The sequence below is a fragment of the Kibdelosporangium banguiense genome, assembly GCF_017876405.1.
Taxonomy (GTDB): domain Bacteria; phylum Actinomycetota; class Actinomycetes; order Mycobacteriales; family Pseudonocardiaceae; genus Kibdelosporangium; species Kibdelosporangium banguiense.
Genome location: NZ_JAGINW010000001.1, coordinates 1,484,695 through 2,399,049, shown reverse-complemented (window position 1 = coordinate 2,399,049; position 914,355 = coordinate 1,484,695). Strand labels below are relative to the sequence as shown.

The window sequence follows — 914,355 nt, the reverse complement described above, 5'->3', positions numbered from 1 at the left end:
CGAGCATCATCTCCCAGGTCATCTCGTCCAGCCCGGCGAGCTGGCGCAACGCGTCGGCGTCGGCCGAGGTGAACCCGCCGGACTCGGCGGACTCGGCCAGCAGCCCGATCACCGGCAGCACATCCGCGACGCGTGGCTTCAACGTCAGCGCCTGCTTCTCCGCGAGCAGCGACGCGGCCTTCCACACGTCGCCATCCGCGCCGCTCACCGACTCCGGCGCGATCGTGTCGGCCTTGTTCAGCACTGCGATCGCGTTGACCGGCCCGGCGTCACGACTCGCAGTAGCGGCTGTGAACGCCGCAAGCGCTTGCTGGTCGTCGGCGCGCACACCTTGCGTCACGACGTAGAGCACGGCCTCCGCGCCGGCGACAGCGTTGCGGGAGGTGTCGTCGAGTTCGTTCGACTCCGTTTCCTCCGGCTTCGCAGCGCCGAGCAGCAACTCGGTCCGCGCGACCGAGGCGGCGTCCAGCGACCCGAGACCAGGGGTGTCGATCACGGTCAGATCCCGCAGCACCGCGTTGGTCAGGTACGCCTCAAGGTGCGAGACCTCGTCGAAGTCCACGTCCAGGGTCGCCGGGATCATGCCGCCCGCGTCGAACGGCAGCACCTGCTTGCGGCCGTCGTTGAAGATCACCTCGACCCGGTCGACGGTGCCGTACTGGAACCTGGTCACCAGCCGGGTGCACTCGCCGATGTCGGTCGGCGCGACCCGGCGGCCGATGAGGGCGTTGACCAGCGTGGACTTGCCGGACTTGATCCGGCCGGCGACCGCGACCTGCAGCGGCGCCGACAGCCTGCGCAGCACTTCCCGGAACCCGGCCGCGGTGCGTGCCGAGACCTGCGACTGCAACCGGACGCAGAGCTGGGCGACAGCCGTCGACAACGGCCCGGCAAGGTGCTGTTGCTGGTCGGTAGCCGTCGTCACTCGTCAAATCGTGCCATGTCCTGCTGAAGCCCGGTTGCAAAACCCGCCGCATTGGGTATCCGTCGGTATGGACACGAACAGCTACATCGCCTTCCTGGTGCTGGGTGCCATCCTCGTGGCCATCGACGGGCAGATCATCTACCGCAGCGGACGGAAGTACCTTGAGCACTCCTATGGCGATTCGGCGGCCGGCGCGTCGATGACGCGGCTGGTCACCGTGCTGTTCCACCTGGTTGTGCTCGGTGTGCTGATGCTGATCTCGACCGTCGATGTGGGCTCCAACCCGACCGAGGGCGTCATCCTCCGGCTGGGCATCATGCTGCTGCTCCTGGCCGCAGCACACGCCCTGACCATCGCGATCCTGGCCCGGATCAAGGATCGCCAGCTGCAGGAACGGCTGGCCGAGGAGATGGCGCACCCGCCTGGTCAGCCACAGACGCAGGTCCAGCCGAACGTCCAGGCGATCCGGCACGAGCAGGCGCCTGAGCCGAGCGTGGATACGACTCCGCCGTACCTGACCCCGTAAATTCTCAGACTGCGGGCCGAGCGGTCTCAGCCTCCGGTGCGACGCGCCGGAGGCCCGAGAATGCTTAGGCTGCTGATGTGCGACGGCTGAGTCTGTGGATGCGCGGGCATCCGACCTTCGGGGACTCTCTGCTGGCGCTGTTCCTGGTGCTGCTGGAGTTGCCGATCCTGATCTCCCACCAGTTCCGTGAGCCGTTTTTCGTCTACGCGGGCATCGACGTGCTGGTGATCGCGCCGATCGTACTGCGCAGGCGCAATTCGCTGCTGTCCTGCTATCTCGTACTCGGCGCGGGCGTCCTGCAGTTGGTCGTCGACGGTGTGCTGGGCACGAACGACTTGCTCAGAGCCGCGGACATCGCGCTGGGCATCTCGCTGTACACGATGGTGGTGTACGTCGGTCGCAGGCAGGCCGCTGTCTATGCGCTGTGGCTCGTGCTCTGCACCGCGATGTGGTCATTCTGGCTGGTCAGGCCAGCGGGGAACTGGGGGATCGCCGGCATCGCGGTGCTCGGGCTGCTCGCGTTCTGCTGGGTGCTCGGCGAATTCGTCGGCGCACGCCGGGCCTACCAGTCAGAGGTCGAGCAACGACTCCGCCTGCTGGAGAACGAACGCGACCAGCAGGCCAAGATCGCGGTCGCGGAAGAGCGCGCCCGGATCGCTCGCGAACTGCACGACGTGGTGGCGCACGCCGTGAGCGTGATGGTCGTGCAGGCCGACGGCGCGACATTTGCCGTGCACACCAATCCCGAGCTGGCGGAACGCGCGGTGAAAACGATCTCCTCGACCGGCCGGGAGGCGTTGACCGAGCTGCGCAGGCTGCTTGGTGTGCTGCGCGCGGACGACAGCGAGTCGGAACGCACGCCCCAACCTGGCACGAGTTCGCTCAACGACCTGGCCGACCGTGTGCGGCTGGTCGGTCTGCCTGTGCGGCTCAAGCTGAAGGGCGAGCTGGACGGTCTGCCCGCCGGAATCGGGCTGGGGATCTACCGGATCGTGCAGGAGGCGTTGACCAATACGTTGAAACACGCGGGCGCGGGCGCGTCCGCCATCGTGCGGGTGTCCCGGATCGGCGACAACATCGAGCTGGACATCACCGACGACGGTTTCGGCACGCCGCACGAGCTGGTGAGCATCTCGGGCGGCAATGGCCTGATCGGCATGCGCGAACGCGCGAACGTCTTCGGGGGCACACTGGAAGCCGGCCCGCGGCCCGGCGGCGGGTGGCACGTACGTGCGGTCCTCCCAATACAAGGAACTTAGCGAGCATGATCAAAGTGGTACTGGTCGACGACCAGGAGCTGATGCGTGTCGGCTTCCGGATGGTCCTCGGCGCCCAGCCGGACATGGAGATCGTCGGCGAGGCCGGCGACGGTGACGCGGCTGTCCGGCTGGCGGACGAGCTGCGGCCGGACGTGGTGCTGATGGATGTGCGGATGCCCGTGCTGGACGGGGTCGAGGCGACCAAGCTGATCACGGAGGCGGGTACCGCGAAGGTGCTCGTGATGACGACCTTCGACCTGGACGAGTACGCGCTGACCGCGCTGAAGAACGGCGCGAGCGGGTTCATGCTCAAGGACACTCCACCGGATCACCTGGTCGCGGCCTTGCGATCGGTCGCGAGCGGGGACGCGGTGGTCTCCCCGAGTGTCACGCGCCGGCTGCTGGACCGCTTTCTCGGTGCGTCCGGCGGGCAGTTGCGGGACGCCTCGATGCTCGACGCTCTCACCGAGCGGGAACGCGAGGTGCTCGTCCTGATGGCACAGGGACTGTCGAACACCGAGATCGCCCGGAAGCTGTTCCTGTCCGAGGCGACGGTGAAGACGCACGTCGGCCGGGTGCTGTCGAAGCTCGAACTGCGCGACCGGGTCCAGGCCGTGGTGCTCGCGTACGAGACCGGCCTGGTCCGGCCGGGCGAGGCCTAGCGGTAGTCCGCCGGATCGACGCTGTCGGTGCTCAGGCCTTTGCCGAAGATGTCGTCGTACCAGCGGCCCCAGTCCGGTTGGGTGCCGTCGAGGTCCTTGAAGTCGTACTCCCTCATCAGCCTCCAGGATGACAACGACTGACCGGCGAACCTGTGCACGTCCGGATCGGTCGCGAGCGCGGCGACGCCGCGGCCGACGTAGTGCGGGGATTCGGCCATAGCGAAGTGCGGGTCCTGGGCGATCGCGTCTCGCCAGGTCTCCTCGGTGACGCCCAGCATGTCCAGCATCGCCTCGGACCGGATGAAGCCCGGGGTGAGGGCCAGCGCGGTCACGCCGTGCGGGCTCAGTTGTTTGGCCATCGCCTGGCCGATCCGACGAATCCCGGACTTCACCAGGTAATACGGCAGGGCCGTGCCGTGGTACGTCTCGTCGTCGCCGTCGGTGATCTCGATGACCAGGCCGGATCCCTGCCGGACCATCAACGGCACCAACGTGTGCAGCGCGACCAGGTGCGTCTCCATGCCGTTGCGGTGCACACGCAACGCGGCGTCCAGATCGGACTCCCAGAACGGCCTTTCGTGATCCACAAAGGGATCGCCGCCCCAGACGTCGTCCACCAGCACGTCCAGCCGGGTCAGCCGGTCGCGCAACGCCGCCACGTCGGACTGGACGGTGAAGTCGCAGCGGACCGGGATCCCCTGGCCACCGGCCTTGGTGACCAGTTCCGCGGTGTCCTCAATGGTCTCCGGCCGGTTCATCGGGCTTGCCGATGACCGGGTGGTCCGGCCGGCGACGTAGACCGTGGCGCCGATCGCACCGAGCTCGACCGCGATACCGCGGCCGCAGCCCCTGGTCGCGCCCGCGACCACGGCAACCAGTTCAGCCATTGTGCTGCCATCCTTTCAGTACTGCGTCGATGTCTTCGGCCAGGCGGTCGAGCAGACTGCCGCGCGGGTCGACCGACCACGCGATCGCGGTGCCGTTGGCGAGCGACGACAGGATCCGGGCCAGCTGGGGCGAACCGTGCACCGCCAGCTCTGCCTCAAGGACCGCGTAGAACTCGCCAAGCAGTGCTCGCAGCTCAGGGTCGGCCAGGTCGCTGGCGAGCTGGCCGAGGTTGTTCGCGGCTGTCGCCGGGTCGTCCAGCGCGCGGTAGGTGTCCAGGATCGCGGTGCGGATGTCCGGCGCTGCCCGGACCTGGTCGCGGACCTGGCGCAAAGCCTGCTGGCTCAAGGCTTTCAGCAATCCGTGCTTGGAACCGAAGCGCTGGGCGACCGTGCCGACCGAGACGCCTGCCTCGGCCGCCACGTCGGCGACGGTGAATCCGGGTCCCTGGGTGTTGATCACAGTCGCCAGCGCGGTCAGCAACCGTTCGTCGGAAATGGATCTCGGCCTGGCCATGCCATTAGTGAACCATGGTTCATTAATTCTGTCGACCCTGCCCTCAGTCCCAGGGCTGATCGCGCGTGCACCCGCGGACCGACGCGGACCGACTGCCGTGGCCAACAGGATTTCCCAGGTCAAGGTCAACAACCGCACCCGGAGAAGAAGATGACACTGCTTGCCGCCGAACGGATCAAACTGTTCTCCACCAGGTCACCCTGGTGGTGCCTGGTCGCCGCGGTCGGGCTGACCGTCGCGTTCGGCGCCGCTGTCACCGCGAACCCGTCCGCCGGTGACGCGGTCACCGTGCCACACACGCAGGCCGGCTACGAGTTCGGGCTCGCGGTGATCCTCGTAATGGCCGCGCTGACGATCACCACCGAATACCGCTTCAACACGATCCGCACGACCTTCCAGGCGGTGCCCGGCCGCGTGTCGGCATTGCTGGCCAAGACCGTCGTGGTGGCCCTGACCTCGGGGATCGTCGGCCTGACTGGGGCCTTCATGTCGCTGGGCGTCGGCAAACTGCTGCAGCCGTCGGCAGATCTGGCACTCGACAGCGCCGGCGACTGGCGGGCCGTCGCAGGCGTCGGGCTGGTGTTCATGATCGCCGCGGTCATCGCCATCGCCGTCGGAACACTCATCCGGCAGACCGCGGGCGCCGTCGCGCTGCTGCTCGCCTACTCGCTGATGGTCGAGGAGCTGATCCGCCTCATCCCCAAGGTGGGCGCCGACATCCAGAAGTGGATGCCGTTCAACCTCGCGAAGCGCTTCCTCAACGGTGCCGACTCAGGGCTCGGTCCGTGGCCGGCATTGGCCGTGTTCGCGGGTTACGCCGTCGTGCTGTTCGCGATCGCCTTGGTGACGGCCCGCAAGCGCGATGCCTGAGCCATCCCTGACATAGGTATCTCAGGGACACGTCAGGGGGATCACGGATCGCGGGACGGCGAATTGTCCGCCACGCTACGACTGCGAGTTGACCCGTACTTGGCACCTGGGGACGACGCGGTGGGACCAGCGATACACACAGGATGGTGTGGTCGTCGGGGAGGGAAATCAACATGAAGGAGCGACCATGATCGAGGCACGGGGCCTCACCAAGCGGTACGGGAAGACCCTCGCGGTCAACGATCTGTCGTTCACCGTCCAACCGGGCCGGGTCACCGGCTTCCTGGGGCCGAACGGGGCGGGCAAGTCCACCACGATGCGGATGATGCTGGGGCTGGACAACCCGACATCGGGTGTGGCGCTGATCGACGGCAAGCACTACCGGGATCTGCACCACCCGCTGCGCAAGATCGGCGCGTTGCTGGACGCGAAATGGGTGCACCCCAACCGTTCCGCCTACGCGCACCTGCGCTGGATGGCCGTGTCGAACAAGATCTCGGTCAAGCGTGTGGACGAGGTGCTTGAGATGGTCGGCCTGACCGCGGTGGCCAAGAAACGCGCTGGAGGTTTCTCGCTGGGTATGTCCCAGCGGTTGGGCATCGCCGGCGCCCTGCTCGGCGACCCGGAGATCCTGCTGTTCGACGAGCCGGTCAACGGCCTGGACCCGGAGGGCATCCTCTGGATCCGCAAGTTCATGCACCGGCTGGCCGACGAGGGCCGCACGGTGCTCGTGTCCAGCCACCTGCTCTCGGAGATGTCGCTGACGGCGCAGGAACTCGTGGTGATCGGGCGCGGCAAGCTGATCGCGCAGAGCTCCACTGAGGACTTCATCCACGCCGCCACGGAGAACACCGTCAAGGTGCGCAGCCCGCAGATCAGCAAGCTGCGGGACGCCCTGATGCGCACCGGTGCCACCATGCGCGACGAGGCGGACGCGCTTGTCGTGTCCGGGATGGACAGTGCGCAGGTCGGCGAACTCGCCGCCGCCAACCAGGTCGTCCTGCATGAGCTGAGCCCGCAGCGCGGTTCGCTCGAAGAGGCGTTCATGCAGCTGACCGGCGACTCGGTCGAGTACAACACCGCAATCTCCGACACCGCTGACCAACTGGTGGATGTGAACCGATGACTCTGCTCGCCGTCGAACGAATCAAGCTGTTCTCCACGCGGTCACCGTGGTGGTCGCTGCTGCTCGCGCTGGTCGTGACCGTCGGCTTCGCCGCGCTGACCACCGGCTCGGAGGACGACCCGGCGTGGATCACGGTGCCGAGCACGCAGTTCGGCTACAGCTTCGGCCTGGCCGTGATCCTGGTGATGGCCGCGCTGACGATCACCACCGAATATCGTTTCAACACGATCAAGACCACGTTTCAGGCAGTGCCCAGCCGCACGTCCGCCCTGCTGGCCAAGACCATCGTGGTCGCGCTGGCGACCGGTGTGCTCGGCCTGATCGCGGCCTTCGGTTCGCTGGGCATCGCCAAGGTGCTGCAGCCCAAGGCCGACCTGGCGCTCAACAGCCAGGCCGACTGGCGGGCCGTGGCCGGCGTCAGCCTGGTGTTCGCGATCGCCGCGGTGGTGGCCATCGCGGTCGGCATCCTGATCCGGCACACCGCCGGTGCCGTGGCCCTGCTGCTGACGTACGCGCTGATGGTCGAGCAGCTGGTCCAGCTCATCCCGAACGTCGGTGACGACATCCACAAGTGGCTGCCGTTCAACGTCGCCTACAAGTTCATCTCCGGCGATCCGGACATGAGCGGGCGGCCCGTGCAGGCCGGGCCGCCGCCATCGGACGCGACGCTCTCACCGTGGTGGGCGCTGGCCTACTTCGCCGCCTTCGCCGTCGTGATGCTCACCATCGCGATCATCACCGCGAAGAAGCGGGACGCCTGAACGAAAGAACCAATCGGTGTGTCCGTCGGGGGGCATGCCGGGCCCCAACCGGGGGAAAGAAGAGCCCGGGTCACCTGTCGGGGGGTGGCCCGGGTTTCTTTGTTGGTCTGGTCACGGACGGTTGCGATCACCGAGCGGGCTTGCAAGGATGTGATGACGCGATCCAGCGCATGCGGCCCGGTAAAGACCATGTTAAGAGGCTGTGAGGAGCCGTACAGGCCGCGAACAACGATGTTCGACTGGCGCTCAGATCGCTATCGACCCCGTCACGAACCATCGGAGGTGGACGTTGACGGTCGCTGACATCAGTGCTCCTAGCCAGCCGCCAGAGCCGGCGGTACCCAACCAAGGCAGGCGCGCGCTGCGCGTCGAGCCCATGATCGAGCTCGAATGGTCGCAGGCCGTTGAGCCACATGCCGCGCTGGCATCCATCTCCGGCGCGGGCAGACCCTCGGAGACACGGCGCGCATGGGTGCACCGCGCTCCGGAAGACCAGGTCCTGACTTTGTACCGCTCGGCCACCGAGGTCGACTCAGAGCTGCCCGCCCCGTGGTGGCTCAAGGCGCTGGCGAACGGCGAACTGAGTTCCCGCGCCGAAGGATTCCTGTTGGAAGATCGTGTCGGCAAGCTGCTCGATGCCCGGCCCGGCTGGGTTTTCGTTCCGTGGAGCAGCGACGGCGACTGCGGCTACTGGGAGTACATGCCCTCCGAACGACGGGTGTCCGGACCGGCGGTGCCGACCACTCTGGTGCTGACCGACCGGCACCTCGGCTGGCTGGACATCTACCCGGTGCACGTCACCGCCGCCGAGTCCCCGGACCCCCTCGCGGTCGGCGGGATGGGCGATCTGCGGTCCAACCTCGCCCGGTGGGAGTCGGTGTCCTAGCGTTCTGAACGTGGAACAACAGCTACACAGGCGCACGATCGTCAGCTACGTCCAGCGTGGCGGGCGGATGACAGTGGGCCAGGAAAGGGCGTGGGAACGGCACTGGCCGCAGCTTGGGCGTGAGGTGCTCGATCTGCCGGCCGGGCCGTTGGACACCGAACAGTGGTTCGGCCGGGCGGCACCGGTGGTGCTGGAGATCGGCTCCGGGATGGGCGAGACCACGGCCAGGCTGGCCGCCGCCGCACCGGAGGTGAACTACCTGGCTGCGGAGGTATACCAAGCCGGGCTCGCGCAGCTGATGATGCGCGCGGAGGAGCACGGCCTGACGAACCTGCGGTTGCTGCGCGGTGACGCCGTCATCCTGCTGACCCAGCACATCGAACCCGCGTCACTGTCCGAAGTGCGCCTCTACTTCCCCGATCCCTGGCCGAAGAAGCGGCACCACAAGCGCCGGATCGTGCAGCCCGGCTTCGTCTCGCTGGTCGCGTCGCGGCTCGTCCCGGGTGGACGGTTCCACATGGCGACCGACTGGGAGCACTACGCCGAGCACATGCTCAAGGTGTGCAGCGCGGAACCGTTGTTGCGCAATGTGTACTCCGAGTGGGCACCGCGTCCGGAGTGGCGGCCGGTGACGAAGTTCGAGTCGCGGGCGCATACCGAGGATCGGAACATCCGCGATCTGATTTTCCAGAAAGTCGACACAGAGTAGTTCGTTCGGTAGCGGCAATACACGACCAGGTAGTTGAGTTCCTTAGAGCAATCGGCCGATAACCAGAGCGTGACTGCCCTGCCTGACGCTTCCTTATCCGTAGTGACGGACTTCTCGGCCGCCGCCGAGGAGTTCCTGCACCGGTATCACGGTGCTCGGCCACGCGCGGGCCAAGTGCAAGCGCGGCTGGCCAAGGTCCGTGCGCAGATCGCGGAAACCGGGACGTACCAGCACACTCGCGGCGAACTCGCCTACGGTGCGCGGCGCGCGCTGCGTGACACCGATGTGTACACACACGGTGTCCCGTGGCGCGGGCTACTTGTCCGTGATCTGCGCGCGGCCGTGACCGCGAGCGAAGTCGCGGGTGGGTGCGTGCAACACCTTCGGCTGGCCTCGGGCAAAGGCCGGGTACGGCCGACGGTGACGATCTTCGCGCCGGACAGTCCACGGCTGATCAATGAGCAGCTGGTGCGGTACGCCGGATACGCGCAGCACGGCCAGGTTGTCGGTGACCGCAGGCATGTCGCGTTCACCGACACAGTCCGCAAGATGGGCTGGCGTCCGCCGACCGCGCGCAGCGCCTTCGACCTGCTGCCCTTGGTCGTGCGGGACGCGGAGCGTGGCGTGCGGCTGTTCGGGCTGCCCAGGGATGTCGTGCGGGAGGTTCCGCTCGAGCACCCGGAGCTCAGCTGGTTCGTCGACCTTGGACTGCGGTGGCACGCGGTCGGTGCCCGCTCGCAGCTGCTGGCCATCGGCGGACTGGAGTATCCCGCTCTGTTCAACGGGATCCACACGTCTTCGGCGATCGGCGCGGAGGCGTTGGGGGATGACCGGGCGTATGGGTTCGGGCGCGTGATCGCCGAACACCTCGGCCTGGACACCACTTCGGAGTCCTCGCTGTGGCGGGAGCGTGCCGCGTTGGAGCTCGACCGGGCGGTGCTGCACTCGTTCGAAGCCGCAGGCGTCAGCATCGCACCTCGCGGCGCGCAGCCGGTGCGCGCCGATCCGGACACGTATGCACCCAGCTTCCTGGGATAACGTCTGGCCTATGCGTCAGCGTTTGCGGGCTCCCATCGTGCTGCCCTGCGATCCGGCCTGTTCAGTCCTGCGTGACGGTGCGGTGGACATCGAGGAGGACGGCCGGATCGGTTACGTCGGGCCGTTCTCGTCGGCTCCGGGCGAGGCCGTGCTCACCGAGCTGACCGGGATTCTGTTGCCGGGCTTGGTGAATACTCATGCACACACGCCGATGACCGTGCTGCGTGGAATGGGTGGCGACCTGCCGTTGCTGCGGTGGCTGCAGGACGTGATCTGGCCCGCGGAGGCCCGGCTGACCGCTTCGGACATGCACGCCGGGATGCTGCTCGGCTCCGTGGAGATGTTGCGGGCCGGCGTGACCACCAGCGTGGAGATGTACTTCAACCTGGAGGAACTGTCCCGCGCGGTGCTGCGGACCGGCGCCCGCGCGGTGCTGACCGGCGGGATCATCGAGGCGCCCGGGTTCACCTGGCGCAAGCTGCTCGACGAAATGAACGCCATGATCGACACCCATGGCCTTCGGTTCGGTCCTGGTGACCGGATCGAGCTCGGGTACGGCCCACATTCGGCCTACACCCTGTCGCCCGAAGTCCTGGTGGAGGTCGCTTCAGCCGCACGCGCTCGCGACGCGTTGATGCACATCCACGTGGCCGAGGCGGCTTTGGAGGACGCAGCCCAGCGCGAGTCCCACGGATCAGTGCCCCGGCTGCTGGAGTCGATCGGCTTCTTCGGCGGCCGGGTGCTCGCTGCGCACAGCATCCACTTGTCCGATGAGGACATCGCGGTGTTCGCCGCCAACGGTGTGGCTGTGGCGCATTGCCCTGGCTCCAACGCGAAACTCGCGTCCGGCATCGCCCGCGTCCGCGACCTGCGCGCGGCCGGCGTTCCGGTCGGGATTGGTACAGACGGACCGGCGAGCAACGACGACCTGGACCTCTGGGAGGACATCCGGCTGGCCGCCATGCTGGCCCGTTTGTCCACTATGGACGCTTCGGTCCTGGTCGCGAGCGATGTCCTGTTGATGGCCACCCGCGGCGGCGCGGACGCCCTCGGCCGTACCGACATCGGCGCGCTGGAAACCGGCCGCTGGGCCGACATCGTGCACATGTCCGTGGACTCGCCGGCCTTCGCAGGCGGCGTCGACGTGCCGGACGTCCAACTGCTGTCGAACCTCGTCTGGGCCGCCGGCGCACGCCAGGTCCAGGACGTCTGGGTGGCCGGCGACCAGGTCGTCAGCCTCGGCGAGACAACCCTCGTGGACCGCGCCGAAGCTCAGGCCGCCGCCGGAGCGGTCACCCGACGCCTCATCGCGGGCGGATGACAACTTCCGTCGGGTGCGCGTCACCAGGCGTGTTGATGGCATTCAGAACGGCGGCGGCGACAGTCTCGGGCTTCAGGTACTTCTCCGGCTCGTAGTCGCCGCCTTCAGCCTGACGCACATCCCGCTGCATCTGCGTGTCGGTCCGGCCCGGAAAAACCGTGGTCACCCGAAGCTCCGGCTCCTCGGCGCGCAACGCGTCCGCAAAGGCCCGCAACGCGAACTTGCTCGCCGCATACGCACCCCAGTTGGCGTGGGCCAGTATCCCCGCACCAGAGTTGATCAGGATGACGTGCCCATTGGCAGCGCGCAGCCTGGGCAGAAGTACCCGGGTCAACTCCGCCACCGCGATCACGTTGAGCTCAAGCGTCTCCCGCCACACATCGACCGAGGTCTGCTCCAACGGCCCGATCCGGCTCACGCCCGCACTGTGCACAAGCACGTCCAGATCGCCGATCTCAGCCGTGGCCCGCTCCAGCGAAGCGAAGTCCCGCAGATCAACTGGCCACGCCCGGCCAGGCAGCCCTTCGGGAATCTTGCGCCCGCCAAGCCAGACATCATGTGTCGCCGCGAGAGCCCTGGCGACCGCCGCGCCAATCCCTCCCGAAGCCCCAGTCACCAGCGCCGTCTTCACCAACCAACCCCCAAAATCGCCCACTTCACAAAAGAACAGCCCCCACCCGAAACCCGGGGGGCGGCCCTGCTCCAGTCTATCGGACGGGGGAGACCGACAGGGGTTTTCGGCGTCGACCGTGGACAGATGCCGGGCTGTGGACAACTCCCTGCTGTGGATCTTGGGGGAGCCGGTTCTGTCGGTGGGTGGCGATAGGCTGGATTCGGGGGCCGGAGGCAGGTTCGGGACCGACAAGCCATCTTGGTGGCGGATCCTTGTCAGAGGCTCCCAGCGGCGCGAGGCGCTGACCTGCAAACCTCAGTGCGAACGGCCCACTCGCAAATCCTGTTGTCCACAACCCTCTCGAACAGGCCGTTCCTCGCCCTATCACCGATAGACTGGACCAGGGACGCCCCCCGGGATGGGCGGGGGCATGTCTATACACAAGGGGTGGGCAAGACGGCTTGAGGTGCGGGCGTGCGGGCTCTTTGGCGAGGGCTGGGTGGGCCTGGGGTTTCGGCGGGTCTGGCAGTTGGGTGGGGGCCGCGTGGGGTCTGGAGGTGTCTGGGGGTGGGTGGCTTCGAGCGCCAGGTGGTGGTGCTGGCGCTCGAAGCCGGGGAAGGCTGGCTCAGTCGCAGATTGGGCCGCGGCGGGGCCAGATTGCCACTACTGAGGGGCGGGGCTGGCTGGTGCCGCCGTCTGGCCAGTGGGAGAGGGGGTTGTCGGCGCTGGCGCCGGTGATTTCGCCTGGGTGCTGCACGGATACCAGGACGAAGTCGTCTTCGATTACCGGGCCGCAGGTTTCGGCGCCCTTGGGCACGGTCAGGAACTGCTTGACGCGGCCCCGGTACTTCCCTTCGGTCGGGACGGCGAAGAGGCCGTCGTTGGACTTCAGGGCGTTGCCGTCGCTGGAGATCCAGAGGTTGCCGCGCTTGTCGAACGCCACGTTGTCCGGGCAGGAGATCGGGCTGACCTGGGTTTTGTCGTAGCCGCCGAAGTAGGTGTCGGGCGAGGCTGGGTCGCCGCAGACCAGGAACAGTTTCCAGGAGAACTTCGTGGCGGTGGGGTCGTTGCCGCGCTCCTCCCACTCGAGGACGTGGCCGTGCTTGTTGCCGATGCGCGGGTTGATCTCGGTGGGGCCTTCCTTGCCGGCCACGACGCCACGGTCGGTGTTGTTGGTCAGCGCGGCGTAGACGCGGCCGGTCTTGGGGTTCGGCTCGATGTCCTCGGGGCGGTCCATCTTGGTGGCGCCCACCTTGTCGGCGGCCTGACGGGTGAAGACGTAGACCTCTTCGGCGGTGAATCCGTCCACAAAGGACTTGTTGCCGCTGACCAGCGGGATCCACTCGCCGGTGCCGTCGAATTCACCGTCGGAGGGCAGCTTGCCGGTGCCGTCGATCTCGCTGGCAGGGCTGTCGCCGGTGAAGCGAGCGACGTAGAGCGTGCCCTCGGAGAGCAGCTTCTTGTTCTCCTCGCGCACGCGCTGGCTGTCGCCGTGCTTGATGCGGTTCTTGGAGACGAACTTGTAGATGTAGTCGAAGCGCTCGTCGTCGCCCATGTAGGCGACCACGCGGCCGTCGCAGGCGACGCGGATGTTGCACGCCTCGTGCTTGAAGCGGCCGAGCGCGGTGTGCTTGACCGGCGTCGAGTTCGGGTCGTTCGGGTCGATCTCGACGATCCAGCCGAAGCGGTTGAACTCGTTGGGCTCCTGGGTGATGTCGAAGCGCTTGTCGAACCGCTCCCACTTGCGGGCGGTCGCCGTGGCGATCTTGCCGTAGCGGGTGACGCGCGGGTCGGTCGGCGTGGTGGGGCTGCAGAAGTAACCGTCGAAGTTCTCCTCGCCGGACAGGATCGTGCCCCACGGGGTCACGCCGCCGGCACAGTTGCCGAAGGTGCCGAAGACCTTGCGGCCGGTCTTGTCGGCCGACGTCTGCAGGTACTTGCTGCCCGCGGCCGGGCCGTCGAACGCGAACTGCGTGGTGACGGTGATCCGGCGGTTGTAGTACCGGTCCAGTTTGGGCACGAGCTTGCCCGACCAGAAGTCCTTCTGCACCACGACGACCGAGAAGCCGTGCGCCGCCCAGCCGATCTTGACCTGCTCCTCGGTCGGGTTGGCGTCGCTGTAGCCCTTGAACATGAAGGTCTCGGACGTGTACTCGTGGTTCGAGCCCATCAGCCAGCGGTTGTGGCCCAGCGGGACCAGGCCGCAGAAGTCGTTGTTGAAGCCGAACTGCTTGGCCTGTGCGGCGGCGGTCTGCTTGTCGAAGTCGAACTTCGGTGCGCCGGGCAGCACCGCGTCGCCCCAGCGGATGACGACCGCCTGGTCGTAGCCCTCTGCGGTGACGATCCGGTCCTCGGTGTTCGGCGCAACCGGGTCGAAGTTCAGCCCGTCCCGCCGGTCTGGCCGGTTGTGGCGCTGCACTTCGGTGTCGGCAGGTGCGGCCGTCGCGGTGCCACTCAACGAGGCGACACCAGCGCCGGCGACGGCGAGCACAGCGCCCGCCTTGAGCATGCCGCGGCGGCGAACGACATCACGGACCACGTCACCGAAGTACTCGTTGTCAGACGTGTTGGGCGCGTCGTGAGAGCAGGCGTTGTTACAGCGGTAGCGGCACGTGACCGCCGACCGCCCGTAGTGGTTGGTCGTGAGCAAAGGCAGCAAGCGGCCAGGCTCGGGGCGTGAGGACACGCGAGGCCTCCCGTAAAAGGTCAGTCCGGAACGGCCGAACCGTAAGCGGGGCAGGGAAGACATAGCCGACATCCAGGTGAACGCCGGGCTAACACCCTCTGCCGTCGCACGGGAGAATCGGCTGGTTACCGCAGGTTATGAACCGATGCGGTCCGGGCCGTGGCGGCCAGGCTTCCATACGGCGACCACAGCCGGTCGCGGTTGGCTTGCGCCGCCGTCCGGCCAATGCGACACAGGGTTGTCCGCGTTGGCACCGTCGACCTCGCCGGGATGCTGCACGCAGACCGTGACCACGCGTTCCTGGACGATCGGTCCGCACGTCTCACCACCGCGCGGGACGGTCAGGAACAACTTGAGGTTGCCGCGTTGCGGACCGTCGACTGGCACGCCGTACAGCCCGTCGTTGATGCCGAGCGCGTTGGCGGAGTCCGTTGCGATCCACAGGTTGCCGTACTGGTCGAACGCCACGTTGTCCGGGCTGGTGATCGGGCTGACCTGGTCCTTCGGGAAACCGGCGAAGTAGGTGTCCGGCGAGTTCGGATCGCCGCACACCATGAACAGCCACCAGTCGAACCGCAGCGACAACGGGTCGTGCTCGGTGAGTTCGAGAACGTGCCCGTGCTTGTTGTTGTTACGCGGGTTGATCTCGGTCGCGCTCTCCTTGCCAGGTGTGACACCGCGCTCGACGTTGTTGGACAACGCCACGTAGACCTTGCCGGTCTTCGGGCTGGCCTGGACGTCCTCTGGCCGGTCCATCTTGGTCGCGCCGACCTTGTCGCCGGCCAGCCGCGTGAAGACGTAGACCTCTTCGGCGGTCATCCCGGGCACGAACGACCGATTGCCGCTGGCGAGCGGAATCCACTCGCCGGAACCGTCGAACCGCTTGTCGGACGGCAGTTTCCCGGTGCCGTCGATCTCACTGGCCGGGCTGTCGCCGGTAAAGCGAGCGACATAGAGCGTGCCCTCGTCGAGCAGCGTCATGTTGTAGCGGCGCGCGGCCTTGCTGTTGCCTGGACGCATCTTGTTCTTGGAGACGAACTTGTAGAGGTACTCGAAACGCTCGTCGTCGCCGGAGTACGCAACCACGCGGCCGTCGCGCGCCACGCGGATGTTCGCGCACTCGTGCTTGAAGCGACCGAGGGCGGTGTGCTTGACCGGCGTCGAGTCGGGGTCGTTCGGGTCGAGTTCGATGACATAGCCGAACCGGTTGACCTCGTTGGGCTCTTGGAGCATGTCGAACCGCTTGTCGAACCGCTCCCACTTGCGGGCGGTGGCCCCGGTCGTGACGCCGTAGCGCACGGCCCGTGACTTCACCGGCTCCGGCGTCTGGCCGGCGTTGGCCCAGTACTGGTTGAAGTTCTCCTCGCCGGACAGGATCGTGCCCCACGGCGTCACGCCGCCCGCGCAGTTGTTCAACGTGCCCAGCGCGACCGTGCCGGTCGGGTCGGCCGAGGTCTTGAGCAGGTCGCTGCCCGCGGCCGGACCGGTGATCCTGAACGGCGTGGTCATCGTGATCCGCCGGTTGTATCGGCCGATCACCGGTCTGAGAGCGCCGGACCGGCGGACGGGCTCGACCTCGACCACGCTCAGGCCGTGCGCGGCCCAGCCGATCTCGGCCTGCTCCCGGGTGGGGTTCGCCGAGCTGTATCCCTTGAACATGAAGTTCTCGCTGGTGTACTCGTGATTGGTCACCAGCAGCTGGTTGTCGCCGGGCAACGGCATCAGCGCGGCGAAGTCGTTGTTGAAACCGAACTGCTTGGCCTGCGCAGCGGCGGTCTGCTTGTCGAAGTCGAACTTCGGCGCGCCAGGCAGCACCGGGTCGCCCCAGCGGATCACGATCGCCTGCTCATAGCCTTTCGGGACGACCACGGCATCCAGAGTGTTCGGCTGGACGCGGTCGAAGTTCAGGCCCGGCGTGTGGCCACCACCACGCTGCTCGTCCGCCGCGGCGCTCCCGCTCAGACTGCCGATCCCGGTGGCGGTGAAGGCCACCGCCGCACCTGCCTGCAGGGCGCGCCGACGGCTGATCACATCGGTGACGATGTCACCCATGTAGTCGTTCCCCGACGGATTCGGCGGCTCGTGCGCACAGGCGTTGCCGCACTTGTACTCGCAGGTCACCTGGGCGCGACCGCCGTCGTGCAGCAGCGGCAACCGGATACGTGGTGGGGTCAAGGCTCCTCCAGTCCGTTCGGGAGGAACTTGACACTAGGTCGGCCGGTGGGAAAACGGAACACCAGCCGTTTACCTGGTGTTCACGGTCCGTTCTGCAGAACCCTGGTGTCGATGTCCCGGACGGTCCACGCCTTCGGCGGCTGCTTCGAGTCCATGTAGCCGACGAACACCGTGAACTCGGCACCGGTGGACTTCTGCTGCGCGACGATCAGCCGCTCGTTGGCATCACGGAGCATGAGAGTGGCGGCCGGCTGCGACATCACGTACAAGTAGGTCGCGCCGGCGTTGCCGCTGCCCGGCGCCTGCCGCACGCCCCAGGAGAAACCGGTCTTCGGCCTGGTGAGCGGCGAGCACTGCGGCTGACCGTACTTCGCCTGCTCGGAACCGTTGATCTCCTGGCCCTCCCTGTTCTGGGCGAAGCACAGCTGGTCAAGCCCTTTGGCCGTGCGGACGGTGTACGCGTACACGGCAACCGGTTCCTTGGCCGGGCTGAGCATGCCGATGACCATCGGGTCGGTCGACAGCTGCTCATCGCCCAGCGAACGGTAGCCGACCTTCTTCCCCTGGTCCGACGACGGACGAGACCGTGGCGACGCATCTGGCGTGTCGGTCACCAGCGGCACGGCGCCCGCATCCACCGGCGCGTTGCGGACGTTGAAGATCACAACCGGGACCGCGACGAGCGCCACCACCGCCGCTGCCACGGCCGCCATAAGCGCTGGTCGAACTCGATTGCGTCGACTTTTCAGGGCAAGCCGACGCTCCTGCTCAGTCCAGGCGTTGTGGCTCGGCGGCACCCCCTCGGCCATCTCGGTGAGTGCCGAGCGCAGCTTGCGCTCCAGCTCGTCCATCACCACTCCTCCAGGTGTTTGCGCAGGTTCGTCATCGCGTGTGACGTCGTTGCCTTGACCGTGCCGACAGCGACACCGAGCGTTTCGGCGATCGCGGCCTGATCCAGGTCCAGCCAGTAGCGCAACACCAGAACTTCCCGTTGCCTGCGGGAGAGCTTGCTCAGCGCCTCCCTGATCCGTTTGTGCTCCTGTCTCGCCATGGCGTGTGTCTCGGCCGACAGCTCATCGAGCATCACATCCGGCGGCGTCTTTCGCACCACCCGCAGATGTCGCAGCCGGGATCGGCTCAGGTTCACGACCATCGCGCGCAGGTACGGCAACGCCTTGCTGTCGTCGTACAACGTGTGCCAGCGGTCATGCAAACGCACAAAGGCTTCCTGCGCGATGTTCTCCGGGTCGTCCGCACCAAGCAGGTACGCGAGCCGCTTCATCGGCTCGAAGGACTCATCGAACAGTGTCGAGAACGCCGCCATCGAGTCCATTCTGGACGGTCTAGCCTCCGGGCGGGTCACCACTGCACTCACACCCCCGTTGACGCACTCCGATGACCCCGGGTTTAGCCGTTCTCCAGGGTTGCCTTCGCCTTGTCCCTGGCAGTGAAGGCGGCGGGCGGTTTGTTCGAGCTCAAATAGACAGTGAACACGGAGAAACCGTCGTCGGCCTGTGAAAGCCGGAGAGACCCCGCATAGGACCCATCAGCCAGTCGCACGAGGACGCTGTCGGTCGGCGGGGATGCCACGTAGAGCATCTGCGCGTTCGACGAGGTGGACGTCACCAGACGGCTGCCCCAGACGTACTTACCGGCCCGCGGCGGACTCAGCTGCGAGCAGTCCGAACCGGCTGTGCCCTTGATCACGGGTGTGTCCTGCCCTCTGACCACCGTGAGGCACAGGAACCTCAGACCGTCCCGTTCCGTGGTGTACGCCAAAGTCCGGACATAGTCGCCGGAAGATCCCTCGCTCGTCAACACGACCGGCGGGGTGAGGACCTTCTCCCCGGCCTGTGGCTCAAAGCTGCCGTCGGGCTGGCGCCCCGACGAGTACGTCGTCGTCTGGGTCGGCGGCGCGGACGGCTCTGGGATGTCGGCGGCCTGGACCGGATCCGACCGCATCTGCAGGATCATCACGGGTACGGCGATCAACGCCACGACCGCGGCCGCGACGGCCGCCATCAGCAAAGGCCTACGGCTCCTGCGAGCCGAGATCCGGCGCTGGTGCTCAGCCCAGGGGTGATGGCTCGGCCGCACCTCATCGGCCATCTCGGTGAGTGCCGAGCGCAGCTTGCGCTCCAGCTCGTCGGTCACCCTTCCTCCAGGTGCTTGCGCAGGTTGTTCATGGCGTGCGACGTGGTGGCCTTGACCGTGCCGACCGCCACGCCGAGGGTCTCGGCGATCGCGGCCTGATCCAGGTCCAGCCAGTAGCGCAACACCAGCACCTCGCGCTGCCGCCGCGACAGCTTGCCCAGCGCCTCCCTGATCCGCTTGTGCTCCTGCCTGGCCATGGCGTGTGTCTCGGCCGACAGCTCATCGAGCATCACATCCGGCGGCGTCTTTCGCACCACCCGCAGATGTCGCAATCGCGAGCGACTCAGGTTCACGACCATCGCGCGCAGGTACGGCAACGCCTTGCTGTCGTCGTACAACGTGTGCCAGCGGTCATGCAAACGCACAAAGGCTTCCTGCGCGATGTTCTCCGGGTCGTCCGCACCAAGCAGGTACGCAAGTCGCTTCATCGGCTCGAAGGACCCGTCGAACAACGCGGAGAACGCCGCCTGCGCGTCCACACCGGACGCCGCCCCGGCTCCCGAACCGGCCACCACCGCTCTCACACTGCGTTGACGCACCTGTCCAGCCAGAGGTTTAGTGCCGTTATGAAGGTGTTCACCACCTGCGACCGGACGTCCACACAGTCCTCAGCCCAGGGCACACAGTAGCCGCTCCAGCGGCTTCCGGACAGCTCACGGCTCCAGGAGAACACCCGGGTCGAAGGAGATCGGGAATGGCAACTCGGTCTCGAACAGCTGCCCAGCGACAGCCTCTGCATGAACCACGTATCCGCCTCGGTCAAGTTCGCACAGCGTCACCTGCACATTGCGCTTGTCGACCTCAACCCGCATGAAGTACGGAATTCCGGCTTCGGCACACATACCCGGCTTGTCGATTCTGTCCCGGCGGCGGCTGGAGGCCGAGACGAACTCGATCGGGATCAGCACCTTCTCGGCGGGTATCCAGGTCAAGCCGTCGACTGGCTGCTTGAGCACGACCAGGTCAGGCTCGATCCAGCTGTTGGAGTGAAACTCCACGTTGAGCGCCAAGTATGCGAGATGACCGGCGGCACGGGCTGGGCCACGCAGGATATGCCCTAGTTCCAAGGCCGCGTAACTGTTCCGGCTGCCTTCCCGAGGACTCATGATCAGGTAACCGTCCTGGCACTCGTACTTGCCGACCATGCGCGCGAACGGAATCGGCAAGTAGTGCTCGGCCAGCTCCGTCGTCCACATGCCGTAGAACTCGACAAGCGGATCAAACTCAGGTGCCACCGTCTCTGCTGCCACGTTCCACCTCCCCGCTCGGCTTGAGTCACCAGGATCTCGCATGAGGGCCAGCGTAACTGGCCCGTCACGCGATCGTAGGCGTGTTGGCGCTTGTTAGCGCTCGACGTCGCCGCGGATGAAGGCTTCGACGGCGTCGTAGGCCTCGGAGTCGGAGTACTGCTCCGGCGGGGACTTCATGAAGTAGGACGAGGCCGAGAGGATCGGGCCGCCGATACCGCGGTCGAGGGCGATCTTGGCGGCGCGGACGGCGTCGATGATGACGCCTGCGGAATTGGGGGAGTCCCAGACCTCGAGCTTGTACTCCAGGTTCAGGGGGGTGTCGCCGAAGGAGCGGCCTTCCAGGCGGACGTAGGCCCACTTGCGGTCGTCCAGCCACGGGACGTGGTCCGACGGGCCGATGTGCACGTCGGCCTTCTCCATCTCGTGCGGGATCTGCGAGGTCACCGACTGGGTCTTGGAGATCTTCTTGGACTGCAGGCGCTTGCGCTCCAGCATGTTCATGAAGTCCATGTTGCCGCCGAAGTTCAGCTGGTAGGTGCGCAGCAGCTCGACGCCGCGGTCCTCGAACAGCTTGGCCATCACGCGGTGGGTGATGGTGGCGCCGACCTGGGACTTGATGTCGTCGCCGACGATCGGGACGCCGGCCGCGCGGAACTTCTCGGCCCATACCGGGTCGGAGGCGATGAACACCGGCAGTGCGTTGACGAAGGCCACGCCCGCGTCGATGGCGCACTGTGCGTAGAACCGGTCCGCGTCCTCGGAGCCGACCGGCAGGTAGGACACGAGCACGTCGGCGCCCGACTCCTTGAGCACCTGCACGACGTCGACCGGGTCCTCGTCGGCCTCGGTGATGATCTCGCGGTAGTAGTCGCCCAGGCCGTCGAGGGTGTGGCCGCGCTGCACGGTCACTCCAAGCGGCGGCACGTCGCAGATCTTGATCGTGTTGTTCTCGCTGGCCACGATGGCTTCGGACAGGTCACGGCCGACCTTCTTGGCGTCCACGTCGAACGCGGCGACGAACTGCACGTCGCGGACGTGGTACTCGCCGAACCGAACGTGCATCAGGCCGGGCACGCGGGTGGCCGGATCGGCGTCGCGATAGTAGTGGACGCCCTGCACCAGCGAAGCCGCGCAGTTGCCGACGCCGACGATGGCCACTTTCACGCTTTGGCCCATGCCGGTTCTCCTTATCCTTTTCCGCTGACGGCGCCTTCAGCAGCCGTCACTTGGTGTTTGGCGAACAGCAGTCAGCGAGCCCCGCCGTCCTGCTCTCGCTGCTCTTCGGCGATCAGCTCGTTGAGCCAGCGGACTTCGCGTTCACTGCTCTCCAGGCCCATCCGGTGCAACTCCCGCGTGTACCGGTCGATCTGCTCGCCCGCGCGGGCCAGTGCGGAGCGCTGCCCTTCCCTGCGCTCCTCCACCCGCCGCCTGCGGCCTTCCAGGATTCGCATCCTGACCTCGGCCGGTGTCCGGGAGAAGAACGCCATATGGACGCCGAACCCCTCGTCGTCCCAAGTCTGTGGACCGGCGTCGGCCAGCAGGTCGGCGAACCGTTCCTTGCCTTCGGCGGTCAGTTTGTAGACACGTTTGGCCCGACGGCCCCACGTGCGGTTCTCGTCGGGCTCCTCCTCGACGATCAGCCCGGCGCGCAGCAGACGGCGCAGCGTCGGGTACAGGGAGCCGTACGAGAAGGTGCGCAGCGTGCCGAGCAGGTCGTAGAGGCGTTTACGCAGCTCGTAGCCATGCATGGAGGCCTCGTGCAGCAGACCGAGGATGGCGAACTCGAGCACCGAGACCTCCTCACGTGTGCACTGACCTATCGACAACTATATCGTGCCGATACATCGCGCGCCGGTTCAAGAAAATGCGCCTGTGGTAATCGACACCCCTGCCTTGATCCGCTGGTAGCCGCCCACTTGGCAACGCACTGCCCTGAACGGCCCAACGACCCTCAGCGGAGGGCACGTACGCTGTGGCTTGTGCGGACCCAACGTCAGGTCGTGGACTACGCGTTACAGCGCAGGGCGCTGCTCGCCGAGGTCTATTCCGGCCGGGTCGGCACCATGGACGTCTGCGACGCCAGCCCATACCTGCTGCGAGCAGCGAAGTTCCATGGTCAGCCCACCGAGGTGACCTGCCCGGTCTGCCGCAAGGAACCACTCACACTGGTGTCCTGGATCTACGGTGACGAGCTCAAGCACGCGTCCGGATCCGCACGTGCTCCGGAGGAACTTGCCAGATTGGCGAACCTCTATGAGGAGTTCACCGTGTATGCGGTAGAAGTTTGCCGCACATGTTCATGGAACCACCTAGTGCAGTCATACGTCTTGGGAACGCGTGGACTGCGTTCCGGCAAGCCACGCAGGAGAACAGTGGCGGAGTGAGGCGGTTGCAAACGCACTTGTCTCGTCACAAGCTGCTCCGCATGCTCGCGGACGTCTGGAAGGCCCATTCGTGAACGACCACAGAGACCCGCAATGGCCGACGGGTGACGACCCGGACGCCGGCAGGCGCGGGCGTCGCCAGGAACAATCGGGGGAAAGCACCGGCTTCTGGAAGCCGTCGTTCGATGACGACGCTCCGGCGCAGCCCCAGTGGCCGACCGAGGCGCCGCCTGAGCGCCCCACCACGCAGCACCCGCGCCCGCCGATGGGCCGCAATGGCGGGCCCCCGCCGGGCGGACCGGCGCGGCCGCCGGGACGCCCACCAGGCCCGGGTGGCCCGGGTGGCCCGGGTGGGCCCCGCCAGATGCCGCCGGGTGCTCGTCCGCCAGGCCCAGGCCAGGCCGGGCAGCAGACTGTGGTGGTCCGTCAGGGCACCGGCAATCCTGCCGAGCAGGCGACGGACATGATCACGCCGTTGCACGGCCGTGGCCGTACATCGCCCGAGCCTGAGCTGCTGACGCACCGTGAGTTCGAGGACGAGGGCTACGGCTACGACGACCCGGACAGCCAGTACGACGAGCCACTGGAGTCAGAGGAGGACGCACGCCGCAGGCGCCGCAAGAAGATCTGGCGACGCGTCCGGCGGACCAGCTACGTCTTCATGGCGCTGATGATGATCGCGCCGCTGGTCGCGTTCTTCGTGGCGTACCAGATCGTCGACGTGCCGGACCCGAAGACGATCGCCGCCCAGCTCGACAAGACGGTCACCGTCAAGTGGGGAGACGGCAGCAACTTCACCACGATCGCGCCTGAGGGCCGGCGGACCCTGGTCACCAAGGAGCAGATCCCCGACACGGTCAAGCACGCGGTTTTCGCTGCCGAGGACAACACCTTCGAGACCAACAACGGCTTCGACGTCAGCGGCATCATGCGCGCCGTCTGGAACAACGTCACCGGTGGTGGCGGCGGTGGTTCGACCATCACCCAGCAGTACGTCAAGAAGGCCACCCGCGACGAGCAGAAGACGCTCACCCGTAAGTTCATGGAACTCGCCACGGCCTACAAGATGTCCAACACGATGAACAAAGACGACATCATCACGGCCTACCTGAACACCATCTACTTCGGCAAACGCGCGTACGGCATCGCCGCGGCCGCGAAGGTGTACTACAACAGGGACAAGCTCGAGGACCTCACGCCGGAAGAAGCGGCCACCCTCGCAGGCGTCATCCAGCAGCCCGGCCGCGCGGGCGGCGACCCGGACTGGGTTCAGGAACGCTGGAACTACGTGATGAACAAGATGGTCGAGCAGAAGTGGTACCCGGCCGACAAGCGGAAAGCGGCGCAGTTCCCGCAGATGGCCAACGTGGCCCAGACCAACAACCAGATGACGCCGGACATGCAGCTGATCTGGGAGCAGGCCAAGCGCGAGCTGGACGCCCAGGGCATCTCCGAGGAGAAGCTCGGCAAGAACGGCTACAACGTCGAGCTCACGATCGATCCGGCCGCGCAGAAGCTGGCCAAGGACGCGATCGACACGGTGATGGCAGGCCAACCGCAGAACCTGCGTCAGGCGCTGGTCGCGGTGGACCCCGCCACCGGCCGCGTGCTCGCGTACTACGGGTACAACGCGGCCAAGAACGGCTTCGACTACGCCCGTGCCTGGCAGAACCCCGGATCGTCGTTCAAGCCGTTCGACCTCGTGGCGTTGCTGCACAAGGGCAAGGGCCTCGGCGAGGTCTACGACGGCACGACACCCCGGATGTTCGGCCCGAACTGTGAGAAGAACCCGAAGAACTGCTCGGTGATCAACAACTCGGAGAACAGCGACAAGTGCGGCAAGCAATGCACTGTTGCCAAGGCCATGGAGCTGTCGATCAACACCGTGTTCGCCGACATCGCCTACAACGAGGTCGGTACCAAGAAGGTGGCTGAGGCCGCGATCGAAGCGGGCATCCCGAAGAACGTGGGTGCCAAGGGCATCCCGATCGAAGGCACCACCGCGCAACCGGACCTCAACATCGCCATCGGCGGTGGTGACTACCAGGCGCGGCCGATCAACATGGCAGGTGCGTACGCGACCTTCGCGGCCAACGGCACCAAGCGGACGCCGCACCTCGTCGCGAAGGTCACCGACCCGAACGACAACAACAAGATCGTGCTCGACTCTGACGGCGCCAACTCCGGTGGCGAGGCCGCGTTCAGCAAGAACGACCCGGAGGAGAACTCCAAGATCGCGCGCAACGTCACCGAGTCGCTGATCCCGGTGGTCGCGAACAACGAGAAACTCAAGTGCGCCGACGGTCGTATCTGCGCCGGTAAGACCGGTACGCACGGCTGCGCCGAAGTCGCCGGCAAGACCAAGAAGTCCGACAACTGCGCGGCCTGGATGGTCGGCTACACGCCGCAGATCTCCGCGGCGGTCTGGGTCGGCACGGACGACAACACGCCGGTGCGCAACAAGCAGGGCAAAGCGGTGTTCGGTAGCGGGCTCTCCGGAGAGATCTGGAAGAAGTTCATGGACACGTACCTGAAGGGCAAGGAGAAGGAGAAGTTCTCCGAGTACGTGGCGATCGGCAAGTCCGCGCAGGACGCCGTGATCACCAACACCAACCCGCAGACCAACAGGCAGACCGACCCGAACACCAACAGGGCCACGACGCAGAACAGCGAGAACAAGCCGCCTGACGACACGGACGACAAGCCCACGACGCCGCCCAAGACAACAAACACCCGGCCCACCTTCACCATCCCTGGTGGAGGCGCCGGTGGTGGTGGTGGAGGAGGAGGAGGTAACGGCGGTACCAACGGAGACGAGTTCTCCTCCGGTGGTGGCTGAGCCCACCCACTAGCATCTGCGCGTGCAGCCCGACGAAATTGGTGACACCGACTCGCTCGACACAACCGAGCGAGTCGCTCCCACCTTGACGGGACCGCTTGCCGCGAGTGCCACCAGCCCGATCGGTGGTCCTCTCGGCAAGCACGCGCAGATCGGCCGCCAGTGGTTCTGGACGCCGCTGCGCATCGCGTTGCTGGTGGCCGTGGCCGCGCTGACGCTGAGCTGGTTCGGCAAGGCGGGCTGCATCCAGCAGTACACCAACGACCAGGGCCAGCAGGAGCTCGACTGGCGCACAGCCCGGCCGTACATCGCGATGTGCTACTCCGACATCGTGCCGCTCTACACCGCGGAGCGGCTCGACCGGCCCGACACGTTCCCGTACCGGACGAGCTGGGTCGACGATCAGGGCAAGCCGAACCAGCAGACCCGCTACATGGAGTATCCGGTGGTCACCGGGATGTTCCAGTGGGTGAACGCGAAGCTCACCGCGGGCTGGCTCGATGCGGGCCTGCTGTCGGCCATCCCGGTCGCCGTGTACTTCAACATCACCGCGTTCTGGCTGGCTTTGGCGTGGCTGGTGACGGTGTGGGCGGTGGCCCGCACCGCACGCCGAAGGCCATGGGACGCGATTCTCGTCGCCGCGTCACCGCTTGTTCTGGTGCATGCGTTCACCAACTTCGATGCGCTGGCGACGGCGGCCGCCGCGGCCGGTGTTCTCGCCTGGGCGCGTAAACGTCCTGTGCTCGCCGGTGTGCTGATCGGGTTCGGCGGCGCGGCGAAATTCTATCCACTGCTCCTGCTCGGCGTGCTGTTCGTGTTGTGCCTGAGAACCGGGAAGCTCCGGGAATGGAAACGGACCACGGTCGCCGCGCTGGCGACGTGGCTCGCGATCAACGTGCCGATCGCGTTCACGTATCCCGACGGCTGGTGGGAGTTCTTCCGGCGCAACACCGCCCGGGCCGCGGACACCGACTCGATCTACAACGTGATCTCGGAGTTCAGCGGCTGGCCCGGGTTCGACGGCACGCTGGGGGCGTGGCAGACGCCGGCCGTGCTCAACACTGTGACAGCCGTGCTGTTCCTGATCGTGTGCGCGGCCGTCGGCTGGGTCGCGTTGACCGCACCGACACGGCCACGTGTCGCGCAACTCGGCTTCCTGCTGGTCGCGGCGTTCCTGCTGATCAACAAGGTGTGGAGCCCGCAGTACTCGCTGTGGCTCGTTCCGCTCGCCGTTCTCGCGGTGCCCAGGTGGAAGATCCTGCTCACGTGGATGGCCGTCGACGCGCTGGTCTGGGTGCCGCGGATGATGTACTACCTCGGCCTGGACCACAAAGGCCTGACGATCGAGTGGTTCCTCGGCATGGTCGTGATCCGCGACGTCGTGGTGATCGCGTTGTGCGCACTCGTGGTCTACGAGATCTACCACCCGGAGCGCGACCTGGTCCGCAAGTTCGGTGACGACGACCCCGCCGGCGGTGTGCTCGACGGGGCCGACGACAAGTTCCTCATCAGAGCAAAGCGAGCGGCACCGCCTCGCCCATAGCGCGCAGACCCGCGTCACCCGGGTGCAGGTGGTCGCCGGTGTCGTACTCGGGCTTGATCCGCTGTGGGTCCTGCGGGTCACGGACGACGGCGTCGAAATCGATCACGCCGTCGAACGCGCCGCCGGTACGGACGAAGGTGTTGACGGCCTGACGGGTGACTTCGAGTTCCTCGGTCCAGGACCGCCAGCCCTTGAACGGGGTGATCGTGGCGCCGAGCACGCGGATGCCACGGGCTCTGGCCTGCGCGGCGATCTGCCGGTACGCCGAGATGATCTGCTGCGGATCGGTCTGGTGCGGGGTCTGCTGGATGTCGTTGACGCCCTCGAACACGATCAGGGTGCGCACCCCGCCGAGGCTGAGCACGTCCTCGTCCAGCCTGGCCAGCGCGTTCCGGCCGAAGTCCGTGCCGTCCAGCAGCAGCCGGTTGCCGCTGATCCCGGCGTTGAGCACGCCCAGCCGGCGCTGGCTGGTCTTGAGCCGGTCGGCGAGCACGTCCGGCCAGCGGCGGTTGGTGCCCGCGGTGGACCCGACGCCGTCGGTGATCGAGTCACCGAGTGTGACCACCGCGCCGGTCGCGGGCGTGCCCTGCACGTCGACACCGCTGACGTAATGCCAGACCGAGGTGCGTTCGTTGAACGAGGCACCGGATTCCTCAGCCGCGAAATCGCCGGCACGCGTGAAGAACGATGTCTGCAACGCCGCCGGATGGTAGGTGACCGGCCCTGAGGGAGTCGGAACATAGGTCGTGACAAGCAAATCGCCGTCCTCGGGCACCCGCAACGGCGACGCGTCGCTGAGTACTTCGGCGCCTGGCGGCACTGTGATCGTTTGCGATCTGCTGAATGTCAGGGTGCGCATGCTGCCCGCGAGAGCACGCGGACTGTTCGGCTCGGCGGCAACAGCAACCGTGACACGCCCGAACTGTAAGGGTTTCGTACCGAACGCATTGGACAGTCGCACCCGGACACTCGCGCCGCCGATGCTGGTGTGCACCACATTGCGGATCGAGTAGTTCGGGTACCCGTTCTCCGTGCCGGCCACGCCGGTCGCGGGCGAGGTCGCCCACGTCCCCACCCAGCCGCCGGGCGTCTGCGCCGAACTGGACGTCGTCACCAGGCCGATCGCGAGCGTGGTCGCCATCCCGAGTGCCAGCAGTCGTTTCATGACATTCAAAACTGCTGTCCTTGGCGATCACCGAACGACCGCCGAACGGCTGACAATCCGGCACGCAACGGACAAAGGAGCTAACTCAGCGTAGCCGGTTTGGGTGCGCCGGGCAGGAACGTGTCCGGCACCGGATCGTCCAGAGTGGACTTCGCGTTCAGGAACGCGAAGAACAGCCCGACCAGCAACGCCGCCCGGCCCCACACCCCGATCATCACCGCCTGCGCGGTGAACCCGTCGTAGATCGTGGTCGCCTTGCCCACGTCGATCGCGTGGTACCAGCGGAAAATGCCGATCCCCATCGCGATGTCGGCGATGTAGTACGCGATCGACCAGCCGATGTGCACCCGCAACAGCACCAGCATCGGCACCAGCCACAGCGTGTACTGCGGCGAGTGGACCTTGTGAAACAGCAGGAACCCGCACAGCATCGCCGCCGAGACAGCGATCCACGGATACGTGCCATCGCGCTTGTAGCGCCGCCAGCCCAGGTAGAGCGCCAGCGCGAACGACGCGAGGACCGTGATCGGCGACCACAGGCTGACCATGTCCTGGAACTCGGCGTTCTTCGGATCCGAGTCCGGCCGGAAACCCCAGAACCAGAACGAGTTCGTGGTGATGTCGGCCTGCCGCAGGCCCTGGAAGGTGAAGGACGCCTTCCAGCCCTCGAACCCGGCCAGCGCGAACGGCAGGTTCACCAGCACGGCGGTCCCCAACGCGACCCCGGCGATCCGGAACATGCCCTTGACGTCGTAGCGCTTGCCCGGTGGCAGTTCCGTGCCCGCCCGACCGCCGGTCAACACATACAGCATCAACGGCAGCACGAAAATCGCCGGATAGAGCTTGAACGTGAACCCGAGCCCGAGCAGTACTGAAGCGAGTGTCGCACGCTCCATTAACGGACGGTTCGCGCCTACCTTGCCCCAGCCTCGATGCATTACGTACACCGCGGCGACCGCGCACAGCACAACCGGCAGATCCCAGTTATGGAACGCGTACAGCACAAGCGGTGGACCGATGGCCCATAGCAGCGCTCGCCAACGCGCGAGCTTGCCGAGCAACCAGGCGGTAAGCAGGCCGAACGGCGCCATCAGGATCGCCGAACCGAGCAGGAACCCGGCGTCGGTGTGCGCGAACAACGCGCCCAGCCAAATCAGGACCCCGGTGAGCACCGGGTATTCGACGGTCCCGCCGGCCAGATCGCCCTTGGCGTTGATGGAACCGTGGATATAAGGGAACACGTGCCGGTCGATGTCCCGGCCGATCCACAGGTACTGGATGTCGGAATAGCAGACTTCGTTGCGCGCGCGCTGCGTGTAGTCAGGCTCGCTGCGGCCCCACTGGTCGAAGTGCGGACCGGTGCACCGATCCTTGTTGGCGAACCCCAGCACGAGCGCCACACCGGTCAGCGCCACCAGGATCACCAGTGCCAGCTGCCCGAAGACGAGTCCCTTGCCCGCGCTCCAGCGCCGGGGCTCCGGCTCGCCGGACTCCTGCGCCACCGACCTCTCCGCCTCCTCGGACACCTGACCCGGCACGGCTGGTCACCCCCCAAGCGCCTGGCGCAGGAACGCGATGTCCTCCGCCTGGCCCTCGGACGGCGTCTCGACCACGACCGGCGCCCCTGCCGCCGCGACCACGGCCGCGAGAACCTCAGGTTCGATGGTGCCAGTCTTGATGTTCGCGTGCCGGTCGCGCGACGAACCGAACTCGTCACGGGAGTTGTTCAGGTGTACCAGGTCGATCCGGCCGGTGATCGATTTCACCCGGTCGACGATCCCCACGAGCTCCTCGCCCGCGGCGAACGCGTGGCATGTGTCCAGGCAGAATCCAGCTCCGAACGCACCGACGGCGTCCCACAACTTGGCGAGCATGTCGAATCGCCGGGCCATGGCGTTGTCGCCGCCCGCGGTGTTCTCGATCAGGATCGGCAGCGGGAACCCGCCGTCGGAGGCCTGCCGCTCGAAGAACTTCCGCCAGTTGTCGATCCCCGCGTCGGGATCCTCGCCCTTGGTGACGTGACCGCCGTGCACGATCAGGCCCTTGGCACCGATCGCGGCCGCGCCTTCGGCGTGCTGTGTGACGGTCTTGCGGGACGGGATCCGGATCCGGTTGTTCATCGACGCGATGTTCACCGGATACGGCGAATGAACGAAAACGTCCAGGTCAGTGGCCCGCAGCTGGTCGGCCTGCGGGTGCTCGGGCGGCTTTTTCCACGACTGCGGGTCAGCCAGGAAGAACTGCACGACCTCGGCACCCCGCTCATGCGCGGCCCCGAGCGGGTCGTCGTCGCGGACATGGGCACCTATGCGCATGACCAGCGAGCGTAGTCGGCGGCGCCCGGCAAACACGCCGGTGGTAGCCCCGAGCCGGGCCGGCTACTCCACATGGCGGAAGAATCAGGCGATTCGGGGTAGTTCGCGTCACCACACGCGCGTACTGTCGTTCAAACTCGTAGAGGCTACCCGCCGGTACGTGCTGGAGGACTGACTATGCGACTCGCCAGAAGGCTGGCCGCTGCGCTCGCAGTGGCTTTCGTCGTCGTGACGAGCAGCCTGATCGGCGGGAGTACAGCCGCCGCGGCGACCCCCATCGTGGTGGGCAGCTGCGCGGCCACAGTCCAGGGCGCCCCAGGCACACCGATCCAGCTGCAGCCCGCCGCCGTACTCGAACCCGTCGTGAACGTGGTCCAGGCGATCGACCTGCTCGGCGTGATCACCCCGGCGGTGCGGTCGGCGTTCGCCAAGATGCCCCCGATCCCGATCGGATCGATCCCCACCGGCACCGGAATGATCACCGCGGGCCAGATCACGAATGCCGTGGTCGGCGAACTGAACAAGATCCCGCTGGTCGGCCCCATCATCGGCAAGGTCACCCAAGGCCTGCAAAGCACCTTCGCGGGCATCTGCGGCGTGACCGTGAAGGCCGCGAACACAGTCGCCGCCCAGGCCCAGGACAACACCGCGGCCCTGGCCGAAAAGGCCAACCAGAGCGCGAGCACCGTCTTCCCCAACGCCGGCGGCCGCGCAGCCACCACTCCCGGCACCCCCGGCAAGCCGGACAGCAAACCCATCACGGGCAACGGCCACGGCACCACCTCGCCGCCACCCATGGCCCAGCTACCGGTGGTCGACGGCTTCGGTTTCCCCACCGCCCCACCCGTGGGCTCCTGGAACTGGAACGCCGCCCGCTCGCCGATGACCGACTACAGCACAATCCCGTTCGCCCAAGCCGGCCTGTACGCGCCCTCACCCGGCGTCCGATACGGCGGCGGCGTCCCCGGCTACAGCCCCCAGTTCGGCATCCTCGGCGTCGACAACCCACCCAACGACGGCGTCCAAGCCGCCGGCCACGCCGAAGCAATCGGCACCCCACCCAGCCGCGACATCGACATCTCAGTACTGATCGCCGTACTGGCCCTGTCCGGCGTCACCGCGGCCCTCGTCCGAACCTGGGTCCTCCGCAAAGCCGTGTAGCAGGGCCTCCCGTACGAACGGCACCACTCGCAAATCCAGTTGTCCACAACCTCCCGCAAACCCCCAGCTCAACCCCCATCCCTTGTAGACTGGAGCAGGGCCGCCCCCCAGTGGCGGGTGGGGGCCGTTCTCTTCGGGATGGCGGGGCCGTTCTTTTGGGGAACGTGGAGCGGCCTGGGTTGTGGCGAAGTCGATCACTCGCGGGCAGGGCCAGGGATTTCCTTGGCGGGGTAGGTAAACGAAGGGTGCGGATCAGCGTCCTGTAGGCTTTTCGGCCGTAGACCCTCCTGCCATGGAGAGACCATGGCCGCGAGTCCACAGGAGGTGAGTGGTCTTCATGCGTCATTACGAAGTAATGATCATCCTCGATCCCAGCACCGACGAGCGCAACGTGCAGCCGTCGCTGGAGAACTACCTCAACGTGATCCGCAACTCCGGCGGTTCGGTTGAGAAGGTCGAGGTCTGGGGCAAGCGCCGGCTCTCGTTCGAGATCAACAAGCACGCCGAGGGCATCTACGCGGTGCTCGACGTGAACGCCGAGCCCGACGCCGTCAAGGAAATGGACCGTCAGCTTGGCCTGTCCGAGTCGATCCTGCGCACCAAGGTGCTGCGGCGCATCGACAAGAAGCGTCCGGCCGCACGGGCCTGATCCCAGCTAGGGAGACGACATGGCAGGCGACACGGTCATCACGGTGGTCGGCAACCTGACCGCTGACCCGGAACTGCGGTTCACCTCGTCCGGCGCGGCTGTTGCCAGCTTCACGGTGGCATCGACCCCGCGCACCTTCGACCGCCAGAGCGGCGAGTGGAAGGACGGCGAGGCGCTGTTCATGCGGTGCAGCATCTGGCGCCAGGCAGCCGAGAACGTGGCCGAATCGCTCACCCGTGGTGCACGGGTGATCGTGTCCGGCCGGCTCAAGCAGCGGTCGTACGACACCCGCGAGGGTGAGAAGCGCACCGTCATCGAGCTTGAGGTCGACGAGGTCGGTCCTTCGCTGCGGTACGCGACCGCCAAGGTCAACCGCGTCAGCCGCGGTGAAGGCGGCGGCGGCGGTTTCGGTGGTGGCGGCGGCAACAGCGGCGGTGGTGGAGGCGGCGGCAACAGCCGTCAGTCCGCTCCGGCCGACGACCCGTGGGGCTCGGCCCCGCCGGCCGGCGGTGGCGGTGGCGGGTTCTCCGACGAACCTCCGTTCTGACATTCCCCAGACTTTTGAAATCCAGGAGTACTTGACGTGGCAAAGCCACCCATTCGCAAGCCGAAGAAGAAGGTCTGCGCGTTCTGCAAGAAGGACGCCGTGGACACGTTGATCGACTACAAGGACACCGCGCTGCTGCGCAAGTTCATCTCCGACCGCGGCAAGATCCGCGCTCGTCGGGTGACCGGCAACTGCAGCCAGCACCAGCGCGACATCGCCATCGCGGTGAAGAACGCTCGCGAGATGGCGCTGCTGCCCTACACGTCGACCGCGCGCTGATCGGAGCAATGAGATGAAGCTGATTCTCACCACCGATGTGAGCGGTCTGGGCGGCCCCGGCGACGTCGTCGAGGTCAAGGACGGCTACGGCCGTAACTACCTGCTCCCGCGTGGCCTGGCGATCCAGTCCACCAAGGGCGCGGAGAAGAACGTCCGCACGATCCGCCGGGCGCAGGACGCTCGCCGGGTGCGCGACCTCGACCACGCCAAGGAGATCAAGGCCACCCTCGACGGGCTGGGCGCGATCCCGCTGAAGGCGAAGGCGGCTGCCGGTTCCGGCAAGCTGTTCGGCTCGGTCACCACGACCGACATCGTCACCGCGATCAAGGCGGCCGGCGGCCCGCAGCTGGACAAGCGGACCGTTGAACTCGCCGGGCACATCAAGACCGTCGGCAAGCACACCGCGAGCGTGCGGCTGCACCCGGACGTGAGCGTCTCGGTGAAGCTCGAAGTCACTGCCGCGGGCTGACACTTCAGATCACCCGAGCCACCCTCTCAGTACCGCTGGGAGGGTGGCTCGTCTATCCACAGGTTGAGTCGCTTGATGGGGTGAAACCGCCCTGCGCGACACGCCGAAGACGCGTTTCGGCCCGACACGCCGGGTGTATTTCCAGTACTTTTTCCACACCTTGTTCACAAGCTCTGACCAGCGGTTTTCCCGTTCGCGGAGGTACTTGTCCCCAAGTTGTCCCCAGGCCCGTGCGGACCTGTGGTCAGCTGTGGTCATCCATCCACAGGTAGTCCACAGATGCCTCCCCAACGCGGTTTGGCGACTGCCCGAGTAGGGCTCTAACGTGCTTCGCGACACTCCCTTCGCGGTTCCTGCCGACACTGGCGAACGGGGTGTAAGTTCGAACATATGAGCGAGGAGGGGCTGCGCGGTGGCGCTCACCGATGACCGGGGAACGGCACCGGGTGACTCCGGAATGCCGGGCGGACCCGCGTTCGACAAGACGCCGCCGCAGGACCTGGCAGCCGAGCAGTCCGTGCTCGGCGGAATGATGTTGTCCAAGGACGCGATCGCCGACGTGGTCGAAGTCCTGAGCCCCGGGGACTTCTATCGCCCCGCGCACCAGAACGTCTACGACTGCGTGCTGGACCTCTACAGCCGGGGCGAGCCGGCCGACCCGATCACAGTGGCGGCCGAGCTCGAGCGGCGTGGCGAGCTCCGCCGTATCGGCGGCGCGCCCTACCTGCACACCCTCATCGCCACCGTGCCCACCGCCGCGAACGCCGGCTACTACGCCGAGATCGTCGCGGAGAAAGCCGTCCTGCGCCGTCTGGTCGAAGCCGGCACCCGGATCGTGCAGCTCGGATATGCCGGCCAGGACGGCAGCGACATCAACGAGATCGTCGACCGCGCCCAGTCCGCGATCTACGACGTGACCGAGCGCCGCACCACCGAGGACTACGTCGCCCTCGAAGAGCTGCTCCAGCCCACCATGGACGAGATCGACGCCATCGCCTCCCGCGGTGGCTCGTCACTCGGTGTCCCCACCGGCTTCGCCGACTTCGACGAGCTCACCAACGGCCTGCACCCCGGCCAGATGATCATCGTCGCCGCCCGCCCCGGAGTTGGCAAGGCGCTCGCCCTGGACACCCCGCTGCCCACACCGACCGGCTGGACCAGCATGGGCGAGGTCGCTGTCGGCGACCAGCTCATCGATGCCGCCGGCCGCCCAACCACAGTCGTCGCCGCAACGGACGTCATGCGTGATCGCCCTTGCTACGAGGTCGAGTTCTCCGACGGAACCGTGATCGTCGCCGACGCGGAACACCAGTGGCTGACCGAAACCCGCGCTTCCCGTCGAGGCTCGAAACGGGCGCCCCAGATCCGCACCACTCAGGAACTCGCCGCGACCGTCCGTTGCTCCAGCGCAGACGAACGCGCCAACCACTCAGTCGCGAACACTCAGCCTCTTGAGTTCCCCGAACGCGAACTGCCATTGCCGCCATACGTTCTCGGCGCCTGGCTGGGCGATGGTCACACGGCTTCCGCGCGGTTCACCACAGCGGACCCAGAGATCATCTGCTACATCGAGAGCGAGGGCATCGAGGCCTTCCCGCGCGGCAACATGCTGTATCAGCTGAGCCTGCCGGACGACCATGAAGTCGCCGAGCGCGAATGTGTCGTCTGCGGCAAACCGTTCTATCCCCAGACCAGCCAGGTCCGCAGCTGTGGCCGGTCATGTGGTTCCCAGGTGCAGCATGTGGCGGAACCTGTACCGGCGCCAACCTGCCCGGACTGCGGCCGGCCTTCAAGCGGGCTTCGCCGTTGCCAGGATTGCCGGAACCACCACGGCACTGTCGCTGCCCTGCTGCGAGCTGCCGGAGTGCTGGGCGACAAGCACATCCCGGTTGAGTACCTGCGTAGTTGCGAGGCGCAACGCCGTGCGCTGCTGGCCGGGCTGCTCGACACGGACGGCACTGTCACCTCCAGCGGCTCAGTGCAGTTCTCCGTGACCAACCGCCGGCTCGCCGAAGACACCCACGAGCTGATCATCAGTCTCGGTTACCGATGCCGGATCAGCACGAAGCGGGTCAAAGGCCGGTCCGCTGAATCGTCGACCGCGTACATCCTGACCTTCACCACTCAGGACCGGGTGTTCTGGCTGGAGCGCAAGCACTTGCTGCAGAAGGAGTTGCTGACCGGGCGGGCTCAGCGGCCACGACAGCGCTACATCGTCGACGTCCGGCCGGCGGCGAGTGTGCCGGTGCGGTGTGTCGAGGTGGACAACGCCGATCACCTGTATCTGGCCAGCCGGTCGATGATTCCGACGCACAACTCGACCCTGGGACTGGACTGGGCGAGGTCGGCCTCGATCAAGCACGGGATGAGCAGCGTCATCTTCTCGCTGGAAATGAGCAAGACCGAGATCGTCATGCGTATGTTGTCGGCCGAGGCGAAGATCCGGCTGGCGGACATGCGTGGTGGCCGGATGAATGACGATGACTGGACGCGGCTGGCGCGCAGGATGAGCGAGATCTCCGAGGCGCCGCTGTTCGTCGACGATTCGCCGAACATGACGATGATGGAGATCCGGGCGAAGGCGCGGCGGCTCAAGCAGCGGCACGACCTGAAGCTGATCGTTCTTGACTACATGCAGCTGATGACCTCGGGCAAGAAGGTCGAGAGCCGGCAGCAGGAAGTCTCGGAGTTCTCCCGGTCGCTCAAGCTGCTGGCCAAGGAACTCGAAGTGCCGGTGGTCGCGATGAGTCAGCTCAACCGTGGTCCCGAACAGCGGACCGACAAGCGCCCGATGCTCGCCGACCTGCGTGAATCCGGCTGCCTCACGATCGGCACGCGCATCCTCCGGGCGGACACCGGATCCGAGACGACATTCGGCGAGTTGCTCGAATCCGGCGAGAATCCCCTTGTCTGGTCGCTCGACGAGCGGATGCGTGTTGTGCCGAGGCCGCTGACCAACGTCTTCAGCAGCGGCACCAAGGAGGTCTTCCGGTTGCGGCTGACTTCTGGCCGGGAGCTGGAGGCCACGGCGAATCACCCGTTCCTGACCGTCGACGGCTGGGTTCCGCTCGGTGAGTTGCGCCCTGGCGACCGGTTGGCGACGCCACGCCGGATTCCCGAACCGGTCGAACCGAAGGCCTTGGCTGAGCCCGAGATCGTGTTGCTCGCTCACCTGATCGGTGACGGTTCGTTCATCCGTCGGCAGCCGATTCGTTATGCGAGCGTCGACGAGTCCAACCTGGTCACAGTGACCAAAGCCGCCGCGCACTTCGGCGTCTCCGCCGCCCGCGATGTCTATCCGGCGGCGCGGTGTACATCGCTTCGGTTGCCCGCGCCGTACCGGTTGACTCATGGCAAACGCAATCCGATCGCGGCCTGGCTTGACGGATTCGGCTTGTTCGGCCTTCATAGCCATGAGAAATTCGTGCCACGCCAGGTGTTCAACACACCGAACGCGCAAGTAGCACTGTTCCTGCACCACCTGTGGGCCACAGACGGGTCCATCCGGTGGGACGAGAAGGCAGGCCAAGGCCGGATCTACTACGCGTCGACCAGCCGGCGGCTCGTTGACGACGTGGCACAGTTGCTACTCCGTGTCGGCGTGCTCAGCCGAGTCAAGTGTGCTCGTAAGAGCGGATACCGCGATTCCTGGCATCTGTACATCTACGGCGCCGAGAACCAGTTGCGGTTCCTCGAACAGGTAGGTGCAAACGGGATGCGTGGGCTGGCTGCGAAGCACGTCGCCGAACAGTTGCGCGAAATCGTCGGGAACACCAACCTGGACACCGTGCCGTCCGCGGTCTGGACGAAGGTTCGTGCCTTGCTGGCCGAAAAGCAGCTGACACATCGGGAGTTCTCGGCGGCGATGGGATCACGCTTCTGCGGATCGACCATGTGGAAGCATTCACCGAGCAGGTCACGGCTGGCCCGGGTGGCCACAGTGCTGGATGACGCCGACCTCGAGATGCTCGCTACCAACGACGTCTTCTGGGACGAGATCGCTGACATCGAGAGCTTGGGCGACCAGCCCGTTTACGACGCGACAGTGCCAGGCACACACAGCTTCCTGGCCAACGGAGTCCACGTACACAACAGCCTGGAACAGGACGCCGACATGGTGGTCCTCATCCACCGCCCGGACGCCTGGGAACGCGACGACCCGCGCGCCGGCGAGGCCGACCTGATCATCGCCAAGCACCGTGCCGGCCCCACCGCCACCGTTACCGTCGCCCACCAGCTGCACTACTCCAAGTTCGCCGACCTCGCCCAGGCTTAGTCAGGCCAGCGGGGCGTCGGCGTGGCTGGCCAGTCGATTGGCCAGGGCTCGCACCAGGTCGCGGAGGGTGCCGGGCTGCTCGATGACGAACGGTCGATCGAGGGCGGCGAGCATGGGTGGTATCCATTCGAGTCGTTGGGCCCGTATCCGGGCTCTTGTCCAAGGAGTGTCGCCGGTGATCGCCTCCAGTGAGGCGATGGCTGGTGGGAAGACCGAGCGGATCTGTTCGGGCGTTGATCGAATCCGCACGGACACCTCGTGCTGGTACGGCGTCTCGGCGATCGCGGAAATGGCGGAGATCCTTGCCGCGCTCGGACCAGCCTTTCTCGTCCAGAACGCCCTGCTCGGCGATCTCGACCCGGACAGGCTCATGACGGGCTTCGAAGGTCTCCTGGCAGCCAACCTGAGAAACGAATGACGACAACAGGGAAGACCGCCAAGTCCGCGTGGCCCTTACATCACTGCGGGTGCGGTCATCGTCCGGAGTCGATCCCGGCGATGAATTCGGTGAGCAGCCGCGCGAAGGTCGTGCGCTCGTTGTCCGACCAGTTCGCCATCGCTCGCGCGAAGACCTCCTGGCGGGATGAGTGTGCGGCGTCGACCTGCGCGCGGCCGGAAGCGGTGAGACTGACCAGGGATCGGCGCCCGTCGTTTTGATCTGCTTGGCGGACAAGGAATCCTTCGTCCACAGCCTTGGCGACGAGGCGGCTCGCCCGGGGCTGGTCCACGGCGAGTGCGTCCGCCAGGTCTGTGACTGAGGACGGGCCGTGTTCCTCGACAGCGTCGAGCACGCCGAAGACAGCCGGGTCGACAGCCATGTGCCGGGACAACATCCGGCGGCTTTGGCTGCGCCGGATCGCGACCATCGCCCGTTCGACTCGCACCACAGCTGGGTCCATGCATGCTATCTTACATTTACATGTCTTATTACATGGAGGTTGGGATGAAGCCTCTCGGCTATTGGCTTGTGCACATTCACCAGTTGATCGAGAACAACTTCGAGCGCCTGCTCACCGGCGACGCCCTGAGCCGCAGGCACTGGCAGGTGCTCAACACGATCGCGGCGAAACCCGGCAGCCTGGCCGAGATCGAGCAGGCGATGGCGCACTTCCATGACGACGTCCGGCCGTTGATCCGGGACTTCACAGACCGCGGCTGGGTGACGCCTGAATATGAACTGACAGCAGCAGGGCGTGAGGCGTACGACCGGATCGCCGCGCAAGTCCATGCCGAGAGAGCCAAGGTGCTCGACGGCGTGTCGCCCGAGGAGTACGCCACTCTGATGAATCTGCTCGAGCGGATCGCGACGAATGCCGCCACTCCGGTGTAGCCCAAGCGTTCGGTGCAGTTCACCTGAAATCGCCAGCCCGGGTGCTTGAGAGTCCAAGGTAGACAGTGGAGGCTCGGGCCCATGCTCGCGCCGGAACTGATCGACCGCCTTGGCCTCGCGCTCACCCGAGCCAGAACACACGGCACGATGGTCAGTCTCGTGCTCGTCCACGGTGACGCCCAGACGGCGACCTTGTTGCGCGAGAACATGAGTGAAGACCACACGGTTGCCAGGTATGAAGCCGACATCGTCGCGGTCGTGGCCGAACATCCTTGCGGTGACGCGAAACCGATCGTCGAGCGGATCCGGCGCGTCGTCCCGGCCAAGGCGGGCTGGTACACCGATGACGGCCGGTCCCGTGTGCACGAAATGATCTTCCGTGCCGAAGCCACCCTGATATAGCGAGCGGGGCCAGGAGCTTCGTTGCTCCTGGCCCCGCTCAGGGAAACGGTGATCAGACCTTCGGCAGCTGGGGCAGCTCCGCCGGCAGGTCAAGGTCACCGGTCACGTCGTGGATGCTCGGGGCCTCCGGGGCGTCGATGCCCGACAGCACCGGCAGCTGCTGCGGCACGCCGACGCTCTGCATGCCCGGAGTGTGCGGGGCGGTGGCGGGCAGCTTCACGGCGTTCGGGGTCGAGGCCACGTTGGGCACCTTGGGCTTGGGCAGGCCCTGCACGTCGACACCGTCGGTGTTCGGGACCAGCTTCTGGGCGATGTCGTTGTGGTCGACCTGGGCCACGACCGGCAGGCGGTCGGTCTCCGGCAGGTCCACCACCGGGGCCTTGGTGATCTCGTTGGTCTCCGACGGCACCTGCGGCAGCGCGGGCAGCTGGTCGGTGTCCAGGCCGACGGGCAGGTCACCCGGGGTGGCGGCCGGCAGACCCAGGTCGCCGGCGGGCAGTTCCGGCGCCACGCTCCCGGTCTCGGGCAGGTCGGCGAACTCGGTCACGCCGGTCACGTCGCCCAGCTCGGGCGCACCCAGACCCTGGGTCGTCTCCGACAGCGACAGCAGCGAGGTCAGGTCGCTGAACTCGGGTGCCAGGTCGCTGCCGGGCAGGTCGGCACGCTGAGGCGCGCCCAGTCCGCCGAGCAGCGACGTCAGCGAGCTGACGAGGCCGGCCGCCGGGATGCCGTCGGTGGGCAGGCTCCGGGAGTCCTCGCCGGGCACGCCGGGCAGCGTCGGCATGGTCGGCGCGACCGCCACGCCCTGGCCGAGGTTGCTCAGCGAGGTCAGCGGCAGCTCCGGCACGCCGGGGAAGGCGGGAACCGTCGCGGCGGACGCCTGGAACAGCCCGAAGCCGAGGGCACAGGCAGCGGTTGCGGTGACGAAGATGCCACGGCGGATGGTCTTACGCACGAAAATCTCCTTGTGGAACAAAGGGAAAACGGTGAGGAAGTGACCGGGGCCAGACGGCCCCGGTCACCGGGAATCAGGCCAGCTTGGGCAGGCCGCCCAGGTCCGGCTGGACCGGCAGGAGCCGGACCGCGTTCATGATCGGCAGCGTCTTTGTCGCGTCCACAGAGGACAGAGCCGAGCCGCTCGTGACGTCCTGGACGTTCGGCAGCGCGACGCCGTTGACGTTGGTGCCACCCAGGTTCGGGACGACGTTGACGTTCGGAGCCGTGGCGCCGTTGGGCAGACCGGCCACGTCCACGTCCTGCATGCCGGGGGTCTCCAGCGGCAGGTCGGCACGGGACTGCCCGACCGGCAGGTTCGGCTGGACCGGCAGCAGCTTGGTCACGTTGGTGACCGGCAGCGTCTGCGTCACGTCCGCACCCTGCAGCGCCTTGCCGCTGGTCAGGTCCTGGACGTTGGGCAGTGCGACGCCGTTGAGGTTGGTGCCGCCGACGTTCGGGACCACGTTCACGCCGGGTGCGGCCAGCCCGTTGGGCAGACCGGCCACGTCGACGTCACTCATGCCGGGCGTGTTGACCGGCAGGTCCGAACGGGACTGGTGGTGCTTGATGCCCCGTCCTGGCAGGCGGGGCAGCTTGTTGGCGGCCAGGCCGCCGCCACCGATCGGCAGATCGATGATCGGTGCGGTGTCGTCCACCTTGACCAGGGTGTTGTTGGTGCCCTGGGCGATGGCGTGCGCCACGATCGGGATCGGGATGTCGAAGACCTGCACGACCGCACCGATCGGGACGACCTTCTCGATGCCCGACAGCGTCTTGAAGTCGCCCTCGGTGTCGTACTCGCCGCCCACGAGTGCGGTGGTGTCGTTCTCCGCGACTCCGATGGCGTGCCCGCCGACGGAAGCGGCATTGCCGAAGACCTGCGCCACAGCCGCGACCGGCACTGCGAACAGGTTTCCGGAGATCGAGCCCCACTCGCCGTTGGTGGTGGCGTCACCACCGGACAGCACTGTGGTGTCGTTCTGTGCCACGCCAACGGCGTTGCCCACGACCGAAGCCGCGTTGCCGAAGACCTGCGCGATACCGGCCGCCGGGACGGTCGCGAGGTTGCCGGACAGGTTGCCGCCCTTGCCGGACGTGGCGTCGTTGCCACCGGTGACCGCAGTGGTCTCGTTCGGGCTCACGCCCACAGCCGTGCCGCCGACGGAAGCGGCGTTGCCGAAGACCTGTGCCAGTGCGGCGACAGGCACGTCGGCCAGGTTGCCCGAGATCGAGCCACGGTCGCCCGAGGTCATGATGTCGCCGCCGTTGGTGACGACGGTGTCGTTGTCGCCGTTGGCGTACACCAGGCCGGCGAGCGCCGCGGCGTTGCCGAAGACCTGCGCGATGGGCAGCGGCTGGACGCTGGCCACGTTGCCGGAGATCGAGCCGTCATCGCCGGACGTCATCACGTCGCCACCCGAGGTCGCGTCCGTGGTGTTGTCGCCGGTCGCCTTGACGATCGACGCGATGCCGGCTGCGTCGCCGAACACCTGCGCCGCACCGGCGAGCGGCGCGGAGGCCACGTTGCCGTTGACCGTGCCGGCCTTGCCGTCGGTCGTGACAGGACCACCCGCGGCGGACGAGGTGTCACCCTCGGCCCACGAGGTCGCCTTGCCGAGCACGCCCGCGGCCAGGCCGAAGACCTGCGTGGGAAGCGCGACCGGGGCAGCGGCGATGTTGCCGGAGCCCGCGCCGCCGGTGCCCTTGGCGGTCACCCAGCCACCGCCCTTGGCGGTGGTCTTCTTGACGACGCTGGCCTTGGAGATGCCCGCGCCGGCAGCGGAGTTGCCGAACACCTGCACCGGGCCGACCACGTCGGCGACCGCTGCGTTCGACGCCAGTACACCGGCGTCGTCGAAGGTGTTGGTCGGGCCGCCCACCGTGGTGACCTTGTCCTCCACGACCTTGCTGGAGGTCAGGCCGCCGAGGTTGGCGTTGTTGCTGAACACCTCGCCGGGCAGGCCGACGGTCGGGGTCACGGCGTTGCCGCCACCCGCGCTGTCGTTGCCCGTGGTGCCGGTGTAGCCACCGGACTTGGTGATGATGTCGTTGCAGACATCGGTGGTGCCCGTGCCGAGCACCGTGGCGGTGTTGCTCAGGACCTGAGCAGGACCGCCGACCGACGGGCGCACCGCGCTACCGCCGAGCACCGACTCGTCAGCGTGCACGACCGAGTCACCACCGGCGGTGGACAGCTTGTGCTCACCGACCAGCGCGGTGGCCTTGCCACCGGCCGCAGCCGCGTTGCCGAACACCTCGACCGGCAGTGCGACCGCGCCGCTGACCACGGAACCAGAGCCGACGCTCTTGTCCGCGTTGGATGCCGCGTGCCCACCGGCCTTGTTGACCACATCGTTCAGCGAGTCGGTCTTGGCGATGCCGAGCACGCTCACCGCGTTGCCGAACTCCTCAACCGGCCCTGAGACGGCGGGGTCGGCGATGGTCCCGGCCAGCACAGCGTCCTTGCCGCTGGTGGTCGAGTTCCCGCCGGCCTTCGAGATGTCCTCGTTGGCGTGGTGCACATTCGACAACCCGCCCCCGGCGACCGAGTCGGCGAACGCCTGCACCGGAGACGCCACCGAAGGCACCAGGATCGTGCCACCACCGGCGGAGTTGTCTCCGTTGGTGGTCGTGGAGCCCCCGGCCAGGGTGAGGGTCTCGGTCTCACCATTGCAGTCGGCGGTACCCAGGAGCGTCGTCGCGTTGCAGGTGACCGTGGCGGTCGTAGCGACGGCGGGCTCGGCGACGGTGCCGGACAGCACCGACTCCTTGCCGCTGGTGGTGATGTAGTCGCCGGCCTTGGCCCGGTCGAGGCCGAGCGCCTGGCCGGCCGTGGCCGCGAGCTCGTTCTTCTCCTCGACCCAGGTCTTGCCACCGGCTGCGACCGAGTTGCCGTGCAGCCCGGCGGGCAGCGCGATCGGGACCCCGGCGCCGGTGCCGGACACGACACCGCGGTCACCGTTGGTCTTGATGGTGCCGGGCGCGTGCGCCTGGTCGTTCATCTCGGTGACGGCCTTGGCGATACCTGCCGCCGCCACACCGTTCCCGGTCACGCCGACCGGGGTCGCGAACTGACCGGACACGACGTTGCCGGACAGCACCGCGTCGGCACCGCTGGTGACGATGTCGCCGCCGGAAACTGTGGTGTTCTCCGACACGAAGTGCGTGGTCGCCTTGCCCAGCACGGCAAGTGCGTTGCCGCTGATGCGGATCGGCAGCGCCCAGTCGAGGTTGACCACGTTGCCGGCCAGCGCGCTGTCCGACCCGTCAGTCCACACCGGACTGAAGTTGGTGTCGTTCTCACTCGAGGTGGCGTTCACGTGGGCATCACCACCCGCGGCGATCGCGTTGCCCGCGAATTCGATCGGGATCACGAGATGCGGGGTGATTTTGTTGCCGTGGAACACGTCCGCGGACTTCGGGGTGATCCGGTCGGTGGCCGGAAGGTGGCCCGCGTGCGGCAGCTTGCCCGCGACGGCCTGCGCTTTGTCAGTCACAGCCTGGGCCTTGCCGGCGACCGGCGCGGCCTTGGCGACTGGGAGGCCCTTGGTGACCGCGTCCGCGCTGATCACGACGTCGCGGTTGACGCTGGGCAGGTCTTTCTGGCCGAACGGCGTGCCGATCGCGTTGTCGTGCACCCGTACGGGGATCTTCACCTTCGGATCCAGCGGCGAGGCCGGCCGGTCCGGGTTGACGTTCTCATTGGCAGAAGCGATGCCAGTACCGAGCATCAGCAAACCACCGGTGATCAACGCGGCCTGAAGACCGCGTCGCGCCCAGGTTTGCATCGGGGTGTTTCTCCTTTTCCTTGTTCAGTGGCAAGGTTTTTGAGGCGGGTGGCCGGACGTCGCAGAAACGTCAGGGCAAGCGACCACCCGGGTCAGAGGGGGTGGTGTGCGCGGCCGCTCTAAGAGCACACGTGGGCTAGGAGAGGGCCGCGCGTGTGCTTGCGTCAGTCAGGGGTGACGCCGGGCTGCTCACCGGCAGCCGGGGCAACGTGCTGCGAGATCAGACGCAGCGCGTGCGAGGTGGCGAACTCGGATGCCAAGCTCGGCCAGGTGTGGGCGACCGGAATGCCGAAGTCGTCGTTGCCACCGCCGTTGCCGCAGGACGAGCAAGCGCCTGCGGGAACAGTGGGCGGGGTCAGCGGCATGGGCAGCGGAAGCCGCGGGAGGGCGGGGAGTTCCTGGTCCTTCTCGCCCTGCACCTGCATGGGCGACTCAGTCACCAGGGCACGGCCTGAGCCGTGTGCCGCCGCGCGCTCGGTCACGGCCGGGGCGACCGGCGTGAGCTGAGGGGACGCGGCGAGCGGCTGGACGATCGGCGCCACATCGTCGTCGCCGATCGAGAGCAGACGGAGCTTGGCGGGCGCGGTGGGCTCGCCAAGCTCCGTCCTGGCAGGCAGGTTCAAGCCTGCCGTGACCTGTTCGACAGCGCCTTTGACCTGCTGGCCGAACTCCTCGAGCGGGGCGGGCGGAGCGGGTGGCTCCGGCAGCACGGTGCCCACGAAGTTCCCGACCTGGCCGGTGTCTCCCAATGCGTCGGCGACCGGCTTGACGAGGTCCGGCTGTGCCGGGGTGAGCTCGTCTGCCGAGGCGGTCGACATCGACAACAACCAGGCGGCCGCGGTTCCGGCGACGGCACCGCCGAGGACCAGGCCGGCACGGGACAGGATGCGCCGCAGTCGGGCGCCCCTCGCTGTCCGTGCCGTGTCCACGCGTCAGTACCTGTCTGTCGGTCTCGGTTGGTAGTCGCACCCGGTCTAGGTTCGATCACGCCACCGGGGTGCGACAGCAAGACTGTCAGAGTGAAACGGAGTGACGCACGCCGGAAGCGGCTTGTCCCCCCGATCGTGTGACTGACAAGGAGTGTTTCCACAGGGCACACTCCGTAGTCCTTTGAGGTCAGCCCCGTTTCAGCAGCCGGGTGGCACCCGCGGCGACCGTGGTGGCCAGAATCCAGCCCGCCGCAATGAGAACGTCCGAGATCCAGTGCGACGCGCCTTCCATCCGCCACATCTTGTCCTGGCCGAGATCGATGATCGGCAGCAGCAAATCCATGGCCAGCAAGGGCGGGCTCCACACCGGGTTCTGATCGTTGTCCAGTTTGGACATGACGTTGAAGGTGAACCACAGCGTGCCGAACAACCAGAACACCGCCAGCCACACGGCCGCGAGCCAGGGCCGGTAGCCGTATCCGACGGTCTTCTCCTGCACCACACCCCAGACACGGCCGGCCAGCCTGAGTTCGGCGTGCCGTCTGCGCTGCTTCTCCATTAGGACCTGCTCGGCCAGTTCCTCCTCGCCCGCGTCCCGGTACACGGTCACGAGATGGTCGTACGGTCCAGGCGCGAAGTCCGGTTGCACCGCGCGCAGCCAACGCAGCCTGTCCTTGACCGTCACACCGTCGTTTGTGTCCACCGACTCGTACACGAAGTCGTCTATGTCCACGCCGCCCTTGGCCGCCCAGACACCCGGGCCGTCGGACAACTGACGGACCCGTGCGTTTCCTAACCGCACACGACCTTGCGGCGGAGCGTCCACGGGGAACCGCATCACAAGGTGGTGCGCGACCAAGCCGTAGCCGTCGAACGCGACACTGTCCGGCTGACCGTCCCCAATGGCCGCCTTGGACAAGTGCACTGTGTGCCGGATCTCGGCGAGCCGCGCGCTCACGCCACCGGTCGCGGTGACGTCCACACTGCACAACAGGTTGTGGCCGATCGAAGCGAACTGCAGGTCCAGTGACGGCTTGCGGCTGCCGTCCGCACGGCGCCTCGGCTCGGTGAACGAGGAACCGGTGACGTTCAGCGAGGCGCCGATCCTGGTGTCCTGCAGCCGGATCGACCCGGTCGCCCGGACACCTTCCATGAAGAACGTCTCACCGACTTGCAGCCGGTCGGCGAAGACCGCATCCCGGCCGGGACAGTGCAGCTGCGCGCCCGACAGGCTCGCGCTGCCGTCGATCTTGGCGCCAGGCAACCGGACCTGGCCGTACGCGACCAACGGACGTTCGTTCGGCGCGCCGGCGAGTGCACCGGACCTGGCATTCAGATCACCACCGAGCTCGATGCCGTCGGCGAACAGCGCAGCGGGCCCACGTTCGGTATCGGCGTCCGCTTCGGACGAGCCGAGGGTCGCGCCGGTCAGCCGTAGGTACCCTCCGACCCGGGCGTCCATCAGCCGCACCTGGGCCGTCGCGGTGAAACCGTTGTCCATCGCGATGTTGCCTTCGACCTTGATGCGGTCGCAGTCCAATGGCGACGTCAGCTCGGCTCCGGTGAACCGCGCGTCGCCACCGATGCGAGCACTGACCAACGACACCCGCCCGGACGAACGGAACCGGCCGCCCTTGGCGTTGGCCAGCAGGTTGCCGTCCACCACCATTCCGGCGCCATCGAGCGCATCACCGTCCGGGTTGTTCAGATTCGCACCGGTGAGCTGCAGCGAACCGCCGATCTTGGCGCCGGTCAGCCGCATCTCGCCGGCGGTCTTCAACACCACCGCTTGCAGCGAACCGAGAATGCGCACACGCGCACCGAGGAGCGGACCGTGTAGAACCGCGCCTGCCATCCGCAGCGAGCCCTCGATGGTCGCGTCGGTCAGATCGAGCGTCCCGTCGCAGGTGAACCGCGGCTCGAGGATCAGGTCACTCTCGACACGCATGTTGCGGCCGAGGAAACCCGGCATCCGGCACGCGTGCATCCGCAGTCCGACGATCCGGGCCATCCGCAGGTCCGGCCGGTGCTCGAAGACACAGTCCCGAAGGTCGAGGACCTGGCGGACGTCCCGGCCCTGCAGACCGAAGTACTCGGTGATCCGGGCGCCGGTCAGCCGCAGCACGCTCGGCGAGCCGGGGCCGTCCAGCAGCTCGGCCAGGACCTGGCCGCGGATGGACCGGCCGCCGAGGTCGATCCGGTCGCCGCGCTGGAAGGCCTCGACGACGTACCGTTCGGCGTCGGTCAGTTCGTATCGGGACACATCAAGATTCTTTCGCGCGGACGCACGGGCAGACGGCCCATTTTGTCGGCTCGTACCGATAACGTGACTCGGGTGACGAGCGAGCCCAAGAAGCGGCCGTTGGCGCCGCTCGAAGTGACGAATGCGGTGCCACGCGGTCTGCGCGTGTCCGCTGCGCTGGCATGGCGGTTCGTAGTCGTGATCGCGGCGCTGTACGTGCTGATCTGGCTGGGCGGCTACTTCTCCACTGTGCTCATCCCGTTGGCCATCGCTTTACTGCTCGCCGCGTTGATGGCGCCGGGCGTGGAGAAGCTCGTCGAGTGGCGTGTGCCACGCGCGTTGTCGGCCGCGATCGTGCTGATCGCCGGGCTCGCCGCGATCGGCGGCCTGCTCACGTTCGTCATCTCGGAGTTCACCACCGGTCTGCCGCAGCTGCAGACGCAGGTCGGCCAGTCGCTGGACACCATCGAGAACTGGCTGCAGCAGGGCCCGTTGCACCTGCGTGACGAGCAGATCAAGGACTTCATCAGCAACATCATCGACACGATCAAGAACAATCAGGCGGCGATCACCTCCGGCGCGCTGACCACCGCGGCCAGCATCGGCGAGCTCCTCGCCGGGTTCGTGCTGACGCTGTTCATCCTGATCTTCTTCCTCTACGACGGCGGCAACATCTGGAAGTTCGTCGTGCGCGGCGTGCCGGAGCACGTGCGTGAGCGGGCCGACGTCGCCGGTCGCCGCAGCTTCTCCTCGCTGGTCAGCTACATCCGGGCGACCGTCGCGGTCGCGGTCGTCGACGCGGTCGGGATCGGCATCGGGCTGGCGATCGTGGGAGTCCCGCTCGTGGTGCCGCTGTCCGCGCTGGTGTTCCTCGGCGCGTTCATCCCGATCATCGGTGCCGTGATCGCCGGTACGGTGGCCATCCTGGTCGCCCTGGTGGCAAACGGTTTCGTGGCGGCGCTGGTCGTGCTGGCGATCGTGATCGGCGTGATGCAGTTGGAGAGCCACATCCTGCAGCCGTGGCTGCTGGGGCGGGCCGTCCGGTTGCACCCGCTGGCGGTCGTCCTCGCCATCACCGCGGGCCTGGTCGCGGCCGGTATCCCAGGCGCGTTGCTCGCGGTTCCGCTGCTGGCAGTGCTGAACGCGGGCATCAAGTCGCTGCTGAGCGACCGTGACCGCGACACCGAGGCCGACGACATCGACGTGCTGGCTGACAAAGGATCGAGACCAGGTGCAACGGAGTGATCCGCACGCTCCGCTGTGGAACAGTGTCGCGATCCTGAGGCTGGTCACCTTCGGGTTCGCCGTCGCCGCAGTGCTGGTGAACCACGGCAGGTACACCAGGCCGACGCTGGCCTGGATCGTGCTCGGGCTGATCGCGCTCTGGACCGCGTTCACCGTCTTCGCCTACCTGCGTAAGTCCTTACGCACTGTCTGGGTCGTGTGGTCGGACGTGGCCGTGACCTGCGCGTTGATGTACACCTCGGTGTGGATCCTGTCGCCACAGCAGATGACCGAGATCGCGCCGCTGATCACGACCGTGTGGGCCAGCGCGCCACCGATCGCGGCGGCAGTGCTCAACGGCCGGACAACAGGTGTGCTGGCCGGGCTCGCCGTCGCGATCGCGACCGGGTTCACCCGCGGCGAGCTGACAACGGACGTGACCAGAGACGGTGTCTTACTGATAGGCAGCGGTTTTGTCGTGGGGTTGGCGTCCGTCACCGCACGGCGTTCGCAGGAGCGGATGGCACGCGCACTACGAGCCGAGGCCGCGACCGCCGAACGAGAGCGTCTCGCGCGCAGCATTCACGACAGCGTGCTGCAAGTGCTCGCACGCGTGCGTAAGCGCGGCAACGAACTCGGCGGTGAGGCCGCTGAGCTGGCTGAACTCGCGGGTGAGCAGGAGGTCGCGTTGCGCGCGCTCGTCGCGGCCGCGCCTCCCGAGTCGACCGACGATGGAACAGCTGACCTACGGTCCAGGTTGCAGGTGATGGCGACCGGAACCGTGCAGGTCTCGGTACCGGGGACCGCAGTGCAACTGCCTGAGACGACGGTCGCCGAACTGACTTCGCTGGTGGGCGAGGCACTGTTGAACGTGGCACGGCACGCGGGCGAAGGCGCCCGGGCATGGGTGCTGCTGGAGGATCTCGGCGACGAGGTCGTCATCAGTGTCCGCGACGACGGCACCGGCATCCCGGCCGGACGGCTTGAACAGGCAGAATCGACCGGGAGGATGGGAGTGGCCCGGTCCATGCGTGGGCGTGTCGCCGCCTTGAATGGCACGATCACCCTTCAGACGGCCCCCGGCCAGGGCACGGAGTGGGAGATCCGCATTCCCCGGGAGCCGGTCGGCCGCAAGGGGCGCCACAAGGTGGGAGGTGGGGGATGACCAGCAAGTCGATCTCGGTCATGGTGGTCGACGACCACCCGTTGTGGCGCGATGGTGTGGCGCGTGACCTGACAGAGCGCGGTTTCGACGTACGGGCCACGGCCGGCGACGCAAACGCCGCTATCCGGATAGCGCGTGCTGTCACCCCGGATGTAGTACTGATGGACTTGCAGCTGGGCACCGAATCCGGAGTGGACGCGACCCGCGCGATCGTGCGCGATCTGCCGAGTACCCGGGTCCTGGTGCTGTCAGCCAGCGGTGCGCACAGCGATGTGCTGGAAGCGGTCAAAGCCGGAGCCTCGGGATACCTCGTGAAATCGGCTTCGGCCGAGGAACTTGTCGACGCGGTGAACCGAACCGCGCACGGGGACGCGGTGTTCACCGCGGGATTGGCAGGGCTCGTGCTGGGCGAGTACCGGCGGATGGCCGCCGCGCCGGCGGAAGCCGAGGCTGCGCCGCAGCTCACCGAACGGGAGACCGAGGTGTTGCGGCTGGTGGCGAAGGGGCTGACCGCCCGGCAGATCGCGGACCGCCTGGTGCTGTCCCACCGGACTGTGGAGAACCACGTCCAGTCGACACTCCGCAAACTCCAGCTGCACAACCGGGTCGAGCTCGCCCGGTATGCCATTGAGCACGGACTTGACGAAGAGTAACCGCTAATGTGCGGGGGCGTGACCGAGCCTCCCGTCGACCCCCGTGATTTCCGAGTCTCCGACGATGAGCGCAACCATGTGGTGAGCCTGTTGCAGAAGGCGATCGGGCAGGGCCTGATCACGCTGGACGAGTTCGCCACCCGCACGGATGCCGCGCTGGCCGCCAAAACCCGGTCCGAGCTGAACGCCGTCCTGGTCGACCTGCCCGGTCTGGTGCGTACGGACGCGCCGGCGACCGAACCCGCAGGGCCGCAGCGGCTGGAGTTACGCAGCAACATGACCAAGCTGACGCGGACCGGCCGTTGGGTCGTACCGCCGGAATTGGTCGTGCACAGCACGATGAGCGGCTGTGTACTCGACTTCACGGTTGCCAAGATCGACCACGACGTGGTGGTCATCGAGTGTGAGGTGCACGCCGCGCACGTGAAACTGGTGCTGCCGCCCGAATCCACCGTGGACACCGATTCGCTGCGCGTGTCCGCGGGCAAGCTGTCCAACAAGGTGCGGCGCGGACGGCAGGGCCGTCCGCACTTCGTTGTGCGTGGGACCGTGCTCGGCGGGGTCGTTCAGGTCAAGCGTCCGTGGGCGATCCGGATCGGGCCGTTCGTAGTCCAGTTCCCGCTGAAGGTCTTGCGGGACAGCGACTAGGTCACGACAACATGGCGTGCACAGTCGCTTTGGCGTCCGCGGTCGTGTGCGAGACGAGCGCGGCGCGGGCGACCTGGCGGTAGTAGTCCTCGGTGTGCTTGGCCAATGCGGCACCGACGCGACGGACCGCGCTCGGGTTCATCGACAGGCTGCTGATTCCCAGGCCTACCAAGACACTCGCGAGATTCGGATCGGCTGCGGCCTCGCCGCACACGCCCGCGGGTTTGTTCGCGGCCTGCGCGGCTTTGCCGATCATGCCGATCAGCCGCAGCAACGCCGGCTGCCACGGGTCGTTGAGGTTCGCGACCGCGCCGAGCTGACGGTCCGCGGCGAGCGTGTACTGCGCGAGGTCGTTCGTACCGATGCTGACGAACTCGACAACACTGAAGATCTCCTCGGCGACCAACGCGGCCGCGGGGACTTCGATCATCACGCCCGCGCGTGCGATTCCGGCGGCGTGCGCCCGGTCGGCGAACCACGCGGCTTCCTCGACCGTCGCGATCATCGGCGCCATCACCGAGACCTGGGCGCCGGTTTCCGCCGCGGCCGAGACGATCGCGGCAAGCTGGCGTTCCAGCACGTCGGCCCGTTCGCGCGAGACACGGATGCCGCGCACACCGAGCGCCGGATTGGGCTCCGGGTCAGGGTTGAGGAACGCCAACGGTTTGTCCGCCCCCGCGTCGAGCGTCCGGACAATGATCGGTTTCCCGTGAAACGGTGCGAGCACCGCGGCGTACGCGGCGTGCTGGTCTTCGACCGACGGCTCGTCGGTGGCCGCGAGGTAGCAGAACTCCGTGCGGAACAGGCCAACACCTTCGGCGCCCGCTTCGGCTGCGGCCTTCGCATCCTTGGCAGAGCCGACGTTCGCGAGAATCTTGATGCGCAGGCCGTCCGAAGTGGTGCCGATGCCGTTCCAGTCCGCACCGGCACTGACTTCCGCGGCGAACGGCGTGACCGGGCTCGACGGAACTTCGACCGCTCCGGTCTCGCCGTCGACGATCAGCTGGGCCGGATTCGCCGCAAGAACACCACGAACCGCGACAACCGCCGGAATTCCCAGCGCACGAGCCAGAATCGCGGTGTGGCTGGTCGGCCCGCCCTCCTCGGTCACGAGTGCGAGCACCAGCTTGGGGTCGAGCCCGGCCGTGTCCGCGGGCGCGAGGTCTTGTGCGACAAGCACACTCGGCTCGGTCAGCTCAGGCACTCCGGGCGGCGCGATGCCCAGCAGTTCGGCGACAACACGGTCCCGCACATCCTCGATGTCACGGACGCGCTCGGCCATGTAGCCGCCCGCTGCCCGCAACGCGTCCGCGAAACTCGCTGCTGCTTCGTAGACCGCACGCGGCGCTGGGAGTTGTTTCGTAGTCACCAGCTGCTCGGCCTGGCTGCGCAACGACGGATCCGCGGCCATCAACGCAGTGGTCTCCAGCAGCTGCTTCGCCTCGCCGGTCGCCGAATCGGCCCGGGACTGAAGACTGGCCGCAACGTGTTCGGCTGCCGACGCGATACGGCTCGCTTCGGCCGCGAGATCGGCCGGCGGTGGACCTGCGGGCGGCTCGCCCGCCGGCTGCGCGACCACGATTACCGGGCCTGCGGCCCGACCAGGACTGACGCCGACGCCACTGAGCATGAATTGGACCCTACAGCGAGAGTTCGGCCGTTGTCGGGTACGAAGGCTGGGCACCGCGCTTGGTGACTGAGATTGCCGCCACCTTGACAGCAAGCATCGCGGCGGTGACGAGATCAGCACCTTGGGCGAGCTGTGCCGCCAGCGCACCTGTGAACGCATCGCCCGCTCCAGTCGTGTCTACCGCTTCTACCTGGGGCGACTCGATTTCATGGACACCATCCGGCTCGATCACCAAGGCACCCCGGGCGCCGAGCGTGACCACAGCCGACTTCGGCCCGAGCTCAAGCAGCGCGCGTGGGTCGGCGTCCTGGCCGAGCAGTTCGGCGGCTTCGTGTTCGTTGACCACCATCGGGTCAAGCGCGGCCAAGGTTTTCGAGGAAAGCTTGGCAGGCGGTGAAATATTGACCACCGGCCGGATTCCATTCTCAGCCGCGACCGCGACGGCGTGTTCCACGGTCGCCAACGGGACTTCCAGCGACGCAACGAGAACCCGCGCACCCGGCAGATCAACGTCTTCGCTGGCCAGGGCACTGTTGGCACCGGGCGAGACCAGGATCGAGTTCTCACCGTCCGGCGTGACGAAGATGTACGCGACGCCGGTGGGCCGCTCACTGCGCCGCACCAACCCGGTATCGACGCCAGCCGCGGACAAGGAGTCCAACAGCAACTGGCCGTACGAGTCGTCACCGATCGCGGCGAGCAATGAGACTTTGGCCCCGAGCTTCGCCGCCGCGACCGCGGTATTGGCGCCTTTGCCGCCCGGCAGCACAACCGTGTCCGATCCGAGCACGGTTTCGCCCGCACCCGGCCGCCTTTCCACTGCCACTACCAGGTCGGCGTTTGCCGAACCCACCACGATAAGATCAAGTCCGAGATCAACTCCCACAAGCTTCACACTGCCATGCGCTCTTATGCATGAGCATGCGCATCTGTTAACGATTGCGGCTCTCTGTGGATAGTTGATGCCACAATGTGAGTGAACGTCGTGTATACCCGTCCAGGACAGGTGTAAAGGCCCACGCTGCGACCATCATCGCGGCGTTGGGGTCCAGTCCCGCCCAGGGGGCGAGGGCTGGGCTTCTGTGCTGTCGGTGTCGGTCGTGTAGCCCCCCGAGCGACCGGCACCGACAGCACAAACAATGCAGTTCGGCGTCGGTCGTGTAGCCCCGCGGTGCCGTTCCGGGGCGAACCGCCACCGACAGCACAAACTTTTTCGGGCGGCTCGGTGTCAGCCATGCAGCCCTGCAATGCCGACAGCACATCATAATCACTCACACTTTTACTAGTTTTCCGCCCTGGTATATCAGGTATCTCACAATTCGCGTCCTCTACCGAACAGCGTGGTGTCCTCGTGTTTCGGTGGTGCATGGGCCTTGCCGTGACTACCGTCTGCGTGAACAGGTGCGCATGGTTAGCGGTGTTCACAACGCGATGGAGTCAAGCATGAGCAGCGAGCCCACACGTCGCGAACGTGCCAGGGCGGAAACGGACCGGGACATCCGCCAGCAGGCGCGTACGTTGCTGGTCAACGAGGGTCCCGAAGCGGTCACACTGCGCGCGATCGCGCGTCAGCTCGGAATCACCGCACCTGCGCTGTACCGCTACTACTCATCGCGTGAGGACCTCGTGCACCACGTCCGGATGGACATCTGTGCCGACCTCGCCGACGATCTGACGGCCGACCTCTCAGCAGTGCCCGAGGACGACACCGTCCAACAGGTGCTGACCATCTGCCGAGGCTTCCGCAGATGGGCGCTGGCCCACCCCCGCGAGTTCTCCATGGTCTTCGCCCAACCAGCCGGCGGCCCGGACGACCTCTGGACAGACCCCTTCGGCCGGATCTTCCTGTCGGTCGCAGGCCGAGTACTGGTCACCAACAGACTCAACGTGCGGCCGGACCACGAGGTCCCCCCAGCCATGCGGTCAGACCTCGAGGCGTTCCGCACCGACCTGCTGACCACAATCGCCCAGTCCGGCGTCACAGTCCCAGCCGAGATCCTCAGCATCGGCACCGCCTACATGATCCTCCAGTTCTGGGTCAGGCTGTACGGCCAGGTCGCCCTGGAGGTCTTCGGCCACTTCCCGCTCCTGGTAACCAACACCGAGAGCTTCTTCGAAATAATGCTCGCCGAACTAGTCGCCGACGCAGGCCTCACCATCGAATAGACAGCCCCAGAACGTCCCTGTTCCAGTCTGACTACAAGGGACGGCGGGTGGGCAGGGGTTTTCAAGGGTGAACCCGGTGCGAATGGGCCGTTCGCACGGGGTTCACCCTGTTGGGGTGGTTCGTGTCTACAGGACGATGTTGACCAGGCGGCCGGGGACGACGATCACCTTGCGGGGTTCGTTGCCGTTGGTCAGGGCTGCGATCTTTTCGTCGGCCAGGGCGGCGGCTTTGACGACGTCCTGGGCTGCGTCGGCGGCGACGGTCACGCGGGAGCGGACCTTGCCGTTGACCTGGACCGGATACTCCACTGTGTCCTCGACCAGGTAGCGCTCGTCCGCTGTCGGGAATGGACCGTGGATCAGGGAGTCCTTGCCCAGGCGGGACCACAGTTCCTCGGATACGTGCGGGGCCAGCGGGGCCAGCATCAGGACCAGCGGCTCCACCAGGGCGCGAGGTGTACCTGCGGTTGAGGCGTACGTCTTGGTCAGGTGGTTGTTCAGCTCGATCAGTTTGGCGCCGGCTGTGTTGAACCGCATCTCCGAGTAGTCCTCGCGGACTCCGGCGATGGCCTTGTTCAGCTGGCGCAGGTCGGTCTCGGTCGGTTCATCGTCGGTGATGCGGATTTCGCCGGTGGCCTCGTCGACGACGTTGCGCCACAGGCGTTGCAGGAATCGCTGGGCGCCGACGACGTCCTTGGTCGCCCAGGGGCGGGAGACCTCCATCGGGCCCATGGACATCTCGTACAGGCGGAATGTGTCCGCGCCGTAGGACTCGCACATCTCGTCCGGGGTGACGACGTTGCGCTCGGTCTTGCCCATCTTGCCATAGGACTGCGTGACCTCTTGGCCTTCGTAGAAGAACTTGCCGTTCTCCTCGACGACCTCCGCGGCCGGGACGAACTGGCCGCGTGCGTCGGTGTACGCGAAGGCCTGGATGTAGCCCTGGTTGAACAGCTTGCGGTACGGCTCGTCCGAGCTGACGTGGCCCAGGTCGAACAGCACCTTCTGCCAGAACCGCGAGTACAGCAGGTGCAGGACCGCGTGCTCGACGCCGCCGATGTACAGGTCGACGCCGCCGGGGTCGTTCGCGCCGAACTTGTCGGTGCGCGGGCCCAGCCAGTAACGCTCGTTCGCCGGGTCGGAGAATCGCTCGCTGTTGGTCGGGTCGACGTACCGCAGCTGGTACCAGCACGAACCTGCCCAGTTGGGCATCGTGTTGGTGTCCCGTCGGTAGGTCTTGCGGCCTTGGCCCAGGTCCAGTTCGACGGTTACCCAGTCGGTCGCGCGCGACAGCGGCGGCGACGGCTCGGTGTCCGCGTCTTCCGGGTCGTACGTGGTCGGGGAGTAGTCGTCGACCTCGGGCAGTTCGATCGGCAGCAGGCTCTCCGGCACCGGGTGCGGCAGGCCGTCCTCGTCGTACACGATCGGGAACGGCTCGCCCCAGTAACGCTGCCGCGAGAACAGCCAGTCGCGCAGTTTGTACTGAATGGTGCCCCGGCCGCGGCCGTGCTCCTCCAGCCAGGCAATGATCGTCTTCTTGGCCTCGTCGATGGCCATGCCGTCCAGGAAACCGGAGTTGATCGCCGGGCCTTCACCGGTGAACGCCTCGCCCTCGAAGCCTTCGCTCGGCGCCACGGTCCGGATGATCGGCAGGCCGAACGCGGCCGCGAAATCCCAGTCGCGCTGGTCCTGGCCGGGCACCGCCATGATCGCGCCGGTGCCGTAGCCCATCAGCACGTAGTCCGCGATGAACACGGGGATCTTGGTGTTGTTCACCGGGTTGGTGGCGTACGCACCGGTGAACACACCGGTCTTGTCCTTGTTCTCCTGGCGGTCCAGTTCGGACTTCAGCGACGCCGCCCGCCGGTACGCGGCAACGGCCTGAGCCGGGGTCTCGGCGCCTCCGGTCCATCGGCGGTCCACATCGGACGGCCACTCGGCCGCGGCGATCCGGTCCACCAGTGGGTGTTCCGGCGCCAGCACCATGTAGGTCGCGCCGAACAGGGTGTCAGGGCGGGTGGTGAATACCTCGATGTCCGCGGATTCAGTGGCGAACTTGGCCACGGCGCCGTGCGAGCGGCCGATCCAGTTGCGCTGCATCGCCTTGATCTTGTCCGGCCAGTCCAGCCGGTCCAGGTCGTCGATCAGCCTGTCGGCGTACGCGGTGATCCGCATCATCCACTGCCGCAGGTTGCGGCGGAACACCGGGAAGTTGCCGCGCTCGCTGCGGCCGTCGGCGGTGACCTCTTCGTTGGAGATGACCGTGCCCAGGCCCGGCACCCAGTTCACCGGGGCGTCGGACAGGTAGACCAGGCGGTAGGAGTTGATGATCTCCTGCCGCTCGGCGACAGTCAGCTCACCCCAGCCACGGCCGTCCGGGACACTGCGGCTGCCCTGCGCGAACTCCGTCTCCAGCTCGGCGATCGGCCGGGCCTTGCCGGCCTGCTCGTCGTACCAGGAGTTGTAGATCTGCAGGAAGATCCACTGCGTCCACTTGTAGTACTCCGGATCGATCGTGGAGATCCGGCGCCGCTCGTCGTGGCCCAGGCCCAGCCTGCGGATCTGCCGCAGGTAGGTGTTGATGTTGTCCTCGGTGGTCTTGCGCGGGTGCTGTCCGGTGCGGATCGCGTACTGCTCCGCGGGCAGGCCGAACGCGTCGAAGCCCATCGTGTGCAGCACGTTGTGGCCCAGCATCCGGTGGTAGCGGGCGAAGACGTCCGTGCCGATGAAGCCCAGGGGGTGCCCGACGTGCAGGCCCGCGCCCGACGGGTATGGGAACATGTCCTGGACGAACATCTTGTCCTCGGGCACAGCTCCCGCGAGCGGGCCGACCGGGTTGGGCGCCTCGTAGGAGCCGTGCTCCTGCCAGTACTGCTGCCACTTCCGCTCGATCTGCCCGGCCAGCGCGGCCGTGTAGCGGTGCGCCGGTACCGCCTCAGCGCTTTCGCTCATCGCCAGTCCTTCCCTGGAATTTCGGCCCCGAACAACGCGAAACCCCTCAGCCCTGTCCGGGCATGAGGGGTCGCCGCGCCAACCTGTCCTTGCGGGTCAGCGCGGCCGGCGAAGAAGTCGGCGGGCCGTGCCCATGTCACTGAGGATAGCGGACCGCCAAAGCGACTATCTGGGTGACCTGGGTGGCCGAGAAATTGTCGTCGCTGACCAACAGCAACGAGCGCTCACCACGGGGCAGTCCCGGGCCCCAGGTGATCCCCTCGATATTGTCCACAGTAGACAACTTGAACCGGGACAGGTCGGCGATCAGCTTCTTGCGCATCGGTTTCGCCTTGGCCAGATCCTTGTCGTACACGTTCGTGGCGCCGCGCGTGGACGCCTCGAAGATCCGGATCTTGTTGCCGACGCCGGTCGCGAAGGACCGTTCCACCACGAGGAACCGAGTCGGGTCCAGCGGGTCGGCCGCGACGATCGCACTGATGCCGTTGTCGGCCGCCGCGGTCGGTGGGACCGGTTGGGTGAAGATCGGCTCAACGGGGTAGGCGTACTGCGCGAGCACCTGCCCGGTCCTGGTCTGCACGGTGATCCGCGACAACGCGCCGCTGGTGGGCGTCGGAACAGGACCGTCCTGCAGCAGCGGTGCCTCCACTGATGTGACCACAAGCGCACCCGCAGCGGCGTACGTCAGGCCTTCGAGCGCGAGGTTCGCACGTGGGCCAGTTGTGGCCGTGACGTGCAGGTTCTTCGGCAATGGCAGCTCGCCCGCGAACTGGCCGGTCTTCGACGCGATGCGAATCGACGGGTCGAGGGGCGCCGGTGCGCGGCCGCCTTCCTGAGTCCAGGTGTAGCGGCCGGTCCATGGGTCCACCCGGATCTCTTCCGGATCCACCGCGTCCTTCGGATAGGTGGTGCCGTCCGGCTGCAGCAACGGGTGGGTGCCGGTGAACCGGACCGCGCCCAGTCCACGAGCGTTGACATCGATCTTCGCCGTGTAGAACCGGGCAGGCTGGAGGCTCGACCGGTCGTCACTGATGAAGACGTAGTCGCCGGTGCGTGGGTCTCGGTCGATGCCCGACAGGCCGCCGACCGTGGTGCCCTCGAAGACCAGGCCACGCGGCACGATCGTCTCGCCGAGCAGCCGAACATCCTGGGTCGCCGCTGCTGGAGCGGCCGTCAGGCCAATGGTGAAGATGGTGGCGGCCGCGGCCGCCGTTAACCGTGCAGACATGGCGTGTAGCACATCCAATGAGGGTGTCCGGTTGGTTGACTCCACATGACACCTAACATCGAAGCCGTGATCCTCGCTTCCGTACTCGCCGTCGCCGGAGCGATCGTGGCGGGTTTAGGTCTGCTCGGGCTGCTCGAGCGGCTGCCGCTGAACCGTTTCGCCGGGGTGCGCACGGCCGCCACCATGCGTGACGCGGACACCTTCCGGATCGGCAACAAGGTCGCCGGGCTGCCCATCCTCGTGGGCGGCGTGGTCGGTGTCCTCGGCGGCGTCCTGGGCATCGCGCTGCCCACCGGCGGCCTGGTGGCCGGTCTGCTCGGCCTGGTGGGCATGCTCGGCATCGTCATCGCGGGCGGCCTGCTCGGGCACAAGGCCGCACTGGCCGTGCCGGAGCCGGAAAAGGAACTCCCGGCCGGATGCGCCGGCTGTGCGTGCGGAAACTGCGGCGTCGCGAAGCTGAAGCGCTCAGTTGAGCCGGACGTCGCCGGGGTGAGTGGCCAGTAGCGAGACCGGCATGCCCTGCCGCCGCAACACCCGGCCCCACAGGTCCTGGTCCACCGGCGCGAGCACGTCGTTCGGCAGCGCCGGCACCACGATCCAGTCACCGCGCTCGATCTCCCCGGCCAACTGGTCCACATCCCAGCCCGCGTAACCCGCGAACACCCGCAGCCCCTTGACCCTGGGCGCCAGCTGATCAGGATCGGCGTCCAGGTCCACAAGCGCGACCGGGCCCCGAACGCTGATCACGCCCTTCAGGCTCGACGCGTCCTCACCCGTGCGCAGCGCCGCGAGGCAGAGCGCGGTCTTCTGCTCAACCGGCCCGCCCACGAACAACGACTGCGGCTCGCTGACGTGGTCACCCCACGCGGGTAACACGTCATGCACAGGCACCTCACTTGGACGGTTGAGTACGACACCGAGCGTGCCCTCACCGCGGTGGTCTATCACGTAGACCACCGTCCGGCGGAAGTTCTCGTCAAGCAGGGTTGGCGCTGCCACAAGCAGCGTTCCTGGCTCAACGTCAGCGTCAGGTCGCACACCGCACATGATCCCATCCGGCCCACCCACCCCAGGAGTCGCCGCACCGTTGCACAACCACCCCCAGAAGATCGCGGGAACAACGCAGGAACCCGGTATGTTGGTAGGTAGGTCGGTGCGCCAACGTGTCCCCCGGGCTCAACCAAAAAAGCCTTCGTGGAATACCGGTAACGCAGGAGCCACGTCGCGCCACTCGCCGAGAGGCGACCGGGCGTACCGACCATCCTCGGCCGACCTGTGGTCGCTGCTTCGCAGCTTCCCCGGGTCGGCTGGGTCATTTTTTGGGGGCCGAGCCCCCCCAGGCCCCCACGGTGCGGTACGTCTCGACCCAGCGCTGGCTGCTTCACGCGCCTCACGGCTCTTAGGGCTTGGCGTGTGGTCAGGGCACGGCTGAGGGGTTGTTGCTTGGCGGCGGTGTTCTTGCGTTGCCTTCAGGTGGGTTGGGCCGTTCGTGTGAAGTCCGGATGAACGGTCCGTTCACACCGGTTCGTGGCTTGAAAAGCCCTGCTCAGAGCCCCTTTCCGATAGACTGGACCAGGGACGCCCCCCGGTGAGGGTGGGGGATGCTTTTCTCTTGTGAGGGGGCGAGGGGCGGTTTTTTGGTGGGTCTGGAGGGTGGGGGCTGGTTGCGGGGAGTTCGGGGCGGTGGGGATGTCTTGTTTATGCGAAGTTGGCTGTCGGTTTCCTGTTGTGCGTAGGCTGGACGCTCGTGACCGCGGTGGTGGATGGCGAGCAGAAGGTGCCGGCCCGGCAGTTGCTGGTGCTCCGGGATTTTCGCCGGTTGTTGTACCTGCGGTTCGTATCGCAGTGGGGGGATGGGCTCTTTCAGGCCGGGTTGGCCGGGGCGGTGATCTTCAACCCGGAGCGGGGGGCGGATCCGCTGACGATCGCGACGGGGTTCACCGCTCTGTTGCTGCCGTACTCGGTTGTGGGGCCGTTTGCGGGGGCGTTGCTTGACCGTTGGGACCGTCGGCGCGTCATTGTTGTGGCGAGTTTGTTGCGGGCGGTATTGGTGCTGTTCGCGGCGCTTGGGTTGCTGGCGGGGGCGCCGAGTCAGGTTCTGTTCCTGATGTCGTTGCTGGTGCTGGGGGTTTCGCGGTTCATCGGGTCGGGGTTCTCGGCTGCTCTTCCGCATCTGGTGCCGGAGCGCAATCTTGTGCAGGCCAACTCGATCGCGGTGACTCTCGGGTCGGTTGTGGCGGTCATTGGTGGTGGGTGCGCGATCGGGCTGCGCAGGATCTTCGGTGAGGATGACTTCGGGTCTGGGCTCACCACGTCGTTCGCGCTCATCGGTTCGCTGGGTGCTGCGATGGTTGCGGTGCGCTTTGCCAAGGGCATGCTTGGTCCTGACGAGGTCAACGAGCCGTCAGGCACGGTGCTTGCCGTTGCACGCGGGTTGGTTGACGGTGGGCGCGCGGCTTGGCAGGCGCCGCGGGTGATCGCTGGGTTTGTCGCGTTGTTCGCGCACAGGGCGTCGACGGGTATCGCGTTGCTGATGGCTGTGCTGCTGATGCGCTACTACTTCACTGATGTGGGCTGGTTGAAGGCTGGGTTGACCGGCTTGGGCGAGATCGCGGCCATGGCTGGGCTCGGCATCTTCCTGGGTGGCGTGTTCACGCCGAAGCTGGTCGACCGGTTCGGCCGGCACCGGGTGATCATCGGCTCGCTGCTGGTCGTGGCCACCGCCATGGCCGGCCTGGGTCTGCCGATGACCCTGCCGACCATGCTCGGCGCCGCGTTCCTGCTGTTCGGGGGCGGTCAGGTGATCAAGCTGTGCGTGGACGCGGTGATCCAGAGCGACATCGGCGACGAGTCACGCGGCCGGGTCTTCTCGCTCTACGACACACTGTTCAACGTCACCCAGGTGGTGGCCATCGCGTTGGCCGCGATCGTGATCCCCGCCAACGGCCATTCGCACGGTCTAGTCGTCGTGACGATCGTCATCTACCTGGTCGGGGCCGTCGGCTACGTGTTCGCCAGCCGCCGGGAGCGGGCTACCGCCTAGTCCCTGCTCGGCCGCCCAGCGCCGCAGCTCGGCCACGGCCTCGTCGTGGTCGAGCGGACCGCGGTCCAGCCGGAGGTCCTTGAGGAACTTCCAGGCCTTGCCGACCATCGGGCCGGGCGGCAGCCCGAGCAGTTTCATGATCTCGTTGCCGTCGAGGTCCGGGCGTACGCGTGCGAGGTCCTCCTCGGCCGCGATACGCGCGATACGCGCCTCCAGGTCGTCGTACGACCGCTGCAGCGCTTGTGCCTTACGACGGTTACGTGTGGTGCAGTCCGCGCGCACGAGCTTGTTCAGCCGCGACAGCAAAGGGCCCGCGTCGGTGACGTACCGGCGCACCGCCGAGTCGGTCCACTCGCCCTTGCCGTAGCCGTGAAACCGCAGGTGCAGGAACACCAGGTTGGCGACGTTCTCGATGATCTCCTTGGAGTACCGCAGTGCACGCAAACGCTTGCGGGCCATCTTGGCGCCGACCACCTCGTGGTGGTGGAACGAGACGCCCCCACCGGGCAGGTGCCGCCGGGTGTCCGGCTTGCCGATGTCGTGCAGCAAAGCTGCCAGGCGCAGGACCAGATCCGGTTCGCTTCCCTCTTCCTCCAGGTCGATGGCCTGCGCCAGGACGACCAGCGAGTGCTCGTAGACGTCCTTGTGCTGGTGGTGCTCGTCGATCTCCAGCCGCATCGCGGGGACCTCTGGCAGCACGTGTGCCGCCAGCCCCGAGTCGACCAGGAGCTCGATGCCCAGGCGCGGGTTGGCGCCGCACAGCAGCTTGGACAGTTCGACCTGGATCCGCTCGGGCGTGATCCGGGTGATCTGCTCGTTCATCTCGTGCAACGCCTCGACCACGCGCGGCGCCGGGGTGAAGCCCAGCTGGCTGGTGAACCGGGCCGCGCGCATCATCCGCAGCGGGTCGTCGCCGAACGACTCCTGCGGGGTCGCCGGAGTGTCCAGGATCCGCGAGGACAGCGCGGTCATGCCGTCGTACGGGTCGACGAACTGCTTCGTCGCCAGGTTCACCGCCATCGCGTTGACCGTGAAGTCCCGGCGCTTGAGGTCGTCCTCGATCGAGTTACCGAACTGCACTTCCGGGTTACGCGACACGCCGTCGTACGAATCCGCCCGGAACGTGGTGATCTCGCAGGTCACGCCGCCCTTGGTGGCGCCGACGGTGCCGAATGCGATACCGATGTCCCAGACCGCGTCGGCCCAGCCCGACACCAGGCGCATCACCTCTTCGGGGCGTGCGTCCGTCGTGTAGTCCAGGTCCGTGCCCAGCCGGCCGAGCAGTGCGTCCCGCACGCTCCCACCGACCAGGAACAGGCTGTGACCTGCCTTGGTGAACAAGGCGGCCAGCTCATCCGACAGCGGGGAGATCCGGAGCAGTTCCACAACCGCATTCTGCTTGGCAAGCATCGTCGACACGGCGAACCAGGCTAGTTGACGTGGCGAGACGATTACGATCGAGTTCATGTCCCCGTCATCCGGCCGGCCGAACGGCGCCCGCACCGGGCGTCGCAGCCGACGCCGGGGCAGGCGGCTGGCGACCGTCGACGAGACCTCCGCGGGCGGGCTCGTGGTCGACGAGGACCAGGCCAACGCGGTGATCATCGGCAGGCTGGACCGCAAGGGCCGGTTGCTGTGGTCGTTGCCCAAAGGCCACATCGAGGCCGGTGAGACGCCCGAGCAGACCGCTGTGCGGGAGGTCAGGGAGGAGACCGGTATCACCGGCGAGGTGGTCCGTTCGCTCGGCTCGATCGACTACTGGTTCGTCGCGGAGAACCGCCGGGTGCACAAGACCGTGCACCACTACCTGCTGACCGCGTTGTCCGGTGAGCTGTCCGACGAGGACACCGAAGTGACCGAGGTGGCCTGGGTCGCTCTGGATGATCTTGACGACCGGCTGGCGTATGCGGACGAGCGCCGGTTGGTGCGCAAGGCGATGCAACTACTCTCCGAGCCGACACCTGTTCCCCGGGAGGGTGACGGGACGTTCTCGGATGGCCTTGACGCGCCGAAGGGTCGAAAACCATGAGTGGGCTGCGCTACGCAACCCGTCACAAGTCTCCGCTCGCCGCCCTGGTGACCGGCTTCCTGCTGGTACTGGGTACGCCGCTGGCCGCGGCCGGTCAGCCGCCGCCGGGTGTCGAGCCCCTGGTGGCCCCCATCGGGATGGCGAGGGCGCAGCCCGCGAACGCGCCGTCCCGGGTCCAACTGGCCATCGATCAACTCAACCCGCGGGTGGTACGCGCCGACTCGGGCAACGTCACGGTGTCCGGCAAGCTGACCAACGTCGGCGACCGCAGGCTTGAGGATGTCGAGATCCGGCTGCAGCGCGGTGACGTGCTGACCGACGAGGCCAAACTGCGCGCCGCCCTGACCCAGCCGCCGGCCGCCGAGAAGGTGCCCTCGCCCTTCGTCGAGGTGGCGAAGTCGCTCGACCAGGGGGCGAGCGCGAACTTCACCGTCACCGTGCCACTGGACGCGCTCAAGCTCGATCAGCCGGGTGTCTACCCGGTCCTGATCAACGTCAACGGCCGGCCGGACTTCGGCGGTCAGGAACGGCTCGCCGGCCTGAACGTCCTACTGCCTGTGCTGTCGACCCCGAGCCGGACGATCCAGCCGCCGGCCTCACCGTCGAAGATCACCGTGCTGTGGCCGCTGGTGGACGACCGGCCCCGGACGGTCAAGAGCACTTCGGACGGACGGTTGGTGCTGGGTGACGACGATCTGGCGACCTCCCTGCAGATCGGCGGCCGGCTCTACGGGATGCTCAACGCCGTCGAGGGCGCCGTCCGGCAGGACAGCGCGTTGGCGTCGTCGATCTGCTTCGCCGTGGACGGTGACCTGCTGACGACCGTGCAGGGCATGGCCAACGGCTACGAGGTGCAGAGCTCCAACGGCCAGAACCTGCCGGGCAAGGGCCAGGGCTTCGCTCAGCGCTGGCTGACCCTGCTCAAGTCGCTCACCGACGACCAGTGTGTGATCGCGCTGCCGTACGCCGACGCGGACCTGTCCGCCCTGTCCCGCGCGACCGAGGTCGACCTCGCCAAAACCGCCGTCAGCCAGAGCTTCACGGCCGTGTCGGACATCCTCAAGCCAGCCAAGCCCTTGCAGAACGTGGTGTGGCCGATCGACGGCGTGCTCGACCCGCGCACCCTGAGTGACATCACCGAGTCTTCGCCCACGACCGTCCTGAGCAATCCCGACCGGCTCGCCGGGGTGACGGGGTCGGCACCGTTCACGGTGGGCCAGTCCAACCGTGCGGTCCCGATCGACCAGCTCACGTCGTCGGCCCTCACCGGGAGCGCTGCCGCGCCAGGCCCTGTCTCAGTACAGAACGGGCTCGCCGCCTTGGTGTTCCGGGCGACTCAGTCAGGCCAGTCCGTGCTCGTCGCGCCGCCGCGCCGGTGGACCGCGCCGGCCAGCGAACTGCTCGAGTACCTGCGGTCTATCGGCCGGATGTTCGCCGAGAACCTGGCTGATCCCCGGCCGCTGCAGGACCTGACGAGCTCGTCGGCCAACGGCACGGCGAGCGGCCTGAACTACACCGAGCAGGACGTCGCCGCCGAGATCCCTGCCGTCATGACGGCGGAGATCGCGCAGACCAACGCGGTGCTGCGGGACCTGCGCGGCGCGATGGAACCGGACCGGACCCGTCCGATCAACCCGGACGACCTGCTCAAGCCCATCCGGATCGGCTTGCTGCGGGCCTCGTCGAGCGCGTGGCGTAGCAATGTCGACGGCGGGATGGGGGCGGCCGCGGTCGCCCGGACCGAACTCGACACCATGCGGATGCAGGTCACCGTGAACCCACCGGGCCCGCCGATCTCGCTCGCGTCGTCCGACAGCCCGATCCCGATCCGGGTCGGTAACAACCTTGCCGTGGCGGTGAAGGTGCGGCTGGTCGTCTCGCAGACCGCGGGCCTGCGGCCGGGCGCCACCATCGAACGGACCATCCCGGCCGGCCAGGCGTTCACCGACTTCGTTCCGGCCGAGCTGCAGCGTGCGGGCCGGTTCACGGTGGATGTCTGGGTGACCACGCCGGGTGGCACCGCGCTGGGGACGGTCTATCGGTTTGAGCTGTCCTCGACCTCGTACGGCACGATCACTGTCGCGGTGACCAGCGTCGCGGGCGGCATGCTCATGCTGCTCGCCGGCCGACGGGTCTACCGCCGGATCAAGCAGAAGAACCAGACTGAGCAGGAGTCGACACCGGCTTGACCAGAGCGAGGACCACCGTGCCCCCCGGCGGAGGCAGACAACCAGGCAAACCGGCGCCCCAGCAAACGGGTCGCGGGTCGATCGTGCGCGCCGCAGGCTCGATGGCGATCGCGACGCTGGTCAGCCGGATCACCGGGTTCCTTTGGAAGGTCATGCTCACCGCGGCGGTCGGGCTGGGGGCGGTGAACGACTCGTTCACCGTCGCCAACACGCTGCCCAACATCGTCTTCGAGCTGCTCATCGGCGGTGTGCTGGCGAGCGTTGTCGTGCCGCTGCTCGTACGCGCCCAGGACGATCCCGACGGCGGTGAGGCCTACACGCAGCGCTTGTTGACCGTCGGGATGACGCTGCTCGCGGTCGGAACGGTCATCGCGGTCGCATTGGCGCCGCTGTTCACCAAGCTCTACGTCGACGGCTCGACCGGCAAGGCCAACCCCGATCTTGTCACCGCGTTCGGCTACCTGCTGCTGCCGGAGATCTTCTTCTACGGCCTGTTCGCCCTGCTCACAGCGATCCTGAACGCCAAGCACATCTTCGGGCCGACGGCGTGGGCACCGGTGGTCAACAACCTCGTGGTGATGCTGACCATCGGCGTCTACGCCATCGTGCCCGGCGAGATCTCGCTCAACCCGGTCAAGATGGGCGACGCCAAACTGCTCGTCCTGGGTATCGGCGTGACGTCCGGCATCGTGGTGCAGTCGCTGATGCTGCTGCCCGCGCTGCGCCGGATCGGGTTCCGGTTCCGCTGGAACTGGGGATTCGACAAGCGGCTGAAGGAGTTCGGCGGCCTGGCGCTGTGGATCCTCGGCTATGTCGCGGTCAGCCAGATCGGTTGGGTCATCAGCACCCGCGTGCTCACTGCGGGCGCGCCCGGTGGCGCGTCGATCTACAGCAACGCGTGGCTGCTGTTCCAGCTGCCGTACGGCGTCATCGGCGTCTCGTTGCTCACCGCGATCATGCCGCGGCTCAGCCGTGCGGCCGCTGACGGTGATGACCGCAAGCTGATCGGCGACCTGTCGTACGCCAGCCGCCTGTCTGCCGTGATCCTCGTGCCTATCTCCGCCGTGCTCACGGTCACCGGTACGTCCATCGGTGTCGTGCTGTTCTCGTGGGGCAACAGCGATGTGAGTCAGGCCACGCGGCTGGGCGACTCGCTCGCCGTATCGGCTTTCGGTCTGCTGCCGTACGCGCTTGTGATGCTGCAGCTGCGTGTCTTCTACGCGATGAAGGACGCCCGTACGCCCACGCTGATCATGATCGTGATGACCGCGGTGAAGGTGCCGCTGCTCTACATGTGCGAGGCGATGCTCGCTCCGGAACACGTCGTGATCGGCGTGATGATGGTCAACTCGCTGAGCTATGTGGTGGGTGCCGTGCTGGGCCAAGTGTGGCTATGGGTACGTCTCGGGCACCTGAAGACCAAACGTGTAGTCGGCGTCACGCTTTTCTCTGTCTTCGCCGGCGGGCTCGGTGTGGCGGCCGGTCTGGGGATCGCCAAGCTGCTCGGCGCGATCCTGCCGGAGGCGGCCGCACCCAGGGCAGTCATGTCTTTGATCATCGAAGGGATCGTCGCCGGCGTGGTCTCGTTCGGCGTGCTGGCCGCGCTCAAGGTGGAGGAGCTCAAACCGGCGACGGCGAAAATCACCCGACTGATTCGTCGCCGCTGATCTGCGTGAGCTTCACGGCTGTCAGGTTTCCCGTAGTCTCGTGCCGAGGTATCCGTCGCGCGGGGATGGGTGGCGCGTCAGACGGGAGAGTGCGGTGACGACCAGACGAACCGACTACACCGGCGACGCGGACCGAAGTGTCCGCGCGACAGGTGGCGACCTGCTTGCGGGCGGGGTCATTGGCGATGGTCGATACCGTCTGCTCGCCCCATTCGGTATGGACGTACGCGGCAACGCGCATCTATGGCGCGCTCGTGACGGCCAGTTGCGTCGTGATGTGGCCCTGACTGTGCTCGTCGGTGATCCGGCTGACCGCAATGCGACGGTCGCGGCTCGCCGGACGTTGGAGCGCGCCGCGCATGCGGCCCGGTTCATGAACCCGACGGTCTCGCGTGTGCTGGACGTTCTCGGCGTCGGCAGCGGCATCGACCCGAGCGAAGGCGTGCTCGGTGTGATCGTCGCCGACTGGGCGCAGGGCACGGACCTGATCGACTTGGTCGCTGAGCACCCGCTGCCCGCGGGCACGGCGGCCCGGCTGCTCGAGCCGTTGGCCATCGCGGTCGAGCAGGCTCACCACACCGGCCTGGTGCTCGGCGTGGATCATCCACAGCGTGTCCGGGTCGGCCCGGACGGCGCGTTGCGTCTGGCGTTTCCCGGTCCGCTGCCGCAGTCGTCGCTCCAGGACGACGTCAGGGGCCTCGGCGCGATCCTGTACCTGCTGCTGACCGGTCGCTGGGCGCTGCCGGGCGGCCCGCAGGGCATCCTCCTGGCGCCGCGGGACCCGTCGGGCGCCCCCGTCTCGCCGAACCAGCTGCGTCAGGACGTGCCTGACGAGCTGGCAGAACTCGCCGTCCGCAGCATCGCGGGCGGGATCCGGACCAGTTCCGCCGTTCTCGGGATGCTCGCGTCCTCCGCCCAGCGCGCTGAGATCGACGAGCAGACCGACCTGCTGAACCCGGTCATGTCCGGCGGCAACCGCCTGGCCGACGAGGACACGATCTGGACCACCCGCCGCCCGGCCCAGGACGACGGTAGGCGCCGCAAGCTGGCCATCGGCGTGACAGCACTGACCGTCGCGACCGTCGGCGTGCTCGCATGGGTTGGCATGCAGTTGATCAGCTTCTTCGGCAGCGACACCGTGCCCGTCGCGCAAACAGTGTCGACGGCACCGCCCCCGCCAAGCAGCGCCAACAACGGCGGCAACCAGCCGCAGGCCAACCCGCCACCCGCACCCAAGCCGGCCGGTCCGATCGAGCCCGGCAAGGCAGCCGTCTACGCGGTCAAGGGCGACAAGGACAACGCGCGCAACATCAGCCGGATCCTGGACGGCAACCCGAAGACGGTCTGGAACACCGCGACCTACAGGAAGCCGTTCCCCGCGGTCAAACCGGGTATCGGCGTGATGGCGACCTTCGACGAGGCCACCAAGATGGCCATGGTCACGATCGACTCGCCGAGTGAGGGCACGGTCGTGGAGATCCGGTCCGCCCCGTCGGCGACAGCCAAACTCGAAGAGACCAAGGTGATCGGCAACGCCACCCTGGGTGACGGCAAGACCGAGATCGCGCTCGCCGCGAGCGAACCGACCCAGTACGTGCTGGTGTGGATGACCAAGCTGGGCGGCACGGAGAACGCGAACACCACCCAGATCCGGGACATCGAGTTCCAGCGCGCCCAGTAGAAAGTACGGCCGTGACAGGCCGATACGCTGTCACGCGTGACCGCCGCAGCAAGCTCGGACGCCGCTCTGATCGCGTCCCATGCCGCCGGGGATCCACACGCGTTCGCAGAACTTGTCCGCCGTCACCGTGACCGCATGTGGGCGGTCGCGTTGCGTACCCTGCGCGATCCGGAGGAAGCAGCGGACGCCCTGCAGGAGGCCTTCATCTCGGCCTTCCGCGCGGCCGGCTCGTTCCGGGCCGAGTCGCAGGTGACCACGTGGCTGCATCGGATCGTGGTGAACGCGTGCCTGGACCGTGTCCGGCGCCGTCAGGCGCGCCCCACTGTCCCGTTGCCGGAGACCGGCCCCGGTGAGCCGGTCACGCCCGGCGACGCGATGTCGGAAAGAGAGACCAGTTTGGTCGTGAAGAACGCGCTCGCCGACCTCTCCGACGAACAGCGCGTGCCGATCCTGCTCGTGGACGTCGAGGGCTATTCGGTGGCCGAGACCGCGCAGATGCTGGGGATCGCCGAGGGCACGGTGAAAAGCCGTTGTGCCAGGGGCCGCGCCAAGCTCGCCAAAGTTCTCGGACACCTGCGGAACCCGATTGCTGATGCGAACGTCCCAGGTGACGCAAGCGAAAAGCGCGATGGGCGTCCACGGCGTCAGTGGGAGGGGACATGACGGGCATTGGACGGGACAGCAGCGGCCCGCCCTGGTCGGTCGACCTGCTCGCCGATCTCCAGGCCGGTGTGCTCGACCCTCAGCAGGCCAGTGATCTGCGGCGTCTGGTCGACGCGGACCCCGAGGCCCAGGAGATCCTGGCCGCCCTGGAGGCGACCGAGGCCGATCTGCGCGAGTTCGCCCACGCACCCGCGCCGCCGATGCCCGCGCATTTCGCCGCCCGGCTCGACGCGGCGATCGCAGCCGAGTCGCAGGCCCGCGCGCAGTCGTTCGTGCCGCAACAGCAGCAACGTGAGCCTCAGTTCGCCGGCGCAGCGCCCGGTAGTCCGCCGGGGCAGCCCGCGCCGGTGACAGACCTTGCCGAAGCCCGGAAACGCCGTAACCGCAAGATGGGCATCGGCGTCGGGATCTTCGCCGCGGCTGCTGCTGCGGCCGGGATCGCCTTCGCCGTGCTGCCTGGCAACGGTGGAAGTGCCGGTGACGTCGCCGCCCAGGGGCCGTTGACCTTCAAGGCCGAGCAGATCGGCAAGGACCAGCTGCAGGCGGCCCGTAACCAGAACGACTACGGACCGTTCGCCGACAAGCAGAAGCTGAGCGCCTGCCTGGCGGCGAACGGACTGTCGCCGACGGCCGAGCCGATCGGCGGCAAGCAGGTGACCGTCGACGGCAAGCAGGGGACACTCCTCGTGCTCTCCTCCGGCGCGGGGGAGTTCCGGCTGCTCGCGGTCGGCCCGGACTGCGGTCCCGGCAACCCGTCGACCCTGGCCAACAGGGGCGGGGTCAGGTAGCGCCTTCGTCGTTCCCCGCAGTGCTCGCGGTCACCCGACCGGTGCGGAACAACCAGCACCTACGATCGGTTGACCAAAGTGTCACTGGCGGGAAAAGACGGAGGGCAGATGACCGCGCAAGACGAGGTCCGCAACCTGATCATCATCGGTTCAGGCCCGGCGGGGTACACCGCCGCGGTGTACGCGGCGCGCGCGCAGCTGTCTCCGCTGATCTTCGAGGGTTCGCAGTTCGGCGGCGCCCTGATGACGACCACCGAGGTCGAGAACTACCCGGGCTTCCGCGACGGGATCATGGGTCCCGACCTGATGGCGCAGATGCGTGAGCAGGCCGAGCGGTTCGGTGCCGAGCTGCGCACCGAGGACGTCGAAGAGGTCGAGCTGACCGGCGAGACCAAGTACGTCACGGCGAACGGCGTCCGGTACGCGGCGAAGGCCGTTGTGCTGGCCATGGGTGCCGCAGCGCGCTATCTGCACGTTCCTGGCGAGCAGGAGCTGCTCGGGCGGGGCGTGTCGGCGTGTGCGACCTGTGACGGCTTCTTCTTCCGTGACCACGACATCCTGGTCGTCGGCGGCGGCGACTCCGCGATGGAGGAGGCCACGTTCCTCACCAAGTTCGCGAAGTCCGTGACGATCGTGCACCGCCGCGAGGAGTTCCGCGCCTCCAAGATCATGCTCGAACGCGCGAGGGCGAACGAGAAGATCAAGTGGCGGCTGAACTCCGAACTGGTCGAGGTGCTCGGCGACGGCAAGGTCTCCGGCGCCCGGCTGCGCGACACCCGGACGGGTGAGACCGAGGACGTGGCCGCCACGGGCGTGTTCATGGCCATCGGTCACGACCCACGCAGTGCCCTGGTCAACGGCCAGGTGGAGACCGACGAGGAAGGGTACGTGCAGGTCAAGGGGCAGAGCACGTACACGAACCTGGACGGTGTCTTCGCCGCGGGCGACCTGGTCGACCGCACCTACCGGCAGGCCATCACCGCGGCCGGCTCCGGGTGCGCGGCGGCCATCGACGCGGAGCGCTGGCTCGCCGAGCACGGCGAGGAGCACGCAGCCAAGGCCCCGGAACTCGTCGGCGGCGGTTACGCCCCGGCCAACACCTGACACATATAGGAGAGAGCGTGAGCGGCAACACCGTCACCGTTACTGACAAGTCTTTCACCGAGGACGTCCTGCAGAGCGACAAGCCCGTGCTGGTCGACTTCTGGGCGACCTGGTGTGGTCCGTGCCGCATGGTCGCTCCGGTGCTCGAGGAGATCGCCTCCGAGCACGCCGAGAAGATCACCGTGGCCAAGCTGGACATCGACGCGAACCCCGGCATCGCCCGGGACTACCAGATCATGTCCGTGCCCACCATGATCGTTTTCCAGGGTGGCCGGCCGGTCAAGCAGATCGTCGGCGCCAAGCCCAAGGCAGCGCTGCTCAACGACCTCGCCGACTACGTCGGCTGAGTTCCCAGGCAACCTCGACCCGGGGTCCGCACGTCTACTCCTGGTGAGTCGACCGGCCCCGGGTCGTGTCATGCATCACACTATTTTCAGGTGTCCGGTGACGAGCCGGACGCGCGAAGTGACCCTGCGCGGGGTACCTCTCCGGGCAGGGCACAATGAGCGGGCAGCACAAGCTGACATCGTCTGTTTTCCAACCTGAGCGAGGGGTGCATGCGGGAACTCCGCCCCGGTGACGCCGGACCGGCCGTAGCCGAAGTGCGGGCCACACTGGCCGGCCTGGGCCTGTTGCCTTCGGCCAACGGATCGGGTGACCCGGCTGTGTACGACCTGCACGTCGAGCAGGCTGTCCGAGCGTTCCAGCAACAGCGCGGCCTGATCACCGACGGTGTCGTCGGGCAGGCGACCTACCAGGCCCTGCGCGACGCGACGTACCGCCTCGGCGGCCGTCCGCTCGCCTACATGGTGTCCGCGCCGGTCAGCGGCGACGACGTCCTCGAACTCCAGGAGCGCCTGCTCCAGCTCGGCTACAACGCCGGGCGCCCCAACGGTGTGTTCGGCCCGCAGACCGAGCACGCGCTACGCGACTTCCAGCGTGACTACGGCCTGACCGTGGACGGTATGTGCGGCACCGAGACGGTCCGTGCGTTCGGTCGGCTGTCCCCGCGCGCCATGGGCGGACGGCCCGTGCTGCTGCGCGAACAGGAGCAGGTACGTAACGCCGGCCCCCGGCTGCGTGGCAAGCGGATCGTGATCGACCCGGGCCACGGCGGCGCCGACACCGGCGTATTCGTCGACGGCATCCGTGAATCCGACTTGATGTGGGATCTGGCCAGACGGTTGGAAGGCCGGATGGTCGCCACCGGGATGGAGGCCATGCTGTCGCGTGGCCCGGACCAGTGCCCCACCGAGGCCGAACGGGCCCACTTCGCCAACGAGGCAGGCAGCGACGTCTTCCTGTCCCTGCACTGCGACAAGAACGCCTCGCCGCACGCCTCCGGGCTGGCGACCTTCCACTTCGGCACGTCCACCCTGGGTGAGGCGCTCGCCGGGTTCATCCAGCGTGAGCTGACCACCCGTACCGGCATGCGCGACTGCCGTACCCACGCCAAGACCTGGGATTCACTGCGGCTGACCAGGTGCCCTGCGGTCCGGATGGAGATCGGCTACCTGAGCAACGCGGGCGACCGCTCCCGGCTTGCCGACCCGTCCTTCCGCGACCTGATCGCCGAGGGCATTCTCGTGTCGGTCAAGCGCCTGTACCTGCTGGGCGAGAACGACCAGCCGACCGGCACGTTCACCTTCGCCGACCTGATGCGCCACGAGCTCGCGAAGAACTAGCGCTGGTAGACCGGGCTGGCGGTGGTCACCGAGACCGTCCCCAGCAGGCGCTCCAGCGCAGCTTCCACGTCTTCCTTCCAGGTGATCGCGCTGCGCAGTTCCAGGCGCAGCCGCGGCCACCGGGCGTGCGGCCGGACAGTCTTGAAGCCGACGCACGCCAGGAACTCCGACGGCACGACACAGCACTGCTCTTCGTCATCCGGCTTGGCGTCGCCGAAGGCCTCGACAGCCTTGACGCCACGCCTGGTGAGGTCTTTCGCGACCGCCTGGACGAGCATCCGGCCCAGCCCGCCGCCACGGAACTCCGGCAGCACGTAGAAGCCGGTCAGCATCACGGCGTCCGGGCTGACCGGGGACGTGGGGAAGGCCAGCGAGCGCGGGACAGCGCTGGGCGGGGCGTAGAGGACGAATCCCACCGGGAGCTTGTCGGAGTAGACCAACCGGCCGCAGGAACCCCATTCCAGCAGCACGCTGGAGACCCAGGCCTCTTTCTCGATCTCGGTCTCACCGAACGCCTCGGCCTGCTCCTTGAGGTGCGGGGCCAGTTCCCAGAACACACAGCCCCGGGAGTGCTTGGGGAGGTGGTCCAGGTTGTCCAGCGTGATGCCGACGACGCGTCGCGACACCCAACCTCCCGCTGCGCCGATGGAAACGTATCCGGGCACGCGAGTAACCACAGGCCCGGTGTTCAGGATAGGGGGATGTGACAAGTGCCGGAAGGTGAACGACCTGATAGAGGCCAGAGTTACACTCGCTTGACTGACGAACGAGGTGGCGTATGCACTCGGAGGAACCAGAGGGCAATCTACTCAAGCCTTCTACCGGCCAGAATCTCGATCCGCACCTGCGGCGTTACGCAGCGCGAGCGGCCGGTATGACGGCATCCGAAGTGCGCGCACTCTTCGCGGTGGCCAGCAGGCCCGAGGTGGTGTCGCTGGCAGGCGGCATGCCGAACCTGGCGGCGCTGCCCCTGGACTCGATCGCCGGCGAGGTCGCCGGCCTGATCACCGGCGAAGGCCTGGTCGCCCTGCAGTACGGCTCGGCGCACGGCGTTCCGGCCCTGCGTGAGCAGATCTGTGACGTGATGGCACTGGAAGGCGTCTCCGGGCACCCGGACGACATCGTGGTCACGGTCGGCTCGCAGATGGCGCTCGACATCGTCACCCGGATCTTCTGCGACCCAGGCGACGTCGTGATCGCCGAGGGCCCGTCCTACGTGGGTGCCTTGGGTACGTTCGCCTCGTACCAGGCGCAGGTCGTCCACGTGGAAATGGACAGTGAAGGACTGGTCCCGGACGCCCTGAGGCAAGCGCTTGCGGCGGCCGCTTCCCAAGGTCAGCGGGTCAAGTTCCTCTACACGATCCCGAACTTCCACAACCCGGCCGGCGTCACGCTGGCGGTGTCCCGTCGGGCAGAAATTCTCGAGATCTGCCGCCAGGCAGGCGTGCTGGTGATCGAGGACAACCCGTACGGGCTGCTGGGCTTCGACGGACAGACCTACCCGGCGCTGCGGTCGATGGACCCCGACAACGTGATCTACCTCGGGTCGTTTTCCAAGACCTTCGCCTCTGGCCTGCGAGTCGGCTGGGCGCTCGCGCCGCACGCGGTCCGCGAAAAGCTCGTCTTGGCGGCGGAGGCAGCGGCCCTGTGCCCGCCCACGCTGAACCAGATGATCGTCTCGCGCTACATGGCCACGCACGACTGGAAAGGCCAGATCAAGTCGTTCCAGCAGATGTACCGGGAACGCCGGGACGCCCTGCTGAGCGGTCTTGAGCAGCACATGCCGGCCGGGTGCACGTGGACAAAGCCCGAAGGCGGCTTCTTCGTCTGGATGACCGTGCCGGAAGGCATTGACACCAAAGCAATGCAGCCCCGCGCAGTCACCGCCCGCGTCGCGTACGTACCGGGCACCGGCTTCTACGCCGATCGTTTCGGCACACGCCAAATGCGGCTGTCGTTCTGCTACCCGACACCCGAGCGGATCAGGGAAGGCGTCCGACGGCTCGCGGTAGTGCTCGAGCAGGAGCTGGAGCTGTACCGGACATTCGGGCCGGCGGCGCGGCGGATCACGTCCGGACCGCAGACCCCAAGCCCGGACACGGCATAATCCCGCCCGTGTCCGATCGAACGGTTGCCGTACTGTCCGGCGGTTTGTCGCATGAGCGTGATGTCTCGCTGCGGTCAGGCCGTCGCCTGTCCACAGCGCTACGGGCAGTCGGCCTGACCGTCGACGAATGGGACACCGACGGAACCCTGCTGACAAAGCTGAGCACCCAGAAACCGGACGCGGTCGTGATAGCACTGCACGGCGGCGAAGGCGAAAACGGCTCAATCCAAACGGTCCTGGAAATGCTCGGCCTCCCCTTTGTAGGGGCCGACTCGCACGCCTGCCGCCGAGCCTGGGACAAACCGACCGCGAAAGCCGAACTGTCCCGCTCCGGCCTGCTCACCCCAGACTGGGTCGTCCTGCCACACAGCACATTCCGCGAACTAGGCGCCCAGGCAGTGCTCGACGCAATGGTGGCCCGCCTCGGCCTGCCCCTGATGCTCAAACCCGACCAAGGCGGCTCAGCCCTAGGCGCCCAAGTAGTCCGCGACGCCGCAGACCTGCCCGCCGCAATGGTCGGCTGCCTCGCCTACGGCGACACAGTGCTGGCAGAGCAATTCATCGAAGGCACCGAAGTAGCCGTCACCGTGATCGACGGAGCCCACGGCCCCGAAGCCCTGCCCGCGGTCGAGATCATCCCCGAGGGCGGCGTCTACGACTACACAAGCCGCTACACAGCCGGCCTGACCAACTTCCACGCCCCGGCCCGCCTCACCCCAGCGGCCGCCCAGGGCGTCGCAGACCTCGCGGTCTCCGCCCACCGCCTCCTCGGCCTCCGCGACGTCTCCCGCACCGACGCGGTGATAACCCCAACCGGCGACATCCACTTCCTCGAGGTCAACGTCTCCCCAGGCCTCACCGAAACCTCCCTGCTCCCCATGGCAACCGAAGCAGCCGGAAAATCCCTCGGCGAGATCTACGCCGAACTGATCGACCGCGCCCTCACCCGCTCCTGACCGCCCTCTCCCTCCCCCATCAGAGTGAATCCCGTACGAACGGCCCACTCGCCCCAGCTTCACCCTTGAAAACCCCTGCTCAACCCCCATCCCTTGTAGACTGGAACAGGGCCGCCCCCCCCAGTGGTGGGTGGGGGCATGTCTTTTTCTTATGGCGGCAGGTTTCGTCGAAGTCGATCATTCTTGGGTCGGCTCTTTGTTGTGCTTGACGGTCTTTCGGGGTGAACGCGGATCGTCGGTCTCGGGCCACGGGCAAGTCTGTGTTGAGCCTTGGTTCGCGGAAGGACATCCCCGGCTGGCGTAGGGCTCACACCCACAGATTGACATCGCTCCGACTTGGGCCGGATCTCACTTCAACCGATCATTTTTGTCGGACCCCATCGGTACCTTGGTTTGACAGGGGAGGCATCGATGTCGGGCTTTGGCGCGACTGGCAACCGACCATCGTCGCCTGAGTCCGAAGTCGAAGGCCCTCGAACCCGACTCTGATGCGCGTCTGCCAGGGCGAGTCGCAATGGCCTTCCGGAGAAGAGCGTCATCACTTTCTGAGTAGTCGGGCCCTGGCTGTGTCGTCGCCGACACCACTGATGCCGGGCGCACGCGCAGGCCTATCGGTCGGCTCGGTCGGCTCGGTCGGCTCGGTCGGCTCGGTCGGCTCGGTCGGCTCGGTCGGCTCGGTCGGCTCGGTCGGCTCGGTCGGCTCGGTCGGCTCGGTCGGCTCGGTCGGCTCGGTCGGCTCGGGACGATGATTCACGTGAAACTGATCAACTTGCAAGCAAGCCCCGGCGGGTGCCGAGGCTTTGACGTGAGTTGGGCGACCGAGCCGGAGCTCGGTCGGCACCCTCTTTTAAAACGGACAAACCGGGTTCGTCACCGTGACGTAATGACCTGGGGTGGTTATACGTCCCCCTGCAACGACCGTTTTGTCCCATTTTGGTTCATCAGCTCGACGATGCGTTCAAGATCGTCCACCGAGCCGAACTCGACGACGATTCGGCCCTTTCGCTGTCCGAGTTCGACCTTCACCCGGGTGTCGAAGCGGTCGGAGAGACGCTCGGCCAGATCCTGAAGACCGGGGGCGTGCATCGGCTTGCGTTGCGGTGCGGCCTTCGGCTTGGCGTCCGGCTCGTTCTTCGCGAGCGTGACCGCTTCCTCCGTCGCACGCACTGACATGCCCTCGGCGACGATCCGAATCGCGAGCTCTTCCTGTGCCTCGGCCCGTTCCAGACCAAGCAGAGCCCGGGCATGTCCGGCCGACAGCACGCCGGCGGCGACTCGGCGCTGGACTGCCAGGGGGAGCTTCAGCAGTCGGATGGTGTTCGTGATGACCGGCCGACTGCGACCGATCCGGCTGGCCAGTTCCTCGTGCGTCACCTCGAACTCATCGAGCAGCTGCTGGTACGCCGCGGCCTCTTCGAGCGGGTTGAGCTGAACGCGGTGGATGTTCTCCAGCAGTGCGTCGCGCAGCATGGCGTCGTCCGCCGTCTGCCGGACGATCGCCGGGATCTTCTCCAGCTCGGCCTGCTGCGAAGCACGCAGCCGACGCTCACCCATCACCAGTTCGTACGAGCCGCCACCGAGGTCCCGGACCACGATCGGCTGCATCAGGCCGAACTCGCGGATCGAGTGCTCCAGCTCGGCGAGTGCCTCTTCGTCGAAGACCTGACGCGGCTGCTTGGGGTTCGGCTTGATCGCGGAGGTGGGGATCTCGCGGTAGACCGCACCCGCGACTTCACCTGCGGGCTCGACCGGTGCGGGCCCGCCGCGCTGGGGGATCGGGCGCTTCGGCGGAGCCGGGGTCGCGTCGTCGGCGGGACCTTGCGGGATCAGGGCGGCCAGGCCGCGGCCGAGGCCGCCCTTGCGAACCGGAGGTGCTGCTTCCGGCTTGCTCATCGTGCGGCACCCCGCTCAGCGATCTCGCGGGACGCGTCGAGGTAGCTCATCGCTCCCCGTGAACCCGGGTCGTACGACAACACGGTCTGGCCGAAGCTGGGCGCTTCGGAGACCTTCACATTGCGGGGGATGACGGTCTGCAGGACCACGTCGCCGAAGTGCGACCGCACCTCGGCACTCACCTGGTCGGCGAGCTTGGTCCGACCGTCGTACATCGTCAGCAGGATCGTGGACAGGTCAAGCTCCGGGTTCAGGTGCTTCTGAACGAGCTCCACGTTCTTCAGCAGCTGGCTCAGACCTTCCAGTGCGTAGTACTCGCACTGGATCGGAATCAGCACTTCCTGCGCGGCGACCATCGCGTTCACCGTGAGCAGGCCGAGCGACGGCGGGCAGTCGATGAAGACGTAGTCCGGACCGATCTCGTCGAGCGCCTGGTCGGTCAGCGCCGCACGGAGCCGGGTCTCCCGGCCGTGCATCTCCACGAGTTCGATCTCGGCACCGGCGAGGTCGATGGTCGCCGGCACGCAGTAGAGGTTCGGAGACTGGTCGCTGACCTGAGCCGCGTCGCGCAGCGAGACCTCGCCGAGCAACACCTCGTAGATCGAGGGGGTGCCGGACCGGTGCTCGATCGCCAGCGCGGTGCTCGCGTTGCCCTGCGGGTCAAGGTCGATCACGAGCACTTTCAGCCCGTGCATCGCCAGACCGGCGGCCAGGTTCACCGCGCTCGTCGTCTTGCCGACGCCACCCTTCTGGTTGGCGATGGTGAACACACGACGATGTGCCGGCTTGGGAAACTTGGTCTCGGGGTGGAGGAGCTTCGCTGCACGCTCAGCTTCCTCAGCGATCGGCGTCCAGCTGACTTCGCCGGCCGGAGTGGGGTGACTCACGGGTGACTGCACCTCCTCGGCGCCCACGGCACCGTCTCAAGTTTCACGTGGAACATGCCTCGGTCCAATCCTTCCTCATCGTCGCTTCCGGTTGCGGCCAGTCGGCTCGGCGCGCCGCACAACGACCACCGTCGTCGGCTCGGCCAGCAACTCGCGACCACACGTCTGCACTTCCGGGTCGACGCCGCCGAAGCGGGCGATCTCGTCCCAGTCTCGTTCGATCTCCTCGGCGGCGCTCGATCCCTTCAGCGCGATCAACCGGCCACCGGTCTTCAGCAGCGGGAGGCACCAGCCAGCGAGCTTGCCGAGCGGCGCCACCGCTCGCGCGGTCACCACGTCCCGGTTCGCCAACTGCTGCCGGATGGGCTTCTCTTCCGCGCGACCACGGACGACCGTGACATTGAGGTCGAGCTTCGCCACGACCTCCTCGAGCCACGCCACCCGGCGCGCCATCGGCTCCAGCAACACGACCTTCAGGTCCGGCCGGGCGATCGCCAACGGGATACCCGGCAGTCCCGCGCCGGAGCCGACGTCGACAATCGACGCTCCCTCGGGCACGCACTCGGCGATCGCCACCGAGTTCAGCAGGTGCCGATCCCAGAGCCGGTCGACCTCGCGAGGACCGATCAGCCCTCGCTCGACGCCATGGACCGCCAGCAGTTCCGCAAACCGGGTCGCTCGGTCCGAACCGGCTCCGAACGCCTTCGACACCACCTCGGTCATGAACTCCATCCGATGTTCCACGTGAAACGTGATGACTGTCAGCCCCGCCGACTCACCGCAACTCAGTGGCAGTTTCACGTGAAACACGCGCCGCGCGGGGACCGAATCAGGATCTCACATGCGCGGCGCAAAAAAAGAACGCGGCCCGTCTTAATCGACGGACCGCGTTCCAAGTCACTCAAAAGTGTCAGGGCTTCGGGAAAATCACCACTCGCCGACGAGGATCGTCGCCTTCGCTCTCGCTGTGCACGCCATCGATCTCGGCCACCGAGTCGTGCACGACCTTCCGCTCGAACGGGGTCATCGGCTGCAGCCGGACCTTCTCGCCGGTGCTGAGGACCTTCTCGGCGCTCGCCTTGCCAAGGTCGCGAAGCTCCTCGCGGCGCTCGGCCCGCCAGCCCGCGATGTCCAGCATCAGCCGGCTGCGCACGCCGGTCTCCTGCTGGACGGCAAGCCGGGTCAGCTCCTGCAGCGCCTCGAGGGCGTTGCCCCGCGGGCCGACCAGTTTCTCCAGATCGTCACCGCCGTCGATGCTGACAATCGCCCGACCGGCTTCGACATCCAGGTCGATGTCGCCGTCGAAGTCCAGCAAGTCGAGCAGGCGCTCCAGGTAGTCGCCGGCGATGTCGCCTTCCTGAACGAGCAACTCCTCGCCGCTGGGGCCCGACCGTCCGCTCTTCTCCTCGGCGTCAGCAACGGCCGGCTGCGCGCTCTCCGCCCCGAGTTCGGTGTCGGCTGCCGTCACGGTCTCTCCTCTCCAGGCCACGGATGACGTCATGGACGCTTCCGGCCTGACTTCTTGCTACGGGATCGGTCTGGACTCAGACCGGGGACTTTGGTGCCGCCGTTGTTGGCGGGCTTGGCAGTCGGCTTCGCACCTGGCTTCGGCGCGGTGGTCTTGCGGGGAACCGGATCCTGCTTGCGCTCAGTGGGCGCCGGGTCCTGCTTCGCGGTGCCGGTCTCAGCGTCGGTCTGGTCGGTGGCCGGCTTCGGCTGCGCCGGGCGCTTCTTCGGCTGGGTCGGCTTCTGGCCGACCTTCGGGCCGAGCGTGTTGCGCTTCTCGACCGCGGCGACCTTCTTCTCTTCTTCCTCACGGTCGATCTTCTTGTAGATCAGGTGCTGCTGGCCGAGCGTCCAGGCGTTGTTGCCCAGCCAGTAGACGAGCAGACCGATCGGGAAGAACGCACCGAACACGAGCACACCGAGCGGGAACACCCAGAGGGTGATCTTGTTCATGATGCCGGTCTGCGCGGTGGCGGTCGCCGGGTTCTGCCGGGCCACGTTGTGCTTGGCGGTGAAGTGCGTCGCGATGCTGGCGATCACCATCAACGGCGCCGAGACGAGGATGACCGACTGCAGGTTGCCGCCGAGGTTTGTCATCTCCTGGCTGGCTTGCGCGATGTAGTTCGACAGCCGGGCGCCGAACAGGTTCGCGTGCAGGTAGGACTGGACCTCGTCCGCACCGAAGTAGTAGTTGCCGGTGGCGCCCTGGTGGAAGCCCCGCAGCACGTTGTTCAGACCGAAGAACACCGGGATCTGCAGCAGCATCGGCAGACAGCCGCCGAGCGGGTTGACGCCGTGCTGCGACTGCAGCTTCTGCATCTCCTGGGCGAGTTTCTGCCGGTCGTTCTTGTACTTCGTCTGCAGCTTCTTGATCTCAGGCGCGAACTCCTGCATCTTGCGCATGGAGCGAACCTGCTTGATGAACGGCTTGATCAGGATCGCGCGTACGGTGAACGTCAGGAAGATGATCCCCAGCACCCAGGCGACGCCACTGGACGGACCGAAGACCGCCCCGAAGACCTTGTGCCAACACCAGAGGATGAAGGACACCGGGTAGTTGATGAAATCGAGCACGGAGCTACTCCTCGGCGGGACTGTGGTGAGCCGGGGTCAACGTCCCGGTCGGCATGCGCCGGGTACGACGGGGTGGCACGGGGTCAATGCCCCCGGGGTGCCAGGGGCCGCAGCGAGCTAGCCGGCGCACGGTGAGCCATAGTCCTTTGACGGCGCCGTGCACTTGCAACGCCTCGACGGCGTACGCGCTGCAGCTTGGATAGAAACGGCAAGTCGGCGGCAAGACAGGCGAGATCCACTTGCGGTAGGCGTGGATCGGCAGGAGCAGAACCCACGCGATCGGACCGGTCCGGCGCCGCGCGCCACCAGTCGGTTCTTCTTCAGAGTCAGTCACACCGCACCGCCGTCGGCCGATACCAGCTTGAGCCGCCGGACGGCCGCGTCGAAATCGATCCCGAGCTCGGCGCTCGACGCGTGGGCGGCCGCCGGGAGCGCCCGGACGACCAACGTGCTGCCGGCCGTCAGAGTTCCGAGCCGCTGCGCCACCACGTGCCGCAGCCTGCGCGAAACCCGGTGCCGGACGACCGAGTTACCCACTGCCTTGCTCACAACGAAGCCAACCCGGACGGGGGATCCCGTCCGGGTCAGCTGGGTCTCAGTTGTCGGCTCCGGCTGCCGCACCGCGTGCACAACGAGCCGGGGTCGCCCGGCGCGCCGACCGTGCCGGGTCACCTGGGCGAAGTCGCCGCTGCGTGTGAGCCGGGCGGTTGCGGGCAGCACGATGCCGTGCCGCCTGTCAGGCCGACAGTTCGGAACGGCCCTTGCGGCGACGAGCCGACAGGATCGCCCGGCCCGCACGGGTACGCATCCGCAGCCGGAACCCGTGGGTCCTGGCACGACGACGGTTGTTCGGCTGGAAGGTGCGCTTGCCCTTGCTCACGGCTGTCGTTCTCCCGGTCTTGATCTAAAGGTCTCGGTGTCCCCAGCTGGAGGTTGGCCCTCGGTGGACCCGGGTCGCGGCGTGGTGCTTGGGCGTTCTGCGAAAGTGACCATAGGATGGGCACGCAGAACACACCCGACGCTAGCGGGAGACCTTTCGAGGGTACGCACCCCGCAGTGCCCGGCCAAATCCGGGTCACCCTTCCGGCCCGTTCACGCGACACGCCGGGTGTTACCTTGCCTTGGCAACGGGCACGTCTTGTGGCTAAGGGCGGCGCTTGTTAGCGTGCGGCTTCCGGTTTGTCACACGGGGAGTGGGAGCCCCGCCGTGTCACGTCCCGCCACTCGGTACGTTGAACCGAGAGGGGCTTCGCTGCGGTTCGCCGTATCTTCGTGCACAGTTGTGGACAACCCTGTGGATGCCCTCGGGTTCGGGTGACCTCGGGCGGCGGCTCGCCTCGACGACCCGCTATTCACAAAACGTACGAGGGGAGGGGAGCCCGCCAGGTGTCCGAGCACCAGATCAACTTTGGTCTCGTCTGGGAGCAGGTTGTCAGAGAGCTCTCGGCCGGGATTCTGTCGCGCCAGCAGCAAGCCTGGATGCGGGTGACTCGGCCGATCGGACTGCTGGACGGCACCGCCTTGCTGGCCGCGCCGAGCGACTTCGCCAAGGAGGCGATCGAGCGCGCGCTGCGCGAGCCGATCACCGACGCGTTGTCCCGCCGCTTGGGCCGCACGATCTCTCTTGCTGTGAAAGTGGACACCGTCGGGTCGCCGACACCGCCGGCCAACGTGATGCCGCCACCCCCACCGGTCGAGCCGGTCGGCGTGAGCGCGCCCCTCGTAACCGCGATCGCCGATATGGAGATCGCGGAATCCGACGGGGACGAGGTCGACGAGGAGGGCGAGGCGCTCGCCGCCGCCCGCGAGGTATGGCCCACGTTCAACGGCAAGCAGCCGTCCACCGTCGGTCAGCCGTTCACCGCACCGGCCCAGCCGCAGACGTCGAAGACGCGACTCAACGAGAAGTACACGTTCGACACGTTCGTGATCGGTGCGTCGAACCGTTTCGCCCACGCGGCCGCGGTCGCCGTGGCCGAGGCGCCGGCGCGCGCGTACAACCCACTGTTTATCTGGGGAGAGTCCGGGCTGGGCAAGACCCACCTGTTGCACGCGGTCGGGCACTACGCCCAGCGACTGTTCCCCGGCATGCGGGTGCGGTACGTGTCCACCGAAGAGTTCACCAACGACTTCATCAACTCGCTGCGTGACGACCGCAAGGTCGCCTTCCAGCGCAGGTACCGGGACATCGACATCCTGCTGGTCGACGACATCCAGTTCCTGGAAGGCAAGGAAGGAACCCAGGAGGAGTTCTTCCATACCTTCAACACGCTGCACAACGCGAACAAACAGATCGTGGTCTCGTCCGACCGGCCGCCAAAAAGGCTGGAGACGCTGGAAGACCGGCTGCGCACCCGGTTCGAGTGGGGCCTGATCACCGACATCCAGCCGCCGGAGCTGGAGACCCGGATCGCGATTCTGCGCAAGAAGGCGGCCCAGGACCGGCTGAACGCGCCGGCCGAGGTGCTGGAGTTCATCGCCGCCCGGATCGAGCACAACATCCGCGAGCTCGAGGGCGCGCTGATCCGCGTGACCGCCTTCGCGTCGCTCAACCGGCAGCCGGTGGATCTGGGCCTGGCCGAGATCGTGCTGCGCGACCTTATTCCGGACTCCCAGGTCCCGGAGATCAGCGCCTCCCAGATCATGGCGGTGACCGCGGAGTTCTTCGGCGTGACGATCGAGGACCTCTGCGGCCCCGGCAAGACCAAGGCACTGGCACAGTCCCGCCAGATCTCGATGTACCTGTGCCGCGAGCTGACAGACCTGTCGCTGCCCAAGATCGGCCAGACCTTCGGCGGCCGCGACCACACCACGGTCATGCACGCCGAGAAAAAGATCCGCAAGGAGATGGCCGAGCGCCGCCGCACCTACGACCAGGTCCAGGAACTCACTTCCCGGATCAAACAGCGCGCTCGCGGCTGACGCACCCAGTCGGTGGGCAGACCCCTACCCAGGTCTGCCCACCGCCCCGTTTTCTAGGGCCCTGTCTGGCCCCAACCACCCCACCAAAAAACTCCGCCACCGACGGGACCGCATGCGCCCGCCGGTCCCCGGCCTGTCATGATCACGCCTGAGAGGCCTCAGCCCCCATCGGCTCCACAACTTTTCTCCGGCGCGTCCTCGGCCCAACCACCCACCCAAAAAACCCGCACCTGGCCGCCCACCTGCGTCCCGAGGGGCCAGCGCCTCACCTAAGGCCCAGCGCGCCAACCTTCAAGTCAACCCGCCCCCAAAAAAAGACAGCCCCCACCCTCCCTAAGGGGGTGGGGGCTCCCCGGCTTCAATTCTAGTCGGGGGAAGGGGGCTGAGCAGGGGTTTTGCCGGGTGAGCCGGTGCGAGTGGGCCGTTCGCACCGGGTTCATGCCGATGGGTGAATGTTCCGGTGTTGACGCGTGTCGGTCGGGGTGGGGTGGCGGGCGACTCGATGATCAGGGGCCGATGCGGGGGCCCGACCGGCGGATTCCGGAAGTTTTCTGGGGCTGTGGAGAGTTGTCCACAGCCCCAGAAACATGTCGGAGGCCCGATTTCAGGGCCGCGCCATCACCCAAGGGGGCGATTCCCGTCACTTCTGGCCATACACAGAGCCTGGGCATGGATCGACCCACATCTGGGGATGAAGCTGTGGACAACTCCCGGTTTGTGTGGACGGATCTGAGGCCGCCGCGAGTTGTACACCGCCGATCGGGTCTATCCACCGATCACGTCCCGTGGTCTTCCACAGTCCGACGCGGCGCTCGACCAGCGCGGACGTGCGCCATCCACACAACCCACAGCCCTTATTACTGTCACTGCTTTGCTCTCTTGAAGAGATCTCCAAAAAAGAAACAGGGGCCGTGGATGGTTGAGGACAACTCGCCGGCGGCAAATCCCGACGCGCCAAGCCCCGGATGACGGGACCGCCCGGCACGCTCTACGGTTGGAGCCTCTGCACCTCGAGGTGAGTCACTCCGGGGATCAACAGGTCGAGTCTGAAAGGACCTCCATGAAGATCCGCGTCGAGCGCGACGGTCTCGCCGACGCCGTCGCCTGGGTCGCGCGCAGCCTCCCGTCCAGGCCTCCTGTCCCAGTCCTCGGCGGCGTGCTGCTGGACGCAGGATCCGGCGAGCCGGGCGACGAAGGCGAAGCACTGACGATCTCCGGCTTCGACTACGAGGTCTCGGCCACGGTCGGAGTGCCCGCGACAATCGCCGACGGCGGCCGCACTCTGGTCTCCGGGCGTTTGCTCGCCGACATCACGAAGGCACTGCCGAACCAGCCGGTCGAGATCTCGGTCGACGGCGCCCGCGTCACGATCACTTGTGGCAGCGCGAGGTTCAGCCTGCCCACGATGCCGGTCGAGGACTATCCGCAGCTGCCGCCGATGCCGCCGCACGCGGGTGAGCTCGCCGGCGAGGTGTTCGGCCAGGCGGTCGCCCAGGTCGCGATCGCGGCCGGCCGCGACGACACGCTGCCGATGCTGACCGGTGTCCGGGTCGAGATCAACGGCGAGACGTTGACGCTCGTGGCGACCGACCGATTCCGGTTGGCGATGCGCGAGTTCGCGTGGAAGCCGTCCGGTGATGTCGAAGACGCCGCTGTCCTTGTTCCGGCGAAGACGCTTGCCGACGCGGCCAAGTCGCTTGGCACCGCAGGCAAGACGGTCGAGCTCGCACTCGCGTCGGGTGACGGTCTGATGGGTCTCGCCGGCACCGGCCGTCGTACGACGACTCGGTTGCTCGATGCGGAGTTCCCGCGCTACCGCCAGCTTCTGCCGACCGAGCAGACTTCGAACGCGATCATCGAAGTCGGTCCGCTCGTCGAGGCCATCAAGCGTGTGTCGCTCGTGGCCGAGCGCGGAACCCAGGTGCGGCTTGAGTTCCACCCCGGCGGCCTCAAGCTGTCGGCCGGTGGCGACGACGAGGGGTCGGCGGAGGAAGAGCTGCCGGTGCAGTTCGACGGCGAGTCGGTGACGATCGCGTTCAACCCGGGCTATCTGCAGGACGGTCTCGGCGCACTGCAAACCGCCCGCGCCGAGTTGTCGTTCACCACGCCGAACCGGCCCGCGTTGATCAAGCCTGTCGATGACAACGGCGAAGTTGTCGCCGGTTACCTGTACCTGCTCATGCCCGTGCGCCTGCCGGGCTAGCGCGTCCACAAGGGGAGAAAACCGTGCAGCTCGGGCTCGTCGGCCTCGGCAAAATGGGTTTCAACATGCGCGAACGTTTGCGCAAGGCCGGTCACGAAGTGGTCGGCTACGACCGCAACCCGGACGTCACCGACTCCGACTCGCTTGCCGACCTGGTCGGCAAGCTGTCGGCGCCGCGTGCGATCTGGGTGATGGTCCCGGCCGGCGACCCGACGCGGGAAACCGTTGAGGCACTGGGCGAGTTGCTGTCCGAAGGTGATGTGGTCATCGACGGCGGCAACTCCAAGTACACCGAGGACCAGCACAACGCCGCCGGTCTGGCCGAGCGAGGGATCCACTACCTCGATGTCGGTGTGTCCGGTGGCGTGTGGGGTCTGGAGAACGGCTACGGCCTGATGGTCGGCGGATCCAAAGAGGACGTCGACCGGCTGATGCCGATCTTCGACGCGCTGCGTCCGGAAGGCCCGCGCGAGGAAGGTTTCGCGCACGCGGGCCCGATCGGCGCCGGTCACTATTCCAAGATGGTGCACAACGGCATCGAGTACGGCTTGATGCAGGCGTACGCCGAAGGCTTCGAACTGCTCGACACCGCCGACATCGTCCAAGACGTGCCCGCGGTGATCAAGGCGTGGCAGCGCGGAACCGTTGTCCGGTCGTGGTTGCTCGACTTGCTCGTGCGTGCGCTCGACTCGGATCCGGAGCTGGACGACCTGCGCGGTTACGTCGAGGACTCCGGCGAAGGCCGGTGGACTGTGGCGGAGGCGATCGACAAAGCCGTTCCCGCGCCTGTCATTTCCGCCGCGTTGTTCGCCAGGTTCGCGTCGCGCCAGGAGGATTCGCCGGCGATGCGGGCAGTCGCCTCGCTGCGCGCGCAGTTCGGCGGGCATGCCGTGCACAAAGCCTGACGGGTGTACGTCAGGCAGTTACAGGTCGTCGACTTCCGGTCGTGGGAGCAGGCCGACCTGACTTTCGAACCTGGGCCGTGCGTGATCGTCGGTGCCAACGGCCAGGGCAAGACCAACTTGGTCGAAGCGATCGGTTACACCGCAACGCTTGGCTCGCACCGGGTCGCGACGGACGCGCCGATGATCCGGCATGGTGCTTCGCGTGCGGTCGTGCGCACCGCGGTCGTCAACGACGGCCGCGAGCTCACAATCGAACTCGAGATCACGTCGGGCAAGGCGAATCGTGCGCGCGTGAACCGGGGGCCGGTGCCGCGTCCGCGTGATGTGCTCGGGATTCTGCGCACAGTCTTGTTCGCGCCGGAGGACTTGGCGTTGGTGCGTGGCGACCCTGGCGAGCGCCGGCGTTTTCTCGACGACCTTCTTGTGTTGCGCACGCCGAGGTACGCCGGGGTGCGCAGTGACTACGAAAGGGTGCTGCGGCAACGGAACGCGTTGCTCAAGTCGTCGGGTGCCGCGCGTCGTGCGGGTTCGAAGGGCGACATCGCGACGCTTGATGTGTGGGACGGGCATTTGGCGACGCACGGTGGGCAGCTTCTTGCCGCGCGGCTCGATCTCGTTGCCGACCTCGCTCCTTATGTGGTAGCCGCGTACGCGGGGGTTGCGGGTAGTGACAAGACGCTGAACGCCTCGGTTGGGTACCGGTCTTCGGTCGGCGACAGCCTCGAACCGGGGTACGGCGTGCCGGACGGTCCGCGGGCTGATCCCGAAGTCGTCCAGGACGCGCTGCTCGCGGCCATGGTGGCGAACCGGTCTCAGGAATTGGAACGAGGAGTCAGCCTGATCGGTCCGCACCGAGACGAGCTTGAGCTCAACCTGGGCGAAGCACCCGCGAAGGGATACGCGAGTCACGGCGAGTCATGGTCGTTTGCGCTCGCGTTGCGCTTGGCCGCGTATGAACTGCTTCGGGCCGAAGGCGCCGAGCCGGTACTCGTGCTGGACGATGTCTTCGCCGAACTGGACCGGCGGCGGCGGGCGCGACTCGCCGAAGTGGCGGCTCAGGCCGAACAGGTCCTGATCACGGCTGCGGTGGAGGAGGATGTGCCCGGCGAGTTGGCCGGGACACGGTTCTCGGTGGCGGACGGGGAGGTACGCCGTGCGGGATGACGAAGAGCGATCAAAGATCACCCCGAGTGGTGTGACACGTCCCACATCTGGGGACAACTCTGTGGATAGTGTGGATAACACGGTGACCGCGCGCGGTTCGAATGGCCCAAACCTGGACATTTCGCCCACGGAGACCGCTCTATCGAGTGATGGCGATCAAGACCGTCCTGCAGTAGGTGACCGTGAGTTGCGAGGCTCGGACCTCGCCCGGGCCGCTCTGCAGGCCGCCAAGGACGCCGCGGGCACCAGGGAGCGTCGCAACAACCCCAAGGGCCGTGCCCCGCACACTGGATCACGCAAGCGCCGCCGCTGGTCCGCAGCCGGCGCCGACAGCCGGGATCCGCAGAAATTCGGCGCGATTCTGGGTAAAATCGCAGCTGACCGTGGGTGGTCCGAACAGCTGGCGCACGGGGAGGTGTTCGGCCGCTGGACCGCGATCGTGGGAGCGGAGATCGCCGAGCATGCGACTCCGTTGCAGCTGCGCGACGGTGAACTCACCGTGCAGGCATCATCAACCGCATGGGCGACCCAGTTGCGGTTGCTGCAGCGCCAGTTGCTGGCCAAGATCGCCAAAGGCGTCGGCAACGGCGTGGTGAAACGGCTCAAGGTGCATGGGCCCGCGGCGCCGAGTTGGCGCTACGGCCCGAGGCATGTATCCGGCCGTGGACCCCGCGACACTTACGGCTAACCTGAGCGTCTGAACCCGTCTTTCGGCCGGTCGCACCCGGCGAAGTTCACGGTATGACGTCTGTGAGCAATCTAGAGGTGTCCTAAGGGCAGTTCTGGCGGGCTCGACCAGTAAGATGTAGAGGGGATCAGCGACAGGCCCGTCCAGGCCTCGGCGAGACGAGGAGAACCCACGCCCGTGACAGCCAATGAGAACGGTAAGAGTTACGGCGCCGAGTCCATTTCCGTGCTCAAGGGACTCGAAGCCGTCCGGCTCCGGCCAGGTATGTACATCGGCTCAACGGGTGAGCGTGGCCTGCACCATCTGATCTGGGAGGTCGTGGACAACTCCGTCGACGAGGCGATGGCCGGCTACGCCACCAAGGTCGAGGTCACGCTGCTCGCCGACGGTGGCGTCCGCGTCGACGACGACGGCCGTGGCATCCCGGTCGCCGAGCAGCCGGAGGAGAAGCGGTCCGCGCTCGAGGTCGTTATGACCGTGCTGCATGCGGGCGGCAAGTTCGACAGCGACAGCTACGCGGTGTCCGGCGGTCTGCACGGCGTCGGTATCTCCGTGGTGAACGCGCTGTCCACGCGCCTCGATGTCGTCGTCCAGCGCGACGGCCATGTATGGCAGCAGAGCTATCGCGACTCCGAACCGGTCGCGCCGGTCGCGCAGGGCGAGGCGACGGAGACCACCAGTACGTCGATCACCTTCTGGGCCGACCCCAAGATCTTCGAGACCACGACGTACAACGCCGAGACTGTCGCCCGCCGCCTTCAGGAAATGGCATTCCTGAACAAGGGCCTCACGATCGTGCTACGTGACGAGCGCGTCTCCGAGGAGGAGGCGCAGGAGGACGCCGAGGGCCAGGCCGCGCGGATCAAGGAGCGGACCTACCACTACCCGGGCGGTCTCGAGGACTTCGTCAAGCACATCAACCACGCGCGCGAGTCGATCCACAAGTCGGTCATCGCGTTCGAGGCGAAGGGCACCGGGCTCGAAGTCGAGATCGCGATGCAGTGGAACACCGGCTACTCCGAGTCGGTCTACACCTTCGCCAACACGATCAACACGCCGGAAGGCGGTACACACGAGGAAGGCTTCCGTGCGGCGCTGACCCGTGTCGTGAACGTGTACGCGCGCGACAAGAAGCTGCTCAAGGAGAAGGACCAGAACCTCACGGGTGAGGACGTCCGTGAAGGTCTCGCCGCGATCGTGTCGATCAAGCTGGCCGAGCCGCAGTTCGAAGGCCAGACCAAGCAGAAGCTGGGCAACACCGAGGCCAAGACCTTCGTGCAGACCACCTGCAACGAGCACTTGCAGCACTGGTTCGAGGCCAACCCGGCCGAGGCGAAGACGATCGTCACCAAGGCGGTCTCCTCCGCGCAGGCCCGGATCGCGGCCCGCAAGGCCAAGGAACTCGTTCGCCGCAAGGGTGCGCTGGACATCGGTGGCCTGCCCGGCAAGCTGAAGGACTGCCGCTCCACCAACCCGGAGGAGTGCGAGCTCTACATCGTGGAGGGTGACTCCGCGGGTGGCTCGGCCAAGGAAGGCCGCGACTCGAAGTTCCAGGCGATCCTGCCGATCCGAGGCAAGATCATCAACGTGGAGAAGGCCCGGATCGACCGGGTGCTCAAGAACACCGAGGTCCAGAGCCTGATCACGGCACTGGGTACCGGGATCTACGACGAGTTCGACCTGGCCAAGCTGCGATACCACAAGATCGTGCTGATGGCCGACGCCGACGTGGACGGCCAGCACATCCGGACGCTGTTGCTGACGCTGCTGTTCCGGTTCATGCGCCCGCTGGTCGAGGCCGGCCACGTGTACCTCGCGCAGCCGCCGCTCTACAAGATCAAGTGGCAGCGTGGTGTCGAGCCCGAGTTCGCCTACTCCGACCGTGAGCGCGACGGGCTGATCGAGCAGGGCCTGGCCAACGGCAAGAAGCTCGGCAAGGACGACAACATCCAGCGGTACAAGGGTCTCGGCGAGATGAACGCCGACGAGCTGTGGGAGACCACAATGGACCCGGCCAACCGGGTGCTCGGCCACGTCACCCTGGACGACGCGGCCACCGCCGACGAACTGTTCAGCGTCCTGATGGGCGAGGACGTCGAAGCGCGCCGCTCGTTCATCACCCGCAACGCCAAGGACGTTCGTTTCCTGGACGTCTGATCCGTCCACAGTAGACTTTTCTGCCGGGTAGCCAGACGAAAGAAGAACCGTGACAGAGACGACTCTGCCGCCGGAAGGCGACCGCACCGAGCCGGTCGACATCCAGCACGAGATGCAGCGCTCCTACATCGACTACGCGATGAGCGTGATCGTGGGCCGGGCACTGCCGGACGTGCGAGACGGCCTCAAGCCGGTGCACGTCCGAGTTCTGTACTCGATGTACGACTCCGGTTTCCGGCCGGACCGCGGGTACGTCAAGTGCTCGCGTGTCGTCGGCGACGTGATGGGCAACTATCACCCGCACGGTGACTCGGCGATCTACGACACCCTGGTCCGCCTGGCCCAGGGCTGGGCGTTGCGCTACCCACTGGTCGACGGCCAGGGCAACTTCGGTTCCCCGGGCAACGATCCAGCAGCCGCGATGCGTTACACCGAAGCCCGGTTGACGCCGTTGGCCATGCACATGCTGGCCGACATCGAAGAAGACACTGTCGACTTCCGCGACAACTACGACGGCCGGACGCAGGAACCCGTTGTCCTGCCGTCGCGTGTGCCGAACCTGCTGATCAACGGCAGCTCCGGTATCGCGGTCGGGATGGCGACCAACATCCCGCCGCACAACCTCCGTGAAGTCGCCGACGGTGTCGTGTGGGCGCTGGAGAACTGGGAGGCCTCCGACGAGGAGACCTTGGCCGCGTTGATGACGCGGATCAAGGGACCGGACTTCCCCACGTACGGTCAGATTCTCGGCACCTCGGGCATCGAGGACGCGTACCGGACCGGCCGCGGCTCGGTGCGGATGCGCTCGGTCGTTGAGGTGGAAGAGGACGCCAAGGGCCGCACGATCCTTGTTGTCACTGAACTTCCGTATCAGGTCAACCCGGACAACCTGATCGAGAACATGGCCGCGCTTGTTCGCGACGGCAAGGTTCTGGGCATCTCGGAGATCGCCGACGAGTCCAACAAGCGCAGCGGTATGCGGATCGTGATCACGCTCAAGCGTGACGCGGTCGCCAAGGTCGTGCTGAACAACCTGTACAAGCACACCCAGTTGCAGCACAACTTCGGCGTCAACATGCTGGCGCTGGTCGACGGCGTGCCGCGCACGCTGCGCCTTGACCAGATCGTCCGGCACTACGTCAAGCACCAGGTCGAGGTCATCGTCCGGCGTACGCGGTTCCGCCTGCGCAAGGCCGAGGAACGCGCCCACATCCTGCGTGGTTACGTCAAGGCGCTGGACATGCTGGACGAGGTGATCGCCCTGATCCGGCGGTCGCAGTCCACAGAGGAGGCCCGCAACGGCCTGATCGCGCTGCTGGACATCGACGAGATCCAGGCGACCGCCATCCTCGACCTGCAGCTGCGCCGGCTGTCGGCGATGGAACGTCAGAAGATCATCGACGAGCTGGCCGAGATCGAGCGCTACATCGCCGACCTGCAGGACATCCTGGAGAAGCCGGAGCGCCAGCGCGCCATCGTGCGCGACGAGCTGATGGAGATCGTCGACAAGTACGGCGACGACCGGCGTACCCGGATCATCCCGTTCGACGGCGACGTCTCGGTCGAGGACCTGATCGCGGTCGAGGACGTCGTCGTCACGATCACCCGAACCGGTTACGCGAAGCGCACCAAGACAGATCTGTACCGCGCGCAGAAGCGTGGCGGCAAGGGTGTGCAGGGCGCAGGCCTGAAGCAGGACGACATCGTGGCGCACTTCTTCGTGTGCTCCACGCACGACTGGATCCTGTTCTTCACCAACAAGGGCCGGGTCTACCGGGCCAAGGCGTACGAGCTGCCCGAGGCGAGCCGCAACGCGCGCGGCCAGCACGTGGCCAACCTCCTGGCGTTCCAGCCGGAGGAGCACATAGCCCAGGTCATCCAGATCAAGGACTACGAAGTCGCGCCGTACCTCGTGCTCGCGACCAAGGACGGCCTGGTCAAGAAGAGCAAGCTGTCGGACTTCGACTCCAACCGCAGCGGTGGCCTGATCGGCATCAACCTGCGTGAAGGGGACGAACTGGTCGGCGCCGTGCTCTGCTCGGCCGACGACGACCTGCTGCTGGTCTCGGCAGGCGGCCAGTCCATCCGGTTCCACGCCAGCGACGAGGCGTTGCGCCCGATGGGCCGGGCCACGTCCGGTGTGCTCGGTATGCGGTTCAATTCCGGTGACGAGCTGCTCACCCTCGGAGTTGTGAGGGAAGGCACATTCGTACTGGTCGCCACCGACGGCGGCTACGCCAAGCGCACGCCGATCGAGGATTACTCGGTGCAGGGCCGCGGCGGCAAGGGTGTGTTGACCATCCAGCACGACAGCAGGCGTGGCAGGCTGGTGGGAGCGCTCATCGTCGAAGCCGACGACGAGCTCTACGCCATCACCTCGGCCGGCGGTGTGATCAGGACCTCGGCGGGGGAGGTCCGCAAGGCGGGCCGGCAGACCAAGGGCGTCCGGTTGATGAACATCGGCGAGGGCACCCTGCTGGTGGCGATCGCGCGCAGCGCCGAGGTCGCCTCCGACGCCGAAGCGGTGATCGAGGGCGAAGTCGTCGCCGAGGCTGAGCAAGGCGCGGCGGAAATCGATGGCGAGACAACCACAGACCCATCCGGCGCGTCAAACGAACAGCCCGCAGACTAGATCGGGAACCGCCGACGAGGAGACGAGGATCAGCTCGTGACACCCCCCGAGACCCAGGACGGTCGAGGAACGGACAAGACGCAGGAAGTGGACGTCGACCGGACTTCCACCATCTCCACAGCGAGCCGTTCCGAGCCGGTCGAGAAGCCGGAGAAGCCGTCCACCAACGGGCAGGGTGAGAAGACCGAGACCGTCATCAAGCCGGTGCTGGCCGAGAAGCCCGCGGTCGCCGAGGAAGACACGACCAACGTGCCGCCGCCCTGGCAGCGCGTCACCACCGACGCCCAGTACGTGGACCAGAAGCCCGAGGAGACTCCGGAGCCGCTGGCGGCGGACCCGGAGCCTGCCCCGGTCGAGGCGAAGACCAGGCCGAGCCTGGTCGACGAGGTCACCGTGAGCGTCCCCCGCCCGGTCGTGACCGGGACGGCGGCGCCACGGGCGCTCGGCGAATACCCGCCAGTCGGGCTGCACCAGACCGGACCGCAGCCCATGGCGGGCGCGCCGGCCCGTACGACGGTGAACCTCGGCAGCACAGCCACCGCCGCGCCAGGCATGGCCGGTGCCGCCCAGCGTCCAGGTGCGGCACCGCCCAGTGCGTTGCGTCGGCCAGGCCGTGGGCCGCGTCGTGCCAACCTGCAGATCAAGCGCTTCGACCCGTGGTCAGTGTTGAAGCTCTCACTCGTGCTCGGCGTCGCCCTGTTCTTCGTCTGGCTGGTCGCAGTCGGCGTGCTCTACGCCGTGCTCGACGGCATGGGCGTGTGGGACAAGGTCAACGGAACGGCCAACGAGCTGTTCCAGAACAACGCCAACGGCACAGCCGAACCGTTGATCAGTGCGGGCCGCGTGTTCGGTGTCGCGGCGATCATCGGCGCGGTGAACATCGTGCTGTTCAGCGCTTTGGCCACGGTCGGATCGTTCGTCTACAACGTCTCCGCGGACCTCGCCGGAGGCCTCGAAGTGACCCTGGCAGAGCGGGAGTAGCCAGAAAGGGATACCGGTTTTGGGGAGCCCGAGCGGGTGTTGTAATCTTCTCGTCGTTCCCCCAAGGGCCCATAGCTCAGGCGGTTAGAGCGCTTCGCTGATAACGAAGAGGTCGGAGGTTCAAGTCCTCCTGGGCCCACGATCGATTGGATGAGGTGTGCTTGCGTTACCGCAAGCCCTCATCGATCGTCATGACATTGGGGGGCCCAGCCCCCCAAACCCCCCAGGAAAAGTATCGCGCTTCGCGCTCTCTGGCCGAGGTGGCTGTAGGGCTTGAGGGTCGCGTAGGGTGGGGGCGACTGGGGATATAGAGCATGTGCCTGAAGGAGGCCTGACGTGAAGAAGCTTCTCGGACTTGCGGCTGTTGCTGGTGCCATCTTCCTGGTGGTGCGGCGGAGCCGTTCCGCGAAGGCCGAGGCCGACCTTTGGCGCGAGGCCACCGCGCCCGCCGCCAACAACGGCGCCGCAGCCAAGTAACACCCCTTGGCGGTGGCCCGCCTCGGACCAGACAGCGGGCCACCTCACCAGGTGTCCCACTCGGGGACGTAGCTCAATTGGCAGAGCACTGCCTTTGCAAGGCAGGGGTTAGGGGTTCGATTCCCCTCGTCTCCACCCTCTCAGGAGACGTGTGCTCGCGGAACGCGCGAGCCAGGTCGAGCGTCATTATTTTGGGGGGCCGAGCCCCCAAGCCCCCCACGGTGCCTTTGGCTTGTGTACCAGCGCTTTGGGGCTTTAGTAGCAGTAACTTTGCAACCCGGGCTGTGGCCCGGGTTTTTGTGTTGGTGGGGTGGGTCTAAGGCTTGTGGGCGACGGCGCCTAGGGCTAGGCGTTGGAGGGGGGCTAGGGGGTTTAGGCGGGGGCCGTCTGGCCACCAGGTTGCCAGGGGAACTAGGCCTGGGTCGAGGATGTCCAGGCCGTTGAGCATTGCGAGGATTTGGTCGCGGGTGCGGAAGTGCTGGCCCAGGTTGTTGTCCGCGGCTATCTGGCGGGTTTGCATCGCTACTTCGTAGAGTTCGTGGCCGGGGCCTGGGTCGACCAGGTGGGCCAGGATCACGTAGGAGCCTGAGGGCAGCGCTTCGATGTACTCCGCCATGATCCCGATCGGGTTCAGCTCGTCGGAGAGGTAGCGCATGGTTCCCGGCTGATAGAGGGCTACCGGCTGGGTGAAGTCGATGTGCTTGACCACTGTCGGGTGCTCGATCACCTGGCGTGGGAAGCGGTAGTGGGCGTCGGCCATGTGAGTCTGGTCGTTGTCGGCCAGCAAAGCGCGGCCGTGCGCAAGCACCGCTGGGTCGCGAGCGACGTAGACGACCGAGGACGATCGGTTGGCGCGTAGTGCTACTTCGTGCAGGTTTTCCTTGGCCGGGAAGTTCAGGCCGCACATCAGGAACTGCGTGACACCGGCTTCCCTGGCCAGGAACCTGGTCGCGCGGAGCAGGAACTCGTGCAGATCGCGGGTGGCCTGGCCCACGTCGGCGTCGACCGTGACCAGCTTGTCCCGCACGTCTCGATCCGCCTGGAAGTTCTCCTTGCCGCCGAGCAGCGCGTCGTAAACCCGGCTGATGCTCGGCTTGGACGGGTCGAACCGGCGTCCCTTCCACCGGTCGGCCGGCGTGCCCTCGCCTTCGGTCATTCCCGTCCCTCGGATATCCCCAACTCGGCAGCGCTCAGTTTACGGCTCTCGCTGTGGTGGGGGACCTTACTTCTGTTATCCCGTTCGGGGCAGCTGTGTTGGCGGATCGCCAGGTAGGGTTGCTGTGTGCGGGAGCGGGGCGGGTTCTGGGTCGGGCTGTTCGCTGCCTTCTTCTACCCGTTCACCTGGCTGGTGGCTCGCCGCCGGGTTCGCGGGATGGAGCATCTGCCCAGGCAGGGCGGGGCTTTGCTCGTCCTGAACCACCCGTCGTACATCGATCCGATCGTCGACGCGATCTACGTGCACCAGCAGGGCCGGGTGCCGCGGTTCTTCACGAAACACACGTTGTGGAACGTTCCGTTGCTCAGCCGGGTGCTGGATGGAGCCGGGCAGATTCCGGTGTTCCGGGGAACGTCGAAAGCCGGGGACAGCTTGCGTGGCGCGCATGCCGCCCTCGCCGACGGCAAGGTCGTGGTGATTTATCCCGAGGGAACGCTGACACAGGACCTCGACGGATGGCCGAACGACACTCGAACCGGTGTCGCGAGGCTGGCGCTGGCCAACGATGTGCCGGTGATTCCCGCCGCGCGGTGGGGAACCCGGGAGATCTTCGACAGCAGGCGCCGCAGGTTCCGGCCGTTTCCGCGTAAGCCGGTGACGATGCTTGTCGGTGAGCCGCTGGACTTGAGCGCCTACAAACAGCGCGAGGTCGACGCCGAGCTGCTGCGGGAAGTCACCGAGGTGATCATGGAGCGGGTCCGTGACCTGCTGAAAGAGATCCGGATGTGAATGTCGTCCGGGTGTCGAAGTTTCTGTCCAGGCACCTGCGGCACCGGCCTGGCGACATCGGGCTGACGCTCGATGCCGGCGGCTGGGTCGATGTCGACGAGGTCCTTGCCGCATGTGGGCGGCATGGGATCGTGCTTACCCGTGACGAGCTGGAACATGTCGTGGCGAGTAGCGACAAACAGCGTTTTGCTTTGGACGGCAACAGGATCCGCGCGAACCAGGGCCACACGGTCCGTGTGGCCCTGGGGCTGACCGTCCAGCGGCCGCCGGAGGTCCTGTATCACGGGACTGTGGCGGCGAACCTGGATGCCATCCGGGCCGACGGGCTCAAGCCGATGGGGCGGCACGACGTCCACTTGTCGTCTGATGTGGACACCGCGCGCCGGGTGGGGTCCCGCCGGGGAAAGCCGGTTGTCCTTACCGTGCAGGCAGAAGCGATGCACCAGGCCGGACACGAGTTCCGGCTCAGTGACAACGGAGTGTGGCTGGTGGCCGAGGTGCCACCGCGGTTCCTTCAATGACGGCCAGTTCCACGTCACGCCAAGTCGGCGTGGCCGTGACCCAGTCCGGTGCCGCGAACTTCTGCGGGCCGAACAGGTAGAGATGATCGACCTCGCCACGCATGTGGCCGAGCACGTCACGCCGGTCGTCCACGAAGTGCGTGATGCCGAGTCGCTTGCAGTGCACGACTTTGTCCGGACGTTTGCGGCAGAACCGGGCATTGGCAGGAGACATTCCGGTCTTGTTCCAGAAGTCGTTGTGCACCAGCCATTGCTGTGTGCGTTCCTCGATCCGTTCGCCGCACTTCGACACTATCCACACGTGACCGCCGAACAGTTTGGTCAGTCGCGCGATGGACTCGAACGCGCCGGGCATCGCCGGTGTCCGCATCGCTGTCTCGAACCCTCCACTGAGGAACGCCGTGTCGTCGCCATCCGGATGGGCCGACGCGTCGTTGATCACTCGGCCGAAGTCGATGCCGAGTCTTGGCTGCAGCGCCGCCAAGAGGTCTTTGCCTTTCTTCATGATCTCCAGGGTGGCGCCGGGACAGCTAAATCTGAACTATAAAGTCGCTCAGCACTATAGTTTATGGTTATGTTTCCTGCTGAGTCGTTGCCGTCGTTCCTGGTGTTCGCCGAACGGCTCAACTTCACGACCGCTGCCGCTGAGCTGCACATCTCCCAGCCGGCGTTGCACGTGAAAGTGCGCAAGCTGGCTGAGGCGGTCGGCCGCCCGTTGTACATGAGGCAAGGGCGCAAGCTCGTACTGACCGCTGATGGTGAGGCAGTCGCCCGATTCGCCAGGGAGCGTGCGGAGCACCTCGAGCAGTTCCTGGCCGAGCTGGAAGGCGAGCATCGCGACCGGCGGGTTGTTCTCACGGCGGGGCAGGGCGCGTACATGTACCTGCTCAACGACGTGATCGCGCGTGAATCCACCCGGTTGAGACTGCTGGCCGGCTCCCGGACGGACACGATCGCGCAGCTCAGAGACGGTCAGGCCCAGCTCGGTGTCACCGTGCTGGAAGACCTGCCGGAAGGGCTGGACACAGTCCCGCTCGTCACCTTCCCGCAGACGCTGGTCGTGCAGAGGGACCATCCGCTGGCCGAGTACGACGAGGTCCGGGCAGCTGACCTGGACGGGATGCAGATGGTGATGCCGTTGCCCGGTCACCCGTCCAGGCTGATGCTGGAGCGGATGCGTGCGGCGGCAGGTATCGAATGGGAGGTCGCGGTCGAGGCCGGCGGCTGGCCGATGATGGTGAACTTCGTCGAGCTGGGTGTCGGCGCCGCGGTGGTCAACGGCTGCGTGCGATGTGACCTGCCGATGATCCCGATCGTCGACCTGCCGCCCGTTTCGTACTACGCGTTGTACCGGCGCGGCGCGTTGGCTGACCAGCGGGTAGCTCGAATGTTGGACGAGATCCGGCGGTCGCTTGGTTCAACGTGAAACAACGAGGATGATCGTGCGCGTGACTCAAGCGGCCGGTGTGGTCTTGGCAGGTGGTTCCGGTTCCCGGGTTGGTCGCGAGATCAACAAGGTCTACCTGCCGATCGCCGGGCGACCGGTGTTGCGCTGGTCGCTGGAGGCGCTCGCCGGCAACCCGGACATCGGTGTGGTCGTGCTCGTGACCCGCCCACAGGATGTCGAGTTCGTGACCGAAGTGGTCGACGGCATCGACGTCGAGGTGGTGTCCGGCGGCGACTCGCGGCAGACATCGGAACTCGCCGCGCTCCGGCAGCTGGCCGGCCGCATCAACTCCGGTGAGATCGACACAGTCCTGATCCACGACGGCGCGCGTCCCTTGGTCAGTCCCGAACTTGTCGCCGCGGTCCTGCACACGGCCAGGGAGCATGGTGGGGCGATTCCCGGGCTGTTGAGCGAAGATCTCGCGCTCTCGGCCGACGGCCACGTCTGGCCGATCTCCGACGATCTGGTCGCAGTCCAGACGCCGCAAGGGTTTCTCGCCGCACCGCTGCTCGCCGCGTACGAACAGGCTGCTGCGGAAGGATTTGCGGGGACGGACACCGCGTCGTGCATCGAGCGGTTCACCGACATCGAAGTGCACTGGGTCCCCGGCGAACAACGTAACCTCAAGATCACGTTCGGCCATGATCTGGTTGTCGCCGAACGGATCCTGGAGTCGAAGTGACGTCGGCCAGGACACTGCACGCGCATCTGCTCGACTCACTTGGTCTTGCGCTCACCTCGGGCCAGTACCCGAGCGGAACGGTCCTCCGGCTCGACGAGTTGACCGCGAAGTACGGCGTGTCGAGAACCGTTGGGCGCGAAGCGGTCCGTGTACTCGAAGCCCTGCGAATGGTGCGCAGCCGGCCGAAGATCGGCATGATCGTGCTGCCGGTCGCCGAATGGAATCTCTTCGACCCGCAGCTGATCCGCTGGCGTCTGGCCGGCGCCGACCGCCGGGAACTGCTCAAACAGTTGTCGCAGTTGCGTGCCGCGGTCGAACCGGCCGCGGCCGGCCTGGCCGCCACGGCCGCGACCACCGAACAGTGCACCGAACTGCTGCGATTAGCCGACTTGATGCGCAAACAAGCTGTCGCCGGCGACTTACCCGGCTTCGTGGACGCCGATGTCGCGTTCCACAGATTGGTGTTCCTCGCGTCAGGCAACGGATTGTTCGTGCAAGTCGGCGAGGTGACAGGCCAGGTGCTGCACGGCCGGGCTGAACTACCGGATCTTCGGGCAACCGCGCTGGACTGGCACGCCCAGGTGGCCGAAGCTGTCGCCGCAGGAAATTCCGGTGAGGCAGAACGGGTTTCCCGGTGCATTGTGCTCGACACGGCTGCCGAGCTGGATCGTATGCTGGAAACCTGAGCCCTGGCGGCGCTGGCAGGACTCAGGGCCTCCGTCAGCCGGCGATGGCTTCCGCTGGTTGCCGTCGCCGTTGCCACAGCCGGGAAACCGTCCACGGTCCCGGCCCGAAGAACGCGATCAGCAGGAACGCCCAGCAGTAGATCGCCGCCAGTTCGCCGCCGTTCTCGATGGGCCACAACGCCTTCGACTGATGGCTGAAGAAGTACGCGTACGCCATCTCCCCGGAACAGAGCACCGCCGCGACACGCGTCCCGACCCCGAGCAGGACGGCACCACCGGCGACAAGCTCGATTACAGCCGCGTACCACGACGGCCACGCCCCGAACGTGACCGTCCTACCACCGAAAGCGCCGAACAACTTCGCCGCACCGTGGCTGACGAACAGAAGCCCGACCACGATCCGGAACAAAGAGAGCAGGTCCTCCCTGCGCCTCAAGATCCCATCCATCTTCTACCCCTCACATATGCAGGATCAGCAAAGGTGACTGCTGGTACGCCGGGCGCGCCGAGATGGTTCAGCCAGGGACACGGAACTCACTCGGATGGACTCTGGTTGACTGGCGGACCTATGAAGCGACTGACTTCAGCCCTGCTCCTGGTGTGCTGCCTGGCCGGATGCTCACCGGCTTCGCCGTCGAACGCGGCCGCCCCCACTCCGGTCAGCCGGCCCAGCGCTCCGCCCACGACCACGCCGCAAGGCCCGCCCCCAGCACCGGAACCCGTGGCCGACGGCCCCTGCCCCTACCTGGAGAGCGCCTTCGTCGCCGAGGCCAACGGCCAGCGCGCCACCAAGGTCCGCATCTCCGCGGACAAACCCCACCCCGCCTGCTTCTTCTACCGCGCCGACGGCAACATCCAGCTCACCGTCCGCGTCTTCGTCGGCGACGCCAAACAAGCCAAAGCCGCCGTCGACCAAGCCGCCCCCATCGACACATCCAACCCAGCCACCTCCCCACCAGGCTGGAAAGGCGGCGCCCTCGGCGCCGAAAAAGGCTCCGTCTACGCGGTCGCCAAAGAAGGCACCGCCGTCATCGTCACCACAAACCAGGCCCAATCAATCAAAGCCCGCCGCGTAGCCGAGAAAACCATCACAACCCTCGCCCTCTGACAGGGCTTCTTGGCCCGCGACCAGATCTCAGCTTTGGGCGCGGTAAGCCGTGGTTGCGTACTTGCCCCCGTGGGCCGAAGCATCCGCAGGAAGTCCTCAGCAAGCGAAACCTGACCTCGTCCCACCCGCTGCTGCTGCTCCCTGGCACCCCTCCGCAAGAGAACGGCCCCCACCCGCCACTGGGGGGCGGCCCTGCTCCAGTCTACAAGGGATGGGCGGTGAGCTGGGGGTTTGAGAGAGGTTGTGGATAACGAGATTTGCGAGTGGAGCCGTTCGTACGGATTTGTGAGGTGGGGAGGGCATGGACGGGCTCAGCGTCACTCGGGTGGGGGAATGTCTGTGCGAAGGCGTGAAAGCCCCGGGCAGCCGGCTCGGGGTGGGCCGGCTGCCGTGGGGGCTTTGATCACTGCTTGGGCCGGGAAGCGGGTTTGGCCGGTTGGGGGCGGCCGTTTTCCTGCGACTTTGTTTCTGGCTGGTCGTCTTCGGAGCGGGGCTCCGGGGTGAAGACCTCGCCGGACTGGGTGGCGCTCTTGGAGCGGATCACCACCGCTGTGCCTGCCGCGGCCGCTGCCAGTGCGATCAGCCAGGGCCAGCGGCGCCTGCGCCTGGGCTCGGCGCCGGCCAGGTGCTGGGCCGCGGTCTTCGCCTTCTTCGCGTTCTTGGCCAGGTCTTTTCTGCCGGCCTTCGCCTTCTTGACCAGTTTGCGGCGGGTGCGGCGGGTCTTGGTCGCCACTTCCGCGGCGCTCTCGACCAGTTTGTGCTCCGCACGGCGGACCGCGTCGACGGCCTTGTCCACCGCCTCTGGGGCCCGAGTCATTGCCCTCACCTCAACCCATGTTTGTCAACAGTTAATAGACAGGTTCCCCATCCTGCCCCTTCCGAACCGTCCGCGCTCTTCGATGGCACGATTGCAGGTGTGGCAGACAGCAACGAATCACTCGTCGGGATCAAGGTGACAGCGACACTGCACACCTCACAGGGTGACATCAAGCTGGACCTCTTCCCCGACTACGCACCGAAGACGGTGAAGAGCTTTGTCGGGCTCGCGGAGGGCACGAAAGAGTACTCGCCGCAGAACGCACAAGGCGGCACCGACGGCCCGTACTACGACGGCACGTTGTTCCACCGTGTCATCGAGGGTTTCATGATCCAGGCGGGTGACCCGACCGGCACCGGGCGGGGCGGCCCGGGTTTCACCGTGCCGGACGAGTTCACCGCGGAACTGCAGTTCAACAAGCCTTATCTGCTGGCCATGGCGAACATCAACCGGCCGAACACCAACGGCTCACAGTTCTTCATCACGCTCAAGCCGACGCCACACCTGAATTTCAAGCACACCATCTTCGGTGAGGTCGCCGACCAGGACTCACGCAACGTGGTCGATGCCATCTCGCACGTCAGGACCGCGGGCCAGGACCGCCCGGTGGAGGATGTTGTGGTCAACCGCGTGGTCATCGAGCGGGGCTGAGTGACTTCTCCTGAGCAACCGGCCTGTGTCCGGCATCCGGACCGGCCGACGGGACTGCGGTGTGTCCGGTGTGAGCGTCCGGCTTGTCCGGAGTGTCTGCGTGAGGCGTCGGTCGGCTACCAGTGCGTCGACTGTGTGAACGAGGGCAGGCGCACGCAGCGTCAGGCGACGACGGTCGCGGGCGCACAGGTGACCACGAACACGAAGCCGGTGGTGGTGCCGATTCTGGTGCTGCTGAACGTCGGCTACTTCGTGTTGAACGCGGTGCAGGCGAGCAGCCTGACCTCGAACAGTGCGTCGATTTCGTTCGAGATGGGTGTGCTGTGGCCGCCGGTGGTCGCGTCCGGTGAGTGGTGGCGGCTGATCACGTCCGGCTTCCTGCACTACGGACCGATCCACCTGCTGATGAACATGTTCGCGTTGTGGATCATCGGCCGGGATCTGGAGCTGCTGCTGGGCCGGGTCCGGTTCGCCGCGCTCTATCTGGTGGCGCTGTTGGGCGGAAGCACCGCGGTGTTCCTGTTCTCCAGCATGAGCTCGGCGACGGCGGGCGCGTCAGGTGCGGTGTTCGGCCTGATGGGCGCGATGGCGGTGGCGGTGTTCCGGCTGAAGCTGCCGGTCGGGCAGGCGCTGGGCATCATCGCGCTGAACATCGTCTTCAGCTTCACCGTCCCCCAGATCTCGTGGCTGGGGCACATCGGTGGACTGGTCACGGGTGCGCTGGTGGCCATCGGCCTGCTGTATCCGCCGGCGAAGATCCGCACTCAGGTGCAGGTCGCGACCGTGGTGGGGCTGTTGGTGGTCCTGGTCGCTCTGGTGTTCGTGCGGGATGGCGACTTCGCCGGCAACATCACCTGTGAGTACAACCCGCGGCTGAACTGCTATCGCCTAGGTGCGTAGCTCACGCAATGCGTCGGCCACATCTTCCGGGGGTGTGCCGAGGTCGAGCCAGCCGAGGACGACCAGATCGTCCTCGGCGTCGAGCTCGAGGGTGCTGACCTGGCGGCCGAGTCGTTTGGTGCGGATCACGCGGACGTTGACCTCGGCCCACGTCCACTGTCGCCGGCTGGTCAGCCGCCGCAGGGTGACGCCGTTGCTGTCGGCAGTCAGGCGGGGCCGCGCGAGGGTGCCGTGGAGTGCCAGCAGGGCCACGACCAGGGCAGCGAGTGCGACGAGGACGCGTCCGGCTAGGTCGTCGCTGAGAACCGCCCACACCGCCGCGCCGACGGTCGCGAACCAGCCGATGGCGACCAAGGCGGGTGGCGTGGACCAGTCGAGGCGTGCCTTTGGTGACGTCACGTGACGATGCGTCCTACTTATCCACAGAAGTTGTCCACACTGGGGATGAGTTACATCCTTGTGGTTCAGTGACGCTGGGCTGAATGGCCGAAGTCCAGCGTCACACCACCGGGTGAACTTCAGGTATCAACGCCACCGCATGGTCATCAGCAGACCACCGATCATCAGGGCGAACCCGATCGCGAAGTTCCAGTTGCCCAGGTCGGACATGAACGGGATCTTTTGCCCGGCGATGTAGTTGACCACCAGCCACGCCAGGCCGATCACCATCACACCGAGCATCACGGCGATATACAGCGGGTGCGACGGACCGCCCCCACGCACTTTCACCGGAGTACGGCGATCGCTGCTGGGCGCCGTGTAGACGCTCTTCTTGCGAACCTTGGACTTGGGCATCGTGTCCTCGCCTGGCCGTTATGCGTGCGAATACGGCGGCAGAGGAGACGTGCGCAACTGCCGCCGCAGGAACACGTTAACGTAGTCGAAAAGGCTGGCGATCCACCAGGGGAGTACGTGTGGGAAGTCATGAGGGTGACCACCGCTCCGGGCGCTTGTACGGCGACCTGGAAGAAGGCCCGCCTCAGCCTGGCGACAAGGCCCGCAACGTGGTGCGCAACATCGGGGAGCTGCTGATCACCGCAGGCCTGATCGTGCTGCTGTTCGTGGTCTACGAGCTCTACATCACCGACCTGTTCTCCGCGGGCAAGCAGCGTGAGGCCGAGGCCGCGCTGGACAACCGGTGGCAGCCGCCCGCGTCCGACACGGTCGAAGGCGGCGAACGGACCAACAAGGTCGAGCTGGAGGACGGCAAGGGGTTCGCCAAGCTCTACATCCCCAAGTTCGGCGCGGACTTCCACTTCACCGTCCTGGAAGGCACCAGCGACAAGACCCTGGAGGCCGGCCCCGGCCACTACAAGGGCACGGCACTGCCCGGTGACCTGGGCAACTTCGCGGTCGCCGGGCACCGGGTGGGCAAGGGCGCCCCGTTCAACGACCTGGATCTGCTCGAATCCTGTGACGCAATCGTTGTGGAGACGCAGGCCAGCTGGTTCGTCTACCGGGTGCTGCCGATGAAGGACGAGGTCAAGAGCTGGCCGGCTCGCAAGAGCGGCAACCAGCGCTGCGCGAACGTCGAGCCGCTACCGGGCCCGTACACCAAGACGCTCGGCCAGGAGATCGTCAAGCCCGAGCAGGGCGGCGTCATCTCACCGATCCCGTACGCCACCGGTCAGAAGCCGGAGCACGCCCTGCTCACGCTGACCACCTGTCACCCTCAGTTCTCCGACGCGCAGCGCCTGATCGTGCACGCCGTGCTGGACCGCCAGTGGGCCAAGGACCCCGCCAAACCGGGCGAGCCAGCACCTGAGCTGCAGGAGAACGACTGATGTACGGGTGGATCTGGCGGCACATCCCGGGTCCGCTCACGGTCCGGGTCACGATCGCGGCCGTGCTGGTGCTCGGCGTGATCGCGCTCCTGCTGTTCGTGATCTTCCCCTGGGTCGAGCCGTGGCTGCCGTTCAACAACATCACCACCGAGGACGGCGGCTAGCAGTCAGAAGTGGTCCAGCAGTTCGGTGAACCGCGACAGGTGCAGAACGCCTGAGTCAGCTGGGTCCAGCTCGTCCTCCTCGAGCACCCAGGTGTGCACGTTCGGGATGAACACGGCGTTCATCCCGGCGCCGCGTGCGGGCAGGATGTCCGACTTCGGCGAGTTGCCGATCATCCAGGTGTTGCCCACGTCGAGCGAGCGCTCGTCGGCGACCGCCTGGTAGGCGGCGAGGTCCTTCTCGGCGACGATGTGGATGCCGCTGAAGTACCTGGCCAGGTCCGATGCGTCGATCTTGCCTTGCTGCTCGTCGACCGCGCCCTTGGTCATCATCAGCAGCTCGTGCCGGCCGCTGAGCTCGGCGAGTGTCTCCGGCACGCCCTCGATCAGGTCCATGCGGTGGTCGATCAGCGTCACCGCCAGTTCCTCGATCTGCTTGCTCTCGGCGTCGGTCACCTGCCGTTGGTAGAGATGCTCGAAGGTCTCCCTCAGGTTGTGCAGCAGGGCCTTGCTGCCGTAGCCGACGGTCACGATGTTGGCGCGTTCGATGTCGTCGAGGATCGGCCGCAGCTCTGCCTTGGCGAGCGTGGGATGGGCCAGCCAGCCGAGGAAGTCGTCGATCACGCGCTCGAACCGGACGTTGTTCTCCCAGAGAGTGTCGTCCGCGTCGAAGATCAGCACTCGTTTCACACGCGGAAGGCTACGATAAAAGTGGTACGGCCGCACCACTTTTATCGGCGAAGCGCCAGCCGGCCCAGCAGACCCGCCGCGAACACGCCAAGCCCGATCAGCACGGAACTCAACGGCAGGAACGCCACGAGCGCGACGCAACCGGCGAATCCGGCGACCGCGACCCAGGATCTGTCCATCCGGAACGCCGAAGCGTTGGCGATCGCGTAGTAGACGAGCACGCCGAACGACGAGAACCCGATCGCGCCCCGCACGTCGAAAGCCAGAACCAGTCCACAAACGACAACCCCGACCGCGATCTCCGCCTTGTGCGGCACGGAAAAGCGCGGATGGACGGCGGCGAACACGGAAGGCAGGTCACGGTTGCGAGCCATCGCGAGCGACGTCCGGCCGACGCCGGCGATGAGAGCGAGCAGCGCGCCCAAACTTGCCGCCGCTGCACCGACCCGCGCGATCACACTCGGATTTCCAGTCTGTGCCAACATATCCGCAAGCGGTGCGGACGACAGGGCCAGTCGTTCCGGCCCGAGCACGCCCAGCACAGTTCCGCCGATGACCAGGTAGATCAGCACCGCGGCGGCGAGCGCGGCGAGAATCGCCCGGGGAATCGTCCGGCGTGGATCCCGGACTTCCTCACCCATGGTGGCGATCCGCGCGTACCCGGCGAAAGCGAAGAACAACAACCCGGCCGCCTGCAGGATCCCGCCCGCGTCCCACGCCACCGGTCGCCAGTGCGCGGACGGCAATCCCAGCACGACGACTGTGGTCAGAACGACGATCACGATCGCCAGCAGCACCCGGGTCAGCGCCGCAGTTCTGGTAATTCCCCGGTAATTCACAGTTGTCAGCACAACGACCGCGCCGACGGCGACCAGCTTCTCGTATCCCGGCGCCACATAGGACGCGAAGACCAGTGCCATCGCCGCACAGCTGGCGATCTTGCCGACCACAAAACCCCAGCCCGCGGCGAATCCCCACCACTCGCCGAGCTGCTCGCGGCCGTAGACGTACGTCCCGCCCGACTCCGGGTACCTCGCCGCCAGCCGCGCGGACGACGACGCGTTGCAATAGGCGACGAATGCCGCGACCACCAAAGCCGCCAGCAGCCCGGACCCCGCGGCTGCAGCGGCAGGTGCGAACGCGACGAACACGCCTGCACCGAGCATCGAACCTAGGCCGATGGTCGTGGCATCCACGAGCCCCAGCTGGCGAACGAGCCGTTCACGCACGACGCGATCAAAACATGTGGACAGGCGCTCGCCGCACCCGCATAGCATGGTCCTATGCGCGTGCTGGTGGTCGACAACTACGACAGCTTCGTCTACAACCTGGTCCAGTACCTGGCCCAGCTAGGTGCCGAGTGCGTCGTACGCCGCAATGACTCACCTGATCTCGAAGGCTCCGAGGCACTCGACGGTTTCGACGGTGTGCTCGTCAGCCCCGGCCCGGGCACGCCTGAGCGCGCCGGGCACAGCATCAGCGTCATCGAGCGGGCAGCAGCGCGGAAGCTGCCGGTACTCGGTGTGTGCCTGGGCCACCAGGCAATCGGAGTCGCGTGGGGAGCGACCGTGGATCGGGCGCCCGAGCTGCTGCATGGCAAGACGAGCCGGGTGCATCACGCTGGCAGCGGCGTGCTCAAGGGCCTGCCTGACCCGTTCACGGCGACCAGGTACCACTCGCTGACCGTGCTGCCGGAGACCATCTCCGACGAGTTCGAGGTCACCGGCAGGACCGAGACCGGCATCGTGATGGGCATGCGCCACCGGGAGCTGCCGGTCGAGGGCGTGCAGTTCCACCCGGAGTCGGTGCTGACCGACGGCGGGCACCGGATGCTGGCGAACTGGCTCGGCACCTGCGGTCACCCTGTTGCGGACAACAAGGTGACCGAACTCGAGCAGGGGATGCGTTCCCTGACCGAGGCCGCAGTGCTGCGCTAGCAGTTTGCCGGCTGGCCGCTCGTCGTGGTGGTCGTCTCGCCGGGGAAGTTCGGGATGTTGGTGTCGGCCACCGTGGTTGTTGTGGTGGTCGTTGTTGTCGTTGCCGTGGTCGTCGTTGTGGTGGTCTGACCGGGCAGTGTCGTCGGCGCGAGCGTGGTGCTCGTCTGCGGGCACTGGGGCTGGACCTTCTGGTCGCGCCACGTGTCGATGGTCGACCGGGCGGCATCCAGGTTCGCGACGGGCAGGCCCTCGTTCACCTTGGTCTTGTCCGCCTCGGGCAACGCGCTGACGTTCAACGGCTGACAGGCCGGCTGCCCGGGCGGACACGAGCCCTCCACCTTGCGGTGCAGCTCCAACCCCAACACGGTGCCACGAACACCCTGGAAGACCGAGATCTCACCGGCGTCACCGACCGCGACGTAGTAGTTGGTGTACGCGAGATACCGCACGCCTGCCCCGGCGAGAGCGATCAGGACGACGGCCGCCGCGGCCAGGATCGCGATCTTGCGGCCGCGTTTCTTCTTGGCCTGAGGTGATCCCGGCGGCTGCTGCATCTGCTGCTGAGGCGGCTGTGGGGGTGGCTGCATCACCGGCGGGCGCGGCGGCGAGGTGTTGGGGTTGGCCACCGGGTGCATGTGGTTGTCGGTGCCCGGGCCGAAGGCCTGCGTGAGCTGAGGCTCCTCGTCCACGACGTCCGCCACGATCACGGTCACGTTGTCCGGCCCGCCGCCCTGCAGGGCGAGCTCGATCATCTTGTCCGCGCACGACTGGCGGTCGGAGATCTGCATCGTCTCGGCCAGCTTCTCGAAGCCGACCACGTCCGACAGCCCGTCGGAGCACAGCAGGTACCGGTCGCCCACCTTGGTCTCGCGGACCTGCAGGGTCGGCTCGATCGTCTCGTGGCCGACCAGGGCCCGAAGCACGAGCGAACGCTGCGGGTGGACCAGCGCCTCCTCCGGCGTGATCCGGCCTTCGTCCAGCAACGACTGCACGAAGCTGTCGTCGCGGGTGATCTGGCTGAACTGGCCCTCGCGCAGCAGATACGTCCGCGAGTCCCCGATGTTGACCAGACCGAGCCGGCCGCCGCCGAACAGGATGGCGGTCAGCGTCGTGCCCATGCCCTCCAGGTCCGGATCCTGGTTCACCAGTTCGGCGATCGTGTCGTTGCCGGCCACGACCGCCTCGTGCAGCTTGCCGAGCAGGTCGTCACCCGGGACGTTCTCGTCCAGGGGCGCCAGCGCGGCGATGACCACCTTGCTGGCCACCTCACCGGCCGCGTGCCCGCCCATCCCGTCCGCGATGGCGAGCAGGTGCGGCCCGGCGTACACCGAGTCCTCGTTGTTGGACCGGTGTAACCCGCGGTCGCTACGTGCTGCGTACTTGATAGCGAGAGTCATGGCCGGCGTGGACTCTCGACAAAGCCAACCATTGTGCTGTCAGCCGCTGTGCGAAGTCGCCCAACCACTGTTGTCCGCCTTTCCGGACGTTCACCGTCCAGGTACCGCCAGGCCGAGATCTCGGGGGCAACAACATACAAAACCATGGATCACACGAGAGGCGTCAGGGTGTGTTGCCGCCGACTTTCTTGGCGACATTGACGTTGATCGAAGCGTCCTTGGCGATCTTGGAGTTAGGCCCGGGGTCTTGTCCAGTGATCTTGTTGAAGTCCTGTGGTTCTTCCACGTTGACCTCGTTGACCTTGAGCTGACCGGTCCAGCCCAGCTCCCTGAGCCGATCCCGGGCCTGCTGCTCGGTCAGGTCGATCAGGGTGGGCATGGTGATCTGCTCGGCCGGGCCCCTGGAGACCTTCAACGTGATCGTCGCACCCGGCCGGGCCCTCTTCGGCGTCTGGTCGGTCACGATGTCCTTGGGCTGATCGGAGTCCACATCGGTCCGGTTGACCTTGAAGCCGTCGGATTCCAGGTTGGTCTTGGCCGAGTTGAAGTCCTGGCCGATCACGTTGGTGACGTCCTGCTGGGCCGGGGTCTTGCCGATCACGAGCACGATCGAGCTGCCCTTGGCCACGTCCACGCCGATCCCCGGCTTGGTGGCGATGACCTTGCCCACCAGCTTGGGGTCGGTGGCGTCGTCGGTGGCCTCCTCAGGGGAGACGGTGAAACCCTGACCCTGCAGCGTGGTCGCGGCGTCCTCTTTGGACTTACCCTTGACGTCCGGGATCTTGACGGTGGACGCGCTGCGGCCGACGTACATCGTCACAGAGGTGCCCTTGGCGGCCTTGCCACTGGGCGGGTCCTGCCGGACGACCATGTTGACCTGTTCGGCCGTGCAGGGCGGAGCCTGTCCCGGGCCGGGCGGCTCGCACTTGAGGCCTTCGACCTTCACGTCGAATCCGGCGTTCTGCAGCGCCGTGCGGGCGGCGACCTCCTGCTGGCCGGACACGTTCGGCAGGTCCACGAACTCCGCGCCGCTGTTCTCGTTGCCGAGCAGCTTGGTCACCAGCCAGATACCCAGCACGATCACCGCGACCACGAGCAATGTGATCAGCGCGGTGAGCCAGGCCTTGCGGCGCTTACGCTTGCGCTCTTCCTCACCGTCGTCGTAATCGTCGTAGTCGTCGACCATCGCGTCGGGACGGTGCCTGCCGCGAGGCGCGTCGTTGACACGGGTCTGCTGGCCCATGCCCATCATCGCCGTGCGGTCGTCGTCGGTCATCACCATCGGCGCGGCCGGTCGCTGGCCGGACAGCACGCGGACGATGTCCATCCGCATCTCCGCGGCCGACTGGTAGCGGTTTGCCGCTCCCTTGGCCATCGCCTTCAGCACGATCGCGTCGAGTTGCGGGCTGACTCGCCCGTTGAGCTGTGACGGCTTGCGCGGGTCCTCCCGCACGTGCTGGTAGGCCACAGCGACCGGGGAATCGCCGGTGAACGGCGGCTCGCCGGTAAGTAGCTCAAACAGCACGCAGCCCGTGGCGTAGACGTCACTGCGGGCGTCAACGGCCTCACCACGCGCCTGCTCAGGCGACAGGTACTGGGCGGTCCCTATTACCGCCGCGGTCTGCGTGACGGCCGCCTGACCGTCGTGCACCGCGCGGGCGATACCGAAGTCCATCACCTTGACCGCGCCGGTCTTGGTGATCATCACGTTGGCCGGTTTGACGTCCCGGTGCACGATGCCGTGCCGGTGGGAGAAGTCCAGTGCCGCGCAGACGTCCGCCATGATCTCCATGGCGCGCTGGCCGGGCAGCGGACCCTCGCCCTTGACGATGTCGCGCAGCGTCCGGCCGTCGACGTACTCCATCACGATGTAGGGCAACGGGCCGTACTCGGTGCGGGTCTCGCCGGTGTCGTACACCGCGACGATGGCGGGGTGGTTGAGCGCGGCGGCGTTCTGAGCCTCCCGCCGGAAGCGTTCCTGGAACTGCGGGTCTCTTGCCAGGTCGGCACGCAGCACCTTCACCGCGACGTCACGACCGAGCCGGACGTCACGGCCCTTGTGAACCTCGGACATGCCGCCATAGCCGAGCGTCTCGCCCAGCTCATAGCGATTGGAGAGCAGTCGCGGTGTCGTCATCGCTGCGTAGTCCCGCTCCTAGTCAACGTCTCGTTCCCATCATGCCCGCTCTTGCTTGATCGCCAGGGCGTTTCAGCCAGGTGCCTGCCCGTTCGGGCTGCATTCCACGGTCACTCTCGACCCTCGCTCCACTTGTCCGTTCGGCCGCACGCCCGTCACCAAGCACGATCGCAGGTCTTGCGACACCTGGGTCAACGGTAGCGACCGCACGTCCGGTCGCAGACCAGACTCCCGCAACTGCTCGGCCACGACTTCGGCGGGGTAGCCCAGCAGCTCGCTGGGCTTTACCAGTACCTGTCCCGGGCGGCCCTGGCCACTCGGCTCGCCGTACGACGGGCCGTCGGTAGGAAACCGCACCCCGGAGTCGCCCTCGATGGAGTTGCCCACCGGATTGGGGGTACCCGGAGCCGGTGTCCTGGCACCGGTCAGCTTGGGAATCGCCCAGATCCCGAGCACGACGAGCGCCGCGAGCAGCAACGCCAGCAACGTCCACAACCAGGCCCGGCTGCTGCGCCGCGGCGGCTTGGGCGGCGCTGGAAACGGGCCTGTTCCGGCGACCATCGGCGGTGGCACGGCACCGATCGGAGGATGACTGCCTGTGTGCGCGGCGGCCATCATCACGCCCGACGGCGTCGGGAGCGGGCGGCCTGCACGAACTGCGGCGACGGCCGCTGCGAACTCCGCACCGTTGCTGTAGCGCTGGCGCGGATCTTTCACGAGTGTCGCCTCGATGACGGCCCGCGCACCCGGCGGGACGTCCGGCGGCAACGGCGGCGGAATGTCACGAATGTGCATCATTGCCACCGTCACGGCGTTTTCCGACAGGAACGGGCGGTGCCCCATCAGGCACTCGTAGCCGACCACCGCGAGCGAGTACACGTCGCTCGCGGGTTCGGCGTCGTGCCCCAACGCCTGTTCCGGCGCGATGTAGTGCGCCGTTCCCATCACCATGCCCGATCTCGTCACCGGTGCCGCGTCCGCGGCCTTGGCGATGCCGAAGTCGGTCAGTTTCACCACGCCGGCCGGGGTGATCATGATGTTGCCCGGCTTGACGTCCCGGTGCACGTAGCCGCCCGAGTGCGCGGCCTGCAACGCCAGCCCGGCCTGTTCGAGGATGTCGAGCGTGCGCTCGGCGTTGATCCGGCCCTCCCTGGCCAGGATCGCGGCCAGCGGATCGCCCTCGACCAGTTCCATCACCAGGTACGCGGTGTCCTGCGGACCGTCGGCAAACGACGAGGTCTCGCCGTAGTCGTGGACCGAGGCGATGCCGGGGTGGTTGAGCGAGGACATGGTCCGGGCCTCGGTCCGGAACCGGTGCAGGAACTCCGCGTCGCCGCACAGCTCGGACTTGAGCACCTTCACGGCGACGGCACGGTCCAGCCGCGTGTCGGCGGCTTCCCATACCTCGCCCATGCCGCCAACGGCGATGCGCCGCACCAACCGATACCGGTCGGCGAGCAGCAGCCCCGACGTCAGCATGCTCACCTACCTCCGATTCCCGGCAGCGCGTTGATGGTGGCCCGGCCGACCGAAGCCGCCACGGAACCACCGGTCGCCGCAAGCCCGCGGTTGCCGCCACTCTCAACAAGGACGGCTACGGCGATCTGAGGGTTGTCTGCCGGAGCGAAAGCGACGTACCAAGCATGCGGCGGCGTTTTCTTCGGGTCGTTGCCGTGCTCGGCCGTACCCGTCTTCGACGCGATGACAAGGCCGTTGACCTTGCCGTTGCCCTTGGTGTTGTCCTCGGACTTCTTCATCATGTCGCGCAGCGTGTTGGCGTTGCTGGTCGACATCGCGCGGCCGAGGTCGTCGGCGGCGAAGTCCGACATCACCGACAGGTCCGGGGCGAGCACCTTCTGCACCAGCTGCGGGCGCATCAGCACACCGTTGTTGGCGATCGTGGCGGCGATCATCGCGTCCTGCATCGGCGTGAGCTGAACGTCGCGCTGGCCGATGCCGGTCTGATAAAGCGAGGCCTTGTCGGGCATCGGGCCCAGCCCGGAGGTCACCACGCCCATCGGGATCTGCAGGTCGGTCTGGCCGATGCCGAACTTCTGGGCCTGCTCCTGCAGCTTCTGCTTGCCCAGCTGGTCGGCCAGGGTGGCGAACGCGGTGTTGCACGACAGCGCGAGCGCGGTCTCCAGTGACGCGGTCTGCTGGTCGGCCGGCCCGCAGTGGCCGCCGTTGAAGTTCTCCAGGTCGGTGCGCGTGCCCGGCAGCTGGACGTTGTTCGCGGCGGTCAGCTGCGTGTCCTTGGTCTGGCCGTCCTCCAGCGCGGCGGCCGCGACGACCAGCTTGAAGGTCGATCCGGGCGGGTAGACCTCCTGGATCGCCCGGTTGATCATCGGCTTGCGCGGGTCGTCCTTCTTGGTCAGCGACAGCCAGGCCGCTTCCTGCTCGTCGGAGTCGTGCGTGGAGAGCTGGTTCGGGTCGTAGGTCGGCGTGGAGACCATCGCGAGGATCTCGCCGGTCTGAGGCCGCAGCGCCACCACGGCACCGGTGTAGTTCGACGCGGTCATCGCGTCGTACGCGGCCTGCTGGACCCGTGAGTCGATGGTGGTCTGGATGTTGCCGCCGCGCGGGTCCCGGCCGGTGATGATGTCCGACAGCCGGCGCACGAACAGCCGGTCGTCCGAGCCGTTGAGGATCTCGTCCTCGGAGCGCTCCAGGGCGCGGGCGCCGTAACGCACCGAGTAGTAGCCGGTGACCGTCGCGAACGCCGCGCCGAGCGGGTACTGGCGCAGGTACTTCAACCGGTCGTTGGTCGGCGTCACAGTCGCGAGCAACTGCTTGCCGTCATTGGAGATGATCTTGCCGCGTTCCCGGGAGTACTCGTCGAGCAGCACTCGCTGGTTACGCGAGTCGGCGCGGTAGTCGTCGGCGTTGACCATCTGGATGTAGGTGATGTTGCCCAGCAGCAACACCAGCATCGCCAGCATGGCGATGCCGACCCGGCGCAGTGGTGTGTTCATGACGGCCGCTCCACCATCACCGTGCTGGCCTCCGCGATAGGTGCCTGCTGAACCGGCCGCGGGCGCGAGCCGGTCTGTGGCCGCCGTGCGGCGTCCGAGATCCGCAGCAACAACGCGATCAAGATGTAGTTCGCCAGCAAGGAGGAACCGCCGTACGACAGGAACGGCGCGGTGATACCGGTCATCGGGATCAGCGCGGTCACCCCGCCGACCACGACGAACAGCTGCATGATGATCGCGAACGACAGGCCGCCGCCGAGCAGCTTGCCGAAGCTGTCGCGCACCGCGACCGCGCTACGCAGGCCTCGCATGGCCAGCAGCATGTACACCAGCAACAGCGCGGCCAGGCCGATGAAGCCGAGCTCCTCGCCGATCGCCGCGGTGATGAAGTCGGTGTTGGCCTCCGGCACGATGTCCGGCCGGCCGGCGCCCAGGCCGGTGCCAGCCATCCCGCCGGTGCCGAGGCCGAACAGGCCCTGCGCGATCTGGTAGCTGCCGCCGAGCCGTTCGTAGACCTCGTTGTTCATCGGGGTCAGCCAGTTCGCCACACGCTGCTGCACGTGCGTGAACAGCGAATACGCGATCAGACAGCCGCCGATGAACAACGTCAGGCCGATGACCACCCAGGCCAGGCGTTCGGTGGCCACATAGAGCATCGCCAGCACGATGCCGAAGATCAGCAGCGAGGTGCCGAGGTCCTTCTCGAAGACCAGGACACCGATCGCGACCGCCCAGGCGAACAGGATCGGCCCGAGGTCACGCGCCCGCGGCAGTTCCAGCCCGAGCACCCGGCGGCCGGCGACCATGAACAGGTCGCGCTTGGAGACCAGGAAGGAGGCGAAGAACACCATCAGCAGGATCTTTGCGAACTCACCCGGCTGGATGGAGAACGGACCGAGCGCCACCCACACCTTGGCGCCGTTGCGCTCGGAGATGCTGCCCGGCAGCAATGCCGGCAGCGCCAGGGCGAACAGGCCGACCAGACCCGTGGTGTAGCCGTACTTGGTCAGCGCCCGGTGGTTCTTGACCAGGATCAGCACAGCCAGGAACAGCACCAGGGCGATCGTGGTCCACAGCACCTGTTTGGGCGCGGCCGCGGAGTAGTTCTTCGCGGTGGCCAGCGCCTTCTCGGCCTTGGCCAGGTCGATCCGGTAGATCATCACCAGGCCGAACCCGTGCAGCAGCGCCACACACGGCAGGATCAGCGGATCGGCGTACGGCGCCCACTTGCGCACCGCCAGGTGCGCGATGGTGAACAACGCCAGAAAAGCCAGGCCGTACCAGAGGATCTGGATGGTCAGCTCTTGCTTCTGGTTGATCGAGACAAGGGTCAGCGCGCCTGTGACGAGTGCCGCGGCGAACGCGAGCATCATCAGTTCGGTTCCGCGCCTGGTCGGGGCGGCCGGGGGCGCCACAGCGGCGTTGCCCTGCCCGGTCGCCGTCGCCGGGCCCGTCCCGACGGGGACCGGTTGCGCCATCAGCCGCCGCCACCCTCTTCGTGCTCGGGCCGGCAGTCCACGCCTGGCCGAGGCGTCGCCTTCGGCGCGACGGTGGTGGTCGCCCCATCCGGGCTGACCCCCTCCGCGCCAGACGGGCTCGGCGGGACTGCTGGCGTGGATGAAGCCGGCTGGTTCTGCTGGGTTACTTCGGGACACGGATCGAGGACGTTCTCGGTTCGCAACCGGTTGATGAACTCTCGTGCCTCACGAAGGCTGCCGTAGGTGTTGCCACCGCCGATCACAGTCGCCCGGCCGGTCTCGTCGAGCTGGTCGACGAAGCGTTTGTTGCACTTCTCCAGCGCCGGATCGCACGATCCCTGCAACTCACGCTGCAACGGGATGCCCAGTACCGTGCCCGGCACGCCCTGGAAGATCGCGATCTCGCCCTTGTACTGCCCGGTGCCCTCGCCGACGTAGTAGTTGCGCAGCACGAAGTACCGGATCGTGAACGCGCCACCGGCCAGCAGTGCGAGCACCACCACCGAGATGGCGATCACGCGCAACCGTTTGCGGCGCTTGGCCTTCGGGTCCTCCGGTTCGGGCTGGTCGATCTTGCGCGGCTCCGGCCGGGGCTGCGCGGTCATCGCCGCGGCCCGTGACGCCGACGAATCCGGGGGCGGCGGGTCCTCCCGGCCGTCCCCGGCGGCGCCGCCCACAATCGGGTCGTCGTCGCCGTAGTCCACGTCCACCACGTCGGCGATGATCACCGTGATGTTGTCCGGGCCGCCGCCGCGCAAGGCCAATTCGATCATCCGGTCCGCGCACTCCTGCGGATCCTTGATCTCGATGGCCTCCGACAGCGTCTCGAAGCTCACCACCGACGACAGCCCGTCCGAGCACAGCAGGTAGCGGTCGCCCGCGCGGGCCTCCCGCACAGTCAGGCTCGGCTCCACCTCGTGCCCGGTCAACGCGCGCAGCAGCAACGACCGCTGCGGATGGCTGGACGCCTCCTCAGCGGTGATCCGGCCCTCGTCGATCAGCGACTGGACGAACGTGTCGTCATGCGTGATCTGGGCGAACTGGCCACCGCGGCGCATGTACGCGCGTGAGTCCCCGACGTGTACGAGGCCGATCCTCGTGCCGGCGAACAGCATCGCCGTCAAGGTCGTGCCCATGCCGTCCAGCTCGGGATCGGTCAGTACCAAATCCGAGATGGCGTTGTTGCCGCTCAGCGTCGCCTCACGCAACGGGCCGAGCAGATCCTCCCCAGGAGTGTCGTCATCCAGCGGCGCCAGCGCGCCCACGACCACCTTGCTCGCCACCTCGCCGGCGGCGTGTCCTCCAAGCCCGTCCGCAAGCGCGAGCAGGCGCGGTCCTGCGTACACGGAGTCCTGGTTGTTCGAACGCACCAGGCCCCGGTCGCTGCGGGCCGCGTAACGGAGGACAAGGGTCATGAGCGCAGCTCGATCACCGTCTTGCCGATGCGGACAGGAACCCCCAGCGGCACCCGCAGCGGCGCCGTCACCTTCGCGCGGTCCAGATAGGTGCCGTTGGTGGACCCCAGGTCCTCCACGTACCAGTCGGTCCCGCGCAGCGAGATCCGCGCATGCCTCGTCGAGGCGTAGTCGTCATCCAGCACGAGGGTGGAATCGTCGGCGCGACCGATCATGATCGGCCGTCCGTCCAGTGAAATCCTGGTCCCCGCCAGCGCACCATGCGTCACCACCAGCTGACGCGGGGCCTTGCCCCCACGGCCCTTGCGTGACTTGTCACGCCGGAACCCGGGGATCCCGACCTTGAGGCCGGACGCCGCGTACAGATCCGAACGCACGATTCGCAGCGCGGCCAGCACGAACAACCAGAGCAGGGCGAGAAACCCTGCTCTGGTCAGCTGCATCACCAGCTCTGGCACCTGTTGTGACCGCTCCCTAAAAATCGCAGCCGACACTGCTCGAATACAGAGACTGTATTCAAGCCATGCGAACGACCGAACGTCAGCCCTGGGTGCGGAACACTAGCGACGAGTGACCGATACGGATTACGTCGCCGTCCGCGAGCTGCCAGGTCTGCACCGGCGTGCCGTTCACAGTGGTGCCGTTCGTCGAACCAAGATCCGCAAGGGTGGCACTCTGGCCATCCCAGGTGATCTCGAGGTGACGACGGGAGACACCCGTGTCAGGCAGGCGGAAGTCCGCGTCCTGGCCGCGGCCGACCACGTTTCCACCCTGCTTGAGGGAGTACGTGCGGTTCGAGCCGTCGTCCAGCTGCAGGCTCGCAGCCAGCTGGCGGGGGCCGGTCTGCACGGCAGGAGGCGCATAACCCTGCTGGCCGTAAGGGTCAGCCTGCTGCTGGCCGTACGGATCCGGCTGGCCGTAGCCACCTTGCTGCGGGTAGCCGCCACCCTGCTGGGGGTAACCACCGGGCTGCTGGCCGTAACCCTGGTCATAGCCACCCTGCTGAGGCTGGCCGTAGCCACCCTGCTGCTGGCCATAGCCCTGGTCGTAGCCGCCCTGCTGGGGCTGGCCGTAACCCTGGTCATAGCCACCCTGCTGAGGCTGGCCGTAGCCACCCTGCTGCTGACCATAGCCCTGGTCGTAACCGCCCGGTTGCTGACCGTAACCCTGGTCGTAGCCTTGCTGGCCATAGCCCTGCTGCTGGCCGTAACCCTGGTCGTAACCGCCCGGCTGCTGCGGGGGCTGCTGGCCGTAGTTCTGATCGTTGCCGTACTGCTGGCCCTGGCCGTATCCGTACTGGCCTTGCTGGCCGTACGGGTCACCCTCAGGCGGTTGGCCGTAGCCGGGAGGCTGGCTCATGGATCGGTCTCCTGCGTTGCGAGGTGATGCCGGCCGTCGGCTTACGTCAGGGTCGACGGACGAGCGGGTTCGGAACTGTCCGGTGTGCAGCGCGTCGGAGCGCTCCAAGGAGACTACGACGTCACCGTAGGTGTCCCACCCGTGCTCGGTGAGATTCTCGGCGATAACGTCGGTGAGCAGCGTGATGATGCGTTCCTCGTCGCCCGCCAGCCGGTCGTGGTCCGCCGGCCCCAACTGCACGACGTAGTGGTTGGGTGCCAGCAGTCTGCCACCTGCCAACTCACGGACGTTGTCCTCACCCTCCCGCTGCAGCGCCTGCGCCACCTCCTGTGGAACGACGTTGCCACCGAAAACACGCGCGAAGGTGTTACCCACGATGCCTTCGAGACGGCGCTCGAAGCGCTGTACGAGGCCCACGGTTCATCCCTTCTCACGTTGTTCCTCCCCCGATCGTATCCGGGTGCGGCCCCGAGGACACCGGGATGTTCCAACCCCGTGCAAGACGCCCTCAAACACCGTGCTACGCTTCCGCGGTCACTTCAGGGCGAGTGGCGGAATGGCAGACGCGCACGGTTCAGGTCCGTGTGTCCGAAAGGACGTGAGGGTTCAACTCCCTCCTCGCCCACGTAACAGGTTTTTCCTGGTCGCGCTTTCGCGCTCCCCACGGTTCCGTGGGGATTATGTTGGGGGGCCGAGCCCCCCAACCCCCCACGGTGCGGGCTCCTTACTTTCCAGCGCTGGGCACGCTTTCCGCTTACCAGCACCAGTTTGCCGAGCTCGGCCTTGTGCCCGCGTCGTCGATGGTGGCCCTTCTTTTTCTGTTTCTTCTCCGCTGTTGCCGATGGGGCGTGTCCTGTCCTGGCCTTCTTGGCAATGCGGTTGCTTCCTTCCTCCTCTTGATAGACGCGCCGGTTTGCCAGGGGTTGCGGTTTGGGGTGGGAGTCGGGCCCTTTTGGGCAGTTGAATTACAGGGGTGTAGTTCATCGGGTTGTGACTTGGGGCACTTTTTACTGGGGGTAGTAGTGGGGTTGTGCCGTCTGGCGGGTTCTCACCCGGACGGCGGCATTGCCCGGCTGAAGTTGCCCGGCGGCTTGTCGACCGGTCACCGACCGCTCAGCGCCGCCCGTCGCTGGAGCCTGCAAGTGCGGGCCGTGGGCCTGGCGTAGCTGGTACCAAATTCCATGTACCAGTTCGGCCCGTGACCCACCCAGGGAACCAACCCAGGGGCACGGTCGAGGTGAAGGAGGCGGGGCTTCGTGACCGGCATTCCAGGACGCATGGCAGTGACCGCAGATGTCACATCGCTGCCAACGCCGTCGGCCGTTGAGCTTCCTGCCCCCGACGACGAGCTCGCCTCGGCGGCCGTCGCACAGCTTGGCTGGCCGGGCGTCGCCCTGCCGCCCATGACGCTGCTGGGCCGCCGGATCTCCCTGGTCGCGGAACTACTGCCCGACGCGCACGCCGAGCGCATCTGCCTCGGCCAGGCGCCTGTCACCGACCGCGCCACGGTCTCCACATGGGTGTGGCCCGAGTTCGCTGGCCAGGTGCCCGCCGCTGCGGTGCGGATCGTCGGTGTGTTGGCCGTTGTGCGGCACTGGCGTACAGGTCTGGCAGCGCTGGCGCCGTTCGCGCGCTACGGCGACACCGCGATGGTCGTACCGTCGTCGGTCGTGCTGACTCACGACTACCTGGCGAACTGCTTGCCGCGGGCGCGTAACTACGGCATCGCCGTGGTGAGCGCGGACCCCGACAACGGTGTGGACCTCGACCTGCCGGGCCGTGACGAGAAGGTCACCGCAGGCATCGACGCGGTGTCCCGCTGGGTCAACGAGGTCGCCTACGAGCGAGTTCTGTCCGCCTGAGCAAACCGCTCTACGCTTGGCCGTATGCGAGTAGTCATAGCCGGTGGACACGGCAAAATCGCCCTGCACCTCGAGCGCTTCCTGGCTACTCGCGGGGATGAACCGGTCGGCCTGATCCGCAATCCCGCGCAGGTGGACGACCTGCGGGAGACTGGCGCCGAACCGGTTGTGATCGATCTGGAGAAGGCCTCCGCCGAAGAGGTCGCCAAGGCCCTCACGGGCGCGGACGCCGCGGTTTTCGCGGCGGGCGCCGGACCTGGCAGCGGCGTTGAGCGAAAAGACACAGTCGACCGCGCGGCCTCCGCGTTGTTCGCGCAAGCCGCCGAGATGGCCGGTGTACGGCGCTTCATCCAGGTCAGCTCGATGGGGCTGGACCGTGCCGGCGACCAGTCGGTCGACGAGGTGTTCCGCGTCTACCTCAAGGCCAAAGCCGCCGCTGAGCAGGACCTGGTCGGCCGGGAGCTGGACTGGACGATCCTGCGGCCCGGCAGACTCCTCGACGATCCCGGAACGGGCCTGGTCAGCCTGGGTCTGTCGGTGCCGCCCGGACAGGTGTCCCGGCAAGACGTCGCCGCCGTGCTGGTCGGTCTGCTCGACGAGGACGACACCATCGGGCTAACCCTGGAGCTGACCAGGGGCCCGACACCGATCGAGATCGCGATCGCTCAGCTCGACCCGAGCACGCGGTCCAAGTAGCCGTTGCGGAACAACCCAGTCGGGTCCACCTCGGCCCGCACCTGCCGGAAGTCCTCGAACCGCGGATAGCGCTCCTGCAGCACGGACGCGTCGAGCGTGTGCATCTTGCCCCAGTGCGGTCGGCCGCCGACCTGGGCGACGATCGACTCGAACACGTCGAAGTACTCCTGGTACGGCATGCCCGGGTACTGGTGGATGGCGAAGTACGCGGAATCCCGCTGATAGGCGGTCGACATCCAGATGTCGTCGGCCGAGGCGACCCGGATCTCCACGGGCAGCATCACCGGATGGGCCAGTTTCGGGACCGCTGCGCGCAGCTCGTTGAGCACGTCGACCAGGGATTCCCGCGGCACGGCGTACTCGGACTCGACGAACCTGACATTCCTCGCGGTCACGAACACGCGGTGCGAGAGGTCGCTGTAGTTGCGTGGCGACAGCGCGGTCGACGAGAGGCGGTTGAGCGGCTGGACGAGCCGGGGGATCGCCCGGCCGGTCCGGCAGACGACGCCGAACACGGCGTTTTCCATCACCGTGTACTCGAAAAACCGCCTGGCGCGGCTGAGCGGTCGAACAGCTGCGTCGAGCGGTAGGCGGTCATTGCGTTTGACCAAAGCCTTGCGCCCATACGGGAACCAGTAGAACTCCATATGGTCGTGGCCGGTGATCAGGTCGTCGAGTTGCTCGATGACCTCCTCCAGCGGCACCGGCCGCTCGTCGGCGACCAGCGAAAACGACCGCTCGCAGCGCAACGTCACAGTGCTGATCACACCGAGCGCACCGAGGCCGACGCGTGCGGCGTTGAACAGCTCCGGACGCTCGTCGGCCGAGCAGGTGACAACAGAACCGTCGGCGAGCACCAGTTCCAGCGAGGTGATCTGGGTGGCGATGCCGCCGAGCTTCGCGCCCGTGCCATGCGTCCCGGTCGAGATCGCGCCCGAGATGGTCTGTGCGTCGATGTCACCGAGGTTGGTCATGGCCAGCCCGAGCCGGTCAAGCCCGGCGTTGAGCTGCTTGATCGTGGTCCCCGATCGGACCGTGACCAGGCCAGTGGCGATGTCAGCCGATTCGATCCCGGTCCATCCGGACAGGTCGATGGCGGTCGCGCCATGAGCGGAGGCGATCGCGGTGAACGAATGTCCGCTGCCGAGAGCCTTGACGGTCCTGCCGTCGGCCGCGGCCTTGACGATCGTGTCCGAGATCTGTGCGACGTTCGTCGGCCGGGACACTGTCGCCGGGACTGCGGTCTCGTTTCGTGCCCAGTTCGTCCACCGGACCTGACCGTCGGCGGTGGTCTTCAGAGCAGTCTGTGCGGGCATTGATTGGGCCTCCGCGGCAGGGCTGTTCGCCACACCGTAAGTGAATCCTATTCACATTTCAAGCGAAATCGACGTAGTGTGGAGGGGTGACCCAGCAGGCGAACTTGGACACTGCCACCAAGGGCCTCGATCCGCCCTTTGCCGTCGTGGATCTGGATGCCTTCGACGCGAACGCGGCCGACCTGGTCCGCCGCGCCGGTGGCCGGCCGATCCGTGTCGCGAGCAAATCCGTCCGCTGCCTGCACCTGATCGAGCGAGTGCTGGGCATGCCGGGCTTCCAGGGCGTGATGGCCTACTCGCTGCGCGAGGCCCTCTGGCTGGCGGGCAAGTGGCGCGACACCCCGCTCGCGCAAACCGACATCCTGGTCGCCTATCCGACAACTGACCATGCCGCGCTCCGTGAACTGGCTGCCGACCCCGCTGCCGCGCAGGTCATCTCCATCATGGCCGACTCGGTCCAGCACCTCGACCTGATCGACGCGGCCCTGGGAATCGATCATCCTGCCATCCGCGTCTGCCTGGAGTTCGACGCGGCCTGGCGCCCCCTGCCCGGCATCTACGTGGGCACAAGACGATCCCCGGTCCGCACCCCCCGGCAAGCCGCCCGCCTCGCCGCAGAGACAACCCGCCGCCCAGGCTTCTCCCTGGTCGGCGTGATGTCCTACGAAGGCCAGATAGCGGGCCTCGGTGACGCCCCGCCCGGCAACCCCCTCAAGGGCGGCCTGATCGCATGGATGCAACGCCGCTCCGGCCCTGAGCTGATCAAGCGCCGCAGCTCCGCGATAGCCGCGATCCGCGCCATCACAGATCTGGAATTCGTCAACGGCGGCGGCACCGGCAGCCTCGAACTGACCTCAGCGGACCCATCGGTGACAGAACTGGCGGCAGGCTCAGGCCTGATCGGCCCCTGGCTGTTCGACAGTTACCGAGGCTTCACCCCACGCCCAGCGGCCCTTTTCGCCCTGCCCGTGGTCCGCCGCCCAGCCCCCAACATCGCCACCCTGTTCGCAGGCGGCTACGTAGCCTCCGGCACAGGCACCCCGAACCGCCTACCCCGGCCCTACCTCCCCGAAGGCCTCAAACTCCTGGGGACAGAAGGCGCAGGCGAAGTCCAAACCCCAGTAGTAGGAAAAGCCGCCGACAGCCTGAAACTCGGCGACCGAGTCTGGCTCCGCCACTCCAAAGCCGGCGAACTAGCCGAACGCTTCCAGGAATACCACCTGATCAGAGGCGACCGAACAGAACGCACAGTCCCCACCTACCGAGGCGAAGGCGTCAACTTCGGCTGACCGAAAAAGAACCAAAGCCCTCAGATCAAGGACCCAAGCGAGCCAGTCAGCGCCCCCGGCCGCAACAAATCCCAGGTCGGCGAGGCGAAGGGACGAGCCTCGTTCGAAGGCTAGTTGCCGACCTTGCTTGAGAGGTACTGCCTGAGCAGGTATTTGCCTTCGTCGATGATGGTCTGGTCGCCGCGGGGGTCGCGGCGGAAGGCGAGTTTGTGGATGCCGTCGGTGGCTTCGACGGCGATGGTGATGGGCAGCATGAGGTCTTCGACGGGCAGGCCGGCTTTTTCCGCCACGATGGCGGCCAGTTGTTCCGAGACTACTTCGTTGTTGTGTTTGCCTTCGCCGTCGTCCAGCAGTTCCAGGTCGACGACGTCGCCGAAGTGGAGCTTGGCGAAGCCGGGGACTGTCCTGTGCATGTCGACGTAGATGTCGATGGCCAGGTCGACGGCGTCCCACCAGTGGTTGACGTAGGTTGTCTCGAAGCGCTCGCCGACCAGGCGGAGGAAGCGTTCGAGGTTGCGGCGGGTGAGCTCTCGAACGACGGCGCGCTTGTCGGGGAAGAACTGGTAGAGCGACCCGACCGCGACGCCTGCTCGTTCGGCGATCAGCGTCGTGGTCACGCCGTCGTAGCCCACCTCCTCGATCAACGCGGCGCAGGACTCGAGCATCTGCTCGACGCGCTTGGCGCTGCGTTGCTGAACCGGCTTGCGCCGTAGTGGGGTCGGACTCGCCACGGGTTGTCTCCTCTGCTCAGCCCCTATCTTGCCGTGAATTCGCTGCTGGCGTGTGAGCGACATCGCATCTAGTATCCGAATGAATTTCACATTCTGCGGGAGGGTGCCGGATGTTCCCGGACGGGTTTGTGTGGGGCGTGTCCACGTCGGCGTACCAGATCGAGGGCGCGACGCGGGAAGGCGGCCGGGGCGTCTCGGTATGGGACACCTTCTGTGCGACGCCGGACAAGATCCGAAACGGTGACAACGCGGACATCGCGTGTGATCACTACAACCGTTTCCCCGAGGACATCGCGTTGATGTCTGAGCTCGGCGTGCACGCGTACCGGTTCTCCGTCGCGTGGCCCCGCATCCAGCCCAACGGCCAGGGCCCGGCGAACCCGGAAGGTCTCGACTTCTACGACCGGCTCGTCGACGCCCTGTGCGAAGCCGGGATCTCCCCGGTCACCACCCTCTACCACTGGGACACGCCTCAGGCGCTTGAGGACGCGGGCGGCTGGCTGGTCAAGGACACCGCGGAGCGGTTCGCGGAGTACGCCGCGATCGTCGGCGAGCGCCTGGCCGACCGCGTGAACATGTGGATTCCGTTGAACGAGCCGATGGTCGAGACACTTTTCGGTTACGCACTCGGCGAATACGCCCCTGGCAAGGCATTGCTGTTCGACGCGATGCCCGCGGCGCACTACCAGAACCTCGCGCACGGCTTCGCGGTGAGCGCGTTGCGTTCGGTCGGAGCGAAAGCCGTTGGCACAGCGAACAATCACAGTCCTGTCTGGCCGGCAACGCGATCAGAGCAGGATCTTCAGGCCGCGGCCGCCCTGTCCGCTGTGATCAACTGGATGTACTCCGATCCGATGGTCAAAGGCAGCTACCCGGACGAGGTAATTCCTTACCTGCCAGCAGGTTTCGCCGATGATCTGGCGAAAATCGCCGCACCGCTGGACTTCTACGGCGTCAACTACTACGAACCGCAAGGTGTCGCGGCGCCCGGTGAAGGCAACCCGATGCCGTTCGAGCTCCGGCCGGTCGACGGATATCCGTTGACCACCAACGATTCCCCAGTCGTGCCGGACGGTCTCCGGGAATTCCTGACCACGTTGAAGGCTCGCTACGGCGAGCAGTTGCCGCCGGTCTACATCACCGAAAGCGGCTGCAGCTTCGACGGGATCCAGGACCAGCAGCGCATCGACTACCACACCGAACACCTTGCGGCACTGGCGAAAGCCATGTCCGAAGGCGTCGACGTGCGGGGCTACTTCGTCTGGTCGCTGTTGGACAACTTCGAGTGGTCGAAGGGGTACCAGCCGCGGTTCGGCCTGGTGCACATCGACTACGAGACGTTGGCGCGCACTCCGAAGGACTCGTTCCACTGGTACCGCAAGCTGATCGGAGGCGTCGCGTGACCACCGCCTTATCCGAGCCCGTCGCCCGCGTCCGCGCGGGTTGGGTGAGCTTGCTCTTCGTCGCGAATCTGGGACTGTGGCTGGCGTTCTACGCACCCATCCAGATTCTGCTGCCGCAGCAGGCCGAACTGCTCGACAGCGCGAACAAGGAACTGGTCTTCGGGATCGTGACCGGGATCGGTGCCGTGGTCGCCGTGGTCGCCAACCCGCTGGCCGGTCTGTTGTCCGACCGGACCACCAGCCGGTTCGGCCGCAGGCATCCGTGGACGATCGGTGGCGCGTTCGTCGGCGCGGCCGGGCTCGCGGTGCTGGCGTCGGCGGGCAATGTCGTCGTGATGGTCATCGGCTGGTGCCTCGTGCAGGCCGGGCTGAACGCCATGCTCGCGACTCTGATCTCCGCGATTCCCGACCGCGTCCCGGTCGTGCAGCGCGCACAGACCGGTGGCTTCATCGGCATCAGCCAGATGCTGGGCACGGTCCTCGGCGCGGTGCTGGTGACCGAACTGGTCACCGGTCTCACAGGCGGTTACCTCGCGTCGGCGGCCGTGGTGCTGCTGGGCGCTGCGGCGTTCGTGTTCACCACGCCGGACGCAGTGTTGCCGAAGGAGCTGAAGCCGCGGACCAAGCTGCAGTTCTGGATCTCGCCCCGCGAGCATCCGGACTTCGCCTGGATGTGGGGCTGCCACTTCATGGTGAACCTCGGCAACGCCTTCGGCACGTTCTACCTGTTGTTCTTCCTCAAGGACGTGGTCAAACGCGAGGACCCGGAAGGATCGCTGCTGATCCTGATGGCGTTCTACGGCATCGCGCTCATCGCGGGCGCGCTGGTGACCGGCTGGCTCTCCGACAAATCCGGCCGCCGCAAGCCGTACGTACTGGTCGCGGTCGCATTGATGGCCGCAGCAGCCCTCGTCCTGGTGTTCTGGCAGACCTGGGCAGGAAGCCTGATCGCCGGCCCGCTGCTCGGAGCAGGCTTCGGCATGTACTGGGCAGTCGCAATCGCCCTGCTGACCCAGGTCCTACCAGCGGCGGCAGACCGCGCCAAGGACCTAGGTGTGGTGAACATCGCAAACTCCCTGCCACAGGTGTTCGCCCCAGTCCTGGCATCCGGAATCCTCGCAGCCATGGGCTACGCAGGCCTCTTCGCCGCATCAGCACTGGCAACCCTGCTCGCAGGAGCATTCCTGACCAGGGTGAAGACAGGCGCCTAGCAAGAAACGTGGAGCCGCGGACTGACGCCAGTCGGGGGAGGGGGAGTGCTTATGGCGTCAGCCCGCGGGGCTTGTGATTGATCAACCGCTAGTTCAAGAGCAACGAACCCAGCGCTGGTTCGGCAGGAGCTCGCACCGTGGGGGGCTTGGGGGGCTCGGCCCCCCAAAATAATCCGCCAGCCACACGGCGAAGGTGCAAAGCACCGAGCACACGTCGCCCATGGATGGCGGTCCGGCTCGCCTCGCTCGGGGGGACGGGCGAGCCGGACCACCGGTCTATCGGGCGCCGGCGACCACACGGCGCGGGGTGGTGGTGGCGCGGCGGACGTGACGTCCGCCTGCCGGGGCGAGTCCGCCCGCCACCAGGTGCTCATAGGCCGCGCGCCAGACCGAGCAGGGCGCTTTCTGCTGGCGCCAGCGGGACGAACAGGTGGGGCAGTTGCCGCGCTCATCCGGCTCGTGTGCCGAGAGCATGGCCCGCCAGCCTTCTGTCAGCCGCGGCAGCTCAGAACGTGCGACCGAGAGCAGAGACGGGGCGTCAGCGCGGGTCGCGAGCTCGGACAGCATGTCCAGCCGTTCCCACACCGCATTGCGCAAAACCTGGCCGAGTATCTCGTCCACGGGAGCGTCACCGTCACCTTTCCGCCTGCTCGGCGGCTTCTCGTAGGGCGTCCCGCAACTGGCCCAGCTGGCCACGTGACAGGACTGCGGTCTCGCCGGGGGGTCCGACAAGCACCACCTTGTTCTGGTCCACCAGCACGGTCAGGCATCGATCGCGGTTGATGACGTCGCCACAGGAGACGTGCCACACCTGACGGCCTTCGAACGACCCCTGCAGGTCCTTGAGACCAGGTGCGGCCGCCTTCTCACCCTGCGGGGCAGGGGAGGTGACGGTCGCCGGGCGAGTGACTGTCGAGCCGATCAGGTCCACGATCTGAAGTTTCCCTCCGTGCTCGAATGCTTACCAGAAACTAGATTGGTCCCTGGCAAACTCGAACGGGGTGGTGAGGCGCTGATCGGGCAGGCTTTCACGATAAGCGGTCGGCGGACTTCGGCCCGACCGATCAGCCTGACCGATCAGTACTTCTCGACCCTGCCGCAATGTGTTTACGCTGCGGTTGACGCCCAACGGACTGCAAGGGGGCGCGAATGAACTCCACCGGGTCACAAGGCGCTGTTGTGACAGCCGATGTCTGGGAGAAGCCGGACATGCGGGCAGCGCTGGCCGCGAGGGAGATCAGCACGGTCTACCGGCTGTTGCGCAAGCACGGCATCTCTCAACGGCAGATCGCGGCGCAGACCGGCCAGTCGCAGTCCGAGGTGTCGGAGATCCTCAAAGGTCGCCAGGTCATGGCCTACGACGTGCTGGCGAGGATCGCCGCCGGCCTGGGCGTCCCAAGGGGATACATGGGCCTCGCATATGACGAGGAGACACGGGTCCGTGTCGTCGCGACTGTCGACGACCAGACCCCCGAGGAGGCAGAGTCGGTGAAACGTCGGAAGTTCCTCGCACACGCCGCGGCCGTCACCATGGGCGCGAACGTGTTCGGCGCGGACTCCGGGCCGTGGGTCTCCAACCCGATCCAGACGCCGGCTCCCGGCCGGATCGGCATGACGGATGTGCGCCAGGTAGAGGCTGCCACCAGGGCATTGCGATCGTTGGACTACCAGTACGGCGGAGGTTCGTGCCGGGACGCTGTCATCGCACAGCTGTCCTGGGGTCAGCAGATGCTGGGGGCATCGGCGACGGACGTGGTCAAGCAGCGGCTGCACATAGCCCTGGCTGACCTGCACAACCTGGCAGGCTGGACGTCGTTCGACATCGGTCTGCTCGACTCCGCCCGCAACCACTTCGGCAAGGGTCTTGAGCTGGCCAAAGAGGGGCGCAGCGAGCCGCTGGTGGCCAACATCCTCTACCGGATGGGCCGGGTCTACTTGCACAACGGCGCGCCCAACGACGCGCTGAAGATCTTCTCGCTCGGCCAGATCGCCGCCCAGAACTCGGGCTCGGAGCTGGCGGTGGCCGTGCTCTGCGCGAACGAGGCCTGGGCCTACGCGATGATGGGCCAGCGTGAGCAGACGATGAAGCTGCTCGGCCGGACCCGCGACGAGTTCGCCCGTGCCGACCTGGACGGCGCCGAGACCTGGGTGAAGTTCTTCACCGAGACCGACGTGCACGCGATGATCGGCACGGTGCACACGGTGCTGGCCCAGGAGGTCGACACCAAACACACCAAGTACGCGATCCCCGCGCTGCAGCGCGCGATCGACTCGTACGGCGACGACATGGCTCGCAGCAAGACCTTCAACCTCAGTGCGCTTGCGACGAATCACCTGATCGAAGGCGATATCGATCATGGCTCGAAGGTCGGCCGCGCAGCGGTGGACCTGGCCGAGAACCTCACGTCCGGCCGGGCCAAGGACCGGATGCGGCCGTTGAAGCAAGAGGCCGACAAGCGCCGTAACAACAGCCAAGCCCGTGACCTCTCCGACGCCCTCAACAAGTACTTCGACACGGAAGCGTGAGGTCGCCGAGCCTCCCGGTCGGATGGGCACCCCGGAGGGACGGTTCAGCCGGGACAGCCTGGCGCGGGCGCTGACTGAGATCTGCGAGCTGACCAGCCTGGACCCGGCTGGTGCGACGCTGCTCAGGTTCACCAACAACGCCGTCTACCGGCTGGCAGGCGACCAGGCCGTGGTCCGGATCGTCGGATCCCGCGGCCTGCGCCACCGGGTGGAGAAGGTCGTCTGGATCGCAGGCTGGCTCACCGGGCACGGCATCCCGTCGGTCCGGCTGTTAGCCGGCTTCGAGCAACCCATCCGGGCGGGTGAGCATCTGGCCACCGTCTGGGACGTCGTCCCGACGGGTACCCGCGCGCCGCGTGGCCGGGACCTGGGTGAGCTGTTACGGCGGATACACAAGCTGCCGCCACCTCCGTTCGAGCTGCCTGCCTGGGATCCGCTGGACGACGTGCGCAGGCGGATCGACGACGCCGAGGCGATCGACGACGATGACCGCTCCTTCCTGCTCGGATGTTGTGAGCGGCTGGCGGAGAACCTGGCCGGTCTGCGGTTCGAACTGCCGACGTCGGTCATCCATGGAGACGCTCATCTGGGCAACCTGATCCCGTCACCGGACGGGCCCGTGCTGTGTGACTTTGATTCCACTTGTGTGGGGCCGCCGGAGTGGGATCTGACACCTGTCGCGGTCGGGGTCGGCCGGTTCGGTGAGCCGTCCCGGACCTACCGTGAGATCGTGCGGTCCTATGGCTGGGACGTCATGCGCTGGCCGGGTTTCCGGGTGTTGCGTGAGGTCAGAGAGCTGAAACTGATCACCAGTGTGCTGCCGAGCATCCGCAGCAATCCCCAGGTCCGGCCGGAGTTGATGCGGCGGCTGGATGACTTCCGGCGCGGAGATACCCACGCCCGGTGGGCTCGATACACCTGAATGGCGGTAACGCCGGAGCCTCGGTGAGCGAATCCTTTGTCGACAGATGGCGGACGTTGCCCCAACCGGGTTATCGGCTACTCTGTGTTCAGATTGTTGTCGTTTTTCTCTCACCAAGAGGTGATGGGTCACGGTGTTGGGGCTGCTGAGCAGGACAGTCGGTGATGGTCGGCGTGCCAAGCGTGCGCTGCGGTCCGCGCAGGTGCTGGACGAGGTAGTGGCCGGGCAACTGGCGCTGGTCTCCCGATTGCCCGAGGACAGCCGCCGCCGGGCCGCGGACTATCTCGCCGAGCTGGTGATGCTCGCGCAGAGCTACCGGCACTTCGCGGCCGGCTGGATCACCCGCAAGGAGCTGGAGCGACGCGGTGTGACGACCATGCAGCGGCTCGCGGAGCTGCGTCGGCCGCACGAACAGGCGCAGTTCACCGAACAGGACTGACCGCTCGACTCTTTGATCTGAAAAGTCGTTCTCCACCAGGAGTGACGGCCGCCACATAATCTTCCACTTGCGACAAGCGGCCTGTCCTCAGGCGACCGGCGCGCGGGTAAGGATGACGGCGAATCCAAAGGCCAGGCCCATGATCGTCAGCTCGATGGCGGCCCAGCCGACAAGTGCCGTGCGTTGGTGACGCAGGATCCCGGGCAGCAGCCGCCAGCGGATGTTGGCGCCGAGGACCGCGAGCAGTCCGACGCAGGTGATCTTCAACAGCACGAGGACGCCGTAACTCGTGCCGAACAGGTCCCGCCAGAGGGCACTGCCCGGGGTGAGCAGCAGCTCGGCGAACGCGTTGAACAATCCGGTGCCCGCCGAGACGACCAGGCAGATCGCGGCCAATTTGGAGAATCGCGGCAACGCGTGGGCGAGCAACGTGCGGTTCGTCGCCAGCAGGACGACCACCGCGCCGAGGCCGCCGGTCCACGTGACGGCAGCCATCACGTGCAGCTCCATCGACACCATGGTGATGTCGTGCCACGTCCAGTTTGTCGCATGTCCGGTGACCGGCAGGGGCAGCAGGGTGAACATCGCGGCCGCGGCCCGCAGTTCCGCCGGGACCGACTCGCCTTTCCGGACTGACCAGGCCGCGAGTCCCGCGCACAGCATCGCGAACAGGAACACCGCGACGAGCGCTTTCCCGGCGCCGACAGTCCGGATGTACTCCCACACCGCGCTCAGAGTGACTGATTCGGACAGTCGCAGTTCGGCAGTCTGCAGGACCAGCGCCACGAGCGCGGTGACGCCCCAGGTCAATGCACTTGCGACAGTCACACGCCGGGTGCCGGCCAGTACGGCCTCGGCGAGCTTGGGCCGGTCGAACCCGATCAGCAAGGGCAGCAGGCAAAGCCCGACCGTGACGACCGCGGCCATGTCCAGCAGGACACGCACGACCGGGATGCCGTACCGGACCATCGCATCCGGCTGGGGCAGCCCCGGCAACGCCCTGGTCGCCGTGATCGCGAGTCCAATGAGGACACCCGCGAGCGCGGCGGTCACCAGGATGGTCACCAGGGTCAGCCGACCGGATGCGACGGCCCGGGCAGGCATCAGGCCTCTTCTTCCTTGCCACCCATCCGTAGCGCGAACACGATGCCGACGCCGAGCACCAGGACCGCGCCGACGATCCACACCCACGTCGGGATGCCGCCTTCTTCGGACTGGCCTGGCGGGGCGGTACTGGCGTTGCTGAACTTGGCCAGTTCCTCAGTCGAGATGGGCGTGCCGTTGCCGGCTTTGCTCAGCGTGAAGGACAACGCGCCCTGTACGGGGTGACCGTCGGCAGACAGCACACGCCAGGTGATCGAGTACACGCCACTGGGTCCGAGCGGCCGTACGGGAGCGGTCACCTCGGAGCCGGATGCCTGTGGTGGCCCGGCTTCCCAGTGGTTGCCCTGCGGGTCCCGCACGGAGATCGTGTTGACGCCGTCGCCGCCCTGGACAGGCTGGTCGAAGGTCAGCGTGATGCTCTGTGGTCCGGCCTCGACAGTGGCTTTGTCCGCCGGGTTCGAGCCGATGAGGGAGTTATGCGCGAGCGCCGGTGTGGCCAACCCGACGAACGTCAGGCCGGCCAGTACGGCGACGGCAGCGAGCCGCCTCATGCCTTCTCGCCAGCGCGCGCCGTCACCCGCTTTGCCCGCAGCGTCGCACCGACACCGAGGCCAAGACCGAGCGCACCGACGAGCAGACCGGCACCGCCCAGCCACCGTGCGGTGTTGTCCATCGACGAGGCGGCAGCGGCGTCGTTGTGCGAGTCAGCTGCCGGCTTCACGTCGGCGGACGTACCCGCACTGCCGTGGTGGTCCTCACCCGCGGCTGCGGCGACCAGCTTGACGACCGGGGCCGGGTGCTCGGGCTCGCTGCCCGCGGCCGGCGGGGCGTCCCACTTGACCTCGCCCTTGGCGCCGTCATAGGTCTGGGTCGCCGGCAGGATCAGCTGGTCGGCGTCCGGCAGCGGCCCGGCCGAGATGTCGAACTCCTGGAACTCGCCCGGGTTGATCCGGGTGCCCGGCTGCGCGGTCCAGCTGATCGTGCCGATCGCTTCCTTGATCTCGGTGTTGTTGCGCTTGATCGGCGGGTTGAGCGGGACCTTGGTGACCTCGGTGGTCCAGCCCGGCAACGGCTTGGGCCGGGCGCTGGTCAGCGGGGTGTCCTTGGGGAAGTTGACGGTCAGTTTGATCGTGCCCTGGGTGGCGTCCTCGTTCGGCACCCGGAAGGTGATCTTCGAGTAGCCGCCCTTCTTGGCGGGCTCGCCTGTCACCGCGGTCACGTGTGCGCTCGCGATTCCGGGGCTGACGAGAGCGAACACACCCGCGGTGATCGCCAGTGCGGCACCGCGCGCAAGAAGTCGATTTGTAGACATGTAGATATTGCTCCTGAGTGTGCAGGGGTCGGGTGTCGGGGATGTGGTTTCAGGAGCAAGCGGGTGGACCGCGCCGGGCGTGCACGCGCCGGAGCAGAACCTGCCGGATGTGATCAGCCGGCAGATGGGATGTGGGCAGCGCATATATCGCTACGGGAACGACTGGGAACCGCGGCGGCCGGATCAGGTCCAGCAGCATCCGCATCGCCGAGGAGACCAGCCCGATGGCCGCGTCGGCCTTCGTGATCAGCAGCCCGGCGATGACGGTGGCCACGGCGTGCGTCAGGAACATGACGCTCGGACTGACCGGCGCGGCCGTGTGCCCAACGTGGGACGGCACCACGTAGTTGAGGATCAGGTGCATCGCACCCTGGGCCGTTCCCAGGGCTGTGAGCACAGCGAACGCGCCTCGAAGCCGGTTGGCGACCGATGTGCCCGCCCACGCGACAAGCATCGTCAGCAGGACAGCCAGAGCCGTGTCAGGCGCGCCACCACCGGCCATACCGTGCGCGGCGACAGCGAGAGCCGCGGAGCACACGGCAAGCGTCCAGCCACGCATCGCGCTGCGTGTCGTGGCGGGCCGCTTGTTCACACGTTGGAGCGTAGCCAACCGCGTCCGGAAGGGATTAGCGTCAAATTCCGAGCTTGTGCAGCAGCCGTTGCTCCAGCTGGTCCAGTTCGGTCGAAACGGCTCGGTGCACGGTCTTGCGGCGGGCCGTCGGCATGCGTTCGGCGGCACGCACCGCTGAGGTCAGTTGGGCCAGAGTGTTGGCGGTCTCCTCGACGAACGCAGCGTCCTTGCCGCGCTCGCCCAGCTCGTCGAGCACCTCGGCCAGACCGGCGATCCGGGCGTGCAACGCACCACCCCGGCCGGTGAACTTCGACAGGTCCCCGACCGGAACGCCCAGCTTATGGGCCCGACGGTTGTCCTTGAGGTTGCGCAGCGTCGCAGCCGCTTTGGCGGCGAATGGCAGCAGGACCGGCGCGATGGCAGGACCGATGACCTTCGCGACCGCGACCGCGTTCTTCGCGTTGCGCGGCGTGATCCGTGGCTTGCCGGTTCGCTTGGTCGTCGCCATGGATCTCAACCTACTGGCGCTGGGCAACAGCAGCATCTCGGCTTGTCGGTGCCAACGCTTAGAGTGCTCACTGTGACGGATTCGGTGCTGCTTGATGCTGGTGTGGTCAACCGATGCCGGCGACGGGTGCACTTGGAGAACGACCCCGCGATGCGGGACGCCCCGAAAGCCGCCCCGGACCCGACCGGCCAGCAGCGCAAAGCGGACGCGACCGCTCACCGCCGCACGGTGGCCGACCGCGTGGCCACGCTGGTCGGATCGGACTGGATGGAGATCCCCGCCGAGCCTGACCTGCGCGGAGCCGACCGGGAGCAGGCCACGCTGGCCATGCTCACCGCCGGTGCCCGCTTCATCTGGGCACCCCAGCTGCCGCGCGATCCCCGTGGTGGCCGTCGCGGCTCGATCGATCTGCTGGTCAAGACCGACAAGGGCTACGTGCCCGTGCTGGTGGTCCGGCACAAGGTGACAGACCCCGGCCAGGGCGCACGGACGTCGCCGTTGGGCGAGCCGATGCCGAACGGCAGCCGCGTCGACCCGCTCCGCAAGATCCGTCCGCAGCCACGTGACCAAATGCGGCTTGCACACGCTTGGCGGATGCTGCAGGCCGCCGGTTACGCTGCGGCGGGCCGTGCGGTGGGCGGCGTGATCGGCCTGGATGCCGACGTGGTGGCGTGGCACGACTTGGAAGCGCCGACCTGGCCAGGCGGCCGGACCGCGCTCTCGGAGTACGACAACCGCTTCTCCGACCGGCTCGCAGTCGCCGCCGCGGCCGCGAACGGCGGTCAGCCGCTGGCCAGGCCGTCCCGGATTCTCGAATGCCGGAGCTGCCCGTGGTGGCCGATCTGCGAGCAGGTTCTGCTCGAGTCGCGGGACGTGAGCCTGGTGGCACGCGGCGAAGACGCGGTGACGTTGCGAGGCGTCGGCGTCCAGACGGTTGACGACCTGGCCGCAGTACCTATGAGTACCGACCTACAGCTCGTCGGTCTGCCATCGGACGACGCGATCGCGCTTGCCAAGGCGTGGCTGCGCAATCTCACGGTCGTGCGTCGCGTACCTCAGGTGGTCGTGCCGCGTGCGGACGTCGAAGTCGATGTGGACATGGAGAGCTTCGGGGATTCCGGCGCCTACATGTGGGGCGTGCTGCTGTCCGGTGCGGACGTGGGTGACCAGCCCGGCTATCGCGCCTTTGTCACGTGGGATCCGTTGCCGACCGATGACGAGGCCCGATCGTTCGCCGAGTTCTGGGAGTGGCTGACCGGAGTCCGGCTGCGCGCCCGCGCACGTGGCCTCACGTTCCGCGCCTACTGCTACAACGAGCTGGCCGAGAACCGCTGGCTGCTCGCGTCCGCCCGCCGGTTCGCCGGCAAGCCGGGCATTCCCACCGAGAAACAGGTCCAGGAGTTCATCGACTCGGACCTGTGGTTCGACCTGTTCCGCAGCGTCCAGGAGCAGTTCCTGTGCGCCCAGGGCAAGGGCCTCAAGGTCATCGCCCCGGCCGCCGGCTTCACCTACCGCGACCCCGAGGCCAGCGGCGAGAACTCCATGCGCTGGTACCGCGACGCCGTCGGCATGGACGGCAGCGAACCCCAGCTCAGCCAGCGTTCCCGCCTCTTCGAGTACAACGAGGACGACGTCCGCGCCACGATGACCCTGCGGCACTGGATGTCCTCCGCGGAGGTCAACGAGATTCCCTATGTGGGTGATCTCTAGTGATACCGAGATCGTTCACCTGGGCGCCGGCTGCTCCCGTCGAGGTCCGCGGCGCGTTCGACATGGCCGACACGCAACGACTAACGTCGACCAGCCAGTCGGCGAGGTACGTGGCGAACGAGCCACGCACCAGCAGCCGGTAGACCGGCTCGTCAGAGGTCTGCCAGAGGATCACCTGTGTACGGGCGATCGTCGTCTGCGCGCAGTGGCCAGCGTGCAATGCGCGGGGGTGCAAGTCCAGGGTGCAGCCGTGTTCGAGCAGTTCACGGCTGCGGACCTCGACAGTCGTCCGGTTCGCCGAAACGTCCACAATGGACGCGCCGGGTTCTGTCAGCAGCTCGGCCAGGCCGGTGTCGCCGTCCGGCCCGACAACGAGCCATTCGTCCGGGCCAAGCCAAAGGATGTCCCGGTCACCGGCGTCGACGACAGCGCCTGGGACGACCGGCAGCGGACCGCCGAGCCTGGCGCTGATGCGGGCGGCAGCCGCGCTGGTCGGCGAGACGCGGACGTTGACCATGGTCAGGAACGGGATTTCGGTGATGCCCAGGTACCCCGCGAGCGGGCTACGGCGTAGGAATTCAACCGTCACGACGCGCGCCTTCCTTGTCGTAGAACACCGGCTCGGTCACGGTCGCGGCGATGACACGGTCGCCCAACGGAGCCAGCAAGGTCTCGCCGATCCGGTTGCGCCCGTTCTTGATCAGCGCGAGCGCGAAGGTCCGCTCCAGCGCGGCACTCCGGTAACTTGAGGTCACGTGCCCTTCCATCGGTACCGGAGGAGTCATCGAAACCCCGTCGGACACCATCTGCGCGCCCTCGGGCAGCAACTCGGTCGGGTCGACCGGTAGCAGTCCGACGAGGTGCTTACGGTCGGGTCGAGCGGTGTCGGGCCGACGCAAGGACCGTTTGCCGACGAAGTCCTTCACCTTCGACACGATCCACGACATGCCCAGATCCTCAGGCGTGACCGTGCCGTCGGTGTCCTGGCCGACGATCGGGAATCCCTTCTCGGCTCGCAGCACGTGCATGGTCTCCGTGCCGTAGGGCGTGATGTCGTAGGGCTTTCCGGCTTCGAAGATCGCTTCCCAGGCCGCGAGCCCGTACCAGCCGGACACGTTCACCTCGTACGCCAGCTCTCCGGAGAACGAGATCCTCGCGATCCTGGCCGGAATCCCGTTCGACAGCACCGTGTCCCGGAAGGTCATGAACCCGAAGGCCTCGTTGGAGACGTCCAGGTCCGGCGCCAGAAGCCCGACCACAGCCCGGGACTGTGGTCCGACCACGGCGATCGTGGACCACTGCTCGGTGACCGACGTGAACTTCACGTCCAGCTCAGGCCACTCGGTCTGGGACCACTCCTCGAACCAGTCGAGCACGTTCGCCGCGCCACCTGTTGTCGTGGTGACGTAGTAACGATCCTCGGCGAGCCGCATGACAACGCCGTCGTCGAAGACCATGCCATCGGTCTTGCACATCAGCCCATATCGCGCCGAGCCGACCGCGAGCTTCTTGAAAGCGTTGGTGTACATGCGGTTCAGGAACTCACCAGCATCGGCACCGACAACTTCGATCTTGCCGAGCGTGCTCGCGTCCTGTATTCCCACGCCTGTCCGGGCGGTCCGGCACTCGCGCAGCACTGCGGTTTCCATGTCCTCGCCGGGCTTCGCGTAGAACCACGGCCGTTTCCAATGACCGACGTTCTCGAACTCCGCGCCAGCGGCCACATGCCACGAATGAATCGGTGTCGTGCGAACCGGATCGTGCAGGTGGCCGCGATCCCGGCCGGCCATCAACGCGAACGACACCGGCACCGCGGGCGCCCGGAAAGTCGTCGTCCCAAGCTCACCCGGAGTCGTGTCGAGGGCTGCCGCGATCACCCCCAAGGTCGGGATATTCGAAGTCCGGCCCTGGTCAGCACCGGTACCGATGGTCGTGTACCGCTTGATGTGCTCAGGCGAACGCATCCCGGCACCGACCGCACGCTGGATATCGGCCACAGTCGCGTCCCGTTGCAGGTCGACGAACTGGTTGCGCGGATCGCCAGGCACCAGCCACACCGGTTGCGCGGGCGTGACTTCCGTCGGTTCGACCTTAGGCAAAGCCGGTGCCGAAGCCGGGTAACCGACCGCGGCCGCGGCTTCGACACCCGCTTCGGACGCCTCAGCCAAGGCTGCTGCCAGGTCGAATGTCCCGTTCGCGGCACCGACGACGCGGTTCGCCTGAGCAGCCGTGTCCGGCACGAACCGTTCACCAGTCCACCGCAACGTGCCGCGCGACTGGCTGAACAGATGCACTGCCGGCTGCCAGCCACCGGACACCGCGAGCAGGTCACACTCGATCTTGCGATCCATTATGGACACCGCAGTGATCCGGCCGTCGCCCTCGGTGTCCCGGATCAGTCCGCTGATGACCTCCACACCTTCCGGCGCAAGGTCAGGCGGGTTCGGGCGACTGTCGACAACCGTCACCTCCGCACCGGCTTTGACCAGCTCCGTGACGGTGGCGTACGCACTGTCGTCGGTGGTGAAGACAACCGCTTTGCGGCCTGGCAGGACGGCATACTTGGTGATGTACTTACGCACCGCACCAGCCAGCATGATCCCCGGCCGGTCGTTGTTCTCGAACACGATCGGCTGCTCATGAGCACCCGTCGCCAGGATTACGCGCCGAGCCCGGATGTGCCACAACGTGTTCCTGTGCGCGACAAGAAGATAATTACTGTCGTAGTATCCGAACGTCACCGCACCAGCCAGGACCGTGACTTTCCCGGCAACTTCCCCCGCGACTGTGCCGGCAACCTCCTCGGCACCCGTCCTGGTGACCCGCCCAGCCTCTTCCCCACCAGCAATTCCCTCGGGGGACCCCCTAAATTCAACGTTACCGCAAGGGTCCGACAGTTCTGATGTTTCCGCTGGTGGGGGTATGGATCCGGACGTGAGGATCACGCGGGCACCCCCGGCGGCCGCAGCGATCGCGGCTGTCCGGCCTGCCGGGCCACCACCGATCACCAGGACGTCGGTGTGCGTGAACCGCTTGTCGTACCGAGGTTCGTCAGGATCAGGCGTCAGCCGGCCGACTCCGCTGAGCGTGCGCGCCACGAGACCGTCCCGCAGCGGGACCATGGTCGCGGCCAGCGAAGGCTCGGAACCGACCTGTACCAGCGCGTTCGGCTCCTCAGCACCCGCGGAGAAGATGCCACGCGGGCGCCCGCGATACAACGAAGGCGCCACCTGCAGCACACCATTGGCGATCATCGCCGACGCGAGAGTGTCGCCCTCGAAACCGGTGTACTCGGCGCCGTCCACAGTGAACGTCAACGGCCTGGTGCGGTCGATCTCACCGCCGTGCTCCAGCCTCATGACTGGAACTCGCTGGTCACGGTGTTGCGCACGGTGCTGAACCAACGGCGGCAACCCGCGGTGTGCGCCCAGCGCTCGGCGAAGTCGCCTTTGGGGTTGTCACGAAAGAACACGTACAGCGCCCATTCCTCATCGGACAGCGACTCCGGATCGGCCGGGTAATTGACAAGCGCTTGGCCGCCGTAATGGAACTCGGTCTCCTCGCGCTCGCCGCACCAGGGACAACTGATCAGCAACATCCAGCCTCTCCTCAGTGTGCGACGGCTGCGGCGCCGTGTTCGTCGATCAGGGCGCCTGTGGTGAAGCGCTCCAGCGTGAACGGTTCGTTGAGCTCATGGGGTGCACCGTGCGCGAGCGTGTGTGCGAACACCCAGCCGACACCCGGCGTCGCCTTGAACCCGCCGGTTCCCCAGCCACAGTTGACGAACAGGTTCTCCACCGGTGTCGTACCGATGATCGGCGACGCGTCCGGGGTGACGTCGACGATCCCGGCCCAGGTGCGGATCAGGTGCGCCCGCGCGAAGATCGGGAACAACTCCAGCGCCGCGGCCATCTGCTGTTCGATCACATGCACAGACCCGCGCTGCCCATAGGAGTTGTACGAGTCGATGCCCGCACCCATCACGAGCTCGCCCTTGTGCGCCTGGCTGACGTAGACGTGCACATGATTGGACATCACGACCGTCGGGTGCACGGGCTCAAGCAGCTCGGACACCAACGCCTGCAACGGATGGCTTTGCAACGGCAGCCGGATGCCGAGGCTCGACGCGAGCACGCTCGTGTGCCCGGCCGCGGCGAGCCCGATCCGGCCCGCGTTGATCGGACCCCGGTTGGTCTGCACGCCGGTGACCTGGTTGCCGTCGGTCAGGAACCCCTGGACCTCGCAGCCCTGGATGAGATCCACCCCGAACTGGTCCGCGCGACGGGCGAAGGCCCAGGCCACGAAGTCATGTTTGGCGATGCCGGCGCGGGGTTGCCACGTCCCGCCGAGCACCGGGTAACGAACATCCTGGGAGACGTTGACGATCGGACAGACCTTGGCGACCTCTTCGGGTGACAGCCATTCGCCGTCGATCCCGTTGAGCCGGTTGGCGTTGACGCGACGCGTGCCTTCGCGGATGTCCTGCAGCGTGTGCGCCAGGTTGAGCACACCACGCTGGCTGAACAGGAAGTCGTAATCCAGTTCGTCCTTGAGGCCTTCCCACAGTTTCAGGGAGTGCTCGTAGATGCCGGCGCTCTCGTCCCAGAGGTAGTTCGAGCGGATGATCGTGGTGTTGCGGGCCATGTTCCCGCCGGCCAGCCAGCCTTTCTCCAGCACCGCCACATTGGTGATGCCATGGTTTTTGGCCAGGTAGTACGCCGTGGCCAAGCCGTGGCCACCGGCGCCGACAATGATCACGTCGTACGACTTCTTCGGCTCCGGAGTGCGCCAGAGCCAGTCCGGGTGCTCCATCCGCTATCCCCTCAACCGCGTCATCTTGGGGTCGAACAACGGCTCCTGCGCGACCGTGGCCGGCAGCCGCCGGTCGAAGTATCCGATGTGGACAGTCTGGCCCGGATTGGCCAGCTCGGCGGGCAGCCAGGCGTAGGCGATACCTTTACCGATCGTGTGGCCGTACGCGGCGCTGGTCACGTAGCCGACGCAGTTTTCACCGTCGTAGACAGGCTCTTTGCCCATCACAGTGTCGTCCAGCGTCAGGCAGGTGAGTTTCCGCTTGGGCTCATCCGGCTTCAGCGCGCTCTTGCCGACGAACTCGTCCTTGGCGAGTTTCACCGCGAAGCCCAGACCGGCCTCGAAGGGATCATGCTCGTAGGTCATGTCGGTGCCGAACGAGCGATAGCCCTTCTCCAGGCGCAGGCTGTTGAACGCGGCCCGGCCGCCGGCGATGACGCCGTGGTCCTGACCGGCCTCCCACAGCGTGTCCCACAACTTCAGGCCCATGTCAGCGGTCGTGTACAGCTCCCAGCCGAGCTCGCCCACATAGGACAGTCGCAGTGCGGTGACCGGGACGTTGCCGATATAACCCTGCGCGCCACGGAAGTACTTCAACGCGGTCAGGTCGATCTTGGTCAACGGCTGAACCAGACCCCGCGCCTTCGGACCCCACACCCCGATGCAGCACGTACTTGCGGTGATGTCGCGAACCATGACGTCCTCAGGCAGGTGCCGGGTGAACCAGTCCACGTCGAGGTTTCCGTTGGCACCCACTTGGAACTGGTCTTTCGCCAGCCGCGCGACAGTCACGTCGCTGCGGATGCCGCCGTCGATGTCGAGCAACAGACAGTACGTGACGGAACCGACGGACTTGTCCACGTCGCCGGTGGTCATACGCTGCAGGAACTCCGCCGCGCCACGACCTTCGACCATCAGTCGCTTCAACGCTGTCATGTCGTAGAGCGCGACGCGCTCACGCGTGATCTGCGCTTCGACAGCAGCGATAGGGGACCAGTATTGCGCTGCCCAGTCGTTGGGCTGGTGGATCTCGCGGTCCTCGATGAGATCGACGTTCAGCTCGTACCACTGTGGCCGTTCCCAGCCGTTGGCCTCGAGGAAGTACGCGCCAAGTTCCTTCTGACGCTGGTAGAACGGACTGGTCCGCAGCGGCCGCGGGTCCTCCATCGGCTGCAACGGGTGCTTGATGTCGTAGACCTCGACGAAGTTCTGGCAGCCACGGGCTTTGACGTAGTCCGGCGCCAAGTGGTGCTGCTCGAACCGGTTCACATCGCATTCGTGCAGGTCATAGGACGAGCAGTAGCCGTCGACAAGCCACTCGGCCATCGCGTGCGCGACGCCTGCCGAATGCGTGACCCAGACAGCCTCAGCGACCCAGAACCCGTGCACAGTCGGCGATTCACCCAGCAACGGCATGTCGTCGACGGTGAACGAGAACAGGCCGTTGATGCCTTCCTCGATCTTCGCGTCCCTGGTCGACGGGAGGAGTCGTTGTGTTTCCTGCCAGGCCTCGGCGAAATCCTCCTCGGTGAAGGCCTGCACCGACGGCATGACCTCGGCCTTGTCGACGCTGAGAATGTCGTTCACATCGACAGGCATCGGGCGGTGGCCGTAATAGCCGATGCCGATCGTGTCGTGCCGATCGCGGTAGTAGAGGTCCGCGTCCTGATGGCGCAGGATCGGCCGGACCGCCTCGGCCCGCTGCCCGGCGATCGCCGGCACCTGACCGGTCCACGCGAGCTGGTGCGCGAGCGGGACCAGCGGCAACGTCATACCGACCAGCCCAGCGACCTTCGGACCCCAGATACCCGCGCAGCAAACCACGATGTCCGCAGGCAGCTCGCCCTGATCGGTGACAACACCGGTGACGCGGTCGCCTTCGGTCTTGACGTCCAGCACCTCATGCCGCTCAAGCAACCGGACACCGCGCGCCTCAGCCCGCTTGAGCTGCACTTCAACGGCCTTCACGGCCTTGGCGAGACCATCAGTCGGCACGTGCAGACCGCCGAGCACAGTGCCCTCACCAAGCAACGGATACAGCTTATGCGCCTGTTGAGCATCGAGCACAGTGCCCTCAACGCCCCAGGACGTCAGCCAGCCGTGCCGCCGGTACAGCTCCTGATGACGCTCCGGCGTCGTCGCCACCTCCAGCCCACCGACCTGCAGAAAACAGTCCAGCGCGACGAGCTTCTCAACCGTGTAGCGGGCCAGCTCAGTCATGGTCTTCGACGAATTGGCCTGAAACACCAGGCCAGGCGCATGCGACGACGAACCGCCCGGCGTCGGCAATGGGCCTTGGTCAACGACGGTGATGTCGTCCCAGCCCCGCGTGGACAGCTCATCCGCAAGGGCGGCGCCGACCACCCCCGCTCCGATGATCACGACCCTCGGTCCGGCCAACTCCGCCTCCCGTATGCACTATCCGCAACACCGTGCAGCTTACGCAACAAGCGTCGCGCGACGCCGCAGCCCTGTCAAGCACAAACTCCGCCTCATCCGTGTCATATTCGACGAGGCAACAGGACGATCATTGGTGCTGCGATTGTTCAAAGATCACGCCTTCATCCCTCTCGGATGAGAGCCCAGAGCGCCGCCGGCGCGGTGCTCTCGCTATGGGTGGGGTTTCGTTCGGGGGTGCGCTCGCCGCTGTTCGCGATGCCCTAAGGACGAGGACACACTCTTGTGGAGCTCAGTAACCGGGCCGAGGCTGCGTTCGCAGGCGCCAACCCGGCCCGCCAGATCCTCAATCTCGCAACCAAGCAGAGCACCAACCGGTCCCGCGTCCCGCTCGGGGGTGCTAACCGGGGGCGACCCCTTCATCCCCGGTAACGGCCTCTCGCCCGGGCCACGCCCTGCCACGTCGAACCTCAACCGAATTAGCCCGAAACCCTTCCCCCACAAAAGAAAATGCCCCCACCCATCCCGGGGGGCATCCCTGCTCCAGTCTACCGGGAGAGCGAGATCGACAAGGGTTTTGGGCGTCGCCTGTGGACAGGTGCGGGGCTGTGGACAACCTGCCATTGTGGATCTTGGGAGAACCGGTTCTGTCGGTAGGGAGCGATAGGCTGGATCTGGGGGCCGGAGGCCAGAGAAAACCTGGAGTGGGCGCTGGTCGCGGAGGGATTCCGCGAACCAGCGCCCTACTTTGATCAGGTGCTGGACGGTAGCCAGGCCTTGACTTTGTCCTGGTTGGCGTCGACCCACTTCTTGGCGGCCGCGTCCGGGCTCATTTTGTCCACGGCTATCCAGCGGGCGACGTTGTTCTGGTCGTCGTTGGTCCACTTGAAGTTCTTGACCAGCTGGTAGGCGGGGCCATTGGCGTCGGCGAACTTCTTGCTGACGATTTTGTCCAGGTCGTAGTCGGGGTAGTCGCAGGCGATCTTCTCCGGCACCGCGTCGCAGCCCGGCGTGTAGGTGGGCAGCTTCACCTTCTCCAGCTTCACCTCGGAGAACAGCCACTGCGGCGAGTAGAAGTAGCCGATCAAGGGCGTCTTGCGCTCTTCGGCCTGCTTGAAGGCCTGGATCAGCGCGGTCTCACTGCCGCCGTACACCACCTTGAAGTTCAGCCCGAGGTTCTTCACCAGCGCTTCGTCGTTGGTCACGAACGACGGGTCGCCGTCGAGCAACTGGCCCTGCCCGCCGGACTCGGACGTCTTGAACAGGTCCGCGTTCTTGTTCAGGTTGTTCCAGTCGAGCAGCTCGGGCTTCTGTTTGGCCAGCCACGGCGGGATGTACCAGCCGATCTGGCCTTTCACCCCGGTCGACCCGGCCGAGACACCGATCTTCTGTTCGTCGATGTACTTCTTGCGCAGGTCGTCGTGGCCCCAGTTCTCGACCACGGCGTCGACTTCGCCGGTGCCGAAGCCCTGCCACGCGACCTCTTCTTTCAGGTCCTTCTTCGTGACGCGGCAACCGAGGTTCTTCTCCGCCACGTATGCCAGCACCGCGGCGTTCGCCTCGTAGCCCACCCACGGGTTGATGGCGAGTTTGAAGTCGCCGCACGCCGCGGTCGAACCGCCGCCGCCACTGGGGCTTTCGCCGACCTTCGCGCCACTGCATCCGGCCAGTGCCAGGGCCGCGACGAGGGCTATTCCTAGCGTCCTCTTCACCGTGAACCTCCTCTTTGCGTCCGGTTGGCCGCCGCCTGTGTCAGACGGTCGAGCATGACCCCGAGCAATACGATCGCGACGCCGGCCGCGAGCCCCTTTCCGTAAAGCTGTCCTTGTGAGAATCCCGCGACGACGTCGTAGCCGAGCGCCCCCGCACCGACCAGGCCGCCGACCACGACCATCGAGAGCACGTAGATCAATCCCTGGTTGGTGGCCAGTGTCAACGCCCGCACCGACATCGGCAGTTGCACCTTGGTGATCGTCTGCCAGTTGCTCGATCCGGATGCCACTGCTGCCTCCACTGTGGTCGCCGATACGCCGCGAACCCCGTCAGCGACGATCTTTGTCGCGACCGGAGCCGCGTACACGACTGCGGCCGCGATAGCGGTGAACCGGCTGGCCGCGAACAGCGCCAGGAACGGCACCAGGTACACGAATGCCGGCATGGTCTGGGCCGCGTCGAGCACTGGGCGGATCACCTGGTCCGCGCGCTGCGACCGGCCCATCCACACGCCGACGACCACACCGATGATCATTGTGAGCACTGTGGCCACGAGCGTGGCAGCCAACGTCGTCATGCCGTCGGACCACAAACCGGTCGCGACAAGCAATCCGAGACACACTGCGGACACGATCGCGGCGCGCACGCTACCGATCACCACGGAGATCGCCACGACCACGGCCGAGACGAGCCACCACGGCGAGTCGACCAGCAACGCCTGCAACGGATCGATGAGTCCCGCGGTGAAGACGTCCTTGATGCCGTTGGTGACCGGCGCGAAGTTCGTCTGCACCCAGTTGGTCACGTCACTGGCCCACAAGGCGATCGTGCTGCCGATGTCCATCTGCGAGTCGAACTCCGCGGCCCACAGATACGTGTAGGACAACCAGATCGCGAAGAGCGTCACCGCGCCAGTGACGAGCAAAACTATCCGATTTGGACGTTCCCGCCGCTCGCGTGCGGCCGCCGATGTGGTCACCCGGTCGAGCACGATCGCCATTACCACGATCGCCAGGCCGGCGTTGAAGGCCGTGCCCACGTCCAGTGTCTGCAACGCTTTGACGACCGTCTTGCCGAGTCCGGGCGCGTCGATCAGGGCCGCGATGGTGACCATCGCCAGCGCCGCCATGATCGTCTGGTTCACGCCGAGCACGATCGTCCGTTTGGCCGCGGGCAGCAGAACCTTTGTCAGCGTCTGGGTTTTTGTCGAACCCAGCGACTCGCTCGCCTCGACCGTGTCGTGTGGCGCCGATCTGATGCCGTGCGCGGTCAGCCGGATCACCGGCGGTGCCGCGTAGATCAACGTCGCGATGGTCGCCGACGCCGGCCCGATCAGGAAGATCAGCGTCAGCGGTGCCAGGTACACGAACGACGGCATGATCTGCATGAAGTCCAGGACCGGCGTGATGATCCGGTTGAACCGGTCGGATACTCCCGCCCAGATGCCCAGCGGGATGCCGATCACCAGCGAGATGATCACCGCGCCCAGCGTCAGCGCGAGCGTGTCCATGCTCTCGCGCCACAGTCCCTGCAGGCCGAGAAAGAAGAATCCCGCCGCGGCGAACAGCGCCACCCGGATGTTGGCGACCGCGTAGGAGATCCATCCCATCAGCGCGACCACGCCGAGCCAGCCGATCAGCGGCAGCGGCCGGCCGAACGAGGGCTGCGCGAACAGTGACTGCAGGAAGATCACGAAGTCGTCGATGAACAGCCGGATGTAGTTGAAGAAGTACAGGAAGACCGGGTTGGAGTTGCGGTTCGCGCCGATCGAGTCGTTGAGATCGTTGAGCCAGTGGTGCAGCGAGGTCAGCTGCGCCGGCCCGAGCGAGAGCGTGCCGGTGCCGCGCAGGAAGACGAACAGCACCAGCCAGCCCGCCAGGATGCCCGCGACGATCCGGCCGCGGTTGCTTACCAGCGGATTCACCTTCGGTCCGCTGATGCGCACGGTTGACCTGGATGTCGCGACCATCAGGAGTCGTCTCCTCCCGCGATGACCGACAGGATCTCCTCGTCGCCGACGATCCCGAGCAGTTCACCGTCCTTGACGACCTTGACCGGTTTCTCGGCTGCCAGCACGCTGCGTGTCGCCTCCCGCACGACCACGTCCGGCCCCAGCTCGGGGCCGTCGAGCTGATCGTCGTCCCGGGGCGGACGCATGATCCACTTCAGCGTCAGCACGTGTGAACGCGGCACATCACGCACGAAATCGCGCACATAGTCGTCGGCAGGCGCGGCGACCAGTTCGTCCCCGGTCCCGACCTGGACCAGGGCGCCATCTCGCATGATCAGGATCCGGTCGCCGAGCTTGAGTGCCTCGGACAGGTCGTGGGTGATGAACACCATCGTCTTGCCGACCTCACGGTGCAGCCGGATCACCTCGCTCTGCATGTCCCGCCGGATCAGCGGGTCGAGCGCGGAGAACGGCTCGTCGAACAGCAGCACGTCCGGGTCGCCGGCCAGCGCACGCGCCAGCCCGACACGCTGCTGCATGCCGCCGGACAGCTGGTCGGGGTACGACATCTCGTACCCGCCGAGGCCGACGAGATCGATGACCTCCCCGGCCCGCTTGTTGCGTTCGGCCTTGCCGACGCCGCGGATCTCCAGGCCGTAGGCGACGTTGTCCACCACACACCGGTGTGGCAGCAGTCCGAAGTGCTGGAACACCATGGAGAACTTGCGCCTGCGGAGGTCCCTGAGCCGTTTCGGGTCGGCCGCCAGGATGTCCTCGCCCTCGAAGACCACCTCGCCCGCGGTGGGTTCGATCAGCCGGGTCAGCAGGCGCACCAGGGTCGACTTGCCCGACCCGGACAGGCCCATCACCACGAAGACCTCGCCGGGGGCGACGTCGAAGCCGATGTTGCGCACGGCGGCTGTGCAGCCGGTGCGGTCGAGCAGTTCGCGCCGGGACAGCGCACCCAGCTCAGTGGAGCCGGGGACCCGCGCGGCCTTGGGTCCGAACACCTTCCAGAGGTTCCGGACGGAGATGACCGGTTGTTGCGTATCGTGCACCTGAGTTCCGTGCATGGAACACAATCTGTCCACCGGCCGCTCTGAGTCAAGATGTGGCCGTGTTTCAAATGGGTTTAACTAGTGGCCATGCCATCCCAGCCGGCGGGACACCTCACTCGCGGCGGCCACCACCTGGGCAGCCACATCGGGCACCCGATCAGGGGTGATGCGGAAGCCGGGACCAGAAGCACTGATCGATCCAACCACGACTCCGTCGGCTCCGCTGATCGGCGCGGCGACGGCCGTGAGCCCGACTTCGAGCTCGTCGACAGCTAGCGCGTAGCCCTTGCGATGGACCTCTTCGACCTGGGCACGCAGCCTGAACTGCTCGGTGATGGTCTTGTCGGTGAAGCGCTTCAGAACACCGGTCGTCAGCTCGTCGAACCGAGCGCCTGACACGCTCGACAGCAGGACCTTGCCGTTGGACGTGGCGTGCAGCGGGATCCGCTGGCCGACCCAGTTGTGCAGCTGCAACGCGGCCGAACCGGCGACCTGGTCGACGTACAGCGCCTCATGGCCGGACAAGATCGTGATGTTCACGGTCTCGCCGACCACCTCGGCCAGCCGCTGCGACACAGGTCTGGCGCGCTGCACCAGATCGAGCTTCGCCGTGGTCGCACCGGCCAGTTGCAACACGCCGACACCGAGCCGGTATTTGCCGCGCTCGGTGTGCTGCTCCACGAGATCATGCAGCTCAAGCGTGGTGACGAACCGGAACGCAGTGGACTTGTGCACCTTCAGCTTCGCGGCGATCTCGGTAACACCGAGCTCTCCGTGCCGGGCGAGCAGTCTCAGTACCGTCAAAGCCCGGTCGACGGACTGGATCGTGCTCTCAGACATGGCGGTAGAAGCCCGTCTCCGCAGGTGGCAGCGGGGTGTTGCCCAGGATGAGATCGGCTGCCTTCTCCGCGACCATCATCACCGGCGCGTAGATGTTGCCGTTCGTCACGTACGGCATCACCGACGCGTCCACGACGCGAAGCCCTTCGACGCCGTGCACTCGCATGGTTGCCGGGTCCACAACCGACATGTCGTCGATGCCCATTTTCGCCGTGCACGACGGGTGGTACGCGGTCTCGGCGTCCTTGGCGACCCACTCGAGGATCTCCTCGTCGGTGGCCACCTCCGGTCCTGGCGAGAGCTCGCCGTCGTTGAACTCGTCGAACGCGGGCTGTTTGAGGATGTCGCGGGCGACCCGGATCGCCTCGACCCATTCGCGGCGGTCCTGGTCGGTCGAGAGGTAGTTGAACCGCAGTGCCGGGTGTTCCCGCGGGTCCTTCGACTTGATCTTCACCGAGCCGCGGGCGTCGGAGTACATCGGCCCGATGTGCACCTGATACCCATGTCCCGCAGTGGGTTGCGAGCCGTCGTAGCGCACCGCGATCGGCAGGAAGTGGAACATCAGGTTCGGGTAGGTGACGTCCTCGTTGCTCCTGGCGAACCCGCCACCCTCGAAGTGGTTGGTCGCGGCCGGGCCCTTGCGGGCCAGCAACCACTTCAGGCCGATCAGCGGACGGTTGCGCCACTTCAGCGCGGGATTGAGCGAGACCGGTTTCTTCGACGCGTGCTGCACGTAGACCTCGAGGTGATCCTGCAGGTTCTCACCGACACCGGGCAGGTCGTTGACCACGTCGATGCCCAGGGCCTGCAGTTCGGACGCGTTGCCGATGCCAGACAGCTGCAGCAGTTGTGGCGTGTTGATCGCGCCGCCGGACAGGATGATCTCCTTGCCGCGTACGGCTCGCGTCTTGCCGAACCGCCGGATCTCCACGCCGACCGCGCGTTTTCCTTCGAACAGGACCTTGTTGACGTGCGTGAAGCACTTGACCGTCAGGTTCGGACGGCCCTTGACCGGGTGCAGATAGGCGCGCGCAGCGGAAAGGCGCCGTCCTTTGTGGATGTTGCGGTCGAACTTGGCGAAGCCCTCCTGCTGGAAACCGTTGACATCCTTGGTAAGCGGGTAACCCGCCTGCTGCACGGCCTCGAAGAACGCGCCGAACAGGGGATTGGTCGCCGGGCCGCGCTCGAGCACCAACGGGCCGTCATCTCCGCGCCAGGCGTCCCCGCCGGCCAGGCAGTTCTCCATCTTTTTGAAGTACGGCAGGCAATGCGCGTAGTCCCAGTCCTTCATGCCCGGGCCGGCGGCCCAGCGCTCCAGGTCGAGCGGATTGCCGCGCTGGAAGATCATTCCGTTGATGCTGCTCGACCCGCCGAGGACCTTGCCGCGGCCGTGCGACACGCGGCGGCCGCCCATGAACGGCTCCGGCTCGGAGTGGTACTTCCAGTCGTAGAACCGGTTGCCGATGACCATGGTCAGCGCGGCGGGCATGTGGATGAAGATGTCCCAGATCCAGTCCGGCCGGCCCGCCTCCAGGAGAAGGACCTGGTTGGAAGGGTCCGCCGACAGCCGGTTGGCCAGCGCGCAGCCGGCCGATCCGCCACCGACGATGATGTAGTCGTAACTCATCGCACCCTCCTAAGTTGCGTATTACTCAACTCTCTTCGTAATGCGAACCATAAGCAGGCTAGTCGGGCTTGACTCGGACGCCAACCGGTTCGACACTGTTGCGAACTACGTCTCATGTCTCGTGTTGCGCAACAGGAGGTCGCTGTGGGCGACGAGTTCGTGCTGACCCTCACCTGCCCCGAACAGCTCGGCATCGTGCACGCGGTCTCCGGGTTCCTCGTGGACCACGGCTGCGACATCGTCGACAACCGTCAGTTCGACTCAGAACGGTTCTACATGCGTGTGCACTTCGCCGCTCGCCGAGAACAGGTCACAGTCGACACGCTCCGCGAGTCGTTCGCACGCACAGCCACGGTCTACGGCATGGAATGGCAGCTCCACGCCGTGGACAACCGTCCCCGCGTACTGATCATGGTCTCCAGATTCGGCCACTGCCTCAACGACCTGCTCTACCGCTGGCAGACTGGCCAACTCAAGATCGACATCCCGCTGATCGTCTCGAACCACCGGGACTTCGAACCGCTGGCCCAGTCCTACCGCATCCCGTTCGAACACATCCCAGTCAGCCGCGAGACAAAATCGGCCGCCGAAGCCCAGCTCCTGGACCTGATCGACCGTCACAACATCGAACTGACCGTCCTGGCCCGCTACATGCAAGTCCTCTCGGATTCCCTCTGCCAGAAACTGGAAGGAAGGGTAATCAACATCCACCACTCGTTCCTGCCCAGCTTCAAAGGCGCCAAGCCATACCATCAAGCCTTCGAACGAGGAGTGAAAGTAGTCGGCGCAACCGCCCACTACGTAACCCCAGACCTCGATGAAGGCCCAATAATCGAACAAGAGGTAATCCGGGTAGACCACACCCACGACGCCGAACAACTAGCCGTAATCGGCCGCGACGCCGAATGCCTGGCCCTGTCCCGAGCACTTCAATGGCACGTCGAACGCCGAGTCCTCCTCAACGGAACCCGAACCGTCGTCTTCAAATAACTGTTCCCAGGCGAAGAAGTCCTGCACGCCGCGACAATTCACCCCTGTCGCCCTCGAAACGGAACAGCCCCCGAATTGCCGATCTTGAAACAGCGCTCGCGCCCAAGAAAGTCGCTGGCCCACCGCAACTGCGCACACCCTCCTGAGAAAGCCCATCCAAAAACCCAATTCCCAGTCCCATCCAAAAATGACAGCCCCCACCCTCCCATAGGGGGTGGGGGCTCCCCGGCTTCAATTCTAGTGCAAGGAAATGGGGTTGAGGTGTGGTTTGCGGTGTGAGTCGGTGCGAGTGGGCCGTTCGGTCGGGGTTCACTCGGTTGGCGTATGGGTCAGTCTGTGCCGAAGTAGCCGACTCTGGAGCTGATCTCGGCGGCGCCGGCACAGAGTTTCTGGGCTGTCTCCGGGAAGGACTCGACGGTGAGGCGGTAGGCGGGGCCGGAGACGCTGACGGCCGCGATGACGTCGCCGCTGCCGCCGCGGATCGGGGCGGCGATGGCGTTGAGACCGATCTCCAGCTCCTCGGATGTGCTTCCCCAGCCGCGTTCTCTGATCGTGTCCAGTTCGGAGAGCAGTCTTGAGCGGCTGGTGATCGTGCTGGGCGTGTAGCGCTCCATTGTGTCCAGCGCGGCGTCCAGTTCGGATTCGCCGGCCCAGGCCAGGAGGACTTTTCCGCTGGAGGTGGCGTGCAGCGGGGTTCGCTGGCCGATCCAGTTGCGGGTGGTCACCGCGGCGGTTCCGTAGAACTGGGTGATGTTGGTGGCCTGCCCGGAGTCGAGGACCGCGACGTTGACTGTCTCGTCGAGTTCGGTCGCGAGTCTTTCGCAGACGGGCATGCTTTCTCTGGGCAGGTCGAGTCTGGCGGTGGTGGCGCCGGCGAGCCGGACGATCCCGAATCCGAGGCGATATTTTCCGCGCTCGGCCACTTGTTCCACCAGCCGGCGCTGTTCCAGTGCGCCGATCAGCCGGAACGCCGTGGACTTGTGCACGTCGAGTTCGGCCGCGATCTCGGTGACCCCGGCCTCCCCTCGTAGAGCCAGGATGTCCAGGATGGCCAGCGCGCGGTCCACGGACTGCACTTGGACTGCGGCGGGTTTTTCGTTCCCCATGCCGCAACTTTACTCATCAGTCACGTACTTCCCCTGGTTGAACCCTTGACGTGCCCCCGGCCAGGCCTCACTCTGTTGCTTATCGCACGACTTGTTGTGTATGGCACAACGGAGGCTGAGGATGATTTCGGTCTGCGCGCTGGCGGACATCCCGCTTGGAGAGGCTGTCCGCATCGACGGCGAGACCCCGATCGCCGTCTTCAACGTGGACGGTGAGCTGTACGCGATCGACGACACGTGCACCCATCAGGATGCCTCGCTGGCCGACGGCTGGCTGGAAGGCTGCATGGTGGAGTGCCCGCTGCACGCGTCGTGTTTCGACCTGCGGACCGGCAAGCCGACCGGCCCGCCTGCGAAAGTCCCAGTGCGCACCCATCGGGTGGTGGTGCGGGACGGTCATGTGTACGTCGACGTCGCTGTGACGGCGAGCGCCTGATGCGGACGATCACCGTGGTCGGCGCCTCGCTCGCCGGCCTCTCAGCCGCGCGTGCGCTGAGAGCGCAGGAGTTCGCGGGCCGCGTCATCGTGGTCGGCTCGGAACTGCACGAGCCGTACGACCGGCCGCCGCTGTCCAAGGAGTTCCTCCAGGGCACGGTCAACGACGTCTCGTTGAGCACGTCCGACGACAAACTGCTCGACATCGATTGGCGGCTCGGCTGCGCGGCCACAGCGCTCGACGCTTCCGGCCGTGCCGTCGTACTGGACAACGGCGAACGGATCGTGACCGACGGCGTCGTGCTGGCGACAGGCGCGCGAGCAAGGAGCCTGGAAGGGCCGGCGCTGGGAGGCGTCTACACGCTGCGGACGCTCGACGACGCCCTGGCCTTGCGTTCCGCGTTGAAGCACGGCGGCTCGCTGGTCGTCATCGGCGCCGGGTTCATCGGTGCTGAAGTCGCCTCGACCGCGCGTCAGCTCGGACTTGAGGTCACCGTGGTGGAGACGCTGCCGACGCCGATGGCAGGTCCGCTCGGCGCCGAGATGGGCCAGGTCTGTGCGTCGCTGCACGCACGCAACGGCGTCGAGCTCATCACTGGTGTCGCGGTCTCCGAGCTGGTCGGCACCGCGCGGGTTCGTGCGGTGAAACTGGCTGACGGCCGGGAAATCCCGGCAGACGTCGTAGTCGCGGGCATTGGCGCGATCCCGAACGTGGAATGGCTCGAAGGTTCCGGTCTCGCGATTGACGGCGGCGTCGTGACGGACGCGCGGTGCATGACCACGATTCCGTCTGTCGTCGCGGTCGGCGACTGCGCGTCGTCGTTCAACGACCATGCGGGCGCGGTGATCCGTCTTGAGCACTGGACGAACGCACTGCAGCAGCCGAAGATCGCCGCAGCGACACTGTTGGGCCGCGCGAGTGTGCACGCAGCCCGGTTCGCGGTCCCGTATTTCTGGTCTGCCCAGTACGGCTCGCGGTTGCAGTTCGCAGGTCACCGTCGTGACGGTGACGACGTCGAGATCGTCGAGGGCTCCGTCGAGTCGTCGTTCGTCGCTGTCTACCGCCGCAATACGCGGCCCGTTGCTGTGCTCGCGATGGATTCGGCCCGCGCCTTTGGGAAGTGGCGCCGCGAGCTTGTCTCCGAAGGGGTGTTGAGTTGACCGTCAGCCTGCCGCCCAGCTTGCTCGCCACGCTGCCTGGCCATTACTACACCGATCCGTCGATCTTCACGCTCGAACAGGAGCGGGTCTTCGAGTCGATGTGGTTCGCCGTCGTGCGCTCGGCCGACCTCGCGACCCCCGGCAAGTTCGAAACGGTCGAGGTCGGGCGCGAAAGCGTGCTCATTGTCAGAGGCAGAGACGGGGCATTGCGAGCGTTCCTGAACGTCTGCCGGCATCGCGGCGCCAAGCTGTGCGTCGAGCCGTCCGGCGAGGCCAAGCGTTCACTGCAATGTCCTTACCACGCTTGGACTTACGGCCTGGACGGCAAGCTCATCGCGGCGCCGAACCTGACCAAGATGCCGGACATCGACCGCGTCGAGTACGGCCTTGTTCCCGTGCATCTCAAGGAATGGCTGGGTTACGCCTGGGTCTGCCTGGCCGACACACCACCCTCCTTTGAGGACACTGTGATCGGCGCGGCCCGGGATCGGCTCGGCGACACGGAGATGATCAACCACTGGGAGGTCGACGAGCTGGATGTCGGCCGGCGGATCGTCTACGACGTCAAGGCGAACTGGAAGCTGATCATCGAGAACTTCATGGAGTGCTACCACTGCGCGACCATCCACCCCGAGCTCACCGAGGTCCTGCCCGAGTTCGCCGACGGCTACGCCGCCCAGTACTACGTCGGCCACGGCGCCAAATTCGCTGACGAGGCACAGGGTTTCACCGTCGACGGCCGCGAAGGCCTGGACCGCATCGGCGGAGTCGGCGAGGACGAGGACCGTAAGTACTACGCCATCACAGTCAACCCGCAGGTTTTCATCAACCTTGTACCCGATCATGTGATTTTCCACCGAATGTTCCCGGCCGCCGCGGACCGGACCATCGTGGTCTGCGACTGGCTTTACACCAAGCAGGTCGTGGCCAGTGGCCGGGACGTCTCGCATTCGGTCGAGCTGTTCCACCGCGTCAACCAGCAGGACTTCGACGCATGCGAACGCTGCCAGCCGGCGATGTCCTCACGCGCCTACGCTCGCGGTGGGGTGCTCGTGCCAAGCGAGCACCACATCGCCGCATTCCACGAATGGCTGACAGGACGGCTGGCCAGATGACTGAGCAGCGTCAGAGTCCGATCCTCCGCAAGATCCGTTTGATGAGAAAACCGAGGTCGCACAGCTTGATCTTCAGATAGAGCCCGAGAAACGAGACCAACTTCCCGTCCTGGATGTTCGCGGCTCGCTGGCCAAGTTCCTGACGGCGAGCGATGTTCTTCGCGTTCTTCAGCATTCCGCGCTGGTCGTACAGGTTTCTGTTCGAGTCTTCAAGTGCGATTTCGAGGTTTTCGGCGCATGTGATGCTCTCTGTCTTGACTGCCCAAGTCAGGGTGACGCGCCGGTCGAGCCTGCTTTCAAACCGTTGTGGAAGGGTGATTTCGCCTGCGGAAATCGTCAGTGCACACGGACCCGCTCGAACAATGTGGTTCCGCGTCGATTGTTACGCCATCGAACCAGGACAAGTTCGACGAGGCTGTTGGCTTCCGACGACTTGTTCTGGATAACACCGGTAATCGTCACGATTATGTACTCGCCGTCTACCCGGGTCTCCTTCGTGATGGCGTGCGATTCCTGCAGGAAAGCGAACCGGTCACGGCCATTGCTTTTGGCTGCAATCAGGAACACGACTGTCACAACGGCCGCTAATGCGGCGAGCACCGGCCCCTGTGGCATGGCGTACTCCTACGTGCGAGTCAAAATTTCCATTGCACGCCGTAGCCAAGGCCCGGCATAAGGTCGGAAAAATGCGCCTGTACTTCTCCGACCAGATCTGGTCGGAGAACGGTGGTGGTCGGTGGGGCGTCATCCGCGTCCCGAGGGAAAGCGTCGGACCGCGACCAGCACTGTTCTGGCAGTGCGTCCTGAGCAAACCGGATACGCACGTCGAAGTCGGCACATGGGCGCTCAGGGAAGTACATGTAGTGCGGACGCATCGGCTGATGCTCAGGAAGCCGCGTGATCAGACCATAGTCATGGGTTTCGCCTGCGGCTAGTGACCGAGGCAGTTGCAGCGTATAAGTGAATCGGCTTGGTGTGGCTTTCACGACCTCGACTAGAATTGCACCGAACATGACCTCGAAATTCGCGCCTCGCGTGTCCGTGTCCGAATTGTCTCTTGGCGGAATGGATATGGAGATCACGAGATTCTGGACGTCATCTTCCAGTGCCAGGATCTTGCGCTCTTCAAGGCACATCGGCGTCGGTGTGTCCAATCGAAGGATGGCGGAGAAATGATCGATCTGCCAACTGGTTGAACGATATGCCGGTCGATTGCCGGATTGTGTTGCTACTTCTGCCAGGCGTGCGAATGCATCGTCAACGCGGCGACGTGCGGTACGGACATCGCGGTCCAATGAAACGGCAAGGGTTGAGATACGGTCGCTGTACAGCTCCTGATCGAATCGATTGGTGAGGCCAAGTGCCGCTTCGGCCGAAAGCTGGTTGTGCGAAGGAAGCCGCTTGATCATCTCATGCAGCTTTTTGATTATCTTCTCTCGAGCAACGCCGTTGCTGTCGTTCTCATCGATTTTTGACAATTCACGAAGATTTGGGCCGATCATTGTGGAGACGTTCGGATGCTGCAGGCCGCGTCCTCTGCGCAGGGTCTTCAGTTCGTTGAGAAGGGCATATTCGTCCACTGCTGTCTCCGATTTTGGCGAACCAAATAGACCCAAGTGTGGATCATGTCCTGCTTGGGTTGCTCCGTGCCTCGGTGATCACATCCAGTGTGGTTCCACGGGGTGAGCATAAACTGGACGTTAGTGGACGCGCAAGACGCCCAGTGGACATCGTAATGTCCACTGGGCGTCCGTAGATGTCCAGTGCTTAGCGAGGGGCCATGCGCAAGGCGCCGTCGAGGCGGATGACCTCGCCGTTCAGGTAGTCCTGGTCGACGATCGACAGGGCCAGTTTGGCGTACTCCGCGGGCAGGCCGAGGCGCTTGGGGAAGGGCACGCCCTCGGCGAGCGCGGCCCGGAACTCGTCGCTGACGCCCGCGAGCATCGGCGTGTCGATGATGCCGGGTGCGATGGTGACCACGCGGATGCCGGAAGTGGCCAGGTCACGGGCGGCCGGCAGGGTCAGTCCGACCACACCGCCCTTGGAGGAGGAGTAGGCGGCCTGCCCGATCTGGCCGTCGAACGCGGCGATCGACGCGGTGTTGATCACGACGCCGCGCTGACCGTTCTCGTCCGCGTCGGTCTTGGCGATCGCGTCGGCGGCGAGGCGCAGCACGTTGAATGTGCCGATCAGGTTGACCTCGATGACCTTGCGGTACAGGTCGAGGTCGTGCACGCCCTTCTTGGAAAGGATCCGGCCCGCGGTGCCGACGCCGGCACAGTTCACGGCTACTCGCAGCGGCGCTGCCGAACCGGCTGCGTCGACCGCGGCTTGCACCTGCTCAGGGTTGGTGACGTCAGCGGGCACGTACGTCACGCCGTCAACGGCGTCGGCCTTCTCGATCGCCCCGGGCAGATCGAGCGCGAACACCTGGGCACCCGCGCCGGCCAATGCCCGCGCCGTGGCGCCGCCAAGTCCCGACGCTCCACCCGTGACAACCGCCGCGATACCGCTGACCTGCATGCCTGCTCTCCTTTGGGCTCATCGACGGAGAGAGGCTATCGGCCATGGTCAGACGAGATCGTGCGGTGTGACGTCCTTAACGTGCCCACGCTTGTCCGCCGCGTGCATCAGCAGCACCAACGGCACCGCCGCCAGGACCGCCAGCGCGGCGAACGCGAGCACGATCACCATTACGTTCATCATGCATCCACCCTGGTCGCCGGACGCCGCCCGCGCGTCCGCCGGGAGTGCGGTATTCGCGTACTTCCGGGGGACGTCCCAGTTCACCGACTGCTACGACCAAAGGTGGACCCGGCCCTGTCAGGGCTAGCGGCGGCCGGGTGGGCAGATCCCATCGATGATCGTCAGGTCCTCGGGGGTCGGCCGCCACTTCACCGCGGTGGCGTTCTCGATGACCTGATCGGGTGTGGTGGCACCGGCGATCACGGACGACACCGGGTTCTGGGCGGTCAGCCAGGAGATCGCGAGCGTGGTCATCGAGATGCCACGGTCGTCGGCGAACGCCTGTAAACGCTCGATCCGGTCCCAGGGGGCGTCCAGGAGCAGCCTTCGCCGCCCGGCCAGCCGGGTTCCGGCGGGTGGGTCGCTGTCACGGCGGTATTTGCCGGTGAGCAGGCCGTTGGCGAGCGGGAAGTACGGCAGCACGCCCAGCCCGAAGCGCCGGGCGGCCGGGTTGACGTCGCGTTCGGCCTCGCGCTCCAGCAGGGAGTAGTGGTTCTGCGCGGCGATCGGCAGCGCCACGTGCTGGGTGCGCGCTGTCCAGGCGGCGTCCGCGATCTGCCAGCCGGCCAGGTTGCAGACCCCGGCGTACCGGATCTTGCCCTCGGTGATCAGCTCCGACAGCACGCCGAGCGTCTCGCCGATCGGCGTCTGCGGGTCGGCCCGGTGCAGCTGGTACAGGTCGATCCAGTCGGTGCCCAGCCTGCGTAACGACGATTCGACCGCACGCCGGACATAACGCCGTGAGCCGCGTGCGCCGAAGTCGGGCCCGTTGCTGCCCTGCATGTCCACGCCGAATTTCGTGGCGATGACGGCGTGCTCACGCCGTCCGGACAGGGCTTGGCCCAGCAGTTCCTCGCTTCGCCCGCGCGGCGCGCCGTACACGTCCGCGACGTCGAAGAACGTCACGCCCGCGTCAAGCGCGGCGCCCACGACGGCCCGTGAACCGGCGAGCGACTCCGCGGGTGTTCCTGGCCTGCCAAGGTTGTTGCAGCCGAGTCCGATGGCGCTGACCACAAGCCCGGACTCACCGAGATGTCGGTGCTCCACGGCGAGACCCTATGCGGGCGGCGCCGGAAGTTCCAGCGGCGTCCGTCGCATGGAGTATTCGAGCTCGCCGTCTGGTGTTCTCACGGAGGTCAACTCGGGCTGCGACCGTCGCTGCAACAGGATGGGGTGATTCGGTTGCAGCGAAAGATCGCAGTGGTCGGCACCGGCTATGTCGGCCTCACGACCGGCGCGTGCCTGGCGAGGCTCGGGCATCACGTCGTGTGCGCGGACATCGACACCGAGAAGGTCGCGCGGTTACGGGCCGGCCAGGTGGACATCCTCGAGCCTGGCCTGGCCGACCTGGTGAAACGCGGCCTGGCTGACGGGAATCTGGAGTTCGTCGTGGGCGCGGCCAACGCTGTCGCCGCCGACACCGAAGTGCTTTTCCTCTGCGTGCCAACGCCTATGGGCGCGGACGGCGCGGCTGACCTGCGCGCGGTCGAATCTGTACTCGCCGAGGTCCGCGGCATTCTGCCGGCCGGCTGTGCGGTGGCGACCAAATCGACCGTCCCAGTTGGTACCGCGGATCGCCTGCAGTACATGGTGGACGTACCCATCGTGTCGAACCCGGAGTTCCTGCGTGAAGGCAGCGCGGTCGGCGACTTCCTGAACCCGGACCGGATCGTGGTGGGTTCGGCCGACCGCGCGGCCGCGCAGAAAGTCGGCGACCTGTACTCCGCTTTGGAGGCGCCGACGCTGGTGCTCGACGCGCCCAGCGCCGAGATGGTCAAGTACGCGGCGAACTGCTTCCTCGCGGTGAAGCTGTCCTATGTCAACGCGATCGCCCAGCTCTGTGATCGCGTCGGCGCTGACGTGCAGGCCGTCACCGAGGGAATGGGCTACGACCCGCGCATCGGCCGGTCGTTCCTGAAGCCCGGCCCTGGCTGGGGCGGTTCGTGCCTGCCGAAGGACACGACCGCGTTGATGCACGTCGCGGACTCCGTCGGACTGGACTTCGGGCTGTTGAGGTCCGCGATCGAGCAGAACGCGCACCAGCAGGCGGACGTGCTGGACCGGATCCGGCAGGCGTGCGACGGAACTGTGCGGGGCGCCCGGATCGGTGTGCTGGGCCTGGCATTCAAGGCGGGCACCAACGACCTGCGCGATTCGCCGGCGATCCGGATCGCCGAGGCGCTGATCGGGGAAGGTGCCGAGGTGACCGCGCACGACCCGGCGATCACCGGTGAAATGCCCGGTATGCGTCTGGTGGATGACCCCTACGAGGCGGTCAAGGGCGCCATCGCTGTTGTCGTACTCACTGAATGGCCCGAGTTCCGGACATTGGATTGGACCAAAGTGGCCGAGCTGATGGACGGATTCACCGTGGTGGACACCAGAAATCTGCTCGACGGCGACGAGCTCGCGCACGCCGGGCTGACCTGGCAGGCCATCGGGCGGCCTGTTGAATCGCCCGGACATCGGCTTAGATAGGTAGTTGTGTTCACTACCCGCCCTGAACTGGCCGGCACGCACGGCATGGTGGCCTCCACCCACTGGCTGGCCTCGACGGCGGGAATGGCGATGCTGGAAGTAGGCGGAAACGCCTTCGACGCGGCGGTCACCGCGGGTTTTGTGCTGCAGGTCGTCGAACCGCACTTGAACGGTCCCGGCGGCGAGGTGCCTGCGGTGTTCCAGGCCGCGGGGGAGTCGCGGCCACGGGTTCTGTGTGGTCAGGGCGTTGCCCCGGCCGCCGCCACGATCGGGCACTACCATTCCCAGGGCCTGGAACTGGTCCCCGGCAGCGGTTTGCTCGCGGCCACTGTGCCCGGTGCGTGGGACGGCTGGCTGATCCTGTTGCGGGATTACGGAACCAAGCATCTGCGGGACGTGCTCAGTCGTGCGCTGTCGTACGCACGCGGCGGGTTCCCCATCATTCCGCGGATTCCGGACACCATCGACGCGGTCACCGATCTGTTCAAGGAACATTGGCCCAGTTCCGCGGAGTTGTGGCTGCCTGGCGGGCGTGCACCGGCCGAAGGTTCACGGTTCAGCAACCCGGTCCTCGCCGACACGTGGGAGCGTCTGCTCGCCGAAGCCGAGAGCGCGGGATCTGATCGCGAAGCCCAGATCGAAGCGGCTCGACGTGCCTGGTCACAGGGTTTCGTGGCAGAGGCGATCGATTCGTTCGCGCGACAGGCTTTCCGCGACGACTCCGGCCGGGACCACGCGGGAGTGCTGACCGGCCAGGACATCGCGTCCTGGCAGGCGACCTATGAGGACGCTCTGACCGTCGATTTCGGCGAATGGAGCCTGGTCAAATGCGGTGCCTGGACCCAGGGGCCGGTCTTGGCCCAGCAACTGCGGCTGCTCGAGGGCTTCGCGGACCGTTTGTCCTACGTGGACGGCGTACCCACTGCCGAGACCGTCCACATCGCCACCGAGTGCGCGAAACTCGCCTTCGCCGACCGCGAAGCCTGGTACGGCGATGATCCGTCTGTGCCCTTGGACATCCTGCTGTCCAGGCAATACGCGGCAAACCGGCGCGCACTGATCACCGAGCAGGCTTCCTTCGAGCTACGCCCTGGTTCACCGAGCGGCGAACCACCACGCCTGCCCGCGTTCGCCGTGCCGTACTTCGTCCCCGCGGAGGAGATCTCCGGCGCCCTGGGCGAGCCGACAATCGGCAACAGCGGAGTCGTCCGCGGCGACACCGTGCACATCGACGTCGTCGACGCGGCCGGGAACATGGTCTCCGCGACCCCGTCCGGTGGCTGGCTGCAGTCCTCGCCGACCATCCCGTCGCTCGGCTTCTGCCTCGGCACCCGCGCCCAGATGTTCACCCTGGAACCACATTTCGCCAGTGCACTGGTACCCGGCCGCCGCCCTCGCATCACCCTCTCGCCGTCCATGGCGCTACGTGACGGCGTCCCCCGGATCGCCTTCGGCACCCCCGGCGGCGACCAGCAGGACCAGTGGCAGCTGTGCTTCTGGCTCGCCCACCTGGTCGCCGGCCTCAACCTGCAGGAAGCCATCGACGCCCCGAACTGGCACTCCGGCGCGTTCCCCAGCTCCTTCTTCCCGCGCTACTGGCAACCAGGCGAACTGGTCGTCGAATCCCGCCTCGGTCCAGCCACCATCGCCGAACTCCGCGACCGTGGCCACCTCATCACCGACGCAGGCCCCTGGATTCTGGGCCGCATGTCCGCCGTCTCCCGCAACCCCAGCGACGGCATGCTCCGCGCCGCCGCCAACCCCCGCGGAATGCAGGGCTACGCCGTCGGCCGCTGACTATTTGAGCAGCTTGGACATCCGGCGGTCGGCCAGCGGCTTGCCGTTGGTCTGGCAGGTTGGGCAGTACTGGAACGACTTGTCCGCGAACGAGACCTCGCGGACCGTGTCGCCGCAGACCGGGCACGGCATGCCGGTCCGGGCGTGAACTCGCAGGCCGGACCGTTTCTCACCTTTGAGGCGGGCAGCGGACTGGCCGACTGAGCGCGCGACTGCGTCCGTGAGGACGGCGTGCACGGCGGCGTGGAGCTTGGTGAGCGCGTCGTCCGACAGCTTGCCTGCGGTCGCGTAGGGCGAGAGCTTGGCGGTGTGCAGGATCTCGTCGGAGTAGGCGTTGCCGATCCCGGAGATCAGACGCTGGTCGGTGATCGCGTTCTTGAGCCGTTCGGTCCGGCCGGAGAGCAGATCGGCCAGCTCAGGCCGGGACAGCGACAGCGCGTCCGGCCCGAGATTGACGATCTGCGGAATCTGCTGGACGTCGGTCACGATCCACACCGCGAGACCCTTCTTGGTCCCCGCCTCCGTGAGGTCGAACCCCGGCCCTTCACCAGGCGGGCCCAGATGCACCCGCAGCGCCAGCGGCCCCTTGCCAGGCTTGGGCGGCGCCGCACTGAGAGTGTCTGCCCAACGCAACCAACCAGCACGCGCCAGGTGCACAACCAGATGCAGCCCGTCGCAGTCCATGTCCAGGTACTTGCCGTAACGACCGGCACCAGTGACCGTGCGGCCATGCAGCTCGGTCCACGGCGGGCTCGCTGTCTTCAACACCTGCAGCGAGGCGACATCAACCCTGGCGACAGTCCGGCCTACCGCGAACTCACGCAGGTGATGCGCGAGCGCCTCGACCTCAGGTAGTTCTGGCACACGCACAGTCTTACCCCGCCAGGCACCGATGTCACTCCAAACTGCCGCTACCACTACTTGCCATAGTGGTAGCGGCACGCTGCGATACGGATCTCATCATCTGCGAGCTTGTAGACCAGCCGGTGCTCATCGGTGACCCGACGCGACCAATAGCCTTGGAACCCGTGCTTCAACGGCTCGGGCTTACCGATTCCCTCATTGCCGTTCCGGCTGATGTCCTTGATCAGGTCGTTGATGCGCTTGAGGACCTTGCGGTCCTCGGTCTGCCACCAGATGTAGTCATTCCAGGCGTGCTCGTCCCAGACCAGTTTCATTCAACGAGTTCGTGCTGTGTCCCGCCGCCGGACTCCAGTCGCTCGATGGCAGTGATCAGGCGTCGCGCGTTCTCCGGGCTGCGCAGCAGGTAAGCGGTCTCCTTGAGCGATTGGTAGTCGTCAAGGGACACGATCACAACCGGCTCATGCCCTGCGCGAGTGATCACGACCTCTTCGCGGTCGTTGACCACGGAGTCGAGGGTCTCGGCATACTTCGCGCGAGACTCGGAGTAGCTCATGGTCTTCACTGGCACCCTCCCTTCGACGTACAAGATACTGTACGTCGAAGTGGAATGAGTGGCAAGAGCCCGCGGGCTGCCGAAGGTTCACTCCACGGGGTGCAGGGGGCCGTCGAAGCTCGGCATTGTGTCCTTCTGGATGTCCCGGGTCACCTTGGCGACTTCGGTCCGGACGTTGAACATGCCGCGGACTGTGCCGACCCAGCGTTCGATCGGGGCCTCGGGGGTGCCGTCGCCGGTCTCGGCCACGAGCTTCCACGGCCTGCGCAGTGCCCAGCGGGCCGGGAAGAACAGGAACAGCATCAGCAGCGCGAGCACGACCCACGCGGGAACGACGACATCCGTCGGCATCCGGAACACCCAGACCAGGCCGAGCACGACGACAAGGACCATCATCACGACGCCCGGGCCATGCCCGCCGCTGACGTCGTGCTCGAAGTCCTCGGCCGTGGCAGGCTTCTTGCCCCACTCAAGCTCGCCGCGCACGGTCCACATTCGGCCGTCCGCACCACGCACCAGGCGCGTCATGCCTGCCTCCTCCACGACACGTCTGTGTAGGCGTCAGACCACGGTCGGTGGTCACGCATGCCGTTAACGGTACCGTGTCAGCGCTAGGCCCAGCGGGTGAAAGTCGATCGTCACTCAGCGCGTCGGCTTGTCAGCTGGTTGCGGCTCACTGGTCTCTGTGGTCTCGGTGGTCTTGGTGGCCGCTGTGCTCTCGGCGGGTGTGTCCGTGGACGCGGAGTCGGACTCCTTGGTCTCCTTGGCGGTCTCGGAGGTGCTGGTCTTGTCCGAGGTGAGGGTCTTCTCGGTCGGCGTTTCGGCGCACGTCGGCGGGCCGACCAGCACGCTCGAGCCCTCGGGATCGGTCGTCGACACGCCCTGGTTGCCGTTCTTCGCGGTCCCGCCGCTGTCTCGCAGCACAAGCCGGGTCTCGTGGTGCTCCACGTTCGGCAACGGCGGCGGGTCGGCAGGAAGCGCGACCGCGACCTCGTCGTCGTGGTCCCGCCGGGAGTCGGGCAGGTTCTCAATCGGCTGCGGCTGTTGCTGTGGTCGGCTGGTCGGTGTGGAGTTCAGCGAGGACGACAACGACCCCGTCGCGGGCGTCATCTCCGGCTGGTGCGAGTCGGTGATCACCAGCTCGGTGCCCTGCCCGGGGAAGTCCAGCGACGCGGGCAAGGCGTTGTCGGCCAGATCCGGCGCCACGGTGAGGCCGACCACGCCCGCGGCGAGCACCGACGAGCCGGCCAGCGTCAGCTTGGCGCCCGCGGAGGAGACCAGGCCCTTCAGCGTGGCCCAGAAACCGGTCTTGTTCGCCAGCAGACCGCCGATCGCCACCGGGGCGACCATGAGACCCGCGTAGGACCGCAGACCCGCGCAGACGTCCTGCAGCTCGTCGTGTGTCGACTGACACGACGAACAGCTGACCAGGTGCGCGCGGACGCGGCGCCGCTCGGCGCCCTTGATCGTCCCGGCGGTGTACGCGCCGAGCTTCTCCAGGATCGACCGGCAGCCGGTCGATCCGTGGTGGGTGGACAGGTGCGCCTGGAGGTAGGCGGCACGCAAGCCGCGGCGCGCTCGGCGGGCCAGCGCGGCGGTCGCGTTCGGGCTGAGGCCGAAGTTCGGCGCGACCACGGCCGGCCGCTCGCCTTCGACCTCGACCTTCCACAGCACGCTGCGCCAGCGCTCGGGCAGGCTGGTGAACGCCCGGGTGATCAGGTTGCGTTCGTGTGCCTGGCCGGAGGTGTCCGGGTTCTGACCGGCCCGGTGCGACAGGATCTCGTCGGACACGGGGACGTCCCGGCGCCGCTCGCTCCACTCCCACGCCACCCGCCGGGTGACGATCAGCAGGTACGAGCGGACGTTGTCGACTGGTCCGGCGCCGCGCCGAATGGCTTGCAGCACCCGGAAGAAAGCCTCCGCGGTGAGGTCCTCGACGTCCGAGCGATCAGCCGCGATACTCCGCGCCAACCGCCGTACGGCGTCCGCGTGCCTGGAGAACAGCTCGCCAAAGGCGGCGTCTTCCCCGGCGCGCAGGGAGGCGAGGAGTTCGCGGTCTTGGAACGATTCCTCGCCAGCGTCGAGGGCAGGGTTGCCCGTTGCGGTCATCCGGCTAGGTACCTCCCTCCGGATACACGCGAACGATGAACAACATGCCACATTCGAGCGTCGCCCAGTGTGGGTAGTGTGAAGACTCTTGGTGACATCCGACCATAGATGTGAGCCAGATAACCGGCGTGATTAGGCCATCCGGCTTCCTGAATCGCTCAGGTGTAGTGCGAACGAACTACACCCGCGCGGGGGAGGTGAACCCTCGCGAAACAGCTGGAACCGATCCGGTAGAGTGTCCACATCGTCGAAAGACGTCAGGCGGATGTAGCGCAGCTGGTAGCGCATCACCTTGCCAAGGTGAGGGTCGCGGGTTCGAGTCCCGTCATCCGCTCCCCGATGAAGGCCCGTGTTAATCCGGCACGGGCCTTCTTTTTGCCCGGAAGACGATCTTCGAACCGGGTCAGGGTTTTGCCAGTATTTTTCAGTCTTGCTTGACCCGATCGGGTTAACCCGATAGAGGTAACGCGTGCTCGACCAACCAGGCGCACCGTTACGCCTCGCAGTCGGGGCCTTCCTTGGAGCCGCAGTAGCCGCCCTGTTCGGCATCGGCGTGGCGGCTTCCGGGAGTGAAGAACGGCCCCCACTGCGGCTGGAACACGTGGCCACGGACGCGACGACCTCATCCGCGGCCCCGACGTCGAGCGCGCCACCCGTCATCGAACAGACCACCTCGAGCTCATCGGCGACGTCGATCTCCTCGTCCTCGTCGTCGTCCGCGCCGAGTTCCAAGACCTCCTCGTCGACCCAGAAAACCGCCACCACGACCGAGCAAGTGACGAACACCACTACGCCGAGTTCGACGACCTCGAAGCCGCCCCCGCCACCCCCGACGACGACCCGCTGCACGACCTTGATCTGCTAGATGTGCTCGGGCTTGAACGGGTCATGATCGGTGATCAGCTTGTCGAGCCGCGCCTGGTCCACCCGCTTGGTCACGGCGCTGTCCTCCTGCTTGTCCCGGATGCACTTGGCCAGCGTGAACGCGGACGTGATGGCGTAGAGGATCGCTAAACCCAGAAACCCGCGGACCCATGGATCGAACGGCAACGCCACGACTCCGACCGTGACAGCGACCATCGCGATGACAAACGAAGCGACCGCCTGAGCGAAGAAGGCTGGTGTGTTCTTAGGCATGCCCAAAGGCTCCCGAACAGCGCGAATCCTGTCTTGAGTGCTTCTACTCAACAACCCCGTCCGAGACAGTCTTGTTGTAGAACAACGACTATGCCGCGGACGTACGCGGGGTCAGCCGTACGACCAGTTCTGCCTCCAACGCGTGCGCCAGCCGCTCCAGCACAGGAATAGTCGGCACAGTCCCGCCCGCTTCGAACCGTGCGACAGCCGATTGCGTCATACCGGCCAGACCGGCCAGTTCAGCCTGGGTCCAGCCACGCTGCTCACGCATCTCCCGCACAGCCTTGCCCAGTTCGTAGGCAATCCGAGCGGCGTCATAGGCTTCTGCGGCACCCGGCTCCGCGAGCCGCCGCTCCCGAAGCTCGGCCCAGTCGTCACGCTCGCCCATCGTGCCCACTCCTGATCACCTCGTCCACCGTGTGCGCCTCGGCGACACACCGCCGTAGAGCGCGCCGTGCCCGTGCGACTTCGCGCTCTTCTCGCATCCGAGTCTTCCGGAACACAGTCAGCAGCACGATCCGGCGCTCCGGGGCGATCCAATAGGTCACCCGCAGCGCGTCGCCATCGAGATGGAATCGCAGTTCGCGAACCTTGCCATCCAACTGCCGCGTATAGGGCTCGCTGAGCAACGGACCTTGCTCTGCGAGCAGGTCGACATAGAACGCCGTTGTGGCGAAATGTCCCGTCGGCAGATCCTCCAGCCAGTTCCGGACTTCTGGTTCCAGCTCCACCGTACCCCAGGGCATAGCGGCAATGCTATATACGCTGGTGGCGATTACCGTAGCGGGGCGCGCTTCACGATCGGGTGATGATCAGCGTTCGGCTGGGGCGAGGCCGCAGGTGAGGAGGGTTTCGTCGAGGGCGCGGTGCAGGGCCCGAGTGGAGAAGTGTTCGGCGGCCAGGTCCAGGAGGTGGTCGGCGACGTCCTGCCAGAGGATGTCGTCGGTCAGGAGTTTGTCGGCTTGTTTGAGGGTGTCGGCGGGGGTTTCGGCGACCAGGTGGGCGGTGAGGTCGCCCAGGTGGAGGCCCTCGGCGCCGGTGGGGTTGGTGAGGAAGGGCAGCCCGGCGGCCATGCTGGTGACCAGGTCTGTGCTGAGGCCCGGAGTTCTCGCTGGGGCGATGGCGAGGCGGGCGCGGCTGAGGTGCCAGGGGAGGTTGGGGACGTGGCCGATGACCTCGACCTCGGGGCGGTCGGTCTGGTTCGCCGAGAACAGGGTTAGGCGGAGTCCGGCGTCCCAGTCGTGCAGGGTCGGCCAGATCTCCGTCAGCACCGAGTCGGCGAACGCGACCACGCCGGACCGGGCCTTCAGCGGGTTGGTGACGATTGGGGACGAGTAGCCGACGACGTGCATGTGGGTCGGTGGGGACACTGTCTCGATGACGCGGTCGACGTCGGTTCGGGTGCTGCACATGGCGACGTCCGCCCAGGTGAAAGCGGTTGCCTCCAGGTCTGAGCCAAGCAGGGGCGAGCCGTCGTAGACGCGTTTGGCCTGTGGCTGGTAGGTATCGATCGCACGCGCGGACCAGTCCCAGTTGTGCGGTTTGGACACGATCACGACGTCGAAGCAGCCCAGCCGCCGGCTCAGCCAGTCCGAGATGTCGGTGACCACGGCCACTTCCACGCCGAGCACGCTCAGCCAGTGGCCGTCCTCTTTGGATTCGTACCGGGCCGTGAAGGTGACCAGGCGGTCCCGGCCGACCAGGCCTTCGACCAGCCGGCGCGTGCGTGGATCGCCGGGGACCGTGTCGTCGATGACCAGGATCCGTTCGAGCACGGTCAGATCCCGGGCGTGCGCCAGGTGATGCGCCGGCGAGTCCGGCTTGATCGCGACATGCGTGGCGAGCCGACGTGCCCACTTGGCGGCGAAAATCCCATGATTGCGTTGCATCAACGACAACGCGCGCTCGGAACCGCTGATGCCATGTCGTTCGTGGACAACGGCACTGCGTGGCTCGACCACTGTGGACCATCCGGCCTCACGCAGGGCGAAAGCCAGGTCGGTGTCCTCGAAGTACGCGATGTGATACTCCGGCGCGAACCCGCCGACCTCGAAGAAAGCCCTACGCCGCACCAGAAGACACGCGCCGGAGGCGTAGTCGACCGGACGCCGGAACAGCGCCGAAGTGTCCGTCCAAGCCTCCGACCACCCGTCGGCACGCACGACTGAGCCGTACTCCTGCACGGTCCCATCGGGGTTGTTCATCAGCGGCGCCACAGCACCGACATGCGGCTGTGTTTCCAGCACCTCAAGCAAAGGCGGCAACCAGTTCGGCGACACCGTCACGTCGGCATTGAGAAAGCACACATAGGGCGCACGTGCATCCAGCACGCCCATGTTGGACATCGCGCCGAAGCCGTGATTCGCCACACTGGTGTGGACCTTCACATCCGGCAGCGCACGCCGAGCCCATTCGCCTGTCCCATCGGGCGATGCGCTGTCGAGCACGATCACCTCAATGGCTTCACGCGTGTTGTCGCGTAGCGCGGAGATGCACCGCGTGAGCAGCTCACCACCGCCGTGAGTGACGATCACAACCGAGACCAGCGGCGTGACCGAACGCGGCGTCACTTCAGCTTCCCGTAGATCCGACGCGCCGGCGAGCTCCACCGGATCAGCTTGGTCTGCTGCAGCCGCGCCAGTTCCGCACTGTCCGCGCGTAGCTTGGCGATCTCCTCCGCAGGAATCGCGGCGAGTCCGGTGCCGTTGGCGGCCAGCTGGATGTGCTCCAGCAGCTGGCGGCGTTCCGCGGCGAGCTGCAACCGGCTCGCCCGGTAGGCCGCGCGCAGCTGGGCGTTCTCGCGGCGGACGTCGGCCCAGCGGTGCTCGCTGTTGCCGCCGTTCTTGATCCACGACCGCTCGGCTTCCTGGGCGATCGTGTCGAAGTGCGTGTCCACTTTGTCCCGCAGGGGCGCGTACCGGTGCGGGTCGGGCTGCTTGGGGAAGGCGATCCGGATGGCCTCGGCCAGCTCCTCGGTGGACGTCGCGCGATGCGTCGGCTCCTCAAGCATTGACGCCAGCTCGGCGTGGTCGTCGGTCGTGTCCAGCAGCGCCCACCGCCTGCCGAGCATCGCCGAGGAGAGAGTCGCGTGGTAGTCCGTGGCCACGGTCCCGATCGAGCCGTGGATGGCGGCGAGCACGTCCTCCGGCGGCAGCCCGAACGGCAGCCGGTACGTGTGGTTGGGGTCGAGGTGCTCGGCCAGCAGGTCGGCGAAGCCGCTCTCGCTGGTCTCGAGGATCACGACGTCCGCGATGAGCACCTCGGCGAGCGTCCACCGCAGGATCCGGGCGATCTCCTTCACGTGCGGCACCGCGGCCTGGTCGCCCTGCACGATCAGCGCGGGCCGGTCGATCGGGTACCAGCCCATCAGCCGGAAGTAGTCCACCCGCGGCCGTAGCGACTCCGCCCGGATCAACCGGTGTACGAGCACGCCGAGATCCGGAACCACGGTGATGTCGTTCGAGACACCGCAGTCCCGTAGCCGTTGTGCGGAAACCTCGTCACGCACGGAAATGTGACGACGTGCAGCCAAAGCGTCACGGATCTGTTCGGAACCGGCCTCGACACCGACCGCGTTCCAGATCACCGGGTGCGCACGTTCCCAAGCCGCACCAAGACCGTCGACGAACCACGGCGACACATCCGCGCGGATTCCAGTGCTGACAAGAGTCACGTCAGCGGCAGCCGCCAGCTGGGCAATTCGCTTTTCAGTGCGTTCACCCAAGGGCTCGGCGACGAAACCGCCGTCGCTGCGGCACGGCCTTTCCCAGCCCAACGGCGCATATGTCCGTACCGTCCAGCCAGGCAGGCGCCGGACGATCTCGTCTTCGGTGATCCGCGGGTAGAGCTGGTCACCGAAACTGTCGAGATCGAACGCCCCCCACACGGCCACCGTGCCGTCAGAACCATCTACAGCAGCTGCCACGAGCCTGGATGATACGGTCGCCGGGCGTCAGGGGGCTGGGGGCACTCTCCTGTACCGTACGACCAGCAATTCCGTGTCCGATCCGGCTGATTGTCACAGGGGAATGACCCAATACGACGCGCACATCGATCTCGATGAGAAGAACACCACGCACGTCAGGCAACTGCGCCTGATCGGCCGTGACAAAACCGTGCTGGAGCTCGGTTGCGGGACCGGTGCGATGACCAGGCACCTGCTCGGGCAGGGCTGCCAGGTCACCGGTGTGGAGATCGACGCGGAGGCGGCGGAGAAGGCCGGCCGGTTCGCCGAGCAGGTGCTCGTCGCGGACCTGGACACGCCTGGCGCACTGGACGAACTCGCGGACAAGCGATTCGACGTCGTGCTGGCCGGCGATGTGCTGCAGCATCTGGAGAACCCCGGGCAGTTGCTGGCCAAGGCCGCCACATTGCTCAGCGACAGTGGTTACGTCGTGGCGTCCGTGCCGAACGTGGCGCACGGTTCGTTGCGTCTGTCGCTGCTGCAGGGCCGGTGGGATTACAGCGACTTCGGCCTGCTGGACCGTCATCACCTGCGGTTCTTCACGCATTCCAGCCTCGAGGACCTGTTCACGGACGCGGGTCTGCGTGTGGAGCGCACCGAGCGGGTCACGGTCAGCCCGTTCGACTTCGACCCGCAGCTGAACTTGAAGGACTTCCCCTCCGCGGTCGTGGAGCTTGTCTCCGAGGACCCGGAGTCGGCGACGCTGCAGTTCGTGCTCGCCGCTGTGCCTGCCACGCGTGAAGGCGCGCTGGAGCTCGCGCCCGAGCCGGACTGGGACAAGACCGAGAAGCCGGAGAAAGCCAAGGTCAAGGCACGTACGGCGGAGCCCGGCGGCCCGCCGAAGGTGGAGGGCGTCCGGGCGGTCGCGTTCTACCTGCCGCAGTTCCACCCGACCGCGGAGAACGACGCCTGGTGGGGCAAGGGCTTCACCGAGTGGACGAACGTGACCAAGGCCGAGCCGATCTGGCCGGAGCACTACCAGCCACGCCGGCCCGCCGACCTGGGCTTCTACGACCTGCGGCTGCCCGAGGTGCGGGAGGCGCAGGCCAAGCTCGCCCGGCTGAACGGCATCTCGGCGTTCTGCTACCACCACTACTGGTTCGGCGGCCGCAGGTTGCTGCAGCGCCCGTTCGAAGAGGTGCTCTCGTCCGGCTCGCCGACGCTGCCGTTCATGCTCTGCTGGGCGAACGAGTCCTGGAGCCGGATCTGGGACGGCGGCGACCGCGCGATCCTGCAGGATCAGCACTACGGCGAGGACGACGAGGTCCGTAGGCACGCGGCCTACCTGGCCAAGGCGTTCAACGACCCGCGCTACCTGAAGGTCGACGACCGGCCGGCGTTCGTGATCTACAACGTCGCCCACCTGCCCGACGCCCGCGGCTACATCGACGAGTTCCGCAAGGCGTGCGTGGCCGAGACAGGCGTCGAGCCGTACCTGATCCAGGCGATCACGCACCAGCTGGACAAGAAGCCCGCCCAGACCGGCTGTGACGCCGAGGTCGAGTTCCCGCCGCATCGCCTGGGCGACAAGGTTTCCGCGCACCCAGACCCGCGCCTCGCGGCCGGCAGCCACCTGCGCTACGAGTACGAGGACGTCAGCGCGGGCTGCCTGGAACGCCTCGACGTGCCGTGGGTGCGTTACCCCTGCGTGGTCCCAAGCTGGGACAACACCGCGCGCCGCAAGGTCCGCGCCACGATCCTGCACGGCGCCAACCCCGAGGCCTACGAGAAGTGGCTGCTCGCAGCGGCCGAACACGAGGCACGCCGCCGCCCGGAGAACGGCCTCGTATTCGTCAACGCCTGGAACGAATGGGCCGAAGGCGCCTACCTCGAGCCCGACCAGCGCTTCGGCCACGGCTACCTCGAAGCGACCCGCCGCGTGTTCGGCGAGATCTCAGTCCCGCCACCCGCCAAGACCACCACCACACAGGTCGGCGCGTTGCCCGCGGACTACCTGGACCTGCGCGACCGCGTCGTCGAGCTGGAGAACGAGGTCCTCACAGCCTACGAGCGCGGCCAGAAAGCCAGCCGCGCCGCCGACCGCAACGACGCCAAGGCCCACTCCCGCGAGATCGCCCGCCTCAAACAGGCGATCAACGACATCACCAACGGCGCCCGGCAGACCGCCGAATGGGCCAAGAGCCTCGACAAGCAGCTCAAAGAGCGCTCAACCGCCCTCGAAGAGGTCGGCCACTGGGCCCGCTCGATGGAAGTCGAAGTCGAGAACAAGAACCGCGCCATCTCCGACGGTGCTCGCTATGTGCGGGAACTGGAGACACAGCTCGGTGCCAAGAACCAGTACATCAGCGAGCTCGAAAGCCGCCACTAACAAGCGAAGTCGCCGGACTTGTGCTCGCGCATCTCGGTGATACCGGTCGCGACCAGCTTCCGGCCGTACTCGTCGTCGGTGTAGTACAGGAAGTTCAGGTACTTGGCGGTGAGCTGGTCGGCGGGCATGCCCGCGCACATGTCCGTCCGGAACCGGACCGACTCCTGAGCCAGCCAGGCCCCGAGCGGCTGGGTTTCGGTGATACCCCATACGTAGACCAGGATCATGAACGCGGTGAACACGCCGGTGGCCCACGCCCGGATCCGGCCGCGAGCCTCGTCCCACACCGCGAAGATCCACACTGTGGCGGGCAGTACCAGCGGCATGTAGTGGTGTTCCAGGCCACGGGACCACGTCATGCCGCCGCGGCCGTAGGCGATCACCAGAATCAGCGTGATCGCGCCGAATCCGAAGAGCGCCAGCACGATCGCGCGTTGCCTGTCCTCGCCTTTACGCAGCAGCCAGACAGCAACGCCCGAGGTCGCGAGGAGAACGGCCACCGCGACGATCCCGCCCCACGGCCACATGTCGCTCATCCGGTCGCCTGCCGCGGACCCGGAGACCCGGCCGATCGCCTCCAGGAACTGGCCGAACGACGTGGCTTTCCGTGGGTTGCTCGAACTGAAGCCGATGAAGTACGCGCCAGTGGCCAGCACTCCCAGCGCCAGCCCGCCGAGCACCAGAGTGCCCTGCAGTTTCCGGGTTCGCCGTAACCGCAAGCCGGCGATGGCGAGCCAGATTCCCAACGGCGGCAGCAATGCCAGCCCCGGGCCGCCCTGCCCGAGAAGGAAAAGCATCAGTCCGATCGCCAGCCAGGCCGGACCCGGTGGCACGTCGAGCCGGTAGCGGACCATCACCAGCAGCACGCAGACGGCCGCGGCGCCCGCAGTGGCGAATTGCATCTGGAAGCCGTAGTACAGCGCGTCGACGCCGAGGCTGAGTAGGACGATCGGGAAGAAGGTGTCGACCAGCCTGGTCCGGCCCCGGATCTTGCGGAACGTGTGGATGGCCGCGGCGGCGGTCAGGCAGAGCACCGCGAGGGTGAACGCGGGCGTGGCCCGGAAGTCGCCACCGGCCAGGCGGGTCAGCGGCACCATGATCAGCTTCAGGGAGATCAGCCGGTGCGCGTCGAACTGCTGGAGCACCCAGTCCAGCGTCATCGGCTCGGCGCCGGTGATGGCGCCGACCAGGTGCCATTCGTCCGCGTACGGAATGGCCCGGCCGTGGGCGATGACCCACCAGGCGGCCACGATCGAGGTAGTAGCCCACGTCACCCAGACCACGAGCGGAACGAGCCAGCCAGGTGCCCACGAGACCCCGGATCTCGGTGTATCAGTCGGACTAGGGCGTTCAGTCATCCGGGTGACGTCCACTGCCGCAGAATAGGGCAAGCAGGCAAGCGCCAATGGGGTGCGCTAACGTGCCTGACCAGGCTGGTCCCCTAGCACTTCACCGGGTTGGTCGACACAAATGTGCCGGTAATTCACCCGATCGACGTTTCGATCGTGGGTTGGCGGTGAGAATGGGCAGCACGAGATCGGCTGGACGAGAGGGCGGTAGATGGGCTGGCAGGACGAGTTGAACAGCCTGGATCAGGATCTGTCGGCCGGGCGCATCCAGGCTGACGAGTACCGCAGGCGGCGAGACGAGTTACTTGCGACCGCGTCGAGCAGCTCTGTCGAGGTCCGCCGGGTGCACCGCAAGCAGGGGCCATCGATCGCGAACGCGTTCACCGGTACGGGCGACGCGAAGTCGGGGGATTCCTCGGCGGACATCACTCAGCGGGTAGGGATTCCCGCGGATCCGGGCAAGGCTTCCGGCTGGCAGGCGATGCAGCCGCCGCCGCAGGCCCGTGTGTCTGCTGAGCCGCCGGATGCATTGTCCCAGATCTTTCCGCCGACGCAGGCCCCGATGCAGGGTTCCGAGGTGTTCAGCCAGGACACCGTGGTCCGCAAGAAGTGGCCGCGGTACGTGATCGCCGTGGTTGTTCTCGCCCTGGTTGCCGGGCTGACGTGGTTCCTGGCGTTCCGGCCGAGCGACAGCGGGTCGTCCGCCGCGCCGCCGCCTTCCTCCGAGCCGGCTCCGGCTCCCGCGCCGGTCACCGACACGCTCAGCATCGAAAAGCTGCCGAACCCGACCGATCTGCCGTTGTCCACCAGCGGAATCCTCAGCGTGGACCAGGCGCAGGTCTACAACATGATCAAGCCGGACGAGGCGAGCTACCTGGTCGAGTCGGGTACCGAGAAGATCCTCTGCCGCGCTGTGACCAGCGGCAACCTCAGCTATGTGCTGTTCGCCTTCCAGGTCAAGGGTGAGAAGGGCGGCGAGGCGCTGGCCGCCAGGATCGTCGACCGGAACAAGAATCTGGGCATGACCGACGCGGGCATCACCGGCCTGCCGTCCGGTGTGACGGCGCTGACCGTGGTGGGTGAAAAATCAACTCTGTCCGAAGCGGTCTACGGCAATGGCCGGGTAACGGTCCGGATTGTGATCCAGCAGACCTCGCCAGGTGACCGTGGGCAGCTGAACAATGCGGTTCGACGCTCGGTCGATCTCACGTCGAAGTCGATCGCGGTCAAATAGTTGCGAACCGCTCGTCCGGCTGTGGATACCCCGGCCGGGTGAGCGGCCGTCGCGGCTGTCGGCACAATGTCGAACGGGACTGGCAACGCGACCCACAATCCGAGAGGCACCTGAGATGTCGTGGCAGGAAGAGCTGCAGAAGCTGGACAGTGCACTGGCCACGGGCCGGATAGCTGCCGACGACTACCGCAAACGGCGTGACGAGCTGCTTGCGCAGGCCTCCCAGGCCACGACCGGTCCGTCGGCCCAGCCCGCCCAGCCTGTGGTGCAGCAGCAGCCCGAGCAGCCGCCCGCCGCCCCGGAGCCGTCGCAGCAGCAGACGCCGTTCCCGCCCGCGTTCAAGTGGCAGCCCGGGCAGCCGAGCCAGGCAGGCGGCAACAGTGCCGACTCGACCACGATCATCCCGCCGGTCGCCCCGCCGCCCACCTACCAGCCAGGCCCGAGTGAGTCGGACCGTACGCAGGTGGTCGGCCAGCAGGGCCCGAGCGACTCCGATCGCACGCAGGTGGTCAGCGGCGTCGACCGCACGCAGGTGGTGCCCAACTACGTCACCAACTCCCCGCCTGGTGGGTTCCCGCAGGTCCAGCAGCAGCCGCCGTGGGGCCAGCAGCCGCAACCGCACCCTCAGCAACAGCAGCCCGCCAGCCCGCCGTGGGCAGGCGACGATCTGCCGCCGGGCTTCGGCCAGGTCGGCACGAGCTGGCCCCGTCAAGGCCCGGAGATCTTCGAGGAGAAGAGCAAGGGCAAAGGCAAGATCATCGGCATCGCGGCCGGTGTGGTCGTGGTGCTCGGCGCGGCCGCGGCGATCTTCTTCATCACGCAGAACTCCGGCACGCCGTCGTCCGACCCAGGCCCGAGCCAGCAGCAGCAACCTCAGCAGACCACCACGCCGCCGCCGACCTCGACCGGCCCGAAGCTGCCGGACGGCCCGTTCGTGCAGATCGTCCCGGGCAACGACGCCCCTGCGATCCGGGACAACGTCCCGATCGCGGACGCCGTTGCCGCGAAGGCCCCCACCGAGGGCGAGGCCAAGCTGCTGCAGCAGGCCGGCACGGCCAGCATCAGCTCGGTGGTGAGCACCGAAGGCGAGCTGACCCGCGGTATCTGGGCCTTCACCCCTGCCCAGGGCACCGACCCGAAAGCCATCCTGTCCGCGGTGAACACGCTCTACCAGCAGGCCGGCCACACCAAGGCGACCAACTCGCCTGCGGGCGTCACGATCTGGAGCCTGCCTGCCGACTCCGGCAACAAGCTGAACAGCAACCGCGCGCACTTCATCGCCGACGGCAAGGTCGTCCGTGTCGAGGCCTACGGCCCGGACAAGACCGCCAGCAAGGACGCCTTCGACGAGCTGCTCCAGCGCGTCATCCAGAAATTCCCGCCGGCTCAGTAGCCGGCTTGTGCCCCCATTGCCGCGGCGTTGGGGGCACATCCATGCTCAGCCGGGGATTCCGCAGTCGGCGATGACGGCCCGCATTTCCCGCGTGAAAGCCGCATGGGAGAAGTATTTCCGGCAGATCTCCAGCAGTTCGCCCTGGATGTCAGTCCACAATGTTCGGTCGGTCAACAGGGCGCTGGTCAGCTCGATGATCTCCGCGCTGGACTCGCCGATCAGATGTTTGGCCAGCGAGCCGAGATACAGTCCTTCGCCACCCACCGGCGTTGTCACAAAAGGCAGTCCGGCGGCCATGGTGTCGATGAACTTGGCCTTCACGCCCGCGCCATAACGCATTGGGACGACGTGCACGAGCGCTGAAGCCAGCAGTGGATGTGGGTCGGGCACTCGGCCGACGACCTTGATGTGCTCGCTTTCCAATGCCAGCACAGCAGGTGATGGGTCCGCGCCCACAACACGAGTCAATGTTCCCGGGTGCTTTTCGCGGAGTTCCGGGAGCACCTCATTGGCCAACGCGAGAACCGCGTATTCGTTGGGCGTGTTGGGGGTCCCGTCGAAACCGCCGAAGAAGACAATCCCGGACCGTTCCTCCCAACCGGAAACCGCCCGGTCAAGCCGCGTCGGATAGCACGCGACATGCACGCTCGTCGTCGGATCGGCGGCCCGTGCCCAGTTGGCCTCGTCCTCGCTGACGCACACACCGATGTCGGCCCACCGGAACGCATGGGTCTCGACTTCCCGCAATGTCTTTGCCTCAGCGGCGAATTCCTCGCGACGAACCGGGTCCTCACAGGTCTCGTAGTGCTGCTCGGGCCGCCGGTGGAACAGTGCCTCGCTGTCGTACACGAGCACGGCTTGCGGCTGGTAGCGCGCGATCGGTTCGCCCGCGCGGTCCAGGTTGTGTGGCCGGAATACCGTGACCACGTCGTAGTAGCCGGGTCGTGTGGCAGCCCATTCCACAGGATCTTCGCCCCAGACAACCTCAATACCGCGCTCACGCAACGCTGGCGCGTAATCCTCAGCTCTGTCCGGCAACGCGGCGAAGTAGGTCACGCGCGCGAGATCGTCAGCTGCGCGCCACTCGTCGACAACAGCTTGAGTACGAGGGTCGCCGCGGCCACGGTCCACCTGCGGCACACGGTCGTCGATCAGCAAGACGCGGAAGGACGTGACACGATCGGCTCGCTCCACATAGTCGACCACCGGCATCGACAGCACTTTGGACTTCGTGCACAGCCACAACTGCCAGCCCAATGCCCGTAAGGCGGCTGAGAAACCCGGATCGTCGTCGCCGAACTCCGCGGTGAAACCACCGGCAGCGTGGAAAGCCGACCGCCTGACCAGCAGGCACGCCGTCGAGACGTGATCAAGAGCGGTGGTGAAGTGCAGCTTGCCGTCGTCCGGGACAGGCGCGGCGGACGCCGCCCGCGGGCGCGCGTCGAGCAGTTCGATCAACGGCTCCAGCCATCCTTCGGTCACTTCGACCGAAGGATCCAGGAAACAGATGAACTCGGTGTCGGCCTGGCGCGCCCCGAGATTGTGCGCCGTACCGGCGTCCTCTGAGCTGTCCACAATGACCGTCCGATATGGAACAGTCGTGTGCTCGGCGAGCAGTTTCAGGCACTGTTGCGGTGATTCCTGGGCCACCAGGACAACGGTCACCCGGCAGTCGGCACTCACCGCACGAAGCTCCTGACCTTGCTGTAGGCGTTGCGGATCGGGTTCGTCCAGCGGATCAGCCTGATGTTCTGCCAGGCCAGCAGCTCCCGGTCGCGCTCGGCGACCTGGGCCATCAGGATCTGGTTCTGCGCCACCATGTTCGCGTGCTGGGCACGGGCTGCCTCAAGCTCCTTGGTGAGCTTGTCGTTCTCGGTGACGACGTCGGCGATCGGGTCGATCATCCGGTTGCGCTCGACCACCATCCGCTCGCGCAGCCTGGCGTTGGCGTGCCGCAGCGCTCGGTTCTCCTCCGCGAGCCGTGCCCACCGCCGCAACGGGCTGCCGTCGTTGGCGAGCACTGCCATCTCGGTGACCTTGGCGACCTTGCCGAAGTGCTCGTCGAGGACTGTGAGCAACTCCGCCTTGCGGGACGGGAACTCCTTCGTGATGACTGAGGGCAGGTCGTCAGCGGACCGCACGATCTGCTGCTCGACGCCGAATTCCAGGACAGGCGGGGTTTCCTCACCCGTGGGGTCGAGCAGGACCCACGGCACATCCAGCCCGGCCGCGGCCGCTGCCATGTGCTCATCGGAGGCGACCACGAACCGCGCGTTGGCGATGATCGCGAGCTTGTCTTCAAGCGCGCCGTCCTCAGGCAGCGGGACGACCTGCTCACCGTCGATCGGCACGGCCGAAACGACGTATGAACCCTCAGGCAGCACCCCGAGCTTCCGCAGGCTCTCAGCCCTCGCCGCCAGACCGTCCAACTTCACGGCGAGCCCAGGGTGCGGCACGATCGCGATGTCCTCACCCGCGGCCTTCAGACGCTCCCGGGAAACCTTGTCCCGCACGGTGAACAGCGCGCGCCGGGCAACAGCGGTGACCAGAGCCTTCGACGGCTTCGCGACCACCCGGACACCGCACGCCACCACGGCGTGACTGGCCTCAACGAGCCCACCGGCGAAGTACGGCTCCGCCCATTGCGCCTGCGGCGAGGAGTAACGCGCTGACAGATCGTCGCCGAGCGGGAACGCCGGACACAGCACACTCGACTGTGCGGACTCGGTGATCCGGGCGGTCGTGGCTCGCTCGGGCCTGGCCAGCGGCGTGGCCGTACTGCCCGGCCGGTCCCACCCCAGCGGAGCGAACGACACGATCTGGACATCCGGCAGCCGGGCCAGCAGTTCGCGTTCGATCACCGCGGCCAGCAACTGGTCACCGAAACCGCCGAGATCCGCACTGCTGAGCACGGCCACGGCGGGGAGAGGAAGAGACTCGTCCTGCACCAGCCAGAGACTAGCGTCAGCGCATCGGACGCGCCGCCATAGTGCTGGCGATCAGGTCGACGATCCTGGGGTCGGAGATCGGGCTGGCCCCGGCGGCCAGGTTGCGCTCGACGATCTCGAAGATCACCACCTGAGCGTCGGCGAGCCGGTCGGCGACGGGCTTGGCGTCCTTGGCGAACTGGCCGACGTGCGTGATGGAGATGTCACTGAAGACCGCGCCGAAGAACGGGCTGGCGAACTGCGTGAACGAGTCGCCGATCATCGCGGTCTTGGTCCCGATCTTGCCGATCCCGGTGTTCGTGCGGAACACCAGCGGCGTCTGGAAGTCGCTGGCCACGTAGTCCGTCCGATCGGAGCCACCGTCCGGCGCGAGCTCGTAGCGATTGGTCTTGCTGGCCGCGGTCCGCCCGATCAGCCTGGGCAGGTCGGCCTGGCTGTTCCACTCGCTGCCCTTCTTGGTCCGCCACGGCAGCGAGACGCCAGGCTGGACGCGTTCGGCGATCTCCTTGGTCATGGTCAGCCCGCCCGCGAACGTCCAGTGCGAGTCCTGCGGGAAGTAGACCGGCTCCCGGATCCGGTCGGCCTGCTGGTTGAGCGGGACACGCAGGTCGACGATGTTGAGCTCGATGATGGCCCGTCGCCAGAAGGTGGTCCTCGGGGCAGCCGAACAGGCCTTACCCGCATAGCTGCCGGGCAGATGCTCGGGCACCATCGTGGTCTTGTCGGGCGCCACAGCCAGCACGAACGTGCGGCCGGACGCCTCGACCGCGGCCTTCAGCCGGGCCACATTGGCCACGATGTCGTTCATCGTCTGGCTCGGCTGACACTTGCCCTTGGTGTCGAACCCGAAGTACATCCAGTTGTCCCGCCCCTGAATGACCGTGGGAAAACCATCAGTACCCAGATCGCTGCCGTTGGGCGTCCTGGAGTCAGGCGGAAGCTCAAGCGTCGGAGGCGGCGGCGCGACCGGCCCTGCCGCAGGCTGCTGCGGACCATCGAAGTTCGGCACCTCACCGAACAGGCCTTCACTGATGTCCCCATGAGCGTGAATCGCGACGTCACGCAGCGGAAGGTTGTCGGTGGCCCAGGGATTGAGCCCGGTAAAGAACCCCCAGCCGTCCCCCGGCGAAGGGAACCCGGCAGGCCGCCGATTCTCAATCGCTTCCGGCCGCACCCCCACGACGAGAAGCAGCAACGGGACACAGAAGAACACGGCAGCGCTGACCAGGGCAGTCGTCTGACGCTTGCCATGGCGAGGGCGATGCAGCGAATGCTCCCGAGGCAACCACGCCTCATGCACCGGCGGCAGTGACCGAGCCGGCTGTTCCCTGACGTCCATGCATCCTCCGTAGCCAAGATAACGGAAGCCACGGCCCCGCCTAACCCGATCGGGCGAACGCCCCCGCGTGTCGGCCGACTGTTACCCACGTCACGCACTCAACCGGCGCAGCCTCAGAAACGTCTAACCCGTGTAGCCCAACCCCACGGAGGAGATATGTGGATTCACGTCACGATCGTGGCGCTCGTGTCCGCGGTCTTCATAGCCCGCTTGGTCAGCGTCCTGGCCAAACGCCCCCGCTCGGCCGCGACCCAGGCGGACGACACATAAGTTATGCATCCCGCGCAACGGCTTGAGGCATTCGCCTCGTCCTAGCCTGCGTGACAGGGAACTGGGGTGTTCGGTCTCGATTGTCCGGTGTCGGATACGCGTTCCTGGCCACCGCGCCGGTCTGGCCGGTGCTGCAGCCGCGGGAACCGATCTTGGACGAAATGCTCGTACCTGCCGAAGTCGCGGTGCTGGTGCCGGTGGTGATGGTCTTCCCGGTCGCCTGGGGGTTGATCGGGCGGACTGAACGCACTGGCCGGTTGTTCGGCCTGGCGCTCACTCTGCTGGTGCTGGTCTGGTCGTCGTGGACAGCCGCGTTCGGCGACTACGCCACACCGCCCAACATCGACGACGGCTTGCGTTGGTACCTGCTGACCGCCGCCTGTGTGGTCGTGGCCGGGGTCGTGCGCGACAGGCGGAAGGTGGACCGGCGCTGGATCCTGGGCGCCGCCACCTGGGTGGTCGGGATGGCCGTCACAGTGGCGGTTCCGGTGGTCGAAGCCGGACCGATGCCGTCGGCCGACGCCCTTCTGCCGTTGCCGCCGGGGATGACAGTCGTGACCGACGAGGCGGAATGCACACCGTCCTGTTCCCGGCGGTTCGTCGTGACCGGTCAGACGCGTGCGCGGGATCTCGCGAGACAGCTCGGCGAACATCTCCAACAGGTCAAGGGCTGGCAGACGCAGTGGTACGAATTCACGCCCGAACCGCATTTGACCTGCCGCGAGGCGAGTTTGCTGGTGAATCCGTACAAACTGTGCGGCGGCGTCCGGGTGCTGGACGAGTGGGATGTCGAAGTCCGGTTCGGCTACGCCAACAACCACAACCCGATCTACTGAACGATCAGCACCTCAAGGGTTCGCGGGCCGTGCACGCCTTCGACCCGGTCCATCTCGATGTCGCTGGTCGCCGACGGGCCGCTGACGAACGTCAACGGCCGCACCGGATCCAGGCGTTCCAAAGCCTCCGCCACGGTGCCGGCGACCTGGGAAGCCTGCACCACACAAAGGTGGTAGTCCGGCAGGAGTGTCAGGGCGCGGCGGCCTTGCGCGACGCCGCCGTCCAGCACGATCGTGCCTGTTTCGGCGATGCCGACCGCGCATCCGGTGAGCACGCCGTCAGACGAGTCCAGATCCGTCACGGACAGCGGCTCGCGCAACCAGGTCACCTCGGGCACCAGCCACTCCGCAGGCACGTCATCCGGCGCCACGATCGACCGCCCGGCCAGCAGCGTCCGGATCTCCGCCACCGGATCGGTCACTACGTGCACGACAGCCCGATAGTCAGCGACACGTTCCGCGAAAAGGTCCAGCACTGAAGGGAAGTCACGCGTCCGCTGATACTCACGCGGGATCTCGACCGCCGGGCGACGAGGCCCAAGTGCGGTACGGATGCGCTGCAGGATCAGCTCTTTCGAAGACTCAGCCACGGGTTCGCCTCCACCATGCACTGAAAGATTCCTTGGCAGGTGCGGGCAGATCACGGCTGGCTGTCCACTTCGAACCCGGGAACGGCAGCTTGCGGATCTTGCCGCGCCGTGACAGCAAGCGCCCTACTGTAGCGAGGCGCTGAGCGAAGTGGAACCGGCGAGGCCCCGACATCACCCACGACATCGCGGCCATACCGATCGCCTCAGGGCTGTACTTCGGTTTTGCGGCAACGGCTTCGGATCGTAGATGCACCAGCACGGATGGGATGTCGATCCGGACTGGGCAGACCTCGAAGCAAGCACCGCAAAGCGAAGACGCGAAAGGCAGCGAAGCCGCGTGCTTGTCGTGCATGTCGCCACCGAGTTGCGGGGCGAGGATCGCGCCGATCGGCCCGGGGTATACCGAGCCGTATGCCTGGCCGCCGGTTCGTTCGTACACCGGGCAGACGTTCAAGCACGCCGAGCACCGGATACACCGCAGCGCCTGCTTGCCGACGGTCGACGCCAAAGTGCTGGTCCGGCCGTTGTCCAGCAGCACCAGATGGAAGTTGCGTGGTCCGTCGCCGGGAGTCACGCCTGTCCACACGGAGGTGTACGGGTTCATCCGTTCCGCCGTGGACGAGCGTGGCAGCAGCTGCAGGAAGACCTCGAGGTCCTGCCATTTGGGCACGAGTTTCTCGATGCCCATCACCGTGATCAGGGTGTCCGGCAGGGTCAGGCACATCCGGCCGTTGCCCTCGGACTCCACCACGACCACCGAGCCGGTCTCCGCGACCGCGAAGTTCGCGCCGGATACGGCAACGCGCGTGGACAGGAACTTGCGCCGCAGGTACTCACGCGCCGCGCCGGCCAGCTCGGACGGTGTGTCGGTCAGGTTCTCGGTCCCCGGCATCCTGGCTTTGAAGATGTCGCGGATCTCGGTGCGGTTCTTGTGGATCGCCGGCACCAGGATGTGCGACGGCCGGTCGTCGCCCAGCTGCACGATCAGCTCGGCCAGGTCTGTCTCGATCGGTTTGACGCCGCCGGCCTCAAGGGCCTCGTTCAGGCCGATCTCCATGGTCGCCATGGACTTGATCTTCACGACCTCGTCCGCGCCCGCCTCCTGGGCGAGCCGCAGCACGATCGCGTTGGCTTCGGCGGCGTCCGCGGCCCAGTGCACGGTCCCGCCGCGCGCGGTCACGGAATCCTCGAGCTGTAGTAGATAGGTGTCGAGGTTGGCGAGTACGTCGTCCTTGATCGCCTCGCCGGACAGCCGCAACTGCTCCCAGTCGGGCAGTTCGGCGACGGCCCCGGCACGTTTGCCGCGGATCAATCCTGTGGCGTGCTTGAGGTTGCGGCGCAGCTGGTCGTCGGCCAGGGCGGCCTTGGCGGCTGTCGGGAAGGCCGGGCTGCCCAGCCAGGTCACCGGGTTGCGACCCATGGCTCCTCCTCGGTGCTCGCCAGGATTTCCGCCAGGTGCAAGGGATGTACGCCGGTCTGCAGCCGCGACAGCCCGCCGCCGATATGCATCAGGCACGAGTTGTCGCCCGCGGTCACGACGTCCGCGCCTGTGTCGAGCACGCAGGTCATCTTGTCGGCCAGCATCGCCGAGGACACCTCGGCGTTCTTGACCGCGAACGTTCCGCCGAAGCCGCAGCATGTTTCCGCGCCGGGCAGTTCGACCAGCTCAAGGCCTTTGACCGCCTTCAGCAGGCGTAGCGGTTTGTCGCCGACGCCGAGCATGCGCAGTGAGTGACAAGTCGGGTGGTACGTCACCCGATGCGGGAAATATGCGCCGACGTCCTCCACGCCGAGCACGTCGATCAGGAACTCCGACAGCTCGTATGTCGGGCCTGGATCGACGTCCAGGTCCGGGTAGACGTGCCGGATCATCCCGGCGCACGATCCGGACGGCACGATCACCGCGTCGTAGCCGGCGAAGGTTTTGGCCACGTTGCGGGCGAGTGGCGCGGCCTTGCGGCGATAGCCGGTGTTGAAATGCATCTGGCCACAGCACGTCTGGGCAGGCGGGAACTCGACCGAACAGCCGAGCCGCTCGAGCAACCGCACGACGGCACGGGCCGTGTCCGGGAAGAACGTGTCGGTCAGACACGTCGCGAACAGCGCGACTCGTCTGGTTGCTGGCTCTGTCCGCACATCGGACACCCTGCCTGACGGAGACATCGGATGTCTACTGGAGCGAGCGGGCCCGCTGCGGCGGGGCGAGGGCAATCCAATAATGTGGCGGCCAAAGCTTGCCTGCGACACCCGGGTACCAGAGCATGAACGAGTGGTCCAGTTTTTGACCGAGCGCGTAGTCCTCGGCGTCATCGCGACGCTTGCCGTGCTCGGCTTGTTCGTCTTCCTGTGCCGGACAAGGCGGGTGAGCACGTCGGTCGACGAGGCGCAACTCGAGGCGATCCAACGGCTGTCCAAGGCCGCGCCCGAACTGCGCAGCGGCTTGACGGAGGCCTCCGCGGACCAGACCGCCAAACACCTGGTCGAGCTACTGAAGTGTGTCGCCGTGGGGTTGAGCGACGCGTCGGGCTCGTTGCTGTCGTGGGACGGCCAGGCCAACTACCACCACCGTGATCTGGAAGATTCCGTGGTGATCGCGGTCTCCAAGGGCCAGCGGGAGCACATCCAGCACGAGAGCCTGCCGTGCAGCAGGCGCGGCAGTTGCCCGATGCGCACGGCCGTCATCGTTCCCCTGATCGTGGAAGGCACGGTCGAAGGCGCGCTCATTGTCGTGGGCGGCGTGAACTCCGGCCGGCTGATGCGGATGGCCGACGAGGTCGCGAAGTTCGTCTGCATCCAGCTCGAGCTGGCCAAACTCGACGAGGCCAAGCAACAGCTGGCGCAGGCCGAGGCGCGGGCGCTGCGTGCGCAGATCTCGCCGCACTTCGTGTACAACGCGCTGAACACGATCTCCAGCCTGATCCGCACCGACCCGGAGCAGGCCCGTGACCTGGTGCAGGACTTCGCGGACTTCACCCGCTACTCGTTCCGGGCATCCGGCTTCTTCACCACACTTTCGGAGGAACTGCGCAACATCGACCGGTACCTCACGATCGAGAGCGCCCGCTACGGCTCCCGGCTGAACGTCCGGCTGAAGATCGCGCCCGAGGTGCTCTCGGTGGTGGTGCCGTTCCTGGTGCTGCAGCCGTTGGTGGAGAACGCGGTCCGGCATGGCGTTGCCCGCAAACCCGGTGGCGGCACGGTCACGGTCGTCGCCCAGGACAACAGCAACGAGGCGCTGATCAGCGTCGAGGACGACGGCGTCGGCATGGACGCCGACCGGCTGTTCGCCGATCTGCGCGACGCCCACAAGACCGGTTCGCACGTCGGCATCGGCAACATCAACCAGCGGATGCGGTCGGTCTTCGGCGACGAGTACGCGCTGATGGTCGAGACGGCCCCGGGCGCGGGCATGAAGGTCATCCTGCGCGTGCCGAAGTCGTTCCCCGGGGTGCGCCCGGCGCTGCCGGACTACTCGCATCCGGAAGACGATGACGACTACGTTCCCGCGCCCGGTTCGCCGGCCGCCAACGGTCACGCGCCGAGTCCGTAGAGTTTTGTGTCATGAGCGTGACCGAGAAACTGGTGTCCCGGTTGCCCGGCCTGGGTGACCGGATCGATCGCAAGCCGACCGTCGCGGTGATCAAGCTGCATGGCGTGATCACGCCGACCCCGTCCCCACTCGGCCGCGGGTCGATCAGCCTCAACTCGGTCGAGTCGGCGCTGACCAGGGCCTTCGACCACGACCGGCTGGTCGCGGTGGCCCTGCAGATCAACTCGCCGGGTGGCGCGCCGACCCAGTCGGCGCTGGTGGCCGAGCGGATCCGCCAGCTGGCGGCCCGCAAGGACGTGCCGGTGATCGCCTTCTGCGAGGACGTGGCGGCCTCCGGCGGGTACTGGCTGGCGTGCGCGGCCGACGAGATCTACGCGCACCGCACTTCGCTGGTCGGTTCGATCGGCGTGATCAGTGCCGGGTTCGGTCTGCCCGGCTTGTTGGAACGGGTGGGTGTCGAGCGTCGCGTGCATACCGCGGGCACCAACAAGATGCGGCTGGATCCGTTCCAAGCCGAGAAGCCCGAGGACGTGGCATGGCTGGTCGGACTGCAGGGGCAGCTGCACGACCAGTTCGTGTCCTGGGTGACCGAGCGCCGCGGTGACCGGTTGAGCAAGGACCACGACGACGTGTTCTCCGGTGAAGTGTGGACCGGTGCCGGAGCGGTCGAACGTGGACTGGCCGACGGGCTGGGCAACCTGCGTACGGTGATCGCGGAGCGTTTCCCGGACGCCGAGATCGCCATCGCCGAACCGCGCCGGCCGTTGCTGGCCCGGCTGGGTGTCGGCGGGGGCGCGGCGACGGGACTGCTCGGCGCCGCGATCGACGCACTCGAACACCGGGCCACCTGGTCGCGGTTCGGACTGTAGACAACTTCATCTTGCGCGCTGGCAACCATTCACTCGGCAGGCCGACATAGGGATGGCAAAATGGACAGCAGGGCGGTGCGATAGGCAAGATGCACCCCACAGTGACTAGTGAAAGCGCTGCCGGGCTTGTCGTGCTGTGCGTGGACGACGAGCGGGCCGGCATAGAGATGATCACTGAACGGCTGGAGAACAACCGGCACGTTCGCAAGATCCTGACGGCCTTCGACGCCGCCGAGGCGCTGCGGGTGCTCAGCGGCAACGACGAGGAGCTGGTGGCCCGGCGCAAGGCCGGGATGCCCGCGGTCGACGCGGTGTTCTGCGATCTGAACATGCCCGGCCTGACCGGCATCGAGATGGGCCGGGTGCTCTCGGAGTTCAACCCGCCGCCCTGCCTGGTGTTCGTCACCGGCGTCGGCGGTGACGAAGCCGTCGACGCGTTCGAACTCGGCGCGGTGGACTACCTGCTCAAGCCGTTGAACGACCAGCAGCGGGTGGACAAGGCCGTCGACCGGGTGATCAACAAGCTCCGGCTGAACAACCTGCCCGCGCCCGGCGCGGCGCCTGGTGGCGGCGTCGCTGTGCAGGAGTCGCGGGAGGACGAGGTGATCCCGGTCGAACTCGCCGGTACCACCAAGCTCGTCTCCCGCCAGTCGGTGCGCTGGGTCGAGGCGCAGGGCGACTACGCCCGGCTCTACACCTCCGAAGGCTCGCACCTGGTCCGGATTCCCTTGGCGCAGCTGGAAGAGCGCTGGGGCAAGGTCGGTTTCGTGCGGATTCACCGGTCGTATCTGGTGCCGTTGAACCTGATCACCGAGCTGCGGATGGGCGCGTCCGGGTACACGGTCGTGATCGGCAGCGAGGAGAAGGAACTCCCGGTCAGCCGCCGTCACACGCGAGAACTCAAGGACAAGCTGGTCAGATCGCCGCGTAGTGGGTACGGATCTTGAGTAGACACTCGGCCGGTTCTGGTCCGGGTCGTGGTGCATCCCGCGACCCGGAGGAGAACGGGGCCGCTGGCCCGCCGCCACGCCGTAAGCGCGTGGTGCTGGCCGATTCCCGCGCGCCGGTGACGGTCCTGCGGACAGTCGTCGAGCTGGAGGAGCAGACGAGCTACGGCGAGGAACTCGTGCGTGGCTTCATCCGGATCCAGCTCAAGACCGCCGTGCGGCTGGCGTTGCTCGCAGCCGTCCTGCTGTGCGGCCTGCCTGTGCTGTTCTTCTTCGTCCCGGCGATCTCCGGCATCACGGTGGCCGGTGTCCGGCTGCCGTGGCTGCTGCTGGGGGTGGCTCCCTTCCCCGTCCTGTTCGGTATCGGATACTGGTACAACGTTCTGGCCGAACGGCACGAACGCGACTTCGTCGACATGGTCGAGAAGTAGCCCGAAGGGTTGTCCGGTGAATGGCACGGCCGTTGAGCTGAACCTGTGGGCCGTGTCCGGCATCCTGCTGGTCGCGGTGACGACCTTCTATGTCGGTTTCCGCAGCTCACGCGCGGCCAGCACGACTCAGGACTTCCTGGTCGCCCGGCGTACGGTCCGCTCCCGCCGCAACGCCGCCGCCGTGTCCGGGGAGTACCTCTCGGCCGCGTCCTTCCTGGGTGTGGCGGGCCTGATCCTCAAGGACGGCGTCGACGCGCTGTGGTTCCCGATCGGGTTCACCGCCGGGTACCTGGCGTTGATGTTGTTCGTGGCCGCGCCGCTGCGCCGGTCCGGCGCCTACACGCTGCCGGATTTCGTCGAGGCCCGCCTCGGCTCGTCGGGCCTGCGCAAGCTGGCCACCTTCTTCGTGATCTTCATCGGGTTCCTGTACCTGTTGCCGCAGTTGCAGGCGGCGGGTCTGGTGCTGTCGCGGGTCATGCCGGTGCCGCCGGAGGCCGGGATGGTCCTGGTGATCGCCATCGTGGTGCTCAACGTGCTCGGCGGCGGGATGCGTGCGATCACCGTGGTGCAGGCCTTCCAGTACTGGCTCAAGCTTTTCGCGATCGCGGTGCCGACTTTCATCCTGTGCGCGGTCTTCATCGGCAACGGCGGAACGCAGCCGGACGGGGTCGGCACCCGGCTGACCGCGGCCACGCCGCCGACGTTCACCGAGGACACCAAGGTCCAGATCGACACCCCGGTTCGCCTGCAGGTCAAGGAACCGGTCTGGCTCTGGGCAGACGGTGTCGTGGACGGTGCGAAAGCCGCTGGTGTCGTCTACTGGCGTCCCGAGGTCGGCGAGGTGACGGTCGAAGCGGGCACTGTCCTGCGGTTCGACGCCGGTACGGCGGTTCCGATCGTCGCCGGGGCGCCTGCGGACAACGCCAGCTGGGCCAAGCCGTCCTCAGGCGGCGCGGGCGACCTGTTCACGACGTATTCGCTGATCTTCGCGACATTCCTCGGCACCATGGGGCTGCCGCACGTCCTCGTGCGCTTCTACACCAACCCCGACGGCAAGGCGGCGCGCCGCACGACGTTGCACATCATGCTGTTGCTCGCGTTGTTCTACATGTTCCCGCTGCTGCTCGGCGCGCTCTCGCGGATCTACGTACCTCAGCTGCTGGTCACGGGCCGTACGGACGCCGCGGTGCTCGCGTTGCCGACCGCGGTCCTGCCGGGGATCGGCGGGCAGATTCTCGGCGCGGTGACCGCGGCGGGCGCGTTCGTGGCTTTCCTGTCCACATCGTCCGGACTGGTCGTGAGCGTCTCCGGCGTGCTGTCCACGGACGTGTTGCGTGGCCGGGTCCGTGATTTCCGGGTGGCCGCGGTGATCGCCGGCATCGTTCCGCTGATCCTGGCGGTCATCCTGCGTCCCAACGACGTCTCGCTGAGCATCGGCGTCACGTTCGCGCTCGCGGCGTCCACGTTCTGCCCGGTGCTGGTGCTCGGCATCTGGTGGCGCAAACTCACGTGGGTCGGCGCGGGTGCCGGGATGATCGTCGGCGGCGGGCTGGTGCTGGCCGCGATCGTGCTGGACGTGGTGAGCCGGTACACCGGTGACTGGGCGCCGTCGTTCGTCAAACAGCCGGCGTTGATCACTGTGCCGATCGCGTTCATCGTCGTGATCGTGGTCAGCAAGGCCACGCATCGCAGGCTGCCTGGCGACACCAGCCGGACCCTGCTGCGGATGCACGCCCCGGATCCGCTCGGTTTCATCCGGGACCGCGACGTGGCCCGGTTCGGCACCGCCGAGGAGCGCTCCCGGCTGGCCGACGGCCGTCACCGTCGGTGATCCGGCGGGTCCGGAAGGCTTCGGAAAACGTCCGTACGGTTAAGAATATTTTCTACTGTCGGTTTAGCCGGACCCGATAGGGGTATCCGTTAATCCTGCTTTTGCGGGATATCGATCTTGATACGACTATGTGTGCACCTAGCCGGACGATAATGACCGTTCACCGCATCGGTGGACAGGTTGAGCGACAATGCCCGAACGGCGTCTTAACAGAGTGGTCATCTCGTACCTAACGTCCGGGTGCCCGGACGACACAGCGGAGCGGGGAGGTCGGATGAGTACCACCGAGCGATCGCAGTCCGAAGAGTTGCCACCTGATGCGCAGCGGTGGATGCAGGTGCAGCAATCCGCGGAGTTCGTGGAATTGCGGCGTCGTCTGCGCCGGTTCGTGTTCCCCATGACCGGACTGTTCCTGGTCTGGTATCTGGTTTATGTCCTGCTGGCCGACTACGCCCACGGATTCATGTCGACGAAACTGTTCGGCAACATCAACGTCGCCCTTGTCCTGGGGATCCTGCAGTTCGTCTCGACATTCGTGATCACCATGCTCTATGTCCGCTACGCCAATCGCCGGCTGGATCCGCAGGCCGAGCAGATCCGTGGGGAGATCGAAGGAGCGGGCAGGTGATTCTCGCCCAGAGCGTCGAAGGCAGTAGCCCGGCGCTGAATATCTCGATCTTCGGCGCGTTCGTGGTGATCACTTTGGTGGTCGTGTTCCGCGCCAGCAAGAACTCACGCACCGCCGCCGACTACTACGCGGCGGGTCGCGCCTTCACCGGTCCGCAGAACGGTGTCGCGATTTCCGGCGATTACCTGTCGGCCGCGTCGTTCTTGGGTATCGCCGGGGCCATAGCGGTGAACGGCTATGACGGTTTTCTGTATTCAATCGGCTTCCTGGTCGCGTGGCTGGTGGCCTTGCTGCTTGTCGCCGAGTTGTTGCGGAACACCGGCAAATACACGATGGGTGACGTGCTGGCATTCCGGATGCGGCAGCGTCCGGTCCGCGCCGCGGCGGCGGTTTCCACGCTCGCAGTGAGCTTCTTCTACCTGCTGGCACAGATGGCCGGCGCCGGCGGCCTGGTCGCGTTGCTGCTCGGCATCACCAACAAGGCCGGCCAGGCCGCGGTGATCGCGGTCGTCGGTGTGATCATGATCGTGTACGTGCTGGTCGGCGGTATGAAGGGCACGACGTGGGTGCAGATCATCAAGGCCGCGCTGCTCATCGTGGGCGCCGCCGCGATCACGGTCTGGGTGCTCGCCCGGTTCGGGTTCAACCTGTCGTCCCTGCTGGGCGGTGCCGCGCAGCAAAGCGGCCCGGCCGTGCTTGATCCCGGCAAGCAGTACGGCAAGACGGGACTGACGCAGCTCGACTTCGTATCCCTGGCGCTCGCGCTTGTCCTTGGTACCGCTGGGCTTCCGCATATCCTGATGCGCTTCTACACCGTGCCCACGGCCAAGGAAGCGCGCCGCTCGGTGGTGTGGGCGATCTGGCTGATCGGCATCTTCTACCTGTTCACCCTGGTCCTCGGCTACGGCGCCGGTGCGCTGGTCGGGCCCACGGCGATCAACGCCGCGCCCGGCAAGGTCAACTCGGCGGCCCCGCTGCTGGCCCAGGCGCTGGGCGGGCCGGTGCTGCTGGGCTTCATCGCGGCGGTGGCGTTCGCCACGATCCTGGCCGTGGTCGCGGGGCTGACGATCACGGCTTCGGCGTCGTTCGCGCACGACGTCTACGCCAACGTGATCAAGAAAGGCGAGGTCGACGACAAGGACCAGGAGGTCCGCGTGGCCCGGATCACCGCGCTGGTGATCGGTGCGGTCGCGATCGCCGGCGGCATCGTGGCCAACGGCCAGAACATCGCGTTCCTGGTCGCCCTGGCCTTCGCGGTCGCGGCGTCGGCGAACCTGCCGACGATCCTGTACTCGCTGTTCTGGAAGAGGTTCAACACATCCGGCGCGCTGTGGAGCATCTATGGCGGGCTCACGGTCTGTGTCGTGCTGATCGTGTTCTCACCCGCGGTGTCCGGCAACGCCTCGGCGATGTTCCCGGGCGCCGACTTCGACCTGTTCCCGCTGTCCAACCCGGGCATCGTGTCCATCCCGGTCTCGTTCCTGCTCGGCTGGCTGGGCACGGTGCTGTCCAAGGAGCGTGACGATGCCAAGTACGCCGAGATGGAGGTCCGCGCACTGACCGGCGTCGGCGCGGAGAAGGCGGTGCAGCATTAGGGACCAGGCATAACAGCATCCCCACGCGGGGCGTGGCAGCATTCGTAGTGTGACTTCGCCGAACGTGCCGTCCGTGACGGTCAGCGACCTGCCGGCCGGCACGTTGCTGCTTGATGTCCGTGAGCAGGACGAGTGGGATGCCGGTCATGCTCCGGACGCCGTGCACATCCCGATGAGCGAACTGGCCGGACGGCTTGAGGAACTGCCCGCTGACCAGGACGTTTACGTGATCTGCCGGAGTGGCGGCCGGTCCGCGCGCGTCACGGCCTACCTCAATGGCAACGGCTGGGACGCCACGAACGTCGACGGCGGCATGCAGTCCTGGGAGTCATCGGGCAAGGCGCTGGTCAGCGAGTCGCAGTCCGAGCCGCAGGTCATCTAGCCGTGCACCCGTACCACCAGCCCCCGCCGCGGCAGATGCCGATGAGAGTGCACTGGGTGGCGACACCGCCACCTGGTGCGTACCAGCGCGGGCCTGGTGGATACCGGCCACGTCCGTACTCCGGGCCGCCCTCGTATCCGACGCCCCCACGCTGGGGCTTCCCGAGCCTGGCCTGGCGTTGGCCTCGGTCGGTGCCAGGTGCACGGCCCGAAGCACCGGCCGCGATCGACCGTGTCCGCATGCTCGCGCGTCAAGCCGTCGCGATGCTCTGGTTGCTCGTCGCGTTGGCTGTGCTCGCGGCGGCAGCCGAGATCTGGCGGTACGTGCTGCTGTTGCAGAGCCGGTTCGGTGCGTTGAGCAGCGGCGTTGTGTCCGCATCGGACACGTTTGTCTACACGGGCGCGAGCCTCGCGCTCGCGGTCGGCACGATCGCCGCGGGCCTGACCATCTGGTGGCTGTATGTGGCGCGCCTGGCCGCCACGGAAGTCTCAGGCTACGAGCCGGGTCGTACGAACAAGCAGTTCTTCTGGGGAATGCTCGTGCCAGGCGTCAATCTCGCCGTCGCCGGGTCGGTGTTCGCCGAGCTGGAGCACACTGCCGAGCGTGGTGACCCCAAGCAGCGGCCAAAGCCCGGCAAGCTGGTCAAATGGTGGTGGGGGCTGTGGATCGCGGACGGTCTGCTGATGGCCGCCACCCTGATCTGGCGGTTCCGTGACGGCGTGCAGGCCCAGGCCGACGGCGTGGTGCTGGCGGCGGTCACGGACTTGGGAGGTGCCGCGCTCGCAGTGCTCACGCTCCTGCTGATCCGTCGGTTCGTGAAGTTGCTCGCCCCGATCGACACGGCAAACGTACGGCTGATGCGTGTGGTCAAGGTGGCTGACGCCCCCACGCCACCACTGCGAGCGACCAGATCTTTCGGATCTGTGCGTTGATGCAACCCGCTGCCGCGGGACTGCGTTCATAGCCCGTGGCAAGATTCGACAAGGAGTTTGCCGAGTTCTTCTCGGCACGCTTCGACAAGGCCCGGCGTATCGCGTACGCGATGTGCGGCGACTGGGTCGAGGCTGAGGAGATCGCACAGAACGGCTTCGTGCGGCTCTATTCGCATTGGCCCAAAGTGGCCAACACCAACCCGGACGCGTACCTGCGGACCGTGCTGACCAGGTTGTTCCTGGACACGCGGCGCCGGGGCCGCAAGCGCGAGCAGCTTGTCGCCGAGCTGCCCGAGGTGTCGATGGCCGCAGATGATTCCAGCGAGGACCGGCAGACCCTGGTCGCCGCGCTGCAGTACCTGCCGCCCAAGCAACGGGCGGTCGTGGTGCTGCGAATAGTCCAGGACCTGTCCGTCGAGCAGGTGGCAGCGGCGATGCGCTGCTCGGAGGGCACCGTCAAGAGCCAGACCGCCCGAGGCCTCCAGGCGCTGCGTGCGGCGTATGAGAAGGTCACCGCCAGTTCGGGGTGTGCATGATAATGGATGACGAGAAGCTGATCCAGGCGCTGCGCAGGGAAGTCGACGGCCCGGCGCCGACCGTACATACACAACTGTCGGACATCGTTCCGAGAGGGTTGCGCCGACGGCGCATCCGGCAAGCCAGCTCGATTGCCGCAGCTGTCGCGGTCGTCGTGGGCATCGGTTTCGCCGCGACCGCGTTCGATGGTCAGCCGTTGTCGAACGAGCCGGCCAAGACACCGGTCGTCGAGATTCCGACGACCGTGCCGCTCACAGCCGACTGGGGCCGGGCGAATCTGCCGGCGATGACTCCGATCTCGACGTGGAAACCGGACGCGGGCAAGACGCCGATCCCTGGTGTCCCCGCGGCCGGCCTTCCCCAGTGTGCGCAGGGCAATATGCCGCCGGGACCAGACCCGAAGCCGGCGTCGATGGCCCCGGGAGTCCAGCAGTTGCTCCTCGAAGCCCTGCGGGAGGTCGCCAAGCCGGCCGAGGTCGGCGGTCTGGTCGAGCGGAGACCCTCCCCGGACGAGCCGGTGTACTGGGCCGACATCAAGGACCGTGCGGGCACGGCCACCATCCGGGTCTGGCCGGAGACCACCCCGGCGTCGCCCCTGGTGACCGCCGACTACCAGGCCTTCTTCGAGAACAACTGCCAGCCACCGAAACGGGTGGTCAAGCCGGACGGGTCGGTGATGCAGATCTACGAGATCAGACCGGCCGGCTCGGTGATGACTCAGACCATGCGGATCTACCTGCCGGACCATCGCATGTACACGGTGATGGCGCACAACTATGTGCCTGGATCCGGCCCAGGCGATTTCCTCGTGACTCGGCCGGGGCCGGTCCTGACCGAGTACCAGCTGGCCAAGCTCGGAGAGGCACTGATGTCGCCCTAGTCCTTACGAGCGAGGTGCGCACATCCCGTCGGCGACATACTGGCGGACGTGCGTACTCGTGACCTGGTCCTGGCGGGTGTGGTCGTTGTCGCGTCCGTAGTGCCAGTCACGCTGACGGCGGGTTGGGGCGCGGTCGTTCTCGCGGTCGTCGCGTCGGTGCCGGTCCTGTGGGTTCGTCGCAAGCCCCTGCTTGTCGGTCTGGTGGTCGGCCTTGCGACCTCGGCGCTGGCGATTTTCTTTGTGGCGCCGTTGGTTCCGGCCGGTCCGCTGGTGGCTGTGTACTTCATCGCCGCGACGAGCCCTCCTCTGTGGCGGCTGGTCACAGTGGTCGCTGCGACTGTCGGAGTGACTGTCTCGTTGGTCATCCCAGGCGATGACGACCTGAACACCTATCGGTACCTGGCCGTCGCGTACATCGCTGCCTACGCGTTGGGCACGAATACACGCGCGCGGCGCGCACAGGCAGCTGCTGCGGCGGCGAGCGAACGCACGCGGATCGCGCGTGAGATGCACGACGTCATCACGCATTCCGTCGGCATGATGGTCGTACAGGCCGAAGCCGGGCCGTTGGTCGTGCGCTCCGACCCGGACCGTGCCATCGCGGCTTTCGAGGCGATCGCCGCGACTGGCCGGGGCGCTGTGGGGCAGCTTCGTGAAGTCGTGCAGGCATTGCGTTCTCCTGGTATCTCGTCACTCGACGAGCTGGTCACAGGCATCGCGTCGTTGGAGGTCAACGGTTCGCCGCGGGCGGTTTCGTCCGAAGTGGACGCAACCGTGTACCGGATCGTCCAGGAGTCACTGACCAATGCCATGCGGCACGCGTCGGCGCGGACAATCCAAGTGCGGTTGCACTGGCACGAGCGGACTTTGGGGGTCGATGTGGTCGATGACGGTCGCGGATCCGCCGGCGGCTCAGGCTTCGGGCTGTTGGGGATGCGGGAACGTGTCGCGGCCTGCGGTGGGACGTTGCGTACAGGCCCTGGTCCGGGCGGAGTTGGCTTCGCCGTGCACGTGAGCCTGCCGATCTGATGCTGCGCGTACTTGTGGTCGACGACCAGGACCTGTTCCGTGGCGGCTTCGCGATGATTCTCGGCGTGCAGCCTGACATGGAGGTGATCGGTGAGGCTGCTGACGGTGCTGCGGCCATTCGGCTCGCCGCCGACGTGAAGCCGGACATCGTGCTGATGGACATCAGGATGCCTGGTGTGGACGGCGTGACCGCGACCCGGGAGATCTGCGCGCAGACTTCAGCCAAGGTCATCGTGCTGACCATGTTCGATGTGGACGAGTACGTCTACGCAGCGCTGGGCGCGGGTGCGAGTGGGTTCCTGCTGAAGGACATTCGTCGTGATGACCTGGTCAACGCGATCCGGCTCGTTGCCGCCGGGGACGCTTTGCTGGCGCCGAGCGTGACCCGCCGGTTGATCGCCGATCTGGCTCGGCGTGGGCATCCTGTCCCCGCACTTGCCGCGCGACTTGGGACGTTGACTGATCGTGAGCGCGACACGCTTCGGCAACTCGCGCGTGGGTTGTCCAACGTGGAGATCGCGGGTGAGCTGTATGTCAGTGAGCACACGGTCAAGACGCACGTCAGCAACCTGTTGAGCAAGCTCGGTTTGCGGGATAGGGCGCAGGCTGTGGTGTTCGCGTACGAGTCCGGTCTGGTCATTGCGGGTGAGAACTGACTCGCCCGTGTCGGCGATCCGCTTCTCCGGAATTTGGCCGAACCTCTTGATATGAAACTCGTCGGCCTGCTGGCCGCTTTGCTGATCGCACCGACGCCGGTTTCCCCGGCCGTTTCCTCGTGCACAACGACAACTCCGCTTGGCGTCATCGCGGGGCGTGCCGCGGAATCCCAGTGTGTCTACCGCGGCATCCGGTACGCCACCGCGCCTCGCTCACAGCCGCCCGTACCTGCTCAGCCGTGGTCCGGCACCTTCCAGGCCACGGATTCCACTGCGGTCTGCCCGCAGTTCCGCGACACGACCTCGGAGGAGTACCCCGACGACAAACCGGTTTACCTGAATGAGGACTGTCTGGACCTGAATGTCTGGGCACCGCGGACTCGCGGGCGGCATCCGGTGATCGTGTTCATTCACGGCGGCGCGGCCCGGTTCGGCACGGCGAACGAGCCCCGCTATTCCGGCGCCAAACTGGCCGGTGACGCGGTCGTGGTGACTCTGAACTACCGCCTGGGCCTGTTGGGAGCAGGCAACAATTTCCTGCGTGATCAGATCACCGCCCTCGAATGGGTGCAGTCCAACATCGGTGCGTTCGGTGGTGATCCTCGCAACGTCACCGCGGTCGGCGAATCCGAGGGCGCGTTCTCGTTGAGCGCCATGCTCGCCACCGACAATCCGCAACGTCTGTTCCGCAGGGTGGTACTGCAAAGTGGCTCCGGCTACATGGTTCATTCCCAGCCTCGGCCGCCGGTGGACCTGACCGGGCTGACCACGTTGGCGGTACTGCACCTCCAGGAGAAGCTGGTCGGCGCGAACCCGCTGCTTGGGGCCGTCTACTTCGGACCGTATGTCGACGGGAAACTGGTCAGGAAACCTGTGATCGACGCTGTACGAGCAGGCAACGCACGCGGTATCGATGTGCTGACCGGCTCGAATCGAGCCGAGATGCGTTATTTCGCCCAGTTCGATCCTGGCATCCTGGACATGACCCTCGACGAGTACCGGGCGTTCTTCCCGGCTCAGCTGAATCTTGACCGGGTCGCCCGCGTCTACCGGAACGATGTGCTGGCCATGCTCACCGACCAGACAATGCGCGTACCCGCGACCCGATTGGCCGAAGCCCAAAGCCGTTGGGCCAGAACTTATATGTACGAGTTCGACTGGGGTCCGGCCGTACACACCGCCGAACTTCCGTTTGTGTTCGGCACGATGACCTTCACCGGTATCCCCGGCGGCGCAGAGGCCTACAAAGCCAATCCGCGTGCGGCTCAGGCGTTGTCGGATCAGATGCGGTGCGCGTGGACTTCGTTTGCCCGAACCGGTAACCCGGGTTGGCCGGATTACCGGTCCGGTCGCATCACCAAGCTCTGGAACACGCCTCCCAGCTTGGTGTTCGCTCCCAGGGAAGCCGAACGCGCCGAGTGGGACGCGTTCGACTTCCGGTATTTCCAGTGACTCAGCTGGCCTTCTTGAACTCGAACGTCTTGGCGGCGTCGGAGGTGAAGTTGTACTTCAACGTCTTCAATCCGAACGGCTTCGACGCGTCGACGGTGAACAGAGTGCTCGACCGCGGCGGGTTACGCGATTCCGTGGCGCCGTAGACATAGTCGCCGGAGAGGCCGTCGAACGACACGGTTCCCAGTTTCTGCATGGCGTCCAGGATGCCTTCGTGGGACAGGTTGCCCAGTTCGATGGCCTTCTCCAGCACCGCGGTCATCGCGCGGCCCTGGTTGTAGCCGAAGGCCAGGTAGTAGTCGGGCTGCTGGCCGGGGCCGAACTGCGTGGTGCGGTCGACCAGGTCCTTCATCCCGGCCACCTTGGTGTCGCCCCACTCGGTGCCCTCCGCCACGATCGTGGTGGTGGCCTGCAGGTACGGCGTGATCGGCGACTTGGACATCGCGGCCGCGTAGGCCGGGGACTGCGCGTACCAACGCGGGTTGAACTTGGCCTGCGCCGCCGTGCCCCAGATCTTGCCCGCGTCGGTGGGGGTCGCGGTCAGGAAGACCATCTGGCAGCCGGCGCCCGCCAGTGCCTGGATCTGGCCGGTGAAGTTCTCCGTGCCGGACTTGTAGCGCTGGGTGTTGGCGATGGTGAAGCCGTACTTCTGGGCGGCGTACTGCAGGCCCTGTAATCCGGCCTCGCCGTAGACGTCGTCCTGGATCATGTTGCAGATCTTGGAGTCCTTGGTGCCGCCGCCCTCGGTCAGATAGTGGTCGAGCGCGTTGATCACCTGGATCTGGTACGGCCCGCCGATCGGCAGCAGGTTCGCCTCACGCACCCACAGCGCGTCCAGCGACGCGGGCGCGGCCAGCATCTTGTCGGACTTCAGCTGCGGCAGCACGGCCAAGGTCGGCGCGGTGCCGAGGATCTGGGTGAACGCGACCACGTTGCCCTTGACCTTGTTGTACTGCTGGACGGTCACGTCCGGCTTGTACTGCGTGTCCTCCTGGACAAGCTCCACTTTGTACTTTCCGGCCACGCCGCCGCGCTGGTTGAGCGCGTCGAACCAGATCTTGTTGCCCGCGGTCAGCGGCAGGCCGATCACCGCGACCGGCCCGGAAAGCGGCGACAGCACACCGAGTTTGATGGTGGTCCCGTCGAAACCGGCGGTCGACTGCGGCGCGCCGGCGGTGCCACCGGAGCCACCGCCACCTTGATCGCCGGCACCTCCACATCCCGCCACGACCAGCATGGCGGCGAGTGCCAGTGTTATGCGTCGATACATGGTGACGGCCTCCTAATACGAGAATGGCCAAGACTTGAAATAAGCCTTGATACGTAACCAGATCCCCGCCAGCCCCCGTGGCTCCAGAACCAGGAACAACACGATCAGAATCCCGAAGATGGCCTGGTTCAAGGCGAACACGCTGATGAATCCCTCACCGCCGACGCTCGTCTGCACACCGGGAATGGCGTCGCCGAACCGGTCGATCAGCGCGGGCAACGCGCCGACGAAGACCGCGCCGAGAATCGACCCGAAAACAGTGCCCAGCCCGCCGACAATGACAATTGCGATGTACTGGATGGACAGCAGCAGATTCCACTCGTCCGGGCTGACGAACTGCTGATAGGACCCGAACAACGCGCCGGCGACCGAGGCGATCGCACTCGAGATGACAAACGCGCCGATCTTGTACCGGCCGGCCCGTACCCCGATCACCTCGGCCGCCTGGTCCCGGTCCCGCACGGCCTGCAAGGCCCGCCCAGGCCTGGTCCGCACCAGGTTCTTCACCAGCAGCGCGACCACCGCGACCAACGCCCAGACCAGCCAGAAGTAACCCTGATTGCGTGAGTAGACCTCACCGGCCAGCGTGACCCGGTTGAAGTCGACAGGTCCGAGCGAAACGCTCGCATTGATCGAAGTGCCGGAGTTCCCGCCGCTCAATCCCTTGAAATTGCGCCACAGATGCTCGCCGATGAAAACCAGTCCGAGCGTCACGATCGCGAGGTAGTGTCCTCGCAGCCGAAGCGCGAACGGCCCGATCACCGCGCCGAGAAGACCACCCGCCAGCGCGGCCATCGGCAGCCAGAGAATGAGTGGAAGTCCCAGTTCACCACCGGCCCAACCCGTGACATAGGCACCGGCTCCGATGAAGAAGGCGTGCCCCAACGAGATCTGCCCGGTGAACCCGGTCAGCAGATTCAGTCCGATCGCACCGACCGCGGTGATGCCGACATAAATGAGGACGGACAACCAGAAATCGTCCTGGATGACCATCGGCAGCATCACCAGAGCGGCGAGCATGGCCACGAGTCCGACTCGTGCTGTCGGCGTGCCGAACAGCCGTAGATCCTGGCGATAGTCCCGGACAAGGTTGCGGTGCGGCTTGGCCATCAGACTCGCCTCACGTCTTTCGTTCCCAGCAGCCCATATGGCCGGATCAGCAGAATCACGATCATCAGCAGATAGGGCACGATGACAGAAACGTTGTCGCCCGCCCACGAGAACAGCTGGTCCTGGTATCCCCGCGTAAGCGCCTCGGCCAGCCCGATGATGAGTCCACCGAGCACGGCCCCCGCAGGCGAATCCATCCCCCCGACAATCATCGCCGGGAAAGCCGCCAAAGCAATGAACCCGATAGAAGGAGAAAGCCCGCCGGGCCCCGCGGCCATCGCAATCCCAGCCAACGCGGCCAACGCGGCAGCAATAGCCCACGACACAGCATAGACCCGCCTCGCACTGATCCCCTGCGCCAACGCAGCCTCCGGATCAAAAGCGGTCACCCGCATCGCCAATCCCAACGGCGAATACCGGAAGAAAGCAAAGAACCCGACAACAACAAGAGCAGTGAGCCCGATGGTCCAAAGATCTCGAACCCCGAAAACAAGATCGCCGACCTGAACGGTATGAATATTCCAGGGATTCCGGACCTGCTTGTTGTCAAACCCCCAAACGGCGGTAATCAACGGCTCCAGCACGAACAGCAGACCAATGGTGATCATGATAACCGCGAACGGAGGCTGCCCCACCATCCGTCGCAGAACAAGCCGCTCAAACCCGGCCCCCACAACAGCAGCGGCCAAACAGGCCATCAAAATGGCAACCCCGAACCCAACCAGCAGATTATTGGAGAACGTATACCCGAGATAGGCCCCTAATGCCAGCAGCCCACCCTGCGCGAAATTGATCACCCCGGTCGACTTGAAGATGACCACAAACCCAAGCGCCACCAACGCATAAGTCGACCCAAGCGCAAGCCCCGCGAAACAGTTCTGCAGGAAGGCGGTCATTTGTACATCGCCTCGATTTCTGTTTCGAAGCGGCGTTCGATGGCTGTGCGCTTCACTTTCTGGGTGGCGGTCAGTTCGCCGTCCTCGTGGTCCAGTTCTTTGCTGATGAGGATGAAACGTTTGACTTGTTCGACTTGGGCGAGTTCGTTGTTGGCGGTCGTCACTACGTTGCGGATGAGGGCGTAGACCTCGGGTTTGTCAGAAAGATCCGCGTAGGTTGTGTAGGGCAGGTCGCGGCGGGTTGCCCAGTTGCCGACTGTGTCGAGCTCGATTCCTATCAATGCCGTCAGGTATTTGCGGCGGTCTCCGATCACGATGGCTTCGCGGACGTAGGGGGAGACCTTGAGCAGGTTTTCGATTTCCGACGGCGAGATGTTCTTGCCGCCTGCCGTGATGATTATGTCCTTCTTGCGGTCGGTGATGCGGAGGAATCCGTCCTTGTCGATCTCGCCGACGTCTCCGGTGTGCAGCCAGCCTTCTGGGTCCACGGCCGATGCGGTTGCTGTGGGGTCGTCGAGGTAGCCCTGGAAGACTCCGGCTGAGCGGGTCAGGATTTCGCCGTCGTCGGCTATCCGGATTTCGACTCCGGGCAGGGCCTGCCCGACGGTGCCGAGCCGGACGTCGCCGGCCGGGGTGATGGTGCAGATCGCCGTGTTCTCTGTCTGGCCGTATCCTTCGCGGACCGGGATTCCGATGGCCCACAGGTATTCCAGGACTTGCGGGGCGATCGGCGCGGCGCCGCTGACCGGCGTGCGCACCCGGGACATGCCGAGTTTCAGCCGCAACGGCCGGAACATCACCAGCTCACACAACCCGAGTATGAGCTTGTCGGCCACAGAGGTCTTACCGGTCATCCGGCGTGGAGCGATTCGCTTTCCCTGGCGCAGACAGACTTTGTACATCGCCCGTTTGAACCGGGACGCGTCGGCCATCCGGATCTCGACGCCGGCCATCATCTTTTCCCACACCCTGGGCACGCCAAGGAAAACCGTCGGTTGAACGTCGCGCAGGTCCTGTGGAAAGGCTTCGCCGCCCTCGCCGAAATTCACGGTCGACCCGGCCCACACCGCGTCGATCACCGAGACCAGACGTTCGGCGATGTGACACAACGGCAGGTAGCTCAGCACTTCATCGTTGGCGCCCGCGCCAAGCGCCGCCGTGAATGTCCGCCCCGAAGCGACCAGGTTCGCATGCGAGATCAAAGCGCCCTTTGGCGGTCCGGTCGTTCCTGAGGTGTAGACGAGAATCGCAGGCGCGGCAGGATCGAGCCCTGCCACCGATGCGGAATAGTCTGCGAGAGAGCCATCCTTGAAGGAGTCGAACAGGATCACGTCATCGGACCGCACGCCGCGCGGATCGATCACGACGATGTGCTTCAAGGCGATGAGCCGGTGCCGGACCGCGAGCACTTTGTCGAGCTGTTCCTCGTCCTCGGTGATGAGCACGGAAACCTGGGCGTGTGCCAGCAGGTACTCGACTTCGGTCTCCGGCGACGTCGGGTAGATCCCGACACTGATTCCGCCGAGCCCCTGCACGGCAAGGTCCGCGATTATCCACTCAGGACGGTTCTCGGCATGGATCGCCACCCGGCTGCCGGCGTCCACGCCCAACGAGCGCAGACCTGCGGCGACGTCAGCGACGCGTTGCGCGTATCCGGCCCAAGTCGTTTCCTGCCAACGTCCCCAGTGCTTGCGGCGTAACGCGATCTCCTTCGGCCGGTCGCGGGCCAGCTCGAGCAGCCGCGCGGGCAGCGTGGCTGTGTCCACTTCGGTCTTCTGCAGGGTCGCGCTCATGCTGCACCGCCCAAGTAAGCCTCGATGACCTGGGGATTTTCCTGTACCTCGGCAGGTTCTCCGGTCGCGATCACCACACCGAAATCGAGCACGAGTACTCGGCTGGCGAGGTCCATGACCAGACCCATGTCGTGCTCCACCAGGATCATGGTCACCGGCAACTGGCGGCGGACCTCGGTGATGTACCGGGCCATGTCCTCGGTCTCCTCGAGGTTCATCCCGGCGACCGGCTCGTCGAGCAGCAGCAGCGTCGGCTCCATCGCCAGCGCCCGGCCCAGTTCGGCGCGTTTGGCCACGCCGTAGGGCAGCAGCCCCGCAGGCATCCGCCGGTACGACTCGAGCTCGAGCAGTTCGATGATCGACTCGACGGCCGAGCGGTGCGCGATCTCCTCGCGTTTGGCCCGGCCCCACCAGAGCATCCCGGACAGCATCCCGGTGCTCATCAGGTGATGACGGCCCAGCATCAGGTTGTCGATCAGGCTGAGATGCTGGAACAGCCCGAGGTTCTGAAACGTGCGTGCCACGCCGAGCGAGGCGATCGCCGCGGGCGACTTGCCGGTCAGCGGCGCCCCGGCGAGCTCGATCGTGCCCTCCTGCGGCCGGTAGACCCCGTTGAGACAGTTGAAGATCGAGGTCTTGCCCGCGCCGTTGGGCCCGATGATCGCGAAGAGTTCGCCGTGGCCGACATCGAAGCTCACGCCGTTCAGCGCGGTCACGCCGCCGAACCGCAACACCAGGTCGCGTACCTTGAGCATCGGCGTCAAGCGCTCCAACGCTTCCTCCTCCGGTAGCTCTTGATGTCGGCGAACGACCGCCGCTCGCCGGAGCCCAGGTAGAACTCGCGGATGTCCTCGTCGGCCAGCAGGTCCGAGGCCGGGCCGTCCTTGACGACCTTCCCGTTCTCCAGCACGTAGCCCGCGCTGGCGATGGCCAGCGCCATCACCGCGTTCTGTTCGACCAGCAGCACGCTCGTGCCCTGCTGGTTGATCTGCACGATGATGTCGCGCACCTGCTCGACCAGACGGGGCGCGAGTCCCAGGGACGGCTCGTCAAGAAGGAGTAATCGAGGTGAGGCCATGAGTGCGCGGCCGATCGCGAGCATCTGCTGCTCGCCGCCGGACAGGTAGCCGGCGATGGATTTGCGCCGTTCGGCCAGGATCGGGAACAGCTCGAGCACCCGGGTGTACGACTGCTTGACCTCGGCACGCGATCTACGGGTATGCGCTCCCGCGCGGAGGTTCTCGTCGACTGTGATCTCGGCGAACACGCGCCGGCCTTCGAGAACCTGGGCGATGCCGTTGCGGACGATCTTGGCCGGGTCCGCGCCGGTGATGTCGGTGCCGTCCAGCCGGACGGAGCCTTTGGTGATCTTTCCGCGGTGCGGGCCGAGCAGGCCCGTCACGGCTCTGAGCAACGTCGTCTTGCCGGCACCGTTGGCACCGAGCACCGCGACGATCGATCCAGCGGGGACGTCCAGGCTCAGCCCACGTAAAACCAGGACGACATCGTCATAAACGACCTCCAGGTTGCTGACCGACAGCATCGTTTCCGAAGCCACAGCAGTGCCCCGTTCCCTCGCGCCGTTGAACAAACCGGGCATTTGTGATCTGGATCACGACATATCGGAAGGTATCTCCGCCTCTTGTTTTGGGGCAAGCCTCGGGCCGAACCGTGACCTGTCGCATCGGTAGGTAGTTAACCGGTCACCGGGAGCTCGCGCAGCCCCCGAATGACGAATTCGGGACGCCGTTCAGGCTCGCCGGCCAGTCGCAGACCGGGCAGCCGAGTGGCCAATGCCCGCAGCGCAGCGGCGATTTCCACGCGGGCAAGGGGAGCGCCGACGCAGTAGTGGATGCCCGCGCCGAAACCCAGATGCGGGTTGGGATTCCGGCTGACGTCAAGCCGGTCCGGCTCGGCGAAAACTTGCCCGTCGCGGGCTGCCGCGCCCAGCAGGGCGGCGATCTTCTCACCTGGCTGGACGGTGAATCCGGCGATGGTGACCTCGGCTGTCGCAGTGCGCTCGAACAGTTGCAGTGGCGCGTCATAACGAATCAGTTCTTCCACAGCCGTTGGCAGCAAAGCAGGATCGCCGATCAGGCGCTGCCATTGATCGCGATGACGCATCAAGGCGACGACTCCGTTGCCGATCACGTTCACGGTCGCCTCGTGCCCGGCCATCAAGAACAACACCGCGGTCGCCACGAGCTCGTCCTGGTTCAGCTTCTCGCCGTCGTGCGCGGCGACGAGGTCGTTGATCAGGCTGTCCGGCGCGGGATCCTGTGCCAGCCCACGCAGATAGGCCACGAACTCACTCGCCGCGTTCTCGGCTTCCTGACGTTTGGCCTCGGGCAGGCCGTACTCGTACATCTTCACGATCGCGTTCGACCACGGCACGAGCTTCGAGCGGTCCTCCGCCGGCACGCCAAGCAGTTCGGCGATCACCTCGACTGGCAGAGGCGTGGCGAGCATCTCCAACAGGTCCGCCGAGCCCTCCGAAGCGATCTTGTCCGCGAGATCCGTCACGAGACGGTCCGCGAGCTCGTCCACCCAGGGCCGTAGCCGCTCGGTGTGCCCGCGCCCGAATGCGGCCGATACAAGCCTGCGCAGACGCGTGTGCGTCGGCGGCTCGTTCTCCAGCAGAGAGTTGCGGTGCAGCAGGTTGAACGAGGTGAACTGCTCGATCGGGGTGGCGTCCGACCAGATCCGCCCCAACGACCGGTTGCGCAGCACCTCGGAGCACGCGGCATGCGACACGGCAACCGCCAGGCCGAGCCCGGAATGGGCGTGGACCTGCGCCTGCGCCCGCAACGCGGCGAAAGTCGGGTACGGATCGGCGACGAAATCAGGGTCCTGAGGGTCGAAAGGCATGTCAGCAACCGTATGTCCGCAGTTCAACGGCACGTGCGACGATCGCGGAGTGTTGCCTGAAGTCGTCGCGCACCGCGGGGCCTCCGCGGACCTGGCCGAACACACGTTGGCCGCGTACGAACTCGCGCTCGCGCAGCAGGCCGACGGACTGGAATGCGACGTCCGGCTGACCAAGGACGGCCAGCTCGTCTGCGTGCACGACCGGACCGTGGACCGGACGTCGTCCGGCACCGGCATCGTCAGCACCATGACCGTCGCCGAGCTGGACAAACTGCGCTGGGGCGGTGCGGACGAACCCGGTGTGCTCACCTTGGAGAAGCTGCTCGAACTGGTCAGACCCGGTGTCCGGCTGTTCATCGAGACCAAGCACCCGGTCCGTTACGGCGGTCTGGTCGAGGCCAAGCTGGTCGCCCTGCTGGCCCGGCACGGCCTGGCCCGGCCGAAATCCAAAGAGGAATCACCCGTTGTGGTGATGTCCTTCTCGTCCCGGGCGATCCGCCGGATTCAACGGCACGCGCCCGAGTTGCCGACAGTCATGCTGGTCGGGTCCCGCGTCACGCCGAGTGCCGGTGACTACGTGGGTCCGTCGATCGAGCGGCTGCGAGAAGATCCAGAATATGTAGCGCGTGCAGGCCGCCCGGCTTACTGCTGGACGGTCGACGACCCCGCCGATGTCCGGCTTTGCCAGAGTCTGGGCGTCCGGTTCATCGCGACCAACAAGCCCGCCGCGACCTTGGAAGTTCTGCGCGGTACGGTCCCGGAGTCCGAACCGTCGAGATAGGGAGTTCCAGTGGGCAAGGGCGCCGGGGCGAAGCAGGCCAGACGAGCACGGCGGTCGGCTGTCGCTGAGGACGGCATCAACCCACGTCAGGCGTGCCCATGCGGCTCCGGCAAGCGCTACAAGGCCTGCCATGGTGCGCCCGGTGGCGTTACCGAGATCGCCGTCGCACGGCCGTTCGAGGGCCTCGCCGGTGAGTGCGAGCTGGTCGCGCTGCGCGAGTTCGTGCCGTCAGCGACCGTGAAACTGCAGCTGGCCAAGGACGCCAAGCGTCCCGTCACGCTGGGCACCGTGCTGCCGCTGGCTTCCGCGGCGCTGGTCCGGCAGGACGAGGACGAGTCCGCGTTCGTCGGGCTGCAGGTGCAGACTCGTTCGCTGGACATCAGCCGGGACGTGGCGCGTTCGATCCTGTGGGCCCAGGAGGCCAAGCCGGGCGACGTGCTGAGCCTGGTCAACCAGGACGACGAGGTGGGCGAGCGGCTGCAGGACGTGCTCGTGGCGGACGCGCCTTTCGAGGTCGAGGTGCACGAGGACTTCGCCTGGTGGCTGGCGCCCGACGCGGAGCCGACAGGTGAGGTGGCGCTGTCGCTGGAGCGTGCGAATGCGGCGATCATGCCGACGCAGCGGATCGGCGACGCCGCCTACTGGACGTTGGCCGGTGACAAGGCGTACCTGCGCTGGGTCCGCCCGGAGCCGGAGGAGCAGTTGCTCAACGCGCTGTCCCGGCTGGGTGCGGCCGGCACCCTCAACCTCGGTGAAGGCTCGAAGTTCGCCGGTTCGTTCCGGGCGCACGGCCTGCTCGTGCCGGTCTGGGACCTGGACGCCGAATCGCACTCCCGCGAGTGGGAGAAGCCGGTAGCCGAGCTCGGCGAGCGACTCGCCGATGCGCTCGAGGACAAGCCGCTGACCAGCGACGAGCGCCGCGTGCGGGACGGGTTGATCGGCCGTCAGGTCACGATCAGGTGATCTTGCACATGTGTGGCCGCGCGGAGTGGCCACCGACCGACGTGTACCGGCCGGAATCGCTGCACGTCGAGGGGTTCGTGCACTGCTCGGACTTCGGCACCGTGCACCTGCCCGCCAACATGCTGTTCACCGGCCGCACCGATCTGGTGCTGCTGGTCATCGACCCGGCGTTGCTGGACGTTCCTGTGAGGTGGGAACGTCCAGCCGTCGGTCCCCCCGAGCAGCCGCTGTTTCCGCACGTCTACGGCCCGATCCCGCGCTCGGCGGTGATCGCGGTGCACGACTTCCCGCCTGGTCCGGACGGTGTTTTCGCACTTCCCGACAGCTTGGCCCGGCTGGGGTGAAACTCGTGGCAACCCCGGCGTCGGCTGAGGCGTGGTCATGGTGTGCCGGTGTCCACGCTCAAGCCCGAACTGGGGGAGAGCTGTCAGGTGGATGATTTCGGTGAGTTCGTCCGGGCAGCCCTGCCCGGACTGCTGCGTTACGGACACGCGCTCGCGGGCAATCCCCATGACGCGGCCGACCTTGTGCAGACCGTGCTGGAGAAGATCGGCTCACGGTGGGCCAAGGTCGTCCGCAACACAGGCGACCCGCTTGCGTACACCCGTCGCGCGATGGCCAACACGCACATCAGCAAATGGCGCCGCTCCCGTCGTGAAAGCCTCGTCGCGGACCTACCGGACATCGCAGCCGCCGCCCAGCACGACCCGTTCGAAAACGAGCCGCTCTGGCAGGCACTGCGTGCGTTGCCGCCACGCCAACGTGCGGTAATAGTCCTGCGCTACTACGAGGGCCTGTCCGAAGGCGAGATCGCCGCGGCCCTGGGAGTCAGCGCGGGCACAGTGAAAAGCCAGGCCAGCAAGGCAATGGCGACGTTGCGGCTGCGCTTGGACGCAGTGGAGGGGAGGTGTTGAGATGGATGAACTCGAGGATTCGCTGAAACGCCTGTTCCGGGACTCACGACTGGATATCCAGGTGGCTCCCGGCGCCGATTCGGCGGTCGTGTCCGGTGCCCGCCGTGTCCGCAGGCGGCGCATCGCCATGATCTCCGCAGCAGGCGTGATGAGCCTCGCGGTACTGGCAGGCGGCACATTCCTGCTGGCCCGCCCGGCCCCGCAGCAGAACCAAGTGGCCAACCAGCCCACAGATCTGCCACTCGTCACCGCCACCTCGCCCACCTCCGCCACGGACACACCCAAGGACGTGCCCGCCGCACCCAGCGTAGCCCCCAGCAGCACCACAACGAGCGTGACAACCCCCCGCTCACGCCCAGTGGAACAAGCACCTGGAACGCCTACAGTGGTGGCCAGCTTCGGCCCCACCACCTACGGCCCGTTCCGCCTGGGCATGACCGATGCACAGCTGACGGCCACCAGCGGGATCGAAACCGAGCCCATGAGCGACTCCGCCTCCTGCTTCCGATACCGAGTCTCAGGAACACCCGAGATAGCCGCCCTGACCGTCTCGAAGCGGTACGGCCTCGTCGCCATCACCGTCAACGCCAGCGCCCAGACCCCCCAGAACATCACCATCGGCTCAACCGAGGCCCAGGTCCGAGCCGCCTACGGCGCCACCATCACCACCACAGTCCCCGGCAACACGTCCGCCAACTTCCAATTCCGCTACACCGACGGCAAAGTCTCCGAAATGACCCTCGCCTCCAAAACCCAGGACTGCGGCTAGCGGATCCCCGGCAGCCCAAAAGGTGTGCTCCGACCTGACAGTTCTGTCAGGTCGGAGCACACCTTTCGCCGATCAGTCAGAGTGATCCGCCCGCTGCGCGGGGGGCGCCTGAGTCGGAGCCTGCGTCGCCGACGGATTCGCGGGCGATGAAGGTCTCCACGTCGAAGAGGTTGCCGTTGCCGCGTTTGACGACGTTGAGCAGGGTGGACATCTGGGCGACCTCCTCGACCTGCTCCTTGAGGAACCACTGCATGAACTGCTCGCCCTTGTAGTCGTCCTCGTCGCGGGCGGTCTTGGCCAGCCGGATGATCTCGTCGGTGACCTCCCGCTCCTGGTTGAGGGCGAGCTCGATCAGCTCGACGGGCTGGGTGAAGTCGTTGCGGACCTCGTCGATGCCCGGAATGGTCACCTTGATGTCGTTGTCGAGCAGGTACTGCACGATCATCATGCCATGGTTACGCTCTTCCAGCGCCTGGTGATAAAAGTGCTTGGCCAGCTGCGGGAGGTCCTGGTCGTCGAACCACACCGCCACCGCGACGTACTGCTGGGAAGCCGTGAACTCGTTGCGTATCTGCTGCTGGAGCAGCTCGTGGAACTTGCTGGTCATATCCTGACGATAACTCCTGAATTGGCCGATGGCCAATTTTCGTGGAGAAAATCCGTCGATTGTGTTTGAATTTAGGCAAGCCTATCAGAAATGCATTCAGGTGAGGCATTCCTAATATTAGGCAAGGCATTCCTCAATGCCTCAGAGTGAATCCCGGCTGAGTGGGCATGACATGCACCGTGGGCCACCGCGCCCGGACCCGAGCTCGGAGCCGCTGATCCGAAGCACCTCGATGCCCGCGTCCTCAAGCCGCGCGTTCGTCTCCACATTGCGTTCGTACGCCACGACAACGCCGGGCGCCAACGCGAGCGTGTTGTTGCCGTCGTCCCATTGCTCGCGCTCGGCCGTGACGGAGTCCAACCCCGTATCGATGACACGCAACCGCTCGATGCCCATGGCCTCAGCGGCCGCGGACAGGAACGGCACCGGTCCGGACGCGGCGACGCCGCCTGAACCGTCGGGCCGCATGGGGTACGCGGTGAGCGTGTCCCGTACAGCGGGGTACATGACGACGGCGTCGCGGTCGACCATGGTGCACACGGTGTCGAGGTGCATGGTCGCGCGGTCCTGCGCGATCGGTACGGCGAGCACGGTGTGAGCGAGGCCGTCGTTGAATACGGACCGCGCGAGCGACTCTGCGCCCGCGGGCGTGGTGCGTTCGCCGACGCCGATGGCCAGAACGCCCGGCGCCAGCAGGAGAACGTCGCCGCCCTCGACTGGCGCGGAGTGCGCGCCGTAAGCGCGTCCGGACAGCCGGAACCGGGGGTGGTACGCGTAAACCAGGTCCAGGACGGAGGTTTCCCGGACCCGCGCGGGCATCGCCAGCGAGGCGATCGCGACACGGTCGCCGATCCACACCGACGAGTCCCGGCTGAACAGCAAGTTGGGCAACGGGTCGATGGCGAAGTCGTGTGGCCCGTGCATCCGTCGAACCAGGGACGCGCCTTCCGCGACAGGCAGTTCCTCGAACGTCATGCCTGCGGTCAGCACGTGCGCCAGTGTCTTGGCGTCCACGCTGGACAGATGCGACCGCAGCGAGTCCGCGAGCTCGTAGCCCAGGCGGCGTTCGTCAACGGCAGTCAGGACACCAGTGCTGCGCGCGCGACCGTCCTCGAGAGCTTTACCAAGGACGTCTGCAAGCAGCATCACCTCGACGCCACGCGATGCGAGCACGGCGGCGAACGCGTCGTGCTCGGCCTGCGCACGGTCCACCCAGGGGATACCGTCGAAAAGGAGCTTGTCGTTGTTGCGTGGCGTAAGCCGTTTGAGCTCGGCGCCCGGACGGTGCAGCAGCACCGAGCGGAGCGTGCCCACCTCGCTGTCGACGCGGGGCTGTGCCTGGACTTGCACGTCTGTCGTCACGAGGTTCAAGCATAGCGGCTGGCAATGCAAATCGTCGTGCGTGAAGGCTATTTCTGATCGAAATCGACGGTCTGAGATGCCGAGAACAGCGAATCATTTTGTCAACTGGCGTAATCATGCATTATTTGTTGCGCGGCAGTTGGCCAGGTACCGTGCCTGTCGGTAGCGAAGTCGGGGAGCTAGCCAATGCGTGGTGCCGTCGTGTGCGCGGCTGTCGGGATGCTGCTGGTCGCGGGCTGCGGTGGTGGCGAGGAGCCGCCGGCCGGGCCGAAGCTGACCGTCGGCATCCGGTTCGACCAGCCCGGTCTGGGCGTCCGCATGTCCGACGGCGCGTTCAGCGGGCTCGATGTCGACGTCGCCGAGTACGTGGCCGGGCGGATGGGCACCGACCACCGGAACATCACGTTCGTCGAGGCGCGCCCGGCTGACCGGGAGACCATGCTGGAACAGAACAAGGTCGACATGGTGATCGCGACGTACTCCATCACCGACGCCCGCAAGCAGCGAGTCGACTTCGCCGGTCCCTACTTCGTCGCAGGTCAGAGCCTGCTCGTCCGGAAAGCGAACGCCGACATCGACGGCCCGGAGTCGTTGGACAACAGCGACTGGCGGCTGTGCTCGGTCACCGGCTCGACGCCCGCCGAGAACGTCCAGCAGAGCTACGCGAAAAGCGTCACGTTGCAACAGCACGGTTCGTACCGTGAATGCGTGGACGCGTTGCTCAAGGGCGACATCGACGCGGTGACCACCGACGACGTGATCCTCGCCGGATACGCGGCTGAGCAGCCCGACAAACTGAAGGTTGTCGGCAAGACATTCTCCACCGAGCGCTACGGCGTCGGTCTGCGCAAGGGAGACGCGCGCCGCCCCCACGTGACCACCGCGTTGCGCGAGATGGTCAACGACGGCAGCTGGGAACGGTTCGTCCACGAGAGCGTCGGCCGGTCCGGCTACCGGATCCCAGCCCGGCCGGAGATCGTGGACAGTCCGTGATCGTCATCTAGGGCAGCCAGGAAACGCCGCGCAGCAGCGAGTAGCCGACGAAGGCGACCACGTCCAGCAGCGTGTGCGCGATGACCATCGGCCACAGCCGGTTGGTCTTCTGCCAGATCCGGCCGAACACGAGTCCCATCACGACATTCCCGACGAATCCGCCGAAGCCCTGGTACAGGTGGTACGAACCACGCAGCACGGACGAGAACACCAGCGACTTGTTCTCGCCGAACCCGAGCTGCCGGAGCCTGGTGATCAGATACCCGATCACCAGCATCTCCTCCGCCCACGCGTTGCCCGCGGCCGAGAACACCAGCGCGATCGGCCGCCACCAGGTGTCGGTCAGCGTGGTGGGCACGACTTCAAGACTTGCGCCGACCGCATACGCGACCAGGTATAGACCCAGCCCCGGAATCCCGATCAGGGCGGCGAGCCCGACACCGCGCAGCACGTCACCACCGATGAACCGGCGGTCCAGACCAACGTCCGCGAGCCTGCTTCCTGCACGCCACAACAGGTACAGGCCGAGCGCGCCCCACGCGATCAGCTGGGTCGCGCCCAGCAACTGCTTGAACAGGTCGATCAGGTCGAGCGTGGCCTGCGGGACGTTCAGCGCGACCTGCTGCTGGGCGAGCGGTTCCGGCCGCAGCAGCGAGTCGATCAGGTTCAGCAACGACCGCAGACCGGACATCCCGAGCGTCACCGTGAACACGATGACCAGCTCGAACACGATCGCCCGGCGTTCGCCCGGGTCGGTGACCACCGGCTGATCTCTCACGGGGAACAGCCAGGCGCGCAGTCGATTCGGCACCTCCGCACGTTACCGTTAGGACATGGCCCGACGGATCGCGACAAGTGACAAAGTGGACCGCGACGCGCTGATCGACTTCCTGCGCCCCAGGCATCACACGATCCTGGTCACGCGGAGAGCCGACGGCAGCCCGCAGATGTCTCCCGTGACCTGCGGGGTCGACGCCGAAGGCCGTGTGGTGATCTCGACGTACCCGCAGCGCGCCAAGGCCGTCAACGTCCGCCGCGACCCGCGGGTGTCGTTGTGCACGCTCTCCGACGACTGGGACGGCCCGTACGTCCAGGTCGACGGGCAGGCAGAGGTGCTCGACCTGCCTGACGCGCTGGAACCTTTGGTGGACTACTTCCGCAGCATCTCGGGCGAACACCCGGACTGGGACGAATACCGCGAAGCCATGCGTATCCAGGGCAAAAGCCTGATCCGAGTCACGATCGACCGCTGGGGCCCGATCGCCACCGGCGGTTTCCCGCCCGAACTGGGCTAGGACTTCCTGGCCAGCACCATCAGGTACCAGGGCGCGGGCGTCCGCCAGGCCACTGGTTCGACATGTTCGTCCAGCAGGTCGACCTCGTCGAACCAGTGCTTGACCCGCTGCGCGACGTCGATTCCCGGCGCGCCCGCGAGCCGCTTGTAGAGCACACGGAACAACCCGCTCGGATTCACATCGGCGACGAACAGCCGGCCGCCGGGTCTCAGCGCCTTGTAGATGTTGTCGAGCGCGACGTCGACGTTCGGCATGGTGCTGAGTGACGTCATTGCCAGCGCCGCGTCGAATTCCCCGTCGCCAAGCGAATCCTTGGTGGCGTCGAGGTGCCGGACCTCCACATTGGACCAGCCGGCGTCGTCGACCCGTTGCTGCGCCCGGTTGACCAGCTTTGTGCTGAAGTCGAGGGCGAAGATCCGGCCGGTGTCGCCGACGGCCTGCCGGACCAGCTTGAACTCACCTCCCGCGCCACAGCCGACATCAAGCACCGACTCACCTTCGCGCAGGCCAAGGGCCTTGACGCTCAGGTACCGATACGGCTCGCCCGCCCGCTCTCCAACCCGGAAGCCCATGCTGGCCCGGTCCCAGAACCGCTGCTGTTTGGTGGTCATCCATCCCCCTTTACAATGCAGTTGCATCGCAACCATATGTGACAATGCAGTCGCATGGCAACAGGGAGTTCGAACATGCCACGGCAGGTGGACCACGAAGAACGGCGCCAGAAGATCGCCGAAGCGCTGTGGCGGATAGTGAGCACCCAAGGTCTCGAAGGCGTCAGCCTGCGCAACGTCGCAACCGAGGCAGGCATCTCGATGGGTCTCGTCCAGCACTACTTCAGCAGCAAGGACGACATGCTGCTCTTCGCCTTCGACATGCTGAGCACCCGTGTCGAAACAAGACTGAGGACAGCCCAACCACAAGGCCCCCCGATCAGGGACATATTCCTGCAGATGCTCCCCCTGGACGACGAACGACTCGCAGAAGCACACGTCGCCGTCGCCTTCATGGCCCGAGCCGCCGTCTCACCAGCCTTCGCCGAGGCAACCCGCGTCCAATCCCCAGAATTCCGCGAGTATCTCGCCGGCCTGCTCCGCGCCGACGGTCTGTCCAATGCAGACGAACACGTCACAATCCTGCTGGCCGCACTCGACGGCATGACCGTCCACATCCTCGCCGGCCAGCTGACCCCCGAAGCCGCAGTCCAAGCACTCGACATCCACCTCGAGCAACTAGGCCACCGCCCCAGCCCAAGCCGGCCACCCCAGCCCAACAAATAGTCCGAGCCGCTGAAGCGCCCCGCAACCGCGTCTTTTCCTTCTGTCAAACCGAAAGCCCGTCGCAAGCACTCACCTTGAACGAAGCTTTCCCGCCCCGTATAAGAAAAAGACATGCCCCCACCCGTCCCGGGGGCGTCCCTGGTCCAGTCTATCGGAGGAGCAAGATCGACAAGGGGGTTTGGGTGGTCTGTGGATAACTGGATTTGTGAGTGGTGCCGTTCGTTTGGGTGGTTAGTGGTGCTTCCGTGTTTCGGCGAGGAATGGGCAGCCGACTAGGCGGCGTAGTTCGTTCGCGAGTTCGGTTGTGGTGGTTACTGGGTGCTCGAAGGCTAGGCGTACGTCGTGGTCGGCGTCGCTGGCCTCGACGCGTAGGCGTAGGCCGAATCGGTCCAGGCCGAGTGGGCGGATGTGGCCGCCGCGTAGTTCGTCGGGCAGGTGCCGGCCGAGCAGTGAGACGACATCTGTGTGTGCGAGTTCCAGGTGTCGCAGCCAGTCTGCTTCGTACGCGCAGAATGGGTCGGGGGCTGCGGACGTGAAGTCCTCTAGCCGCAACGAATGTGTGCCTTCGGCGTCGGCCAGCACCATGGAGGCCGGGATCAGCTGGAGCATTGTCGCGCCGTGGCCGACGTCGAGCAGTCGTGGGTCGGGTCGTTCTTCGGCGACCATTACTGCCGCGCGTCTTGCCTCGTCGTCGGACAGTGCGCGTACCCAACCCGTGAACCACAGCAGTCCGCGTACGGGCTCGCGCAGTGGTACTGGCGCGGTGTCGGCGAGCTCCAGCATTGCTGCGAGCTCGCCTCTCGGCGCTGACCATACGGCCTGTACGAACGGGTTGCTCTGTGCGATGAGCACGCTCGCCACGCCGTCTGCGTGTACGTGGTGTGTCAGGGGTACGACTTTGCCTGCGTCCGCCAGCCCTTCCGCTGACGGCATCAGCGTCGCCTTCCCGCCGCGCGTCGCGATCGTGCGCGCACGCTCAGCCGGTGTGGGTGTCTCAGTCACTGTCGCCTCCAAGTTAGGTGAGCCTAACTTGGAGCGGCGGGTCTTGGGAAGTAGCGACCCGCCGCTGTCACTCGAAGAGGGTCAGGGCAGGCCCCATGGCGCCGAAGGTCCACTTGGCGAGACGGGGCCGACCTCGAAGTCGGGCCGTTCGGACCGGCGATGGACTACGGCTTCCTCGCCCCGGCGCAGACCGATCTCGATGGTGCCTGGCGCTGTCTCGCGCCACGGCAGGTCCCGGCCATGGGGGTCGCGGACCGCCAGATCGCCGGTGATGTCGTGCCTGACGACGCAGGGCGCGCCGGCCTCACTGCGGATCTTCAACCAGCGGGTCTGGTTCTGTTCACGGGACGCGCTGAGCAGGAAAGCGCCCTGTGTCCGGAAGTTCTGCAGCGAGATGTCCGGCCACGCCACCGCCGGGAACACCCGGATGACGCCGCCCCAGCTCTGGCAGAGCATGTCGTGCAACGACTGCGCGGCCGAGAGCGGAGTCTCGATGACCGGGCCTGACTCCTTGTACATGGTGTTGGGCTGCACGAACCTGCGCAGGAGTTCGCCCAGGTAGAACGCGGCCTTGTCGCCACGCAGCATCTGCGCGGAGATCGACGCGGCGCCGGTGAAGCTGTAGCCCTGCAGCGCCCCTTCGAAGCTGATCCAGTGCTCCAGCGACTTCTCGATCAAGGCCCTGTACTGCGGCTGCTCCCACGTGATCTCGTACAACGGGTAGATCTGCAGCAGATGCGAGTAATGCCGGTGCGACTTCGCGAACGGCACACCCGCGCCGATCATGTACCCGTTGGCGTCGACCGGATACGGAACCAGGTTGGCGAGCACGTCACGCCACTTGGCCGCGAGCGGATCGCCAGGTGTTTCGGCGAGCAAAGTCGAGCAACCCCAACGAATCAGCGAGAGGTCGTAGTTGCAGTCGGGTGCGTTCTCGCCGTACTCCGGGGAGAACGTGAACGGCAGGTGGAGCTTCCCGTCCGCGCCGGGCGCCAGGAAGTGCAGGTAGTAGTTGATCGCGCCACGCAGCAACGGCAGCAGCACATTCTTGAGAATCCGCTGGTCCATCGTGTGCCGATAGGACAGCCACACGTTGTGCAGCGCCCAGGTGAGGTTGCCGACCTCGGGTGTCGGCGATGTCTTGCCCGGAATGCCCACCGCGAAGCCGGAAGTCCCTGTTCCGGCGCCGTTCATCAGGGCCATGTCCGTGGTGCGCGGGATGCCGTACGAGTCCGCGCGGTACGGCTCGGCGACCTGGTCCTGGAGGTTCTGCCGGAACTTGTCGAGCGCGTACGTGACCGCGTCCAGCTCCATGTGGTTCGAGCCGTGGATCATCCAGTACTCGAGCTGGACGTTGAGGTTCCACCAGGTCGCGGGCCACGGCGTCGGCTCGAGCCAAGGGCCGCACGTCGCCATGACCGGCGCGTCCTGCCGTGCCGCCGAAGCGATCTTGTACAGCTGGATCCAGTAGAACGACTGCAGCCGAGTGTCCGATATGGACAGGAAACTGCGCTGGTAGTAGGTGTGCCACCAAGCTTGGTGTTCTTGCGCGAGCGTCCAGAGCGGCGCAACGGAACGAACCGCCCGCATAGCCTTTGCACCGGCAGCCCGCTGCGGGTGTGACCACGCGACGGCTGTGTACAGGGTGCGCACCGAACCGCGGGTTGTCTCGCGCCACGCGGTGACATGTTCTCCGCCTGAGTGCAGCGGTTGTACGGAGAGCTGTGTGTCGCCGCTGGTGTGCAACTGGGCGGGCGGGTTCTCGGTGTAACCCGCCGGTGGCGGCTTGTTGAACACCGGGTCGGTTCGTGGGCTGACGGCCTTGGCCGGGTGGAACACCCACTTGAAGTCGCGCTCGCCTTCGGAGGGCGTGACCTCGACGACGAGCAACGAGCGGACACTGTGGACGATCGCGCGCAGCGAAAGGCTGCCCTTGGACGTCGTGAGCGTGCCGCGCAACTCGGCGTTCCACAGGTCGAGGCGCCAGTCGATCGCGGTGATCGTGCCGGCCGGCTCGAGGGTGAAGTACCCGATCGGCAAGCGGGCCAGGCCGAACAGAGATCCGAACTCTGGCCGGTGGTCCTGGACCTGGGTGTGCTGAACGTTGAACCGGATGGCGTTGCGGCCCGGCTCCTGGTAGATCCCCGATCCCAGGAACCCGTTACCGAGGAATGGGCCGTCGTACCAGGTCTGCGGCACACGCCGCCAAATCAAGTCGGATCCGCTGAGGAAACGGGCCCAGTCCAGCCCGCCCGGCGGCGTCGCGCCGGCCACGCCGGAGTTCACCAACGTGCTGCCGGCAATGCCGGCTAAGGCCCCAGAGAGGATGGTTCGCCGGTTGAGGTCGGCCACTCTGCCACCTACCTGTGTCGATACCTCCGATGTTTCCTCGAAACTAGGCGGCTGGAACAGTGGCAGTCAAGACCGGAAACGTTTGTAAATCGGATGAGATCGGACCTATTTCCGGCTAGCCTGGCGCCATGGTCTCCGGGGTTCAGATGCTCGCGTTCGTCGGCGTGGTCCTGTTGGCGGCGATGGCCCCAGGACCGGACTTCATCATCGTCACCAGGCACGCCGCGGTCTCCGGCCGCCGCGCGGGCATCGCCACCGGCCTCGGCATAGCCAGCGGCGTCTTCGTCTGGGCGGTGGTCGCGGCACTTGGTGTCGCAAGCCTGCTCGCCGCTTCCGCGATCGCTTTCACCATCGTGAAACTGGTCGGCGCCGCCTACCTCGCGTACCTCGGCATCAAAGCCCTCATCGGCGCCTGGCGCCGCGGCGAAACCCTGACAGCGACAACCCAGTTGTCCACAGTCCGCCCCTGGGTCGCCTTCCGCCAAGGCCTGATCACGAACCTGCTGAACCCCAAGTGCGCGGTGTTCTTCGTCGCCCTGATGCCCCAGTTCCTCTCCGGCACCTCACCGCGCCTGGATCAAACCCTGCTCCTGTCGGCGCTCGCAGTCATGGTCACGGCCATCTGGTTCACAGTCCTGGCCAATCTCGTCGGCCTCCTGAAGCGCTTCTTCACCTCCGCGAAGGTCCGTCGCGTGATGGACACAGTCACCGGCACAATCCTCGTCGCCTTCGGCATCAAGATCGCGACCGATTGAGCACCTCAAAGTTGGCCCATCTCCCCACACCGATTCTGCCGGACAGGCACTCGACGACCACTCACAGCTGGCGCGGGTCCGAACGAGTGAACCCGGTGCGAACGGCCCATTCGCACCGACTCATCCCTTGAAAACCCCTGCTCAGGCCCCATTCCCGGTAGACTGGACCAGGGACGCCCCCCCGGGATGTGAGTTAGCGGCCTACGGGCATTCCTTGTTGTTCGGCCCAGGTGGGGATGTCTTCGCGGCGGAGGGCTGTGGCGAGGAGGTCTGGGAAGGCATCGGGGGTGCAGGCGAAAGAGGGGGCGCCGAGGGCGGAGAGGCGGGCGGCGAGTTCGTGGTCGTAGGAGGGTTTTCCGCTGTCGGAGAGGGCGAGCAGGACGACGACTGTGACACCGCTGGCGACCATTTCGCGGACTCGGCGTTGGAGTTCGGCGGCGACGCCGCCTTCGTAGAGGTCGCTGATGAGGACGACGACTGTGTCGGCGGGGCGGCGGATGTGTTGCTGGGCGTAGGCGACGGCGCGGTTGATGTCGGTGCCGCCGCCGAGTTGGGTGGAGAACAGCACGTCGACTGGGTCGTCGAGGGTTTCGGTGAGGTCGACGACCTCGGTGTCGAAGACGATGAGCCGGGTGTTCACCGAGCGCAGTGATGCCAGGGTCGCGCCGAAGACAGCCGAGTACACAACGGACTCGGCCATCGAGCCGGACTGGTCGACCAGCAGGATGACATCGCGAAGCGCTGCGCTGCGGGACTGGCGGTGTGAGCCGATCAGGCTCTCGACCACCAGTGTGCGCTGGTCGGGCTGGTAGTGCCTGAGGTTCGCGCGGATGGTGGCCGACCAGTCCACATCGGACATCTTCGGCCGGCGGGTGCGTCGCGACCGGTCGACGGCGCCGGTGACAGCGGCGATGAGCCGGTCGGCGAGTTTGCGTTCGATCTCCTCGACGACCTGGCGTACCACCGCGCGTGCGGTTTCCCTTGTGCGGGCGGGGATCGCGCCGGACAGTGAGATCAACGTGCCGACCAGGTGCACGTCCGGTTCGACCGACGACAGCAGCTCCGGTTCGAGCAAGAGCTTGGTCAGGCCGAGCCGTTCCACGGCGTCACGTTGCATGACCTGCACAACCGAAGTGGGGAAGTACGTCCGCACATCCCCGAGCCAGCGATGCAGCTTGGGTGAACTGGAGCCGAGACCGGCACCGCGCTTGCCGTCACCATCCCCGCCACCGCCGTACAGCGCGGTCAGAGCGTTGTCGCGGCGTGAATCGTCTTCGCCGAGGCCGGTCAGGCCCTCGGCTTCGGGCCCCAGCAGTAGCCGCCACCGGCGCAAACGCTCTTCGGTCATACCCGTGCCCCCTCGTACAAACCGCGCACGAACTCAACGAGCCGTGCGGTGCGTTCGCTGTCGCCGTCGTCCACGACCAGCACCGACGAACCGCCCTGCGCGACGCGCTCGGCGAGCGTGCGGCGTTCGGGCGCGGAGAAACTGGAGATCGCCCGGCGTAGCAACGGCAGAGCGTCCTCGAACGCCTCGTTGGGCAACCCGGTCAGCCACTCGTCGACAAGGCCCAGCAGTCGTGGGTCGGCTGCCAGTCGTATGGCCGAGCCGCGCAAGAACCCGGCGACAAAAGCAGCGCCTGCTCCGGAAGCTGATACGGCTCGTTGCATCCGTACGGCGACGGCCTCGGTGTCGAGACGGTCGTCCTCCCACAACAAGCGAGTTGCCCGACCTGTTGGTAGGCCATGCGCGGGTGGCTCCACGCGGACGAGCCGGTGTAACGCCTCCCACCAAACGACGGTGTGCTCCTCGTCTGCGGCGACGATGACAGCCTCGTGTGCATTGTCCAAAGCAGCCAGTGCCTTCTCGGCTGTCTGGTCGTCAATGCCGTTGCACGCTAACGGAAGGCCGACAGCACCACGGGCAAGCAACCCGTGCATGGCGGCACGCAGCAGCTCAGGGTCGGTCCCACGAACCGATCCATATCGGACAGTGCTGGCCAGGGCGGGTAAAGCCTGCAGGAGTTCGAGAGCGTCCGTGGCCGCCGCGGCACACCGGTCCAAGGCGATCCGGGCGGCCGTGACGGCTCCGGCGAGCTCGCTGGCGACTGCCTCCCGCAGGACCTCGGCGGCTTTGGCGACCGTGTCGGCCTCTTTGGCCTGGTCCAGCAAGACGTGCTCAGCCGCGCCCTCGACCGTCGCGCCATGCCGGGCCGCGGCAGCGACCGCGACGGCGAGTCCCGGGTCCCACTGGACCTTCCAGGCTTCGGCGAACGTGCCGAGAGTCGTGGTTTCGTCTGGCTCGCCCCACCGCACGTCAAGCACGTGCAATCGGCGCAGCAGGCGAGACCGGCCGCGGTCGATGTCCCGCCGCAGGTCCAGCCGGAAGCTCTTCTCGGCGGCGTTCGGTGGCAGCCTTAACTTGCGCTGCAACCGTTCCAGGTCTGTAGCCAGCGGCGACCTGGGCACGCCCTCGCCGACGGCACCAAGCTCCTCGCCGACGACGAGCTTTTCGTGCACGATCCGGAGCCCGACATCGTCGCCGCCGCACAGCACGGCCAAAGCGGCCTCACTGACCTCGGACAACCCAGGCGAAGGCCGTCCGCGCAGTGCCGCCAGCGTGTCCGCCAAACGCACGGCCTCCACAGCACTCGCGGTCGAAGCGGGCAAGCCCTCCTCGCGCAGCACATGGGAGGTCCGCGCCATCCAACGCGGGATGGTGTCGTGCGGGTGCTCCCATAGATGCGCGTACCACCCAGGCGACTCCACACCCGCGCCGTAACCGGAAGTCGCGGCGAGCCGACCATGACTCCACGGCACCCAGCTGCCTGCGATCTTCCGCTTGGTCAGGCCTTTGAGCAGGTCGGTGTCCGCCTTGGCCGCGGGCAACTCCTGGAGCGCAGGCACGTGCCAAGCGCCGCACACCACCACGATCGGACCGTCGACCTCGGTCAACGCCTTTCGCAGCACCTGGCGCATCCACGCCTCACGCTGCAAAGTCCGCATGTCGACGGTGTCGGCGAACTCCTCCCGCACCGCTGTCATGGCCTCGGCGATGGCCGCCGCCATCTGCGTCGGCTCGGCGCTGGAGTGCTCGACGACGTCCTCCCACCAGCGTTCCGCGTCGTCGAACCCGGCTGCCTCGGCGAGCACGCCCAACGGGTCGACGGCTACGCGGTCGGTGTCGGTTCGCTCGTAGAACAGGGAAATCCCGGCTGGCAGGTCGGCGAACCGGACGTCGACGTTGTTGCGGGCGCCCCAGTCGAGCGCCTGCCACTCTGGCGAGAACCGTGCGAATGGCCAGAACGAAGCGTCAGCTGGGTCGGCTGCGTCGTGCAGCAGCAGGGCCACGGGCGGCGTGAGCTCACGGACGTGCGGCACGAGGTTGTCCGCGTCCGGAGGGCCTTCGACCAGCACCAATTGCGGGCGCACGACATCCAGCGCGGCGCGGACCATACGCGCCGAGCCAGGGCCGTGGTGCCGGATGCCGAGCAGCGTCACCCGGTCGGGAAGGGGTTTCATCAGGCCGGGTCCAGCTCCCGGCATGCCCGGTAGAGGTCGCGCCATTCCTTGCGCTCCTTGACCACTGCTTCGAGGTACTCCTGCCAGGCCGCGGTGTCCGACACCCGGTCCTTGATCACCGCGCCGAGCAGGCCCGCCGCCAGCTCGTCGGCACCCAGACTGCCGTCACCGAAGTGGGCCGCTAACGCCATTCCGCTGGTCACGACCGAGATCGCCTCAGCAGTGGACAGGCTGCCGCTGGGCTTTTTGAGCTGGGTGCGGCCGTCGGACGTGGTGCCACCGCGCAGCTCACGGAAGATCCGGACAACCCGGCGGACCTCGTCGAGCGACGGCGGCTCGGCCGGAAGTTCCAGCGCACGGCCGAGTTGCGCGGCACGCTGGCTGACGATCTCGACCTCGGCGTCCTCGGTCGCGGGCGGCGGAAGCACAACGGTGTTGAAGCGCCGGGCCAACGCGGACGACATCTGGTTCACACCACGGTCGCGGTCGTTGGCCGTCGCGATCACGGTGAACCCGGCGATCGCCTGGACCTGCATGTTCAGCTCCGGCACGGGCAACGCCTTCTCGGACAGGATCGTGATCAACGAGTCCTGCACCTCGGCGGGCATTCGCGTCAGCTCTTCGACACGCGCGACGGCGCCGGTCTGCATTGCGCGCATGACCGGGCTCGGCACCAGAGCGGCCTCACTCGGGCCCTCGGAGATCAGCCGCGCGTAGTTCCAGCCGTATCGGACGGCTTCTTCGCTGGTGCCGGCCGTGCCCTGCACGATCAGCGTGGAGTCGCCACTGATCGCGGCGGACAGGTGCTCGGACAGCCACGACTTGGCCGTACCCGGCACACCGACAAGCAACAGCGCGCGGTCGGTCACCAGCGTGCCGACTGCGACCTCGACGAGACGACGCTCGCCGACATACTTGGGGGAGATGACCGTGCCGTCAGGCAACGTTCCGCCGAGGATGTATCGCACGACTGCTTGCGGCGACAGCTTCCACTGCGGCGGCCGCTGCTTGTCGTCGTTCGCGGCGAGGGCGGCCAGCTCTTCCGCGTACTGCGTTTCCGCGCTGGGGCGCAGCACGTTTGTTGCCGTCACGGGGTTTCGCTCCGTTCGATTTCTTCATGGAGTTCGGTTCTCAGCCGCAGGACAAGTTCTTCGGCACCGTGCACCGGCCAGCGCGCGGCTATGCGCGGCCAGTGATCATGCAGGACTCTCAGGTCGCCACGGCGTAACAACGCCTCAGGCGGACGGCCGACGCGCCAGCCTCTATCGGCGAGTTCGGCGAACCGCTCCAGCACGACCCGCGTGACATCCGGATGCCACGGGGACGGCAGCAGCCCGCAGAAGTAGTCGAGTTCATTGGCATCCCACGAGCCCGCAAGCTTGATCAACACCCGGGACAAGGTCGGTGCGGGCAACGCGTCCAGCGCGTCGAGCAGCGCGGTCGAACTGATCGTCGACGCCAGATCGGTCAGCCACGGGACAGGGTCGGTCGCGGCAGCCAGGTTCTCGGCGAGACCCTGCAGAAGCGCTGTGCCCCAAGGACTGAGCCGCATCTTGCGCGGCGCCTTGGGCCCAAGCCAGTCGATCCAGAAGTCCGGCGAAACGCTCGAAGCATCGGCCTTCAGACGCGCCGAACCAGTGCGGCGCACCGGGGAATCACGGAGTTCCTCGCGGTTGGGCTCCTGCTCATACGGGCCCTCCGGATGCAGGTCGATGGTCTCTTCGAGCAAGCCGTCGCGGAGTCTTTGCTCGGCTCGTTTGGACAGTGCGGAGCCCGGCAGCTTGCGCAGCAGGACGACGGCTTCTTCGCGGACGTTGGTGGACCGGTCGTCCAGCGCCTGTTCGAGCAACGGCTCGTCCTCAGACGCGAGGCCTTCAACCAGAGCCGCGATCAGCAGCTTGCGGTCTTCGACTCGCTTGAGCTCGGTCCAGTTCTCGGCGACATAGGCACGGAACCCCGCGATGTCCCGCTTGCGGGCGGTGACAAGACGCGACTTGCGTTGTGCGGGAGGCAGATCGAGAGCTTCCTCGATGTCGATCTTCTCGCCGTCGTCCAGGCCGCCCGCAGCCCAAGCCCAGCCCACGCGCCGCTGTGCCAGCCAACGTCCACGTGCCCCGAGCGCGGGCGTCACCGCATCGCGCACGACGGAACGCGCGGTCGCGGCGGCCAGAATGTCGGGCAGTTGCCGATACGGGACGACCAGCCCGGCACGGTCGAGCGCGAGGCAGCACTCGCGGAGCATCTCGTTGTCCTCGGTCGCCATGACCTGGCTGAAGATCGCACCGACCTTCGCGTTCGCCTCGCGCCGGTTGTCGGCGGGAGCGGGCGGGATCATCGCCGCCTCAGACTCAGGCGCGACCCGGCCACCCCGCCTGGCCAGGCCGAACGCGGCGCAGTCGGCCAGCAACTGCTCGGTGTCCGGCGAACCGATGACGAGCTTCTGAGTGATCTCGGCCCAGCTCAAGAGATCACCTCCAGCGCACCACCGGGAGCGGCAGCGGCGCCGATGCGAACGGACCACCCGTCCCAAAGCCCGACCGCATCGAACGGCTGGCCACCATGGATGGCCAGGGCACGGTCGGCCGCGACATCGTCGACCACAGGCAACGCACGCCCATCGGCGTCGACCGCGACGAGCCCCTCGCCCAACCGGATCTCCCGGCAGGCGAGCGGATGCAGGCGTTGCCAAGGATCCTTGCGCAGCAATGGCTCCAACCCGGCAAGAGCATCGGTCCAGGTCGCCGAGAGCTCGATCGGCTGAGCCTTCACGGAAGGTTCGCGCTCGCCGACCGCCATCCGCCGCGGAGCCCCGGCAGGGTACGGATGGAGATTGCCCATGAACTCCCCATTGGGAAGTGCGGGTCCGGCAATGGCGCCACCTGCGGCATGACGCACCACGGTGACCCATTCGCGGCGTTCCCGGCCCCAGACCCACTGGCGAGTGGTCCGCACCCGGCCGTCGTCTTCGTCTTTACGCAGCAGGACAACCCATCTGTCGGTCCAGGCCGGCTGAGCCAGCGCTTCCTGCTCGGTCGAGGTGTAGCCAAGTCGCATCCGCACGACATCGGCCAGTTCAGGCGGCGGATTCGCGGCAAGCGTGGCGAGCAGGTGAAGCCCGCCGATCCGGTCGGCGGCCCGCTCGGCCCAGTTCACCCCGCCGGAGAAGACGACGGCCGCGAGATCTTCCAAAGCGTTGGCCAGCCCAGGGGCCTGCGCGTCGACCATGCGCCGGATGATCGCCTCCCACCAGGCCCGATCCCGCCCGGCCAGCTCGGCGATGCCCCGGCGAGCGACATCGGCCAGCCACTCCCTGAGCCCGGCGACGCCGCCCTGGACGGCGAGATCCCTTGCCTCAGCGGTCTTCTCGCGCTGAGCGGCCCGCCGCTCGACAGCCTCGGGGGAGTCGTCGAGAGGTTTGGGAGTCTTGCGAACCTCCCGCTTGTGCAACCACTCGCCCACCCATTCGGGTGGTTCTGCCTCGGAAGTGCCGCCCCGGACATGAAGGACCTGGACGGCGACAGCGTGTTTGCAGGGGAACTTGCGTGAAGGGCAGGTGCACTTGGTGCCGCGATCCTCCAGATCGACGCACACCTGATAGGGCTTTTTGCCGCTGCCCTTGCACAGGCCCCACAGAACATGCTGGTCGTGGCCGAGCGCGCTCCAGTTGCCCGGCGCCGCGAGCCGGGCCGCGCTCGTCGCGACCTGCTTGTCCGGCGCCAGAGCCAGGACCGCGTCGACATCCATGCTGCAAGACCCCCAAAAGTCCGATCTACAGGAGACTTTAGGGGCACCCACCGACAGTTCCGGTAAGCCCAGGTCAGCCGTTGATCAAGGCCTGCAGAAACCTGCCCCAAGGGGCAGTGGGGAACGTGAGCATGCCGGTGTCGGGAGCCTTGGAGTCGCGAACGGCGGCAGCGGGCTCGACGCAGGTGGGATCGCTGGTGCGTGGCTGGGTCAGTGGGTTGCGCGCGGGCTGGATGCAGTCAGTGTCCTGGGTGTTCAGCCGAGTCAGCGGATTGCGAGCAGGCTCGACACAGCCGGAGTTCGAGGTGCTATGGCCGCCCGTCAGCAAGGCCGACAGGACATGTGCGACCTCGACGCAGCCGGTGTTCTCACCACCCGCGTTGCCGCTGAAGCTGCTCTTTCGCCATCTCAGTAAGGCGTTGTCCACGGCTGTGCCTCCAGCATTCGCTTGATCAGCGCCACCGAGTCGGCCACGGTGAGTGCGGCCGACTGGACTTGGTCGAACGCTATTTTACCCTTCTCGACCTGGTCCTTCTCCTCGTTGTGAACGGTTCCGTTGAGATTCTCGATGAACAGGTACTCAGGGTCGGTTGGATCGGGGAATGTCAGGATGAAGAATGCCCCGGGCATCGCATAGTGCGCTCCATAGCTCAGTGGCAGCACTCGCAACCTGACAGTGGGCAGGTCGGCGACGGCGACCAGATGCTGGAGTTGCTCGCGCATGACATCGGTGCCACCGATTTGTCGGAGCAGCGCGGCCTCATCGATCACCGCCCAGCAGTGCAGCGGATGATCTTCTGAAGTCAAGCGGCGCTGGCGGGCCAGCCTGATGGCGACCGATTTGGCAACGTGCTCCTCATCGGAGTTGCGCGAGATGAACAATGCGCGCATGTATCGCTCCGTTTGCAGGAGACCGGGTACCAACTGCACGGAGAATTCACTCATTCGAGTGGCTTCGGTCTCCACGGCGAGGTAGGCCCCTGTGCCTTTCACGCCGAAAGCCCGGAACCATGGTGGTTGCAGGGCTCTTCGTACCTCATCGAGCAGATGCGGATCGTATTGGTCGTACAGGTCCATCATGGACTTGACCAAATGCACGTTCGGCCTGGTCTCGCCGGTTTCGACTCTGTGCAGCGCACTGCGTGTTTTGTCGAGCAGGGGCGCCGCCGACTTCAGCGTGTGCCCGGACTGCTCGCGCAACCTGCGCAGTTTCGCGCCGACCTTGCGACACAGGTACGAAGCCCGAGGTGGATTGGCCACAAAACCAGTGTGCACTTAGCCCTTCCAGGACTGGGAATCCCGGTGCTATGCGTCCCATGTGGATAGTACTACCCATGGAAGCTCAGCTGTTCACTCTCGTCAGCGCCGAGGACCCCGACAAGATCTTTGCCTGGGGCATGGAGATCGCCACCGACGACGACGTCGAGGCCATCGTTTACCGCCGCGATCCGCTCACCCACCGCACAATGTTCGGCGTCCACAATTCAGCCGAAGAAGCCCTCGCCCGCTACGGCAACACGCGCGCTCTCGACCTCCAATGGGAGTACCAATGACCCCGGACGCTCAGTCGTAGAAGAAGTCGATGATGTCGTTGACCTTGGCCAGCAGGGCCTCGCGGCGTTCGGGCACGCCATTGCGGGAGCGAATCCGATCGGCGAGATCGCGCAGGGCTTTGAGCATGTCCGGATCCTGGTCCTCGATCCGTTCGATCGCGGGGTCCGCCACCAGGTCGAAGTAGTCCTTCAGCAGAGCCGCGAGGCCAGGATCGGCTGCGCCGGTCTGGGGGAATTCCCGGCCGGAGACCAGGAATCGCTCCGGTTCACGCAAAGTCCAGCCGTGCAACCGGTCCCCGGACACCAGCAGGTCGACGTTCGGTGCCACTCGCACGCGAGTGATCTCCGGCAGCGGATCGGCTGAGTACAGGCAAGTCAGCTCGGTCAAGGTGGCATGCCGTGTCACGCAAGGATTCATCGTGAAAGAAACCAGGTCTTTCAGGCCGATCGTGCCCTGCAGAACCGGAGCGGCACGCCAGGAATCTGTTTGTGCGTTTCGCTCAGGTATGTGCAGCCGAAGACTGCTCAGCAGGCCCGTTGCGCGGTCGAATCGGAACTCGTCGTATTCCGAGGGATGCCAGTTGCCGCTGCCGATTGTCGCCAGCACATGGCGTTCGTGTTCTTCCGGGCTCGTATACGGCCCGACGTCCAGAGTGAGCCCGAGGATTGCCAAGCGCGGTGTCAGTGGCAGCGGGTCACCCTCGACTACTTCGATTGGTGGCATATGTGACATTGGTGTGCGCCCTAAGGAAGAATCTGGACGGCCGGCGGCAGCGTGTCACCAGACGGGGTGGGAACCGTACCATTGACAATCTGCTCATGCGTGACGGGCAATCCGGGATCACTCGGTGAACCGCCGAAGATCGCCGCGCCGCTGTCCCCGCGCGGACCGGACGGGCCGTAGCTGGTCACGAGCTGGCCCGCCTGGCTGCCGGGTCCCTGGGTGATGACGACGTCCTCACCCTGGCGGAAAATAAAACGGCCGCCTGTGCCGGTCGAATGGTAGACAGCGTCGGGATTCGACAGGATTTCCAGTTCGCGCTCTCTGGACAGCCTTCCGTGATAGTCGGGAGTTTCCCGGACCCGGCCGTTGCGGGCGTTCTCGGTGGTCCGGTTCGCAAGCCGTTTGGCTCGCTCGCAGGCTGTCAGGCCGAATGGGTCGTACTGCCGAGTCGGATTGCTGACGTAGGCGTATGAATTCGGCCCGGCGCTCAGTCCGAGTGGATCGCTGCTGAGATACTGGCCGGCGACCGGGTCGTAGTAACGGTGATAGTTGTAATGCTGACCGGTTTCAGGGTCGTGGTACTGGCCGGGAAAGCGCAGCGGGCAGGACGGCCCGCCGCTGAGTTCGGCCAGCGCGGCGCCCCAGAGGTTCGTCTGCGATCGCCAGGCCAGCCCGCCGTCCGGATCGAGCATTTCCGTCGGCGTGCCGATCAAATCCGTCACGATGGCATAGAACTGCCGGTCGATCCATGCCTGCGAATCCTGAGCCCGCTCGAGCTGGCTGACCGCACGCATGCTGCCCGGTTCGAAGTCCCAGGTCACTGCCCGGCCTGACTGGGTCTGCTCGGCCAGCACCGAGCCGTCCCAGGTGAAATCGATCTGTTCGACGACCTCGACCCCCGTCTCGGCGAGCCGCTTCTTCGCGATCCGGCGGCCAGCCGGGTCGTAGGCATACCGCCAACGGGTTCCGTCCGGTGTGGTCACTCCGGTCAGGCGGTCATCCGCATCCCAGGTGTATGTCCACGCTTGCGTTTTGCCTGACAACGAACGCGAATTGCGCAGTATGACGCGTCCCTGGGCATCGTGCTGGTAGTAAACGTTGCCTGCGCGCCGAACCAGCGTGCCTGCGTACTCGCGCGGACCCGGTGTGGCAGTTGTGACGTTGCCTGCCGTGTCATACGCGTACCGCTCGGTCCATCGCGCGCCATGTACGGCAGTGACCCGGCCGGACCTGTCGAGTTCGAATCGGCGCGATCCGCCGAGCTGGTCATCGACGCGAGCGAGATTGCCGTCAGGTCGATAGTGATACGCGCGTTGCTGCACGGGCTGCCCCGCGTGTGTGGCGATTGTCTGACGGAGCAACCGGTGGCCGGCGTCCCACGACTGCGCGAGCGACACGGCGCCGCCCAGGTGACGTGCGACTTCCCGCCCGGCCGCGTCGTAGCTGAACTGCAGCGTGCGGCCGGCGGTGTGCAACGCGACTGGTTGATCGTTCGCGTTGTAGTGCCATGTGCTTCGCACGCCCGTAGGGGTTTGCCGTGTTATGCGACGGCCGGTCAAGTCGTACGTGGAGCGGACCGTGCGTCCGTTTGTCGTCTCAGCAAGGACACGGCCCAGTGCGTCCCGCTCGAACGTCACGTCCGCGTCGGAGTTCGTCGCCCTGACAACCCGGCCTGCCTTGTCGTAGGCAAATGTCGTGAGCGACTCGCCGGACCGCTTCTCAACGATCTGCCCCAACGCGTCGCGGGTGAAGGTAGTGACTTCACCAGCACCGTTGGCACGTTCGACTACTTGCCCCGCGGCGTCATGCCGGTAGGCGATCACCCGGCCGTTGAAGTCGGTCTCCCGCACGAGCCGACCAGCCGCGTCGTATTCGTACCGCCAGATCAGACCTTGCGGGTTGGTGACCGACACCAGGCGAAGTTCCGTGTCATACGCGAATTGCAGCCGGCCGCCATCGGGACCGGTCTTGGACGACGGTTGGTCGAAGCCGACATATGTCGTGCGGGTGACCTGTCCGACGGCGTCGACATGCTCGACAACGTTGCCTTCGCCGTCGTAACGCCACCGTTCGGTCCCACCGTCCGGCAGGGTGCGGGACACCAGCCGGCCTTCGACTGTCCAATTGAGACGTGTTACGCCGCCGACCGGATCGATGATCTGCCCGATCCGGCCGAACGGATCGCGGACATAACGCGTTATGCCGCCCATCGGGTCGGTCAGAGCGACCGGCAACCCGGCCGCGTCGCAGACGATTCGCCCGCGATTGCCCAGTGCGTCGACCACTTCGGCGATGTTGCCCCGGGCGTCGTGAATCCGCTGGGTGACCGCACCTGAAGGATCGGTGACCGAGGTCAGATTGCCCTTCTGGTCGTAGCTCTGCAGCCAGACACCGCCGTCCGGATCGACGATTCTCGTCGGTAGCCGCAACGAGTTGTACGAAATGCTGGTCTGCTCGCTGTCCGGCCGTACGATCGCGATGAGGTCACCGGAACCGTCGTAGTCGTACCGGGTGGTGCGGCCAAGCGGATCCGTCCTGGCCAGGAGGCGGTCGTAACGATCCCATTCGGACAGCGTGACCGCGCCCAGCTGGTCCACCTCACGAACGACCTGACGGTAGTCGTTGAGATGGAAGACGGTGTCGTGGCCGTGCGAATCGGTCCATACAGTCCGGCCCGGCTGGTAGGCGAAGGTTCCGTTGAGGAATCCGTCGCCACCCTGCGTGCGTACGCATCGACCGTGTTCGTCGTAGGTGTAGCGGTACCACATCTCGTTGCGGTCGACCCATTGCACGATCCGATCCGAGCTGTCGTACTCGAACCGCAGTGCGCTGCCTGAAGAGTTGACCACTTCGGACAACCGGAGGGCTTCGTCGTAGCGGTACCGGACCAGCGTGACCTCTGGGGCGGCCGGCCGTACGAGGTGGATCGCGACAACCAGCCGATCGGTCGTCTCGACTCGAAGGTGATAACCGCCGGAGTGCCTGACGTCAGTCAGGACTCCTTCGTCGTCGTAGTGGAACACGATCCGATTGCCGTTGCGGTCGCTGATCGCCTGGATCGGCAACGCACCCGCAGTCGTGGGGCCGAAATGCCGGACCAGGCCGGTCTCCGGGTTGGTGATCGTGTAGCCGCCGTCGGGTACATGGTCGAGTGGCCACCGCGGCCCATACGCGGGAAGTACCGATGTGCCGTTCAACGGAGCCGGGTACTTCAACTGCATGCCGTCCTCGGCGGCGAAGTAGACGCCGTTCGCGTCCGCCTCCAGCCGCTGGTCCAGCGTGGACGCCCAGGACCTGCCAAAAGTCCGCCCGACCCGGTAGGTCGACACATGGGTGCGGCGCAGCACAAGGGGAAGCACACCGGCCAGGTCCACATCTGTCTGCGGGAGGATCATCTCGCCCGAGGCGATGTCGATCGGGTCGTCCTTGCAGACGCGGTTGTTCTCCTCGCGGGCCTTGCCTTGCGGATCGGTCGACGTTTCCTGCCGCATGTTCGGCTCGTCCGACGACTTCGTCCCGGACGGGCTGGTCGTGCCGTCCGGCGAGGTGACGTCGGGCGTGTCCGTGCCGGACGGGGTTGTGCTGGTGCCGGGGGTATCCGGGGAACGGACGCCGTCCGGAGCGCTCGCGGAGGAACTCGGCGTGGTGGACGAGCTTGGGGCGTCGCCCTTGCGGCCCAGTTTGCCGAGCTTGGCGATGATCTCGTCGAGTTTGTCGATGACCTTGCGGATGCGTGGGGTGACGTTGCCGATGGTCTTGACGAGTTTGCGGACCAGGTCGGCGATCTTGTTGACGACCTTGGAGATCGCGGCCGTGGCCTGGGCGACGATCACCGGGGTGCCCAGACCCAGGGTGGCGACGGCCTCCAGGGCCCAGGTGATGAGTTTGCCGACGACCTCGGCGACCAGGTCACGCACGATTTCGCGGACCGCGGCGACGACCTCGCCCATGATCATCACACCGGCGGAGATCCCGTCGGCCAGGGCGCCCGCGCCGGAGATCGCGTCGGCGGTCTCGGCTGCCTTGCCGCGGTAGGTGTCCGCGGACTGGCCTGTCCAGCCGCCGGTGCCGGCCTTGGCTTCGTTGCCGTAGTCCGCGGCGACCTTGCCGACCTCGGCGGCGATGTTGGCCCAGGTCTCGCTGAAGGAACGGATCACCGGTGGGTCCCCGGCGAACCAGTCCAGGGCTTCCTTCAACGGCTGGACGTGCTCGATCAGCCACGACACGCCGTAGGAGGCGATGGTGCCGATCGGGTCGATGACCATCGAGAGCACTTCGAGGCCCACACCGACCGCGCCCAGACCGGCCTCGACCCAGTCACCATTGGAGATTCCGTTGGCGAGATCCACAGAGGACTCGGCGATGCCGATCCCGGTGACCGCTGTCGTATCGCTCTGAGCTGTTGCTACCAGAGGGTTTCCATCAGACATCGGTGCCTCGGAAGCTCGATGCCCTGGCTGCTTCGGAAGTGTCGTACGACTTGGCTGCGTCGCGGACAGTTCCGGCGGTTTCCCGGACTGTCTCCGAGCCCTTCGTCAAGGCGTTGACGCCCATTTCCTCGAAAGGCTGCAGCAGCAACGCGAAGGGCTGGCAGATCACGCCGTAGGCGTCGTTGTTCATGGTGACCTGGCGGGCTGCGTCCACTGCTGTCTGCAGGCGGTCGGCGAAGCCGTCGACCTTGCCCGCGTGGGCGGTCAGTTCCCCGGTCAGGACTTCGTAGCCGGCGTCAGGCATCAGCGCATCACCGAGCCGAAGCCGTCGTCATCACCGTCATCGCCGCGCGTTTGGGGTGGGCGCGGCGGTTCCTCCGCTGACGGGAACGAGGCCTGGGCGGTGGCCAGGATATGTTGCGTCGCGGCCGTGTCGCCGACGGTCTCGCCCATGATGCGGGCGAGTTCCTCCGGGTAACGGCTCTGCGCCTTGGTCATCGCCTGCATGACCGCCGCAGCGATCTCGTCGGGGCGTAGGCGGCTGACTCTGTCTGTCATCTCGACGTTCGTCGGGATGCCGTTGGCGCCCACGGTGACGCGGACCGCGCCGTCCGCGGCGGACTCGGTGATCGAGATCCGTTCGACCTCTTGCTGCATGTTCTGGTAGCGGGCGGCGTTCTCCTCCGCGTTGCGCTCCCATTCGCTGACCATGCGCTCGATGTTGGACAGTGGATCGGACATCGCCACCTCCCCGGTCTTCGTACCCGGAGCGACGCCGCCGTGTCCGGCGCGGTTCCCAAGTTCAGTCGGATGGCCGAGTGGTTACGGCCAATCAGGCCCTCGTTTCGCCCAGCTCCACGCGTACCGCGGGTCCTCGCAGGCCTCCGCGCCTTCGCCCAGTTCAAGCGGCCGGAACGTGTCCACCATGACCGCTGTCTCGTCGAACTGTTCCGCGCCAAGGGAAGCTTCGACCGCACCGGGCTGCGGGCCGTGCGTGACACCCGAGGGGTGCAGCGACAACGAGCCCAGGCCGATCCCGGAACCCTTGCGGGCCTCGTAGTTCCCGCCGACGTAGAACATCAGCTCATCGGAGTCGACGTTCGCGTGGTTGTACGGCACCGGGACCGCGAGCGGGTGGTAGTCGACCTTGCGCGGGCAGAACGAGCACACCACGAAGTTGGGGCCCTCGAAGGTCTGGTGCACGGGCGGCGGCTGATGCACGCGCCCGGTGATCGGCTCGAAGTCGCGGATGTTGAACACCCACGGGTACAGCGCGCCATCCCAGCCGACCACGTCGAACGGGTGGTTGGCGTAGGTGAAGCGCGTGACGCCCGCGCGGTGCCGTACGAACACGTCCACGTCCGTACCGTCGACGAGAAGCGGCTCCGTGGGGCCGCGTAGGTCGCGCTCGCAGTACGGCGAGTGCTCGAGGAACTGGCCCTTCTTGGAGAGGTACCGCTTGGGCGGGCCGATGTGGCCGGTCGCTTCGAGCACAAGCATCCGCAGGTCGTCGCCGGGAACCACTCGATAGGTGCACGAGGTCGGGATGACGATGTAGTCGCCGTCGCCGACAGTCAGCGAGCCGTAGATGGTCTCGACGACCGCGGTCCCGGTCTGCACGTACAGCAGCTCGTCGCCGGCCGCGTTGCGGTACAGCGGCGAAGGCCGGGTGGCCGCGACGAAACAGATCTTGACGTCCGCGTTGCCGAACAGCAGCCGCCTGCCGGTCACCGCGTCGACCTCCGCGGGGGATTCCCACTTCAGGTCCTGCGAACGGAAGTGCCTGGGCTTGAGCGGCAGGTTCGGCGAGGTCTGCCGGGCGTCCTCGATCTGCACCGCGTCGACGATCGCGGTGGGCAGATGCCGGTGGTAGAGCAGCGCCGAGTCGCTGGAGAAACCCTCCACACCCATCAGCTCTTCGGCGTAAAGCGAGCCGTCCGGGGCGCGGAACTGGGTGTGCCTCTTCCGGGGGATCTCGCCCACGCTTCGGTAGTAAGGCATGTCCTCTCCTGTGTCCGGATAGCGGACATTTTTGTTCAGTTGCCGGTACGCTACTAGCGTGTCAGCCGTGTCAAGCGCAGTCGAACTCCCGCCGCCCGGCCCTCGAGGTGTTCCGCCCCTGCTCGCGAGGCTTGTCGACGATGCCGCCCTGTTCCCTCCCGGCAACGCGACGATGCCCGACGCGATCGCCGCGCACCTGGCCACCCGGTCGTCGAACCGGGCCGGGGTGATGGGCCTCTTTCTCTGTCCGGCATCCCGGTTGCCGGAGCTGATCACCGAGCTGATCAAGGCGAAACCGGTCAAACCGGTCGCCCTGTCGCTGGTGATCGATACCGGCCTCGGCGGTGTGCCGAAGGCCCTGTCGATCGTGGAATCGCGCACCGAGCTGCTGGCGTTGCGGATGGTGGAGATGCCGGCCCCGTCCGACGTGGACGACCAGTGGCTGGAGCGGGTCTCCGAGTTCGTTCCGGAAGACGTGATCCGCGTGATCGAGCCGCGCCGGGGCGGCCCGGACTGGCTGGAGAGCATCCGCAAGGTCGCCGAGCACGGCAGCTGGCCGAAGCTGCGCTGCGGCGGGCTGAGCCAGTCGGCGTTCCCGACGGTCGAGGAGATCTCCGACTTCCTCACGGTGGTCAGCAGCGGCGGGGTGTCGTTCAAGGCGACTGCAGGCCTGCATAACGCTGTCAGGCATACGGATGAGGAGACCGGGTTCATCCACCACGGCTTCCTCAACCTGCTTGTCGCCACCGCGCGTTCGCTCGCGGGCGGTGACGTGCGCGAGGCGCTCGAGAGCACGGACTCGGACGCGTTGGCCAAGGAGGCCGGCGAACTGACCGAGGCGGCATCGCATGCCGTGCGTGGCGTATTCGCGTCGTACGGGTCGTGCTCGCTCGCTGAGCCGATCGCTGACCTGGAAGAACTGGGGCTGCTGTGACGTGGGTCGAAGACGAGGCGTTCACGCCTGATCAACCGTTCGGGCCGCAGACGCTGCCGTACGGCGTCATCGACGGCCAGATCGCGGTGCGGCTGGGTGACCAGGCCATGCCGTTGCGGCCGATCGCGTCCTCGTTCGGGGACCTGGCCGAAATCGTCTCGGCGGATTCGTTGAATCCGTTGCTGGCGGCGGGCCGCGAGACCTGGACCGAGCTGCGTGCCCGGTTGATCGAGCTGACCTCGGCTTCGGCCGCTCCCCGTGGTGCTTCCCTGGTGCCGTTGGACGGCGCCGTGCTGCCGTTCGCGGTCGCCGACTACGTGGACTTCTATTCGTCGAAGTACCACGCGGAGAACGCGGGCAAGATCTTCCGGCCCAACGACTCGCCTCTGCTGCCGAACTGGACGCACCTGCCTGTCGGCTACCACGGGCGCGCCGGGACGGTCGTCGTGTCGGGCACACCCATCGTGCGCCCGCACGGTCAGCAGCGTGGGCCTGCGTTCGGACCGTCACAGCGTTTGGACATCGAGGCCGAGGTGGGCTTCGTGTGCGGCGGTCCCGTGGTGGGCCGCGTATCCACATCAGCCGCTGCGGACCACGTGTTCGGCGTTGTGCTGGTCAACGACTGGTCGGCGCGTGACATCCAGGGCTGGGAGTCGCAGCCGCTCGGACCGTTCCTGGGCAAGTCGTTCGCCACGTCCATCTCGGCGTGGGTGACCCCGCTCGACGCGTTCTCCGCAGCGCGCGTGCACACGCCGCCGCGTACCCACCCGGTTCAGGACTACCTTGTCGAAGACCAGCCGTGGGGCCTGGACCTGCTGCTGCAGATCGACTGGAACGGCACGATTGTGTCCCGGCCGCGGTTCGCGGACATGTTCTACTCGTTCGCCCAGCAACTCGCGCACATGACCGTCAACGGCGCGACTGTACGGCCTGGCGACCTGTTCGCCTCCGGCACGGTGTCGGGGCCGACGCGTGAGCAGCTGGGATGTTTCCTGGAGATGAGCTGGGGCGGCCGCGACAAGATCACGTTGTCCGGCGGCGACCAGCGGACCTTCCTGGAGGACCACGACACAGTCCGGATCACCGCCACCGCGCCCGGCCCGAACGGATCGGTCGTGGGTCTCGCGGAGGTGGCCGGCACTGTGTCACCGGCGTCATGACCTCGCCGGGTGTCCATGGCAAAGAGAGCTCGCTGACGCTTGACCGTGGGCTCGCGCTGCTGCAGGCGGTCGCTGACTCGGAGTCCGAGGCGCCGACCATCAGCGACCTCGCCGCGGCGATCGGCGCGAGCCGCGCCGCGGTGTACCGGCTTCTGGTGCCGCTACAGGCCCGTGGGCTCGTTCGGCGGGAGGGTTCGCGGGTCCGCCTAGGTCTGGGGCTGCTGAGGCTGTCAGCGCGCGTTCTGCCGCAACTACGGCATGCCGCGCTGCCCGCGCTACGTGAGTTGGCCGAGTCGATTGGGGCGACCGCGCACCTGACCGTCGCCGACGGCGATGAAGCACAGGCCGTGGCCGTCGTCGAGCCGTCGTGGACCGCGTATCACGTGGCCTACCGTGTCGGGACCCGGCACTCGTTGCGCAAAGGCGCGGCCGGCAAGGCGATCCTGCTGCCGTTCGACGGCGCGGAATGGGTTGCCACCTCTGGGGAATTGCAGGCTGGGGCGTTCGGGATCGCGGCTCCGGTGCGTGGCGTCGCGGGTTTGCGGGCCAGCGTCGGCGTGGTCACTTTTGAGCGTCTGCACGCGGATGTTGTGGGGCCTCAGGTGGTCCGGACTGCTGCTGAGGTCGCGGCCGCGTTGCGATGACCGCCGGGATCGCGGCCAGTGACGTGATCGTGAGCGTCGTCCAGAGCACGGGCAGGCCGAGTGTGAGCAGGCCGGTGAGCATCGCCGGACCGATTGCCGTAGCGACGCCCCAAGACAGCTGGAACAACGCGCTCGCACGGCCTTGCGCCTCTTTCGGTGCCGCGTCGACCGCCGCGGCCGTGGACAACGGACTGAACAACGCCTCCGCGACGGACATGACCGCGCTCGTCACGAGGATCACGGCTGTGACCGGTGCGATGGCCAGCGCCGCGAAGCACACCGCGAACATGGCCGCCGCCACGGCCATGCCCTGACTCCTGGGGTACTTCTCGGCGATCCGCAGCACTGGTTCCTGCACCACGATGTACACGACGGTGCCGATGATCATCGCCGCGCCGACCACCCACTGCGGTCCGTGCAGCACGTTGATGATCACGAGCGGCAGCACGGTGTACTTGCCGACACTGGCCAGGCAGAACAGGATCTGTGTCGCGCAGACGGCCACGTAGCGGCGGTCCTTGAGCACGATCGACCAGCTCGGTTTGACCTCACTGGGCTCAGGAGGCGTCCGGATGCCGATCAGGATCAACGCCGCCACACCCTGCAGCGCCGCGATCACGTACGCCACCACGACGTACACGATCGGATCTGTCGTGTCCGGCATGACCGCGATCAGCCCGGCGCCCAGCCCGAACCCGCCGAACCGGCCGATCGACTGCCAGCCGAGCAGCCGCTCGACGTCCCGCGCGGCCGCACTCACCACCTTCGCGAACGGCGCATTGGCTGTCCAGAACAGCCGGTCACCCAGGCTGAGCACACACGCGACCAGCGCGGCCTGCCAGATCGTGCTCGCCTGCGGGTAGTACGCGAACGCGGCCAGCCGCACGACATTCGACGCGATCACCAGCTTCGCCGGCCCCACCCGATCGAGCAGCATCCCCACGGCAGGCCCGGCCGTGATCCCGAGCAGCGACCCGATCGTCAGCCCCAGCCCGGCGCTCGTCTCACTCAGATGCTGTGCGTTGACGAGAAACAGCAGCATGAACGGTGGCCACATCCCACTGGCCGCCGAATCGATGATCGACGCGATCGCGAACCGCGTACGCACAGCCACACCCCCACAGGACCTTGGTCCCGACGATAGGGGACTGGTGCCGCAAGAGAAAACGGATTGCCGATAGCACGATCGATGGTGTGGAAGTACTGGATCTGGCGAGGTGGCAGTTCGGGATCACGACTGTCTACCACTTCCTGATGGTCCCGTTGACGATCGGACTGGCGGTCCTCGTCGCCGGGATGCAGACGGCGTGGGTACGCACGGGCGATCCGAAATACCTGAAGATGACCAAGTTCTGGGGCAAGTTGATGATGGTCAACTTCGCCATGGGAGTGGTCACCGGGATTGTCCAGGAATTCCAGTTCGGGATGTCCTGGAGTGCGTACTCGAAGTTCGTCGGCGACGCGTTCGGGGCACCGCTGGCGATGGAGGGGCTGCTGGCGTTCTTCGTCGAGTCCACGTTCCTGGGGCTGTGGATATTCGGGTGGGACCGGTTGCCGAAGAAAGTCCACCTTGCCTGTGCGTGGGCCTTCTCACTGGCCACGGTCGCTTCTGCCTACTTCATTCTCGCGGCCAACTCCTGGATGCAGCATCCGGTCGGTGTCGAGCTTGTCGACGGTCGGCCGCGGCTGAACTCGATCTGGGCGTTGCTGACGAACAACACCGCACTGGCCGCGATTCCGCACACGATCGCGGGCTGCTTCGCGGTCGCCGGCGCTTTCCTGGTGGGTGTCGCGGTATGGCACCTGACTCGCCGGAAAGAGGAGCGGCCCGTGTGGCGGGCGTCGCTGAAACTCGGCGGCTGGGTGGGCATGATCTCGTTCGCGGCTCTGGCCATCACGGGTGACGTCCAGGGCAAGCTGATGTTCGAACAGCAGCCGATGAAAATGGCCGCCGCTGAGGCCCTGTGCCACACCGAGCAACCCGCTGGTTTCTCGATTTTCGCGTACGGCGACGTGGCACGGCCGGACTGTGAGAACGTCAAGTCCATCACTGTTCCCGCCCTGCTGTCGTTCCTCGCACACAATGATTTCTCCAGTGAGGTCAAAGGCATCGGCGATCTCGTGCAGGAGTACAAGGCCAAGTACGGCGAGTTCTATCCGGTCGACCCTCAACTGGGTGAGTTGTCCGGTCAGCCGATCGACTACGTGCCCAATCTTCCGGTCACCTACTGGGGTTTCCGCCTCATGATCGGGTTCGGTGCGCTGGCTGCCCTGGCTGCGGCTGCGGCACTGTGGCTGACCAGGAAGGACCGCATGCCGAAATCGCCCTGGTTCCGCCGGGCCGCATTGGCCGGTATCGCGACACCGTTCCTGGCCAACAGTTTCGGCTGGATCTTCACGGAAATGGGCCGGCAGCCGTTTGTCGTGGTGCCGAATCCGACCGGTGTGGACGGTGTCTGGATGTTCACCGCACGAGGGGTTTCGGGGCTGACCGTCGGTGAAGTGCTCACCTCGCTGATCGTGTTAACGCTCGTTTACGCAGCGCTGGCCGTGCTTGAGGTGTTCCTGCTGAGGCGATACGCCCGTGCCGGAATCGCCGGGGTGATGCCCGGCAAACCGGTGGAGAAGTCACAAGACGAACTGGCCTTCGCCTACTAGGAGTCACTGTGGACCTGGCGCTTGTCTGGTTTCTGATCATCGCCTTCTTCTGGCTGGGATATCTCTTCCTGGAAGGCTTCGACTTCGGTGTCGGAATGCTGTTGCCGGTACTCGGCCGGAACGAGACCGAACGCCGGGTCATGGTGAACACCATCGGCCCGGTGTGGGACGGCAACGAGGTCTGGCTCATTGTCGCGGTCGGCGCGACTTTCGCCGCCTTCCCAGGCTGGTACGCGACCTTGCTCAGTGCCGCGTATCTGCCGCTGCTGGCCGTTCTGGTCGGGTTGATCGGCCGTGGTGTGGCGTTCGAATATCGCGGCAAGGTCGATTCCGTGCGGTGGCGGCGCAACTGGGACCGGGTGATCGTCGTCGGTTCCTGGTTGCCCGCGTTGGGTGTCGGCCTGTTGCTGTCGTGGAATGTGCTCGGGTTGCCCATTGACGTGAGCGGGAACCGGGTTGGGTCCGCGTTCGCCGCGTTGCAATGGGAGACCCTGCTCGGCGCGCTCGCGATCGTAGGTTTTTCGCTCGTGCACGGAGCCGTGTTCGTGGCGTTGAAAACCGAAGGGGAAATACGGTCGCGGGCGCGCCTGCTCGCGCTGCGGATCGGTCCGTTCGCATTGCTGCCGTTGCTGGGCCTGCTGTTGACGGTCCAATTGCGAGCTGGCTCCACCTGGACATGGGTGTGCATCGGCGTTGTTGTCGTGGCTGCGCTGTTGTCGCTGATGCGGCTGGGGATCGGCCGCGAAGGGCAAGCGTTTGCGTTGATGGCTCTGGTGATCGTCGGTTCCGTGGTGGCGCTGTTCGGAGCGTTGTATCCGGACGTCGTACCGTCCACTTTGGATCCAGCGTTCTCGTTGACCATCACGGAGACCGCATCCAGCCCGTACACCCTGAAGGTGATGACGTGGGTGGCCGGTCTCGGCGCCCCGGCTGTGCTGGTCTACCAGGGCTGGACGTACTGGGTGTTCCGTAAACGCATTGGTACTGGTCACATTCCCCCGGTGCGTGTCCCGTGATCTCTCCCGGCCGGCGAACTCCCGCCCGAGCCCGGCAGGGGAGAGGCCCGCTCGGCGCGCTGCCAGCATCGGCGCGCCGGGCGCTGGCCTTCTGTTTCGCGCTGGCGTTCCTGAGCGCACTCGCCCTGGTCGCCCAGGCCTGGTCACTCGCCTCGGTCGTGACCGGCCATGGCCTGTTGGCGGTTCTCGTCGGTGCGGTCATCGCGCGGGCCGTCCTGAGCTGGGCTTTGCAGGTGGTCGCCGCACGAGCCGCCGCGAATGCCAAGCAAGAGTTGCGCGCCCAGGTGCTGGACGTGTCGCTGAATCGTGGCCCGGAGTGGATCTCCGAGCAGGGGCCTGCTTCGCTGACTGTGTTGTCCACCAAGGGGTTGGACGCACTCGACGCCTACTTCACGACGTACTTGCCCGCGTTGGTCTCGGCCGCCGTGGTGCCGGTTTCGGTCGGGGCCGCGGTCCTGTTCACCGACTGGCCTTCGGCGGTCGTGATCGCGTTGACCGTGCCTTTGGTGCCGGTGTTCGCGATCTTGATCGGGCGGTACACCGCTGATCGCGTGGCAGCATCGGCCGACGCGACCGCACGGTTGTCGTCGCATTTGCTGGAGTTGATTCGGGCGCTGCCGGTTCTGACGGCCTTCCGGCGTGCCGAGGCACAGGCCGCTGCCGTGCGGCGGGTTTCCGACCAGCACCGGCGTGCGACTTTGTCGACCCTGCGGACCGCGTTCTCGTCGGCTTTGGTCCTGGAGCTGATCGCGACCTTGTCGGTGGCCGTGGTCGCGGTGATCATCGGTGTGCGGCTGGTCTCGGGCGACCTGACGCTCACGATCGGGTTGTTCGTGCTGATCCTCGCGCCCGAGTGTTACTTCCCGCTGCGGGCCGCCGGTGCCGCACACCACGCCAGCGAAGACGGTCTTGAGGCTGTTCGCCGCGTGAAAGATCTTGTGAACGCTTCGCCCAGTGCCAACCGGACTACGTACTCGCCTGGGGTATTGGCACAGGTTGAAGGCCTGCGGGTGCGGCGGCGGGACGGGTTCGCGCCGAACGGGGTGTCGTTCATGTTGCGGCCCGGCGAGATCACGCGGCTCGACCAGCCCAGTGGGGGCGGGAAGTCGACGACAATCGCCGCGCTGCTTGGATTCGTCGCGCCTGACGAGGGCACGATCGTCGTCGACGCAGTCGACTCTGAGTCGTGGCGACGGGTTGTCGCCTGGGTTCCGCAACGTCCCGCTTTCGCCTGCGCCACAGTGGTCGACGAGCTTCGGTTGGCCGTCAGCGATCGCAACGTCCCTCCGACGCTGGACGAAATGCGCGAGGTTGCCGAGAAGGCCGCCGCTGAACACCTGCTGGACCGCAAGATCATTGAACTGTCCACAGGGGAGCATCAGCGGGTCGCGATCGCGCGGGCGCTGTTGCGGGTCAAACGCGGTGCTCGCGTGCTGCTGCTCGACGAGCCGACCGCGCACTTGGATTCGGCGACTGCGGGCCGGGTCATGGCCGCCGTGTATGAGGCAGCGAGTGATGGCGTGTCAGTCCTACTGGCCGCGCATCGGGAAGTAAGGCTTACCGAGGAAGCTTTACACCCCACGATTGTCGCGCCCGGATCGGCAGAGCTGCCCAGTAAGGCTGCCCGGGTAAGGATTACTCGCCGGGAGTTGCTTGGCGCGGTGATCGGGGCGCTGGCGCTGGCCAGCGGGGTCGCGCTGACGGCGGTCTCGGCCTGGCTGATCGCCAAGGCGGCCGAGCAGCCGCCGATCCTCACACTGACCGTCGCGATCGTCGGGGTCCGGGCGTTCGGCCTGGCCAGGGCGGGTCTGCGGTACCTGGAACGGCTCGTCACGCACGACGCCGCGTTCCGCCGGGCAGGCGACCTGCGGGTGAAGCTGTGGGAGCGTCTGGTCTCGTTGGGACCTGCGCGGACTGCGAGCCTGGCACGTGGCGAAGGCCTGCGCAGGCTCGTGGACGACGTCGACACGATCCGCGATCTCACGCCCCGGGTGCTTGTGCCGCCGATCGTCGCGGCCGTCGTTTGTGTTGTGGCCGTTGGTGTTCAGACCGTCATCTCGCCTACGGCGGGGCTTGTTCTGGCTGCGGCTGTGCTCATCGGCGGTGTCGGAGCGCCGTTGCTCGCCAAGATTCTGGAGCGTCGCTCGACGACCGCGCTCGCTGAAGGACGCCGACAAGTGGCAACCGGCGTGCTCACGTTGCTCGAAGCCGCGCCTGAGCTCATTGCGTTTGGCGCGCAACAGCAACGGCGTGCCGAACTCGCGCGTATCGACGCCGATTTGGCCAAGCGTGCGCGTAAGCAGGCATTTGGCGCGGGCGCAGCAACGGGTCTGATTACGCTCGCAACGGGACTGGCAGCTGCATTCGGTGCTACGACAGGGAATCCGGTGCTCGCGCTCGTGCCACTGGCGCTTGCCGAAGCGCTTGCCCTGCTGCCTCCCGCGTTGCAGCACAGGGACGCGTTGCGTGCGGCGTACGCCCGAGTGCAGGCGATCGAGCCCATCGAACCGCACGAACGACCAGCTCCGAGCAGGCACGTCAGCCTGAAAGGCGTGGACGTCCGTTGGCCTGGCGCGACCGAACCCAGCCTGCGCGGGGTCGACCTCGACATCCCGGCCGGTAGCCACGTCGCCGTGCTCGGCCCGTCAGGTGCTGGGAAGTCGACCTTGCTGGCCTTGCTCCTGGGCTTTCTACCAGCGGAAAAGGGCACCGCGTACGTGCCCGACAAGGTCGCGTGGTGCCCGCAGGAACCTCAGCTCGTTTCCACGACCATCCGCGAGAACCTGCGGCTTGGCGACCCCCTCGCATCCGACGAACGCCTCGCCGAAGCCCTGACCGAGGCAGGTCTCGGGCATTGGGCGGGTCGGCTGGACAGCCTGGTCGGGATGGTCTCGGGCGGCGAAGCGGACCGGTTGGCGCTGGCTCGCGCGCTTGTCGCGGCGCCGCACGCGGACCTGGTCGTGCTGGACGAGCCGACCGCGCACCTCGATGTGAAGACGGCCAAGGCCGTGCTCGCTGGGCTGTCGACCTCGTTGGCCGGGCGCACGCTCGTGCATGTCACCCATAGGCCCGAGGAAGCCGCTGCGGCCGACCTCGTCATCCGGGTCGACGCAGGCCGGGTGGCATAACCTTGCTTGTAATCATGGATCCGACACTTGCCGCGCGTGCGCTCACCGCTTCCACCGAGATCGCCACGGCCGCGTTGTCCGGTGACGACCCCGAGGCTGTCCTCGCTCGTGTCGTCGAGGTCGCCGCGGAACTCGCCGAGGCCGACCTCGGTCTGGTCATGGCACGCGGTGAGGACGGCAGGCTCACTGTCGAGGCCGCGCACGGTACGGCCGTTGAGGACCCCGTTGGGCTCGTACTGTCCACGCGGTCGTCGGCCGCACGGGTCGCGCGCAGCGGGATCCCGATGGTGGTCGATGACGTGACCACGGACCCGCGTACGTCCCCGTTCGTCCCGAAAGAGCTATGGGGTTTCGGTCCGTTCGCGGCTGCGCCTTTCGGCACGCGTGAACGCCGCCTCGGCGCGCTCACTGTCTACCGCAAGAAAGGTGCGCAACCGTTTGCGCCGCCGACGGTCGAGGTGCTCACAGCGTTCGCTGCGCAGGCGGGGCTTGTGCTGGTCCTGGCCGAAGGCTCCAATGCCCGGCAACGGGTCGCGGTGTTCGAGGAACGCGAGCGCATCGCCCGGGACCTGCACGACGTGATCATCCAACGTCTTTACGGCGCCGGAATGCAGCTCGACCTGCTGGTCCGTCGCCCGACCAAGCGCCTGGCGAAAGCCGACGCGGCCCGGCTGGCCGAAGCCGTCGACCAGCTCGACGCGACGATCGCCGACGTCCGCGAAACAGTCCGCACGCTGCGCAACCCCGACCCGACCGAGCCGACCGACCTGGCCGAGACCACCCGGGGCGAGGTCGCCACCGCCGGCGAGCTGCTGGGCTTCCAACCGCGACTCGACCTGGTCGGCGATCCCGCCAAAGTGCCCGGCGACATCGCCGACCACACCCGGGCGGCGCTGCGCGAAGCACTGTCCAACGTGGTCCGGCACTCCGGGGCGAGCAGCGTCCGGGTCCGGCTCGCGGTCAACCCCGGCGAGCTTGAGCTGCACGTGGTCGACAACGGCTGCGGCATCCCGCCCGGCGTCACCCGACGCGGCCTGAAACACCTGGAAGAACGCGCTGAACAGGCAGGCGGTCACTGTGACGTGCTGTCGTCCGCGCGAACCGGGACGACCGTCACGTGGAAGGTGCCGCTACCGCGTTGACCTGCGCGCGACCCACGCGGCCGCCTGCGTGCGACGCTCCATACCGAGCTTCGCGAGCACCGACGTCACGTAGTTCTTGACGGTCTTCTCGGCAAGGAACAGCTGCTCGGCGATCTGACGGTTCGTCATACCCTCGCCGATCAACTCCAGGACCTTGCGCTCGCGCTCGGTCAGCGCGTTCAACTCGTCCGAGTCGGCCGCGCGGCGCATACGTTCGAGCACACGTGCGGTCGTGACGGGATCGAGCAACGACCGTCCTGCCGCGACCTCGTGCACCGCCGTCACCAGGTCGTGGCCGCGCACCTGCTTGAGCAGATAACCCGACGCTCCGGCCATGATCGCGCCGACCAACGCTTCCTCGTCGTCGAACGCGGTGAGAACCAGACAGCGTGGACCGTCCGGCAACGCCCGGAGAGTCCGGCAGAGCTGGACGCCGTTCCCGTCCGGCAGACGCACGTCCACGATCGCGACATCCGGTTTGCTGGCTGACGCCTGCACGACGGCCTCGCCGACACTGCCCGCCTCGGCGACGACCTCGATGTCTTCCTCGCCGTTGAGCAGGTCACGCAGGCCACGCCGGACGACCTCGTGGTCGTCGACGAGCAGCAACCGGACAGCCATGGGCTAGAGCTTACGGAGCCGAACCCGGCAAACGTTGTGATCGGCACCTTTCCGCAGGACCAATGTGGCCCGCGGCCGGGTCGGCAGGATGTTCTGCACCAGGTTCGGCTCGTTGATGCCGTTCCACAGCTGCATCGCCTCGCGGCGGGCCTCTTCGTCGGTGAGCTTCGCGTAGTGGTGGAAGTGCGACTCCGGGTTGGCGAACGACGTGTGCCGCAGCGTCAGGAACCGTTCGACGTACCAGCGCGCCACGTCCTCGGTGTGCGCGTCCACGAAGATCGAGAAGTCGAACAGGTCCGCCACGGCCAGCCGCGGACCGGGCTGCAGCACGTTCAGGCCCTCGACGATCAGGATGTCCGGGCGCCGGACGACCTGCTCCTCACCAGGGACGATGTCGTACAACAGGTGCGAGTAGACCGGTGCGCGCGCCTCCGCGGCGCCCGATTTGACCTCCGAGACGAACCGCAACAGCCCACGCCGGTCGTAGCTCTCGGGAAACCCTTTGCGGTGCATGATGCCGCGGCGCAGCAGCTCTGCGCGTGGCCACAGAAACCCGTCCGTGGTGACGAGCTCAACCTTTGGGTGGTCCGGCCAACGCGCTAACAACGCCCGCAGCACACGCGCGGTCGTCGACTTGCCGACCGCGACGCTGCCCGCGACACCGATGATGAACGGGACCTTCTCCGACTCGCCCAGGAACGTGGCCGTCGCGTCGCTGAGCCGTTGCCTGGCCTGGACCTGCAGGTTGATCAGCCGCGACAGCGGCAGGTAGACCTCGGCCACCTCACCCAGGTCCACCGGGTCGTTCAGGCCGCGCAGCCGGGTCAGATCCCCGGCCGACAGGGGCAGCGGGGTCGACTTGCGTAGCTCTCGCCACTGCTCCCGATGCAATTCCACATACGGGGTCAGATCACGCACGCGCGCCATCGCGCCCACTCCTCGCCGAGGCAGGGAAAACTTGCAGTTAACGGTAGGTGCTGGCCGCCAGAGTTGCGCTGTGACGAAGTACACGCCGACCCCCAGTTGGCCGGTCGGGCCACCCGGGCTGTTGGCTAACTCACCTACTTCTGCAGGAAAACCTCGTCCCACGCGGCGATGACCTGACGCGCACAGATCTCCGGCGCGACACCCCCTACGCCGGTTCCTAGCCCGGGTAGCGCAATGGACCGTACGACCTGACGGATTAGTACGCCCTCGTCCAACAGCCCTGATTGCCACAGCCGGAACACGCCCCGCGCGGCCAGATACGGATGGACAGTGTCGTGCGGCAGCAGATCGCCCGGGTCACGCATGGTCGGCGCGCTGATCAACCAAGCGGGCGCGTACGCACCGGTCGGCACTATCAACGCCTCGCCTACAGGTAACTCGCCGCCGTGGAACGCCAGAACCGCACTGCGCACGGTCTGCTCGATGTTCGGGAACGCCTGTGCGTAGACCGCGTCCACACCGCCACGCATCCAGCCGTACGAGTTCGCCGGGCTGACCACCGCCTGCACGGGCACCTCAAGAACAGAGCCGTGGTGCACGCGTATGCCCGGGCGCTGTCGCGCCGCCACCTCCCACGCTCGCGCGAGCGGTTGCTCAACCGCGCACAGCACGACCTCGAGCGGATAGGAACCTGCCAAGCTCCCGGCGCTGGCCTCCGATTCGGCGGTCACATCCCCAGCATGTCAGGCCTGGGACAGCTCGGGAACCGCCATCGAGTGTCCTATGGTTGTCCGGTGTCACGAATCGCCTACTTCGGCCCGCAGGGAACGTTCACCGAACAAGCAGCCCGTACATTTGGCGAGGCCACGCTAGTTCCGGTGGAGACCGTCCCCCTGGTGCTCGCCGCGGTGCGCGCGGGCGAGGTCGACGCCGGCTGCGTACCGGTGGAGAACTCCGTCGAAGGCGCCGTGACCGCGACGATGGACTCGCTCGCCGAGGACTCCCCGTTGGTCGCCGTCGCCGAGGCGCTTCTGCCCGTACGGTTCTCAATCCTCGTACGGGAGGGCGTCAAGCACGAGGACATCAAAACCGTCGCCTCGCACCCGCACGCGCTCGCTCAGGTCCGCGACTGGGTTGCCACCAACCTGCCCAACGCAGTTCCTGTCGCCACAACCTCGACGGCCTCCGCAGCAGTCCATGTCCACGACGGCGAGTTCGACGCAGCCGTATCCGCACCTGTCGCCGTCTTGCACTACCCGCTCGTCGAGCTGGCAACAGACGTCGCGGACGTCGACAACGCCGTGACCCGCTTCCTGCTGCTCCGCCGCCCCGGCAAACCGCCCGAGCCAACCGGCACCGACCGGACATCACTGTTCGTGGTCATCGCCCACGACGAGCCCGGCTCACTCGCCGGAACCCTATCCGAGCTGGCACTGCGCGGCATCAACCTGTCGCGGATCGAGTCCCGCCCGATGCGCGGACGCTTCGGCGAATACCGGTTCTACCTCGACTTCGACGGCCACGTGTCCGAACCCCGAATCGCCGACGCGCTGGCCGCGCTGCACAGAAACAGCCGCGAAGTCCGCTTCCTCGGCTCATACCCGAAGGCCGACCGAACGCTGTCAGCAGCGCCACCCCGATCCACTGCGTCCGACTACACCGCCGCCCTGGACTGGGTCGCGAAGGTCCAGGAAGGTCTCTGATGCGGCTGCTCATGGTGAGACACGGCCAAACCGCGTCCAATTTGGACCGTGCACTGGACACCGCGATCCCCGGCGCCCCCCTGACCGACGAAGGCCACGCCCAGGCAGCAGCCTTCGCGCAGACGGCCAAAAACCTGGAAATAGTCGCGGTCTACGCAAGCACCGCCACCCGAGCCCAGCAAACCGCAACCCCCATCGCGGCCGCCCATAACCTGGAAGTCCAGGTAATAGACGGCGTCCAAGAAGTCTTCGTCGGCGACCTCGAAGGCCGAAACGACCAAAAATCCCTGCACGAGTTCTTCCAGGTGTACTCCAGCTGGACCGAGGAAAACCTGGTCGCCCGAATGCCCGGCGGCGAAAGCGGAGAAGAAATCCAAACCCGCTTCCTCAAAGCAATCGACGCGATAAAATCCTCCCACTCGTCAGGAACAGTGGTACTGGTCAGCCACGGCGGCACAATCCGCCTCGGCGCCGAATGGCTCGCCGAAAACGTGACCGGCCAACTCGCCACCGTAGGCGTCCTGCCCAACACAGGCCACGTCCTGCTGGAACTCAACGGCGACGGCTGGCACTGCCTGGAATGGATCGGCCTCGACCTCCCGCACAGCTAGCCCTGCTGGTTGGGCTCCCGCCCGCGCTTTCGCCCAGCCCTGTCCCCGCGCACGCCGTGTCCTGCTCACCGGAACCATCGTCCTCAAACTGTGTGCCCGCCCTGATCGGCGACCTGCGCCGCCTAACCAGGCGCTCCTACCTCCATTCGGGTGATCCCGGTGCGAACGGCCCATTCGCACGGGGTTCACCCTTGAAAACCCCTGCCCACCCCCATTCCCTTGTAGACTGGACCAGGGAGTGTGCCACGAATACCTTGGCAGTCTCTTCTGTTGTCGGGTAATGCTGTGTTGATGATGGAGGTGGGCCCTCCGGCGCCGTCGGGCAGGAGACGGTGTCAAACCGCCATGAGCTGCTGCGGTGAATGAGTCGTGGTGGTGAGCGTCATGGAAAAGCCGTGGCAATTGATCGCGGCAGGTGTGAGTCGGGAAGACGAACGTGCAGTGAACCATTAATGACGCGTCGTTACCATTATATGTGGCATCAGAACCGGGGCGGTCCCTGTGTCCCGGGATGAGTTGGGCGGGTGTCCTGTTGTCTTGGCCTAGCGGTGTCCGGCGTAGAGGTGGCGTGAGCCCGATTCAGGCATTGATACGGAACGTGGGAACTCCTCGTCTCGAAACAGACGATCCCGGGTTGTTCGAGGTCGGCGAGAGAGAGCGTCTCAAGCAGCGGACCTGTGAGAGATGGAGTATCGGTCGCGGGACAGGAGGGCGGACCGTCTCGTAGTAGTGATGAAGCTTCTGTAATGGGAGTGGAGCGAAGGGGGCGGATTGCTGCGATTCAGTCCAGAAATCAACCAGTCAATCTTGGGCTGGGAGGAGTGGTGAGGGTGGATCACTCGTGTCGGGAAAATCGTTTGAGATTGACAAGTGGCAGGTATGGGATGCGTTCCAGGTGGTGCGCGGGAACCGGGGTGCCGCTGGTGTGGATGGGGTCTCGGTTGAGGAGTTCGAGAAGGATCTGAAGAATAATCTGTACAAGATCTGGAATCGGATGTCCTCGGGGACGTATTTCCCGCCGGCGGTGCGGGCGGTGGAGATTCCGAAGCCGCATGGTGGTGGGACAAGGATGCTGGGTGTTCCGACGGTGGCCGACCGGGTGGCGCAGACGGTCGCGGCGAAGGCGTTGGAGTTGGTGGTGGAACCGGTGTTTCACCAGGATTCCTATGGGTATCGACCGGGTCGCTCGCAGTTGGATGCGGTCGGGTTGTGCCGACGGCGGTGCTGGCGGTACGACTGGGTCATTGATCTGGATATCAAGGAGTTTTTCGGCACTGTGCCGCATCGGGAGATCGTTGTGGCGGTGGAGAAGCATGCTCCGGCGCGGTGGGTGTCGTTGTATGTGCAACGGTGGCTGACCGCGCCCATCCGGCAGTCCGATGGTTCGACGGTCATTCCGGAGAAGGGGACGCCGCAAGGGTCGGCGATCTCGCCGGTGCTGGCGAATCTGTTCCTGCATTATGCGTTCGACACGTGGATTGCTCGGGAATTTCCGGGTGTGGTGTTCGAGCGGTACTGCGATGATGTGGTCGTGCATTGCCGTAGCGAGCAGCGGGCTCGTGAGGTGTTGACGGCGATCGTCACGCGGCTTGCCGGGTTCGGGCTGGAAGTGCATCCGGGCAAGACGAAAATCGTGTATTGCAAGGACGATAACCGTGGTGGGTCATCGATGCATGAGCGGTTCACGTTTCTGGGATATGATTTTCGGGCTCGGAGTGCGAAGAACGAGCATGGGCAGTTGTTCATGAATTTCCTTCCCGCGGTGAGTAAGGATGCGATGGTGGCGATGGGCAAGCAGGTGCGCTCGTGGCATCTAGGCCGTCGTGTCACCTTCATGTGGAAAGACCTCGCGCGGTGGATCAACCCCATTGTCGCGGGGTGGCTCAACTACTATGGGCGTTATCGCGCCTTCATGTTGAACCCGCTCCTGTATCGTATCAATCAGCAGTTGGTGCGATGGCTGACACAGAAATATAAACGGTTCCGGCGTCGTCAACGGAAGGCGTGGAAGGCTCTGGCCGAGATCGCTCAGGCCTATCCCCGGCTCTTCTCTCATTGGCGCCACGTCACGCCCGATGGCAGAGCAATAAGAGCCGTGTAAACCGAGAGGTTTACGCACGGTTCTGTGAGCGGCGGCGGGTGAAACTCCCGCCGTCGACTCGACCGCCCCCCGGGATGGGAGGGGGATTGTCTTTTCCTATGGGGGGAACGAGTGGGGTTTGGGTGTGGTGGGAAAATGGGGCGGTTGGTTAGGATTTGAATGTTCGGTGGAAGCCGGTTGGGCCGTGGACCTCGATTTCGTATTTCTTGCTTGGTAGTGGGATTCGTATGATCTGGAGGCCGAGGACGTCGACATGCTTGGGAGCGGGCAGTTCGCCTGCGTAAGGGTAGATGGTGAAGTGGGCGCTGCGGGTGCCGAAGTTTCGGAGCGTTATGACCAGTGATCTGCCGTCGAGTTTGGCCCAGGCTTCGAGGCGGTAGGGGACTGGGCGGGTGGGGCGGGAGCCTGGTTCCTGGGCTGGGATTGATTGCGCGGCTGGTGGGGCGGGGTTCCAGCGGGGGACCGGCGTGGGGACTGGGCCTGGTTTGTCCAGGGCTGGGCGTCGGCCTGCGTGGTGGAAGTCGAATGTTGAGAGCAGGTCTCCGGCGACTGCTCGGCGCCATGGGCTGATGTTCGGTTCGTGGACGCCGGTCCAGCGTTCGAGGAATTGGATTATCGATGTGTGGTCGAAGGTTTCGCTCGCCACGTATCCGCCGACCGACCAGGGTGAGATGATTGTTGTCGGCACGCGGAATCCGAGGCCGATGGGTTTTCCTTCGTAGTATTCGTCAGTCTGCGACGGTGGTGCGACTGGGGGTGGTACGTGGTCGAAGTAGCCGTCGAATTCGTCGAAGGTGAGGATCAGCACCGTTCGGGACCAGACGCGGGGGTTCGATGCCAGGGCGTCGAGGATGTCGTAAGTCAACCGTGCACTTGCCGCGGGTGAAGAGGCTGATGGGTGCTCGGAATCTGCTGCGGAAGGCACCAGATATGAAACTTTGGGCAGTTTGCCGGAGGCGACGTCGGCGCGGAATGCAGCGGCGAGCTGGCCGGGGCGGACGCGAGCCAAGCCGCGTTCGTACAAAGACCGCTCAGCTGGGGAAAGCGACTGGACGCCGGATGCGAGCTGGCGCAGCATCTCTTCTTGCGCGGCCGGTGACGATTTGAAGAGTTTGGCATAGAAACTGTCCAGGCTTCGCAGGCCGCCGACTGGGACAAGTGCTTTTCGGGCGATTTCCTTGAAGCGGGTGAAGAACTCAACCGCGTTGTCCTGGTAATTATCCCATTCTTGATAGGTTTTCCAGGACACGCCACGGGATTCGAGTCGTTCGGGGTAGCTGGTCCATGTGTAGCCGGGATGTGTGTCCTCGGCGTAGGCGTCGTTGCCGACCACGCGCCGGTTTGTGCCGGGTTCGTAGCCGACGTTGCCGGACCACATGTAGAGCCGGTTCGGGTTTGTGGGGCCGAAAACCGAGCAGTGGTACGCGTCGCAGAGCGTGAATGTCTCCGCGAGTTCGTACTGGAACGGGATGTCCTTGCGGTCGTAGTAGGCCATTGTGGACGGTGTCTTGGCCGGTACCCATCCGTTGTTCCAGCCGCTTGCCCAGGCGGCCTGGCCGCCTTCCCAGCTGTGGTCGAGGGAGCCGAGGTACTGGATGTCGGCGCCGGGGCGCTGCGCGAGTTCGGCTGCCTTGCGCGCGGAGAAGGGCAGCACGCCTGACTGCGAGAAGATCCCGCGCAGCGCGGCCGGGTCGCCGAAGCCGCGAACGCCGCGCAGTGTGCCGAAGTAGTTGTCGAAAGACCGGTTCTCCTGCATCAGGATCACCACGTGCTCGATCGCTTCCAGACCGCCCGGGCGAGCCGGTTCGGCCAGTGCGGTGTGCACCGACGGCGGCAGCAGAGAGGCCGCTGCGGACAGGGTGAGCAGGCGGCGGCGGGAGAGCTCAGTCATGTTTCAGCAGCCTCCGGTGCGTCGGCGAACGTGGCGTGAACGCGTGCTCGCAAGGTGGTGAACACCCTGTTGGTGAAAGTCTGACGCAACCTACCTAGGTTTCGGCACGTCCTCACAGTGGGCATCCAGAAGATGACTTGCTGGAGGCGAACGCCATGAACGTCCCGAAGATCGGCATCCTGGCGGCGAGCAGCCTGTTCCTGCTGGCCGCGTGTACCGGCCAGCCCACGCCCGTCGCCACGCAGATCCCGACGATCGGCTCCACCACGCCGGACGCCGGACAATCGTCCAGCCCGCCGCCGGCGACAACACCGTCGCCCGAGGCGCCCGCGCCACCGCCGCAGCAGCCGTCGGCTCAGGCGGTGGACAAGGGCGAGTGCAAGGCGGCGAGCCTGAAACTCAGCATCGGAAACGGTGACGCGGCCGCCGGAACCGTGTACCGCCAGTTGGTGTTCACGAACATCGGCGCGGCGCCGTGCGTCCTGCAGGGCTTCCCCGGCGTGTCCTATGTGGCCGGTGACGATGGCCACCAGGTCGGCCCCGCAGCGGTCCGGGTCGGCACCAAGGGCGAGGCGATCACCGTCGCACCTGGCGCCAGCGCGGAGGCCCCAGTCGGGTTCACGCAGGTCCGCAACTTCGACGAGGCCGTGTGCAAGCCGACCGCCGTGCGTGGCCTGCGCGTGTACCCGCCGCAGGAGACCGCGTCGATGTTCATTCCTTTGGAGGGCACCGGCTGCGCCGGTAACCCGCCTGGACAGCAGTTGAGCGTGAAGACGATTCAGAGGACCTGATCGGTCGGCCGGATCAGGATCTCGTTGACGGCCACGTAGTCGGGCTGCGTGACGGCGTACACCACGGCGTTCGCGATGTCCGAGGCCTGCAGCTGCCTGGTCTGGCTGGCCCGTTCCGCGATCGCCTTGCGGGCGGCCGGGTCGGTGATGTGGTCACGCAGCTCGGTGTCGACCATGCCGGGCTCGATCAGCACGACCCGGACGCCGTGGGCGGTGACCTCCTGGCGCAGTGACTCGCTGAACGCGCCGACCGCCCACTTCGACGCGTTGTAAACGCCCGAGCCCAGACGTGCCACCCGTCCGGCCACGGATGACACCTGGATGATGGATCCCTTGCTGGCCAGGATGTGCGGCAACGCGGCGTCGGTCATGAACATCAGCCCGAGGACGTTGGTGTTGATCATCCGCGTCCAGTCGGTGGTGTCCGCGCCGACGATGCTGCCCAGCAGCATCACGCCCGCGTTGTTCACCAGGATGTCCAGCGCGCCGAACTGGTCCACCGCCGCCTGGACCGCGGCCTGGCACGACTGCTGGTTCGTCACGTCCAGTTCGACGCTGAGCACCTTCGTGCCACGAGCCGTGAGCCGTTCTTCCAACGCCGCCAGGCGATCCGTGCGCCGCGCGCCGATGACGACCGACGCGCCCTGCGCGGCGAGCTCCTCAGCCGTCGCCTCGCCGATCCCTGACGAAGCCCCCGTGACCAGTGCGATCTTGCCGTTCAGTGTCATGCCTCCATCAGACACCCTGGAGTGCGCTCCAGGTCAAATCGGACAACTGTGACCGGCGCGATAAGGGGTGAACTTTTTGCCGCCGAAAACGTCGTGTTAAGTAGGAAGACATACTGGCCGAGAATGGGCGGGAAGAAATGTCAAGCACAGGCAAAGCGATGGTAACGGGAATAATCCTGACCACCGCTCTCATTGTCGGCGCCTGTAGTTCGGGAGAGTCGCCAGTGGTCGCCGGCGTGCCCGGCTCGTCTGGGGCGCCGGCTGCCGCCGCCGAGGTCAAGGTTGACATCAGCCCTGGTGGGGACAATGTTCTGCCGACCACGCCGATCACCGTGAAGGCCTCCGGTGGCACGCTCGACACGGTGACGGTGACCAATTCGGCCAAGGGGACAAAAGTAAAGGGTTCCTTGTCCGATGACAAAACAACGTGGACTTCCAGTGAGTCGCTCGCCTATGCCGCCAGCTATGACGTGGTCGCCGGCACACTTGCCTCGGACGGCAAGAAAGGCGAGCAGAAGTCGACGGTGAAAACCCTCGCACCCAAGGCGACCGCGTTTCCGTCGTTCATTCCGGCACCCAGCGTCACCGACGTCGGCGTCGGTCAGCCGATCGTGGTCAAGTTCGACAAGGACATCACCGACAAGGCCGCGGCCGAGAAGGCGCTGACCGTCACCTCGACGCCGTCGCAGCCCGGCGGCTGGTACTGGCTGAGCAAGCGCGAGGTCCACTACCGGCCGCAGAACTACTGGCAGGCAGGCACGACGATCAAGGTGCACGCCGGTGTCTACGGGGTCGACCTCGGTGGCGGCGTCTTCGGCCAGACCGACCGGGACCTCACGCTGAAGGTGCACGACGCCTGGGTCGCCAAGGCCGACGGCAACACCGCGCAGATGCAGATCTTCCAGAACGGCAACCTGGTCAAGACGATGCCGATCAGCATGGGCAAGGACGCCACACCCACGCACCTCGGCGCGCATGTGATCTCCGACAAGCAGCGCGACTACACCATGGACTCGTGCACGTACGGCGTCTGTTCGGGTCCGCAGGCCTACAAGTCGCTCGAGCACTTCGCCGAGCGCATCTCCAACGACGGCGAGTTCGTCCACGAGAACCCCAACAGCGTTGGCGCGCAAGGAAACTCGAACGTCTCACACGGCTGCATCAACCTCAACGCGGCCAACGCCGAGTGGTTCTTCAACCACTTCGGGCTCGGTGACGTCGTCGAGGTGACCAATTCCGGTGGACCACAGCTGCCGGTCTGGGACACTTATGGGGACTGGGCCGTGTCGTGGGCCGACTGGCAGGCTGGTTCCGCGGTGAAGTGAGGTGGGGTCGTGCGAAAAGCACTGCTGGCAGGGCTGTTACTGCTTGCTGCCTGCTCTTCGCCACCGCCGCAACAGCCTCAGCCACCCCCGCCGGCTGAGGCTGTCATCGGCCAGACCGTCGTGCCGGGCACGAAGGCCCCGAGCGGGAACCTCGTGCCCAACGTCGTCGGAATGGACCACCAGGACGCCCAGAACGCGTTGCAGGCAGCCGGTTTCTACGTACTCGGCGAAGAGGACGCCACCGGCCGGAACCGCAAGCTGATCATCGACCACAACTGGGTGGTCGTCGAACAGATCCCCAAGGCCGGCACGGTCCTGGATCCCAAGCAGCGCATCACGTTGCGCTCGAAGAAGAAGGACGACTAGTCCGGCCGTCGGAGTAGATCACCAAGGTGTGGTCGGGCTGTTCGGCGAGATGGAACGCGGTGTACGCGAAGTCGATCACCGCGCCATCCGCGCGCCGTAGCCGTTTCCGGCCACCGCCCCTGGCCTGCACCTCGTAGTGCGGCCACCAGGCCCGGACCTCTGGGCTCGCTTCGTGCAGGTCTTCGAGGAGCCGGGTGAACCCGGCGTGACCGGGGTATCTGTCGGCGAGCGTGCGCAGCCGGGCCAGCAGGCCGCGCGCCTCCGGTTCCCAGTCGACCAGCACGTACCGGGCCACCGGTTCGGTGAACACCCAGCGCACGAAGTTCGCCGGCCGTGGGAAGTTCGGGAACAGGTCGTCAGTCGCCTGGTTGTGGCTGAGCACGTCGTAGCTGGCGCTGATGATGTACGCGGGATTCGACTGCAAAAGCATTGGTATGGCAGCAACTTCTGCCGTGAGCTGCTCTTCGGTCTCCGCTGCGGGCATGTGCCCGGCGAGATGGAACAGGTGGTCACGCTCGTGCCGGTCGAGCCGCAACGCGCCGGCGAGCGCTGTCAGCACCTGGTCGGACGCTCGGACGTCCCGGCCCTGCTCCAGGTACGTGTACCAGGTGGCACTGATCCCGGCGAGCAATGCCAGCTCCTCCCGGCGCAGGCCCGGTGTACGGCGCCGGCCGGTCTGCGGGAGGCCTGCCTCAGCCGGTGTGATCCGTTCCCGGCGGCTGCGCAGGAAGGCGCCGAGTTCGTGCCGCTGACTCGACATGACATCTCCAGTTCCAGAATAAACCGGCTCTGGATACCAGGCTAAGCCGTCGTCAAGCTGGAGCCATGTCAGGAATCGAAGGCAAAGTCGTGGCGATCACGGGCGCCAGCAGCGGCATCGGCGAAGCGACCGCGTTGCTGCTCGCCGAACGGGGCGCGCGGCTGGTGCTCGGAGCGCGCCGGGCAGACCGTCTCGCAGGTCTGGCGGCCCGGATGGAACAGGCCGTGTACACCACCACGGACGTGACCCGGCGTGAAGATCTGCACGCCCTGGTCACGCTGGCGCAGGACCGGTTCGGCCGGCTCGACGTGCTGATCAGCAACGCCGGAGCAGGCCCGATCTCACCGCTGGACGACCTGCGTGTCGACGAGTGGGACCAGATGGTCGACGTGAACATCAAAGGGTTGTTGCACGCGATCGCGGCCGCGCTGCCGGTGTTCCGCGCGCAAGGCTCGGGACACTTCGTCACCACAGCGTCGACGGCTGCGTTCCGCATCGCCCCGGCCATGGCGGTCTACGCAGGCACGAAGCAGGCCGTCCGCGCGATCTGTGAGGGCCTGCGCCAGGAAGCCGGTGACTCGTTGCGGGTGACCACGGTTTCGCCCGGCTTCGTCCGGACCGCCTTCGCCGAAGCGTCCGCCAACCCGGCAATCCGGTCGCAGATCACCGAAGCCAGAGACCGGATTGCGATCCCGGCGGACGCGATCGCCCGGGCTGTCGCCTACGCGATCGAGCAGCCCGCGGATGTCGACGTCAACGAACTCGTCGTCCGGCCGACCGCACAGAGCTAGGAGCTCATCAGGCCGGTCTTCCACGCCCACGCGGCGACCTCGACCCGGTTGCGGGCGTCGATCTTCGCTTGCACAGCAGCCAGATGCGTCTTCACGGTCGACAGCGACATGAAGAGCTCGTTGCCGATCTCGGTGTTGGTCAGGCCGCGGGCGACCGCCCGCACCACATCCTGCTCCCGTTCGGTGAGCGCGACATCCGTGGACACAGGGGACTTGCTGGCGGGCATCGCGAAATGCTGCAGCAGCCGCACGGTGATCTGCGGGGAGATCAACGCGTCGCCGCGGACCGCCGCGCGGACGGCTTCGAGCAGCAGTGCGGGGCCGGCGTCCTTGAGCAGGAAACCGCTGGCGCCGTTGGCGAGCGCGGTGTGCACGTATTCGTCGAGGTCGAACGTGGTCACCACGACCACCTTCAGCGGATCGGCCACGCCCGGCCCGGCGAGCATCCTGGTCACTTCCAGCCCGTCGATGCCGGGCATCCGGATGTCGAGCAGGCAGACGTCCGGCCGCAGCTCACGGGCCTTGGCCACGGCCGCGCGGCCGTCCGGCACGTCGGCCACGACCTCGATGTCGTCCTGGGTCTCCAGGATCATCCGGAAGCCGGCCCGGACCATCTCCTGGTCGTCGGCGATGAGCACGCGGATCGTCACGTGACGGTGTCCTCTTCTTGTATCGGCAGCCACGCGTCGACCTGCCAGCCCACCGGTTCGGCCGGGCCGGCGGCGAACCGGCCGCCGAGCAGTTCGACGCGTTCCCGCATTCCGACCAGACCGTAGCCGCCCGATCCGCCGACTGGGTCAGTGCGTCGCCCGGTGCCGTCGTCGGTGACCCGCACGTGCAGTTCCGAGCTGGTCGTCCGCACCTCCACCAGCACCGATCGTGCGCCGAGCGCGTGCTTGCCGACGTTGGTCAGCGACTCCTGCACCACCCGCAGCACCGACCTGCCGACCTCCTGCGGCACGACGTCAGGCACGTTCAGGCTGAGTCTGACCGGTGGCCCGGAGAAGTTCTCCACGACCGCTTTCAGGTCGGCGGTCAGGTCCGTGGTGGCCTGCTCGGTGGCCTGCGACGTGCCGGCTGGTTTCGCGCCCCGCATGCTGGCGACCAGGAATCGCATGGCCTTGAGCGCTTCGACGCCACTGGTCTCGATCTTCGCCAGGGCCTGCACGGCGATCTGCGGATCCCGGTCGGAGACCAGCCGCGCCGCCTGTGCCTGTACGACGATGCCGGTCACATGGTGCGCGACGACGTCGTGCAGCTCACGCGCCAAGGCGAGCCGCTCGCTCTGCTGTGCGCCCGTCACGGCTGAGCGCACCGACTGGGTCCGTTCCCGGTCACGCGACCGGAAGTAAAGGCCGGTCGCGACCGCCACGATCAGCAGGATGACCAGATAGAGCCCGAAACTCGAGAGCCGGTCGCCGCCGGAGTCCGGCGCGCTCAGGGCCCGCAACTGCAAGGCGAGCACGTTGGCCAGCGACAGCGCGCCCGTGCTCAGCCCGGCCGGCCATTTCGGTCCCCACCGGATGACAAACGCGATCAGCGCCATGCTCGCAGCGATCTCAGTGAGGACAACTGGCGCTCCGCTTTGGGAACTGGGGAGAACGCCGCCGGTCACGAACAGCACAAACGGTGACAGCGCCACACCTGTCGTGGCCACGAGCGTCATGCTGACCGGCGCGCGTGGCGCGAAGAACGCACACACCGAGGCGATCAACGCGCCGAACAGGGCGAAAATGTGCGTTCTGCTGGAGTTGGCGCCGATCTGCAGGTCGAGGAACATCATCATGGCCAGCGCCGCAGCCAGCGGCCACTGCCTGCGGACCAGGTTGCCCAGTTCGGTCTCGGTCCGCCTGCCGCTCACCCCGCGCAGATAGACGCCGATCAACACCGAGACGACCAGCATCAGCAGGCCCACCTGCAGCGACCGGAACTCCGACAGCGAACTCCACTTGCCGGTCCGGAAGTGCAACGCGAACAGGGTCGCGCCGACAAGCATCGTCGTACAGAAGGTTGACACCAGCGGCTTGCACCGCCACACCACGAACACCACCAGCGCGACGCCGGCGGCCATCTCGGTCAGCAGCAGATCGTTGATACCGAGCGACCGGGGCACGGTATCGAGCTTCCGGATCAGAAACGTGGACCCGACCAGTGTGAACGCCCCGGCGATCGCGCCTTCGGCAGGTTTCTGCGCGCCGAGCAGGCCGCACACCCCCATCAACGCCGCCCCGGGCAACGCCCCCAGCGCGCCTCGCCCGTTGTCCAACGACGCCAGCGTGTCGATGAGCAGGGACAACGCGAGCAACGTGAGCAGCCAGCGGTTGGTCCGCGGCAGGATAGGGGGCACCGTCACAGGATGAAAGCTTCTCACCCCTAGGGGCGATCCGCCTCGGTCAACCGGCGCTCCCGCCTCAGCCGATCGGCTGGCCGTCGCCGCAGCCCCCGTCCGGATCCTAGGCCCTGAGCTGCGAAATCCCAGGTCATGGCTCTTCGGCCGATTCGGAATGGGGTCCTGGCGAGCCACTCTGGTGTCACGTCCAAACGACCTGAGACCAGAGGAGATCGAGATGCTGACGCTGGTGCTGACCTGGGCCGGGATTGTCCTCGGAACCACGTTGCTGCTGCTGATGGCGCTGGGCCCGGTGATCGTGGAGATGGACAGCCGGGTTGTGCAGCGCCGCCGCAACCGTCGCCGTGCCAAGGCCGCCGCTGCGACCGCGACGAAGGCCGCGCACGTCTGACGTGGTAGATCAGGGACATGAGTCTTGACGAGATCCGGTCGCGGTTGCGGCAGTTCGCCGCGGCCAGGGACTGGGAACAGTTCCACACGCCGAAGAACCTCGCCATGGCGCTGTCCGGTGAAGTGGGCGAACTGACCGCCCTGTTCCAGTGGCTGACTCCCGAGCAGTCCGTCGTCGCCACGCACGACCCGGACCGGGCGGCCAAGATCGAGGACGAACTCGCCGACGTCCTGCTCTACCTCGTCCAGCTCGCCGACGTACTCGGCGTCGACCTGCTCGCCGCGGGCGAAGCCAAGATCGCCCGCAACGAAACGCGGTTCCCGGTCAGTCCTTCGTGACGACCTTGCGCAGCCGGGTCAGCGCCCTGTGCTGCGCCACCCGGATCGCACCCGGCGTGGACCCCATCACGTCCGCGACCTCCTCCGCGGACAAGCCGACCACCAGGCGCAGCACCAGGATCTCGTGCTGCCGCGGCGACAGCACCTTGCGCAGCAACTGCTCCATGCGGCTGGTCAACTCGAACTGCAGCGCGTGCTGCTCCGGCGTCGCCTCCGGGCTGGCCACGTCGGGGATCTCCGGTACGGGCAGGGCAGTCGCGACGCGCGCCGCGTTACGACGCGCGTCGGCGACCTTGTGACCTGCGATGCCGTACACAAATGCCAGGAATGGCCGTCCTTGATTGCGGTAGCCAGGCAAGGCCCGGAACAACGCCAGCAGCACCTCTTGCGCCACATCGTCGACCGAGATCGCGGTTCGGTGCCCCCCGATCCGTGCCTGGCAGTACCGCAAAACCAAGGGCCGTACATAACTCAACAGCCATTCCGTTGCGGCCGTGTCCCCCGACACGGCCGCCTCGACCACGGCGTTCAGCACAATCTCGTCCACGGGCTCCCCAGACCGTGACCTGTTGTCCGGTCGTACGCTTACGCGCTCCGCCAACGCACTTACGGACATTCGTGCCTCCTCGCCGCGGGCCTCCCCATATGCACAGGAGTGCGCGGAGGCACGTCAGATACGAGGTGTTAGGGGGAAATTCTTTCCGTGACCGAGTTGTCACCGAAGGCGAAAATCCGGTAGCGCACGCACATAACCTGGCTGTGTGAACGCAACCGTCATCCGCGGCTCGAACGTGGACATCCGACTCTGGACTCGGCCCGAGGAGGTCGAGCAGCAAGCCATGCGCCAACTGCACAACATTTCGGCGCTGCCATGGGCCTTCAAGCACATCGCAGTGATGCCGGACGTGCACTACGGCAAAGGCGCGACAGTCGGGTCCGTGATCGCCATGCGTGATGCGGTGTCGCCCGCCGCGGTCGGTGTGGACATCGGCTGCGGCATGGCGGCAGTACGCACCTCGCTGACAGCCTCGGACCTGCCCGACGATCTCAGCCGGCTCCGCTCGGAGATCGAGAAGGCAGTGCCGGTCGGCTTCGGAATGCACCGCTCCACGGCGTTCGACGTACGCGACGCCGCGGACTGGGACGCCTTCTGGAAGGGCTTCGACTCGCTCGCGGCCTCCGTGCAGCTCGACCGGGCTGTGCACCAGATGGGCACGCTCGGCGGTGGAAACCACTTCATCGAGGTCTGCCTGGACACCGGCGGCCAGGTCTGGGTGATGCTGCATTCAGGCTCGCGCGGCGTCGGCAACATCCTGGCGCAACACCACATCTCGGTCGCCCGCACGCTCGCGCACAACGCCGAGCTGCCCGATCCAGACCTAGCGGTGTTCCTCGCCAAGACGCCCGAAATGGCGGCGTACCGGCACGACCTGTACTGGGCCCAGGACTACGCGCGGCGCAACCGTGCCGTGATGCTGCGCCTCGTCTGCTCGGTCATCCGTGCGCAGTTCCCGCAGGTCCGCTACGAGGAGCCAATCTCCTGCCACCACAACTACGTGGCGGAGGAAACGCACTTCGGCACCGACGTGATGGTCACCCGCAAGGGAGCCATCCGCGCGGGCGCGGGCGACCTCGGCATCATCCCCGGCTCCATGGGCACCGGCTCGTACATCGTCCGCGGCCTGGGAAACCCCGACTCATTCCAGTCGGCCTCCCACGGAGCCGGCCGCCGCATGTCCCGCAACAAGGCCCGCAAGCAGTTCACCGAGGCAGACCTCGCCGCCCAGACCGCCGGCGTCGAATGCCGCAAGGACTCCGGCGTCGTCGACGAGATCCCCGCCGCCTACAAGGACATCGACCAGGTCATGGCCAACCAGTCAGACCTGGTGGAGATCGTCGCCAAACTGAAGCAGATCATCTGCGTGAAGGGCTGAAAACCGCGACGGAGCCAGACTCCGTCGCGGTTTTGCCGCTGGTACCGCCCTTGTCCGGCGCCTCACCCTCAACCCCAGCCGAGTTCGTGGAGTCTGTGGTCGTCGATGCCGAAGTGGTGGGCTATTTCGTGGATGACGGTCACCGCTACTTCTTCGACGACGTCTTCTTCGGTGTCGCAGATGGCGAGGATGGGCTGGCGGTAGATGCTGATTGTGTCCGGGAGGACGCCGCCGTAGCTGGAGGTTCGTTCGGTCAGGGCGATGCCGTGGTAGAGGCCGAGGATCGAGGGGGCCTCGGGGTTGAACTCCTCCACCAGCACCACAACGTTGTCCATGGCTTTGGCGAAGTTGGCGGGAACCAGGTCGAGTGCGTCGCTGACCAGCTCTTCGAAGCGGGTCCGCGACATCTCCACTGCCACTTCGTCACCCGCCGGGGGTGGTGGGTGTGGGGGGCACGGCTGCTGCTGCCGACTTGATGCTGCCGGTGACGGGGGCGAGGCCGGAGTTGTCGGGCAGGGGCGCGCCGACCTTGCAGACCGCCAGCTTCGAGCCGGCGTCCCAGCTTTCCTGTTTGCGGGTGTCCCAGGTCAGGGTCAGCTTCTTGTCCGCCAGGTTCAGGCCGCCCGAGTAGTCCGCCGCCAGTTTGGGGCACTGGTCGAGCATCGCGGTCTGTTGCTGCTCCTCCAGGGGGAAGCCGCCGTCCTTGAAGGTCTCGCCCAGGTCGATCACGCCCACGATCTCGTAGGCGTGCGCCTTCGTGCACTCGATGGGGTCGCCGACGTTCTTGTCCACCAGGGCCAGGCAGGTGCCTGCGTCGTAGACGTCCGACTGGTTCTGGTTCTTGGCCGAGTTCTTGGTCGGGACGAGTGCCTTGCCTGACGGCGCTGCCCGTTGCAGACCGCAACGGAACTTGCGGTCTCCGTCACGCCATTGCTCGTTGCTGGGCTTGAGGGCGCCCACGCTGTACTTCCCGAAGGGGTCGAGTTTGCCGCCCAAATAGGCCGCGGCGCCGTCGGTGCACCGCTTCTTGGCGATCTCCCGCCATGCCTCGTCGGTCGGGGAGGGGGCGCTCGCGTTGTACTCCGCGGCGATGTCGACGTCGCCGGTCACCTCGAACAAGTGGGGCGTCTCACAGGGGGTCTGACGCATGTCCGAGCCGTCAGGCGCCCAGTTCAGGCAGCTGCCCGGCGGTGCGGCGAAGGCGGCCTTGAGGTTCTCCGCTGCCTGGTCACCCGCGCTCGCGGTGACTTTGACCGGCCACGAGAACACCATGCTGAGGGTCAGAACCAGGAGCGCGCCGACGAACCCACCGGCCATCACCAGGCGGGTGCTCAAGGTTCGGTTGCGAGAACGAAACCACTGGGCGTTCGCTGACATCTATTCCATCATGCCGTACCGGACGGAGTGCCCTGACGTGTGTTGCGATCAGGACACCGAACAGGGCGCCAGGCGACACCTGGCCGGTCGGCGAATGTACTGTCCGCGATAGGGAGGGCCGGGATGACTGACAGCAATGACCACCCAGCCGACGACAACGGCCAGGAGCAGCCGAAGCAGCAGCCGCCCAAGCGCGGTGGCATGCGGTTTCAGGACGCCGACACGAGCGTGCCCCGTGAGCCGACGCTGGCCGAAAAACGAGCCATGCGCAAAGCGCTTGAGGAAGAGAGCGAGCAGGAACGCACCCTCGTCGCGGAGGCCGAGCGCAAGTCGTTGCGCAAACGCCGGGTGATGATCGGCGCCGGCGTGACGGTCGGGGTAGTGGCCACCGTCGCGGTCTGGTACTCCGCCGCGACTCCGGATGAGGTCAGCGCCTACTGCGTCGACGACGGCAACACGTTGACCACCGACGAGAACATCTGCTCTGACGACTACGTCAGGTCACAGGGCGGCTACAGCAGCGGCGGGTTCTTCTTCATCCCGATCGGTGGAGGCCAGACGCGCAGCTATCACTACAACTATGGCGGCACGGTCTCCAACGGCCGGGTGTCCGGCGGTACGACGACGGCGCCCAGCAGCGGCACGACGATCAAGAGCAGTTCGGGCAAGACGATTCAGCGCGGCGGCTTCGGTGTCAGCGGCGGTGGCAAGAGCGGCGGCAGCGGCGGAAGCGGAGGAAGCTGAGTGCACCGGGAGTCCTCGCGGCCACGGCGGGACTGGCAGAACAAGATCGCGGAGCAGGGCCTGGTGTTCGGCACGCCCGCACGGGACGGCCGCGGCAACAGCAGGCCCTACTGGGACGAGTCCGTGCACTACGTCTTCAGCATGGACGAGATCCTGTCGCTGGAAGCCGACGTCGAGCTGCTGCACTCGATGTGCCTGGAAGCGGTCGACACGGTCGTGACCACCGAGCGGTACAAGGATTTCGGCATTCCCGAGTGGGCGTGGCCGCACATCGCCGAGTCGTGGCGGCGGCACGATCCGCACGTCTACGGCCGGTTCGACCTGCGCTACGACGGCTCGGGCCCGGCGCGGCTGCTGGAGTACAACGCCGACACGCCGACGTCGCTGCTGGAAGCCGCGGTCGTGCAGTGGTTCTGGAAGACCGAGGCGTTCCCCGAGGACGACCAGTGGAACTCCATCCACGAGAAGCTGGTCGAACGCTGGGCCGAGATCGGCGATCGGCTGCCGTCCTCGGAGCTGCACTTCACGTGGTCCACGGCCGACCCGAGCGGCGAGGACCACGTCACCACGGCGTATCTGCAGGAGACCGCCGCGGAGGCCGGGCTGGACACGATCGGCCTGGCGATCGAGGAGATCGGCTGGCATCCGCTGCTCAAGCGGTTCGTCGATCTCGAAGAGGGCACGATGAACTGCGTCGTCAAGCTCTACCCGTGGGAATGGGTGGTCGACGAGGAGTTCGGCAAGAAGGCCGTGGAGAGCCTGCCGCAGACGCTCTGGATCGAGCCGCTGTGGAAGATGCTGCTGTCCAACAAGGCCCTGCTGGCCATCCTCTGGGAGATGTACCCGGGGCACCCGAACCTGCTGCCGGCGTTCCTGGACCAGCCGGGACTGCTCACCGAGTACGTCCGCAAGCCCCGGCTGGGCCGGGAGGGCGCCAACATCCAGATCGTGGCGCCTGGCTACGAGACCCAGACCGGCGGTGTGTACGGCCAGGAAGGCTTCGTCTACCAGGCGTTCGACCCCTTGCCGGAGTTCGACGGGTACCGCCCCGCGCTGGGTGCGTGGATCATCGGGGACTCGGCCGCCGGGCTGGGTATCCGGGAGACCGCGGGACTGGTCACCGACGATGGTGCGGCGTTTGTCCCCCATCGCATCCCGGAATCGTGATAATTCACCCACGACGACGTAGTCCACTTAGGCCGGAGGGACCCCGTGCACACTCACATCCTCGCGCTCGACCCTGATTTCGGCGCGCAGCTCGGCAGGGGGATCGGTGCCATCGCGTTGTACGCGATCATCGGCCTCGTGCTGATCCTCGCCGGTTTCTACGCCATCGACTGGACCACGCCGGGCAAGCTGTCCGACCTGGTCCGCACCGGCAAGCCGAACGCCGTGCTGGTCACGTCGGCCGGTCTGGTCAGCATGGCGTTCATCATCGTCGTCGCGATCACCTCGTCGGCCAGTGACCTGACCGCGGGCCTGATCACGTCCCTGGTCTACGGCCTGATCGGGATCATCGTGCAGGTCGCTGCCGTGCGAATCCTGGAATGGGCGACCCGCATCGACATCGGCGAGATGATCCAGAGCGAGAAGTACTCCCCGGCGAGCGCCGTCGTGGCCTCCGCCCACGTTGCACTCGGTCTCGTGGTCGCGGTGGCCATCAGCTAGGCCGCTTGGCCGCGCTGGTCATTTACGCCTCGCAACGCGCCCGATATCGCCCCGGCCCCAGCGGCGAGCAGGTCACAGCGAAGAGATCGGTTGCGTGGGGCAAGTGGAAATGATCGGCTCCGGCGGCCGAGCGCGTCCGAGCGGAGCGAGGACCATCGACACAGTGGCCATCAGCTAATCCGTTTTCACCGACGACTACCCTTTCTGTGTGATTGACCTCAGGACACTTCGCGAAGACCCGGAGGCGGTGCGCGCGTCACAGCGCGCCCGCGGTGAAGACGAGCAGCTCGTTGACCAGCTGCTCTCTGCCGACGAGCGTCGCCGCAGTTCTGTGTCCCGGGCCGACACGTTGCGGGGTGAGCAGAAGGCGTTCGGCCGCCAGGTCGGCAAGGCCAAGGGCGAGGAGCGCGACGCGCTGCTGGTCAAGGGCAAGGAGATGGCTGCCGAGGTGAAGGCGGCCGAAGCGGAGCAGGCCGCGGCCGAGCAGGCCGTGACCGAGCTGCACCGCGCCATCCCCAACCTGGTCCACCCGGACGCCCCGGCCGGCGGCGAGGACGACTACGTCGTGCTCAAGCACGTCGGCGAGCCCAAGCCGTTCGACTTCGAGCCTGCCGACCACCTGGACCTGCTCAGCAAGCTGGGCGGGGTGGACATGGAGCGCGGCGCGAAGGTCTCCGGCTCGCGGTTCTACTTCCTCACCGGCGTGGGCGCGCTGCTCCAGCTCTCGCTGCTGAACCTGGCTGTCCAGCAGGCGGTCGCCAACGGCTTCCAGGTGATGATCACGCCTTCGCTGGTCCGCCCGGAGATCATGGCCGGCACGGGCTTCCTCGGCGCGCACGCGAGCGAGATCTACCGCCTGGCCGAGGACGATCTGTACCTGGTCGGTACGTCGGAGGTGCCGCTCGCGGGCTACCACGCCGACGAGATCCTCGACCTGTCAACGGGTCCGCGCCGGTATGCCGGCTGGTCCTCGTGCTACCGGCGGGAAGCCGGCTCGTACGGAAAGGACACTCGCGGCATCATCCGCGTGCACCAGTTCGACAAGGTCGAGATGTTCTCCTACTGCCGGCCCGAGGACGCCGAGGCCGAGCACGCCCGGCTGCTGGCGTGGGAGGAGCAGATGCTCGCCAAGATCGACGTGCCGTACCGGGTGATCGACACGGCCGCCGGTGACCTGGGCACGAGCGCCTCCCGCAAGTTCGACTGCGAGGCCTGGTTCCCGTCGCAGCAGGCGTACCGCGAGCTGACCTCGACCTCGAACTGCACCACCTTCCAGGCTCGTCGTCTCGGCATCCGCTACCGCGACGAGGACGGCAAACCGCAGGCCGCGGCGACGCTGAACGGCACGCTGGCGACCACTCGCTGGATCGTGGCGATCGTGGAGAACCACCAGCAGGCCGACGGTTCCGTTGTGGTGCCTGAGGCCTTGCGGCCCGGCTTGGGCGGCGTCGAGGTTCTCGAACCCCGCTAGGAGAGCTTGACCTGGTCCGCGACGTAGCGTGCGATCTCCAGCGCGCTCGTCGCGGCCGGGGACGGCGCGTTGAGCACGTGCACCTGGTTCGGTGCGGTCTCGATCAGGAAATCGTCCACAAGCGACCCGTCCGGCAGCAGTGCCTGGGCGCGGACACCGGCGGTGCAGCGAACCAGGTCGGACGCCTGCACGGCGGGGACGAGCCGAGCCAGGCTGGCGGCGAAACGCTTGCGGGACAACGACCTCAGCACTTCGTCCACGCCCGTGCGCCCGTACTTGCGGGCCAGCTTCCAGGTGCCGCGGAACCGGGCGGTCTCCAGAAGGTCCGAAGGCGACACGTCCCGCCACCGATATCCCTCACGCCGCAACGCAAGCACAGCATTCGGTCCGGCATGGACACTGCCGTCGAGCATCCGGGTCAGATGTACGCCGAGGAACGGCAAAGCCGCGTCCGGCACGGGATAAATCAAGCCACGCACCAGGTTGCGGCGATCCGGCCGGAGCTCGTAGTACTCGCCGCGGAACGGCACAATGCGGGCCCGCGGCGTCAAACCGGCCAGCCGCGCGACCCGGTCGCTCTGCAGCCCGGCGCAGTTCACCAGGGCATCAGCACGGATCACGTCCGACCCGGTCGCGACCTCGACGCCGCCGTTGCGGCCAGGGCGGATACCGAGCGCCGGAGTGGACAGTCGCAGATCCGCGCCCGCGGCCGAAAGAAGCCGGACAAGGGCGGTGCAGACCCCGGGGAAATCGATGATTCCGGTGCTGTGCACACGAAGCGCGGCGACACACGACACTTCGGGCTCGTAGGACCGGGCCTCGGCGGGGGAGATCAGCTTGGCGGGGACGCCGTTCTCTTTCGCCCGCGACGCGAGCACGTACAGCGCGGGTAACTCGTCCTCGGACGTCGCCACCACGAGTTTGCCGCACACCTCGACCGGAACCCCGTGGTCACGGGCGAAACCGATGATCGACTTGTTGCCCGCGACCGACATCCGGGCCTTGAACGAGCCCGGCTTGTAGTACAGCCCGGCGTGTACGACGTTGCTGTTGTTGCCTGTCTGGTGCGCGGCCCAGTGGTCTTCCTTCTCCAGGACCGTGACCTGGTTGCCGCGGGTGGTCAGTTCCCGCGCGACCGCCAGCCCGACGATCCCGCCCCCGAGGACAACCGCATGAGCCATCAGGCAGCGCGCGAACGGCGGTGGTGCTTACGGACCTTGAACAGCCCGATGAACATCGTGAAGATGTCGTTGAGGCGGATCCGGCTGCTGTGCGCCATGTGCGCCTCCGACAGCACGACCGGGACCTCGACGGTCCGGATCCCGCTCTTCTCGGCCAGGTAGACCAGCTCGGTGGTCATCAGGAAGCCCGGCTCGTTCAGCCTTGGCGCCACGCCGCGGGCCCACTTGCCGTCCAGCGCGAACGTGCCCTGCGGGTCGCGGGTGCGCATGCCCAGGATCACCCAGCGGACGCTGAGGAAGCCGAACGTCAGGATCGCGCGCACCAGACCACGGCCGGCCTGCGACTCGGGGTGTCCCTTCGAGCCGATCACCACCGGGTGCTCGGCGTGGTCGATCTTCTCGGCCTTGTCCAGGTCGCCGAAGCCGAACGGCAGGTCGTCGGCACCGATGAAGATCCGTGCGCCGCGGCTCATCGAGATGCCGTGCTTGAGCGCGTTGCCCAGGCCCTTGGCGCTCTGCAGCACGCGCAGCCGGACATCGCCATGGTCCCAATTGGTCTCGACCTGGCGCAGCAGCTCGAGGGTGTTGTCCGACGACCCGTTCTCCACGACCACGATCTCGGCCTTCTTGCCGGCCAGGTGGTCGCGCAGCTCCTTGAGGGTGCCCTCGATCATCTGCCCGCTGTTGTGCGCGGGGACGATGTAGGTCAGCTGGACGTCGTCGGTGCCCATCGAAACTCCCTGCGAGCTGTTCGGTGTGAGGCGACACGGCACAGTACCGGGTGCCCGGGAGAGGCCCTCCCGGGCACCCGGGCTGTTACTGACCGTTGTTGGCCGAAGCCGAGGCCTGGTCGATCGCGCGGTGCGCGGGCAGGATGGCGTCCCGCTCGGCCTTGACCTCGTCCGAACCGGCGCCGGCTTCCAGCAGGTTGAGGAAGTGGTCCAGCTGCGGGGCCAGCGGCTCGCCGCCCGGCATCAGGGTCGGGATCTCGATGATCGTCTGCTGCTTGTAGCCCACGCCGTCGCGGGCCGGCTCGTGCTCGACGTGCCGGTAGACGGTGATGTCGCGGCGCAGCAGGTCGATCTCGGTGAGCCGGTCAACCTCCAGCACGTGCAGCTGACGGACCTTGCGCTGGCTGATCCGGCTGGCCGAGATGGTCGCCAGCGCGCCGTTCGGGAACGACATCGTGGCGTCGGCGCTGTCCTCGGAGTGGTTGGTGCGCGACTCCTGGTGGAAGTAGCCGAACGAGCCCTTGACCGCGTTGGGCACCTCGCCGAGGAACCGGATCGCCAGGTCCACGTCGTGGATCAGCAGGTCGGTGGCCACACCGGTCTTGATCCGCGGCACGAACGGCGAGTGCCGCACGGCGTGGATCTGGGCGATGTCGCTGACGAACTGGCGCGCGGTCATCACGGCCGGGTTGAACCGCTCGAGGAAGCCGCAGACCAGCGGCAGCCCGCGCTTGTCGGACTCCTCGACCAGCTCCTCGGACTGCGAGTACGTCGGCGTGATCGGCTTCTCGATCAGCAGCGGCTTGCCGAGCTCCATGACGCGCTTGGCGATGTCGTAGTGCGCCTCGGTGGCCGCGGCGACGACGACGGCGTCGATGTCGTTGAGCTCGTCGAGCTCCGGCACCCACTCGACGTCCCACTTCGCGGCGACCGAGCGGCCGGTCTCCTCGTTCTTCTCGATCAGCCGCGTGAAGTTCGCCCGCGGGGACTGGGCGAGGACACGGGCGTGCAGCGAACCCATCCGGCCGGAGCCGACGAGCGCGATCCGGGGCTGTGCGGTCATGCGCCCAGCACCTCCCGGATGCCGTCGACGATGGTCTCCAGCTCGGTCTCGGTCAGCTTCGGGTGCACCGGCAGCGACAGCACCTGCGAGGCGACCTGGGTGGCCACCGGCACGTCGGAGGCGATCACCTTCGGGTTGTCGCGGTAGCAGTCGTAGTCGAAGACGACCTTCGGGTAGTAGATCCCGTTGCCGATGCCCTTTTCGAGCAGCTTGGCGGAGAACTCCTCGCGGGTGATCGGGGCGTCCTCGGTGACCCGCACGGTGTACTGGTGCCACACGTGGGTACGGCCCGGGAGCACGGCCGGCAGCTCCAGGCCGGGCAGCCCGGCGAGGCCCTTGCCCAGGACCTCCGCGTTGCGCTGACGGGCCTCGGTGATCTGTGCCAGCTTCTCCAGCTGCGGGATGCCCACAGCCGCGTGCAGGTCGGTGAGCCGGTAGTTGTGGCCGGCCATCTCGTACTGGTAGCGCGCACGCATGCCCTGGTTCCGCAGCACGCGCAGACGGTCGGCCAGCGCGGCGTCGGAGGTCGTGATCACGCCGCCCTCGGCGGTGGTGATGTTCTTGGTCGCATACAGCGAGAAGCAGCCCAGGCCGTAACTACCGGCGGCCTTGCCGTCCAGCGTCGCGCCCACAGCCTGCGCGGCGTCCTCCACCACGGCCAGCCCGTGCTGCTCGGCGAGCGGCATGAGCTTGGTCATGTCGGCCATCTGGCCGTACAGGTGCACCGGCATGAGGACCTTGGTACGCGGGCCGACAGCGGCGGCCACGGCGTCCGGGTCGATGTTGAAGTCCTCGGTGCGGATGTCGGCGAACCGCACCGACGCACCGGCCTCCAGGATCGCGTTCAGCGTCGCCACGAAGGTGAACGGCGAGGTGATGACCTCGTCACCCGGCTGCAGGTCCAGAACCTCGATCGAGGCCACCAGTGCGGTCGTGCCACTGTTCACGGCGACCGCGTGCTCAACCCCCGCGACCTCAGCGAACGCGTCTTCGAAACGCTTGACCATCGGGCCTTGCGCGATGACGCCGGAGCGAAGGACTTCCAGTACGTATGGTTCGGCGTCGGCGACGTCGACCACGGTGATAGGGATCATTCTCCATCTTCCGATTGAGGCTGGTCGTCCCCTGTTGGTGGACGTGCCTGAGCGAACTTCGAAGGCAGGCTACCTGCACATGACGGTGGCGTTGCCAGACGGTCCGGCACCCGCCTGTACCCTGAATGCGCCTAGCCGATGCCCGACGGTCGCTGTGCAACCTTTCCGGCCGTACAGGCGTCCTACCTAAGTCCACAAAGGCGCGTTCTCAGACCGTCATGCCGTGGTCGAGCCAGGCGCCCACCGAGCACGGAGACCATATGACGAGCATCGAGGACGATGCCAAACACCAGGACGACGCGGCACCCGCGGCTCCGCCCAAGAAAACCACAAAACAGCAGCTGATCGCGTGGGCGCGCCGGCTGCTGGTGGTCGTGGTCATCGGATTCGCCGCCTGGCAGGTCGCCAAGAGCTGGAACGAGGTCTGGGCGACGGTCAAGACGCTCTCCTGGAGCGCGACGCTGATCAGCGAGCTGTTCGTCCTCGCGGGCATTTTCCTGGGCGCCTACGCCTGGCAGATCATGGTCGACGACCTGGGCAAGCCGGTCGGTTTCATCAAGGGGGCCCAGTTCTACCTGGTCGGCTCGCTCGGCAAGTACGTTCCCGGCTCGGTGTGGGCGTACCTGCTGCAGATGGAGCTCGGCCGTAAGGCGGGTGTGCCGCGGGCCCGGATCTTCGTGGCGACGTTGATCTCGCTCGGTGTGTCCGTGGTCGCGATGGCCCTGCTGGGTCTGCTGTCGCTGCCGAGCGTGCTCGATCACGCGCCGAACGCCGTCTGGCTGTTCGCGCTGCTGCCCGTCGGCCTGGTCGCGCTGCACCCGAAGGTACTGACGTGGGGTACGTCGCTGGTGCTGAAGCTGCTGCGCAAGGCCCCGCTGGACCACGAGCTGCGCTACGGCATCGTCGGCAAACTGCTGGGTTTCCAGGTCGCTTCCTACGCCTGTTATGGCATGCATTTGTGGGTTCTGGCCGATTCGGTCGGTTCGCCCAGTTTCCGTGATCTGCTGCTGTCGATCGGCGCGATCTCGGTCGGCCTGCTGGGCGGCATCTTCGTCTTCATTCTCCCGTCCGGCGCAGGTGTGCGGGACGCGATCCTGGTCGGCGTGCTGTCGACCACCATGCCCGCGTCGCAGGCCCTGGCGTTCGCCCTCGTCTCGCGGCTGATGTTCCTGCTCGGTGAGGTGCTTTCGGCCGGGGTGGGCTGGTTGCTGCCGCGGCTGCGCAAGGTGTCCGCCACCGTCTGACATCGGTGTTTCCTATGGGGGATCGAGAGTTGACCACGCTGCCGAAAAACGAAGAAGCCCAGCTCGACGACGCGCCGGCGGCAGAGGAGCCGGCCGGGCCCAGACGCCGGATCGGCTGGCCCGGGGTCGGCCAGACCGTGCTCAGCGCGGCCCTGCTCGGGCTCATCCTGCACTGGCGCTACGGATACATGGCCGGTGTGGGCGATCATCTGGTGCTGTCGGCGGTGGGCAGGCACTGGGCGGACCCGTCGGCGTTCGCAGGCGACTGGATCATCGCCAACGCGCCGCAGCCGCACTGGTTCTTCGACATCATCACGTGGTTCGGCGCGGTCATCGGCCATATCGGCGCGGTCTACCTGGTCTACTGGATCATCGGCCTGGTCGTGTTCGGTGCGGCGACATCGATCCTCGCCAAGCGATGGGCCCCGGAGCACCCGTGGGTGGCCACGGTCCTCGTCAGCGTCATCGGTGGCATCACGCCGTGGTGGCTGCTCGGCACAGGTTCGCCGATGCTCGCGATCGCGCTGCCCGGTGTGCTCGCCGGATTCATGGTCTATCTCTCGCTCGCCGCCCTGCTGACCGGCCGCTACCGGCTGGCCGGGACAGTCGCCGTGGCCACTGCGATCGTGCACGTCCAGCAGGGCGGTGTGGTCGGGGTACTGCTGCTGACCGTCGGCCTGGTCGAGTTGTTCCGCAGTCGTCCGCGCCGCCCGCAGTGGTGGCTGTTCGGCTCCGCGATCGCCTGTTTCGTGATCATGTTCGTCAGCCTGCGGGCCAGGCCGGTGGCCGGGAACATGAACGACTTCGCCCAGGCCTGCCAGCAGCTGATCCCGTACCACTGTGAGGCCACCAGCTGGCCTTCTTCCCTGATCTGGCAAGGGTTCGCGCTGGTCGGGCTGGCGCTGGCGACCGTGCTGTACATGACCCGCAGGACATGGCCGATCTGGGCAGCGACGCTGGCCCTGACCGCGCTGGGCCTGGCCATCGGTGTGGCCGTGGACCGCTGGGACGTGCCTACGCTGGGCGTCCTCGCGCAGGGCCTGAACATCTATCGGCTCGACGTGCTGCTGATGCCGTTCGCCGCATGGGGCCTGCTGGCTCCGATCTTCGTCAAGCAGCGCGTGTGGGTGCGTTGGGTGTCGCTCGCAGTGGTGCTGTACTTCGCATACGAAGTGCTCAACACGCACGCCTTCGAACCGGCGTATCCGCTTGTGTACCCACGCGGCGGTAACTGGATCGGCGTCGCCGCGGCCGCGTTGGTCCTGGGTGTCCTGTGGGTCAGCCTGGGCCGGAAGTTCCGGTTCGCGATTCCGGCCATGGGTGTCGTGGTGGCCGGGTCGATCTTCATGTCGATGTGGAACTCGACGGCCATCTCGCTCAAGGCGCTCGATCCGACGTTCATCCCGGACACGAACATCCGGGTCTGGGGTGAGGCCGTGCAACGTGTGGTCCCGCCAGGCGAGCAGCTCGTCGCCGCTCCGTTGGGCCCGTACGTGCGCATGGTGACCGAACGAGGCGTGGTCGCGGACTGCAAGAACGGTCCGTACGGCGGCCCGGCCTGGTACGAGTACCAGGCCCGGATCAACGCCTTGGGCGGTTTCGGCCAGTGCCGCAGCCTGGACGCGGCCGGTTTCAACAACCTGACCCCCAGCCAGGTGTCGAACGTGGCGAAGACCTACAACGCCAACTACATCGTCATCGAGACCGGCCAGACCGACGATATGCCCGGCCTGAAGTCGCTGGGCTGGACCGAGGTCCTCGGCCCGGTAGGCCCGGTCGACAACTACATCTTCAAGGCCCCCTGGGCCAAGTAAGAACTCCTCGAACAGCAAGAAGGCCCCCGGCTCGCGCCGGGGGCCTTCTTGCTTGTCTCAGGACTCTCGGGATACCGACACCGTGTCCGGGACCTCCAGTTCTGCTAACTGCGAGGTGTCCAGGTCGGGTTCGCCGTTGTCCTGGGGCCGGCGCCGCCTGCTGTAGGCGGAGAACCCGATCAGACCGATCGTGAGGAGCAGGCCGATGCCGACGCTGACGAACGCGATGCCGGTACCGGGCATGGTGAAGTCGAGCTCGATGGTGCCGGAGGTGACACCCTTGGGCAGATCCACAACGATCAGGCCGACGGCGTTCGTCCGGATCGTCGCGGGCTGCCCGTTCACGGTCGCGGTGTAGCCGGGCCAGTTGAGCCGCGCGAACGTGACCGCGCCATTGGCGTTGCCGTTCGACCTGGTGAACGTGGTCCGCTCACCCACAGTGGACGTCTTGACCGACTCGGCGACCTGAGTACCCACCGACGCCTGGGAAACCGTTCCGTTGAACGGCAACGGGTCGATTCGCTTGTAGACAGTGGTCAGGCCGGTGGCCTCCGCCGACCGGTCACGGCGCCAGCCCGCGGGGGCCGGGTCCTTCCGCGTGTCGACCATGTTGTTCTGCACCACAACGGTCTGTGCGCGCATCAGATCCGCCAGCGGGGCCGTGTAGCCGTCGACCGGCTTCCAGAGCGCGGTCCACGCGTCCGGACAGACCGAGCCCTGGTAGATCATGCAGAGCTTGTTGTCCAGCTTGGTGAAGCCGATGCCGGAGTAGTCCGTCGGGCTGGAAACGCCCGCCACGCTGTACATCGAGCCGAACAACACGTCCTTGTAGGCCACGTTGGGCAGCAACTGTTTGCCGGTCAGGCTGGTCGTGCTGGCGACCTGGACGGTCACGCCCTCGTACTTCTTGAACCTGTCCTTGAGCAGCTGCTGGCTGGTGGGGAACTGGTAGTTCGTCACGCCGGCCATCGCCGGGAAGTACGCCAGCTGAACGCCGAGCACCGCGACCGAACCGGCCATCAGCACCGCGACACCGGACTTGCTGGCCATGCCACGCCACACGAGCAGAGCGACCAGAACGGCCACCACAACACAGCCGGCGATGATCTGGTCGCGGTTGTCCGGCACGTCCGCCCAGGCCACCCAGCCGCCAAGGAAGATGACCGCCAGCGAGATCGCCGCGCGCATCTTCACCTTCGTGCGTTCCAGGCCCGCGTTGGCCAGCACGAACCAGATCAGCAGCACCGGGAACCACAGGTTGGTCACCAGCCGCAGCGGCCAGCGGAACATCCAGATCTGCGACGGGCCGAGCACCAGCAGCAGGTAGACCGCGCCCACCACGAACACCGTGATCATCGACTGCCACCGCTGCCGCAGCATGCGCCAGCGCAGCCACGGCAGCACCGGCAGCACGAACCAGGCCAGGTAGAGCGCCGGGATGAACAGGTGCGAGGTGCCGAAGCTGGACACCCACGGCTGTGCGGTCGGCGTGCTCAGCCCGAGCAGGCTGGACAGGTTCGGCGAGAGGAACTCGTCGTTCCAGGTCTCGGACTCCGCGCGGAACCCGACCGACGAGCTGAGCAGCAGCGGCAGGAACACCGGCACGCTGAGCAGGCCGATCGCGCCACCGGACACGAACAGGCCGAGGATGCGGTCCCGCTTGCGGGTGACCCAGGACTCCACGACGAACCCGAGCACGATCACGCCGACCGCGAGCAGGCCGTACGGGTTGCCCAGCGAGACGCAGAGATACCCGGCGATGATCACCCACAGCCAGCTGCCGCCGCTGTGCACCGCGCGGTGCATCGTCCACCACACCCAGGGGATGAACGCCGTCGCCATCAGCGAGTACATCCAGGACGACGCGTCCCAGTAGAAGGTCTGCGTCGCGAGCGGGACCGCCAGACCCATCCCGGCGGCGAGCCACGGCCGGACGCCGTAGGCACGGGCCAGCAGGTACGAGCCGAGCGCCATCACCAGCAGGAAGAAGATCTTCGCGATGGTGATCGCCAGTGCCATGTTGTCGATCGGGTACGTCGCTACCGCGAGCAGCACCATCACCGGATTGAAGATCCCGGTGGACGCCTCGGCGGCGAACGCGCCGCCCCGCCACATGTCCGGTTCCATGATCGGCAGCCGGCCGTCGAGCACCGCCGCGCCGATCCGGCGCCAGACCGGGACGGTCGCACCCGCGGTGTCGTCCCAGTAGTAGAAGATGGTGTTGCGGATCATCGGCAGCGCCGCGGCCAGCCCGACCAGGGCGAGCATCACCGCGACGGGCAGGAGTCTCTTCAGCCGTGACCTGGCGCCTTCACCATGGCCGTTGAACTCGGCATTTCCGGTCGAACTCATGATCACGTCAAACGCCGTTCCACGCATGCGGGTTGCCCGCGCCTTGTCGCTCCGGTGGCTCAGGAAGCGTCCGGTACAGTGATTTCTCGGGCCCGCCCCTAGCGCGGGTCCACACGTTACCTTCCGGCCGCACGGACGCGTTCTGGGGTTGCGCGGCGGGTGCGTACCAGACGGCCATACTCCCGGGCAGGACTTGAATTCAGTGGCGAACCGAATCCACCAGACGGCGATCATCGGTGAAGGCGTCGAACTCGGCGACGACAATGTCATCGGCCCGTACAGCGTCATCGTCGGCCGCACCACGATCGGCAACGGCAACTGGATCGGCCCGCACGTGACCATCGGCACACCGGCCGAGGACAAGGGCGGCCCGCACCCGGTGGCGTGGGAGGGCGAGTTCGCCGGCGAGGGCGTGCGGATCGGCGATCGCAACAAGATCCGTGAATACGTCACCGTCCACCAGGGCACCAAGGTGGTCACCTCGGTCGGCGACGACTGCTACCTGCTGGTCCGCAGCCACGTCGGGCATGACGTGATCCTCGACGACAACATCGTCCTGGCCTGCTCGGCGCAACTGGGCGGGCACACGCACGTGTGGTCGCACGCGAACATCGGGATGAGCACGGTGGTGCACCAGCACGGCCGGATCGGTCCCGGCGCGATGGTCGGCATGGGCTCCGCGGTCCGCAAGGAGGTGCCCGCGTTCACCATCTCTGTGGGCAACCCGGCCCGCGTGTCGGGCCTCAACGTGGTCGGCCTGCAGCGGCGCGGGTGCGACGAGGCGACCATCGAGGCGTTGCAGCCGTTCCTCACCGGGAAGGGCGAGCTCACCGCCGACTCCCTGCCCGAAGAAATCTCCACGCTGCTCAAGGCGTGGGCCGCCCGCACCCCGCTGGCCTGACTCATCACCATCGACTAGGGAAAGATCGGACACCATGGAGCTGACAGACCGGCTGCGCGCCACCTTCGTCGAGGCACTCGCGCTCGACGGCGACGTCGATGTGGAGAACCTGAAGTACCGCGACATCGACGCGTGGGACTCGGTCGGTCACATGGGCCTGGTCGCGGCCATCGAGGACGAGTTCGATGTGCAGTTCGACACCGACCAGGTCATCGACATGAGCAGCTTCAAGGTCGCCGATGACATGCTCAAGGGCATGGTCGGCAAGTGACTCTTTCAGGCAAGGTCGCCCTGGTCACCGGCGGTACCAAGGGTATCGGCCGGTGCACTGTGCGGGCGCTCGCGGAGGCCGGCGCGACGGTGGTGCTCACCGGGCGTGACGAGGCGACCGCCAAGGAGGTCGCGGGCGAACTCGCCGACGAGTTGAACGCGCAGGTCTCCGGGCTCGCCCTGGACGTGACCGATTCGGCCGCGATCGGTTCCCTGGTGCGTGGCGTGGCCAAGGAGCACGGCAAGCTGGACATCTGCGTGGCCAACGCCGGTGTGCTCGAGGACGCGCTGGTCGGCATGATCAACGACGACATCGTGACCCGGATGCTGTCCACGAACGTCGCGGGCACCATCCACACCGTGCAGGCCGCGGCCCGCGCGATGATGCGCAAGCGCACCGGTGCCATCGTTGTTCTCGCCTCGATCGTCGGCGAGCGTGGCAGCGCTGGTCAGACCGCGTATGCCGCGTCGAAGGCGGCTGTCGGCAACGTGGCTCGGTCGACGGCCAAGGAGCTGGGCCGTTATGGCATCCGGGTCAACGGTGTCGCCCCTGGTGTCATCGAGACCGCGATGACCGCGCACCTGGCGGAAGATGTCATCGCCAAGCGCACCGCGGACACCCCGCTGGCCCGGCTGGGCAAGCCGGAAGAGGTGGCCCGCGTGATCCGGTTCCTGGTCAGCGACGAGGCGTCGTTCGTGACCGGTCAGATCCTCGGCGTCGACGGCGGTCTCGTGCTGTGACCTCGCTGATCCACTCTCGCGCCCGGCTGGTCGACGCGCTCGACGGATCGGTGCTCACGGGCTCCGAGCTCAAGGCGCGCGTGGCGCTCGTCGCCGACGAGCTGTCCGCGTTGCCCGACGGTGTCGTGTTCGCCCGGATGTCCCAGGATCTGCCCAGTGTGCTGCGGTATCTGGGGGCGTTCGAGGCGGGCCGGGCGATCGCGATGATCGACCCGTCGCTCGACGCGGATGTCCTCGCGGGACTGATCGCGCGGTTCCGCCCCGCGGCTGTGCTGGGGGCGGACGGTGCCGCCCCGAAGGGGTACCGGGCCAAGGGCGCGACGTGGGAGCGGACCGACAAGACCGGGGTCGCACCGCATCCGGATCTGGCCGTGTTGCTGCCGACCAGTGGATCGACGGGGAACCCGAAGCTGGTGCGGTTGAGCCGGACCGCGGTTCTGCACAACACCGAAGCCATCGCGCAGGTGCTGGGGATCGACGAGGACGAAGTCGTCGCCACGAATCTCCCGCTGCACTACAGTTACGGGCTTTCCGTCCTCAACAGCCACTTGTTGTGCGGGGCGACTGTTGTGGTGGAAAGCAACGGCGTCATGGGGCGTCCGTTCTGGACGGCCGTCGAGACGTACAAGATCACTTCGCTGGCCGGTGTGCCGTACCACTACGAGATGTTGCGGCGGCTGCGGTTCGACCCGGAGAAGTACCCGAGCCTGCGGACGCTGACCCAGGCCGGCGGCAAGTTGCGCACGGATCTCGTGGCGGAGTTCAACGACAAGATGCGGGCGGCAGGCGGCCGGATGTTCGTGATGTACGGCCAGACCGAGGCCGCACCGCGAATGTCCACTGTGCCGTCCGAGAAGCTCGCCGAGAAGCTCGGCTCCGCTGGGCCCGCGTTGCCCGGCGGCCGGTTCAGCATTCGCGCCGACGACGGCACGGAGATCACTGAGCCCGGTGTGGACGGTGAAGTCGTGTACCGCGGCCCGAACGTAATGATGGGTTACGCGGAGAACGAGGCCGAACTCGCCAACGGCGACGACAACGACGGTGTGCTCGTCACGGGTGACCTCGGCCACCTCGATGAGGACGGCTACCTGTACATCACCGGCCGGCTCAAGCGGATCGGCAAGGTGTTCGGGAATAGGGTCAACCTGGACGACCTTGAACAGGTCGTGAAGGGATACGGTCCGGCCGCCGCGGTGCCCGCCGGGGACAAGGTAGTGGTCTGGTTGCAGGAGGCAGACACCGACGCGTGCAAGGCCGCGGCCAGGACGCTGTCGGAACGCCTGCACCTGCATGTCACCGGCTTCGACGTCCGTCCGGCCGGCGACTTCCCCCTGCTGCCCAGCGGCAAGATCGACTACCGGTCTCTGGAGACGAAGGTATGACCGCGCTGTTCGAGCTCAGCCAGGCGGAGCGCGAGGCCGCGTTGCTGCCGCAGCTCACGGAGCTGACCAACCACCATCGCGAGAACTGCGAGCCGTACGACCGCATCCTCGGTGCGCTGGGGATCGAGCGTGGCCGCCAGTTCGATGCGGTCGCCGACCTGCCGTGGCTGCCGGTGCGGATGTTCAAGAACCACGACCTCAAGAGCGTGCCCGAAGACGAGGTCTTCAAGATCCTGACGTCCTCGGGCACCACGGGTGCGGGTGCGTCCCGGATCTACCTGGACAAGGACGCTGCGGGCGCGCAGACCAGGCAGCTGGGCGCGACGCTGCAGACCGTGCTGGGCGGTAAACGGTTGCCGATGCTGATGGTCGACACCGTCTCGATCATCAAGAACCGCCGGTCCTTCTCCGCGCGTGGCGCCGGTGTGCTGGGGATGGCCACGTTCGGGCGCAACCACGTGTACGCCCTGGACGAGAACGACCAGCCCGACGTCGAAGCGGTCAAGCAGTTCCTGGCCAAGCACGGCGACGAGCCGTTCCTGATCTTCGGTTTCACCTTCATGGTCTGGCTGTACCTCTACGAGGTCGCCAAGGAGCACAATCTGGATCTGTCCAACGGGATCCTGATCCACTCCGGCGGCTGGAAGAAGCTGATCGACCGTGCGGTGGACAACACCGAGTTCCGCAAGCGCTTCGCGCAGGACACCGGGCTGACCCGGATCCACAACTACTACGGCATGATCGAGCAGATCGGCACGGTCTTCCTGGAGGGCCCGTCCGGGAACTCCTTGTACTGCCCCGATTTCGCCGACATCGTGATCCGTGACCCGGAGACGTGGCAAGAGCAGCCGGTGGGCAAGCCGGGCGTGATCGAGGTGATCAGCACCCTGCCGCGGTCCTATCCGGGGCACCTGCTGCTGACCGAGGATCTGGGTGTGCTCAACGGAATCGACGACGGTGACTGGCCGGGCAAGCGGTTCTCGGTGCTCGGCAGGCTGCCGCGGGCCGAGGCCCGGGGCTGCTCGGACACCTTCTCGGGAGGTGCGGCAGCGTGAAGTTGCGGCAACGGTTCCCCACAGGTCCGGACATCGAAGCCGACGACCTGCTCGCTGAGCTGGCAGTCGAGCCCGAGGGCGGCCGGCTGAAGGTCGGCGACGAGCGGATCATCAGCTTCCTGACTTCCTTCGCCCGCAAGCTTCTGGCGCCCGCGGTGGCCCGTCGTTACCCGGAACTGGCCTCGCTCGGGTTCTTCCTGCGCAAGGGCGAGATCGCCAAGGCGCTCGCCCGCCTGGCCGACGGCGACGCGTCCACTTTGCGCTTCCCGCGCGGCATGATCTTCCACGTCCCACCGGCCAATGTGGACACGATCTTCGTGTACTCGTGGGCACTGTCCGCCTTGGCGGGCAACAGGAATGTCGTGCGCATCTCGCCGCGTTCGGCAGGTGCGGCGGAGGCTGTTGTCGACGCCCTGAACGAAGCTCTGGCAGACGCGCACCCGGCCGTCGTTCAGACGCAGCGCATGGTGACGTACGACCGCAACGATGAAGTGACCGCGGCGTTCTCCGCGGCGGCGGATCTGCGCGTGATCTGGGGCGGCGACCGGTCGGTGACCGAGGTCCGCAAGCACGCTCTCGCGCCGCACGCCAGGGACCTGACGTTCCCAGACCGTGCCTCGTTCGCAGTGATCTCGGTTGCCGGTTGGGAAGCCGCGACTCCCGAGGCCCGCAAGGAAGCTGCTATCGGCTTCTACAACGACTCGTACTGGTTCGACCAGGCCGCGTGCTCCTCGCCGCGGGCCGTGTTCTGGGTCGGCGACTCGGAGGCCGCGCTCAAGGGCCGCGACGAGTTCCGTCGTCTGCTCAGCGAGGTGCTCGTCGCGCGAGGCGAAGTGATCGAGCCCGCAATGGCTGTGCAGAAGCGTGTTTCGACGTATGGCGCGGCCGCGGACGGCCTGGCCACGTCGATCCGCTTCGACGGCAACGCGTTGGCGACGCTGGAGCTTGCCGAGCCGACGACCCTGCCGCGCGAATGGCTTGGTACAGGCACGTTCCCGCAAGTGACTGTGTCGCAGCTGGCGGATCTGGTGACGTCGATCGAGCGCAAGGACCAGACGCTGAGCGTGTTCGGCTTCGACCGCGCCGAGCTGATCGACTTGGTCAACGCCCTCGCCGGGCGGGGAATCGACCGGGTCGTGCCGTTCGGTTCGGCGCTGACCTTCTCCGCGATCTGGGACGGATTCGACCTGCTGCACGAATTCACCCGGCTGACGACAGTCTCCGTTTAGAACCAGCGCTCGAGAACCTGCGCGACACCGTCCTGCGAATTGGCGGCGGCGATTTCGTCCGCCACCGCGAGGACGTCAGGGTGGCCGTTGGCCATGGCGACGCCGTGGCCGGCCCACTCCAGCATGGGGATGTCGTTGGGCATGTCGCCGAACGCGACCACGTCCGCGACGTCCACCGAGAACAGTTTCGCGGCCTCGGCCAGACCGGTTGCCTTGGTGACGCCGAGTTTGGAGACCTCGATCAGGCCACGGCTGGTGGAGAAGGTCATGTTCACCGAGCCGCGCAGCACCGGGATCGCCACGGCCGCCATCTCCTCGCTGGTCATCCGGTCGTGCCGGACCAGTAATTTCACTGCCTCGTGGCCGAGGACCTCGGCCCGCGGTTTCGCCAGTTTGTCGGCGTCCCCCCAAGGGCTGATGTAGTCGTGTTCGGCCACAAAGGAATCCAGCGTGCCATTGGGGTTGTACCGCTCAGTGGCAACCGCCATGCCGGGCAGAACCTCCCGCAGCGCGTTCGCGACGTCGTGCAGCGTCACAGGATCCAACGTGTACGCGGACAAGACGCGATCCGCGCCGATGTCGTAAAGCACAGCGCCGTTCGCGCAGACCGCATATCCGGTCAGCCCGGCCTGCTCGGCGACGCTCGGTATCCAGCGCGGCGGACGACCGCTGACGAGGACAAAAGGAGTGCCCGCCGCGGTGACCCTGGTCACAACCGCCGCCGTGCGTGCACTGACCTGCTCGGTCACATCGAGCAAGGTCCCGTCGACGTCCGAGGCGATCAGTCCAGGTTTCTGCACATCATCCATCCTGCCCGACCGAGGCGGGCAGACGGGATCATCGTGACCAGACACCCACGAAACTGCCGCAGGTGATCCTTTCACCGGTGAGCCGGTCCTTGATCAGCCGCACCGCCACACTGGAGGTAGGCGCGATCTCCGCGTCGAGCGGCACGGAAGCGGGTACAGGCACACCCTTGCGTAGCGCGTCGATTTCGAGAGTCTGGAAGATGACCAGGTAGTGGCCGTCCCGGTTCAGGTTGTCGATCGCGGCGTCCGTGCGGGGGATCGCGTCGGCGACGAGTTCCGCGTCCAGCGGCCAGTCCAGCGGGAACGGGTTGTGCAGCTTCATGACCGGATAGACAAACGAGTTGTGCGGCAGCACCGCGACATTGTCAGCGGGGTACTTCGCGACACAGTCCTTGATCTGCCGGACATAGGTGGCTGTGATCGGGCTCGTGCGGATACCGCTCATTTCGGGCAGCACGGAGCCCAGGTCCACCGTCAGCTTGTCGTGCGGCTGATCGGCCGTCACGCTCCGGTCGTGTGCGGTGACCAGCGCGAAACTCGCTGCCGCCAGGGCGACAACCCCGGCCAACGCGGTCACCACGCGGGGCACGATCCGGACTTCCGGCACCGCCGACAGCAGGATCTCCAAGGTCGCGATCACGAGTGTGCCCCCGAGCAGCGCGGGATAGTCGTACCCCCACGACAGGCTCGCCGAGTACGCCAGGACCACAAGCAGCAACGGCCGCCACGGGAAGTACTTGTGCACCACCGCGTCCAGGACGATCGCCGCGGCGAAGATCCAGGCGATCTTGATAGCCCACGTGGGCGGGTACGACAGCTCGGTGTCGGCCAGCGAGTAGACCGTGATCGCCACGCCGCCCGCCGCGGCCAGGATCCGCAGCCACACTCCGGCCACGCCGATCCGGTCTCTCAGCAGCCAGAGGACACCGAGGAGAAGCGACACTCCGAAGACCCCGAGAACAGCCCGCCGCCAGTCGATCTGGGCCTGGTCGAAGATCACGCTGAAGTCGTTCTGCCAGAACCAGATCAGCGATTCGCCGTACGCGCCTTTGGCGCTCGTCAGCTGCAGGATCGCCTCACCGAGACCACCGGCCGCCGCGACGGTCCCGAAGTAGAGGATCGGAACCGAGCCGAGGCACAGCAGGTCGATCAGGACGCGCAGCCAGGATTTCGCCTGCTTGCGGGCATCGGGGTGCAGGAACAGGATCAGGAAACCGATGGGCACGGCCAGCGCGAAACTCTGCTTGGTGATCACCGCGAAACCCAGCAGTGCCAAGCCGATTCGCCGCTGCCACGGGTTCTGCGAGCGCAGTCCGGCGTCCAGCATCCACCAGCCGACGGCGGTCAGCATCAGGCCGTCGATGGTGTGCCAGGCCATCAGCGTGAACAGGTGCAGGTTGACCAGTGACGCGGCGGCGACCAGCAGCGTCCGCAGTGGACCCCACTGCAACGGCGACGTCCTGGTCAGCAGCGCGGCGCACGCGATCGTGAAGACGATCAGCTCGATCATGGCCAGGAACACCGACGAGATGTACAGCGGCGCCGGGATCAGGAAGTCGATCACGTGCAGCACGCTGGAGCCCAGCGGCCGGGCCGAGACGATATCCAGGTGCGGGATCTCGCCGTGCAGCAGCCGCCAGCTGCCGGCCAGGATGAATCCCTGGTCAGCGGCTGTGAAACCGAATCGGGCCACCCGCGCGACCACGGCCACGGCCAGCGCGATCACCCAGGCGACATGTATCGCCAGCCTGATCAGGACCGACTTGCGGCTTACCACGGTCGGCGATGCGGTGACCGCGACACGCTCAGTGACGTCTAACACGAGCGACAAAGCCTCCATGTGGCCGTAGCTTGGGCAGCAGACAGCGGAAAGCGCTACGGTCGATCATCGTGCGAGTTGGCATCGAGATCCTACCCGAGTACCGGTGGTGGGCTGCTGAGCCCAAATGGCGAGCCGCCGAGGAATACGGCTTCGACCACGCGTGGACATACGACCACCTAGGGTGGCGGTCCCTGGTCGACGGCCCATGGTTCGGTGCCATGCCGACCCTGACCGCGGCGGCGATGGTCACGTCGACCATCCGGCTGGGAACATGGGTTGCGACCCCGAACTTCCGGCACCCAGTGCCGTTCGTCCGCGAGCTGACCGCGATCGACGACGTATCCGACGGCCGCTTCATCCTGGGCGTCGGCGCCGGCGGCAGCGGATATGACACCAAGGTGATGGGCGACATCCCACAACCCCGAAGCCGCGCCGACCGCTTCAGCGAATTCGTCGAGCTGCTCGACCTGCTACTCCGCCAGGACCGCACAACATGGCGCGGCAAGTACTACGAAGCCGTCGAAGCCCGCAACGCCCCCGGCTGCGTCCAACGCCCCCGCCTACCCTTCGTCGTCGCTGCCAACGGCCCCAAATCCATGCGCGTAGCCGCCCGCTACGGCACAGGCTGGGTAACCACAGGCACAAACCACGACAGCATGGACGCCTGGTGGGCAGCACTGGCCGACGTCGCCGCCCAATTCACCGACACACTCGAAGCCGTAGGCCGCAACCCAGCAACAATCGACAGGTACGTGAACCTCGACGGCGCCCCCGAATTCGCCCTCACCAGCGTCGAATACTTCCGCGACGTCCTAGGCCGCGCCGAAGCCCTCGGCTTCACCGACGTCACAGTCCCCTGGCCCCGCCACGACGGCATCTACGCCGGCTCAGAACAAATCGTCGAAGCAATCGCCGCCGAAGTCCTCCCCGCCCTCCGCTGACCCAACCAAAGGACACCAAAACCCACGCAGGTAGGCAGCCTCGCCGAAGGTCCAGCGAGCCCCAAGCGAAAGAAAACCCCAGCTAACGGGCCGCATTGCAATAAAACTGGTCCAATTGGGTGACAAGTTGGAACCGGGCAACCGGCTGGGGCGTCTCTTCTGATGTGCCAGCGAGCACGAAGCGGAGGGGGCGGGGGCAACGCCCTCGTGCGGTGGGCGGGGGAGCCCACGCACGGGGGCTGACCCGGACACGCGCGGGGGAAATGCTTGCCAGGGGGTCTCACCTCGGTTAAAGGGGCTGCCCAATGAGCCGCGTCAGCAGGTCGGTACCCTCAGCGCCCGTGAGCTTCGATGGCTATGACCTGGTAATCGTCGGTGCCGGATTCTTCGGGCTGACTGTGGCGGAACGCACGGCGACTCAGCTGAACAAGCGGGTCCTGGTGCTCGAGCGTCGGTCGCACATCGGCGGGAACGCCTATTCGGAGGCGGAGCCGGAGACCGGCATCGAGATCCACAAGTACGGTGCCCACCTGTTCCACACGTCGAACAAGCGGGTGTGGGACTACGTCACGCAGTTCACCGAGTTCACCGATTACAAGCACCGGGTCTACACCAACCATCAGGGCCAGGTGTACCCGATGCCGATGAACCTGGCGATGATCAACCAGTTCTTCGGCCGAGCGTTCACTCCGGACGAGGCGCGTGCGCTGGTTGCCGAGCAGTCGTCGGAGATCGACCCCAAGGATGTGAAGAACCTCGAGGAGAAGGCGATCTCGCTGATCGGCCGCAAGCTCTACGAGGCGTTCATCAAGGGGTACACCGCCAAGCAGTGGCAGACCGACCCCAAGGAGCTTGTGCCGGGGATCATCACCCGCTTGCCGGTTCGCTACAACTACGACAACCGGTACTTCAACGACACCTACGAGGGTCTGCCGCGCAACGGCTACACCGCCTGGCTGGAGAAGATGGCCGAGCACCCGAACATCGAGGTGCGGCTGAACGTGGACTACTTCGAGGTCCGCGACCAGATCCCGGCGGGCACGCCGACGGTGTACACCGGTCCGGTCGACCGGTACTTCGACTACTCCGAGGGCCGGCTGGGCTGGCGCACGGTCGACCTCGAGCAGGAGGTCGTGTCCACCACCGGTGACTTCCAGGGCACCTCGGTGATGAACTACGCCGACGAGGACGTGCCCTTCACCCGGATTCTCGAGTTCCGGCACTTCCACCCCGAGCGGGACTACCCGTCCGACAAGACGGTCATCGTGCGTGAGTACTCCCGGTTCGCCAAGGACGACGACGAGCCGTACTACCCGATCAACACCCCGGACGACCGCGACAAGCTGGAGCGCTACCGTGAGCTGGTCAAGGGTGAGGCCGCGGCCCGCAACGTGATCTTCGGTGGCCGGTTGGGCACGTACAAGTACCTGGACATGCACATGGCCATCGGCTCGGCGCTGAGTGTGTTCGACAACAAGGTCGCGCCGCATCTGACCTCGGGCGCGCCGCTGGACGGGTCGTTCGATGCCTGACCAGAGGGAGATCGCCGTCCTGCGCGGCGTCCAGGAGACGATCGGCAAGCCCGCGGTCGTCAAGGTCGCGCGCGGGATGTCTTTCTTCGGTGAGCACAGCGCGGGCTGGCTCGCTGTCGGTGCTGTCGGCGCGTTGGTCGACAAGGAGCGCCGTAAGGACTGGCTGCTCGCGTGCGGCGGTGTGTTCGCGGCGCACGCGGCGTCCGTGGTGGTCAAGCGTGTGGTCAAGCGCACCCGGCCGGACGATGAGAGTGTGCAGGTGCTCGTCGGTACGCCGTCGCGGTTGAGTTTTCCGTCGGCGCATGCAACCTCGACGACGGCCGCGGCTGTTCTTTTCGGGGGGCTGACTGGGAGGCGGCTATCACCGGTGCTGGTCCCTCCGATGTTGCTGTCGAGGATGGTGCTCGGGGTGCACTACCCGAGCGACGTGGTGGCGGGCTCGGTGCTCGGTGCCGCGATCGGTGGCCTGGTACGTCGGAAGCTGAACGGCCGGAGGGGAAGTCGTGGGCAACAAAGTCGACGCGGCGACTGAAACAGAGCCTGTGGGCAAGAAGCCGCTCGGCCTGGTCGGCGGTCTGATCAAGACCGCCCGGCCGCGCCAGTGGATCAAGAACATCCTGGTGCTGGCGGCGCCGTTCACCGCCAGCAAGCTGACCGACACCGCGGTGCTCGCCGACGCGGGCATCGCGTTCGTCGCGTTCTGCATGGCGGCTTCCGCGGTGTACTTCGTCAACGACGCGATCGACGTCGAGGCGGACCGCGCACACCCGACCAAGCGCAACCGGCCGATCGCGGCCGGGATCGTGCCGGTCAAGGCCGCGATGGCGATCGCGGTCGTGTTGTTCCTCGGCGCTCTCGGGGTGTCGCTGGTCGCCAGCTGGCAGCTGGCGCTGGTGATCGCGGTCTACGAGGTCGTCCAGCTGGGGTACTGCTTCGGCCTCAAGCACCAGACCGTGATCGACCTGTGCATCGTGGCCTCCGGCTTCCTGATGCGCTCGATCGCCGGTGGCGCGGCCGCGGGCATCCCGGTGTCCCAGTGGTTCCTGCTGGTCACCGCTTTCGGCTCGTTGTTCATGGTCTCCGGCAAGCGTTATGCCGAGATAACACTGTTCGAGAAGACCGGCGCCAAGATCCGGGCCTCGCTGGCCAAGTACTCTGCGAGTTACCTGAGGTTCGTCTGGGCGACGTCCGCGGCGGTCGTGATCATGACCTACGGCTTGTGGGCGTTCGAGATCCGTGAGGATCACAACCAGGTCTGGTCGTCAGTGTCGATGATCCCCTTTGTCGTTGCCGTGCTGCGGTACGCGGTCGATGTGGACGGCGGGAACGCGGGGGAGCCTGAGGAGATCGCCCTGCGCGATCGTGTCCTGCAGGTACTCGGACTCGCCTGGGTTGCGACGTTGGCCTTGGCGGTCTACTTGTAACCCATACGGGGGGTCCGTGTATGACCCAAGTCGACACCGCGCTTTACCAGGCAAAACTCACACAGTTGTCCCGAAGAGGTGTCCTGTCGCTCGTCGGCGGGACAGCAGTGGCCGCGCTGCTGCTCTTCATGCTTGTCCGCAACAGCCTGACCGACGACGCGTACATCACTCTCGCGTACGCCAGGAACGTCGCCACAGACCTGCACTGGGGCCTGATCCCGCAGGAAGTGGCCAACTCGGCGACGTCGCCGTTGAACGTCATCCTGCTGGCGATCGCCACGGCCCTCACCGGTGTTTCCGGCGAGGTGCACCCTGTTCTGGGCCTCGGCATCGTCACCGTCGGGTTGTCGATGGCGATGGCGTGGGGCTGGACCCGGATCGTGCGGGCGATGGACCTGCCGGTCGTCTCGGCCGTGCTCGGCCTGGCGCTGGTGCTGCTCAACCCGATACTGCTGTCGGCCATCGGCCTCGAGGTCGTCCTGATCCCCGCTGTACTCGTGCTGCTGGTCGCGATGGCCGCCGAAGGCCGGGTCTTCTGGTTCGGCGTGATCTCTGGGCTGGCCGTGCTGGCCCGGCTCGACCTGATCGTCTTCGTGCTGGTGGTCGCGTTCTTCACGGCCTCGATCCGGCGCAAGCTGCTGCGCGCGATCGCGGGTGCCGTGGTCACGGCCGGTCCTTGGTACGTCTTCAGCTGGTTCGCGCTCGGTTCGGCCATCCCGGACACGCTGGTGATCAAGACCCTGCAGGAGGGGCTGTTCGCGCCGTGGAGCTTCGTCAGCGGCCCGGTGATGTACTTCCTGGGCAGCAGGCTGGTCGTGCCGCTGGCGTTCGGCGCCGCGCTGCTTGGTGTGATCGCGGTGGCGGCCTGGGCCGTCCTGCGCACCGCGACCCGCTGGGAGGAGACCTCACAGGTCCGCCGGATCACCCCGGCCGCGGCGCTAGGCATCGGCGGCATCGTCTACTACGCCGTCTACTCGTTCATGGGCGTCGGGCCGTACCACTGGTACTACGTGACGCCGATTGTCTCCTTGTCGGTCTTTCTCGCCGTGGCCGTCGGTGCGTGGCTGGCCAGCGCCCAACGGGAGCCATCACTACGCCCAGGAGCGCCTACCGTCGTGCTGACGCTCGTCGCCCTGCTCGGATTCGGCAACCTCGCCGCGGACGTCAAGCAGGGCGTGCCCTGGGACGCCCCGCCCATATTCGGCAACTGGGCCAGCGCGACGGACTACGCACGCGTGGCGAAGGAGATCGGCCGGCGCGTCGGCGACAAGACCGTCGCCAGTCCCGGTGAGATCGGTACGTTCGCCTATTTCTGTGACTGCGCCATCGTCGACGAGTTCGCCGACCGCGGCCGGGTGATCGGCAAGGTCCAGTTCAAGATCGACAACTCGAATCCGGTCACCAGCCTGGCCCTACGCGCGAACTACGCCTGGCTGGACTTCACCACCCAGCCGCGGCCGATCGACTACGAGATCCACTACGACCCGGGCCCGGCGACCGGTCCGGACAGCTGGACTGTCGAATCGGCCGCCAAGGGCGTCGGTCACTTCACCCTGCTACCTGCCCGGTAGCAGGTCAGAAGGGCAGCTTGCGGAAGATCGGCCGCGGCACGTGCCGCAGTATGGACATCACGGGACGGAACGCGGCCGGCGCCCACGCCTGCTCACGACGGTTGCGTACCGCGTTGACGACGATCTCGGCGACCTGCTCCGGGGTCTGGGACAACGGCGCGGGCTTGAGGCCTTCGGTCATCTTCGACCGGACGAACCCGGGCCGGATGACGGTCACGGTCACGCCGTGCGGCTTCAGGGCGTACGTCAGGCCTGTGTAGAACGCGTCGAATCCGGCTTTGGTGGAGCCGTACACGAAGTTCGACCGGCGGGCGCGCTCACCGGCGGCGGACGACAGCGCGACAAGCGCGCCGTGGCCCTGCTTGCGCAGACGCTCGGCCAGCGGCACGCCGATGGTCACGGCCGCGACGTAGTTGACCTCGGCCAGCTCACGGGCGACGTCTACGTTCGTCCAGGCTTCTTCCTGGTCGCCGAGCACACCGAACGCCACGATGGTGACGTCGATGTCGCCGTCGGCGAACGCCTTCTCGATCACCTCGGTGTGCGTGTCGGGCTGCTTGGCGTCGAACGGGAGCGTGCTGACCGTCGCGCCCGCGTCCCGCAGGCGGGCGGCGGCCGCGTCGAGCCGTTCCGAGGGCCGTGCGGCCAGCGTGATCCGCAGGGGACGCTGCCGCGCGTAGCGTTCGGCGACCGCCAGGCCGATCTCGGAGGTACCGCCGAGCAACAGCAGCGACTGGGGGCTGCCAACCGCGTCAATCACGTGAGCCTCAACCTTCTGGCCATGTCGGAGACAAAGATTCCGTTCGGGTCGACCGACGCGCGGACCTTGCGCCACTCGTCGATCCGGGGGTACATCCGCTGCAGCGCCTCGGCCGTGGTCCTGGACTCCTTGGCCAGGTACAGCCGCCCGCCCGTGCCGAGCACCAGCTCGTCCAGCTCGGTGCAGAGCTCGGCGAGACCGGGCTTGGCCGGCAGGTCCACCGCCAGCGTCCAGCCGGGCTCGGGGAACGACAGCGGCGCCCGGTTGCCCGCGCCGAAGCGCTTGAGCACGTTCAGCGCCGACACGTGCCCGGACTCCGCGATCAGCCGCACGCTCCGCTTGACGGCGTCTTCCTGGCCGAACGGGATGACGTACTGGTACTGCAGGAACCCGTGCGGGCCGTAGAGCCGGTTCCACTCGCCCATGATGTCCAGCGGGTGCAGGAACATCGTGATGTTCTGGATGGCGCCGTACTTCGTCGGCGACTTGCGGTACCAGAGCTCGTTGAAGGCACGCGCGGTCAGCTTGTTGAGCAGTCCCGGCGGGAAGATGTTCGGGATGGTCAGCAGCTGCGGCGCGTCGAACTTCAGCGGGTTGGCCCGCAGCTTGCGGGGCAGGTCGTCCAGGGTCGCGTGGTTGGCCCTGGTCAGGATGCCGCGGCCGAGGTGCGGGCCGGTCATCGTGGAGTCGAACCAGGAGACCGACTCCAGGTACTTGTCGTCGTCGACCGACTGCTTGGCCATCAGGTCGTCGAGGTTGTCGATCTGGTCGGTGTCGACCTTGAAGTACGCGGTCTCGACGCGGTTGAGCTTCAGCGTCGCGCGCACCACCACACCGGTCAGGCCCATGCCCCCGGCGGTCGCCCAGAACAGCTCCGAGTCCGGGCCGTCCGGGGTCAGCCTGCGGACCTCGCCGTCGGCCGTGACCACGTCCATCGACTGCACGTGGTCGCAGAAGCTGCCCTCCACGTGGTGGGCCTTGCCGTGGATGTCCGCGCCGATCGCACCGCCGACGCTGACCTGCCGGGTGCCGGGCAGTACCGGCATCCACAGCCCGAACGGCAGCAGCCGGCGCATAAGTGTGTCAAGGCTGACCCCCGCGTCCGTGTCGACGGTCGCGGCGTCCGCGTCGATGGCGTGGATCCGGTCCAGCCCGGTCATGTCGATGACCAGGCCACCGGCGTTCTGCGCGGGGTCGCCGTACGCACGGCCGAGTCCGCGGGCGATGACACCGCGCTCGTCGGCCGACTTGAGCGCCTCAATCACATCCAGGACGGTCTTGGGGACCACCACACGCGCGGTACTCGGCGCGGTTCTGCCCCAGCCGGCCAGCGTTCGCATCTCGGCTTCCACCCGCCCGAGGGTACTCAGCGGCGACTTCTAGACTGCTGGGGGCTTCTGCGGCCTGACCTGCCGGCCAGACCTGACAGTGAGGATTCGTGGTGACAGCAGTGGACACTGGGTCGGACACCGGATCACGCCGTGTGGGTTTGCTCACCCAGCTCACCCGTTTTGTCCTGGTCGGCGGTTTGTCGGCGCTGGTGGACTATGGGGTCTACCAGGGCCTCATCGCGCTCGGCACGTGGGTGCACCTGGCAAAAGCGGTAAGCTTCATCCTGGGTACCACGACTGCCTATCTGCTCAACCGGCGTTGGACGTTCAACGCCGCGGGCGGGGCCGCGCCGGTTGCGAAGTTCATGCTGCTTTACACCGTGACGTTTTTCGTCAACATCGGTGTGAACGCGCTGATGTTGCACCTGCTCGGTGACTTCCGATGGGAACTCACAGTGGCGTGGGTGGTGGCTCAGGCCACCGCGACCTTGATCAACTTTGTGATGTTGCGGGCAGTCGTCTTCCGCGACTAATCGCAATGCATGGTCAATGAGTCGTAACGAGTAAGCATGTACCTTGGCAACGAAATGACGTGTTGCCTACGAGGGTCTCCTGGAGGACTGAGGCGCGATGCCCGGTAGAACCGCACCGGCTCGGGGAAAAACCCCCGCGACGAAGACGCAGGCCAATGGGCATTCTGCTGCCTCGGACGCGGCACAGCCATCCGCCGATCCAGCGATGTTGGCAGCGCATGAGCCGTCCGGGCGCCTGGTCACCCAGCGCGGCCTGTTCGGTGGCCCGTCCGAGCTCGTCAGTGACGACCTCTATGCCCAGGTCACCCGGGGCGTGGCGCACCGGGACCGGGACAAGGTCGCGATCGAGCCGTCCGCGACGGTCTCGATGAACACCTACTTCGGCCGGTTCCCCGCCAGCTACTGGCAGCGCTGGACCGTCGTGCGCGAGGTCAGCGTCGAGCTGATCGCCCGCGGCAGCGGCCGGCTGACTGTGGGTGCGTCGGACTTCGAGGGCGTGTCCCGGACAGTCGCCTCCAAGCAGCTGACCGGCGAGGACGGCCCGGTCGTGCTGACCGCCAAGATCGACCGCTTCCTCGACGGTGGCGCGCTCTGGCTGGACATCGAGACCGATGTCGACGAGCGGCTGACCATCGAGCGCGTGCGCTGGACCGTCGAGCCGCCGGAGACGCTGCGCCCGACGTCCGTGGTCATCTGCACGTGCAACCGTGCCGACGACTGCATCAACACCCTGACCGCGCTGGCCGACGACCCGGAAGCGCTCGAGGTTCTCGACGCGATCTACGTCGCCGACCAGGGCAACGACACTGTCGACTCGCGCCCGCTGTTCGCGGATGTGTCCAAGCGGCTGGACAAGAAGCTCAACTACATCCAGCAGCCCAACCTCGGCGGCGCGGCCGGCTTCACCCGCGGCCTGTTCGAGACCGCCAAGCAGTCCGACCACGCCAACGTCCTGTTCATGGACGACGACGTGCTGCTTGAGCCGGACATCGCGATCCGGATGACCGCGTTCGCCAACCGCACCTCGCACCCGGTGATCGTCGGCGGGCAGATGCTCAACCTGCTGCACCCGAACTACCTGCATGTCGGCGCCGAGTACGCCGACCTGGAGAACCTGGCCCCCGGCCAGGTCACCGAGGGCGCGCTGTTCAACGCCGACCTGCTCGGCGTGGACGAGGAGACCGGCCAGCCCAACCGGCAGGAGAAGCGCGTCGACGCCGGCTACAACGGTTGGTGGTCGTGCCTGATCCCGACCGAGATCGTGCAGGAGGTCGGCTACCCGCTGCCGGTGTTCTTCCAGTGGGACGACGCCGAGTACGGCTACCGCGCACGGGCCGCCGGTTTCCCGACGGTCACGCTGCCGGGTGCGGCCGTGTGGCACGCGGACTTCAGCTGGAAGGACTGGGACGACTGGCACCGGTACTTCAACCTGCGTAACTCGCTGATCACCGCCGCGCTGCACAGCCACTTCGACACCAAGCACATCGCTCGCGTGCTGGCCTCGCACATGGCCCGCTACATGCTGACCATGCAGTACGGCCTGACCGCGACGATGCTCAAGGCGATCGAGGACTTCCTGGTCGGCCCGGAGATCCTGCGCGACGGCGGTGCCGCGGCCGTCGGCGAGATCCGCAAGCTGCGTGCGCAGTACCCGGAGACCGTGCGGCACCGGCCGGACGAGGTCCCGGGTATGCGCTCAGGTGAGCTGGAGATCGTGCCCGCGGGCGCGACGCCTCGGCTCAAGCGTGCTGTCCTGCTCAAGCGGGTCGTGCACCAGCTGCTGGGCAAGCACCGGCACGAGAAGGGCGCCATCAGCCTCGATGACGCCGCCTGGTGGCACGTCTCGCTGTTCGACAGTGTCGCGGTCACCGACGCGTCCCAGGAGGGCGTGCGGCTGCGTAAGTACGACCGGGACCTGATGTTCAAGCTGGGCAAGCAGACCGCTGCCCTGCTGCGCCGCTTCATGAACGAAGGCAACATCGCGCAGCAGCGCTACAAGGACGCGATGCCCGAGCTGACCAGCCGCGAGAACTGGGCCCGGCTCTACCGCCTCTGATCTGCCCGTCTCTGATCTGTCACAGCAACGCCCCTGCCGGGTTGTCCGGCAGGGGCGTTGCTCTATGCCCGGAAACCGTGGTTGGCCCTGGCGGCGCTGCCGTAGACCTGGGTCCGTGGCGGCAGCTCGTCGAAATGCGCCGTCACGACGTGGGCGAAGTTGATCGCCACCCGGTTGCCGTCCTCGAGTTCCGGGGTGTCCACCGCGCCTGAGCTCATCAGCGTCTGCAGACGGCCGGCGAGCCCTTTCGCCGAGGCGTCGGCCAGTGCGTACACCAGTGGCTCACCGCCGCTCGCAAGGTGCAGTACGAGGGCATTGCGTTTCGGCTCGCTCATGACCCCACCTCAGCACCGGTGCGGGGACGCGGCAACACGGGTTCACCCTGAGCGGATCTGCTCTGAGCGGAATAGTTCACCGCGAGCGCGACGCCGAGCAGGACAGCTCCGATGATGCCGGCCGTTGCCAGCCGTTCGCCGAAGAAGGCGACCGACAACACGGTAGCTGTCAACGGTTCCAGTACCGCTGCCAGTGCGGCGGCGACAGGATTGGCCTGGCGCAAGGCAATCAGGTACAAGCCATACGCGGTCGCAGTCGGCACAGCGCCCAGAAACAGTGTTGTCGCAACGACTTGCGGTGTCATGGGCAGGCTCATGCCCACTGTCAGCGCCGCGGGCAACAGCAACAGCCCGCCGAACAGCAGGCCGATGCTGATCGTGCCGCCAGTGGACAGTCCTGGCACCGCGTTGCGGTTGACCATCGTGAACGCGGCGAATCCGGCCGCGGCCGTGAGGCACAACAAGATTCCCGCGACGGTATGCCAGAAGTCCCTTGCAGAGGGGGTTCCGGCGAGCAGACCGAGACCGGCGAGTGCGATCGTGATGCACAAACCCGTGCGGGCGCTGGGCATCCGGCGATCCCGGATGGCCGTGACCACCGCGATGATGACGGGTGAACTGCCGATGGTGACCAGTGTGGCAAGGCTTACCGAAGTCATTGCCACGCCGCCGAAGTAGCTGGCCTGGAAGACCGCCAGCAGGGCGCCGGCGGTGAGCAGCCTGCGGCCGACGGCGCGCGTCCGTGGCAGACGCTGCAATTGCGCAGCGAGCGCCACTGTGGCGATTGCGCCACCGATCAGTAGCCGGTAGGCCGCGACCGCAAGGGGATGCAGGCCGGCGAGGTCCTGAAGCAGGGCGCCAGCCAGGCCGCCGGTGCCCCAGAGCACGCCCGCGGCGACCAAGAACAGCATGGATTGCTTGGTTGACAAGGTGAATCGCTCCAACGCAGGAGGAACAGGTGAATGTCCGGCTGCGGGGCGATGGGCATACCCGTAGACACGCGGCGACCTGCCGCGTGTGGTGGCTCAAGCCCCGCTCAGGCGCGGGGCGGCGGGGTGATCGGGTACATGCGATGCACGAAATGAACGTTAACCGGACTGTCAAGCGGCATTTGGCTGAACCTCGCGATGGTGATCACACTCTCGGTAGGTCGGCTACTCAGTGTAGCCATCGATAGTCCGATCCGGACCGTGCAGCAATGCTGCATTCGATGGAGCGAGGCGGCGCGATCGGGTGTTTTTCGCCTATTTCTGGCCGATCGATCACTCATACTGGGCGGTAACAACTGCGCCCGGTGGCCTAGTTGGCAGTGTGAACCCTCGAACGGCGGATCGACCTGTAGTTCGTTTCGTGCGGAAATTATTTCCTACTCGGGCGCGCGCAATGCTGAATTACGACGGGGAGGCGCATACCGGCATGGATCTGCGTTATGAGGCGTTCTGTTTCGCGGATCGTTACTTCTACGACGTCGATGGTTACGGCATCGAGACTTTGGACAGTTGGGTCAGCATGCTTTCCGAATTGCTGCGAGGCTGGCGGCGGTTCGATCGCGGCGACTGGCATGTCTGCCTCCCCGATGCCGTGGACCTGCCGATGCAGGGCTGGAAGGTGCATGTGGCAGCCGCGCCGGGCCAGGCTCGCACGGTTCTCGACGCGGTCCGCGGTTACTGTGTACAATCTGGGTTGCCGTTCAAATTCCTGCGGTCGGCGAAGATTCACGCGAATCGTAACGCGAAGTATGCCGACCGCTCGGCAAGTGGAAAATTGATCACGATTTACCCGGTCGACGAGCCCGCGCTCAAACGCGTTCTCGATGATCTCGCCGAGCAGCTCACGGACGTCGACGCTCCACATATCCCAGGCGACCTGAGGTATGGAAAGAGCCCACTTTATGTCCGCTTCGGCGGATTCGTCGAACGTATGATCATCGATTCACGTGGGGCCGCGATACCGGCACTGGAACGACCGGACGGCCGGCTCGTCCCGGAGTCGGGCACGCAGGGTTTCCAGCTGCCCGACTGGGTCCGGATCCCGGGCTTCCTGAAACCTCATCTGGAGGCCCAGCGCACCGAGGAACCGATCGCGTACCAGGTCAGCAATGTGATGCATCTGACCAACGCGGGCGCCGTGTACCTGGCCGGACGCAAGCACGACGGCCGCCAGGTCGTGCTCAAGGAGGCCAGGCCCTACACCGGCGTCGACCAGGACGGTGCGGACGCTGTGACCCGTCTCGACCGTGAGGCCCGCACGCTCACCCTGCTCGCAGGCGTCCCCGGGATACCGGAGCTGCACGAGCGGATTTCAGTGTGGGGCAACGAGATCCTGGTGCTCAGCGCGATGCCGGGCGTTCAACTCGGCCGTTGGCTGGCCCGCAACTACCCGTTGACCCAGCGCGAGACGAGCACGTCCGACCGCGTCCGGTACACCGAACGCGCGCTGGCGGTACTCGGCCGGATCGAGCGGATCCTGTCCGACGTGCACCGCCGCGGGCTGGTGTACGGGGATCTCAACGACCGCAACATCCTGGTCGACGACGACGATTCAGTGTCGTTTGTGGACTTCGAACTGACTTTCCCCGCTGTCGACCCGCATCGTCCTTCCGGTGCCACACCGGGATTCCGGGCCCCGGTGGACCGCGCGGGCTACGAGGTCGACCGGTACGCCTTCGCGGTCCTGCGGCTGTGGATGTTCCTGCCGATGACGATGGTGCTCGACCTGGAGCCCGACAAACTCGCCGACTTCGTCCGCCAGGTCCGCAAACGATTCGACCTGCCGTTGGGGTATCTGGAAGAAGTGCTGGCCGAGCTGCGCCCGCGGGCGGCCCGATCGGCCCGCCGACGAACCGCGATCGACCAGCCCGAGGTCAACTGGACCTCGGTCCGCCGGTCCATTGCGGACGGTGTGCTGACCAGCGCCACCCCGCAGCGCGAGGACCGGCTCTTTCCCGGCGACATCCAGCAGTTCTCGGCCGGTGGCACCGGATTCGGGCACGGCGCGGCCGGTGTCCTGCACGCGCTGGACGTGTCCGGGTTCGGCCGCTACCCGGCACACGAACAGTGGCTGCTCGACGCGGTGCAACGGCAAACGCCTGTGACAGCGGGTTTCTGGGACGGCGCACACGGCACGATCCATGTCCTGGAGAACTTCGGCCACCACGCCGCGGCCGACGAACTGCTCGAGAAGGTCGAACCGCGGCTGCCGGTGATCACCTGCCACGGCCTGCGCACCGGCCTGGCCGGGATCGGCCTCAACCTGCTGCACCTCGCGGCCAGCAGGCAGGACGCCGGTCACCTCTGGCAGGCGATCGAGATCGGCGACAAGCTGAGCGCGATGCTCGACAACGCCCCGCTGCCCGGCCCAGGCCTGCGCGGCCGGGCCGGCCTGATGCACGGCTGGTCCGGGCCCGCGCTGCTGTTCCTCAGGCTCTTCGAACGCACCCGTGACCGCGGCTGGCTGGACCACGCCGACCTGGCTGTCCGCCGCGACCTGATGGAATGCGCCCGGACACCGGACGGGTCCCTGCAGGTCCGCGACCGGCAGAGCACGTTGCCGTACCTCGAAGTCGGCAGTGCGGGCATCACACTGGTGATGGAAGAGCTGCTGATGACCGCGCCGGACGCCTCGGTCGCGAGCGAACTGCCCAGGCTGCGGCGCGCCCTGCTGTCGGAGTTCGTGATCCAGCCCGGCCTGATGCTCGGCCGGGCCGGACTGATCGGGGCCCTGGCCGCAGGACTACGCCGCGACCCGGACCCGCTCGCCGCCCGAGCCCTCGACCAGCACCTCGAGTGGATGACGCTGCACGCGGTGCCGTATCACGGGCACATCGCGTTCCCCGGCACGCACTTGCTCCGGCTGTCGATGGACGTGGCCACCGGCGGCGCCGGCGTGCTGCTGGCGCTGGCATCCGCATTGGACGGTGCGCAGCTGTTGCCTTTTCTGAGCGAACAACCGTTGGCGCTGACCGGGTTCAGTACCGGAAGAACCGTTCACGCTGGCCCTGGCGGACGAGTTTGAGCCACTGCAGGAACGCCTTGGGGTCCTTGCGCACGGTCAGGAAGTACAGGCCGAAGCGCAGGACCTCCAGGGCGCCGATCTTGCGCATTCCAGGCCGGGACAACAGGTAGCCGCGGTTGCGGTAGGTGTAGTACCGCTTCACCTCGTTGTCCGGGTCCTGGGCGTGGAACCGGCCGCCCAGCATCGGCTTGAACTCGTCCGATCCGTCCGGGTGCAGATAGGTCACCTTCAGCGAGGTGCCGAACGGCAACCCGGACCGGACCAGCCGGCGGTGCACTTCGACCTCGTCGCCCCGCACGAACAACCGGTAGTCCGGCACGCCGACGACGTCCAATGTAGACGCACGGAACAGCGCCCCATTGAACAGCGACGCGATCCCGGGCAGGAAGTCCGTGCCCAGCTCCGAGCGCTGCCGCTTCCACGTCAGCCCGCGGCGCAACGGGAACGCCAGCGTGTCCGGGGTGTTGATGTTCGCCACCACCGGCGAGATCTCCGCCAGCCCGCGCCGCTTCGCCTCGCTCAGCAGCACTTCCAGCACGGTCTCGTCGGCCGGGCGGCCGTCGTCGTCGGCAAGCCAGACCCACTCCGCGCCCATCGCCAGCGCGTGCAGGATGCCGAGCGCGAAACCACCCGCGCCACCGAGATTGCGGTGCGAAGCAAGGTAGGTCGACGGGATCCCGGACTCGGCCACGAGATCCTCGACCGGCTGGTCCGGGCCGTTGTCGACCACCACGAGGTGATCCAGCGGCCGCGTCTGCGCACCCAGGACCTTCAACGAGTCGGTCAGCAGCTCACGCCGGTGCCGGGTCACCACGACCGCGACGACCGAGTCAGGCCCAAGTGCTTTGCTCACCGGGAATCGCCACCCGCGACCTGCTCGACACCCAGCCGGGCCAGCATCTCCGGACTGAGGTTCTCGTACGGGTCTCTGCCCTTGTAGGCGGTGAGCACCTCGCGCAGCGAGCCCTGCATCTTCATCCGGCCGCCGTCCATCCAGATCGCCGAGTTGCACAGCTCCAGCAGCAGATCGTCCTGATGCGAGGCGAAGACCAGCAAGCCGGAGCGTTTCACCAGGTCGATCAGCCGGTTGCGGGCCTTGTCCATGAACGCCGCGTCGACCGCGCCGATGCCCTCGTCGAGGATCAGGATCTCCGGGTCGATCGAGGTCACGATGCCCAGCGCCAGCCGCACGCGCATACCCGTCGAGTACGCCCGCAGCGGCATCTGCAGGAAGTCGCCGAGCTCGGAGAACTCCGCGATGTCGTCGACCCGCTTCTCCATCTGCTTGCGGGTCATGCCCAGAAACAGCCCGCGGATCATGATGTTCTCGATGCCGGAGATCTCCGGGTCCATGCCCACGCCGAGGTCGAACACCGGCGCGATCTTGCCGACGATCTTCGACCCGCCGGTGATCGGCTCGTAGATGCCCGACAGCAGCCGCAGCAGCGTGGACTTGCCGGCGCCGTTGTGGCCCACCAGGGCGACCCGGTCGCCGTCGTGCAACGAGAGGGTGATGTCCTTCAGCGCCTCGATCACGGGGATCTTCGTGTCCGTGCCGATGTGGCCGCCGACCTTGCCGAGCACCGCCTTCTTCAGCGACCTGCTCTTGGCGTCGAAGATCGGGAAGTCGACCGAGGCGTTCCAGACGTCGATGCTGACCATGTGCTGTCCTGCCTCACTCAGACCCAGTAGGGGACACGCGCGCGGTAGTTCCGCAGCGCCACCAGTGCGAACATCCAGCCGACAACAGTGATGCCGCCGACCACAGCCCAATGGTGCCAGCTCTGGGTGTTGCCGATCAGCGGGGCACGGATGATCTCGATGTAGTGGTAGACCGGGTTGAGCTCGGTCACCAGGGTCTTCCACAGCGCGATGTCGCCGCCGCCGATCCTGTTGTGCAGGATGTCGGTCGACCAGACGATCGGTGTCATGAAGAACACCAGCTGGATCAGCGCGTTGATGACCTGCGGGATGTCGCGGTAGCGGGTGGAGATGATGCCGAACAGCAGCGAGACCCACACACCGTTCAGCGCGACCAGCACGAACGCCGGGACGGCCAGGAACACCGACCAGTCCAGGCCCGGCTGGGGCAGCCCGTTCTCGACCATCTGGTAGCCGGGAGTGGTCACGTCGCTGAAGAAGATCGCGATGACGACCAGGTAGACCAGCAGGTTGTGCAGCATCATCAGGGTCAGGCGCCACACCGTGCGCAGCGCGTAGACCGTCAGCGGTGCGGGCAGGTGCTTGATCAGGCCCTCGTTGCGGATGAAGGTCTCAGTGCCTTCGGTGATGCAGCCGAGGATGAAGTTCCAGACGATGAAGCCGACTGTCAGATATGGCAGGAACGTCCCGATCTGGGCCTTGAACAGCGTCGAGTAGACCAGCCCGAGGCCCGCGGCGGTGACCGCCATCGCCAGGGTGATCCACAGCGGGCCGATCACCGACCGGCGATAACGCTGCTTGATGTCCTGCCAGCCGAGGTGACCCCACAGGTCCCTCAGCTGGACGCCACTCTTGATGTCCTCCCAGGCCCGGCGGTAGGTCCGGCTGGGATTGTCGAGAGGAGCTTCTGCCGCCGTCATCGGTCGGTCGATCGTGCTCGTCGCATGCACGGTTGTTGAGAGTACCGGCGGTCTGTCGACCGATCGGTGACCGGTCGGTCACTGAGCTCACCTTCACCTGTGCTGCGCATGAGCAGGGATGGTAAGTCGCTCAGGCGTGCGGGAGTAACGCCGGGCAGCCCTTGGAATAGGCAGGGTCGTACTCGAAGTGCCAAGGCTCGTTTTCATAACGGCGGCACCAGCCGTGAGCTCCGGCACTGCGTTCCACCCAGCCCGCGGCCGACAACGGCTGGATGTCGACGGCGAAACCCTTGACGTGGTTCGACTGGTCGGGCGGCAGGACGTATTTGCGGGCCAGCTCCTCGGTCCCGTATCTCTTGACGTAGTCGTCGTACTGGGCCTGCTGCTGGCGTGTGCTGCGTTTGCCGTCCTGCAGGCAGAGTGTGACGTTCTGCTCAGCCGCCTTGGCCTTCAGCTTCTGGTACGCCTCCAGCACGTCGTCGCGAAGGCCTTTCGGGTCCTCGTTGACGTAGCGCTTGTCCGTCGGGCAGGTCGGCCCGGAATCCGCGCCGACCACCCCGTTGATGTCGTACGTCGGCGTGCCGGCGAACCGGTCGTAGCCGACCACTTTGAAGCTCCACAGCCCGAAGAGAGCGCCTGAGAAAAGCACCACAACCCCTGCGACCAGGAGGACTCGAATCCATCCCCGCACGTAGGTCAAGACGCGTGGCGCCGTATGGAAGTTGCCTCGCTACAGATACTGGCCGCGCTGGGCCTCCGGCTGCGCGTCGCCCACACCGGGTGGCAGCGCGCCCCGGCGCATCTGCTCCAGCTGCACACGCGCGGACATCTGCTGGGCGAACAACGCCGTCTGGATCCCCGCGAAAAGGCCCTCCAGCCAGCCGACGAGCTGGGCCTGGGCGACCCGCAGCTCGGCGTCCGACGGGATGCTGTCGTCGGTGAACGGCAGCGTCAGGCGGTCCAGCTCCTCCCGCAGCTCGGGCGCCAGGCCCTCCTCGAGCTCCTTGATGGACGAGGCGTGGATCTCCTTGAGCCGGGTGCGGCTGGCGTCGTCCAGCGGAGCCGCCCTGACCTCCTCCAGCAGTTGCTTGATCATGGTGCCGATCCGCATCACCTTCGCGGGCTGCTCGACCATGTCGCCGATCTGCTCGGACCCTTCGCCCTTCTCGGAGCCGTCCGGGATGCGAGCGGCGCCGAGTGGCTGCCCGTCCGGGCCTACTACGACCACGTGGTGCGCGTTGTCCTCGCCGTTGTCACCTGGCTGGCTCATCTGTCCCATCCTGCCTGGGTTGGCTAGCTGCTGTGTCCCCCAAACGTCCATACCCGAGGGTAGCGGTCACGGCACTTGGACCGGTCCGTACGGTGTGGCCATGGCGTTCGACGTCGCTCGGATCCGTGGGCTGTTCCCCGCGTTGGGTGACGGCTGGATTCATCTGGACGCATCGGCCGGCATGCAAGTGCCCGAACAGGTGGCCACCGCGGTGTCCACGGCCATGCGCGCACCCGTGTCCGGACCTGGTGGCGCCTTCCCGGCGTCACAACGAGCCGAGGCCATCGTTGACGCCGCCCGGCGCGCCGTAGCCGATCTCGTCGGCGGCGACCCGGCAGGCGTGGTCCTCGGCCCGAACGTGCCCGTACTGCTGCAACGCCTGGCAGAGGCGATGGGCAGCGGCTGGCTGATCGGTGACGAGCTCGCGGTGTCGCGCCTGGACCACCAGGCCAACATCGCCCCCTGGCTGAAGGCGGCGCAGCGACCGGGCGCGGCCATCCGTTGGGGTGAGATCGACATCGAGACCTGCGAGCTGCCCGCGTGGCAGTACGAGAGCCTGATGTCCCGGCGGACAAAGGTGGTCGCGGTCACAGCGGCCTCCGGAGCGGTCGGCACAAGACCGGACGTGCCGAAGATCGCCGACATCGCGCACAGTGCGGGCGCGTTGATGGTGGTCGACGCCTCCGCAGCGGCCCCCTTCATGCCGATCGACATGCAGGCCCTGGGCGCCGACATCATCGCCGTGTCCGCCTCCGCGTGGGGCGGCCCCGCAGTCGGTGCCCTGGTCTTCGCCGACCCGGAACTGCTCGACCGTCTGCCGGCCTGCTCTCTCGACCCAGGCACGCGCGGCCCCGAAAGGCTGGAATTGGGGGCGCACGCGTACCCGATGCTGGCTGGTCTGGTGGCGTCCGTGGATTATCTCGCTGGCCTCGACGACACCGCCTCCGGAACAAGGCGCGAGCGTTTGCAGACCTCATTGTCCTCGGCAAAGTCCTATCAAGCAGGTCTGCTGGCGAAACTCATTTCCGAGCTGCGCGCGATCCGCAACGTGATGGTCATCGGCGACGCCATGCGACGGATTCCGGTACTGGCTTTCACAATCGCCGACATGAAGGCAACGGACGCGATTGTGGCGCTGGCCGACCGCGGAATCTGCGCATTCGCCGACGACGTGCCCAGCGGAGTTTTCGCGGCCCTGGGCGTGAGCGAAGTCGGCGGCGCAGTCCGGGTCGGCCTCGCGCACTACACAACATCCAGCGAGGTGGACCAACTGGTCGACGCGGTGGCCGACCTACGCAACTAGCTCTTCGGAGAGATCCCAGAGCCGCTTGGCGGCTTCGGAATCAAGCGCGTAGCTTTCCGCTTCGGCCTCGTTGCTGTCCTCGAAATAACGACCGCTGATGTTGTCGAGCAGAGGTGATGCGGCAACCAGAGCGGAAGTGGCTGCGCCCTGTTCGGTGCTCTTCCACTCAAAAGTGTCGAAGAGTTCCCGAAGCTCGGGCGTGAACACAACATGCCGTTGCAAGTTGGTGCGAATTCCGCCCGGGTGAAGCGCGTTGACGGTAATGCCGTCCGCGGCCCAGCGCTTGGCGGCTTCCACCGCGAAAAGAATGTTCGCAGTCTTCGACTGGCCATAGGCGAGCCAACCGTCATACTGGCGGTTCTCGAAGTGAATATCCTCAAAGTGCACGGGAGACCGCCGGTGCGCCGAGGAGCTGACGGACACGATCCGCGCGTTGCCCGCTTCCTTGAGCGCGTCGTGCAGCCCCAGCGCGAGCGCGAAGTGGCCAAGGTGGTTGGTGGCGAACTGCAACTCCCAGCCTTCCGCGGTCCGGTGCAACTCCGGCAGAGCCATCACACCCGCGTTGTTGACCAGAATGTCCAGCGGCCCATCCCAGCCCTGCGCGAACTTCGCGATCGAGGACCGGTCGGCAAGGTCAAGATGCGCGGCCGTGATCCCCTTGGGCACTTCGACATCGGAGTTGCGAATCGCAACCGTGACCTCAGCCCCGGCGGCGGCCAGCACCCGCGCGGTCTCAGTCCCGATACCCGAGGCGCCACCCGTCACCACAGCACGCTTGCCGGTCAGGTCGACACCCGCGAGAACATCCTCGGCAGTCGAATCTTTACTGAACGGAGTGACAACGCGACCCATGATCATCCCTGTCGGTCAGGACCTCCATCATGCGGAGGAGGCTCCGGTACCAGTCATAACCGGAGCCTTCTCCAGATAATTCCCGTGATCGCGGTCACATCGAGTCCGTCCTGGGCCGGCTGTTGCCGGGGTGGGCCTGTCCATGTCCATCCGCGCCTGGCCGTGCATCTCTGTGCTTGCCTGTGCTTGCCCCGCGCTCCTCCGCATGAGGAATTCGCCAAGGGGAACCCTTGATTAACACGTTACCGGAGGGGGCTGACAGTTTCGAGGTTTTTGCAGGTCAGGGGTGGCTCAAGGGGTGAGGATGATCTTGCCGAAGACCTCGCCGCCTGCCTCCAGTGCCGAGTGCGCGGCACTCGCGTCCCGCATCGGCACGACGGAGTGGACGATCGGTTTGACCTGTCCCTTGGCGATCAACGGCCACAGTCCTTCCCGGACTCCGGCGACCACCTCGGCCTTGCTGCCCTTGCCGGTCGACGGCCGGCCGCGCAGCCCGAGAGAAGCCAGGGTGCCCCGCTTCGGCAGCAGTTTCGAGAAGTCCAGTTCGGCTTTGCGTCCACCTTGGAACCCGATCACCATCAGCCGCCCGTCGTTGGCCAGCGCGGTGACGTTGCGGTCCAAATAGGATGCACCCATGTTGTCCAGGATCACGTCGGCACCGTGCTTGCCCAGTACTTCGACGAAATCCTGCGTCTTGTAATTGATCACGATGTCGGCGCCGAGTTCGGTGCAGCGCGCCAGCCGCTCGTCCGAACCGGCGGTCACGGCCACGGTCGCGCCCAGAGCCTTGCCGACCTGGATCGCGTGCGTGCCGATGCCGCCCGCGCCGCCGTGCACGAGCAGGATCTCGCCGGAACGCAGCCCCGCGTGCTGGACGACGTTGGACCACACGGTGCACGCCACCTCAGGCAGTGAAGCGGCGGTCACCACGTCAACGCCCTCAGGCAACGGCATGACCTGCACGGCAGGCACCGCGACCTTCGAGGCGTACCCGCCGCCGGCGAGCAACGCGCAAACCTGGTCGCCGACCTGCCATTCGGTAACGCCGTCACCGAGTGCGGCGATCGTGCCGGAGCACTCCAGCCCGATGATGTTCGGCGCACCCGGCGGTGGCGGGTAGAAGCCTTGGCGCTGCAACAAATCCGCCCGGTTCACCGCACTCGCGGCGATGTCGATGAGCACCTCGCCCGGCCCTGGCTGGGGGTCCGGCACCTCGGTCCATTCCAGTACGTCAGGTCCACCCGGCTCGCGGGCCACGATTGCATACACATCTCCACGGTAAACCGGTCGCGCTCCGTACACCGGACGGGGACCATCACCGACATGGATCCCTGGCCGCTGCGACATCTCCTCCTGCGCACACCGCGTCTGGAACTGCGCCCCGACGACGACGCTGGCCTGCTCGATCTGGCTGAGGTGGCCCAGCGGGGGATCCATCCGCCGGACTACATGCCGTTCGTTGTGCCGTGGACCGACAACCAGCCGCACGAGTGGCTGCAGCATTACTGGCTCACCCGGGCCACGCTGTCCCCGGCGGACTGGACCGTCAACTTCCTGGTCCGGCTGAACGGCCGCGTGATCGGCATGCAGGGCCTGTCCGCCAAGGACTTCGCGGTGACCAGGGCGGCGCAAACCGGTTCCTGGCTGGGAATCGGCCATCAGGGACAGGGTTACGGAACGGAAATGCGTGCCGCCGTGGCGATGTTCGCGTTCGACCATCTGCACGCCGAACAGATGTCGTCCGGTGCGTTCGCCGACAACAAAGCGTCACACGCTGTCAGCCGCAAGCTCGGTTACCGTCCCGACGGCACGGAACGGATGGCGGTCAAGGGAAAACTGGCCACCAACGTCCGGCTGCGGCTCACCCCGGAGACGTTCGTCCGTCCGCAATGGCCGGTCGAGGTCGATGGGCTGGACGGCTGCGCCGAATTGCTCGGTTCGGGCGTACCGGACAGGTGAATCCCGGCAAAACCCGCACAGAACCCTTGACCTGCCGAACTCGCCAGCGAGATGGTGACGGACCACCAGGCAGGAAGGGATGTTCATGCCCGTCAAGGGAACAATCCGGTTAGCCGCAGCAGTTTTCGCGGCGACCATGGGGATCACTCTCACCGCGATACCGGCCGCCGCCAAGCCCGAACAGGGCGACGCGCTGGCCCGCAAAATCTCACGCAACGTCACTGTGGACGGCGTGAACCGCCATTTGATCGCGCTCCAACGGCTTGCCGACCGTAACGGGCGTACCCGCGTCGCCGGCAGCGCCGGTCACCAGCAGTCAGCGAACTACATCGCCGACAAGGTGCGCGCGGCCGGATTCGACGTCTCGGTCCACGAGTTCCCGTTCGTCTACTTCGTGGTCTCGGTGGAGACCCTGACCGCGGGTGGCCGGTCGATCCCGACCCACATGTTCACCTACAGCAAGTCCACTCCAGCCGGTGGCGTGACCGCCCCGCTCGTCGCGGTCCCGGTGGACGCCACCACGGGCTGTGAGGCCAGTGACTACGCCGGGCTCGCGCTCACCGGCAAGATCGCGCTCATCAAGCGCGGCGGCTGCACGTTCGCCATCAAGCAGCAGCTCGCCTCGGAGGCGGGCGCGATCGCGGCGATCATCTACAACAACATCGCCGAGCCGCAGCCGCTGGGCGGCACGCTGAGTGACCCGGCGAACGCCCGTATCCCGACCGTCGGCGTGAACCTGGCTGAAGGCGAAGCCCTCGCAGCCAACCCGCCCGCGTCGGTGACTGTCGACGCCCGTGCGACCGAGGAGCCACGCCGGTCGTTCAACGTCCTCGCCCAGACCAAGACCGGTCGCAAGGACAACGTCGTGATGGCAGGCGCGCACCTCGACAGCGTCGCCGCTGGTCCTGGCATCAACGACAACGGCAGCGGCTCGGCGACGCTGCTGGAGACCGCGCTGCAGCTCGGCGGCTCGCCCAAGGTCAACAACGCGATCCGGTTCGGCTGGTGGAGTGCGGAGGAGTTCGGCCTGGTCGGCTCCACGCAGTACGTCCGCTCGCTGAGCTTCGAACAGCAGCTGGACATCGCGCTGTACCTGAACTTCGACATGGTCGGCTCGCCGAACGCGGGTCACTTCATCTACGACGGCGACGACTCCGACGGCGTCGGCGCGGGCCCCGGCCCGTACGGCTCGGCCCAGATCGAATCCGCGATCCAGGCGAGGTTCGCGGCCGCCGGCGTCCCGACCGAAGGCAAGGACTACGACTCTCGTTCGGACTACGCGGAGTTCGTGGCCCAGGGCATCCCGTCCGGCGGCACGTTCACCGGCGCCGAGGTCATCAAGACCGCGGCGCAGGCCGCGAAGTGGGGCGGACGCGCCGGCGTCGCCTTCGACCCGTGCTACCACCAGGCCTGCGACAACCTCGGCAACATCGACCGGGTCGCACTCGGCAAGCAGGCCACGGCGATCGCCTACGTGATCGCGGCCTACGGCTACAGCACCGAGGACGTCAACGGTGTGCCGCCCCGCAGCAAGCGCGCCGAGGTGCGTTCGGCTGCCAAGTCCCGGGCTGCTCTGACGAGCGACTCGATCGAGTTCTGATCTGGCGCAGCGGCTCGCGGCACCCTGTGCCGTGAGCCGCTGCTCAGCCCAGGTTGCTCGCTTTGAAGGTGTCGCAGTTGGCGGGGTTGCCGGACTTGATGCCAGTGGTGAACCACTTCTCACGCTGAGCCGATGTGCCGTGCGTGAACTGGCTTTCGTCGACCCGGCCACCGCCGAGTTCCCGCTGGATGAAGTCGTCGCCGATCCGGCTGGCCGCGTCCAGCGCACGACGGATGTCGTCCTGGCTGATGCTCTTGATCAATGGCTGGCCGCTCGAGGTCGGCGTGGTCGTGGCGTGGTTCGCCCAGACACCCGCGTAACAGTCCGCCTGGAGTTCCAGCCGGACCGCGTCTGACGTGGGGCCACGACGTGTGCGGACACGATCGCTTGTGCCAAGCAGGTTCTGTACGTGATGGCCGTACTCGTGAGCGAGCACGTACGCCTCGACGAAGGTGCCGCCCTCCGCACCGAAGCGGGTCTGCAGCTCCTGGAAGAACGACAGGTCGACGTAGACCTCGGAGTCACCCGGGCAGTAGAACGGCCCCACGTCCGAGGTCGCGCCGCCACAGGCCGTGTTGACGTTGCCGCGGAAGAAGTTCGTCGGCGCCTGCTGGTAGGTCCGCCCGGAGCGGGCGAACTCGTCCTTCCAGTAGCCCTGCACAGAGTTGATCACCGCGACCAGGGCGCAGTCGTGCTTGGTGTTGGCGTCCCGCCCGGTCTTGCACTCCTGCGAGAGCCTGGCGTTGTCGACCCGCCCGCCGTTGGAGACGTCGCTGATCCCGGCCGCCGTGCTGCCCCCGTCGAGCAGACCGCCGCCGAACTGCGACATCACGAAGTAGATGATCAGGCCGACCACCCCGAGCCCGCCACCACCGAGCAGGACACGGCCGCCGACTCCGCCGCCGGATGACCGCAGGTCCTCGACCTGTGAGGTGTCGAGGCCCGCGTCGTCGTTGAATTCCACGTCGCCTCCGGGTAGGGCACGGTGTGTGGAAACCAACGATATACAGCCGGGTGCGGCGTCCCCTGGACGCCGCACCCGGATCGGATGGACTTGTCAGTTGGCCGCGACGCCTGGCCCGGCTGGCGCGGAATCCACAGCGGGGACTCAACGGCGTCAATGTGCGATGCACACGTTCTCAAACGGGCTTTCTGCCGCTCACAGTCGCGACCGGGCCGATGCTTCTCAGCTCAGCCGCGGGGATGCGGCAAGCAGCGCGCGACCACTCGCCTCGAGCGCTTTGCCACGGCATCACCTATCCCTTCCGGCTGCCCCCGCGCGTTGACACGTTCGGAGCAACCTTGCTCTTCGAGCATGCACCTTTGTGGCGGCGGTCACAAGGGACCTGAATTGGTGAAGTTGCGGTAACTGTCCGAATCGGACACGTTCCCAGTGGTGCCAGAATCGACCCGTGGGCGACGCGGTGGACGCAATCCTGAGTCAGTGGCAGCGAGAACGACCGGACCTGGATCCAACGCCCATGGCGGTGACCACCCGGACAGCCCGCCTGGCGGCCCTGCTGGAACGCGGCATCGACGACAACCTGGCAGACCACGGCCTGGCCGGCTGGGAATTCGAAGTCCTGGCCTCCTTACGCCGCGCCGGCCCACCCTTCATCCTGACCGTGGGCCGCCTCCAGGCAACGATGATGATCAGCTCGGGCACCATGACCCACCGCCTGGACCGCCTGGAGAAGAGGCGTCTGGTGGCCCGCTCCAAAGATCTGACGGATCGCCGAGGCATCCACGTAGCCCTGACTCCGGACGGCCGAACCCTCATCGACGAGGTCCTCCAAACCCGCCTCAACCGCGAACGAGAACTCCTCTCGGCGCTGACAGAAACCCAGCAATCCCAACTCGCGGACCTGCTGCGCCAACTATTGATCTCCCTCGAGGATTAGTCGAAAACCCCAGCAATTCTGGCATCTTCCTGCAATGCAACCCGACATCATGCGGACAATCCCGCAAAGCTCGCCCTGACCTCCCGGTCAGGATCGATAGGCTCGCCTCAAGTCCCAATCCGGGCAAGGAAAGCGAGTCAAACCAATGCGCAAATCCATGCAAGCAGCACTACTCACAATCACAACCGCAGCCGCACTCTCCACCACTGCGACACCAACCACTGCGGCAGTCACAGCGGACTCACCGATCGAAGCATGCGGAGGTGGCAGCTACCATCAGGTAGACAGCCACAAGCTAGGAAACGTCGCCACAATCCGCCTGCTCTACAACGGCACAACCAACTGCGTGGTCACCTGGCGCACAAACCCAGGCACTCCCCGAATCGCGATGCTGGCCAGCATCGCGAAACAAGACGCGAACGGAAACTTCGGAGACTACAAACACAACGACGGTAATTTCACCACATATGCCGGCCCAGTAAAAGTCTCCGCCTCGGGAAGATGTATAGACTGGGGCGGAGCCGCAACAATCAACGGCGTCTACACCCTCTGGATGTCGGGCCCATCCCACTGCGACTGACCCTCGCCCAACCAAAAGTGGAACACCGATGGCGCATACAGGTCGCCATCGGTGTTCTGCGATCAGCGGTCCGCTCCGCGAGTAACCCTCACACTTTCACGACCGTAACCAGGTGACCGCAAAGCATCGCGATGTCGTCAGGGTCGGAGGTGAGGACGGTCGTCGGCCCGCGAGCAGCCAGTGCTGTGGCGGCCAGCATCGCGTCGATGGCGTACTTGTGGCCATGACGTCCGGCGCGTTCCAAGAGAACACCGGCTTGTCTGGCAATCTCGGACGTAACCGGCTCGACGGACAACCGGGAGATCACCCAGTCGAACGCGGCCCGGTTGATCCGCGGGTGGATCACTTCAACCAGGGTCGCGGCGCTTGTGATCACCCGCTCGTCCGCAGCACGTGCGGCGGCCAGCCAGGTTGTCAGTTCACGGTCACGAAGCACTGCCTTGGCAAGCCCTTCGCTGTCCAGCACAAGGGTCATGCGGCACCAGCGCCACGCTGTTCATCGCGCAGCTGCGCGAGCTGCTGGCGCTTGGCCTCGATCTCCTCCGCGCTGATCGATCCATGCTCGGCCTCAGCCGCAGCTATGAGCTCATCAAGATTGTCGCGCTCAATCTGCCGCTGGACCGCCGCCTCGATATAGGCGGAGACACCACGAGGCCCAACCCGCCCGCGGACAGCCCCGATCGTCCCGCTGTGCATCGACACCGAGACAACAGTGGTAGCGCCTTCACCGGGGCGCTGCTCATCTGCCATGACACCACTTTAACAAAACTTCTAATAATCCGGATGGGCGAAGTGGCGCCGAGTGTCGGATGACATGCGACTGGACGAACCGCGCCGATACCCAGGCATGTGCCGGTCCACAGTCACATGAATCGGTCTCCCGTCTCCCGCTTTCAAGTTCTATGCATCACTGTTCATCAAGATCCGTAAGCATACGTCTTCCCTGGTAGAGAGGATGTAGCGGTAGCGATGAACTGCTCCGGACCCGGTTGAATGAGACCCGGAATTGAGACCCCTCTGTCCTCTGTGGAGCGTGGATCGGGACGAGGAGAGGGCGGTAGCCGGAGGGGTGTTACTGGCGTTGGTCTGCCAGCTTGCGCATCGGCGCGCGATACGGCTGATCGTCCAGCTCGGCACGGTCCGGAAGGGGCGGTGTCGTCCTGAGAGCCCAGTAGCTAAACGAAGAAACCCCCCGGCCATGCCGCCGGTTCTGGCACACATAATGTGACGGGTTACAGTTGATCTTCAGTCGTCCGCGAATATGCTGATCTTCGAGTCGGGACACCGTCTGCGCCGCGCCCCGTCGTGACCATCACGTTACGAAATATGGGCCAGATCCCATCTGCTCACCCCTGGCGGGTAGCCGCGTGTGACCAATACTGGTCGCCCTTCGTTATTGCGGGCGACCGATGGAGAGCGCATAGTGCCACTGCCTCTTCACGCGCATTTCACAAGAGGCCGACAACACGGGTCACGTCGTTGCCGCAAAGGCTTATACCCGGCCCGGGGATAGTCGCAGCCTGTCTGGCGTCGGCATGTACATCCTCCATAGCGTCATGCCGGTGGTTGGTGACCATCGTCCGGGTGACCTTGATCGATGTGAGACCGCGCTCGGGGTGAGCCTGCCAGCCTGCCGTACGTTCACTCGACACCAGGAGCCCGAGATCAGTGCCAGCGCTCAGCCCGGGCCGGATGCTCGGCAACATCCCGGCCGAAACCACCAGCTTCGTCGGTCGTCGACGGGAGATCTCGCTGGCCAGGAGGCTGCTGCGCCGCGCGCGTCTGCTGACGGTGACCGGTGCGCCGGGGATCGGCAAGACACGGCTGGCGCTGTGGGTGGCCGTACTGGTGGGCAGCGTCTTCCCGGATGGTGTGTGGCTGGTCGAGCTGGCCTCACTGCCGGACGACAGTCTGCTGGACCAGGCGTTCATGGATGTGCTGAACATTCAGGATCAGCCGGGCCAGTCGTCGCACGACACGCTGGCGGATCACCTGGTGGACAAGAAGCTGCTGTTGGTCGTCGACAACTGCCACCATCTGCTGGACGCCTGCGGGGCGCTGATGTGCAGGCTGCTGACGAGGGCGCCATGGCTGCGGATTCTGGCCACCAGCCGGCAGGGTCTCAACGTGACCGGGGAGCAACTACTGGAGGTGCCTCCGCTCTCGGTGCCGGATCCTGATTCGCCGTTGACGACCCGAGCCGTGTCACGGTCCGAGGCGGTGCGCCTGTTGGCCGACCGTGCGAGCCTCGCGCGGCCGGGTTTCGCGGTGGACGCCGGCAACCGGGTGGCGGTCGCCCGGCTGTGCGAGCGGCTGGGGGGACTACCGCTGGCGATCGAACTGGCTGCGCTGCGCCTGCGGGCGCTGTCGGCCGCGCAGGTGGTGGAGCGGCTGGACGACTACATCCAGTTCCTCTCTGGGGGAAGCCGGATCGCCGTACCCCGCCTGGAAACACTGGGCGCCACGATCGCCTCGAGCCACGACCTGTGTCCGAACGAGCTGAAGACGCTGTGGGCGCGCGCAGCGGTATTCCGCGGGGACTTCGACCTCACCGCCGTGGAGGAGGTCTGCGCAGGGGCGAACATCGCTTGCGACGACATCGTGACTCTGGTGGCCGGGCTGCTCGAGAGGTCCATCCTCATCAGGGGTGACCAGGACGATGTCGTGCGGTACCGGATGCTGGAGCCGCTGCGTCAGTACGGGCTGAACAAGTTGCGGCAGGCCGGTGAGGATACGGCGGCGAGCCGCCGACATCGGGACCACTACCTCTGCCTGGCAGAACAAGGCGCGGCGGCGTGGTTCGGCCCGCACCAGTCGGAATGGTTCACCCGTATCCGGCGCGAGCACGCCAACCTGCGCAGTGCACTGAACTTCAGCCTCACCGCACCGGGCGAGCACCAGTGCGGTCTGCGCATGGCCAGCGCCCTGTGGTTCTACTGGACGGCCTGCGGCTTCCTCAAGGAGGGGCGGCACTGGCTGGACAAAGCCCTGGCGCTCAACCCGCAGCCCACCAGGATGCGCGCCAAGGCGTTGTGGCTGGACGGACGGATCACCGTCATGCAAGGCGACATGACCGCCGCCCTGTCCAGATTGGACGAATGCCGGGCCCTGGCGCGACAGCTGGGAGACGAGCACGCACTGGCCTACGCCACTCAGATGACCGGTGTGGCCAGGCTTCTCGGTGGCGACCTGCCGCGAGCGGCGGAACTGCTGGACGAGGCAGTGGCCCGCCACCAGGCGAACCGCGAGCTGAACAGCACGGCGCTGCTGGCCCATCTCCAGCTCGCGCTCACGCGCGCATTGCTGGGAGACCTCGACCACGCGGTCGCCGTCTGCGAGGACTGCCGCGCGATCAGCGATGCGCATGGGGAAAGCTGGGCTCTCTCGTTCGCGCTGCACGTCCTCGCATTTGTCGGATGGCGGAGAGGCCAGTGGACAGCGGCCGCCGCGTACGCGCGGGACTGCCTGCGGCTCAAACGCACGTTCCACGACACCCTGGGCATGGCAGAGTCACTCGAGCTACTGGCATGGATCGCCTCGTCGACCGGCGAACACACCCGGGCGGCCGGACTGTTCGGTGTCGCCCAGCGCTACTGGCGGACGTTCGGCCTGCCGTTGTTCGGATCCACATACTTCCTGACCCACCATGACGCGTGCGAGAGACAGTCCCGCCACGCCCTGGGAGACAAGCAATTCACCAGCGCCTACCGGCACGGCAGCCGGCTCACCCGGGAACAAGGCGTCACCTTCGCGCTGGCTGGAGAGGGATCACGCTGCGACGGATCACGGGGCACGGCCGGATCGTCAACCCGATCACCGCCCGCGCCCAGTTCGTCGGCGGGATGATCTGGGGCATCTCCATGGCCCTGCACGAGGAGGCGACCCTGGACCAGGCCATGGGAGGCATCGTCGGCGCAGACCATCAAGGCATCGGCGAGATCGGGAACCGAGATCGGTAACTTGGGCTCCACCGCTATCGCTAACGCCGTCTGGCACGCGACCGGTGTCCGCCACCGGAACCTGCCGATCCGCCCCGACCGCGTCATGCGGGCGGGAACGGTCAGTTGATGTGGATCTGACTCAGGAGCGTTTCGGCGGTCTTGCTGAGCGCGTCGTGGGTGACTATGCCGTCCGGATTCACCAGCAGGGTCGCGTCCCCGTCACCTTGGACGTGGACACGGGCGACGGCCACCTTGCCGCCAGGCGTCAGTTTGACCTCGCCGGGGTCGGGTGCGTCGTTCAGGAAGTCGTTCAGCTGTGCGAGCTTTATCCCGGTCGCATGCACGATCGACGGCGCCATGAAGCTGATCGACCCGCGAGCGGGTGTGGCGAAGAGCCAGGTGCCGACGGTCTTGCCGTCGACCTCGTAGTCGCAGTTGACCGACATCCCAGCTGCGGCGTCTATCGCGGACATCCCATCCCGTTGCGCTGCAAGGGGATCAGGAGCCGGGGTGGTGGTCTTCGACACCTCTACCTCGACCTCGCCCGGCCGCACCCGCGGCTTGCCGGGCAACGCGGCGGAAACGTCGAAGGGGATCGGACAACTGGCCGGCGATGCCCCGGCGTCGACGGCTGCCTTGCGCACGCCGTCAAGCGTGATGCTGTCCTCCGAAGTGCATCCGGCCATCGCCAGCGTGCCGGCGATCAGGACCCCACCCAGCATCGCGCGTCTGTCGATCACGAGCGGGCATGCTACCCACCCGGTGGCACACGCAGGTGAACGGCGGTAGCGGTCACCGCGTGGGGAGTGCGGCCGGCTCGTCGCGCGGATGAGTTCGAGCACGTGCTTGCGTGCACCACCCGATGGGAGACGTCACCGTCTCCCTGGCCGCGAGGATATTCCCGTCGTGTTTCTGCTGGTCAACGCTGCGGAAGCGGAGGGATTTGAACCCCCGGACGGTCTCCCGTCTCCCGCTTTCAAGGCGGGTGCATTCGGCCGCTCTGCCACGCTTCCTTCGGGGTGCAGCCTAGCCAACCGGGGTCAGGCTTGGTCGAGGTGCGTCAGTACTCGTTCGAAGACGGTCTCCAGGACGGCGCGTTCTTCGGGGCTGATCAGGTCGATCAGGTGGTCGCGGACGCCTTCGACGTGGGTTGGGGCCGCGGTGCGTAGCTGCTGCAGGCCTTTGTCGGTCAGTTCGGCCAGGACGCCGCGGGCGTCGTTGGGGCAGTGGGTGCGCCTGACCAGGCCGGCGGCTTCCAGGCGGGAGATCTGGTGGGAGAGCCGGCTCTTGGATTGGGCGACCTGTTCGGCGAGCAGGGTCATGCGCATGCGTCCGTCTTCTTGTTCGGAGAGACGGACTAGGACTTCGTAGTCGGCGAGCGGCAGGTTGTGCACGTCCTGGAGTTCGCTGTTGAGTCGTTGGCGCAGTCGCTCACTGCCGATCACGTAGGCACGCCAGGAACGTAACTCGGTGGCGGTCAGCCAGCGGGGTTCTGCGGTCACAGTCTCCAGGCTAGCCGCGCCGCTGGCGTTCAATCCGCTCACCAGGCAGACTCCCGCCCCGTTGCGTCTGGACGGAGGAGAGATGACTGTTTCGACCTTGGGGCGTGTCGCTGCCATCGCGGCGGCCGCGGTCAGCATGGTCGGGCTTGCGGCGACACCTGCGTTAGCGAAGCCCGCTGCGACGGTCGATGTGCGCGTGATCGCGTTCAACGACTTCCATGGCAACCTTGAGCCCCCGTCGGGGTCCTCCGGACGGGTGATCCTGCCGGACAACACGACTGTCGACGCTGGTGGCGCGGCCAACATGGCGGCCCACATCAAGCGGCTCCAGACGAAGAACTCGTTCGTGGTGTCCGCCGGCGACAACATCGGCGCGTCGCCGTTGGCGTCCGCGCTGTTCCACGACGAGCCGACGATCGAGTTCCTCAACGCCATCGGCCTGAAGGCGTCGGTGGTCGGCAACCACGAGTTCGACGAGGGATTCAAGGAGCTGCAGCGCATCCAGCGTGGCGGCTGCCACCCGGTGGACGGCTGCAAGTTCCATGACCCGTACAAGGGCGCGAAGTTCCCGTTCCTGGGCGCGAACGTGTACACCGATCGTGGCCTGCCGGCGTTGCTGCCGGTCACGGTGCAGTTCTCCGGCGGTGTCCCGATCGGGATCATCGGCGTGACGCTGAAGAACCTGCCCAGCGTGGTCACGCCCGAAGCGGTCAAGGGCCTGAAGTTCGGTGACGAGGTGCAGGCGATCAACCGCACCGCGAACCTGCTCGACTTGATTGGAATCAAAGCCCAGATCGTCGTGATGCACCAGGGCGACAACACCGAGGGCGGCGGCCCGGACGACTGCCGGACCATCGCGGGCCCGGCGCGTGAGATCGTCACGAACGCCTCGCCGAAGGTCGACGCGTTCTTCACCGGCCACAGCCACACCCAGTACAACTGCCTGTTCAACGACCCGGCCGGCAAGCCGCGGATCGTGACGCAGAGCTTGTCGTTCGGCCGGTTGCTCACCGTGGCCGACCTGAAGATCGACCGCCGCACCCGGGATGTCATCCGGACCGAGAGCAAGGCGCACAACGAGATCGTCACGCGCACGATCACCCCGGACCCTGAGGTCGCCGCCCTGGTGAACGAGGCCAAGACCAAGTCCGCGCCGATCGCCAACCAGCCGGTCGGGTCCGTCACCGCCGACATCGTCCGCGCACAGAACCCGGCCGGTGAGTCGCCGCTGGGCAACGTGATCGCCGACGCTCAGCTGGCCGCGACCCAGGACAGCAACGCCGTCATCGCGCTGATGAATCCCGGCGGCGTCCGTGCTGACCTCACCTTCCCGTCCTCCGGCGCAGGCGAGGGCAATGGCGTTGTCACCTACGGCGAAGCCTTCACCGTCCAGCCGTTCGGCAATGTCATGCAGACCATCACGCTGACCGGCGCCCAGCTCAAGAACGTGCTGGAACAGCAGTGGCTGGCCAACGGGCCGACGCGGATGCTGCAGGTCTCGTCCTCGCTGCACTACACCTGGACCGCCAGTGCCCCGATCGGGTCCCGCGTCTCCGGCATCACGGTCAACGGCACCGCGATCGATCCCGCCGCGGGCTACCGCGTCGCGATCAACAACTTCCTCAGCACCGGCGGTGACCTCTTCAGCGAGTTCACCAAGGGCACGGATCTCATCGGCGGTGTGGTCGACCTGGACGCCTTCACGGCGTACCTGACCGCCCACCCGAACCTGGCCCCGCCGGCCACCGACCGGATCACTCGCCTGCCGTAAGGCCACATGTGCAGGGGGCGTGCCTGGCACGCCCCCTTCGCTGTCAGCTGAGCCAGGTTGATTCGGGCGTTTTGTACCAGTCGGTGAAGGTCATCGGGCGGCCGTCTGTGGTGTTGATGGGGACGACACGGTCGGTGGTCGTGCGGCGGTCGAACCACATGGTGCCGCGATGGGGACCGGTCACCACCAGCAAGGAGTAGGAGCCCGCATCGTGGGAGCCGATGCAGATCGTGCCTGCTGTGGGGTTGTTCTGGCAGGGGAAGGGGGACGCCAGGGCCGAGCGGCAGGTCTCCTGGTCGCCTTCCCAGCCCCAGCCCTGGGTCGTGTGCATCAGTCTGCGTACCTTCTTGCCGCCCGCGCTGGTGGTGAGCAGGAACTCGCGGTACTCCCTGGGGAAGATGATCCGCAGGGCGTGCTCGGCCGAGGCGACTTCGTCGGCGGTGAGGGGCAGAGCCAAGGTCATAGTCACGATTCTGCAGGCGGGAGGGGCCGTGTGGCGAGCAGGATGATCAGAGTCGGTGAAAAGGATCTCAGGCAGGTGGCGTGAGCATGGCTCAGCAGGGGTTGGACGGCAGGGTTTTCCGGGCGGTGGCCGATGTCGAGGGCGGCGAGGTCGACGCGGCCACCGTGTTCACCTATCACGAGCGGGACGGCGAGATTTGGGCCGAGTATTCGGGCGGGCAGGTGAAACGGGGTTATCTGGTCGGCACACGGACCGGCGATCAACTGGATTTCCGTTACAGCCAGCTGAATATCGCCGGAGAGACGAGTACCGGCCATTGTGTATCCACTGTGGAAACGTTGCCGGACGGCCGGTTGCGGCTGTCGGAGACGTGGCAGTGGGAGTCGCGGCCGGGTTCTGGCACTAGCGTTGTCGAGGAAGTAACGCCAAGATCGGAGGCATGACAATACTGGGGGCCGGCGACATCCTAGGCCTGTTGAACAGCACATACGCCACGGATCTGCTCATCGCCGTGGTCAGTGAGCACGACATCTTCACGTCTCTGGCCCAGCGGGAGAGCACCTCCGCCGAGCAGTTGGCCGAGCTGCTGAAGATCGACGAGCGGGCCGCGGACGTCACGCTGACCTACCTGGTCGCGCTCGGTCTGCTGGAGCGCCTGCCCGACGGAGCCGTGCGGCCGGCCGGACCGGCGAACGAGCACCTCATCGCGGGTGTCCCGGCCGATCTGCGGCACTACGTCAGCATGTTCCGGGATCGGCCGGGGTGCCGGGACGCGATCCAGGTGCTGAAGACCGGGCGGCCCGCGCCGTGGGAGAGCCAGGGCGAGGACTGGCTCAACCGCATGTCCACAACCGACTTCGCCGACATGTTCACCGCGGGGATGAACGCACGCGGCACGTACATCAGCCCGGCGCTCGCCGAGGCGATCCGTGATCTGGGCCCGAAGCGCATTCTCGACATCGGCGGCAGCTCCGGGGTCTACGCCTGTGCGTTGGTGGACGCGCTGCCGGAAACGACCGCTGCCGTGCTGGATCTGCCGTCGGTGGTGGATTTCAGCCGGTCTTCCATTGCCGCGCGTGGTAAATCCGATCGGGTGGACGTGATCGCGGGCGACATGTTCGGCGAACTGCCGCCGGGATTCGACCTGCATTTGTATTCGAACGTCCTGCACGACTGGAACGCCGGGAACATCGAGCGGCTGGCCAAGGCGTCGTTCAACGCCCTGCCGCCCGGCGGATTCCTCGTCGACCACGACATGCACCTGGACGACACGAAGTCGGGACCGTTGCGCGAGGCCGAATTCTCCGTCCGGATGATGCTCATCACCGAGGGAAAGTGCTATTCCACGCCGGAACTCGCCGAAATCCTCACCGGTGTCGGTTTTGTGGACGTGCACAACCGGCCGACCATCGCCGGCTACAGCGTTGTCGTGGCGAGGAAGCCGTGAACATCGTCTACGCGGGCCAGGAACCGCCTGCGCGCTGGGATGCCTCGATCTTTCTCGCCGGTCCGACGCCACGCCGTGAAGACGTGCCGTCGTGGCGGCCACAAGCGCTGGCGGAGATCCGCAGCCAGTGGGCAGGCGCCGGTGAACTCGTCGTCTTCGTGCCGGAACCTCCTGACGGCGCAAGGTATCCGTCCTACGACGACCAGATCGTCTGGGAGGAGCGCTGGCTGAACGCCGCGGACGTGATCCTGTTCTGGGTACCGCGTGAGATGTCGACGCTGCCCGGCTTGACAACGAACATCGAGTTCGGTCGTTACGAGTCCTCCGGCCGGGTGGTGCTGGGCGCGCCGGAGAACGCGCAACACGTGAAATACATGCAGCACCACGCCCGGCAACGCGGTGCGCAAGTCACCACGACCATGGCGGACACGATCAAGGCCACGCTGGAAATGATCGGCGAAGGCGCCGAGCGGCACGACGGCGAACGGCATGTGCCGTTGCTCGCCTGGCGCGCCCCGACCTTCCGGCACTGGCTGAAAACCCAGCAGGCGGCCGGAAACGTCCTGCTCGACGGCAAACTGCTGTGGATGCACCGCAAGTTCCTGTGGGCATACCATGCCCGGCTTGCCGTCACGGCCGAGAAGCGCGTGAAGCACAACGAGATCGTGCTCGGCCGGCCGGACGTGGTGTCCATTGTGGCCTATCGACCCGGCGAGACGCCGGCGCTGAACGAAGTCGTCCTCGTGCGGGAGTTCAGGTCACCGTCCTGCTCGGTGGACGGCTACGTGCGCGAACTGCCCGGCGGCGGAATCCTCGGCGGCGAGCCGATCGACCAGGCCGTGCACGAACTGCAGGAGGAGACCGGGTTGCAGGTCGCGCCCGAACGCCTTGTGTCGGGCCAGGTCCGGCAGGTTCTCGCCACGCTGTCCGCGCACCGGCTGCACGTGTTCGTCCTGGAGCTGACCGAGGACGAGATCGCCGGTGTCCGGGCCGACCCGGGACCTTTTGGCGTCCTTGCGGATTCCGAGCGTACGTTCGTGGAAGTACGTACCTACGCCGAAATCCTCGAGGGTGGTTACGTCGATTGGGCGACAGTAGGCATCCTGGCAAAGGTGTTCACCGCACCCGGACCGTGATCCACGCGTCCAGCCCGACGGTCTGACCGGCGCCGTCCACCGACACAACAGTCCATTCCGGACGAACGGTGGCCGAGCCGCCGGTCTCCGACAAGTACATGATGTTGGCAAATCCCAGGCCGCGCAGCTGATCGTCGACCGTTTCGGCTTTCCTGCCGTCGAGGTTTCCCGGGATGGTGGTGACCGGCACGCTGTCGTCGGATGAGAAAGCCAGGAATATCGCGACAACCGCGATCATTCCGAGCAGCCAGGCCGCGGCCCTTGACTCGGTCGCCATTCGCCTCACCTCCGGACACCTGCTTGTATCCGAAGCGGCACAACACGTTACATAAGTAGCCGCGCTATGCGTCTATCGCGTCGATTCACATGCGACACCGTCGTGGTCGCGGTCGAGTTCCCTGCGGTAACCGGGCTCGTCCTCGTCCATCGGCGCCGCGCCGAAGAACCAGGCCGTCTCGCAGTCCGGGAAGAACACCGGGATCTCGGGGATCTCCGGGAGGACGAACGACAAGGTGGTTCTCGGCGGTATCCCGGGAGTGCGGGTGTTCGGCGTGGTCGAGGGCGGCGGAGGGGCGGGCGGGGGAGACGTCTGTTTCACCTGGGGCGCGGGCGCGACGGGCTGTGTGGTTTTGGTCACCGTTGTCGCGTCGACGGTCGGCACGGCGAGGACGGGCCTGCCGACTTCAGGCGTGCGGTCCGTGGTGGCGAACGGGTGGGCACGGATGACGTTGCTGCTCGTCGTGTCGTTGAGCAGCACCGCTGCGAAGACGGCCAACACGGCCACTCCGGCAGCGATCCAGTGCCACTGTCTGCCAGCCATAGCTGTCCTTCACCGATCCGGGTTATCGGTCTAGTCCCCGCAGGGGGTCCTGGCGTTACAAGAGGATCTCCCTCTCACGAGGGAAGGTCCTCCCTCCGGCGGTCGATGTCCACACCGCTCAGCGGGACGACGGTAGGGGAATGGACATGGTTATCACGCAACGGCTTTCCAGTCCGAGAGCGGTTGTCGACGCGGTCGGTCAAGAACTTGCCACGCGCCTGCGCACCCGTCTTGACCAGGTCGAAGACCGGTTGCGCAGCACTCTGCGCGATCCGGGTGACGAGTTTCTGACCAAATCCGCGACGCACCTGATCGACGCGGGCGGCAAGCGGTTCCGGCCGATGATGGTGCTGCTCGGCGCCGAATTCGGCCCGGCGGGAACGGAAAACGTGCTTCACGCGGCGGTTTTGTCCGAACTTGTCCACGTCGCGACGCTTTATCACGACGACGTGATGGACGAAGCGCCGATCAGGCACGGTGTGGTGACCGCGAACACCAGGTGGAACAACACAATCGCGGTCCTGGCAGGCGACTATCTGCTGGCCAGGGCCGCGGAGCTGGGCGCGGATCTCGGCGAAACCGCGCTGCGGCTGCAAGTTCGTACGCTTGGCCGACTGGTGCGCGGCCAGATAGCCGAAACCGTGGGCCCGCTTCCGGGCGTAGACCCGATAGGACATTGCCTGCGGGTGATGTCGGACAAGTCCGCTTCGCTGATCGCGATGGCGGTCCGGCTCGGCGCGATGACGGCCGGGGCGGACCGCGCTGTCGTCCGTGCGCTGGACACGTACGGCGAACTGATCGGCATGGCGTTCCAGATCTCCGACGACATCCTGGACATCACCGCGACCGAGGCCGAACTGGGCAAGCGGCCCGGCACCGACCTGCGCGAAGGGATCGTCACCCTGCCCGTCCACTACGCGATCGAGCATGATCCACGGATCGCCGAGAAGGTCGCGCAGCCGATCGCCGACGACGCGGCCCGCGCCGATGTGCTGGCGCTGCTGCGTTCGTCGCCTGGACTGGACCGGGCCCGCGACGAGGCGAACCTGCATGCCCAGCGGGCCAAGGACATGCTCTGCGACCTGCCCGCGATCCCGGCCCGCACGGCGTTGGCGGCGTTGTGCGACTTTGTCACCACCAGGACGATGTGATCAGCGAATCTCCAGGAAGTTGCTGTCGATGTTGATTCCTACACCGTTGTGGGACTCGTCGTGGCCGCCGAGGAACTGGTGGATACGCTGCCCGGCCCAGCGGTCGGCCGGCAGGAACCGGCCACCGTCGGCGTTCGCCTGGCCGTTCCACCACGCGAACCACACGTGATCGGGCCGGCTGTAGGCGCGGTTGCCGTGGTTGCGGACCAGATCCGTGATCCCGGAGCTCGCGCTGCTGTACACACCGGACCGGTAGCCGCGCTCCCGCAACTGGTCGGCCCACCCGCTGAGAAACGACATCACAGCACCGCTGCACGGTCCGTCAGCGATGTTGTACGCCTCCATGTCGTTGTAGATCACCGTGCCCGCAGCGAGCCCCAACCCGCCGGCCAGCTTGACGGCGTCCGTGGCCGCGTCCCGGCCTTGTTGGCGTGCAACACCTTGGTCGAAGTCGAGTTTGTGCCGGAACGAGGTGCACGGCGCCTGCAGACCGACGTAGGTCGGAATCAGCCGCCATCCCTTGTTGACCTGCGTACTGACCCATCGCGGCGTCAGATTCGGCTGCGCGCACGCCCGGTGGATCCCGCCGATGTACACCCCGACGGCCCGGAACGGTGAACCGAGCCAGGCGTCCATCGCGCCCTGCGAAGGCGCGGCGCACGCGTCGAAACCGAGTCCTGTGTAGACACCAGGCTGCACAGTCTTGGCCAGCGGGGCGTCCGCCGCCTCGTCGACACGCGTGGCCAGGGACGCGAACCTGTCGCCGGTGACGGTCACGCGGGTCCGGTCGCCGATCGGTTCCAGCAGCATGGCGTCGGTGGTCTTGCCCTGTCTGGCCGAGCAGCGCTGCTCGGCTCCGGGCTTGCCGAGGTAGACGGCGTTGCGGTCGAACCGGACGCACTCGGCCGGATTTGCCGAGAGGTCGAACACCGGCCAGTCGGCAGGCACGTTCAGCTCATAGCCGCGATAGCTGACGGTGCGCTCGGCTGCGTTGGCCGGCGTGGTCAGCATCGCGGCGAGTGTGATGGCTCCCACGCCCGCGATCGACGCACGCATCCAGATCACTTCCCGACGGTGACGCTGTGTAAACGTTCCCCGGTATCTTCGGTGATCCTCACGACCTCGGCCACTCGAACGCCGTAGTGACGTGTCACGATCACGCAAATGAGCCCTATCGAGGCGACTCTGGTCGCACTGGCCGGTATGTGCGCCGGCGCGATCAACACCGTTGTCGGGTCGGGCACGCTCATCACGTTCCCGGTGCTGCTCGCCGTCGGGTATCCGCCGGTGGTCGCCAACGCGTCCAACAGCATCGGCCTGGTTCCCGGCGGTGTGGCGGGCGCGATCGGATACCGCAAGGAGCTCGTCGGGCAGCGCCCGCGGCTGATCAGGCTCGGGGTGTGCTCGCTGATCGGTGGCGCAGGCGGGGCGTTGCTGCTGCTTGTGCTGCCGCCGGGCGTGTTCAAGGCCGTTGTGCCGGTGCTGATCGTGATCGCGCTGATCCTGGTGGTCGCGCAGCCCTGGTTGTCACGCAAGCTCACGTCGATGGAACGCCACGAGCACGGCGGTGCAAGCGCGATGGCGGCCACGTTCGGCGCCGGCGTGTACGGCGGCTATTTCGGTGCGGCGCAAGGCGTTCTGCTGGTGGGCATGCTCGGAGTCCTGATGGACGAACGGCTGCAACGGCTCAACGCGCTCAAGAACGTGCTGACCGCGGGCGTGAACCTGGTCGCAGGCGTCATCTTCGTGCTGATCGCCGACGTGGACTGGTGGGTGGTGCTGCTGATCGCGGCCGGGTCCACGGTGGGCGGCATCCTGGGCGCGAAGATCGGCCGCAGGCTGCCGCCCGCCGTGCTGCGCGGGGTGATCGTCGTGGTCGGGCTGGTCGCGGTCGTGATGCTTCTTATCGACTGAACGACCTGGCCGCGGCGAGGAAGACGTCGTTCTCCTCCGGCGTCCCGATCGTCACCCGCGCACCGTCGCCGACGAACGCGCGCACGACAACCTTGTGCTCCAAGCAGTGCTCGTTGAACGCGGCTGTGCGCTCACCCAAGGGCAGCCATACGAAGTTCGCCTGCGTCTCGGGAATGTCATAGCCCGCGGCTATCAACTCGTCCCGTACACGGACCCGTTCGACCATGATCTCGCGGCAACGCGCCATCAGTTCGTCTTCCGCGTCCAGCGACGCGATCGCGGCGACCTGCGCGATGTGGTTGACGCTGAAAGGCACGTAGACCTTCTTCAGCGCGGTCGTGACGTCCTCGGGCGCGACGCAGTACCCAACGCGCAGACCCGCCAAACCGTAAGCCTTCGAGAAGGTACGCAGCACAGCGATGTTCTGGCGCTCGCGGAACAGGTCGATCCCGTTCGGAACGTCTGGATCGTTGACGAACTCGTGATACGCCTCGTCCAGCACTACGAGCACATTGGGCGGCACGGAGTCGAGGAACCGGAGCAGCTCCGCGGTACGCAAAGTCGTGCCCGTCGGGTTGTTCGGTGTGCACACGAACACAAGCCGGGTGCTGGGCGTGATCGCGGCGGCCATCGCGTCCAGGTCCAGCGCGTGATCCTCGGTCAACGGCACTCGTACCTGCTGTGCGCCGACAACATGAGTAACGATTGGATAAGCCTCGAACGACCGCCACGCGAAGACGACCTCGTCGCGTTCGGTACAGAGCGCCTGGATCAGCTGCTGGCACAGGCTCACCGAGCCGCAGCCGATCGCGATCTCACTGGCCGGGACGCCGAGTTTGTCCACCAGCCTGGCGGTGAGTTCGCCCGCGGCGGTGTCCGGATAGCGGTGGACATCCGCGGCCGCGACGGCGATCGCCGCCGACACGCTGGGCAGCGGCCCGGCCGGCACTTCGTTGCTGGCCAGCTTGATCGCGCCCGGAATCGTCCGGCCCGGCACATAGGACGGCAACGTCGCCAAGTCGGCCCGGGTCTGGACGTTGCTCACATCTTCATCACGCACACGCGCACGGTAGCCCGCGCGACGGCGAATCTGGGCCAGTATTTGGACCGGGATCCCGTATTCACGCGACAGCGTGGACGGTCTATCGTGATTGCCTCGTCTGTTTGGTCACGTTGACTGATGTTCACCCCTACGTGATTGGGTGGAGCCATGACCGAAACACGCACCGAGACGTTCACGCTCTCTGACGGAAGAGCGGCAACGCTCACCGTCGCCGAGCCCGAACGTGTCGTCCGCGGGGGCCTGGTGGTCCTGCATGAGGCCCGCGGCGTGACCGACACTGTGCGCCTGCTGGTGAGCTCGTTCGCCGCCGAAGGGTGGCTCACCGTGGCCCCGCACCTCTACCACGGCGAGGGTCCGCGGGAAGAACAGGTCAGACAGCTTTCCGGCGAATCGGTGCTGGCCGACACCGATATCGCCTTCGCCGTGCTCGCCGAGCGCGGCGTCACCGCCGACCTGATGGGCGTGGTCGGCTTCGACCTCGGCGGGAACGCCGCGATGGTGGTCGCCGGGCAGCGATCCATCGGCGCGGCCGTGACCGTGGGCGCGACCGGCATCATCCAGCCGGTGTCCACCGCGTTGCCGCCGCTGGTGGAGATCGCCGGCGAGTTGAGGTGCCCCTGGCTGGGCATCTACGGCGACCAGGACGACGAGATCGACACGTCCGAGGTGGAGAAGCTGCGCGACGCGGCGGCCGGATCCGGGGTGGCCACCAACGTGGTCCGCTTCGCCGACGCCGGGCACCGGTTCGACGAGGACCCGGCGGCGGCCACCGAGGCCTGGCACCGGACCCTGAACTGGTTCGATGCGCACCTGAGGTAGGACGAGTCTGGGTATGGTCCCCGGCATGGCGCAAACACCGAAGCCCATGCCGGGGTTCTCGGCGCCCGCCGCCGGTCTCGCGCCGGTGGCCGGGCAGGTCGAGGCGACCAGACGCAAGGCGGAGATCGACGGGCTGAGCCTGGACCCGGCCGCGGCCACCGCGTTGATCAACACGATCGCCCGGCTGCGCGGCAGAGTGGACGACCTGGTCGGCGAGTGCGCTGAGCTGGACCAGCCGCTGAAATTCGGTGCCAACTTCGTGGGCAGGACCGTCGCGGGCAGGCTGCAGGACACAGCGGCGGGCAGCGTCACGCCGGTGCTCACCACGTTCAGCCAGACGCTGGCGAATCTGCAGGCCATGGTGCAGGCGGCGGCCGGGCGCTACATGGTCACCGACGAGGAATCGGCCCGCAGGATGCAGCGCGCCCTGTCGCCGTTCGGCCTGCAGGCGGACATCTGATGGCGGCGATCAGGCCGATGCCCTGGCCGGAGCCGGAACCACAGCCCAAGCCCGGCGAAGAGGCGCTGTACGACAACGTCGACTGGATGACGTTCACCCACGAGCAGTTGTACGACATGGCTCACCAGGGCGTCGACGTCGCCGGCGCGAACGCGGTCGCTGCCAGGTGGGCCAAGCTCGGACAGGCCCTGCAGGAGATCAGCGACGACCTCGCGCAAGCGCTTGCGGCCTCCGTGGACGCCTGGCAGGGCGACGCCGCCGACCAGGCACGCGGCAGCATCGCCGCGCTGTCGGCCTGGTCCTCGGAGGCCAGTCAGACCGCGACCGACGTCTCCGGCTGCGTCTCCATCGAGGCCAACAACGCCGAGAACGCCAAGCGCACGATGCCCGAGCCGGTCGTCGGCCCACGCGTGGCCATCCCGGCAGCCGGCGACGCTTTCGCCTCTGCCATCGACATCGTGCGTGACCCGCACGGGCCGACGCGGCAACAGCACACCGCGCACCAGGAAGCCGCCCGCGTGATGCAGCAGTTCCAGCAGGCGTCCCAGGAGGTGTACGGGACCGTCCCGTAGTTCTCGCCGCCGCGGACCCGTGGCGAGTTCCGGCTCGAGGAACCCGTGCCTCCGCCGCCTGTGTCCAACCCGGAAACGCCGGTCACTCCACCGTCTTCGTCGAGTCCAATCCCAGGCTCAATGCCGAGTAACCCGGTCGCTCCGCCGCCGGTGAGTCCTGGTGTCGGCAACCCGAGCGCTCCTGCCGAGCCTGCTCCTCTGCGACCCGGTCCGGTTGCGGGGACGACTCCGCCGCCACCTGAGGAAACACGCCCAGTGCAGCGCGGCAGCACTGGCCCAGGCGTCGCCGCGTCGGGTGGCGGGATGGCGTCCATGGGTGGCATGGCTGGTGGTGGTGCCAAGGAGGAAGACCAGGAGCGCAAGGCGCCGAAGTACCTGGACGGCGATCCGGATGTCTTCAGCATCAGAGACAGGCTCGCGCCACCCGTGATCGGAGAGGAAGACGCTGGTGCGTGACCCGCATTCCGGGTGGATCCAGCTCAGCGCGGCCGAATTCGTCCTGGTGTGGCCCGCGCTCCGGCTCGGCCCGATTCCGCTCGCGCTCGGCATCCCCAACATCGGACGGACGACTCGCAGCCGTGCGGAGCTGGTCAACGAGGCGTCGTTGACGTTGTCCGGGCGTGACCTCGGCACTGTCCAGGAGCCTGCGCGCGATCTCGCGCATGTGCTGCGCCAGCTGGCGGCCGCCCAGACGCTTGTGGACCTGACCGTTGACGGGCAGGAGTCTTCGCTCGCCGCGATCGGCTCCATCACGCCGAGAGGCAATGCCGTGGCTGCGCGCGTGAGCGACGAAGTGCGCGTCGGGCCGGTTGAGCGCGTGACAACAGCCCTGCTCGACGCCGTGATTCCGTTACCCGCGGGTCCGGGTAACTCGGTGAACATCCGAGTCGCGGACTACGAGGACGCTTGCTCTGAGGGCGTGTACGACGGCGTATCCGGGTTTGTGAGGGTGCTGGCCCACAAAGGTGTCCGCCAATCGGACGCCACGATGGTGGCGCGGGCGTTGACCGACCGGCTCGGCGGCGGGCGATTCGGTGTCAACCACGGCCGTGATCGGTCCAGTATGTCCTGGGTGGACACTCCCGACGGCCGGTACGTGCTGCGCAACGCGGGCGGCTGGGTTTCTGTGGTGCCGGTCGACCCACATCGGCTCACCGTTATGGCGGACGAGATGGTGGTGTCTTCGGCGGCCATGAGTTAAGAACAGGGGCATGAGTGACGTCCCGGAACTGCTCTGGAAGCCAGACCCCGCACATGTCGCCGACACCCGGCTCGCCGAGTTCCGTACCTGGCTGCGCGCCAACCGCGACCTCGACCTGCCGGACTACGACTCGTTGTGGCGCTGGTCGACCACGGACCTGGCCGGATTCTGGGGCGCGGTAGCCGAGTTCCTGGGTGTGATCTTCCACGCACAGCCGACCGCGGTGCTGGGCTCGCGGTCGATGCCGGGCGCCTCCTGGTTCCCAGGCTCGACGCTGAACTACGCCGAACAGGCGCTGACCGGTCAGCCGGACGACGACCTCGCGGTCGTGTTCCACCGTGAGGACGGCAAATCCTCGCACCTGACGTACGGCAAGCTGCGCTCCCAGGTCGCCGCGTTCCGGGCCGCATTGGTGTCCCTCGGCGTGCGAAAAGGGGACCGGGTGGTCGCGCTCGCCCCGAACTGCCCCGAGACGCTGGTAGCGTTCCTGGCCGCGGCAAGCCTCGGCGCAACCTGGTCGTCCTGCTCGCCGGACTTCGGGCCACGCGCCATCGCCGACCGGTTCACCCAGATCGAGCCGACGGTTTTCATAGCGGTCAACGGATACGTCTACGGTGGACGGTCGTTCGACACCCGCGCGACAATCGACGCACTACGCGCGGACATGCCCAGCCTGCGCGCGACGGTGTTGATCGACTACCTCTCGAACGACGCCACACTGCCCGGAACCCTGTCGTGGGCAACGCTTCTGAAGTCCAATGAGGACTCTGAACTCGCGTTCGACGCGGTGCCGTTCGACCATCCGCTGTGGGTGCTCTACTCGTCGGGAACCACCGGCCTGCCCAAGGGAATCGTGCAGGGCCACGGCGGAATCGTGGTGGAACACCTCAAGATGCTCGCCCTGCACAGTGACCTCGGGCCGGGCGAAAGATTCTTCTGGTTCACCACCACCGGGTGGATGATGTGGAACTTCCTGATCTCCGGCCTGATGGTCGGCTGCACAATCGTGCTCTACGACGGAAACCCGGGATACCCCGACCTGACGGCGTTGTGGCGGCTGGCCGAGCAGCACCGGGTCACCTACTTCGGCACCTCGGCCCCCTTCATCCAGTCCTGCCTGAAAAAAGAGATCGAACCAGCCAGTCAGTTCGACCTCACCGCGATGCGCGCGATCGGCTCGACCGGAGCGCCGCTCTCCCCAGAAGGCTTCCGCTGGCTCGTGGAGAAAATAGGACCGAACGTCCAGATCTGCTCGGTCTCCGGCGGAACAGATCTGTGCACGGCATTTGTCGCCGCCTCCCCGGATATCGGAGTATGGCTCGGAGAATTGTCCTGCCGAGCCCTCGGCGCGGCCGTAAAGGCATTCGACGACGACGGCAAAGAAGTGATCGAAGAAGTCGGCGAACTCGTGATCACCGAACCGATGCCCTCAATGCCGGTCTCCTTCTGGAACGACCCTGACGGCACCAGGCTGCACGACGCCTACTTCGAGCCCTACCCAGGCATCTGGCGGCACGGCGACTGGATCAGGATCACAAATCGTGGCTCAGCTGTGATCTACGGCCGCAGCGACTCAACCCTCAACCGAGGCGGAGTCCGCATGGGAACAAGTGAGTTCTATCGCGTCGTCGAAGGATTCCCCGAGGTCGCGGACTCCCTGGTGATCGACACCACCAGCGTCGGCCAGCCGGAGGGCGAACTGCTCTGCTTCCTCGTCCTGACCCCAGGCGCGGCCCTGGAGGGCATCGAACACCGCCTCAAGACCGAACTGCGCTCCGCCCTGTCCCCCCGCCACGTCCCCAACAGGTTCATCGTCGTGGCCGAGATCCCCCGCACCCTCAACGGCAAGAAGTGCGAAGTCCCCGTCAAGAAGATCCTGGCCGGCATGGCCCCCGACAAGGCCGTGAGCAGGGACGCTCTGGCAAACCCGGACGCCCTGACCCCCTTCGTGACCCTCGCGGAGGCCTGACAGGACACCCCGCTTTGCACCCTCCCGTGGCCCCTGTGTACTCTTCTTTCTCGAAGCGGCCGAGGGCCCCGGGAGGCTTCGCCTAGTCTGGTCTATGGCGCCGCACTGCTAATGCGGTTGGGGATAACACCCCTCCCGGGTTCAAATCCCGGAGCCTCCGCAGGACGCTCGGCCTCGGCTGAGTGACAACTGAACATGCACCCGTAGCTCAACGGATAGAGCATCTGACTACGGATCAGAAGGTTAGGGGTTCGAATCCCTTCGGGTGCGCGTTTCGCCTGTTCAAGGCGCTGTGGGGCCGATCAGTCATGATCGGCCCCACACCTTTTCCACACTTTATGAACCACTTTCCACGATCACCCCAAGCAGCTTCGCCACCTTGGGACTGGCTGCAGCACGGCCAAAGTACGTGTCTTGCGTCACGCTCACCCGTTTGTGTCCGAGCTGATCGGCGATCTCTCTAACCGTCAGACCCTGTGGGGCTCGGTTACTCAATTCTGGCCCTGAGCTGCCGGTCCGCGACGATGGGTTCGGTCATGCGGCGATCTCGTATTCGCTTGTCAACCCGTCAAGGACGGGTCGACGCCGGACACGGTAGCCGGAGAGATCGACCGGCGTCGGGGGCAGATTCTCGGTTTGGGCCGGCGTAAGCTGCTTGAGAGTCCGGTGCGGCCGTACGGTGTTGAAGTGCCGCAGGTATACCGTGAGGACACGGCGCAGGTGCTGCTCGTTGACGAGCAGTAATCTGTCGAGCAACTCACGACGAAGACTTCCGATCATTCGCTCACAAATCGCGTTCGCACGAGGCGCTTGTGACGGGCTGGCGAGAATCCTGATGCCCTCGGCTTCGAACACCGCGTCGAACGCACGAGTGAACCGAGAGTCTCGATCCCGCAGCACGAACGTCAGCGTGTCAACACGCTCACCCAATTCCATCAGCAAATTACGAGCGGCTTGCACAGTCCACGCACCGGTCGGGTTGGCCGTGATCCCTGCCAGATGTGCCCGGCGAGAACGGTGCTCGACGACGATCAGCGCGTAGATCCGTTTCAGGAACACCGTGTCCACATGGACGAAGTCCACTGCCACGATGCCCTTAGCCTGCATAGTAAGGAACTGCTTCCAGGTCTGCCCTGACCGGCGAGGTGCGGGGTCAATGCCTGCGGTGGTGAGGATTTGCCACACTGCCGAGGCAGCGATCCGGTGCCCGAGACGAACGAGTTCTCCTTGGACGCGCCGGTGTCCCCATTGCGGATTGTCGGTCGCCATGCGGATGACGAGTTTCTTGATCGCTGCCGCGGTCGGTGGTCTCCCTGGTCGGCGCCGGTTGCTGTAGCCCCATTTGCGTGCGACCAGCCGCCGATGCCAGGCCAGAATCGTCGCTGGGGTGACGGAAAAGATCTCCCTCCAGCGCCGACGCGGCAACAGTCGGGACAGCGCGGCCAGCCACAACCGGTCCGCCGGGGTGTAGCGAACCCGCGCGATCTGCCGGTGCAGCACCGCGTTCTCATGGCGAAGCACCAACAGCTCCGCGTCCTTGGACAGATCACGACGCAACAGCACTGCCGGGACGCCCAGCAGGCACCGCACGATCAGGTAGAGCAGGGACAGTAGCACCTCGTGATCATTGCAAGCGACCATCTGGCAACCAGGAACATCCAGGTCAGAGCCGCAATCGAGTTTCCGAGCCGCACACGAAGAAACCCGCGATCCGCGACTTGTACCGCTCGAAAAGTCTTGACGTGCAGCGATGACTTTTCCAGCGGCACAGGATCCGCCGCCGGCAACGCAACGGTCGTCTGGTCATCGACCGCGCCAAGGTCAAGGCCGAGCAGCGGTTGGACGGCAAGTACCTGCTGGCCACTTCGGGCCCCGACATCACCGCCGAGGACACCGCCCTGGGCTACAAGAACCTGCTCGAGGCCGAGCGCGGTTGCGCGACTTCAAGTCCGAACTGCTGCTGCGGCCGGTGTTCCACCGGCTCGAGCACCGCATCCGCGCGCATGTCCTGATCTGCTGGCTCGCGCTGCTGCTGACCCGCGTGACCGAGCTGTCCTGCCGGCAAAACTGGCGAAACACCCGCCGCGGCACCGCTCGTCTCAAGCAGGTCACCCTCGCCGGCCAAGCCGGCACGATCACCCAGACCATCCCGCTACGGACCACCAGCAGGCCATCTACCAGGCGCATCCATCAACCCGCCACCCCGAATCTCCGCATTCGACCCAGCTGAACCCGACCAAACACCCCGCAGAAGGCGTAGACGCACGCCCTCTCCCAGCCCTGCACACGTTTCCCCAGCTCAGACCACGAACCGGCGATCACGTGTGACTACCAACTGCGGAAGCTGGGATTTCGTGCGGAAAGCTCATCTTGTTACGATCTTGTGGTCGCCCCTGCGAGGGGAAGGTAGCTCAGCCTCATGGTCATGCCTCGCTCCCCTGACTCTCCCCGCACAGATGACGTACAGCCCCGTTCACGAACGTTGATCGACGTTCTGCGCCAACGTGCTCGGGATTCGGCCGGCCGAGTGGCCTATCGGCACTTGGTCGACGGTACGTCCGCAAGCCAGGTGTCCATAACTTACGGCGCTCTGTGGCAACGTGTTCTCGCCGTCTCCGCCCAAGTACAGGCCGCGGGGCTGTCGGGTGGCCGGGTCGCGCTTGCGGTTCGGCCAGGACTCGATTACGTGGCGGGCCTATTCGGCGTCATGCACGCGGGTGCCACCGTCGTGCCGACGTTTCCACCTTCGGGCAAGCGGGCGGCAGAGCGACTCGCAGCTGTCCTGCGTGGCTGCTCACCGCAGGCCGTGATGGTGGACAGAGGCCGGACACCAGAACGCATGCCGGCGGATCCGCCGGTGTTGGAGATCAGCGGCGCCGCCACCGGTGAAGAGTTCGGTTGCATCCCGGCTGATCCTGGCTTGCTGCAGTACACCTCCGGCTCCACCGCCGATCCCAAAGGGATCATGCTCAATCACGCCAACCTGATGAGCAACTGCGCGGCGCTCACCGCCCATATCGGACACGAATCCGACCGTGTCGGTTTGACCTGGCTGCCGCCCTATCACGACATGGGGCTGATCGGCACTCTCTTGTTCGCGCTACACGGTGGTTGGCCGCTGGTGATGATGGATCCCGAGCATTTCGTGCAAACACCCGCTCGGTGGCTGCGTGCTGTCGGCGAGTTCGGGGTGACGATCACGGTGGCTCCGGCGTTCGCGCTGCAGCTGTGCACCGAGTCCATTTCGGACGAGGAGCTCGCCGAGATCGATCTGTCCGGTCTCCGGCAGTTGTTCTGTGGCTCCGAACCGATTCACCCGGATGTGCTCGGCAGGTTCGTCATGCGGTTCGAGTCCCGGGGCCTGTCTTCGACCGCCTTGATCCCGTGCTACGGCTTGGCTGAAGCGACCCTGTTCGTTGCCGGGAAGCGTGCGGATGAGCAGGTCCGCGTCGACCGCGGTGTCGTCAGCTGTGGCGTGCCCGCGGCCGGGCACGAGGTCTTCATCGTCGATCCCGAGTCCGGAAAGCCGTGTCCGGACGGGCAAGTCGGCGAAATCCAGGTCCGGGGTCCGAACGTGGCCGCCGGGTATTTCCACGACTCCGAGGCCACCGGCGTCACGTTCCGTGCGGGCCCTCACCGAGACGCACTGCGAACCGGCGATCTCGGCTATCTTCGTGACGGCGAACTGTTCGTGACCGGCAGGATCAGCGGTCTGATCGTGATAGCCGGGCGCAACCTGCATCCCCAAGATGTCGAAGCGACGGCGAACACCTGCCACGCGGCCGTGTTCCACTCGGTGGCATTCAGCGTGCCCGGCGCCTCGGGCGAGGAACTCGTGGTCGTCGCGGAACGCCGCGTCACCACGGGGCTCACCGAGGTGCGTGCGGCGATCACTGCCGCCGTCACCGCGGCGCACGGTGTGCGACCCCGCGACGTCGAGTTCGTCGGGATCGGCCGTATCCCGAGAACCACCAGCGGGAAGCTCCGCAGAGCCGAAGCTCGGCGCCGCTATCTTGCGGCGGCGGGATGAGAATTCTTCGGTTGCTCGCCTACGTCACGGTGATCACCTCCACGCTCGGTTTCGCCGGTGCCGTGGCGTTCTCTGTCCATTATGGGCTTACCGGCACCGACTTGGCGCTGTTCGCCGTGATGTACCTACTGACCTCGTTCGGCGTGGAGGGCGGTCTGCACCGCTTCTTCACACACAAGTCCTACTCCGCGGGGCCGGTGATGACCGTACTGCTCGGCATAGCAGGCAGCATGGCAGCCCAAGGGCCGATCCTGTTCTGGGCATCGGTGCACCGCCGCCACCATGCCTTCGCCGACCGTGACGGCGACCCGCACTCGCCCCGCCCTGTCGGTCATGGCGGGTTCGCCCGGCTGAAGGGCATCTGGCACGGTCACATGGGCTGGCTGTTCACTGTGGACCCCGGCTCCTGGAGATGGCATCGGCTTGTGCCGGAACTGCTGCGCGACCGTACGGTGGTCCGGCTGAACCGGCTCTATCCGGTGTGGGTGTTGCTCGGTCTCGCCGTTCCCACGCTGGCAGGCCTGCTGTTCGACGGCGGCGTGCGCGGAGCGCTCGGCGGATTGCTCTGGGGAGGCCTCGCCCGGATGTTCGCGCTCCACCACGTCACCTGGTCGGTCAACTCCTTCGGGCACCTGGTCGGCAACCGACCACATCGGACACGGGACCGCAGCCACAACATCGCTTCGCTGGCAACGATCACCGTCGGCGGTTCCTGGCACAACAATCACCACGCGCAGCCCGCACTGGCACACAACCGGCAGGGTTTCTGGCAGTTCGACCTCACCGGCACGATCATCCGGCTGCTCGATCGCGCGGGCCTCGTCCACGACGTGCGCTACCCCGTGCGCCGCGTCCCGAAGGGAGTGACACGATGACGACACTCGACCGCGGCGTCGTCCGGTTGGACCCGCACAGCCTGCGGGTGAAGCGGTTTTCGGCGCTGACGACGATGGTGCTGCCACTGCTGGGCACGGTTGTGGCGGTGTACCTGCTGGTGACCGGCCGTTTCACCGCCGTGGACATCTGGCTGCTCGCCGGGATGTACTGCGTGCACATCGGCGGGGTCACGATCGGGCTGCACCGCTACGTCACCCACCGGTCCTTCAAGACCACTCGCTGGATGCAGGACTTGCTCATGGTGGCAGGAGGAATGGCCGCGCAGGGGCCGCTGCTGTTCTGGGTGGCCACCCATCGCCGCCACCACCGCTTCGCCGACCACGAAGGCGATCCGCACTCGCCGAATCTGCACGGCGCCGGCTGGCGGCAGCGGCTGCGCGGCCTCTGGTACGCCCACATGCCGTGGATGCTGAGTGAGGAGTCGACCCGGTGGAGCGTGTTCGCCCCCGACGTCCTGCGCGACCGCCGTCTGGTAGCGCATCACCGCCTCTACCCTTACTGGGTGCTGGCCGGCCTGGCACTGCCGGCGCTGATCGGGTTCGCCGCCAGCGGCACGCTGTGGTCGGCGTTCACCGGCGTCGTCTTCGGCGGGCTTGCTCGTATCTTCGCGGCCAACCAAGCCTCGTGGTGCGTCGGTTCCATCTGCCATGCCTTCGGCCGCCGCCCGTTCACCAACGATGACCACAGCACGAACCTCTGGTGGGTAGCGGTGCTCACCTTCGGCGAGGGGCTGCAGAACAACCACCATGCCTTCCCCCGTTCCTATCGGCACGCCGTGCGCTGGTGGGAGCCCGACCTGAGTGGCTGGATCATCGCAGCGCTGGGGAAGGCGGGGCTGGTGTGGGACTTGCACACTCCGAGTCCCGCACTCGTGTCGAAACGGTTGGCCACAGCGGAGAAAACTGGAAAGGACTAGGCATGTTCCGACGCCGAACCAAGCTTCTCGACGGCCCGGTGACCGCCGACCGTCTTCGGGAGTGGCTGGTCGAGCAGCTGTCCGTACACCTGGACATCCCGGTCTCGCAGGTCGACCCGGACAAGGATTTCGAGTCGTACGGCCTGGACTCCCGTGCCGGTATGCAGATCTCGGGCAAGCTGGAAAAGCTGCTCGAACGCAGACTGTCGCCTGCGGTTGTCTACGAACACACTTCGATCAACGCACTCGTCGACCATCTGGTGGCGAGCGGAGATGACGATGACCCGAGCTGACCGGCCGAATCCGGCACTGGCGGAGTTTCTGGAGAAGTCTCGCAGTCTGGAAGGAAAACTGCTTACCGATTCGATCCCGAAGGAGTACTTCGATCCCCGGGTCGGCCGGGGACTGCTGGGCTTCCTGCTCAGTGCCGGCGTCTACGGTGGGTCGGTGGCGGGTGTCCTGCTCGCTCCGCACTGGGCCTTGTGGATTCCCCTGTGGATCACCGCGGGCCTCGGCGGCTGGGGACTGCATTGCATCGCGCACGACTGCGGCCACGGATCCTTCTCCCGCTCGCGTCGGCTCAACGTGCTCGTCGGCAGTGTCGCTCTGATGCCGCTGCTCTATCCGTTCCACTCCTGGCGGCACGTGCACAACATGCACCATGCGCACACCAACAACATCGAACTCGACACCGACTGGCGCCCACTGCCACCGCACATGTACGACCGGCTGTCCGTGCTGGGCAGGTTTGTCTACGCCAGCACCCGGACCTGGGCGTTTTGGGGCGGCACCGTTCGCTATTGGTGGCTCTCCGGCTTCCGCCCTGGGTTCTTCCCGAAAGCTTCGATGCGCCGCGAGGTCCGGTGGTCGATCGCGTTCACCATCATGGCCGGCGCGGCGCACCTGAGCACACTGGCGTTGGTCGCGGGTCCCTGGGCGTTGCTCACCGGGTTCTTCGTGCCGTGGCTGGCCACACATCTGTGGTTCAGCGCCACCACGCTCATGCACCACAGCGCGAGTGACCTGCCCTTCCTCGACTCACATCAGTGGACCCGCAACGCGGGCAAGTTACTGATGACCACCGACTACACGTACCCGAAGCCGCTGCGCCTGCTCACGCACAACATCTCGATCCACACGCCGCACCACGTCGCACCGGCCATCCCGTTCTACAACCTGCCCCAAGCCCAGGGAGCACTGAAGCAGGCATATCCCGGCATGGTCCGCGAGCAGAAGCTCACCCCGACCGCTCTCCTGGGCATCCTGAAGGACCTGCACCTGCACGACGCCGAGCACGGTGGCTTCTATCAGGACTTCGACCGCAAACCGGTACCGCCGAGGCAGACGCCATGACCGCGACCGGCAACGCCATCGGGCCCAGCGAGGCACTGGGGACGCTGTTCACCCCCGCGGGCAAACGAAATCCGTATCCGCTCTACGAAGCGCTCAGGGAACTGGGCCCCGTGGTCAGGCTCGGCCCGAAACTCGTATTCGTGCAGGGACACGACGCATGCGCGGCCGCACTGCGCGAACCGGGACTGCTCGTCACCGACGCATCCGTGCATCGTAAGACCGGGATGATCGAGCATTCCTCGTGGCAGTGCTTCACCAAGATCATGATGTTCAGCAATGGCACCGACCACGACCGTCTCAGGAACTTCTCCCGCTGGGCTTACCATCCGCAGAGCATCACGGGATTGCGGCCGATGATCGAAGACAAGGCAAAGGAGCTGGCCGAGCGCCTGGTGACCTGCGACAGCGCCACCGTCGACCTGGTCGAGGGGTTCAGCTCACGACTCACGTTGGCCGTCACCGGCGAGCTCTACGGCATACCGGTAGCCGACCAGCTGGCCCTGCGTTCGACCATAACGGACACGACCACCGCGTTCGAACCGATCTTCGACCTCGCGGAGCTGGCCGACGGTGACGCGGGAATGGACGTCTTGGTCGGCTACATGACCGATCTGGTGGCCAGCCGTCGCAGAGAACCTCGCGACGACCTCGCGACCAGGATGGTCCACGAGGCGGACGCGGCCGGGACGGTCACCAACGATGAACTGGTGGCGGGCCTGGTCATGTTCCTGATCGCGGGTGTGCAGAGTCCCAGCGACCTCATCGCGGGCGCGATCAGGATGGCGTTGAGGAAACCCGCGCAGTTCCAGGCAACTGACGCGGAAGCCTTCGTGACCGAAGTGCTGCGCTTCGACGCCCCGAGCCAGGTTCTCACCAGGGTCGCCGAACGCGACCTCACCCTCGACGGCGTGCCGGTCAAGGCCGGCGCCCGGGTGATGCTGCTCCTGGCCGCTGCCAATCGCGACCCGTCCCGTTACGACGAACCGGACGTCTTCCGGCCACACCGGACCCCGAACCGGCCGCTGTCGTTCGGTTTGGGCATGCACTACTGTCTCGGCGCCCAGCTCTCTCGTGTTCAAGCTGAGATCGGACTGACCACCCTCACCCGTCACTTCCCACACATGTCGCTCGAAGACGAGCCCCACTACCGCGACCAGCTCGTCCAGCGTGGCCTTGCTCGGCTGACTGTCCGGCTGCGGCCACGCGACACGCGCCACCAGGCGATGCTCTGACGAGACCAGCCAGTAGTGGAGATCGGCCGGCGCGGTCCTCCGCGTTGCCGAAACGATTCATCTCAGTCGAGCTGCAGCTCCGGCGAGTACAGGTCGAACCAGTGGTGGAGGTCCAGCATCCGGTCGATCCCGATGCGCTGAGTAGCCGACATCGTAACCGGGTCCACTTCGGACATCCGGTGTAACCAGCCGCGGTCCATCAGGGAGAACACCGGGGCATTCCGTTCAGTCAGGACCTCCTTCGCCTGTTGCTGCAGGGCAGCCGCGTAGCCGGGGTCCTGGGTGAGGGGATACGGGCTCTTGACCCGCTCTCGGACCGAGGCAGGCAGCACGTGCCCGGTGGCGTGCCGCAGCAGACTCTTTTCTCTGCCATCGAAGGTCTTCAGTGCCCACGGGGTGTTGTAGACGTACTCGACGAGCCGGTGGTCGCAGAATGGGACGCGCACTTCGAGTCCGACGGCCATCGATGCCCGGTCCTTGCGGTCCAGCAGTATTCGCACGAACCGGGTCAGGTGGAGGTGGCAGATCGTGCGCATCTTCCGATCCTGTTCGCTCTCCCCATCGCAGTGGTCAACCTGGGCGATGGCGGTGCGGTACTGGTCGGCGGTGTAGCCGGGCAGGTCCAGCGTCGCGCGCACCTCCTCGCGCAGCAAGGAAGACCAGTCGGTGGTGAGGCTCATCCGGCCAAGCCAGGGAAACGTCCCCGAGTTGACCGCCGCGTCGTTGTGGAACCAACGGTACCCGCCGAACACCTCGTCCGCGGACTCGCCGGACAGTGCCACGGTCGAGTGCTGGCGGATCGCCTTGAACAGCAAGTACAGCGAGGTGTCGAAGTCGCCGAGCCCGGCCGGGATGTCCCTTGCGAGGAGCACCTTACGCCGGACGTCCGGGTCGCTCAGCCCAGCGGGGTCGAGCACGATGTCCTGGTGGTCGGAACCGACCAGTTTCGCGACGTCGCGGATGAACGGTGAGTCCGGGGTGTCCCGCACCTCGTCCGGTCTGAAGTTCTCCTCCTGACCGAAGAAGTCGACCGAGAACGTCCGCAGCCGTTCACTCTGTTCGGCCAGCCGTGCCGCGGCGAGGCCGGTGATCGCGCTTGAGTCGAGCCCGCCTGAGAGCAGAACACAGCGCGGTACGTCGGCGATCAACTGGCGGTTCACGATATCGGTCATCAACTCCCGCACCCTGCCGACCGTGGTCTCCTGGTCGTCGGTGTGCCGGACCGCATCGAGCTTCCAGTACGTCCGGGTGCGGATCCCGGACCGGTCCATGGTCAGGATAGTGCCCGGACCGACCTCGTGCATGCCCTTCCACAGTGACCAGCCTGGTGCTTTCGTATAGGTCATCAGTTCGCGCAGGCCGTCGGAGCCGACCACCTTACGCGCCAGCGGGTTCGCGAAGATCGCTTTCGGCTCAGAACCGAACAGCACGCCGTCCGGAATCGGGTAGTAGTAGATTGGCTTGACGCCCATACGGTCGCGGATCAGGACGAGCTTCTTCTGACGCTCGTCCCAGATCGCGAAGGCGTACATGCCGTTGAGGTGATCGGCGACCGCGTCGCCCCACTCCAGATACCCGCGCAGCACGACCTCGGTGTCGCTGTCGGTCTCGAACCGGTGGCCCCGTTGGGAAAGCTTTTCGCGCAGCTCAGCGAAGTTGTACACCTCACCGCTGTAGACCATGGCGGCGAGCCCGGCGCCGGCCATCGGCTGCCTGCCGCCGGGCAGGTCGATGATGGCCAGACGACGGTGGCCCAGCGCCACGTCGGGCCGGACCCAGGTGCCTGAGTCGTCAGGGCCGCGGCACGCCATGGTCTCGGTCATCGCCTCGATGACCTCCCGGCGCTGCGTGAGGTCCGTGCTGAAAGAGACCCATCCTGCGATTCCGCACATCGCTGCCTCCCTGGCCTGCTCAGCCAGCCGTACCTGGCGTCATCCTGGTCGCGCATCGTCACGGCCCCACAGCCAACGGCGATACGTGTCAATCCACTCCGCGCCTTCCGGTGGTGGTGTCGCAACGGCAGGTCCAGATCGGGACGCGCTGCTTGGCCGTCCGCGTACGCAGATGGCAGTGATCTGGCCGTCCTCGGTGACGTCGACGCCCAGCACCACGGTCTGGAACGGGAAGGCGAGATTGTCCTCGAACATGGTGTGGAAGCCGGTAACGCACTCGCTGTCGTTGTAGCAGTCGGCGGTCGCCTCTGCAATCTTGGCGTCAAGCGCCGCCCGATTCGATCGGCCCACGCCGTCAGCCTGCCATGCCCGCGCGCCCAACTTGCTGCGGGTGCCCACCTACCTTCTCGTTCGCGTCGTCGCCCTCCGCGAGGAGCAGAGGACGGCGACGCGCTGCGGTGAATTCCTTTGTGCAGTTGAGGCTTGCGTTGTTCGGCAGCGGAAGTGCTGGAATCGCGCTTCACCGCCAGTGTCGCGATGGCCTGTCCTGGCTTGTCCTGCTCGCTCGGTCGTCGGCGTCGAAAGACGCCGAGATACTCGCCTTGCGACATGAAGTCGCTGTGCGCCGTGAGGCATCGATGAACCGAGGAAGGCGGGAGACCTTCTCGCTGGGCTGTCGCAGCAGTCTAGTGGAAGCTGAGCGCAGTCTGACCCGGAAGACGCCGGGAAGGGCGGGAAGCAGCGCTGACAAAGGCGGGACGGCTTGATACTGCTCGGGCACCACCGGCCACGCACGCGGCTGGACCGACATCACCTGATCCCTCCCGCGGCCGGCACAGGGACCGGCCACACAAGATCATCATCTGCCCACAACGATCACCATACGAAAGCACCCTGACCAGCATCTTCAGAATTAGGCAACAGAGTCCCACAGGGGTTAAGGGTGGGGGGAGGTTGAGGCGAGGGCGCGGGCGGCTTGGCCTGTGCGGCGGTTTGTTTGCCAACGGAGTTGGGCTCCGTGGAGGGCTGTTATCACTGATTGGATTACTACTAGGTAGGTTAGTTGTCGGTAGATGAACTGCTGGAGGGGGAGGCCCCAGAGGGGTTTCAGGGATTCGCCGTCCAGGTGGAGGGCGTAGCCTGCGCCCGCCGTCTGGACGGCCAGGAACACTGCCCAGATTGCGATTGCTTCTGGGGCGTTGGCCAGGAACATGCCGTAGAGGACGTAGGCGTCCATGGCTGGGCCCAGCAGGGGGAGCAGCAGTTGGAAGGCGAAGAGGTAGAGCAGGCCGTAGCGGCCCATTCGGCCGGATGGGCCTCGGTCTCGCCAGCTGCCTCGATGCTTCCACATCGACTGGAATGTGCCGAAGGACCAGCGGTAGCGCTGCCGGTAGAGGGATCGCAGGGTTGCTGGGACTTCGGTCCAGGCTCGGGCTGCCGGGGTGTAGGTGACGCGCCAGCCTGCGCGGGTTATCGCGATTGTCAGGTCTGTGTCCTCGGCGATTGTGTCCGAGCTTATTCCGCCTACGTCTGCGAGAGCTGCTCGGCGGAAGGCGCCGACTGCCCCCGGGACTGTGGGGATACATTGCAGGGCGTTCAGGATCTGCCGGTCCAAGTTGGACCCCGCGCAGTACTCCAGGTGCTGCCAGCGGCCCAGGAGGCTGCGCCGGTTGGCGACCTTGGTGTTGCCGGAGACTGCCCCCACTGTCGAGTCCGCCAGGGGTTGTACGAGGTGGCCGATGGTGTCCGGTTCGAAGACTGTGTCGCCGTCGACGAGGATCAGCACGTCGTGGGCGGCGTGGGCGATGCCGACGTTCAGGGCGGCCGACTTGCCGGCGTTGGCCTGGCGGATGACTCGGACTGCCGGCAGGTTGAGGGCGCGCACGATATTCGCGGTGCCGTCTGTTGAGCCGTCGTCCACCACAATGACTTCGACGTCCGCGGTGTGGGTGTTCGCCAGCAGGGAACGGACTGTGGCCGCGATGTTCGCGGCCTCGTTGTATGCGGGCACGATGACGGACACCGGTGGGGAGAACCACGGCGGCGGGTTGCGTTCGTGCTCTTTGGCCAGGCGGCGTGCTGTGTTGGCCAGTCCGAGTTGCATCAGGGCACGCAGCACGGCTAGCAGAGCCGCGGTGATGATCAGGGTGTCCAGGATGATCACCAGCAGGCCGCCGTTGTTCTGGGCCCAGGCCGAGACTCGGGCGGTGATCAGGCTCGGCACGCTGGCCTCGTCGTGCGGCGGCGGGATGACCAGGCCTTCGGAGATGCTGGCGAACCGGTGGCCGCGGGGCGTCATCGTCGACAGCAGGCCGTACACCTCGTCCACGGTGACGCTGCCGACGTCGTGCATCCGGATCGCCGTGCCGCGTTCGGCGATCGCGGAGAGTGCGGTCAGATCACCCCACGGCAACGTCTGGGCGTTCTCGGTCGGGTTGACCACGAGATAGCCGTCCTCGCCGAGGGCGGTCAGCGTCGAGTCGGGGATCCTGCTCTGCTGGCCGAACAATCGCGTGTGGACACCCGTGGCGTCGGCGAGGGCTTGCTGTGCCAGGGAGAGTTCCAGGTCACGTTGCCAGCCGGGCAGTTGGGTTATGTCGCCGGGCCGCAGTCCGGTGATGCCCACGTCGTGACCTTCGGCGAGCATCCGCCGGACAAGTTCCGGGTGTTCGTTCACGCGTTTGCCGACAAGCATGAATGTCGCGTGTGCGCCGTACTCTCGTAAGGCGTCCAGGATCCTGGGTGTCCACTTGGGATTGGGCCCGTCGTGGATCACCAGTGCCATGGTCCGGCCGGTGAGCGGCCGGTCCTCCAGGCCGAGGTCACTGGTCCGGACCACTGGGCCCCGGCCTCCGGGCTGCGATTCGGTATCAGCGAGTGGTGCTGTCGTCACGCTGTACGCATGCATCGCGAGTGCGCCCAGCAACAGGAAAACCGTGAGCCCCAGGGTGATCCAGTGCACCCAAGGGACGCCGCCGCGCTTCACTTCGACCGGATCGTGATCACGGGCCACGGCGGCGGCGAGTCATGTCCCGCGCTCAATGTGGTCGCGACAACGACTGTGACGAGCGTGACCATGCTCACGGCGACCAGCCTGCTCGTCAGTTGGACGAGCCGTCGCCTGCGCCCTGAGGCCGAGGCGAACACCGGCTTGCGTCCAGTGTGGCCCCAGGGCAGGACCGGTCTTTCTGCTTCCTTCTGCATTACATCCCCCAGGTTGAGCGTCAGCGTCTCGTGCGTGACCGCAGGACGAGACGGATGGCCGCGATGACGATGCCGGCGCCGATGCCGGCCGCGAGCCATGGAAAGCCTTGAAGATACGGCGGTGCGAGCGCGGCGACGAGCTCTTTTGTGCTGCCCCACATGGGTTGTTGCCGCCATGCTGCCCGGCCGATCGCCACGACCAGCAGAGCCATCGGCGGCGCCGGGACCACGACCCACAGGCCGACCGGGCGGACCAGCGTCGCTGCCGCGACCGCGCCGGCGATCACCCACGCACCGAACATCCAGCTGGAAGCCGTGCCGTCAGTGACCAACCCCATACCGATGAAGACCGTCAGGATGGCCACGGCTGCGGCCGACGGCACCTGCACGGGCACATGCGGGTGTACCGGCGTTTCCCCCACCACTGCCGTCCTGTTTGTCATCATCGGGACCCCATTGCGACTATAGGTCAGAAGTGTTGCCGCGTAACATCGGGCGAATGGACGCCTTGGGGGGAGCGCGCCGTCGCTGGCGGCGGTCTGTGCTTGTAGTGGTCCGGACCATGTGGATTCTGGTCTCGATCGTGATGATGGTCGCGGCCGGTGTGGCGTGGGCGACGTACCAGGATCTGGACACCGGGGTGCGCCGGTCCAAGGCGATCCCGCCGGACGCCGCGCGTTCGGTCGGCGCGATGAACCTTCTGGTGATGGGCCTGACGACCCGGCTCGACCTGAACGGCGATCCGCTGCCGGACGACATCCTGGCGCAGCTGCAGGCGGGTGAGAGTGACCGGGGCGGTTACAACGCGAACACGTTGATGTTGCTGCATATCCCCAATGACGGATCACAGGCGACGGCGTTGTCCGTGCCGCGTGACAATTTCGTCGACTTGCACGGGGTACCGGGCGCGCCGGTGAAGGGGAAGATCAAAGAGGCGTACGGCCGGGCGAAGATCGCCGAGGAGACGCGGTTGCGCGCGGCCGGATTGCAGGACCTGCACGAGCTTGAGTACCGAGGCCGGGAAGCCGGCCGGCGGGCCCAGATCGAGACGGTCAGCACGTTCCTGGACGTGCCGATCGACCATATGGCCGAAGTGAGCCTGGCCGGTTTCTACTATCTGGCGCGTGCGTTGGGCGGCATCGAGGTCTGTGTGAACAACGCGACGCGTGACCCGATGTCCGGTTCGGACCTTGTCGCCGGCCGGCAGACGCTCAACGCGTCGCAGGCGCTTGCGTTCGTCCGTCAGCGGCACGGCCTGAAGAACGGTGACCTCGACCGCACCAGGCGCCAGCAGGCGTTCATCGCGGCGGTGACGTACAAGCTGCGCGGCCAGGGCGCGGCCACCGATCCGAAGATCCTGTCCGGGCTGATGGACGTGGCCAAGCAGAACGTGGTCCTCGACGAGGGCATGGACCTGTTCGACTTCGCCCTGCGGGCATCGAGCCTGACCGGTGGCCGGATGACCTATCTGACGCTGCCGATCGAGGACACCCAGACAGTCGACGGCGAGAGCATCAACATCGTGGACGTCACCAAGGTCCGCAAGCAGGTGGGCGCCATGATCGGCCCCAACCTGGCCAAACCGAGCTCGCCACCGCCGACGACGGCTACGACGACGGCGCCGACGACCACGTCCGCCCCACCGCCGCCGGCCGCGATCCCCTGCGTGGACTGAACCCGAACATCTCGGATTGATAACGACGGCCAACCTTCGGCGCTGTCATGCGCCTTTCTTTGCGGAGGGGTTGAGCGGGGGCAAATCCCGGAAACTGGCTGAATTCTGTCATTCGGGAGAGCTGTACGCATTTGAACGATTGTGGTGCCGCGGTGATTCCGGCGGGGTGATCACCGGGGTGACAGTGCGACCGCAGGCGGGCCAGGCGCGGCGGGTATGACGGGGCAGGGGGAACCACGGGGGTGGTGAAAAGGCGGTCCTGGCTGGCCAGGACCGCCTTTTCGTTGGCCGGATCTTGCTCGCGGGCAACCCGGGTACTATCCGGGCCCAGGGCGGGAGGAGGCTCATGGGCGGCGTCTTCGTCAACTATCGAACCGGCGACGGGGACTGGGCCGCCACCTTTATCTCCCGGGAATTGGCCGCCGAGTTCGGCTCGGCGAACGTTTTCTTCGCCAGCAAGTCGATCCGGGTCGGCGAGGATTTTGTCATCCGGATTCTGGACCGGCTGCGCCAGTGTGAGGTGTTCCTGGCGGTGATCGGGCCGCGCTGGCTGACCGCCACCGACCGCAATGGCCGGCCCAGACTGGACAACCCGGAGGACTGGGTACGCCGGGAGATCCTGGCGGCCTTCCGGGGCGGGCTGCGGGTGATCCCGGTTTTCCTCGACGGGACGCCAGCGCTCAACGAGGCCGATCTGCCCGACGACATCAAGATGCTCGCCCGCTGCCAGTACCTGCGGCTGCACCACCGCAACGACGACCGGGACATCGCCCGCGTCCTCGACGAGCTCACCGAGATCCTGTCCGCGCGCGAAGCGCCGGCCGACGCCGCCACGCTGTTCAAAAAAGCGCTCGCCGATCGTGATCAAGCTGCTGCGGTGCGGGACATCTTCCAGGACACCACAAGCCAGACGCTCGAGGCGCTGCGTGAGGCGCGCTATCCCGTCAGCATGCCTCTCATGGCCGATCGGGAGGTTCCCGCGGCGCTCGCGGAGCGGATTGAGTCCTATCAGGACGATATGGCTCAGCTGCTCAGGTTCGCTGTACTCGGTGTGGCGTCAGGGATCTCCGACTACGACGCGTTGTGGGTACGGGCGGTCGAGCGATTGCTCAACAGGGCCGGCAGGCGTTCCCGTGGCGGGCCGTGGGCGGCGGCCGAGGCATATCCGACGCTGCTGCTCAGTTACGTGATCGGCATTGCCAGCGCGGCAAGCGGTCGTGACGAGGTGGCGTATCGTTCGCTCGTCCAGGCAACGGTGACCGCGTCCGGAACCCCGGCGATCCAGGCGTTGGCGCTTCGCAACGTCATCGATCCCAAGTATGTTGCCGAATTTCCGGAGTGGAACGGCGTCCGCCACTACCACGCGTTGAGCCGGCACGTGCGTGTGACATTGCGTCCCTTCTTCGCAGAGTTGCTGGACGACCATGAGTACGAAGCCGCGTTCGAGGAGTACGAGTATCTGAGAACGCTGCTCGAACTGCACGACATGGCTTTCTCGTCGCTGGGTGAGTTCGCGTTCCAGTTGTCCAAGGGACAGTCCAATGTCCACAAGCGAATGACCGCGCGATTGACTGCGGAATCCGCGGCGCTCAAGGCTGGAGCGTTCGATGGCGCGGTCGCCAACGTGACCACGGCCCGGCATCAGCTCGACGCTTCGATCCAGGGCCGGTACAGCTAGTTGCACGGAACGCCGAAACAGTTGAGCTGGTCGTTGGTGGAGATGTTCCCGCTGCCGACGACGTTGCCGGTCGCGTAGATTCCGTACCCCTTGTTGTCGCGTGTCTGGTTGTTGGAGACGGTGATCTGAGGGTCCTCGTCCCGGCTGTTGATGACGATTCCGCCGCGTTCGACCTGCCATGTCGGCGGTGCGTTGCCGTTGCGCTCGAAGATGTTGCCGGTGATTTCGATCGTTCCGCCGGAATAGCCCGAGAACGAGCTGCCGATCGACAGACCTATGGTGGGATTGTCGAAGAATCTGTTGCCGGAGACGACACCGTGCCCGCCGACGGCGAGACCGGGCGTCATCTCGGAGAACGTGTTCCCCGAGATGACAAACGACCCGTCACTGCCCAGTGAGGCCATCTGGCCGGTGAGCGGGCCTGGGTCGACCGTGTTCCCGGTGAATACCAGCGAACCGGACGGATTGAATCTGACCGGTCCGATCCGGTTGTCGCGGACGGTCGCCGTGCGGCATCCGTAACTGTTGATACCGGCGGGAAGGACGCTGTTGTCGATGGTCAGCGACCCGGTCTCCACTGTTTCGGTGCCCGCCAGGCATGACATGTCGCTCATTCGGAGAGTGCTGTCCACCACCGTGCAAGCGCTGCTCTTTCCGCAGTACGCCCGCGAGATCGGGGTCGCCGGGTGCGAATGATATTCCAATGTGGACTTACTGATCCGCGCGGTGGACTCGTTGTCGAAGACGAACGCCCACGTTCCGGTGAGATTCGTGTTCTCCAGCCGGATGTCGCGGGCATGGCTGCCGCGGATGTCCGCGCCGCGGTCGGGGGTCCCTTGGCCGGTGGATGACGAGGACAAAGTCGTCACGTTGGTGATGGTCACGCCGGTGACATCGGTCAGGCTGATGCCGTTCAGGAACTCCGTCAGCCGCCCGTTGCGGATCGTGACGTTCGTGACCCCAGGACCCTTGATCTCGATCGCAGTGTCCTTGCGGGTGGTGGCAGGGGTTTTGAGGGTGTGCCCGCCGAGGTCCAGCACGACGTTGCTCGCCGCGATGGTCACTCCTACGTCGTCACCGCAGTCCAGATCCGTGGTCAGCCGCGCGTCGGTCGTGAGGACGTCGCCGCAACGCACTACCGCAGGCGCGGGCGCGACAACGAACCGCAGTGTCTGCTGAACGCTGGCGGGCCCCGCCCGGACGGTGAGAGTCGCGGTGTAGGTGCCCGGATCAGTGAACGTGTGCTGGAACTCGGGACGGTTCGAGGTGGCCACGGAACCGCGCTCGCCCGTGACACGCCACTCCCAGGTCTCCGGCCGGGCCCCGCCCAGCTCAGCGCTGAACCAGGCCGGCACACCGGCCTGAGGTGCCTCCGGCCTGATGTTGATCTTGTTGATCAAGGGTGGTGTCCCGGCGGGTTCGATCACCACGGTCGCGGTGCTCACCGGGGCGGGCTGCCCGGTCTCGAAGGTGGCGGCCACGTTCACCGGGAACTCCCCGGGCCGGTCCCACCGGTGGCGCACAGTGGTGCCCGAGGCCTCCGATCCGTCCCCGAAAGTCCAGCGCGCGGCGGAGATTCCGTACCCGCCGGGCGACACGACGGACAGCTCGAGCTCCTCGCCGACCAGGCCCCGGTCGCGCGGCTTGATCACGATCGCCGTCGTCATCGGGCGTACCGGCGGGTCGGGTGTGCCGGGTCCTGGTCCCGCTGCCGGTGGCGCACTTGCTGAGGAACCTGGGGTCGGCACGGTCTGGCCGCCCGTCGCGCGGCTATCCGTGGCGTTGGTGGGGTGCACGTTGCCCGGATCGTCAGGGTTGTACTTGGAGACCGCACGCACACGCCCGTCGAGGTAAAGCACGCCCGCCTGGTCGCCGTCCGGGTTGTTGTAGAAGATCACCCCGTCCCGGGACAGCAGCTCGAACTTGATCGGGCTCGTGAACAGCTGCCGTTCCACGACGACCTGCATGGTCGTGAGATTGACGATCCAGACGCGGCCGGTCGCGTAGTCCGGCACGATCGCGTGGTTGTTCGTCTCGATGGCCGCACCGAAATCGCCGCCGCCCGAACCGAGCGGGATCGGTGCGGCGCACGACTCCGCGCCGAAGGTACAGACCATGAGCAGACCGCGGGACGCGACGGAGACCAGCAGCCTGCGCTGTTGCGGCGAACCGCTGACCGCGACCTTGTCGAGTGGCCGCAGATCCGCCTGCACCGACTCGACGACCTCACCGGTCTCCGGGTCGAGCAGTTCGGCCACCCGCCGGGTGAGGTCGAGCAGCGCGGGCCGGCCGGCGGCCAGGTTGAGCCGTGTCCGTTCCGGTGTCCCCGCGTGGGGACGGGCGTGCCGGACATCGCCGGCGAACCACACCAGGTCGCCGGACCGCTGGTCGAGCACCCAGAGCCGGCCGTCGTCGTCGACCGCCGAGGAATCCGAAGTCACTTGGGCGGCAAGCGATTGCGGCGTGCCACGAGGTGTCAGATCGACCGGGTCGACGGGTACAAGCAGGCCCCGGTTGGAGTCCAGGACGTACAGCGTATGGGCTGTCGGGAACGTGGTGAGCTGATCCCCGCTGGCGGCCAACGGGTTCGTCGGACGGCCGGGTTGCTGTGTCGCGCCGTCCACCCGGACAATGCTTCCGTCCCAACGGTTGAGCGCGTAACCCGTGGACCCGAGCTGTGTGGCGCGGATGGGACTGCCGGGCGCGGCGACCGGAACGCGAGCGGCCACTTCAGCGGAGGAGCCGTCCAGCAGCGTCAGTTGCCCGACTTTGTTGGACGCCAGCCATGCGGCTCCGCCGTGCAGACGTACCAACGGTGTCTGGTGAGCGCGATCCGAGCCCAGTACGACGACTCCCGCCAGGAAGACCAGGACCGCAGCCGTGCCCGCGAAGGTGCGCATTCGCTTGGTCCTGAACGCGTGTGCGATCCGGGTCAGCATGTGATCACCTGGCCCCCAGCCGTCGCAGGCTCTTGCGGCTCAGCCGGGCGTTGCGCCGGCCGGCCAGCAACGGCCTGGGATCGAGCCTCGCTCGCAACCATCGCAGGGAGAGCCTGCGCGGATGCAACCCGCGCCGCAGAGCCGTCTCCAATTGCCAGGCCTGTCGTGCGTCCTCATCGGTCAGTTGGCCTGGTGCGAACACGGCAGTGGTGGCCAATGGCGCCAGCCTGATCACAGGATCGCCTGCGGTGCCGAGGATTTCATGGGCGTGCGCGGCAGCCTCGTCCGCAGTGGCCGAGATCGGGCTGGTGACGCCGCGCTCGATCAGCCGGTCCGTCGCCTCCTGCCATGCGCCCAGCACCCGTGCGGAAGGACTGTCGCCTCTGCGTCGCCGCGAGCGACGGCGAGATTTCCCTGCGACGATGACCAAAGCCAAGACCCCGGACAAGGACACGAGACTGATCGCGGCGAACGCGGTGGTGCGAAGCACTCCGGCCCAGCCGTCACTTCCCTGACCTCGTGCGTCCGGCATCGGGCCGACGACTGGAGGCGCACCAGGCGGCGGATTGAGCTGCTGTGGCCCGGTGACCGGGCTGTCCGACCGGGTCCTCGGCTCGGTCGACGTCTGGGTGGCGTCGGTCGGTTCGAACGTCACCCAGCCGTAGCCGTCGAAGGCCACCTCGGCCCACGCGTGCGCATCGCTTGTGGTGACGGGGTGGATGCCACCGACGTTCGGCGGTAGCCGGTAGCCGACGACAACCCGGGCAGGGAAGCCGATCGCACGAGCCAGAACCGCGAAAGCTGCGGCGTGCTGCTCGGCGTAACCGGTTCGGTCGCGTGGCTCGGCTCCGATGAGGAGCCTGTTCAGCGCGCCCACGGAGTGCCCAGGATCGGAGTTGATGCTGTACGGCAGATTGCGCAGGTACCGCTCGATCGTGACCAGCTTGCCGTACGGAGTCGGTTGGTCAGCCGTTATTTCCCTTGCCAGTTCACGCAATCGGGTTGGCACACTGTTGGGCAGATCTGTGTAGTGCAGGAATTCCGATGTCGCACTGGGCAACGCGAGCGGCAGCCCGTCGTCACGAGCGCTGATCTCGCCTGTGACCGTGTAGCGCAACCCGCGTGGTGACGCAGCGGTGGTCGCCAGCACGCCGGAGCCGAGGCTGAAGCCGATCTCGTTGGTGTCGTCAGTCTTCTCCAGGCGGGACGGCCGCCCGACGACCGGCAGGTAAGGACCGCTGAGGCTGTCGATCTCGATGTGCGCGGACACGGACCTGGTCTTGGCCGTAGTCGAGGTCGCGGCCAGTTGACGGCCCGCGATCACGTACTGGTCGGTGGACGTCCACAACGTGCCGTCATAGTTGTCCAAGGCCGCGACTGTGACCCGGTCGGCCGACGGATCGCTCGGCTCGATGGTGAACAACCGCCTGGGCGGCTGCTCCCGGAGCTGGCTTTTCAAACCCGCCAACGGTGTCAGCGTGTCGGCGATGGACACGGGCAGCGTGTGCAGATCCCGCGGATCGAACCGGTCATCGCCGGAAGCCAGCGGCAGGAGCTGTCCGCCGAGGATGCCGAGGCCCACGATCGCGGCGACCACCGGTACCCCGAAGGCGAGACCGCTTCTCGTAGCGTGGGCCGTTCCAGTCTCAATCCTGTTGGTACGCAGCAAAATCAGCAGCAGCACCCCGCCCAGGAACACCATCGTGGGCGTGACCTGGACACCGAGCCTGTTACCGACGAACAGCAGCGCGATGACGAACGCGACCAGAGGCGGAGCCGCGGGCGCGAGCACCGAGCGAGTTCGTACGGCCAAGGTGGCGCTTGCGAACGCGGCCAGCCAAGCCACCAGTACAGGCGTGATGAGCAGGTCACCGCGGACATCGGCCGGTAGCCCGACCGTGAGCATGCGGGCCCACCCACCGATCACGCCCCATACGATTTCCGTGGCGGTCGCACGCGTCGGAGCGCCGTACGCAACGGTTTCGGTGAAGACGCCATAGGTCGCGAGCAGCAGGAAACCCACGCTCACCACAAGCAATGTGCGGGCGAGCGACCAGCCACGCGCCACCGCACCGACAAGCGCACCACCAACCGAGGCGATGCCCAGCGGCAGCAGGTACCCGTTGGACACGAAGAACTGGCCGTACAGCAGGCAGGCACCCAGAGTCGCCACTGCGGAACCGGCGACTTCGATGAGTACACGCCTGGTCATTGAGGCACCAGTTGGTTCCAGAGAGCAGCGAACCGGTCGCTCGTCGAGGCGTTGACCGCGATCACACCACGCGGCGCAGCTGTGGGTCGCTCGCTGATCTGGACCAGGCTCACGGTGAGAAACCGCTGGCCCAGCGAGGAAAGGATGTCGATGTCCCTGCTGGAGGCCCGGCCGGTGACCACGGCGAGCACAGTCCCGTCACTGCCGGCCAGTACGTCGTTGAGCAGATCGGCCAATGTGGACAGTCCAGGGTCGGCCGGCCCTGGTTCGGCGCCGGCCAGCAGATCCAACGCCCCGAGCTCGCTGTCGCCCGACGGTAGCGCGTCTTCGGCGGTCAGCCGCAGGTCGATGGGGAATGCTGCCTGGCTTGCGGCCGAACACAGGGATGCCGCGACACGTACGGCGTCCTCGAACGACGAGCCGGAGTACGGCTCGGAACTTGTGTCGAGCACGATGAGGTGCTGCGGCTCGTCGGGGATCACGTTGTGCCGCACGACAAGCGACCCCGTCCGGGCGGTGGACTTCCAGTCGATCAGCCGCCAGTCATCGCCGGGCTGGTAGTCGCGCAGGCTGTGGAACGCGATCCCGCCCTGCGGCGACCTGCTTGACGTGGGCCCTTCCATGTCACGCGGACCACCCAACGCAACCGGCACGACATGGTGAATCCGCGGATGCACATACAAGACAGACCCGCCACTGCACGGACTTCCGACATACATCAGCCGCAGCGGATCAGAGTGGCCGACCATAAGCGCGGGAATCGAGTACCGGCCGCGTCGGCCAGTCGGCAACGGATACGTCGTCTCGTGGCTCGCGCCTGCGGCAAGACTTGGCAGGGGCACAGTGACCCGCTGGTCAGCGACGGTTTCGGTGACCACAAGGGGAGGACTACGGCGCGTTCCGGTGTTCTTCACCGTCAACACGGCACGCGCTGGGTTTCCCTCGGTCACGCGATGCGGCCGGATTTCCCGTACCGCACCGATCTGTGGCCGCAGCAGCATCCAGAGCGCCGCGACCACCAGCGCGACCACTCCCGCCAGGCCGATCATGACCAGCTCGGGGTAGCCGGCCAGGATCCCGGCCGCCAGCAGGGCGACCGTCGAGATCCCCACCGCCGCACCGGTTCTGGTGAGCACGCGGCTCACACCCGCCCAGGCGCCCGGGGGACCGGCGCGCTGGCCAGGATCTCCTCGACGATCTCCTCGGCGCTCTGCTTCTGGATCCGAGCCTCCGCGGTCAGCAGGAGCCGGTGGTTCAACACGGGTGTCGCCACGGACTTCACGTCGTCCGCTGTCACGAACGACCGTCCCATCGAGATCGCGTACGCCTGAGCGGCGTTGGCCAGCGCGATGCTTCCGCGTGGACTGACTCCCAGTTTGACGTCCGGGTGGTTGCGGGTGGCGCGGGTGATCGTCGCGACGTAGCGCTGCAGTTCCGGCGAGACGTGCAGTTCCTGCACGGCCTGGATCATCAGGCGCAGATCGTCGAGCTCCATCACGGACCTGAGCTCTTCGGGCGTGCGGCGGGCGATCCCGTCGGCGATGACCGCGACCTCCTCGTCGAGGCCGGCCGGGTAGCCGATGGTGATCCGCATCATGAACCGGTCGAGCTGGGCCTCCGGCAGCGCGAACGTGCCCTGGTGCTCCAACGGGTTCTGGGTGGCGATGCACAGAAAGGGAAACGGCACCGGCCGTGGCTCACCGTCCACGGTGACCTGCCGTTCGGCCATCACCTCCAGCAGCGCCGACTGCGTCTTCGGGGATGCCCGGTTGATCTCGTCGCCGAGCAGGATGTTGGCGAACGCCGGGCCCTGGCGGAACTCGAACCGGCCACCGGCCTGGTCGAAGACGTGCACGCCGGTGACGTCGGAGGGCAGCAGGTCGGGGGTGAACTGGATGCGCTTGACCGTGGTCCCGGCCACCGACTGCGCGATCGCCTTGGCCAGCGACGTCTTCGCCACCCCGGGCACGTCCTCGATCAGCAGGTGGCCCTGGGCGAACAGGCAGACCAGAGCCAGGTGCACCTGGCGGGGTTTGCCCCGGATGAAATCGTCGATATTCCGGCTGACCTGCTGAAATCGCCGTTGGAAAATAGCCTCGTCCGGCACCGGTGACTGCCCCCTGCTTTCCCCGCTGGTGTTCTGCTCAGGCGACCGGCGCGTGTAGTGCCGCGGTCAGTCTGGGCTGCAGTTCACGCACAGTCTTGTGGGACGACCACCGGCTGAGCGTCCGGGCGAGCCTGCGCAGATCGAACCTGATCGTGGCGGAGTCGACGACTTCGGCACTGTCGAGCACCTGGTGGGACAGCTGGCATGCGTGGTCGACCTCGCCGGCGGCGGCATGCGCGAGCGCCTGCCGGGCACCGAACCGCGCATGTGCGCGACGCCCGTTCGCGGGCAGCCCGCCGAGTTCCCGGTCGAGCACTTCGGCGGCTTCGCGGGGACGGCCGAGGTCGTAGAGGCACCAGCCGGTGACGATCGGCCCCATGGACGTTCCTGCCTGGGCGCCCAGCACCATGCCGTCCGCAGTTTCGGCGGCCACAGAGGCAAGCAGCGTCTCGGCACGGTCCAGCGTCAGCCTGCACAGCCTGTCGGAGCCGGCCAGGGCATGTCCTTGGGCTTCGCGCAGTGCGGCCATGCCACGGATTCGGGTGGACGCGTTCGAGTCGGCCTGCGCTTGCTGCGCCAGGTCGACGGTCTCTATGGGGTCTTCGCGGTACAGCGCGATCAACGCGTGCCGGACCAGACTGTGCGCGGCCAGGTCGAGGTCACCCGCGGCGCCGGCCATGTCGACCGCGTTCTTCGTCCACCACATCGCGGCCTGGTCGTTGCCGGCTTCCTGCGTCATCCAGCCGGTGTACTCGGCATACCGGGACGCGAGCCGCAGATACCGTTCGCGGGCGGGGGACTGGGCCACCCGCGCCAGTTCGCGCAGGGTGTGGGTCTGGGCGATCAGCGACGGCAGCACCATCACCGGGCTCATCGTCTGGCCGAGCTTGCGGTGCTGTTCGAAGATCGTCTGGAAGGAGGCGATGGTCGTCTCCTGCTGCACCGCGGCCGAGGCGCGCCGATCGGAGAAGCCGAGGGTCAGCAGTGCCGCGCCGGACGCGAGCGCGTCCCTGCGTCGCACCGGGTTGAACCAGCTGGTTCCGCCCGAGTCCAGATTCATCGTCCACACCTCGCCCGTCCACGCCTCGTCCCGGCTGCCGGGGTCCGGTGTGCCGGGCTGGGTGAGCAGTGCGGCGAGTTTCCCGTCCGCTTCCAGTGCCGCGTCGCAGCGCCTGGCCAGGTCGCCACCGGCGGGCTTGACGCCGGTCTCGACCTTGCTGAGATATCCCTTGCTGTAGTGGACCCGCCTGGCTAGTTCCGACAGCGACAGTCCGGCCGCCAAACGCATACGCCGCAACTGTTCTGCGAACAGTCTGGACCGATCGTCCACATTCGCCCCAGGTGTTTCCCGTTTCCCATCAGCCAGTCGACGGTCAACCCCTCCCATCGCGTCCCCCTCCAACGCATGCTGGTTATGGGCCCACCAACGGGCGACAAAGGTTACCACGCGTGACCGTCTTTCAAGGTCTTCGTGACCGGCGGAACGGTGCCGCGGCAGCCTTGCCGGCCGTAGGCTGCAGCCCGACCCGAAAGGGGGGAACCAGGGGGGAACCTGGGGGGACTGCTGCCTGGCAGTCATGGTGGTCGGTGGTCCCAGCCGCCGGCCACCAACCACCCCCGCCCCGAACAGCATGAACAGTAGATTCCCCGGAAGTACTTTCTTGACCGGTGGACGGCGCGCGCACCTCGCCGCGTTTGCCGTGGCGATCACGCTCGGCCTCACCGGCACGGCAGGTCCGGCCATTGCCAAGCCGTTGACGGCCATGAACGCGCCGACGTTAACCCAATCGGATGTATCGGCTACGCCGGGTAGGTCATCCCAGGACGCCCCGGTGCCGCTGGAGGTCGAGGTCGCCTTCGACAAGTCCGGCTACCGGACCGGCGAACTGATCAAGGCCGTCGTCACCCTCAAGAACGTGGGCAACACAGGCATGATGCTCAACGGGTCGCTGATCCCCGAGGACCCGGGCAGCCTGATCCCACTGGACACCAGCGCCCAGTGGGGAGACCTGCAGGGCGCCGGAGTGCCGCTTGAGCCGGGCGCCACGCACACCGTCAACCTGTCCGGCTATCCCAAGAGCGCCCAGGCGACTCGGGTGCGGGTGCACGCCGTCGTGTTCGTCGAGGCGAATGGGAACGGCAAGCAGTTCGTCGCCGAAGCACCGGTGACCCTGATCCGTGGTGACGCCAGCGGCGTCGTCTACGGCGACATGGACGGCGATGGCGGGTTCGACGCGGGCGAAGAGCTGCCTGGCGTCAAACTCGTATGGGAGTACGCCAGCAACCCCGAGGAGCAGTACACGGCCACGTCCAACGGGGCCGGTGTGTTCACCTTCCCGGACCTCCCCACGACCAGGTACCGGACCGTGGACGCGGAGGTCAACGGCTGGAAGCTGCTGTCCGGCACGGTCGAGATCGGCCCGCAGGGCGCTGTGGGACTCCGGATCCGAGGCGTCCGCAACCTGACCGGCGTGCTGAAACCGGAGCTGAAGTTCACCAAGGACACCTACCAGCCCGGCGAGCTCGCGCAGGTCACGGTGTCGCTGACCAACGCCGGTGAGTACCCGCTGAGCGGGATTGTCGCCAACTGCAACCGGGGCGGGGCCGAAGGCGGGCTGCCCACCGGTCCGGGCTGGGGCGACCTGGACACCCTGGCCAAGGGCGTGACCCTGCCCCCGGGCCGGACAACGACGTTCGACGTCACCAGCACTGTGCCGCAGGGCGCGTACCGGATCGGCGCCGTGTCCGCCTGGTGCGACTTCGCCTATCAGGGCTACATGAGCTCGGACAACCTGCCGACCGCCAACGACACTGCCCTTGTGCCAGGCGGCCGCGGCGGGCTCCAGGTGACGGTCAGGAACAACCCCACCGGTGACGTCGAGACGGAGCACCCGGGCCTTCCCGGGGTGAAGGTGATCGTCGTCGACGACCGTGCCTGCAAGGTCGCTGAGAAGACGACCGACCAGCAGGGCGTCGCGGAGATCACCGGCCTGGCCGCGGGCGCGGCCAAGTACTCGCTGTACTACTACCCGCCGTCCGGTTCGATGATGAAATCGGAGAACCCGCAGACCATGGTGGACGTGTGGGCCGACAGCGTCCTACAGACCGGCGCCCAGGCCGCCCCGGGTGCGGGCGAGGTTCCGGGGCTGCCTGCGCCCTCGCCTGAATGCGGCCAGCCGCGGCCCTCTCCGCCGCGCAACAGCATCGTCGTGCCCTTCGGGCCACCAGACGAGCAGCTTGCCGGTGCGGGCGCCCAGGGCAAGGTGGTCGAGCTGGCGAAGACCGGCGCGGACGACGTGCTGGGGCTGAGCATCACCGGGATGACCTTGCTCCTGCTCGGTACCGGCGCGGTCGTGGCGACTCGTCGTCGCCGCGATCCGACCGGCTCGGATCGGTGATCTGAGCAGGACGGGGAAGAAGAGGGGCGGGCACCTCGGCGTGGAGCCCGCCCCTCTGCCCTGTCCGGAATCGCTTTCCGTCTACAGTGGACGGATCGCGGCCGGGTTCTTATCCACAGCTGTGCACGGGGTGTCCCATCCACACCTCCAATAACATCGGCCTCGGGATCGGACTCGGGTTGTCCACAGTTATCCCCAGTCATCCACAGGGTTGTCCACAGGTGGAAAAGTCTGTTGACCGGCGTGCGAGCCTGGAGTCATGACGAAGCGCAATCGGATGCAGGGTCGTGGTTCCCCGATGTGACAAGCACTGTCACGTGTCAGGGAGCCGCTCATCGCCGCGATGGGCGGCTTTTGTCTTTCCCGCGTGGTGTCAGCGGCAGCACAACCGACTGTTAATCGGTAAGGCCAGGTTCGAATCCTGGGTGTGTCACGAACGTGGAAGGAGCTTGGATGTAGGCAGAGTTCCCGAAGCGATGCCACGTGGAAGATGAAGGTTGTGGCCCTTCGGAGCCGCCCTGCGGGGGGAGGCTTCAAACCGCCTCATGCTGCGTTAGCTGAAGACTGTCGTGGTGAGCGATGAGGAAAAGGCATCAGATAGGTGTCAGGTAGGGATCAGGAAGACGAGCGCAAGCGAATCGCTGCTGACGTGTCGAAATCGAATCAGTTGACATCAAAACCGGGGTGTCCAGGAAATCCCGGGATGAGCCTGGCGGGTGCCCGTCGACTGGCCAGGTGGTGTCCGGCATGGAGGCGACGTGAGCCTGATCTGCTGCTTCCACGGGGAACGTGAGAAGGCTTGCCCCGACACTGCTGTCCCTTGTGGACGGCGAGAGGGAGAATTTCAAGCGGCTAAACCGTAAGAGACTGAGTACCGACGCGGGGTCGGCTGGCGGACCAGCTCGTAGTAGTGCCGAAGCCTCTGTAATGGAGGTGGAGCGAAGGGGCTGGGTCATCTGTGGTTCTGTTCTTTTAGTCAACCAGGCATGTGCCTGGGAGGAGCTACGTGAACAAACTGAAGTCGCAAGGCAGACCGTTTGATATCTCGAAGTGGGAGGTCTGGGAGGCCTTCCAGGAGGTGAGGAAGAACAAGGGAGCGCCAGGGGTGGACGGGCAGTCCATCGAGGAGTTCGAGGCCGATCTGAAGAACAATCTGTACAAGATCTGGAATCGCATGTCCTCGGGATCGTACTTTCCGCCTCCAGTGCTCGCGGTGGAAATTCCGAAGCAGCACGGTGGCGGGGTGCGCCTGTTGGGCGTGCCCACGGTCGCCGACAGGGTGGCACAGACTGTAGTGGCCCGTCATCTGGGAGAACGCGTGGAACCGGCGTTCCACGATGACTCCTGGGGGTACCGGCCGAAGCGGTCCGCCCTGCAAGCGGTGGAACGCTGCCGGAAGCGGTGTTGGAAGCGCGACTGGGTTATCGACCTCGATATCCAGAAGTTCTTCGACAGCGTCCGGTGGGATCTCATCGTCAAGGCTGTGGAAGCACACACCGACGCCAGTTGGGTGCTGCTGTATGTGAAACGGTGGCTTGCTGCCCCGTTGCAGCTCCCGGATGGTTCCTTGCAGGAGAGAGACCGGGGCACGCCGCAAGGATCGGCGGTCTCTCCCGTGCTGGCGAATCTGTTCATGCACTACGCGTTCGACATGTGGCTGACCCGGGAATTCCCGACGGTCGAGTTCGAGCGCTACGCCGATGACGCGGTAGTGCACTGCGTGAGCGAGCAGCAGGCCCGTGCGGTTCTGCGGGCGCTGAGGAACAGGATGGCCGAAGTCGGGCTGACGTTGCATCCCGACAAGACCAAGATCGTGTATTGCCAGGATGGGAAGAGGCGCGGTTCGTACGAACACACCTCTTTCACCTTCCTCGGTTATACGTTCCAGGCACGTGGTGCGCGGGATAAGAAGGGAGCGATGTTCCTGTCGTTCTCGCCTGCGATCAGCAAGGAAGCCTTGAAGAAGATCAGTGGTGAGGTCCGCAAGTGGGGGCTTCACCTGCGCGGCAATCACACCTTCTCGGGACTCGCCAAGGAGATCAATCCGATCGTGGCGGGTTGGATGCAGTATTACGGCCGGTTCTATCAGTCCAAGCTGTATCCGCTCTTGGGGCGCATCAACGCCTACTTGGTGCGCTGGATCCGCGACAAGTACAGACGGTTGGCGGCAGTCAAGAAGGCCCGCCAGTGCATTGAAGGGGTCACGCGTTCGTATCCCCGGCTGTTCGTGCACTGGAAATGGGTCACTTCTGTCTGGTGATCAAGGTGACAAGAGCCGTATGAACCGAGAGGTTCACGTACGGATCTGCGGGAGCCTGGGGCTGAGATGCCCCGGGCTACCCGACCGCGGGAGCACGCGCGCACGGTCCGGCGGCCACCTGGAGCTCATATCTCTGGGATGCCTGGTTCGACACCAGGGTGCGCGACCAACGAACGGCGGGTACCGCCTCACTCATGCGTACCCCTGAATGAAATGCATGCCGCCCACCCCTGCAGCGGCGGCACTATTCAGGAGGACCCATGAAGCTCCTCGCAACCATGCTCCTTATCACCGGTATCACGGTGGCGGGGCAGACCCCGGCACTGGCCGTCAAAGCGGCGCCGGACATCCCGGTGGCCAGTGTCCAGGCCCATCTCGCCGAGTTCCAACGCATCGCGACCGCCAACGGCGGCAACCGGGCGCACGGCCGGCCCGGCTACCAGGCTTCGCTCAACTACGTGAAGTCCAAATTGGACGCCGCGGGCTACCAGACCCGGATCCAGCAGTTCACCTCCAGCGGCGCCACCGGCTACAACCTGATCGCCGACTGGCCCGGCGGCGACGCCAACAACGTGATCATGGCCGGCGGGCACCTCGACAGCGTCAGCCGTGGCCCCGGCATCAACGACAACGGCTCCGGCTCGGCCGGGCTGCTCGAGGTCGCGCTGACGGTGGCCCGCCAGAACGTCAAGCCGCAGAAGCACCTGCGCTTCGGCTGGTGGGGCGCGGAAGAGCTCGGCCTGGTCGGCTCGACCTTCTACGTCAACAGCCTGAGCAGCGCCCAGCGCGGCTTGATCAAGGGGTACGTCAACTTCGACATGACCGGTTCGCCGAACCCGGGTTACTTCGTCTACTCCGCCTCGGGCCAGCCCACCGGCTCCAAGGCGATCGAGGACCTGCTTGAGGCGGGGTTCGCCGGCAAGAGCGTGCAAACCGAGCTGACCAGCGTCGGCGGCCGTTCCGACCACGCGGCGTTCGCGCGGGCGGGTATCCCGGTCGGTGGCACGTTCAGCGGCGCCGAGGTCCGCAAGACCGCGGCCCAGGCCCAGAAGTGGGGCGGCCAGTCCGGCGTCGCCTTCGACCGTTGCTACCACCAGGCCTGTGACACCACGAGCAACATCAACGCCACCTCGCTCGACCGGCACACCGATGTGATCGCTTACGCCCTGTATTCGCTGATAGGGGCCTGATGCGCGGGTGACGGGCACGTGATGAACTGATCGCGTGCTCGTCACCATCACTTACGTCCAGCAGACCGGCCTGGCTGATCTGAAGCCCGCGAAAGTGCCCGACGACGTGCAGGTCGTGCACGCTCAGGAGCCGTCGCCGGAGCTGCACCGGTTCTTCTACACCTCGGTCGGCGGCGACTGGCACTGGACCAGCCGGGTGACCTGGACCTGGCACCAATGGCAGGCCTGGGTGGCCCGGACCGGCGTCGAACTGTGGGCCGCCTATTACCGCGGCACGCCTGCGGGCTACGCGGTGCTGGCGGCCAAGGACGGCGAGGTCGAGATCGAGAACTTCGGCCTGCTGCCCGCGTTCATCGGCCGTGGCATCGGCGGCCACCTGCTGACCGAGGTCGTCCGCCGGGCGTGGGAAATCCCTGGCACGAACCGGGTCTGGCTGCACACGTGCACGCTCGACGGCCCGCACGCGTTGAAGAACTACCAGGCGCGCGGTTTCGTGCCGTACCGCACTGATCAGGAGGAAAGGCCTGACGCCGACAACCCGACGCCAGGTCCGTGGCCGGGAGCTAATCGCGAGGCGCCTCCTTCACCCGCGTGACCAGCTGAGTCGGGTTGACGAACCGCAACGCGACAAGCAGCAGCAACACCGTGGAAAGCATGTACACCACGGCGATCGCGTCCACGGTCTGATCGGCCCGGATTCCCGCACCGCTCTTGGCGGCGTACAGCGCGACCACGAGCGTTTCGCTGTCCGCGCCCGCGGTCAGGAACGTCAGCTCGAACATGCCCACGGTCCGCACGAGAACCATCACCGCACCGGCCAGGATCCCGGGCAGCAGCAACGGTCCGAGCACGCTGAACATGATCCTTGGCGTGCCCGCGCCCAATGTCCGGGCGGCATCCTCGACGCGCCGGTCGATCTGCTCGACGAACGGTGTCATGGTCAGCACCACGAAAGGCAGTGACGGCACCAGGTTCGCCAGCACCACGCCGGTCATGTTGCCGCCGAGTCCCCACTGGTACAGCAGGGTCGCCAGCGGGATGCCGTACGTGATCGGCGGCACGAGCAACGGCAGCAACAGCAACAGGCTGATGGCCTTCTTGCCGGGAAACGTCCGGCGCGCCAGCACATACGCGGCAGGCACGCCGAGCACCACGGAGAACAGCACCACGAGCAGCGCCACTTCCATGGTCACCAGCAGCGTGCTGCCCAGCCCGAACTCCGACCAGGTCTGCTCCCACCACTTGCCGGTGAACCCGGCCGGAAGCCACGTGCCCAGCCACACTGTGCCGAACGAGCTGACGAACACCGCGACGATCAACGCCAGCACGAACACCAGGAAGACCGCGACCCCGCCCCACGTCAGCCAGGCGGTGGGGGACAGGACCAGCCGTTTCCTCTCCTGAACAGCCGTCATCCCTTGCCTCCCGTGGCCGGCCCCCGGTACAGCAACGAACGCGCGCCGAGCACGAGAACGACGAACACCAGCTGGGCAGCGGCAAGCAGCATCGCGACGGCCGAACCCATCGACGGGTCAAGCCTTTCTTGCGCCTCCTGGTACGCGATCAACGCCAGTACCCGCGACGACCCCGATGGATCACCCAGCAGCACCGCTGAAGGGAACACCGAGAACGCCATCACGAAGTTCAGGCACAGCGTGACAGCCGCACCCGGCAACAACAGCGGGAAGATCACATACCTGAACCGTTGCCCGCGGGAGGCACCCAGCGTCGCCGCCGCGGACTCCAGTGACGGGTCGATTCCCGAGGCGTACGCCAGCATCAGCAGGAACGCGAACGGAAACCCGCTGACCACAAGGGAAAGGAACACACCCCACCAGTTGTTGGTCAGCCGGATGGGGTCGTCGATCAGCCCGATCCCGATCAGCGCCTTGTTCAGCCAGCCGGCTGGGCCCAGCACGTTGAGCATGCCGTCGGCGAGGAACACCGTGCCCAGGCTGACCGGCACGACCAGCGCCGCGGCCAGCAACCGGCGGCCCCGGAACGCGTGCCGCATCCGGACCGCGATCGGCACCGCGGCGAACACGTTCACGAACGTGGCCGGGACCGCGATCGCCAGCGTGTTCGACAGGCTGCTGAAGTAGTACGGATCGGAGAAGAACGCGCGGTAGTTGTCGAACGGGTTGTTGAACCGTTGCGGTGTCAGGGAAAGCTGGATTCCGAAGATGAACGGGTAGACGAACAGCACCAGCACCACGACGACCGAGGGCACGAGCAGCAACAGCCGCATGTCGATCCCGCGCTCGGCCAGCCGTAACCGCAGTGACGGTTTGATCGGTGGTTCGACCACCGGTTTGACAGCGGTGGCCGTCACGACGGGAACACCAGCAGCCGGTCGGGAGCGACGCCGACCTGGACCTTGTCGCCTGGTGACAAGGCTTCTGGGGACACCGCGTGCAAGGTGAGCCCGGACGCCGTCACGATCTGCAGCAGGAACTGGCGGCCGTGGTACTCGACGACTTCGACCGTCACGTCGAGCGCGTTTGTCGTCACCCCGGCCCGCAGGTCTTCCGGGCGGCACATCGCGATCGAGTCGCCGGACACCTCGGACGTGCTGGTCCAGGTCGCGTCCGCGAACGTGAACGAGTCCGTGCCCGCGATCTGGTTGCGGAATCCCATGAAGTCGGCGACGAACGGCGAAACCGGCTTCGCGTAGAGCTCCTCGGGCGTGCCGATCTGCTGGACCCGGCCGTCCTTCATCAGCACGAGCCGGTCGGCCAGCGACAACGCCTCCTCCTGGTCGTGCGTGACGTAGATCGTGGTCAGCCCGAGTTCCTGGTGCAGGCGCTTGATCTCGGTGCGCATCTCCAGCCGCAGCTTGGCGTCCAAGTTGGACAGTGGCTCGTCCATCAGGATCAACGGCGGCCGCAGCACGACCGCGCGGGCGATCGCGACTCGCTGCTGCTGGCCGCCCGACAGTTGCCCCGGATGCGAGCGCGCCAGGTGGTCCAGATGGACCAGCTCCAGCGCCTCGGTCACCCGGCTGCGGATCTCGGTCTTCGGCACGCCCCGCATCTTCAGGCCGAACGCGACATTGCGTTCCACCGAGAGATGCGGGAACAACGCGTAGTTCTGGAACACCATGCCGAAGCCACGGCGTTCCGCGGCGAGCGTGTCCACACGCTTGCCGTCGAGGGTGATCTGCCCCGCGGTCAGCGGAAGCAGCCCGGCGAGGCAGTTCAGCGCGGTCGACTTGCCGCAGCCGGACGGGCCGAGCAGGGCGATGAACTCGCCCCCGGTGATGGTGAGGCTCAACCCGTCCAGTGCCGCGACAGTGCCGAAGCTGCGGCTGACGCCCGCCAGTTCCAGCTTGGCGAGCTGCACTACTTCTTCACCTTGCTTCCGCCGATCTCCCGGTCCCAGCGCTCGAAGGCGGCGACCATCGAGGTCGCGTCCAGCGGCGTCTCGATCGGATTGCCCGAGATCAGCGACTCGTACTCCGGCCGGCCGAACTCGTTGATCGCCTTCTGGGACTCGGCCGGTGCCATCGACAGCGGCACGTCCTTGACCGCCGGGCCGGGGTAGAAGTAGCCCTGGTCGTACGTCTGCGCCTGGGCTTCCTTGGTGAGCATGTACTTCATCAGCTCGTAGAGCACATACCGCTTCTCCGGCGAGACGCCCTTGGGCACGACCATGTACTGCGCGTCGGCGACCCAGTGGAAACCTTGCAGTGCAGTGGTTTTCATCTCCTTGGGCACCTGGCCCAGCGCACGCGGGTTGATGTCCCAGCCGGTGGTCGAAGCGACCATGTCCCGGGTGCCCTGGGAGAGTTCCTTCATCACCGCGGACGTGCCCGCCGGGTAGTACTCGATGTACTTGCCGAGTTCGGTCAGGTAGGCCCAGGTCTTGTCCCAGCCCGCCTTGGGGTCCTTGGGGTTGCTGTCGCCCAGCAGGTACGGCAGGCCCATCAGGAAGGTCCGGCCGGGGCCGGAGTTGGCCGGCCGGGCGTACATCAGCTTGTTCGGGTTGGCCTTGGCCCAGGCCAGCAGTTCGTCCGGGGTCTTCGGTGGCGCGGGCACCTTGGCCGGGTTGTACTCCAGCAACGGCCCGGACGGGTAGTAGACGACGATGATCCCTTGGCCCTCAGCGATCTTCTGCATCCGCTGGGCGGGTTCCTGCAGGGTGTCCTCGTAGTTGCCGAGCACCGGCTTGGCGTTGTCGCCGACCTTCTCCCACAGATTCTTGGACGCACCCGCCGCCAGTGCGTCCGTGCCGGTGAGCACGAGGTCGATCTCCACGCGGCCGGCCTTCTGCTGCGCGTCGATCTTGCCAGGCAGCTCCGGGGCGGTGGACCGGGTGAACTCCACGCTGGAGACCAGGTCCTTGTGCTCGTCGCGGAACTTCTCGATCGCCTTCTGGGTCAGCTGCAGGTTGCCTGCCACGTCGGCGACGGTGAGCTTGACCGGCTGATCGGGTTTCTTGACCGGCTCAGCCGTGCCGGTCTGTTGCTGTTGCGCAGGTCCTGGCTGTTTCTCCTCCGGCGCACCGCAGGACACCGCCAACAACGCGGCGCAGCTGATGGCCAGTAACAGCTTCGTCCTCATGGCTCTCCTCACGGCATCGGCGCCGCGTGACGCCCGTCACTTCCGCCCTCGGGGATCATGTCGACAAGCCGGGTGTCACGTCAAGGGATACATCGGATGAATACGTTTACAGCTGTTACAACACTACTGGCCGTCGCCGTCGGGCGCCATCCCCTGACTGGCCTGTTCGCCCGCCGAATAATCGTTGGACCCGCCGCGGGAATTGCGTCATAGTTATTCATGTCAGAGCGGAAGGAGGAAGCAGGAAATGAACGCGAAGCGTTATCTCGATGATGACCGTGACATGTGCTTCCGCGCAGGTCAGGACGGCTCCACGCGTTAGTCTCCACTAACGCGGGAGCCGCCGGTCGGAATTCCGACACGGCGGCTTTCTTTTTGACCGTCCACCGTTTCTGGTCCTCGTAGCTCAGTTGGATAGAGCGCGGCGCTACGACCGCCGAGGTCCGAGGTTCGAGTCCTCGCGGGGACGCCACCTGGCATGGCAGGTGAGGTGGAGTACCGAGTTGGGGCGGGCAACCCCTGTCTCGGGTTGTTTCAACACAGTGGGGTGCTGGTGGGGGTGGGTCCGTGCACCCACCCCCACACAAACCAGCTAGCTCGCGATGTCCCTGCGCCGGAATCCGGCCACTCCCACGGCCATCAACGCGATCGCCACGACCGACAGCCACACCAGCGGTCCTGCCGTCACGTCACCCAGCAGCTTCGGCACGTGGGTGAACGGCGAGACGTCCATCAGCCACTGCGGCGCCTGTAGCAGCGGGCCGAGCTGACCGAGCAGGTAGAACACCGTCAACGCCGCCCAGCTGCCGATCACGAACCGCGGCGCCAGCCCGAACAACACCATCGCGATCCCGGCGACCACCAGTGTTGCCGGCAGTTGCATCAGCGCGGCCTGGAACACAGTGCCCAGCTGCCCGCCGACGTCGCCGACTGAGATGCCGTACGAGATCCCCAGGCCCAGTCCGGCGGCCACCAGCATGACCAGCGCCCCGACCGCGGCGAACACCAGGTGGCTCAGGGCCCATCGGGTCCGGCTGACACCGGTCGCCAGCACCGGTTCGGCGCGGACGCTGGTCTCCTCGGATCGCAGCCGGAGCGTCGCCGACACCGCGTACGCGGACGCGACGAAGGCGATCAGGCCCAGTATCGCGCTCATGAACGCGTCGACGAGTGCCGCCGTGCCGCCCATCTGCGCGACGATCTCGGCAACCTGAGGGTTGTCCTTGACCAGGTCTGTCGCACTGTTGGCGATCGAGCCGAACATGACGCCCAGCAACACGAACGCCACCAGCCAGCCGGTCAGGGCGATCCGGTGCAGCCGCCAGGCGAGCCCGAACGGCCCGCTCAGACCCTGGCTCGCGTCGGCCGGGCCCGGCCTCGGCGGCACCAGGCCGGCGCCGTGGTCCCGCCGTGCGACCAACGCGAACGCCACGCCGACAAGCACAACGGCCAGCGCGAGCATGAGAACCAATATCCACCAACGGTTCTCGGCGTACGCGTGCACCTTTTGCAGCCAGCCCACCGGTGACAGCCAGCTCAACCAGCTTGGCCCGCCGTCGCCGCTCGCGTCGCCGACCATCCGCAGGACGAACGCGACACCGAGCACCGCGACGGAAATCGCTGTCACAGTTCGCGCGTTCTCGGCCAGTTGTGCTGCCGCGGCAGCGACTCCGGCGAAGACGAGCCCGGTGAACCCGAGTGCGAAACCGGCCGCGAACGATCCGTCCGCGGGCAGGCCCTGCCCGGTCAGGCCGAGTGCGATCAGCACTGCCACGACCATGTTCGCGCCCGCGGCGATGATCAGTGCGGCCACCATGGGCGCGTGCCTGCCGACCACGGTGGCCCCGATAAGCTCCAGCCGGCCGGCTTCCTCGTCCTGCCGGGTGTGCCGGTTGACGGTCATGATGCTCATCAGGGCGACCAGCAATGCGCCGGTGATGGCCATTCGCCACATCGTCACGGCACCCAGTGAGGTGTCGTAGACCTGGCCGTAGATCGCCTGCATCGCCGGGTTGGTGCCGATGGTGGTCGCGATCAGCTGCCGGGACGCCTCGGTCGGGTACAGATCCTTCACCGAGGTCGCGGTGACGAGCACCAGACCGGCGCTCACCACGATCCAGACCGGCAGCCGGACCCGGTCCAGCCGCAGGGCCAGCCGGATCAGCGAACCGGTGCCTGCCAGGGCGCTCATCGCAGGTCGTCCTCGTAGTGACGCAGGAAGAGCTCCTCGAGCGTCGGCGGCTGGCTGGTCAGCGACTGGATCCCGAACAACGTCAGGTGTTTCAGCGCGCCGTCGAGCTGCGCGGTGTCCACTTCGAACTTGACGTGGTGGTCACGCACAGTCAAATCGTGGACCCCAGGCATATCCCCGAGGCCGGTCGGCTCGTTGGACAGGTCAGCCTGGATAGAGGTTCTGGTGAGGTGCCGGAGTTCAGAGAGTGTGCCCGTCTCGACTGTGCGGCCGTTGCGGATGATGCTGACGCGGTCACACAGTGCCTCGACCTCGGAGAGGATGTGGCTGGACAGCAGTACTGTCCGGTTGCGCTGCTTCTCCTCCTCGATGCACTCGCGGAACATCGCCTCCATCAACGGGTCGAAACCGGAGGTCGGCTCGTCCAGCACCAGCAGCTCGACATCCGACGACAGCGCCGCGACCAGCGCGACCTTCTGCCGGTTGCCCTTGGAGTACGTGCGCCCCTTCTTGGTGGGGTCGAGTTCGAAGCGCTCCAGCAGCACAGCCTTGCGCTTGGGATCCAGGCCGCCCCGCAGCCTGCCCAGCAGGTCGATGACCTCGCCGCCGGACAGAGTCGGCCAGAGAGTGACGTCGCCGGGCACGTAGGCCAGCCGGCGGTGCAGTTCGGCGGCCTGCCCCCACGGATCGCCGCCGAGCAGCTGGGCGGTGCCCGCGTCGGCACGCAGCAGGCCCAGCAGGACACGAATTGTGGTCGACTTGCCGGCCCCGTTCGGGCCGAGGAAGCCGTGTACCTCCCCCGCGCTGACGGTCAGGTTGAGACCGTCCAGCGCACGCGTCCGGCCGAACGTCTTCACCAGGCCGGACACGGATATCGCATGTGTCATGCATCAGAAGCTACACTTCGTTCACAAAATCATGAAGTTAAGAAAGCGTATAAAGTTACGTGTACTAACCAAATCCCGGGAGAGGATGAGCCGGTGAGCGAGGCGCAAGAGCAAGAGCGGGATCAGGCCGCCGTGTTGAAGTTCATCGAACGCTTCGCGGGTCATCTCGCCGACGCCGGCATGCAACGGATGGCAGCCCGGGTGTTCGTGGCACTGCTGTGTGCCGACAACGGCCGGCTCTCGGCCACCGACATGGCCGAACAGCTGCAGGTCAGCCCGGCGGCGATCTCCGGTGCGGTGCGATATCTCGGCCAGGTCGACATGATCGAGCGGGAACGTGAGCCGGGGTCGCGGCGCGACTACTACGTCGTGCAGGACAACCTCTGGTACGAGATGATCACCCGGCGTGATCAGGTCATGCACCGGTGGCAGGCCACCATCCGCGACGGCGTCGAAGTGCTCGGCGATGAGACACCGGCGGGTCTGCGCTGGAAGGAGACTGTCGAGTTCTTCGAGTACCTGCACGAGGAAATGCCGTTGCTGATGGACCGGTGGCGCCAGCGTCGCGCAGAGTTACATCGAAAGTGGGGGCTCACGGACTAGGCGGTCCAGCGGCTAGTTTCACGGCATGACGATCACTTCGAGCCAACCGGACGCACTGGCTGACGAGCTGATGCGAATGGGCTTCGACCGCGAACCGGTCAGTGCGACGCTGTATGGGATCCCCGGCTACGACGCACTGATCGGTGACCCGTCGGCCGCCGCCGACGAAGCCGCCCGCGCGCAGGCGCTCGACGTGATCGAACGGGCCGGTACGGTCGATCGGTCCGGATTGTCCGAACAAGACGCGATCACCCTGGCCGTGGTCAGCCAGCAGGCCAGGTCCACGGTGGACCGGATCGAGTCGAAGATGGCCGAGTACACGATCACGGATCTGTTCATCGGCGCGGCGTCCGGGCTGCTGACCATGCTGCCGATGACCGCGTTGGCCAACGACGACCGCGCACAGGACTACCTGACGAGGCTGCGTGCCGTGCCCGGATATCTGGCGGCCACGGCCGAGCGGCACCGGGAAGGCGTCGCGGCCGGTCGTGTTCCCGTCGAGCACCTGGTGAACGGCGCGATTGCGCACCTTGACCGCTACCTGGCCGACCCGCAGGCCGATGCGCTGCGCCGCCCGCAGCCGCCACAGGACGCCGAGTCCTTTGTGGCAGAACGGGATCGTTTGCTTGAAGAGGTTGTCCGGCCCGCGTTCGGGGCGTATCGCGACACGCTGGCCAACGAGATCGTCCAGCACGCACGGTCGGCCGGGAAAGTAGGCCTGACCTGGCTGCCTGATGGCGACGAGCTATACCAGCGGCTGTCGCGTGTGCACACCACGACCGACCGGACGGCCGAGGACCTGCACCAGACCGGCCTGGATCTGATCGCCTCGCTGTCGGAGGAGTTCGCCGAGGTCGGCTCGCGCGTGTTCGGCACCTCGAACGTGCAGGAGATCTTCGACCGGCTGCGCAACGATCCCGCGTTGCGCTGGAACTCCGAAGAGGAGTTGTTGTCGGCGGCCAGGGAGGCCATCGAGCGTGCCGAAGCCGAGGCGCCGCGCTGGTTCGGGCACACCCCGTCACACAGCTGCAAGGTCGAGCCCGTGCCCGCCGCGGAGGCCCCGGGCGCGCCGATGGCGTACTACATGCCGCCCGCATTGGACGGTTCCCGGGCGGGCACATACTTCGCCAATACGTATCAGCCGGGGGAACGCCACCGGCATGTCGCCGAGGTGACCGCGTTCCACGAGGCCGTTCCGGGACATCATTTCCAGCTCACCATCGCCGGTGAACAGACTGATCTGCCATTGCTGCGCCGGCTGGCCGACGTCAACGCGTATACCGAGGGCTGGGGCCTGTACTGCGAGCGCCTGGCCGAGGAAATGGGTCTTTACTCCGGGGACATCGCCAGGCTGGGCATGCTCTCGATGGACGCGGTGCGGGCGGGCCGGCTCGTGGTGGACACCGGGATGCACGCCAAGGGCTGGTCACGCGGTCAGGCCGTGGACTACATGGCCGAGCACGTGCCGATGCCGGCGCTGGAGATCAATACCGAAGTCGATCGTTATATCGCCTATCCCGGCCAGGCGTTGTCCTACATGGTCGGCCGGTTGGAGATCCAGCGAATCCGGGCCGCCGCACAGCAAACTCTGGGTGACCGATTTGATATTCGAACGTTCCACGATCTGGTGATCGGTAGTGGCCCGTTGCCGCTGACTGTGCTTGACCAGGTGGTTACCGATTGGGCCAGTCGCTAGCCAGACCCCCGATTTTGCCCCTCTTTCGGGGTGGATAGAGTCACCGCCGCTATCGGTAGATGCACGCCTGGTGGTTGCTCGAACACCCAGAAGTAGGACGGGGCCTGGATGTTCGGCCAGCCACGCCAAATGGTCAGTAGCAACACGGGGTAGCTGGGGCACAACCTAATGAGGGAGCACCAATCGTGAGTCGGGTGAAGAAGCTGCGCGCCGGCGCGGCTCTGGTCGGCGTGACCGCCATGGCTTTGCTGTCGTCGGTGGCGCCTGCGGCGGCGACCGACGGGGTCACCGGGAAGCTGGACGAGTCCAAGAACCAGAACGGCTACGGGATCATCATCAGCGGCTTCGAGAAGCCGATGCCGACCAAGCTGTTCGGGTTCACCGTGGGTGACTCGACGCTGAACACCTACTGCGTCGATGTCCACACGCCGGTCGTCACCAAGGACCACCCCGGCTACGTCGAGACCGGCTGGGACAAGCACCCCCAGGAAGGCTCGTCCTTCAACAAGAACAGCGCGTTCATCAACTGGGTGCTGCACAAGGGCTTCCCCGCGACCGACCTGGAGAAGCTGGAGAAGGCTTCCGGCGCGAAGGACAAGCTGACCAAAGAAGAGGCCATCACCGGCACTCAGGCCGCGCTCTGGACGTACAGCGACGACGTCAAGATCAACCGTGAGAACCCGGTGCCGGACAACAAGGACTCGGCCGCCGACGTCCTGGCCGTCTACGACTACCTGACCGGCAAGGACAACGTCGGCATCGGCGCCGCGCCCAAGCCGGTGCTCACGCTCGATCCCGCCAAGCTGACCGGCAAGCCCGACAGCCTGATCGGCCCATTCGTCGTCACCACCAGCGCGAGCGACGTGTCCATCGCCGCGAAGCTGCCGGATGGCGTCATCCTCAGCGACAAGGACGGCAAAGAGCTCAAGAAGGCCGACGTGGCCACCAAGATCCAGCAGCTGGACAAGTACGAGTTCTACGTCAAGGTGCCCGCGAACATCGCCACCGGCAAGGTCGAGTTCTCCATCGCCGGGCAGAGCGAGTTCTCCCTGGGCCGGCTATTCGTGACCCAAGATGCGAAGAAGAAGACCCAGTCGATGATCCTGGCGACTTCCAAGACCGTGAAGCTGGACGCCAACGGTGTGGCGGAGTGGGCCTCCGCGCCTGCGGCGCCGCAGCCCAAGAAGGCCAACAATGAGCTGGCCAACACCGGCGCCTCGATCCTGACGCCGATCCTGATCGGTGTCGTGCTCGTCGGTGCGGGTGTGGGTGCGCTGGTCTTCCAGCGCCGCCGCCGCGCGTGAATTAGCTAGCACTCCAGGCCCGATGGCACGTCCATCGGGCCTGGTTTTGTTTAGATGGCCTGGTGCCCGCGGCGAGCAAGGACCTCCGAGCTCCACATTGGCTTGTGCAGTTGCTGCGGTCCAAGAAGTCGCCGGTGCCCGTCAAACGGCTGATCCGGGCGGCGATCGCGATCGCCGGGCCGATCGGTCTGGGCTTCGCGCTGGGCCGGCTGGACATCGGCGTGATCGTCTCGATGGGCGCGCTGTGCGCCACCTTCGGCGACGTCGACGGGCCGTATCGGTACCGCGCCAAGCGAATCGGTTGCGCTGTGATCGGTGGCGCGGTCGGCTTCCTCGTCGGCTCACTATCTGGTGGGCACGGATTGTGGTCCGCTGTCGTACTCGTCCTGCTTGCCGGGGCGTCCGCGCTGATCAGCGCCAGCGGTAGCAACGCCTCGTTGGCGGCGTTGCAGATGCTCGTGTTCGCGGCGCTCGGGTCCGGGCAGCCGCGGGACACCCTGTTCGCCACGATGTGGTTCGCGGTCGGCGCTGGGTTCGTGTGGCTGATGTCCATCGCCGCCTGGCCCTTCAAGGCGACCGCGCCCGAGCGGGCCGCTGTCGCCGAGATCTACGACGAACTCGCCGTGATGCTGGCGTCCTCAGGCACGGCCTACGCGCGTACAGCTCGCCAAGCCGTCACGACGGCTCTGAACAACGCCTACGACGCCCTGCTGACAGCGCGTTCCCACCTCGCTGGGCGTGATCGTGCGTACCGCCGTCTGATGACGCTTCTGGCCGACACCACGCCGATCGTCGAGGCGAGCGTCGCCCTGGTCAACGTCGGACGCCAACCACCCGCAGACGTCGTCGTGCACATGACCGCGATCGCCGAGGCGATCCGGCTCGACCGCAGGTTGCCTGCCTCCCCGCACTTCGAGGAGGCCTCACGTGGCCTGGCCGCGCTGCGTGCCGGGCTGGACGGGCTCACCTCGCCGAGCGGCAAACGCGACGCCCGGGACCCTGAGGACCATGTGGCATGGCGGGACCGGCTGGAAACGATCTTTGCCGGGCGGGTCGCGTGGTCACACGCGTTGCGCCTGATGCTGTGCATGGCGCTGGCGCAGTGGATCGGCTGGGTGCTGGAGCTGCAGTATCCGTACTGGGTGGCGTTGACGGTCGCGATCGTGCTGAAGCCGGACTTCGGGTCGGTGTTCGGGCGTGCGGTGCTGCGTGGGCTCGGGACGTTGGCAGGGGTGCTGCTAGGCGCGGCTGTGCTGGCGTTCGATCCGCCTGGCTGGGTGCTCGTGCTGCTGGTGGCCCTGATCGCGGGCGCGTTGCCGTTCGGACGGGACCGCAACTACGGGATGTTCTCCACGTTCGTCACGCCGCTTGTGATCGTGCAATTGGACCTGGCGCACGCCAGCGACTGGGGGCTGGTCGTGGCGCGGCTGCTGGACACCGCGTTGGGCTGCGCGATCGTGCTTGTCTTCGGCTATCTGCTGTGGCCTGGCAGCCTGCGGCCACGCGTCGGCGAGCAGCTGCTGGGCACGCTGGAGACCCTCGGCAAGTACATCGAGCATGGACTGTCCGGTTCGGACAAGCGGGTCAAACTCCGTCGGGACACCTACCGCAAGCTCTCCGACCTGCGAAACGCCTTCCAGCAGGCCGTGGTCGAGCCGTCCGCCGCCGGTCTGCAGGCCGCGGCCTGGTGGCCGGTGATCGTGACCCTGGAACGCGCCACCGACGCCGTCACCGGCCTCGCGGTCGGCATCAAGCGCGGCGCCGAGCCGATCGACCCGGCGGCCATCGCGGTCCTGACCGAGGCCGTCGCGGAGGCCGCGGCGTCGATCAGGGAGGAACGACCACCTGAACGGGTGCCCATGCCCGATGTGGACCGACTGGAGAAACTCGTTACCGAGCTGGTGTCCGTGCTGGCTACGCTGCGTGGACCGGACTGGTACTCCCGATCCGCCGGGCAGATCGTCCGCCGCCTGCTGCGGCCGCCTCCCCGAGTTGGGTAGCCTGCGAGACGGACCGCGCCTAAGGGAGATGAGATGGGAATCGATTTCGGTGGCCTCGCCGACAAGGCCAAGGACCTCGTCAACCAGCACGGTGACAAGATCGAGGACGGGATCGAGAAGGCGGGCGAGTTCGCCAAGCAGAAGTTCGGCCACGAGCAGCAGATCGACTCGGTGGTCGACAAGATCCAGGAGATGATCCCCGACAAGCCCGCCGCGGGCGACGAGCCGAAGCCGGGCGACGCGTGACCACGACGATCACCCGCAAGGGCACGATTCTCACCTGGCAGGGCGTTGGCGCCCCCCGGCTGGAATCCGTCCGCCTGCTGGTCGCCGACAACCGCTTAAAGGCGTCCGGCCGGTTGATCGCGGCCGCCGACGGCGGCGACGAGGCCTTCAGCACGTCGTTCGAAGCGGCCACGGACGCGTCCGGTGCCTTCAGCAGGCTGCTGATCCGCGCGACCACGGCCGAAGACGAGTGCCAGATCTCGGTCAGCCGTACCCGGGACGGCGTCTGGCTGGTCGACCGTGGCCAGGGTGCCGAACGTTCCGCGTTCGACGGCGCCCTGGAGGTCGACGTGGCCGGTGCGGTGCTGTTCAACGCGCTGCCGATCCGCCGCCTCAACCTGCACCGCGAGGCCGGCGAGCACGAACTGAGCGTCGTGTACGTCTCGCTGCCCGACCTGAAGGTCCGGGTCTCCCGGCAGACGTACACCACGGTGTCGATCGGCGAGCAGAGCTCGGTGGTGAACTACCGCGACGAGACCTTCAGCGCCGACATGACCGTTGACAGCTCCGGATTCGTGCTGGAGTACCCAGGCCTGGCCCGCCGCGTCTGAGACCCGCTAAGCGGGGATCTGCCAGGTGATGCTGGTGAACTGGGCGGGGATGGCGCTGTCGGTGCTGATCGCCTTGAGCTCGAGGTTGCGGACGCCGGTGGGAAACGCGCCGGAGTTCAGGGCGATACGCCAGTGGCCGGTGACGGCGGGGCCGTCGCGGTTTGTCGGGATACCGGCGATGCGCTTGTTGTCGACCCAGATTTCGATGCCGGCGAGGCCCGCGTGGACGTCGGCGCCGGTCATCGTCACGTCGAGGACCACGCGGCCGCGCGGGCTCGCGTGGTTGCTGTCGATCTTGTTGCCGGCCGCGTCGAGGAGCGCGGCTTTGATGGGGGCGATCATCAGGCGCGGGCGCTGAGCCTGCTCGGAGGCGGGTTCGGCTTGGGCGGCGGACGGCTTGTGAGCCGGGTCGGGCACGAGCTCCAAGCCGAGGTGCTGGACGACTGGCATCGATTGGGGGACGGAGCTGTGGACGGCGGCCCGGAGTTCGTGGCGATCGCCGGAGAGCAGGAGCGCGTCGGCCGGGAGGTCGACGACGATCGGGTATCGCGTGCCTGGCTGGTATCCCTGGCCTTCGGTCGCGGGCCGGGCCGGGAAAGAGCGTCCGGCGATGTCGACTGTGAACGGCGCCAGGACCACGCCGTAGCTGGCACGGATGGTGATCCGGAGCTGGCCGCCCAGCGAGCCGGCGAAGGCCTCGGTGTCCGGCGATGTGATGGCGTTGCTGGTGATCCGCGGCGCCGGGACGTACGCCGGCGTGTCGCCGCTCGACAGCCCGATCGCGTCGATTCCCGCGTAGTTCAAGCCGTTCGCGGGTCCGGCGAAACCGAACAGCGGCGTCGCCTCGGTCCACGTGGGCACGACGTTCGCGGCCGCCACCTGAACTCCGTTGCGCCACACGGATATTCCGTCGGTGCGCAGCACAAGTTCCCACCGGGAACTGATCGCGGCCAGCCGGGGGATCTTCACCGCTGGGAAACCGGGAATCTCCACGGACTCCGACGTGATCCGGACTCGCACCAGGCCGGGGATCAGCCCGTCGCCGCGCGGACCGGACTCCACCAAGTCCACGGGCCCGGGGACGAGATCCATAGTGAGTTCGCCGTCGGTGGCGGGCGCGTCGGTCTCGATCATCATGCGGCCGAGTTCGCCGCCATTGTCCTTGAGACGCAACGGAGTTCGTGAGCGAATGGCGACGGATTCGGCACCGCACGCGGCGGAGATCACGAGTCGTTTGTTGTCGTCGTCGGCCCCGCGGGACATCCGGGCGCAGGCCGCGTTGTTCGCGAGCTGCCACCGCGCCGGGTCGGGCACGACCGCACCGTCGAAATGGTCGACCAGCGCGTATCGGCTTTCGTCGGGCCGTTTCCCGGACGGGCGATGGGTCTGTGTGACGGGGTCGGATCGTTGCCCGAAGGAATCCACGGCCCGCACTTCAAGGGAGTACTCGGTGTGGTCGTCCAGGCCGTCGAACTGGGTCGCTTCGTCCGCGACCAGCCGGGTGCGCTGGAAATCGCCCGGGCCACGCAGCCGTACGTCGTAACCGGTGATTTCCGGTTTCCTGGCCCAGCTCACCTGTAATCGGTGCGGACCCGGTGTGACGACGAGATCGGCCGGTTTCTCCGGACGGCCCCCGGGCTGCGGCAGCAGGACGCTCTGGTCGGCGTACTGGACTACCTCGGTTTGCGGGGGCGCTGGGAGCGGCGGCTTCTGCTCGGTCGGAGTGTCGGCGTTGCGCAGGGCCACTATCGCACCGGCGACCACGATCAAGCCTCCGGCGACATATCCGGCACGCTGCAACAGGCGACGCTCCACCTTGACAAGCTAGGCGGGAATGCGACCTGGTTCACACTTTCGTTGTCCAGCCGATACCCAATCAGCCGGTCAGTGCGAAATCTCCGTCCAATCCGACAATTCGGCCACCGCGTTGGCCAAGCCCCAGCAGGGTCTCGCGGGCGTCCGGCGAACTGAGGTCGATCCGGTCCTGGGAACGACGGGAATTGCGGTATTCGGTGTGGTCCTGCCAAGCACGATGTCCGGCTTCGACAGTCGCGCCAAGCGAACCTGTCGACGCCAATGCGCCCCGCGCGGCACCGAGCCGGCCCAACGCATCGTCGACCGCGTCCAGCAACGGTCCGCGGTTGCCTTCACACATCGCACGAACGAGCTCCGGCCGCGTACCGGCGACGCGCGTTCCGTCCGTGTAGGAGCCCGCAGCCAACGCCAACGACAGCATCCCGCCGTCTGCGCCGACGGCCGCGAGCACAGCGGCCATCAGATGCGGCAGATGGGAGATCCGTGCGACTGCGTCGTCATGCGCCGCAGCGGTCGCGGGAACGATCTGGGCACCGCAGTCCAGTACTAACTGCGCGACCTCGCGCCACGCGTCGAGGTCCGTCTCATCCTCGACCGTGAGCACCCAGGACGCGTCCTTGAACAACCCCGCTGATCCGGCGATCCAGCCGGAGGCCGACGTCCCGGCCATCGGATGCCCGCCGATGTGCCGGGTGCGCGGCGCGGACTGGCGGACAGCCATCTCGACTGGCGCCTTCACGCTCACCACGTCGGTCAGCAGGCACTCTGGTGCGTTCACCGCGATCGCCGACAGGGTCTGATCCAGTGCCGGTAACGGAACCGCGACAACGACAATCGCGTCCCGTTCGCGCGCCAGCTGTAGCGCGGTATCCACTCCGGACTCGACCCGGTAACCGTCCACTGTGGCAGCGTCGGCATCCACTGTGGACGCTGTGGCGCCCCATGCCTGCCTGCCCGCCGCGCTCGCTGCTCGTAGCACCGAACCGCCGATGAGTCCCAAACCGATCACACACACTGGCCGCACGCCCGACATACTGCCCTACAAGTCTGAATACAGCTGCAGATTGTGCTCCGCGGATCACAGTCTGTCCGCTCTTTGTCCGTCAGTCCCGGTCACCGCAGGGCGTCGAGCGCGAACGCGGCGTACATCGCTACGCCGTTGGCCAGCGCGGACTCGTCGAAATGGACCCGGTTGGAGTGATTGGGGTCCGCCTCGGCCGGCTCGACACCAGGCGGGCACGCGCCGAGGAACGCGAACGCCCCGGGTACACGCTGCAGGACGTAGGAGAAGTCCTCGGCGCCCATCAACGGGTTCGGCATCGGCGCGGCGTACCGGGAGCCCAGCACGGCGCTGGCGAGGTCGACCACATGCGGGCCGAGTTCGTCGTCGTTGACCGTGACCGGGTAGCCGGGCGTCAGGTCGACGTCCGCGCGGCAGCCGTACGCGGCCGCGATGTGCTGGCAGAGTTTCGGCAGCTCATCGCGTACCTTCTTGCGGCTGGCCTCCGACAACGACCGGAATGTGCCTTCCAGCTCCGCGGTCTCCGGGATGATGTTGTTCGTGGTGCCCGCGGTGATCCGGCCGACGGTCACCACGACCGGTTCGAAAACGCTGATCCGCCTGGTCACCATCGTCTGCAGGGCGCCGACCATGGCCGCAGCCGCAGGCACGGGGTCGAGCGCGTCGGACGGCGTGGCGCCGTGCCCGCCGCGGCCGGTGACGCGCACGGTGAACGTGTCCGCGGCCGCCAGCATCGCCCCGGCCTTGCTTCGGACCACGCCAGAGACGTCGGTCGACGTGATGTGCAGGGCGAAGGCACGTTCGATCGGCCGTCCACCGGCCTCCAGCACGCCTTCGTGGATCATGAATCGGGCACCGTGATAACCCTCCTCACCAGGTTGGAACATGAACACCACCCGGCCGGTGAGCGCTTCCTTACGGCTGGCGAGCAGCCGCGCGGCCGACACGAGCATCGCGGTGTGCGTGTCGTGACCGCAGGCGTGCATCAAACCGTCTACTTCGGAGGTGTAGGAAAGGCCGCTGTCCTCCTGCAGTGGCAGCGCGTCCATATCGCCCCGCAACAGGACCGTCGGGCCGGGCCGGCCGCCCGTCAGGACCGCGGTGACCGAGCTGACCTTGTCACCCTTCATCACCTGCATGCCGAGCCCATCGAGTGCCTGGACCACCGCCGCCTGGGTCCGCGGCAGGTCCAGCCCCTGCTCAGGGTATTTGTGGATCTTGCGGCGCAGGGCCACCGTCCGGGGTTGCAGTGCCCGCGCCGCATCGACCAGCCCCGTGAACCTGGGGTCGGTGGCCAGTGCGGAAACGGAGGGTGACTGGGACGGACGTATGGCGTTCATGTCTTCGATAGTGACACTGCTGGCGCGCCGATGGGGGCTGGTTCTTCCGGGTGAACGCCAAGGGGGAATACGGTGTGCACATGTCTCAGGAGGAGCCACTCGCTGGTTTCGCGATAGCCGTCGTCCGTGAGGATGGCAAGTGGCGGTGTGACTCCATGGGCAGCGACGCCCTGCGTGAGCTCGACTCGGCCATCACCGAACTGCGAAAGATCCGCTCCACCGGGGCGGTCTTCGGCATGCTGGCCGTAGACGACGAGTTCTTCCTGCTGCTGCGGCCCAGCCCCGGCGGGATGTCGCTGCTGCTGTCGGACGCGGCGGCGGCGCTGGACTACGACATCGCGGCGGACGCCCTCGACCTGTTGCGGGTGGACCCGCCCGAGGAGGACGACGACGAGCTTTGGCCGGAAGGCTCGCTGGACATCCTCGCCGATCTGGGGCTGCCCGCGCCGGAGCTGCAGGTGATCACCGGCGAGGTGGACCTGTACCCGGACCAGCAGCTGCAGATGATCGCCCAGCGCTGCGGGTTCGCCGACCAGTTCACCGCACTGCTGGACCGTATCCAGCAGTGACCGACGAAGCCTGGATTCGGGCCGCGCTCACCGTGGCGGCGGACGCGCCGAACACAGGCGACGTGCCGATAGGCGCGATCGTGGTGTCGCCGTTGGGCGAGGAGCTCGCGCGGGCTTGCAACGCCCGCGAAGCCCTCGGCGACCCCACGGCGCACGCCGAGATCCTCGCGCTACGCGCTGCGGCGCGCTCGCACGGCGACAGTTGGCGACTGACCGGCTGCACGCTCTACGTCACCGTCGAGCCGTGCACGATGTGCGCGGGCGCGCTCGTGCTCGCCCGCGTCGCCCGCGTTGTCTTCGGTGCGTGGGAGCCTCGTACCGGCGCTGCCGGGTCGCTCTGGGACGTGGTGCGTGACCAGCGGCTCAACCATCGGCCCGAGGTAGTCGGCGGCATCCTGGAGGCCGAGACAGCCGAGCTGCTGGCGGACTTCTTCCGCAGCCGTCGGCAGTGACCTGGATCACATTACGTTCGCTGTCCAGTTCAGCGGGCACTCCAGAGTCATGGGCAAATCCGACAAGATGAAGGACAAGGCAGAGCAAATTATCGGCAAGGGGAAGGAAAAACTCGGCCAGGCCACCGACAACGAAGAACTGGAAGCGGCAGGCAAACGCGACCAGCTCAAGGGCGAGACCAAGGAGACCGCCCACGACGTGCGCGACAAGACGGCCGGCGCCGTGAAGGACGCGAAGGACTCGCTACGCGACGATAAGTGACTCCGGCGCCTCGGCCTGCCACCATTGCGCCCAGGGCGAATTCGTTGGAGGGCAGGGGATTGCCGAGCCAAGAGCTGTCCAGTGTGGAAGATGACGCCACACTGGTCGGCCGCGCCCTCAGCGGCGACCACCAAGCCTTCTCGATGCTGCTGGGCCGCTACTCCGAACGAATCTTCCTGATGGCACTGCGAATCCTCGGCGACCGCGCGGACGCCGAAGACGTAGCCCAGGAAGTATCGGTAACAGCGTGGCGAAGGCTGTCCGAACTGAGCGACCCAGCGGCGGTGCGCACCTGGCTCTTCCGGGTAGCGCACCGCCAATGCCTCGGAGTGCTGCGCACCCGCCGCGACCACGTCCTGACCGACGCCGTCCCAGACCTCGCCGCCAGCCACCCAGCCTCCGACCCCCAACGAATGGCCGAGGCCATAGCCGCAGTCCAAGCCCTACGGCAAGCCCTGGCAGACCTCCCGCCCCCGCAACGAAAAACCTGGCTCCTCGCCGAGATCCACGGCCTGCCCCACCTCGAAATAGCCCGCCTCGACGGCGGCACCGAGCAAGCTGCCCGCGCCCGCCTCGCCCGCGCCAAGGTCCGCCTCGCCGTCGCTATGCGCGCCTGGCGCTGACAGCCACCTGCCCCCCAAGCCCCAGAAACCCGTCCGGTAAGCTTCTCGGCGGTAGCGTGTCCGAGCGGCCGAAGGAGCACGCCTCGAAAGCGTGTGAGGGTTCACGCCCTCCGTGGGTTCAAATCCCACCGCTACCGCTCGGTCGAGGGACCTGTGTCCGCGGAAAGCGTGGACCAGGTCCCTCGCCATAATGTTGGGGGGACGACCCCCAAACCCCCCGATGCCGGGCTTCGCCCGCCTCTTGGTTCGCGGCTCTTCACGTTGGGGGCCGGGGTGTGGAAGCATGGGTTTCTCCCGCCGCCTGGGATTGACCAGGAGGCAGTTGTATGCGCCGAAGGCAGCGCATTTTCACGATCTTGACCGTCTTCGCGACCATGGTGACGCTTGCGCCTGGGGCTGAGGCGGCGGCGCCTGAGTTCGATGTGATGACGGCTGCGAGTGGGGTGGCGTCCAGATCGGATCGCCGGCCGGTTGCGGGTGGGGTCTATGACCGGCGGGCGGACAGTACGTTCATCTCGTGGTCCGGCAAGGATGCCGACACTTATGTGCAGGCGTATGACCATCGGCGTAAGGCTTGGAGTGCGCCGAAGTTCATTGCCGTGGGTGAGTCGGACTCGCACAACTATCCGACCATGGTTCAGGCGGATGACGGGCATGTCCTGGTGGTTCGGGGCATGCACAACACTGCGACGGTGATCAGCCGCTCGGCTCGGCCGCATTCGATCGACGGCGACTGGACCACGGTTGAGGTGCCGCAGGGTAAGGCTGCCAGCTACCCGATGCCGTTCAAGGCCGCTGATGGGTCGCTGTTCGTGTTCTACCGGGAGACCACCCGCGACATCGACAAGGTGACGCCGAGCGACACCCGCCCGATGAAGTATCTCGTCTCCAAGGACAACGGCCTGACGTGGAAGAACTCGGTCGAGTTGACTGGGCAGCCGTTCGCGATCGGGTCCACGGCGCGTGCCGACAACCTGAACGAGATCTACATCGGCCAGTTGCGGCAGGACCCGCTGACCGGGCTGGTGCACATCAGCTACACGCTCGCCGGTGGCGGGCCCACGCAACATGTGCACGATTTCTACCACCGCAACATCTATTACGCGGTGTTCAATCCGGCCAACCTGCACTTCTACTCCGCCGCCTGGCGTGACCTGGGCACCCAGATCGACGACGCCGACCAGGAGACCTACCTGAAGGTGGCCGACACGCCGCTTGAGCGGCCGATGGGCACCTTGAAGTCGCCGGACTACATCCAGCAGGTCGGTGGCGCCTTCGGCCGGCCGTTCGTGTTGTGGTTCAGCTACGACAACACAACCGGCACCACCCTGAACCAGGCCAGTGTCTGGAACGGCCGCGCCTGGGAGACAAAACAGGTCTTCAGCGGCATCCGCACCCGTGAGATCGAACGGGTGAACCTCGCCACCTGGCGTGTCTATGCGACCAGGGACGGCCAGCCGAACATCGAGACGTACCTGCTGACCTTCGGCAAGGACTGGCGTGCCGAAAGCGTGATCACCACCCCCAAGCCGGTCCAGCGCATCGAGGTCATCGGCGATTTCCGCGACCCAGCCCGAATCCTGGCCAGCGGCGCCTCCTCCGCCCGTGAGGTCAGCGTCGCCGACGGCGACATCTACGTCGCCGGCCGCTAGCCACCTGAACCGCAACGCCGGTGCCGGATTCGGCATCGGTGTTTTGCGGTTGACGAGGCCGAACAGTTGCCTATGCGTACTTCCTTCGTTCACTCGGCCGGGGGACGATACCTCGTCTGATTCACGAGGGAGGACAGAGCGTGACCTCATCCTTACGCGGGATCGCCGTGGCGGCGTCCGCTGGGCTGGTAATGGTGGTCGTGGCGCCCGCCGCGAACGCCGTCCCGAGCCCTGACGTCCTGATCGGCGAGGTCTACGGCGGTGGCGGCAACTCCGGTGCCACGTTGACGCAGGACTTCGTCGAGCTGACCAATGTCTCGGCGGCGCCGGTCTCGCTGGCCGGCTGGAGTGTGCAGTACCTGCCGGCCGCGCCGAGTGCGTCCAGCCGCTGGCAGGCGACGCCGCTGACCGGCAGCATCGCGCCGGGTAAGACTTATCTGGTCGGCGAGGCGAAGGGGACCGGTGGGACGCTGGAGCTCCCGGCCGTCGACGCGGCCGGGTCGATCGCGATGGCCGCGGGTGCGGGCACGGTCGCGTTGGTCAACAGCGCCGAACCGTTGACGTGCCTGACTGCTGCGGACTGCAACGCCGACACGCGCATTCGCGATCTCGTCGGCTACGGCAACGCGACTGTGCGGGAGACCTCGCCGGCGCCGGGCACGGCCAACGCCACGTCGTCCGCTCGCGTGAACAACACCGACACGGACAACAACTCCGTCGACTTCGCCACCGGCACACCGACTCCGGTGAACGCCGCTGGTGAGGGGCCTGGTGGCACAACGCCGCCGGTGCAGGCGAAGATCCACGACATTCAGGGCGTCACCCGGGTGTCGCCGCTGGCGGGCAAGAAGGTCGCCGGTGTGACCGGTGTGGTCACCGGTGTCCGCGCTTTCGGTTCGGTGCGCGGCTTCTGGTTCCAGGACACGGCTCCGGACGCGGATCCCCGCACCAGTGAAGGACTTTTCGTCTTCAACGCGGGTGTCACGCCGAACGTGAAGGCAGGCGACGCGGTCGTGGTGGCCGGCACGGTCAAGGAGTTCCTGCCCAACGACGACGCGAACTCCACGTACCAGTCACTGACCCAGCTGATCAATGCACAGTGGACGGTCTCGTCGGCTGGAAACGCCCTGCCGCAGGCACAGTCGATCGACGAGAAGACACTGCCGGCGCAGTATGTGCCCACGGGCGGCAACATCGACTCGCTGGAGCTCAAGCCGGACACGTTCGCCCTGGACTTCTACGAGTCCCACGAAGGCGAACGGATCAGGATCAACGATGTCCGGGTCGTCGGCCCGAGCACGGAGTTCAACGAGTTCTATGTGACCGTGCGGCCGAACGAGAACCCGACCGCCCGCGGCGGCACCCTGTACTCCGGCTACGACCAGTTCAACCCGGGCCGGTTGAAGGTCATGTCGCTGATCCCGTTCTCCCAGCGTCCTTTCCCGCAGTTCAACGTGGGTGACAAGCTGACCGGCGGCACTGAGGGCCCGCTGGACTACGTCAACTTCGGCGGCTACACCTTGCAGGCCACGACGCTCGGTGGTGAGCAGTCCAGCGGCCTGCAGCCGGAGGTCACGCGCAAGCAGCGCAGCGGTGAGCTCGCGGTCGGCACGTACAACGTCGAGAACCTCGACCCAGGTGACGACCAGGCCAAGTTCGACCGGCTCGCCGCGGGCGTCGTCAAGAACCTGGCGTCGCCGGACATCGTTGCCCTGGAAGAGATCCAGGACGACAACGGCGCGACCGACAACGGCGTGGTGTCGGCGGAGCAGACACTGCAGAAGTTCACCGACGCCATCGTCGCCCAGGGCGGCCCGCGCTATCAGTGGCGGCAGATCAACCCGGAGAACAAGACCGACGGCGGTGAGCCGGGCGGCAACATCCGGGTGGCGTTCATCTTCAACCCGGCCCGCGTGTCCTTTGTGGATCGGCCGGGTGGTGACGCGACCACGCCGGTGCAGGTGCTTTCCCAGTACGGCAGGCCGAAGCTGTCGGTCTCGCCTGGCCGGATCGACCCGCTCAACGCCGCGTGGCAGAGCTCGCGCAAGCCGCTGGCCGGGGAGTTCGTGTTCGGCGGCCGCAAGGTGTTCGTGGTGGCCAACCACTTCAACTCCAAGGGTGGCGACCAGTCGGTACACGGCCGGTTCCAGCCACCGAACCGGGTGTCGGAGGAGCAGCGGATCAAGCAGTCGATCGCGCTGCGCGGGTTCGTCGACAGTGTGCTGGCGGTGGACTCGAAGGCCAACATCGTGCTGGCCGGCGACCTCAACGACTTCCAGTTCGCACCGGCGCTGGCCGAACTAACCCGCGGTGGGGCAGTGCGTGACCTTATTGACACGCTGCCGCCCAAGGAGCGCTACACCTACGTGTTCGAAGGAAACTCGCAGGTTCTGGACCACACGCTGACCAGCCGGGCACCGCGCGGCGTGGACTATGACGTGGTTCACATCAACGCGGAGTTCGCCGGTCAGGCCAGTGACCACGACCCCCAGGTGGTCCGCTTCAGGCCCAGTACCGGCGAAGAGTGGCTGGATGTCATCTTCGACCTGCTCGACCTCGTCGAGCGGCTGCGCAACTCCCATGGGTAGTGTCCACAAGACACGACGAGGAGGGCGTGATGACTTCGGACAACCAGGACAAAGGTGAGCGTGCGCCCAGCCACGCACTGCCGGACGACGCTGACGGTCCCCACCCGCTGGTGGACCTGTCCCGCGACCCACGCCCCGGCGTGGCCGACCACGCCAAGCCGGACGACGAAGAGTGAAACGAAAGGCCCGGGCGCACCGCCCGGGCCTTTCGCCCGTCACGACCACCCGTTTTGAGTCACCCGCACATGGTCCGGTAACCTCTGCGACGGAGGATTCGCATAGTGGCCTAGTGCGCACGATTGGAAATCGTGTTGGGTGTGATAGCCCTCAGGGGTTCAAATCCCCTATCCTCCGCCAGCTACCAGCGAGAACGCCGGTCACCCGCGATCATGGGTGACCGGCGTTCTACTGTTGGGTCTCAATTGGGGGTCTCAATGCACTCTGTCACGTCCCCTGAATTGACAGCCGCCAGCCGCCCCTCTCTTCGGCCAACAGGCCAGAAGCGGGGGCCCTTGGGCCTCCCGGCAGTCGAGGCGCGTGAGGGCTTCGGGGCTCTGAGCGAATGAGGGGCACCCGTGACGAATCTGGGCCAGGCCGCGACAGTCTGGTCATGCGACGGGATGTGATTACGCCTGCGGCGGCCGGTACGGTGCTGCTGGCCATCGGCGTGACCGCCGTGGCTGACTGGGTCAACTGGGCAAGGGCCGGGCAATGGCTGCGCTCGCATGCCGGCTGGGTCGTGTTCTTCGGCTTGGCCGTGGGCTTGCTGATCACCGCAGCAATCCGCGGTGCGCGGCGACCAAGGCGAGGCGTGGAGACACCAGCGCCGCCGTTGAGCTGGTGGGTTGTGGTCGCCGCTGCTGGCGTGGTGGCGGCCGTGGCGTGGGGCGCCACGGCCTGGCTGCTCGGCGAAGCCAACCAGGCGAAAGACCCCGCCGCAGCACGTGTCGAAGCCATCAAGACCGGATTGAGCATCGGCGCGGGGACGGGAGGGGTATTCGCCCTTCTGCTCGCCGTGCGCCGCCAATGGCACCAGGAACTCACCGCTGCGGCAACAAACCTTGACGCTGCGGAGAAACGCGTCACGGAGCTCTACACCAAAGCCGCCGACCAACTCGGCTCAGACAAAGCCCCCGTTCGGCTGGCCGGCCTGTACGCACTGGAACGCGTCGCGCAGAACAACCCTGACCAACGGCAAACGATCGTCAACGTTCTGTGCGCTTACCTACGGATGCCGTACACCCCTCGTGGCAACAAGCCAGCCGATGATGCCGACCAAGACGTGATCAAGAACTACATAGAACGGACCCAAGAACGCGAAGTCCGGCTCACCGCTCAGCGCCTGCTCACTGAGCACCTCTCCCCCGGCGATGGCGGAGTTACGGCACCAGTCGCCACGTTCTGGGCCGACATTAGCCTCGACCTCACCTACGCCACCCTCATCACCTTCTCTCTCGCCAACTGTGTCGTAGAAACGGCCGTCTTCCGGTTGGCAACCTTCAACGGCTCTGCCGACTTCTGGTCGGCAACCTTCAACGCCATGGCCGGTTTCCAGTCGGCAACCTTCAACGCCATGGCTGGCTTTCAGTCGGCAACCTTCAACGGCTCGGCCGGTTTCCGGTCGGCAACCTTCAACGCCATGGCCGGCTTCCGGTCGGCAACCTTCAACGCCATGGCCGACTTCCAGTCGGCAACCTTCAAACAGGCCGTACCACGCGAAATCGAACGGTTCACGTCACCGGCGTCACAAGGGGGCGACGTTGACGGCCTGGATGCGTCAGAGAACAGCACCACCGGATCTTGACGACCCAGCGACGTGCGGCTGTTGGACCGTCAGCACGCCCCTGGGTTAGGTCCCGCAGGCAGCCGCCCGCCGGGCCATCTAGGCGTCGTCGGGATGGCGAACCGTGGGACCTAACCCGGCTAACTCGCTAACTTTCCGCAGGCCAGGGACTCAAGGCGGGACCTAACCCGGCGGGTTAGGTTTCTAACTCGCTCGAGCGGTGCTAACCCAAGGTCTAACCCGACACGAGCACGCCCGCCTGGCCATCGTCGTCCTCGTCCGGCAGTAGCTCCGACAGCTGTTGCCGCCATTGCTCCGGAAGCTCAGCGGCAAGCCGCCGGATCGCCTGACGCTGTTCGGCCGTCAACTCCGGCCCAGGGTCCGGCTCTTCGCCGTCGTCCGGCCGTGCCCACATCAGGGCGCCGACTTCAGCCGCGATCGCCGTCACCAGCTCGTGAGGGACGTGCATGTACCGCTTGGCAATCGAAGCATCCGACCAACCCATGATGTCCATAACGGCCGGCAGTGGCACCTTGAGTACGAGCAACATGGTTGCCGCGGTGTGTCGAGCATCGTGCAAACGCGCGTCCCGCACGTTTGCCTTGCCCAGCAAGGATTTCCACGCTCGATGGTCCTCGGTCGGGTGTACTGGGCCACCCACCCGGTTGGTGAACACCCAATCGCCCTCCCGCCACAGGTTGGCGGCCGTCTCGCGTTCTTCGGCCTGCCGCAGCCTGTGCGCTTCCAACGCCTCGATCACAGGTTGCGGCAACCCGACCGTTCGCCTACCTGCTCTGGATTTCACGTCGCTGATCACGACACCGCCACCGTGCCGATATGGGCATTTCGCGGCGGACTTGCCACAGGCCCGCTCAGTTGGGCACCCGTGTTTCCAAACCAATTGCTGGATAGCGCGGCGTACGGTGAGCGTTCCTGAACCGGCCCGATTCGGGCACTGCTCCGGCCTACGTCGCTGGCGGCACACGGAACCGTTGGCACATCCGTGTTTCCACATAGTCGTCACGTCCGACCAGCGCAACCCGAGCGCTTCTCCCCGGCGGAGGCCGAGTGTCAGCGCGACGACGAATCTGGCACCGTTTCGCATATTTGCTGCGACACCGAAAATACGCTGCGCCTCCTCGACGGTGAAAGGCACGATTTCGTCCTCTTCGAGGCGCGGCGGCTTCGCAATCTTGGCCGGATTCTCTGCAATCCGTCCCCGACGTACCGCCTCGTTCAGGGCAACCCGGATAGTCCGGTGCGCCAAGTGCGCGGTTGCTGGTTTGAGGCCCTTTCCCTTGGGTTCCGGCGTGATCAGGCGTTCGTAGAGCTTTTCCAAGTGCTCAGGCTCAAGCTTGTTCAGCTTGTGTGCGCCAACACCTGGGATGAGGTGTTTATAGACGGACGCGCGGTAGCCGACCATGGTTGTTGGTCGAACGCTGGCAGCCGCGATGTTTTCGACCCAATGCGTAAGCCACTTCTCGACTGTCCACACCCGGCCTGGCTTGCGAACCTTGCCGGTGTCACGCTGGCGTTCGAGTTCACGAACGGCATTGATGACTTCGGCTTCCGTCTTTCGTTTGACGTGGCGTCGGTCGGGTTTGCCGTCATCACGGATTCCCATTGTGACGCGACCATGCCAAAGCTTGTCGTACTCGCTGTAATAGATGCTGGAGGCGCCGTTTGGCGCGCGTGTGCCCTCGGGGCGTTTCTTGCGTCCCATTGTGACGGTTCTCCGGTGTGTGGTTATGACGGATGGAGTGATGGGTTATGCAGCCCGGTATTCAGCGGCTTTCCGCGCGGTGTAGGCGTGGAGTGCGGCGAGTGGGATTCGTCGGAGCGCGCCGATTTTCACGGAGTCGATTTCTCCGGCTTTGAGCAGTTCGTAGAGCGTGGTGCGGCTGATGCTCAGTTGTCGGGCGGCGGACGGAACGTCGAACAGGATCGGTTCCGGCATGGTTACGTCCCCTGTGGTCGGCCGGGTGGCGGTGGTACGTCGCATGGGTGTGCCCTTCCGGGTGTGTGCTGGTCGGTTAGGGAGGGGCCCGGCAAGAGGTCCCGGAAGTGCCGGAATCGGGGGTTTCGGCAGTGTCGTGGCGGGTGCCTCCCTGCCTCCCTGAGCGTGGTTTGAGCTGGTCACGTCGGGGAGGCTGGCCAGGGAGGCGGTTAGGGAGAACTCCCTGCCCGCCGGCCGAGTCCCTGGCTGGCTCCCCGGCCCCCTCCGGTTACAGCCGGGCCGGTGTGGCTGTAACCGGAGGGGGTCTAGGACCTAGTGGCCTGGTCGCCGCCGGTTTTGAGGTCTAGAGAGGGCTCTAGGTCTAGAGGGCAGAGGGTCTAGAGCTAGGCCCTCGGCTGTCCGCAGCTGCGGGAGATGAGATGCCCCCCCCGACCCGGCGCGGGGCATCTCGTTGTCCGGCCGTGTTTGAGGGGTGGCTGGCCAGCGGTAGCGGCGTGATGGGTTGCGGTAGCGCGGTTGGTGAGCGCGGATGGCCTCCTGGGGGCTTGTTTGCGCGGTGTGTGGGTGGTGCCGCTACCCGCTACCTGGGGATATCCGGGCTGATCAGGGTTGGTGACCGGGGTAGCGGGACGGGTAGCGCAGCCGCTACCGGTAGCGCGCTGGCCGCTACCGGCGGCCCGGTCCTCCTTTCTCGGTACGCGGTAAACGCGGTAACGCGGTAACTCGCTGACCTGCGGTTTTGCTGGACGTGGGCGGCAATTACCGCGTAGGTACGCGGTAATTCGCGTCCGGCTAGAAGCATTTGCCCAGGTCAGGACATTTGCCGCGTTCCCGCGTTAACCGCGTAGGTCGGGCGGGTTGGCGGCGAACACTTCGGCCGGGCGGCCCCGGCCACTGGGCGACCGGCGTTCGGCCCGGGTGATCTGCCCGGCCGTCACGAGCTTGTCCAGCAGCGCGGCCACGTTGTCGGCGGTGATGTTGCGCTGGAAGCAGCCTGAGCGGATGTCCTCGCGGGTCCGCCCGTCCGGCCCGGCCTGTGCGATGAACGCAGCCAGCTTGCGCAGGACGTCACTGGGCTGCAACACGGCGGCGGCCGACGCGATGGCGTAGCGCACCAACGCAGCTGCGGCAGTCAGGTGATTCGGGCTGATCTGGTCGGTGCGATCGAGCGCGGCGTAGATGGCCGCGATCCGCAGGCATTGCGGTGCGGCCCGGGAGATGAATTCGGCGACGTGGCTGCTGTCCTCCTCGGGGTGGTCGGAGAATTCCAGGTAGATGTGGCTCCACTGCGCGGTTCCGGCCTGGCTCAGCCCGACCGGGCCGAACCGGGCGCCGTGCCGTAGCCGGTCGGCCAACGACGCGCCCAGGTCGACCAACAGTGCCGGGTCGGGAACCGTTGGGATGTACAGGAATTTGGACTGAGCGACCGCGATCGGCAGGAACCGGTTGTAGGTGCCACCGGCCATATCGGACGCGGACACCTTGGCCTTGAACTCCTTCGGTGTGATGTGCGCGAGGATGCCTACATGCGCCCGCCGGGCCACCCGGGCGTCCACGTTCAATGTGGACAGATTCCCGCCCTCCCATGCGGCGCGCAGGGTGGCGGACAGGGTGTTGCCCTCGCGTTTCATCCGGGCCATCACCGCCGCCCATTCCGGCTCGTAGGCGAGTAGGCGACAGTCGCCCTCGGGTAGCAGCCGCGCCCGTCCTTTCCCACTGTCAGGGTCGCTGGCGAACACGGCGGCCAGGCCTTCCCCGCTGGACAGTCCGGACTGGACATTGCTGGCTACAAATTCGGTGTCAGCTTGAGAGAGCAGAGCTTTCGCCGCGTTGTACGCCGTGCCCTTCTTTCCTCGCCCGGTCTCGCCGATCACCAGCGGCCAGACCAACAGCGGGTGTCGTTCGTAGCCGAGCTGCAGGTGTGGCCCGGGGCCGAGATGGACCCCGGCGGCGGCCAGTAGCGAGACCATGACCCCGATCGGGTCCGCTTCGGTGTGTGGGTCCAGCTGCACGGCCAGCCGCCCGAGGTAGCAGTCGAACACCGCCGGATCGGCCGGCGGCAGCCACAGCCGGGCACGGGTCACCTGGTCGGCCGCCCGGGTGGCCAGGGTGTCCCCGTCCGCAGGCTCCGGCACCGGGACCGGGTACAGCCGCCGGACACCGGGCGGGGTGGGGTTGGCGTGAGTCACGATGTGTCTCCCTTGTGACAGGGCAGGAACGGGAACGTCAGTGCGTGAGTGCGGACAGCACGCGCGGCGCGTGACGTTCGGCGTCGGCCAGGTGCCGGGCTTCGGCGCGGCACAGTCCGGCCCGGCGGGCGTCGGCCACCAAGGCGACCAGTTCGGCCACCCGAAACCGGGGATCGGCGGCCACGGTGGTGACGTAGGCGGCCAGTGCCGCTGTGGGCATCTGCCGGTAGTCGACCTCGGTGAACGGGCTGACGTAGAGCACGGCAACGACCGTCGCCAGGTCCAGCGGCTCACCAGGCGGGTTCAGGTTCAGGTCCAAAGTGAGGTTCAGGGAGGGCACAGCAAGGGCCTCTCGTGATGCGAAGGACGGGTTCACGAACCCGTTGCCGAAACGGCATCCCGGCCCGGGGTGAACCCGGGTTCGCGGCGTCGCAGACCAGCGGTATTCCACTGGGGGTACACCGTGATGAGGGAACGGGGGTACACCTGCAGGGAACAGCGGAAACCCGGGTTCGTGAACGGGGGGCGTGAGGGTGGGAGACCGGCCCGGCGGGCGCGTTCAGTACGCCCGGGGGGCGTCGGCGGTTCGGAACCCGCCGGGCCGGTTGCTGGGGTGGTTCAGGAACCCGGTTGCGCCTGCACGATGGGCGTACAGGTCTCACCCGGTTGCGGGTAGGCCTGGCCGGTCGGCCTGATGGTCAGATAGCCGTTGATCCCGGCGGTGCCGGTGTCCATCACAGCGTGGACGTCGACCTGGCGGGTGGTCAGGGCCGGGTACCGCGACGGCACGCTGAGCACGCCGCCCAGGCGGGTGGCGCTGGCTGCGCCGTGTAGCGCCTGTTCCACCGCCATCACGGCCCAGTTCTGCGCGTCCCGCTGGTCACGGGCGTCCCCGGCGGCCACGGTCGTGAACACGGTGACCGCCACCTGGTAGTCGCTGGTCGGGCTCACGGACGTGCCCCCGTTCCGCTCGCGGTTTCTTCGGTCTGGTTGACCGCGTCCACCACGGTCGCGGCGGTGGTGATGCAGGCATCGATCCGGGCCTGATCGATCGTGTCGCCGGTGATCTCGACACTGCGTGTGGTCGCCATCTCGGGGGCGTCCCGGCACACGGTGACCAGCAAGACGGTCAACTCAGCGGCAACACCGGGCAAGTCCGCGGTGCACTGCGTGCGCAGCTGCGCGAGGTCATCCAGCCGGTACGGGCTGACGTACAACGCGGCAGCCAACGGCACAAGTTCGAAGCGACGCAACGCCATCACCGCACCTCCTGGCAGGCCCCGCGAACGTCGGTCAGGCAGGCACGAACCAGGACCAGGCAGTCCTGCCAATGCGCCTGGTTGCCGGTGCCGTCCCGCAGCGACCGGTACGCCTCATAGGCGTACTCCGCGATCTGCATGCAACCGGCGTTGACCACGGTCTCAGTGACGATCCGCCGGACCTCGCCCGGGGTGATCGTCGGGATCTCCGAGTGTTCCAGCACGCCGTAGAGCACGGCGGCCATGTCGGTCTCGGTCAACGGAATCGACGTCTTGACCGTGATCACCGGTGGGTTGTCCGGGTCGAAGTCGTCGCCCTGGCAGCCTGCGTACTCCACCCGCAGGTTCCTGACCGGTAGGCCGGCGAACTCGGCGCAGGGGCCGATCACGTCCGGCATGGCGGCCGGGCGCGGAATCATCGTGGTCATCGGGTCACCACCGCCGTCCGGGTGGCCGGGCCGGTGCTGTAGACGCGGGCGACCTGGGCACGCATTTCCTGCAAGTCGGCGTAGTCCCGGTCGGCCGGGGTGAGATTGGCCAGGCGGCACAGGGTTTCCTCGATCCGCAGGCCGCCTTCGGCCAGGTAGGTCTCCAGCACCATCCGGCGCATGTAGGCCGGGTCGTCGGTGATCTCCTCCAGCGGGCCACAGCAGCCGTCCCACAGAATCCACAGCACGGCGGTCACGTCGTCCAGCGACATCGGGATCGCGGCTGTCATGTCCAGCGCGATCGGGCTGGTGTTGTTCTGCCGATGCTGCGCGATCACCTGGGTCGGCTGACCGGCCACAGTGCCAGGGGTCATGTCGCCGGGCACGAACCGGAGGGACTCAGCCGGAGCCGGGGCCAGATCCCAGAAACGAGTGACGGTGGTGGATTCGTAGCGGCGGGGGTCGTCGTACGGATAAGGGGTGACGGTGCTGGTCATCTCAGGCCACCTCCTCGAACTGGTCGCTGGCCTGGTCGGCGTGCACGGTGCAGGCGAACACCTGGGAACCGGTGTGCGACCTGCCCACCGGCCGGTGGGCGATGGACGTCTCCGCGAAGTGGGCCTCACACACCACGCACGCCAGGCCGTCCGCCTGGGCCGGGGTGAGTGCGCCCTGGTCGCCGTCTTCGGCGGACGCGCCGCCCTGTACGTAAGCCTCATAGGCAGCCTGGCCGCACTCGTCTAGGTAGGCGCTGATCGCCCGGCCCGGGATACGCAGCGTGCCCTTACCGGTCCCGATCTTGTACGCGTCCAGCTGTCCGGACTCAATGGCCCGGTAGATCGTGGACGGCGAGACGTCCAGCATCTCTGCCACTGCTTTGACTCGGTAGACCCGGTTATCCTCGATCTGCATCGTTGACCCGCTCCAAAGGTTTCGATGTGCGCCCCGGCCGGTGTTCCCGCACTGGCCGGGGCTCTTGCATGGTTGGCGCTCCTGCCGCTCTTGCGGCTAGAGCGTCTGTTGCGTTTGTAGCGTCTGTACGAAACAGACGTTAGAGATGGGTCTAGGCGACTGTCAAGGCTTTGCGTAGGATTCGTCTAGACGAATCGTTTGACCAGGGAGGTTGAGGCCTGTGGTGGCGGAACCTAAGTACCGGGAGCTCGCTGACGAGCTTGAGGCGGCGATCAAGTCGGAGGCGACCCTGCTGGGCGTCACGCTGGTAGACGGTGCCAAGCTGCCTACTGAGCCTGAGTTGGCCGAGCACTTCCAAGCGGCCCGGGGCACTGTGCGTCAAGCGCTTGCTGGCCTGGCTGCGGAGGGATTGATTGAGACCAGGGGACGCGCGGGAACCTTTGTGCGTCGCCTACCGATGCTTGAGTACAACGTGGACTCCGAACGTCCTTTTCGTAAGGACGACACAGTCTCGGTGAGCGACACGTGGTCGTCGGTCGTCGAGGCATCGGGTCGTGAACCTAGTCAGGATTTTAAATTCCGCATAGAGCCAGCATCCGCGACCGTCGCGGCGCGTCTGAATATCCAGCCGAATGACCTTGTGGTTGTTCGTGAGATGCTACGTTTTGTCGATGACACACCATGGTCAGATCAAACTACTTACTATCCATATGACGTGGCTAAGGCGTGCGGTCTTGACGTGCCTACGGACATTCCGGAAGGAACCGTACGGCGAATGGCTGCCCGGGGCTATGTAGAGCACCGAGTTCAGCACGAGATAAGCAGTCGTCCGGCAAGCATCGATGAGCGGCGACGCTTCAATCTGGCACCCGGTGTGTCCGTCCTGCTATTTCGACGCCTAGCGGTGACGGAGTCTGGAACCATCACGCGCCTTACGGTTGAGATCCTCCCTGCAGACCGCAACGTCATCACGCATGTTACGCAACATCGTACCGAGGTGGACCAATGAAGTTCCGTCAGGCAACGATGGATGATATTGACCTTTTGGCGGACTGGCGATGGGAAGTTTCCGCCTGGATTCACGAAAAAGGAAGCGACCAGTGGGATATCACAGGACTGTCGCGTGAAGAGTTTGAGCGTCGTATAACACGCTCGATCAAAGCGGGAGAAACCTGGCTTGCTCTCGACGACAATGACAGGCCGGTCGGCACGATTGCTATCGACGTCGTCGGCGACGAGGGCCTATGGGCGGACGAGGAGCTTGGGGAGTCCTACGTAATCCATCGTATGATGGTGCCTAGGGCGTATAGCGGTCGAGGTGTTGGTGTTGCCATGATGAAATTCGCTGAAGATTTGGCGCGCTCGCATGGCCGTCGCAAGCTTGTCCTTGACGCATGGAATACCAACAAAGAGCTGCATAGCTACTATGAGAGCTTCGGCTTTCGGCGTGTTCGTACAGTGTCGAACCATTGGACGCCCAGTGCCACGCTGTTTGAAAAGCTTGTCCCTAACTTTGATCCAACGGCTAAAGGTCCGGATAAAACGCCAATTCAGTTTAGGGATCAAGGCCGTTAAGAGGAGGGGCTACCCCAGGTATTCGCTGAGTTCAAACCAACGACGCCAGCCGAGACGCTTGAAACGCGGCTCAGTCGCCAGTAGACAAGCGGCTTACTGGTCGTCTCGCTGTTCGCCTTGACCGATTATCGTGTTCAACAGATTGACGATATGCTGTTGACCGGCGGCGGTGGCGTCGAGCTTGCCGCGCATTTCCGTGAATCCGTCTTTGACGTGCGTTCGGAGGTCGGCCAGGTCTTCGCGCATCGCGTTGAAACTGGACGTGGTCGCCTGGCGAAAGTCCCGGATCTCTCCGCGAATCTCTGCGACGTCGCGATCCGCTCCGCCGGCCAACACCCGGGCGGCTGCCGCGTCCTGCTCGCTGTGCCTCACGCGGTCGGCCAGATCCCGGACTTGGGTTTCCAGTGCGGCCACACGGGCCTCCAGGTCATCAGGCTGAGCCATGACCAGCAGCGTACCGGCTGCCCGACTGTCGGCGTATTTCCCGCGTACCGACGCGGTAAATGCCGTTAACTCAACAGTAAAGGCGCAGGTCAGCGACTTACCGCGTTTCCGCGTTTACCGCGTACCGGACCTGAGAGGGATGCTCGGGTCCCTGAGGTAATCAGGCCAGGCGTAGGACGGCTGGAACAGTGGGGGCACTACCGCCCTGGTCACGCGCCATGTCGCGGGGATCTACCTGCGTAGAGGAAGAGGGCTACCCCTCCTGCTCAGTGAAGTATTCGCTGAGTTCAAACCAGATGTCTGCCGCGTGTCGTGCCGCAAGCGGATCGGGTGCGCCGATCTCTTGAGTCCGGTCCCGACGTTCGGTGTGCAACAACCAGGGCTTGTCAGCCTTGGGCGTGGCCGTGAGGTACCAGGTCTCGCCGTTGTGTGTGGTGCGGTACTTGTCCCTGCTCAGGGCTACCCATGTAACCATAGGGCGAGCTTACGTCACCTGACGTCAGGTGACGTAAAGCATCATTAGCACTGGTCAGGTGGTGTCTACATTGGGTTGGTGGCATGGGAGGACAGGCGGGACCGCATTGATCGTGATGGGCCTGCCCTGATGTGGCAGCAGGTTGCCGACGACATCGCGGCTGATGTCGAGTCCGGCGTGTTGCCCTCCGGTTCTCGCTTGCCGTCGGAGCAGGTGTTGGCGGATGACGTGTACGGCGTGAGTAGGCCGACTGTTCGCCGTGCTATTGCTGCACTGGTCGAACGGGGCATGCTCACAGTCGTGCACGGTCGGGGTACGTTCGTCACTTCGGGAACAGGCCAGGGGTCTGCCTGAGTCGAGGGAGAGGCTACCGGCGCAGGGGTTTGACAGGCCCCCTACTGGTTCAGCCTTAGTGGTCTGCTAGCCGCTAGCGCGCTGGTCAAGCTATGTGCCAGCCGCTAGCGCAGGGTGCTAGGTCTAGCACTTGCCGACTGCTATGCAGGCTGCGAACGCTAGGCGGGCCGGGAAACGGCCGTTTCAGGCTGACCGAGGTGCGTAGTCGCCCCCGGCGGTCGTCATGCTCGCGCGGGTGATAACCGGCTGGACCAGGGGCAATCCCAGCGATCACGCCCTGAGATGGCCGTAGAGCGTCTATCTCGACTTGCCTGGTGTGGAAAGGGGACGTCCGGCGCACGACGGCTGTCAGCGGTCATCCTGTGTCCAGCCCTGAGAAAGCAGTCGTGTCACTTCCCCTCATCGAGGTGTCTACCCCCCACTACCGCGCTGGTCATGCCCACGTGACACCGTCCCGTCTTAGGTCAGGAAGACACGTATTGGTGGTCTCGGTCTCGGTCGCGACCGTCGCCCACGACCTCATGGTGACCGTCCTCCAAGAGCCGGGAACCCTGTGCTACGGCGTCGGCCGCCTGTTGAGACGGCCAAATCGTCGTGCTTGACCAGCGTGCCCCGGCCAAGGCATCGACCACCGCGTCCGCAAATCGCGCCGGCCCCACGTCGACCAACTTCACGAAGGTCAGACGCGTCCTGGCCAGGTTCGTCCCGGTCAGGTCCGCCCCGGTTAGGTTCGTTTCGATCAGGTTCGCCCCGGTCAGGTCCACCCCGGCCAGATGCGCCCTAGTTAGGTTCGCCCCGGTCAGGTTCGCTGTGGTCAGGTCCACCCCGCGCAGGTCTGCCTCGGTCAGGTTCGCCCCGGTCAGGTTCGTCCCGGTCAGGTCCGCCCCGGTTAGGTTCGTTTCGATCAGGTTCGCCTCGGTCAGGTCCGCCCCGAACAGGTGCGCCCCGGTCAGGTCCGCCCCGGTTAGGTTCGTTTCGATCAGGTCTGCCCCGGTCAGGTTCGCCCTAGCCAAGTTCGCCCCGGCCAGATGCGCCCTAGTTAGGTTCGCCCCGGTCAGGTTCGCTGTGGTCAGGTCCACCCCGCGCAGGTCTGCCTCGGTCAGGTTCGCCCCGGTCAGGTTCGCCCTAGCCAAGTTCGCCCCGCGCAGGTCCGAATGCGGCTTCAGGGCGCTGCTGAGGACAGGCAGCCCGGACGAGTCTTGCCCGATCGGCTGTGTGTTGTCGGTTTGCGCTTTGTCCAGGTCTGTCGCAGGCGCCATCGACTCGGGTTGGAGCTGGCCAGAGGTGTTGGTTTGCTGGTGTGTGGTGTTGGCGTGGTGGGGGCGCAACGCGAGGATGAGGGTGCCGCTGAAGGTGCGCGGCTGTCCGCGCGCGGGTTGGAAGGCTGGGGTACGCCGGGAGAGCACGGCGATGACCTGAGCCAAGAGCGAGGGGTGGCGCCTCATGTTGTTCCCCCGCGTTCGTGCATGGGTTCAGGGGCGGGGGCAGGGCGCGGTTGCGGCTGTGCTGGTGTCGCTGGGGGCGGGACGTTCTCGGGGATGGTCTGGGCAGCAGGGGGAGAAGTGGTGTCTGCTGGGCCGACTTGGTGTGGGGTCGGCGGCAGGGGGAGGTAGGCGGTGAGGTGCCCGGCGATGATCGGCGCGGCGGCGCCGATGGCCAGCGCGGGCAAAGGGCCGGTGACCTGGCCCGCAAGCGCGGCACCGAGGACGCCGCCCACGGCCAGCCGGACCAGTTCAGCGAGGAAGTAGCCCAGGGGCCCGGCGCCGGTTGCCTCGGTTGCCTCGGTGTCGACCTGCCAGGGCCATTTGCGGTGTCGTCGCTGCAGCGCGGCGAACTCCAGGCCCTCGACGACGAAACCGCCCGCAAGGGCCCACAGGGCTGCTTGCCACCACACCATTCCACGACTCTAGAGCCCATCATGCCGCCGAGCGCGCGAACCAGCCGAACGAATCCAAGGTTGGGGCCCAGGTCGTGCCAGGGCTGAAGTTTTAGAACTGTGGGCCGGGCGCGGTCAGTCGGGGCACTTGCCACAGCGTACCGGTTGCCGAAAGGCGTTCACTCCGGCCACTTGGCCACTTAAGGCCAGTCCACGCAGGTCAACCCGAGTGAACAGGAGAGTGACCCGACGAGTGGATATCCACCCGCGCTACGCATGGCCACTTGGGTGCTCACTCGCCCACAGTCCTGTCTTCGGGTCTCAGATAAGGGCTCAGTTCGCCCACGTTCGGAACCGCCCCTACTGTTCCAGCTGTGTCTCTGACCAGCACGAATGGACGCATGCGGACCGGGCCGGACACCCGGGAGCGGAATTGGAAATCGTGTTGGGTGTGATAGCCCTCAGGGGTTCAAATCCCCTATCCTCCGCCAGGCTCAGGCGACCCGGTCCGTGCAAGACGCGGAACAGGTCGCCTGATGTCATTTTTTGGGGGGACGACCCAGCCCGCTGGGGCTTGGATGTGAGAGAGGGCCCCGCCGGATGTCCGGCGGGGCCCTCTCGGTCAAGTAACGGTCGGAACTGCCTTCTGCTTAGCCGAGCAGGCGGGATCCGCCCCAGCCCACGCCGACGATCTTGGCCTTGTAGACGCCTTCGCTCTCGACCCACTGGTACTCGACGAGCTGACGGTTGTTGGCGTCGATGTACAGCCAGTGGTCGGCGTCCAGGCCGGCCATCAGGCGGACCTTGGCGAACGCGCCGGTGCCGTTGGACACGTTTTCGACGAGCTGCTGGCCGTTCCAGGCCCAGGTCGAGAGGTTGCCGTTCTGCTTGACCTCCAGGAACAGCAGGTCGTCCAGACCGGCGATGTGCTTGGCGTTGCCCCAGCCCGTGCCGATGACCTCACGGAACAACTGCGTGCCCTCGAGGAACCAGATCACCAGCTCACCCCGCTGGTTCACCTCGAGGAACTTCGTGGGCGCCACACCGGTCAGCAGCCGGGTACCGCCCCAGCCCGTGCCGATGATCTGCTGGGTGTAGGAGCCGTTCCACGTCCAGAGCGCGAGCTCGTTGCCGGGTTTGACCTCCAGGAAGTGGTTTTCGTCCAGGCTCGTGATCAGCTTGCTGCCGCCCCAGCCCACACCGCGCCGCTGAGCGTTGTAGCCCGCTGACTCGTTCGCGCGGGACCAGTAGATGAGCTCGTTGTTGCCGTTGATCTCCAGGAAGGAGTTGCCGCTGGTGGTCTGGATCCCGGCCGATCGCTGGCTCTGGTTGCCGTCGCGGTTGTACGGCTTGAAGTCACGCTCGGCAGGCGCGGCCGCGCCGGTTCCTGCCGCCCCTAAGAACACCGCGGCCACGAGGCCGAGCGTTGCCACTACCGCGCTCTTGAATCGCACTTACAGCCGTCCCCTCTGTTGCCATTCGGCCAGTACAACGGAACACATCTTTGCCGAGCAGTCCGCTGGAGCACAACACTGTTGCGTTCCAGCGGAAACATGACGGACATGTTCGGCGATGTCACGAGGGGTGGGACAGGTCTGTCGTGCGGGGCAACGCTGGGCCCGGCTCGACCGTTCTCGTACAGGGATGGCTGAGCACTTGGGGGTGGACAGCGTGCTGAGGATTCATTTCACGACTGCCGATCTTGTCCGGACACGGGTCGCGGCCGCCGCGGATCCGTTCTGGGAGATGGTTTTCAGCCGCCGGCGGCTGTTCGAACAGGACGCCCCGTTGGTGCTACGGCCCTGGGCCGAACGGATGCAGGCTGATGCCGCCGTGCTGCGGCCGGGCATTGGTGCGCTTGGCGCACTGAGTCCAGCGGGCCCGTACTTCCCGGATTTCCTGACGCCGAGCGAAGGTGTGGACGGGTTCGACGCGGGCATGGAAGCCTTGCTGAGCACGCCGCGCAAGCGGCTGGACGCCGAGATCGCCCGGATGGCGGTGCACAGCCAGGTGCCGGCGTGGGTGCGCCGGGTCGCCGACGGTGAGCCGGAAATGCTGGCATCACTGGAAAAGGCCTTGCGGTCGTACCACGATACGGCTATCAAGCCGCTGGAGACGCAGGTTCAATCCAGAGTGGACGCTGACCGGGCGCGCCGCGGCCGGGACCTGCTGGACGGTGGCACAGACCAGTTGCTGGCCGGGTTCGGGCCGATGATCCGTTGGCACGCCCCGGTATTGCAGATGCCGTATCCGGTCGACCGCGATCTGTACCTGGAGGGCCGCGGACTACGCCTGGTGCCGTCGTTCTTCTGCCGCTGGCAGCCGGTCGCGCTGGCCGACCCGCGACTGCCGCCGACGCTCGTCTACCCGATCGACCACGAGTCGCACTGGGAGATCACCGGCGACAAGTCCCTGGCCGACCTGCTGGGCAACACCCGCGCCACAGTCCTGCATTCGATCGACGGCGGCGCGACCACGACCGAACTCGCCCGACGGGTGGCGACGTCGCTGGCGTCGGTCAGCCGGCACACCACAGTGCTGCGCGAAGCGGGTCTCATCGAGACGCACAGGCGTGGCGCGGCGGTGCTGCACACGTTGACCCCGTTGGGCGAATCGTTGCTGTCGAACGCCAGACGCGCGAGGCCGAGGCCATCGCTGCTGACCGCGTGAACGCCGGTGACCGGGTAGGTCACCGGCGTCGGCGGTTCTACAGTTCGCTCACCCAGAACGGTTTGATGCCCAAGGTGCCGTTGCCTCCCGCGCAGGAACGCGTCCAGTTGGCGTCCCGGGTCAACGCGTAACAGGCGTCGACGAAGTCGGGGTCGTCGGTCCACCAGCTCGTTGGCATCGCGTCGAGGATCGCGTTGACGAGTGGTACATACGCGCCACCGTCCAAGATGTACGCCAGTGCGGCGACGAGTGCCTTGGCCAGGTTCAGATAGTTGGTGTCGCCGTCGTCCTCCATGAAGACCACGTCGGCGAGGCTGTACTTGTACCGGTTCCAGTGCACAAGCACTTGGTTCGGGTAGTACGTGTGGTCCTCGTCGTCGAGGTACGGCAGCGTCAGGGTGTCGGCGCGGACGTCGCCGTTGAGATCGAAGCCGCCGACGATGGCGAAGATCTCCGCGTCGCCCTTGAACCACGGTTCCTGCACGTCACCGAACCGGATGCTGGTGATCTGCGAGGCCCAGTAACCCGCGGTCACGGTCACCTGCGGTTGCGGCGCCTTGATGTGCCGTTGGATCACGGCCATGCCCAGCTGGGCCGCGGTGGTCACGTCGACTTCGACGAACAGCACCGGCTGGCGGGGGATCGAGGCGGTGGACAGGGTTTGGGCTTTGCCGCCGGGTTCGTACGCGGTGATCCCGGTCGCGTTGTCGTCGTTCGGAGGCGTCGCGACGAGTGGGGCGACACCGGCGCGCAGTGGCCCGACCATGCTCTCGTGCGCGAGCCGGAGCTCGGCCAGCCGGGCCGACCCGGCGGGCAGGCCCTTCGCGGCCAGCAGGTCGGCGTTGGCTTTGGCGATCGTCGCGCCGAGCCGGCCGCGGACGTCGATCTTCTGCGGGTCGATCCCGTCCAGCGGGGCCAGCCCGACCACCCGGTCGCGGACGGCCTGATCGGTCAGTTCGACCGACAGCGCGTGCGCCAGCCGGTCTGAGATCTGCGTAACAGTGTTGGCATTTGCTGCCGCCGCGGGAGTCGCGACCGTTGAACCGGCGAGCACCAGCGCGACCATGGTCGCGCGCAAGTACGCGGTACGCATGGATGAAACGTCCCGTATTCAATACTGCCCGGCAATTGGCCGAACGGGTGCATTTCATTGCGGAGAAAAATTGAATACTGTGAATGGAATCGGGAAACCCGCTATCCTCGCCGGTATGCGGATCGCATTCGCGGCGGACGACGAGAACGCCACAACCGAGGCCGTACTGGGCTACCTCGCCGAAGCCGGGCACGAGGTGACCAGGCCCGCGCAGGGCGAGTCGTGGCCTCGACTCGGGGCCGCTGTGGGCAATGCGGTCGTCGCGGGCGACGTGGACTTCGGCATTGTCATGTGCTGGACGGGCACGGGGACTGCCATCGCGGCCAACAAGGTGCCCGGCGTGCGGGCGGCCTTGGCCTGGGAGGCGTGGATCGCCGAATCAGCCCGGAAATGGAACGACGCGAACGTGCTGGCGATGAGCCTCAAACGGCTGGCGCCGGACGTCGCGGTCGAGGTGACCAGGGCATTCCTGGCTGAGCAGAACGCGCCGGATCCCGATGAGGCGGCCAATATCGCCCAGCTCGGTTAGCCGAGGCGCCGGATCACCTTGGCCAGCACGCTGGAGACGATCAGCCAGAACAGCGCCGCTATGCCGAAGTTGACCAGCACGAGCAGCTTGGGGTCGCTGGGCGTGAACAGGTCCTTGAAACCCAGCGCGACGGGCTCTGCCACGCGGGCGAAGAAGCTGGTGATCCCGTTGGCCGGATTGGCGCTGCCCACGGTCAGCAGGATGTGCACGACCAGGACCAGGGCGAAGACGAGGCCGATCCAGCGAACCACGCTGGCGAAGATCCCGGCGACCTTCGCTCGACTCGACTGCCGTTCGGACTCGGCATGCTGGGCCATGTTCAGGAGTCTGACATGGCCCAGCAGCTTTGGCTACTTTCCAGTAACAAACCGTTACCGGCCAATGATCCGAGCCAGGATCGAGCCCACGACCAGCCAGAACACCGCCGCGAGGCCGTAGTTGAGGATGACGTCGAGGTTGAAGTTGCCGGTCGCGAACAGACCCGGGAAGAACAGCGCGAGGGGTTCGGCGAGCGAACGGATGAAGATGAAAAAGCTGTTCGCCGTATTCGCGCCCAGAATGATCATCAGAATGTAGAGGGCCTCGATCAGCGCGAAGACCGCGGTGACCCCGAACACCACTCGAGCGGCCGTCCCTCGCCCGCTCGAAACATGCCATCTGCGAGTAGTCATGCCCAATGGATTGACCTCGCGGCGGATTTCGAAACCCCGCCATTCGGAGTAACGGCTGTGTCCCCAATGTGGCATTGGTGGCATGCGATGCCACCAATGCCACATTGGGGACACACGGAAGGTGGTGTCCAGGATGTGGGACGGGTGGTTTGGCGCAGGACCGGGGTCGGTGGATAGTCTGGGGCCGTGGCTCGATCCCTCCTGCTTCGCTGCCGCGACGGGGCCTGACTGATCCAGACCGGCTCCCCGCCGCGGAGCTCAGCGTTGCCGCCGGTCGTCCTCCTTCAAGCAGGAAGACCTATCGATGACCACCAATTCCGAGTACCGCCCCGCTGCCGGCCGCATTCGCAAGCCCGCCCGGCCCGCGCCGGAGAGCCAGCCGCAGTGGAACGCGCAGCTCGGTTCCTCGATGCCGGTACACCGCTACCGGCCGTTCGCCGAAGTCGTGGAGGACATCACGCTGGCGGACCGCACCTGGCCGGACCAGAAGATCACCACCGCACCGCTGTGGTGTGCGGTGGACCTGCGTGACGGCAACCAGGCGCTGATCGACCCGATGTCGCCCGCGCGCAAGCGGCGGATGTTCGAGCTGCTGGTCCGGATGGGATACAAGGAGATCGAGGTCGGGTTCCCGGCGGCCAGCCAGACCGACTTCGACTTCGTCCGCGAGATCATCACCGAGAACGCGATCCCGGACGACGTGCGTATCCAGGTCCTGAGCCAGTGCCGGCCGGAGCTGATCGAGCGCACCTTCGAAGCACTGCAGGGCGCGAGCAAGGCGATCGTGCACATCTACAACTCGACGTCGATCCTGCAGCGCCGCGTGGTGTTCCGCGAGGAGCGCGAGGGGATCAAGAAGATCGCCACGTCCGCCGCGGAGATGGTGGTCGAGCTGGCGGACAAGTACACCGACACGGACTTCCGCTTCCAGTACTCGCCGGAGTCCTACACCGGGACCGAGCTCTCCTACGCTGCCGAGGTCTGCAACGCGGTCACCGAGATCTGGCGTCCGACTCCTGAGCGCCCAGTGATCCTGAACCTGCCCGCGACCGTCGAGATGGCCACGCCGAACGTCTACGCCGACTCCATCGAATGGATGCACCGCAACCTGGAGCGCCGCGACTCGGTGATCCTGAGCCTGCACCCGCACAACGACCGCGGCACCGGCGTCGCCGCCGCTGAGCTGGGCTACCAGGCCGGCGCCGACCGCATCGAAGGCTGCCTGTTCGGCAACGGCGAGCGGACCGGCAACGTCTGCCTGGTCACGCTGGGCATGAACCTGTTCAGCCAGGGCATCGACCCGCAGATCGACTTCTCCGACATCGACGAGATCCGGCGCACGGTCGAGTACTGCAACCAGCTGCCCGTCCCCGAGCGTCACCCGTACGGCGGTGACCTGGTGTTCACGGCCTTCTCCGGCAGCCACCAGGACGCCATCAACAAGGGCTTCGACGCGCTTCGCGACGCCGCCGGCAAGGCGGGCACCCCGGTGGACCAGTTCGGCTGGGAGGTTCCGTACCTGCCGATCGACCCGAAGGACGTCGGCCGCACGTACGAGGCCGTGATCAGGGTGAACTCGCAGTCCGGCAAGGGCGGCGTGGCCTACGTGATGAAGACCGAGCACCAGCTCGAGCTGCCGCGCCGGCTGCAGATCGAGTTCTCCGGCGTGGTCCAGAAGATGACCGACAGCGAGGGCGGCGAGGTCAGCCCGCAGATGATGTGGGACGTGTTCGCGTCGGAGTACCTGTCGCTGAACACGCCTCTGACACTGCAGCGGCACAGGCTGTCCGACGACGGCCAGGGCCACGACGAGATCTCGGCCGTGGTGAACGTCGAAGGCGACCCGCACGAGGTCACGGGCAACGGCAACGGCCCGATCGCGGCGTTCGTGGACGCGTTGGCGAGCGTGGGCTATGACGTGCGAGTTCTCGACTACAGCGAGCATGCACTCACTGCCGGCGACGACGCGCGGGCGGCCGCATACGTGGAGTGCGCAGTAGGCGAGCGGGTGCTCTGGGGCGTCGGGGTGGATTCGTCGATCGTGACGGCTTCACTGCGTGCGGTCGTGTCCGCCGTCAACCGAGCCAACCGCTAGGACTGAGGGACGCGCCGGGCTGGTCAGGCATGCTGACCATGCCGGCGATCCCGAGTGAGACCGCGAGCAGGCCGGCGACCACGCCGATGGCGGCCATTCCGCCATCGGTCGCCCGGCCCTTGCGGGCCCGCACAACGCCCACCACACCGAACAGCACAGCCAGCGCGCCGAACACAGTCGCGAGCAGACCGAACAACACGGTCAGCCCGAATCCCACCCCCACAATGCCCAAGGCAAGCGCGGTGGTGGCGAACCCGTTGCGGAATATCGGTGTAGCGGCCTCTGGCGGCCGGATCGCGGCGCTCATGGGCAACTCCCGTACAGAAGGCGTCCAGGTTGGACACTTGCCCATAAATCGCCGTTATCCGCAGTCGCGTTACCTGTTCGTGCCATCGTCAACCTATTGGCGTACAAGGAAAAACGCACTGTGCACAGATCACTGCGGAGCGTTGATCCTGAACCGATCCACGTACCGTGGGCTGGTCGGATGGCTGACAGTATGCAACGCGGTTATCGATCGGGTTCACCCATTCGGTGCCCTCTCCCGGCATATCCCCCATTGTGACGGTTCGCTCACACACGGCGACCCGATCTGTCACGATGGTCCGCGCGCACTCTGACGGGGGGTGCTTGAGGAGGGGAACTCAAGATGGTGGAGCAGGGCGCCAGTCCGGACCCGGACTACGCAGTCGACCCAACGACGATGAGGGAAGCCGTCAGGTGGTACCTGACGCCAGTCATTACTGACCTCGAGACGATGAGCGGTGGATTCACAGCCGCACACGGCGAGGTGAAGGCGGCGCACGACACGGAAGCACCTGGGTGGTTCGGTGGTGTCGGCAGCGGCGACATCCGACTGGCCAGCAGTTCTTTTCTCAATGCCGCGGAATGGCAGCTTCGTCAACTCACGCAAGATCAAACCGAGTTGGTCAAGTAGCGGAATGCTCACAGGGGACGGGGTTGGTTTTCGGGAAGAACGGTCGCGGCGGTGAGACCGTTCTTCGGCAGCCCGCGTTTGCCGCTATTCGGCGTCGTTGAGGCCGTTGTCCCGGATGACCTTGCAGTACCAGTGGGCCGAGCTCTTCAGGGTCCGGATCTGGGTTTCGAAGTCGACGTGCACCAGGCCGAAGCGTTTCGCGTAGCCCTCGGCCCATTCGAAGTTGTCGAGCAGGGACCAGCAGAAGTAGCCGCGGAGGTCTGAGCCCTGCTCGATCGCGGCGTGCGCCGCGCGCAGGTGGGAGTCCAAGAAGGACACTCGGTCCTGGTCGTCGGTTGTCAGGTCCGGGAAGGCCGCGCCGTTCTCGGTGACGTACAGCGGAAGGTCCGGGTATGTGCGGTGCAGCGAGACTAGCAGGTCGGTCAGCCCGTCCGGGTTGATGTCCCAGCCGCTGTCGGTCTGGGGCAGGTCGCGCACGACGAACTCGACGTTCTCGGCGTTGACCCAGGGGGAGGGGAACTCGGGCTTGTCGCCGCCGGCGACCACGTAGTCGCGGTAGTAGTTGACGCCCATGAAGTCGATCGGCGCCGAGATCGCTTCGAGGTCGCCCGGCCGCACCAGGCCTGTCATGTGCGGTTCCAGGTCGGTCACGACGTCCTCGGGGTAACGGCCTTCGAGGACCGGCTCGAGGAAGATGCGGTTCTGCAGGCCGTCGATCCGCCGGGCCGCGTCGGCGTCCCAGGGGTTGTCGGGGTCGTTGGCCTTGACCGGGAACAGGTTCAGTGTGATCCCGGCGTGCACGTTCGGGATTTCGCGGATCGCGGCCATGCTGTAGCCGTGGGCCAGCAGCAGGTGGTGCGCCGCGGCGACCGCCGCTGCCGGATCGGTCCGGCCGGGGGCGTGGATTCCGGCGGCGTAGCTGAGGAACGACGCGCACCACGGCTCGTTCAGGGTGATCCAGTTGGTCACCTTGTCGCCCAGCCGGCCGGTCACCGAGGAGGTGAAGTCGGCGAACCGGGACGCCGTGTCACGGTTGGTCCAGCCGCCGAGTTCCTCCAGTTTCTGCGGCAGGTCCCAGTGGTACAGCGTCAGCCATGGCGTGATCCCGTTGTCCAGCAACGTGTCCACCAGGCGGTTGTAGAAGTCGAGCCCCGCCTGGTTGACCGCCCCGCCATCGGGCCGAACACGGGGCCACGCCACGGAGAACCGGTACGCCTGCAGGCCCATCGACGCCATCAACGCCACGTCGTCGGCCATCAGCCGGTAGTGATCGGCGCCCGGGTCGCCGGTATCACCACCTCGGACCGCGCCGTCGACTCTGCAGAACGCGTCCCACACCGAGTCGGACCGTCCGTCCATTGTGGTCGAACCTTCGATCTGGAACGCGGCGGTCGCCGCGCCCCACACGAAATCAGCTGGAAACTTCATCCTCGTCTACCCCTTCACAGCGCCCTGCATGATCCCGGCGACAATCTGCCGCCCGAGTGCCACGAACACGATCAAAATCGGGATGGTCGCCAGCGTCGTCCCGGCGAGCACCAGCGAATAGTCGATGTAGTAACCGCTTTGCAGCTTCTCCAGCGCCACCTGCACCGTCGGGTTGCCCGCGTCGAGCACCACCAGCGGCCACAGGAAGTCGTTCCACGAGGTCATGAACGTGAACATGCCCAGGAACGCCGCGGCCGGGCGGACCGCGGGCAGGCACACGTGCCAGTAGACGCGGATCATGCTGCAGCCGTCCATCCGGGCCGCCTCCACCAGCTCGAACGGGACAGCCTCCACTGTGTACTGACGCATCCAGAAAACACCCAGTGCCGTCACGAGATTCGGCACCATCACCGCCCACAACCCGCCGACCCAGCCGAAATCGGCCATGGACATGTACAGCGGGATGATGCCCAGCTGGGTCGGTACGGCCAGGGTCGCCACGATGAAGACGAACAGCGGATCACGCCCGCGGAACCGGAGTTTGGCGAACGCGAACCCGGCGAGCGTGGAGAACAGCACCGTGCTGAAGGTGACCGTGCCCGCCACGATCACGCTGTTGACGATCGCCTTCCAGAACTCCACGGAGTCGAAGACCCGGGCGGCGTTGGCCCAGAAGTTGCCGCCCGGGATCAGCGGCGGGATCCGCTCGGTCAGCATCCCGCTGTCCTTGCTGGCCACCAGGTAAGACCAGTAGAACGGGAACGCCGAGCCGAGCACGAATGCCGCCAGCAGTCCGTAGATCCAGAATCCGGCCCGCTTCATTTCGGTCCTCCGGTGGATGCCAGCCGGCGGGTCAGCAGGAAGTTGATCGACGCGACCACCAGGATGACCAGGAACAGCACCCAGGCCAGGGCCGAGGCGTAGCCGAAGTGCTGGCTTTCGAACGCGGTTTGGTACATGTACAACGTGATCGTCTGGAACTGGTTGGTCGAGCCGCCGTTGTTCGACCCGGGCATCGCGTCGAACAGCTTGGGCTCGGTGAAGATCTGCAGCCCGCCGATGGTCGACGTGATCACCACGAAGATCAGCGTGGGCCGCAGCAGCGGCAGCGTGACACTGAAGAACTGGCGGATCGCCGATGCCCCGTCGACGGTCGCGGCTTCGTAGATGTCGCGGGGGATCGCCTTCATCGCCGCCAGGATGATCAGCGCGTTGTACCCGGTCCACCGCCAGTTCACCATGATCGCGATGGCGATGTGGCTGGCGAACCGGTCCGCCTGCCAGTCCACCCGGTCCAGGCCGAGCAACTCGAACACCGAGTTGACCAGGCCGTAGTTCGGGCCGAACAGGTTGGCGAAGATGATGCCGATGGCGACCAGACTGGCCGCGTACGGCAACAAGATGCCAACGCGCCAAGCGGTCGGCATCCGCAGCCGGGTGTTCAGCAATGCCGCCAGCAGGACCGCGATCACCAGCTGCGGTCCGCTGGAGAGCAGGAAGATGCTGAACGTGTTGCCGAGCGTCTTGTAGAACTGATCGTCGGCGAAGAGCTCCGTGTAGTTGCGCAGGCCGATGAACGACGGGTTGTCGTCACCCAGATCCCAGTCGAACAGCGAGACGTACCCGGTGTACAGCAAGGGAAACAGGCCGACGAGCGCGAACAACGCGAAGAACGGCGCGATGTAGAGGTACGGCGATGCCTTGACGTCCAACCGGGTGAGGAAGTTCCGGAAGGCCGACCGGTCCCGCGCCCTGGCGTCGCGCGGGACCGGCCGTCGGCTTGTCGCCGGACGGTCCTTCAGTGTCAACGGACGAGCTTCTTAGCGCCGTCGACCGCTTGCTTCCAGCCGTCCTCCGGGCTGGAACCCTGTTCGACCGCGGCCAGCGCGGGGCTGGTCACGTTCTCCTGGATCTGGCCGTCCTTCGGGCCCTTGTACTGCGCGTGCGAGACCTTCTTGGCCTGGTTGGCGAACAGCTCGCCGACCTTGACCCCGCCGAAGTACTCGTCAGTGCTGGAAAGCAGCTCCGAGGACTCCATCGCCTTGACCTGGCTGGGGAAGTTGCCGGTGGTCTTGAACGCCTTGAGCTGCTGCTCCGGCGCGGTCAGCCACGCCGCGAGCTCAGCGGCCTCCTTCGGGTGCTTGCTCTGCTTGGGCACCGTCAGGTACGAGCCACCCCAGTTGCCGCCGCCCTCGGGGAAGGCCTCGACGACCGCCCACTTGCCGGCGTTCTCCGGGCCTGCCTGCTTCTTGACCACACCGAGCATCCAGGACGGGCAGGTCTTGGTGGCGAACGCGCCCTGCTTGAAGCCGGAGTTCCACTCGTTGGAGAACGCGGTCAGCTTGGCGGTCTGGCCACGCTTGGCCGCGCCGGTCACCTTGTCCCAGGCCTGCTTGATCTTGGCGTTGGACTCGATGGCCAGCGTGTCGTCCTTGTTGATGTAGCCGGTGTCGAGCTGGTTGACCATCGCGTTGAAGATCTGCGAGGAGGAGTCGAACCAGGCCTTGCCGGTCGCCTTGACGAACTGGTCACCCGCGGCGAAGTAGCTGTCCCAGGTGGCGAATGTCGTCTTGAGGGTGGCAGGGTCGCTGGGCAGACCGGCGTCCTTGAGCAGGTCCGTACGGACGCACATGGCCAGCGGGCCGATGTCCGTGCCGTAGCCGATCAGCTTGCCGTCCTTGGCTTTACCGCCGTCGTACTTCCACTTCAGCCAGCGGTCCTCCAGGCCTTTCGGGCCGATCTCGTTGAGATCGTTGAACTTGTCGGCCTTGTCGATGAAGGTGGAGACGTGCCCCTCCTCCAAGGCCTGGATGTCGGCCAGCCCGGAACCCGCGGACAGCTTGGTGAGCATGTCCTGGTGGTACGGGCCACCCTGGCCCACCTTGCGGTGGGTGATCTTGACGTTCGGGTGGGCCTGCTCGTACTCCTTGAGCAGGTCCTCATAGCCGAACTCGGTGAAGGTGGCGATGGTCAGATCGACCGGGCCACTCGAAGCACTCGACGCCGCGGGAGGAGTTTCGCTCCCCCCGCCACACGCGGCGACAAGGGTCAACACGGATGCGCAGGTGAGCAGCGCTCTGAGCATGGTTCTGCCCCTCACTGGATTTCTGGGAGCGCTCCCAGAATGTGTCTCGGAGTTTGTCTCGCTGTTGCAGCTATGTCAAGGTCGGGCAGTAAGGGAGCGCTCCCATATTCGGGTGACATATGCTCCCTGGGTGGGGTCCACTCAAGACCGGCCAACGCTGGAGGACGTCGCCGCGTACGCGGGGGTGTCCCGTTCCACCGCGTCCCGGGCGTTGAACGAAGAAACCTATGTCAGCCCGAAGGCACGGGAGGCGGTGCTCGCCGCGGCCAAGGATCTGGGGTATTCACCCAATCAGGCGGCTCGCTCACTGGTCACGAAGCGGACCGGAGCGGTGGCGCTGGTGCTCTCCGAGCCGGAGACCAAAGTCCTCGACGACCCGTACTACCCGACCGTGATGCGGGCGGCGTTCCGGGAACTGGCCAGTCGTGGCAGTCAGATGCTGGTGATGTTCGTCGACACCCGTGACGACATCCCGCGCACGATGAAGTTCCTGGACGGCGGGCACGTCGACGGTGCGCTCGTCATCGCGCCACACGGGGGAGACCCGCTGCCGACAGCCCTGCGATTGTTGCGTGTGCCGGTGGTCTTCGGTGGCCGGCCGGGCAGCAAAGGCCTGTACACAGTGGACTACGACAACGTTTCCGGTGCGCGGCTTGCGGTCGAGCACCTGATCGGCCTGGGCCGCCGGCGGATCGTGACGGTGTCGGGGTCCGTGGACCACCCCGCTGCGCAGGACCGGATCACCGGCTGGCGGGAAACGCTCGCCGAGCGTGGCCTGAAGACCGCCGGTTTGGCTGTCAGCGGCGATTTCACGCACTACGGCGGGGAAGTCGCGATGACGCGGTTGCTGGAGCTTGAGCCGAAACTGGACGGCGTTTTCGCGGCCAGTGACCCGATGGCGGTCGGCGCGCTGCGGGCGTTGCGCGCCGCGGGCCGGCGAGTTCCGCAAGATGTCGCAGTTGTCGGGTTTGACGACAATCCGTCACTGGCCACGGCCACGGATCCGCCGTTGACCTCCGTGCACCAGGAACCGGGCGAACAGGTTCGCCGGATGATCTCGATGCTGATGGCGATGCTCGCCGGCGAGCCCCCGCAGATCAAACGCGAAGTCCTGCCGGTGTCCCTGACCATCCGGGCGTCCACCCAGACCTGAGCGGAAATCAGGCCCCCGCCGGTGGCGAGGGCCTGATCGCTAGACGACCTTGACCGTCTGGCCGGCGTCCGGGGTGTTCTCCGGGAAGTGGCATGCCGCCCGCCGGCCTGGCGCCAGCTCGACCAACGGCGGCTCGTCGGTCTTGCAGACCTCCTGCGCCTTCCAGCAGCGCGTGTGGAACCGGCAGCCGGACGGCGGGTTGATCGGCGAGGGCACGTCGCCCTTGAGCCGGATGCGCTCCCGCTTGGCCTTGCGCTCCGGGTCCGGCACCGGCACGGCCGACAGCAGCGCCAGCGTGTACGGGTGCATGGGCTTCTCGTACACGCCGGTCCGGTCGCCGATCTCGACGATCTTGCCCAGGTACATCACCGCGACCCGGTCGGACACGTGCCGCACCACCGAGAGGTCGTGCGCGATCATCACGTAGGTCAGGTCGAGCTCGTTCTGCAGATCCTCCAGCAGGTTGACCACCTGCGCCTGGATCGAGACGTCCAAAGCGGACACCGGCTCGTCGGCCACGATCAGCTTGGGCTTCAACGCCAGCGTGCGGGCGATGCCGATGCGCTGGCGCTGGCCGCCGGAGAACTCGTGCGGGTACCGGTTGTAGTGCTCGGGGTTGAGGCCCACGAGCTCAAGCAGGTCCTGCACGGCCCTCTTGATGCCGTTGTCGGTCGCCACCTTCTGCAGCTTGAACGGCGCCCCGACGATCGCGCCCACGGTGTGCCGCGGGTTGAGCGACGAGTACGGGTCCTGGAAGATCATCTGCACGTCGCGGCGCAGCGGACGCATGGCCGCCTGCGACATATGGGTGATGTCCCGGCCCTCGAAGGTGATCTTTCCGGCGGTCGGCTCGAGCAACCGGGTGAGCAGCCGGCCCGTGGTCGTCTTGCCGCAGCCGGACTCGCCGACCAGGGAGAGCGTCTCGCCCTTCTGCACCGAGAAGTCCAGCCCGTCCACGGCCTGCACGTTGCCCTTGACGCGCTGCAGCAGGCCCTTGCGGATGGGGAAGTACTTCTGCAGCCCCGAGGCTTCCAGGAGCGTCTCGGTGGCCTGCTTGGTCTCAGGTGTGGTCAGTTCGCTCATCAGCTCACAACTTCGGCTTGATCTCGGTCTCCCACAGGTTCTGGCGTTGTTCACCAGACAAGTGGCAGGCGATGTGGTGGCCTGGACTCACTTCCCGGAACTCCGGGCGCTCCGTCGTGGACAGATCGCCGTTGAGGCCCGCGAACGCGCACCGCGGGTTGAACGGGCAACCCGCCGGCACGTTGATCAGGCTGGGCGGCGTGCCCTTGATCGGCTGCAGCCGCTCGGTGCGTTCGCGGTCCAGCCGCGGCATGGAGCCCAGCAGACCCCAGGTGTACGGGTGCTGCGGCGCCGAGAAGATCTCGTGCGCGGTGCCGTACTCCACCGAACGGCCCGCGTACATCACCATGATGTCGTCGGCCAATTCGGCGACCACACCGAGGTCATGCGTGATGATGACGACCGCGGAGTTGAAGTCCTTCTGCAGATCGATGATCAGATCCAGGATCTGCGCCTGCACGGTCACGTCGAGCGCGGTGGTCGGCTCGTCGGCGATCAGCAGCTCCGGGTCGCACGACAGCGCCATCGCGATCATCGCGCGCTGGCGCATACCGCCGGAGAACTGGTGCGGGTAATCGTCCACACGGGAGTTCGGCTGCGGAATGCCCACGCGGTCGAGCATCTCGATCGCGTGCTTTTTGGCCACGGCCTTGGACACGTTGTGGTGCACCCGGTAGGCCTCGATGATCTGCGCGCCGACCGAGTAGTACGGGTGCATCGCGGTCAGCGGATCCTGGAAGATCATCGCCATCCGCTTGCCCCGCAACGCCCGGACCTGTTCCGGTGTGGACGTCACCAGGTCCTGGCCGTCCAGCAGGATCTCGCCGGAGATGGTCGCACTGCCGCGCTTGTGCAAGCCCATGATCGACAGGCTGGTCACGCTCTTGCCGGAACCCGACTCGCCCACGATGCCCAGGGTCTTGCCCCGGTCCAGCGCGAAAGTCAGCCCGTCCACCGACTTCACCACGCCGTCGTCGGTGGGGAAGTGCACTTTCAGGTCACGTACCTGGAGGAACGACTCGCCCGGGTTGCGGGACGGGCGGGCGACATCGCCCGCCAGGAAGTCCTCTGTGGATTCTGTCACGAGTAACGCACCCTCGGGTCGACGACGGCGTACAGCAGGTCCACGATCAGGTTCGCGACCACGATGAACAACGCGCCCATCACGGTCACACCGAGCACCCGGGGCAGATCGTTGTTCTTCACGGCCTCGATGGCGTACTGGCCGATGCCGGGAATACCGAACGTGGTCTCGGTCAGCACCGCGCCACCCAGCAGCAAGCCCAGGTCGAGGCCGAAGATCGTGAGCACCGGGGTGAGCACCGACCGGAGGCCGTGTTTGACCACGACCGTACGTTCCGGCAGGCCTTTGGCCCGTGCGGTCCGGATGAAGTCCTCGTTCATCGTCTCCAGCATCGTGGCCCTGGTCAGCCGGGCGTACCCAGCCGCGTACAGGAAGGCCAGCGTCACCCACGGCAACACCAGGGCGTGCGCCCAGTCGAGCACGTTCTCCTCGATCGGCACGTAGGTGTTGCCCGGTGGGAACCAGCCCAGGCCGTAGCTGAAGATCGACAGCGAGAGCAGACCGGTGAAGAAGATCGGCAGCGAGACGCCGGCCAGCGCGACGCCCATCGACAGCCGGTCGACGATGGTGCCGCGCTTGAGAGCCGACAGCACGCCGGTGCCTATGCCGAACACCAGCCAGAGCACTGCCGCGCCCAGTGCCAGCGACACCGTCACCGGGATCCGGTCGAGCAGGTCGGGCAGAACCGGGTTCTGTCTGAGGAAGGAGTAGCCGAAGCACGGCGCGTCGCAGTGCACAGTCGTCGGGCCGGTGTCGTAGTCCGCCCCGGCCACCAGGCCCTTGATGAACCGGCCGTACTGCACCCAGATCGGGTCGGTGAACCCCAGGCGCACCGCCATCTCGTGCACTACCTCGGGCGTGGCCGTGCGGCCGACATACCGCGAGGCGAGGTCCTCCGGCGTGGCCCCGGCGAACCGCGGCAGCAGGAAGAAGATCATGAATACGACTGCCGTGATCACCAGGAGCGTGAGCACCGCACCGATGAGGCGTCGGATGATGTATGCGAGCACCGCTTTCGGCTAGCGGCCGACGCCACCCGCTTGTGAGCGGGAAGCGCCGGCCACTGTTGCCTTCACCTGCCTTTGCGCTGGTTAGGCGACTACTACTTGTTCACGCCCAGCGCGAGGTAGTCGTACTGCTGGAAACCGTTGCTCACCATCACGTTGGTCAGCGTCTTCGGGCGGTAGAGCAGGCCCTTGGCCCAGACACCCGGAAGGATGAACGCGTCCGACATGACCTTCTTGTCGATCTCCGCCCAGATCTTGTTGCGGGCGGCCTCGTCGGTCGTGTCGATCGCCTTGTCCACCAGCTTGTCGACCTCGGGGTCCTTCACCGACAGGTTCGAGTTGCCACCGGTCGCCCGGATGGTTCGGCTGTCGACGATGTTGGCCAGGAAGCCGAAGCCGTCCGGCCAGTCCGCACCCCAGCCGTAGACCATCAGGCCGAGCTTGTTGTCCTTGGCGTAGTCCGGCTTGCCCGCGTAGAGCTTGGTGTAGTCGCTCTCCGGCAACGGCTTGATCGTCAGGTTGATGCCGACCTTGCCCAGCGAGTCCTTCAGCGACTCGGCGGTCGCCTTCTCCTTCGGCCGCTCGGCGCGGTAGGAGATGTTGGTCTCGAAGCCGTTGGGCTGGCCACAGGCAGTCAGTGCTTCCTTTGCCTTGGCCTGGTCGCCCTTGTTGCCCTCGCTCGGGTACAGGTCGAACTTCTCGTAACCGGGGATCACCGGCGGCAGCAGGCCAGTGGCGATCTCGCCACCGGTGTCGGCACCACCGTAGGCACGCTGGTAACCGGTGCGGTCCGCGGCGTACTCGATCGCCTTGCGGCAGTTGACGTTGTCCAGGGGGGCGACGTCACCGTTGATCGAGGTGAACCAGTTGCGGGCCAGGATCGTCGAGTCGGCGTTGGCCTTCTGCGTCGGGTCGTTGAGGATCTTGGCCTGGGCCGCGGCGCGTACACCGTTGCCCTCGATGTCCAGGTCGATCGTGCCGGCCAGGAGCTGGTTGTCCAGGTCCTCCGGGTTGGCGTTCAGCGTGACGTCGATCTGGTCCGGCAGCGCCTTGCGGTTCGGGTCAGTCGAGGCGTCCCACTGGTCGTTGCGGACCAAGGTCATGCTCTTGCCCAGCTCGTACTTGGAGAACTTGTACGGACCGGTCGAGATGACGTGTTCCTTGTACTTCGTACCGGTGTCCTTGGCCTGCGGCACCGGTGCGGTGGCCGGCTGCATGACGAAGTAGTCGAAGTTCGACAGCGGCGACTTCAGCTTGAACACGATCGTCTGGTCGTCGGGCGTCTCGATCGCCTTCAGGGTCGACGGGTCCTGCTTGTACGGCGACTTGAAGTCGCCCAGATCGAGGTAGTCGTTGAAGTAGGTCGGGCCGTTGGGCAGGACCTCCTTGTCCAGCGACCGGGCCACCGCGTACTTGACGTCCTTGGACGTCACCGGGGTGCCGTCCTCGAACTTGACGCCCTTGCGGATCTTGTAGGTCCAGGTCTTCAGGTCCGCGCTCGGCGTGCCCTTGGCCTCGGCCAGGTCGGGCACCAGTTCGGCACCCTGGGCACCAGGGCCCGACTTGAACATCATCAGGGTGCGGGCGTACAGCCGCAGGAAGTTCCAGGAGTAGGCGTAGTAGGTGTCGCCGGTGTCGACGGAGTCGCCCCAGTCACCTGCCTTCGCCATCTTCAGCGTGCCGCCCTTCTTGTCGGACGGGTTGTAGACACGCTCGACGGCGGCGTTGAACGCCGCGGTCGCGCCACTGCCACCACCACCGCTGTTGTTGTTGGAGCTCGTACCGCCGCCGCCACAGGCTGCAAGCAGCATCGAGGCGGTCGCCGTAAGGGCGACCATCGCGAGCATGGGTTTTTTCTTCATCTACACCTGCACCCCTTTGTTGCTGATCAGCCACCGGACGGCGGCCTATCCGATGGGCTAGCGGGCCCGCGGGTCGAGCGCGTCGCGCAGTCCGTCACCGAGCAGGTTGAACGCCAGCACGGTCACGAAAATGGCCAGACCCGGGAAGATCATGAACCACGGGTCGACGGAGTAGAGAGACGTCGCGTCCGACAACATGCCGCCCCACGTCGGGGTGGGCGGGCGGACGCCGACACCGAGGAACGACAGCGCCGCCTCGAACAGGATGTTCGTCGGGATCAACAGCGTCGAGTAGACCAGCAGCGGCGCCATCAGGTTCGGCAGCAGTTCCTTGAACAGGATGTACGGGCTGCGTCCGCCGAGACTACGGGCCGCGTCGACGAACTCGCGTTCGCGGAGCGACAACGTCTGCGCACGCACGATCCGGCCGATGTACGGCCAGTTGAAGAAGCCGATGACGAACACCAGCACCAGGATCCGCGGCCAGTCACCGGTCAGCCCGAACGCGTCGTCCGGGATCACGCCCGCGAGGGCGATGGCGAACAGCAGCAGCGGGAACGCCAGGAACATGTCCATCGCCCGGCTGATCACGGTGTCCACCCAGCCGCGGAAGTACCCGGCGATGACGCCCAGCACCGCACCGATGATCACGGAGATCATCGTCGCGGCGAAGCCGATCAGCAGCGAGATCCACGACCCCGCGAAGATCCGGGTGAGGATGTCGCGGCCGTGGTAGTAGCCCGGCTCGATGCCCATGGGGTGGTCCCAGCTGATCCCGCCCCAGCCGGTGATGGGCATCTGGGTGCTCGCATCGAGCAGGTCCTCGTTGAACGCCAGCGGGTTGATCACACCGAACACGCGGTCGAGCAGGAATGCTGCCAGCGCGGCGAGCACGAAGATCACCACCAGGACACCGCTGGCCATGGCGACCTTGTCGCGCTTGAGCCGCATCCAGGCGATCTGGCCGAGGGAACGGCCCTGGATGGCCTTCTGGCTCAGGCCGGTCAACGCCGCTTCCGGCTGTGCTTCGGCTGACTGGCCGGATACCTCGATCGGAGCGGTCATGCGAGCGGCACCCATGCCGCGGAGGCGGTCGACATCAGTAGCAGCGTTCGCCGCGACGCGTCTGAGGCAGTTGACTGCATCGGACGCGCGGATCGCGGGTAGGCCATCGCGCACTCCCTTGAAAGACCGCCCGGATGTTGTCCGGGTCTCACACTGTGGTCGCCGAATCTAGTCGGTCTTCGCAGCAGTCCGAACCACCGGAGGTCACAATCGGGCCACACAGGTTCCCAAAAGCCACGCGTTTTTATGCGGATAGTTACCCTGTGTGAAATTTCAGGCCCGCGCGTGCCGCGGGATCGTCCACTGCGAACCAGCCGGACTCGAATTGCTGCCACCGCCGAAGATGTGGCCGAGATCTCTCCCCGTCGCGGGCGACGGCCCGCTCAAGACGCGCTGAAGCGCAGGTGAAATCCACCCAAACGAGGCAGGACAGTCGATCGTGGACGGCACGGCGCCCGGCCGAGACACCTTCGATGACGAGGATTTCCGGAATCTCGACGGTGACCCATTCGCCCAGCCGGGGCACGCCGCCTGGCCACTCCATCCGCTGGTACCGGCCCGGCCGGCCGTTCGCCAACGGCGTGAAGACGCCGTTCTCCAGGCGTGGCCACCAGGACACCGGGTCGTCCCAGGTGGCGAAGTCGTCCGTGGACACCAGCACACAGCCGGGATGCTGAGCGACGACCTCCCGGGCGAGGGTCGACTTGCCCGAGCCGGACGGGCCGTCGATGGCGAGCACCCGGACGCCGCCCAGCCGGGGCGGCGCCTCCAAGGTCGCGGTTAGTACCTGATAACTAGACGGCACGGCGCCCGGACAGCGCCCGGGTGAGCGTGAGCTCGTCGGCGAACTCCAGGTCCCCGCCCATCGGCAGGCCGGATGCCAGCCGCGTCACGGTCAGCCCGGGGAAGTCGCGCAGCAGCCGGATCAGGTAGGTGGCGGTGGCCTCGCCCTCGGTGTTCGGGTCGGTCGCCAGGATCACCTCGGTGACGTCCTGCGAGCCGATCCGGCCGAGCAGCTCGCGGATGCGCAGCTGGTCCGGCCCGACCCCGGACAACGGGTCCAGCGCGCCGCCGAGGACGTGGTAGCGGCCCTTGAACTCACGGGTCCGCTCGATCGCCAGGACGTCCTTGGGCTCCTCGACCACGCAGACCTTCTGCGGATCACGCCGGGCGTCCCGGCAGATCCGGCACGTCTGCTGCTCGGAGACGTTGCCGCAGACGTCGCAGAACACCACGCCGTCCTTGACCTTCTGCAGCACGTCCTGCAGCCGCGTGATGTCCGCGGGCTCGGCGGCCAGCAGGTGGAACGCGATCCGCTGGGCGCTCTTGGGGCCCACTCCCGGCAGCCGGCCGAGCTCGTCGATGAGGTCCTGGACCGGGCCTTCGTACATCAGAAACCAGGCAGTCCGAGCGCGCCGCCGAAGCCGCCGGCCAGGCCGCCCATCTTCTCCTCGGCGAGCTTCTGGGCATTGCGGTTGGCATCCCGGATCGCGGCGATGACCAGGTCGGACAGGGTTTCCACGTCCTCGGGGTCGACCACCTTCGGGTCGATGGCCAGCGCGGTCAGCTCGCCGGCGCCGGACACCGTCGCGGTCACCAGACCGCCGCCGGCCGTGCCGGTCACCTCGACGTCCTCGAGCTCCTGCTGGGCGGACGCGAGCTTCTCCTGCATGGCCTGCGCCTGCTGCAGGATGTCCTGGATGTTGGGGGGCATTCCGGGTTGCACCGCGGCTCCTTCGCGTCCTTGTTGCTGTTGTCAAGACTAGTCTCTCGTTGTGACGTCCTCGCCTCGCCGCACCCTGTCCGCCCTTGCTCTGGCCGTGGGCCTCGTGGCCGCGTGCAGCACTCCGGAGGCGGGCATCCCGCAGTCCATGCCACTGCCGACGACCGCGGCGAACGTCGCGGCACCCACCCTCTCTCAAGAACTCCCGGTACCGCCGACTAGTTCCAGTGCCAGCCAGGCGCCGACCAGTTCCTCCGCCACTCCGGTCAAGCCGCCCGCCGCGGGCAAGGTCGTCGTGCTCGACCCTGGCCACAACGGCGGCAACGCCGCGAACCCGGCGAAGATCAACAAACAGGTCCCGGCCGGGCGCGGCCAGATGAAAGCGTGCAACACCACCGGGACCGCGACCAACGCCGGCTACACCGAGCACGAGTTCACCTGGGACGTTTCGGTGCGCGTGCGCAGTGCCTTGACCGCAAAGGGAATCCAGGTCGTCATGACCCGTCCGAACGACACGGGTGTCGGTCCCTGTGTGGACGAACGAGCCGCGATCGGCAACCAGGCGAACGCGACCGCGGTGGTCTCGATCCACGCCGACGGCTCCACTTCGCCTGGCGCACACGGCTTTCACATTGCCTACTCGGCCCCGCCGCTGAACGCCGCGCAAGGCGAACCGGCCACAAAGCTCGCCCAGACACTGCGCGATGTCATGGCATCAGCGGGTTTCGCCACTTCGACCTACATCGGGACGAACGGCCTCTCACCCCGCAACGACCTCGGCGGCCTCAACCTCTCCGAGCGCCCGGCAGTCCTCGTCGAATGCGGGAACATGCGCAATCCCGACGAGGCCGCCGCTTTCGCCTCGCCCGCAGGCCGCCAGCGCTACGCCGACGCCATCACCGCCGGAATCATCAAGTACCTCGGCTGAGCTTTGCCCCCAAAGTGGCGTTGGGAGCGCTGGATGCTCCGAAAGCCACTTTGGGGGCAAAGCCCCGGCCTAGATCTTGCGGGCGCCGAGTTCCTGGGTGAGGAGCTCAATCGCGACCTCTTCCGGGTCGCGGGCGATGATCCGCTCGCCCTCGCCGGGCTTCTGGGAGGCCTCCTTGAGCATCTCCTCTTCTTCTTCCTCCGGGGACTTCGGTGCAGGTGGCGGGAGAGGGTCGTCGGGCTCAGGCGGCTCCGGCGGCGGTGGGATGTCGTCGTGGTCGGTCGCCGGACGGGGGGCTTCCCGCTGCGGAGTCTGGACCGCGGCCTGCTGGCTCGGCCGAGTCGGCTGCGGGCGAGGCGGAGGCGGGGCCTGAGTGGCCTGCGGTGCGCCCGCTGCGCCCGCGTGCACGCACCTGACGCGCCAGTTGCCGCCGATCACGTTGTTCAGCGCCTTGGTGATCAGGTCGACGTTGCGCGACTCACCCAGCCGGCGAGCCAGCGGCGCGGCGGCGTGCGCGATCACGACGGTGTCGCCTTCGATGGCCTGCACGGTCGCGTTGGTCAGCATCGCTTCGGTGCTGCGGCCTCCCGGCTGGCTGCGAACCGCTGTCAGCAGGTCCGGCCAGATCCGGCGGATCGCGGTCGTGTCCATCGCGCCCGGGGCGGCTGACGGTGCCTGAACCGGCTCTGGCTGGGGTGCCGGGGCTTGGGCAACCGGGGCAGGCGCCGGTGCTGGTGCTGGTGCGAGGGCCGGCGGCGGCGCTTGTTGTGCGACAGGGCGTTGAACCGGCGCGGGCGGTGGTGCCGACTGCGGAGCAGGGATCGCGGCCGCGACCTGTGGCGCCACGGAAACTCCGCGCTCAAGCCGCTCAAGTCGTTGCAACACAGCGGAATCGGCGGCCGCGTCAGTCGGAACGGCGGCCGGCAGCAACATCCGCGCACACAGCAGCTCAAGCACAAGCCGCGGCGACGTCGCGCCCCGCATGTCGACCAGTCCGGTGTGGACGATCTCGGCGAACCGGGAAAGCGTTGCCGGACCGAGCAGTTCGGCCTGCGCCGACATCTTGGTCAGCTCGTCGCCGGGCACGTTCACCAAACCGCGTGCGCCCGAATCCGGCACCGCGCTCAGCAACACGAGGTCACGCAACCGGTCCAGCAAGTCCGAGGCGAACCGGCGCGGATCATGGCCGGCGTCCACAAGCCGCTCGACCGTGCCGTACACCGCGGCGGCATCCCCGGCTGAGAGCCCGTCGACCATGTCGTCGATCAGCGCGACATCCGTGACTCCGAGCAGTGCGACCGCACGTTCGTATGTCACCCCATTGGGGCCTGCGCCGGACAACAACTGATCCATCACGGACTGCGTGTCACGAGCCGAACCGCCACCCGCCCGAATCACCAACGGAAAGACGGGCGCTTCGACAGTCACGCCCTCGGCCGCACAGTTGCGCTCCAGCAACTCCCGCATGATGCCCGGCGGGATCAACCGGAACGGGTAGTGGTGCGTGCGCGAGCGGATGGTCGTCAGGACCTTGTCCGGCTCGGTCGTGGCGAAGATGAAGATCAGGTGCTCAGGCGGCTCTTCCACGATCTTCAGCAGGGCGTTGAAGCCCTGCGTGGTGACCATGTGGGCCTCGTCGATGATGAAGATGCGGTAGCGCGAGATGGCCGGCGCGAAGAACGCCCGGTCCCGCAGCTCACGCGTGTCGTCCACACCACCGTGGCTGGCCGCGTCCAGCTCGACCACGTCGACACTGCCGGGCCCGTTGGGCGCCAGCGACACACACGACTCGCACTTGCCGCACGGGTCCGGCGTCGGGCCCTCGGCGCAGTTCAGCGACCGCGCCATGATCCGCGCACTGGAGGTCTTCCCGCAGCCTCTTGGCCCGGAGAACAAGTACGCGTGATTGACCCGGCCGGCTGTCAGGGCGACCCGCAGCGGCTCGGTGACGTGCTCCTGGCCGACCACCTCAGCGAAGGTCGCCGGACGGTACTTCCGATAAAGGGCAAGCGCCACGCCCGCGACCCTACCGGGCGGGTCTGACAATCCCCGTGGGGGCTCGGCCCGGGCCGGACATCGATTCGCTACACTGAACGCGGACCTCGTGCGGTGTCCATCTCGTGAACCTCCCCAGGGCCGGAAGGCAGCAAGGATAAGCGAGCTCTGGCAGGTGCACGGGGTCCGCTTATTTCCAGCGTTGTTCTTCCCAGCGGGGCGCGGACCATGTCCCCGTATCTTCTGGGGGCCGAGCCCCCCAGACCCCCACGGTGCGGTTTCTCTCGATCCAGCGTCGGGCGCGTTGTGTCCTTGGCGTTCTGGCAATGTCATCGGCCGATCAGCGGTTGCACGCTCTGTTGTGGTCCGATTACTCATGGACCACGTCCTTCGGACCTGAGGGGCGTCCTCCGGGAGAAGGAGACGACCATGGCGGCAACCCTGCACCGCCTGGTGCGGGCCACCATCACCACGATCGTGACGCTGCTGGCCGCACTGTCGACTGTGTCAGTGGCCTCGGCCGATGTCTCACCGATGATCGTCGGTGGCACCCGCGCCAACATCAACGACTACAAGTACACCGTCTACCTGGCCAGTACGTCCGGTTCGCAGTTCTGCGGCGGCACGCTGGTCAAGGCCAACAAGGTCGTTACCGCCGCGCACTGCACGGTGGGCCGGACCGCGGCCAGCACCCGCGTGGTGTGGGGCCGTGAGGACAAGCAGAGCTCGGCAGGCACGGTCGCGTCGGTGTCGAGCATCTGGATCCACCCGAGCTACACCACCGCCACGCGCGGCTTCGACGTTTCGGTGCTGACGCTCAGCACGAACCTTCCCGCGCCGTATCTCCCGTTGGCGACGACTGCGGACACGGCGCTGTACGCCGCGGGCACGCAGGCCACGATTCTCGGCTGGGGAACGACCAGTTCAGGCGGCTCGGCGTCGCGCTACCTGCTCAAGGCCACTGTGCCGGTCACGTCGGATGCCACATGCAGCACGGCATACGGCACGTCCTTCGTCGCTTCGGCCATGGTCTGCGCCGGTTACCCGAACGGAGGAACGGACACCTGCCAGGGTGACTCCGGCGGCCCGATGATCGCGGGCGGCAAGCTGATCGGTGACACGTCGTGGGGCCGTGGCTGTGCGTTGGCCGGCTACCCAGGCGTGTACGGCCGCATCGCCACCTACAACGCGGCGATTACGGCTCAGCTGTAAAGGGCTTGCCCCATTCCCCTGTGAAGGCGATCTCCGAGAGCGGGAGCCGCTTGCGCACAGCGAGCTCCCGGTCTCGGACATCGTCCGGGATGGTGGCGCGGTCGCCGAGCTTGCCGACGGCGATCGCGACGATTGGTTTCGCCTCCGCGGGCAGTTGGAACAGCACGCGCACGGCCTCCGCGTTGAAGCCGCCCATCTGGTGTGCGACCAGGCCTTCGGACACGGCCTGCAGGACGAGGTTCTCCGTGGCCAGGCCGACGCCGTACTCCCAGAGCGGCAGATCACCCTTGGCGTTCACGGTCACCGCGACGGCCACCAGCAGCGCCGGGGCACTTTGCGCCCAGTTCTGGTTGCGGCGGCTGAGCGACTCGAAGATCTTCTCGTAGCTCCCGTCACCACGACGGCCCACGATGTAGCGCGCGGGCTGCGTATTGCCGTACGAAGGCGCCCACCGTGCTGCCTCGAGCATCGCTGCCAGCTGCGCGTCGGTCACTTCGACCGACGAGTCGAACCAACGCGGGCTCCAGCGTTGCTCGATCAACGGATGCATCAGATCGCCCAGCTCCACACCGTAAGCGAATACGCGCCGAACCACGACGTGACAACCGCCAACACGCTCAATGTGATCACCGCGGTGGACGTGCGCCGCTTGGCCAGGCCGATCGCGATCGGGATGAGCAGCACGAACGCCGGCAACAGCAACCGGGCCTTGGACGCCATCAGCCCGTTGGAGCCGATGTCCATCACCATCACACCGAGCGCGAACACCAGCAGCGGCCACGGCAGCTTCATCCGGAAGCCGACGATCACCAGCACGATCGCGGCGAGCAGCACCAGGATGGTGACGCCTTCCAGCACCGAGAGCTGCCGGGTCAGCGACTCCATCGCGAAGTTCCACGTGGCCACGCCGCCGTCGAACCGCGAGTCCCAGCCGCGTTCCTGCAGCTTGAAGTACCCCAGCAGCTCGCCAGTCTGAACGGCCACCCAACCGAGGTAACCCACGAACCCGAGCGGCGCGAGCAGCCCGCCGATCCACGGCCGCCAGCCGTCCTCCCGTTTGATCACCGCGACCAGCGCGGCCAGCCCCACGGCGAGCACCAGGGCGGCGGCAGTCGGCCGGACCAGCCCGGCAGCTGCGCACGCGAGCCCGGCCAGGATCCAGTTCCGCTCGAGCACGCCGACCAACGCCCACGCGGCGAGAGCGCAGAACAGCGCCTCGGAGTACGGCATGGTCAGCACGATGCTCAGCGGTGCGGCCGCGAACAGGGCCACCAGGATCAGCCCGACTCGATACGAGCCACCAGGGATTCGCCGTCCGATGCGGGCAAGCGCGTACGCGCAGAACACGCCCGCGACGATGGTGATCGTGAACGCGGCCACCAGGCGGGCGGTCTCGGTGCCGCCGAACACCATGCCCAGGTAGTTGATCAGCTTTGGATAGCCGGGGAAGAACGCCAGGGGTGTCTCGGCGCTGCGCTGGTTGTACGCGTCGACCAGGCGTGCGGGCACGTTGTCGTAACCGCCGCTGGCGATCCCGAGGTACCAGTCGGCGTCCCACGAGGTCAGCGCCTCGCCCATGGGGAAGCGCGTCTGGAAGCTCATCCACGACAGCACGAGCAGGCCGAGTTCACGGATGGCCAGGTAGACCAGTGCCGGTGCGAGCAACAGCGCGACCCGGCGCACTGTCCAAGTTCTTTGTTGCGTCGTCTCCTGTGTGGCCGTGGACACCTCGTCCGGGACTGACTGCCGAGTCACCTCCGTCGTGGACACGGACTCCAGGCTAGAGGGTGTTACACCAAGTGGCCGCCGACACACGAGCAACGAAACCCGCTACCAGCCGCAGGTAGGCTCACCCCGACGTGGTCTGAAGCGATTGAGGAAAGGGTTGAGCGGCGTGGCGCTCGTTGTCCAGAAATACGGCGGTTCCTCGGTGGGAAACGCGGACCGGATCAAACGGGTGGCCGAGCGGATCGTCGCGACCAAGAAGGCCGGCAACGACGTGGTGGTCGCGGTCTCGGCGATGGGTGACACCACCGACGAGCTGCTCGACCTGGCCGGCCAGGTCGCCCCGGTGCCGCCGGCCCGTGAGCTGGACATGCTGCTCACCTCGGGTGAGCGGATCTCGATGTCGCTGCTGGCGATGGCCATCCACGCCCAGGGCCTTGAGGCCCGCTCGTACACCGGCTCGCAGGCAGGTGTGATCACCACCGCGGCGCACGGCAACGCCCGGATCATCGACGTGACGCCCAGCCGCATCCAGGAGGCGCTGGACGACGGCGCGATCGCGATCGTCGCCGGCTTCCAGGGTGTGAGCCAGGGCACCAACGAGATCACCACACTCGGCCGGGGCGGCACGGACACCACCGCGGTGGCGCTGGCCGCCGCGCTGAACGCCGACGTGTGCGAGATCTACACCGACGTGGACGGCGTGTTCTCCGCCGACCCGCGGATCGTGCCCAACGCGCGGCACCTGGACCGCATCACCTACGAGGAGATGCTCGAGATGGCGGCGAGCGGGGCCAAGGTGCTCATGCTGCGCTGCGTCGAATACGCCCGGCGGTACGGCGTGCCGGTCCGGGTCCGGTCGTCGTTCAACCAGAAGCCCGGCACCGTCGTGACCGGGTCGATCGAGGAGCTTTCAGTGGAACAGGCGATGATCACAGGCGTCGCACACGACCGTTCCGAGGCGAAGATCACCGTGGTCGGGGTGCCGGACAAGCTCGGCGTCGCGGCGGCCATCTTCCGCGTGATCGCCGACATCGGTGTCGACATCGACATGGTGCTGCAGAACGTGTCGTCGACCCACACCGGCCGGACCGACATCACGTTCACGCTCTCGAAGTCCAACGGCCCCAACGCGGTCGCCGCGCTGGAGAAGGTCCGCGCCGAGCTGGGCTTCGAGCAGGTGCTCTACGACGACCACATCGGCAAGGTCTCGCTGGTCGGCGCGGGCATGCGCTCGCACCCCGGCGTGACGGCCACGTTCTGCGAGGCGCTGGCCCGCGCGGGCGTGAACATCGAGATCATCAACACGTCGGAGATCCGGATCTCGGTGCTGATCCGGGACACCGAGCTGGACGCGGCCGTCCGCGCGATCCACGAGGCGTTCGAGCTGGGCGGCGAGGAAGAGGCTGTGGTGTACGCGGGGAGTGGTCGCTGATGGCACCGGTACTGGCACTCGTCGGCGCCACCGGCGCGGTCGGCGGCGTGATGATCGACATCATGAACAACCGGCCCGAGTTCCCGTGGGGCGAGGTCCGGCTGATCGCGTCGGCCCGCTCGGCCGGCAAGAAGATGACCGTGCGCGGCCAGGAGCTGACCGTCCAGGCGATCTCGCCGGAGGCGTTCGACGGCGTGGACATCGCGATGTTCGACGTGCCGGACGAGATCTCCGCCGAGTGGGCGCCGATCGCCGCGTCCCGTGGCGCGATCGCGGTGGACAACTCCGGCGCGTTCCGGATGGACCCGGACGTGCCGCTGGTGGTGCCCGAGGTGAACGTGGACAAGATCCACGAGCGGCCCCGCGGGATCATCTCGAACCCGAACTGCACGACCCTGTCGATGATGGCCGCCCTTGGCGCGCTGCACCGCAAGTTCGGCCTGACCGAGCTCGTGGTCGCGTCGTACCAGGCGGCGTCCGGCGCGGGCCAGGGCGGCATCGACCGGCTGTACGCCGAACTGGAAGCCGTGGCCGGCAAGCACGTCGGCGGCCGGGCAGGCGATGTGGCCGAGGCGCTCGAAGCGGCCGGTCTGTCCATTGCGGACTCGCCGTTCCCGGCGCCGCTGGCGCTCAACGTGGTGCCGTGGGCCGGTTCGCTGAAAGAGGACGGCTGGGCCAGCGAGGAGCTGAAGGTCCGCAACGAGGCCCGCAAGATCATGGGCATCCCGGATCTGAAGGTCTCCGCGACCTGTGTCCGCGTTCCCGTCGTGACCACGCATTCCCTTGCGGTGCACGCGACTTTCGCTTCGCCGGTGACGGTCGCGCAGGCCCACGAGGTGTTCGAGGCGCAGCCTTCGGTCGTGCTCGTGGACGACCCGGCGGCGCAGAGGTTCCCGACGCCCGCGGACGTCGTGGGCGGTGACCCGACCTACGTCGGCCGGGTCCGTCAGGCCCTGGACTTCCCGAACACGCTGGACTTCTTCGTCTGCGGCGACAACCTGCGCAAGGGTGCCGCGCTGAACACCTACGAGATCGCCGAAGCGCTGGTGAGCTGAGCGGGGGCCGGTGTCCGGCGGATGAGCAGCGCCGCACCCGCGGCGACGATCAGTCCGCCGGCACCGGCGCCGACGAAGCCCCATCCCGGTGAACTGTGGTCCACGATGAACCCGATCACCGGTGAGCCCAGCGCCGCCCCGAAGGTGAGCGCTGTGCTCTGTAGCCCCGTCGCTTCCCCGCGCACGGCCGCCGGGACGAGGCGGCTGACTTCCTCGCCGGTGGCCGCGATGGTCGGCGCGCACATCGCGCTGGCGGGCACGAGCGCCAGGCCGACGATCCACCAGGTGCTGTCGAAGAACACCGCCGGAATCGTCAGTCCGCCAAGCAAAGCCATCAACACGACCTGCGGCAACGACTTGCGTACGGCGCCGTGCACGAGTCCGCCGACGATCGACGCGGCGCACAGGATCACGATGGTCGCGCCGCTCCAGTCGACTTCGCCGTGCTCACGCAACACCGCGACGATGGTGACCTCGGTGCCGGCGAGTACGAACACCGCGCCCGAACCGATCAGCAGCACGCCGGCAAACCTGCTGTTGAGCCATTCCCGCCGCGGTGGCCGCTCCGTCGACACAGGTTCCTTGTCCCCGCGCATCGGGGGATTCATGATGAACAACGAGATGCCGGTAAGGGCGAACCCGGCGGCGACGGCCTGCATCGCGGTCGATGTGGACACCTGAGTGGCCAGTGCGACACCGACCACCGGGCCCACCATGAAGGACACCTCCACGGAGATCGAGTCCATCGAGTAGGCCGTGCGCCGGTGCTCCTCGGGGACCAGCGCGGCGATCGCCTGCCGCCCGATCGCCATCGCCTGGATCGCGAACAGGCCACCGATGAACGCCATCACCAGAAGCACCGGATAGGACATGAACGGCGCGGTGGCCCAGAACACGGTCTCGCCGAGCGTCGTGATCACCAGGGCGGTACGCAGACCGTACCGGTCGATGATCCGTCCGGTCAGCGTCGCGCCTATGCCGATCCCGACCGTCGCCGTGGCCCCGACCAGCCCGGCGGCGCCGTAACCCCGCCCCAGGCCCAGGGCCACATGCAGGGTGAGCGTCATCGCGGTCGCAGCCGTCGGAATCCTGGCGAACAGCATCAGGATCATCAGGGGGCGTACACCCGGCAAGGCCAGCGTCCGTCGGTAGCGTTCCACAGAGAATCAGGGGATCATCTGATTACCCCACCGGGCAACTGAGTTTCGGCGTAGAGCCGGTCGTACTCGTCCTGCCGCTCGCCCTCCTGCGCCGGACGCTCGCCGAGCGCGTCGACCAGACTGGTGACCTGGTAGACCACCCGGTAGAAGATGATCCCGACGGCCGCGCTCATCCACCCCCGCCAGTTCTGCCGCGGAAGGCCCGGCCCCAAGGCGTTGACCATCCAAATAGGCAGGAACTGGTCAGCGGCCACAACAGACTCCATGTAGCCGTGGACACGTCCCCATAACCGCTCTTCGGCGCGCCGGCCCCGCTCCACAGCAGGCTGCAGTTCCGAACTCCGCTGCGACTGAACCGCCAGCTCAGCCTTGGCCTCCTGGGCATCCGCCGCCGAGCTGTCCAGTTCCTCAGCAAGAGCGATGGCCGCTTTGTGATGCTTGTTCCAGGCCCGCATCGGAGACAGCCAAGCCTCATCGATCGCGTCCGGCTCAAGCGACGCCAGCTCCCGCGCCGCAGCGATCGCCTGACCCCGGCGCGTCCGCAACTCGTCGACATGCTCGTCATGCCGGGCAATCCGCCGCTCAAGCGCCTCGGTGTCGGCAAGGGCGCGCAGCTTACGCGCGGCTTTCCGCCCCGCGGAGATCTCAGCGGCAAGCTCAGCCTGGCCAAGCGCCCAGGTATCGATCTCCGCCTTCGAGCCGGGTGCGTCGATCTGCCGCACCTTCCGCTCAAGCAGTTCCACCTCGCGCTGTGTGTTCCTGACCTGGTCGGCAAGCGTCACCACATCGGTTTCGAGCGCCCGCAGCCGCCTGCCCGCCGACTTGAACTCGTCATCGAACTTGCGGACGGCCTTCTCGAACGCCTCAGCCGAGATCTTGGCGCCATCAGCGAGCCTCTTGATCTGCTCCTGCGCCGCGGCAAGCTCCTTGCCGGCCTGACTACGCGCGTCAGTCAACCGTTCAAGCCGGCTCTCCACCCCACTGAGCTGCGACTTGGTGACCGCAGTCCCGTCAACACTGCGCGCCCAGACCACAAGCTTGTCCACCCTGGACCGCAGCTCGTCGAAGCCCTCATACTCAGCCACGGCCCCTCCCGCCAGTTGGACCATCCAGGTGATCCTCGTGCGAACGGCCCACTCGCACCGGTTCATCCAGCAAAAACCCCTGCTCAACCCCCATCCCCGATAGACTGGACCAGGGCCGCCCCCCGGGACGGGTGGGGGCTGTCTGCGGGCTCATGACGCGATCTGCAGGTAGATGCCGCAGGCCAGCAGCGGCAGCATGATCAGCAGCAGCCACAGGCTGAGGCCGGCCAGCAGCACGACCACCGGCACCACAACGGCGGCGGCGAACAGGATCCGGCTCAGCAGCCTGCGCCGGTCAGCGGCTCTGATCTCGGCGCGTCTGTCCAGCTGTTTCTGCTGAGCGGCAACAAGAACGTCGGCGACGGGCACGATCCGGGCGAACGCCTCGGCCTTCTGCTCGGCGGTCGTGTTGTCGTAGTCGTGCAGCGCCTGCCGCAGACCGGCCTGTAACTCGCGGATCTCGTCGTGGTCCTCAGGTTCCGCCATGCGTACATGCTTGCGGCCAGGCCCGGCGAACTGCAGTCACTTCACACGAATGGCCGCTCTGATGATCCGCGCCAGCTCCTCGGGCGCGCCGGTGTCGGCGTCGTGGCCCAGGTTGTGCAGCGTCACTCGTTTCACGTTCGGCAACACGGCTTCGATCGCGTCAAGCCGTTCGGCGAGATGCGTGGGACTCTGGTCGCCGCCCACCAGCACGGTCGGCACTTCGATCTGTTTGTACACGTCAAGCCGATTGCCGAGCTGGTCGAGCGCTTCGAGATCGTTGAGCTGACGCGGAACCAGCCGTCGATAAGCCGGCACGAGCCCGACCAACGTCCCGGCCAGCCGCGCCTTCGCAGCCGGCATGCCGACCACCTCATGCAGGAAGATCTCCATCGCCTTGCTGGGTTTGGCCGCACGCACCCGCGCCATCAGCTCCGCACCCGCCAACGGCGGCCCGATCACGGCGGCCGGCTCGTAGATCACGGCGCCGGTGAACAACTCCGGCTTCGCCACCAGCGCTTCCAACGCCACGACGCCGCCCGACGAGTGCCCGTAGATCACCGCGGGCTCGCTCACGAGCGCGAGGACATCCTCGACTTCCTCCGCCACTGTGCACGCGATATCGCTCTGGTACTGCCGCCGATGCACCCGCACGACGCGCTGGTCGTGGTCAAGCAGCGCCGCGAGTTTCTTGCACCGCGTTCCGTCATCCAACCCGGGACCCACCAAGACGATCATCCAAACCTCCTTAGCAGTGCTAAGGCCCAGCTTAGCACTGCTAAGGTGACTCGTGTGGTGAAGCTGACCAGGCAGGGCCTGATCGAAGCGGGACTGCGGCTCCTGGACGAGGTAGGCCTCGACGGTCTGACCGTGCGCCGCCTCGCCGCCGAGTTCGACGTCAAATCACCGGCGCTCTACTGGCATTTCCGCACCAAGCAGGAGCTGCTCGACGGGATGGCCGACGCGATCGTCACGGCGCCCGGAATGGGGCCACCCAGGCAAGGGGAGTCCTGGCAGGACTGGCTCTTGCGGCGCGCCCGCGCCTACCGCGACTCACTCCTGGCACACCGGGACGGCGCCCGGATCGTCGTTCAATCCACAACACGAAGCCCGGAAACCCTCAAAGCCCTCGACTCGGAACTGGCCGCGATGGTCAACCTCGGCTTCACCCCGGCCCAAGCCCTGCGCACAATCGGCGCAATCACCGTGTACGTCAACGGCTTCGTGCTGCAGGAGCAAACCGGCGTCAGCGGCGCCCCGCCCGACTTGACCTCAACCCCCACCCTGGCCGAAGCCCTTCAGGCCCGAGGCACGCACACGGACCTGTTCAACTACGGTCTGCGCGCCCTGATCGGCGGCGTCATTCCCGACGTAAACTGAAAACCTCTCACCACGAGGCAGAACGGCCCGGCGAGCCCACTCCCCGGGCCGTTCGCACGCCCAGAGCCCAGCCTCACATGGCCGCGAGCCGAAGCGCTACGAGCCAAGTGAAGCCGCGCCCACATCCCAATTCGGAAACAACCGCACGTCACCTGAAAATGAAACCCGTATGCCACACCAAGAATCCCGCCCCGCATCCCCCGTAAGACAGTCCCCCACCCATCCCGGGGGGCGTCCCTGGTCCAGTCTACCGGGAATGGGGTCTGAGCAGGGGTTTTCAAGGGGCGAACCCGTGTGACCGACCCGTTCGCACGGAGTTCACTCGATGGAATCACTCACTCAGGTGAAGGTTCGCTCTCTCGTGGCTGTTCGGCGTCCGTGTGCCGGGTGTGTCCGGCGCCGGTGTGTAAGCGGCGGCCGGACTCACGTCCCCGGCCCGTGTCGGAAGTAGTTGATCACCGCCGGTAATTCGATCACTCGCTGCAAACCGTCGAATACGACCTTGATGAACAACTCTGGCGCGCCTGCTGTCGGCTGGTGACTATGTTCCGGTACTAGCGGGATCCGCTCATTGTTGGCTACGTCATCATTTGAGCGGGGGGATGGAGTCGAGAATGAGAATGGGATTCGTCAAAAAGGTCGCTGTCGCGGTCGTCGGCAGCATGATGGTGCTCGCCGGCGGCGCTTCGGCGGACGACTGGCACGGCTCCGGGTGGACCGCGACGGCTGACCCCGAAGTGGCTGCCAAGACCGTCCAGCGAATGCACGACCAGCTGAAAGCCAGTTACGAAGCCGGCGACGTGGCCGGTGTCAAGGCCAACGTGCGTGAGCTCGACGGAGTGCTCAACGCGCTGGTCACCCGTACCGACGAGTGGGCCACCAGAGCCGAGACGCGTGACAACTCGGTCAAGGCCAACGACCTGAGCTCCGAATTGGCCGCCAAGCTGGCATCGATGCCGGACGGCACGGCCAAGGGCCTGCCCGGCCTGGATCTGCTCTCCGGCGTGACCGCGTTGCTGACCTCGTTGCTGAGCACCTTGCTCGATCTGGTGACCAGCCTGCTCGGCGGCCTGCCGATTCCGGTGCCGTTGCCGCCACTACCTGTCCCGCCGCTTCCGGTTGTTCCGGTCCCGGCTCCGTAATCACCCGAACGTGAATGTCCGGCGCGTGACCCGCGCCGGGCATTCGCCTATTCTTTGACCGATTCCTTGATGCTGATTCCCAGGCCGGTACGCAATGCGCCGACAGCCTCGAACATGGCTTGCTGGAAACGCGTTCCGACCGCCAGGAAATTGGCGTACCCGTGAATGAGGTCGGCGTGCCGGGACTGGACCACCGGTACGCCGGCCGCACGGAGGCGCTCCGCGTACGCCTCACCTTCGTCGCGCAGCGGGTCGAAGCCGGCGGTCGCGATGTAGGCCGGCGGCAGCCCGGACAAGTCCGGCGCCAGCATCGGCGAGTACCGCACATCGTGTTTGTCCTCTTCACGGGTCGCGTAGTGCGCCGTGAACCAGTCCATGTCCTCCTGCGTCAACAGGAAGCGCTCCGCGAACAGCTCTTGCGACCGCGTCCTGACCGTCGAGTCCGTGACCGGGTAGAACAGCAGCTGGTACACGGGTTTCGGTCCGCCCGCGCGGGTTGTCAGGTACGCGGTCACGGTCGCTAGGTTGCCGCCCGCGCTGTCACCGCCCACCGCGATCGCGTCAGGGTCGGCGCCCAGTTCGTCGGCGTGCGCATGCGCGTACTCGAACGCGGCGACGGCGTCGAGCACGCCTGCCGGGAACGGGTGCTCAGGCGCGAGCCGGTAGTCCACCGACAGCACACGCACTTGCGCGTGTTTGGCGAGGAACCGGCAGGTGTTGTCGTGCGAATCGATGCTGCCGAGCACGAACCCGCCACCGTGGTAGAAGACCAGCAGCGGAGAGCCCTCAGCCAGCCCGGAAGGGGTGTACAACCGCGCGTCGATCGTGTCGAGACGAACATCACGCGCGCTGACCGGCTCGATCGGCGGGCCGGACACCAACAGGGTTCCGCCGTCGAGATGCGCACGCGCCTGCTGCGGAGTGCCCTGTGACATCGGCGGAATCCTGCCGAGTTGCTGCATGCGCAGCAGCAGTTGGGCGTCCAGGGCCAGCTCCTGGCCGTCGATGCGGACCGGGGGACCGGCGATCAACCTGCGTACCCGCTGCGGCAGGCCGAACACGGTTCGCAGGGCGGTGGCCTGCGCGGTGACCTTCAAGGGTGGCATCGCTCGATGTTACTTCGAGTAAGTTAGCGGTCAAGAGTAGACCTCGACCGAACTTGAGGTCGTAGGATCGCTGCGATGGCCATAAATGTGGTGGGGATCGGTGGGTCCCTGCGGACGAGCTCCCAGTCCGAGCGAGCCTTGCGCATCGCACTCGCGGGCGCGGAGGAACTCGGCGCCAAGACCCAGCTGATCACGGGCGACGACCTCGTCCTCCCGTTCTACGACCCAGCCGTGCCCGACCGGTCGCCCGCGGCCAAGCGGCTCGTGGAGTACCTGCGTGAAGCCGACGGCGTCGTGCTCGTGTCGCCGGGTTACCACGGAACAATCTCCGGCTTGGTCAAGAACGCCCTCGACTACGTGGAGGACCTGCGCGAAGACGAGCGTCCATACCTGGACGGCCGTGCGGTCGGCTGCGTCGCGACCGCGACCGGCTGGCAAGCGGCGGTCACGACGCTGACGTCGTTGCGCTCGATCGTGCACGCGTTGCGCGGCTGGCCAACGCCGCTAGGCGCCGCGGTGAACTCCGCTGAAGTCCGTTTCGACAGCGCGGGCGAGTGCTCCAGCGAGACCGTCGCCGGCAACCTGCGGATCATCGGCAAGCAGGTCGCCGAGTTCGCACTGACCAAGTGACGTCGGGCACGACTGCGAAGAAATCGCCTACCGCCTAGCGTTCTGTCTGTCAGAGAGTTCGTCTTTAGACAAGGAGCGCCACGATGGCACAGGTGCTGTACACCGCCGAAGCAACCGCCACTGGAAAAGGCCGCGACGGCGAGGTTGTGTCGTCCGATGGCGTGATCGACGAGAAGCTGGCGATTCCCAAGGAGATGGGTGGCCCTGGCGGCCCGCACACCAACCCCGAGCAGCTGTTCGCCGCCGGATACGCGGCCTGCTTCCACAGCGCGCTCCAGTTGGTCGCCCGGCAGGCCAAGATCGAGCTGAGTGAGTCGTCCATCACATCGAACGTCAGCCTGAACAAGGGCGACGACGGCGGGTTCGTGCTGTCGGCGAAACTCGTCGCCCACCTGCCGGGCGTCGAGCAGGGCCAGGCCGACCAGCTGGTCGCGCAGGCCCACCAGGTCTGCCCGTACTCCAACGCCACCCGCGGCAACATCGAAGTCACGGTCAGTGCGACGGTTTGACCCGGAAAACCATCGGGTAGGCCTTCTGGCAAGGAGGCGATGTGCTGTGAAGTCACCGATCACCAGTCCGCTGCCGGAGACGGACAAGACGACCACCGGCGCGATCCTGCAGGCGAGCCTGGCCGATCTGATCGACCTTTCGCTGATCGCCAAGCAGGCGCACTGGAACGTGGTCGGCAGGAATTTCCGCAGCGCGCACCTGCAGCTCGACGAGCTGGTGGCCACCGCACGGACCTATGTGGACGAAATCGCCGAACGCGCCAACGCGATCGGCGTGTCCCCCAACGGCCAGGCCGGCACAGTTGTGGAGAGCTCGGGCCTGCCGAAGTACCCGGACGGCTGGCTGTCGGACGACAAGACCGTCGCCGCGATCGTCACCACGCTTGAAGCCCTGGTCAAACGACTGCGGGCCCGCATCGACGAGACCGACAAGTCCGACCTGGTGACGCAGGATCTGCTGATCGCCGTCGCCAAGGACATCGAGCAGGCCCACTGGATGTGGCAGGCCCAGCAGGCCTGACTCGACCCTGTTGCCCCGCGCGCGCATCTTGCAGGGAGGTGCGCACGCGGGGCAGCTTCACGCCATGCCCAGCATCCGCAGGACGAAGTGCACCTCGATGGCCACCTGCTTGATCGTCTCGGCGATGACCAGCGAGCCGTGCCCGGCGTCGTAGCGGAACTCCTCGTACTTGGCGCCGCGTTCGGCCAGCCGGTCGAGGTAGTTGTCGATCTGCCGGATCGGGCAGCGCGGATCGTTCTCCCCGGCCCAGATCAGGATCGGCGCCCGCACCTGGTCGACGTACGTCATCGGCGAGCATTCCTTGTACAGCTCGGGAAGCTCCTCAGGCGAGCCGCCGAACAACGCCCGGTCGAACGCCCGCAGAGGCTCCATCTCGTCTTCGTACGCGGCCAGGTAATCGGCCACCGGCACACCCCCGACCGCGGCAGCCCACTTGTCCGGCTGCGTGCCCGCCGCCAGCAGGCTCAGGTAACCGCCCCAGGAAGCCCCGGCGACCACGCACTTCTCCGGATCGGCCAAACCCGTGCTGACAGCCCATTTGTGCACGGCGGCGACGTCCGCGAGTTCGGTGAGCCCGGGACGACCTTCGATCGCGTCCCGCCAGGCGGAGCCGTAACCCGTTGAGCCACGGTAGTTCACGTGCACAACCGCGAACCCGGCGTCGATCCATACCGCACGGTATGCGGAGAATCTGTCCTCGTCAGCCGAATGCGGGCCGCCGTGCAGGCTGAAGACCGTGGGCAGCGGGCCTTCGGGCGCGTTCTGCGGACGCGCGATGAGGGCGTGCACGTCGCCGCCTTCGCTGGGAACAAAGGCATCCGTGAGATTGACCGAACCCGGCGCGCGGTCACCCGGCGGCGTTAGCAGCACGCGGTCCGTGCCGTCGGTGTGCAACGCGCGGACCATCGGCGGCTCAGCCGCGGAGGACCATGAGTACTCGATCGTGCCGTCCGGCCGTACACCCGCGTTCCCGACCGTGCCGGCCGGAATGTCCAAAAGGGTCAGTTCGCCGTTCTCGTTTTCGTACTGGTACAACGTGTTCCGGGCCTGATGGGTGTGCGACACCAGGATCGAACGGCCGTCCGGATACCACGCGGCGCCCAGTTCGCCAGGCAGGTCGAGCTTGATCTCGACCTCGGTGTCCGCGACGACATCCCAGATCAGCAGCTCTTCGCGGCCGTAGCGCTCATGCAGCACGAGCAGCCGCGGGTCGCCCTCGACCGGGCTGAACGCGATGGCGTCGAGGCCCTTGCCTTTGCCGTCCCATTTGTCCGCGACAGTGTCACCAGTCGGCGTGATCACACGCAGGGCCGCGTGCCGGTTGTCGCCATGCTCGGAGTGCGCGAGCACGATGTACTGCTCGTCGCGTGAGTGGCCGGAGATTCCGGCATCGTTCTTGTGGGCGTAGACAACCTCGCCTGGCGCGCCGTCTCGCGACACCACAACGGTTGTGCCGTCGTCATTGGATATCCCGATGGCCAGGACGTGCCGGCCGATCTCGACCCCGGCGGGATACCCGGCCGGGGCCTCCGCGATGGCAGGCGCGGGCTCCTGGTCAAGTGGACGGCCGGCGAACGGCTCGGTCACCCAGCTGCCGAACTCGTCGCCATCGGTGTCCGCGAACCACCAGATGGTCTCGCCGTCGGGACTGATCGTGGAGTTGTACGTGCCGTTCGGCCGGTCGGTGACCTGCCGGTGCTGACCGGTCAGGCGGTCCCAGGCATACGTTTCCCACACCCCGCTGGCGTTGGAGGTGTACACGTTCCGGTCCGGCGCGTCACGGGCCCACTCGGGCAGGCTGACACGTGCGGCCCGGAAGCGCGCCCGCCACCGCGTGTCCGCGTCGGCGTCGGGAAACAGCTGGCCGGGCTCCTCTGCTGCGGGATGCTTCGTCACAACGCAGATCCTGCCTCATTACTCTCGCTATTTTGTTGTCAAGCCACGATACGAGCTCGCCCAGGTCAACATCGGCAGGTCGCCGGCCCCGCTGGACAGTCGACCCACCTGAGGACCCACGGGCCAAGCCCGCACCCTTCACCCTGCGCAGGGCCTACAGCCCGCAGGCGGAACCCCTCGAACAGAACTGCGGTAAGTGATCACCTGACAGTATTCTCGGACGAAAGCTCTTCGGCCATGATCTGGTCGACCTTCCGGCTGGCGGCCCGGACCGCGCGGACAACCTGCCCGATCACCACAAACCCAGCCGCCACAATGAGAACAATCCAAAAAGGAACCAAAAACCCAAGACCCAGAAGAAAAGCAACGAACCCGGCGACAGTGGCAAGTCGCGCGGCATTCGGCCGGAACAAAGGAACGAACGTGGAGAGACTACTCATCTCGGAGTCCTTCTGCCGCCAGGTACCCCGCATTGGGCACTTACCCGCACCTCGCGTTGATCACCCCTCCTGTTACCCAAAGTCAGTTGAACCCTAAACATTCACTCGATCGGGTGTAGTCCTGTTTCTTAAGGTGACTTTCGCCGGGACTTTCGACTCTGTACGTGCGCAACCCCTGTCTGGATGAGACATCCCGCTCGACCTCGGGGTTCATGCTTGGTGTCTGTGGTTGGGCCCTTCCCGGGTTTGCTTCGATGTCTCGGGCTGGGACGGCTCGATTTGATGACACGGGAACCCCTCCGCCCCGTATAAAATCGAGCCCAGTGGGGCCGTTGGCCGCCTTTCCGGCAGGGTCGGGACTTTGGGTGTCTTTCCAGCTGGGGCCTTAGGTCGACGTTTTAGCCGGGATCGCTCTCAAATCCTTCGCGAATGCGTACCCAACGCCCTATTCCCTGCTGCTCAGCTCAGACGAGTTCTGAGGAGACAGAATTCGTTGCCTTCGGGATCGGCCAGGACGCGCCAGGACTCCTCGCCAGTCTGGCCGACGTCGGCGGGTCGTGCCCCAAGCTCCAGGAGGCGTTCTAGTTCAGCGTCCTGATCGCGGTCGGTGGCGTTGACATCGAAGTGCAGCGGCAGCCTGCCGGCCTGGGGCTCGGTGCTGGGGACGAAGCACAGAGTCGGCTGCAGCCCACCGAACCCTCCCGGCGGCCCGATCTCCACCACGCCGTCCTCTGCGGTGCCGAACACAGTAAAACCAAGCACCTCACACCAGAACGCGGCCAACCGCTGTGGATCCCGAGCCTTGATCACCAGTTCAGAAATACGACAAGCCATGATCAGCACCCTACGACCCCAGCCAACCCACCTAACCAACCCTCAACCACGACTCAGCGAAAGAGGGCCTGTCCCGGTAGCTGGTCAAGCGAAAAAGCGCCCAGCGCTGGTTCGATAGGAGCACGCACCGTGGGGGGCTTGGGGGGCTCGGCCCCCAAAAATAACAACGAGGCGACCCGGTCCGCGTTTTCCGCGGACACGAGTCGCCCCGAGCCGAGTCGGGGTGGCGGGATTCGAACCCACGACCTCTTCGTCCCGAAGCAATCGCTTGCTTGGTTCGACCTTACGTCACTGCTGGTCGGCGGCATAGTTGCGTCCGTGGACGTCCAGCTTGATGCTCGGCGATCCGCCTGGATTGTCAGGCAGTACGACAGGCAGCCAGCGCGGCAAAGGACAAGAGGCTGGACCACACGCAAGATCCGAAGGGAATGTACGTCGCTTGCGGTATCAACACCAGGGGAGTCGGTTCAACGCTTCTACGGCGATTCTGGCGGCCGTTCTCCCCGTGGCCTGAGCCCTGGCGTTCTCTCGGTGCTTGTCGCCTAACTGGCCCGTCCGTCACAGGGCAAGGTGGGCGGCCGGCTGCGCTACCGCAGAACCCTTCGGATCTTGCGTGTGGTCCAGCTGTAGTTACATCTGTTACAGGGAAAGAGAGAGGGGAGATGTCCGAGTCGCTCGTGCAACTCCCCCTGTAACTCCTGTTTGCGCAGGTCAGACTCCCTAGAGTTGCAGAGTTACAGGTGTGACAGTTGCGGCACACCGAAGATGTAACTCCACAGCCAGGGTCTACGGGAAGTCGTGCGGGATTCGGTCACCGAGAGCACGACGCAGATGTGACCTTGTAATCCTCACAAGTCTCGACCGCGACGATCACCCCCGACGAAAAGAGTTCCCACGACGGTAGCTCCAGCGGCAAGCGCTGCCGGAAAAACGAGCCGTCCGAGTTCGAGCGCGAATTCCTCGGTGATTCCGCCGAAGCTCACTGCTGCCACCAATAGCAACAGCGTGAGCGCGAAGACCCCACCGATGCCATACAAGACACGTTTCTGCATAGATGCCGTATGGCCTACGGTCCGCAGCAGAGGGCCGCTCCCTACGGCGTCTTCGGCCGTGTCGCGCCACTCCTCTACGCTGTTCTCAGGAGGGGAGTCATCCGCCCGCGCGTCGCCCTGACGCTTGACATCGTCGCCTTCCGGCTCTCCTGCGGTCACTTCGCCACCGCCTTGAACAGGGATGACAACAGGGACGTCCTGCCACCGGGTTGGACCACGCTGTTCAGGTGAATGGTCTCAATCACGGGCGTGGTGGGGACGAGTAGCAGCGGCGTGCGGTCATACCAGGTGCCGTCCTCTAGCACTTCGTGCTGCGGGGAAGGCCCGCACCTCGGGTCCTTCATGAAGTGGTTCCCCTTTCAGGGGACTCGGGGTTTGAACGGAGGGTTCGGGAGGCCCCCCGGATGGCGGGCAGACTACCGTGTCCCCACCGTTATGCCACGAGTTCGCCACGCCCGGCGTGTCGTTGATGTTGAAAGGTGTCACCCGTTTGGGTAGTCTCTGGCTCGTGCGACACGCAAGCGGTGCCCAGGCGCCACATAATCACCACTCCAGAACCACTGCCACGACACCTAGTCCAACTCACCGTCACAGTCTGAACAACATGTGCGCTGGCTTAGTAGTGGTCAGCGCCTTGGAGGTCTTAGTCCCATGAGCAAGATGACGCGCACCGACGCGGGCCGGACGGGATCGGCGGAGGAGACTGAAGCTCCTCGCTCCGAGCCGCAAGCGAAGAGGGTCAACGTTGCCGTGACTCCCGAGACTGTTCGAGCGCTTGAGAGCGTGATCGAGCGGGAGGGAGTCAGTCTGACTGAAGCCGTGCGACGACTGGTTGGCTATGGAGAGTTTGTGTACAGGGCTGTCAAGGAGGAGAACGCGCATGTTCTTGTCAAGACAGCGGATGGCGTGCGTGAAGTTGTCCTAATCTAATGTCGTACAACAGGAGGTGTAGATTTTCCATTCGGTAAAGTTAATCGGGGGCTGGCTCGGCGTGGAGAGCTCCCGGTGAGGCCTGCCGGCACATACCAAAGGGCCTCTCGACCCGTGCCGGTCGAAGCGATCATGGCCATGGTGCCCCCGAGTTGCAGAGTTACAGCTGTGACAACGCTGGGACTCACGGCGTAACCGCAAGACCGGGCCGCCGCTGCCGAAAATCGGACTGAGCAACCAGCCGGCGAGGGTATGGTTCCGATCCATGGCCAGACGCGCGAGCGATATTCGATTCGGGATCGAGGTGGACGGGAAAAGGTCCCGCTGCTGGCGGGTAAGGGCGGGTGCCCGCCTGCCCGAGCTGTATGTCGAGCGGGAAGGCCTCGAAAGGGCTGCTCACATCAGTCTGCATGCGTCGGGTCGCTGGCATCTAAAGGTAGAACGAAACCAGGTGCGTCAATGGGTTAGGCCAACTGAGTTGACCCCGGGGTACACGCGCGCCCTAGTCATCTCGCAGTCCGTGTCTGTTGCGACAATTGAGCTTGCGGCACATCCCACTGCTAAGCTTATTTGCGTGACGCCGGACTCGGAACCAGTGCACTTCAACATCTTTATCGAGCGGCCGGGGGCCAACCTTCATGGATGGCCGGGAAAGAACGCCATGGGCTCAACTTTCGTTGGTCGAATCGAGTTGGCTAACGACGTGGGAACGTGCTGTGTGGTCGCACATCAAGGACCGATTCAACCGGGATCCGCCAATTTCCCTGCGCCTGCACCTGCAGTGCGGGAGCAGATGAAAGAAGCGGCCCGTGACGGGCACCTCTACGGAACGGTAATGTTCAAAGCCGACGACGGGACGGCTGGATTCCTTGATGGAAAGTTTAGTGTCGAACCGTCAGGGCCGTCCGTTCAGCCTTAGCCTATGTGAACTCCCCTAAGCAACAAGCCGGGCGCGCTCACGCCGTCTTTGGCTGGCGACAGCAGCATAAGTCTGCTTGCATCCGACGGGACCGATCATAGCGCTTTATTCCTTGGCCTGTGCCCCCTTGCGGCCGGGGCGGCTACGATGCGCTCGGCGGCCGCGTGTGGCGGCGTGACGCTTGTGTCAATCCGCAAGTGTGCTTGTGGTAGCCGCACCGTGGTATCGAACGCTGTCAGCCTCTCGGCGGTATCTCCAGTATTGCGTTTCTCTATCCGGTCTAGGGCGACATCTCGGGGGCACCACAACTCGACAACGAGCCAACGTGCAGACGGTACTGCCGACGTAACTGCGGTAACGGCGTCCGCTTGCCCTAGGTGCAGTATCGGAATGGTTCCATCACTAATTAGCTCATTCAGATGTGATCGATCAACTATGTACGTTGACCCGTACCGACTGTTTTCCCATATGACCTCGCCTGGCGTTCTTCTAAGCTCATCCAGTTCGGCCTGCGTCGCTAGTCGGTAGCCGGTTGTCCGACCAGGGCCGTGCTTGAGCCGCCGAAAGAGCTGGTATCGAGAATCGATAGCTGTCACTGCCTGGGTGACTGTGTCTTTCCCGGCCGCTGGGGGGCCGTACAGAATAACCGCAGAGTGGATCATCTGCCAACCTGTCGCAGTAGTTCTTCGGCCTGCTGTTGAAGCGGACGTGCTCCGGCTGAGTTTTCTACCACCATGTGGTCGATAGCAGGCTTAAAGTCGAGGTCGATCCCGGCTAGATAGTCTTCCCAATTGGCCAACTTTGCTGAATCCCTCGCAGCACCCCTGTGCCTAATGTAGGCGCGCATAGTGTCGGCATCACAGCGAACCCACACTACATGCAGAGTCGCCCCCATGCTTTCGACGCTCGCTGAGATTCGGTCGCACCAAGCCCGGTCTGAAAGTTCCCTGATGAATGGCGCCGTCACGATTGCGCTGTTGCCGCACGATACGTTCTCGGTCATGGCGGCAATAAGTGCCTCATATTCGGCCGGGCGAATCAGTGTCAGATAGATGTCAGACTCTCTGTCGCTCGGAGGTACGCCCAACTTCTCCAACGCGGCTTCAACAACCGGCCGTGTCGTGGTGTCCTTGTCGAGGATGGGCCAATGGGTTCGCCGAGCCAGTATCCGGCCTAGTTCGGTTTTACCACTTCCAGCGTACCCACCGATAAGAAGCACTTTTGGTGTTGTTGGAAGTGCTGCCGGCGCAAGTTCTGCATCCGGATAGTTGACGATTCGACTAGAGCGATCGCGTGTGACGACTAGCCCTTCTGCCGCAAGCTCGGCCATAGCCTTAGCCACCGGGTCGACACTCACGTCCCACTCTGCGGCGAGCGCTCGTGTGCTCGGGAGCGGCTGCCCGTGTCGCAGCACGCCCGCTTCGATGTCGTTCCGGATGTGTCGAGCGATGACCCGCCACATCGGTTCGTGCTGCTGCTTGTCCTGCCGAGATGGCGGTGTCATCAGCGAAAGCCCTTTCGTAGGCGGTCTGTCATGGCACAAGCTAACAGACCTCCAACTGTTCGGCCCGTTCAAGCAGGTCAGAGCATGTGGGCGGAAAATCTGTGAGCTAACAGTTGACCGGAAACATGACAACTGTTAGCTTCTGGTGTGTCGGCGGCCACACCGCCGAGACACGGAGGGTTTCGCGGGATGACCAGCGAGTTCGAACCGGGCCATTACCCGGATGGGCTGGACGAAAAGACGATCAATGTGTTGCTCGCCGAGGTGCAGGCTGAGTTGCGTACGGCGGCCCGGCCGACGTCGGCGTTGCTGGACGGTTCGGCGGCGGAGCGGCGCCGGCGTCGAATCGAGAACCGGGCGATGTCGGCTGTTGTTCGCACCTTGCCGGTGCGGCGCCCGGCGGCCTCGTCAGACGGGCAGGAGGCTGCCTGATGCGTACGTTCACTCATCACCGCAGCGGTGCGACGCTGTTCGGCTTGTCAGTCGGCGCGGCCGTAGTCGACGTTGTCGGCGAAGAGCGGGAGCACGCCGAAGTCGTACTGGCCCCTGCCGTTGCCGGTGACCACGTCGCCGAGGACCTGATTGCTAGGGCGACCGAGACCAATGCCGGTGAGCGGTTCACCATCGAAGTTCCCAAGGCGTGCGGGATCACCGGGACCACCATCGTGCACAACGGCGGCCTCACGGTTAGTCAAGGCGTTAGCGTGATGTTCGGCTCGGTCAGCGGTGTCACGATCGTGAACGGCCAGATCATTGGCGGTTTGGGCTCGGCAGTGGTGACCGGTGGCGGCGCGTTGCGCGTCACGGTGCGGTTGCCGCTCGGGTCCTCTCTCGCCGTGTCGACCGACTGTGCCGACGTACATGCCCGAGGTCAGCTCAACAGCGTGTACTTCCGCGCGGTGAGCGGTGATCTCACGGTCGAGAGCGCCCGCGTTCTGGATGCAGAGTCGACGTCCGGTGACATCTCGCTTGACTGCGGCACGCACGTAACGGCCAAGACGGTCTCGGGCGACGTGCGAGTGTCGGGACTGGCCGGCCGGGCACAGGTGACCTCGGTATCAGGGGACGTGCGGGTGCACGCCGTGACCAATTCGATCGCGGCTGGTCAAACGGTCTCCGGCGACGTGCGCTTCACCGCCACGCCGGGCGTGATGCTGGACAGCGTTGGCCGGTCGGTCAGCGGTCGTGTCACCGGGGCGACGCGATGACCGCGACAGTGGTTCGGCTGCCATGGAACGGCCAACACTGGCCGGGCCGGATGCAGGACGGGTTGCCTACCTTCGGGTTTCGCAACGCGCCGCCCGGACTGGCAACGCCGAGGCAACTGCGCGCCGAGGGACTATGCCCAGGCGGACACGACCCGGCGGCACAGATCGTATGGCGACGCGGGCGCCGGTGGGCGGCGCTGTACCGGTTGGACATCGCCAAACCAAGCCCGGGTGCCACAACCGCGCAACTGGCTGCACTCTCGCGCGCACACCGCGCTCTACGCACTTGCCGGGGAACGTGCGGCCAGGTGTTTTCATACCGGCTTCCCAGGTCTACGGGACGGCGATGCTGGACCTGTTGGGACGCAATGGAAAGCGAGGCCAGGTGATGCCTCGCGCTACTGACATCGACACCCGGACCGGTGGTCACTCCGCCAAGAACGCCCACCGGGCCGGGGCTCCCGACCCACACCAAACGAGTGGAGAGAACCCGATGGTAAGCAAGGATATCGGCTCGGTCGAGTTGTGGAAGTTCTGTCCGGATCAGCCGTTCGAGGTGTTCGGGTATCCGATCACGTGTCCGGGGTGTGGTTCGTCTGCGGGTATTTTGTTTTGGGCGTATACGGGGGTCCCGGTGGTGCGGGCGCAACACCTCTGTGTGCCTTCCGTCGGGGTTGGTACCCCCTGCCGCGTCCGGATGTGGGACGAGTATCGACTGACGACAGCGTTTGTCCGTGAGCGTGGCTACAACGTGGCCGCTGTAGTCGATCAGGCCGTTGACGAATTCTGCACGTGGATGGCGGACCGCCGCGCCAACCGGGGGTGCTCGCAATGAGCCAGAACATGGTGATCGTGGTGGGCGGACTCGCCGTGCTCGGCGTCGTGTCGGCAGTCCTGTCCGGTCGCCGAGCCACCAAACGTGCTGCCAAGGGCGTGCGGGAGGTCACCCGGATGACCAGCAATGCCGCCCGTGCCGTGGTTACCGGTGTTGTGGTCACGCTAGTGCAGTGGCTGATCGTGACTCACACGTCGGACACCACCACGATTCTGGTGACCCTCGGCATTCCTGCCCTGTTCGCCGGGGTGAGCGTGGCGCGGCTGTTCGCGGTGACCGAGGTCATCCATTCCACCCGGGGGCGGCACCGATGAACACGCCACTGTTAATGCTGGTGATTCTGTTGGCCGCTGTTGCGCTGATTGTGTTGTGGCGCTTGGTGTTGACCGCCGCAGCGATCGCTGTTGTGCAATGGATGGTTGTGGCGCACGCGGACAGCGTGACCGTGCAGTTGCTGACCTTCGCGGTTCCCGCGTTCCTGGCCGCGTTTGTCCTGGTCCGGCTCATTCCTCACCGCACCCCTACCGGCTCGGCGCATGCCGGGCAGGCGGTGGCTGACCTGCAGGGAGTTGCGCGATGACGACGACATTCTATGACCGCCGCGCCGAGCGCATCACCGCACAGGCGCAGGCCGAGCAGCAGCGTGCTGCAGCCGAGCAGACCAGGGCGCAGACCGCGTTGACGCTGGTACAGGTGGAACAGGCCCGGCTGGCGGGTGCCGTGGAGTTGGCCGAGCAGCGTCGGCAGCGTGAGCAGGCCGAGCGTCAGGCCACGCGGGAGCGTCGCGCGGTGACCCGTGCCCGCCTGGCCGGGCGGGTGCCGGTGTGGCTGCTGTCGGTGTTGTGGGCGACGGTGATCGTTGCGCCGATCACGTTGGCGTGGCAGGCACAGCGTGCGTTCGCCGAGTCCACATTGCACATCGGTTCGACATGGTCCTGGTTGTTCCCGCTCGCTGTCGAGGCTGGGGCGTGGGTGTGTGCTTTCGAGGCGCACCGCCGCGCGAAGACCGGCCTGCCGGTGGGTGCGTTGCCGACCTGGATGTGGGTGCTGGCATCGATCGCGGCCGGTATCAACCTGTTGCACGGTGCTGTCGACTACGGCCCGGTTGCCGGGGTGGCGTTGGGTCTGGTGTCCCTGCTCGGTGTGTTGCTGCACCACATCCGGCAGAACGTCGACAAGGCCACCGCCGAAGGACGGGACAACACCGCGCTGCGGCGCGCTCTGTGGCGGCGTCTTCGGTTCCCTCGCCTGGCGTGGGCTGCTGCGTCCATCACGCTCGCGTGCGGCGACACCGTCACGGCGGATGAGGCGTGGCGGCGGGCGTGGGTGGACCGGTTCGGCGTCGGCCCGGACGCGCCACGCCGGGAGCGGCGTCTGGCTCACCGGGTGCTGCGGTACGAGGCCGCGCAGGACCGGCACGCCGCCAAGGAGGGGCGCCTGGTGATCCTCGGCGGGCGGGTACAGCGGGCGTACACCGAACAGATCCGTGCCCTGATCGACGCCGAGCGCGCCGCGGCGACCGAGCGCGCTGAGCAGGTCTTGCGAGAAGCCAACGATGTGTTGGGTGCCGCTGCGATGGTGTTTGGCCCGGATGCCCTGCGAGACGGTACCGCGCCTAGCCAGAACGGGGGGTACACCGGCCGTGAACAGGGCGAACTGTCCGGGCGTCCTGCCGAATTGCTGACCATGGTTCGAGGTGCCATCGCCGCCGGGGAACTGCCGCAGTACCCCTCGGTCAAGGCCATAGCTCGCCGGTTCGAGGGGTTCGGTACCCCCACCATTCAGCGGGTACGAGACGCCCTGCGCATGGGCCACATCCCCATCACCGACACCACCGAGACCATGTCTGAACGGAGGGCTGCCTGATGACCACGACCACCACGGCCCCGGTCGCACCCGAACCGCAGGACCCGTTCACGGGTGGCAAGGTGCTGGACTTCCGGCCACCCATCGGGCCGGTCACCGAACCGGCTCCGGCCGAGCCCGGCGAGACCGTTCACGAACACGAGGAAACCACGGGCGAACCGGTGGACCTGCCAGTCACGGAAGACCGGTCACTGGCAGCCCGGATGAACGCCGCCCGAAACGGCACCCGGCGTCCCGTGTTCGCATCGTGGCTGACCTCCAGTGAGGAGTTCGTGAACACCGCCAAGTGGGCGGCCGACCATGCCGCCCACACGATGGCGTACCACGCTGTGCGGTGCCCGCTCTACGCCGCCAAAATCGCCGCCCGCTCGCCCCGAGGGTTGGTGCGTGCGGTCGCGGTCTCGGCGAACTGGGCGATGGACGCCGAGGGCAGGGCGTTGCGTTCGGACGCGGTCACCAAAGGCGACGCCGAGCTGTATCTCAAGCTGCACAACGCGAAACCCCGCGGTCGCTGGTGGCTGGTGCTGCTCGGCCTGGTGATCCTGACGGCCGGCGCGCTCGTGCTGTTCGGCTACGCACCGATGTGGGCACAGTTCCTCGGCGTGAGCGTGGTGCTCGGGCTGCTCGGCTGGCTCGGCGGCAACCCCGACCGGCCGGTGGTCGGTGGCCGGGCCGTGGTCACCAGCAAGGCCCAGAAGCTCACCAGCGACATCGTGGTTCGTGCCCTGTCCGCGTTGGGCATCGCCGAGGTCAACAAGGCCGTCGGCAAGGGCGGGGGAGGGATCACCTTCCCGTCACCGATCACGCGGGAGGGACCCGGGTGGCGCGCGGACGTTGACCTGCCCTACGGCGTGACCGTGGCGGACATCCTTGCTCGCCGGGCACAACTCGCCTCGGGCTTGCGGCGGCCGTTGGGGTGTGTGTGGCCCGAGCCCGCGCATGACCAGCACGCCGGTCGCCTGGTGTTGTTCGTGTCCGATGTGGATATGGCGCAGGCCAAGCCCAAGGCCTGGGCTCTGGCAAAGGGTGGTGCGGCTGACCTGTTCAAGGCGGTTCCGTTCGGTACCGACCAGCGCGGCCGAGCCGTGGGTATTGACCTGATGTACTCCAACCTGCTCATTGGTGCGATGCCCGGCGCAGGCAAGACGTTCGCGCTGCGGGTGCTGCTGTTGGCGGCTGCGCTGGATCCCACGGCAGAGCTGAGGTTGTTCGAGCTCAAGGGTTCCGGTGATTTGTCCACTCTGGAACCTGTGGCGCATCACTACGCGTCCGGGCCGGATGACGAGACGATCGAGCAGACCGTCACCAGCCTGCGCGAGGTCTACAAAGACCTTGAGCGCCGGGCCAAGACCATCAGCAAGCTTCCCCGGGCGCAATGCCCGGAGAACAAGGTCACCCCGGAGCTGTCCGCGAAGCGCTCTCTCGGCTTGTTTCCGCTGGTCGTGGCAATCGACGAATGCCAGGAACTGTTCAGCCACGCCGAGTACGGCAAGGAAGCCGGGGAACTGTGCACGGCCATCATCAAGCGCGGCCGGGCGCTTGGCGTGATCCTGCTCTTGGCTACCCAGCGGCCGGACAAGAACAGCCTGCCCACGGCCGTCTCGGCGAACGTCGGTGTGCGGTTCTGCCTGCGAGTCATGGGACAGCTCGAAAACGACATGATCCTCGGTACCTCGATGTACCAGAACGGTGTGCGGGCAAGCACGTTCACGCCCAAGGACAAGGGCATTGGCTACCTGGTCGGTGCCTCGGATGACCCGCAGATTGCCCGCTCGGCCTACATCGACAACCCGGCCGCCGAGAAGATCGTGGTCCGCGCCCGTGCCCTGCGTGAGCGGGCCGGAACCCTGACAGGCCACGCGATCGGCGAGACTCAACTCGCCGAGGATGCCGCCCGGGCCAACGTGCTGGACGACGTCGCATCGGTCTACCAGGCCGGGGAAGACCGGTTGTGGTCCGAGGTGATCGTGGCCCGGCTCGCCGAGCAGCGGCCGGACGCCTACCAGGGCTGGACACCCAACGCGCTTGCTGCGGCGCTCAAGCCGCACGGCATCGCACCCAAGCAGATCCCGCTGCGCGATGACACTGGCACCGAGCGCAACAAGCGCGGGTACCTGCTCGCTGCGATCACCGAAGTCATTCTGACAACGCGCCGAGTATCGACAGAGAGTGACGACTCTCCGGTGTAGCGGTTCTCGGGGCGCTAGCGGTCGGCAACCGCTAGACCTAGCACCCACCGCTAGCGCCCCATACCTACGCTGACCAGCCCGCTAGCTCCTAGCGGAACTCCAGGTCAAACCCTCTGAATCAGTCGAAAACCCAGGACAGACACCCCTCGTGGGAGTGCTGACCTCGGTCCCGCATGCCCATCTGTGATTACCAAGTGTGATCGGAGATCTACCGTGGACAGCACGCCGTTGATGACTGCCGCTCTCGCCGCCGCCGAACGCGGCTGGCACGTCTTCCCGCTCCGGCCGGGCGCCAAGCGTCCCGCTTTGCACGGCTACGACCGGTGCCCTAGGACCGGCGCATGCCAGCACGGGCACCAGGGATGGGAGCAACGCGCCACCGTTGACCCGCAACGCATTCGAGCCGCCTGGTCGAACGGACCGTTCAACATCGGGCTGGCGACCGGCCCGTCCGGACTTGTGGTCATCGACCTGGACAGCGCCAAACCCGGCGAACAGCCGCCCGCACCATGGGACACAGAGGACGGAATTCAAGACGGGCAGGACGTGCTCGCTGCGCTCGCCGAACTCTTCGGGCAGGCCTTGCCTGCCGACACACTGACCGTAGCCACGCCATCCGGCGGACTGCACCTGTACTACCAAGCACCGCAAGACATTGCACTGCGCAACACGGCCGGAACACTCGGCTGGAAAATCGACACCCGCGCACACGGCGGCTACGTCGTCGCCCCTTGGTCTGTTGTGGACGGACGCCAGTACGAAATCCTTGCCGACCAGCCGCCCGCTGTCCTACCGACATGGTTGCTGGACAAGCTCCGCCCGGCGCCATTGCCGACAACACCAGAACGGCCGGTGTCTGTCTCTCGCTCCCGCAGAGACCGGTACATCGACGCGGCCGTAGCCGGTGAGGTCTCCCGGGTGCAGAACGCCACCAGCAACCGCAACGCCACGCTTTATGTTGCAGCAGTTGCGCTCGGGCAATTGGTCGCCGGGGGTTCACTCACCGAGAATGACGCGCGCACCGCACTCATGAGCGGCGCCGCTCGGCACATCGGGGTGCAGCGCTTCAGCGAGCGGGAAGCGTTGCGCACTATCGCGTCTGGTCTCGAAAAGGGCGCGAACCGGGCTCGGCAGGTGGCGGCATGAGCGTGCGCCTTGACAACTCCCGACCCGTGTTGCTGGACGCCTTCTGCCGCAAGGGCGGCGCTGGCTACGGCTACCAGGCCGCTGGCTTCAACGTCGTCGGAGTCGACATCGAAGACCACTCCAACGGCTACCCCGGAGAATTCCATCAAGGCGACGCCGTCGAATTCATCCGCCGCCACGGCCATGAGTTCGACGTCATCCACGCATCGCCGCCATGCCAGCGCGAGACGGCACTGACCAAGGGCACCAACAAAGGCAGGGTCTATCCCGACCTCATCCCGCCTACCCGCATCGAGTTGGATCGGACCGGCCGGCCGTGGGTGATGGAGAACGTTCAAGGCTCCCAACTCCGAAAAGACCTCGTCCTCTGTGGCCTGTCGTTCGGGCTGCGCGTATTCCGGCACCGAGTGTTCGAGCTGTCCGATGTGATCATCTCTCAGCCGGTCCATCCGTCGCATCGTGGTCACAGGGTCGCCGGATGGCGCCACGGCCAGTACTACGAGGGCGACATGGTCGCCGTCTACGGCGACGGCGGCGGAAAAGGCAGTCTCGCCGACTGGCAGGACGCCATGGGAATCCCTTGGATGACCAACCGCCTCGATCTCGCCGAGGCCATCCCACCCGCCTACACCGAACACATCGGGAACCACATCCGACACGGCCGCCATGGCGTGCAGGGCGCATTGTGGACCGGTCAGGAGTGGGCGGCATGACGGCACTGCCTGACCGGGCCTTGCACCCGGTGCCCGAGCGTCCACGCACAACATGGAATGCCGCCGAGCTCATGGCGGTGTCGTTTCCAGACCCGACGTGGGCGGTGCCCGGCATCATCGCCGAGGGAGTGACCCTGCTCGCCGGTCCGCCGAAAGTCGGCAAATCGTGGATGTCACTCGGGCTCGGATTGTCCATTGCGGCCGGACTGCCCGCGCTCGGCTCCGTTGCCGTTGAAGCCGGTCCCGTGCTGTACCTGGCACTGGAGGACACTCCGCGCCGGTTGCAATCCCGCATGCGCACGGTGCTCGCCGGTCGCCCGGCGCCGAGCACGCTCACTCTCGATACCTACTGTCCGCCGTTGCCCAATGGGGGAGACCAGTACATCGCCGGATGGCTGGACGAAAACCCCGGCGCCCGCCTGGTCGTCATCGACGTATTCACCAAAGTGCGCGGAACTCCGCCCCCTGGCATGAATTCCGCCTACGAAGCGGACTACGCCGCCGTCGGCCGGGCAAAGCGAGTCGCGGACACCTACGCCGTGCCCGTCGTTCTCGTTCACCACGTCCGCAAAGCCGCCGCCGAGGATTTCCTAGCCACCGTCTCGGGAACCAACGGGCTCGCCGGTGCTGCGGACGCCGTCCTGGTTCTCGAACGCGCCAGGGCTCAAGCAGACGGCATCCTGCACGTCACCGGTCGCGATGTCGACGAAACCGACTACGCCATGTCGTTCGACTCGCAAGCCGGAGCGTGGTCCCTATTGGACGGACCTGCAGAAGAACACCTCATGCAAGACACGCGAGCCCTGATATCGCGATTCATCCGTGAATGTCCAGGCAGCAAACCGGCGCAAATCGCCGAGGCGCTTCAGCTCGCCCCTGGCACGGTCCGCGCGACGTGCACCCGCATGGCTAAGGACGGCCAAGTTCGCGCCGAGCCGGGCGGCAAGTACTTCCCGCCCGAGACGCAGTCACAGCAGCAGCACCCTGCAGCTGTCACACCTGTAACTCTGCAACTCTAGGGGGCCTGACGTGGGAAAACGTGAGTTACAGCGGGAGTTACACCCCGCTCCGCCTGTCACCGTCCCGGCGCAAGTGGAGGATCCCATGTCGTCGCCGAGTCCCATGCCGGCCGCTGTCCCGCTACGGCACCTGTACCGGATAACCGAAGCGATGCGGCTGCTGTCTCTGAGCCGCTCGGTCATATACGAGCAGATCCGCGCTGGTCGCCTGCGGGTCGTGCACCAAGGGCGAACGCCCCTCGTGCCTGCTCTCGCCATTCAGCAATACGTGGACCTGCTCATGCGTGAATCGGGGGTTGAATATGACCAAGCGTCGTAGCCGTGGTGATGGCAGTCTGCACTGGCATGAGAAGCGGCAACGGTGGATCGCGGTTGCCACCGTCGGATGGACCCCGGCCGGGAAGCGAATCGTCAAGTCCGCCAGTGGCAAGACCAAGACTGAAGCGAAGAATAAGCTCAAGGAGATCCTTCGCGACTATGACGACGGCCTAGCGATTGCGCCACACGACTACACCGTAGAGAAAGCCGTGCGCGACTGGCTGACCTACGGATTGAGCGGACGCGACAAGCAGACAGTTACGACGGTGACCATCCTCGCCAACACTCACGTCATTCCCTCGCTGGGTGCTCGCAAGCTCCGAGAACTGTCCGCAGAGGACGTGGACAAGTGGCTAGCCGACAAAGCCAAGACCCTGGCCACTCGCTCACTCCGCGACGTCAGGTCCGTGCTCAAGCGAGCTATTGCACGAGCGCAGGCGCGCGACAAGGTCAAACGAAACGTCGTTCTGCTCTGTGACGTGCCGGTTGGGCAACGTCCGGGCCGTCCGTCCAAGGCGCTGACTTTCGACCAGGCTGAAGCTGTCCTGAAGGAAGCCGAGGCCGACGACTCAACCCTAGGCAGCTACATCGTTGTGTCGCTGCTGACCGGCGCACGAACCGAAGAGGCTCGCCCCCTCTACTGGGAACACGTCGACTTGGTGGGGCAGCCTGACGAAACGCCACCCGTCCTGCCCCATATCGACGTCTGGCGCTCCGTACGGGCCGGGGGAGACACGAAGACTCGAAAGTCGCGCCGCTCGCTTGCTCTGGCCCAACGTGCCGTCAACGCCCTGCAGGCTCAAAAGATCCGGCAGGCGGTTCAGCGCGAGCAAGCGGGCAGCAAGTGGCAGGACAACAACGTCGTGTTCGCGTCCGAAGTCGGCACCGAGCTCGACTCTGCCAACGTCCGGCGAGGTGTCCGACGGATTCTGAAGGCGGCCGGGCTGAAAGCTGACGAGTGGACGCCACGGGAGCTCCGGCACAGCTTCGTGTCCCTGCTCTCTGACAGAGGCGTTCCGATCGAGAAGATTGCTCTGCTGGTCGGCCACAGCAGCACGAGCGTGACCGAGCAGGTCTACCGCCACCAGCTCCGGCCGGTCATCGAGGACGGCGCAGTCGCGATGAACGACATTTTCCCGGGCTCGGAACCATAGACAGGCAATTAGACAGGCAGGGCAAAGAAAGAGCCCGTCCACTCTAAAGTGGACGGGCTCTGACCTGCGTCGGGGTGGCGGGATTCGAACCCACGACCTCTTCGTCCCGAACGAAGCGCGCTACCAAGCTGCGCCACACCCCGTCTTGCTGGTGGTTACTCTAGCGGACGTCTGCGCGGGCTCCGAACCGGGTATTGGGTTTTGCTGGGCCGGTGCCTTCTGTCCTGGGTACGAGGGTCAGCAGGGAGGCTTCGGGCGGGCAGGCGAAACGGACTGGGGCGTAGGGGGATGTGCCTAGGCCTGCGGAGACGTGCAGCCACATGTGGGCGCCCCAGCGGGAGGCGCCGCGGGCGCGGGAGCGATCCAGGTCACAGTTCGTCACGAGGGCGCCGTAGCCGGGGATGCGGAGCTGGCCGCCGTGGGTGTGGCCTGCCAGGACCAAGTCGTAGCCGTCGGCGGCGAAGGCGTCGAGGACCCGAGGTTCGGGGGAGTGGGTGATGCCTAGGCGTAGGGCCGCTGTTGGGTCTGGGCGGCCCGCTATTTCTTTGTATTTGTCGCGTTTGAGGTGGGGGTCGTCTACTCCGGCCACGGCCAGGTTGCGGCCGTCGACGCTGACTATGCGGCGGACGTGGGTCAGGTCGTGCCAGCCTCGTTCGACCATCGCGGCGCGGAGGTCACGCCAGGGGAGGGCGATGCCGTGGATTCGCTTCTTCTTCGCGCTGGGCAGGAGGTAGCGCACGGGGTTCTTGGGTTTCGGCGCGAAGTAGTCGTTGCTGCCGAAGATGAAGATTCCCGGCCTGTTGAGCAGGGGGCCCAGGGCACGCACGACTGCCGGGACCGCTTGCTTGTGGGCGAGGTTGTCGCCGGTGTTGACCACCAGGTCCGGTTCGAGGGCGTCGAGTGCCGCGATCCACTTCTGCTTCGATTTCTGGCCGGGCAGCATGTGGATGTCGGAGATGTGCAGGATGCGCAGTGGGCGCGCGCCTTCGGCCAGCACTGGCAGGGTTGCCTGGCGCAGTGTCCAGCGCCTGCGTTCGATTCCAGCCGCGTAGGCGACTGTCGCCGCGCCTGCTGCTGTGGTGGTCAATGCGATCCGGCCCAACATGCTCACCTTTACGAGAGTACGGCCGAGCGGGCCGGTGGTGGCAGCCACCGCCCGGATGGTCCTCAGCGGTAACGTTCGCTGTCATGGCGGAGCTGAAGGACAAATTGAAGTCCGACCTGGTCGTGGCGCTCAAGGCGAAGGAAACCACCCGGCTGGGGACCTTGCGGATGGTGCTGGCCGCGGTGAGCAACGAGGAAGTGGCCGGCAAGTCCGCCCGGGAACTCACCGACGAGGAAGTCCAGCGCGTGCTCACCAAGGAGGCCAAGAAGCGCAAGGAGGCCGCCGAGGCGTTCGACGCGGCCGGTCGCGCCGAACAGGCCGCTGCGGAGCGCGCGGAGGCCGAGATCATCTCCGGGTACCTGCCCGCCCAGTTGTCCGACGACGAACTCGACGAGCTGGTCTCCCAGGCCGTCGCCGAAGTCGCCGAGCAGGTCGGCGGCGCCCCCACGCAGAAGCAGATGGGGCTCGTGATGAAGGCCGCGAACGCCAAGGTCGCCGGCCGGGCCGAAGGCGGCCGTGTCGCCGCCGCGGTTCGTTCCCGTATCAACTGACACAAAACGGCCCCTCGTGAACGAGTCACGAGGGGCCGTTTGCCGGTCAACCGCCGGGATTGTTCGGGTCACCGCCGTTCGGTGGCGGAGGACCACCGCTTGGCGGCGGGTTCTGCGGTGAGGATGGGATTTCCGCCTGTGGTGCCTGGCCGGTGGATACGTAGATCGTGATTGTGCCGCCGGGCAGCTTGGTGCCACGCGGGGTCTGGTTGACGACGGTGCCCTTACGGGCCGCGTCGTCGCGGGGCACGGCGCTCACCTGGTAGCCGGCGCCCTGCAGGGTGTTGGTCGCGTCCTGCTGGGTCTTGCCGACCACGTTGGGCACCCTGGATTCGGCGCCGCCGTCGAGGTATCTGGGGTCAGGCGGGGGCAGTTGCTCGACCGGTGAGTCGCCGAGTATCCCCTTCATCGCCGCGAACCAGGTCCGGGCCGGCACTTTGCCGCCGAAGATGTTTCCGGTGGGGCCCAGTGAGGGCGGGTCGGTGTCGCGGATCGGCCTGGGCCGGTTGCCGTCGGCGAAGGTGAGCACAGCGGCCGCGTACTGCGGGACGGCCCCAAGGAACCCGGCGGACTTGAACTCCTGGGTCGTGCCGGTCTTGCCCATCATCGGCCGGGTCCAGCCCGCGCGGCCGGCGGCCGCGGCCGACGTACCGCCGGCCTGGTCGTCCTTGCTCAGACCGGTCACGAGCGAGTTGGCCAGCGGCTCGGCCACGGCCTGCTCACAGGGCTGCTCCTTGCCCTTGAGATCGACTGGCTGACCGTTGCGGTCGATGATCTCCACGATCGGCGACGGCGGGCACCAGACGCCGCCGCTCATCAGCGTCGCCCCGACGTTCGCCAGCTCCAGCGGGCTCATCGGGTTCGGGCCGAGGGTGAACGAGGCGTTGCCGGGGTTGCCGGGCGAGCTCTTGAAGTGCTGGGCCTGGGTCGGCTCGCCGGGCTTGGCAGGCTTGCCGTCGTTGTTGGAGGCCATCGTCTCGCGCATGCCCAGCCGGACGGCCATGTCGACCACCGGGTCCGTGCTGCCGAGGGCCTCTTCCAGCTTGACGAACGCGGTGTTCGGCGACTTGGCCAGCGCTTCCTGCAACGTCATCTGCGGGCCGTAGGTGCCCGCGTTCTTCAGGCAGTACCAACGGGTGTTGCCGTCGTTGGGCTTGTCGGTGCGCGCGCAGTTCTTCTCGTTGCCGCCGGTGAACAGGTGCGAGGTGTACTCCGCCGGGACGTCGATCACGTTGTAGACGCCCATGCCCTTCTCCAGGGCGGCGGCCGCGGTGAAGATCTTGGAGATCGAGCCGTTGCCGAACTTGTTCTCGATGCCGTACGGCTGCGGGTACTGCGTCTGGCCCTTGGACGCGTCCTGGCCGTAGTCGCGGTTCGACACCAGGGCGACGACCTGGTGTTTCTCCTTGCCTGGCTTGACGATCGCCATCACGTTGGCGATGCCGTCGGTGGTCTTGGGCACCTCGTCCATCGCGGCCTTCTTGGCCAGCGTGGTCGCGTTCATGTCCAGGCTGGTCTTGATCGTGTAGCCGCCGATGGCCAGCTGTTCCTGGGTGAACCCGAGCTTGCCCAGGTATTCCACGACGTACTGGCAGAAGAAGCCGGCTTCCGGCCCGGCGCCGTTGCAGTTCTTGGCCGGCTTGGTGACCTGCGGCAGCACACCCAGCGGTTCGGCCTTCGCCGTGTCGCCGTCGGCCTGGGTGAGCCGGCCGTTCTGCACCATGGTGTCCAGCACGATGTTGCGGCGCTTGAGGGCCTCGGGCGCGAAGCGCCAGGGGTTGTACAGCGTCGGGTTGTTGACCATGCCGGCCAGCAGCGCGGCCTGTGACACGGTCAGCTTGTCCGGCGTGGTGCCGAAGTAGGTCGCCGAGGCGGCGCCGATGCCGTAGATCGAGTTGGAGAACTCGACCACGTTGAGGTACCCGGAGATGATGTCCTCTTTGGACATCTTCTGCTCCAGCTGCAGCGCGATCCGCGCCTCCCGCAGCTTGCGGGCGATGGTGGGCTCCTGCGCCTTCTGCTGTTCGGTCTTGTTGTTGCGGTAGACCACGTTGATCAGATAGTTCTTCACGTATTGCTGCGTGAGTGTCGAACCACCCTGCTGGTTGCCACCGCTCGTGCTCAAAGCAGCACGGAACGTGCCTTTCCAGTCCACGCCGTGGTGCTCGTAGAACCGCCGGTCCTCCACCGAGATCAACGCCGCTTTCATGATCGGCGAAATCTGGTCCGCGGCGACCGGGATGCGGTACTGGTCGTACAGCGTGGCCATCGGCTTGCCGGCCGCGTCGGTCATCGTGGTGATCAGTGCGGGCGGCACCTCGACCATTTCCGCCTGGGCGCTGTCGATCGTGTCGCTGGCGCGGTTGGACGCCACCCCCAGGGCCCCTACCACCGGGAACAGCATCCCGGCCAGCAGAACGCCGGCGAGCAGGCAGAGGCTGAGCATCTTGAACAGACCGTTCGTGAAGCGCACGACGCCAGGGTACCCATTAACCCTTTCGGGCTCATGGCTACGCTGCGGAATCGAATTGACAGTGAGCGCCCTGTGTGCGAAAAGACGAAGAAGGGGTGGAACCGGGGGCGTTCGAGCGTCGTCAATCTGTCACGACAGGCAGCAGATGCCGGGGGGCATCGGGCAAATGGACACGACGGTAGGAGCTGGGGGAGATGGATTCGAATCTGAAACCGCAGGACTGGCGCGTCAACGCGGCATGCCGCGGCGATGATCCGGACGAACTCTTCGTACGAGGGGCCGAACAGCGCAAGGCGAAACTGGTATGCGTCGCGTGCCCGGTCCGGACCGAGTGCCTCGCCGAGGCGCTGGACAACCGGATCGAGTTCGGGGTCTGGGGCGGGATGACCGAGCGGGAGCGCCGGGCGCTGTTGCGCCGCAGGCCGGACGTCACTTCGTGGCGTGAACTGCTCGACCACGCCAGACGGGAGCACGCACCGGTGGAGGATGCCCGGGTCGGGTGAATTTCAGCCCGCGCCGAGCTGCTCGCCGATCAACCGCAGGCCCGTCAGGTCATGGACATCGGATGGCATGGCGGGCACGCGGGCGACAGCGACGCCCGCATGCGCCTTGGTGAACCTGGCCACGAGGCGCCGTTCCCGGTCGGCCACGGACACGCGGTCGGCGTGCAGCCGCAGGACAGCCGCTGCCAGCGGCGCGTCACCGCGTCGTTCCAACGCCTCGGCCGCGGCCAAGGCTTTGGGTGAGGGCAGGTCGGCCAGGGTCGGGTGCGTGCGGTTGACCACGAGTCCGGCCAGCGGCATGGACTCACCGGCCAGCCGTTCGACGAAGTAGCTCGCCTCCCGCAACGCGTCCGGCTCGGGCGCGGCGACCACCAGGAATGCCGTCCCGCCGGACCTGAGCAGCTCGTACGTCCGCGTGGCGCGCTCCCGGAAACCCCCGAACATGCTGTCGAAGGCCTGCACGAAAGCGCTCGCGTCGGCCAGCAGCTGCCCGCCCACGATCGTCGACACGGCCTTGGCGAACAGCGAGAACCCGGCTCCGACGATCTTTCGCAGCCCCCAGCCGCCCGCCTTGGCCGGCCCGGCCAGCAGCTTGATCATCCGGCCGTCCAGCGCGGTGGACAGCCGCTGCGGTGCGTCCAGGAAGTCCAGCGCGGACCGGCTCGGCGGGGTGTCCACAATGATCAGGTCCCACTGGCCCTCGGCCGCAAGCTGCCCGAGCTTCTCCATCGCCATGTACTCCTGCGTGCCGGAGAAGGAGCTGGAGATGGTCCGGTAGAACGGGTTGGCCAGTACTTCCTTGGCCTTGTCGGCACCGGCGTGCGCGTGCACCATGTCGTCGAACGTGCGGCGCATGTCGAGCATCATCGCCGAGAGTTCGCCGGCCGGTTCGAATCCGTCGACCTCCACCCGGCGAGGCTGGTTGCCCAGCTCGGGAAGGCCCAGCGCCTGCGCCAGCCGGCGCGCCGGGTCGATGGTCAGCACGACGGTCTTGCGGCCGCGTTCAGCCGCGCGTACGGCCAATGCGGCGGCGGTCGTGGTCTTGCCGACTCCGCCGGATCCGCAGCAGACGATCACCTTGGTCGACGGGTCGTCGATCAGCTCGTCGGTCTTCAACGCCGGTGTGCTCACCGGACCCCCTGCTCGACCATGGTCTCGGCCATCTCGTAGAGCGCGGCCAGATCGATCCCGTCGGTCATCTCCGCCAGCTCCAACGCGGGCAGATCGCCTTCGGCCAGCTGCTCACGGGCACGGCTTTCGGCCTGAACGCGGATCGCGTGCTCGACCGTCTCGGCGACCAGCCCGTCGACGATCTCCTTGTCCAGTTCGAGACCGGCCGCGACCAGCCCGGCACGGACCCTGGACGCGTCCACCCGGCCACCGGCCGCCGAGGTCACCGACCGGGCGGGCAGCCGCGGTGGCCGGACCCGGTTGACGATCACCGCGCCTGGACGCAGATCGGCGCCGTCGAGGTCGGCGACGGCCTCGAGCGTCTCCCGGACCGGCATCTCCTCCAGCAGTGTCACGAGGTGCACCGCGGTGTCGTCGGAGTGCAGCAGCCGGACCACGCCGTCGCTCTGGCCCTTGATCGGCCCGACCTTCGCCAGATCGGCCATGGCCCTGGTGACGTCGAGGAACTTCACGATCCGGCCGGTCGGCGGCGCGTCCAGGACGACTGCGTCGTAGACGTGCCTGCCGTTGTCGCCCGTGCGCCCGACCACCTCTTTGATCTTGCCGGTCAGCAGCACGTCCCGCAGGCCCGGGGCGAGCGTGGTGGCGAAGTCGATCGCGCCCATCCGGCGCAGCGTCCGGCCGGCCAGGCCCAGGTTGTAGAACATCGACAGGTAGTCCAGCAGCGCGGCTTCGGCGTCCACGTGCAGGGCACGGACCTCGCCGCCGCCAGGCGCGGCCGCGATGCGCTTCTCCTCGTACGGCAGTGGCTGGGTGTCGAAGAGCTGGGCGATGCCCTGGCGGCCCTCGACCTCGGCGAGCAGCACCCGCCTGCCGCCGGTGGCCAGTGCGATCGCCAGCGCGGCGGCGATCGTCGTCTTGCCCGTTCCGCCCTTGCCGGTCACCACGTGCAGCCGGGCTCTGGCCACGTGATCAGTCCAACCAACGACAGGGGTGGTCACTACTCCAGCGTAAATGTCCGATTGACAGCACGCGCTGGTTAGGCCTCAGCTCGTGAGCAAAAGCACTGTGTTGACAACCCCGATCGCGGCCACGAATCCCCACACGACCGGCCCGGCGAGCACCGTCAGGGCCAACACGCAGAGTAGGGCCACCAGGGTGAACGAGATCACGCCGGCGAGCGCCACCGACGAGTTCGTACTGCCCTTGCGATCGCGGGTCTGGGCCATCGCGAGCAGCACAAGGATCAGGCCGCCGAAGGCGATCAGGGCGCTGGCGATGACCCGCCAAGTCTCCACCCCTCGACGCTACCCGGCCGTCTGGCCGGTCACGAACCGGCACCGGATACGCTCCGGCTCATGACGAAGTGGGAGTACGCGACCGTTCCGCTGCTGACACACGCGACCAAGCAGATCCTCGACCAGTGGGGCGAGGACGGCTGGGAGCTCGTGGCCGTGCAGCCGGGCCCGACCGGTGAGCAACTCGTCGCGTTCCTGAAGCGGCCCAAGTCATGACCTGGTCGGCGAAACTCGCTGAGCTGGGCATCGAGCTGCCGGCAGTCGCGGCGCCGCTGGCCGCGTACGTGCCCGCCGTGCAGTCCGGGGCGCACGTGTACGTCTCCGGGCAGCTCCCCTTCGTCGACGGCACGCTCGCGGCGACCGGCAAGGTCGGCGCTGAGATCAGCCCGGAGGAGGGCAAGGCCCACGCCCGGACCTGTGCGCTGAATGCACTTGCTGCCGTGCACGGCCTGGTGGGAATCGACTCCGTGGTACGCGTGGTCAAGGTCGGTGGTTTCGTCGCGGCCGCTGAGGGATTCACGGCGGTTCCCGCCGTGGTCAACGGCGCTTCGGAGCTGTTCGGCGAGGTGTTCGGGGACGCGGGCAAGCACGCCCGCGCCGCCGTCGGGGTGGCTGAGCTCCCGCTCGGCGCGCCGGTCGAGGTCGAGGTGATCTTCGAGGTGGGCTGAGCCCGCCGTCGCTGTGGGAGGGAACGCTCTTATGGACAGCTACGCCGAGTCGGACTGTCACGAGCTGCTGCTGAGGCTTGCCGGCCGGTTGCCGGACCGTCAGCTGTGGCGTTTTCGTGACTGGCTCGCCGCGGGTGCGGTGACCGCTCTCGCGCGCACTCTGCCGCTCACCCTCCTCAGAGAACGAGTTGGTCTCACCGCCGAAGAATCTCGCCTGCTCACGAACGCTTTGCGGCCGGCGGGCGCGGATCCGGAGCGGTTGAATGCGCTCCCATGGGTAGACGAAATCGCCGAAGTCGACTACACCTTCACGTCGGAGTCGCCCGAATGGGTGAGCATGGGTGACTCTGCGGGCGTAGTCCTCGGGGCGATTGTCCGGGACCGGACCGATATCGGTGAGGTTCGCGGGACGTGGCGGCTGCCACGAACGGGTGGCGGAGACGTCACCCGGGTCGTTCTGGTGACCGCGACCACGCAGTGCGCGCGGCTGGCAGGTGAGCTGCAGCGGGTACTGCGGGCGCTCGGGACACATGAGCCGAGCGTCGAGGTGATCCCGAGGGGCATCCTGCTGCCTCGGTACCACCAGGCGGCACTGGCTGCATCAGTGCCGCTTGCCATGGGGGCGGCAGAAGGGGGCCAGCTGGTCCCCAGCTGACGCTCCCGCCCGACGAGCCGGAATGGAGACAGTCGTGACCCAGGTCGCCGACCGCGTTGCGCTGCCGATCCGTGTCCATGACCTCCTGCTGGGCCTCGCGGGCAGACTGGACGATGACGCGCTGACCGACGCCCGTGAGCTGCTGGCGTCGGCCGAGCTGGACCGCTCGCTCGAGCTGATCGCCGGCTGCCTCGTGGCTGGACGGATCCCGTTGTCGCCGGTGGAACGCCGCGACCTGGACGCCATGTTCGCCGAGGCGAACTGCGACACGACGTTGATCCAGCAGCTGAAAGTCGACGACGGCCGGGCCAGGCCGCCGGTGCACAAGTTCCACCCGGGCCTGGTCGACTCGCCGGTCGGCGGGGCCGAGGCGGGCGTGAACGACGCCGTGCACCGCGTGCTGGAAGTGCTGCCTGACGTGCGTGCCCTGTGGTGCGTCTGGCGCACCACCCCGGCAGGGGCGGTCGCCGGAGCCGTGCCGCACCGGATCGTGCTTGTCGAGATCGGGCCCCGCGGCTTCCCGCCCGCGACGGCGTACCGGATCGAGCACGCCTTACGACGCGCCGGTATCCGCGCGGCCGTGGAGGTCCTTCGTGACAACTCGCCTTTGACGGATTACCACCGTCAGGGCATGCAGCAGGCGCGGCGCGTGTCGTTCGACGGCGCTGCCGAAGCCTCTGCGGAGCCTGCTCCAGAGCCGCACAGGACAGAGCCGCCCAGGACCACGTGGGCACAGCAGCGCGAGTCGTGGAAGGACACCGAGCCCGTCGTCGACGAGCAGCCGGCCACCAGTAGCTGGATCCCGGAGATGGATACGGCCAAGGACGCCACCAGCATCGTCGAGCCGGTGGCCGACGAGGTGACGGTCGAACCGCCTGCCCGTCCCGACCGCCCGAACTTCGACCAGCCCGGCCTGCGTCAGGCCACCACGGCGGACGAACCCGAACCCACGCCGTCCCCGGCGTCCTCGTCCTCGACTACAGCGCCCGCCTCGGCCTCGGTATCCGCCTCGGCGAAGGACACCTTCGAGGACAGCGACCTCAACGACCAGGAGCGCGACCTCCTGCGTCAGCTGCAGGAGGAACTGGCCAAGCGCGAACAGGCCGAGGCCTCGACGAACAAGAAGCTGAGCTGGCAGACCGACAAGTCAGGCCGGCACCACGACGCCGACATCAAGTGGTCCAGCCCGTCGACACCCAGGATCATCAACGGCGTCCCGCCCACGGCGGGCGGCTCCGTGGAACCGCCCCGCTTCCCGCCGGGCGCCTGAGGGTTTCACCGGCCGGTGACCGGGCTTATCCACAGCCCAGTCACCGGCCGACCTGCGTAAACCTCAAAATGTGCATGATCTCGCCAACCCTGTGGACAACTCAGCCGGCCAGTGTGCGGGTCCGCTCGGTGATGGTCGCGATGAGGCGCTGCAGGTGAAGGCCGCGCTGGGCATCGCAGGGGTGAGACGTTGTGTCGCTGTGGACCATGGCGACGAAGTCGTCGAGCAGCGCGGCATAGCACTGGTCGGCGGGCCCGACTCGACCAGGCAGACGGCGGTAGCCGTAGTCGCCGTAGACACTGAAATCGACGACGGTCGGGCGTAGCGGCATCTTCAAGGACATGGTGATCGTGCTCGTGGCGCCGCCCGCGTGGGCGAGCAGGATGTGCCAGAGGTCGAGCGGTCCGCGGGTCGCGGCGACGACATCGGTGACCTGGCCGAGGGCGGCGTCCATCAAGTCGATCACGTGTGGGCCGATGTCCAGCAGCGCACCGCTTTCGTGGCGCCACGCCGAGTTGACGTAGTCGTCGGACAGCAGTGCCCCGGACATCCACTGGGCGTTGCCGCCGACCCATCCGCCGTGGGAACGCAGGTCGTCGAGCCACTCGACGGTCTCGTGCGCGAACCGGCGGATCAGGGCCACCAGGGAGGCCACTCCGGCGTCGGCGATCGCACCTGCCAGGCGTTCGGCCTCGCCCAGGCTGGCGGCGAGGGGTTTCTCGACGATGACGTGCTTGCCGGCTTTGACTGCCTGCAGGGCGAGTTCGGCCTGCACAGCGGGCGGGACGGCGAACGCGACTGCGTCGACCGAGTCGATGAGTGAACTGGGGTCGTCGGCGATCTCGGCGCAGTAGCTGTGGGCCACGGATTCGGCCGCGTCACGGCGGCGTGCCCACACGGACGTGAAGCGCACGCCTGGATGGTTGGCCAGGCCGGGCGCGTGAATGCGTTGTGCCCAGTTGCCTGCCCCGATCAGTCCGACCCGCAGTTGCTCGTCCACCCCGCCATTATCCCAAGCAGGGCCTGGTGATCTGGGTCACGGGGCTGCCGGGCGGGCGCGGTCGTAGGCTCGCAGAGTGCGTGAACTGCCCAAGGAGATGGTTCTGCCGGCGTCGATGGTCCCCGACGAGTTCCCTGATCCGCCGGTGACTCCGAAGGACGCGGCCACCGTGGTTCTGTTGCGCGACACGGACGCTGGGCTGGAGGCGTTCCTGTTGCGCCGGGTGATGGGCATGGCGTTCGCCGGTGGGATGAGCGTGTTCCCTGGTGGCGGCGTGGACCGGCGGGACGCCGACGCGGATATCGCATGGGCCGGGCCGGAAGCGGAGTGGTGGGCGGAGAAGTTCGCGTGCCCGGTGCCGCTGGCGAGGGCTCTGGTGTGCGCCGCCGTGCGGGAGACGTTCGAGGAATCCGGCGTGCTTCTGGCGGGGCCGGACGAGAACAGCGTCGTCTCCGACACCAGGCCGTACGCGTCCGCCCGCAAGTCCCTGGTGGATCGCGAGTTCTCGCTGGCGCAGTTCCTCAACGACAACGGCTTGGTGCTTCGCGCGGATCTGTTGCGGCCTTGGGCGAACTGGGTCACGCCTGCTGAGGAACCCCGGCGCTACGACACGAAGTTCTTCATCGCCGCGTTGCCGGAGGGCCAGCGCGCCGACGGTTCGACTTCGGAGGCGGACCACGCGGAGTGGCGCCGCCCCGCCGACGCGATCGGCATGTGGAAGGCAGGCGAGCGCGGACTGCTCCCGCCGACCTGGATGACCCTGGTCGACCTGGGTGAACAGGCCGGCGTCGCGGACGCCATGGCCGCCGACCGGACGATCAGCAAGATCATCCCGAAGGTGATCCGCGAAGGCCGGATCCTGCGGCCGGTCCTGCCCGGTGACCCGGCCTACGACCGGGCAGCGGGCCACCTCGACGCCCGTCCCGACGACACCATCGGCGAGTGATTTGGAGAGCAACGTGGGTCATCCGGCATATGGGGTGCTGCGGCAGGTCACGCCGGCTGCCTCGGTGATGTTGGAGAACAACCCGGGCACCATGACGCTCGACGGCACGAACACGTGGATCCTGCGTGCGCCGGGCGAGACCGAGTGCGTCGTGGTCGACCCCGGGTACGAGGACATCGAGCACCTGACCCGCGTCGCGGACTGCGGGCCGGTGGCGTTGATCCTCGTGACGCATCACCACCCAGACCATGTCGAAGGCGCGCCATGGCTGGCCGAACGAACCGGGGCGCCGGTCCGCGCGTTCGACCGGACCCTGTGCCGGGACGCGGAGCCGTTGGCCCACTCCGAGACCGTGCGCGCGGCCGGACTGGACCTGCAGGTCCTGCACACGCCTGGGCACACCGACGACTCGATCTGTCTCAAGCTCGACGACGCCGTGCTCACCGGTGACTCGATCCTCGGCCGCGGTACGACCGTGATCTCCTCGCTGGGCCACTACCTCGACACGCTCAGGCTGCTGAGCACAATCCCGGACGCGACCGTGCTTCCGGGCCATGGCGAGGAACTCCCCGACCTGGCCCAGGTCGCCGGCGAGTACCTCGCACACCGCGAGCAGCGCCTCGACCAGGTTCGCAACGCGTTGGTCCAGCTGGGGCCGGACGCGTCGGCTCGTCAGGTCGTCGAGCTGGTCTACGCGGACATCGACCGGTCGCTGTGGGGCCCTGCCGAATGGTCGGTCCAGGCACAGCTGGAGTACCTCAGAGCTGGGTGAGGTCAGGTGGCGGGCGGGCGCATGGGGGCGACCATGTACCGCAGATCCATCACCTCCCCGGGATCCGCCGAGCTGAAGACGGTGGCGCGCATGCCGGGCTGGATGGCGAGGTGGACCCGGCGGCCGGAGAACGGCTTGAGCGCGTCGATCAGGAAGCGCGACTGGAACGACGGCGAGGTACGGCCACCGGACACGTCTGCCTTGACTGACTCCTCGGCCTCACCTGCCTGCTGGTCGGCACTACGCAGCCGGATCTCGTTGTCGCCGACCTCCACCCGCAGTACGCCGCGGGCGTCGGCGTACAGGGCGACGCGACGAACCGCGGCGACGAGCGTGTCGGCGTCCAGCTCGACGTGAGTGTCCACATCGGACAGGGCGATCTTGCTCTCGCTGAGGAACGATCCGTCCAGCAATGCCGTGGTGACAACGGATTGGCCCCATGCCAGGCCGACCCGGTTCTCGTCGACATGCAACGCCACCGAACCACGGGCCTGCTTGGCGACCTCGGCCAGCAGCGCGGCCGGAATCAACGCGTCGAGCGCGTGTGGACCGGGCGTCCATGGCAGGGAAGCGATCGCCATCCGGTACCGGTCGGTCGCGGCCAGCACCAACCGGTCGCCATCGGCGCGGACCCGGACGCCGGTGAACAACGGCAACGCTTCATCACGGGAAGCAGTCGCGGCAACAGTCGTCAGCGCGGAGACGAACAGCTCACCATCAACAGATCCCGCGAGCGGAGGCGCGGACGGAACTCCAGGATGCAGATCGGCGTCCAGCAAAGGCAGTGCGAACCGGGCATTGGGCGTGCGGACCGCGAGCCGCGCACCTTCCACAGCAAGGCGAACCATCGGCACATCCAGCGCACGCAACGTCTCGGCCAGTGGCTTGGCCGGAACGAGTACACGGCCCGCGGTGTGCACAGCGGCCGAGCACGAGAGCCGGACAGCACGCTCCCGGTCGCTGCCTGCGAGCACGACCGCGTCCCCGTCAGCGGTCAGCAGCAGCCCGGCAAGCACAGGGTCGAGCGTCCGCCCAGGCAACAGCCGGACTGCTTCGGCAGCCGCGTTCGCCAGGTCGGATGTGGTGGCGGTCAGGTCCATGCACGCCACACTAGCCACCCCCACCGACAATTTGCGTTTTCGCTGGTCAGGTCAGCATTTTCGGGTGTAGCAACATCGGCTCGCGTAGGTTGCGGACGTGGACGAGACGATCCAGAAGATCACCGGAACACTGGACCCCGGTACACCGGACTGGCACTACCTGCCGGTCGATATCCCGGCCGGGGCACGCGAGATCGAGGTTGTGTACTCCTACGACAGGCCGGAGGTGCCGCCAGGCGTCAAGGCGAACGCCCTCGATATCGGGATTTTCGGGCCGCATGGCGAGTTCCGCGGCTGGTCGGGTGGTGCGCGGGACCGGTTCACGATCAACGCCACCGAGGCCACACCGGGTTACCTCGCCGGTCCGGTCGATCCCGGCACCTGGCGGATAGTCCTTGGCCCGTACACGGTTTCCCCGCAGGGCATGACATTCGAGGTGGACGTCACTGTCCGATTCGGACCGGATGGCTCGCCGTTCGAGGCGAGCCCAGCGCCATCCACAGCGCCAGAAAAGAATCGCGGCGCGGCCTGGTATCGAGGAGACGGCCATCTGCACACGGTTTATTCCGATGGTGGGCGCGAACTTCAGGAGCTGGTTGCCGATGCCCGAGCCGCGGGTCTGGACTTCATTGTCTCGACCGAGCACAACACTTCGAGCGCGCATCTGCAGTGGGGGCGTCACGCGACCGAGGACTTGCTGATCCTCAACGGCGAAGAGGTGACCACCCGGACGGGGCACTGGCCGGCGTGGAATCTTCCCGCGGGAAAATGGATCGATTGGCGTTATCGCGCGGATGACCCGGGCGAGCTTCAGAAGTTCGTCGACGAGGTCCACGAGTCCGGCGGTTTGGTGGTCGCAGCGCACCCGTTCAGCCCATGTGTCGGCTGCACATGGGAATTCGGTTACGAACGCGCGGATCTCGTCGAAGTGTGGAACGGCCCCTGGACGCTGGACGACGAAGCGACCGTGATCGTGTGGGACAGCCTGCTGCGCGCCGGGAAATGGATTCCGGCGGTCGGCAACAGTGATTCGCACACCCACAACGACCGGGTCGGCCTGCCGCACAACGTGGTCCACGCCGAAGGCCTGACCCCCGGCCAGCTGATGACCGGATTCGCCAAGGGCCGCAACTGGATCGCCGAGTCCGCCGAGGTCCAGCTCGAACTCACCGCGTCAGCCGACGGCCGGGCAGCGGGGATCGGCGAGCGGTTGACCGCGGACCCAAGAACGCCGATCACGATTGAGGTCAAGGCAAATGGCGCGCCGGACACGCACGTCCGGATCCTCAATCAGAACGGCCCGCAGTGGGGCGGATACGTTCCCCGGGAAGGCGCCACGATCACCTGGACGACACAAACCCGGTACAGCAAATGGGTCCGTGCCGAGATTCGCCGTCCCATCCCGACGGATACCACGGTGGACACGATGGTGGCTCTGACGAACCCGGTTTTCCTGGGGTAGCGGTCAGAAATGCTCGGTCAGGCGGTCCAGGATGAAGGCCTGCAACGCGTCGAAGTCCGCGTTCATCGCCACGTCCACCACGCGCCGGCCGGGTATGGCGAGCTGGTGACGGCGGTCGGCGATGGTCGCGCCGCTGCCCGGTCCGTCCGAACAGTCGACCTCAAGGTGCATCGGGACCGTGCTCACGATGCCTGGGCTGACCGCCTCGGCGACCGCGATGGCGTCGTGGATCACCAGCATGTCGACGCCGGACATTTCCTTGTAGAAGGCCCGATAGTGCGGGGTCATCGCCACGAGCTCCCGCCCGACGGCGTGGGCCGCGGCGAGTTTGCCCAGCCAGTCGTCGCCGACCGCGCATTTCATGGTCACGTCCAGGGGGACCAGCGTGACCGGGACGTCCTCCTCGACCAGGACCCGGCGGGCCGCCTCCGGGTCCACCCAGACGTTGAACTCCGCGGACGGGGTCACGTTGCCGCCCTCGATCCCGCCACCCATGATCACAAGCCGTTCGATCTTGGACTTGATGCCTGGATGCGCGGCAAGCAGCAACGCCACATTCGTCAACGGCCCGATCGGCACGATGGTGACCGGCTCTTCGGCTGCGGTCAGTACGTCGACCATAAGCGTGACGGCGTCGCGCGGATCAACGGTGGCTTTGGACGACGGGATCGACGACGCGTAACCGCCAAGCCCGTCGTTGCCGTGGGCGTCGTCGCCACGCACCGGCCGTGAGAAAGGCCGATGCGCGCCGACAGCCACGGGAACGTCCTCGCGACCGCAGAGCGACAGCACGTTCAACGCGTTGCGCGTGGTGTGTTCAATGCCGATGTTCCCCGCGACCGTGGTCAACGCGAGCAGCTCCACCTCGGGGCTCGCCGCCGCCAGGGCGATCGCGAAGGCGTCGTCGACGCCCGGGTCCGTATCGATGATCAAACGCCGCATGGGTTCCCTCAGCTTGCTAGTGCATGGTCCTTTTTCTGAGCCGGCACGCCTGCCGCGATCGTGCCACGGAAGACGAACACCAGGCTCGCGATCACCAGCCCGGCAGCGGCCGCGGCGAGGAACGCCGAGGACACACTGACGTGCTCGACCAGGTAGCCGCTCACCGACTGCCCGAACGCGAGACCGAGCGTGACCGCGGTGATGACCCACCCGAACGCCTCGGTGACCGTGCTCGGCGGCGCGACCTGCTCAAGCGCGGTCGAGTGCGCGGTGGACTGCGGCGTGATCATCATCCCGGCGATCAGCAGCGTGATCGTCAGCCCGACCAGGCCGCTCGGAATCGCCGACAGCGAGATCAGCACCGCGAACCCGGTCAGCAACACCGGCAGCCGCAGGTGCATCGGCCGTGGCCATGGGCGCATGCCGTACAGCACGCCGAAGATCACCGAACTGACCGACCAGATGCTCAGCATCACGCCGCCCATCGGCTGGTGCCCGGCCGCTGTGGCCGCCGCCGGAACCGCGACCTCCACGAAGCCGATCACCACACCGAAACCCATCGCGGCGAGCGCGACCGTACGCATCCCCGGACTGGCCAGCGCGCCAAGCAGCTTTGACCCCGTTTGCTCCAACGGCCGCAGCTCACGCACGGTCCTGGTCAGCGCGAACCCGATCGCGCCAAGCGTCTGAGACACCGCACTGATCAGCAGACCCGTCCCCGCCCACGGCAACCCGGCGAGCAGACCGCTCAGACCCGGACCGAGGATGAAGAACACCTCGATGCTGATCGCGTCGTAGTTGTACGCGGCCTGCCGCGCACGACCCGCAGGCAGCAACCGTGCCCACAACGCACGCGACGCCGATCCGACCGTCGGCTGCGTCATCCCCACGCCCAGTGCCAGCACAAGCAGCACAGGTGTACTCGCGTGCGACTCCACGGCCACAACCGCGACCGCGACCAACCCGGCGAACAGAAGCGAGGCGGCCAGCAGCGGACGGCTCGGCCCAAGCCGGTCCATGATCCGGCCCTGCAGCACGGAACCGACGGCGGTACCGATCAACGCGCCTGCCGACACCAACCCGGCAACCGCGAACGAACCGGTCACCCGCTGCACGTAGAACAGCAGGGACAGGCCGACCATCGCGATCGGCAGGCGAGCGAACACAGCCGCGACGACCGGGCCACGCGCCCCTGGGGCGGTCAGCGCGGCCCGGTAGTCAGCCAGCGACACATTGTGGGACATGCGTACCATTATGCGCAGGAGTGGTACCCCCGTACCACTATTTTACGGTGCGTTACATCACCCTCGCCCGTTTGGCGGACAAGGCCCCCGATTGATCACGGTCTCGCAACGGAAAGTGAATTCGACGGAAACTCGCACAACGAATCTGACTCATCCGGGTCCTTGAGGGTGAAAAGACTTGAGTCGCAGGGGTGGGTCCGTGCGATGGTGGGATTTCGCCTCCGGGGAATCGGGTACCCCGAAGGCCAAGCTCCCTCCGGCGTGAGGGTCGGGGCCGGAACGCCAGGAGGGCGGGGAGCGCGAGCCGTCGGGGGATGGCTCGCGCGACGCAAAGGGCCGGTGCGCTGCGTCGGGGGCAGCGCCCGGTCCTTTGTGTGTGCAGCACGAAAATCAGTGGAGCAGCGCCGTTGTGCGCGATTACCGTGCTGCCGGACCAAGTCGTCTAGCCATGGACATGCTGCTCCAGGATCCGGTCGTACAGCACCGCAATCGCATCGCCCTCGACTGGGACAACGCCTGGCGTCTGGACACCGGCGGGACGGATCACCTGGACCGCGAGGTGATCGACGTCTCGGTCCGCTTCGCGGTACGGATCCCTGTCCGGCCGGTGCGACTGATCGCCGAAGGGTGCGCTCTTTCACGGGCCGAGGTGCAGAGGCTGCTCGCGGAGGGCAAGCTCGTCTCGGCCGTCCGGCTGGGCGGCAAGCTCTCCGGCGACTTCACTTTCACACTCAAACGCTGAACGCCCTCAGCCCTCGTCGAGCGGAACTCGACGAGGGCTGAGAAGCACAGCTGCTAGCGGGCCCGGCGAGCGAGTCGTTCCGGGTCCAGGATCAGGACGCTCTTGCCTTCCAGGCGGAGCCAGCCACGGTGGGCGAAGTCCGCGAGCGCCTTGTTGACGGTCTCGCGGGAGGCGCCGACGTACTGGGCGATCTCTTCCTGGGTGAGGTCGTGGGTGACGCGCAGCAGGCCGGCTTCCTGGCTGCCGAAGCGCTGCGCCAGCTGGAGCAGGGCCTTGGCCACGCGGCCGGGCACGTCGGTGAAGATCAGGTCGGCGAGCATGCCGTTGGTCCGGCGCAGCCTGCGGGCCACGACCCGCAGCAGCTGCTCGGCGATCTCCGGGCGGGTGGCGATCCACTGCCGCAGCTCCGGCCGGCCCATGGTGACCGCGCGGACCTCGGTGACGGTGGTCGCCGTGGAGGTGCGGGGGCCCGGGTCGAAGATGGACAGTTCGCCGAACATGTCCGACGGCCCGAAGATGCCCAGGAGGTTCTCGCGCCCGTCTGGCGACTTCCTGCCGAGCTTCACTTTGCCCGAGAGGATTATGTACAGCCTGTCGCCCGGCTCACCCTCGGCGAAGATGACGTGACCGCGGGGGAAGTCCACGGACTCGAGCGTCTGGCTGAGCGCCTCGGCTGCCGCAGGCTCAACCCCCTGGAAGATACCGGCCCTGGCCAGGGTCTCGTCCACGCTCGTCCCTCCTGTCGCGACACGGCGAGGAAACACCGTCGCCGCTTTCTGACTACCTGCAGTGTAGGACGTTCACCCGGATGTCCTTACCGGGCACGCCGCACGCTACAGCCAGGTAGTCACTGGCGCACCCGCTGTGCGCGCATTCGTGCGGCGCGGCCGCCCTTGCGGCGGAGCCGGAAGAGTTCCAGGGCGCGGCCGATGCCGTGCCCGTAGAGCGCCCGCACCTCGTCCGGGCGGACGTCCTCGAGCAGCTGCTCGACCTCGTCCTCCTGGACGGCGACATGCCGCAGGCGGGTCTCGACGCGCTCCATGAACAGCGCGAAAAGCATGATCACCAGGGGTACTACGAACACGAACCAGACAGCCATGATGAGTTCGATCCTCGCTTAAACGACGTCGCTCGGCACATTGACTAAGACGTCTGGGGTCACTGGACGTTGTTCGGCGGCCCGTAGGCTAGTCCCGTGCCTCCTGCGACCAAGCAGCCCCCCGTTGAGACGGCCAAACCGCCGACCGGGCTCGTCCGTCGGGCCCGCAAGATGGTGCGGGCGTTGTCCGAGGCCTACCCGGACGCGAAGGCCGAGCTCGACTTCACCAACCCGCTGGAACTGCTCGTCGCGGTGGTGCTGTCGGCGCAGACCACGGATGTGCGCGTCAACCTGACCACGCCGGCGCTGTTCGCGAAGTACAAGACCGCGGCCGCCTACGCCGCCGCCGACCGTACGGAGCTCGAGGAGCTGATCCGGCCGACGGGGTTCTTCCGGGCCAAGGCCGGGTCCCTGATCGGGCTCGGTGCCGCGCTCGTCGAGCGGTACGGCGGCGAAGTGCCCGGCAAGCTGGAAGACCTGGTCACGCTGCCGGGCGTCGGCCGCAAGACAGCCAACGTGGTGCTCGGCAACGCGTTCGACAAGCCCGGCCTGACCGTCGACACGCACTTCGGCAGGCTGGTGCGGCGCTGGGGCTGGACCGAACAAGAGGACCCGGTCAAGGTCGAGTTCGCGGTGGCCAAGCTGCTGCCCGCCAAGGACTGGACGATGGCGTCGCATTGGATCATCTTCCACGGCAGGCGGGTGTGCCATGCCCGTAAACCGGCCTGTGGCGCATGTCTGCTGGCCAAGGACTGCCCGTCGTTCGGTTCCGGGCCGACCGAGCCGGAGATCGCGGCCAAGCTGGTCAAGGGCGTCGAGGCCGAGCATCTGATCGAGCTCGCGGAGAAGGCCGGCCAGCCCAAACGCAAGGCGGCAGGTTGAGCGTCAAGGTTCGATGGGCCCTCGTGGCGTTGGTCCTGGTGGTGGCCGGGACGATCGCGTTATGGCCGCGTACGGACGAAGCCCCGAAGGCCGCCCCGTCCCCGCCCCCGGTCAAGACGGATCTGCCGACGTGCTCACGCCAAGGCGTGGCGCTGGCGACCGTGCAGGGCGTGACCGCCACGTGCCTGGCTGACGGCCAGAACGCCGACGTGGCGCAAGTGTTTGCCGGACCGGTCCTGGTGAACGTCTGGGCCACCTGGTGCGCGCCCTGCCAGGAAGAACTCCCCGTGCTCGCGCAGTACGCCGCCAAGCCCGGCGCCATCCCCGTCGTCACGGTCGCCGTCGAAAGCGAGCAGGCGACCGCCATCGCGATGCTGACGAACCTCAAGGTGCGTGTCCCCAGCCTGCTCGATCAAGACGGCTCGGTGAAACGGGCGCTCAAGCCGACCAGATTGCCGGCGTCCTACCTGATCGATGCCCAAGGACTAGTGAACTTCATCAACGATCCGCCCGTGTTCCACTCTGTGGCGGACGTTGAGAAGGCGGTGGGGCAGTGACCCACGGCCCTTTGGTCGATCCGGCCGACGTCCCCGCCTGGATGGGCAAGCTCGTGGAGGCCACCCGTGATCTCGATCCGGACCTTTTCCGCAGGCTGAGCCCGCCTGATCATGTGATCGCGCGGGACGCGGCCGTGCTCATCCTGCTCGGTGAGGGACCCGGCGGGCCCGACGTCCTGCTGTTGCGGCGGTCGGACGATTTGGGCTCCCATGCGGGCCAAGTCGCCTTCCCCGGAGGGAAGGCCGACGAAGGCGACGACTTCCCGATCGGGACGGCCATACGGGAAGCCGTCGAGGAGACCGGCGTGCTTCCCGAGGGTGTTCTGCCCGTTGCTGTTATGCCTGCCCTGTATGTACCGGTTTCCAAGTTCCTTGTCACACCAGTGCTTGCGCACTGGCAGCAGCCTTCCCCGGTGTGCGCGGTCGACCCGGCGGAGACCGCCGCGGTGGCCCGGATCCCGATGGATCATCTGGCGGACCCGGCGAACCGTTTCATGGTGCGTCACCCGTTGGGATTCACCGGGCCGGCGTTCAGCGCACCGGGCATGCTGGTGTGGGGTTTCACGGCGGCGCTGCTGACGGTCGTACTGGCCGCCGGCGGCTGGGACCGGCCGTGGGATCAGTCCGATGTGCGGGAACTTGACGTAGCGTGGCGGTCAAGCCGTCCGGAGGTGTGAAAGCTTGAACTGGGTCGACGTGCTGGTGCTGGCGCTCGTCGTGCTAGCCGCGATTTCCGGCGCCCGGCAGGGCGTGGTGATCGCGCTGCCGGCCCTGATCGGGGTGTTCGCGGGGCTCGTGCTCGGCGCGATCATCGCCCCGTTGATCGTCGAGAACTTCACCAACTTCGCCACCAGGGCGGCGTTCTTCATCGCGATCGTGGTGTTCATGGTCGCATTGGGGGAGACAGCCGGCGTCTGGGTGGGCAGGACGCTCCGCCGCAAGATGAAGACGCCCAATCTCACCCCCATCGAGAGCATCCTCGGCGCGCTCGTGCAGGGCGTGGTCGTGTTCGTGGTCTCGTGGATCATCGCGGTCCCGCTGACCACAGTGACCGGTTTGCCCGGCCTGGCGCAGGCAATCCGCGGCTCGGTCGTGCTGGGCGGCGTGGACGACATCATGCCGCCGGGCGCCGACCAGCTGCCCAACGGCGTGAAGAAGCTGCTCGACGACTCCGGTTTCCCGAGCGTGATGGGGCCGTTCTCGCAGACCCCGCTGCTGGACACCGGCCCGCCGGACCCCGCGTTGCAGAACAGCCCGGTCGTCCGCCAGGTCCGCACCAGCGTGCTGAAGATCCACGCACGCGCCCAGTCGTGCTCCCGGGCCCTGGAAGGCACCGGGTTCGTGATCTCCCCGCAGCGCGTGATGACCAACGCCCACGTGGTCGCGGGTACCGATCAGGTCTCCGTCGAGACGGACAACGGCCAGCTGGACGCCCGCGTGGTGCTCTACGACCCCTCGGTCGACGTGGCGATTCTGTCGGTGCCGGAGCTGACTGCCCGGCCGTTGCAGTTCGCGCAGCAGGAAGCCAGCAAGGGCGACTCAAGCATCGTGCTCGGCTATCCGCTCGACGGCCCGTACACGGCGTCGGCCGCACGTGTCCGTGAGCGCATCAACCTGCGCGGCCCCGACATCTACGACGCCAACACCGTCACGCGGGACGTGTTCACGGTACGTGCGAAGGTGCAGAGCGGTAACTCGGGCGGTCCGCTCGTCGACCCGAGCGGCAACGTCATCGGCGTTGTGTTCGGCGCGGCCGTCGACGATGACGAGACCGGGTTCGTGCTCACGGCCAAGCAGGTTGCCGACGAGGTGCAGCAAGCGCCTCGGCTGACCCGCCGGGTCGACACCGGAGCCTGTGCGGCTTAGGACAGCCAGGACTTGAGGGTCTTGTTGACGAAGTCGGGTGCTTCCTCGTGTGGGTAGTGCCCGACTCCGGACAGCACGTGCATAGGCGCGTTGTGGCCCAGCCACCGTTGTGACGCCCGCGCGGTGGCGGTCAGCATGAGCGGGTCGTTCGCGCCGTGGATGCGTAGCGCAGGAACGGGCGTCAGCTTGTCGAGAGCCTCGGTGAACTTGCGGCCCTCACTGCGTACCTGTGAACGCACCGCCCAGCGGTAGTACTCCATCGCGCTGAACGCGACGCCACGGATACGCATCGCCTGCCGGTAGCGCGCCACGGCCTCGGTGAAGTCCGGTCCGGCGGCCCATTTTTGGCCGGCCCATCGGTGCATCAGCTGCTCGACGGCGATCGCGTCGTCCTTGACCAGCTTGCGTTCCGGGTACATCGGGATCTGCCCGCGAAACAGCGTGCCGATCGCCCTGGCTTGGTTGTTCTCCTTGCGGCGCAGGGCTGTGCGGCGGATCTGGCGGCGCAGGGCGAGCGGGTGCGGCGCGGCGATGGCGACCATCGAGTGCACCAGCCGGGGGTGCAGGGCGGCCGCGGTCCAGGCCAGCAGGCCACCCCAGCCGTGTCCGATGACGTGCGCTTTTCGTTCCCCCAGGGCCTTGATCAGCCCGCCGACGTCACCCGCGAGCGTCCACGCGTCGTAGCCGCGCGGCGGTTTGTCGGAGTCGCCGTACCCGCGCAGATCCACGGCCACAGCACGGAATCCGGCGTCGCTCAGTGCGGTCAGCTGATGCCGCCAGCCCCACCAGAACTCGCCGAACCCGTGCAGCATCAGGACAAGCGGGCCCTCACCGGTCTCCGTGACGTGCAGCCGGATGCCGTTGGCGTGGACGTCGCGGTGCGCCCATGGTCCGTCGAACCGGACGCTCGACGGTTCGGGACGCACCTCAGTCGTCGTCGTTACTGCGCTTGAGCGCGGCAACGGTTTCCTTGGTTGTCTTGATCGTGCGCTTCGGGCCCTTGATGCCGCGTACCTTCTTGTAGCCCAGGTAGCCGAACAACCCGGCGAACAGCAGCATGCCGCCGAACGTGATGCCGTACGCGGCCGATCGGTACAGCCCGATGTCCGCGAGCAGCTCCGCGATCGCGAAGAAGAAAAAGAACAGGCTGAACAGCAGCACCGTCAGCGCGACCAGGAAGAACACGCTGCCACGCAGGCCACGCTTGACGTCCCGGCCGATCTCGATGCGGGCCAGCTCGATCTCCGCGCGCACCAGCGTGGACAGATGGGTGGTGGCGTCCTTGACCAGCGCGCCGATCGACTGGTCACCAGGGGGCAGGCCCACCCGGTCCTCGGTCAACGGAATCGACGGGACCTGTGGCAGTCCCGAGCCTGCACGGTCGTTCTGCTGCGCACTCGTCACCTGGTCATCGTGCCACGTGGGTGTTCAGGTGGCCCGCCGTGCCCGGGCGCGTCGCACCAACATCGCCGCGGCCAGCAACGACGCCGTCGCGGAAGCCAGCAGTACCGCGGCTTTCACGCGCTCGGCGGCCTCGCCGGTGAGCGACAGATCGGCGATCAGCAGGCTCACGGTGAACCCGACGCCACCGAGCATGGACACGGCCGCCATGTCCCGCCAGCCGAGGTCCGTGGGTCTGACCGCGAGCTTGAGCCGGACCGCGACGAAGGTCGTGCCGAGGATCCCGACGAGTTTCCCGACCAGAAGCCCTGCGATGACCGCGATGGCGACTCGGTCGTCCAGCATCTGCCCGAGAGCGGTCGGCGTGACCGGCACACCGGCCGCGAACAGCGCGAACACCGGCACCGCCAAGCCCGCCGACCAGGGCTGCAACCTGTGCTCCAGCCGTAGCGCCGGTGATTTCCGCTCGTACGGGTCCTTCTTCACACGCGTGAGCAGGCCGAGAGCGACGCCGGCGATCGTGGCGTGCACGCCCGACTCGTGCATCGCGACCCAGGTCGCCAGCGCGATCGGCACGTACAACCAGGTGGACTGAATCCGCTTGTGCTGCAGGAACGCGTACAGCGCGAGGAGTACGACGGCCGAGCCCACGGCGATCAGGTTGAACTTGGTCGTGAACAGGATCGCGATGATCACGATCGCGCCGAGGTCGTCGACCACGGCCAGGCTCAGCAGGAAGACGCGGGCGCTGCTGGGCAGGCCGGACGCCGTCAGCGCGAGCACGCCCAGCGCGAACGCGATATCGGTGGCCGAGGGGATCGCCCATGCCTTGTCCATCCCGGGCGCACCCCAGCCGACCGCGAGCGCGACGGCGATCGGGACGATCATGCCGCCGAGCGCGGCGACCACCGGCAGGATCGCCGCCTTGAACCTGGACAGCTCGCCGACCACGAGTTCACGCTTGAGCTCAAGGCCCGCGACGAAGAAGAACAGCGCGAGCAGGCCGTCCTTGGCCCATTCGCCGACCGTGAGACTGAGGAATGACGGGCCCAGGTGGAAATCGCGGGCAGCCTGGTAGGCGCCTTTGAGCGGGGAGTTCGCCAGCAGCAGCGCGACCGCGGTCGCACCGAGCAGGATCATCCCGCCGACAGTCTCGGTACGCAGGTAGCGGGCGAATTCGGCGACTGGGCGTCGGGCCACGGTGCTCCTCTGATCAGCTGGCACGAATACTGCTGCCGACCAGGCTTCCCGGCTCACCGAGCTGAATTTTACCCGCTTACGCGATCGGTTCGGGCAGTCTGCGCACGTGGTACTCGGTGGAGATCGTCCGGCCGGTGTGCGGGTCGCCCAGTTCCACGCGCCACGCGTCGGCGAACTGGTCGACGCCCTTGATCATGGGGATCGTGCCGGATAGCAGGACAGTTCCCGGGGCGTAGAGATTGTGCGTGTGTAAGACGTCGATCCAGTACTGCGGCGGCAGCAGCTCGGCCAGCGTGCCGGCCTGGATCTCGGTCCACTCGCCGTTGCGCACCCATGCGGTCAGGGTCAGCTCGTCGATCCGGTCCTCGACGTCGGCCAGCCGCCAGGCCTGGTGGCCCAGCATGTCCGGTGCGGCCTGTTTGCTCCAGGCGACGCCGTGAACCTCCAGGTCACGGTCGGTGTGGTCGCAGGCTACGGTCAGCAGGACGTCGTCGCGCGTGATCACCATGGCCCACTCGGCTTCGCCGGACGTACGGCCGTGCTGGGCGTAGACCTCGCCGGACTGCACAGCGAGGAAGGGCGCGATCGGATACAGGCAGGGCGTCTTGACCGGTGCCGGGATGCCCAGGGCGACCAGCTCCGCGATGTGCTCGGCCACGTCGTCCTGGCTGCGGCCGGCGAATCCCCCGTTGAGCAGCGCACGCACCTCAACGGCCACCCGGTGCCCGTCAGGGAGGCTGAAGTGCAACACCCGCACCTCCGAGTACTTTGCGCACACGACTTGTATACAGTCGATATGCGACAAATTCCAGCAGGTCCGACATGATCTTTGTGACAGTCCTTGCGGCTTGCCTTCATCGTCGCATGTCGTGGCCGGGTGCGTGGAACGGCGAGATCGTCCCGGTGTTTTCCTTGTATACAAGTAAGATCGGAGCGGTGATGCGTATTGCGATGAGTCAGTTCGCCGCGGACACCGATCCGAAGCGCAATCTCGACCACATCCAGGCGACCGTCCGCGAGGCGGCCGACGCTTCGATCGTGGTGTTCCCGGAAGCCACGATGGCCCGGTTCGGAATCCCGCTCGGCCCGGTCGCCGAACCGCTGAACGGCCCGTGGGCCACAGCCGTCCGTCAGATCGCCGACGACGCGAACGTGCTGGTCGTGGCCGGTATGTTCACGCCGAGCCCGGACGGCCGGGTGACCAATACGCTGCTGATCGCCGGCCGCGGCGTGGACACGTACTACGACAAGATCCACTTGTTCGACGCCTTCGGGTTCGCCGAGTCCGCCACGGTCGCGCCGGGGGAGCGGATCGTCCTGTCCGAAGTGGACGACCTCACAGTGGGATTCGCGACCTGTTATGACATTCGCTTCCCCGGGCTGTTCCAGAAGCTGGCCGACGAAGGCGCGATGGTGACGATCGTTCCGGCATCCTGGGGCGCCGGTCCGGGCAAACGCGAGCAATGGGAGCTGCTGGTCCGGGCCCGCGCCCTGGACAGTACGACATGGATAGTCGCATGTGGACAGGCAGACCCCACGACCATCGGCCAGACGCCATCCGGCAAGGCCCCCACCGGAGTCGGCTACAGCCTGGCGGTGTCCCCGCTCGGCGAGATCCGCGGCCAGCTCGGCCCCGAACCCGGCCTGCTGTTCGTGGACATCGACCCGGCCGAGGTGACCGAGGCCCGCAAGATCGTCCCAGTCCTGGCGAACAGGAAGTTCTGATCGCTAGGACCGCGCGGGCTTGAGCGCACGAACGATGGCGGAGTGCATACCGTCGGCGACCTGGTGCGTGGGCGTGATCTCGATGTCGGTGAATCCGGCCGCTTCCAGGCCTTCGCGATACTCGGCGAACGACAACGCTCCGGCGATGCAGCCGACGTAGGAGCCGCGCTGTGCGCGTTGCTCCGCGGTGAGGGCGTCGTCCGCGACGACGTCTGAGACACCGATACGGCCACCCGGAACCAAAACCCGGAACGTCTCGGCGAATACGGCAGGCTTGTCGGCCGACAGATTGATCACACAGTTGGAGATCACGACGTCGATTGTGTTGGCAGGCAAGGGGATTGCCTCGATCGTGCCCTTCAGGAACTCGACGTTGTCCGCACTCGCCTTCTGCTTGTTGGCCAACGCCAGCGCGAGCATCTCGTCCGTCATGTCCAGGCCGTACGCCTTGCCTGTCGGGCCAACTCGTCGTGCCGACAACAGGACGTCGATTCCACCGCCGGAACCAAGGTCCAGCACACGCTCGCCTTCGCGCAGCTCGGCGACAGCGGTGGGATTGCCACAACCCAACGAAGCGGCAACAGCCTCAGCAGGCAGCTCGTCACGTTCGTCGGCGCCGTACAGGGTGGATCCGAAATTGTCGTCGACCTCGACGGCCTGTGGCCCGCAACAGCCGCTGCCGCTCTCGACGACCGTCGTCGCGGCGGCTGCGTAGCGGGCGCGCACGGTCTCTCGTAAGTCCTGTTCAGTCATGCCAGGTCCTCCGGTTGTATCGAAGTACGTCGATGCAAGGTTGCACCCTTCATCGAAAGACGTCAATATAGAAATATGTCGAAACAAGAGCCGGGTTGTTGCGGCAGCCTCTCGGCCGCCCCGCTGACCCAGGAACAGGCCGTCGAACTGGCGACGGTGTTCAAGGCGCTGAGCGACCCGGTCCGGCTGCGCCTGCTCTCACTGATCGCGGCGCGCGCCGACGGCGAAGTCTGCGTGTGCGAGCTGACACCGGCGTTCGAGCTGTCGCAGCCGACGATCTCCCATCACCTGAAGTTGTTGCGCCAGGCCGGACTCATCGACTGCGAGCGGCGAGGCACCTGGGTCTACTACTGGCTGGTGCCAGGGGCCACAGCCCAACTCGCTGCGCTGTTCTCCCGCCCGGTAGCCGAATGGCAGCCCAACCTGGCCGCGGCCTCGTCCTGAACAAGCAAGGTCCAGCGGGCGTCGGTCAGGCCGCGCTCGTTTGATCTTCCTTGGCCTGTTCGTCGGCGAAAAGCGCATCCATTTCGCGGAGCGCTTCGGTGCCGAGCGCGACGAACTTGCGTAGCGCCTCGCTTTGTATGGTCATCCCGATTCCGTCTGCGGCACTGCTGCCGCAGACGAACTCCATCGCACCGCTGCCATTGACCTCGTAGCTGAGCGGGCAGCCGTCGTCGACAGTGATCCAGACATTGGTCGACGGGTTACGCGACATGGTGATGCCTCCAAATGGCGGAGTCGGATGTTTTCCGTCACGCTAGTGATATTGCGCAATCACTGCCCGTACTTGCATGTGCGGAAAGCACTAGGAGACATCGTGTCGGGTAATCGGAAACCGCCCCAGGCAAGGGATCGTGCCCTGGGCGCTCAGCTCAAGACAATGCGGACTCGGCAAACCGAGCTTTCGCTGGAGGCCGCGGCCGAGATGCTGGGCTGGTCAGCGGCGACGATGAGCCGGATAGAGAACGGCAAACGACATATCAGCGCCGAGGACGTGGCCAGCATACTCGCGGTCTACCGCATTCCCGTGGACCAACGCGACGCATTGGTGCGCCGCGCCAAAGCAATCGACGAGCCGGGTTGGTGGTCCCGCCCCTTGCCTGGTGTCCCAGATGAACTGGGAGCACTGGCAAGTTACGAAGCCGACGCCAACGCCCTCACCGACTGGTCGGTCAACATCATCCCGGGCCTGCTCCAGACCTACGAATACGCCAAGGCCTACATGCTTGACATAGGCAATCCCAGTGAAGACATCGAGATGGTCTGGATGGCACGGCTGCGGCGGCAGCAGATCTTGCCGAAGATCGAATACACAGCCTTCATCGGCGAGGCCGCGATCCGGACTCCGTTCGGTGGCGCCGAGGTCCTGACAGCCCAGCTCAAGCATCTTGTCGAAGTGACCAAGCGTGGCATTGGGGTTCGACTCGTTCCACAACACCTTCCCCGAGCTGGCCTCTACCATTCCTGGCTACTGCTGGACTTCCCAGGCTCTCCCTCGATCGCACACATCGAACTGTTGCGGGGCGGGGTGTTCCTACATGATCCAGAAGTCGACGGCTATGTCTCCCAGCGGGCCAAGCTGAACAAGATCGCGCTTTCCACTGCGGAAAGCCGGGATATTCTGAGGAAACTCATTGAACAACGAGAGGGCAAACGATGACTTTCAGCTGGCGCAAGTCATCCTGGTCGACCGACCAGACCAACTGTGTCGAGCTGGCCAACACCGGTGCTGTGCGTGACAGCAAGAATCCGACCGGTCCGATCCTGACCGTCGAACTGGCTCCGTTCCTGGCCGCGATCAAGTCCGGCCGGTTCGACCACTCCTGAACGCAAAGCGGGCCTCTCGTGCAAAACGCACGAGGGGCCCGCTTTGTAACGGCTCTCAGTCCTCCGAGGCGCCCTTGTTCAGGCCTTGGGAGATCATGTCCATCACCGTCGAGTCCGCCAGTGTTGTCACGTCGCCGATCGAACGGTTCTCCGCCACGTCGCGCAGCAAGCGGCGCATGATCTTGCCGGAGCGGGTCTTCGGCAGTTCCGGCACGACCATGACCTGACGCGGCTTGGCGATCGGGCCGATCTCCTTGGCCACGTGGTCGCGCAACGCCTTCACGGCCTCCTCGCCACCGTCGACTGCGCCACCGCGCAGGATGACGAACGCGACGATGCCCTGGCCTGTGGTCGGGTCCGTCGCGCCTACGACGGCCGCTTCCGCGACGGTCGGGTGCGACACGAGCGCCGATTCCACCTCGGTGGTGGAGATACGGTGCCCGGACACGTTCATCACGTCGTCAACTCGACCGAGCAGCCATACGTCGCCGTCGTTGTCGTATTTCGCGCCATCACCGGCGAAGTAGTAGCCCTTGTCGGCGAAACGGGACCAGTAGGTGTCGCGGTAGCGCTCGTTGTCGCCCCAGATGCCACGCAGCATCGACGGCCACGGCTTGTCGAGCACCAGGTATCCGCCGCCACCGTGCGGTACCTCGTTGCCCTGGTCGTCCACGACCATCGACGAAACACCTGGCAGCGCACGTTGCGCCGAGCCGGGCTTGGTCGAGGTCACGCCGGGCAGCGGCGAGATCATGATCGCGCCGGTCTCGGTCTGCCACCACGTGTCCACAATCGGCGCCGAGTTGGCGCCGATGTTCTCCCGGTACCAGATCCAGGCCTCCGGGTTGATCGGCTCGCCGACGCTGCCCAGCACGCGCAGCGACGACAGGTCGAACTTGGCCGGGATGTCCGCGCCCCACTTCATGAAGGTGCGGATCAGGGTCGGCGCCGTGTAGTAGATCGAGACCTTGTAGCGCTGAACGATCTCCCAGTGCCTGCCCTCGTGCGGGGTGTTCGGCGTGCCCTCGTACACAACCTGCGTGACACGGTTCGACAGCGGGCCGTACACGATGTAGCTGTGCCCGGTGACCCAGCCGATGTCGGCGGTGCACCAGTAGACGTCCGTGTCCGGCTTGAGGTCGAACACGTTGAAGTGCGTGTACGACGCCTGCGTGAGGTAGCCGCCGGACGTGTGCAGGATTCCCTTGGGCTTCCCGGTCGTGCCCGAGGTGTACAGGATGTACAGCGGGTGCTCGGAGTCGAACGCTTCCGGCGTGTGCTTGTCGGACTGCTTGTCGACAAGTTCGTGCCACCAGATGTCACGGCTGTCGGTCCACTCGACTTCGGTGTCCGTGCGCTTGACCACGAGCACGTGCTCTATCGTCGGCGTCTGGGCGACGGCCTCGTCGACCGCAGGCTTCAGCGCGGCCGGCTTGCCACGGCGGTACTGGCCGTCCGTGGTGATCACCAGCTTGGCGGACGCGTCCTCGATCCGGGACCTCAGCGCCTCGGCGGAGAACCCGCCGAAGACCACACTGTGGGTCAGGCCGAGACGGGCGCAGGCGAGCATCGAGTAGATCGCCTCGGGCACCATCGGCATGTAGATCGCGACTCGGTCACCGGCCTGCAGTCCCAGCTCGAGCAACGCGTTCGCGGTCTTGCTGACCTCGGCCAGCAGGTCGGCGTACGTGATCGTGCGGGTGTCGCCGGGCTCGCCTTCCCAGTGGATGGCGACCTGGGCACCGTGGCCGGACTCGACGTGCCGGTCGACGCAGTTGTAGGCGACGTTCAGCTTGCCGCCGACGAACCACTTGGCGAAGGGCGCGTCACTCCAGTCGAGGACCTGGTCCCACTTGGTGTCCCAGTGCAGCCGCTCGGCCTGCTTGGCCCAGAAGGCATCCCGCTCGGCCTCGGCAGCCTCGTACAGCTCAGGGCCCGCGTTGGCGGCGGCCGCGAACTCATCGGAGGGCGGGAAAGTCCTGCTCTCGGTGAGCAGGTTGTCCAGCGCGGGACCCTGGGACTGCTCGGTCATCTCGTGTGACCTCCTCGAAACCGGCAACTCGTGTGGTGGTGACCGTAGTGCGCACAGGCCTGCAATAACAGGGTGGGCCTCGAATAGGTCTATACCAATTACACCGGGTGGGTGATGCGTGACCGGCGATGATCGAGTAAGGAGCCCGTGTCGAAGTCCGGGCGCCTCCCCATTAGTGTCAGCGCGTGACCGATCCGCTGGGCCCACTGCTGGAGCTTCCCGGGGTAGCCGAGGCGGTGCAGGCAGCGCGTGACAACGTGCAGTCAGTGCACCGGCACCCAGCCAACCGGCGCGGCTGGCCGACCACGGCCGCCGAGGCGTCGGTGCGCGCCGCGCGCTCGTCGGCGTATCTCGACGGCGGCAATCCGGAGATCCCCGACGACGGCGAAGTCGTGGACCCGATACTCGCCGGTGCCCTGCGGGTCGCCGAGGCCATCGGTCCGCTCCTACCTGTCTGGCAGCGCGCACCGCTGCAGGCATTGGCCCGGCTGCATCTGCTGGCGGCCGCCGATCTGGTCGACGCCGCCGAGCATGACCGGCTGGGGCGGCCGCGGTCGGCGCGTGGCGTGTCCGGTCGGCTGGATCTGCTGGCGAACCTTGTGACGGGCGCGACATCCGCGCCAGGTCCTGTCCTGGCGGCCGTGGTGCACGGTGAATTGCTGACATTGGCGCCGTTCGGTGTCGCGGACGGTGTCGTCGCGCGGGCAGCCGCGCGGCTGACCATGATCGGCACAGGCCTGGACCCGAAAGGATTGACCGTGCCCGAGGTCGCGTTCCTGCGCCGGCCCGAGCGGTATCGGGAGGCGGCGGACGGCTTTGCCAGCGGTCAGCCCGAAGGCGTGCGCGACTGGGTCCTGTTGTGCTGTGACGCGTTCGAGGTCGGTGCGCGTGAAGCCACGTCGATCGCCGACTCCGCGAACGCCTGAACCCGCACGTTCATATCGTTCTGTCACCAACGCTGTGCCAAAGCGATATCTAGGTTCACCCGGTCGTGTGACTTGAGTAACAGCGCGTAGCCCTGTGGGGAATGGACTGACAGCCGGATGGTCGTTTGGGACGAACCGGTTGGCGGATTCGGGGGTCTCCCATGCGGATCATCGGCGCGATTGCCGTACTGACGCTTGTAAGCGCTTGTGCCACACCAACTCCCACATCGGCACCGCCCATCCCCACGATCGCCTCGACGACGACAACGACCGCCACCACCACGACACCTACGGTCGTGCCGGTGGCTCTTCCTGCTGACCTTGCGGGTAAAACTGCCGCCACGGTCGAAGGGCAGCTACGCACGCTGGGTTTCACCACGTTCCGATACTTTTTGCCCGACGGCAACCAAATCGCACATGATCCATCATGGACAGTCGTGTCCGTCGAAGGTGCGGGATCGTCAGTCCGCCCGGACGCGGTGATCGTCATTCGGGTCGACAAGCCCGCGCCGCCACCAGCACCCGAGACGGCGCCGCCGCTGCCTGAGCCCCCTGTCGAGCCCGAGCCGCCTGCCGCCTACTACAAGAACTGTGACGCGGCCCGGGCCGCCGGTGCAGCGCCGCTGCATCGGGGCGACCCGGGCTACCGTCCGGCCTTGGATCGTGACAAGGATGGAGCCGCGTGCGAAAAGTAGTGCTCAGCCCGTCCTGAGGTGCACGACCTTCAGACTCGGTGATGCGAGAATGTCCTTCTCACAGAACCGTTCGGTGATCCATCCCTTCTGGGAGAACAGTTCCGGCTGCTTGTAGGCCAGCACGGCCCGTGCGTCCGGGCATGGCGTGCCGTTGAACGCGGTGACCCGGACGTATCCGGAACTGTTGGTGCCGCTACGGCCCTGGCCGATCCCGTGGTATCCGTTGGCCCAGTCGCTCGCGATCACGTTGAAGGTCCCGGTCTCGGGACGTCCGCCGCCGATCGGGATCCGCTTTCCGTCCTTCTCGACGTACTGGTGGTCGCCCACCGGTGCGTCGAGCGGGATGTTCGCGGCGTTCATCTCGGCGACCGCGTCGGTGAAAGCCTTGACCACCAACGGGTTGTCGGTGTTCAAGGTGTTCGGCGTGCGTACGGGGTCGTTCACCGAGAACGGGACCTTCCAGTCCACCGACCGGCCGATCCGGGTCCAGAACCGGCTGAACAGCAAGTACCCGCGACTATCCACATTGGCCTTGCGGTCCCAGCGGGCCAGTACGTCACAGGCCTGACCCATGTCGAGCCTGCGGCACATCGCGATTGTCTCGTCGAGTGCGAGCTCGGCGGCGTACACCCGGTTGGAGAACATCAAGTCCTGCGTCGACTTCAGGTCGAACCTGCCGAGGCCTTCGGTGATCTCGGTAAGTGTGTCACGCGTCCGCACATTGCGCGCGGTCTCGAAGTCGCCCGCGATCCGTGGCAGCTTGCGCATGGGTTGGCGGGCGTTGGTCAGCCAGTAGCTCTGGTTGGAGTTCGACACGTAGTCGTCGCGCCGCAGTTCCGGCAGGTTGCCTGGGCCGAGGATGCCAGGCGCGACCGCGTCCGGATCGGTGCGCCACCGGCAGGCCGCGCGGGAACCGTCGAGCACGGCCAGGCCCATCGCCTGGAAAGTCTGTTGCCCCAGTGTGGTGTTGCATTCGGCCGCCAGTGAATCCGGCACGTTCGGCACGGTTGTCTGTCCGGTGTAGACAGTACGCCCGGCGGAGTCAGCGGCCAGCAGGTTGAAGATCGGGTCGCCCTGGGTCCGGTGCATGGCTTTGACGAAGTCATCGGTGGACTGCGTCTTGCCGAGCTCCGTCAGCATGTTCAGGAAACGCATGTTGTTCGCGTTCGCGTCGGCCAAGGCGAAGGCTTTGTCAGCGGTCCACGGCACTGCCACGCCACGGAAGTTCGTGATCACCGGCCCGTAGCGGGTCGAGAACTGTGTTCTGGTCACTGGCTTGAGGGTTCCGTCCGGCTGCTTGACCTCAACGGTGACATCGTTGCGGCGCATCTCTTCCGGCTTGCCGTCGACGAGGTACGTCGTCGGCCCGGTCAGCTTGAGCTCGAACAAAGTCCCTGGCACAACGGCGTCCGCGATCGTCCCGCTCCACGAGAGGTTCTCGGTCATCCCGGCCACGACGAACGGCATGCCCACGAATGTCGCGCCGCTGACGTTCAGCCGGCCGGGAATCCGCAGCTGGACCATGTCCCAGCCCATGTCGCCGCCCCAAGGCAGATGCGGGTTGACCACCACGATGCCTCGTTTGGACGTCGTGGCGTCGCGGCCGAGCGCGATGGCATTGCTGCCTGGCCCGGACATGTCAGCTGTCGGCTGGCTGCCCTGTGGTACGGCGCCGGGCGCGGCATTCACGATCGTGTCCACGCTCGAGCCGGAGACCAGCGCCGTGCTCCACGCGTGCGCCCGGCGATACACATCCAGTTCTGTCATCGGCGTCAGCAATGCCGGGCAGTTGCTGGGCGGGCGTTGCGCGAGATAGCTGTTGTAACCCGCCGCGTATCCCTTGACCATTTGCCGGACGTCCGGCGACACCTGATTCAGCAACGGCGCGACACTGAACCCGCGGTAGTAGAGATCGTTCGACAAATTGTCGGACGCCCGGTTCAATCCTGTCGTGGCCGGACCGGGTCCGAAATAGCGCGACCGTTCGCCACGCAACGTGATGATCCCGTCGGCAATGGCGCAAAGATTGGCCCGTGCGGCCGCGTATCCCTGGCCGTATCCGAGACTTCGATAATCCTGGGCGACGATATGCGGGATATCGTATTCCGTGAATCGAATCGTGGCGGTCGCCGGCGCCGCGGGCAGTGCGCCCGCGACGAGTGCCAACGAGACCGCGATGGAAGTCAGCATGGGGCAAACCCTGCCGACAAACGATCATCCGGACATTGGTGACGGCCACCGGATGCGAGGTAGGGCTACCTTCAGCAGGCCGCCGCGCCCAGCATGTCCAGTGCGTTGCGTACGTGCCCGTTCGTCTCGCTCAGGGCCTTCGCGGCCCGTTCGGAGTCCGCCCCGGACAGCAGGTGCACAAGCGCCACCTTCAGGTCGCCGTTCGCCGCTGTGAGCGCGTCGGCGCATTCCTGCATGCTGTAGCCGGTGGCCTCCCGCAGAATCCGCAGCGTGCGGCCACGCAGTTTCGCGTTCGTCGCACGCATGCTCACCATCAGATTCGAGTACGTGCGGCCGAGCTTGACCATCACCGCGGTCGAGAACGCAGTCAGAACGAGTTTCTGCGACGTGCCCGCCTTCATCCGGGTCGACCCGGCGACCGCTTCCGGCCCGGTGTCCACCGCGATGACCACGTCCACGTCGGCGGTCCGGGCGGAAACCGGATTGTTGGACACCAGTCCGGTGCCCGCGCCCAGCCGCCTGGACGCCGACAGCGCGCCCAGGACAAAAGGAGTACGTCCCGAAGCGGTCAGGCCGAGGACGAAATCCCCGGCCTCCGCCTCTCGCGTCAGCAACGCGGCCCCTGCCGCCGCGTCGTCCTCCGCGTTCTCCACGGCCGTGCGTAGTGCCCGGTTGCCGCCCGCGTGATGGGCGACGAACCATTCAGCCGGGGCGTTGAACGTGGGCGCAAGCTCGGCCACGTCCAGGCTTGCCAGCCGCCCGGACGTGCCCGCGCCCACGTAGTGCACCCGATGGCCCTGGCGCAGCGCTTCCGCGGCCAGGTCGACGGCTTTTGCCAGCTGCGGCAACGCCTCCGCCACGGCGGCCGGCACAAGCCGGTCCTCCGCGTTGATGACGCGCAGAACCTCGAGCGTGGGCAGTGTGTCCAGCCCGGTGGTTCGCGGATTGCGGCCCTCTGTCGGAGAGTCGACGTAGACCGCTTGCTGGGGAACCGTCATCGCCGTCCTGGTGCTCTCATTTTCCGGTTTCGCGCGTCTTGCGGCGTCCGTCCGGCCGGGTCTCCAGCCGGTGCGGGCCCACCGCGTCACGCGTGGCTTCCAGCGCACCCATTGCCGTCGGCAGGTGCCGTTGCGCCACGCCGATGAACAGGCAGTCGATCACCGTCAGCTGGGCGATCCTGCTGGCCATCGCACCGGAGCGGAACGTGGTCTCCCGAGCCGCGGTGGTCAGCACGAAATCGGCCACCTCGGTGATCGGGGAGCGCGGGAAGTTGGTCAACGCCACGGTTGTGGCGCCGTGCTGCCGCGCGGTGCGGAGCGCTTCAACGGTGTCGGTGGTCGCCCCGGTGTGCGAGATGCCGACAGCGACATCTCCCGAGCCGAGCACCGCCGCCGACGTGAGCATGATGTGCGTGTCGTTCCACGCGAAGCTCACCCTGCCGATGCGATGCAGCTTCTGCTGCAGGTCGAGTGCCACGAACGCACTCGCTGCCACGCCATAGACATCGACGCGGCCGGCGGCGGCGATCACGTCGACGACCTGCTGCAACGTGGCGACATCGAGCTGGTCCGCGGTCTCCTCGACGGCGCGTGCGTCGGCGAAGGTGACCTTGCGTACGACCTGGGCCAGGTCGTCCTCGGGACCGATCTCACCACCGAGATCACGCTCGGCGCGTGCCTCTGTCCTGGCGGTGTCCGCAGCCAGCGCTATGCGCAGCTCCGGATATCCGCCGACACCAATCGCTTTGCAGAACCGGGTGACCGTGGTCTCACTGGTGCCTGCCGCGTCGGCGACCTCGGTGATGCTCCGGCGCGCTACCGACGCCGGGTTGTCCAGCACCACCTTGGCGACTCGCTGTTCCGCGCGGGCGAGGCCCGGCAGCAGCGACCTGATACGTACGAGCGGACTCGACTCGCTCCGTTCGTCAACCATCTCCGCGGTGCTCACGTGGGAAACTTACTAACAGTTATGGGATCCGACAAGGTCACGGCTAGACCTCCTGACGCAACGACACCCAAACGTGTCCGAAACTTGAACCTGCAACCACAGTGGCTTGCGTGGGAAATCGCAGGTAATGGGGGTGTCGTTAACAAATTTTATCATCGGATTCGACGATCCCAAGACTGTGAGACGAACGCCGTTGGTTGTTTTTCACCGTCCAGAAGTGTGCGGCTACCCTGGGTGATTTTGATGTTGTCCAATAACACCCCGCGACCGGTGTAGAGGCGGTCAGTACTGAACCGCCAGCGCAACGAGATCTTGTCCGACCCGGCGACCTCCGCGCGAACATTCCACCAGGTCCGGTGGCCTGAACCGGAAAGAAAACTGTTTTCGCCTGGCGGTGCGCCGGGCCCGCTGGTGATCATTTTGACGGCCGTCCACTGCACGCCGTCACCACTCGACTCCAGAACGAGGTGGTCGGAAGACTCGCTGTCGACGAATGTGTCGAACGCAACCCGAATGGTCGAACTTTTGGCCCGAAGCTCCCGTGTGGACAGTGTCGCGGTGCTCGAGTTGCCGATCCCCGTGTACCAAGCATCACGGCCGTGTCTCGGTCGGACGGCCAGCGCCTTGGCCAGACCGGTGGCGAGCGTCTCCCTTGCGGGGTTGATGGATCCCCAGTTGCGCGACACATGAACCCTGTTGGACAACAGGATCGCGAACGACCGTGACTGAAGGTCCACAACGAGCGTCGTTCCGGTGTACCCGGTGTGACCCGCGGTGGCCGGCCCGCTCAAGCCTCCCATGTAGAACCTTCGGTCCAGTTCAAAGCCCAAACCGTGTGCGTTGCCTGGGAAAGCCTGCGTGTAGTTGGTCAGCATCGCCCGCACCGTCTCGGATTTCAGGATCCGCCTGTGGGCATAAATACCGCCATTGAGCAGAGTTTGCGCGAGCACAGCCATGTCGCGGGCGGTGGAGAAGACTCCCGCGTGCCCGGCGACGCCGCCGAGTGACCACGCGTTCTCGTCGTGAACCTGCCCTCTGATGATCCCGCGGGCCGGGCTGGCCTGGTACTCCGTCGCCGCGATCCGGTCCAGTTTGGACGCGGGCGGGTTGTACCCGGTGTCGGTCATGTGTAACGGTTCGGTGATGCCGCGGGTGACAACGTTGTCCAAGGTGGACCCGGTCAGGCGCTCGACCAGCACGCCCAGGGTGATCAGGTTGAGATCCGAGTACTCGTACGTCGAGCCCGGCACGTACTTGGGCGCGATGTCCATCACGGCCTTGAGCCGGGACGCCTTGTCCGGGTACAGCGACCACAACGGGATGAACGACACCAGGCCCGAGGTGTGGATCAGCAGCTGTTTGACCGTGATGCCCGCCTTGCCGTTGACGCCGAATTCGGGCAAGTAGCGGGAAACCGGCGCGTCGACGTCGATCTTGCCCTGTTCGGCGAGCTGCATCACGGCGATCGAGGTGAACAGCTTGCTGATCGAGGCCATGTCGAAGATCGTGTCGTCACGCATCGCAACCCGCTGTTGGACAGGGAGTTCCGTCCCGGCGGCATCGGAATACCGCACTGCGTAACCGGATGCTGACCGGTTGACGACAACGCCCTCATGGGCCAACAGGGTGACCACACCGGACATCAGCGGATGATTCACCGGCGGCTGTGTGGGATTGGTTCTGGTCCATTCGTCGATCTGCGCCACCGCGGCGTCGATCGGCGCCCGGTCAAGGCCCACCTGCTCAGGCGTGCCGTCGCGTAACTCGGTCCAGGGCGCGGCGAATCCCTGCTTGGGCCGGTCGAACCGGCCTGTCTCCCCGCCGCGCGCGTCGGCCGACACCGCGCCCGCACCGACCACACCCACCACCGCCAGCAAGATCACCGATCGACGCATCATGCCCTGCCTCACCAGTAGATCAGGTGTTGACGACGTTGCCTGCCGAAGCCGGCGAGCTCTTCGCGCCACGCTCCGACGACATCATCGACGCCGGCGCCCGAATCGATCATCGTCCGCAAGCGGGCCGAACCTGAGAGCTTGTCCACGAAATTGTCTCCCCGCCACGCGAAAATCGTTGGATAGAGCCGTTTCGCGGTGACCAGCATGGCCACGGCCGTCCGGATAGGGTCGAAAGACTCTTCATCGGTGAAGTGCAGCTGTACTCCGCCACACGTCTTGCCGGCGAACTTGTTGAACGTCGGGGCGAAGTAGGTCTCCCGGAACCGTGCGCCGGGCAGACGGAGACGGTTGAGCTCCTCGGCCCACCGCCAGTCCAGGTCCGGCGCGCCGATTGTCTCGAATGGCCTAGTCGTGCCGCGGCCCTCGGAGAACACAGTCCCCTCGAACAAACAGGTTCCCGGGTAGGCCAACGCGGTCTGCGGCAGCGGCATGTTCGGGCTCGGCGGGATCCAGTCCAGTCCGGTCCGGGCGAACAGGGTGTCCCGGCGCCAGCCCCTGACCTCGACAACGTCCAGTTTGGACAACTGTCTACCGCCGGTGTCGGCGGGCAGGAACTCCTTGTTGAAGAACCTCGCCAGCTCGCCCGCGGTCATCCCGTGCTGCTGCACGATCGGCTTGCGACCGACACCGGAGGCGAACGCGGGGTCCAGCATCGGGCCGTAGGCCTTGCCGCCGACCGGGTTCGGCCGGTCCAGCACGACGAACGCGGCGCCGGTCTCGGCCGCGGCCACCATCGCCGTGTACATCGACCATATATAGGTGTAGAACCGCGAGCCCACATCCGCGATGTCGAACACGATCGTGTCGACACCGGCCTTGCGATACATCTCAGCGAGTTTCGTGGCCGTCACGCCGTACGCGTCGTACACCGGGACCTTGGTGCGCGGGTCGACGTAACTGCCTTCGGAACCGCCGGCCTGGGCTGTGCCGCGGAACCCATGCTCCGGTCCGAACACCGCGACCGGCGCCATGCCGGCGGACACCAGGGAATCGACGATGTGCGTCTTGTCCCTGAGGACACCGGTCGGGTTGGTCAGCACACCGACCTTGCGACCCTGGAAGTCGCGCCAGCCACGCTCGGCCAGGCGGTCGGCTCCGGGGGTGACCCGGTCGTAGTGCCGCTGCTGCTGATCCGCGGCTGCGGGGGCCGCGGCAGCAACCAGTGCTGCAGGCGCGGCGGCCAGAACACTCCGCCGGTTCACCATGTCAGGCCCGTCCCGAACGGGAAGAGGATCTGTGCTGGGTCGGCCGTCGGCACGTTCACCGGCAGCTTGCCCGTGGGCGAGACCTTTCCGAGGATCACCTTGGCCAGCGAGGTTATGGAGACGTCTCGCCAGGCGTACGTGGTTATCCAGGTCGGCACGTCCGCGAAGCCAGGGTCGTACGGCACCTGTGCGGCCACAGCGATCACAGGCTTGCCCGTGGCGAGCAGCTTCGTGACCAGGTTGCGCTGCGGGGCCGACGTGCGCAGGCCGTTGGTCAACACGATCACGAGATCCGAGCCGTTGGCCGCGGCGACTGCCTGGTCCACGAGGGCTGCTGTCGGCGACCCGCCTGTGGAGAGCGCTGTCGCGTTTGGACCTATCTCCTTGGCGAGCTTCGCGACCGGCTCAGCTGGCGCGCCTGCGGCAACCGGGTTGTTCCAGCCGGTGACGAGCACCTTGTTCGGGACCGTCTTGAGCGGCAGCAGTTTCGCGTCGTTACGCAACACCGTGACGGTCCGGTCGCTGACCTTCTGAATCTCCGCGAGGTTCTGCTTCGTACCGACCTCACGCGGCAGCGCACGCTCGTCGGCGAACGGCTTGAGGAAGACGCCGCGGTTCCACTTCTGCTTGAGGATACGCAGCACGCTCTGGTCGATGCGCTGCTCGCTGATCCGGCCCGACCGGACAGCCGCGAGGACACCGTCGATCGTGATCTGCAGGTTCGGCGGCATCAGCATCTGGTCGACGCCCGCCTCCAGGGCGAGCACCGGGATCTCGGCGTCGGTGTGCTTCTTGCGCACGCCCTCCATCGCCAGGGAGTCGGTGACCACGACGCCGTCGTACCTGAGCTCGTTACGCAGCAGCCCGGTCATGATCGGCTTGGACAGGGTGGCCGGCTCGCCGGACGGGTCCAGGCTCGGCACCGTGATGTGCGCGGTCATGATCGAGTCGATGCCGGCCGCGATGGCCGCCTTGAACGGCGGCAGATCGATCTTGCGCCACTGTTCCTCGGTGCGGGCGATGTTCGGCAGGCCGGTGTGGCTGTCCTCGGCCGCGTCCCCATGCCCTGGGAAGTGCTTGGCCGCCGCCGACACCGTCTCACCCGGCCAGCCGGACCGCTGGTACCCGGCGATCTGGGCGCTGACCATCTGGCCGGCCAGCGTCGGGTCCGAGGAGAACGACCGGGCCGCGATGATCGGGTTGATCGGGTTGGAGTTGACGTCCGCGACCGGCGCGAAGTTCTGGGTGACACCCATCGCGCGCAGCTCGTGGGCACTGATCGCGGCCAGCCGTTTGGCGTCTTCCGGCCTGCGGGCCGCACCCAGTGCCATCGCGCTCGGGTACTCGCTCGCCGGGGAGACGACCCTGGTGACGTTGCCGCCCTCCTGGTCGATGGAGATCAGCAACGGGATGTGGGCGCCCGAGGTCAGGGCGGCTTTCTGCAGGCCGTTGGAGAACCTGAGCAGCTGGCGGGGGTCGTCGACGTTGTCCGTGGTCGGGTTGTTGAAGTAGATGACCCCGCCGACCTTGTAGCGCTGCACCACCTGGGCAGGCGTGTCCACGCCGTAGCGCTTGAGGTTCTCGGGGTGTGCCTCGTCGGCGGACTTGCCCCAGACGGTCGCCACGAACAGCTGGCCGACCTTCTCCTCGAGGCTGAGATGCCGCAACGCGGCGTGGGCCCAGCTGGTCATGGCATCTGGTTCGGGCGCGGCCGATGCGGGCGTGCTGACGGCAGCTAACGCGGTGACAGCGGCCAGAGCCGGGGGGATCCAACGACGACGAGACACCTCTGCCTCCCTGGAGGCGTAAGATTCTTACCGGTTTGACACTTCAATCGGTAAGTTACCCACGTCACGTCGGCGAAGCAAAGAGCCAAACGGCGGTGTCTCGGCTTGTCACGCTACTGGCACCGGGCACATCTCGCGCGCCGGGCGAACCCCCAACAAGAAGGTGGCGGCGCCCACTGGCCGGAGCCGGTGAACGCCGCCCACCAAAGCGCGAACGTCTCGGGTTACCAAGCGTGCAACTCACGTCGTACTCACTGGGCCTCGGCGCCCGGCGTCCCGGTACGCAGTCCCTTGACGACAAGCCTCCCGCGGCGTGCTGCGCGTGGGTGCCCGGAGTCCGCGCACGGAGTTCTCTCAGGGTGGACCAAGCTTCTCTTCGTTTGGTCCCGGGCTGACTAGAAGTCCGCACTAACTTTGTACCTAGTGAGCGCGGTCACTTCAAGGGCACGGACGGGTGCACCGGTACAGAGTCTTTAAACGGTAGATCAACACGCCTCGTGGTCGAACGGACCAGCACTTACGCGCATGCGGCGTCAACCGCTACCTCCGACCGGGCTATCGAAGTCCCCCACAAGGATGGCTACTTCCGCCTACGCCTGCGGATGCCGTACCACGTTGCGCCGGCCGCCGCGACAGCTCCGATACTCGCCGCCGTGATGGCCACCGTGGTGCCCGACGGCATGTGGAACCTCGACCGGAGCGACACCGGCTTGGAGAACGTGAGCACCGGCCAGCCGCGCTCGCCCGCGAGTTTGCGCAGCGCGCGGTCGGGGTTCACCGTCGCGGGGTGCCCGACCGCCTCGAGCATCGGCACATCGGTGACCGAGTCGCTGTATGCGTGGCACGCCGTCAGGTCGTAATTGCGTTCCACCGCCAGCTGTTTCATGGCCACGGCCTTGTTCTCGCCGTAGCAGTAGAACTCGATCTCCCCGGTGTAGCGCCCTTCCGACGCGACCATCTGCGTGCCGACGCTGTCGGTCGCGCCGATCATGCGGGCGATCGGCCGCACTATCTCCTCACCCGAGGCGGAGACCACGACCACGTCATGGCCCTTCTCCCGGTGCTCGGCGATCAGCTCGGCGGCCTCGGCGTAGATCAACGGATCCACTATGTCGTGCAAGGTCTCCTCGACTATCGAGCGGACCTGCTCGATGTCCCAGCCCTCGCACAGCGCGGTGAGGTGGGCCCGCATCCGGTCGACCTGGTCGGCGTCCGCCCCGGACTGCATGAACACGAACTGGGCGTACGCGCTCTTGAGCACCGCCCGGCGGTTGATCAGCCCGCCCTGGAAGAACGGACGGCTGAAGGCCAGCGTGCTCGACTTGGCGATGACCGTCTTGTCGAGGTCGAAGAACGCGGCGACCCGCTTCGGCGCTTCGGTCATAAGCGGAGCATATGCCCCGTCTGGACGACTGGGTGACGGCTCGCGGAGTCATGTGCGTAAGACACATCAATAAAAAGTCGGTTCTATGACCACGAGTCGGCCGGGAGGGGATACAGTGAGCATGTCCGGTCTTCGACACCGGACCGGTTCAGTCCGACCCCCCGGGACTGAACCTCTTGACGACCCCCGTCCCTCCCCCCTGGCGGGGGTCGTCCCATATCCACTTCTCTTACGCAGCCGCAGATTCCGGTCACCCGGCCTGGTGCGCGCGCTGAATTCTACGCGGTGGTAGCAATCGTCCTCGTGGCGGACGCCCGCACCCAACTTTGATTACAGCCAGGCGGGCGGAAATATTCCTGCCCGCCGACCGTCGCGACGCGAACGCCGGTGGTGGACCTGCTGTGCCGCAACAATTTTCGCGGCTATACCACACGGGAGGAGACAGTGCAGGTCCGAAAGCCCGGTTTTCCGGGCAGTTGTCCACACCCCACTCACTCATCCACAGCCGAGCCCATCCCCGTTGCCCCGCCACCCCGCCCGGCGCGAGCGTGGAGGCAGCGGGCAACCAGGCCCGGCGGCGTGAAAGCGGGGGTGCATCCGATGAGCGAGAACAGTCCACTCGTTCTGGTCAGCGACGAAACAGTCCTCGAAGAACTGCTCCGCATGGCCGCGGCGGCAGGCTGCGAGCTCAAGCGTGTACCGGACGCGACCGCCGCCAGGCCACTCTGGCAACGCGCGCCGCTCATCCTGCTCGACCCCGCGGGCGCTCAGGAGGTCCAAGTCGCCCGGCTGCCCAAACGCGACCGAATAGTCCTGATATCACCTGACACCACCACGATCGACGGCTGGCACGCGGCCGTCGACCTCGGAGCCGAGCATGTCGTGGAGCTGCCGGCCGCCAGTTCCTGGCTCGCCGACGCGTTCGCCGACGCGGCCGAAGGCGTCGGCCCGCCAGGCCGCGTACTCGCAGTCGTCGGCGGCCGAGGCGGGGCAGGCGCCTCCGTATTTGCTGTAGCCGTCGCGAAAGCGGCAGCAGGTGCCGGCCACCGTGCGATGCTCGTCGATTGCGATCCGCTCGCCGCCGGCCTGGATCTCGTCCTGGGCGCGGAAACCGAGCAAGGCCTGCGCTGGCCGGACATGGAGGTCCGCGGCCGGGTCGCCGCGTCGTCGTTGCGTGCCGCCCTGCCGGGCAGCACGGGACTGAAACTTGTTTCCGGCGCCAGAAAAGGCTTCGCGCCGGAACCTGACGCGGTGACCGCCGTCGTCCAAGCGGGAAGACGCGGCGGTGACATCGTCGTCTGCGACCTGCCCCGCGAGCTCTCGCCGGCCGCACAAGCCGCCCTGGACCTCGCCGATCTGACTGTCATCGTCGTCCCAGCCGAACTGCGCGCCTGCGCCTCGGCCCGCATCGTCTCCAGCCGCCTCAAGGAACGCGGCGTCGTTGCCCAGGTTCTCGTCCGCGGTCCGGCCCCAGGCGGCCTGACTCCGGACGAAGTGGCCAAGGCGGTCGAACTACCGCTGCTGTCCTCGATGCGTTACCAGAAGGGCTTGGCCGTGGCTCTTGAACGCGGGCACTTCAGCGACCGCAACGGTCCTTTGATCGATGCGGCCCGTCGAGCGCTGGAGAGCCTTGGCGTGGCAGAGGCGATCGCGTCATGAAGGCCGAATTCGTCGAGCGAGTACGCAGCCGGGTCGCCAGCGTCGGCAACGAGATCACGTTCGCCACGGTCGCCGACGCGATCCGCGATGAGGCCAGTGGTGTTGTCGGGGACAGAGATGTCCTTGCGGCGATCCGCTTGCTGCATCAGGAGTTCGAGGGAGCAGGGCCGCTCGAGCCGTTGCTGCGTGATCCCGGCACGACAGACGTTCTGGTGACCGCACCGGACGAGGTCTGGGTCGAAGGTCCACGAGGACTGCGAAAGTCCGAGGTCCGCTTCCCCGACGAGCACTCAGTGCGCAGGCTCGCCCAAAGGCTCGCGAGCGCGGCGGGCCGTCGTCTCGACGACGCGCAGCCATATGTGGACGCATGGCTGCCAGGTTCAGGCGGCTTGAGCAGAGTCCGGCTGCATGCGGTCCTTCCGCCGATCGCTCCGAACGGAACCTGCCTGTCGCTGCGCGTCCTGCGTCCCGCCGTGCACGACATGGCCGCGCTGTGTCGCTTCGGAACAGTCGACGAAGAAGGCGCGAGCCTCCTCCAGGCCATCATCGACGCCCGCCTCGCGTTCGTCGTGGTCGGCGGCACCGGCTCAGGCAAGACAACCTTGCTGGGCGCGATGCTCGGCTGCGTACCCGGACACGAACGGATCGTCTGCGTCGAGGACGCCGGCGAACTCGCGCCGAACCACCCACAGTTCGTCCGCCTGATCGCCCGCCCACCCAACATCGAGGGCGCAGGCGGCGTGACCGTCCGGGACCTCGTCCGCCAGGCCCTGCGCATGCGCCCCGACAGACTCGTCGTCGGCGAGGTCCGCGGCGCCGAAGTCGTCGAGCTGCTCACATCCCTGAACACAGGCCACGACGGCAGCGCAGGCACCCTGCACGCCAACTCGCCAGCCGAGGTCCCCGCCCGCTTCGAAGCCCTGGCAGCCCTGGGCGGCCTCGCCCGCTCCGCCCTGCACAGCCAACTCTCCGCCGCCATCCAGCTCGTCCTCCACATGCGCCGCCACCACGACTCCCGCCGCCTCACCGAAATCAGCACCCTCCACAGAACCCCCGCCAACTTCGTCACCGTCAAAACCCTCTGGCGCCCCGGCGAACCCCCACCCACCCTCAAAACCCTCCGCGCCCTGCATGGAGCAAACCGATGACTCTCTTGTTCGTCGCCGGGGCTCTGCTTGTCTGGCCGTCGGGGGCTGCGTCGCGGCGGCTGGCCGAACTGGTCGGGGTGCCCAGGCGAGCTTGGCGGGTTCCCAAGCCCACGACCGTTCTTGTCGCGTTGGGTTCCGGGCTGAGTGGTGGGCTGCTGTTTGGTGTGGGTGGTGCGATCGCGGGGGTGCTGGCTGGAGTTGTCGCGTGGAAGCGTTGGCGGGCCAGGCAACGACTTCGGCAGAGTGTTGCTTCGGTCGCGGAACTGGCGGAGACGCTGAGGTCCTTCGTGGCCGAACTTCGGGCTGGGGCGCAGCCGGTTGTCGCGGCCGAATCCGTTGCGGAGGATGCGCCACCTGCTGGCGCAGAGGCGATGCAGACGATTGCATCCGCGGCGCGGGCTGGTGGCGATGCCGAGCAAGCCACGCGGGAACCTCTGGTCGCCGAGGTGGTTCACGCCTGGGTTCTCGCTCAGCGACATGGACTTCCGCTGGCCGATGTTCTTGCGGCAGTGGCCAAGGATCTTGACCAACGGGTTCGGTTCGCCAGGCAGACGCACGCCAAGATGGCCGGGCCCAGAGCAAGCGCCGCGGTCCTGGCTGGGCTCCCGGTCCTGGGAATTGTGCTAGGAGAAGCGGTAGGTGCCAATCCATTGCGCGTTCTCGCCTTCACAGGCATCGGACAGATCGTGCTCGTTCTTGGTGTCGCTCTCGTCTGTGCGGGCGTGATCTGGTGCGCGCGGTTGACGCAGCGGGTGGTGCAGCCGTGATGAGTCTCGTGTTGGCGGCGATCGCGCTCATGGTCGCGCCTGGCGCGCGGATAGCCCGGTTGAGACTCACCGGCCTGACAGCGCGCCCAAAACGACAACGTGAGCCAAGAAAACGAGCCAAGCCGGTTGATCCGCTGTGTCTCGCGGCGGGCTGGGATCTGCTGGCGGCATGTCTGCGAGCCGGGTTGCCGGTGTCGGACGCAGTGCGCGCAGTCGCCGGGCGAATACCTGGCGAAGGGGGACAGGCCCTGCGGATGACAGCCGGGTTGCTTGCGCTCGGGGCCGATGCCACCGCCGCGTGGCAGCCTGTCGCGAATGTGCCGGAGACAGCGGCCTTGGCCAGGGGAGCGCGCAGGACGGCCAGGTCCGGCACCGAACTCGCGACTGTGGCCGCTGCTTTGGCGACCGAGGTACGTGTCGCGGCCGGCGATGAGTGCGAAGTGCGGGCCCAACGGGCCGGTGTGCTGATCGCCGGACCGCTCGGCCTGTGTTTCCTGCCGGCCTTCGTGTGCCTCGGCATCGTGCCGGTGCTTGTGGGGCTGGCCGGTTCGCTGGGACTGACCCGATGACCACATCGATCACGGAAGGGCTGACTGATGCACGACTTCACCGACGAGGGCACCACAACGGTCGAATACGCCGTCGCCACGATCGCCGCCGCGGGGTTCGGCATCGCCCTCATCCTGATTGCCAGGAGCGAAAAGGTGCAGAACTGGATCGTCGGCCTCATCGAAAAGGCGATGACAGTGACCTGACACATGACTCCGGCGCGGTCACGGTCGAAGCCGCCATCGCGCTCGGCGTGCTGGTCATCGTGCTGTGGCTGGTTGTGGCCGGGATAGCCACCGTGACCGCGCACCTGCAGTGCGTCGACGCCGCCCGGGAGGCTGCGCGGCTGGTCGCCCGAGGAGACGACGGCCTGGCCGAAGAGGCCGCCAGACGGATCGCACCGGAGGACGCCAGCCTCCATATATCTGTCGACGGCGAGCGAATCACCGTCATGGTCTCGGCCGACATGCTCCTGACGGTCTCCGGTGAGGCATTCGCCGTCGCCGAACCACAGGAGACAGCGGAGTGAACGACTCAGGAGTGGCGACGGTCTGGGCGGCGTGGGCGACTGCGGCGCTGATGGCGTTCGGCGGTGCGCTCATGGTGATAGGTGCCGTCGCCTCGGCACGGCACAGGGCGAACAGCGCGGCTGACATGGCCGCGCTCGCCGCCGCGGCGTATGGCCCGTGGGGCGAGGAGTACGCCTGCGGCCAGGCGGGCTGGGTGATCGAACAGATGGGCATGCAACTGAAGGAGTGCCGGATGAACGGATGGGTCGCCCAGGTCGAAGTGACCGCCACGATAAGCGGTCTTGGCCGGATTACGGCCCGGACGAAGGCCGGACCGATGCCGGACACGCGGTTGAACGGGAGGAACCGGCCGCCGGCCGCGGGCAGCGGTCGTCCGCGAGCGGTGAGCGGTATCACTGGCAAGTCCAGGCGTGTCGGCGAGCGGTACCGCCGACCGGCTGACGTTCGGCTGGAACGTCCGCCCGGATTCACTCGCCGTTCATTACCGACCAGTTGCCGACAGGCAGTTACAACAAGCGGCATTCGTGCCGTTTAGTCAGATGCAGGGCACGGACGGTGCCCGATGTGCAAGGAGGCAAGAACCCAAGATGTTGGAGACAGACTGGTCGGATAGCTGGCGCGGGGCCTTCCGCATCGAATTGCGTGCGGAGGCGGTCGGTCTCGCGTGGCGCGGGTGGCCGGTGCTGCCCGGCACCTATCCGGCGGGCTCGCAGTGGGCGGGCCGCCAGGGGACAGAGAACGTCGGTCCGGTCCCTGTGCACCGGGACTGGCAGGAGCGCATCGGCACCAAGCCGGAGCAGGTCGCCGCATGGTGGACCGGCCGGCCCTACAGCCTCCTTGTGGCCACCGGTGTCGTGCTGGACGCGATCGAGGTCGACGACTCGCTGGGCCGCAAGGCCGCGGGTGTGCTGCGCACCTTCGGGATGCCGGTGCCGATCGTCGCGACCCCGGCCGGGCGCTGGCTGTTCCTGACCAAGACCGGGCGTTCGCTGCGCCGCGAGCTGGCCGCTGACGAGCAGGTCAAGCTGCACGGCGCCGGAAGCTACGTCCCGCTGCCGCCCAGCCCCTTCGAGCACGGTGTCGTGCACTGGCGCGTCAAGCCCGAGATCTGCGGCTGGCGCCTGCCGGAGTCCGCCGTGGTGCAGGAAGCCCTCGCTGACGCGCTGGCCTCGCCGAGCCGCCTCAGCCACATCTCCGAGCTCGTAGCAGCAGACTGAAAACTCCATAGCGTCAAAGGTTTGCCTCGTCCGACGGTCATCTCGCCGGCCTCCCGCACCGCAGCGACGACCGAGGACCTGGCGGCCTGCCGAGTACCCAGCGACCAGCATGCGGACTCCCGCTTACGCGGCAGCCTCCGGTGAACGCGGCCCCCACCGGCCGTGATCGGCGATCCTGCCCCCGGGAAGAAAACTCCGGCAGTCGACACCTTCGCCTCCCGGTGTCGAAATGCTGACGGCAGTCACGCAAGCGGTAGCAGGCCCATGCTCCTGGGCTCGGCGGCAAAGGCAATACGCAGTGGATGTCGTACGGAACCGGCATCCCCTGCGTATTGCCATATATACGGTTGTGGGACGTCAGCCGATCGCGTCGAGAACGATGGTCAGCACTCGCAATGCACCGGCTTTGTCCAGTGGTTCGTTGCCGTTGCCGCACTTGGGGGACTGCACGCAGGACGGGCAGCCGGATGGGCATTCGCAGGATGCGATCGCGGCCCGGGTTGCGGTGAGCCAGGCGGCAAGCGAGTGGAAGCCACGGTCGGCGAACCCGGCGCCGCCTGGATGTCCGTCGTGTACGAACACTGTGGCTTCGCCTGTGTCCGGATGCATCGCGGTCGAGACTCCGCCGATGTCCCAGCGATCGCATGTGGCCAGCAGGGGCAGCAAGCCGATCGCCGCGTGCTCGGCGGCATGCAGTGCGCCTGCCACCTGCGGGCGGTCGAGTCCGGCGGAGCGCAGCAGGTCCTCGCTGATGGTGTACCAGACCGCGCGGGTCTCCAGAGTGTGTTCCGGCAGGTCCAACGGAACCTGGTCGAGCACCTCACCGGACGGCAGCCGCCGCAGGTAGCCGACCACCTGGGAGGTGACCGCGACATCGCCGAGGCAGACGTTCACCTCGCCGTGGTTCTGCCTGGTCACGGTCTTCAGGACCGAGATGTCCACGACGTCGCGGGGCTGCGTGGTCCACTCCGGATCCTCCGCGTGCACGAGTGCCAGCCCGGACTCCAGGTCGAGGTCGTCAACCACATAGGACGTGCCCTGATGCAGGTAGACGGCCCCCGGATGCACTGTGGCGCAGGCTGATCCGGGATCGACGGTGCCCAGCATCCGGCCGGTGTCGGCCTCCACCACCATGACCTGCTCGCCGCCCGAACCCCGGATGTCCACCGACGAGTGCGGCCGGTCGCGCGAGGTCCAGTACCAGCCCGCCGGTCGTTTGCGCAGCACACCGCCCGCGACCAGGTTGTCGAGAACCTCGCGGGCCACTGTGTCGCCGAACGGCCCGAGATCCTTTTCGGTGAGCGGAATCTCTGCCGCCGCGCAGGCCAGGTGCGGGCCGAGCACATAGGGATTGAGTGGATCCAGGACTGTCGCCTCGATCGGCCGGTGCAGCATCGCCGACGGGTTGTGTACTAGATAGGTGTCAAGTGGGTCGTCGCGAGCGACGAACACGACAAGCGCGCCGTCACCTGCGCGCCCCGCGCGCCCGGCCTGCTGCCAGAACGACGCCAGCGTGCCTGGGTACCCGGCGACGACGACCGCGTCCAGCCCGGCGATGTCCACGCCGAGTTCGAGCGCGTTGGTGCTGGCCACGCCCAGCAACTCGCCGGACGCCAGCGATTTCTCCAGCGCACGCCGTTCCTCCGGCAGGAACCCGGCCCGGTAGGCGGCCACCCGTCCGGCCAGTTCACTGTCCACTTGAGACAGTGCGTGACGTGCGGACAACGCGGTCAGCTCGGCTCCTCGGCGGGACCGGACAAACGCGAGCGTCCGGGCACCCTCCACGACAAGGTCAGTGAGAATCCGTGCGGTCTCGGCACCTGCGGACCGCCGGACCGGAGCGCCGTTCTCGCCGGAAAGGTCCTCCAGCAAGGGCGGTTCCCACAGCGCGACAGTGCGGGCGCCGCGTGGCGAGGCGTCCTCCGTCACGGCCACGCACTCCACACCGGAAAGCCGGGTGGCCGAGTTCGCCGGATCGGACACTGTTGCGGATGCCGCAATGATCACCGGCTCGGCACCGTAATGCCGGGCGACTCGGCGCAGACGCCGGAGTAACAGTGCGACATGCGAACCGAACACGCCTCGGTACGCGTGCGCCTCGTCGACGACTATGTATCGCAGCCGCCGGAAGAACTGAGACCAGCGGGCGTGCGCGGGAAGTATCCCGCGGTGGATCATGTCCGGATTGGTGAAGATCCAGCGTGCGTGCGCGCGGACCCAGTCGCGTTCCTCCATCGGTGTGTCCCCGTCGAAGCTCGCGGCCCGCACATCAGGCAGGTCGAGCTCTCGCACGGCACGCAACTGGTCGGCGCCAAGGGCTTTGGTGGGCGCCAGGTACAACGCCGTGCACCGGCGGTCGGCGGCGAACGAGGACAGCACTGGCAACTGGTAAGCCAGTGACTTTCCCGACGCGGTACCGGTGGAAAGCACGACATGACGGCCATTGCGGACATGTTCGGCCGCTTCGATCTGGTGCTCCCACGGCTTTCCCAGACCTCTGGCCTGGAACGCCGACACCACTTCCGGCGGGGCCCAGGACGGCCACTCCGCGTGCCGTGCCACGCGTTCGGGCAGGTCCTCCGCGTGGGTCAACGGGTTCTCATCAGCCGGAACCCCGGCGAGCACACGGGAAAGCAACTGCCGCCCGCGCTCGATTCGCCCGTCACCCACGCCTTCGAGCTAAGCACACCGCTGCGACACTCCGGCCGGGCCTGGTCTTGATCGATCCCGAGATCGATTCCACAAAGATAACGGAACGTGCACGGCCGGGGACGCCTCACGAACGAGTTGTCCACTACACATAGACTCCGCCGACGTCCCACCATTCGTGGTGGCGAGCACGTCCCGTCGGGTTTGTTCAGCGGACGGGAGAAATCGGCAGATGTCACAGGAGGACATGGATGTCCGGGCAGTACCACCTCGCGGAGGCATCGCTCTCCGGTGGTGACTACGGCGTTGTCGTCGTCGTCGCCGTGGTCGCCCTCGCCGCTCTTGCCGTCGGTTATGTACTGCTCAAGGAGGTGCTGGCCGCGGGCCAGGGCACCGCGAAGATGCAGGACATCGCCAAGGCGGTACAAGAGGGCGCGGCGGCCTATCTCAAACGCCAGCGCAACACCCTGACGATTTTCGGCGTCCTGGTGTTCCTGCTGCTGTTCGCGCTACCCGCGGACACAGTGAACGAACGGATCGGCCGCTCCATCTTCTTCCTGGCGGGCGCGGTGTTCTCGTTCGCCATCGGCTATCTCGGCATGTGGCTGTCCACTCAGGCGAACCTGCGGGTCGCCGCGGCGGCCAACGATGAGGGTGGCCGTGAGAAGGCGACGCGGATCGCTTTCCGTACCGGCGGTGTGGTCGGTATGGCCACGGTCGGTCTGGGCTTGTTCGGCGCTTCCATCGTGGTGCTGGTGTACGCCGGCGAGGCACCGAAGGTGCTGGAGGGCTTCGGTTTCGGCGCCGCGCTGATCGCGATGTTCATGCGTGTCGGCGGCGGTATCTTCACCAAGGCCGCTGACGTGGGTGCCGACCTGGTCGGCAAGGTCGAGCAGGGCATTCCCGAGGACGACCCCCGCAACGCGGCGACGATCGCCGACAACGTGGGCGACAACGTCGGTGACTGCGCGGGTATGGCCGCGGACCTCTTCGAGTCCTACGCCGTGACCCTGGTCGCCGCGCTGATCCTGGGCAGTGCCGCGTTCGGCACGCAGGGCCTGCTGTTCCCGCTGATCGTGCCGGCCATCGGTGTCATCACGGCCGTGATCGGCGTGTTCATCACCAAGGCCCGGCCGGGCGAGAACGGCCTGAGCGCGATCAACCGCTCCTTCTACATCTCCGCGCTGATCTCGTTGGTGCTGTGCACGGTCGCCGCGTTCGCGTTCCTGCCGACCTCGTTCGCGGGTCTGGAAGGTGCCAAGAACATCGCGCTGGCCGGCAACCCCGGCCTGATCGCCGCCATCGCGGTGATCATCGGTATCGCGCTGGCCGGCATCATCCTCTGGCTGACCGGCTACTACACCGGTACCGAGCACAAGCCGGTCAAGCACGTCGGTGAGACCTCGGAAACCGGTGCCGCCACGGTGATCCTGTCCGGTATCTCGGTCGGCTTCGAGTCCGCCGTGTACACCGCGCTGGTCATCGGTGGTGCTGTCTACGGTGCGTTCCTGTTGTCCGGTGACGTCACTGTCGCGTTGTTCGCGATCGCGCTGGCCGGTTGTGGTCTGCTGACCACGGTCGGCGTCATCGTCGCGATGGACACGTTCGGCCCGGTGAGCGACAACGCGCAGGGCATCGCGGAGATGTCCGGCGACGTGACCGGTGACGGCGCGCAGATCCTGACCGAGTTGGACGCGGTCGGCAACACCACCAAGGCGATCACCAAGGGCATCGCGATCGCGACCGCCGTGCTCGCCGCGACTGCGCTGTTCGGTTCCTACAGCGAGGCGATTCGCGATGCGACGGCTGACGCGACGGGCGTGCTGACCAACTTCGGTGCGAACCTGGTCAGCCCGAACACCCTCGTGGGTGTGCTGATCGGTGCGGCCGTCGTGTTCATGTTCTCCGGTCTGGCCGTCAACGCCGTGTCCCGTGCTGCGGGTGCGGTTGTGTACGAGGTGCGTCGCCAGTTCCACGACAACCCCGGAATCATGGACGGTTCGGTCCGTCCGGAGTACGGCCGCGTTGTGGACATCTGCACGCGTGACTCGCTGCGTGAGCTGATGACGCCGGGTCTGCTGGCCGTGTTCGCGCCGATCGCCGTCGGCTTCGGTCTCGGTGTCGAGTCGCTCGCCGGCTACCTCGGTGGCGCCATCGCCACCGGCACGCTGATGGCGGTGTTCCTGGCCAACTCCGGTGGTGCCTGGGACAACGCCAAGAAGCTCGTCGAGGACGGCAACCACGGCGGTAAGGGCTCGTCGGCGCACGAGGCCACCGTCATCGGTGACACCGTCGGTGACCCGTTCAAGGACACCGCCGGCCCGGCCATCAACCCGCTCATCAAGGTGATGAACCTGGTGTCGGTGCTTGTCGCCCCGGCTGTTGTGACCTTCTCGGTCGGTGCCAACGAGTCCGACGTGCTGCGGATCGTGATCGCGCTGGTGGCCGTGGCCATCGTCGCGGCCGCTGTGATCATCTCGAAGCGTCGCGGCAACGCGATCGCCGACAACCCGGTGGAGCAGGTCAACAACGCCTGACCGCCGGCCTGAGAAGTCGAGGGCCACCCTTCCTTTGGAGGGGTGGCCCTCACTTTGCCCAAACCCAGGCGCGGGTAGGTTCGGCGCTGACGTGCCCGCCAGAGGCCAGGAGAGTTCATGAGCCGTCGCCTGACATTCATCGCGGCCGCTGCCCTCGGGGCGACGCTGACGCTCGCCGGCTGCAGTAGCAGTGACAGCGGGCAGCCGCAGAACGCCAACCAGGGCACGCCTTCCGGTGGTTCCAGCCCGGGTTCGCGGGGGTCGGGACCGGCCGGCGGCAGTGGCGGCACGACACCGCCCCCACCACCTCCGGCGCCGAGCAACGGCGATCCGGTGAAGTGGGTGGACAACCTCTGCGCGCCGATCAGCGACTTCACCAAGTCGCTCGCCGGGCGGATGGGCGATCTGGCCACGGCCACCGACCAGGCCCAGATGCAGACCAAGCTCGGCCAGTTCCTCGACGACCTGGCAGGCGGCCTCGGTGGCACGGTCGACCGGCTCAAGCAGTTGGAGCCGTCTCCGGTCAAGGGCGGCGACGACGTCAAAGGCAAGATCATCGAGGCGTACGGCAAGTCGCAGCAGGCGCTGCGCGACGCGGGCGCGAAGATGAAGGCGGGTGACCAGGACGCGGCCGGCCAGGTGATGCAGAGCCTGGGTGACGAGACCGCCAAGATGGTCGACCCGTTCAAGGACAACGACACCGCCGAACTGCGGGACGCGATGACAAAGGCGCCGAGGTGCAAGGACATTCCCAGCGGCTGATCACGAAGGAGAAGCCAGTCGTGAAGCGGGCAGTCGGGGTGCTCGCCCTGGTAGCGGTGCTCGCCGGGTGTGAGGTGCCTGCCGCCGCACCCCGGCGTACCGGGCCGCCGACCACGTCGTCGGCAGCGCCCGCCGCGGTCGAGTGGGTGGACAGGCTGTGCAACGCGATCCTCGAGTACGACAGCGGCATCACCAAGGTCCAGATCGACTCCAGCAGCCAGGACGCGGCGGTCCAGTCGCTGAAGAACGCGCTGCAGTCGATGTCCGTGCGGGTCAACGAGATGCTCGACAAGCTCAAGAACGTCGGCCCGGCGCCGGTCGCCGGCGGTGACGAGGCGACGCAGGGCCTGGTCGTGGAGCTCGAACGGCTGCGTGAGGTCGTGGACCGGTCCCGGACCCTGCTGTCCGGCGTGGACACAGCTGATCGCACGGCCACCAGTACGGCCCTGCAGAACGTCGCCAGGGACCTGGAGAGTGTCCGGGTACCGGTGAACCCGCTGGAGGGCATGGGCGCGCGTTATCCGGAGCTACAGGCGGCCGCACGCAGTGCGGACAACTGCACGGAGATCACCAGGGTGCGTGCCAGCCGGTCGGCGATCCCGCCGACGCCGTCGTTCTCCGACCAGTTCCCGACCGGCTCGTCCACACCAGGCTCGACGACACCGCCGCCGAGCGGGTTCCCGGAGTCCACGGAACCCACCTTCTGACCTATCGCGACACTGGAACATATGTTCTAGTCTGTGACGCGTGGGGCAGATGTCGTTCTTCTCCGCCGAGGCGATGCAGCCAGGGGTGGCCGACCTGGCTGGGCTGCTGTGCGGGCCGGGCCAGGTAGTGCGCTTCGCGCGTGCCGCCGCCCGGCTGTCCGTGGCTGTCGACGAGCCCTGGCGTCGAGCCGCGCTGGCAGCGGCTTTCGCCGAGCGTGGCGTCGACGCTGAGCTGGGTGTGTCCGAGGAGGAACATCCGCAGGTCCGGACAGCGTTCCGGACGGATCTGATCGGCCTGGCCGACGCCTGGACGCCCGGTGCGGTCAAGGCGGTCCCGGTCGGCCTGGCGCTGGACGGAGCCGTCCTGCGGTTATGGGCGCTGGCGACCGGCCGCTGGGTGGAGAACGGCTACCTGCTCGGCCTCGATCCCGGGGCGCCCGAAACGCACGAACCGCTGGTCCAGGCGGTCACGCGGATCGGCCTGCCGGCCTCGTTGCTGGGCGTCCGGGCTGGTGGACCCGGTCTGCGACTGACTGGCCGACGGCGGATAGGCCGCTTGGTCGAACTTGTCGGCCGGGCCCCGACGCCGGCCTCGGAGCCGCATTGGCCGGTCTGAGATTCATCCAAATGGGTGAAATTCTCTCGCGCGCGTAGGGTCGCTACCGGTGATGCACTCCGACGGGTCGTCGTGCTAGTAGTGGATTGCCCGCAGACCCTGCGGGAACCGGTCTCACGTGCGGCGAGAGTGTGCCCAGGTAACGAGCCGGTCGGTCGTGGCGAGTTAGAGAGGGTCACCGGCAGGACCCAACGCCGGTGATGTGCCTCGGGCCACCTCCACTACAGCTCGTGGCATCGGGCAGTGCACACTGACGGGCTGATGCTCGAAGCCGAGCATCCGGGACAGGCGGGACAGAGGGCGGACGAGAGTGGCAGCAACCAGGACGAAGAAGAGCGACAGTTCGGCCAACGGCGCCGAACCGCGCAGGCTGGTGATCGTCGAGTCACCGGCGAAGGCGCGCAAGATCGCTTCCTATCTCGGCCGTAACTTCGTGGTCGAGTCGTCCAAGGGGCACATTCGCGACCTGCCCCGTAAGGCCGCCGAGGTCCCGGCGAAGTACAAGGGCGAGACGTGGGCCAACCTCGGTGTGAACGTGGACGGCGGCTTCGAGCCGATCTACATCGTCACGCCGGACAAGAAGTCGACGGTCACCGAACTCAAGGAAGCCCTCAAGACAGTCGACGAGGTCTACCTCGCGACAGACGGTGACCGCGAGGGCGAAGCGATCGCATGGCACCTGCTGGAGACGCTCAAGCCGAAGGTGCCGGTGCGCCGGATGGTCTTCTACGAGATCACCGAGCCCGCCATCCGGGAGGCCGCCGCCAACCCGCGTGACCTCGACCAGCACCTGGTCGACGCCCAGGAAACGCGCCGGATTCTGGACCGGCTCTACGGCTACGAGGTCAGCCCCGTGCTGTGGAAGAAGGTCATGCCGCGGCTGTCGGCAGGCCGCGTGCAGTCCGTGGCCACCCGCATCGTGGTGCAGCGTGAACGTGAGCGCATGGCGTTCAAGTCCGCGTCGTACTGGGACATCGGCGCCACCATGGACGCCGGCGAAGGCACCGACCCGCGCACGTTCGGCTCGCGGCTGATCGCCATCGACGGCACCAGGCTCGCGGCGGGCCGTGATTTCGGCACGGACGGCAAGCTCAAGAACGGCGCTGACGTGCGCCTGCTCGACGAGACCGAAGCCCGCCGTCTGGCGCAGGCTTTGGACGGCGCCGACATGCGCGTCGCGAGCGTCGAGGAGAAGCCGTACACCCGCAAGCCGTACGCGCCGTTCATGACGTCGACGCTGCAGCAGGAGGCCAGCCGCAAGCTGCGTTTCTCCGCTGACACGACCATGCGCGTGGCCCAGCGGCTGTACGAAAACGGCTACATCACCTACATGCGTACCGACTCCACGACGCTGTCCGAGACAGCGATCGCGGCAGCCCGGTCACAGGCCGCGAGCCTGTACGGCAAGGAGTTCGTCCACCCGACGCCCCGCCAGTACACGCGCAAGGTCAAGAACGCGCAGGAGGCACACGAGGCGATCCGCCCGGCCGGTGAGGTCTTCCGGACCCCCGGCCAGGTCGCCAACGAGCTGCAGTCCGACGAGTTCCGGCTCTACGAGCTGATCTGGCAGCGCACGATCGCCTCGCAGATGGCGGATGTCCGCGGCACCACGATGACCGTGCGGATCGTCGGCACGGCCGCGTCCGGCGAGGAATGCACGTTCTCGTCGTCAGGCCGGACCATCACGTTCGCCGGCTTCCTCAAGGCCTATGTCGAGACGGTCGACTCCGAGCAGGGCGGCGAGGCGGACGACGCCGAGCGCAGGCTGCCGCGCCTGGTCAAGGACCAGCCGGTGACCGCGACCGAGCTGACCGCCGACGGCCACTCCACCAACCCGCCGCCGCGCTACACCGAGGCCAGCCTGATCAAGGCCCTGGAAGAGCTGGGCATCGGCCGGCCGTCGACGTACTCGCCGACGATCAGCACGATCCAGGCCCGCGGCTACGTGTGGAAGAAGGGCGCCGCGCTGGTGCCCTCGTGGATCGCGTTCGCCGTGGTCGGCCTGATGGAGCAGCACTTCGGCCGGCTGGTGGACTACGACTTCACCGCCACGCTGGAGGACGAGCTCGACGGCATCGCCGCGGGCCGCCAGGAGCGCAACGACTGGCTGTCGGGCTTCTACTTCGGCGGCGCGGTCGGCCCGGAGGGTTCTGTGGGCCGGGCCGGTGGTCTGAAGAAACTGGTCGGCACCAGCGTCGACGAGATCGACCCCAGGCTGGTCAACTCGATCCCGATGTTCGACGACGCCGAAGGCCGCAAGGTCGTCGTGCGGGTCGGCCGGTTCGGGCCGTACCTCGAGCGCGAGGTCGACGGTGAATCCCAGCGGGCCAACCTGCCCGAGGACCTGCCGCCGGACGAGCTCACTCTGGAGATCGCCGAGGAGCTGTTCTCGACCCCACAGGAGGGCCGCTCGCTGGGCACCGACCCGGCGTCCGGGCACGAGATCGTGGCCAAGGACGGCCGCTTCGGCCCGTACGTGACCGAGGTCCTGCCGGAGGAGAACGGCAACAAGAAGGTCAAGCCGCGGACCGGCTCGCTGTTCAAGTCGATGTCGCTGTCCGATGTGACCCTCGAGGACGCCCTCAAGCTGCTGTCCCTGCCCCGCGTGGTCGGCAAGGATCCGCAGTCCGGCGACGAGATCACGGCGCAGAACGGCCGTTACGGCCCGTACCTGAAGAAGGGCACGGACTCGCGGTCGCTCACCACCGAGGACCAGATCTTCACGGTGACCCTGGACGAGGCGCTCAAGATCTACTCCGAGCCCAAGAAGCGTGGCCGAGCGGCCGCTGCCGCGACCCCGCCGCTGAAGGAACTGGGCAACGACCCGGTCTCCGGCAAGCCCATGGTGGTCAAGGACGGACGGTTCGGACCGTACGTGACGGACGGCGAGTACAACGCGTCCCTGCGTAAGTCCGACAGCGTCGAAGCTCTGACAGACGAGCGCGCGGCCGAGTTGCTGGCGGAGAAGCGGGCCAAGGGCCCGGCTCCCAAGAAGCCGGCCCGCAAGACGCCGGTCAAGAAGGCTGCGACGGCCAAGGCGCCCGCCAAACCACGTGCGACCTCGTCACGGGCGAAGTCCAAGTCATAAAAATCGTCACCCTGCCGAAGTACCCTCCAACTGGGTACTTCGGCGGCGGAGGGTGACCTGGAGTGGCAAAGGATCCCTGGAGCGAGGCGGACGGCACATACGACCCCGCCCCACCGCCGTTCCTGGCGGACCCGTTGGCCGGACTGGTCACGGGCCTGAGTTTGCCCGGCCGTCGCTGGGACGAGATTCCGCTGGTCTCGGCACCGGCGATGCCGGACACCGACGAGATCAGGGAAGCGGTCGCGGCCGCGCTGGCCGAGGAGAGTCCGCCTGCAACGCCCCCTGCGTCCCAGCCGCCGACCGTCCACCCACAACCGCCTCCGCTACTGCGGCCATGGCCGACCGCCTCAACGATGGCGCGCAAGTTACGTGCGACGAAAGAGCGGCAACCGCCTGAGAAACCCGCCAGCGCGCGGACCGGCATAAGTGTGGTTACCGTGATCGTGCTGGTCACGGTCATTCTGCTGTACTACGTGGTCAGCAGCCTCGCCGATACGTTCGGCAAGCTGTTCTAGCGCATCCGGGTGACACCCCGTCCAAGCGGGATGGCTACGCTGATGGTGAATCGAGGTGGGTCTTATCAGCGTGGGCGGGCAGTACAGTTCCCAGACCGAGGCGATGCCGTCGGTCCGTTCGGACGCGTCTCTGGCCCATCGGATCCGCAGCGTGCTGGCCATTCGCCCGTTCCGCCGGCTGTGGGGCGTCAGCTTCATCTGCAGCGTCGGCGACTGGTTGTCGCTGCTCGCGCTGACCGGCCTGATCACCAAACTCACCAACGACTACGCCTTCCAGAACTACGCGTTCGCGGGCGTCGTGCTGACCCAACTGCTGCCGGGCCTGCTGTTCGCGCCGTTCGGCGGCCTGCTCGCGGACAGATTCGACCGCCGCAAGGTGATGGTCGTCTGCGACATCATGCGCGGTGGCCTGCTGATCTCCATCGCAGTGGTGGGCACGCCGGTGTGGCTGCTGATCGCCAACTTCCTGGTCGGCTGCTGCCAGCTGATGTGGATCCCGTCCAAGGACGCCGCGGTCCCCAACATGCTTCGCCGCCCGGACCAGGTCGAGACGGCCAACCAGCTCAGCCTGGTGATGACCTGGGGCATCTCGGTGATCGGCGGCGCCGGCCTCTACGCGCTGATCACCGGCGTCTCCTCGCAGGTGTTCCACGTCAAGCTGGACAACACCGGCATGGGCATGGCGACCATCATCGTGATGATCAACGGCCTGTTCTACCTGGTGTCGGCGATCATCGTGGCGACAAGGATCCCGGAGCTCTCGATCCGCGTGGCCGCGCCGAAGCAGGCCGACGCCAAGCAGTCCGAGGAGAAGACCGGGCTGTGGGCGATGCTGCGCGACGGTCTGCGGTTCATCCGCAGCACCAGGCTCGTGCGCGGCCTGCTGATCGGCATGATGGGCGCGTTCGCCGCGGCGGGTGCGCTGGTCGGTAGTTCCAAGCCGTACTCGTCCAGCCTGCTCGGCGGTGACTCCGCGTTCGGCTGGCTGTTCGCGGCTCTGTTCATCGGTCTGGGCACGGGCATGGCGTCGGCCACGAAGATGGCCCAGCGCATCCCGCACAACAGGCTGTTCGGCATCTCGATCGTGCTCGCCGGCCTCGGCCTGCTCCCTGTGGCCGCGTCGCCGCACCTGTGGGTGTCGCTGGTGGCGGTCGCGTTTGTCGGGGCGTGCGCCGGGGTCGCGTTCCTGACCGGTGTCACGATCATCGGTACGCAGGTGGAAGACGCCATCCGGGGCCGGATCAACGCGATCTACCAGTCCCTGATGAAGATCATCCTGGCAGCGTCGATGATGGTCGTCCCGATGTTCGTCGGCTTGGTGCGGCCGCGCACGGTGGAGATCTTCGGCAGCCCGGTGCTGGTCGACGGCACCAGGCCGGTGCTGTTCGGCGCGGGCCTGATCGCCGCGTTGGTCGGTGTGATCGCCTACCGGCAGATGGACGACCGTCGCGCGGAGACGATCCTGGCCGATCTGAAGGCCGCCATCCGTGGCAAGCCGCGCAGGTCCACAGGCATGTTGATCGCGGTCGAAGGCGACACCGCGCAGGACACCGCGGCACAGTCCCGGTTGCTGACGGACTGGCTGCGCAAGAGCGGCAACCGCGAGATCCTGCTGGCCACCGACCCGACTCTGAACGACCGTCGGCTGCGGGCTGTGCTCGCCGGTGCGGAGCTGACTGGGGCGCGAGCGCACGCGCTGGTCGCGGCCGCCGTGCGCGCGGACATCGTGGAGCGTGAGATCCGGCCTGCGTTGGACCGCGGCGCCATCGTGGTGATGGAGCGGTTCGTGGACAGCCCGTTCGCGCACCTGTCCGCACTGGCCGGGCTCGACCCGGAGGAGATGGAAGGCCTCACGGACTGGGCGACCGCGAAACTGCGGCCGGACCTGACCGTGCTGCTCGACCGTGACCCCGCGACCCTGCCCGCGACCACGTACCAGTCGAACGACCACCACTGGCGGGTCCAGGACCTGTTGCTGGAAATGGCCTCCTCGGACCCGAACCGGTACGTCGTGGTCGACACGAACGACGACGACGAAGCCACTTCGCTGCGGGTCCAGATGGCCGTGCGGGGCGCGATCGCGGCTCGCAAACTGGGGTTGGACGAAACCGAACGGACGCCAGTGGAGGCCCAGTGACCGTGTGGTCGCAGGTGGTCGGGCAAGCCGATGCCGTTGAAGTGCTGACCACCGCGGCCAACGCGGCTGCCGTGATCGTCCGGGACGGACCCGGTTCCGCGACCGGCATGACCCACGCATGGCTGTTCACCGGCCCACCTGGCTCTGGTCGTTCCACCGCCGCGCGCGCGTTCGCTGCCGCGTTGCAGTGCGAGTACGGCTCCGGGTGCGGCGAGTGTCCTGGTTGCCGCACAACGATGGCAGGCACGCACGCGGACGTCCGGCTGGTCGTCCCGGAGGGCCTGTCGATCTCGGTCGCCGAAATGCGGGCGCTGGTGCAGACCGCGGCCCGCCGCCCGACCAACGGCCGCTGGCAGGTCGTGATCATCGAGGACGCCGACCGCCTCACCGAAGGCGCCGCCAACGCGTTGCTGAAGGCCGTGGAAGAGCCGCCGGAGCGAACGGTCTTCCTGCTGTGTGCTCCTTCCGATCACCCGGACGACGTCTCGGTGACCATCCGATCCCGTTGCCGTGGCGTGTCTTTGCGCATCCCCCCGGCAGCGGCCATCGCGGATGTGTTGATGAACCGGGATTCCATCGCTGCCGACATCGCGACATGGGCCGCTTCCGTGTGTGGCGGCCATGTCGGGCGCGCCCGCCGCCTCGCCACCGACGAGTCCGCCCGCGACCGCCGCGCCGCCGTACTGCGGATCCCGCTCGGCCTACGGCGTGCCGGCGATGTGTTCACGTTGGCCGGCGAACTCGTGAAGACGGCAGAATCCGAGGCCAGCGAACAAAGCGAGTCCCGCGACGAAGCCGAACGCGACGCTTTGAAGACAGCATTGGGCGCCGGTGGAACAGGAAAAGGCACAGCGTCGGCGACTCGCGGCAGTGCCGGTGCGCTGAAAGAGCTGGAGCGCAGGCAAAAGTCCCGCGCCACCCGAACCCAGCGGGACACACTCGACCTTGCTTTGGTCGACCTCGCCGGGTTCTACCGTGACGTCCTGGTGACGGGGAGCGGCTCGGAAGCCGCCCTCAACCACCCCGACCACGCCAACTCCGCCCGCACAGCGGCAGCCTCCTGGTCCCCCGAATCAACCCTCCGCCGCCTCGAAGCAGTCCTGAAATGCCGCGAAGCCCTGGAGCTGAACGTAAAACCACGGATCGCCGTCGAAGCGATGGTGACCACGCTCTACTACGGCTGATCCTCTTCGGACACTCGCTGCGGCCGGCGGATCCGGTGCGCCGGCATGGCGGCCACGAGCACAACCCCGATCAGGAGCATGGCACTGCCGGTCCAGAACATCGGAATGGCCTGGTACGCACTGGTGTAAGCCAGCTTCGGCTCTTTCGGGACCGGCTTGGCCTGAGGCGGACCACCTGCGATGCCGCACACGACGCCGCCTTCCGGCGCCGCGGCCCGTGCCACCTGTTCGCCGAGCGACACCTGCGCGAGCGCGGAAGGCAGTCCCGGCAGACCAAGCGCTTGCGTGGGCAGCACCTGCAGATCCAGCATCCGCGCACTGGCCGCCAACTGGTGGCCCTTGAACGGTTCGGTCATGTCCTGGGCCTTCTGCTGCAAACCCGCGATGGACACCCGCAGCACACCGATGTCCAGCTTCAACTGGCCCAGCTCGTTGGCCTTGGGCAGCAGCGGCGAGTCCTTGGGCAGGGCGTTGGCCAGATCACCGATCAACGGCAGGTTCTTCAACCCGTCCGGCAGTTGGCCCGACAGGCTCGGCAGCGGAATCCCGATCGGCACATCGAAGGTCGGGTGCGCGGCATCAAGCCGGTAGAGGACCTTGTCGCCCTGCTTGATCTCCAGGACAGGCGCGGTGTACTTCACACTCGAGGTCTTGGCGTCCCCAGTGGACGTAACCTGCAGCGTCGGCTGACTCACCACGTTGACCGACATCGCGAACGGCGTGCCGCCCAGCAGATTCAGGCTGGCGACCTGCAACGTCGAAGTGGACTGGACAGCCTTGTTGGCAGACCCGGGAATATCGACAAGCGCCACAGTGGACCGTGTGGACAACGTGTTCGGCAGGCTGATCAGAGCGCCCTTGCCGTCAGCCTTGTCCGGCCCCGACAGCAGACCCCCAAGCTCAGCCAGCGGCCCAGGCAACGTCTTGAGCTGATCGGTCAAGGCCTTCGCCTGATCAGGCGCCAGCTTGGACTCGGTCAGCTTGCCTGACAGATCAGTGATCCCTGGCAAAGTCGGAATGGCATTGAGCAACGACAGGCTCGCCATCGACGTACTCGCATCAGACAACGGCGTCACACAGGGCCCCAGCGTGTCACTCCACCTCGCCTGCGCGCTCCCGTTCAGCAGACCGACCCGCACCAAGGCATCCAACGGAGTCTGCGGCGGATTGATCCCGAAAGTCCGCGGCTGCGGATTGTCCGGCGGAGCAGTCTGGGCCACAGCGCCCGGCGACTGCGGACTGGCCCCCTGAACAGCGATCCCGCCCGGCGAAGCCTGTGCGATCGAATGCTCGACAGCCAGATACGACTCCGAGTTGACCTGAGCGCTGGCCAGCCCGAACCCAACCTCAAGCGCCGACTGCCTGGGCAACTTGTCGGAGTACCCCGGCAAGATCGTGTTGGTGGGAGCCGAAGCAGGCAGGATCCGAATCATCGACAACCCAGTCCCGGCATCCCCAATGGCATGCCCCAACGGCTGAGGCCCATTAGGCGCCGAAGCCGGCGGCGCATTCGGATCCTTCGGCGGCGGAACCGGCGTCGTCATCGGCTGAGCCACCGCAGGAGCAGCACAGAGCGCCAGCACCGCCACCACCACCGGCAACGCCCACCCAACAGCCCTGCACCTGCGCATACAAAACCCCATCCGTGCGACTCCCATCACACTGCCTAACGACCCGCCCACCCCCCAGTGACGCCCAACCCCCTCACCCATGCGGGTGGTCGTAAACCCCTCAACCCCACCCGCTACACTGAACAAGGTCACGCCGCCTTAGCTCAGACGGCTAGAGCGACGCACTCGTAATGCGTAGGTCAAGGGTTCGATTCCCTTAGGCGGCTCCACCTCTACCAGGCGAAACGCCCGGCCACTATGGACAGTGGCCGGGCGTTCGTCTCAGTTCCCGTCTCAGTTAGCTCTGACAGCATCCCTGAGAGACGGCTGTTTCGGCCCCTCTGCGGACGGGGCACACAGGGACCTAACCCGCCTAACCCGCGAACTTTGCCCAGCTCACGGCCCGGATTGGGCGCCTAACCCGCCGAGTTAGGAATCTAACCCGGCCGCGTGCACCTAACCCGCGATCTAACCCGCATCCCTCCGGTCGTCAGGCGGCGACCCAGAGCAGGTTTCCCAGCTGTCCCGCGATGCCCTCTTTGATCTCGTCAGGCACGTGCATGTACCGGCTGGCCATAGATGCCGTTGTCCAGCCCATGAGCTCCATGACGGCCCCGGACAGGCGTCCTGAGGACCAGCAGCATGGTGGCTGTGGTGTGGCGCGCGTCGTGCAACTGTGCCGCCCGGACCTCAGCTGCGCTGAGCAAGTCCCGCCATTCTTGGTAGTCCGCTCGCGGGTCGATCGGCTTGCCGGTGGGCTGAGTGAACACCCAACCGTCGTCGTGTCACGGGTTTGCAGCCTGCCGACGCTCTTCGGCCTGTTCCTCTCGGTGCTGGAACAGCCATTCGGCGAGACGGCCGGGAATGGCCACTGTTCGCCGACCAGCGCGAGACTTCGTGGGAACCTCGACCAGGCGATCGACAATGGTCCCAAACGGAATTCGGTGACGTTCCAACAGGAGGCTACCGCTAATCAGGAAGGGGCCACTCACCGATCAGGAGGGGCCACTCGCTAATCAGAGAGGGGCCACTCGCGAGAAACCTTGGCGAGTCATAGACAATGACGGCAGCTGGTGCAACACTCGTGTAAACATCGTGATGGTTGATTGCGAGGTGTAGCTAAAATGCGCGACGATGTTGACGATGTCAACGATGTTGAGATAAACCCCATTGATGTTCTTGGTGTAGCGCGCGAGCTAGGGGAATTGGAAATCGACGAAGAGCTCAACCGTCTACTTGAACGCGGCAAGACTAGGCCGACCCAGATACTTGAGGGAAGCGAACTTCCAGGGCCTCCCCGCGTGCCGTACGCCCGTACGACGGTCGAGATTGTTTTCGACGACGAGGCCAATCTTCGAGAATGTGTTAAGCTCCTACGCTGGTCCGATGAGCGTCTCCGGGCGCGGCCGGAGCAATTGATGCTGTGGGAATGGCAAAATACAATCCGTGACCGTATGACGATTCGGTTTGGTGTGAGTTGGCATAACAAACGATTCTTCGAGCGTCGCAAAGATGCTTTCAAGGGGCCATCTCATGCAGCCTACCTTCGACGTTTCGGTGTGACAGCAGATGACCTTGACGTGCGTCACGAGATAGTTCGAGATTAGTGGCAGCCTTGTCCGCAGCTTGGCTTGCGTCAGCAAGCACGTAGGGAGGCTGGGACATATTGGGGGTTCTTGGGGGTCCTGGCAACCGCAGCCGTCTACGGCTGCCAGGACTGTCACGTCCCCGTCGGTATGGCGACACTCCGGGCGCTCAACATGCTCAACCAGTGCCTGTTCCTCACCAGCGGGGATCGCAGAGCCTAAGGACGTAGTTCCGACGGCATCCCTGCGAGACTGCCGTTTTGGCCGTCTCTGGAGAGGCGTCCACAGAGGCCTAACCCGCCTAACCCCCTACCTTCGTGCAGCTCACGGCCCGGATCGGGCGCCTAACCCGCCGAGTTAGGAAGCCGAGTTAGGAATCTAACCCGGTTGCTCGGACCTAACCCGTGATCTCACCCCGCTCCCGCTGGTCGCTGGGAGGTGACCAGAGCAGGTTGCCCATCTGCCCGGCGATGCCCTCTTTGATCTCGTCAGGCACGTGCATGTACCGGCTTGCCATGGACGCGGCTGTCCAGCCCATCAACTCCATGACGGCCCGGACGGGCGTCCGGAGGACCAGCAGCATGGTTGCCGTGGTGTGGCGCGCGTCGTGAAGGCGTGCCGCCCGGACGTCCGCCGCGCCGAGCAGGTCTCGCCACTCCTGGTAGTCCGCTCGTGGGTCGATCGGCTTGCCGGTGGGCTGAGCGAACACCCAACCGCCGTCCTGCCACAGGTTCGCGGCCAGCCGCCGGTCTTCGGCCTGCTCCTCCCGATGCTGGAACAGCCATTCGGCGAGACGGCCGGGAATCGCCACGGTCCGCCGTCCGGCCCGGGATTTCGTGGGAACCTCAACCAGGCCACCGCCTACGCGGTCCGGGCAGTGCCGGGCGTGCTCAGCACAGTTCTCCGCACACGGCCGGGGATGCCCTTTCTCGTCCCGAATGCAGTTCTTGCGGTCCCGATGGCGCTTGCACTTCGCTGGGCACGCCGTGCGGTGGAAGCGTTCGCCGCACTCGGTGGGGTTATCGCAGCCATGCCGCCATGTGTGGCGCTGCAATGCCCGGCGGACTGTGATCGTGCCGGTTGCATAACCGGCCGGGCAGTCCATCGGACGGCTGGTGTTGCAGGGTTTTCCTTCTGCACAACCGTGATGCCACACGATGGCGATATCGTCCCACTTCAACCCGATGGCCTCACCTTGGCGAAGTCCCATAGCCAGAGCCAAAGCGAAGCGGACGCCGTTCCGGCGCGCAGCTGCTGACGCGAGAATGCGCTTTGCCTCGTCTACCGTCAGCGGCTCGATTTCCGGCTCTACGAGTTGTGGTGGCTTCGCAATCAGGGCGGGGTTCTCAACGATGTGCCGCCGCTTCACTGCCTCGTTCAGCGAAGTTCGTATCGTCGCGTGCACGTGGTAAATGCTCGACGATGCCAGCGGCGGCTTCCGTGCCCGAAGCTTCGCGTACAACTTTTCGATGTGCTCAGGCTGCAACTTGTCGAGACGGTGAGCGCCTAGGCCTGGAATCAGGTACTCGACAATGTCAGTCCGGTACCGCTGAGCCGTCTTCGGGCGTACCGATGGCCCAATGATGTTGTCCAGCCAATGCGTAAGCCACTTCTCGACAGTCCACGCATTGCCTGCCTTGCGAACCTTCCCGGAGTCACGCTGCTTTTCCAGCTCACGGACGGCCCGGATAACCTCCGCTTCGGTCTTCCGTTCCACATGGCGTCGGTCTGGTTTGCCGTTGTCACGAACGCCCATAGTGACGCGTCCGTGCCATTTCCCATCCTTTCCAAAGTAGATGGATGAGGCGCCGTTTGGCGCACGTGTGCCCTCGGGGCGTTTCTTGCGTCCCATGTGGTGATCTCCGATGTGTGGTTATGGCGGATGGAGCGACAGGCTATGCAGCCCGGTATTCAGCGGCTTTCCGTGCCGTGTAGGCGTGAAGTGCGGCCAGTGAGATTCGCCGGAGCGCACCGATTTTCACGGACTCGATTTCTCCGGCTTTGAGCAGTTCGTAGAGCGTGGTCCGGCTGATGCTCAGTTGCCGGGCGGCGGACGGAACGTCGAAGAGGATCGGTTCCGGCGTGGTCACGTCCCCCGTGGTCGGCCGGGTGATGGCGGTGGTGCGTCGCATGGGTGGTGTGCCCTTCCGCTGGTCGGTTGGGGAGGGACCCGGCAAGGGGTCCAGGAAGTGCCGAAATCCGGGGGGTTCCGGCGGCTTGTGGCGGCTACCTCCCTGGGTCCCTGAGCGTGGTTTGCGCTGGTCATCCCAGGGAGGCTGGCCAGGGAGGGGTTAGGGAGAACTCCCTGCCCGCCGGCCGAGTCCCTGACTGGCTCCCTGCCTCCCCCCTCCGGTTACAGCCGGACTGGTGTGGCTGTAACCGGAGGGGGCTAGGCCCTAGTGACCTGGTCACTGCCGGTTTTGAGGTCTAGAGGGGGCTCTAGGTCTAGAGGCAGAAGGGTCTAGATCTAGACCCTGGCTGTTCCGCAGCTGCGAGAGATGAGATGCCCTCCCCCGGCCCGGCGCGGGGGCATCTCGTTGCCCGGCTGCGTGTCGGGTGACTGGCCAGTGGTAGCGGCTCGTTGGGTGGCGGTAGCGCGGTCGGTGAGTGCGGATGACCTCCTGAGAGGGCTAGTTGCGGGATGGGAGGTGGTGCCGCTACCCGCTACCTGGGGATATACGGCCTGATCAGGGTTGGTGACCGGGGTAGCGGGGCGGGTAGCGCAGCCGCTACCGGTAGCGCGCCAGTCGCTACCGCGTCGCGCGTGGCCGCGTGCCTGGCGGTGGTCGTGTCCTCGTTTCTCGGTACGCGGTAAACGCGGTAACGCGACAACTCGCTGACCTGTGGTTTTGTTGGAGGTGGGGCGGCAATTACCGCGTAGGTACGCGGTAATTCGGGCCCGTCCAGACACGTTTGCCCTGGTCACGGCATTTGCCGCGTTTCCGCGTTAACCGCGTAGGTCGGGCGGGTTGGCGGTGAACACTTCGGCCGGGCGGCCCCGGCCACTGGGCGACCGGCGTTCGCCCCGAGTGATCTGCCCGGCGGTCACGAGCTTGTCCAGCAGCGCGGCCACCTTGTCGGCGGTGATGTTGCGCTGGAAGCAGCCTGAGCGGATTTCCTCGCGGGTCCGCCCGTCCGGCCCGGCTTGCGCGATGAACGCGGCCAGCTTGCGCAGGACGTCACTGGGTTGCAGCACGGCGGCGGCGGACGCGATGGCGTAGCGCACCAACGCAGCTGCGGCGGTCAGGTGATCCGGGCTGATCTGGTCTGTGCGATCGAGCGCGGCGTAGATGGCCGCGATCCGCAGGCATTGCGGTGCTGCCCGGGAGATGAATTCGGCGACTTGGCTGGTGTCCTCCTCGGGGTGGTCGGAGAATTCCAGGTAGATGTGGCTCCACTGCGCGGTTCCGGCCTGGCTTAGCCCGACCGGGCCGAACCGGGCGCCTTGCCGTAGCCGGTCTCCCAGGGACGCGCCCAGGTCGATCAATAGGGCCGGGTCGGGAACCGTTGGGATGTAAAGGAATTTGGACTGGGCAACCGCGATCGGCAGGAACCGGTTGTAGGTGCCACCGGCCATATCGGACGCGGACACCTTGGCCTTGAACTCCTTCGGTGTGATGTGCGCGAGGATGCCCACATGCGCCTGTCGGGCTACCCGGGCGTCCACGTTCAATGTGGACAGATTGCCGCCTTCCCATGCGGCGCGCAGGGTGGCGGACAGGGTGTTGCCCTCGCGTTTCATCCGGGCCATCACCGCTGCCCATTCCGGCTCGTAGGCGAGTAGGCGACAGTCGCCCTCGGGTAGCAGCCGCGCCCGACCCTTCCCAGCACTGTCAGGGTCACTGGCGAACACGGCGGCCAGACCTTCGCCGCTGGACAGTCCGGACTGGACATTGCTGGCCACGAATTCGGTGTCAGCTTGAGAGAGTAGAGCTTTCGCCGCGTTGTACGCCGTGCCCTTCTTTCCCCGCCCGGTCTCGCCGATCACCAGCGGCCAAACCAACAGCGGGTGTCGTTCGTAGCCGAGCTGCAGGTGTGGCCCCGGCCCGAGGTGAACCCCGGCGGCAGCCAGCAGCGAGACCATCACCCCGACCGGGTCCGCTTCGGTGTGCGGGTCCAGCTGCACGGCCAGCCGCCCGAGGTAGCAGTCGAACACCTCCGGATCGGCCGGCGGCAGCCACAGCCGGGCACGGGCCACCTGGTCGGCCGCGCGGGTGGCCAGGGTGTCCCCGTCCGCAGGTTCTGGCACCGGGACCGGGTACAGCCGCCGGACACCGGGCGGGGTGGGGTTGGCGTGAGTCACGATGTGTCTCCCTTGTGACAGGGCAGGAACGGGAACGTCAGTGCGTGAGTGCGGACAGCACGCGCGGCGCGTGACGTTCGGCGTCGGCCAGGTGCCGGGCTTCGGCGCGGCACAGTCCGGCCCGGCGGGTGTCCGCCAGGAAGGTCACCAGTTCGGTCACCCGGCATCGTGGGTCGGCGGTCACGGTGGTGACGTAGGCGGCCAGTGCCGCTGTGGGCATCTGCCGGTAGTCGACGGCGGTGAACGGGCTGACGTAGAGCACGGCAACGACCGTTGCCAGGTCCAGTGGTTCACCGGGCGGGTTCAGGTTCAGAGTGGGGTTCAGGGAGGACACAGCAAGGGCCTCTCGTGATGCGAAGGACGGGGTTCACGAACCCGTTGCCGAAACGGCATCCCGGCCCGGGTGAACCCGGGTTCGCGGCATCGCAGACCAGCGATGTTCCACGGGGGTACACCGTGATGAGGGAACGGGGGTACACCTGCCCGGAACAGCGGAAACCCGGATTCGTGAACAGGGGTCGTGGGGGTGGGAGACCGGCCCGGCGGGCGCGTTCATAAACGCCAAGGGGCGTCGGCGGTTCGGAACCCGCCGGGCCGGTTGCTGGGGTGGTTCAGGAACCCGGTTGCGCCTGCACGATGGGCGTACAGGCCTGCCGGTTCCAGTCAGCCGGGCTCGCCCGGTTGCGGGTAGGCCCGACCGGTCGGCCTGATGGTCAGGTAGCCATTGATCCCGGCGGTGCCGGTGTCCATCACGGCATGGACGTCGACCTGGCGGGTGGTCAGGGCCGGGTACCGCGACGGCACACTGACCACACCGCCCAGGCGGGTGCCGGTGGCCACGCTGTGCAAGGCCTGTTCCACCGCCATCACGGCCCAGTTCTGGGCGTCCCGCTGGTCACGGGCATCCCCGGCGGCCACGGTCGTGAACACGGTGACCGCCACCTGGTAGTCACTGGTCGGGCTCACTGACGTGCCTCCGTTCCGCTCGCGGTTTCCTCGGTCCGGTTGACCGCGTCCACCACGGTCGCGGCGGTGGTGATGCAGGCATCGATCCGGGCCTGATCGATCGTGTCGCCGGTGATCTCGACACTGCGTGTGGTCGCCATCTCCGGGACGTCCCGGCACACGGTGACCAGCAAGACCGTCAGCTCAGCGGCAACGCCGGGCAAGTCCGCGGTGCACTGCTTGCGCAGCTGCGCCAGGTCGTCCAGCCGGTACGGGCTGACGTACAACGCGGCAGCCAACGGCACAAGTTCGAAGCGACGCAACGCCATCACCACACCTCCTGGCAGGCCGCGCGAACGTTGGCCAAGCAGGCACGAACCAGGGCCCGGCAGTCCTGCCACTGCGCCTGGTTGCCGGTGCCGTCCCGCAGCGACCGGTACGCCTCGTAGACGTACTCCGCGATCTGCATGCACCCGGCGTTGACCACGGTTTCGGTGACAATCCGCCGGGTCTCCTCGGGGGTGATCGTCGGGATCTCCGAGCATTCCAGCACGCCGTAGAGCACGGCGGCCATCTCGGTCTCGGTCAACGGAATCGACGTCTTAACCGCGACCACCGGCGGGTTGTCCGGGTCGAAGTCGTCGCCCTGACAACCTGCGTACTCCACCCGCAGATCCCTGACCGGCAGACCGGCGAACTCGGCGCACGGGCCGAACACGTCCGGCATGGCGGCCGGGCGCCGAATCATCGTGGTCATCGGGCCACCTCCGCCATGCAGGTGGCCGGGCCGGTGCCGTAGACACGGGCAACCTCAGCGCGCAGTTTCTGCCAGTCGGCGTAGTCCCGGTCCCCTGGAGTGAGATTGGCCAGGCGGCACAGGGTTTCCTCGATCCGCAGACCACCCTCGGCCAGGTAGGTCTCCAGCACCATGCGACGCATGTAGGCCGGGTCGCCCGTGAACTCCTCCAGCGGACCACAACAGCCGTCCCACAGAATCCACAGCACGGCCGTCACGTCGTCCAGCGACATCGGGATCGTGACCGTCATGTCCAGCACAACCGGGCTCATGTTGTTCTGCCGGTGCTGCGCGATCACCTGGGTCGACTGGCCCGCCACAGTGCCAGGGACCATGTCACCGGGCACGAACCGAGCAGGTTCAGCCGGAGCCGGGGCGAAGTCCCACAAGCGGGTGACGGTGGTGGATTCGTAGCGGCGGGGGTCGTCGTACGGATAAGAGGTAACGGTGCTGGTCATCTCAAGCCACCTCCCCCACGGTGTCGTCCGCCGCCGGGGACTGGCCGCTAACCACATACGCCTGGTACGCAGCCTCACCGCAGTCGTTCAGGTAGACGTTCACCGACCGGCCCGGGACACGCAGCGTGCCCTTGCCCGTGCCGATCTTGTACGCGTCCAGCGCACCGGACTCGATCGCCCGGTAAATCGTGGCCGGGGAAACGTCCAGGGCCTCAGCCACTGCCTTGACCCGGTACACCCGGTTATCCTCGAACTGCATCGTTCACCGCTCCAAAGGTTTCGATGTGCGCCCCGGCCGGTGTTCCAGCACCGCCGGGGCTTCCTACTGTCTGGGGGAGGTCTGCGATCCCTGCGACACGAGCAACGTTAACCGAGACAGGCATGAGAGTCAACAGACTTGTCTGAGTAGGCTCCCTGGCTGACTCTGCCGTAGTCTCCCTGCTGTGGCCAAACTCGATCCGAACAACGCAAGTCCCCCGTACGTTCAGGTAACCGAGGGGTTCCGTGCTGCCATCGCGAACGGCATCTACGCACCTGGTGACAAGCTTCCGAGCTATGACGCGGCAGCAGAGGAGTGGGGCGTGGCTGTTGGCACGGTGAAGCGCGCTTTTGGTGCCCTGCAACAAGAAGGGCTGATCACCACTCGACACGGCACGGGTTCGTTTGTTCACCCGGACCTGGACCCGAGTCACATCGAGATCACCCCAGACCGACCGGTGACCGTTCAGGCTGCGGACATCAGGGAAGTGCTGCGGCTGCTGACTGAGATCAACGATCGGCTTGTGGCGCTTGAAAGGCGGATGCCATCCGGGCCGGGGAGTTGAGGCCGTTGTACGTGCCCGTCCGAACAGGTTTCCCTGTTCGCTGGTGTCGCTCGTGTTCATGGATCAAGCGTCAACCCGATACGTACGACCAACCCGGAAAAACTTTCCGGGGTACCTTCGGGTGAGCGCGGGAGGGTGGGTCACATGCGCGGGATGACAGAGAACCTCACCATCGGCGAACGTGTGGCTTGGTACCGACGCCGTCGCGGGATGTCGCAGGAAGCCTTGTCCGGACTTGTTGGCCGAACCCCTGACTGGCTGGGCAAAGCGGAGAACAACCGCATCGAGCTTGACCGGCTGTCTGTGATCCGACGGCTTGCAGACGCGTTGGATGTGTCGCTCGGAGACTTGATCGGCGAACCCACGCTCTTGGACTGGACGCCGGACAGTGGGACCTCGACCGTCCCAGCGCTGCGAGCTGCATTGATGGACTACAGGCAGTTGACGCCGCTTCTGAGTGTGCCGAGTTCGGATGCCGAGCCGCCGTCGCTGACGGAGCTTGAGCGGGAGTTGCGGGCAGTCTTTGACGCTTACCAGGCATCGCGGTTCGGGTTCGCCGCCGGCCGGGCGCCGTTACTTCTCGCAGACGCGATTCTCGCTGCACGGCAGTACGACGGAGACGACCAGCTGCGCGCCAACGAGCTACTGGCAATGAGCTACCAAGCAGCGGCATCGATTCTCACGAAGCTGGGAGAGTCGGACCTGGCTTGGATGGCTGGTGAACGCGGTCTCGCAGCTGCGCAAGCGACTGGCAACCATGCAATAGTGGGTTCACTCTTTCGATCTGTTGCTTTTGCTCTGCAGGCGACAGGCCGGTTTCAACCCGCAATGCAGCTTGTCGAAGCGGGTGCAGCTTACCTGCAGCCGCATCTGGTGGATGACGATGGCAATTTGCAGTCCGTTTATGGAATGCTATTCCTTGCTGGTTCAATGGCTGCATCTCGGTCTGAGGATCGGGGGACGACGCGCAGCTATTTGCAGGAAGCGCAGGACGCTGCAAACCGGCTTGGGCGAGATGGAAACCATCTGTGGACGGCCTTCGGGCCTACGAACGTCGCTATTCATCGAGTGAACACCTCGATGGAACTTGGTGACGTACAAGTTGCCCTTGATGTCGGGCCAGATCTCGACACGTCGGCCTTGCCGACTGAGCGGCAGGTCAGGCACCTACTCGACTTGGCCAGAGCGTACAACTCGGCCGGCCGAAGCGAAGCGGCTGTTGCAACCGTGCTGGACGCGGAACAGCTTGCCCCTGAGCAGGTCAGACACCACTATCTCAGTAGGCAGCTTGTTCTCGGCTGGGTTCGGAATGTCCACGGTAAGCCCAGTGTCGAGCTAGACCGGCTTGCCCGCCGCATGCACGTCGTAGGGTAGGACCGTGGGTGACCCAACAGAGACCTTCGCAACGCCTCGGATGGCCGCCGGGGCGTTGTTCGTTGACGGTGATCGTGTCCTACTCGTGCGAAAGACATACGGCAATCGTTGGGACCTCCCGGGTGGATACGTCGAGCGCGGCGAATCTCCAGCGACGGCATGTCAACGGGAAGTGCTAGAAGAGATAGGAGTCGATCGCAAGCCTGTGCGTTTACTCGTGAGTGACTGGGCGCCTAACGAAGAGGGTGACAAGGTCCTTTATGTATTCAGCTGCGGCAATATCGGTGCCGACGAACATGCGATTCGACTCGATGGCATTGAGCTAGATTTGTGGGAATGGGTGAGCTTTGAACAACTCGCCGACTACGTCATCCCGCGGCTAGTTCGAAGAATTACGCGCGCATACGAGGCGCATCAGAACGGCATGACCCTCTACCTTGAACATGGTGAGGTGGTCCTCGGCGCCTGATCTAATTCTATCCACAAGAAGTTGACCCCAATGTTGCTGCAGCCCGAGAAGGTGACTTGGATGAGGTCATTGCTTTTGGCAGTCGGGCGTTGAACGGCGACCGTAAGTCATTGCCGTCACTAGCCATGGTTTCGCAAGATCTGGAGAAGGTTCTCCATAGTCAATATGAGAGTGAACCGGAGGCGCGCGAATACCTAAATGATCTGCGCCGGATTCGGCAGGTCCCCTCGGTGGAGTGATGGACGAAAAAGCGGCTAGAACAGAGAGAGTGCGGGGCACGCCCTAAGATGGTCGTAGAGCACCCGCCTGTCTAATCTTGCAGCTTTGCAACGCATCGCATACATTGCCAGGGGTGGACACGCTTATACATTATTTCTAATTGTTCCGGACTGTCTGCTGAGCGTGCTTCAACTTGAAGCGGTCCGGTCATTGCGCCACAGAGAGCAATGTATCTAGGTGGAACAACATCGAAGCGTTGAATGTGCCATTTCGAGTAAGATGCAGGTAGCCATCTATACTGAAACTTGCGAAACATGTATAACTTCACGGCTAACCCTTCTGCATCGGCGCACCGGAACACGTAATGTTACCAGGTTTTGTCGATCTTTATGCAGGGCGCCACGTCCCCCGCGTAAAGACAGTGCGCGCGGGCACGCCCTGAGATGGTCGTAGAGCGCCTATCTGGACTCGCCTGGTGTGGATTTGCTCGCCGACCCTCGTTAGCGGCCGTCCTCGGCAAGATCACGACCCGGCAGGGGGACAAATGAGGGGGCCAGCGATCACGCCCTGAGATGCGCCGCTGAAGGTTCGTCAGCGGCACGTCTGACTCATTGTCGACATTGGCGTGGTCTCGCCATTGGGCTCCCTATCTGGCGGGCAACGTGAAATACGCGCCGTTGACGTCTTGTGGTCAAGTATGGCCCCTCCCAGCAAGTACTTCGCGATTATACGATAGTACATGTTCGAAGTAAGGAACGAACAAAATATCCAGCTACCCAAAGGTGCATTTGAAGGAAACAAGCGATGAATCGAATCCGCTTTATTTTGCTGGCGATCGCTGCTGGAATCGCACTGGTCCTGGGAGTTCAAGTACCAGCCGGAGCGGCGTCCGCGCAGAATGAGGAACCCACTCCAGACGGCATTACCAACTCGACCCCTGGCATCGCCAAGCGCTGCTACGTCAAAACACGGGCGGGCCTGAGCCGGACTGCAATCAAGGACCAACCAAACGCTGACAGCAACACCATTGCTTACCTCAGTTCCGGCGAATCATTGTCGGCTGCCTGCATCGAAACAGTTAGCGGCACCTATTATTGCGTTTGGGGAGAGAAGCCTGGTAATTGGTGGGTTAAGGTGATAACCAACTCCGGACAGACCGGCTACGTCGGGCACAAATGCGTCGACTGGTACGAGGGCAAAAATACGCCTACTGGCGCTGCGAGCGATGGACGCACCGGCGCGGGCGCTCAGCGACCGTCAGCGGGCCATCCTGCGCCCGGGCCGGGAAATGGCTCTGTCGAGCTGGGCCCCTTGACGAGCGTCTACCCACTACCGCGCTGGTCACGACCCATGTCACAGGGGTCTACCTGAGTAGAGGGAGAGGGCTACCCAAGCGGGCAAGGTAGACACGAGGGGCGAGGGTAGGTGCCCGAGGTTCGCCCCCGATGGTCCAGCCGTAGTTTCGTCCGCTAGTCGCTAGCGCGCTGGTCAACGCGCGTGCCAGCCGCTAGCGCGGGGTGCTAGGTCTAGCGGTTGCCGACTGCTACCCAGCCCGGGACTGCTAGACCAGCACGCCTCGTCGGCCGTGCGGCGCTCCCCGCGCGGGATGAGGTCAGTCGGTCCAGAATGAGTTGCCTCATTCACGGATGAGGCGACGTTGACCTGCACGGATGAGCGGAATGAGCCGGATGAGTGCCGTTGCCGCGCCTCCCTGAGCCCCCGGTATCGGGCTGGTTCGGGGGCCACGGTGTGGACTCATTCGCCGACACATCGCGCGCGAGGCCCCAAGCGACGGGTCCGTCTCAGTTTCCGTCTCAGTCCGGCCCCGTCCGAACCACCCCCTACTGTTCCTGTTGTGGCAGTGACCAGGGACAACGAACTGGATCGAACCCGCCCGGACGGTGCTCCCGAGTCCTCGTAATGCGTAGGTCAAGGGTTCGATTCCCTTAGGCGGCTCCACGTCACACCGCAGAGAGACCCCGGTCTACCTGCGGTGTTTCGTTTTTCACGGGGGAGTCAGCGCTCACTCCTCCGGTCGAGTTGATCTCTTGGGTGCCCGTAGGGTGCCCGGCTGTTTTCGTGGGTGCCCGACGGGGCACGATCGCGACGACCGCCTCGGCCGCGGCACGGGCGATCTGCGGCAGCACGGTGGTGTACGTGTCGGATGTGACTGCCAGGGCGCTGTGCCCCAACGTTTCCTGCACGATCTTCATGTCGATCCCTGCGGCCAGCATCAGCGTCGCCGCGATGTGCCGGAGGTCGTGGAGCCGGATCGGCGGCAGGCCAGCCGCGATGTACAAGCGCTCGAACTCATGGAGCCATGCCACGACGCTGGTCACCTGGCATCCAGCAGGGACGCTGCCAGCTGCTGCACCGCGGCTCGTGACCGCTCCGCGCTGGCTTCGAACGCGTCCGCCTGCTTCGCGTGCTCACTGAGCATCCCGGCCACTTCCGACGCTCGCGGGTCGTCCATCCCGCTCAACAGTGCTGTGAACGTCCTCGCCGCCTGCGTGACTGTGTCCGGCTGGGTCAGCTTGTCGGCGATCCCCATCAACACGGTTTGCAGCGCCTGGCCGTTCATGGCTCCTCGACCTCGCCGGTGACGGTGCGCTGGGCGGGTTCGGTCCGGAGCCAATCGAGGCTGTGCACGTCCAGCGCGTGGATCTCGTCGGCGTGCTGGATGGCCCACGCGTACATCTCGGTCGCGTGGGGGCCGCCGGTCCAGTGCACGCCGTACCGGCGCACCTGCTGGAAGTACTGGACTCGGACGAACACACCGCTTTCCCTGCACAGGATCGACGACAGGCGCCGTGCGTGGCGGGCCCGCGCGCTCACGACTCGCCTGCCCAGACCGCGCCACCCTCGTAAAGCATGTCCCCGATCTGCCGCTCATCGGTGATGCCCTGCTCGAGCGCCCGTATCCCCGCGTCCATCCAGGCGACCATGGTGGCCTGGCTGGCGGCGAGCTGGCTGCGGACGCGGGCGGTTGCCACCTTGTCGGCAGCCAGGAGGCAGGTTCTGCATCGCTCGGCGGGATTGACGACCCAGAGGACGGTCTCGACGCTCAGCCCGAGCGCACGGTGGGAGCAGGCAACAGTGTCACCGTCCAGGCAGTGGTGCCAGGTGGCGCATCCGCAGCCGCATCGCCGCCAGGCCATCACGCCACCAGTTGATCATGATGAGTGTCCGGGGTGGACGGCGGCTGGTGTCGCGTCGGGGCACGACACCAGCCGCCGGCTTGGGGCCCGCGACCGCGGAGTGTGCTGGGGGTGCGGTCGCGGGCTGTTCCCCCTGTGGATCCCGAGCCGTTCTCGCCGAGGGGGGAGGAGGCGAGACAGCCCGGGAGTCAGGGCCCGCGACCGGCGCAGTGCGAGGTGCGGGGGACCCGGTCGCGAGCCTTCTCCGAGCGGCGTCCCGGAGCTTGCGGTGCGGCACACGGTGGTGTCGACGTTCGATCCGGCCAGTCCGCAGAAGCCACCAGTCGGTGACGCTCACGGCCGCTAACACGGTGACGGCCGTGAGAATGTAGGCGGGGCTGCCGAACCAGGTCACCGTCGCCCCCGGGTCGCACGAGCCGCGAAGGTCAACGCTGTCGCCAACCGCTCAGCGGTTGCCGACGTCACCCACGCCGTCCCGTTGGGGACGTAGACGGTGACCATTCCAGTGTCGTTGGCCTCGGCGAGCATGACTAGGGGGCCACTGCCCGGCGCTTCCGTGACCGGCCGCGTGCTCATCTCGCTGCCTCTCCAGTGCGCGCCTTCGAACGAGCAACAGCGTGAACCCAACGGGACACGCAATCAATAGAATCGATAGAATCTTGCAGAAGAGCACCCGATTGGGCGTGTCCGTGTACCTATCCGACCGCGACTCGATCATCGTTCAGGGCTCAAAGGTCACCGACGAAGAGGCACTCGCCGAACTCCGCAAGCGAGGTCTTCCCGCTCACGAGACAGCCGTTGAGATCCCCAGGAGTCTGCTCCCCTACTTCCCGAAGGCGACGTGGCGCAACCGTGTCGCACGGCTCTTCGGTAGGTCCAAGGACACGGCGTGACTCGAATGTGGGTCGACCCGCACGACGGGCTGACTGCGCTGTTCAACACGGTCACGCGCAGATCCTGGCGTTGGGAATGCCAGGGGTATTACGAGGTCGACCGCGCCGCACTGGAGCGATGGCTCCGCGGCGAACCTGAGGTGGAAGACGAAGCTGACCGCGCATGGGTGACCTACATCCGGACCCTCACCCAGGCCGGCATCCCCTTCGAGCGAGTCAGAATGCAACCAGAACCGCCGACGGACTACATCCGATGGATGCTGGACACGACCACGCGGAACATCGAAGCGGGCGAGGACATTCGGTGGATCACCGAGAGCCGAGCCCGCGAGCTTGGAATGCCGACATACGACTTCTACCTGTTCGATGACAGCCGGCTCGCCATCCTGCATTTCGACGCGGACGCGTTGCTGACCGGGGTTGAGGTGATCGATGACGGGGACGTGGTAGACCAGCACCGACAGTTGCGTGACCGGGTGTGGCCACATGCGGTGCTTCATTCCGAGTACGTGAGGTGACGAGCACTCAAGAGGGGGACGTGAGCACCGACAAGCGGCTGCTGGCCTTCGGTGGCAGGCTCCGCCGCCTGCGCGAGAAGTCAGGCTTCAGGACAGGCAAGGACTTCGCCGGCCGTCTCGGGTGGATGGCCTCGAAGGTCAGCCGAGTCGAGACTGGTGCCACGTTGCCCTCTGACTCCGACCTGGCCGCTTGGCTGACCGCGGTTGAGGCTCCGGAGGATGTGGCGCTCGAGCTTCACGACGAACTGCTGGAGTTGCGTCTCGCTCGGAACAGTTGGAAGCGGCAACTGCGCACCGGCCACGCACCTCGGCAACGAGAGCATGCAACCGCGGAACAAACGGCCACACGGATCACGATGGTCGAGTTCTACCTGGTGCCCGGGTTGGTCCAGACTGCGGAGTACGCCCGGCAACTGTTCGCCATGGCGGCGAAACTCCACCAGACGCCCGCCGATACCGACGAGGCGGTCCGTGCTCGGATCCGGCGCCAGGACGTCCTGTACGACCCGAGCAAACAGATCGAGATCTTGGTGGCTGAAACCGCACTGCGCTACCCGCTGTGTTCTGCGCCGGTGCTTCGGGCGCAGATCGACCGGCTGATCACCTTGTCCGCTCTACCGAACGTGCGCATCGGCGTCATTCCGGTCGACACCGTGCTCCCCGCGATCACCATGCACGGTTTCATCATCCTCGACGATGAAGTCCAGATCGAGATCAACCACACCGAGTTGGCGACTGTTGATCACGACGATGTGGAGCTATACCGCAGGATCACCAACGAGTTGTGGTCTGTCGCAGTCGAGGGTGATGAGGCGCGGTCGCTGCTCAACAGGGTGCTTGATGCCATCGGGTCGGGTGGCTGAACGTAGCTCAACCGGGCCGACCGCCGCTTCAATGGGCGCGATCTGGCGGTTGCTGGCCATTGTCGAGTTTGCACCAGTCAGCGGGGCTGATTCCCTTGTGGTGTGGTGGTAAGACCTCCACGTGAGCGACGAGGACATCCCGGCGGCCACTCGGCTGCTGGCCAGAGCGATCCTGGCCGAACTCGGCCACCTACTGACGGCCATCCGTGAGGTTCGGGCCGAAGTCCACGACCGTCCACAACGGAGGCGTGAAGCCGCCGCGCAGACCTGGGCACAACGGAATCAAGAAGTTGTCGTGAAGGAAGCTCCCACCAAGACGACGACTGCGGATCCGAAGTCCGTCAACACCAAGCGGGCCGCCGAGATGCTCGGTATCCCCCGGAACTCGGTTAGTCGGCTGATCCGTATCGGCGAGTTGTCCGCCATCAAGCTCGGCCGGTACCGGGTGATCCCGATCGAGGAAATCGACCGCATCCTTGCCCAGGCCCAGAGGCGGACGGCATGAGCTCGGTAACGTCTACATTGGACCAGGCGTTCTACACGCCGCGGGAAGTCGCGCGGATCACCGGCATGCACTACCAGCACGTCCTCGCGCAGATCAAGGCCGGGGCCATCCCCACGAGAAGTTCGGTCGTCTCTACAAGGTCCCCGCCTGGTGGGTGCAGGAGAAGCGCGGCGCCGACCGCGTGCTGCACGTCGTTCCCGATCCTGCCCCGGTCCCGGCGCCGGACTACGGCCCGTTGGCGTCGGTGCTGGAGATCCTTGGTACCGCGATGGTGCAGGCCGCTGGTGTACTGCGGGAACGGGGCGAGGCCTCGGCATGACCGACGAGTACGTTCCCCAGGCCACCCGTCTGCTGGCCGAGGCAATCCTCGCTGAGCTCGGTCGCCTACTGACCGCCGATGACGAAGGCGACCAAACCAGCGTGCAAGTACTGCCGCAACCACAACCTGAACCTGCCTCTTCGCAACCCCAGCCTCCACGGTGGTCCGACAACGAATGGCTGAACACCAAGCAGGTGGCGGCTCGAGCCGGACGCCACACAGTGACCATCCTTCGAGCTGCCGAGCTCGGCGAACTGCATGGTCACCAGCCGAGCCGTAAAGGCCGCTGGTCCTTCAAGGAGAAGTCGGTGGACGCGTGGATCGAAGGGCGCAGCTCGATCGCAGCGTGTGGGTGCCAGGAGCTCGGCATCAACCGACGGCGAGCGCGGTGACGCATGACTCCAAAGCGGCACACGATGCCTCCTCCTATGACGATCGACGAGTACGTCGACGCGCTCGTCGCGAAAGCACCACCGCTGTCCGAGCGGCAGCGGGAACGCCTCGCGCTGATCTTCGCGACGGCCCGCATCAGGCAAAGATCAGCGCCTGGAACGAGAACCGGCATGGATTCCGACGTGAGAAAGCCACGCCAGCAAGGCGTACTTCCCCTATTGTCCAACCGCTGGCGGTTGAGCCGATGGCGTTGACTCCGAAGTCCGTCAACACCCAACAAGCATCCGAACTGCTCGGCATTCCCACCCGCTCGGTCCGTCGCCTGATCGAGAACGGTCAACTCGGCGCGGTGCGGCTCGGCCGGTACCTCGTCATCCCGATCGAGGAGATTGACCGGCTCCTCGCCCCGGCGCGAAGGGGCGACATATGAACAAGCACGTATCGGCCGAACTCGACGAGGCTTTCTACACGCCTCGCGAAGTCGCGGTCGCCTGCCGCATGAACTATGAGTCTGTCCTGGACCTGATCCATGCCGGAGCCATCCCTGCCGTGAAGTTCGGGCGCATCTATAGGGTGCCTGTCCGTTGGATGCGGGAGCAGGCCGGTTCACCAGAGCCCACTGTGCACGCCGTGCACGAGGCTGGCCCGGTGGTCGCGCTGGACTTGGGGCGTCTCGCCTCGGTGCTGGAGATCTTGGGGCACGCGCTGGTTCAGGCCGCTGGCGAGCTACGAGGTGACGCATGACTCCCGAGCAGCGCCGCATGCGCGCCAGCATCGCTGCACACATCCGATGGGCGAACACCGTCGACCGTGCCGCGGCGATGGAGCCGGCGCGTCGTGGGCTTGCCGACAAGTTCGAGCACGAAGCCGACCCGGAGGGCGTGCTGTCGCCGGCCGAGCGGGCTAAGCGCGCTGAAAACCTCAGGAAAGCGCACATGACCAGGATGGCCCTGAAGTCGTCACTGGCTCGTGCACGTCGGAAGCAGGGCACGGCATGACGATCGACGAGTACGTGACCGCGAATCTGGCGAAAGCCCCGCCCCTGTCCGCAGAGCAGCGTGACGCTCTCGCGCTGCTGTTAGCGCCCGTGCGCATCAAGCTGAGCAAACTGCATGCTCGACGTTCCCGAGATGGTGGCGGCATGATCCCTGAGCACCGGTCAGCTGGAAGTGGCGATGGGCGGAGCGCGAATACGGCGGGAGATGCCCGGTGTGAAGCGCGGGCTCGGCGACTTGAGCAGCGCGCCGAACTTCCGCGGATCGCTTGGTCTGCTGCCGAATTCGCCGAGATGGTCGGCTTGTCCGCAGACTGCGTCCGCGAGCTGCTCCGCAACGGTGAGATCCCTGCGACGAAGTTCGGCCAGCAGTGGCGCATCGCCGATTCCTATGTGCAGCAGGTACGTGGCGGCGGTCCTAACCGGCCGGTGACTGCATGACGATCGAGGAGTACGTCCGCCAGATCGTCGCGAACTGGCCGCCGCCGTCGCCTCGCCAGATCGAGAGCGTCCGAGAGCTTCTTCGTCCCGCCGCGGAAGAACTTCGCCGGAGGCGTCGTTGTCCGAGCCGCTGCCGTCGGACGCCCATGGCCTCGAGCGCGGCCATGAACCGTCATCGTGCACATCGCGCACAGGTCAGGGCGTCCCTCGGGCAGGAGGTAGGTACAAACACCCAACCTTCTGCCCGAGCGGCGTGCTCAAGGTATGCGAGTAGCGACGACAAGCACCATGAGCGGCGCCGCCGTGAACATCGCGGTGATAGTGAAGTGGACCCACAGCGGGTAGGGCTCCGACCGGCCGAACATCACCCGGAATGCGCGGGCGATGGAGTCGCGGCACGACCGGGCTGAGAATGCAGGGCACCGGCTGATTCCTTTGAATCTCGGCGCCGGATTGAAAGCGGGTCTGCCCAGCGCCCTGGTCATCACTCGGCCCGCCGGTCAGCGAGCAGGGCGTCCAGGCGTGCGGTGTTGGCGTCGTCGCTCTGGCGGATCTCGCCGACCAGCGTCGCCCGCACCCGGTGCAGGTCACGAAGGGCCGCGTCGGTCGCGTCCATCGCCTCGTTGGCGGCCCGGCGAACTTTACTGCTACCGGTAAAGTTTCCGGAGGTTTCCCGCTCGGCCCACCGGGCGAGGTAGTACGAGAGGTCCTCGACGTGCTCCCGGATGTCGGCGCACCGGTCGATGTTGTCGCGGCGCGAGTAGGTGACGTCGGCTGGCTCGCTGGGGATGGACGGGGTGTTGCTCATGAGGATCTCCCAAGACTCGATCTTGTTGTGGTCTTGGTGATCTCTCTGGGTGTCCGATGGGTGCCCGGATGCTCTGGGAGCAGCGGGTTGACACCGGGACGGTGGGGCACCTGGGAATCGTCTGACCTGCATCAACGGGTATCAGCTGTCACTAACCGGGACTACCGGTCAGCACCCTTCCGGCACTCGTAATGCGTAGGTCAAGGGTTCGATTCCCTTAGGCGGCTCGTCTCCGGGGCGACCATGCTCGGTGCTTTGCACCTTCGCGTGGTCGCCTCGCTTCGTTTCTGGGGGCCGAGCCTCCAGGCCCCCACGGTGCGTGCTTCTCACCACCCAGCGCTGGGTGTTTTGTCTTCACCAGCTCTTTTGTTTGCGGTTCGTCGTGGTTTGTGGAGCGGCATGGTGTTGGTTGTTGATTGGGTGGGCCAGTTGGAGTGGGGTTTTTCTGGGGGAATTGTGTTGGGGGTGGTAGGGTTTGGTGGTCGTTCTTTTGGGGGAGTACCTGTGAGTCAGGAGCTGGGGATGGGCGGTCGGCGGGAGTTCGCGGATGTTGTGAGTGACCTGCGTGCTGGGGTGAACTGGGTTCGGGAGCATGGGGCCGGCGATGCTGATGGGCTCAGGCGGGTGACCGATAACTTGTCGAACTTGCTGGACGAGATTGCCGTTATGGGAGGCGTCACCAATACCGTCTTCGGCAATCCGAATGGCACCATTATTCAGGTGCATACTGTCGGTGGTATTGAACTTGGTCGCAGTGGCACGGATTGATGTCATTGTCATTTTTGCTTGAATTGTTCGCATTCTGCGGGGCGGGACTTTGGGGTGTTCTCTTGTCCTGAGGGTGTTGCGGCGGGCGTCTGGTGGATGTGACTGGGCCACGTGGCGGCTGGGCGGTTGGGGTGGGGTGTTCCGGGCGCGCCGGGCAAATGTCACAGATCGGAAATATCAAGGTCAGGGGCCTTGATCCAGGTGGTTTTCGCAGGGGAGCATGCACGGGTTCACCATCGGTGGCGGACTCGTGGAGGCGGAGATGCGCAAGATCGAGTTCGCCGATCTTGGTGGGGGCGCGCGGCTGGACGGCAACGGGATCTGGTTGAGCGGGCGGTGCTACAAGGGGCCGATCCGTGTGGGGGACTTCTTCACTGAGGCGCGCGGCGGCGGGGGCAAGTACGAGGTCGCGTTGCGGGTGGGCGCCGTGGTCTATCACGGCGAGCAGATCGGCGACCTGGTCAAGGGGCAGAGCGCCGACATCGTCCTGACTGGGCAAGGGTTCCAGGTGGTCACGGCGGGTGTGCGCCTGCGTGGCCTGATGCCCTGACGCGCAAGATAACTGGGCATTGACGTGGCTGTAGGGCATCTGTAACGCTTGGACCTCTGACCGCAAAAAACCGACAACCGGCCGAAAAATCGATGTTGCATGGTCGGAAGATTCAACCTTCTCGTTGAACCCTGCCCCGGACGAGAGGTCTGTCAGACATGACCACATCCCGGATTTTTGCCGCTTTAGTCACGTTCGTCCTACTGATGGCAGGACTGCCTGCCACGGCCATCGCGAGCGTCAGCAGTGACGCCGCCACGGTCAACGACGGTGATCAGAACTCGGTCTGGCAAGGCGGGAGCGCGGCCCAGATCGATCTTGGCCGGCCCAGCAATATCTCCGGTGTCGTGCTGAAACTGCCCGCGAAGTGGGAGGCACGGACCCAGACGCTGTCCGTGCAGGGCAGCGGGTTCTCGACCATCGTCGCCTCCCGGAGCTACCGGTTCGATCCGCGCGACAACAACACTGTCCGCATTCCGTTCGGTGCCACCGTGACGCGGCACATCCGGGTTGAGATCACTGCGAACACCGGTGCTGACGCAGGGCAGCTTGCCGAGATCGAAGCCGTTGCGACGATCTTGGCCGGGCCGAACCTGGCTCTGGGTAAGACGATGACAGCGAGCGGCTCGGCCGGTGGGTACGGACCGGGCAACAGCAACGACTCGAATCAGGACACGTACTGGGAAAGCACGAACAACGCCTTCCCGCAGTGGCTGCAGGTCGATCTTGGCGCGTCGATCAGCACTACCCGGATCGTGCTGAAGCTGCCCGTCGCCAACTGGGGTGCACGCACGCAAACCTTGTCGGTACAGGCAAGCGCGAGTGCAAGCACGTTCAGCGACATCGTCGCCTCGACCGGCTATCAGTTCAATCCGGCCACGAGCAATACCGTGACGATCAACTACACCGCGATGACCACCCGTTATCTGCGGCTGAACTTCACCGCGAACACTGGCTGGCCGGCTGGGCAGGTCGCGGAGTTCGAGGTCTACGGCCCGGACACCGGCGACAACCAGCCGCCGACCGCGCCATCGAACCTCGCCTTCACCCAGCCGGGATCGGGCCAGATCAACCTGACCTGGAACGCGTCGACCGACAACGTCGGTGTCACCGGCTACGACGTCTACGCGAACAACGTGCTGCGAACGACTGTGACGGCCACGTCCTTCACCGACAACCAGCCGGACAGTGCCACGATCACGTACTTCGTGCGGGCAAAAGACGCGGCAGGCAACCAGTCACCGAACAGCAACAGCGTTACCCGCAACGGAAACGGCAACGGAGGGACGAACCAAGCGGTTGGCAAGCCGATCACCGCGTCCTCGACCATGCAGAACTTCGTCGCGACCAATGCCAACGACAACGACGTGAACACATACTGGGAGGGCGCGGCCTATCCGAACACCCTGACTGTCCAGCTGGGTGCCAATGTGGACACGACTTCCGTTGTGATCAGGCTGAACCCGGCGACGATCTGGGGCCCGCGGACGCAGACCATCCAGGTGCTCGGCCGCGAGCAGAGCGCCACCGGGCTGACGAGTCTGATCCCGCCGACGACATACCAATTCGACCCTGCGACAGGCAATTCCGTCACGATCCCGGTCGCGGCACGTGTCGCGGACGTGCAGCTGCGGATTACCGCGAACTCGGGTGCGGGCGGTGGTCAGGCGGCAGAGTTCCAGGTCATCGGGGTCGCAGCGCCGAACCCGGACCTGACGATCACGAGTTCGTCGTGGACCCCGGCATCGCCGGTGGAGACGGACTCGATCACGGCAAGCGCCGTGGTGCGTAACGCCGGCGTGGCCGCGGCCGGTGCCACTGATCTGAACTTCTACCTCGGCACGACCAAGGTCGGTACCGCGCAGGTGGGTGCGCTGGCGGTTGGTGCGTCCGCGACGGTGTCGGCGAACATCGGCGCCCAGACAGCGGGTTCGTACCAGCTGATCGCAAAGGTCGACGAGACCAACCGGGTCCTCGAACAGAACGAAGCCAACAACACCCTCACGTCCTCGCTCACCGTCAACCCGGTGTCTACTTCGGACCTGATTGCGTCGCCGGTCGGCTGGACGCCGGACAATCCCTCGCCGGGCAATGCCGTCAGCTTCTCGGTCGCCATCAAGAACCAGGGCACGGTCGACTCGGCAGGCGGCGCACACAACGTCACCTTGCAGGTGGTGAACGCAGACACGGGTGCCGTCGTGGCCAACCTCAGCGGTGCACACAATGGCGTGATCGCCGCAGGTGCCATGACGGCACCCGTGGCTCTCGGCACCTGGACGGCGGCCAACGGCCGGTACACCATCCGGACTGTCATCGCCAATGACGGCAACGAGTTGCCTGTCAAGCAGGGCAACAACACCAGTACGCAATCCCTGTTCGTCGGGCGTGGCGCGAACATGCCATACGACCACTACGAAGCTGAGACTGGTGTAGTCGCAGGAGGCGCATCGATTGTCGGTCCCAACAGGACAATTGGTGACCTTGCCGGTGAGGCGTCCGGCCGTCGGGCGGTTACGCTGAACAGCACTGGTGCCTCGGTGGAATTCACCGCGCGGCGGCCGACCAACACCTTGGTCACCCGGTTCTCGATCCCGGACGCACCGGGCGGCGGTGGCATAAATTCCACTTTGGACATCTTCGTCGACGGCACATTCCTCAAGTCCATCACCCTGACCTCAAGGTATTCGTGGCTCTACGGCAACGAGGCCGGCCCAGGCAACTCGCCAGGTGCCGGAGGTCCACGCCACATCTACGACGAGGCCAGCGTCCTGCTCGGCACGACTGTGCAGGCCGGCAGCAAGATTCGCCTGCAGAAGACGGCGTCCAACACAAGCACCTACGCCATCGACTTCGTCAACTTCGAGCAGGCCACGGTGGCGGGAAACCCTGATCCGGCGAAGTACGCCGTGCCGTCCGGGTTCTCCCACCAGGACGTGCAGAACGCCCTCGACCGCGTTCGGATGGACACCACCGGCGCCCTGGTTGGCGTGTATCTGCCAACCGGCGACTACCAGACCGGCGGCAAGTTCCAGGTGTACGGCAAGCCGGTGCACGTGGTCGGCGCCGGGCCATGGTTCACCAGGTTCGTCGCGCCCACCGGCCAGGAGGGCACCGACATCGGGTTCCGGGTGGAAGCCGCGGCCGGCAGTTCGAAGTTCGAAGGGTTCGCCTACTTCGGCAACTACGTCATCCGGGCCGACGGGCCGGGCAAGGTGTTCGACGCCGACGGTGTGAACGGCCTGACCATCGACAACGTCTGGTCGGAGCACATGGTGTGCCTGTTCTGGGGTGCGAAGGTGCAGAACGTCACGATCTCCAACTCGCGCATCCGGGACATGTGGGCCGACGGCGTGAACATGACCAATGGCAGCAAGAACAACCGCGTCACCAACGTCGAAGCCAGGTCGACCGGTGACGACAGCTTCGCTCTCTTCGCAGCGACCGACCTGGGCGGCAGCGGTCAGAGCGGCAACGTGTACGAGAACCTGACCTCCCTGACGACCTGGCGTGCCGCAGGCCTGGCTGTGTACGGCGGGCAGAACAACACCTTCCGCAACATGTACATCGCCGACACACTGACCTACTCGGGTGTCACTATCAGCTCGCTGAACTTCGGCTACCCGATGGAGGACTTCGGGCCGGGGCCGACGAACTTCCAGAACATCTCGCTGGTGCGGGCCGGTGGCCACTTCTGGGGCCAGCAGACCTTCGGCGCGATCTGGATGTTCTCGGCCAGCACGCTCTACCGGGCGATCCGTGTGTCCGATGTGGACATCGTCGATCCGACCTACAGCGGGATCATGTTCCAGACCAGGTATGTCGGCGGCCGGCCGGAGAATCCCATCACCGATTCGCTGCTGACCAACGTGTCGATCAGCGGTGCGCGGCCCTCAGGTGACCAGTTCGAGGCGAAGTCCGGATTCGGCCTGTGGGCCAACGAACTGCCCGAGCCCGACCAGGGCCCGGCGGTCGGCTCGGTCACGTTCACCAACCTGAGGCTGAGCAACAACCACCAGGACATCAAGAACACCACGACAACGTTCACCATCAACCGGAACTGAGCAATAGTAGATCTACTGGGGCCGTACCGAAGCCGGGTACGGCCCCTTTTCACGCCCGCACTTCGGCATTGGAACGCGAGCGGAGCTCGGGTTTGGTGGACCGTAACCAGATGCGGCTCCGCGCGTTATGCATCGCGTGACTGTCGGCTGTGCCAGCCCTGTGAACAGGCCAGACGCGGTCAAAGCCGGAGAGCTGCGCATTGACGGGCGGCTTTCGTGAAATCCGCTCATAAATGCTGACCTGCACAAATGGGGGCTTGAGTGAGCGGGACCGGTGAGCGGACACTGGTGCCGGAGGAGATGGAGGGGATTACGAATGCCCTTGTCAGCCGTTGTTCGCGCGAGATGCCGTGCGTTTCTGCCCGAGGGTGACGGGCTGCACTACGTCTTCCCGGCGACGTCGTTGGCGCAGTGCCGCTCGGACTTCATCATCGCGGTCACCGACACCACGGTCACCCTGCTGAGCTGCCGCTGGTTCCGGCGGAACCGGCCATCTGCCGTGTGGGCAACATATCCGAGGCACACGAAGCTCGGGCCAGTCGAGCTGTACGGGTCGTTATCCCCGACAGTCACGATCGGCCCGCTGTTGCTGGAGATCGACGACGAGTACGTCTCCGTGGTCCGGGCGGCCGACGCGGAGATCACCAATCTCGTGCCGATCGACCCGTTTCCGCACCTCTAGTCGAGGATCTCCGACAGCCGCCGCGTGATCGGCCATGCACCCTCCGAACTGTTGGAGATCACGGTGTACGTCAACTGCGAGGCCGGGGTGTAGGTGCTGCGGAAGGACACACCCGCGTCGTAGCCCTCGAGCATCACGGTGTTCTTCCCCGTGGGCAGCCAGAATCCGAGGCCGTAGTGCGACTTGTCCTGAGGGGACTCGCTGTGCCGCTGGGTCATCAAATCAACCGATGAAACGATCTTCCCCGCGTACAACGCCGCCCAGAACCTGGTGAAGTCGCCTGTGGTCGAGTAGATCCCGCCGTCACCGCTGCCGCGTACCGGTAGGTGGAAGACGTTGGTCCGCCAGCTGCCGTCGATTTTCATGTAGCCGAGCGCGGTCCGGGAGCACGGCTCGTCGCTGCGCAGGAACTCGGTCGAGTCCATCCCGGCCGGGACGCAGACCCGTTGACGTACCAGCGAATGGAACTCGATTCCGGTCACCCGTTCCGCGATCAGCGCCAGCACCACGTATCCGCCATTGCAGTACGAGAAGCCGGTTCCTGGCGCGAACTTGTGCGGATGTCCGTCGAGCGCCGGGAGGTACTGCTCGGTGTCAGCGAGGTCCTGAGGTGGCGCAGGGAGCATGTAGGCGGCGATGTCGTGGTCGACGTCGTCCTCGTCGAGGAAGTCGCCGATCCCGGAACGGTGCCCCAGCAGGTGTTCCACGGTCACAGCGTCGTCGATGAGCGGGAGATCGTCCCCGAGGATCGACCTGGCCGTGGTCGACAGCGACAACCTGCCTTCCTCGATCAGGCTCATCACGGTGAGCGCGGTCAGTCCCTTGGTGCCGCTGGCGATCGCGAACCTGGTGTCCATGGTGTTGGCGATGTCCCGGCCGCGATGGGCCAGGCCGTACGCCCTGGCGAATTCGATTCGCCCGCCGCGGTCGACCGACACCACACCGGCGAATCCGATCTCGGCCGTGATCCTGTCGACCTCTTGGTCCAAGGGGAGCATTCCGTGAGACTATCCGGCGGGCATCTGTTTGCGACATTGATTTATGTCGGCCGGTCGACGGCGAATCGTGCTCATGACGAGTACCGTGCCTGGTGTTCGGGTTTGCGGTGACGCGAAACGAAGGGATACCTGTGGTTGCTGCGACGTTTCGCGGCACACTCGCGGTCGGGGAGTTCCGGGCGATCTGGCTGGCCGAACTGCAGTCCGTCTTCGGTGATCAACTCGCCAGGATCGCCTTGTCCGTCCTTGTTTTCGAGCGCACGAATTCCGCCTCCCTGCCCGCGTTGACGTATGCGCTGACCTACCTGCCTGATCTCATTGCCGGGCCATTGCTCGGCGGCCTCGCGGATCGCTATCCGCGACGTGCGGTGATGGTGACAGCGGACGTCAGCAGGGCAGTGCTTGTCGCCCTGATGGCCATTCCAGGTACCCCTTTGGCCGTATTGGCCGCGCTTGTGGTCGCGGTGCAGTTGCTGAACGCGCCATTCACCGCGGCACAGGCCGCGATACTGCCGAATGTGCTGACTGATGATCGATATGAGATCGGTCAGTCCATTCGCCAGGTGAGCGGCCAGGCCGGGCAGTTGATCGGTTTTGCGGGCGGCGGTGTGATGATCGGCCTGCTCGGCGCGCACCGGGCGCTGGCGGTGAACGCGATCAGTTTCGCGATCTCCGCTTTGATCATCCGATTCGGTGTCCGGCCACGGCAGGCGGCGGGGACCACCGAGCGGAACGAGCCCGCGCTGCACCGGCTGAAAGCCGGGGTCCGCACTATCTGGCGGGATCCGAGATTGCGATCATTGGTCACGCTCGCGTGGCTCGCCGGATTTGTCATTGTCCCGGAAGGACTCGCTGTGCCGTACGCCGCGGAGATCGGCGGCGGTCCGGTCACCGCGGGGTTTCTGCTGGCAGCGCACCCGGCAGGGATCGTGATCGGCGCCTCGATCTGGTCGCGCTGGGTGCCTGCGGATCTCCGGCTGCGTCTGGTCGGGCTGCTGGCTTTGTTCGCGATCGTGCCGTTGCTCGGATATGCGTTCAAGCCCGGACTGATCATCACAATGGCGCTGCTGATCATTTCCGGCGCCTGTGCCGCCTATCAGATCACCGCCGCGGCGACGTTCATGCGACTGGTTCCGGACGCCGAACGCGGACAGGCATTCGGCCTCGCCGGTGCGGGACTGATCGCCGTACAGGGAATCGGCCTGTTGACGGGTGCGGTACTGGTCGCTGTCGCCGGATCGGCTTCGCTCACGGTCGCCGGGATAGCCGCCGCCGGAGTGGTCTCAGCAGTTCCTGCGGCACTCGCCTGGCATCGGGCCCGGCAGGCGCAACCATTGTCGTCGTGACGCTCTGATCAACTTTGCATGTGGGTCGCTCGGATACCGGCGTGACAAATTGTGTATACCCGGTTACTTTTTTAGTACTACCGGGGGGAGTGTCAGATGATCGGCTTTGGAGGGTTTCGGCGTAATCGATCGATCCGGCTGACGGAACAAGTCAGCCGGTGGCAGCTGTGGGACGTGGGGAGATCACTGATCGGCTATGTGCTGGCAGTCGATCTGATCGCGGCCGGGGGAGTCGCTTATTCGTTCGCATGGACTCCGATCGACCAGGCCAACTGGTTCGTTTTCGGGATGTTGATGATCGGCGTCGTGCTCTATACGGAGGCGTCGCGTCCCATTGAACGGGAACCGCGCGTACGGACGAGCACACCACATCTGGATGCGAACTCGGTGTGGACCTTTGCCGCGGTTCTGTTGTTGCATCCGGGACTCGCCGCGATAGTGATCGTCACCTGCTATACCGCGCTGTGGTTCCGGGTCGGCCGGAGAATTGTTTATCGCCAGGTTTTCAGTGTGTCGGCGACCGTGCTCTCAGGGCAGGCGGCGTACCTGTTCCTGGCAGAGGCGGGGCACCAGAGTTTCGCGGACACGACCAGGAGTCCGACCGGTTTCGCGGTGGTGGTCGCCGCGGGCTGTCTGTTCCTGTTGATCAACACCGTGCTGATCACGACCGCGGTACTCAGCACCATGCCCGGCGCCCGCCTGCGGGAGGCGCTGGCCGAGCCCGGCGACTACGCGCTGGAAGCGGCGACCATCGGGCTGGGTGTGCTGATGGCATGGGCGGTCGTGGACTGGCCGATAGCCGTGCTGCTGATCACGGCGATCACATTGGTTCTGCACCGCAGCGTGCTCATCCGGCATCTGCGTGAGAAGGCGCGGGCGGACGGCAAGACAGGCTTGCTGAAGGCGGACGCCTGGGCGGAGTCGGTGACCATGGCGCTGACCAGGCGCAGCCCGTCCGCCGGCCTGCTGATGATCGATATCGATCACTTCAAGCGGGTCAACGACGAGTACGGCCACCTTGTCGGGGACGAGGTCCTGCGCGCGGTCGCCGGCACCCTGAAAGCAGAAGTCCGGGCAAGCGATGTCGTCGGACGCTACGGCGGCGACGAGTTCGTGGTATTCCTGCCCGCGACCACGGCGACGGACGCCATGGCCATCGCCGAGCGGATCCGCCGCCGGGTCGCCGAAAACGCTCCGAGGTCCACTATGGACTGTTCGGTGTCGATCGGGATCTCGGCCCGCGATGACGGGAACAGCACGCTGGACGACCTGCTGCACGCGGCCGATCTTGCCCTGTATGAAGCCAAGGATGCCGGCCGCAACCGCAGCGCTATGTCGACAGCGTGACGACCTGGTTGCGGCCGTTGGACTTCGCGGTGTAGACGGCCGAGTCGGCGGTCAGCATGAGCTGTTCCAGGGTTGTTCCGCTGTTGGGGTAGATCGCGACGCCGATCGACGCGCTCAGCCCGGAGATCACCGTCTCGCCGTTCTCGGTCGGCGCGATGATCACCAGTTCGGTCACCCGCTGGCGCAGCCGTTCCGCGGTCGCGACCACCTGGTCGGCGGACGAACTCGGGATGAGCACGGCGAACTCCTCGCCGCCGAAGCGACCGGCCGAGTCGTAGTCCCGGATCTCGTCCTTCAGCAGCCGGGCGATCGACTTGAGCACCTCGTCGCCGGCCAGGTGGCCGTAGGTGTCGTTGACCCGCTTGAAGTGGTCGAGGTCGACCATCAGCACACCGAAGGTGTCGCTGTACCGGGCAGCTCGTGACAGCTCGTTCTTCGCGCCCTCATGCCACGCCGTCGCGTTGAGCAGACCGGTCTTCTGGTCGGTGACCGCGAGTTCCTCCAACTGTTTGACCAGCACTGCCCGGTGCAGCACGAGCAACGGCGGCAGGACGAGGACCACCAGATAGCTCGTGGTCACCAGCGCCAGGGCGGCCAGGGCACCGAGACAGAGGGTCGCGATCTCCAGCGCGTAGTCGGCCAGTGAAAGTACGAGTCTGGTCGGCTGGCCGTACAACTTGGTCGCCACCGCGACCAGGGTGCTGTTCACCAACAAATATGTGAACGCGGCGAGAACAACCGCAATTGCCGTTGCTGTTGCGTTATTCAGGCCGGTCACACGCTGCAACAAAGCATCGCCTTGCTGAACGCCCATCGTGGCGTATGCGCTGAGTACGACAATCGCTGCGGAGAATGCCACACGGTAGATAGGCCGGTTGCCGATCTTGCGCCAGATCCGCAGCCACAGGTGCAGGTAGACAAGGATGGACAGCACGCCGGCCAGGACCGGCGGAAGTACGGTGGCACCTGCGAAAACCCACACCGAGGTCATGTTGACGTGCGGTGCCTTGGTGATCAGCCGCCGGGCCTTCTCGATCTTGCGGCTGACCTCGGCCTGCAGGATCGCCAGACTGATGATCAAGGTGAACTGGCGCCAGTCGTAGAAGGTCAGTTCGTCACGCACAGCGAAGAACGCGACCATTCCGACGGCGGCCGTTTCGATTACCAGGAAGTACCAGACCATTGCACGCGGTTGCCGCCACAACGCCCATTTGCGGGGATGGGCACTGTGGGCGCCTGTGCCTGCGGCCCTGCTCAACTTTCCACCCCGTTCAACCACTGGAACACCGACGCCTTCACGCTACACTCTTAGAGCCGTACCAAATGCTGTGAGAGAGGTACCGATCATGCGCTCGATCGAGTTCTGATACTTCTGTCCGGCGGCTGCCGGAATTATTATCCGGCTGCAGTTTCCCGGGCGGCGGTGGCCCTGCTCCAGGTCGCCGCCGCAGGGAGTGCGATCACCACTCCGATCGCCCCTGCGACAGCAACCGTGTGTGCGACGCCGATCTCCTCGGCGAGGAATCCGGCGAGCAGGACGCCGAGCCCTTGTGCGGTCAGGACACCCGAGTTGAGCAGGCCCATGACCTGCGCCCGGCTGTCGGCGGGTGCGGACGTGGCGAACGTGGCCCCGATCTGTACCTGATACGCGGTGAAGACACCGCTCAGCAGCAGGAACATCAGCGAGGTCCACAACCCGGGCTCGAACGCGCAGAAGATCAGCATCAGCCCGGCCATGGTGGCCAGCGGCCCGATCAGCTGTAGCCGCAGCTCCGGGCTGATCAGTTTGGTGTAGAGCCAGGTCCCGATGATCAGGCCGGCCGCGGGCGCGCCCATCAGCAGGCCGACCACCTTCGTCGACTCGCCGAGCTCCGCGGCCCACGGCGCGGCGAGGCCCTCCGGTCCGATGTAGAAACCGGCGAGCATGGTCAGAACGTACAGCGCACGCAATCCCGGAATGCCCGCGATGATGCGGGCGCCATGCACGGTGGATGCCCAGAAAGTCCGGCGCTGACTGATTTGTTGCGGCGCGGGGCGATATGGCACGAATAGCCGGACAAGCGCCGCGGAAACGAGGAACGTGAGGGCGTCGACGGCGAGTGCGAGGTATGGATTGATCAGCGCGACGACGATCCCGCCGAGCAGGAACCCCAGCAGCTGGGCCGTTTGAATCGTGATGCTGCGCACCGCGAGACCGGCGACATACGTCTCGCCGGACAGCACTTCGGGCAACAGCGCGAGCCGGGCGGATTTGAACGGGCCGCCCACCAGGGCGACCCCGGCCATCGCCAGGCAGACGATCGCGATCGGCATCCCGCTGATCGACATCACGATCACCAGCGACGCGGAGATCAGGTCACAGACGATCATGACCTCACGCCGTGGATACCGGTCGGCCAGGCCGGAGAGCAGCGCCGAGCCGAGGAACGACGGGGTGAAGCTCAACGCGAGGGTGAGTGCGGCCAGCACGGCCGAGTTCGTCCTGGCGTAGACGAGCACGGACAGTGCGACCCGGGCGAGCTGGTCTCCGATCTGGGAAAGCGCTTCTGCCGCCCACAGCGCACGGAACTCACCTACGCCGAAGGCCGACCTGAAGCCAGACCGCTGCGCCAACTGCCCCATGCTCCCCGTCACCGGAAGTTCGTGATGTCCTACTCAATGTAGGTGCCGACGGTCACGAAGCCAATACCCCCCGGAATCGACCGTTCACGCAGTAGGTGGTTGTGAACACCGTGCGTGATAACGCCTGTCAGGGCACTGCCGGGCCGGGGATGGCGACGTCCTGCCCGGCACCTATCTTGCTGTGCGGTGGCGAGGTGGGATCGCGAGGTGTGAACCCCTTTCCATCGAGCAGGACAGGACAGGCCGGATAGCGAAAACCCGCCTCCAGGGGCTAGCTCACGCTCATCCAAAAGGGGTATCAAGGACACTTATGGCTGAGTTGGAACTTCGCCACCTGCGAGCGGTCTGTGCGATCGCCGAGGAAGGCAGTGTGACCAAGGCCGCAGCCCGCCTTGGTCTCACCCAGCCTGCCCTGAGCGCTCAGCTGAGATCGGTCGAACGCTTGGTGGGTGGGCAGCTCTTCGAGCGCACCCCGGCCGGCAGCATCCCGACCGACCTGGGCCGGTACGTGATCCGCTCCGCGCACGTCGTGCTCGAAGATCTTTCCCAGCTGCTGACTTCCGCACGGGAGCGCGCGAGCGTGCCCTCCCAGGGGCCGTTCGTCGCCGCGGCCATGCCCATGCTGTGGGTCAGCCAGCTCGTCGAAGAGCTCCGGGCACGGTTCCGGTGTACCGAGGTCCGCACCGAGATCGACTGGTCCTGGCAGAGCCTGCTGGACATGCTGGTGTCCAAACGCGCCAATCTGGCGGTCTTCGACTACTTCGAAGGTGTGGACCGGCGCAGGCTCACCGGCGTCGAGGTGCGGACGTTGCTGCACGAACCGCAGTTCGTCGCTGTCTCCGAGGAGAGCCCGCTTGCCTCGTACGAGACGATTCCACTTGCCGAGCTGGAGAAGTACGACTGGGTCGCGCTCCCTCCCGACTACGACAGCGCGCGCATGCAGTTGCACACCGCCTGCGCCGCGCTTGGCTTCACACCGCGGATCACCCATCACGTGATCGAGACCGGCGCGGCGCGGGCGCTCGTGTCCGCGGGTGCCGTGTCGCTGGCCTCGCCCGCGTCGCGTAACTGGGACGGTATTGCCATCCGGCCTCTTCGTGGTGATCCCATCTCGATCCGGGTCATGCTGGCCACCCGGACCGACGGCCTGGTCGCCGGACGGGCTCATGAGGCTTTCGCGTGCGCGGCCCACGCGTACCGCGCGGTGGTGGATCGCAATCCGCACTTCACCAAGTGGTGGGCCGAGCATCCGCAGGCGCACGCCGAACTGGACGCCGCGTTGCGCCTGGCCAGGCCGAGTCAGCCGCAGTGAAAGCCGACCGATAAAACGTGAATATGGTTCATGTGGCGGCTATCGGAACGACAGATACGCCAGGTACACAGGGCCTATGCGCAGAGCAGGCATCGTCGCCGTCCTGGCGACCATGATCACGGCACTGGTCCCGGGCATCGCGCAGGCAGCGTCGCCGATCGGGCCGTGGAATCCGATCGGCTCGGATCGGGCGCGGCCACTGGACGAGAGCCAGGGGCTGGCCACGATCGTTCGTCCCAATGAGACGATCATCCGCTATACCGGGGTCGGCACGATCCCTGCCGGAGTGTCCAGCCGCGGCTGGAACCACGTCGGCGACCCGGGTGCGGGGCAAGGCTTCTACGTCGAGCCGTACCAGCGTGACGACCGGGGCGCGAAACTCTTCCGGGTCCAGGCCCCCAACGGCACCTGGTCGGAATACCAGCACGCACTGGAATCCTGGGAGGCCAACAACAACTCGTTCGCCGCCGTGTCCCCGGACGGCCGGTGGATGGTCGCGGGTGAATGGGGAACCATGACCCGGCTGATCGTCCATCCGATGCCGGGCATCGCTTTCACAACGCCGGCGCAGAATCTTCCGTACGCGTTCGCCATTCGTCTAAACAGGCCGGTCCGGGATGTTCAGGGGTGCGATTTCACCTCGCCGACGCAGCTGCTCTGCTCGTCCGACGACCCTGAGGGATCGCTGTTCGGAATCAAGAAACCGTTGCTGCAAGTGGATCTCGCCGGTGCGCTGAGCGGTAGTGACGTCTCCGGTCAGGTCACGGCACTCGGCGCGTTGCCGCAGGAAAGCGGGTGTGGCGGCAACTTCGAGGTCGAGGGGATCGACTACGACGAGCGTGACGGCACCCTGCGCGTGGTGGTGTTGTCGCCGAGTATCTGCCTGTTGTTCGACAGCAAGACCTGGCGTTTCCGGAAATAGTTTTGACTCTCCGGTAACGAGAGACTTTAGCGTCGCTCGCCGTCAAGGAAAGGACGGCGAGCGATGCCACCCAGGAAGAAAAGCAGCCACCAGGTCACGATGGAACTGGCCGCCGGCGAGGCTCCGGTCGCCGAGCTGGGCAAGATGCTCGGCCAGACCGGGGTGAACCTGGTCGCGGTCAAGAAGGAATACGACGCGGCGACGGCCGCGCAGCGCGGTGAGATCGTCCCGGTGGTCATCACGGTCTTCGAGGACCGGACTTTCCAGCTGCGCCTGAAGACCCCGCCGACGTCCTTCCTGATCAAAAAGGCGCTCGGCGGGAAGGGCGCGAGCCGGCCGGGCCACGACAACGCCGGGATCCTGAGCCGGGACCAGCTCAGGGACATCGCGGTCCGCAAGCTGCCCGACCTGAACACGACCGACATCGAGGCGGCGATGCGCACGATCGCGGGCACCGCCCGGTCGATGGGTGTACACGTCAAATCTGATTAAGTCCGATTAGGACGCAGCGTCCACGTCACGGTCACTTCGGCGGTGGTCACGCCTTCGGCGTTGCGGACCGTGACGTGGACCGGGAACTCGGGCCGCTGACCTGCGTCCAGTTCCGCGACGACCTCTTCGGCCGGGCGGCCGAGCACAGCCTCGGCCGTCAGGTCGCCGACGGCGAGCTTCTTGTACTCGATCGCCGACCTGGCCACCAGCGGGGTCGCGCGGGCGAGCTGCGCGGCGAAGGCGGCCAGCAGAATCGCGCCGGAGGCGGTCTCGGCCAGGCCGAACGTGACCGCGGCGTGCGGGCCGCCGACGTGATTGCGCTGGGCTTCAACGTCCGGCAGCACGGCGACCGCACGGGTCGCGGTGATCTCCTTGAAGTCGATCCCCGCGGTACCCACCCAAGGGACTGTGCTCTTCATGGTTTCGCCGACCTTGCTGTAGTCCATGGCAGCTATATTACTCACCAGTAACATCTGTGCCAGTCCTACGCGCTTGGACGCGACTAGGATCGTCCACCGTGCATCAGCCCGCGATTACCGAGCTCGCCGCCGCCGACCCAGAGATCGCGGGTCTGGTGGAGGCCGAAGCCAAGCGCCAGTACGAGAAGATCCGGCTCATCGCGTCGGAGAACTACGTGTCGACCGCGGTCCTCGAGGCCACCGGCACGGTTCTGACGAACAAGTACTCCGAGGGGTACGCCGGCAAGCGCTACTACGAAGGCCAGCAGCTGGTCGACCCGATCGAGACGCTGGCGATCGAGCGCGCCAAGTCCGTGTTCGGTGTGGAACACGCCAACGTGCAGCCGTACTCCGGCTCGCCCGCCAACCTGGCCGTCTATCTGGCGTTCCTGCAGCCAGGCGAGACCGTCATGGGCATGGCGCTGCCGGCCGGCGGCCACCTGACCCACGGCTGGAGCGTCTCCGCGACCGGCAAGTGGTTCCGCAGCGTGGCTTACGGCGTCCGCAAGGACACCGGCCGCATCGACCTCGACGAGGTCCGTGAGCTCGCGTTGGCCGAACGCCCGAAGCTGATCTTCTGTGGTGGCACGGCCATTCCGCGCACCATCGACTTCCCGGCCTTCGCCGAGATCGCCCAGGAAGTCGGCGCCGTGCTGGTGGCCGACATCGCGCACATCGCCGGCCTGGTCGCCGGTGGCGCGCATCCGTCGCCCGTCGGGCACGCCGCGGTCATCTCGACCACCACACACAAGACGCTGCGTGGCCCCCGTGGCGCCATGCTGATGTCGACCGAAGAGCATGCCAAGGCCATCGACAAGGCTGTTTTCCCAGGCCTGCAGGGTGGTCCGCACAACCACACGACCGCCGCGATCGCGGTCGCGCTGGGTGAGGCGAGCAAGCCCTCGTTCGGCGAGTACGCGCACGGCATCGTCGCCAACGCCCAGGCGCTGGCCGCCGCCCTGACCGAGCGCGGCTTCGACCTGGTGTCCGGCGGTACGGACAACCACCTGATCCTGATCGATCTGACCAACAAGGGCATCGCGGGCAAGCCCGCCGCGAAGGCGTTGGACCGGGCCGGGATCGAGCTGAACTACAACACGGTTCCGTTCGACCCGCGCAAGCCGTTCGACCCGTCCGGCCTGCGGCTGGGCACGGCCGCGATCACCACGCGCGGCCTGGGCACCGAGCAGATGCCGAAGGTCGCGGAGTGGATCGACCAGACGGTCCAGGCCGCCAACAACGACGACGAGGCCACGATCGAGCGAATCGCGGGCGAGGTCAAGGAACTGCTCGCCGGCTACCCGATGCCGGGCTGGAACTAGCTGTTACCGCAGGAGGGCCGCGGTCAGGTCAGGCGTGGGCATGTCCGGGTCGAACGGGTAGAGCGGCCGTTCGATCCGGCTGTGCCCCAGCCGGAGCAGATCCTGGTCCACCCCACCTGGAGTCAGTGCCAGCAGCCAGCCCTTGGCCAGGTTGTAGAGCTCCGGCTCCAGGTAACCGATCTTGACCACCGTGAGGTCCATCTCGGCGGGATCCAGGTCGAGATCCGTGAAGTCCCCGACCAGGTGATACGGCTTGCGGCGCTCGGTGATGATCACGTGCAGGCCGCCGGTGCGCACCACCACGATCGTCCCGCCGACCGGGTCCTGGTGAACCTTGTGGACAGTCCCGGTGATCGGCACGGGCCCGGAGGGCCCGGAGTCGATCTTGCCGCCGACGCTCAGCTCGACTTCGCTTTTGTCGCGTGCGATGGCAACGGCCTGCGGATCCACAATGGACGCGTAGATGATTTTCCTGGACTTGTAGGCACGCAGCACGCGTAGTGTCCAGGAGACGTCCCCGGCGCCACCGGCTGTCGGATTGTCGCCGGAGTCACTGATGAAGAACGGCTTCACCCCGCTGGCCAGGCCTTCACGAATACAGTGGTCAAGGCTCCCGGCCGGGGCTACGAACTCGAAATCCCCGCGCACCCGCCAGTAGTCATTGGCCAGTCTGGTCGCCTGGGCCTGCACCACTTCCGCGTCATCGCCCGTTACGACAACCGCAGCCTGGCAGCGGGGTTCGTCTGCCCAGGCGTAGCCGACCCAGATCGAGGCGTCCAGAATCCCGTCCATGGCTTCGATCTTCTCGATCTGGCCGTACAGGCTGCGCGCCGGTTCGATGCGGGTGCTGGTCTTCTCGCCGGGCAGCAGGACTGGGATCTGAACCCACGCCAAGTGCGGCTTCTCGCCTTTCTGGAGTTGTCTCACCAGATTGCGGGCAGCTCGCTTCTTTGTCTCCCAGGCGTCTTCATGCGGAGCCATGCGGTAACACGTGACGAGGTCCAAGTGCTGCACGAAATCACGGGACACATTGCCGTGCAGATCCATCGCGGCCGAGATCATCACATTCGGGCCGACCGCGTTTCGTACCGCTGCCGCGAGATCGGCTTCGGCGTCGAGCATTCCGACCACGCTCATCGCGCCGTGAATATCCAGCAGCAGACCATCGAGTGAGGACTCGGCGATCCGCTCCAAGATCTCGCTTTTGAGCTGCTCGTAAACCTCGGTGAGCACGGCCCCGCCAGGCAGGGAAACCGCATGCAGCAAGGGAACCCACTCCACGGTCGTGTCCTGGGTCCACGCGTACCGGGCGAGCAGATCGTCGCCCCTGGTCACGCGGAAGTCCGCCAGCCCGGTGCGGTGCGGCGAGAAAGTGCTGCTCTCGATGGCGATCCCGGCGATCCCGATACGCACTCGTCAATCCTTTCTGCGGTGAACTTGCTGCAGTGCCAGCATTCCGGCACCCAGCGGGCCGGCGTCGGCGCCCGCCTGGGCGACGGCCACTTCGAGATTCTGCGTCGCCATCGGCAGGCAGCGTTCGTACAACGCGCCGCGAACAGCCGCGACAAACGGCTCGATCGACGCCAGCCTGCCGGTCAGCAGGACCGCGTGCGGATTGAAGAAGTTGACCACAGTGGACAGTACTTCGCCGAGGTGTCCGCCGGCTCGTCTGACCGCCGCGGTCGCATGCGGTTCGGCATTGTTGGCGAGTTCTACCAAATGTGCGGTATCCGTTGCGCCCAGGCTTTTCACGAGCGCCGCACCACTTGCGATTGTTTCAAGGCAACCGGTATTTCCGCACGCACAAGGCGTATCGCCCGCTGCTTGAACCCGGACATGGCTCACGTCACCGGAAACCCCGTTGGCGCCACGATGAACGGCACCCGCGGCGATCACTCCACAGCCGACACCGGTTCCTGCTTTCACGACGACCAGATGCTCCGGGCCGCGACTGCGAGTGTGGAACTCGCCGAGCGCCACGACATTCGCGTCATTGTCGACCGCGACCGGAACCTGGAGATGTCCGGCCAGCCAATCGCGCGCTTCGAACCCGTGCCAGCCGGGCATCCTGGCGGGCCGCTCGACCCGGCCGTCCGGGAAGTTGACCGGCCCCGGCAAACCGACGCCGAGCCCGAGGAATTGCTGTGCGGCCAAGGTTTCCTTGATTTCCGAAATGGCCGTGAGCAGATTTGCCAGGCAGGGCTCCGGGCCTTCGGAAATGTCGAGTCCATGCTCGGTGATATGCAGACGTTCGCCCGATAGGTCATACGCCGCCAGCCGAACGTGTCGCGCACCGATATCCGCGCCAACGACATAACCGCCACCGGCCGGTCGCAGAACCCGCGGTCGCCTGCCGCCGCGGGACGGTCCTTCGCCTGTCTCGGTCAGCAGACCTGCGTCGATGAGCTCCTGGACGCGTAGCGACACCGTCGATCGGGCAAGCCCGAGCAGGCGCGCGAGGTCGGTCCGTGACGAGGCCTCGCCGGTCGAGACGAGCCGAAGGATCTCGGCGGTCGGCGGTTGCGGCAACTCCGCTCCCTTTGTTCGAAAACGAACCAAGTAACTTCGGAAACACTACCTCAATCCGGAACTTACGACGAGAGGTCTTGTTTTTGGTTCGCCGATGGGATTACCGTCCGGAAAATCACACACCCGACCCCGGGGAGGCGCGATGTCCCGCCGTTTCCTGATCGCCGGTGTCGCCGCGGCACTGCTCGCGGCGGGCTGTAGCAGTGAATCCGGCACAGGACCGTCCGCTCAGCCCGGCAGCGTGACGTTTGCGTTGCCGCCCAACGCGACCCCGAACTGGATCATGCCGCTGGGGATCCCCGGGTACCTCGCGTCGTACAACTCGTCGATCTACAAGCTGTTGTTCGTGCCGCTCTACACCTACAACGGCACCTCCGGCACAGTCGCGCTCGACCTCAAGGCCGGCGCCGCGCAGCAGCCGCAGTACAGCCCCGACGGCAAGACAGTCACAGTCACGTTGAAAGACCTGACCTGGGCAGACGGCTCCAAACTGACCACAAGAGACGTTGAGTTCTGGTACAACCTGGTCAGGTTCAACAAGACCAAGTGGGGCGGCTACTCGAAAGGCCGTCTGCCGGACAACATCACCGAGTTCAAAGCGGTCGACGACAAGACCTTCCAGTTCGTGCTCGACAAGCCGTACAGCCCCGACTGGTTCACCGCGAACCAACTCATCAATGTCAGGCCCATGCCGCAGAAAGCCTGGGACAAGGTCTCGGCCGACGGGCCCATCGGCGACCACGACCGGACCGAAGCCGGCGCCCAGCAGGTGTTCGACTTCCTTGTCGCCCAGGCGAAAGACCTGCCGACCTACCAGAGCAATCCACTGTGGAAAGCCGGCAACGGGCCGTACTCCGTGCAGGAGTTCACAACCGGCGGCCAGGTGACGCTGGTCAAGAACCCGAAGTACACCGGCGAGGACGTCTCATCACTGGAGAAGATCTCGTTCAAGCCGTTCACCAGCGCGGACGCCGAATTCAACGTGCTGCAGACAGGCGGCGTGGACTACGGCTACATCGCCTCGGCGAACCTGAACTCGCGCTCGTCGCTGGAGTCCAAGGGCTACCAGGTCCAGCCGTGGAAAGGCTGGGCGATCACCTACATCCCCTACAACTTCAACAACCCGCAGGCAGGCGCGATCTTCAAACAGCTCTACGTCCGGCAGGCGATCCAGCACGCCGTCGACCAGGACTCGATCGTCAAGAACATCTGGCGCGACATGGCGGTCGCAGGCTACGGCCCCGTTCCCCAGGACCCGTCCTCGCCGTACATCTCCGACACCCAGAAGAACAACCCGTACCCATTCGACATAGCCAAAAGCAAGCAACTACTCGAGTCACACGGCTGGACCATCGGCGGCGACGGCGTCGCGACATGCACGAACCCCGCCCTCTGCGGCCCAGGCATCGCCTCCGGCACGCCCCTGCGCCTGACCCTGCTCGCCGAAAGCGGCTCCAAAGAAACCGACAACATGATGGCAGAGCTGAAGTCGTCGCTGTCGAAGATCGGCGTCGCCCTCGAACTCAAGCAAGCCCCACTCAACACGGTCCTCGGCAACAGCAAGGCCTGCCAGCCGGCCCAACCCGAATGCAGCTGGCAGCTCTCCTTCTTCGGCACTCAGGGCAGCTGGTACTTCGAGGCCTACCCCAGTGGCGAACGGATCTTCGGCACCGGCGCCACCTCCAACCTGGGCAGCTACACCGACCCCAAAGCCGACGAGCTCATAGCCGCCTCCACCTCGACCGCCGACCACGACTCAATGAAGTCCTACAGCGACTTCCTGGCCAAAGACCTCCCAGTCATCTGGCTCCCCAACCCCGTCTACCAAATCTCCGCGATAAAGAAAAACGTCAACATCGGCAACCAGGACCCACTGGCCGCCATGCAACCCCAACGCTGGACCGTCTCATGACCCCAGCCAAGACCGGAAACCCCAAGCAAACGCCCCCCACCCAACAGCCCCCAAGCAGCCCCCACCCTCCCAAAGGGGGTGGGGCCGCCCCGGCTTCAATTCTAGTGGGTGGAAAAGGGGCGAGGGGCGGTTTTGCGGGGGGAGCCGGTGCGAGTGGGCCGTTCGTTCGGGGTTCACTCGGGTGGGGTAGTGGTGGGCTCGTGGTTGGGGTTTGCGGTGGGTAGGTACTTGGTGTGGCGGGTGTTGCAGGCGGTTGTGGTGGTTTGGGTGGTCACCATTGTTGTTTTCTTTTTGCTGCAGCAGATTCCGGGTGGGCCGGCGAAGGGGATCCTGGGCGTGCAGGCCACTGAGGAGCAGGTTCGGGCTTTTGAGCAGGCGCAGGGGCTTGATCAGCCGTTGCCTGTTCAATACTTCCACTATCTTGCGCGGTTGCTGGGTGGGGATCTGGGGGAGTCGTATCAGTTGAACCAGCGGGTCGGGGATCTGGTTGCGGCCAGGTTGCCGAAGACGCTTGTGCTAACGGGGTTGTCGACGTTGGTTGCTTTGGTTGTCGCGGTTCCGTTGGGAGTTTGGCAGGCGGTCAAGCGGAACCGGCCGACGGACTACGCGTTGAGTGCTGTGACGCTTCTGCTTTACTCCACGCCGGTGTTCTTGGTGGGGTTCGTTCTCCTTATCGTGTTCGGGATTGGGACTGGGTGGTTTCCGGTTCAGGCTCCGCAGGCTGACACCGTCGCGGGGATCTTCGCGGATTCGAAGGCGCTTGTGCTTCCGGTGCTGACGGGGACTGCTGCTGTGCTGGCTGTGTTCAGTCGTTATCTTCGGTCGTCTGTTGTGGACAATCTGGATGAGGACTATGTGCGGACTGCGCGGGCCAAAGGGGCTTCTGAGCGGAGGATTCTTGCGCGGCATGTGTTGAAGAACTCGCTCACTTCCGTTGTCGCGATGCTGGGGTACTACCTGCCGGTCATGTTCGGTGGGGCCCTTGTCACCGAGAAGCTGTTCAACTATCCGGGGATGGGGTTGCTGTTCTGGAATGCTGCTCAGACGAGTGATTTTCCTGTTCTCCTTGGTGTTGTGCTGATTGTCTCGGTCGCCACTGTCGTCGGGAGTCTGCTGGCGGATGTCACGCAGGCGTTGATCGATCCTCGGACGCGGCGGGTGAAGACGTGAGCGGGCCGAACACGCGCAGGCTGAAGCGGTTCTTGCGCAACAAGCTTGCGTTTGTCGGGTTTGGCCTGCTGGTGCTGCTTGTGCTGTTCTGTTTTGTGGGGCCGCTTTTCTACAAGACGGAGCAGGTACTTACGACCCTGCAGGACGGTCGGCTCGCGCCGGGAGTGAACGGTCATCCGCTGGGAACTGATGATCTCGGTTATGACCTGCTTGGCAGGTTGATGCTGGCTGGGCAGACGTCGTTGGTGATCGGGCTGGCCGCAGGCATTCTCGCGACTGTCATCGGCATGTTGTGGGGTGCGGTGGCGGGTTACGCGGGCGGCTGGGTCGATGCGGTGATGATGCGCATTGTCGACGCTGGGATCGCGATTCCCGCGTTGTTCCTGCTTGTGGTCGCGGCTGCGATCACGACGCCGAGTGTGCCGATGCTTATTCTGGTGATCGGTCTGGTGTCGTGGCTTGTACCGGCGAGGTTGATGCGGGCGGAGTCGGTGGCGCTCAGGGGCAGGGCTTATGTCGAGTCGATGCGGTTGATGGGTGGCAGCAGTGTCCGGGCCATCGGGAAACACATCATTCCCAACGCGATCGGCACGGTCATCGTCAACGCGACCTTTCAGATCGCGGACGCGGTGCTGCTCGTTGCCTACGTCAGCTTTCTGGGGCTGGGGATTCCACCGCCCGCGGCGAACTGGGGCGGAATGCTCTCAGATGGCCTGACATACGCCCACGATGGGGCCTGGTGGCTGATTCTGCCGCCTGGCCTGCTGATCGTGATGACGGTGTGTGCCTTCAATTTCATCGGGGACGGGCTGCGGGACGCCTTTGACGTGAAGTTCGGGGGCCACTGATGGGTGACGTGCTCAGCTTCGAGGATTTGTCGATCACCTTCGGCGAGGTCGAAGCCGCCAGACAGGTCAGCTTCACGGTCAGGAAAGGTGAAGTCGTCGCCGTGGTCGGTGAGTCCGGTTCCGGCAAGTCCGTCACCGCGATGTCCGCCCTTGGCCTGCTACCCCGGAAGGCCGAGGTTACCGGCACGATCCGGCTCGAGGACCGCGAGATCCGGACGTTGCCCGGCAAACAGCTGCGGGCGTTGCGCGGCAACGAGATCGCGATGGTCTTCCAGGAGCCGATGACCGCGCTCAGCCCGGTGCACACGATCGGCTGGCAGGTCGCCGAGGCCATCAAACTGCACCAAGACCTGCCGGACGTGCACAAGAAAGTCGTCGAACTGCTCTCAACGGTCGGGCTCGACCGCCCGGAAGAACGAGCCAGGCAATATCCGCATGAACTTTCCGGCGGCATGCGGCAACGGGTGATGATCGCGATGGCGATTTCCTGTGACCCCAAGGTGATCATCGCCGATGAGCCGACCACCGCGCTGGACGTCACCGTCCAGGCGGAGATCCTCGATCTGCTCAGGGAGTTGAAGAACCGGCTCGGCACAGCGATTGTGCTGATCACGCACAGCATGGGTGTGGTCGCGGACCTGGCCGACCGTGTCGTCGTGATGTACCGGGGCGATATCGTCGAGCAGGGCTCCGTTGACGATGTCCTGCTCAGGCCCGAACACGAATACACCCGACGACTGCTCAAAGCCGTGCCCAGATTGGGAACCGGCACACGTCAAGCCGAGGCGAGTCAAGAACCGGTGTTGCGTGTGGACGGTTTAACGGTGTTGTTTGCCGGTCACAAAGCCGTAGATGACGTGTCCTTCGAGATCGGCCAAGGCGAAGTGCTCGGCCTGGTAGGCGAATCCGGCTCCGGCAAGACGACCGTCGGCCGATGCGCGGTGGGCCTGCAGAAACCGGTCAAGGGCACGATCGCCCTCTTCGGTCAGGACATCGCAAACCTGTCGGCGAAGAAGATGCGGCCGCTGCGAGCCAGGATCGGCATGGTTTTCCAGGATCCAGCGTCCTCTTTGGACCCTCGGATGACCGTCGCGGAATGCGTGGCGGAGCCACTGATCCTGCATCGCGCGCCCAAGCGGAACGAGCGAGTCGCCGAGTTGCTGGACGCGGTCGAGCTCGGCGAGCAGCTGAAAGACCGCTACCCGCACGAACTTTCCGGCGGCCAACGCCAGCGGGTCAGCATCGCCAGGGCCTTGGCGCTCGATCCGGATCTGCTGATCGCCGACGAGCCGACCAGCGCTCTGGATGTGTCCGTGCAGGCCAGCATCCTCGAGTTGTTCCTCGACCTGCAACGGCGGCTGAAGTTCTCGTGCTTGTTCATCAGCCACGATCTGGCGGTGGTCGACATGCTCGCCAACCGGGTCGCGGTGATGTACCGCGGCAAGATCGTCGAGCAGGGCAGCCGCGCGGACGTCTTCGGCGCGCCGCAACAGGACTACACACGCAGGCTGCTCGCCGCGGCGCCCGTGCCGGACCCGGTTGAACAGCGGGAACGGCGGGTCAGCCGCGGATGACGGAGCACAACGCCGCGACCCCGTCGGCGTCGGTCTCGAACCGGTCGAACCCGTCCGGCACGCCGACACCCGCGAACGACACGTCGCCGTCGCCCACGTCACCGACAGGTGTACGTACGGCCGCGTGCAAGTCGCGTACCCCCGTGGACTCGACGACCTGCAAGGCGTTGCTCGCCCGCACGCCACCGCAGGCCATCACCTGGATGCGCTCTTCCGCGCGCTGCACCATCTCCTTGATCAGGGGCGCGCCGTCAAGGACTGAACGTTTCCGCCCGGACGTCAGCACCCGCGTGAACCCGAGCGAGATGGCCTCGTCCAAGGCCTGCAGCGAGTCGGCGCTGACATCGATCGCCCGGTGCAGTGTCGTCTGGATATCGCCAAAAGCGTCGATGAAGCCGACGTCGAGACGGCCGGCCGCATCCAGGGCGCCCACCACGACCCCGTCGGCGCCGAGTTGCCGGGCCAGCGAGATGTCCTTGCGGATCACCGCGATCTCGTCGGCGGAGTACCGGAAGTCGCCGGGCCGGGGCCGGATCAGCACGTGCACCTCGGTCGACGTGGTCGCGGCGACCGCCTGCTCGATCAGTGCGGCGCTGGGCGTCAGGCCGCCGTCGGCCAGGCCCGCGCACAGCTCTATCCGGTCCGCGCCGGCTCGTTGGGCGATCCGGACACCGCGGACTGTCTCGACACTGATCTCAATGCTGATCCCGGCACACACACCCATGAGTATCCGATGAGCTGGGTCGGGGTGGACATCGGCGGCACCAAGATCCAGGCCGTGCGCTGTGACGATGACCTGCGCGTACTCGATCACCGGCGGGCGGAGTCGCCGCCCGGTGCGATCCTGGGCACAGCGCTGGCGCTCACCGCGGAACTGGTGCCCGGAGCCAGGGGGATCGGTATCGGCGCGGCCGGGGTGATCGATCCTGCGACGGGCGCGGTGACTACGGCGAGCGAGGTGTTCGTCGGCTGGGAGGGCACACAGCTGGCCGACGTCTTCGCCCGCGAGCTGGAGCTGCCGGTTGTCGTGGACAACGACGTGAACGCGTTTCTGCATGGAGAGGCCATGGTCGGCGCGGCACGTGGCTTCCGTCACGCGTTCGGGATCATGGTCGGGACCGGCATCGGCGGCGCGCTGATCAGCGACGGGGTGTTGCTGAGGGGAGCCAGTGGGGGAGCCGGAGAGATCGGTCATACCCCTGGCTTCGGCAACGAGCCTTGTACGTGCGGTGCACGTGGTCACCTTGAATCTGTGGCGTCCGGACTGTCGATCAGTCGCCGATACGGGGGAACCGTGGGCGCCGTGGAGGTCGCACGCCGCGCGCGTGCGGGCGACAAGACGGCACGCCGGGTCTTCGACGAGGCGGGTGCCGCGCTTGGGCAGGCGGTGGCTGTCGTCGCGACGGTGTTGGACAGTCAGATCGCAGTGCTCGGTGGCGGCGTACTGGGGGCGTGGGACCTGCTCGAGCGGGAGTGCAGAGCGACTGTTCGGGCGTCTGTACTGGCGACGAACGCTGGCTTGGAGATCGGCCGTGCCCGCTTGGGTGCGCACGCGGTGGCTGTCGGCGCTGCCGCTTTTGCGAAGGTTTCAGCTGCTCAGAGCGTGTGACCGCCTACCCAGCGTGCTGTGAGGCGGGTCTCGGCTAATTCGGTTGAGGACTAAAACCGAGAAGTGCATGCTTGTATCTAGCAAGTAATTGGGTGATGCAAGCAAATCAAGGGGTCGAGATGGTCGCCGCATCGGAGACGACAGCCGGGACTGCCGTACCGAGCCAGGCCGAAATCGAGTTGGGGGCTCGCGTCGGGAACGCCATGATGGGTCTCGGCCGGCAGTGGGCGGCGGTGTCCTCCCAGCTGGGCAGGATCGGCATCGACAAGACCGCGATGGTCCTGCTCGGCGCGCTGACCAGCATCGGCCCGGTCCGGTCGAACGCACTCGCCGAGGCTGTGTACTCCGACCCGTCCACGATCAGCCGGCAGGTGGCCGGACTGGTCAAGGACGGCCTGATCGAACGGTTCGCGGATCCGGCGGACGGGCGGGCCAGCCTGCTCGCCGTCACCGGCAAGGGGCGCGAACTCATCGAGGCCCGCCACCAGCAGCGCAGCTGCTCGATGGCCCGGATGCTCGCGCACTGGCCGGCCGAGGACCTGCAGCGGTTCGTCGAACTGCTCGAACGGTTCGTGGCCGACCACGAGCGCAACATCCCGAACTTCATCAACGAGCACGCCGAGCTCATGGCGCGCTCCAAAGGAGAGAACTGATGTCCGAACAGGCAACAGCCGCCGCTGGGGCAGCCCCCTCAGGGGCCGGCGCGCTGGGCCACCGCCAGATCCTGACAATCCTGTCCGGCTTGATGCTGGGCATGTTCCTGGCGGCGCTCGACCAGACGATCATGGCCTCGGCCATGAAGACCATCGCCGACCAGCTGCACGGCCAGACCATCCAGGCATGGGCGACCACCGCGTACCTGATCACGGCGACCATCTCGACCCCGTTGTACGGCAAGCTTTCCGACATCTTCGGCCGCAAGCCGATGTACCTGACCGCGATCTCGTTCTTCCTGGCGGGCTCGCTGCTGTCGGGAATCGCCGGATCGATGTACGAACTGGCCGCCTACCGCGCGGTGCAGGGCCTGGGTGCCGGTGGCCTGATGTCGCTGGCGCTGGCGATCATCGCCGACATCACCTCGCCGCGTGAGCGCAGCCGCTACACCGGCTACTTCATGGGTGTCTGGGGTCTGTCCAGTGTGGCGGGTCCGTTGGTCGGCGGGATGTTCGCCGGACTGGACAGTTTCGCCGGGATCACCGGCTGGCGCTGGGTGTTCTTGCTCAACGTGCCGATCGCGCTGGTGGCGCTGGTCGTGGTGAGCCGGGTGCTGAACGTGCCGCACGTGAAGGTGCCGCAGCGCATCGACTTCTGGGGCGCCGGAGCCCTGACGGTCGGCCTGGTGCCGTTGTTGATCGTGGCCGAACAGGGCCGCGAGTGGGGCTGGGACTCGACCGCTTCGATCGCGATGTACGTGACCGGTGTGGCGGGCCTGGTGGCCTTCATCTTCGTCGAGCGGTGGATGGGTGACGCGGCGCTGCTGCCGATGCGCCTGTTCCGCCGTCCGGTGTTCGCACTGACGAACGTGATCAACTTCATCATGGGTGTCGGCATGTTCGGCATGATGATGTCGCTGCCGCTGTACCTGCAGATCGTCAAGGGCGCCACGCCGACCGAGTCGGGGCTGATGACCCTGCCGATGACCTTCGGCATCCTGGTCGCGGCCATGGGCAGCGGCCGGATCACGTCCAAGACCGGGCGTTACCGGATCTTCCCGATCGTCGGGCTGGCCGCCACCACCGGTGCGCTGTTCCTGTTCGCCCAGATCGGGACGGACACGCCGCTGTGGCAGACCATGCTGGTGATGGTGCTCGCCGGGATCGGCCTTGGCCTGTGCATGCAGAGCCTGCTGCTGGCCATCCAGGCCGACGCGCCTGCCAAGGACATGGGCGTGGCGACCTCGTCGGCGACGTTCTTCCGGTCGATCGGCGGCACCGTGGGTACCGCGGTGTTCCTGTCGATCCTGTTCGGCATCGTCGGTGACCGGATCGCCGGCGAACGGGCCGCCTCCGGCCTGCCGCCGATGCCGGCCGGTGCCGGTGGGCTCGACCTGAACGACACGGCGTTCATCAACACGCTGCCCGCGCGGGAGGCAAGGCCGATCCTGGACGGCTTCGCCAGCTCGCTCGACACAGTGTTCATGGTCGGCGGACTCGTGGTCCTGCTCGCGTTCGCCCTGGTCTGGTTCGTCAAGGAGGTCCCGCTGTCCAACAAGTCGGGCATCCAGCGGGTTGCCGCCGAGGACGAGGCCGCACCGGTCGCCGCTATGCACTGAGTGCACTTCCCACCACGAAGAAAAAAGAGAGGGCCCCAGCCGGGGCCCTCTCTCTTTGTCCTGAGTCTCAGTGGTGGGTTTTCAGCCGCTCGTAGGAGCGCTGGATCTCCGCCTCGGCCTCGGTCCGGCCGACCCAGGTCGCGCCCTCGACGCTCTTGCCCGGCTCCAGGTCCTTGTAGACCTCGAAGAAGTGCTGGATCTCCAGCCGGTAGAACTCGCTCAGGTGGTGGATGTCCCGCAGGTGCTCCGAGCGCGGGTCCTCCGCGGGCACGCAGAGGACCTTGTCGTCGCCGCCCTTCTCGTCGGTCATCCGGAACATGCCGATCGCCCGGCTGCGGATCAGGCAGCCCGGGAACGTCGGCTCCTGTACCAGTACGAGTGCGTCCAGCGGGTCGCCGTCCTCACCGAGGGTGTTGTCGACGAAGCCGTAGTCGGCCGGGTACTGCGTGGCGGTGAACAGGGTCCGGTCCAACCGGATCCGCCCCGTCTCGTGGTCCATCTCGTACTTGTTGCGTACGCCTTTGGGGATCTCGATCGTGACGTCGAACTCCACGCCGTTCCTCGCTCATCATCTTTGGTCGGTGCTCGCCACTAGTCTGGACTACGACTCGCGCTCGGCTGGCATCGCGGCGGCTGGGAACCGATGTGATGTTGGACAGGAGGACCGAGTGTCAGATCAGGACCACCCCGCGTGGCCGACCGCCGATGACGACGATCTGCCGGAGAGACCCGGAAGTCCCGAACCATCCGAGGCGGCCCAGCCCGTCCGCCCGCCGCAGCAGACAGTTCCGGTAGGCGAGTCCACCCAGCGTATCCAGTTCCCGGCGATCGACCCGGATGCCCTGCGTCCGCCCGCCCAGAAGACCACACCCATCCAGCGGCCGGGATTCCCGCCACCTGAGCCGCCACGGGCCGCGCCGGTGCGGATCGAGCCAGGCAACCGGCGCCCGAAGGCGTCCTCGTTCCGGGCCGAGCAGACCGTCCAGGTGGCCCCGGTCTCCCCGATCCGGGTCGAGCCGCCACCCCCTCCGGTTCTTCCCAAGCCGCCCGCAGCCCCGCCGCCACCGCCTACGCCCGATTCGGATGAATCGGACGAGCCGCCGAAAAAGCGTCGCCGTACCGGCCTGATCGTGGCCGCGGCGATCGTGCTGGTGATCGCGGTCGGCGCGGGCGTGGTGTTCGCGGTGCCCGGCGTGAAGGAGTCGCTGGGCCTGGGCCCGAGCGAGCCCGAGGTGGTCATCCAGCCGCCGCCCGCACCCGTTGCCTTCACCCCGAGTCTGCGTTCGCCAAGCGCGGAGGCCCCTGTGCCGAGCGCCCAGGGCATCCAGTCCGCACTCGCCGGGCCCGCAACAGTGCCCGCTTTGGGGACTTTGACCGGAACCGTGCTGGACGCCACGACCGGCAACGTCCTGTGGAACAAGAGCGCGTCGACCCCGCTGGTGCCCGCGTCCACCACGAAGATCCTCACCGGGGCCGCCGCCCTGCTGAAGCTCGACCACGGCCAGCAGCTCTCGACCCGTGCGGTCGCGGGCACCGAACCCGGGACCGTCATCCTGGTCGGCGGGGGCGACCCGACGCTGAACTCCCTGCCGGCCGGCAAGAAGTCCTGGTACCCCGGCTCAGCGCACCTGGACGACCTCGTGGCGCAGGTGAAGGCGAACGCGGGAGGCAAAGTCACCCAGGTCTTCGTGGACACCACCCGTTACACCGGAGACGGACTCGCGCCCGGCTGGCTGCCCGGCGACGTCGCCGCCGGTTACATGGCGCCGATCACCGCGCTGATGATGGACGGCGGCCGGACAGATCCCACCAAGGACATCAGCCCCCGCAGCGCCAACCCACCCAGGACACTCGCGGCCGAGTTCGCCAAACGCCTCGGCGCGACCGTGGCCCCCAAACCGGAAGTCACGGCCCCAGCCGACGCGAAAGTACTGGGCGAAGTGAAGTCGGCGCCGCTGACCGAACTCGTCGACAACGCCATGCTCGCCTCCGACAACGTGCTCGCCGACGCCATCGCCCGCGAGGTCGCCAAAGCCGCGGGCGAGGAGCCCTCCTTCACCGGAGTCAGCAAGGCCACCCTGAAAGTCCTGCAGGAGAACGGATTCGACGTCTCCGGCGCGCAGCTGACCGACGGAAGCGGACTGTCCACCAACGACAAGGTCCCAGCCAGACTGTTCGCCGCAGTCCTGGCCGCGGCCGCAGGCGACGGCAAAGACCCCCGCACAGCCAAACTCCGCCCCCTGCTCGGCGGCCTCCCCGTCGCCGGCGGCAGCGGAACCCTGGAAGGCCGCTTCGACCCAGGCACCTCCGCCGCCACAGGCCGCGGCTGGGTCCGCGCCAAAACAGGCACCCTCTCCGGCGTGAACTCCCTCGCCGGCATAGTCCTGGACACAGACGGCCGAATGCTCGCCTTCGCCCTCATGAGCAACGGCTCAGACTCAGGCGCCGCCCGCCCAGCCCTCGACGCAGTTGCCGCAACGCTGCGAGGCTGCGGATGTAAATAGCAGCCCGCCAGACACGGCCAGGCGGACACAGCCAGGCAAAGACAGCGCTATCTGTGTTCGTGTGACCACAACTTGCGAAGGCTCAGGTAGCGTCGGGGTTGTGGAAGCGGCGACAGAGCTCAGGCGGGGGACGGGGTCGCCCGTGGACTGGTCATTGGCCATCTCCACCGGCCAGCGGCTGGTGCGGCGTGGGCCCGAGGTGCCGATGGCGGAGGCCGAGAACACGGTCCGCCAGTTGCGGGAGGTCACCGACGTTGCCGAAGGCCACGTGCGGGAGCTGACTGGGCTTGGGGTCGGCTTGCCGTTGCCGCCTGGTGAGGTGGTTGACCGGCCGGGGTGGATCAAGGCCGCCGCCGAAGGCTTGGAGGTACTGACCGAGGGCGCGTTGCCCAGGGCCTATGCGGGTCCGGTCGGTGCTGTGATGGCTGGGAGCGCGGGTGTTCAGGCGGGCATGGTGCTGGCGTTCCTCGGGGCGCGGGTCCTTGGCCAGTACGACCCTTTCAACGATGGCCGTCTTCTCTTGGTCGCGCCGAACATCATTGGGGCGCAACGGGCTTTGGATGTGCCCGGGTCCGACTTCCGGATGTGGGTGTGCCTGCATGAGTGCACGCACCGGCTGCAGTTCACCGCCGTGCCCTGGTTGAAGGACTACTTCTCGGGGGAGGTCCGCAAGTTCCTGTCCGGTATGGACGATTCGGCCGCGAGTGCGTTGAACCGGCTGCCGGACGTGATCAAGGAGGCGCGTCGGCGCTCGCTCGACAGCACGGCGTCCGCTGGGCCTGTGGCGTTGATGGAGTTGTTGCAGTCCGCTGAGCAGCGCGAGGTTTTCGACCGGTTGATCGCGTTGTCCACGCTGCTTGAGGGCCACGCGGACTATGTCATGGACGCGGTCGGGCCCACTGTTGTGCCGACGGTCGATGTGATTCGTAACCGGTTCACTGAGCGCAGGCGTGGTGGCGGGTTGATGGACCGCGTGCTGCGGACGTTGCTTGGGGTGGACGCCAAGGTTCAGCAGTACGCCGCGGGTGCCGCTTTCACGAGGCATGTCGTCGGTGAGGCTGGGATGGCCGGGTTCAATGAGGTGTGGACGTCACCCGAGACCCTGCCGCGCCGGTCGGAGATCACGGACCCGGACGCATGGCTGCGTCGAGTGCGACCCTGACCATCCGCAAGGCTGTCAAAGATCTGCTTGCCACGACAGATGAACGCCGGATCGCGGTCGCGGTCTCCGGCGGTGCCGACTCGCTCGCCCTGGCTGCCGCCGCGGCGACGTTGACCGAGGTCATAGTTCTGATCGTGGATCACGGCCTGCAGGAGGGCTCAGCCGAGGTCGCCGGGCAGGCCGCCGCGCAGCTGCACGAACTCAAGGTCGACTCGAGAATTCTCACAGTCGACGTCACTGGTGCGGGCGGCATGGAGGCTGCCGCGCGCCGGGCCAGATATGCGGCTCTGCGGGCGGCCCACGATGGTCTGATCCTGCTCGGGCACACCCTTGATGACCAGGCCGAAACCGTACTGCTCGGGCTCGGCCGAGGGTCTGGGCCGCGGTCCATCGCGGGTATGCGCCCGCTTGATCCGCCGTGGGGACGGCCGCTGCTGAAGATCCGCCGGACCGTGACCGTCGCGGCCTGCCAGGAGCTTGGTCTCACGCCGTGGCAGGACCCGCACAATGCCGATCCGAGGTTCACGCGTGTGCGTCTGAGGCATGAACTCATCCCCCTTATGGAGGAGATTCTGCAAGGCGGTGTCGCCGGTGCCCTGGCACGGACCGCCGGCCAGTTGCGTGAGGATCTCGACGCCCTCGACAAGATCGCCGCCGCCGTCCCCCGGACCGGCGCTGAACTGCAGGTCACGGATCTGCTGGAGCATCCGCCCGCGATCCGCCGCCGTGTGCTGCGTACGTGGCTCAGGGACGCCGGAGTGCCCGAACTCACCGACGGCCATCTTCGTTCGGTGGACGCCCTGGTGGGTGAATGGCGTGGTCAGGGCGGCGTCTGGTTGCCGGGCGGCTTTGTGGCCCGCCGCCGGCATGGCAGGCTCTGCGTGCAACCGCCTGGCCAGATAACTTCCTGAGAGGGGAAGGCGTGTACGACGGCGACATCGCCTCCGTGCTGATCACCGAGCAAGAGATCAACGAGAAGATCGCCGAGCTCGCCAAGCAGGTCGCCGAGGACTACCCGGCCGGCGGCACGCGGTCGGACCTGGTCCTCGTCGGCGTGCTCAAGGGCGCGGTGATGTTCATGACCGACCTGGCGCGGGCCCTGCCGGTGCCGGTCCAGCTGGAATTCATGGCGGTCAGCTCCTACGGCTCGGCCACCTCGAGCTCCGGTGTGGTGCGCATCCTCAAGGACCTCGACCGCGACATCGCCGGCCGGGATGTGCTGATCGTCGAGGACATCATCGACTCCGGCCTGACGCTGTCCTGGCTGCTGAAGAACCTTGCCTCGCGCGGGCCCGCCACGCTGCGGGTCTGCACGCTGCTGCGCAAGCCGGACGCGGTCAAGGTGGACGTGCCGGTCGAGTACGTCGGCTTCGAGATCCCCAACGAGTTCGTCGTCGGCTACGGCCTGGACTACGCCGAGCGCTACCGCGACCTGCCCTACATCGGCACACTCGACCCGGCGGTGTACTCATCCTGAGGAAGCCCTCAGGCCTGCTGGGAACCGAGTGGCCGATCCGCCCGTTTATTCAGCAGTGTCCGGCGGTGGCGCGCTACCCTCAGTTACTTGGCGCGTCAAGCGCTGGATGTGGGCGGTACGCTGGATGGACCGGATTGCCCCGCCGGCCGGGTAGTGGGGCTCACTACCCGAAATGCAAGTCAGGGAGGGTCGAGGCCGCCCGGCGGCCGTAAGTGAATGGACCGCAAGCGACTGCTCCGTAATCCGCTGCTATGGATCCTGGCAGTGGTCCTGCTGTACCTCGCGTTCAGCACGATCTTCGACGACACCCGCGGGTACGCCCAGGTCTCCACGACCAAGGCGATCACCCAGGTCACCAGCGGCAATGTCGAGAAGGCGACGCTGGAGGACAAGGAGCAGCAGCTCAAGCTGACCCTCAAGGACCCGTCGAAGGCGGACAACCAGAAACAGATCTTCACGTCGTTCCCGGCCCAGGCCGGCGACGACGTGTTCAACGTGCTCCGCACGAACAACGTGGACTTCGAGACAAAGGTCACACAGGACTCGTTCCTGTCGCAGATCCTGTTGTTCGCGATCCCGCTCGTGCTGCTCGGCCTGTTGCTGCTGTGGATGATGAACAACGTCCAGGGCGGCGGGAACCGGGTGATGAACTTCGGCAAGTCCAAGGCCAAGCAGTTGTCCAAGGACATGCCCAAGACCACCTTCGCCGACGTGGCCGGGGCCGACGAGGCCGTTGAAGAGCTCTACGAGATCAAGGACTTCCTGCAGAACCCGGGGCGCTACCAGGCGCTCGGCGCGAAGATCCCGAAGGGCGTGCTGCTCTACGGGCCGCCGGGAACCGGTAAGACGCTGCTCGCCAGGGCCGTCGCCGGTGAGGCGGGGGTGCCGTTCTACACGATCTCCGGTTCCGACTTCGTCGAGATGTTCGTCGGTGTCGGTGCCTCCCGTGTGCGTGACCTGTTCGAACAGGCCAAGCAGAACGCGCCCTGCATCATCTTCGTCGACGAGATCGACGCGGTCGGCCGCCAGCGTGGCGCCGGCCTCGGCGGTGGCCACGACGAGCGCGAGCAGACCCTCAACCAGCTGCTGGTCGAGATGGACGGCTTCGACGCCCGCGGCGGGATCATCCTGATCGCGGCGACCAACCGGCCGGACATCCTCGACCCGGCGCTGCTGCGCCCGGGCCGGTTCGACCGCCAGATCCCGGTCTCCGCGCCGGATCTGACCGGCCGCAAGAAGATCCTGCAGGTGCACGCCAAGGGCAAGCCGATGGCGCCGGACGCCGACCTCGACGGTCTGGCCAAGCGCACGGTCGGCATGTCGGGCGCGGACCTGGCCAACGTGCTCAACGAGGCCGCGCTGCTGACCGCGCGCCAGAACGGCTCGCTGATCGACAGCCACGCGCTCGAGGAGTCCGTGGACCGGGTGATCGGCGGTCCCGCCCGCAAGAGCCGGATCATCTCCGAGAAGGAGAAGAAGATCACGGCCTACCACGAGGGCGGGCACGCGCTGGCCGCGTGGGCGATGCCGGACCTGGAGCCGGTCTACAAGCTCACGATCCTGCCGCGAGGCCGCACGGGTGGGCACGCGCTGGTCGTCCCCGAGGACGACAAGGGCTTGATGACCCGTTCGGAGATGATCGCGCGCCTGGTCTTCGCACTGGGCGGACGGTCGGCCGAGGAGCTCGTCTTCCACGAGCCCACGACCGGGGCGTCGTCGGACATCGAGCAGGCCACCAAGATCGCCAAGGCGATGGTCACCGAGTACGGCATGAGTGCCCGGCTGGGCGCGGTGAAGTACGGCCAGGACCACGGCGATCCGTTCCTCGGCCGGACCATGGGCTCGGCGCCGGACTACTCGCACGAGGTGGCGCAGGGCATCGACGAGGAGGTGCGGGCGCTCATCGAGGCCGCCCACACCGAGGCGTGGGAGGTGCTCAACACCTACCGCGACGTGCTCGACGAGCTCGTGGTCGAACTGCTCGACAAGGAGACGTTGCAGCGCAAGGACCTCGAGCGGATCTTCTCCCGGGTGGAGAAGCGGCCGAGGATCACCGCGTTCAACGACTTCGGTGACCGCGTCCCGTCGGACAAGCCGCCGATCAAGACCCGCGGCGAGCTGGCGATCGAGCGCGGCGAGCCGTGGCCGCCGGTCCAGGAAGAGCCCGAGCCGACCCCGGTCGGCGCCGTGGGCGGAGCCAAGGACCTGCCCAAGGAAGCCGCCAACAACGGCGCGCTGCCCAACGGTTTGCCGAGTTCGGGGCCCTACTCCCCGCACGAGGGCAGGCCCGGCGGACCGCCGAACTACGGTGCGCCTCCCGGATGGCGGCCGGCGACCTCGCCGCAGCCGGATCTGGACGAGCGGGACGGTAAGAACTGAGCATCAACTCGCTGAACGGAGCGGACGCCGCCAACGGTGGCGTCCGCTCCGTTAGGCCTGTGTTCGACCAGGAACGGGCCGAGGCCGCGGTACGCGAACTCCTGCTCGCCTGCGGCGAGGACCCGGACCGCGACGGCCTCGCCGACACCCCGGCCCGCGTGGCCAGGGCATACCGCGAGATGTTCGCCGGTCTCTACATGGACCCGCATTCCGTTCTGGCCAAGACATTCGACGAGTCCCATGAGGAACTCGTGCTGGTCACCGACATTCCGATGTATTCGGTCTGTGAACACCACATCCTGCCGTTCCATGGCGTCGCGCACGTGGGCTACATCCCGAACGAGCACGGCAAGGTCACCGGGCTGTCCAAACTGGCTCGTCTGGTCGATGCCTATGCCAAGCGGCCGCAGGTTCAGGAGCGGCTGACCTCCCAGGTCGCGGACGCTCTCATGCAGACGCTGGAGCCGCGGGGCGTGATCGTCGTGATCGAGGCCGAGCACCTGTGCATGTCGATGCGAGGCATCCGGAAAGCCGGTGCCAGCACGACGACTTCGGCTGTGCGGGGGCAGTTCAAGACGTCGGCGTCCTCGCGGGCGGAGGCGCTCGACTTGATCAAGGCGCGGCGATGACCCACCGGCTGCTGCCGGATCCGGGCCGCTGCGTGGTGATGGGTGTCCTGAATGTGACGCCTGACTCTTTCTCTGATGGTGGCCGGTATTTCTCGGTCGACGATGCGGTGCGGCACGCCCACGAGATGTGGGCGGCCGGCGCGGATGTGGTCGATGTCGGCGGTGAGTCGACCCGGCCGGGAGCGCTACGGGTCGAAGCGAGTGCCGAGATCGCCCGGATCGAGCCGGTGATCAAGGAGCTGGCGGCCGCAGGCATGCGGATCAGCGTGGACACCACGCGGGCCCGTGTCGCTGAGGCTGCTCTCGCGGCCGGGGCGACGATCGTCAACGACGTTTCAGGTGGGCTGGCGGACCCGGACATGGCCGGGGTCGTCGCGGCTGCCGGGGTGCCGTGGATCTTGATGCACTGGCGCGGGCACAGCAAGGACATGAACTCGCTGGCCGTCTACGACGACGTTGTCAGCGAGGTGAAGACCGAGCTGATCGCGCGGGCCGACGCGGCTGTCGCGGCCGGTGTCGACGTCGGCGCGATCGTGATCGACCCGGGTCTGGGTTTCGCCAAGCAGGCCGAGCACGACTGGGCGCTGCTGCGTGGCCTGGACGTCCTGCTCGGGCTGGGCTTCCCGGTCCTGGTCGGGGCGTCGCGCAAACGTTTCATCGGGCGGCTGCTGGCCGCCGAGGACGGCACGCCACGGCCGGCGGAGGGCCGTGAAGACGCGACCGCGGCCATTTCCACAATGGCCGCGGCGAAAGGCGTTTGGGGTGTCCGGGTGCACGATGTGCAGCGCTCTTTGGACGCTGTACGGGTCGTGGCTGAATGGGGGCGGGCGTGAGCGACCGGATTACGCTCACCGGATTGCGGGTTCGTGGCTTTCACGGTGTCTTTGAACAGGAAAAACGGGACGGGCAGGATTTTCTGGTCGATATCACCGCGTGGATCGACCTGACTGAAGCCGCCCGGACCGACGAGCTGACCAAGACGCTGCACTACGGCGAACTGGCCGAACGCGCCGCGGCAATCATCGGCGGGACACCACGGGATCTGATCGAGACAGTCGCCGGTGAGATCGCCGACGACGTGCTCACCGACGCCCGCGTCACCGCGGTCGAAGTCACCGTCCACAAACCGTCGGCACCGATTCCGTTGATGTTCGCCGACGTTTCCGTGACCGTGCACCGGACCCGGGCATGACTACAGCTGTTTTGTCGATCGGGTCGAATCTCGGGGACCGGCTCGGATATCTGCAGTCCGCAGTGGACGGACTGCCGGTGCTCGCGGTTTCGCCGGTTTACCAGACCGCGCCGTGGGGTGTGACCGATCAGGACGATTTCCTGAACGCGGTTCTCGTTGTCTCGCACGACGACATCGACGAATGGGGCTGGCTCGACCGGGCTCACGCCCTGGAGAACGCGGCCGGGCGGGTCCGGGAAATCCGGTGGGGCCCGCGATCGCTCGATGTGGACGTCATTACGGTGGCCGGCGTGACCAGCGCCGACCCCAGGCTTGAACTGCCGCATCCGCGTGCGCACGAGCGGGCTTTTGTGCTGGTGCCGTGGCTGGACGTGCAGCCGGACGCCGAACTACCCGGGCATGGCAGGGTCGCGGACCTTGTGGCGGCGCTGGGCGACGAAGGCGTGCGACGCCGGGACGACCTGAAGCTGGAGGCGGTGTGAGGTTCACCAGGCCGCGCGATTTGGTGATCGGCGGGCTGCTCGGCGGGATCGTGTTGTACCTGATCCTGCAGCAGGCCTACGGCTCGATGCCGCCGTTGCCCACTTTGGCCGGTGTCACACTGGTGGTCATCGCGGTGATCGATGTGGTGTTGGGCTTCTCACTCCGGTCGCGGATCCGGGGCACCAAGCCCGGCAAGCCTGTCCAGGCGTTGACCGCCGCGCGTGCGGTCGCGTTGGCCAAGGCGTCGTCGATGCTCGGCGCGATCATGCTCGGCGCCTGGATCGGCGTGCTCGTATACGTCCTGCCCAAACGTTCCGAGGTGGTCGCTGCGGCCAACGACACGACAAGTTCGGTGGTCGGCGCCGTGTGTTCGGCCGCGCTGATAGCCGCCGGACTGTGGCTGGAGCACTGTCTTCGCACGCCGGATGAACCAAACAAGCCTGACGACCGTTGATCGCTGCAAAGCGCGGATTCAACGCAGGTTTCGACACGAGCAGGTCTCGGACCGATAACTGACAGGTACGGTGTTAGTCATGTCCAGCCGTGCCGTGTCGCCGCGCGACGCCAGCAGGGTGCCGAGCACGGCACGTCTGTTGCTGGGCGGCGCGCTGGTACTGGCCATCGGCGCCACCCTTGTCCTGGTCTTCAGCGACGACTCGCGGTTTCTGAAGCTGGGCATCGTCGCGGCTCTGTGGGCGGCTCTGGTCGGCGCGTTCCTGGCCGCGCGGCTGCGCCGTCAGGTGGCCGACCGGCAGGACGAGTCCAAGAGTATGCAGGCGATCTATGAGCTCGAACTCGAGCGCGAGATCGCCGCCCGCCGGGAGTACGAGCTCGAACTGGAAGCCGAGGCCAAGCGCAAGGCCGAGGAACAGTCCAGGCAGGACATAGACGCTCTGCGTACCGAACTCGGTGCGCTGCGTGAGACTTTGCAGACTTTGCTGGGTGGCGAGGTGCTCGTCGAGCGGTTTGCCTTGCAGGCGCAGGCAACGCGGATGCGGCCGATGGCCGACGAGGCACACCAGCTGCCGCCGCAGAACCAGATGATGAAGCGGCTGAACCCGTCGCCCGCGGCCCCGAGTCAGCCGGTGATCATCCCCGGCGAGCCGCAGACCGAGATGATGGGCCGCGTCCCCGGGAGCGCACCGCAGTCTCAGCCTCGGCGCGAGACCCGCCCCCAGCCTCAGCGTCCGGCACCGCAGCGCCCAGCGCGCTCGCCGTCCGAACGTCAGGTCCAGGTCTCCCAGCCGCTCGCTCAGCCCCGCGTCCGCGACGAGGACCCCGGCTCCGGCTGGTGGGAGCCGGTCGTCCAGCCCGGTGCCGCGGCTGACCCGCGCCGTCAGGAGTACCGCCAGCCAGTCGCCGGCGAGTCGGTGAACTCGCTCGGTGAAAGCATCGACATGAGCTGGACTCCCTCCTGGGAGCGCAACGCCCCGGCGCAACCGCCCCAGGCCGCGCGCCAGCAGCCAGGCAGGCCCCCGCGCCCGCCCAAGAAGCCCGAGCCCCAGCCCAGCAGGCCGATGCAGCGTCCCACCGAGGCCGAGACCCGCCAGACCCCGCTCCCGGCGAAACAGCCGGTCGTCGAGGCCCCGACGCAGATCCAGCCGCTTCCGGAGCCCATTCCTGCTCGCCCGCCCGAGCCCCCAGCCCGTGCGGCCGAAGCCTCCATGCGCAGCGCCCCCGTTGCTCCACCGGTTCGCGAACCGTCGATGCGCGGCGTTGCGCCTGTGCCGCCGCCTAACCGTTCAGCTGAGTCGTCCGTGCGCGTAACCCCTGTGCGCAAGCCTGAGCCACCGCCACCCCCGCCGCCTCCAGTTCGTAAGCCGGACCCGTCCAGTCGTGTCGTCCAGCCGCCTGACGGTCCGGACGCAGGTGGTCGCCGCCGTGCGGACGACTCCGCCAGCGGCCGTCGTCGCGCCCCTGAGCCGGGACCAGCTGCCGCGCAGGACGCCGGAGGACGTCGTCGCCGTGCCGACGACGCGCCTTCGTGGCAGGAGACCCTGCAGGCCCGCAACTCCGGAACCCACGCGAAGCCTCCTCCACCGCCTGAGCCCTCGGGGTCACACGCGGAGGGCAAGTCGGTGAACGAACTGCTTGCGGCATATGGAAACGCTGAAACGCCCCGGCGCAGGCGCAGGCGGGACGACTAGCCTTTCTCCACCAGGTCCGGCGTGTGGTCGGCCAGGACCTGTAGAAACGCCGTCGCAGCCTGGCTTTGGTGCCCGGCGATCCGGCGGACGGCGACAACCGGGATTCGGGCGTTCATGCTCGGCACGTCGATCATGCGCAGGCTGCCGATCCGGAGTTCTTCCCGCACGCTGCTGACCGGCATGAGCGCGACACCAAGACCGGCTTCCACCAGCCGTTTCTGCGCGGTGAGGCTGTCGACTGTGGTGATCTGAGGGTGCTGCAGACCAGCGGCGGCCAGATGCCGTTCGAGGAGATTGCGGAACGATCCCTGCTTGCCGCGCTCGGCCGGGAAGCCGAGCCATTTCTCGTCGCGTAGCGGAAGCAGGTCGGGTAACTCGGCGGCGGTGATGCGGTGCGCGGGCGGCACGATGACGTAGAGCTTCTCGTCGCCGAGCGGGATCGACTCGAGTTTGGGGTCGGTGTCGGGGTGATAGCGCAGGCCGAGGTCGGCTTCGCCGCTGCGGACCAACGCGCTCACCTCGCGGCTCGTCGCAGTGCGTAGGTCGACCGTGACTTCGTCGAAGCGCGCGGTGAAGGCGCGTAGGGCGTCCACGATGTGCGAATCAGCCAGCGTGCCGACAATGGCCAGACGGAACGTCAACGCACCGACGGTCCGATCCCGAACAGCACGCTCGCCGTCGCGGACGGCCGCCAACGCGGCTTCCGCGTAGGGGAGGAGGGCGCGGCCTGCTTCGGTGAGCGTCACCCGGCGGCCTGCGCGCTCGAACAACACCGCGTCGAGGGACTGTTCCAGCTCGTGGATTCGGCGGCTGACCGCGGGCTGGGACCGGTGCAGGCGTCGCGAGGCTTCGGTGAAGCCGCCCACCTCCGCGATGCACACAAAGGTCTCGATCTCGTCGAGCGTCATCACATCAGTATTGCTGATGATCACTTTCAGAACTATGCATTTGCATCATCATTGCCGGGGCGGCACCGTGGAGATCAGGCAACTCGGGAGGAACGTTCCAATGATCGACCAGGCGACCAAGGCCGCACAGTTCCGCGCACTGCACGAGCGGCCGGAGCCCTTCCTGCTCCCGAACCCCTGGGACACCGGGACGGCCCGCCTGCTCGCCAGCCTCGGGTTCGAAGCCCTGGCCAGCACGAGCCTGGGCGTTGCCGCCCAGAACGGCAACACCGGAGCCAGCGCTCGGCAGATCCTGGACAACTGTCGGGAGTTGTGCGAGGCGACCGCGCTGCCGGTGAACGCCGATCTTGAGAACTGTTTCGCCGACGACCCGGCCGAGGCCGCGAAGACGATCGAGCTGGCCGTGGAAGCAGGTGTGGTCGGGGCCTCCATCGAGGATTTCTCGGGGGACCCGCAGGCGCCGATCTACGAGTTCGAACTCGCGGTTGACCGGGTCCGGGCCGCGGTGGAGGTCGCGCGTGGGTTGCCGGTTGCGCCGGTGCTCACCGCCCGTGCCGAGAACCTGCTGCACGGTGTGAACGATCTGGACGACACGATCAGGCGGCTCCAGGCGTTCGAAGAGGCCGGGGCGGACGTGTTGTACGCGCCAGGACTGCGCACTTTGGACGAGATGCGCGCCGTGGTCTCGTCGGTGGGCAAGCCGGTGAACGTGGTGATGGGATTCGCGGATCCGTCGATCACACTGGAGAAACTCGGCGAGATCGGAGTCCGGCGGGTCAGCATCGGCGGCGCACTGGCCCGGATCGCCCTCCAGTCCTTTATGGAGAGTGCGCGGCAGATGCGGGCCGGCCGGTTCGGATTCGTGGCTGACCTGCGTCCGCTGCCGGAGATCTTCGGGGCTTTCCCGCGGGCGGACTGACACGAGGTAAACGCCGCCCGGCTAAAGTTCCGCGTCGTGATGATCCAGGAGCCGGCCGTGACGAAGCGGCCGACACCACGACGTATGACCGTGCTGGTCCCGATGGCCGGCCTGATCGTGCTCAGTCTGTGCGGGATCGGCGTGTTCGCCTACCTCACGGCGAGGGTGGGGCTGGTCGCAGAACTGGTCGGGATGGGTGGGGCGCTGTTGCCGGTCGGGCCGGTCGTCGCCGTGTTCCTCTGGATCGATCGCTGGGAACCCGAGCCCGCGAAGCTGCTGTGGCTGGCGTTCGCGTGGGGAGCGTGCGGCGCGACACTCACCGCGCTGCTGATCAACAACACCGCCGAGGTCGTGGGCGATCTCCTGCTGGGCAAGGGCGGCGGGGACACCATCAGTGCGGTCGTCTCGGCCCCGTTGATCGAGGAGGCCGCGAAGGCCGCGTTCGTCCTGGGTATCTACCTTTGGAAACGCCAGGAGTTCAACGGCCTCATCGACGGCATCGTCTACGCGGGCATGTGCGCGGCCGGGTTCGCGTTCACCGAGAACATCTACTACTTCGGCCGGATCTTCCTGGAGCACGGCTTCGGTACCGCAGACTCCGCCGGGGTCGTGGCCGCGTTCATTCTTCGTGGGGTGATGTCGCCCTTCACGCATCCGCTCTTCACCATCATGACCGGCATCGGGATCGGCATCGCGGCGACGACCACGCGCAAAGGCTTGCGAATCGCGGCTCCGCTGCTCGGGTATCTGCTGGCTGTCGCCCTGCACGCGGCGTGGAACGGGGCCGCGACCCTGGGCAACGCGACGACGTTTCTGAATGTGTACTTCCTGGTCATGGTGCCTGTGTTCCTGGGCGCCGCCGTCCTGGTGAACTGGGCGCGCAAACGGGAGCAGAAGGTCGTTGCCAACGCACTGCCCGCGCTGGTCGACGAAGGGCTTGTCCCGGCCAGTGAGGTCGACCTGCTCGCTAGTTTGAAACGTCGCCAGGAGTGGCGCCGCAAGGTCCGCCGCAAGTCCGGGCCCGCCGCGGGCAAGGCGGTCGCGGACTACCAGGTCGCGGTCACTGAGCTCGCGTTTCACCGCAATGGCCGGGCCGCCGACGACCAGGCCGGGCAGTTGCTGGCTCAGGCGGTTCGCGTGAGCCGGGCCACGGCGGTCAGCGCTGCCGGTCGGCGGTAGTTACGCTCTGGGCTTGCCTGCAGCGACAAGGAGATGACGTGTCATGAGCCGCCCCGCGCGCCTCGGAGTGGGCGTGGTGTCCGCCGGCCGGGTCGGTGCGGTGATGGGTGCCGCGCTGGCACGGGCCGGCCACGCCGTGGTCGCCGCGTCCGGGGTGTCCCGGGATTCGATCCGGCGCGCTGAGGAGCTGTTGCCGGGAGTCCCCTTGCTGCCGCCCGACGAAGTGGTCAGCAAGGCCGATCTGGTCCTGCTGGCGCTGCCGGACGACGCGTTGTCCGGCATGGTCCGTGGACTGGCGGCGACCGGTTCGCTGAGGCCTGGGCAGATCGTGGTGCACACGTCGGGTGCGTACGGCGTGGAGGTGCTGCAGCCGGCCGCCGATCAGGGCGCGTTGCCGTTGGCTCTGCATCCGGTGATGACGTTCACCGGCCGCGCCGAGGACCTGGAGCGGCTGGTGGCCTGCTCGGTCGGGATCACGGCTGCGGACGACGACGAAGCAGCGTGGAATGTCGGCGAAGCGCTTGTCGTGGAGATGGGGTCCGAGCCGGTACGGGTCCCGTCCGCGTCGCGGCCCGCGTATCACACGGCTTTGGCGTACGCGGCGAACAACCTCATGACGCTGGTCGCCGATTCGGCTGACCTGTTGCGGCAGTCTGGCGTGGCCACGCCCGAGCGGCTGCTGGGCCCATTGCTTTCCGCCGCATTGGACAATTCGTTGCGGCACGGCGATCGCGCGTTGACCGGCCCGGTCGCGCGTGGTGACGCCGGAACAGTCCGCAAACACCTGCAAGTGTTGCGGGACAACGCCCCCGAGATGCTGCCGGCGTATCGCGAGCTCGCCAGGCGGACCGCGTCGCGCGCGGTCGCCAGTGGGCTGCTGCGCGGCGATCTCGCGCCGGACGTTTTCCAGGCCATCGATGAGGAGCGCGAGTGACGCAGGCACCCCAGTTCAGCCGCGGCCAGCTGCATGTCCACAGCAGCCCGCAAGAGGTCGCCAGGGTCACCCGGGCCCTGCGCGCGGTCGGCACCAAGATCGTGCTGGTGCCCACAATGGGCGCGTTGCACGCCGGGCACCGCGAACTGTTGCGCCGCGCGCGCAACATCCCCAACACCGTCCTGGTTGCTTCGATCTTCGTGAACCCGTTGCAGTTCGGGCCGAACGAGGATCTGGAGCGTTACCCGCGGCCATTGGAAGCGGATCTTGAGGCGTGCCGGGACGAACGTGTCGAGATCGTGTTCACGCCTGGCCGTGAGGACATGTACCCGCCCGGTTCGCAAGTGACTGTCCATCCTGGACCGTTGGGCGACGACCTGGAAGGAAGTGTCCGAGATGGACACTTCGCGGGCGTGCTCACCGTGGTGGCCAAGCTTTTCAACATCGTGCGGCCGGATTTCGCGCTGTTCGGCGAGAAGGACTACCAGCAGCTGGTGCTGATCAAGCAGATGGTGGCCGATCTCGACATGGAGACCCGCGTGATCGGCGTGCCGACCGTGCGCGAACCCGACGGCCTCGCGTTGTCCTCGCGCAACGTCTATCTCAACGCCGAACAGCGGGAGAGTGCGGTCGCGCTGTCCGCCGCGCTCTCGGCAGGCGCGTACGCGGGCCGCGGCGGGAAAGAAGATGTACTCAAGGCTGCCCAGGAAGTCCTGGCCGCCCATCCAGAGGTCGCTCTTGACTATCTCGAGGTCCGCGCACCCGATCTGGGCCCCGCGCCCGAGAAGGGTGAGGCGCGGCTGCTCGTGGCCGCCCGGGTGGGCACCACGAGACTTATCGACAACACCGGCCTGCTGCTCGGCGAACCGCCCGAGCCGGGCCTGTAAGGGGGCACCACCGAAATGCTGCGCACCATGCTGAAGTCCAAGATCCACCGGGCCACGGTCACCCAGGCCGACCTGCACTACGTGGGGTCGGTGACGATCGACGCCGACCTGATGGACGCGGCCGACCTGCTGGCCGGAGAACAGGTCACCATCGTGGATGTGACCAACGGCGCGCGCCTGGAGACCTACGTCATCGCAGGTGAGCGGGGCAGCGGTGTGATCGGTATCAACGGCGCCGCCGCGCACCTGGTCCACCCGGGCGACATCGTCATCATGATCAGCTACGGGATGATGGACCGCGCCGAGGCCGCCTCGTTCCGGCCGAAGGTCGTGTTCGTCGACGCCGAGAACAAGATCGTCGAACAGGGTGACGATCCCGCGCACGCCCCGGCCGGGTCCGGCCTGCTGTCCGGGGCCGCGATCGAGCCGCTCGCCGAGACCGAGGACGCCGCCATGCTGGACGCGTTGCTCCAGCCGGAGAACTCCTGAGCCGGTACTCCTAAGCTCACGTCGTGCTCTTCGCGATCGACGTCGGCAACACCAACATCGTTCTGGGCCTCTACCAGGGCGCCACCCTGGTCCGGGACTGGCGGATGCGCACCGACGCCCGGATGACCGCGGACGAACTCGCGCTCACCATGCGCGGCCTGCTCGGTGAGCACGCCGACGAGGTGACCGCGGTTTCGGCCCTCTCGACGGTTCCCGCCGTGCTGCGGGAACTGCGGGTCATGCTCGGCCGGTACTACTCGGCCGTGCCACAGCTCATTGTGGAGCCGGGGATTCGCACCGGCGTCCCGTTGCTTGTGGACAATCCGAAAGAGGTCGGCGGCGACCGGGTGATCAACACACTGGCGGCGCATCACCTCTACAGCACGGCATGTGTGGTCGTCGACTTCGGCACGTCCACGAATATCGACGTGATATCCGCGAAAGGCGAATTCCTCGGCGGCGTATTCGCGCCCGGCATCGAGATCTCGGTGGACGCACTGGCCGCGCGCGCCGCGGCACTGCGCAAAGTGGAACTCGTCCGGCCCCGATCGGTGATCGGAAAGAACACTGTCGAATGCCTGCAGTCGGGCATTCTCTACGGTTTTGCCGGTCAGGTGGACGGCCTGGTCAAGCGGATCATCGCCGAACTGCATTCCCAGGGTCACGACAAAGCCGGACCGGTCACCGTCATCGCGACCGGCGGGCTGGCCCCGCTGGTGGTGGCGGAATCGGAGACGATCGGCCACCACCATCCCGATCTGACCCTGCTCGGACTGCGGCTGGTGTTCGAGCGGAATGTCAGACTGCCGGGCTGATCAGTCGATTCGCCCGATAGGTGAAGGTCCGCAGGGGGAGATCGAACTCGCCGTCCGCGGTTTCTGGTTGTGCTTTCAAGTACTCACGCATCCGGGCGTTGATCGAGGCTCGTTCCCCGGCACCGGCGACAAGCATGTGGGAATGCGTGCCGACCATCGCGACGAGCGTTTCAGCGGTACGCCGTACGGAATGCTCGAATTCCTCGCGCTCGAACGGCTCGAAGAGCCGATGATCGGGCAAAGGCGCGGGATAGGCCCAGTCGCGGCTGACCCCGGTCCGGACCATTGCGTCGAATCCGGATACCCACGGCACCCGGTCGTCCTCGTAGTTCCACAACGCGCCGACCCGGCCGCCCGGCCGCAACACCCGGCCAATCTCGTCGAGCGCTTTGGGCACGTCGAACCAGTGGAACGCCTGTCCGACGAGCACCGCGTCGACCGAACAATCGTCCAACGGGATCCGTTCGGCTGTTCCGATCAAAGCGGTGGCCGAGGGAAAACGTTTTCTGAGTTCGCCGAGCATCGCCGCGTCCGGTTCCACGGCCGTCACGGCCAATCCGAGATCGATCAGCGAACCGGTCAGTTTCCCGGTCCCGGCGGCGAGATCCAGAACGTCGGATACGCCGCCGGGCAGAACCCAGTCGATCGCCGCGGCGGGATAGTCCGGCCGGTGTTCGGCGTACTGCCCGGCCTGTGACCCGAACGAGCCGGCCCGCCGGGCGTGCAGTTCCGCTTGCGTGTCGCTCACGTCCCCAAGGTATCCGGTTGACTTGCGGGCGAGGCTTTTCCGTACCCTTTGCAGGCGTGAGTGACGAGCACGTTTCCCCAGCGCCCGAGCAAGACGACCTTCCCGAGCAGATGCGCATCCGCCGGGAGAAGCGGGAGCGGCTGCTCGCCGCCGGTATCGAGGCATATCCCGTCGAAGTGCCGCGGACCCACACCCTGGCCGAGATCCGGGCGAAGTATTCCGGCCTTGAGCCCGAGGCCTCCACCGGCGAGGTGGTCGGCATCACCGGCCGGGTGATGTTCATGCGCAACACCGGCAAGCTGTGCTTCGCCACCCTGCGTGAAGGCGACGGCGTCGAGCTGCAGGCCATGCTCAGCCTGCGGAATGTCGGGGAAGAGGCGCTTGCCGCCTGGAAGTCCGATGTCGATCTCGGTGACCATGTTTTCGTCCGCGGCGAGGTGATCACCTCCAAGCGCGGTGAGCTGTCGGTGATGGCCGACGAATGGCGAATGGCTGCCAAGGCGCTGCGGCCGTTGCCGGTCGCGCACAAGGACCTGGCGGAGGAAACCCGGATCCGCCAGCGTTATGTCGACCTGATTGTGCGGCCGCAGGCACGTCAGATGGTGCAGACGCGGGCCGCCGTGGTGCGTTCCCTGCGCGAGAGCTTCCACCGGCGCGGATTCACCGAGGTGGAAACTCCGATGCTGCAGACGTTGCACGGTGGTGCCGCGGCGCGGCCGTTCACCACCCACTCCAACGCCTTCGACATCGACCTCTTTCTGCGCATCGCGCCCGAGCTCTACCTCAAGCGATGTGTGGTCGGCGGCATCGAGAGGGTGTTCGAGATCAACCGGAACTTCCGCAATGAGGGTAGTGATTCCTCGCATTCGCCGGAGTTCGCGATGCTGGAGTTCTACCAGGCCTACGGCACTTACGACTCCATGGCGGTGCTCACCCGTGAGCTCATCCAGGAGGCCGCCGACGCCGTTTTCGGTACTCAGGTGGTCACCCTTACCGACGGCACCGAGTACGACCTTTCCGGGGAATGGACCGCGCTGACAATGTACGGTTCGCTGTCGGAAGCCCTGGGCGAAGAGGTCACCCCGGAGACTTCGGCCGAAGACTTGCGCAAGTACGCCGAGCGGCACGAACTGGAAGTCGCCCCCGGTCTCGGCCACGGCAAGCTCATCGAGGAGCTGTGGGAGCACCTGATCGGCAACGGGCTGACCGCGCCGACTTTCGTCCGTGATTTCCCGGTGGAGACTTCTCCCCTGACACGCCAACACCGCGACACGCCGGGGGTGGCGGAAAAATGGGATCTTTACCTGCGCGGATTCGAACTCGCTACTGGTTACTCGGAGCTTGTCGATCCGGTCGTCGAACGGCAAAGGCTCGTTGATCAGGCGCGGCTGGGTGCCGCCGGTGATGTCGAGGCGATGCAGTTGGACGAGGACTTTCTGCGCGCACTGGAGTACGGAATGCCACCCAGCGGCGGAGTCGGAATGGGTATCGATCGGCTGTTGATGGCACTCACCGGACTTGGGATCCGCGAGACGATCCTGTTCCCGCTCGTTCGTCCGCAATGAAAATTCAACACTGACTCCTCCGATCCTTCTGGATTTGCGCTAACCTACGGGTGCGGAGAATCATTGCCCGCTATCCGCGACCGGCATTCACCCGAGGAGGCGACGTATGGCGCAGAAGGTCACGGTGACCCTCGTCGACGACATTGACGGTTCAGTAGCCGAAGAGACGCTCGAGTTCGGGCTGGACGGGGTTTCGTACCAGATCGACCTGTCCGGTGGCAATGCCGAGAAGCTCCGGGAGATCCTGGGCGACTACGTGGAACACGCCCGCCGTTCCGGTGGCCGAAAGCGGGCGGCCGGTCGTGTTGTCGTGGGTGGCCGTGCCGTGCGGACGGCTTCCGTTGATCGCGACCAGAACCAGGCAATTCGGGAGTGGGCGCGCAAGAAGGGCTACAAAGTTTCCGATCGCGGCCGTATCCCGAAGGAAGTCACCGAGGCATACCACAACAACAGGGACTGAAAAATCCCCCAAGGGCCCGAGGCACTCGCCGCGGGCCTTTTTTGGTACGCCGGTATCCCGGACCCTCGGTTAGGCTTACCTAACTGACCTGGGGCTATGCTCCCGGGGAGCTTCGGGAGGTACTAGGTGACGGCGACGACCCCGGCGGCCCAGGTACGGCTGTCCGCGAGCGGACTGGGTCTCGGCTACGGCGAGCGGCTCGTGGTCGACGGGCTCGACATCGAGGTCGAGAGCGGCACAGTCACTTCGGTGATCGGGCCGAACGGCTGCGGCAAGTCGACCCTGCTGCGTGCACTCGGGCGTCTGCTGTCGCCGCGGGCAGGCGAGGTGCTGCTCGACGGCAAGCGCATCGACAAACTGCCCACCAAAGAGGTGGCGCGCACAGTCGGGCTGCTGCCGCAGACCCCGGTCGCCCCTGAGGGCCTCACCGTCGCCGATCTCGTCGCACGTGGCCGGCACCCGCACCAGACCTGGTACCGCCAGTGGTCGGTGGAGGACGAGGCCGCGGTGACCGACGCGTTACGGCTGACGAAGATGGACGAGCACGCGAGCCGTGTCGTCGACGAGCTGTCAGGCGGGCAACGCCAGCGCGCGTGGATCTCGATGACCCTGGCGCAGGGCACCGAACTGCTGCTGCTCGACGAGCCGATCACGTATCTCGACCTGGCGCACCAGGTCGACGTGCTCGACCTCGTGCACGACCTGCACACCACGCGCGGCACGACGGTCGTGATGGTGCTGCACGACCTGAACCTGGCCGCGAGGTACTCCGATCGGCTGATCGCGATGCGCGCGGGCAAGATCGTCGCCCAGGGCGGCCCGAACGACGTGCTGACCGAGGATCTGCTGCGGGACGTGTTCGACCTCGATGCCAAGGTCCTCACCGACCCGGTCGCGGGCACACCCATGGTCGTCCCCATCGGCTCCCGCCACAGAGTTTGATTGCCTCCGCTTCGCTCCGGCGGGCTTGGTCGCCACAGCCGGTCATGTCCACCCCGCCCCACGCAACCGACCTCTTCGCTCGGGGCGATCGCCGCCGCGGCTGGGGCGATGTCGGGCGTGTTGCGTGGCGTAAATGACCAGCGCGACCAAGCCGGGGTTTGACGACCACATACCTCCGGGCCGCATACCTCCAATGGGGTGACGGAGTGATCGCGGTCACGGTTGGATCCGGCGTGTTCGCGCATAGCGGACACGTTCCAGACCGTGGAATCAAGGGCCGGGATCCCCCGTTGTACAGGGCGTCCGGGATGACATGGGGTACATGTCCCCAAGTCCGTCATCAATCTGTGGTCGTGCGCGGCACTGAGCGCGACAGGCCGGGCGACTACAGTGGTCCTACGGTGCTGAATCCACCAACATGACGAGTGGTGAAAGGGCCGCCGGCGCAGCAGTCAGGGAGTGCGAATGTTCGAGAGGTTCACCGACCGCGCGAGGCGGGTGGTTGTCCTGGCCCAGGAAGAGGCCCGGATGCTCAACCACAACTACATCGGCACCGAGCACATCCTCCTGGGCTTGATCCACGAGGGTGAAGGTGTCGCGGCGAAGGCGCTCGAGTCGCTGGGGATCGCCCTTGAAGGCGTGCGGCAGCAGGTCGAGGAGATCATTGGCCAAGGCCAGCACGCGCCAAGCGGGCACATCCCCTTCACGCCTCGGGCAAAGAAGGTGCTTGAGCTGTCGCTGCGCGAAGCGCTGCAGCTCGGCCACAACTACATCGGCACGGAGCACATCCTGCTCGGGCTGATCCGTGAGGGCGAGGGCGTGGCCGCCCAGGTGCTGGTCAAGCTCGGCGCCGACCTCAACCGGGTCCGCCAGCAGGTGCTGCAGCTGTTGTCGGGCTACCAGGGCAAGCCGGAGACCGAGCCGGGCAGCCGCGGTGAGGGCACGCCGTCCTCGTCGCTCGTGCTGGACCAGTTCGGCCGCAACCTCACCGCCAGCGCCCGCGAGGGCAAGCTGGACCCGGTGATCGGCCGGTCCAAGGAGATCGAGCGGGTCATGCAGGTGCTGTCCCGCCGTACCAAGAACAACCCGGTCCTGATCGGCGAGCCGGGTGTCGGCAAGACCGCGGTCGTCGAGGGCCTGGCGCAGATGGTGGTCAAGGGCGAGGTGCCCGAGACGCTGAAGGACAAGCAGCTCTACACGCTCGACCTCGGGTCGCTGGTCGCGGGCTCCCGCTACCGCGGTGACTTCGAGGAGCGCTTGAAGAAGGTGCTCAAGGAGATCCGCACCCGCGGCGACATCATCCTGTTCATCGACGAGATCCACACGCTCGTCGGTGCGGGTGCCGCCGAGGGCGCGATCGACGCGGCCTCGATCCTCAAGCCGATGCTGGCCCGTGGTGAGCTGCAGACCATCGGTGCGACCACCCTTGAGGAATACCGCAAGTACGTGGAGAAGGACCCGGCCCTTGAGCGCCGGTTCCAGCCCATCCAGGTCGGCGAGCCGAACCTGGAGCACACCATCGAGATCCTGAAGGGTCTGCGCGACCGGTACGAGGCGCACCACCGCGTCTCGATCACCGACGGCGCGCTCGTGCAGGCGGCCACCCTGGCCGACCGGTACATCAACGACCGTTTCCTGCCGGACAAGGCGATCGACCTGATCGACGAGGCCGGTGCCCGGATGCGTATCCGCCGGATGACCGCACCGCCGGACCTGCGCGAGTTCGACGAGAAGATCGCCGACGTGCGCCGGGAGAAGGAATCGGCCATAGACGCTCAGGACTTCGAGCGGGCCGCGAAACTGCGCGACCAGGAGAAGCAGCTGCTCGGGCAGAAGTCCGAGCGGGAGAAGCAGTGGAAGGACGGCGACCTCGACGTCGTCGCCGAGGTCGACGAGGAGCAGATCGCCGAGGTCCTCGCGCACTGGACGGGTATCCCGGTCTTCAAGCTGACCGAGGAGGAGACCACCCGCCTGCTGCGCATGGAGGACGAGGTCCACAAGCGGATCATCGGCCAGGAGGAGGCCGTCAAGGCCGTCTCCAAGGCGATCCGCCGGACCCGTGCGGGCCTCAAGGACCCCAAGCGCCCCAGCGGCTCGTTCATCTTCGCCGGCCCGTCGGGTGTCGGTAAGACCGAGCTGTCCAAGGCCCTGGCGAACTTCCTGTTCGGCGAGGACGACGCCCTGATCCAGATCGACATGGGCGAGTTCCACGACCGCTACACCGCTTCGCGGCTGTTCGGTGCCCCTCCCGGGTACGTCGGCTACGAAGAGGGTGGCCAGCTGACCGAGAAGGTGCGGCGCAAGCCGTTCTCGGTGGTGCTGTTCGACGAGATCGAGAAGGCCCACCAGGAGGTCTACAACACCCTCCTGCAGGTGCTGGAGGACGGCCGTCTGACCGACGGTCAGGGCCGTACGGTCGACTTCAAGAACACGGTCATCATCTTCACCTCGAACCTGGGCACGCAGGACATCTCCAAGGCGGTGTCGCTCGGTTTCGCCGGTGGCGGTGAGCAGTCCAACAACTACGAGCGGATGAAGCAGAAGGTCAACGACGAGCTGAAGAAGCACTTCAGGCCGGAGTTCCTCAACCGCATCGACGACATCATCGTCTTCCACCAGCTGACCGAGGACGAGATCATCCGGATGGTCGACCTGATGATCGGCCGGGTCGAGGTCCAGCTGCGCAACAAGGACATGGCCCTGGAGCTGACCCCGCTGGCCAAGAAGCTGCTGGCCAAGCGCGGTTTCGACCCCGTGCTCGGTGCCCGGCCGCTGCGCCGGACCATCCAGCGCGAGATCGAGGACCAGCTGTCGGAGAAGATCCTGTTCGGCGAACTCGAGCCGGGCCAGATCGTCATCGGCGACGTCGAAGGCTGGAACGGCGAGGGCTCGGACGACAAGGCCCACTTCGTCTTCCGTGGTGAGACCAAGCCTCGCAACGTCCCCGACTCCCCGCCGGTCGAGCTGTCCGCCAGCGCGGGCGACCCGATCGAAGGTCTCGAAGACCACGGATGAGAGATCGAATAGGTAACTGACCAAAGGGCGGCCCCACTTCAAGTGGGGCCGCCCTTTTTTGGCCGAGACCAAACCCAGGTCCACAGCGGCGAGATCCCTAAGCTGGTGGGGTGCGAGTAGCGGTGCTGGGCCCGCTGTCCTTGCGGGATGGGGCTGACCGGGAGATCGAGGTCGGCGGCCCGAGGCTGCGCATGTTGCTGGTCCGGCTGGCGCTGGAAGCAGGCCGGGTCGTCCCGAGCGAGTCGCTGATCAACAGCCTCTGGGGTGAGCAGCCGCCGTCGGACGCGACAAACGCGTTGCAGACACTGGTTTCCAGGCTCCGCCGAGCCGGAATCGCGAAACTCCTGGAGTCCCACGCAGTGGGTTACTCCCTGGCGGTCACGGATGTCGATGCCCACACCTTCGAACGCCTGGCAGCTGAGGGAAGCCGCCTGCTCAAAGCCGGCCAGACCACCGAAGCGGCCGAGGTACTCAGAGAAGCGCTCGGCCTGTGGCGAGGCCCGGCATTGGTGGACGTGGCCGAAGCCCCCTTCGCCGCACCGGCAGTAGCCCGCTTGGCCGAACTTCGCCTGACTGCCATCGAAGACCGGATCGAAGCCGACATCAGCCGGGGCCACGAATCGGGCGTCATCGTCGAGCTCTATGCCCTCACCAGAGAGCATCCGCTCCGAGAGCGCCTGGCAGCCTTGCTGATCCGGGCTCTGCATCACGCTGGAAGACAAGCCGACGCCCTCGCCGCGTACGAGACAGCCCGCCAGAATCTGGCCGGTGAACTGGGCGTGGATCCAGGACCGGAACTCCAGGAAGTCCACCTCACCGTTCTGCGCGCCAAATCGGCCGAAGTGCCTGGCGGCGGCACGAGACTTCCCGCCCAGCTGACCAGTTTCGTAGGCCGTCAAAGGGAACTCTCCGAGCTGAGCGGGCTGCTGATGGCGGATCGGCTGGTGACGCTGATAGGACCGGGCGGCGCTGGGAAAACAAGGCTGGCGACCGAGGCCGCGACCAGAATGCCCGGCCGTGTCTGGTTTGTTCCCCTTGCTGGGCTTAGGGAAGCTGTCGATGTTCCGGTCGCGCTCGCCGCTGCGTTGGGGATTGGTGATTCGCCCATCCCGGAGGCGGCTCATGTGTGGCCGCACCGCCACCCGGATGTGACCAAGCGGCTGCTGGATGCCTTGGCAAACCGGGCAGATCTCGTGATCCTGGACAACTGTGAGCACGTCATCTCCGCTGCCGCGCACCTCGCGGACACGTTGCTGGCCGGGTGCCCGCGGCTGAGGATTCTGGCCACGAGCCGGGAATCCCTTGCCATCACTGGAGAAACTCTGCTCCAGGTCGGTCCGTTGGAACTGCCGGACGAGCACACCTCGCCAGAACAAGCCATAACGCACGCAGCAGTCCGGCTGTTGGTGGACCGAGCCGCGTCCGTGCGGCCTGGGTTCACAGTGGACACAAGCAACTTCCATGACGTCGTGTCGATCTGCCACCAGCTCGACGGTCTGCCGTTGGCCCTTGAGCTGGCCGCGGCCAGACTCCGGTCGATGACCGTCAGCCAGGTCGCCGAACGGCTTGACGACAGGTTCCGCCTGCTCAGTGGCGGCAGCCGTACTTCCCTGCCACGGCACCAGACTTTGGGTGCGGTGGTGGAGTGGAGCTGGGGCCTGCTCACGGACTTCGAACGGATCCTGGCGACTCGTCTCTCGGTCTTCGCCGGCGCCGCCACACTGGACGCGATCACAGCGGTATGTACTGGCGACGACCTTTCGCCGAACGACGTTCTCTACGTCCTTGCCTCCCTTGTGGAAAAGTCCTTTGTGGAGGCACAGGAGGGAGCCGATGGCCCGCCGCGTTACCGGATGCTGCAGACAGTCCGGGCGTTCGCGGGTGAACGCCTGACTGACGCGGACGCGGTCCGGGCGAAGCTGGCCGCGTACTACCTGACACTGGTCGAGGAGATGGACTCGGGGCTGCGCGGCCATGAGCAGTTGAAGTGCCTCGCGGTCGTGGATGCCGAGCGCGACAACATCGTTGCGGCAGTGCGGGTCGCGGTCGACAAGGGGGACGCGGACACGTCCTACCGGATTGTCGCCGGATGGGTTTGGTACTGGCTGTTGCGCCAAGGAATCTTCGGCGAGTCATTGTCGGAGCAGCTGATGCCGGTCGAGCGCATGCTGGAGCTGGAATCCGAGGCGCCGCCCGGCCCGCTGCTGATGGTCCGGGCGCTGGCGTTGAGCATCGGTATCGACGAGCCGGTGGTGAGTCAGTTCCAGCGGATCGCCGAGATCTGTGCGGATCTGGGCGACGAGCTGCTGACAGGGCGGGCTTTGATCGAACCGATGGCCTACGTGATGATGGGAAACCTGGACAAGGCGCACGAGGCGTTCCGGCGTTCGCTGCGGTGTTCCGATCCGTGGGCGCGGGCGACATCGGCGCTCATCGGTGCCCTGGCGGCGGAGAACAACGGCGCGATGGACACGGCTGAGCGGTGGTTCGCGGGCCTGATTCGCCGATACCGCCGGCTCGGCGACCGGTGGGGTCTGATGATGGCGTTGAACGGGCTCGCCGGAATTCGCTCCATGCACGGCGACATCACCGCCGCGATCGAACTGCACACCGAGGCGTGGCGGGTGGAAGCCGAGCTCGGCCCGCTGGCGGAACCGACGATGACCATGAGTCGGCTGGGCGATCAGTACTACCGGATCGGCGATCTGGAGCGCGCCAGGCAGCAGCAGGAGTCGGCGTTGGCGGGCGCCCTGCGACAAGGCCAGCAGGCGATCTCGGTCGCCATCCGCTGCCGGCTTGCAGGTGTCCTCAAGGCCGGCGGTGATCTGGCCGGCGCACGTGAGCAGATCGCGGCCGCACACGCGGTGCTGGCCGCCCGGCCGGAAAGCTCGGAAGACCCGATGCTGCACTGGGTCGCCACCGTCGAGGTGTTCACGCTGACTGCCGAAGGTGATCTGGAGCGTGCCAGGCAGGTCGCGTTGGCAGCGTTGAACGGCGTCAGCAAGCAGACCATGGCTTACCTGTACGACACACAGAGCACCGCGGACGTGGCCGAAGCGCTCGCTGTGATCGCTGCCGCGGCCGGTGATCTCACGCTGGCCGCGCGGCTGCTCGGTGCGAGCGCGGTGATCGGCGGCGCGCAGGATATGGGCTCGCCTGATGTTCGTGCTGTCATTGACCTTTTCGGCCCAGCCGAGCTCGAAGTCCTTGCCGCGGCCAGGAAAATGCCGATGGACGAGGCTCGTGCGTTGTTGAGGGAGAGCGCCTCCGCACCCCCTGATCCGGAGGCGCCCTCTACTGGCTAGCCGCCCATCCTGCGTTTGTAGGCGCGCATCGCCAGCGGATAGAAGACCAGGACGAATCCGGCCATCCAGGCCAAAGCGCCCAGCAGGTGGCTGCCGACCGGGCCACCGGTCAGCAGGGCCCGGTTGACGTCGGTCAGGAACGTCACCGGGTTGATGTCCGTGAACGCCTTCAGCCAGCCTGGCATGGTCTCGCTCGGCACGAAGATGTTGCTGGCGAAGCCGAGCGGCAGGATGAACGCGATCATCGCGCCCGGCACCGCCTGCGGGTTCTTGACCAGCATGCCGACCCACACCGAGACCCAGCACAGCGACAGGCCGAACCCGATCATCAGCACGATGTCCAGCAGGGCCGCGAACACACTGGTCTGGATCCGGAATCCCATCAGATAGCCGAATCCCAGCATGATGACGATCGCGATGGTGAATCGGACCACGTCGGCCAGCACCGCGCCGACCAGCGGCGCCGACCGCCCGATCGGCATGCTGCGGAACCGGTCGAACACGCCTTTGCTGATGTCGGTGCACAGCGACATCCCGGTGGCGAGGCTGGCGAACAACGTGGTCTGCACCATCACGCCTGGCAGCAGCATCTGCAGGTAGGCGTCCCGGTCGCCGCCGAGCGCGCCGCCGAACACATAGGTGAACAGCAACATCATGATCAGCGGCTGGAGCGTGACGTCGATCAGCTGCTCAGGATTCTGGAAGATCTTGCGGGCATTGCGCCCAGCCAGAGTCAGACTGTGGCCAAGCGCTTGCACGGGTCCAATCGAAGACCGCACAGTCAGGGTCGTCATGGTTGGGCTCCTTCTTTCCTGCGGGTGATTGCCAGGAAGACCTCGTCGAGGCTGGGGAGCCGCAGGGCGAGTTCGTCGGCGGTGATCCCGGCTTCGTCCAGTCGCCGGACCAGGGTGGACAGCAGGACCGGGTCGTCGACCGGGGTGTTGAGCTGCCCGGTGTCGTTGTCGCGTGCCGGTTTCGCGCCGGTCAGGTCGATCAGTATCCGCTCGACGATGTCCATGTCCTTCCAGTGCGACGGCCGCACCTGCAGTGTCTGGCCGCCGATCTTGCGTTTCAGCTCGTCGGGTTTGCCGTCGGCGACCACCCGGCCGTGGTCGATCACCGCGATCAGGTCGGCCAGTTGATCGGCTTCCTCCAGGTACTGGGTGGTCAGCAGCACGGTCACGCCGTCGTCGACGAGCCTGCGGACGATGTGCCAGACCTCGTTGCGGCTGTGCGGGTCCAGTCCGGTCGTGGGCTCGTCCAGGTACAGCACCTGCGGCTGGCCCACCAGGCTCGCGGCCAGGTCCAGCCGTCGCCGCATGCCGCCGGAGTACGTCCGCACCGCGCGGTCGGCCGCGTCGCTGAGCTCGAACCGGTCCAGCAGTTCACCCGCTTTCTTGCGGGCGCTCGCCTTCGGTATCTCCAGCAGCCTGCCGATCAGCACCAGGTTCTGGCGGCCGGACAGGTCCTCGTCCACCGACGCGTACTGGCCGGTCAGGCCGATCTGCTGACGGACCGCGACAGGCTGTTTGACGACGTCGTAGCCGCCGACGCGTGCACTGCCCGCGTCCGGGCGCAACAGAGTCGCCAGGATGCGCACCGCGGTGGTCTTGCCCGCCCCGTTCGGGCCGAGTACGCCGAGGATCTTGCCGGCGGGCACGGTCAGGTCGACCCCGTCCAGCGCGGTCGTGTCACCGAAGCGCTTCACCAGGCCCTCGGCCTCGATTGCGTAGGCCATGTGTAGTCCCTCCCCTCATGTTCGTTCCGCGTCTCACACTGCAGGGGAGCGCTGTCTGGCCGCGCACAGAACGCTGTCAGCGCGTTTCGGGCAAGCTGGTGTCGTGACAGCGACCACCGAACGGGTGCGACCAAGACCTCGGGTGAAGACCTGGGTCGTTGTCTTGTGGGTCGTGCCGAGCGTTGTCTTTCTCGCGTTCGCGGCGTTACGCCTGCTAGGCGTGACCGGCAACCGGTTCATCATCGCCACGATGGCGCTGACGCCGTACATCGGCGTGGTCGGGCTGGCGCTGGGTGTGATCGGACTGCTGATGCGGCGCTGGATCTTCGGCGGGATCGTGCTGTCGATCGCGATGATCACGAGCGCCGCCGTGGTCCCGAGGATCGTCACCAACGACCAGGCGAAGGCGTACGGACCCGTCCTGACCGTGATGACGGCGAACCTGTACGTCGGCCGGGCCGACGCGTCGGCGCTCGTCAGCATGGTTCAGAAGTACAACGTGGAAGTCCTCAGCCTGCAGGAACTGAGCCCGGCGATGGTGCAGGACCTGGATCGGGCCGGGATCGACCGGGTGCTGCCGTACCGGCTGTTCGAGGCGGAACCCGGCGCGTCCGGCTCCGGCCTGGCCTCGAAGTATCCGCTGCGGCAGACGCAGATCGCCGACCCGGCGACATTCGCCCAGCCCAGCGCGATCATCGACCTGCCCGGCGTGGTCGACCCCGAGTTGATGGTCGTGCACACCGCGCCAGGCGTGGAGCCGCAGTGGACGGCCACGTGGCGGTCGGAGCTGGCGGAACTGCCGTCGGCGGACTTCAAGGAACGGCCGCGGATGCTGGTCGGCGACTTCAACGCGACGCTCGACCACCCCGACCTGCGGGACGTGATCAGCCGTGGCTACGCCGACGCGGCCGAGCGGCGCGGCGCCGGCATGACACCCACCTGGCCCGCCGGGATCTGGCCGCCGCCGGTGGCCATCGACCACGTCCTGGTCGACGCCCGGTCAGAGGTGGTCGACTACCAGGTGTTCGACCTGCCCGGCAGCGATCACCGGGCGGTGCTGACCCAGGTCAACCTGCCCTGATCCGCGTGTCCAATTCGGACAGTGCGGCCAGTGATCCGAGGGCGAGCGCGACCCCGCGGCCGTGCCGGATCTCGGGTTCGCGCGGGTTGACCCGGATCAGCGCACCGCTCCGGGCCGAGGCCAGCTCGGACATCCGCCGCACAGTCGGGATCGCGTTGCCGGCCCCAAGCTCGATCACGGCCAAGTTGTCCTGCTGGGTCCGCCATTTCGCGACATTCCGCAGGATCGCCTCACTGCGTTCGCCCTGCCAGTCGTAATCACCGAACATCAGGATGTTAGGCCTGGCCAGGCCACCGCAGCCAGGACAGCTCGGCAGTTCGCCGACCGCCCGCATGGTCTCCTCGTCGATCTCGACGTCCTCGCCCGCGGCCCAGACCGGCTCCCCGCAACGGTTGAAACACTGCATGTGATGGATCGAGCCATGCACCTCGGCGACATGCTCCGCCGGGAAACCGGCCTTCTGGAACGCCCCGTCCACATTGGACGTGAACACCCTGGTCGGCTTGTTCCAGCCCCGGATGATGTGAAAACCGTGGTGTGGCTGGGTCCTGCGGTACAACCGGAGCCGATGACCGTAGAAACCCCAGGCCAGCGTTGGGTCATCGCCGAAGTGCACCGGATCGGCGAGCTCCTCGAAGGCGAGGCCCAGGCGCGCGTATGGCGGGTACGCACGCCAGAAGCCTTCAGTCCCACGGAAATCCGGTAGACCCGAGTCCACGCCCATCCCGGCCCCGGCGCACACCAGCAAAGCGCTCGCGTTCCTGATCAGATCCGCGGCGCGATCCAGCTCGGTCGCGCTGGTCATTTACGCCTTGCAACACGCCCGGCATCGCCCCAGCCACAGCGGCGACCGCCCCGAGCGAAGAAGCCGGTTGCGTGGGGCGAGGTGGAAATGACCGGCTTTGGCGACCGAGCTCGCCGAGCGGAGCGAGGCCATCGAACACTGTCATGCATCTACTCGGGGGAGATCATTTCGACGACCTCGAACTCCAGCAGGGTGGCGCCGGTGGCGACCGGCTTCTGGCCCTGCGAGCCGGCGTGCGCCTGCCGCGACGGACCCTGGGCCCACGCCTGGAAGTGCTCGTCGCTCTCCCAGTGCGTCACCACGAAGTACCGGGCCTCACCACTGACCGGGCGCAGCAGCTCGAAGCCGAGAAACCCGGGGGAGTCCTTGATGGTGCTGGCCCGCGCCGCGAACCGCTTCTCCAACTCGGCCCCAGCACCCTCGGGCACCTCGATCGCATTGATCTTCACAACCGCCATGAGCCCAGCCTACTGATCGCGCACCCCACCCCGCCCGCACGACTTTTGTGGCTTAAGTCGCGTACCTGCACCTCGCCCGCGACCCCTCTGACCCGCCCCCAGGCCACGAATCCAAAGCCCTCACACACTCCCGCCCACACACAGCCCGCACTCCGCCGCATGAGGAATCCGCCAAGGGGAACCCTTGATTTCACGTTACCGGAAGGGTCTGACAGTTTTGATGTTTCGCCTGATCAGAGTGGGTGTGAGCGGTGCGGCAAAGCTGCGTGGGTGCGGGGTGAGGACAATGTCCGGCATGGCTCACGCGGTTGCTGTCTTCTTCGATGACAAGGCTGATCGCGCGGTGCGGGCGCTGTGGCGGCGGCTTGACCAGGCGGGAGTGCCTGGTCTGGGTAAGTTTGCCAGGCCGCATGTGACTTTTGCCGCAGCCAAGACGATTCCGCGAAAGACCCGGGATGCCCTCAAGGACGAGTTGCGCACCCTCTCGATCCCCAACCTGTGGCTGTCGAACCTGGGCACGTTTCCCAGCACCGAGAATGTCCTCATGCTGGGGGCGGTTGTGGATTCCGAACTGCTTGCTGTGCACTCCGCGATCCATGATGTCCTTGCGGGGAAGGTGACTTCGCCGAGTGCGTACTGGATGCCGGGTTCCTGGGTTCCGCATTGCACGCTCACGCAGGGCGTCGAGCATCATCAGATGATCGAGGGCTTCGCGGCGCTTCATCCGGTCAGCCGGATCGAGGCCCGGGTTCAGCAGGTCGCGGTCATCGACACGCTGACCGCCGAGGTCGAGGTCATCAAAGAAGCCCGCTGAGGAACGCCTCCACGGCTCCTCGGTAGAAGTCGGGTGTGTCCAGGTGCACGACGTGTCCGGCGCCTGGGGCGACGATGTGTTTGCCGCCGCCGGGCGCTCGCAGCGGCATCTGGCTCATCTGGCCGGGTGGCATCGCGCTGTGCTCGGCCTCGATCACGAGCATGGGGCACTGGACTTTTTCCACGAGCGGCCAGTAGTCGGTGACGCCCCACTCGTTGGCGATCGGGTAGAGCCGCTCGAGATCCGCGATCAGGTGGTAGCCGTCCGCACGTTCTTCGAAGCACTCGACGAAGTAGTCGCCGGTCGAGCCGAAAAACTGCCGCACGTGCGCCAGGGACTGGAAAGGCACTGGCCACGAGTCGAAGTACATCCGCCACTTGTCCGCGGTCCGGCCACGCTGGTCGGGCGCCATGTCCTCGATGACCACGGCTTTGACCAGTTCGGGGTGGGTCGCGGCGAGGGCCCACGCGTGCAGTCCGCCCATCGAGTGCCCGATGACGATCGGGTTTCCCAGGTCACGGGCCACAGCGGCAGCGTCGGCGACGAAATCGGCGGTCTGACCCGTCTGCACCGGGTTACGTCCGTGCGCGCGGGCATCGATGCCGACGACCCGGCCGTAGCTTGTCAGCCACTGCGCGACCGGCCACCATGTGCTCGCGCGGCCCATCAGGCCGTGCAGTAGGAGAATGCCCTGGCCTTCGCCTCCGAACTCCACCACGTGGTGCATTCGACGTCCCTCTCACAGCATGTTCGTTAGGTTGGACCACATGGACTACTCGCGCCGCTCCGTCACGGCCCTCGTCGTGGCGTGTCTTGTCGCGGGCTGTTCCGGTTCCGCGCCCGCGCCGCCTGTTCCCAGCAGCAGCCCGACGCAACAACCCACGACGAACCTTGCCGGAGCCGGTTCGGACGGCCTGGGCGATCCGTACTACCCGACGGACGGCAACGGCGGCTACGACGTCACGAACTACAACGTATCGATCAGCTACGACCCCGGCACCAAGAAGCTGGACGGCGACACCACGGTCACCGCGACCGCGACGGCCGATCTCAGCCAGTTCAACCTCGACCTGACCGGTCTGGACGTCACGAGTGTCGAGGTCGACAACGCCCCCGCGCAGTTCTCCCGGGCCGGCGAGCACGAGCTGGTGATCAAGGCCCCGCTCACCAAGGGCAAACAGTTCCGCACACGGGTCCGCTACAACGGCACGCCGATCAAGGCCGAGGACGGGCAGCTGGGTGTGAACGGCTGGCAGCAGACAAAGTCCGGCGGCGCTTTTGTCGCGGGCGAGCCGCATTCGGCGACGTTCTGGTTTCCCGCCAACGACCACCCGCGGGACAAGGCGACGTTCCGGCTGGCCGCGCGTGTGCCCAACGGCTGGACGGTGATCTCCAACGGCCGGGAGGAACCGAGCTCCGAAGCCGGTGGCTGGACCACGTTCCACTGGGCCGAGACGACCCGGCTGGCCACCTACCTGACCACGATCGGCATCGACAAGTGGACGATCGAGCGCTCGACCTGGGCCGGCGGCATCCCGGTGGTGAGCGCGTACGCGCCGGGCGCGCAGGACAAGAAGCAGATGGAGGCCCGGCTGCCGGAGATCCTGGACTTCCTGAGCTCGAAGTTCGGGCCCTACCCGCAGAGCGCGGCCGGCGGCATCTACCTCAACGAGGAGATCGGCTTCTCCCTGGAGACCCAGGGCCGGCCGATCTACGCCAAGTGGACCCAGTTCGACACGGTCGTGCACGAGAACGCCCACCAGTGGTTCGGCGACTCGGTGAGCGTGGACTCCTGGGCCGACATCTGCCTCAACGAGTGCTTCGCGTCGTACGCCCAGTGGTTGTGGGCTGAGGCCAAGGAGAAGGAGAACCTCGACCAGCGCTATCGCACCGGCGTCGACCGGGGCAAGAACCGGGATTCGTTCTGGGGCAACAAACTGCACGGGATGGGTTCCGGCAACGAGTTCAACGGCGTCTACGACAAGGGCGTACTCGCGATCCACGCATTGCGCAGGCAGATCGGTGAGGACGCGTTCAACCGTGTGCTCAAGGAATGGCCGGCCACGCACAAGGACAGCAACGCCACCTGGAAGCAGTTCGAGGAGTTCGTGCAGAAGATCGCCGGCCAGGACCTGCGCGGTTTCTACGACGCCTGGTTCCACAGCGATCAGAAGCCTGCTGACCAGTACCTTTACCCGGGTAAGCTGCGTCCCTAGTGCTCGCCGGGCAATGCGAACAACCCGGCTGAGGTCTGCTCCATCAAACCGTCCACCAGCAGTGAGTCCAGGCACCGGTCGCGCTGCGGCGCGTCCGCCCACACCATGTCCAGCCGGGCACGTTCGACCGGCCCATCGGTGTCGCGCAACACGTCCAGCAGCAGGCCGCGAACCTGACGGTCCGTCCCGGCGAAGCGTTGCACCGGCTTGAGCGGCCCGGTGTACTCGGGACGGCCGGCCTTCTGCCAGGCGCAGTCTGTCAACAGCGGACAGTCGACGCAGCGTGGGGCACGGGCGGTGCAGATCAACGCGCCGAGTTCCATCAGCGCGATGGACATCGTCGCTGCGGGTGCGTCCTCGGCTGGTAACAACGCTTCGACGTCTGCCATGTCACGGGTGTTGGACGCTGGACCGGCATCACCGGCGCCATGGACCGCACGGGCGACAACCCGGCGGACGTTCGTGTCAACGACCGGAACCCGTTTGCCGTAAGCGAAGGCAGCGACCGCACGCGCGGTGTACGCGCCAATGCCCGGCAGCGCCAGCAGAGTGTCCACATCGGACGGAACGACGTCGCCGTGTTCCGCCGCGATCACGGCTGCTGCGCTGTGCAGACGAAGCGCACGACGCGGGTAGCCGAGCTTGCCCCAGGCACGCACGACCTCACCCTGGGAGACCTCGGCGAGCTTGGACGGCACCGGCCAGCGCGCCATCCACTCCAGCCAGATCGGCTCGACCCGGGAGACCGGCGTCTGCTGCAGCATGATCTCGCTGACCAGCACACCCCACGCCGTGGTGTCCGGCTGCCGCCAGGGCAGGTCGCGCTTGTTCTTCGAATACCAGTCAATAAGAACCGCATCCATGGTGGATGCATTCTCTCAGACGACCTCGGTGAGCTCCCCGGTGTGCACGTCGTACACGAAGCCGCGCACCTGGTCGGTGTACGGCAGGTAGATGGCGTGCCGGACGCGGGCCATCGAGCGCCGGACGCTGTCCTTGACCTCCCGGAAGGCCTCGACCGACCAGGTCGGCCGTAGCCCGCTGGCCTCTTCCAGCTCGTCCTTGAAGCCGTCCTCGGTGACCTGCTGCAGGCCGCAGTTGGTGTGCTGGACGATCATCACCTCGCGGGTGCCCAGTTTGCGCTGGCTCAACGCGAGCGACCGGATCACGTCGTCGGTGACCACGCCGCCGGCGTTACGCAGCACGTGCGCCTCACCCTGGGCCAGTCCGAAGACCGCGAACACCCGGATCCGGGCGTCCATGCAGGTCAGCAGCGCGATATGCATCGATGGCTGCGGTGTGGACCGGTCGCCGAGCATGTGCTCGGTCAGGTCGGAGTTGCGTCGCAACAGCTCGTCGATGGCGCTCATGGCATTGATGGAACCCGCTCGGCGGCCGCAGGGCAATTGCGGATAGATGGACATCACCAACTGCGACACAACCCGATCGGGTGAAGGTAAGATCCGTCGCCTTGGGTAATTGCGCGGTTACTTTTCATGCATGAATGAGCAGGCGTCTATCTACTGGCGCCGGCGCATGGTCGCCATCGGCGGCGTGGTGGTCGCGCTGGTGGTGTTCGGCTGGGCTGCCGGAGGATTCTTCGGCGACGGGACAGCGCAGGTACAGGACACGAATTCGGGAGCCAGAGAGTCACAGCCGCCGTCCAGCCCGCCACCCCCGCCACCGCCGGGCTCGTCCTCGAGCTCGACGACAGCGCCGGCCTCACCGAGTTCCGAGACCTCTTCGCCACCACCCCCTCCGCCGCCCCCGCCGGACCCCGATCTGCCCTGCCCTGACCAGGCCATGCAGGTCACCGTCGAGCTGGGCGCGCCGCAGTACAAGGTCGGCCAGCGGCCGGTGCTCAGACTCGTGGTGGTCAACGCCGGCCCGGTGGCGTGCACCCGGGACATCAGCCGCGCGTTGCGCGAGGTCGTGGTGACCAGCGCGGACGGCGCGACGAGAATCTGGTCCAGCAACGACTGCTACGCCTCGAAATTGCCTGATCTGCGGATAATGCAGGCGGGCGAACGGCAGCAGTTCGAGGTGAAATGGGCCGGCCGGACCGCGGCACCGGGCTGCCCGGCAAAACGCACGACTGTGCCGGCGGGCACATATTCAGTGATAGGGAAACTGGGCGCACTGGTGAGCGCGCCCGTGTCCATCGTCCTGATTTAGGGCCCGAACCAGCGTTCCTCGGTCGTCCGCGGCGGGGCGGACGTTGTGCCGGGCATGAATTCGGTTTCCAGGGTGATGCTGCGCGGCCGGGTCCGCTCCGACGGGCTGAGCAGGAGCCGGCCCGCGGCCTTCCCCTTCTCCAGCACCGGCTGGCGAACTGTGGTCAGGCCGACGCGCTCGGCCTCGGCGATGCCGTCGAACCCGGTGACCGTGAGGTCCTGCGGCACGCGCAGGCCGCGGCGCTTGGCTTCGTTGAGCGCGCCCAGCGCGAGGATGTCCGACGTGCAGATCAGCGCGGTGATCTGCGGATCCGCGTCGAGCAGCTGGGCCGCGGCCGAGGCGCCCATCGCGCTGCTGTGGTCGAACCTTTCCACGACCGGCACGCCTGCCCAGTCCACGCCGACGGTCTCGAACGCCGAGGCCAGGCCGCCCAGCCGGGTGCGCTGGACGTGGAAATGCGCGCTCTGCTGGCGTTCCACGGTCGCGAAGCCGTCGTTGCGGTCGCGGGAGAGCCGCATGCAGACCACGCCGATCCGGCGGTGCCCGAGGCTGATCAGCCGCTTGGCGAGCTCGGTGATCGCTGAGCCGTCGTCGATGCCGACCCGGTCGACGCCGTCGATCTGCGGCTGGTCGGCCACGACTGTGGGCACGGGCCGCGACAGCACGGCTGCGAGATGCGGGTCGTCGTCAGGCACGGAGTAGACGACGAAGCCGTCCACACCGGCCCGGTGCACGGCTGCGACGTCTTCACGCTCGGGGTTGACCGGCACGAGGTGCAGGCCCTGCCCGGCGCCTTCGCACGCCAGCGCCAGGCCTTCGAGAAAGCCGAGGGCGGCCGGGTCGCGGAAGGCGTACGAGAGGTTCTCGGTGAGCAGCAGGCCGACAGCTCCGGCTTTACGCGTACGCAGCGAACGGGCGACTGGGTCAGGGCCCGGATAGCCCAATCGCCTTGCGGTCTCCAGCACTCGTCGGCGAAGCTCGGGTGACAGCTGGTCAGGCCGGTTGTACGCATTGGAGACCGTGGTTCTCGAGACCCCCAGTTCCGCCGCCAGCGAGGCAAGTGTCGCTGGTCGCCGGACATGTATTGACCGCGCCATGCGGTGACGGTAACGGTTCAGAACCAATTGCAGAAGTCTGCCGCCGGGTGACTAGATCACGTATTTGTCACCGCAGGTCCAGCCGGCGAAATTCCCCGTGTTGGTCTAGACCATCTTGGCCGACTGGTAAAACGGCCAGAAACCTCCGCATGCTGTGGGTAACCGGTTACTTTGGTCTACACCACTTCGATACGCGCTGATGGCTGACGTTTTGGCGAACAACAGCTACGGTGAGCGAGAACACAGCAGTAACCGAAGGGACAACAGATGGCCGAGGTCTCGTACGTCAGTGCCTCCAGGGTGTTCGCCGGCAGCCCGCCGGTGCGCGCGGTGGACCAGCTTGACCTGGATGTCGCCGACGGCGAGTTCCTGGTTCTGGTCGGACCGTCGGGGTCGGGCAAGTCGACGGCACTGCGGATGCTCGCCGGTCTGGAGGACGTCGACGAAGGGACGATCCAGATCGGCAGCAAGGACGTCACCAACGTGCCGCCGAAGGGCCGGGACATCGCGATGGTGTTCCAGTCCTACGCGCTCTACCCGCACATGACGGTCGCCGAGAACATGGGCTTCGCGCTGAAGCTGCGTGGCACCCCCAAGGCACAGATCAAGGAAAAGGTCGCCGAGGCGGCCGCCATGCTCGACCTGAGCAAGTACCTCGACCGCAAGCCCAAGGCCCTCTCCGGTGGCCAGCGGCAGCGTGTCGCCATGGGCCGCGCCATCGTGCGTGAGCCCAGCGTGTTCCTGATGGACGAGCCGCTGTCCAACCTGGACGCGAAACTGCGCGTGGAGACCCGCGCGAACATCGCCGCGCTGCAGCAGCGGCTCGGCACGACCACGATCTACGTCACGCACGACCAGGTCGAGGCCATGACGATGGGTCACCGGGTCGCGGTGCTGAAGGACGGCCTCCTGCAGCAGTGCGACACCCCCCGCGCGCTCTACGACAAGCCGGCCAACGCGTTCGTGGCCGGATTCATCGGCTCGCCCGCGATGAACCTCAAGACGGTTCCGCTGGCCGCCGAGGGCGCCAAGCTCGACGGCATCATCGTGCCGCTGCAGCGCGACGCGCTGACCGCGGCCAAGGGTGCCGGCCTGTCCACGGTGACCTTCGGCATCCGCCCGGAGTCGCTGCGGCTGGCCAGCCTCGAGGAGGACGGCATCGACATGACCGTCGAACTCGTCGAGGAGCTCGGCGCGGACGCGCTGGTGCACGGTGCGGTCAAGATCGGTGAAGGCTCCGAGCGGTTCGTGGTCCGTGTCGACGGCCGCACGCCGCCGCAGCTGGGCCAGAACGTCAAGATCGCGGTGCGGGACGCCAGCGAGGTGCACCTGTTCCACCCCGAAACCGGTGAGCGCCTCACCGACTGATTTTTGGGGACACAACCCAACACATGTGAGCGACCCCCGTCTCAGCCGAGGCGGGGGTCGCTTTCTGTAGCGGGCATCACTCGATCGGCGGAATCACATGGAGGGATGTGTCGTAGACTGAGTGAAGACGACAACGGTTTCCATTTCCATTCAGGAGTACGCATGAGTCCCCGACTCGCCTGGTCCGTCGCCGGTGCCGCCACCCTCGCGCTCGCGCTCGCGGTCGCGGTCGCGGGCTGCGGCTCCCCGTCCAACGCCGAGCCGCAGCAGCCCGGCGGGAAGATCGCGGTGGTCACGTCCACCAACGTGTGGGGCAGCGTGGTCCGGGCCGTCGGCGGGGATCAGGTAGACGTGAAGGCGATCCTCAGCGACCCCGCCGCGGATCCGCACTCGTACCAGAGCAGCGCGACCGACGCGACGGCCCTGAAGAACGCCAAGCTGGCCGTGTACAACGGCGGCGGCTACGACGACTTCTTCACCCAGCTCGCCGGTGAGAGCGGCCAGGACGCTCGCAAGATCGTCACCTTCGACGTGTCCGGCAAGCCGCAGGGCACCAACGAGCACGTCTGGTACGACCTGCCGACCGTCAAGAAGGTCGCCGGCAAGGTCGCCGAGGAGCTGGGCGCGATCGCGCCGGACCGCAAGGACACCTTCCTGGCCAACGCCAAGACGTTCGACGGCCGGATCGACGAGCTGGTCGCCAGGACCGAGCAGATCGGCAAGGCCAAGCCCGGCCAGAAGGTCGTGGTCACCGAGCCGGTCGCCGACTACCTGCTGCAGACCGCCGGGGTGCAGGACGCCACGCCGGAGGAGTTCTCCGAGGCGATCGAGGAGGAGACCGACCCGCCCGCCGCGGCCATCGCCGCGACTTCCGACCTTGTTCGCACCAAGCAGGTCGCCGCGCTGGTCAATAATGAGCAGACCGAGACGCCGGTGACCAACCAGCTCGACGACACCGCCAAGTCGGCTGGGGTCCCGATCGTGCAGGTCACCGAGACCTTGCCCGAGGGTGTCACCGGCTACCTCGACTGGATGACGAAGCAGGTGGATGCGCTATCCGGCGCGCTGACGAAGTGACGGCCGTACAGGAGCGGATGACCACACTGGTGGCGTTGCGCGAGGCGACGCTGTCGTACGGCAAACGCACGCTCTGGTCCGGCCTGGACCTCGACCTGCGCAAAGGCGAGTTCGTAGCGGTCCTGGGCCCGAACGGCTCAGGCAAGACGAGCCTTCTGCGCGTCCTGCTTGGCCTGCAGAAACTCACCGGCGGTTCGTTGGACCAGCCGGAAGGTCTGGGTGTGGGCTATATCCCACAACAGCGCGCGCTGGATCCCACGATCACGCTGCGTGGCCGTGACCTGGTCTCTCTCGGCTACGACGGACATCGCTGGGGCTTCGGGCTTCGTGGCATGCGGGAACGCAAGAAGCACGTGGACGCGGCCATCACGGCCGTCGGTGCGGAGGCGTTCGCCAACCGCCCGGTGGGGTTGTTGAGCGGTGGCGAGCAGCAGCGGCTGCGGGTCGCGCAGGCTCTGGTCTGCGATCCGGACCTCCTGCTGTGCGACGAACCGCTGCTTTCGCTGGACCTGGCGCACCAGCAGGCCGTCAGCCGGCTGATCGACAAGCGCCGCAACGAGGCCGGTACGGCTGTGTTGTTCGTCACACACGAGATCAATCCGATCCTGCCGCTGGTGGACCGAGTGCTCTATTTGGTCGACGGCCGGTTCCGGATCGGCACCCCGGACGAGGTGATGACCTCCGAGGTGCTCTCCGAGCTCTACCGGACCCAGATCGACGTCCTGCGGGTCCGAAACCAGATCATCGTGGTCGGCGCGCAGGGCGCGGTCGAGTCCGACCAGCCGCACCACCTGCAGGCGGACTGATGGACAAGCTCTTCGACTTCGACAAGACCATCGAGGTGCTGCAGTACGGCTTCGTCCGGGACGCGCTGATCGCCGCGGCCATCCTCGGCCTGCTCGCGGGTGTGCTCGGGCCGTTGATCGTCAGCCGGAACATGGCTTTCTCGGTGCACGGCACCAGCGAGCTGGCGGTGACCGGTGGCGCAGCCGCGCTGCTGCTGGGGGTCGGCGTCGCGTATGGCGCGCTGGCCGGGTCGGTCATCGCCGCTCTGGTGCTGGGGTTGCTGGCGCGGCGTGGTTCTGAACACGACTCGGTGATCGGTGTCGTGCTGGCGTTCGGGCTGGGCCTCGGTGTGCTGTTCCTGTGGATGTACCCCGGGCGGGCGTCGAACAAGTTCGGGTTGCTGGTCGGGCAGATCGTGAGCGTGGACTTCGCGTCGATCGTGCTGCTGTCGGTGTGTGCGGTGGTCGTGCTCGGTGTGCTGGCGTTCATCTACCGGCCGCTGATGTTCGCGTCCGTGGATCCGGACGTGGCCAAGGCTCGTGGCGTGCCAACGGGTTTGTTGTCGCCGGTCTTCGCCGTGCTGGTCGGTGTCGCGACTGCGCTTGGCGTGCAGACGGTCGGCGCGTTGCTGGTCTTGGCGTTGATGGTGACGCCTGCTGCGGCGGCTTGCCGGATCACCGCGAATCCTTTGAAGGCAACGATTTTGTCGGTCGTGTTCGCGGAAGTCGCGGTACTGGGTGGGATCGTCCTGTCACTCGCGCCCGGCGTCCCGGTCAGTGCGTTCGTCACCGCGATCTCGTTCGTGATCTACATCGCGGCGCGGGTCTTCTCCCGGACTCGGGCCACTGCTTAGCTTTTCGCTGCGGACACCGCGACCGTGGCGTAATGCATCGTGAAGCTGCCGCCCGCTTCGTCTATCGCCGCGCCGACCCCCGCCAGCAGTTCGTCCCGTTTGGCTTGAGGGAACAAGGTGAGGCCGCCTTGGGTCGGCATCTGGTCGAGCCACTCGTCCCGCGTGTAGATCTTGTCCCAGTCGAACCGCCACCGCTGCGGATCGCCGAACGTCTGTGCCTGGCGGATTCCGTCGGCCGCTAGATCGCACATGATCGAGTACGGATCGGCCGGCGGGTTTGCCGCCGCAACGTCAGGCAGGGCCTTGCGGTACACCTCGGCGAAGGCATTCTCCAGCTCAGGTGGTGGCTGGGCCGCGTTCCAGAACACCGTCAGCCGGCCACCAGGCCGCAGCACCTCGGCCGCTTTCGCCGCTCCCGCAACAGGGTCCACCCAGTGCCAGGTCTGTCCGGCGATCACCGCGTCGAAGCTGCGGCCGGTGTGGTCCCAGGCTTCGAACGTGGATATCTCGACTTCGATCCCGGTCCTGCGGGCCCAGCCGGCCATCCGCTCGTCGGGCTCCACGCCGAGCACCTGACACCCGGCGGCTTGAAACAAGCGGGCCGCGATGCCGGTTCCGCAGCCGACATCGACGATTTCGAGCCCCGGCCTCGCGATCCGCTGCACCAGGGCCTCGGGATAACGCGGCCGGGTCCGGTCGTAGCGTTCGGGATCAGCCCCGAACGACTCCGCCACCTGCCGGTGCTGATGGGGTTGCGACGGTAAAGTGGGCATGTGCCCACCATAGGATGGTGGACGCGGTCCTGTACTAAAGCAACAAGACCTGCAGTTCACCGACCAGGAAACCGATCGCCGCACCCACGGCGATGAGTTTCCACTCGTCGCGGCGGAACGCGGGTCGCAGCAGGTCTTCGTATTCGGCACGGGTCAGATCGCGCATCTTCGTGGCGATGGTGTTGCCGACGTCGAGTGTCTCGGTGAGGTAGCCCTCGGCGTGCCGGATGGTGTCCGGGAGCCGCTCGACCGCCTTGATCGCGGCCTCCCGTTTCATCTCCTTGAGCCGGTCGGCGCCGATCGCGGCCATGACCACCGGCCGCGCCAGGCTTGCCTGCTCGTCGACTGTCTGCCAGACAACCTTATGTACCAACGCCTTCAGCCGGTCGGCACGCGGTCCATTGAGGACAGCCTGGAGAATGTTCGGGACCGTCATCACTTCGTCGGCAATGAGCTTGCCGTACTGCTGTGCGACCTCGTCCCGCCGTTTCTGGAAGATCCCCTGGAAGCCGAACTTCCGCTCACGCGGGAAGAACACGAGCTTGATCGCCAGCCAGTCGGTCGTCCAGCCGATGCACATCCCGAACAGCGGCAGCACGATCGGCTCCCGGGTCAGTGCCCAGACCAGGGTCTGCACCAGGCCGAGCACGAATCCGAAATAGATTCCCGACCGTGCGATGAACGCCATCTCCGGCCGCGAGATGTCCTTCACCAGCCGGACCATCAGCGCGGGATCGCGGCGCAGTGTGCTGACCGCCATCTCCTTGATGTCCAGAACCTGGTCGATGTTGTCCTGCAACGCCTCGACGATCTTGCGGACCGCTTCGGGGGAGCCGGCCTGCACCTGCTTGACGATCACGTCCTGGGCCAGCACCGGCAGTGCCTCCCACAGGCCCGGATGGTGCTTGGCCATGACGTCCCGCGTGATCGCGTCGACCTCGATCAGGAGTCCGAGTTCGAGCTCCTTCGCCAGCAGCCCGGCGTCCACCCGGGCGAACACCTCCCGTGCGTCGAGAAGCCTGGTGGTCAGCAGCTCGGCCGCAATCCGGATCGTCCGCTCCGCATTGCGCGGCACCACCCCTTGCCAGCCAAGGAAAGTATGCGGAATCCCGACGAACCTCAGTGGCCGGAACATCATCTCGATGGCGATCCGCTTGGTGACGTACCCCAGCGCGGCCGCCACAAAAGGCATAACCACCAACACTGCCCAGTCCGCCACCCGGCCCACCGTAGTGGTCCAGTCTTACTTCGGACCGGAATACCTGGTCGGGCAGGGATTCCGCGCGCGGGTAACCGGCGTCACAATCGTTGACAGCGCCCACATCGGGTGAGACATTGATACAAAGATGACTACTTGTCTCAGGGAGGTCCCCGGTGCTGGTCACGAGACTCCTGGAGATCGGCGATCTGGCCATGATGGGCAACCTCAAGCGCGGGATCGCGCTGACCTGGGCGAAGTCGTTGAACGCCGACTCGATGCCGGGAGAGCAGTACAGCGGCCCGGCCGGTGATCCCGGATTGTTCGGCCCCCAGTCGGTGATGTGGTACGTGCACGACGACCCGTCCGGAGTGGTCGGCGGCGTGATGGGGCTGATCCTCGGATCACTGCATGAACCGACGATGCACGGCACGAACAAGCACTCGGTCTACAAGGACGACCCGGCCGGACGCCTGGGCCGCACGGTGTCGTTCGTCAACACGATGTGCTGGGCCAGTACGCCGGTCGCCGAAAAGATGGCGCAAACCGTGCAGCGGATGCACAAGCATGTGCACGGCACCATGCCTGACGGCCGTCCATATGACGCGTCGGCGTCCGAGAACCTCATTTGGACGGGGGTCACGCAGGCGTACGGGATCATCCAGGCGCACCTGCGCTACCACCCGAACCCGGTGTCGCCCGCCCAGGTCGACCAGTACTTCGCCGAGTACGCCGTGATCACCGAGAAGCTCGGCGCCACCGGTGTGCCGAAGTCCGCCGCGGAGGTGGACGCGTACTTCGCGGCGATGCGTCCCCAGCTGACCTACTCCGAGGAGACCGCCGACGTCGTCGGCTTCTTCACCCGGCCGTTCGGCAAGAACCAGGCCGCGCGTGCGGGCAGCCGGCTGCTCAGCAAGGCCGCGTTCGACCTGCTGCCGCCGTGGGCCCGCAAGCTCTACCGGCTGCCGGACAGCCCGATCGACCAGCTGATCACCCGGCGCTCGGTGCGGGTGCTGTTCCAGCTGCTGCGCGACAGTGTGGGCGAATCGGTGATCAAAACCGAGGCGGTCCGGCGCGCGACGGCCCGGCCGGAGGTACTGTCACAGACCGGGTGACGCGCTGACTGGGGAGGCCATCCTGATTCCACTGTGGGTGGTCTACGTGTCGATGCCGTTCGTCGCTGCGGTGATCGGCTACGTCACCAAGCGCGTCGCGATCGAGATGATGTACCGGCCGGTGGAGTTCAAGGGCTTCTGGCTGATCGGCTGGCAGGGCGTGATCCCGCGCAACGCCCACCGGATGGCCAGCGTGGCGATGGAACTGCTGACCACGAACCTGATCCGGCCGAAGGAGATCTTCGCGAGGCTGGACCCACAACGCGTCGCCGAGGAGTTGCGCGAGCCGCTGCTGCGTGCGGTCGAGGACATCACCCGTGAGCTGATGGCCGAGTACCAGCCCCAGATCTGGGAGATGCTGCCCGCGCAGGCGCAGCAACGGCTGATCAGACAGGTGCAGGCGGACGCGCCGAAACTCGTCGAGAAACTCATGCGCGAGATCGCCGGCAACATCGAGGAGGTCCTCGACGTCCGCGATATGGCTGTGCGCAACCTGGTGCGTGACAAGGCTTTGCTCAACCGGCTGATCCGGGACGTGGCGCAGCCGGAGATGCGGTTCATCGCGCACTCGGGCATCTACTTCGGATTTGTCATCGGCCTTGTCCAGCTCGGTGCCTGGGCGTTGACGCACAGCCCGTGGATCATGCCGATCTTCGGTGGCCTGACCGGGTGGCTGACCGACTGGCTCGCCCTGAAGATGATCTTCTTCCCGCGTGAACCCCGGAAGTTCCTGTTCTTCACGTGGCAGGGCATGTTCCAGCGCCGCCGGATGGAGGTCGCCCACGACTACGGCGACCTGATCGCCCGCGAAGTGCTGACTGTGCAGAACGTCCTGGAGGCCGTCCTCACCGGACCCAAGTCGGACCGGCTGTTCACGTTGATCCAGCGCGAGGTCCAGCGCGCGATCGACGCCCAGATCAGCATTGCCAAGCCGCTGGTCGTGCTGACCGTCGGCTCCCGCCGCTACCAGGAGATGAAGCTCCTCGCCGCCAAGCGCGCCATCGAACTGCTGCCCACGACCGTGAAACACGTCGAGGACTACGCCAGCAACGCCCTGGACGTCCGCAACACGATCATCACGCAGATGCAGCAGCTCACCCCGATCCAGTACGAGGGCCTGCTGCGACCGGCGTTCCGGCAGGACGAATGGAAACTCATCGCCGTGGGTGCCGTGATCGGCTTCCTGGTCGGTGAGCTGCAAGTGCTGCTGCTGTTGCACTGAGCTCGTGGTCGGAAAGACGCCAGACTCCCTGGCGCACAAGCAGTTCGATAGTGGTCATGAACAACATTTCAGGCAGGGTCGCGCTGGTCACCGGAGGCAGCCGGGGAATCGGCGCCGCGACAGTCGCCCGCCTCGCTCAGGAAGGCGCTGACGTCGCGTTCACCTACAACCAGAGCGCGGACCGCGCTCAGGAAGTGGTCGAGCGCGTCAAGGCAGCCGGTCGCCGTGCCCTGGCGATCCAGGCGGACAGCGCCTCAGCCGACGCGGTCTCGTCCTCGGTCGCGCAGACTGTCGCCGAGTTCGGCCGCCTCGACATCCTCGTCAACAACGCGGGCACAGCCGCGTTCGGGCACATCACCGAACTGTCCATGGCGGACTTCGAGCACGTCATGAACGTCAACGTCCGGGCCGCTTTCGTCGCCTCCCAGGCCGCGGCAGCGCACCTGGACACCGGCGGCCGCATCATCACCATCGGCAGTTGCGCGGCAACCCGCGTGACAGGCCAGGGTTACGTCCTGTATTCGATGAGCAAGACCGCGTTGATCGGCCTCACCAAAGGACTTGCCCGGGATTTGGGGCCACGCGGGATCACCGCGAACCTCGTCCACCCTGGCCCGATCGACACCGAAATGAATCCCGCCGACAGTCCCGTCGCCGACGAGAACCGCAGTCACGTCGCACTTGGGACCTACGGCGAGGCCACGGACGTCGCCGCGACCGTCGCCTACCTGGCTGGTGAATCCGGCAGGTACGTGACCGGTGCGGAAATCGCCATCGACGGCGGTTACGTGGCCTAGAACTGGTTGTACAGGAACGGGCTGAACGTGCCGGACGCGATCAGGATTGCGGCGTAGGCAAGGCCTGCGGTCATCACGCTGACGCGCAGAACGGTGGCCGGTGTGCTGCGGGAGGACTCCAGCAGCGGGCCGGTCACCGGCTGCGCGGGCAGGAACAGGATCGCCAGCGCCAGCAGCATGACCACCAGGCGCTGGTTGGTCAGGGCGCTCAGCGTGATGTCGGTCAGGCCGTTGAAGTCGGGCAGGAACATGTGGCCGACCATGTTCAGCGCGCTGGGCAGGTCGTCGGCGCGGAAGTAGATCCAGCCGATCATGACCAGCAGCATCGTCAGCGCGCGGCGGGCGATCCGGGCGCCGCGGCGGACCGGGGCGTCCTCCAGGTGGAAGCCGCGTTCGATGATCAGCAGGGCGCCGTGGAACATGCCCCACACCAGGAACGTCCAGTTCGCGCCGTGCCAGAAACCGGTCAGCACGAACACGATGCACAGGTTGCGGTAGGTCTTCGCGGCGCCGTGCCGGTTGCCGCCCAGCGGGATGTAGACGTAGTCACGGAACCACCGCGACAGCGACATGTGCCAGCGGCGCCAGAACTCGGTGATGGTCACCGAGGAGTACGGCCGGGCGAAGTTCTCCGGCAGCCGGAAGCCCAGCATCCGGCCCAGCCCGATCGCCATGTCCGAATAGCCGGAGAAGTCGAAGTACAGCTGCAGGGTGTACGCGATCGCGCCCATCCACGCGATCGCGAACGTCATCTCGTCGTCGGGGGTGTTGAAACACGCGGTCACGAACGGCGCCAGGGTGTCGGCGATGATCGCCTTCTTGCACATGCCGAGCGCGAACCGCGGGAAGCCCGCGGCGATGTCGTCGAGCCGGTGGCTGCGCTGCTGCGGCAGCTGGTCGGCGATCTCCCGGTAGCGCACGATCGGGCCGGCGATCAACTGCGGGAACATCGCGATGTACGTGACGAATGAGACCGGGTTGCGTGCAGCGAGCCGTTCGCCGCGATAGACGTCCACTACGTACGAGATGTGGTGGAACGTGTAGAACGAGATGCCGATCGGCAGCAGCAGGTGCGTCACCGGGAAGTCGCCGCCGAACATCCGCGCCAGCGCCGCCAGCTGCTCGGTGGCGAACCCGGCGTACTTCCAGATCACCAGGACCGTGAGGTCGAACGCGATCACACCGAACAGCAGCTGGCGCCGGAACGGCCGGTTGCGGTCCCATTGGTCCGGTTCCAGCCACGGCCCCGCCAGGAAGTTCACGACCATCGTGGTCAGCAGCAGCCAGGTGTCCGCCCCGGCCGCCGAGGCGTAGAACACCAGGCTGGCCACCGCGATGATGCCGTTGCGCCAGCTCCGGGGTGCGATGAGTACGGCCGCCAGCACAAACGGCATGAAAAACCAGAGAAAGAGCGGGCTGGCGAACGACATTGAGTACCTCGTCGGGGGATAGTGCCTCGCAGACCCTATCCGACCAAACGGGGTAACAACCTCAGATCCGCCCGGCAACCCTTCGCCGACGCGCGATCTCAGCGAGCACGACACCAGCCGCGACCGACGCGTTCAGCGACTCGACGCCTGCCGCCATCGGGATCGACACAGTCTCGTCACAGCGCTCACGTACCAGACGGCTCAGGCCACGGCCTTCGGAGCCGACAACCACGACGATCGGACCGGTCGCGAGTTCGAGCTCGTCGACCGTGATCGAGCTGTCCGCGTCCAGGCCGACGACCATCAGACCGGTGTCAGCCCAGTCCTTCAGCGTGCGCGTCAGGTTCGTGGCGACGGCGACGGGCATGCGTGCGGCCGTGCCTGCGCTTGTGCGCCATGCGACGGCCGTGATGCTCGCGGAACGCCGTTGCGGCACAACCACACCGTGTGCGCCGAAGGCTGCCGCAGAACGGATCACAGCGCCGAGGTTGCGGGGGTCGGTCACGCCGTCGAGCGCGACCAGCAGGGCGTCTTCGCCGGATTCCTTGGCGATGTCGAGCAGGTCGTCCGGGTGTGAGTACTCGAACGGCGGGATCTGCAGGGAGATGCCCTGGTGAGTCGCGTTGTTGGTGAGCCGGTCGAGCTCAGGCCGGGACACCTCCAGCACCGAGAGCCCGCGGTCGGCCGCGAGTTGAACAGCGGCGGTCACACGGTCGTCCGCGTCGATGCCGATGGCGACGTACAGCGCCGTCGCCGGCACCTCCGCGCGCAGGCACTCGAGGACGGGGTTACGACCCGCGACGAGTTCCGACGTCGGGCCCGTGTCGCGGCGCTTGGTGTCGTTGCGCTGCTTTGCCTGTGGGCTCAGCGGCTTGCGGTAGGCCTTGTGGTTCGGCCGCTCGTGCGCCTTGGGCGTGGGGCCCTTGCCTTCCAGGCCCTTACGCCGCTGGCCACCGGAGCCGACCACGGCCCCCTTCTTGGTGCCGGGCTTCCGCATCGCACCCTTACGCCTTGAATTCCCGGCCACGTCAGCTGTCCTTCAATGTCCATAGTGGACCGTCGGGAGTGTCCTCGACGGTGATTCCGGCTGTCAGCAGGCGATCCCGCACCGCATCGGCAGCCGCGAAGTTCTTGTCCTTACGGGCCCGCTGGCGTTCGTCCAGCAGAGCCTCCACCAACGCGCCGAGCGCGCTGCGGTGTGCCGCGTCCGCTGTGGACTCCTCAGACCACTTGGCGGACAACGGGTCCAGGCCGAGCACGCCCATCATCGCGCGCACCGCACCGGCCGCACGGCGAGCACCGGCCTCGTCGCCGGAAGCCAGCGCGACGTTGCCCTCACGAACCGCGTTGTGCACAGCGGCGATCGCCGCGGGCGTGCCCAGGTCGTCGTCCATCGCGGCACTGAACTCCGCGGTGAACTCGCTTGGCTCGACAACGCCAAGACGACCCGTGACATTCCGCAGGAACGTCTCGATCCGGCCGTACGCGGCGACTGCCTCGGCCAGCGCAGGGCCGGAGTACTCGATGGTCGACCGGTAGTGCGGCGACACCAGGTAGTAGCGCAGCTCGACCGCGCGCACGTTCGCGAGCATCTCCGGGATGGAGACGACGTTGCCCAGCGATTTGGACATCTTCTCGCCCGACATGGTGACCCAGCCGTTGTGCAGCCAGTAGCGGGCGAACCCGTCCCCGGCCGCACGCGACTGTGCCTGCTCGTTCTCGTGGTGCGGGAAGATCAGGTCGATCCCGCCGCCGTGGATGTCGAACTCGCCGCCCAGGTAGGTCGTGGCCATCGCCGAGCACTCCAGGTGCCAGCCCGGCCGGCCCGGGCCCCACGGCGTCGGCCAGGACGGCTCGCCCGGCTTGGCGGCCTTCCACAGCGTGAAGTCCCGGCTGTCGCGCTTGCCCTCGGCCGCGCTCTCGCCCTGCTGCACCTCTTCCGGACGCTGCCCGGAAAGCGCGCCGTACTCGGGGAACGAGCCCACGGAGAAGTACACGTCGCCGCCTGAGGCGTACGCGTGACCGCGGTCGATGAGCCGCTGCATCAGCTCGATCATCTGCGTGACGTGCCCGGTCGCACGCGGCGCGTACGACGGCGGCAAGCAGCCGAGCGCCTCGTAGGCGTCTTCGAAGGCGCGCTCGTGCGTCTCGGCCCATTCCCACCAGGGACGGCCAGCCTCGGCGGCCTTCTTGAGGATCTTGTCGTCGATGTCCGTGACATTGCGAACCAGGTGGACGTCCAGCCCGTCGGCTTCGAGCCAGCGCCGCAGCACGTCGTAGTTCAGCGCGCCACGAACGTGGCCTATGTGCGGAACGCCCTGCACAGTGGCCCCACACACGTAGATGGACGCCGTTCCGTTCCGCGCGGGGTGAAACTCCCGCGTGCTCCGGGTCGCCGTGTCATACAGGTGAAGGCTCACGCAGAGATGGTACGGGATGAGGTGAATGGCTTTTTACAAACCATTCTTTGTGAGAACTTCCGATAATGCCGACGGCCGTTGCCCGACCGGCAACGGATCGACGATCGCGACCGCACAGCCGATCCGGGCAGCGCCGCCATCAGCCTCTTCACTGTCGCCGATCATCAGCACGTCCTCGCCTGGCAGGCCTAGCCGCTCGCACGCCAGGGCGAACAGCCGCGCGTCCGGCTTGACGTAACCCTCCTCATAGGACAGTACGAACTCGTCGACCAGGTCGGACACGCCGAGGATCTCGAACGCGGGCCGGATGTCCCACGCGATGTTGCTGATCACACCGATCCGGATCCCGTCACTCGCCAACGTCTTCAACGCCTGCGCGGTATCCGGATACGGATCCCAGCTGGCCATGTCCAGCATCCGGTCGTAGAGCAGTTCGGGGTTGCCGACACCGGCACCACTCAGCACGGCGAGATACAGCGCGCGGTGCGCGGGCGGGTCGAGATCCCGGCGGTCCCACTGGTCGTGCAGATGCTCAGGCAGCCCCGGCGGACGCCCGGTCGGCGCCGTCATCTGCCGCATGACCTCGGCCTGGTCCTCTCCGCTCAACGGCAGGCCCTGCAGGTCGGTCAGCCCGTCCAGATTCGGCTCAAGCCGGAAGAGAGTGCCGGAGAAGTCGAAGAGAACCCCACGGATCGCCATATCCCCACGTTAGTGGGGGCGGACGGCCGGTTGGGCCGCCCGGGATGTGACGTCAGACCGCGTTGCCCGTGAGTTTTTCGGGGGTCAACCGGACGATCACTCGCACGTTGTCGGTGCCCACGTCGCCCTTGTAGTCGTCGCCGGTGTACTTCTGGGCCAGGGTGTTGATCAGCTCGGGGCCGCCTTTCTCAGTGAACGAGACTGGGCCGCGGGCTTCGAAGTAGTTGTACGGGTTGTCATGGTCGAACACCGTGATGCTCGCGCGGGGGTCACGGCGCAGGTTGCGCTCCTTCAGCCGCCCGACCACGGTCGAGACCAGCAGGTCGTCGCCGTCCCGGGCGATCCACACCGGGGAGGTCTGCGGGCTGCCGTCGGCGTTGAGCGTCGCGAGGGTGGCGAAGTTCTTGCCGTCGACCAGCGAGCGGATGGTGTCGTTGAGTGAAGCCATACGCCCAAGCCTAGGACGCTGGTTCGTCGGTCGCAGAACCTCCCGCAGGGCGGACATCCACCGCGACGAGCAGTGCTGTGGCGATCGCGGCGATGCCCTCACCGCGACCGGTCAGGCCAAGCCCGTCCGTGGTCGTCCCGGACACCGCGACCGGACCGCCGACCGCCGCCGACAGGACGTCCTGCGCCTCCGCGCGGCGCTTGCCGATGCGTGGGGCGTTGCCGATGACCTGAACAGAGGCGTTGCCGACCTGGAAACCGGCCGCCTCGATCCGGCGCCGGACCTCTGTGAGCAATTCCACTCCGTGCGCGCCGCTCCACCGTGGGTCACCAGTGCCGAATACCGCGCCAAGGTCACCGAGGCCTGCGGCGGTCAGCATCGCGTCGCACAACGCGTGAGCCGCGACATCGCCGTCCGAGTGTCCTTCGCAGCCGTCCACGCCGTCCCAGAGCAGACCGGCCATCCAGCATTCGCGGCCTGCCTCGATGGGATGAACGTCGCAGGCGGTGCCAACCCGTGGGATCACGGAGTCACGGTAGCGACGTCGAACTCCGTGCGGATGCGCAGCCCGTGTGGATGCCCCGGGACCGTGCTCAACGGCACCCCCAAGCCGCCGGGCAGGTCACCTTCGGCCTGCTGGAGCAATTCGACCGCCGTGCCGAGCGGGGACTGCATCACTCGCAGCTCCTCGCGGTCCCGCGTGCCGGTGATCCGGCCGTCCTGGTCGACCACTTTGACCGTATCGGTCAAGGGGAGCACGGGAATGACGGCTTTGGCACCCTGTTCGAGCGCCTCGACGACCGATTTGATCACTTGCGGCGGAGTTGCGGCCCGTGTCACATCATGGACGAGGACAAAACGAATGTCAGGAAACGCCGATATCGCCGCTCGCAGGCCCGCTGTGTGATCACCGACGACAACCGAAGACGCTGCGGTGTCCATCCAAGCGAACCTCGACGGCGATGGGGTACAAATGAAAACGTGCCGCACGCAACCCGCCTCAAGCAGGTTGCGCACGGCACGTTCGATCAATGGCATGCCTCGCACGGAAACGTCACCAGTCGCCGGCACGACTGCGAGCGCGACGGAACTCATACTCACGCCCGTGGTTTCCGTACTTGCGGGTGGTCTAGACCGCCGCGGCGGTGGCCAGAACCTCGTCGAGGAGGACTTCAGCCTTGTCCTCGTCGGTGCCCTCGGCCAGTGCCAACTCGCTCACCAGTATCTGTCGAGCCTTGGCCAGCATCCGCTTCTCGCCTGCGGATAGGCCACGGTCCTTCTCACGCCGCCAGAGGTCTCGCACCACTTCGGCCACCTTGTTCACATCGCCGGAGGCGAGCTTCTCGAGGTTGGCCTTATACCGCCGTGACCAGTTGGTCGGCTCCTCGGTGTGAGGAGCACGCAAAACATCGAAGACGCGGTTCAGACCTTCTTGACCCACGACATCACGAACGCCCACAATCTCGGCGTTGTCAGCGGGTACACGAACCGTGAGATCACCTTGCGCGACCTTGAGGACGAGGTACTTCTTCTCCTCGCCCTTGATCACGCGGGTCTCGATTGCTTCGATGAGAGCGGCACCGTGGTGCGGGTAGACGACGGTCTCTCCGACCTTGAAAACCATGTGTCCTCTGCCCCTTTCGCTGACCCCATTCTAACATGCCCCGCAATCCCCCTCAGTTCGGCTTGGGACGGGTAAGCGCAGGTCAGCGGCCCGAGGATGGACCGCCTGGGGGTTGACAAATACTTGCGCTCGTGCGTCGAAGTGACAATTCATGATCTTGATGAGATACTCTCCGATCCTTTGTGGACATCAACTTGCCGACCGGGCGCGAGCCGCTCGCGGGGCGCCGGATACCCTTCGGGCCGACGCGTTTTCCCCAGGAAGGACCGGCAACGTGAGTCGTGAACGACGCAGCCTGCGCTTGGCCCCTGCAGTGGTCGGGATCGCGCTCGCACTCGCGGGCTGCGGCGCCGGGCAGATCTCCCAGACCGCCGGCATGGAGCCCGCGGTGAACGGCAGCAACGGCAACGCCGGGCCCATCGCCGTGCGCGACATCCAGCTCGCCTACCCCGAGCACGGCGTCTACGAGTCCGGTTCGGACGCGGTCATCCTCGGCACCATCGTCAACGCCGGCCAGGCCGACGACGAACTGGTGGCCGTGACCAGCCCGGCCGGGACCGTGGTCGTCACCGGCGACAAGAGCCTGCCCCCGGGCCGCTCCCTGATCGCCGAGCTGCCGGTCGGCGGCCGCCTCTCGAACACGCCCGTGGCGACCACCCCGTCGAACCCGGCCACCACGATCGGCGGCACGACCACGACCGGCGCCACGACCTCCGGCTCGCAGACCTCGGGCTCGGCGACGTCGGGCTCCCAGACCACGGGCAGCAGCGCGACCACGTCGACCACGGCCACGACGACCTCTGCCCCGGCGGCGCCGAAGACCATCGGCAAGGTCACGATCGTGCTGACGAAGCTGAAGGAAGAAGTCCGCTCGGGCAAGACCGTCGAGCTGGTCTTCGCGTTCCGCAACAGCCAGGTGACCCTGATCGTCCCGATCGCCGTCCCCACCACCCCACGTGCCCCGGCCGCAACCCCCGATCACTGAATCTTCTGTCCTCGCTTCGCTCGGACGGGCTTGATCGCCAAAGCCGGCCATTTCCACCCCGCCCCACGCAACCGACATCTTCCGCTGTGGCGCGGCCACGAGAAGGGCTGGGGCGATGTCGGGCGCGTTGCGGCGCGTAAATGACCAGCGCGATCAAGCCGCCTAGTCGCGATCAAGCCTCGCCGAGCGAAGCGAGGCAATCCAACACTGTCGGAGGGTGCCGCTAGGTTCTCGGGCGTGGCTAAGAAGGTTGCTTCCGCGTATCGGTGTGCCGAGTGCGGTGGGGTGGTCTCGAAGTGGTTCGGCCGGTGCCCGGAGTGCCAGGCGTGGGGGACCATCGAGGAGGTCGCCGCTGCCAGACCCGCGCTCGCGAAGGTGGTGGCGGGCGCGCCGGCGTCCCCGGCCAGGCCGATCGCCGAAGTCGATGTCGAGTCCGCGCGAGCCCAGAAGACGGGCGTCCCTGAGCTTGACCGCGTCCTGGGTGGGGGACTGGTTCCCGGAGCGGTCGTCCTGCTGGCGGGTGAACCCGGTGTCGGTAAGTCGACGCTGCTGCTGGAGGTGGCGTACCAGTGGGTGGCGCGAGACGATTCCTCAGGCCGGTCCCTCTATATAACCGGTGAGGAATCAGCGGGCCAGGTCAGACTGCGTGCGGAACGCACGGGCAATGTGCACAACGAGATGTTCCTGGCCGCGGAAAGCGACCTGGCCACGGTTCTGGGCCACGTGGAAGCCGTGAAGCCGACCATGCTGATCATCGACTCCGTCCAGACGCTGAGCTCCCCGGCGGTGGAGAGCTCAGCGGGCGGCGTGACCCAGGTCCGCGCGGTGACGGCGGCGTTGGTGGCGTTGGCCAAGGAGCGAAGCCTGCCGGTGGTCCTGGTCGGTCACGTCACCAAGGAAGGCTCGGTGGCCGGGCCTCGCGTGCTGGAGCACCTGGTGGACGTGGTGCTGCACTTCGAAGGCGACAAGTACTCGTCGCTGCGCCTGGTCCGGGGCGTGAAGAACCGGTTCGGCGCGGCGGACGAGGTCGGCTGTTTCGAGATGGTCGAGGAAGGCATCGTCGGTGTGCCGGATCCGTCGCTCATCTTCATGAGCAACCGGGTCGAAGGCGTCGCGGGCAGCGCGATCACAGTGGTCACCGAGGGCAAACGAGCCCTGCTGGGCGAAGTGCAGGCCCTGGTCACGAGTACCGAGTCGCCGATGCCGAGGCGAGCGGTCAACGGCCTGGACGCCTCCCGCGTGGCCAAGGTCCTCGCGGTCCTGGAGCGCCGGGCGAGCCTGCCACTGGGCAAGTCGGACGTGTTCACCGCGACCGTCGGCGGAATGAAGATCATCGAACCGGCGAGCGACCTCGCCCTGGCCATGGCGGTGGCCAGCGCGAAGCTGGACATCCCGCTGCCGAACGACATGGTGATCATCGGTGAGGTCGGCCTGGCCGGTGAGGTGCGCCGGGTGGGCAGCGTCGGCAGGCGGCTGGCCGAGGCCGCCCGGCTGGGTTTCAAGCGAGCGCTGGTGCCGCCGGACTCCGGCCGGCTGCCCCCGGACATCAGGGCGACCGTGGTGCCCGATCTGCGCACGCTTGTCGACACGCTGTCCAAGCGCTGAGGCCCGTGCGTCCCCCGACCGACGCACGGGCCCTGGTGGTATATCGGTTCAGCCCGTGGGTTTGTCACCCACTTTGTCCACAACCCCTGTGGATACCGATGTGTAGCCGGTCACTGTGCCCTTGGGGACGCTCGGGTAGTCCTGCGCCGCGGTCTGGCGTTCCCCGATGAACTGGCCGGTGACGGGGTCGATGATCAGCTCCTGCCGCAGGCCGCCGCGTTCGAAGCCCAGCCCGACGCCCACCCGGCCGTCCAGGTTCGCGTTGTTGTCGCTGATCTTGAGATCCGGCGACAACGCCACCGCCCGATACAGGTTGGCCCGGACCGCGGCCGGCGCTGTCGCGCTGCGGATCGTGTCCGAGACGACGACCAGCACTTCCAGGTCGGGGTCTTGGCTCTGTTTCGCCGCGGCCGCGCGTAGCAGGTCGTAGAGCTGCTTCGGGTCGGTGGGCAGGCCGGCGAGGAACTCGGGTGTCGGCCGTTCCCAGCCGCCTTGCCGCTGGCACGGCTGTTCGCCGGGGTTCAGATAGAAGTCACCGCACTTGGCACGGAGTTCCTCGGGGGTGTTCTCGTCCGGGTTGATGCCCAACGCCTTCAGCTCAGCGTCGCTGCCCGTGATCCATTTGCGTTGGCCTGTCGTGCTGCTGCGCTGCAGCCATTCCTGCGTACGGTCGGCAGGGATCCACGTCTGGGTGACGCTCTCCTCGAGATACGTCAACGGCTTGTCACCGGCGATGGTCACCGAATGCCACTCGTGGGACTCGGTGTAGAGGTACTGCCCCGGTTTCACGACCGGGTCCGACGCGCCGATCTTGTCGGCGGCGCTGTTGAGCACGGCGGCCGCCGACGCGGTCGAGGGCGCCGGCTCGTCACCGAACTGGAGCGTCGGCACGATCAGAACCCCGGCGACGACTGCCGCGATGGTCGCGATCGCGGCCACCCAACGGCCCCAGTGCCGCTTCTTCTCAGCAGGTACCGGGCTTCCCGCCGCACGCATCAGTTCGGCGCGTGCCCCGGCCAGCGACTCCTCCCCGGGTGGGACCTGCGCACGCAAGGTGGCCAGTGCCTGATCGAGTTCTTCCTCCGACCACATCGGCCGCACGTTCTCCTGCTCAGTCATGGCTGCCCCCCTTACGCAGTTGCTTACGGACCCGGTGCATGCGTGATCGCACCGTGCCAACGGGAATGTCGAGTGCCTCGGCGACCTCGGTCGTGTCGAAGCCTGCCCACGCGGTCAGCAGGAGCACGTCCCGGTCGCCGGGCGAGAGCGCGGCCAGCGCACCGGCGAGCTGCCGGGCCTTGGTCTGCGCGTCGACCTGTTCGGCGACCCGGCCGGCGTGACTGACCACCGGAATGTCTGCCGAATACGCCTTCAGTTCGCGTACTTCGTCGCGCACATGTCTGCGCATCAGATTCGTCGCGATCCCGTAGAGCCAGGACCGGACTGCGGCGCGGGCCGGGTCATAGCGGTGCCGCTGGTTCAGCGCGACCAGGAACGTCTCGCTGACCAGGTCGTCGGCGGCAGTCTCACCGACCCGGCGCACCAGGTAGTACCGCAGCGCGGCGGCATGGCTGTCGAACAGCCGGCCAAAGACAAGGCCGGGATCGGGCCCGCTCAAGTCGGGCCGATCCCGGCCGAACGGCCCGCCACTGGAGTGACTGTCGGTCATAGGTCTCACACCGACAATTGCCAGCAGGCGGGCCTGACGTTCACGCGCTATTTCATTGGGCGGCGCTGAGCAGCTGTGCGCAACGAATCAGCCCGAGGTGGCTGTACGCCTGTGGGTGATTGCCCAGCGAGCGCTCGGCGATCGGGTCGTACTCCTCGGGGAGCAGCCCGGTCGGCCCGGCACAGTCGACCATCTGCGCGAACAGGTCTTCCGCCTCGGTCCGGCGGCCGCACAGCAGGTACGCCTCGATCATCCACGCGGCGCACAGGTGGAAGCCGCCCTCATTGCCCGGCAGGCCGTCGTCACGGTGGTAGCGGTACACAGTGGACCCGCTGCGCAGCTCCGCCTCGATGGCGGTGACGGTCGACGCGAACCGCTCGTCCGACGGGTCGATCAGGCCGGAGAGGCCGACGAACAGCGACGCGGCGTCCAGGTCCGTACCGTCGTAGGCCGTGGTGAACGACTTGACTTCCTCGTTCCAGCCCTTGGTCTGGACGTCCTGGGAGATCTTGTCGCGCAGCGCGTGCCAGCCCGGATTCGGTTCCCTGCCATAGGTTTCGGCCAGGGTGATGGCCCGGTCGATGGTCAGCCAGCACATCACCTTGGAGTAGATGTGGTGCCGTGGGCGGTGCCGCTCTTCCCAGATGCCGTGGTCGGGTTCTTCCCAGCGACGCGTGACGGCCTCAGCCATCGCGTTGGTCATCCGCCAGTCGTCGTCGGTGAGCTTGCCGCGAGCCTGGGACAGCTCCACCACGAGGTCCACCACCGGGCCGAACACGTCGAGCTGAACCTGCTGGTTGGCAAGGTTTCCGACGCGCACCGGCCGTGAACCGGCGTACCCGGGCAGCGTGTCGATCACGGCCTCGGGGCCAAGACCGGTGCCCGCCAACGTGTACAGCGGATGCAGCCGCTCCGGGCCGGGAACCGTGGCCAGAACCCCGTGCACCCAGTTGAGGAACGCCTCAGCCTCCACTGTGGACCCGACCGAAACCAGTGCTCGCGCGGTCAGCGCGCCGTCCCGCAGCCAGCAGTACCGGTAGTCCCAGTTGCGGATGCCGCCGATCTCCTCGGGCAGCGATGTGGTCGCCGCGGCCATGATCCCGCCGGTCTCGCTGTGGCACAAGCCGCGCAGTGTCAAGGCGGAACGGGCCACGAGGTCCCGCTCGATCTCCGGGAACTTCAGCGTGGACAGCCATTCGGTCCAGTACAGGTTCGCGCGCTGCTTGCGTTCCGGCTCCGGCACCAGGTTGGGCGCCAGGTCGTCTGTGCCGCAACGCAGTTCGAGCAGTACCTGCTCGCCGTTCGGCGCCACGACCGCGCGGGCGGTGTCGTGCATGCCGTCCGACGTGATTTCCCAGTCGACGCCGGGGGAGTGCAACGCCATCGGGTCGGACGTACCGACCACACGCAGGCCGTTCTCATTACGCACCAGCTTGACCGGCACCTGGCCGAACTCGGGCCGTGGCGCGAACTCGACGACCGCGCGGCTGCTACCGGTGATGACACGGATCAGGTCCGTGCGGTGCGCTTCGGCGTAGTGCTCGAGGTAGTCGGTGACCAGCAGGCCGGACCAGCGCGTCTCGACGGTCATGGTGCCCGGCAAGTACCGCTGCCCCAACGGAAGGCCGCCGCGCTCGGGCGTCACCGACAGGTGACCGGCGCTCGGACCGCCGAGCAGGTCGGCGAAAACCGCCGCCGAGTCCGGCTCCGGGTGGCACAGCCAGGTGACGCGGGCTTCCGGCGTGACCAGGGCGACCGAGCGCTCGTTCGCCAGCATCGTCAGCCGTTCGATCGGCGTGGCCTGCTCGCCGTACAGCCAGTTTCGCCGTTCCTCCAACAGGAACGCGAGCATCGTGGCGACCGCGGGGGTGTCGTCGATGTGGAAGTGCGCCAGCGTCTGGCCGGTGCCGACCTTCACACCGAGGTCCGGGCCGGACAGCCGGGCGAAGGCCTTCTCGTCGGTCACGTCGTCGCCGACGAAGATCGCCGCGGTGGCGCCGATCTGGTGCCGCAGCACGTCCAGGGCGTGGCCCTTGTCGGTCTGCACCACCGCGAGCTCGATCACCGCCTTGCCCTCGGTGACCTGGATGCCTTCCCAGGTGCACGGACCGCCGCGGATCACGTCGGCCACCCGGTCGGCCACGTCCTGCTCGGCGCGCCGGAAGTGCACGGCGACGCTGGCCGGCTTGACCTCCAGGTGCACGCCCGTGGCGCCCTCGGTCAGCTTCTCCAGCTCGCCTTCCAGCCGCGTGTGCAGGTCGCGGGCCGGGCCGTTGAGCGAGTGCACGAACCCGATGTCGAACTCGGATCCGTGGCTGCCGACCAGGTGGACCTCGGCGGGCAGGCGGGACATGGTCGCCAGGTCCCGCAGGGCCCGGCCGGAGATCACCGCGGTGGTGGTCTCGTGCAGTCCGGCGAGCGAGCGCAACGCACCGACCGACTCCGGTTGAGGACGAGCCTTGTCCGGGTCTTCGACGATCGGTGCCAGGGTGCCGTCATAGTCACACGCGACCAACAAACGGGGGGTGCGTGCGAGCTGAACGATCGCCCGCCTCAGTTCGGCGGGGAGAGCCTCGGCAGTCACGCCTTCTCCTCGTGCTCCAGCGTGGCAGCCATTGCCACTATTGGGTGAAATTACGATCTGAACTGATTCAGTTCAACCCCTGTGACCCCAGAGCCTCAAGGAACGACCGTGCCCAACGGTCGACGTCATGTGTGAGGACCTGGCGTCGCAGAGCGCGCATCCTACGGCGACCCTCCGCGGGGTCGATCGTAAGGGCCGCATGCAGCGCGTTCTTGACCCCATCAAGATCATGTGGGTTGACCAGGAACGCACTGGTGAGCTCGGCGGCCGCACCGGCGAACTCACTGAGCACGAGGGTGCCGCCCAGGTCATGCCGGCACGCCACGTACTCCTTGCACACCAGGTTCATCCCGTCGCGAACCGGTGTGACCACCATGACATCGGCGGCGGAGAAGAAGGCTACAAGCTCCCGCCTGTCCACCGACTGGTGCAGGTAGTGCACGACCGGGTGACCCACCTTGCCGAACTCGCCGTTGATGCGGCTGACCACCTGCTCGATGCCCGCCCGCATCTGCTGGTAATGCTCGACCCGTTCCCGGCTGGGCGTGGCCAGCTGGACCATCGTCACCTCATCGGGGTCGATCCGGCCCTCGACGAGCAACTCGTGCAGCGCGTGCAGCCGGACGTCGATCCCCTTGGTGTAGTCCAGCCGGTCCACCCCGAGCAGGATCTTGCGCGGGTTGCCCAGGTCCGCGCGGATCTGCTGGGCGCGCTGGATCACGTCCCGCTTGCGGGCCATGCCGTCCAGCCCGGCCGAGTCGATCGAGATGGGGAACGCCCCGACCCGCACCGGCCGGTCGCCGACGTGGATCAGGCCGGGCCTGGTCCGCACGCCGACCGCGGCCCGGGACGGCTCGAGGCCCACGAGCCTGCGCGCCAGCCACAGGAAGTTCTGCGCACCACCCGGCCGGTGGAACCCGACCAGGTCGGCACCCAGCAGCCCGCGCACGATCTCGGTCCGCCACGGCAGCTGCATGAACAGCTCCACCGGCGGGAACGGGATGTGCAGGAAGAACCCGATCCGCAAGTCGGGACGCTGCTCCCGGAGCAGCTGCGGCACCAACTGCAGCTGGTAGTCCTGCACCCAGACCGTGGCGCCCGGCCCCGCGATCGCCGCCGTGGCCTCGGCGAACCGGTGGTTGACCTTGACGTAGCTGTCCCACCACGTCCGGTCGAACACCGGCGACTCGACCACGTCGTGGTAGAGCGGCCACAGCGTGGCGTTGGAGAAGCCCTCGTAGTAGTCGCGCACCTCCGTGGCCGACAAGGTCACCGGGATCAGCCGCAGGCCGTCGTCGTCGAATTCCTCGACGTCGACGTCCGCGACACCGGGCCAGCCGACCCAGGCCCCGCTCTTGGACCGCAGGAACGGTTCCAGAGCGCTGACCAGCCCGCCGGGGCTGTGCTTCCAGCGTTGCGTGCCGTCAGGCGCGCGCTCGAGGTCAACCGGCAGCCGGTTGGCCACGACGATGAAGTCCGCACCACTGTTCACCGGGAGAGAGCCTCCTTGTGATGACACTGACTAAAGACAGTAGCCAGTTAGTCAGCTCGGCGCGTCCGGCAAACGGTCAGGTGGTGAGTCTCACTTAGACGCCCTCGACCGCAAGCCGATCGAACGTGGCGTACCCAACCGGCGTTCCAACCTACCTAGCCGCGTACGGACCGGTTGCGCTAGGTATTCGCCGAGCACCACACCGGCACCAAGTGCCAGCGCGATACCCAACGCAGTCATCAACGTTCCGACACCCGCGGTGGTGCCGTCTACAGCGAGTTCGTACATCGAGCGGTACGTGCTCAGCCCCGGCAGCAACGGCGTCATCCCGGACACGGCCACCACAAGCGGCGTGACGCGCAGGCGCCGTGCCATCACACCACCACAGAACCCGATCCCGACGGCGGCGGCCGCGGACGCCACGATCGGTCCCGTGTTGGCCAGAACGAGGGCGCCGTACCCCACGGCACCCAACGCACCGGCAGCGCTCGCGACCAGAAGGGAACGCAGAGTCGCGTAGCTCGCCAGCGCGAAGCACCCGGCCGCGGCCGCACCGGCCACCGTCTGCAACGGCAGCCTCAACGCGGACGGAGGCAACGGGGCCGCGATCGGAGTCTGCGGCATGCCCAGCTCAACAGCCATGTTCAGGGCAAGGACCACGCCACCGATCAACCCGGCGGTCATCAGCGCGATCTCTATGGCCCGGCCGGCCGCGGTGACGTTGTACCCGGTGATCGCGTCCTGCACAGCGCTGACGACAGACAACCCGGACAGCAGCACCGTGATCGCGGCAGCGACGACAAGCGTCGGCCTCTCGCCGACGACCCCAGTGCTCACCACAGCCAGCGACCCACCCGTGGCCAACGCCCCGCCGACCACCTGCTGAAAGAAGAACGGCAGGCCACGCCGGTTGAGAACCCGTCCCACCCGGTCGACGATCGCGGTGATCAACGCGGCGACGAGCGCGACCAGCAACCCACCACCAAGCAGGACCGCGACCGAAGCCGCCATCCCAGCCCACGCAGTCGTGGCCACCCAACGCGGATAGGGGTGCTTCGCCCGGGTGATCTTGTCGAGCCGGGTGGCCGCCTGCGCCGCACTGATCCGTCGCCGGGTGATGTCCCTGACCAGGCGCTCAACCTCGGCAAGACGCGTGTAGTCAAGCCCCCGCGAGTGCACAACACGCAACGACGTCACCGGCGCCACCTCAGGCCCCCGATGGCAGCAGACAGTGATAGAGGTGAACGTCACATCCACCTCGCAGTTCAGCAGGCCGCAAGCGTTTGCGACTGCGATGATCGTGGCGGTGACATCAGAAGCGCCCGCACCCGAGCTCAACTCGACCTCACCGATCCGCAACGCCAAGTCCAGCACCAGATTGACGGTCATCTCGTCAGGTGCTTCGTCACCCCAGCTGCGCTGCGCGTACAGCACTTCCGCGCTCCTCCCGGCTCGAACTCCCGCGTGGCATCGCAGCGCCGAACCCCGGCGTTGCAGTGGCGTGCACCACAGGGCAGAGCCGGTGTGTATATGGGTTGTGGGGGCCGCTTACGATGTGCGGAGAAAGAGACCAAGCCGGTGTAGCTCAATTGGCAGAGCACTCGCCTTGTAAGCGAAAGGTTACGGGTTCGAGTCCCGTCACCGGCTCACCTCGGGACGACCCTGCTCGCGCTGACACGCTCGCCGGGTCGCCTCGCGTGATATTGGGGGCCGAGCCCCCATGCCCCCACGAACTGACCGTCGGCTTGCGCTATCGAGACCAGCTCAGCAGGACGGCGCAGGCCATCATGGCCGGCATGGCCCATCGCATCGCGAGGATCTGGCGCTTGTTCGCCCGAGGGTCGACGACGTGGTCCGGGTAGACGGAAACCGACCAGCTGACGGACACCAGGAACATGCCGCCGGTGACTGCGGGCCAGACGGGAAGCTCGGCGACCACCGTGGGCCACAGAAAGTAGGGCACCACCAATGCGGCTGCCCCGAGGAACAGGGCGCTCGCCGAAATCGCCAGGTGCCGTTTCAATGCCAGGAAGATGATGAACACCGAAGTGGCGGCGGCGAATGACACAATCGCTCCGCTCCGGATGTAGGCGGGCGAGTCGTTCATGACCGCGAGCACTCCGGCGGCGAGGATCACGAGTCCGGCGATCCCGAAGATGCCCTGGATGGCGGCGGGCACGAACTTAACGGGCTGCAGACCCGGAGCGAAGATGTGCGCGTAGACGACCGGATCCCCGAACGCCTCCTGCGGGCTCTTTCCGGTGTCCGCGCAGTGCGCGTCGACCGCGTTGAGCAGTTCCTCGATCCGGTCGGCGGACAGGTCCCGGGTGCGTAATTCCCGCAGCAGGGCTTCCTGCCACGGATCCAGCTTCCGGGTGATCATCGTTCCCCCCTTGTGCAGGCGCGGGGCTTTACCCAGAACCTAGTCATGGCGTCAACCACTTGATCTTGTTCGCCCCGACGGCGTAACGGCGATAAGCCGAACGCTGGAAGGGCTTACGCGCCTAGGACTCCGGCCTCCGGAACGATTGTCGCCTCCGCGATCACGTTGGGCTGAGCGCCACCCAGCAGATGGGAGATCACGGATTCCAGTACCGCGATCTGCTCGGCCGCGTGGCCGCGCAACGCCATGGGGGCCATGTTCTCGGCGCCGATGGAGACGACTGTCTTCAGTGCGTAGACCGCATCGTGGGCGCCCCAGACGGTTTGCATTGTCGGGTAGGTGGTGCTGCAGCGCCAGCCGCCGTTTTCCATTTGCAGGGCAAGGAGTTTGCTGATGCCGCGTTGCAGGATCGGGTCACTCAGGTCCGATCCGGCCCGGCTCGGCGCACCAGCGTCCACGGGGTTGTGTAGTGGCGGAAGATCAGTCGTGAGTCGGTTCCCGGGTCCACCAAAGTGTCCGAAAGGGACGATGGCCAGGGTTTCATGGCGGCCGGGTCGAAGCGGCGCCTGAGGTGCTCTCACGGATGTGAGCGTCGCGGGAACCGTGTTCGCCAGCCGCAGCGGCGACTACAGCACGCGGTGGGCGCTCCCGCTGCGCGTGGCCAACGCCGGCATGGCCCGGCTGATGGCCAAACGGCCGGTCGGTTAGCGGTTTGACCTGCGTCTACGGCGGGATCGTGTGATACACCTGTCTCGCTGAGCGTGGGAGGCGTGCCGTGGCGGAGGAGCGGGACCCGGTCGACCGGGTCGACCGGGTGGTGGCGCAGGCCGGCCGGATGGCGGGCTGGCTGGCGCGCACGAGCTGGCAGGCGGCGAGCAGGCTGCCGGGCGGTGAGGCGGCGCAGCGTCAGTTCCGGAAGGCCGAGAAAGCCGTCCTCGACGAAGTGCGGCGGCGCCTGGACGCCGAGGAGACCTTCACAGAGCGGTTGATCGGAGAGTCGCCGGCCGTTGTGGACGGTCACGTCGACGCGGTCCGCTCGGCAATGGCCGAACTGCTGCGTCTGTCGACCGAGCTGGACCGCAGGACGGGCCGGGAACATCTTTTCCTGTCGATCGTGCGGCAGCTTGTCCCGGATGAAGCCCGGATTCTGGCGGCTTTGTCGGACGGTTCGGTGTACGCGCTGGTGCATGTGGCGGGGCGGTCGGCGTTGGGCGGGCCGCAGCGGATCGTGTTGCGCAATGCGTCCTCTGTGGGCCGTGCGGCCGGGGTGATGTTGCCGGATCTGGTGCCGAATTACGTGACACGGCTGGAAAGCCTCGGTGTCGTCGAGGTCGGGCCGGAGGATCCCGCGCTGGGTGTCCAGTACGACATCCTGCTCACCGAGGATCGGGTTCGTGCGGCCGAGGAGGAAGTGCGCACAGTCCGGAAACTGACGCCGCGGTACGCGCGAAGGACATTGCGACTGTCCACTCTGGGCGAGCAGTTCTGGGCCGCTGTGGACCCGGCTCGGGCCGGATGAACGAGATCCTGGCGGACTTCCAGCGCAACTGGCTCGTTTACCTGTCGATGCCGGTGATCGCCGCCTTGATCGGTTACGGCACCAAGGTCGTGGCCATCCGGATGATGTTCCGGCCGATCGAGTTCGTCGGTGTCAGACCGTTCTTCGGCTGGCAGGGCATTGTCCCGCGTAAGGCCGCGCGGATGGCGGCGATCGCGTGCGACACGATGACCGATCGGCTGATCTCGGCCGGTGACGTCGTTCAGCGGCTGGACCCCGAACGGGTGGCAAGGGAACTCGAGCGGCCGCTGCTGGAGGCGGTCGACGAGATCACCCGGGAGATCGCCGCGGAGTACCAGCCGGGACTGTGGGAATCGCTGCCGGCGCAGGCACAGGATCTCGTTGTGCGGCGGGTGCAGGCCGAGGCACCGAAAGTGGTCAAGGCCATCCTGTCCACAATTCAGTCCGACGTGGATTCGGTTTTCGACCTCAAGGGCATGGTCGTGGAGAACCTCGTCAAGGACAAGGAGCTGCTCAACCGGATCTTCCAGGAAGCCGGCCGTGAGGAGTTCCGGTTCATCGCCCGCTCCGGCATCGTGTTCGGATTCGTGATCGGCTTCGTGCAGATGTTCGCGTGGGCCACGTTGCACTCGCCGTGGGTGATGCCGATCTTCGGCGGTCTGACCGGCTGGTTCACCGACTGGCTCGCCCTGAAAATGATCTTCAACCCGCGGGAGCCGAAACGGTATTTCGGTCTGTTCCAGTGGCAGGGACTGTTTCTCAAACGGCGTAAGGAAGTGGCCGCCGACTACGGTGAACTGATCGCCAAGGAGATCATCACACCGCACAACGTGCTGCACGCCGTGCTGCGCGGGCCGCTCGCGGACCGGCTGTTCGCGGTGGTCCAACGGCAGGTCACCGAGGCCCTCGACCGGCAGACCAGGCTCGCCCGGCCGCTGGTCGCGCTCACCGTCGGCGGACGGCGCTACCAGGAGATGAAGCACAGTGTCGCGGAGAAGGTGATGAACCGGATGCCGGAGACGCTCACCTTCATCGAGGACTACGCCGAAGAGGCGATGGACATTCGCAACACATTGGTCCAGAAGATGCAGGAGCTCACCGCTGAGGAGTTCGAGGAACTGATCCGGCCCGCGTTTCAGCAGGACGAATGGATTCTGATCACGGTCGGCGCGGTACTTGGCTTCGCCGTCGGGGAGCTTCAGGTCCTGCTCGTGGAGAACCTCGCCCACTGACACCTGTTATCCATATGCCAGTATTGCTAACGGGCCGCGGAAACGCGCCGATCACCGGTGGTCGATTCGGGCACGTGGGAATCCGGCGAGGTGGGAAAGATCAATTCGCGAAGAGTGGCTACGGGTACCCTGCCGTACCCGCCGGCCAGTCTGCTCGGCCGGCTGACGGATCGGACCAGAGAGGATTTCCTGGCGGTCGGGGTTTCGGAGAGCAGACCCGCCGGTGTGACAATCATCAGTCAGGGTGAAGCGGATTCGAGCGCGATGCTGTTGCTGCACGGGTCGGTGAAAGTTCTGGCGACCGACCCGGCGGGTGAGCGGACCCTGCTCGCGATCAGGGTCGGCGGTGATCTTGTCGGCGAGATGGCGGCACTCGATGTGGGGCCGAGATCTGCGACAGTCATCTCGTGTACCGACATTTTCTTCAAGCGCATAACCCGGGCGGAGTTGCGTAACTTCCTCGCCAGGCATCCGGACGCGGCCATTGAGGTGGCCACGATGCTGAGCGAACGATTGCGTTGGGCCGACCGGCGAAGAATCGAACACGGCCGTCCGGCGAGTGTGCGAGTCGCGCGTGTTCTGGTCGATCTGTACGAGTCATACGGCACACGTATGGGCGCGCGTTGGGACCTCGGAGTGCCTCTGACCAGGGAAGAGCTGGCCTCGATCGCGGGTATCAAGCTGAGTACCGCCGAAAAGATCATTCGCACTTTTCAACAGGACGGTCTGGTCAGTGGCCGTTACCGCGGCATCGCCGTACTCGATATGGCCAGGTTGCGGCTACGTGCGGAAATACCGTGACTCTTGTACTGTTAAAAAGTTCCACCGAGTGGCTGAACTTGTTCTCCTAAATGCTGATGAACCCGTACCAGTGCCGGTTTCATACGGACGACCTACAGCATAGTTACGCAGGGACACCTACTTCCCTCAGTCCGTAACACGAAAGGTCTAATGGATGGACGGTACGGGCTTCCGGCGGTCGCTCTATGTCGGAGTTGATATTCGTGGGTATGGCGCCGCGCCGGAGCAGCGTCAGCAGAAATGGCAGGAGACTCTCCTGCGGTGTCTGGACCGGGCCGCGGCTTCCATGGGCCTGAACCGGGCGCGCTGGGCCCGTCAGCAGCAAGGCGACGCGGAGTTGTGCGTGCTCCCGCACGACGAACACGAACCGCGCGTGGTCGATGGTTTCACCAGACGCCTGGAGGCCGAGCTGCGGCTGCACAACGAGGAAGTAGTGCCCTGGGCGCGGATGCGCCTGCGGATGGCCGTGCATCACGGGGTGGTCGTCAACGGCCCCAACGGCTATCCATGCCGCGACGCGGTCGTGGTCAGCCGGCTGCTGGACTCCAAGCCGCTGCGTGGGGTGCTGGAGCAGTGGCCGGAGGCCAACCTCGCGGTCATGTTGTCGGATCTGGTCTACCACTCGGTGGTCGAGGCGGGTCACACCTCGCTTCGAGCCGACCAGTTCCGGCGCCTGGCCGTGCGGGAGAAGGAGTTCAAGGGGTACGGGTGGCTCTGGCTGCCCGGCTGTGCGGACTCGCTCGACATGTTCAGCCGGCCGATAGTGCCGAGATGGGACGCCGCCGGGGTGCAAGCGCGACCGTACGTGGTCCGTGCCGAAGAGGTGTCCGATGTTGTCGTCCGAGGGCGGCACCGGACCACGGCGCAGCGCGGGTTCATCGGCGGATGACGACGGGGTGGCCTTGCCCCCAACGCACAGGCCACCCCGGCGTAACTGACCTAGGATTCCGGCCGTGGTGTACCAAGCCGACGATCGGCGATACGACAAAGCGGAATTCCGGCGTAGCGGGCGAAGCGGACTCAAGTTGCCGTTGATCTCGCTCGGCCTGTGGCAGAACTTCGGCGGATCACGGCCCTACGAGCTCGGCCGGCAGATCGCCCGGCGCGCGTTCGACCTTGGCGTGACCCACTTCGACCTGGCCAACAACTACGGCCCGCCCTATGGCTCGGCCGAGGAGAACTTCGGCCGCATCCTCACCGACGACCTGCGTCCCTACCGCGACGAGCTGGTCATCTCCACCAAGGCAGGCTACGACATGTGGCCCGGCCCGTACGGCGATCACGGCTCACGCAAGTACCTGCTGGCGTCGCTGGACCAGTCGCTCGCCCGGATGGGCCTGGACTACGTCGACATCTTCTACTCGCACCGGTTCGACCCCGAGACCCCGCTCGAAGAGACGATGGGTGCGCTCGTGAGTGCCGTGCAGCAGGGCAAGGCGCTGTATGTCGGCATTTCGTCGTACTCCCCGGCCAAGACGCGGGAAGCCGCCGAATTGCTGAAACAGGCGGGCGTGCCGCTGCTGATCCACCAGCCGTCGTACTCGATGCTCAACCGCTGGATCGAGCCGGAGCTGCTGGACGCGCTCGAGGAGGTCGGCGCGGGCTGTATCGCGTTCTCCCCGCTGGCCCAGGGTCTGCTGACCGACAAGTACCTCAACGGCATCCCGGAGGGTTCGCGCGCCTCCCAGCACGGCTCCTTGCAGCCGGACCACCTCTCCGAGGAGAATATTGCGCGGGTACGTGGGCTCAACGGGATCGCACAGCAGCGTGGCCAGAGCCTGTCGCAGCTGGCGCTCAGCTGGGTGCTGCGGGACGCCCGCGTCACGTCCGCGCTGATCGGCGTGAGTTCGGTCGAGCAGCTGGAGCAGAACCTCGCGGCGCTCGACGCCCCGGCGCTGACCGACGCCGAGCTGGCGGAGGTCGACAAGTACGCCGTCGAATCCGGACTGGATCTGTGGCGGCCGTCACGTGTAGCCGGCTGATCGAACGGGAACGCGGGTGCGCGCGACGCTAAGGGCCTGCGCACCCGCGGTTCAACGTTTCTGTTCCGATCTTCACACCTGATCTTCCGTTCCCCCTGGTAGGCCGTCTGTCGGCCAGGCGATGGGCTGAACGGCGCAACCACCTCTGTTACGTTCCCCTGGCATGTCCGGAAAAACCTTCGGCCAGGCGGTTGTCGACATTCCGTCCATATCGGACGGTCAAGGAATATGGCGGGTGGCACGGGATTCCCAGTCACTAGACCTGAACTCTTCGTACGCATACCTGTTGTGGTGCCGTGATTTCGCCGCGACGTCCGCGGTGGTCAGAGTCGACGGTGTCGTTGTCGGCTTTGTCATCGGCTATCACCGTCCGTCCGAGCCGGACACATTGGTGGTCTGGCAGGTCGCGGTGGACGACGCGCACCGCGGTCGCGGGATCGGTGCGATGCTGCTGGACACCGTGGTCCGCCGCACCGGCGCCAGACATCTCGAAGCCACCGTCACCTCGGACAACAACGCCTCCATCGGGCTGTTCCGGGCCTTGGCCGCACGCTGGAGTGCGGGCATGACCGGCGGTCAGCTGTTTCCCGCTGAGCTTTTCCCCGACGAGCACGACGCCGAGTTCCTGTTCCGGATCGGCCCGTTCGTCTCCGTGAGTGCCCCCGCGCTCTGAAGAACCCGGAGAATCGTGGACATCTTCCAGACCTTGGAATCGGAAGTACGCAGTTACTGCCGTGGCTGGCCGACGACGTTCGACCGCGCGTCCGGCAGCATGCTTTACGACGAGAACGGCAAGCAGTACCTGGACTTTTTCGCGGGTGCCGGCTCGTTGAACTACGGCCACAACAATCCGCGGCTCAAGCGCGCCGTGCTCGACTACATCGAGCGGGACGGCGTCACGCATTCGCTCGACATGAACACAGTCGCCAAACGCGACCTGCTCGAGTCCTTTCAGGACATCGTGCTCGAGCCGCGGGAGCTGGACTACAAGGTGATGTTCCCCGGCCCGGCCGGAGCCAACGCCGTCGAGGCGGCCCTGAAACTGGCCCGCAAGGTCACCGGCCGTGAGTCGATCATCAACTTCACCAACGCTTTCCACGGCATGACGCTCGGCGCGTTGTCGGTGACCGGCAACTCCATGAAGCGCAGCGGCGCGGGCATTCCGCTCGTGCACGCGACACCCATGCCGTATGACAACTACTTCGAGGGCCAGACTCCGGACTTCCTGTTCTTCGAGAAGCTCCTGGCCGACAGTGGCAGCGGTCTCAACGAGCCCGCCGCCGTGATCGTGGAGACCGTGCAGGGCGAAGGCGGGATCAACGCCGCCCGGACCGAATGGCTGCGCGGCCTGGCCGACCTGTGCCAACGGCACGGGATCCTGCTGATCGTCGACGACGTGCAGATGGGATGCGGGCGGACCGGGCCGTTCTTCAGCTTCGAGCTCGCCGGGATCGAGCCGGATATCGTCTGCCTGTCCAAATCCATTGGCGGGTACGGGTTTCCGCTGGCGCTCACGTTGATCAAGCCGTCGCTGGACGTGTGGGAGCCGGGCGAGCACAACGGCACGTTCCGTGGCGTCAACCCGGCGTTCGTCGCCGCGACCGAGGCGCTGCGGACGTACTGGCAGGACGACAAACTCGAGAAAGGCACGCTGGCCAAGGGTGAGCACGTCGGCCGGTCACTGACCGAGATCGCCGAGTCCTATCCGGACGTCGCGATGCGGGCCAAAGGCCGTGGCCTGGCAAGGGGTCTGCAGTTCGGTGACGAGCGGATCGCGGAAGCCGTGTGCCGGCAGGCGTTCGGCCGCGGGCTGCTGATGGAGACGTCCGGCCCGGTCGGGGAGGTCGTCAAGATCATGCCGCCGTTGACGATCACCGACGCCGAACTGGAGGAAGGGCTCGGGCTCGTGGCCCAGTCCGTGAAGGGAGCACTGGGTTGATCGTCCGGACCACCGACGACGTCACCGACACCGACCGGGACGTCAAGACCCCGAACTGGCGCAGCAAAAGAATCATCCTGGCCGGTGAACAGGCCGGCTTCTCGGTGCACGAGACGACGCTGTACGCCGGCACGGTGAACGACTTCTGGTACGCCAACCATGTCGAGGCCGTCTTCGTGGTCGAGGGCGAAGGCGAACTGGAGGACAAGGAAACCGGTGCGGTGCACCGGCTCGGGCCCGGCTCGCTCTACCTGCTCGACGGCCATGAGCGTCACCAGCTGCGGCCGCACACGCAGATGCGCACTGTCTGCGTGTTCAACCCGCCGGTGACCGGCCGCGAGGTCCATGACGAGCACGGCGTGTACCCGCTGATCGTGGAAGGAGCCACATGACCCTGATGAGCACGAGGACCCCGGACCGCTACCCGACCAGGGTGCCCGGCGCCGCCCGGCTGATCGAGCGGACCGACCCCACGATCTGGGCCCAGCAGGACTCCGGCCCGATCGACCAGGCGACTTTGGCCTCGCACAACGCCAAGGGCTACTCCATCGACGACGGCGTGCTCAGCAAGCACGAGGTGCAGGCGTACTGGGACGAGCTCGTCCGGCTGACGAGCGACCCCGGCCTGCGCGGCGACGAGCGGGTCGTGGTGGAGAAGCAGTCCCAGGAGATCCGGTCGATCTTCGAGGTGCACCGGATCAGCGACCTGATCGCCGAGCTGATCCGGGACCCGCGGATCCTCGACCGGGCCCGCCAGCTGCTCGGCTCGGAGGTGTATGTGCACCAGAGCCGGGTCAACTTCATGCCCGGGTTCAAGGGCAAGGGCTTCTACTGGCACTCGGACTTCGAGACCTGGCACGCGGAGGACGGCATGCCCGCGCCGCGTGCGGTGAGCATGTCGCTGGCGTTGACCGCCAACTTCGCGTTCAACGGCGGCCTGATGGTGATGCCCGGATCGCACCGCACATTCGTCCCGTGCATTGGCGAAACGCCGGCGAACCACTACCAGCAGTCGCTGAAGGAACAGGAGATCGGCGTACCGAGCACGCAGGACATCACGACCCTGGCCACCACCCACGGCATCGACCAGTTCACCGGCTCGGCCGGATCCGCGATCTGGTTTGACGCCAACATCATGCACGGTTCGGCCAACAACATCACGCCGTTCCCGCGGTCGAACATCTTCGTGGTGTTCAACAGCGTCGACAACGTGCTGGAGGAGCCGTACGCAGCGCCAACACCGCGCCCGACGTTCATCGCGAGCCGTGACTTCACCCCTTTGAGTCGCGCGCCCCGCGTGTAATGAATCACATGCTCTCTGTTACGGTAATCACGCATTGAGATCTCGCTCAGCCGGATACGGCCTGAGGAGTAGCCGGTCTTCCACTCGGGGTGGGACCGGTGGCACCCGGGCCTTGGCCGTGTGAGTGTGGCCCCCTGCCAACCGGATCGGGACCGGACGGCAGGGGGCCTGTTTTCTCGCAGTGAGTGACAGATATCCCGGTAAACCTTTACTTCCACCCCCATCATCGACTTACCTTGGTCACCGGTAGTAGGGGACGGGGGAGGGCGAAGTGAGTACGGGGGACAGTGACGAGGACGACCATGCCGTGATCCGGTTCGGGGTGCTCGGACCGGTCCAGGCGGTGGTCAACGGCGAACCGGTCGCGCTCGGCGGGCCCGGTGTACGCGGCCTGCTCGCAATGCTTCTGTTACGCCCCAACGAAGTCGTGCCGGTCGAGGACATCCTCGACGGGCTGTGGGGCGAAGACCCGCCGCTGACCGCACGCACAATCGTGCAGAACTATGTTTCGCGGTTACGCCGTCAATTGCGCCTGGTCGATCCCACTGGATCGGTCTGGATCGACACGCGGCTGCCGGGCTACCAGCTGATCGTCGACGAGGACCTGATCGACGTCAGCCGGGCGACGGCGTTGCTCAGCAGAGCCCGCCACGAGCATCCGGTGCGGCGCGCCGAGCTGCTGCGGGAGGCGCTCGGCCTCTGGCGCGGGCCGGTCCTGGCCGACGTGTCACCCCGGATCAACGCGCCTGAACTGGAAGATCTTCGATTCGCCGTGCTGGAGGCGCGGATCGAAGCCGATCTTGAACTGGGCCGGCACGCCGAACTCGTCGGCGAGCTGTCGACGTTCGCGGAGTCGTATCCGTTCCGGGAACAGATGATCGCGCACCTTGTACTCGCCTTGTACCGCGCTGGGCGGCGAGCTGACGCGCTCGAGGCGTACCAGCGGTTCGCCCGTCGCGCGGCCGAGGATCTCGGCATCGACCCAGGTCCGGCGCTGCGGGAACTGCACGAGCGGGTGCTCAACGACGATTCGACATTGCTGCTGCCCGCGCCGGTGCCGGTCGTCGCGCCCAAGGTCGGCGTGCTCGTGCCCGCGCAACTGCCGCCCGCGCCAGTGGGTTTCCACGGCCGGGACGAAGAACTGGCGTGGCTGGACGGTTTGCTGGCCGAAGACCACGGCGAGGCGACGCCGATCGGGGTGATCTCCGGCCAGGCCGGGATCGGCAAGACCGCTCTGGCGGCGTTGTGGGGCCGCCGGGTGGCCCGGGAGTTTCCCGACGGCCAGCTTTTCGCCGGGCTGCGCGGTTTCCAGGAGCCGCTGGACCCCGGCGAGGTGCTGTCGCAGTTCCTGCTGACCTTGGGAGTCCCGGCCGGTGAGGTGCCGGCCGACCCTGATGACCGTGCGGCGCTTTACCGTTCGCTGCTGGCACATCGCCGGGTGCTCGTGATGCTGGACGACGCACGGGATTCCGAACAGGTGCGGCTGCTGCTGCCCGGTGGTTCCCGTGCGTTGGTGCTGATCACCAGCCGGGTCCGGCTGGAGGGCATGGTCGCGCGCAGCGGTGCCCGGCTGCTGGAACTGCGGACACTTTCGGGTCCGGCGGCCGTGCGGGTGGTGGATTTCCTTACCGGGCCAGGGCGAATCGATTCACCGCGGCTGGAACGCCTTGCCACACTGTGTGGTTGCCTGCCGCTGGCGTTGCGGATCGTCGGGGCGCGGCTGGCGTCCCGGCAGGAGTGGATCGCCGACGAGCTGATCAGCGATCTTTCCGACGAGCGGACTCGCTTGCAGGCGTTGGAGGTCGAGCATTCCGACACCAGTGTCCGGGCCGCGCTCGATGTCACCTACCGGGGCCTGGCCGAGCCGGCCGCCGCGGATTTCCGGTTGCTGGGCCTGGTGCCCGGCCCGTGGATCGGACCGGCCGTGCTGGCCGCGATGCAACAGACGGATCTCACCACCGCCCGGCGTGGCCTGCGGACGCTCGCCGGGGCGTTCATGGTCACCGAGACCAGCCAGGACGTGTTCGTCATGCACGACCTCGTTCGGCTGTACGCCAAGCAATCCGCTCCTTTCGGCGGCGCGGCTTTCGACCGGCTGGTCGGCTACTACCTCGGCGCGGCCGACAAGGCCCGGCGGTTGCTGCGTCCGGTTGTCGACCCGGTGTCCTCCTCTGTTGAAAACGACATTCTGGACATTTCAACTCCTGGGCAGGCGCTGGCCTGGTTCGAACGGGAATGGACCAATCTTGTTGCCGTAATCGACGCCGCCGATCCGCGCAGTGCCTGGCGGCTCGCCCGCATGGCGCACGACTACCGTGCGGTCCGGTCCACTTGGGAGGAATGGCACACCGTTGTCCATAAGGGACTTTCGGCTGCCGTTTCGGCTGGCGAGAAGGATGGCGAGGCCTGGCTGTTACAAAGCCGCTGTGCCTTGTACGCCCGCTTCGGCCGGGCGTCGGAGACGGCGGGCGACGCCTCGCGGGTGCTGCGGCTTGCGCTGGAACTCGGTGACGACCGGCTCATCGCGGTGGGTCACGAGGCGCTCGCGTCCGCCTACTTCGGACTCCGCCGATACGAGGAAGCCCTTGCCGGATATGCGAAAGCGCTCGCCGTCGACGCGCATCCGGCGATCGAGGCGCACGTGCGCAACAACATCGCCCAAGTGCAGCGGGCGCTTGGCCGGTTACAGGAAGCGGTCGAACCGCAGCGCAGAGCCGTGGAACTGTACCGGGAAGTGGGCGAAGTCGGCTTCGCCGCGTTCGCGGTGGGCAATCTCGCCGAGCTGCACGCCGAACTCAACGACACCGACCAGGCCGAACGTCATGCCCGGACTGCGATCGAGCTGTCGGTGAACTCGGGACTCGCCCTCTGCGAGGCGTTCGGCAGGGAAGTGCTCGGCAAGGTGCTTTCCGCGCGTGGCGCGAAATCTGGTGCGCGCCAACAATGGGAGCGATCCGCGGAGTTGTACACGCAGGTCAGCTCCGCGCGCGCGGAACAAATACGGGTTTTGATCGACGATCTTGCGTCAGGCGTTTAGCGCACGGTTAGTGACCTGCTCAGCCGAGCTGGCAGGCTACCCGCGGCGCGCCCCGGGGGCATCGCGCCATGACACCGACCAGTGCGCCGAGGGTCGTTGTGTCACGCAACCGGCCGGCACGCCGAGGGGGAGTGCCGGCCGGTCTTGTGTGTTTTCAGTCTCTGGCTTTCACATCGCTCAACGGCCGAAGCTCCGGCCGCTTGGGCGTCACACCGTCCCCCATGGACTCCCCGCGCAGCTGGCGGCGGATCCATGGCATCAGATGTGTCCTTGTCCACTGCAGATCGGCCTGGCGCAGCTTGAACCAGGACGTGTCGCGTTCCTGCGGCGGCCACGGTTCCCGCCAGTCCTCGTCCACCGGGATGTCGAGAACCTCGGCGGCACGCAAGGCGATCCGCCGGTGGCCCTCCGGCGAGAAATGCAACCGATCATCACTCCACGCGCGCTCGTCACTGAGCACGTGCATCGCCCACAGGTCCACGATCCGCGCGCCGTGCCGGTCCGCGATCGCGTGCAAATGTTCGTTGTAGATAGCAACTTTCGCCCGGACCCGGCGCACCATCGGCATCACCTTGGGATCCGGCCCGGCGAACAGCAGCACCTCACTGCCCGCCCGCTGAAGCTCCACAATGGCCTGTTCCAGCTCCGCCGCCAGTTCGTCCGCGTCGCTGCCCGGCACGATCAGGTCGTTGCCACCCGCGCAGATCGTCACCAGATCCGGTTGCGCGGCGATCGCGAGCGGCACCTGCTCGGCGATGATCTCGGTCATCATCTTGCCGCGGATGGCCAGATTCGCGTACCGGAAATCCGCGTCCCGCCCGGCCATCAGTTCGGCCAGCCGGTCCGCCCAGCCACGGAAGCCCCCGGCCTCGCTGCCGTCCATCAGGCCCTCGGTGAAGCTGTCACCGATCGCCACCCAGCTACCCCAGCCCACGCCGTCCCTCCCGTAGGTCGTTGTCACCCCCAACTAACGGACCAGGATGGCTGATCCATCCCAACCTACGCCACCGTCGGTTACAAAACGTTTCACCGCAATAACACGCTGTTATAATCACTGTCCCATTACGACTGAACGGGCATATGGGAACCAACCACAAGCCGCCCGCATCACAGTTACGATGCTTGGTTGGAAGGGATCGCCTAAACGGGGGACACGATGCCAGACGGTTCGCAGCAGCCGGTCGACCCTGCTGCCCAGCGAGCGCAAGAACAGATGCGCGAATGGAAGGAAAAGCAGCACCAGGGCGACGGTGGCGGCTGGTGGGCCTCCATCGGCAACACGATCGGCGACATGATGGCCGCCGCCGAAGCCGGCGCCTTCGCCGTCTCCCCGGACACCGGCGCCGCCATCATCAAGCAGTTGGACGCGGTCAAGGACCAGGTCTCGGAGATGCGGCGGACAGGGGCGTTCAGCAGCATCGGCAACCTCCGCATGGGTGGCGGATACGCGGCGGACATCGCCAGGTTCAATCAGCAGGTCAGGGATGAGACAGGTCCGCTGCTGCAGAACTTCATGCAGGAACTGGACCAGCTCAGCGAAGCGGTCCGAAAGAGCGTCGCGCATTACAAGGGCAGCGACAGCGGCAGTCAGCAGAGCATCGATACTTCAGGGGGCGGACTGTGAAGCGCTGGGCTGTTGCTCTCGTCGCATGTGCGGCGGCAGCTGTCCTGAGTGGTTGTTCGGAGAATGCGACGGGTTCTCCGCGGCCTGCGACCGGCGCCGCCACAGGCAACCAGACTTCCGGTTCGGTGGCGCCGCCCAAGACCACTTCGACGTCCATCGCCAAGGACGACCCGTGCACGCTGCTCACTTCGGCCGAAGCATCAAGTCTGGGGTTCGGCGCCGGCAAGATCAAAAATGTTCCGGGTGGACTCAAGCAGTGCGAATGGCGAACTGACAAGGCGGGCGAAGGAGTCGGCGTCGGGTACGGCCGCAACCCGCTTGACGTACTCAAAGGGCAGGAAGTCGAAGTCGGCAGGCACAAGGCCGTCAAACTCCCGCCAGACCCGGTCTCCGGCGGTTGCAACGTCGCTGTCGGGCTACCCGACTCGACCACCCTGATCCTTGTCGGGACATCCGGCAACGGCAACGATGAAGCTGTTTGTCCACTGGTGATCCAGGTGGCCAAGACCATCGATCCGAAGTTGCCGTAGGGGGGCGACATGGGTGACGAGCGTTCGGTTCCGCAGGCGGACACGCAGTATCCGGGTATCGATCACAAGGTCTTGAAACAGTGGACTGACCAGGGTGAACCTGCGGATGCCAACGGCTTCGGCGACATGTGGCGGGAATTCGGCCGAGGGCTGAGTGAATCCGCCGAGAATCTGATGGTGGCTGTGTTCGGGTCGGAGGCGGGCTGGACGGGCCAGGCGGCCAACGCCATGCGGGCGCAGCTGAAGAAGGTCGCGGACTGGAGCCTGAAGACCGGGGATTCCTTTCAGACAGCCAGCCGTGCGCTGGACGAACAGGGGACAGCGGTCGGCACCGCGAAGAACTCGATGCCCGACCCGGTCGACTACAACCCTGGCCAGATGATCAAGGACGCTGCCAAGAGCGGGAACATCGTCGAGATGGCTCTGCTGCCGGTCAACATGTACAAGCAGCAACAGGCTCAGCAGCAGGCGCACGAGAAAGCCATCCAGGTAGTCGCTCAGCGGGACGCCGAGCTGGCGGCCGCGGCCGCGTCCATTCCGTCGTTCGAGCCGCCGCCGAAGATCGATGAGCAAGGCGGCAAACCGCCGGAGCCGAATCAGCCGGGGATGCCCGGAACGCCAGGTGGCCGGCCAGGAGTGCCTGGTAATGGCAGCCGCGGCGGGGTCGGCGGCGGCGGTGGTGGGGGAGCCGGTGGCGGCGGTATGCCGGGCTTCCCTGGTGGCGCTTTCGGTGGTGGTGGCGGGTTCGGGGGCAATGATCCGAACAACCCGAACGGCAACGGCGACGACCCGGGGCAGACGCCGCCCAACGTCAATCTGCCCTCGTTGCCGATCGGTTCGGGCACGGGTACGTCCGGTTACTCGAACCCGACAAGCTTTGGCCCGGGCCCTGGCGGGCCGACGGGTATTCCGGGTGGTCCTGGGCCTGCGGGTGGTGGTGGCGGGTTCAACAGTGCGTTCGGCGGTGGGTTCGGTCCTGGTGGGGCGCCGCGGCCTGGTGGTGGGTTCGGGGCGATGGGGCCTGGGGCTGCTGGTTCGGGTGCTGGTTCCGGGGCCGCGGCTGGGCCGGGTGGAGTGGGCGGCGGACGCGGCGCTGGGATGGCGGGTGGCCGTGGAGCCGGCGGGATGGGGGCCGGTGGCATGGGCGCCGGCCGTGGCCAGGGTGGCGAGGACGACGAGCACCAGAGACCGTCGTACCTGGTCGAGCCGGATCCGGACGCCACGTTCGGCACTGACCAGATGACCGCGCCCCCGGTGATCGGCGGATGATTTCGGAACTGTCGCTGCCTGCCCTCGACGCGCTGTGGGAGGACCTCCGGCTGGGGGCGATCCCGTTTCCGCTGGAGGTGCGGTCGCACGGGGAGACTGTCGAGGAGCGCAGCCGGATCAAGGCCGCGGTGTACGCCGATCTGGAGAGCCGCGGCCTGGCGCGCCGCCAGCGGCCTGAGCCGCAGCTGGAGGATGTGCTGCAGCTTGTGGCACGCCCGACGATCAGCATCGACGCGGTGGCCATGCTGGACATGGCCGGGCAGCAGCCGGTGAAGGCGATCGTTGTGGCGACGGGCCGGCAGGCGGTGCTGGTTGTGCAGCGTGAGCTGATGGTGTCGTTGACGCCGATCCGGGAGACGGCCCTGGCCGCCTCGATTGTGGGCGTCCTGCCGCAGGTCAAGGCCGGGCCGGGAGTTCCGGTGAGCCTGCCGGTGGACGCGGTGAACCGGTCGGGCGGCCGGCACAGCCGTCCCGATCCGGACAACAGGATGAATCTGCAGCGGCTTGAGGCTGTGATGAAGGAGCCGGTCGTGCGGGCGGGCCAGTTCGGCGTCACGATCCGGGATCCGCAGGGCCGTCCCAACCGGCTGCCCGGCATCGGCTGGTTCGACACGGCCGCCGGCCGGTACATGAACATCGTCCGGGAAGCCGGCGACGGTGAGGCGTGGCTCACACTCACGCCTGCGGATGGCGGCCGGATTGCCCACCGTTTGTCCGAAGAGCTACTCAAAGCACTGCAGAGCTGACTCGTTTAGGGCTGCCTAAGCTCACTTCGATCAGGCAGGCTGGAGGGGTGACTAAGCGGGAGTCGCTCGGGGAGGTGCTCGGCGGGCGCCGTGGAGCACTGGACGCGAGCATTCCGCCGCTTGCCTTTGTCGTGGGCTGGCTGGCGGCGGATCAGTCGATCGGGATCGGTGCGGCGGCAGCCGTCGCGGTGAGTGCGCTCATGGGCGTGTACCGGCTGGTCAAAGGCGGCAAGGTCACCGCGCTTGTGGTGAGCGTCGCCATGGTTGCCGCGGCCGCGTTGATAGCGCTGCATACCGGCCGGGCGCAGGATTTCTTCCTGCTCAGGCTGATGTCGAACGGCGCGAGCGCGCTGTTGTGGTCGGCCAGCATCGTGGTGCGGTGGCCGCTGCTCGGCGTTGTCGTTGGCGTCGTGCTCGGTCAGAAGACCCGATGGCGTAAGGATTCCGACCTCGTCAAGGCGTACGGCAGAGCCAGCTGGGTGTGGGTGCTGCTGCAGTACGCGCTGCGTGTCGTGGTGTGGGGCTTGCTGTGGTGGGCGGGTGAGGTGGTCGCGCTGAGCGTGGTCACGTTCGTGATGTCGTGGCCGTTGGTCGCAGCGACGGTTGCTGTGAGCGGCGTTGTGCTGTTCCGCTCACTGCCCAAGGACCACCCGGGTATCCGTCACCCGCGTACGAGTTCGGACGGCCGCGGCGCGGACGGCCCAAGCACATCGACGGCGGCCAACCAGGCCGCGCCGGTGGCGCCCTCCGTGGAGAAGTGAACTGGTAGGTCGCCCAGGCGATCCCGTAGCAGCACACCGACAGGACTGTCCGGCCCGACAACGCTGCCGATGAGCACAACAGGCGTGCGCTCGTCAGGCGTGCGAGTGTCCGCGACCATTTGGCTGAGCACGTCGACTGTCCGGTGCACGATGTCGACGGCGACCGGGTCTCCTGCGGCGAATCCCTTGCTGACGAGCGGAGCGAACCGCGCGAGCCGGATGGGCAGCTCTGCGTTCGCGGCGGTGATCAGCCGTGACCACAGGTTCCTGTGTTCGCCTGAGACAGTCCCGAGCGCCTCGGACAGGACCGACTGAGCCATCGGGCCTTCGGGGACGTGCGTCTCGAGCAGTTTGAGTACCGACCGGACGGCTTCGCGCCCCATCCAGTACCCGGAGCCCTCGTCGCCGAGCAGCCAGCCGATGCCGCCGACGATCCGTACGGCACGGCGGTCCTCGATGCGGGACGCGATCGAACCCGTGCCGGCGACCAGGATCGTGCCGCTCGGCTCGGACGTCATCGAGGCGAACGCGGCCTCCTGGTCGGTCACGACACGGATGTCACAGCCGAGCCCGATGCCGCGCCAGGTCTCGTGGAACACGGCGGCGACTTCGGGATCGGTGAGCTTGGACGAGCCGGCCATGCCCACCACGCATGCCCTGGCATCGGCCGGATCGAGGTCGCCGATGGCCAGCGTGATCGCCTCGGCGATCCGGGCCGCGGCCACTTCGTACGGGTGGGAGTTGGGGTTCGCCCCGCCCGACGCGCCCCGGCCGAGCCGGTATCCCGCAAGATCGACGGTCAGTGCCCTGGTTCCGGTGCCGCCCGCGTCCACGCCGACCACGTAGCTCACTGCTGCTCCATTCGGAGTAGTATCTGCCCTGCCCGCTTCGTCTTACCCCCTCGGCGAAGCGGGTTTCTCACGTTGTGACTCGGAATCTTGTCAATTATTAACTAGACTCGGTGGACTGTTCGCCGATACGCTAGCACTGGTCTGGACCAATTGGAGGGGAAGTTTGAGTACTGTCCTCGCCGCGCAGAAGGCCCTGATCGGGCGCGGCTTCACTGGCCCGGTTTCCGTCCTCATCGAGGACGGCCGGATCGCCCAGGTGACCGAAGGGGCGACCGGCGGCACGGCGAACGGCCTGCTCACCCCCGGTCTGGTCGATATCCAGGTGAACGGTGCCTTCGGCGCCGACTTCGCCGAGATCGACGAGGAAGGCATGCGCCGGATCGTGCGCAACCTGCCGAGCACCGGCGTCACCAGGTTCCTGCCGACCTTGATCACCGCGGACCTCACCCAACTGCTGGACCAGGCCAGGGTAGTGCTGGCCGCCGTGTCCACAGTGAACGGTACCGGTGCGCAATCGCTTGGCGTGCACCTGGAAGGCCCATTCCTCTCGACCAAACGGCCGGGTGTCCACGACCCGGCGTTGATGGTCGCGCCAACCCCCGAACGCGTCGACGCGATGCTCGAACTGCGTGACGCCCTCCGAATGGTCACCCTCGCACCCGAACTGCCCGGCGGCATAGAAGCAGTCCGCAGGCTCACGGAAGCAGGCGTCCTCGTCGCCGTCGGCCACACCGACGCAACAGGCGCCGAAACAAGCCACGCAGCCGACGCAGGCGCCGGCATGATCACGCACCTCTTCAACGCCCAACGAGGCCTAGGTCACCGCGAACCAGGCGTACCGGGCGTCGCCTTGGTCGACGACCGCTACACCCTCGGACTCATAGCCGACCTCGCACACGTCGGCGCCGACGCATGCCGCCTGGTCTTCAGAGCAGCCGGCGACCGAGTCGCCCTGGTGACCGACGCCGTAGCAGCCGCAGGCATGCCACCTGGCGTATACCGGCTTGGCGGAGCGGATGTCCTGCTGTCCGACGACGGCGTCCCACGCTCCGCAGAAGGCACCATCGCCGGCAGCGCACTCACCCTGGATCGCGCCATCCGCAACATGATCTCCATCGGCGTCGACCCAGTCACCGCCTTTCGCGCAGCCACAATCATCCCCGCCGACACAATCGGCGAGCCCCACATGGGCCGCATCGAGCCAGGCGCACTGGCCGACCTGGTCCTCTGGGACGACGACCTGAAACCCAGCAAAGTCTGGGTGGAAGGAAAACTCGTCTACGACGCAGCCACAGCCTCGCCGGACACCCCGCTCCCACCACCCCGCGAAGCCGCCGGCCAGCCCCTCTGAACCCAGTCCGCAGTGTGAGTTGAGCCTGCCGGCGTGGGTTGGGCCTCCGGCCCCGGAATCCAGCCTACCGGTGAGGACCGACAAGCCGGGGACAGTGAAGATCCACTGCCCCCGGCTTGTCCACAGGCCCAACACTTGTCCACAGATCAAGCCGGGCCACCCTGTTGATCACTTTCCCCCGATAGGCTGGAGCAGGGCCGCCCCCCGGTGGTGGGTGGGGGCATGTCTTTTCCTTTGGGGGCAGGGTTTTCTGTCGATTTTGTGTGGCGACTGGGTGAATCCTTGGGCTTGTGTTGTTGCTGTGATTGTTTGTAAGACATGCCCTCGCCGGGCGGCAAACCTCCCTAGATGAGGACGGAAGAGCGGTTCGTGCCCTCCCTCTCGGTCGGCCTGCCCAAGGGTGACCACACGAGCCCAGGACACCGCTGGCGTTCGTTCGCCGGCGCCTCCTCTTGCCAGGCTTCTCACTGACAAGGCGACTCGGGTTTGGGGTGGGGTTCCGCTGCGGCCCGCCGGGCTTGGGTTACTCGCCGCTGTTTGCGGTGCCCTGGACTCGTGTGGTGAGGCTTCGCCCACTGCCGACCGAGGGTGAGGACACTCAGAGCCGACTTCTATTGCGCTGACGCGCTTTTACCTCGAGGGGCTCGGTAACCGGGCTCGCTTTTCGCTCGGAGTCGCCAACCTGGCCCACCAGACCTTCATCCCGCCAGCCAGGGCTCCGTTACGTCCGTGGGCGCTGACATGGCCCCTCGCCAAGCGGCCCGCCAGGACCTCCAGGCCTTGGCTCAGATCCCCTATGAGCGCGGAGCGCCAACCGGGGCTGATCTGGTGGGTTCAGCGGGTTCGGGTGACTTTGGAGAGGCCTCGGGGGTTGTCTGGGTCGCCGCCGCGGGCTAGGGAGAGGCCTAGGGCGAGGCGTTGGAGGGGGAGGATTTCCAGGATTGGGGCGACTTCTTCCGCGCAGGGGGGCAGGACTATGCGGGAGCTGGCGGGCATGTCCGCGGCTGCGGAGCCGACTGCGAGGACGTCGGCGCCGCGTTGGCGGACTGTGTTCACGACGTCACGCATGGCTTCGCCGCCTTTGCCTGCGCTTGTCACGGCTACGACGCCTGTGTCGGCGTCGATTGCGGCGACGGGACCGTGTAGTAGATCTGCTCCGCTATATGCGCGGGCTGCCAGGTATGAGGTTTCCGCTAGTTTCAGGGCTCCTTCGGCCGCTGAGGCTGAGGAGTAGCCGCGTCCGGTCGTCACCATGCGTTCGACGTACCTGTACCGTGCGACAGCATCGTCCACCGCGGATTCGGTGGTGGACAAGGCCTCTGCCGCCAGAGCCGCCAGCGGGGCCGCTGCTTGCCCTTGTCCACCTCGGACTGAGTCGATCAACAGGTAGAGCGACAACAGGGTCGCTGTGTACGTCTTCGTGGCCGCTACCGCATTCTCCACGCCGGCGCCGATGTCGATCGATAGTTCAGCCACTGAATTGAGGCCGGAGGAGGGGTTGTTCGTCACCGCGACGGTCAGTGCGCCGCGGGCTCTGGCCGCTTCTGTCGTTTCGATCAGGTCGGGCGAGCCGCCGCTCTGGCTCACCGTCAGGAACAGCACATCGGACAGGTCCGGCTTTGCTCCGTAGAGCGTCGTCGTCGAGGCTGAGGCGAGGCCCGCCGGTAGTTCGAGCAGGACTTCTACCAGGTATTTCGCGTAGAGCGCCGCGTGGTCGCTCGATCCCCTGGCCGCCAGCAGGGCGAACCTGGGACGGCGTTCGGCCAGCTTGGCGGCCACTTCCGCGATCTGCGCCTGACGGTCGACTATCGAGGCGAAGACCGCCGGCTGCTCGGCTATCTCGGCGCTCATGTGCTGGCCGGACATGGTCCCTCCCGGGTGAGCCAGTAGGTCTAGACCAATCGTAGCGTCCGTGAGGTGAGACGAACAGGTGCCAGTTTGTCACTCCAACGGGCAACTAGGCGGGGTTTGATCGCATCTGAGCCGGTGGCAAGGCATGCTGTAGCCGTAAGCCTTGAGGAGGAGGCCATGCTGGAGACATCGTCCGCCGCTACGCCGGACACCGCAGCCGCACGCCTGCAGCGGGAGCCGAAGTACTGGGGTTTGAAGCGGCATCTGCTGGATCTGTTGAGCGCGCTGCCCCCAGGCTCGCCGATCCCGACCGAGCGTTCACTCGCCGCGGAGTTCGACGTATCGCGTACCACCGTGCGTCAGGCACTGGCGGAGCTGACCGTCGAGGGCCGTCTGCTGCGTGTGCAGGGCAAGGGCACCTTCGCTGCGGAACCCAAAGTGGCGCAGCGGTTGCACCTTTCGTCCTATACCGAAGACATGCGGGCGCAAGGACGTGAACCATCTTCACGTTTACTTGAGGTTTCCGAGTTGCCGGTCGAGGCGGAACTGGCCCGGCTGCTGGGAATTCGCGCGGGCGCGAAAATCCTGCGGCTGCACCGGCTGCGCTTCGCCGACGGCGAGCCGATGGCGCTGGAGACCACGCACCTGCCGCTGGGCCGCTTCCGTGGCCTGCGCCGGTACATAACGAGTGGTGGCTCGCTGTACCAGGTGCTGCGGGAGCGATTCGGAGTCGAGCTGGGGCACGCCGAGGAGACCATCGAGACCGGCCTGGCCGGTCCGCAGGAAGCCGAACTGCTCGGTGCCGACGTCGGCATGCCGATGTTGTTGCTGTCGCGGCATTCCTTCGGTACCGACGGCCGTCCGGTCGAGTGGGTCCGCTCGGTCTACCGCGGCGACCGGTACAAGTTCGTCGCGACCCTGAACCGTCCAAACGGGTGATTCGTTGCTCCACCCGGCGTCGGTGATCCACATGCGACGCCGGGATTGGATTCGGTTGCCCGCCATGCGAACAAAATTCACGAACCGGCAGTGGCGAAGGGTGATCGGCTGGGTGCATGGTGTGGTGTACCCGGGACCGGGAGGAGCACGGACATGAGCATCCGCTGGGGGACGCCGGCCGCGCGTGGGGTGCTGGCCACCACGATCGTGGGGTCGGGCATGGCGATGCTCGACGGGACGATCGTCAATGTCGCGTTGCCCCGGATCGGCAAGGAACTCGACGCTTCCGTCGCGGGTCTGCAGTGGATCCTCGACGGGTACCTTTTGTCCCTCGCGTCCCTGATCCTTATTGCCGGGAGTCTTGGCGATCGGTATGGCCGGCGGCGGGTCTACGTGCTCGGGGTCGTCTGGTTCGGGGCGGCTTCTCTGCTCTGTGGTGTTGCGCCGAGTACTGAGTTGCTTGTTGTCGCGCGGATTTTGCAGGGTGTTGGCGGGGCGTTGCTGACGCCTGGGTCGCTGGCGATCCTGCAGTCCTCTTTCGACCGCCAGGATCGGGCGCGTGCGATCGGGGCGTGGTCCGGGCTGGGCGGTATCGCCGCTGCTGTCGGGCCTTTGGTGGGTGGTCTGCTGGTTCAGGTGTGGTCCTGGCGGCTGGCTTTCCTGATCAACCTGCCGGTCGCGATCGTCGTGGTCTGGATGGCGCGCAAGTATGTTCCGGAGTCACGCGATGAGCAGATGACAGGGCATCCGGGCATTCTCAGTTCCGCTGTCGGCGCGATTGGTCTGGCTGGGGTGACCGCGGCGTTGGTCGAGGCGCCGGGCCGTGGCGCCGGCGACTTCATTGTCCTGATTGCCGGGATTCTGGGGATCGCTGGGCTGACGTCGTTCGTGGTGATGCAGCACAAGTCGCGGGAGCCGCTGGTTCCGCCGGAGATGTTCCGGGATCGCACGTTCACGGTGGCCAACGCGCTCACGTTCGTGGTCTACACCGCGCTGGGTGGCGTGTTCATGCTGTTGGTGATCCAGCTGCAGATCTCGTTGGGGTACCCGCCGACCGCGGCCGGGGTCGCCGGGTTGCCCATCACGCTGATCATGCTGTTGACGTCCTCGTACTCCGGCAAGCTCGCGCAGCGCATCGGCCCACGGCTGCAGCTTGTCGTCGGGCCGTTCGTGATCGCCGCGGGCATGCTGCTGATGATGCGGATCGAGCCGGGTGCGTCGTATCTCACCGAGGTCCTGCCTGCGGTGATCGTGTTCGGCTTGGGGCTGACGACAGTCGTCGCGCCGGTGACGGCCACGGTGCTCGCGGCGGCCGAAGACCGGCATGCGGGCGTCGCATCAGGCGTGAACAACGCGATTGCCAGGACTGGTGGCCTGCTGGCCGTGGCCGTGCTGCCGGCCGTCGCAGGCCTTAACGGCGCTGCTTACGAGGACCCTGCGGCCCTCACCAGCGCTTGGCGGATGGCCTTGCTGATCTGCGCTGTCCTCGCGGCAGTGGGCGGATTCCTGGCACTCGGTGTGCGTAACGACGTGCTGAGCGCACCGGCCGAGGCAGAGCCTGAGAGCCCTGCGCCCGGCCAGTGCCTGCACTGCGGTGTGGAAGGTCCGCCGACCCATGTCAAGCCGGCGCACCAGCCGACAGGATCTCCTGGAACATCTCCGGGTTGATGTTGCCGCCGGACACGACGGCGACCGTCGTCCCGGCCGGGATCGCGCCCTTGAGGTACGCCGCCACGCTCACGGCACCGCTCGGCTCGACCACCAGGTGGGACTTGTGCGCGAGTACGCGGACGGCTTCCCGTATCTCGTCCTCGGTGACCGTGACCAGGCCGTCCAGGACGTGCTGCAGGTGCGCGAAGGTCAGCTCGGACGGCTGGGAACGCAGTCCGTCGGCGATTGTGCGGTTGCGGTCTTCGACCGACCAGCTCACCCGGTGCCCGGCCTGCAGGCTCTCCTGGGCGTCCGCGGCCAGCTCGGGCTCGACGCCGTAGACGCGGGCGTTCGGGCAGAGCGCCTTGATCGCCGTGCCGATGCCGGAGGCCAGGCCGCCGCCGCTGACCGGCATCACCACGATCTCGACCTCCGGCAGGTCGTGGCTGATCTCCAGACCGGCGGTGCCCTGCCCGGCGATCACGTCCGGGTGGTCGAACGGCGGCACGAGCACCCCGCCGGTCTTCTCGACGAGTTCGTCGGCGACGACCTCGCGTTTGCCGACCTCGCACAGCACGACCTCGGCGCCGTAAGCGCGGGTCGCCTCGATTTTGACCGCCGGGGTGTCCTCGGGCATCACGATGTGCGCGGGGATGCCGTACGCACGTGCCGCGTACGCCACGGCCTGCGCGTGGTTTCCGCTGGAGTAGGCCACCACGCCCCTGGCGCGGACAGGTTCGTCCAGCTTGGCCAGGGCGTTGAAGGCGCCCCGGATCTTGAACGCGCCGATCGGCTGCAGGTTCTCCGGTTTGATCCACAGTGGACGCTCTGGGTCCGCCCAGGGGGCCTGCAGCAGCGGGGTGCGGACCGCGACCGGCCGGATCCGGTCGGCCGCCGCGCGGATGTCGTCGATAGTCACCAGTTGCACACCGGAGATTCTGCCCTGTTCCGGGCCGGTGCAGGTGACGTCCACAATGGACATATGGGGTGGCGGTGCTCACGTCCGGCCAACCGGAGGGCGTGCCGTTACGTCCCGGTTGGTGATGAGTGTGGAGAAGAAGAGCGGATTGCAGATCAGTCAGATCGCGGTGGCGGCATTGGCTGCGGTGACCGCGGCGGTGCTCGGATCAACACTCGGTGTCGCCGGAACAGTACTCGGCGCAGCGTTGGGTGCGATCGTCTCGACGGTTACCACCGAGTTGTACGCGCGATCATATGAGCGAGTTCGTTATCGAGTTGGTAAGACCGAAGCCAAGACGCAAGAGAAGTCACCACGGCGCGTGCGCTGGCAATTACTCACTGGCGTGAGTATTGCGGCATTCACCCTAGGCATGATTGTGATCACCGGTATCGAATGGGTGCGCGGAGAACCGCTTTCCGGTGACGCTCAGACCACGATTGGTGGCGTTCTGCAGCGACCGGATCACGCCCCGCGCAATCCGACATTTCCGCAAAAGACGCCCACACCGACGACCGTGACGGTCACACCGCCCGCCACGACGGCACCGCCGGTGGCCGACTCTCCGTCGCCGGCCCCGTCTGGATCAAGCTCGCCGAGCTCATCCAGCACAACAACCACGACTACTGATCCGGTTCAGTCGAGTGCGGGCAGTCAGCGACCGACCGCGCCATAATGCACTCTGTCCAGGCGTGATTACGCTGGGTGAAACTTTGGTGTGATTTGGAACACAATTTCGCCCTGTTCGGGCCATTGTGTAACGCGAGCGCGATTCATACAGTCGGGCACGAAGGGTGACCCGGAAGAGTGATGCTCGAACAGGTGACGGGGTGAGTCGACCACCCCGTCACCTATTCCTTGAAAGCCCGAGAGCCGGCCCTGCATCCAGCTCTCGGGTCCCTGCACCCAAGGAGACGACATGAACCCAAGGAAAACGGCTCGGTTAACCGGTGCCGTCCTCATTGCCGCCGCCATGGCTGTGCTTCACAGTCTACCCGCGTCCGCGGCACCTTCGGGTGGCACTTCTGCAACAGATTTGTCAGTTCTCGAGTTCGAAGCGGCAAATCCCGGACTCATGGCCGCGATGAAGCGTGATCTGGGTCTGGACGCGCCGGCCGCACGGGCACTCGTCGCGACGCAACAAGCGGCTGCCGCGACTGAGGAATCGCTGCGTACAGCCCTGGGTAGCAGCTTCGGCGGCGCCTACTTCGATCGTGCGACAAGCAAATTGGTCGTCGGCGTGACCGACGCGAGCAAGCTCGCGGTGGCGACCGCCAAGGGCGCCACGGCCAAAGTGGTCTCCCGCAGCGCGGCCCAACTGGACTCGGCGATCGTCGCGCTGGATGCCAAGGAGGCTTCGGCACCGAGCTCGGTGACCGGCTGGTACGTGGACGCGATCGCCAATGAGGTTGTGGTGACCGCACTTCCGGGTGCGACCGCAGCCGCGAAGGCGTTCGCCGGCCAGGACGTGCGGGTTGTCGAAGCCGACGCTCCGCAGACGTTCGTCAAGGGCGGCGACGCCTACTACATCGGCGGCTCCCGTTGCTCCGTCGGCCTGACCGTCAGTGGCGGCTACGTCACGGCCGGGCACTGTGACGTGCTGACCGGCAGCGGCCAGCCCAACAACGGCCGTTGGGGCGGCTCGTCCTTCCCCGGCAACGACTACGCCTGGGTGCGCACCAACTCCGGTGTGTCGCTGAGCCCGCTGGTCGGCTCGGTGACGGTCAAGGGCTCGACCTCGGCAGCGACCGGTGCGGCCGTGTGCAAGGCCGGCTCCACGACCGGCTGGACCTGCGGCACGGTCGGGTCAAAGAACCAGACGGTCCGCTACGCAGAGGGCACGGTGACCGGACTGACCGCGAGCAACGTCCGGTGCCAGGCCGGTGACTCCGGCGGCGGCTTCATCACCAGCGCCGGCCAGGGCCAGGGTGTCGTGTCCGGTGGCAACACCGCGACGTGCTACTTCCAGCCGTTGGGCGAGATCCTCTCCGCCTACGGCCTGTCCCTGCTACGCGGCTGAGTTTTTGCCCCCAATGTGGCGTTGGTGGCATCGCATGCCACCAACGCCACATTGGGGGCACAGCTGTCTCAGAGTTTGGACTTCAGGGAAGCGGCCGCGGCGCGGGGATCCGAAGCCTCGGTGATCGCGCGGACGACCACCACACGCGTCGCGCCGGCCGCAAGCACCTCAGGCAACCGGGTGTCATCGATACCGCCGATCGCGAACCACGGCCGGGCCGGATTCGCGGCGGCGGTTTCGCGTACCAGGTCCAGACCAGGCGCGGGACGCCCGGGTTTGGTGGGCGTCGGCCAGCACGGGCCGGTGCAGAAATAGTCGACGCCTTTCTCTGTCGCCGCGGCCTTGGCCTGTGCGACGTCGTGGGTCGACCGGCCGATGACCATGTCCTCGCCGACGATCTGCCGCGCCATCCGGACCGGAAGGTCGTCCTGACCGAGGTGCAGCACGTCCGCGCCGACCGCCGCGGCGATGTCCGCCCGGTCGTTGACCGACAGCAGTGCGCCGTGTTTGGCGCACACTCCCGCGATCTCCTCCAGTGCCGCCAGCTCCTGGCGGGCTTCGAGTGTCTTCGCGCGCAGCTGCACGATGTCCACGCCGCCCTCCAGCGCCGCGTCCACGAATTCCGCCAGGTCGTCGCGCATGTCCGTGCACAGGTAGAGCCGTGCTTCGGCGAGCTTGCGCCTGAGGTCTGTCCCACTGAGTCCGGGCATACCTTGATTTCTACGCTATTGTTGAGCCTGGTCCGCACGGGAGCCTGGCGAAACCGGGCTGAGAGGGAGCTTTCTTCGGCTCCGACCGTCGAACCTGATCCGGGTCATGCCGGCGCAGGGAGCGTGTTGTGGTGCAAGGAAAGATCGCGGTTGTCGGGGCCGGCGTGATCGGCCTGTCGGTGGCGTGGCGTGCGATGAATTCCGGATGGCGGACTGTGGTCGTGGACCCGCAGCCGTGTTCCGGCGCGTCCTGGGTCGCGGGCGGCATGCTCGCGCCGGTCACCGAGGCCTGGCCAGGCGAGGAACCGTTGCTGGAGCTGGGGGAGGCGTCGCTACGAGCCTGGCCGGAGTTCGCCGCCGAGCTCGGTGATGTCGGGCTGCGCACGCAAGGCACTGTGGTCGCGGCATTCGACGCCGCGGACGCCGCCCAGCTGACCATTCTGGCCGATCATCTGGCATCCATCGGCCGTGATGTGGGCCGGCTGACCGGTCCGGAGATACGCAGGCTGGAGCCTGCCATGTCCACATCTGTCCGCAGTGGACTTTCTGTGCCCGGTGATCTGGCTGTGGACAACCGGAAGCTGCTCGAGGTGCTGCGGTCCAAAGCCGAGTTCATCCACCAGCCTGCTCGTGCGGTCGGAAACGGCGTGGTGGAACTGGATAACTCCACTGTGGACTGCGATGTGGTGGTGATCGCGGCCGGTGCCTGGAGCCGGCATCTGCACCCCGCGTTGAACTCGTTGATACGCCCGGTGAAGGGCGAGATCCTGCGGCTGAAACCCGGCTGGGGCGCGGTGCCGCTCGGCCGGACGATCCGGGCCCTGGTCGAGTCCCGGCCGGTGTACCTGGTCCCGCGCGAGAACGGCGAGGTCGTACTCGGCGCGACGCAGTACGAAGCGGGTTACGACACTCAGGTGATGGTGTGTGGAGTGCGCGACCTGCTGGCCGACGCGGAACGCGTGGTACCGGGCATTTCCGAGTACGTACTGGTCGAGAGCGCGGCCGGAATACGCGCTTCGAGCCAGGACAACTTGCCGGTGATCGACTGGCTGGAGCCGGGAATCCTGGTGGCCAGCGGACATCACCGCAATGGCCTATTGCTCGCGCCGATCACCGCCGACGCGGTACTCGCGCTGCTGAACGGGAACCCGGTGCCGGAGGCGGCCGCCGCCGCCAGATTGGAGTCCAGATGAAGGCGCGCGTGAACGGCGTCGAACGCGAACTGGCCGACGGCGCCACAGTCACGGATGTCCTGCGGTTGCTGGAGATTCCCGAGCATGGCGTGGCCGTCGCACTCAACGGTGAGGTCGTGCCGCGCGCCGAGCACCAGCGGACTGTGCTGGGTGACGGCGCGGACCTGGAAGTGCTCACCGCTGTGCAAGGAGGCTGACCATGGATGACCCGTTTGTCCTCGCCGGCCGGGAGTACTCCTCCCGGCTGATCATGGGAACCGGCGGCGCGGCCAATCTCGCCGTCCTCGAACGCGCGCTGGTCGCGTCCGGCACGGAGCTGACCACTGTCGCGATGCGCCGCGTCGACGCGGGCGGCGGCACTGGTGTGCTCGAGTTGTTGCGGCGGCTGGGGATTGATCCGTTGCCGAACACCGCGGGCTGTCGCACGGCGGCCGAAGCCGTGCTGACCGCGCGGCTGGCGCGGGAAGCGCTGGACACGAACTGGGTCAAGGTCGAAGTAGTGGCCGATGACCGGACGTTGCTGCCCGATCCGGTGGAACTGCTGGACGCGGTGCGGCAACTGGTGACAGACGGGTTCATCGCGTTGGCGTACACCAACGACGACCCAGTGCTGGCGTTGCGGCTGGAGGAGGCAGGCGCCGCCGCGGTGATGCCGCTCGGCTCGCCGATCGGGACCGGACTGGGCATCCGTAATCCGCACAACATCGAACTGATCGTTGCCAGAGCGTCGGTTCCGGTTGTGCTCGACGCGGGCATCGGTACGGCCTCCGACGCCGCGCTGGCCATGGAACTGGGGTGCGACGCGGTGATGCTCGCCACTGCTGTCACCCGTGCGAGCGATCCCGAGAAAATGGCCGCGGCCATGCGAAACGGCGTTACAGCAGGTCGGTTGGCCCGCTCGGCCGGACGTATACCGCAACGCTTCTGGGCGCAGGCCTCCAGCCCTCCTCGGTGAGATTCGACTAAACAGTCATTATTGTCCGATGCACCTTTCACGAGGGAGGGCAAGTGACGCCTTCAGCTGCTGAGGACGTGCCGGCGCGGCTTTATCTCGCCATCGGGCGGCTGTCCCGTTCACTGCGCCGCAGTGGTTCTCCCGGGCTCGGGCACGGCTCCATTTCCGCACTGTCGACCTTGGTCAGTTGCGGCGAGATGCGCCTGGGTGATCTCGCGGGCAAAGAAGGCGTCGCCGCGCCGACCATGTCCCGGATCGTGGCCGCGCTGGTCGAGGCCAAATACGTCCAGCGTGAGCCGGATCCGGTGGACCGGCGGGCCTGGCTGGTCAAGGCCACGCCGGACGGCGAGCGAATGGTCTCCGGGCTGCGCTCCACCCGGGTTCAGGAACTGCGCCGCCGAATTGACCGGCTGCCCGAGGACAAGCAGGCGGTGTTGATCAACGCGATCCCGATCTTGGAAGATCTGCTCGCCGAGGAATAACGCCGTCCGGTCATGTGACGAATTTGTCGCGGGCCCGTGTTTTAACGATTCACCCCTCGGGTGCCCGTTCCGCACGCAGTTCGGCGATCTCGGAACGTAGCGCCCGGATTTCGGTGAGTAGCAATTCGTCGGACGCCTTCTGCTCGGCCGCGTGCTTTTCCTCGGCCTCGACCAGTTCCTCGGTCATCCCGCGGTCCATTCCGTTGACCACGACCGCGATGAACATGTTCAGCACCGCGAAGCTGGACACGATGATGTAGGTGACGAAGAAGATCCACGCCAACGGCGCCTTGGTCATCAGCTCCCGCGCGATGTCCGGCCAGCCCTCGCCGGTCATGACCTGGAACAGGGTGAACAGCGTCGTGCCAAGATCGGCGAAGTGCTCCGGCTGTAGATGCTGGAACAGTTTGGTGGCCATCACACCGGCGACGTAGAGCACGAGCGCGAGCAGTGCCGCGATCGACGCCATCCCGGGAACCGCCATCAGCAGCCCGCTGACCACGCGCCGCATCGACGGCACCACCGAGATCAGCCGCAGCGCCCGCAGAATGCGCAGTGACCTGAGCACGGAGAACTCGCCCGTGGCCGGCACCACCGCGACCCCGATGATGACCAGGTCGAAGATGTTCCAGGAGTCCTTGAAGAAGCTCCAGCCGTACGCGTAGATCCGCAGCAGGATCTCGACCACGAAGACCGTGAGCGCAGCCCTGTCGGCGAAGTGCAGCACGCCGCCGAACTTCGCCACGATCGCCGGTGAGGTCTCGAACCCGAGCGTGACGGCGTTGAAGATGATCACGCCGATGATGAAGCGCTGAAACCCCGTGCGCGACACCAGGGCGCGTACCTGTTCCCGAGAGATCACGGGGCCACAGCGTAAAGGTCGGGTCAGACCTCGTCGGCGGACAACCTCCAAAACGGTGAAACCGGGCCGTGGCCCTTGCCAAGGGGGTACGCGTCCCTTACGGAACGCACGATGAAACGCTTGCCGAACGCGACCGCTTCCGGCACTGAGCTGCCCCTGGCCAGCGAAGACGTGATCGCAGAGGCCAGCGTGTCGCCGCCGCCGTGGGTGTTGGGTGTGTCGAAGCGGGGGCCGGGCAGTTCGTGGAAGTCCGTGCCGTTGTAGAGCAGGTCCACGCAGTCCTCGGCGTTGCGCATGTGCCCGGCTTTGACCAGCACCCATTCGGGTCCATAGGCGTACAGCGCCTCGGCGGCCTCCCGCTGGGTGGCCATGTCGGTCACGTCGAGACCGGTCAGCAGCCGGACTTCGTCGAGGTTCGGCGTGATCACGGTGGCGCGTGGGAACAACTCGCTGCGCAACGCCTCCAGTGCGTCGTCACGCAGCAGCTGGTCGCCGCCCATCGAGGCGGACACCGGATCGACGATGAACGGGATGTGCCCGTCCTTGCCTATTCCCACCCGGTCGGCCGCGCCGGCGATCGCCTGGATGATGTCCGCGTTCGCCAGCATGCCGGTTTTCGCCGCCTGCACGCCGATGTCCACCGCGACGGCCTCGATCTGGGCGGCCACGATGTCCGGCGGGATCTCGTGGATGCCCATCACACCAATGGTGTTCTGCACCGTGACAGCTGTCAGGGCCGTCATCCCGTGCACACCACAGGCGAAGAACGCACGCAGGTCGGCTTGGATGCCCGCACCACCGCCGGAATCACTTCCGGCGATGGTCAGGACAGTAGGTGGGGTCATCAATCAACCACTGGTAGGTAGACCTTGTTCCCGTGCTCGTGGAACTCCTGCGACATCTCCTGCATACCCGCCTCAATGGCATCCACTGTGGACAGGTTGTGCTCCTCGGCGTACTTGCGCACGTCCTGCGTGATCTTCATGGAGCAGAACTTCGGCCCGCACATCGAGCAGAAGTGCGCGGTCTTGGCCGGCTCGGCGGGCAGCGTCTCGTCGTGGAACGAGCGCGCGGTGTCCGGGTCGAGCGAGAGGTTGAACTGGTCGACCCAGCGGAACTCGAAGCGCGCCTTGGAAAGCGCGTCGTCCCAGTCCTGTGCGCCCGGGTGGCCCTTGGCCAGGTCGGCCGAGTGCGCGGCGATCTTGTAGGTGATCACGCCGGTCTTCACGTCGTCCCGGTTGGGCAGTCCCAAGTGCTCCTTGGGGGTGACGTAGCAGAGCATCGCCGTCCCGGCCCAGCCGATCTGCGCGGCGCCGATCGCGGACGTGATGTGGTCGTACGCCGGCGCGATGTCGGTCGCGAGCGGTCCGAGGGTGTAGAACGGCGCTTCACCACACCATTCTTCCTCAAGCCGGACGTTCTCGATGATCTTATGCATCGGAACGTGCCCCGGGCCTTCGATCATCACCTGCACGTCGCGGTCGCGGGCGATGTGGGTGAGCTCGCCGAGCGTACGCAGTTCGGCGAACTGGGCCGCGTCGTTGGCGTCCGCGATCGAGCCGGGCCGCAACCCGTCGCCCAGTGAGAAAGTGACGTCATACTGGCGCAGGATGTCGCACAGTTCCTCGAAGTGCGTGTAGAGGAAGCTCTCCTTGTGGTGCGCCAGGCACCATGCCGCCATGATCGAGCCGCCCCGCGAGACGATCCCGGTGACACGCTTTGCCGTCAGGGGCACGTACCGCAGCAGCACACCCGCGTGGACAGTCATGTAGTCCACGCCTTGCTCACACTGCTCGATAACGGTGTCCCGGTAAATCTCCCAGGTCAGTGCCGCCGGATCGCCGTTGACCTTCTCCAGTGCCTGGTAGATGGGCACTGTGCCGATCGGCACCGGCGAGTTGCGCATGATCCACTCGCGGGTCTCGTGGATCCGCTTGCCGGTGGACAGGTCCATGATGGTGTCCGCGCCCCACCGCGAGGCCCAGACCATCTTGTCGACCTCGTCCTCGATCGACGAGGACACCGCGGAGTTGCCGATATTGGCGTTCACCTTGACCAGGAACCGTTTGCCGATGATGGCCGGCTCGGACTCCGGGTGGTTGCGGTTGACCGGGATGACCGCCCGGCCGCTGCCTACCTCCGAACGGACGAACTCGGGATCCATTTTCTCGCGGGCCGCGACGAATCGCATCTCCTCGGTGATGATCCCGGCCTTGGCGTAGGCCAATTGGGTCACCGCGCCGTTGATGGGTTCACGCGCCCAGCCTTCCCGGATCCTGGGAAGTCCACTATGGACATCGATGGTGGCTGACGTGTCGGTATACGGGCCGGATGTGTCGTACAGGTCGACATGCTCGCCGTTGGTCAGTTCCACCCTCCGGAACGGCACCTGGATGCCGTCGCCGATGTCGAGGTATCGCTTGTGTGAGCCGGAGATCGGCCCGGTGGTGATGGTCGGCTGGACAGTACGGTCTTCGAGCGCCGTCATCAACGCTTCCTTCCCTACGCCGGCATTACCCGGTCAGGTTCATGCGGTCGGCGGCACCTGGTCCTCAGTGGACTCCAAGCCGCCCTCTCAGCCCGCCTTAGGCGCGAGCTCCCGCGACGTTTCGCAAATCTTCTCGACCATAACCACGATGACCGCGCGTTGCCAAGACAACCGGCGTACCGTTTCGCTGTGACCTCCGCACCGGGCCTGCGTCAGCTGGCTAGACCCGACGCGGTCGCGCCGTGCGCGGACTGCGGTGAATTCGCTGGCCGTAGTTACCCGTCGTGTGCGGCGTGTGCGGACTTCATCGACCGCTACTGGGCGGCGGACTGGCTGGCCGCCCTGGCCGGCACCCCGGCCGACCTGATCTCGGCCGTGCTGTCCGACGACGGCGGCACGTATCCGTGGACCTGCCTGGACTGGGCGTTGCGGCTGTCGAACTGCGCGGGCTGCGGCAAGGAGGCCACCACCGGCGACATCGAATGCGCGTACTGCGCGATCGCCGAGGAGAAGCGCTGGATGGCCGGCGGCGACATGACGCCCAACGAACACGCCTTACGACAGGCCCGGGTGATCCTGCGGGCGCCGCACCGGCACCGGGCCTCGCAGGTCTCGTACTGGCGTCTCGTGCTGCCGTTCCTGCTGGTCGGCCACGTCTTCACCGCGCGCCAGTCGCAGCGGCTGCGCTCGTTCCTGATCGCCGGCCGGTACGCCGAGGTGTCCACGTACACGAGTTTCGCCGAACTGGCCTCCTTGCCGGATCTGCCCTGGCGCCAGGACCAGCCGGCTAACTTGGGGACATGAAGATCGGATTCGGCGCCCCGGTCTCGGGCGCGTGGGCGACCCCGGACAACCTCGGCCGGTTCGCCGAGTCGGCTGAGGACCTGGGCTACTCGTCTCTCTGGAGTTTCCACCGCCTGCTCATCCCGGGCGGGCAGCCGATCGACCCGGTGTACCGCAGCGTGCTCGACCCGTTGGTGGCGCTGGCTTTCGCGGCCGCCCGCACGTCCACCATCCGGCTCGGGGTGGCGTTGATCAACCTGCCGTTCGTCTCGCCGACCTACGTGGCCAAGCAGGCCTCGACGCTGGACGTCCTGTCGAAAGGCCGTCTTGATCTGGGGCTCGGCGCGGGCTGGCAGGAAGAGGAGTTCATCGCGACCGGGGCGTCGACGGCCCGGCGCGGCGCCCGGACTGTGGAGTACGTGCAGGTCCTGCGCACTCTGTGGGCTGACGGCGTGAGCACGTTCGACGGCGAGTTCTACACGATCCCGCCGAGCCGGATGGACCCCAAACCCGTGCAGAAACCCGGCCCGCCGATGTTGCTCGGCGGAGCCGTGCCCGCGGCTCTGGCGCGGGCCGGGCGGATCGCGGACGGCTGGATGTCCCGCAGTGCCACCAATCTTGACGCGATCTCCGAGCAGATCGCTTTGGTCCGGGCGGGGGCGGCCGAGGCGGGCAAGGACCCCTCTGGCGTGCGGGTCGTTGTCCGTGGCGTCGGGCGTCCCGGCGAACGGGTGGGCCGGTTGTCGGGCTCATTCGCGCAGATCAAGGCGGACGCGGAGTGGCTCGGTGAGCAAGGTGTGACGGAGCTGTTCTACGACCTGAACTGGGATCCGCTGATCGGGAGCCCGGACGCGTCCGAGGCAGCCGCCGCCGAACGCGCCCAGGAACTCCTCCACTCCCTCAAACCCGCCTGAAGTTTTGCCCCCAAAGTGGCTTTCGGAGCATCCAGCGCTCCGAAAGCCACTTTGGGGGCACACCACATCAGCGGACGGAGAGCTCGGTGGGGGTGGCGAAGACGTCGACCATCGCGCCGCCCCGCAACACCGTCACCGGCAGCTCGGTGCCGATCGCCTCGGCGAAAAGCTGCTTCTGGATGCCCTGTGCGTCATTGACCTGCTTGCGTCCCACGGTCAGGACGAGGTCGCCCGCATGCAGGCCGGCCCTGTGCGCAGGACTTCCCGCGACGACTTCCACGACACGCAGTCCCGCACGCTGACCTGTGCGTGCGGCGACATCGTCTGGCAGTGGCGCGGGCATGCTGACCAGCCCAAGGAAGGCGCGACGGACGCGGCCGTCGGAGATCAGGGTCTGCACGATCCGCATGGTCGTGACGTTCACCGGGACCGCGAGCCCCAGCCCGAACCCGGCCACTGCCGTGTTGATCCCGACCACGCGGCCGGATGAATCCGCGAGCGCGCCTCCGGAGTTGCCAGGGTTCAACGCCGCGTCCGTCTGGATGACGTCCTCGATCACGCGTGCCGCCTTGCCTTGCCGCACAGGCAACGCGCGGCCTAACGCGCTGACCACGCCCGCGGTCACCGAGCCGTTGAGCCCGAGCGGGTTGCCGACCGCGACCACGAGCTGGCCGACTTCGAGTTCGTCGGCGTTGCCGAGCGTTGCGGGAGGCGGGACGTCACCACGCGCGCTCAGCACGGCCAAGTCCGACAGCGGGTCCGATCCGACGACCTCGAACGACGTATCGCTGCCGTCCGAGAAAGTCGCTGTGCCGCGACGAGCGTTGCTGACGACATGCGCGTTCGTCAGCAGACGGCCGTTTTCGAACACCACGGCCGAGCCGCTGCCGTTGTCCAGTCGCACGCTCGCGACGTGCGGCGTCACCGATTTGGCGACAGAGATCACGGTCCGGGAGTACTCGTCCACCGCCACCACCGCCCACGCTTGATTACACCGTTGCATCGTCTACAACGTTTCGCGGGCGGAGTTGTTCCTGGACAGCATTAAGCCCCCGGCGAACTCCGGCCGGGGGCTGTCACGCGCCCTACTTGGACTTCGGGTTGTACTCCTTCGTCACGATCACGATGATGCCCGCCCCGGCGTCCTGGATGCCCTGAAAGCGGGGCTCCGCGCGCAGACCGAACGTCTTGGCCAGGTCCTTGGCCTGCGCTTCCTCCGCGGTGCCCGGCCGGAAGTAGACGGTCGTGGTCGGGATGATCCCGCTGGAGTAGTTGTCGACTGCGGCGACGTTCCAGCCGTTGCCCCGGAAGTCGTTGGCAGCGCGGTCGGCCAGGCCGGTGATCGTGCTGTTGTTGTAGACCCGCACCGGCTCCGAACGGTTGTTCTGCGCAGGCGGCTGTGCCGGTTGACTGGCCGGCGGCGGCGCGGGTGTGCTTGTCGTCGTGGTGGTCACCGGCGGCGGCTGCGCACTGCTGGGCGGCGGCGCCGCGGACGACGTGTCCGAGGCAGGCGGCGGTGGCGGCTGTGACTTCGAGGACGGCGGCGGACTGGCACCCGGATCCGAGTCGCCCCCGCCGAACAGCGAGATCAAACCGATCACCAGCGCGATCAGGGCGAGCGCGAGCAGAGCCAGGCCGGCCAAGCGGGCCGGCCGAGTAGGTCCTGCCTGCTCGGGCGTAGTCATGTCTGCTCGACACCCAGCCTTCTTGCCCCACGGGACCGCACCCGGCCGGTACGCAACCGGCGCAGTCGCTTGACCAGCAACGGGTCGGCCATCAGGGCTTCATGTTTTTCGATCAGGTCGTTGACCAACTGGTAGTAACGGGTGGGCGAGATCCCGAAGATCTCCCGGATCGCCTGGTCCTTCGCGCCGGCGTACTTCCACCACTGGCGCTCGAAGGCGAGGATCACCCGTTCCCGTTCGGTCAAGCCGTCGAGCGGCTCGCCTTGGGGGACCAGTGCCTCAGCGGCGTCCATCCTGCTCCTTGGTCCGCGGTCAGGAATCCCTTGCCCGTCTGGGAATCACACGAATGTGATTTCCGCGTCGTCATTACATCACGCCCCCGCTCCACCTCGTCGGCCATGTACCCGGCGCGTCCGGGATCGGGCTGATCGGCTGGATAGAGTCCCCGCCATGGCCGTTCACCCGATCCGGATCGTCGGAGACCCTGTTCTACACAACCCCACCGACAAAGTTGCCACATTCGACGCCGAACTGCAGCAGCTGGTCGAAGATATGTTCGAGACAATGGCCGCCGCCAACGGAGTCGGCCTCGCGGCCAACCAGATCGGCATCCCGCTACGGCTGTTCGTCTACGACTGCCCGGACGACGAAGGTGTCCGCCACCGCGGCCTGATGATCAACCCGGTCCTGGAGACGTCCGAACGCCCGGAGACCATGCCGGACCCGGATCACGACTACGAAGGCTGCCTGTCGGTGCCCGGCGAATCGTTCCCCACCGGCCGCGCGACCTGGGCCAAGGTGACCGGCCAGAACGTGGACGGTTCCCCGCTCGAAGTCGAGGGCACCGGGTTCTTCGCCCGCTGCCTGCAACACGAGACCGATCACCTGGACGGCCTGCTGTACCTCAACCGGCTCGTCGGCCGGTACGCCAAGCAGGCCAAGCGCGCGGTCAAGGGCAACGGCTGGGGCGTGCCCGGCCTGTCATGGGACCCATCGACCGAACCCGACCCGTTCCAGGAATGAGAGATGTCCTGTGCGTGGCCAGGGGCGCCGCGCACAGGAGGGCGTCTCAGGACCTGTTGGCGTAGGCCTCGAGTGACGCGAGCTGGGCCGGATCCAGAGACGGACGTACGGTTTCCCGCGCTTTGTTGAGATGGTCTGCCGTGACTTCGGTGGCTTCCAATGATTCGCGCATCGCGGTCAGCGCGGCTTCGCGGATCAGCGCGGCGCAGTCGGCAGCTGAGTAGCGATCGAGCGTTCCGCCCAGTTCGTCGAGGTTCACGTCCTGCGCCAGCGGGGTGTTGCGGGCCGACGAGCGGAGGATCGCGGCGCGGGCTTCGGCGTCGGGCGGCGGGACGTAGATGATCCGTTCCAGCCGGCCTGGCCGCAGCAGAGCCGGGTCGATCAGTTCGGGGCGGTTGGTCGCGCCGACCACGATCACGTCGCGCAATGGCTCCACGCCGTCGAGCTCGGTCAGCAGCGCGGCGACGACTCGGTCTGCGACGCCTGAGTCGGAGGATTGGCCGCGGCGAGGGGCGAGTGCGTCCACCTCGTCGAGGAAGACCATGGCCGGGGCGGCTTCGGCGGCGCGGCGGAACAGCTCGCGTACGGCTCGTTCGGACTCGCCGACCCACTTGTCCATCAGTTCGGCGCCCTTGACCGAGAGCACATTCAACCGGCCCGTACCGGCGAGCGCCCTGATCAGGAACGTCTTGCCGCAGCCGGGCGGGCCGTAGAGCAGCACGCCACGTGGCGGCTGAACGCCAAGGCGCGCAAAGGAATCCGGGTACTGCAGCGGCCAGAGCACGGCCTCGGTCAGCGACTGCTTCACCTCGGTCATGTCGCCGACGTCCTCCAGCGTCATGCCGCCGGTCTGCAGGGTGTCCGAAGCGGACATCGACGTCGGCCGGACCGTTTCCAACGCGCCGAACAGGTCGTTCTCGGAGACCTTGGGCTCAGGGGTGTCACGTTGCCGGATGGCGGCTCGCACCGAGGCCTCACGGCGCAGCGCGACCAGGTCGGCGACCACGAAACCCGGTGTCTTCTCGGCGATCGCCCCGAAGTCCACATCGGACTCCGTCGGCACATCGCGCATCAGGATTCGCAGCAGCTCGGTGCGGGTCTGGCCGTTGGGCAGGCTCAGGGTCAGCTCGCGGTCCAGGAGTTCGACCGTGCGCAGCCGTGGGTCGATTGATTCAGGGTGCGCGGAGGTCGCCACGATCGCCAGCCGGGGCGTGTTGACCGCGCCCTTCAACGACTCCAGTACGAAAGTCGCGACCGGCGGGGGATTGGTGCCCGGCAGCAGCGCGTCCACATCGGTCAGCAGTAGCACGGCAGGCGTGTTCGCGACGGCTTCCGCCACCGCGGCCCGGATTTTGGCTGCCGCCGCGTTCGCTTCGAGAGCCGCGATCGAAGGCGCCTGGACCTCGAAGACCTTGGCGTTGACGGCGTTCGCGACCGAACGGACCAGCGCTGCCTTGCCCACGCCTTCCGGGCCGCTGACCAGCGCGCCGAGCCTGGGTGCCGCGCCCAGCTTCTCCAGCAGTTCGGGGCGCTCGAAGGCGAGTTCCAGCCATTCGGTCAGCCGCCTGGCCGCGTCCAGCGCGCCGACCAGGTCGGTGACGGGCAGCGGCGGCTCGGCCGGCGTCGTGTCGATCTCCTCGGCCACGACCACGGCTTCGACGATCTCCGCGTCCTGCACCGTGATCTGGGCGGCGGTCGAGCCGGTGATCGCCTTCTGCTGCTCGCCGGTGCGTGGGCCGTCCCGCCAGCCGACCACTGTGGACGGTGCCACCGCGACCGTGCCGACGGGGTCGGCCGCGGTGATCGTGATCAGCTCGTTCGTCCAGGTCATGCCGATCGCCGCGGACAGCCGCTGGCGGGCCGCGGTCACGTCCGCCTCAGGTGGCGGCGCGAGGTCCTGCGGCAGCAACGAAACCGCGTCACCGACCGTGAACACCTTGCCCATCAAGGCAAGCCGGAGCGTCTGCGGCGTGACCGACGTCGCCGCCAACCGCGACCCCGACACCGTGAGCGACCTTGCGACCGCCACGGCCTCGGGCGCGACCACGACCTCGGAGCCTTCGACGATTCCGATGTTGGACATCGTCACGTCGTCCAGCAGCACCACGCCCGGCAAGTTGTCGCTTGCCGCTGCCAGGGCCGCGCTCACGCGCGCCCCGGTCAGCCGGACTGCGTCCCATTGCTGCAGGCCAAGGGCGTCAAGCACTTCCGGATGCAGCCGCACGACACCCCGCCGGGTATCGATCGCGGACGGCGACAGACGAGCAGTGAGCGTGATCTGAGGCGATGACACGCGCGCAGCTTACGGCTTCACGCGCGCGGCTGGCTTGGTCGCGCCGGTCGTTTACGCCACGCAACACGCCCGGCATCGCCCCAGCCCCGGCGATGCCGGGCCCCGAGCGAAGAAGCCGGTTGCGTGGGGCGGGGTGGAAATGGCCGGCTTTGGCGACCAAGCCCGTCCGAGCGGAGCGAGGACAATCGGCACTGTTATCTATCTGAGCGTGGGGGCCGCGGATTGCGGCGCAATCCGATCCGGCGCCAACTGCGGCGCTTAGGCAGCGGACCGATCACGCGCGGGTGCTGCTCCGGCGGCAGGTACGACTGCCAACCCGCGTGCATCGGTTCGTTCTCGTCCGAACGCCTGCTCAGCCTGACTCGCCTGGCCACGCCGGCCACCCGGCGACGCAGTTGCGGAGGGCGAATACCCAGCCGGCGGGTCTGGCTGCGGATCGCGCGGCGCTCCCGCGGTGGCACGTCCCAGGCCTCGGGGTGGTTGGCCAGCCAGTGCTTGCGGCGCACGGCGTACGGGATGTGCAGCAGGTAGACGATCAGGAAGATGCCCAGAGCCGCGACCGGGTACGTGACCACGGCCGCGGCCAGCAGAGTCACGCCGACCAGCAGCGGGACCACCATGCGCGGCGGCACCCGGACGGTCTTCACCGACAGCGTCGGGATCCGGCTGACCAGCAGCGCGGCCACCGCCACGGTCCAGACCATCACGACGATCTGGTTGGTCCACCAGCCCTCGGCCTCGAACTCCAGCCAGATCACCACGGGCAGCAACGCGAGCATGCCGCCGGCCGGTGCGGGCACACCGACGAAGAACTCCTTGGCGTACGGCGGCTGGTTGGTGTCGTCGAGCAAGGTGTTGAACCGAGCCAGCCGGAGGATCATGCAGACGGCGAACACCAGCGCGAAGATCCAGCCGAGCCGGTTGTTCTCCTCGCCGAGCTTCCATTGGTACAGCACAAGCGCGGGCGCGACGCCGAACGCGATCGCGTCGGACAACGAGTCGAGCTCGGCGCCCAGCTTGCTTGTCGCGTCCAAGAGCCGTGCGATCCGGCCGTCGAGACTGTCCAGAATGGCCGCGGCGAAGATCGACGCGAGCACAGCCCGGTAGTTGTCGTGCAGCGCGAACTGCACGGCGGAAAGGCCCGCGCACATCGCGAGCACGGTGATGGCGTTGGGTAGTAGCCGGACTCCAGGGGCGGTGCGAGCCGCCATGGCTTCAGCCTCCCAGTTCGGCGAGGACGGTCTCGCCGCCAATCGTCTTCTGGCCCGGCTCGACGAGAACCCGGCCGCCCAGCGGCAGGTAAGTGTCCACTCGGGAACCGAACCGGATCAAGCCGTATGTAGCGCCCGCTTCGACCTTGTCACCCTCGTCGATGTGGCAGACGATCCGGCGGGCCACCAGCCCGGCGATCTGCACCACGACGATCTGGTGGCCCTCGGCGGTGCGCAGCAGGACGGTGTTGCGCTCGTTCTCCTCGCTGGCCTTGTCCAGATCGGCCGACAGGAACTTGCCCGGGTGGTAGATCTTGCGGGCCACCTCGCCCGCGACCGGGTTGCGCTGCACGTGCACGTCGAACACCGACAGGAACACGCTGACCCGCAGCATCGGCGTGTCACCCAGCTCCAGCTCGGGCGGCGGCATGACTTCGGCCACTGTCGAGACCGTCCCGTCAGCCGGCGCCACCACGACACCCGCGCGGGTTGGGGTGACCCGCTTCGGCTCGCGGAAGAACCAGGCTGTCCACCCGGTGAGCAACGCGCCGACCACGCCGAGCGGCCGGTAGATCCGGCGAAGTACGAGCGTCAACGCCACCGCCGCCACGACGAACGGCCGGCCGGCCGGGTTCATGGGCGGCACGATTCCACGCGCCAGCTCGACAAAGTGTGCGACGGGACGATCAGGGGAAGAAGTCACTGCGGCCTTTTCTTGGATCCACGACGGGCGATGCGTGCGACCAAGTCTGCCCGACCGGCCGGGGCAGGTGCCGATGCATCCCCCGACACGATGCATCGGCACCTATCGGCTCCACCACGTGAATGTGCTGTTCTCGCAGTTTAGGCGGGGGCAAAGGTAGGATCAATGGCGCTGTGTATGCATCAGGTCACGGTATGAGCATGACCAGATCGACCTCGCCGCCCTCAGGGACCTCGGTGACGTCCTCCGGGATCTCGATCAGGCAGTTGGACTGGGCGAACGCCGCCAGCAGGTGTGACCCTGGACCGCCGACGGGCACGGCCTGGACGGTGCCCGCGTCGTAGTAGCCGCGCCGGTACTGCCGCCGTCCAGCTGGCGACTTCATCGAGCTGCTTGCTGTCGCGCGCTGGCGCCGACGGTCGATCTGCGGGTTGCCGAGGGCAGCGAGCAGTGCGGGCCGCACGAACAGCTCGAACGACAGGGCCGCGCTCACCGGGTTGCCGGGCAATGTGAGCACGGGCAACCCGCGATATGTACCGAAGCCCTGCGGTCCGCCTGGTTGCACGGCAACCCTGACGAACTCGACGCCTTCACCGGTAAGAGCGTCCTTGACGACCTCGTACGCGCCTGCGCTCACACCGCCGGTCGTGATGAGCAGGTCGTGCTCCTTCAGATGCGGCTCGAGCGTCTCGTACAGCGCGTCGGTGTCGTCCGGGACGGAACGCAGGACGTGTGCGACGCCGCCGATCTCCTGCACGGCCGCGGCGATATGCACGCTGTTGGACTCGTAGATCTGGCCATGGGCCAGCGGCTTTCCGGGCTCGACGAGCTCAGTGCCGGTCGAGAGGATCAGCACTCGCGGCCGTCGCCGGACAGGCAGGCGCGGGATGCCGAGCGCGGCCAGGAAGCCCAGCTGCGGGGGCCCGAGCACGGTTCCCGCCGTGAGTACGGTCGCGCCCTCGCGGACGTCCTCACCGGTCCGCCGCAGATGCGTTCCGATGGGCACCGCGGCGAATACACGGACTTGTTCGACACCTGAATCCGTCAGCTCGACCTGAACGATCGAATCGGCGCCAGGCGGCAAAGGTGCGCCAGTCATGATGCGGTGTGCCGTACCCGGCAGCAGCGGCACGACGTCCGTGCGTCCCGCGGGGATGTCCTCCGGGACGGGCAGTTTGACGGGGTTTTCCTCGCTCGCACCGACGACGTCGACGGAACGTACGGCGTAGCCGTCCATCGCGGAGTTGTCGAACGGTGGCAGCGCTATGGGAGCCGTTACATCCTCGGCGAGCACCAGGCCAAGGCAGTCCGGCACCGGCAGGTGCTCGATAGGCAGGTCGCCTACCAGCGCGGAAACGGTCGCCCGGTAGGAATCGACGCTGCGAAGTCTCGTCGTTGTGTTCGGCACGCATGCATCCTGCCTCGTGCCGCCGAGCCAGAACATCGCAGCATGGGAGACTGCACCGCGACGCACGGCGCGATCACGGAGGGGAACGTTGCAGGTTCGAACCCGTCACACCCCTGCGTTCGGTGTCGCGAGGCTGATGCTGGCGCCTGGTGAGGCCGTTCTGGCCGACTACGACGCGATGCTCTCGGCGAGCTACGGCGTGCTCATCGAGGTCCGGCCACGAGGTGGCGCCCGAGGTCGCAAGGCACATCCGACGTTGTTCACCGCACCCGCCGAAGGCGGCTGGGTCGACGTGGCGCCCGCGTTGCCGGGGGAGGTCTACACGCTCGAGCTGGAGGGCATGTCCGGCTGGTGCGTGACCCGGGGCAGCTGGCTGGCCGCGTCGAGCACGATCTACCAGGACCCGAACTGGCCCGGCTTCCGGCCGATGTTCGGTGCCGAGCAGGGCTTCCTCGAACACGTCTCGGGGCAGGGCTCTGTGGTCTTGACCTCATGTGGCGCACTTGACGTGGTCAATCTCGACGCCGGCGCCGCGATCACGGTCGCGCCCGGATGTGTGGTCGCTTACACCGACACGGCCCAGACGCGGCTGCGCGCGGTCAGCCAGTCGCTGCACCAGTCCATCCGGACGGGCGAGGGACTGTTGCTCGACTTCGCCGGCCCAGCTCAGATCCTCACCCAGACACGCAAGCCGCAAGCCATGAGTGCGGCACTGACCTGAGTCGTTATCCCCAACCGGCCGCGCGGGCCAGTTGGCGGACGTTAGGCTGCGCTGCGTGTCGGAGGACCTCACCGGGCGTCGCCTAGGGCATTACCGAATCGACGGTGTGCTCGGCCGCGGCGGCATGAGCGTGATGTACAAGGCCACCGACGTCCGGCTGGGCCGGAAGGTGGCCCTCAAGGTCATCGGCGAGCACCTCGGCGAGGACGCCGAGTTCCGGGAGCGGTTCGTCGACGAGGCCAGAAACACCTCCGCGATCGATCACGCCAACGTGGTCCCGCTGTACGACTTCGGCGAGGTCGACGGCCTGCTGTACATCGCCATGCGGCTGGTGGACGGCTCCGATCTGGCCAGCCTGATCTCCGACGGCCCGCTGGCGGTCGAACGCACGCTCGCACTGCTCGGGCAGGTCGCTGAGGCTCTCGACACACTGCACGAGCGCGGTCTCGTGCACCTGGACGTGAAGCCGGCGAACGTGCTCGTCACCAGCCGGGAGACGTCGACCGAGCACGTCTACCTGGCCGACTTCGGTCTGACCAGGCGCGGCGCCACCGGGCACCGGACCCGCAGCGGTGACTTCCTTGGCTCGCCGACATACGCGGCGCCTGAGCACCTGCGCGGCGAGCCGGTCGACGCGCGTACGGACGCCTACTCGCTCGCATGCGTGCTGTTCGCATGCCTGACCGGCAGGCCGCCGTTCCAGGGCAAGGTGCCGGAAGTCATCCAGGGGCATCTCAACCTCGAACCGCCCGCGGTCACCGGTCTGGTGGCGTTGCCGGGAGGTATCGATGAGGTGATTCGGCGCGGCATGTCGAAGGACCCGAAGATCCGCTACATCGACTGCAAGGCGCTGATCGCCGCGGCGCGCCAAGCGCTTGCGCAGGCTCCTCGCCGGGAGGCGCCCCGGCCCGCCGGGCAGCCGCAACCGCCCGTTTACCGCGCCCCTCAGCCGCCACCCCAGCAGCCTCAGCGTCCGCCTCAGCCGCAACCGCCCGGCCCGGGAGAGTTCGTCCGGCTGCGGCCGCCGGTGCCGGTCGGGTCGAGTGCGTTCACCTCGGACAAGAGCAGCAAACGCTGGCTGGTGCCGGTCCTGGTCGGGCTGATCGCGATCGCGGCCATCGTCGCGGCGATCATCTTCCTGTCCGGCGACGGCGACGGCGGCAACCAGCAGCAGACCACCACCGGGCCGCAGATCCCGGTCGGCGGTGAGCCGGGTGCTTCCAGCAAACCGGCCAAGCCGACCACCAGCAGCACCCGCAAGACGCTCCCGCCGAACATCACGGTTCTGCCGAGTGGCGGCTGAGCTGGTCTTCTTGCACTCGACGAGGGTGAGTGCTAAACACGTGGTTAGCACTCGTGAGAGTGGAGTGCCAGCCGGGATGGTGAGATCGAGGCATCAGCCCAAGGTCGTCCGTCGCGGGCACCGCACCTGGCGAGCACAGTGTTCCGTCGTGAGGCAAGGCCGCACGACGCCATAAAACGTAGAGAAGCAGGCGGAGGACACACCGCAATGGCCAAACTGATCGCGTTTGACGAGGACGCGCGCCGCGGACTCGAGCGCGGCCTGAACACCCTCGCCGACGCCGTCAAGGTGACGCTCGGCCCGAGGGGCCGCAACGTCGTGCTCGAGAAAAAGTGGGGCGCGCCGACGATCACCAACGACGGCGTCTCCATCGCCAAGGAGATCGAGCTCGAGGACCCGTGGGAGAAGATCGGGGCCGAGCTGGTCAAAGAGGTCGCCAAGAAGACTGACGACGTAGCCGGCGACGGCACCACCACCGCCACCGTGCTCGCCCAGGCGCTCGTTCGCGAGGGCCTGCGCAACGTGGCGGCCGGCGCCGACCCGCTGTCGCTCAAGCGCGGCATCGAGCAGGCTGTCGAGGCCATCACCGAGCAGCTGCACAAGGTCGCCAAGGAGATCGAGACCAAGGAGCAGATCGCTGCCACGGCCTCCATCTCCGCCGCCGACACCACGATCGGCGAGCTGATCGCCGAGGCGCTGGACAAGGTCGGCAAGGAAGGCGTCATCACCGTCGAGGAGAGCAACACCCTCGGGCTCGAGCTGGAGCTCACCGAAGGTATGCGCTTCGACAAGGGCTTCATCTCCGGTTACTTCGTGACCGACCCCGAGCGTCAGGAAGCGGTCCTCGAGGACCCGCAGATCCTGCTGTTCGGTTCGAAGATCTCCTCGGTCAAGGACCTGCTCCCGCTGCTGGAGAAGGTCATGCAGGCCGGCAAGCCGCTGCTGATCATCGCCGAGGACGTCGAGGGCGAGGCCCTCGCGACCCTGGTCGTGAACAAGATCCGTGGCACCTTCAAGTCCGTGGCCGTCAAGGCCCCGGGCTTCGGCGACCGCCGCAAGGCGATGCTGCAGGACATGGCCACCCTGACCGGCGGCCAGGTCATCTCCGAGGACGTGGGCCTCAAGCTGGACAACGCCGACATCTCGCTGCTGGGCAAGGCCCGCAAGGTCGTCGTGACCAAGGACGAGACCACCATCGTCGAGGGTGCCGGTGACGCCGAGGCGATCCAGGGCCGGGTCAACCAGATCCGCGCCGAGATCGAGAAGAGCGACTCCGACTACGACCGCGAGAAGCTGCAGGAGCGCCTGGCCAAGCTGGCCGGCGGTGTCGCGGTGATCAAGGCCGGTGCCGCCACCGAGGTGGAGCTCAAGGAGCGCAAGCACCGCATCGAGGACGCCGTGCGCAACGCCAAGGCAGCCGTGGAAGAGGGCATCGTCGCCGGTGGCGGCGTGGCCCTGCTCCAGGCCGCCGAGGAGGCCTTCGCCGGCCTTCGTCTCGAGGGCGACGAGGCCACCGGTGCCAACATCGTCAAGGTCGCCGTCGAGGCGCCGCTGAAGCAGATCGCCATCAACGCCGGCCTCGAAGGCGGAGTTGTCGTCGAGCGCGTCAAGGGCCTCAAGCAGGGCGAGGGCCTCGACGCAGCCACCGGCGAGTACCGCAACCTGGTCGACGCAGGCATCATCGACCCGGCCAAGGTCACCCGCTCGGCACTGCAGAACGCGGCCTCCATCGCGGCGCTTTTCCTCACCACCGAGGCCGTCGTCGCCGACAAGCCGGAGAAGGCCGCCGCGGCCCCCGCCGGTGGCGACCCGACCGGCGGCATGGACTTCTGATCCAGCAGTCCCGGTAAGAACGCAGCTGAACACCGCACCCTCAGAGGATTTCTTCCTCTGAGGGTGCGGTTTTTGCCTGGTTTTTTGTTTTGCAGTCCTATGGCTGGGCGCTTGGTTGATGTCAAGCGGCGATAACCAGCATCAGCCCGACAGTCAAGATTCCGCCCAGCAGCAAGGTTCCGCACCCCAAGGCCAGGACTCTGGCTCCGCTGCGAACCCGGACCGAAACCACGGCTGCGCCGACTGCGGCCAAGATCGGGACGAGGGCGCACAGGATCAGCGCGCCGGTGCTGGGCCGGCTTGTGTGGTCGAGGATGAGGGCGAGCACGTCGGTCGCGAAGAAGGCCATGAAGGCGCCGACTGTGGCCAGGCCGAACGCGCACAGCAGGACGATCAGCCGAGCTACACCTGTGTTGGGAGACGGCCCCTCATCATCCATGAAACCAGCCTAGGCGAGATGCCTGAAAAATTTGCTATATTAGTCGTTCAATGCACATATCAAGACGACCAGCAATAGGCCTTCTGCGGCGATTTTAACGAAAGGAAAGCCGGTTGTCAAGCGAGGAAATCGAGCGGGAACAGCGGGTTGTTTCGATGCTCTATGGCCGTCTCGACGATCTTCGGGCTGGGGCGGCCGATCGGTTGGCCAAGGTGTTGCGGGAGACTGGGGGGACGCCGCAGGCTCGCACCGAGCGTGACACCGCCACGGCCATGTACAGCCAGCAGCTGGCTCAGTTCGGTTCCGTGGAGAACGGGCTTTGTTTCGGCCGGCTCGATTTCGAGGATGCCAGTCATCAGCACATCGGCCGTATTGGCATCTTTGATGAGGACAATGATTACGAGCCGTTGTTGATGGACTGGCGGGCGCCTGCTGCCCGGCCGTTTTATCTCGCGACCGCTGCTGCGCCTGATGGGGTGAAACGGCGCCGGCATATTCGCACGAGTATGCGCAAGGTCACCGCGGTCGATGACGAGGTGCTTGATCTTGAGGCCGCTGATCCGAAGCGGCATGAAGGTCTCACGGGTGAGGCTGCTCTGCTCGCGGCGGTGAACGCGAACCGGACCGGCCGGATGAACGATATCGTCCAGACCATTCAGGCCGAGCAGGACAAGATCATTCGTTCGGGTCTCAACGGCGTTCTTGTCGTCCAAGGTGGACCGGGGACGGGCAAGACCGCGGTTGCGTTGCACCGGGCGGCTTTTCTTCTTTACACGTATCGCGAGCAGTTGTCCCGGCGCGGTGTTCTTGTCGTCGGTCCGAACGCGACTTTCCTGCGTTATATCGGGCAGGTTCTTCCTTCTCTTGGTGAGACGGGTGTTCTCCTTTCCACAGTCGGGGAGCTGTTCCCCGGGGTGACGCCGGATCGCACCGAGTCCGTCGCGGTGGCGGAGATCAAGGGGCGGCTTGAGATGACCGAGGTGATCGCCGCCGCGGTCCGTGACCGCCAGCGCGTTCCCGAGGACTATCTCGAGATCCAGTTCGAACGCGAGACCCTCAAACTCGACCGGAAGACGTGTGTCCAGGCCCGTGCCGCCGCGCGCCGGTCGCGGCGGGTCCACAACAAGGCCAAGCCGCTGATCATCCCGATCATCCTGGACGCGCTGGCCCAGCAGTACGCCGAGCGGATCGGCGCGGATCCGTTGGGCGGGGCCAACTTGCTCGACCAGGCCGACCTCGACGACATCAAACGCGAGCTGAGCGAGGACGACGGCGTCCAAGAGGCGCTGGACTGGCTGTGGCCGACCCTGACCCCGCAGGAACTGCTCGAGGATCTGTTCGCGGACAAGGACAAGCTGGAAACCGTCGCCCCGGAGTTCCCTGAGCTCTACCGCGAGCCGGGTGGTTGGACCCCGGCTGACGCGGCCCTGCTCGACGAAGCCGCGGAACTGCTTGGCATTGACGACACCGCGATCAAGGCTGCCGAGTCGCGCCGCCGCCAGGAGGAGATCGACTACGCCAGTGGCGTGCTCGACATCCTCGATCTCCAGGACGAAGCCGACCCCGAGATCCTGATGGCGGCCGACCTGATCGACGCCGGCCGTCTGGCCGGTCGCCATGAGGACGCCGACTACCGCACGGCCGCCGAGCGCGCGTCCACCGATCGTGAATGGACGTTCGGTCACGTGATCGTCGACGAGGCCCAGGAACTGTCCGCGATGGCGTGGCGTGTGCTGATGCGCCGGTGCCCCAGCCGGTCCATGACCCTCGTCGGTGACGTCGCCCAGACCGGCGACCCGGCTGGAACGACGTCCTGGAGCCAAGTTCTCGAACCGTACGTCGAAGACCGTTGGCGCATGGAGAAACTGACCGTCAACTACCGCACGCCGTCGGAGATCATGGCGGTCGCGGCCGATGTGCTCGGTCCGGAACTCGAAGCGCCGCAGTCGGTCCGTGACTCGGGTATGGATCCCTGGCACGCCAAGGTGACGAACATCCCGGCCCAGCTCGGCGAGTTCGTCGCCAAGGAGGCGGCCGTGATCGGCGAGGGCACTCTTGGCGTGATCGTGCCGGCCGGATTCGGCGACGCCGCCGCGGAGGTGGACCTGGAAAGCCAGGTCTCGATCCTCACAGTGTGGCAGGCCAAAGGCCTCGAGTTCGACTCGGTCCTGGTGGTCGACCCGGCCAGGATCCTGGCGGACTCGCCGCGTGGTGCCAACGACCTGTACGTGGCGCTGACCCGCGCCACCCAGCGCCTCGGCGTCATCCACCCTGGCGACCTCCCGGACTGCCTGTCCCGGCTCGCGGCCGACGTCTAGCGGGCCAATTGGGCTGCTTGCGTACCGGCGAACGCATCAAACCGGTGCTGACGGAAACCGGGTATTCGCAGGTCAGTGAGTCGAGGCCGACTCCAGGCCGGGTCACGAATCGGTCACGCCGAATTCCGGCGAATGTCGCGGACAGCGTAGGGTTCTGACCGTTTGGGGGATTCAGCAGGCATCAACGAATTCGAACGTGGGGGATTTACCGGTGAAAGTACTGTCACGCCTTGTGTTCGCCGCTGTTCTCGGCCTGTCGCTTGTCGCCGGTGTTTCGGGAACAGCGAGCGCGGCTGACGATTTGCCGTATCTCAAGAGTGCGCCGTCGGGTATCGATCCCGCGTGCCCGAAGCCAGGTCAGCGCGTCAAGAGATCGAACGATCCACGGATTTTCGTGGTCGGCCCGGACCGTGAGCTCAACTGGATTCCCAGTGAGGCCGCCTACTTCAGCGTGTGGGACAGCGGGAACGGCGTCATCGTGGACGACCGGATCATGGGCGGCGTTTGCCAGAATACCTGGTACGAACTGAACAACAGTCATCTTGCCAAGACGGCCACCAGTCCGGCCATCTATGTCTGGGACTATTTCGGCGGTGGTTATCGCTGGATCCCCAGCCCGGAAGTATTCGACAAGTACGGATTCTCATGGACGAAGGTTCAGACCGTCGCGTGCATTTGTGACACCGGCCCGAATTGGTCGTGAGTGCGGTCAGCTGACCAGCCGCGCGGTGCGCACCTGGGAGAACGAGATCGCGATCGCCTGGCCCGCGAGGCCGGCGATCGCGATCCACAGCGTTGCCCGGTGGCCCAGGTGGTCGCCCAGGATTCCGCCCAGTGGCGCGCCGAACACGATCATCCCGCGGTTGATCGAGCGCATGGTCGCGTTCATCCGGCCCTGCAACCGGTCCGGTGTCACGGTCTGCCGGTATCCCATTTCCGCCGGGCCGTCGAGACCGATGGACATGCCGAACACGAACTGACCGGCGAACAGCAGCACGAGCCCAGTGGTCGCGTTGGTGGCGAACGGAATCAGCCCATAACCCACTGGCGTGAGCCAACGACCGGCGATGATCGCCCGTCCGGCGCCGAGCCGCCGGACGGCCCGCCCGGACAGTGAAGCGCCAGCCGCCCCGCCCGCACCGGCCGCCGCCATGGTCAACCCGAGAACGAACTCGTCAAAACCCAAGCCCCGCAACACAAAAAACGGCAGCACAGTCATGACCATGCCGTTGAACAGAAACCACGCGTGTGACGAGATCGCCAACGGCGCGAGCACCCGGTGGGTGTAGACCCAGGCCAGCCCTTCCCGGATCTCCCGGCCGAGATGGCGTGATTCCGGCTGCGGGGACCGTTCCGGCACCTGGATTTTGCGCAGCATCAGCCCGGAAAAGAAGTACGACACCGCGTCCACCAGGATCGCCACCGGCGCGCCGGCCACCTTGATCAGCCAGCCGGCCAGGGCCGGCCCGGCGCCCTGGGCGACCGAATTGGTCTGCTCCAGCCGCGCGTTGGCTTCGGTGAGCAGGGCGGCCGGCACCAGTTGCGGCAGGAACGACTGGTGGGCCGCGTCGTAGACCAGCGACAACGTCCCGAACACCGCCACGATCCCGATCAGGATGGGCATGGTCAGCAGGCCGGTCACGGTCAGCAGCGGGATCAGGCCGAGCAGCCCGGCCCTGGCGAAATCGGCGCCGATCAGGATCGGCCGGCGCCGGTAGCGGTCCACGAGCACCCCGGCTATCAGCCCGAACAGCAGGTACGGCACCCAGCGGGCGGCGTTGAGGGCACCGAATTCGGCGTTCGACGAGTGCAGCTGTTTCTCCGCCAGCACCGCCAGCGCCAGCGCGGTGACATATGTGCCAACCAGTGACACAGTGTCGGCGGCCCAGAACCGGACAAAGCCGGAGTGGGCCACCAACCGATTGCTCAGAGCAGGACCGTGGGGGTGACGACGGTACGGGCCGGCGGGCCGTCGAGCTGGATGACGATCTGCGTCGTGCCGCGCGGTACGCCGTCGAGAACGAACCGGCCGCCCTCGTCGGAGATCGTTTCGCGTGAGCCGTGCTCGGCCACGCGGACCTCCACCGAGTGCTCGCCGGCCGGCACGAGCCAGCCGTCGATCCGGTTGTTCTCGCCGATCCGGGTCAGGTTGATCATCACGGTCAGGTCGCTGACGGTGAACGTGATCGTGCCCTGATCACCACCACGGACCCCGGCCAGCGAGTCCGCCCGCTCCCAGCGCGCGACCTCGACATCCAGGTCCTCAAGCGCGATCGCGAACTGGATCCGCTCAACCAGACCGGCTGGTGGCGGGTCGAATTCCTCGATCATTCTGTCCAGTTCGGCGAGCAGTGCCTCGTCGTCGGGATACGCCTGGCCTCCCGTCGGTTCGGTCTTCGTCATCCGCCGCCCCCTTCGGTGTCCAAGAGCTCCCTCAGTGTGTTAAGGCAGCGACCCCTGGTCGGGCCGATACTGCCACGCGGCATGTGCATGGCCTCGGCTACCAGGCGATATTCGGTTCGACCGCCGAGCACGGTCAGCCTGAGCAGTTCCTGGCACTTCTCCGGCAGTCCGGCGAAGGCGCGCCAGAGCCGGGAGTCCCGGTCCGCGCGCAGCGCCTCGTCCTCGGGCTGCGGCTGGGTGCTCGGCAACGTCTCGGCCATCTCGTCGGTCAGGTGCATCTGGTTGGCGCCCTTGCCGCGCACCCGCTGGGCCTCCCGGCGGGTGGTGGTGATCAGCCAGCCGGCCAGGGCTCTGGGTTCGGCCAGCGTGTCGATGTGGCTGAACAACGCCAGCCACACGGTCTGCACCACGTCCTCGGCGACCGCGTTGGGCAGGCCGTTGCCGCGGGCGACGTGCCAGACCAGCGGAGTGAGATCTTCGACGAGCGTTGCCCGCGCGCGGCGATTGCCGGCTCTGGCCGCATGCAGGCACACCGCATAGCGCTCCGAGCCGTGCAGACCCTCCCACGGAGGATCTTCCGCGGTTCGAACGTCAGTCACCACGCCCACCCCATCCTGGGTGTCGTTCTTCAGCTGGCGACGGAAGTATCGCGACCATCGTGAAGTACATGAACGGCGAGATACCCCCTGGATACATAACTCACCCGAATAGAGTAGCGGCCCGAGTGACAACGGTGTCCTCTCACGGAGCGTCGCTAAGCCACTCATGTCTGATCGCTCTCTTGGCCCATGAACATCAGCCGCTGGTGCCGACCGGCCCCCTGCAAGGCCGGTCGGCATCCACCCCCCGGTGCCCCCGTTCTCCCCTCGGCAATTCCCATGGCGGCAGGCCGCGGCCCGGCTTGCCGGTCTGCTGGCAGCTGCACCATGTCGTCTTGTCTCCCGTCCCTGGAGACGGTGGCCGGCAACCCCCCTCGTGCTGCCGGCCACCATCTCCACTGTGCGGCCCCCTCGGCCCGTCTCTTCAAACAATCAGCTGGTCGATCTGACCGTCGGCGTCCTCGTGGAAGTCGACGGCCAAGTTGTTGTGCGTGGCCGCGCCGGCCAGCACGGTCATGTGGGTGTGACCGGACTGGCTGGCCGGCGATAATCGCTTCCAGCCCAGGCCCTGCACGTGCACCCACACTCCCGAGGAGTCTTCGTAGGACCAGAGGTCCAGGATTGTTCGTCCGGTGCTCCAGCCGGCCGAGGCCGGACAGGCGGTCGACACCGGGCTTTTCGCCGCGTCGCCGTACGGTGCCCAGTCCGCCGGGGTCTCCAGCACGACGTACTGGCTCGGCGCGGGTGAGTGTCTGTCCATCATCAGTCCGCCACCTGCACAGTGGATAGTTCGTTGCCGTTGATGAACGGGGTGACTGGGTGACCGCTCGCCCGCGCGTGCGTCAGCATCGCGAGCTTGTTCGTGGTGCTGTGCGGTCCGCCGGCCAGGTGCGTCCAGCCGAGGTTCTCCAGGTACGCCCAGCCGTTCGCGTCGTTGGCCGTGGCGAACAACCGCAGCGCGCGTTGTGCCGGCAGCCAGGCCCGCAAATGTACTGCGGTGCAACCGAAAACGGTCGGTCGTGAGCTGGGGTAGTCCTCGATGAAGCAGTCGCCGTAGGCGATCCGGAAGTATCCGTCCTCGCCCCAGCCTGTGCCCCAGGAGTTCTTGGCCAGCCAGCAACCCTCGTGGTCGTCCCAGCCGATCAGCGCGACACAGTGCCCACCGGAGCCCTGTGTGGTGGTGGCGCGGTAAACCCCGCTTCGGTAATGGAAGAAGTCGTCACGGACCACGAAACACGTTGCCACCGCGCCATATCCGAAGATGTGCTGCTTGATAGCGGCGGGGTCGCCGGTCAGGTCGGTCACGCCCGCGGCCTTCGCCAGCCGGTTCGGCCAGTCCGGGTTCGGCGAGCCGGAACCGTTGTCCTGATAGGGAAAGTAGTCCTCGAACGTGACGCCCTTGGCCGTGCTGTCGTGGAACAGATCATCGGGCCACGACCCGGATTCGCAGGTGTATCCGCGTTCACGGGCGTGCCCGTGGAAGAGGTGTGCCTCGGAGAGATCGAGGTTCAAGCCGGGCGCGCCGCGGGTGTAGGCGGCGGTGGTCTCCAGCGCGGCGAGGATGCCGAACGAGACGCACGAACCGCAGTTTCCCTGGTCCCGCACGGAAGTCACGAAGTCGCGGCCGCTGACGTCACGCAGGTCGAACACCGCGGGCAAACTCGAAGCGGGGGCGGTGGCGGCGACCACAGGCCGGCCTGCGGCCTGCAGTGCCTGCGCCGCCATCCGCTCCGGCTGGCCGGCCCGCGCCTCGAGCTCCCCCTCAGTCGGCGCGGGCACCCCCAACCGGACCCGCCGAAGCCTGTCCGGGAGGCGGCTGATCCGGGTCTCCCCGGCCTGCCAAGGATCACCGAGCGCGGCCAGGGACTCGCGGATCGCCGCGATCTCCGGCTCGTGCGGACGGCTCATCTTTCCTCCAGATCGAACGGGTCTTCGCTGTCACAAGAGCGAAGAACCCCGGCCTGGATACAAAGAAGACGGAAATTTACTGCTTTGTGGTGTGGGTCACCATGACGGCTCGTCCTTGACCGGCTCCTGGGGCATGAGGATCCAGCAGATCAGGTACAGGATGGCGCCGGTGCCGAAGCCGAGGATGGTGGCGGCGACGAGCAAGATCCGCAGCAGGGCCGCGTCGACGCCGAGCACGTGTGCCCAGCCGCCGCAGACGCCCGCGACCATGCGGTCGGTGCGACTGCGCTGGAGTTTGCGGGTGTAGATCTCGTTGGTCATGCCACCAGGATGGGTTTTCGCAGGCTCGCGGACATCAGGGAGCGGCCCTGGTCATCCCCGGACCGGCCGACCCTGACCTACCCTCAGGCCATGGACTGGATGTCGGTGCCGGCCCCGCAGGAGTTGGCCAAGGCGCTGGATGACGTCGGGTATCTCGCCGACGAGGGCGTGGCCACGGCCGCCTTCCTCAGCCTGAGGATGCGCCGGCCACTGTTCTGTGAGGGCGAGCCGGGCACTGGCAAGACGTCCCTGGCCACCTCGCTCGCCCAGGCTCTCGGGGTCGCGTTGATCCGGCTGCAGTGCCACGAGGGGATGGACGCAACCCAGGCGCTCTACGACTGGGATTTTCCCCGGCAGTTGCTGCACCTGCGTGCCCTGGAAGCCGCGTCGGACGGTCAGCTGGACGCGGAAGCGGCCGAGCAGTCGCTCTACACCGAGCGGTTCTTGCTGGCCAGGCCGTTGCTCAGAGCGTTGCGTGAGGCGCCGTGTGTGCTTCTGGTCGACGAGATCGACCGCGCTGACGACGAGTTCGAAGCGTTCCTGCTCGAAGTGCTGGGCGAGAACGCGGTGACGGTCCCGGAGTTCGGCGAGATCAGGGCCGAGGTCGCGCCACTTGTCGTGCTGACGTCGAACCGTACGCGCGAAGTGCACGACGCCTTGAAGCGACGCTGTCTGTACCACTGGCTTGAACACCCAGACCTCGCCCGCGAGATCCAGATCCTCCGCCGCAGGCTGCCCGGGATCTCTGACCGGCTCGCCACGCAGGTGGCCAACGCAGTCCGCAGGCTCAGAACCGCCGAGCTGCTCAAGCCACCAGGCGTGGCCGAGACCATCGACTGGGCCGAGGCGTTGCTCGCTCTGGACCGTAAAGAGCTCGACGCCGAGTCCGCGGCGATCACGCTGGGCGCTGTGCTGAAATACCGCGAAGACGCCGACCGAGTCCGGCTCGACCTCGACTCCCTGCTGGCGGGCTGATGTTGTGCCCCCAATGTGGCATTGGGGACATATGAGAGGTGATCTGGGTGGCTGATCCGGTACCTGGGCTGGTCGGGTTCACGGCCGTGTTGCGGGCCGCCGGACTGGCGTGTGAACCGGAACGCGTTCAGGCCTATCTCAACGCCGTCGAGCACATCGACATCGCCGAACCTGACCAGCTCTACTGGGCGGGCCGGCTCACCCTCTGCGGCGAACCCGACGATCTGCCGCGCTACCACGAGGCTTTCCAGGCCTGGTTCACCGGACGACCCCCGAAACCCGGCAGACCGCAGGCTCAGGCAAAGCCGAAGACCAGTGTGATCGCCGCGATGGTGCCGGTCCCGATGTCCGGCGAGGGCGGTGATCAGCCCGACGAGCTCGGCGTCGCCGCCAGCGATACGGAAGTACTGCGGCAGCGGGACATCAGCGATCTGAGCCCGGCCGAACGAGCGCATCTGCGCGAACTGATGGACCTGCTCAAGCCGGAACCGCCGATGCGGGCGGCGCTCAGGCGCAGGCCGAACCGGCGAGGCGAGCTGGATCCGCGCCGGACCGTGCGGATCATGCGGGAAGCCGGGGGCGAACCGGTTCGGCTGGCGTATCGGCGGAAGGGAAAGCGCCCTCGGCGGGTTGTGCTTCTTGTGGACGTCTCCGGCTCGATGAGTCCGTACGCCGATGCGCTGCTGCGGTTCGCGCACGCAGTCGCGCGGCGAACTCCTGCCGAAGTGTTCACGCTCGGTACCCGGCTCACCCGCGTTTCACGTCAGCTGCGCCAGCGTGATCCCGAGGTCGCGCTCGCGGCCGCGTCCCGTGCTGTTCCGGATTTCGCCGGTGGCACACGTCTGGGTGACACGTTGCGTCTGTTCCTGGATCGATGGGGACAGCGTGGTGTGGCGCGTCAGGCGGTGGTCGTGTTGTTCTCCGACGGCTGGGAACGTGGTGATCCAGGGTTGCTCGGTGAGCAGATGGCGAGGCTGCGGCGGCTCGCGCACGCGGTGTTCTGGGTGAACCCGCACGCCGGACGCGCCGGTTACCAGCCGGTGCAGTCGGGGATCGTTGTCGCGCAGCGGCACGTTGAGAAGTTGCTTGCTGGACACAGCATGCAGACGCTGGAGGAACTGCTGGTGGAGGTGCGCCGTGCGAGACGTGCTCGATGAGCTGGTCAAGCGGTACGAGGCCGGCGAGACGGTCGGGCTGGCGACAGTTGTCGCGACTTTCAGCTCGGCGCCGCGCTCGCCGGGGGCGGCCATGATGGTCACACAGAACGACGAGGCTTTCGGCAGTGTGTCCGGGGGCTGTGTCGAAGGCGCGGTGTACGACCTCGGTCAGCGCGTGATCGAGAACAGCCAGCCGGTCATGCAGCGCTATGGCGTGAGCGATGACGACGCGTTCGCGGTCGGCCTGACGTGCGGCGGAATCCTTGATGTGTACGTCGAACCGGTCAGCCAGGAGTCGTTCCCGGAATTCGGTGAGCTGGCCGAGTCGATCCGTTCCGAGCACGGTGTCGCGCTGGCCACGATCATCGAGCATCCGGATATCAGCCGGGTCGGCAAGCGCATGGTGATCTGGGCCGACCGGGTCGCCGGTGATCTCGGCACGACGCGGATCAACGACGCTGTCGTGGACGACGCCCGCGGCATGCTTGCCACCGGCCGTACCGGCACGATGCACTACGGCCCGGAAGGTCAGCGCCGCGGTGAAGGCATGGCCGTGTTCGTGGCCTCCTTCGAGCCGCCGCCCCGGATGCTTGTCTTCGGTGCCATCGATTTCGCGTCCGCCATGGCCCGGCTCGGGTCGTTCCTCGGCTACCGCGTCACGGTTTGCGACGCGCGGCCGGTGTTCGCGACCAAGAGCCGGTTCCCGGAGGCGGACGAGGTCGTTGTCGACTGGCCACACCGCTATCTCGCTGCCGAAGCCGAGGCGGGACGGGTGGACGCGCGCACGGTTGTAGCCGTTCTGACGCACGATCCGAAGTTCGACGTGCCGGTGTTGCAGGTGGCTCTCCGGCTTGACCTGGGGTACGTCGGCGCGATGGGGTCGAGGCGGACGCATGAGGACCGGCTCGACCGGCTCAGGGAGGCCGGCATGACCGAGGCCGAACTGTCCACATTGTCCTCACCGATCGGTTTGGACCTCGGTGCCCGGACCCCGGAGGAGACCGCGGTGTCGATCGCGGCGGAGATCATCTCATTGCGCTGGGGCGGTCAGGGAGACCGGCTCGTGGCGACCGCGGGACCTATTCACCGGGAGCACCTCTGAGAGGCGTTTCGACCAAAAAGAGTCCGCGTCTGCGGAGCTAACTAGCTGATATATCCGCGCTTGCCGAACTGAATCGACCGGGGGTTGATTGAGTCGTCAACCGGTAGCAAGCTCGGACGCGTGTGAGTGTGATCACGCTCATATGAGTTCCCGAGCCCACCACCGATCAAGCGTTGGAGGCGCGATGCGGATCACCGTCAGCGTCGACGGGACCAGGTTTACGGACGATGTCGAGCCCCGCATGTTGCTCGTGCACTACCTGCGTGAGCGGCTGGGCAAAACCGGAACCGTGGTCGGATGCGACACCAGCAATTGCGGGGCTTGTACCGTGCACCTGGACGGGCACAGTGTGAAGTCCTGCTCAGTTCTCGCAGTCCAGGCCGACGGCTGCGAAGTCACCACGATCGAGGGCCTCGCCCGCGACGGCCAGATGCACCCCGTCCAGAAGGCGTTCCACGACAACCACGCGCTGCAGTGCGGGTTCTGCACGCCCGGAATGATCATGCAGTCGATCGACCTGCTCGCCGACAACCCCGACCCGGACGAGCACGCCGTCCGTCACGGGCTGGAGGGAAACCTCTGCCGGTGCACGGGCTACCAGAACATCGTCCGCGCGGTCCGGGACGCCGCCCAGCAGATGGCGCCCGGCGCGGGCCCCGAAGCCGAGCAGGTGGCTGAATCAACGCTCGACCCTGCAAGCAGGTCTTCGGACACACAGAACACCGATCGTGCACACTCGCACACTGGGGGCGGTAACTGATGACCGCAACCGCCGAGCCCGAGGTAGGAAGGGCTCGCCGCCGCAAAGAAGACGCTCGGCTGATCACCGGCCGGACGCGGTGGACCGACAACATGACTCTGCCCGGGATGCTGCACCTCGCGGTGCTGCGCAGCCCGCTGGCCCACGCCAAGATCGTCAGCATCGACACGTCCGCGGCGCGGGAGATGCCCGGTGTGATGGCGGTTTTCACGGCCACGGACCTGGACCCGGAAAGCAAGATCGAGCTGCCGTGCGCGTGGCCGATCACGCCCGACATGAAACACCCTCGGCGCCCGGTTCTGGCCGCGGACAAGGTGAACTTCGCCGGTGAAGGCGTGGCCGTGGTGGTCGCGCGGTCCGCCGCGGAGGCCGAGGACGCGCTCGAGTCGATCGACGTCGAGTACTCCGCATTGCCGGTGGTACTGGACATGGAGGCCGCTCTGGCCGAGGGCCACAACGTCATCCACGAGAGCCTGGGCACCAACCGCAACGCGGTATGGATCTTCGACTCGGGCGAGGCGGGCACCGGTGGCGACGTCGAGAAGGCCATCCAGGACGCCGAGGTCACGGTCACCCGCCGGTTCCGCCAGCAGCGCCTGATCCCGGCGTTCATGGAACCGCGGTCGACGGTCGTGGACCCGACCGGCTCCCAGCTGACGATGTGGTCGTCCACCCAGATCCCGCACATCCTGCGGGTGATGACCGCGCTGACCCTCGGGATCGAGGAGCACAAGATACGGGTGATCGCCCCCGATGTCGGTGGCGGTTTCGGCGGCAAGATCGCCATCCTGCCCGAGGAGATGATGGCGGTCCTTCTCGCCCGGAAGATCGGCAAACCGGTCAAGTGGACCGAGAGCCGGTCGGACTGCATGGTCACCGCGCACCACGGCCGCGACCAGATCCAGGACATCACCATCACGGCCAACCGCGACGGCACAGTCACCGGGCTCAAAGTCGAGCTGATGGCCGACATGGGCGCGTATCTCGGCGCGGTCGGACCGGGCGTGCCGATCCTGGGCGCGTTCATGTTCAACGCGATCTACAAGTTCCCGTCGTACCGGTTCGTATGCACGAACGTGTTCACCAACAAGACGATCACCGACGCCTATCGCGGCGCGGGCCGTCCGGAGGCCACCTTCGCGGTCGAGCGGATCATGGACGAGCTCGCCGTCGAGCTCGGCATGGACCCGATGGCGTTGCGGGAGAAGAACTGGATCAAGCACGAGGAGTTCCCGTTCACCACGGTGGCCGGTCTGACGTACGACTCCGGCAACTATGAAGCCGCGACGCAACGGGCCATGCAGCTCTTCGACTACGACGGGCTGCGCAGTGAGCAGGAGCAGCGCCGGGCGTCCAACGACCCGGTCCAGCTCGGCATCGGTATCTCCACCTACACCGAGATGTGCGGTCTGGCACCGTCCCGGGTGCTCGGCTCGTTGGCTTACGGCGCAGGCGGTTGGGAGCATGCCGCGGTGCGCATGCTGCCGACCGGCAAGGTCGAGGTGATCACTGGTTCGACCGCGCACGGCCAGGGCCATGCGACGGCCTGGAGCCAGATCGTGGCCGACCGGCTCGGTGTTCCGTTCGAGGACATCGAGGTCCTGCACGGCGACACGCAGTTCTCGCCCAAGGGCATGGACACCTACGGTTCGCGTTCGCTGACCGTCGGCGGGACGGCGCTGGTGATGGCGGCCGACCGGGTCGTGCAGAAGGCGAAACCCGTTGCGGCGCACATGCTCGAGTGCTCGCCGGACGACCTGGAGTTCACCGGTGGCAAGTTCACCGTCCGGGGCACCGACCAGGCCGTCGGGATCCAGGACGTGGCGCTGGCGACGTTCTTCGCGCACGATCTGCCCGAGGGGATGGAGCCGAGCCTCGACTCCGAAGCCACCTACGACCCGGAGAACTTCTCGTATCCACATGGGACACACCTGTGTGCGGCCGAGGTGGACACCGAGACGGGCAAGGTGACGATCCGGTCCTATGTCTGTGTCGACGATGTCGGCAAGGTGGTCAACCCGCTGATCGTGGAAGGCCAGGTGCACGGCGGTCTGGCGCAGGGCATCGCCCAGGCACTGTACGAGGAGGCCGTGCACGACGAGAGCGGGAACCTGACCAGCGGCACGTTCGCGGACTACTACCTGCCGTCCGCGGCGGACATGCCGAGCTTCACCACCGACCGGACCGAAACCCCTTCGACGACGAACCCGTTGGGCGTCAAGGGAGTCGGTGAGGCCGGGACGATCGCCTCGACCCCGGCCGTGGTGAACGCGATCGTGGACGCGTTGCGGCACATGGGTGTCCGGGACGTCGAGATGCCGTGCTCGCCGATGCGGGTGTGGCAGGCCATCCAGGGAGGTGCGCGATGATCCCGGCACAGTTCGACTACGTCGCACCGGCCACAGTGGACGACGCGGTCCGTGAGCTGGCGGACGCGGGCGACGACGGCAAGGTCATCGCCGGTGGCCAGAGCCTGCTGCCGGTACTGCGGATGCGTCTGGCCGCGCCGGCGAAACTGATCGACGTCGGCAGGATTCCCGAGTTGCGCGGTGTCCGGGAGGACGGCGACGCGATCGTGATCGGGGCGATGACCACGCACTACGACGTCCAACGGGACCCGTTGGTGCGTGAACACGCCTTGCTGATCGCGGCGGCGACCGACACGGTCGCCGACCCGCAGATCCGGCACCGGGGCACGTTCGGCGGTTCGCTCGCCCACGCCGACCCCGGTGGTGACCTGTTGGCCCCTGCCTTGGCGATGGACGCTGTGATGGTCGTGGCCGGTATGGACGGCCGCAGGTCCGTGCCCGCGTCGGAGTTCTTCGTGGACTACTTCACGACCTCGTTGGCGCCGTCGGAACTGCTCGTGGAAGTGCGGATACCCAAGCTGACCGGGTGGCGTGCGCACTACGAGAAGTTCAACCGGGTCGCGCAGGCCTGGTCCATCGTCGCGGTCGCGGCGACGGTCCGGACCGAGGGCGGCACCATCGCCGAGGCCCGTGTCGGCTTGACCAACATGGCTCCCACGCCCGTGCGTGCGCGTGCGGTCGAGGAGGCCCTGGTCGGTCAGGCGGCGACCGCGGAGAACATCAAGGCGGCGGCCGCGCACGCCGCGAACGACACGAATCCGACCAGTGACGGCAACGCTGACGGCGAGTACCGTAGTCATCTTGCTCGCGTGCTTACCGGCCGTGCTTTGACCGCAGCGATCGGATAAGGAGACAGGGCCTGTGCAGCTGGATCATCAGTTCACCGTCAATGCGCCGGTTGATGTCGTCTGGCGGGCCCTGCTGGACCCGGAAAGGGTGGCGCCGTGCATGCCCGGCGCCACCCTGACCAGCGTCGACGGCTCGGCCTTCGCCGGTTCGGTGAAGGTCAAACTCGGCCCGATCTCCTTGCTGTACAAGGGGACCGGCGAATTCGTGGAAAGCGACGAGGCGGCAAGGCAAGTCAAGATCAAAGCGGCGGGCAAGGACACCCGCAGCGGCACGGCCGCGGCCGACGTGACGGTTCAGCTGTCCGAAAAGGACGGTGTGACGACCGGGTCGGTCACCACCGAGCTGACCATCACCGGCAAACCGGCCCAGTTCGGCCGGGGAATGATCGCGGAGGTCGGCGGCCGGATCCTGGATACTTTTGCCGGAAATCTGGCAAAACAACTAGGTGACTCGCCAGAGCCGCAACAGCCTGCCGCAGCGGAAAAGAAGGCCGCGCCTGTAGTCGAGCCGTTGCGCGCTGTGCCGGATCCGCCCACGGCGGAACCGATCGATCTGGTGTCGTTTGCCGGAACGCCTGTACTGAAACGCTTGGCACCATTGATCATTGTCGTAATCGTCGTGGTGTTTCTGCTATTCCGCCGACGCGGAAAATAAACTCCTGGCAGTATGGCGCGCATGCGCCGGATCCTGCTCGCGAGTTTGTCCGCGGTCTCGCTCGTCGCCGGCTGCGGGTCGCAGGCTCCGAACACCAAGATCTCAGTTCCGTCCTCGCCGCCGGACCTGCAGCAGGGCCTGGCCGGTCAGACGACGCCGGCGCCCGCGCTGCAGGGCTTCACCCTGGTGGCCACCGGTGACGTGCTGATCCATCCGGCGCTGACCGATCAGGCCACCCAGGACGGCGGTGGAAAACGGGATTACAGCCAGATCTTCGCCGGCGTGAAGCCCGCCATCTCCGGCGCTGACCTGGCGCTGTGCCACCTGGAAGTGCCGCTCGCCACGGCCGAGGGCCCGTTCAAGGGCTACCCCGAGTTCAACGCGCCGCCGGAAGTCGCGACAGCCTTGAAGGACACCGGTTACGACGGTTGTTCGACAGCCTCCAACCACACCCTGGACATGGGCGAATCCGGCGTCGCCCGGACCCTGGACACCCTGGATAAGGCCGGTGTCAAACACACCGGATCGGCCCGCGACGACACCGAGGCCCGCAAACCGCTGATCTACGACGTGGGCGGGGTGAAAGTCGGGCAGGTCTCCTACACGTTCGGCTTCAACGGCAGACAGCTCCCGCCCGGCAAACCCTGGCTCTCCAACACCCTGAAAGCCGACGACGTGATCGCCTCGGCGAAAGCGGCCAAGGCCGCGGGCGCCGAAGTGGTGGTCGCCTCCCTGCACTGGGGCACCGAATTCGTGCACGAACCGACCGCCGCCCAGCGGCGGGATGCCCAGAAACTGCTGGGAGACCCCAGTATCGAGCTGATCATCGGCCACCACGCGCATGTGGTGCAGCCCTTCGAAAAGATCAACAAGAAATGGGTCGCCTACGGCCTGGGCAACCACATCGCGAAACACTCGGAACCCAAAGGTGTCTCCGAGGAGGGCGTGATAGCCCGCTTCCACTTCACCAAGACGGCCACCGGCTGGGAAGTGGACAAGGCGGAGTACACCCCGACTCTGATTGATCTCGGCCCGCCCATCCGGCTGCGGGATCTTTCCAAGGACAACACCGACCCTCGCCGAGCCGAGGCCGTCACCCGCACCGACGGCATCGTGCTGTCCCGCGGCGCGGGTCAGGAAGGCCTTACTCGCCAAGGTAAGTAGCCCTCAAGGTGTGCTTGCGCCCCGGATGGGGCATCGTGATCTCCATGTACATCATGACCCGGGAACAGTGGTGGGACTTCGCCATGCACGGCACCCGCACCGGCAAACTCGCCACCGTCCGTGCCAACGGCGCGGCCCACGTCGCTCCGATCTGGTTCCTGCTCAACGAGGCGGACGGCCACGACGAGATCATCTTCAACACAGCCGCGACCTCGCTGAAAGGCAAGGCACTTCAGCGGGATCCGCGATTCTCGATGTGCGTGGACCTGGACGTCGCTCCCTACTCGTTCGTCGTTTTCCACGGCGAGGCCGAGCTGAGCGAGGACCTGGACGAGTCCCTGCTGTGGGCCACTCGCCTCGGGGCCCGGTACATGGGCGAGGAGAACGGCCCTGCCTACGGCAAGCGCAACGCCGTCGCGGGGGAGTATCTGGTCCGGGGCCGGATCACCAAGGTGATCGCTCAGGCCGACATCGCCGACTGACGGCCACATCCACAAGGCAGCCGGCGCCCCAACCCCGAAGGCACCGGCTGCGCAACCGTCAACGCCAGCGGAAGTGCCAGCGCCGAAGCCTGATCAGCCCCCGGGACAGCTGCGGCAGAGTCCCGGGAATCCGCGGGCAGAACGACCTGTGCTCGTTGGCGACGACCAGCGCCTTGTGCAACTCGGTCGGCGGAGCCGAGACCGACAGCATCATCTCGCGTGCCCCCATCATCACGAGGGTCGCGCCGAACCTGTCCTCCCAGCTGCGCAGGATCGCCGACATACCGGGCCGGCCAAGCCGGGCCGGGACATCAGCCGGACGGTTGGCCTCCACTAACCCGAGCCGGTACGCAGGCCGCTTGTTCGCAAGCATGACCGCACCGGCGATACCGGCCTCGGCCTGCGGATCGTGCCGGTCCACGGCCCGGCGGGCGGCCTCCGGGACGAAGCTGACCTCAGGCGGGAGGCCCAGGCCACCCGCCGGCACGAGGACAGGCCAGAGCCGCGTACGGGAGTACTCGGCGACCCGGTCGAGATAGGCGTGCGGGTCGGTCAGTACGTCGTCGGTCAACCAGATCTCGCCGTGCCAGCAGCCCAGTGATGCTGCCGGAGCGATCGACATGGCGGTCATCGCAGTCCCCTCGCCTCTCGAACGTGTGTTCGAAGATAACGGTACTCGAGGGGTCTGACAACTCCAGTTAACCCACCTCGGGGATGGACGGCCCGAGCAGGTCGTCGGCGTCCACGATCGTGTAGGCGTAGCCCTGTTCGGCGAGGAAACGTTGCCTGTGAGCTGCGTATTCGGTGTCGAGGGTGTCCCGGGAGACCACTGAGTAGAAGTGCGCCTGGCGGCCGTCGGCCTTGGGCCTGAGCAGCCTGCCGAGCCGTTGGGCCTCCTCCTGGCGGGACCCGAACGTGCCCGAGACCTGGACCGCGACCGAGGCCTCGGGCAGGTCGATGGAGAAGTTCGCGACCTTCGAGACCACCAGGGTGGGCAGCTCGCCCTTTCGGAAGGCGTCGAACAGCGCCTCCCGCTCCTTGGTCTTGGTCGAGCCCTGCACGATCGGGGCGTCCAGCGCCTCGCCGAGCTCGTCGAGCTGGTCGAGGTAGGCCCCGATGACCAGGGCGGGCTCGCCGGGGTGCCGGTCGAGGATGCTGCGCACGACCGGGATCTTGGTCCGGGCGGTCGAGCAGATCTTGTAGCGCTCCTCGGGTTCGGCCGTCGCGTACTGCAGGCGTTCGGCGTCGGTCAAGGTGACGCGGACCTCGGTGCACTCGGCGGGCGCGATCCAGCCCTGGGCCTCGATGTCACGCCAGGGCACGTCGTAACGCTTGGGCCCGATCAGCGAGAACACGTCGCCTTCACGCCCGTCCTCACGGACCAGGGTCGCGGTCAGCCCGAGCCGGCGACGGGACTGCAGGTCGGCGGTCATCCGGAAGACCGGCGCGGGCAGCAGGTGGACCTCGTCGTACACGATCAGGCCCCAGTCGCGGGAGTCGAACAGCTCCAGATGCCGGTATTCGCCGCGAGTCTTACGCGTGATGACCTGGTAGGTCGCGATCGTGACCGGCCGGATCTCCTTGCGTTCGCCGGAGTACTCGCCGATCTCCTCTTCGGTCAGCGAGGTCCGCGCGATCAGCTCACGCTTCCACTGCCGGCCGGCCACCGTGTTGGTGACCAGGATCAGGGTGGTGGCCTGCGCCTCGGCCATCGCGGCCGCGCCGACCAGGGTTTTTCCCGCGCCACACGGCAGCACGACGACACCTGAGCCGCCCGCCCAGAAGGTCTGGGCGGCGTTGCGCTGGTAGTCACGCAGCTCCCAGCCGTTCTCCTCCAGGGAGATCGCGTGGGCCTCGCCGTCGACATAACCCGCCAGGTCCTCCGCCGGCCAGCCGATCTTGAGCAGGACCTGCTTGAGCCGGCCGCGCTCGCTGGGGTGCACGACCACGGTGTCGTCGTCGATCCGGGCCCCGAGCATCGGGGACACCTTCTTGTTGCGGAGGATCTCTTCCAGCACCGCGCGGTCGATCGCGTTGATCACGAGCCCGTGCGCGGGGTGGTGCAGCAGCTGCAGCCGGCCGAACCGGCTCATCGTGTCGACGACGTCGATCAGCAACGGCTGCGGCACCGGGTAGCGCGAGAACCGGGAGAGCGCGTCGACGACCTGCTCGGCGTCGTGACCGGCGGCACGTGCGTTCCACAGCGCCAGCGGGGTCACACGATATGTGTGGACGTGTTCAGGGGCGCGCTCCAGTTCGGCGAACGGCGCGATCGCCATTCGAGCCTCGTCGGACCGCGGGTGGTCGATTTCGAGCAGCAGCGTTTTGTCGGACTGCACGATCAGTGGGCCATCGGTCACCTGATGCAACTCCTCGTACGCAGGTCGTCCCAGTGTGCCAACACCGCGGGCGGCCGCAAAAATCCCCTGGCCGGGGCCGTTGCTGTTCCGTGCCGGGGCCGTTGACCATTACGGTCGCACAGCCGAACGAAACTCGCCGAGGGGCTTGATGACGTATCCACCGCCGGGGCAGTATCCACCGCGGGGCTTTCCACCGCCCAGGCCCGGATATCCGCCGCCTGCCAGGCAGGCGCCCTGTCAACATCAACAACAGCCGCGGGTGATGCCACCGGATCCGCCGCCGTCCGAACCACGCGGTATCAGCGGGGGCGGCAGGGTCGTCATCGGGGTTGTGGTCGCCGCGGTCATCGCATTGGGTGTGCTCGCGGTCGCCAAATGGGGCGAGAGTGCGCGTGTGGCTGAGGAAGGCGACTGCGTCAAGGTCATCTCGACCAGTGATGCCGCGGCCGACAAGGTCGAGTGCTCCACGCCGGAGGCCGTCTACCGGGTGGCCAAGAAACTCGCCACTGCGTCAGGCCGGTGCCCGGACGGGGACTACACGGAGTGGACCGGCGGCAAGCGGACCGACACGGTCAAGCTCTGCCTGGTGCTCAACGCCAAGGAAGGCGACTGTTTCAAAACGACGGCCGACGGTCGCAACGAGACAGACGGACGCGTCGCGTGCTCGGCGGCGGACTTCAAAGTCGTGAAAGTCATACAGGGCAAGGCCGACAAGGCCATCTGTGCCCAGGGCGAACTCGCTGCGACGTACTCGCAACCGGCCACCACACTGTGCCTGACCGAGAAGTGAGACCACTGTGGGCGGCCGGAAGACCGGCCGCCACACCAGCAGCAGGAATCAGTTCGTCTTGGCCGAGTCGACGATCATCGAGTCGACGCTGATGTCCTTGGTCAGCATGCCGTACTTGCGCATCAGGTCGACCGTGCGCTGCAACCGCGTGCGGTCGAGGCTGGTCGGGAAGGTGCCGATCCGCACCAGCGCCGCGACCTCTTTGTCGATCTTGGCGAACTTGGTCGCCGCGTCCTCGACCTCGGTGCGGTTGGCCGCGGTCTCCGAGGCCTTCTTCAGCGCGCGGCGGAACGCCTCGGTGGTCTTCGGGTTCTCCTGCACGAACTTCGCCATACCGGTGTAGCCGGAGATCGGGAAGTCCTTGGTCGGGCCCTGCGAGGTGTCCAGGATCGGGGTCGCGCCGTGGGTCCGCTCAGCCTGCGTGACGTACGGCTCCAGCATCACCGCGGCGTCGATCTGCTTGGCCGCGAGCTTGGCGCCCATGTCGGTGAAGGGGAACTCGACCCACTCGATCGGCTTGGCCTTGTCGTTGATGTTGACACCGGCGGTCTCCAACGCGGACTTGGCCAGCAGGTCGGTGATGCTGTTCTTGGTGTTCGTCGCGATCTTCTTGCCGGCCAGGTCGGCGGGCGTCTTGATGGTCGAGTTCGGCCCGACCATGATCACGAAGATCTTCTCGGCGGTCTGGTAGCTGTCGGCGACGAACTTGAAGTCGCCGGTGCCCTTCTCCTGGGCCTGGAAGACCGGCACGTACGCGCCGTAGGTGAACTGCAGCTCACCGGAGAGCAGCTTGGGGATCGCGGTGGCCGCACCGGTCACCGTCTCCAGCTGGACGTCCAGGCCCTCTTCCTTGAAGTAGCCCTTCTGCGCCGCGATGTGCACCGGCGAGGAGTCGATGATCGGCATGGCGCCGACCTTGAGGCTGGTGCGCTCGAGCCCACCGGCGCCGCCACCGCCGCCGGAGTCGTCACTGGATCCACCGATCAAGCCGCAGCCGGACAATGCCGCGAGCAATGCCGCGGCGCCCAGGATGCCGGCCGCGGCACGTCTGGGACGGGGTGATGCTGCCAAACTGCTTGCTCGTCCAAGCATGTGATGCCTTATCTGCGAGAGATGATGGACAGCTACGACGCGACTGACACGATCCGTAGGCAAAGATGTGCACGATCAGTCACATTGCGTGTTTCTTTCGCGGTGTTTTATACACCATCCCACGGGCTGGCAGGGAGAAATGAGACCAGACCGAAAGGGATGATCAACTCTGCGACGCCGCGAGTGGTGCGCGAGATCAGCGGGATCTGTTGCGGGACTGGGGATTTGCGAAAGATGTTCGCAATCCTGGCAGTGCCGTGATGCCTTTCCTGAAACAGTGGTCGGAGACCTGCGCTCCCTCCCAGGGTTGCAGGAATCCGCGGCCGTCGCCATGCCGACCGGCTCCACGCGGGCCGCGGGACGTCCGGTGTTGGTGAAATCTCCACTCAGCCGGGGGTGCGGGGCCGTGGCGCAGGCTATGTGTTGACCGCATATCGCAACCACACTCCGATGATTGCGCTGCTGCCGAATGAACTATTGCCCAGACGCTGTGTATACCGCCATTTTTCCTAACAAATATGTCAAATGGAGTATCAGGTCTGTGCGTGCGGAAGATGTGCCGCGAATTATGTCCGAAGTGGACGCACGAAAGCGCCCGTGAGTGATTTCCCGGCCCGGCCGGGGAATGTGGGTTGTGACCGCCGAGTGGCGTCCCACATGGACGGCGGCAGGCGACTGGCAGGAATACCAGTCGCCGGCGCGCTGTATACGTTGTCCTGGAAGGGAAAAGTACTAGTTGGTCGACGCCTCACTGGCGTGGCTGGCCCGCTCGGCTTCAAGGAAGCGCTGTGCCGCGGCCTCTTCCTCGGCTGCGGTAGGGCGCGGTTTGACCGGATCTGCCGCACCCGTCGGCGGGTTGTGCAGCAGACGGGCGACCTCGCCGCGCAGGGTGACGAAGTTCGCCGACTCACGCGTGGTGATCTGGTCCCGCTGGGCGGGCAGGTCCACCGGCAGGTCGGCCACGATCGACGCGGGCGACTTGGACAGCACGAGCACACGGTCGCCGAGGTACACGCTCTCGTCGATGTCGTGTGTGACAAGCAGAACCGTGCTGTCGTGCTCATGCCGCACACGCAGCAGCAGGTCCTCCAGCTCGAACCGGGTCTGTGCGTCGACCGACGCGAACGGCTCGTCCATCAGCAGCAGGGCCGGCTGGCACGCCAGCGCCCGGGCGATCGAGACACGCTGCTGCATACCGCCCGACAGCTGCCACGGGTACTTCGCCTCGGCGCCGGACAGACCGACCCATTCCAGCGCCTCCGCGGCGCGCCTCTTGCGCTCGGAGCGGGAGATTCCGCGTGAGCGCAACGGGAACTCGACGTTTCCACGCACCGAAAGCCACGGGAACAGCGACCGGCTGTAGTCCTGGAACACCACTGCCAGGTCTTCCGGGGTTCGTTCGATCAGGTCGCCGTGCAGTGACACGGTGCCCGCCGACGGCTTGATCAGCCCGGCGATGCAGCGCAGCAGCGTGGACTTGCCACACCCGGACGGGCCGACGATGCACGCCAGCTCACCGGTGGCGATGGTGAAGTTGAGGTTCTGTACCGCGGTGTGCGCCCCCGGCCCGGAGCCGTAGGTGTGGCGCAGGTCGGCGACTTCCAGCATTGCCGTCATTAGTTCAGCCTCCGGCCTTGACGGTACTCGTTTGCACGTTTCGCGTGGGTTGCCAAGAGAGCACGCGACGTTCCACTGCCAGCAACAGACTGTTGAGGCCGTAACCCATGACACCCAACAGGACGATCAACGCCCACATGTCGCCGTACTCGTACTGCCGCTGGGAGTCCACGATCTGGGTGCCGAGGCCGTTGGCCGCGCCGACCAGTTCGGAGATCACCATCAGCACCAACGACAGCGACAACGACACACGCAGCCCGGCGAAGATCTTCGGCAGGGCCGCGGGCAGCACGACCATGGTGATCCACTGCGAGCGCGGGATGCGGAACGACTGGACGGTGTCCATCTTGACCGCGTCCACCGACCGGGCGCCGTCCACGGTGTTGAGCAGGATCGGCCACAGCGCGCCGAACGCGATGAGCGCGATCTTCTGCGGCGACTCGATACCGAAGATCACCATGAAGAACGGCAGCAGCAGCACCGGCGGGATCGACCGCAGGAACGCGAACAGCGGGCCGAAGTACTCCATGCCGTGCCGGGACCGGCCCAGGGCGATGCCCAGCGCGATGCCGATCACCGCCGCGCCGACCCAGCCGGTCAGCAACCGGCCGAGGCTGGGCAGCAGGTGCGTGAAGACGTTGTCGTTCAAGCCGAGCTGCGATGCCGGGCCGCCGAAGAAGAGTTTGCCTGCCGCCTGCGCGATCTCGGTGGGCGGCGGGAAGAAACTCGACTGCGCGGCGAGTGTGGCCAGTTCCCACACCACCACGACACAGGCGAGCACGATCCAGCGCTGGGCGAAGCCCCTCAGGCGCGTCATTTGCCACCCGCCTCTGCGGTGTTCCACTTGAACAGCAGCCGTTGCAGCTTCAGGAATCCGCCGTCGAGCAGGTATCCGATCACGCCGGCCAGCAGTGTCACGGCCAGGATGATGTCCTGGCGCCCGGATCCGCTTGCCCAGTCCAGGGTGAACTTCCCGATCCCGACCGTGCCGCCGGCCAGGTACTCGGTACTGATCACCACGATCAGGATCACCGCGCTGGCCAGCCGGATGCCGGTGAACACGAACGGTGCCGCGTGCGGCAGGCCGACTGTGATCATCGTGCGGGCCTTGCCGAAGCCGAACGACTTGGCGGTGTCCAGTTGCAACGGGTCGATCTCGTCGAGCGCGTAGATCGTGTTGAACAGGATCGGCCAGATCGCCGCGTACACCGCGAGCGTGATCTTGGTCTCGGGCCCGGATCCGACCAGCACGATCAGCAGCGGGATCAGCGCGACCGACGGGATCGGCCGGAGGAACTCGATGATCACCCGCGTGGCCAGCCGGACCGCGGGCACGCTGCCGAGCAGCAGCCCGGCCGGTACCGCGATACCGATCGCGATCAGCAGCGCGAGCAGCCACGTCAGCATGGTCGCGACCAGGTCGGCCAGGAACTTCTGGTCGTCACCGTTGTTGAACGCGCCGGTGAACAGCTCCAGCATCCGTGGCAGGACCGTGGTCGGTGGCGGGATGTAGTTCTCAGGAAAGAGCCCCGTGAAGGAGCCGAACTGCCAGAGGGCGAGGACGATCACGATCCCCACCAGGCCTCGTGTGAACCGGATCACGCCAGTGCACCTTCAGCCGAATAGATGAACACACCGAACTCCATGAGCGGTTGGAAAACGGGTCACCCAGCGACGCCAGGGGGTCACTCTAGAGAGCAACGGACGTTCTCGACAAATAAATCACGGACCGTCAGTCGACCTTGGGTATGAAAACCGGCCGTTTGGGCGTACCACGCAGGAGTAGTTGCCTACTCCAGTCGGGGTATGGCCGTTACTGCGAGTGAAGCATCGCGGGTCAGGGAAGCGGACAAGCCCGGGGACACCGTACGACGTCCCCGGGCTCAGGCGCGCAGCGACTATTTCGCGACCGGCGAGGCGAGCAGCATCGGCTGGACCTTCAGGTCGCTGGTGATGACGTTGAACTTCTTCATCAGGTCGGCGACCCGCTGCAGCCGCACGGCGTCCAACGACACCGGGTAGTCCGCGATGTGCACCAGCTGGGCCGTGGCCTGGTCGATCTTGATGTTCTTGACCAGGATCTGATCCAGCGTGCCGCGGTCCTTCTTGACGTCGTCGACACCCTTGGCCAGGCCGCGCTGGAACGCCGCGAACGTGTTCGGGTTCTCGGTGGTCAGCTTCTCCATCGCGGCCCAGCCGGTCATGGAGATGTCCTGGGTCGGGCCGGAGGAGACGTCCATCAGCTGCAGCGCACCGAACTCCTTCTCGGTCCTGGTCACCCACGGCTCGGCGACGACCGCGCCGTCGATGTCCCCGCGTTGCATGGCCGGGCCCATCTCCGGGAACGACATCTGCCGGAAGTCGATCTGCTCGACCTTGACGCCCTTGGTCTCCAGCACCGACATCGCACCCAGATCGGAGATGGATCCCTTGCTGGTCACAGCGATCTTCTTGCCGCCGGCGTCCTCGGGCCGCTGCAGCTTCGAGTCCTTGAGCGCCACCAGCACCAGGTGACCCGGCCGGGCGGCGTAGGCGTCGGCCACGATCTTCAGTTTCGCCGCGCCCTTGGCCTGCGCCACGAACGCACCCGGGTAGCTGGTGAACGCGATGTCCAGGTCGCCGCCGATCATGCCCTCGACGGCCTTGGGGCCGCTGGAGACGGTGATCGGTTCGACTTCGAGGCCCTGCTGTTTGAAGTAGCCCTTGTCGATGGCCTGGTAGAGCGGGGCCACGTCCACCACGGGCAGCAGACCCACTTTGATCTTCGGCTTCTCGACCGGGCCGCTGGCTCCCGCGCTCCCGCTCGTACTGGAGTTGCCGCTGTCCCCACCCAGGGCGCCGCAACCAGTGACGGCGGCCATAAGGGCCATCGTGACGGCGATGATCGGGATCCGCACGCGCGACCGGTACACCTGGCCGGTGTCGCCGCGTCTAGGCATTGCCTCTCCTCACACTGATGTGAATGTTTCGCAAGGCCGCTCCCCGGGTGTACCGGCGAGACTCTAGGGCTGTCCCGCGTCCGGTCACAATGGGTTGTGGGGCGATTTCTCGGCAGTGACCATGATCATTTGTCAAGGGAGACGCGCCGACATAGGCTGAAAAACAGCGTGATGTGTCTCATATGTCAGTGATATTCGGTTGCTACATGATGTTGGAATCTTGCTGCCAGCGAAGTGCTCGCCGTTCGATCGTGAGGAGTACCGCGTTGAGCAGGTAGCCCAGCGCGCCCAGCAGGACCACCCACGCCCACATCTGCGGGAAACTGAACTGGTCCTGGGCGTATCGCAGCTGGTAGCCGATGCCGCTGGAGACGCCGACCATCTCCGAGACCACCATCAGCAGCAGCGCGATCGACAGGCTCAGCCGCAGCCCGCTGAAGATCTTCGGCAGGGCCGCGGGCAGCACGACCATCGTGATCCACAGATGCCGCGGAATCCGGAACGACCGGGCTGTGTCGGTTTTCACCTCGTCGACACCGCGCACCCCGTCGACGGTGTTGAGCAGGATCGGCCACAGCGCGCCGAAAATGATCACAGCGAGTTTCATCGTGGTGTCGATGCCGAACAGCACCATGAAGACCGGGATCAGCGCGGGCGGCGGAATCGCGCGGAAGAACGCGAACAGCGAACTGACGTAGTCCATTCCGGTCCGCGCCCGGCCGAGCGCGGTGCCCGCCACGATCCCGATCACCACCGCGATCAGCCAGCCACCCAGAATCCGCCCCAGACTGGGCAGGATGTCCCGGTGCACGGCGTCGGTCAGCAGCAGATCGCCGAGCTGCGCCACGATCACGGTCGGCGGCGGGAAGAACGGGCTCTGGGCGCTGACAGTGGCCAGTTGCCAAACCACCATCAGTCCGGCGAAAAACGCCCAGTTGCGCACCAGGCTTCTCAGTATTCTCATTGGCCCCACCGGAAAAGGCGTCGGCCGAGGCGTTCCAGGCCGTCGTTGACCAGGTAGCCGAACAGGCCCGCCACGACTGTGCCTGCCAGGACCAGGTCCATCCGGCCGGCGCCGCTGCCGGCGTCGAGGATGAACGTGCCGATGCCGAGCCGGGCACCGGCCAGGAACTCGGTGCTGACCACCAGGATCAGGGCGATGGAGCTGGCCAGGCGGATGCCGGTGAACACGAAGGGCGCCGCGTGCGGCAGCGCGACCGTCAGCAGTATCCGTGGCCTGCGGAAACCGAAGCTGCGGGCGGTGTCCACGAGCAGCGGGTCGATCTCGGCCAGTGCGTAGATGGTGTTGAACAGGATCGGCCAGACCGCCGCGTACACCGCCAACGCGATCTTGGTGTCCGGGCCGCCGCCCAGGGCCACGATCGCCAGCGGGATGAGCGCGACCGACGGGATCGGCCGGAGGAACTCGATGATCGCCCGGGTCGCCGTGCGCAGCAGCGGCACGCTGCCCAGCATCAGGCCCGCGGGCACGGCGATGCCGATCGCGATCAGCAGGGCGATCGCCCAGGCCAGCCCGCTGGCGATCATGTCTCGCTGGAAGTCGTGCTGACCGGTCAGTTCGACCAGGCGGGCCAGCACCACGCTCGGCGGTGGCAGGAAGATCCGAGGCACCAGGCCGGATCTGGCCGCCACCTCCCAGGCCGCGAAGAACACGCCCAGCCCGATCAGGCTCCGGGCGAAGCGGGGCACTACGGCTTCACGATCATCGCCGCGACATCGACTCTGCCCGGGATCGCGCCGAACTGCAGCATCAGGTCCGGCACTCGCTGGACGTTCGCCGCGTCCAGCGTCGAGCGGAACGTCAGCAAGGTGGCGGCGGCCGCGGTTTCCTTGTCCACCTTGGCGAATTCGACCAGCAGTGGCTCGATCTTGCTGCGGTCAGCGGCTTCTGCTGTGGCCTTGGCCATTACGCGCTGGAACGCGGCGACGGTTTTCGGGTTTTCGGCCACGAACTTGGCCGTCGCACCGAAGCCCGCGGTCGGGAAATCGGCGGTCGGCCCGGCTGCGGTGTCGAAGACAGGAACCGCCCCGATCGTCTTGATCGTCCCGGTGATGTACGGCTCGGTCATGAAGGCCGCGTCCACGTCACCGCGCTGCAGGCGGGGCGCCATGTCCGGAAACGGGATGTTGATCCACTGAATGCCCTGGTAGTCCACGCCGGCGGCCTTCATCGTGGCCATTGTCATCAGATCCGAGATGGTGCCCCGCGCGGTCACCGCGACCCGTTTGCCCGGCATGTCCTGGATCGTCCTGACCGCTGAGCCCGGCATCGCGAGCACCATCGTGCTCTTCGGCCCGGCCGAGGACGCGTCGGCCACCAGCTTGATATCGGCCGCGTTCTGGGATTTCGCCTGGAAGAACGGCGTGTAACTGCTGTAGGCGACGTCCACCTCACCGGCCACCATCTTGGCCACCGAGGCCGGTCCGCTCGGTGCCGTGCTCGCCTCCACGGTGAGGCCTTCGGCCTGGAAATAGCCGTTCTTCACGGCCAGATGGAACGGTGCGAGATCAATTGTCGGCATGATCGAGAGCCGTAGTGTGGATCTTTCCAAACCGCTGCCGGATGCGGGCGGTGACGAACCGGCCGAATCATCGAGTAACCCGCAACCGGACAGTGTGAGCAGTGACACCAAGATGCTCGTAATGCATGCTCCGCCAAATGGGCGACGTTGCATTGGTCATTCCTCCCGGGTGACACACGTCAGACCATCCGTCGGTCACCCTAGAGAGTGTCGACCGATTGTGACAATCCGTGCGCACACGGTGGTATCAGCGGGTCCCGGTCCGGCAAATGGCGCAACACGCCGGTCTGAAGAGTGGAATGGATCACAAAATCATTGCCGGAGTGCATGTCCGCGACGTGAAGTTTCGCCGCAGGTGGGGCGCGAGTCTCTGGTAAACCTCCCCGATAGGCTTACATCTGGGCATAGTTTTCGCTACCTTCTGTGCCCACAGTGAGGTGGAGCGCCACCGATGTAGTGAGGAGGCTGCCCGGGTGCCCGGGGCGGCGGTTTTCAAAAGAGCCGTCGGCCCGAAGTCTGGACAGCCCCCGAGGGGAACACCATGGCCGTCATGGACGACCCAGGTCGGGATGGGTTGACCGAGGAGGCCTCGGGCCGCGATGCTTCGCGCCAGCCGGTTGTTCGCATGCGCGGAAACCGGCAGCGGTGCGACTGAGGAGCGGATGGGTGCCGCAAGCCGAACCGACAGGTTGTGAGGACTGGAAAATGTGACCTGACGCTTCGGTGTCGAACGAGAGACATGGCCATCAGCCGTGCCCTCGTTTGGTGTCCTACTCATTGCGGTAATCGTCCGTTCGAGCTGGCCTTCCGGGTACCGGGCTACTGGCTCAAACGCAGGGAGTGTGCTGGGAGTGCCCGACCAGAACGCTGGGGTCGTAGGTAGCTCGGGGAATGGCCGCCAGGGGCTGATGCCTCCAGGCGGCGAGGTGACCGACTCAGGTGCCAGGCCCCAAGGGACCCGCGCGCCCGGCGGCAAGTCCGCCCGCGCAGGATCGCCATGGCGCATGCGCAACTGGCGGCTACGCACCAAAGTTCTCGCGGTGCTAATCGTCCCGACCTTGACAGCACTAGCGCTTGGTGGTCTGCGCGCGCAGGAGGACCTGCAGCGCGCCGACGACTTCAGGCAAACCGTCAACCAGGTGGACCTGGCCCGTAACGTCACGCTTGTCGTGCACGAGCTGCAGAAGGAACGCACGCTCGCTGTCGAGAACGTGGCCAACAACCGGTCCGCCGCCCGTGCAGAGCTCGACGCACAGGCCAACCGTGTCAATGCCGCCCGCGAGCAACTGAGCGAGGCCGCCAAGAGGGTCAGCACCGACGACCAGGACGCGCTCAACCGCTACAACCGCGGTCTGCAGCGCCTGGCCGGTCTGGAAGCGCTGCGCCAGGCGGCGTCCGGGACTCAGTACCCGCACCTGGCGGTCAAATCCGCTTACACCTCGATCATCGAGTCGCTGGTCCAGCTGGGCCGTGAGGTCAACACCGCCGTCACCGACCGGGACCTGCTGCGGCAGGCCACCACGGTGCAGGCGCTGTCGGAGGCCAAGGAGTTCGCCTCCCAGGAGAACGCGGCACTGCAGATCGCCGCCGTGCTGGACAACTTCCCGTCCGGCCTGCTGGAGGAGACCAAGGCCGCCGAGGCCAGCTTCCAGGCCTCCCAGGACAGCTTCCGGGCCAACGCGACCCCGCAGGAACTGCAGTTCTTCTCCGACACCGTGAGCGGCCCCGAGGTCGACGACCGGGAGCGGATCAAGTCGACCGCGTTCAACCGCGCCGACAACAACCAACCGCTGGGCATCACGCAGCCGCAGCTGGTCAAGGATGGCAACGCCACCGTCGACAAGCTGCGCAGCGTCGAGGACAGCCTGCTCGCGAAATTGCGGGACAGCGCCGACTCGCTGGCCGTCGACCGGACCAACGCGGCGTGGACCAACGCGGCGATCGTGCTCGCGCTGCTGATCGCGGCCCTCGTGCTGATGTCGCTGGTGACCCGCTCGATCCTGAAGCCGCTGCGCGTCCTGCGGACCAACGCGCTGGACGTGGCCTACACCAGGCTGCCGGAGACGGTCCAGCGGATCCTGGCCGACCCGGACCCCGTCGCGGCCTCCAAACACGCGGTCGACCCGATGCCGGTGTTCACCCGTGAGGAAACCGGTGAAGTCGCGAGATCGTTCGACGCGGTCCACGAACAAGCCGTCCGAATGGCCGCCGAGCAGGCGTTGTTGCGTGACAACGTCAACTCGATCTTCGTCAACCTGTCCCGCCGTTCGCAGGCCCTGGTGGAACGCCAGCTCAACCTGATCGACCGGCTGGAGCAGGACGAGCAGGACCCCGACCAGCTGGCCAGCCTGTTCGAGCTGGACCACCTGGCCACCCGGATGCGGCGTAACTCCGAAAGCCTGCTGGTGCTCTCGGGCACCGGTCTGTCGCGTCAGCTGACCCGGCCCGTGCCGGCCGCTGACGTGGTCGGTGCCGCCGTGTCCGAGGTCGAGCAGTACGCCCGGATCGACGTGCTCTCCGCACCGGAGGTCGCCGTCCAGGGCCGCGCGGTCAACGACCTCGTGCACCTGATCGCCGAACTGCTGGACAACGCCACCTCGTTCTCCGAGCCGGAGAAGAAGGTCAACGTCCGGATGGCCGCCACCCGCAAGAAGGAACTGGCCATCCAGATCACCGACCAGGGTGTGGGCATGTCGGCCGATGAGATCGAGTCGGCCAACCGCAGGCTGGCCGACCCGCCCGACATGGACGTGTCGGTGACCAGGCGAATGGGCCTCTACGTGGTCTCGCGGCTGGCTCAGCGGCACAACATCCAGGTCCGCCTGCGCGACAACGAGGACATCGACGGTGGTCTGATCGCCCGGATCATCGTGCCCTCCTCGCTGATCCAGTCCTCGCGTGGCGTGCAGCCGACGAACCTGACGCCGACCGGCGGCATTCCGACGCTCGCCCCACCGGTCGAGACGACCATGGGCGGCCAGCGGATGACTCCGCCGCCGCCGTCGCGTCCGGGCGGCAGCATCGCCAGCGCGTTCACCGGCAGCCTGCCCAGGCTCCAGCCGGAGGGCGGCCCGTTGGAGGACTCGGGCGCGAACCTGTCGTCCATGCCGTCGTACCCGCCGCCCGCGTACCCGCCACCTGGCGAGAACGCGACGAACGGTTCGATGCCGGCCGGCGGCCACGGCGACCCGGCCACGGGTGGCTGGGCCCCGGGCAGGCTCGACGGCCCGCAGCACGACGAGGCGCCGACGCACATCCAGCCGCTGGACCAGCCCGACGAGGCACCGGCCACGATGTCGCTGTTCGGTGACGCGTTCGCCGAGCAGAAGGCGGCCCGTGAGGCGCAGAACCCGACCCCGCCACCGCCTCCACAGCCGGAGGTCAACCGGGATCTGGACGCGCCGACCGAGCGGCTGCCGATCTACGAGGCAGTGCTGTCCCAGTGGTTCGAGGAGGGCGACGGCGACAAGCGGACGTCCGCCTCGGAGCGTGGCAGGCCGGCCCCTGAGGCACCCGTTGCGCGCCAGGAACCGCCTGCCGCACCAGCGGCGCCGGTCGCACCGCCACCGGCGCCTCCGGTTCACGTCGAGGCGACGAACGGCAATACTCCTCACGTGGAGCAAGCTGACCACCATTTGGAACCGGCGGCAGTACAACCGGAACCCGAGCCCGAGCCCTTGCCGGAACCTGAGCCAGTCGAGGAGCCGGCCCACGCGTCGGCTTGGCAGTCGCCTGGTGACGAGGGCTGGCAGGCCGCACAGGCACTGGCCAAGAAGGCCCCGGCCGTCACCACGTCGGCCGGTCTGCCCAAGCGGGTGCCGAAGGCACAGCTGATCCCCGGGTCGGCGCCGTCAAGACCGACGTCGCCGCAGCAACAAGCGCAGCGCGCACCGGCGTTGCCACCACGCTCGGCTGATGCGGTCCGAGGCCGTATGTCGAGTTTCCAGCAAGGGATCCGCCGCGGTCGACACGCACTCGTCGACACATACGCTGGTGACCAGGATTCAGTCGAGAGCCGTCAAGACGAGGAGCAGGAGTGACGACCGCGACGACAAACCAGCCTGGCAGCTTTGGCTGGCTCATCACCGATTTCGTTCGGCAGGTGCCCGGAGTCGCGCACGCGGTGGTGGTTTCGGCCGACGGCCTGCTGCTGGCCGGGTCGCAGGGCTTGCCCCGCGACCGTGCCGAACAGCTTTCCGCGGTGGCGTCCGGGCTGGTGAGCCTGACCCAGGGTGCCGCGAGGTGTTTCGAAGCAGGCGGGGTCAACCAGACCGTCGTGGAGATGGACCGGGGATATCTCTTCCTCATGTCGATCTCGGACGGATCTTGTCTCGCCGTGCTTGCCGCACCGAACTGCGACATAGGCTTGGTCGCATATGAGATGACGCTTCTGGTCGAGCGAGTGGGCCAGCAGATGACGCCCGAACTACGGGCGCAGCTGCAGGGCGCGCAGCGAAGATAAGCCGGGTTTGACGGGGTGAGAGCAGATGGCTAGAGGTCACCGAGCCTCGGGCGGTCGGTTCGGCGCGGACTTTTCCTACCGGGATTGGGCCTCGACCGGATTCCGCTTCGAAGAGCCGGACGCGGGCGGCCCCGACGAAGACGAGGACGCCGTTCAGCAAGCGGCGTCCTATCACGAGCCCGATGAGGCGCTGGAGGAGCACGACCAACGGCTGCCGAGCAGGCCGGAGCGGAGGCAAGAACAAATGCCGGAGCGAGGTTGGGAGGACCTGCCCGAGCACGGTCTTGGGGATCCACCGAACAGGATCGATCTGGATGGTTACCGAGCGAGGTTGTTCGGTGGTCCAGGCGCGAGCCTGTATGGAGACCCGGGGGTGCCCAGGCAGAACGACTGGAACTCCGACCAGCTCCCAGCGGTTCCCGCCGCGATGGACTGGGAGGAGCCGGTCCGGCCCGAACCGATGGCCGAGACCGGTTCGCTGGTCCGTCCGTACACAAAGACGGGCGGCCGGACACGCTCGGACTATGACCTGGCCATCGAGGCACTGGTCTCGACCAGTGACCGGGGCCGGATGCCCGAGGCAGCTGTACTTCCGGAGCACAGGTCGATCTGCGGCCTGTGCCTGGACACGCGTTCGGTCGCCGAGGTGGCCGCGCATTTGAGATTGCCACTCGGCGTCGCCCGGGTGCTGATCGGTGACATGGCGGGCATGGGGCTCGTGCTGATCCACCAGAGCGGCATGGTCGTCGGCGACCGGCCGAGTATCGAGTTCATGGAAAGGGTGCTCAGTGGGCTCCGCAGGCTCTAGTCCTCACAACCCGCGGGCCGTGGCGCGTCAGGCGACGACGTCCGCGAAGATCGTCGTCGCCGGTGGTTTCGGCGTCGGCAAGACCACGTTCGTCGGTGCGGTATCGGAGATCGTGCCGCTGACCACCGAGGCGGTGATGACCGAAGCCAGCCAGGACGTGGACGACCTGTCGGCTACCCCGAACAAGGTCACCACCACGGTGGCGATGGACTTCGGTCGTGTGTCCCTGGACTCGGACCTGATCCTGTACCTGTTCGGCACGCCCGGACAGCACCGGTTCTGGTTCATGTGGGACGACCTGGTCCGAGGTGCCATCGGCGCCATCGTGCTGGTCGACACCCGCCGGCTGGCCGACGCGTTCGCCGCGATCGACTTCTTCGAGGACAGGCAGCTGCCCTACATCGTCGCGATCAACTGCTTCGAGAGGGTGCTGCACCACCGCGTCGAGGACGTCCGCGACGCGCTGACCATCGAGCCGTCGGTGCCCGTGGTCACATGCGACGCCCGCGACCGGGAGTCGACGAAGGAAAGCCTCATCACGCTGGTAGAGCACGCGATGCATCAGCGGATGTCGGCCCGCGCGGTCTGATTTCTCACACTGCCGAATGGCTGTTGTCCCGGTCGGGGCAGCAGCCATTTTGGCTTGTCTAGGGTTCGGGGCGGTCGACGGCCAGTGCCTCGATGGCGGCCCCGGCGAGTTCGTGGAACCGTTGCAGGGACTCATAATCGAGCATGAGATAGGACTCAAACCCTTTCGTGTCAACAAAAGTGAAGGTGGCGTCCTCGTTGACGCCGTCGATGGCGCACCTGACCTCGATATCCCGGTCGACAATCATGGAAACACCGACTCGAACCTCATTCATGCGGCCGAGTACGGCACGCACGTGCGAAAACAACGTGCACTCAAACGGGGGAATCCAAGCGCTCGTGAGCGATCGTACACGTGTTCCGTGCGAACCTTGGACCATGACCAGTCGTGACAACAGCGCGATCGGGCAGCGTCGCCAACTCGGTCTTCACGTCCCCGCAGCCTCGTTCGCGGCTTTCGTAGCCAAGGTCAAGGCCGCTTCATAGGCGATGCATCACCCGGGAGGCGTCGAGTGGCGGAGTTGTCATTCGTGTGGTTGGAGATCACCGGGAAATGCCAACTGAAGTGCGAGCACTGCTACGCGGACTCCGGGCCGTCCGGTACGGACGGCGTGATGACGCTGGCAGACTGGTCAAGGGTGATCGATCAGGCCGCCGGACTGGGAACCAGGATGGTGCAGTTCATCGGTGGTGAGCCGACCCTGTATCCCGGGGTTGCCCGACTTGATCGGACACGCGCTCAGTCGTGAGCTGCACGTCGAGGTGTTCAGTAACCTTGTGCATGTGTCGCCGGAGCTGTGGGAGGTCTTCAGCCAACCGAGGGTGCGACTCGCGACGAGCTACTACTCAGACCGTGCGGACCAGCATGAGGCGATCACCCGGGGATGTGGCAGTCACAACCGCGCGAAAGCCAATATCGTAGCGGCCCTCCGCCGGTCGATCCCGCTGCGAGCAGGGCTGATCGAGGTTGCGGACGGTCAGCGGGTCGAGCAGGCCAGAGCGGAACTCATCGCACTCGGTGTGACCGAGATCGGCTTTGACCGGCTTCGGCAAGTCGGCCGCGGCAGGCGTGACCAGCCCACCGGCATTTCACAGCTTTGTGGGCACTGTGCGCAGGGCAAGGTAGCTGTCGCCGCGAACGGGGATGTCTGGCCGTGCGTGTTCGCGCGCTGGATGCCTGTGGGCAACGTTCGGCGGCATGGCCTTGCCGAGATCCTGAGCAGTCCCGCAATGACTGCTGCCGAGCAGCAACTTGCGGTAGGTGTCAGGGGCGAACCAGGGTGCGATCCGCAGTGCTGCCCATCGACGATGTGCGATCCTCAGTGCTCGCCGTCCTGTAGCCCTTCCTGCGACCCGGCGGGTAACTGCACACCAAAAGGGAACTGCGCCCCCAACTACTGAGGAAGCTCTGCCTATGCTCGTTCGTCGTGCGTACATCCCCGAGCACTTGCGACCACACCAGGGTGACGAGTGGCCGTTCTCGGTGCCGTGTGTAGCCGAGCTGGTTGACCATGGCCTCACGTTCACGCGGCCGATCACATTCCTGGTCGGGGAGAACGGTTCGGGTAAGTCCACATTGGTCGAAGCGTTCGCCGAGGCTTACGGCGTCGACGCACGTGGTGGACGAGCAGGGCGTAAGTACGTCAACGACCGGCCGAAGACACCATTGGGTGAGGTGGTGCGCTTGGAGTCGACTGGCGAGGGAGCCCGCGTTCGTGGTGGCTCCCGCCGCAAGCAGAAAGGCTACTTCCTGCGAGCCGAAACTGCGTTCGGCTTCATGGAGGCAGTCAGTGGCATGTATGGCTACTGGGATGAAAACACTGCCGAGATGAGTCATGGTGAGGGTTTCCTGACAGTGTTCTCGGAGATGTTCCGCGAGCCTGGTCTCTACCTGATGGATGAACCCGAGGCGGCATTGTCGTTTACCTCTTGTCTCCGGTTGGTCGGACTCATGCAGCGGCTTGGCGAAAGCGGCGCGCAGGTGGTGTGTGCGACGCACTCACCGATTCTCGCGGCAACACCGGGCGCCGAGATCGTCGAGATCGGCGAGCACGGATTCCGCACCACGTCATGGGAAAAGCTTGACTTGGTCGATCACTGGCGGCGCTACCTCAACGACCCGAACGTCTACCTTCGACACGTCACCGAATCATGACCGTTGCCCAGGCGGATGCGCAGTTCGCCGCGTGGATGAAGGAAAACCTCGCCACGGCCGCCGGCAGGTTCGGATTGACGATCACCGGGGAGCCGGTCCTGGGATGGCGCCTGCGTTCGATCAGCGCCGCGGCCACAAGGAAGGACCAGCTGTACTGGCTTCGGGTGGTGTCGCAAGAACCTGAATGGGCACAAGGCGACTCGTGGACCGGCACTGTCGACGCCAACAGCATTGACGGCATATCGAAGCCGCGAGTACTTGACGTCGCAGAATGGGACGAAGGGCGTCGCCAACGTGCCGAGGTCATGACAATGATGCCCGGCGAGACCTGCTCGCCGACCGATGCCCTGCGATCACCGATCGACCTTCCCGCGCAGTGGTGGGAATCCCTTGGGCAGTTTCTTGGCATCCTCGCCGCTACGTCGACCGCACGTACGAACACCAGTCAAATCCGCGTCACCCAACGCATTGAAGAACGGTTCGGTGCTGACGTCGAGACTGTTGTCGACCAATGGGAAACAGTGCATGGAGATCTGCACTGGTCCAACCTCGTCGGCCCCGATTTCGGACTCCTGGACTGGGAACTGTGGGGCCGAGGTCCGCGCGGGACAGACGCTGCGACTCTGCTTTGCCACAGCTTGTTGGTGCCGGCTGTAGCCGCGGACGTGCACAACCGATTTCGTGATGTCCTCGATACGTCGGCCGGTCGAATCGCTCAGCTGTACGTCGTCGCACGACTCCTGCACAGGATTGACAATGGCGACTATCCTGACCTCGCCGAGCCTCTCAAGAGGCATGCTTCTTCCCTGCTTGCCTCTGAGTAGCCAATTCAAGTTGTGAACGCCCTCAAGGTTTAAGACCGTGGGGTGGTGCGCGCTCGCACCACCCCACGTTTTCTCACCGGCCGAGGTACTTCTTCACCCGATCCGCGGCCGCCTGTGCTTCAGCGAGCACCCTGCTGGTGTCGCCGACGACTTTGCCTTCCTTCTTCAGGGCCACGCCGTTGACGAACACCCACTGCACGTTCGCCGGTTGCGTGTTGAACACCAACTGGCTTGACCAGTCGACGCGAGGCGCGAAGTTCAGGGCCTGGGTTTCGATCACCTGCAGGTCCGCCTTCTTACCTGGCGTCAGCGAGCCGATTTCCTTGTCTAGCCCCAAAACCTCGGCACCGCCGAGCGTGGCCATCCGCAGCACATCGGCCGGGGTGGGGTAGCGGGCCGGGTCCGTGGACTGGGCGCGCTGCAGGCCGACCGCCACGCGCATGTTGTTGAACATGTCCGAGGTGTCGTTGGTGCCACCGTCGAGACCCAGGCCGACCTTCATGTTGCGGGCCTTCATGTCCGGGACTCGGGCCACGCCGGAAGCCAGGCGCATGTTCGACAACGGGTTGTGTGCGACGCGGACGTCATGTGCGGCAAGCTCGTCCAGTTCGGCGTCGGTCATCTGGATGGTGTGGTTGGTGAGCAGGCCCGGCCGCAACGCACCGGCCCGGCGCAGCGCGTCTATCTGGCCGGTCGCCGGGTCCGCTTTGGACTCGTGCAGGTGCACGTTCAGCGAGACGCCCAGTTCTTCGGCCAGTTTCTCCGAGGCGAGGGTGTTCTCGTAGTTGCCGGTCGTGGGGTGCGTGCCGATCTGCAGGTGCGCCAACGGGTTCGGGTCGATGACGTCCTTCTTCACCCGGCGGATCTCCGGGTTGATCGCCGGGTCCTTGCCGCCCGCGTACGAGAACACGAACCGCTGCTTGGAGTCCACGAGCGCCTGCAGGTTGCCGCGGGCGAAATCCGCGTTGAACGCGTGCGACCAGTCGGTCACCGTGGTGACACCGGTGCTGAGTGAGTCGAGAGTGGACAGCCGGGCGCCCGCGTACGCATCCGCGCCGTTCACCGGCGAGCCGTAGAGCGGCAGCACACAGCCGCCGAGCCAGCCGTTGAGTTCCTTGTCCGTGGCACAGCCCCGGATCAGCGACTGCCAGAGATGGGTGTGCAGATCCACGAATCCCGGCATGACGATCTTGCCGCGGCCGTCGATCACCTTGGCGCTCCCGGCCTGCAGGCCCGCGCCGACGGCCACGATCTTGTCGCCGTCGATCAGCACATCGGCGTTCTCCAGTGTGCCCAGTTTCTCGTCCATGGTGAGCACCATGGAGGCGTTGCGGATGACCGTCTTGCCATGCCCGTCATACCCCTCGCCAACGTCTTCCCGGCCGAGTCCGGCCAGGAAGACGGCGCCGATGACAAGGGCGAGGGTCAGCACGAACAAGTTCAGCGACGTGCGGCGTTTCCCCAAGATGAACAGCTCCTTCGCGAACCGGTACCAGGGCAGACGTTAACCATGCCCGGCCGGAGCCGCTTGGGAGTTAATCCCAGGGTGAATCCTGAGTCCGTTACTGTCAGATTTTCGTAGCCTTGCCTTGTGAGAGTCCGGCGTGTGCGCTGGGGATGCGGGTGGCCGGGTCGAGCACGTTCATGGTCATCGCCGCCAGGGAGTCCGCGTCGGGCGTGATGACCAGGGCGTTGGGCAGCTGGAGCGCGTCCGGGATGGGCGCGATGACGATGATCTCGTCGTACTCGGCGACCAGGTCGGCGTTGGTGGTCGTGCGGGCGCCGCCGTCCATGTACCGCCTGCCGTCGATGGTCACCGGGGGATAGACACCGGGGACCGCGCAGCTGGCCGCGACCGCGAGCACCAGGTCCACACCGGACTCGCGGGTGAACACGTGGGTCTCGCCGCTTTCGGCGTCCACCGCGACGGCCCCGATGTTGCGGCTGGGCCACTCGGCCGACGGCAGCACTGAGCCGATTGCCTGCACCCAGATCTCCTCCGGCATCGTCTCCGCGGTCAGCGCTATCTCACCGAGTTTGCGCCGCGCCTGCTCGGGCGGCAGGGCCTGGAGCACGCCGAAGATCTTCATCAGCTTGTCGATCGACGGTCCCGGCCGCCTGCCGCCACCGGTCGGCTCCGGGTCCGGCGCGATCTGCCGTTCGAACGCCTCGGCCAGCGGGATCTGGCCCACCGCGGCCGCCACCGCCGACCCCGCCGAGGTGCCGACGATGATGTCGGCATCCAGCACGGACTCCCCGAGGCCGTACAGAATTCCTGTCTCCCAAGCGATTCCGGCGATTCCGCCGCCACCGAGCACAAGTGCGCGCACAGTCCCTGCCTTTCGGTTGCTGTCGGCGATCATTGTCCGCCAGATGCAAGCAAGGCCACAGTGCCCGGTGTCGAGGGTGTGTGTGACCCGGTGACAAACTTGTTGAGTGCACCCGGTAATGCGTCTCATCTCCCGCAGACACGCTGATGGCAGCCGGCCCGGTTACCGGTCCGACGGCCATCGCATCGCGCTCGCGATCGAGGGCGGCAGCAGCCGGGGAACGTACTCCAGCGGGATGGTGATGGCGCTCGAGGAACTGGGGCTGACCAGGTGCTTCGACTCGGTGTACGGCGCGTCGGCCGGGGCGCTGAACGGCGCGTGGTTGCTGTCGGGCCGGGCGTTGACCGGGATGCGCGGCTGGTGGGACCCGGAGATCATGCGCCGCGTGATCAATCCGTGGCGGTTGCTGCTGGGCGGTGCCGTGGTGGACACCGACTATCTGGTCAACACCGTCTACCAGGAAACGACCCCGATGGACTTTCCGGCCATTCTGGCCAATCCAGTGACATTTCACCCATTGGCCACCGATGCGGACAGCGGCGAATCCGTGGATCTTCGGCAGTACATCCACCGGGTGGAGGACCTGCAGGCCGCGTTGCGGGCGACCACGTGCCTGCCTGTCCTGGCGGGCGGCCCGATCAGCATGGGCGGCAGGCGTTTCGTCGACGCCGGCCTGGCGGAACCGTTGCCGTTCCGCACGGCGTTGATGCAGGGTGCGACGCATGTGCTGGTGTTGCGCACGCGTCGCGCGACTGAACGGCCGACTAGACCGTCGCGCCGGCAGGGAATGCTGGTTCCGCGCTTGTTTCCCGGCCTGAAAACCGTTTGGGAACAGCAATACGCCCGCGATCTCGCGGACGAGCAGCTGCTGACCGAGTTGCCTTCGGTGATGTCTGTCCGCCCGCCGACCGACGCGCCTGACGTGACCGCGCTCGAACGCGACCCCAAGATTCTTCGCAAAGCCGTGATGCTAGGCCGCCAGGCTGTTCACGCCACCCTGGCGGCCTAGCATTTTTACTTGCACAGCGCGGTGTCCAGGGCTTCGTCGAGGTGCTTGACCGCGTCCATGGTGCCAGGCAGGGCGGTCACGGCGACGGTAGCGGCCCGGCCGTCGGTGGTGGCGGCGTTGACGACGGTGTAGCCGGGAGTGTTGCCGCCGTGCGACCACACCGATCCGCCGCAGCTGAGCTTGAAAGTGGCGATCCCCAGTCCGTAGCCGCCTTTGAAGGCGGGCGCATCGACGGTCTTCTGCATCTCCGCGAGCTGCGCGGGCCGCAGCAGCTTGCCCTTCAGCAGCGCGGTGAGCAGCCGGTTGACGTCACTCGGAGTGCTGACCAGCGCGCCAGCCGACCACGCCATGGACATGTCCTGCTCGCTGACGTCCAGGAGCTCACCGGACTTGGTGGTGAAGTAGCCCTTCGGGTGCGGGCCGTGGATGTCCTGCTCGCCCAGTTGCGGCCAGTAGGTGTCCTCCAGGCCGATGCGTTCGATGATCCGGTTGGTGATCTCCTCGCCGACCGGCCGCCCGGTGACGCGCTGGATGAGCAGTCCGGCCACGACGTAGTTCGTGTTGCTGTAGCTCCAGCCTGCGGGGGTGGCCGGCTGCGTCAACGCGTAGTCGACGAGCTGGCGCGGCTCGAAGTAGGTGTGCTGGACCGACGGGTAGTTGCCGACGAAGTCGCCGCCCACCGCGGGCATCACGTAGTCAGGCAGGCCACTGGTGTGCTGCAGCAACTGCCGGACAGTGATCTTGCGACCGTCCCCGGCCTGGCCGCGGACGATGCCCGGCAGGTACGTCTCCACCGGTTCGTCGAGCTTGATCCTGCCCTCGCCGACGAGTTGCAGAACGACCACCGCGGTGAAGATCTTTGTGTTGCTGCCGATCCGGATCCGTCCGTTGACCGGCACCCGCTCGCCGGTCTTCCGATTGCCCACGCCCACGGTGTAGTTGCGGGTGCGGCCGTCACGGCCCTGCACCGCGGCCAGCGCGCCGGTGAACTTGTCGTCGCGCACCAGTACTTCCAGGCTCCGGCGGACAGCGTCATCACGCCCATTGTCTTGCGCGGCGGCGGTCGCCGCGGGAACGGCGCTCAGTGCGGTGAGGGCCGCCAGCGCGGCAACGATTCCCCGACGAACCTGCTTGTGATGACGAGCCGACACCGGATTCCCCTGTCTTCGAACTGATTTCGGACAGGTGAAGCCTCTCGGTTCGGCCGCGCCGGTTCGATCCCCCTTCGTCCCCACTTCTTGGTGGAGCGCGCTCTACCCTTCGTCCACCAGGGACACCGACGTGATCCGGTGCAGGGCGAACCGGTGCGTCTCGGACCTGGTCGAGTCGAGTCCTTCGACCACACCCGCGCCCACCCGGGTCGGTTCGATCACGCGCTGGCTCGCGGTGCCGTGCGCGTCGACGTATCCAATGAAGACGCTCCGCCCTTGTGAAGCCGCTTCCTGAAGCAGCGCAAGGGTTGCGGACGTGTCCGCGCCCGAGCCTGCGGCCAGCGCGACCGTCCGTCCGCGTCGGGTCGAAGCAGCGGTGTCGCCTGCTCGCATGGAGCTGACCAGGTCGGCGAGCTGCTCCGGGCTCGGCTGCCGCGGCAATGTGCCTGACTTGGGACGTTGCCGCAACGGCACTCGCAGTCCACTTGGCCGCAGGTCCAGAAGCTGACCATCAGGTCCTTCGGCGGCGGGCGCGAATCCCGCTGCTCGCAGTTCTTCTAGGACATCTGCCAGCGGGACTGGGCTGACGAGCACACCTGGCGCGATCTTGCGCAGCTCAAGCCGTGCACCGGTCGGGCTTGACGCGACCTCTGCCAGCAGAGCCTCGTCATCGCAACGAAGGAAGGACATCGCCGCGCCGCCGCGCAGTCGGCCATGCCGCCGTGCCACGTCGTCGATCATGTACGTCAGCGCCTGCGGGACCGGCGTCCGTGACCGTGTGCGGAACAGTTCGTGCAGGTCGGTCGATGTTCGGCCGGCGTCCAGCGCGCGTCGGATGGAGCCTTCGCCGACCCGGTAAACCGTTGCGCCACCGGCGGATTCGACGTCGGCGACGAGGTTGATCTCGTATCCCAGCGTCTGTTCCAACGGGCCCGGCGCGACGACCGTGAGGTCGGCCTGCACGAGAACATGGTCGACCGGCTGCGGCATCGCCTCGGCCACCCGCTTCGCCGCGGCCGCCGGGCCTTCTTCCAGCAGCGCCCGCGCGGCGGAGGTCAGCGCGCCGAAAGCGACCAGACCAAGCGCTTGTGCCTCGCGTGAGGTCCACACGACCAGCTCGTCCCGCATCCGGCCACCTCGCCGAGGTGCCTGCCAGGCCAGCAACCCGGCGAGCTCCTCGACCGAGTCGATCCCGGTCCCGGGCGGCAGTTCGCCCAGCGCACCCAGCACACGGCGGCGCCCGGCCGGCGCGAGCGGGCGGCGGACCTCCTCGGACAGGGGAGCGATCACCTTGTCCTTCGGGTCTTTTGTACCTGCCAAACCGGGCAGTCGCGGCAGGTCAAGCCACACTGCCGCCAGCGTCGCCCACCGATGCGGCGGGGTGGCCGCGAGCCACACATCGGCCTGGGTCGTCGGGGCCCATTGCGGGGACGTGGTGTCGGTGGCGATGACCAGGTTCGCGCCCATCGCCAGCTCGGCGATCAACGTGCTGCGGACCTCGTCGGCCTGCAGCTCACGCGCCAGTCGCCGCAGGTCACGCACACCGAGCCCGCCGGATCGCAGCACGGCAGGCGGCTCGGCGGACCACAGCGTGATCAACGTTTCGGTGTGCCGCACCAGCTCCAACGCCTCACCCGCGGCCGTGGAGTCCACAGTCGACAGCTTGTGCGCGGTGGTCTGCACGGGCGGCGGCGTGAACTTGACCTGCCCCATCGGGTTCGGCCCGCGCAGCGCGAGCCCGACCTGCCTGGGCAGCTCGACCGTCTCCGCGTCGAGCCGGAGCAGCAGGCCACGGGCGAGCAGTTTCTGCACCGGCGACTTCGCGTCGGCCAACGACACGAGCACGTTCGCGTCCTTGGTGCGTCCCGTCGGCTGGCCTTCGGCGAGCGTGGTCAGCAGCCGTCGCTCCGGTTCGGACAGTTCGGCCAGCGCCGCCGGAATGTCCCGGCCGTCGAGGGCAGGGGAGTACCGGCCGAGACCACCGGGGAACATCCCAGCCGCCTCCCGGGCGGCCGGCGCGACACTCAGCGCGGCCTCCGGGCCCCAGGCCAGCGCCAGATCGATCAAGGTCGTGACGGCCTCGCGCAGTCGCTTGCGTGGCACCTTCGCGCCGATCATCGCGATCACTTCGGGCAGTGCGACCGTGCGCGTATCGGCGTCGCACAGCAGAAGGGCATCGAGGACAGTGAGCGTGAAGGTGTCCAGCGACTCACATGCCCGCACGACAGACGCCCGGCTACCTGCACGGGTCGCCAGAACGGTGCTATCGGCGGGGATCGGGGTCGCGAGGTCCGGGCGTGCACCGAGCAGCCGGGCCAGTGCGCCGTCGTCCCGCGCGCGCAGCCACTCGGTTAATGTTGACACCCTGACCACGGTATACGCGCCCGCATCCGGAGGTGCGAGGTCGGGTACCGTACGGGCGCATCGAAGCAGTCACAAGGAGGATCGGTGGCCACCAAGGGCAACCCGGACCGGATCGAACCCACCTGGCCGGACAAGCCGGCCAACGCCGCGCACCCGGTGAGCGAGCTCGCCGCGGACAGGCAGGGCGCGCTGTCCCCCTTCGGTGACGTGACCTTCCCGCTGCCGGCGGCGGACCTCGGCTACGAGCACCCGGTCACGGAGATCAACAAATAAATCGGTTCGTTTCGCGTTTCGCGGGGAGCAAGACATGCCAGTACCCGGTCCTGGTTATTCGATCACCATCCGGGTTGAGGCCCCGCCGTCGGCGAGTGCCGCCGGCGACCTGACCTCGGCCGTCGGCCGGGTCGGTGGCGTCATCACGGCGTTCGACGTCGTCGAGTCGCACGCCGACCGCGTGGTCGTGGACATCACATGCAACGCCACCTCGGCCGAGCACGCCAATGAGATCACCGCGGGCCTGGAGGAACTGCCAGGTGTCGCGGTCCGCAAGGTCTCCGACCGGACCTTCCTGATCCACCTCGGCGGCAAGCTCGAAGTGCACTCCAAGGTCGCCCTGCGAAACCGTGACGACCTCTCCCGCGCGTACACCCCCGGCGTCGCCCGGGTCTGTATGGCCATCGCGAAGAACCCCGAGGACGCCCGCCGCCTGACCATCAAGCGCAACACAGTCGCGGTGGTCACGGACGGCTCGGCAGTGCTCGGTCTGGGCAACATCGGCCCCGCGGCCGCCCTCCCGGTGATGGAGGGCAAGGCGGTGCTGTTCAAGAAGTTCGCGGACGTCGACGCCTGGCCGATCGTGCTGGACACCCAGGACACCGACGAGATCATCCGGACTGTCGAACTGATCGCCCCGGCCTACGCGGGCATCAACCTCGAGGACATCGCGGCCCCCCGCTGCTTCGAGATCGAGGCTCGGCTGCGCGAGAAGCTCGACATCCCCGTCTTCCACGACGACCAGCACGGCACAGCAATCGTGGTTGTCGCCGCGCTACGTAACGCGTTGAAGGTCGTCGGCAAGCCGCTTGAGCAGTGCAAGATCGTGGTCTGTGGCGTCGGCGCGGCCGGCTCCGCGATCATCCGCCTGCTCCTGCACAAGAAGCCGGCCGACATCATCGCGGTCGACATCAACGGGATAGTCCACGCCGAACGTGGTGACCTCGACTCGAACCTCGAGAGCATCGCGGCCCACACGAACAAGGACGGGATGTCGGGCTCGCTGCACGACGCCCTGGTCGGAGCCGACGTCTTCATCGGCGTCTCGGCCCCGAACCTGTTCGGCGCGGCACAGGTCGCCACCATGGCGAAGGACGCGGTCGTCTTCGCCCTGGCCAACCCGGACCCCGAGATCGACCCCCTCGAAGCCCAGCAGCACGCGGCAGTCGTGGCCACCGGCCGCAGCGACTACCCGAACCAGATCAACAACGTGCTGGCCTTCCCCGGAGTCTTCCGAGGCCTGCTGGACGCCCACGCCCACACAATCACGGACTCAATGCTGCTCGCGGCAGCCGACGCGATCGCAGACGTGGCCGACGGCGACAGAATCAACGCCTCATTCATCGTGCCCAGCGTCTTCGACGCGGCCGTCGCCCCCGCAGTAGCCGAAGCAGTACGCAAGGCCGCGACAACAAAGGACTGAAAATGGCAGCCACGGCGCGGGTGATCACAGCATCCAACAGGGCGGCAGCGGGAATATACGAAGACCGAACCGGCCCAGTGATCGTCGACTGGCTCAGGGTTCGTGGCTACGAAGTCCCCGTGCCCGTGGTGGTCCCCGACGGCGGCCCAGTAGCCGCCGCACTTCGCGAAGCAGTAGCCGAAGGCGTGCAGGTCGTCATCACCACCGGGGGAACCGGCATAACCCCGACCGATCGCACTCCCGAGGCGACTTCCAGCGTCCTCGACTACGAAATCCCAGGTCTCGCGGACGCAGTCCGCGCGGCAGGTCTGCCCGAGGTTCCCACGGCGGCTTTGTCGCGCGGCCTGGCGGGGGTGGCAGGCAAGACCCTCGTTGTGAACCTTCCAGGCTCAACCGGGGGAGTCCGGGACGGGCTGGGCGTTCTGGACGCCGTTCTGGACCACGCGGTAGACCAGATCGGCGGCGGAGACCACCAGCGCCAGACAGGCCAGATCACCCCGGCCCGCATCTTGCGTGCTGTGGTGACCGAGGAGGCCCTGTCAGTGGACGAGCACGCATCCCTGGTCGCCGACCGAGCCGCAGGCGCCGTGGTGACATTTGGAGGCGTCGTACGGGACCACGACCGGAACAAGAGCGTCCGGGAGCTGGCCTACAGCGGGCACCCGTCAGCGGCCGAGGTGATTGAGCGGGTAGCGGGCGAGGTCGCCGCTTCCCGGCCAGGTTTGCGCGGAATCGCCGTCAGCCACCGAATCGGACAGCTTCAGATCGGCGATGTCGCCCTCGCTTGCGCAGTCTCCGCTGAGCATCGGGCTGAGGCTTTCGCCGCCTGCTCAGATCTGGTCGATGAGGTGAAACGGCAGCTCCCCATTTGGAAGCACCAGACCTTCACCGATGGCACCGACGAGTGGGTCAACTGCCCTTAAGGAATGCGAAGGCCCTGGTTGTCCCGCCGTGTCGCGGGAAAACCAGGGCCTTGGCTCAGCTACCTGTTGATCGTCGGGGAGATCAACAAGGTCACTTGGTGACCACCAGGGTCACTTGGTGACCAGGACCTGACCCGGGAAGATCAGGTTCGGGTTGCTGACGGTGCTCTTGTTCTTCTCGGCCAGGGCCTGCCAGCCGCCCTTGACGTTGAGCTGCGAAGCGATGTTCGACAGCGTGTCGCCGGCCTTGACTGTGTAGTCGCCCGCGGTGGTCTGCGGGGCGGCGGCGGCGGGGGCCGCGGCAGCCGGCTTGGCGGCCTTCGGGGTGGCCTTCTTCACCTTGGGGGTGGCCTTCTTGGCCGGGGCGGGGGTCGCCTTCTTGGCGGTGCCACCGGCGCTGCCTGCCTTCTTGCCGCAGACCGGCCAGGCCCTGATGCCCTGGCTCTTGAGCACGTTCTCCGCGACGCGGATCTGCTCCTCACGGGAGGCGTTGTGCGCGGAGCCGGAACCGCCGTTGGCCTTCCAGGTGCCCGGGGCGAACTGGAGACCACCGGAGTAGCCGTTGCCGGTGTTGGTGGCCCAGTTGCCGCCGCTCTCACACTGCGCGACGGCGTCCCAGTTGACGCTGCCTTCAGCCTGCGCCGGGCCCGCTGCGATCGCCAGGGGCGCTCCGACCGCGAGGCCTGCAATGGCGACGCGAGCGATGGTCCGGGTGGCGATGGTCGGCCTGCGGTGCTTGCCGGGGTTAGTCATTTCGCTCTCACCTCCAGCGCCTGCTGCTTGCTGGGAGAGGTCACTCGGGGTTCGCTCTCCTGCTCCCGTCCGGAAGTTGTCTCTCACTCGGGGTTCGGGTCCTGGGAGCCCACCGGACGGGGTTCGGCACTGCGGGCTCTCAGGTCTTGCCGGCTGGTCGGGTCCAGCCGAGAGCGACCGTACGTAACCAGAATCGAGATGGGAAATTTATCTGGGCGTGACCTAGGTCACCGTAACGGCGGACAACCCTCGGACGATCTCTTGTTTAATCGCAGGTAGGAGCGTCGTTATCGGTTCGTTTCCGGGCCGAGATTTTTCACGCTGAGTGAGACCTGGATCATGCGTGTCGCGACCCGGTTGGGCCGTTCGTGCTCACCCGTTCAGCCCCCCGCGAAGGGTGGCAGCACGTCGAGCTGGACCCCGTCGGACAGTCGTGTGGCTCGCGAGCGGACCGCGATGCCGTCCAGCAGGAAACTTGATGAGGCGAGTACGCCGCTCAGTTTTTCGCCGTGCCGCTCGGCGGCGGTCCGGGCCGCGTCGGCGACGGTCGATCCGGCGGGCAGGGCGAGCAACTCCTGCTCGACCCCGGCTGCGGCGCGGGCGCCGGCGAAGTAGCGGACCTGAATTGTGACTTTGTCACTCACCTATGGAAGCCTAGTCTCCGGTAGACATACATACCGAATGTATGTTTCTATCGATCCTATGGCGACCAGTGACTCCCTGGGGACGGCGAAATCGGTCCGGCTGAGCCGGGCGACCATCGACTACCGCGAGCGCGGCGAGGGTCCGCCGGTTGTGTTCGTGCACGGCCTGCTGGTGAACGCGGATCTCTGGCGGAATGTCGTCCCGGCCGTCGCTGAGGCCGGAAACCGTTGTATCGCACCGGACTGGCCGCTCGGCGGGCACACCACACCCGTGCCGGGGGCGGACCTGACCCCGCCCGGTGTCGCGGACATGATCGCCGAGTTCCTGGCCACTTTGGACCTGACCGAGGTCACCGTCGTGGCCAACGACACCGGCGGCGCGCTCGTTCAGCTGTTGATGACAAGGCATCCGGACCGGATCGCCCGGGTCGTGCTGACGCCGTCGGACTGCTTCGACCACTTCTTCCCGCCGGCCTTCGCGCCGCTGCCGAAGATCGCCAAGGTGCCCGGCTCGATGTGGATCATGGCCCAGCTGATGCGGGTCCGGGCCCTGCACCGGCTGCCGGTGACCTTCGGCTGGCTGACGAAACGTCCGATTCCCAACGATTTCGTCGATTCGTACCTCTCGCCGAGCCGGCACAGCCCGGCCATCCGGCGCGATCTGCGTGCCTTCCTCAAGACCGTCCACAAGCGATACACCCTCGAGGCGGCCGGGCGTCTCGGCGGCTTCGGCAAGCCGGTCCTGCTCGCGTGGGCCGCCGAGGACAAGGTGTTCCCGATCAAGCTCGCCCACCGGCTGGCCGCGCTGTTGCCAGACGCCTCTATAAAAGAAATAGGTGACAGTCTGACGTTCGTGCCCGAGGACCGGCCCGCCGAGCTCGCCACCCTGATCCTCGAGTTCGGCAAGGCGGCAAGCTAGGCGTCATGCCGCGTACTCAGCAGGACCGGTCGAGGACGACCAAGGCGACCTTGATCAAAACGGCCCGGCCGATGTTCGCCGAGCGCGGGTACGCCCACGTCTCCGCGGACGAGATCGTCGCCGCGGCCGGGCTGACCCGCGGCGCGCTGCACCACCACTTCAAGGACAAGCACGGTCTTTTCCGCGCGGTGTTCGAGCAGGTCGAGCAGGAGTTGAGCGCCGAGCTGCAGGCCAAGATCGACCAGGCGCCGGACGTGCTGACCAAGATGGTGGTCAGTCTCGGCGCGTTCCTGGACGCCTGTCAGCGGCCCGAGGTGCTGCGGATCGCCCTGCTGGACGCGCCGACCGTGCTCGGCTGGGACACCTGGCGGGCCATCGAGTCCGAGCACGGCCTGAAGCTGATCAGCGGCCTGCTCAGTCAGGCCGCCTCGGAGGGAGTCCTGCTGCACCCGCCCTCCGAGGTGCTGGCCCGCTTCATCCTCAGCCTGCTGATCGAGGCCGTTATGCTGATCGCGCACTCCGACAACCCGGTCGAAACCCGCGCCCTGGCTGAGGAATCCCTGGCAGCGATGCTCGGCGGAATGCTCGGAGGCTCCTCGGCCGGGTAGCGAACCCGTGCGAACGGCCCATTCGCACGGGTTCACCCCGCTTGGGCGGAACTACTGCCGCGGTCTGGATCGTTCCGTAGTTGAAGTCGTGCACGGGGAGGCCGAGGCTCAGGCGGATCTCGACACAGCCGCTAGTGCACCTGGCTGAGCTGCTCGGCCGTCAGCCTGCGCGGCAGCAACAGGCTCAGCGCCGAGACGACCACGAGCGCGCCGATGATGTACCAGGTCGTGCTGCTGAAGCCGGACAGGTAGGCCGATGCGTCCGGAGTCGTGCCCAGCGCGTTGAAGAAAAGCACGCCGAGCAGCGCGATCCCCACCGAGCCGCCGAGCTGGTCGGCCGCGTTGAGCGTGCCCGAGGCCGCGCCCGCGTCCCGCGGCGCGATGTCGGCACCGGCCATCGCGAAGATCGGCCCGATCACGCCGCCCATCCCGATCCCGCAGATCAGCAGCCACGGCGCCAGGTCCCAGAAGCCCACGCCCGCGTCCATTGTGGTCAGCAGGAAGACCAGGCCGACGGCCATCACCAGCGCACCCGCCGTGGTGACGTACCGGCCGAACCGGGTGACCAGGGCGTTGCTCGGCACGATCGACAGCGCGGTGCCGATCGAGAACGGCAGTGACGTCAGCCCGGACTGCCACGGCGTGAAGCCGAGCCCGACCTGCAGCGTCAACGTATAAGTAAGGAAGAAGGCCGCGACACACGCGAAGAACAACCCGGCCAGAGTGGTACCCGCGGCGAACCCGCGCGACCGGAACAGCCGGATCGGGACGAGCGCCGACATCCCCCGCCCGCGGGAGCTCCATATAAAGAGTGCGAACACAGGTGCCGACAACGCCATGGAGACGAATGTCCACACCGGCCAGTCGAGCTCACGGCCCTGCACCAATGGCACCAGCAGGAGCAGCAACGCGATGGACACCAGCGTCATGCCGCGCAGGTCCGGCTTGATCGCGTGGTCCGAGCGGGTCTCGGGCACGACGACGGCCGCGGCCACCAGCGCGGCGAGCCCGACCGGCACGTTGACCAGGAAGATCGCCCGCCACCCCAGGCCGAACAGGTCGTTCTCGACCAGCACGCCGGACGCCAGCGGCCCGGCCACCGAGGCCAGCCCGGCGATGCCGCCGAACAACCCGCCTGCCGAGGCTCGTTCCGCTGGTGGGAACGTGGCATACATGGTGCTGAGGATCTGCGGGATCATCATCGCCGCGGCGAGCCCTTGCAGCACCCGGGCGCCCACGAGCATCTCGGGCGAAGCGGCCAGTCCGCACAGCAGGGAGAACGCCGTGAACGCGGCCATGCCGAGCAGGAACATTCGTTTTCTGCCGTACATATCGCCTAACCGCCCGCCGGTGATCAGCCCGACGGCGAACGCGAGCGTGTACCCGGCGGCGACCCATTGCACGGCGGAGTACCCGGCGCCGAGGTCGTCGCGGATGGCCGGCAGGGCGACGTTGACGATTGTGGTGTCCAGCAGGTCCATGAACCCGGCGATCATCAGCACGGCCAGGGCGGCCCAGCGTCGCGGGTGGCCTGTGGCCGTTGCCTCTGGTGAGGCGGTCGTCGTCGTGCTCATGGGCGTTTCCTCCGGTTATGATGTCTTTAGAGAAGAGCTTGTTAGCATCTAAGTCTCTTAGTTACTAAGATGACCAGAGAATAAGAGGAGTGGTGGGCCATGTCAACCGAGACCGAAAGCGGCACGTATCCGGTGCCCCCGGACGAGCTGCAGCGGTTCGGCGGCCTGGCACGGGAGATGAGCGGCCTCACAGTGCTGTTCCACTCCCGGATCGCCGAGCAGATGGGCGTGTCCGCGACCGACTACAAGTGCCTCGACATCGCCATGCGGGTGGACGAGCCGCTGACCGCCGGGCAGATCGCCAAGATGTCCGGGCTGTCGACCGGCGCGGTGACCGGCGTGATCGACCGGCTGGAGAAGCGCGGGTTCGTCCGCCGCGTCCGCGACCCGCACGACCGGCGCAAAGTCCTGGTCGAGGTGACCACGTCCGACGGGCACAAGTACGAGCAGCTGTTCTCGCACCTGGCCGACGGCCTGGCGGAGGTGCTGACCCGGTTCAGCCCGGAGGAACGTGCGATCGTCGAGCGGTTCCAGCGCACGACGGTCGACCAGTTCCGCCGGGAGGCCTTCGGCGGCCTGGAGGAGCGCTGATGCCGACGTTCCGGTTCGCCGAAGCCGCCCGCCTGCTCGGCGTCAGCGACGACACCATCCGCCGCTGGGCCGACGCGGGCGACCTGACCGCCGGTCTGGACGCCTCCGGCCGCAAGGTCGTCGACGGTGCCGAGCTCGCGGAGTTCGCCCGGACGCACGCCAACGAGATCCCCGACCCGTCCGGGATCGGCCGCTCGGCGCGTAACCGGTTTGTCGGGTTGGTGACTTCGATCGTCTCCGACAAGGTCATGGCGCAGGTGGAAATTCAGGCGGGGCCGCATCGAGTTGTGTCTTTGATGTCTGCCGAGGCCGTGCGGGAACTTGGTCTTGAACTGGGCTCTTTGGCGGTGGCTGTGGTCAAGGCGACGACGGTGATGGTGGAAACGCCGCCCTCGTAGTCGGATAACGTCTGGAGTATGGGTTTCCTGGGGCGCATCAGACGGGGGTTTGCTCGCAGCCAGCGCACTCCCGAGGAGCAGTTCACTGACGACTTCGTGGCCACCATCGACCGGCTGCCCGGGATCGCCAGGATCACCAAGACCGACGGGTTCGGCATCGAGGTCCGCCGGGCCGGCGAGACCGGTTCGCACTCGATCTTCCTCGGCAACCTGTTCGCCGAGGTACAGCACCTGTCGGCGGGCGAGCGCAGAGAAGCCGTGCAGCAGTTCGTCGCCGCGATGTTCGCCCAGCCCGACGAGCCGGAAAGCTGGGAGGCCGCGGCGCCGCGGCTCCGCCCGGTGCTGCGCACATCGTCCTACGCACAGGCCGGCCAGGTCGGTGGGATAACAGTCGCCAGCCGGCCGTCGCTCAGGCACCTGGTCGAGATGCTGGTGATCGACCATGAGCACCGGATGAGCCTGGTCAACTCGGACAGCCTCGAGCAGTGGGGCGTGACGTTCGACGAGGCGTACCAGCGCGGCGCGCAGAACCTCATGGTCGAAGGCACGCATCTGGCCCGGCTCGACAACGGCGTGCTCGCCGTGGCCAGCGAAGACACCTACGAATCGTCCCGGCTGGTGGTGCCGGGCTGGCTGGCCGGGCTGGGTGAGGAACTCGGTATCCTGCCGGTCGCGGTGGTGCCGTCGCGGGACATGATGCTGATCGCCGACGGGCGGGACAACGCCGCCGTGCTGTGGATTCTCGAAGAGGGCATGAAGATCTTCGCCGACCATCCGCGCTGGCTGTCGCCGGTTCCGTACAAAGCGGACGAAGACGGCGACATCGTCGCGTGGCGCCCCGAAGAGGGACATCCGGCGTTCGACGCGGTCCGGCTGGCCGAGCGGACCCTGGAGACGTTCGAGTACCGCGAGCAGAAGAACCGGCTGGAGAAGCTGTTCCGGCAGGCCGGGGAAGACCTGCTGGTCGGCGACTACGAGGTGGAGACCGAGGGCACCGCCCGCAGCGTCACCACGTGGCCGCGGTCGGCCGACGCGCTGCTGCCGTACGCCGACGAGATCGTTTTCCCGGCCGAGTCCGGCTCGTTCCGGATCGCCTGGACCAGCGCGGCCAGGCTGCTGAGCGACGAATGGGAAGAAGCGCCGACCACACCGCCGCGCCGCCGGACCCTGCGCTGGCCGGACGAGGAAACCCTCGCCAGGCTGCGTGCTCAGTCCTCCGGCGTGTAGGGCAACGGCACGATCAGGCACGGCCCTCCGACGAACAACCCGCCGTCCACGCCGAGCACTTTGCCGCCCGCGTACTCGTAAGGGGCCTCCACCTGCGCGGGGAGGATGCCGAGCTGGTCGGCGATCACGCTGTGACCGTGCACGACCTGCTTGCCACCGAGGAAGTCCAGCAGCTGTTCGGCGACTTCCTGGCCCTGCGGGCCGCGGAAGGAGTACCGGGTGGTCATCCGGCGCCAGCACTCCCACCATTCGCCCAGGTCATCGCCCTTCAGCAGGGCCTTGACCGCGGCGTTGATCTCGTCGACCGTCTCGCCCCAGTTGAGGTACTCGATGGTGTCTGAGTGCATGAGCAGGTGGTCGTCGACGACCTGCAGCACGTCCCGGTCGGTCAGCCACTCCAGGTGCGCGTCGGTCAACGCCTCCTGGTCGCTCTCCTGACCGCCGTTGATCTCCCAGCTGCGGGCGAAACTGCGTGGCCCGAAGTCCGACGGCACGTCCGTGTCGCCGAACCGGTACATGCCCAGCAACAGGATCTCGTGGTTGCCCAGCAGACTGTCCACCTGCCCGCCGGCCTCCTGGGCCTGGCCGTTGAGCTGCATGACCAGGTCGATCACGCCGATGCCGTCCGGCCCACGGTCGACGAAGTCGCCCAGGAACCACACGCGCGACCGGCCACCGGCCCAGTTCGACTCCTCGTCGAGCAGGCCGGCAGCGTGCAACGCGCCTTCGAGCTCGGCGCGGTGCCCGTGCACGTCCCCGATCACGTAGGTTCGTTGCTCATCCCGCACAACCGGAGACGATACGAGCATCGTCAGCCGAACGGTTGCAAGGTATGCCCAATCAGGTCCGCGATCGAGTTGACCACCCTGGTCGGGCGGTACGGAAACTGCTCTGCGGTGTGTTCGTTCGAGATGCCGGTGAGCACCAGGATGGTGGCCAGCCCGGCCTCAAGACCGGCGCGGACGTCGGTGTCCATCCGGTCGCCGATCATCAGGGTGTTCTCGGAGTGCGCGCCGAGCGAACGCAGCGCGGAACGCATCATCAGTGGATTCGGCTTGCCGACGAAGTACGGTTTGAATCCGGTGGCCCGCTCGATCAGCGCGGCGACCGCACCGGTGGCCGGCAGTGATCCCTCTCGGCTGGGGCCGGTGGCGTCCGGGTTCGTCGCGATGAACTTCGCGCCCTCCTCCACCAGGCGGATGGCCTTGGTGATCGCGGTGAAGCTGTACGTCCTGGTCTCGCCGAGCACGACGTAGTCGGGGTCGCGGTCGGTCAGCACGTAGCCGATCTCGTGCAACGCGGTGGTCAGCCCGGCTTCGCCGATCACGAAGGCCGAGCCGCCGGGCCGCTGCGAGTCGAGGAACTTCGCGGTGGCCAGTGCGGACGTCCAGATCGACGTCTCCGGTACGTCGAGTCCGGTCCGGGCCAGGCGTGCTCTCAGGTCGCGTGGTGTGAAAATGGAGTTGTTGGTCAGTACATGGAACTTGATCTCATTGGCGCGCAGTTCGGCGAGGAATTCGTCGACACCGGGAACAAGGTGTTCCTCGTGGACAAGCACGCCGTCCATGTCCATCAGGTAGTTCCAGGTCATGAGGACATGATCGCAGTGTCGCGGCGCAAGGGCCCTTTCGGCTGTCCTCGCGGGCTTGACCGCCCAACCGGCGGACGATACTAATGGCGACTGGAGTAACGGCGAGGAGTCGAGTTGGGGCGCAGGCACAAACCTAGCCGCTGGCCGGTCAACTGGACCGTCGTCGGCGTCGTCGCTGCGCTCACCTTGGCGATCGGCATCGCTGTGGCCATGCTTTCCGGTGATGACAGGCGCGGTGGCATTGTCGTGCCGACTCACACAACCCAGCCGCCCGCGTTGATCGCGCCGACCGGAACCGGCCTCAACCCGGCGATCGGGTCGTTACCGACCACGTCGGCGCGGCCCGCGAGCGGCCGGGCGACCGTCAACGCGACGATCCTGCCCGGCAGGTAGTTGCCTCACCAGGGTGAGTTTTGCCCCCAATGCCACATTGGGGGCATCAGATGCCCCCAATGTGGCATTGGGGGCAACCCAACCACTCTTGGTGGGGACGGTTCTGGCTTATGGTGAGGTACACCACATAGTCGGGAGGCCTTCGCCGTGACTGTTCCTAGTTATGCCTCTGGTCCGTCGACCGTGTCGTTGCTCGGCGACACCATCGGAGACAACTTCGACCGGACAGTCGCCGCGTACGGCGACCGCGACGCGCTGGTCGACCGCGCGGCGGGCAAGCGGTGGACCTACCGGGAACTGTCCGACGAGATCACCGCGGTGGCGCTGGGCCTGCTCGAGAAGGGTGTGGGCAAGGGAGATCGGGTCGGGATCTGGTCGCCCAACCGTGCCGAGTGGACGTTCGTGCAGTACGCGACCGCGAAGATCGGCGCGATCCTGGTGAACATCAACCCCGCGTACCGGGTGCACGAACTGACCTATGTGCTCAACCAGTCCGGTATCCGCACGCTGATCTCCGCGCCCTCGTTCAAGACCTCGGACTACGCCGCGATGATCGCAGAGGCCCGGCCGTCGTGCCCGGCGCTCACCGACGTGATCCTGCTGGACAGTCCTGAGTGGACAGATCTGGTCGGCCGCGGTGGCGATCCCTCGCGCCTGGCCGGGATCCGGCTGTCAGCCGATGATCCCATCAACATCCAGTACACGTCCGGCACCACGGGTTTCCCCAAAGGTGCGACGCTCTCGCACCACAACATCCTCAACAACGGCTTCTTCGTCGGCGAGACCTGCGGATACACCGCCGAGGACAAGGTCTGCATCCCGGTGCCCTTCTACCACTGTTTCGGCATGGTCATGGGCAATCTCGCGTGCACGACCCACGGCGCCTGCATGGTCATTCCCGCGCCCGCCTTCCAGCCCGCGGAAACCCTTGCCGCGGCGGCGGAGGAGAAGTGCACCTCGCTCTACGGCGTCCCGACGATGTTCATCGCCATGCTCGCCGAGGCGGACTTCGAGGGCTACGACCTTTCGTCGCTGCGGACCGGGATCATGGCCGGATCGCCTTGTCCGGTCGAGGTGATGAAGCAGGTCATCGAGCGGATGGGGATGACCGAGGTGACGATCTGCTACGGCATGACCGAGACGTCACCGGTGTCCACCCAGACCACCGCCGCGGACTCGGTGGACCGTCGAGTGTCCACTGTGGGCAAAGTGCATCCGCATCTGGAAGTCAAGGTCGTCGACCCGGAGACCGGTCTTACGGTGCCGCGCGGCGAGCCCGGCGAGTTCTGCACGCGCGGATACTCGGTGATGCTGGGCTACTGGGAACAACCGGACAAGACGGCCGAAGCGATCGACGCTGCCCGGTGGATGCACACCGGCGACCTGGCGGTGATGGACGACGAGGGCTATCTGAGCATCACCGGCCGCATCAAGGACATGGTGATCCGTGGCGGCGAGAACATCTACCCGCGTGAGATCGAGGAATTCCTTTATACCCACCCGGATATCCTTGACGCGCAGGTCATCGGCGTGCCGGATGAACGCTACGGCGAAGAATTGATGGCATGGATCCGGATGCGTGACGGCGCCACCGCGCTGACCGCGGAATCCTTGCGGGAGTTCTGTACCGGCAAGCTCGCGCACTACAAGATCCCGCGATATGTGCACATCGTCGACGAGTTCCCGATGACGGTCACCGGAAAGATCCGCAAGGTCGAGATGCGGGCGGCGGCCAAGGAGATTCTCGGCAAGTAGTCTTGATGAGGTGATCGGATGGGGAGTAGTCGCCACCGGCGGCATCGCGGACGTTGTCACCTCGGACATGAAGCTGGTGCCGGATGCCGAGGTCCGGGCGGTTTCCTCGCGGGATTCCGCCAAGGCCGCGGCATTCGCGTCCAGGCACGGGATTCCGCGCTCATATGGCGACTACCACGACATGTTGCGTGACCCGGATGTCGACGTGGTCTACGTGGCCACACCGCACAGTAGTCACCATGTGGTGGCGCGTAACGCTTTGCTCGCGGGCAAGGCCGTGTTGTGTGAGAAGCCGCTGACTGTTTCGTTGCGTGACGCCGAGGATCTGGTGAGCGTGGCGCGTAAACAGAATGTCTTCCTGATGGAAGCGATGTGGACGCGTTTCAACCCGTTGATCCGGCTGTTGCGCAAACTCGTCGCCGACGGTGTGATCGGCTCGATTCGTAGTGTGCACGCGGATTTCGGCGAGCCATTCGCGCACAATCCGGCGCATCGCCTGTGGGACCCCGCTGCGGGCGGCGGTTCGTTGCTGGATCTGGGTGTGTATCCGGTCTCGCTCGCGCAGATGTTGCTTGGCGAGCCGGAAAGCGTTGCCTCGCATGGTTCCCTGATCGACGGAGTGGACGCCGAGGCAGCACTGTTGTTGCGTTATCCGAATGGAGTTTCCGCGCACCTGTCGTCGTCCTTGGTCGGCAACTACCCGATCGCGGCGACGGTCGTCGGTACGGCCGGGCGGATCGAGATCCCGCCGGTGTTCTACCGGCCGACCGAACTCGTGGTGATCCGTCCGGACGCGTTGCCCGAACGGCACACCCTTGAGCTGCACGGTTTCGGTTACCAGTATCAGATCGCCGAGGTCGACGAGCGGATGACCGCCGGGGACAAGGAAAGCCCGGAGATGCCGCTGGAGGAGACCCTGGCGGTGATGCGGACCCTGACCGAAGCCCTCGACCAGCTCGGCGTCAGCTACCCGTGATGGTCAGGTAGATCAACGCCAGGTTCAACGCGATCACGGCCGCCGCGATCAACCACGCCAGCACGGTGGTCACGCGGTGGTTCGTGTTCTCGCCCATCAGGCTGCGCTTGGCGGTCAGCTTCACCAACGGGATCAACGCGAACGGGATTCCGAACGACAGCACGACCTGCGAGATGACCAGTGCCCACGACGGGTCCACGTTGAACGCCAGCAGCACGACAGCTGGCACCAGCGTGAGCAGACGCCTTGCCAGCAAAGGAATCCGGCGGCGCAGCAGCCCGCCCATGACCACGGCTCCCGCGTAGCACCCGACGGACGTCGACGCGAAACCCGAGGCCAGCAGCCCGATCGCGAACAGCAGCGCGATCCCGGTACCGAGGTGGTCGCCGATCGCGGTGTGCACGCCCGACAGCGTGTCGATGCCTTCCATCCCGGCCAACGCACTCGCCGCGAGCAACAGCATCGCCAGGTTCACCGCGCCCGCGAAGACCATCGCGATCCCGACGTCGAACCTGGTCGCGGTGAGCAGCTTGGCCAACGGCCGCCCGGTCTGCTTGCCGTGCCGGTCCCGCGCCAGCGCCGAGTGCAGGTACACCGCGTGCGGCATCACTGTCGCGCCGAGCATCCCGGCCGCCAGCAGCACGCTCTCCGACCCGGCGAACTGCGGCACGAGCCCGCCGACGATGCCGGAGCCCGACGGCGGCGAGACCAACAGCCCGGCCGCGAACCCGATGGCGATCACCAGCAGCAGACCCGTGATCACCCGCTCGAACGGCCGTTGCCCGGCGCGGTCCTGCACCAGCAGCAGGCCGGTCGAGACCACTCCGGTGATCAGCCCGCCGACCAGCAGCGGCAGGTCGAACAACAGGTTCAGGGCGATCGCGCCGCCCAGCACCTCGGCAAGGTCGGTGGCCATCGCGACCACCTCGGCCTGTGCCCAGTAGCCGAGCCGGGCCGGGGTGGACAACGTGTCGCGGACCGCCTCGGGTAGCGACTGCCCGGTGACGAGCCCCAGCTTGGCCGACAGGTACTGCACCAGCCCGGCCATCACGTTGGCTGCGACCACGACCCAGACGAGCAGGTAGCCGAACTGGGCCCCGGCAGCGGTGTTCGTGGCGACGTTGCCGGGGTCCACATAGGCGATGGCGGCCACGAAGGCGGGCCCGAGCAACGCGGCTCCCGCCCGGACGCGGGTGATCCGCGGTCTGATGGCACTGGCGATCGACAACGGACCTCCCGGGTAAGAACCTGTCCGAGCAGATTATTGCAAACTATTTGCAACAACCTCTGCGAAGACCTTCGCGTCCTCTTCGCCGAACTGGTCCTCCAGCACCTCGGGTGAGTAGTCCAGGTCGATCTCGGCCACCGGCTTGCCCCGTGCCGACGAGATGGCGCCGAGCCGCCGTTGTGCCCGGTCAGCAGCGTAGGCGACATACTCCTGTGGATCCGACTCGAAGGGGCGGGGTTCCTCGAACTGGTCGCCCACCCACTGGATCATGTCGAGCGCGATCGGCAGAAGTTCGCCCATTCGCTTGGTGACTTCGTCGAACAGGGAGTCGTCCGCGGCGACGTGCCGCCGGCAGGTGAACGTGCCCCAGGCCATGTGCCTGCGCTCGTCGTCGCCGATCCGCCGGACGAGCTCCTGCATGCCGGGCAGGATGCCGCGGTTGACGCAGATCTTGTGCCAGGCGTAGTACCCGGTCAGCGCCAGTGTGCCCTCGATCACGTGGTTGTAGGTCACCGAGGCGCGGATCTGGTTGAGCGGACTGGGATCGTCGGCCAGCACGGCCAGCGAGCCGGGCAGTTCGTCGTAGAAGAGCCTGCGGTAGTGCGGGTTCTCCGCGACGAACGGGTGCAGGTCGTCGAGCAGGCCGACCGAGTCCATCCAGCGCCGGAAGACCTCGGTGTGCTTGGCCTCCTCGAAGCAGAACTGGGTGAGGTACATCTCGTCGGACAGTCGGCCCTCGGCGGACATGGCCTTCATGAACGGCTGGATGTCCTCGGTGACGGCCTCCTCGCCAGCGATGAACTGCGCGCACAGATACGTGGCTGAGCGCTGTTCCTCGGATGTCAGCGTCTGCCAGTCGGCGCTGTCGGAGCTGAAGTCGATGTCGGCCGGGTTCCAGAACTTGGCGTTGCCCTTGACGAACAGCCTGAGCGGGAACGAGTCCCAGTTGAAGCCGCCCGCGCGCAACGAGCCGAATCCTTGCCGGTGCTCAGTCATGGAAGAGCTCCTTTGCTCTCACGAGTAGTGCTCGATTGCGGGCAGGATCACCGCCTCGACCATCTCGGCGGCCTCCGCGGGGTTGCCGGACGGCAGCATCATGTGGCTGACGGCGAGCCGTACGGCCGCCTCGGCTATCACCGTCGCTGTGCCGTGCGGAAGCGTCGGCACACGGTCAATGAGGTGGCGTACGTACTGCTCGATGGCAGGCCGCAGCACGGGTTCCGCACGCGTGGTCAGAAACGGCAGCAGGTCCTCTGCCTCGGCACCGCCGATGACGGACGCGACAAGCCGGTTATCACGGCCGTGCCGGACCGTGTACTCGACGGTCGCGTGCACTGCGGACGTCAGGTCTGGTGCTGTACGCCACAGTTGTTCCGCGCCGTCGATGAACTCGGAGACCGCGCGCAGCGCGACCGCGTCGACGAGGGCGGACTTGCTGCCGAACTCGTTGTAGACGGTCTGCCTGCTCACCCCGGCGGTGTTCGCGACGTCGATCATGCGCAGCCCCGCGAAACCATGCTGGGCCAGCAGTTCCGCGGCCGCGTCCAGCAAGGTCTCACGCAGTGACAGCCGCACTCGTTCGGCGAACGGTGTGATCTCGGTCATGCCGCGAGTGTTGACACAAACCGTGTCGATGTCAACCAGCTGTACCTGAAAAGGCGTTTCGTAAAGTACTTAGGCTGGAGGTGTGACTGTGACCGTCGGCTTCGACCTGGACATGACGTTGATCGACGCGAGGCCGGGCGTGCTGCTCGCGATCACCGCGCTAGCCGAGGAAATGGGCGTACAGCTCGACGGCGACTACATCGTCGCGAACATGGGACCGCCATTGCGCGACATGTTTCTCAAGATCGGTATCGCGGAGCTGGACGTCGACCGGTACGTGGCCCGCTTCCGGGAGTTGTACCCCGCGATCGCGATCCCGGAGACGTTGCCGTTGCCCGGCGCGGAGGCCGCGCTGGCCGCGGTACGGGCCGCGGGCGGGAAGACCATGATCGTGACCGCCAAGTACCAGCGGAACGCCGAACTGCACATGGCAGCGCTGGGATGGGATGTTGATCACTTGATCGGCGACCTGTGGTCGGCTGCCAAGGCCGAGGCCCTCAAGCTGCACGGCGCCCAGATCTATGTCGGCGACCACATCGGCGACATGGCCGGCGCGGCCGCGGCGGGTGCGCTCGCGGTCGGCGTGGCCACCGGGCCGTGCGACGCGGAAATGCTCACTTCGGCTGGGGCACACGTGGTTCTGCCCAGCCTGCTCGACTTCCCGGCCTGGTTCAGCGACGCCGCACGACGCTGAAAACCGCCAGCCCCAAGCCAACGGGCAGCAGCATGGCCGCGACATAAAGCCACACAGTCAGGTTGCGCTGCCCGGCGGCGTACAGCCCGAACACCGCGATGACCGCGATCAGGCCGATGACGAACAAGGCGATCGCGGCGGGCATGAGTTTGGATCCGGTCACGCGGGAAAGACTATGCGCTACGCCAGGACCGCTGTTTGGCATAGGCTGGTGGGACGCGTCCTGGGCGTGCCCGGGGCGCGTTAGTCGTGCGGGCTGTTGGGTGCGCGGCTGGGCAGAGTCGACGAGGGAACGGTGAGAGCTGTGCCGACCGGACGGGTCAAATGGTACGACTCGGAGAAGGGCTTCGGGTTCGTCACGCAGGATGGCGGGGAGGACGTGTACGTCCGTGCTTCCGCGCTTCCTCCTGGCGTGCAAGGACTCAAGGCCGGGCAACGCATCGAGTTCGGGGTGGCCGACGGCCGCCGCGGGCCGCAGGCGTTGTCGGTCCGGCTGGTTGATCCGGTGCCTTCAGTGGCCGAGGCGCACCGGCGCCCGGCCGAGGAGCTGCACGGCCTCGTCGAGGACATGATCAAGATGCTGGAAGCCAAGATCCAGCCCGACCTGCGCCGCGGCCGTTACCCGGATCGCAAGGCCACGAAGCGAATCGCCGAAGTGGTGCGCGCGGTCGCCAGGGAGCTCGACCCGTAAACCCGCGCTGGGTCAGCCGAGTAGCCGCTCGAGGTTCGCCACGTCGTTGCGCCGCTGTTGAGCACGGCAGAGCTGCAAAGCCCGCCGCCATGCGGCTTCGGCGTCCGCGGTATGGCCGATGGCGGCACATGCCCGGCCGAGCTGGATCAGCGTGGTGGCGATGTTGTAGGTGTCGCCGACCACTTCGAAGACCGCGATCGCCTCGCGGTACCAGCTGACGGCTTCGGCGAACCTGCCGCTGTGTTCCTCGATGTAGCCGAGGCTGTCCTGGATCTCACCGGTGACGCTGCCCAGTTCGTGTTGCAGTTTCAACCCGGCCTCGCAGTTCGTGCGGGCCTCGTCGTAGTGTCCGAGCAGCGCTAGTACCCAGCCGGTCTGGTTGAGGGCATTGGCCTCGAACCTCTGGTTGCCGGCGGCCCGGTAGAGCGCCAGTGCCTGGCTGGCGTGGTGCAGGGCGCGGTGGTTGTCGCCCTGGTGGCCCCAGCTCTCGGCCATGCTGTTGTGGGCATGCGCCCGCATGACGATGTCGCCTGTCCTGGTCGCCAGCTCGGCAACGCGTTCCAGGCTGCGCACGGACTCGGTGAGCATGCCCGCGCGTGCGGTGACCTGCCCGAAATTCGCGTGCAGCCTGGTCTGGATCCGCAGGTCACCAGCGGCCTCCGTGGCGGCGACCGCCGCGCGCAGTACGGACAGGTGCTCGGCCAGCGCGCCCCGGCGAGACCGGAAGGTGTCGGTGACCAGCGACAGCTCCCAGACCTTCGAGTGCCAGCCCAGATCGGCGGCCAGCTGCTGGGCGGCGGTCAGACAGGCAAGCTCGGGGGTCATCCACGCCATTGCCTCGGCCTGGTCATGCAACGGGATCAGCGGGTCACCCGGTTCGGTGAGCTCCACCGGTGGCCGGGCGGGGGCGAGCAGCCGGTCGGCAGCCTGTGCCGTGGTGATGTAGTAGTTGATCAATCGGTGCAACGCGGTCTCGCGCACGTCGGCGGGCAACGCCGCCGCGCGTTCGACAGCGTCGAGCCGGACGAGGTCGTGCATCCGGTACCGGCCGGGCGTGGCCTGCGTGACCAGGTGTGCGGCTTCGAGTTCAGCCAGCATCCCGGCAGCGTTCTGCCCTGTGAGAACGTCGACGGCGACGACCGCGATGTCCGGGCCGGGCGCGACCCCGAGCAGGCACGCGAGCCGGGCGGTCTCCGGCGCGAGGGCGCGGTGCGACAACGCGAACACGGCGCGCAGGTTCAAGTTCGCCTCGCCGGCGTCCAGGACATCCAGGCGGTGCGCGGCGAGTTGCTCGGCCAGCTCGGCCAGTGGCAGGCCTGACACGATGGCTCGCGCCGCCACGATGCCCAGCGCCAGCGGCAAGCCGCCGCAGTGCTGCACCAGTTGCGCCACCGCTGCCGGCTCGGCGGCCAGCCGGGCTCGGCCGAGCCGGCCGGCCAGCAGGTCGTGGGCCTCTTCGCTGGTCAGCACGTCGAGCGGCACGGCCTGCGCGCCATGCGTGACGATCAAGCCGGTCAATGGCCGGCGGCTGGTCACCAGGGTGAGAACGGCCGGAGAACCGGCGAGCAGGGGGACGACCTGTGCGGTGTCGGCGGCGTTGTCCAGCACGACGAGCATCTGCCGGTCGGCCACCAGGCTGCGGTAGAGCCCGGCCTGCGCGTCATGGTCGGCGGGGATGTCCTTCGGTGCGACACCCAACGCTGCCAGGAACCCGCGCAGTGCGGTTGTCGGCGGAGTGGGTTCGCTGCTCGGGTCGAACCCGCGCAGGTTGACGAACAACTGGCCATCCGGGAAACGGTCGGCGTGCAGGTGCGCCCAGTGCAGGGCCAGCGAGGTCTTGCCGATCCCGCCACCGCCTCCGATCGCGGAGATGACGACTGTGCTCGCGTCGCTGTCGAGCCGGTCGCTGAGGTGGATGAGCTCGGCTGCCCGGCCGGTGAACGGGCGCGGCGGTGCGGGCAGCTGCCGTGGTGGCCGGGGCCGGTTGCCGGGTTCGGGCGCCAGCACGATCTCGTCGGCGGCCAGGATCCGCTGGTGCAGCTCCCGCAGTTGCGGCCCGGGGTCCGCGCCGAGCTCGTCGGTGAGCCGCTGCTGGAACTGCTGGTAGTACTCGACGGCGTCGGCCAGCCGGCCGCTGCGGTACTGGGCGAGGATCAGCTGACCGGCCAGCCGCTCGTCCAATGGATGCCGGGCCGCCCGGGTGGTCAGCTCGGCCAGCACACTGCCGTGTTCGCTGAGCCGTAGCCGGACGTCGGTGTAGTCCAGTTCGGCGGCGTAGCGCTGCCGGTGCAGCAATGCCCGCATGTCGTTGGCCCACGGCGTGTCCAGACCGGGCAACGGCTCACCGCGCCACAGGTCGAATGCCAGTTCGTACGTGCGCGCGGCCAGCTGGTCGTCGCGGGTGTCGCGGGCCCGGGTGATCAGGTCCGTGAACCGGTCGAGGTCGAGCGCGCCGGGTTCGACCGTGATCTGGTAGCCGCCGGAGTTGCGTTCGATGGGGACCGGCGCCAGGGCCTGCCGCAGCCGCGTCAGATAGGTGGAGAGCGTGCCGCGCGCGGTCTGTGGCGGGCGATCACCCCATACCCGGTCGAGCAGCTGATCAGCCGATACGGGCCGGTTCGCGTCGAACAGCAGCGCCGCCAGCACGCTGCTCTGCCGGGAATGTCCGATCTGGACGGTGCCGTCCGGTCCGTGTGCCACCACCGCGCCGAGCAGGCCGAATTCCATCGCTATGCCCCCCTGAAAATCCCCGACGCACATGGAAACAGCCAGCAGCGCCCAGTTCAAGAATCTCTCAAGATCAATATCTGACAGTGCGAGCATGGTCGGAAGAAGAACCGGCGCGCTCGCATGCGCGCTGCTGGTCACACTGGGGGTGATGGGCGTCGTACAGCCGCCCGTCGCGATGAGCCAACAGGGCGTCACACAGCCCGAGACACCGACTGTCCGCGCGAAGCGGACAGGACAGCACGTCGAACTGCCGGAACAGACGTCACCCACGACTCGGGTGTTCGCGGAACCCGACGGCACCTACACCATGGAACAGAACGTGGTGCCGGTCCGCGGGCGCAAGGACGGCGGCTGGGCGCCGATCGACAACACGCTCACGTTCGCCGGCAACTCGACTGTCCAGGCCAAGGTCGGCGCCGTCGCGCAGACGTTCTCCGCGGGCGGCTCCGGGCCGCTCGTCACCATCGCCGATGGAGCCGCGAAGCTCGAACTGACCTGGCCGCGGCCGTTGCCGCGGCCCGAGCTGGCCGGTGACACCGCGATCTATCGAGAGGTCCTGCCCGGCGTCGATCTCAAGCTGCGGGCCACCCGCCAGGGATACGCCAAGGTCCTGGTCGTCAAGGACCGTGCCGCCGCGTCGAATCCCGAGCTGCGCAAGCTCTCCTTCGGACTCAAGTCCGCCGGGCTGACCGTGCGGCGCGAGGCCGATGGCACGGCGAAAGCCTTGGACAAGGCCGGCAAGGAGGTCTTCCAGACCGGCAAGCCGGTCATGTGGGACGCCACGAAGAACCTCAAGCAGATCCCGATCGAGGTCGCCGCCGACCACCTCGCGGTCCTGCCCGACCAGGCGCTGCTCACCGGGCCGGACACCCAGTACCCGGTGGAGATCGACCCGGACTGGACAGTCGGGCGCGCCGCATGGGCCCTGGTCTACGGCTGGCCGGTGAGGTACGCCGGGAACTCGTACTGGTTCGGTGACGGCGACAACATCGCCAAGGTCGGTTACAGCGCATGGGAGGTACCGGCGGTCACGGCCCGCAGCTACTTCCAGTTCGACGTGTCGGGAGTGATCGGCAAGCACGTCCTGAGTGCCGAGTTCAACGCGTTCGAGTTCTACTCGTCGAGCTGTGAGGCGAGACCGCTCGGGCTGCACGAGACCGGCTCGATCAACCCCAGCACGTCGTGGAACAACCAGCCGTGGATCGGCCAGGAACTCGCGCGGGTCAACGTGGCCTATGGCCACGACGCCGGCTGTCCCGGGAAATGGCTGGGCTTCAACGTGATCAATGCGGTGAACAACTCCGTCGCGGGCCGCTCGCCGACGACCACATTGATGTTCAAGGCGGTCGACGAGGGGGACACCTACGCCTGGAAGAAGTTCGACCCGAACAACGTGTCCCTGATCGTCAAGTACAACAGCATCCCGGCGGCGCCGTTGTTCAAGACCACCGACGGCAAGGACTGCACTCTCGTCCCGCAGCAGGCGTACATCTACAACGGCGGCCCCACGCTCAAGGCAAAGCCGACCGACCCGGACGGCGGCAATGTCAAGGTCGAGTTCGAGTGGTACATCAAGGGCGGCGCCTGGAAGGGCAGCACCACCACGCTCAACCAACCGGAGAACACCACGTTCGGGGTCACGATCCCGGCGGGCACGTTCACCGAGGGGCAGACGATATCCTGGCGCGCCAGGACATCCGACGGTATCGACTGGAGTCCGTGGTCGAACGACTGCGACGCCACGGTCGACACGAAGCCGCCGGTGAACCCGCCGATCGTGTCCTCGACGGACTACCCGGAGTTCGGTGTGGGCGGCGGAATCGGCCAGACCGGCGCGTTCACGCTGCAACCCCAGGGTGATGCGGACGTGGTCGCGTACAAATACGCCCTGCACGACGATCCCCAGCAGGTGGTCCAGGCCAAGGCCGACGGTACCGCGACGGCGTTGGTCACGCCGGACACCGACGCCTGGCTCGACTTCTACGCGCGCAGCGTGGACCGGGCCGGAAACGTGGGTCCTGTGCGGAGGTACCACTTCCGGGCCGGTATCGGCAAACCGCCGGTCGGTCTGTGGCGGATGGACAGCTACGCGTTGTCCATGGACGCGCCCGATGGTTCGGGCAACGGCAACCACGGCAAGGTCATACTCAACGGCGCGACTTATCCCGACTGGTCCGTTGGCCGACAAGATGATGCGGTTCACCTGGCCGGCCAGTCCTATGTGAGCACAGCGCGGCCGGCCATCCGTACCGACAACACGTTCACCGTCGCGGCATGGGTGAAGGCGGACCTGCTGGAGAACAACATCTGGCGGACCGCGGTCAGCCAGGACGGCACCGTGATCAGCGCGTTCTTCCTGCAACTGAGCCCGGAACACACCTGGCGGTTCCAGATGACCGACTCCGACTCGGACAACGGGCGGCAGTACGTGGACTCCGACCAGCCCGCGGTGGCCGGCCGGTGGACTCATATCGCCGGCGCGTTCGACAAGTCCACCTCAACGATCTCGCTGTACGTCGATGGGATCAAACAGTCGCGAACCGCACTGCAGAGGGCAACGTGGAACGCCACAGGCGCGACCCAGATCGGCCGTGGGCTGGCGGCCCGCACCAAGTTGGACTTCTTCAAGGGCTCCATCGACGACGTGCGGCTCTACGACCGGCTGCTGTCGCAGAAGGAAATGCACGCCCTGGCCACCATACCCACGGTGGACGAGGCCTTCTACCAGCTGGATGAGAAGTCGGGGACGGGCGTCGCCGACGTGTCCGGCAACAGGCGCCAGGCAACGCTTTCCGGCGGTGCCTCCTGGACTGAGATCTCCGCGGTTGGTGGTGGTGCGCTGCATCTGGACGGCGCGACCGGTCAGGTGACCACCGGAACGCACATCCGCACCGACAACAGCTTCACGGTCGCCGCGCACGTCCGGCTCACCGATGCCAACGAGAAGTGGCAGACGGCGGTCAGTCAGGACGGGCCGAAAGGTTCCGGCTGGGCGCTGCGGTACCGGCCCGACACCAAGGCGTGGTCGTTCGGGTTGTCACCGCAGGACATCGACAACCCCGCGTACATCGACGCGAGCTCGCCGGAACCGGCCCAGGTCGGTGACTGGGTGCAGCTGACCGGTGTCTACGACGAGGCCGATCGCCAGGTCCGGCTGTACGTCAACAGTGTGCTCGTGGCGGCCACGCCGATCCCTGCCGGGACGCGTATCCCAGAGGTCGCCGGTGATCTGGTGCTCGGTCGCGGCCGGGTGGCCGGTGCTTCGGCCCGGTTCTGGGGCGGTGAAATAGACCAGGTCCGTGTGTTCACCGGTGCCCGTACCGAGGACCAGATCGCCGACGACGCCCGCGCTCCCCGGCCGCCCGCGCCATCGCTCTATAGTGGACAGTTCAGTCGCTGGATCACACACGGCTGGGAACACGTCACAAGCAATGACATCGTGCCGCGCGGATACCACTTCGAGGCCCCGCTGGGCTTCCCGGCGCCGGCGGGCGCACCCAACACCAGGATGCTGTACTCGTGCATCTCGGGAACGGACGAGTTCACCTCAACGGATCCGGCCTGTGAGGGCAAGCGCGTGCTCGGTGAGCTCGGCCGCGTCTACACCACGGTTCCCGCCGGCGTAGCCGGATTCGCGCTGTACCGCTGCGCCGAGAAAACAAAGGGCGAACTGTTCGTCTCGCCGCACGCCGACTGCGAAGGGATCGACGCCACCCAGCAGGGCTTGCTGGGCTACTCCAGGGCGTACAAGTACCTGACGCGGTACCGGGAGCTGGACGGCGCCGGCGAGCTGCGCTCCACCGCGCACATGACGACCGGCGACTATCGCGCCGAGTCCTCGCTCGGCGTCGTGGCCAACTTCGGCACGCCCGGTGGGCACGGGCTGGTGTCCTGCCGCAACGGCAGCGACTACTTCCTGTCGAACCAGGCGGACTGCGAGGGCAAGCAGGCCGTCGAGTGGACCGCGACAGTGTGGGACGTGCCGACAGGCGCTGCCACGGTCGAGCTGTTGCGGTGCAAGGCAAGAGGCACAAACGAGTTGTTCGAGTCGGTCGACCCGGGCTGCGAGGGCGGGACAGTCGACCGCAGCCTCGGTTATGTGATGCCGAATCCGGAGGGGATCCCACAGTGAGAAGACACAGATCCGGCGCGCTGGTACTGAGTACCGTGCTGGCCGCCACCTTGCTGGCGGCGACACCGTCAGCATGGGCGGCGACAGTGCAACCCAAGAAGGCACAGGAGGTGAAGTCCGTAGCGGGCGGCGCCATACCGGTCAAGCCGCTCACCGCGAGCACCGCGCAGGAGTTCAAGGCGCCTACGGTGACGTGGCCGGCGGCTGGAACCGCCGAAGTCTCGATGGCGCAGGCCAGAACCAGCGCCGTGCAGGCAGGCAACCTGCCGGTTCGCGTCCAGGGGGCGGACGCGGGGTCGGTCAAGGTGGAGGTGCTCAGCCAGGACGAGTCAGCCAAAGCCGGTGTGCAGGGCGTGATGGTCCGGCTCAGCCGCCCCGCCGCCCTGAAAGCCGCTGCGCCGCTAGCGCTTTCGGTCGACTACAACGGTTTCCGGTACGCGTACGGCGGCGACTGGGCTTCTCGGTTGCGGTTCGTCCCGCTGAACGGGGCGCCGGCGACCGGTTCGGTACGCAACGACTTCAACAACGGCGTGCTGACTGCCGAGGTTCCGGCCGGAGCGACGGCGGCCACCTACGCTGTGGCCGCAGCCGCTGAAGGCGCGACCGGCGACTACAAGGCAACTTCGCTATCGGCGTCCGACGAATGGCAGGTCTCGCAGCAGTCCGGTGCCTTCAGCTGGAGCTATCCGCTGCGCGTTCCACCGGTCGCGGGCGACCTGGTGCCGCAGCTGAAGGCGGCGTACGACTCCGGCTCGGTCGACGGCCGGGTGGCCACCAGCAACAACCAGACCTCCTCGCTGGGCGAGGGCTGGGACATGTCGTCGTCCGGTTTCATCGAGCGCGGCTACAAGGCCTGCGCCGAGGACCCCGGCAACCAGGGCAGCACCAAGACCGGCGACCTGTGCTGGGCCACGGACAACGCGACGCTGTCCATGGAAGGCCACAGTGGACCGTTGGTGTACGACCCGGTGGGCAGGTTCTGGCACCTGAAGAACGACGACGGCAGCCGGATCGAGCATCTCTGGGACACCGACGGCACCGACAACGGCGATGACAACCGCGAGTACTGGCGGCTGACCACGCCCGACGGCACCCAGTACAACTTCGGGCTGAACAAGATCCCCGACGGCCGTCCGGACAGCAACTCGGTGTGGACGGTTCCGGTCGCGGGCAATGGTGACGGCGAACCGTGCAACAAGTCCACGTATGATGCCTCGTTCTGCAAGCAGGCGTACCGCTGGAACCTCGACTACGTCAAGGACCGGCACGGCAACACGATGAGCTACACCTACGAGCAGGAAACCAACAAGTACGGTCGTAACCTCGGCAAGACCGTGGACACGTACACGCGCGGCGGCAACCTGCTCCGCATCGAGTACGGCACGCGCGCAGGCGTTGCCGGTGAAGCGCCTGCCAAGGTCGAGTTCACGTTGTCCGACCGTTGCCTCAACGGCCCCGCATGCACCACGAAGACCCCGGCGAACTGGCCGGACGTGCCGTGGGACCGCGACTGCCCAGGGACCACGTGCGGCGACAAGTGGGCTCCGACGTTCTGGTCGACCAAACGGCTGACCGCGATCACCACGTACATCAAGGGTGCGTCCGAAGGTGTGGAGCGGTGGTCGTTCGACCACAGCTACCCGACGCCCGGTGACAACACCAGCCCTGCCCTGTGGCTCAAGGGAATCGGGCACACCGGCTTGGTGGGTGACGACATCACGCTGCCCGCGGTGACGTTCGTCGAGGACCCGATCGAGAAGGGTAACCGGGTCGACGGCACCCAGGACGGCTTCCCGCCGACCAACAAGAACCGGATCATGACCATCAACAACGGATCCGGCGGCCAGATCTCGGTGAAGTACAAGGAGACCAACTGCACGGCCGGGTCTCCGCCGAAGAAGGACGACAACCCGTTGCGTTGCTTCCCGGTGCGGTGGGCAATGGACGGGGGAGAGCCGACCGACGACTGGTTCCACAAACGAGTGGTCGAGTCGGTCGCGCTGATCGACCGCGTCGGTGGCGCACCGACCCAGTTCACCAGCTACGACTACGACGGCAACGCGGCTTGGGCGTACCGCGACGACCCGTTGGTCGACCAGAAGTACCGCACCTGGAGCGACTGGCGCGGGTACGCGAAGGTCACCGTGCGCAAGGGCGACCCGAAGAACCCGGGCAACAAGATCGAGAGTGCCACGACGTACCGGTACTTCCGCGGTATGAACGGCGACAAGCTGGCAGGCGGCGGCACGAAACCACCGGTCAAGGTCGACGGCATCGACGACGACCCGCAGCTCAGCGGCTTCCTGCGGGAGCAGATCGCCAACGATGGCGCGGGTGGGGCCGAAGTGGCCGGCACGGTCAACAAGCCCTGGTTCAAGCAGACCGCCGCGTTCGGGAACCTGAAGTCGCACATCGTGAAGATCGGCGACACCTACGACCGGTCCGCGCTGGAGGGAGGCGCGTTCCGGCGAGTGGAAACCCACACCACGTTCGATGACATCGGGCAGCCGTTGACAGTCAACGACCTCGGTGACATGGCCGACCCGAACGACGATCAGTGCGCAACGAACACGTACGTCAAGAACGTCGGCGCCTGGATCCTGTCGTTGCCCCGTACGGTCACCAAGGTCGGCGTCGCGTGCGGCGCTACACCGACGTACCCGCAGGACGCGATCAGTGACGTGCAGTCGTACTACGACAACTTGCCTCTTGGCCAAGTGGACAAGGGCAACGTGACCACCCTGAAGGAGTTGGCCAAACACAACGGCACTCCTGAGTACGTCATGACCAAGCGTGCCGAGTACGACGACTACGGCCGGGAAACGAAGACCATCGACGCGATGGATCGTGAGTCCACGACGGTGTACACGCCGGACACGGGCTTCGCGACGACCGTCACCAACACCAACGCGCTCGGTCACGTGACCACGACGAAGTTGAACCCTGCATACGGCTCGACGGAATCCGTCGAGGACCCGAACAAGAACCGGAGTGACACAACCTACGACTCCCTCGGCAGGCTTGTCGCAGTCTGGACTCCGGGCCGCAACAAGGCGTCCGGCCAGGGCGCGACTGTCCGCTTCGGATACAAGATCCGGGACGACGGCGCGTCGTGGGTGACCACGGAGAAGCTCAAGCCGAACTCCAACTACGTCACCACGATCCAGCTCTACGACGGCTTCATGCGGGACCGGCAGACGCAGGCGCCGAGCCCGCAAGGCGGCCGTGTGCTGACTGACAAGTTGTATGACACGCGTGGCCTGCTAGCCGCGACGAACGCGTCGTACTACAACCTTTCCGCGCCAGACAAGAACCTGTTCGGGCCCGAGGAGAACCAGATCCCGAACCGGACAGTCGTCACGTACGACGGCGCCGAGCGTAAAACCAAGGAGACCTACGAGAAGCTGAACCTGCCACAGTGGGCGACGACTACCGCCTACAGCGGTGACCACATCACGGTCACTCCGCCGCAGGGCGGTATCCCGACCGCGACGTACACCAACGCCCGCGGCCTGACCACCGAGGTCCAGCAGTTCGCCGACGGCGGCGTCACCACGACGAAACGGTCCTACACCAAGGCCGGTGAACTGGCGAAGATCACCGACGCGGTGAACAACGTCTGGACCAACGAGTACGACGTGGCCGGCAAGCGGATCAAAACGGTCGACCCCGACAAGGGCGAGGCCACCACGACCTACAACGCCAACGGCGAAGTAGTGACCACAAAGGACGCTCGTGGCCAGGTCACCTGGCGCAAGTACGACAAGCTGGGCAGGCAGACCGAGCTGCGCAAGGACTCGGAGACCGGCGACCTGCTGGCCTCCTGGACCTACGACACAGTCAAGGGCCAGCTCAGCTCGACGACCCGGTATGTCGGCACCAAGAAGTACGTCAACTCCACGACCACCTACGACGCCGCCTACCGGCCCGTCGACGTGGCGGTGACCGTTCCGGATGACGAGGGCGACCTCAAGGGCACCTTCAACACGCACACCGAGTACCTGGCCGACGGCAGCATCGCCTCGATCGTGCTGCCCAAGCTGAGTAACGAGATGCTCAGCGAGACCCTGGTCTACACCTACGACTCGCTCGGCATGCCGAAGACCCTCAAGGCGAACGGCACGCAGATCGTCAGCGCGGCGACCTACACCGCGCTTGGCGAGTTGACGCAGCTCCAGCAGGGCCCGGACGGCAAGAGGGCCTGGCAGACCTCGTACTACGAGGAGGGCACCCGCAGGCTCTCGGACACGCTTGTCGAGCGGGAGACCAACACCGATGTACAGACCGACCAGGCCGTCTACTCCTACGACCCGATCGGCAACGTCAAGAAGATCGAGACCAAGACCGCGGGCGCGGTGCTGGATCGCCAGTGCATGGCTTACGACGGCATGCGCAGGCTCCGTGAGGCGTGGACGTCCACTTCGGACTGCGCCGCGCCGGGAGCGGCGATCGGTGGCCCGGCGCCGTACTGGAACAGCTACCAGCCGGACGCCATCGGCAGGCGGACTTCCCAGACGCAGCACGGGATCAACGGCGTCGCGGACACCGTGACCACGACGACCTACCCCGCGGCGGGACAACCGCAGCCGCACGCACCGGAGACGGTGTCGGTCAGCGGACCCGCCCGTCGCACGGCGGCGGCGCCAGGTGAGTTCGACTACGACTCTGCTGGCAACACGGTCAGCAAGCCCAGTGCCAGTGGGGCCCAGACCTACACATGGGACCTCGAAGGGCAGCTGTCGTCCGTGACCAACGCGGGCGTGAAGACGGAATTCGTCAACACGCCGGACAACACCCGGCTGCTCGCCAAGCAGCCCAACGCGGCGACCTTGTACCTGCCCAGTGGCGAGGTCAAGCTGGACAACGCGACCAAGAAGCTGACCGGAACCAGGTACTACATGTTCGGCGGCGCCGTCGTCGCCGCGAAGACGGGTAGCTCGCTGAGCTACGTGACCCCGGACCACCAGGGCACGGGCACGTTGTCAGTGAACGCGGACTCGCTGGTGTTCAGCAAGCGACGGTTCGACCCGTTCGGGGTGGCTCGTGGCACGACAGCGGCCTGGCCCACAGCTCAGGGCTTTGTCGGCGGCAAGGCCGATCCGGCCACCGGCCTGACCAGGCTCGGGGTGCGGGACTACGACCCGGCACTGGGCAAGTTCATCTCGGTGGACCCGTTGCTGAACGACGAGAGCCCGCAGCACCTGGACGCATACACCTACTCACGCAACAACCCCACCACGTTCAGCGACCCAAGCGGGGAGATGGACTGGGAAGAGCAGAAGTCGATGCTGGCGTTGAAGCTGGACTCGCAGGGCCGTCGTGAGGACGCCAACCGCGTGCGCCAGCAGATCGACGCCCGGCGCAACGCCCCGGTGACCAACGGCGGTCGTGAACAGGCCATCCCGGTCGGCAAGCGGGGAACGACGAACGCCCAGCGCGCCCGTGCCAAGTACGAGCACGAGATGTCCGAGTTCCGCAAGAAGCAGGCGATCGCCCGCGAGCGGGCGCGCACAGCGGCCAGGGAGATCAACAAACTGGCCGGGCGGCACGTCGTGCAGGAGGATGGCGACTACAGCAGCATTTGGACAGGTATCGGGTCCGGTTCCGTGTGCATGTCCGGCACGGCGGGCTCGACCCCCATCGCGGTCGCCCGCGAAGAATGCATCAACTTCGACGAAGTGGGCATTACCTACAGCAACCAGTACAAGGCCGGCTTCCAGGTGGGAGCCGGATTCGCGGCCGACATGATCTCCAGGGTCAACGCCGAGAAGGCAGACCAGATCGCGTCCGGGGTGACCCTCTCCGCCGAGGCGGGTATCAAGGTTCACATGGGCCCAGGTGTCGACTTCTCGCACGAGTGGGAGGTCAATTCGGATGAGGAATGGAGCGATTCGGCCCAGGGCGGTGCCGGCTTCGGCGCTCAGTTGAGCATTGCCTCGGGCTGGGTCAACGCCGGCTACAACTCGGGCTACGTCATCCGGTGGGACGGGAACTATCCCGTGAAGCCCCGGCCGGACGGCCCGACGGCGAAGTGCCACCCGACCCTGTGTTAGCGATCAGGAACTGACCTGAAGGACCCAGCTGGCGTCGGTGACGAACACGAGTTCGTTGCCGGCGCCGGCTGCGACATTGGCGATCCGCTGTACCTCGACGTCGGTCAGCTGGTCACCTGCGGTGGGCAGGTGCAGCGTGTACGCGTACTGCTCGCCTGCCTTGAAGATCGCGGTCCGGCCCTGCTGCTGGCTGCCGTCGGCGGCCCGGTACTTGAAGACCACGACCCATGGTGCCTCGGCGACCTGGGACGGCACCGAGATGTTCAACGGCTTGCCGCCGGGCACCGGCATCGCGCCCTGGGCTTCGGGGAAACCGTCGCACTGGTCGGCTTCCTGCCGGCAGTACTGCGACGGGTTCAGCCGGACCGTCTTCCCGTCGGCGAAGAAGGTGACCTCGGGCGGATGTGGCGCGGAGCAACCCGCGAGCAGCAGCCCGCCTGCCACCAGCGAAGCGATTCCCATTCGGCGCACGGCCCTGAGGTTACGGGGACTGCGGGCCAGGCGGGGTGGTCCGGCGAACCACGTTGAGCAGGGACGATCCGCGGGTCGCCAGGACCGTCTGGGCCAGACCGGCGCCGAGTATCAGCGAGATCACCAGGAAGCCGACCCACAATGTGGTCGGCAGCAGCACGCCGAGCGCACCGCCGAACACCCAGCCGAGCTGCAGCACGGTCTCCGAGCGCCCGAAGGCGGACGCGCGGGAGGCTTCCGGCAGGTCGTGCTGGATCACCGCGTCGAGGCTGTTCTTGGCGAGCGCCGCGGCAGTGGCCGCGATCAGGCTGACGATCGCCATGGTGCCGATGCCCGGCAGGATGGTCGCCACGACAGTGGCCGTCACACAGGCGATCACGCAGCCGAGCACCATCTGGTCGGGCCGGGCGACGAGCAACCGCGTGCCGATGGCGTTGCCGCCGAAGCTGCCGACACCGGCGGCCGCGGCGATGATGCCCAGCAACAGCAGCTGCTGGAACGGCGCGCCCTCGGTCTCCGCACGCACCGCGAACGCCGAGAACATCATCAGGAACCCGGTGAGCACCTTGACGGTTCCGTTCGCCCACAACGAGATCACCACGTGCTGGCCCATCGGCTGGCGTTTGGCCTTGACCGGCGTTGCCGACAGGCTGGCCGGCACCTCGCCTTCGGTGACCTCGACCCATGCCGGGATGCGCATGCCCTGCACGGCACCGACAACACAGATGATCGCGGTGAACCAGAGCGCGCCGGGGGAGCCGAACAACTGCGTCAGACCAGCCGCGATACCGCCGAAGACCATGCCCGCGGCCAGGCCGAACACCGTCAGCCGGGCGTTGGTTTTGGACAGGGTTATGTCCGGAGGCAGCACTCTGGGCGTGACGGCGGCCTTGAGCACGGTGAACGATTTGGACAGCACCATCTTGCCCAGCGCCGCCGGGTACAGCAGCCACGTCTCGAAGTTCGTGGCCATCATGATGCACATCAGCGCCTGGCCCGCCGAAGCCACGCACATCGCCAGCCGGCGGCCACGCTGGATCTTGTCCAGCGCGGGTCCGATGACCGGTGCGACCAGGGCGAACGGCGCGACGGTGATCAGCAGGTAGAGGGCGATCTTGCCTTTGCTGCTGTCGGCGTCCGCGGCCGCGAAGAACAACGTGTTGGCCAGCGCGACAGCCATGGCCGCGTCGCTGGCGTAGTTGAGCATCGTCGCGTACGTCAACGACGTGAGACCGGATTTGTCAGCGCCATCCGCATTGGCTGCGCGCTTGAACGCGTGCACAGCCTGCTGCGTCAACTGCTTGCTGCGTAGCGCGGCGACGCGGGTGACCGTCAGCTTCTTGGGCATAGGCGCGCCGCCGACAGGCCGCGGCAGGACAGCTGCTTCAGAGCCGTGCTCAGCCTGCGGCTCGTCGTAGTACTCGTGTGGTCCCGTCTGGCCGCTGCGCGCTACGGGCCAGCCGTCCGGACCGTAGCGGTCGGACGGTGGGGGAGACGGCTCACGCCTGATCGGCGTGGTCGGCAGGTACTCCTCCGGCATGGGCGGCGGCTGCCGCCTTGGTGACGGAGGTGGCGGTGGAGGTGCCTGTCGCGGCGGAGGCGGAGGCTGGGCGCCGAACTGCTGCGGCTGCCGCGCTGTCCATTTCCGCCCCTTGCGGTCCGCGCCAGCCCTGGCAGGGCGGTCCCTGCCTTGGTTGTCGTCAGACCCCGAACGAAGCACTCCTCCATCCTGCCGCAAAGCCGGGACCGGCACACATGGAGATACCTACTGGGCCGTGACGAACTTCACCCGGAACATCTTGGGCCAGAGCTTGCCGGTGACCAGGAACTCGTCGGTGCCCGGGACCGCGGCGATGCCGTTGAGCACGTCCGCGCCGGACCGCTCCTCCGGCGTCAGCAGCCCGGCGAGGTTGATTCTGGCGTTGACCTGGCCGGATGCCGGATCGATCCGCACCACTTCATCGGTCTGCCAGATGTTCGCGTAGACCCCGTTCGCCGTGCATTCGAGCTCGTTGATCTGGGTCACCGGGGTCTCGCCGTCGTGCACACGGACCTCGCCGACCGGATCGAACGTCTCGGGGTCACGGAAGGTGAGCTTGTCGGAGCCGTCACTCATCACCAAACGCTGCCCATCCAGGCAGAGACCCCAGCCCTCACCGGTGTACGGCACGCGCTTGATCTCGGCCAGCGTCGCCTTGTCCCGCTGGATGGCGACCTGGTTCTTCCAGGTGATCTGCCAGATCTTGGAGCCGGCCACGGTCACGCCCTCGCCGAACAGCTCCGGCGACAGGTTGATCTTCTTCTCCACCTGCGCGGTGGACGGGTCGACAGCCCGCATGCTCGACTGCCCCTCCAGGCCGGTGCCCTCGTAGAGCACGTTCCCGGACAGCTCGAGGCCCTGGGTGAACGCCGACTTGTCATGCGGAAGGACCGCGATCACTTCGGCCCGCATGGCCGTCGCCCGGGACCCGGACACCGGGCCAGGGGCGGCGTTACTGCTACATGCGGCGAGTAAAACGCACGTGCTGATAACAAGGAGCACCTTCACGCGGGAAGCCTGACACGCGTGGTGCACAATCTTCGTGATGAGCACGACGCCCGCACCCGACCCCGCCCTCGCCGGCGCGCTGGAACTCGCGCGCGCCGCGGCCGTTGAAGAAGCCGGTGACGAGGTTGGCGCGCACGCGGGCGTCCACCCCGAGGACGCCGCTTCGGTGACGCATCTCTTCGAGGCGAACAAACCCGGATATCGCGGCTGGCGCTGGGCGGTGACGGTCGCCAACGCGGGGCCGGAAACCCCGGTGACGGTCAGCGAGGTCGTGCTTGTGCCCGGCCCGGACGCGCTCGTGGCGCCGGCCTGGGTGCCGTGGCAGCAGCGTGTGCAGGCCGGTGACCTTGGTGTCGGCGATCTGCTGCCGACCTCGCCGGACGACCCGCGGCTGGTGCCCGCGTATGTGCAGTCCGACGACGAAGGCGTTGAGGACGTCTCCATGGAACTCGGCCTCGGCCGGGTCCGGGTGATGGCCCGGCCGGCCCGGCTGGACGCGGCGACCCGCTGGCAGACCGGCGAGTTCGGCCCCCGGTCGGACATGGCTCGCAGCGCCCCCGAGCACTGCGGCACCTGTGCCTTCTACCTCCAGGTCGGTGGCTCGTTGCGGGCCGCCTTCGGAGTGTGCGGCAACGAGATCTCACCGGCCGACGGGCACGTGGTGCACGTCGAGTACGGCTGCGGCGCGCACTCCGAGCTGCAGATCGACCAGGGCTCACCGGTTCTGGTCGCCGACCTGATCTACGACGACTCCCTGCTCGATGTCGAGCGGGCCTCGGCAGAGTGAGCGCCGACCCCTTCGGCACACAGCGGTTACGCGAGGCTGTGCTGTCGGCTTGGAGCGCGTCGCCCACGCGGTTCCGCGAGGACGCCAACGCTGAGGAAGACCTGCGGCTGGGCGCGTACAAGGACCGTCTGCTGGTCGAGCTCGCCCAGAACGCCGCGGACGCCGCCAGTTTCGGCGGCGCACTGCGTCTGTCCATCGTGGACAACGAACTCCGGGTGGCCAACACCGGCACCCCCCTGGACGCCGACGGTGTTGCGGCGCTGGCCTCGCTGAGGGCGTCAGCCAAGCGGGACACCGGCACGGTCGGCCAGTTCGGTGTCGGCTTTTCTGCCGTGTTGTCGGTGAGCGACGAACCCGAGGTGGTCTCCAAGACCGGCTCGGTCCGGTTCTCCGCCCAGCGCACGCGAGAGATCCCAGAGCTTTCGAAGCACGTCGCCGAGCGGTCCGGCCAGGTCCCGGTGCTGCGCCTGGTCTGGCCATCCGACGCGACGGTTGTCGAAGGTTTCGACACCGAGGTCCGGCTGCCGCTACGGCCGGAAATCGACCCCGAGGCGTTGCTGGCGGGTTTCCGGGAGCAGGCACCTGACCTGCTGCTCGCGTTACCGGGCCTCGCCTCGATCGAGGTCGACGGCTCGAAGTGGACCAGCACCGACGCCGGGGACACGGTCGTACTGACCGGCCCGGAGGGCGTGACCCGCTGGATGCTTCGCCGCGCCTCTGGAAAACTCTCCGACACAGCGGGTCTCGGCCTGGAGACGAGTCCTGAATGGACAGTCTGCTGGGCTGTCCCGGTCTCCGACTCCGGTGTTCCGGTGCCGCTGGCGGAGGACGTGCTGCACGCGCCCACACCGACCGACGAGCGCCTTTCGTTGCCCGCCAGGCTGATCGCGAGCCTGCCGATCGAGCCGTCCCGTCGCCGGGTGATGTCCGGCCCGGCGGTGAACGAGGTGCTCGCCGAGGCGGCCAAGCTCTACCCGTCGCTGGTCTTCGGCATCACCGAGATGCACCGCACAGCCTTGGTCCCGGTCCCAGGCTTCCCTCGATCCGATGTGGACTCCCTCCTCCGGGAGAAGATGATCGCGGAGCTTCGCACGCAGGCGTGGCTGCCTGGCGTGACGGAGTCGCTCACACCGGCTTCCGCGCGAGTGCTGGAGATCCCGTCCGACGACTTGGCGGACCTGCTGTCGGACGTCGTGCCGAACCTGGCCGCGGCCAAGCTGGCCGAGCCGGAGCACGCGCATGCCTTGGCAGCGTTGGAGATCTCGCGCCTGCGCGCGCCGGAGATCGTCGCCGCCGTGACCGGGATCGACCAGCAACCCGACTGGTGGCGCCGACTCTATGCGGCCATCGCGCCGTTCGCCGAGAACGACAGCACAATCCGGGACAATCTCAGCGGTCTGCCGGTCCCCTTGGTGGACGGCCGCACCCTGCCAGGCCCGCGCGGCACCTTGCTCGCCGACGAACCCGAGTTCTTGTCCGATTTGGACGTTCCCGGGCTTCGGCTGGTGCATCCTGACGCTGTCCACCCTTTGCTGGAGCGTCTGGGCGCCCGGCACGCGGGCGCTTCCGAGCTGCTGGATTCCTTGCAGGAGGCCGTTGAGCGCAGTGTCGCGGACGCTTCCGCCGGGTTGATCGTCTCAGGCCTGGCGCATGCCGTGCTCGGGCTTGTCGGCCAGGCCGGCGGTCGTCCGTGGCTGAAGTCGTTGGCGCTGCCTGATGTCGAAGGCGACTGGCGACCCGCGGACGAGCTTGCCGTGCCCGGATCACGGTTCTTGGCGGTGCTCGCTGAGGATTCACCGCTGGGCTTGCTGGACCCCGAGTTCGCCGAACGCTGGTCAGCCGACGTGCTGTCCGCGGTCGGTGTGCTGACAGGTTTCGCGGTGATCGTGGACGAGGAACCGATCGGCCCCGAGCACGACCTGGCCGACGAGGACGAATGGTGGTCCTTCGGCGAGGAGCCCAAACGCGTCGTGGCAGTCCGCGACCTGGACCTCGTCGCCGACGACAAATGGCCGGACGCATTGCGCCTGCTCGCCCTGGAACCGGCAACATGGCGCGCATTGCAAGAGCCTGGCGGCTACACAGCCTGGTGGATCTCCCGTTACGCGGCGCTGGACGGACGCGCGCCCCGACAATGGCGCACTGCCAACGCTTCTGAGCTCATCGGCCTGTACGACCCACTGCCGATAGACCTCGGCGACGAACTAGCCGCCGCAGCCGGCGTCCGAACCAGTTTGTCCATAAAGGATGCATCCGACGCGGTAGATCTGTTGGACCGCCTCGGCGACCCAGAACGCAACGTCCCGCACGGGGTATCCCTGCGAGCGCACACAGCCTTGGCAGGCTCCGTCGACCCCAGCGAGCTCGACGCCCCCGAACGAGTCCGCGTCCTCTCCGGCGACGCCGTACAAGCCGACGACTGCGTTGTCCTCGACGCCCCTTGGCTCCTGGCCGTGCTCCCGCCCGAGCGAGTAGTCGCCGCCCTCGACGACGACGTCGCCGAACAGCTGGCAGAGCTACTGGACCTCCCCCTGGCCTCCGAGGCAGCCGGCGACGTAACCGGCGGCGACCTCGTACCGTGGGCAGAGCTAGGGGCAGTAGTCGTGGCCGCCGAGCTACTCGGTTTCGATCTCCCACTCGAGGGCGTCATCGTCCACGACCAGTTGACAGCCGACGGCCAGCACGTGCACTGGTGGGTCGACCGCCAGAGCCGCATCCACTGCGAGGACACCCCCGACGGCCTGGCCCGCGCCCTGGCCTGGGCCTCAGACCGCTGGATCGACCGCCACGTAATCCACGCCATCCTGGACAACCCAGACCCCCGCACTGTGCTGTCCTGACTTTTCGCTTGAACGCGCCACAGTCTGTATCCAGTAGCGTCCTCCCGGCGCTGACGCGCTTTTACCTCGAAGGGCTCGGTAACCGGGGGCTCTTTCGCGTCCGGGGGTGCTGACCGGGCACGCCGGACCTGGGCGGGTTTGCCTTGGGGTATATGTGTCAGTTGACACATACGGTCTGGGGAACGAGGGCTACGGTGGCGGTCGGCATGCGGGTGCTGCGCCAGACGGGTCACGGTATGTGCATTGTGGACGGTCTGCTGAATGTGCTTGCCCGGACCGGGGAGCTGGGCAAGCATCGGATGTTCTGTGGGCGGGGTGTGCCCGGCCTGGTGGTCTGCTGTCCGCGTTGGGGAGCGGCATGACGAGGCCGCTCGTGGGGATCGACGAGGTCGACCTTCCCAAGTGGACGCAGGTGGATCAGCAGGTGGCGAAGGCAGGGCTCTGGCATACGATCAGGGCTCTGCCTGCCGGTATTCGTATTGTCGTTGGTCTGGCTTGGCGTGCTTCTCGTCGGCTTACGTTGCTCACGGCTGTGCTTTCTCTTGCGGCGGGCTGTGTGACGGCGTTCGGTGTGCTTGCCACTGCGGATGTTCTTACGACTCTGTTGGCGGAAGGGCCGACGCCGGATCGGGTTGTTGCCGCGTTGCCGGCAGTTGGTTGGGTTGTGGGGTCGTTCGCGTTTCGGGCTTTGCTTGATTCGGCTGGGAATGCTGCTCAGGCTTTGTTGCGGCCGCATGTTGAGCAGACTGCGCAGCAGGAGGTTCATGCTGCGGTTGCTCGTGTCGAGCTTGTTGCGTTCGAGGACAGTGACTACGCGGATCTGCTACGGCAGTGCATGACCATGGGGGTTCGCAGTATCGAGTCGAGTATCAGCGCGATCGCGAATGTCGGCGGCTCGTTGGTTTACCTTGCCGCGTCGGTGATCTCGGCCGGTGTGCTGCATCCGATCCTGGCTCCGGTTGTGATGCTGGCCGTCGTTCCGAATCTGTGGGCTTCGGCTCGAGCCGCGAAGCTTGCGTATGCCTCTTATCTGGCAACGATTGCGCGGTCTCGGCGGCTCAGTGTTGCCAGCGGGCTGCTGACTGATCGCGAAACCGCTGCGGAGATGCGTGCGTCGACTGCCGGCTCGGCATTGCTGGCCGAATACGGCCGGATCAGTGACGCGCTCACCCGTGAAGCAGTCCGGGTCGCGCTCGCGCAGACGCGGGTCCGGTTGACAGGCCGGATGATGGCAGGCATTGGGACCGGAGGTGGTTACGCCATCCTCGGATTGCTGCTGTACGTCGGTTGGCTCGCGTTGCCGCTGGCAGGCACTGCTGTTGTGGCGATGCGGCTGGCTACTTCGGCGTTGACCAGCACCATGATGGGCATCAAGAACCTTTACGAGGACACGCTTTATGTGAACCTGTACACCCGCTTGCTGGACATGACCAGGTCCCGTACGCGGCCTGCAGTGCCAAGGCAGGTGGCGGCTCCCGAGCTGATCACGGTGGAAGCAGTCGGCTTCAGCTATCCGGGCCAGGACGAACCCGCGCTGCGAGACGTGTCCCTGACCATTGCCAAAGGCCAGGTCGTGGCGTTGGTGGGGGAGAACGGCTCCGGCAAGAGCACACTCGGCAAGCTGATCACCGGCCTGTACCAGCCGACGTCAGGCCGGGTCTGCTGGGACGGCGCCGACCTGGCGGAGATCGACGAGGAGGCTGTGTACCAGCGAATCGCGCTCGTTTCCCAAGACCCCGCCCGCTGGCCGATGACTGCCTACGACAACATCCGAATGGGCCGGATCGACCGCGAACACGGCCTCTCAGTGGCCGACGCGGCCCGAGAATCAGGCGCCGACCAGGTGATCGCCGAACTGCCCGACGGCTACCAGACACTGTTGTCCAGACTCTTCAGCTCCGGCCGCGACCTTTCCGGCGGCCAATGGCAACGAATCAGCGTGGCCCGCGGCATCTACCGCGATGCCCCGGTCCTGGTGGTCGACGAACCCACCGCCGCCATGGACGCTCGCGCCGAACACGAGGTCTTCGAATCCCTACGCAGGCTGGGCGCGGGCGGCCGGACCACAATCCTCATCACCCACCGCTTGGCCAACGTGCAGCACGCCGACCAAATCGTGGTCCTCGACCACGGCCGCGTCACCGAACACGGCAGTCACCAGGAACTAATGGCCCTCGACGGCACCTACGCGAGCCTCTTCACCCTGCAAGCCTCCGCGTACGCCCCTGCCGAGTTCTGAGGTCACACTGGAGCCGCACTATCAGAGGCCCTGTTGGGCGGTTTTGGAGCCGCGGCGGGCGGCGCTGCGTTGCCACGTCATGATGGCCATGCCGATCCCGCCGAGGACTATGCCGGTGAAGGCTGTCCAGGCAAGGATGCTGGGGCCGGTGAACAGGGCGACGACGAGAATGCCCAGCCACAGGATGTTGCCGACGATCACGATCTGCCACAGGTCGACCAGGCGGGCGGGCGGTGGCGGGGGTGCCGGAAGTGACTTTCCGGTTTCTTCTGGCGTTTCGGGTTCCTGGTTGGACGGCACGTCAGGGAGGCTACCGGCATGGCCGACACCGACACCCGACGCAACACGCTCGACCGGTTCTTCAAGATCAGTGAGCGGGGCTCGACCACGGGCCGGGAGATCCGTGGCGGGCTCGTCACGTTCGTCACGATGGCCTACATCGTGGTGCTCAATCCGCTGATCATCGGCAGTTTCGCGGCCGACAGCCCGTCGGCGCACCGCGACATTCTCGGCGACATCCTGCCGGTCAGCCAGGTCGCGGCGGTCACCGCGCTGGTCGCGGGTGTGATGACCATCCTGTTCGGGATGATCGCGAACTATCCGTTCGCGCTGGCCACCGGCCTGGGCATCAACAGCCTGGTCGCGGTCACCATCGCGCCGCAGATGACCTGGCCGGAGGCGATGGGCCTGGTCGTGCTGAACGGCCTGATCGTGATGGTGCTCGTGCTCACCGGGGTGCGGACGGCTGTGTTCAACGCCGTGCCGCACCAGCTGAAAGCCGCGATCGCGGTCGGCATCGGCCTGTTCATCACGTTGATCGGCCTGGTCGACGCCGGTTTCGTGCGGCGCATCCCGGACGCGGCCAACACGACCGTGCCGGTCGGTCTTGGCATCTCCGGGTCGATCGCGTCCTGGCCGACCCTGGTGTTCGTGATAGGCCTGCTGGTCACCGGCATTCTGGTGGCCAAGAGGGTCAAGGGCGCGATCCTGATCGGCGTGCTGTTCTCGACGGTGTTCTCGATCGTGCTCGAAGCGATCGTGAAGGCCGGGCCGTCGGCGGGCGTGAACCCGAAGGGCTGGAACCTGGGCTATCCCGCCATGCCCGACCAGGTCTTCGACCTGCCGGACCTGTCGTTGCTCGGTGACTTCTCGTTCGGCGCGTGGAGCCGGGTGCCCGCGATCACGGCGGCTCTGCTGGTTTTCACCCTGGTGCTGACGGACTTCTTCGACTCGGTCGGCACGATGACCGGGCTGGGCAAGGAAGCCGGCCTGATCGACAAGCAAGACCAGTTGCCCGGCGTCGGCAAGGCCCTGTTCGTCGACTCCCTGGGCGCGGTCGCCGGTGGTGCGGCGTCCAGCAGCTCCAACACGGTCTACATCGAGTCCGCGTCGGGCATCGCCGAGGGTGCGAGGACCGGCCTGGCCAACGTGGTCACCGGCTTGCTGTTCATCATCGCGATGTTCTTCACACCGCTGTACCAAGTCGTGCCGGTCGAGGCTGCCGCGCCCGCACTGGTCGTGGTTGGTGTGCTGATGATGGCGCAGATCAAGGAGATCGATTTCGACGACTTCTCGATCGCGTTGCCGGCGTTCCTCACGATCGTCGTGATGCCGTTCACGTATTCAATCGCCAACGGCATCGGCGCGGGCTTCATCAGCTTCGTGATCCTGCGCCTGGTTTCCGGTCGTGCCAGGACAATCCACCCGCTGATGTGGGTGGTCGCGGTGGCGTTCGTGGCGTACTTCGCGGTGGGCCCGATCCAGGCCGCGATCGGGTGACCGCATTTACATACCAGCGGGTATGTAAATCATGAGGTATGCTAAGTATGTGTCCGGTTCCGCTGACGACCGCTCGCTGACCAGCCGTCTCAGGCTGTCGGTGATGCGGCTGAACAGACGGTTGCGGGCACAGCGGACAAACGCGTCGGTCACGTTGAGCCAGATCTCGGCGCTGTCGAGCCTGCACAAGTGCGGCCCGATGACGCCCGGCGAGCTCGCGGCGCGGGAAGGCGTGCAGCCGCCCTCGATGACGAGAGTGATCAGCGCCCTGGAGGACCTGGGTTACATCAGCAAACGGGCCCACCCCAACGACGGCCGTCAGGTGATCGTCGAACTGACCGGGCAAGGCCTGAGCTACATCGAGGCCGACATCTCCGCCAGGGAGGCCTGGCTGGACGCGCGTCTGTCCGAATTGGACGAGTCCGAGCGGGAGACACTCACCCGCGCGGCCGAGATCATCGACAGGATGGCGGGGCAATAAAGAGGTGCTGACAGAGGCGGGTGGGACCCGAGGGAAGACAACCACAGTCGACTCAGACCTACCTCCGCCACCGACACCTCCCAAGCAGGGCACCTTCTCGTCCTTACGGATCCGCAACTACCGTTTGTTCTTCTCCGGCCAGGTGATCTCCAACGTCGGCACCTGGATGAACCGGATCGCCCAGGACTGGCTCGTCTTCACGCTGACCGGCAACAACCCGGTCGCCCTGGGCATAGCGGCCGCGCTGCAGTTCGCGCCGACGCTCTTCCTCTCGCTCTACGCGGGTGTCCTGGCCGACCGGCTCGACAAACGCAAGCTGCTGATCGTCGTGCAGACCGCGATGGCCGGATGTGCTGTGACACTGGGCGTTCTGGACGTCACCGGGACTGTCCAGCTCTGGCACGTCTACGCGCTGTGCTTCATCTTCGGTTGTTTCGTGGCGATCGAAACCCCGGTGCGGCAGTCATTCGTGGGTGAGATGGTCGGGATCGGCCAGTTGACCAACGCGGTCGCGCTGAACTCCTCCTCCTTCAACCTGGCACGTGTCGTCGGCCCGGCCGTTGCCGGTGTGCTGATCATCTGGGTCGGCACCGGCATGGTCTTCCTGATCAACGCGGCGACCACGGCGGCGGTGATCACCGGGTTGTTCATGATGCGGCCTTCGGAGCTGCAACGCGGTCCTCGCGTTCCACGGGCGAAAGGCCAGTTGCGGGAAGGGCTTCGTTACGTCAAAGGCCGGACTGACCTGGTCGTGGTGCTGACGCTGGTGTTCTGCGTGAGCACCTTCGGGATCACCTTCTTCACGACCCTGGCGATCATGGCCGCCAACGTCTTCCACAAGGAAGCCGACGGCTACGGCCTGCTGTCCACCATGCTCGCGGTCGGAACACTCGCCGGTGCTCTGCTGGCAGCGCGGCGCAGCTTCAACGGCAAGCCACGGATGCGGATGCTGTTCGGGTCGGCGCTGTTGTTCGGGGTGCTCGAGATCGGGGCCGGTCTGATGCCGACCTACCTGAGCTTCGCGCTCGCCCTGATTCCGGTCGGCCTGGCCGTGATGACGTTCATGACAACGGCCAACACAACCGTGCAGCTGTCGGTCAGCCAGGAGATGCGCGGTCGCGTCATGGGCCTGTACATGCTGCTCTTCCTGGGTGGCAACCCCATCGCCGGCCCGATGACAGGCTGGCTCGCCAACGAGTTCGGCGGCCGGTCACCACTGATCGTCGGTGGCGCCACGGCCATCCTCGCCGCAGTCATCCTGGGCATCGTTCTTCGGTGGCGCACCAAGGTGGAGAACGCCGCCGTGTGACGCCTTGCGGCTACGGCGCAGCGTGAGGGGTGCCCCCAAAGTGGCTTTCGGAGCGTCCAGCGCTCCCAACGCCACTTTGGGGGCAAACTCAGACTCTTGCGGAGTTAGTGAGGGTAGGCTAACCTCATACTTGTCCGCTTCGTGGTGGGAGCGGCAGTCAGTTCGGGAACAGTGAAAGCCCCGGCCAGCAGGCCGGGGCTTTCACATTTCCTCGGCAGCTTCGCTTGTCGGAGCATCCGCTGCCAGGGGTTCTAGGCCTGCGGGACGCGCAGGCCGTTGAGTCCGTTGCGGGCGTCGACGAAACGGGCGTTGACGTCCTCCCAGTTCACGACGTTCCAGAGGGCGTTGATGTAGTCCGCCTTCACGTTGCGGTACTGCAGGTAGTAGGCGTGCTCCCAGACGTCGAAGGCCAGCAACGGGGTGGTGGCGATCGACAGGTTCGCGTGGTGGTCCTTGAGCTGCTGGGTGAGCAGGCGCTGGCCAACCGGGTCCCAGGACAGGATTCCCCAGCCGGAGCCCTGGATCGTGGTCGCCGCCGCGTTCAGCTGGGCGCGCAGCTTGTCGAACGAGCCGAAGAACTCGTCGATCGCGGCCGCCAGTTCACCGGTCGGCTTGTCGCCGCCGTCGGGGCTCAGGTTCTTCCACCACACCTGGTGCAGGGAGTGGCCGGCCAGGTTGAAGGCCAGCGTGGTCTCCAGGCCGACGATCGAACCGAAGTCCGCCTTGTCGCGAGCTTCGTCGATCTTCTCCAGGGTGTCGTTGGCACCCTTGACGTAGGCGGCGTGGTGTTTGCCGTGGTGCAGCTCGTTGATCTCGCCGATGATCGCCGGCTCGAGGTCGCCGTAGTCGTAGTCCAGGTCCGGCAGGACGTACGGGGCCATCGGCCCTCCTTACGGGTAGGTGTTGCAAGTATCTTCTACTTGCAACCTACTCGCAATAAGAGGGCCGGCGGGGCGCGATCATGATCACCCTCAGGACATGGAATACCTGGGCATGTCCTTGGCGAGAGCGCTGAAGATGCCGACATTCAGCTCGTACGCCCGGATGCTCTCCATGATCACGCGCTTGCGTTCCTGTGCGTCCCAGGGCGCGGTGTTGAGCAGCTCGCGGTAGTTGTCCCGGAACTTGGGCGCGCTGGGGATCTGGTCGAAGACGTAGAACATCGAGCCGGGCCCGGTCACGCCGTGCAGGTTCTTCAGCTTGTGCCGGATGACCTGGCCACCGGCGATGTCACCGAGGTAGCGCGTGTAGTGGTGCGCCACGAACCCGCCGGACCAGGTGAAGGCGACCTCGCGGATCCGTCCGCAGTACTCCTCGGTCGCGGGCAACGGCGAGATCGCCGACTCCCACGCCGGTCCGAAGTAGAAGGCCATGTCCTGGCGGAGCGCGGGCTGACGTGTCAGCTCGTCGAACACGAACTTGCCGCCGACCGGGTCGTCGCGCATCGCCTCGGCGGCTTCCTCGATCGCCGAGTACACGTAGTAGAGCTGGCTGGCCAGCGCGGCGAACGCGTCCACGCTGAGCTCTCCGCCCAGCAGTGCCGAGATGTACGGCGAGTGGTTGGCGGTCTCGTGGACCGGCATCGTCGCAGCTCGCAGGGTTTCCGAGAACGTCGGGCTCATGCTCACGTCTCCTTTATCTGACACCGCTGTCAGAAAAGGATAGGTCATTTCCCTCGGTTAGGCCACCCTAACTCCGACGGCTCGCAAGACAAAGCGCACGGCGGTCTCGATCGCGGCATCAAGATCGCCCTCGACGTCCACGACCTCACGGGACGCCAGGCAGGCCGTGACCATCGGCACCAGCACGTCGACGTCCTCGTCGACCATCTGCCCGGTCCGGATGCCTTCGGTGAGGATCGTGCGTAGCTGTGCGGTGATCGGGTCGACGTGCTCGGCCATCCGCTTGTACGCCTCCGGCGACAGCAGCGCGTTCAGCTTCGCGCCTGGCGGTGTGTGCCGGCCCGCGAGCACGCGCAGTTGCATGCGTACGAACACGGCAAGCGCCTCGACCGGATCGGTGACCGCCGTGAGCGCCTCCTGCAAGCGGATCACGTACTGCGCGGTCTCGTGCTCGACGAACGCGACCAGCAACGACTCCCGGTCCGGGAAGTGGTTGTAGATCGCGGACCGGCCCACGCCGGCCGCCGTCGCCACGCCGGACAGCGTGATCGCGTCGAAACCACGGGTGTAGAGCAGTGTGCGCATCGCGTCGAACACCTTGGCGCGCACCTGTTCGCGGTGCGCCGCCAAGGATTCACCGATTATCTTCGGCATCCCATGACACTAACCGACCGGCCAGGTGTGCACAGGCTCGCCGGTATGCATCATCTCGATGTACGCCCGCAGCATGCCGACCAGCGCCGCGTCCCGGTCCATGCCGCGCTGCTCCATCTTGGCCACGGTCTCCCGCTGCCACGAGGCGCCGTTACGCCGTGCCACGCATCGTTGCTCGATCACGTCGAGATACCGCTCGCGCGCCGCGTCCGACACGCCGCAGTGGCGCAAACCCTCGTGCGCCATGGGAAGCAGCCTGCGCAGCACCAGTTCGTCCGGCGGGATCCAGCCGATGCCGGGCCAGTACAGCTGCGCGCCCAGCCCGTGCCGGGCCGAGGCGTACAGGTTCTCCTCGGCCGCCTGGAAGGACATCTGCGTCCAGAGTGGACGATCTTCCAGGACGAGCGCACGCTGTGCCCCATAGAAGAAGGCGGCGTTGGCGACCAGGTCGACGACGGTCGGGCCCGCCGGCAGAACACGGTTTTCCACCCGAAGGTGTGGAACGCCGTCCACGACGTCGTAGACAGGCCGGTTCCACCGCCACACGGTTCCGTTGTGCAGTCGTAGTTCCCGCAATGTGGGCGCCCGGCCTTCGGCGAGTTCCGCCATCGGGTCCTCGTCGTCCATTTCGGGCAGCAGGCCGGGGAAGTAGCGGACGTTCTCCTCGAACAGGTCGAAGATCGAGGTGATCCAGCGTTCACCGAACCACACTCGGGGCCGCACACCCTGGTTCTTGAGCTCCTCCGGCCGGGTGTCGGTGGCCTGTTCGAACAACGGGATCCGCGTCTCGTGCCAGAGTGCCTTGCCCAGCAGGAAAGGCGAGTTGGCCGCGAGCGCGACCTGAGGACCGGCCAGGCATTGCGCCGCGTTCCAGTGTGCGGCGAAGTCCTCGGGCGCGACCTGCAGATGCAGTTGTGCCGACGTACACGCGGCTTCCGGCAGGATCGACTGCGTGTAGCTGCGCAACCGGTCCGCCGGGCGTCCCGGCATCGGCTCGCCCTCCATGTTGAGCAGCATCTCCTCGCCGCGAGCGGCGAAGATGCGCTCGTTGAGCACGGCGTACCGGCTGCTCGGCGAGAGCCAGCGCGCGTCGAAGTGCTCCTCGGTCAGCGTGGGCAGGATCCCGATCATGACCAGGTCCGAGCCCGCGTCGTGCGCCTTGGAGTTGGCCCTGGTCAACGACGCGCGCAGATCCTGTTCCAGGTCAAGCGCTTCGTCGCCGTCCAGCGGACGGGGCTGCACGTTCAGCTCGATGTTGTGCTGACCCAGTTCCAGCGTGAAGTCCGGGTCGGCGATCTTCTCGAGCACCACGGCATTGGTCATCGACGGGTTGAGCTGCTCGTCGACCAGGTTGAGCTCGATCTCCAAGCCCATCTGCCTGCGGTGAAAGGCGAATGTCCCGCTGTTCAGCATCGCTGCCAGCGCGTCCAGGCAACGCTGGACTTTACGGCGGTAACGTTGGCGATCGTCCCGGGTGTGGGCCCCGGTCGTCACGTCCCTTCCCATGCCGCCTCCCCTTCGCTCGGCTCGGCCGCACTAGCTGGGAGAAACAACGTTGACACAGCGATTGTGCCGATTGCTAGCGGCCAAATCGGTGCTGTGGGTCATCCCTGGATGACGCACTGCGAGATCCTGTAGTCCATATGCGGGGTTTCCCGGCTGGTGGAAGCCCCAACCATGAAAAGATCACGCCCGTGGCCGAAGTGATCCGGATAACAGACCCAGCCGATCCGAGACTGGACGACTTCCGTGATCTCACCACGGCCGACCGCAGGCCGGACCGGCCGGGCGGGAAAGGCCTGGTCATCGCCGAGGGCGTGGTGGTCGTCCGGCGGTTGCTCGCCTCGCCCTACCCGGTGCGCTCGCTGCTGGGCGTGCAGCGTCGGATCGCCGAACTCGACACCGAAGTGGACAGTTCGGTGCCCGCGTACGTCACATCAGCGGACGTCATGGCCGAGGTCGTCGGGTTTCACCTGAATCGTGGTGTGCTCGCGGTCGCGGACCGCGCCCAGCCATGGTCGCTGGACGACCTCACCGGTGCCCGGCGGCTGCTTGTCCTGGAAGGCGTGGGCGACCACGAGAATCTCGGCGCCCTGTTCCGCAACGCGGCGGCGCTGGGGGTTGATGGGGTCATCCTTGGACCAGGCTGCAGCGACCCGCTGTACCGGCGCAGTGTCCGCGTGTCCATGGGGCACGTGCTGGCCGTGCCCTTCACCACCGCGGCCGAGTGGCCCGGTGCACTGGAGTTCTTGCAGAGCAAGGGTTTCCAGGTGCTCGCACTCACGCCCCGCGCGGATGCCGTCCCACTGAACGAGGTCAAGGCCACCGGCCCGGTCGCCATCATGCTCGGCTCCGAAGGTCCAGGCCTGACGGACGTCGCCATCAACGCGGCCGACCACGCTGTGTGCATCCCCATGGCGGGTGGGGTCGACTCCTTGAACGTCGCCACAGCTGGTGCCGTCGCTGTTTACGCCCTCGGAACTGGTTAGCTGTACATGTGGAATTGCGCACAAACGGTGAGCAGGCGGAGCTCGTCGGTCCGGACGAGCAGGTGGTGGACCCGCACCGGCTCCCGATTCCGGCTGAGCTTTCCACCTCGCTGAACGAGTGGGCCCAGGTCGTGGCTGCCATGCAACGCGCCGACGCTCCCGAAGACGCCACCGCTGCGGTGCTTGTCTCCCGTCGCGGCCGTCAGCTCGCCGACCGGTTGTCCGTGGTTTTGGACACCACAGTGCGCTACCACGACCCGCTGACCGGCGAGATCCTGCTGGTCGACGCCACCGCCAACAGCGCAGTCGAGCCTGAACTGCCTGAGCCGACACCCTGGCTCACCGGGCTGACCGTCAGCGTCCTCATGGCCATCGTCACGCTGGCCGCCGTGCTGACGCTCGCGGTGACCTTGAGCGAGACCAGCGCGCTCCTGGCGATCGGCGCGAACCTGGTGGTCACGGCGGGCCTGGCCCCTTCGGTCTGGCTGGCCCGCCGTGTCCTGGTCTGGCGCTGGGTCGCCCTCGGCGTCGCCGCCGGCCTGGCATGCGGCTGGGTCGCCCTGGTGATCGTGCTGCTGTAGAGGCTCCGGCAATTGAGCGTATGGGCGAGATCGGGCCCAGGCGGTGCCTCTTAGACGAGTGAGTCGAGCCAGGCCTGGTGCAGGGCGGCGAACTCGCCGCGGCCCTCGGCGACGAGGTCGGCGGGGGAGCCGTCCTCGATGATCCGGCCGCCCTCGACGACCAGGACTCGGTCGGCGATCAGCACAGTGGACAGCCGGTGCGCGATGATCAACGCCGTCCGGTCGGCCAGCACTGTCTCCAGCGCCGCCTGCACCGCACGTTCACCAGGTACGTCCAGGCTGGACGTGGCCTCGTCCAGGACGAGCACGGCCGGGTCGGCCAGGAACGCCCGAGCGAACGCGACCAGCTGACGCTGCCCTGCCGACAGCCGGCCGCCGCGTTTGCGGACGTCCGTGTCGTAGCCCTCCGGCAGTGCCGCGATGAACTCGTGCGCGCCGACCGCGGCAGCCGCGGACTCGACCTCGCCACGAGTGGCGGACGGCCTGCCCAGCGCGATGTTCTCCGCGACCGAACCGGAGAACAGGAAGTTCTCCTGTGTCACGGTGGCGACTTTGTCGCGCAGGTCGGCGTCCGCGGTGTCGCGCAGGTCCACTCCGGACAGCCGGACCGAACCCGACGACGGGTCGTAGAACCGGGCGACCAGCTTGGCGATCGTCGACTTGCCCGCACCGGTCGCGCCCACCAGCGCGACGGTCTGGCCCGCCGGGATCGTCAGGTCGAACTTCGGCAGCACGACCGGACCATCGGCGCTGTAGCGGAACTCGACCTGCTCGAACGTGATCGTTCCGCCCTGTGGCAACGGTTTCGGGTGTGCGGGCTCGGCGACCGACGGCGTTTCCTCCAGCACGCCGGAGATCTTCTCCAGAGCCGCGCTCGCCGACGCGTACGAGTTCGCGACCATCGCCAGATCGTCCAGCGGGTCGTAGAACCGCCGCAGGTACAACGTGAACGCGGTCAGGATGCCCAGCTCAAGGCTGCCACCGGTGACCCGCCACGCGCCGATCCCGAGCACCAGGGCCAGCGACAGGTTGCCGACCGCCCGGACGCTTGCGGTGAAGACCGCGACCGCGCTCACGGCGGTGTAGTTGGCGTCGCGGTAGCTCGTGTTGAGCCCGTGCATGATCGACTCGTTGCGAGCCTCCCGGCGGAACGCCTGCACCGCACGCATTCCGTTCATCGTCTCGACGAACTGGACGATGATCTTCGCGATCGCCCCGCGGGTGCTGCGGTAGGCCGTGCGCGACGTGGCCTGGAACCAGCGCGTGATCAGCACCAGCGGGATGAACCCGGCCATCACGATCAAGGCAAGCGGCACGTCCAGGATCAGCAGCAGCGTGCCGATGAACGCCAGCGACAGCACGGCGTTCAGCATGTTGTCGAGGCCGTCTTCCAGCAGCTGCTTGAGCGTGTCCACGTCCGCGGTCAGCCGGGAGATGACCTTGCCCGAGGTGTAGGACTCGTGGAATGACAAGGACAGCCGCTGCGAATGCCGGAACAACCGCTGCCGCAGGTCCAGCAGCACGTTCTGGCTGATCCACCCGGCCAGCCGCTGGAACGCCATCAGCAGCAAGGAGTTCGCCAGCGAGCTCACCGCATACGCGCCGATGCACCACGCTAGAACCGTGGTGTCACCACGAATCGCTGCCGGGATGCCGTCGTCGATCGCCACGGCGATCAGCAACGGACCTGCCAGGGAAGCGAGGTTCTGCAGGATCACGATCCCGAGCGTCAGTGCGGCCAGTCCCAGGCGCGGACGGATGAGCGAGCCCAGCAATCGCCGGGACCGCGCCTGCAGTTTGGCGCCGACCGCCGTGCCGAGTTCTTCGACCTCCTCGGCGGCCACGCCACGCCAGGATTCGTCCTCGCTCATGTTCGCACCTCCTCGGGAGCATCCAAAGTAGACAGAAGCGTCCGGTATGCCGTGTTGCCGGCCAGCAGTTCGGAATGTGTGCCGACTGCCGCGATCCGGCCGTCGGCCAGCATCGCGACCCGGTCGGCGAGCTGGACCGTGCTCGGCCGGTGAGCCACGACCAACGCGGTGACTCCGGTCAGGACTTCGCGCAGTGCGCGTTCCACCTCTGCCTCGGTGTGTACGTCCAAAGCGGACAGTGGGTCGTCCAGTACGAGAATCTCCGGCCGGCCGACGATCGCGCGGGCCAGTGCGAGCCGTTGCCGTTGCCCGCCGGACAATGACAGGCCCTGCTCGCCGATTCTGGTGTCCAGTCCCCATGGCAGGTTGCCGACGAAGTCCGCGGCCTGCGCGATCCGCAGCGCTTGCAGGATCTGCTCGTCGGTGGCATCGGTTGTGCCGAGCGCGATGTTCTCCCGGACACTCGCCGAGAACAACACCGGCTCCTCGAAGGCCATCGACACGAGGGTTCGCAGATCGGCCAACGTCATCGAGGCGATGTCCACGCCGTCGACCGTGATCCGCCCGCCGGTCACGTCCGCCAGCCGCGCGACCAGTGCCGTCAGTGTGGTCTTGCCGCTGCCGGTCGACCCGACGAGCGCGACCGTCTCGCCCGGCCGGACCTCCAGGTCCACTCCGCGCAGGATCTCCTTGCTGCCTTCGGAATGCCTGAAATGGACGTTTTCGAACCTCAGGTATCCGTGTGCCGGAGCGGCCGGCGGCACCGGTTCCGGCGGATCGGCGACCGTGCGAGGCTCGTCCATCACCTCGAAGTAGCGGTCGGCCGCGGATGCCGTCTGGTTCGTCTCGGCCAGCAGCCAGCCGATCGAATCGGTCGGCCAACGCAGATACGTCGCGATCGTGACGGCTGCGACCAAGGTGCCGACCGTCATCGTGCCGTCGGCGATGCTGAACGTGCCGACCAGCAGCTGACCGGCGATACCGATCTCGGGCAGCAGCACGATCGCGCCCCACAGCAACGAGTTGATCCGGATCTTGTGCATCTCGGTGCCGCGCAGTTCGACGGCCTGCTTGGCGAACTTCCTGGCCAGATGCGGGCCACGGCCGAACGCCTTGAGCACGCGGATGCCCAGCGCGGACTCCTCGACCGTGGTGGCCAGGTCGCCGTCCTGGTCCTGAGCCAGCCGCGCGACCACCTTGTACTTGCGTTCGAAGACCGTGGAGATCGCGATCAGTGGCAGCGCGCCGGCCAGCACTGTGAGCCCGAGCCAGAAGTTCAGGGTGAACAGCACGACCAGCCCGGCGACCAGGGTGATGCTGTTGACCACCAGGAAGATCGCGACGAACGCGATGAAGCTGCGGATGATCGACAGATCGGCCACCGCGCGGGAGAGCAGCTGGCCGGACTGCCAGCGGTCGTGGAACGCGATCGGCAGCCGTTGCAGCTGGTCGTAGAGGTCCTCGCGCATCCGCGCTTCGATCCGGGTGGTCGGTTTCGCCAGGATTTTCCGCCGGGTGTAGAAAAGCCCGGCTTCCACGCAGCCGAGCAGTGCCACACCCAGAACCGGCCAGATCAGGCCGCTCGTGTCGCCGGTGGCCACCGGGCCGTCGAGAATTCGCTGGATCGCCAGCGGGATGAGCAGCCCCGCCGTCATCGCGGTCATGGTCAGGACGATCGCCAGTATCAGCCGACGTCGCCACGGCCGCAGACAAGGGCCGAGGCGTTTGAGTGACGCGTAGGCCGAGGCGTGCTCCTTGGCCTGGTTCATCCCCGCCCCCAACAAGTCCGACGCCAGCCCTTTACGGTAGAGACCAACCTGGGCGGGCGCACTCCAATTTCGGCCAATCCTGCGACCTTCAGTGCACTTGAGGTCAAATAACCGGCTAATTTGCGCTGTGCCTGCAACCCGATCGACGATCTGAGGTGTCACCCGTACGTGATGGTTCTGAGGGAAGCGACCCGGCGGGTACAGATCACCGCCGTCGACGCCGCAGTCATCGCCTGTTACGTCCTGGGCGCACTGCTGCTCTACAGTCATTTGTGGACGGATCTGGACCGCGCTTACCTGGTCAACAGCCTGCAGGACCAGAACATGTTCGAGTGGTTCTTCGGGGTGGCGGCGTACGCACCGGACGACGCGCTGGTCACGACGCTGCAGAACCACCCGCTCGGCGTCAACATGATGGCCAACACATCCATGCTGGGACTGGGAATTCCACTGGCCCCGGTGACATGGGTGTTCGGCACCACAGCCACCTGGGCCGTCGTGCTCACCGGTGGTATGGCGGGCAGCGCGGCCGGCTGGTACTGGGTGATCTCCCGGCATCTCGCGCAGTCCCGGATCGGCGCGGCGATCGGGGGCGGGTTCTGTGCGTTCGCGCCGCCGATGATCTCGCACGCCAACGCACACCCGAACTTCGTGGCGATGTTCGTCCTGCCGTTCATTGTGTCCAGGGTGATCGTGCTGGCCAGGGGCGGGAATCCGGTTCGCAACGGGCTCGCGCTCGGTCTGCTGATCACTTACCAGGTGTTCGTGGGCGAGGAGCCGTTGCTGATCGCCGCGATCACGCTGGTGGTCTACGGCTGTGCCCGCCCGGCGACGGTGACCAGGAATCTGTTGAAGGGCCTGGGCGTCGCGGTGCTGGTGACGTTGCCGCTGGTGGCCTATCCGGTCTGGAAACAGTTCTACGGCCCGCAGAGCTACAGCAACATGGGGCATGGCGCCGCGGGCAACGACCTGGCCGCCATGACCGCGTTCGGCAGGTCCTCGCTCGCGGGTGATTCAGTTGTGCGGCAACGGCTGGAGTCCAATCCGACCGAGGAGAACGCGTTTTTCGGCTGGCCGCTGGTAATTCTCGTAGTCGTGCTCGCGATCTGGCTGTGGCGTGTCGCGTCCGCACGGGCACTCGTGATCACGGCGGGCGTCATGGCTGTGTTCTCGTTGGGCTGGTGGCTGTCGGTCAACGGGGAGAAGACAGGCATCCCGATGCCCTGGATGGCTTTTTCCCAGTTACCACTTCTGAACTCGTTGCTGGGCGCGCGATTGTCGATGGCCTGTGTTCCTGTGATCGGGATCCTGATTGCCATGGCGTGTCAGCGAATTCTCACGCTGGCTGAGCACGCGACGCATATTCCCCTGCGATTACTGTGGTTCGGCACGCTCGCGGCTGTTCTGCTGCCGATCGCGCCGACTCCGTTTCAAACTGTCCAGCGGCCGGTGACACCCGAGTTCTTCACCGAGGGCATGTGGCGCGACTACGCGGGCCCGGACCGTTCGGTGATCATGGTGCCACCGGCCACATCGAGTCACTCCCTGCCGCTGTACTGGCAGGCACAGGCGGGGATGGGCTTTCCGATCATCGAGGGGTACTTCGTCGGGCCGGGAACCACCAAGGAGGGACATTACGGCGCGATCCAGCGGCCGACTTCGCGGCTGCTGGAGGCCATCACACGCGGCGAGGAGAAATCGATCGGACCGGACGAACGGGAGCAGGCGCGCCGGGACGTGGAGTTCTGGCGAGCGAGCGCGGTGGTCCTCGGCCCGAGTGACCGTCCGGACGAACTGAGACGCGCCTGTGATGCCCTGTTCGGTACCGGTGGGCGATACGTCGGTGGCGTCTGGGTGTGGCCGGTGTGATCGGAGTCACACAACCGGTGGTGTTGCCTCTGGTGTCCTCTGGGCAAAGGGGGTGCGCCGTGCGCACAACGGACGAGGAGCAATACACGGAGTACGTGACGGCCCGGCTGCCCGCGTTGCGCCGGATCGCGTACCTGCTCTGCAACGACGACCATCGTGCCGACGACATCGTGCAGAACGCGATCACCAGGCTCTACCTGCACTGGCGCAAGGCGAGCAAGGCCGAGAACCTCGACGCCTACGTCCGCACCATCGTGGTCCGGACATTCCTCAACGAACAACGAGCGGGCTGGTTCACCCGCAACCGTCTGGTCGACGAGCCGCCGGAGCAGTTCGCGCCGCCCGGCCCGGACGTGGAGACGAGCCAGGTCCTGCACGCCGCCCTCAGCCGCGTGCCGCCCAGACAGCGTGCGGTGCTGGTGCTGCGGTTCCTCTACGACCTGTCGGTGATCGAGGTCGCCGGGATGCTCGGCTGCTCGCCGGGCAACGTCAAGAGCCAGACCTCACACGGCCTGGCCGCATTGCGGAAACAACTGGGTGACCAGGCGTTCAGCCTGCAGGACGGGAGGTGACGGCGATGAACCGGACCGAAGAAGAGGGCATCGGCCTGCTCGCCCCGCTGCGGGACGCCGCCCCGGCCGAGCGGTCCAAGGTCGACGTCGTCCAAGCCGTGCGTACCGGGCGGCGCCAGAGCCGCAGGCGTGTGGTCGCCGGCATGCTCGCGGCCGCCGGTCTGGTGATCGTCGCCGGTGTCGGTGTGCCGATGCTGATCCACAACCTGCCCGACGCGACTGCCCCGGCCCATTCGACCGAGGGGTTCGACCTCTTGAAGCGGGTCGTCACAGTCGGCTCGGCGGGCGGATTCACCCCGGACACGTACGAGACCAGCGTTGGCCGTCAGGTCATCAAGCTGATCCGGGCCGACGGCGGGCAGGGCACCGCCACCATCGAGGTCTTCCCGCCGATGAACTCGCCGTACCCGCCCGCGTACCCCGGCCTGGGCAAACGGGCGGCCGACGTGAACGGCCGGGAGGCGTACTGGATCGAGCCGGGACCGGTGCTGGTCTGGAGCTGGGCCGAAGATTCATGGGCGACTGTGTACTGGGAAAATGTGCCGGACTCGGATGTCATGGACAAGATCCACCGGGTCGCCCAGGCCGTCCTGCCTGGCGAGTCGCCGGTGACCGTGCCGTTCAGAATCAGCCGCGAGGACGGGTTGGCCCTGACGTCGGTTCAGATCAGCGCGTCGTCCCTGGTGTCCTCGGTGGAGTTCCGCAGAGTCGGCCCGGACGACACGATGCAGACCATCACGGCCGGCCTGATGCCCGCCGAGCCTGACATCATCCCGAATGACCAGGTCAGCAGTCACTCCGCGCATACCGACTCGCACACGGTCAAGATCCTCGACACGGGGCACGGCGTCTTCGCCTTCGCCACCTCTGCCAGTCAGCACCTGGACATCGACCTGCTCAGGCTGATCGCGACGACCATCGTGGCAGTGGACAACCCGGTCGACCGCGCGAACTGGGTGCCCGACTTGCTGTACCAGCGAGCCAAGTGAGTGGTTGTCGCGAAACAACGCGACAACCACTCCTCAGCGGGTTCAGCCCCGGTTGGAGCGGACGCCCAGCAGGACGTCTTCCCAGGCCGGGACGACCGGGTGGTTCTTCTTGCCCTTGCCGCGCCGCGGGGCCGGCTTCTCCTTGGCCGCCTCGGGCTCGGGCTCCGGTACCAGTTCCTCCTGAACCGGCTTGGTCACCGCAGCCGGCTCGGCCGGTTCGGCAGCGGGCTCCGGCTCCGGTTGTGCGACCGGCTCCGGTTCCGGCTGCTGGGCGACCACCGGTTCCGGCGTGGGCTCCGGCTGCTGGACCGGTTCCGGCTGGCGGTACACGGGCACCGGCTCCGGTTGGCGGACCGGCTCGGGCTGGCGGTACACCGGGGCCGGTTCCGGCTCGCGGACCGGCTCCGGAGGCTGGTACACCGGCTCGGGCTCGGGCTGCCGGTACACAGGCACCGGCTCGGGCTGTGGCTGAGGTTGGGGTTGCGGGCGTGGCGGAGCCTCGACCGCAAGCGCTTGCCTGGCCAGCTCCGTCACCGGCCGTACGGTCCGCAGCGACCTGTTCGGGTTCGGGTCGAGCAGGTCGTGGGCGTGGTCGTCGAGCGGAGTGACCGTGCCACCGTGCGCGCCAGGGTGGAACGACCAGTGCGCGTGGTTCTCCGAGCGGCCGGCCGTCCAGCGCAGCTGCACGATCCACTTGCCCTCGTCGCTTTTCCACGAGTCCCAGGTCGATTCGGAGTACTCCTGGCCACGCAGGCCGAACGCATGTGCGCACACCTCGCCCAGCGTCTGCACATCCGGCCCGTCCTCACGCACCGGGTGCGCCCGCTGGGCCAGGTCGGCCGTACGGGATCGCTCGAGCAGCACGGGGTATGCGAACCGCTCGACTTTGTCCTCCGGCAGACCGGACGCCGCGGCGACCTGTGAGACGGACTCACCCGCACGGATGCGGGCCTGGATTTCACGTGGGCGCATCTGGCTCTCCAGCTCGATTTCGATCTGGCCGAGTCTGGTGACGTCGCCACGGGCAGCCGCGCGCAACCGCTCGTCCGCAGGCAGTTGGAAGCGCTCGCCACGGATCGGGTCCTCGCAGATGACGGTCTTGCCGTCCTCTCCGAGCCCGACCACTCGCAGCGCGCGCACCTCAAGCCTCCCGAATGACTTCACCTCGCTGACTTTGTGACGTTATTACGGCGTGCCGCCTTGACGACGGAGGCGCGCCGCGCCTAAGCGAGATCCGACGTCGATCTTCCCGCATCCCAAGCCGATCCGCACTCCTTTAGTCAGTACTTTGTTCGCAGGAACGGAGGGCTTGACTTTTGCGCAAAGCAGTGTGGGGGCGTCCGCTCGTGCTGGTCGGGCTGGCGGAGTCGATCGCGCTCGGGCTGATCATCGGCCTGAAAGTGTTGGACGGCCTGGATTTCGAGATTTACCGGCTTGGCTCATTGACATGGCTGCAAGGTGGTGATCCATACGGTGTGCTGCCGGCCACGAGCCGTGGCACGTTCCTGCCGTTCACCTATCCGCCGTTCGCCGTCCTTGCCTTCGTTCCCACGACTTTGCTGCCCGCACGCGTGGGTTTCCTCATCCTCACGGTGATCTCGGCGCTGTTGCTGTTCGTCGTGGTGTTCGCGTTCCTGGTGGCGTTGCGTGGTCGCGAAAAGGGGCTTGTACTGCCGGGATTCGTGGCCGTGGGCGTGCAGTTGCTTGCCGCGGGCGGTGATCCGGTGCGCTCCACGCTGGGTTATGGACAGATCAACATGGTCCTGATGGCATTGGTCGTCCTGGACTGCCTGCCCACGGCCAAGCGGTGGCGGGGTGTGCTGGTCGGCCTGGCCGCGGCGATCAAGCTGACACCCGCCGTGTTCATCCTGTTCTTCCTGGTGCGCAAGGATTTTCGGGCGGCTCTGCGGGCCGGCGTGACGTTCGTGGCCGTAACGGCCCTGGCTTTCGTGGTTCTGCCTGGCGAATCGGTCACCTACTGGACCAAGCTCCTGTTCAACGGTGACCGGATCGGCGCGCCCGATCACGTTGCCAACCAGTCACTGCGGGGTGTGTTCGCGCGACTTTCCGTTGACTTCTACTGGATCTTGCCCGCGCTGCTGGTGATCGCGCTGGCGGTGTACGTGATCCGCAGGTCGAACGTGCCAACCGGACTGGCGGTAACGGCGTTGTGCGGGTTGCTCGTGTCGCCGGTTTCGTGGGTGCACCACTGGGTTTGGCTTGTGCCGGTGCTGGTTGTCCTTGGCTGGACGGCGGTGACCGAGCGTCGTGTTGTGATGGGTTTGTCCGTTGTGCTCGCCGCCGCGGTCGCGATCTCCACACCCGTCTGGATCTTCGAGTTCGGCGGGTGGGACGCGGGTGTCTGGCAACAGGCTGTGAGCGACAGCTACGTGCTCGCCGGGATCATCCTGTTGCTGGTGACCGCTGTGTACGTGCGAGGCAACTCGACCCGCAGATCCAGCCCGCCGGACGGCCTGGCGGCCACGCCGATCGACCCGTCATGCGCCTTGACCACCGAGGCGACGATCGACAACCCCAGTCCGGAGCCGCCCGACGTCGACGTCCGTTCCAACCGCCGGAAGGGCTCGAACAGGCCCGGCAGCGACTCGACCGGGACCGCAGGACCGCTGTTGACCACGCGCACGGCAGGTGAATCGCCCACTTCGACCGACACCGAGCCGCCGGGCTCGTTGTAGCGGATCGCGTTCTGCACGAGGTTCGTGACCAGGCGTTCCAGCAGCACAGGGTCGCCGGGAACGCCGCGTGACGTGATCTTCGTCTGGACCGTCACCTCGTGTTGCGACGCCAGGTCCGAGCACATCGCGACCACGTTCTCGGTGACTTTGTCCAGCCGGACCGGGACCCGGCTCAGCAGCCCGCGGTCGCTGCGCGCCAGCACGAGCAGCCCTTCGATCAGGCGTTCACTGCGCTCGTTGGTGTGCAACAGGTGCTGGCCGAGCCGCTTCATCTCAGGCGTGGCCGCGGGGTCGGCCATGGCGACTTCGACGAGCGTGCGCTGTACGGCGAGTGGTGTCCGCAGCTCATGGGAGGCGTTGGCCACGAAATGGGTCTGGCTGTCGAACGCCGTGGCCAGGCGGTCGAGCATCCCGTCGAACGTGTTCGCGAGTTCTTTGAGTTCGTCGTCCGGGCCGTCCAGGTTGATCCGCCGGTTGAGGTTCTGCGCGCCCAGCCGGCGGGCGGTGGCCGTGATCGCGTGCACCGGACGCAGCACGCGACCGGCCATGTACCAGGAGGCCAATGTGGCGATCACGCCACCGGCCAGCAATGCGATCCCGGAGGTCCACAGCACTGTCGCCATGGTGCCCGAACGGTAGTTGTCCAGGGTGTCGACGACGATCCGGTCCGGGGTGGTGCCCGGCACGGTCGGGGTGACGGTGCGTGTCGGGGCAGCGGCCGTCGTCCACTCCTCGGGAGCGATTCCGGCCTGGCGGGCGACCGCGACCCCGCTCGGCAGGGCACCGAGCACCAGCAGATAGTTGATGACCAGCAGGATCACGCCGATGGCCATGAAGAGGCCGCCGTACATCGCGGTCAGCCGCGCCCGTGCCGACCAGCGCATCAGGCGATCCGGTAGCCGGCGCCGGGCAGCGTGTCGATGACCGGCGGATCACCGAGTTTGCGGCGCAACGTCATCACCGCCACCCGGACGGCGTTGGTGAACGGGTCCGCGTGCTCGTCCCACGCCTTCTCCAGCAGATCCTCGGCGCTGACCACGGAGCCTTCGGCCCGCATGAGTACCTCCAGCACAGCGAACTCCTTCGGCGAGAGCGACAGGTGCCTGCCGTCCCTGGACGCCTGGTGGCGGGGCAGATCCAGCACGACACCGGACCGCTGGAGCACCGGCGGCAACGCCGGCCGGGCCCTTCGCGCAAGCGCTTGCACCCGGGCGACCAGCTCGTCGAACGCGAACGGCTTGGTCAGGTAGTCGTCCGCGCCCAGGCGCAGGCCGGCGACCCGGTCGGTGACTTCCCCGGCCGCGGTGAGCATCAGCACCCGGGCCTCACCACCGGCCGCGATCATCGCCCGGCAGACGTCGTCGCCGTGCACTTTCGGCAGGTCACGGTCCAGGACAACCACGTCGTAGCCGTGTACGCCGACCCGCTTGAGCGCGGCGTCGCCGTCATAGCAGACGTCCACGGCCATGGAGAGCCGCCGCAGGCCCTCGGCGAGGGTGTCGGCCAGCAGTTGTTCGTCCTCCACGACCAGAACCCGCATGCGCTCAGTCTCTCCCAAGCGCGGATAAGCGCGAGATAAGGACTTTCGCTTAACGCGCCCGAATCGCCCGATCCCTAGAACTGGGTCCCGGCGGGCCCGGGGTATCGGGGGCCGGGCCCGTCGGGATGAAGTCACGACTCACAGGAGGATCCATGGGCGCCAAATGGCGACTGGCCGCAGTCGCGACCGTGATGTTCGCACTGACGGCGTGTGGCAACGACGGCGGTGACGGCAACGGCGTCGCCTCGCTCAACGGTGACCAGCAGACATCCGGGCAGCCTCAGCCACAGAAAGCGGGCACGGACGAGGACCAGATGCGCGCGTACGCCAAGTGCATGCGAGAGCACGGCGTCGACATGAAGGACCCGGAACCGGGTGGCGGGATAACCATGCGGGCGATGGCCCCGGAGGAGGCCGGGAAGATGGACAAGGCCGGGGAAGCGTGCAACAAGCTCCTGCCCAACGGCGGAAAACCCAAGCCGTTGAGCCCGGAAGAGCTGGACAAGATGCGCAAGACGGCCAAGTGCATGCGTGACCACGGCATCGACATACCCGACCCGGACCCGAACAACCCCGGCATCACCATCGGCATTCCCAACAACGATCCGGGCAAGATGGACAAGGCCATGAAGGAATGCGGCATGGGCGGGATCGGCGCCGCGGCCCCGGTCGCACCGGGCGGTGGCAAGTGACCGACGAAGGGCCCCGTCGCCTGCACCGTAGGCGCCGCATCCGGTGGATGATCGCCGGTTCGGCCGTGGTGGTCGCCCTGGCCGTCGGTACCGCCGTCGTGCTGACCCGAGTCGGCTCCGGCTCGGCAGCGGCCGCGCCGAAAGGCCCGGCGCCGGTCGACACCACCACTGTGACGAAAACCGATCTGGCCGACCGGCGCAGCATCACCGGAAAGCTCGGGTACGGCACGGAAACCACGCTGGCCGGCCAGAAGCAGGGCACTATCACCGGATTGCCCGCGATGAGCGACGTCCTCGACCGCGGCAAGACAGTGTACAAAGTGGACGCGAAGCCGGTTGTCCTGTTCTTCGGTGACATCCCGTTGTACCGCCCGGTCGGATCGGGCGTGACCAACGGCCCGGATGTGAAGGTGATCGAGGAGAACCTGAAGGCGCTCGGCTTCGGCGGGTTCGGCGCACCGGACGAGAAGTTCACCACCGCCACGGCGAACGCGATCAAGAAGTGGCAGAAGTCGTTGAAGCTGGAGGAGACCGGCACGGTCAACGTCGGTGACGTGCTGATCACCACCGGCCCGTTCCGGGTGAACTCGATCGTGGCCAAGCTCGGTGCCCCCGGAGCCGGTGACCTGCTCAAGTACACCGGGGTCAACCGCGGTGTGAGCGTGCAGATCAAGTCGTCGCAGCGGGACTGGGCGAAGATCGGCGCGAAGGTGTCGGTCGCGGTCGGCTCGAAGACGGCCACCGGGACCATCACCGGGATCGCCGAGGTCCCACCGGATCCCAACCCGATGCCCGGGTCCTCCCCGGACAGCAAGTTCGACGTGTCGATCGCGCTGGACGACCCGGCCGCCATCACCGCGGCGGATGCCACCTCCGTGGACGTCCGGTTCACCGCGGACAGCCGTTCCGCAGTGCTGACTGTTCCTGTCGGCGCGCTGCTTGCGTTGGCGGAAGGCGGTTACGCGGTCGAGATCGTCGACGGTGACCGGCGGCGTCTGGCCGCGGTGAAGCCCGGGTTGTTCTCCGACGGCCGGGTCGAGATCAGTGGCCCGGATGTCCGGGAAGGCATGCGGGTGGTGACCACGTCGTGACTCCCGTGCTGTCGATCCAGCGCGCGGGCAAGACCTATCCCGGTGGCGTGCACGCGTTGCGAGATGTGTCATTGTCGATCGCGCAGGGCGAACTGCTCGCCATCGTCGGGCCTTCGGGTTCCGGAAAGTCCACTTTGCTGCATCTGATGGGCACTTTGGACAGCCCGTCGACCGGGTCGGTCGAGGTGCGTGGCCACGACGTGGCCCGGTTGAACGACCGGAGGCTCTCCGCGCTGCGGTCGCGCTGGATCGGATTCGTGTTCCAGCAGTTCTTTCTGACCGAAGGCCTGCCCGCGGTGGAAAACGTCGCCACAGGCCTGCTGTACGCAGGAGTTTCGGCGCGCCGACGGCATCAGATTGCCCTGGGCGCATTGGAACAAGTCGGTCTCGGTGCTCGTGCCTGGCATTTGCCGAACGAGTTGTCCGGTGGTGAACGCCAGCGAGTCGCGATCGCCCGCGCGGTCGTGAACAGGCCGGCGATTCTGCTGGCCGACGAACCGACCGGAAACCTGGACACCAAGAACGGCGCGGGAATCCTGCACCTGCTGGGTGCCTTGAACAAGGCGGGGACAACGGTCGTGATCATCACGCACGACAACGAGATCGCCGCGTCTGTGCCCCGTCGGATCGAAATGCGAGACGGAATGCTGCTCACGGACACAGGGGCGGCGGCGTGACCACAATCATGGACCGCCCCGCCGACGCGGAACCGTTGCCGTCGCCGCACAGGCTCGGCTCCGGCGACATGTTCCGCCTGGGCTCCCACGGAATGCGCACCCGCCCGTTGCGGGCAGTACTGTCGGCACTGGGAATCGCCATCGGCATAGCGGCGATGATCGCCGTGGTCAGCATTCCGGCGTCCAGCAGCAAGGCATTGTCGGACAAACTGGCGGCCCTCGGCCCCAACATGCTGGTCATCAAGCCAGGCAAGTCCTTCATGGGCCAGGACGCACCCCTGCCGAAAACCGCAGTGCCGATGATCCAGCGAATAGGCCCCGTAACCGCAGCCGGAGCAACCGGCAACATAGCGACAACCGTGCGCCGCAACGACCAGATCGACCCCGGCGAAACATCCGGCCTGGCAGTCTACGCAGCCGAACAGAACCTGCTGGACGTGCTGAACGGAAAAGTCCACAGTGGAAAGTGGCTGGACCCGGTCTCGGCGAAATATCCGACCGCGGTCCTGGGTTCAGTGGCGGCAACCCGTCTGGGCATGGACAACATCGACCCGGCCAGGCCCCCACAGGTCTGGCTCGGCGGCCAGTGGTTCACCGTGGTGGGAATCCTCGCCGAACTCCCACTGGCCCCGGAAATAGAACGGTCAGTCCTCGTCGGCTGGGACGTGGCCCAGCAACGCCTCGCCTTCACCGGAAACCCAGGCACGGTTTATGTGCGCGCCCAGGACAACCAGGTCCAGAACGTCCGCCGAGTCCTCGCGGCGACCGCAAGTCCCGAACACCCCAACGAAGTCGAAGTGGCGCTGCCCTCCGAAGCCCTCGAGGCCCAGAACCTGGCCCAGGAGTCCTACAGCGCGCTATTCCTGGCCCTAGGTGGCGTCGCACTGCTGGTGGGTGGCGTCGGCGTAGCCAACACAATGGTCATCTCAGTCCTGGAACGCCGCAGGGAAATAGGCCTCCGAAGGGCCCTGGGCGCAACCCGCAGACAGATACGCGGCCAATTCCTCGCAGAATCAGTACTACTGTCAGGCCTAGGCGGCCTCGTCGGCGTAGTCCTAGGCGTCGGAGTAACAGCGGCCTACGCGCTAAGCCAATCCTGGCCCGCAGTACTCCCACCCATCGCCCTCTTCGGCGGCGTAGCCATAGCGGCCCTCGTCGGCGCAATCGCCGGCGCCTACCCAGCTATGCGCGCCGCCCTCCTGACCCCCACCTCAGCCCTCGCCTGAAACCCTTGTGGGTGACCGGCACCAGCCGGCCACCCACAAGGTCACTCAGTACCGCCGGTCAAGAACCTGACCAGTCGCAAGGTTGTAGGTGATATAGCCGAACTGGAAGTCCGACCGTTTGTAGCCAGGAATGTCGTACTCATCGCTGATCGGGTATCCCAGATAGGACGTCTCCCAGCCGAGGCTCTCCCAGCGGCGTTTGATCTCGCCATGAACCTCATGTGCGCCAGTGGCGTTGGTCCAGTAGATGGAACCACCCTGGAAGTGATTGAACCGGCCGATCCGGTCCGGCGGCGTCCCCTCATTGATCGTGGGATATCCGAGCACGGAAAGTTCGGCGTTGAGCGCCAGATACTTCTTGCCGATCTCACCGTGGACCTCACGCGCGCCGGTGCCGCTGCTCCAGTAAATGGAACCGTTCTGGAAGTGGCTGTACCGGCCGGCCCTGCCCGGATCGGAGTTCTCCCTGCCGACCAGCTCATCCGTCCGCGGATAACCCAGCACAGAAGTCTCCCAGCCCACGGCGGCCCAAAGCCGTTTGATCTCACCCATGACGGCGAACGCGCCGGTCGACGGATGCCAGTAGATGGAGCCGTTCTCCTTCGAGAAATGCGTATACCGGCCGACCCCGTCCGGAGTCCCAGTGATGTCGATCGTCGGGTACCCGATAACGGAGTTGTCCGCCCCCAGCGAGATCCACTTCTCCTGCGAGGGCCCATAGATCACATAGGCCGTATTCGTCGCACCGACCCAGTAGATCGAACCCGACCCCACGAAGTGGTTCAGCCGGTCACCCCCATTGGCCCGCGAGATCAGCTCGTCCGTGCTAGGCGCCCCCAGGAAAGCGTGCCCACCAAGACCGTTGTACTTGACCAGGATCGTGCCACCGATGACCTTGACCCCGTGCTGCGCCGTCCAATAGAGACGCCCACCGGCGTACTGCTGCCAATGGGAATTACTCTCGAAGAGCTCGAACCCGACCGGGCTCCCCATCCAGGCACGAACCGCCGCGTCATCCGCATACCGCTTCTGTATCGCCGAGACGTAGTCCGCCTTCAGCGTGAAGTCGGCGACACCCATCGTGATCTGCCGCGTTGGAGACGGGTTGGCGTTGTCGGACCACCTGGTGAACTGAGCCGCGCCTTCCAGGGCGGTCTGGGGCGCCGTGAACTGGATGGACGAACCAGCTGTCACCAGCCGGTTGGCGCTTTCACCTGTAGCGACCTGGAACTGGCTGCTGTGCGACGAGAGCACTTGGAGGCGCACGAGCCGGGGGTTTGCGATGTAGCGACGACTGACGACGGCCGCCCGGCTGTTCTCGGCAGTTGCAGTGATGACCACGTGGCCGTCGGTCTCGTTGGGAAAAGCGATGGTGAAGTCGGGACCCGAACCGGTCTGCAAAGGGGAGATCTCGCAACTGCGGTCCCGGACGCAGCGCACATGTTCGGCCTTCCAGTGCACCGGGATCGAACCGTCCACAACGTCATATGTGGACGCCCCGACCGCGATGGCCTGGTTGACGGAGAAGACTGTTGCCAGGCCCGGGGTGTTCAGGGCGAGTTCCGGACTCGCCTCGCCGGGAAGAACGACCTGGTTCGAGGTGGCAGTGGCACCGTGCACGTCGGTCACTGTGAGCGTTACTGTGAACCTGTCTCCGGCCGCGTAGGTGTGCTCGATGGTCTTCCCGGCGCCGGTGCCCTCATCGCCGAAATTCCACTGGTAGGTAACCGCTTCCCGTTCGGGATCCGTCGACGCTCCGGCGTCGAAGGAGACCTTGCGCGTGGCTGCGTCGACTGTGGCGTTGAATCCGGCCACGGGTGCCTTGTTGGCAGGCTTGTAGCTCACCCGTCGCAACGTCGACGTGGCCGCGTCGAGGATCACGACGTCGCCGTTGGGAGCCGTGATCACCGAAGCCGGGTCCCCGATGTCCGTCGCGAATGATGTCGCTACCTGGGTGACCTTGCCTGAAGTGTCATACCGGAGCGTGGACAGCCTGTGCGCGCCCTTGTTGGCGATGAAGTGTGAACCTCGGTATGCCTCCGGGTACGAGGTGCCCATGTACGGAACACCGCCGAGGATTGTGTCTGTAGTGCCGTGATTGGTCTCGTGCAGCGGTTCGGTGTTCGCCAGGTTCTGGCATGCCGGGAGGTCCTGGTAACCGGGCGTCTTGGTGGTGCCTTCCCAGCACGGCCACTTGAGGTTCTGGCCTGGGAAGGCGAGGTTGACTTCGTCGCGTGCCGCCCAGCCGGTGTCGGTGACGATGACCCCGCCGCGCGGGTCAAGCGTGACCTGCGGGTCACGCAGGCCACTGAGGTAGTTCCGGCTACGCCACGACGTCTGGTCGTTCGCGCTGTAGAACGGATTGTCCTCGACACCGCGACCGTTCGCCCGAATGCGCAGGATTTTGCCGGTCGGCTGAGCGGGATCCAAGGCACGCAATGCGAACTGGTCCACATTGTCCTTTGTCGCTGTGGCGGGCGCCTGGACGTTGGAGTTGTCTCCGATCGCGACCCAGATGACGGTCTTGGCGGGATCGTTGCCGGTGACCGGTTCAACGGCGATGTCCTGGATTCCCTTGTTGTCGGCGTTCGCCGGGAAATCCAGCACGATAGACTCGTCAACCAGTCCAGTTGGTTCGTTGGTGCCGAGGGTCCGCCATTTGCTCAGCCGAAAGGACTTGGCCGAGCCGTCCGAGACTGCTTGGGTCGTGTAAACAGTGCGCGTCGTGTTGTAGTCCGGCGAGACGGCAATGCCCGTCAGGCCGAGTGAACCGCCCGTATACACGGGGATGTTGTGAATTTGAACAGGCTGACCACCTTGTGGCACCCATTGCACCGAGCCGAGCCGCCCGGTGGTCAGAACGCTGCCGTCCGGCAGGTAGGCGACGTCGGTCAAGGTGCCTGGTTGCTGTCCCGACGGTGTGTCGACCAGGGCAAAACCGCTCGGTAGCGCAGGTGCCGCCTGCGCCGCCGGTGCCGTGGCGACCACAGCACCGAGTACCGCCGCGGCTGCCGTGATGGCAGCCCCAGCTCTTCGAGTCCGCATTGGACCTTCTTTCCGGGTTGGCGAGAGCGCTGCCGGGCGGATTCGCGCGCATATCGGCGTAGCCGCGGCGGCAAAAAAATTACCGCAGCTACGCCGAACGCATTAACCGACTATTGATCCACCCCATGGCCCCCCGTTGGCTATAGGCAGTTCCGCACGTTAGCCGCTGGTGAGACGCCCGTCATTCGTCTGTTCGTGTGACGGTGTTGTCGCTGTGTCATCGTTGCAGGTAAAGGCGGCTTTAATCGTCGTGGAAATGATTTCCTGCACATAGCCTCGCGACGAACGGGCGAACATCCGACGTCATTCGGTCCAAATTCGCGGTACAGCCTTGCCGAGTTCGTTCGAAGCAAGCAGGATCACTGTGGCTGAGTCGGCCTGTGGGGGGCATGGCTCAAGGGGCGGAATCACAAAGGGTGGGGTTGTCGTGATCCGGATTCGTCGTGGTCCTGTCGTGCGTACGCGTATGCGAGTGGCGATCGCGTTACTGGCGATCGTGGTGCTGGTGGCCACAGTCGGGCCCAGCGCATCGCAACTGTTCCCGCCGGTGGCGGATCCGATTTCGGAGGCGATTGCCAAGTCTCCCAAGCAGATCACAGGTTCCGCAGCGGACGTGCCGGACCAGCCGACCCAGGACACCCCGCAGAACCCGGCGATCAACCGTGCGCTGCCCAAGTCAGAGCAGTCGTACGCGGGCATGGAGCTGGACGCGGTCAGCGACGGCGCGTCCCGCTTCGGCCGCGGCCCAGACGGCTCGCTCATCTCCTTGGCCCAAGGCAATGGTGCACGGCTGGCTTTGTCGGACCGGCATGGTGATGTGGTCGGTGGCTTCCCTTCGGCGTGCTGCTGCTCGTGGTGCTGCGGAGAGGGTGGCGAAGAGGAATCCGATCGCGGCGTTGAAGCCGGTGTTCAAGGGCATGGATTTGGTATCGTCGTCTCTGTTGATGCGGCAGTACGACACTTTTGACGAGCCGATTTTGGTCCGTATGTGCATAATCCGAACTACCGCCGATGACTGGCGGTGAGATCAGTGAGGAGCAGGGGCTCTCTGTGTCGCTGCTGCGCGGTCAGGAGAGAGTGATTAGTGCGCTCACCTGGCAGAGGTCCCGTGACCGTACGTATTCGATCAACGTTGATGGACCAGACGGCCCGGTGATCGCCAGCGGAAACGATCTGTTTGAGGCACTTCAACGGATCCCAGAAAGCCTCGGAACCGTCGAGGAACAGAAGGCGTACTACCGGGACTGGCGCCAGAGCCTGAAGGGTGACACCTGGCAATGTAGGTGTCGATCGAAGTGTTGTCGCTGCTTTGACGGCTCGTTTTGTCGCTCGCTCAAGGTTCTTGACATCACACGAGATGATGCGGTGGAGATTAGTCCTGTGGGCTGATTACGGCGAATCCGGCGTCGGTGGCGGCTTTTGCGAGCCGGTCGTCGTAGGTGACGAGGCCGTCCAGTTCTTGGCCGAGGACTCGTGCGGTGGCGAGGTGGATCGCGTCGAGTGAGCGGAGCCCTCGGTCGGGTTCGTTCATTGCGGCGTCGACGATGTCGTCGTCCATGTTGATGTAGTCGAAGGCGAGCAGCAGATCGCGGGCGTCGGGGATGGCGTGTGGCATGACGTGGGTGACCGCTCGCATCACCTCGATTCGGAGCAGTGTCGAGCTGACCCATGAACTGCTGGCATTGTTGTCGTAGTAGGCCGCGAATGCCTGTGAGTGAGTTTCTTCGGCCAGCAGTTTCAGCGCGGCCGACGTATCGATGTAGAGCAGGCTCACCAGGATTCCTCGTCGCGCAGTTCGGCGAGTGCATCGCCAAGTCGGTTCGTACCGTCGCTTGGGCGCATTTTCGGGCGGTATCCAGGCCGTGTCGCCAGGCGGGCTCGGCCGGCGTCGACGAGTTGTCTCATGATCGGGGTCGGCGTGCGGTCTTCAACCGGCACGATCCGTGCGATCAGCCGACCGTACTCGGTTACGTCGATGGTTTCGCCGTGACGGACTCGTGCGAGCACTTCGCTTGTGTTGTGGCGGAGCTGTCGAAGTCCCACCGTGTGGTCATCGTCGTGCGCTGCTGCTGTCACCATGGCAGGGTATCACAAAATTGTGGCCACATTTGGACGTGGACTGAGATGCTGAAGGGCCCGCGCCGGACATGGCGCGGGCCCTTCAAGGAAAGCTCAGCCGAGGTGGTCGACGACCCATTCGATGGCCTGGGTGAGGATGGTGATGTCGTCGGGGTTGATGGCGGGGAACATGGCGACGCGCAGTTGGTTGCGGCCCAGTTTGCGGTAGGGCTCGACGTCGACTATTCCGTTGGCGCGCAGGGCTTTGGCGATGGCGGCTGCGTCCACGTCCTCGGCGAAGTCGATTGTGCCGACGACCTGGGAGCGGTCGGCGGGGTCGGCGACGTACGGGGTTGTGTACGCGGTTTTCTCGGCCCATGTGTAGAGGCGCGTTGAGGAGTCCGCGGTCCTGGCGACCGACCAGGTGAGGCCGCCGTTGCCGTTGATCCATTCGATCTGGTCGGCCAGCAGGAACAGGGTGGCCACCGACGGCGTGTTGTACGTCTGGTCCTTCAGCGAGTTGTCCAGGGCTGTGGGCAGGGACAGGAACTCGGGGACCCAGCGGTCGCTCGCGCCGATTGTGGCCACGCGCTCGAGGGCGGCGGGGGACATCAGGGCGATCCAGAGGCCGCCGTCCGAGGCGAAGCTCTTCTGCGGCGCGAAGTAGTAGACGTCGAAGTTCGAAGCGTCGACGGGGAGTCCGGCCGCGCCGCTGGTTGCGTCGACGGCGATGAGCGCTGAGCTGGAGCCGGCGGGACGCACGACCGGCATCGCGACGCCGGTCGAGGTCTCGTTCTGGGCCCAGGCCACCAGGTCTGCGCCTTCCGAGTAAGTAATCTCAGGGGCCGTTCCGGGGTCGGACTTGATGATGATCGAGTCTGAGAGGAAGGGCGCGTCGTTTGTCACCTTTGCGAACTTCGAGGAGAATTCGCCGTTGGTGAAGTGCTGGGCTTTCGAGGATACGAGGCCGAAGGCGGCTGCGTCCCAGAATGCCGTGGTGCCACCGTTGCCCAGCACTACTTCGTAGCCGTCCGGCAGCGAGAACAGCTCGCGCAGGCCCGAGCGGACCCGGCCGACCAGGGACTTCACCGGCTTCTGGCGGTGCGACGTACCCATGAACGCCGCGCCTTCGGAGGCCAGGCGCGCCAGCTGCTCGGGCCGCACCTTCGAGGGGCCGCAGCCGAAACGGCCGTCGGAGGGCTTGAGCTCGGCGGGCAACTGCAGCGTGGTCGGGTCAACGGTCTGCGTCATGGCGCCTTCTTCTCCATCGAAATGATCACCCACTGGACCGGCGCCGTTGCCGGGACGTAACCAGTCTGTCACGTGCCCTACCGCGTCGTACTCCAGCCGTGAGGGTCGACACCTCCCGGCACTGGGTCAGCCGGTGCGTACGGACGCCGGGTGAACACGAAAGTGGCCAGGTCGAGGTGGGTGACCTCGCCGTCTGACCCCCGGCATACGCGCAGTGTCTCGCCCGCATAGTAGGCATCGAGGCCGATCCATGTGCCATCCCCAGCTGGACGGAAGCGCGAGCCGCGACCGGCGCCCGAGACCGGCGCGAGCTCGAGCCAGGCGCCATCCAGCAGGCGCAACGTGTGCGGCGTCGGCCCCCAGTGCCAGATTCCGGTCAGCTCGAGCAGGTCTGGGTGCACGGTGGTGGCCGGCGCCCATTCGACGGGCAACGTCGGCTCGTGCTCGTCGGCGATTTTCATCAGATCGAATGACAAGCCGACAATCCCGACACCGGATGTGCTGTTCGCCAGTACCAGGGCGCCCGTGTCGCTGCCGGTGTCGGTGAGCGCGCACGCGAGGAAGCCCGGCATCGAGCCGGTGTGCCCGGCCATCCGGCGCCCGGAGTCACGCATCACCTGCACACCGAGGCCGAACCCGTTGACCCAAGCGTCGCCGTCGTCGACCGCGATAGGCGAACGCATCTCCGCCACGGTATCCGGGTGCAGCACATCGCCGGTGTCACCGGCGATGAGCCGGAGCCAACGAGCCAAGTCGGTGAGCGTCGACCACAACTGCCCGGCAGGAGCCATCGCGCCTGCGTCCGGCGTCGGCTCGGGCAGCAGCACGTCGGCATGCGGGTGTACGGCCCAGCCGAGCGCGTGCGGCGCCTCCGGCTGCGGAGTCGTCCTGGTCATGCCGAGTGGCGCGAGGATCTCCGACTTGAGCACGTCCAGCCAGCTGGCGCCGCGAAGACGCGACACGAGCTCGCCGAGCACGCCGAAACCGACGTTGGAGTAGTGCAGTTTGCTGCCCGCGCGCAGGACCAACGCCTCAGGGCCGAGGCTGTCGCGCAGCGCCGCCCAGTCCGAGCCAACCGACCGTTCCCACCATGAACCGGGCGATTCGGACGTCAGGCCGCCGGTGTGCGAGAGCAACTGGGCGATGGTCCGGTCGCCGACGACGGTGCCTGGCACGTGTTTGTCCAGTGCGTCGTTCAGGTCGAGACGGCCCTCGTCACGCAACCGCATCACCATCACCGCGATGAACGTCTTGGTGATGGACCCGATCCGGTACTGGGTGTCCACCCCTGGCCGTTCCCCGTCGACGCGGCCACGCCCGCCGGACCACACGATGCCGTCGCCCCGGACAACGGCGGCGACCAGGGACGGGGCACGGCAAGCGGCCTGCTCATGCGCGACACGGCGCAGCAGGGCCAGCTCAGTCGTAGGCAGCATGTCGTGATTGTGTCCTGTCCACAGGTGCGCCTGCCATGCCTGGGACATCAACCGTGTCTATGGGGAGAAAATGGGCGAATGAAGTGGACCCGCGCACTGCACCACCTTGAGGCCCTGGCCGGCGAGTGCACCAGGATGCACGAGTTGCCGGGCAACATCAGTCCGCTGCGGGTCACGCAGTTGTGGGCGTTCGGCAAGGTGGTCGAGGAACGCGCTGACCTGGACTGGGTCCGGGTCGCTCTGAGCGTGGACCTGCCCGCGGGGGACGTGCCGTGGCTGTCCATGCCGCGTGCCGCCACCCATTGGTCTCGCGCCGCTCGCCTGAAAGAGCCGCTGCACGCGCTCTGGCGGTCGGACCGTGCTCCTGTGTGGAATCACTTCATCGTCCGGCCGGTGTTGCTGTGGTCCGCGGCTGACGGCATCGCGGAAGAGGCATTCACCGCGCTGCGTGAGGACAAAGTGGACTCAGTACGGATTCCCGCGCCCACAACAGAGGAGCTCGGCGAACGGATCGGCGACGAATTGGCGATCAGCCTGCGGGCCGTTCGCGGCCGCGTCCAGAACTACGAGAAAAAGCGTTGGAGTCCAGGCAAACTGGAGCCGGTGGCGGACGACCTGTGGTCGGTCACCCACGGCTACCTGGATCTGCTCGATGCGGACCCGCGCCGGTGACCGGCGCGGGTCCGTGACGCCTACTGCTTCAGGTTGCAGATCGTCGGTGCCATGACCTCGGCCGCGCTGCCCCAGCCGGCACAGCGGTAGGTCGAGTGGCCGAACCAGTCGTGGCCGAACTCGTGGGCGGCAAGCAAAGCGTCATCGTTCACGCCACCCATGAACAGTGCGATCCGCTGACCGCGGCCCCAGTTGCAGCCGACGATCCGGCCGCCACCGCCGCAGTCGGTGATGTAGCTGTTGCGGCACTCCACCGGTGTGCCGCCGCCCTCGGTCAGACCGCTCCACGCGGCTGCGCCTCGTCTGATCGCCGAGGCGTAGGGCGCGCACGAGCTGGTGATTGTGTAAGTGCGGCGGTTCGGGGTCGGCCAAGCCAGGATCGACGGGCCTTCTTGTTGCGCCGCAACGGGAAGCTCCGAAGCGTCGATGTCAATCGCGGTCGAGGCGTGCGCCTGGATCGCGTGGGTGTCGAGTTCAACACCTGCCTGGGACGCGGGCCCGAAGAAAGCCAGGGCGAGTGTCGCGGCAGCGACGACGCCGTACCTCAGTTTTTTGAGCATGATGGTGTCCTTCACCTGCAGGGTTGTGTGGCAAGGTCGAAACCTCACCAACCGGACACCCGCAACGTAAACCCCTCACTCGGGCACGTTCAACAGACGTTCGTCGGTAATACATAAGCAAGATCGCATATCTAAAGCATGCCCAGTTCCATCGCGGTGGTGACGGCCGCGGTGCGGTCGGAGACGCCGAGTTTGTTGAACACGCGCAACAAGTGCGTTTTCACGGTGGCTTCGCTGATGTGCAGCGCCGCGCCGACGTCGGCATTGGTCATTCCCTTGCCCACCAACCGGAGAACCTCCACCTCGCGGGCGGACAAGCTCGGCTGGGCGGGCTGACGCATGCGCCGGACCAACCGGCCCGCAACGGAAGGAGCGAGTACGGTCTCGCCGCGCGTCGCGGCCCGGATCGCCCCGGCGAGCTCGGCCCGTGAAGCATCCTTGAGCAGGTATCCCGTGGCACCTGCTTCGACTGCGCGCAGGATGTCGGCGTCGGTTTCGTACGTGGTCAAGACGATCACGCGACTGCCGATGTCCGACGACATGATCTTCTCGGTCGCGCCGGCGCCGTCCAGACCTGGCATCCGCAGATCCATCAGGATGACGTCAGGCCGTTCGGCGAGGGCGAGCTCGACGGCCTGCTCGCCGGAACCCGCCTCGCCGATCACGGTCAGGTCCGGCTCGGCGTCGAGCATCCCCCGCAATCCCTCCCGCACAACGGGATGATCGTCGACGAGCATCACCCTGATCACGCGTGTACCTCCAGCTCCACGACCGTGCCCGCACCTGGCGAGCTCGTCACCGACAGCGTGCCGCCTACCTGCTCGACGCGCGATCGCATTCCCCGTAACCCGAATCCATCGCCCGCCGCCTCTGGGGAGAACCCGCGGCCATTGTCGCTGACGATCAGCACCACCGAATCGTCCTGATAGGACAGAACGATCTCGGCGGACGAAGCACCGGCGTGTTTGCGCACGTTGGACAACGACTCCTGCACGGTTCGCAGAAGAACGACGTCGACTCCCGTGGGCAGCGGCCGCCGTTCGCCCTGCACCTCGACGACGGCCGAAACGCCGGATTCTTCGGTCAACCGGGTCGCCTGCCGTCGAATCGCCTCCAGCACAGAGCTTTCGGTCAACTCGGCGGGTGCCAGAGCGGCGACCAGAGCCCGGGACTCGGACAGGTTCTCCCTGGCGGTCCGCAGTGCCAGCGCCAGGTGCTTACGAACCTGGGCCTCGTCGTGTCCCAGCTCGGACTCGGCGGCCTGGACCAGCGTGACGATGCTGGTGAAGCCCTGCGCCAGGGTGTCGTGGATCTCCCCGGCGAGCCGTTCGCGTTCCCCGGTGACGCCTGCTTCGTGCGACAGCCGGGACACCTCCGCCTGGCTGGCCTCCAGCTGCTCGATCAGTTGCTTGCGGTCGGTGCTCTGGTCGATCACGCGATTGATCCAGGCCCCGATCAGTGCCGAGAACGCCGTGCCGATCACGCCCATCGGGATCAGTGCCCTGAAGACCACCTCGTTGGGCCCTTGCTGCAACATGTGCCCGGCCGCCGGGATGAACATCGCCATCCCGCCGAGGAAGATCGCAGGCACCGCGCGCAGGCTCATGAAGATCATCGACATCGCGCCGAACAGTGCGTACGAGCTCAGCGGAACCAGCAGCACCGCGACGCCGAGGCAGACCATCACACCGGCGATGAACATGTACATCCGCCAGCCGTGGTTCTCGGCCGCGACCAAGCGCCTGCCCAACAACGCGTACCACGGGATGACGGCGGTCAGCGCCGCGACGGCACCGAACTGGCGTGCCGGCGGCGCTGTCGCCGTGAGCAGGATCAGGGCGACCACGGCCACGTAGACCACGGCGTAGAAGAGGTCCCAGACCCAGAACCACCGTTGGGACGCCTCGGTTATCCGCGCCGGTTGCTCCACCGGAACGTCACCAGGCACAGCACGAGCCCAGCGACGCACCAGGCGCCCAGCACGAGCGCTGTCTTGCCGAGTTCCCATGTCCCCGCCATTTCGAACTTGGCCATGCTGTCGGGCAGGAACACCGAGCGGAATCCCTGTCCGACCCACTTGACCGGGAAGAACGACGCCACCGTGACCATACCGACCGGCAGCGTCGAGATCGGGTTGATGTACACGCCCGAGACGAACTGCAGGCCGACGTACGGCACGTTGGACACTGCCGCCGCACTTTGCGCGGAACGTGCCAAAGCCGCCGTGGCGATGCCCAGCAACGAACAGCTGATCACCGCGAGCACGAAAACCCACACGAATGTCAGCCACTTCAACGCGCTCGTGGGCAACTGTACGTCGAACAGTGCCATGCCGACCGCGAGTACCAGCGCCGCCTCGGCAAGGCTGGCCACCAGCACCAGGATGATCTTGCCGATGAAGTAGGACACCGCCGTCAACGGCGTGCCCCGCAGCCTGGCGAGCGTGCCGTCCTCGCGGTCGAGTGCCACGCTGATCGACAGGTTCACGAACGAGGTGGCGACAATGCCCGCGCCCACCATGCTCGCGGTGAACACCTGGCTGGCCGTGACCCCGGTGTCCGGGTACACCTTGCTGAAGATCGATCCGAGCAGCGCCAGGATGATCACCGGGAAACTGAAGGTGAACACGACTTGCTCGCGCTGCCGGAAGAATCGCTTGATCTCAAGCCCGCCTCGCGCGAGGCCGAGCGTCACCGGCGATGGAAGTTGTGCTGCGATGGTCATGACTTCTCTCCGACCAGGTCCAGGTAGATGTCCTCCAGAGTCGGCCTGCTGACCGTCAGCCCGGCCAGTTCTCTACCCCCAGCAGAGAGCTCGTTGACGAGCTTGGTCGGCGTGGCCGTTCGCACGATCTGTTCGCCGCGGTTGTCCACCCAACGCACTGTCGCCTGGGCTGTGGAGCGGCCGCCGAGCTTGGCGGGCGGGCCTTCGGCGACGATCTCGCCGCGTGCGATCACCGCCACCCGGTCGGCCAGCGCCTCGGCTTCGTCCAGGTAGTGCGTGGTCAGCAGGATCGTGGTGCCGTCCGCGGCGAGTTTCTGGATCAGGCTCCAGAACTGCCTGCGGGCCTCCGGGTCGAAGCCGGTGGTCGGCTCGTCCATGAACACCAGCTCAGGTGTGCCGACGATGCCGAGCGCGACATCCAGCCGACGGCGTTGCCCACCGGACAGGCTTTTCACGCGGGCACGCGCTTTTTCCTTGAGGCCGCACACTTCGATCACATCGTCGACCTCGCGCGGCCGCGGGTAGTACCGAGCGAAATGACGCACTGTCTCCAACACCGACAGCTCGGCGGCGTCGGTCGCGGTCTGCAGCACGATTCCCAGCCGCGCCCGCCAGTCCCGGCCCGCATTGGCAGGATCCTGCCCCAGCACGGACACTGTGCCGCTGTCGCGTTGCCGGTGCCCCTCCAGGATTTCCACGGTGGTGGTCTTGCCCGCCCCATTCGGGCCCAGCAGCGCGAAAACCTCACCCTGCGCGATGTCCAGATCGATCCCGGCGACTGCCTGGACGTTCTGGTAGCCCTTGCGCAGGCCCCTCACTTGTATCGCGGTCATGGCGGAAATGCTGCCGTCAGCAGCGTCCTGCGCGGGACGACCGCGGGACTGAACCCGGCTGTCCACCGTTCGACGGACACGCCGTCAACCAAGTGAAAAAGATGTGCCCCCAATGCCACATTGGGGGCATCAGACGTCACCAATGTGGCATTGGGGGCAAAGAAAAAGCGCTAGCTGATGGTGTCCCAGCCCTCGACGCTCTCGGGGGAGCGGGAGGACGGGCCGATGTAGCGGGCCGACGGCCGGATCAGCCGGCCGGTCTGCTTCTGCTCCAGGATGTGCGCGCACCAGCCCGCGGTCCGTGCACACGTGAACATCGAGGGCATCATGTGCGGCGGGACCTCGGCGAAGTCGAGGATCACCGCGGCCCAGAACTCGACGTTCGTCTCGATCGCACGATCCGGCCGGCGCTCGCGCAACTCGGCCAAAGCGGCCTGCTCCAACGCCTCGGCGGCCTCGTACCGGGCAGCGCCCAGCTCACGGCAGGTACGGCGCAACACGCGGGCGCGCGGGTCTTCGGCGCGGTAGACCCGGTGCCCGAAGCCCATCAGACGTTCGCCGCGGTCCAGGACGCCCTTGACGTAACCACGAGCGTCGCCATCCCGTTCCACGGCTTCGATCATCGGCAGCACACGCGCGGGCGCGCCGCCGTGCAAAGGACCGGACATGGCACCGATGCCGCCGGACAGTGCCGCGGCCACGTCAGCTCCGGTCGAGGCGATGACCCGGGCGGTGAATGTGGACGCGTTCAGCCCGTGCTCGGCCGCTGACACCCAGTAGGCGTCGATTGCCTTGATGTGTGCGGGATCCGGCTCGCCACGCCAACGGGTCATGAACCGCTCGGTGATCGTGGCGCACTCGTTGACGCGGGTCTCCGGCACAGCCGGCCGGCCGATGCCGCGGGCGGACTGCGCCACATAGGACAGTGCCATCACCGAGGCGCGGGCCAGTTGTGCGCGGGCCTCCAGGTCGGTGATGTCCAGCAGGGGCTGGAAACCCCAGATCGGCGCCAGCATGGCCAGCGCGGCCTGGACGTCCACCCGGACGTCGCCGGTGTGCACCGGAATGGGGAACGGCTCGGCCGGTGGCAGGCCCGGCCCGAACCGGCCGTCCACCAGCAACGCCCATACGTTGCCGAATGTGACGCGGCCGACCAGGTCTTCGATGTCCACGCCGCGATAACGCAACGCTCCGCCGTCCCGGTCGGGCTCGGCGATCTCTGTCCGGAACGCGATGACTCCTTCGAGACCCGGTTTGTAACCGTCGTCTTCGAAGTCCAGATGCGATGGATTCACTGTAGGTGTCGACATGCGCGGTGCCCTTTCCGAATGCCCCGACTAGATCGCGCAGATAGGGCCGCGCCGAACCGGGCGACACTGCGCGGGCTCAATGTGAAGACTTCTCCTCCTCGCCCCCTGGCGCAACGAGCCTACGCGTGGCTTCGGTCACGATTCCGTGAACGATTCAGTGTGCTACTCGTGGCGACATGCGAATCCTCTCCTCGGCCGACATCCGGCAGGCGCTGCCCATGGCCGACTGTGTGGATGTGATGGCCCAGGCACTCTCCGCCAGAGCCGCTGGCCAGGTCGAACAGCCGTTACGCAGTGCGTTCCTGCCGTCGGGGACGAGCTCGTTCCCGGTCTGGATGCCTGCCTACCGGGGTGGTGACGACCCCCTCTTCGGAGCGAAACAGCTGTGCATCGTTCCGGACAATCCGGCCCGTGGATTGGACTCCCATCAAGGCGTGGTCGCCCTCTTCAATGGTGTGACCGGAGAGCCGTCGGCGATTCTGAACGCTTCGGCGATCACCGAAATCCGCACCGCTGCGGTATCGGCTCTGGCAACACGCGAACTCGCTGGTGGAAACGCGCCGACGCTGGCGATCCTCGGAGCGGGCGTGCAAGCCGAAGCGCATCTGCGTGCCATTCCGATCGTCCGCCAGATCAAGCAAGCCCGCGTGTTCTCCCCGCGATCCGCGCAGGCGTTCGTCGACCGGATGAACGTCCCGTTCGACCTCGTCGCGACGGCCAGCGCCGAGGAAGCCGTGCGCGGCGCGGACATCATCGTCACCGTCACCACATCGAAAGAGCCTGTGCTGCAACGGGAATGGATCAAGCCGGGCGCCCACGTCAACGCAGCGGGCGCGAGCTCCCCGGAGTTCCAGGAAGTCGACGACGCCACAGTGGCCGCATCCGAGCTCTACGTCGACGCGATGCAGTCTGTGCTCGGCGAGGCCAGGGAATTCCAGACCGGAAACCCGGATGTTCGCGGTGAACTGGGCGACCTGCTGATCGGCAAGGCACCTGGCCGCTCCGGCCCCGAGGCGATCACCCTGTTCCGGTCGCTCGGCCTGGCCACCGAGGACCTGTTCGCCGCCGACTTCGCCGTCCGCCGGGCGATCGAGCTCGGTCTCGGAGTCGATGCACCCATCTAGTTACATCCGTGTTTCCTGATCGAGTAACGCGGGGTCAGAGGTGATAGACCTGGCTCATGCACCTGACCCCGCACGAACGGGACAAGCTGCTGATCCACGTGGCGGCCGATGTCGCGCGCAAGCGGCTGGACCGTGGCGTGAAGCTGAACTACCCGGAAGCAGTCGCGCTGATCACCGATCATGTGCTGGAAGGCGCGCGGGACGGCCGGACGGTCAGTGAGCTCGTCGCAAGCGGCCGGCATGTGCTCACGCGTGCGCAGGTGCTCGACGGCATTCCGGAGATGGTCGACGCCGTGCAGGTCGAAGCCACGTTCCCGGACGGCACCAAGCTCGTCACCGTGCACGACCCGATCAACTAGGGAGCCGGATTGCGTCCAGGCGAGATCATCCCGGCCGACGAGCCGATCGAGCTGAATCCCGGCCGTCCCCGGACACGGGTGCTGGTGCGTAACACCGCTGACCGGCCCGTGCAGGTCGGTTCGCACTATCACTTCGCAGCGGTGAACCCGGGTCTGCAGTTCGACCGCGTGGCCGCGTGGGGGCACCGGCTCGACGTGCCCGCCGGTACGTCCGTGCGGTTCGAGCCGGGTGTGGAGCGGGAAGTGGATCTGGTGCCGATCGCGGGCAGCCGGGTTGTCCCTGGACTTCGCCGCGGCGGGGGTGGGCGGCCCCCGCAGGGGGTCGGAGAAGATACAGGAGTGGGCTGGTGACCTCGATCGATCGTAAGCGGTATGCCGAGCTGTTCGGGCCGACCGTGGGCGACCGGATCCGGCTGGCCGACACGAACCTGCTGATCGAGGTCACCGAGGACCGCAGCATGGGCGCGGGCGCCGGTGACGAGGTGATCTTCGGCGGCGGCAAGGTGATCCGGGAGTCCATGGGCCAGGGCATGGCCACTCGCGCTGAGGGCGCGCCGGACCTGGTGATCACCGGTGTGGTGATCCTGGACCACTGGGGCATCGTCAAGGCCGATGTGGGCGTCCGCGACGGCCGGATCGTCGGCATCGGCAAGGCGGGCAACCCGGACGTGATGGACAGCGTCGACCCGGCGCTGGTCATCGGCCCGTCCACGGATGTGCTGTCGGGCAACGGCAAGATCCTCACCGCCGGTGGCATCGACTGCCACGTGCACCTCATCTGCCCGCAGCTGACCGACGAGGCGCTCTCGTCCGGGCTGACCACCATGATCGGCGGCGGCATCGGACCGGTGGACGGCAGCAAGGCCACCACAGTCACGGCGGGTTCGTGGAACCTCGGGCGGATGCTGCAGGCGATGCAGGAACAACCCGTGAACGTCATGTTGCTGGGCAAAGGGAACACGGTCAGCCACGAAGGCCTGCGCGAGCAACTCCGTGGTGGTGCGGGCGGTTTCAAGCTCCACGAGGACTGGGGCACGACCCCGGCCGCGATCGACGCGTGCCTGACGGTCGCCGACGAGTCCGGTGTCCAGGTGGCGATCCACACGGACACCTTGAACGAGGCCGGGTTCGTCGAGTCCACTTTGGAAGCGATCGGCGGCCGGTCGATCAACGCCTATCACACCGAAGGCGCCGGTGGCGGGCACGCGCCGGACATCATCCGCGTGGTGGCTGAGCCGAATGTGCTGCCGTCGTCGACGAATCCGACGCGCCCGCATACCGTGAACACGCTCGACGAGCACCTCGACATGCTGATGGTGTGCCATCACCTCAACCCGTCGGTGCCCGAGGACCTGGCGTTCGCCGAGTCGCGGATCCGGCCGACCACGATCGCGGCCGAGGACGTGCTGCACGACATGGGCGCGATCTCGATGATCAGCTCGGACTCGCAGGCGATGGGCCGGATCGGCGAGGTGATCATCCGGACCTGGCAGACCGCGCACGTGATGAAGGACCGCCGTGGCTTGCTGCCCGGCGACACCGCCGCGGACAATCTGCGGGCACGTCGATATGTCGCCAAATACACGATCAACCCGGCCATCGCGCACGGCATCGACCAGCACGTCGGCTCGGTCGAAGTGGGCAAGCTGGCCGACTTGGTGCTGTGGGAACCCAAGTTCTTCGGTGTCCGCCCGCAGGTCGTGCTGAAGGCGGGGTTTGTCGCCTGGGCGGCGATGGGTGATGCGAACGCCTCGATCCCAACGCCACAGCCTGTCTACATGCGACCGATGTTCGGCGCGGCGCCGACCGTCGCGCTCGACAGCGGACTGCATTTCGTGGCGCCGGAGGCCGTCGACTCCGGCCTCGCCGACGAGTTCGGCATCGCGCGCCAGCTGGTCCCGGTCGCGAACACACGTAACCGGGGCAAGGCCGACATGCTGCTCAACGACGCCATGCCGGACGTCCGGGTGGACGCGGACAGCTTCGCAGTGCACGTCGACGGTGAGCTGATCGAACCGCAGCCGGTCGACCGGTTGCCGATGGCGCAACGGTATTTCCTGTTCTGATGAACACTGTCGTTGCCCTGGTTCTGTCCGACTCCCGGTTTCCGGGCGGCGGGCACGTGCATTCCGGTGGACTGGAGGAGGCCGCCGCACGCGGGCTGGTCACCGATATGCCGTCGCTTGGCCTGTTCTTGGCCGGGCGGCTGCGGACAGCGGGGGAGCTGGCGGCGGTTTTCGCCGCGGCAGCGGTGAAATGCCACGAATGGTCCGAATTGGACGCTGAGCTGGACGCTCGGACGCCTTCGCTCGCCCAACGAGAGGCGTCCCGTGCGCAGGGCCGTGCCACGGTTCGAGCCGGGCGCGTCGCCTGGCCCTCGCCCCTGCTTGACGAGCTGGTGAAGGCGACTCCACGGCCGCATCACGCCGTGATTCTCGGGGCGTTGACCGGGATCGCTGGTGCGGGGGCGTTCGACGCGGCCTTGACGGCGGCTTACCTCTCGGTGAGCGGACCGGCGAGCGCCGCGATCCGTTTGCTGGGGCTGGATCCCTTTGCTGTCAACGCGGAAGTGACAAGGCTGGCCGGCCCGATGCGGGCCGTGGCCGATCGTGCGGTGGCCACAGCCGGGCTGCCGCCCGCCGACCTGCCCGCGCCCGGCGCGCCAGGGCTGGACTTGTTGGCAGAGGCGCATGTGCGTCATCACAAGGAAGAGGTGCGTCTCTTTGCAAGCTGATCACACGCATACCCATCCCGTGAACTTCGACCCGACGTATTCCGAGCCGGACCACCACGAGCCCACGCCGGAAACCGGTCGTGCATACCGGATCGGCATCGGCGGACCGGTCGGCAGCGGCAAGACCGCGCTGGTCGCGGCGTTGTGCCGGGCGTTTCAGGGCGAGCTGAACCTCGCGGTGGTCACCAACGACATCTACACCACCGAGGACGCCGATTTCCTGCGCCGCGCGGGCGTACTGGACGTCGACCGGATCGAGGCCGTGCAGACCGGGTGCTGCCCGCACACCGCGATTCGTGACGACATCACCGCCAACCTGGATGCCGTTGAAACGTTGGAAGAACGGCATCCCGGCCTGGACCTGGTGATCATCGAGAGCGGTGGTGACAACCTCACGGCCGTGTTCAGCCGTGGCCTGGTCGACAGGCAGGTGTTCGTGGTCGACGTGGCCGGCGGCGACAAGGTGCCGCGCAAGGGCGGGCCGGGCGTGACCACCGCTGACCTGCTGGTGATCAACAAGATCGACCTCGCCCCGCTCGTCGGCGCCGATCTGGACGTAATGGCCTCGGACGCGGCCAGGATGCGCGGTTCGTTGCCGGTCATCGCGCAGTCGTTGACGCAGACCCCGGACGCGCCCGCGGTGGCCGGCTGGATCCGTGCCCAGCTCCCGGTCCGCGCGGGGTGAAAGCGCACGCGCGGGTCGTCGCCGAACTGGTCGACGGCCGGACTGTGTTGCGGGAGCTGCGATCCATGGCCCCGCTGACGCTCGTTCCGCATCGCGGTACGCCAGGTCTGGTGCACCTGGTCAGTTCGGCGACGGCACCGCTTGGCGGGGACGAACTCGAGCTGAGCCTCCTCGCTGGGCCAGGAGCGGTCCTGCGGCTGGCCGGCGTCGCCGCGAGTCTCGTACTGCCAGGACATCGGCCAGGTCCGAGCCGGTTCACCATCCGGGTCGAAGCCGCCGAAATGTCCACTGTGGAGTATTTGACCGAACCGACCATTGTCACGCAGCGTGCCCGCCATGAGGCCGTGTTCACCGCATCGGTCGATGACAAGGCGCGGCTCGCTGTCCGGGAAGTGCTTGTCCTGGGCCGCGACAGGGAACCGCATGGGCACCTGACGACTGAGACAGTCGTCCGGCGCGGCGGTATGCCTCTGCTGAATCAACGGCTTGACGTCGGGACGCTCAGCGATAGCCCTGCCGTGCTCGCAGGCAGGCGCGTACTCGCAACGGATCTCCGTGTGGGCTATGAAGATCCGCCCGAACCGGTGGCCGAAGACTGGTGTTCACTCGTGCCGCTCGCCGCCGGTGGATCACTGGCCACCGCGCTGGCCCACGACGCGGTCACGGCCCAACGCATGCTGGAGCGTCTTAATCGATCTGGTTGATCGATCCTTCTGACTCCGCGTGGGTGTAATCACCATGCATGCTGTTTCTCTGCGCGACGAGAACCCGTAACGTCCCTGGGAACCCAAGGAGATCCCAAGGCGGAGGGTGATAGGCATGACGGACGCCGACATCACGTCCAACATCACGCTCGACCTACCGACGATGCGCGCCTCGTACGAAGGCGGCACTCTCGACGAGTCCGAGCTCGCGTCGACCTGGCACGAGCAGTTGCAGTACTGGCTGGACCAGGCTGCCCGGATGGGTGTGGTCGAACCGAACGCCATGGTGCTGGCGACCTCCGACTCGCAAGGCAGGCCATCGTCACGCACAGTGCTCGCCAAGGGCCTGGACGCGCGTGGAGTCGTGTTCTTCACCAACTACACCTCCACCAAGAGCCACGAACTCTCGGCGACCCGGTACGCCTCGGCGACCTTCCCTTGGTACTCACTGCAGCGCCAGGCCCACGTGCGCGGCACCGTGGAGAAGGTCGCCTTCGCCGAGACCAAGGCCTACTGGGCGAGCCGGCCGCGCGAGTCGCAGCTCGGCGCCTGGGCGTCGCCGCAGTCAGTCGTGGTGTCCGGCCGCAACACCCTCGACTCGTCGCTGGCCAACATCCAGCGCCAGTTCGCCGATGCCGAAGAGGTACCCGTACCGCCGCACTGGGGTGGCTGGCGGATCCGGCCCGAGGTGGTGGAGTTCTGGCAGGGCAGGCGCAACCGGATGCACGACCGGCTGCGTTACCGGCTGTCGATGGACAGCTGGAAGCTCGAGCGCCTCGGCCCCTGATCTCTTCTTGCCGGCACCCCCGTGAGTGCGCATGCTCACGGGGGTAAATCAGGTGGTCAGAGTGATTGCTTAACCTAAGCTAACGACTTGTGGCCCTACGCGATCTGGTGATGGACGTCCGGCCGTTGCGGGTTCGCCCGTTTCGCCGCCTTTGGCTGTCTACCGCGGTCACGTCGATCGGCGCGCAGCTCACCGCGGTCGCCGTGCCCAAGCAGGTGTTCGACCTGACCGGCTCATCCGGTTTCGTCGGCCTGACCGGCGCGGTCGCACTCGTCCCGCTGCTGGTGTTCGGGCTGTGGGGCGGCGCGATCGCGGACATGATGGACCGCCGCCGGCTCCTGCTGATCACCAACACCGGAGTCGCGGTCAGCTCGATCCTGCTGTGGGCTCAGGCAGCGCTGGCGCTCGACTCGGTCTGGGTCGTGCTCGTTCTGCTTGGCGTGCAACAGTCATTCTTCGCGGTGAACATGCCGACGCGTAGTGCGGCGATCGCGCGGCTGGTGCCCGCCGAGCTGATGCCGTCCGCGATGGCCTTGGGCGCCACGGTTTTCACGTTCGGGGCAGTGCTCGGCCCGCTGTTCGCCGGAGCCCTGCTGCCGGTCCTTGGACTGTCCACTTTGTACTTAGTCGACTCGGTCGCGCTGGTGCTCACACTGTGGGCCGTCTGGCGGTTGCCGCCGATCCCGCCGTTGAGCGGTGAGATCAGACGTGCCGGTCTGCGGGACGTGGCCGACGGATTCCGTTATCTGGCCGGGCGGAAGGTGCTACTGGCGTCGTTCCTGGTGGACATCATCGCCATGGTCGCGGGCATGCCCCGCGCGCTGTTCCCGGAGATGGCCGAGCGCACGTTCGGCGACCCGCCTGGCGGCGGCGTCGCGCTGGGCTGGCTGTACGCGGCGATTCCGTTGGGCGCCTTCCTATGCGGGTTGTCGTCGGGGTGGCTTTCGAAGATCAACCGGCACGGCGTCGGTGTGGTCATCGCCGTGCTGGTGTGGGGTGCGGCGGTCGCCGGATTCGGGCTGACGAGCACGTTGTGGCTGGCTGTGGTGTTCCTGGCGATCGCGGGCGGAGCCGACATGGTGAGCGCTGTGTACCGGTCGTCGATCCTGCAGGCCGCTGCGGATGACGACATGCGCGGCCGGATGCAGGGCGTGTTCACTGTGGTCGTGGCGGGCGGCCCGCGCATCGCTGACATCACGCATGGCTGGACGGCTGCGGGAGCGGGCACCGCCGTGGCCGCGGCAGGCGGCGGATTCATGGTCATCGTGTTGACCGTCCTGGCGTTGATCTGGCTGCCGAGCTTCTGGCGTTACCGGGCGGACTCGCAACAAGATCACAACATTTAGTCCGTTTGAGTGAAGGATTTCCGTTTTGGTCGGTGTGATCCGGCACACTCCAGTGATGACCGAAGGGATCAAAGAGCAGGCCGCCGGACAACCGGAGCTCAAACGCGCCATCGGCCCCAAACTGCTGCTGTTCTTCGTGGTGGGCGACATCCTCGGCACTGGGATCTACGCGCTCACCGGCCAGGTCGCCGGCAGAGTCGGCGGCGCGCTGTGGCTGCCGTTCCTGCTCGCCTTCGTGATCGCCTTCCTGACCGCGTTCAGCTACCTCGAACTGGTCGGCAAGTTCCCGCAGGCCGCAGGCGCGGCCCTCTACACACACCGGGCGTTCAAGATCCAGTTCTTGACGTTCATGGTCGCGTTCGCCGTGATGTGCTCGGGCATCACGTCCGCCTCGTCGGCCGCGATCGCGTTCGGCGGCACATACCTGCCCAAGACGTTCAGCATCACGCCGACCACGGCGCTGACCACGATCCTCGCGATCGTGTTCGTGGTCCTGGTCGCCTTGGTGAACTTCCGTGGTGTCAGCGAGTCGGTCAAGGCCAATGTGGTCCTGACCTGCATCGAGCTCTCCGGCCTGCTGATCATCATCGCGGTCGGCGTGTTCGCCGTGGCCGGTGGCGACGGCGATGCGAGCAGGCTGACCCACATCGAGACCAAGGACCAGACCTGGCTGGTGGCCATCACTTCGGCGACCTCGCTGGCGTTCTTCGCCATGGTGGGCTTCGAGGACTCGGTCAACATGGCCGAGGAGTGCAAGGATCCGGTGCGGATCTTCCCCAAGGCGATGCTGTGGGGCATGGTCGTCGCCGCGACGATCTACATCCTGGTCTCGGTCACGTCCTCGTTGCTGGTGCCGGCCGACGAACTGCAGAAGGCCGGCAGCAACGCCCTGCTGAAGGTGCTGGACATCGGCGCGCCGGGCTTCCCGCACGTGGTCTTCTCCGCGATCGGCATGTTCGCCGTGATCAACTCCGCGCTGATCAACATGATGATGGCCAGCCGCCTGCTCTACGGCATGGCCAACGAACGGATCATCCCCAAACAACTCGGCATCGTGCACCCGTTCCGCCGCACACCATGGGTCTCGATCCTGTTCACCACCGCCATCGCGGTCGTCCTGGTATCCACAGTGGACATAACCATCCTCGGTGGCACCACGGCGTTGCTCCTGCTGGTGGTGTTCGCCATCGTCAACGTCGCACTTCTGGTGCTGCGCAAGTACAAGGTCTCCCACCCGCACTTCCGCACCCCGACAGTGATCCCGGTGATCGCGGCCGCCCTCTGTCTGTACCTGGCCAGCCCCCTGTCCGGCCGCCCAGCCAGGGACTACTACGTCGCAGGCATCCTCCTGGGCGCAGGCCTGATCCTGTGGGGGATCAACTGGCTGATCAACCGAGCCCTTGGCCGGCATGTCGAACTGGACCCCGAAGCCCTCACCAAGGGCGGCAGCGACTAGCACCATCGCACTCTCATCCCGGCGGAATGGCTGCCCAGGCCATTCCGTCGGGGTCGCTCTTCGGCAATCAGATCAAGCACCCCGGCTGCGTGGGTATGGGTGTGGGCATGGTCGGCTGAGGGCGGCCTCCAGCCCCGGAATCAGCCTAGGCTCACCCACCAACAGTCCGGCACGAACAAGTACGCCGCCTGTGGACAACACCAATCTCCGCCAACCAATCCCAAGAAAATTGCCCGCCTCACAGAAGAACAGCCCCCGCCACTCCCAGGGGGGCGGCCCTGCTCCAGTCTATCGGGAAGGGAAGATCGACGGGGGGTTTCGGCGTCGACTGTGGACAGATGTGCGGCTGTGGACAACCAGCCGTAGTGGATCTTCAGTCAGGTGGTTCTGTCGGTGGCCCGGACTACGCTGGATTCGGGGGGGGGGGGGGCGTGGCCGCCCGTCTAGGAGTATCGCTCGAGCTCGGTCGGGTCGTGGGCGCTGAAGACCTCGACCTTGTCGCCGTGCTCCCGCACCAGCGTCCGTAGCCGCTCCTGGTTGTGCAGTCTTGGCTTCCGCTCGGTCTCCACGACCTTCTGGAACTGTGTGAGAAGCGGTGTGCAGTAAGGCTTCGGAGCCATCTCAGCGTGGTAGAAGTACGCGTCTCCGCAGTGCAGCAACCATTTCTCACCGGTGTCCACGGCGATTCCCGCGTGCCCCAGCGTGTGCCCGGCCAACGGCACGATCCGGATCTCCTCCGGCAGTCCCTTCAGGCCGCGGACCGAGCCGAAGCCGAACCAGTCGTCCCCGGCCACGTCATAGCTTTCGAAATCCGCGTGCTGCCACTGTGCCTTACGGAACCTGGCGCGGTCCCGGCTGGTTGCCTGTGCCTGGGCGATCCGCATTTCCTGGGCGTAGATGTGGACTTTGGCGTGCGGGAAGTCCCGGAACCCGCCGGCGTGGTCCTGATCAAGGTGCGTCGGCACAATGTGCCGCACATCCTCGACCTTGAACCCCAACCGTTCGACCTGGTGTTTCGCGGTCTCCTCGATGTCGAGCACCGGCCGGGCCGCTCTGCGGAACAACTGTGTCAGCGAACCATCCGGATTGGTCACGTCGTCGACACCGACCCCGGTGTCCACCAGCACAAGCCCGTCGTCGGTCTCGATCAGCAGACAGTGGCACACCATCAGGCCACGCCGCAGATAGCCGGGCTTGCCATCGAGGAGTTTGCCGCCCAACGGGCGCATGGTTCCGCAGTTCAAGTGATGGACACGCATCATCGCTCCTGAGCGATCAGTAGTTTCAGGTGTTCGCCGACCCGCCGCAACGGCGTCACGTCCCTGCGCGTCCTGGCCAGGAGCAGAGCACCTTCAACCGCTGCCAGGACCGTCGTCGCCAACGCGTCGGCATCCGCAACACCTTGCTGCTCAAGAAAATCGGTGATCACTCGCTCCCAGGAACCGTACGCCTGATCACACGCCAGGCGGATCTGTTCACTCTCCCCGGCGGCATCCAGCGCGACCGTCGCAATCGGACACCCATCCCGGAAGTCCGACTCAACGAGCCACTGCTCCAGCAACTCCAGCGCCTCATCCAGCGATCCGGCCTGCCTCAGATGCGCACCGAACTCCCCGCTGGACAACTGCAGCGACTCAACCGCCAACTGCTCCTTGCCGCCCGGAAAATGGAAGTACAACGACCCCTTCGGCGCCCTGCCCTCAGCGAGCACCTGGTTGAGACCAGTCGCGTGATACCCCTGCGTCCGGAACAACTTCGCCGCCGTCCGTAACACCCTCTCCCGGGTGTCGGTCTTCTTGGCCATGCGCTGACTATACAGACTGGTCTACTACCCGCAAGCCTGTCGGAGCGCCCGTTACCGAGGCGGCCTTCGGCCCCCGGAAGTCCAGCGTAGAGATGAGGACCGACGGTTTCGGAGTCCGCGAGCTGTGATGAGGCTGGGCTGTGGACAACTCGCTGCCTGTGGACAACTCCAGCTTGTGGATCTTCGTAGCCCGGTTCCAGACGGTCCCCAACCGTAGGCTGGATTCCAGGGGGCCGGAGGCCGGCCAATCACAAGAAGTGTGGTCGGCGAGCACGCAGGCCCGCCGACCACAGGCAGCCTCTACCTGGGCAGGGTGCACCCGGAAGCGGTCAGGTTGAACTGGTTGCCGGTCCCGATGCAGGCCGGGATGTTGTAGACCTCCTGGCCGTAGTTGATGCCGCGGCGAACGGTGATCTGGCCGGACTGGCTGACCTCACACGGGTTGTTCAGCGTGCAGCGGCCGCCGCTCTCGTTGCCGGTGTTGTTGATCGCGACGACTTTGCCGCTGCTGGTGTCGATCACCGGTGAGCCGGACGTTCCACCGATCGTGTTGCAGGCCGAGGTGTAGCGGACCGAGTCACGCCAGGTCCACACGTCTTCCTTGAGCTGGTAGGCGAAACCGTCGATCTTGCAGGAGTAGATCCGCTTCCAGTAGCCCGACACGACCTGGATGTTCGCGCCCTGAGCGGGATGCGTCGTGCTCAGCTCGAGCGCGCGGGCGCCGTACTGCGACTGGATCTGCGCGTACGTCTGGCTGAGCTGGTAGAAGGAGACGTCGGTGTCCTTCATCGTGGCGTAGGCGAGCTTGGTCGCGCGCAGCGTTCCGAGGTTGTCCCCGGCGCCGTTGAGCAGCGTGAAGGTCCGCGACGACGTCTGGTTGCGGATGACTTCGTTGGCGCCCATGAATTTCACGCAGTGGCCGTTGGACATCACCAGTGCGGGATCGGTGTCCCGGGCCGCCGGCGGCCGTACGACCGAGCCCGAACAGTTGCTCAGTGCCACGATCCCGGTGAAGTCGGCCTGGACGGCCTGGGCGGGCGTCACGGTCAGTGCGCCGATGGCAAGCGTCGCGAACAGCGTGCCAGCAACCCGCTTGATCATGGTCAGGTCCTTCCAATCGCAGGGTCCATCAAGCGTCGACGCTGGGCGACGGTCGCGCCACCCGCCGTTAGGCTGCAGATCATGAGTTTGGAGATCGTGCACGGCGCCGCGCGGGCCGTGATCACCGAGACCGGCGCGGGGTTGCAGTCCTACGAGGTCGGCAGCGTGCCGTACAGCGAGACGTTCGGTTACGGCGAGACACCGCCGCTCGGCTCAGGCGCGGTGCTGATCCCGTGGCCGAACCGGACCGCGGACGCCCAGTGGCACCTCGACGGCGAGGTGCAGAAGCTGGAGGTGACCGAGCCCGCCCGCGGCAACGCCATCCACGGCCTGGTTCGACGTCTACAGTGGACAGTTCTGGAGAACGTCGGATCCTCGGTGTCGCTCGAAGTGGAGATCGGCGACTGGCCGTCACGGCTGCGCACCACGATTCAGTACGCGCTGGACGACTACGGGCTCACCGTTACGCACGGTGTGCATAACCTCGGCGACCGGACCGTGCCGTTCGGTGTCGGAACGCATCCGTACCCGCGTGCCGGCAACGCTTTGACCGACTCGTGCACGTTGCAGCTGGCAGCGACGACCGTGCTGCCTCTGGATCCCGACCGTATGGTGCCCAGCGGACCGGCTGTTCCGGTCGCCGGGACGCAGTACGACTTCCTTACCGCACGGCCGTTGGCAGGCGTGCACCTGGACACCCCTTTCGGTGGCTGCTTGCCTGGAGAAGATGGCCTTGTGCGGCACGTGCTCACCGGCCCCGACGGCGGTGTGCAGCTCTGGGCCGACCCGGACTTCAAATGGGTCCAGGTCTTCACGCCCGGTGAGTTCCCCGGCCGTGGCCGGGCCATCGCCATCGAGCCGATGACGTGCCCGCCGGACGCGCTGAACTCGGGCATCGACCTGATCACGCTGGCGCCTGGGCAGTCCTGGGCCGGACGCTGGGGAATCACCCCTCTGAGTACCTGAAGTACTTGACGTACCTGGAGTCCTTCCGGGAAAATCGGACAGGACCGAGAGGGGACGTCATGCACTTCGACAGTTACACCGACGCCCGGACCCATCTCAAGGACCTGCTGGACGCGGCGGAGAAGGGCCGGGTGGCCACTATCCGCCGCGACCACGCGCGCACCGCCGTGGTCGATGTCGTTCGGCTGCAACATGTCCTGGTATCGATGAACCAGCCCCGGGCGCACGTGGTCGCGGAGTCGGGCGGCTGGTCGGTGTTCATCCCGGGCTTACCGGTGGCCGCCGACGGCGCCACCTTCGACGAGGCGATCACCGAGATGATCGCCTCCCTGCGCGAATACGCCGAGGACTGGCAGGACCGGTTACTGGACACGCCGAACCACCGGGACAACTGGGGGCTGGTCCAGCTGATCGGCCTGAGCGACGACACACAGCTGCGTGAGTGGCTGGTCGGGGCCGCCGAGTGAGCCGGCCGACCCCAGCTGACCACAACCGCTTCTGCCAGGTCGAAGGGTGGATCGGCGTCCGGAGCGAAGACCACGTCACCTACGAACTCGGCCTGCTCGACGGCCGAGTCCTCCGCACGCGCGTCTCACACCAAGATGCGTACGGACCCGAACTGTGGCAACACATCCTGCACGACCAGCTCGACGTCGACGATGCGGCCTTCTGGGCCTGCGTCAACGACGGCGCGAAGCCCGACCGCGGCGTCCCCCAACCCCGTCCGGACGCGCTGCCGGTCGACCTCGTCTACCTCCTGATCAACCGCGTCGGCCTCTCCGAACGAACAGTCGCCGCCATGACAAGAAAGGACGCCATCGCCCGCCTCGACCTCTACTGGGCAGAAGGAGACCGCGCCTGAGGCTTGCCCAATGAAGCCTGAACCATGATTCATCGGATGAATACGCTTTCAAACACGATTGGAGGTACTGACAGGCGGTCAGACATCGTATGTTTGGCCGCGTGGCGGACTTGTCGAGGAGGACATTTCTACGCGGCAGCTCGACGGCTGCGGCGCTGGGCAGCGTGTGGGTGGCCGGTTCGCCGGTCGCGTGGGCTGAGAGCCGCGATCAGGGTGATGTGCATGAGCAGATCGTGCGCGACGCCCGGATGATCTGGCGTCGTGTGCCGACCGGCTGGGACAACAGTCCCTTCCTGGGCAACGGTTTCCTGGGTGTCCAGGTGTACCGCGGGCCTGAGGCGAACGTCCTGAGATTCATGCTCAGCCACAGCCTTGTGCAGGACCAGCGTGCGCAATGGGAGGCCGCGGTCGGCCTGTCGCGTCTGCCGATCGGTTACCTGACGCTCACGTTCGCGGGTGCCATAACCGCGGTCGACTGGACGCTGGACCTGTGGAACGCGGAGCTCACCGGCACGATCACCACAACTCAGGGCGGCATGCAGTTCCAAGCCTTGGTGCACAACGATCGTGGCATTCTGCTTGTGTCCGCTGAGCCGACAAGCGGCGAATCCGAGGCGGCGTGGGCGTTCCGGCCGATGCCGTCGAAGACCACCCGCACTCTCCGGATCCCGCCGGAGTACGTGGGCAATCCGGATCCGAACGTCGGCCCGAACTACGTGGAGCAGCCGCTGATAGCAGGCGGCGGCTACAGCACGGCATGGCAGGAAAAGCGAGTCGGCACAAGGCAATTGCTGGCCGCGACGGTCGTCTACGGTTACCCGGATTCGACTGGCCTGAGCCAGGCGCTGACCACGTTGCAGACCTTGCCGTCGCCAGACCAACTGGTCGCAAGCCATCGCGCCTGGTGGAACGCCTACTACAAGCGCAGCCTGGTTTCTGTTCCGGACAAATGGGTGCAGCGGTTCTACTGGATCCAGCTGTACAAGATGGCTTGTGCGACAAGGGCAAACGCTCCGGTCGTCACCGAATGGGGCCCATGGTTCCCGGACGGCGGCGGCAGTTGGACCGCGGTCTGGTGGAACCTGAACGTCCAGGTGTCGTATCCGCTCATCAACGGCTCCAACCATCCCGAACTGGACGCCGTGACCACGACATTCCGGCGCTACCACGAGAATCTGACATTCTCGGTGCCGCCGGACCGTCGCGATGGCAAGACGTACGCGCTCGCGCACCCGGGCGATCGCACGCTGCGGTCGGGTGGCCCGAAGCTCGGCGCGGAGATCCAAGGCAACGCCACTGTCGGCAGGCCCGGCACCAGCACGAAGACCGACCAGACAGGCAACCTGATCTGGGCGATGCACGGAGTCTGGGTCGCGTACCGGCACACCATGGACCGCCGTGTGGTCGACGACATCCTGTACCCGATCTTGAGCAAGGCGCTCAACTTCTACCTGCACTACCTGGTCGAAGGAAGCGACGGCAAACTTCATCTGCCGCTCACCCGTTCGCCGGAGTACGCCGACGCGAGCGACTGCACCTACGATCTGTCGCTGATTCGTTGGGCCAGCACGATTCTGCCGAAGATCGCGCCCAGCGGTGATCCGAATATCCCGCGTTGGCGGGATGTCGCGGCACGCCTTACGCCGTACCACCAGAACGCTGATGGCGTGATCATCGGGGATGGCGTCCCGCTCACGGCGTCACACCGGCACTTCTCGCATCTGCTGTGGATGCATCCGTTGCGGGAGAAGACTTGGGACAATCAGGCCGATCGGGACATCATTCGCCGCACTTTCGATCACTGGTCGAGCATGCGTTCGGCGTGGGCCGGCTACAGCTATCCGGCGGCGTCCACGATGTCGTCCCTCATGGGCCAGCCTGAGCAAGCGCTTGCGTACCTTCGGTACCTGTTGGACGGCAACGTGATCGGCGTGGCCCAGCTCATGCCGAACACCATGTACAAAGAAGGCTCCAACCTGGCGATCGAGAGCCCGCTGACCGCCGCACAGTCCGTTTTGGACATGGTGATCGACAGCGATCCCGGTGTGGTCAAGGTGTTCCCGTCGATATCGAGCACCTGGCCGGAAGCGTCGATCTCCGGAATACGCACTCAAGGCGCGTTCATCGTCGACGCGTCCCGCCGCGACGGGCGAACAGAATGGATCAAGGTGTTCAGCGAGGCCGGGGAGCCGTTGGTGTTGCGGCACGGTATGTCCGGCGAACTGGACGTACGGGACGAACACGGTCGGCCCGTACCCTGGCGGGCAGGCCGCCCCGGCTTGATCGTGATCCGGCTGCGGCGTGGCGAGACGGCGATCATCACATCCCGAGGTCAACGCCCTGACCTGCGGCCACGTGATGTGCCCGCGATAACACCGTCCCCTCAATGGGGCCTCGGCTAGTACGGTTTCCAACCGTGACAGTCGCAATCACGGGTGGATACGTTGTTCCGGTAACTAGTGAGCCCATCGAGGGCGGCACTGTGCTGATCGAGAACGGGAAGATCATCGCGGTCGGCTCGGACGCCGATGTCGATGTGCCCGACGACGCGGAGATCGTCGACGCGTCCGGGACCTGGGTGCTGCCCGGTTTCGTCGAGGCGCACGGGCACGCGGGTGTCGGCGAGGAAGGGATCGGCTGGGAGGGCCGCGACTACAACGAGATGACCGACCCGAACGGCGCCCGGCTGCGGGCGATCGACGGGATCAACCCGGATGACCAGGGTTTCCGGGACGCGCTCGCCGGCGGCGTCACCACGATGGTCGTCAAGCCCGGCTCCGGCAACCCGATCGGCGGCCAGACCGCCGCGGTGAAGATGTGGGGCCGGACCGTCGAGGACATCCTGATCAAGACGCCGTGCAGCATGAAGAGCGCCCTGGGCGAGAACCCGAAGCGCGTCTACGGCGAGCAGAAGAAAACGCCGTCCACCAGGCTCGGCGTCGCCGCCGTGATCCGTGACGCCCTGACCAAAGCCCAGGACTACGTCGCGAAGCGCGATCACGCGGCCGCCGAGAACAAGCCGTTCGACCGCGACAACACCCTGGAAAGCCTCGCCCAGGTCCTCAGCGGCGAAGTGCCCTGGTGCCAGCACACCCACCGGGCCGACGACATCGCCACCGCGATCCGCCTCGCCGACGAGTTCGGCTACAAGCTGGTGATCAATCACGGCACCGAAGGCCATCTCCTGGCCGACACCCTGGCCGAACGCAACATCCCGGTGATCATCGGTCCGCTGTTCACCAGCCGCAGCAAAGTCGAGGTGAACCGCCGCTCGCTGCGCAACCCAGGCATCCTCGCCCGCGCCGGCGTAAAGATCGCGATCACCACAGACCACCCGGTCGTCCCCATCGACTTCCTGGTCCACCAGGCGACCCTCTCGGTAAAAGAAGGCCTGGACACCGACACAGCGCTCCGCTCGATCACCATCAACCCAGCCGAGATCCTCGGCCTCGACGACCGCGTCGGCGCCCTCGCCCCCGGCCTCGACGCAGACGTCGTCCTCTGGTCCGGCGACCCCCTCGACGTCATGAGCCGCGCCATCCGCGTCTTCGTCAACGGCAACGACGTCTACCACTTCAACGACGCAACCGGCGAAGGAATCACCAAGAGCCCCTGGTACAGCGAATAACCCAGGCCCGCACCTCGACGGGAGAGCTTGGCCCGTGGCCCCCGGAATCCAGCCTACCGGGGGCCACCGGCACTTCCCGCACCACGAAGATCCACTGACAGCACTTGTCCACAACCACCCCGGTTGTCCACAGCCGCTCCAGTTCGGCCCTGTTTCCCCCACCCCACCGATAGACTGGCAACGGGGCCGCCCCCCGGGATGGGCGGGGGCTGTCTCTTGTGCGGGGGTGGCGAGGGAGTTGTTGGGATGTAAGGGTTTTAGGTGTTGCGGAGTTCGCGGGCGATGACCATTCGCTGGATTTGGTTGGTGCCTTCGAAGATTTGCGGGACCTTGGCTTCGCGCATGTAGCGTTCGACGGGGAAGTCCTTTGTGTAGCCTGCGCCGCCCAGGACTTGGACGGCGTCTGTCGTCACCTTCATCGCTGCGTCGGTGGCGACGAGTTTGGCGATGGAGGCCTGGCGTTTGAAGGGGAGGCCTCGGTCCCTGCGCCGGGCTGCTTCCAGGTAAGTTGCGCGCGCTGATTCGACTGCGGCGGCCATGTCGGCGAGCAGGAACTCCATGCCTTGGAATTCGATGATGGCGCGGCCGAACTGGGTGCGTTGTTTGGCGTAGCGCACCGATTCGTCGAGCGCCGCCTGGGCCAGGCCGACTGAGCAGGCGGCGATGCCCAGACGGCCTGAGTCCAGCGAGGTCAGGGCGATTTTCAGGCCTGCTCCTTCGCCTCCGATCAGGCGGGTGGCCGGGACTCGGGCCCGGTCGAAGATCATCTGGGCGGTTGTCGAGCCGGTCATGCCCATTTTTCGTTCGGGCGATGAGGCTGAGAGGCCCTGGGTGGCGCCTGGCACCAGTAAGCAGCTGATGCCGCGGCCGCCGTCCGGGGAGGTTCGGACCATTGTCGTGTAGAAGTCCGCTTCGCCACCGTGGGTGATCCAGGCTTTGGTGCCGTTGATCACGTAGTCGGAGCCGTCGGGGACGGCGCGGGTGGCCAGCGCTGCCGCGTCTGAGCCTGCGTTGGTCTCGGAGAGGGCGTAGGCCCCGAGGAGGTCGCCGCCGAGCATGTCGGGGAGCCACTCGTTGCGTTGCGCGTCGTCGCCGAACGTGGCCAGCGCGTAACAGGACATTGTGTGTACGGAGAGCCCGACGCCGATGGTCAGCCAGGCGGCCGATATCTCTTCGAGGACCTGCAGGTACACCTCGTAGGAGACGCCTCCGCCGCCCCATCGTTCCGGGTAGGGCAGCCCGAGCAGGCCGGACCGGCCCAGCAGCCGGAACTGATCCCGGGGAAAGCGTTCCTTCTCCTCGTACTCGGCGGCCAGTGGCTTCAGTTCGTTGGTCGCTATGTCCCGGGCCAGGGCGATGAGGTCTTCAGCCTCGGTGTCCGGGAGTAGACGTTCAACAGGCATCGCGGGGTCTCCGTATGCATGCAGTGCGTATGGACAGCTCAGGTTACTATTCGCCGCCTGGCCGGTAGGTTGTTTCGCGTGATCGTTGTCGGCGGTGAGGCCCTGGTCGACCTGGTGCCCGCGAAATCCACACTGGACGGCGAACCGGGCGCGCTGCTGCCCAGGCTGGGCGGCGGCCCGTACAACGTCGCCGTCACGGCCGGGCGGCTCGGCGTGCCGGTGAGTTTTCTTTCCCGGGTCTCGCGGGACGACTTCGGCGACGCCCTGGTGGCCCGGCTCGAAGTGTCCAACGTGGACACGACGTATCTGCAGCGCGGCCCGGAGCCGACCACGCTGGCGGTGACGAACCTCGGGCCTGATGGTGGCGCGCGTTACACCTTCTACGCCGAAGGCACTGCGGATCGCCTGTTCGAGGCGCCCGAAGAACTGCCCGAGGACATGACAATGCTGTCGCTGGGCACGCTCTCGCTCGTCCTTGAGCCCGGCGCGAGCGCGTACGAGCAGGTCATGCGCAGGGCGAACGTGCTCACGGTGCTGGACCCGAACGTCCGCCCGGTCCTGATCGCCGATCCGGACGCCTATCGTGCGCGGTTCGCCAGCTGGCTGCCGGACGTAGGTCTGCTGAAGCTCTCCGAGGAGGACGCGGCGTGGATCGCCCAGCAGGACGGCCTCGACGCGGCCCGGCAATGGCAGCAGCAAGGCCCTGCCGCGGTCGTGCTGACCCGGGGCTCAAACGGAATCGCTGTTATTGCCGGATCGGGTGAACTTGTCGAGGTTCCGGCCACCGAGGCGCAGGTCGTGGACACCATCGGCGCCGGCGACACGGTCCACGGCGCATTGCTCGCCTGGTTGTATACAAAAGGCGTCCAGTCGGTCGGACAACTGCGTGAGCTCGACGCGGACGCGTGGCGTGAGGCATTGCGTTTCGCGGGCGCGGCGGCGGCGATAACCGTGTCCAGGGCGGGCGCGGAGCCACCTTTTGCGGCTGAGCTGGGCCCGATCATCTGAATCGTTCTGTGAATCGATGTGAGAAGCGTCCCACCAGGGTGTCTTAACTTACGCCGCACTGTGCGATTCGCCCCGAGAGCACTAGCGTTGGAGGTTGACAGGACCCCAATGGGGCGGTGCTGCGGTGCGGCGAGGAGTTTCACCGACTACGCACATGGCTGATTCGCCAGATTCACCGCCCCGAGAAGATCGGGAGAGGGACGTTCATGCCCGACGCGACGACCGCGCCGCAATCCGGTACTCGTACCGTCGCGCTTCACCACGACGGCGGAGAGCTCGAGATGGCGGTAGTACCCGCCACCGAGGGCTCGAACGGAATCGAACTCGGCAAACTGCTGGCGAAAACCGGCCTGGTCACACTTGACCCGGGATTCGTCAACACCGCCTCCTGCTCTTCGGAGATCACGTACATCGACGGTGACGCCGGCATTCTGCGTTACCGTGGTTATCCGATCGAGCAGCTTGCCGAGCGTTCCACCTTCATCGAGGTCAGCTACCTGCTGATCTACGGCGAGCTGCCGAATGCGGCGCAGCTCGCCGACTTCACCTCCAAGATCCAGCGGCACACGCTGCTGCACGAGGACCTCAAGCGGTTCTTTGACGGCTTCCCGCGGGACGCGCACCCCATGCCGGTGCTCTCCTCCGCGGTGTCCGCGCTCTCCACGTTCTACCCGGAGACGCTCAAGCCGGTCACCGACGATCTGACCGAGATCGCCACCGTCCGCCTGCTGGCCAAGCTGCCGACGATCGCGGCGTACGCCTACAAGAAGTCGGTCGGCCAGCCGTTCCTCTACCCGGACAACTCGCTTGGCCTGGTGGAGAACTTCCTGCGGATGACCTTCGGCTTCCCGGCCGAGCCCTACGACGTCGACCCGGACCTGGCCCGCGCGCTGGACCTGCTGTTCATCCTGCACGCCGACCACGAGCAGAACTGCTCCACGTCGACCGTGCGGCTGGTCGGCTCCTCGGAGGCGAACCTGTTCGCCAGCATCTCCGCGGGCATCAACGCCCTGTTCGGCCCGCTGCACGGCGGCGCGAACAGCGCGGTCCTGGAGATGCTCGAGGGCATCCGGGACTCGGGCGGCGACGTCGGATCCTTCGTCAAGAAGGTGAAGAACAAGGAGGACGGCGTCAAGCTGATGGGCTTCGGCCACCGGGTCTACAAGAACTACGACCCGCGGGCCGCGATCATCAAGAAGACCGCCGACGAGATCCTCGGCAAGCTCGGCGGCGACGACAGCCTGCTGGACATCGCCAAGCAGCTCGAGGAGCACGCGCTGGCCGATGACTACTTCATCCAGCGCAAGCTCTACCCGAACGTGGACTTCTACACCGGGTTGATCTACCGCGCGATGGGCTTCCCGACGAAGTTCTTCACCGTGCTGTTCGCGTTGGGCCGGCTGCCCGGCTGGATCGCGCACTGGCGGGAGATGACGCACGACCCGGCTACGAAGATCGGGCGTCCGCGTCAGGTCTACATCGGACCGGCCGAGCGCGACTACGTGTCGATGGACAACCGCTGAGGTTTTGCCCCCAAAGTGGCTTTCGGAGCATCCAACGCTCCCAACGCCACTTTGGGGGCACAGCCACGCCGGTTGTCCGGTGTCGGTGTCATCGGCGCGGTAGCGTTTCCGGATGACCTCAGTCATCTGGTTCCGCCGTGACCTGCGAACCAGGGACCATCCGGCGTTGCTGTCCGCGGACCGGCAGGCCCTGGGCCTGTTCGTCTTGGACAAGCGCTTGGTCAAGCCTGCGGGCGCGGCCCGGCTGGCCTTTCTTTACCGTTGCCTGCGTGATCTGGACCAGCAGCTGGGCGGCAGGCTCCTGGTCGTCTCCGGCGATCCGGTCGAGCTCGTGCCCAGGGTCGCCAGGCAGATCGACGCCACCAGCGTGCACGTCTCCGCGGATACGGCTCCATACGGCCGGGAACGCGACGAGAACGTCGAAAAAGCACTGGGTGACATCGACTTCATCCGCTCGGGATCGCCCTACGCGGTGACGCCAGGCCGCGTCACCAAACCCGATGGCACGCCGTACAAGGTCTTCACGCCGTTCTCCCGGGCATGGGCCGATCACGGCTGGCGCAAACCGGCCGATACCAACGCATCCACAGTGGACTGGATCGAGCCGCCACGGGCAAGCCGCATCCCCGCAGACCCGAAGGCGCCGGACCTGCCCAAGGCGGGGGAGCAGGCCGCACACGATGCCTGGGAACTCTTCCGAGACGAACGCCTTGCTGACTACCCGGAACGCCGCGACCGGCCCGACAAGCCCGCAACCAGCTGGATGTCGCCGTACCTGCGGTGGGGCTGCATCCACCCACGCACGCTGCTGGCTGATCTTGAGGCGGGCCCGTACCGCAACGAGCTGGCCTGGCGTGAGTTCTACGCGGATGTGTTGTGGCACCGCCCCGACAGTGCCCGGCAGAACCTCGACCGCCGGTTCGACAAGATCGAACTGGACCACGACCAGGACGCGTTCGACGCGTGGTGCCGGGGCGAAACCGGGTTTCCGATCGTGGACGCGGGCATGCGGCAGCTGCTGGAGACGGGCTGGATGCACAACCGGGTCCGGATGATCGTGGCCAGTTTCCTGGTCAAGGACCTGCATCTGCCGTGGTGGTGGGGCGCACGGCACTTCATGCGGCATCTCGTCGACGGCGACCTGGCGTCCAACCAGCACAACTGGCAGTGGGCCGCCGGCAGCGGCACTGACGCGGCGCCGTACTTCCGCGTGTTCAACCCGACCACGCAGGGCGAGAAGTTCGACCCGAACGGCGACTACGTGCGCCGGTTCGTGCCGGAACTACGTGATGTACCAGGCAAACGCGTGCACAAGCCGTGGGAGCTCTCGGTGCCGGGCTATCCAAGCCCGATCGTCGAGCACGCCCACGAGCGTGAAGTCGCCCTGGCTCGCTACAACGCCCTCAAGCAAGCTTGAGGGCTTCCCGCAGCCGCACGCGGCTTCCCGTGCGCAGCACGGCGTTCTGGTAGATCTTGCCGCCGATCCACGCCACCAGGGCGATCCCGCCGAGGGTGAGCAGGATTGCCGTGGCCTGCAACCAGATCGGCGCGAGACCCAGCGCGGTCAGCCCTGGCATCAGGATCGGCGCGAACGGCGGCAGCACCGCCATGAATATCGTCAGCCCGCTGGAGGCGTCGCTGAGCAACAGGTTGATCCCGAAGATGAAGCCGATCACGATCACCATGGTGACCGGGGTGATGACGCTCTGCGCGTCCTCCTGACGTGACACCAGCGACCCGAGGGCCGCGAAAATGGTGGCATAGAAGAAGAATCCCAGCAGGTACCAGAGCACCCCGGCGAACACGCCGCCGATCGCCGCACCGGAGATGGTGATCGCGCCGGTCGCCAACCCGGCGATCAGACCGACCAGGGCGATCGCGGCGAACTGGATCAGCCCGACCACCCCCAGCCCAAGCACCTTGCCGGCCAGCAGCTGCCACGGCCGCATCGTGGCCAGCAACAGCTCCACCACGCGGCTGGACTTCTCCTCCACCACGCCCTGCGCGACCATCTGGCCGTAGATCATCAGGGCCATGTACAGCAGGAACGCCACGATGAGGCCGATCGCCAGGCGCTGGCCCTGATCGTCGCCGGTCGGCTCCAGCTCGGTGACCTTCACCTGCGCGGCTGACGCGGTCGACAGCACCTCTTTGGGGTCGAGATCCGCCGCGGCCAGCTCGGAGGTCAGGATCTGTTGCTGCATCAGGCCGTTGAGCGTGTTGCGCAGCTCGGTCGCCAGCTTGTCCTTCACCGTGACCTGCAGCGATCCGACCGGGCCGGTCACCAGCGCGTCGAGGTCGCCGTCGCGGACCTGCTGCTCACCGGTGGCCGGTTCGGTGATGTCGTGGATCCGCACGGTGTACCCGAGCTGTTTGGCCGAGTCCACGATCTGCGGGCCGAGCGCGGTGGCCTGACCGCTCAGGCCGACCTCGCTGCGCTCGCCGTCGTTGAACGCGGAGCTCTGCAGCAGCACGAAAACACCGAGCACAACGATCGACACGACCGTGCTGATGATGAAGGACCTGGTACGCAGCTTGGTGTTCAGCTCGCGGCCGGCCACCAGCAGGACAGCTTGGACAGGCTTCAACTCGTTCACTGTGAGCCCTCCTCAGCCACCACGTTACGGAACAGCTCCGCGAGCGACGGCCGGTGCCTGCTGAACTCGTGCACCGGGCCGGTGGCCAGCGCGGCCTTCAGGATCTCCTGGTCGTCGGCGAAATCCTCGACCTGCAACACGGTCCGGCCGTCTGCCTGCGACACCGCCGTGACACCGGGAATCCCCGCTGCCCAGCCTGATGGTGCCTGTGGCGCATGCACGACCAGTTCGGCCGTGGCGCCGGAGCGCAACGCGTCGACCGTGTCGCACGCGACCATTTTGCCCTTGTTGATGATGCCCACCCGGTCGCACAACCGCTGCACGAGGTCGAGCTGGTGGCTGGAGAACAGGACCGGGATACCGGAAGCGGTTTTCTCTTTCAGGACTTGGCTCATCACGTCCACCGCGACCGGGTCCAGGCCGGAGAACGGCTCGTCGAGCACCAGCACCTCGGGGTCGTGTACCAGCGCCGCGGCCAGTTGCACGCGCTGCTGGTTGCCCAGGCTGAGTTTCTGCACCTCGTCGGAACGGCGTTCCCGCAGGCCGAGCCGCGCGATCCAGTCCTCGGCGGCACGGTGCGCGGCATTGGTCTCCAGGCCGTGCAGCCGCGCCATGTAGACGAGCTGGTCCAGCACCTTCATTTTCGGGTACAGCCCGCGTTCCTCGGGCATGTAGCCGAACCTGCGGCGAGTGCTCAACGTGATCGGCTCGCCTGCCCACCGCACTGTGCCGGAGTCCGCGGCGAGCACACCTAATGCGATCCGCATCGTGGTGGTCTTGCCCGCGCCGTTGCTGCCGACGAACCCGAACAGTTCGCCTGGCCGGACTTCGAACGTCATGTCGGACAGGGCGACGACATCGCCGTAGCGCTTGGAGATGCGGTCGATCTCCAGTCCCGCCTGAGGCACCATCGATCCTTCCTCGCTGGACATGTCCCCACGCAGTATCCAGGCTGGTCTGAACCGCATGCGCAGAGGAGGTCTCGACTCGGTCACTTTGCCGCGAACAACCAGGGTGCGGGCTACATTCGGCCCCATGATCCAGGATGGACCATTGAACCCCCAACAGTGGCTCGCCCAGTATGACGAAACCCTCAAACAGGCCGCCGCCAAGGCCGAACAGACCGACCAGGCGCTCCGGCAGATAGGCGGGTCGGCGAGCTCACCCGACGGCCAGGTGACCGTGCGCGTGAACGCCAGCGGCGCCACCACCGAGCTGGTGCTGCGCCCGGGTGTGCGCGACATCGAACCGGAACAGCTCGCCCGTCTGATCATGCGGGTCACCCAGCAGGCACAGGCGGACGTCAGCAGCAAGGTGATCGACACCATGCGCGAGTTCGTCGGCGAGGGCGAAGCGCTTGATTTCGTACGGAGCCGGATGCCGGTGGCCGACGTCCAAGAAGAGCAACCCATGGCAAAGCGCGACACCCGCGCGGACGACGACTACTTCGACAACCCACCGGACCTGATCAAGTAACGAGGGGCAGGCAATGGATTCGTTCGACGTCCAGATCGACCAATTGCTCGAACACGCCACCACGGTGGCCGACATGGCCAACGACGCCCGCAACGCCGCGGCCACCGCGCAGGCGGTGTTGAGCGGTGACGCGTTCGGCCTGTTCGGCCAATTCCTGGCGATGGCCATCCTGCAAGCCTCGACGGAGGCCAAGGAAGCGCTCGGCAAAGCCGCGCAGACCGTGACAGACGTCAACTCCGGCCTGATCACCACAGCCAACGCCTACCAAAGCATCGACCGCCGGCGCGCGAGCGTGTTCGCCAAGGAGACCCCGTGACCGAGAACAAATCGGGAACAGCCCTGCTGCACGACGTGAAGGGAACAGTCGCGGCGATCGAGCAAGGCGACTGGCTCTCCGCGGCGGGCGGAATCGCCAGCACAGCACTGGACGTCATCGGAATCTCCGGAGACCCGTTAGGCGCGATCAGCAGCGCGGGCTTCAGCTGGGCCGTCGAACACATCTCGTTCCTACGCGAACCGTTCGACATCCTCCTGGGCAACCCCGAATCCATCAAAACCACCGCCGCCACCTGGACCGCCGCCGGAACCCAGATGGCCGCCACAGCGGCCCAATATCGAGAAACATCGGTCTCGCAAACCACCCAATGGCAAGGCGCAGCAGCCAACGGCTACCGCTCGACCAGCGCGACCCACGCCGACAGCCTCGAAGCCTTCGCCCGCGCCAGCACAGGCCTCTCCGCAGCCATAACCGGCGTAGGCCAACTAGTGGCCGAAGTCCGCAAAATGGTCATGGACCTGATCTCCCAAGCGGTTCAGAAGATCATCATGCAGATCATCCAAGCCCTGGCCGCCTCCTGGGCGACATTCGGCGCCAGCATCGCCACAGCCATCGTCCAGATAGTCCAGACCGCGATCACCACAGCCCAGAAACTGCTCGGCAAACTCATCAAACTGCTTCAATCAATGCAAAAAGTCCTCCAACTCATCGTCAAGGTCGTCCAGATCATCAAGTCAGTCAAGGCCCTAGTCGAACAACTAGCCGCTCAAGCCAAAGGCACAACAACCCAGAAACAACAACCCCGCCCAGCAATCCGCTACACCCACTGACAAACTCCAGGAGAAGAGGCCGTTCCCACCCAACCGGAACGGCCACCTCCACAGTCTCGCTAAGGCTTGGACATCCTGGCGAGCCCGGTCAGCGCCTCCGCGCGAAAAGCGCGCCGGTTGCCAAGACGAAGGCCCGAGCCCGGGTCAGCGGCCCAGGTCGTAATGGAGCCGGGTGGCGAGCTAAAAGTGAGAGCCCCGATTGGCGCCCCCGGGCGGGACGTGAGCGCGGTTGCCGAGTTTGAAGGTCGGGCGTGCCGGGTTGGCGCCCCCCGAGCGGAACCCGGCCCGAACTGGTGTCGCTTTTCAGGGAAATGCATCAACACTGGGGGCGCCGGCGGTCGGAAGCGTGCGGTGTCCTGGGCTTGTGTTGGTTACCCTGGGGCAGGCCGACCGAGGGTGGGGGCACGAACCGCTTTTCCGTCCTCATCTGAGGGAGGTTTGCCCGCCCGGCAGGGCACAATCTCTCCCAAGAAAAAGACCCCACAATCACCAGCGCCCAAGCCCTCGCGCAAACCAGCCCTGACCAGCGCAAATACGAACCCGCTCAGCCCTTACATAAGTAGACAGCCCCCACCCGCCACTGGGGGGCGGCCCTGCTCCAGTCTACAAGGGATTGCGGGTGAGCAGGGGTTTTCAAGAAGAGAACACGCGCGAAAGGGCCGTTCGCACCGGGATCACTTGGATGGGCTAATGGTGCGGCGGAGGAGTGGACGACGAGTGGTGAGGTGGACACAGGGGAGGGACGGGACACGCGGTGGAGGGGGAGTTGCCTGGAAGGGCAAAGGTTTGAGGTAGCGGGGCGACATCGAGGGAGGGCTGTCCGTCAAACAGGTCAATGCCAGGGACGACCAAAGGAGCTCACACGAGGGCGTTCACGAGTTGGGTCAAGGGTTCGGCTTCGGTGGGGATGAGGGCGATGCGGGTGCGTCGTTCGAGGATGTCGGAGGCGTCGAGGGCTCCTTCGTGTTCGAGCGCCCAGGTGACTTCGCCGACGGTTAGTGACGGGTGCAGAGGGGATGGATCGAGGGCGGCGACCTTGACTGCCTCGGTTCCGTATTTGGCGATGAGGCGGGCTGGGGCGGGGATTTGGCCCAGTGCGGTGCGGGAAGCGGCGCCGACCAGAGGGATGTTCTTGGTGCGGGCGGAAGTTGCAGTCAGGTTGGTTGCGTCGACTGCGTCGGAGGCCATGCGGCGGTAGGTGGTGAATTTGCCGCCGACGATGGTGATGACGCCGGAAGGTGAGGTCAGCACCGCGTGCCGGCGGGAAATGTCCGAGCTGGAGCCGGGAGCGTCGAGCAGTGGCCGCAAACCCGCGTACGACCCCAAAACGTCGACGTGGCTCAGAGGGCGTTCCAGAACGGAAGAAGCGATCGACAGCAAGAAGTCGATGTCAGCCGAAGGTACGACGGGAACATCGGGAAGAGGCCCCGAAACGGGTTCGTCAGTAAGGCCGATGTAAACGCGTCCATCCAACTGAGGCAATACGAGCACGAAACGGTTGCGTGCGCCCGGAACGGGAACGGTCAACGCGGTGGAGGCGGAACCGGCCACGACGATGTGTGAGCCGAGAGAAGGCCGCAGCCGCACGGAAGGCTCGAGCTGACCGGCCCACACTCCTGTCGCATTGATGACGCGACGCGCTCGGATGTCGAAAGACGTTCCGCTCAGGGAATCCAGGACGACGGCGCCGCTGCCGTCCACGGACAAAGCCTTGACCCGGGTCAGAATCCGGGCGCCATACCCCGCAGCGGTCCGCGCCAGGGCGACGACAAAGCGGGCGTCGTCGACCAACTGTCCGTCATACGAAAGTAAACCGCCGCGCAAACCGGCGCGACGCAAACCCGGCGCCAAGGCCAAAGCCTCAGCGGCAGGAATGCGCCGGGGACGAGGCAACAGTGAGGACGGAGTACGGGCCAAACGCCGCAGTATGTCGCCGGCGCGTAGTCCGGTCAACGCCAATGCCGGGGAACTGCCTGAATACAAAGGAATGAGCTGAGGCAGCGCCCGAGTCAGATGCGGAGCCGTCCGGGTCATGATGATGCCGCGTTCGACCGCGCTCTCGTAGGCGAGCCCCACGTCGCCCTGCGCCAGGTACCGCAGGCCGCCGTGGATGAGCTTGCTTGACCACCGGGATGTCCCGAAAGCCAGGTCATGGGCCTCGATCAGCACCACGGAGAGCCCACGGGAGGCAGCGTCCAGCGCGACTCCGGCGCCGGTGACGCCGCCGCCGATGACCAGAATGTCGCACACTGAGCAGGCGGCGGCTGAAAGGTCGAGGGTGCGGCGTTCGGCGTTGAGCGAGGTGTTCATCGGAGCTCCAGCGCGCCGTCGATCAGTCGCGCCAGCTCGAGCAGCAGGGCCGCACGGTCCACATCGGACGTCGCGGGCCGCAGGGACAATACGAAGGACTGGACCACCAGCAAGAGGGCGCGGGCCTGGATGGCCACGTCGCCCTCCCGGATCGAGCCGTCGTCGTGGCCTGCCTTGATCTGGTCGGCGATGAACTGCTCGGCGAGTTTCTGGGTGCTGCCCAGGCGTTGCACCACGTACGGCATGATCAATTCGGGTTCGAGGTCGAGCGCGGCCCGCATGATCGGGTTGTCCACGAGTCCTTCTACGCCCGCGACGATGCCGGTGACCAGCCTTTCCCGGGCGGTCGGCCCGGTCAGGGCGAGGGACATCTCGGCGAGCAGGCCGCCGAACTCGCGCGTCATCAGTGCTGCGATCAGGCTGCGCACATCGGGGAACCGCCGGTACAGCGTCATCCGGCTGACCTGGGCGCGCCGCGCGACCTCGGTCAGCGTCGTACGCCCCACGCCTATCGCGAGCACGCAGGCTCGGGCGGCGTCGAGGAGTACGTCGTCATCGACTCGATTGCTGTGACGTTGTGACGTCATGTGTCACACTGTACCTATGGCGAACCGAACTGACCAGCTCCTGAGGGCCGCGTGGACGGATCAGAGCGCCGAGCTGCCGTCGCACGCGTTGCGCTGGCTGCGGGAGGAGACCGGTCTGGGGCACGTCGAAACGCCGACGCGCGCCCTCACGGCGCCGCCCTCCGAGCTGTCGGACAAGGCCCGGGAGGTCCTGGCCGGGATCGTGGGCGCGGGCAACGTGCTCACCGACGACGCCGCCAGGCTCGGCCGCGCCGGTGGCCTCTCATACCTGGACCTGCTGAAACACAAGGGGATCGGCACGCCCGAAGTCCCGGACGCGGTCATCCTCCCGGCGGATCCGGACCAGGTCACGGCGGTTCTCAAAGCGTGCGCGGAGTTGAAGGTCACGGTCGTGCCGTTCGGCGGCGGGACGTCAGTGGTTGGGGGAGTGCGCGCGGAGGGCGCGGTCATCCTTGACCTTGCGCGGCTGGATCGTCTGGTCGCGGTCGACCAGGTGTCGCGGTTGGCCACGTTCCAAGCAGGTGTACGCGCGCCGGACGCTGAGCGTGAGCTGGCCGTATACGGACTCACGCTCGGTCATGTGCCGCAGTCGTTCGAGCGCGCGACGATCGGTGGTTTCGCTGCGACACGGTCAGCTGGTCAGGCGTCCTCGGGTTATGGCCGGTTCGAAGACATGGTCGAAGGCGTCCGGATGGCGACGCCGCGTGGTGACTGGCGGCTGGGTGTCGCGCCCGCGTCGGCTGCCGGACCGGATCTGAAACAGCTGGTAGTCGGTAGTGAAGGCGCATTCGGTGTGATCACCGAGGTGACTGTGCGCGTACGCCTGTTGCCGAAAGTCCGCCGCTACGAGGGGCTCGTGTTCGACGGCTGGGAGAAGGGCTCCGAGGCGGTACGAAAACTGGCGCAGGACCGAGTTCTGGCCGACGTCACCAGACTGTCCGATGTGGATGAAACAGGTGTTTCCTTCGCCCTGACCGGCGGACTGAAGGCCAAAGCACTGAGCACCTATCTCAAAGCACGCGGAATCAAAGAACCCTGCATGCTGATCCTGGGCTGGGAAGCGCAGGACAATCACGAGCTCACGGTTCGCCGGGCCGAGACCCTGAGACGACTGAAAGGCGCCGTCCGGCTGGGCCGTCCGCTCGGCGAAGCCTGGAAGCACGGCCGGTTCAACGGCCCACGTCAGCGTGACGCCCTGATGAACGCCGGAGTCTGCGTCGAAACCCTGGAAACGGCAACACATTGGTCGCAGCTGACCAAACTGCGGTCAGCCGTGAGAACAGCGCTGACAAACGCGTTGACCGAAGGCAGCAACAAGCCGATTGTCATGTGCCACATCTCGCACGCCTACGAGACCGGCGCCTCGCTGTATTTCACCGCGATCGTGCCGCGCGCCGTCCGAGACCCGGAAAACCAATGGCGCCAGGCAAAAACCGCGGCCTGTGAAGCCATCGAAGGGCTGGGTACGATCTCTCACCACCACGCGGTCGGTATCGACCACGCGCCCTACCTGGCCGCCGAGATCGGCGATCTGGGCGTGGACGTGCTCAAGGCCGTGAAGAATGTGCTTGACCCAGAAGGGATCCTGAATCCGGGCAAGCTCATACCCTAGCGGACTCGTTGGCCGCGTTGGTCGCCTTCGCGCACGGGTCGGAGCCGGACATGACCTGGAACCGGATGGTGAAGTAGGAGTTGGTCAGCACGGGCTTGAGCATGACCATCACCTCGCAGCGGTCGAGCGTGTCGGATTCCTGGTGGCGCATGGCTTCTTTGCCCGCCACGGTCACCGGTTCGCCGTGCGCGTGCCCTTCCATGTTCACGATTTCATAGCTGATCAGCAGAGAACCGTCGGCTCCGGCCAGCTCGCAGTTGATAATTGTCGGCCGACGGATCTGCTTGAGCGCGCCGATCTCCTTGGTGAACTGGTCGATCGGCTGGCACGGATCCTTGCCGTGAAACGGTGACGCGGCCTGGTTCTGTGGCGGTGTCTTGAGTTTCGGGGCGACCGCGGTGGCGACATCACGCGCCTGGGCGCATTGCTTCTCCAAGTCGTCGCCCTCGATCGAGATGCTGATCCCGGTATCGCCGGTGATCTTCACGGTGACCGAACACGACGCGTCCTGGAACGCCAGGACGCCACCGAGATCGACCGGCACGGCGTCCGCGACGACGCGTTCGCCGACGTACGCCCGCGCGACGATCTGCGTGCCGTCGGGCGCGGTGATCGTCGCGACGCAGTTGTGTGCGCTGGCGCCGGTGAATGCCGGGGCCTTGACCTGACCTAGTTTCGCGAGCGCGGCCTGGTCCAGGATCGCGCAGGAATCGATGTTCCGCATCGCCGCCCACTCGTCCGGCGGCACGGGAACCGAGCTGGTCGCGGCGTCAGTGCCACAACCGGCCAGCAGGAACAGGGCCACGATCACGCAACGCAGTCGAACCCTCATACACCGTGATAGTACCCACTGGTCCAGACCTATTCGACCCTTGTTTTCCGCTTCCGGACCGCACCGAGCCAGATCCAGCCGATCATGCCTCCGAAGAACAACACCCAGGCGGGCGTCGCACGCGAGTCGATGGCCCGGTCGCACATGCCCACGTACTGCACGAGCACCAGCTCGGCCGGCTTGCCAAGACTGCTCGCCAGCCGCGGCGTCTCCACGCCGCCGAGGATGTTGCCGCAGCTCACCTTGACCGTCGACGTGGTGTCCAGGGTGGATACCCGGACGGGGAGCAGGGCCAGGATCAGGCCGAGCAGCAGCGCGATCGTGGCCAGTGCGGCCACGAAGGTCCGTGGCGGCAGCGTGATCCGGTCCAGCGGGTCGGGTGGCTCCGTGGCCGCCGGAAGGGGTGTCATCTGCGCGGTCATGCACTTCAGCGTGCCTCTTGTGGCCCGCCGAAGGGTAGTGAACCGGCGAAGAATTACTTGTAGTAAGCGGACCCGTCGATCTTGCCCTGCTCGCAGACCGAGCCGAAGTCGAACTTGACCATGAACGGTTCGGTCTCGTCCGGCGGGATCACCTTCGCGCCCGCCGACGCGGGCTCACATGGGCCCTCGACCGGTTCGGTGCCGTCCGGAACCGCGCCCCAGTGCAGGTTTTTGTACGCCTTCTGGCCGGGTTCCAGCCGGACCAGCGACGGACCGGGGTCCGGCTGACGGGTGAGCTTGGTCGGCGTCGGGGCACCGGCCGCGTTGGTCAGCTGCAGGCCGCCGTAGCCGTACAAAGTGCACGCTTTGGAGCCGGTGTTGGTCACCGCGAGTTTGACGTAGCGGTTGCCTGCCGCGGCGTCGCCGCTCTCGATCACGCCGGACAGCGTCGTGGGGCCGCATCGCGGCGTCTGGTCGTTGCGCACGCTCGGCGGGCGTTCCGGCTCGCTCGAGGAGCCTGACGAAACCGAAGGTGAGGGTGACGTCTGCGTTGGTGTCTCCGTCACGGTCACAGTTTGCGGTGGTTGAGCGGCCGGCTTGTCGTTGCCGCACGCGGAGAGCGCGCCGAGCGTCATCACGGCCACGCTCGTGACCATCAGCCTGCGTCGGACCATGGTTCCACCTCCCGAAACGTTGTTACAGGTACTACCAGTAAGGTCGGGTACCCGCGCGTCGGGTTGTTGTCACTCACACGGTCAGGCGAATTCTCACGTCTTCCACAGGTAGGCCCAGCACACCGTGCCGTCGGCGGTGATCGCCCGGATTCGGCGGTATTCATCACCTTCGTACGAATCCAAAGTGGCCAGTGCGGCCCCCGGTGTGCGCAACGGCAGCACCCATCCGGGTACCTCGTTCGTGCCGCGGAGCAGCCCGGGATAGCCGAAGCCGGTGTCGAAGACCTCGCCGTGGATGCTGGCCGGATACGGCTCGCCGTCCACCCAGGGCTCGACCAGTTCCCACGCCGACGCGCCCGGTCTCAACGTGCCGTACACGAAAACCCTTGCGGGGTAATCCTCCGGTATGGGTTCTCCGTCCACAGCGGATACATCGAGATTCATCGCAGGCGCCGGCGTGCCGGTCAGGTTCTGTGCCTCGGCCTGGCCCAGCGAAGCGCAGCGGACCGGTTCACCCGAGACGAGCAATGGCCGACGGATCTCGGCTTTCCCTGTGTAGGAAAGCAATTCGTCCCAGACTGTGCCGTCTTCCAGTCGTACGGTCCCGCTGCGCAGACGCGACAACTGGTACCGCTCGCCACGGCCTTCGCAGACGTCCAGCACGCGGACCTGCGCGGGATCGGCCATCCAGACTGCGTGCGTCTCGGTCGCGCCGGGCATCGCGGTCAACGTGACCGGCCGTTGCGTGTCCACGACTCGCAGCCCGGCTGCCCAGACCGCGGCCAGCCCGGTGCATTCGGCTCGCAGTACGACAACCGGCCCTTCCAGGCCTAGGTTCTCACGCAACCAGGTGATCTTGCTCGGATTGGCGTTCGAGCCGTACGTCAGCACGGGCACGCGCTCGGCCAGCGTCGGTGCGTCCCGCGCGGCGAGCCACGTGTCCAGGTCGTCCCCGGTTGCTGTGACCTGCCAGGACGGCATCAGCTGCCAGCCTTTGCCGTCGAGCTGGACGTAGGAACAGGATGGGCGCGCGCCAGGGTAGGGTGCCGCGGGGTACTCGGCGTCTTCGAATGTGCTCACGCAGTCGCCTTGCGCCGGTCGTAGGCGATCTGGGCCGCTTCGAACTCGGCCCAGTTGTTGCCGATCAGCTCGAACAACGTGTTCACCGTGGTGGCAGCGCGCACGCCCAGGTCGGTCAAGCTGTAGTCGACGTGCGGCGGGATCACCGGGTGGACCAGCCGGTTGACCAGACCATCGCGCTCAAGCGTCTGAAGGGTCTGCGACAGCATCTTCTCGCTGACGCCGCCGATCGCGCGGCGCAGCTCGCTGAACCGCAGCGTTCCGGAGCGCAGCAGCAGGATCTGCACCAGCACGCCCCACTTGCTGGATATGTGTTCCATCACTGCCCGGGAGGGGCAGTTCACGTCGAAGACGTCCCATACCTGCACGCTTTCCATGAGGTAAGTATATGACATCAAAGTGGCTACTTTCCAAGAGTTAGTACCCCTCGTAGCGTAAGTGGCATGACAACTCTGCTGACCGGGGCGACCGGACAACTGGGCGGGCTGACCGCCAAGCACCTGCGCGAGCGCGCTGACTTCGTCGTTTCGGTCCGGGATCCCGCCAAGGCGGCCGATCTCGGCGTCGAGGTCCGCCAGGGCGACTTCACCGATCCGGACGGCCTGGCGAAGACGTTCGCCGGCGTGGACAAGCTGGTCCTGGTCTCCGTCGACGGCCCCGACGAGCTGCGCATCAAGATCCATGCCAACGCTGTCGCGGCAGCTCAGCGCGCGGGTGTGCAGCACATCATCTACACGAGCGTGTCGGACGCCGCGACCTCACCGCTGGGCCTGGCCAAGGTCCACAAGGCGACCGAAGAAGCCATCCGCGCGACCGGGATCGCGTACACCTTCCTGCGCAACGGGATGTACCACGAGAACTACACCGGCCAGCTGGCGCAAGCCCTGCCACTGGGCGCTTTCCTCACCTCCGCGGCCACCGGGAAGATCGCTACCGTCGCGCGGGACGACCTCGCGCTGGCCGCGGCGATCGTGGCAGCCACCGACGGCCACGAGAACAAGATCTACGAGCTCACCGGCGCACAGGCCTGGACCTTCGACGAGTTCGCCGCGCTGGTGGCCGAGGCCACCGGGAAACCGTTCGTGCACCAGAACATTCCGGCTGCCGAGCTCACGGCGATCTACGTGGGCGCCGGGCTGCCGGACTTCCTGGCCGAGGTGCTGACCGACATCTACGTCAACATCGGCCACGGCGTGCTCGCGGACGTCCGGCCAGACCTGGAGAAGCTGATCGGACGCCCGGCAAGCCCGCTGGCGCATGCCATTCGCGAGGCTGTCACCTCGTGATGATGTAGGCGACGCCACCGGGGCCGCTCGCCACGGTCCCGTCGGCGCGGTAGCGCTTGGTGCGCTGCCAGATGTTCTCGAACTGGGCGCGCTTGTACACGTTGCGGACACGGTCGTTGCTCGACGAGGCAGGGTCGTTCACGATCACATCACCGGTCGCGGTGAATCCGATCACGACCATGATGTGCCCGGCCGTGCCGTACCCGGCGCCGTCCAGTTCCGAGGACAGGAACGACTGCGACGTGATCACCGGGATGCCGCGCTTGATGTAGCCCTCCAGTTCGGCCAGCGAACGCAACCGGGTGACGTGCGCGTTCAGCCCGTAGGTCGCCGCGTAGGCCGTGTTGAACGGCCAGTTCCCGGTGCCGTCGTAGTCCTTGTCGTAGGTGAAACGGGCCGCGTGGTCCACGCTCGGGTCCGCATAGGACGGATCGACCCACGCCAGGTCCTTTTTGGTCGGACGCCTGCCCCAGTACTCCACCACCATCTGGGTCGAGGTCGGGCTGCACCACGCCTCACCGCCACCGCCGTACTCGGGGTACTGGCCGACGTGGATGTTCTGCGAGTACGGCGGCACCGGCAGTTCGATGCCCCACGCGCCGCCAGATGGACTGGTGGGTACGGAGAACCGGTCCGGAACGGCGGAGGTCATGGCACCGGCCATGGTCAGCGTGGGCGACTCGTGCGTTCCTTTGGCGCGATACAACGTCACGCGCAGCTGGTAGGCGTGCAACGTCGTCCGCCCGACGAACGTGTCCACGTCGACAAAGCCGTACGCGTCAGACTGGTTGGGCAGGCTCGTCCGCGTGACGTCCTCGTCGCCGGATGCCCACTGGCCCATGCCGTACCACATGGTTTCGGCGCCCGCGGTGGTCTCGCCGCGCATGTCGACTCTTAACCAAGTGCCCTTCGGGGTGAGCGCGTTCCAGGACGCGACGAGCTGCGTCGCGTCGAATCCCTGCCGGTATACCGGCGATGTCCAGGTGCCGTACTCGTAAGTCCGGGTGCCGGACTTCGGTTCGGTGTGCTCGATCGTGCCCGCCGGACGGCCGATCCGCACTCCTCGCAGGCTGGGGATCAGGCCGTCGCGCTTGCCCGTGAAGAGGAAGTCCGCGCCTTTCCAGGCGTGGAAGTCCACGGGGGCTGTGGGCGACACGGCTTGAGCCGGGACAACGGGTAACACCAGCAGCATGGCGATGGTCAGCAGGGCCAGACGGTTCATGGCAGCTCCCTAGCGAGGAATGGGAGATATTTTCGCCATGAGGCAAGATCGTGTAAACCGCTGTCAGGGCGGATCGCGGTCGAGTTCCTCCATGAAGTCCTTCCAGAACTTCTCCACCGTGCGCTCGTAGCGCATACCCAGCTCAAGCGTCTTGAGCTGCCAGCGGTCCGCCCGTGCCTCGATTTCCGCGCGTTGCTGGATGTAGCCGTCGGCGCGGGCGCGGTGCGACTGGTAGCGGTCACGCGCCAGCCTGCGGATGTCCTCCGGCGACGCGCCCATGCCGAAGAACAGCTTCAACAGGCCCGTGTCGCGGACCTCGGTCTGCTCAAGGGTCGGCTCGGCCAGCCACTCCGCCAGCGCTTCACGGCCCTGGTCGGTGATGGAGTACGTCCGCTTGCGCCGGCCGCCCTGCTCGGTGGTCTGGCTGACCAGCCCGGCCGCCACCAGCCGGGCCGGCTCGTCATACAGTTGGGAGTGCGCGAACGCCCAGAAGTTGCCGATCGTCAGGCCGATGCGTTGCTTGAGCTGGTAGCTCGTGGCGGGGCCGTAGGACAGCATGCCGAGCACGACGTATGACGTCGCGTTCAGCTTGCGGGACCGTCCGGTGGTCGGTTCGGCGGACTCGGCGGGCAGCGGGGTCACCTCCTGGCAGGAGTCTCGCCCTGACCATAGCGATCACTGGGCGGTTCTGCCGCTTCCGGCCGTCACTATGGAATCACACGCCCGCTGCCCGCGTCCGGGTGAAGGCGTCAGAACGGCTTGACGAGCACCAGTTCGGTGTTGTGGTCCACCGCCGCGCCCAACCGGCCCGCTGATGCGTGCAGGTCATTGGCTGCGATCTCCCGGTACAGCGAAGCCAGCCCGGCGGCCGAGCCGTCACCGAAGTCGGTCCGGTACGGGCTCTCCGCCTCGATCAGGGTTGTGAACAGCGACAAGGTGCCGTCGCCGTTGTCGGTCAGCTCGATGATCCTGGCCTGCTGCGGGAAGTCGGTGTGCGAAGCGGTGTTGATCTCCCAGAAGCCTTGCGCCGGAGTGGCACCCGGATGGGCGATGATCTCGTTGCGGTGGGTGTGGCCGTTCACCCACGCCACCACGTTCGGGAACCGGTTGAGCAGCGCGACCAGAGCGGGGCCGTCGTGGCGTCGTTCGAGAAGATTTGTCGGGTCCGGCAGCAGGTTGCCCATGGACCCACTGGTGTGGTGGCTGAAAAGAACGAACAACTGGTCCGGCGCACTGCTGCGGACCAGATTGCCTTTGCTGTCGTAGTACCGGGAGCTGCCGCCCTTGAGGGTCTGCTCGATCCACTTGAACTGTTTGTCGCCCAGTGAACCTTCGGCCAGGCCGGCCCGGTTGGTGCTGTCCATGCCGATGCCGATCACGCCGGGCGCGACCTGGAACGTGTAGTACAGGTCCTTGCCTGCGGCGTTGGCCGGGCCGAAACCGTGCCCGACCGGTCCGGGGCCGGTGTTGGCCGGATCGCGGTGTGCGGCAACGTATTCCTTGGGGCTGAACGGTTTGCGGCGTGCGTCGGGGGTCACGCGGCGGACCGGTCCGCTGAAGTTCAGCAGCAGCTCGACGGCCTTCAACGGCGAGTTCTGCATGGCCTGGGCCAGTTTCGCCGCGTCGGCCTCGGAGGCGAAGCCCTCGATCTTGGTCGAACCGGTGTAGATCCCGTCGATGAGCGGGATGCCGCTGGGGAAACTGCCCTGCACGCTGTCGTCGTGGTTGCCGAACACGCTGTACCACGGCCTGGTCAGGCCTGGGCTGCTGAACGGCTTGATCGCGTCGGTCAGCAGGCCCGGTATCTGCGGAAAACCCTTGGCCTTGTACATGTCCGCGGTGCTGTCGCCGGGGTTCCAGTACAGCGTCGCGCGGGAGTTCTGGACGCCCTCGAACCGGGCCGGGTCACCGGTGTTCGGCGTGACCGTCCCGCCATTGAGGACAGTCAGGAACCATTCGAGCTCGATCTTCTCGTGGTTGTCGGTGTTGTCGCCGGTGCAGAGCACGAAGTCGAACGCCCGCCCGGTGTACGGCCCGGACTGCACGCTGTTGACCCGCTTGACCAACGCTGCCGCACCCTGGGTGGAAAGCGTCTCGTGTGGACGGTGTGCCGACCCGATGAACGGGTGTACGTACTCGACCCGGGCCGGGCTCTGCGCGTCGATGATGTGCAGGTCGGTGAACTGGACGAACGACGTGAGCGCGGTCCGGCGGTCGTCCCGGCCGGACTGCGGAGCGGTCAGATCGGGCCGCACCACAAGCGGCCAGCCAGGTCCCGCGGTGATCCGTTTGAATCCCGTGCCGGTCGGGGTCGCGACGGCTTCGAGGGTGGTTCCAGCTGTGCTGACAGTGCGCTTGGTCGTCTCGCGCAATGCCCGGTCGAGCGCCTGTGCCGGGGTACCGGCGAACAGGCCGAGCGCACCGGCGGCACCGGTGGCGTGCAGCAGACTCCGACGGCTGAGGTTGGCCATGCGGCGATCCTGCCGGAGAACGTGAAGGAAAGTCACTACTCCGATCGTCTTGTTCACGTTGCACTGAAAGTCTATTTAGGACGCTGAGTACAAAGTTGAGTTGTCACAAGACGAACTGTGCTCAAACTCCTGCCCAATAGGAGTGGACGGCCGCCGGTCGGGGCGGCCGTCCGGCCTTGCGTCAGGTCAGGTGTTTGACGTCGAGCTGGCCCTCGGCGTACGCCGCGCGGATCCGCTTCTTGTCGAACTTGCCGACACTGGTCTTGGGGACTTCCTCGATATAGGTGAAGTTCTCCGGCACCTGCCAGCGCGCGACCTTGTCGGTCAAGAACTCCCGCAGCTCCTCTGGTTCGACCGTCTGGCCCTCCCGCAGCACGACCGCGACCAGTGGCCGCTCGTCCCACTTCTCGTCCGGGATGCCGACGACCGCCGCCTCGGCCACGGCCGGATGCGCCATCACCTGGTTCTCCAGCTCCACCGAGGAGATCCACTCACCGCCGGACTTGATCACGTCCTTGGACCGGTCGGTCAGCTTCAGGTACCCGTCCGGGGTGAACGCGCCGACGTCCCCGGTGCGCAGCCACCCGTCCCGGAACTTCTCGGCGCCCTCACCGTCCTCGTCCTGCCGGTGGTACGACGCCGCGATCCACGGCCCGCGGACCTCGAGCTCACCGACGCTCTCGCCGTCCCACGGGACTTCGTTGCCGTCGTCGTCGATGAGCCGGCACTCGACCGACGCGGGCGGACGGCCCTGGGTGTACCGGTAGACCCACTCCTCGTCGCCGGTCACACCGGCCGGTGGGCGCGCGACGCTGCCGAGCGGTGACGTCTCGGTCATGCCCCACGCGTGCGTGATGTGCACGCCGTAGCGATCGTTGAACGCGTGCATCAGCGCGGGAGGGCAGGCCGACCCACCGACGACGACGTCACGCAGCGACGACAGGTCCTTGGGGTTCGCCTCGAGGTACGCCAGCAGGCCCTGCCAGATGGTCGGCACCGCGCCGGCGAACGTGGGCTTCTCGGCCTCGATCATCGCGGCGATCGGCTCGGGCTGCAGGAACCGGTCGGGCATCAGCATCGAGGCGCCGACCATCATCGAGGCGTACGGCAGGCCCCACGACATCGCGTGGAACTGCGGCACGATCAGCAGGGCCTTGTCCGAACCGGCCAGGTTCATGCTGTCGGACATGCAGACCTGCATCGAGTGCAGATAGATCGACCGGTGGGAGTAGACGACGCCCTTCGGGTTGCCGGTGGTGCCGGACGTGTAGCACATCGCGGCTGCCTGACGCTCGTCGATCTCAGGCCATTCGAATCGCTCCGGGCGCCCGGCCAGCAGCTGCTCATACGAGTGAACTTCGACCCCGGCAGGCGCCTCCAACGCCTCAACCGGGCCGTTGGCCACCACCACGTGCTTCACGGTCTCGAACGTCGGCAGGACACGCGCGAACAGGGGCGCCAGCGAAGCGTCGACGATCACGACGTGGTCGGCGGCGTGGTTGGTGATGTAGGTCAGCTGCTCGGGGAACAGCCGGAGGTTCAGGGTGTGCAGAACCGCGCCCATGGCCGGTACGGCCAGGTAGGCCTGCAGGTGCTCGGCGTTGTTCCACATGAACGTGCCGACTCGCTGGTCACCGGTGACCCCCAGGTCACGCAGGGCGTGGGCCAGTTGCGCGGCCTTGCGCCCAGTCTGTCCGTAGGTCTCTCGCCGTGGCTCCGCACCGGTCCAGGTGATCACTTCGCTGGACGAGTACAGGCCGGTCCCGTGGTCGACTATCCGGCCGATCGTGAGGGGGGCGTCTTGCATCGTGCTCAACATGGGGCTCTCCCGCTGTGTCCTGCGTCACCGCATCGTGCGTCTGACTGCACAGTAGATGGTCATCACCTCGAGACGATGAGGTTCGGCTCACGGTCACAGGTTGCGATTGAATCTGACGTGGGGTAGCCGCCGAAATTCCGCTGAATCAGCAGCAAGAGGGCAAAAAACGTGGCCGAAACAAGCGGCCGTGCGGGCTTGCTGATCACTCGCCCGGGTAGCCGGGAAACTCCCCTGGCGGGTGAATTACGGAGAGTTGTCCCTGGTCGTGAGCAGGATGTTCGGCGGAAACTCCCGCGTGTCGGGGGTATGTTCCGCAGGTGGGTGTCGTTTACTGGGCGCGTCGTCAGGCGCGGTCAGGCCCAGAAAAGGGCGGTGGAAATCGCACCGGCGGCACCAGAGACTCGACATAGGAAGGAACAGCACGTTGGCTCTGCCTACGTTGACTCCCGAGCAGCGCGCTGAGGCGTTGGCCAAGGCCGCCGAGGCTCGCAAGGCGCGCTCCGAGCTGCTTGCTTCGATCAAGGCCGGCACGACCACCATCGACAAGGTGCTCGCCAAGGCCAAGGAAGACAAGACCATTGGCAAGACCAAGGTCAAGCAGCTGCTCATGGCCGTGCCGGGCCTCGGCGCGGTGAAGGTCACCAACCTGCTGGAGAAGGCAGGCATCGATGAGGCCCGGCGGGCAGCCGGCCTCGGCGACCGTCAGCGCACCGCGTTGATCGACGCTCTCAAGTGAGAACGGCCTGGTAAGACGGTCCCGTGAGCCGTTCCGCAAGGCCGGCGGAGCGTGCTGAGGGGGTCGTCTGACCGGGCATAAGTGACTTGCTGAAGGTGGCCCTCGCATGACGAGGGCCACCTTCAGCAGTTTCGGGGAGGCTCGCGGGGCACGATGAAGGGTGTGGATGTGGATCTGATCGACAGGTATCAGCCAGGCTCCTTCTACTTCGCCACCCCCGACCGCACCCTGCTCGCCGCCGACCCACGACAGGTCCTCTCCGAGAAGGACACGGACGCCCTGTCCACCCAGGTGACCGAGGCCCTGGCGGAGGACGGCGGGATAGCCGTCGGCGCGCTGCCATACGACAACACAGGCGAGGCGCACGTACTGCTGCCGTCCTCGGTGTCCTGGTCCGGCCCCCACGACTCAGGTCCACAACAGGCCGTCCTGTCGAGCCACACCGTCACGCCCGAACCGGCTCCTGAGGAGTACGAGCGCCAGGTCGACAAGGCCCTGAAGCTGCTCAACGCGGGCGCGCTCGGCAAGGTCGTGCTCGCCAGAACGCTGCGGATCGACCTGGCCGAGCGACTGGACCTGCGGCGGGTCCTGACCGGCCTGGCCGCGATGAACACGCACGGTTACACGTTCGCCGCGCCGCTACCCACTCCTGGCACGACCCTCATCGGCGCCAGCCCCGAACTGCTGGTCCGCCGGACCGGACGCACGTTCGAGTCCCGGCCGCTGGCCGGTTCCCGGCCTCGCGGCAATGACCCTGTGCAGGACCGAGCCAACGCGCAGGCCCTGCTGGCGTCCCGCAAGGACCACGAGGAACACCAGCCGGTGGTCGAGGCCGAGGTCGAGGCGCTGCGGCCGTTCTGCCGCAAACTGAACGTGCCCCGCACGCCATCGCTGGTGAGCACCCCCAGCATGTGGCACCTGTGCACCAAGATCACCGGTGAGCTGACCGACCCAGCCGTGACGGCGTTGACGCTTGCCGCCGCGCTGCACCCCACCCCAGCCGTCTGCGGCTCGCCGACGAAGGACGCCCGAGCGGCCATCGCGCAGATCGAAGGCTTCGACCGCGGTTTCTACAGCGGCGCTGTCGGCTGGGTCGACAGCGCCGGCGACGGCGAATGGGCTGTGTCGATCCGGTCGGCCGAAGCCACTGACCAGTCACTACGCCTTTTCGCGGGGGCCGGGATCGTGGCCCGCTCGCAGCCCGCGGCCGAGCTGGCAGAGACCTCGGCGAAGTTTCAGACCTTGTTGCGTGGCATGGGTCTTGATCTGAAGCTGTAGGTTCTGCGTCATGCATCCGTATGTCGTGGCTGATGTCTTCACCGAGCAGCCGCTGAAGGGCAACCCGGTCGCCGTGTTCACCGCCGGCCAGGACGTGCCCGCCGAACTCATGCAGGCGATCGCGCGGGAGACGAACCTCTCCGAGACCGTGTTCGTGCTGCCGGCCGACCAAGGCGGGGACGCCAAGGTCCGGATCTTCACCCCGGCGATCGAACTGCCCTTCGCCGGGCACCCGATCCTCGGCACGGCATACGTGCTCGGCCAGTCGACGGACCAGGACGTGATCACCCTCGAGACAGGCAAGGGCCTCGTCCCGGTCACCCTGACCCGAGCGGGCGGGCGCATCGTGTCCGGCCGGATGACCCAGCCGGTCCCCACCTGGCAGGTCTTCGAAGAGGCAGGTGAGCTGCTGGCCGCCATCGGCGTCCGGTACTCCGTGCTGCCCGTGGAGGTCTACACCAACGGGCCCAGGCACCTCTACGTGATGCTGGACAATGTGGACGCAGTAGCCGCCCTGCGCCCAGACCTGTCCATATTGGCCGGACTGCCCGAAATCGGCGTGAACTGCTTCGCCGGCTCAGGCACCGAATGGAAGACCCGCATGTTCGGCCCATCCCTAGGCGTGGCAGAGGATCCAGCCACCGGCTCAGCCGCGGGCCCGCTCGCGGTGCACCTCGTCCGCCACCGCAAAGTCCAGTTCGGCCAAGAGATCACCATCAGTCAGGGCGCCGAAATCCACCGCCCCTCAACCCTTTACGCCCGCGTCGAAGGCAACGCCGAACGCATCGACAAAGTCGAAGTAGCCGGCAGCGCAGTCATCGTCGCCCACGGCCAGCTCGTTCTCTAGCGTCTTCTGGTTCAGCCGCCCCCGACTTGCGGACCCGATGGCCATAGGTCCGCAAGTTGCCGCGGTGGCAGCGGATCGCGGTATGCGCGCCGGTCTTTTGCATTCAACCCGGTGTCGTCACGATTGCACTTCGTACGTGCTCTGGGCCGAATTTCATCAAGGTCCATAGGGTGTTTAGGTGCTTCGCTTGGAACCAAACGGTCGGTGGATGGGTGTTCATCGTTGGTGTATTGAGATATGTGATCACGATATCTCGTTCATTGAACGGTGCTTGATTGATGTATTTGGCGCACCCGGGGCCGTCAGCACTATGTCGAGAGCAGTCGGCTTGTAAAGCCCGCTGACACCAGGCGCTTGTAGGCGGTCTGGACTTGCTCTGGTACCTCTTGGGCAATGGCGAACCCGCGCTTCGGATATTCCATGACACGCTGAAGGTCGCCGACCATCATGTCGATGACCAAAGCGCTATCGCCCATGACCTTGACGTACTCCTCAAATGTCAATGGTGCGGATGCGCAGATCGGTGTTACTTCTGGCCACGCTTGACGGCATGTCGCGTAAGCTCGGCGCTCCATGTAGGGCATCGACACCAGAAGCAGCGAGTCAATTCGCAACCCGGAGCTGCGGAGAACCATCTGGGACAACGTGATGTTGTCGCCGGTATTGGTGGCATGAGGTTCGACAAGAATTGCCTCGGCTGGGACGCCGAGGTCCATAGCGCGTTCGCGGTAGTGGACAGCCTCGCCACGTGGGAACACACCCCAGGTGTCCCGGCTGGTCGCACCGCTGAACACGATGATCGGGAACAGGCCGCGGTGGTACAGTTCGGCCGCGTAGGTTGCCACGCCAAGATCGTTGCAACCCAGGCCGATGGCTGCGCTGCAGGGCTGAAGACAATGGTGCAGTTGGTGATACTCCCAGACAAGCTCGGCATCGGCCCACTCATCGTCGCTCACCTGGCGGTGCACCTCGATCACGTGTTCTCCTTGCTCGGATACCTAGATAGGCGACGGTCCGCGTTCAAAGGTACTGCGAATCCCTTCGATGCTCCGCAGCTGGTGCCGTAGCCCGTATCGCGCCGACAGGCGCGCGGTTTCGTCCAGGATTGAGAGCCCATTATCACTGGTGTCGCGGTCCGACAGGAGGATATGCGCGTGCGCGGTATGGAGACGTATTCGCTGTATTGGGGCCTCGGTGCGTCGATTGGTCAATGCTACCTCAATGTGTCGCAAGGCTCCGTTCAGGTTGCCTGCCCCGCGGTGAGCTAGGGCCAGCTTTTGATGCGCGATGGACCAGTCGAGAGGTTCTTCCAGTGCTTCGAACGCCTGGATTGCCGGGAGGATATGTTGTGTAGCCGATTCATTCTGGCCAAGCTTGCTTAGTGCGGTGCCGATCCAGAGCTTTGCCCTGGTGCGGTCACGCTCGTCGAGACGGCCATCAGCTGCCAATGTCCGATAACGCTCCGCCGCCGGCTCCAGACACCCGGACATCTCGTCGACAACTGCGAGCTGTAGCTCGACTTGAGCCGTGCGGCGTGGCAAATGAAGATCGGTGAAGACGGCCAAAGCTTTCTGGTAACTGTGCTTCGCGGAGAGTGGCCCGGCAACGATGCCTTGATCCTGTTGTACGTCCCCCAGAAGACGAAGTGAGCGACCATACAGGTGCATTCCCCGCGTGTTGCTGCTGTTCGGGACGAACTTTCGCATCCAGCGGTCAATGAGCATGGTCGCCCCGTCGAATTCCTGTCGGCTCAGGCACATCAGAGCACGGTCAAGGTCGTCGGCCCACCAGTCGTAATCCAGTGCGTCCGCGTGTACGGGTGATGGTCAGCTCAGCGATTCGCTGACCGACTCCGCGATCAATCTCTTGAACCTTATGTGTTCCTCTTCGGTGGCCTGGTTGAGTGCGGTGTCAAGTATCGCCTGGGTGTCCGGTCTTGGGACGGTCGCCTTGCCGAGCTTTTCCCATTTTGAAACTGTGCGCGGTGCAATACCCAGACGGTCGGCAAACGCCCGAAGGCTGAGGCGTAGGGCGTGCCGAAGTGCGCGGGCCTCCCGCCCGCTCCACTCCTGAACTGACACCAACTCGCCGCTCCTTCCCGTAGGGCATCAAAGCATCCTGCCGAACCGAGTGCATCGGAAGTGCAGCAGAAGTGCAACACCAGTTCGTTTCGCAATGTGCAGGGCAGGACGAGGCTGATCACAGGTACCCGGTGCCGGCTGGTCCTTCGCCAGCGCGTCTCAGCAACGCCCTGACTGAAGCTCGCTGATCCTCGACCGCCGGCGCTGGGTGCCACCACTTGATCCTTGATGAACGTGGAGCGGCGTCAATGACTGGAATGCGCAACTGCCGCTCGCGAATCGTGCGGAGAAGAATGACCACACCCCTGACGCCGGCGCGTATGGAGATCAAGTGCGCAAGGACTGTTCGTGAGGTGCGTGAAAGCGCTGCGGACATTCTTGCTGCTGTGGGGGCGGTCAAGCTGCGCCGGATCTCGCTGTTTCGTGCGACGAAATGGGCGGAGGTCGCCAGCGACGCCTATCTCGGCGACCGTGAATACGCTGATGTCCAGTGGGTGCGCGCGGCCGAGTGGTTACGCATCGGGTGGAGCCTTCCTGCCCCGGCGACGCAATGAATGTCCGCTGACGCTCGCCAAAAGACGATGCGGCAAACTCACCTGGAGGTCGTGATGTCCAATACGACTGAACTGTCCAATGTCGACCAAGGGGCCGGTTCAGGGTCGATCGCCGACGAAACAGAGCTCGCCGAGATGGTCGCGTATCAGACGCCTCGGGTATTCGCGATCGTCCTGGAGTACCTGGAATACGGTGAGCGCGTCGGAGCTGAGATCGTCGCCTGGGGGATGGCACTCGACGAAGGTGCGTACGTGATCACGGTCGATGGTGTGAACCAATACCTGTTGGACGCCCCTGAAAACGCTCTGCACTACCTCGGCTGCCGGCCGGGTACGACGCCTCGGCTGGTGTGGGCTGTCCCGGCGTGAGCCAGCGCCTGGCTGGCTCACGCCGGAGGAACGACGTCAGGGGAGGCGGACCACTGTGAGGTCGTAGTTGGCCTCGCTGGTCTGCGACCCGCTGCTGCCACGCAAGGTCAGGGTGTGCTCGCCTGGCGAGAGGGGCTGGAGACGGACCCAGAGGCCGCAGCTGAAGCCTTCCTTGCTGCCGCCGCCTGTGTCGTAGCTGATTTTGGTGGGTTCGGCCTTCTCCAGCTGGACGGGTTTGTCGTCCAGCAGGGCTTCGCCTTTGGCCGCGGTCAGGAATTTGGTGCAGGCCGCCGCGTCGGGTGCGATGTGGCCGATCGCGGGCCCGGCGATCGGGAGGGTGGCCGGGACCTGGCAGTGCCGGTCGGCTGTGCCGCCGTTTGTTCCGGCTACCAGCCATACGCCGAAGGGCTGGCTGTCGCCGCAGTACTGGCCGGTCGGGTCGGCCACCGGGCTGGGGTCGGCCGAGTTGGCCCAGCTCCACCAGAGGCTCTGCAGGCGTTCCGGGGTCAGTGGCTCGGCCTTGACCTGCTCGACGGGCTGGTCGTCGGACGCTGGCTCCGGTGACGGAGCGGGCGGGGTGCTGGAGCATCCGGCCAGCAACAGCAATGCGGCTACGCCGATGGACACGGGGCGTCGGATCACCGGCGAATCGTAGCGGGCTTGATGCAGGCCCTCAGCCGGCGTAGGCCCGAGTCGATATCGGACAGTGCGATCGAGCCGTAGCCGATCACCAGTCCGCCTCGCCCCGCGCGCTTCATCCTGAAGGCGGACAAGACATACACGCCGACGCCGGCTTCCCGGGCGCGGTAGTAGACGTCCCGGTCGGGTGCGTCCTCGCAGAGGTACGCGCACAGGTGGATGCCTGCCACGGCGGGCAGCGGCTCGAGCAGGCCGGCGAAGTCGCTGCGCAGGATCGCGGTGATCCGGTCGTGCCGGGCCTGGTACTCCCGCCGGGTGCGGCGGATGTGGCGGGCGAACTGCCCCTCGTCGATGAACTCGGCGAGCGCGCCCTGCAACGGCCGGGCGGACTGCCAGTCGCTGACGTACTTCGCCGCCTGCAGGGCCCGGCGCAGGCTGGGCGGCGCGATCAGGAAGCCCAGCCGCAGACTCGGCAGGAGCACTTTGGACAGTGAGCTGACGTAGATCACGCGCCCGGTGCGGTCGATGTTCTGCAACGGTTCGATCGGCCGGCCGCTGAACCGGAACTCGCTGTCGTAGTCGTCCTCCACGATCACCGCGCCGGTCCGTTCGGCCCAGTCCAGCAACGCCGTCCGGCGCGGCAGGGACATCGGTACGCCAAGCGGAAACTGGTGTGACGGCGTTACGTACACCAGGCGCGCGTTCGAGGGCAGCGCGTCCACAACGAGTCCTTCGCTGTCCACCGGCACGCCGACGACCTTCGCACCGTGCGAGGCGAACATGTGCCGTGGCCCGAAGTAGCCGGGATCTTCCACTGCCACAACGGTTCCCGGTTCGAGCAGGACCCGGGCGATCAGGTCGAGCGCCTGCTGCGCGCCGTTGGTGACGAGCACGTCCTCAGCCGTGGCGCGGACAGCGCGGGAGACGCCGACGTGCCGGGCGAGCGCGGCGCACAGGCCTGGATGGGATGCCGCGGCGTCATGGGCCATTGATCCGATGGCCGTAGGAGTGAACTGCCGGGCCATCAACCGGCGCCAGGTGGCGTACGGGAACAGCTTCGCGTCCGGGACACCCGCCCGGAAGTCGAACTCGACCGGTTCTGTGTCGATGAGAGGCACACCGACCTCGTCCCAGATTGCCCGGGGCCGCAATCCCTTGCCGCTGGCCGGTTGTGGCGGTCGCTCGAATCCGGCCGCCTGGACATACGTGCCCGCGCCGGCTCTCGCGGCCACGAATCCTTCGGCGGTGAGCCGGTCATACGCGGCGCTGACGGTATTCCGGGCCACTTCCAGCCGCACGGCCAGCTCCCTGGTCGGTGGCAGCACATCGCCTGGCCGCAGCCTGCCGTCCAGCACAGCCTCTTTGACCTGCTGGTAGATCTGGCCGGTCAGGTCGTCCCGGCCGAGCAGGCTGACATGGAACTCCACCTGGTCGAGGGTAGCCGGATTGGCCCAGTCGAACTTGCCGATTTTGGCCCTTCCAGGGTGCCGCTGGGCTTCCCTAGGGTTTTCGCGTGGACTTCCGGGACCTCGACCGCCAGGCCATGAAGCTGGCCGGTGAAGTGATCAGCCACGTCCGGCCGGACCAGTTGCGGCTACCGACGCCCTGCGCCGACTGGACCCTGCACGGCCTGCTGCGTCACCTGGTCAGTGAGGATCTCGCGTTCGCCGCCGCGACCACGGCGGGTACCGGTCCGTCCGAAGTGGACTGGAACGCCGGCCGGCTCGGTGCCGACCCGGTCGCCGACTACCAGCGGGCCGCGGCGGGCTATCTGACGGCGTTCGAGCCCGATCACGTGCTCGGCCATCCGATGCGGATCAACGTGTTCGGCGTGTTCCCGGGTTCTGTGGCGGTGTCCATGCATTTCGTCGACACGATCGTGCACGGCTGGGACGTCGCCAAGACGATCGGCGTGCCGTACGCCCCTGACGCGGACCTGTCCGTCGCCGCGTTGAAGATCATGAAGCGGTTCCCGCCGGAGCGCCCGACACCAGCCTTCGACGTCCAGGTGGCTGTGCCGGAGAACGCGAGTGAACTGGACGAACTGCTCGCCTACGTCGGCCGGGAGCCCGGCTGGGCGAGGTGATGGCCGGTCGGCAGCGGGCTGGGGGTCCGCTGCCGGCTCGCATGTTCGGCCTGGGTGCATCCATACTGTCCGCTAGCCGAACAGCGGAGGCACCTGTGACTGACACGCCGGCCATACAGAACCGGGCCACCTGGCTGGACTGGGTCGGGGTGGGTGCCGGGATCGCCGCCCTGCTGGCGAGTTTCCTGCCCTGGTACCGGGTCGCCGAGTCGCTCGTGGGTCAGGCCGAGGCCGCAGGCCAGCAGACGTGGATCACCGTCTGGGAGGGCAACTTCCTCGCCTGGTTCCCGATCGTGCTGCTGATGGCGGTCAGCGTGTTGCTGGTATGGCAGCGGTTCGGCAAGCCCGTGCAGATGGTGACGTCGCTCTGGCTGACGCTGGCCCTGCTGGCGGTGGTGATGATCCTGCTGCGCTGGATCACGCTGCCGGAGGGCATCCGGTCGGGTTTCGGGCTATACCTGGGGCTCATAGTCGCGGTCTGCTCGGTCGTCGCGGGTTTCCTGGCGTTTCGCGGCCAGGAGCGCGCCAATCAGGCTGGATGAGGGTATCGGCAGGGGTGAAGACCAGGTTAAAGTCCGGGTATGGGCGCTCGGATAATGGCAACGCCGCTGCCTGACGAGCTACTCGACCTGGCCCGTTCACAGCGTGACCAGGTGCCGGAGCTGTCGAGTCAGCTGATCAGGCTGCTCAGCGAGAAGACCGAGTGCTACCGCCGGGTGGCCCGGGACTATCCCGAGGAACTGCGCAAAGTCTGCGAAGTACACCTCAACGGCGCGTTCAGCTCCTTCATCGAGCACCGCGAGGTCGAGCTGGGCAATGCGCTCAAGACCGGCCGCGCCCAGGCCCGGATCGGGATCACGCTGCCGGACGCGTTGCGCGCGTACCGGCTGGCCGGCACGTTCATCTACGAGGTCCTGGTCGAACGCGGCGGACGGCCCAACAGCGTGACGCCCGAACAGATGCTGCAGGCCAGCACGATGGTCTGGCGGATCATCGACGCCTACTCCGAGGCGCTGACCACCGCGTACCGCGAGGTCGAGGCCGAACGCGGCCGGCTGGACGACAAGGCCCGGTCGGCGTTGATGGACGGCATCCTGGAAGGCCGGATCGCGCAGCGCCCGGACCTCGAGGACGCCGCTGGAGTGCTCGGGCTGCCGTCGTCGGGCAAGCTCGTCGTGATCGTCGCCGACGATTCCAGCGTGGTCGACGCGATCGGCTCGCGTGCGGTGTGGCGTCGCCGCGTGCATTCGGCCGGTGTCGACATGAACGTCGGCATCATGGCCGTCGGCACGGGTCTGGACGCGTTACGTGAAGTCCTTGCCAAGACTCATGGTGTGGTCGGCGTGAGCACTCCGTTCACGGACCTGACCGAAGTGCCCACCGCGTTGCACCGCGCCAGGATCGCGCGCCGTTCCTTACCGCACGGCGCCAACGGTGTTGTGGTTTTCGGGGATCTGCCTGTCGCCGCAATGGTTGCCGGGGCGCCCGCGCTGGCCGCCGAGCTGGCGCACGAGTTGCTCGCGGGCGTGCTGGCCCTGCCGCCCGCCGAACGGGAGATCCTGCTCAGCACGCTGGAGGCGTGGTACGAACAGGACGGTTCGGCCAAGAACGCGGGCAAGAACCTCTACGTCCATCCGAACACTGTGCGTTACCGGATTCGGCGGATCGAGGACCTCACCGGCCGCGACCTCAACCGGCCGGTGTGTGTCGCGGAGCTCTACCTGGCGCTGCAAGCGGTGCGGCTGGGTCTGTAACTTTCCGTAGGCAAGATCGCATCCCATGCATAAACCGGCCCTCGCCGAGCGAGGGCCGGTTCGTGGACTGCTGTTTGGCTACTTGGTGGCGCCGCCGGAGATGACGCGGCTCAGTGCGGCGAAGAAGATCTCGTTGATCTTGTTCGGATCGGCCGTGGCGAACGTCTGACCGCCGGTCGCCTTGGAGATCGCGTTCAGCTCGTTGACGTCCACATCCGGGCCCATGCCGATGAACACGATCGGCAACGGCCGGTTCGGGTCCTGCATCTTGCCCAGCTCGGCCAGCAGAGTTTCCCGGTTCACACCGCGCCCGTCGTCGTCGTTCTTGCCGTCGGTCAGGATCAGCACCAGGTTGATCCGGCCGGGCTCCCAGTTCTGCCGCGCCGACTGGTACGCGGCCAGCGCGGTGTCGTACAGGCCGGTCCGGCCGGTCTGCGTGGCCTTGATGCCCCGCAGCTTCTCGAACAGGCCTGCCTGAATCGACTCGTTGAGCGGGAGGACCGGTACGACCTCGCGATAGTCCTTGTCACCGTCCAGTTCGGCCGAGAACACCCAGATGCCCAGCTTGGTCCGCGGGTTCATCAGCCTGATGCCGCCCTCGGACGCCTCCAGGGTGATCTGCATCCGGGTCTTGCCCGACCCCGGGATGACGCCGTTCATCGAGCCGGACACGTCCACCACAGCCTGGATCCGCGATGCCCGGCTGATCCCGGCCCACGTGTTGAGCACCTGGTCCAGGTCGGCCGTCCGCGGCGGGGGCACCGGCCGCAGCTGGCGCACCACAGTCCGGTTGTCCGCGGGCGGAGTACCGGGCACGCGGCCGTCCGGGAAGCGCAAACCGTTGGCGGCCAACGATTCCTGTATGCCCGGAGCCAGCAGCGCGCTACGGAACTTGGCGGCCGCGATGCCGACCTCGTTGCTGGTGGGCAGAACCGCGTACGGGTAGTCCAGCGAAGGCGCGGCAGGCTCCGGGTAGACCGCGACGAGCTGCTCGTCCTTGCGCTTGGCGTTGTTGTCCAGCAGGGCATGTTCCGAGGTCGGGAACGCGGTCAGCGGCGGCGTGCCCGCGGTGGCGTTGGTCTTGCTGAAAAGTTCCGATGCGCCGGATGCCGCATTCGGCGACAGCTTGCGCAGCACCGCGACGGTGTTGGCCGCCGGGTCGGACGTCAGCGCGGTCACGCCACGCACTGCGATCAGGGCAGACACACCGACGGCGTCGACTGAGGGGTCGAGCATGCCGATGTTCAGGTCGCTACCGGCCTGGCCGATGATGTCTGTCCAGTTGAGCTGCTTCTGCGGCCAGCCGCGGCTCTTCGCCGCCTGCTCGGCCAGGGCCATCACCACGGGGGAGCTCGCGATCGACGAACCGGTGTCCGGCACCTGGCTGGCGCCCTTCTCCCGGGCCCGGCGCAGCCACACGGTCGAGTCCGGCAGCCACACCGCGGGCGCGTTCGACGCGTTGGGCGCCGACAGCTGGTCCGCCGTGGTCGCCGAGTCGTTCACGACCATCTCGACCCGGTAGCAGGTGTCGATGTCGTCGGGCTTCAGCCCGCGTGCGACCTGGTCGACCACCGGAGCGATGTCAGGCGCGGCCACGACATTGAGGACTGTCGGGTTGGCGCACTTGGCCTCGGCGGGATTGCGCAGCCGGTCGACGGTGAACCAGGCGACGCCCGCCACCAGGGCGCCGACCAGTACGATCACCAGCATCAAGATCAATTTCCGCCGGTTGCGCTCTTCGATGTCGTGCCGGCCCATCTTTCCTACCCCTCACGGTGTCGCCGGCATTTTCCGGCCAATCACGGAAGTCACCTGGAATGTACTGCCTCGAATGGCGCCGACGAATACGCCGTGTGCAGTAACACTGGTTTCGTCAATGATTGTCGCCGACGAACCCGTGATCGTTATCAAATGAGTCCCTGTCCCCGGCGACAAAGTTACTTGTCACCGGGGACGTCGCGTCACAATTCGTAGTGTTATGAGTACAGGGCATCAACGTCCGCGGCGAAGTCCTTCATGATGACCGCGCGCTTGAGCTTCAGCGACGGCGTCAGGTGTCCCGTCTCCGGGGAGAACTCCGCGGTCAGCACGCGGAACTTGCGCACCGACTCGGCCTTGGAGACCGCGTTGTTGCCCTCGTCGACCGCCCGCTGGATCTCAGCGTTGAAGTCGGCGTCGCCGCTCAGGTCGGACACGCTGGCCTGGGCCGGCTTGCTGTTGGCCGACTTCCAGTAGGTGAAGTAGTCCGCGTCGATGGTGATCAGCGCGGCGATGTAGCTCTTGCCGTCGCCGACCACCATGGCCTGCCCGACCAGCGGGTGGGCCGCGATGCGGTCCTCGATCACGGCGGGCGCGACGTTCTTGCCGCCGCTGGTCACCAGGATCTCCTTCTTGCGCCCGGTGATCTTCAGGAAGCCCTCGGCGTCCAGTTCGCCCAGGTCACCGGTTGCGAACCAGCCGTCGGAGTCCAGGCACGCCTGGGTAGCCTCGTCGTTCTGCCAGTAGCCGGGGAACACCTGGCCGCCCTTGATCTGGATCTCGCCGTCGTCGGCGATCCGCACGGCGGTGTTCGGCAGCGGGTGGCCGACCGTGCCCGGCTTGAACTTGTCGGGCGAGTTCACGGTGGCCGCCGCGCACGTCTCGGTCAGGCCGTAGCCCTCGAACACGACCAGGCCGACACCGCGGAAGAAGTGCGTCAGCCGCAGACCGAGCGCCGCGCCACCGGAGATCGCGTACTTGGCGTTGCCGCCCAGGGCCGCACGCAGCTTCGAGTACACGAGCCGGTCGAACAGCGCGTGCTTGAGCTTGAGCCCCAGGCCGGCCTTGCCGTCCGCCTCGCTGTAGGCGATCGCGGTCGCCGCGGCGGCGTCGAAGATCTTGCCCTTGCCCGCCGCGTGCGCCTTCTGCTGCGCGCCGTTGTAGACCTTCTCCAGCACGTACGGCACGGACAGGATGAACGTCGGCTTGAAGGTGGCCAGGTCCTCGGTCACCTTCTTGATGTCGGCGGTGTGGCCCAGCCGGGCCCGCGCCTGCACGGCGCCGACCTGCACCATCCGGCCGAACACGTGCGCCAGCGGCAGGAACAGCAGCGTCGAGGTGTCCTCGGTGCCCAGGCCTCTGAACACCGGCGCGAGCATCTCGACCACGTTGCCACCCTCCGAATGGAAGTTGGCGTGGGTCAGCACGCAGCCCTTCGGCCTGCCGGTGGTGCCGGACGTGTAGATGATCGTGGCGACGTCAGCGGCCTTGACGGCCTTGCGGCGCGCGTCCACGGCCTCCGCGGTTTCACCGGCACCGGCCGCGACGACCTCGTCGACCGCGCCTTTCTCGATGTTCCAGACCTGCTTGAGCGTGGGCACGTTGGCCCGCACGGCCTCCACCTTGGCCAGCAGCGCGTCGTTCTCCACGACCACCGCGACCGAGCCGGAGTCCGACAGGATCCACTGGACCTGTTCCTCCGAGGAGGTGGCATAGATCGGCACGGGCACGCCGCCGACCGCCCAGACGGCGAAGTCGAACAGGGTCCACTCGTACCGCGTGGCGGCCAGGATCGCGACCCGGTCACCGGTGCCGACACCGGAGCCGATCAGGCCCTTGCCGACGTCGACCACCTCGGCGAGGAACTGCGACGCGGTGACGTCCTGCCAGCCGGCGCCCACCTTGCGGCTGAACACGACCGTGTCCGGGACCTCTGCCGCGTTGTTGTAGATGAGGTCGGCCAGTCCACCGCCATAGGGCTCCACCAAGGGGGCGACTGCGATCTCGCGCATACCTCACTCCTCCGACCTGCTACTACTCGGTAACCAGGGTGACATAGTGCCTTCCCGCTGCGGTAACGGCCAGACCTCGCGGCCGAATCGGTACTTTCCGGGCAGACTCCTACTGTGCGGTAACCTGTACGTGGCGCCGGTAAACGTTTCCTCGGTCACAGCAAGAAATGTGCCTCCGGCATTCTTTACCGGGATTTTTCTCAGGTCACCCGGATCTCGCTGGAGTCGTGGAAGACACGGGTGATCTCGGTGCGATCCGCACCGGCCGACACAAGTACATGGAGGAGAACGCGGGCTTTGAACGGGTCCAGGAAACCCGCGTTGATGAGGCCCCGCGACAGCAGATCCTGTTCTGAACCAGGGTATCCGTAAGTGCGCCGCAGCACCGGGCCGGAACTCGTCCGCGACGCCAGCACGACCGGTTTCGCCTCGGCCAGCTCAGCCAGCAACGGCACCAGACGCGACGGCACGTGCCCGCCGCCGAACCCGGCGATGACCAGGCCATCGGTGTGTTCGGCGAACGGCTTGAGCCAGTTGCCGTCGTCGCCCAGGGCGGCGTGCACCATGCCGATCGAGGTCTCCGACAGCTTCGGCCCGCGGGGCAGCGGTGGGTACTGCCGTGGCCGGCTGAGCAGTACGAACTCCTGCTCGACGATGCGTCCGATCGGCGCGGCGTTGGGGGACGTGAACGCGCCCGTGCTCGTGCTGTGTGACTTGCGGACGTAGCGCGCGGCGTGGATCTCGTCGGACATCACCACGACACAGCCGAGGCCGCGTGCGTCCGGGTCCGCGGCCACACGCATCGCTGCCAGCAGGTTGGCCGGGCCGTCCGGACCGGCCTGTTGCGGATGGCGCATCGCTCCCGTCATCACGATCGGGACGTCCCCGCCGACGGTGCGGTCGAGGAAGTACGAGGACTCCTCGATCGTGTCGGTGCCCTGCGTGACCACGATCCCGGTCGCGCCCGCGGCGATCTCCTGCTCGATCCGGGTGGCCAGCGCGGCCAGGTCGGTGAATCCCAGATCGGGACTCGGCAGCTGCCGGAAATCGGCCGTGACCAGCTCGATATCCAGCTCGGGCAGGGTTTTGAGCAGATCGTCGGCATCCAGTCCGGGCACGACCGCGCCCGAGTCCGAACCGGAGGTCATGGCGATCGTTCCGCCGAGCGTCAGCATCGACAGCCTGGGTTTGTCCGTCACGCCCAGGACTTTATGTCGTACCGTTGCGGATTGAGTGCGCATGGGGATGCACACTCAAGACGATACTTGGGTCATGAACCAGGTTGCTGTGATCACTGGGGCCGGGTCGGGGATCGGCCGGGCCGTGGCCCTGGACCTGTTGGAATCGGGTTACCGGGTCGTGCTGGCCGGGCGCCGGGAGCAGGCGTTACGGGAGACAGCCGCGCTGAGTTCCGGCGAGTCCTTGGTCGTGCCGGCAGACGTGGCTGTCGCCGACTCTGTGCGGGCGTTGTTCGTGCGGGTCAAAGATGCTTTCGGTCGAGTTGACCTGCTGTTCAACAACGCAGGGCTGAACGCGCCGGGCAACGTCGGCGACCTCGCGCTGGCGGACTGGCAGCGGGTGATCGACATCAACCTGACCGGGTCGTTCCTGTGCGCGCAGGAGGCCTTCAAGATCATGCGTGAGCAGGACCCGCAAGGCGGCCGGATCATCAACAACGGGTCGATCTCCGCGACCAGTCCCCGGCCGGCGAGCCCGGCGTACACCGCGTCCAAACACGCGATCACCGGCCTGACGAAGTCGATCTCGTTGGACGGCAGGCAGTTCGGGATCGCATGTGGACAGATCGACATCGGCAACGCCGCCACCGACATGGGCAGCCGGATGGCCGACGGCGTGCCGCAGGCCAACGGGACGATCGTGGCCGAGCCGATCTTCGACGTGCGGCACGTTGCCGAAGCCGTGCGCTACATGGCCGCGCTGCCGTTGAACACCAACGTCCAGTTCATGACGATCATGGCGACCACCATGCCGTTCATCGGCCGGGGGTGACGGTCGTCATGGGTGCATCCGCGACTCGCGACACTTACCCGCTGACCTGCTAGTTCCTACCGTCGAAGTATGCAGACACGCTTCGAGAAGGTGAGCTTCAGCTACGGCTCGGTGCACGCGCTGACCGACGTCAGCTTCACTGTCCCGACTGGACAGACCGTGGCGTTGCTCGGCGCGAACGGCGCGGGAAAGTCCACCGCGGTCGACCTCATGCTGGGCCTGCGCCGCCCGCATCGCGGAACAGTGACTGTCCTAGGTGGACAGCCTGCGGCCGCTGTGGCAGCCGGGCGAGTAGGTGCGATGCTGCAGACCGGTGGGCTGCCTGCGGACTCGACCGTCGGTGAAGTCGTGGACCTTGCGCGTTGCCTGTACGGCAAGCGGCGCACACTCGCCTCGATTCTGGATCTGGCCGGGCTCACCGAACTGCAGCGCCGAAGAGTGGACAGGTTGTCCGGTGGTCAGGCGCAGCGAGTGCGCTTCGCCGTCGCGATGGCAGGCAAACCCGACCTGTTGTTCCTGGACGAACCCACAGTGGCACTGGACTTCAAGGCGCGCAGGCAGTTCTGGAAAACCGTGAAATCCGAGGGAAACACGGTTGTCTTCGCGACTCACTACCTCGACGAGGCCGACGAGTACGCCGACCGCGTGATCGTGATCGACCGCGGCCGCGTCGTCGCCGATGGCGAACCCGCTGTGATCAAAGGCGATTCCAGCCTGGAGCACGCGCTGGTCGAACTGACCGAGGAGGAGCTGTGATCGCGTACATCAGGTTCGAGGTCCTGCGGGTCCTGCACAACCCTCGCTACCTCGTGTTCCTCATCGTCATGCCGGTCGCGTTCGCGTTGATCTGGGCCAAGCAAGGACCCGGCGTGATGGTGGCGATGGCCGTCTACGCGGCGTGCGGTGGCGCGCTTCTGGGCAGTGGCAACACAATCGCCGAAGATCGGCTCACCGGCTGGGTACGGCAGCTGCGGGTGACTCCGTTGCCGGGTCGGGCGTGGCTCGGCGGCAAGGTCGTCCAGGGGATGCTGACCGTTCTGCCGGGTTTGGTCGCGGTCGGTGTCGTCGCGGTCGTGAAAGGACAGATCCCGCCCGGCCGATGGCTGGAGATCCTGGTTGTCATGCTGGTCGGTTCGTTGCCGTTCGTACTGGTCGGGGTGTTTGTCGGGTTGCTGGTGCGTGGCAAGACCGCGACTGTCGCGTTGATGATCGTGTTCTTCACGCTGATGTTCCTCGGCGGCGTGGTCGGAGGGGAGACGCTGTGGTCCTGGGCACCGACGCACAGCCTGCTCGACGCGGGCCTGAATGTGCTGGACGGACGTACGATCGGCGTAACCGGGCTGCTCAACCTGGGTATTTGGACCGTGGCAGCCGGTGTGGGAGTTCTGTTCCGGGTGCGCCGGGCGTAAGAATGAACGATGTGAACGTCGAGATGGACCTTGCCGACGACCAGGTCCGGGCGATGTGGAACAGACGGCTCTGGTCGCGGTTCGTACTGATGTACCTGGCGTTGACCACGTCCGCGGTGATCTATCTCGCGGGCTCCCCGCCGCCGTGGCAGGCTGTGCTGGTTCTGCTGGGCGCGTTCCTCACCGCCGTTCTCGGCATGCGCACCACGTTCAATCTCACGATCCCATGGCTGGGGCGGTTGCCGTTCTGGCCGTCGTACGCCGTGCTTGTCGTGCTGTGCTTGACGTTGCCTGCGGTCGCCGGCTCGGAATGGGCGTTCAACTCCGCCTGGGCCAGCGCCGCGACCGGCTGGATCGGCGGCCGATGGGTGGCCGGACGGCTGCTCGCGATCGGCGCCGTGGTCGGTGTCGTCGCCTGGCAGGACGATCTGGAACCGGCCATGATCGCGTGGCTCGCGCTCATCGGCATGCTGGTCGGCTTCTTCACCAGCCAGGCCCGGCGCCAGTACGACATGTTCGAGGTGCTGCAGGCCAGCCGCCGGGAACGCGCCCGGCTGGCGGTGGCCGACGAACGCGACCGGATCGCCCGCGACCTGCACGACCTCGTCGGCCACAGCCTGTCCGTGATCGCGGTGAAGACAGAGCTGGCGCGACGCCTGGTCCTGATGGACCCGGAGAAAGCCGAGAAGGAACTCGCCGACATCGACACCGTGGTACGCCGCGCGCTGGCCGAAGTCCGCCAAGCCGTCACGAACTACCGTCAGCCCACCCTCGCCGGCGAACTCGCCTCCGCCCGGCGCGCCGCGGCCTCCGCCGGCATCGATTGCCGCGTCGAATCACCGGACTCATGGTCCCTGCCCGCCCCGGTCGACGGAGCCCTCGCCTGGACCGTACGCGAAGGAGTCACCAACGTGTTGCGGCACAGCCGTGCCTCGAACTGCACGATCAAGCTGTCCCTGATGGACTGCATGGCCGAGGTCGCGATCGTCGACGACGGCGTCGGCCCAGGAACATCCGGCCGGGGCAACGGCCTGCGCGGCCTGTCCGAACGCGCCGAGGCCCTCGGCGGCTCGATGACATCAGGCCAGTCGGAGACCTCCGGCTTCTACGTCAAGGTCCGGGTCCCAGCATGATCACCTTGCTCCTCGCCGAGGACCAGACCATGTTCCGCGGCGCCATGGCCACACTGCTGTCCCTCGAACCGGACCTCTCCGTGGTCGTCCAGCTCAGCCGCGGCGACGAAGTCGTCAACGCGGCCACAGCCTTCCGCCCCGACATAGCCCTCCTCGACATCGAAATGCCCGGCATAGACGGACTCGAGGCCGCCCGCCGCCTCAGAGCCGCGGTCCCCACCACCCGCGTCATGATCCTCACAACCTTCGGCCGCCCCGGCTACCTCCGCTCAGCAGTGGACGCCGGAGTCGCCGGGTTCCTCCTCAAGGACGCTCCCGTAACGGAACTCGCGGTGGCCATCCGCAAAGTCTTCGCCGGTGAACAAGTAGTCGACCCATCCCTGGCCCTCGCGGCTCTGAGCGAAGGCGCAAGCCCGCTTACCCCACGCGAAACCGAAGTCCTCGCCGCCTCCCGCAGCCACGGCACAATCGCCGACATAGCCCGCGGCCTCCACCTCTCCCCAGGAACCGTCCGCAACCACCTCTCCGCCGCCATCCAAAAACTGGGCACCCGAACCCGAACCGAAGCCCTCTCCGTCGCCGAATCCAAAGGCTGGCTCTGACCTTGCCGGGACTATGGTTTCCGCCGTGACCGAACAGTCCACGTTGCACGACACCAGAGTCGCCTACGACGCCATCGCGTCCCTCTACGCCGAGCTTTTCAGCAATGTGCTTGAGACCTTACCGATGGAACGTGCGCTCCTGGCCGCGTTCGCCGAACTCGTGCAGACCCACGACGCAGGACCGGTCGCCGACATCGGCTGCGGACCCGGCCACATAACGGCACACATGAACGCACTCGGACCGGCAACCTTCGGCATCGACCTGTCCTCCGCGATGATCGCCCTGGCCCGCCAAGCCCACCCGAACCTCCAGTTCGACGAAGGCTCGATGACCGCCCTGAACCTCGCCGACGGAACCCTCGGCGGCATCATCGCGTTCTACTCGGTGATCCACACACCGCCACAGCAACTGCCCGCCGTGTTTACAGAGTTCGAGCGAGTGCTCGCCCCAGGCGGCCACCTAATGCTCGGATTCTTCGCCGGCGACAACCCGGTACCGCAGGAATTCGACCACAAAGTCACGCTCGCCTACCGATGGTCACCCGACAGTCTCGCAGACCTGTTGCGCCAGGCCGGTTTCGCCGAAGTCGCCCGCCTGCAACGCGAGCCCCGGACAGGCGAGCGATTCCAACAGGCCAGCCTCCTGGCCCGCAAAAAGCCATGATCTTCCGGCAGAACCACCCATTCGGGTAAACCCCGAACGAACGGCCCACTCGCACGGACTCACCCCCCAAACCCACAGCCCACCCCGCTTCCTCTGCAGTGGAATTGAAGCCGGGGAGCCCTCACCCCCTTTGGGAGGGTGGGGGCTGTCATTTTGGGGAGAGGGCGGAAAAGGGCTGTTCTGGGCTAAGGGTCCAGTAAGGGAAGCAGCAGTGCGCGGTCGGGCTCGGGCAGGAATTCCGCGTATGAGTCGTGCAGCGCATGGCGGGACAACCGCGAAGCCAAGGCCCCGTCCCCGTCCCGAATCGCTTGCAGCACTTCGGAATGGTGCTTCAGGTAAGCCTGCATCAAAGCGGTCCGGTCGGTCGCGTGAGCCAGCCGGTCGGTGATGAGGTCCACGACAACGCCGCGAACCACGTTGCTGCACACCACAATCAGCGAGTTCTGAGTCGCGCGGGCCACCGCGTCGTGGAAAGCCACATCTGCGGCGCTGAACTCGGCATAGCCCACATCCACGGCCGAAGTCATCTCCAGCAGCGCTGCCTCCATCTCGGCGAGCTGCGAGGCGGTTCGGAGTCGCGCGGCCAACTGGTAGGCGGACCCTTCGAGCAGCATGCGGAACTGAAGCAGTTCGGCCAACGACATCGACGACGCGCGAGCCAGCCGGGACATCGACTTCTGTAAGGAGGACGATGACGGGGGCAGGATCTCCGGGCCGCGCGGGTCGCCTGCCCTGGACTGGATCATGCCGTTGCTTTGCAGGACGCGGAGGGCCTCGCGGACAGTTGAGCGGCTGACGCCGAACTGGGTCATCAGGTCGCGTTCGCTGGGCAGGCGTGCGCCGGGTTCGAGGCGGCCGGAGAGGATGGCTTCTTCGATCTGCTCGACCACGCGTTCGTAGGCCCGGACTGGGCTGACCGGCGAGAACATCGATGACCGCCCCTCTTGACCAATGCGGCGACGAGTGCAAGTCTACTGGTCAGACCAGCATACTAGGTGGTGATGCCTGTGCGGGTGTTCGTCGCGGCGGTAACCCTCGCGATGCTGGCGAGTGCGTGCTCGGCCGGGTCTTCAGTGACCGGTCCGGCCGACCCGGATGCGATCTCGATCGGGTTCACCGCTGAGCCGGCCAATCTGGACTTCACCCGTACCGATGGTGTCGCGATTGCGCAGGCGCTGCTGCTCAACGTGTACGAAGGCCTGGTCAGGCTGGACGCGAACGGCAAGATCGTGCCACTGCTGGCCAAGCAGTGGACCGTGAGCGACGACCGCAGAACGTACGACTTCTACCTGTGGGAGGGCGTCAAGTTCTCCAACGGCCGGCCCTTCACCGCACAGGACGTCAAGTTCTCCCTCGACCGGGTGAAAACCGACTGGACGATCTCGCTGAAGTCCAAGATGGACGTTGTGGACCGGGTCCAGGTCGTCGATCCCGCGCACGCCCGGGTAACGCTCAAGCGCCCGAGCAACGCCTGGTTGTTCGACATGACCACCCGGGTCGGCGCGATGTTCAGCCAGAGCGGCGTCGCGGACCTGCCGAACACTCCGATTGGCACCGGGCCGTATGTTTTCGCGTCCCGCAAACGCGGTGACTCGATTGTGCTGCGCGCGAACCCGTCCTACTGGGGCAAGCGGCCGACGTACACCACGGTCTACCTGAAGTACTTCAAGGATCCGACCGCGCTGAACAATGCCTTGCTCAGCAACGGTATCGACGTGATCTCCGCGATCACCACGCCGGACTCGGTGCCGCAGTTCGAGAGCGACACCCGGTTCACGGTCCTGCAGGGCACCACGAACTCCGAAGTCACGCTGTCGTTCAACAGCGCCAAACCGCCGTTGAACGACAAGACGGTCCGTCAGGCCCTGATGTACGCGGTCGACCGGAAAGCAGTGATGGCAACGGTCGCGGCCAACCGTGGCACCTCGATCGGCAGTATGGTCCCGCCGACGGATCCGTGGTATCAGGACTTGTCCCGGACCTATCCGCACGATCCGAGCCGTGCGAAAGCGCTGCTGATCCGTGCGGGCCAGCAGAATCTGAAGCTACGTCTGCGTGTGCCGAACCTGCCGTACGCGATGTCGGCCGCTCAGGTGGTGGCCTCGGACCTCAAGGAAGTCGGCGTCGAGGCGACCATCGAACCGCTCGACTTCCCGGCGGTGTGGCTCAAACAGGTCTTCACCGACCACGACTTCGACATGTCGATCATCCAGCACGTCGAGGCCCGCGACATCGTGACCTTCGCCAATCCCAAGTACTACTGGGGATACGACAACCAGGAAGTCCGTGACCTGATCACCAAGGGCGACTCGGGTTCGGCCGAGGACCAGGTCACCGCCATGCAGGAGGTGGCGAAGATCCTCAACGAGGACGCGGCCGCCGACTGGTTGTTGCTGTTCCCCAACTTGATCGCGGCCAAGACGAAGGTCACCGGCCTGGTCCGCAACCAGGTCGGCGAATCGTTCGACCTCACCGGCCTGGGGCGCGCATGATCGTACTGAGCGTCGTTCGCCGGACCGCGATCTTCGTGGTGAGCGCTGCCGTCGCGTCGGTGGCTGTGTTCCTGTTCATGGCAGTGCTGCCAGGCGATCCCGCGCAGGTCGCGCTCGGCGTCAATGCGACGCCTGAGCTCCTGGCGAAGACCAGGACCGAGTTCGGTATCGACCGTCCACTCACGACTCAGTATTTCGACTGGATCGGTGGCGTGCTGACCGGCGACTTCGGCCGGTCGTACGTCACCCGTGATCTGATCGGGCCACAACTGGTTGACAGGTTGGGCGTGACGTTGTGGCTGGTCGGTGCCGCGATGATCGTCGCGTTGCTGATCGCGGTGCCGTTGGGCAGCATCGCCGCGGTGCGTCACCGGAAGGCCAGCGGGGCATTGATCTCGGGAGTTTCGCAGCTGGGTGTCGCTGTGCCCGCGTTCCTGGCGGGAATCTTGCTGGTGCAGGTTTTCGCTGTCCAGTTGCGGTTGTTGCCCTCAGGTGGCTGGACGCCGCCGAACCAGGATTTCGTCGAGTTCATCCGGGGATTGATCCTGCCCGCGTTGTCGCTGGGTCTTGTGCAAGGCGCTGTGCTCACGCGATATGTCCGTTCAGCAGTGCTGGACACGTTGCGGGAGGACTATCTGCGGACCGCCCGCGCCAAAGGACTGAAGCCAGGGCGGGCATTGCGGCGGCACGGGCTGCGAAACGCAGCCGTGCCCGTGGTGACAGTTCTGGGTTTGCAGCTGACGACACTGCTCATCGGTGCGGTCGTCGTCGAGCGAGTGTTCGTGCTGCCAGGTATGGGAAGTATGCTGCTCGACTCGGTTGCGGCCCGTGATCTGCTTACCGTGCAGGGGATCGTACTTGTCCTCGTGATTGCCGCACTGTTGGTGAACTTCCTGGTAGACCTGTTGTACACGGTCATCGACCCACGGCTGCGGAGGTCCCGATGACAACCGCCGTGACGAAACGCACCAGCGCGTCGCTGGTCGTGGGCGCGCTGCTGATCGGTCTGGTCGTGCTTGCGGCGGTCGTTTCGTTCTTCTGGACGCCGCATGATCCGCTGCGTGTGGACGCCGCCATCCGGTTGCTCGGCCCGACCGGCGACTATCTGCTGGGAACCGACAAGTTCGGCCGGGACCTGCTCAGCCAGATCATGGTCGGCGCACAGACGACTCTGTACGTCGGCGTGGTCGCGGTCGGTGTGGCGGCAGTGATCGGGACGCCGCTGGGGATTCTCGCCGGGATGGGCCCGCGATGGCTGGGCGAGTTCGTGATGCGGGTCAACGACTTGGTACTGGCGTTCCCGGCACTGCTGCTGGCGATTATGTTCGGCGCTGTGTTCGGCGCCGACACACTCACCGCGATGATCGCCATCGGTATGGCCACTGTGCCATCTTTCGCGCGAATCGCCAGGTCAGGCACGCTTCAGGTGATGAGTACCGAGTACGTGCTCGCAGCGCGTGCGGCCGGCCGCTCCCGGCTCAGGATCGCCGGCAGGCACGTCCTGCCGAATATCGCCGGGCTGCTGATCGTGCAGAGCTCGGTCTCGTTCGCGATCGCGGTGCTGTCGGAGGCCGCGTTGTCGTTCCTCGGTTTCGGCACACGCCCGCCGGCCCCGTCGTGGGGCCGGATGCTGCAGGAATCGCAGGAACTGCTTGCCGTGCAACCAAGATTGGCGCTGGTGCCGGGTGTCGCGATCGCCATCGCCGTGCTGGGCTTCAACCTGCTGGGCGACGGCCTGCGTGACCGGCTCGATCCGCGATTGGCGGGCCGCCGATGAGTGTGCTCACTGTGGACAGTATGAGCGTCTCGGTCGGCGACTGCGTTCTGGTGGAGGACGTGTCGTTCGAGATCGGCCGGGGCGAGCGGGTCGGGCTGATCGGCGAGTCCGGCTCCGGCAAGTCGCTGACCGCGTTGGCCGTGATGGGCCTGCTGCCGGAAGACCTCAAGGCGTGGGGTTCGGCGAAGCTCAACGGCCGCGAGCTGATCGGCGCCAAGGAGCGGGAAATGTCCCGGTTGCGTGGCCGCGACATGACAATGGTGTTCCAGGAGCCGATGACCGCGCTCAACCCGTTGATGCCTGTGGGCAAGCAGATCGCGGAGGTCATGCAGGTCCACGGCCGCGATCGCGGTGCTTCCCAGCGCGCCGCGCTGGATCTGCTGAACATGGTGCGGCTGCCCGATCCCAAGCGAGCCGCGAAGGCGTATCCGCACCAGCTTTCCGGTGGTCAGCGGCAACGCGTGATGCTCGCGATCGCGTTGGCCAACAACCCGTCGCTGCTGATCTGTGACGAACCGACCACGGCGCTCGACGTGACCGTCCAGGCGCAGATTCTCGAGCTGATCCAGGCTGTGACAGGGGAGTCGGCGCTGCTGTTCATCACGCATGACCTCGCGGTCGTCGCATCGGTGTGCGAGCGTGTACTCGTCATGCTTGACGGCCGGATTGTGGAATCGGGACTGGTCAAGGACGTCTTCACCATGCCGTCACATCAGTACACCCAGCAACTGCTGGCGAGCTCGGACATGGAGTCGACGGATGCGAACGGCCGGTTGTGGACGGTGACGCGTGATTGAGGTCAAGGACCTGCGCCGGACTTACCGTGGCCGGCCAGGCGGCCGGCGAACCGAGGCGCTGCGGGGCGTGTCGTTCGACGTCAGTGCCGGTCAGCGGTTCGGCATCGTCGGCGAGTCCGGCTCCGGGAAGTCCACTTTGGTCAGATTGATGGCCGCGCTGGACAAGCCGACCAGCGGATCGATCTCCTTCAGGGGCACCAGGATCGAGAATCTGCCGGAGCGCAGGCTGAAGTTCCTGCGTGACGATCTGCAGGTGGTCTTCCAGGACCCGATGAGCTCGCTCGACCCCCGGATGCGGGTGCGCGACATCATCTGCGAGCCGCTGGACCGCAACCATGATCGCAAGGAGCGCCTGCGTGAGTTGCTCGACGCCGTCGGGCTGCCGCAGGAAGCCGCTTCCCGCTATCCGCACCAGTTTTCCGGCGGGCAGCGGCAGCGGATCTCCATCGCACGCGCTCTGGCGCCATATCCCAAAGTTCTTGTGGCCGACGAACCGGTCAGCGCCCTGGACGTCTCCGTGCGGGCGCAGATCCTGAACCTGCTGGCCGATCTGGTGGACCGCTACGACCTCACGCTGGTGTTCGTCTCGCATGACCTCTCGGTGGTCCGGCACGTGTGCGACACGGTCGCCGTGATGCGCCAAGGCGAGATCGTCGAGCTCGGTGCGGTCGAGCAGGTCTACCAGGACCCGGCGCATCCCTACACCCAGGATCTCATTTCCGCCGCGCCGACCCTGCGAGGCGCGCTAGCGAGATTTCAGGAAGGATGACCATGTTCCAGCCGCCCTACCCTGCCGGGCTGCCGATCGGGTCAGAGTGGGTGACCGTCCCGAGCACAGTGCCGGTGACGTTCCCGTACGACGGGACTGTGGTCGCCGATGCGCCGCTCGGTTCGGAACAGCTTGCGCACAAAGCGTTGGACGAGGCCGTGGCGATCAAAGCCGAGGTGGCCAAGCTCTCGTCGCGCGCCCGGCGGCAGATCTTGGACTCGGCCGCCGGCGCGATCATCGCCAACCGTGCGGAGTTCGAGCACCTGCTGGTCCTGGAAACCGGGAAACCGCTGGTGGACTGCCGGACCGAAGTCGCAAGAACAATCGTGACGCTGCAGGCCTCGGCTGAGGAGGTCGCTCGGGTACACGGCGAGACGGTTCCGCTGGATCTGCTGCCGTCCGGAGACGGACTGGTCGGATACTGGACCAGACGCCCGATCGGGGTGGTCGTCGGGATCGCGGGCTTCAACTACCCGCTGCTGCTGGCCGCGCACAAGATCGCGCCATCGGTCGCGGCAGGCTGTCCGGTTATCTGCAAGCCTGCTCCCGCAACGCCTTTGGCGACGTTGTGGCTCGTGGACCTGATGCGGACCGCCGCAGTCGAGGCGGGCGCTCCCGCCGGGATAGTCCAGCTCGTGACCGGTGACGCGGAGGTCGGCGTGGCGCTGGTCACCGACAGGCGGATCGGCGCGGTCTCGTTCACCGGATCGTCCACTGTGGGCCATCAGATCGCGCGAGATGCCGCACCTGTCAAGACTTTGCTGGAGCTTGGGTCCAATGCCGCGATGGTGGTCGCAGCCGACGCGGATCTGGACGCGGCCGTGAATGCCGTGCTGCGCGGCGGCTTTTACGCGTCGGGTCAAGCTTGTATTTCGGTCCAGCGCTTGATCGTGCTTGACGCGGTCGCCGAGGAGTTCACAGCCAAGCTGTTGGCGCGGCTTGGTGAAGTCGTGACAGGCGACCCGCGTGAGGAAGAGACACGGGTGTCGGCGTTGATCGACGAGCGGTCCACGAAACGTGTGCTGCAATGGGTCGAGGTCGCCGTCTCGGCGGGTGCCAGGATCCTTGGCGGTGGTGGCCTGGACGGGGGCGTGATCAGGCCGACTGTGCTGACGAATGTGCCGGCCGGCTCCGCGTGCTGGGACGAGGAGATCTTCGGCCCGGTCGTCTGCCTGCGCACTGTGTCCACAGTGGATGAGGCATTCGCCATGGTCAACGACTCACGGTACGGCCTGAACGCCTCGGTATTCACGAGCTCGCTGGCCACCGCGCACCAGGCGATCGACACGCTGGAAGTCGGTGCGGTCGTGGTGAACGACGTGCCGGGATTCCGTGCGGACACCATGCCGTACGGCGGTGTGAAGGACTCGGGCATCGGCCGGGAAGGGCCGCGGTTCGCGATCGAGGAGCTGACTGTGACAAGAATGGCGGTGATCCGGCCGGCATGACCGACTACGCGAATCTGTTCCGGCTGGACGGCCGACGGGCGATCGTGCTCGGCGCGGGCAGCGGCATCGGCCGGGAATCCGCCCAGGCACTGGCCGCGCACGGCGCTTCGGTCGTCTGCGCGGACGTCGATTTCGACGCGGCACAGGGGACCGCGTCGCTGATCGACGCCGAGGCGTACGAGATCAACGTGCTTGACACCGACGCGGTCGGCAAAGCCGCGGCGGATCTCGGCGAGTTGGACGTTGTTGTGCTGACTGCCGCGATGAACGTGCGCAAGCGATTGCTCGACTACACCCGGGAGGAGTTCGACCGGGTCGTCTCGTTGAATCTCGGCGCGACTTTCGAAGTGCTGCGGGCGTTCGGCGCGGGCATGGTCGAGCGCGGCCGCGGCAGCATCATCGGGTTCTCGTCGATCAGAGGCACGGTCGTCGAGCCAGGTCAAGGCGTGTACGCGGCGACCAAAGCCGGGCTCGTGCAGATGTTCCGCACCGCGGCCGCGGAGTTCGGTCCGTCCGGGGTGCGCGTGAACGCGATCGCGCCAGGTGTTGTGGAGACACCGCTGACCACGCAGATCAAGGCGAATCCCGACTGGTACCAGGCATATGCGGACAAGGGCGCACTCGGTCGCTGGGCGCGGCCGTCGGAGCTCGCGGGTGCCGTGGTGTACCTGGCTTCCGATGCCGCCAGCTTCGTGACCGGGGCCGTACTCGCTGTGGACGGCGGCTGGACCGCGGTCGACGGCCGCTTCGACCCGCCTGCGTGAAGGGGAATGTGATGACCGAGCTCGCGGATCTGACCGCGGTCGAGCTGATCGGGGAGTACCAGTCGGGTTTGTCGCCGGTCGAGGTGGCTGAGGCTGTGCTGGCCAGGATCGCCACGCATGAACCGACGTTGAAGGCCTTCTACACGCACGACCCCGAAGCCGTGCTGACGGCTGCCCGTGCAGCTGAGCAGCGGTGGAGGATCGGAAGTCCACAAGGGATCCTTGACGGCGTGCCGGTGACGATCAAGGAGAACATCGCCACCGAGGGAACGCCTGTCCCACTGGGCACTGCCGCGACCGAGCTCGTTCCCGCTTCGCAAGACGCTCCTGCTGCGGCAAGACTTCGTGAAGCCGGTGCGATTCTGCTCGGCAAGACCACGATGCCGGACTACGGCATGCTGACCTCAGGCTTGTCCAGCTTCCACGAAGCATCGCGTAACCCTTGGGACACAACGCGTACGCCGGGCGGTTCGAGCGCAGGTGCCGGTGCTGCGGGCGCGGCCGGCTACGGGCCACTGCACCTGGGCACCGACATCGGCGGCTCGATCCGGCTGCCAGCGGGATGGTGCGGACTCGTCGGACTGAAACCGAGTTTCGGCCGTGTACCAGTGGATCCGCCGTACATCGGCCGTGTCGTCGGGCCGATGACCAAGACGGTCGCTGACGCGGCGCTGCTGATGCAGGTGTTGTCGCAGCCTGATCCTCGTGACCACATGAGCCTCCCGCCGGGACGGATCGTCTGGCAGTCCTTGAGTTTCGATCCCGTCGGCCTGAGAGTGGGGCTGCATCTGGAAGCGGGCGTCGGGCTCGACGTCGAACCCGGCATCCGGACCGCGGTGGACGAAGCGGCCAGGCTGTTCGAGACCGCCGGGATCACGGTGGAACCCATGCAACCGTTCGTCACCAGGGAAATGCTTGACGGTCTGGACCTGTTCTGGCGCACCAGGCTGTGGTCCGACCTGGTGGAGCTGCCTTCCGAGCGCCTCGGCAAGGTCCTGCCGTACATCTCGACGTGGGCACGCGCCGGAGCCTACGCTCAGGGCGTCGCGGTCTACCGCGGCTTCTCACAGATCGACAAGATGACAGTGGCGGCGCTCAAGGCGACGTCGTCGTTTGATTTCGTGCTCTCGCCGGTTTCGCCGGTGTCAGCATTTCCCGCGGAATGGGCCTCACCGGTGAACGACCCGGCTCAGCCGTTCGAACACATCGGCTTCACAGTGCCGTACAACATGTCCGGCCAGCCGTCCGTCTCGGTGAACTGCGGTTACACCAGCGACGGCCAGCCGATCGGCCTGCAGATCACCGGGCGGCGGTTCGACGATCTCGGCGTGTTGAGGATGGCGGCCCTGTTCGAACAACTGCGTCCGGCGCAGCGATCAGCCGTATTGTGACCGCCATGTCGGATCTCCGCACACTGCTGGACGACCTGCTCGACGAGGGCGCTTCGCTCGACGCCCTCGTGGCCCCGCTGACCAGCGACGGCTGGGCAACCCGCACGCCCGCCGACGGCTGGGTCATCGCGCACCAGATCGCCCACCTGACCTGGACCGACGACGCCAGCATCCTCGCGGCGACAGACCCAGAAGGCTTCCAGGCCCTGGTCGGCGAGGCCCTCAAGGACCCCACCGGCTTCGTGGACAAAGGCGCCTTCGAAATCGCCTCGGACTCAGACTTGCTCACCCGCTGGCGCAAAGGCCGTCTCGCCCTCACACAAGCGCTTGCCGCCGTACCGGCCGGCACAAAACTGCAGTGGTTCGGTCCACCCATGAGCCCCATGTCCATGGCCACAGCCCGGCTGATGGAAACCTGGGCCCACGGCCAAGACGTCGCAGACGCCCTCGGCACAGTCCGCGAACCGACCGCGCGCCTACGCCACGTCGCCCACATTTCGGTCCGCACCAGAGACTTCGCCTACCAAATCCGAGGCCTGACACCCCCATCCGAACAGTTCTACATAGAACTGACCGCCCCCGACGGCACCCTGTGGACCTGGGGCCCTCCCACCGCCCCCCAACGCGTCACAGGTACCGCCCTCGACTTCTGCCTGCTGACCACCCAACGCCGCCACCGCGCGGACACAACCCTGAAAGCCGAAGGCCCCGACGCCACCCACTGGCTGACCATCGCCCAGGCCTTCGCCGGTCTCCCAGGCCCCGGCCGAACCCCCGCAACCACCTAGAACTTCCTAGCCCAGGGGCGGCCTCGGCCCCCCGGAATCCAGCCTACGGCAGGGCGCTGACAGAACTGGGTGGTCAAGATCCACTATGTCCAGGTTGTCCACAGTTGGCGTCTGTCCCCAGACGGACCGTGTGTTCAGCCGGAACTGTCGGTGTCTCTCACTACGCTGGATTCCGGGGGCCGCAGGCGGCCGTACTGTGGGCGTCGTCCCTGGGTGAAGGTTGTTTTCCCAGGTGGTGGGTGGGAAATAAAACAAGCGTGCTTGCTTGTTTTTGGGAAGGCTGGCATGCTGGCGGCTATGTCGGCGATCAGGATCGGCAATGCGTCCGGGTTCTATGGCGATCGGTTGTCTGCGGTGCGCGAGATACTCACCGGGGGCCCGCTTGATGTGCTCACCGGCGACTATCTGGCTGAGTTGACCATGCTCATTCTTGGCCGCGACCGGATGAAGGACCCGAAGCTCGGCTATGCCAAGACGTTCCTGCGGCAGATGGAGGAGAACCTGGGGCTCGCGGTCGAGCGCAAGGTCAAGATCGTGGCCAACGCCGGTGGGCTGAACCCGGCGGGGCTTGCCGGCGCGTTGCGGGAGCTTGCCGCGAAACTGGGGCTCGACGTGACGGTCGCGCACGTCGAAGGTGACGATCTGATCGGTCGTGCCGAAGAGCTTGGGTTCGGCGAACCGTTGACTGCCAATGCCTATCTGGGGGCGTTCGGGATCGCGGAGTGCCTGAAGGCAGGCGCGGACGTGGTTGTGACCGGGCGGGTCACGGATGCTTCGGTGATCGTCGGTCCGGCGGCGGCGCATTTCGGCTGGGGTCCGACTGACTACGACCAGCTTGCCGGTGCGGTCGCGGCCGGGCACGTGATCGAGTGCGGCGCGCAGGCGACCGGCGGGAACTACTCCTTCTTCGCCGAGCATGACATCCGCTATCCCGGGTTTCCGATCGCCGAGATCCACGCCGACGGCAGCAGCGTGATCACGAAGCATGAGGGCACGGGCGGCGCGGTGACTGTGGGCACTGTGACCGCGCAGTTGTTGTACGAGATCTCCGGCGCGCGGTATCCCGGTCCTGATGTGACCGCGCGCTTCGACACCATCGAACTGTCCCAAGAGGACACTGACAGGGTGAGGATCTCCGGCGTGCGAGGCGAAGCACCTCCGCCGGATCTCAAAGTCTCGCTCAACACGCTCGGCGGTTTCCGCAACGAGATGGTCTTCGTGCTTACCGGACTGGACATCGACGCCAAGGCCGAATTGGTCAAGCAGCAGCTGACCTTCAAGAAGACGCCGGCCGAAGTGCGCTGGACGCTCGCCCGCACGGACCATCAAGACGCCGCGGTGGAGGAAGAGGCGAGCGCGTTTCTGCGTTGCGCGGTCAAGGACGCGGACCCGAAGGTGGTCGGCCGGGCGTTCTCGAACGCCGCCGTCGAGATCGCGCTGGCGAGCTATCCCGGCTTTCACGTCACTGCGCCTCCTGGCGACGCGTCGCCGTACGGCCTGTTCAAGCCTGGGTACGTCGACGCGAAACTTGTCGAACAGGTTGCCGTTGTCGACGGGAAGCGGATCGTGATCCCGCCGTCGCCGGAAACGCGAGTGCTGGCGCCGGCCGAAGAACCTGACTTGCCCGAACCTCTCACTGGGCCGACTCGTCGCGCCCCGCTTGGGTTTGTCGCCGGGGCACGCAGCGGCGACAAGGGCGGTGACGCGAATGTCGGTGTCTGGGTCCGGACTGATGAAGCGTGGCGGTGGCTGGTGCATGCGCTGACTGTCGCGGAATTCAAGAGACTTCTGCCCGAAGCCGAGGACCTTCCTGTGCACAGGCACGTGTTCAGCACCCTGAAAGCAGTGAACTTCGTGGTCGAAGGCCTGCTGGGAGACGGTGTCGCGGCGCAGGCGCGGTTCGACCCGCAGGCGAAGGCAGTCGGTGAGTGGCTGCGTGCGCGGCACATGGACATCCCGGAGGTGCTGTTGTGACCACGCTGCTGTCCACGTTGGACACGTCGTCGGAGGAGTACGCGGCGAACCGTGACTCGATGCTCGACAAACTGGCAGAGCTGGAGGTCGAGCACGCCAAGGCGATCGCGGGCGGCGGGGAGAAGTACGTCGCACGCCACCGCAAACGCGGCAAACTGCTTGCCCGGGAACGGATCGAGCTGCTGATCGACCCGGATTCGCCGTTCCTTGAGCTTTCACCGCTGGCCGCGTACGGCAGCGAGTACACGGTCGGCGCGAGTGTGGTCACCGGGATCGGCGTGGTCGAAGGCGTCGAGTGCATGATCATGGCGAGCGATCCGACCGTGCGCGGTGGGTCCAGCAACCCGTGGACGGTCAAGAAAACGTTCCGCGCCATGGACATCGCCCTGGAGAACCGGCTGCCGCTGATCAACCTCGGCGAGTCCGGCGGCGCGGATCTTCCTTCGCAGAAGGAGATCTTCATCCCGGGCGGCAGGTTGTTCCGGGACCTCACCAGGCTTTCGGCAGCCGGGATACCTACTATCGCTCTGGTTTTCGGCAACGCCACCGCCGGCGGTGCGTACGTCCCGGGTATGTCGGATCACGTCGTGATGGTCAAGGAACAGGCCAAGGTCTTCCTCGGTGGCCCGCCGTTGGTCAAGATGGCGACCGGCGAGGAGTCCGACGACGAGTCGCTGGGTGGCGCCGAAATGCACGCCCGCAAGTCCGGCCTGGCGGACTACTTCGCAGTCGACGAGCAGGACGCGATCCGGATCGGGCGTCGTATCGTCGCCCGGCTCAACTGGCGCAAGCGTGGCGTCAAGCCGAGCGCTTTCGTACCACCGAAGTTCGACGAGGAGGAGCTGCTCGGCATTGTGCCGGGTGACCTCAAGATCCCGTTCGACCCGCGGGACGTGATCGCGCGTGTGGTCGACGGCTCGGACTTCGACGAGTTCAAGCCGTTGTACGGCGCCAGCCTGGCGACCGGCTGGGCGAGCGTGCACGGCTACCCGGTCGGCATCCTGGCCAACGCACAAGGCGTGTTGTTCAGCGAGGAATCGCAGAAAGCGGCCCAATTCATCCAGCTGGCCAACCAGACCGACACCCCGTTGATCTTCCTGCACAACACCACCGGATACATGGTCGGCAAGGACTTCGAGCAGGGCGGCATCATCAAGCACGGCTCGATGATGATCAACGCGGTGTCCAACTCGAAGGTCCCGCACCTCTCGATCCTGATGGGCGCGTCGTACGGTGCCGGGCACTACGGAATGTGTGGCCGTGCTTACGATCCGCGCTTCCTGTTCGCGTGGCCGAGCGCCAAGTCCGCGGTGATGGGCCCGCAGCAGCTCGCCGGTGTCCTGTCCATTGTGGCCAGGGGAGCGGCGAAGGCACGCGGTCAGGAATACGACGAGCAAAGCGACGCGGCCATGCGAGCCATGGTGGAAGCGCAGATCGAAGCCGAGTCGCTGCCGATGTTCCTGTCCGGCAGGCTGTATGACGACGGTGTGATCGACCCCCGTGACACACGGACGGTCCTCGGGCTGTGCCTGTCGGCCATCCACACCACGCCGGTGGCCGGCGCGGACGGCTTCGGCGTCTTCCGGATGTGAGAACGATGATCACGAGTATTCTCCTGGCCAACCGTGGCGAGATCGCCCGGCGGGTGTTCCGTACCTGCCGGTCGTTGGGAATCGGTTGTGTGGCGGTGTATTCCGACGCGGACGCCGATTCGCCGCACGTGCACGAGGCCGATGCCGCGGTTCGCCTGCCGGGCAACACGCCCGGCGAGACGTACCTGCGCGGCGAGCTGCTGATCGAAGCCGCTCGCCGCGCAGGTGCCGACGCGATCCACCCCGGCTACGGCTTCCTGTCGGAGAACGCGGACTTCGCCCGTGCCGTCATCGCGGCCGGGCTGACGTGGATCGGGCCGCCGCCCGAGGCGATCGACCAGATGGGCTCCAAGATCGCTGCCAAGCAGCTGATGGCAGCCGCCAGTGTTCCCGTCCTGTCCGAAGTGGACAACGTCACCGACGCCGATCTGCCAGTGCTGATCAAGGCATCCGCAGGTGGCGGTGGCCGTGGCATGCGGATCGTGCGTGCGCTGGCGGACCTGCCAGGCGAGTTGGAAGCCGCCCGGTCCGAGGCCGCGTCCGCGTTCGGCGACCCGACCGTGTTCTGCGAGCCGTACCTGGAAACCGGGCGGCACATCGAAGTCCAGATCATGGCCGACACACACGGTACGGTCTGGGCAGTCGGCGAGCGGGAATGCTCGATCCAGCGCAGGCACCAGAAGGTCATCGAGGAAGCGCCTTCGCCCCTGGTGGAACGAACCCCAGGAATGCGCGCCCGGCTCTTCGACGCCGCCCGGGCCGCAGCCGAAGCGATCGGCTACGCCGGCGCCGGCACCGTCGAGTTCCTCGCCGACGAAAAGGGCCGGTTCTACTTCCTGGAGATGAACACCCGCCTGCAGGTCGAACACCCGGTCACCGAATGCACGACCGGCCTCGACCTCGTGCGCCTGCAGATCCTCGTCGCCCAGGGCGCGACTCTGCCCACAGCAACCCCTGCCGCCACCCCCACGGCACCCCTCCCCACGGCAGCCTCAACCGCAACACCAATTCCCTCGGGGGAACCCCTAAATTCAACGCTACCGCAGGGGTCTGACATTTCCGGGTTTCCGGCGACGCGCGGGCACGCGATCGAGGTCAGGCTGTACGCGGAGGATCCGGCGCAGGACTGGCGGCCGCAGAGCGGCACCCTGTACCGGCTGTCGGTGCCCGGTGTGGCCACGGAGTTCGCGGTGCCGTCTCGCCCGGGGTTGCGGTTGGACAGTGGCGTGCGGGACGGCTCGGTGGTCGGGGTGCACTACGACCCGATGCTCGCCAAGGTGATCTCGTTCGCCGAAACCCGTGACGAAGCCGCCCTTGGCCTCGCGGGTGCGTTGGCACGGGCCGAGATTCACGGCTTGGCGACCAACCGTGACCTGCTCGTGCGCGTGCTGCGGCACCCCGAATTTCTTGCTGGGAACACCGATACCGCGTTCCTCGATCGGCACGGACTCGACGTCCTGGCCGAGCCGTTGGCGGACAAGGACAGCGAGGCCGTCGGTGCATTGGTCGCCGCGCTCGCGGACGCCTCGGCTCGGTCGACTGCCATTCCCAGCGGCTGGCGCAATGTGCCGTCCCAGCCGCAGCGTAAGACCTACACCACCGCTACCGGGGACCACGAGGTCAGCTACCGGCACACCCGGTCCGGTCTGGTCGCCGACGGGTACCCGGACGTGCGCTTGCTCAGTTCGAGCCCGGATCGGGTCGAGTTGGAGCTGGCCGGTGTCCGGCGGACGTTCCGCGTCGCGGCCTACCCGGACCTGGTGTGCGTCGACTCCGCGCTCGGGTCCGTCGCGCTGACGCCGGTCGCCCGGTTCACGGATCCGGCGTCGCAGGTCGCACCCGGCTCGCTGCTGGCGCCGATGCCAGGCACGGTGATCCGGGTCGCGGTTTCCGCCGGTGACCAGGTCGAACAGGGGCAGCCGTTGCTGTGGCTGGAGGCCATGAAGATGGAACACAAGATCACCGCTCCGGCCTCGGGAACCCTGACCTCGCTGCCCGTCGCCGCGGGCCAGCAGGTGGAACTGGGAACCGTCCTCGCAGTTGTCTCCACCTGAACAAGTGGGTCTACCACCACTGGCTGCGCGCGTGTGGCAGCCCAGAATGGGTACATGACTTCCGCGGGTACGGCTCCAACCAGGCTCCAGCTCTTCGGCTGGGGAGCAGCGCTGATCGGGCTCGCCGTCCCGACCTACCTCCTGCTGGCCGTGCTGCTGACCTCGATCGGGCTGATCCCGATCTGGATCGGTATCCCGGCCGCACTCGGTGTGCTGGCCCTGCAGCGCAAGTTCCTGAACTTCCACCGGCGGCGGGCCGGCTGGGTCCTGGGGACCGAGGTGGAACAGCCCTACCGGTCCACCTCCGGTATGGGCATGTACCGGCGGCTGATCACGATGCTCAAGGACCAGGCCACCTGGCGGGACATCGCGTTCATGTTCGTCGAGATGGTCGCGGGGACCGCGCTCGCGGCCATCGCGGTCGGGATGCTGGTCGGCGGGATCGGGCACATCACCCTGGCGACCTGGTGGTGGGCACTGCCCGCGGACGCCAACCTCAACCTGGTCGGCTTCCTGTCGGTGGACTCAACGGCGTCCGCGATCTACATCGGGGTCCCGCTCGGACTGCTCTACATCGGGATCTGGTGGTGGGCCTCACCGTATTTGATGCGAGCTCAGGCGTGGCTGACGCGTTCGTTGCTCGCGCCGACCGAGGCGGCCCGGCTGGCGAACCGGGTCCAGCAGCTGACTGTGTCACGTGCGGACACAGTGGACACTCAGGCAGCGGAACTGCGGCGGATCGAGCGCGATCTGCACGACGGTGCACAGGCCCGGTTGGTGGCATTGGGAATGAGTCTCGGCATGGCCGAGGAGACCGTGGCGCGCGACCCGCAAGCGGCGCGTGAACTGCTTGCCGAAGCACGTGCCGCGAGTTCCCAGGCGCTGTCGGAGTTGCGGGATCTCGTGCGTGGCATCCATCCGCCGGTGCTTGCCGACCGTGGCCTGGAAGGCGCGATCCAGGCGCTCGTGCTGTCGCATCCATTGCGGACGGACGTGGAGATCGACATTCCTGGCCGGCTCGCCGCGCCCGTCGAGTCGGCGGCGTACTTCGCCGTCGCGGAAACACTGACCAATGTGGTCAAACACGCCGGTGCGAGCAAAGCCTGGATCCAACTGACCTACGCCGACGGAAAACTGAACATTCTTGTAGGCGACGACGGCCGCGGCGGCGCGACACCCGGCGACGGGACAGGCCTTCGCGGCATCGAGCGACGACTGTCCGCATTCGACGGAACTCTCGTGGTGAGCAGCCCGGCCGGTGGACCGACAGTGATCGTGATGTACCTGCCCTGTGAACTGGTTGCGGCAAACGAACACTGACCTGCACTATTGGGAATGCGTGAGTCCCGGTTCGAACGCGCAACCGGCTCGGGCCGCAATCCCCTGCAATCCCAGTGCAACGCGGTGTTCGTTCCGTGTGGCGCGAGTTCTTAGTGTGCTGCGCCTGGGTGACCCCGACATTGTCACCCGGACTTCCGCACGATCTAGGAGCACTGACGCACGTGAGCACATACCCGACCACCCCGGCCTACAGCGGGCAGACTGCCGGTGCCGCACCTGCCAAGCCCGCAACCCTCAAAGCAGCGCTGGGCGTCACCATCCTCGCGGCACTGGCCGCGATCGTGAACGGCATCATGATCCTCACCGGTGGCCCGGAGCTGGCCAGGGAGATCGCTGCCAACGCGGTGTCCATCCTGACCGGTGAGAGCATCGACACCATCCTCGCCGAAGGCGGCAGCATCCTCGACGTCGCCGCCGAGGCCGCGACCTCGACTCTGCAGACCCGCGCCTACCTGCTGATCGTGCCCGGCGCCCTGGTGCTGCTGTTCGGTCTGCTGATGACCAAGGCCGCCACCTGGGCCCGCGTCATGGTCACCATCAGCGCCGCGTTCCTGCTGCTGTTCGCCGGCATCATCTCGCTGGACACCGTCGGCAGCACCGGCACCATGCTGGCCATCGGCTGGGTCGCCACGCTCGGCGCGATCGCCTCGATCGTCCTGACCTGGCTGTCGCCGAACGGCCGTTACGCCAAGGCACTCAAGCAGCGGGCCTGATGCCAGAACCCCGGGGGTGGGGTCGGACGAACTGAGGGGTGCGTCCGACCCCAAACGCCTTGCAGCGAGGGGCGTTGTGCGGTTGCCCGGTTGGATTTCCAGGTGGGGGAGCCGGATTCTCCCGTGCCGAATCCACCATCCTGGTCGGATCTGCGGTGAGCGCGGGCAACTCGGCGGGTTCGCCTTTCCCGGGCGAGGTCTGGTGGCAAGCATGGTCTGACCGTCGCGGCCAACGGCTGGGTTTCGCGGATGACGGCCTGGGCGATGGCGGTGGGGTCGCCGCCGGGGCGCCATGGTTTGTCAAGGAAGTGAACGGTGCGGATTCGGTTGATGGGAACAGGTTTGCCGGTTCAGGTCCGGGAGATTGTTGCGGGGGTTGGTTTTGTGAGGTTGAGCAGGAGGTTCAGCAGGGTCGCGGTGTTGGTGTCGCGGGGGTCGCAGAGCTGGCCGGCTTCGGCGCGGGCGTGGTCTGCCTCCATGTGGTCGCCGTTGGCCTCGTAGGCGGCGGCCAGTAGGTGCAGGGTGATTGTCGTCGCTGCGGCGCTACCCATTTCGCGGTGTGTGGCAAGGCATTCGTGCAGGACGGGGATAGCCTCGGCGACGCGGCCATCACCGACCCAGGCTGCGGCGATGGCGCGGGTGCAGGACATTTCGCGAGGTCGTTCGGTGAGTTCCCGGGCTATGTCGCGAGCTTCCCGGAACGCGCGGACGGATTCGTCTCGGTTGCCGAGCCCGGCCCGGATCGCGCCCACAGTGCGCAAAGCCCGAGCCAGCGCCGACCGCGAGCCGACCGACCGCAGCAAGGTGATGGCCTCCTCGGCCAGGCCCGCGGCCCGGTCGAGATCTTCGCCGCCGAGTACGAAACCCCAGGCCTGGTCGTGCAACGCCATCGCGAGCTGCCGTGGCTCACCGGCGTCCTTCGCCAGCTCAAGGGCCTCGGCCTCGATCCGGGCGGACTCGGTGGTCCGGCCCAGCCGGTTGAGCGCCGCGACCTGGGTGCGCAGCACAGAACCGACAGCGAACCCGTCATCGCTGAGCTCGGTCCGGGCCGACGCGGTCAGCTCGATCGACTCCTCCGGCCTGCCCACCGCGATCAGGCACGCGGCCAAGTTGGCGTGCACCCACGCCAGTGCTTCTTGTTCGCCCAGCTCGTCCAGTTCCTTCGCGCAGTCCTGGTACTCATGCACAGCTTCTTCGTACTGACCGCGTGCATGCCGCAGCAACGCCAGGACAGACTTCGCCCGCGCCGTGACCCGCGGGTTCGCCTTGCCTGCCGCCTCGGCGATGCTCTCGTAGCCGACCCGCATGTCCGCGTAGAGCCCTTCCGGCCACAGGTACACCGACAGCCGTTCCATCAGCAGCAACGCGTCCGTGTGCCAGCCGAACGCGCTCATCTTCGGGATACCGTTCAGCAAGTTCGTCCGCTCCGCGGCGAACCACGCCTCAGGGTTGGCCGTCAGCCGGTCAACCAGTTCCGTGTCCAACGGCTGAGTCGGGATCGCCCCGTCCAGCCGTGGCAGCGGAATGGTCCATGGCAGCCGGCGTGCCGCCACATCGGCGATGCCTACGATCCCGTCGATGATCGTGCGCGCACCGGTGAACAGCTCGCGTGGGCTGTCCTCGATCTTCGCCCGTTCCAACGCGAACACCCGCACAAGGTCGTGCAACCGGTAGCGGGGCTCGCCGGTCTCATCGACCCTGGTCGGTTCGAGCAGGCCGGACTCGACCAGATCGTCGACCACGCCCTCGGCGGGTTCACTGCCGAGCAACGTCGTGATCCGCCACTCCGGCAGATCAACCGTCTTGATCAGGCCAAGCCGCCGCAACGCGATGCGCGACTTGGGGTCGAGCGCCGCGTAGCTGAGCGAGAGGCTGGCGCGTACCTGCAGGTCGCTGACTTCAAGTTCGTCCAGTCGCCGTCCTTCGTCCTCCAGCCTGTCGGCGAGCATCCCCAGCTTCATGTTGGGACGCAACGCCAACCTCGTACCTGCGATCCGCAATGCGAGCGGCAGGTTGCCGCACGCCTTCGCGATCCGTACCGCATCGGCCCGCTCACCGGCCACCCTCGCCCGCCCGGCGATGCGTTCCAGCAGACGGATCGCGTCGTCGTCGACCAACGGCCCGACCGTCACCCGGCTCGCCCCGGCCAGCCCGCTGAGCCGCCGCCGGCTCGTGATCAGCACCGCGCACCCGGGCGTGCCCGGCAGCAACGACCGCACCTGCGCCGGATCAGCCGCGTCGTCCAGCACCACCAGGACCTTGCGATCAGTCAGCAGGCCTCGGTACGTCGCCGCGCGGGCCTGCATGTCGTCCGGGATCGCGGGGCCACTGACACCCAAGCCCCGCAACAGGTCCGCCAGCACGGCACCGGTGTCGCGCGGCGCGTCCACACCCGACAGTGGCACGAACAGCTGCCCGTCCGGATACACCGACCGCAACTGGTGCGCGGCCCCGATCGACAGGCTTGTCTTGCCCGCGCCTGGTTCCCCGCTCAGCACCACCACGGGAACGCTGCGTCCGCCCGGGTTGAGCAGCCCGGTCACCTCGGCCAGCTGCTTCTGCCGTCCCTCGAAGTCCGCGGCCACAGCAGGCAGCTGGCAGATCGGCCAAGTCGGCCGTGGCAACGGCACATCCGGCTCGCCCCGCAGCATCGACGCGTGTAACCGCCGTAACGCCATCCCCGGCTCGACGCCCAGCTCGTCGATGAGGGTGGTCCGCGTCATGCGATACACCTCAAGCGCGTCCGCCTGCCTGCCCGAGCGCTGCAACGCCAGCATCAGCTGCCCGGCCAGCCGTTCCCGCAGCGGGTTCTCGCCCAGCGCCGCCTGTAACTCCGCTGCCAGCTCGGCATGCCGCCCAGCCGCGAGTTCGGCGTCGACGCAGTCCTCGAACACCGCCAGCCGCTCGGACACCAGCCGGCCGATCTCCGCGTCCAGCGCAGGCACATGCATGTCCATCAACGGGTGCCCCCGCCACTGTGCCAACGCCTTACGCAGATGCTCGGCCGCCTTCTCCGGCTGCCCCGCCCGAGCCGCACTGCGACCCGCCGCAGCGTGGTCCCGGAACGACAGCAGGTCCACATCCTCGGTCGCGACCTGCAGCCGGTACCCACGCCCGGCCAGATCGATCCGCACACCAGGCAACCGCGCCCGGAGCCTGGACACATACGTGTGCAGGTTGGAGGCGTAAGACTTCGGCGGCAGCTCAGGCCACAGCGCCCCGACGAGCAAGTCGGTCGGCACAGGTCTGTTCGCGTGGAAGAGCAGCATCACGAGCAAAGCCCGCTGATGCTCACCACGTAATCGGACCTCCCCACCCGGGCCGGCCACGGCCAACGGGCCAAGCACGCCAAATCTCACAGTGTTTCGCCTCTCCCAGCAGATGGCGGGATGCAGCTTAGCCAGCGCTGATGGTGAATGCGCAACCAGGTTTCAACCTTGATAGTGAAGTGGCAACCTCCGCAGGTGATGACCGATGTGAATCTGTTGTCCCCGATGTACTTCCTGCCCTGGTCGACCAGGTCAGCTGATCATGGACGGCAAGCACCCCACCGCCAGGGCGGACAAAAAGCAGCTGGAGACATTCTCAGACTGGGCCGCGTGTTGGTGGCCAGTCGGATCTCCCATAGGTGGCCAGTTAGCGGGATCTGTCCGGCCGCCGAGGATGACCTTGCGTGACACAGGCATGCTGGCCCGACAGCACCACGGTGACCGGCTCAACGCGACCGGCGACCGGCTCGGATCGGGGCGCCAGAGAGGCGCAGGTGCCTCTCTGGCGGTCGCTACGGCCCACGGACAAGGCTGGGCTGCAGTAATCGGCGCCGCGATCGACGACAGGGCGATAAGCGACGACAAAAGGCCATGGATGGCAAGGTGGCTCGTTTCGGGTTGGCCTGTCGAGGGGTGGGCGGCGAGGCGAGGACGGCGCTGCTGCTCGTGGCTGGGGTCACGAGCGGGCTGATCTGCGGGAGCAGACGCGGGTCATGTGTCGTCGGGTTCGGGGTCGGGGTCTGTGTTGGGCACCGGATGGGTGGCGAGGGTGGTGGGGATGAAGGCGTGGCCCGGGGCGTCGGGGTCGCAGCCGATGCGGAGCAGGCGGGCGCGGATGGAGCCGGAGGAGCGGCCGAAGTGGGTGGCGAGGTTGCGGCGCACGATGGTGGCGGCGTTGGTGTCGCCGGCCGCGAGCCAGCGCTCCAGTAGTTCGTCGTCCTGCTCCTTGGTCCACGGGGCCTGGGCGTTGGCCGGGCCCGTGGCCGGCCGGCCGTTGAGTGTGGACAGTCCGGACATGACCTGGTTGATGAGCTTGCCGACCGCCGACAGGCCGTCGGGCGGGAGGGTGAAGGAGCCGGAGGCGGTCGTCGACCCGGCCGAGTCGACGCCGGTGAGGGCGACTTCGATGCGTTCGCCGATGTCCCCGGCGGGCGGCAGGGTCGCCGCGCGGACGCTGAACTGGTGGCCGTTGGCCGTCACGTCCGCCCGGCAGTCCACGATCCCCATGGCTTTCTCCTCTTCGTCTCGTTGAGCCTCTGGTGAGCTCGTCTGGGGCCAGCTTCGCGGGCGGGTCTGACAGTTTTTTCGGGCGGTTGACGGAACAGTCATTTCGGTTTGGGGTTTGAGCTGCGGTGGGAGGCTGGGTATCCCTCGGTCGGGTGTACTTATGGAGGCCGAGATGAAACGACCCACCATCGGCGACATCGCCCGGCGTGCCGGGCTGTCGAAGGCGGCTGTGTCCTACGCGTTGAACGGCAGGCCAGGGGTCTCGGAGGAGACCCGCGACCGCGTGTCCCGCATCGCGCACGCGCTCGGCTGGCGGGCGAACACGGCTGCTCTGGCGCTGTCGGGGGAGCGCGCGGGCGCAGTCGGCCTGGCGATCACGGGACCGATCTCATGGGCGGTGGTGGCGGGTATCGAGCGAGAGCTGGCGGGCGACGGCATCGCACTTCTGCTCGCGATCGCGGACGGCACGAACGCGGAGGAGACGTACCAGGACTGGTGGGCCACGCGGCGGGTCGACGGCGTGCTTGTCGTCGACCCGCGACCCGAGGACCACAGAATTCCCTTTCTGCACAACCTGAACGTGCCGACAGTCGTGATCGGCGACGGCCGGCCGGGCATGTCCTCGCTCCGGATCGACCCGGAACCGGCCTACCGCAAGGTGATCGAGCATCTCACCGAGCGTGGGCACCAAACCATCGGTCACGTGGGAGAACGGAAATTCGGCGGTGCACAAGTGCTGCACGCCCAAGGCGAGCCACTCGAAGCGATCAGACGGCTGCGTGAGGAGGTCACCGCGGTGGTCTTCGACGATCCGCTGGACGCGGTGAAAGTAGTCGCGCACGCCGCCGTACTGAACATGCGGATACCGGATGACCTGGCAATCGTGGCGTACGGCGACGTACCGGTCTGCGAGCTGACCCACCCCGGAATCACCGCGATCCGGCATGACGAGGCAGCTCAGGGCGCCGCGGCGGCCCGTCTGTTGCTCAACCAGCTCCGGACAGGAGTAGCCGAACAGGACGTAATCGGCACGCATGAGCTGATTGTCCGGGGCACGACGTAGACCGCTACTGTCACGCTCGGTGTCAGAGTGGTGACAGAAGGAGTGGCTGGTGCACGGCGACGAGTTCGAGGCGAGCCAGCGGGCGCGCGAATGGTTTCACTCCATGGTCGTGCTGCCGGGCGCCTGGACGATCCTGAGAGTGGACGGCCGCAGCTTCTCCAAGTTCACCGAGCAACGGTTCGACAAGCCCTTCGACTTACGGTTCTCCCAGCTGATGACCGAGACGGCGAAGGTGCTGCTGACCGAGTTCGGCGCGCGCTACGCCTACACCGAAAGCGACGAGATCTCGATCCTGCTCGACCCACGCTCGGAGATCTTCGGCCGCGGCGTGGAGAAGCTCGTGTCGTTGTCAGCGAGCGTCACAGCAGCCGCGTTCACACATGCGGCCGGCGAGCCCGTGCACTTCGACAGCCGCGTATGGGTCGGTACGGGCCCAGCGGATGTCGTCGACTACTTCTCCTGGCGCCAGGCGGACGCAGCGCGCTCAGCGCTCAACGGCTGGTGCTACTGGACGTTACGAAAAGACGGCCGGAGCCGCCGGGAGGCCACAAGGGCGTTGGAAGGCGCGAACGCCTCCGCCAAGAACGAGATGCTGTTCCAGCACGGCGTGAACTTCAACGAGCTGCCCGCCTGGCAGCGCCGGGGCGTCGGTTTGTGGTGGGAGACGTACGAGCGCCCGGGGTACGACCCCATGCGTGCGATGGAGGTGACCGCCACCCGCCGCCGGGTGCGTGAGGAGCGGGAACTCCCGATGAAACAGACTTATCGGGAGTTCCTCGCCGGCCTCATCGCCGAGAACTAGTTCTTGCCGAAACCCGCGCGCCGCAAGGCATCCGCCATGGAGCCGCTGGCCGCGGGCTCGTTGCGGCGTTGCTGACGCTGCTGCCCGCCGCCACGGCGACCGCCGCCCTGGCCGCCGTCGCGGCGGCCACCACGGTCGGCCTGCGGGGCGGGCTTGCCAGGCTCGTCCTCCAGCCGCAGCGTGAGGCCGATGCGCTTGCGCGGGATGTCGACCTCGAGCACCTTCACCCGGACGATGTCACCCGGTTTGACCACGTCACGCGGGTCCTTGACGAAGTTGCGCGACATCGCCGACACGTGCACGAGACCGTCCTGGTGCACGCCGATGTCCACGAACGCACCGAACGCGGCCACGTTCGTGACCACGCCCTCCAGCGTCATGCCCGGCTTGAGGTCGCCGATCTTCTCGACGCCGTCGGCGAAGGTCGCGGTCTTGAACGCCGGCCGCGGGTCCCGGCCGGGCTTGTCGAGCTCGGTCAGGATGTCGGTGACCGTCGGCAACCCGAACTTCTCGTCGACGAAGTCGTTCGGCTTCAACGACTTCAGCACCGAGCTGCCGATCAGCGACCGCACGTCGGTCTTTGTCGCCGACAGGATCCGCCGCACCACCGGATAGGCCTCGGGGTGCACGCTGGAGTTGTCCAGCGGGTCGTCGCCGTCGGGGATCTTGAGGAAGCCCGCGCACTGCTCGAAAGCCTTGGGCCCCAGGCGGGCGACCTCCTTCAGCGCGCTGCGCGACCGGAACGGCCCGTTGGAGTCGCGGTGCAGCACGATGTTCTCGGCCAGGCCTTCGCCGATGCCCGACACCCTGGTCAGCAGCGGTGCCGACGCGGTGTTCACGTCCACGCCGACCGCGTTCACACAGTCTTCGACGACCGCGTCCAGTGAGCGCGACAGCTTTCCTTCGGACAGGTCGTGCTGGTACTGGCCGACACCGATCGACTTGGGGTCGATCTTCACCAGCTCCGCCAGTGGATCCTGCAGCCGCCGCGCGATGGACACCGCGCCACGCAGGGAAACGTCCAGTCCGGGCAACTCAGCCGACGCGTACGCCGAGGCGGAGTACACCGACGCGCCTGCCTCGGAGACCATCACCTTGGTCAGCCGCAGGTCCGGATGCGCTTTGAGCAGGTCACCGGCCAGTTTGTCGGTCTCACGCGACGCCGTGCCGTTGCCGATCGCGATCAGCTCGACGTTGTGCTGCTTGCACAGCACCGCCAGCTTGACGATCGACTCGTCCCACGCGCGCCGCGGCTCGTGCGGGTAGATCGTGTCGGTCGCGACGACCTTGCCGGTGCCGTCGACCACAGCGACCTTCACACCGGTACGGAACCCGGGGTCCAGGCCCATGGTCGCCCGTGTGCCTGCGGGCGCGGCGAGCAGCAGGTCACGGAGGTTGGCCGCGAACACCCGGACGGCCTCTTCCTCGGCCGCGTTGCGCAGACGCATCCGCAGATCGATCCCGAGGTGCACGAGAATCCTTGTGCGCCAAGCCCACCGAACCGTGTCCGTGAGCCACTTGTCGCCCGCGCGGCCCTGGTCGTCGATGCCGAAGCGCGCCGCGATCCGGATCTCGTAGTCGCTCGGCCCGGTGGCGGGCTCGTCGTCCGGCTCGGGGTTCAGGTTGAGGTCGAGGACCTCCTCCTTCTCCCCGCGGAACATCGCCAGGATCCGGTGCGAAGGCAGCCTGGTCAGCGGCTCGGCGAAGTCGAAGTAGTCGGCGAACTTGGCGCCTTCCTCCTGCTTGCCGTCCCGCACCTTGGCGGCCAGCCGGCCACGCGACCACATCTGCTCACGCAGCTCACCGATCAGATCGGCGTCCTCACCGAACCGCTCGACCAGGATCGACCGCGCACCCTCCAGCGCCGCCGCCACGTCCGCCACGTTCTTCTCCGCGTCGACGAAGCCCGCGGCAGTGGCCTGCGGGTCGAGCGTGGGGTCGGCGAGCAGCTGGTCGGCCAGCGGTTCCAGACCGGCCTCGCGGGCGATCTGCGCCTTGGTGCGCCGCTTGGGCTTGTAGGGCAGGTAGATGTCCTCCAGCCGGGCCTTGGAGTCCGCGGTGAGGATCTGCTGCTCCAGCTCGTCGGTGAGCTTTCCCTGTGAGCGAACCGATTCCAGGATCGCCCCCCGGCGCTCTTCGAGCTCACGCAGATAACGCAGCCGCTCTTCGAGGGTGCGCAGCTGCGCGTCGTCGAGCATGCCGGTCACCTCTTTGCGGTACCGGGCGATGAACGGCACGGTCGAGCCGCCGTCGAGCAGGTCGACTGCGGCCTTCACCTGGTGCTCGCGGACGCCCAGCTCCTCGGCGATCCGCTGGTCTATCGACAAAGTCACGCCGAGCATTCTGCCCCGCCGCCGTGTCAGCACAACCACCCCTGCCGAGACCGAAAGAAACCGTCAGTAAGTTACTGGTGCGTATCCTGGCTCCGGATGCCCCGAACGCCACTTTGGGGGCACAATCCTCGGTGACCCGAGAGGAGTCACCATGTCCATCGCGACGAGCGGGCTGCACCACGTCACCGCGATCGCCGGGGACCCGCAGCGCAACGTCGACTTCTATCTCAAGGCCCTTGGCCTGCGACTGGTCAAGACGACCGTCAACTTCGACGATCCAGGCACCTACCACCTCTACTACGGCGACAGCTCTGGCAAGCCCGGCTCGCTGATGACATTCTTTCCCTGGCGTGAGGCCCCGGTCGGCCTGCACGGCAACGGACAGGCGACCACCACGGCGTTCTCCGTGCCGCAGGCCGCGATCGGCTGGTGGAAATCGCACCTGACCAGCCTGGGTGTAGCGGTGAGCCAGGTCGTCAACCGCGACGAGGAGGACGTGCTGACCTTCCGCGACCCCGACGGCATCACCATCGCGCTGGTCGCCCACGTCCAAGGGGATCCACGTGAGCCATGGGACCACGGGTTCGTGCCGCCCGAGCATGCCATCCGTGGCCTGCACTCGGTGACCTTGTCGGTGGACCGGGAGGAGGCGACGGCGGGCATGCTCGTGGACGACCTGGGCCTGCGGCAGGTGCACGAGGACAGCAACAGGCTCCGCTTCGCCGCAGGTGAGGGCGGTGCGGGGGCGTTGGTGGACGTGCTCGTGACGCCTGAAGCGCCGCAGGGCGTGGTCGCGGTAGGCACGGTGCACCACGTGGCGTGGCGCGCGCCGGACGAGCGGACACAGGCTGAATGGCGGGAGGAACTCGTCGACCGTGGCGTGAACGTGACGTCCATCTTGGACCGTCAATACTTCAGGTCGATCTACTTCCGGGAACCCGGCGGGACGCTGCTCGAGGTCGCGACCGACGAACCGGGTTTCGCGATCGACGAGCCGCTGCTGGAACTGGGCCGGGCGTTGAAACTACCGCCGTGGCTTGAGCCGAAACGCGAAGAGATCGAAGCGATGCTGCCGAAGCTCAATCTTCCGTCAGAAAGCGGGAAACCAGCATAGCCAGCTCACCGGGGTGCGTGCTCAGCATCCCGTGGTGGGCCGGGAACTCGACGACCTGCCGACCGGCGAGGTCAGCGAGCACGCCGCGCCGCGTGGCGGTGTAGAACTCGGCGAACGGCTCCTGTGGCGGCATGAGTTCCATCGCGACGACAGCCAGCACGGGGGCCGTGAGCCCGTCGTAGAGGTCGTGCACGCTGCCGTTGTCGGCCAACGGCCGGAGCGCGGCGTGATGCGGCGCCATGTGCCGGGCCATCTCGTCGAAGATCTCCTTCAGCTTGGCCCTCCAGATGTCCACTTCGGACTGAGTCAGCCCAGGATAGGTCGACGGCCAGCCGTGTCCGTCGAAGTTGACCACACCGGGGCACTCCGGGTGGCGCTTCGCCCAGCGCACCCCCAGGGCGCCGCCGAGCGAGGCGCCCACGACCGCGGGGTTGTCCAGGTCGAGGCCGTCAAGGTGGTCGAGCATCGCCTCCCAGGTCGTCAGTCCGTTCAAATCCGGCGCCACGCAACGGAAACCGGTCATCTCCGGGACGAAGGCGTCCCAGTTCGCCGGATTTCCGCCGGCACCGTGCAGCAACAGCAGATCTTTCATGCTCGTTGTCCCCTCTGCTTGATCCGTTCCTGGACGGACGTCACCGTGACGCCCCCGTCGGGATGGCGGGCGAGTTTGTGGCGCGTCACCAGGTCGTGCACGCCTTGCCTGGTGACGCCCAGCATCGCGCCGGCGACCGCGTACGACACCGCTTCCCGGCCTGGGAAACCCATCCGCAGCAGCACGACCCGGCCCAACGGGGTCGTCCACCAGTCCGCAGGCGGGTCGAATGCCTCGTCGCCGGGGTACAGCGCGCCGATGATGGTCGCGATCGCGAAGTTCGCCTCCGGGCCCAGCAGCCGGTCCGCCCACTGCAGGGCGGCCCACTCGCACCTGGCCCGCAGGTCGGTGACCGGATCGTTCAGCAGGATCTCCAACGGGTCCAGCAGCCTGCTGCCCATGATCGCCATCAGCTGCCTGGCCAATGGCCCGGTCGCCGTCATCGCCCACCTCCTTGACATCAAGTGTCAAGTACTTGACATGTGCTGTCAAGTAGCGACTTGTCGCACGTAAATGGGATCACCGTCCTATAGTGGGGACGCGTGGCTGTGGTGACGATTCGGCAGGGGCGGCTGAGCGGGCTGCAGCGCGATGACCATGTTGTTTGGCGGGGGATTCCGTACGCCCAGCCGCCGGTGGGCGAGTTGCGCTGGCGTGCGCCTCGCGTGGCGACCCCGTGGACCGGAACCTGGCCGGCGACCGACTTCGGGCCCCAGTCGCTACAGCCCCAGGAGATCGGTGTCACCCCCGCGCCGTCCAGTGAGGATTGTCTGTACCTGAACGTGTGCGCTCCGGTCGGGACGCCGCCGTCAGGTGGCTGGCCGGTGCTGTTCTGGCTGCACGGAGGTGGCTTCCGGACCGGCAGCGGAATTCAGGCGGGCGAAGGTGAGGCGTTCGCGCAGGCCGGGATTGTCGTGGTGACGGTCAATTACCGGCTCGGCGCGCTCGGCTGGGCATATCTGGCCGGCATCTTCGGTCCGGGCGAGTCGGACGCTGGCGTGTGCGGGATGCTCGACCAGATCGCCGCGTTGCGCTGGGTCCGGGACAACATCGGCGCGTTCGGCGGCAATCCGCAGCGGATCACCGTCTACGGCGTGTCCGCGGGTGCCAAGAGCGTCGGCAATCTGATGGCCAGCCCGATGGCCCGGAACATGTTCTCCCAGGCGATCATCAGCAGCGGCGGTGACCACGTCGCCACGGCCGAGCAGGGCACGATGATCGCGCAGCGCCTGGTCGACGAGCTCGGCACGCGTCATCTCCGGTCGGTGCCAGGTGAGGAGATTCTCGCGGCGCAGGAACGGATCCTGACCGGGATGGCCGCGGTGTGGCTGTGGCGGCCGACGCTGCATCCGAAGGTGCTTCCCGCGATGCCGACCAGCCTGATCGCCACCGGGAGCGCGGCCGGGATCCGGCTGATGATCGGTCACAACGGCAACGAGGCCGCCACTTTCGCGGCATTCCTCGGCGACGAGGCCACCGCGCCGGCGGACGAGGTGTTCACGTCGATCTTCGGCGACAACAAGATCCTCGATACCTACCGCGACACTCGCGGCGCCGACGCGGCCCGTATCGCCGCGATGAGCGACGAGCGCTACGGCATCCCGACGCAACGGCTGGCCGACGCGCAGGCCCTGCACAGCCGCGTCTACCGCTACCGGATCGACATCGCGCAACCTGGCGTGCCGGAGTTCCTCGACGGCGCGCACGGCATGGAGCTCGGCATGGTCTGGAACCCGCCAGGCGCGGCCGAGACGCCGTCGCCCCGCAAGATCGCGGCCGCGCAGATCCACGAGTCGTGGGTGAGTTTCATCGGCGACGGCATCCCGTTCGGCACCGGCCTGCCCACGTGGCCGCCGTACGGCCCGACCCGTCCGGTGCTGGTGTTCGACGAGGACAGTCACGTCGAGGTCGACCCGAACCGGCGAGAACGCCTGGCCTGGGGCGACATCTCCTGGCAGCCGGGGACCTGGTTCCCGCTCTGAGCAACGAAGGGGCAACCGGTATGAAGGAGCCCGTCCACAGGCTGCATGACCCGGCCGAACTGTCCGATGACTAGAGTCCTTTTGCGAGGGTCAGCATTGCTTCTCGCAGCCGGTATGGCATTTCGCCCTTACGGACCACGCTTTCGCTGAGCCACATGAGTTCGGCGAGGTTGTAGGCGGTGGTGGGCGATACCGCGGTCAGGTACGTGGCCGTGCTGGGCGCCCACAATCCAGTCAGCACAGCGATTTCCTGGTTGTCCCGGCCGAGTACACGGATCGTGTCGCCGCCCGGCGCGACTCGCCAGACTCCCGGCGCCGCTTTGCGGCCCAGCTTCCGTAGCCGGTCGGACGCTGTCCGGATCTCCTCGGCCGCACGCCTGCACTCATACTCGAACACGTGTTCGATCTTTGGTGTCGGGCTTGGTCGTTCGCAAGTCGCCGTAACCCGGCAGGGGGAGAGACGGCAGGCCTGTCGGCGTGTCGTTTCAGCGGGTCAGACGCGCGCGGACGGTCGTGCCGCCGCCTGCGATCCCGGTCGCGGCCAAGGCGATGATCGCGAACAAGCCGGCCGTCTCGGCCGAGGCTTCGTCGAGCACGAGCGAACCCGACCTGCCGACGATGAAGCCCGCGTACAGCAGCCAGCACTGCACGCAGGTGGCGAGCGCGCCGACGACCGTGGTGACAGCCGATACTCCGGCGACCGCCAGAGCCAGCGCGAACAATCCGATCTCGTGGTGGGTCGTCGCGCCGACGAGCGACGCGACCAAAGTCGCGATGATCCCGGCCGCGAAACCCGCTGCGGACCCGAGCGCGCCGGAGATCCGCGGCCAACTGGTGGTGCTGCCGTTCATGTGCTGGGCACCCCTTACTCATCACTGAGCCGGAACCGCTCGATTTACTCACAGTCACCGGGCAGTAGCTGCGGGCGCTGGCGTGGCCTTGACGCGTTCGGCGGCATCTTTTACGTCGTCTTGATCCCACGAAGTGGAAAGGCTTGGTACGCAGATTTATCCGATCGTGTGGTGTGTACCGTTGGGTAATGAGCGGATCCGTTGGTGACCTGGTCGAGGACTTCGAGCTGCCGGACGAGACCGGAGCGGCACGCAAACTGACGGACTTCCTGGCAAAAGGCCCGGTCGTTCTGTTCTTCTACCCGGCCGCGATGACCAAGGGCTGCACGGTGGAGTCCTGCCACTTCCGCGACCTCGCCGCGGAGTTCGCCGAGTACAACGCCCAGCGCGTCGGCATCAGTGCGGACAGCGTCGACAAGCAGCGTCAGTTCTCCGAGCTGCACAGCTTCGACTACCCGCTGCTGTCCGACTCGGACGGCACAGTCGCCCAGCAGCTCGGCGTGCGCCGCAAGCTCGGCATCGGCCCACTGAAGAACCGCCGGATGACCTTCGTGATCGGCACCGACCGCAAGATCCTCGCTGCGATCCACTCCGAGCTGGACATGAACGGCCACGCCGACCGCGCCCTGGAGACGCTGCGCGACGCTCAGCTGTAAAGCCGGCTCATCGATCGCGAGAGTCCAGTCACTTCCCCAGGGAGTCCCCGACCGGCATCCAGCCCGGTCTCTCAGACCACAGCGCTGGTTCGGATGTGGGGATGAGGGTGTCGGGTGGTGTGCGGGTGCCGAGAGTGAATTCGGTCGTGAAGATTTCCGGGCCGAGGGTTTCGGTTGTGGTTTCGGTTATGCGGTTGACGTCGGAGCGTTGGCCTTGGGGGAGGGGGCGGCCGACGGACTCGCGGGCCTGGGCGGCGGCGCCGAGGAGGCGGGCGGCGCTGGTGAAGTTCCGGGCGAGGGCCTGGGTGCCGGCGAGGCCTTCGAGGGCGAGGGCCACGGCGCGGGGATCGCCTGTGTCGCGGGCGATCGCGTAGCCGTTGAGGTGCAGGCGCAGGGCCGTGGGGAGGTCGCCTCGCAGTTCGGCGATGAAGCCCAGTTCGGCCAGGATCAGGGCGCTGCCGGATTCGAATCCCTGGTCGCGGTGCCAGTCGAGGACGTTGAGCAGGTGCTTTTCCGCGAGGTCGAGCAGGCCGGCCTGGCGGGCACCCAGCGCGAGGCCGATCTCGGCGTACATCTCGGCGGGTTTGAAGCCTTGGTCGGCGCCTATCCGCCGGGCGCGGGAGTGCAGGTCCCAGGCTTTGTCGTGATCGCCGGTGAGGATTGCGATCCGGCCGAGCCAGGACAGCTGGTACGAGATCTCCGGTGCCAGGTCCAGTTCTTCGGCCATGCGCAGGGCGTCGTGGTGGATCCGGGTGGCTCGGGTGTAGTCGCCGGAGATCTCGGCGAGAGTGCCGACGGTGAAGCTCGCCTGCAGTTGCGCCCAGCGTTCGCCGATGTCGTCGATCAGCTTCGCGGCCCGTTCGGCGTCGCATTCGGCCGCGTCGAAATCGCCTCGGGCCTTGTGGTGTGTCACACGGTCGACGAGCGAGACCGCGATACCCCACCGGTCGTCGAGCTTCTCGAACTCCGCAAGTGCTTGTGTGGTCAGGACTTCAGTCGACTGCGTGCCGCCCATTGTGGTGGTCACGTAGCCGAGGAACCACAGAGCCATGGCGCGGCTGCCAGGGTCCTTGATGTCATAGGCCGCGGCGAAGCCTTCTAGGTCGACGACCTCGCCTGCGAGAACAGCGAGCCCGGCTTCCCAAGCCTGGGCTGCGGTGCGCAGGTCCGACTGGTCGCCGGCCAGCGCGAGTGCCTGCCTGATCCAGATGCGGGCCTCGTTGATCCGGCCGCGCAGGAACCAGCACCATGTCAACGCGTTGACCAAGCGGAAAGCCAGTTCGGCGTCGCTCAGTTGCAGCGCGGTCTCCATTGCCCGCCGGAAGTTCGGCGCCTCGAGATCGATCAGGTCGAGCCACGCGCGCTGCTCCCGCGTGCGGGAGAACGAATCGATCCGCTCCGCCAAAGTCATGTAGTACTCGGCGTGTCTGCGTCGCATCTCTTCGAGCTCGTCGGCATCACGCAACCGGTCAAGGCAATACACCACAACGGATTCGAGCAGCCGATACCGCGGCCCATGCGCGTTCACGACAAGCGACCGGTCGACGAGATTGGCCAGGAGGTTGAGCACGTCCTCCGCGTGCACGTTCCCGCCTGCGCACAATGCCTCCACCGCAGCAAGACTCGCGCCCTCGGCGTGCACGGCCAGCCGCCGCAGCACGACCTGCTCCTCTGCGGACAGCAACTGCCAGCTCCAGTCGATCATCGCCCGCAGTGTCCGTTGCCGCGCGGGGCCGCTGCGGTTTCCACTGGCCAGTAACCGGAATCTGTCGTCAAGGCGGCGGAGCAACTCGTGCGGTCCAAGCGCACGCACACGCGTGGCAGCCAGTTCAAGAGCCAGCGGAATCCCGTCCAGGCGCCGGCAGATCGCGGCGACCGCGGCCGAATTGGTCGCGTCCAAAGCAAACCCCGGCGCTGCGGCCGAAGCGCGGGCGACGAACAGCTGCACGGCACTGAACGCCTGGACGTCCTCGGCCGCGACACTTGCCGCACCGGGAACGTCCAACGGTGGCACGTTCCACACCACCTCGCCGGCGACGCCGAGCGGTTCCTGGCTGGTCGCCAGGATTCTCAGGCGGGGCACCGCCTGCAGCAGCCGGACCGCCACCTTGGCGATCGACTCCACCAGGCCCTCACAGTTGTCCAGGACCAGCAGGACTTCCCTGGCGTGCAGGGACTGCGCCAGCCGGTCGACGCCCGACCCGCCCTCGTCGCGAACCCCGAGTGTGGTCGCCATGACCTCGGCGACCAGGTCGTCTCGTGGACAGGTCTCCTCAGTGCCGTGCTGGTCGAGGCCGCTGAACTCGATCAGCCACGCGTTCGGTAACTGCCGCGCGGTCTGGATCGCCAGCCGCGTCTTGCCGACACCGCCCGGCCCGGTCAGCGTGACCAGCCGCGTCTCGCCGATGAGCGACAGCACCGACTGCACGGCGATGTCCCGTCCGACCAGCTCAGTCAACGGTTCGGGCAGGTTGGTCCCGGATAACGCGGGCGGGCCGAGCGCCGGATCCTGCGAGAGGATCGCCTGCTGCAGGGCGACCAGTTCCGGCCCGGGAGTCAGGCCCAGCTCATCGTCGAGCAATGTCTGCAACTGCCGGAAGCTGTCCAACGCCTCACTCTGCCGGCCTGCCCGATACAACGCCCGCATCTGCAGCGCCCGCAGACGCTCCCGATACGGATGCGTCGAGACCAGCTCAGTCAGCTCGCCCGCCAACGAGCCGTGTTCACCCAGGTCAAGCCGGGCATCCGCGAACTCCTCCTGCGCGGCCAAGCGCTCCTCGGCGAGTCGTTGAATCACCGGCACGGCGAACGCCTCATCAGCGAAGTCCGCCAGCGCAGGCCCTCGCCACAGGGCCAACGCATCCGACAGCAGCGTTGCGCGCGTCCGCGCATCCTCAGATGTACTCGCACGAGCTGTCAGCTCACGGAACTGAGCCACGTCCACATCGACCTGCATCACATAGCCACCGGCCTGAAGGGACACCAGCAGCCGCCCGCCCGGCTCGGCCTCCTCCAGCGCCTTACGCAACTGCGAGACCTTGGTCTGCAGCGTGTTGACGGGATTTCCGGGCAGCCTGTCACCCCACAGGTCGTCGGCCAGCCGATCGGCCGGCACCGGACGACCCTCCTGAACAAGCAGATCCGCCAGCAGCGTGCGGACCTTCACCTCGGGCACGCGCACCTCGCGCCCATCAGCAGTCCACACGGCCAGCGGCCCCAGCACCCCGAATCGCACGTCTTCGACGTTATCCCGACCTACCGACAGTTTCCGTGCGCCGACCCCCAGCGAACCGTGCGTGATCGTTTCCACAGTGGGGATATGCCAAATCTCAGCAAACCCCCGGTGACCGTGCTTGGGCTTGGCGCGATGGGATCCGCCCTGGTCGAGGCCCTGCTTGTGGCTGGCTACCCGACGACTGTGTGGAATCGGACACCCGATCGGGCGAAGCCTTTGGTCACGAAGGGTGCCGTCCATGCCACGAATGTGTCGGAAGCCGTCGCCGCCAGCCGACTGGTGATTGTCTGCCTGCTCGACTACAAGTCCGTCACCGACGTGCTCGACACGGCCGGCGACGCCCTCGCAGGTCGTGTCTTGGTCAACCTCACCAACGGCACACCCGCGCAGGCCCGTCAGGTCGCGGACAGATACGACGTCGACTACCTCGACGGCGGCATCATGGCCGTGCCGCCGATGATCGGCGGGCCGGGCGCGTTCCTGTTTTACAGCGGTTCGCGCAGCGCCTTCGACACCAACCGGCCGGTACTCGACGTCTTCGGCGAGAGCCAGTACGTGGGCACCGACTCAGGGCTGGCCGCGTTGCACGACATCGGCCTGCTCAGCGGCATGTACGGGATGTTCGTCGGCGTCCTGCATGCGTTTGCCTTCGTCGGAACCGAAGGCGTGCCCGCGACGACGTTCGCACCGCTGCTCAAGCGCTACATCGGCGGGATGCTCGGCTTCGTCGACGGCGCGGCCGAACAGATCGACAAGGACGACTACACCATCAACGTGGTCTCCAACATCGCCATGCAGTCGGCGGGCTACGTCAACCTCACCCAATCCACGCATGACCAGGGGATCAGCCCCGAACTGCTCGCCCCGCTGGGTCCCCTGATGGCTCGCCGCGTCGCCGACGGGCACGGCCACGAGGACCTCGCGGGCGTGATCGAACTGCTCAAGAAGGGAAAGAAGTGATCACTTTCATCGGCCTCGGCCCCATGGGCCAGGCAATGGTCCGCGCGCTGCTCAAGAACGGCCACGATGTCACGGTCTGGAACCGGACCGCCTCACGCGCTGAGGGACTGGGCGCCAAGATTGCACCGTCTGTCGCGGATGCCTTGGCCGCCAACGACTTGGTGATCCTCAGCCTGACCGACTACCAGGCGATGTACGACATCCTGGACGGTCAGACCATCACCGGCAAGGTCATCGTCAACCTCAGTTCAGACACTCCCGGCAAGACACGGGAAGCCGCGACCTGGGCGGCCGAGCGAGGCGCCCGATTCGTCACCGGTGGCGTGATGGTCCCGGAGCACCTGGTGGCCACGGACATTTCCTACGTGTTCTACAGCGGGCCGGAGGATGTCCTGCGAGAACACGAGAACGTGCTGCGTGTCATCGGCAGGGTGGACTACGTCGGCGCGGATCCCGGTCTGGCCCAGTTGTACTACCAGGCGCAGTTGACCATCTTCCTGACGTCTCTGTCGTCCTACCTGCACGCTACGGCGTTGCTGAAGGCGGCAGGCGTGTCCGCGGAGAAGTTCGTGCCGTACGCGAAGGAAACCTTCGACACCATGTCGATGTACGTTCCAGGTGCGGCCGAGAACGTCGACACACGCACATACCCTGGTGAGGGCGCAAGCGTCACGATGATGGGCGCCACCGCGGACCACATTGTGGGCGCGAGCAAGGAATCCGGGTTGGACCTGGCGCTGCCCAACGCGGTCAAGTCCCAGTACGACCGCGCGATCGCCCAGGGACATGGCAAGTCCGGCTGGCCGAGCCTGTACGAAGTGATCGCGCCGTGAACGTTACAGTTCTGGGCCTAGGCAAGATGGGCTCGGCCATAGCCGTCGCGCTCAGTAAAGCAGGCTATGAGACGACGGTCTGGAACCGGACTCCCGGCAAGGTAGTCGAGGGCGCGGTGCACGCTTCCACTGCCAGGGAAGCAATCGCGGCGAGCCCGGTTGTGCTCGCTGTTGTCGCCGACTACGCGACGGTTCGTGAGCTGTACCAGGGATCAACCGGTGGCGCCTTGATCAACCTCGCCACGGGTACTCCTGAGGAAGCTGCCGAGATGGCGGCGTGGGCAGCCGAGCACGGGATCGACTACGTGGACGGCGCGATGTTGGCCGTGCCACAGCAAGTCGCGACACCTGACGCGCAGTTCATCTACAGCGGCTCCACAAAGGTCTTCGAGGACAATCAGAAGCTGCTCGATGTGCTGGCGACAAGTCGGTACCTCGGCACGGACCCGGTTGTGGCGGCGCTCTGGGACACGGCTCTGCTCGGCGTCGGATACTCGACCCTGCTGGGGTTCTTTCACGCCGCGGCCCTGCTCGACACGGCAGGTACTGGGCCCAAGGAGCTCCTTCCGCTGGCCGGACAGTGGATCCAGGGCATGGTCGGCTGGCTGGCCGACCTGTCCGCCGAGATCGAGTCCGGTGAGTACGGCAACGCGGTGTCTTCGGTGGACCTGAACCGGACCGCAGCCGCGAACCTCGTCAACACCAGCTTGGCTCGGGGCGTCTCCACGGAGACGCTGGCCCCGTTCCGGTCGCTGCTGGACCGTCGTTCAGCCGACGGGCACGGCGCCGACAGCCTGTCCAGTCTGTTCGAACTGCTCAAGCAACGCTGATGGGGCCGCGGGTCTCCTCGCTGAAGCAGGGGACCCGCGTCCTCAGATACCGCGGCGCATTACCCGAGTGCCCAGAAGCAGACCGGACACGGCGATGACCAGCGCGGCGATCGTGCCGTACAGCACCGAGATGTCGGCCAGACCGCCGGAGAACAAGGCTCGCTGCGCGTCGACGATGTAGGAGACCGGATTGACGGCGCCGGCAACGCGTAGCCAGGCAGGCCCGGAGTCCATCGGCAGCAACACCCCGGACAGCAGGATGACCGGGAACATCAGTGTCTGCGTGACGATCCAGAACAGGTTGCCGCTCGGCTGGGACTTGATCGCCAGCACGAACGACAGCGCGCTCAGCCCGATCCCGAACACGGTCAGCATGACCAGCGCGAGCAGCACTCCGGCGGGATACAGCCGAAGCCCCAGCGTCATCGCCAGCCCGATGATCAGAACTGCCTGAGCCAGCAGGACAATCGACTCCTTGGCCGTGCGGCCGATCAGCATCGCCGTGCGGCTGAGGGGCGTGACCAGCATCCGCTCCAGCGAGCCACCGCCCAGTTCGGCCAGCAGCGAATGGCCCGCGCCCATCGGCCCGAACAGGCACATCATCACCAGGATGCCGGGCACGAACCACTGCCAGCCGCCCATCCCGGGCGTCCCGGCGAGCAGTGATCCGAAGAGGAACAGGAACAGCAGTGGCTGCCCCATCGCGAAGATGAGGCCGACCGGCTCCCGCAGCGCCGGGGCGAACTCCCGCGTGAACACAATCGCGGTGTCACGGAAGAACTTCACGCCACGCCTCCGAGAGTCATGGCGAGGAACACGTCGTCGAGCGACGAATGGCCGTGCTTGAGTGTGCTGGGTGGCCCGTCGGCGATCACCTTGCCCTGGTCGATGATCACCACTCGTTCGGCGAAGCGGTCCGCTTCCTCCAGGTAGTGCGTGCTGAACAGGATCGTCATGCCGTAATCCGCGCGCAGCTTGAGGATGTGCTGCCAGACGTTCGCCCGGCCGGCCGGATCCAGCCCGGTCGAGGGTTCGTCCAAGAACAGCAGGACGGGCCGGTGGATCAGGCCCATCGCGATGTCCACCCGCCGGCGTTGCCCGCCGGAGAGCGTGCCGGGTTTGCGCTTGGCCAACGGCGTCAGATCGAGCTGTTCCAGGACTTCGTCGGCCCGCGCACCGGCTCCGGCCCGGGTGAGGCCGTGGCTTCGGCCCTGGGTGACCAGTTCGTCGCGAATCCGGTAGTTCTCACCAGCACTGTTGTGCTGCCCGACGTAACCGATCCTCGCGCGCACGCCTTCAGGATCAGTGACGATGTCGTACCCGGCGACGGTCGCCGTGCCCGCTGTCGGAGGCAGCAGGGTGGTGAGCATCCGGAACAACGTCGATTTGCCCGCACCGTTGGGACCGAGCAGGGCGACCAGTTCTCCCTGCTCGATCCCTAGGTTCACGCCGCGGACCGCCGTGACAGTCGTTTTCTTCATCTGGAAATGCCGGACCAGGTGGGTGGTCTGCACGATCATATGGAACACCATACTGCAAGAAAGGAACGTTGGCGTTCCGTTTTTGAGAGTGGGTGATACAACTTGGATGTGGAAAGTACCGAGTCAGTGACCCGGAGTCGGACGCGTCAAGCCATCCTGAGCGCCGCAGCGTCCGTGCTGGCCCAGAACCGTGCGGCGACGCTGCCGGAGATCGCCGAGGCCGCCGGTGTCGGCCGGACGACCCTGCATCGTTACTTCCCGGACCGGGACGCGTTGATCAATGCGGCCGTGGCGGACTCGATGGCGGCCATCGAGCAGGCTGTCGCCGAGGCCCGCATCGATGATGGTTCGCCACTGGAGGCGGTGCGACGGCTTGTCACGGCGTATCTGCATGTCGGCGACCGGCTGGTCTTCCTGTTCAACGACCCGCATGTGATGCGTGGTTACGGCGTCGAAGCGGGGGCCGATCCCGGCCCGGATCCGGTCCTCGATCTCATCCAACGCGGCCAGGCCGAGGGTGTTTTCGACACCGAAGTAAGTCCACAGTGGATTCGACATGTGCTGTGGGCGTTGGTGTACACCGGGATTGACGAGGTCGGCAACGGGACTATGTCGCGTCACGGGGTGGCGTCGACCGTGATGCGGACGCTGGAACGGGGGATTCTCGGATGATCGCCGACATCTGGTTCGATCCGTCGTGCCCGTACACCTGGTTGACGTCGCGCTGGCTGGTCGAGGCGGCCGAGGTCCGGCCGGTTTCGATCCGCTGGCACGTGATGAGCCTGTCCGTGCTCAACGAGGGGCGCGACGACGATCCCGAAGGCGACCCGGACGGCTACCTGTGGTTTCCGGTCCGTGTTTGTGCTGCCGTGCAACAGAAATACGGTCAGGAGGCGCTTGGCCGTTTCTACACCGAACTGTGGAGCCGGGAGAGCGGTGCCGAGGATTGGCTCGGCAACTTCACCCGTGCGCTGGAACGCGCCGGTCTGCCCAGCGAACTGGCCTCCGCGTGCAGCGAGTACGACGATGCCGTGCGTGCTTCCCATGCTGAGGCGATGGCTGTTCTCGGGCCGCACGTCGGTACTCCGATCATCAAGGTGACGAGGCAGGACGGTTCAAAGGTCGCGTTCTTCGGCCCGGTTGTCTCCGAGGTGCCGACTGGTGCGCAGGCCGGCCTGTTGTGGGACGGGACTCTGCTGGTCGCCGGCACTCCCGGCTTCCATGAACTCAAAGCCACCGCGCATGCGGAGCCAAAGCCATATCGCGGTGAGTAGCGTGGCTCCGCCGGCCGCGGCGATCGCTGTCGAAGGATGGATGATCTCGGCCAGCGCGCCGAAGCAAGCCGGCCCGATGCCTTGCAGCGTCTGCAGACCGGTGGACAGCAGGCCGAACGCCTGGCCGCGGCTGACCTCCGGGACGACGGCGAGGAACGCTTTCTGAAGCCCCAGCGTGTAGCTGAACCCTGTCCCGCTCACCACTGCGAGCAAGGCCAGCAGCACCGGATGCGGGTTCCATGCGAATGCGACGAAAGGCAGACCTATCAGGAGAACAATCGGCGCGGCCAGCCGTGGCCCAGGCACCATGAGACGGCCGACGACCAGGTTTCCGGCGATCATCCCGACTGGGATGCAGGCCAGAAGCAGTCCGGTATAACTCGACGGCAAGCCGCGTACCTGGACGTACACCACGATCAGGCTCTCCGCACCGACCGCGAACGCGGGCGGCAGCCAGTGCGCCAGCAGCAACTGACGGATCGGCCGTGTGGCGAACAGTATTCGGTTCACGCGCATGGTCTGTCGCAGTACGGAAGAAGCTTCCGTTGCGGGCGTAGCGAAATCGGGTAGCCGGAGTCGGGTGACCACACATGCTGTCAGATGCAGGCCTGCGCTAACGACAAGCGCCGCACGCGGCCCGAGCGCGGCTGCGGCGATACCGCCTGCCGTGAGGCCCAGCAGCTGCGCGAGCGATGACGCTGTCACCCAAAGCGAACGCCCGAGCACATATCGGTCGCCTGTAAGGACTTCCGTCACCAGCCTGCTCGCCGCGCCCATGAACACCGGTGTCATGCACGCCACCAACGCGATGATCAGCAGCATCAGCCATACCGGTGGCCTGGTGAACGCGAGGATCGCCGCGGACACGCATTCGGCTGCGTAACCGGCCGAGATCAGCAATCGTGGCCGGATCCGGTCGGAGAGCGCGCCGAACAGCAATCCGCCGATGGCCTGCGGTGCGAAGCCGATCCCGAACGTCAACGCGGCCAGGAGCGGCGAGCCGGTCGTCGTGAAGATCAGGATCGACAACGCGACCATTCGAAGGGTGTCGGCGACGATCGCGAGCGACCGGCAGCCGAACAACACGCGGAACCGCGGCTCGGCCAACACGCTGGTGAACGTTGCTCTCTGCACGTCAGGCAGCTTCGGCGCCGCGTGGTTCGAGCGGAATTGTTACGTCTGTGGACGTAAGGTCATGGGGTGATCCGTTTGGTGGCGACGACCGAAGACCTGCTGCACAGCAGGTTCGCGCTGTCGCCCGTGTCCGATCTGATCCGGTTGCTGCGAGTGCTGTCCGGTCGCGCGGGGCACCGGCTGCCGGAGGGCTGGGCGCACCGGCTCCGCCCGGCTTATCGTGAGCTGCGGGAAACCGTCGACCTGGACGCTGTGCTGGCGTTGAATCCCAATCGGTACGGCGCGGATTTCATCGCGCCGCCACCACAAAGCCTTGCCCAGACAATCGAGGACGATCTCGCGACTGTCGCGGCCACGCCGCTTTCCCAAGCCAGGATGGAAATCGACCACTGCCTCAGCCTGCAGGACCCGCTTCCGGAGCGCGTACTCAACGTGCTGTATTCACCGGACGTGCTCGATCGGATGACCACTACTTTGCGAGCCGTGTGGCGTGATCTGCTCGCTCCTGATTGGCCACGGCTTCGTGCCATTTGTGAACGTGACGTCATTCACCGTGCCGGTTTGCTCGGGCGTGGTGGATGGTCGGCAGCGCTGACCGAGTTGCATCCGAAGGTCCGGTGGCGTGACGGTGCGATTGAACTGCTGCGTATGGGCAACGGCGACACGATCGACCTCGGCGGCAAAGGCCTGCTGTTCGTACCTTCGGTATTCGTATGGCCTGGAATTGGCGTCCAGTTCGAGGAACCATGGCCGAAAACGCTGGTCTACCCGGCCCGGGGCATTTCCGCACTGTGGGAGACGCCACCCGCGGGCGCGCTCGGCCCGCTCATCGGGGTTTCCCGTGCGCGGATCCTGCTCGCCCTCGACGAACCGGCCAGTACCAGCCAGCTTGCTCGAACGCTCGGCATCGCCACGGGCGCGGTCGGCGACCACCTGGCTGTGCTGCGTAACAGCGGGTTGGTGTCCCGGGCGCGCTCCGGGCGCGCGGTCCTGTATCGCCGCACGCCACTGGGGGATGCCCTCGCCGTGGATCAGCACCCCTAGAATGCCTTGGTGCTTAAGCGAGTTCGTCTTGGTCAGGTCACATGTCCGTCCGGTCAGCTGGTTGTCTCCGACGGTGGCTACCTGAGCTGCTGGTCAGGCGACCGTTCACCGGCCGAGATGGATCCGGTCGAGCTCGGCGTGGACGACCCCAAGATCATGCGTGAGATAGCCGGTTCGGTCGACTTCGACATCGTGGGGCCGCAGGCCGCCGAAGCCGCCGCGTCATTCGACCGCCAGCAAGGCAAGGTGCTGTACGACATTCCGTTGTCGCACATCGCCCCGGTGTCGGCTGAATTCGCGCAGCACTGCCGGGAGAACGGTTTCGACGCGCGCCTGGAAGTGCGCTCCGAACGGGTTTCTCATCGTGAACGCGTCCATCGATGCGTTGCCGCCGAAGATGGTAGCTTCATTGTTTTCGGCGTTCCCGTTGTCGCCTTAGGCGGCCTGCCTGCGGACCGCTCTCTTGCTGTTGTCGCGAACCAACGTGACTACGGTGATCTCGGTTTACGTTGGCAGGACATATCTGTGCAGATCACTGACGAACCCGCGGTCCGGAGTGTGCGGCTTGGCCACATCGGTGTGGACTGGGCGCGTCTGGCTTTCGCCGACGCGGACGCCTTGAGCTCATGGCGGCACCACAAGCCCGTCGATGGCCTCGCAGACGTGGTGTTCTGGGGCGCGGACATCGATGTGGCCACTGAGCAACTGGGTGCGGACCGGCTTCCCGAAGGTGTTTCCGGCTGGGAGAACCTGGACCTGGAGAAGGCGTTCGAACGGTACGAGGCCGTCGAGACCTGGATCGGGGCCGGTCAGGATCGCCGCCTGCGGATCGACTTCCGGCCGCATTCCCATCATTACCAGGTCATGCGTGAAGTCCGTGCGTCCGAGAACGAGGCAGGCACGATCGAAGTGGCCGGCGCCACGGTGTTGTTCGCCATGACCGGATGGGGTGACGGCTGGTTCCCGGCATTCGCCGACTTCTCCCAGTCAGGAGATCTTGTCGCACTGCGTATGGATCTCAATCCCGAGTAGACCGCCACAATCCCAGCGGCGCCACGACCGCAAGCAGAATCGCAGGCACCAGAAACCCCGCAGCCGGAAGCAGCTGGTAAACCGGCGTGAACACCGGCGGTGACAACGCGCCGCCGAAGAACCGTCCTGCCTGCACCACGGAAATGGCTCCCGCCCGATTCTCCTCGTCGCCCGAGAGCACAAGCGCGTTCAGGCCGACCAAAAGCAGCTGCGCGGCAACCCCACCCACTGCCCACAGCGCACCCACTGCCACCACTGACGGCATCACGCCGATTCCAGCCACGACGACGGCACCGCCAATCGCTCCGATCAGAGCGGCTTTCCGTGCCCCGATCCGGTCAATGCCGTGTCCCACAAACCGGGCACTGACAATCCCCATCACCCCGAACCCGGTCAGCAGCAATCCACGCTCACCGGCCCCCAGGGCGAACACATCTTCGGCCTGTATGGCGACCAAGAACGACAACCCACCGAGACTCGCCCAGCCCACAAACGCCACCAAACCCAGCCACAGAATCTCTCTACGCCAAGCCGACCGCAATCGAACCGGCTCGTCGTCGCCGGCGCCGGCCGTCCCCGGAATCCCAGCCACCGCAAGCAACAACGCCACCCCGGCCACAGCCCAGAAAGCCCACTCCCACTGCACTTCCGCCGCGAGCCCACCCAGCAACGGCGCACTCGTCTGCCCCACAGCCTGCAACGACGAGAACAACCCCAAAGCCCGCCCAAGCCGGCCCGCCGGAGTAGCCGCCGCAACAGCCGCAAGCAACAACGGAGTCGTGAACGCGTTCGCCGCCCCCTGCACCGCCCGCGCCCCCAGAAAGACCGCAAAATCCCCAGACAACGCACAAACCGCGGACGCCCCCACATAGACGACGTACGCAGCCCTCACCGCACGCTCAGCACCCCACCTCGCCCCCAACGTCCCCGAGAACAACATCAGAACGGCGAACGGCACCAAATAAGCAGTCAACGACACCGAGGCGGTCTGCGCCGACACCCCGAAATCC

General features: G+C 66.5%; 878 protein-coding genes, 14 tRNA genes, 1 other RNA gene, 3 pseudogenes and 1 riboswitch (2 of these 897 cut by a window edge). Of the genes and pseudogenes, 481 read left to right on the top strand and 415 right to left on the bottom strand.

Annotated elements, in window-relative coordinates; translation table 11 throughout:
* Positions 1–925, bottom strand: the 5' portion of a protein-coding gene (locus JOF56_RS11460) for a dynamin family protein (protein ID WP_209637081.1). The gene continues 629 nt to the left of window position 1, outside the view; 925 of the gene's 1,554 nt are visible here — the first part of the coding sequence; its start codon is at positions 923–925; its stop codon lies off the left edge, out of view.
* Between the two features lie 67 nt (positions 926–992).
* On the opposite strand from JOF56_RS11460, the gene JOF56_RS11455 reads away from it, so the two are divergent.
* From JOF56_RS11455 to JOF56_RS11445, 3 genes are all read left to right on the top strand, one after another.
* Positions 993–1,451: a hypothetical protein gene (locus JOF56_RS11455; RefSeq protein WP_209637079.1), complete on the top strand. Its 459-nt coding sequence runs from the start codon at positions 993–995 to the stop codon at positions 1,449–1,451.
* A 98-nt stretch (positions 1,452–1,549) separates the two neighbouring features.
* Entirely contained in the window at positions 1,550–2,710 is a 1,161-nt protein-coding gene (locus JOF56_RS11450) for a sensor histidine kinase (RefSeq protein ID WP_209648182.1), read from the top strand.
* A gap of 5 nt (positions 2,711–2,715) precedes the next feature.
* Positions 2,716–3,372 (top strand): response regulator, encoded by a 657-nt coding sequence (locus JOF56_RS11445; protein WP_209637077.1) that lies wholly within the window; start codon positions 2,716–2,718, stop codon positions 3,370–3,372.
* Here JOF56_RS11445 and JOF56_RS11440 read toward each other — a convergent pair.
* Both JOF56_RS11440 and JOF56_RS11435 read right to left on the bottom strand, forming a co-directional pair.
* A complete protein-coding gene (locus tag JOF56_RS11440; RefSeq protein ID WP_209637075.1) occupies positions 3,369–4,259 on the bottom strand; it encodes an SDR family oxidoreductase in 891 nt (296 codons plus the stop codon). The genes JOF56_RS11445 and JOF56_RS11440 overlap by 4 nt on opposite strands.
* The gene (locus JOF56_RS11435; protein ID WP_209637073.1) at positions 4,252–4,773 is read right to left on the bottom strand and encodes a TetR family transcriptional regulator; all 522 of its coding nucleotides are present in this window, start codon (positions 4,771–4,773) and stop codon (positions 4,252–4,254) included. The genes JOF56_RS11440 and JOF56_RS11435 overlap by 8 nt, the downstream gene beginning before the upstream one ends.
* Positions 4,774–4,923: 150 nt before the next feature.
* On the opposite strand from JOF56_RS11435, the gene JOF56_RS11430 reads away from it, so the two are divergent.
* The 7 genes from JOF56_RS11430 to JOF56_RS11400 all read left to right on the top strand — a co-directional run bounded on the left by JOF56_RS11430 (position 4,924) and on the right by JOF56_RS11400 (position 11,484).
* Positions 4,924–5,643: an ABC-2 transporter permease family protein gene (locus tag JOF56_RS11430; protein ID WP_209637071.1), complete on the top strand. Its 720-nt coding sequence runs from the start codon at positions 4,924–4,926 to the stop codon at positions 5,641–5,643.
* Between the two features lie 187 nt (positions 5,644–5,830).
* Positions 5,831–6,769 (top strand): ABC transporter ATP-binding protein, encoded by a 939-nt coding sequence (locus JOF56_RS11425; RefSeq protein WP_209637069.1) that lies wholly within the window; start codon positions 5,831–5,833, stop codon positions 6,767–6,769.
* The gene (locus JOF56_RS11420) at positions 6,766–7,530 is read left to right on the top strand and encodes an ABC transporter permease (protein ID WP_209637067.1); all 765 of its coding nucleotides are present in this window, start codon (positions 6,766–6,768) and stop codon (positions 7,528–7,530) included. Before JOF56_RS11425 ends, JOF56_RS11420 begins: the two co-directional genes overlap by 4 nt.
* A 376-nt stretch (positions 7,531–7,906) precedes the next feature.
* On the top strand, positions 7,907–8,416 hold the full coding sequence (locus JOF56_RS11415) for a hypothetical protein (RefSeq protein ID WP_209648181.1): 510 nt from the start codon (positions 7,907–7,909) through the stop codon (positions 8,414–8,416).
* 67 nt (positions 8,417–8,483) lie between these two features.
* Complete coding sequence (gene trmB, locus JOF56_RS11410; protein WP_372448374.1) at positions 8,484–9,125, top strand: tRNA (guanosine(46)-N7)-methyltransferase TrmB; 642 nt, start codon at positions 8,484–8,486, stop codon at positions 9,123–9,125.
* A 69-nt stretch (positions 9,126–9,194) separates the two neighbouring features.
* Positions 9,195–10,163, top strand: a complete 969-nt coding sequence (locus JOF56_RS11405) for a nitric oxide synthase oxygenase (protein ID WP_307855046.1) — start codon at positions 9,195–9,197, stop codon at positions 10,161–10,163.
* A gap of 10 nt (positions 10,164–10,173) precedes the next feature.
* The gene (locus JOF56_RS11400; protein ID WP_209637063.1) at positions 10,174–11,484 is read left to right on the top strand and encodes an amidohydrolase family protein; all 1,311 of its coding nucleotides are present in this window, start codon (positions 10,174–10,176) and stop codon (positions 11,482–11,484) included.
* Here the strand turns inward: JOF56_RS11400 and JOF56_RS11395 are convergent.
* The 10 genes from JOF56_RS11395 to JOF56_RS11350 form a co-directional block, all read right to left on the bottom strand.
* Positions 11,468–12,115, bottom strand: coding sequence for an SDR family oxidoreductase (locus JOF56_RS11395; protein ID WP_209637061.1), 648 nt, complete (start codon positions 12,113–12,115; stop codon positions 11,468–11,470). The two genes, JOF56_RS11400 and JOF56_RS11395, sit on opposite strands and share 17 nt — an antisense overlap.
* Positions 12,116–12,722: 607 nt before the next feature.
* A complete protein-coding gene (locus JOF56_RS11390) occupies positions 12,723–14,783 on the bottom strand; it encodes a PhoX family protein (RefSeq protein ID WP_307855045.1) in 2,061 nt (686 codons plus the stop codon).
* A 135-nt stretch (positions 14,784–14,918) separates the two neighbouring features.
* Complete coding sequence (locus JOF56_RS11385; protein ID WP_245378237.1) at positions 14,919–16,958, bottom strand: PhoX family protein; 2,040 nt, start codon at positions 16,956–16,958, stop codon at positions 14,919–14,921.
* 80 nt (positions 16,959–17,038) lie between these two features.
* Positions 17,039–17,809 (bottom strand): hypothetical protein, encoded by a 771-nt coding sequence (locus JOF56_RS11380; protein WP_209637057.1) that lies wholly within the window; start codon positions 17,807–17,809, stop codon positions 17,039–17,041.
* Entirely contained in the window at positions 17,809–18,282 is a 474-nt protein-coding gene (locus tag JOF56_RS11375; RefSeq protein WP_245378236.1) for an RNA polymerase sigma factor, read from the bottom strand. Before JOF56_RS11375 ends, JOF56_RS11380 begins: the two co-directional genes overlap by 1 nt.
* Before the next feature lie 83 nt (positions 18,283–18,365).
* The gene (locus JOF56_RS11370) at positions 18,366–19,112 is read right to left on the bottom strand and encodes a hypothetical protein (RefSeq protein WP_209637054.1); all 747 of its coding nucleotides are present in this window, start codon (positions 19,110–19,112) and stop codon (positions 18,366–18,368) included.
* A complete protein-coding gene (locus tag JOF56_RS11365) occupies positions 19,109–19,636 on the bottom strand; it encodes a sigma-70 family RNA polymerase sigma factor (protein WP_307855044.1) in 528 nt (175 codons plus the stop codon). The genes JOF56_RS11370 and JOF56_RS11365 overlap by 4 nt, the downstream gene beginning before the upstream one ends.
* A gap of 129 nt (positions 19,637–19,765) precedes the next feature.
* Complete coding sequence (locus tag JOF56_RS11360; protein ID WP_307855043.1) at positions 19,766–20,362, bottom strand: Uma2 family endonuclease; 597 nt, start codon at positions 20,360–20,362, stop codon at positions 19,766–19,768.
* A 93-nt stretch (positions 20,363–20,455) separates the two neighbouring features.
* Positions 20,456–21,538 (bottom strand): inositol-3-phosphate synthase, encoded by a 1,083-nt coding sequence (locus JOF56_RS11355; protein ID WP_209637050.1) that lies wholly within the window; start codon positions 21,536–21,538, stop codon positions 20,456–20,458.
* Positions 21,539–21,609: 71 nt separating this feature from the next.
* The gene (locus tag JOF56_RS11350) at positions 21,610–22,152 is read right to left on the bottom strand and encodes a PadR family transcriptional regulator (RefSeq protein ID WP_209637048.1); all 543 of its coding nucleotides are present in this window, start codon (positions 22,150–22,152) and stop codon (positions 21,610–21,612) included.
* A 189-nt stretch (positions 22,153–22,341) separates the two neighbouring features.
* On the opposite strand from JOF56_RS11350, the gene JOF56_RS11345 reads away from it, so the two are divergent.
* The 3 genes from JOF56_RS11345 to JOF56_RS11335 all read left to right on the top strand — a co-directional run bounded on the left by JOF56_RS11345 (position 22,342) and on the right by JOF56_RS11335 (position 27,128).
* Entirely contained in the window at positions 22,342–22,746 is a 405-nt protein-coding gene (locus JOF56_RS11345; protein WP_209637046.1) for a DUF5318 domain-containing protein, read from the top strand.
* A 70-nt stretch (positions 22,747–22,816) separates the two neighbouring features.
* Complete coding sequence (locus JOF56_RS11340) at positions 22,817–25,585, top strand: transglycosylase domain-containing protein (protein WP_209637044.1); 2,769 nt, start codon at positions 22,817–22,819, stop codon at positions 25,583–25,585.
* 22 nt (positions 25,586–25,607) lie between these two features.
* On the top strand, positions 25,608–27,128 hold the full coding sequence (locus tag JOF56_RS11335) for a glycosyltransferase family 87 protein (RefSeq protein WP_307855042.1): 1,521 nt from the start codon (positions 25,608–25,610) through the stop codon (positions 27,126–27,128).
* Here the strand turns inward: JOF56_RS11335 and JOF56_RS11330 are convergent.
* The 3 genes from JOF56_RS11330 to JOF56_RS11320 all read right to left on the bottom strand — a co-directional run bounded on the left by JOF56_RS11330 (position 27,094) and on the right by JOF56_RS11320 (position 30,608).
* The gene (locus tag JOF56_RS11330; protein ID WP_209637042.1) at positions 27,094–28,293 is read right to left on the bottom strand and encodes an SGNH/GDSL hydrolase family protein; all 1,200 of its coding nucleotides are present in this window, start codon (positions 28,291–28,293) and stop codon (positions 27,094–27,096) included. The two genes, JOF56_RS11335 and JOF56_RS11330, sit on opposite strands and share 35 nt — an antisense overlap.
* Before the next feature lie 80 nt (positions 28,294–28,373).
* Positions 28,374–29,831, bottom strand: a complete 1,458-nt coding sequence (locus JOF56_RS11325; protein WP_307855041.1) for a glycosyltransferase family 87 protein — start codon at positions 29,829–29,831, stop codon at positions 28,374–28,376.
* Positions 29,832–29,837: 6 nt separating this feature from the next.
* A complete protein-coding gene (locus JOF56_RS11320) occupies positions 29,838–30,608 on the bottom strand; it encodes a deoxyribonuclease IV (RefSeq protein ID WP_209637040.1) in 771 nt (256 codons plus the stop codon).
* Between the two features lie 177 nt (positions 30,609–30,785).
* Here JOF56_RS11320 and JOF56_RS11315 point away from each other — a divergent pair, with 177 nt between their 5' ends.
* The 6 genes from JOF56_RS11315 to JOF56_RS11290 all read left to right on the top strand — a co-directional run bounded on the left by JOF56_RS11315 (position 30,786) and on the right by JOF56_RS11290 (position 37,989).
* A complete protein-coding gene (locus JOF56_RS11315) occupies positions 30,786–31,769 on the top strand; it encodes a hypothetical protein (protein WP_209637038.1) in 984 nt (327 codons plus the stop codon).
* 337 nt (positions 31,770–32,106) lie between these two features.
* Complete coding sequence (rpsF, locus tag JOF56_RS11310) at positions 32,107–32,418, top strand: 30S ribosomal protein S6 (protein WP_209637036.1); 312 nt, start codon at positions 32,107–32,109, stop codon at positions 32,416–32,418.
* Positions 32,419–32,437: 19 nt separating this feature from the next.
* The gene (locus JOF56_RS11305; RefSeq protein WP_209637034.1) at positions 32,438–32,965 is read left to right on the top strand and encodes a single-stranded DNA-binding protein; all 528 of its coding nucleotides are present in this window, start codon (positions 32,438–32,440) and stop codon (positions 32,963–32,965) included.
* Between the two features lie 36 nt (positions 32,966–33,001).
* On the top strand, positions 33,002–33,244 hold the full coding sequence (rpsR, locus tag JOF56_RS11300) for a 30S ribosomal protein S18 (RefSeq protein ID WP_033380198.1): 243 nt from the start codon (positions 33,002–33,004) through the stop codon (positions 33,242–33,244).
* A 13-nt stretch (positions 33,245–33,257) separates the two neighbouring features.
* On the top strand, positions 33,258–33,713 hold the full coding sequence (rplI, locus tag JOF56_RS11295) for a 50S ribosomal protein L9 (RefSeq protein WP_209637032.1): 456 nt from the start codon (positions 33,258–33,260) through the stop codon (positions 33,711–33,713).
* A 457-nt stretch (positions 33,714–34,170) separates the two neighbouring features.
* Positions 34,171–37,989 (top strand): replicative DNA helicase, encoded by a 3,819-nt coding sequence (locus JOF56_RS11290; protein WP_209648175.1) that lies wholly within the window; start codon positions 34,171–34,173, stop codon positions 37,987–37,989.
* Here the strand turns inward: JOF56_RS11290 and JOF56_RS11285 are convergent, their stop codons facing one another.
* On the bottom strand, positions 37,990–38,238 hold the full coding sequence (locus JOF56_RS11285) for a WCX domain-containing protein (RefSeq protein ID WP_504739837.1): 249 nt from the start codon (positions 38,236–38,238) through the stop codon (positions 37,990–37,992).
* On the opposite strand from JOF56_RS11285, the gene JOF56_RS60680 reads away from it, so the two are divergent.
* The gene (locus JOF56_RS60680; protein ID WP_372448417.1) at positions 38,165–38,407 is read left to right on the top strand and encodes a hypothetical protein; all 243 of its coding nucleotides are present in this window, start codon (positions 38,165–38,167) and stop codon (positions 38,405–38,407) included. The genes JOF56_RS11285 and JOF56_RS60680 overlap by 74 nt on opposite strands.
* A gap of 55 nt (positions 38,408–38,462) precedes the next feature.
* On the opposite strand, the gene JOF56_RS11280 is transcribed toward JOF56_RS60680, so the two are convergent.
* The gene (locus JOF56_RS11280; RefSeq protein ID WP_209637030.1) at positions 38,463–38,888 is read right to left on the bottom strand and encodes a MarR family winged helix-turn-helix transcriptional regulator; all 426 of its coding nucleotides are present in this window, start codon (positions 38,886–38,888) and stop codon (positions 38,463–38,465) included.
* 44 nt (positions 38,889–38,932) lie between these two features.
* On the opposite strand from JOF56_RS11280, the gene JOF56_RS11275 reads away from it, so the two are divergent.
* Positions 38,933–39,319 carry a MarR family winged helix-turn-helix transcriptional regulator gene (locus tag JOF56_RS11275; RefSeq protein WP_209637028.1) on the top strand — a complete coding sequence of 129 codons (387 nt, stop codon included), beginning with the start codon at positions 38,933–38,935 and terminating at the stop codon, positions 39,317–39,319.
* 81 nt (positions 39,320–39,400) lie between these two features.
* Complete coding sequence (locus tag JOF56_RS11270) at positions 39,401–39,721, top strand: hypothetical protein (protein ID WP_209637026.1); 321 nt, start codon at positions 39,401–39,403, stop codon at positions 39,719–39,721.
* Positions 39,722–39,773: 52 nt separating this feature from the next.
* On the opposite strand, the gene JOF56_RS11265 is transcribed toward JOF56_RS11270, so the two are convergent.
* The 4 genes from JOF56_RS11265 to JOF56_RS11250 all read right to left on the bottom strand — a co-directional run bounded on the left by JOF56_RS11265 (position 39,774) and on the right by JOF56_RS11250 (position 47,697).
* Positions 39,774–40,676, bottom strand: coding sequence for a hypothetical protein (locus JOF56_RS11265; RefSeq protein WP_209637024.1), 903 nt, complete (start codon positions 40,674–40,676; stop codon positions 39,774–39,776).
* A gap of 73 nt (positions 40,677–40,749) precedes the next feature.
* Positions 40,750–44,505 carry a beta strand repeat-containing protein gene (locus tag JOF56_RS11260; RefSeq protein WP_209637022.1) on the bottom strand — a complete coding sequence of 1,252 codons (3,756 nt, stop codon included), beginning with the start codon at positions 44,503–44,505 and terminating at the stop codon, positions 40,750–40,752.
* Positions 44,506–44,669: 164 nt separating this feature from the next.
* Positions 44,670–45,434: a hypothetical protein gene (locus JOF56_RS11255; protein WP_209637020.1), complete on the bottom strand. Its 765-nt coding sequence runs from the start codon at positions 45,432–45,434 to the stop codon at positions 44,670–44,672.
* Between the two features lie 187 nt (positions 45,435–45,621).
* Positions 45,622–47,697 (bottom strand): translocation/assembly module TamB domain-containing protein, encoded by a 2,076-nt coding sequence (locus JOF56_RS11250; RefSeq protein WP_209637018.1) that lies wholly within the window; start codon positions 47,695–47,697, stop codon positions 45,622–45,624.
* Positions 47,698–47,769: 72 nt separating this feature from the next.
* On the opposite strand from JOF56_RS11250, the gene JOF56_RS11245 reads away from it, so the two are divergent.
* Genes JOF56_RS11245 through JOF56_RS11230 form a run of 4 tightly spaced genes read left to right on the top strand, consistent with a single transcriptional unit; the run spans position 47,770 to position 51,366 of the window.
* Complete coding sequence (locus JOF56_RS11245) at positions 47,770–48,921, top strand: AI-2E family transporter (protein ID WP_307855040.1); 1,152 nt, start codon at positions 47,770–47,772, stop codon at positions 48,919–48,921.
* Positions 48,908–50,065 (top strand): MacS family sensor histidine kinase, encoded by a 1,158-nt coding sequence (gene macS / locus JOF56_RS11240; protein ID WP_209637015.1) that lies wholly within the window; start codon positions 48,908–48,910, stop codon positions 50,063–50,065. Before JOF56_RS11245 ends, macS begins: the two co-directional genes overlap by 14 nt.
* Complete coding sequence (locus tag JOF56_RS11235) at positions 50,062–50,718, top strand: response regulator (RefSeq protein WP_209637013.1); 657 nt, start codon at positions 50,062–50,064, stop codon at positions 50,716–50,718. The genes macS and JOF56_RS11235 overlap by 4 nt, the downstream gene beginning before the upstream one ends.
* Positions 50,719–50,736: 18 nt before the next feature.
* The gene (locus JOF56_RS11230; protein WP_307855039.1) at positions 50,737–51,366 is read left to right on the top strand and encodes a DUF1707 SHOCT-like domain-containing protein; all 630 of its coding nucleotides are present in this window, start codon (positions 50,737–50,739) and stop codon (positions 51,364–51,366) included.
* Position 51,367: 1 nt separating this feature from the next.
* Here JOF56_RS11230 and ptsP read toward each other — a convergent pair whose 3' ends face one another.
* A complete protein-coding gene (ptsP, locus tag JOF56_RS11225) occupies positions 51,368–52,996 on the bottom strand; it encodes a phosphoenolpyruvate--protein phosphotransferase (protein ID WP_209637009.1) in 1,629 nt (542 codons plus the stop codon).
* A gap of 10 nt (positions 52,997–53,006) precedes the next feature.
* Positions 53,007–53,849 (bottom strand): ribokinase, encoded by an 843-nt coding sequence (locus JOF56_RS11220; RefSeq protein WP_209637007.1) that lies wholly within the window; start codon positions 53,847–53,849, stop codon positions 53,007–53,009.
* Positions 53,850–54,439: 590 nt separating this feature from the next.
* Here JOF56_RS11220 and JOF56_RS11215 point away from each other — a divergent pair.
* Positions 54,440–55,162 carry a TetR/AcrR family transcriptional regulator gene (locus tag JOF56_RS11215; RefSeq protein WP_209637005.1) on the top strand — a complete coding sequence of 241 codons (723 nt, stop codon included), beginning with the start codon at positions 54,440–54,442 and terminating at the stop codon, positions 55,160–55,162.
* Between the two features lie 126 nt (positions 55,163–55,288).
* On the opposite strand, the gene leuS is transcribed toward JOF56_RS11215, so the two are convergent.
* Together leuS and JOF56_RS11205 are read right to left on the bottom strand one after the other, a co-directional pair.
* Positions 55,289–58,114, bottom strand: coding sequence for a leucine--tRNA ligase (leuS, locus tag JOF56_RS11210; RefSeq protein ID WP_209637003.1), 2,826 nt, complete (start codon positions 58,112–58,114; stop codon positions 55,289–55,291).
* Positions 58,115–58,250: 136 nt separating this feature from the next.
* Complete coding sequence (locus JOF56_RS11205) at positions 58,251–59,342, bottom strand: esterase-like activity of phytase family protein (protein ID WP_209637001.1); 1,092 nt, start codon at positions 59,340–59,342, stop codon at positions 58,251–58,253.
* Between the two features lie 45 nt (positions 59,343–59,387).
* Between JOF56_RS11205 and JOF56_RS11200 the strand changes: the two genes are divergently transcribed.
* Entirely contained in the window at positions 59,388–59,846 is a 459-nt protein-coding gene (locus JOF56_RS11200) for an SdpI family protein (RefSeq protein ID WP_209636999.1), read from the top strand.
* On the opposite strand, the gene JOF56_RS11195 is transcribed toward JOF56_RS11200, so the two are convergent.
* Positions 59,808–60,389: a YqgE/AlgH family protein gene (locus JOF56_RS11195; RefSeq protein WP_209636998.1), complete on the bottom strand. Its 582-nt coding sequence runs from the start codon at positions 60,387–60,389 to the stop codon at positions 59,808–59,810. The genes JOF56_RS11200 and JOF56_RS11195 overlap by 39 nt on opposite strands.
* A gap of 700 nt (positions 60,390–61,089) precedes the next feature.
* Between JOF56_RS11195 and JOF56_RS11190 the strand changes: the two genes are divergently transcribed.
* Positions 61,090–62,385, top strand: coding sequence for an MFS transporter (locus tag JOF56_RS11190; protein WP_372447860.1), 1,296 nt, complete (start codon positions 61,090–61,092; stop codon positions 62,383–62,385).
* On the opposite strand, the gene JOF56_RS11185 is transcribed toward JOF56_RS11190, so the two are convergent.
* Positions 62,302–63,795: a CCA tRNA nucleotidyltransferase gene (locus JOF56_RS11185; protein WP_245379368.1), complete on the bottom strand. Its 1,494-nt coding sequence runs from the start codon at positions 63,793–63,795 to the stop codon at positions 62,302–62,304. The two genes, JOF56_RS11190 and JOF56_RS11185, sit on opposite strands and share 84 nt — an antisense overlap.
* Before the next feature lie 55 nt (positions 63,796–63,850).
* Between JOF56_RS11185 and JOF56_RS11180 the strand changes: the two genes are divergently transcribed.
* The 9 genes from JOF56_RS11180 to JOF56_RS11140 all read left to right on the top strand — a co-directional run bounded on the left by JOF56_RS11180 (position 63,851) and on the right by JOF56_RS11140 (position 74,191).
* Positions 63,851–64,414 carry an NUDIX hydrolase gene (locus tag JOF56_RS11180; RefSeq protein WP_209636994.1) on the top strand — a complete coding sequence of 188 codons (564 nt, stop codon included), beginning with the start codon at positions 63,851–63,853 and terminating at the stop codon, positions 64,412–64,414.
* Entirely contained in the window at positions 64,411–66,603 is a 2,193-nt protein-coding gene (locus JOF56_RS11175) for a hypothetical protein (protein ID WP_209636992.1), read from the top strand. Before JOF56_RS11180 ends, JOF56_RS11175 begins: the two co-directional genes overlap by 4 nt.
* The gene (gene murJ / locus JOF56_RS11170; RefSeq protein WP_245378235.1) at positions 66,600–68,270 is read left to right on the top strand and encodes a murein biosynthesis integral membrane protein MurJ; all 1,671 of its coding nucleotides are present in this window, start codon (positions 66,600–66,602) and stop codon (positions 68,268–68,270) included. Before JOF56_RS11175 ends, murJ begins: the two co-directional genes overlap by 4 nt.
* Positions 68,271–68,364: 94 nt before the next feature.
* The gene (locus JOF56_RS11165) at positions 68,365–69,951 is read left to right on the top strand and encodes a protein kinase family protein (protein ID WP_209636990.1); all 1,587 of its coding nucleotides are present in this window, start codon (positions 68,365–68,367) and stop codon (positions 69,949–69,951) included.
* A 36-nt stretch (positions 69,952–69,987) separates the two neighbouring features.
* A complete protein-coding gene (sigM, locus tag JOF56_RS11160) occupies positions 69,988–70,614 on the top strand; it encodes an RNA polymerase sigma factor SigM (protein ID WP_209636988.1) in 627 nt (208 codons plus the stop codon).
* A complete protein-coding gene (locus JOF56_RS11155; RefSeq protein ID WP_209636986.1) occupies positions 70,611–71,402 on the top strand; it encodes an RsmA family anti-sigma factor in 792 nt (263 codons plus the stop codon). The genes sigM and JOF56_RS11155 overlap by 4 nt, the downstream gene beginning before the upstream one ends.
* Before the next feature lie 108 nt (positions 71,403–71,510).
* Entirely contained in the window at positions 71,511–72,506 is a 996-nt protein-coding gene (gene trxB / locus JOF56_RS11150) for a thioredoxin-disulfide reductase (RefSeq protein ID WP_209636984.1), read from the top strand.
* A gap of 17 nt (positions 72,507–72,523) precedes the next feature.
* A complete protein-coding gene (gene trxA / locus JOF56_RS11145) occupies positions 72,524–72,853 on the top strand; it encodes a thioredoxin (protein WP_209636983.1) in 330 nt (109 codons plus the stop codon).
* Positions 72,854–73,063: 210 nt separating this feature from the next.
* On the top strand, positions 73,064–74,191 hold the full coding sequence (locus tag JOF56_RS11140; protein WP_209636981.1) for an N-acetylmuramoyl-L-alanine amidase: 1,128 nt from the start codon (positions 73,064–73,066) through the stop codon (positions 74,189–74,191).
* On the opposite strand, the gene JOF56_RS11135 is transcribed toward JOF56_RS11140, so the two are convergent.
* Positions 74,188–74,817: a GNAT family N-acetyltransferase gene (locus JOF56_RS11135; RefSeq protein WP_209636979.1), complete on the bottom strand. Its 630-nt coding sequence runs from the start codon at positions 74,815–74,817 to the stop codon at positions 74,188–74,190. The two genes, JOF56_RS11140 and JOF56_RS11135, sit on opposite strands and share 4 nt — an antisense overlap.
* A gap of 152 nt (positions 74,818–74,969) precedes the next feature.
* On the opposite strand from JOF56_RS11135, the gene JOF56_RS11130 reads away from it, so the two are divergent.
* The gene (locus tag JOF56_RS11130; protein WP_209636977.1) at positions 74,970–76,298 is read left to right on the top strand and encodes an aminotransferase-like domain-containing protein; all 1,329 of its coding nucleotides are present in this window, start codon (positions 74,970–74,972) and stop codon (positions 76,296–76,298) included.
* An 8-nt stretch (positions 76,299–76,306) separates the two neighbouring features.
* The gene (locus JOF56_RS11125; RefSeq protein WP_209636975.1) at positions 76,307–77,254 is read left to right on the top strand and encodes a D-alanine--D-alanine ligase family protein; all 948 of its coding nucleotides are present in this window, start codon (positions 76,307–76,309) and stop codon (positions 77,252–77,254) included.
* A gap of 538 nt (positions 77,255–77,792) precedes the next feature.
* On the opposite strand, the gene JOF56_RS11120 is transcribed toward JOF56_RS11125, so the two are convergent.
* From JOF56_RS11120 to rpmH, 9 genes are all read right to left on the bottom strand, one after another.
* Positions 77,793–78,008: a hypothetical protein gene (locus JOF56_RS11120; RefSeq protein ID WP_209636973.1), complete on the bottom strand. Its 216-nt coding sequence runs from the start codon at positions 78,006–78,008 to the stop codon at positions 77,793–77,795.
* Between the two features lie 143 nt (positions 78,009–78,151).
* A complete protein-coding gene (locus JOF56_RS11115; RefSeq protein WP_209636971.1) occupies positions 78,152–79,147 on the bottom strand; it encodes a ParB/RepB/Spo0J family partition protein in 996 nt (331 codons plus the stop codon).
* Positions 79,144–80,046, bottom strand: coding sequence for a ParA family protein (locus JOF56_RS11110; RefSeq protein ID WP_372447859.1), 903 nt, complete (start codon positions 80,044–80,046; stop codon positions 79,144–79,146). Before JOF56_RS11110 ends, JOF56_RS11115 begins: the two co-directional genes overlap by 4 nt.
* 63 nt (positions 80,047–80,109) lie before the next feature.
* A complete protein-coding gene (gene rsmG, locus JOF56_RS11105; protein WP_245378234.1) occupies positions 80,110–80,757 on the bottom strand; it encodes a 16S rRNA (guanine(527)-N(7))-methyltransferase RsmG in 648 nt (215 codons plus the stop codon).
* A gap of 187 nt (positions 80,758–80,944) precedes the next feature.
* The gene (locus tag JOF56_RS11100) at positions 80,945–81,535 is read right to left on the bottom strand and encodes a Jag family protein (protein WP_209636965.1); all 591 of its coding nucleotides are present in this window, start codon (positions 81,533–81,535) and stop codon (positions 80,945–80,947) included.
* Complete coding sequence (gene yidC, locus JOF56_RS11095) at positions 81,532–82,614, bottom strand: membrane protein insertase YidC (RefSeq protein WP_209636963.1); 1,083 nt, start codon at positions 82,612–82,614, stop codon at positions 81,532–81,534. Before yidC ends, JOF56_RS11100 begins: the two co-directional genes overlap by 4 nt.
* A 4-nt stretch (positions 82,615–82,618) precedes the next feature.
* Entirely contained in the window at positions 82,619–82,948 is a 330-nt protein-coding gene (yidD, locus tag JOF56_RS11090) for a membrane protein insertion efficiency factor YidD (RefSeq protein WP_209636961.1), read from the bottom strand.
* A complete protein-coding gene (rnpA, locus tag JOF56_RS11085; RefSeq protein WP_209636959.1) occupies positions 82,945–83,334 on the bottom strand; it encodes a ribonuclease P protein component in 390 nt (129 codons plus the stop codon). Before rnpA ends, yidD begins: the two co-directional genes overlap by 4 nt.
* 16 nt (positions 83,335–83,350) lie before the next feature.
* Positions 83,351–83,494 (bottom strand): 50S ribosomal protein L34, encoded by a 144-nt coding sequence (gene rpmH / locus JOF56_RS11080; protein ID WP_209636957.1) that lies wholly within the window; start codon positions 83,492–83,494, stop codon positions 83,351–83,353.
* 506 nt (positions 83,495–84,000) lie between these two features.
* Between rpmH and dnaA the strand changes: the two genes are divergently transcribed.
* From dnaA to JOF56_RS11025, 11 genes are all read left to right on the top strand, one after another.
* Positions 84,001–85,536, top strand: coding sequence for a chromosomal replication initiator protein DnaA (dnaA, locus tag JOF56_RS11075; RefSeq protein ID WP_209636955.1), 1,536 nt, complete (start codon positions 84,001–84,003; stop codon positions 85,534–85,536).
* A 1,060-nt stretch (positions 85,537–86,596) separates the two neighbouring features.
* A complete protein-coding gene (dnaN, locus tag JOF56_RS11070; protein ID WP_209636953.1) occupies positions 86,597–87,739 on the top strand; it encodes a DNA polymerase III subunit beta in 1,143 nt (380 codons plus the stop codon).
* Between the two features lie 23 nt (positions 87,740–87,762).
* Entirely contained in the window at positions 87,763–88,644 is an 882-nt protein-coding gene (gene gnd / locus JOF56_RS11065) for a phosphogluconate dehydrogenase (NAD(+)-dependent, decarboxylating) (protein ID WP_209636951.1), read from the top strand.
* A 3-nt stretch (positions 88,645–88,647) separates the two neighbouring features.
* Positions 88,648–89,808, top strand: coding sequence for a DNA replication/repair protein RecF (gene recF, locus JOF56_RS11060; protein WP_209636948.1), 1,161 nt, complete (start codon positions 88,648–88,650; stop codon positions 89,806–89,808).
* Between the two features lie 187 nt (positions 89,809–89,995).
* Complete coding sequence (locus JOF56_RS11055) at positions 89,996–90,496, top strand: DciA family protein (protein ID WP_245378233.1); 501 nt, start codon at positions 89,996–89,998, stop codon at positions 90,494–90,496.
* 177 nt (positions 90,497–90,673) lie between these two features.
* Positions 90,674–92,653 (top strand): DNA topoisomerase (ATP-hydrolyzing) subunit B, encoded by a 1,980-nt coding sequence (gyrB, locus tag JOF56_RS11050; RefSeq protein WP_209636944.1) that lies wholly within the window; start codon positions 90,674–90,676, stop codon positions 92,651–92,653.
* Positions 92,654–92,702: 49 nt separating this feature from the next.
* Positions 92,703–95,285, top strand: coding sequence for a DNA gyrase subunit A (gene gyrA / locus JOF56_RS11045; protein ID WP_209636942.1), 2,583 nt, complete (start codon positions 92,703–92,705; stop codon positions 95,283–95,285).
* Positions 95,286–95,480: 195 nt separating this feature from the next.
* Entirely contained in the window at positions 95,481–96,266 is a 786-nt protein-coding gene (locus JOF56_RS11040) for a DUF3566 domain-containing protein (protein ID WP_307855783.1), read from the top strand.
* A 65-nt stretch (positions 96,267–96,331) separates the two neighbouring features.
* Positions 96,332–96,405: transfer RNA gene (locus JOF56_RS11035), tRNA-Ile, on the top strand.
* Between the two features lie 197 nt (positions 96,406–96,602).
* Entirely contained in the window at positions 96,603–96,743 is a 141-nt protein-coding gene (locus JOF56_RS11030) for a DLW-39 family protein (RefSeq protein ID WP_209636940.1), read from the top strand.
* 62 nt (positions 96,744–96,805) lie between these two features.
* Positions 96,806–96,878: transfer RNA gene (locus JOF56_RS11025), tRNA-Ala, on the top strand.
* Between the two features lie 181 nt (positions 96,879–97,059).
* On the opposite strand, the gene JOF56_RS11020 is transcribed toward JOF56_RS11025, so the two are convergent.
* A complete protein-coding gene (locus JOF56_RS11020) occupies positions 97,060–97,899 on the bottom strand; it encodes an SAM-dependent methyltransferase (protein WP_209636938.1) in 840 nt (279 codons plus the stop codon).
* 126 nt (positions 97,900–98,025) lie between these two features.
* On the opposite strand from JOF56_RS11020, the gene JOF56_RS11015 reads away from it, so the two are divergent.
* Positions 98,026–98,688: a lysophospholipid acyltransferase family protein gene (locus JOF56_RS11015; protein WP_307855035.1), complete on the top strand. Its 663-nt coding sequence runs from the start codon at positions 98,026–98,028 to the stop codon at positions 98,686–98,688.
* An 11-nt stretch (positions 98,689–98,699) separates the two neighbouring features.
* The gene (locus tag JOF56_RS11010; RefSeq protein ID WP_307855034.1) at positions 98,700–99,209 is read left to right on the top strand and encodes an RNA 2'-phosphotransferase; all 510 of its coding nucleotides are present in this window, start codon (positions 98,700–98,702) and stop codon (positions 99,207–99,209) included.
* Here JOF56_RS11010 and JOF56_RS11005 read toward each other — a convergent pair.
* A complete protein-coding gene (locus tag JOF56_RS11005) occupies positions 99,154–99,714 on the bottom strand; it encodes a hypothetical protein (RefSeq protein ID WP_209636936.1) in 561 nt (186 codons plus the stop codon). The two genes, JOF56_RS11010 and JOF56_RS11005, sit on opposite strands and share 56 nt — an antisense overlap.
* 69 nt (positions 99,715–99,783) lie before the next feature.
* Between JOF56_RS11005 and JOF56_RS11000 the strand changes: the two genes are divergently transcribed.
* Genes JOF56_RS11000 through JOF56_RS10990 form a run of 3 tightly spaced genes read left to right on the top strand, consistent with a single transcriptional unit; the run spans position 99,784 to position 102,024 of the window.
* Entirely contained in the window at positions 99,784–100,635 is an 852-nt protein-coding gene (locus JOF56_RS11000) for a LysR family transcriptional regulator (RefSeq protein ID WP_209636934.1), read from the top strand.
* Positions 100,636–100,645: 10 nt separating this feature from the next.
* A complete protein-coding gene (locus JOF56_RS10995) occupies positions 100,646–101,338 on the top strand; it encodes an IspD/TarI family cytidylyltransferase (protein ID WP_209636932.1) in 693 nt (230 codons plus the stop codon).
* Positions 101,335–102,024: a FadR/GntR family transcriptional regulator gene (locus JOF56_RS10990; protein WP_307855033.1), complete on the top strand. Its 690-nt coding sequence runs from the start codon at positions 101,335–101,337 to the stop codon at positions 102,022–102,024. Before JOF56_RS10995 ends, JOF56_RS10990 begins: the two co-directional genes overlap by 4 nt.
* Before the next feature lie 34 nt (positions 102,025–102,058).
* Here the strand turns inward: JOF56_RS10990 and JOF56_RS10985 are convergent, their stop codons facing one another.
* On the bottom strand, positions 102,059–102,472 hold the full coding sequence (locus tag JOF56_RS10985) for a DoxX family protein (protein ID WP_209636931.1): 414 nt from the start codon (positions 102,470–102,472) through the stop codon (positions 102,059–102,061).
* 120 nt (positions 102,473–102,592) lie between these two features.
* On the opposite strand from JOF56_RS10985, the gene JOF56_RS10980 reads away from it, so the two are divergent.
* Positions 102,593–103,132: a DUF2020 domain-containing protein gene (locus tag JOF56_RS10980; RefSeq protein WP_209636929.1), complete on the top strand. Its 540-nt coding sequence runs from the start codon at positions 102,593–102,595 to the stop codon at positions 103,130–103,132.
* A gap of 403 nt (positions 103,133–103,535) precedes the next feature.
* Here the strand turns inward: JOF56_RS10980 and JOF56_RS10975 are convergent, their stop codons facing one another.
* A complete protein-coding gene (locus tag JOF56_RS10975; RefSeq protein ID WP_209636927.1) occupies positions 103,536–103,949 on the bottom strand; it encodes a hypothetical protein in 414 nt (137 codons plus the stop codon).
* Positions 103,950–104,039: 90 nt separating this feature from the next.
* Between JOF56_RS10975 and JOF56_RS10970 the strand changes: the two genes are divergently transcribed.
* Together JOF56_RS10970 and JOF56_RS10965 are read left to right on the top strand one after the other, a co-directional pair.
* The gene (locus tag JOF56_RS10970) at positions 104,040–104,600 is read left to right on the top strand and encodes a peptidylprolyl isomerase (RefSeq protein ID WP_209648169.1); all 561 of its coding nucleotides are present in this window, start codon (positions 104,040–104,042) and stop codon (positions 104,598–104,600) included.
* Positions 104,601–105,500 carry a rhomboid family intramembrane serine protease gene (locus tag JOF56_RS10965; RefSeq protein ID WP_209636925.1) on the top strand — a complete coding sequence of 300 codons (900 nt, stop codon included), beginning with the start codon at positions 104,601–104,603 and terminating at the stop codon, positions 105,498–105,500.
* On the opposite strand, the gene JOF56_RS10960 is transcribed toward JOF56_RS10965, so the two are convergent.
* Both JOF56_RS10960 and crgA read right to left on the bottom strand, forming a co-directional pair.
* Positions 105,489–105,899, bottom strand: coding sequence for a PH domain-containing protein (locus JOF56_RS10960; RefSeq protein ID WP_209636923.1), 411 nt, complete (start codon positions 105,897–105,899; stop codon positions 105,489–105,491). The genes JOF56_RS10965 and JOF56_RS10960 overlap by 12 nt on opposite strands.
* A gap of 126 nt (positions 105,900–106,025) precedes the next feature.
* Positions 106,026–106,295 carry a cell division protein CrgA gene (crgA, locus tag JOF56_RS10955; RefSeq protein WP_209636921.1) on the bottom strand — a complete coding sequence of 90 codons (270 nt, stop codon included), beginning with the start codon at positions 106,293–106,295 and terminating at the stop codon, positions 106,026–106,028.
* 119 nt (positions 106,296–106,414) lie between these two features.
* On the opposite strand from crgA, the gene JOF56_RS10950 reads away from it, so the two are divergent.
* Positions 106,415–107,284: a class E sortase gene (locus JOF56_RS10950; protein WP_307855032.1), complete on the top strand. Its 870-nt coding sequence runs from the start codon at positions 106,415–106,417 to the stop codon at positions 107,282–107,284.
* Positions 107,284–107,448 carry a hypothetical protein gene (locus JOF56_RS10945; protein WP_209636919.1) on the top strand — a complete coding sequence of 55 codons (165 nt, stop codon included), beginning with the start codon at positions 107,284–107,286 and terminating at the stop codon, positions 107,446–107,448. Before JOF56_RS10950 ends, JOF56_RS10945 begins: the two co-directional genes overlap by 1 nt.
* Before the next feature lie 3 nt (positions 107,449–107,451).
* Here JOF56_RS10945 and JOF56_RS10940 read toward each other — a convergent pair whose 3' ends face one another.
* Both JOF56_RS10940 and JOF56_RS10935 read right to left on the bottom strand, forming a co-directional pair.
* Positions 107,452–108,135 carry an HAD family hydrolase gene (locus JOF56_RS10940; RefSeq protein WP_209636917.1) on the bottom strand — a complete coding sequence of 228 codons (684 nt, stop codon included), beginning with the start codon at positions 108,133–108,135 and terminating at the stop codon, positions 107,452–107,454.
* Positions 108,136–108,176: 41 nt separating this feature from the next.
* Complete coding sequence (locus tag JOF56_RS10935; RefSeq protein ID WP_209636916.1) at positions 108,177–109,412, bottom strand: APC family permease; 1,236 nt, start codon at positions 109,410–109,412, stop codon at positions 108,177–108,179.
* 6 nt (positions 109,413–109,418) lie between these two features.
* On the opposite strand from JOF56_RS10935, the gene JOF56_RS10930 reads away from it, so the two are divergent.
* Positions 109,419–110,072: an aminodeoxychorismate/anthranilate synthase component II gene (locus JOF56_RS10930; protein WP_209636914.1), complete on the top strand. Its 654-nt coding sequence runs from the start codon at positions 109,419–109,421 to the stop codon at positions 110,070–110,072.
* Here the strand turns inward: JOF56_RS10930 and JOF56_RS10925 are convergent.
* The 8 genes from JOF56_RS10925 to JOF56_RS10890 form a co-directional block, all read right to left on the bottom strand.
* Positions 110,069–111,469, bottom strand: a complete 1,401-nt coding sequence (locus JOF56_RS10925; protein ID WP_209636912.1) for a PP2C family protein-serine/threonine phosphatase — start codon at positions 111,467–111,469, stop codon at positions 110,069–110,071. The two genes, JOF56_RS10930 and JOF56_RS10925, sit on opposite strands and share 4 nt — an antisense overlap.
* A gap of 163 nt (positions 111,470–111,632) precedes the next feature.
* Positions 111,633–113,606 (bottom strand): Stk1 family PASTA domain-containing Ser/Thr kinase, encoded by a 1,974-nt coding sequence (gene pknB / locus JOF56_RS10920; protein ID WP_209636910.1) that lies wholly within the window; start codon positions 113,604–113,606, stop codon positions 111,633–111,635.
* A gap of 72 nt (positions 113,607–113,678) precedes the next feature.
* Positions 113,679–115,085, bottom strand: a complete 1,407-nt coding sequence (locus JOF56_RS10915) for a serine/threonine-protein kinase (RefSeq protein WP_209636908.1) — start codon at positions 115,083–115,085, stop codon at positions 113,679–113,681.
* Positions 115,086–115,087: 2 nt separating this feature from the next.
* On the bottom strand, positions 115,088–116,578 hold the full coding sequence (locus JOF56_RS10910; protein ID WP_209636906.1) for a peptidoglycan D,D-transpeptidase FtsI family protein: 1,491 nt from the start codon (positions 116,576–116,578) through the stop codon (positions 115,088–115,090).
* The gene (locus JOF56_RS10905) at positions 116,575–118,056 is read right to left on the bottom strand and encodes an FtsW/RodA/SpoVE family cell cycle protein (protein WP_209636904.1); all 1,482 of its coding nucleotides are present in this window, start codon (positions 118,054–118,056) and stop codon (positions 116,575–116,577) included. The genes JOF56_RS10910 and JOF56_RS10905 overlap by 4 nt, the downstream gene beginning before the upstream one ends.
* A complete protein-coding gene (locus tag JOF56_RS10900; RefSeq protein ID WP_209636902.1) occupies positions 118,056–119,471 on the bottom strand; it encodes a PP2C family protein-serine/threonine phosphatase in 1,416 nt (471 codons plus the stop codon). The genes JOF56_RS10905 and JOF56_RS10900 overlap by 1 nt, the downstream gene beginning before the upstream one ends.
* Positions 119,468–119,929, bottom strand: coding sequence for an FHA domain-containing protein FhaB/FipA (locus JOF56_RS10895; protein ID WP_209636900.1), 462 nt, complete (start codon positions 119,927–119,929; stop codon positions 119,468–119,470). Before JOF56_RS10895 ends, JOF56_RS10900 begins: the two co-directional genes overlap by 4 nt.
* A gap of 82 nt (positions 119,930–120,011) precedes the next feature.
* Positions 120,012–121,247 carry an FHA domain-containing protein gene (locus tag JOF56_RS10890; protein ID WP_209636898.1) on the bottom strand — a complete coding sequence of 412 codons (1,236 nt, stop codon included), beginning with the start codon at positions 121,245–121,247 and terminating at the stop codon, positions 120,012–120,014.
* Positions 121,248–121,372: 125 nt separating this feature from the next.
* Here JOF56_RS10890 and JOF56_RS10885 point away from each other — a divergent pair.
* From JOF56_RS10885 to JOF56_RS10875, 3 genes are all read left to right on the top strand, one after another.
* Positions 121,373–121,455: transfer RNA gene (locus JOF56_RS10885), tRNA-Leu, on the top strand.
* A gap of 631 nt (positions 121,456–122,086) precedes the next feature.
* Positions 122,087–122,692 (top strand): hypothetical protein, encoded by a 606-nt coding sequence (locus JOF56_RS10880; RefSeq protein ID WP_372447858.1) that lies wholly within the window; start codon positions 122,087–122,089, stop codon positions 122,690–122,692.
* A gap of 24 nt (positions 122,693–122,716) precedes the next feature.
* Positions 122,717–123,388 (top strand): NAD(P)H-binding protein, encoded by a 672-nt coding sequence (locus JOF56_RS10875; protein WP_209636896.1) that lies wholly within the window; start codon positions 122,717–122,719, stop codon positions 123,386–123,388.
* Here the strand turns inward: JOF56_RS10875 and JOF56_RS10870 are convergent.
* Positions 123,358–124,704, bottom strand: a complete 1,347-nt coding sequence (locus JOF56_RS10870; protein WP_209636894.1) for a D-arabinono-1,4-lactone oxidase — start codon at positions 124,702–124,704, stop codon at positions 123,358–123,360. The genes JOF56_RS10875 and JOF56_RS10870 overlap by 31 nt on opposite strands.
* Positions 124,705–124,790: 86 nt before the next feature.
* Here JOF56_RS10870 and JOF56_RS10865 point away from each other — a divergent pair, with 86 nt between their 5' ends.
* Positions 124,791–125,993, top strand: a complete 1,203-nt coding sequence (locus JOF56_RS10865) for an amino acid deaminase/aldolase (protein WP_209636892.1) — start codon at positions 124,791–124,793, stop codon at positions 125,991–125,993.
* Positions 125,994–126,103: 110 nt separating this feature from the next.
* Here JOF56_RS10865 and JOF56_RS10860 read toward each other — a convergent pair whose 3' ends face one another.
* Entirely contained in the window at positions 126,104–126,724 is a 621-nt protein-coding gene (locus JOF56_RS10860; RefSeq protein WP_307855031.1) for a TetR/AcrR family transcriptional regulator, read from the bottom strand.
* A 110-nt stretch (positions 126,725–126,834) separates the two neighbouring features.
* On the opposite strand from JOF56_RS10860, the gene JOF56_RS10855 reads away from it, so the two are divergent.
* Both JOF56_RS10855 and JOF56_RS10850 read left to right on the top strand, forming a co-directional pair.
* Positions 126,835–128,127 (top strand): GH1 family beta-glucosidase, encoded by a 1,293-nt coding sequence (locus tag JOF56_RS10855; protein ID WP_209636888.1) that lies wholly within the window; start codon positions 126,835–126,837, stop codon positions 128,125–128,127.
* Entirely contained in the window at positions 128,124–129,338 is a 1,215-nt protein-coding gene (locus JOF56_RS10850; RefSeq protein WP_209636886.1) for an MFS transporter, read from the top strand. The genes JOF56_RS10855 and JOF56_RS10850 overlap by 4 nt, the downstream gene beginning before the upstream one ends.
* Before the next feature lie 276 nt (positions 129,339–129,614).
* Here the strand turns inward: JOF56_RS10850 and JOF56_RS10845 are convergent, their stop codons facing one another.
* Both JOF56_RS10845 and JOF56_RS10840 read right to left on the bottom strand, forming a co-directional pair.
* Positions 129,615–129,959, bottom strand: a complete 345-nt coding sequence (locus JOF56_RS10845) for a hypothetical protein (protein ID WP_209636884.1) — start codon at positions 129,957–129,959, stop codon at positions 129,615–129,617.
* Positions 129,960–129,972: 13 nt separating this feature from the next.
* Positions 129,973–130,269: a hypothetical protein gene (locus JOF56_RS10840; RefSeq protein WP_209636882.1), complete on the bottom strand. Its 297-nt coding sequence runs from the start codon at positions 130,267–130,269 to the stop codon at positions 129,973–129,975.
* Between the two features lie 218 nt (positions 130,270–130,487).
* Between JOF56_RS10840 and JOF56_RS10835 the strand changes: the two genes are divergently transcribed.
* The 3 genes from JOF56_RS10835 to JOF56_RS10825 all read left to right on the top strand — a co-directional run bounded on the left by JOF56_RS10835 (position 130,488) and on the right by JOF56_RS10825 (position 133,225).
* Positions 130,488–131,864: a helix-turn-helix domain-containing protein gene (locus tag JOF56_RS10835; RefSeq protein ID WP_245378232.1), complete on the top strand. Its 1,377-nt coding sequence runs from the start codon at positions 130,488–130,490 to the stop codon at positions 131,862–131,864.
* 22 nt (positions 131,865–131,886) lie between these two features.
* A complete protein-coding gene (locus tag JOF56_RS10830) occupies positions 131,887–132,786 on the top strand; it encodes a phosphotransferase family protein (protein ID WP_209636880.1) in 900 nt (299 codons plus the stop codon).
* A 133-nt stretch (positions 132,787–132,919) separates the two neighbouring features.
* Positions 132,920–133,225, top strand: coding sequence for a hypothetical protein (locus JOF56_RS10825; protein WP_209636878.1), 306 nt, complete (start codon positions 132,920–132,922; stop codon positions 133,223–133,225).
* Between the two features lie 87 nt (positions 133,226–133,312).
* Here the strand turns inward: JOF56_RS10825 and JOF56_RS10820 are convergent, their stop codons facing one another.
* From JOF56_RS10820 to JOF56_RS10800, 5 genes are read right to left on the bottom strand one after another with little or no spacing between them, the layout of a single operon-like run.
* Positions 133,313–134,332, bottom strand: a complete 1,020-nt coding sequence (locus tag JOF56_RS10820) for a CopD family protein (protein ID WP_372448373.1) — start codon at positions 134,330–134,332, stop codon at positions 133,313–133,315.
* Positions 134,329–134,880: a copper resistance CopC family protein gene (locus JOF56_RS10815; protein WP_209636874.1), complete on the bottom strand. Its 552-nt coding sequence runs from the start codon at positions 134,878–134,880 to the stop codon at positions 134,329–134,331. The genes JOF56_RS10820 and JOF56_RS10815 overlap by 4 nt, the downstream gene beginning before the upstream one ends.
* Positions 134,877–135,641 (bottom strand): YcnI family copper-binding membrane protein, encoded by a 765-nt coding sequence (locus tag JOF56_RS10810; RefSeq protein WP_209636872.1) that lies wholly within the window; start codon positions 135,639–135,641, stop codon positions 134,877–134,879. Before JOF56_RS10810 ends, JOF56_RS10815 begins: the two co-directional genes overlap by 4 nt.
* 49 nt (positions 135,642–135,690) lie before the next feature.
* Positions 135,691–136,233, bottom strand: a complete 543-nt coding sequence (locus JOF56_RS10805) for a hypothetical protein (protein WP_209636870.1) — start codon at positions 136,231–136,233, stop codon at positions 135,691–135,693.
* A gap of 40 nt (positions 136,234–136,273) precedes the next feature.
* The gene (locus JOF56_RS10800; protein ID WP_372447857.1) at positions 136,274–136,756 is read right to left on the bottom strand and encodes a DUF6474 family protein; all 483 of its coding nucleotides are present in this window, start codon (positions 136,754–136,756) and stop codon (positions 136,274–136,276) included.
* Positions 136,757–136,792: 36 nt separating this feature from the next.
* Between JOF56_RS10800 and JOF56_RS10795 the strand changes: the two genes are divergently transcribed.
* Positions 136,793–138,430: a TM0106 family RecB-like putative nuclease gene (locus JOF56_RS10795; protein WP_209636866.1), complete on the top strand. Its 1,638-nt coding sequence runs from the start codon at positions 136,793–136,795 to the stop codon at positions 138,428–138,430.
* Here the strand turns inward: JOF56_RS10795 and JOF56_RS10790 are convergent.
* From JOF56_RS10790 to betA, 10 genes are all read right to left on the bottom strand, one after another.
* Positions 138,399–139,019 (bottom strand): sarcosine oxidase subunit gamma, encoded by a 621-nt coding sequence (locus tag JOF56_RS10790; RefSeq protein ID WP_307855029.1) that lies wholly within the window; start codon positions 139,017–139,019, stop codon positions 138,399–138,401. The genes JOF56_RS10795 and JOF56_RS10790 overlap by 32 nt on opposite strands.
* On the bottom strand, positions 139,009–141,789 hold the full coding sequence (locus JOF56_RS10785) for a 2Fe-2S iron-sulfur cluster-binding protein (protein WP_209636864.1): 2,781 nt from the start codon (positions 141,787–141,789) through the stop codon (positions 139,009–139,011). The genes JOF56_RS10790 and JOF56_RS10785 overlap by 11 nt, the downstream gene beginning before the upstream one ends.
* Entirely contained in the window at positions 141,786–142,028 is a 243-nt protein-coding gene (locus tag JOF56_RS10780; protein ID WP_209636862.1) for a sarcosine oxidase subunit delta, read from the bottom strand. The genes JOF56_RS10785 and JOF56_RS10780 overlap by 4 nt, the downstream gene beginning before the upstream one ends.
* Before the next feature lie 11 nt (positions 142,029–142,039).
* Positions 142,040–143,242: a sarcosine oxidase subunit beta family protein gene (locus JOF56_RS10775; protein WP_209636860.1), complete on the bottom strand. Its 1,203-nt coding sequence runs from the start codon at positions 143,240–143,242 to the stop codon at positions 142,040–142,042.
* Between the two features lie 3 nt (positions 143,243–143,245).
* Entirely contained in the window at positions 143,246–145,642 is a 2,397-nt protein-coding gene (locus JOF56_RS10770; RefSeq protein WP_209636858.1) for a GcvT family protein, read from the bottom strand.
* 749 nt (positions 145,643–146,391) lie between these two features.
* On the bottom strand, positions 146,392–147,351 hold the full coding sequence (locus JOF56_RS10765) for an ABC transporter substrate-binding protein (RefSeq protein WP_209636856.1): 960 nt from the start codon (positions 147,349–147,351) through the stop codon (positions 146,392–146,394).
* The gene (locus tag JOF56_RS10760; protein WP_209636854.1) at positions 147,348–149,321 is read right to left on the bottom strand and encodes an ABC transporter permease; all 1,974 of its coding nucleotides are present in this window, start codon (positions 149,319–149,321) and stop codon (positions 147,348–147,350) included. The genes JOF56_RS10765 and JOF56_RS10760 overlap by 4 nt, the downstream gene beginning before the upstream one ends.
* Positions 149,321–150,376 carry a quaternary amine ABC transporter ATP-binding protein gene (locus JOF56_RS10755; RefSeq protein WP_245378231.1) on the bottom strand — a complete coding sequence of 352 codons (1,056 nt, stop codon included), beginning with the start codon at positions 150,374–150,376 and terminating at the stop codon, positions 149,321–149,323. The genes JOF56_RS10760 and JOF56_RS10755 overlap by 1 nt, the downstream gene beginning before the upstream one ends.
* Positions 150,377–150,439: 63 nt before the next feature.
* The gene (locus tag JOF56_RS10750) at positions 150,440–151,201 is read right to left on the bottom strand and encodes an IclR family transcriptional regulator (RefSeq protein WP_209636852.1); all 762 of its coding nucleotides are present in this window, start codon (positions 151,199–151,201) and stop codon (positions 150,440–150,442) included.
* Positions 151,194–152,828 (bottom strand): choline dehydrogenase, encoded by a 1,635-nt coding sequence (gene betA / locus JOF56_RS10745; RefSeq protein ID WP_209636849.1) that lies wholly within the window; start codon positions 152,826–152,828, stop codon positions 151,194–151,196. The genes JOF56_RS10750 and betA overlap by 8 nt, the downstream gene beginning before the upstream one ends.
* Positions 152,829–152,972: 144 nt before the next feature.
* Between betA and purU the strand changes: the two genes are divergently transcribed.
* Positions 152,973–153,818 (top strand): formyltetrahydrofolate deformylase, encoded by an 846-nt coding sequence (gene purU / locus JOF56_RS10740; RefSeq protein WP_307855028.1) that lies wholly within the window; start codon positions 152,973–152,975, stop codon positions 153,816–153,818.
* 329 nt (positions 153,819–154,147) lie between these two features.
* On the opposite strand, the gene JOF56_RS10735 is transcribed toward purU, so the two are convergent.
* Entirely contained in the window at positions 154,148–154,924 is a 777-nt protein-coding gene (locus JOF56_RS10735; RefSeq protein ID WP_209636845.1) for an IclR family transcriptional regulator, read from the bottom strand.
* Positions 154,925–155,045: 121 nt separating this feature from the next.
* On the opposite strand from JOF56_RS10735, the gene JOF56_RS10730 reads away from it, so the two are divergent.
* The 3 genes from JOF56_RS10730 to JOF56_RS10720 are packed head-to-tail and all read left to right on the top strand — an operon-like array spanning position 155,046 to position 157,635.
* On the top strand, positions 155,046–155,360 hold the full coding sequence (locus JOF56_RS10730; protein ID WP_209636843.1) for a bifunctional 3-phenylpropionate/cinnamic acid dioxygenase ferredoxin subunit: 315 nt from the start codon (positions 155,046–155,048) through the stop codon (positions 155,358–155,360).
* Positions 155,360–156,520: an NAD(P)/FAD-dependent oxidoreductase gene (locus JOF56_RS10725; protein ID WP_209636841.1), complete on the top strand. Its 1,161-nt coding sequence runs from the start codon at positions 155,360–155,362 to the stop codon at positions 156,518–156,520. The genes JOF56_RS10730 and JOF56_RS10725 overlap by 1 nt, the downstream gene beginning before the upstream one ends.
* Entirely contained in the window at positions 156,517–157,635 is a 1,119-nt protein-coding gene (locus JOF56_RS10720; RefSeq protein WP_245378230.1) for an aromatic ring-hydroxylating oxygenase subunit alpha, read from the top strand. Before JOF56_RS10725 ends, JOF56_RS10720 begins: the two co-directional genes overlap by 4 nt.
* A 10-nt stretch (positions 157,636–157,645) precedes the next feature.
* On the opposite strand, the gene JOF56_RS10715 is transcribed toward JOF56_RS10720, so the two are convergent.
* The 6 genes from JOF56_RS10715 to JOF56_RS10695 form a co-directional block, all read right to left on the bottom strand.
* Complete coding sequence (locus JOF56_RS10715) at positions 157,646–157,810, bottom strand: hypothetical protein (RefSeq protein WP_209636839.1); 165 nt, start codon at positions 157,808–157,810, stop codon at positions 157,646–157,648.
* A gap of 161 nt (positions 157,811–157,971) precedes the next feature.
* Positions 157,972–158,250, bottom strand: coding sequence for a hypothetical protein (locus JOF56_RS10710; protein WP_209636837.1), 279 nt, complete (start codon positions 158,248–158,250; stop codon positions 157,972–157,974).
* Positions 158,251–158,270: 20 nt separating this feature from the next.
* A complete protein-coding gene (locus tag JOF56_RS10705) occupies positions 158,271–159,215 on the bottom strand; it encodes a hypothetical protein (protein ID WP_209636835.1) in 945 nt (314 codons plus the stop codon).
* 187 nt (positions 159,216–159,402) lie between these two features.
* On the bottom strand, positions 159,403–160,158 hold the full coding sequence (locus tag JOF56_RS10700; protein WP_209636833.1) for an SDR family NAD(P)-dependent oxidoreductase: 756 nt from the start codon (positions 160,156–160,158) through the stop codon (positions 159,403–159,405).
* Positions 160,159–160,206: 48 nt separating this feature from the next.
* Entirely contained in the window at positions 160,207–160,341 is a 135-nt protein-coding gene (locus tag JOF56_RS59470; RefSeq protein WP_281065434.1) for a hypothetical protein, read from the bottom strand.
* 123 nt (positions 160,342–160,464) lie between these two features.
* Positions 160,465–161,427, bottom strand: a complete 963-nt coding sequence (locus tag JOF56_RS10695) for an aldo/keto reductase (RefSeq protein ID WP_209636831.1) — start codon at positions 161,425–161,427, stop codon at positions 160,465–160,467.
* A gap of 135 nt (positions 161,428–161,562) precedes the next feature.
* Between JOF56_RS10695 and JOF56_RS10690 the strand changes: the two genes are divergently transcribed.
* Both JOF56_RS10690 and JOF56_RS10685 read left to right on the top strand, forming a co-directional pair.
* A complete protein-coding gene (locus JOF56_RS10690; RefSeq protein WP_245378229.1) occupies positions 161,563–162,858 on the top strand; it encodes a UDP-glucose dehydrogenase family protein in 1,296 nt (431 codons plus the stop codon).
* 6 nt (positions 162,859–162,864) lie between these two features.
* Positions 162,865–164,655, top strand: coding sequence for a gamma-glutamyltransferase family protein (locus tag JOF56_RS10685; RefSeq protein ID WP_209636827.1), 1,791 nt, complete (start codon positions 162,865–162,867; stop codon positions 164,653–164,655).
* Here the strand turns inward: JOF56_RS10685 and JOF56_RS10680 are convergent, their stop codons facing one another.
* The 5 genes from JOF56_RS10680 to JOF56_RS10660 all read right to left on the bottom strand — a co-directional run bounded on the left by JOF56_RS10680 (position 164,656) and on the right by JOF56_RS10660 (position 168,181).
* Entirely contained in the window at positions 164,656–165,519 is an 864-nt protein-coding gene (locus JOF56_RS10680) for an Fpg/Nei family DNA glycosylase (protein WP_209636826.1), read from the bottom strand. It abuts the gene before it with no gap.
* 53 nt (positions 165,520–165,572) lie between these two features.
* Entirely contained in the window at positions 165,573–165,833 is a 261-nt protein-coding gene (locus JOF56_RS10675) for a Txe/YoeB family addiction module toxin (RefSeq protein ID WP_209636825.1), read from the bottom strand.
* The gene (locus tag JOF56_RS10670) at positions 165,830–166,072 is read right to left on the bottom strand and encodes a type II toxin-antitoxin system Phd/YefM family antitoxin (RefSeq protein WP_229907886.1); all 243 of its coding nucleotides are present in this window, start codon (positions 166,070–166,072) and stop codon (positions 165,830–165,832) included. Before JOF56_RS10670 ends, JOF56_RS10675 begins: the two co-directional genes overlap by 4 nt.
* A gap of 87 nt (positions 166,073–166,159) precedes the next feature.
* Positions 166,160–166,600: a DUF983 domain-containing protein gene (locus tag JOF56_RS10665; protein ID WP_209636824.1), complete on the bottom strand. Its 441-nt coding sequence runs from the start codon at positions 166,598–166,600 to the stop codon at positions 166,160–166,162.
* 114 nt (positions 166,601–166,714) lie between these two features.
* Entirely contained in the window at positions 166,715–168,181 is a 1,467-nt protein-coding gene (locus JOF56_RS10660; protein ID WP_209636823.1) for a sigma-70 family RNA polymerase sigma factor, read from the bottom strand.
* A gap of 261 nt (positions 168,182–168,442) precedes the next feature.
* Here JOF56_RS10660 and JOF56_RS10655 point away from each other — a divergent pair.
* Positions 168,443–168,515 (top strand) — tRNA-Gly (locus tag JOF56_RS10655).
* A 135-nt stretch (positions 168,516–168,650) separates the two neighbouring features.
* Positions 168,651–169,046: a hypothetical protein gene (locus tag JOF56_RS10650; RefSeq protein ID WP_209636822.1), complete on the top strand. Its 396-nt coding sequence runs from the start codon at positions 168,651–168,653 to the stop codon at positions 169,044–169,046.
* Here the strand turns inward: JOF56_RS10650 and JOF56_RS10645 are convergent.
* The 5 genes from JOF56_RS10645 to JOF56_RS10625 all read right to left on the bottom strand — a co-directional run bounded on the left by JOF56_RS10645 (position 169,043) and on the right by JOF56_RS10625 (position 173,243).
* Positions 169,043–169,318 (bottom strand): YiaA/YiaB family inner membrane protein, encoded by a 276-nt coding sequence (locus tag JOF56_RS10645; RefSeq protein ID WP_209636821.1) that lies wholly within the window; start codon positions 169,316–169,318, stop codon positions 169,043–169,045. The two genes, JOF56_RS10650 and JOF56_RS10645, sit on opposite strands and share 4 nt — an antisense overlap.
* Before the next feature lie 88 nt (positions 169,319–169,406).
* Positions 169,407–169,706, bottom strand: coding sequence for a helix-turn-helix domain-containing protein (locus tag JOF56_RS10640; RefSeq protein WP_209636819.1), 300 nt, complete (start codon positions 169,704–169,706; stop codon positions 169,407–169,409).
* Positions 169,693–170,064, bottom strand: a complete 372-nt coding sequence (locus tag JOF56_RS10635) for a type II toxin-antitoxin system RelE/ParE family toxin (protein ID WP_209636817.1) — start codon at positions 170,062–170,064, stop codon at positions 169,693–169,695. The genes JOF56_RS10640 and JOF56_RS10635 overlap by 14 nt, the downstream gene beginning before the upstream one ends.
* 66 nt (positions 170,065–170,130) lie before the next feature.
* A complete protein-coding gene (locus tag JOF56_RS10630; protein ID WP_209636815.1) occupies positions 170,131–171,927 on the bottom strand; it encodes a glycosyltransferase in 1,797 nt (598 codons plus the stop codon).
* On the bottom strand, positions 171,885–173,243 hold the full coding sequence (locus tag JOF56_RS10625) for a polysaccharide pyruvyl transferase family protein (protein WP_209636813.1): 1,359 nt from the start codon (positions 173,241–173,243) through the stop codon (positions 171,885–171,887). The genes JOF56_RS10630 and JOF56_RS10625 overlap by 43 nt, the downstream gene beginning before the upstream one ends.
* 103 nt (positions 173,244–173,346) lie before the next feature.
* Between JOF56_RS10625 and JOF56_RS10620 the strand changes: the two genes are divergently transcribed.
* Positions 173,347–175,611 (top strand): glycoside hydrolase family 99-like domain-containing protein, encoded by a 2,265-nt coding sequence (locus JOF56_RS10620; protein ID WP_209636810.1) that lies wholly within the window; start codon positions 173,347–173,349, stop codon positions 175,609–175,611.
* Here JOF56_RS10620 and JOF56_RS10615 read toward each other — a convergent pair.
* Entirely contained in the window at positions 175,608–176,885 is a 1,278-nt protein-coding gene (locus JOF56_RS10615) for a hypothetical protein (protein WP_209636808.1), read from the bottom strand. The genes JOF56_RS10620 and JOF56_RS10615 overlap by 4 nt on opposite strands.
* A 286-nt stretch (positions 176,886–177,171) precedes the next feature.
* Between JOF56_RS10615 and JOF56_RS10610 the strand changes: the two genes are divergently transcribed.
* Together JOF56_RS10610 and JOF56_RS10605 are read left to right on the top strand one after the other, a co-directional pair.
* A complete protein-coding gene (locus JOF56_RS10610) occupies positions 177,172–178,194 on the top strand; it encodes a hypothetical protein (protein WP_209636806.1) in 1,023 nt (340 codons plus the stop codon).
* A 115-nt stretch (positions 178,195–178,309) separates the two neighbouring features.
* Entirely contained in the window at positions 178,310–179,587 is a 1,278-nt protein-coding gene (locus JOF56_RS10605) for a hypothetical protein (RefSeq protein ID WP_209636804.1), read from the top strand.
* A 45-nt stretch (positions 179,588–179,632) separates the two neighbouring features.
* Here the strand turns inward: JOF56_RS10605 and JOF56_RS10600 are convergent, their stop codons facing one another.
* The 3 genes from JOF56_RS10600 to JOF56_RS10590 are packed head-to-tail and all read right to left on the bottom strand — an operon-like array spanning position 179,633 to position 183,874.
* On the bottom strand, positions 179,633–181,270 hold the full coding sequence (locus tag JOF56_RS10600) for a glycosyltransferase (protein WP_209636802.1): 1,638 nt from the start codon (positions 181,268–181,270) through the stop codon (positions 179,633–179,635).
* Positions 181,267–182,535, bottom strand: coding sequence for a polysaccharide pyruvyl transferase family protein (locus JOF56_RS10595; RefSeq protein WP_209636800.1), 1,269 nt, complete (start codon positions 182,533–182,535; stop codon positions 181,267–181,269). Before JOF56_RS10595 ends, JOF56_RS10600 begins: the two co-directional genes overlap by 4 nt.
* Before the next feature lie 16 nt (positions 182,536–182,551).
* Positions 182,552–183,874, bottom strand: coding sequence for an alginate O-acetyltransferase AlgX-related protein (locus JOF56_RS10590; RefSeq protein WP_209636799.1), 1,323 nt, complete (start codon positions 183,872–183,874; stop codon positions 182,552–182,554).
* A gap of 350 nt (positions 183,875–184,224) precedes the next feature.
* On the opposite strand from JOF56_RS10590, the gene JOF56_RS10585 reads away from it, so the two are divergent.
* Complete coding sequence (locus JOF56_RS10585) at positions 184,225–184,980, top strand: hypothetical protein (protein WP_209636797.1); 756 nt, start codon at positions 184,225–184,227, stop codon at positions 184,978–184,980.
* Here JOF56_RS10585 and JOF56_RS10580 read toward each other — a convergent pair.
* Genes JOF56_RS10580 through JOF56_RS10570 form a run of 3 tightly spaced genes read right to left on the bottom strand, consistent with a single transcriptional unit; the run spans position 184,974 to position 187,706 of the window.
* A complete protein-coding gene (locus JOF56_RS10580; RefSeq protein ID WP_209636795.1) occupies positions 184,974–185,570 on the bottom strand; it encodes a LutC/YkgG family protein in 597 nt (198 codons plus the stop codon). The genes JOF56_RS10585 and JOF56_RS10580 overlap by 7 nt on opposite strands.
* The gene (locus tag JOF56_RS10575; RefSeq protein ID WP_209636793.1) at positions 185,563–186,990 is read right to left on the bottom strand and encodes a LutB/LldF family L-lactate oxidation iron-sulfur protein; all 1,428 of its coding nucleotides are present in this window, start codon (positions 186,988–186,990) and stop codon (positions 185,563–185,565) included. The genes JOF56_RS10580 and JOF56_RS10575 overlap by 8 nt, the downstream gene beginning before the upstream one ends.
* Positions 186,972–187,706 (bottom strand): (Fe-S)-binding protein, encoded by a 735-nt coding sequence (locus JOF56_RS10570; RefSeq protein ID WP_307855027.1) that lies wholly within the window; start codon positions 187,704–187,706, stop codon positions 186,972–186,974. The genes JOF56_RS10575 and JOF56_RS10570 overlap by 19 nt, the downstream gene beginning before the upstream one ends.
* 82 nt (positions 187,707–187,788) lie before the next feature.
* Here JOF56_RS10570 and JOF56_RS10565 point away from each other — a divergent pair, with 82 nt between their 5' ends.
* The 14 genes from JOF56_RS10565 (at position 187,789) to JOF56_RS10500 (ending at position 201,289) form a co-directional block, all read left to right on the top strand.
* On the top strand, positions 187,789–189,120 hold the full coding sequence (locus JOF56_RS10565; protein WP_209636789.1) for a sensor histidine kinase: 1,332 nt from the start codon (positions 187,789–187,791) through the stop codon (positions 189,118–189,120).
* Between the two features lie 11 nt (positions 189,121–189,131).
* Positions 189,132–189,989: a S49 family peptidase gene (locus tag JOF56_RS10560; RefSeq protein ID WP_209636787.1), complete on the top strand. Its 858-nt coding sequence runs from the start codon at positions 189,132–189,134 to the stop codon at positions 189,987–189,989.
* A gap of 89 nt (positions 189,990–190,078) precedes the next feature.
* Complete coding sequence (locus tag JOF56_RS10555; protein WP_209636785.1) at positions 190,079–190,936, top strand: LytR/AlgR family response regulator transcription factor; 858 nt, start codon at positions 190,079–190,081, stop codon at positions 190,934–190,936.
* Positions 190,933–191,367, top strand: a complete 435-nt coding sequence (locus JOF56_RS10550) for a hypothetical protein (protein ID WP_245378228.1) — start codon at positions 190,933–190,935, stop codon at positions 191,365–191,367. Before JOF56_RS10555 ends, JOF56_RS10550 begins: the two co-directional genes overlap by 4 nt.
* Before the next feature lie 16 nt (positions 191,368–191,383).
* Entirely contained in the window at positions 191,384–193,198 is a 1,815-nt protein-coding gene (locus JOF56_RS10545; RefSeq protein ID WP_307855025.1) for a sodium/solute symporter, read from the top strand.
* A gap of 274 nt (positions 193,199–193,472) precedes the next feature.
* Entirely contained in the window at positions 193,473–193,826 is a 354-nt protein-coding gene (locus JOF56_RS10540) for a DUF485 domain-containing protein (protein ID WP_209636783.1), read from the top strand.
* Positions 193,823–195,421, top strand: coding sequence for a monocarboxylic acid transporter (locus JOF56_RS10535; RefSeq protein ID WP_209636780.1), 1,599 nt, complete (start codon positions 193,823–193,825; stop codon positions 195,419–195,421). Before JOF56_RS10540 ends, JOF56_RS10535 begins: the two co-directional genes overlap by 4 nt.
* A 49-nt stretch (positions 195,422–195,470) precedes the next feature.
* Positions 195,471–195,803 carry a rhodanese-like domain-containing protein gene (locus tag JOF56_RS10530; protein WP_209636778.1) on the top strand — a complete coding sequence of 111 codons (333 nt, stop codon included), beginning with the start codon at positions 195,471–195,473 and terminating at the stop codon, positions 195,801–195,803.
* A gap of 41 nt (positions 195,804–195,844) precedes the next feature.
* Positions 195,845–196,735: a DUF4328 domain-containing protein gene (locus JOF56_RS10525; protein ID WP_245378227.1), complete on the top strand. Its 891-nt coding sequence runs from the start codon at positions 195,845–195,847 to the stop codon at positions 196,733–196,735.
* Positions 196,736–196,770: 35 nt separating this feature from the next.
* Positions 196,771–197,271 carry a SigE family RNA polymerase sigma factor gene (locus JOF56_RS10520; protein ID WP_209636776.1) on the top strand — a complete coding sequence of 167 codons (501 nt, stop codon included), beginning with the start codon at positions 196,771–196,773 and terminating at the stop codon, positions 197,269–197,271.
* A 2-nt stretch (positions 197,272–197,273) separates the two neighbouring features.
* Positions 197,274–198,152 carry a hypothetical protein gene (locus tag JOF56_RS10515; RefSeq protein WP_209636774.1) on the top strand — a complete coding sequence of 293 codons (879 nt, stop codon included), beginning with the start codon at positions 197,274–197,276 and terminating at the stop codon, positions 198,150–198,152.
* 48 nt (positions 198,153–198,200) lie between these two features.
* On the top strand, positions 198,201–199,181 hold the full coding sequence (locus tag JOF56_RS60045; protein WP_209636772.1) for a sensor histidine kinase: 981 nt from the start codon (positions 198,201–198,203) through the stop codon (positions 199,179–199,181).
* Positions 199,181–199,837, top strand: a complete 657-nt coding sequence (locus JOF56_RS10505) for a response regulator (RefSeq protein ID WP_209636770.1) — start codon at positions 199,181–199,183, stop codon at positions 199,835–199,837. The genes JOF56_RS60045 and JOF56_RS10505 overlap by 1 nt, the downstream gene beginning before the upstream one ends.
* Before the next feature lie 51 nt (positions 199,838–199,888).
* Positions 199,889–201,289, top strand: a complete 1,401-nt coding sequence (locus JOF56_RS10500; protein WP_209636768.1) for a carboxylesterase/lipase family protein — start codon at positions 199,889–199,891, stop codon at positions 201,287–201,289.
* A gap of 1 nt (position 201,290) precedes the next feature.
* Here the strand turns inward: JOF56_RS10500 and JOF56_RS10495 are convergent, their stop codons facing one another.
* The 7 genes from JOF56_RS10495 to JOF56_RS10465 form a co-directional block, all read right to left on the bottom strand.
* Positions 201,291–202,559: an ABC transporter substrate-binding protein gene (locus JOF56_RS10495; protein WP_209636766.1), complete on the bottom strand. Its 1,269-nt coding sequence runs from the start codon at positions 202,557–202,559 to the stop codon at positions 201,291–201,293.
* Positions 202,560–202,571: 12 nt separating this feature from the next.
* Positions 202,572–203,669: a branched-chain amino acid ABC transporter permease gene (locus JOF56_RS10490; RefSeq protein ID WP_209636764.1), complete on the bottom strand. Its 1,098-nt coding sequence runs from the start codon at positions 203,667–203,669 to the stop codon at positions 202,572–202,574.
* Positions 203,669–204,565: a branched-chain amino acid ABC transporter permease gene (locus tag JOF56_RS10485; RefSeq protein WP_209636762.1), complete on the bottom strand. Its 897-nt coding sequence runs from the start codon at positions 204,563–204,565 to the stop codon at positions 203,669–203,671. The genes JOF56_RS10490 and JOF56_RS10485 overlap by 1 nt, the downstream gene beginning before the upstream one ends.
* Positions 204,562–206,358 carry an AMP-dependent synthetase/ligase gene (locus tag JOF56_RS10480; RefSeq protein ID WP_209636760.1) on the bottom strand — a complete coding sequence of 599 codons (1,797 nt, stop codon included), beginning with the start codon at positions 206,356–206,358 and terminating at the stop codon, positions 204,562–204,564. Before JOF56_RS10480 ends, JOF56_RS10485 begins: the two co-directional genes overlap by 4 nt.
* A complete protein-coding gene (locus JOF56_RS10475; RefSeq protein WP_209648160.1) occupies positions 206,355–207,113 on the bottom strand; it encodes an ABC transporter ATP-binding protein in 759 nt (252 codons plus the stop codon). Before JOF56_RS10475 ends, JOF56_RS10480 begins: the two co-directional genes overlap by 4 nt.
* A 5-nt stretch (positions 207,114–207,118) precedes the next feature.
* On the bottom strand, positions 207,119–207,901 hold the full coding sequence (locus tag JOF56_RS10470) for an ABC transporter ATP-binding protein (protein ID WP_209648159.1): 783 nt from the start codon (positions 207,899–207,901) through the stop codon (positions 207,119–207,121).
* A gap of 152 nt (positions 207,902–208,053) precedes the next feature.
* Positions 208,054–209,226, bottom strand: coding sequence for a cytochrome P450 (locus tag JOF56_RS10465; RefSeq protein WP_209636758.1), 1,173 nt, complete (start codon positions 209,224–209,226; stop codon positions 208,054–208,056).
* On the opposite strand from JOF56_RS10465, the gene JOF56_RS10460 reads away from it, so the two are divergent.
* The 5 genes from JOF56_RS10460 to JOF56_RS10440 are packed head-to-tail and all read left to right on the top strand — an operon-like array spanning position 209,225 to position 212,653.
* The gene (locus JOF56_RS10460) at positions 209,225–210,007 is read left to right on the top strand and encodes a glycerophosphodiester phosphodiesterase (protein WP_209636757.1); all 783 of its coding nucleotides are present in this window, start codon (positions 209,225–209,227) and stop codon (positions 210,005–210,007) included. The two genes, JOF56_RS10465 and JOF56_RS10460, sit on opposite strands and share 2 nt — an antisense overlap.
* A gap of 9 nt (positions 210,008–210,016) precedes the next feature.
* Entirely contained in the window at positions 210,017–210,970 is a 954-nt protein-coding gene (locus tag JOF56_RS10455) for a DUF5926 family protein (protein ID WP_307855024.1), read from the top strand.
* Positions 210,967–211,314 carry a DUF952 domain-containing protein gene (locus tag JOF56_RS10450; RefSeq protein WP_209636756.1) on the top strand — a complete coding sequence of 116 codons (348 nt, stop codon included), beginning with the start codon at positions 210,967–210,969 and terminating at the stop codon, positions 211,312–211,314. Before JOF56_RS10455 ends, JOF56_RS10450 begins: the two co-directional genes overlap by 4 nt.
* Before the next feature lie 48 nt (positions 211,315–211,362).
* Positions 211,363–211,884 (top strand): SigE family RNA polymerase sigma factor, encoded by a 522-nt coding sequence (locus tag JOF56_RS10445; protein ID WP_307855023.1) that lies wholly within the window; start codon positions 211,363–211,365, stop codon positions 211,882–211,884.
* A 1-nt stretch (position 211,885) separates the two neighbouring features.
* Entirely contained in the window at positions 211,886–212,653 is a 768-nt protein-coding gene (locus tag JOF56_RS10440) for a hypothetical protein (RefSeq protein WP_209636755.1), read from the top strand.
* Positions 212,654–212,729: 76 nt separating this feature from the next.
* On the opposite strand, the gene JOF56_RS10435 is transcribed toward JOF56_RS10440, so the two are convergent.
* Both JOF56_RS10435 and JOF56_RS10430 read right to left on the bottom strand, forming a co-directional pair.
* Positions 212,730–213,260, bottom strand: coding sequence for a ferritin (locus tag JOF56_RS10435; protein WP_209636754.1), 531 nt, complete (start codon positions 213,258–213,260; stop codon positions 212,730–212,732).
* 141 nt (positions 213,261–213,401) lie between these two features.
* The gene (locus JOF56_RS10430) at positions 213,402–214,622 is read right to left on the bottom strand and encodes an arginine deiminase (RefSeq protein ID WP_209636753.1); all 1,221 of its coding nucleotides are present in this window, start codon (positions 214,620–214,622) and stop codon (positions 213,402–213,404) included.
* A gap of 186 nt (positions 214,623–214,808) precedes the next feature.
* On the opposite strand from JOF56_RS10430, the gene JOF56_RS10425 reads away from it, so the two are divergent.
* Positions 214,809–215,615, top strand: a complete 807-nt coding sequence (locus tag JOF56_RS10425) for a glutamate ABC transporter substrate-binding protein (RefSeq protein ID WP_209636751.1) — start codon at positions 214,809–214,811, stop codon at positions 215,613–215,615.
* A gap of 7 nt (positions 215,616–215,622) precedes the next feature.
* On the opposite strand, the gene JOF56_RS10420 is transcribed toward JOF56_RS10425, so the two are convergent.
* A complete protein-coding gene (locus JOF56_RS10420) occupies positions 215,623–216,426 on the bottom strand; it encodes a CPBP family intramembrane glutamic endopeptidase (RefSeq protein ID WP_372447856.1) in 804 nt (267 codons plus the stop codon).
* 22 nt (positions 216,427–216,448) lie between these two features.
* Here JOF56_RS10420 and JOF56_RS10415 point away from each other — a divergent pair, with 22 nt between their 5' ends.
* Positions 216,449–216,910, top strand: coding sequence for a PPOX class F420-dependent oxidoreductase (locus JOF56_RS10415; protein ID WP_209636749.1), 462 nt, complete (start codon positions 216,449–216,451; stop codon positions 216,908–216,910).
* On the opposite strand, the gene JOF56_RS10410 is transcribed toward JOF56_RS10415, so the two are convergent.
* Complete coding sequence (locus tag JOF56_RS10410) at positions 216,907–217,521, bottom strand: class I SAM-dependent methyltransferase (RefSeq protein ID WP_209636747.1); 615 nt, start codon at positions 217,519–217,521, stop codon at positions 216,907–216,909. The genes JOF56_RS10415 and JOF56_RS10410 overlap by 4 nt on opposite strands.
* A 75-nt stretch (positions 217,522–217,596) precedes the next feature.
* Here JOF56_RS10410 and JOF56_RS10405 point away from each other — a divergent pair, with 75 nt between their 5' ends.
* Positions 217,597–218,187: a TetR/AcrR family transcriptional regulator gene (locus JOF56_RS10405; protein WP_209636746.1), complete on the top strand. Its 591-nt coding sequence runs from the start codon at positions 217,597–217,599 to the stop codon at positions 218,185–218,187.
* A gap of 231 nt (positions 218,188–218,418) precedes the next feature.
* On the opposite strand, the gene JOF56_RS10400 is transcribed toward JOF56_RS10405, so the two are convergent.
* Positions 218,419–219,189: a DUF2470 domain-containing protein gene (locus JOF56_RS10400; protein WP_307855022.1), complete on the bottom strand. Its 771-nt coding sequence runs from the start codon at positions 219,187–219,189 to the stop codon at positions 218,419–218,421.
* An 81-nt stretch (positions 219,190–219,270) separates the two neighbouring features.
* Positions 219,271–221,541, bottom strand: a complete 2,271-nt coding sequence (locus JOF56_RS10395; protein ID WP_209636744.1) for a glycosyl hydrolase family 95 catalytic domain-containing protein — start codon at positions 221,539–221,541, stop codon at positions 219,271–219,273.
* 128 nt (positions 221,542–221,669) lie between these two features.
* Between JOF56_RS10395 and JOF56_RS10390 the strand changes: the two genes are divergently transcribed.
* Entirely contained in the window at positions 221,670–222,296 is a 627-nt protein-coding gene (locus JOF56_RS10390; RefSeq protein ID WP_209636741.1) for a LysE family translocator, read from the top strand.
* 193 nt (positions 222,297–222,489) lie between these two features.
* On the opposite strand, the gene JOF56_RS10385 is transcribed toward JOF56_RS10390, so the two are convergent.
* The 7 genes from JOF56_RS10385 to JOF56_RS10355 all read right to left on the bottom strand — a co-directional run bounded on the left by JOF56_RS10385 (position 222,490) and on the right by JOF56_RS10355 (position 230,822).
* On the bottom strand, positions 222,490–223,644 hold the full coding sequence (locus JOF56_RS10385) for a VWA domain-containing protein (protein ID WP_209636739.1): 1,155 nt from the start codon (positions 223,642–223,644) through the stop codon (positions 222,490–222,492).
* The gene (locus JOF56_RS10380; protein WP_209636737.1) at positions 223,641–225,818 is read right to left on the bottom strand and encodes a DUF5682 family protein; all 2,178 of its coding nucleotides are present in this window, start codon (positions 225,816–225,818) and stop codon (positions 223,641–223,643) included. The genes JOF56_RS10385 and JOF56_RS10380 overlap by 4 nt, the downstream gene beginning before the upstream one ends.
* Positions 225,818–226,909, bottom strand: coding sequence for an ATP-binding protein (locus tag JOF56_RS10375; RefSeq protein ID WP_209636735.1), 1,092 nt, complete (start codon positions 226,907–226,909; stop codon positions 225,818–225,820). The genes JOF56_RS10380 and JOF56_RS10375 overlap by 1 nt, the downstream gene beginning before the upstream one ends.
* Positions 226,906–228,282 (bottom strand): DUF5691 domain-containing protein, encoded by a 1,377-nt coding sequence (locus JOF56_RS10370; protein WP_209636732.1) that lies wholly within the window; start codon positions 228,280–228,282, stop codon positions 226,906–226,908. Before JOF56_RS10370 ends, JOF56_RS10375 begins: the two co-directional genes overlap by 4 nt.
* Complete coding sequence (locus JOF56_RS10365; RefSeq protein ID WP_209636730.1) at positions 228,279–229,562, bottom strand: SWIM zinc finger family protein; 1,284 nt, start codon at positions 229,560–229,562, stop codon at positions 228,279–228,281. The genes JOF56_RS10370 and JOF56_RS10365 overlap by 4 nt, the downstream gene beginning before the upstream one ends.
* A gap of 73 nt (positions 229,563–229,635) precedes the next feature.
* The gene (locus JOF56_RS10360) at positions 229,636–229,989 is read right to left on the bottom strand and encodes a DUF397 domain-containing protein (RefSeq protein ID WP_209648154.1); all 354 of its coding nucleotides are present in this window, start codon (positions 229,987–229,989) and stop codon (positions 229,636–229,638) included.
* Positions 229,971–230,822 (bottom strand): helix-turn-helix domain-containing protein, encoded by an 852-nt coding sequence (locus tag JOF56_RS10355; RefSeq protein ID WP_307855021.1) that lies wholly within the window; start codon positions 230,820–230,822, stop codon positions 229,971–229,973. Before JOF56_RS10355 ends, JOF56_RS10360 begins: the two co-directional genes overlap by 19 nt.
* Positions 230,823–230,896: 74 nt before the next feature.
* Between JOF56_RS10355 and JOF56_RS10350 the strand changes: the two genes are divergently transcribed.
* Positions 230,897–231,115, top strand: a complete 219-nt coding sequence (locus JOF56_RS10350) for a hypothetical protein (protein WP_209636726.1) — start codon at positions 230,897–230,899, stop codon at positions 231,113–231,115.
* A gap of 10 nt (positions 231,116–231,125) precedes the next feature.
* Here JOF56_RS10350 and JOF56_RS10345 read toward each other — a convergent pair whose 3' ends face one another.
* The 5 genes from JOF56_RS10345 to JOF56_RS10325 all read right to left on the bottom strand — a co-directional run bounded on the left by JOF56_RS10345 (position 231,126) and on the right by JOF56_RS10325 (position 238,270).
* Positions 231,126–231,839 (bottom strand): hypothetical protein, encoded by a 714-nt coding sequence (locus JOF56_RS10345; protein ID WP_209636725.1) that lies wholly within the window; start codon positions 231,837–231,839, stop codon positions 231,126–231,128.
* 20 nt (positions 231,840–231,859) lie between these two features.
* Positions 231,860–236,269, bottom strand: coding sequence for a DUF6531 domain-containing protein (locus JOF56_RS10340; protein ID WP_209636723.1), 4,410 nt, complete (start codon positions 236,267–236,269; stop codon positions 231,860–231,862).
* On the bottom strand, positions 236,262–236,573 hold the full coding sequence (locus JOF56_RS10335) for a type VII secretion target (protein WP_209636721.1): 312 nt from the start codon (positions 236,571–236,573) through the stop codon (positions 236,262–236,264). Before JOF56_RS10335 ends, JOF56_RS10340 begins: the two co-directional genes overlap by 8 nt.
* The gene (locus JOF56_RS10330; RefSeq protein WP_209636719.1) at positions 236,573–237,010 is read right to left on the bottom strand and encodes a YbaB/EbfC family nucleoid-associated protein; all 438 of its coding nucleotides are present in this window, start codon (positions 237,008–237,010) and stop codon (positions 236,573–236,575) included. The genes JOF56_RS10335 and JOF56_RS10330 overlap by 1 nt, the downstream gene beginning before the upstream one ends.
* 81 nt (positions 237,011–237,091) lie before the next feature.
* A complete protein-coding gene (locus JOF56_RS10325) occupies positions 237,092–238,270 on the bottom strand; it encodes a homogentisate 1,2-dioxygenase (RefSeq protein WP_209636717.1) in 1,179 nt (392 codons plus the stop codon).
* A gap of 67 nt (positions 238,271–238,337) precedes the next feature.
* Between JOF56_RS10325 and JOF56_RS10320 the strand changes: the two genes are divergently transcribed.
* From JOF56_RS10320 to JOF56_RS10310, 3 genes are read left to right on the top strand one after another with little or no spacing between them, the layout of a single operon-like run.
* Positions 238,338–239,204 carry a hypothetical protein gene (locus JOF56_RS10320; protein WP_307855020.1) on the top strand — a complete coding sequence of 289 codons (867 nt, stop codon included), beginning with the start codon at positions 238,338–238,340 and terminating at the stop codon, positions 239,202–239,204.
* On the top strand, positions 239,201–240,364 hold the full coding sequence (locus JOF56_RS10315) for a fumarylacetoacetate hydrolase family protein (RefSeq protein ID WP_209636715.1): 1,164 nt from the start codon (positions 239,201–239,203) through the stop codon (positions 240,362–240,364). Before JOF56_RS10320 ends, JOF56_RS10315 begins: the two co-directional genes overlap by 4 nt.
* Positions 240,361–241,008: a helix-turn-helix domain-containing protein gene (locus JOF56_RS10310; protein WP_209636713.1), complete on the top strand. Its 648-nt coding sequence runs from the start codon at positions 240,361–240,363 to the stop codon at positions 241,006–241,008. The genes JOF56_RS10315 and JOF56_RS10310 overlap by 4 nt, the downstream gene beginning before the upstream one ends.
* Here JOF56_RS10310 and JOF56_RS10305 read toward each other — a convergent pair.
* Positions 240,926–242,116, bottom strand: a complete 1,191-nt coding sequence (locus JOF56_RS10305; RefSeq protein ID WP_209636711.1) for an MFS transporter — start codon at positions 242,114–242,116, stop codon at positions 240,926–240,928. The two genes, JOF56_RS10310 and JOF56_RS10305, sit on opposite strands and share 83 nt — an antisense overlap.
* An 86-nt stretch (positions 242,117–242,202) precedes the next feature.
* Between JOF56_RS10305 and JOF56_RS10300 the strand changes: the two genes are divergently transcribed.
* Genes JOF56_RS10300 through JOF56_RS10285 form a run of 4 tightly spaced genes read left to right on the top strand, consistent with a single transcriptional unit; the run spans position 242,203 to position 248,952 of the window.
* Positions 242,203–243,666: a cytochrome ubiquinol oxidase subunit I gene (locus tag JOF56_RS10300; RefSeq protein ID WP_209636709.1), complete on the top strand. Its 1,464-nt coding sequence runs from the start codon at positions 242,203–242,205 to the stop codon at positions 243,664–243,666.
* A gap of 8 nt (positions 243,667–243,674) precedes the next feature.
* On the top strand, positions 243,675–244,682 hold the full coding sequence (gene cydB, locus JOF56_RS10295; protein ID WP_209636707.1) for a cytochrome d ubiquinol oxidase subunit II: 1,008 nt from the start codon (positions 243,675–243,677) through the stop codon (positions 244,680–244,682).
* Complete coding sequence (gene cydD, locus JOF56_RS10290; protein ID WP_372447855.1) at positions 244,679–247,810, top strand: thiol reductant ABC exporter subunit CydD; 3,132 nt, start codon at positions 244,679–244,681, stop codon at positions 247,808–247,810. The genes cydB and cydD overlap by 4 nt, the downstream gene beginning before the upstream one ends.
* A 14-nt stretch (positions 247,811–247,824) precedes the next feature.
* Positions 247,825–248,952, top strand: coding sequence for a GAF domain-containing sensor histidine kinase (locus JOF56_RS10285; RefSeq protein ID WP_209636705.1), 1,128 nt, complete (start codon positions 247,825–247,827; stop codon positions 248,950–248,952).
* Here the strand turns inward: JOF56_RS10285 and JOF56_RS10280 are convergent.
* From JOF56_RS10280 to JOF56_RS10270, 3 genes are all read right to left on the bottom strand, one after another.
* Positions 248,941–249,573, bottom strand: coding sequence for a response regulator (locus tag JOF56_RS10280; RefSeq protein WP_209636704.1), 633 nt, complete (start codon positions 249,571–249,573; stop codon positions 248,941–248,943). The two genes, JOF56_RS10285 and JOF56_RS10280, sit on opposite strands and share 12 nt — an antisense overlap.
* 3 nt (positions 249,574–249,576) lie before the next feature.
* Entirely contained in the window at positions 249,577–250,500 is a 924-nt protein-coding gene (gene coaA / locus JOF56_RS10275; protein ID WP_209636702.1) for a type I pantothenate kinase, read from the bottom strand.
* A gap of 134 nt (positions 250,501–250,634) precedes the next feature.
* The gene (locus JOF56_RS10270) at positions 250,635–251,231 is read right to left on the bottom strand and encodes a macro domain-containing protein (RefSeq protein WP_307855019.1); all 597 of its coding nucleotides are present in this window, start codon (positions 251,229–251,231) and stop codon (positions 250,635–250,637) included.
* Between the two features lie 63 nt (positions 251,232–251,294).
* On the opposite strand from JOF56_RS10270, the gene pheA reads away from it, so the two are divergent.
* From pheA to ltrA (JOF56_RS10255), 3 genes are all read left to right on the top strand, one after another.
* Complete coding sequence (gene pheA / locus JOF56_RS10265; protein WP_209636700.1) at positions 251,295–252,203, top strand: prephenate dehydratase; 909 nt, start codon at positions 251,295–251,297, stop codon at positions 252,201–252,203.
* Positions 252,203–252,814 carry a histidine phosphatase family protein gene (locus tag JOF56_RS10260; RefSeq protein WP_209636698.1) on the top strand — a complete coding sequence of 204 codons (612 nt, stop codon included), beginning with the start codon at positions 252,203–252,205 and terminating at the stop codon, positions 252,812–252,814. The genes pheA and JOF56_RS10260 overlap by 1 nt, the downstream gene beginning before the upstream one ends.
* A gap of 841 nt (positions 252,815–253,655) precedes the next feature.
* Entirely contained in the window at positions 253,656–254,915 is a 1,260-nt protein-coding gene (ltrA, locus tag JOF56_RS10255; protein WP_209636696.1) for a group II intron reverse transcriptase/maturase, read from the top strand.
* Positions 254,916–255,063: 148 nt separating this feature from the next.
* Here the strand turns inward: ltrA (JOF56_RS10255) and JOF56_RS10250 are convergent, their stop codons facing one another.
* A complete protein-coding gene (locus tag JOF56_RS10250; RefSeq protein WP_209636694.1) occupies positions 255,064–256,806 on the bottom strand; it encodes a phosphocholine-specific phospholipase C in 1,743 nt (580 codons plus the stop codon).
* A gap of 155 nt (positions 256,807–256,961) precedes the next feature.
* Between JOF56_RS10250 and JOF56_RS10245 the strand changes: the two genes are divergently transcribed.
* Entirely contained in the window at positions 256,962–257,597 is a 636-nt protein-coding gene (locus tag JOF56_RS10245) for a DUF4232 domain-containing protein (protein ID WP_209636692.1), read from the top strand.
* On the opposite strand, the gene JOF56_RS10240 is transcribed toward JOF56_RS10245, so the two are convergent.
* A complete protein-coding gene (locus JOF56_RS10240) occupies positions 257,585–258,325 on the bottom strand; it encodes an SDR family NAD(P)-dependent oxidoreductase (protein ID WP_209636690.1) in 741 nt (246 codons plus the stop codon). The genes JOF56_RS10245 and JOF56_RS10240 overlap by 13 nt on opposite strands.
* 137 nt (positions 258,326–258,462) lie before the next feature.
* Here JOF56_RS10240 and JOF56_RS10235 point away from each other — a divergent pair, with 137 nt between their 5' ends.
* Entirely contained in the window at positions 258,463–259,650 is a 1,188-nt protein-coding gene (locus tag JOF56_RS10235; RefSeq protein WP_443667617.1) for a L,D-transpeptidase, read from the top strand.
* A 9-nt stretch (positions 259,651–259,659) separates the two neighbouring features.
* Complete coding sequence (locus JOF56_RS57820; protein WP_307855018.1) at positions 259,660–260,016, top strand: PASTA domain-containing protein; 357 nt, start codon at positions 259,660–259,662, stop codon at positions 260,014–260,016.
* Here JOF56_RS57820 and JOF56_RS10225 read toward each other — a convergent pair.
* Positions 259,985–260,776, bottom strand: coding sequence for a helix-turn-helix transcriptional regulator (locus tag JOF56_RS10225; RefSeq protein ID WP_209636686.1), 792 nt, complete (start codon positions 260,774–260,776; stop codon positions 259,985–259,987). The genes JOF56_RS57820 and JOF56_RS10225 overlap by 32 nt on opposite strands.
* Positions 260,777–260,841: 65 nt before the next feature.
* Between JOF56_RS10225 and JOF56_RS10220 the strand changes: the two genes are divergently transcribed.
* On the top strand, positions 260,842–261,567 hold the full coding sequence (locus JOF56_RS10220) for an SDR family oxidoreductase (RefSeq protein WP_209636684.1): 726 nt from the start codon (positions 260,842–260,844) through the stop codon (positions 261,565–261,567).
* On the opposite strand, the gene JOF56_RS10215 is transcribed toward JOF56_RS10220, so the two are convergent.
* Both JOF56_RS10215 and JOF56_RS60040 read right to left on the bottom strand, forming a co-directional pair.
* Positions 261,564–262,217, bottom strand: coding sequence for a response regulator (locus tag JOF56_RS10215; protein WP_209636682.1), 654 nt, complete (start codon positions 262,215–262,217; stop codon positions 261,564–261,566). The two genes, JOF56_RS10220 and JOF56_RS10215, sit on opposite strands and share 4 nt — an antisense overlap.
* Positions 262,214–263,920 carry a sensor histidine kinase gene (locus tag JOF56_RS60040; protein WP_209636680.1) on the bottom strand — a complete coding sequence of 569 codons (1,707 nt, stop codon included), beginning with the start codon at positions 263,918–263,920 and terminating at the stop codon, positions 262,214–262,216. The genes JOF56_RS10215 and JOF56_RS60040 overlap by 4 nt, the downstream gene beginning before the upstream one ends.
* Positions 263,921–264,134: 214 nt before the next feature.
* Here JOF56_RS60040 and JOF56_RS10205 point away from each other — a divergent pair, with 214 nt between their 5' ends.
* A complete protein-coding gene (locus JOF56_RS10205) occupies positions 264,135–264,308 on the top strand; it encodes a hypothetical protein (RefSeq protein WP_209636678.1) in 174 nt (57 codons plus the stop codon).
* Between the two features lie 17 nt (positions 264,309–264,325).
* Complete coding sequence (locus tag JOF56_RS10200) at positions 264,326–264,646, top strand: nucleotide pyrophosphohydrolase (protein WP_209636676.1); 321 nt, start codon at positions 264,326–264,328, stop codon at positions 264,644–264,646.
* On the opposite strand, the gene shbA is transcribed toward JOF56_RS10200, so the two are convergent.
* Positions 264,633–265,193, bottom strand: coding sequence for an RNA polymerase sigma factor ShbA (shbA, locus tag JOF56_RS10195; RefSeq protein WP_307855017.1), 561 nt, complete (start codon positions 265,191–265,193; stop codon positions 264,633–264,635). The two genes, JOF56_RS10200 and shbA, sit on opposite strands and share 14 nt — an antisense overlap.
* A gap of 214 nt (positions 265,194–265,407) precedes the next feature.
* Between shbA and JOF56_RS10190 the strand changes: the two genes are divergently transcribed.
* Positions 265,408–266,580, top strand: coding sequence for an RtcB family protein (locus JOF56_RS10190; protein ID WP_504739835.1), 1,173 nt, complete (start codon positions 265,408–265,410; stop codon positions 266,578–266,580).
* Between the two features lie 68 nt (positions 266,581–266,648).
* On the opposite strand, the gene JOF56_RS10185 is transcribed toward JOF56_RS10190, so the two are convergent.
* Complete coding sequence (locus JOF56_RS10185; RefSeq protein ID WP_209636672.1) at positions 266,649–266,999, bottom strand: metallopeptidase family protein; 351 nt, start codon at positions 266,997–266,999, stop codon at positions 266,649–266,651.
* A gap of 4 nt (positions 267,000–267,003) precedes the next feature.
* Positions 267,004–267,957 (bottom strand): septum formation family protein, encoded by a 954-nt coding sequence (locus JOF56_RS10180; RefSeq protein ID WP_209636670.1) that lies wholly within the window; start codon positions 267,955–267,957, stop codon positions 267,004–267,006.
* 123 nt (positions 267,958–268,080) lie between these two features.
* Between JOF56_RS10180 and JOF56_RS10175 the strand changes: the two genes are divergently transcribed.
* From JOF56_RS10175 to serS, 4 genes are all read left to right on the top strand, one after another.
* Entirely contained in the window at positions 268,081–268,701 is a 621-nt protein-coding gene (locus JOF56_RS10175) for a hypothetical protein (protein ID WP_307855016.1), read from the top strand.
* Positions 268,702–269,868, top strand: coding sequence for a glutathionylspermidine synthase family protein (locus JOF56_RS10170; RefSeq protein ID WP_209636668.1), 1,167 nt, complete (start codon positions 268,702–268,704; stop codon positions 269,866–269,868).
* Between the two features lie 45 nt (positions 269,869–269,913).
* Positions 269,914–270,369 (top strand): DUF350 domain-containing protein, encoded by a 456-nt coding sequence (locus JOF56_RS10165; protein ID WP_209636666.1) that lies wholly within the window; start codon positions 269,914–269,916, stop codon positions 270,367–270,369.
* A 208-nt stretch (positions 270,370–270,577) separates the two neighbouring features.
* Entirely contained in the window at positions 270,578–271,840 is a 1,263-nt protein-coding gene (gene serS / locus JOF56_RS10160; protein WP_209636664.1) for a serine--tRNA ligase, read from the top strand.
* On the opposite strand, the gene lhgD is transcribed toward serS, so the two are convergent.
* The 4 genes from lhgD to JOF56_RS10140 all read right to left on the bottom strand — a co-directional run bounded on the left by lhgD (position 271,837) and on the right by JOF56_RS10140 (position 275,909).
* On the bottom strand, positions 271,837–273,021 hold the full coding sequence (gene lhgD / locus JOF56_RS10155; protein ID WP_209636662.1) for an L-2-hydroxyglutarate dehydrogenase: 1,185 nt from the start codon (positions 273,019–273,021) through the stop codon (positions 271,837–271,839). The genes serS and lhgD overlap by 4 nt on opposite strands.
* On the bottom strand, positions 273,021–273,752 hold the full coding sequence (locus tag JOF56_RS10150; protein ID WP_209636660.1) for a glycosyltransferase: 732 nt from the start codon (positions 273,750–273,752) through the stop codon (positions 273,021–273,023). Before JOF56_RS10150 ends, lhgD begins: the two co-directional genes overlap by 1 nt.
* 85 nt (positions 273,753–273,837) lie before the next feature.
* On the bottom strand, positions 273,838–274,815 hold the full coding sequence (locus tag JOF56_RS10145) for a Gfo/Idh/MocA family protein (RefSeq protein WP_209636658.1): 978 nt from the start codon (positions 274,813–274,815) through the stop codon (positions 273,838–273,840).
* The gene (locus JOF56_RS10140) at positions 274,812–275,909 is read right to left on the bottom strand and encodes a DegT/DnrJ/EryC1/StrS family aminotransferase (protein WP_209636656.1); all 1,098 of its coding nucleotides are present in this window, start codon (positions 275,907–275,909) and stop codon (positions 274,812–274,814) included. The genes JOF56_RS10145 and JOF56_RS10140 overlap by 4 nt, the downstream gene beginning before the upstream one ends.
* Before the next feature lie 260 nt (positions 275,910–276,169).
* On the opposite strand from JOF56_RS10140, the gene JOF56_RS10135 reads away from it, so the two are divergent.
* Positions 276,170–277,153 (top strand): lysylphosphatidylglycerol synthase transmembrane domain-containing protein, encoded by a 984-nt coding sequence (locus JOF56_RS10135; protein ID WP_209636655.1) that lies wholly within the window; start codon positions 276,170–276,172, stop codon positions 277,151–277,153.
* Positions 277,154–277,182: 29 nt separating this feature from the next.
* Complete coding sequence (locus tag JOF56_RS10130; RefSeq protein WP_209636652.1) at positions 277,183–278,967, top strand: spermidine synthase family protein; 1,785 nt, start codon at positions 277,183–277,185, stop codon at positions 278,965–278,967.
* Between the two features lie 57 nt (positions 278,968–279,024).
* On the opposite strand, the gene JOF56_RS10125 is transcribed toward JOF56_RS10130, so the two are convergent.
* On the bottom strand, positions 279,025–281,319 hold the full coding sequence (locus JOF56_RS10125; RefSeq protein ID WP_209636650.1) for a glycosyltransferase family protein: 2,295 nt from the start codon (positions 281,317–281,319) through the stop codon (positions 279,025–279,027).
* Between the two features lie 202 nt (positions 281,320–281,521).
* Here JOF56_RS10125 and JOF56_RS10120 point away from each other — a divergent pair, with 202 nt between their 5' ends.
* From JOF56_RS10120 to JOF56_RS10095, 6 genes are read left to right on the top strand one after another with little or no spacing between them, the layout of a single operon-like run.
* Entirely contained in the window at positions 281,522–282,220 is a 699-nt protein-coding gene (locus JOF56_RS10120; RefSeq protein ID WP_209636648.1) for an acyl-ACP--UDP-N-acetylglucosamine O-acyltransferase family protein, read from the top strand.
* Between the two features lie 34 nt (positions 282,221–282,254).
* The gene (locus tag JOF56_RS10115) at positions 282,255–282,491 is read left to right on the top strand and encodes an acyl carrier protein (RefSeq protein ID WP_209636647.1); all 237 of its coding nucleotides are present in this window, start codon (positions 282,255–282,257) and stop codon (positions 282,489–282,491) included.
* Positions 282,488–283,231, top strand: coding sequence for an SDR family NAD(P)-dependent oxidoreductase (locus JOF56_RS10110; RefSeq protein ID WP_209636645.1), 744 nt, complete (start codon positions 282,488–282,490; stop codon positions 283,229–283,231). Before JOF56_RS10115 ends, JOF56_RS10110 begins: the two co-directional genes overlap by 4 nt.
* Positions 283,228–284,613 (top strand): AMP-binding protein, encoded by a 1,386-nt coding sequence (locus tag JOF56_RS10105; protein WP_209636642.1) that lies wholly within the window; start codon positions 283,228–283,230, stop codon positions 284,611–284,613. Before JOF56_RS10110 ends, JOF56_RS10105 begins: the two co-directional genes overlap by 4 nt.
* Complete coding sequence (locus JOF56_RS10100) at positions 284,610–285,668, top strand: LuxE/PaaK family acyltransferase (protein WP_209636640.1); 1,059 nt, start codon at positions 284,610–284,612, stop codon at positions 285,666–285,668. The genes JOF56_RS10105 and JOF56_RS10100 overlap by 4 nt, the downstream gene beginning before the upstream one ends.
* Entirely contained in the window at positions 285,665–286,897 is a 1,233-nt protein-coding gene (locus JOF56_RS10095; RefSeq protein ID WP_209636639.1) for an acyl-CoA reductase, read from the top strand. The genes JOF56_RS10100 and JOF56_RS10095 overlap by 4 nt, the downstream gene beginning before the upstream one ends.
* Here the strand turns inward: JOF56_RS10095 and JOF56_RS10090 are convergent.
* Positions 286,894–287,697 (bottom strand): HAD family hydrolase, encoded by an 804-nt coding sequence (locus JOF56_RS10090; protein WP_209636637.1) that lies wholly within the window; start codon positions 287,695–287,697, stop codon positions 286,894–286,896. The genes JOF56_RS10095 and JOF56_RS10090 overlap by 4 nt on opposite strands.
* Before the next feature lie 37 nt (positions 287,698–287,734).
* On the bottom strand, positions 287,735–289,528 hold the full coding sequence (locus tag JOF56_RS10085; RefSeq protein ID WP_209636635.1) for a hypothetical protein: 1,794 nt from the start codon (positions 289,526–289,528) through the stop codon (positions 287,735–287,737).
* A 68-nt stretch (positions 289,529–289,596) separates the two neighbouring features.
* Here JOF56_RS10085 and JOF56_RS10080 point away from each other — a divergent pair, with 68 nt between their 5' ends.
* The 5 genes from JOF56_RS10080 (at position 289,597) to JOF56_RS10060 (ending at position 294,996) form a co-directional block, all read left to right on the top strand.
* The gene (locus JOF56_RS10080) at positions 289,597–290,469 is read left to right on the top strand and encodes an LLM class flavin-dependent oxidoreductase (protein ID WP_209636633.1); all 873 of its coding nucleotides are present in this window, start codon (positions 289,597–289,599) and stop codon (positions 290,467–290,469) included.
* Positions 290,470–290,774: 305 nt separating this feature from the next.
* Positions 290,775–292,001: a UDP-galactopyranose mutase gene (glf, locus tag JOF56_RS10075; RefSeq protein WP_209636631.1), complete on the top strand. Its 1,227-nt coding sequence runs from the start codon at positions 290,775–290,777 to the stop codon at positions 291,999–292,001.
* Positions 291,994–292,533 (top strand): phosphatase PAP2 family protein, encoded by a 540-nt coding sequence (locus tag JOF56_RS10070; RefSeq protein WP_209636629.1) that lies wholly within the window; start codon positions 291,994–291,996, stop codon positions 292,531–292,533. The genes glf and JOF56_RS10070 overlap by 8 nt, the downstream gene beginning before the upstream one ends.
* A 10-nt stretch (positions 292,534–292,543) precedes the next feature.
* Positions 292,544–293,425 (top strand): decaprenyl-phosphate phosphoribosyltransferase, encoded by an 882-nt coding sequence (locus JOF56_RS10065; RefSeq protein ID WP_372448372.1) that lies wholly within the window; start codon positions 292,544–292,546, stop codon positions 293,423–293,425.
* Between the two features lie 20 nt (positions 293,426–293,445).
* Complete coding sequence (locus JOF56_RS10060; RefSeq protein ID WP_245378220.1) at positions 293,446–294,996, top strand: hypothetical protein; 1,551 nt, start codon at positions 293,446–293,448, stop codon at positions 294,994–294,996.
* 4 nt (positions 294,997–295,000) lie between these two features.
* On the opposite strand, the gene dprE2 is transcribed toward JOF56_RS10060, so the two are convergent.
* Positions 295,001–295,756, bottom strand: a complete 756-nt coding sequence (gene dprE2 / locus JOF56_RS10055; RefSeq protein WP_209636626.1) for a decaprenylphospho-beta-D-erythro-pentofuranosid-2-ulose 2-reductase — start codon at positions 295,754–295,756, stop codon at positions 295,001–295,003.
* The gene (dprE1, locus tag JOF56_RS10050; RefSeq protein WP_307855015.1) at positions 295,753–297,108 is read right to left on the bottom strand and encodes a decaprenylphosphoryl-beta-D-ribose oxidase; all 1,356 of its coding nucleotides are present in this window, start codon (positions 297,106–297,108) and stop codon (positions 295,753–295,755) included. The genes dprE2 and dprE1 overlap by 4 nt, the downstream gene beginning before the upstream one ends.
* A gap of 89 nt (positions 297,109–297,197) precedes the next feature.
* On the opposite strand from dprE1, the gene JOF56_RS10045 reads away from it, so the two are divergent.
* Together JOF56_RS10045 and JOF56_RS10040 are read left to right on the top strand one after the other, a co-directional pair.
* Positions 297,198–297,620 (top strand): GtrA family protein, encoded by a 423-nt coding sequence (locus tag JOF56_RS10045; protein ID WP_307855014.1) that lies wholly within the window; start codon positions 297,198–297,200, stop codon positions 297,618–297,620.
* 97 nt (positions 297,621–297,717) lie between these two features.
* Positions 297,718–299,676 carry a glycosyltransferase gene (locus tag JOF56_RS10040; RefSeq protein WP_209636624.1) on the top strand — a complete coding sequence of 653 codons (1,959 nt, stop codon included), beginning with the start codon at positions 297,718–297,720 and terminating at the stop codon, positions 299,674–299,676.
* A 62-nt stretch (positions 299,677–299,738) separates the two neighbouring features.
* Here the strand turns inward: JOF56_RS10040 and JOF56_RS10035 are convergent, their stop codons facing one another.
* Together JOF56_RS10035 and JOF56_RS10030 are read right to left on the bottom strand one after the other, a co-directional pair.
* Positions 299,739–300,011: a hypothetical protein gene (locus tag JOF56_RS10035; RefSeq protein ID WP_209636622.1), complete on the bottom strand. Its 273-nt coding sequence runs from the start codon at positions 300,009–300,011 to the stop codon at positions 299,739–299,741.
* Entirely contained in the window at positions 300,008–300,922 is a 915-nt protein-coding gene (locus tag JOF56_RS10030; protein WP_209636620.1) for a DMT family transporter, read from the bottom strand. Before JOF56_RS10030 ends, JOF56_RS10035 begins: the two co-directional genes overlap by 4 nt.
* Positions 300,923–301,394: 472 nt before the next feature.
* Here JOF56_RS10030 and lanKC point away from each other — a divergent pair, with 472 nt between their 5' ends.
* Positions 301,395–304,025, top strand: a complete 2,631-nt coding sequence (gene lanKC, locus JOF56_RS10025; RefSeq protein ID WP_245378219.1) for a class III lanthionine synthetase LanKC — start codon at positions 301,395–301,397, stop codon at positions 304,023–304,025.
* Here lanKC and glfT1 read toward each other — a convergent pair.
* The 5 genes from glfT1 to JOF56_RS10000 all read right to left on the bottom strand — a co-directional run bounded on the left by glfT1 (position 303,979) and on the right by JOF56_RS10000 (position 307,886).
* Complete coding sequence (gene glfT1 / locus JOF56_RS10020; protein WP_209636618.1) at positions 303,979–304,878, bottom strand: galactofuranosyltransferase GlfT1; 900 nt, start codon at positions 304,876–304,878, stop codon at positions 303,979–303,981. The genes lanKC and glfT1 overlap by 47 nt on opposite strands.
* Positions 304,875–305,687: a galactan export ABC transporter ATP-binding subunit Wzt/RfbE gene (wzt, locus tag JOF56_RS10015; RefSeq protein WP_209636616.1), complete on the bottom strand. Its 813-nt coding sequence runs from the start codon at positions 305,685–305,687 to the stop codon at positions 304,875–304,877. Before wzt ends, glfT1 begins: the two co-directional genes overlap by 4 nt.
* A gap of 17 nt (positions 305,688–305,704) precedes the next feature.
* Positions 305,705–306,607, bottom strand: coding sequence for a galactan export ABC transporter permease subunit Wzm/RfbD (gene wzm / locus JOF56_RS10010; RefSeq protein WP_209636614.1), 903 nt, complete (start codon positions 306,605–306,607; stop codon positions 305,705–305,707).
* A gap of 130 nt (positions 306,608–306,737) precedes the next feature.
* Positions 306,738–307,256 carry a D-alanyl-D-alanine carboxypeptidase family protein gene (locus JOF56_RS10005; RefSeq protein WP_307855013.1) on the bottom strand — a complete coding sequence of 173 codons (519 nt, stop codon included), beginning with the start codon at positions 307,254–307,256 and terminating at the stop codon, positions 306,738–306,740.
* 81 nt (positions 307,257–307,337) lie between these two features.
* A complete protein-coding gene (locus JOF56_RS10000; protein WP_372447854.1) occupies positions 307,338–307,886 on the bottom strand; it encodes a bacterial proteasome activator family protein in 549 nt (182 codons plus the stop codon).
* Positions 307,887–307,977: 91 nt separating this feature from the next.
* Here JOF56_RS10000 and JOF56_RS09995 point away from each other — a divergent pair, with 91 nt between their 5' ends.
* Positions 307,978–309,180 (top strand): cysteine desulfurase-like protein, encoded by a 1,203-nt coding sequence (locus tag JOF56_RS09995; protein WP_209636610.1) that lies wholly within the window; start codon positions 307,978–307,980, stop codon positions 309,178–309,180.
* Here JOF56_RS09995 and JOF56_RS09990 read toward each other — a convergent pair.
* The gene (locus tag JOF56_RS09990) at positions 309,169–310,032 is read right to left on the bottom strand and encodes an SDR family NAD(P)-dependent oxidoreductase (protein ID WP_209636608.1); all 864 of its coding nucleotides are present in this window, start codon (positions 310,030–310,032) and stop codon (positions 309,169–309,171) included. The two genes, JOF56_RS09995 and JOF56_RS09990, sit on opposite strands and share 12 nt — an antisense overlap.
* Before the next feature lie 291 nt (positions 310,033–310,323).
* Entirely contained in the window at positions 310,324–311,301 is a 978-nt protein-coding gene (locus tag JOF56_RS09985) for an NAD(P)H-quinone oxidoreductase (RefSeq protein WP_209636607.1), read from the bottom strand.
* A 54-nt stretch (positions 311,302–311,355) separates the two neighbouring features.
* On the opposite strand from JOF56_RS09985, the gene JOF56_RS09980 reads away from it, so the two are divergent.
* Both JOF56_RS09980 and JOF56_RS09975 read left to right on the top strand, forming a co-directional pair.
* Complete coding sequence (locus tag JOF56_RS09980) at positions 311,356–311,991, top strand: GNAT family N-acetyltransferase (RefSeq protein ID WP_209636605.1); 636 nt, start codon at positions 311,356–311,358, stop codon at positions 311,989–311,991.
* Between the two features lie 85 nt (positions 311,992–312,076).
* Positions 312,077–313,591 carry a M28 family metallopeptidase gene (locus JOF56_RS09975; RefSeq protein WP_245378218.1) on the top strand — a complete coding sequence of 505 codons (1,515 nt, stop codon included), beginning with the start codon at positions 312,077–312,079 and terminating at the stop codon, positions 313,589–313,591.
* A gap of 43 nt (positions 313,592–313,634) precedes the next feature.
* Here JOF56_RS09975 and ypfJ read toward each other — a convergent pair whose 3' ends face one another.
* Positions 313,635–314,555, bottom strand: coding sequence for a KPN_02809 family neutral zinc metallopeptidase (gene ypfJ / locus JOF56_RS09970; RefSeq protein ID WP_209636603.1), 921 nt, complete (start codon positions 314,553–314,555; stop codon positions 313,635–313,637).
* A gap of 448 nt (positions 314,556–315,003) precedes the next feature.
* On the opposite strand from ypfJ, the gene JOF56_RS09965 reads away from it, so the two are divergent.
* Complete coding sequence (locus tag JOF56_RS09965) at positions 315,004–315,492, top strand: MarR family winged helix-turn-helix transcriptional regulator (protein ID WP_209636601.1); 489 nt, start codon at positions 315,004–315,006, stop codon at positions 315,490–315,492.
* A gap of 668 nt (positions 315,493–316,160) precedes the next feature.
* On the opposite strand, the gene JOF56_RS09960 is transcribed toward JOF56_RS09965, so the two are convergent.
* A complete protein-coding gene (locus JOF56_RS09960; protein ID WP_209636600.1) occupies positions 316,161–316,547 on the bottom strand; it encodes a PIN domain-containing protein in 387 nt (128 codons plus the stop codon).
* Complete coding sequence (locus JOF56_RS09955; RefSeq protein WP_209636598.1) at positions 316,544–316,822, bottom strand: hypothetical protein; 279 nt, start codon at positions 316,820–316,822, stop codon at positions 316,544–316,546. Before JOF56_RS09955 ends, JOF56_RS09960 begins: the two co-directional genes overlap by 4 nt.
* A gap of 918 nt (positions 316,823–317,740) precedes the next feature.
* Here JOF56_RS09955 and JOF56_RS57810 point away from each other — a divergent pair.
* Complete coding sequence (locus JOF56_RS57810; protein WP_245378216.1) at positions 317,741–319,918, top strand: ATP-binding protein; 2,178 nt, start codon at positions 317,741–317,743, stop codon at positions 319,916–319,918.
* Positions 319,840–320,031, top strand: coding sequence for a molybdopterin cofactor-binding domain-containing protein (locus tag JOF56_RS60675; RefSeq protein WP_372448371.1), 192 nt, complete (start codon positions 319,840–319,842; stop codon positions 320,029–320,031). Before JOF56_RS57810 ends, JOF56_RS60675 begins: the two co-directional genes overlap by 79 nt.
* 101 nt (positions 320,032–320,132) lie before the next feature.
* Here JOF56_RS60675 and JOF56_RS09945 read toward each other — a convergent pair whose 3' ends face one another.
* From JOF56_RS09945 to JOF56_RS09935, 3 genes are all read right to left on the bottom strand, one after another.
* Complete coding sequence (locus tag JOF56_RS09945) at positions 320,133–320,753, bottom strand: hypothetical protein (RefSeq protein WP_209636595.1); 621 nt, start codon at positions 320,751–320,753, stop codon at positions 320,133–320,135.
* 188 nt (positions 320,754–320,941) lie between these two features.
* Positions 320,942–321,026, bottom strand: a tRNA-Ser gene (locus tag JOF56_RS09940).
* A 27-nt stretch (positions 321,027–321,053) separates the two neighbouring features.
* Positions 321,054–321,515, bottom strand: a complete 462-nt coding sequence (locus JOF56_RS09935; RefSeq protein WP_372447853.1) for a MarR family winged helix-turn-helix transcriptional regulator — start codon at positions 321,513–321,515, stop codon at positions 321,054–321,056.
* A gap of 82 nt (positions 321,516–321,597) precedes the next feature.
* Here JOF56_RS09935 and JOF56_RS09930 point away from each other — a divergent pair, with 82 nt between their 5' ends.
* On the top strand, positions 321,598–323,286 hold the full coding sequence (locus tag JOF56_RS09930) for a bifunctional metallophosphatase/5'-nucleotidase (RefSeq protein ID WP_209636591.1): 1,689 nt from the start codon (positions 321,598–321,600) through the stop codon (positions 323,284–323,286).
* 43 nt (positions 323,287–323,329) lie between these two features.
* On the opposite strand, the gene JOF56_RS09925 is transcribed toward JOF56_RS09930, so the two are convergent.
* The gene (locus JOF56_RS09925; RefSeq protein ID WP_209636589.1) at positions 323,330–323,749 is read right to left on the bottom strand and encodes an SMI1/KNR4 family protein; all 420 of its coding nucleotides are present in this window, start codon (positions 323,747–323,749) and stop codon (positions 323,330–323,332) included.
* Between the two features lie 86 nt (positions 323,750–323,835).
* Here JOF56_RS09925 and JOF56_RS09920 point away from each other — a divergent pair, with 86 nt between their 5' ends.
* Genes JOF56_RS09920 through JOF56_RS60035 form a run of 3 tightly spaced genes read left to right on the top strand, consistent with a single transcriptional unit; the run spans position 323,836 to position 326,332 of the window.
* A complete protein-coding gene (locus JOF56_RS09920; RefSeq protein WP_209636587.1) occupies positions 323,836–324,192 on the top strand; it encodes an avidin-fold protein in 357 nt (118 codons plus the stop codon).
* On the top strand, positions 324,189–325,196 hold the full coding sequence (locus JOF56_RS09915) for a methyltransferase (RefSeq protein ID WP_209636586.1): 1,008 nt from the start codon (positions 324,189–324,191) through the stop codon (positions 325,194–325,196). The genes JOF56_RS09920 and JOF56_RS09915 overlap by 4 nt, the downstream gene beginning before the upstream one ends.
* Positions 325,193–326,332, top strand: a complete 1,140-nt coding sequence (locus JOF56_RS60035; RefSeq protein ID WP_209636584.1) for a nucleoside 2-deoxyribosyltransferase domain-containing protein — start codon at positions 325,193–325,195, stop codon at positions 326,330–326,332. The genes JOF56_RS09915 and JOF56_RS60035 overlap by 4 nt, the downstream gene beginning before the upstream one ends.
* On the opposite strand, the gene JOF56_RS09905 is transcribed toward JOF56_RS60035, so the two are convergent.
* Both JOF56_RS09905 and JOF56_RS09900 read right to left on the bottom strand, forming a co-directional pair.
* The gene (locus JOF56_RS09905; RefSeq protein ID WP_209636582.1) at positions 326,313–326,609 is read right to left on the bottom strand and encodes a hypothetical protein; all 297 of its coding nucleotides are present in this window, start codon (positions 326,607–326,609) and stop codon (positions 326,313–326,315) included. The genes JOF56_RS60035 and JOF56_RS09905 overlap by 20 nt on opposite strands.
* Positions 326,610–326,681: 72 nt before the next feature.
* Positions 326,682–327,152 (bottom strand): excalibur calcium-binding domain-containing protein, encoded by a 471-nt coding sequence (locus tag JOF56_RS09900; RefSeq protein WP_209636580.1) that lies wholly within the window; start codon positions 327,150–327,152, stop codon positions 326,682–326,684.
* A 146-nt stretch (positions 327,153–327,298) separates the two neighbouring features.
* On the opposite strand from JOF56_RS09900, the gene JOF56_RS09895 reads away from it, so the two are divergent.
* A complete protein-coding gene (locus tag JOF56_RS09895; RefSeq protein ID WP_209636578.1) occupies positions 327,299–328,303 on the top strand; it encodes a polyprenyl synthetase family protein in 1,005 nt (334 codons plus the stop codon).
* Here JOF56_RS09895 and JOF56_RS09890 read toward each other — a convergent pair whose 3' ends face one another.
* Positions 328,304–329,359, bottom strand: coding sequence for a DUF1906 domain-containing protein (locus tag JOF56_RS09890; protein ID WP_245379300.1), 1,056 nt, complete (start codon positions 329,357–329,359; stop codon positions 328,304–328,306).
* 108 nt (positions 329,360–329,467) lie between these two features.
* On the opposite strand from JOF56_RS09890, the gene JOF56_RS09885 reads away from it, so the two are divergent.
* Positions 329,468–330,217 (top strand): sulfite exporter TauE/SafE family protein, encoded by a 750-nt coding sequence (locus tag JOF56_RS09885; RefSeq protein WP_209636575.1) that lies wholly within the window; start codon positions 329,468–329,470, stop codon positions 330,215–330,217.
* On the opposite strand, the gene hisC is transcribed toward JOF56_RS09885, so the two are convergent.
* A complete protein-coding gene (hisC, locus tag JOF56_RS09880) occupies positions 330,207–331,262 on the bottom strand; it encodes a histidinol-phosphate transaminase (RefSeq protein ID WP_209648141.1) in 1,056 nt (351 codons plus the stop codon). The two genes, JOF56_RS09885 and hisC, sit on opposite strands and share 11 nt — an antisense overlap.
* A gap of 165 nt (positions 331,263–331,427) precedes the next feature.
* Here hisC and JOF56_RS09875 point away from each other — a divergent pair, with 165 nt between their 5' ends.
* The 8 genes from JOF56_RS09875 (at position 331,428) to JOF56_RS09840 (ending at position 336,571) form a co-directional block, all read left to right on the top strand.
* Positions 331,428–332,099, top strand: coding sequence for a dienelactone hydrolase family protein (locus JOF56_RS09875; protein ID WP_209636573.1), 672 nt, complete (start codon positions 331,428–331,430; stop codon positions 332,097–332,099).
* Positions 332,100–332,124: 25 nt separating this feature from the next.
* On the top strand, positions 332,125–332,559 hold the full coding sequence (locus tag JOF56_RS09870; RefSeq protein WP_209636571.1) for a hypothetical protein: 435 nt from the start codon (positions 332,125–332,127) through the stop codon (positions 332,557–332,559).
* Positions 332,559–333,131, top strand: coding sequence for a hypothetical protein (locus JOF56_RS09865; protein WP_209636569.1), 573 nt, complete (start codon positions 332,559–332,561; stop codon positions 333,129–333,131). Before JOF56_RS09870 ends, JOF56_RS09865 begins: the two co-directional genes overlap by 1 nt.
* A gap of 255 nt (positions 333,132–333,386) precedes the next feature.
* Positions 333,387–333,587 (top strand): hypothetical protein, encoded by a 201-nt coding sequence (locus JOF56_RS09860; RefSeq protein ID WP_209636567.1) that lies wholly within the window; start codon positions 333,387–333,389, stop codon positions 333,585–333,587.
* Positions 333,580–334,332 (top strand): ESX secretion-associated protein EspG, encoded by a 753-nt coding sequence (locus JOF56_RS09855; RefSeq protein WP_209636565.1) that lies wholly within the window; start codon positions 333,580–333,582, stop codon positions 334,330–334,332. Before JOF56_RS09860 ends, JOF56_RS09855 begins: the two co-directional genes overlap by 8 nt.
* Positions 334,333–334,342: 10 nt before the next feature.
* Positions 334,343–336,301, top strand: a complete 1,959-nt coding sequence (locus JOF56_RS09850) for an acetoacetate--CoA ligase (protein WP_209636563.1) — start codon at positions 334,343–334,345, stop codon at positions 336,299–336,301.
* Between the two features lie 71 nt (positions 336,302–336,372).
* A tRNA-Ser gene (locus tag JOF56_RS09845) sits at positions 336,373–336,461 on the top strand.
* Positions 336,462–336,498: 37 nt separating this feature from the next.
* A tRNA-Arg gene (locus JOF56_RS09840) sits at positions 336,499–336,571 on the top strand.
* 264 nt (positions 336,572–336,835) lie between these two features.
* On the opposite strand, the gene JOF56_RS09835 is transcribed toward JOF56_RS09840, so the two are convergent.
* Complete coding sequence (locus tag JOF56_RS09835) at positions 336,836–337,918, bottom strand: integrase core domain-containing protein (protein ID WP_209636561.1); 1,083 nt, start codon at positions 337,916–337,918, stop codon at positions 336,836–336,838.
* Between the two features lie 316 nt (positions 337,919–338,234).
* Here JOF56_RS09835 and JOF56_RS09830 point away from each other — a divergent pair, with 316 nt between their 5' ends.
* The 7 genes from JOF56_RS09830 (at position 338,235) to JOF56_RS09800 (ending at position 344,729) form a co-directional block, all read left to right on the top strand.
* A complete protein-coding gene (locus tag JOF56_RS09830; protein WP_209636558.1) occupies positions 338,235–338,531 on the top strand; it encodes a hypothetical protein in 297 nt (98 codons plus the stop codon).
* Positions 338,532–338,720: 189 nt separating this feature from the next.
* Entirely contained in the window at positions 338,721–340,331 is a 1,611-nt protein-coding gene (locus tag JOF56_RS09825) for a fatty acyl-AMP ligase (protein WP_307855012.1), read from the top strand.
* A complete protein-coding gene (locus tag JOF56_RS09820) occupies positions 340,328–341,206 on the top strand; it encodes an acyl-CoA desaturase (protein ID WP_209636555.1) in 879 nt (292 codons plus the stop codon). The genes JOF56_RS09825 and JOF56_RS09820 overlap by 4 nt, the downstream gene beginning before the upstream one ends.
* Positions 341,203–342,144, top strand: coding sequence for an acyl-CoA desaturase (locus JOF56_RS09815; protein ID WP_209636553.1), 942 nt, complete (start codon positions 341,203–341,205; stop codon positions 342,142–342,144). Before JOF56_RS09820 ends, JOF56_RS09815 begins: the two co-directional genes overlap by 4 nt.
* A gap of 2 nt (positions 342,145–342,146) precedes the next feature.
* On the top strand, positions 342,147–342,437 hold the full coding sequence (locus tag JOF56_RS09810; RefSeq protein ID WP_209636552.1) for an acyl carrier protein: 291 nt from the start codon (positions 342,147–342,149) through the stop codon (positions 342,435–342,437).
* Positions 342,424–343,497 carry a fatty acid desaturase gene (locus JOF56_RS09805; protein WP_209636550.1) on the top strand — a complete coding sequence of 358 codons (1,074 nt, stop codon included), beginning with the start codon at positions 342,424–342,426 and terminating at the stop codon, positions 343,495–343,497. Before JOF56_RS09810 ends, JOF56_RS09805 begins: the two co-directional genes overlap by 14 nt.
* Entirely contained in the window at positions 343,494–344,729 is a 1,236-nt protein-coding gene (locus JOF56_RS09800) for a cytochrome P450 (RefSeq protein WP_209636548.1), read from the top strand. The genes JOF56_RS09805 and JOF56_RS09800 overlap by 4 nt, the downstream gene beginning before the upstream one ends.
* A 62-nt stretch (positions 344,730–344,791) precedes the next feature.
* On the opposite strand, the gene asnB is transcribed toward JOF56_RS09800, so the two are convergent.
* From asnB to JOF56_RS09775, 5 genes are all read right to left on the bottom strand, one after another.
* Positions 344,792–346,621, bottom strand: a complete 1,830-nt coding sequence (gene asnB / locus JOF56_RS09795) for an asparagine synthase (glutamine-hydrolyzing) (RefSeq protein WP_209636546.1) — start codon at positions 346,619–346,621, stop codon at positions 344,792–344,794.
* Positions 346,622–346,660: 39 nt separating this feature from the next.
* Positions 346,661–346,972 (bottom strand): hypothetical protein, encoded by a 312-nt coding sequence (locus JOF56_RS09790; protein WP_209636544.1) that lies wholly within the window; start codon positions 346,970–346,972, stop codon positions 346,661–346,663.
* Between the two features lie 586 nt (positions 346,973–347,558).
* Complete coding sequence (locus JOF56_RS09785) at positions 347,559–349,583, bottom strand: bifunctional polysaccharide deacetylase/glycosyltransferase family 2 protein (RefSeq protein ID WP_307855011.1); 2,025 nt, start codon at positions 349,581–349,583, stop codon at positions 347,559–347,561.
* Positions 349,584–349,603: 20 nt separating this feature from the next.
* Positions 349,604–349,825, bottom strand: a complete 222-nt coding sequence (locus tag JOF56_RS09780; protein WP_209636541.1) for a hypothetical protein — start codon at positions 349,823–349,825, stop codon at positions 349,604–349,606.
* A 20-nt stretch (positions 349,826–349,845) separates the two neighbouring features.
* A complete protein-coding gene (locus JOF56_RS09775) occupies positions 349,846–350,268 on the bottom strand; it encodes a DUF6542 domain-containing protein (protein ID WP_209636539.1) in 423 nt (140 codons plus the stop codon).
* Positions 350,269–350,324: 56 nt separating this feature from the next.
* Between JOF56_RS09775 and JOF56_RS09770 the strand changes: the two genes are divergently transcribed.
* Complete coding sequence (locus JOF56_RS09770; RefSeq protein ID WP_209636538.1) at positions 350,325–351,500, top strand: LCP family protein; 1,176 nt, start codon at positions 350,325–350,327, stop codon at positions 351,498–351,500.
* A 346-nt stretch (positions 351,501–351,846) separates the two neighbouring features.
* Positions 351,847–353,178, top strand: coding sequence for a toll/interleukin-1 receptor domain-containing protein (locus JOF56_RS09765; RefSeq protein ID WP_209636536.1), 1,332 nt, complete (start codon positions 351,847–351,849; stop codon positions 353,176–353,178).
* Here JOF56_RS09765 and JOF56_RS09760 read toward each other — a convergent pair.
* The 5 genes from JOF56_RS09760 to JOF56_RS09740 are packed head-to-tail and all read right to left on the bottom strand — an operon-like array spanning position 353,175 to position 361,724.
* Entirely contained in the window at positions 353,175–356,117 is a 2,943-nt protein-coding gene (locus tag JOF56_RS09760) for a right-handed parallel beta-helix repeat-containing protein (protein WP_209636534.1), read from the bottom strand. The genes JOF56_RS09765 and JOF56_RS09760 overlap by 4 nt on opposite strands.
* A gap of 4 nt (positions 356,118–356,121) precedes the next feature.
* Positions 356,122–358,329, bottom strand: a complete 2,208-nt coding sequence (locus JOF56_RS09755; protein WP_209636532.1) for a transglutaminase TgpA family protein — start codon at positions 358,327–358,329, stop codon at positions 356,122–356,124.
* On the bottom strand, positions 358,326–359,465 hold the full coding sequence (locus JOF56_RS09750; protein ID WP_307855010.1) for a DUF58 domain-containing protein: 1,140 nt from the start codon (positions 359,463–359,465) through the stop codon (positions 358,326–358,328). Before JOF56_RS09750 ends, JOF56_RS09755 begins: the two co-directional genes overlap by 4 nt.
* Before the next feature lie 5 nt (positions 359,466–359,470).
* A complete protein-coding gene (locus tag JOF56_RS60030) occupies positions 359,471–360,436 on the bottom strand; it encodes an AAA family ATPase (protein ID WP_307855009.1) in 966 nt (321 codons plus the stop codon).
* Positions 360,437–360,473: 37 nt separating this feature from the next.
* A complete protein-coding gene (locus JOF56_RS09740) occupies positions 360,474–361,724 on the bottom strand; it encodes a helix-turn-helix domain-containing protein (RefSeq protein ID WP_245378214.1) in 1,251 nt (416 codons plus the stop codon).
* A 373-nt stretch (positions 361,725–362,097) separates the two neighbouring features.
* On the opposite strand from JOF56_RS09740, the gene JOF56_RS09735 reads away from it, so the two are divergent.
* The 5 genes from JOF56_RS09735 (at position 362,098) to JOF56_RS09715 (ending at position 367,879) form a co-directional block, all read left to right on the top strand.
* On the top strand, positions 362,098–363,834 hold the full coding sequence (locus JOF56_RS09735; protein WP_209636528.1) for an LPXTG cell wall anchor domain-containing protein: 1,737 nt from the start codon (positions 362,098–362,100) through the stop codon (positions 363,832–363,834).
* A gap of 368 nt (positions 363,835–364,202) precedes the next feature.
* Positions 364,203–364,260, top strand: a tRNA-Asn gene (locus tag JOF56_RS09730).
* Between the two features lie 580 nt (positions 364,261–364,840).
* Positions 364,841–366,094, top strand: a complete 1,254-nt coding sequence (ltrA, locus tag JOF56_RS09725; protein WP_307855008.1) for a group II intron reverse transcriptase/maturase — start codon at positions 364,841–364,843, stop codon at positions 366,092–366,094.
* A gap of 260 nt (positions 366,095–366,354) precedes the next feature.
* On the top strand, positions 366,355–367,284 hold the full coding sequence (locus JOF56_RS09720) for a M28 family metallopeptidase (RefSeq protein ID WP_209636526.1): 930 nt from the start codon (positions 366,355–366,357) through the stop codon (positions 367,282–367,284).
* Positions 367,285–367,318: 34 nt separating this feature from the next.
* The gene (locus JOF56_RS09715; RefSeq protein ID WP_209636525.1) at positions 367,319–367,879 is read left to right on the top strand and encodes a GNAT family N-acetyltransferase; all 561 of its coding nucleotides are present in this window, start codon (positions 367,319–367,321) and stop codon (positions 367,877–367,879) included.
* Here the strand turns inward: JOF56_RS09715 and JOF56_RS09710 are convergent.
* The 4 genes from JOF56_RS09710 to JOF56_RS09695 are packed head-to-tail and all read right to left on the bottom strand — an operon-like array spanning position 367,848 to position 371,846.
* Positions 367,848–368,699: an ABC transporter permease gene (locus tag JOF56_RS09710; RefSeq protein WP_209636523.1), complete on the bottom strand. Its 852-nt coding sequence runs from the start codon at positions 368,697–368,699 to the stop codon at positions 367,848–367,850. The genes JOF56_RS09715 and JOF56_RS09710 overlap by 32 nt on opposite strands.
* Positions 368,696–369,616 (bottom strand): ABC transporter permease, encoded by a 921-nt coding sequence (locus JOF56_RS09705; RefSeq protein WP_307855007.1) that lies wholly within the window; start codon positions 369,614–369,616, stop codon positions 368,696–368,698. Before JOF56_RS09705 ends, JOF56_RS09710 begins: the two co-directional genes overlap by 4 nt.
* The gene (locus JOF56_RS09700; RefSeq protein WP_209636521.1) at positions 369,613–370,626 is read right to left on the bottom strand and encodes an ABC transporter ATP-binding protein; all 1,014 of its coding nucleotides are present in this window, start codon (positions 370,624–370,626) and stop codon (positions 369,613–369,615) included. The genes JOF56_RS09705 and JOF56_RS09700 overlap by 4 nt, the downstream gene beginning before the upstream one ends.
* Entirely contained in the window at positions 370,626–371,846 is a 1,221-nt protein-coding gene (locus JOF56_RS09695) for an ABC transporter substrate-binding protein (protein ID WP_209636519.1), read from the bottom strand. Before JOF56_RS09695 ends, JOF56_RS09700 begins: the two co-directional genes overlap by 1 nt.
* Positions 371,847–372,241: 395 nt before the next feature.
* On the opposite strand from JOF56_RS09695, the gene JOF56_RS09690 reads away from it, so the two are divergent.
* Positions 372,242–372,318: transfer RNA gene (locus JOF56_RS09690), tRNA-Arg, on the top strand.
* A gap of 120 nt (positions 372,319–372,438) precedes the next feature.
* Here the strand turns inward: JOF56_RS09690 and JOF56_RS09685 are convergent.
* On the bottom strand, positions 372,439–374,037 hold the full coding sequence (locus JOF56_RS09685; protein ID WP_209636517.1) for an ABC transporter permease: 1,599 nt from the start codon (positions 374,035–374,037) through the stop codon (positions 372,439–372,441).
* Positions 374,034–374,924 (bottom strand): ABC transporter ATP-binding protein, encoded by an 891-nt coding sequence (locus JOF56_RS09680; RefSeq protein ID WP_209636513.1) that lies wholly within the window; start codon positions 374,922–374,924, stop codon positions 374,034–374,036. The genes JOF56_RS09685 and JOF56_RS09680 overlap by 4 nt, the downstream gene beginning before the upstream one ends.
* A 93-nt stretch (positions 374,925–375,017) precedes the next feature.
* Between JOF56_RS09680 and JOF56_RS09675 the strand changes: the two genes are divergently transcribed.
* The 6 genes from JOF56_RS09675 to JOF56_RS09650 all read left to right on the top strand — a co-directional run bounded on the left by JOF56_RS09675 (position 375,018) and on the right by JOF56_RS09650 (position 381,363).
* On the top strand, positions 375,018–375,527 hold the full coding sequence (locus tag JOF56_RS09675) for a GbsR/MarR family transcriptional regulator (protein WP_307855006.1): 510 nt from the start codon (positions 375,018–375,020) through the stop codon (positions 375,525–375,527).
* 25 nt (positions 375,528–375,552) lie between these two features.
* A complete protein-coding gene (locus JOF56_RS09670; RefSeq protein WP_209636509.1) occupies positions 375,553–377,223 on the top strand; it encodes a DUF885 domain-containing protein in 1,671 nt (556 codons plus the stop codon).
* 185 nt (positions 377,224–377,408) lie between these two features.
* Positions 377,409–378,527, top strand: a complete 1,119-nt coding sequence (locus JOF56_RS09665) for a thioester domain-containing protein (protein WP_209636507.1) — start codon at positions 377,409–377,411, stop codon at positions 378,525–378,527.
* Between the two features lie 134 nt (positions 378,528–378,661).
* Entirely contained in the window at positions 378,662–380,527 is a 1,866-nt protein-coding gene (locus tag JOF56_RS09660) for an FUSC family protein (protein WP_307855005.1), read from the top strand.
* Positions 380,528–380,560: 33 nt separating this feature from the next.
* A complete protein-coding gene (locus JOF56_RS09655; RefSeq protein ID WP_209636503.1) occupies positions 380,561–380,773 on the top strand; it encodes an antitoxin in 213 nt (70 codons plus the stop codon).
* The gene (locus tag JOF56_RS09650) at positions 380,770–381,363 is read left to right on the top strand and encodes a putative glycolipid-binding domain-containing protein (RefSeq protein ID WP_209636501.1); all 594 of its coding nucleotides are present in this window, start codon (positions 380,770–380,772) and stop codon (positions 381,361–381,363) included. Before JOF56_RS09655 ends, JOF56_RS09650 begins: the two co-directional genes overlap by 4 nt.
* A 6-nt stretch (positions 381,364–381,369) precedes the next feature.
* Here the strand turns inward: JOF56_RS09650 and JOF56_RS09645 are convergent, their stop codons facing one another.
* From JOF56_RS09645 to JOF56_RS09635, 3 genes are all read right to left on the bottom strand, one after another.
* On the bottom strand, positions 381,370–383,178 hold the full coding sequence (locus tag JOF56_RS09645) for a fibronectin type III domain-containing protein (RefSeq protein WP_209636499.1): 1,809 nt from the start codon (positions 383,176–383,178) through the stop codon (positions 381,370–381,372).
* A 61-nt stretch (positions 383,179–383,239) separates the two neighbouring features.
* Positions 383,240–384,211 carry a prephenate dehydrogenase gene (locus JOF56_RS09640; RefSeq protein ID WP_209636497.1) on the bottom strand — a complete coding sequence of 324 codons (972 nt, stop codon included), beginning with the start codon at positions 384,209–384,211 and terminating at the stop codon, positions 383,240–383,242.
* Between the two features lie 80 nt (positions 384,212–384,291).
* Positions 384,292–385,539, bottom strand: coding sequence for a M20 metallopeptidase family protein (locus JOF56_RS09635; protein ID WP_209636495.1), 1,248 nt, complete (start codon positions 385,537–385,539; stop codon positions 384,292–384,294).
* Between the two features lie 80 nt (positions 385,540–385,619).
* Between JOF56_RS09635 and JOF56_RS09630 the strand changes: the two genes are divergently transcribed.
* From JOF56_RS09630 to JOF56_RS09585, 10 genes are all read left to right on the top strand, one after another.
* Entirely contained in the window at positions 385,620–386,108 is a 489-nt protein-coding gene (locus JOF56_RS09630) for a tRNA adenosine deaminase-associated protein (protein WP_209636493.1), read from the top strand.
* The gene (gene tadA / locus JOF56_RS09625) at positions 386,105–386,560 is read left to right on the top strand and encodes a tRNA adenosine(34) deaminase TadA (protein ID WP_209636491.1); all 456 of its coding nucleotides are present in this window, start codon (positions 386,105–386,107) and stop codon (positions 386,558–386,560) included. Before JOF56_RS09630 ends, tadA begins: the two co-directional genes overlap by 4 nt.
* A gap of 49 nt (positions 386,561–386,609) precedes the next feature.
* Complete coding sequence (locus JOF56_RS09620; protein ID WP_209636489.1) at positions 386,610–386,822, top strand: CsbD family protein; 213 nt, start codon at positions 386,610–386,612, stop codon at positions 386,820–386,822.
* Between the two features lie 83 nt (positions 386,823–386,905).
* Positions 386,906–387,445, top strand: a complete 540-nt coding sequence (locus JOF56_RS09615) for an RNA polymerase sigma factor (protein WP_307855004.1) — start codon at positions 386,906–386,908, stop codon at positions 387,443–387,445.
* A 50-nt stretch (positions 387,446–387,495) separates the two neighbouring features.
* A tRNA-Ser gene (locus tag JOF56_RS09610) sits at positions 387,496–387,582 on the top strand.
* A gap of 219 nt (positions 387,583–387,801) precedes the next feature.
* Entirely contained in the window at positions 387,802–389,097 is a 1,296-nt protein-coding gene (locus JOF56_RS09605; RefSeq protein WP_245378213.1) for a BNR-4 repeat-containing protein, read from the top strand.
* Positions 389,098–389,288: 191 nt separating this feature from the next.
* Positions 389,289–391,685 (top strand): DUF8508 domain-containing protein, encoded by a 2,397-nt coding sequence (locus JOF56_RS09600; RefSeq protein ID WP_209648133.1) that lies wholly within the window; start codon positions 389,289–389,291, stop codon positions 391,683–391,685.
* A gap of 29 nt (positions 391,686–391,714) precedes the next feature.
* Positions 391,715–391,861 (top strand): hypothetical protein, encoded by a 147-nt coding sequence (locus JOF56_RS09595; protein ID WP_209636487.1) that lies wholly within the window; start codon positions 391,715–391,717, stop codon positions 391,859–391,861.
* Positions 391,862–391,952: 91 nt separating this feature from the next.
* Positions 391,953–392,042 (top strand) — tRNA-Ser (locus JOF56_RS09590).
* A 490-nt stretch (positions 392,043–392,532) separates the two neighbouring features.
* Positions 392,533–393,489 (top strand): pentapeptide repeat-containing protein, encoded by a 957-nt coding sequence (locus tag JOF56_RS09585; RefSeq protein ID WP_209636485.1) that lies wholly within the window; start codon positions 392,533–392,535, stop codon positions 393,487–393,489.
* A 214-nt stretch (positions 393,490–393,703) separates the two neighbouring features.
* On the opposite strand, the gene JOF56_RS09580 is transcribed toward JOF56_RS09585, so the two are convergent.
* From JOF56_RS09580 to JOF56_RS09540, 9 genes are all read right to left on the bottom strand, one after another.
* A complete protein-coding gene (locus tag JOF56_RS09580) occupies positions 393,704–395,191 on the bottom strand; it encodes a tyrosine-type recombinase/integrase (RefSeq protein WP_209636483.1) in 1,488 nt (495 codons plus the stop codon).
* Between the two features lie 45 nt (positions 395,192–395,236).
* The gene (locus JOF56_RS09575) at positions 395,237–395,470 is read right to left on the bottom strand and encodes a helix-turn-helix domain-containing protein (protein WP_245378212.1); all 234 of its coding nucleotides are present in this window, start codon (positions 395,468–395,470) and stop codon (positions 395,237–395,239) included.
* Between the two features lie 791 nt (positions 395,471–396,261).
* Positions 396,262–397,614, bottom strand: a complete 1,353-nt coding sequence (locus JOF56_RS09570) for a DUF3987 domain-containing protein (RefSeq protein ID WP_307855003.1) — start codon at positions 397,612–397,614, stop codon at positions 396,262–396,264.
* Between the two features lie 37 nt (positions 397,615–397,651).
* Positions 397,652–397,954, bottom strand: a complete 303-nt coding sequence (locus JOF56_RS09565; protein WP_209636482.1) for a hypothetical protein — start codon at positions 397,952–397,954, stop codon at positions 397,652–397,654.
* A 278-nt stretch (positions 397,955–398,232) separates the two neighbouring features.
* Complete coding sequence (locus JOF56_RS09560) at positions 398,233–398,565, bottom strand: hypothetical protein (RefSeq protein ID WP_209636480.1); 333 nt, start codon at positions 398,563–398,565, stop codon at positions 398,233–398,235.
* Positions 398,562–398,873: a hypothetical protein gene (locus JOF56_RS09555; RefSeq protein ID WP_209636478.1), complete on the bottom strand. Its 312-nt coding sequence runs from the start codon at positions 398,871–398,873 to the stop codon at positions 398,562–398,564. The genes JOF56_RS09560 and JOF56_RS09555 overlap by 4 nt, the downstream gene beginning before the upstream one ends.
* Positions 398,873–399,301: a hypothetical protein gene (locus JOF56_RS09550; RefSeq protein ID WP_209636476.1), complete on the bottom strand. Its 429-nt coding sequence runs from the start codon at positions 399,299–399,301 to the stop codon at positions 398,873–398,875. The genes JOF56_RS09555 and JOF56_RS09550 overlap by 1 nt, the downstream gene beginning before the upstream one ends.
* Positions 399,298–399,798, bottom strand: coding sequence for a hypothetical protein (locus JOF56_RS09545; protein ID WP_209636474.1), 501 nt, complete (start codon positions 399,796–399,798; stop codon positions 399,298–399,300). Before JOF56_RS09545 ends, JOF56_RS09550 begins: the two co-directional genes overlap by 4 nt.
* Before the next feature lies 1 nt (position 399,799).
* Complete coding sequence (locus JOF56_RS09540) at positions 399,800–400,213, bottom strand: helix-turn-helix domain-containing protein (protein ID WP_209636473.1); 414 nt, start codon at positions 400,211–400,213, stop codon at positions 399,800–399,802.
* 223 nt (positions 400,214–400,436) lie between these two features.
* Here JOF56_RS09540 and JOF56_RS09535 point away from each other — a divergent pair, with 223 nt between their 5' ends.
* The gene (locus JOF56_RS09535; protein ID WP_209636471.1) at positions 400,437–401,222 is read left to right on the top strand and encodes a GntR family transcriptional regulator; all 786 of its coding nucleotides are present in this window, start codon (positions 400,437–400,439) and stop codon (positions 401,220–401,222) included.
* Positions 401,219–401,788, top strand: coding sequence for a GNAT family N-acetyltransferase (locus JOF56_RS09530; RefSeq protein ID WP_209636469.1), 570 nt, complete (start codon positions 401,219–401,221; stop codon positions 401,786–401,788). Before JOF56_RS09535 ends, JOF56_RS09530 begins: the two co-directional genes overlap by 4 nt.
* Positions 401,789–401,881: 93 nt before the next feature.
* Here JOF56_RS09530 and JOF56_RS09525 read toward each other — a convergent pair whose 3' ends face one another.
* Complete coding sequence (locus JOF56_RS09525; protein WP_307855002.1) at positions 401,882–402,202, bottom strand: permease; 321 nt, start codon at positions 402,200–402,202, stop codon at positions 401,882–401,884.
* Positions 402,203–402,485: 283 nt separating this feature from the next.
* A complete protein-coding gene (locus tag JOF56_RS09520) occupies positions 402,486–402,707 on the bottom strand; it encodes a hypothetical protein (RefSeq protein ID WP_209636465.1) in 222 nt (73 codons plus the stop codon).
* Positions 402,708–402,836: 129 nt separating this feature from the next.
* Here JOF56_RS09520 and JOF56_RS09515 point away from each other — a divergent pair, with 129 nt between their 5' ends.
* Positions 402,837–403,061 (top strand): GntR family transcriptional regulator, encoded by a 225-nt coding sequence (locus JOF56_RS09515; protein ID WP_209648130.1) that lies wholly within the window; start codon positions 402,837–402,839, stop codon positions 403,059–403,061.
* A 464-nt stretch (positions 403,062–403,525) separates the two neighbouring features.
* Here JOF56_RS09515 and JOF56_RS09510 read toward each other — a convergent pair whose 3' ends face one another.
* The 3 genes from JOF56_RS09510 to JOF56_RS09500 form a co-directional block, all read right to left on the bottom strand.
* Entirely contained in the window at positions 403,526–404,506 is a 981-nt protein-coding gene (locus JOF56_RS09510; protein WP_209636463.1) for a pentapeptide repeat-containing protein, read from the bottom strand.
* Positions 404,503–404,958, bottom strand: coding sequence for a hypothetical protein (locus JOF56_RS09505; protein ID WP_209636461.1), 456 nt, complete (start codon positions 404,956–404,958; stop codon positions 404,503–404,505). Before JOF56_RS09505 ends, JOF56_RS09510 begins: the two co-directional genes overlap by 4 nt.
* A gap of 629 nt (positions 404,959–405,587) precedes the next feature.
* A complete protein-coding gene (locus tag JOF56_RS09500; RefSeq protein ID WP_209636459.1) occupies positions 405,588–406,391 on the bottom strand; it encodes a hypothetical protein in 804 nt (267 codons plus the stop codon).
* A 190-nt stretch (positions 406,392–406,581) separates the two neighbouring features.
* Between JOF56_RS09500 and JOF56_RS09495 the strand changes: the two genes are divergently transcribed.
* Positions 406,582–407,607 (top strand): ArsR/SmtB family transcription factor, encoded by a 1,026-nt coding sequence (locus tag JOF56_RS09495; RefSeq protein WP_245378210.1) that lies wholly within the window; start codon positions 406,582–406,584, stop codon positions 407,605–407,607.
* Between the two features lie 37 nt (positions 407,608–407,644).
* Here JOF56_RS09495 and JOF56_RS09490 read toward each other — a convergent pair whose 3' ends face one another.
* The gene (locus tag JOF56_RS09490; RefSeq protein ID WP_209636457.1) at positions 407,645–408,700 is read right to left on the bottom strand and encodes a DUF3103 family protein; all 1,056 of its coding nucleotides are present in this window, start codon (positions 408,698–408,700) and stop codon (positions 407,645–407,647) included.
* 115 nt (positions 408,701–408,815) lie between these two features.
* On the opposite strand from JOF56_RS09490, the gene JOF56_RS09485 reads away from it, so the two are divergent.
* Positions 408,816–409,229 carry an RpiB/LacA/LacB family sugar-phosphate isomerase gene (locus JOF56_RS09485; RefSeq protein ID WP_209636455.1) on the top strand — a complete coding sequence of 138 codons (414 nt, stop codon included), beginning with the start codon at positions 408,816–408,818 and terminating at the stop codon, positions 409,227–409,229.
* Here the strand turns inward: JOF56_RS09485 and JOF56_RS09480 are convergent.
* Together JOF56_RS09480 and JOF56_RS09475 are read right to left on the bottom strand one after the other, a co-directional pair.
* Entirely contained in the window at positions 409,226–409,546 is a 321-nt protein-coding gene (locus JOF56_RS09480; RefSeq protein WP_209636452.1) for a hypothetical protein, read from the bottom strand. The genes JOF56_RS09485 and JOF56_RS09480 overlap by 4 nt on opposite strands.
* A 54-nt stretch (positions 409,547–409,600) precedes the next feature.
* Complete coding sequence (locus JOF56_RS09475; protein ID WP_209636451.1) at positions 409,601–409,900, bottom strand: hypothetical protein; 300 nt, start codon at positions 409,898–409,900, stop codon at positions 409,601–409,603.
* Positions 409,901–410,204: 304 nt separating this feature from the next.
* On the opposite strand from JOF56_RS09475, the gene leuA reads away from it, so the two are divergent.
* Positions 410,205–411,995: a 2-isopropylmalate synthase gene (gene leuA, locus JOF56_RS09470; protein ID WP_209636449.1), complete on the top strand. Its 1,791-nt coding sequence runs from the start codon at positions 410,205–410,207 to the stop codon at positions 411,993–411,995.
* Here leuA and JOF56_RS09465 read toward each other — a convergent pair.
* The gene (locus tag JOF56_RS09465) at positions 411,976–412,302 is read right to left on the bottom strand and encodes a hypothetical protein (protein ID WP_209636447.1); all 327 of its coding nucleotides are present in this window, start codon (positions 412,300–412,302) and stop codon (positions 411,976–411,978) included. The genes leuA and JOF56_RS09465 overlap by 20 nt on opposite strands.
* 342 nt (positions 412,303–412,644) lie before the next feature.
* Here JOF56_RS09465 and JOF56_RS09460 point away from each other — a divergent pair, with 342 nt between their 5' ends.
* Complete coding sequence (locus JOF56_RS09460) at positions 412,645–412,932, top strand: hypothetical protein (RefSeq protein WP_209636445.1); 288 nt, start codon at positions 412,645–412,647, stop codon at positions 412,930–412,932.
* An 84-nt stretch (positions 412,933–413,016) separates the two neighbouring features.
* Here JOF56_RS09460 and JOF56_RS09455 read toward each other — a convergent pair whose 3' ends face one another.
* The 4 genes from JOF56_RS09455 to JOF56_RS09440 are packed head-to-tail and all read right to left on the bottom strand — an operon-like array spanning position 413,017 to position 417,445.
* The gene (locus tag JOF56_RS09455) at positions 413,017–414,360 is read right to left on the bottom strand and encodes a GH1 family beta-glucosidase (protein WP_209636443.1); all 1,344 of its coding nucleotides are present in this window, start codon (positions 414,358–414,360) and stop codon (positions 413,017–413,019) included.
* A gap of 6 nt (positions 414,361–414,366) precedes the next feature.
* Positions 414,367–415,182 carry a carbohydrate ABC transporter permease gene (locus JOF56_RS09450; protein ID WP_209636442.1) on the bottom strand — a complete coding sequence of 272 codons (816 nt, stop codon included), beginning with the start codon at positions 415,180–415,182 and terminating at the stop codon, positions 414,367–414,369.
* On the bottom strand, positions 415,179–416,162 hold the full coding sequence (locus tag JOF56_RS09445; RefSeq protein ID WP_209648128.1) for a carbohydrate ABC transporter permease: 984 nt from the start codon (positions 416,160–416,162) through the stop codon (positions 415,179–415,181). Before JOF56_RS09445 ends, JOF56_RS09450 begins: the two co-directional genes overlap by 4 nt.
* 2 nt (positions 416,163–416,164) lie before the next feature.
* The gene (locus JOF56_RS09440) at positions 416,165–417,445 is read right to left on the bottom strand and encodes an ABC transporter substrate-binding protein (RefSeq protein WP_209636440.1); all 1,281 of its coding nucleotides are present in this window, start codon (positions 417,443–417,445) and stop codon (positions 416,165–416,167) included.
* Between the two features lie 130 nt (positions 417,446–417,575).
* On the opposite strand from JOF56_RS09440, the gene JOF56_RS09435 reads away from it, so the two are divergent.
* On the top strand, positions 417,576–418,598 hold the full coding sequence (locus tag JOF56_RS09435) for a LacI family DNA-binding transcriptional regulator (protein WP_307855001.1): 1,023 nt from the start codon (positions 417,576–417,578) through the stop codon (positions 418,596–418,598).
* A 39-nt stretch (positions 418,599–418,637) separates the two neighbouring features.
* On the opposite strand, the gene JOF56_RS09430 is transcribed toward JOF56_RS09435, so the two are convergent.
* The 8 genes from JOF56_RS09430 to JOF56_RS09395 form a co-directional block, all read right to left on the bottom strand.
* Positions 418,638–419,681, bottom strand: a complete 1,044-nt coding sequence (locus JOF56_RS09430; RefSeq protein ID WP_209636438.1) for an ABC transporter ATP-binding protein — start codon at positions 419,679–419,681, stop codon at positions 418,638–418,640.
* 4 nt (positions 419,682–419,685) lie between these two features.
* Positions 419,686–420,765: an ABC transporter ATP-binding protein gene (locus JOF56_RS09425; RefSeq protein WP_209636436.1), complete on the bottom strand. Its 1,080-nt coding sequence runs from the start codon at positions 420,763–420,765 to the stop codon at positions 419,686–419,688.
* On the bottom strand, positions 420,762–421,775 hold the full coding sequence (locus JOF56_RS09420; protein ID WP_209636434.1) for an ABC transporter permease: 1,014 nt from the start codon (positions 421,773–421,775) through the stop codon (positions 420,762–420,764). Before JOF56_RS09420 ends, JOF56_RS09425 begins: the two co-directional genes overlap by 4 nt.
* A 92-nt stretch (positions 421,776–421,867) precedes the next feature.
* Positions 421,868–423,634, bottom strand: coding sequence for an ABC transporter substrate-binding protein (locus tag JOF56_RS09415; protein ID WP_209636431.1), 1,767 nt, complete (start codon positions 423,632–423,634; stop codon positions 421,868–421,870).
* A gap of 57 nt (positions 423,635–423,691) precedes the next feature.
* On the bottom strand, positions 423,692–424,699 hold the full coding sequence (locus JOF56_RS09410; protein WP_209636429.1) for an ABC transporter permease: 1,008 nt from the start codon (positions 424,697–424,699) through the stop codon (positions 423,692–423,694).
* Positions 424,700–424,955: 256 nt separating this feature from the next.
* Positions 424,956–425,471 (bottom strand): uridine kinase family protein, encoded by a 516-nt coding sequence (locus JOF56_RS09405; RefSeq protein ID WP_245378208.1) that lies wholly within the window; start codon positions 425,469–425,471, stop codon positions 424,956–424,958.
* 22 nt (positions 425,472–425,493) lie between these two features.
* Entirely contained in the window at positions 425,494–426,090 is a 597-nt protein-coding gene (gene recR / locus JOF56_RS09400; protein WP_209636427.1) for a recombination mediator RecR, read from the bottom strand.
* The gene (locus tag JOF56_RS09395) at positions 426,090–426,425 is read right to left on the bottom strand and encodes a YbaB/EbfC family nucleoid-associated protein (protein ID WP_307855000.1); all 336 of its coding nucleotides are present in this window, start codon (positions 426,423–426,425) and stop codon (positions 426,090–426,092) included. The genes recR and JOF56_RS09395 overlap by 1 nt, the downstream gene beginning before the upstream one ends.
* A 49-nt stretch (positions 426,426–426,474) precedes the next feature.
* Between JOF56_RS09395 and JOF56_RS09390 the strand changes: the two genes are divergently transcribed.
* Positions 426,475–427,350, top strand: coding sequence for an N-acetylmuramoyl-L-alanine amidase (locus JOF56_RS09390; protein ID WP_372447852.1), 876 nt, complete (start codon positions 426,475–426,477; stop codon positions 427,348–427,350).
* A gap of 69 nt (positions 427,351–427,419) precedes the next feature.
* Here JOF56_RS09390 and JOF56_RS09385 read toward each other — a convergent pair whose 3' ends face one another.
* Positions 427,420–429,366, bottom strand: coding sequence for a DNA polymerase III subunit gamma and tau (locus JOF56_RS09385; RefSeq protein ID WP_209636426.1), 1,947 nt, complete (start codon positions 429,364–429,366; stop codon positions 427,420–427,422).
* Between the two features lie 77 nt (positions 429,367–429,443).
* Between JOF56_RS09385 and ffs the strand changes: the two genes are divergently transcribed.
* Together ffs and JOF56_RS09375 are read left to right on the top strand one after the other, a co-directional pair.
* Positions 429,444–429,540, top strand: an RNA gene (gene ffs, locus JOF56_RS09380) — signal recognition particle sRNA small type.
* A 234-nt stretch (positions 429,541–429,774) separates the two neighbouring features.
* The gene (locus JOF56_RS09375; protein WP_209636424.1) at positions 429,775–430,557 is read left to right on the top strand and encodes a S1 family peptidase; all 783 of its coding nucleotides are present in this window, start codon (positions 429,775–429,777) and stop codon (positions 430,555–430,557) included.
* Here the strand turns inward: JOF56_RS09375 and JOF56_RS09370 are convergent.
* Together JOF56_RS09370 and JOF56_RS09365 are read right to left on the bottom strand one after the other, a co-directional pair.
* Positions 430,541–431,125, bottom strand: a complete 585-nt coding sequence (locus tag JOF56_RS09370; protein WP_307854999.1) for a nitroreductase family protein — start codon at positions 431,123–431,125, stop codon at positions 430,541–430,543. The genes JOF56_RS09375 and JOF56_RS09370 overlap by 17 nt on opposite strands.
* On the bottom strand, positions 431,107–432,327 hold the full coding sequence (locus JOF56_RS09365; protein ID WP_307854998.1) for a putative hexosyltransferase: 1,221 nt from the start codon (positions 432,325–432,327) through the stop codon (positions 431,107–431,109). The genes JOF56_RS09370 and JOF56_RS09365 overlap by 19 nt, the downstream gene beginning before the upstream one ends.
* A gap of 124 nt (positions 432,328–432,451) precedes the next feature.
* Here JOF56_RS09365 and JOF56_RS09360 point away from each other — a divergent pair, with 124 nt between their 5' ends.
* Positions 432,452–433,717, top strand: a complete 1,266-nt coding sequence (locus JOF56_RS09360; protein WP_209636422.1) for an aspartate kinase — start codon at positions 432,452–432,454, stop codon at positions 433,715–433,717.
* Entirely contained in the window at positions 433,717–434,772 is a 1,056-nt protein-coding gene (locus JOF56_RS09355; protein ID WP_209636419.1) for an aspartate-semialdehyde dehydrogenase, read from the top strand. Before JOF56_RS09360 ends, JOF56_RS09355 begins: the two co-directional genes overlap by 1 nt.
* On the opposite strand, the gene JOF56_RS09350 is transcribed toward JOF56_RS09355, so the two are convergent.
* The 4 genes from JOF56_RS09350 to JOF56_RS09335 all read right to left on the bottom strand — a co-directional run bounded on the left by JOF56_RS09350 (position 434,742) and on the right by JOF56_RS09335 (position 438,238).
* Positions 434,742–435,932, bottom strand: coding sequence for an MFS transporter (locus JOF56_RS09350; RefSeq protein WP_307854997.1), 1,191 nt, complete (start codon positions 435,930–435,932; stop codon positions 434,742–434,744). The genes JOF56_RS09355 and JOF56_RS09350 overlap by 31 nt on opposite strands.
* 14 nt (positions 435,933–435,946) lie before the next feature.
* On the bottom strand, positions 435,947–437,017 hold the full coding sequence (locus JOF56_RS09345) for a hypothetical protein (protein ID WP_209636417.1): 1,071 nt from the start codon (positions 437,015–437,017) through the stop codon (positions 435,947–435,949).
* A gap of 150 nt (positions 437,018–437,167) precedes the next feature.
* Positions 437,168–437,503 carry a hypothetical protein gene (locus tag JOF56_RS09340; RefSeq protein ID WP_209636415.1) on the bottom strand — a complete coding sequence of 112 codons (336 nt, stop codon included), beginning with the start codon at positions 437,501–437,503 and terminating at the stop codon, positions 437,168–437,170.
* A gap of 36 nt (positions 437,504–437,539) precedes the next feature.
* A complete protein-coding gene (locus JOF56_RS09335; RefSeq protein WP_209636413.1) occupies positions 437,540–438,238 on the bottom strand; it encodes an alpha/beta fold hydrolase in 699 nt (232 codons plus the stop codon).
* Positions 438,239–438,283: 45 nt separating this feature from the next.
* On the opposite strand from JOF56_RS09335, the gene JOF56_RS09330 reads away from it, so the two are divergent.
* On the top strand, positions 438,284–438,880 hold the full coding sequence (locus JOF56_RS09330; RefSeq protein ID WP_209636411.1) for a TetR/AcrR family transcriptional regulator C-terminal domain-containing protein: 597 nt from the start codon (positions 438,284–438,286) through the stop codon (positions 438,878–438,880).
* A gap of 614 nt (positions 438,881–439,494) precedes the next feature.
* Complete coding sequence (locus JOF56_RS09325) at positions 439,495–440,022, top strand: hypothetical protein (RefSeq protein ID WP_209636409.1); 528 nt, start codon at positions 439,495–439,497, stop codon at positions 440,020–440,022.
* 47 nt (positions 440,023–440,069) lie between these two features.
* Here the strand turns inward: JOF56_RS09325 and JOF56_RS09320 are convergent, their stop codons facing one another.
* Positions 440,070–441,128 carry an alpha/beta hydrolase gene (locus tag JOF56_RS09320; RefSeq protein ID WP_209636407.1) on the bottom strand — a complete coding sequence of 353 codons (1,059 nt, stop codon included), beginning with the start codon at positions 441,126–441,128 and terminating at the stop codon, positions 440,070–440,072.
* A gap of 75 nt (positions 441,129–441,203) precedes the next feature.
* On the opposite strand from JOF56_RS09320, the gene JOF56_RS09315 reads away from it, so the two are divergent.
* From JOF56_RS09315 to JOF56_RS09305, 3 genes are all read left to right on the top strand, one after another.
* On the top strand, positions 441,204–441,758 hold the full coding sequence (locus tag JOF56_RS09315) for an NADPH-dependent FMN reductase (protein ID WP_209636405.1): 555 nt from the start codon (positions 441,204–441,206) through the stop codon (positions 441,756–441,758).
* Between the two features lie 83 nt (positions 441,759–441,841).
* A complete protein-coding gene (locus JOF56_RS09310; RefSeq protein ID WP_209636403.1) occupies positions 441,842–442,267 on the top strand; it encodes an organic hydroperoxide resistance protein in 426 nt (141 codons plus the stop codon).
* A 46-nt stretch (positions 442,268–442,313) separates the two neighbouring features.
* Positions 442,314–442,787, top strand: a complete 474-nt coding sequence (locus JOF56_RS09305; protein WP_209636401.1) for a Dps family protein — start codon at positions 442,314–442,316, stop codon at positions 442,785–442,787.
* 57 nt (positions 442,788–442,844) lie between these two features.
* On the opposite strand, the gene JOF56_RS09300 is transcribed toward JOF56_RS09305, so the two are convergent.
* From JOF56_RS09300 to JOF56_RS09285, 4 genes are all read right to left on the bottom strand, one after another.
* Positions 442,845–444,683 carry a S9 family peptidase gene (locus JOF56_RS09300; RefSeq protein ID WP_209636399.1) on the bottom strand — a complete coding sequence of 613 codons (1,839 nt, stop codon included), beginning with the start codon at positions 444,681–444,683 and terminating at the stop codon, positions 442,845–442,847.
* A 200-nt stretch (positions 444,684–444,883) separates the two neighbouring features.
* A complete protein-coding gene (locus JOF56_RS09295; RefSeq protein ID WP_209636397.1) occupies positions 444,884–445,123 on the bottom strand; it encodes a hypothetical protein in 240 nt (79 codons plus the stop codon).
* Positions 445,124–445,582: 459 nt separating this feature from the next.
* Positions 445,583–445,957 carry a VOC family protein gene (locus JOF56_RS09290; protein WP_209636395.1) on the bottom strand — a complete coding sequence of 125 codons (375 nt, stop codon included), beginning with the start codon at positions 445,955–445,957 and terminating at the stop codon, positions 445,583–445,585.
* Between the two features lie 848 nt (positions 445,958–446,805).
* A complete protein-coding gene (locus tag JOF56_RS09285; RefSeq protein WP_209636393.1) occupies positions 446,806–447,168 on the bottom strand; it encodes a hypothetical protein in 363 nt (120 codons plus the stop codon).
* Positions 447,169–447,669: 501 nt separating this feature from the next.
* Here JOF56_RS09285 and JOF56_RS09280 point away from each other — a divergent pair.
* On the top strand, positions 447,670–447,939 hold the full coding sequence (locus JOF56_RS09280; protein ID WP_209636391.1) for a ribbon-helix-helix domain-containing protein: 270 nt from the start codon (positions 447,670–447,672) through the stop codon (positions 447,937–447,939).
* A gap of 1,577 nt (positions 447,940–449,516) precedes the next feature.
* Here JOF56_RS09280 and JOF56_RS09275 read toward each other — a convergent pair.
* Positions 449,517–450,320 carry a GntR family transcriptional regulator gene (locus tag JOF56_RS09275; protein WP_245378206.1) on the bottom strand — a complete coding sequence of 268 codons (804 nt, stop codon included), beginning with the start codon at positions 450,318–450,320 and terminating at the stop codon, positions 449,517–449,519.
* 231 nt (positions 450,321–450,551) lie between these two features.
* Here JOF56_RS09275 and JOF56_RS09270 point away from each other — a divergent pair, with 231 nt between their 5' ends.
* From JOF56_RS09270 to JOF56_RS09220, 11 genes are all read left to right on the top strand, one after another.
* Complete coding sequence (locus JOF56_RS09270) at positions 450,552–450,794, top strand: hypothetical protein (RefSeq protein ID WP_209636388.1); 243 nt, start codon at positions 450,552–450,554, stop codon at positions 450,792–450,794.
* Entirely contained in the window at positions 450,794–451,570 is a 777-nt protein-coding gene (locus JOF56_RS09265; RefSeq protein ID WP_209636386.1) for a DUF4097 family beta strand repeat-containing protein, read from the top strand. Before JOF56_RS09270 ends, JOF56_RS09265 begins: the two co-directional genes overlap by 1 nt.
* A complete protein-coding gene (locus JOF56_RS60670; protein ID WP_372447851.1) occupies positions 451,567–451,959 on the top strand; it encodes an RRQRL motif-containing zinc-binding protein in 393 nt (130 codons plus the stop codon). The genes JOF56_RS09265 and JOF56_RS60670 overlap by 4 nt, the downstream gene beginning before the upstream one ends.
* Positions 451,960–452,401: 442 nt before the next feature.
* Entirely contained in the window at positions 452,402–452,719 is a 318-nt protein-coding gene (locus JOF56_RS09260; RefSeq protein ID WP_209636384.1) for a hypothetical protein, read from the top strand.
* Complete coding sequence (locus JOF56_RS09255) at positions 452,716–452,985, top strand: hypothetical protein (RefSeq protein WP_209636383.1); 270 nt, start codon at positions 452,716–452,718, stop codon at positions 452,983–452,985. The genes JOF56_RS09260 and JOF56_RS09255 overlap by 4 nt, the downstream gene beginning before the upstream one ends.
* Positions 452,982–454,271, top strand: coding sequence for a DUF2637 domain-containing protein (locus tag JOF56_RS09250; protein WP_209636381.1), 1,290 nt, complete (start codon positions 452,982–452,984; stop codon positions 454,269–454,271). The genes JOF56_RS09255 and JOF56_RS09250 overlap by 4 nt, the downstream gene beginning before the upstream one ends.
* Entirely contained in the window at positions 454,271–456,460 is a 2,190-nt protein-coding gene (locus JOF56_RS09245; RefSeq protein ID WP_209636379.1) for an FtsK/SpoIIIE domain-containing protein, read from the top strand. Before JOF56_RS09250 ends, JOF56_RS09245 begins: the two co-directional genes overlap by 1 nt.
* A 213-nt stretch (positions 456,461–456,673) precedes the next feature.
* Positions 456,674–457,606 carry a bifunctional DNA primase/polymerase gene (locus JOF56_RS09240; RefSeq protein ID WP_307854996.1) on the top strand — a complete coding sequence of 311 codons (933 nt, stop codon included), beginning with the start codon at positions 456,674–456,676 and terminating at the stop codon, positions 457,604–457,606.
* A 26-nt stretch (positions 457,607–457,632) separates the two neighbouring features.
* Positions 457,633–458,319: a DNA methylase gene (locus JOF56_RS09235; protein ID WP_307855779.1), complete on the top strand. Its 687-nt coding sequence runs from the start codon at positions 457,633–457,635 to the stop codon at positions 458,317–458,319.
* Positions 458,316–459,338 (top strand): AAA family ATPase, encoded by a 1,023-nt coding sequence (locus JOF56_RS09230; RefSeq protein WP_209636375.1) that lies wholly within the window; start codon positions 458,316–458,318, stop codon positions 459,336–459,338. The genes JOF56_RS09235 and JOF56_RS09230 overlap by 4 nt, the downstream gene beginning before the upstream one ends.
* 302 nt (positions 459,339–459,640) lie before the next feature.
* Positions 459,641–460,810 carry a tyrosine-type recombinase/integrase gene (locus JOF56_RS09220; protein ID WP_209636373.1) on the top strand — a complete coding sequence of 390 codons (1,170 nt, stop codon included), beginning with the start codon at positions 459,641–459,643 and terminating at the stop codon, positions 460,808–460,810.
* A 69-nt stretch (positions 460,811–460,879) separates the two neighbouring features.
* Here JOF56_RS09220 and JOF56_RS09215 read toward each other — a convergent pair.
* A tRNA-Pro gene (locus JOF56_RS09215) sits at positions 460,880–460,953 on the bottom strand.
* A 17-nt stretch (positions 460,954–460,970) separates the two neighbouring features.
* Complete coding sequence (locus tag JOF56_RS09210; protein ID WP_209648118.1) at positions 460,971–461,915, bottom strand: metallophosphoesterase; 945 nt, start codon at positions 461,913–461,915, stop codon at positions 460,971–460,973.
* An 83-nt stretch (positions 461,916–461,998) separates the two neighbouring features.
* On the opposite strand from JOF56_RS09210, the gene JOF56_RS09205 reads away from it, so the two are divergent.
* Positions 461,999–462,466: a GatB/YqeY domain-containing protein gene (locus JOF56_RS09205; RefSeq protein ID WP_209636371.1), complete on the top strand. Its 468-nt coding sequence runs from the start codon at positions 461,999–462,001 to the stop codon at positions 462,464–462,466.
* A 46-nt stretch (positions 462,467–462,512) separates the two neighbouring features.
* On the opposite strand, the gene JOF56_RS09200 is transcribed toward JOF56_RS09205, so the two are convergent.
* Entirely contained in the window at positions 462,513–464,939 is a 2,427-nt protein-coding gene (locus JOF56_RS09200; RefSeq protein WP_209636370.1) for a penicillin-binding protein, read from the bottom strand.
* Between the two features lie 194 nt (positions 464,940–465,133).
* Between JOF56_RS09200 and JOF56_RS09195 the strand changes: the two genes are divergently transcribed.
* A complete protein-coding gene (locus tag JOF56_RS09195) occupies positions 465,134–465,442 on the top strand; it encodes a WhiB family transcriptional regulator (RefSeq protein WP_209636368.1) in 309 nt (102 codons plus the stop codon).
* Between the two features lie 3 nt (positions 465,443–465,445).
* Here JOF56_RS09195 and bagB read toward each other — a convergent pair whose 3' ends face one another.
* From bagB to JOF56_RS09180, 3 genes are read right to left on the bottom strand one after another with little or no spacing between them, the layout of a single operon-like run.
* Positions 465,446–466,573, bottom strand: a complete 1,128-nt coding sequence (gene bagB / locus JOF56_RS09190) for an ATPase BagB (protein WP_209636366.1) — start codon at positions 466,571–466,573, stop codon at positions 465,446–465,448.
* The gene (gene bagA, locus JOF56_RS09185; protein WP_209636364.1) at positions 466,570–467,574 is read right to left on the bottom strand and encodes an ATPase BagA; all 1,005 of its coding nucleotides are present in this window, start codon (positions 467,572–467,574) and stop codon (positions 466,570–466,572) included. Before bagA ends, bagB begins: the two co-directional genes overlap by 4 nt.
* Positions 467,575–467,619: 45 nt before the next feature.
* A complete protein-coding gene (locus JOF56_RS09180) occupies positions 467,620–467,871 on the bottom strand; it encodes a hypothetical protein (RefSeq protein WP_209636362.1) in 252 nt (83 codons plus the stop codon).
* A 60-nt stretch (positions 467,872–467,931) separates the two neighbouring features.
* Here JOF56_RS09180 and sp36 point away from each other — a divergent pair, with 60 nt between their 5' ends.
* The 4 genes from sp36 to JOF56_RS09160 are packed head-to-tail and all read left to right on the top strand — an operon-like array spanning position 467,932 to position 470,464.
* Positions 467,932–468,087, top strand: coding sequence for a Sp36 family protein (gene sp36 / locus JOF56_RS09175; protein ID WP_209636360.1), 156 nt, complete (start codon positions 467,932–467,934; stop codon positions 468,085–468,087).
* Entirely contained in the window at positions 468,084–468,539 is a 456-nt protein-coding gene (locus JOF56_RS09170) for a RidA family protein (RefSeq protein WP_209636358.1), read from the top strand. Before sp36 ends, JOF56_RS09170 begins: the two co-directional genes overlap by 4 nt.
* Positions 468,540–468,570: 31 nt before the next feature.
* Positions 468,571–469,194 carry a hypothetical protein gene (locus tag JOF56_RS09165; protein WP_209636356.1) on the top strand — a complete coding sequence of 208 codons (624 nt, stop codon included), beginning with the start codon at positions 468,571–468,573 and terminating at the stop codon, positions 469,192–469,194.
* 22 nt (positions 469,195–469,216) lie between these two features.
* Positions 469,217–470,464, top strand: coding sequence for a hypothetical protein (locus JOF56_RS09160; RefSeq protein ID WP_209636354.1), 1,248 nt, complete (start codon positions 469,217–469,219; stop codon positions 470,462–470,464).
* A 100-nt stretch (positions 470,465–470,564) separates the two neighbouring features.
* Here JOF56_RS09160 and JOF56_RS09155 read toward each other — a convergent pair whose 3' ends face one another.
* Positions 470,565–471,464, bottom strand: a complete 900-nt coding sequence (locus tag JOF56_RS09155) for a Gfo/Idh/MocA family protein (protein WP_209636352.1) — start codon at positions 471,462–471,464, stop codon at positions 470,565–470,567.
* 97 nt (positions 471,465–471,561) lie between these two features.
* On the opposite strand from JOF56_RS09155, the gene JOF56_RS09150 reads away from it, so the two are divergent.
* Positions 471,562–472,410, top strand: a complete 849-nt coding sequence (locus JOF56_RS09150) for an NUDIX hydrolase (protein WP_245379273.1) — start codon at positions 471,562–471,564, stop codon at positions 472,408–472,410.
* Positions 472,411–472,423: 13 nt separating this feature from the next.
* On the top strand, positions 472,424–473,182 hold the full coding sequence (locus JOF56_RS09145; RefSeq protein ID WP_209636348.1) for an MBL fold metallo-hydrolase: 759 nt from the start codon (positions 472,424–472,426) through the stop codon (positions 473,180–473,182).
* Positions 473,183–473,184: 2 nt separating this feature from the next.
* Here the strand turns inward: JOF56_RS09145 and dnaN (JOF56_RS09140) are convergent, their stop codons facing one another.
* Positions 473,185–474,282, bottom strand: coding sequence for a DNA polymerase III subunit beta (dnaN, locus tag JOF56_RS09140; RefSeq protein WP_209636346.1), 1,098 nt, complete (start codon positions 474,280–474,282; stop codon positions 473,185–473,187).
* 97 nt (positions 474,283–474,379) lie between these two features.
* Between dnaN (JOF56_RS09140) and JOF56_RS09135 the strand changes: the two genes are divergently transcribed.
* Positions 474,380–475,744, top strand: a complete 1,365-nt coding sequence (locus tag JOF56_RS09135) for a CehA/McbA family metallohydrolase (RefSeq protein ID WP_209636344.1) — start codon at positions 474,380–474,382, stop codon at positions 475,742–475,744.
* A gap of 3 nt (positions 475,745–475,747) precedes the next feature.
* On the opposite strand, the gene JOF56_RS09130 is transcribed toward JOF56_RS09135, so the two are convergent.
* Both JOF56_RS09130 and JOF56_RS09125 read right to left on the bottom strand, forming a co-directional pair.
* Positions 475,748–476,686 (bottom strand): nucleoside hydrolase, encoded by a 939-nt coding sequence (locus JOF56_RS09130; protein ID WP_209636342.1) that lies wholly within the window; start codon positions 476,684–476,686, stop codon positions 475,748–475,750.
* A gap of 8 nt (positions 476,687–476,694) precedes the next feature.
* Positions 476,695–477,930, bottom strand: coding sequence for an MFS transporter (locus tag JOF56_RS09125; RefSeq protein WP_209636341.1), 1,236 nt, complete (start codon positions 477,928–477,930; stop codon positions 476,695–476,697).
* Positions 477,931–478,378: 448 nt separating this feature from the next.
* Between JOF56_RS09125 and JOF56_RS09120 the strand changes: the two genes are divergently transcribed.
* Positions 478,379–478,672 (top strand): DUF1062 domain-containing protein, encoded by a 294-nt coding sequence (locus JOF56_RS09120; protein ID WP_209636338.1) that lies wholly within the window; start codon positions 478,379–478,381, stop codon positions 478,670–478,672.
* A 53-nt stretch (positions 478,673–478,725) separates the two neighbouring features.
* On the opposite strand, the gene JOF56_RS09115 is transcribed toward JOF56_RS09120, so the two are convergent.
* Both JOF56_RS09115 and JOF56_RS09110 read right to left on the bottom strand, forming a co-directional pair.
* A complete protein-coding gene (locus JOF56_RS09115; protein ID WP_209636336.1) occupies positions 478,726–479,400 on the bottom strand; it encodes a Crp/Fnr family transcriptional regulator in 675 nt (224 codons plus the stop codon).
* A gap of 119 nt (positions 479,401–479,519) precedes the next feature.
* A complete protein-coding gene (locus JOF56_RS09110) occupies positions 479,520–479,771 on the bottom strand; it encodes a hypothetical protein (RefSeq protein ID WP_209636334.1) in 252 nt (83 codons plus the stop codon).
* Positions 479,772–479,942: 171 nt separating this feature from the next.
* On the opposite strand from JOF56_RS09110, the gene nth reads away from it, so the two are divergent.
* From nth to JOF56_RS09090, 4 genes are read left to right on the top strand one after another with little or no spacing between them, the layout of a single operon-like run.
* A complete protein-coding gene (nth, locus tag JOF56_RS09105; RefSeq protein ID WP_209648117.1) occupies positions 479,943–480,653 on the top strand; it encodes an endonuclease III in 711 nt (236 codons plus the stop codon).
* On the top strand, positions 480,650–481,210 hold the full coding sequence (locus JOF56_RS09100) for a TlpA family protein disulfide reductase (protein WP_209636333.1): 561 nt from the start codon (positions 480,650–480,652) through the stop codon (positions 481,208–481,210). The genes nth and JOF56_RS09100 overlap by 4 nt, the downstream gene beginning before the upstream one ends.
* Before the next feature lie 41 nt (positions 481,211–481,251).
* Positions 481,252–481,887, top strand: a complete 636-nt coding sequence (locus JOF56_RS09095) for an NUDIX hydrolase (protein ID WP_209648116.1) — start codon at positions 481,252–481,254, stop codon at positions 481,885–481,887.
* Between the two features lie 4 nt (positions 481,888–481,891).
* Positions 481,892–483,076, top strand: coding sequence for a MarP family serine protease (locus JOF56_RS09090; protein WP_209636331.1), 1,185 nt, complete (start codon positions 481,892–481,894; stop codon positions 483,074–483,076).
* On the opposite strand, the gene JOF56_RS09085 is transcribed toward JOF56_RS09090, so the two are convergent.
* The 4 genes from JOF56_RS09085 to JOF56_RS09070 all read right to left on the bottom strand — a co-directional run bounded on the left by JOF56_RS09085 (position 483,073) and on the right by JOF56_RS09070 (position 486,434).
* Complete coding sequence (locus tag JOF56_RS09085) at positions 483,073–484,002, bottom strand: alpha/beta fold hydrolase (RefSeq protein ID WP_307854994.1); 930 nt, start codon at positions 484,000–484,002, stop codon at positions 483,073–483,075. The genes JOF56_RS09090 and JOF56_RS09085 overlap by 4 nt on opposite strands.
* A gap of 1 nt (position 484,003) precedes the next feature.
* Positions 484,004–484,480 (bottom strand): phage holin family protein, encoded by a 477-nt coding sequence (locus JOF56_RS09080; protein WP_209636328.1) that lies wholly within the window; start codon positions 484,478–484,480, stop codon positions 484,004–484,006.
* A gap of 24 nt (positions 484,481–484,504) precedes the next feature.
* Entirely contained in the window at positions 484,505–485,617 is a 1,113-nt protein-coding gene (gene nhaA, locus JOF56_RS09075) for a Na+/H+ antiporter NhaA (RefSeq protein ID WP_209648114.1), read from the bottom strand.
* 136 nt (positions 485,618–485,753) lie between these two features.
* Positions 485,754–486,434, bottom strand: a complete 681-nt coding sequence (locus JOF56_RS09070) for a DUF2848 domain-containing protein (protein ID WP_209636326.1) — start codon at positions 486,432–486,434, stop codon at positions 485,754–485,756.
* Positions 486,435–486,616: 182 nt separating this feature from the next.
* Between JOF56_RS09070 and JOF56_RS09065 the strand changes: the two genes are divergently transcribed.
* Positions 486,617–487,402, top strand: coding sequence for a carbon-nitrogen hydrolase family protein (locus JOF56_RS09065; protein ID WP_209636324.1), 786 nt, complete (start codon positions 486,617–486,619; stop codon positions 487,400–487,402).
* 3 nt (positions 487,403–487,405) lie between these two features.
* Here the strand turns inward: JOF56_RS09065 and arsM are convergent, their stop codons facing one another.
* Positions 487,406–488,155 carry an arsenite methyltransferase gene (gene arsM, locus JOF56_RS09060; protein WP_209636323.1) on the bottom strand — a complete coding sequence of 250 codons (750 nt, stop codon included), beginning with the start codon at positions 488,153–488,155 and terminating at the stop codon, positions 487,406–487,408.
* Between the two features lie 75 nt (positions 488,156–488,230).
* Between arsM and JOF56_RS09055 the strand changes: the two genes are divergently transcribed.
* A complete protein-coding gene (locus JOF56_RS09055; RefSeq protein WP_209636321.1) occupies positions 488,231–488,599 on the top strand; it encodes an ArsR/SmtB family transcription factor in 369 nt (122 codons plus the stop codon).
* 25 nt (positions 488,600–488,624) lie between these two features.
* Here the strand turns inward: JOF56_RS09055 and JOF56_RS09050 are convergent, their stop codons facing one another.
* Positions 488,625–488,870, bottom strand: a complete 246-nt coding sequence (locus tag JOF56_RS09050; protein WP_209636320.1) for a hypothetical protein — start codon at positions 488,868–488,870, stop codon at positions 488,625–488,627.
* 27 nt (positions 488,871–488,897) lie between these two features.
* On the opposite strand from JOF56_RS09050, the gene JOF56_RS09045 reads away from it, so the two are divergent.
* Both JOF56_RS09045 and JOF56_RS09040 read left to right on the top strand, forming a co-directional pair.
* Positions 488,898–489,815 (top strand): helix-turn-helix domain-containing protein, encoded by a 918-nt coding sequence (locus JOF56_RS09045; RefSeq protein WP_209636317.1) that lies wholly within the window; start codon positions 488,898–488,900, stop codon positions 489,813–489,815.
* On the top strand, positions 489,812–489,982 hold the full coding sequence (locus tag JOF56_RS09040) for a DUF397 domain-containing protein (RefSeq protein ID WP_209636315.1): 171 nt from the start codon (positions 489,812–489,814) through the stop codon (positions 489,980–489,982). Before JOF56_RS09045 ends, JOF56_RS09040 begins: the two co-directional genes overlap by 4 nt.
* Positions 489,983–490,037: 55 nt before the next feature.
* Here the strand turns inward: JOF56_RS09040 and acs are convergent, their stop codons facing one another.
* Positions 490,038–492,014, bottom strand: a complete 1,977-nt coding sequence (gene acs / locus JOF56_RS09035) for an acetate--CoA ligase (RefSeq protein WP_209636313.1) — start codon at positions 492,012–492,014, stop codon at positions 490,038–490,040.
* A 185-nt stretch (positions 492,015–492,199) separates the two neighbouring features.
* Here acs and JOF56_RS09030 point away from each other — a divergent pair, with 185 nt between their 5' ends.
* Both JOF56_RS09030 and JOF56_RS60665 read left to right on the top strand, forming a co-directional pair.
* Positions 492,200–492,940 carry a Fic family protein gene (locus tag JOF56_RS09030; RefSeq protein WP_209636311.1) on the top strand — a complete coding sequence of 247 codons (741 nt, stop codon included), beginning with the start codon at positions 492,200–492,202 and terminating at the stop codon, positions 492,938–492,940.
* Between the two features lie 437 nt (positions 492,941–493,377).
* Positions 493,378–493,635, top strand: coding sequence for an excalibur calcium-binding domain-containing protein (locus JOF56_RS60665; protein ID WP_372447850.1), 258 nt, complete (start codon positions 493,378–493,380; stop codon positions 493,633–493,635).
* Positions 493,636–493,638: 3 nt separating this feature from the next.
* Here the strand turns inward: JOF56_RS60665 and JOF56_RS09020 are convergent, their stop codons facing one another.
* The 7 genes from JOF56_RS09020 to JOF56_RS08990 all read right to left on the bottom strand — a co-directional run bounded on the left by JOF56_RS09020 (position 493,639) and on the right by JOF56_RS08990 (position 504,106).
* Positions 493,639–495,825, bottom strand: coding sequence for a penicillin acylase family protein (locus JOF56_RS09020; RefSeq protein ID WP_209636307.1), 2,187 nt, complete (start codon positions 495,823–495,825; stop codon positions 493,639–493,641).
* A gap of 71 nt (positions 495,826–495,896) precedes the next feature.
* The gene (locus JOF56_RS09015; protein WP_209636305.1) at positions 495,897–496,823 is read right to left on the bottom strand and encodes an N-acetylmuramic acid 6-phosphate etherase; all 927 of its coding nucleotides are present in this window, start codon (positions 496,821–496,823) and stop codon (positions 495,897–495,899) included.
* A gap of 16 nt (positions 496,824–496,839) precedes the next feature.
* Entirely contained in the window at positions 496,840–497,757 is a 918-nt protein-coding gene (locus JOF56_RS09010; protein ID WP_209648113.1) for a MurR/RpiR family transcriptional regulator, read from the bottom strand.
* A 167-nt stretch (positions 497,758–497,924) separates the two neighbouring features.
* Complete coding sequence (locus JOF56_RS09005) at positions 497,925–499,667, bottom strand: serine hydrolase domain-containing protein (RefSeq protein WP_209648112.1); 1,743 nt, start codon at positions 499,665–499,667, stop codon at positions 497,925–497,927.
* 11 nt (positions 499,668–499,678) lie between these two features.
* Entirely contained in the window at positions 499,679–500,935 is a 1,257-nt protein-coding gene (locus tag JOF56_RS09000; protein WP_209636303.1) for an exo-beta-N-acetylmuramidase NamZ family protein, read from the bottom strand.
* Positions 500,929–502,626 (bottom strand): glycoside hydrolase family 3 protein, encoded by a 1,698-nt coding sequence (locus tag JOF56_RS08995; protein WP_209648111.1) that lies wholly within the window; start codon positions 502,624–502,626, stop codon positions 500,929–500,931. The genes JOF56_RS09000 and JOF56_RS08995 overlap by 7 nt, the downstream gene beginning before the upstream one ends.
* A 676-nt stretch (positions 502,627–503,302) precedes the next feature.
* Complete coding sequence (locus tag JOF56_RS08990) at positions 503,303–504,106, bottom strand: HAD-IB family hydrolase (RefSeq protein WP_209636301.1); 804 nt, start codon at positions 504,104–504,106, stop codon at positions 503,303–503,305.
* Between the two features lie 600 nt (positions 504,107–504,706).
* Here JOF56_RS08990 and ssd point away from each other — a divergent pair.
* From ssd to JOF56_RS08950, 8 genes are read left to right on the top strand one after another with little or no spacing between them, the layout of a single operon-like run.
* Entirely contained in the window at positions 504,707–505,765 is a 1,059-nt protein-coding gene (gene ssd / locus JOF56_RS08985) for a septum site-determining protein Ssd (protein WP_209636299.1), read from the top strand.
* A complete protein-coding gene (locus tag JOF56_RS08980) occupies positions 505,762–506,913 on the top strand; it encodes a TadA family conjugal transfer-associated ATPase (RefSeq protein ID WP_209636297.1) in 1,152 nt (383 codons plus the stop codon). The genes ssd and JOF56_RS08980 overlap by 4 nt, the downstream gene beginning before the upstream one ends.
* A complete protein-coding gene (locus JOF56_RS08975) occupies positions 506,910–507,680 on the top strand; it encodes a type II secretion system F family protein (RefSeq protein WP_209636295.1) in 771 nt (256 codons plus the stop codon). Before JOF56_RS08980 ends, JOF56_RS08975 begins: the two co-directional genes overlap by 4 nt.
* Entirely contained in the window at positions 507,680–508,249 is a 570-nt protein-coding gene (locus JOF56_RS08970; protein ID WP_209636293.1) for a type II secretion system F family protein, read from the top strand. The genes JOF56_RS08975 and JOF56_RS08970 overlap by 1 nt, the downstream gene beginning before the upstream one ends.
* Before the next feature lie 27 nt (positions 508,250–508,276).
* A complete protein-coding gene (locus JOF56_RS08965) occupies positions 508,277–508,435 on the top strand; it encodes a DUF4244 domain-containing protein (protein WP_209636291.1) in 159 nt (52 codons plus the stop codon).
* On the top strand, positions 508,393–508,758 hold the full coding sequence (locus tag JOF56_RS08960) for a TadE family type IV pilus minor pilin (protein ID WP_307855778.1): 366 nt from the start codon (positions 508,393–508,395) through the stop codon (positions 508,756–508,758). Before JOF56_RS08965 ends, JOF56_RS08960 begins: the two co-directional genes overlap by 43 nt.
* Positions 508,755–509,294: an Rv3654c family TadE-like protein gene (locus JOF56_RS08955; RefSeq protein ID WP_307854992.1), complete on the top strand. Its 540-nt coding sequence runs from the start codon at positions 508,755–508,757 to the stop codon at positions 509,292–509,294. The genes JOF56_RS08960 and JOF56_RS08955 overlap by 4 nt, the downstream gene beginning before the upstream one ends.
* 52 nt (positions 509,295–509,346) lie before the next feature.
* Positions 509,347–509,976, top strand: a complete 630-nt coding sequence (locus tag JOF56_RS08950) for a bifunctional DNA primase/polymerase (protein WP_209636289.1) — start codon at positions 509,347–509,349, stop codon at positions 509,974–509,976.
* Positions 509,977–510,333: 357 nt separating this feature from the next.
* Here the strand turns inward: JOF56_RS08950 and sftH are convergent, their stop codons facing one another.
* On the bottom strand, positions 510,334–512,646 hold the full coding sequence (gene sftH / locus JOF56_RS08945) for a DEAD/DEAH box helicase (RefSeq protein ID WP_307854991.1): 2,313 nt from the start codon (positions 512,644–512,646) through the stop codon (positions 510,334–510,336).
* Between the two features lie 230 nt (positions 512,647–512,876).
* On the opposite strand from sftH, the gene JOF56_RS08940 reads away from it, so the two are divergent.
* From JOF56_RS08940 to JOF56_RS08905, 8 genes are all read left to right on the top strand, one after another.
* Positions 512,877–515,162 carry a sodium-translocating pyrophosphatase gene (locus JOF56_RS08940; protein WP_209636287.1) on the top strand — a complete coding sequence of 762 codons (2,286 nt, stop codon included), beginning with the start codon at positions 512,877–512,879 and terminating at the stop codon, positions 515,160–515,162.
* A 117-nt stretch (positions 515,163–515,279) separates the two neighbouring features.
* Positions 515,280–515,924, top strand: a complete 645-nt coding sequence (locus JOF56_RS08935) for a hypothetical protein (RefSeq protein ID WP_209636285.1) — start codon at positions 515,280–515,282, stop codon at positions 515,922–515,924.
* 20 nt (positions 515,925–515,944) lie between these two features.
* Positions 515,945–516,631: a hypothetical protein gene (locus JOF56_RS08930; RefSeq protein WP_209636283.1), complete on the top strand. Its 687-nt coding sequence runs from the start codon at positions 515,945–515,947 to the stop codon at positions 516,629–516,631.
* Positions 516,632–516,680: 49 nt separating this feature from the next.
* Entirely contained in the window at positions 516,681–517,247 is a 567-nt protein-coding gene (locus JOF56_RS08925) for a hypothetical protein (RefSeq protein ID WP_245379263.1), read from the top strand.
* A 310-nt stretch (positions 517,248–517,557) separates the two neighbouring features.
* Positions 517,558–520,335, top strand: coding sequence for a type I DNA topoisomerase (gene topA, locus JOF56_RS08920; protein WP_209636279.1), 2,778 nt, complete (start codon positions 517,558–517,560; stop codon positions 520,333–520,335).
* Between the two features lie 62 nt (positions 520,336–520,397).
* The gene (locus tag JOF56_RS08915) at positions 520,398–520,850 is read left to right on the top strand and encodes a hypothetical protein (RefSeq protein ID WP_209636278.1); all 453 of its coding nucleotides are present in this window, start codon (positions 520,398–520,400) and stop codon (positions 520,848–520,850) included.
* 55 nt (positions 520,851–520,905) lie between these two features.
* A complete protein-coding gene (locus JOF56_RS08910) occupies positions 520,906–522,987 on the top strand; it encodes a bifunctional MFS transporter/dTMP kinase (protein ID WP_372447849.1) in 2,082 nt (693 codons plus the stop codon).
* A complete protein-coding gene (locus JOF56_RS08905) occupies positions 522,984–524,171 on the top strand; it encodes a DNA polymerase III subunit delta' (protein ID WP_209636276.1) in 1,188 nt (395 codons plus the stop codon). Before JOF56_RS08910 ends, JOF56_RS08905 begins: the two co-directional genes overlap by 4 nt.
* Here the strand turns inward: JOF56_RS08905 and JOF56_RS08900 are convergent.
* A complete protein-coding gene (locus tag JOF56_RS08900) occupies positions 524,162–525,802 on the bottom strand; it encodes a hypothetical protein (protein WP_245378204.1) in 1,641 nt (546 codons plus the stop codon). The two genes, JOF56_RS08905 and JOF56_RS08900, sit on opposite strands and share 10 nt — an antisense overlap.
* Before the next feature lie 132 nt (positions 525,803–525,934).
* On the opposite strand from JOF56_RS08900, the gene JOF56_RS08895 reads away from it, so the two are divergent.
* A tRNA-Thr gene (locus JOF56_RS08895) sits at positions 525,935–526,011 on the top strand.
* A gap of 318 nt (positions 526,012–526,329) precedes the next feature.
* Here the strand turns inward: JOF56_RS08895 and JOF56_RS08890 are convergent.
* Positions 526,330–526,551: a hypothetical protein gene (locus JOF56_RS08890; protein WP_245378203.1), complete on the bottom strand. Its 222-nt coding sequence runs from the start codon at positions 526,549–526,551 to the stop codon at positions 526,330–526,332.
* Positions 526,552–526,905: 354 nt separating this feature from the next.
* Between JOF56_RS08890 and JOF56_RS08885 the strand changes: the two genes are divergently transcribed.
* A complete protein-coding gene (locus JOF56_RS08885; RefSeq protein ID WP_209636274.1) occupies positions 526,906–527,388 on the top strand; it encodes a hypothetical protein in 483 nt (160 codons plus the stop codon).
* 376 nt (positions 527,389–527,764) lie between these two features.
* On the opposite strand, the gene JOF56_RS57780 is transcribed toward JOF56_RS08885, so the two are convergent.
* The 10 genes and pseudogenes from JOF56_RS57780 to JOF56_RS08840 form a co-directional block, all read right to left on the bottom strand.
* Positions 527,765–528,577, bottom strand: coding sequence for a tyrosine-type recombinase/integrase (locus JOF56_RS57780; RefSeq protein WP_245379260.1), 813 nt, complete (start codon positions 528,575–528,577; stop codon positions 527,765–527,767).
* Positions 528,578–528,826: 249 nt separating this feature from the next.
* A pseudogene (locus JOF56_RS57775) lies at positions 528,827–529,123 on the bottom strand (tyrosine-type recombinase/integrase); the annotation flags it as partial.
* 139 nt (positions 529,124–529,262) lie between these two features.
* The gene (locus JOF56_RS08875) at positions 529,263–529,499 is read right to left on the bottom strand and encodes a helix-turn-helix domain-containing protein (RefSeq protein ID WP_209636270.1); all 237 of its coding nucleotides are present in this window, start codon (positions 529,497–529,499) and stop codon (positions 529,263–529,265) included.
* 815 nt (positions 529,500–530,314) lie between these two features.
* A complete protein-coding gene (locus JOF56_RS08870; RefSeq protein WP_307854990.1) occupies positions 530,315–531,670 on the bottom strand; it encodes a DUF3987 domain-containing protein in 1,356 nt (451 codons plus the stop codon).
* A 37-nt stretch (positions 531,671–531,707) separates the two neighbouring features.
* Positions 531,708–532,004, bottom strand: a complete 297-nt coding sequence (locus JOF56_RS08865) for a hypothetical protein (protein WP_209636269.1) — start codon at positions 532,002–532,004, stop codon at positions 531,708–531,710.
* A 329-nt stretch (positions 532,005–532,333) separates the two neighbouring features.
* The gene (locus JOF56_RS08860) at positions 532,334–532,636 is read right to left on the bottom strand and encodes a hypothetical protein (RefSeq protein ID WP_209636267.1); all 303 of its coding nucleotides are present in this window, start codon (positions 532,634–532,636) and stop codon (positions 532,334–532,336) included.
* On the bottom strand, positions 532,633–532,944 hold the full coding sequence (locus tag JOF56_RS08855; RefSeq protein WP_209636265.1) for a hypothetical protein: 312 nt from the start codon (positions 532,942–532,944) through the stop codon (positions 532,633–532,635). The genes JOF56_RS08860 and JOF56_RS08855 overlap by 4 nt, the downstream gene beginning before the upstream one ends.
* Complete coding sequence (locus JOF56_RS08850; protein ID WP_209636263.1) at positions 532,944–533,372, bottom strand: hypothetical protein; 429 nt, start codon at positions 533,370–533,372, stop codon at positions 532,944–532,946. Before JOF56_RS08850 ends, JOF56_RS08855 begins: the two co-directional genes overlap by 1 nt.
* Positions 533,369–533,869, bottom strand: a complete 501-nt coding sequence (locus JOF56_RS08845) for a hypothetical protein (RefSeq protein WP_209636261.1) — start codon at positions 533,867–533,869, stop codon at positions 533,369–533,371. Before JOF56_RS08845 ends, JOF56_RS08850 begins: the two co-directional genes overlap by 4 nt.
* A gap of 1 nt (position 533,870) precedes the next feature.
* Positions 533,871–534,128, bottom strand: a complete 258-nt coding sequence (locus JOF56_RS08840; protein ID WP_209636259.1) for a helix-turn-helix domain-containing protein — start codon at positions 534,126–534,128, stop codon at positions 533,871–533,873.
* A 184-nt stretch (positions 534,129–534,312) separates the two neighbouring features.
* On the opposite strand from JOF56_RS08840, the gene JOF56_RS08835 reads away from it, so the two are divergent.
* The 3 genes from JOF56_RS08835 (at position 534,313) to JOF56_RS08825 (ending at position 536,536) form a co-directional block, all read left to right on the top strand.
* Complete coding sequence (locus tag JOF56_RS08835; protein ID WP_209636257.1) at positions 534,313–534,693, top strand: GntR family transcriptional regulator; 381 nt, start codon at positions 534,313–534,315, stop codon at positions 534,691–534,693.
* A 144-nt stretch (positions 534,694–534,837) separates the two neighbouring features.
* Positions 534,838–536,067: a helix-turn-helix domain-containing protein gene (locus JOF56_RS08830; RefSeq protein ID WP_209636255.1), complete on the top strand. Its 1,230-nt coding sequence runs from the start codon at positions 534,838–534,840 to the stop codon at positions 536,065–536,067.
* Between the two features lie 40 nt (positions 536,068–536,107).
* Positions 536,108–536,536 carry an NUDIX domain-containing protein gene (locus JOF56_RS08825; RefSeq protein ID WP_245379258.1) on the top strand — a complete coding sequence of 143 codons (429 nt, stop codon included), beginning with the start codon at positions 536,108–536,110 and terminating at the stop codon, positions 536,534–536,536.
* 2,180 nt (positions 536,537–538,716) lie between these two features.
* Here JOF56_RS08825 and JOF56_RS08820 read toward each other — a convergent pair.
* The 5 genes from JOF56_RS08820 to JOF56_RS08800 all read right to left on the bottom strand — a co-directional run bounded on the left by JOF56_RS08820 (position 538,717) and on the right by JOF56_RS08800 (position 540,489).
* Positions 538,717–539,094, bottom strand: coding sequence for a tyrosine-type recombinase/integrase (locus JOF56_RS08820; protein WP_209636251.1), 378 nt, complete (start codon positions 539,092–539,094; stop codon positions 538,717–538,719).
* Positions 539,091–539,336 (bottom strand): hypothetical protein, encoded by a 246-nt coding sequence (locus tag JOF56_RS08815; RefSeq protein WP_209636249.1) that lies wholly within the window; start codon positions 539,334–539,336, stop codon positions 539,091–539,093. The genes JOF56_RS08820 and JOF56_RS08815 overlap by 4 nt, the downstream gene beginning before the upstream one ends.
* The gene (locus JOF56_RS08810) at positions 539,333–539,590 is read right to left on the bottom strand and encodes a hypothetical protein (protein WP_209636247.1); all 258 of its coding nucleotides are present in this window, start codon (positions 539,588–539,590) and stop codon (positions 539,333–539,335) included. Before JOF56_RS08810 ends, JOF56_RS08815 begins: the two co-directional genes overlap by 4 nt.
* Positions 539,587–539,913 (bottom strand): hypothetical protein, encoded by a 327-nt coding sequence (locus tag JOF56_RS08805; RefSeq protein WP_209636245.1) that lies wholly within the window; start codon positions 539,911–539,913, stop codon positions 539,587–539,589. The genes JOF56_RS08810 and JOF56_RS08805 overlap by 4 nt, the downstream gene beginning before the upstream one ends.
* 390 nt (positions 539,914–540,303) lie before the next feature.
* On the bottom strand, positions 540,304–540,489 hold the full coding sequence (locus tag JOF56_RS08800; RefSeq protein WP_209636244.1) for a hypothetical protein: 186 nt from the start codon (positions 540,487–540,489) through the stop codon (positions 540,304–540,306).
* A 107-nt stretch (positions 540,490–540,596) separates the two neighbouring features.
* Between JOF56_RS08800 and JOF56_RS08795 the strand changes: the two genes are divergently transcribed.
* The 11 genes from JOF56_RS08795 (at position 540,597) to JOF56_RS08745 (ending at position 544,839) form a co-directional block, all read left to right on the top strand.
* On the top strand, positions 540,597–540,806 hold the full coding sequence (locus tag JOF56_RS08795) for a hypothetical protein (protein WP_245378202.1): 210 nt from the start codon (positions 540,597–540,599) through the stop codon (positions 540,804–540,806).
* A 5-nt stretch (positions 540,807–540,811) separates the two neighbouring features.
* Positions 540,812–541,324, top strand: a complete 513-nt coding sequence (locus tag JOF56_RS08790; protein WP_209648103.1) for a DUF6879 family protein — start codon at positions 540,812–540,814, stop codon at positions 541,322–541,324.
* 20 nt (positions 541,325–541,344) lie between these two features.
* Entirely contained in the window at positions 541,345–542,187 is an 843-nt protein-coding gene (locus JOF56_RS08785) for a helix-turn-helix domain-containing protein (protein ID WP_209636243.1), read from the top strand.
* A 121-nt stretch (positions 542,188–542,308) separates the two neighbouring features.
* Entirely contained in the window at positions 542,309–542,692 is a 384-nt protein-coding gene (locus tag JOF56_RS59460; protein WP_209636242.1) for a helix-turn-helix domain-containing protein, read from the top strand.
* 154 nt (positions 542,693–542,846) lie between these two features.
* On the top strand, positions 542,847–543,011 hold the full coding sequence (locus JOF56_RS08775) for a hypothetical protein (RefSeq protein WP_209636241.1): 165 nt from the start codon (positions 542,847–542,849) through the stop codon (positions 543,009–543,011).
* On the top strand, positions 543,008–543,403 hold the full coding sequence (locus tag JOF56_RS08770) for a helix-turn-helix domain-containing protein (protein WP_209636240.1): 396 nt from the start codon (positions 543,008–543,010) through the stop codon (positions 543,401–543,403). Before JOF56_RS08775 ends, JOF56_RS08770 begins: the two co-directional genes overlap by 4 nt.
* Before the next feature lie 36 nt (positions 543,404–543,439).
* Positions 543,440–543,658, top strand: a complete 219-nt coding sequence (locus tag JOF56_RS08765; RefSeq protein WP_209636239.1) for a hypothetical protein — start codon at positions 543,440–543,442, stop codon at positions 543,656–543,658.
* Positions 543,649–543,834 carry a helix-turn-helix domain-containing protein gene (locus tag JOF56_RS08760; RefSeq protein WP_209636238.1) on the top strand — a complete coding sequence of 62 codons (186 nt, stop codon included), beginning with the start codon at positions 543,649–543,651 and terminating at the stop codon, positions 543,832–543,834. The genes JOF56_RS08765 and JOF56_RS08760 overlap by 10 nt, the downstream gene beginning before the upstream one ends.
* Entirely contained in the window at positions 543,831–544,148 is a 318-nt protein-coding gene (locus JOF56_RS08755) for a helix-turn-helix domain-containing protein (RefSeq protein WP_209636235.1), read from the top strand. Before JOF56_RS08760 ends, JOF56_RS08755 begins: the two co-directional genes overlap by 4 nt.
* A complete protein-coding gene (locus tag JOF56_RS08750) occupies positions 544,145–544,402 on the top strand; it encodes a hypothetical protein (protein ID WP_209636233.1) in 258 nt (85 codons plus the stop codon). Before JOF56_RS08755 ends, JOF56_RS08750 begins: the two co-directional genes overlap by 4 nt.
* A 143-nt stretch (positions 544,403–544,545) precedes the next feature.
* On the top strand, positions 544,546–544,839 hold the full coding sequence (locus JOF56_RS08745; protein ID WP_372447848.1) for a helix-turn-helix domain-containing protein: 294 nt from the start codon (positions 544,546–544,548) through the stop codon (positions 544,837–544,839).
* Positions 544,840–545,323: 484 nt separating this feature from the next.
* On the opposite strand, the gene JOF56_RS08740 is transcribed toward JOF56_RS08745, so the two are convergent.
* Positions 545,324–545,647 carry a hypothetical protein gene (locus JOF56_RS08740; RefSeq protein WP_209636229.1) on the bottom strand — a complete coding sequence of 108 codons (324 nt, stop codon included), beginning with the start codon at positions 545,645–545,647 and terminating at the stop codon, positions 545,324–545,326.
* Positions 545,648–545,962: 315 nt separating this feature from the next.
* Here JOF56_RS08740 and JOF56_RS08735 point away from each other — a divergent pair, with 315 nt between their 5' ends.
* From JOF56_RS08735 to JOF56_RS08720, 4 genes are all read left to right on the top strand, one after another.
* A complete protein-coding gene (locus JOF56_RS08735; protein ID WP_209636227.1) occupies positions 545,963–546,415 on the top strand; it encodes a hypothetical protein in 453 nt (150 codons plus the stop codon).
* A 220-nt stretch (positions 546,416–546,635) separates the two neighbouring features.
* Positions 546,636–546,965: a hypothetical protein gene (locus JOF56_RS08730; RefSeq protein WP_209636225.1), complete on the top strand. Its 330-nt coding sequence runs from the start codon at positions 546,636–546,638 to the stop codon at positions 546,963–546,965.
* Positions 546,966–547,171: 206 nt separating this feature from the next.
* Positions 547,172–551,026, top strand: coding sequence for a discoidin domain-containing protein (locus tag JOF56_RS08725; protein ID WP_209636223.1), 3,855 nt, complete (start codon positions 547,172–547,174; stop codon positions 551,024–551,026).
* Positions 551,027–551,342: 316 nt separating this feature from the next.
* Positions 551,343–551,708 (top strand): hypothetical protein, encoded by a 366-nt coding sequence (locus tag JOF56_RS08720; RefSeq protein ID WP_209636221.1) that lies wholly within the window; start codon positions 551,343–551,345, stop codon positions 551,706–551,708.
* Here the strand turns inward: JOF56_RS08720 and JOF56_RS08715 are convergent.
* A complete protein-coding gene (locus JOF56_RS08715; RefSeq protein WP_209636220.1) occupies positions 551,705–552,706 on the bottom strand; it encodes a serine hydrolase domain-containing protein in 1,002 nt (333 codons plus the stop codon). The two genes, JOF56_RS08720 and JOF56_RS08715, sit on opposite strands and share 4 nt — an antisense overlap.
* Before the next feature lie 131 nt (positions 552,707–552,837).
* Between JOF56_RS08715 and JOF56_RS08710 the strand changes: the two genes are divergently transcribed.
* Complete coding sequence (locus tag JOF56_RS08710) at positions 552,838–554,052, top strand: MFS transporter (RefSeq protein WP_209636218.1); 1,215 nt, start codon at positions 552,838–552,840, stop codon at positions 554,050–554,052.
* 96 nt (positions 554,053–554,148) lie between these two features.
* Positions 554,149–555,399, top strand: a complete 1,251-nt coding sequence (locus tag JOF56_RS08705) for a GGDEF domain-containing protein (protein WP_245378201.1) — start codon at positions 554,149–554,151, stop codon at positions 555,397–555,399.
* Here the strand turns inward: JOF56_RS08705 and JOF56_RS08700 are convergent.
* Both JOF56_RS08700 and JOF56_RS08695 read right to left on the bottom strand, forming a co-directional pair.
* Positions 555,383–556,657, bottom strand: coding sequence for a GGDEF domain-containing protein (locus JOF56_RS08700; protein ID WP_245378200.1), 1,275 nt, complete (start codon positions 556,655–556,657; stop codon positions 555,383–555,385). The two genes, JOF56_RS08705 and JOF56_RS08700, sit on opposite strands and share 17 nt — an antisense overlap.
* A 137-nt stretch (positions 556,658–556,794) precedes the next feature.
* Positions 556,795–558,012, bottom strand: coding sequence for an MFS transporter (locus JOF56_RS08695; protein WP_209636216.1), 1,218 nt, complete (start codon positions 558,010–558,012; stop codon positions 556,795–556,797).
* A 319-nt stretch (positions 558,013–558,331) separates the two neighbouring features.
* Between JOF56_RS08695 and JOF56_RS08690 the strand changes: the two genes are divergently transcribed.
* The 3 genes from JOF56_RS08690 to JOF56_RS08680 all read left to right on the top strand — a co-directional run bounded on the left by JOF56_RS08690 (position 558,332) and on the right by JOF56_RS08680 (position 560,747).
* Positions 558,332–559,333, top strand: a complete 1,002-nt coding sequence (locus JOF56_RS08690; RefSeq protein WP_209636214.1) for a LysR family transcriptional regulator — start codon at positions 558,332–558,334, stop codon at positions 559,331–559,333.
* Between the two features lie 76 nt (positions 559,334–559,409).
* A complete protein-coding gene (locus JOF56_RS08685; RefSeq protein ID WP_209636212.1) occupies positions 559,410–560,255 on the top strand; it encodes a hypothetical protein in 846 nt (281 codons plus the stop codon).
* 63 nt (positions 560,256–560,318) lie between these two features.
* On the top strand, positions 560,319–560,747 hold the full coding sequence (locus JOF56_RS08680) for an uL11 family ribosomal protein (RefSeq protein WP_209636210.1): 429 nt from the start codon (positions 560,319–560,321) through the stop codon (positions 560,745–560,747).
* Here JOF56_RS08680 and JOF56_RS08675 read toward each other — a convergent pair.
* Positions 560,744–561,193 carry a DUF4442 domain-containing protein gene (locus JOF56_RS08675; RefSeq protein ID WP_209636208.1) on the bottom strand — a complete coding sequence of 150 codons (450 nt, stop codon included), beginning with the start codon at positions 561,191–561,193 and terminating at the stop codon, positions 560,744–560,746. The two genes, JOF56_RS08680 and JOF56_RS08675, sit on opposite strands and share 4 nt — an antisense overlap.
* A gap of 71 nt (positions 561,194–561,264) precedes the next feature.
* On the opposite strand from JOF56_RS08675, the gene glyA reads away from it, so the two are divergent.
* The gene (gene glyA / locus JOF56_RS08670; RefSeq protein ID WP_209636206.1) at positions 561,265–562,527 is read left to right on the top strand and encodes a serine hydroxymethyltransferase; all 1,263 of its coding nucleotides are present in this window, start codon (positions 561,265–561,267) and stop codon (positions 562,525–562,527) included.
* 3 nt (positions 562,528–562,530) lie between these two features.
* On the opposite strand, the gene JOF56_RS60025 is transcribed toward glyA, so the two are convergent.
* Both JOF56_RS60025 and JOF56_RS08660 read right to left on the bottom strand, forming a co-directional pair.
* A complete protein-coding gene (locus JOF56_RS60025; RefSeq protein WP_209636205.1) occupies positions 562,531–563,940 on the bottom strand; it encodes a M81 family metallopeptidase in 1,410 nt (469 codons plus the stop codon).
* A 3-nt stretch (positions 563,941–563,943) separates the two neighbouring features.
* Entirely contained in the window at positions 563,944–565,056 is a 1,113-nt protein-coding gene (locus JOF56_RS08660) for an ROK family transcriptional regulator (RefSeq protein WP_245378199.1), read from the bottom strand.
* A 142-nt stretch (positions 565,057–565,198) separates the two neighbouring features.
* Here JOF56_RS08660 and JOF56_RS08655 point away from each other — a divergent pair, with 142 nt between their 5' ends.
* The 4 genes from JOF56_RS08655 (at position 565,199) to JOF56_RS08640 (ending at position 570,560) form a co-directional block, all read left to right on the top strand.
* A complete protein-coding gene (locus JOF56_RS08655; protein ID WP_209636201.1) occupies positions 565,199–566,968 on the top strand; it encodes a peptide ABC transporter substrate-binding protein in 1,770 nt (589 codons plus the stop codon).
* Positions 566,969–567,157: 189 nt separating this feature from the next.
* Positions 567,158–568,138: an ABC transporter permease gene (locus JOF56_RS08650; protein ID WP_307855777.1), complete on the top strand. Its 981-nt coding sequence runs from the start codon at positions 567,158–567,160 to the stop codon at positions 568,136–568,138.
* A complete protein-coding gene (locus JOF56_RS08645) occupies positions 568,135–568,986 on the top strand; it encodes an ABC transporter permease (RefSeq protein WP_307854989.1) in 852 nt (283 codons plus the stop codon). The genes JOF56_RS08650 and JOF56_RS08645 overlap by 4 nt, the downstream gene beginning before the upstream one ends.
* The gene (locus tag JOF56_RS08640; protein ID WP_209636197.1) at positions 568,986–570,560 is read left to right on the top strand and encodes an ABC transporter ATP-binding protein; all 1,575 of its coding nucleotides are present in this window, start codon (positions 568,986–568,988) and stop codon (positions 570,558–570,560) included. The genes JOF56_RS08645 and JOF56_RS08640 overlap by 1 nt, the downstream gene beginning before the upstream one ends.
* Here JOF56_RS08640 and JOF56_RS08635 read toward each other — a convergent pair.
* The gene (locus JOF56_RS08635) at positions 570,547–571,278 is read right to left on the bottom strand and encodes a copper homeostasis protein CutC (protein WP_209636195.1); all 732 of its coding nucleotides are present in this window, start codon (positions 571,276–571,278) and stop codon (positions 570,547–570,549) included. The genes JOF56_RS08640 and JOF56_RS08635 overlap by 14 nt on opposite strands.
* Positions 571,279–571,293: 15 nt before the next feature.
* Here JOF56_RS08635 and JOF56_RS08630 point away from each other — a divergent pair, with 15 nt between their 5' ends.
* The 3 genes from JOF56_RS08630 (at position 571,294) to JOF56_RS08620 (ending at position 574,441) form a co-directional block, all read left to right on the top strand.
* Positions 571,294–572,169 carry an ROK family protein gene (locus tag JOF56_RS08630; RefSeq protein WP_209636193.1) on the top strand — a complete coding sequence of 292 codons (876 nt, stop codon included), beginning with the start codon at positions 571,294–571,296 and terminating at the stop codon, positions 572,167–572,169.
* A gap of 119 nt (positions 572,170–572,288) precedes the next feature.
* Positions 572,289–572,822: a MarR family winged helix-turn-helix transcriptional regulator gene (locus JOF56_RS08625; RefSeq protein ID WP_245378197.1), complete on the top strand. Its 534-nt coding sequence runs from the start codon at positions 572,289–572,291 to the stop codon at positions 572,820–572,822.
* Positions 572,822–574,441, top strand: coding sequence for an MDR family MFS transporter (locus JOF56_RS08620; RefSeq protein ID WP_209636191.1), 1,620 nt, complete (start codon positions 572,822–572,824; stop codon positions 574,439–574,441). Before JOF56_RS08625 ends, JOF56_RS08620 begins: the two co-directional genes overlap by 1 nt.
* Before the next feature lie 67 nt (positions 574,442–574,508).
* Here the strand turns inward: JOF56_RS08620 and JOF56_RS08615 are convergent, their stop codons facing one another.
* Positions 574,509–574,994, bottom strand: coding sequence for an inorganic diphosphatase (locus JOF56_RS08615; RefSeq protein ID WP_209636188.1), 486 nt, complete (start codon positions 574,992–574,994; stop codon positions 574,509–574,511).
* A 115-nt stretch (positions 574,995–575,109) separates the two neighbouring features.
* Between JOF56_RS08615 and dacB the strand changes: the two genes are divergently transcribed.
* The 11 genes from dacB to JOF56_RS08560 all read left to right on the top strand — a co-directional run bounded on the left by dacB (position 575,110) and on the right by JOF56_RS08560 (position 586,414).
* Positions 575,110–576,945 (top strand): D-alanyl-D-alanine carboxypeptidase/D-alanyl-D-alanine endopeptidase, encoded by a 1,836-nt coding sequence (gene dacB, locus JOF56_RS08610; RefSeq protein WP_209636186.1) that lies wholly within the window; start codon positions 575,110–575,112, stop codon positions 576,943–576,945.
* Between the two features lie 142 nt (positions 576,946–577,087).
* Positions 577,088–578,107, top strand: a complete 1,020-nt coding sequence (locus JOF56_RS08605; protein WP_307854988.1) for an Rv3626c family coenzyme F420 biosynthesis-associated protein — start codon at positions 577,088–577,090, stop codon at positions 578,105–578,107.
* Positions 578,083–579,018: a tRNA lysidine(34) synthetase TilS gene (gene tilS, locus JOF56_RS08600; protein ID WP_209636182.1), complete on the top strand. Its 936-nt coding sequence runs from the start codon at positions 578,083–578,085 to the stop codon at positions 579,016–579,018. The genes JOF56_RS08605 and tilS overlap by 25 nt, the downstream gene beginning before the upstream one ends.
* Positions 579,019–579,029: 11 nt before the next feature.
* Positions 579,030–579,584, top strand: coding sequence for a hypoxanthine phosphoribosyltransferase (hpt, locus tag JOF56_RS08595; RefSeq protein ID WP_209636180.1), 555 nt, complete (start codon positions 579,030–579,032; stop codon positions 579,582–579,584).
* A gap of 216 nt (positions 579,585–579,800) precedes the next feature.
* The gene (gene ftsH, locus JOF56_RS08590; protein WP_209636178.1) at positions 579,801–581,963 is read left to right on the top strand and encodes an ATP-dependent zinc metalloprotease FtsH; all 2,163 of its coding nucleotides are present in this window, start codon (positions 579,801–579,803) and stop codon (positions 581,961–581,963) included.
* A gap of 11 nt (positions 581,964–581,974) precedes the next feature.
* Entirely contained in the window at positions 581,975–582,592 is a 618-nt protein-coding gene (gene folE, locus JOF56_RS08585; RefSeq protein WP_209648098.1) for a GTP cyclohydrolase I FolE, read from the top strand.
* Entirely contained in the window at positions 582,589–583,425 is an 837-nt protein-coding gene (gene folP / locus JOF56_RS08580) for a dihydropteroate synthase (protein WP_209636176.1), read from the top strand. Before folE ends, folP begins: the two co-directional genes overlap by 4 nt.
* A complete protein-coding gene (folB, locus tag JOF56_RS08575) occupies positions 583,422–583,784 on the top strand; it encodes a dihydroneopterin aldolase (protein ID WP_209636174.1) in 363 nt (120 codons plus the stop codon). Before folP ends, folB begins: the two co-directional genes overlap by 4 nt.
* Positions 583,781–584,266: a 2-amino-4-hydroxy-6-hydroxymethyldihydropteridine diphosphokinase gene (gene folK, locus JOF56_RS08570; protein WP_209636172.1), complete on the top strand. Its 486-nt coding sequence runs from the start codon at positions 583,781–583,783 to the stop codon at positions 584,264–584,266. The genes folB and folK overlap by 4 nt, the downstream gene beginning before the upstream one ends.
* Positions 584,263–584,721 carry a DUF3180 domain-containing protein gene (locus JOF56_RS08565; RefSeq protein ID WP_209636170.1) on the top strand — a complete coding sequence of 153 codons (459 nt, stop codon included), beginning with the start codon at positions 584,263–584,265 and terminating at the stop codon, positions 584,719–584,721. Before folK ends, JOF56_RS08565 begins: the two co-directional genes overlap by 4 nt.
* 79 nt (positions 584,722–584,800) lie before the next feature.
* Entirely contained in the window at positions 584,801–586,414 is a 1,614-nt protein-coding gene (locus JOF56_RS08560; RefSeq protein ID WP_209636168.1) for a DUF6779 domain-containing protein, read from the top strand.
* Here the strand turns inward: JOF56_RS08560 and JOF56_RS08555 are convergent.
* Positions 586,411–587,346: a LysR family transcriptional regulator gene (locus tag JOF56_RS08555; RefSeq protein WP_209636166.1), complete on the bottom strand. Its 936-nt coding sequence runs from the start codon at positions 587,344–587,346 to the stop codon at positions 586,411–586,413. The two genes, JOF56_RS08560 and JOF56_RS08555, sit on opposite strands and share 4 nt — an antisense overlap.
* Positions 587,347–587,422: 76 nt before the next feature.
* Between JOF56_RS08555 and JOF56_RS08550 the strand changes: the two genes are divergently transcribed.
* From JOF56_RS08550 to JOF56_RS08525, 6 genes are all read left to right on the top strand, one after another.
* On the top strand, positions 587,423–588,241 hold the full coding sequence (locus JOF56_RS08550) for an isocitrate lyase/PEP mutase family protein (RefSeq protein WP_209636164.1): 819 nt from the start codon (positions 587,423–587,425) through the stop codon (positions 588,239–588,241).
* 90 nt (positions 588,242–588,331) lie between these two features.
* Complete coding sequence (locus JOF56_RS08545) at positions 588,332–589,420, top strand: PrsW family intramembrane metalloprotease (protein WP_307855776.1); 1,089 nt, start codon at positions 588,332–588,334, stop codon at positions 589,418–589,420.
* Between the two features lie 43 nt (positions 589,421–589,463).
* Entirely contained in the window at positions 589,464–590,354 is an 891-nt protein-coding gene (locus JOF56_RS08540) for a Rossmann-like and DUF2520 domain-containing protein (protein ID WP_209636162.1), read from the top strand.
* Positions 590,351–591,241 carry a pantoate--beta-alanine ligase gene (gene panC, locus JOF56_RS08535; protein WP_209636160.1) on the top strand — a complete coding sequence of 297 codons (891 nt, stop codon included), beginning with the start codon at positions 590,351–590,353 and terminating at the stop codon, positions 591,239–591,241. The genes JOF56_RS08540 and panC overlap by 4 nt, the downstream gene beginning before the upstream one ends.
* Positions 591,242–591,256: 15 nt before the next feature.
* Positions 591,257–591,730 carry an aspartate 1-decarboxylase gene (gene panD / locus JOF56_RS08530; protein WP_209636159.1) on the top strand — a complete coding sequence of 158 codons (474 nt, stop codon included), beginning with the start codon at positions 591,257–591,259 and terminating at the stop codon, positions 591,728–591,730.
* Positions 591,731–591,753: 23 nt separating this feature from the next.
* The gene (locus tag JOF56_RS08525; protein WP_209636157.1) at positions 591,754–592,545 is read left to right on the top strand and encodes a type III pantothenate kinase; all 792 of its coding nucleotides are present in this window, start codon (positions 591,754–591,756) and stop codon (positions 592,543–592,545) included.
* Here the strand turns inward: JOF56_RS08525 and JOF56_RS08520 are convergent.
* A complete protein-coding gene (locus JOF56_RS08520) occupies positions 592,529–593,293 on the bottom strand; it encodes a class I SAM-dependent methyltransferase (RefSeq protein ID WP_307854986.1) in 765 nt (254 codons plus the stop codon). The genes JOF56_RS08525 and JOF56_RS08520 overlap by 17 nt on opposite strands.
* 110 nt (positions 593,294–593,403) lie before the next feature.
* Here JOF56_RS08520 and lysS point away from each other — a divergent pair, with 110 nt between their 5' ends.
* From lysS to JOF56_RS08495, 5 genes are all read left to right on the top strand, one after another.
* The gene (gene lysS / locus JOF56_RS08515; RefSeq protein WP_209636153.1) at positions 593,404–594,858 is read left to right on the top strand and encodes a lysine--tRNA ligase; all 1,455 of its coding nucleotides are present in this window, start codon (positions 593,404–593,406) and stop codon (positions 594,856–594,858) included.
* A 106-nt stretch (positions 594,859–594,964) separates the two neighbouring features.
* Positions 594,965–595,318, top strand: a complete 354-nt coding sequence (locus tag JOF56_RS08510; RefSeq protein WP_209636151.1) for a histone-like nucleoid-structuring protein Lsr2 — start codon at positions 594,965–594,967, stop codon at positions 595,316–595,318.
* A 126-nt stretch (positions 595,319–595,444) separates the two neighbouring features.
* Positions 595,445–596,260 (top strand): ABC transporter ATP-binding protein, encoded by an 816-nt coding sequence (locus tag JOF56_RS08505; RefSeq protein WP_307854984.1) that lies wholly within the window; start codon positions 595,445–595,447, stop codon positions 596,258–596,260.
* Positions 596,261–596,725: 465 nt separating this feature from the next.
* Complete coding sequence (locus tag JOF56_RS08500; protein ID WP_209636149.1) at positions 596,726–599,275, top strand: ATP-dependent Clp protease ATP-binding subunit; 2,550 nt, start codon at positions 596,726–596,728, stop codon at positions 599,273–599,275.
* Positions 599,276–599,385: 110 nt separating this feature from the next.
* The gene (locus tag JOF56_RS08495; RefSeq protein ID WP_209636148.1) at positions 599,386–602,580 is read left to right on the top strand and encodes an AfsR/SARP family transcriptional regulator; all 3,195 of its coding nucleotides are present in this window, start codon (positions 599,386–599,388) and stop codon (positions 602,578–602,580) included.
* Here the strand turns inward: JOF56_RS08495 and JOF56_RS08490 are convergent.
* Together JOF56_RS08490 and JOF56_RS08485 are read right to left on the bottom strand one after the other, a co-directional pair.
* Positions 602,577–603,374 (bottom strand): ABC transporter permease, encoded by a 798-nt coding sequence (locus JOF56_RS08490; RefSeq protein WP_209636147.1) that lies wholly within the window; start codon positions 603,372–603,374, stop codon positions 602,577–602,579. The genes JOF56_RS08495 and JOF56_RS08490 overlap by 4 nt on opposite strands.
* Entirely contained in the window at positions 603,371–604,318 is a 948-nt protein-coding gene (locus JOF56_RS08485) for an ATP-binding cassette domain-containing protein (protein ID WP_209636146.1), read from the bottom strand. Before JOF56_RS08485 ends, JOF56_RS08490 begins: the two co-directional genes overlap by 4 nt.
* Before the next feature lie 103 nt (positions 604,319–604,421).
* Here JOF56_RS08485 and JOF56_RS08480 point away from each other — a divergent pair, with 103 nt between their 5' ends.
* Positions 604,422–605,399, top strand: a complete 978-nt coding sequence (locus JOF56_RS08480) for an endonuclease/exonuclease/phosphatase family protein (protein ID WP_307854983.1) — start codon at positions 604,422–604,424, stop codon at positions 605,397–605,399.
* Here the strand turns inward: JOF56_RS08480 and JOF56_RS08475 are convergent.
* Both JOF56_RS08475 and JOF56_RS08470 read right to left on the bottom strand, forming a co-directional pair.
* Positions 605,386–606,204, bottom strand: a complete 819-nt coding sequence (locus JOF56_RS08475; RefSeq protein ID WP_209636142.1) for an SIR2 family NAD-dependent protein deacylase — start codon at positions 606,202–606,204, stop codon at positions 605,386–605,388. The genes JOF56_RS08480 and JOF56_RS08475 overlap by 14 nt on opposite strands.
* A gap of 149 nt (positions 606,205–606,353) precedes the next feature.
* Positions 606,354–606,662 (bottom strand): antibiotic biosynthesis monooxygenase family protein, encoded by a 309-nt coding sequence (locus JOF56_RS08470; RefSeq protein ID WP_209636140.1) that lies wholly within the window; start codon positions 606,660–606,662, stop codon positions 606,354–606,356.
* 184 nt (positions 606,663–606,846) lie between these two features.
* On the opposite strand from JOF56_RS08470, the gene JOF56_RS08465 reads away from it, so the two are divergent.
* Positions 606,847–607,476, top strand: a complete 630-nt coding sequence (locus JOF56_RS08465) for a 2'-5' RNA ligase family protein (RefSeq protein ID WP_307854982.1) — start codon at positions 606,847–606,849, stop codon at positions 607,474–607,476.
* On the opposite strand, the gene JOF56_RS08460 is transcribed toward JOF56_RS08465, so the two are convergent.
* Positions 607,460–608,203, bottom strand: coding sequence for an alpha/beta fold hydrolase (locus JOF56_RS08460; protein ID WP_209636138.1), 744 nt, complete (start codon positions 608,201–608,203; stop codon positions 607,460–607,462). The two genes, JOF56_RS08465 and JOF56_RS08460, sit on opposite strands and share 17 nt — an antisense overlap.
* A gap of 40 nt (positions 608,204–608,243) precedes the next feature.
* On the opposite strand from JOF56_RS08460, the gene JOF56_RS08455 reads away from it, so the two are divergent.
* Positions 608,244–609,692: a M1 family metallopeptidase gene (locus JOF56_RS08455; protein WP_209636136.1), complete on the top strand. Its 1,449-nt coding sequence runs from the start codon at positions 608,244–608,246 to the stop codon at positions 609,690–609,692.
* On the opposite strand, the gene JOF56_RS08450 is transcribed toward JOF56_RS08455, so the two are convergent.
* Both JOF56_RS08450 and JOF56_RS08445 read right to left on the bottom strand, forming a co-directional pair.
* Positions 609,689–610,555, bottom strand: coding sequence for an HhH-GPD family protein (locus tag JOF56_RS08450; protein WP_209636134.1), 867 nt, complete (start codon positions 610,553–610,555; stop codon positions 609,689–609,691). The genes JOF56_RS08455 and JOF56_RS08450 overlap by 4 nt on opposite strands.
* Positions 610,556–610,570: 15 nt before the next feature.
* Positions 610,571–611,062: a beta-class carbonic anhydrase gene (locus JOF56_RS08445; RefSeq protein ID WP_209636132.1), complete on the bottom strand. Its 492-nt coding sequence runs from the start codon at positions 611,060–611,062 to the stop codon at positions 610,571–610,573.
* 130 nt (positions 611,063–611,192) lie between these two features.
* Here JOF56_RS08445 and JOF56_RS08440 point away from each other — a divergent pair, with 130 nt between their 5' ends.
* Entirely contained in the window at positions 611,193–611,867 is a 675-nt protein-coding gene (locus tag JOF56_RS08440; protein WP_209636130.1) for a hypothetical protein, read from the top strand.
* On the opposite strand, the gene JOF56_RS08435 is transcribed toward JOF56_RS08440, so the two are convergent.
* Complete coding sequence (locus JOF56_RS08435) at positions 611,864–612,964, bottom strand: LacI family DNA-binding transcriptional regulator (protein ID WP_209636128.1); 1,101 nt, start codon at positions 612,962–612,964, stop codon at positions 611,864–611,866. The genes JOF56_RS08440 and JOF56_RS08435 overlap by 4 nt on opposite strands.
* 267 nt (positions 612,965–613,231) lie before the next feature.
* Between JOF56_RS08435 and JOF56_RS08430 the strand changes: the two genes are divergently transcribed.
* From JOF56_RS08430 to JOF56_RS08415, 4 genes are all read left to right on the top strand, one after another.
* A complete protein-coding gene (locus tag JOF56_RS08430; RefSeq protein ID WP_209636126.1) occupies positions 613,232–614,332 on the top strand; it encodes an ABC transporter ATP-binding protein in 1,101 nt (366 codons plus the stop codon).
* 162 nt (positions 614,333–614,494) lie between these two features.
* Entirely contained in the window at positions 614,495–615,409 is a 915-nt protein-coding gene (locus JOF56_RS08425) for a metal ABC transporter solute-binding protein, Zn/Mn family (RefSeq protein ID WP_209636124.1), read from the top strand.
* A 17-nt stretch (positions 615,410–615,426) separates the two neighbouring features.
* A complete protein-coding gene (locus JOF56_RS08420) occupies positions 615,427–616,215 on the top strand; it encodes a metal ABC transporter ATP-binding protein (RefSeq protein WP_209636122.1) in 789 nt (262 codons plus the stop codon).
* A complete protein-coding gene (locus tag JOF56_RS08415) occupies positions 616,215–617,048 on the top strand; it encodes a metal ABC transporter permease (protein ID WP_209636120.1) in 834 nt (277 codons plus the stop codon). Before JOF56_RS08420 ends, JOF56_RS08415 begins: the two co-directional genes overlap by 1 nt.
* Here JOF56_RS08415 and JOF56_RS08410 read toward each other — a convergent pair.
* Complete coding sequence (locus tag JOF56_RS08410; RefSeq protein WP_209636117.1) at positions 617,045–617,821, bottom strand: class I SAM-dependent methyltransferase; 777 nt, start codon at positions 617,819–617,821, stop codon at positions 617,045–617,047. The genes JOF56_RS08415 and JOF56_RS08410 overlap by 4 nt on opposite strands.
* Positions 617,822–617,855: 34 nt before the next feature.
* Positions 617,856–619,013, bottom strand: a complete 1,158-nt coding sequence (locus JOF56_RS08405; protein ID WP_209648094.1) for a DUF445 domain-containing protein — start codon at positions 619,011–619,013, stop codon at positions 617,856–617,858.
* A 182-nt stretch (positions 619,014–619,195) separates the two neighbouring features.
* Between JOF56_RS08405 and JOF56_RS08400 the strand changes: the two genes are divergently transcribed.
* From JOF56_RS08400 to JOF56_RS08390, 3 genes are read left to right on the top strand one after another with little or no spacing between them, the layout of a single operon-like run.
* Positions 619,196–620,134: an oxygenase MpaB family protein gene (locus JOF56_RS08400; protein WP_209636115.1), complete on the top strand. Its 939-nt coding sequence runs from the start codon at positions 619,196–619,198 to the stop codon at positions 620,132–620,134.
* Between the two features lie 52 nt (positions 620,135–620,186).
* Positions 620,187–621,356 (top strand): DUF445 domain-containing protein, encoded by a 1,170-nt coding sequence (locus JOF56_RS08395; protein WP_209648093.1) that lies wholly within the window; start codon positions 620,187–620,189, stop codon positions 621,354–621,356.
* 56 nt (positions 621,357–621,412) lie between these two features.
* Positions 621,413–622,153: an SDR family NAD(P)-dependent oxidoreductase gene (locus JOF56_RS08390; RefSeq protein ID WP_209636113.1), complete on the top strand. Its 741-nt coding sequence runs from the start codon at positions 621,413–621,415 to the stop codon at positions 622,151–622,153.
* Here the strand turns inward: JOF56_RS08390 and JOF56_RS08385 are convergent.
* The 8 genes from JOF56_RS08385 to JOF56_RS08350 all read right to left on the bottom strand — a co-directional run bounded on the left by JOF56_RS08385 (position 622,150) and on the right by JOF56_RS08350 (position 628,774).
* Entirely contained in the window at positions 622,150–623,583 is a 1,434-nt protein-coding gene (locus JOF56_RS08385) for an MBOAT family O-acyltransferase (protein WP_209636111.1), read from the bottom strand. The genes JOF56_RS08390 and JOF56_RS08385 overlap by 4 nt on opposite strands.
* A gap of 61 nt (positions 623,584–623,644) precedes the next feature.
* A complete protein-coding gene (gene rlmB / locus JOF56_RS08380; RefSeq protein ID WP_209636109.1) occupies positions 623,645–624,610 on the bottom strand; it encodes a 23S rRNA (guanosine(2251)-2'-O)-methyltransferase RlmB in 966 nt (321 codons plus the stop codon).
* 1 nt (position 624,611) lies between these two features.
* Positions 624,612–626,003 (bottom strand): cysteine--tRNA ligase, encoded by a 1,392-nt coding sequence (cysS, locus tag JOF56_RS08375; protein WP_209636107.1) that lies wholly within the window; start codon positions 626,001–626,003, stop codon positions 624,612–624,614.
* A gap of 33 nt (positions 626,004–626,036) precedes the next feature.
* Entirely contained in the window at positions 626,037–626,702 is a 666-nt protein-coding gene (locus JOF56_RS08370) for an HAD family hydrolase (protein WP_209636105.1), read from the bottom strand.
* Positions 626,703–626,754: 52 nt separating this feature from the next.
* Positions 626,755–627,150, bottom strand: a complete 396-nt coding sequence (locus tag JOF56_RS08365; protein WP_209636103.1) for a PPOX class F420-dependent oxidoreductase — start codon at positions 627,148–627,150, stop codon at positions 626,755–626,757.
* A gap of 10 nt (positions 627,151–627,160) precedes the next feature.
* Complete coding sequence (gene ispF, locus JOF56_RS08360; protein ID WP_209636101.1) at positions 627,161–627,676, bottom strand: 2-C-methyl-D-erythritol 2,4-cyclodiphosphate synthase; 516 nt, start codon at positions 627,674–627,676, stop codon at positions 627,161–627,163.
* The gene (locus JOF56_RS08355; protein ID WP_245379234.1) at positions 627,673–628,188 is read right to left on the bottom strand and encodes an IspD/TarI family cytidylyltransferase; all 516 of its coding nucleotides are present in this window, start codon (positions 628,186–628,188) and stop codon (positions 627,673–627,675) included. Before JOF56_RS08355 ends, ispF begins: the two co-directional genes overlap by 4 nt.
* Before the next feature lie 91 nt (positions 628,189–628,279).
* Entirely contained in the window at positions 628,280–628,774 is a 495-nt protein-coding gene (locus JOF56_RS08350) for a CarD family transcriptional regulator (protein WP_033392499.1), read from the bottom strand.
* Between the two features lie 274 nt (positions 628,775–629,048).
* Between JOF56_RS08350 and JOF56_RS08345 the strand changes: the two genes are divergently transcribed.
* Positions 629,049–629,759, top strand: a complete 711-nt coding sequence (locus JOF56_RS08345) for a hypothetical protein (protein WP_209636099.1) — start codon at positions 629,049–629,051, stop codon at positions 629,757–629,759.
* Between the two features lie 237 nt (positions 629,760–629,996).
* Positions 629,997–631,364, top strand: a complete 1,368-nt coding sequence (gene radA, locus JOF56_RS08340) for a DNA repair protein RadA (protein ID WP_209636097.1) — start codon at positions 629,997–629,999, stop codon at positions 631,362–631,364.
* A 48-nt stretch (positions 631,365–631,412) separates the two neighbouring features.
* Here the strand turns inward: radA and JOF56_RS08335 are convergent, their stop codons facing one another.
* From JOF56_RS08335 to JOF56_RS08315, 5 genes are all read right to left on the bottom strand, one after another.
* The gene (locus tag JOF56_RS08335; protein WP_209636095.1) at positions 631,413–632,483 is read right to left on the bottom strand and encodes a CU044_5270 family protein; all 1,071 of its coding nucleotides are present in this window, start codon (positions 632,481–632,483) and stop codon (positions 631,413–631,415) included.
* Positions 632,476–633,033, bottom strand: a complete 558-nt coding sequence (locus JOF56_RS08330; protein ID WP_209636093.1) for an RNA polymerase sigma factor — start codon at positions 633,031–633,033, stop codon at positions 632,476–632,478. Before JOF56_RS08330 ends, JOF56_RS08335 begins: the two co-directional genes overlap by 8 nt.
* Before the next feature lie 52 nt (positions 633,034–633,085).
* A complete protein-coding gene (gene otsB / locus JOF56_RS08325) occupies positions 633,086–635,617 on the bottom strand; it encodes a trehalose-phosphatase (RefSeq protein WP_209636091.1) in 2,532 nt (843 codons plus the stop codon).
* Positions 635,618–635,684: 67 nt separating this feature from the next.
* On the bottom strand, positions 635,685–637,109 hold the full coding sequence (locus tag JOF56_RS08320) for an alpha,alpha-trehalose-phosphate synthase (UDP-forming) (RefSeq protein ID WP_307854981.1): 1,425 nt from the start codon (positions 637,107–637,109) through the stop codon (positions 635,685–635,687).
* A 90-nt stretch (positions 637,110–637,199) separates the two neighbouring features.
* The gene (locus JOF56_RS08315; RefSeq protein ID WP_209648091.1) at positions 637,200–638,498 is read right to left on the bottom strand and encodes a threonine/serine exporter family protein; all 1,299 of its coding nucleotides are present in this window, start codon (positions 638,496–638,498) and stop codon (positions 637,200–637,202) included.
* A 185-nt stretch (positions 638,499–638,683) separates the two neighbouring features.
* Here JOF56_RS08315 and JOF56_RS08310 point away from each other — a divergent pair.
* Positions 638,684–638,756, top strand: a tRNA-Thr gene (locus JOF56_RS08310).
* Positions 638,757–638,859: 103 nt separating this feature from the next.
* Here JOF56_RS08310 and JOF56_RS08305 read toward each other — a convergent pair.
* Both JOF56_RS08305 and JOF56_RS08300 read right to left on the bottom strand, forming a co-directional pair.
* A complete protein-coding gene (locus tag JOF56_RS08305; RefSeq protein WP_209636081.1) occupies positions 638,860–639,492 on the bottom strand; it encodes a hypothetical protein in 633 nt (210 codons plus the stop codon).
* A gap of 113 nt (positions 639,493–639,605) precedes the next feature.
* Positions 639,606–639,950, bottom strand: a complete 345-nt coding sequence (locus JOF56_RS08300; RefSeq protein WP_209636079.1) for a hypothetical protein — start codon at positions 639,948–639,950, stop codon at positions 639,606–639,608.
* A 127-nt stretch (positions 639,951–640,077) separates the two neighbouring features.
* On the opposite strand from JOF56_RS08300, the gene JOF56_RS59445 reads away from it, so the two are divergent.
* From JOF56_RS59445 to JOF56_RS08250, 11 genes are all read left to right on the top strand, one after another.
* On the top strand, positions 640,078–640,200 hold the full coding sequence (locus JOF56_RS59445) for a hypothetical protein (protein ID WP_281065431.1): 123 nt from the start codon (positions 640,078–640,080) through the stop codon (positions 640,198–640,200).
* Between the two features lie 67 nt (positions 640,201–640,267).
* Complete coding sequence (locus JOF56_RS08295; protein WP_307854980.1) at positions 640,268–641,011, top strand: Abi-alpha family protein; 744 nt, start codon at positions 640,268–640,270, stop codon at positions 641,009–641,011.
* Complete coding sequence (locus tag JOF56_RS08290) at positions 641,008–642,243, top strand: DUF445 domain-containing protein (RefSeq protein WP_209636077.1); 1,236 nt, start codon at positions 641,008–641,010, stop codon at positions 642,241–642,243. The genes JOF56_RS08295 and JOF56_RS08290 overlap by 4 nt, the downstream gene beginning before the upstream one ends.
* A 114-nt stretch (positions 642,244–642,357) precedes the next feature.
* The gene (locus tag JOF56_RS08285) at positions 642,358–643,044 is read left to right on the top strand and encodes a Crp/Fnr family transcriptional regulator (RefSeq protein WP_209636075.1); all 687 of its coding nucleotides are present in this window, start codon (positions 642,358–642,360) and stop codon (positions 643,042–643,044) included.
* A 154-nt stretch (positions 643,045–643,198) separates the two neighbouring features.
* Positions 643,199–643,933 carry a hypothetical protein gene (locus JOF56_RS08280; RefSeq protein ID WP_209636073.1) on the top strand — a complete coding sequence of 245 codons (735 nt, stop codon included), beginning with the start codon at positions 643,199–643,201 and terminating at the stop codon, positions 643,931–643,933.
* Between the two features lie 64 nt (positions 643,934–643,997).
* Positions 643,998–645,026, top strand: coding sequence for an L-glyceraldehyde 3-phosphate reductase (mgrA, locus tag JOF56_RS08275; protein ID WP_209636072.1), 1,029 nt, complete (start codon positions 643,998–644,000; stop codon positions 645,024–645,026).
* A gap of 163 nt (positions 645,027–645,189) precedes the next feature.
* Positions 645,190–645,699: a diaminobutyrate acetyltransferase gene (gene ectA / locus JOF56_RS08270; protein WP_209636070.1), complete on the top strand. Its 510-nt coding sequence runs from the start codon at positions 645,190–645,192 to the stop codon at positions 645,697–645,699.
* Between the two features lie 15 nt (positions 645,700–645,714).
* A complete protein-coding gene (ectB, locus tag JOF56_RS08265; RefSeq protein WP_209636068.1) occupies positions 645,715–646,965 on the top strand; it encodes a diaminobutyrate--2-oxoglutarate transaminase in 1,251 nt (416 codons plus the stop codon).
* Positions 646,962–647,357: an ectoine synthase gene (locus tag JOF56_RS08260; RefSeq protein ID WP_209636066.1), complete on the top strand. Its 396-nt coding sequence runs from the start codon at positions 646,962–646,964 to the stop codon at positions 647,355–647,357. Before ectB ends, JOF56_RS08260 begins: the two co-directional genes overlap by 4 nt.
* A complete protein-coding gene (thpD, locus tag JOF56_RS08255; protein WP_209636065.1) occupies positions 647,354–648,268 on the top strand; it encodes an ectoine hydroxylase in 915 nt (304 codons plus the stop codon). The genes JOF56_RS08260 and thpD overlap by 4 nt, the downstream gene beginning before the upstream one ends.
* A 271-nt stretch (positions 648,269–648,539) precedes the next feature.
* Positions 648,540–651,305: an AfsR/SARP family transcriptional regulator gene (locus tag JOF56_RS08250; RefSeq protein WP_209636063.1), complete on the top strand. Its 2,766-nt coding sequence runs from the start codon at positions 648,540–648,542 to the stop codon at positions 651,303–651,305.
* A 154-nt stretch (positions 651,306–651,459) separates the two neighbouring features.
* Here JOF56_RS08250 and JOF56_RS08245 read toward each other — a convergent pair whose 3' ends face one another.
* On the bottom strand, positions 651,460–652,239 hold the full coding sequence (locus tag JOF56_RS08245; RefSeq protein WP_307854979.1) for an SGNH/GDSL hydrolase family protein: 780 nt from the start codon (positions 652,237–652,239) through the stop codon (positions 651,460–651,462).
* 222 nt (positions 652,240–652,461) lie between these two features.
* On the opposite strand from JOF56_RS08245, the gene JOF56_RS08240 reads away from it, so the two are divergent.
* From JOF56_RS08240 to JOF56_RS08220, 5 genes are read left to right on the top strand one after another with little or no spacing between them, the layout of a single operon-like run.
* Entirely contained in the window at positions 652,462–652,929 is a 468-nt protein-coding gene (locus JOF56_RS08240) for a hypothetical protein (RefSeq protein ID WP_209636061.1), read from the top strand.
* Positions 652,926–653,459, top strand: a complete 534-nt coding sequence (locus JOF56_RS08235; RefSeq protein WP_209636059.1) for a DUF3558 domain-containing protein — start codon at positions 652,926–652,928, stop codon at positions 653,457–653,459. The genes JOF56_RS08240 and JOF56_RS08235 overlap by 4 nt, the downstream gene beginning before the upstream one ends.
* 9 nt (positions 653,460–653,468) lie before the next feature.
* Positions 653,469–654,728 (top strand): hypothetical protein, encoded by a 1,260-nt coding sequence (locus tag JOF56_RS08230; RefSeq protein ID WP_209636057.1) that lies wholly within the window; start codon positions 653,469–653,471, stop codon positions 654,726–654,728.
* Positions 654,725–655,474, top strand: a complete 750-nt coding sequence (locus JOF56_RS08225) for an ESX secretion-associated protein EspG (protein ID WP_209636055.1) — start codon at positions 654,725–654,727, stop codon at positions 655,472–655,474. Before JOF56_RS08230 ends, JOF56_RS08225 begins: the two co-directional genes overlap by 4 nt.
* Positions 655,475–655,521: 47 nt before the next feature.
* Complete coding sequence (locus tag JOF56_RS08220; RefSeq protein ID WP_209636054.1) at positions 655,522–656,235, top strand: DUF3159 domain-containing protein; 714 nt, start codon at positions 655,522–655,524, stop codon at positions 656,233–656,235.
* On the opposite strand, the gene JOF56_RS08215 is transcribed toward JOF56_RS08220, so the two are convergent.
* On the bottom strand, positions 656,136–657,086 hold the full coding sequence (locus tag JOF56_RS08215; RefSeq protein WP_209636053.1) for an N-acetylglucosamine kinase: 951 nt from the start codon (positions 657,084–657,086) through the stop codon (positions 656,136–656,138). The genes JOF56_RS08220 and JOF56_RS08215 overlap by 100 nt on opposite strands.
* A 163-nt stretch (positions 657,087–657,249) precedes the next feature.
* Here JOF56_RS08215 and nagA point away from each other — a divergent pair, with 163 nt between their 5' ends.
* Entirely contained in the window at positions 657,250–658,437 is a 1,188-nt protein-coding gene (gene nagA, locus JOF56_RS08210; RefSeq protein WP_209636051.1) for an N-acetylglucosamine-6-phosphate deacetylase, read from the top strand.
* An 834-nt stretch (positions 658,438–659,271) separates the two neighbouring features.
* Here nagA and JOF56_RS08205 read toward each other — a convergent pair.
* Positions 659,272–660,303 (bottom strand): SIS domain-containing protein, encoded by a 1,032-nt coding sequence (locus JOF56_RS08205; RefSeq protein WP_209636049.1) that lies wholly within the window; start codon positions 660,301–660,303, stop codon positions 659,272–659,274.
* Positions 660,304–660,465: 162 nt separating this feature from the next.
* Here JOF56_RS08205 and JOF56_RS08200 point away from each other — a divergent pair, with 162 nt between their 5' ends.
* Together JOF56_RS08200 and JOF56_RS08195 are read left to right on the top strand one after the other, a co-directional pair.
* On the top strand, positions 660,466–661,227 hold the full coding sequence (locus JOF56_RS08200) for a GntR family transcriptional regulator (protein ID WP_209636047.1): 762 nt from the start codon (positions 660,466–660,468) through the stop codon (positions 661,225–661,227).
* A 153-nt stretch (positions 661,228–661,380) separates the two neighbouring features.
* Positions 661,381–662,895 (top strand): MFS transporter, encoded by a 1,515-nt coding sequence (locus JOF56_RS08195; protein WP_209636045.1) that lies wholly within the window; start codon positions 661,381–661,383, stop codon positions 662,893–662,895.
* Here the strand turns inward: JOF56_RS08195 and JOF56_RS08190 are convergent.
* Positions 662,846–663,805, bottom strand: a complete 960-nt coding sequence (locus JOF56_RS08190; RefSeq protein WP_209636043.1) for a threonine ammonia-lyase — start codon at positions 663,803–663,805, stop codon at positions 662,846–662,848. The genes JOF56_RS08195 and JOF56_RS08190 overlap by 50 nt on opposite strands.
* Positions 663,806–663,926: 121 nt before the next feature.
* Here JOF56_RS08190 and JOF56_RS08185 point away from each other — a divergent pair, with 121 nt between their 5' ends.
* Both JOF56_RS08185 and JOF56_RS08180 read left to right on the top strand, forming a co-directional pair.
* Entirely contained in the window at positions 663,927–664,511 is a 585-nt protein-coding gene (locus JOF56_RS08185) for a hypothetical protein (protein ID WP_209636041.1), read from the top strand.
* A 408-nt stretch (positions 664,512–664,919) separates the two neighbouring features.
* The gene (locus JOF56_RS08180) at positions 664,920–665,855 is read left to right on the top strand and encodes a S1 family peptidase (RefSeq protein WP_307854978.1); all 936 of its coding nucleotides are present in this window, start codon (positions 664,920–664,922) and stop codon (positions 665,853–665,855) included.
* A gap of 68 nt (positions 665,856–665,923) precedes the next feature.
* Here the strand turns inward: JOF56_RS08180 and thiE are convergent, their stop codons facing one another.
* Complete coding sequence (thiE, locus tag JOF56_RS08175) at positions 665,924–666,565, bottom strand: thiamine phosphate synthase (RefSeq protein WP_209636037.1); 642 nt, start codon at positions 666,563–666,565, stop codon at positions 665,924–665,926.
* A 26-nt stretch (positions 666,566–666,591) separates the two neighbouring features.
* A riboswitch (TPP riboswitch) is annotated at positions 666,592–666,703 on the top strand.
* On the opposite strand from thiE, the gene thiO reads away from it, so the two are divergent.
* The 4 genes from thiO to JOF56_RS08155 all read left to right on the top strand — a co-directional run bounded on the left by thiO (position 666,694) and on the right by JOF56_RS08155 (position 669,195).
* Complete coding sequence (thiO, locus tag JOF56_RS08170; RefSeq protein WP_372447847.1) at positions 666,694–667,758, top strand: glycine oxidase ThiO; 1,065 nt, start codon at positions 666,694–666,696, stop codon at positions 667,756–667,758. It overlaps the preceding riboswitch by 10 nt.
* On the top strand, positions 667,755–667,955 hold the full coding sequence (gene thiS, locus JOF56_RS08165; RefSeq protein ID WP_209636035.1) for a sulfur carrier protein ThiS: 201 nt from the start codon (positions 667,755–667,757) through the stop codon (positions 667,953–667,955). The genes thiO and thiS overlap by 4 nt, the downstream gene beginning before the upstream one ends.
* A 2-nt stretch (positions 667,956–667,957) precedes the next feature.
* Positions 667,958–668,713: a thiazole synthase gene (locus JOF56_RS08160; protein WP_209636033.1), complete on the top strand. Its 756-nt coding sequence runs from the start codon at positions 667,958–667,960 to the stop codon at positions 668,711–668,713.
* Between the two features lie 53 nt (positions 668,714–668,766).
* Positions 668,767–669,195 carry a MarR family winged helix-turn-helix transcriptional regulator gene (locus tag JOF56_RS08155; RefSeq protein ID WP_209636031.1) on the top strand — a complete coding sequence of 143 codons (429 nt, stop codon included), beginning with the start codon at positions 668,767–668,769 and terminating at the stop codon, positions 669,193–669,195.
* Between the two features lie 49 nt (positions 669,196–669,244).
* Here JOF56_RS08155 and JOF56_RS08150 read toward each other — a convergent pair whose 3' ends face one another.
* Genes JOF56_RS08150 through thiC form a run of 3 tightly spaced genes read right to left on the bottom strand, consistent with a single transcriptional unit; the run spans position 669,245 to position 672,545 of the window.
* The gene (locus tag JOF56_RS08150; protein ID WP_209636029.1) at positions 669,245–670,057 is read right to left on the bottom strand and encodes an ion transporter; all 813 of its coding nucleotides are present in this window, start codon (positions 670,055–670,057) and stop codon (positions 669,245–669,247) included.
* 23 nt (positions 670,058–670,080) lie between these two features.
* Positions 670,081–670,902 (bottom strand): bifunctional hydroxymethylpyrimidine kinase/phosphomethylpyrimidine kinase, encoded by an 822-nt coding sequence (gene thiD, locus JOF56_RS08145; RefSeq protein ID WP_209636027.1) that lies wholly within the window; start codon positions 670,900–670,902, stop codon positions 670,081–670,083.
* Complete coding sequence (gene thiC, locus JOF56_RS08140) at positions 670,902–672,545, bottom strand: phosphomethylpyrimidine synthase ThiC (protein WP_209636025.1); 1,644 nt, start codon at positions 672,543–672,545, stop codon at positions 670,902–670,904. Before thiC ends, thiD begins: the two co-directional genes overlap by 1 nt.
* Before the next feature lie 189 nt (positions 672,546–672,734).
* Here thiC and JOF56_RS08135 point away from each other — a divergent pair, with 189 nt between their 5' ends.
* Positions 672,735–673,349 carry a hypothetical protein gene (locus JOF56_RS08135; protein WP_209636022.1) on the top strand — a complete coding sequence of 205 codons (615 nt, stop codon included), beginning with the start codon at positions 672,735–672,737 and terminating at the stop codon, positions 673,347–673,349.
* Complete coding sequence (locus JOF56_RS08130) at positions 673,346–674,242, top strand: TIGR03619 family F420-dependent LLM class oxidoreductase (RefSeq protein ID WP_209636020.1); 897 nt, start codon at positions 673,346–673,348, stop codon at positions 674,240–674,242. The genes JOF56_RS08135 and JOF56_RS08130 overlap by 4 nt, the downstream gene beginning before the upstream one ends.
* Positions 674,243–674,309: 67 nt before the next feature.
* Here the strand turns inward: JOF56_RS08130 and JOF56_RS08125 are convergent, their stop codons facing one another.
* From JOF56_RS08125 to JOF56_RS08115, 3 genes are all read right to left on the bottom strand, one after another.
* On the bottom strand, positions 674,310–675,245 hold the full coding sequence (locus JOF56_RS08125; protein ID WP_209636019.1) for a S1C family serine protease: 936 nt from the start codon (positions 675,243–675,245) through the stop codon (positions 674,310–674,312).
* A gap of 82 nt (positions 675,246–675,327) precedes the next feature.
* Positions 675,328–675,927: a LytR C-terminal domain-containing protein gene (locus JOF56_RS08120; RefSeq protein WP_209636017.1), complete on the bottom strand. Its 600-nt coding sequence runs from the start codon at positions 675,925–675,927 to the stop codon at positions 675,328–675,330.
* On the bottom strand, positions 675,924–676,220 hold the full coding sequence (locus JOF56_RS08115) for a DUF3263 domain-containing protein (protein ID WP_209636015.1): 297 nt from the start codon (positions 676,218–676,220) through the stop codon (positions 675,924–675,926). Before JOF56_RS08115 ends, JOF56_RS08120 begins: the two co-directional genes overlap by 4 nt.
* Before the next feature lie 157 nt (positions 676,221–676,377).
* On the opposite strand from JOF56_RS08115, the gene JOF56_RS08110 reads away from it, so the two are divergent.
* Entirely contained in the window at positions 676,378–676,950 is a 573-nt protein-coding gene (locus tag JOF56_RS08110; protein ID WP_209636013.1) for a peptide deformylase, read from the top strand.
* A gap of 46 nt (positions 676,951–676,996) precedes the next feature.
* Here the strand turns inward: JOF56_RS08110 and JOF56_RS08105 are convergent, their stop codons facing one another.
* The 4 genes from JOF56_RS08105 to moeA all read right to left on the bottom strand — a co-directional run bounded on the left by JOF56_RS08105 (position 676,997) and on the right by moeA (position 682,565).
* On the bottom strand, positions 676,997–679,243 hold the full coding sequence (locus JOF56_RS08105; protein ID WP_209636011.1) for an AAA family ATPase: 2,247 nt from the start codon (positions 679,241–679,243) through the stop codon (positions 676,997–676,999).
* 194 nt (positions 679,244–679,437) lie between these two features.
* Positions 679,438–680,454, bottom strand: coding sequence for a CDP-diacylglycerol--serine O-phosphatidyltransferase (gene pssA / locus JOF56_RS08100; RefSeq protein WP_209636009.1), 1,017 nt, complete (start codon positions 680,452–680,454; stop codon positions 679,438–679,440).
* A gap of 4 nt (positions 680,455–680,458) precedes the next feature.
* A complete protein-coding gene (locus JOF56_RS08095; RefSeq protein ID WP_245378195.1) occupies positions 680,459–681,091 on the bottom strand; it encodes a phosphatidylserine decarboxylase in 633 nt (210 codons plus the stop codon).
* Positions 681,092–681,344: 253 nt separating this feature from the next.
* Positions 681,345–682,565: a molybdopterin molybdotransferase MoeA gene (gene moeA, locus JOF56_RS08090; RefSeq protein ID WP_307854976.1), complete on the bottom strand. Its 1,221-nt coding sequence runs from the start codon at positions 682,563–682,565 to the stop codon at positions 681,345–681,347.
* Between the two features lie 88 nt (positions 682,566–682,653).
* Here moeA and JOF56_RS08085 point away from each other — a divergent pair, with 88 nt between their 5' ends.
* The 3 genes from JOF56_RS08085 to groL all read left to right on the top strand — a co-directional run bounded on the left by JOF56_RS08085 (position 682,654) and on the right by groL (position 686,422).
* Positions 682,654–683,286 (top strand): AIM24 family protein, encoded by a 633-nt coding sequence (locus JOF56_RS08085; protein WP_209636005.1) that lies wholly within the window; start codon positions 682,654–682,656, stop codon positions 683,284–683,286.
* Between the two features lie 55 nt (positions 683,287–683,341).
* Positions 683,342–684,589, top strand: coding sequence for a serine/threonine-protein kinase (locus JOF56_RS08080; RefSeq protein ID WP_209636004.1), 1,248 nt, complete (start codon positions 683,342–683,344; stop codon positions 684,587–684,589).
* Positions 684,590–684,796: 207 nt separating this feature from the next.
* Complete coding sequence (groL, locus tag JOF56_RS08075) at positions 684,797–686,422, top strand: chaperonin GroEL (protein WP_209636002.1); 1,626 nt, start codon at positions 684,797–684,799, stop codon at positions 686,420–686,422.
* A gap of 121 nt (positions 686,423–686,543) precedes the next feature.
* On the opposite strand, the gene JOF56_RS08070 is transcribed toward groL, so the two are convergent.
* Positions 686,544–686,861 (bottom strand): hypothetical protein, encoded by a 318-nt coding sequence (locus JOF56_RS08070; RefSeq protein ID WP_209636001.1) that lies wholly within the window; start codon positions 686,859–686,861, stop codon positions 686,544–686,546.
* Between the two features lie 113 nt (positions 686,862–686,974).
* Between JOF56_RS08070 and JOF56_RS08065 the strand changes: the two genes are divergently transcribed.
* Complete coding sequence (locus tag JOF56_RS08065; protein ID WP_504739833.1) at positions 686,975–689,179, top strand: HelD family protein; 2,205 nt, start codon at positions 686,975–686,977, stop codon at positions 689,177–689,179.
* A 211-nt stretch (positions 689,180–689,390) separates the two neighbouring features.
* A complete protein-coding gene (locus JOF56_RS08060) occupies positions 689,391–689,882 on the top strand; it encodes a hypothetical protein (RefSeq protein WP_209635999.1) in 492 nt (163 codons plus the stop codon).
* A 6-nt stretch (positions 689,883–689,888) separates the two neighbouring features.
* On the opposite strand, the gene JOF56_RS08055 is transcribed toward JOF56_RS08060, so the two are convergent.
* The 6 genes from JOF56_RS08055 to JOF56_RS08030 form a co-directional block, all read right to left on the bottom strand.
* Positions 689,889–691,094, bottom strand: coding sequence for an MFS transporter (locus tag JOF56_RS08055; protein WP_209635997.1), 1,206 nt, complete (start codon positions 691,092–691,094; stop codon positions 689,889–689,891).
* Positions 691,095–691,105: 11 nt separating this feature from the next.
* Positions 691,106–691,582: a carboxypeptidase regulatory-like domain-containing protein gene (locus JOF56_RS08050; protein WP_209635995.1), complete on the bottom strand. Its 477-nt coding sequence runs from the start codon at positions 691,580–691,582 to the stop codon at positions 691,106–691,108.
* Entirely contained in the window at positions 691,579–692,181 is a 603-nt protein-coding gene (locus JOF56_RS08045; RefSeq protein ID WP_209635993.1) for an RNA polymerase sigma factor, read from the bottom strand. Before JOF56_RS08045 ends, JOF56_RS08050 begins: the two co-directional genes overlap by 4 nt.
* Positions 692,182–692,605: 424 nt before the next feature.
* Positions 692,606–692,944 (bottom strand): hypothetical protein, encoded by a 339-nt coding sequence (locus tag JOF56_RS08040; protein ID WP_209635991.1) that lies wholly within the window; start codon positions 692,942–692,944, stop codon positions 692,606–692,608.
* Entirely contained in the window at positions 692,944–694,089 is a 1,146-nt protein-coding gene (locus JOF56_RS08035) for a C1 family peptidase (RefSeq protein WP_209635989.1), read from the bottom strand. The genes JOF56_RS08040 and JOF56_RS08035 overlap by 1 nt, the downstream gene beginning before the upstream one ends.
* A 96-nt stretch (positions 694,090–694,185) precedes the next feature.
* A complete protein-coding gene (locus JOF56_RS08030) occupies positions 694,186–694,410 on the bottom strand; it encodes a PspC domain-containing protein (protein WP_209635986.1) in 225 nt (74 codons plus the stop codon).
* A gap of 99 nt (positions 694,411–694,509) precedes the next feature.
* Between JOF56_RS08030 and JOF56_RS08025 the strand changes: the two genes are divergently transcribed.
* The 9 genes from JOF56_RS08025 to JOF56_RS07985 all read left to right on the top strand — a co-directional run bounded on the left by JOF56_RS08025 (position 694,510) and on the right by JOF56_RS07985 (position 703,922).
* On the top strand, positions 694,510–695,385 hold the full coding sequence (locus JOF56_RS08025) for an AAA family ATPase (protein ID WP_209648085.1): 876 nt from the start codon (positions 694,510–694,512) through the stop codon (positions 695,383–695,385).
* 47 nt (positions 695,386–695,432) lie between these two features.
* Positions 695,433–696,542 carry a vWA domain-containing protein gene (locus JOF56_RS08020; RefSeq protein WP_209635984.1) on the top strand — a complete coding sequence of 370 codons (1,110 nt, stop codon included), beginning with the start codon at positions 695,433–695,435 and terminating at the stop codon, positions 696,540–696,542.
* Positions 696,523–697,644 (top strand): XdhC family protein, encoded by a 1,122-nt coding sequence (locus tag JOF56_RS08015; protein ID WP_209635983.1) that lies wholly within the window; start codon positions 696,523–696,525, stop codon positions 697,642–697,644. Before JOF56_RS08020 ends, JOF56_RS08015 begins: the two co-directional genes overlap by 20 nt.
* Before the next feature lie 184 nt (positions 697,645–697,828).
* Positions 697,829–698,404, top strand: a complete 576-nt coding sequence (locus JOF56_RS08010) for a (2Fe-2S)-binding protein (RefSeq protein ID WP_245378194.1) — start codon at positions 697,829–697,831, stop codon at positions 698,402–698,404.
* The gene (locus JOF56_RS08005; RefSeq protein WP_209635981.1) at positions 698,404–700,773 is read left to right on the top strand and encodes a xanthine dehydrogenase family protein molybdopterin-binding subunit; all 2,370 of its coding nucleotides are present in this window, start codon (positions 698,404–698,406) and stop codon (positions 700,771–700,773) included. The genes JOF56_RS08010 and JOF56_RS08005 overlap by 1 nt, the downstream gene beginning before the upstream one ends.
* Positions 700,770–701,621, top strand: a complete 852-nt coding sequence (locus JOF56_RS08000; protein ID WP_209635979.1) for an FAD binding domain-containing protein — start codon at positions 700,770–700,772, stop codon at positions 701,619–701,621. Before JOF56_RS08005 ends, JOF56_RS08000 begins: the two co-directional genes overlap by 4 nt.
* Positions 701,622–701,634: 13 nt before the next feature.
* A complete protein-coding gene (locus JOF56_RS07995; protein WP_209635977.1) occupies positions 701,635–702,276 on the top strand; it encodes an SRPBCC family protein in 642 nt (213 codons plus the stop codon).
* Between the two features lie 21 nt (positions 702,277–702,297).
* Positions 702,298–703,440, top strand: coding sequence for a CapA family protein (locus tag JOF56_RS07990; RefSeq protein ID WP_209635975.1), 1,143 nt, complete (start codon positions 702,298–702,300; stop codon positions 703,438–703,440).
* A 53-nt stretch (positions 703,441–703,493) separates the two neighbouring features.
* The gene (locus tag JOF56_RS07985; protein ID WP_372448370.1) at positions 703,494–703,922 is read left to right on the top strand and encodes a PPOX class F420-dependent oxidoreductase; all 429 of its coding nucleotides are present in this window, start codon (positions 703,494–703,496) and stop codon (positions 703,920–703,922) included.
* 58 nt (positions 703,923–703,980) lie between these two features.
* Here the strand turns inward: JOF56_RS07985 and JOF56_RS07980 are convergent, their stop codons facing one another.
* Together JOF56_RS07980 and JOF56_RS07975 are read right to left on the bottom strand one after the other, a co-directional pair.
* Positions 703,981–704,553 carry a DUF4253 domain-containing protein gene (locus JOF56_RS07980; protein WP_209635971.1) on the bottom strand — a complete coding sequence of 191 codons (573 nt, stop codon included), beginning with the start codon at positions 704,551–704,553 and terminating at the stop codon, positions 703,981–703,983.
* A gap of 67 nt (positions 704,554–704,620) precedes the next feature.
* Positions 704,621–706,282 carry a DNA repair helicase XPB gene (locus tag JOF56_RS07975; RefSeq protein ID WP_209635968.1) on the bottom strand — a complete coding sequence of 554 codons (1,662 nt, stop codon included), beginning with the start codon at positions 706,280–706,282 and terminating at the stop codon, positions 704,621–704,623.
* Between the two features lie 262 nt (positions 706,283–706,544).
* Between JOF56_RS07975 and JOF56_RS07970 the strand changes: the two genes are divergently transcribed.
* The gene (locus tag JOF56_RS07970; protein ID WP_209635967.1) at positions 706,545–707,072 is read left to right on the top strand and encodes an LppU/SCO3897 family protein; all 528 of its coding nucleotides are present in this window, start codon (positions 706,545–706,547) and stop codon (positions 707,070–707,072) included.
* Between the two features lie 48 nt (positions 707,073–707,120).
* Here JOF56_RS07970 and JOF56_RS07965 read toward each other — a convergent pair whose 3' ends face one another.
* From JOF56_RS07965 to JOF56_RS07930, 8 genes are all read right to left on the bottom strand, one after another.
* Entirely contained in the window at positions 707,121–708,143 is a 1,023-nt protein-coding gene (locus tag JOF56_RS07965) for an ABC transporter substrate-binding protein (protein WP_209635965.1), read from the bottom strand.
* A 753-nt stretch (positions 708,144–708,896) separates the two neighbouring features.
* Positions 708,897–709,781: an ABC transporter ATP-binding protein gene (locus tag JOF56_RS07960; protein ID WP_209635963.1), complete on the bottom strand. Its 885-nt coding sequence runs from the start codon at positions 709,779–709,781 to the stop codon at positions 708,897–708,899.
* A 4-nt stretch (positions 709,782–709,785) separates the two neighbouring features.
* Positions 709,786–710,598 (bottom strand): ABC transporter permease, encoded by an 813-nt coding sequence (locus JOF56_RS07955; RefSeq protein ID WP_209635961.1) that lies wholly within the window; start codon positions 710,596–710,598, stop codon positions 709,786–709,788.
* Positions 710,595–711,383, bottom strand: a complete 789-nt coding sequence (locus JOF56_RS07950; RefSeq protein WP_307854975.1) for an ABC transporter permease — start codon at positions 711,381–711,383, stop codon at positions 710,595–710,597. Before JOF56_RS07950 ends, JOF56_RS07955 begins: the two co-directional genes overlap by 4 nt.
* A 296-nt stretch (positions 711,384–711,679) precedes the next feature.
* Positions 711,680–712,720 carry an ABC transporter substrate-binding protein gene (locus tag JOF56_RS07945; protein WP_209635959.1) on the bottom strand — a complete coding sequence of 347 codons (1,041 nt, stop codon included), beginning with the start codon at positions 712,718–712,720 and terminating at the stop codon, positions 711,680–711,682.
* 202 nt (positions 712,721–712,922) lie between these two features.
* Positions 712,923–713,684, bottom strand: coding sequence for an ABC transporter permease (locus tag JOF56_RS07940; RefSeq protein WP_209635957.1), 762 nt, complete (start codon positions 713,682–713,684; stop codon positions 712,923–712,925).
* Complete coding sequence (locus tag JOF56_RS07935; RefSeq protein WP_209635956.1) at positions 713,681–714,430, bottom strand: ABC transporter permease; 750 nt, start codon at positions 714,428–714,430, stop codon at positions 713,681–713,683. The genes JOF56_RS07940 and JOF56_RS07935 overlap by 4 nt, the downstream gene beginning before the upstream one ends.
* Positions 714,430–715,416 (bottom strand): ABC transporter substrate-binding protein, encoded by a 987-nt coding sequence (locus tag JOF56_RS07930; protein ID WP_209635954.1) that lies wholly within the window; start codon positions 715,414–715,416, stop codon positions 714,430–714,432. Before JOF56_RS07930 ends, JOF56_RS07935 begins: the two co-directional genes overlap by 1 nt.
* A 755-nt stretch (positions 715,417–716,171) precedes the next feature.
* On the opposite strand from JOF56_RS07930, the gene JOF56_RS07925 reads away from it, so the two are divergent.
* The 4 genes from JOF56_RS07925 to JOF56_RS07910 are packed head-to-tail and all read left to right on the top strand — an operon-like array spanning position 716,172 to position 721,122.
* Positions 716,172–719,303: a nitrate- and nitrite sensing domain-containing protein gene (locus JOF56_RS07925; protein WP_209635945.1), complete on the top strand. Its 3,132-nt coding sequence runs from the start codon at positions 716,172–716,174 to the stop codon at positions 719,301–719,303.
* Positions 719,300–719,725, top strand: coding sequence for a roadblock/LC7 domain-containing protein (locus JOF56_RS07920; RefSeq protein ID WP_033390388.1), 426 nt, complete (start codon positions 719,300–719,302; stop codon positions 719,723–719,725). Before JOF56_RS07925 ends, JOF56_RS07920 begins: the two co-directional genes overlap by 4 nt.
* A gap of 25 nt (positions 719,726–719,750) precedes the next feature.
* Positions 719,751–720,533 carry a DUF742 domain-containing protein gene (locus tag JOF56_RS07915; RefSeq protein ID WP_209635943.1) on the top strand — a complete coding sequence of 261 codons (783 nt, stop codon included), beginning with the start codon at positions 719,751–719,753 and terminating at the stop codon, positions 720,531–720,533.
* Positions 720,514–721,122, top strand: coding sequence for a GTP-binding protein (locus JOF56_RS07910; RefSeq protein ID WP_037254387.1), 609 nt, complete (start codon positions 720,514–720,516; stop codon positions 721,120–721,122). The genes JOF56_RS07915 and JOF56_RS07910 overlap by 20 nt, the downstream gene beginning before the upstream one ends.
* Positions 721,123–721,180: 58 nt before the next feature.
* Here JOF56_RS07910 and JOF56_RS07905 read toward each other — a convergent pair whose 3' ends face one another.
* Entirely contained in the window at positions 721,181–721,396 is a 216-nt protein-coding gene (locus JOF56_RS07905; RefSeq protein ID WP_209635941.1) for a hypothetical protein, read from the bottom strand.
* Positions 721,397–721,633: 237 nt separating this feature from the next.
* Here JOF56_RS07905 and JOF56_RS57765 point away from each other — a divergent pair, with 237 nt between their 5' ends.
* Genes JOF56_RS57765 through JOF56_RS07890 form a run of 4 tightly spaced genes read left to right on the top strand, consistent with a single transcriptional unit; the run spans position 721,634 to position 724,100 of the window.
* Positions 721,634–721,870, top strand: coding sequence for a radical SAM protein (locus JOF56_RS57765; RefSeq protein WP_245378190.1), 237 nt, complete (start codon positions 721,634–721,636; stop codon positions 721,868–721,870).
* Positions 721,809–722,522: an SPASM domain-containing protein gene (locus JOF56_RS07900; protein ID WP_307854974.1), complete on the top strand. Its 714-nt coding sequence runs from the start codon at positions 721,809–721,811 to the stop codon at positions 722,520–722,522. The genes JOF56_RS57765 and JOF56_RS07900 overlap by 62 nt, the downstream gene beginning before the upstream one ends.
* Positions 722,523–722,535: 13 nt before the next feature.
* Positions 722,536–723,276, top strand: coding sequence for an AAA family ATPase (locus JOF56_RS07895; protein ID WP_209635939.1), 741 nt, complete (start codon positions 722,536–722,538; stop codon positions 723,274–723,276).
* Positions 723,273–724,100: a phosphotransferase family protein gene (locus tag JOF56_RS07890; protein WP_209635937.1), complete on the top strand. Its 828-nt coding sequence runs from the start codon at positions 723,273–723,275 to the stop codon at positions 724,098–724,100. Before JOF56_RS07895 ends, JOF56_RS07890 begins: the two co-directional genes overlap by 4 nt.
* A 73-nt stretch (positions 724,101–724,173) precedes the next feature.
* On the opposite strand, the gene JOF56_RS07885 is transcribed toward JOF56_RS07890, so the two are convergent.
* On the bottom strand, positions 724,174–725,565 hold the full coding sequence (locus JOF56_RS07885) for an amidohydrolase family protein (protein WP_209635935.1): 1,392 nt from the start codon (positions 725,563–725,565) through the stop codon (positions 724,174–724,176).
* Between the two features lie 103 nt (positions 725,566–725,668).
* Positions 725,669–726,430, bottom strand: a complete 762-nt coding sequence (locus JOF56_RS07880; protein WP_307854973.1) for a patatin-like phospholipase family protein — start codon at positions 726,428–726,430, stop codon at positions 725,669–725,671.
* Positions 726,431–726,536: 106 nt separating this feature from the next.
* On the opposite strand from JOF56_RS07880, the gene JOF56_RS07875 reads away from it, so the two are divergent.
* Positions 726,537–727,439 (top strand): patatin-like phospholipase family protein, encoded by a 903-nt coding sequence (locus JOF56_RS07875; RefSeq protein ID WP_209635931.1) that lies wholly within the window; start codon positions 726,537–726,539, stop codon positions 727,437–727,439.
* A gap of 5 nt (positions 727,440–727,444) precedes the next feature.
* Here JOF56_RS07875 and JOF56_RS07870 read toward each other — a convergent pair whose 3' ends face one another.
* Entirely contained in the window at positions 727,445–728,590 is a 1,146-nt protein-coding gene (locus tag JOF56_RS07870; protein WP_209635929.1) for a serine hydrolase domain-containing protein, read from the bottom strand.
* Between the two features lie 102 nt (positions 728,591–728,692).
* The gene (locus JOF56_RS07865) at positions 728,693–730,954 is read right to left on the bottom strand and encodes a helicase-associated domain-containing protein (RefSeq protein ID WP_209635928.1); all 2,262 of its coding nucleotides are present in this window, start codon (positions 730,952–730,954) and stop codon (positions 728,693–728,695) included.
* Between the two features lie 84 nt (positions 730,955–731,038).
* Between JOF56_RS07865 and JOF56_RS07860 the strand changes: the two genes are divergently transcribed.
* Genes JOF56_RS07860 through JOF56_RS07850 form a run of 3 tightly spaced genes read left to right on the top strand, consistent with a single transcriptional unit; the run spans position 731,039 to position 733,573 of the window.
* Positions 731,039–731,227, top strand: coding sequence for a hypothetical protein (locus JOF56_RS07860; protein WP_209635926.1), 189 nt, complete (start codon positions 731,039–731,041; stop codon positions 731,225–731,227).
* Between the two features lie 34 nt (positions 731,228–731,261).
* Positions 731,262–732,650 (top strand): NAD-dependent malic enzyme, encoded by a 1,389-nt coding sequence (locus tag JOF56_RS07855; RefSeq protein WP_209635924.1) that lies wholly within the window; start codon positions 731,262–731,264, stop codon positions 732,648–732,650.
* Between the two features lie 2 nt (positions 732,651–732,652).
* Entirely contained in the window at positions 732,653–733,573 is a 921-nt protein-coding gene (locus JOF56_RS07850) for a molybdenum cofactor biosynthesis protein MoaE (RefSeq protein ID WP_209635922.1), read from the top strand.
* A gap of 111 nt (positions 733,574–733,684) precedes the next feature.
* Here JOF56_RS07850 and JOF56_RS07845 read toward each other — a convergent pair whose 3' ends face one another.
* Together JOF56_RS07845 and JOF56_RS07840 are read right to left on the bottom strand one after the other, a co-directional pair.
* Positions 733,685–734,326, bottom strand: a complete 642-nt coding sequence (locus tag JOF56_RS07845) for a LysM peptidoglycan-binding domain-containing protein (RefSeq protein ID WP_209635920.1) — start codon at positions 734,324–734,326, stop codon at positions 733,685–733,687.
* A 380-nt stretch (positions 734,327–734,706) separates the two neighbouring features.
* The gene (locus JOF56_RS07840; protein ID WP_209635918.1) at positions 734,707–734,970 is read right to left on the bottom strand and encodes a MoaD/ThiS family protein; all 264 of its coding nucleotides are present in this window, start codon (positions 734,968–734,970) and stop codon (positions 734,707–734,709) included.
* Positions 734,971–735,028: 58 nt separating this feature from the next.
* On the opposite strand from JOF56_RS07840, the gene JOF56_RS07835 reads away from it, so the two are divergent.
* Positions 735,029–735,889 (top strand): alpha/beta fold hydrolase, encoded by an 861-nt coding sequence (locus tag JOF56_RS07835; RefSeq protein WP_209635916.1) that lies wholly within the window; start codon positions 735,029–735,031, stop codon positions 735,887–735,889.
* Between the two features lie 5 nt (positions 735,890–735,894).
* A complete protein-coding gene (locus JOF56_RS07830; RefSeq protein ID WP_209635914.1) occupies positions 735,895–736,497 on the top strand; it encodes a TetR/AcrR family transcriptional regulator in 603 nt (200 codons plus the stop codon).
* A gap of 131 nt (positions 736,498–736,628) precedes the next feature.
* On the opposite strand, the gene JOF56_RS07825 is transcribed toward JOF56_RS07830, so the two are convergent.
* Complete coding sequence (locus tag JOF56_RS07825; RefSeq protein ID WP_209635912.1) at positions 736,629–738,071, bottom strand: MFS transporter; 1,443 nt, start codon at positions 738,069–738,071, stop codon at positions 736,629–736,631.
* 99 nt (positions 738,072–738,170) lie between these two features.
* Between JOF56_RS07825 and JOF56_RS07820 the strand changes: the two genes are divergently transcribed.
* Genes JOF56_RS07820 through JOF56_RS07810 form a run of 3 tightly spaced genes read left to right on the top strand, consistent with a single transcriptional unit; the run spans position 738,171 to position 740,287 of the window.
* Positions 738,171–738,662 carry a MarR family winged helix-turn-helix transcriptional regulator gene (locus JOF56_RS07820; RefSeq protein WP_209635910.1) on the top strand — a complete coding sequence of 164 codons (492 nt, stop codon included), beginning with the start codon at positions 738,171–738,173 and terminating at the stop codon, positions 738,660–738,662.
* Entirely contained in the window at positions 738,662–739,060 is a 399-nt protein-coding gene (locus JOF56_RS07815) for a TOBE domain-containing protein (RefSeq protein ID WP_209635908.1), read from the top strand. The genes JOF56_RS07820 and JOF56_RS07815 overlap by 1 nt, the downstream gene beginning before the upstream one ends.
* 18 nt (positions 739,061–739,078) lie before the next feature.
* Positions 739,079–740,287 (top strand): DUF1444 domain-containing protein, encoded by a 1,209-nt coding sequence (locus JOF56_RS07810; RefSeq protein WP_209635907.1) that lies wholly within the window; start codon positions 739,079–739,081, stop codon positions 740,285–740,287.
* Here the strand turns inward: JOF56_RS07810 and JOF56_RS07805 are convergent.
* A complete protein-coding gene (locus tag JOF56_RS07805) occupies positions 740,269–741,075 on the bottom strand; it encodes a metallophosphoesterase (RefSeq protein ID WP_372447846.1) in 807 nt (268 codons plus the stop codon). The genes JOF56_RS07810 and JOF56_RS07805 overlap by 19 nt on opposite strands.
* Before the next feature lie 23 nt (positions 741,076–741,098).
* Complete coding sequence (locus JOF56_RS07800) at positions 741,099–741,878, bottom strand: HAD-IIA family hydrolase (RefSeq protein ID WP_209635903.1); 780 nt, start codon at positions 741,876–741,878, stop codon at positions 741,099–741,101.
* A gap of 114 nt (positions 741,879–741,992) precedes the next feature.
* Between JOF56_RS07800 and JOF56_RS07795 the strand changes: the two genes are divergently transcribed.
* From JOF56_RS07795 to JOF56_RS60020, 3 genes are all read left to right on the top strand, one after another.
* Entirely contained in the window at positions 741,993–742,271 is a 279-nt protein-coding gene (locus JOF56_RS07795; RefSeq protein WP_209635901.1) for a hypothetical protein, read from the top strand.
* 147 nt (positions 742,272–742,418) lie between these two features.
* Positions 742,419–744,026: an AMP-binding protein gene (locus JOF56_RS07790; protein WP_209635899.1), complete on the top strand. Its 1,608-nt coding sequence runs from the start codon at positions 742,419–742,421 to the stop codon at positions 744,024–744,026.
* A gap of 10 nt (positions 744,027–744,036) precedes the next feature.
* The gene (locus JOF56_RS60020; protein WP_307854971.1) at positions 744,037–745,002 is read left to right on the top strand and encodes a Gfo/Idh/MocA family protein; all 966 of its coding nucleotides are present in this window, start codon (positions 744,037–744,039) and stop codon (positions 745,000–745,002) included.
* On the opposite strand, the gene JOF56_RS07780 is transcribed toward JOF56_RS60020, so the two are convergent.
* Genes JOF56_RS07780 through JOF56_RS07770 form a run of 3 tightly spaced genes read right to left on the bottom strand, consistent with a single transcriptional unit; the run spans position 744,989 to position 747,835 of the window.
* Positions 744,989–746,224 carry an Nramp family divalent metal transporter gene (locus tag JOF56_RS07780; RefSeq protein ID WP_372448369.1) on the bottom strand — a complete coding sequence of 412 codons (1,236 nt, stop codon included), beginning with the start codon at positions 746,222–746,224 and terminating at the stop codon, positions 744,989–744,991. The genes JOF56_RS60020 and JOF56_RS07780 overlap by 14 nt on opposite strands.
* Positions 746,225–746,263: 39 nt before the next feature.
* The gene (locus JOF56_RS07775; protein ID WP_209635895.1) at positions 746,264–747,226 is read right to left on the bottom strand and encodes a R2-like ligand-binding oxidase; all 963 of its coding nucleotides are present in this window, start codon (positions 747,224–747,226) and stop codon (positions 746,264–746,266) included.
* An 18-nt stretch (positions 747,227–747,244) separates the two neighbouring features.
* Positions 747,245–747,835, bottom strand: coding sequence for a TetR/AcrR family transcriptional regulator (locus JOF56_RS07770; RefSeq protein ID WP_209635893.1), 591 nt, complete (start codon positions 747,833–747,835; stop codon positions 747,245–747,247).
* A gap of 82 nt (positions 747,836–747,917) precedes the next feature.
* Between JOF56_RS07770 and JOF56_RS07765 the strand changes: the two genes are divergently transcribed.
* Positions 747,918–748,529, top strand: coding sequence for an HAD family hydrolase (locus JOF56_RS07765; protein ID WP_307854970.1), 612 nt, complete (start codon positions 747,918–747,920; stop codon positions 748,527–748,529).
* Here the strand turns inward: JOF56_RS07765 and JOF56_RS07760 are convergent.
* Positions 748,507–748,692 carry a hypothetical protein gene (locus JOF56_RS07760; RefSeq protein ID WP_209649132.1) on the bottom strand — a complete coding sequence of 62 codons (186 nt, stop codon included), beginning with the start codon at positions 748,690–748,692 and terminating at the stop codon, positions 748,507–748,509. The genes JOF56_RS07765 and JOF56_RS07760 overlap by 23 nt on opposite strands.
* 141 nt (positions 748,693–748,833) lie before the next feature.
* Here JOF56_RS07760 and JOF56_RS07755 point away from each other — a divergent pair, with 141 nt between their 5' ends.
* Entirely contained in the window at positions 748,834–749,220 is a 387-nt protein-coding gene (locus tag JOF56_RS07755; RefSeq protein ID WP_209648082.1) for a cold-shock protein, read from the top strand.
* A gap of 12 nt (positions 749,221–749,232) precedes the next feature.
* Here JOF56_RS07755 and JOF56_RS07750 read toward each other — a convergent pair whose 3' ends face one another.
* A complete protein-coding gene (locus JOF56_RS07750) occupies positions 749,233–751,947 on the bottom strand; it encodes an AfsR/SARP family transcriptional regulator (protein ID WP_209635891.1) in 2,715 nt (904 codons plus the stop codon).
* 94 nt (positions 751,948–752,041) lie between these two features.
* On the opposite strand from JOF56_RS07750, the gene JOF56_RS07745 reads away from it, so the two are divergent.
* Together JOF56_RS07745 and JOF56_RS60015 are read left to right on the top strand one after the other, a co-directional pair.
* Positions 752,042–756,082, top strand: coding sequence for a LamG-like jellyroll fold domain-containing protein (locus JOF56_RS07745; RefSeq protein ID WP_209635889.1), 4,041 nt, complete (start codon positions 752,042–752,044; stop codon positions 756,080–756,082).
* The gene (locus JOF56_RS60015; RefSeq protein WP_209635887.1) at positions 756,079–762,135 is read left to right on the top strand and encodes an RHS repeat domain-containing protein; all 6,057 of its coding nucleotides are present in this window, start codon (positions 756,079–756,081) and stop codon (positions 762,133–762,135) included. Before JOF56_RS07745 ends, JOF56_RS60015 begins: the two co-directional genes overlap by 4 nt.
* A gap of 3 nt (positions 762,136–762,138) precedes the next feature.
* Here the strand turns inward: JOF56_RS60015 and JOF56_RS07735 are convergent, their stop codons facing one another.
* The 3 genes from JOF56_RS07735 to JOF56_RS07725 are packed head-to-tail and all read right to left on the bottom strand — an operon-like array spanning position 762,139 to position 765,181.
* Positions 762,139–762,597 carry a DUF2771 family protein gene (locus JOF56_RS07735; protein ID WP_245379203.1) on the bottom strand — a complete coding sequence of 153 codons (459 nt, stop codon included), beginning with the start codon at positions 762,595–762,597 and terminating at the stop codon, positions 762,139–762,141.
* Positions 762,598–762,616: 19 nt separating this feature from the next.
* Positions 762,617–764,326, bottom strand: coding sequence for an MFS transporter (locus tag JOF56_RS07730; protein WP_307854969.1), 1,710 nt, complete (start codon positions 764,324–764,326; stop codon positions 762,617–762,619).
* Positions 764,327–764,371: 45 nt separating this feature from the next.
* On the bottom strand, positions 764,372–765,181 hold the full coding sequence (locus JOF56_RS07725) for a glutaminyl-peptide cyclotransferase (protein ID WP_372448368.1): 810 nt from the start codon (positions 765,179–765,181) through the stop codon (positions 764,372–764,374).
* 10 nt (positions 765,182–765,191) lie between these two features.
* Here JOF56_RS07725 and JOF56_RS07720 point away from each other — a divergent pair, with 10 nt between their 5' ends.
* The 4 genes from JOF56_RS07720 (at position 765,192) to JOF56_RS07705 (ending at position 771,020) form a co-directional block, all read left to right on the top strand.
* Positions 765,192–765,941 (top strand): DUF3027 domain-containing protein, encoded by a 750-nt coding sequence (locus JOF56_RS07720; protein WP_209635882.1) that lies wholly within the window; start codon positions 765,192–765,194, stop codon positions 765,939–765,941.
* Positions 765,938–768,781 carry a sacsin N-terminal ATP-binding-like domain-containing protein gene (locus JOF56_RS07715; protein ID WP_209635879.1) on the top strand — a complete coding sequence of 948 codons (2,844 nt, stop codon included), beginning with the start codon at positions 765,938–765,940 and terminating at the stop codon, positions 768,779–768,781. The genes JOF56_RS07720 and JOF56_RS07715 overlap by 4 nt, the downstream gene beginning before the upstream one ends.
* A gap of 194 nt (positions 768,782–768,975) precedes the next feature.
* Complete coding sequence (locus JOF56_RS07710; RefSeq protein ID WP_209635877.1) at positions 768,976–769,143, top strand: hypothetical protein; 168 nt, start codon at positions 768,976–768,978, stop codon at positions 769,141–769,143.
* A complete protein-coding gene (locus tag JOF56_RS07705) occupies positions 769,140–771,020 on the top strand; it encodes an ABC transporter ATP-binding protein (RefSeq protein ID WP_209635875.1) in 1,881 nt (626 codons plus the stop codon). Before JOF56_RS07710 ends, JOF56_RS07705 begins: the two co-directional genes overlap by 4 nt.
* 21 nt (positions 771,021–771,041) lie before the next feature.
* Here the strand turns inward: JOF56_RS07705 and JOF56_RS07700 are convergent, their stop codons facing one another.
* Positions 771,042–771,320: a DUF2530 domain-containing protein gene (locus JOF56_RS07700; RefSeq protein WP_209635874.1), complete on the bottom strand. Its 279-nt coding sequence runs from the start codon at positions 771,318–771,320 to the stop codon at positions 771,042–771,044.
* Between the two features lie 18 nt (positions 771,321–771,338).
* Here JOF56_RS07700 and JOF56_RS07695 point away from each other — a divergent pair, with 18 nt between their 5' ends.
* The 3 genes from JOF56_RS07695 to JOF56_RS07685 are packed head-to-tail and all read left to right on the top strand — an operon-like array spanning position 771,339 to position 774,589.
* Positions 771,339–772,799: an NCS2 family permease gene (locus JOF56_RS07695; RefSeq protein WP_209635872.1), complete on the top strand. Its 1,461-nt coding sequence runs from the start codon at positions 771,339–771,341 to the stop codon at positions 772,797–772,799.
* A gap of 31 nt (positions 772,800–772,830) precedes the next feature.
* Positions 772,831–773,280 carry a MarR family winged helix-turn-helix transcriptional regulator gene (locus JOF56_RS07690; RefSeq protein ID WP_209635871.1) on the top strand — a complete coding sequence of 150 codons (450 nt, stop codon included), beginning with the start codon at positions 772,831–772,833 and terminating at the stop codon, positions 773,278–773,280.
* A 4-nt stretch (positions 773,281–773,284) separates the two neighbouring features.
* The gene (locus tag JOF56_RS07685; protein WP_372447845.1) at positions 773,285–774,589 is read left to right on the top strand and encodes an MFS transporter; all 1,305 of its coding nucleotides are present in this window, start codon (positions 773,285–773,287) and stop codon (positions 774,587–774,589) included.
* A 251-nt stretch (positions 774,590–774,840) separates the two neighbouring features.
* Here JOF56_RS07685 and JOF56_RS07680 read toward each other — a convergent pair whose 3' ends face one another.
* The 4 genes from JOF56_RS07680 to JOF56_RS07665 all read right to left on the bottom strand — a co-directional run bounded on the left by JOF56_RS07680 (position 774,841) and on the right by JOF56_RS07665 (position 778,371).
* Complete coding sequence (locus JOF56_RS07680; protein WP_209635869.1) at positions 774,841–775,470, bottom strand: superoxide dismutase; 630 nt, start codon at positions 775,468–775,470, stop codon at positions 774,841–774,843.
* Between the two features lie 90 nt (positions 775,471–775,560).
* The gene (locus JOF56_RS07675; RefSeq protein ID WP_209635867.1) at positions 775,561–776,211 is read right to left on the bottom strand and encodes a biliverdin-producing heme oxygenase; all 651 of its coding nucleotides are present in this window, start codon (positions 776,209–776,211) and stop codon (positions 775,561–775,563) included.
* 57 nt (positions 776,212–776,268) lie between these two features.
* Positions 776,269–776,865: a TetR/AcrR family transcriptional regulator gene (locus JOF56_RS07670; RefSeq protein WP_209635865.1), complete on the bottom strand. Its 597-nt coding sequence runs from the start codon at positions 776,863–776,865 to the stop codon at positions 776,269–776,271.
* Between the two features lie 9 nt (positions 776,866–776,874).
* Complete coding sequence (locus tag JOF56_RS07665) at positions 776,875–778,371, bottom strand: glutamate-cysteine ligase family protein (RefSeq protein WP_209635863.1); 1,497 nt, start codon at positions 778,369–778,371, stop codon at positions 776,875–776,877.
* 188 nt (positions 778,372–778,559) lie between these two features.
* Here JOF56_RS07665 and JOF56_RS07660 point away from each other — a divergent pair, with 188 nt between their 5' ends.
* Both JOF56_RS07660 and JOF56_RS07655 read left to right on the top strand, forming a co-directional pair.
* Positions 778,560–779,354 (top strand): TrmH family RNA methyltransferase, encoded by a 795-nt coding sequence (locus tag JOF56_RS07660; RefSeq protein ID WP_209635861.1) that lies wholly within the window; start codon positions 778,560–778,562, stop codon positions 779,352–779,354.
* Between the two features lie 8 nt (positions 779,355–779,362).
* Entirely contained in the window at positions 779,363–779,935 is a 573-nt protein-coding gene (locus JOF56_RS07655) for a DUF2537 domain-containing protein (protein WP_209635859.1), read from the top strand.
* Between the two features lie 50 nt (positions 779,936–779,985).
* Here JOF56_RS07655 and JOF56_RS07650 read toward each other — a convergent pair whose 3' ends face one another.
* Both JOF56_RS07650 and JOF56_RS07645 read right to left on the bottom strand, forming a co-directional pair.
* Positions 779,986–781,806 carry an ABC transporter ATP-binding protein gene (locus JOF56_RS07650; RefSeq protein ID WP_209635857.1) on the bottom strand — a complete coding sequence of 607 codons (1,821 nt, stop codon included), beginning with the start codon at positions 781,804–781,806 and terminating at the stop codon, positions 779,986–779,988.
* Positions 781,803–783,575: an ABC transporter ATP-binding protein gene (locus JOF56_RS07645; protein ID WP_209635855.1), complete on the bottom strand. Its 1,773-nt coding sequence runs from the start codon at positions 783,573–783,575 to the stop codon at positions 781,803–781,805. Before JOF56_RS07645 ends, JOF56_RS07650 begins: the two co-directional genes overlap by 4 nt.
* Before the next feature lie 171 nt (positions 783,576–783,746).
* Here JOF56_RS07645 and JOF56_RS07640 point away from each other — a divergent pair, with 171 nt between their 5' ends.
* Genes JOF56_RS07640 through JOF56_RS07630 form a run of 3 tightly spaced genes read left to right on the top strand, consistent with a single transcriptional unit; the run spans position 783,747 to position 787,005 of the window.
* A complete protein-coding gene (locus tag JOF56_RS07640) occupies positions 783,747–785,444 on the top strand; it encodes a glycosyl transferase (protein WP_372448367.1) in 1,698 nt (565 codons plus the stop codon).
* A 59-nt stretch (positions 785,445–785,503) separates the two neighbouring features.
* The gene (locus JOF56_RS07635; RefSeq protein WP_209635851.1) at positions 785,504–786,016 is read left to right on the top strand and encodes a SigE family RNA polymerase sigma factor; all 513 of its coding nucleotides are present in this window, start codon (positions 785,504–785,506) and stop codon (positions 786,014–786,016) included.
* Between the two features lie 5 nt (positions 786,017–786,021).
* On the top strand, positions 786,022–787,005 hold the full coding sequence (locus JOF56_RS07630; protein ID WP_209635849.1) for a hypothetical protein: 984 nt from the start codon (positions 786,022–786,024) through the stop codon (positions 787,003–787,005).
* Between the two features lie 42 nt (positions 787,006–787,047).
* On the opposite strand, the gene sepH is transcribed toward JOF56_RS07630, so the two are convergent.
* Entirely contained in the window at positions 787,048–788,145 is a 1,098-nt protein-coding gene (gene sepH / locus JOF56_RS07625; protein ID WP_209648079.1) for a septation protein SepH, read from the bottom strand.
* A gap of 188 nt (positions 788,146–788,333) precedes the next feature.
* Here sepH and JOF56_RS57755 point away from each other — a divergent pair.
* A pseudogene (locus JOF56_RS57755) lies at positions 788,334–789,185 on the top strand (glycosyltransferase 87 family protein); the annotation flags it as partial.
* Positions 789,186–789,391: 206 nt separating this feature from the next.
* Here the strand turns inward: JOF56_RS57755 and JOF56_RS07620 are convergent.
* Positions 789,392–790,585 carry a sensor histidine kinase gene (locus JOF56_RS07620; protein ID WP_209635847.1) on the bottom strand — a complete coding sequence of 398 codons (1,194 nt, stop codon included), beginning with the start codon at positions 790,583–790,585 and terminating at the stop codon, positions 789,392–789,394.
* On the bottom strand, positions 790,585–791,241 hold the full coding sequence (locus JOF56_RS07615; RefSeq protein WP_209635845.1) for a response regulator transcription factor: 657 nt from the start codon (positions 791,239–791,241) through the stop codon (positions 790,585–790,587). Before JOF56_RS07615 ends, JOF56_RS07620 begins: the two co-directional genes overlap by 1 nt.
* Before the next feature lie 152 nt (positions 791,242–791,393).
* Here JOF56_RS07615 and JOF56_RS07610 point away from each other — a divergent pair, with 152 nt between their 5' ends.
* Genes JOF56_RS07610 through JOF56_RS07595 form a run of 4 tightly spaced genes read left to right on the top strand, consistent with a single transcriptional unit; the run spans position 791,394 to position 794,927 of the window.
* Positions 791,394–791,933: a hypothetical protein gene (locus JOF56_RS07610; protein ID WP_245378186.1), complete on the top strand. Its 540-nt coding sequence runs from the start codon at positions 791,394–791,396 to the stop codon at positions 791,931–791,933.
* Entirely contained in the window at positions 791,930–793,024 is a 1,095-nt protein-coding gene (locus JOF56_RS07605; RefSeq protein WP_307854968.1) for a peptidoglycan-binding protein, read from the top strand. Before JOF56_RS07610 ends, JOF56_RS07605 begins: the two co-directional genes overlap by 4 nt.
* Entirely contained in the window at positions 793,021–793,701 is a 681-nt protein-coding gene (locus JOF56_RS07600; RefSeq protein ID WP_209635839.1) for an ABC transporter ATP-binding protein, read from the top strand. The genes JOF56_RS07605 and JOF56_RS07600 overlap by 4 nt, the downstream gene beginning before the upstream one ends.
* A gap of 8 nt (positions 793,702–793,709) precedes the next feature.
* The gene (locus JOF56_RS07595; protein ID WP_209648078.1) at positions 793,710–794,927 is read left to right on the top strand and encodes an ABC transporter permease; all 1,218 of its coding nucleotides are present in this window, start codon (positions 793,710–793,712) and stop codon (positions 794,925–794,927) included.
* A 45-nt stretch (positions 794,928–794,972) separates the two neighbouring features.
* Here JOF56_RS07595 and JOF56_RS07590 read toward each other — a convergent pair whose 3' ends face one another.
* Positions 794,973–797,972 (bottom strand): PQQ-dependent sugar dehydrogenase, encoded by a 3,000-nt coding sequence (locus tag JOF56_RS07590; RefSeq protein ID WP_209635837.1) that lies wholly within the window; start codon positions 797,970–797,972, stop codon positions 794,973–794,975.
* A 427-nt stretch (positions 797,973–798,399) separates the two neighbouring features.
* Here JOF56_RS07590 and JOF56_RS07585 point away from each other — a divergent pair, with 427 nt between their 5' ends.
* On the top strand, positions 798,400–798,939 hold the full coding sequence (locus tag JOF56_RS07585; RefSeq protein ID WP_209635835.1) for a hypothetical protein: 540 nt from the start codon (positions 798,400–798,402) through the stop codon (positions 798,937–798,939).
* 44 nt (positions 798,940–798,983) lie between these two features.
* Entirely contained in the window at positions 798,984–799,361 is a 378-nt protein-coding gene (locus JOF56_RS07580) for a hypothetical protein (RefSeq protein WP_209635833.1), read from the top strand.
* Here the strand turns inward: JOF56_RS07580 and JOF56_RS07575 are convergent.
* The 4 genes from JOF56_RS07575 to JOF56_RS07560 form a co-directional block, all read right to left on the bottom strand.
* On the bottom strand, positions 799,345–799,746 hold the full coding sequence (locus tag JOF56_RS07575; protein ID WP_209635831.1) for a type II toxin-antitoxin system VapC family toxin: 402 nt from the start codon (positions 799,744–799,746) through the stop codon (positions 799,345–799,347). The two genes, JOF56_RS07580 and JOF56_RS07575, sit on opposite strands and share 17 nt — an antisense overlap.
* Positions 799,743–800,048, bottom strand: coding sequence for a type II toxin-antitoxin system Phd/YefM family antitoxin (locus tag JOF56_RS07570; protein WP_209635829.1), 306 nt, complete (start codon positions 800,046–800,048; stop codon positions 799,743–799,745). Before JOF56_RS07570 ends, JOF56_RS07575 begins: the two co-directional genes overlap by 4 nt.
* A gap of 96 nt (positions 800,049–800,144) precedes the next feature.
* Positions 800,145–801,281: a phosphoserine transaminase gene (gene serC, locus JOF56_RS07565; protein WP_209635827.1), complete on the bottom strand. Its 1,137-nt coding sequence runs from the start codon at positions 801,279–801,281 to the stop codon at positions 800,145–800,147.
* 77 nt (positions 801,282–801,358) lie between these two features.
* Positions 801,359–802,717: a serine hydrolase domain-containing protein gene (locus JOF56_RS07560; RefSeq protein WP_209635825.1), complete on the bottom strand. Its 1,359-nt coding sequence runs from the start codon at positions 802,715–802,717 to the stop codon at positions 801,359–801,361.
* A gap of 78 nt (positions 802,718–802,795) precedes the next feature.
* Between JOF56_RS07560 and JOF56_RS07555 the strand changes: the two genes are divergently transcribed.
* Positions 802,796–803,389, top strand: coding sequence for a DUF7711 family protein (locus JOF56_RS07555; RefSeq protein WP_209635823.1), 594 nt, complete (start codon positions 802,796–802,798; stop codon positions 803,387–803,389).
* Positions 803,390–803,409: 20 nt separating this feature from the next.
* Here the strand turns inward: JOF56_RS07555 and JOF56_RS07550 are convergent, their stop codons facing one another.
* The 6 genes from JOF56_RS07550 to JOF56_RS07525 form a co-directional block, all read right to left on the bottom strand.
* Complete coding sequence (locus JOF56_RS07550) at positions 803,410–803,949, bottom strand: hypothetical protein (protein WP_209635822.1); 540 nt, start codon at positions 803,947–803,949, stop codon at positions 803,410–803,412.
* Positions 803,950–804,080: 131 nt separating this feature from the next.
* Complete coding sequence (locus tag JOF56_RS07545; RefSeq protein WP_209635820.1) at positions 804,081–804,698, bottom strand: response regulator; 618 nt, start codon at positions 804,696–804,698, stop codon at positions 804,081–804,083.
* The gene (locus JOF56_RS60010) at positions 804,695–805,879 is read right to left on the bottom strand and encodes a sensor histidine kinase (protein ID WP_307854967.1); all 1,185 of its coding nucleotides are present in this window, start codon (positions 805,877–805,879) and stop codon (positions 804,695–804,697) included. The genes JOF56_RS07545 and JOF56_RS60010 overlap by 4 nt, the downstream gene beginning before the upstream one ends.
* On the bottom strand, positions 805,858–806,673 hold the full coding sequence (locus JOF56_RS07535) for an ABC transporter permease (protein WP_209635818.1): 816 nt from the start codon (positions 806,671–806,673) through the stop codon (positions 805,858–805,860). Before JOF56_RS07535 ends, JOF56_RS60010 begins: the two co-directional genes overlap by 22 nt.
* Positions 806,670–807,497 carry an ABC transporter ATP-binding protein gene (locus JOF56_RS07530; RefSeq protein ID WP_209648076.1) on the bottom strand — a complete coding sequence of 276 codons (828 nt, stop codon included), beginning with the start codon at positions 807,495–807,497 and terminating at the stop codon, positions 806,670–806,672. The genes JOF56_RS07535 and JOF56_RS07530 overlap by 4 nt, the downstream gene beginning before the upstream one ends.
* Positions 807,498–807,676: 179 nt before the next feature.
* Positions 807,677–808,816, bottom strand: a complete 1,140-nt coding sequence (locus tag JOF56_RS07525; RefSeq protein WP_209635816.1) for a citrate synthase 2 — start codon at positions 808,814–808,816, stop codon at positions 807,677–807,679.
* A gap of 176 nt (positions 808,817–808,992) precedes the next feature.
* On the opposite strand from JOF56_RS07525, the gene JOF56_RS07520 reads away from it, so the two are divergent.
* The 10 genes from JOF56_RS07520 to JOF56_RS07475 all read left to right on the top strand — a co-directional run bounded on the left by JOF56_RS07520 (position 808,993) and on the right by JOF56_RS07475 (position 818,011).
* Entirely contained in the window at positions 808,993–809,940 is a 948-nt protein-coding gene (locus tag JOF56_RS07520; RefSeq protein ID WP_209635814.1) for an ornithine cyclodeaminase family protein, read from the top strand.
* A 56-nt stretch (positions 809,941–809,996) separates the two neighbouring features.
* Positions 809,997–810,299, top strand: a complete 303-nt coding sequence (locus JOF56_RS07515) for an urease subunit gamma (protein ID WP_209635812.1) — start codon at positions 809,997–809,999, stop codon at positions 810,297–810,299.
* Between the two features lie 9 nt (positions 810,300–810,308).
* Positions 810,309–810,650: an urease subunit beta gene (locus tag JOF56_RS07510; protein WP_209635811.1), complete on the top strand. Its 342-nt coding sequence runs from the start codon at positions 810,309–810,311 to the stop codon at positions 810,648–810,650.
* On the top strand, positions 810,647–812,365 hold the full coding sequence (locus JOF56_RS07505; protein WP_209635808.1) for an urease subunit alpha: 1,719 nt from the start codon (positions 810,647–810,649) through the stop codon (positions 812,363–812,365). The genes JOF56_RS07510 and JOF56_RS07505 overlap by 4 nt, the downstream gene beginning before the upstream one ends.
* Positions 812,365–813,033 carry an urease accessory protein UreF gene (locus tag JOF56_RS07500; RefSeq protein ID WP_209635806.1) on the top strand — a complete coding sequence of 223 codons (669 nt, stop codon included), beginning with the start codon at positions 812,365–812,367 and terminating at the stop codon, positions 813,031–813,033. Before JOF56_RS07505 ends, JOF56_RS07500 begins: the two co-directional genes overlap by 1 nt.
* A complete protein-coding gene (gene ureG / locus JOF56_RS07495) occupies positions 812,990–813,718 on the top strand; it encodes an urease accessory protein UreG (RefSeq protein ID WP_209635804.1) in 729 nt (242 codons plus the stop codon). Before JOF56_RS07500 ends, ureG begins: the two co-directional genes overlap by 44 nt.
* Positions 813,715–814,422 carry an urease accessory protein UreD gene (locus JOF56_RS07490; RefSeq protein WP_209635801.1) on the top strand — a complete coding sequence of 236 codons (708 nt, stop codon included), beginning with the start codon at positions 813,715–813,717 and terminating at the stop codon, positions 814,420–814,422. Before ureG ends, JOF56_RS07490 begins: the two co-directional genes overlap by 4 nt.
* Positions 814,423–814,537: 115 nt before the next feature.
* Positions 814,538–815,209, top strand: coding sequence for a pyridoxamine 5'-phosphate oxidase (pdxH, locus tag JOF56_RS07485; RefSeq protein ID WP_209635799.1), 672 nt, complete (start codon positions 814,538–814,540; stop codon positions 815,207–815,209).
* A 110-nt stretch (positions 815,210–815,319) separates the two neighbouring features.
* The gene (locus tag JOF56_RS07480; RefSeq protein ID WP_209648075.1) at positions 815,320–816,555 is read left to right on the top strand and encodes an MFS transporter; all 1,236 of its coding nucleotides are present in this window, start codon (positions 815,320–815,322) and stop codon (positions 816,553–816,555) included.
* Between the two features lie 55 nt (positions 816,556–816,610).
* Positions 816,611–818,011 carry an APC family permease gene (locus JOF56_RS07475; RefSeq protein WP_209635797.1) on the top strand — a complete coding sequence of 467 codons (1,401 nt, stop codon included), beginning with the start codon at positions 816,611–816,613 and terminating at the stop codon, positions 818,009–818,011.
* A 443-nt stretch (positions 818,012–818,454) separates the two neighbouring features.
* On the opposite strand, the gene JOF56_RS07470 is transcribed toward JOF56_RS07475, so the two are convergent.
* The 3 genes from JOF56_RS07470 to JOF56_RS07460 form a co-directional block, all read right to left on the bottom strand.
* Complete coding sequence (locus tag JOF56_RS07470) at positions 818,455–819,270, bottom strand: MBL fold metallo-hydrolase (protein WP_209635795.1); 816 nt, start codon at positions 819,268–819,270, stop codon at positions 818,455–818,457.
* Complete coding sequence (locus tag JOF56_RS07465; RefSeq protein ID WP_209635794.1) at positions 819,270–819,815, bottom strand: TetR/AcrR family transcriptional regulator; 546 nt, start codon at positions 819,813–819,815, stop codon at positions 819,270–819,272. The genes JOF56_RS07470 and JOF56_RS07465 overlap by 1 nt, the downstream gene beginning before the upstream one ends.
* 300 nt (positions 819,816–820,115) lie before the next feature.
* Positions 820,116–820,916, bottom strand: a complete 801-nt coding sequence (locus tag JOF56_RS07460; RefSeq protein WP_209635792.1) for a S1 family peptidase — start codon at positions 820,914–820,916, stop codon at positions 820,116–820,118.
* Positions 820,917–820,997: 81 nt separating this feature from the next.
* Between JOF56_RS07460 and JOF56_RS07455 the strand changes: the two genes are divergently transcribed.
* The 5 genes from JOF56_RS07455 (at position 820,998) to JOF56_RS07435 (ending at position 826,372) form a co-directional block, all read left to right on the top strand.
* Positions 820,998–821,882 (top strand): aldose 1-epimerase family protein, encoded by an 885-nt coding sequence (locus tag JOF56_RS07455; protein WP_209635790.1) that lies wholly within the window; start codon positions 820,998–821,000, stop codon positions 821,880–821,882.
* A gap of 59 nt (positions 821,883–821,941) precedes the next feature.
* Positions 821,942–822,349, top strand: coding sequence for a RelB antitoxin-like protein (locus JOF56_RS07450; RefSeq protein WP_209635789.1), 408 nt, complete (start codon positions 821,942–821,944; stop codon positions 822,347–822,349).
* Positions 822,346–822,744, top strand: coding sequence for a cytotoxic translational repressor of toxin-antitoxin stability system (locus JOF56_RS07445; RefSeq protein WP_209635787.1), 399 nt, complete (start codon positions 822,346–822,348; stop codon positions 822,742–822,744). The genes JOF56_RS07450 and JOF56_RS07445 overlap by 4 nt, the downstream gene beginning before the upstream one ends.
* 101 nt (positions 822,745–822,845) lie before the next feature.
* A complete protein-coding gene (locus tag JOF56_RS07440; protein ID WP_209635785.1) occupies positions 822,846–825,146 on the top strand; it encodes a glycosyl hydrolase family 95 catalytic domain-containing protein in 2,301 nt (766 codons plus the stop codon).
* Between the two features lie 14 nt (positions 825,147–825,160).
* Entirely contained in the window at positions 825,161–826,372 is a 1,212-nt protein-coding gene (locus tag JOF56_RS07435) for an amidohydrolase (RefSeq protein WP_209635783.1), read from the top strand.
* Positions 826,373–826,629: 257 nt separating this feature from the next.
* On the opposite strand, the gene JOF56_RS07430 is transcribed toward JOF56_RS07435, so the two are convergent.
* Entirely contained in the window at positions 826,630–827,775 is a 1,146-nt protein-coding gene (locus JOF56_RS07430) for an acyl-CoA dehydrogenase family protein (RefSeq protein ID WP_209635781.1), read from the bottom strand.
* 78 nt (positions 827,776–827,853) lie between these two features.
* Between JOF56_RS07430 and JOF56_RS07425 the strand changes: the two genes are divergently transcribed.
* The 3 genes from JOF56_RS07425 (at position 827,854) to JOF56_RS07415 (ending at position 831,723) form a co-directional block, all read left to right on the top strand.
* Positions 827,854–828,783: a carbohydrate kinase family protein gene (locus tag JOF56_RS07425; protein ID WP_209635779.1), complete on the top strand. Its 930-nt coding sequence runs from the start codon at positions 827,854–827,856 to the stop codon at positions 828,781–828,783.
* A gap of 206 nt (positions 828,784–828,989) precedes the next feature.
* Positions 828,990–830,306 carry a citrate synthase gene (locus JOF56_RS07420; protein ID WP_209635778.1) on the top strand — a complete coding sequence of 439 codons (1,317 nt, stop codon included), beginning with the start codon at positions 828,990–828,992 and terminating at the stop codon, positions 830,304–830,306.
* Between the two features lie 112 nt (positions 830,307–830,418).
* A complete protein-coding gene (locus JOF56_RS07415) occupies positions 830,419–831,723 on the top strand; it encodes a cryptochrome/photolyase family protein (RefSeq protein ID WP_209635776.1) in 1,305 nt (434 codons plus the stop codon).
* On the opposite strand, the gene JOF56_RS07410 is transcribed toward JOF56_RS07415, so the two are convergent.
* Both JOF56_RS07410 and JOF56_RS07405 read right to left on the bottom strand, forming a co-directional pair.
* Positions 831,710–832,903 carry an ABC transporter permease gene (locus tag JOF56_RS07410; protein ID WP_209635774.1) on the bottom strand — a complete coding sequence of 398 codons (1,194 nt, stop codon included), beginning with the start codon at positions 832,901–832,903 and terminating at the stop codon, positions 831,710–831,712. The two genes, JOF56_RS07415 and JOF56_RS07410, sit on opposite strands and share 14 nt — an antisense overlap.
* Positions 832,900–833,814 carry an ABC transporter ATP-binding protein gene (locus JOF56_RS07405; protein WP_209648074.1) on the bottom strand — a complete coding sequence of 305 codons (915 nt, stop codon included), beginning with the start codon at positions 833,812–833,814 and terminating at the stop codon, positions 832,900–832,902. Before JOF56_RS07405 ends, JOF56_RS07410 begins: the two co-directional genes overlap by 4 nt.
* Positions 833,815–833,938: 124 nt before the next feature.
* On the opposite strand from JOF56_RS07405, the gene JOF56_RS07400 reads away from it, so the two are divergent.
* Genes JOF56_RS07400 through JOF56_RS07390 form a run of 3 tightly spaced genes read left to right on the top strand, consistent with a single transcriptional unit; the run spans position 833,939 to position 835,486 of the window.
* The gene (locus JOF56_RS07400; RefSeq protein ID WP_245378183.1) at positions 833,939–834,379 is read left to right on the top strand and encodes a YbaB/EbfC family nucleoid-associated protein; all 441 of its coding nucleotides are present in this window, start codon (positions 833,939–833,941) and stop codon (positions 834,377–834,379) included.
* 13 nt (positions 834,380–834,392) lie between these two features.
* Entirely contained in the window at positions 834,393–834,695 is a 303-nt protein-coding gene (locus JOF56_RS07395) for a type VII secretion target (RefSeq protein ID WP_209635772.1), read from the top strand.
* Positions 834,692–835,486 carry a WXG100-like domain-containing protein gene (locus JOF56_RS07390; protein ID WP_209635770.1) on the top strand — a complete coding sequence of 265 codons (795 nt, stop codon included), beginning with the start codon at positions 834,692–834,694 and terminating at the stop codon, positions 835,484–835,486. The genes JOF56_RS07395 and JOF56_RS07390 overlap by 4 nt, the downstream gene beginning before the upstream one ends.
* An 858-nt stretch (positions 835,487–836,344) precedes the next feature.
* Here the strand turns inward: JOF56_RS07390 and JOF56_RS07385 are convergent.
* The gene (locus tag JOF56_RS07385) at positions 836,345–837,796 is read right to left on the bottom strand and encodes a glycerol-3-phosphate dehydrogenase/oxidase (protein WP_209635768.1); all 1,452 of its coding nucleotides are present in this window, start codon (positions 837,794–837,796) and stop codon (positions 836,345–836,347) included.
* The gene (locus JOF56_RS07380) at positions 837,793–838,383 is read right to left on the bottom strand and encodes a TetR/AcrR family transcriptional regulator (RefSeq protein ID WP_209635766.1); all 591 of its coding nucleotides are present in this window, start codon (positions 838,381–838,383) and stop codon (positions 837,793–837,795) included. Before JOF56_RS07380 ends, JOF56_RS07385 begins: the two co-directional genes overlap by 4 nt.
* Before the next feature lie 16 nt (positions 838,384–838,399).
* Here JOF56_RS07380 and JOF56_RS07375 point away from each other — a divergent pair, with 16 nt between their 5' ends.
* Entirely contained in the window at positions 838,400–839,995 is a 1,596-nt protein-coding gene (locus tag JOF56_RS07375) for an FAD-binding oxidoreductase (RefSeq protein WP_209635764.1), read from the top strand.
* Here the strand turns inward: JOF56_RS07375 and JOF56_RS07370 are convergent.
* The 5 genes from JOF56_RS07370 to JOF56_RS07350 all read right to left on the bottom strand — a co-directional run bounded on the left by JOF56_RS07370 (position 839,985) and on the right by JOF56_RS07350 (position 843,380).
* Positions 839,985–840,827: a DUF3558 domain-containing protein gene (locus tag JOF56_RS07370; protein WP_209635762.1), complete on the bottom strand. Its 843-nt coding sequence runs from the start codon at positions 840,825–840,827 to the stop codon at positions 839,985–839,987. The genes JOF56_RS07375 and JOF56_RS07370 overlap by 11 nt on opposite strands.
* Positions 840,828–840,856: 29 nt before the next feature.
* Positions 840,857–841,249, bottom strand: coding sequence for a hypothetical protein (locus JOF56_RS07365; protein WP_209635760.1), 393 nt, complete (start codon positions 841,247–841,249; stop codon positions 840,857–840,859).
* Between the two features lie 53 nt (positions 841,250–841,302).
* Positions 841,303–841,923, bottom strand: coding sequence for a DUF4232 domain-containing protein (locus JOF56_RS07360; protein WP_209635758.1), 621 nt, complete (start codon positions 841,921–841,923; stop codon positions 841,303–841,305).
* A gap of 93 nt (positions 841,924–842,016) precedes the next feature.
* Positions 842,017–843,003: a gamma-glutamylcyclotransferase family protein gene (locus JOF56_RS60005; RefSeq protein ID WP_307854965.1), complete on the bottom strand. Its 987-nt coding sequence runs from the start codon at positions 843,001–843,003 to the stop codon at positions 842,017–842,019.
* Positions 843,000–843,380, bottom strand: coding sequence for a winged helix-turn-helix transcriptional regulator (locus tag JOF56_RS07350; RefSeq protein WP_209635756.1), 381 nt, complete (start codon positions 843,378–843,380; stop codon positions 843,000–843,002). The genes JOF56_RS60005 and JOF56_RS07350 overlap by 4 nt, the downstream gene beginning before the upstream one ends.
* Before the next feature lie 66 nt (positions 843,381–843,446).
* Between JOF56_RS07350 and JOF56_RS07345 the strand changes: the two genes are divergently transcribed.
* Positions 843,447–844,289 carry an NAD(P)H-binding protein gene (locus tag JOF56_RS07345; RefSeq protein WP_209635754.1) on the top strand — a complete coding sequence of 281 codons (843 nt, stop codon included), beginning with the start codon at positions 843,447–843,449 and terminating at the stop codon, positions 844,287–844,289.
* Here the strand turns inward: JOF56_RS07345 and JOF56_RS07340 are convergent.
* The 4 genes from JOF56_RS07340 to JOF56_RS07325 form a co-directional block, all read right to left on the bottom strand.
* On the bottom strand, positions 844,279–845,511 hold the full coding sequence (locus JOF56_RS07340) for a C39 family peptidase (protein ID WP_245378182.1): 1,233 nt from the start codon (positions 845,509–845,511) through the stop codon (positions 844,279–844,281). The two genes, JOF56_RS07345 and JOF56_RS07340, sit on opposite strands and share 11 nt — an antisense overlap.
* A 63-nt stretch (positions 845,512–845,574) precedes the next feature.
* Positions 845,575–846,153, bottom strand: a complete 579-nt coding sequence (locus tag JOF56_RS07335) for a PadR family transcriptional regulator (RefSeq protein ID WP_209635753.1) — start codon at positions 846,151–846,153, stop codon at positions 845,575–845,577.
* 107 nt (positions 846,154–846,260) lie between these two features.
* The gene (locus tag JOF56_RS07330; protein ID WP_209635751.1) at positions 846,261–847,982 is read right to left on the bottom strand and encodes a TIGR03767 family metallophosphoesterase; all 1,722 of its coding nucleotides are present in this window, start codon (positions 847,980–847,982) and stop codon (positions 846,261–846,263) included.
* Positions 847,983–848,163: 181 nt separating this feature from the next.
* Positions 848,164–849,801, bottom strand: coding sequence for a long-chain fatty acid--CoA ligase (locus JOF56_RS07325; protein WP_209635749.1), 1,638 nt, complete (start codon positions 849,799–849,801; stop codon positions 848,164–848,166).
* Between the two features lie 424 nt (positions 849,802–850,225).
* On the opposite strand from JOF56_RS07325, the gene mihF reads away from it, so the two are divergent.
* The 3 genes from mihF to JOF56_RS07310 all read left to right on the top strand — a co-directional run bounded on the left by mihF (position 850,226) and on the right by JOF56_RS07310 (position 852,662).
* A complete protein-coding gene (gene mihF, locus JOF56_RS07320) occupies positions 850,226–850,537 on the top strand; it encodes an integration host factor, actinobacterial type (protein ID WP_209635747.1) in 312 nt (103 codons plus the stop codon).
* Positions 850,538–850,690: 153 nt separating this feature from the next.
* Positions 850,691–851,815, top strand: coding sequence for an isochorismate synthase (locus JOF56_RS07315; RefSeq protein WP_209635745.1), 1,125 nt, complete (start codon positions 850,691–850,693; stop codon positions 851,813–851,815).
* Positions 851,816–851,825: 10 nt separating this feature from the next.
* Complete coding sequence (locus JOF56_RS07310; RefSeq protein WP_209635743.1) at positions 851,826–852,662, top strand: PhzF family phenazine biosynthesis protein; 837 nt, start codon at positions 851,826–851,828, stop codon at positions 852,660–852,662.
* Between the two features lie 308 nt (positions 852,663–852,970).
* Here JOF56_RS07310 and JOF56_RS07305 read toward each other — a convergent pair whose 3' ends face one another.
* The 3 genes from JOF56_RS07305 to JOF56_RS57740 form a co-directional block, all read right to left on the bottom strand.
* Positions 852,971–853,630: a YdcF family protein gene (locus tag JOF56_RS07305; protein ID WP_209648070.1), complete on the bottom strand. Its 660-nt coding sequence runs from the start codon at positions 853,628–853,630 to the stop codon at positions 852,971–852,973.
* A gap of 30 nt (positions 853,631–853,660) precedes the next feature.
* Positions 853,661–854,386: a hypothetical protein gene (locus tag JOF56_RS07300; RefSeq protein WP_245378181.1), complete on the bottom strand. Its 726-nt coding sequence runs from the start codon at positions 854,384–854,386 to the stop codon at positions 853,661–853,663.
* A 102-nt stretch (positions 854,387–854,488) separates the two neighbouring features.
* Positions 854,489–854,743, bottom strand: a complete 255-nt coding sequence (locus JOF56_RS57740; protein WP_307854964.1) for a helix-turn-helix domain-containing protein — start codon at positions 854,741–854,743, stop codon at positions 854,489–854,491.
* A 293-nt stretch (positions 854,744–855,036) separates the two neighbouring features.
* Here JOF56_RS57740 and JOF56_RS07295 point away from each other — a divergent pair, with 293 nt between their 5' ends.
* Together JOF56_RS07295 and JOF56_RS07290 are read left to right on the top strand one after the other, a co-directional pair.
* A complete protein-coding gene (locus JOF56_RS07295) occupies positions 855,037–855,297 on the top strand; it encodes a hypothetical protein (RefSeq protein ID WP_209635741.1) in 261 nt (86 codons plus the stop codon).
* A 54-nt stretch (positions 855,298–855,351) separates the two neighbouring features.
* Positions 855,352–855,666, top strand: coding sequence for a hypothetical protein (locus JOF56_RS07290; RefSeq protein WP_209635739.1), 315 nt, complete (start codon positions 855,352–855,354; stop codon positions 855,664–855,666).
* 36 nt (positions 855,667–855,702) lie between these two features.
* Here JOF56_RS07290 and JOF56_RS07285 read toward each other — a convergent pair whose 3' ends face one another.
* Together JOF56_RS07285 and pdxR are read right to left on the bottom strand one after the other, a co-directional pair.
* The gene (locus JOF56_RS07285; protein ID WP_209635737.1) at positions 855,703–856,308 is read right to left on the bottom strand and encodes a hypothetical protein; all 606 of its coding nucleotides are present in this window, start codon (positions 856,306–856,308) and stop codon (positions 855,703–855,705) included.
* Positions 856,305–857,732, bottom strand: coding sequence for a MocR-like pyridoxine biosynthesis transcription factor PdxR (pdxR, locus tag JOF56_RS07280; protein ID WP_209635735.1), 1,428 nt, complete (start codon positions 857,730–857,732; stop codon positions 856,305–856,307). Before pdxR ends, JOF56_RS07285 begins: the two co-directional genes overlap by 4 nt.
* An 86-nt stretch (positions 857,733–857,818) precedes the next feature.
* Here pdxR and JOF56_RS07275 point away from each other — a divergent pair, with 86 nt between their 5' ends.
* The 3 genes from JOF56_RS07275 to JOF56_RS07265 all read left to right on the top strand — a co-directional run bounded on the left by JOF56_RS07275 (position 857,819) and on the right by JOF56_RS07265 (position 860,145).
* Positions 857,819–858,391: a TIGR03086 family metal-binding protein gene (locus tag JOF56_RS07275; protein WP_209635733.1), complete on the top strand. Its 573-nt coding sequence runs from the start codon at positions 857,819–857,821 to the stop codon at positions 858,389–858,391.
* 95 nt (positions 858,392–858,486) lie between these two features.
* Positions 858,487–858,933 (top strand): hypothetical protein, encoded by a 447-nt coding sequence (locus JOF56_RS07270; RefSeq protein WP_209635731.1) that lies wholly within the window; start codon positions 858,487–858,489, stop codon positions 858,931–858,933.
* A gap of 39 nt (positions 858,934–858,972) precedes the next feature.
* Positions 858,973–860,145, top strand: coding sequence for a PucR family transcriptional regulator (locus JOF56_RS07265; RefSeq protein ID WP_209635730.1), 1,173 nt, complete (start codon positions 858,973–858,975; stop codon positions 860,143–860,145).
* 78 nt (positions 860,146–860,223) lie between these two features.
* On the opposite strand, the gene JOF56_RS07260 is transcribed toward JOF56_RS07265, so the two are convergent.
* The 3 genes from JOF56_RS07260 to JOF56_RS07250 all read right to left on the bottom strand — a co-directional run bounded on the left by JOF56_RS07260 (position 860,224) and on the right by JOF56_RS07250 (position 865,114).
* On the bottom strand, positions 860,224–861,855 hold the full coding sequence (locus JOF56_RS07260; RefSeq protein WP_209635728.1) for a substrate-binding domain-containing protein: 1,632 nt from the start codon (positions 861,853–861,855) through the stop codon (positions 860,224–860,226).
* 266 nt (positions 861,856–862,121) lie between these two features.
* Positions 862,122–863,915, bottom strand: a complete 1,794-nt coding sequence (locus JOF56_RS07255; protein ID WP_209635726.1) for an AMP-dependent synthetase/ligase — start codon at positions 863,913–863,915, stop codon at positions 862,122–862,124.
* Between the two features lie 200 nt (positions 863,916–864,115).
* On the bottom strand, positions 864,116–865,114 hold the full coding sequence (locus JOF56_RS07250; RefSeq protein WP_307854963.1) for an asparaginase: 999 nt from the start codon (positions 865,112–865,114) through the stop codon (positions 864,116–864,118).
* Between the two features lie 73 nt (positions 865,115–865,187).
* Between JOF56_RS07250 and JOF56_RS07245 the strand changes: the two genes are divergently transcribed.
* The 6 genes from JOF56_RS07245 to JOF56_RS07220 all read left to right on the top strand — a co-directional run bounded on the left by JOF56_RS07245 (position 865,188) and on the right by JOF56_RS07220 (position 869,733).
* Positions 865,188–865,925 (top strand): SDR family oxidoreductase, encoded by a 738-nt coding sequence (locus JOF56_RS07245; protein WP_209635724.1) that lies wholly within the window; start codon positions 865,188–865,190, stop codon positions 865,923–865,925.
* A 69-nt stretch (positions 865,926–865,994) separates the two neighbouring features.
* Positions 865,995–866,681: an ABC transporter ATP-binding protein gene (locus JOF56_RS07240; RefSeq protein WP_209635723.1), complete on the top strand. Its 687-nt coding sequence runs from the start codon at positions 865,995–865,997 to the stop codon at positions 866,679–866,681.
* Positions 866,678–867,334: an ABC transporter permease gene (locus JOF56_RS07235; RefSeq protein ID WP_209635721.1), complete on the top strand. Its 657-nt coding sequence runs from the start codon at positions 866,678–866,680 to the stop codon at positions 867,332–867,334. Before JOF56_RS07240 ends, JOF56_RS07235 begins: the two co-directional genes overlap by 4 nt.
* 2 nt (positions 867,335–867,336) lie before the next feature.
* Positions 867,337–868,467, top strand: coding sequence for a sensor histidine kinase (locus JOF56_RS07230; protein ID WP_209635719.1), 1,131 nt, complete (start codon positions 867,337–867,339; stop codon positions 868,465–868,467).
* The gene (locus JOF56_RS07225; RefSeq protein ID WP_209635717.1) at positions 868,464–869,069 is read left to right on the top strand and encodes a response regulator transcription factor; all 606 of its coding nucleotides are present in this window, start codon (positions 868,464–868,466) and stop codon (positions 869,067–869,069) included. The genes JOF56_RS07230 and JOF56_RS07225 overlap by 4 nt, the downstream gene beginning before the upstream one ends.
* Before the next feature lie 13 nt (positions 869,070–869,082).
* Entirely contained in the window at positions 869,083–869,733 is a 651-nt protein-coding gene (locus JOF56_RS07220; protein ID WP_209635715.1) for a class I SAM-dependent methyltransferase, read from the top strand.
* Positions 869,734–869,918: 185 nt separating this feature from the next.
* Here the strand turns inward: JOF56_RS07220 and JOF56_RS07215 are convergent, their stop codons facing one another.
* On the bottom strand, positions 869,919–870,662 hold the full coding sequence (locus JOF56_RS07215) for a FadR/GntR family transcriptional regulator (RefSeq protein ID WP_209635713.1): 744 nt from the start codon (positions 870,660–870,662) through the stop codon (positions 869,919–869,921).
* Positions 870,663–870,734: 72 nt separating this feature from the next.
* Between JOF56_RS07215 and JOF56_RS07210 the strand changes: the two genes are divergently transcribed.
* The 14 genes from JOF56_RS07210 to JOF56_RS07145 all read left to right on the top strand — a co-directional run bounded on the left by JOF56_RS07210 (position 870,735) and on the right by JOF56_RS07145 (position 887,633).
* The gene (locus tag JOF56_RS07210; RefSeq protein ID WP_209635711.1) at positions 870,735–872,225 is read left to right on the top strand and encodes an ABC transporter substrate-binding protein; all 1,491 of its coding nucleotides are present in this window, start codon (positions 870,735–870,737) and stop codon (positions 872,223–872,225) included.
* Positions 872,222–873,172, top strand: a complete 951-nt coding sequence (locus JOF56_RS07205) for an ABC transporter permease (RefSeq protein WP_245378179.1) — start codon at positions 872,222–872,224, stop codon at positions 873,170–873,172. The genes JOF56_RS07210 and JOF56_RS07205 overlap by 4 nt, the downstream gene beginning before the upstream one ends.
* Entirely contained in the window at positions 873,169–874,002 is an 834-nt protein-coding gene (locus tag JOF56_RS07200) for an ABC transporter permease (protein ID WP_209635709.1), read from the top strand. Before JOF56_RS07205 ends, JOF56_RS07200 begins: the two co-directional genes overlap by 4 nt.
* 20 nt (positions 874,003–874,022) lie before the next feature.
* Positions 874,023–874,799: an ATP-binding cassette domain-containing protein gene (locus JOF56_RS07195; RefSeq protein ID WP_245378178.1), complete on the top strand. Its 777-nt coding sequence runs from the start codon at positions 874,023–874,025 to the stop codon at positions 874,797–874,799.
* The gene (locus JOF56_RS07190) at positions 874,792–875,568 is read left to right on the top strand and encodes an ABC transporter ATP-binding protein (RefSeq protein WP_209635705.1); all 777 of its coding nucleotides are present in this window, start codon (positions 874,792–874,794) and stop codon (positions 875,566–875,568) included. Before JOF56_RS07195 ends, JOF56_RS07190 begins: the two co-directional genes overlap by 8 nt.
* Positions 875,569–875,570: 2 nt before the next feature.
* A complete protein-coding gene (locus tag JOF56_RS07185; RefSeq protein ID WP_209635703.1) occupies positions 875,571–877,016 on the top strand; it encodes an aldehyde dehydrogenase family protein in 1,446 nt (481 codons plus the stop codon).
* Positions 877,013–877,780: an SDR family NAD(P)-dependent oxidoreductase gene (locus tag JOF56_RS07180; protein WP_209635701.1), complete on the top strand. Its 768-nt coding sequence runs from the start codon at positions 877,013–877,015 to the stop codon at positions 877,778–877,780. The genes JOF56_RS07185 and JOF56_RS07180 overlap by 4 nt, the downstream gene beginning before the upstream one ends.
* A gap of 11 nt (positions 877,781–877,791) precedes the next feature.
* Positions 877,792–879,171: an amidase gene (locus tag JOF56_RS07175; RefSeq protein ID WP_209635699.1), complete on the top strand. Its 1,380-nt coding sequence runs from the start codon at positions 877,792–877,794 to the stop codon at positions 879,169–879,171.
* A gap of 5 nt (positions 879,172–879,176) precedes the next feature.
* The gene (locus JOF56_RS07170) at positions 879,177–879,959 is read left to right on the top strand and encodes a TIGR03084 family metal-binding protein (protein ID WP_209635697.1); all 783 of its coding nucleotides are present in this window, start codon (positions 879,177–879,179) and stop codon (positions 879,957–879,959) included.
* A 297-nt stretch (positions 879,960–880,256) separates the two neighbouring features.
* Positions 880,257–881,933 carry an acyclic terpene utilization AtuA family protein gene (locus JOF56_RS07165; RefSeq protein WP_209635695.1) on the top strand — a complete coding sequence of 559 codons (1,677 nt, stop codon included), beginning with the start codon at positions 880,257–880,259 and terminating at the stop codon, positions 881,931–881,933.
* The gene (locus JOF56_RS07160) at positions 881,930–883,525 is read left to right on the top strand and encodes an acyl-CoA carboxylase subunit beta (RefSeq protein WP_209635693.1); all 1,596 of its coding nucleotides are present in this window, start codon (positions 881,930–881,932) and stop codon (positions 883,523–883,525) included. The genes JOF56_RS07165 and JOF56_RS07160 overlap by 4 nt, the downstream gene beginning before the upstream one ends.
* Positions 883,526–883,530: 5 nt before the next feature.
* Entirely contained in the window at positions 883,531–885,579 is a 2,049-nt protein-coding gene (locus JOF56_RS07155; RefSeq protein WP_209635691.1) for an acetyl/propionyl/methylcrotonyl-CoA carboxylase subunit alpha, read from the top strand.
* A 54-nt stretch (positions 885,580–885,633) separates the two neighbouring features.
* Positions 885,634–886,899 (top strand): sensor histidine kinase, encoded by a 1,266-nt coding sequence (locus JOF56_RS07150; RefSeq protein WP_209635690.1) that lies wholly within the window; start codon positions 885,634–885,636, stop codon positions 886,897–886,899.
* A 182-nt stretch (positions 886,900–887,081) separates the two neighbouring features.
* Positions 887,082–887,633: a hypothetical protein gene (locus tag JOF56_RS07145; RefSeq protein ID WP_209635688.1), complete on the top strand. Its 552-nt coding sequence runs from the start codon at positions 887,082–887,084 to the stop codon at positions 887,631–887,633.
* A gap of 350 nt (positions 887,634–887,983) precedes the next feature.
* On the opposite strand, the gene JOF56_RS07140 is transcribed toward JOF56_RS07145, so the two are convergent.
* Positions 887,984–890,992 carry an AfsR/SARP family transcriptional regulator gene (locus tag JOF56_RS07140; RefSeq protein ID WP_307854962.1) on the bottom strand — a complete coding sequence of 1,003 codons (3,009 nt, stop codon included), beginning with the start codon at positions 890,990–890,992 and terminating at the stop codon, positions 887,984–887,986.
* A 621-nt stretch (positions 890,993–891,613) separates the two neighbouring features.
* Positions 891,614–892,129, bottom strand: coding sequence for a hypothetical protein (locus JOF56_RS07135; RefSeq protein ID WP_209635686.1), 516 nt, complete (start codon positions 892,127–892,129; stop codon positions 891,614–891,616).
* 172 nt (positions 892,130–892,301) lie between these two features.
* On the opposite strand from JOF56_RS07135, the gene JOF56_RS07130 reads away from it, so the two are divergent.
* The gene (locus tag JOF56_RS07130; RefSeq protein ID WP_209635684.1) at positions 892,302–893,192 is read left to right on the top strand and encodes a LacI family DNA-binding transcriptional regulator; all 891 of its coding nucleotides are present in this window, start codon (positions 892,302–892,304) and stop codon (positions 893,190–893,192) included.
* Positions 893,193–893,241: 49 nt separating this feature from the next.
* On the top strand, positions 893,242–893,994 hold the full coding sequence (locus JOF56_RS07125) for a tRNA(His) guanylyltransferase Thg1 family protein (RefSeq protein ID WP_209635682.1): 753 nt from the start codon (positions 893,242–893,244) through the stop codon (positions 893,992–893,994).
* Here JOF56_RS07125 and JOF56_RS07120 read toward each other — a convergent pair.
* Entirely contained in the window at positions 893,991–896,336 is a 2,346-nt protein-coding gene (locus tag JOF56_RS07120) for a Tex family protein (protein WP_209648066.1), read from the bottom strand. The genes JOF56_RS07125 and JOF56_RS07120 overlap by 4 nt on opposite strands.
* 142 nt (positions 896,337–896,478) lie before the next feature.
* On the opposite strand from JOF56_RS07120, the gene JOF56_RS07115 reads away from it, so the two are divergent.
* Positions 896,479–897,441, top strand: a complete 963-nt coding sequence (locus JOF56_RS07115; RefSeq protein ID WP_209635681.1) for a ring-cleaving dioxygenase — start codon at positions 896,479–896,481, stop codon at positions 897,439–897,441.
* Here the strand turns inward: JOF56_RS07115 and JOF56_RS07110 are convergent.
* On the bottom strand, positions 897,407–898,033 hold the full coding sequence (locus JOF56_RS07110) for an alpha/beta fold hydrolase (protein WP_209635679.1): 627 nt from the start codon (positions 898,031–898,033) through the stop codon (positions 897,407–897,409). The genes JOF56_RS07115 and JOF56_RS07110 overlap by 35 nt on opposite strands.
* Positions 898,030–898,476 (bottom strand): hypothetical protein, encoded by a 447-nt coding sequence (locus JOF56_RS07105; protein ID WP_209635677.1) that lies wholly within the window; start codon positions 898,474–898,476, stop codon positions 898,030–898,032. The genes JOF56_RS07110 and JOF56_RS07105 overlap by 4 nt, the downstream gene beginning before the upstream one ends.
* 99 nt (positions 898,477–898,575) lie before the next feature.
* Here JOF56_RS07105 and JOF56_RS07100 point away from each other — a divergent pair, with 99 nt between their 5' ends.
* Positions 898,576–900,015, top strand: a complete 1,440-nt coding sequence (locus tag JOF56_RS07100; RefSeq protein ID WP_209635675.1) for a carboxylesterase/lipase family protein — start codon at positions 898,576–898,578, stop codon at positions 900,013–900,015.
* A 70-nt stretch (positions 900,016–900,085) separates the two neighbouring features.
* On the opposite strand, the gene JOF56_RS07095 is transcribed toward JOF56_RS07100, so the two are convergent.
* Positions 900,086–900,412 (bottom strand): hypothetical protein, encoded by a 327-nt coding sequence (locus JOF56_RS07095; protein WP_209635673.1) that lies wholly within the window; start codon positions 900,410–900,412, stop codon positions 900,086–900,088.
* An 88-nt stretch (positions 900,413–900,500) separates the two neighbouring features.
* Complete coding sequence (locus JOF56_RS07090) at positions 900,501–900,866, bottom strand: hypothetical protein (protein WP_209635672.1); 366 nt, start codon at positions 900,864–900,866, stop codon at positions 900,501–900,503.
* A 188-nt stretch (positions 900,867–901,054) separates the two neighbouring features.
* On the opposite strand from JOF56_RS07090, the gene JOF56_RS07085 reads away from it, so the two are divergent.
* Positions 901,055–901,522, top strand: coding sequence for a peroxiredoxin (locus JOF56_RS07085; protein WP_209635670.1), 468 nt, complete (start codon positions 901,055–901,057; stop codon positions 901,520–901,522).
* 28 nt (positions 901,523–901,550) lie between these two features.
* Here JOF56_RS07085 and JOF56_RS07080 read toward each other — a convergent pair whose 3' ends face one another.
* Positions 901,551–904,757, bottom strand: coding sequence for an AfsR/SARP family transcriptional regulator (locus JOF56_RS07080; protein ID WP_209635668.1), 3,207 nt, complete (start codon positions 904,755–904,757; stop codon positions 901,551–901,553).
* Between the two features lie 84 nt (positions 904,758–904,841).
* Between JOF56_RS07080 and JOF56_RS07075 the strand changes: the two genes are divergently transcribed.
* The 3 genes from JOF56_RS07075 to JOF56_RS07065 are packed head-to-tail and all read left to right on the top strand — an operon-like array spanning position 904,842 to position 907,380.
* Positions 904,842–905,717 (top strand): NAD(P)-dependent oxidoreductase, encoded by an 876-nt coding sequence (locus JOF56_RS07075; protein WP_209635666.1) that lies wholly within the window; start codon positions 904,842–904,844, stop codon positions 905,715–905,717.
* Positions 905,714–906,550 carry an NAD(P)-dependent oxidoreductase gene (locus JOF56_RS07070; protein WP_209635664.1) on the top strand — a complete coding sequence of 279 codons (837 nt, stop codon included), beginning with the start codon at positions 905,714–905,716 and terminating at the stop codon, positions 906,548–906,550. Before JOF56_RS07075 ends, JOF56_RS07070 begins: the two co-directional genes overlap by 4 nt.
* Entirely contained in the window at positions 906,547–907,380 is an 834-nt protein-coding gene (locus tag JOF56_RS07065) for an NAD(P)-dependent oxidoreductase (RefSeq protein WP_209635663.1), read from the top strand. The genes JOF56_RS07070 and JOF56_RS07065 overlap by 4 nt, the downstream gene beginning before the upstream one ends.
* 42 nt (positions 907,381–907,422) lie before the next feature.
* Here JOF56_RS07065 and JOF56_RS07060 read toward each other — a convergent pair whose 3' ends face one another.
* Together JOF56_RS07060 and JOF56_RS07055 are read right to left on the bottom strand one after the other, a co-directional pair.
* Entirely contained in the window at positions 907,423–908,166 is a 744-nt protein-coding gene (locus tag JOF56_RS07060; RefSeq protein ID WP_209635661.1) for an ABC transporter permease, read from the bottom strand.
* The gene (locus JOF56_RS07055) at positions 908,163–908,900 is read right to left on the bottom strand and encodes an ABC transporter ATP-binding protein (RefSeq protein ID WP_209635659.1); all 738 of its coding nucleotides are present in this window, start codon (positions 908,898–908,900) and stop codon (positions 908,163–908,165) included. The genes JOF56_RS07060 and JOF56_RS07055 overlap by 4 nt, the downstream gene beginning before the upstream one ends.
* 87 nt (positions 908,901–908,987) lie before the next feature.
* Here JOF56_RS07055 and JOF56_RS07050 point away from each other — a divergent pair, with 87 nt between their 5' ends.
* Both JOF56_RS07050 and JOF56_RS07045 read left to right on the top strand, forming a co-directional pair.
* Positions 908,988–909,533 (top strand): TetR/AcrR family transcriptional regulator, encoded by a 546-nt coding sequence (locus JOF56_RS07050; RefSeq protein WP_307854961.1) that lies wholly within the window; start codon positions 908,988–908,990, stop codon positions 909,531–909,533.
* Positions 909,530–910,135, top strand: coding sequence for a DsbA family protein (locus tag JOF56_RS07045; RefSeq protein WP_209635655.1), 606 nt, complete (start codon positions 909,530–909,532; stop codon positions 910,133–910,135). The genes JOF56_RS07050 and JOF56_RS07045 overlap by 4 nt, the downstream gene beginning before the upstream one ends.
* Before the next feature lie 186 nt (positions 910,136–910,321).
* On the opposite strand, the pseudogene JOF56_RS57735 reads toward JOF56_RS07045, so the two are convergent.
* A pseudogene (locus tag JOF56_RS57735) lies at positions 910,322–911,221 on the bottom strand (MFS transporter); the annotation flags it as partial.
* A 114-nt stretch (positions 911,222–911,335) separates the two neighbouring features.
* Between JOF56_RS57735 and JOF56_RS07040 the strand changes: the two are divergent.
* Positions 911,336–912,313: an ArsR/SmtB family transcription factor gene (locus tag JOF56_RS07040; protein WP_209635654.1), complete on the top strand. Its 978-nt coding sequence runs from the start codon at positions 911,336–911,338 to the stop codon at positions 912,311–912,313.
* 9 nt (positions 912,314–912,322) lie between these two features.
* Positions 912,323–913,345: a hypothetical protein gene (locus tag JOF56_RS07035; protein WP_209635652.1), complete on the top strand. Its 1,023-nt coding sequence runs from the start codon at positions 912,323–912,325 to the stop codon at positions 913,343–913,345.
* Here JOF56_RS07035 and JOF56_RS07030 read toward each other — a convergent pair.
* Positions 913,332–914,355: the 3' portion of an MFS transporter gene (locus JOF56_RS07030; RefSeq protein ID WP_209635650.1), read on the bottom strand. It continues 92 nt past the right edge of the window; the window shows 1,024 of its 1,116 coding nt (coding positions 93–1,116); its start codon lies off the right edge, out of view; the stop codon is at positions 913,332–913,334. The two genes, JOF56_RS07035 and JOF56_RS07030, sit on opposite strands and share 14 nt — an antisense overlap.

What these genes read in the sequence shown, in the direction of transcription:
- JOF56_RS11440 (WP_209637075.1), bottom strand. Translation starts at nt 4,259, where the DNA reads ATGGCTGAACTGGTTGCCGTGGTCGCGGGCGCGACCAGGGGCTGCGGC.
- JOF56_RS09815 (WP_209636553.1), top strand. Translation starts at nt 341,203, where the DNA reads ATGACGACACTCGACCGCGGCGTCGTCCGGTTGGACCCGCACAGCCTG.
- JOF56_RS11435 (WP_209637073.1), bottom strand. Translation starts at nt 4,773, where the DNA reads ATGGCCAGGCCGAGATCCATTTCCGACGAACGGTTGCTGACCGCGCTG.
- JOF56_RS10800 (WP_372447857.1), bottom strand. Translation starts at nt 136,756, where the DNA reads ATGCTGCTGTTGCCCAGCGCCAGTAGGTTGAGATCCATGGCGACGACC.
- JOF56_RS07350 (WP_209635756.1), bottom strand. Translation starts at nt 843,380, where the DNA reads ATGGAAAGCGTGCAGGTATGGGACGTCTTCGACGTGAACTGCCCCTCC.
- JOF56_RS07430 (WP_209635781.1), bottom strand. Translation starts at nt 827,775, where the DNA reads ATGCCTGTTGAACGTCTACTCCCGGACACCGAGGCTGAAGACCTCATC.
- JOF56_RS10480 (WP_209636760.1), bottom strand. Translation starts at nt 206,358, where the DNA reads ATGAGCGCGACCCTGCAGAAGACCGAAGTGGACACAGCCACGCTGCCC.
- thiS (WP_209636035.1), top strand. Translation starts at nt 667,755, where the DNA reads ATGAAGGCGCGCGTGAACGGCGTCGAACGCGAACTGGCCGACGGCGCC.
- JOF56_RS11320 (WP_209637040.1), bottom strand. Translation starts at nt 30,608, where the DNA reads ATGCGCATAGGTGCCCATGTCCGCGACGACGACCCGCTCGGGGCCGCG.
- JOF56_RS09515 (WP_209648130.1), top strand. Translation starts at nt 402,837, where the DNA reads ATGTGGCAGCAGGTTGCCGACGACATCGCGGCTGATGTCGAGTCCGGC.
- JOF56_RS08845 (WP_209636261.1), bottom strand. Translation starts at nt 533,869, where the DNA reads ATGACCAGCACCGTTACCTCTTATCCGTACGACGACCCCCGCCGCTAC.
- JOF56_RS07670 (WP_209635865.1), bottom strand. Translation starts at nt 776,865, where the DNA reads ATGCCGAAGATAATCGGTGAATCCTTGGCGGCGCACCGCGAACAGGTG.
- nhaA (WP_209648114.1), bottom strand. Translation starts at nt 485,617, where the DNA reads ATGATCCTGCTCGGTGCGACCGCGGTCGCGCTGCTGCTGGCGAACTCC.
- JOF56_RS10605 (WP_209636804.1), top strand. Translation starts at nt 178,310, where the DNA reads ATGTCGTGGCAGGAAGAGCTGCAGAAGCTGGACAGTGCACTGGCCACG.
- JOF56_RS07640 (WP_372448367.1), top strand. Translation starts at nt 783,747, where the DNA reads ATGGTTCTGAGGGAAGCGACCCGGCGGGTACAGATCACCGCCGTCGAC.
- JOF56_RS09015 (WP_209636305.1), bottom strand. Translation starts at nt 496,823, where the DNA reads ATGACGGTTCCCCAGCAAGCGGTCTACGTCGACTCTCCGACAGAGGGC.
- JOF56_RS07775 (WP_209635895.1), bottom strand. Translation starts at nt 747,226, where the DNA reads ATGACTGAGCACCGGCAAGGATTCGGCTCGTTGCGCGCGGGCGGCTTC.
- JOF56_RS10910 (WP_209636906.1), bottom strand. Translation starts at nt 116,578, where the DNA reads ATGAACACACCACTGCGCCGGGTCGGCATCGCCATGCTGGCGATGCTG.
- JOF56_RS09865 (WP_209636569.1), top strand. Translation starts at nt 332,559, where the DNA reads ATGGCGGCGATCAGGCCGATGCCCTGGCCGGAGCCGGAACCACAGCCC.
- JOF56_RS09245 (WP_209636379.1), top strand. Translation starts at nt 454,271, where the DNA reads ATGACCACGACCACCACGGCCCCGGTCGCACCCGAACCGCAGGACCCG.
- JOF56_RS08630 (WP_209636193.1), top strand. Translation starts at nt 571,294, where the DNA reads ATGAGCTGGGTCGGGGTGGACATCGGCGGCACCAAGATCCAGGCCGTG.
- rpsF (WP_209637036.1), top strand. Translation starts at nt 32,107, where the DNA reads ATGCGTCATTACGAAGTAATGATCATCCTCGATCCCAGCACCGACGAG.
- JOF56_RS07200 (WP_209635709.1), top strand. Translation starts at nt 873,169, where the DNA reads ATGACAACCGCCGTGACGAAACGCACCAGCGCGTCGCTGGTCGTGGGC.
- JOF56_RS09375 (WP_209636424.1), top strand. Translation starts at nt 429,775, where the DNA reads ATGGCGGCAACCCTGCACCGCCTGGTGCGGGCCACCATCACCACGATC.
- JOF56_RS08305 (WP_209636081.1), bottom strand. Translation starts at nt 639,492, where the DNA reads ATGATCACCCGGAAGCTGGATCCGTGGCAGGAAGCCCTGCTGCGGGAA.
- JOF56_RS09600 (WP_209648133.1), top strand. Translation starts at nt 389,289, where the DNA reads ATGGTGGTCGTGGCGCCCGCCGCGAACGCCGTCCCGAGCCCTGACGTC.
- JOF56_RS09095 (WP_209648116.1), top strand. Translation starts at nt 481,252, where the DNA reads ATGGGCAAGCTCGTGGAGGCCACCCGTGATCTCGATCCGGACCTTTTC.
- JOF56_RS09355 (WP_209636419.1), top strand. Translation starts at nt 433,717, where the DNA reads ATGGCACCGGTACTGGCACTCGTCGGCGCCACCGGCGCGGTCGGCGGC.
- JOF56_RS10575 (WP_209636793.1), bottom strand. Translation starts at nt 186,990, where the DNA reads ATGGGTCGCAACCCGGTGACCTGGCTGGGCAGCCCGGCCTTCCCGACA.
- JOF56_RS11195 (WP_209636998.1), bottom strand. Translation starts at nt 60,389, where the DNA reads ATGTGCGGTGTGCGACCTGACGCTGACGTTGAGCCAGGAACGCTGCTT.
- JOF56_RS09005 (WP_209648112.1), bottom strand. Translation starts at nt 499,667, where the DNA reads ATGCGTCGATCGGTGATCTTGCTGGCGGTGGTGGGTGTGGTCGGTGCG.
- JOF56_RS08935 (WP_209636285.1), top strand. Translation starts at nt 515,280, where the DNA reads ATGAGCCGTCGCCTGACATTCATCGCGGCCGCTGCCCTCGGGGCGACG.
- JOF56_RS10235 (WP_443667617.1), top strand. Translation starts at nt 258,463, where the DNA reads ATGTCAAGCACAGGCAAAGCGATGGTAACGGGAATAATCCTGACCACC.
- JOF56_RS07980 (WP_209635971.1), bottom strand. Translation starts at nt 704,553, where the DNA reads ATGACCGCCATGTCGATCGCTCCGGCAGCATCACTGGGCTGCTGGCAC.
- JOF56_RS11455 (WP_209637079.1), top strand. Translation starts at nt 993, where the DNA reads ATGGACACGAACAGCTACATCGCCTTCCTGGTGCTGGGTGCCATCCTC.
- JOF56_RS08435 (WP_209636128.1), bottom strand. Translation starts at nt 612,964, where the DNA reads ATGGCGCGGTCAATACATGTCCGGCGACCAGCGACACTTGCCTCGCTG.
- JOF56_RS10350 (WP_209636726.1), top strand. Translation starts at nt 230,897, where the DNA reads ATGGAAGCTCAGCTGTTCACTCTCGTCAGCGCCGAGGACCCCGACAAG.
- JOF56_RS08110 (WP_209636013.1), top strand. Translation starts at nt 676,378, where the DNA reads ATGGCCGTTCACCCGATCCGGATCGTCGGAGACCCTGTTCTACACAAC.
- JOF56_RS07535 (WP_209635818.1), bottom strand. Translation starts at nt 806,673, where the DNA reads ATGACCATCGCAGCACAACTTCCATCGCCGGTGACGCTCGGCCTCGCG.
- JOF56_RS09480 (WP_209636452.1), bottom strand. Translation starts at nt 409,546, where the DNA reads ATGGCCCAGCATGCCGAGTCCGAACGGCAGTCGAGTCGAGCGAAGGTC.
- JOF56_RS07085 (WP_209635670.1), top strand. Translation starts at nt 901,055, where the DNA reads ATGAGCGGATCCGTTGGTGACCTGGTCGAGGACTTCGAGCTGCCGGAC.
- JOF56_RS10220 (WP_209636684.1), top strand. Translation starts at nt 260,842, where the DNA reads ATGTCAGGAATCGAAGGCAAAGTCGTGGCGATCACGGGCGCCAGCAGC.
- JOF56_RS08125 (WP_209636019.1), bottom strand. Translation starts at nt 675,245, where the DNA reads ATGCAACGGTGTAATCAAGCGTGGGCGGTGGTGGCGGTGGACGAGTAC.
- ureG (WP_209635804.1), top strand. Translation starts at nt 812,990, where the DNA reads ATGTGCGTCATCACAAGGAAGAGGTGCGTCTCTTTGCAAGCTGATCAC.
- JOF56_RS08000 (WP_209635979.1), top strand. Translation starts at nt 700,770, where the DNA reads ATGATCCCGGCACAGTTCGACTACGTCGCACCGGCCACAGTGGACGAC.
- JOF56_RS08330 (WP_209636093.1), bottom strand. Translation starts at nt 633,033, where the DNA reads ATGACCGACAGTCACTCCAGTGGCGGGCCGTTCGGCCGGGATCGGCCC.
- JOF56_RS08455 (WP_209636136.1), top strand. Translation starts at nt 608,244, where the DNA reads ATGGACTACTCGCGCCGCTCCGTCACGGCCCTCGTCGTGGCGTGTCTT.
- JOF56_RS08395 (WP_209648093.1), top strand. Translation starts at nt 620,187, where the DNA reads ATGCCGTTCGTCGCTGCGGTGATCGGCTACGTCACCAAGCGCGTCGCG.
- JOF56_RS08430 (WP_209636126.1), top strand. Translation starts at nt 613,232, where the DNA reads ATGGCCGAGGTCTCGTACGTCAGTGCCTCCAGGGTGTTCGCCGGCAGC.
- JOF56_RS09955 (WP_209636598.1), bottom strand. Translation starts at nt 316,822, where the DNA reads ATGGCAGATGAGCAGCGCCCCGGTGAAGGCGCTACCACTGTTGTCTCG.
- JOF56_RS09895 (WP_209636578.1), top strand. Translation starts at nt 327,299, where the DNA reads ATGGTTATCACGCAACGGCTTTCCAGTCCGAGAGCGGTTGTCGACGCG.
- JOF56_RS08640 (WP_209636197.1), top strand. Translation starts at nt 568,986, where the DNA reads ATGGGTGACGTGCTCAGCTTCGAGGATTTGTCGATCACCTTCGGCGAG.
- JOF56_RS10935 (WP_209636916.1), bottom strand. Translation starts at nt 109,412, where the DNA reads ATGCTATGCGGGTGCGGCGAGCGCCTGTCCACATGTTTTGATCGCGTC.
- JOF56_RS09670 (WP_209636509.1), top strand. Translation starts at nt 375,553, where the DNA reads ATGACGATCACTTCGAGCCAACCGGACGCACTGGCTGACGAGCTGATG.
- JOF56_RS08900 (WP_245378204.1), bottom strand. Translation starts at nt 525,802, where the DNA reads ATGCGCAGGTGCAGGGCTGTTGGGTGGGCGTTGCCGGTGGTGGTGGCG.
- JOF56_RS07680 (WP_209635869.1), bottom strand. Translation starts at nt 775,470, where the DNA reads ATGGCCCCGTACGTCCTGCCGGACCTGGACTACGACTACGGCGACCTC.
- JOF56_RS10760 (WP_209636854.1), bottom strand. Translation starts at nt 149,321, where the DNA reads ATGGTCGCGACATCCAGGTCAACCGTGCGCATCAGCGGACCGAAGGTG.
- JOF56_RS08830 (WP_209636255.1), top strand. Translation starts at nt 534,838, where the DNA reads ATGCGCGGGATGACAGAGAACCTCACCATCGGCGAACGTGTGGCTTGG.
- JOF56_RS07450 (WP_209635789.1), top strand. Translation starts at nt 821,942, where the DNA reads ATGCACTTCGACAGTTACACCGACGCCCGGACCCATCTCAAGGACCTG.
- JOF56_RS09800 (WP_209636548.1), top strand. Translation starts at nt 343,494, where the DNA reads ATGACCGCGACCGGCAACGCCATCGGGCCCAGCGAGGCACTGGGGACG.
- JOF56_RS09210 (WP_209648118.1), bottom strand. Translation starts at nt 461,915, where the DNA reads ATGTTGGGCCGGATCGCATTGACCACCACAGCAGCAGGCGCGGCGACA.
- JOF56_RS10180 (WP_209636670.1), bottom strand. Translation starts at nt 267,957, where the DNA reads ATGTCAGCGAACGCCCAGTGGTTTCGTTCTCGCAACCGAACCTTGAGC.
- JOF56_RS09045 (WP_209636317.1), top strand. Translation starts at nt 488,898, where the DNA reads ATGTTTTCCGTCACGCTAGTGATATTGCGCAATCACTGCCCGTACTTG.
- JOF56_RS09740 (WP_245378214.1), bottom strand. Translation starts at nt 361,724, where the DNA reads ATGCGTTTGGCGGCCGGACTGTCGCTGTCGGAACTAGCCAGGCGGGTC.
- JOF56_RS07895 (WP_209635939.1), top strand. Translation starts at nt 722,536, where the DNA reads ATGCTCGTTCGTCGTGCGTACATCCCCGAGCACTTGCGACCACACCAG.
- JOF56_RS10945 (WP_209636919.1), top strand. Translation starts at nt 107,284, where the DNA reads ATGTACGGGTGGATCTGGCGGCACATCCCGGGTCCGCTCACGGTCCGG.
- JOF56_RS10855 (WP_209636888.1), top strand. Translation starts at nt 126,835, where the DNA reads ATGTTCCCGGACGGGTTTGTGTGGGGCGTGTCCACGTCGGCGTACCAG.
- JOF56_RS11005 (WP_209636936.1), bottom strand. Translation starts at nt 99,714, where the DNA reads ATGAAGAAAGGCAAAGACCTCTTGGCGGCGCTGCAGCCAAGACTCGGC.
- JOF56_RS08950 (WP_209636289.1), top strand. Translation starts at nt 509,347, where the DNA reads ATGTTGGAGACAGACTGGTCGGATAGCTGGCGCGGGGCCTTCCGCATC.
- JOF56_RS07675 (WP_209635867.1), bottom strand. Translation starts at nt 776,211, where the DNA reads ATGAGCCCGACGTTCTCGGAAACCCTGCGAGCTGCGACGATGCCGGTC.
- JOF56_RS08230 (WP_209636057.1), top strand. Translation starts at nt 653,469, where the DNA reads ATGGGTGACGAGCGTTCGGTTCCGCAGGCGGACACGCAGTATCCGGGT.
- JOF56_RS08120 (WP_209636017.1), bottom strand. Translation starts at nt 675,927, where the DNA reads ATGACTACGCCCGAGCAGGCAGGACCTACTCGGCCGGCCCGCTTGGCC.
- JOF56_RS10200 (WP_209636676.1), top strand. Translation starts at nt 264,326, where the DNA reads ATGAGTCTTGACGAGATCCGGTCGCGGTTGCGGCAGTTCGCCGCGGCC.
- JOF56_RS08420 (WP_209636122.1), top strand. Translation starts at nt 615,427, where the DNA reads ATGACCACACTGGTGGCGTTGCGCGAGGCGACGCTGTCGTACGGCAAA.
- dnaN (WP_209636346.1), bottom strand. Translation starts at nt 474,282, where the DNA reads ATGGACCTGACCGCCACCACATCCGACCTGGCGAACGCGGCTGCCGAA.
- JOF56_RS07380 (WP_209635766.1), bottom strand. Translation starts at nt 838,383, where the DNA reads ATGACGTCACAACGTCACAGCAATCGAGTCGATGACGACGTACTCCTC.
- JOF56_RS10405 (WP_209636746.1), top strand. Translation starts at nt 217,597, where the DNA reads ATGCCACGGCAGGTGGACCACGAAGAACGGCGCCAGAAGATCGCCGAA.
- JOF56_RS07480 (WP_209648075.1), top strand. Translation starts at nt 815,320, where the DNA reads ATGGACGTCCGGCCGTTGCGGGTTCGCCCGTTTCGCCGCCTTTGGCTG.
- JOF56_RS08965 (WP_209636291.1), top strand. Translation starts at nt 508,277, where the DNA reads ATGCACGACTTCACCGACGAGGGCACCACAACGGTCGAATACGCCGTC.
- JOF56_RS11420 (WP_209637067.1), top strand. Translation starts at nt 6,766, where the DNA reads ATGACTCTGCTCGCCGTCGAACGAATCAAGCTGTTCTCCACGCGGTCA.
- JOF56_RS07915 (WP_209635943.1), top strand. Translation starts at nt 719,751, where the DNA reads ATGGCTAGAGGTCACCGAGCCTCGGGCGGTCGGTTCGGCGCGGACTTT.
- JOF56_RS08995 (WP_209648111.1), bottom strand. Translation starts at nt 502,626, where the DNA reads ATGACCAGCTGGGCCCACGCCGCGTTGCGGCATCTCAGCCTCGAGGAG.
- JOF56_RS11380 (WP_209637057.1), bottom strand. Translation starts at nt 17,809, where the DNA reads ATGGACGAGCTGGAGCGCAAGCTGCGCTCGGCACTCACCGAGATGGCC.
- JOF56_RS07180 (WP_209635701.1), top strand. Translation starts at nt 877,013, where the DNA reads ATGACCGACTACGCGAATCTGTTCCGGCTGGACGGCCGACGGGCGATC.
- JOF56_RS07340 (WP_245378182.1), bottom strand. Translation starts at nt 845,511, where the DNA reads ATGAACCGTCTGGCCCTGCTGACCATCGCCATGCTGCTGGTGTTACCC.
- JOF56_RS10750 (WP_209636852.1), bottom strand. Translation starts at nt 151,201, where the DNA reads ATGTCTGAGAGCACGATCCAGTCCGTCGACCGGGCTTTGACGGTACTG.
- JOF56_RS10875 (WP_209636896.1), top strand. Translation starts at nt 122,717, where the DNA reads ATGCGAGTAGTCATAGCCGGTGGACACGGCAAAATCGCCCTGCACCTC.
- wzt (WP_209636616.1), bottom strand. Translation starts at nt 305,687, where the DNA reads ATGGTCAGCATCGACGTCTGGAACGCCTCGGTCGACTTCCCGATCTTC.
- rplI (WP_209637032.1), top strand. Translation starts at nt 33,258, where the DNA reads ATGAAGCTGATTCTCACCACCGATGTGAGCGGTCTGGGCGGCCCCGGC.
- JOF56_RS10660 (WP_209636823.1), bottom strand. Translation starts at nt 168,181, where the DNA reads ATGACCGCAACGGGCAACCCTGCCCTCGACGCTGGCGAGGAATCGTTC.
- JOF56_RS09550 (WP_209636476.1), bottom strand. Translation starts at nt 399,301, where the DNA reads ATGACCACGATGATTCCGCGCCCGGCCGCCATGCCGGACGTGATCGGC.
- JOF56_RS07370 (WP_209635762.1), bottom strand. Translation starts at nt 840,827, where the DNA reads ATGAGGGTTCGACTGCGTTGCGTGATCGTGGCCCTGTTCCTGCTGGCC.
- leuA (WP_209636449.1), top strand. Translation starts at nt 410,205, where the DNA reads ATGACCACCAATTCCGAGTACCGCCCCGCTGCCGGCCGCATTCGCAAG.
- tilS (WP_209636182.1), top strand. Translation starts at nt 578,083, where the DNA reads ATGGCTGCGTCGAGTGCGACCCTGACCATCCGCAAGGCTGTCAAAGAT.
- JOF56_RS09695 (WP_209636519.1), bottom strand. Translation starts at nt 371,846, where the DNA reads ATGAGGACGAAGCTGTTACTGGCCATCAGCTGCGCCGCGTTGTTGGCG.
- folK (WP_209636172.1), top strand. Translation starts at nt 583,781, where the DNA reads ATGACTACAGCTGTTTTGTCGATCGGGTCGAATCTCGGGGACCGGCTC.
- JOF56_RS07225 (WP_209635717.1), top strand. Translation starts at nt 868,464, where the DNA reads ATGATCACCTTGCTCCTCGCCGAGGACCAGACCATGTTCCGCGGCGCC.
- JOF56_RS07550 (WP_209635822.1), bottom strand. Translation starts at nt 803,949, where the DNA reads ATGCTCAAAAAACTGAGGTACGGCGTCGTCGCTGCCGCGACACTCGCC.
- JOF56_RS08475 (WP_209636142.1), bottom strand. Translation starts at nt 606,204, where the DNA reads ATGACCAGCGCGACCGAGCTGGATCGCGCCGCGGATCTGATCAGGAAC.
- JOF56_RS11260 (WP_209637022.1), bottom strand. Translation starts at nt 44,505, where the DNA reads ATGCAAACCTGGGCGCGACGCGGTCTTCAGGCCGCGTTGATCACCGGT.
- JOF56_RS09975 (WP_245378218.1), top strand. Translation starts at nt 312,077, where the DNA reads ATGCCCGTCAAGGGAACAATCCGGTTAGCCGCAGCAGTTTTCGCGGCG.
- JOF56_RS07230 (WP_209635719.1), top strand. Translation starts at nt 867,337, where the DNA reads ATGAACGATGTGAACGTCGAGATGGACCTTGCCGACGACCAGGTCCGG.
- lanKC (WP_245378219.1), top strand. Translation starts at nt 301,395, where the DNA reads ATGCTGAATTACGACGGGGAGGCGCATACCGGCATGGATCTGCGTTAT.
- JOF56_RS09340 (WP_209636415.1), bottom strand. Translation starts at nt 437,503, where the DNA reads ATGGCGGAACCTGAGGACCACGACGAGATCCGCGAGTTACAGGCCGGT.
- JOF56_RS08680 (WP_209636210.1), top strand. Translation starts at nt 560,319, where the DNA reads ATGCCACCCAGGAAGAAAAGCAGCCACCAGGTCACGATGGAACTGGCC.
- JOF56_RS07810 (WP_209635907.1), top strand. Translation starts at nt 739,079, where the DNA reads ATGGGTTTCCTGGGGCGCATCAGACGGGGGTTTGCTCGCAGCCAGCGC.
- JOF56_RS07375 (WP_209635764.1), top strand. Translation starts at nt 838,400, where the DNA reads ATGGCGAACCGAACTGACCAGCTCCTGAGGGCCGCGTGGACGGATCAG.
- JOF56_RS07385 (WP_209635768.1), bottom strand. Translation starts at nt 837,796, where the DNA reads ATGAACACCTCGCTCAACGCCGAACGCCGCACCCTCGACCTTTCAGCC.
- JOF56_RS07985 (WP_372448370.1), top strand. Translation starts at nt 703,494, where the DNA reads ATGACCCGGGAACAGTGGTGGGACTTCGCCATGCACGGCACCCGCACC.
- JOF56_RS08290 (WP_209636077.1), top strand. Translation starts at nt 641,008, where the DNA reads ATGAACGAGATCCTGGCGGACTTCCAGCGCAACTGGCTCGTTTACCTG.
- JOF56_RS08485 (WP_209636146.1), bottom strand. Translation starts at nt 604,318, where the DNA reads ATGGCCTACGCAATCGAGGCCGAGGGCCTGGTGAAGCGCTTCGGTGAC.
- JOF56_RS09510 (WP_209636463.1), bottom strand. Translation starts at nt 404,506, where the DNA reads ATGAGGCGCCACCCCTCGCTCTTGGCTCAGGTCATCGCCGTGCTCTCC.
- JOF56_RS10980 (WP_209636929.1), top strand. Translation starts at nt 102,593, where the DNA reads ATGAAGCGACTGACTTCAGCCCTGCTCCTGGTGTGCTGCCTGGCCGGA.
- crgA (WP_209636921.1), bottom strand. Translation starts at nt 106,295, where the DNA reads ATGCCCAAGTCCAAGGTTCGCAAGAAGAGCGTCTACACGGCGCCCAGC.
- JOF56_RS08335 (WP_209636095.1), bottom strand. Translation starts at nt 632,483, where the DNA reads ATGACTGAGCAGGAGAACGTGCGGCCGATGTGGTCGGAGGAAGAACTC.
- JOF56_RS08970 (WP_209636293.1), top strand. Translation starts at nt 507,680, where the DNA reads ATGAGTCTCGTGTTGGCGGCGATCGCGCTCATGGTCGCGCCTGGCGCG.
- JOF56_RS08510 (WP_209636151.1), top strand. Translation starts at nt 594,965, where the DNA reads ATGGCGCAGAAGGTCACGGTGACCCTCGTCGACGACATTGACGGTTCA.
- JOF56_RS10285 (WP_209636705.1), top strand. Translation starts at nt 247,825, where the DNA reads ATGGATCCGACACTTGCCGCGCGTGCGCTCACCGCTTCCACCGAGATC.
- JOF56_RS07665 (WP_209635863.1), bottom strand. Translation starts at nt 778,371, where the DNA reads ATGGGAAGGGACGTGACGACCGGGGCCCACACCCGGGACGATCGCCAA.
- serC (WP_209635827.1), bottom strand. Translation starts at nt 801,281, where the DNA reads ATGACGCAGACCGTTGACCCGACCACGCTGCAGTTGCCCGCCGAGCTC.
- JOF56_RS09335 (WP_209636413.1), bottom strand. Translation starts at nt 438,238, where the DNA reads ATGATCGTCTTGGTGGGTCCCGGGTTGGATGACGGAACGCGGTGCAAG.
- JOF56_RS10540 (WP_209636783.1), top strand. Translation starts at nt 193,473, where the DNA reads ATGAGTACCACCGAGCGATCGCAGTCCGAAGAGTTGCCACCTGATGCG.
- JOF56_RS07590 (WP_209635837.1), bottom strand. Translation starts at nt 797,972, where the DNA reads ATGCGGACTCGAAGAGCTGGGGCTGCCATCACGGCAGCCGCGGCGGTA.
- JOF56_RS08385 (WP_209636111.1), bottom strand. Translation starts at nt 623,583, where the DNA reads ATGTCGTTCGCCAGCCCGCTCTTTCTCTGGTTTTTCATGCCGTTTGTG.
- JOF56_RS09260 (WP_209636384.1), top strand. Translation starts at nt 452,402, where the DNA reads ATGAGCCAGAACATGGTGATCGTGGTGGGCGGACTCGCCGTGCTCGGC.
- JOF56_RS07970 (WP_209635967.1), top strand. Translation starts at nt 706,545, where the DNA reads ATGCCACCGGATCCGCCGCCGTCCGAACCACGCGGTATCAGCGGGGGC.
- JOF56_RS09295 (WP_209636397.1), bottom strand. Translation starts at nt 445,123, where the DNA reads ATGAGTAGTCTCTCCACGTTCGTTCCTTTGTTCCGGCCGAATGCCGCG.
- JOF56_RS10515 (WP_209636774.1), top strand. Translation starts at nt 197,274, where the DNA reads ATGGATGACGAGAAGCTGATCCAGGCGCTGCGCAGGGAAGTCGACGGC.
- JOF56_RS10390 (WP_209636741.1), top strand. Translation starts at nt 221,670, where the DNA reads ATGGTCTCCGGGGTTCAGATGCTCGCGTTCGTCGGCGTGGTCCTGTTG.
- JOF56_RS08440 (WP_209636130.1), top strand. Translation starts at nt 611,193, where the DNA reads ATGAATGAGCAGGCGTCTATCTACTGGCGCCGGCGCATGGTCGCCATC.
- JOF56_RS07960 (WP_209635963.1), bottom strand. Translation starts at nt 709,781, where the DNA reads ATGACGGCAATGCTGGAAGTCGCCGACCTGCGCCACACCTACGGCTCC.
- JOF56_RS07800 (WP_209635903.1), bottom strand. Translation starts at nt 741,878, where the DNA reads ATGACCTGGAACTACCTGATGGACATGGACGGCGTGCTTGTCCACGAG.
- JOF56_RS10475 (WP_209648160.1), bottom strand. Translation starts at nt 207,113, where the DNA reads ATGCTCAAGGTACGCGACCTGGTGTTGCGGTTCGGCGGCGTGACCGCG.
- JOF56_RS09875 (WP_209636573.1), top strand. Translation starts at nt 331,428, where the DNA reads ATGACCGAAACACGCACCGAGACGTTCACGCTCTCTGACGGAAGAGCG.
- JOF56_RS08010 (WP_245378194.1), top strand. Translation starts at nt 697,829, where the DNA reads ATGCGGATCACCGTCAGCGTCGACGGGACCAGGTTTACGGACGATGTC.
- JOF56_RS09920 (WP_209636587.1), top strand. Translation starts at nt 323,836, where the DNA reads ATGGCTCAGCAGGGGTTGGACGGCAGGGTTTTCCGGGCGGTGGCCGAT.
- folP (WP_209636176.1), top strand. Translation starts at nt 582,589, where the DNA reads ATGACCCACCGGCTGCTGCCGGATCCGGGCCGCTGCGTGGTGATGGGT.
- JOF56_RS09280 (WP_209636391.1), top strand. Translation starts at nt 447,670, where the DNA reads ATGACGCGCACCGACGCGGGCCGGACGGGATCGGCGGAGGAGACTGAA.
- JOF56_RS08280 (WP_209636073.1), top strand. Translation starts at nt 643,199, where the DNA reads ATGGACGGTACGGGCTTCCGGCGGTCGCTCTATGTCGGAGTTGATATT.
- JOF56_RS11200 (WP_209636999.1), top strand. Translation starts at nt 59,388, where the DNA reads ATGACACCTAACATCGAAGCCGTGATCCTCGCTTCCGTACTCGCCGTC.
- JOF56_RS07525 (WP_209635816.1), bottom strand. Translation starts at nt 808,816, where the DNA reads ATGTCGACACCTACAGTGAATCCATCGCATCTGGACTTCGAAGACGAC.
- JOF56_RS09475 (WP_209636451.1), bottom strand. Translation starts at nt 409,900, where the DNA reads ATGACTACTCGCAGATGGCATGTTTCGAGCGGGCGAGGGACGGCCGCT.
- JOF56_RS07855 (WP_209635924.1), top strand. Translation starts at nt 731,262, where the DNA reads ATGCCAGTACCCGGTCCTGGTTATTCGATCACCATCCGGGTTGAGGCC.
- JOF56_RS07115 (WP_209635681.1), top strand. Translation starts at nt 896,479, where the DNA reads ATGTCCATCGCGACGAGCGGGCTGCACCACGTCACCGCGATCGCCGGG.
- JOF56_RS08160 (WP_209636033.1), top strand. Translation starts at nt 667,958, where the DNA reads ATGGATGACCCGTTTGTCCTCGCCGGCCGGGAGTACTCCTCCCGGCTG.
- JOF56_RS10670 (WP_229907886.1), bottom strand. Translation starts at nt 166,072, where the DNA reads ATGAGCTACTCCGAGTCTCGCGCGAAGTATGCCGAGACCCTCGACTCC.
- dnaN (WP_209636953.1), top strand. Translation starts at nt 86,597, where the DNA reads ATGAAGATCCGCGTCGAGCGCGACGGTCTCGCCGACGCCGTCGCCTGG.
- JOF56_RS09485 (WP_209636455.1), top strand. Translation starts at nt 408,816, where the DNA reads ATGCGGATCGCATTCGCGGCGGACGACGAGAACGCCACAACCGAGGCC.
- JOF56_RS07155 (WP_209635691.1), top strand. Translation starts at nt 883,531, where the DNA reads ATGATCACGAGTATTCTCCTGGCCAACCGTGGCGAGATCGCCCGGCGG.
- JOF56_RS11020 (WP_209636938.1), bottom strand. Translation starts at nt 97,899, where the DNA reads ATGACCGAAGGCGAGGGCACGCCGGCCGACCGGTGGAAGGGACGCCGG.
- JOF56_RS08365 (WP_209636103.1), bottom strand. Translation starts at nt 627,150, where the DNA reads ATGGCTTCACTCAACGACACCATCCGCTCGCTGGTCGACGGCAAGAAC.
- JOF56_RS09220 (WP_209636373.1), top strand. Translation starts at nt 459,641, where the DNA reads ATGACCAAGCGTCGTAGCCGTGGTGATGGCAGTCTGCACTGGCATGAG.
- JOF56_RS09980 (WP_209636605.1), top strand. Translation starts at nt 311,356, where the DNA reads ATGGATCCCTGGCCGCTGCGACATCTCCTCCTGCGCACACCGCGTCTG.
- JOF56_RS10440 (WP_209636755.1), top strand. Translation starts at nt 211,886, where the DNA reads ATGGATGAACTCGAGGATTCGCTGAAACGCCTGTTCCGGGACTCACGA.
- JOF56_RS10930 (WP_209636914.1), top strand. Translation starts at nt 109,419, where the DNA reads ATGCGCGTGCTGGTGGTCGACAACTACGACAGCTTCGTCTACAACCTG.
- JOF56_RS09250 (WP_209636381.1), top strand. Translation starts at nt 452,982, where the DNA reads ATGACGACGACATTCTATGACCGCCGCGCCGAGCGCATCACCGCACAG.
- JOF56_RS07105 (WP_209635677.1), bottom strand. Translation starts at nt 898,476, where the DNA reads ATGACGGCGACCGGGCCATTGGCCAGGCAGCTGATGGCGATCATGGGC.
- JOF56_RS08685 (WP_209636212.1), top strand. Translation starts at nt 559,410, where the DNA reads ATGCGCAGAGCAGGCATCGTCGCCGTCCTGGCGACCATGATCACGGCA.
- JOF56_RS09275 (WP_245378206.1), bottom strand. Translation starts at nt 450,320, where the DNA reads ATGTGGCGGGTCATCGCTCGACACATCCGGAACGACATCGAAGCGGGC.
- JOF56_RS59470 (WP_281065434.1), bottom strand. Translation starts at nt 160,341, where the DNA reads ATGATGAACGTAATGGTGATCGTGCTCGCGTTCGCCGCGCTGGCGGTC.
- JOF56_RS09685 (WP_209636517.1), bottom strand. Translation starts at nt 374,037, where the DNA reads ATGAGCGCCCTGGCAGGCACCGGTTCGCTGATCCGGCTGGCCCTGCGG.
- JOF56_RS10365 (WP_209636730.1), bottom strand. Translation starts at nt 229,562, where the DNA reads ATGGATGTCGACGCGGTCCTGGCTCTGGCGCCGGACAAGCAGGTCGCG.
- JOF56_RS08040 (WP_209635991.1), bottom strand. Translation starts at nt 692,944, where the DNA reads ATGATGGACAGACACTCACCCGCGCCGAGCCAGTACGTCGTGCTGGAG.
- JOF56_RS07165 (WP_209635695.1), top strand. Translation starts at nt 880,257, where the DNA reads ATGTCGGCGATCAGGATCGGCAATGCGTCCGGGTTCTATGGCGATCGG.
- JOF56_RS10340 (WP_209636723.1), bottom strand. Translation starts at nt 236,269, where the DNA reads ATGTCTGATGGAAACCCTCTGGTAGCAACAGCTCAGAGCGATACGACA.
- JOF56_RS10665 (WP_209636824.1), bottom strand. Translation starts at nt 166,600, where the DNA reads ATGACGCGCCTGGTGCGTGGTGCGGACGGCCGAATGTGGACCGTGCGC.
- JOF56_RS07245 (WP_209635724.1), top strand. Translation starts at nt 865,188, where the DNA reads ATGAACCAGGTTGCTGTGATCACTGGGGCCGGGTCGGGGATCGGCCGG.
- JOF56_RS09120 (WP_209636338.1), top strand. Translation starts at nt 478,379, where the DNA reads ATGGACATGCTGCTCCAGGATCCGGTCGTACAGCACCGCAATCGCATC.
- JOF56_RS10250 (WP_209636694.1), bottom strand. Translation starts at nt 256,806, where the DNA reads ATGACTGAGCTCTCCCGCCGCCGCCTGCTCACCCTGTCCGCAGCGGCC.
- leuS (WP_209637003.1), bottom strand. Translation starts at nt 58,114, where the DNA reads ATGAGCGAAAGCGCTGAGGCGGTACCGGCGCACCGCTACACGGCCGCG.
- JOF56_RS11000 (WP_209636934.1), top strand. Translation starts at nt 99,784, where the DNA reads ATGTTTCCTGCTGAGTCGTTGCCGTCGTTCCTGGTGTTCGCCGAACGG.
- JOF56_RS08715 (WP_209636220.1), bottom strand. Translation starts at nt 552,706, where the DNA reads ATGCTCCCCTTGGACCAAGAGGTCGACAGGATCACGGCCGAGATCGGA.
- JOF56_RS09450 (WP_209636442.1), bottom strand. Translation starts at nt 415,182, where the DNA reads ATGAAGCGGGCCGGATTCTGGATCTACGGACTGCTGGCGGCATTCGTG.
- JOF56_RS10835 (WP_245378232.1), top strand. Translation starts at nt 130,488, where the DNA reads ATGAACTCCACCGGGTCACAAGGCGCTGTTGTGACAGCCGATGTCTGG.
- JOF56_RS11445 (WP_209637077.1), top strand. Translation starts at nt 2,716, where the DNA reads ATGATCAAAGTGGTACTGGTCGACGACCAGGAGCTGATGCGTGTCGGC.
- JOF56_RS08655 (WP_209636201.1), top strand. Translation starts at nt 565,199, where the DNA reads ATGTCCCGCCGTTTCCTGATCGCCGGTGTCGCCGCGGCACTGCTCGCG.
- JOF56_RS07615 (WP_209635845.1), bottom strand. Translation starts at nt 791,241, where the DNA reads ATGCGGGTTCTGGTCGTGGAGGACGAACAACTGCTGGCCGACACCCTC.
- pknB (WP_209636910.1), bottom strand. Translation starts at nt 113,606, where the DNA reads ATGACGACACCGCGACTGCTCTCCAATCGCTATGAGCTGGGCGAGACG.
- JOF56_RS09440 (WP_209636440.1), bottom strand. Translation starts at nt 417,445, where the DNA reads ATGCTCAGAGCGCTGCTCACCTGCGCATCCGTGTTGACCCTTGTCGCC.
- JOF56_RS07405 (WP_209648074.1), bottom strand. Translation starts at nt 833,814, where the DNA reads ATGGTGCCTCAGGCGGGACTGGAGATCGACCGCATCTCCAAGCGCTAC.
- JOF56_RS09520 (WP_209636465.1), bottom strand. Translation starts at nt 402,707, where the DNA reads ATGGTTACATGGGTAGCCCTGAGCAGGGACAAGTACCGCACCACACAC.
- JOF56_RS10490 (WP_209636764.1), bottom strand. Translation starts at nt 203,669, where the DNA reads ATGGCCAAGCCGCACCGCAACCTTGTCCGGGACTATCGCCAGGATCTA.
- JOF56_RS08070 (WP_209636001.1), bottom strand. Translation starts at nt 686,861, where the DNA reads ATGGATGATGAGGGGCCGTCTCCCAACACAGGTGTAGCTCGGCTGATC.
- JOF56_RS09325 (WP_209636409.1), top strand. Translation starts at nt 439,495, where the DNA reads ATGAGAATGGGATTCGTCAAAAAGGTCGCTGTCGCGGTCGTCGGCAGC.
- JOF56_RS09540 (WP_209636473.1), bottom strand. Translation starts at nt 400,213, where the DNA reads ATGCAGATCGAGGATAACCGGGTCTACCGAGTCAAAGCAGTGGCAGAG.
- JOF56_RS09545 (WP_209636474.1), bottom strand. Translation starts at nt 399,798, where the DNA reads ATGACCAGCACCGTCACCCCTTATCCGTACGACGACCCCCGCCGCTAC.
- JOF56_RS08740 (WP_209636229.1), bottom strand. Translation starts at nt 545,647, where the DNA reads ATGAGCAACACCCCGTCCATCCCCAGCGAGCCAGCCGACGTCACCTAC.
- JOF56_RS08940 (WP_209636287.1), top strand. Translation starts at nt 512,877, where the DNA reads ATGTCCGGGCAGTACCACCTCGCGGAGGCATCGCTCTCCGGTGGTGAC.
- JOF56_RS09230 (WP_209636375.1), top strand. Translation starts at nt 458,316, where the DNA reads ATGACGGCACTGCCTGACCGGGCCTTGCACCCGGTGCCCGAGCGTCCA.
- pdxH (WP_209635799.1), top strand. Translation starts at nt 814,538, where the DNA reads ATGACGGACGCCGACATCACGTCCAACATCACGCTCGACCTACCGACG.
- JOF56_RS09960 (WP_209636600.1), bottom strand. Translation starts at nt 316,547, where the DNA reads ATGACCCTTGTGCTGGACAGCGAAGGGCTTGCCAAGGCAGTGCTTCGT.
- sp36 (WP_209636360.1), top strand. Translation starts at nt 467,932, where the DNA reads ATGACGAAGTGGGAGTACGCGACCGTTCCGCTGCTGACACACGCGACC.
- JOF56_RS07595 (WP_209648078.1), top strand. Translation starts at nt 793,710, where the DNA reads ATGGACCGCCCCGCCGACGCGGAACCGTTGCCGTCGCCGCACAGGCTC.
- JOF56_RS08725 (WP_209636223.1), top strand. Translation starts at nt 547,172, where the DNA reads ATGGCAGGACTGCCTGCCACGGCCATCGCGAGCGTCAGCAGTGACGCC.
- recR (WP_209636427.1), bottom strand. Translation starts at nt 426,090, where the DNA reads ATGTACGAAGGCCCGGTCCAGGACCTCATCGACGAGCTCGGCCGGCTG.
- JOF56_RS10175 (WP_307855016.1), top strand. Translation starts at nt 268,081, where the DNA reads ATGACTGACAGCAATGACCACCCAGCCGACGACAACGGCCAGGAGCAG.
- JOF56_RS10135 (WP_209636655.1), top strand. Translation starts at nt 276,170, where the DNA reads ATGACGAGCATCGAGGACGATGCCAAACACCAGGACGACGCGGCACCC.
- JOF56_RS09310 (WP_209636403.1), top strand. Translation starts at nt 441,842, where the DNA reads ATGGCACAGGTGCTGTACACCGCCGAAGCAACCGCCACTGGAAAAGGC.
- JOF56_RS07205 (WP_245378179.1), top strand. Translation starts at nt 872,222, where the DNA reads ATGATCGTACTGAGCGTCGTTCGCCGGACCGCGATCTTCGTGGTGAGC.
- JOF56_RS07120 (WP_209648066.1), bottom strand. Translation starts at nt 896,336, where the DNA reads ATGCTCGGCGTGACTTTGTCGATAGACCAGCGGATCGCCGAGGAGCTG.
- JOF56_RS09495 (WP_245378210.1), top strand. Translation starts at nt 406,582, where the DNA reads ATGGCTGAGCACTTGGGGGTGGACAGCGTGCTGAGGATTCATTTCACG.
- JOF56_RS07945 (WP_209635959.1), bottom strand. Translation starts at nt 712,720, where the DNA reads ATGCCTAGACGCGGCGACACCGGCCAGGTGTACCGGTCGCGCGTGCGG.
- JOF56_RS10785 (WP_209636864.1), bottom strand. Translation starts at nt 141,789, where the DNA reads ATGAGGCTGGAGCACGGCGGTGAGATCGACCGCACCAGGCCGTTGACG.
- JOF56_RS09595 (WP_209636487.1), top strand. Translation starts at nt 391,715, where the DNA reads ATGACTTCGGACAACCAGGACAAAGGTGAGCGTGCGCCCAGCCACGCA.
- JOF56_RS08560 (WP_209636168.1), top strand. Translation starts at nt 584,801, where the DNA reads ATGTCCAGCCGTGCCGTGTCGCCGCGCGACGCCAGCAGGGTGCCGAGC.
- JOF56_RS10985 (WP_209636931.1), bottom strand. Translation starts at nt 102,472, where the DNA reads ATGGATGGGATCTTGAGGCGCAGGGAGGACCTGCTCTCTTTGTTCCGG.
- JOF56_RS08240 (WP_209636061.1), top strand. Translation starts at nt 652,462, where the DNA reads ATGCCAGACGGTTCGCAGCAGCCGGTCGACCCTGCTGCCCAGCGAGCG.
- JOF56_RS11375 (WP_245378236.1), bottom strand. Translation starts at nt 18,282, where the DNA reads ATGGCGGCGTTCTCGACACTGTTCGATGAGTCCTTCGAGCCGATGAAG.
- JOF56_RS07210 (WP_209635711.1), top strand. Translation starts at nt 870,735, where the DNA reads ATGCCTGTGCGGGTGTTCGTCGCGGCGGTAACCCTCGCGATGCTGGCG.
- JOF56_RS09635 (WP_209636495.1), bottom strand. Translation starts at nt 385,539, where the DNA reads ATGAACGCCATACGTCCGTCCCAGTCACCCTCCGTTTCCGCACTGGCC.
- JOF56_RS07215 (WP_209635713.1), bottom strand. Translation starts at nt 870,662, where the DNA reads ATGTTCTCGCCGGTCAGCCCAGTCCGGGCCTACGAACGCGTGGTCGAG.
- JOF56_RS07295 (WP_209635741.1), top strand. Translation starts at nt 855,037, where the DNA reads ATGACCACACCCCTGACGCCGGCGCGTATGGAGATCAAGTGCGCAAGG.
- JOF56_RS09805 (WP_209636550.1), top strand. Translation starts at nt 342,424, where the DNA reads ATGACCCGAGCTGACCGGCCGAATCCGGCACTGGCGGAGTTTCTGGAG.
- JOF56_RS07650 (WP_209635857.1), bottom strand. Translation starts at nt 781,806, where the DNA reads ATGAGCGAGGACGAATCCTGGCGTGGCGTGGCCGCCGAGGAGGTCGAA.
- JOF56_RS11180 (WP_209636994.1), top strand. Translation starts at nt 63,851, where the DNA reads ATGTCCCCGTCATCCGGCCGGCCGAACGGCGCCCGCACCGGGCGTCGC.
- JOF56_RS08730 (WP_209636225.1), top strand. Translation starts at nt 546,636, where the DNA reads ATGCACGGGTTCACCATCGGTGGCGGACTCGTGGAGGCGGAGATGCGC.
- JOF56_RS11400 (WP_209637063.1), top strand. Translation starts at nt 10,174, where the DNA reads ATGCGTCAGCGTTTGCGGGCTCCCATCGTGCTGCCCTGCGATCCGGCC.
- JOF56_RS08035 (WP_209635989.1), bottom strand. Translation starts at nt 694,089, where the DNA reads ATGAGCCGTCCGCACGAGCCGGAGATCGCGGCGATCCGCGAGTCCCTG.
- JOF56_RS09040 (WP_209636315.1), top strand. Translation starts at nt 489,812, where the DNA reads ATGACTTTCAGCTGGCGCAAGTCATCCTGGTCGACCGACCAGACCAAC.
- JOF56_RS07470 (WP_209635795.1), bottom strand. Translation starts at nt 819,270, where the DNA reads ATGCGTGTCCATCACTTGAACTGCGGAACCATGCGCCCGTTGGGCGGC.
- ectA (WP_209636070.1), top strand. Translation starts at nt 645,190, where the DNA reads ATGTCCGGAAAAACCTTCGGCCAGGCGGTTGTCGACATTCCGTCCATA.
- JOF56_RS09255 (WP_209636383.1), top strand. Translation starts at nt 452,716, where the DNA reads ATGAACACGCCACTGTTAATGCTGGTGATTCTGTTGGCCGCTGTTGCG.
- JOF56_RS09430 (WP_209636438.1), bottom strand. Translation starts at nt 419,681, where the DNA reads ATGAGCGAACTGACCACACCTGAGACCAAGCAGGCCACCGAGACGCTC.
- JOF56_RS10675 (WP_209636825.1), bottom strand. Translation starts at nt 165,833, where the DNA reads ATGAAACTGGTCTGGGACGAGCACGCCTGGAATGACTACATCTGGTGG.
- JOF56_RS07135 (WP_209635686.1), bottom strand. Translation starts at nt 892,129, where the DNA reads ATGGGGATCGTGGACTGCCGGGCGGACGTGACGGCCAACGGCCACCAG.
- JOF56_RS09810 (WP_209636552.1), top strand. Translation starts at nt 342,147, where the DNA reads ATGTTCCGACGCCGAACCAAGCTTCTCGACGGCCCGGTGACCGCCGAC.
- JOF56_RS08770 (WP_209636240.1), top strand. Translation starts at nt 543,008, where the DNA reads ATGACCGACGAGTACGTTCCCCAGGCCACCCGTCTGCTGGCCGAGGCA.
- JOF56_RS10505 (WP_209636770.1), top strand. Translation starts at nt 199,181, where the DNA reads ATGCTGCGCGTACTTGTGGTCGACGACCAGGACCTGTTCCGTGGCGGC.
- JOF56_RS08115 (WP_209636015.1), bottom strand. Translation starts at nt 676,220, where the DNA reads ATGGACGCCGCTGAGGCACTGGTCCCCCAAGGCGAGCCGCTCGACGGC.
- thiD (WP_209636027.1), bottom strand. Translation starts at nt 670,902, where the DNA reads ATGACCCCACCTACTGTCCTGACCATCGCCGGAAGTGATTCCGGCGGT.
- JOF56_RS08975 (WP_209636295.1), top strand. Translation starts at nt 506,910, where the DNA reads ATGACTCTCTTGTTCGTCGCCGGGGCTCTGCTTGTCTGGCCGTCGGGG.
- JOF56_RS10460 (WP_209636757.1), top strand. Translation starts at nt 209,225, where the DNA reads ATGTCAGCAACCGTATGTCCGCAGTTCAACGGCACGTGCGACGATCGC.
- JOF56_RS08980 (WP_209636297.1), top strand. Translation starts at nt 505,762, where the DNA reads ATGAAGGCCGAATTCGTCGAGCGAGTACGCAGCCGGGTCGCCAGCGTC.
- JOF56_RS10380 (WP_209636737.1), bottom strand. Translation starts at nt 225,818, where the DNA reads ATGAAACCCCTTCCCGACCGGGTGACGCTGCTCGGCATCCGGCACCAC.
- betA (WP_209636849.1), bottom strand. Translation starts at nt 152,828, where the DNA reads ATGAGTTACGACTACATCATCGTCGGTGGCGGATCGGCCGGCTGCGCG.
- JOF56_RS08550 (WP_209636164.1), top strand. Translation starts at nt 587,423, where the DNA reads ATGATCGACCAGGCGACCAAGGCCGCACAGTTCCGCGCACTGCACGAG.
- JOF56_RS10500 (WP_209636768.1), top strand. Translation starts at nt 199,889, where the DNA reads ATGAAACTCGTCGGCCTGCTGGCCGCTTTGCTGATCGCACCGACGCCG.
- JOF56_RS09575 (WP_245378212.1), bottom strand. Translation starts at nt 395,470, where the DNA reads ATGCGACGTACCACCGCCACCCGGCCGACCACAGGGGACGTAACCATG.
- JOF56_RS11130 (WP_209636977.1), top strand. Translation starts at nt 74,970, where the DNA reads ATGCACTCGGAGGAACCAGAGGGCAATCTACTCAAGCCTTCTACCGGC.
- JOF56_RS07520 (WP_209635814.1), top strand. Translation starts at nt 808,993, where the DNA reads ATGCGAATCCTCTCCTCGGCCGACATCCGGCAGGCGCTGCCCATGGCC.
- JOF56_RS10810 (WP_209636872.1), bottom strand. Translation starts at nt 135,641, where the DNA reads ATGTCTACAAATCGACTTCTTGCGCGCGGTGCCGCACTGGCGATCACC.
- JOF56_RS07850 (WP_209635922.1), top strand. Translation starts at nt 732,653, where the DNA reads ATGGCAGCCACGGCGCGGGTGATCACAGCATCCAACAGGGCGGCAGCG.
- JOF56_RS07815 (WP_209635908.1), top strand. Translation starts at nt 738,662, where the DNA reads ATGCCGACGTTCCGGTTCGCCGAAGCCGCCCGCCTGCTCGGCGTCAGC.
- JOF56_RS09165 (WP_209636356.1), top strand. Translation starts at nt 468,571, where the DNA reads ATGGACAGCTACGCCGAGTCGGACTGTCACGAGCTGCTGCTGAGGCTT.
- JOF56_RS07290 (WP_209635739.1), top strand. Translation starts at nt 855,352, where the DNA reads ATGTCCAATACGACTGAACTGTCCAATGTCGACCAAGGGGCCGGTTCA.
- JOF56_RS09270 (WP_209636388.1), top strand. Translation starts at nt 450,552, where the DNA reads ATGACCAGCGAGTTCGAACCGGGCCATTACCCGGATGGGCTGGACGAA.
- JOF56_RS07845 (WP_209635920.1), bottom strand. Translation starts at nt 734,326, where the DNA reads ATGACTAACCCCGGCAAGCACCGCAGGCCGACCATCGCCACCCGGACC.
- JOF56_RS09505 (WP_209636461.1), bottom strand. Translation starts at nt 404,958, where the DNA reads ATGGTGTGGTGGCAAGCAGCCCTGTGGGCCCTTGCGGGCGGTTTCGTC.
- JOF56_RS08765 (WP_209636239.1), top strand. Translation starts at nt 543,440, where the DNA reads ATGACGATCGACGAGTACGTCGACGCGCTCGTCGCGAAAGCACCACCG.
- JOF56_RS07515 (WP_209635812.1), top strand. Translation starts at nt 809,997, where the DNA reads ATGCACCTGACCCCGCACGAACGGGACAAGCTGCTGATCCACGTGGCG.
- JOF56_RS09640 (WP_209636497.1), bottom strand. Translation starts at nt 384,211, where the DNA reads ATGTCGGGCGTGCGGCCAGTGTGTGTGATCGGTTTGGGACTCATCGGC.
- JOF56_RS09925 (WP_209636589.1), bottom strand. Translation starts at nt 323,749, where the DNA reads ATGACCTTGGCTCTGCCCCTCACCGCCGACGAAGTCGCCTCGGCCGAG.
- JOF56_RS08195 (WP_209636045.1), top strand. Translation starts at nt 661,381, where the DNA reads ATGAGCATCCGCTGGGGGACGCCGGCCGCGCGTGGGGTGCTGGCCACC.
- JOF56_RS07735 (WP_245379203.1), bottom strand. Translation starts at nt 762,597, where the DNA reads ATGGGAATCGCTTCGCTGGTGGCAGGCGGGCTGCTGCTCGCGGGTTGC.
- lysS (WP_209636153.1), top strand. Translation starts at nt 593,404, where the DNA reads ATGCGCATCCGCCGGGAGAAGCGGGAGCGGCTGCTCGCCGCCGGTATC.
- JOF56_RS10620 (WP_209636810.1), top strand. Translation starts at nt 173,347, where the DNA reads ATGACCCAATACGACGCGCACATCGATCTCGATGAGAAGAACACCACG.
- JOF56_RS10100 (WP_209636640.1), top strand. Translation starts at nt 284,610, where the DNA reads ATGACCGCGCTGTTCGAGCTCAGCCAGGCGGAGCGCGAGGCCGCGTTG.
- JOF56_RS10925 (WP_209636912.1), bottom strand. Translation starts at nt 111,469, where the DNA reads ATGACTCTCGCTATCAAGTACGCAGCACGTAGCGACCGCGGGTTACAC.
- asnB (WP_209636546.1), bottom strand. Translation starts at nt 346,621, where the DNA reads ATGTGCGGAATCGCAGGATGGGTCTCTTTCAGCACGGACCTCACGCAG.
- JOF56_RS09680 (WP_209636513.1), bottom strand. Translation starts at nt 374,924, where the DNA reads ATGACACATGCGATATCCGTGTCCGGCCTGGTGAAGACGTTCGGCCGG.
- JOF56_RS07560 (WP_209635825.1), bottom strand. Translation starts at nt 802,717, where the DNA reads ATGCTGCCTACGACTGAGCTGGCCCTGCTGCGCCGTGTCGCGCATGAG.
- JOF56_RS09655 (WP_209636503.1), top strand. Translation starts at nt 380,561, where the DNA reads ATGGGAATCGATTTCGGTGGCCTCGCCGACAAGGCCAAGGACCTCGTC.
- JOF56_RS08925 (WP_245379263.1), top strand. Translation starts at nt 516,681, where the DNA reads ATGTCGTTCTTCTCCGCCGAGGCGATGCAGCCAGGGGTGGCCGACCTG.
- JOF56_RS07695 (WP_209635872.1), top strand. Translation starts at nt 771,339, where the DNA reads ATGGCCGACACCGACACCCGACGCAACACGCTCGACCGGTTCTTCAAG.
- JOF56_RS08540 (WP_209636162.1), top strand. Translation starts at nt 589,464, where the DNA reads ATGAGCCGCCCCGCGCGCCTCGGAGTGGGCGTGGTGTCCGCCGGCCGG.
- JOF56_RS09320 (WP_209636407.1), bottom strand. Translation starts at nt 441,128, where the DNA reads ATGCCACCCTTGAAGGTCACCGCGCAGGCCACCGCCCTGCGAACCGTG.
- thiE (WP_209636037.1), bottom strand. Translation starts at nt 666,565, where the DNA reads ATGCCCGGACTCAGTGGGACAGACCTCAGGCGCAAGCTCGCCGAAGCA.
- JOF56_RS10310 (WP_209636713.1), top strand. Translation starts at nt 240,361, where the DNA reads ATGACCTCGCCGGGTGTCCATGGCAAAGAGAGCTCGCTGACGCTTGAC.
- JOF56_RS09755 (WP_209636532.1), bottom strand. Translation starts at nt 358,329, where the DNA reads ATGACCAGGCGTGTACTCATCGAAGTCGCCGGTTCCGCAGTGGCGACT.
- JOF56_RS10415 (WP_209636749.1), top strand. Translation starts at nt 216,449, where the DNA reads ATGGCCCGACGGATCGCGACAAGTGACAAAGTGGACCGCGACGCGCTG.
- ssd (WP_209636299.1), top strand. Translation starts at nt 504,707, where the DNA reads ATGAGCGAGAACAGTCCACTCGTTCTGGTCAGCGACGAAACAGTCCTC.
- JOF56_RS08390 (WP_209636113.1), top strand. Translation starts at nt 621,413, where the DNA reads ATGAACAACATTTCAGGCAGGGTCGCGCTGGTCACCGGAGGCAGCCGG.
- JOF56_RS07645 (WP_209635855.1), bottom strand. Translation starts at nt 783,575, where the DNA reads ATGAACCAGGCCAAGGAGCACGCCTCGGCCTACGCGTCACTCAAACGC.
- JOF56_RS11315 (WP_209637038.1), top strand. Translation starts at nt 30,786, where the DNA reads ATGCGACTCGCCAGAAGGCTGGCCGCTGCGCTCGCAGTGGCTTTCGTC.
- JOF56_RS10040 (WP_209636624.1), top strand. Translation starts at nt 297,718, where the DNA reads ATGCCCGGTAGAACCGCACCGGCTCGGGGAAAAACCCCCGCGACGAAG.
- JOF56_RS07150 (WP_209635690.1), top strand. Translation starts at nt 885,634, where the DNA reads ATGACTTCCGCGGGTACGGCTCCAACCAGGCTCCAGCTCTTCGGCTGG.
- JOF56_RS07260 (WP_209635728.1), bottom strand. Translation starts at nt 861,855, where the DNA reads ATGCTGGTGATCGTACTGGTCGGCGCCCTGGTGGCGGGCGTCGCCTGG.
- JOF56_RS09055 (WP_209636321.1), top strand. Translation starts at nt 488,231, where the DNA reads ATGTCGAAACAAGAGCCGGGTTGTTGCGGCAGCCTCTCGGCCGCCCCG.
- JOF56_RS07630 (WP_209635849.1), top strand. Translation starts at nt 786,022, where the DNA reads ATGAACCGGACCGAAGAAGAGGGCATCGGCCTGCTCGCCCCGCTGCGG.
- JOF56_RS08885 (WP_209636274.1), top strand. Translation starts at nt 526,906, where the DNA reads ATGCGCGACGATGTTGACGATGTCAACGATGTTGAGATAAACCCCATT.
- JOF56_RS07175 (WP_209635699.1), top strand. Translation starts at nt 877,792, where the DNA reads ATGACCGAGCTCGCGGATCTGACCGCGGTCGAGCTGATCGGGGAGTAC.
- JOF56_RS57780 (WP_245379260.1), bottom strand. Translation starts at nt 528,577, where the DNA reads ATGGGACTTCGCCAAGGTGAGGCCATCGGGTTGAAGTGGGACGATATC.
- JOF56_RS08705 (WP_245378201.1), top strand. Translation starts at nt 554,149, where the DNA reads ATGATCGGCTTTGGAGGGTTTCGGCGTAATCGATCGATCCGGCTGACG.
- trxB (WP_209636984.1), top strand. Translation starts at nt 71,511, where the DNA reads ATGACCGCGCAAGACGAGGTCCGCAACCTGATCATCATCGGTTCAGGC.
- JOF56_RS10735 (WP_209636845.1), bottom strand. Translation starts at nt 154,924, where the DNA reads ATGGGGAACGAAAAACCCGCCGCAGTCCAAGTGCAGTCCGTGGACCGC.
- JOF56_RS10715 (WP_209636839.1), bottom strand. Translation starts at nt 157,810, where the DNA reads ATGCTGAAGAACGCGAAGAACATCGCTCGCCGTCAGGAACTTGGCCAG.
- JOF56_RS08095 (WP_245378195.1), bottom strand. Translation starts at nt 681,091, where the DNA reads ATGAACCCGGCCGGCCGGCCGTTCGTCGTGGCGGCGGTGGCGTTGACG.
- JOF56_RS10260 (WP_209636698.1), top strand. Translation starts at nt 252,203, where the DNA reads ATGCGGCTGCTCATGGTGAGACACGGCCAAACCGCGTCCAATTTGGAC.
- JOF56_RS07360 (WP_209635758.1), bottom strand. Translation starts at nt 841,923, where the DNA reads ATGGTCCGACGCAGGCTGATGGTCACGAGCGTGGCCGTGATGACGCTC.
- JOF56_RS09530 (WP_209636469.1), top strand. Translation starts at nt 401,219, where the DNA reads ATGAAGTTCCGTCAGGCAACGATGGATGATATTGACCTTTTGGCGGAC.
- JOF56_RS08350 (WP_033392499.1), bottom strand. Translation starts at nt 628,774, where the DNA reads ATGGTTTTCAAGGTCGGAGAGACCGTCGTCTACCCGCACCACGGTGCC.
- JOF56_RS10485 (WP_209636762.1), bottom strand. Translation starts at nt 204,565, where the DNA reads ATGACCGCCTTCCTGCAGAACTGTTTCGCGGGGCTTGCGCTTGGGTCG.
- JOF56_RS10280 (WP_209636704.1), bottom strand. Translation starts at nt 249,573, where the DNA reads ATGGCTGTCCGGTTGCTGCTCGTCGACGACCACGAGGTCGTCCGGCGT.
- JOF56_RS07170 (WP_209635697.1), top strand. Translation starts at nt 879,177, where the DNA reads ATGTCGGATCTCCGCACACTGCTGGACGACCTGCTCGACGAGGGCGCT.
- JOF56_RS08130 (WP_209636020.1), top strand. Translation starts at nt 673,346, where the DNA reads ATGAAGATCGGATTCGGCGCCCCGGTCTCGGGCGCGTGGGCGACCCCG.
- JOF56_RS08180 (WP_307854978.1), top strand. Translation starts at nt 664,920, where the DNA reads ATGAAGCGTGATCTGGGTCTGGACGCGCCGGCCGCACGGGCACTCGTC.
- JOF56_RS08050 (WP_209635995.1), bottom strand. Translation starts at nt 691,582, where the DNA reads ATGACGAAGACCGAACCGACGGGAGGCCAGGCGTATCCCGACGACGAG.
- JOF56_RS09195 (WP_209636368.1), top strand. Translation starts at nt 465,134, where the DNA reads ATGGATTCGAATCTGAAACCGCAGGACTGGCGCGTCAACGCGGCATGC.
- JOF56_RS09460 (WP_209636445.1), top strand. Translation starts at nt 412,645, where the DNA reads ATGGTGGAGCAGGGCGCCAGTCCGGACCCGGACTACGCAGTCGACCCA.
- JOF56_RS10225 (WP_209636686.1), bottom strand. Translation starts at nt 260,776, where the DNA reads ATGTCGAGTCAGCGGCACGAACTCGGCGCCTTCCTGCGCAGCCGCCGG.
- JOF56_RS09465 (WP_209636447.1), bottom strand. Translation starts at nt 412,302, where the DNA reads ATGAGCGCCGCGATCCGGCCGCCAGAGGCCGCTACACCGATATTCCGC.
- JOF56_RS07130 (WP_209635684.1), top strand. Translation starts at nt 892,302, where the DNA reads ATGAAACGACCCACCATCGGCGACATCGCCCGGCGTGCCGGGCTGTCG.
- JOF56_RS10700 (WP_209636833.1), bottom strand. Translation starts at nt 160,158, where the DNA reads ATGCAGGTCAGCGGTATCGCGGCGGTTGTCACGGGTGGAGCGTCGGGA.
- JOF56_RS10070 (WP_209636629.1), top strand. Translation starts at nt 291,994, where the DNA reads ATGCCTGACCAGAGGGAGATCGCCGTCCTGCGCGGCGTCCAGGAGACG.
- JOF56_RS09580 (WP_209636483.1), bottom strand. Translation starts at nt 395,191, where the DNA reads ATGGGACGCAAGAAACGCCCCGAGGGCACACGCGCGCCAAACGGCGCC.
- JOF56_RS08850 (WP_209636263.1), bottom strand. Translation starts at nt 533,372, where the DNA reads ATGACCACGATGATTCGGCGCCCGGCCGCCATGCCGGACGTGTTCGGC.
- JOF56_RS07500 (WP_209635806.1), top strand. Translation starts at nt 812,365, where the DNA reads ATGAACACTGTCGTTGCCCTGGTTCTGTCCGACTCCCGGTTTCCGGGC.
- JOF56_RS10635 (WP_209636817.1), bottom strand. Translation starts at nt 170,064, where the DNA reads ATGCCCTGGGGTACGGTGGAGCTGGAACCAGAAGTCCGGAACTGGCTG.
- JOF56_RS10385 (WP_209636739.1), bottom strand. Translation starts at nt 223,644, where the DNA reads ATGACCGAAGAGCGTTTGCGCCGGTGGCGGCTACTGCTGGGGCCCGAA.
- JOF56_RS07990 (WP_209635975.1), top strand. Translation starts at nt 702,298, where the DNA reads ATGCGCCGGATCCTGCTCGCGAGTTTGTCCGCGGTCTCGCTCGTCGCC.
- JOF56_RS08355 (WP_245379234.1), bottom strand. Translation starts at nt 628,188, where the DNA reads ATGCCATTGATCGAACGTGCCGTGCGCAACCTGCTTGAGGCGGGTTGC.
- JOF56_RS07750 (WP_209635891.1), bottom strand. Translation starts at nt 751,947, where the DNA reads ATGGAATTCGGCCTGCTCGGCGCGGTGGTGGCACACGGACCGGACGGC.
- JOF56_RS10495 (WP_209636766.1), bottom strand. Translation starts at nt 202,559, where the DNA reads ATGTATCGACGCATAACACTGGCACTCGCCGCCATGCTGGTCGTGGCG.
- JOF56_RS08720 (WP_209636221.1), top strand. Translation starts at nt 551,343, where the DNA reads ATGCCCTTGTCAGCCGTTGTTCGCGCGAGATGCCGTGCGTTTCTGCCC.
- JOF56_RS09780 (WP_209636541.1), bottom strand. Translation starts at nt 349,825, where the DNA reads ATGCAGAAGGAAGCAGAAAGACCGGTCCTGCCCTGGGGCCACACTGGA.
- JOF56_RS10140 (WP_209636656.1), bottom strand. Translation starts at nt 275,909, where the DNA reads ATGATCCCTATCACCGTGGTCGACGTCGCCGACGCCGAACCATACGTA.
- JOF56_RS10345 (WP_209636725.1), bottom strand. Translation starts at nt 231,839, where the DNA reads ATGCCACCAATCGAAGTAGTCGAGGGTGACCCGCTGCCACTGACACCG.
- JOF56_RS10425 (WP_209636751.1), top strand. Translation starts at nt 214,809, where the DNA reads ATGCGTGGTGCCGTCGTGTGCGCGGCTGTCGGGATGCTGCTGGTCGCG.
- JOF56_RS10610 (WP_209636806.1), top strand. Translation starts at nt 177,172, where the DNA reads ATGGGCTGGCAGGACGAGTTGAACAGCCTGGATCAGGATCTGTCGGCC.
- JOF56_RS11270 (WP_209637026.1), top strand. Translation starts at nt 39,401, where the DNA reads ATGCTCGCGCCGGAACTGATCGACCGCCTTGGCCTCGCGCTCACCCGA.
- JOF56_RS10870 (WP_209636894.1), bottom strand. Translation starts at nt 124,704, where the DNA reads ATGCCCGCACAGACTGCTCTGAAGACCACCGCCGACGGTCAGGTCCGG.
- JOF56_RS11155 (WP_209636986.1), top strand. Translation starts at nt 70,611, where the DNA reads ATGACGGGCATTGGACGGGACAGCAGCGGCCCGCCCTGGTCGGTCGAC.
- JOF56_RS09150 (WP_245379273.1), top strand. Translation starts at nt 471,562, where the DNA reads ATGGTTCTGCCGGCGTCGATGGTCCCCGACGAGTTCCCTGATCCGCCG.
- JOF56_RS10905 (WP_209636904.1), bottom strand. Translation starts at nt 118,056, where the DNA reads ATGGCGCAACCGGTCCCCGTCGGGACGGGCCCGGCGACGGCGACCGGG.
- JOF56_RS11275 (WP_209637028.1), top strand. Translation starts at nt 38,933, where the DNA reads ATGAAGCCTCTCGGCTATTGGCTTGTGCACATTCACCAGTTGATCGAG.
- JOF56_RS10730 (WP_209636843.1), top strand. Translation starts at nt 155,046, where the DNA reads ATGATTTCGGTCTGCGCGCTGGCGGACATCCCGCTTGGAGAGGCTGTC.
- JOF56_RS07940 (WP_209635957.1), bottom strand. Translation starts at nt 713,684, where the DNA reads ATGAGAATACTGAGAAGCCTGGTGCGCAACTGGGCGTTTTTCGCCGGA.
- coaA (WP_209636702.1), bottom strand. Translation starts at nt 250,500, where the DNA reads ATGGCGCGCGTGCGTGATCTGACCCCGTATGTGGAATTGCATCGGGAG.
- JOF56_RS08500 (WP_209636149.1), top strand. Translation starts at nt 596,726, where the DNA reads ATGTTCGAGAGGTTCACCGACCGCGCGAGGCGGGTGGTTGTCCTGGCC.
- JOF56_RS07315 (WP_209635745.1), top strand. Translation starts at nt 850,691, where the DNA reads ATGAAGGGTGTGGATGTGGATCTGATCGACAGGTATCAGCCAGGCTCC.
- thpD (WP_209636065.1), top strand. Translation starts at nt 647,354, where the DNA reads ATGACCCTGATGAGCACGAGGACCCCGGACCGCTACCCGACCAGGGTG.
- JOF56_RS10645 (WP_209636821.1), bottom strand. Translation starts at nt 169,318, where the DNA reads ATGCCTAAGAACACACCAGCCTTCTTCGCTCAGGCGGTCGCTTCGTTT.
- JOF56_RS07300 (WP_245378181.1), bottom strand. Translation starts at nt 854,386, where the DNA reads ATGCTCATTGACCGCTGGATGCGAAAGTTCGTCCCGAACAGCAGCAAC.
- JOF56_RS07705 (WP_209635875.1), top strand. Translation starts at nt 769,140, where the DNA reads ATGACGAGGCCGCTCGTGGGGATCGACGAGGTCGACCTTCCCAAGTGG.
- JOF56_RS08460 (WP_209636138.1), bottom strand. Translation starts at nt 608,203, where the DNA reads ATGCACCACGTGGTGGAGTTCGGAGGCGAAGGCCAGGGCATTCTCCTA.
- JOF56_RS09065 (WP_209636324.1), top strand. Translation starts at nt 486,617, where the DNA reads ATGCGTATTGCGATGAGTCAGTTCGCCGCGGACACCGATCCGAAGCGC.
- JOF56_RS09930 (WP_209636591.1), top strand. Translation starts at nt 321,598, where the DNA reads ATGACTGTTTCGACCTTGGGGCGTGTCGCTGCCATCGCGGCGGCCGCG.
- JOF56_RS09160 (WP_209636354.1), top strand. Translation starts at nt 469,217, where the DNA reads ATGGAGACAGTCGTGACCCAGGTCGCCGACCGCGTTGCGCTGCCGATC.
- JOF56_RS11205 (WP_209637001.1), bottom strand. Translation starts at nt 59,342, where the DNA reads ATGTCTGCACGGTTAACGGCGGCCGCGGCCGCCACCATCTTCACCATT.
- JOF56_RS09850 (WP_209636563.1), top strand. Translation starts at nt 334,343, where the DNA reads ATGAGTGACGTCCCGGAACTGCTCTGGAAGCCAGACCCCGCACATGTC.
- JOF56_RS07465 (WP_209635794.1), bottom strand. Translation starts at nt 819,815, where the DNA reads ATGGCCAAGAAGACCGACACCCGGGAGAGGGTGTTACGGACGGCGGCG.
- JOF56_RS10465 (WP_209636758.1), bottom strand. Translation starts at nt 209,226, where the DNA reads ATGCCTTTCGACCCTCAGGACCCTGATTTCGTCGCCGATCCGTACCCG.
- JOF56_RS11450 (WP_209648182.1), top strand. Translation starts at nt 1,550, where the DNA reads ATGCGCGGGCATCCGACCTTCGGGGACTCTCTGCTGGCGCTGTTCCTG.
- JOF56_RS10125 (WP_209636650.1), bottom strand. Translation starts at nt 281,319, where the DNA reads ATGAGTTCGACCGGAAATGCCGAGTTCAACGGCCATGGTGAAGGCGCC.
- JOF56_RS10330 (WP_209636719.1), bottom strand. Translation starts at nt 237,010, where the DNA reads ATGTCCGATCCACTGTCCAACATCGAGCGCATGGTCAGCGAATGGGAG.
- thiC (WP_209636025.1), bottom strand. Translation starts at nt 672,545, where the DNA reads ATGACGGCGCTCGAAGACCGTACTGTCCAGCCGACCATCACCACCGGG.
- JOF56_RS09775 (WP_209636539.1), bottom strand. Translation starts at nt 350,268, where the DNA reads ATGACAAACAGGACGGCAGTGGTGGGGGAAACGCCGGTACACCCGCAT.
- JOF56_RS11185 (WP_245379368.1), bottom strand. Translation starts at nt 63,795, where the DNA reads ATGCTTGCCAAGCAGAATGCGGTTGTGGAACTGCTCCGGATCTCCCCG.
- JOF56_RS09490 (WP_209636457.1), bottom strand. Translation starts at nt 408,700, where the DNA reads ATGCGTACCGCGTACTTGCGCGCGACCATGGTCGCGCTGGTGCTCGCC.
- JOF56_RS08415 (WP_209636120.1), top strand. Translation starts at nt 616,215, where the DNA reads ATGGACAAGCTCTTCGACTTCGACAAGACCATCGAGGTGCTGCAGTAC.
- JOF56_RS07580 (WP_209635833.1), top strand. Translation starts at nt 798,984, where the DNA reads ATGACTGGCGGTGAGATCAGTGAGGAGCAGGGGCTCTCTGTGTCGCTG.
- JOF56_RS07720 (WP_209635882.1), top strand. Translation starts at nt 765,192, where the DNA reads ATGAGCACGACGCCCGCACCCGACCCCGCCCTCGCCGGCGCGCTGGAA.
- JOF56_RS07890 (WP_209635937.1), top strand. Translation starts at nt 723,273, where the DNA reads ATGACCGTTGCCCAGGCGGATGCGCAGTTCGCCGCGTGGATGAAGGAA.
- JOF56_RS10245 (WP_209636692.1), top strand. Translation starts at nt 256,962, where the DNA reads ATGAACGTCCCGAAGATCGGCATCCTGGCGGCGAGCAGCCTGTTCCTG.
- JOF56_RS09000 (WP_209636303.1), bottom strand. Translation starts at nt 500,935, where the DNA reads ATGGTGAACCGGCGGAGTGTTCTGGCCGCCGCGCCTGCAGCACTGGTT.
- JOF56_RS07835 (WP_209635916.1), top strand. Translation starts at nt 735,029, where the DNA reads ATGGCGACCAGTGACTCCCTGGGGACGGCGAAATCGGTCCGGCTGAGC.
- JOF56_RS10565 (WP_209636789.1), top strand. Translation starts at nt 187,789, where the DNA reads ATGTGGCGGCCAAAGCTTGCCTGCGACACCCGGGTACCAGAGCATGAA.
- JOF56_RS08815 (WP_209636249.1), bottom strand. Translation starts at nt 539,336, where the DNA reads ATGAACGGCCAGGCGCTGCAAACCGTGTTGATGGGGATCGCCGACAAG.
- JOF56_RS09915 (WP_209636586.1), top strand. Translation starts at nt 324,189, where the DNA reads ATGACAATACTGGGGGCCGGCGACATCCTAGGCCTGTTGAACAGCACA.
- JOF56_RS10725 (WP_209636841.1), top strand. Translation starts at nt 155,360, where the DNA reads ATGCGGACGATCACCGTGGTCGGCGCCTCGCTCGCCGGCCTCTCAGCC.
- JOF56_RS08620 (WP_209636191.1), top strand. Translation starts at nt 572,822, where the DNA reads ATGTCCGAACAGGCAACAGCCGCCGCTGGGGCAGCCCCCTCAGGGGCC.
- JOF56_RS11235 (WP_209637013.1), top strand. Translation starts at nt 50,062, where the DNA reads ATGACCAGCAAGTCGATCTCGGTCATGGTGGTCGACGACCACCCGTTG.
- JOF56_RS09170 (WP_209636358.1), top strand. Translation starts at nt 468,084, where the DNA reads ATGACCTGGTCGGCGAAACTCGCTGAGCTGGGCATCGAGCTGCCGGCA.
- JOF56_RS10710 (WP_209636837.1), bottom strand. Translation starts at nt 158,250, where the DNA reads ATGCCACAGGGGCCGGTGCTCGCCGCATTAGCGGCCGTTGTGACAGTC.
- JOF56_RS08805 (WP_209636245.1), bottom strand. Translation starts at nt 539,913, where the DNA reads ATGGCCTGGCGGCGATGCGGCTGCGGATGCGCCACCTGGCACCACTGC.
- JOF56_RS10150 (WP_209636660.1), bottom strand. Translation starts at nt 273,752, where the DNA reads ATGGGCACCGACGACGTCCAGCTGACCTACATCGTCCCCGCGCACAAC.
- JOF56_RS09555 (WP_209636478.1), bottom strand. Translation starts at nt 398,873, where the DNA reads ATGGCGTTGCGTCGCTTCGAACTTGTGCCGTTGGCTGCCGCGTTGTAC.
- JOF56_RS08790 (WP_209648103.1), top strand. Translation starts at nt 540,812, where the DNA reads ATGTGGGTCGACCCGCACGACGGGCTGACTGCGCTGTTCAACACGGTC.
- JOF56_RS08405 (WP_209648094.1), bottom strand. Translation starts at nt 619,013, where the DNA reads ATGCCTTTTGTGGCGGCCGCGCTGGGGTACGTCACCAAGCGGATCGCC.
- JOF56_RS07690 (WP_209635871.1), top strand. Translation starts at nt 772,831, where the DNA reads ATGAGGTATGCTAAGTATGTGTCCGGTTCCGCTGACGACCGCTCGCTG.
- lhgD (WP_209636662.1), bottom strand. Translation starts at nt 273,021, where the DNA reads ATGGCTCATGCGGTTGTCCTCGGGGGCGGGATCGTCGGGCTGGCGGTC.
- JOF56_RS10640 (WP_209636819.1), bottom strand. Translation starts at nt 169,706, where the DNA reads ATGGGCGAGCGTGACGACTGGGCCGAGCTTCGGGAGCGGCGGCTCGCG.
- JOF56_RS07825 (WP_209635912.1), bottom strand. Translation starts at nt 738,071, where the DNA reads ATGAGCACGACGACGACCGCCTCACCAGAGGCAACGGCCACAGGCCAC.
- JOF56_RS10060 (WP_245378220.1), top strand. Translation starts at nt 293,446, where the DNA reads ATGACCCAAGTCGACACCGCGCTTTACCAGGCAAAACTCACACAGTTG.
- JOF56_RS11280 (WP_209637030.1), bottom strand. Translation starts at nt 38,888, where the DNA reads ATGGACCCAGCTGTGGTGCGAGTCGAACGGGCGATGGTCGCGATCCGG.
- JOF56_RS11425 (WP_209637069.1), top strand. Translation starts at nt 5,831, where the DNA reads ATGATCGAGGCACGGGGCCTCACCAAGCGGTACGGGAAGACCCTCGCG.
- JOF56_RS08675 (WP_209636208.1), bottom strand. Translation starts at nt 561,193, where the DNA reads ATGGACTACAGCAAGGTCGGCGAAACCATGAAGAGCACAGTCCCTTGG.
- JOF56_RS11115 (WP_209636971.1), bottom strand. Translation starts at nt 79,147, where the DNA reads ATGAGCAAGCCGGAAGCAGCACCTCCGGTTCGCAAGGGCGGCCTCGGC.
- JOF56_RS07475 (WP_209635797.1), top strand. Translation starts at nt 816,611, where the DNA reads ATGACCGAAGGGATCAAAGAGCAGGCCGCCGGACAACCGGAGCTCAAA.
- JOF56_RS08875 (WP_209636270.1), bottom strand. Translation starts at nt 529,499, where the DNA reads ATGCGACGCACCACCGCCATCACCCGGCCGACCACGGGGGACGTGACC.
- JOF56_RS09890 (WP_245379300.1), bottom strand. Translation starts at nt 329,359, where the DNA reads ATGCGTGCGTCGATCGCGGGCGTGGGAGCCATCACACTCGCCGCGATG.
- JOF56_RS07185 (WP_209635703.1), top strand. Translation starts at nt 875,571, where the DNA reads ATGTTCCAGCCGCCCTACCCTGCCGGGCTGCCGATCGGGTCAGAGTGG.
- JOF56_RS10525 (WP_245378227.1), top strand. Translation starts at nt 195,845, where the DNA reads ATGAGAGTGCACTGGGTGGCGACACCGCCACCTGGTGCGTACCAGCGC.
- JOF56_RS07240 (WP_209635723.1), top strand. Translation starts at nt 865,995, where the DNA reads ATGCAGACACGCTTCGAGAAGGTGAGCTTCAGCTACGGCTCGGTGCAC.
- JOF56_RS09710 (WP_209636523.1), bottom strand. Translation starts at nt 368,699, where the DNA reads ATGACGGCTGTTCAGGAGAGGAAACGGCTGGTCCTGTCCCCCACCGCC.
- JOF56_RS07925 (WP_209635945.1), top strand. Translation starts at nt 716,172, where the DNA reads ATGCCTCCAGGCGGCGAGGTGACCGACTCAGGTGCCAGGCCCCAAGGG.
- ftsH (WP_209636178.1), top strand. Translation starts at nt 579,801, where the DNA reads ATGGACCGCAAGCGACTGCTCCGTAATCCGCTGCTATGGATCCTGGCA.
- JOF56_RS07460 (WP_209635792.1), bottom strand. Translation starts at nt 820,916, where the DNA reads ATGATCAAGCGGGTTGCTGGCACGCTGTTCGCGACGCTTGCCATCGGC.
- JOF56_RS09990 (WP_209636608.1), bottom strand. Translation starts at nt 310,032, where the DNA reads ATGGGTCGCGTTGTCACTCCGTTCAGTAAAGATTCGACTGCCGAGGAT.
- JOF56_RS09885 (WP_209636575.1), top strand. Translation starts at nt 329,468, where the DNA reads ATGAGCCCTATCGAGGCGACTCTGGTCGCACTGGCCGGTATGTGCGCC.
- JOF56_RS09620 (WP_209636489.1), top strand. Translation starts at nt 386,610, where the DNA reads ATGGGCAAATCCGACAAGATGAAGGACAAGGCAGAGCAAATTATCGGC.
- JOF56_RS09110 (WP_209636334.1), bottom strand. Translation starts at nt 479,771, where the DNA reads ATGGCTGTCTGGTTCGTGTTCGTAGTACCCCTGGTGATCATGCTTTTC.
- JOF56_RS07325 (WP_209635749.1), bottom strand. Translation starts at nt 849,801, where the DNA reads ATGTTGAGCACGATGCAAGACGCCCCCCTCACGATCGGCCGGATAGTC.
- JOF56_RS10205 (WP_209636678.1), top strand. Translation starts at nt 264,135, where the DNA reads ATGCTGACGCTGGTGCTGACCTGGGCCGGGATTGTCCTCGGAACCACG.
- JOF56_RS07820 (WP_209635910.1), top strand. Translation starts at nt 738,171, where the DNA reads ATGTCAACCGAGACCGAAAGCGGCACGTATCCGGTGCCCCCGGACGAG.
- JOF56_RS10030 (WP_209636620.1), bottom strand. Translation starts at nt 300,922, where the DNA reads ATGCTGTTCTTGGTCGCCGCGGGCGTGCTCTGGGGCACCGGCGGCCTG.
- JOF56_RS07420 (WP_209635778.1), top strand. Translation starts at nt 828,990, where the DNA reads ATGCCCGACGCGACGACCGCGCCGCAATCCGGTACTCGTACCGTCGCG.
- JOF56_RS07045 (WP_209635655.1), top strand. Translation starts at nt 909,530, where the DNA reads ATGATCGCCGACATCTGGTTCGATCCGTCGTGCCCGTACACCTGGTTG.
- JOF56_RS09265 (WP_209636386.1), top strand. Translation starts at nt 450,794, where the DNA reads ATGCGTACGTTCACTCATCACCGCAGCGGTGCGACGCTGTTCGGCTTG.
- JOF56_RS10435 (WP_209636754.1), bottom strand. Translation starts at nt 213,260, where the DNA reads ATGACCAGCAAGTTCCACGAGCTGCTCCAGCAGCAGATACGCAACGAG.
- JOF56_RS10780 (WP_209636862.1), bottom strand. Translation starts at nt 142,028, where the DNA reads ATGTTGCTGATCAGTTGTCCCTGGTGCGGCGAGCGCGAGGAGACCGAG.
- JOF56_RS08410 (WP_209636117.1), bottom strand. Translation starts at nt 617,821, where the DNA reads ATGCCCACTTTACCGTCGCAACCCCATCAGCACCGGCAGGTGGCGGAG.
- JOF56_RS07400 (WP_245378183.1), top strand. Translation starts at nt 833,939, where the DNA reads ATGATCCAGGATGGACCATTGAACCCCCAACAGTGGCTCGCCCAGTAT.
- JOF56_RS10335 (WP_209636721.1), bottom strand. Translation starts at nt 236,573, where the DNA reads ATGCCTGACGCCGGCTACGAAGTCCTGACCGGGGAACTGACCGCCCAC.
- rsmG (WP_245378234.1), bottom strand. Translation starts at nt 80,757, where the DNA reads ATGACCGAGGTGGTGTCGAAGGCGTTCGGAGCCGGTTCGGACCGAGCG.
- ptsP (WP_209637009.1), bottom strand. Translation starts at nt 52,996, where the DNA reads ATGCTCAGTGGCGTCGGCGTCAGTCCTGGTCGGGCCGCAGGCCCGGTA.
- JOF56_RS08450 (WP_209636134.1), bottom strand. Translation starts at nt 610,555, where the DNA reads ATGGATGCGGTTCTTATTGACTGGTATTCGAAGAACAAGCGCGACCTG.
- JOF56_RS07255 (WP_209635726.1), bottom strand. Translation starts at nt 863,915, where the DNA reads ATGCGCGAGATCGCAGTCGCCCCCTTGGTGGAGCCCTATGGCGGTGGA.
- JOF56_RS10555 (WP_209636785.1), top strand. Translation starts at nt 190,079, where the DNA reads ATGCACCCCACAGTGACTAGTGAAAGCGCTGCCGGGCTTGTCGTGCTG.
- JOF56_RS10035 (WP_209636622.1), bottom strand. Translation starts at nt 300,011, where the DNA reads ATGAGCGAGCCGAAACGCAATGCCCTCGTACTGCACCTTGCGAGCGGC.
- JOF56_RS09010 (WP_209648113.1), bottom strand. Translation starts at nt 497,757, where the DNA reads ATGGTTGACGAACGGAGCGAGTCGAGTCCGCTCGTACGTATCAGGTCG.
- JOF56_RS07395 (WP_209635772.1), top strand. Translation starts at nt 834,393, where the DNA reads ATGGATTCGTTCGACGTCCAGATCGACCAATTGCTCGAACACGCCACC.
- JOF56_RS10900 (WP_209636902.1), bottom strand. Translation starts at nt 119,471, where the DNA reads ATGACCCTTGTCCTCCGTTACGCGGCCCGCAGCGACCGGGGCCTGGTG.
- JOF56_RS08990 (WP_209636301.1), bottom strand. Translation starts at nt 504,106, where the DNA reads ATGACCGAAGCGCCGAAGCGGGTCGCCGCGTTCTTCGACCTCGACAAG.
- JOF56_RS07930 (WP_209635954.1), bottom strand. Translation starts at nt 715,416, where the DNA reads ATGCAACGTCGCCCATTTGGCGGAGCATGCATTACGAGCATCTTGGTG.
- JOF56_RS11290 (WP_209648175.1), top strand. Translation starts at nt 34,171, where the DNA reads ATGCCGGGCGGACCCGCGTTCGACAAGACGCCGCCGCAGGACCTGGCA.
- JOF56_RS11355 (WP_209637050.1), bottom strand. Translation starts at nt 21,538, where the DNA reads ATGGGCCAAAGCGTGAAAGTGGCCATCGTCGGCGTCGGCAACTGCGCG.
- JOF56_RS07265 (WP_209635730.1), top strand. Translation starts at nt 858,973, where the DNA reads ATGGGCGCTCGGATAATGGCAACGCCGCTGCCTGACGAGCTACTCGAC.
- JOF56_RS09415 (WP_209636431.1), bottom strand. Translation starts at nt 423,634, where the DNA reads ATGAAGAAAAAACCCATGCTCGCGATGGTCGCCCTTACGGCGACCGCC.
- JOF56_RS09720 (WP_209636526.1), top strand. Translation starts at nt 366,355, where the DNA reads ATGAAGCTCCTCGCAACCATGCTCCTTATCACCGGTATCACGGTGGCG.
- JOF56_RS09130 (WP_209636342.1), bottom strand. Translation starts at nt 476,686, where the DNA reads ATGCGGCGTTTGATCATCGATACGGACCCGGGCGTCGACGACGCCTTC.
- JOF56_RS07310 (WP_209635743.1), top strand. Translation starts at nt 851,826, where the DNA reads ATGCATCCGTATGTCGTGGCTGATGTCTTCACCGAGCAGCCGCTGAAG.
- JOF56_RS07090 (WP_209635672.1), bottom strand. Translation starts at nt 900,866, where the DNA reads ATGAACGGCAGCACCACCAGTTGGCCGCGGATCTCCGGCGCGCTCGGG.
- JOF56_RS10115 (WP_209636647.1), top strand. Translation starts at nt 282,255, where the DNA reads ATGGAGCTGACAGACCGGCTGCGCGCCACCTTCGTCGAGGCACTCGCG.
- JOF56_RS11330 (WP_209637042.1), bottom strand. Translation starts at nt 28,293, where the DNA reads ATGAAACGACTGCTGGCACTCGGGATGGCGACCACGCTCGCGATCGGC.
- arsM (WP_209636323.1), bottom strand. Translation starts at nt 488,155, where the DNA reads ATGACTGAACAGGACTTACGAGAGACCGTGCGCGCCCGCTACGCAGCC.
- JOF56_RS11175 (WP_209636992.1), top strand. Translation starts at nt 64,411, where the DNA reads ATGAGTGGGCTGCGCTACGCAACCCGTCACAAGTCTCCGCTCGCCGCC.
- JOF56_RS11305 (WP_209637034.1), top strand. Translation starts at nt 32,438, where the DNA reads ATGGCAGGCGACACGGTCATCACGGTGGTCGGCAACCTGACCGCTGAC.
- glf (WP_209636631.1), top strand. Translation starts at nt 290,775, where the DNA reads ATGAGCCGCGTCAGCAGGTCGGTACCCTCAGCGCCCGTGAGCTTCGAT.
- trmB (WP_372448374.1), top strand. Translation starts at nt 8,484, where the DNA reads ATGACAGTGGGCCAGGAAAGGGCGTGGGAACGGCACTGGCCGCAGCTT.
- JOF56_RS11415 (WP_209648181.1), top strand. Translation starts at nt 7,907, where the DNA reads ATGATCGAGCTCGAATGGTCGCAGGCCGTTGAGCCACATGCCGCGCTG.
- JOF56_RS10915 (WP_209636908.1), bottom strand. Translation starts at nt 115,085, where the DNA reads ATGCTGACGTCGGGGCTGCTGCTCGCCGACCGGTATCGGTTGGTGCGG.
- JOF56_RS09870 (WP_209636571.1), top strand. Translation starts at nt 332,125, where the DNA reads ATGGCGCAAACACCGAAGCCCATGCCGGGGTTCTCGGCGCCCGCCGCC.
- JOF56_RS08370 (WP_209636105.1), bottom strand. Translation starts at nt 626,702, where the DNA reads ATGGCGATCCGTGGGGTTCTCTTCGACTTCTCCGGCACTCTCTTCCGG.
- wzm (WP_209636614.1), bottom strand. Translation starts at nt 306,607, where the DNA reads ATGACGGCGGCAGAAGCTCCTCTCGACAATCCCAGCCGGACCTACCGC.
- panD (WP_209636159.1), top strand. Translation starts at nt 591,257, where the DNA reads ATGCTGCGCACCATGCTGAAGTCCAAGATCCACCGGGCCACGGTCACC.
- JOF56_RS09630 (WP_209636493.1), top strand. Translation starts at nt 385,620, where the DNA reads ATGTCTCAGGAGGAGCCACTCGCTGGTTTCGCGATAGCCGTCGTCCGT.
- pssA (WP_209636009.1), bottom strand. Translation starts at nt 680,454, where the DNA reads ATGGCGGCTCGCACCGCCCCTGGAGTCCGGCTACTACCCAACGCCATC.
- JOF56_RS08425 (WP_209636124.1), top strand. Translation starts at nt 614,495, where the DNA reads ATGAGTCCCCGACTCGCCTGGTCCGTCGCCGGTGCCGCCACCCTCGCG.
- JOF56_RS10590 (WP_209636799.1), bottom strand. Translation starts at nt 183,874, where the DNA reads ATGGACGTCAGGGAACAGCCGGCTCGGTCACTGCCGCCGGTGCATGAG.
- JOF56_RS09020 (WP_209636307.1), bottom strand. Translation starts at nt 495,825, where the DNA reads ATGCTGACTTCCATCGCGGTCTCGTTGGCACTCGTCGCGGGCGCACTG.
- JOF56_RS07555 (WP_209635823.1), top strand. Translation starts at nt 802,796, where the DNA reads ATGAAGTGGACCCGCGCACTGCACCACCTTGAGGCCCTGGCCGGCGAG.
- JOF56_RS07345 (WP_209635754.1), top strand. Translation starts at nt 843,447, where the DNA reads ATGACAACTCTGCTGACCGGGGCGACCGGACAACTGGGCGGGCTGACC.
- JOF56_RS09125 (WP_209636341.1), bottom strand. Translation starts at nt 477,930, where the DNA reads ATGTCCCACAATGTGTCGCTGGCTGACTACCGGGCCGCGCTGACCGCC.
- JOF56_RS10240 (WP_209636690.1), bottom strand. Translation starts at nt 258,325, where the DNA reads ATGACACTGAACGGCAAGATCGCACTGGTCACGGGGGCTTCGTCAGGG.
- JOF56_RS11140 (WP_209636981.1), top strand. Translation starts at nt 73,064, where the DNA reads ATGCGGGAACTCCGCCCCGGTGACGCCGGACCGGCCGTAGCCGAAGTG.
- JOF56_RS09410 (WP_209636429.1), bottom strand. Translation starts at nt 424,699, where the DNA reads ATGACCGCTCCGATCGAGGTATCCGGCCAGTCAGCCGAAGCACAGCCG.
- nth (WP_209648117.1), top strand. Translation starts at nt 479,943, where the DNA reads ATGGTGCGGGCGTTGTCCGAGGCCTACCCGGACGCGAAGGCCGAGCTC.
- JOF56_RS09900 (WP_209636580.1), bottom strand. Translation starts at nt 327,152, where the DNA reads ATGGCTGGCAGACAGTGGCACTGGATCGCTGCCGGAGTGGCCGTGTTG.
- JOF56_RS10830 (WP_209636880.1), top strand. Translation starts at nt 131,887, where the DNA reads ATGGGCACCCCGGAGGGACGGTTCAGCCGGGACAGCCTGGCGCGGGCG.
- JOF56_RS08025 (WP_209648085.1), top strand. Translation starts at nt 694,510, where the DNA reads ATGTCGGTGCCGGCCCCGCAGGAGTTGGCCAAGGCGCTGGATGACGTC.
- JOF56_RS08200 (WP_209636047.1), top strand. Translation starts at nt 660,466, where the DNA reads ATGCTGGAGACATCGTCCGCCGCTACGCCGGACACCGCAGCCGCACGC.
- JOF56_RS08755 (WP_209636235.1), top strand. Translation starts at nt 543,831, where the DNA reads ATGAACAAGCACGTATCGGCCGAACTCGACGAGGCTTTCTACACGCCT.
- JOF56_RS10470 (WP_209648159.1), bottom strand. Translation starts at nt 207,901, where the DNA reads ATGCTGTCGGTCAGCAACCTGGAGGTCGTTTATGACGATGTCGTCCTG.
- JOF56_RS60670 (WP_372447851.1), top strand. Translation starts at nt 451,567, where the DNA reads ATGACCGCGACAGTGGTTCGGCTGCCATGGAACGGCCAACACTGGCCG.
- JOF56_RS08750 (WP_209636233.1), top strand. Translation starts at nt 544,145, where the DNA reads ATGACTCCCGAGCAGCGCCGCATGCGCGCCAGCATCGCTGCACACATC.
- JOF56_RS07110 (WP_209635679.1), bottom strand. Translation starts at nt 898,033, where the DNA reads ATGAAAGATCTGCTGTTGCTGCACGGTGCCGGCGGAAATCCGGCGAAC.
- JOF56_RS10410 (WP_209636747.1), bottom strand. Translation starts at nt 217,521, where the DNA reads ATGACCACCAAACAGCAGCGGTTCTGGGACCGGGCCAGCATGGGCTTC.
- JOF56_RS08315 (WP_209648091.1), bottom strand. Translation starts at nt 638,498, where the DNA reads ATGACCGTCAATCTGGTGCTGGACTTGGCGTTGCGGATCGGTGAGGTC.
- JOF56_RS08855 (WP_209636265.1), bottom strand. Translation starts at nt 532,944, where the DNA reads ATGGCGTTGCGTCGCTTCGAACTTGTGCCGTTGGCTGCCGCGTTGTAC.
- JOF56_RS07195 (WP_245378178.1), top strand. Translation starts at nt 874,023, where the DNA reads ATGAGCGTCTCGGTCGGCGACTGCGTTCTGGTGGAGGACGTGTCGTTC.
- JOF56_RS10755 (WP_245378231.1), bottom strand. Translation starts at nt 150,376, where the DNA reads ATGCACGGAACTCAGGTGCACGATACGCAACAACCGGTCATCTCCGTC.
- JOF56_RS07415 (WP_209635776.1), top strand. Translation starts at nt 830,419, where the DNA reads ATGACCTCAGTCATCTGGTTCCGCCGTGACCTGCGAACCAGGGACCAT.
- JOF56_RS09455 (WP_209636443.1), bottom strand. Translation starts at nt 414,360, where the DNA reads ATGAAGTTTCCAGCTGATTTCGTGTGGGGCGCGGCGACCGCCGCGTTC.
- JOF56_RS07745 (WP_209635889.1), top strand. Translation starts at nt 752,042, where the DNA reads ATGGTCGGAAGAAGAACCGGCGCGCTCGCATGCGCGCTGCTGGTCACA.
- JOF56_RS08625 (WP_245378197.1), top strand. Translation starts at nt 572,289, where the DNA reads ATGGTCGCCGCATCGGAGACGACAGCCGGGACTGCCGTACCGAGCCAG.
- JOF56_RS08445 (WP_209636132.1), bottom strand. Translation starts at nt 611,062, where the DNA reads ATGAGCGCCATCGACGAGCTGTTGCGACGCAACTCCGACCTGACCGAG.
- JOF56_RS07055 (WP_209635659.1), bottom strand. Translation starts at nt 908,900, where the DNA reads ATGATCGTGCAGACCACCCACCTGGTCCGGCATTTCCAGATGAAGAAA.
- JOF56_RS09050 (WP_209636320.1), bottom strand. Translation starts at nt 488,870, where the DNA reads ATGTCGCGTAACCCGTCGACCAATGTCTGGATCACTGTCGACGACGGC.
- JOF56_RS10995 (WP_209636932.1), top strand. Translation starts at nt 100,646, where the DNA reads ATGATCGTGCGCGTGACTCAAGCGGCCGGTGTGGTCTTGGCAGGTGGT.
- JOF56_RS09825 (WP_307855012.1), top strand. Translation starts at nt 338,721, where the DNA reads ATGGTCATGCCTCGCTCCCCTGACTCTCCCCGCACAGATGACGTACAG.
- JOF56_RS09760 (WP_209636534.1), bottom strand. Translation starts at nt 356,117, where the DNA reads ATGCTGACCCGGATCGCACACGCGTTCAGGACCAAGCGAATGCGCACC.
- JOF56_RS07610 (WP_245378186.1), top strand. Translation starts at nt 791,394, where the DNA reads ATGGGCGCCAAATGGCGACTGGCCGCAGTCGCGACCGTGATGTTCGCA.
- JOF56_RS07770 (WP_209635893.1), bottom strand. Translation starts at nt 747,835, where the DNA reads ATGACCGAGATCACACCGTTCGCCGAACGAGTGCGGCTGTCACTGCGT.
- JOF56_RS08825 (WP_245379258.1), top strand. Translation starts at nt 536,108, where the DNA reads ATGGCCGCCGGGGCGTTGTTCGTTGACGGTGATCGTGTCCTACTCGTG.
- JOF56_RS08840 (WP_209636259.1), bottom strand. Translation starts at nt 534,128, where the DNA reads ATGCAGTTCGAGGATAACCGGGTGTACCGGGTCAAGGCAGTGGCTGAG.
- JOF56_RS07220 (WP_209635715.1), top strand. Translation starts at nt 869,083, where the DNA reads ATGGTTTCCGCCGTGACCGAACAGTCCACGTTGCACGACACCAGAGTC.
- JOF56_RS07330 (WP_209635751.1), bottom strand. Translation starts at nt 847,982, where the DNA reads ATGGCCAACCTCAGCCGTCGGAGTCTGCTGCACGCCACCGGTGCCGCC.
- JOF56_RS08490 (WP_209636147.1), bottom strand. Translation starts at nt 603,374, where the DNA reads ATGACGACCCTGACTGTGCGGTCTTCGATTGGACCCGTGCAAGCGCTT.
- JOF56_RS11215 (WP_209637005.1), top strand. Translation starts at nt 54,440, where the DNA reads ATGAGCAGCGAGCCCACACGTCGCGAACGTGCCAGGGCGGAAACGGAC.
- JOF56_RS09315 (WP_209636405.1), top strand. Translation starts at nt 441,204, where the DNA reads ATGGCCATAAATGTGGTGGGGATCGGTGGGTCCCTGCGGACGAGCTCC.
- JOF56_RS09205 (WP_209636371.1), top strand. Translation starts at nt 461,999, where the DNA reads ATGGCGGAGCTGAAGGACAAATTGAAGTCCGACCTGGTCGTGGCGCTC.
- JOF56_RS08745 (WP_372447848.1), top strand. Translation starts at nt 544,546, where the DNA reads ATGATCCCTGAGCACCGGTCAGCTGGAAGTGGCGATGGGCGGAGCGCG.
- JOF56_RS08030 (WP_209635986.1), bottom strand. Translation starts at nt 694,410, where the DNA reads ATGACCAACGAGATCTACACCCGCAAACTCCAGCGCAGTCGCACCGAC.
- JOF56_RS10145 (WP_209636658.1), bottom strand. Translation starts at nt 274,815, where the DNA reads ATGACCGCACAGCCCCGGATCGCGCTCGTCGGCTCCGGCCGGATGGGT.
- JOF56_RS10325 (WP_209636717.1), bottom strand. Translation starts at nt 238,270, where the DNA reads ATGCCTTACTACCGAAGCGTGGGCGAGATCCCCCGGAAGAGGCACACC.
- JOF56_RS10815 (WP_209636874.1), bottom strand. Translation starts at nt 134,880, where the DNA reads ATGAGGCGGCTCGCTGCCGTCGCCGTACTGGCCGGCCTGACGTTCGTC.
- JOF56_RS08225 (WP_209636055.1), top strand. Translation starts at nt 654,725, where the DNA reads ATGATTTCGGAACTGTCGCTGCCTGCCCTCGACGCGCTGTGGGAGGAC.
- JOF56_RS09905 (WP_209636582.1), bottom strand. Translation starts at nt 326,609, where the DNA reads ATGGCGACCGAGTCAAGGGCCGCGGCCTGGCTGCTCGGAATGATCGCG.
- JOF56_RS09820 (WP_209636555.1), top strand. Translation starts at nt 340,328, where the DNA reads ATGAGAATTCTTCGGTTGCTCGCCTACGTCACGGTGATCACCTCCACG.
- JOF56_RS09995 (WP_209636610.1), top strand. Translation starts at nt 307,978, where the DNA reads ATGGCGTTCGACGTCGCTCGGATCCGTGGGCTGTTCCCCGCGTTGGGT.
- JOF56_RS10560 (WP_209636787.1), top strand. Translation starts at nt 189,132, where the DNA reads ATGAGCGTGACCGAGAAACTGGTGTCCCGGTTGCCCGGCCTGGGTGAC.
- JOF56_RS11100 (WP_209636965.1), bottom strand. Translation starts at nt 81,535, where the DNA reads ATGACGTCATCCGTGGCCTGGAGAGGAGAGACCGTGACGGCAGCCGAC.
- JOF56_RS11430 (WP_209637071.1), top strand. Translation starts at nt 4,924, where the DNA reads ATGACACTGCTTGCCGCCGAACGGATCAAACTGTTCTCCACCAGGTCA.
- JOF56_RS07620 (WP_209635847.1), bottom strand. Translation starts at nt 790,585, where the DNA reads ATGCGCTGGTCGGCACGGGCGCGGCTGACCGCGATGTACGGCGGCCTC.
- JOF56_RS08005 (WP_209635981.1), top strand. Translation starts at nt 698,404, where the DNA reads ATGACCGCAACCGCCGAGCCCGAGGTAGGAAGGGCTCGCCGCCGCAAA.
- JOF56_RS07830 (WP_209635914.1), top strand. Translation starts at nt 735,895, where the DNA reads ATGCCGCGTACTCAGCAGGACCGGTCGAGGACGACCAAGGCGACCTTG.
- JOF56_RS08470 (WP_209636140.1), bottom strand. Translation starts at nt 606,662, where the DNA reads ATGGCGGTTGTGAAGATCAATGCGATCGAGGTGCCCGAGGGTGCTGGG.
- JOF56_RS08690 (WP_209636214.1), top strand. Translation starts at nt 558,332, where the DNA reads ATGGCTGAGTTGGAACTTCGCCACCTGCGAGCGGTCTGTGCGATCGCC.
- JOF56_RS10975 (WP_209636927.1), bottom strand. Translation starts at nt 103,949, where the DNA reads ATGACTCGGGCCCCAGAGGCGGTGGACAAGGCCGTCGACGCGGTCCGC.
- JOF56_RS07455 (WP_209635790.1), top strand. Translation starts at nt 820,998, where the DNA reads ATGAGTTTGGAGATCGTGCACGGCGCCGCGCGGGCCGTGATCACCGAG.
- JOF56_RS09770 (WP_209636538.1), top strand. Translation starts at nt 350,325, where the DNA reads ATGGACGCCTTGGGGGGAGCGCGCCGTCGCTGGCGGCGGTCTGTGCTT.
- JOF56_RS10000 (WP_372447854.1), bottom strand. Translation starts at nt 307,886, where the DNA reads ATGGGACAGATGAGCCAGCCAGGTGACAACGGCGAGGACAACGCGCAC.
- JOF56_RS08205 (WP_209636049.1), bottom strand. Translation starts at nt 660,303, where the DNA reads ATGTCCGGCCAGCACATGAGCGCCGAGATAGCCGAGCAGCCGGCGGTC.
- JOF56_RS09290 (WP_209636395.1), bottom strand. Translation starts at nt 445,957, where the DNA reads ATGGCTTGTCGTATTTCTGAACTGGTGATCAAGGCTCGGGATCCACAG.
- JOF56_RS08800 (WP_209636244.1), bottom strand. Translation starts at nt 540,489, where the DNA reads ATGAGCACGCGGCCGGTCACGGAAGCGCCGGGCAGTGGCCCCCTAGTC.
- JOF56_RS07955 (WP_209635961.1), bottom strand. Translation starts at nt 710,598, where the DNA reads ATGACGCGCCTGAGGGGCTTCGCCCAGCGCTGGATCGTGCTCGCCTGT.
- JOF56_RS10775 (WP_209636860.1), bottom strand. Translation starts at nt 143,242, where the DNA reads ATGGAGCACCCGGACTGGCTCTGGCGCACTCCGGAGCCGAAGAAGTCG.
- JOF56_RS09765 (WP_209636536.1), top strand. Translation starts at nt 351,847, where the DNA reads ATGGGCGGCGTCTTCGTCAACTATCGAACCGGCGACGGGGACTGGGCC.
- JOF56_RS08760 (WP_209636238.1), top strand. Translation starts at nt 543,649, where the DNA reads ATGGCGTTGACTCCGAAGTCCGTCAACACCCAACAAGCATCCGAACTG.
- JOF56_RS07075 (WP_209635666.1), top strand. Translation starts at nt 904,842, where the DNA reads ATGCCAAATCTCAGCAAACCCCCGGTGACCGTGCTTGGGCTTGGCGCG.
- acs (WP_209636313.1), bottom strand. Translation starts at nt 492,014, where the DNA reads ATGACCGAGCAGTCCCAGGGTCCCGCGCTGGACAACCTGCTCACCGAG.
- JOF56_RS07365 (WP_209635760.1), bottom strand. Translation starts at nt 841,249, where the DNA reads ATGACCGCGCAGATGACACCCCTTCCGGCGGCCACGGAGCCACCCGAC.
- groL (WP_209636002.1), top strand. Translation starts at nt 684,797, where the DNA reads ATGGCCAAACTGATCGCGTTTGACGAGGACGCGCGCCGCGGACTCGAG.
- JOF56_RS07905 (WP_209635941.1), bottom strand. Translation starts at nt 721,396, where the DNA reads ATGAATGAGGTTCGAGTCGGTGTTTCCATGATTGTCGACCGGGATATC.